Below are 922,746 nucleotides of genomic sequence, written 5' to 3'. Positions count from 1 at the left end.
AAGCCATGACCGTACTGCGCGAACTGGCGGCAAGCGCCCACTGATTCATTTCACGGAGCGATTCCTCATGTGGCAAAGCTACCTCAACGGCCTGCTGGTTGCGTTCGGCCTGATCATGGCCATCGGCACCCAGAATGCCTATGTACTGGCGCAAAGCTTGCGCCGCGAGCATCACCTGTCGGTCGCGCTGCTGTGCATCGTGTGCGATGCGGTGTTGGTCGCCGCAGGCGTGTTCGGGCTGGCCAACGTACTGGCGCACAACCCGACCTTGCTGGCTGTCGCTCGCTGGGGGGTGTGGTGTTTCTGCTGTGGTACGGCAGCAAAGCCCTGCGCCGTGCCGTGTCGCCGCAAAGCCTGCAACAGGGCGATGCACACGGTCAGCGTTCCCGCCGTGCAGTGTTGCTGACGGCCTTGGCCGTCACCCTGCTCAACCCGCACGTTTATCTCGACACGGTACTGTTGATCGGCTCCCTTGGGGCGCAACAGGCCGAACCGGGCGCCTACGTGGCCGGCGCCGCCAGTGCGTCACTGCTGTGGTTCTCGACGCTGGCGATCGGCGCGGCGTGGCTGGCGCCGTGGCTCGCCCGTCCGGCAACCTGGCGCCTGCTGGATCTGATGGTCGCCGTGATGATGTTCAGCGTCGCAGTGCAGTTGATCCGAACCCCCTGATCATGCGCCTGCGCTGACTCATCAAAACTATCCATCGTTTCCCGCGCAACGCTCTGGAACCTCTATCCCACACAGTTGTTGCGTGGTTATGGGCCGGACCCGGTGCTATGATCCAAGCCCCTGCGCCGCAAAGAGTAAAAGACTCTCCGGCGTATGTTCTGTCTGGCCGCCCGTGATCGGCCTTGCGCTAACCGCAACTGACCTGATTAGGAGAATTACCATGGCTTTCGAATTGCCTCCGCTGCCGTACGCTCATGATGCTCTGCAGCCGCACATCTCCAAGGAAACCCTGGAATACCACCACGACAAGCACCACAACACCTACGTCGTGAACCTGAACAACCTGGTGCCAGGCACTGAGTTCGAAGGCAAGACCCTGGAAGAAATCGTCAAGTCTTCCTCGGGCGGTATCTTCAACAACGCAGCCCAGGTCTGGAACCACACTTTCTACTGGAACTGCCTGGCACCAAACGCCGGCGGCCAACCGACCGGCGCGCTGGCTGATGCCATCAACGCTGCGTTCGGCTCCTTCGACAAGTTCAAGGAAGAGTTCAGCAAAACCTCCATCGGCACCTTCGGCTCCGGCTGGGGCTGGCTGGTGAAGAAAGCTGACGGTTCCCTGGCTCTGGCCAGCACCATCGGCGCCGGCAACCCGCTGACCAGCGGCGACACCCCGCTGCTGACCTGCGACGTCTGGGAACACGCTTACTACATCGACTACCGTAACCTGCGTCCAAAATACGTCGAGGCGTTCTGGAACCTGGTGAACTGGAAGTTCGTTGCTGAGCAGTTCGAAGGCAAGGCTTTCACCGCCTGATTACTGCATCAACGCGCGTTTTAAAGAAAACCCGGCCTCGCCGGGTTTTTTTTCGCGTTCTGTTCGTCCTTTATGTATTGTCAGAAAGCGATAGCGGACTAATATCAGTTTCGTCCGAATCGACGAAAAGAGGCTCAAGTTCCGCCCCCTGTTTACCGACACAGTACTGATAGCCTTACTGGCCTGCATGTGGATCGTTATCTGAATGAAACAGGTCAGGTGTGTATCGAAACCTTGACCCCATGGCCTGCATTGCCAATGCTTGCATACAGTCACCCGCTATCAGCATGGATGAAGGAATGCCCATTTGAAGCTGGAACTCAAGAACAGCTTGTCGGTGAAGCTGCTGCGTGTGGTGTTGCTTTCAGCGCTCGTCGTGGGCGTTGTGCTCAGCTGCGCACAAATTGTCTACGACGCCTACAAGACCCGGCAGGCCGTCGCCACTGACGCCGAGCGGATTCTCGACATGTTCCGTGACCCGTCGACACAGGCTGTGTATAGCCTGGACCGGGAAATGGGCATGCAGGTCATCGAGGGCCTGTTTCAGGACAAGGCCGTACGCATGGCGTCGATCGGCCACCCCAATGAGACCTTGCTCGCGGAAAAGACCCGTGACCTCAAACCCTCGCCGACGCGTTGGCTGACAGACCCGATCCTCGGCCAGGAACGCAGCTTCACCACCCAGTTGGTAGGACGCAGCCCGTACAGCGAATATTACGGCGATCTGCGTATCACGCTCGACACCGCGACCTACGGCGAGGGCTTTCTCGTCAATTCGATGATCATCTTTATTTCCGGCGTGCTACGCGCTCTGGCGATGGGGCTGGTGCTGTATCTGGTCTATCACTGGCTGCTGACCAAACCGCTGTCGCGCATCATCGAACACCTGACGAGCATCAATCCCGACCGGCCCAGCGAACACCAGTTACCGCTGCTCAAGGGGCACGAGAAGAACGAGTTGGGGCTCTGGGTCAACACCGCCAACGAACTTCTGGCCTCCATCGAGCGCAACACGCACCTGCGACACGAGGCTGAATCGAGCCTGCTGCGCATGGCGCAATATGACTTTCTGACCGGGCTGCCTAATCGCCAGCAGCTGCAACAGCAACTGGACAAGATCCTGATCGATGCCGGGCGAGTGCAGCACCGGGTTGCCGTACTGTGCGTCGGCCTTGATGACTTCAAGGGCATCAACGAACAATTCAGTTATCAGGCGGGCGACCAACTCCTGCTGGCGCTGGCCGACCGTCTGCGTGGACACAGTGGCCGCCTGGGCGCTCTCGCGCGCTTGGGCGGCGACCAGTTCGCGCTGGTGCAGGCCGACATCGAACAACCCTATGAAGCAGCGGAGCTGGCGCAGAACATTCTGGATGATCTGGAAGCGCCGTTCGCCGTCGATCAGCAGGAAATCCGTCTTCGCGCGACCATCGGCATCACGCTGTTCCCGGAAGATGGCGACAGTACTGAAAAGTTGCTGCAAAAAGCCGAGCAGACCATGACCCTGGCGAAGACGCGCTCGCGCAATCGCTATCAGTTCTATATCGCCAGCGTCGACAGCGAGATGCGCCGTCGCCGCGAGCTTGAAAAGGACCTGCGCGAAGCCTTGGTGCGCAACCAGTTTCATCTGGTGTACCAGCCTCAGATCAGCTATCGCGACCAGCGTGTCGTCGGCGTCGAAGCATTGATCCGCTGGATTCACCCCGAGCACGGTTTCGTGCCGCCGGATCAGTTCATTCCGCTGGCCGAACAGAACGGCACCATCATCGCCATCGGCGAGTGGGTACTGGACCAAGCCTGCAAACAACTGCGCGAATGGCACGATCAGGGCTTCAGCGAACTGCGCATGGCCGTGAACCTGTCCACCGTGCAACTGCACCACTCCGAACTGCCTCGCGTGGTCAACAACCTGCTGCAGATTTACCGCCTGCCGCCGCGCAGTCTGGAGCTGGAGGTGACCGAAACCGGTCTGATGGAAGACATCAGCACCGCCGCCCAGCACCTGCTCAGCCTCCGTCGTTCGGGCGCGCTGATTGCCATTGATGACTTTGGGACCGGTTATTCGTCCTTGAGCTATCTGAAAAGCCTGCCGCTGGACAAGATCAAGATCGACAAGAGCTTCGTGCAGGACCTGATCGACGACGATGACGACGCCACCATCGTGCGCGCCATCATCCAGCTGGGCAAAAGCCTGGGCATGCAGGTCATCGCCGAGGGCGTGGAAACCACCGAGCAAGAGGCTTACATCATCTCCGAGGGCTGCCACGAAGGTCAGGGCTATTTCTACAGCAAGCCACTGCCCGCGCGGGAGTTGCTGTCCTATCTGAAGCAGGCGCAGCGCACGCATGTGGGGGTTTTGTAGCTTCACTCCCCGACGTGCAGGAGCGCGCTTGCCCGCGAACGCGGTGGGCCGTCCACTATCAATGCCCCTGACCAGACACGGTCGCGATCCAGGGCGTTCCTGCTGAGAGTCACGCCCCGTGCGTGCTGAAACGCCTTGTAACAGCTTGAAATACCTCCTCCTCCCGCGTCGCGGCGTTTTGCCTTTACACAGAATGCAAATCTTTCGCATTATGTCGCAGCTTTTTTCTGGCGCTCGCCACCGTTCACACTCTCTTTCAGACGCAGGATTCCGTCATGATTCGTATGCCCCTGGCAACCGCAAGTCTGCTGGCCATCGCTATCTCTCTGGCCGGTTGTGACCAAGGCAAGGACAAGCCCGCTGCCGCCGCGCCATCCCCGACGCCCGCCGCAGCCGCGCCGGCGCCAGCAGCAGCGCCAGCCGCCGCACCGGCTCAGACCAACGATGCCGCCACCAAGGCCGTGGTCGCGAATTACGCGAACATCGTCTTCGCCGTGTTCAGCGACGCCGAATCCACCGCGAAAACCTTACGGACCGCTGTCGACACCTTCCTCGCCAACCCGAATGACCAGACCCTGAAAGCCGCGCGCGACGCCTGGGTTGCGGCCCGTGTGCCGTACATGCAGAGCGAAGTGTTCCGCTTCGGCAACACCATCATTGACGACTGGGAAGGTCAGGTGAACGCCTGGCCGCTGGACGAAGGCCTGATCGACTACGTGGCCAAGGATTACCAGCATGCGCTGGGCAACCCGGGCGCCACCGCGAATATCATCGCCAACAAGTCGGTGCAAGTCGGCGAAGACAAGGTCGACGTCACGGAAATCACGCCTGAGAAACTGGCCAGCCTGAACGAGCTGGGCGGCTCCGAAGCCAACGTCGCGACCGGTTACCACGCGATCGAATTCCTGCTCTGGGGTCAGGACCTGCACGGCAACGGCCCGGGCGCAGGCGAACGCCCTGCCAGCGACTACATCGAAGGCAAAGGCGGCACCGGCGGTCACAACGATCGTCGCCGTGCGTACCTGAAAGCTGCCACCGACCTGCTGGTGAGCGACCTGGAAGAAATGGTCAACAACTGGAAACCGGGCGTTGCTGACAACTACCGCGCCACGCTGGAAGCGGAGCCTGCTGAAAACGGCCTACGTAAAATGCTGTTCGGCATGGGCAGCCTGTCCTTGGGCGAGCTGGCGGGCGAGCGCATGAAGGTGGCGCTGGAAGCCAATTCCAGCGAAGACGAACACGACTGTTTCAGCGACAACACTCACAACTCGCACTTCTATAACGGACTGGGGATCCGCAACGTTTATCTGGGTGAATACACCCGCGTAGACGGCAGCAAGGTCAGCGGGCCGAGCCTGTCCTCGCTGGTCGCCAAGGCCGATGCCGCGACCGACAGCACTGTGCGCGCCGACCTGGACGCCACCCAGGCGAAACTGCAGGCAATCGTCGATCATGCCAACAAGGGTGAACACTTTGACCAGTTGATCGCGGCGGGCAACACCGCTGGCAATCAGGTCGTGCGTGACGCCATCGCGTCGCTGGTCAAGCAGACCGGCGCGATCGAACAAGCCGCCGGCAAGCTGGGCATTACCGACCTGAACCCGGACAACGCCGATCACGAATTCTGATTGGCGCCGTTTGTGCTCCCACGGTCCTGATCGAAGCCTGCCTGGCACTCGCCAAAGCGCGCTTCGATGATCGTCAAAAGAAGGCCGACCCGTTAGCGGGCCGGCCTTTTTTTGACCACAAAAAAACCGTCAGAACCGCCATAAACAGGGGGTTTCTGAAGACCAATCCGTAAGTTATGTAGGGCATTTCCTGTTCGCTCCGTGTCGGATTGAACACGCTTTATTCGCCGTCGATCATGCGCACTTCCTTGACCCCACCCTATCCAGGAGGAGACAGAAAGTGCCCAAGAGAAACAATAAAAGGCGCCGCGTCGGTAAGCTCAAAGCCAATAACTACGGCATCCATTTGTTGGTCGGCATCAAGGGGCCTCGCGCCTGGAAAGTGACGATCTACCGTGATGGAAGAACCTTCAACAGACTGTTCTCATTCTCTCGCTACGGCGGGGCCGAAACCGCTCGCAAAGCGGCAGACGCCTGCCGCGATCAATTGCTGCTCGAACACCTGCCCAAGCTCAGCCGGGACGTCCGTCAACGCATCATCTCAACCAACACCAGCGGCTATCCCGGCGTGCATTACCGCTGCTACACCGGCATCGCCTATTGGGTAGCGCGCACGACCCTGCGCAATGGCAGCAGCGTGACCAAGTCCTTCAGGGTCGAGCACTACGGCTACGACAGAGCCAAGGAACTCGCCATCCGCGAACGCGAGCGTCAGCTCGACAGCATTGGCGACTACCGCTCGTTCAAAGTGATAGAAGGCGAACGACGACTCATGCAACTGCTGGTGGAGAACCCCGCACTGGAAATTTCAGGACTGTGATGGGCAAGTTGCCGCCAAATCTCGGGGCTGGCGGCAAATTGGTTACAACACGTTTCGAGAGAGGCTTACAAACGCAAATCCCTCTTATTCCTCAAGAACGGGGCTGGTAAGCTTGCTCGCCCCGATTTCCACCCCTTTGCAGGATGTGTATGACTGCGCGGTTCCGTCTCTGGCTTTTCCTGCTGATGGCTTCGGCCATTGGCGGGTGCGATGACGCCCCGCGTTTCACCGCTGCCGAGCCTGGCGAAGCGCAATCCGGCGGCGCGACCACCGTCCACAAAAAGGACCGCACTGCGTTTTCCCTTCCTGCGGCCAACCTTTCACCGACCCGGCGGCTGGACTTCAGCGTCGGCAACAGTTTCTTCCGTAACCCTTGGGTCATCGCGCCCTCGACCACCACCGCGCGAGACGGCCTGGGTCCCCTGTTCAACACCAACGCCTGCCAGAACTGCCATATCAAGGACGGCCGCGGACACCCGCCCGAGCCGGGCGCCGACAACGCCGTGTCGATGCTCGTGCGCCTGTCGATTCCCGATGAGCCTGCTTTCGCAGAGCACATCAGGCATCTGGGGCTGACACCGGAGCCGGTCTACGGCAAACAGCTGCAGGACATGGCGATTCCCGGGGTCACACCCGAAGGCAAAGTGCGCGTGGAATATGACTCGATGACCGTGCATTTCCGCGACGGTACGCCCGCGCACCTGCGTCGCCCTACCCTGCAGATCACCCAGCTGGGTTATGGGCCAATGCACCCGCAGACCCGCGCGTCGGCCCGCATCGCGCCGCCCATGATCGGCCTGGGCCTGCTGGAGGCTATTCCCGAAGCAGCCATTCTGGCCAACGCGGATCCGGATGACAGCAAAGGCACCGGGATCACCGGCACACCCAACTGGGTCTGGGACGACGCGCAGCAGAAAACAGCGCTCGGGCGCTTCGGCTGGAAAGCTTCGCAACCCAGCATCAATCAACAAAACGCCCATGCGCTCGCGGGCGACATGGGGCTGACCTCGAGCCTCAAGCCAGCGGATGACTGCACACCGTCGCAGACCGCCTGCCTTGACGCGCCCAATGGCCAAGGCCCCGATGGCGAGCCGGAGGTCAGTGACAACATTCTGCGGCTGATCACGTTCTACACCCGCAATCTGGGCGTGCCGGCGCGCCGTGACGTGGCCGGTCCGCAAGTCCTGGCGGGCAAGAATCTGTTTTTCAAGGCCGGTTGCCAGCAGTGCCACACGCCGCAGTTCACAACCGCAGCCAACGCTGCAGAGCCGGAACTCGCCAACCAGGTGATCCGCCCTTATACCGACTTGTTGCTGCACGACATGGGCGAAGGGCTCGCCGACAACCTCACTGAGTTCAAGGCCAACGGGCAGCAATGGCGAACCCCGCCATTGTGGGGCATCGGACTGACTCAGGCCGTCAGCGGTCATACCCAGTTTCTGCACGATGGCCGCGCCCGCAACCTCATGGAAGCCGTGCTGTGGCACGGCGGCGAAGCGTTGCCCGCGCAGCGTCAGGTGCTGGCGTTCGACGCACAACAGCGGGCAGCGCTTCTGGCGTTCCTGAATTCCCTTTAAACGTATTATCCGAACGATAAGGAGCCGGACATGTTCCGTCCCAAGCTGTTGCTCACCAGCCTCGCCGCGCTCGCGCTGGGTGCCTGCGCACCCGCAGACCCGCAGGCCGTGACGTCTGCCGCCATCGCCAAGCAAGTGATCCTGCCGACCTACAGCCGCTGGGTCGACGCTGATCGGCAACTGGCCGTCAGTGCGCTGGCGTTCTGTCAGGGCAAAAGCGATCTGGACACCGCGCGGGCCGACTTCCTCCATGCCCAGAAAGCCTGGGCCGAACTTCAGCCGTTGCTGATCGGTCCGCTGGCCGAAGGCAACCGCTCGTGGCAGATCCAGTTCTGGCCTGACAAGAAGAACCTTGTGGGCCGTCAGGTCGAGCAACTGGTGACTGCCCAACCTCAGATCAGCGCCGATGCACTGGCGAAATCCAGCGTCGTCGTTCAGGGGTTGTCGGCGTATGAATACATCCTGTTCGATGCCGAAATCGACATGGCCAGCGCTGACCAGAAAGCGCGCTACTGCCCGCTATTGATCGCCATCGGCGAACGCCAGAAAACCCTCGCGCAAGAGATCCTCGACGGTTGGAACAGCACCGACGGCATGCTCGCGCAGTTGAGCAAATTCCCGAACCAGCGCTACGCCGACTCTCACGAGGCCATCGCTGAACTGTTGCGCGTGCAGGTCACGGCACTGGATAGCCTGAAGAAAAAACTCGGCACACCGCTGGGCCGCCAGACCAAAGGCGTGCCACAACCTTTCCAGGCCGAAGCATGGCGCAGCAAGGCGTCGCTGAGCAGCCTGCAAGCCGGTCTCGCCAGCGCCGAAACGGTCTGGTCGGGCGTGGACAACAAAGGCCTGCGCGGCCTGCTGCCTGCCGAGCAAAAGCCGCTGGCTGACAAGATCGACGCTGCCTACGCTGAAAGTCAGAAGCAGCTGGCGGCGCTCAAACCGCCACTGGTCGAGCTGCTGGCCACCGAGCAAGGCCGGCAGCAGTTGAACGCGTTCTACGACAGCCTCAACAGGGTGCATCGCCTGCACGAGGGCGAACTTGCCAAAGCACTGGGCATTCAGCTCGGCTTCAACGCCAACGATGGTGACTGATATGTTGCGACGTCAGGCTCTGGCTCTCGGCAGCCTTGTTCTCAGCGCCTGTACCTTGGGTGGATGGACACTGTTCAAAAAGAAAGGCGACAGCCCGCTGCTGCTGTCTGCCCGAGATGACAGCGATGGCAAGCACTACGCCGTGGGGTATCGCGTGGACGGCGCTCAGGTGTTCGCCACACAGGTGGCCCAGCGTTGCCACGACATCATCAATCATCCAGAGCGACCGATCGCGCTGTTCGTCGCCCGCCGACCGGGCACCGAGAGCTACCTGATCGACCTGCGCGACGGTCGCCTGTTGCAGACCATCACCTCGAAGCCGAATCGGCATTTCTACGGCCATGCAGTCATTCACAAGGACGGTGAATGGCTGTACGCCACCGAGAACGACACCACCGATCCAGGACGCGGACTGCTCGGTGTGTACCGGTTCGTCGGTGATCGCCTGGAGCACAGTGGTGAGATTCCCACCCACGGCATAGGCCCGCATCAGGTCTCCTGGATGCCTGACGGCGAGACGTTGGCCGTCGCCAACGGCGGTATCCGTACCGAGGCCGAAAGCCGGGTCGACATGAACCTCAATGCCATGGAGCCCAGCCTGGTCCTGATGCACCGGGACGGCACACTCTTGAGCAAGGAAACCTTGGCCCAGCCGATGAACAGCGTGCGCCACATGGCAATTGCCGCGGACGGCACCGTCGTAGCCGGGCAACAGTTCATGGGGCCGTCCCATGAATCGGCCGAGCTGCTGGCGATCAAACGGCCGGGACAGCCGTTTCAGGCCTTTCCCGTGGCTGAGCAACAGTTGCAAGCGATGGCGCACTACACCGCGAGCGTGGCCATCCACAGCGAGCTGCGGTTGGTCGCCTTGACGGCTCCGCGTGGCAATCGTTTCTTTATCTGGGACCTGGACACCGGCGCCGTCCGGCTGGACGCGCCGCTGCCTGATTGCGCGGGGGTCGGGGCAGTCGCCGATGGGTTTGTCGTTACCTCGGGGCAAGGCCGATGCCGCTTCTACGATTGCCGCCAAAGCACACTGGTCGCTCAGCCACTGGCGTTGCCGGCAGGATTGTGGGACAACCATTTGCATCTGGTGTGAGTTTTTTAGGTTGGCTTGAGGGCATCAAAGTCGCCTGATTCATCTGTTTTCCAAGGAAGTGGAATATGTTGCGTCGCCGCATGTTGATCATGTTGGGTGTTGTCGTCATCGTGGTGCTGGCCCTGGGCGGGTATAAGGCATTTTCGATCTACCAACAGATCCAGCAATTCACCGCCCCCAAGCCGCCGATCAATGTGGCGGTCGCCGTGGTCGAGGAACGTCCCTGGCAGAATCGCCTGCCTGCCATCGGCACGCTCAAGGCTTTGCAGGGCGTAGACCTGGCGCTGGAAATCTCTGGCACGGTCAAGGCCTTGCAGTTCGAGTCCGGCCAGAAGGTCAAGGTCGGCCAACCGCTGGTGCAGCTCGACAGCGATGTGGAGAAAGGCCTGCTCGGCACCGCCGAAGCTGACCTGGGTCTGGCGCAGCTGGACTTCGCGCGCGGCAGCAAACTGGTGGGCGATGGGTCCATTTCCAGAGGCGATTTCGACAAGCTCGCCGCCACTCAGAAAAAAGCTGCGGCCAGTGTCGCGCAACTGAATGCCTCGCTGGCCAAGAAGCGCATTCTTGCGCCATTCAGCGGCACCATCGGCATTCGTCAGGTGGACGTGGGCGATTACCTTGCCAGCGGCACGGTCGTCGCCACCCTTCAAGACCTGACCAGCCTCTACGCCGACTTCTTTGTGCCGGAACAGGTGCTGCCAAAACTGGCCCTCGGTCAGCAGGTGCAGGTCAGCGTCACGGCTTATCCGGACGCCGTGTTCACTGCCAGCATCAGCGCCATCAACCCCAAGGTCGAAGATGCCACGCGCAACGTGCTCGTGCGCGCCACGCTGCCCAACCCCGACGGCAAGTTGCTGCCCGGCATGTTCGCCAATCTGCAGGTCATCCTCGGACAGGACACACAGCAACGGGTGGTGCCCGAAAGCACCATTACCTACACGCTGTATGGCAACTCGGTGTATGTCGTCGTGCCGAAGAAAACCACCGACGGCCAGCCGGAAAAAAACGACAAGGGTGAACCGCAACTGGCCGTGGAACGACGTTTCGTGACCACCGGTGAGCGCCGTGGCGGGCTGGTGATCATCAGCAAGGGATTGAAAGCAGGCGAGCAAGTGGTGACCGGCGGCCAGCTCAAGCTGGACAACGGCACTCACGTCGCCATCAGCGCCGATCAGGCTGCGCCCGCAGAGCAGAACAGCCAGCCCAAGGTTGACTGATCACAGCTGATGGCTCGAAGGAGCTTTCAAAGGAACGTTCATGGCATTCACAGACCCGTTCATCCGCCGCCCCGTCCTCGCCAGCGTGATCAGCCTGCTGATCGTTCTGCTGGGCTTTCAGGCGTTCAGCAAACTGACCATCCGCCAATACCCGCAGATGGAAAACGCCCTCATCACCGTGACCACGGCGTACCCCGGCGCCAACGCCGAAACCATCCAGGGCTACATCACCCAACCGCTGCAGCAAAGTCTGGCCAGCGCGGAAGGCATCGACTACATGACCTCGGTCAGTCGGCAGAACTTCTCGGTGATCTCGATCTACGCGCGCATCGGCGCCAACACCGACCGTCTCTACACCGAGCTGCTGGCCAAGGCCAACGAAGTCAAAAACAAGCTGCCGCAGGACGCTGAAGACCCGGTGCTGAGCAAGGAAGCGGCCGATGCCTCGGCGCTCATGTACATCAGTTTCTACAGCTCGGAACTGAACAATCCGCAGATCACCGATTACCTGTCCCGCGTCATTCAGCCAAAACTGGCCACGCTGCCCGGCATGGCCGAAGCCGAGATTCTGGGCAACCAGGTGTTTGCCATGCGCTTGTGGCTGGACCCGGTCAAGCTCGCAGGCTTCGGCCTGACAGCCACCGATGTGACGGACGCTGTGCGCAAATACAACTTCTTGTCCGCTGCGGGCGAGGTCAAAGGCGAATACGTGGTGACCAGCGTCAACGCCACCACTGATCTGAAATCACCGGAAACGTTTGCCGCCATCCCGCTGAAAACCGTGGGGGACAGCCGTGTCTTGCTCGGTGACGTGGCGCGCGTGGAAATGGGCGCGGAAAACTACGACACCGTCAGCTCCTTCGATGGCACGCCCTCGGTGTACATCGGCATCAAGGGCACGCCCAGTTCCAACCCGCTGGACGTGATCAAGGAAGTCCGGCGGATCATGCCGGAACTTGAAGGCCAACTGCCGCCCAGCCTGAAGGTGTCCATCGCCTACGACGCCACCCTGTTCATCCAGGCTTCGATCCATGAAGTGGTGAAAACGCTGATCGAGGCGGTGTTGATCGTCATCGTCGTGGTGTTCCTGTTTCTGGGCGCGCTGCGCTCGGTTTTGATCCCGGTGATCACCATCCCGCTGTCGATGATCGGCGTGCTGTTCTTCATGCAGGTGATGGGGTACTCGATCAACCTGCTGACGTTGCTGGCCATGGTGTTGGCGATCGGCCTGGTGGTGGACGACGCGATTGTCGTGGTGGAAAACATCCATCGGCACATCGAAGAAGGCAAAACGCCGCTGAACGCAGCGCTGGAGGGTGCACGGGAAATCGCGATGCCGGTGGTATCGATGACCGTGACCCTGGCCGCCGTTTATGCGCCTATTGGCTTCCTGCAGGGCCTGACCGGCGCACTGTTCAAAGAGTTCGCGTTGACGCTGGCCGGTGCCGTGGTGATTTCCGGTATCGTCGCCCTCACGCTCTCGCCGATGATGTGCGCCGTGCTCCTGCGCCACGACGAGAACCCCACTGGCTTGGCGCACAAGCTCGACCAGATTTTCGGCGGCTTGAAAGTGCGCTATCAGCGCCTGCTGCACGGCACGTTGAACAGCCGTCCGGTGGTCATCGTCTTCGCGGTGCTGGTGCTGTGCCTGATTCCGGTGTTCCTGAAATTCAGCCAGTCGCAACTCGCGCCTGATGAAGACCAAGGCATCGTTTTCATGATCGCGACGTCGCCACAGCCGACCAACCTTGATTACATGAACAAGTACACCGACCAGTTCATCTCCATTTTCAAGGCGTTCCCGGAGTACTACTCGTCCTTCCAGATCAATGGTTTCAACGGTGTACAGAGCGGTGTCGGGGGTTTCCTGCTCAAGCCATGGGGCGAGCGCAAGCGCACGCAAATGGAGCTGTTACCCGAGGTACAGGCCAAGCTTTCACAGATCACCGGCCTGCAGATTTTCGGCTTCAACCTGCCGTCATTGCCGGGAACCGGTGAAGGGCTGCCCTTCCAGTTCGTCATCAATTCGCCAAACGATTATCCAGCCCTGCTTGAAGTGGTGGACCGGATCAAGAAACGCGCGACGGAGTCCGGCAAGTTCGCGTTTCTCGACGTGGACCTGGCGTTCGACAAGCCGGAAGTCGTGGTGGATATCGACCGCGCCAAGGCGGCGCAGATGGGCGTTTCGATGCAGGACCTGGGCGGGAGCCTCGCGACCCTGCTGGGCGAAGCGGAGATCAACCGCTTCACCATCGATGGCCGCAGTTACAAGGTCATCGCGCAAGTGGAACGGGCTTACCGCGACAACCCCGAGTGGCTGTCGAACTATTACGTGAAAAACAGCGAAGGCAAAATGCTCCCGCTGTCGACGCTGATCACCGTCAGTGACCGTGCCAGGCCGCGTCAGCTCAACCAGTTCCAGCAACTCAACTCGGCCATTATTTCGGGCTTTCCGCTGGTCAGCATGGGCGAAGCCATCGACACCGTGCGACAAATCGCCGAGGAAGAAGCACCTGCCGGTTTTGCCTACGACTACGCAGGCGCATCCCGTCAGTACGTGCAGGAAGGCAACGCCTTGTGGGTGACGTTCGGTCTTGCGCTGGCCATTATCTTTCTGGTGCTGGCAGCGCAGTTTGAAAGCTTTCGCGATCCGCTGGTGATTCTGGTGACCGTGCCGCTGTCGATCTGTGGCGCCCTGATCCCGCTATTCCTCGGCGTATCCACGCTGAATATCTACACACAGGTGGGTCTGGTGACGTTGATCGGTCTGATCAGCAAGCACGGAATCCTGATCGTCGAATTCGCGAACCAGCTGCGGCGCGACAAAGGCCTCGGCGTTCGAGAGGCCGTGGAGGAAGCGGCCGCGATTCGCCTGCGTCCGGTCCTGATGACCACTGCCGCGATGGTGTTCGGCATGGTGCCATTGATTCTGGCAACCGGCGCAGGAGCGGTCAGCCGCTTCGACATCGGCCTGGTGATCGCGACGGGGATGTCGGTGGGAACATTGTTTACGTTGTTTGTGTTGCCGTGTGTTTATACGTTGCTGGCTGGGCGGGTGGATCAACGCCAATAAAAAGGCCCCGATAACGGGGCCTTCAGTCAGGTGGTTGTCTCAATGCTGTGGCCCCGATCCCTGTGCAAGGCCAAACATCAACAACAACAGATCATGATCAGGTCGCGCCGGCAGCTCTGCCTTCGCTACCCGCGGCAAAGGGCAATGCCCTTCGCCGTGTACTGCGCTTAGTATCTGTGGCCTGGGTTGCTCCCAGGCGGCCATGGCAATGGAAGCGACGCCCAAAGCCCCAACCAGAAACAAACCTCGCGCCATTTCTAACTTCATCGACCTAAACCTTTGATGGGGCTGCCAAACGCCGTCTCGTAAAAGTAGACGAGCTTCTTCCAGTCTGCTGGCTGGAACGACGAATGGCGACGCAGCTGTTTCATGTCGTGCTGAGCGGCTCCGTAAGCGGTCAGACGCTGGCGGCACTTCTCCAGGTCCAGCAAGGCAACTTCAGGTTTGGCGTTTGCGCCCTCCCCGACCACGCGCACAAAAACGTGCTTGATGTAGATGCAGCTGTGCTGCCAGCGTCCCTTGTGCATACGGGCCAGGTTTTCGGCCAGTTCCTTGAGCATCTGGTCGTAAACAGCTTCGCCATACTGCTCACGGCCACCCGCTTTGAGCCAGTTTTCGAACTCGTCGTAGCCGTCCAGCGAAGCGGTGACCAGCAGCGCCCGCCATTCATTGTTCTCGTCACGCTCAGCACCGCAGAAGACCATGCGGGGAACGTTGACGTTGAGTTGGCGCAGGCCCTCCAGCGCGTCACGCTCGCGCAGCACCGTCGGACGACCGAACGGATGCAGCCAGCTGCGGTAGATGTGTCCTGTCTGGCGCTTCACGTACAGCAGGCGACCGTTTTCCGACACGACGCGCTGTACGCCACTTTCCCCTCCGCGGCGTACGTTGGGCTCTTCAACCCACTCACCACGGGTGTTCCAGAAATAGGCAAAACGGTCCTTGGCGGGAACGCTCGACTCTGCTGCAAAATCCACGGCCATCCTGTTACCTCTTACGTAATAGATACACACGCCACATGGCGTACAACGGCAGGAAGTCCAATCGCTCCTGGATGCGAAACCCTGCCTGTTCAAATTCAGCTTCTACTGTTGCCACCGGTAACACAAAGCGGTTCTGGTAACCCTCTTGCTGACGTTTACGCTCCGCGCGCTTGCGTTTCCATGCCTTGAAATTGCCATCGACCCAGAGCGATATGATCACGCTGTCACGGGTCACACGATGAAACTCTCTCAGCAGCACCGCTCTGTCCTGAGCGTTGCCGACATGGTGCAGGAGTCGCATGCAGAAGATGCTGTCTACCGCGTTGTCCGGCATGTCGATGGCGAAGGCAGAAGTCTGCAAGGGTTGTACCCTTTTCACCACGTCGGCAGGCTGAGACTCACACGCCGTGGCCACCATGGCGGCAGAATTATCGGCTCCGATGATGACCCGATTGGCCTTCTCGGCCAGCAACGGCCAGAAGCGTCCAGCGCCGCATGGCAGATCGAGCACCAGTCCAGGCTCGCCCGCCAGCGCCAGCGCGCGTCTGGCCAGCTGCTTGTCGCGACGATCAGACAACCGTCTTGCCAATCCGTCCTTGTGCTTGCGTAAATATTTTTTAGCGTGCTCGTCGTCGTATTTACGCGAGAAATCAAGCTCGATCCGCTTGCTCATGGCCGTATCTCCTGAGGGTGATACGGCCAAACTAGGCGGGTTTGCGTGACTGTCAGGTCATGCAATTGTGAAAAAAACGTCCTTTGGCCACCGCAAATGTTACGGGGTTTTTCCAGACGATAGGGCTAGCATAGGGCCATTATCCGCCTGATCGCAGCAACATTTACACTCTCTGTACAAAACCCTGGATCGAGTGTCAGGACGTTGAACTCACCACTTTCCTGAGCTCTACAGTGAACCGGCATCCGTTTGGCTGCATCGTGTCGAGGGTCACGGTCCAGCCCTGGTTTTCGCAAATACGTTGCACCAGTGAAAGGCCCAGACCCAACCCTTCGCCCCGTTGCTCGTTACCCCGGACAAAGGGCTGGAACATTGCCTCGCGTTTTTCTTCGGGTATACCGACACCTGAGTCTTCAACGGTAAAACCCTGCGGCAGCAACGTGAGGCGGATAAACCCTCGATCAGTGTAATGAAGGGCGTTACGCAACAGGTTGCCCATAACGGCGTACAAAAAGGTGGCGTTATAAGTGGTTTGAGAAGCGTTGTCAGGGTGGTATTCCAGCGACAGACCTTTGGCTTCGATGGGCTCACGCCAAAGCGTCAAAAGCTGTTGGGCCGCCCCTTGCAACGACAACTGCGGATTCATGCCTGCATCGTCACGCTGAGTACGCGCCAGCATGAGGAAGGTCTGCACCAGGTCGCGCATCTCTTCACACGCTCGCCCTACCCGCTCGACCTGTGCGCGGGCGCGCTGATCCAGTGCCGGGTTCTCAAGCAACAGTTCGCAGGAACTGGCCAATACCATCAACGGGGTTCGCAACTCATGACTCACGTCGCTGGTGAACATTCGCTCTCGGGTCAAGGCGTCGCGCAAGCGACCTAGCGTTGCGTCGAACGCCACGGCCAGCTCACCCACTTCGTCGGCGGCGTAATCCGGCGCAAGCGGCGGTGCGAGCCCCAGCAATTGGTCCCGATGACGCACCTGACGCGCCAGCCGAACCACCGGCGCCATCACCCGACGTGCAAGCACCCACCCCAGGAAAACCGCCAACGCCAGGGCCAGCACGAACCCGACCAGTACGACGGCAAACAGTACGCGCTCGCGCTCTTCGAAATCGCTTTGATCCTGCAACAGGACGTAGTGACGACCGTCGACCACCTCGACCATGGCGTGATAGGACAACGGGCCACGAAACACCTCGTGAAATCCCGGCTCCAGATGACGAAGGTCCTTGGGCAAGTCAAAATCGCCTGGCCCACCGCTGAAGTAGAAAAGCTGATCCGGCTCCGGGCGATGGCTCCAGTCCTCGACACTGTCCATGAGCAACAGGCGCGTCAGGTCCCCGCCTAACCCGGCAGAAATCAGCTTTTCCTCGACCAGGTGCACCGTCGCGACGATGCCCATGGCAAACGACCCGGCAACCAGCGCACTCATCAATGCAAAGGCAATGATGATCCGCTGCGCAAGGCTCTGCTTAAACTCCATCCCGGCCCTCGGCCAGGCGATACCCGACACCGTGCACGGTTTGCAGCAGAGGCTTGGCGAACGGCTTGTCGATCACCTGACGCAACTGGTGAACATGGCTGCGCAGGCTGTCGCTGTCCGGGCAGTCATCGCCCCACAGCGCTTCTTCCAGCACTTCACGGCGCAGCACATGAGGGCTTTTCTGCATCAACACGGCCAGCAGTTTCAGGCCCACCGGGTTGAGTTTGAGCAATCGACCCTCGCGGGTCACCTCGAGGGTGTCCAGGTCATAAACCAGCTCGGCCACCTGCAAGGTCCGGCGACCGCCGCCCTGAGCACGACGCAACACCGCTTCGATGCGCGCAGCCAGCTCCGACAACGCGAACGGCTTGAGCAGGTAGTCGTCAGCACCCGAGCGGAAGCCCTGCAGGCGGTCGTCGAGCTGGTCACGGGCGGTCAGCATGATCACCGGCGTATCGCGGCGGGCATCCTCACGCAGACGTTTGCACAGCGTGTAACCATCGATGCCCGGCAGCATGATGTCGAGCACGATCAAATCGTAGTGCTCCGTCGCGGCAAGATGCAGCCCTGAAAGCCCGTCCTGGGCGCAATCGACGGTGTAGCCCTTCAAACCCAGGTAGTCAGCCAGGTTCGCCAGGATATCGCGGTTGTCTTCAACCAGCAGGATTCTCATGGGCGCTTGTCTCCCTATACGGATGTCGGCATGACCTGGCGCAGTACTGTGTTGCGGACTCATTCAGGTCAGAGTTGGCGGCAGCTTACGGCCAAGTGCGCCAGAGGGCCAGCCTCGCCGTGCATAACGTTTTTTTCACTCCCGGTTCACAGCCCGCCGACAGCACTCGGCCCAGACTGCCGACTGCTCTCGGTCTACCTTGCGAGCCCTCCTCGCCACAACACGGGATTCACCATGTCTGAAGTCTTTGCACGTCCCGCTTCACGCCCGATCAACCTGTGGGTTTATCTCGGCATTCCAGCGGTGACCGCCATTGTCTTGCTGTTATTGGAACTGACGTCGCTGGACATGGATATCGCCAAGCTGGCCTATGATCCGTCCGCAGGCGGATTTATCGGCAAGCACAGTTACTTTCTGGAAAACGTCCTGCACGACCGGGCGAAACAAGTCGTCATCGCGCTGGCTGTGCTGTCGTTCGCCGGCTTTGTCGCTTCTTTCTTTATAGAGAAGCTCAAACCCTGGAAACGTGAGTTGGGTTGTCTGGTGCTGTCGATGGCGCTGTCGACCAGTTTCGTGACGCCGATGAAAGCCGTCACAGCCGTGCAATGCCCGTGGAGCCTGACGGAGTTTGGCGGCCAGGAGCAGTACAGCGAGCTGCTGAGCCCTCGTCCACAGACGGACAAACCCGGCCGTTGCTGGCCAGGCGGTCATGCGGCGACGGGCTTTACGCTGTTTGCGTTGTTCTTCGTGTTTCGTGATCGCAAGCCGCGCCTGGCCAAGGCAGGTCTGATCTTCGCGTTTGGCCTCGGGACGGTGTTCTCGGTGGGGCGAATGCTGCAGGGCGCGCACTTTTTCTCGCACAACATCTGGACGGCGGTGTTCTGCTGGCTGATTTGTCTGGGGGCCTACTACGTGGTGCTTTACAGGCCGGTGGGTAAGAGGGAGAAGGTTTTGGGCGGTAAGCCGGTTTCGGGCTAGCGGTTGCTTGCTTGGCGATACCGCCGCTTAATTTGCATGGATATTCGGTATTGGCGGTGATTCTGCGTTTTTTGGTTTGTCCTAACGGCCAAACTGTTCCGCCTTCGGCGGGTTACTTGAAAACCCCAAGTAACCAAGGGTTGGCTCCCGGTTTGGCCTGCACCCAAGTCGCGGTTTGTGGTGACTGGACTATTGCGTACAAGCGCAACGCGGGCTGGAGCTAACGCTCTTCGCATTTTTGGTTCGTGCACCCATCTCCCCGCCCCACTCTTAAATGTAGGAGCGTGGCTTGTCCCGCGATCTGCCGGGAACCGGCAGTAAACCCTGTGCATGCGGTGTGTCAGGTCCAACCGAGTCGCCTGGTTTTGCTACCGCTGCGCGGTAGATCGTCCGAGTGCGGCCCAGAGCAAGCGCCCTCCTACGGCCTCCGGCCAGAATCAAAAGAAGAACAGCAAGGTGCTCCTGCTCTCGCTTTTGATCTTCATACCGCGAACGTTCAGACACCGCAAAGCGCGACTTGGGTGCAGGCTGAACGCAGGCGGCGCGGAGTGGGCCGAGCGGCATGGATGCCGCGAGAGCGCCGTCAGGACAGGGATGTCCGTTCGGCGCGGGCCCACGGAGCGTCGCCGAAGGGAACCCGAGGAACGAGGGCCAAACCAGGAGCAAATGGTTGAACTGACCCCCGAAAGAAAAGTGACCCGCTGTAAGAGCGGAACCATAATCCGCGCCGCCGCAGATAACGGATATACACCCCCCCCAAAGCCACCAAACCCCAAACCCCAAACAGTGCCCATAAAAAAACCCCGCCGAAGCGGGGTTTTTCTTACAGCGAGAAGCGGGTAAGGCCGACTTACATCATGCCGCCCATGCCACCCATGCCGCCCATGTCTGGCATACCACCGCCAGCTGGCTTGTCTTCTGCCACATCAGCGATCATCGCTTCGGTGGTGATCATCAGACTGGCAATGGAGGACGCTGCCTGCAGAGCAGAACGCGTCACTTTAGCCGGGTCCAGAATACCCATTTCGATCATGTCGCCGTACTCGCCGGTCGCAGCGTTGTAACCGAAGTTACCCGAACCCTGCTTGACCTTGTCGACCACAACGCTTGGCTCGTCGCCGGAGTTTGCAACGATCTGACGCAGCGGCGCTTCAACAGCACGACGCAGCAGAGCGATACCGACGTTCTGATCGGCGTTGTCGCCTTTCAGCTCAGAGATAGCCTGCAGGGAGCGAACCAGAGCCACGCCACCGCCAGGTACCACGCCTTCTTCAACGGCTGCGCGGGTTGCGTGCAGGGCGTCTTCAACGCGGGCTTTCTTCTCTTTCATTTCAACTTCGGAACCAGCACCGACCTTGATCACAGCAACGCCGCCCGACAGCTTGGCCAGACGCTCTTGCAGTTTCTCTTTGTCGTAGTCGGACGAAGTGTCACCGATTTGCTGACGGATCTGAGCGATACGCGCGTCGATGTCGGTTTTAACGCCGGCACCGTCGATGATGGTGGTGTTTTCTTTGTTCAGCACAACGCGCTTGGCGTTACCCAGGTGCTCCAGGGTAGTGCTTTCCAGGCTCAGACCGATCTCTTCGGATATAACGGTACCGCCGGTCAGGACAGCGATGTCCTGCAGCATGGCCTTGCGACGGTCGCCGAAGCCTGGCGCCTTGACGGCTGCGACTTTGACGATGCCACGCATGTTGTTCACAACCAGAGTCGCCAGGGCTTCGCCTTCAACGTCTTCGGCAACGATCAGCAGAGGACGGCCAGCTTTGGCAACGGCTTCCAGAACTGGCAGCATTTCGCGGATGTTGGAGATCTTCTTGTCAACCAGCAGCAGCAGCGGGCTGTCCAGCTCGGCAACCATGGTGTCCGGCTTGTTGATGAAGTACGGGGACAGGTAGCCACGGTCGAACTGCATGCCTTCTACAACCGACAGTTCGTTTTCCAGACCCGAACCTTCTTCAACGGTGATAACGCCGTCTTTGGTCACTTTTTCCATGGCTTCAGCAATGATGTCGCCGATGGAATTGTCGGAGTTGGCCGAAATAGTACCAACCTGGGCAATTGCCTTGGTGTCGGTGCAAGGCTTGGACAGCGACTTCAGCTGGGCAACAATGGCAATGGTCGCCTTGTCGATGCCGCGCTTCAGGTCCATCGGGTTCATGCCGGCAGCGACGGCTTTCAGGCCTTCGTTGACGATGGCTTGAGCCAGAACGGTAGCGGTGGTGGTACCGTCACCAGCGTCGTCGTTCGCACGGGAGGCAACGTCTTTGACCAGCTGCGCGCCCATGTTTTCGAAACGGTCTTTCAGTTCGATTTCTTTGGCAACCGACACACCGTCTTTGGTGATCAGCGGAGCGCCGAAGCTTTTCTCGATGATGACGTTACGGCCTTTCGGGCCCAGGGTCGCTTTTACTGCGTCAGCCAGGACGTTCACACCGGCGAGCATTTTCTTACGGCCAACGTCGCCGAACTTAACTTCTTTAGCAGCCATGATCGATATTCCTTAAATACTTTGTAGTAACGGGAAAATGCGGGGTATCAACTCAGCCTTCGACGACCGCGAGAATCTCGTTCTCGCTCATCACCAGCAGGTCTTCGCCGTCAACTTTCACAGTGTTGCTGCCGGAGTAAGGGCCGAACACCACTTTGTCACCCACTTTCACGGCCAGCGCACGTACTTCACCGTTGTCCAGGATGCGACCGGCACCGACAGCGATGATTTCGCCACGGTTTGGTTTTTCAGCAGCCGAACCAGGCAGCACGATACCGCCAGCAGTTTTGGTTTCTTCTTCGCTGCGACGGATTACGACGCGGTCATGCAGAGGACGAAGCTTCATTGTCGATCTCCTAATTATGGTTTTTGAACGCCCGGTGTTGGCACCGGCGGGTTAAAACATCCGGGCTTGCCGGTTACGGTTCGCGAGCGAACCGCAGAATACGGTCTGACGAAATGCGCCAGAAACCTTGCGGTGACCCATACATAAGGGCAGCCAAGCTGATTACAAGGCTCAACGAAGAAATTTTTTAACGGAATCGCGGTCATGGAAGCGAACACGGCACCCGAAGGTGCCGTGTGGATCAAGCGTTGGATTCACTTTTTGTCGAGCGGCTCGAACTCGCCCTCAATCACTTCGCCTTCGATGACGTCGGGCTGGCGAGCCGCAGGGCGACCGGCGCCCGGACTCGATCCGGCAGAACGCAGGTCGTCCGCAAACGCACGCTGACGGGTCGCTGACGCCTCGGCACGCTGGCGTACCTTGTTCACCAGCAAGCGTCGGGTAAACGGCAGCAGGCAGATCAGGCCCAGTACGTCGCTGATGAAGCCCGGCAACACCAACAGGCCGCCACCGACAGTCATCATCAGTCCGTCCATCATCTGCTGAGCGGGCAATTCGCCTCGCGCCAGACTCTCACGGGCACTCATGGCGGTCGCAAGACCGGCAACACGGACCACGAAAACGCCGAGCATGGAACCCGCGACAACCAGCAGGAACGTCGCCAGGAAGCCGATAGACATTCCGACTTTCACCAGCACGAACAGCTCGAGCACTGGAAAAAGCAATAAAAGCAATAAAAAAGCGCGCATCAAATCAGTTCCTCAACGGAAGGAGTCTTCCAGTAGACACTAGGTGATGTCGCAAGGTTGTAAATTCAAGCCTCAGCGGCTTCAACGGTCGGCCATTTGTCTGCGTGAGCCAGCTGAACCAAGGCTTGGCGGACTTGTGTCGGCGTATTACACGCCTCAGCGAACGCCAGCCAGTACAGGCCCGGCCCCACGCGCAGGTGCATGCCTTCGCTGTCGATGCCGACCAACGTGGCAGGTTCGCTCTTCGGCAGGCCGGCCAGTTCGACATAGTGAGCGATGGCCTTGGCATGGTCCTCGTTCATGTGCTCGACCATGCTGGTTTCTGCGGCGCCCGCGAATGGATTGGCGAGGGCGACGTCGTCGAGCCAGTGAATCGCGCCGAACCCGCCGATGTACCGATAACGCACCGGCGCCAGTACCCAGAAATCGAAGTCGTGAGCACTGTGATAGCTCTCCGACTCGGGGAAGTAGCGGTAATAACGCTGTGCGGCAGCTTCGACAGCCGCCTCATCCGTGACCTTTTGCGCTTCAGCCATGACCGTGACGCGGCCCACCGCCTGGACATCCTCGGCATCGCGCTCGCCCACCAGCATCGAGCATTTGGGGTCGCGCTGCAGGTTGTGAGTGTGCTGAGCGATGCGGCTGATCAGAATCAGCGGCCGCCCCTGGTCGTCCAGGCAATACGGCACCACGGAGCCAAAAGGAAACCCCGGCATCGACTTGGAATGGGTCGACAGCACACCGCGATACTCCTTGAGCAGCAGGGCTCGGGCTTGCCGGTTGGCTTTGGCGCTCATGGTGGGGCTCCTGAAATGAATCAACGACTACAAAAGGGTACGCAGCAGCGTGGTGGGGTTGCGGCTCCAAGATAATCGTTATCGTTGCGAGGTGCCAGATTGGCGAGGCGTGACGATTTTGCGCGGATTAAGCGTAATTTTTTAAAGGCGGCTGAGCGCGATTTTCATTCTGTGGGAGCGAATTCATTCGCGAATAATCGTTCGGACGGTATCGATGCATTGCCCGTACAGCCGTCTCGCGAATGAATTCGCTCCCACAGAAACTGCGCCAGCCCCACTCGACCAACGCGCCTTCTAAAGACAGCGCTTTACCAGGCGACGCCGAACCCGGCGGTGTAGCGGGTCTTGTCCAGATCGCCGTCGTCAGAGCCACTGATGACGTTTTTCTCGGCCTTGACGTTGAGCGATGCCCATTCGGTGACCTTGTAGCGCAGACCGATTTCCGTATCCAGGCTGTAGTCCGCCACACCGCTGATCGGCTTGCCGAGTTCGCCGTTGGTGAAGAACTCGACCTTCTTGCCGATCAGGTAGCGGTTGTAGTCCCACGTACCGGAAACCGAGTAGAAGTTGTCTTTCTCGCCGTTGGAATATTCAAAGTCGGTACGGTTAAGCAGCGTCCCGACCTTGAATGCACCCAACTCATCGTCCCAGAACTGATAGCCCGGGCCGGTACCGACCGTGCGCTGGCGACGCAGGTCTTCGATGTTGTCGTGCTTGTAGGTGAAACGACCATCCCAGAACCACTTATCAGTGATGAACCGGTCGATGGAGTACTCGGCCTTCCAGTTGTCGATCGTGGTGTCTTCGTCCTGCGTCTCGCGGTTGAACTCACCTTCGGCGTTGTGACGCCATCTGCCGTGAGTCGCAGACGTTTTGAACGCGATGTTGTAGTCGTCGGTGTCCTTGTCGGCCCGCTGGAAGTCCAGCGCCGCGTCGACGTTGCCCTTCCAGACCAGATCGGTGACGACCGGCTTAGGCTTCATGATCTGCTGGATGCTCGCCAGCTCGACGGTCTTGGGCGCGTCGCCGTTGGCCAGGGTAACCTTGCCATCGTCGGCGGCGTGCAGAGACTTGGAAATCTCGCCGTTGTAGGCGTCTTGCTTGACCAGCAGATGCTGGTCGCTTTCCAGTGTCTTGACTTCCTTCCAGTCCAAAGGAATGTCGCCTGCATATTTGGTATTGAGCAGTAACTTCCCACCGTCGAAGACCTTGATGGTCCCGGTCAGCTTGTCACCGTTCTTCAACCAGACGGTGTCGGCGAGCAAAGGGGTGGAAGCACTGGTAATGGCAAGGCACAGCAGGGTTCTGGACAACATAGGAAACGACAAGGCTCTGGTTCGCGGAGAATCGGGCATTATCCTTGCGGACAACGTCAAGGCAATCGAAGGACCGCCAGCACAGGTATCAATGACCGTAGGAAATTTCCCTAGTTCCTTCGTGAAAATTCCCGCTGGTCCTACAATCAGGAACGAATCCGTGATCGAACACTCCTCACCGATAAATGACCCTGCTGGCCAATCGCCCGCAGAGGCCCGGCGTACGGCGCTTTACCTGACATTGCATCAGGTGCCTGAAGGCAAAGTGGTCAGTTATGGTCAGTTGGCAGAACTGGCAGGTTTAGGACGAGCGGCACGCTTCGTGGGCAGAACCTTGAGTCAGTTGCCCGACGGCAGCACTCTGCCGTGGCATCGGGTGCTGGGCGCGGGCGGAAAGCTGAGCCTGGCTGCGGGAACCGTATCGGGTGAAGAACAACGGGCGCGGTTGCGCGCCGAAGGGGTGACCATCCGTAACAATCGTGTGGATATGACACGTCATGGCTGGCGCCCGACAGAGCACAACGGTTAGAGTGCGCGCTTTGTTTACGTAAACTGAGGCAGATTCCAGCCCATGCCCCGCAAAACCTGGCGCGCCGCGCTCGCCGCATATGCCAGCCCCTCCACGTTAGTGCTGTTGTTGCTCGGCTTCGCTGCGGGCATGCCTTATATGTTGGTGTTTTCCACACTCTCGGTCTGGCTGCGTGAAGCCGGCGTCGCTCGGGAAACCATCGGCTATGCCAGCCTGATCGGCCTCGCCTATGCCTTCAAATGGGTATGGTCGCCGCTGCTTGATCAATGGCGTCTGCCGCTTCTGGGCAAACTGGGACGGCGGCGTTCCTGGCTGGTGCTCTCACAGACGCTGGTGACGCTGGGCCTGATCGGCATGGGTTTCTGCGACCCGCAACAGCATTTGTCATGGCTGATCGCAATTGCCGTGTTAGTGGCGTTTTCGTCCGCCACGCAGGACATCGCCATCGACGCGTACCGCCTGGAGATCGCCTCCGACAGCCAGCAAGCCACGCTCGCCGCCAGCTACATGGCCGGTTACCGCGTTGCCGCCCTGCTCGCCACCGCTGGCGCGCTGTATTTCGCCGAAGGCTTCGGCTCCACAGGCTTCGCCTACAAACACTCGGCCTGGACCGGCACCTACGTGCTGTTCGGGCTGTTGATGCTTCCTGCGTTGATCACCACATTGATCATGCGCGAACCCGCCGTGCCATTGCGCACGCAACTTTCAGCGGCACGCTACGGCTTCGTTCATCAACTCGCGTCCGTGTTCGTGCTGATCATCCTGCTGGTGTCAGTGCCAGCGATGTTCACCCAGCTGTACAACACCGATTTCGCCAGCGTGCTGTTCGAAGGCACCACCTGGAAAAGCCTGCTGATGGAAGACCGTGCCTTCTTGCGCGCGATCCTCTACACGCTGCTGACTGCCGCCTGCCTGTCGTCCATGGGTCGTCGTGGCCTGGCGCCGGTCCTGACGCCGATCAATGACTTCATTCTGCGGTATCGCTGGCAGGCCTTTCTGCTGCTGGGGCTGATCGCGACCTATCGCATGTCGGACACCGTGATGGGTGTGATGGCCAACGTGTTTTACATCGATCAGGGCTTCACCAAAGATCAGATCGCCAGCGTGAGCAAGATCTTCGGTCTGGTGATGACGCTGGCCGGTGCCGCGTTCGGCGGGCTGGCCATTGTCCGCTTCGGCATCCTGCCCATCCTGTTCATCGGGGGCGCCACGTCGGCGGCCACCAACCTGTTGTTCCTGATGCTGGCCGACATGGGCCCGAACCTGAAGATGCTGATCGTCACGATCTCGCTGGATAACTTCAGCTCGGGCCTCGCGACGTCGGCATTCGTGGCCTACCTGTCGAGCCTGACCAACCTCAAGTTCTCGGCCACGCAGTACGCGCTGCTGAGCTCGATCATGCTGCTGTTGCCGCGCTTGATCGGCGGGTATTCAGGGGTGATGGTGGAGAAACTCGGTTACCACAACTTCTTCTTGGCGACCGCGCTGATGGGCGTGCCGACCCTGTTCATGATCGTCATTCACTGGGTGCAGGAAGCGCGCAAGGAGAAGCGTGACGAGGATCAGAAGCCCGTTGAAACGCCGGTGAGCGAACAACCCTGATATTCGCTTACCCATCGTCGGAGCGATCTGTGTTGTTCCGACACCCAACAAAAAGCCCCGGACTCTCACGAGCCGGGGCTTTTGTCGTTTCAACAGCCTTGATCAGCGCTGTGTAGCGGGTTCCTGCTGTTCCTGCACTACACGAATCACACGCTGCGGGAACGGGATGTCGATGTTCTCGGCCTTCAGGCGATCGCGCGCTTCGGCGTTGAGCATGAACATGACGTCCCAGTAGTCCGAGGTCTTGGTCCAGATACGCAGGGAGACGGTAATCGAGCTGTCGCCCAGCGTCGACACCACGGCCTGGGGCGCCGGATCCTCGAGCACGCGTGGATCCTTCGCCAGATCCAGCAATACTTGCCGGGCTTTCTGCAGATCAGCGTCATAATCGACACCCACATCGAACACCACCTTGCGGGTGGGTTGACGGTTGGTGTTGGTGATGATGCCGTTGGACAGGTTGCCGTTGGGCAAAATGACCGTCTTGTTATCACCGGTACGCAAAATGGTGTGGAAGATCTGAATGCTGTCCACAGTGCCCGACACGCCTTGCGCCTCGATCCAGTCGCCGATGCGAAACGGGCGGAACAGCAGAATCAGCACGCCACCGGCGAAGTTCGCCAGGCTGCCCTGCAACGCCAGACCGATGGCCAGACCGGCCGCACCGATGGCGGCGACGAACGATGTGGTCTCTACGCCGATCATCGACGCAACGCTGACGATCAGCAGGATCTTCAGAATGATGTTGGCCAGGCTGCTGATGAAGCCTTGCAGGGCCAGGTCAACGTGACGGTACGCCAACAGCGCGACCACCTTGGTGGTCAACTTGTTGATCAGCCACCAGCCCACCAGCAACACCACGAGTGCCAACAGGACTTTGCTGCCGTACTGCATGACCATGGGAAGCCAGGCCTGGGAGGCCTTGACCAGGTGATCCACCTGGCCGTTCAAATCCAAATCCATTCATTTCTCCTCGCGGTCGCGAAAACGGAAGACAGAAACGACCGCGCTTGGCAGCGCCGTCGTTTCAGCGGGACCTGCACTCGGACGCGCACAAACCCTTCAGGTTCCCCACGCAGAGGCAAATCAGGAAGGCGATCAGTCGCGGAAGTTGTTGAATTGCAGCGGCATGCCGAACTCTTTGGCACGCAAGGCCGCAATGGCTTCCTGCAGGTCGTCACGCTTCTTGCCGGTCACGCGCACTTGCTCGCCCTGAATGGCGGCCTGGACCTTGAGCTTGGCCTCTTTGATGTGCGCAACGATCTTCTTGGCCAGCTCCTTGTCGATCCCTTCCTTGAGCGTGGCTTCCTGCTTCATGACCTTGCCGGACGCGAAGGGATCCTTCAGTTCAAGGCATTGCACGTCGATCTTGCGCTTGACCAACGCCAGCTTAAGGATCTCGATCATCGCTTCGAGCTGAAAGCCCTCTTCGGCGGTCATCTTGATCAGCAGGTCTTTTTCCGTGAACTCGAAGCTGCCTTTGCCTTTGAGGTCGTAGCGGCGGTCCAGCTCCTTGATCGCGTTGTCGACGGCATTCGTGACTTCGTGTTTATCCAGTTCGGACACTACGTCGAACGAGGGCATGTAGATTCTCCAATTGATACGGCGCGGCTCGACATGGAAATGGAGCACGCCTGACTTGACGGTATGAAAGCCCGGTCATTATAACGAGACTTTTCCCCCATTCATGTGAGCCTGCGGTGTCGATTTTGTTTTCCTTGTTGCTCACGCTTACCGACCTGCGGCGCAACGTCTCTTGAATACGACTCTCTGGCACATCCTTGGCGCCGGCAGCCTAGGCAGTTTGTGGGCAACACGACTGGCTCGCGCAGGGCTGCCGGTGCGGCTGATCCTGCGTGATGCGACTCGCCTCGCAGCGTACGCACGCAAGGGCGGACTGACACTCGATGAGCAAGGCCAGCGCCTGACGCTCAACATCGCGGCACAGACCGTCGACGACGATGAACCCATTCAACGCGTGCTGGTGGCCTGCAAGGCGTACGATGCCGAGCACGCGGTGGCAAGCATTGCGTCGCGCCTGAGGCCCGGTGCAGAGCTCTTACTGCTGCAAAACGGTCTCGGCAGCCAGGACGCTGTTGCCGCGCTTGTCCCTGACGCGCGGTGCGTCTTCGTCTCCAGCAAGGAAGGTGCGTTTCGGGATGAAGACTTCAGCGTGGTGTTCGCCGGAAACGGCTTCAACTGGCTCGGCGATACGCAGAACGGTGCCGCCCCCGCCTGGCTCGATGAACTGAGCCTTGCAGGCATTCCACACCAATGGTCGTCGGACATCCTCGACCGGCTGTGGCGCAAACTCGCGCTGAATTGTGCAGTCAATCCGCTGACGGTGCTGCACGACTGCAGCAACGGCGACCTGCTGCAGCATCGTGACGAAGTCGACGCGTTGTGCGACGAACTGGTTCAGGTGCTGCAAACCTGCGGCCAGCCAGAGGCTGCCGTCGGGTTGCACGCCGAGGTCAATCGGGTCATCCAGGCCACGGCCGCCAACTACTCGTCGATGTACCAGGACGTCGCGAATGGTCGCCGAACGGAAATCAGCTATTTGCTCGGTCACGTTTGCACCACCGCCCGAGCGCACGGCTGCCATGCGCCCTACCTGAACCGGATACGCGGACAGTTGATCGCCCACCTGCAAGCCCGAGGTTTGCCGAGCGACTAGCCACGGATCCTGAACGACCACCGGGTTTGCCCCAGACCATTTAAAAGGTTCGGGTTTGCGCAGGCCCCGAACAGCGCTAACCTGCCTGTTCCTCATTCGCCAGTGACTTTGCCAATGCCATTGCGCCAGCGCCTCGAAAACCTGCCGGTCGGCCAGAAGTTGTTGGCTGCCCTGCTGGTCCTGTTGACCACCGTTCTGCTGGTCGCCAACCTGACGTTCATCAGCGCCGCCTATTACATCTCCCAGGAAGCCATGGCGCCGCAGGCGTTGCAGACCATCGGCCGGCTGATCAGCAACCCCGGCCTGTCGGAGCAGGCGTTGTCGTCGCCGGACAATGCTCAGGCGCTGCTCAAAGAGCTGAAAAACTACACGCCATTGCGCGCCGCTGCGGTGTACGACACCAACGGCAACCGGCTCGCTCAGGTTCAGCAAGGCGACAAGCTCCGGCTGCCGGACCATTACCGCAATCTCGAAAGCTGGCGCATCACCGAGTTTCGCAACACCCAGGTGATTCCCGTCCTCAAACCGGGTCAGGCGCCTGGGCATCTGTTGCTGGTCGCCAGCAGCGAACTGCCGACTGCCTTCTACACCGGTACGCTGACCGCCAGTCTTGGCATTCTGATTTTTAGCGTGCTGTTGTGGGCGGGCGTGGCGCGGCAAATCCGGCGCTTCATCACCGAGCCGATCTATCAGCTGGAACAGCTTTCGCGCAGGGTCACCCGTGAAGAAAACTACGCGTTACGCGCCGGCACCGGCAACCGCGACGAAATCGGATCTCTGGCTGAAGCCTTTAACACCATGCTGTCGCGAATGGAGGCCCGCGAGCAGCAACTCAAGCGTGCACGCGACGAGTCTCAGGACGCCTACGATCAGGCGCAGGGGCTTGCCGAAGAAACCCGCCACACCAACCGCAAGCTGGAGCTGGAAGTCCAGGTGCGAAGCAAGATCGAGAAGAAGCTCACAGGCTTTCAGAACTACCTCAACAGCATCATCGACTCAATGCCCTCGGCGCTGATCGCCCTGGATGAGCAGCTGTATGTCACGCAGTGGAATCAGGAAGCCGGCGCATTGTCCGGCACGCCGCTGGACGAAGCGCTGAACCAGCCGATTTTCCTCGCCTTCGCGCCGATGAAGTCGTTCCTGCCGCAGATCAAGCAGACCGTCGAACGCCACACCGTGACCAAGATCGAACGGGTGACGTGGGTCAAGGGCGAAGTCACCCGGCATTATGCGCTGACGTTTTATCCACTGACCGGCGGTGCCGGACGCGGCGTGGTGATCAGGATCGATGACATCACCCAGCGCCTGTCGCTGGAAGACATGATGGTGCAATCGGAAAAAATGCTCTCGGTCGGCGGACTCGCGGCGGGCATGGCCCACGAAATCAATAACCCGCTGGGCGCGATCATGCACAACGTGCAGAACATTCGTCGGCGTCTGTCGCCCGACCTGCCAAAGAACCAGGAACAGGCCCAACAAGAGGGCGTGGAACTGAGCGCGGTGAATCAATACCTCAGTGCGCGCGAGGTGCCGCAGTTGCTCGACGGCATTCAACAGGCTGGCGCCCGTGCCGCCAAAATCGTCAGCCACATGCTCAGTTTCAGCCGGCGCAGCAACCGGCAGATGGCGCCTTGTGACCTGCCCGCGCTGATCGACCAGGCCGTGGAAATCGCCAGCAACGACTTCGACCTGACCATTGGTTTCGACTTCAAGGGCCAGAACATCATTCGCCAGTTCGACCCCAAACTTGGCCCGGTGCCGGGCACCGCCAACGAACTGGAGCAGGTGCTGCTCAACCTGCTCAAGAATGCCGCACAGGCCATTCACCAACGCGAAAACGAAAAAGAACCGGGGCGCATCATTCTGCGCACCTGCCTTAATCCGCCATGGGCTGAAATCCAGGTGGAGGACAACGGTGTCGGCATGTCCGAGGCTGTGCGCAAACGCACCTTTGAACCGTTCTTCACGACCAAGGAAATCGGCCAGGGCACCGGGCTCGGCTTGTCGGTCTCGTATTTCATCATCACCAACAACCACAAAGGCCAGATGGAGGTGCACTCCACCCTCGGCCAGGGCACCTGCTTTACGCTGCGCCTGCCGTTGGCGGGCAACCCGATGAACGTGCCCGCCCCACAGATCATTGGTCAGAACGACCGGGAGTAGAACCATGGGATTTCGCTTGTCGAAGATTTACACACGCACCGGCGACAAAGGTGAAACCGGGCTGGGGGATGGTCGTCGCGTGACCAAAGACCATCCGCGGGTGGAAGCCATCGGCGAAGTCGATACGTTGAACAGCCAGTTGGGCTTGCTCCTCGCTGGCCTTGAGGGGCTTGTCAGTGCGTTGCCGGCCGTTCAGGAAGTCATCGACGTTCTGGCGCCCTGTCAGCACCGGCTGTTCGACCTGGGCGGCGAGTTGGCGATGCCGACCTATCAGGCGCTGAACGCGGCGGAAATCGAGCGGCTTGAAACAGCGATTGATCGCTGGAACGAAGAACTCGGGCCGCTTGAGAACTTCATCCTGCCGGGCGGCTCGGCGCTGATCGCTCAAGCTCACGTATGCCGCAGCCTGGCCCGCAGCGCCGAGCGACGCTGCCAGCACCTCAACGCCATCGAACCACTGGCCGGTGTGGGCATGGCGTACATCAATCGACTGTCGGACTTGCTGTTTGTCGTGGCACGCATCATTGCGCGGCGTGAAGGGGTAGCGGAGATTTTGTGGGAGCCGGCGAAGAAACCTGAGTAATCACAACAACTGTAGGAGCGTGGCTTGTCCCGCGATCTGCCGGGAACCGGCAGCCATTCGGTAAACGCGGTGTGTCTGGCGGACCGAGTTTGCCGGGTTTGCGGCGGGTTCCCCCCGATCGCGGCCACGCTCCTACAGGTGGTTCATGTCAGTTATCAGGCCAGAACGCCCGGATCCCGGCCACGCCTTGCGCGCCGTTTTCCCACGCCTGCTGACGCTCCGCCGGGCCAACCCCGCCCAACAGATAAACCGGCCTGCTGAAGCCTTCGATCAGCTCGCGCGCTTTCTCCCAACCCAGCGGTTGCGCATCGGGATGCGTCTGGGTTGGCTGCACCGGGGACAGCGTGACGAAATCCACGCCCATCTGTTCGGCCAGCGACAACTCTTCGGCGTTATGGCAGGAAGCGGCCAGCCAGCGCTCTTCAGGGAACGGACGGCCCCTGCTGGCGTACTTGCGCAGTTGCTCGCTGGTCAGGTGCCAACCTGCCGCCGGAAAGTCACCCAGCCACTCCAGCGGGCCTTTGAGCATCAATTGCGCCTTTCCCGCACACAGCCCGACCGCGTCCACCGCCACATCGCGGTACTTCGGGTCATAGCCATTCGGAGCGCGCAATTGAATCAGCTTGATGCCACCGGCAATCGCCTTCTGCATACCCTGCAACAACTTCGGGGTCTCGAGGGCGTCCGGCGTAATCAGGTATTCGCCCGGCAGGCGTGCCGCCGCGACGATGGGCTGGTTCGCCGCTGGAAATTCATAGCTGGCCAACTCGCGGTTCGACACCCAGGCCAACGGCTGGCCTTCGGCGCCATGGGGTTGGCCGGTGAACGAGGAGACCTCCCAGACATCCAGCAACACGTGCTTGTCCGGGTAGTCATGCTGGATCTTGATCAGGGGGCGCGCCGCCACGACGGCGATGCCCAGCTCTTCTTTCAGCTCACGGGCCAAGGCCGCCTCGACGGTTTCGTCCGGCTCGACCTTGCCACCGGGAAACTCCCACAAACCACCCTGGTGCTGTTTGTCAGCGCGTCGGGCAATGAGAATCTTGCCGTCGGTGCCACGAATGACCGCGGCGGCTACATGGACTCGTTTCACGTTCAACCTTCCTCTAAACCTGCCTGCTGCCAGCGCTGGAATGCAGGCCATTGGTAAATCGTCTCAACGTACGCAGCGGCATCGGCTGGCAACTCGACGCGGTACGTGCGCAGGCGCACGGCGACCGGTGCAAAGAACGCATCGATGATGCCTGGTTTGCCAAACAGGAAAGAGCCAGTCTCCTTCGACGCCGAACGGCACTCGGCCCACAGCTCGATGACGCGATCGATGTCGGCTTGCGCTTCCACCGGGATCACTTCCAGCGCTTCGTCACGACGCAAATCCATGGGCAGGTTTGAGCGCAAACCCATGAAGCCGCTGTGCATCTGTGCGCACGCCGAACGCGCCCGCGCCCGGGCAGCCGTGTCCGCGGGCCATACGCCGGCCTTGGGAAACAGCTCGGCGAGGTATTCGCAAATCGCCAGCGAGTCGACAATGGTACCGTGCTCGCTCTTGAGTGCAGGGACCTTGCCGCTGGGCGAGTGCTCCCGGATAAGCCGATCGGTATCAGCCTGGTTCAGGCGAATGACCTGATCGGTGAATGGCACACCGATCATTTCCAGCACCAGCCACGGCCGCATGGACCAGGAGGAATAGCGTTTGTCGCCGATGATCAGGTGCAGGCTCATATTTCCGCTCCATTGAAAAACGCATGACTTCATAGAACCTGTAGGAGCGCGCTTGCCCGCGATTGCATCACTTCCAACAACGGTGATCGAAGTGCTCGACACCATCGCGGGCAATCGCCCTTCTACCTGATTACGAGATTCTCGCCCGAATCAGGTGCGGTATTCCGCATTGATCTTCACGTATTCGTGGGACAAGTCGGTGGTCCAGATCGTCTCGCTGCAATCACCGCGACCCAGCTCGATACGGATGGTGATTTCTTCTTCAGCCATCACCGCCGAGCCCTGTGCTTCGGTGTAGGTCGATGCGCGCGCGCCCTTGCTGGCGATGCAGACGCCGCTGAGGAACACGTCGATCTTGCTCACGTCCAGGTCCGGCACACCGGCGCGGCCAACAGCGGCCAGAATACGGCCCCAGTTCGGATCGGAGGCGAACAGCGCGGTCTTGATCAAGGGCGAATGGGCGACGGTGTAGCCGACGTCCAGGCATTCCTGATGGTTGCCGCCGCCGTTGACTTCGACCGTCACGAACTTGGTCGCACCCTCGCCGTCACGCACGATGGCCTGAGCCACGTCCATGCACACCTCGAACACGGCTTTCTTCAGCGCATCGAACAGCGGGCCGCTGGCTTCGGTCACTTCCGGCAGGTTGGCCTGGCCGGTCGCGATCAACATGCAGCAGTCGTTGGTCGAGGTGTCGCCGTCGATGGTGATGCGGTTGAACGACTTGTTCGCGCCATCGCGAATCAGGTCCTGCAGCACGCTCTGGGACACTTTTGCGTCGGTGGCGATGTAACCCAGCATGGTCGCCATGTTGGGGCGAATCATGCCGGCGCCTTTGCTGATGCCGGTCACGGTGACGGTCACGCCATCGATCTGAAACTGACGGCTCGCGCCTTTTGGCAGGGTGTCGGTGGTCATGATGCCGGTGGCCGCAGCCGCCCAGTTATCCACAGACAGGTCTTCCAGCGCGGCTTGCAACGCGCCTTCGATCTTTTCCACAGGCAGCGGCTCGCCGATCACACCCGTGGAGAATGGCAGCACAGCGCTGGCGTCGACGCCCGTGATCTCGGCCAGTCTGGCCGTGGTGCGTTCAGCAGCGACCAGACCCGGCTCACCGGTGCCTGCGTTCGCGTTGCCGGTGTTGGTCAGCAGGTAACGCACGGTGCCTTGCACGCGCTGTTTGGAAAGAATCACCGGTGCCGCACAAAATGCGTTCAGGGTGAACACGCCCGCGACGCTGGAGCCTTCGGCGCAGCGCATGACGACCACATCCTTGCGCCCAGGGCGCTTGATGCCGGCAGAGGCGATACCCAGTTCAAAACCGGGAACCGGGTGCAGAGTCGGCAGAGGACCAAGACCAACAGCCATGAAATGCGCTCCTTGAGAGATGTCACGCCGTGCGGCTCGGCCGGCACGGCTCGATCAATTGAAAAACGCCGCGACGGCAAAGCCGGTCGCGGCGCGGTGTAACGGTTCAGATGCAGCGGGCCAGTGTGTCCGGCTTAGTTGATCTGACCGTGACAGTGTTTGAATTTCTTGCCAGAACCACACCAGCACAGTTCGTTACGGCCCAGCTTCTGGTCGTTGCGAACCGGCGACAAGGCTGCTGCGGCCGCGACGGCGACGTCTTCGCCCTCCTCGGCCAGCACATCCGGATGATCCAGACCCGGTGCTTCAGCGTGCTGGAACTGCATGCGCTGCGCCAGCTCTTCGGCTTCGCGACGCAAACGCGCCTCTTCCTCGGCCGGATCTTCGCGACGAACCTGTACGTGAGACAGCACACGGATGGTGTCGCGCTTGATCGAATCCAGCAGTTCCTGGAACAGGGTGAAGGACTCGCGCTTGTATTCCTGCTTCGGGTTCTTCTGAGCGTAGCCGCGCAGGTGAATACCGTGACGCAGGTGGTCCATGGTCGACAGATGGTCTTTCCACAGATCGTCCAGAACACGCAGCAGAATCTGCTTCTCGAAGGTGCGCAGGGCTTCGGCGCTGGCCTGATCTTCTTTTTCGTTGTAAGCCGCCATGATGGCTTCCAACAGTTTCGGACGCAGGTTTTCTTCGTGCAGGTGATCGTCTTCGTCCAGCCACTGCTGGATCGGCAGCTTGACGCTGAAATCGCTGTTCAGGGCTGCTTCCAGACCGGCCACATCCCACTGCTCTGGCAGCGACTGTGGAGGAATGTGCGCGCTGATGGTGGCGTCGAGAACTTCTTCGCGGAATTCGGCGATGGTGTCACCAATGTTGGTCGCAGCCAGCAGGCTGTTACGCATGTGGTAGATCACTTTACGCTGTTCGTTGGAAACGTCGTCGAACTCGAGCAGTTGCTTACGAATGTCGAAGTTACGGCCTTCAACCTTGCGCTGAGCCTTCTCGATGGCGTTGGTCACCATGCGGTGTTCGATCGCCTCGCCGGACTGCATGCCCAGCGCTTTCATGAAGTTCTTCACCCGGTCAGAGGCAAAGATGCGCATCAGGCTGTCTTCCAGCGACAGGTAGAAACGGCTTGAACCGGTGTCACCCTGACGGCCAGCGCGACCGCGCAGCTGGTTGTCGATACGGCGCGATTCGTGACGCTCGGACGCGATCACGTGCAGACCACCCGCCTCGATCACCTGCTGATGGCGCTTCTGCCAGTCGGCCTTGATCTGAGCGATTTGCTCTGGCGTTGGATCTTCCAGGCTGGCCACTTCCACTTCCCAGTTACCGCCCAACAGGATGTCGGTACCACGACCGGCCATGTTGGTGGCGATGGTCAGTGCACCCGGACGACCGGCTTGCGCGATGATCTCGGCTTCTTTCTCGTGGAACTTGGCGTTCAGAACCTTGTGGTCGATGCCTTCCTTGCGCAGCAGATTGGACATGTGCTCGGAAGTTTCGATGGTCGCCGTACCCACCAGCACCGGACGTTGCTCAGCCAGACAGGCCTTGATGTCGGTGATGATTGCCGCGTACTTCTCTTCGGCGGTCAGGTACACCAGGTCGTTGAAGTCTTTACGCGCCAACGGTTTGTTCGGCGGAATGACCATCACGGCCAGTGCGTAGATCTGGTGGAATTCGAACGCTTCGGTGTCCGCAGTACCGGTCATGCCGGACAGCTTGTTGTACAGACGGAAGTAGTTCTGGAACGTGGTCGAGGCCAGGGTCTGGCTCTCGGCCTGAATGTTCAGATGCTCTTTGGCTTCGATCGCCTGGTGCAGACCTTCCGACAGACGACGACCCGGCATGGTACGGCCGGTGTGTTCGTCGACCAGCAGGATCTGGCCGTCCTGAACGATGTACTCGACGTTGCGGTGGAACAGCTTGTGCGCACGCAGGCCGGCGTAGACGTGGGTCAGCAGGCCCAGGTTGTGCGCGGAATACAGGCTCTCGCCTTCCGCCAGCAAGCCGACTTCGGTGAGCATTTCTTCGATGAACTGGTGACCAGACTCGTTCAACTCCACCTGACGCGATTTCTCGTCGATGCTGAAGTGACCTTGTTTGGTGACCACGCCTTCCACTTCCTCGATGTGCTGCTCGAGTTTAGGGATCAGCTTGTTGATTTCGGTGTAGAGCTTGGAGCTGTCTTCGGCCTGCCCGGAGATGATCAACGGCGTACGGGCTTCGTCGATGAGGATCGAGTCCACTTCGTCGATGACCGAGAAATTCAGCTCGCGCTGGAATTTGTCTTCCAGGCTGAACGCCATGTTGTCGCGCAGGTAGTCGAAACCAAATTCATTGTTGGTGCCGTAAGTGATGTCCGAGGCATACGCAGCGCGCTTTTCTTCTGGCGGCTGGAATGGCGTGACAACGCCGACGGTCAGACCGAGGAATTCGTACAGTGGACGCATCCAGTTGGCGTCACGACGGGCCAGGTAGTCGTTCACGGTGACCACGTGCACGCCTTTGCCGGACAGTGCGTTGAGGTAGACCGCCAGGGTTGCTACCAGGGTTTTACCTTCACCGGTACGCATCTCGGCGATCATGCCTTCGTGCAGCGTCATGCCGCCGATCAGCTGAACGTCGAAGTGACGCATCCCCATGATGCGCTTGCCCGCTTCACGGCAGACCGCGAACGCTTCAGGCAGGAGCTGATCGAGGGTCTCACCTTTGGCTATGCGGGCCTTGAACTCTTCGGTTTTGGCACGCAGTTGCTCGTCCGAAAGGGCCACCATTTGCTCTTCGAAGCTGTTGACGATCTGGACCGTCTTGAGCATGCGCTTCACTTCGCGCTCGTTTTTGCTTCCGAAAAGTTTTTTTAACAAAGGTGCAAACATATCGACAGGATCTTCCACACATAGGGATGGAGGGCGGCCCCGTGAGTCGCCCGTGCAGCCCTCATGGCCGCATGCGAACGAGCATTCTACCCGGAAATGGTGGTGAGGAAAGTGGCGTTATTCCACGATGCTGGCACAGCAATGTTACGGGGCAGAAGTACAATAGGGGCATTTCTTGGGACTTCAACCCGTAACAGGGAGAAGTTTTATTAATGTTTTTTCATGAATCGGCAATTGGCACAGGTGATGTATCAACGCTTGCCGGGCCAATGAGTGCTTTCTGATACTATCTTGCGCTTGTAAGAAAAGGTATCTCACGTGGCATTTCGTCCTTTACCGGCTCGCTCACCGGCTGTTCTTTTGCGCGAAGCCAGGCCGCTTAAAGCCATTTTCAATCATGCCCAGCGATTGGCGCATTTACAGCGTCTGCTGGAAAGCCAGTTGCAACCTGCGGCACGCGAGCACTGTCATGTGGCGTCGTGGCGTGAAGGTACGCTCTTGTTGATTGTCACCGACGGGCACTGGGCGACGCGTCTGCGTTATCAGCAGAAGCGGTTGCAGCGGCAGTTGGTGGCGTTCAAGGAGTTCGCGAATCTCACGCGACTGCAACTGAAGGTACAGCCTGCGACGGTGCACCGGGGTGCCGTTGGTCATTCAAGGGATTTGTCGACCGCCGCGGCGGAGTCGATCAGTTCGACGGCTGAGGGGATCAGTGATCCTAAATTGCGTGCGGCGCTGGAGCGGTTGGCGGCGCATGGGAAGCCTCGCGTATCTGATGCGTGAATAAAGTTCTATAGGTCTTCTGGTTTTGCGCTCCCGCCCCATTTCTGGATCGACGCTGATATCTTGGTTCTGCCTAAGGGCAGAACTGTTTCGCCTCCGGCGAGTTACTTGAAAACCGGAATGCCGGACCATCCCCAAGTAACCAAGGGTCTGAACTCCTGGTTTGGCCCTCCTGCGTCGGGTACCCGCACTCCGACGACACTCCGTGGGCCCGCGCCCAAGTCGCGTTTAGTGGTGTCTGGACTGTCGCGTACGAGGCAACGCTGGCTGGAGCTAACGCTCCTCGCATTCTTGGTACGTGCATCTGTCTCCCGCACCCCACTCTCTTGTAGGAGCGCGCTTGCCCGCGATCTGCCGGGAACCGGCAGCAAAACCGGTGCATGCGGTGTGTCAGGTACAACCGAGTTGCCTGGTTTTGCTACCGCTGCGCGGCAGATCGTCCGAGTGCGGCCCAGAGCAAGCGCGCTCCTACGCCTTCGGCAGAATCAACAGCGGAGCAGCGAACTGCTCCTGCTCTCGCTTTTGATCTTCATACCGAGAAGGCTCAGACGACACAAAACGCGACTTGGGTGTAGGCCAAACGCAGGCGACGCGGAGTGGGCCGAGCGGCATGGATGCCGCGAGAGCGCTGCCAGAACATGGATGTCCGTTCAGCGCGGGCCCACGGAGCGTCGTCGGAGTGCGAGTACCCGACGAAGTCGGGCCAAACCGGGAGCCTGAACCCTTGGCTGCCTCTTGAAACAAAGAGAGGGGTTATGAAGTAACTCGCCGAAGGCGAAACAGGTCTGGCGTTAGCCAGATCCCCTCTGAGAGTCATCGCCGGAAATAGATAATGCACACCCGCCAGCGCCGCCAGAAAACCATAAAAAAGGCCACCCGAAGGTGGCCTTAAATATGAAACCAGAAGAAGAGACGTTTTTACACCGCCGCTACCGGGCGCATGTAGGAGATCGGTGCGGTACTGGCATCTTCGAAGGTCACGACTTCATAAGCATCGCTCTGTGCAATCAAAGCACGCAGCAGACGATTGTTCAGACCGTGTCCCGACTTGAAGCCCTGGTACTCGCCGATCAGGCTATTGCCCAACAGATACAGGTCACCGATGGCATCCAGGATCTTGTGCTTGACGAATTCGTCCTCATAACGCAGGCCGTCTTCGTTCAGCACACCGTCCTTGTCCACGACGATTGCGTTTTCGACGCTGCCGCCCAGAGCAAGATTGTGCTTGCGCAGATACTCGATGTCTTTCATGAAACCGAAAGTACGCGCACGGCTCACTTCTTTTACGAAGGAGGTGCTGGAAAAGTCGACACATGCAGTTTGCGTGCGATTCTTCAGGTACGGGTGGTCGAAATCTATTTCGAAGCCCACCTTGAAACCTTCGAACGGCACGAACTTCGCAAATTTGCCATCTTCTTCAACGCAGACTTCTTTCAGAATCCGGATGAATTTCTTCGGTGCGTCCTGTTCTTCCAGGCCAGCCGATTGAATCAGGAATACGAAGGGACCTGCGCTGCCGTCCATGATTGGAACTTCGGAGGCAGAGAGTTCAACGTAGGCGTTATCGATGCCAAGGCCAGCCATGGCCGACAGCAAGTGTTCAACCGTATCGACCTTCACATCGCCATTGAACAGCGTTGTGGAAAGCGTGGTGTCGCCAACATTCAACGCGTGCGCGTTGATCTGGACGACCGGCTCGAGGTCGGTACGGAAAAACACAATGCCAGCGTTCACAGGTGCAGGTTTGAGGGTCAGGTAAACCTTTTCCCCCGAGTGCAGGCCGATACCTGTGGCACGGATAATATTCTTCAGGGTGCGTTGTTTAATCATGGCATTGGCCGCTTCAGCGCATATCGCGAATTAGTATCAACAAAGGCTGGCGATGATAGCAGACCTCGCCTTTGCTGAACACCAATCACCCTTATACCCCTGATAGAACTCATCAATCAGCCTGACGACGCAGGAAAGCTGGAATGTCCAGGTAATCCAGATCGTCTTGCGGATTCATTTTCGCCGCGGCTGTAGCGCCTGCGTGAGCCTGATTGCGCATCACGGTTGGGCGGTCCAGGTCGCGGTAGTTCACCGAAGGCTGTTCCTGACGGACGGCCTGCTGCTGCACAGGTGCGGCTTGAGCGGTCTGCAGGGTGTTGTCGATGACCTTCACAGGCTTCTCGATTTTTGCGCCCAGGCCAGTTGCAACCACGGTCACGTGCAGCTCGTCGCGCATGTCCGGATCGATAACGGTACCGACCTTGACCATGGCGTGCTCGGAGGCGAACGCTTCGATGATGCTACCCACGTCCGAGTACTCACCCAGAGACAGGTCAGGACCGGCAGTGATGTTGACCAGAATGCCGCGAGCACCTTGCAGGTTCACGTCTTCGAGCAGCGGGTTGCGAATCGCCGCTTCAGTGGCTTCACGCGCACGGTTAGGACCGCTCGCAGCACCGGTACCCATCATCGCCATGCCCATTTCGGACATCACGGTACGCACGTCGGCGAAGTCGACGTTGATCATGCCTGGACGCTTGATGATGTCGGAGATACCGCGAACGGCACCGGCCAGTACATCGTCAGCCTTGGCGAACGCCGACAGCAGGCTGGCGTCTTTGCCCAGGATGGTCAGCAGCTTCTCGTTAGGGATGGTGATCAACGAGTCGACGCTTTCGGACAGCGCGCGGATGCCTTCATCGGCAATCTGCATGCGCTTGCGACCTTCGAACGGGAACGGACGGGTGACCACCGCAACGGTCAGAATGCCCATTTCCTTGGCCACTTCGGCGATGATCGGCGCAGCACCGGTACCGGTACCGCCACCCATGCCGGTGGTGATGAAGACCATGTTGGTGCCCTGCAGAACTTCCGCAATGCGCTCACGATCTTCCAGCGCAGCCTGACGGCCGACTTCCGGGTTGGCACCCGCGCCCAGGCCCTTGGTCACGCCTGTGCCCAATTGCAGGATGGTACGCGCACCGATGTTTTTCAGTGCTTGAGCATCGGTGTTGGCGCAGATGAACTCGACGCCTTCGATGTTGCTCTTGACCATGTGATTGACTGCGTTGCCGCCGCCACCACCAACGCCGATAACTTTAATTACCGGGCTTTGTGGGATGTTGTCTACGAGCTCGAACATGTTCCCTCTCCTTCAGTTCTCTAGTTTTATGTCGCCTGTTGCCTGCCTACCACTTTTTGAATCTTAGAAATTCCCCTGAACCCAGCGTTTGAGACGCTCAAACACCGGCGCTTTAGGTTCATCGCTATAACTGCTACCGGAGCCGGAAAGGCCGGACAGCGAGATGCCGTCAGACTGCTTTTGCAGTCCGTACAGCAACAGGCCGACGCCGGTGGAGTAGATCGGGTTGCGAACGACGTCCGCGAGCCCTTTGACACTGTGCGGAACGCCCAGGCGGACCGGCATGTGGAAGATCTCTTCCGCCAGTTCCACCGCGCCTTCCATTTTCGACGTACCACCGGTCAGCACGATGCCGGCCGGGATCAGGTCTTCGTAGCCGCTGCGACGCAGTTCGGCCTGGATCAGGGTGAACAGCTCGTCGTAACGAGGTTCAACCACTTCAGCCAGTGCCTGACGCGACAGCTCGCGAGGTGGACGGTCGCCCACGCTAGGTACTTTGATGGTTTCACCGGCACCGGCCAGCTTGGCCAGGGCGCAGGCGTAACGGATCTTGATTTCTTCGGCGTACTGAGTCGGTGTGCGCAACGCCATGGCGATGTCGTTGGTCACCTGATCGCCCGCAATCGGGATCACGGCCGTGTGGCGGATCGCGCCCTCGGTGAAGATCGCGATGTCGGTGGTGCCGCCGCCAATGTCCACCAGGCACACGCCCAGTTCTTTTTCGTCGTCGGTCAGGACCGAATACGCCGACGCCAGCTGCTCAAGAATGATGTCGTCGACTTCCAGACCGCAGCGACGCACACATTTCTCGATGTTCTGCGCCGCATTCACCGCACAGGTCACGACGTGAACCTTGGCCTCCAGGCGAACACCCGACATGCCCAGAGGCTCGCGAACGCCTTCCTGGTTATCGATGACGTAATCCTGCGGCAGAGTGTGCAGCACGCGCTGGTCAGCCGGAATCGCCACGGCCTGAGCAGCGTCGAGTACACGCTCGAGGTCAGCGGAGCTCACTTCGCGGTCACGGATCGCCACGATGCCGTGGGAGTTGAGGCTGCGAATGTGATTGCCGGCGACACCGACGAACGCCGAGTGAATGCGGCAGCCGGCCATCAGCTGCGCTTCTTCGACGGCGCGCTGAATCGACTGCACGGTGGACTCGATGTTCACCACCACGCCCTTCTTCAGGCCGCGTGAAGGGTGGGTGCCGATACCGACGATTTCCAGCGTGCCATCAGCCGCGACTTCGCCTACCAGCGCCACCACCTTGGAGGTGCCGATATCCAATCCGACGATCATTTTGCCGCTTTGCACGTTTGCCATGGGTCCTGCCTCTTATCAATTCTTCGCGACGGCGGGTTTGTCCGTCGTTGGCGCTGGCGCCTGCTCACGCCAACCGACGGCAAGGCCGTTGTTGTAACGCAGGTCGACTCGCGCAATGTTCGTGATCTGTTCTTTAAGCGTTTTTTCGTAGATGGCGATAAAGCGGCGCATCTTCTCAACCAGATTGCCTCGTCCCAGCAACAGCTCCAGGCCTGGGCCCGCACTGCCTGCGCCGGTGGTCAGAAACCAGCTGCCTCGCTCACGCAATTCCAGGCGAGCGATGGAGAACCCAAGCGGGCGCAACATCTGACTCAGAACCTGGTACTGCTGCATCACCTGCTGTTGAGCCCGTTGAGGCCCGAACAACTGCGGAAGGTGTTCGTAGTTGGCCAGTTCACGCGGCGTGAATGCCTGACCCTGGTTGTTCAGCAGCGCCTGATCACCCCAGCGCGCAACCGGTAACTGTTCTTCCAGACGGATCACCACCTGATCCGGCCAGACACGGCGGACCTCGGCGTGGGCGATCCATGGCATCTGCTCAAGTTCGGTGCGCATGCCGGCCAGGTCGACGTTGAAGAAGCTGGTCGCCACGTACGGAGCAATGCGCTGCTGAACGGCCTGCTGGCTGATGTAGCTCAGGTCGCCCTGAACGTTGATCCGCGAGATCGGACGGTCGGCATATGGCAGCAGACGCTGGGCAGCTTCGTACGTGCCGAATCCCAGCACGACCAGCAATACCGGCCACATCAGGCTGCGCAGGAAACCGAAACTCGGCTTGGGCATGCGCGACGACAGTGGCTCGCGCGCCACCATCCGGCTCGCACCGCGAGGCACTGGCTTGCGGCCCGGAGTTGATTGCTGATGACGTAGCGTCGCGCCGTGCATGATTTACCCTCGCACCTGGACACTGTCGGCCAGAATCGCCAACACCAACTGTTTAAAATCGAGCCCGGCGGCTTTCGCGGCCATGGGCACCAGACTGTGGTCGGTCATGCCGGGCACGGTGTTGACTTCCAGCAGCCAGAACTTGCCCTCGGCATCCTGCATCACGTCCGTGCGCGCCCAACCGGCAATACCGACGGCTTCGCACGCGCGAGCCGTCAGCGCCTTGAGTTCCTGCTCTTTGGTTGCATCGAGGCCGCACGGGATCCGGTACTGGGTATCGGATGCCAGGTACTTGGCGTCGTAATCGTAAAAACTGTGGGGAGTCCCCAGACCGATGGGCGGCAATACCTGCCCGCGCAGAGAAGCGACGGTGAACTCGGGACCTTGAATCCATTGTTCGACCAACACTTGCGAATCGTAGGTACTGGCGGCGCTCCACGCGGCGATCAATTCATCGACGCTGGTCACCTTCGCCATACCGATACTGGAACCTTCATGTGCGGGTTTGACGATCAAAGGAAAGCCCAGTTCCGTCGCTGCCGAAATACAATCCGATTCACTGCCAAGCACCGCGTGACGCGGGGTTGGCAGACCCAGGCTCTGCCAGACCTGCTTGGTGCGCAGTTTGTCCATTGCCAGTGCCGAAGCCAGCACGCCGCTGCCGGTGTACGGGATTTCCAGGCATTCCAGCAGACCCTGCATGGTGCCGTCTTCGCCGCCACGGCCATGCAGCACGATGAACGCGCGATCCATTTTTTCGCTGACCAGCCGCTGCAGAAAATCGTCACCCACGTCGATACCAAATGCATCGACGCCCGCGCTCAACAGTGCCTCAAGCACCGCATGGCCGGATTTCAGGGAAACCTCCCGCTCCGCACTCTTGCCACCGAAGAGCACGGCCACGCGACCGAAGCTTTTCGGCTCCAGGGTCGAGAGCAGGGAGATTTGCGCGGCGGCTGTCATTTCAGCTTACCTTCGGTTGAGGCCACGATTGCGCCCGTGAACAATGGGCTCTTGAGCAGTTGTGGTGCGAGACCGCCGATATCACCCGCGCCCTGACACAACAGAATGTCGCCGGCACGCAGCAGCGGCTTGACCAACGGAGCGAGCTCCACGCCACGTTCGATGTAAATCGGGTCGAGCTGTCCACGCTGACGAATGCTGTGCGCCAACTGACGGCTGTCGGCACCCGGAATCGGCTCCTCGCCCGCCGGATAGACTTCCATCAACAGCAGAACGTTGGCGTCGTTGAGCACCTGCACGAAATCGTCGTACAGGTCGCGGGTACGGCTGTAGCGGTGTGGCTGATAGACCATGACCAGACGACGGTCCGGCCAGCCGCCACGCACGGCGTTGATCACCGCGGCGACCTCACGCGGGTGGTGACCGTAGTCGTCGACCAGCATGACGTTGCCGCCTTCGACAGGCAGCTCGCCGTACACCTGGAAGCGACGACCCACACCCTGAAAGCCCGACAGGCCCTGCACGATGGCCTCATCAGTAATGCCTTCGTCCGTCGCGATGGCGATCGTGGCCAGCGAGTTGAGCACGTTGTGATTGCCCGGCATGTTCACCGACACGTCCAGCGGCTCATGCTCGCGGCGCAGCACGGTGAAATGCGTGCGCATGCCTTCCTGACGCACGTTGATGGCGCGCACGTCCGCGTCTTCGTTGAAGCCATAGGTCATGACCGGACGCTTGACCGACGGCAGAATGTCACGCACCACCGGATCGTCGGTGCACACCACTGCCAGACCGTAGAACGGCAGGTTGTGCAGGAACTCGACGAAGGTTTTCTTCAGTTTGTTGAAGTCGCCTTCGTAGGTCGCCATGTGATCGGCGTCGATGTTGGTGACGACGGCGACCATTGGCTGCAGGTGCAGGAAACTGGCGTCGCTCTCGTCCGCTTCAGCGATCAGGTAACGGCTGGTGCCGAGCTGAGCGTTGGTGCCGGCGGCGTTCAAACGACCGCCGATCACGAACGTCGGGTCCAGGCCACCGGCCGCGAACACCGAAGCGATCAGGCTGGTGGTGGTGGTCTTGCCGTGCGTGCCGGCGACTGCAATACCGTGGCGATAGCGCATCAACTCGGCGAGCATCTCGGCACGGGGCACCACCGGAATCCGACGCTCCAGAGCAGTCGCGACTTCCGGGTTGGAGGTGTTCACAGCGCTGGACACCACAAGCACATCGGCAGCCGAAGCGTTTTCCGCGCGGTGGCCGATGAAAATCTGAGCGCCAAACGACTCGAGACGCTCGGTCACAGGCGATGCCTTGAGGTCGGAACCGGACACGTCATAGCCCAGGTTCAACAACACTTCGGCAATGCCGCACATGCCCACGCCCCCGATGCCGACGAAGTGGATACGACGGATCCGGCGCATTTCCGGTTGTGGCATGGCGCGTTGATTCTCAACCATGGACCACCTCCAGGCAGACATCGACGACAGTGTTGGTGGCGTCCGGCTTGGCCAGTTGGCGAGCCGTGGCGGCCATGCGTTTCAATTGTTCGGGTTGCATCAAAACCTCTTTCAGGCGAGCCGCCATTTCGGCAGCGCCAGTTGTCGCTTGCGGCATCACGAAGGCAGCGCCTTCACGAGCCAGATATTCGGCATTGCGCGACTGGTGATCGTCGATCGCGTGGGGCAACGGCACCAGCAACGACGGCAAGCCAGCAGCGGCCAGTTCACTGATGGTCAGCGCGCCTGCGCGGCACACCACCAGATCCGCCCAGCCATAGGCTTGAGCCATGTCCTTGATGAACGGGGCGACTTGCGCCTCGACACCGGCCGCGCGATACCGCTCGGTGGTGATTTCATCGTGATGCTTGCCGGCCTGATGGAACACCTCAGGACGCATGTCCACAGGCACTTGCGCCAGCGCTTCTGGCAGCAACTTGTTCAGCGGCTCTGCGCCAAGGCTTCCGCCCAGCACCAGCAAACGCGGTTTGCGGCCGATCAGGGCCTGACGCGGTGTTTCGAAAAACAGCTCGGCACGGACTGGATTACCGGTGGTGCGGCGCTTCGCCGACGCAGCGAACGTCTGCGGAAACGCCTCGCACACGCGGCTGGCGAACGATGCCAGGCTGCGGTTGGCTGTACCGGCGACGGCGTTCTGCTCATGAATGATCAACGGCACACCCGCCATTTTCGCGGCCAGACCACCAGGGCCGGTGACATAGCCGCCAAAGCCGACCACACACACCGGCTTGAGCTCACGCATCACGCTGCGCGCCTGAAACAGCGACTTGAGCAACATGAACGGTGCCTTGAGCAGGGACAGACGCCCCTTGCCACGCAGGCCGGTGGCGTTGATCAGGTGCAGCTTCAGGCCGGCCGCAGGAACCAGTTCGTTCTCGATACCGCGCGGCGTACCGAGCCAGTGCACGGTGTAACCACGCGCCTGGAATTCCCGCGCGCAGGCCAGCGCCGGGAACACGTGCCCGCCGGTGCCGCCTGCCATGATCAGCACATTACCGACGGCCATGGGTGGGCTCCTCGGCAAAATCGCTCTCATTGAATTCGGCTTCTTCGCTGCCCATGTTGTTGCGCGATTCCCATTCGATGCGCAGCAACAGACCCAGACTGGCGCAACAGATAATCAGCGAGCTGCCGCCATAACTGAGGAACGGCAGGGTCAAGCCTTTGGTCGGCAGCAGACCGACGTTTACGCCGATGTTGATCAAGAATTGACCGATCCACAGGAACGCCAGGCCATAGGCGGTGTACGCGGCGAAAAACTGCTTGGCGCGCTCGGCCCACATGCCGATGTACATCGCACGGATACTCACGAACACGAACAGCGCGACGGTGGCCAGGGAGCCGACCACGCCCAGCTCTTCGGCCAGCACCGAGAACACGAAGTCGGTATGCGCCTCAGGCAGGTAGAACTGTTTCTGCACGCTGTTGCCCAGGCCGACGCCGAACCATTCGCCGCGACCGAAGGCGATCAGGGCCTGAGTCAACTGATAGCCCGAACCGAACTGGTCGGACCACGGGTCGGTAAAGGTGATCAGACGCGCCATCCGGTAAGGCTGCGCCTGAACCAGCACGAACACGGCGGCCACGGCGAGCGCCACCATCAGAGCAAAGCGGAACAGACCGACGCCGCCGAGGAACAGCATCGCAGCGGCGGCGCCCATCATCACGACGGTGGCACCGAAGTCAGGTTCCATCAGCAACAGGCCGGCCATGGGCAACAGCACGATGAACGGCTTGAAGAAGCCCATCCAGCTCTCGCGCACTTCCTGCTGACGACGAATCAGATAGCCTGCCAGGAAAATCACCACGAAGACCTTGGCAATCTCCGAGGGTTGTACGTTGAACATGCCGAAGCCGATCCAGCGCATCGAACCGTTCACCTCACGCCCGATGCCGGGCACGATCACCATGATCAACAGGCCGAAGGCGCCGATGAGCATCAACCAGCCCAGGCGTTGCCAAGTGGCGACAGGCACCATCATGGTCGCCACGCACGCAATCAGCCCCAACACCAGATAGATGAGGTGGCGGGTCATCATGTACAGCGCGTTGCCAGACTGCACCGCAGCCACTTCCGACGACGCGGACGTGATCATCACAAGGCCCAGGCCGAGCAATGCAAGACAGCCGGCAAGCATCGGGAAATCGACGTCTACACCACGACCGCTGATGATCGGCGACGGATAAGGCTTGATCACGCCAAAAATCATGACAAGTCCCCCACGGCCTGAGCGAACAGGCGTCCGCGCTCTTCGAAATTCTTGAACATATCCAGGCTTGCGCAGGCTGGGGACAGCAACACGGCGTCCCCTTCCTGAGCTGATTCGGCAGCACGTTGCACAGCTTCTTCCAATGTTTTGACGCGTATCAATGGCACCGAATCGCCGAAGGTTTCAGCGAGCAGTTCAGCGTCGCGCCCCAAGAGGACAACGGCGCGGCAATGGGTGGCGACCGGCGTTTTGAGCGCAGAAAAATCGGCGCCCTTGCCATCACCACCGGCGATCAGCACCAGCTTGCCGCTGATGTCCGTACCCAAGCCCTCGATGGCCGCCAGCGCGGCACCGACGTTGGTCGCCTTGGAATCGTCGTAATAACTGACGCCGTTGAGCTCACGCACCCACTGACAGCGGTGCACCAGGCCTGCGAACGTGCGCAGGCTGGACAGCATCGCGTCGAGCGGCAGACCGACGGCATGGCCGAGGGCCAACGCAGCCAGGGCGTTGGCCTGGTTGTGGGCACCACGGATTTTCAATTCACGGACCGGCATCAGGTGTTCGAACTGGAAGGCCAGGTACTTCTCGCCGTTCTCTTCTCGCAGACCGAAGCCGTTGATGTCAGGTGTGTTCAGACCAAAGGTCCAGCAGGGCACGCCCTCACCGATCAATGGTCGCGACAGGGCATCCTGACGATTGACCACGACCTGACGCGCACCCCGGAAGATCCGGTGCTTGGCCAGGTGATAAGCCGGCAGCCCGCTGTAACGGTCCATGTGGTCTTCGCTGACGTTGAGCACGGTGGCGACTTCAGCGCCGAGCTGATCGGTGGTCTCCAGCTGGAAACTCGAGAGTTCCATCACGTACAGCTCAACGTCGTCACTGAGCAGGTCCAGCGCGGGCGTCCCAAGATTGCCGCCGACAGCCACACGCTTACCGGCAGCTAAGGCCATCTCGCCCACCAGCGTGGTCACGGTGCTTTTTGCGTTGGAGCCGCTGATGGCGACGATGGGCGCCTTCGCGTTACGCGCGAACAGCTCAATGTCGCCCGACAGCTTCACACCACGGGCGGCAGCCTGCTGCAAGGCCGGTGTCGCCAGCGCCAGACCGGGGCTCACGTACAGCTCGTCGGCGCGGCAGAGAAACTCGACGTCCAGCTCGCCACAACGCACTTCCACCTGCGGGTAGTCACGACGCAGGGTCGCGAGTTCAGGTGGATTCTCACGGGTGTCCGCCACCGCAAACGCCACGCCCCGGTTCGCCAGGAAGCGAACCAGGGACATGCCGCTCTTGCCGAGACCGACAACGATGCGGAAGTGAGAAGAAGCGATCAGCGACACTCTGTTCTACCTCAGTTTCAACGTGGCAAGACCGATCAGCACGAGAATCACCGTGATGATCCAGAAACGGACGATCACGCGAGGCTCGGGCCAGCCTTTGAGTTCAAAGTGGTGGTGGATCGGCGCCATGCGGAAAACGCGGCGGCCGGTCAATTTAAAGGATGCGACCTGAATGACGACTGACAGGGTTTCCATCACGAACACGCCGCCCATGATGAACAGAACGATTTCCTGACGAACGATCACCGCGATGGTGCCAAGGGCTGCGCCCAGCGCCAGCGCGCCCACGTCGCCCATGAAGACTTGAGCGGGATAGGTGTTGAACCAGAGAAAGCCCAGACCCGCACCGATCAACGCGCCGCAGAACACAATCAGCTCGCCTGCGCCCGGCACGTAAGGAATCAGCAGGTACTCGGCGAATTTCACGTTGCCGGACAGGTAGCAGAAAATACCCAGCGCACCACCGACCATCACCGTCGGCAGGATCGCCAGGCCGTCCAGGCCATCGGTCAGGTTCACGGCGTTGCTGGAGCCGACGATCACGAAGTAGGTCAGGACGACGAAACCGATGCCCAACGGAATGCTGAAATCCTTGAGCATCGGGATCAGCAGCGTGGTTTCCACCGGGGATTGCGCAGTCATATAAAGGAAGATCGCAGCACCCAGGCCAAATACCGACTGCCAGAAGTACTTCCAGCGGCTTGGCAAGCCTTTGGAGTTTTTCTCGATCACCTTGCGGTAGTCGTCAACCCAGCCAATGCCACCAAACAACAGGGTCACGATGAGTACGACCCACACGTAACGGTTGCTCAGGTCAGCCCACAGCAGCGTACTGACGCCGATGGCGGACAGAATCAGCGCGCCGCCCATTGTCGGGGTGCCGGATTTGGACAGGTGCGATTGAGGACCGTCGTTACGGACGGATTGGCCGATCTGCTTGTTCTGCAGGGCACGGATCATCCAGGGACCGAGGCAGAGCGACAATGACAGTGCGGTGAGCACGCCAAGGATCCCGCGCAGGGTCAGGTACTGGAAGACCGCGAAGCCTTTGTAGAACTGTTGCAGATACTCGGCCAGCAGCAGCAGCATTAATGTTTCTCCAAGCTAGTAGCACACAGCGCCGCCACGACGTTTTCCATCGCGGCACTGCGGGAACCTTTGATCAAAAGGGTTGTGTTTTTATCTTGCTCGGCGCGCAGCGCCTCGATCAGGTCGGCCTGATTGGCAAAATGGCGCGCATCCTGCCCGAAAGCTTTGACGGCATGGGCCATCAGTGGACCAACGGCATACAGGGCATCAACCTTGCCGGCGGCGTACTCGCCGACGTCACGGTGCCCCTGCTCGGCCCAGTCGCCCAGCTCGCCGATATCGCCCAGCACCAGCACGGTACGGCCCGCGAAGCCGGCGAGAATATCGGTGGCCGCCGCCACGGAACCCGGGTTGGCGTTGTAGGTGTCATCGATCACGCGAACACCATTGGTCGCCAGTTGCGCAACGGTCCGCCCTTTGACCGGCTGAACGTCGTTGAGCCCGGTCACGATGCCCGGCAGCGACACGTCCAGCGCGTACGCGGCAGCCGCGGCGGCCAGCGCATTGGCAACGTTGTGCGCACCGAGAAGATTCAATTGAACCTGCGCCGAACCGGTTGGCCCGTTCAGCGTGAAGGTCGGGCAGCCGCGAGCATCGATGCCCAGGTCCGTAGCGTAAAAGTCCGCCAGGCCGCTGTTGCGAGAAAAACTCAGCACTTTACGACCGGCAGCGCGGGCCACCCAGATGTCGAATGCCTTGTCGTCGCGGTTCAACACCGCAACGCCGCGGGCATCGAGACCTTCGATGATTTCGCCTTTGGCTTGGACGATTTTCTCTGGCCCGCCGAATTCACCGACGTGCGCGGTCCCGGCGTTGGTGAGCACCACGACGTGAGGCTTGGTCAGGCTGACGGTAAAGGCGATTTCGCCGACCCGCGAGGCGCCCAGCTCGATGACCGCCGCGTCAACCGCAGGCGACAGTTCGAGCAAGGTGAGGGGAACACCCAGTTCGTTATTCAGGTTGCCACGGGTTGCCAGCACTGGACCCCGCGTACGCAAAATGCTCGCGAGCATTTCCTTGACCGTGGTTTTCCCGCTGGAACCAGTGATGGCAGCCACCGGCTTGTCTATAAAGGCGTTACGGTTCATCGCGCCCAACTGAGCGAGTGCCTTGCGAGTGTCGCCCACGATCAGTTGTGGCAACGAACTGCCTGGAATTTCGCGCTCGACCAATGCCCCTACCGCACCTTTGGCGGCAACCTGGTCAAGATAGTCGTGGCCGTCGAAACGCGGGCCGGTGAGCGCCACAAACAACTGACCCGGAGTGATTGCCCGGCTGTCGATGCTGACGCCGGTAAAGCTGCAATCATCGCCGACCCGACGCGCGTCGAGTGGCAGCAACAGTTCGCTGAACGAAAGTGGCTTAAGCATGTGCAGCCTCCCATGCGTCCAGTGCCTTGGCGGCTTCTTCAAGATCGGAAAACGGATGACGCTGGCCATCGATTTCCTGGTAATCCTCGTGCCCCTTGCCAGCCAGCACGATCACGTCGGCGGCTTGGGCCTGAGCGATGATCTGCGCGATGGCCTGACCACGACCGGCGACGAACGCGACGTTATCCACCGCGCTGAAGCCCGCCCGAATGTCGTCGAAGATACGCACAGGGTCTTCTGTTCTCGGGTTGTCGTCGGTCACCAGAACCTTGTCGGCCAGACGCTCGACCACTTCGGCCATCAACGGGCGTTTGCCGCGATCACGATCGCCCCCGCAACCGAACAGGCAGGTCAGTTGCCCTTTGGCATGCGGGCGCAATGCTGCGAGTACTTTTTCCAGCGCATCCGGCGTGTGGGCGTAATCAACGACCACCAATGGACGCGACCCGCCGCCCAGACGCTGCATGCGACCAACCGGGCCTTCGAGGCTCGGCAGCACTTTGAGAATGTCGTCCAGCGGGTAATCAAGGCCCATCAACGCGCCGACCGCTGCCAGCACGTTACTCAGGTTGAAGCGACCCAGCAGACTGCTGCGCAGGGCGTGATCGCCTTGCGGCGTCACGAGCGTGGCGCGCACGCCATCGTCATCGAAATGCGCGTCGCGGCAGAACAGATAGGCGCTGCTGTCTTCCTGGCTATACGTGATCAGGCGCGATGCATGAGGCGCGGCTGCCAGCTGGCGGCCGAACGCGTCGTCAAGGTTGATCACGCGGCAACGCAGGTCGTTCCAGGCAAACAGCTTGGCCTTGGCGGCGCCATAGGCTTCCATCGTGCCGTGATAATCCAGATGATCACGCGACAGGTTGGTCATGACGGCAACGTCGAATGCCAACGCCGTTACACGACCCTGATCCAGACCGTGCGACGACACTTCCATGGCGATGGCTTTGGCACCCGCCTTTTTCAGGTCGTAGATAGTGGACTGAACGGAAATCGGATCAGGTGTGGTGTGGATACCGCTTTTCAAATCGCTGTAGAAACCCGTACCCAGCGTACCGATCAGCCCGCAATGCTGACCCAGTTTGTCCAGGGCCTGCGCAATCAGTTGAGTGACGCTGGTCTTGCCGTTCGTGCCGGTCACCCCGACCAGGTTCATGGCGCGACTCGGGTCGCCGTAAAAACGGCCGGCGATGTCCGACAGCTGCCCAGCCAGCCCTTTGACCGGAATCATCGGGATATCAGTGATCGGAAGCACCTTGGCGCCTTCGACTTCATAGGCGACAGCGGCGGCGCCATGGGCGATGGCATCGGTGATGTGGTCGCGCCCATCGACCTTCAGACCCGGAATCGCCAGAAACAGATCGCCCGGACGCACCTTACGGCTGTCCAGCGTCAGTTCGCGAATCAACAGGTCACGATCGCTCTGGGAGAAAATCTTGCTCAAGTTAAAGGACATCAGCCGCGCCCTCCCTTGACTGGAACGGCGGCCGGAGCGGCGTTGGCTTGCTGTTCAGGTGGAATCGGTGCGAGGTTGTCCGGACGCACGTTCATGAGGCGCAATGTGCCCGACATTACTTTGCTGAACACGGGCGCGGAAACCAGGCCCCCGTAGTATCCACCTTTGCTCGGTTCATCAATGACCACCACTATCGCGTAACGCGGATTGCTCATCGGACCGAAGCCGGCGAACAGCGAGCGGTAGGAGTTCTCGGCGTAACCCTTGGTGCCGACCGACGTCTTGCGTGCGGTACCCGATTTGCCTGCTACGTGGTAGGACGGCACACGCGCACGATAAACGCCACGCGGGTCCTCGATGACTTGTTGCAGCATGCCTTGCAGGGTTTTCGCCGTCGCTTCCGGAATTGCCTGGGTCGACTCCGCGGGCTTGTCGGTTTTCAGGATGGTCAGCGGGACGATCTTGCCGTTATTGGCCAGCGCCGAGTAGGCGTGCACCAGTTGCAAAGCAGTGACCGAAAGACCGTAGCCGTATGACAGGGTCGCGGTTTCCGCCTTGCGCCATTCACGGTAGTTCGGCAGGTTGCCCACGCGCTCGCCCGGGAAGCCCAGGCCGGTGTACTGGCCGAGGCCGACACGCTGCATGGCACGGAAAATCGCTTCACCGCCGACGTCGAACGCAACTTTACTCATGCCCACGTTACTGGAGTTGATCAGGATGCCGGTCAGATCGAGGATCGGACCTTCGGTCTTGGTCACGTCACGGATGGTGTATTTACCGATCTGCAGCGTGCCTGGATAGACCTCGACCTTGTCGCTGGGCTTCCAGCGGCCACTGTCGAGCGCAGCGGTCATCGAGATCGGTTTCATGGTCGAACCCGGTTCAAACACGTCGATGATCGCGCGGTTACGCATGGCGGCCGGCACCATGGTGCGGCGGTTGTTCGGGTTGTAGGTAGGCTGATTGACCATCGCCAGCACTTCGCCGGTCTTCACGTCCATGATCACCAGGCTGCCGGCTTTGGCGTCATTCTCCTGAATCGCGTTACGCAGCTCGCGGGTCGCCAGATATTGCAGGCGCAGATCAATAGACAAAGCCAAGGTCTTCCCGGCCTTGGCGTTTTTCTTCACTTGCAGGTCTTTGATCAACCTGCCGCGCCGATCCTTGATGACTTGCCGTTTGCCCGGCACCCCCGCGAGCCAGTCGTCGTACGCAAGCTCGACACCTTCGCGACCGTGGTCGTCGAGGTCGGTGAATCCCACCATGTGCGCGGTGACATCACCGGCCGGATAGAAGCGACGGAATTCTTCCTTGCCGTAAACGCCCGGCACTTTCAGATCAAGTACAGACTGTCCCTGCTCCGGGGTAAGCCCGCGAACCAGATAGATGAACTCTTTGGTGGACTGTTCATTCAGACGCTCGGTGAGCGCCTTCGGGTCCTGACCCAGCGCCTGCGCCAGCAGACCCCATTTGCTCTTGTCGGCCTGCATCTCGGACGGGTTGGCCCAGATGGTGGTCACCGGCGTACTCACGGCCAAGGGCTCGCCGTTACGGTCGGTGATCAGCCCCCGGTGAGCCGGGATGGAAACGGTGCGCAAGCTGCGTGCGTCGCCCTGCTCGATCAGGAACCGATGATCGATGACCTGCAGGTCGACGATGCGATAGCAGATCGCCAAAACCATGATCGACAAGAGCCCGACCACGACGCGGAACCGCCAAGGATAGAGTGCCCCTTCGAGCTTCATCATGGCGACACCATCCGGATGTCCGCGGCGTTCGGGATACGCATTTTCAGCTGATCGGTTGCCAGCGCTTCGATACGGCTGTGTGCGGTCCAGGTGCTTTGCTCAAGAATCAACCGTCCCCACTCGGCTTGCGCCTTGTCGCGAACGCTGAGCTCGGCGTACAGCGAGTTGAGCAACTGACGATTCCAGTGAGCACTGTAGGAAACGGCGATTGCCGACACGAGGACGGCAATGAACAGCAGCATCATGAAGAAGCTGCCGGCCGGCAATGGCTTGAAGAAACCGCGGCTCACCGTAGTTTCTCCGCAACACGCATGACAGCACTGCGCGAACGTGGGTTGGCACGGGTTTCGTCATCAGAAGCAAATTGTGCCTTGCCGATAATTTTGATGCGTGGCTCGAATGCTTGATGGCGGATCGGCAGGTTGCGCGGCATGTTGTCCGCCTCGCCCTTGACCAGCTTGCGCATGAACAGTTTGACGATGCGGTCTTCCAGCGAATGGAAGCTGATGACGACCAGACGGCCACCAACCTCAAGGTTTTCCAGCGCAGCATCGAGGCCCGCTTCCAGATCGCCCAATTCGTTATTGACGTGAATACGCAGCCCTTGGAATGCGCGGGTCGCCGGGTTCTTGCCTTTTTCCCACGCAGGGTTGGCGACCTTCAGGACCTCAGCGAGGTCAGCGGTGCGTTCGAACGGCTGCGTTTCCCGACGGGCGACCACGGCACCGGCCATGCGCCGGGCGAAGCGCTCTTCGCCGTATTCCTTGAAGACACGCGCGATTTCTTCGGCAGGTGCCGTGTTGACGAACTCTGCCGCGCTGATCCCGCGAGACGGGTCCATGCGCATGTCCAGCGGACCATCATTCATGAAGCTGAAGCCGCGCTCGGGATCGTCCAGCTGCGGTGAGGAAACGCCAAGATCAAGCAGAACGCCGCTCACTTTTCCTGCCAGGCCGCGTTCCAGAGCTTCCGAACCGAGCTCGGCAAAGCTGCGCTGCACAATGACAAAGCGGCCGTCTTCGGCCGCCAGCGCTTGCCCTGTGGCAATCGCTTGAGGATCTTTATCGAACCCGAGAAGCCGGCCATCCGGCCCAAGGTTCTGCAGGATGAGACGACTGTGCCCGCCTCGCCCGAATGTGCCATCCAGATAGCAGCCATCAGCGCGCACCGCGAGAGCCTCGACGGCTTCTTCGAGCAGTACGGTGATGTGGGTAAAGCCGCTATTCATAGTCACAGGATCAAATCACGCAGTTCATCAGGCATCGCGCCCGGTTTTTGAATGGCCGCAAGGTCCGCATCAGCAAGTGCGTTCCAGGCGTCCTCATCCCACAGTTGAAACTTGTTCAGCTGGCCTACCAGCATCACTCGCTTGTCGAGCTTGGCGTACTCACGCAAACGTGGCGGCACCAGAAAACGCCCACTGCCATCCAGTTCCAGATCAACCGCGTTACCGATCAACAGTCGCTGCAGACGGCGGTTTTCTTCACGAAAAGTGGCGAGCTCACGCAATTTGGCTTCGATCAGCTCCCATTCCGGGAGTGGATAGATGCACAAGCATGGATCGACGGTATCAATGGTCACGATCAATTGGCCGGCGCTACGCGAATCCAACTCGTCACGGTACCGGCTCGGCATAGCGAGACGGCCCTTTGCATCGAGATTGATTGCGTTTGCACCACGAAACACAGGCGCGATCTCCGAATATTATCTTTTTGCGCTCAAAAAACCCACTTCACGCCACTTTCCGCCACTTGCGCACACTATAGGAATGCGCCCACCACACCGTCAAGGCGACTTCTTAAGGAAAACCCTTACAGGACGGAGATTTAGGAGAGGTAATGCAGGAGTTTTGAAAAAATTCGGAACGGTCCTACAGATAAATCCGAGCCCACTCAAAAAGATAAGGTTCGAAGTTAAAGTGATTTGTGAGGTTTAAGATTTTTTCGGTATTACGAGGAGGTTTCTGCGCGAGAAAAAACAGAGGAAGGAAAAGGTGGAGAGTCGATCTGTAAGCCGGGTTCTGTCGAGGACAGTCATTCCTCTACGATGGCCATCACTGGACATCTTTAGCAACCTACCCGGTTCCAGCGCGGGCCACGCCTTGGAACCCTATTTGGTCTTGCTCCGAGTGGGGTTTACCTAGCCACGAACTGTTGCCAGACGTGCGGTGCGCTCTTACCGCACCTTTTCACCCTTACCGGCACCGAAGTGCTTAGGCGGTTATTTTCTGTGGCACTTTCCGTAGGCTCACGCCCCCCAGGCGTTACCTGGCACTCCGCCCTATGGAGCCCGGACTTTCCTCCCCCCTTCATTGCGGAACAATGAAAGGCAGCGACTGTCCAATCGACTCTCCGCCGCCAAGGTTAATGGCAGGGAGGCACAAGAACAAGCTTTAATAAGCCTCTCGCACTTTTGCATGACGGGCCGACGGGCATCGGTCACTCGCCTTTCTGCTTCTCCAGCGCGACCTGGTACAGCAGATTCTTGCGCACCCCGGTGATCTCGGCAGCCAGCGCAGCCGCTCGTTTTAGCGGCATTTCCTGCAACAGCAGATCCAGCACGCGTCGGGCCTCGGTTCCGATGACATCTTCGCCTTCCGGCTCGCTCCAACCCGCCACCAGGACCACGCATTCGCCACGTTGCTGATTGCTGTCGCCTTCGACAAAAGCACGCAGCTCGCCCAACGGCAACCCTTTCAGGGTCTCGAACGTTTTGGTCAGCTCACGCCCCAGCACCGCCGGTCGGTCGGCCCCGAAAATCTCTTCCAGATCCTGCAGACACTCCAGAATCCGATGTGGCGCCTCATAGAAAATCACGGTGCGCGGTTCTTCTTTCAGCAATTCGAGACGCGCCTTGCGCCCCACCGTCTTGGCCGGCAGAAAGCCTTCGAAGATGAACCGGTCGGAGGGCAGACCTGCCGCTGAAAGCGCCGCGATCAGCGCACAGGCGCCAGGAACGGGAACGACCTGAATACCCGCCGCACGCGCCTGGCGCACCAGGTGATAACCGGGGTCGGAAATCAGCGGCGTCCCCGCATCCGAGATCAGCGCCACGTTATCACCCGCCAGCAAACGCGCAATGAATCGGCTGCCCTCGTCACGCTCGTTATGCTCGTGGCAAGCAGCCAGCGGCGTTGCTATGCCGAAATGTTGCATCAGCCGTAATGAATGCCGGGTATCTTCGGCGGCAATCAGGGCCACCTCGCGCAACACCTTAAGGGCACGCACACTCATGTCATCCAGGTTGCCAATTGGCGTGGCCACCACATAAAGCGAGCCTGTAGTGGAATTCAAAGCACCCGGAGCAGTCAAAGCGCACACCTCATGTTCGGTAAAAGCCGGCATTGTACAGGTTCGGGCGAGTCTCACAGGGAGATTGAAAAATGTACGGACACTTGCGCTCACACGTTTCCATGATCGCGTACCGACAGGAAAAACACCTGACTGAAGTGCTTCTTTGCCCTTCAGGACGACCTATATCGCCGCTTTAACGCCTACAACGTCGCGCCCCGGCCAGTGCTTGGGTACACTTCCACGCTAATTTGCTCGAGTATCAGGAACATATACATGATCGCTTGCCTGCGGCTGTTCTCTGCCCTCTGCCTGGCTGCCTTGTTGGCCGCTTGTGCCGGTTCGCCCTCCTCCAGCCTTGGCGAATTGCCACGCACCCCTGACGCCAGCATCGAGCAATTGCTCGAACAAGCTACCGCAGCGAAGTCGCCCGACCAGGCGGCATTGCTCCGACTGACCGCTGCCGACCTCGCCGCGCGCCAGAACAACCCGGGGCGCGCAGCCAGCATTCTCGAGCAGGTCCAGATGGATCAGCTCAAGACTGACAAACAGATCTACGCCAACACCCTGTCCGCCGAACTCGCATTGGGCCGTAGTCAGCCAAAAGCTGCACTGACTGCGCTCAACCATCCGAGCATGCAGCACCTGGGTGAAATGCCGGTCGATCTGCAGACCCGCACCCACACCGTTCGCGCCCGCGCACTGGAAGCCGACGGCCAGACCCTCGCCGCTGCCAGCGAACGTGTCTTCATGGGGCCACTGCTGCAAGGCGATGCCCTGACGGCCAACAACGATGCCATCTGGACACTCGTGGCCGCACTGCCTCCTGAGCAGCTCCAAAGCACGAGCAACGACGACATGGGCGGCTGGTTGAGCCTTGCCCGCGCGGTCAAAGGCGCCGGTACGCTGGAGCAACAACAGGCAGCGATCGACAACTGGAAAGCGCAGAATCCGCAGCACCCTGCCGCGCGTCAGTTGCCGACGCCCCTGGCTCAATTGCGCGACCTTAAAAGCGTGCCGCTGACAAAAATAGCGTTGCTGCTGCCTCAGGACGGCCCGCTCGCCTCTGTCGCCCGCGCCCTGCGTGACGGCTTCATGGCGGCCCATTATCAGGCTCAGCAAGCCGGTCAGAAACCACCGGCCATTGAAGTGTTCGACAGCTCCCGCGTGACGTCCATGGACGCGTTTTATGCACAGGCCAAAGCGGCTGGCGTGCAAATGGTGGTCGGCCCGCTGGAAAAACCCTTGGTCAAACAGCTGAGCGCTCATCCGCAACTGCCCATTACCACGCTGGCCCTGAACTACAGTGACGCCACCGCACAAGGCCCGGCCGAGCTGTTCCAGTTTGGTCTGGCCGCCGAAGACGAAGCGCGCGAAGTTGCACGCCGTGCCTGGGCAGACGGCAAGCGCAGCGCCGTGGCCATGGTGCCGAAAGGCGAATGGGGTGATCGCGTACTCGATGCCTTCCGTCAAAGCTGGCAGGCCAAGGGCGGTACTTTCCTTGGCGTCGAACGTATCGACCAGCCGGTAGCGTTGGCCCAGCAAGTCGCCGACCTGTTCCAGCTGCGCAACAGCGAAGGTCGCGCACAACGTCTGCAGAGCACCACCGGCGCGCAGATGGCGGCTCAGCCGAGTCGCCGCCAGGACGTCGACTTCATGTTCCTCGCTGCAACGCCGCAGCAAGCCCAGCAGATCAAACCCACCATGGTCTTCCAGTACGCAGGTGACGTGCCCGTCTATGCCACCTCGCACCTGTTTACCAACAGCGGCGACCAGGCGATGTACAACGACCTGGCTGGCGTGCGCTTCTGCGAAACCCCTTGGTTGCTGAATGCTGCCGATCCCCTGCGCCAGCAAGTGACCACGCAATGGCCTCAAGCGGGCGGCAGCCTGGGACGCCTGTACGCCATGGGCATCGATGCCTATCGCCTGGCGCCTCGCCTGACTCAGCTGAAAACACTGCCTGATAGCCGCATCGACGGCCTGTCAGGCAGTCTGGCCATCGGGCAAGGTCAGCGCATCGAGCGTCAACTGCCTTGGGCACAGTTCGTCGACGGCAAGGTCCAGCGCCTGCCGGACACCGCGCCTTGATCCCAGGCAACACGCGTAGAACCGCAGGGCAGGAGGCCGAAGCCTATGCCCTGCGGCACCTTCAAAAACACGGCTTACAGCTGATTACGCAGAACTGGTCATGCAAACGCGGCGAGCTTGATCTGGTCATGCTCGACGGCGATACAGTAGTATTCGTCGAAGTTCGCTATCGGCGCCACGCGGGTTGGGGTGGCGCACTGGAAAGCGTTGACGCTCGCAAGCAGGAAAAGCTCACATTGGCCGCACAATGGTTCCTGCAGCGCGAGTCGAAATGGGCAGACTCACCGTGCCGTTTCGATGTCGTCGCGATCAATGGCGATCCAGGGAACGGGCCTGCATTGAATTGGCTGCAGAACGCCTTCGACAGCTGATAATGCTGCCGATTGCCACCTGCTCCGGCACGCTCGCCGACACACAAACCCACACCGTTTTTTTGCTCTTTGCTTTGCGGGCTGCACAGTTTTGTGCCGGGAAGCCGATGACTGTCTTAGACGTCGCCCCGACCAGCCGCCCCTATTAAGGTTTTCATAGATGGACATGCAATCCCGAATTCGCCAGCTTTTTCAGGCCAGCATCGATACCAAGCAGCAGGCGATGGACGTTCTTGCACCCTACATCGAGCAAGCCAGCCAGGTGATGGTCAACGCCCTGCTCAACGAAGGCAAAATGCTTGCGTGTGGCAACGGCGGTTCGGCTGGCGACGCGCAGCACTTTTCTTCCGAGCTGCTCAACCGTTTCGAGCGTGAGCGACCGAGCCTGCCTGCCATTGCGCTGACCACGGACACGTCTACCATCACCTCGATCGCCAACGATTACAGCTACAACGAAATCTTTTCCAAACAGATCCGCGCCCTCGGCCAACCCGGCGACGTGTTGCTGGCGATCTCCACCAGCGGCAACTCGGCCAACATCATTCAGGCCATCCAGGCCGCACATGATCGGGAAATGATTGTCGTAGCACTGACCGGCCGCGACGGAGGTGACGTCGCGTCGCTGCTGTTGCCCGAAGACGTCGAAATCCGCGTCCCGGCCAAAGTCACTGCACGTATCCAGGAAGTCCACCTGCTGACGATCCACTGTCTCTGCGACTTGATCGACAGCCAATTGTTCGGGAGTGAAGAATGATATCCAAACGTCTCAGCCTGCTGGCCCTGACGCTCTGCCTGGGCATCAGCGGATGCAGCTCGGTGATCAACGCCAGCCGCGAAGCCCCGATCGATGACGATCGCGGCACACGCACCTTCGGCAGCAAGATCGACGATTCGCTGATCGAAACCAAGGTCGCGGTAAACGTCGCCAAGGCCAGCCCTGACCTGGACAACAACTCGCACATCGTCGTGACCAGCTTCAACGGTGTGGTCCTGCTGGCCGGCCAGACACCCCGCGCCGACCTCAAGCAACTGGCCGAACAAACCGCCAGCCAGGTGCAGAAGGTCAAGAAGGTCAATAACGAACTGCAAGTGATCGAGCCTTCCTCAATGCTGGCTCGCAGCAACGATGCCTGGCTGACCAGCAAGATCAAGACCGAGATGCTGACCGACAGCGCCATTCCCGGCTCGCGCATCAAAGTCGTGACCGAGAACGGCATCGTTTACCTGCTGGGCCTGCTGACTCAGGCCGAAGCCACCCGCGCAACCAACCTGGTTCAGGGCGTTTCCGGCGTGCAGAAGATCGTGAAACTGTTTGAGTACATCGACTGAAGCTTCAACACAGGCAAGCGCGCTCCTACAGTTACAATCGACACCCCATAAAAAAGGCGATCCCGAGGGATCGCCTTTTTTTGTTTACAACGCAGTCACTACTTGACCACTTTCAGACTCGGCCGGCCGCTTGGGCGCGGTGGCTCATCATCCGGTGGCGGCATGTCATCTTCGACGTCCAGGTCTTCATCGTCATCCACGGCAGGTTCCAGATCGAAGACCATGCCCTGACCGTTTTCACGGGCGTAAATACCCATGACCGCGGCAACGGGAACGTACAGGCTGTGTGGAACACCACCAAAACGACCTTCGAAGCTCACGGCATCGTTGTCCATGTGCAGATGACGCACAGCACTCGGCGAAATATTGAGAACGATCTGGCCGTCATTGGCAAAACCTTGCGGGACTTGCACCGCCGGGTATTCGGCATTGACCAGAATGTGCGGCGTGCAATCGTTATCCACGATCCACTCATAAAGCGCGCGGATCAGATAGGGGCGACTGGAGTTCATCGAACGGTTCCTTAGGCCTTAGCGCATGTCGCGTTCGGCAGCAGACAGACTTGCCTGGAATGCCTCACGCGCAAACTGGCGCTCCATATAATCAAGCAGCGGCTTGGCAGGCCGCGGCAACTCGATACCCAGAATCGGCAGGCGCCAGAGTATGGGCAATAGACAGCAGTCGACCAGACTTTGCTCGTCACTGAGGAAAAAAGGTTTTTCCGCAAACAGTGGCGAGACGCCGGTCAGACTTTCGCGCAGCTCCTTGCGCGCCTGCACACGAGCAGCTTCTTTGCTGCGCGGATCCAGAATCAGATCCACCAAACCGCACCAGTCACGCTGGATCCTGTGGATCAGCAAACGGCTGTTGGCGCGTGCGACAGGGTATACCGGCAGTAAAGGTGGATGAGGATAACGCTCATCCAGGTATTCCATGACAACCGTCGACTCGTACAACGCCAGGTCACGATCGACCAGCGTCGGCACGCTGCCATACGGATTCACCTCGATCAGTTTCGCCGGATGGCGACCCTCTACAACATCGATGATCTCGGCGCTGACACCTTTCTCGGCGAGCACAATGCGCACGCGATGGGAATAGTGGTCGGCGGGGTCGGAGTAACAGGCCAACCGATTGGTCACGCCCATGGCGGTCCTCCTCGCTTGTTAAATATATTCAGAAGCAGAAACAACGAACGCGCCCTGAAGGCGCCTCCGGCAACATCCACAATGAGCGGGTGTTCGTCGCGGGCGACAAGATAGCTCATTTACTCAAAGTAAATTCTGCAATCTTTCGCCCGCCACTATACCCGCTCTGCGGTCATTACCCGAACGAGGCTCTCAAGAGCGCGTTACGTCTACAGCCGAACCGACATCCCTTCAGTGCACATCCTTCCAGTATTCGCGTTTGAGCAGGTACGCGAAGATGAACAGGATCGCCAGGTACAAGAGCACGTAAGTGCCGATGCGCTGGTGTTGCAGCTTGACCGGGTTCGCCGAATACGCGAGGAAGGTCACCAGGTTTTTGATCTTTTCGTCGAACTGCTCTTCAGTGAGCGTGCCGGTCTTGGGCACGATCGTCAGCTGATCACAGGCCTCGTGCGTGAGTGGGGAACCTGTCAGCGGGTCATATTGCTTCTTGTCGCCCTCGACCACCTGCACCTGCTTGCAACCGATGATCTGACGCCCCTGCAGGCCGACGAGCACGTTAGGCATACCCACGTTGGGGAAAACCTTGTTGTTCACGCCCCAGGGCCGCGCAGGGTCCTCGTAGAACGAGCGCAGATAGCCGTAGAGCCAGTCTGTCCCACGCACCCGCGCCACCAGGGTCAGATCGGGTGGCGCAGCGCCGAACCAGGTCTTGGCATCCGCAGGCTGCATGCCGGCCACCATGTGATCGCCGATCTTGGCGCCCGTGAATACCAGCTTGTCGAGCATCAATTCGTGAGGAATGCCAAGGTCATCCGCGACCCGCTCATAACGCTGGAACTTGGCGCTGTGGCAACCCATGCAGTAGTTCACGAAGGTGCGTGCACCGTCCTGCATGGCAACCTTGTCGGAAACATCGATGTCGACGCTTTCCAGTTCCGGGCCACCGTGTTCGGCAGCGAACGACAACACAGGCAAGGCAGCGAGAATAAAAACAGCCAATAGCTTTTTCATTAGCCAGTCACCCTTTCCGGAACCGGTTTTGTCTTCTCCATGCGCGTGTAGAACGGCATCAGGATGAAGTAGGCGAAGTACACGAACGTACACACCTGTGACAGCAAAGCGCGCCCGGGGCTGGGCGGAAGAACCCCCAGAATCCCGAGAATCACGAAGGCCACACAAAACAGCAGCAACCAGATCCGGCTGAGCCAGCCTTTGTACCGCATCGACCTGACCGGACTGCGATCAAGCCACGGCAAGACGAACAGCACTGCGATCGCCGCGCCCATGGCCATAACCCCCATGAGCTTGTCCGGGATCGCACGCAAGATCGCGTAGAACGGCGTGAAGTACCAGACCGGCGCGATGTGCTCCGGCGTCTTGAAAGCGTTGGCCTGTTCGAAGTTCGGCTTCTCCAGAAAGTACCCGCCCATTTCCGGAAAGAAGAACACGATCGAGCAGAAAATGAAGAGGAACACCACCACGCCGACGATATCCTTCACCGTGTAATACGGGTGGAAGGCGATGCCGTCGAGCGGCTTGCCGTTTTCGTCCTTGTGCTTCTTGATGTCGATGCCATCAGGGTTGTTGGAACCGACCTCGTGCAGCGCCAGCACGTGCAACACCACCAGCCCGAGAATCACGATAGGCAACGCCACGACGTGCAGGGCGAAGAAGCGGTTCAGGGTGATCCCCGAGATCAGGTAGTCGCCCCGAATCCACTGGGTCAGGTCATTGCCGATGACCGGGATCGCACCGAACAGCGAGATGATGACCTGGGCACCCCAATACGACATCTGCCCCCATGGCAACAGATAACCCATGAACGCTTCGGCCATCAGTGCCAGGTAAATCAACATGCCGAAGATCCACACCAACTCCCGGGGTTTCTGGTAGGAGCCATAGAGCAGGCCACGGAACATGTGCAGGTACACGACGATGAAAAACGCCGACGCGCCGGTGGAGTGCAGCAGGCGCAGGATCGAACCGTACTCGACGTCCCGCATGATGTACTCGACGGACGCAAAAGCCTCCTCCGCCGAGGGCGTGTAACTCATCGTCAGCCAGACGCCAGTCACGATCTGGTTCACCAGCACCAACAGCGCCAGCGAGCCGAAGAAGTAGAAGAAGTTGAAGTTCTTAGGAGCGTAATACTTACTGAGGTGATCTTCCCACATGGAGGTCGCAGGGAAGCGCGCATCGATCCAGTCCATGAATTTGCTCATTACGCTTTCTCCTGATCGACACCAATGACGATGATTGAGTCCGACTCGTAGGAATGCGGCGGCACTGGCAGATTCAGCGGTGCAGGTTGCGCTTTGTAAACGCGCCCAGCCAGGTCGTAGTGAGAGCCGTGACAAGGACAGAAGTAGCCGCCGACCCAGTCTTTACCGAGGTCAGCGGGCGCGACTTCGGGTCGGAAGGTGGGAGAGCAGCCCAGGTGAGTACAGATCCCGATCAGCAGCAACATCTCGGGCTTGATCGAGCGAACCACAGGGTCAACGTAGGCAGGTTGAGTGGAGTTCTTGGACTCCGGATCGGACAGCTGGGCGGTGATCTTGCCCAGGTTCGTGAGGATTTCCGGCGTGCGGTGAACGATGAAGACCGGCTGGCCACGCCATTCGGCAATCATCTGCTGCCCTGGCTCGATCTTGCTGATATTAACTTTCACGGGGGCGCCAGCCGCTTTGGCCTTGGCACTGGGAAACCATGACCCCACGAACGGGACCGCAGCCCCCACCGCTCCTGCAGCGCCGACCACAGACGTGGCCGCGACAAGGAAGCGACGCCGGCCTGCATTCACGCCGTCATTGCTCATTCCGTCCTCTCCCATCAGCTTTTAGAGGCCCGCTTGGTCAGGCTTCTCTTTGAATTATTTTTCTAGCTGTCAAAAAAATCCTGCCGAATGGCAATGACAAGGCCCTGATAGTCGCAAGGGCATTACCTTTTGGCGAAAACGGGAGGCCTTATGGTACGGGGCATCCACGGATGAGTCGTGTCGTCACACCCAATAATAGACGCCCATAAAAAAACGCCCAGTTCCAAGAGGAAACTGAGCGTTCTTTTTGAACGAAAAGCGAATTAACGCTTCGAGTACTGCGGACGCTTACGCGCTTTACGCAGACCGACTTTCTTACGTTCAACTTCGCGAGCATCGCGAGTAACGAAGCCTGCTTTGCGCAGAGCGCCACGCAGCGTTTCGTCGTATTGCATCAGAGCGCGGGTGATACCGTGGCGGATTGCGCCAGCTTGACCACTCACGCCACCGCCGATGACAGTGACGTAGATGTCGAATTTTTCGACAGTCTCGGTCAGTTCCAGAGGCTGGCGAACTACCATGCGGGCAGTTTCGCGGCCGAAGAACGTGTCCAGGGAGCGGTTGTTGATGGAGATGTTACCGGTGCCCGGACGCAGGAAAACGCGAGCGGTTGCGGTCTTGCGACGGCCAGTGCCGTAATTTTGAGTCGCCGACATAATGAACTATTCCGTTAAAACTTCAGTTCTTGGGGCTGCTGAGCAGTATGAGGGTGTGCAGCGCCCGCATAGACTTTCAGCTTACGATACATGTCGCGACCCAGCGGGTTCTTAGGCAGCATGCCTTTGACCGCGGTCTCGATCACGCGCTCAGGAGCTTTGGCGATCAGCTTTTCAAAGTTGATCGACTTGATCCCGCCCGGGAAACCGGAGTGAGAGTAGTAGATCTTGTCGGTGGTTTTGGCACCAGTAACGCGGATTTGCTCAGCGTTGATCACGACGATGTAGTCGCCGGTGTCAACGTGCGGAGTGTATTCCGGTTTGTGCTTGCCACGCAGACGGCTCGCGATTTCAGTGGCCAGACGACCCAGGGTCTGACCAGCAGCGTCGACGACGAACCAGTCGCGCTTTACTGTTTCCGGTTTAGCGGTAAAAGTTTTCATTCTTTATAGCCTCAAAGGCCGCCCTGAAAAATAGACGGCGGAGCATACTCATTAGTACGGTCTTTGACAAGTCAAAGGCCGCCGGGCACGAACGCTATAGGGGGCTCGGGTCAGCGCGTTCGATCGCAGCGGTGTCTTGTGTCGCAGGGCATCACTCCCACGGCAAAGAGACGCGGAATTATGCAGATTGCGAAAAAAATTTCAACCTGCTTTTATGGTTCTTTTAAACAGGAGAGCCAGATGGACTATCGCAAACTGGGCAGAACCGACCTCAATGTCAGCGCAATCTGCCTCGGCACGATGACCTGGGGCGAGCAAAACAGCGAGTCCGAGGCCTTCGCTCAGATCGAAAGGGCCAAAGCGGCGGGGATCAATTTCATGGACACGGCCGAGATGTACCCGGTCCCGCCCAAGAAAGAAACCTATGCCAGCACCGAGACCATTATCGGCAACTGGTTCAAAAAGACCGGCGACCGCGCCGACTGGATTCTCGCCAGCAAGATCGCCGGTCCCGGCAACGGCATCGACTACATTCGTGACGGCCAGCTGAAATTCAACCGCGACCACATCGTTGCCGCCGTCGACGCCAGCCTGAAACGCCTGCAGACCGACTACCTGGACCTGTACCAACTGCATTGGCCGGAGCGCAGCACCAACTTCTTCGGCAAGCTGGGTTACACCCACAGCGACGACGCGTTCACGCCGCTGCTTGAAGTGCTTGAGGCGCTGGACGAACAGGTCAAGGCGGGCAAGATCCGTCACGTCGGCCTCTCCAACGAAACGCCGTGGGGCACCATGAAGTTTCTGGCTGAGTCTGACACTCACGGCCTGACACGCCCGGTGTCGATCCAGAACCCGTACAACTTGCTCAACCGCAGCTTCGAAGTCGGTCTGGCGGAAATCGCGATCCGTGAAGAATGCGGCCTGCTGGCGTATTCACCTATGGCCTTCGGCATGCTGTCCGGCAAGTACGCTGACGGCGCACGACCGGCAAAAGGTCGCCTGAGCCTCTACAGCCGCTTCACCCGCTACTTCAACCCGCAGTCGGAAGCTGCCTGCGCCCGCTACGTCGCTTTGGCCCGTGAACACGGCCTGGACCCGGCACAAATGGCCCTGGCGTTCGTCACCAGTCGCCCGTTCGTGACCAGCAACATCATCGGTGCGACGACGCTGGAACAGCTCGAGAGCAACCTGGAGAGCTTCAATCTGGTGTTGTCGGAAGAGGTACTGGCGGGTATTGAGGCGATTCACAAGGATCAGCCGAATCCTGCGCCTTAATCATTTGGCTGACGCTGAATGACACCTGTGGGAGCGAATTCATTCGCGAGAGGCCATTACGGTCGATACACATGTCTCGCCTGACACCCTTTCGCGAATAAATTCGCTCCCACAGGATTTGGTTGGATATAAGCCTTGTGATTAACCCTTCCTACAGCGATCGCGCGATGATCTCTTTCATGATCTCGTTGGTGCCCGCATAAATCCGCTGCACCCGCGCATCCGCCCATGCCCGTGCAATCGGGTACTCCCACATGAAGCCGTAACCCCCATGCAGTTGCACGCACTCGTCGAGCACCTTGCACTGCAGGTCCGTGGACCAATACTTGGCCATCGCGGCCGTCGGCACGTCGAGCTTGCCCTCCAGATGCAACGCCAGGCACTGATCGATGAACGTGCGGCCGATCTGCACTTCCGTGGCGATCTCAGCCAGTTTGAAGCGTGTGTTTTGAAAATCCGCGATGGCTTGCCCGAATGCCTTGCGCTCACGCGTGTAGGTCAACGTCCACTGCAACGCCGCCTCGGCCGACGCAATCGCGCCAATGGCCACCGTGAGACGCTCCTGCGGCAGTTCCTGCATCAGGTAGGCGAACCCCATCCCGGCCTGCCCCAAGAGGTTCTCCTTGGGCACGCGTACGTCCTGGAAGAACAACTCCGACGTGTCTTGCGCCTTCATACCGACTTTTTCCAGACGCTTGCCCTTCTCGAAACCGGGCGTACCCGCCTCGACAAGGAAAAGACTCGTACCCTTGGCGCCAGCCTTGGGATCGGTCTTGGCCACCACGATCACCAGGTCCGCAAGAAAGCCGTTGGTGATGAACGTTTTGGAACCGTTGATCACGTACTCATCACCCTCCAGCACGGCAGTCGTCTTGACGCCCTGAAGATCGGAGCCTGCGCCCGGCTCAGTCATCGCAATCGCCGTTACCAACTCCCCCGACACCATCTTAGGCAAGTACTTCTGCTTCAGCGCCTCGCTGCCGTAGTGCAGGATGTAAGGCGCAACGATGTCCGAATGCAGGGAAAATCCGATGCCGGTCAGTCCCAACCGGTAGATCTCTTCGATCACCACGGTGGTGTACAGGAAGTCCGCCGCCATGCCGCCGTATTCTTCCGGCAGGTGCGAGCACAACATGCCCTGCTCTCCCGCCTTGTTCCAAAGCGCACGGTCGACATGCCCCTGCTTCTCCCACTGCGCATGAAACGGGGCGGCTTCCTGCTCGAGAAACTTGCGGACGCTGTCACGGAAAAGCTCGTGCTCGGAACTGAAAAGTGTTCTTGGAAGCATGGGACACCTTGGGCTGGAGGGATTGTCGGACAAATCGCTGACAGAGCGTATGCCGGGCAGGATGACGACGACACTGGACACATCCGACAAAAAATAAGACGATCACGCCGTTGCTTGACCACTTTCCCATATAAGAACAACAGATTATGTCTACTCAACACTCCGTGCCGTTGCGGCGCGTCAGCATTCTCGCGATCGACGGAATTTTCGCTTCCACCCTCACCCAAGCCAAAGACTTCTTCCATCTGGCCAGCCTGCGGTACGGCAAACAGTTGGGTCAGGGCCTCAAGCCTGCGTTCGAAACCCGACTGGTCAGCCCGGACGGCCAGCAGGTCCGCAGCTTCAGCGAAGTCGTGTTGCCGGTCGACGGCACGCTGGAAAACGCCGACATCATCATCCTTCCGGCCTTCGTCGAAAACTTCGACACCCTGCGTGCGCGCTATCCGCAGATTCTGCCCTGGCTGCGCGAGCAGCACGCCCGAGGCGCGGTCTTGTGCGGCGAAGCCAGCGGCGTGTTCTGGCTGGCCGAAGCCGGCCTGCTCGATGGCAAGGAGGCGACCACCTACTGGCGCTTCTTCAATGAGTTCGCCGAGCGCTTCCCGAATGTGTTGCTCAATCAGGAAAAACACCTGACCGACGCCGACAACCTGTATTGCGCAGGCGGCACCATCTCGGCGTGCGATCTCTATATCTACCTGATCGAGCGCTTCTGCGGCGCCAACGTGGCGCAGACCGTTGCGCGAGACATCCTGTACGAAGTCCAGCGCAGCTACGCACCGGGGCGCATGGGATTTGGCGGGCAGAAACTGCACCAGGACGTGATCATCCTGCAGATCCAGCATTGGCTCGAAGAGCACTTTGCCGACAAATTCCGCTTCGAGGACGTCGCGCGCGAACACGGCATGAGCATTCGCAACTTCATGCGCCGCTTCCAGACCGCGACGGGGGACAAGCCGCTGCATTATCTGCAACGGCTGCGTATTGAAACCGCCAAAGGACTGCTGTCCGGGTCGCGCAAAAGCATCAAGACCATCAGCTACGAAGTCGGCTACGACGATGCCAGCTTCTTCGCACGACTGTTCCGGCAACACACCGACCTGTCACCTAATCAGTATCGCCAGCAGTTTCAGCAGGCGGCCTGAAACAAAAAAGCCCTGCAGCGATGCAGGGCTTTTTTTGCGAAACGTGATGGTAGGAGCCGGCTTGCTGGCGAATGCGGTGAGTCTGCACCGGATCCGGGGACTGACACTCCGCGTTCGCCACCGTCGTCACCTCCGGCAGCTCCTACAGGTATTGCGGTGTCAGGGCTTGTGCGCCCGCGACAGGAATTCGTGGGACTGCATTTCCAGCAGGCGACTCAACGTGCGCTGGAACTCGAAGTTCAGGCGGCCGCCGGTGTACAGGTCCTTCAGCTCGACTTCCGCCGAGATGATCAACTTGACGTTGCGGTCGTAGAACTCGTCGACCATGTTGATGAAGCGACGGGCGATGTCGTCGGTGGTGACGCTCATCTGTTCGACGCCGCTGAGCAACACGGCGTGGAAGATCTTGCCGAGTTCGATGTAGTCGTTCTGGCTACGCGGACCGTCGCACAACTCGCGGAAATCGAACCAGGCCACGTCGTCGCACGTACGAATCGCCTTGATCTGACGGTTCTCGATGATCAACACATCGTTTTCCACAGCCTTGGTGCATTCCGGGGTCAGCGCGCGGAAGCTCTTGCGCATGCTGTCCTGAGCCGCTTCGTTCAGCGGGAAGTGGAACAGCTCAGCCTGCTCCAGGTGACGCAGGCGATAGTCCACGCCACTGTCGACGTTGACGATGTCGGTGTTCTGCTTGATCAGCGCGATGGCGGGCAGGAAACGTGCGCGCTGCAGACCGTCCTTGTACAGACCGTCCGGCACGATGTTGGAGGTCGCCACCAGCGTCACGCCGTTCTTGAACAGCTCTTCCATCAGCGTGCCGAGGATCATGGCGTCGGTGATGTCGGACACAAAGAATTCATCGAAACAAATGACCCGGGCTTCACCGGCGAACTGCTTGGCGATCAGGGTCAGCGGGTTCTTCTCACCCTTGAGGTTCTTCATTTCTTCGTGCACACGCTTCATGAAGCGGTGGAAGTGCGTGCGCATCTTGTCTTGAAACGGCAGCGCTTCGAAGAAGGTATCGACCAGGTAAGTTTTGCCACGGCCGACGCCACCCCAGAAATACAGGCCTTTGATCACCGTGACTTCTTTCTTGCCGAACAGCTTGCCGAACAGGCCAGGCTTGCTCTCGTGGGCAGCCACCAGATCGTCGTACAGACGCTGGAGATGACGCACAGCGTTTTCCTGAGCGGCGTCGTGGAAGAATTCAGGTTTCTTGAGGTCGTTCTGGTAGCTTTCTAGGGGGGTCATATTCGTTACGTTAGCTAGGTAGCAAAAACGGGCCGTCACTGTAGCGATGGCCCGTTGCAATGGCAATTAATCCTGTTGCGGCGCCAGCGCCAGCTTCAGGCTCTCGACCGCTGCATCACGGGCGGCGGCATCGGCGAACGCCGGACTGTCCGCAACGCAGGCACCTTCCAGCCATACGGTGAAGGCGTCGCCTTCCGTCCGAATGTCCAGCTCGCCGCCTTGCTGCAGTTGCTTGGTCACCCCGCCGGCAGCCTTGCCGTCGGCGAAAAGACGCGACAGCAGCAATTGCTCGCCATCGGCCGCCAGCAGACGAAAACGGAAGCTGCCGTCGTCTTCACGGAAACTCACAAAGCGCGCACCCTTGCTGGCTTTCTTCTTGGTGGCGGCGACCGTTTGAGTGGTTGTGCGGAAGGAACGCAGGCCAACCGCTTCACGCAGTTCACCCAGGAACGGCGTCGCGATACGACGGGCCTTCTGCGCTCCGGCCTGCAGAATGTCCTCCAGATCGGCCGGACGTTCAATCAGACGATGGTAGTTCGCGCGCGCCTCACCCAACTCGCTGTCGAGCAACTGGAACAGGCGCTGCTTGGCGTCGCCCCAGCCCAGGCCCTGGACCAGGTCGCCACGAAATTCGTTGCTCTGCTCTTTGGTAGCGAACGCCTGGTAGAGGGTGAACAGGTGCGAGTTGTCCGGGTCCTTGGCTTCGCCCGGCAGACGGGAGTCGGTGACGATGCGCGAAATCGCGTCCTTCATCTCCTTGGCGCTGCTGAACAGCGGGATGGTGTTGTCGTAGCTCTTCGACATCTTGCGACCGTCAAGGCCCGGTAAGGTCGCCACACTCTCTTCGATCAGCGCTTCAGGCATGACGAAGAATTCCTTGCCCTTGCCGAACAGGTGGTTGAAACGCTGGCCGATGTCGCGGGCCATCTCGACGTGCTGAATCTGGTCGCGACCGACCGGCACTTGATGGGCATTGAACATCAGGATGTCAGCGGCCATCAGCACCGGGTAGCTGAACAAGCCCATGGTGATACCGGCGTCCGGGTCTTCACCGGCGTCGACGTTCTTGTCGACCGACGCTTTGTAGGCGTGCGCGCGGTTGAGCAGGCCTTTGGCAGCGACGCAGGTCAACAGCCAGGTTAGCTCGGGGATTTCCGGGATGTCGGACTGGCGATAAAACGTGACACGTTCGACATCAAGGCCGGCCGCCAGCCAGGTCGCGGCGATTTCCAGACGCGAGCGCTGAATGCGCAGCGGGTCATCGCATTTGATCAGCGCGTGGTAGTCGGCCAGGAAGTAGAACGAGTCGGCATCGCTCTGACGGCTGGCGACGATGGCCGGGCGAATGGCGCCCGCGTAGTTGCCCAGGTGTGGCGTGCCGGTGGTGGTGATACCGGTCAGGATACGAGTGGTCATGGCTAGTCGCTTATTTGGGTGCTGCAATCAGTTCGAAAGGCGCGGCAGGACCAGATCCTTGAGGTCGGTCAGCTTGCCGTGGAAAAAGTGCCCGCATTCTGCCACTTTCAGCAGCTCATGGGGGCGCGACAGTGCGTCAGACCAGGCATAGACGAGTTGTGGGTCGACCACTTCGTCGGTTTCAGGCTGAATCACGGTCAACGAACCGTTTTGCGGCAGCGCGCTCGGGTCGGCGATGCGCATGACGGCGGGCGCGACCATGAACAGGTGATTCAGCGTTTCACCCTTGGCTTCCAGACGCCCGCCCAGGGTCGCGGCGACGAAACCGCCAAAGGAAAAACCGAACAGCGTCATCGGCAGATCAGGGTGTTTTTCACGCAGCCATGACGCAGCAGCTTCGGCATCATCGACCTCGCCTTGCCCCATGTCCGAGCTGCCGGCACTGGCGCCAACGCCCCGGTAGTTGAAACGCAGGGTAATGTACCCGGCGTCGCGTGCCGTGCGTTGCAGGGTCGAGATCACTTTATTGAGCATCGTGCCGCCCTGAACCGGGTTAGGATGGCAGATCAGCGCCACGCCCTTGGCCCCTTCCAGGTCAAGGTACAGGGCTTCGAGTTGGCCCGCGGGGCCGTCGATGAATACAGGGGTTTCACGCATGAGCAAGAATGAACTCCGTGACCTTCAATTGGGTCGACTCGTCTAGCTGATTGTCTGTGGCTGGCATATTGGCGACGCGTCGCCGCTATACAGCGCAGGTTCGAGCCGTTAACGTAAAGCAAAGCCGTTTATAGAGGAAGGACTCGTGGATTACTCGCTCTTAGTTTGGTTGCTGCCGACTATTGCCCTGATCGCCGGTGTAGCCATCGGTTTTTTCGTGGCGCGTGCGCTGCCCAATGCCGCGCCTAACGGCACTCAGCGCCAGCTGGATGACGTTCAGGAGCGTTTCGACAGGTATCAGAACGAGGTGGTCACTCACTTCAACAGCACGGCTAACCTGGTGCAGAAACTGTCCCAGAGCTATCAGGATGTACAAGAACATCTCGCCGAGGGCGCCAACCGTCTGGCCACCGACGACTTGACCCGCCAACGCCTGCTGGCCGCCCTGCACCCGGATGCACTCCAGGCACCCCGCGACCGCCTGACGCCACCGCGTACCGCCGCCGAGCCACCACGGGACTACGCCCCGAAAATGCCGAACACCCCCGGCATGCTGGATGAGCACTACGGTTTGAAGAAGTAAGCAGAAACACCTCGAAAAGCCCGCCGCTGAGATGATCAGCGGCGGGCTTTTTTGTTGGTACGAATCACGGCTGTTTCCGAACAGACATGTCCTACAGACTTATCAGACGCAGCCAACTGCTGATCAAACGGGTCACGCCGTAGCCTTTCCAATCATTTGGAGGGCTAATGAAAGCTATCACCACACTCGTCAGCTGCATCTTGATCGCGGGCTGCGTATCAACAGACTGTGTATCTGACTGCTACTTCGTGGAGCTCAGAAAGTATGACCCTGATCTCGATTACAAGTGCTCGACCGGATCGGTTGATCCAAGATGCGGGGGGCGCGAAGGCACTCTAAAAATGGGCTACTGACCACATCAACACTGCCTGGAGCACCGCGTACCGCCGCCGAGCCATGCCGTAATGGGATGCAGCCGTCTAATTCCCTGATCGTGCCCACGCTCCGCGTGGGTATGCAGCACTAGACGCTCCGCGTCCGCTGCATTGGGACGCAGAGCGTCCTGGGCGGCATTACCACGCGGAGCGTGGGAACGATCAAGAAACACATCGAAAAGCCCGCCGCTGAGATGATCAGCGGCGGGCTTTTTTGTGGGCTGGAGCAAAGGACCCATGTAGGAGCGCGCTTGCCCGCGAAATGTGATGGGTCAGCTACAAATGTGCTGGCAGAAGGAATGCATTCGCGGGCAAGCGCGCTCCTACAAGAACCCTGATCGTGCCCACGCTCCGCGTGGATATGCAGCCCTGGACGCTCCGCGTCCGTTGCAGTGGGACGCGGAGCGTCCTGGGCGGCATTACCATGCGGAGCGTGGGAACGATCAAAACCGCATTCGCCACCGTCGTAACCTCCGGCAGCTCCCACACGGTGAAGCGAATCGCGTCCGACAAAAAACCCGCCATCGAGGGCGGGTTTCTTGTGAGACCAAACGAGATTTAGATCGCGCCGCGCGCTCGCAGCAGATCCAGCACTTGCTTGACGCTTTCTTCCACGTTCAACGCCTGGGTGTCGATCACCAGATCGGCGTCCAGCGGCACGTCGTACGGGAAGGACTCGCCAGGGATGTTGTCCTTGTCGGCGGCGTACAGGCCTTGTGGGTCGCGTTCACGGCAAACCTGAGGCGAGGCCTGGACGTAGATGGTGATCAGGCGGTCGTCGCCAATCAGTGCCTTGGCGTTCTGACGCCCTGCCGCATCCGGCGCAACGAAGGCAGCCAGGGTCAGCAGACCCGCTTCGTTGAACTGACGCGCCACGTGCGCGGCACGGCGCCAGTTCTCGGTGCGACCGGCGCGATCCTGTGGCAGACCTTTGTTCAGGTCGTGACGCAGGTTCTGACCATCAAGGACGAACACCGCACGGCCCATGTCGAACAGTTTGCGCTCGAGCGCGTAAGCCAGCGTGCTCTTGCCTGCGCCCGACAGACCGCTGAACAGCACGGTTGCCGGCTGCTGGCCGAAACGCTGAGCACGTTCTTCAACGGACACATGTGCCAGCGCACCATGGTGCTGACCCGCACCAGACGAGGTCGGTTTGGCGATGATCATGCCCGCCGCGACGGTGCCGTTGGTCAAACGGTCAATCACGATGAACGCACCGGTGGTGCGATTGCTGTCGTAACCGTCCAGCGCGATCGGCGCATCGAGAGCGATTTTTACACGGCCGATTTCGTTCAGCTGCAGGGCACTGGCAGCCCCCTCTTCCAGCGTGTTCACGTCGACACGGTGAGTGATGCTGGCAATCGAGCCCGGCACGTAGGACGTGGCGCGCTTGATGTCGTATTTCTTGCCCGGCAGCATCGGTTCTTCAGCCATCCAGACCAGCATGGCGTCGAAGGAATCCGCTACCTGAGGAAGATTGTCGGCGTGAACCAACAGGTCACCCCGGGAAATGTCGATTTCGTCTTCCATGGTCAGCGTGACGGCCTGACCAGGCCCCGCGTGCTCCAGCTCACCTTCGAAGGTGACAATGGATTTCACACGGCTGCTCTTGCCCGACGGCAGCACCACGACTTCGTCGCCCTTGCGCACGACACCGCTGGCCAGCGTACCGGCGAAGCCACGGAAGTTCAGGTTCGGGCGGTTGACGTACTGCACCGGGAAGCGCAGGTCGTCGAAGTTGCGGTCGTTGGCAATCTCGACGGTTTCAAGGATCTCCATCAGCGACTTGCCGGTGTACCAAGGCGAACGCTCGCTCTTGTTCACGACGTTGTCGCCCTTGAGGGCCGACATCGGAACGAATTCCATGGAGGTCGGCTTCAGGGAGATACGGTCGGCAAACGTCAGGTAATCGGCCTTGATCTGCTCGAAGATCTTCTCGTCGAAGCCATTAAGGTCCATCTTGTTGATGGCGACCACGATGTGCTTGATGCCCAGCAACGAGGCGATGTAGCTGTGGCGACGGGTCTGGGTCTGCACGCCGTAGCGGGCGTCGACCAGAATGATCGCCAGGTCACAGGTGGACGCACCGGTGGCCATGTTGCGGGTGTACTGCTCATGGCCTGGGGTATCGGCAATGATGAATTTGCGCTTGGCGGTCGAGAAGTAGCGGTAGGCAACATCGATGGTGATGCCCTGCTCGCGCTCGGCCTGAAGACCGTCCACCAACAGCGCCAGATCGACGTCATCGCCAGTCGTGCCGGACTTCTTGGAATCGCGGGTGATGGCTTCCAGGTGATCTTCATAGATCATCTTGGAATCGTGCAGCAGACGCCCGATCAACGTGCTTTTGCCGTCGTCGACGTTGCCACAGGTCAGGAAACGCAGCATTTCCTTGCGTTCGTGCTGGCCCAGATAGGCGAGGATGTCCTCGCTGATCAATTCAGATTGATGCGACATGTTCAGACACCCTAATTAGAAATAACCCTGACGTTTCTTTTCTTCCATCGAGCCTGCGCCATCGTGATCGATGACCCGGCCCTGGCGCTCGGAAGTTCGCGTCAGGAGCATTTCCTGAATGATGTCGGTGAGACTGGTGGCCTCGGACTCGACAGCGCCCGTCAACGGGTAGTCGCCCAGTGTGCGGAAACGGACCTTCTTCTTGACGATGCGCTTTTTGTCTTCATCAGACAGGTGATTACGCAGACGATCATCGTCGATCATGATCCAGGTGCCGTTCATTTCGATGACTTCACGCTCGGCGGCGAAGTACAGCGGAACGATCGGGATGCCTTCGAGGTAGATGTACTGCCAGATGTCCAGCTCGGTCCAGTTGGAGAGCGGGAATACGCGAATCGACTCGCCTTTGTTGACGTTGCCGTTGTACACGTTCCACAGCTCCGGGCGCTGGTTCTTTGGGTCCCAGCGGTGCTTGCTGTCGCGGAAGGAGTACACGCGCTCTTTGGCACGGGACTTCTCTTCGTCACGACGTGCACCACCGAACGCGGCGTCGAAACCGTGTTTGTCGAGGGCCTGTTTGAGGCCTTCGGTTTTCATGATGTCGGTGTGCTTTGCACTGCCGTGGGTCAGCGGGTTGATACCCTGCGCAACGCCATCCGGGTTCACGTGCACGATCAGGTCAAGGCCCATGTCCTCGACCATCTGATCGCGGAAACGATACATTTCCTGGAATTTCCAGCGGGTGTCGACGTGCATCACCGGGAACGGCAACTTGCCCGGGAAGAACGCCTTGCGCGCCAGGTGCAGCATCACGGCGGAGTCTTTACCGACGGAGTACAGCATCACCGGGTTATCGAACTCGGCGGCGACCTCGCGGATGATGTGGATGCTTTCCGCCTCCAGCTGTTTCAGATGCGTCAGTTTGTCGACCATGGTTACTCACGGGATAACGTACTTTTATGGAGAGCCTGCGGGCTCTATCGAGCGAGGCACTTTATCATGAGGCCTGATTCTAATCAGCGACCCCGATAGATCGAAACGGTATAACCATATAGCTCAGTCTTTGGACACTTCGACCCGCTTCAGATGGGGTTCGGGCAATCGATGAACATGTGCTCCAGCGCAAAGCGCCTCGCCAGATAATCGCCCAGCGCCTGGACACCGTAGCGCTCAGTGGCGTGATGACCGGCCGCAATGAAGCTGATGTCGTTTTCCCGCGCGCTGTGGAACGTCTGCTCGGACGCTTCTCCGCTGAGGTAAAGATCGACGCCAGCCAGCACGGCTTGATCAATGTAGCCCTGCCCGCCTCCCGTGCACCACCCCACCCGACGAATCATTTCACTGCCTTCGATGAGTAACGGCTCGCGGCCCAGCGCGGACTGCACTCGGTGCGCAAAGTCGCGCGGCGTGACAGGCTCGGCCAGCGAACCGACCAGGCCGACAACCTTCGGATTGTCTGGGTCCAGAGGTCCTTCGACGGTGATGTCCAGCTGCCGAGCCAGTTGCACGTTATTGCCCACCTCAGGGTGCAGGTCCAGCGGCAAGTGATAAGCCAGCAGGCTGATGTCGTGCTTGAGCAGCGTCTTCAAACGCCGCTGCTTCATGCCGGTGATGCAGGCGTTCTCGCCTTTCCAGAAATAGCCGTGGTGAACCAGGATCAGGTCGGCGTTGGCCTCGACCGCCGCGTCCAGCAGGGCCTGGCTTGCCGTCACGCCGGACACGATTCGGGTGACCTGCGGCCGGCCTTCGACTTGCAGACCGTTGGGGCAATAGTCCTGCACGCGGGCGCTGCTCAGATAGCGGTCCGCTTCCTCGACCAGAGTGCTCAGAGAAACAGCCATAAAAGTCTCCTAAATATGCAGTTCAGACCGTCCCGGTCCTCGTATAATGCCCGCCATTATGGCGCAGGTACGCTGCGTATTTACCTTCAGGACCTTGTTCAATGTTCAAAGCGCTGCGTTTTCTCGGCTGGCCATTGCTCGCTGGTGTGCTTATCGCTTTACTGATTATCCAGCGGTACCCGCAGTGGGTCGGCCTGCCCAGCCAGGACGTCAACCTGCAGCAAGCCCCTCAAACCGCGTTCATCCAGCAGGGTCCGGTGTCCTACGCCGATGCCGTGAGCAGCGCTGCGCCCGCGGTCGCCAACCTGTACACGACCAAGATGGTCAACAACAAACCCAATCATCCGCTGTTCGAAGACCCTCAGTTCCGTCGTTTCTTCGGTGACAACCTGCCCAAACAGCGTCGCATGGAGTCCAGCCTGGGTTCTGCGGTGATCATGAGCCCGGAAGGCTATCTGCTGACCAACAACCACGTAACCTCCGGCGCGGATCAGATTGTCGTGGCGCTCAAGGACGGCCGTGAAACCATTGCGCGCGTCATCGGCAGCGATCCTGAAACGGACCTCGCGGTGCTGAAGATCGACTTGAAGAACCTGCCGTCCATTACCCTCGGCAGCTCTGACAGCATCCGTATCGGAGACGTTGCGCTGGCCATCGGTAACCCGTTCGGCGTCGGGCAGACCGTGACCATGGGCATCATCAGCGCGACCGGGCGTAACCAGTTGGGCCTCAATACCTACGAAGACTTCATTCAGACCGACGCCGCGATCAACCCGGGCAACTCGGGCGGTGCGCTGGTGGATGCCAATGGCAACCTGACCGGCATCAACACGGCGATCTTCTCCAAATCCGGCGGCTCTCAAGGCATCGGTTTCGCCATCCCGACCAAACTGGCGCTGGAGGTGATGAAGTCGATCATTGAGCACGGTCAGGTGATTAGGGGTTGGCTGGGCATCGAAGTGCAGCCCCTGACGCAAGAACTGGCTGAGTCATTCGGCCTGAAAGACCGCCCAGGCATCGTGGTGGCCGGGATCTTCCGCGACGGCCCGGCGCAGAAAGCCGGTCTGCAGTTGGGCGATGTGATCCTGAGCATCAATGGCGAGCCGGCCGGTGACGGACGCAAGTCGATGAACCAGGTCGCTCGGACCAAACCGACTGACAAGATCGCGATTCAAGTCATGCGTAATGGCAAGGAACTGAAGTTGATGGCGGAAGTAGGACTGCGTCCGCCACAGACGCCGGCGCCTGCGGCTGAGGATTAAGCTTCAGGCATGCAGCGGCGGTGTGCCGGCAACCTGATTGTCGGCTGAACCGCCGCAGCCAACGGTAGGAGCGCGCTTGCCCGCGATCGCGTTCGGTCAGGCAACACACCAGCCATTGACCCAGCGCAATCGCGGGCAAGCGCGCTCCTACAATAAATCGCTACAACGCCCCCAACGCATCCACCAACGCCTGATTCTGCTCTGGCGTGCCGATGGTGATGCGTAGGAATTGCGCGATGCGTTCCTGTTTGAAGTGACGCACGATCACGCCCTGCTCACGCACCTTGGCCGCAAGGCCCGCAGCATCGTGTTTCGGGTGACGGGCGAAGATGAAGTTGGCGGCCGACGGCAGCACTTCAAACCCCTTGCCTTCCAGCTGCCCAACCAAGACTTCACGGCTCGCGATCACCTGCTTGCAGGTCTGCTCGAAGTACTCGCGATCATCGAACGCAGCGGCCGCGCCAACGATGGCCATGCGATCCAGCGGATAGGAGTTGAAGCTGTTCTTGACCCGCTCCAGCGCTTCGATCAGGTCGGGATGACCGACCGCCAGCCCGACGCGCAACCCGGCCAGTGAACGGGACTTGGACAGCGTCTGCGTCACCAGCAGGTTCGGGTACTGATCCACCAGTCCGATGGCCGTCTCGCCACCGAAGTCGATGTACGCTTCGTCGACGATCACCACCGAATCAGGGTTGGCCTTGAGAATCTGCTCCACTGCCTCCAGCGCCAGCAGGCAGCCAGTCGGAGCGTTGGGGTTCGGGAAGATGATCCCGCCGTTCGGGCGGTTGTAATCCTCGACACGGATCTGAAACTGCGCATCCAGAGGAACCGCTTCGAACTCGACGCCGTAAAGGCCGCAATACACCGGATAAAAACTGTAGCTGATGTCCGGGAACAGCAAGGGCTTATCGTGCTTGAAGAACGCGTTATAGGCGTGAGCCAAGACTTCATCGGAGCCGTTGCCGAGGAACACCCGGTTGGACTCGACACCGTAGTAGCGGGCCACCGCCTGCTTGAGCAGGTCACTGTTTGGATCGGGGTACAGACGCAGGTTGTCGTTCACCTCGGCGCGCATCGCCTCGATGGCCCTCGGCGACGGCCCGTACGGGTTTTCGTTGGTGTTCAGTTTGACCAGTTTGGTCAGTTTGGGTTGTTCGCCCGGCACGTAAGGCACGAGGTCACGGACAAAGGGACTCCAGAACTTGCTCATGCTTACTTGCCTTCCTGTTCGTTGTCGACGATTCGGTATTCAGCGCTACGAGCGTGAGCCGTCAGCGACTCGCCTCGCGCCAGCACCGAAGCGGTCTTGCCGAGCTCGGACGCACCCTGCTCGGAGCAGAAAATGATCGAGGAGCGTTTCTGGAAGTCATAGACACCCAACGGCGAGGAGAAACGCGCCGTGCCCGACGTCGGCAGCACGTGGTTCGGGCCCGCGCAGTAGTCGCCCAGGGCTTCGGAGGTGTGACGGCCCATGAAGATAGCCCCGGCGTGACGAATCTGCGGCAGCCAGGCTCCAGGGTCCGCGACCGACAGTTCCAGGTGTTCCGGGGCAATGCGGTTGGCGACTTCGATGGCCTGAGTCATGTCCGCCACTTTGATCAGCGCGCCGCGACCGTTGATCGAGGTATTGATGATCTCGGCACGCTCCATGGTCGGCATCAACCTGGCAATGCTCGCGGCCACTTTGTCGAGGAACTCGGCATCGGGGCTGACCAGAATCGCCTGGGCGTCTTCGTCGTGCTCGGCCTGGGAGAACAGGTCCATGGCGATCCAGTCCGGGTCGGTCTGGCCATCGCACACCACGAGGATTTCCGAAGGACCGGCAATCATGTCGATACCGACCTGACCAAACACGTGGCGCTTGGCGGTGGCGACATAGATGTTGCCCGGCCCGACGACCTTGTCGACCTGCGGAACGCTTTCAGTGCCGTAGGCCAGCGCGGCAACGGCCTGAGCGCCACCGATGGTGAACACGCGGTCAACCCCGGCGATACAGGCGGCGGCCAGCACCAGTTCGTTGATCTCACCGCGCGGCGTTGGCACGACCATGACGACTTCGCCCACGCCCGCCACCTTGGCCGGGATCGCGTTCATCAAAACGGATGACGGGTACGACGCTTTTCCGCCCGGCACGTACAAACCGGCGCGGTCCAGAGGCGTCACCTTTTGGCCGAGCACGGTGCCGTCGGCTTCGGTGTAGCTCCAGGAGTCCTGCTTTTGTCGTTCGTGGTAGCTGCGTACGCGGTCGGCGGCTTTTTCCAGCGCCTGACGCTGCGCCGGGGTGATGCGGGTCAGTGCCAGTTCGAGACGCTCACGCGGCAGAATCAGCTCCGCCATCGACGCCACCTGCAGCCCGTCGAAGCGCTGGGTGTACTCCACCAACGCTGCATCGCCGCGCTCACGCACGTTCTTGATGATATCCAGCACACGCTGATTGACCGAGTCGTCAGACACACTTTCCCAGCTCAGCAGATGAGCCAGATGTCGTGCGAAATCCGGGTCAGCAGCGTTGAGTCGGCGAATGGTGTTGGAAGTGGTCATAGCGTGGGCCTCAATGATTGGCGTTTTCTCAGATGCCTGGAAAGCAGGGAGCCTAAGCTACCAAGCCATCCGCGTAGGCACCTGAGAAATTTGGCTATGACACGGATAGCTGAGCGCGACATTGTTCAATATCGCGCGAAACAGTCAACCGCGGTGTCGCGACTCCACGGCTGTGCGCAGAGTGTCGATCAGCGACTGGATGCGGGCGTGCTGCATCTTCATCGATGCCTTGTTCACGACGAGGCGCGAGCTGATGTGAGCGATCATTTCCTGTGGCTCGAGGCCGTTGGCACGCAGCGTATTGCCGGTGTCGACGACATCGATGATCTTGTCGGCCAGACCCACCAGCGGCGCGAGCTCCATGGAGCCGTACAGCTTGATGATGTCGACCTGACGGCCCTGCTCGGCGTAATAACGCTTGGCAACGTTGACGAACTTGGTGGCCACACGCAGCCGGCCTTTAGGCTCGGCGGCACCGACGGCGCCCGCCGTCATCAGCTTGCACTTGGCAATCTGCAGGTCCAGCGGCTCGTACAAGCCTTGGCCGCCGTACTCCATCAGGACATCTTTGCCCGCAACGCCAAGGTCTGCCGCGCCATGCTCGACGTAGGTCGGAACATCGGTCGCCCGTACGATCAGCAGGCGAACATCGTCCTGGGTCGTCGGAATGATCAACTTGCGGCTCTTGTCCGGATTCTCGGTCGGCACGATGCCCGCTGCTGCGAGAAGCGGCAAGGTGTCATCAAGGATTCGGCCCTTGGACAGTGCGATGGTCAACATGGGAAACGTCAGTCCTTATCAGCAAGCGCGTGTCGGGTCGCAATCGGCGCCCGACAACCTTTGAGTCGATACGTCAGGACTCAAAGTGAAACGAATCAAAAGGTCATGCCTTCAATCAGCTGCCTCGCCGTCTGCGCCAGCGCGGCACAGACAGCGAAACGCTCAGGACTGCTAGCCTGGTACGCGACGGATCTTCGCGCCCAGCATCTGCAGTTTTTCTTCGATGCACTCGTAACCACGGTCGATGTGGTAGATACGGTCGATCAGTGTGTCACCTTCAGCGATCAGCGCCGAAATCACCAGACTGGCCGACGCGCGCAGGTCGGTCGCCATGACAGGCGCGCCTTTGAGCTTCGCGCAGCCAGTCACGATTGCAGTGTTGCCTTCGACCTGAATCTGCGCGCCCATGCGGTGCATTTCATACACGTGCATGAAGCGGTTTTCGAAGATGGTTTCGATCACTGCGCCAGTGCCTTCGGCAATGGCATTGAGTGAAATGAACTGGGCTTGCATGTCGGTCGGGAACGCCGGGTACGGCGCGGTGCGCACGTTGACCGCTTTCGGACGCTTGCCGTGCATGTTCAGCTCGATCCAGTCGTCACCGGTGGTGATTTCTGCACCGGCTTCGCGCAGTTTCTCCAGCACGGCTTCCAGAATCGTCGGATCGGTGTCCTTGACCTTGACGCGGCCACCGGTGGCCGCAGCGGCCACCAGGTAAGTACCGGTTTCGATACGGTCAGGCATGACGCGGTAGGTCGCCGAGCCAAGACGCTTGACGCCATCAATGGTGATGGTGTCAGTACCGGCGCCGGACACTTTCGCACCCATGGCGTTGAGGAAGTTCGCCAGATCGACGACTTCTGGCTCACGCGCGGCGTTCTGCAGGACGCTGCGACCGTTAGCCAACGCGGCAGCCATCATGATGTTTTCAGTACCGGTCACACTGACGGTATCAAAGAAGAAGTGCGCACCGCGCAAGCCGCCTTCAGGCGCCTTGGCTTTGATATAGCCGCCTTCGACGTCAATGATCGCACCCATGGCTTCAAGGCCTCGGATGTGCAGGTCGACAGGACGCGAACCGATGGCACAACCGCCAGGCAGCGCCACTTCGGCCTCACCAAAACGGGCAACCATAGGGCCTAGCACCAGGATCGACGCACGCATGGTTTTCACCAGTTCGTACGGCGCGACCAGGGTCTTGATGGTACGAGGATCGATTTCGACACTGAGTTTCTCGTCGATGATCGGTTCGATGCCCATGCGACCGAACAGCTCGATCATGGTGGTGATGTCATGCAGGTGCGGCAGATTCGCGACAGTCACGGGACCGTCAGCCAGCAACGTGGCTGCGAGAATCGGCAGGGCAGAGTTCTTCGCCCCGGAAATGCGGATTTCGCCATCAAGACGAATGCCGCCAGTAATAATCAGTTTGTCCATTAGAATCTCGACGCCAATTTGGCTCAGGTGCGCTCGGCCCATGCAGCGCGGCTGAAAAATTTCATGGTGACCGCATGGATGCTGCCATCGGCGATCCATGGGTTCAAATGCGTGTAGATCTGCTGCTGGCGCTTGACCGGACTTAGTGTAGCCAGTTCGTCGCTGATCACGTTCAGCTGGAAGTTGCAGCCTTCGCCTTCAACTTCGACCTGGATTTCTGGCAGCTTACCTTCAAGGAAGCTTTTAACTTCTACGGCCTGCATGCTTAACCTCAATCGGCGCCCTACGCGCGCGGGTCGGCCATCATACAAAAAAGCCCTCTCGTTGCGAACCCTACTTTATAGGAGCCGGACGAGGGGCTTGATCGAAGATGGCAATCAATGTTGTTCGAACAGTTCGGTCAGACCGGATACCTGTGCAATTTCTCGCATGTCCTCGGGCAGCGCGCGAACGCTGACCGATTTGCCGGCCGCCTGGGCATCGCGCATGAACCCCAGCAACAGGGCCAGGCCCACGCTGCTGGATTTTTCGACTGCCGAGCAATCGAGCACCAAAGCCGAGGCATCACTGGCCTTGATCAGCTCGGCGCCCTGCTCACGCAGTGCAGGTCCGGTACGATAATCCAGCACACCAAACAGCTTCAGTTCGCCGCCGCCGACTGCGGTGATGCACGCGTCACTCATTTAACGACCTTGTCCGGCGAGTTCTCGGTAGCGTCCTTGGCTTTGGCGACTTCACCGGCCCAACCATCAATGGTCTTGTCCAGGTTGTTGCCGTTGCGCTGCATGGCGTCGGTGAACTGATCGCGGAACAGCTTGCCAATGTTGATCCCGTTAATGATCACATTGCGTACCTTCCACTCGTTATTGATGGTCACAAGGGTGTAGGAAACGGGGTAGACCGCTCCGTTATTGCCCTTGACCGACATGTCGACGGAGGTGCGATCAGCGCCCTCTTCCTTGGCCGGGGAAACGGTAATGCCCTGGTTGTTGTACTCAAGCAGCGCGTTGCCATAGAACTGAATCAGGCTGCGCTTGAAATTTTCTTCGAAACGTTGCATCTGTGCAGGCGAAGCATTACGCGAGTACTTCACGGTCATGATGCTTTTGGAAATACCTTCAGCATCGATCACAGGACCGACGATGCCGTTCAAAGCGTCGTAAAACGCCTGCGGATCGGTTTTGTACTTGTCTTTGTTGGCAGCAAGGTCCGCCAGCAGTTGCTTGGTGGTACGGTCAACCAGGTCATGAGCGGAGGATGCAGGCGCTGCATTGGCGAACAGTGGCAGAGCAGCCAGCAGCACCAGCAAACCACGGCGCAGAATCGAGATCATGAAAAAACTCCTCATTTGGCGTCTTTACCCACGGAATTGAGCAGGAATTTACCGATCAGGTCCTCAAGTACCAACGACGACTGGGTGTCATGAATTGTGCCGCCATCCTTCAACAACTGGTCATCACCACCGACGCTGATGCCGACGTATTTTTCGCCCAGCAAGCCTGCGGTGAGAATAGAAGCCGTGGAATCGGATGGCAGGTTATTCACCCGTTTGTCCACTTCCATGGTCACCCGCCCCATGAAGGTATCGTGGTCCAGATCGATTGCAGTGACCTTGCCGATGGTCACACCGGCCATGGTCACCTTCGCTCTGACAGTCAAACCAGCGATATTGTCGAAATTTGCATAAAGTTTGTAGCTGTCGTTGGTCGCGCTGGCGCTCAGACCGCTGACCCGCAGGGCGAGCAAGAGCAAAGCCAGGATCCCGGCCAGCAGGAACAGGCCGACACCGGTTTCGAGGGAGCGGTTTTGCATCAGAAGTCTCCAAACATCAAGGCGGTCAAAATAAAGTCCAGGCCCAATACGGCCAAAGAGGCATACACCACGGTCTTGGTCGTGGCGCGACTGATCCCTTCTGAAGTGGGCTCGCAGTCATAGCCTTGAAACACGGCAATCCAGGTGACGACAAAAGCGAAAACGACGCTCTTGATGACACCATTGATGACATCGTTTGGAAAGGACACGCTGTTTTGCATGTTGGCCCAGAAAGAACCTTCATAGACGCCAAGCCAGTCGACCGCTACCCACGATCCACCCCAGATACCCACCACGCTGAAGATGATCGCCAGCACCGGCAGCGAGATGAACCCGGCCCACAGACGAGGGGCAACGATGTATTTCAGCGGGTCGACACCAATCATTTCCAGGCTGGACAACTGCTCAGTGGACTTCATGTTGCCAATTTCAGCGGTCAAGGCAGAACCTGCGCGCCCTGCGAACAGCAACGCAGTAACGACCGGCCCCAACTCGCGCAACAGCGTAAGGGCAACCATTTGCCCGACGGCTTGTTCAGAACCGTACTTGGCGAGGATGCTGAACCCTTGAAGGGCCAGAACCATCCCGATGAACACACCGGAAACGACGATGATCGCCAGCGACATGACGCCCACTGAATAAAGCTGACGCACCAACAACTGGAAGCCGCCACCGATTCCGCCTCGCCCCAGCAAGGCATGAACCAGAAAAATCCCCGAACGCCCCAGTACCGCAACAATATCGATCGCGGAGCGCCCCATCAGGCGAACACGATCCATCAATGACTTTCTGCGCATCAGCGCTTCCCCAAAAGATCTTCGCGATAATCCGGTGCCGGATAGTGAAAAGGCACGGGGCCGTCTGGATCCCCCGTCATGAACTGACGAATGCGCGGATTATCCGACTGCATCAATTCCTGCGGTGTCCCCTGCCCAAGCACCTGACCGTCACCCACCACGTATAAGTAGTCGGCAATGCTGGCGGTTTCCGCCAAGTCATGGGAAACGACAACACTGGTGATACCCAGTGCATCGTTGAGCAGACGGATCAGCCGAACCAGCACACCCATCGCGATCGGGTCTTGCCCCACGAAGGGTTCGTCGTACATGAGAATCTGCGGATCGAGCGCAATCGCTCGCGCCAGCGCCACACGGCGTTTCATGCCGCCGGACAGTTCATCCGGCATCAATTCGACAGCGCCACGCAAACCCACCGCCTGCAATTTGAGCAGGACGATGTCGCGAATCATGTCTTCAGGCAGTTTGGTATGAACACGCAGCGGGAACGCCACGTTTTCGAAAACGTCGAGATCAGTAAACAGCGCACCGCTCTGAAACAGGACACCCATCTGCTTGCGAGCATCGAAAAGATCACTGCGCGACAGCTCGGGCAGGTTCTGGCCATTGACCCAAACCTCACCGCTACTGGGGCGCAACTGTGCCCCCATCAGGCGCAGCAGGGTGGTTTTACCACTGCCTGACGGCCCCATGATGCCGGTGACTTTGCCCCGGGGGATGCGGATGTCGACATTATTAAAGATGCTGCGCGTACCGCGTTTGAAGGACAAACCCTTCAATTCGACCGCGTAGGCGTTATCGGCACTCATCTAAACTCCTTGCGATGCAGCCTGTCTCTCTCAGATGCCGCGTCCTTGACGAACGACACACTGTCTGGAGGGGCCGAACAAGCGGCGAACTATAACACCGCTCTCCGATGCCGCCAAAGCTCGCGCACGGCAAGTCGTGATAACTCCGTTATATTTCGCAAAGAACGGAAAATTCCTGCACAGCTTACGGCCTGTTTTGGGCAACGCCTGAAGGACGGCCCCGTCAACAAACACAGCGCTATAAACAAACTGCTGCGATGAAGCGTGAGGGTTTTCAACATTGCCGTTATAATCCCCGCCTTTTCACCAGACTGACCCTATTTTCGACATGACCAATGCCCGCGACCTGATTCAATCCGCTCAGTGCACCATCCGCCTTGAAATAGAGGCCGTCGAAGGCCTGCTCGCGCATATCGATGCGGATTTCGTCCGTGCCTGCGAAATGATTCTGGAAAGCCAGGGCCGCGTGGTCGTGGTCGGCATGGGCAAATCAGGACACATCGGAAAAAAGATCGCCGCGACGCTGGCCAGTACGGGCACCCCTGCGTTCTTCGTTCATCCAGCCGAAGCCAGCCATGGCGACATGGGCATGATCACCAGCGCCGACATCATCCTGGCGCTGTCCAATTCGGGCACTACCTCAGAGATCGTGACCCTGCTGCCCCTGATCAAACGCCTGGGCATCAAACTGATCAGCCTGACCGGCAATCCCGAATCCACGCTGGCGAAGGCCGCGGACGTCAGGCTCAATGCCCGTGTGGAAAAAGAAGCCTGCCCGTTGAACCTTGCGCCGACGTCGTCGACGACCGCAGCCTTGGTCATGGGCGATGCCCTGGCGGTTGCGCTGCTCGATGCGCGCGGCTTCACCGCCGAAGACTTTGCGTTCTCCCACCCAGGTGGTGCACTGGGCCGTCGCCTCCTGCTGAAAGTCGAGCATGTGATGCATACGCAAGCCGAACTGCCTCAGGTTGCTCGCGGCACACCGCTGCGCGACTCGCTGATGGAAATGACCCGCAAGGGCCTGGGCATGACCGCCATCGTCGAACCCGACGGTCGCCTCGCCGGGATCTTCACTGACGGTGATTTGCGCCGCACGCTGGACCGTGATGTCGATCTGCGCCAGGCCGTTATCGATGAAGTGATGACCGTGCACGGCAAGACCGTCCGCCCGGAGATGCTCGCCGCCGAGGCGTTGAAAATCATGGAAGATAACAAGATCGGCGCACTGATCGTGGTCGACGAGAACGATCGCCCCATCGGCGCGTTCAACCTTCAAGACCTTCTGCGCGCGGGAGTGATGTAAATGAGCGTCGATATGAATGAACTGATGCAGCGCGGCAAACACATCAAACTGGCGGTCTTCGACGTCGACGGCGTACTCACAGATGGCCGACTGTACTTCCTGGAAGATGGCAGCGAGTTCAAGACATTCAACACACTGGACGGTCAGGGCATCAAAATGCTGATCAACTCCGGTGTCGTCACGGCAATCATCAGCGGACGGAAAACCCCGGTCGTTGAGCGCCGCGCCAAAAACCTGGGCATCGCGCACCTGTACCAGGGACGTGAAGACAAACTGGTGGTACTCGACGAACTCCTGCAGCAACTGCATCTAAGCTATGAGCAGGTCGCCTACCTCGGCGACGATTTGCCTGATCTTCCGGTCATCCGCCGGGTAGGCTTGGGCATGGCCGTCGCCAACGCGGCCGGGTTTGTCCGTCAACATGCGCACGGCACCACACAAGCCAAAGGCGGCGAAGGTGCCGCGCGAGAATTCTGCGAGCTGATCCTGAGCGCTCAGGGCAATCTCGAAGCGGCACACGCCGCCTACTTATAGAAGTGCATTTATGCTGAGCAAACGATTTCGTACGTTTTTGATCTTCGGTGTGCTGGCACTGCTGCTTGCAGCGGCTGGCTACTGGAACATCAGCCCTGAAAGTTTCATGGACCAGCCCAAGGCTGCCGTGGACGAAAGCGCCATCGACTACTATGCGATGAACGCGCACAGCATTCAGTACCTGCCCGATGGCTCGATGCAATACGATATGACCGCTGACAAGGTCGAACACCTGAAGGCCACCGACGTCACCCTGATGACGACCCCGGTCCTGCAGATGTTTCGCGGATCGGAGTTCCCGTGGCATGTTCAGAGCGTGCGCGCCGAAGTGTCGCCGGGCGGGGATCACGTCGAGCTGATCGACAAGGTTCGCATCAATCGCACCGACGAAAAGAACCGAACCACCATCATCACCAGCACACGCATGACTGTCTTCCCCCAGAAGCAATATGCGGAAACCGCGCAACCCGTTAGAATCGACGGCTTTAACGGCGTGAGCACGGGTACGGGTATGAAAGCCTATCTAAAAGAAAGCAGGATACACCTGCTATCGAACGCAAGAGGACAGTATGAGGCTCCTTAAAACCCTCCCTATTTTGCTCGGTCTGGGCGCAGCACTGGGAAGCGTGAGCGCCTGGGCTCTGCCGAACGATCAGGATCAGCCTATCCGCATTCAGGCCGACGACGCCCAGCTGGACGACAAGCAAGGCATCGCCACCTATACCGGTAACGTGATCATCACCCAAGGGTCGATGAAGGTGACCGGCAACACCGTGACCATGACCCGTACGCCTGCAGGCGACATCGACGTCGTGACCTCGGTGGGCAACCTGGCCTACTTCGAGCAGTTGCAGACGGCCGGTGACACCAAACCCGTTCAGGGCTGGGGCGTCACTATTCAGTACCACGCGCCGCAAAACCGCATCGTGCTGATCGACAAGGCCAAGGTGATCGACAAGGACAGCAACGTGACGCAGGGCGAGAAAATCGTCTACGACACCGTCCGCAAACTGGCGAGTGCCGGCCGAGCCACAGGCAGCAAAGTCACCGAATCGCGCCCTCGTGTCGACATGGTGATTCAGCCGAAAAAGAAAACCGACCAGCAGAAGGCCCAGTAATGGCAACGCTGAAAGCCCAACACCTGGCCAAGGCTTACAAAAGCCGCCAGGTCGTGCGAGACGTCAGCCTGTCCATCGACAGCGGCCAGATCGTCGGTCTTCTGGGCCCTAACGGTGCAGGCAAGACCACATGCTTCTACATGATCGTGGGCCTCGTTCAGGCCGATCAGGGGCGCGTGCTGATCGACGACCAGGACGTCAGCCACCAACCGATGCACGGCCGCGCCCGCGCCGGTATCGGCTATTTGCCGCAAGAAGCCTCGATCTTCCGCAAGCTGTCGGTGTCGGACAACATCATGGCCATCCTTGAGACCCGCAAGGAGCTTGATCGCGCCGGACGTCGCAAAGAACTGGAGAGCCTGCTCCAGGAGTTCCATATCACGCACATCCGCGACAACCTGGGCATGAGCCTGTCCGGTGGTGAGCGTCGTCGCGTGGAAATCGCCCGCGCACTGGCCACGGCGCCGAAGTTCATCCTGCTCGATGAACCCTTTGCCGGGGTCGACCCGATCTCCGTGGGTGACATCAAGCAGATCATCTACCATCTCAAGGCCAAGGGTATCGGCGTTCTGATCACCGACCACAACGTCCGCGAGACCCTCGACATCTGCGAAACGGCCTACATCGTTAACGATGGGCAACTGATCGCGGAAGGCGATGCTGAAACCATCCTGGCCAACCAGTTGGTCAAAGAAGTGTATCTCGGCCACGAGTTCCGCCTGTAACCGGACGATGACAAGGGGTTGGCCGGCGACCGCAGTGTGCGCCTGACCGCCAACCTCGTTTTAATTGTCATCACACCCTAGGCAAACACTCCGGTTTCAGGCATATAATTTGCTTAAGTTGGCGCCCAGGCGCCCCAGTAGTGGATGGCGCGCATGTGCGCCGGCGAATAAGGTGTTAAGTCTCTGCCATGAAACCTTCGCTAGTCTTGAGAATGGGCCAGCAGCTGACGATGACGCCGCAGCTGCAACAGGCCATCCGCTTACTCCAACTGTCGACGCTGGATCTCCAACAGGAAATCCAGGAGGCACTGGAGTCCAACCCTATGCTCGAGCGCCAGGAAGAAGGCGACGACTTCGATAACGTCGACCCCATGGCCGACAACATCGAGCAAAAGCCCAACCCGGACGTTCAGGAACCGACTTATCAGGAGTCCGCGCCCACCGTCGACAACCTGGAAGACGGCGAATGGAGCGAGCGCATTCCCAACGAACTGCCTGTCGACACCGCCTGGGAAGACGTTTACCAGACCAGCGCCAGCAGCCTGCCCAGCAACGATGACGACGAATGGGATTTCACCACGCGCACGTCCGTCGGTGAGAGCCTGCAAAGCCATCTGCTCTGGCAGTTGAACCTGGCGCCGATGTCCGACACCGATCGCCTGATCGCTGTCACGCTGATTGACTGCATCAACAACCAAGGCTATCTCGACGAGTCCCTCGAGGAACTGCTGGACGCTTTTGATCCAGAGCTCGATATCGAACTGGACGAGATCGAGGCCGTTCTGCACCGCATTCAGCAATTCGAACCTGCCGGCATTGGTGCTCGCAACCTCAGCGAATGCCTGTTGCTGCAACTGCGTCAGTTACCGGCGAAGACCAAATGGCTCGCGGAAGCTCAACGCCTGGTCGGCGATTACATCGACCTGTTGGGCAGCCGTGACTACGCGCAACTGATGCGCCGCATGAAGCTCAAGGAAGATGATCTGCGCCAGGTCATCGAACTGGTGCAAAGCCTGAACCCGCGTCCAGGGTCCCAGATCGAGTCCACCGAAGCGGAATACGTCGTTCCCGATGTGATCGTGCGCAAGGACAACGAACGCTGGCTGGTCGAGCTCAATCAGGAAGCCGTTCCGCGCCTGCGGGTCAATCCGCAGTACGCTGGCTTTGTGCGTCGTGCCGACACGAGCGCCGACAACACCTTCATGCGCAACCAGTTGCAGGAAGCGCGCTGGTTCATCAAAAGCCTGCAGAGCCGTAACGAAACCCTGATGAAGGTTGCGACCCAGATCGTGGAACATCAGCGTGGTTTCCTTGAGTACGGTGACGAGGCGATGAAACCGCTGGTATTGCACGACATCGCCGAGGCGGTCGGCATGCACGAATCGACGATCTCGCGCGTGACCACGCAAAAGTTCATGCATACCCCGCGCGGCATCTACGAACTGAAATACTTCTTTTCCAGCCACGTCAGCACCTCTGAAGGCGGCGAATGCTCGTCTACCGCCATCCGCGCGATCATCAAAAAACTGGTTGCCGCGGAAAATCAGAAAAAGCCGTTGAGTGACAGCAAGATCGCTGGTTTACTGGAGGCACAAGGCATTCAAGTGGCCCGTCGCACCGTCGCCAAATACCGCGAGTCTCTAGGGATAGCGCCTTCCAGCGAACGCAAGCGATTGATGTAAGGGTCACAGGCCACAGCGTTCCAGTGGCAGGCAACCAAGCCTGCCTCTTAATGCACTGGCAACGAAGGAGAAGCTGTATGCAAGTCAACATCAGTGGACACCAACTGGAAGTGACCAAGCCCCTGCGCGAGTACATCGAGCTGAAGCTGAAAAAGCTCGAAGGGCACTTTGACAAGATTACCAACGTGCAGGTGACGATGGCCGTCGAGAAACTCAAACAGAAGATCGAGGCCACCCTGCATATCCACGGTGGAGAGGTGGTTGCCAATGCGGAGCATGACGACATGTACGCGGCAATCGACCTGCTCACTGACAAGCTAGACAGACAATTGCTCAAGCATAAGGAAAAGCAGCAAAGCATCCTCAAAGGTGCGGCCGCTCGCTGACACTCCCCATCCATGATCCGACTTGAAAACATTCTGACCCCTGGCCGTTCACTCGTGAACGTGCCAGGCGGCAGCAAAAAAGCCGTCCTCGAAGAGATTGCCAAAATGATCGGGCAGCAGGTGCCCGAATTCGACTGGCAAACCGTCTACGAAAGCCTTATTGCCCGCGAGAAGCTGGGTTCTACCGGCTTCGGTAACGGAATCGCGATCCCTCACTGTCGACTCAAAGGCTGCACGTCTCCGGTCAGCGCAGTGCTGCACCTGGAAAAGCCTGTCGATTTCGATGCCATCGACGGCGCCCCGGTGGACCTGCTGTTCGTGTTGCTGGTCCCTGAAGCCGCCACCGATGCACACCTCGAATTGCTCCGACAGATCGCCAGCATGCTCGACCGCGCCGATGTGCGCGCCAGCCTGCGTAACGCGAAAAGCAGCGACGAACTGTACAACGTCGTGCTCCACGTACAGAACGGGCACTGACCATGCGCATGATCATCGTCAGCGGTCGCTCCGGCTCCGGCAAGAGCACGGCCCTCGATGTTCTGGAAGACAGCGGTTTTTACTGCGTCGACAACCTGCCCGCTGGCCTGCTGCCTGAACTGGCCGAACGCGCACTGATCAACACGGAGCTGGCGGAACCTCTGCTGGCAGTGTCCATCGACGCCCGCAACCTGCCCAGTCACCTGACCCGTTTTCCGCGAATGCTCGAAGAGGTTCGCAGCCGGCACATCCGGTGCGATGTACTGTTTCTGGACGCCGAGGAGTCCACGCTGCTCAAGCGGTTCTCCGAAACCCGCCGTCGTCACCCGCTGAGCAATGCGACACGCTCGCTGGCCGAGGCGATCCGTGACGAGAAAACCTTGCTCGGGCCGATCATCGATCTCGCCGACCTGACCATCGACACGACCCACCTGAACCTCTATCAGCTGCGCGATACGCTCAAGTTACGGCTGCTGAACAAGCCTGAACCGGGTACCGCTTTCCTGATCGAATCGTTTGGCTTCAAACGGGGCATGCCCGTGGACGCGGACCTGGTGTTCGACGTTCGCTGCCTGCCTAACCCGTACTGGAAGCCTGAATTGCGCGAGCAATCCGGGCTTGATAAGCCGGTAGCCGACTACTTGGCCGCGCAGTCAGATGTCGAAGAAATGTTCCAGGACATCTCGTCGTACCTGACCAAGTGGTTGCCGCGGTTCGCCGCCAGCAACCGCGCCTACGTCACCATAGCCATTGGCTGCACCGGCGGACACCACCGCTCCGTCTACCTGACCGAACGCCTGGGTCAGTCCCTGCAACAGTCGCTCAAGAATGTTCAGGTCCGCCACCGCGACCTAAGCTGAAAGGATCCCCATCGCGATGCCCGCTCACCAGATCACCATCATCAACAAGCTGGGCCTGCACGCCCGCGCTGCAGCAAAGTTCGTTGGCGTTGCCGGCAAATACCCCTGCCAGATCAGGGTCGGCCGTAGCCCCGACAGCATGGTCGACGGCAAGAGCATCATGGCCGTCATGATGCTGGCCGCCGGCAAAGGCACCGAGATCCATCTCTTCACGGAAGGTGACGAGGAACAAGCCGCGCTGGACGGCTTGATCGAACTGATCAACAACAGGTTTGACGAGGGCGAGTAATCGCCCTTTTCACCTTTTTGAGCAGCATTTCCTCTCTCGGTCTCTCATCAACCGATTCTGATTCCTACACCTCAAGTGGCAGGAACAAACTTGATCAATCGTCGTGATGGATCTTTAATTCAGCGCCTTGAAACGCCCTTCGCGAATGATCACCCCCGTGCATGGATCAGCCTGGCGGCGACGCTGCCCACCATGCCGCGCGAACGGGAGTAACGGTTGAATCACCACAGAGCTGATCGATGACACTGGCTTACGTACAGACGCCCCAATCCGCCCGGTCCCGCTCGGAAAGAATGTTGATGTCCGGCAGCGTGCTGGCAGTGGTGGCGATTCTGGCGATCGTCACGTCCTTGCTGATTCGCGAATACGGCAACGCGACGGACTCCGCCGTGCGGTCTGCCAATAACGTGGTGCAGCTGATCGATGCCGATGTGCAACGTAATGCCGACCTGTATGACACCTCGCTGCTGGGCATGATCGCAACGTGGCAGCAACCGGAAGTGCTGTCGATCTCCGCGGCTTTGCGCCAGCAGGTGATGTTTGATCGCTCCACCGCAGCCCCGTACAAAGGTGATCTGGTCGTTCTGGATGAAACAGGGACGATCGTTGCCGATTCAGTGTCCGTGATACCCCGCGAGGATAACTTTTCCGACCTCGCCAGCTTCGCCAGGCACCGCGAGGATCCATCCCTTGCGCTGCGAGTGGGCGGGCCCTTCAAAGCGCGCTGGGGCTTCAAGGACTGGCGCATCAGTTTCAGCCGACGCATCCCCTCCCCTGATGGCCGATTTGTCGGCATCGTAGCGGCCTCGATGCGGCTGGCTTACTTCCATCGCTTGTTTCGAGGGCTGGATGTCGGGCAGAAAGGGACCATCAACCTGATCACTGCAGACGGCATCATGCTCGCACGGGAACCCGAGCAGACCGTGCGCACGTACATCGGTCAGGATTTCAGCCAGCGCGCTAACTTTCAGCGCATTCTGAAAGAGGTCAATGGCAGTTTCAGTGCCATCTCGGATCTGGACGGCCAACGGCGAATGTACACGTTTTCTCGGGTGGGCGATCTGCCCTTGATCGTCGTCATCGCGCAGTCGCAGGACGAGGTGTACGCACTTTGGAGACACAATGCGCTGCTCGTGATGGGCGCAACCGGCCTGCTGTGCCTGGGCATTCTGTGGCTGTCTTGGCTGCTGAGCAAACAGCTGCGCCTCAGACACCTTGCTGAACGGGAACTGGCCGAGCTGGCGGCGACTGACGGCCTCACGGGGCTCGCCAATCGGCGTCGCCTGGACATGGTCTTCAAACAGGAATGGGCCCGTAGCATTCGTTCGGACCGGCCGATCTCAGTGCTCATGATCGATGTCGATCATTTCAAGGCTTTCAATGATCGACACGGCCATCACGGCGGGGACATCGCGTTGCGCAATGTCGCGAAAACGCTGGAGACGTGCATCCGCCGTCCCGGCGATGTCGCTGCCCGTTATGGCGGTGAAGAATTCCTGGTGGTGCTGCCCGAAACCGATCTCCCGGGCGCCAGATTGCTTGCCGAACAGATCAGAAAGGCCATCGAAGCAATACCGCCGCTGAATCAGGACGGGCAGCCGCTGACCGTCAGTATCGGCGTGGCTTCCGCACAACCGAAGGCCGGAGATCAACAGGCTCAGCTGTTCGCCGAGGCGGACCAGGCGCTTTATCACGCCAAACGCAAAGGCCGCAATCGAGTCGAACACATTGGTGAGGGGACGTCCACTTCCGCCTGAACACACACGGAAGTCAGACATAAAAAAACGCCAGACAGGCTGGCGTTTTTTGGGGATCCCGAGGGATCAGCTGGCGCGACGCACGGAATCACGCAACGCTTTCACTTTGTCGTGGTTCGCCTGCACACCGGTCAGCTGACGCTGAATCAGGCCGGTGACGTTGACCGGCAGATTCTTCTCGACCGCTTTTTGCGAGGCTTCTTTGTAAGCTTTCAGCGCGTGATCTTCACCGCGTTCAACTTCATTCAGCACTGCCTCATCGCTTTTGCCGGTGACAGCAGCTTTCAGTTCGACCCACAGGCGGTGCAGACCGCCAGTGGCGCTGGAGGAGTCATCCGGGTCACCGCCCAGTGCACGCACTTCGGCTTGGAGCTCCGCAACAGCGGACTTGCACTCGGAGGAACGCGAAAGGAAGTACGCTTTGATTTCAGGGTTCTTGATATCTTCAGCGGCTGTGTGAAAACCTTTCTCGCCGTCAATGCTGGTCTCGATCAGATCATTCAGTACCGAGATCGCTTCTTTATTGATATCTGTCATTTTGCAGTTCCTTTCTGGCAGGTTAATCGAAGAGTTAAAGTGGATAAACACTCGATACAAGAACTATTGCAGCCGTCGTGCCAGTTTTTTATAAAGATAATATTCTTATTTATCAATCATTTATAAAGTTCAAGACACAGTGATATCTCGCGTTCTGCATGATCTGTAGGTTGGCGTACATGCAGAATGCACGTATCGTTCAAGTTCATTGAAAAAGACCAACGGCGGCGCCATGAATCCCGAGAAACTCAAACTTTTGGTGACGCGAGAAATGCCCTATGGCAAATACAAGGGGCGCCTGCTGGCCGACTTGCCGGGCGATTACCTGAACTGGTTCGCCCGCCAGGGGTTCCCGGCGGGAGAGCTGGGTAGCCTGCTGGCGCTGATGCACGAGGTCGATCACAACGGGTTGTCGGGCTTGCTTGATCCGCTGAGGACCCGCCCTCGCGAACCGTTGCGCGAAAGCCCGTTGAAAACGCCCATCCGCTTTACCTGATTTCTACCCAACGAACGAGGGACGTGATGAACAGTGTTCAACCTGCTGGAATGGAATCGGCACGCGAACGCGCCCGCGATGAGTCTTTTTGGCGAGACGTTGCGCGCCAATATGACGTGGAGCCGGGCCCGATCAACTTTGAACACGGGTATTTCGGGCGCATGACCCGCGAGGTGCTGAAAACGTACGAAGAGCATCTGGCGTATGTGAACCGCAGCAACTCCGTGTATGTACGCCAGCGCTTCGATACCCAGGACAGCGAGCTGATCCGTGCCGATCTGGCCACGCTGATCGGCGTGCCAACTGAAGAGATCGCCCTCACCCGCTGCGCGTCAGAGTCCCTGCAATCGCTGATACGCAACTACAACGGCCTGAAGCCTGGCGATCAGGTGCTCATCAGCGACCTGGATTACAACAGCGTGCAGACCGCGATGCGCTGGCTCGAAGAAACACGCGGCGTAGAAGTGATTGAGATCACCCATGCGCACCCTGCCAGTTACGAGTCCTTGCTGCGGACCTATCGCGACGCCTTCGCGGCTTATCCACGCATCAAGCTGATGGCCCTGACCCACGTCACCCATCGCACGGGACTGGTGATGCCGGTGGAGCCGATTGCACACGCCGCGACAGAGCATGGCATCGATGTGATGCTCGACGGCGCCCATGCGCTGGGTCAGCTGGATTTCAATCTGGCGGACCTGGGCGTGGCCTTTGCCGGCTTCAATTTGCAGAAATGGATGGGCGCGCCCCTGAGCCTGGGTTTCATTCATGTCAGGAAAGAAAGGCTGTCTGCCATTGACCCGGACATGGGCGACAGACGTTACCCCGCTGACGACATTCTGGGCCTTGCGCCCTACGGCACGCCGAACATTCCGGCGCTGATGACGCTGACCAAGGTGTTGGAAGAACACCGCGCGCTGGGCGGCTCGGCTGTCAAAGGTGCACGTCTGGCGTATCTGCGAGACCTGTGGGTACGCGAAGCGCGCACGATGCAAGGCATTGAAGTCCTCACCCCGGATGATCCGCGCCTCTACTGCGGCATCACCTCGTTTCGCTTCACCCACCACCACGACCAGCCGCTCATGACGCAGAGGCTGCTGGACGAGCACGGGATCTTTGCCGTCGCAAGGCAGGGTTCGGCGTGTGGCCCATGCATCCGTATCACGCCTGGCTTTATCACCTCAGCCGACGACGTTGCGCATCTGACCAAGGCATTGCGCGCGCTGGCATGATTCGCTAAGCGCCCCATTAAGCAGGCAAAAAAAAGCGGCCCCCCCACCCGCGTAAGAGGTACCGCCAAAGAGCTTCATGGAAAAGCCAACTAACAAAGGAAGTGCAAAGATACGCGCCCGATCTGGCTCGACTGCGGTACATATTTATAGCCCCCGAAAAAAGAGCAAAAAAAACGGCGCTCCCGACCAAGGAGCACCGTCAAAATAGCCATGCAACAACGACTTCTGTAGCGGCGCCCCAAGGCGCTGAATTCATCATCTGTCGATGATTAGAGCAGCTTCGTCATGAACCGGAGCTGTCGAAGATCAATCCTTGGGGCGTAGACATCATTCAATCAGTCGAACAACGCGATCGCCTCGGCCGTGGCATCGGTGATACGACCCCAATCGCCGTTCTTCACCCATGCGTTGTCGATCATCCAGGTACCGCCCACGCACATCACGTTGGGCTGTGCCATGTAGTTCTTCAGGTTCGCGGCGCTGACGCCGCCCGTTGGGCAAAAGCGCACTTCCGGGAATGGACCGCCCAACGCTTTGATCGCGCCGACGCCGCCGCTGATTTCAGCCGGGAACAGCTTGAAGCGGCGATAGCCCAGCGCATAACCGATCATGATTTCCGACGCGCTGCTGATGCCCGGCAGCAGCGGCAGTTCGCTCTGGGCACCGGCCTCCAGTAGGTCCTGCGTGCTGCCGGGCGTGACGATGAATTGTGAACCGGCTTCTTCCGCAGCCTTGAGCATGTGGCGGTCGAGAATGGTGCCAGCACCGACACTCAGTTCAGGACGCGCATCGCGCAGCATGCGAATGGCCTTGAGGCCGAATTCGGAACGCAGGGTGATTTCCAGCGCGTTCAGGCCGCCTGCCGCCAGCGCATCGGCCAGCGGCAGCACGTCCTGTTCGCGTGCAATGGTGATGACCGGCAGAATCTTTGCTTTTTTGCAGAGTTCGTCGATCTGGGCAATCTTGCTCGCCATGCTATTCAACGGCTGTTTCACTTGGGTATTTTCCATGGCGGCTGATCCTTTGCTTATGGGCACCAGTAAATCTCTAAAGACGGGTTAAGGAACGCACGCACCGGCATTTCGGCGAGGTCGTCGCCCGCCAGCGCCTTGCGCAGGGTTTCCAGCTTCGCCTGCCCGGAAATGGACAGGATCGGTGTCGTTGCCGACGCCAACAGGGAACGCGTCATCGTCAGACGCTGATGGGGTATGCTCGGCGCAAGCATGGGCAGGCAGCGACGCGTGCTGTCCAGGTCCAGCGCTTCGGCCAAATTAGGGCTATCGGGGAACAGCGAGGCCGTATGGCCGTCGTCGCCCATGCCTAGGACCAGCACATCGATTTTCGGCAGCTCTTTGAGCGCTTCATCCGTCGCCGCTGCGGCCTCGTCCAGCGTAGTGGTCGGACGATACAGGCTGAAAAAACCGGCCTCTGCTGCGGGCCCCTGAAAGAGGTAGCGCTTGAGCAGGCCGGCATTGCTGTCGGCATGCTCGGTCGGCACCCAGCGCTCATCGGCCAGACTGATGCAGACCTTGGACCACTGAATCGGCTTCTGCGCCAACGCCTGAAAGAATGCCACGGGACTTTTGCCTCCGGACACCACCAGCGTTGCGACGCCGTGCGGGTTATGGACAATGGCCGCCGCAAGACGCTCAGCCACATGGTCGGCCAGCGCGTTGGCCAGCCCTTCAGGGTTATCGAATTCGCTGGTTTTCAGGCCAGCCGGAAATTCAAGTTCACATATCGCCATACCAGGACCTCCCGTCACGAGTAATGAGCGCAATGGAACTCATCGGGCCCCAAGAGCCCGCGGCGTAAGGCTTGGGCGCATCGCCCGCCTTCTTCCAGCCTGCAATCAGCTGGTCGCACCATTGCCACGCATACTCAATCTCATCTTTGCGGACAAACAGGTTTTGATTGCCACGCATGACCTCCAACAACAACCGCTCGTAGGCGTCCGGAATACGGGCGCTGCGGTAAGCGTCGGAGAAGCTCAGTTGCAAGGGATTGCTGCGCAATTGCATGCCTTTATCGAGCCCCTGATCCTTGGTCATCACTTGCAGCGAAATGCCTTCATCGGGCTGCAGGCGAATGATCAGGCGGTTGCTGATCTGCATCCGCTGTTCAGGGGCAAAGATGTAGTGCGGAGGTTCCTTGAAGTGGATCACGATCTGCGACAGCTTCTGCGGCATGCGTTTGCCGGTGCGCAGATAAAACGGAACCCCCGCCCAACGCCAGTTACGGATATCGGCACGAATGGCAACAAACGTTTCGGTGTCGCTCTGGGTGTTGGAGTTTTCCTCTTCCAGATAACCGGGAACCGGTTTGCCCTCGCTGTAACCGGCGATGTACTGCCCGCGCACCACTTGGGTGGCCAAGCGCTCCGGAGTGAACGGCGCCAGTGCCTTGAGCACCTTGACCTTCTCATCGCGGATACTGTCGGCGGACAGGTCGCTGGGCGGGTCCATCGCAATCAGGCACAGCAGCTGCAACAGGTGGTTCTGAATCATGTCGCGCAGCTGGCCCGCCTGGTCGAAATACCCCCAACGCCCCTCGATGCCTACTTTCTCCGCCACCGTAATCTCGACGTGGGAAATGTAGTTCTGGTTCCATTGGGTCTCGAACAGGCTGTTGGCAAACCGCAGCGCGATGAGGTTCTGAACGGTGTCTTTGCCCAGATAGTGGTCGATCCGGTAGACGCGGTTTTCCGGGAAAAACTTGGCGACGGCATCGTTGACCCGACGCGAAGACGCCAGGTCATGACCGATCGGCTTTTCCAGCACCGCGCGCGTGCGATCGGCCAGACCGACCCGCGCCAGGTTTTCGCAGATCCCGCCGTAGACCGAGGCCGGCGTGGCGAAGTACGCGATCATGGTCTGCGCATCGCCCACGGCTTCAGCCAGCGCGACGTAATCATCGCCCCTGAGGAAATCCACGTGCAGGTAGCTCAGGCGCGCTTGAAAACGCTCCACGTGTTCACTCTCGAGCTGGACCTCCGGTACGAAGCGGCGCAGGTTTTTGTCGATGTAGGCCAGATGCTCCTCTGGCGTACCGGGTTCACGCGCCAGGGCAAGGATTCGGGTCTCGGCATGCAGCAGTCCGGCACGGTCCAGCTGGTACAACGCGGGAAACAGTTTGCGCACCGCCAGGTCGCCCAAGGCGCCGAACAAGGCAAATGTGCACGGTTCAACCGTAATCGAGAGCATAATGTTGGTTCTTTTATCAAGTTAGGCTACAAATACCTTTTTTAAAGGCGTTACTCAAGGCCAAATGTAGTAATAACCACAACATTTCTTGCAAAACCACATTACAGTGGTGATCACCACAGGCCCTCAGTACGATAGGCCACCTTTGCTACAGGCTAAAGGGCCTGATGCACACCTTTTTAATAAAGGCCCTCTAATCAGCCTGTTGCCGCTTCACGAGAAGGACTTTGAATGGACCGCGTACGCAATCTTCTGGAGCAGATCCAGAGTCGTCTTGAAGAATTGAACAAGGCCGAGCGCAAGGTCGCCGAGGTGATCCTGACCAACCCTCAGCAGGCCACGCGCTTCAGCATTGCCGCGCTGGCGCAGGCGGCCAAGGTCAGTGAGCCCACCGTCAACCGCTTCTGCCGCTCGTTCGATGTCAGTGGCTATCCCGAACTCAAGCTGCAACTGGCGCAGAGCCTGGCCAGCGGCGCCGCCTACGTCAGCCGCGCGGTTGAAGCCGATGATAATCCGGAAGCCTACACCCGCAAGATTTTCGCCAGCGCCATCGCGTCACTGGACAGTGTCTGTCAGGTGCTCGACCCGAACCTGATCAGCAAGGCCGTTGACCTGTTGATCCAGGCGCGACAGATCCACTTCTTCGGCCTCGGCGCTTCGGCTCCCGTTGCGCTGGACGCGCAGCACAAATTCTTCCGCTTCAATCTGGCGGTCACGGCCCACGCCGATGTGTTGATGCAACGCATGCTGGCGTCGGTCGCGCACACGGGTGAGCTGTTCGTGATCATTTCCTACACCGGCCGCACGCGCGAGCTGGTGGAAGTGGCGCGCATCGCACGGGAAAACGGCGCGTCGGTGCTGGGGCTGACCGCCGCCGATTCGCCGCTGGCCAAGGCCAGCACGCTGAGCCTGAACATCCCGCTGCCGGAGGACACCGACATCTATATGCCGATGACCTCACGCATCATCCAGCTGACCGTACTGGACGTGCTCGCCACGGGCATGACCCTGCGCCGGGGCGTGGATTTCCAGCCGCATCTGCGCAAAATCAAGGAAAGCCTCAACGCCAGCCGTTATCCGGCGGATGATGAATTGAATTGAAGGGTTGCCTAATGCACCAGCCTCGCCTGCAAACTCAAGCGAGCCTGCTCCCCCGGTGCCAGGCTCAGGCAGTCGTCGACGCCCGACACGGCCTCGACCCGCAGAAATCCGGTCGCTTCATTGCCCGCTACACCCAGCAAGGGTCGACTGCCCGGATGCCAGACCGCCGTGTTGACGCTGTCGCAGGTGTCAATGTTCAAACGCCGCTGCCAGGCATCGTCGTACAGTTGCAGTGAACCGGCATGCTCGAAGACCCGCTGACAGCTGCCCAGCACTCTCAATTCACCCTTCTGCTCACAGGCACTGCGACTGATCTCGTCGTAACCCTGAACGCCATCCAGGCCCTCCAGCGCAACGTCTGCGATGTCGCTTATACGCCAATAGGCGTGTAAGGCATGACCGAACTGACAGGGTTCGCTGTCCTCGTGTTGCGTCTCCAGACGCAAGTCCATGCTCTGGCCCAATTCGGCATAGAGATCGGCCTGCCAGTCCCATAACGAAAGGCGCCAATGCAGCGAAACGCCAGCATCATGCTCCTGGCTTTCGATCAGCTTCCAGTCGAGCAGACGGCCCCATCCGTTGGCCGGCCAGCCGCCTTCGCCGGGATGACGCCCGACCCATGGCCAGCACACAGGCACGCCGCCGCGAATCGCCCCGACCTGCGGCCACTGCGCCGCGCACCACAGCCACGGCTTTTGACCGGCCGGTTGAAAGTGCAGAAGTTGCCCACCTTGGCGACTGAACACGGCCTGACATTGAGGGTGATTGATCACCAGCACGTCACGTTGCTGGTAACGCTCCCACTGAAAAGTCGGCTGAGGTCGGACCGAGGTATAAAAGCGCTGAAGAGGATGCTCCAGCGATTCTGTGTCCCTGATAGCCATTGCTGTTCAAGTCCGGATAGTGGGTTCGATTGTTCTGTGTAAGAGCGCCTGCAACACACAATAAAAAAGGCTCCGAATCCGGAGCGATAACCCGATAAAAAAACGGGCAGCCTGGCTGCCCGTAAAGCACACACGACCCTTGATCGTTTGTGAAGCACATCAGAGAGAGATGTGCGGAGGAGCGGTCCGCACAATCATGTAACGTTTAGAACTTGGTTTGCAGCTTGATACCGGCAACCAGCGCGTTATCCACGTGGTCTGTACCGCCTGGATGCACGACGTACTGCACGTTAGGACGCACAGTCAGCCAATCGGTAACGTGAACGCCGTAGTAGATCTCCGAGTTGTACTCGGTGGTCTGAATCGGCAGGTAGTTCGGATTATCGAAATCGTCCACACCGTTGACCTGGTTCAAGAGGCGAGCACGATCGCGAACGTTGTCGTTCACATGAATACGCGAAACGCCTACGCCGATGTCGTCTTTTGGACGTGCATCAAACGGACCTTTGAAGACCAGACCGACGTTCTGGAAGTTGTCGACGAAGTTGGTCGCCTTGTCGTGCACGGTGGCGTTGAAGAACACGCTCATGCCACGGGACGAATCGCCACCCACGGTGGTCAATTGCTGCTGAGCCACAAACCACCAGCCGTGTTTGCTGCCGTGTGATTTGAATTCCGCGCCGGTCAGCGCCTGAGGCTGACCATTGACGTCGTCTTTCAAGTCATTTGCGCTTGGGCTGCTGTAGTACCAACCCAGCCGGTACTCGCCCGCCAGCGAGTTGAGGGTGGGGGACCAGACCAGTTCGACAGGAACCAGCGTGCCCTTGGCACCGCTACCGCTGAGCTTGAAGCCGTTCCCGGTTTCCAGATACGACGGGTTCTGCTCGTACACACCGACCTGGGCAAACACTTCCGGCGTGATGTTGTATTTCACGCGGACGGCCCACTGGCTGACCGGCCAGTTGTACCAGGTGCTGACATAGTTCGCCGCCTGGGTGCCACAGAACGTCAGGTTCTGGAAATCGCACGGGAAGCTGCCGAAGTCTTCACCTTCGCCCATACGACCGGCTTTGATATCCAGTGCGCCGTCGAAGTACTTCTGCTTGATCCACATCTGGGTCAGACGCCAGGTCTGACCGCGACCCCAGACTTCCTGCGAGGAGCTGAGTGTGCCGATGCGAGGGTCACCCAGACGGTCGTTGGAGATGTTGTTACCGCTACGCTCGGTGACGGTCAGCTTGAACTCTGCGTCCTTCAGACCGAAAACCTTTTCCAGGTCGATGTAGGTGCCGATTGCAAACTGATCGCTATAGCGCGCGGTCTTGTCGTTGTTGTAGCCGCCCTTGACGTTGGCGCCCATCTCGCCGACGTACTCAAGGTTGAAGTCGTAACCTTTGTCATGGAGCTCTTTGCGCAGACCGCCCCAGTCACCGGTCATATGCTCGTTGGCATTAAACGGTTCAAGTGCGAATGCGGATCCCGACATCGTCAAGGCCCCCAAGACGGACAACCCACCAATCAGCTGAAACTGGTTAAGCGATTTGCCTTTTACCTTCTTCATCCCTTAAATCCTCGTTTTATTGTTATTAGCTCTAAACAGCGTTGTAACCACTTGCCTCGTGTGCCTGACGGGCCGTTTTTACGGCAGAAATCGACCCGTCAGATGTGCTCGTTAACGCAGTGCACCCGCGTGCGGGATCAGTTGCGGTTAAGCCGCGTGACGTTCCCCATGCTCTCAGCGGCCTGCGACTTTCCCAACGCACCCAGCCGTTCCCCGGTCTTGGCGTCGAACAGCAACACCTTGCTCGGGTCGAACTGCAGGGTCAGGGTTTCACCTACCGCTGGCGCGACATCCGGCGCCAGGCGGCAACAAACCTTGCTCTCGTTCAACGTGACGAATACCAGTGTGTCGGGACCGGTGGGCTCGGTGACCTGCACTTCAGCGCGAAGGGTCGGCATCCCTGCATTTTCACCGGACGCTAACACGATCTGTTCCGGACGAAGGCCCAGAATCACCTCACGGTCTTCAAGCCCTGCATCGCTCATGCTCATCGGCAATTCGCAACGTGCCTGGCCGCTGTCCAGCAACGCCACCAGACGCCCTTCCTTGCGTTGCAGGCGCAGCGGAATGAAGTTCATCGGCGGCGAACCGATGAAGCTGGCGACGAACAGGTTGGCCGGATCGTTGTAGATCTGTTTGGGCGTACCGAACTGCTGAATGATGCCGTCCTTCATGACCGCCACTTTGTCGCCCAGGGTCATGGCCTCGATCTGATCGTGGGTCACGTAGACGGTGGTGGTCTTGAGACGCTGATGCATCAGCTTCATTTCGGTGCGCATCTCGACGCGCAGCTTGGCGTCGAGGTTCGAAAGCGGTTCGTCGAACAGGTAGATTTTCGGACGACGCGCCAGTGCACGGCCCATGGCCACGCGCTGCTGCTGACCACCGGACAGCTGACCCGGTTTGCGGTTGAGCAGGTGTTCGATCTGCAGCAGTTTGGCGACACGTGCGACTTCTTCGTCGATGGCCGATTGGCTCATCTTGCGAATCTTGAGGCCGAACTCGATGTTCTCGCGCACGCTCATGGTCGGGTACAGCGCGTAGGACTGGAACACCATGGCAATGTCGCGATCTTTCGGACTCATGCCGCTGACGTCCTGATCACCGATCATGATCGCGCCGCCAGTAATGTTTTCCAGGCCCGCGATGCAGTTCATCAGGGTCGACTTACCGCAGCCCGAAGGACCGACCAGGATCAGGAACTCACCGTCCTTGATCGACAGTTCGATGTTCTTCAGGGTGTCCGGCAGACCGGCCCCGTAAGTCTTGTTTACATTGCGAAGCTCAAGCGTTGCCATGATTACCCCTTGACTGCGCCGGCTGTCAGCCCGCGCACGAAATACTTGCCTGCGACCACATAGACCAGCAGGGTCGGAAGACCCGCGATCATTGCTGCCGCCATGTCCACGTTGTATTCCTTGACGCCCGTGCTGGTGTTGACCAGATTGTTCAGCGCCACGGTGATGGGCTGCGAATCGCCGCTGGAAAACACCACACCGAACAGGAAGTCGTTCCAGATCTGCGTGAACTGCCAGATCAGGCAGACCATGATGATCGGGGTCGACATCGGCAGAATGATCCGCCGAAAAATGGTGAAGAAGCCCGCGCCGTCAAGACGTGCAGCCTTGACCAGCGCATCGGGAATGCTGACGTAGTAGTTACGGAAGAACAGCGTGGTGAACGCCAGACCGTAGACCACATGGACGAATACCAGGCCGGTCGTGGTGCTGGCCAGGCCCATCTTGCCGAGCGTGAACGACGCTGGCAGCAGCACGGTCTGGAACGGCAGGAAGCAGCCGAACAACAGCAGACCGAAGAACATCTGCGAGCCGCGGAAGCGCCACATCGACAGCACGTAGCCGTTCAACGCACCGATCGCGGTGGAGATCAGCACCGCCGGAACGGTGATCATGATCGAGTTCCAGAAGTAGCCTTTGACGGTGGCCCATGCCTTGATCCAGCCGATACCGGTGACTTCGGTTGGCCAGCTCAGGAGGTTGCCGCTACCGATGTCTTCGGGCGATTTGAAACTGGTCAGCAACATCACCACCAGCGGAATCAGGTAAATCAGCACCGCGCCGATGAGCACGGCATAGATCGCGATCCGGCTCAGGCTGATGGAAGGTTTGGCGGCGAGACTAGTCATTGCGCTTGGTCCTCAGCTCGGAATACAGGTAAGGCACGAGGATGGCGAGAATCGCACCGAGCATCAGAATCGCACTGGCCGAGCCCATACCCATCTGGCCACGGCTGAAGGTGAACGAGTACATGAACATCGCAGGCAGGTCGGACGAATAACCCGGGCCGCCAGCGGTCATGGCCGCAACAAGGTCGAAACTCTTGATCGCGATGTGCGCCAGGATCATCACCGCACTGAAGAACACCGGACGCAGGCTTGGCAGCACCACTTTCCAGTAGATCTTCGGCATGCTTGCGCCATCGATCTGCGCTGCACGGATGATCGACTGATCAACGCCACGCAGGCCGGCCAGGAACATCGCCATGATGAAGCCCGATGCCTGCCAGACGGCAGCGATCACCAGGCAGTACACCACGCGGTCAGGGTCGATCAGCCAGTCGAAACGGAAGCCTTCCCAGCCCCAGTCACGCAGCAGTTTGTCCAGACCCATGCCCGGGTTGAGCAACCATTTCCAGGCCGTACCGGTGACGATCATCGAGAGCGCCATCGGGTACAGGTAAACGGTGCGGATGAAACCTTCGCGGCGGATGCGCTGGTCAAGGAACACCGCCAGCATCACACCGACGACCAGGCTGATGCCGATGAACATGCCACCAAACACCGCCAGGTTCTTGCTCGCGACCCACCAGCGGTCGTTGTCGAACAGCCGTGCGTATTGCGCCAGGCCTACGAACTTGTAGGTCGGCAGGAAAGTCGAGTTGGTGAACGACAGAATGAACGTCCACAGGATATAGCCGTAGAAGCCCACCAATACGATGAACATGCTGGGCGCCAGCACCAGTTTGGGTAGCCAGCGCTGCAGTGCATCGAACGGCGAGGCTTTGCTGAACACAGCAACAGAACTCATGGTGAAATCCAGTACAGAAAAAGAAGATTGCGAACACGCTGCCGGTTGTAGGAGCGCGCTTGCCCGCGATGCGTCAAATCAGACAATGGTCGTTCAATGACACACCGCAATTGCGGGCAAGCGCGCTCCTGCAGACTTTGCTGCTACGCGTTATTTAGCGGACTTGATCGCAGCACCCAGCTTTTTCGCGGCATCGGCCGGATCGGCTTTCGGGTCGTTGATGAAGTTGGTCACGACATCAAAGAATGCGCCTTGAACAGCCAGCGTGGTCGCCATGTTGTGCGCCATGCTTGGTTGCAGGCCGCCGGTCTTGGCGTCCGCCAGGAAGTCTTTGGCAGCCGTCTGGGCGCACGAGTCGAAACCGTACTTGCCCATGTCGGCCAGCATGTCGTTACGAACCGGGATCGAGCCCTTGTTGATGCTGAAGACTTTCTGGAAGTTTTCACCCAAAACGACCTTGGCGATGTCCTGCTGACCGGCAGCCGTACCTGCGTCCTTCTGCTTGAACACAGCCAGAGAGTCGATGTTGTAGGTGAATGCCTTGTCGGTGCCCGGGAAGGCGACGCACTCGTAGTCCTTGCCAGCGACTTTCTTGGCGGCAGTCCATTCGGACTTGGCCCAGTCACCCATGATCTGCATGCCGGCCTTGCCGTTGATAACCTTGGCGGCTTCCAGGTTCCAGTCCTGGCCTTTGCCGTCGGGATCCATGTAGGTGGCGACTTTCTTCAACTCGGTGAGCGACTTGACCATTTCCGGACCGGTCAGCGCGCCATTGTCCAGATCGACCAGCGCCTTTTTGTAACCGTCAGCGCCCATCACGGACAGTACGACGGCTTCAAAAACGGTGCTGTCCTGCCAAGGCTGGCCACCATGAGCCAGAGGGATGAAGCCTGCCGCCTTGAGCTTGTCGCCCGCAGCGTAGAACTCTTGGAGGGTGGTCGGGGCTTTTTCGATACCGGCTTTCTTGAAGACTTCCGGGTTGATCCACAGCCAGTTCACGCGGTGGATGTTCACCGGTACGGCCACATAATCACCGTCGTACTTCACGGTATCGGAGACTTTCTTGTCGAGCAGGCTGTCCCACTTTTCCTGCTTGGAAACGTCTTTCAGCACGTCGGTGTCGAGCAGGCCGGTAGAGGCCCATTCCTGAATGTCCGGACCTTTGATCTGGGCGACGCCGGGCGGGTTGCCAGCCACAGCGCGGCTCTTCAGAACAGTCATGGCCGTCGAACCGCCGCCGCCGGCGACAGCGCCGTCTTTCCAGGTGAAACCGTCTTTTTCAACTTGGGCCTTGAGCACGTCGACAGCCGCTTTTTCGCCACCGGAAGTCCACCAGTGGACGACTTCGACAGTGCCTTTGGAATCAGCGGCCATGGCGCTCAGAGGGAACAACGAGGCGAGAGAAATGAGTGCTGCGAGACGGGAAATCGAATTCATCTATTTGACCTTTATTGTTGTTATGCATGAGCAAGTCTTGGCGCTTGCGCTGCATGGATTCTAAACAAGCGACTTGCACGGACGGTAACGAAGGGACGCGCGAGTGTCACTGGATGGTGACATTCAAGAAACCTTGGATCTAAACCTTTAGGAGCGCGCTTGCCCGCGATTGCGGCGGGTCAAAAACCTTGCGGGTAACTGACCCACCGCAATCGCGGGCAAGCGCGCTCCTACAGTGACCGAGGTCGGCGCTCACTCCACCCCGCGCGGCAGGTACAGCGTCACCCGCAAACCACCGTCGCGCAGGTTTTGCAGGGTCACTTCGCCGCCGTGACTGTGGGCAATGTTACGGGCGATCCCCAGACCGAGGCCGTAGCCCTGCTGCTGCTTGCCCGCGAGCCGAAAATGCGGCTCGAACACCTGCTCCAGTCGTTGTTCGGGCACACCCGGCCCCTCGTCCTCGACGTGCAGCACGAACGCTTCTGCATCGTCCTCAACGTATAGGTGCGCTTTGTCGCCGTACTTGATGGCGTTGTCGATCAGGTTGCCCATGCAACGCCTCAACGCCAGCGGCTTGCCGTAAAACATCGACATGGCCTTGCCCTTCAATGTCACGCGGCCGCCACCGTTAGGGGCCAGGTACGGTTCGATCAGGCAATCGAGTGCGTGATTGAGGTCCACCGGCTCGATGTTTTCGTGAATGTCGGTGTCCTTCACGCACTGCAAAGCGCCTTTGACCAGCAGTTCCAGCTCGTCGAGATCGCGGGTGAACTTGACCTGCATTTCCTCGTCTTCCAGCAGTTCCACTCGCAGACGCAAGCGCGTGATGGGCGTGCGCAGGTCGTGGGAAATGGCGCTGAACAACTGCCCGCGCTCGGTCAGGTAGCGGCTGATGCGATCGCGCATGGTGTTGAACGCACGCGTCACCTCGATCACTTCGCTACCGCCGCCCTCCACCACCGGTTCGACGTCGGCGCCCAGCGACAGGTCCCTCGCCGCACGGGCCAGCCGCTTGAGCGGGCCGCTTTGCCAGTGCACCAGCAAGCCGATAAACACCAGCAGGAAGATACTCGTCAGGCCAATGAACCAGACCTGCTGCGACGGCAGGCCTTCCTCTTCGAGCATGGTGTACGGCTCGGGCAAGAGCGACGCGATGTACAGCCATTCCCCCGGTGACAGCTCAATCTGGGTCACCAGAACCGGCGGATTCACCGGTTCCAGCGTCAACGCGTAATGCGCCCATGAACGTGGCAGCTCGTCGAGTTTCAGGCCGCTGTTGAAGATGCGCAGGTCTTCCGGACGCACGAAGCGGACGAGGATGTCCGGGTCAGCGCCCAGATTCTGCCGCAACACCTGTCCGACCACGTTGATAACCGCCGACTTGCGCACGGTCGGCTCCAGCACCTGCATGTCCAGCGGACGATCGTTGAGCGATACGAAGAAACGCGTCCCGCCCATGCTGCGCAGTTGATCAAGCACCAGAGGACGAAACGCGACCGGCAGCGAGCGGAAGTAACTGACGCTCGCTGACATGGAATAACCCAGGCTGCGGGCACTGGTGATCAGGCCTTCCATTTGCGTGGCGCGCAGCTGGGAAAGCCAGATCAGGCTGGACAGGGTTTGCGCCAGCAGCACGGCCAGCAAGGTCAACAGCAGCATGCGCCCCAGCAGTGAGCGCGGTACCGGAAGACGACGCTTTTTCTCGGTCACCATTGGCAATCAGTAACCGTTGCTGGCTTGCGGCAGCACGTTGGCCGCCAGCAGGTAACCACTGCCTCGCACGGTGCGAATCAATCGCGGCGCCTTGCCGGTGTCGCGCAACCGCTGACGCAGGCGGCTCACGGCCATGTCGACGATGCGCTCCAGCGGCATCAGCTCACGACCCCGCGTGGCATTGCCGATGGTGTCGCGGTCGAGGATCTGCTGCGGGTTGTCGAGAAACAATTTGAGCAACGCGAAGTCGGCGCCGGAGAGGATCACCTCTTCACCATCGTTGTGAAACAGTCGGTGGCTGACCATGTCCAGACGCCACTCATCGAACACCAGCACCTCGCCACCCGAACGTTCCTGACCGAATTGGGCGCGGCGCAGCAACGCCTTGATGCGCGCCTGGAGTTCACGCGGGCTGAAGGGCTTGGCCATGTAGTCGTCGGCACCGAGCTCCAGACCGATGACCCGGTCCGCCTCGTCGGAACTGGCAGTGAGCATGATGATCGGGACGTGCGGCTGGCGCGGGTGCTGCCGGACCCAGCGACACAGGCTGAAGCCGTCTTCGTCGGGCAGCATGACGTCGAGAATCAGCAAGTCGCTCGGCTCGTCATTGAACGCCTGACGGAACTGGGCGCCATCGCCGACGGTACGCACCTGAAAGCCAGAGCGGCTCAGGTAGGCTTGCAGCAACTCACGAATCTCCTGGTCATCGTCGACCACCAGAATCGATTTACTGACAGCGTTCACTTTGGTCGTCCTTGTAGGCACTGAAATTGTTGTTCTGGGCACAGATAACACAGTGTAGGAGCTGGCTTGCTGGCGATTACGTTCGGGCAGCCACATTGATGCCGTCAGATACGCCTCTATCGCCAGCAAGCCGGCTCCTACAAGGGTTGGGTTGGCTCGCTAAAATGGCGGCGAGCACAATCCACTGTAGGAGCGCGCTTGCCCGCGATGCGTGCGTCCAGACGACACGTCTGTGACTGAAAGGTCGCAATCGCGGGCAAGCGCGCTCCTACAGCATGTTGCGAACTTATCCTTGCGCTGCCAGCGCCTGATCCAACGCCACGCCAGCGCCCATCAAGCCAGGGTACTCGGCCGTTACCAGCCACACCGGCACATCCTTGAAGTAATCCTTCATCATGCCTTTTTCCGCCAGGGCCTTGTTAAACCCGCTCTGCATGAAAAAGTCGACGAATCGCGGAATCACACCGCCTGCGATATAAACGCCACCACGGCCACCGACGGTCAGTACATTGTTGCCCGCGACACGGCCGAGAAATACGCAGAACTGTTCGAGCACGGCACTCGCCACAGGGTCACCCTTGATCGCCGCCGAGGTGATCGCCGCTGGCGACTTCAACACCGGCTCGACTTCGTCCAGCGCACAGCTGACCTGATACAGCAGCAACAGACCGGCACCGCTCAAAATGGTTTCGGCACTCACATGTTCATGCTCGGCCATCAGCCGCATCCACAACATGGCCTCGCGCGGATTGCCGATCGGCAGGTCGACATGGCCGCCCTCGCCCGGCACTGCGGTCCAGTGGCTTTCGCCGGTGCGGATCAAGGTGCCGACACCCAGGCCGGTGCCCGGACCGATCACCACGCGCGCACCTTTCGGATCGCCCTTGCCGTGACGCACGGTCAGGTACTCGTCGTCACGCAGCCGGGTCATGCCCAGGGCCATGGCCGTGAAGTCGTTGACCATGACCAGGTTGTCGATCTTGAGCGCCGCGCAGAACGCCTGCCGGTTGATCTTCCAGTGGCTGTTGGTGAAGTGGAAATCGTCACCGGTCACAGGCCCGGCGACCGCCAGGCAGATCGAGCCGACATCCCCCAGTTGCAATTCCAGGTCCTGCAGATAAACCAGCAAGGCCTTCTCGGGACTGGCGTAATCGACCGTCGGAAACACCCGGACCGAATGCAACTGGTCGTCTTCCCAAATGGCAAAACGAGCATTTGTGCCGCCGATATCACCCACCATCGCCAATGTCACTTGAGCGTCTCCAGATTCGAAGTAAAGGCGCTGGCGCCCTTCTCTGCCGAGCTGAAGGCCATACGCATGAAACCGAACAGCTCGCGACCGGTGCCCACGTTGTGGGACAGTCGACCGATTGCCGGCTCTCTGGCGGCCAATTCTGCCGGTTCGACCAGAACTTGCAATGTCCCTTTCACGCCATCTACCCGAATGAGGTCCCCATCACGCACAAGTGCCAATGGGCCACCATCGGAGGCTTCGGGGCACACGTGGATCGCGGCCGGGATTTTGCCCGAGGCGCCGGACATGCGACCGTCAGTGATCAGCGCGACCTTGAACCCGCGATCCTGCAGCACGCCGAGGAACGGCGTCATCTTGTGCAGCTCTGGCATGCCGTTGGAGCGTGGCCCCTGAAAACGCATGACCGCGACGAAGTCACACTCCAGCTCGCCAGCCTTGAACGCGTCGGCCAGGTCCTGCTGATCTTCGAACACTTTGGCGGGTGCTTCGACGATCTGATGTTCCAGCGCGACGGCCGATACTTTCATCACGCCGCGCCCCAGGTTGCCTTCCATCACACGCAAGCCGCCTTCCGGCGAGAACGGACGGGCGATCGGGCGAAGGATGTTTTCGTCCAGGCTGTCGATCGGGCCGTCGCGCCACACCAGTTTGCCGTCATCGAGGAACGGCTCCTGGGTGTAACGACGCAGGCCCCGACCGACCACAGTGTTGACGTCTTCGTGCAACAGCCCGGCATCGAGCAGTTCGCGGATCAGGAACGACATGCCGCCTGCCGCCTGGAAGTGGTTGATGTCGGCTTTGCCGTTTGGATAGACGTGGCTCAGGGTCGGCACGACCTCGGACAAGTCCGCCATGTCCTGCCAGGTCAGCTGAATGCCCGCGCATTGAGCGATGGCCGGCATGTGCAGCGTGTGGTTGGTGGAACCACCCGTCGCGTGCAGGGCAACAATCGAGTTGACCAGCGAACGCTCGTCCACAATCTCACCCAGTGGAATGAATTCGCCGCTTTGTTTGGTCAGACGCGTCACCTGATACGCCGCCTCGCGGGTCAGGGCATCACGCAGCGGTGTGTAAGGATTGACGAAGGAGGCGCCCGGCAAGTGCAGCCCCATGACTTCCATCAACAGCTGGTTGGTGTTCGCCGTGCCGTAGAAGGTGCAGGTGCCCGGACCGTGGTAGGACTTCATTTCCGAGTCCAGCAGTTCTTCACGGGTGGCCTTGCCTTCGGCATACCGCTGGCGCACGTCGGCTTTTTCCTTGTTGGATATGCCCGAGACCATCGGACCGCCAGGGACGAAGATCGTCGGCAGGTGACCAAAGCGCAGGGACCCCATCAGCAGGCCCGGCACGATTTTGTCGCAGATGCCCAGCATCAACGCCGCGTCGAACATGTTGTGAGACAGCGCGACTGCCGTTGCCATCGCAATGACTTCTCGACTGGCGATACTCAGTTCCATGCCCGGCTCGCCTTGGGTCACGCCGTCGCACATGGCCGGCACGCCGCCCGCGAACTGACCGACCGAGCCGATTTCACGCAGGGCCTTTTTGATCTGTTCCGGGAAGTGTTCGTAGGGCTGATGCGCCGACAGCATGTCGTTGTACGAAGACACGATGGCCACGTTGGCCGCGTTCATCATGCGCAGACTGTTCTTGTCTTCGGTGCCACAGGCCGCAACGCCATGCGCAAAGTTTGCGCATTGCAGCTTGCCGCGCATCGGACCGTCGCTCGCCGCGCCCCGGATCAATTGCAGATAGCGCTGACGGGTTTCACGGCTGCGAGCAATCAGCCGTTCGGTTACCTCAAGGACGCGGGGATGCATTGTCATGAACTCCAGGCTAGCGGATGTGGTCACCCGTTCAGGCGCTTACAAAAAACCGTCGTGGAATCATGCCCCCAATGAAACGCTTCAGCAAAGGCTTTGATTTTCAGACAGTTGTGATGGCCTTACGGGTTTCTATTTGTAGATAAAACAAAATACTGCCACTAAAAAGGCTTGTTTTCTATTTTTATGAGAATAATCTTGTAATTCCAACAACAAATTCACTGAGGACGGGTGTATGACTCTCCGCATCGCAATCAATGGCTTTGGCCGAATCGGCCGCAACGTCCTACGCGCACTCTATACCCAAGGCTATCGTCAGGACCTGCAGGTCGTCGCCATCAACGATCTGGGCGACAGCGAGATCAACGCCCACCTTCTCAAATACGACACCGTGCATGGACAGTTCGACGGGACCGTGGAGCACGACAAGGAAAGCCTGACCGTCAATGGTGACCGTATTTCGGTCAGCGCCATCCGCAACCCGGCCGAGCTACCGTGGAAGTCCGAGAACATTGACGTGGTGTTCGAATGCACCGGTCTGTTCACCGACCGCAACAAGGCCGCGGCCCACATCACCGCAGGCGCCAAGAAGGTCATCATCTCCGCGCCCGCCAAAGGCGCCGACGCCACCGTGGTCTACGGCGTCAACCATGATGTGCTGCGTCAGTCGCACCAGGTGATTTCCAACGCCTCCTGCACCACCAACTGCCTGGCGCCGGTGGCACAGGTATTGAACCGTGAGCTGGGTATCGAAAGCGGTCTGATGACCACGATTCACGCCTACACCAACGACCAGAACCTGATCGACGTCTACCACACCGACCCGTACCGCGCGCGTTCGGCGACCCAGTCGATGATCCCGAGCAAGACCGGCGCGGCCGAAGCCGTGGGTCTGGTGCTGCCTGAACTGGCCGGCAAGCTGACCGGCATGGCGGTACGCGTACCGGTGATCAACGTATCGCTGGTCGACCTGACCATTCAGCTGAAGCGCGATGCAACGGCCGATGAGGTCAACGCGATCATGAAGGAAGCGGCGCAACACTCGAAAATCCTGGGTTACAACACCCTGCCGCTGGTTTCTCACGACTTCAACCACAACCCGCTGTCATCGATCTTCGACGCCAACCACACCAAAGTCAGCGGTCGCCTGCTGAAGGTGCTGGCCTGGTATGACAACGAATGGGGTTTCTCCAACCGCATGCTCGACAACTGCCTGGCGTTGATGAACGCCGAGTAACCCTTGTAGGAGCGCGCTTGGTCTGGGCCGCATCCGGACGAAGGCTGAAGTCCATTCACAGCAAATGTGCAGGATGTTCCGGCCTCTTCGTCCGGATGCGGCCCAGAGCAAGCTCGCTCCCACAGTAGACAGCCTCGCCGTACCTGCCTTTACATTTCCTTTGCAACTTCCCGCCTTGCCTTTGAGGCAGATGATAAGCATTATCATTCGCTGAATTTCTGGTCGGGTATCCTCGTGAGTCAGTCTCACTTCAATGATGTTTTTCTCGCACGACGAACGATCCTGCTGCGCACCCTGCAACGCATGGTCCGCAACCCCAGCACCGCCGAAGACTTGCTGCAGGAAACCTACCTGCGCGTGACCCGTGCGTTGGGTGAACGCGCGATCGCCCACCTTGAGCCGTTCGTTTTCCAGACTGCGCGCAATCTGGCGCTGGATCACTTGCGCGCCCACCGAATCCATTCGCGCACCATCGTCGACGATGCGCCGATTGCCGACATTCACAACGTGGTCGCACCCGACCCTGCGCTGGAGGATGCTGCCCACGCCAATCGTCTGCTGGAAGGCCTGAGCGCCAGCCTGGAAAAACTAACGCCCAGGCAGCAGAAAATCTTCACACTCAGTCGCCTTCATGGCGCCAGTTACCTGGAGATCGCCGAGCAGTTGGGCGTTTCGGCCAGCACTGTGCAAAAGGAACTCAAGCTGATCATGGCGATTTGCGTCGTTGTCGCAGCCCGACTCGATCGCTGATGAGAGCGGCTTGATCCATACCATAAGAAACCCGGCGGACCGTCAGCGACTGTAAGCGCTAAACTTCCGCCCCAAACCGTGTACCCGAGGACGCTCCTTGACGGACTCTCACTCACCTGGCCCCGGTCAGGCAGCCGAAGTGCGGGATGACCGCGCCATGGATCAAGCCCTGAACTGGCTGATCGAACTGGACGATGCCAACGCGCAGCAGCACGCCTGTTTTCAGGCGTGGCTGGCGGCCGACCCTGCGCACCGCGAGGCCTTCGCCCAGGCCGAGGCGGTCTGGAATTCGCAGCCCGTGCTGGAAGCGGCCGTTCAGCTGGCTGCACCCAAAAAGCCTTCGAGGCTGCGCCGCCTGCGCCCACATTGGGTGCCCTTGGCCACTGCGGCGGCGTTGTTGCTGGGGCTATTCAATTTCAGCGACCTGCCCTTGCGATTCAAAGCTGACCACTTGACCGTCGCCGGAGAGCGCCAGCGGCTGGAGCTTTCGGACGGTTCGAAGGTGCTACTCAATACCCGATCCGCGTTCTCCAGCGAACTGGATGACCGCCAACGCATCGCGCGTCTGTATCAAGGTGAAGCCTTCTTCGAAGTTCCGACCGCCAAGGGTTTGCCACTGGAAGTCGAAGCCGGTCCGGTGCGCATGAGCGCCAGCAGCACCGCATTCGCCGTCCGCTACCTGGACGGCGTGGCGCAGATTCAGGTCGAGCGCGGCGCGGTGAACGTGCAGGCGACCCAAGGCCAGTCTCAAGTGAGTCTTGGCGCCGGGGACAGCCTGCGGGTCGGGCCAGACGGCGTTGGCCATCGTGAAAAAACCGACCCGAACAAGGATCTGGCCTGGATTCAGGGACGATTGATCTTTGATAACTGCCCGATGAGCGAAGTCCTGGCCGAGTTAAGGCGCTATTACCCGGGCTGGATCGTCAGCGCCAACACCCGACTGGATCAGGTCGCCGTGACCGGCAATTACCGCCTGGACAACCCGATCGACGTGGTGCGCTCGCTGGCACACATCACCTCCGCACGCCTGCACGAGCTGCCTGCGCTGGTGATTCTGGACTGAGGATAATTATTTTTACGCGATAGCCGTTCGTCGTACGTCTCGTTATAGCCAATGCAAGTGATTCCTATTAACGAAGCACTTGCCAACACTATAAAGACCCGCATGACAGGGAGCGCTATCGATGCCGTCCACGTTCACCCCCGCCACACCCGACTCACCGCGAACCACCCGCCATTTCACCCTCTCGCTGCTGACCGTTGCAGTATTCGCCGCGGGTCTTCACAGCGCGCCCACTGCCGCCGCCGAACAACCGGCACGCGTGGCGGGCAGCTACCCGTTCTCGATCAATCAGCAACCGCTGGTGTCGGCGCTGAACGAATTCAGCAAGATCACGGGCTGGCAGGTCGGCATGGCGTCGGATCTGGCGCAGAACGTGACGTCGCCCGGCGTCAGCGGCACGATGTCCGCAGAAAAAGCGCTGGATCGTCTGCTCGTGGGGAGCAACCTGAACTATCGCAGCCTGGGCAATAACAACGTCGTGCTGGAAAAACGCAGCAGCACCGGCGCCCTGGCGCTGGAGCAAGTGACGGTCAGCGCCACGCGTCAGGCGCAATCGGTGGACTCGGTGCCCAGCACGGTCACGGTGCACGACCGCAAAGCACTGGATCGGCAGAACGTGAACACCATTCGTGATCTGGTGCGCTATGAACCCGGGGTTTCCGTGGGCGGCGCGGGCCAACGTGCGGGCACCAGCGGCTACAACATCCGCGGGATCGATGGCGACCGGATCCTCACGCAAGTCGACGGCGTCGAAGTGCCCGACAACTATTTCTCCGGCCCTTACGCCAACACCCATCGCAACTACGTCGACCCGGAAATCATCAAGCGCGTCGAAATCCTGCGCGGCCCTGCCTCTGCCTTGTACGGCAGCAGCGCGATCGGTGGTGCGGTCAGCTACTACACGCTCGACCCGGAAGACATCATCAAGCCGGGCAAAGACGTCGGTGCTCGCCTGAAAACCGGTTACAGCTCAGCGGACGACAGCTGGCTGAACTCAGCGACGGTGGCAGGTCGTGAAGGCGATTTCGACGGCTTGCTGCACGTCAGCCAGCGCAATGGCCGCGAAACCGAATCCTATGGCGAACACGGCGGCACTGGCCTGAGTCGCACGGCCGCCAACCCGGAAGACGTTCGTGCGACTAACGTGCTGGCCAAGCTGGGCTGGAACTATGGCGACAACGACCGGCTGGCGTTCACCTACGAGAAGTACAAGGACGACACACACACCAACCAGAAAAGCGCGGTGGGCGGGCCGTTCACAGGTGGCCGTGGGTTCGGCTTCTACCGAGGACGCGAAGGCAACGACGTCATCACCCGTGAACGTTTCGGTCTGGAAAACACCTTCGCGCTGGACAGCCTGCTGGTCGACAACGTCAAGTGGAGCCTGAATTACCAGATCGCCAAAACCGACCAGAACACCATCGAGCGGTATGTGCCGGGCAGCCGCGATGTCTGGCGTACGCGCGATACCACCTACAAAGAGCGCCAGTGGATCTTCGATGCCCAACTGGACAAGGCTTTCAGCATCGCCGACACCGAGCACCTGCTGACCTACGGCACCACACTCAAACAACAGAAAGTCACCGGCGAACGCAGCGGCACCGCCACCTGCGCCGCCGTGCTTGGCACATGCCGTACCATCGGAGCGACGAGCCCGACGGCGTCCGACAGCCTGGCGCCGAACAGCGACTTCCCGGACCCGACGATCAACACCTACGCACTGTTCGCCCAGGATCAGATCAAATGGGGCGACTGGACCTTCATGCCGGGTGCGCGCTATGACTACACCACGCTCAACCCGCACGCCACCGACGAGTTTCTCCGCGCCGTCAGCCTGACCAGCAAGGACCAGTTCAACGACAAAGAGAAGAAATGGCATCGCCTGTCGCCCAAACTGGGCGTGACGTACGCGATCGACGACGCCTACACCTGGTACGGCCAATACGCCGAAGGCTTCCGCACACCGAGCGCCAAGGCGCTGTATGGCCGCTTCGAGAACCTGAATACCGGTTACATCGTCGAGCCTAACCCGAACCTTGAGCCGGAGAAGAGCAAGAGCTACGAAACCGGTCTGCGTGGGCGTTTCGACGAGGGCTCGTTCGACGTGGCAGTGTTCTACAACAAATACCGCGACTTCATTAATGAAGACGCCATTCAACCGGCGACCTCGACCGAAGCGGTGTTCCAGTCCAACAACATCAAGCACGCCACGATCAAAGGCGTGGAGCTTAAAGGTCGCCTGAACCTGGACAGCTTCGGCGCACCTGAAGGCCTCTATACCCAAGGCTCGTTGGCCTACCTGTACGGCCGCAATGACGACACCGGCCAGCCGATCAACAGCATCAACCCGCTGACCGGCGTGTTCGGTCTGGGTTATGACCACGACAACTACGGCGGCTTGCTGAGCTGGACCTTGGTCAAGCGCAAGACCCGGGTGGACGACACCAACTTCCATGCACCGGACGGTTCGTCGACTCAGTTCAAGACACCCGGCTTTGGTGTGCTGGACCTGACCGGCTTCTACAAAGTGACCGACGACGTGACGGTCAGCGGCGGCCTGTACAACCTGGCCGACAAGAAATACTGGCAGTGGGAGGACGTGCGCGGCTACGACGGCGTCGGTGAAGCGGGCGTAACCGCGCCCGCCAGCCTGGACCGCCTGACCGAGCCGGGGCGCAACGTCGCGATCAATCTGGTGTTGGATATCTAACCCCGTTGGTCACGCACCTGTAGGAGCGCGCTTGCCCGCGAATGCTGAAGTCCAGGCACCGCAAATGTGCCGGATGTACCGGCCTCTTCGCGGGCAAGCGCGCTCCTACAAAAGCAACTGCCGTGTTTTTTTACGTTTTTGCACGCGCTCACTCGTCTCGTTAACAAACGCCTTTTTTCCAAGGAAGACACATGCCCCAAGCCCCGATTCGTCGCTCCCAGCGTCTGAACCAGATCACCCACGCCCCGCATGAGCAGCTGGACAAGGCAGTCAAAGCCAACGCGCCGTTCGAAACACTGGCCAGTTACACCCGCTTTCTGAGCGCGCAATATCTGTTTCAGCAGGAGCTCAAGGCGCTCTACACCGATCACCAACTGATCGGACTCATCGCCGACCTCCCCGAGCGTTGCCGTGCGGAACAGGCAAAGGCCGACCTGAATGACCTGAACACGCCGATTCCCGGCCCTGTCGCCGGCGCGGTCCTCCATCCTCCGCTGGCCGAAGCCTTGGGCTGGCTGTTTGTGTCGGAAGGCTCGAAGCTGGGTGCGGCATTCCTGATCAAACGCGCCGTGGCGCTCAATCTCAGCGAGACTTTTGGCGCTCGTCATCTGGGTGAGCCCGCCGGTGGCCGGGCCGACGGCTGGAAACGCTTCATCCGCCTCCTCGACGATCTGCCGTTTACCGAGGAGCAGGAACGCCAGATCGACACAGGCGCCGTCGCGGCGTTCGAACGTTTCAACGTGCTGCTGGAGCACGCCTATACGTCGGCTGCCCAACCCCAACCCGCCTGAACGCACGCCTTTTGCGCCCTGCGCTGTTAAGCTGGGCGCCTTTTCGAGGAGTGTTATCCCTCGACGCACTTCTTTATCCGGCAGCACCCGAGACTCATGACCAGTCACCCCCAAGGCAGCAAACTGTCCCGTATCCTCTTTGGCATCCTGGCCTACGTCAGCCTCGCCATCGGCATCATCGCGATTTTCATTCCAGGGTTGCCCACCACCGAATTCATCCTGTTGGCTGCTTGGGCCGCGACCAAAAGCTCGCCGCGTTTAAGCGCCTGGCTGGAAAACCACCGCCTGTTCGGCCCCATGTTGAGCAACTGGCGTAACGGCAAGCTCATCGCACGCCGCGCGAAAATCAGCGCGACCGTCACCATGCTGATTTGCGCCGTCATGATGCTGGTGGTGCTCAAACACAACTGGTGGATTTACTTCGCCGTGGCCGGCATGGTGCTGGTCAACCTGTGGATCTGGTCCCGACCGGAACCGGGTACACAGAACGCTGAATGCCCGGAGTCCACCGGTCAGCGCTGAACCCATGCCTTGGCAGACGGTCTGCTCTTTACTGTCATTGATTTCTGAAGGAGCAGTCACATGTTCGAGCCAGGTCATCTGCACATCGCCCGCCCCGCGTTACAGCCCGACGATGTCGGTTACGACATTCATCTGCGCTACGAAGTCAGCCAGACCGATTCGGGTGCCGGCATGCACTTCACGATGGACGGCGAAATCAACGGCAAGCCGTTCAATGAAACCTTCGACCTGCCCAAGGATTTGGCGTACAACTTTGCCAGCGAGGCCTCACGCATCGCCGAAAAGCACGGCCTGCCAAAAGACACTGACCTCCATGCGATGGGCGGCCAGTACGACGCCATGTTCGAAGACATCCGCGACAAACTCGACCTCAAGTCGGGCGATGCGGTGAAGCCGGAGCATCTGGAGTAATTCACACGGTCCTGTAGGAGCGCGTTCAAGGAAGCCCGCGAGATTTACTGGCATAATCGCCCCCGTCTTTCGCCTGAATCTCTCCGCCCCCCATGCGCATCCACGTTACGTTCATCGACCGCGTCGGCATCACCCAGGAAGTTCTGGCGATCCTCGGCGGGCGGAATCTGAACCTCGATGCGGTGGAAATGGTGCCGCCCAACGTCTATATCGACGCACCGACCCTGAGCCACGACGTCCTCGAAGAGCTCAAGGACCGGCTGTTTCGCGTGCGCGGCGTAGAAGCGATCACCGTGGTCGACATCCTTCCCGGTCAGCGCCGCCACCTGCAGCTGGATGCCCTGCTTGCGGCGATGACCGATCCGGTGCTGGCGCTCGACAGTGCCGGCCATGTACTGCTGGCCAACCCGGCCCTTGTGGCGTTGTACGGCAGAGAACCCGCGGGCGAGTCAATCGGCGAACTGTTCTCCGACCCCGCCCTGCAAACTGCCTTGCTTGAAAACGGCTTTCGGTTGCCCCTGCGCGAGGTCACGTTGAATGGCGAAGCCCTGCTGCTGGATGCCACGCCGATCACTGACGCAGGCGCCCTGCTCACGCTGTACCTGCCCAGTCGCATCGGCGAGCGATTGTCGGCATTGCACCACGATCACGCCGAAGGCTTTGATGCGTTGCTGGGCGATTCCGCACCGATCCGCACGCTGAAAGCCCGCGCCCAACGCGTCGCCGCACTCGACGCGCCGTTGCTGATTCAGGGCGAAACCGGCACCGGTAAAGAGCTGGTCGCCCGCGCCTGTCACGCCGTCAGCGCTCGTAACGGCGCACCGTTTCTGGCGCTCAACTGCGCGGCGCTGCCGGAAAACCTCGCGGAAAGCGAACTCTTCGGCTACGCGCCCGGCGCCTTTACCGGCGCGCAACGGGGCGGCAAGCCCGGGTTGATGGAGCTCGCCAACCAAGGCACGGTGTTTCTCGACGAGATCGGCGAGATGTCGCCGTACTTGCAGGCCAAGCTGCTCAGATTCCTGAACGACGGTAGCTTTCGTCGCGTCGGCGGCGACAAGGAAGTGAAGGTCAACGTGCGCATCCTCAGCGCGACCCATCGCGACCTGGAAAAAATGGTCGCCGAAGGCACCTTCCGTGAAGACCTGTTCTATCGCCTGAATGTACTGAACCTTGAGGTCCCGCCGCTGCGAGCGCGCGGCCAGGACATCCTGTTGCTGGCGCGCTACTTCATGGAACAGGCCTGCACCCAGATTCAGCGCCCGGTGTGTCGCCTCGCGCCAGGCACTTACCCTGCCCTGCTCGGCAACCGCTGGCCGGGCAACGTGCGGCAACTGCAGAACGTGATCTTTCGGGCGGCCGCGATCTGCGAGAGCTCGCTGGTGGACATTGGTGATCTCGACATCGCGGGCACTTCAGTGGCCCGCGAAAACGACGGTGAAATCGAAAGCCTGGAAGCCGCCGTCGAAGACTTCGAAAAATCGCTGCTGGAAAAGCTCTACAGCCATTACCCGTCGACCCGCCAACTCGCCGCACGCCTGCAGACGTCCCACACGGCTATCGCCCACCGGTTGCGCAAGTACGGGATTTCCGGCAAGTCATAACACCGCAGGCAATCTGTAGGAGCGCGCTTGCCCGCGAACACGGTAAATCAGACACCTCTTAGCCGACTGACACACCGCATTCGCCTGCAAACCGGCTTGTATGGGATGTGCATCCAATATGTTGGGTGCTGCTGGCATTATGGTTCGGCCTAACGGCCGAACTGTTCCGCCTTCGGCGGGTTACTTGATAACCCCAAGTAACCAAGGGTTGGCTCCCGGTTGGGCCCGACTTCGTCGGGTTCCTTCACTCCGGCGACGCTCCGTGGGCCCGCGCTGAACGGACATCCATGTCCTAGCAGCGCTCTCGCGGCATCCATGCCGCTCGACCCACTCCGCGCCGCCTGCGTTCAGCCTGCACCCAAGTCGCGATGGGGGGTGTTAGGGCCATCTCGGCATGAAAAGCAAATCAAAAGCGAAGCGCTTTGCGTTATTCGTGCCCCAATCATTCTTATTGGCTAATTCCAAGACCGACGCGACGCCGGAATGAAATCGAAACACCGTAACGATATCATTCCAAAACCTCGATACCCGCACTCCACAAGGCCTTGATCCACCAACACTTTTCAAACCCCTCTAAAGCGTATCGATTTCGCTACACCAGAACGCATTCCGAAATCCGGAAACCCGCACAAACCCTTGTTTTAGAAGGCTCTCGCAACCTTGGCCGCAAACTTGCTATGCATCTGCCCATCACGCTCGCGCCATCGACGAGCGATTTTCCATTCAGGGGAGTTTTCATGAGCGATTTGCGTTTTACCGAAGATCACGAGTGGCTGCGTGCCGAAGCAGACGGCAGCGTCACGGTCGGCATCACGGCTTTCGCGCAGGACGCACTGGGTGACGTGGTTTTCGTACAACTCCCTGAGCTGCAGGCCTACGACAAGGGCGCCGAAGCCGCCACCGTTGAATCGGTGAAAGCCGCCAGCGGCGTCTACATGCCGCTCAACGGTGAAGTCGTCGAGGTCAACCCGGCGCTGGACGCCAACCCTGAGCTGGTCAACGAAGACCCTATGGGCCAGGGCTGGTTCTTCCGTTTCATCCCTTCCGACGCCGCCGCTGTCGGCCAACTGCTGGATCAGGACGCTTACGACCGCCTGATCAAAGCCAACGCCGAAGCCTGAGGAACGCGCAATGACTGACCGTATTGAATTGAGCACCGCCAACGAGTTCATCGCCCGTCACATCGGCCCCCGCGCCGACGACGAGAAAGCCATGCTCGCGACCCTGGGTTTTGATTCGCTGGAGGCCCTGAGCGCCAGCGTTATCCCGGAATCCATCAAAGGCACCAGCGTACTGGGCCTGTCTGCCGGTCAAAGCGAAGCTGACGCCCTGGCTGACATCAAAGCCATCGCCGGCAAGAACCAACTGTTCAAGACCTTTATCGGCCAGGGTTACTACAACACCCACACGCCGGCGCCGATCTTGCGCAACCTGTTGGAAAACCCGGCTTGGTACACCGCTTACACCCCGTATCAACCAGAAATTTCCCAAGGTCGCCTGGAGTCGCTGCTGAACTTCCAGACGCTGATCAGCGACCTGACCGGCCTGCCGATCGCCAACGCGTCGCTGCTGGACGAAGCCACCGCCGCCGCCGAAGCCATGACCTTCTGCAAACGCCTGAGCAAGAACAAAGGCAGTCACAAATTCTTCGCCTCCGCGCATTGCCATCCACAGACCCTTGACGTGCTGCGTACCCGCGCCGAGCCGCTGGGCATTGAGGTGGTCGTGGCGGACGAAAGCCAACTGACCGACGTCAGCGAATTCTTCGGCGCCCTGCTGCAATACCCAGCGAGCAATGGCGACCTGTTCGACTATCGCGAACTGGTTGAACGCTTCCACGCCGCCAATGCCCTGGTGGCCGTCGCGGCCGATCTGCTGGCCCTGACCCTGCTAACGCCGCCGGGCGAGTTCGGCGCGGACGTCGCCATCGGCAGCGCGCAACGCTTCGGTGTGCCGCTGGGCTTCGGTGGACCGCACGCGGCTTATTTCTCCACCAAAGATGCCTACAAGCGTGACATGCCGGGCCGTCTGGTCGGTGTGTCCATCGACCGCTTCGGCAAGACCGCGCTGCGTCTGGCCATGCAGACCCGCGAACAACACATCCGTCGTGAGAAAGCGACCAGCAACATCTGCACCGCGCAGGTGCTGCTCGCCAACATCGCCAGCATGTACGCCGTTTACCACGGCCCGCGCGGCCTGACCCGCATCGCCAACCGCGTGCATCACCTGACCGCGATTCTCGCCCAAGGCCTGAGCCAGCTGGGTCTGGACGTCGAACAAGCCTTCTTCTTCGACAGCATCACGCTCAACACCGGCGCCAAAACCGCCGACCTGCATGCCAAGGCGCGCGCTCAGCAGATCAACCTCCGTGAAGTCGACGCTCAACGTCTGGGCCTGTCGCTGGACGAGACCACTCAGCAAGCAGACGTCGAAACGCTGTGGACACTGTTCGCCGCCGAAGGCCAGGCCCTGCCTGACTTCGCCGCACTGGCCGCCAGCGTCGAAGCGCGCCTGCCTGCCGAATTGAAGCGCCAGTCGGCCATCCTCAGCCATCCGGTATTCAATCGTTACCACTCCGAAACCGAGCTGATGCGCTACCTGCGTCGCCTGGCTGACAAGGACCTGGCGCTGGACCGCACCATGATCCCGCTGGGCTCGTGCACCATGAAGCTCAACGCCGCCAGCGAAATGATCCCGGTCACCTGGGCCGAATTCGGCAACCTGCACCCGTTCGCGCCTGCAGAACAAAGCGCCGGCTACCAACAGCTGACCGACGAACTGGAAGCGATGCTCTGTGCTGCTACCGGTTACGACGCCATCTCCCTGCAACCGAACGCCGGCTCGCAAGGCGAGTATGCCGGTCTGCTGGCCATCCGTGCGTATCACCAGAGCCGTGGCGATGACCGCCGCGACATCTGCCTGATTCCGTCCTCCGCCCACGGCACCAACCCGGCCACCGCCAACATGGCCGGCATGCGCGTCGTGGTGACCGCGTGCGATGCGCGCGGCAACGTCGACATCGAGGACCTGCGCGCCAAAGCCATCGAGCACCGCGAACACCTCGCCGCCCTGATGATCACCTACCCGTCGACCCACGGCGTGTTCGAGGAAGGCATCCGCGAGATCTGCGGCATCGTCCACGACAACGGCGGTCAGGTTTACATCGACGGCGCCAACATGAACGCGATGGTCGGCCTGTGCGCACCGGGCAAATTCGGTGGTGACGTTTCTCACCTGAACCTGCACAAGACCTTCTGCATTCCACACGGCGGCGGCGGCCCGGGCGTTGGCCCGATCGGCGTGAAATCCCACCTGGCGCCGTTCCTGCCGGGCCACGGCAAGATGGAACGCAAGGAAGGCGCGGTCTGCGCGGCACCGTTCGGCAGCGCGAGCATCCTGCCGATCACCTGGATGTACATCCGCATGATGGGCGGCGAAGGCCTGAAACGCGCTTCGCAGTTGGCGATTCTCAACGCCAACTACATCTCCCGCTGTCTTGAAGAGCACTATCCTGTGCTGTACACCGGCAGCAGCAATCTGGTGGCGCACGAATGCATCCTCGACCTGCGTCCGCTGAAAGAAACCAGCGGCATCAGCGTCGATGACGTTGCCAAGCGCCTGATCGACTTCGGCTTCCATGCACCGACCATGTCGTTCCCGGTAGCGGGCACGCTGATGATCGAGCCGACCGAAAGCGAATCCAAAGAAGAACTGGACCGCTTCTGTGACGCGATGATCAAGATCCGCGAAGAAATCCGCGCGGTGGAAAGCGGCGCGCTGCATAAAGACGACAACCCGCTCAAAAATGCCCCGCACACGGCGGCCGAACTGGTCGGCGAGTGGAGCCACCCGTACAGCCGCGAGCAGGCGGTGTACCCGGTCGCTTCGTTGGTCGAAGGCAAATACTGGCCGCCGGTCGGTCGCGTCGACAACGTGTTTGGTGACCGCAATCTGATCTGCGCGTGCCCGTCGATCGAAGATTACGCATAACCCGCAGTCCCGAGCGCTCCAATGTGTTTGCATAGAGCGCTCATCCCAGCAGGCGCCGGCTAGCTGGCGAATGCGTTCGGACAGACATCTCAAATTTGTCTGAACTGACGCATTCGCCAGCAAGCCGGCTCCTACAGGGACCTTATTCATCACGATAATAAGAATTCCCCGGAGCCCAATCATGTCCCTGAGCGTGTTCGACCTGTTCAAGATAGGCATTGGTCCCTCCAGCTCTCACACCGTGGGCCCGATGCGTGCCGCCGCACGGTTCGTCGAAGGTCTGCGCGGTGACGACCTCCTTTCCACCACCGCCTGCGTCAAGGTCGAGCTTTACGGCTCGCTCGGCGCCACCGGCAAAGGCCACGGCAGCGACAAGGCCGTGTTGCTGGGCCTGGAAGGCGAACACCCGGACACCGTCGACACCGAACACGTCGCCGAACGCCTGCAGCGCATTCGCAGCAGCGAACGTATCAATCTGCTCGGCGAACACAGCATCACGTTCATCGAGAAGCAGCACCTGGCGATGATCCGCAAGCCACTGGCCTATCACCCCAACGGCATGATCTTCCGCGCCTTTGACGAAGCAGGCCTGCAGATTCGCAGCCGCGAGTACTACTCCGTCGGTGGCGGCTTTGTGGTGGACGAGGACGCGGCCGGTGCCGACCGCATCGTCGAGGACAGCACGCCGCTGCCCTACCCGTTCACGACCGGCAAAGCGTTGATGGCCCATTGCGCGAGCACGGGCCTGTCGGTCAGCCAGATCATGCTGGCGAACGAAACGGCCTGGCGCCCCGAAGCCGAAACCCGCGAAGGCCTGTTGAAGATCTGGCAGGTCATGCAGGACTGCGTCGAGGCAGGCTGTCGCAACGAAGGCATTCTGCCGGGTGGCCTGAAGGTCAAACGGCGTGCAGCAGCCCTGCACCGTCAGCTCTGCAAGAACCCGGAAGCGGCACTGCGCGATGCATTGTCGGTGCTGGACTGGGTCAACCTGTACGCCTTGGCAGTCAACGAAGAAAACGCCAATGGCGGACGCGTAGTGACAGCGCCCACCAACGGCGCGGCGGGGATCATCCCTGCGGTGTTGCATTACTACATGCGCTTCATCACCGGCGCCAATGAGGACGGCGTGATCCGTTTTCTGCTGACCGCTGCCGCCATCGGCATCCTTTATAAAGAGAATGCATCGATTTCAGGCGCGGAAGTCGGCTGTCAGGGCGAAGTCGGGGTGGCCTGCTCCATGGCGGCCGGCGCACTCTGCGAGGTGCTGGGCGGCAACGTGCAGCAGGTGGAGAACGCTGCGGAAATCGGCATGGAGCACAACCTCGGACTGACCTGCGACCCGATTGGCGGTCTGGTTCAGGTGCCCTGCATCGAGCGCAACGCCATGGGTTCGGTCAAGGCCATCAATGCGGTGCGCATGGCCCTGCGCGGTGACGGACAGCATTTCGTCTCGCTGGACAAAGTCATTCGCACCATGCGCCAGACCGGCGCCGACATGAAAAGCAAATACAAGGAAACAGCCCGTGGCGGGCTGGCCGTGAACATTATCGAGTGCTGATATCAGCCTATATTCATCGCGCTACGCGCCCCTTGGGCCGGAGCATGGAAACGCATTCAAGGAGTCATCGATGTCCACAGAACTGTTGAAAACCCCACTCAACGCCCTGCATCGCGAACTGGGCGCCAAGATGGTTGAATTCGCGGGCTACGACATGCCTGTGCAATACCCGCTAGGCGTGATGAAAGAGCATCTGCACACCCGCGAACAGGCAGGCCTGTTCGATGTGTCGCACATGGGCCAGATCCTTCTGACCGGTCCGGGCGCCGCCAAGGCACTGGAAACCCTGGTGCCCGTGGACATCATCGACCTGCCGGTGGGCATGCAACGCTATGCCATGTTCACCAACGAAACAGGCGGCATTCTCGATGACCTGATGGTCGCCAACCTGGGCAATGATCAGTTGATGCTGGTGGTCAACGCCGCCTGCAAGAACGAAGACCTCGCCCACCTGCAAAAACACATCGGCAGCCAGTGCGAGATCAAGCCCCTGTTCGAAGAGCGCGCACTGCTCGCCCTGCAAGGGCCTCAGGCCGTGACCGCACTGGCTCGTCTGGCGCCAGCCGTCGCCAACATGACCTTCATGCAATACACCTCGACGCAGATCGACGGCATTGACTGCTTCGTCAGCCGCTCGGGTTACACCGGCGAGGATGGCTACGAAATCTCCGTCCCTGCAGACCAGGCCGACGCGCTGGCCCGTCGCCTGCTGGCTGAACCTGAAGTTGCGGCAATCGGCCTCGGCGCGCGTGATTCGCTGCGCCTGGAAGCCGGCCTTTGCCTGTACGGCCACGACATGAACACCGACACCACGCCGATCCAGGCCAGCTTGCTGTGGGCGATTTCCAAAGTGCGTCGTGCCGATGGCGCCCGTGCCGGTGGTTTCCCTGGCGCCGAGCACGTCTTCGCTCAGCACCAAAGCGGTGCAGCGCGCAAGCGTGTCGGGTTGTTACCGCAGGAGCGCACCCCGGTGCGTGAAGGCGCAGAAATCGTCGACGCCAACGACACGATCATCGGCACGGTTTGCAGCGGCGGCTTCGGCCCGTCGCTCGGGTCCCCTCTGGCCATGGGCTACGTGGATGCCGCTTTCACTGCGCTGGACACCCCGGTCTGGGCCATCGTGCGCGGCAAGAAAGTCCCGATGCAGGTGAGCAAAATGCCTTTCGTTGCGCCACGTTACTTCCGCGGCTGAGCAGCGCGTCAAATCAACTGCGGCACTGCAACAGTGCATAAACTGTTTCCGCGCCGCAGTTTGCTACTTTTCGAAACAGCAATGAAACTGTCAGAAAACTGCACTTCTCCAAATAGTTAAACAGTAAAAACTATCGATTGGCCTTCGCTGGTTAAAGTTTTCAAAAAAGCAACGAAACCCCGTAAAACCGGGCTTATTCGGGGCTTGTTTTTTCTGCGAGAGTTAGCGTAGAGTTTCTCGACTGTGTTTGCATGGGTCGCTGGGATCGTGACCTGGGCAGTAGCGCCAAAAGCAATGCTACATCCCGCTCTACGTTTCTTCTTCCTGCAACCAGCCCAGTACTCTTTCGTGTGAAAGGGACTGTCATTAATTTATGCTCCAAGGAATAAGAAAATGTCTACACGTCAGAACGGTACCGTTAAGTGGTTTAACGACGAGAAGGGTTTTGGTTTTATCACTCCAGAGAGCGGTCCGGATCTGTTCGTCCACTTCCGCGCTATTCAGGGCAACGGCTTCAAGAGCCTGAAAGAAGGTCAGAAAGTTTCCTTCATCGCTGTGCAGGGCCAGAAAGGCATGCAAGCTGACGAAGTCATCGCTGAAGCCTGATAGCTGAAAGCATAAAAGCCCTTGATGGCGACATCAGGGGCTTTTTTATGCCTGCGATTCCGTACACTGCCAGCTCTACCGTGACGAGCGCCGTCCATGCCTAAACACCTGCTGCGCCCACAAGGCGAATTCCCCCCGGCTGGCCTGGGCCGACGATTCGCCGCGATCTTCTACGACGCATTGCTGTGCGTCGCCCTGCTGATGGTCACCACGTTCATTTACAAGCTGATCTGGATGGCCTTTGTCGGCGAAGCCAAACTGCGCCAGTTGTCCGAGGCCGGCGCGCTGGACGGCGACCCTTTGCTCTCGACCATCCTGCTGTTTGCGCTGTTCGCCTTCTTCGCCAAGTTCTGGACCCACGCAGGCCAGACCCTGGGCATGCAGGTCTGGGGCATCCGCGTGCAGAACCCCGACGGCACCGGCATCAGCCTGTGGCAGGCGCTGCTGCGTTTTGTTGTCGCCATTGCCTCATGGCTGTGCGTTGGACTCGGGTTCTTCTGGAGCGTGTTCGACAAGCAGAAACGCAGCTGGCATGACATGTACTCCGACACCCAGCTGGTGCGGATTCCGAAACAGAAAAAATGACCACAAAAAAGCCGACCCTGAGGTCGGCTTTTTCCATTGCCAGCGGCGATCAACCTGCTCGGCGCAGCAACCAGATGCCTGCCAGGGCACACACACCCGCCGGCACCAGCACCGCAAACAGCGGCGAGAAGCCAAACACCAGGCTGGACGGACCGAGCAGGTCCTGGGCAATGCGGAAGGTGAAGCCCACCAGCACGCCCGTGAACACACGCTGCCCCAGCGTCACCGAACGCAGCGGACCGAAGATGAACGAGATCGCCATCAGCACCAGCGCCACCGTCACCAGCGGCTGCAGGATCTTGGTGTAGAACGCCAGCCAGTAGCGACCGTTGGCCAGCCCCTGATCGGCCAGATAGCGCGCGTAACCGTAAAGGCCGGTCATCGACAGCGACTCCGGCGGCAGAACCACCGTGCTCAGCAATTGCGGGCTGAGGGCAATGTTCCAGCGTTCTTCCGGCGCCGTGACCACCTCGGTGCGCCCTTCATGGAACAGCGTGGTAGAGACGTCCTTCAGCAGCCAGTAATCGGTCTTGAAATTCGCCTGCTTGGCGAAGCTGGCGCTGAGCATGTGACGCTGATCATCGAAACGGTAGCGGGTCACGCCATACAACAAGCCATCCGGCTGGACGGTGTTGATGTGAATGAATTCCTCGCCCTGACGGTGCCACAGACCGTGCCTGGCGCTTTGGGCGTCTCCAGAACCCTGAGCCAGCGAACGCGCGGCCTGAGCCGAGGCTTCGGTCACGGGCGCGACGTACTCGCCAATCAGCAGGCCGGCAATCATCAGCACCAGCATCGGTTTCATGACGGCCCAGACGATACGGCCGATGGAAACACCGGCAGCACGCATGATGGTCAGCTCGCTGCTGCTTGCCAAAGCGCCCAGGCCGATCAGGCAGCCGATGAGCGCGGCCATCGGCAGCATGTCGTACAGACGACGCGGCGCGGTCATCACCACAAAGCTGGTGGCGTCCATCAGCGTGTAGGTGTCGCTGATTTCGCTCATTTCATCGATGAACGCAAACAACGACGCCAGCCCCAGAATGACGCCCAGAACCCCAAGAATGGCAAACAGGACGCTTTTGCCGATGTAACGATCGAGCTTACCCATGAGCCACCTCCGACACGCTGCGGCGACTCGCCATCTTCAAGCGCAACGGTTCCCAATACACCAACGCCAGTCCAATCAGCAGAAATATCGCATGCACCCACCACAGCCCCAGCAGTGCCGGTGTCTTGCCCTTCTCCAGGGCGCTGCGGGCTGCAATCAGAATGGTCAGGTAGGCCATGTACAGAAGGATCGCGGGCAGCAGCTTAAGGAACCGGCCCTGACGCGGGTTGACGCGCGACAGCGGTACGGCGATCAACGTCACGATGAAGACCAGGATCGGCAACGACAAACGCCATTGCAGTTCTGCGGAGTTACGCGGTGAAGGCTCACCGTTGAGCAGCTCACTGGTCGGAATCGCGTCGCGGTCGGTGACTTCATCGCTGATGTCGGGCTTGGGTAACAGCGCACCGTAGGTGTCGTACTTGATCACCCGATAGTCGGCCTGTCCCGGATTGCCGTCGTAGCGATAGCCGTTTTCCAGGATCAGATAGCGGTTGCCGTCAGGACGGATTTCCTGCTTGCCCTTCTCGCCGACCAGCACGGTGATCCCATGATCCTTCTTCTCTTCCAGTTTTTTTTCAGAGATGAACACACCACCGAGATTGATGCGGTCGTCGGTCATAGTCTCGGTGTACGTGACCCGGCTGCCGTCGCGAAGCAGCTGGAAACGACCCGGGACAAGGGTGTCGAACTCGGTCATGGCATCCTGCTTGTTCAGCAGCAGTTGAAACTGATTGGCGCCCTGCGGTGCGAGGCTGAAACTCAGCCACGCAACCAGCAGCGACACCAGCGCGGCCGGCGCCAGCGTCATCCACAACAGACGCTGCTGGCTCATGCCCGTCGCCGCCAGCACGGTCATTTCGCTTTCGAGGTAAAGGCGCCCGTACGCCAGCAAAATGCCGAGGAACAAGCCCAGCGGCAGAATCAGTTGCAGGAACCCTGGCAGACGAAAGCCCATGATCAGAAACAGCACGCCCGGATCGAGTGCGCCGGAGGCAGCCTGGGCGAGGTATTTGATGAAACGGCCACTCATGATGATTACCAGCAGCACCGCGCTGACAGCGCTCAAGGTAACCAGCACTTCTCGGGACAGGTAACGGAAGACAATCAAACCAGACACTCCAGGGTTGTCACGCTCAGGCAGCCTGACAAAGAAATGGATCAGCCATGATGCGCGCGACGGCGAACCACCAAAAAAATATGCGGCATTATCCTGTGATTGGGTGTGTCTGTCACTGCGCGCGCGGGATACTTGCTGAACCGATGCTGACACGAGCGTGCCAAACGGGTGCTCTGCGGGGTTGTCATCTGACCTTTTGCAGGGTCAAACTGCGGGCCTTGCCGCTGGCATGGCGATGCGAGACACCTCCACTTGCGCCGCGCCGCGTACTCATTTGCGATAACCCACAGTTTACTCGGGGACCCCGACATGGAATTGGTTGTTAAGAGCGTCAGTGCAGAAACCTTGAAGACCGCCACCCTGGTGGTTGCCGTCGGTGAAGGCCGCACGCTGAGCGATGCTGCAAAAAATGTCGACACCCTGAGCGGCGGCGCGATCAGCGCAGTACTCAAGCGCGGCGACCTGGCGGGCAAAGTCGGCCAAAGCCTGCTGCTGCACAGCCTGCCCAACCTCAAGGCCGATCGCGTCCTGCTGGTGGGCACCGGTAAAGACCCGGAATTGACGGATCGCCAGTTCCGCAAAATTGTCAGCGGCGTGCTGAACACCCTGAAAAGCCTGGGCGGCACCGACGCAGCCTTCGCGCTGGATCATCTGGCGGTCAAAAACCGTGACGTGTATGGCAAGGCGCGCCTGCTGGTGGAAACCCTGGCCGATGGCGAATACGTGTTCGATCGCTTCAAGAGCCAGAAGGTCGACCCCCGCGCCCTGAAAAAAGTGACGCTGCTGACCGCCAAGGCCAGCGTCGCTGACGTCGAGCGCGCCGCCAAGCATGCTCAGGCCATCGCGGCCGGCATGGCCATTACCCGCGATCTGGGCAACATGCCGCCGAATATCTGCCACCCGACTTACCTGGGCGAACAAGCCAAGGCACTGGGCAAGGCCAACAAAGGCCTGAAGGTCGAAGTCTTCGACGAGAAAAAAATCGCTGAACTGGGCATGGGCTCGTTCCTGGCGGTCGGTCAGGGCAGCGCCCAGCCGCCACGCCTGATCGTGATGCAGTACATGAACGGCAAAAAATCCGAGAAGCCGTTCGTGCTGGTCGGCAAGGGCATCACCTTCGACACCGGCGGCATCAGCCTCAAGCCAGGTCTGGGCATGGACGAAATGAAGTTCGACATGTGCGGCGCGGCCAGCGTCTTCGGCACCCTGAACGCCGTGCTGGCCTTGCAACTGCCGATCAACCTGGTGTGCATCGTCGCGGCCGCTGAGAACATGCCAAGCGGCAACGCGACCCGTCCTGGCGATATCGTCAAGACCATGAGCGGCCAGACCGTCGAGATCCTCAACACCGACGCGGAAGGCCGTCTGGTGCTGTGCGACGCGCTGACCTATGCCGAACGCTTCAAGCCACAGGCCGTGATCGACATCGCGACCCTGACCGGCGCCTGCGTCGTTGCCCTGGGCGGTCACACCACCGGCCTGCTTGGCAACAGCGACACCCTGATCGACCAGGTCCTGGACGCCGGCAAACGCGCTGACGACCGTGCCTGGCAACTGCCGCTGTTCGACGAGTACCAAGAGCAACTGGACAGCCCGTTCGCCGACATCGCCAACATTGGTGGCCCGAAAGGCGGCACCATCACCGCGGCGTGCTTCCTTTCGCGCTTCGCCAAGGCCTACGAGTGGGCGCACCTGGACATCGCGGGCACTGCATGGCTGAGCGGCAAGGACAAAGGCGCCACCGGGCGTCCGGTTCCACTGCTGACCCAATACCTGCTCGACCGCGCGGGCGTGTAAGACGCCCCGAAACGCACTGGGTCCTTCTCGGTTTAACGAAGGGCCCGGTCCGTTTCACGCTTTGGAAGGCCCATGACTCAAGTCGATTTCTACATTCTCCCCAGCGCCGATCCAGTCGCGCGTCTGGACTTCGCCTGCAAGCTCACCGACAAGGCCTGGCGCCTTGGGCATCGTGTCTACCTGCATTGCACTGACGCGCAGCAACGCGAGGAACTGGACGCCCGCTTATGGCGTTTCAAGGGCGAGACGTTCGTGCCCCATGGTCCTGTAGAAGACGACAGCGACGCACCCGTGGCGCTGGGCATCGGAACCGACCCAGGCACTCATCAGGATTTGCTGGTCAATCTCGACCTGCGCATCCCCGAATTCTTCAAACGATTCGCGCGCATCGCGGAGATCGTGGTGGAAGACCCTGCTATCCGGCTGGCGGCTCGAGAGAGTTTTCGCTTCTACCGTGAACAGGGCTATCCTCTGCAGGATCACCGACTGCAGCGTCTTTGAGCACACGATGGATAATTCAAAAAACCTGAAAGACTCCGCCCACCTGCTGGATGACCTCGAGTCGATCCGCCAGCTGCTCGGCGACGACGGCTTGCAACCGCCCTTGCTGACCGACACCGTCGCCACCGAAGGGCAGATTCCCTTGCTGTTCGACGTGGTCAGCGGCCAGGTCGTGTCTGCCGATGAGCTGGATCACGACATCTCGACGCTGACGCCCGAACCCGTCGCCAAGGCAGCGCCTGCGGCCCCGTCACCCGCTCAGCCAGAACCTCAGGCCAGCACGCCCAACCCGGACGACCTGCTGCACCTGGACAGCGAACTGCGCGCGGCCGCGCAACTGATCATGCAAGACGTCATCGACGACTTCGCCCCGCACATTGAAAACGAAATCAAACGTCGACTGGATGCGCGACTGGAACGGTTGTTGGGGCAGTATCAGGGGTGAGGTGATAAGAAAAATCCCATTGACTTGCCCTATAGCGTGGACTCCACTTGTTTGGAGCCTGAGCGGAGCTGGTCCAGGATGTTCCGCAAATCGTCCCGTTCATGGATAAGTGCGAGATGGCGCGCATGTATTCGCCTTCCAATAGCCAAGGTATCTAGATATGGGATCGGATGAAGCATGTTGCGACGATAAACGTTAGTTTTTTCAAGCGATCGCATCCTGGACTGGTCATACAATCGTATTGCCCGAGATTCAAGCGCCTCTATGGCAGACTTCACGCTGATCGACAAACCACCCGCCGTATTCTTGGGAGCCTGTGCAATCTGAGCGGTTGTTAACTCCTTGAGCTGACCCGGCAGTATTTGCCGAGGCGACGCTCTCACGAGTTCGTTCACATGCCTGGACGTCTGACTCAACCTCGCGACGGCTTTGACAGGGAGAAAACCGATCACCTTGTCGTGCACTAAAGTCGGCAACGACTCAAAAGGAGACAACTGCACCACTGGCCGCCTCCGCCCCAACATACCGAGCAGTTGCAATACCGAAACATGGCCCGATGGATCGCTCCGATTCACCGGATCCCCCTGACAATACGCATAAGCATTCGCCCCACCCTCATCAAACGGACTCAAACTGTCCGGCTGGTTGAAGCGCATGAGCACCGGGTTATAGGAGCGATACCCTTTGCCCAGTGGATAATGCCCGGTCACCGGGTCGGGTCGCTCGCCGGTAAAGCCCAACAGGCTGAACACGTCACTTCCGCTCGGCCGATGCCCGTACGGGCTGTAGGCGATATTGTGCTGACCCTGCGCATCAACGCTGTGCAACACGCTGCGTTGAAGGTCGGTCGCGGGCAATACGGTCTCGGCAGCGCGCTGTTCAGCCAGCACATGGTCATCGAACTGCATGACCCGACGGCGCACCGCACCTTGAATCTCCATGCTCAAACGGTTTTTTTGATAGAACCGCTGCACCATTGCGTCAGCCAGAGGCGTCGCCGTGGCGAGGCGATCGAGGGCGTCGTATTGATAACGGCACATGGAGCTTTCAGCACTTACAGAATTAATCATAGTCTTGATCACCATTACCGGCTTCGCCCGGTCTCAGAGTGGCCGCCCACTCTTATCTGGAAAGATCCTCGCTGGGGATCTCGGATCCTCCCTTCGATATAGTGCGCAACGGGCATTTCGTTCGGCGGAGTGGGGGGATATTTTTTAACATCTGGTCTATCGCGCCAACTCTGCTCCGGTGGACCGCGACTGAAGCCTCAGCTTTTCGCCTGAGGGCGGGGTCGAACCTCTGAGTGCTAGGATCCGGAGCAGTAAGTTCTCGCCTCCGGGCGTGAGCATTAGCTAAATCAGTCTTCGCAGTGTTTAAACGCGCTTCAAGCACCTGCCGGCCAGTGGTTCGCAACGTGTAATCGTCCAAAGAATCTAAATACGCGCGCTCTTGTGGCGAAGCGATACTTTGGCTGTCTCTCTGCCACGAAGGCCTCTGTCGATTAAGTGAGCCAATATCTAAAACTTCTTGGTCGCTGAGTGAGTTCATCGCCGAATGAGGAGTTAGATCGAGACGCCGCGCTTCAACGCCAACCACAGGAACGCCCGTTGGATTGATGGACTGACGAGGCCTAGTCCTCAGCCCGAACGCGGTCATTAGGGAGTTCCACATATGCCCAGTCGGATCACTCCGATTCACCGGATCCCCCTGACAATACGCATAAGCATTCAACCCACCCTCACCAAACGGACTCAAACTGTCCGGCTGGTTGAAGCGCATCAGCACCGGGTTATAGGAGCGATACCCATTACCCAGCGGATAATGCCCGGTCACCGGGTCGGGGCGTTCGCCGGCAAAACCCAGCAAACTGAACACGTCACTCGCGCTCGGTCGGTGCCCATAAGGGCTGTAGGCAATTCCTTGCTGACCCTGCGCATCGACGCTGTGCAAGACGCTTCGTTGAAGGTCGGTGGCGGGCAACACTGTCTCGGCAGCGCGCTGTTCGGCCAGCACATGGTCATCGAACTGCATCACCCGACGGTGCAACGCGCCCTGAATCTCCACGCTCAAGCGGTTTTTTTGATAGACCCGTTGCACAGTCGCTTCGGCCAGAGGCGTCGAGGCGGCGAGGCGATCGAGAGCGTCGTACTGATAACGGCACAGTAATTTTGCAGCAGCTGAGATATCGCCCATAAGTGTGGACTCCTGGATGGTTACGGGTACAAATTCCGACTTAAGGCCCCGTATCTCATCGATTGCACTGCTTCAAAAATGAACATATAAAACTCGCCCAACAACGTAGCGAATTCCTTTACGGCTGTGCACGGATAATGTTTATTGCATCCTTAAGACTATCGATCACGTCGCGAAATTCCTGCAACTGCTTCCTTATCTCTATAGATTCACGTTCTTTGATATCAAGACCCTTAGAACTCGACCACAACTCTTCCCGCTTCGCTTTTAAAGCCAATTTATTTTCGTTAGCGACGATAATTTTACGCTGAAAAGTATCAATAGCTGCTGCCTTAAGTCGTGGCGCGGCCCCTTTCATATCCTGCACTACAATACCCATCACTGACCTGTGTAACTTACCAGACACAGGCCTATTACGCCCCAAGACGAGATTGAAAGTATCCTCGATGGGAAACTGATCAAAAAGCCTTCTCAACTCTTGGTACAACCTGTCCGGTTGAGGTATGCCAGCTGCATGTCCGCCCGGGGAAGTTGGGCGGCTTGTCCGATCTCCCCTGGAGGGGATCGGTGACGGCGGTCGATTCAAAGTGGGTATCGGAGGCGATGGAGTCTGTGCGGGGAGCCTATTGCTCGTGGGCCGCAGATTGACTCTGAACATATGCCCAGTCGGATCACTCCGGTTCACCGGATCCCCCTGACAATACGCATAAGCATTCACGCCGCCCTCACCAAACGGACTCAAACTGTCCGGCTGATTGAAGCGCATCAGCACCGGGTTATAGGAGCGATACCCTTGACCCAGCGGATAGTGCCCGGTCACCGGGTCGGGCCGTTCGCCAGCGAAACCCAGCAAACTGAACACGTCACTTCCGCTCGGCCGGTGCCCATACGGGCTGTAGGCAATTCCTTGCTGGCCCTGCGCATCGACGCTGTGCAAGACGCTGCGTTGAAGGTCGGTGGCAGGCAACACGGTCTCGGCAGCGCACTGTTCGGCCAGCACATGGTCATCGAACTGCATCACTTGACGGTGCATCGCGCCCTGAATCTCCACGCTCAAAAGGTTTTTTTGATAGACCCGTTGCACAGTCGCTTCACCCAGAGGCGTCGCGGCAACGAGGCGATCGAGGGCGTCGTAGTGATAACGGCAAATAACGTGCGCGATGGGCAACATAGTTTTCAAACCTGGCCTATTAAAGCATCCTAATATTTAATACTTTCAATCATTCATTCAAGTGAGCTTCGACCGATTAAACTAACCCTCAAACATCTGCCCATGACTTTCAATGGTCAACCGCATATGCTGAAGTGACTCTGTCGTCAAGGTAGACGGTGCCCCCAGTAATGAAGTCTCAGCCTCATGTCGTAATTCATAGAGCCTCAATGCCAGCTTGTCAGCCTCGTGCATACGTCTGACAAGTGGATCAGGCCTTGTATCACCGGCCTTCCAAGACTCTATACGGTTAACCTGCTTCCTCTGTACCCCCTTGGGCATAAGCTTCGTTAACTTAATTTGCACAATATTGTATTCAGCAATATTACTGCGCATGTCAAACCCGACATATTTATCCCCTACCGCTGCTTCCGGCGTTGTCTGAGACCTTTCTGTAGGGCTCTTTCCAGTAGTTTCTTTACGCTGCTCTTGAAACTGCACCTGAGAACGAGAACTTGACGATATCAATCTTTTAGTCGTCGTACGCTGAGAGCTCAAGTTAACAGGTCTGTCCCCCCTTGAGAGCGGTCTCGGAGGTGCTGAAGTGGGATTCATTATTTGATTACGGGTTTCGGGGACAAGCATCCTGAACCTAATATGCCCAGTCGGATCACTCCAATTCACCGGATCCCCCTGGCAATACGCATAAGCATTCACCCCACCCTCACCAAACGGACTCAAACTGTCCGGCTGGTTGAAGCGCATCAGCACCGGGTTATAGGCGCGATACCCTTTGCCCAGCGGATAGTGCCCGGTCATCGGGTCGGGCCGTTCGCCAGCGAAACCCAGCAAACTGAACACGTCACTTCCGCTCGGCCGGTGCCCATACGGGCTGTAGGCAATTCCTTGCTGGCCCTGCGCATCGACGCTGTGCAAGACGCTGCGTTGAAGGTCGGTGGCAGGCAACACGGTCTCGGCAGCGCGCTGTTCGGCCAGCACATGGTCATCGAACTGCATCACCCGACGGTGCAACGCGCCCTGAATCTCCACGCTCAAGCGGTTTTTTTGATAGACCCGTTGCACAGTCGCTTCAGCCAGAGGCGTCGCGGCGGCGAGGCGATCGAGAGCGTCGTATCGATAACGGCATAAAACAGATCTAACAAAGACAGTCGTCATATGTCTATATCCTGCCAATAATTACGTTTACGCTCTATCGCCGTCAGTTTTCAATATCGAAAGCCATCAACAACCATTGTAAAAATCAAAAGACATGCATAGAGACTGAACTATCCGGATCTAATTTCACTTTTTTCTTATAGACACCATCTACAAAATTTTTGAGTTCTTCCTCAACCAATTTAATTCGCGAAGGAAGCTCCAGTATTTCGTTTTCAAAATATCTCCTTCCCTGAAGTTTCCAAGTTAGCTCGCTCAGCCACTTCGAGCGTTCGTTCGGCGCCGGTTGAGGCCCGCGAATGAAATTTTGAATTTTTCGCTCAACCTTTGCTAGCCGAGCCGGAGCTTTTTCTAAGCGTTCTGTAAATACAATCCTGGCCGCTTCCAGGTCCTTGAACTCCTTACGCAAGTGCCCTGCAGCATCATTCCAAATATCCTGAGCGTCTTGGCTGCTGTAGAATTTGACACGTTCGGCGACACTAACCGACCCGATTCCCCTTTCCGCCATCGGTTTGAGCGGTGACTTCACAACCCATGAGGGTATCGGAGGCGACGGCGTCGGTGGTGGGGGGGGCCTATTGCCCGTGGGACGTAGATTGACTCTGAACATATGCCCAGTCGGATCACTCCGATTCACCGGATCCCCCTGGCAATACGCATAAGCATTCACCCCACCCTCACCAAACGGACTCAAACTGTCCGGCTGATTGAAGCGCATCAGCACCGGGTTATAGGCGCGATACCCTTTGCCCAGCGGATAGTGCCCGGTCACCGGGTCGGGGCGTTCGCCGGCAAAACCCAGCAAACTGAACACGTCACTCGCGCTCGGCCGGTGCCCATAAGGGCTGTAGGCAATTCCTTGCTGACCCTGCGCATCGACGCTGTGCAAGACGCTTCGTTGAAGGTCGGTGGCGGGCAACACTGTCTCGGCAGCGCGCTGTTCGGCCAGCACATGGTCATCGAACTGCATCACCCGACGGTGCAACGCGCCCTGAATCTCCACGCTCAAGCGGTATTTTTGATAGACCCGTTGCACAGTCGCTTCAGCCAGAGGCGTCGCGGCGGCGAGGCGATCAAGGGCGTCGTAGTGATAACGGCACAGGACGGCTTCAGCGCGTGGTTCGGGTTTCATCGGATTGATCCCGCGAATAAAGAGGACGTGTACCCGATTCTCTGCCGCTGCAGGACTTCGCGTAACTATCAGAACTGCTAGGTTCCAGACGCCCCTGCCGGAGACTGGCGGTCTGGCACCGGTAGCTTGATCCGGCTTCGAAAAGCTATACTTCCCGGCTTTTCCGACTGAAAACAGATCAGGTTCCCGCCGCGCATGGACAAGACCTACCAGCCGCACGCCATCGAAACTTCCTGGTACCAGACCTGGGAGTCCGAGAATTATTTCGCTCCGCAAGGCGCGGGCGACTCGTACACCATCATGATTCCGCCGCCGAACGTGACCGGCAGCCTGCACATGGGCCACGGCTTCAATAACGCGATCATGGACGCCTTGATCCGTTTCCGCCGTATGCAGGGCCGTAACACCCTGTGGCAGCCGGGCACCGATCACGCCGGCATCGCCACCCAGATGCTGGTCGAGCGTCAGCTTGAAGCACAGGGCCAGAACCGCCACGATCTGGGTCGCGAGAAATTCCTGGAGAAAGTCTGGGAGTGGAAGGATCAGTCCGGTGGCAACATCAGCCGTCAGATCCGCCGTCTGGGCTCGTCCGTTGACTGGAGCCGTGAGCGCTTCACCATGGACGACGGCCTGTCCGAGGCCGTGAAAGAAGCTTTCGTGCGTTTGCATGAAGACGGCCTGATTTACCGCGGCAAGCGTCTGGTCAACTGGGACACCAAGCTGCACACCGCGATCTCCGACCTCGAAGTAGAAAACCACGACGAGAAAGGCCATCTGTGGAACCTGCGCTATCCACTGGCGGACGGCGCCAAGACCGCCGAAGGTCTGGACTACCTGATCGTCGCCACCACTCGCCCGGAAACCATGCTGGGTGACGCCGCCGTTGCGGTGAACCCTTCCGATGAGCGCTACAAGGCGCTGATCGGCAAATTCGTCGAGCTGCCACTGGTGGGCCGTCGCATCCCGATCATCGCGGACGATTACTGCGACCCGGAATTCGGCACCGGCTGCGTGAAGATCACCCCGGCTCACGACTTCAACGACTATGAAGTCGGCAAGCGCCACAACCTGCCGCTGCTGAACATCTTCGACAAGAACGCTCACGTGCTGGCCGCCGCTCAGGTGTTCAACCTCGACGGCACGCTGAATGAATCCATCGACGGTGCGTTGCCTGCCCAATACGCCGGCCTGGACCGCTTTGAAGCGCGTAAACAGATCGTCGAGGCATTCGATGCCGCTGGCTTACTGGTCAGTGTTGACGACCACGCTTTGAAAGTCCCGAAAGGCGACCGCTCCGGCACCATCATCGAGCCGTGGCTGACCGACCAGTGGTACGTTTCGACCAAGCCGCTGGCCGAACCTGCCATCGCCGCCGTTGAAGACGGTCGCATCGCGTTCGTGCCCAAGCAATACGAAAACATGTACTTCTCCTGGATGCGCGACATTCAGGACTGGTGCATCAGCCGTCAGCTCTGGTGGGGCCACCGCATTCCGGCCTGGTACGACGAGTCGGGCAAGGTTTATGTCGGCCGCGACGAAGCCGAGGTGCGCGCCAAGCACAGCCTGGGCCCGGACGTTGCGCTGCAACAGGACAACGACGTACTCGACACCTGGTTCAGTTCGGGCCTGTGGACCTTCTCCACCCTGGGCTGGCCTGAGCAGACCGATTTCCTGAAGACCTTCCACCCGACCGACGTGCTGGTCACCGGCTTCGACATCATTTTCTTCTGGGTTGCCCGGATGATCATGCTCACCATGCATTTGGTGAAGAACGAAGACGGCACCGCGCAGGTTCCGTTCAAGACCGTTTATGTGCACGGTCTGGTGCGCGACGGTCAGGGTCAGAAGATGTCCAAGTCCAAGGGCAACGTTTTGGACCCACTGGACATCATCGACGGCATCGAGCTGGAAGCCCTGGTGCAGAAGCGCACCTCGGGCATGATGCAGCCCAAGCTGGCAAAGAAGATCGAGAAGCAGACACGCGACGAATTCGCCGACGGTATCGCCAGTTATGGCACCGATGCCCTGCGCTTCACCTTCTGCTCACTGGCGTCCACCGGTCGCGACATCAAGTTCGACATGGGCCGCGTCGAGGGCTACCGCAACTTCTGTAACAAGATCTGGAACGCCGCGCGCTACGTGCTGGACAAGGGCGAAGACTGCGGCCAGAACGGCGAAGCCTTCGAGCTGTCGCTGCCTGATCGCTGGATCATTTCGCAATTGCAGCGCACCGAAGCCGAAGTGACCCGTCAGCTCGATCAGTTCCGTTTCGACCTCGCCGCTCAAGTGCTGTACGAGTTCATCTGGAACCAGTATTGCGACTGGTACCTGGAACTCTCCAAGCCAGTGCTGTGGGACGAAAACGCGCCGATCGAACGTCAGCGCGGGACCCGTCGCACGCTGGTTCGCGTTCTGGAAGTGGCGCTGCGTCTGGCGCATCCGTTCATGCCGTTCATCACCGAAGAAATCTGGCAGCGCCTGGCGCCGCTGGCCGGTATCGAAGGCAAGACCATCATGCTGCAACCGTGGCCGGTGGCGAACGAGTCGCGCATCGACGCGGCTGCCGAAGGCGATATCGAGTGGCTCAAAGGCGTGATGCTGGGCGTGCGCAATATTCGCGGCGAAATGAACATCGGCCCGGGCAAGCCTCTGCAATTGTTCCTCAAGAACGTCGGCGCTGAAGACCAGCGTCGCCTGGACGAGAACGAGCACCTGCTGAAGAAGCTGGCCAAGATCGAGTCGTTCACGGTACTGGCGGCAGGAGCGGAAGCCCCGTTGTCGGCGACCGCACTGGTCGGCGAGATGGAAGTGCTGGTGCCGATGGCCGGCCTGATCGACAAGGGCGCAGAGCTCGCGCGTCTGGACAAGGAAATCCAGCGCCTGCAAGGCGAAGTGCAACGCGTGGGCGGTAAGCTGTCCAACGCCGCGTTCGTCGACAAGGCACCGCCTGAGGTGATCGCCAAGGAACGCGCCAAGCTGACCGAGGCCGAACAGGCACTGGGCAAGCTGGCTGAGCAGCACGCTCGTATTTCCAGTTTGTAAGTGAAAAAAGTCAGCCAGCCTGATACCGGGCTGGCTGAATCCTGAACCCTGTAGGAGCGCGCTTGCCCGCGATTGCTTGATGTCTGCGCCGTTGGTGGTGGCTGACACACCGCAATCGCGGGCAAGCGCGCTCCTACAGGGTTTTGTGTTTTGACCGGAAACCTGCGTAATGAATAAACCCGAGTCACCCAAACAGCCGCGAAAGAAACCCAAGCCGCAGCCGATAAAGCCGCCTGCCGAGCCGCGTGAGAAGGCCAGCCTGCACCCGCGCAATCGCCATCAGGGCCATTACGACTTTCCTCGCCTGATCAAGGGCAGCCCGGAGCTGGGCACGTTCGTGATCACCAACCCGTACGGGAAGGAAAGCATCGACTTCGCCAACCCGGCCGCCGTGCGGGTGTTCAACCGGGCGTTGCTCAAGGCCTTCTATGGCATCGCGCATTGGGACATCCCGGCGGATTACCTGTGCCCGCCAATTCCCGGTCGCGCCGATTACGTGCATTTTCTGGCCGACCTGCTCGCTGAACACAACGAGGGCGTGATTCCCCGTGGCGCAGCGGTCAAGGCGCTGGACATCGGCACTGGGGCCAACTGCGTGTACCCGCTGATCGGGCACTGCGATTACGGCTGGCACTTTGTAGGGTCGGACATCGACAAGATCGCCCTCGCCTCGGCGACCACCATCGTCAAGGCGAACAACCTGGGCAAGGCGATCAGCCTGCGCCAGCAACACAATCGCAAGCTCATCCTGGTGGACCTGCTGCACGCGGACGAGCGCTTCGACATCACGCTGTGCAACCCGCCCTTCCATGCCTCGGCCGACGAAGCACTGCGGGGTAGCCAACGCAAATGGCGCGCGCTGGGCAAGGCCGATCCCAAACGCAAACTGCCCGTGCTGAACTTCGGCGGTCAAGCGGCTGAGTTGTGGTGCGAAGGGGGCGAATCGCGTTTCGTGACGCAACTGATCAGCGAGAGCGCACTGATGCCGACCCAAGTGCTGTGGTTCAGCACACTGGTGTCCAAGGCCTCTAATCTGCCGTTGATTCAAAGCACGCTGAAGAAGGTGGGAGCGGTCGAGAGCCGAGTTGTGGAGATGTCCCAAGGCCAGAAACAGAGCCGCTTCGTCGCCTGGACGTTTCAGGACAAGTCGCAGCAAACGGCATGGCGGGCGGATCGTTGGGGCGGCGCCCACTGACCCGCGCAAGCAGCGCGCTCCGATCGCTGAATTCCGGGCACAAAAAAACCGTGTCCGGATCGCTCCGTCACACGGTTTCTCTTCAAGCAGCGTTTTGCTTACTTGTTGACCGAGTCAGTCAGCACTTTGGCTGGAACGAACTTGACCACTTTCTTGGCGGCGATTTCGATGGCAGCGCCAGTCGAAGGGTTGCGGCCGGTGCGAGCAGGACGCTCGGTGATTTTCAGTTTGCCGATGCCTGGCAGAGTGATTTCACTACCGGATTCCAGTTGGTCAGCGACGATTTGGCCCAATTGGTCGAGAGCGTTGCGCGCGGTGGTTTTTGGCGCGTCGATAGCTTCTGCGATATCGGCGATCAATTGGTCTTTAGTCAGAGCCATGGTGGTGTTCCTTCCCTATCAAATTCATATGGTTTGCAGAGTGTGTACAGACGCGAAATGTAGATACCGAAATCGGCCTTTGGTTCGGCCGGACGCCCACAAACTGCGTGCTTGGCGCGCTTCAGTGCGCAAGACGGGGCAAAACTAGCACAGAGCCAAGCAAATATCCGCACCTACCTACCCATTTGGTCAGCTTTATCACGTCTGAAGCGTAAAAAAGTCGTATATCGGGGTTTTGAGCAGTGTTTTCGGCCTTCCCGGGCCGATCCGTGCTTGTCTGCGGTACACTTGCCGACTTTCGCACGGGCCCTGCCTCCACCCGTTCAGTTCCACTTCAAAGGCCGAGAATTCCATGCCGATCCGTCATGCCATCGTTCACCTGATCGACAAGAAACCCGACGGTACGCCCGCAGTCCTCCACGCTCGAGACTCCGAACTCGCCGAGTCCCAGGCCATCGAGAACATGCTGGCCGACCTCAACGAGAGCTACAACGCCAAACAAGGCAAAGCCTGGGGCTTGTTTCATCCGGAGTCGGGCGCTCATCCGTTCAGCGGCTGGCTGAAGGAATACATCGATGAGGGCAAGGACTTCACCGCGTTCAGCCGCGTTGCAGTCGAGCATCTGCAGAAGCTGATGGAAGAGTCCAACCTGTCGGTCGGCGGCCATGTGCTCTTCGCCCACTATCAACAGGGCATGACTGAGTACCTCGCCATCGCCCTGCTGCATCACAGCGAAGGCGTTGCGGTCAACGAGGCGCTGGACGTCACGCCTTCCCGGCACCTGGACCTGGGCCAGCTGCACCTGGCCGCGCGGATCAACATCTCCGAGTGGCAGAACAACAAAGCGTCCAAGCAGTACATCTCGTTCATCAAAGGCAAGAACGGCAAGAAGGTCTCGGAGTACTTCCGAGACTTCATCGGCTGCCAGGAAGGCGTCGACGGCCCCGGCGAGACGCGCACCCTGCTCAAGGCGTTCAGCGACTTCGTCGAGAGCGAGGACCTGCCCGAGGAGTCGACCCGCGAGAAAACCAAGGCGCTGGTCGACTACGCCAGCAGCCAGAGCAAGATGGGCGAACCCATTGCCCTCGAAGAGCTCTCCGGCCTGATCGACGAAGACCGCCCGCGCGCGTTTTACGAGCACATTCGCAACAAGGACTACGGCCTGTCGCCGGAAATCCCGGCCGATAAGCGCACGCTCAATCAGTTCCGCCGCTTTACCGGCCGTGCCGAAGGGTTGTCGATCAGCTTCGAAGCGCACCTGCTGGGCGACAAGATCGAGTACGACGAAGAAAAAGGCACGCTGATCATCAAAGGTCTGCCGACGCAGCTCACCGACCAGTTGAAAAGGCGCTGAACCCATGCTCGTGCGTACGCTCAAGAAGTTCGTGCTGATCCTGCTGGTCGTCGTGGTTTACCAGAACTGGGGCAAGATCGAACACTTCGTCAATCCGTCCCAGGCGGTCTCATCGCAGACTCAAGCTCAGGCGAAGGTAGTGATGTATGCCACCGACTGGTGCGGCTACTGCAAACAGACGCGGCGCTTCCTCGACAGCAAGGGCATCCCTTACACCGAATACGACATCGAGAAATCGGCCGAAGGGCGCAAAGCCTACGAGGCGCTCGGTGGACAGGGCATCCCTCTGATCGACGTGAACGGCACGCTGATCAGAGGCTTCTCACCCGATGAGATTCTGGCGGCGTTGAAACAGAGTTGACCCTCGCAGCGAAGGTTTGTGGCAGTGCGATTAAAAAAAACGCCAGCGCTGGCGAACCGGACTGCAAGCACCGATGCTGCGCTCCCGATATACGTCGCACCGTTCTCTCTAGCCATTCCCTCTAGCCGTCCGCTCGGACGGCGTTCTGTATGCAAACCCTGGCGCGCTAACCTGGCGGCACTAGTGCGCGGGAAGGATGAGCAGTGCGCGCTCCTGGTCAAACAACGCATTTGACAGTGCCACCGTCCTTATAACCGACAGGGTCCTGTCATTGCCTAAATCGAAGTGTTCACCTTTGAACCCTCCTGCCGGAATTCTGAATGAGGCGGTGATCGAGGTTCGTCCGGGTTCAAAAACCAATGGGGGAGTATCAATACTCATAAAACTCTGGACGGTGTGCAGGATGTTCATGGTTAGTCGCAGAGAAACGGGACTCGAGCTCGCCTCGGATAATCTGACTTTTACCTCTATCTCCTGCTCCAGCCCAGTAGGCAAGGTAGAAACAGACTCCACACTTACGAAGGGAAGCGTTAACGGCTGGGGCTGCCCGAGAGACGGGGTCACCAACGCAATATCAGAAATATAAATATTGCCCCCGTGAGGCAAAACAATCGCCAGCGTGTCCAGAACCTTGGGCAAGCCTGTGGAAATGGTACCCAGCGGTAACAAGACTTGCTGTTTGAGAAACGTATCCACGCCGGGAACCATTTCGGGGATCGGCCAGAGCACGCAGCCTTCTTGGCCGAGTTCCAAACGACTTCCGTTCAGGTAAATCTGCACTTCAACGCCTGCCTCATCATTCTCGACAGCAAAATGAGCCACGTGAAAACTGAGATGCGTATAACGCGAGGGATCGACCAAGACACCCTTCTCCGGAGGGCTCAGTAGCAGCTCGGCTGAAGATGACCCAGAGTCGCTTTTTAGGTTTAGAAACGTGTGGTAGCCGTAATGCGCATATCGCAGATCCTCGCCAAACGAGGATTTGCCTTTCAGTTCACCACTGCCTTTCACAATTTGCCATTGCCAATTTCCTTGGCCGGGTGACGGATGATCGGCGTACATCGTTTCAAAGCTTTGTAACGTATAGCGACTTGATGAAGGAAAGTGCGCACTGCTCCTGACGTCTGCTTTAGGTAATGTGGGTGCTTTGACGGGTGAGCCGTCAAACAAGCTTAAAAAAGCCGGTTCCTTACCCAGCGTCAGGCGAAAAAAACCACTGATATATATCTCCGCTAACCTACGCTGCTCACTTGCACTCAGACGTGTAACTTCAACGTCACCCCATGCGTTTTCTGCATCATCCGTGCCCAAAGGAAAACCAGGCGACCAGTACTTGTTGAAATAATTATGATTGGCGCCCAACCAAAAAACCGAACTGTGCAGGGCATCACCGGCAATAGCATACCGAGAGATATCAGAATAGATCTGGGACTCTAGATTCACAACATCGCCATCCAGAAAAGGCAGAATGGCTGCGGTATGGATATTGGGCAGCGGTATCTTTTCCATCGCTGTGCCACCCAAAAATAAGGCCGCACTGATACCAAAGCCCATTTTATGAAGTCGATTCAGTGTAATTGCTCTGGCAATACCATCTCCACCCCGAGAGTGGCCGACCAGCCCTATGCTATCCAAATCCAACCTGCCCGTAAGGTAAGACAGTTCAGGACAGTTACCGCTGTTCGCACGCGACAACAGTTGCAGGTGTTCCAGGATCAGATGCCCGCGTAACCTCCCACCGTCCGGTATATAGCCGCCTTCTTTTCGATTCACACCGTTGGCGGATACGGAGACGACAACATAGCCATGGCTGGCAAGTGCTGATGCTGTAGAGGCGTAGCCCTTATAATTAGGGAGGGCAGATTCATTTGCCGCGCAAGGCCAGATAATAGCTCCTGGCCCGCCACTCTCGCTCAGGCAGGTTTGGTGCCTTCCGTGTATAAAAACCACGATCGGACAGTGGAGTACTCGCGCAACCGGCAGATGCACCTCAGCGCGAAGCTCCACCTTGTCATCAATTCCGGGAAGCGCCAGTATTTCATCGCCAAAATCATATTCCTTGCGAGTCACCTTATATGGACCAGGCGAGGCAGGATCCGGAGCCGTCGGCCATGCTGATCGGTCACCACGCTTGTTGCTGGCAGACGGTTTTCGTATCGACGGCCTAGGCTTGCGGGAGAACAACTGGTGAGGCGTTGTAACCTCTGTGATCTTATCCACTTGCGCAACTGAAATATAAACTCTCAGCGTTTTCTGATCGGGCATCAACGTAGCATCACGCACAACACCATCAACAATCAGCTTTGGATACGCACCCTTCGGATAACCGGGTTCATCGAGAAGATACTCTATATAGTCCGCATTACGATCGCGACCGTACCACCAGTTTATTTTACTCATCATCCATGACCCTCTCGCTGACCACTGAAAATATCAATACTCGGGAAGCGACGGTTATCTGTCGCTTTACCCAGGAGCTAACAGCAGCCAACCAGCCCCGTCAACTATCAAACACCCTGCTACACACGACTCACCGACTGCAGCGCTCGGTGATTCAACGCGAACGAGAGGTGTAAAGTCCGGTGACCCATCAATCAAATCCGCTTGTTCGCGGCACTTCAATTGAAATATATACAACCCTGACCATTGGACTTCACAACAAGGACGGTCACAGGATATGAAAGTATCTCATCACTTTCACTTTATCGAACGTTCAGAGAAATCATACACAACACCAACGCAATTACTACTGTCAGAAATGACAGCCACTCATCATCCAAGACGCATCATCAAGAATGCTTTCACGTAAAAAGCTTTTTGCTTATGCACTTGTATGATGAGGCGTGGGTCACTCACGCCTTATCATCGATGTCGGGGTTAACCCTTCTGGATGCGAAACCCATAGCGCGGAACATGCACGTGCACGATCCCGGCACGCTCATCTTCACGGCGCAGAATGATTTCTTCGCGACCACTGAACACCAACTCGCCATGCACAGCGTCTACCCCGTAATCCACCGCAGAGACGCTGACCTGCTGCCCCACCTCGAATCCGTTTGGATCAGTGAAGACCTCATCCGGCAGCGGCGCTGGCGATGCGTTGCGCGCGATCTCGATGGCGTCGGCCGGGCTCAACTCACTGGCCGCGCCATGACCAAAGCCCACCACGCGCTGATACCAGGCCAGCACCGCCGGATAGTCATCGACAAAGGGAGCGGTGACAGGGGTCTGCTTGAGAAACCACAACGTATGCGCCACCGAGAAGTCGGCAATCGACGGAGCGCCCAACAGGAAATCACCGCTGCGTTCCAACTGCGTCTCCAGGCGCCCCATCAATGTCGGCCATTGATGCTGTGCCAGTTCCAGAGGCACGCGGGTCGCAGTACCGCCGTCGAAAAACGTCGCGCGGTCGGCGACGAAGGCTTTAACGCCCTCAGGCGGCACTTTGGCGAAGCGCACCGCCAGCGAAGCCGGCTGAAACACCAGGCTGACCGAGTGCAGGAACAGCACGGTGTCCGCCCAGTTCGCCAGGCTTGCCGAGGTGAACTCCTGGCCTTCGGGGAAAAACGTCGGCGATGACTTTTCAGCTTCAAGACGGCGGGCAATGAGCGCGGTGTCGCAGTAGATATCGGCACCGACCTGCAGCACCGGGGTTTTACGATAGCCACCTGTCAGCGCAGTGACGTCAGGTTTGGGCATGATCGGCGGGACGGTCACCGAACGCCACGACAGCCCCTTGAAGCCAAGCATCAAGCGCGCTTTCTCGGAGAACAGGGACGTTGGGTAATGATGAAGAATCAGTTCTGACATGCTTCGGGCCATCCGCAGGGGTAAATCAGCAGCTTAGCTGCCTGGGCGCGCGTGGCCTACCCGCTCAGGCTGATGGCGGCGCATCACCGCTGTGGATAAAGCTCGCCGCCAGCGCTTCTTTTGCCTGTTTGCGTAGTTTCTTGATCAGGCGTTCCTGGCGCAGCGCTTCGCCCTTGTCACGGCACGCTTCGACATACACCAGTGCAACAGCAGGGCTTGAAAAGAAAAAGCGCGCGCCCTTGCCGCTCTGGTGTTTTTGGAATCGGCGATAAGGGTCGTCGCTGATGCCGCAGTACAGAGCCCCGTTGGCGGCGCGCACCAGGTAGACGAACCACGGTTTGATCACCAGAGGGATCGGCGGCGCCTGGGTCTCATCAGCGGAGGGTGTCGGCATCATTCATCAACAAAGGCAGCAACGAAAAAGAGCAGCGATTCTAGCAGACGCTGCTCCTGTTCTTGCCGCCTTTGCCGCGGTTGTCAGTTGCCGTAGGTGAGGCCAGCCTGAATCGTCAAGGTGGAAATCAGCTCGGCTTCACGCCGTTTCTGATCGTCATCCATCGCCTTCGCACGCTCCAGATAGGCTTGATCCAGTTCAGGAAACTGATCTTCCAGCCGCTCCCGCTCCTGAGCGAAAACGCTCTCCAGTTCAGCGAACGCCTGAGCATGGGACTCACGTAACCACTTCTGCCAGAACTCACAGTTCGAGGCCGTTCGCAGAAATTCATCGGACGTTTCGCTCTGCAGTACACGCGCCGCGACGTCGGAAATTTCAGTCTCGGTCAGGGCAGCCGCTTCGCGGTACAGCATGTTAGCCGGTGCCAGTGGCAGGTCGAGCCGCTCGGCAAGGCCGACGCGATACGCCATCCTGACTTCCGCTGCATCGCGCGCGCCGGTGTTCTCACGCGCCATTCGGTCGACGGCATCCAGGCGGTAGAGCCGGCGCATCAGTCGATACAAGGTGCCGCCACGCTCGTTGTCGGGAATGCCGAGAAGCGAGGTGCGCGAAAACACTTGAATCTCGATCTGATTGAACTCCAGACGAACGCCGTCTTCGCAGGTTCTGTTGCTGATCGCTTCTTCGGCCATGCCATTGAGCAACACCCGAAGATCCGAGTCCGCGGCGGCGGCCTGCAACACTGCCCATAGCCGTGATGTCAGCGACGCCCTTGCCCTGAGGAAATCCGCAGAGCGCCGTAGTCGACCGATCAGGCTGAGCAGGCTGCGCGCATCGCCCGCCGCTTCGATTCCCGCCCAGGCCGTGCGCTGCATCGCCTGCGTGCTGTCATCGCCCACCAGCCAATGATCCACTGAGTCGGGGGCTTCATCAGAGCTGTCATCCTCCGAGTCGGTTTCCATGAAGTCATTGGGCAGGTCCATGTAAAACGCAAACGGTCTGTCGGGTCCCTCGCTCAGATGGGCGCGCTCCATGGTATCGAGGGTCAGCGGATTCCCGGTCAGAATGATCTCGCTGCGTGCCGTATGGCTGCGAGGATTATCCAGAAGAGCCTCTGGCAGTTCCGTCAGTCGGTTTTCTGCCAGAGACAACGAATACAGATGATTGGGCAGCAGCTCGGTGAGCCATGCAGGGCAGTGTTCGAGCCCCATGCTTTCCAGCGTCAAGGACTCCCAGCGCCGATGAGTGATCGCCTGTGTGTCGATCGTTTCACTCAGGCGATTGGCGCTGAGATCCAGATGACGTAACTGCGGCAACTGACAGAAGAAATCAAACGCAGCCTGATCGATCAGCATCCCGTGTCCCGACAGGCCGATCTCCCTCAGGTTGGGCAGCTCATGCAGCGAGGCTGGCGGTGCCAGCAAAGGCGGCACTCGTGTGCCACTGATGTCGACCGTCGTCGCATTTTGAAAACGCCGGATCAGCGCATTCAACGACTCGTCGCCTGCGCGAATATCGTGCAGATCCAGGCCTGTAAACGTCTGGTAGAACGCCTCTGGCAAGGACAACGGGAAGGCTTCGAGAGGGACCGAGTCAAGCCTCAGCGGCAGCGAAACGCGCCCGCTTGCATTGCTTCGCCATTGCTCCAGCAGCGTGTCTCGCAGGGCAATTCGGACGCCTTGCGTCGGCATTGATGCGCCCGCATCCGCGACCCAGCGACTCAGCGCCGTTTCGATCTCGGTTTGCGTCGTCAACAAAGCGTCAATCAGCGGGCGCAGCCGGGCCGGTATGTACAATTCAAAGCGAAATGCAGCGCCAGGCCTCGCCTGATAAAGGCAGGCTTCGATGACCGTACGACGGGGCAGCAGATTTCCCGACAGGTTTATGGCTGTTGGCGAAGCAGCGTCGTGCATGTTGTGCAGAACATGGTCCGGCAAATCGGTGATGCGGTTGTCTGCCAGAGACACTTCCCTGACCTGGTCGGGTACCCAGTCGTTGAGCCACAGCGGCCAGCGGGTCAATCGCGTTCGGTCGAGCACCAGGCGATCGAGCACAAGCGGTTCCATGCGCACGGTCAGGCTCAGCGAATCGAGATTGTTGCCGCTCAAATCCAGCCGTCTTAACTGTCGCATGCGCCGGAATTGATCGAAGTCAGACACGCTGAACGTGAGCTGTTGGCGGCTCAGGTCCAGCTCACGCAACAGCGGGCAGCTGTCGGCGATCACCTGAGGGAGCGCGCTCATGGGCGCCAACACGGGCGGGATGCCAGACGGGTTGACCACGGCCAGCGAGTGCACCCGCGTGAAGCGACGTAAAAACTGGCCGATCTGCTCGGCATAGTCGGCAGCGGGCACGCCGTGCGCAAGCAGGTAGCTAAGGGATATCCGCTCCACACGTGCGAAGAAAAACTCAGGCAGGCGCGCAGGAAAATCCATGATGGACGCGGCGGATATCTTCAAGACCGCAGCATCTGGGGCCGTCGAGAAGCTAGCGCTCTCCCACCACGCAAGAATGGCCTCCGCGATCCAGGTTCTGCTGTTCTCCTGCAACACGTTCATGCTTGGCAGTTCTGTTGAGCGCCATGCCCACGCGTCGAGGTCCGCGCGCAGGGCTGATCGCTCGTCCAGCAGCACGTCGAGACGCTGATTGAGGTCGCCGTTGGAAGCCTGTGGATGGGCACTGCGCAACGCATCCAGCGCGGTCTGCGGGTTCATCTGCCCCAGTTCCAGCCGCGCGATCTTGTCGAGCAGATGATCCTCCAGGACAAACCCCGGCAGACGCCCTCTGCCGCTCAAGCCATACCCCAGTCGCCCCTTGAGCATGCGCTGCGGCTGATTGAAGCGCAGGGGTTTGGAGACCTGCCCGAGCAAGTCGGCACTCTGCTGACGATCCGAGGCCGCAAGCCTGGCCAGGCGCTCGTTCAACGCCTCGGCTTGCCAGACATGGGGCAAACCGATGGCCCGACGCGGCCCGTCCGGCAGCGCGTGCATCAGCGCATCACACAGGTTATTGCCGTCAGGCGGCATGCTGTTCAAGTCATTCCCTTGCGCGTCGTACGCCAGGTAGCCGCCATTTCGTCTCACCAGCGTTTTCGGTTCAGCGGCGTCGGCACTGCCCACGTTGTCGAGCAAAGGCCCGTGTCGACTGCCATCGCGCAGTTCGATGCGCACCGTGTCGGACCATCCGGGCAACCTCGCAAGCAGGCGCAACCGCAGGGTGTCGGTATCGGGACTCACCACAGACTTGAGGTGAAACCCCTCCAGAGCGCGGTTCAGCCGGGTCTGACGCAACTGCCAGACGGCCGCCTCGGCGTGGCGCAAGGCAACCCGCCCAGTGTCCAGCATCTGTTGTCGCTCGACCGTTGACGCATCGGCCACGATGTCCTCGGCGACGTGCGACGGCAGCCCGGGAAAATCGCGTTGCATCCGTTGCACCGCAGGATCGTCCGAGTGCTCGCTGGCCTGATACAGCTCAGCAAATCGTTCGCGCGGTGTGCGGTCGGCGACATGCGGCTCCGATTGAACCCGAGCGGCCAGTTGAAAGCGCTTGATCGTGTCCCGGAGATGACCGGGCGGCACCGCTGACTGCCCGTGGACCTCGCGCAACAGCGCCTCGTCAGTACCCGTCACGGACAGAATCTGGCCTGCGGCGGCATCACTCAACCCCGCGACGCTGTGTCCAAGCCGCGTGAACAGCTTGCGGGCACTCCATTGCGCCACGTCTTCGCCGAAGTGTTTGAACGCGCCTACCCCGTTACGCTGCAACGGCAGTGAGACGTGACGCATCGGATCGGGGTGCTTGAGCGCCCACTTGTTGACGTGGGCTTCATGATGAAGCTCGTAGGTGCGGTCTTCGATCTGAATGTAGCGCTTGCCATTGACCGTGGTGACGCCGTCGATATCAGGACTGAGGCCCTCGGGTAACACCACATCGACCTGAAACGGCGAGATGGCAGGCTTCCAGAGTCGGGTCTGGCCGTTCGCCAACTTCACGGGAACCAGGTCCGCGATGAAGTGGTTGCTCTGTATGGGAGGCGGTTCAGGCAGGCGAGCGGTTGCACCGGCTTTGGCCAGGGCGGCCATGAACGCGAGGTTCGTCGCTGCGTCCATCAAATGGCCAACGCCCTGCTCAAAGTCGTCATGACTGAGGTCTTCCAGGCCGTGATACACCTCGCTCATCAGCTCGGCGCTGGCATAAACGAACAGCAGATTGCCAAGCAACGGCACGTACAACGCCGCCACGTTGGCAAGGGTCAGCCCGAGGTTGAGCCAGCGTTGCAGGCGCTTGCGGCGAGTCAGTGCATCTTCGTCCTCGGTAGGCACCGCCAGGAATCGAGCGTTGTCCTTGATCAGAGACATTTGCTGCGCATACATCGAGCGAAACAGGTTGCCCTCGATCGGATCAGACTCAATCAACAGTTGGGCGGAGTGATCGGCTTGATGCTCCCACAATCCGGTAGTGAAGCGGTTGCCGTCCATGGGCTGCAAGGGGAACAGGTGCCGGTTCAACCGTTCGAAAAAACTGGCCCGGTTGCGCTCGCCGATCAAACTCGCAAAAAACTGCTGGTACTTGAGGTCCATCAACCGCGTGCGAAGGTCGCTCTCGATCTCTGCCATCGAGGCGTACTCTTTCATCGGGCAGATAGGGTCCTGCGGGATGTACAACACGATGGGGACCTGAGTGAAGGTCCAGGTCCGCGCCGGGCGAATCACGGTCACCCGCAAAATGTCGTGTTCGAGCAGCCTCAACCCTTGTATCAGCAACGGGTGACCGTCGAGTTTTGGGGAGGGGCGATTCATGGCCAGATCAATAATGGCCGAACCGAATGACGCAGAGACCTGTTTTCTGAGGGTTGCTGCACGGGCATACAGTTCCAGGTCGGCGCGGTCGTTGCTGATGAACAGACCGCGCATGTTGAGGCGCGCTACCTCGGGACCATCGCCGGCTCTGGATTCAGGCTCCAGCACGCTGTTGAGGTGGTCCTGGTATTTCTGCCCCAGGTTCAGGTGTCGGCTGAGGTCGACAAATTCTTCGTACTTCATCTTCTCAGGGTGTGGAAAACCGTCGGCACCGAGCAAGCTGAAGCGGTCGAAACCGCTGGTCACTGACTCTTCTCGCTCGTAGTTATGCATGGCGGCCTCCAGCAACGTATGCGTCACCGAGGAAGGGTCTGCGTGGCCGTGCAACGTGATGCCGAAGAACCTGTCCTGCACAGGATTGAAGCGCTTGCCGAAGCGGGCATCGAGCGCGTCGGCCAGGAGCGGTGTGCAAAAGGCGTCAAGGCCCTTGAGGGGTTCGAGCGCCTTTTTGAGGTCAGCCTTGCAGGTTCGACTCAGTCGAAGCGCCTCTATATAGGCCTTGCGCTCAGAAGGCGACGCCTCGATGAAGCCTGAAGGCAGTTGCGCCTGGAGGGTTGTCAAAACGGGGTCCAGGGCGAATTGCTGGCGCAGTTGTTCGAGTTTGCTTGCGTCGTTGTCCGGGGAAGTGGGCACAGTCGATGTCCTTATCAGCCTCAATAAAGACACGACGTAAACTGATTTTCGGCATGTGGACGCGTTACATAGTTACCGCATCAGAGGCGAATGCCCCTTGAGCGTGGACGTAAACGCACGGTGTCAGCGCCCTGTCTGAAACGCCTTCAAGCCCTTTTGCGCCTGCGCACGGATGGCGTTCTGCACGAGCGGCGTCCAGCCCAGCAGCGCCCCTTTGGCACCAAGCGCCTGACGCGACCAGCGCCACAGATCGAAATGGTCGTGGTGCTCGCAGATTTTGCCGTCGCGAAAGACGAACCGTGCCTGGATGTCGTTGATCACCGTACGCCCGGTCTGGCTGAACAGGTAAGTCGCGACCCAATGCGCGCCGCCGGAGCGCTCGTCAGCGCGGACCTGGTCGAAACGAACCGAGAAATCCCGCGCCTTCGACGTCAGCATGCGCCACATGTCGCCTGCCTCACGACCGCGTAACTCCCCGAACACCGGGTCGCTGAACAGCACATCCTCGGTGTAGCAGGCCGCCATCGCCTCGGCATCCAGGCGGTTGAAGGCATCGTAGAACCGGTAGATCAGGTCGGTGTTGGATTGACTCTGATTGAGGTCGCTCATGCGTGGCGCATCCATGGGAAGAGATGACTGCACGATAAGCGCCAATCGCCTCTTTTGCCATGGACATTCGTGGCCCGAATAGCCGCCTCAGATCTTCTCGCTGGTGACGTCTACGTACAGCGCGCGCCCGGCGCCCATGCCCGCCAGGATCGCGGCGACGCCGATGATGCCGAAAATCCAGCCCACGGCGCTCCAGTTGCCGGTCCAGTCATGCACCACGCCGACGGCGAACGGGCCCAGCGAGGCCAGCGTATAACCCACGCCTTGCGCCATGCTCGAGAGGTTGGCAGCGACGTGAGAATCACGGGAGCGCAGCACGATCAGGGTCAGCGCCAGACTGAACGTGCCGCCCTGCCCCAGCCCAAGAACCACGCCCCAGACCCACAACTGATTCAGTGGCGCATACAGGCAGCCGTACAAGCCCGCCAGGGTCAGCAGCATCACCAGCAGAATCGCCAGTCGCTGATCCTTGCCCCGCGTCGCCAGCCATGGGGCGGTCAGCGAGCTGAGCAACTGAACCATGATCGAGCCTGATAACAGCAACCCGGCTTCGGTCGGGGTCAGCCCGCGACCGATGAGAATCGACGGCAACCAGCCAAACACGATGTAGGCCAGCGACGATTGCAGGCCCATATACAGCGTCACTTGCCGCGCCAGACGGTCGCGGAACAGACCGCGCACGCGATAGGCCGCTTGATGCTGACCATGGCGCTGGCGCGTCTGCGGCCACCAGAAGAGTGCCGCGAGCACGGCCGGCACGATCCAGAATCCCAGCCCGAGGGTCCAGCTGCCTCCAAAATAGTGGCTCAGCGGCACAGTCGAACCGGCGGCCACTGCGGCCCCCAGACACAACGCCATCGTGTACACGCCGGTCATGGTCCCCGCTTGTTTGGCGAAGTCGCGCTTGACGATACCCGGCAGCAACACACCAATGATGCCAATGCTCGCGCCAGACAAAATGCTGCCGGCGAACAGGCCGACCTCGCCGAATGAACTGCGCAGGAGAATTCCGCAGGTCAGGGTCAGCAGAATGCCCAGGACGACGCGCTCACTGCCAAACCGCCGCGCCAGAATCGGCGCCAGCGGCGCGAACAACCCCAGGCACAGCACGGGCAGCGTTGTGAGCAGACCGGCCTTGGCCGCCGACAGCCCCAGGCTTTTTGACACCTCACTCAACAAGGGCGCCATGCTCGACAACGCCGGACGCAGGTTCAGCGCCACCAACACCAGCCCGAACAACAGAAACCACGGACGTTTCAACACGGGATGAGACTGCTGGACGTGGTCGTCATCGGCCTCCGCGTCGATCAGCAGTTCTTCGATTTCATGATGTTTACGGGAAGGGGATAGCGTGTCGCTCGCCAAAGGCGCCTTGGTCGTCATGGGATTCTCGTGGGGGCAGGATGTGTAACAGCGCATTGCGCAAAGACGTAATCCTGTTGGAGTTCGGCAAAGAACACAAGTTTTGCGAAGATTGCGTACAGTTTTCCTCGGCCTGCTTTCATGCACTCAACCTGCGTCGAGCTTTAGACCTGCGGGAGCTTGGGCTGGGCGGCATTCCGATGAATGAGGTGGGTCAGCGGTATCAATGATGAATGGCACACCGCATTCGCCACCGTCGTAACCTCCGGCAGCTCCTACAGAGACTGCGTGGAAGCCTGTGTCCGAATCCGGATCCGTGTCGAGCGGGTCCGAATCCGGATCCGTGTCGAGCGGCGACTGCTGTAATGGATCTCCAGCAGGATCGCCTTCATGGCTTCGGTCACCTGTAGGAGCGCGCCCCAAAACAAAAAACCCGGACACAAGGTCCGGGTTCTGAGGGTGTTACCGCTGCTGACTCAGTGCAGGATCTGGCTGAGGAACAGTTTGGTGCGGTCGCTTTGCGGGTTGTCGAAGAAGTCGTTCGGGGCGGCTTGTTCGACGATTTCGCCTTTGTCCATGAAGATCACGCGATTGGCCACGGTGCGGGCGAAGCCCATTTCGTGGGTCACGCAGAGCATGGTCATGCCTTCTTCAGCCAGACCGACCATGGTGTCCAGAACCTCTTTCACCATTTCCGGATCGAGTGCTGACGTAGGCTCGTCGAACAGCATGATTTTCGGCTTCATGCACAGGGCACGGGCGATGGCCACACGCTGTTGCTGACCACCGGACAGCTGACCCGGGTACTTGTGCGCCTGCTCCGGAATGCGTACGCGCTCCAGGTAGTGCATGGCGATTTCTTCCGCCTTTTTCTTCGGCATCTTGCGCACCCACATCGGCGCCAGCGTGCAGTTCTGCAAGATGGTCAGGTGCGGGAACAGGTTGAAGTGCTGGAACACCATGCCGACTTCGCGGCGGATGGTTTCGATCTGCTTCAGGTCAGACGTCAGCTCGGTGCCATCGACGATAATGCGACCTTGCTGGTGCTCTTCCAGACGGTTCAGGCAGCGAATGGTGGTCGACTTGCCCGAGCCCGACGGGCCGCACAATACGATACGTTCGCCCTGACGCACGTTCAGGTTGATGTCTTTCAATACATGGAACTGGCCGTACCACTTGTGTACGCCTTCCATCCGGATCATGCCTTCGGCGCCCAGAGGCTTGCTGATAGCTTCACTCATCACATAACTCCTAACGCTTGTGGCCTGTGTCCAACTTACGCTCCAAATGCATGGAGTAGCGGGACATACCGAAACAGAAGATCCAGAACACCAGGGCCGCGAATACGTAGCCCTCGGTCGCCATGCCGAGCCAGTTCGGGTCGGCGGCAGCTTGCTTGACGCTGTTAAGCAGGTCGAACAGGCCGATGATGATCACAAGGCTGGTGTCCTTGAACAACGCGATCACCGTGTTGACCAGACCGGGAATGACCAGCTTCAGGGCTTGAGGCAGAATCACCAGCCCCATCCGGCGCCAGTAACCCAGGCCCATCGCAGCGGCGGCTTCGTACTGACCTTTGGGAATCGCTTGCATGCCGCCACGCACCACTTCGGCCACATAGGCCGACTGGAACATGATCACACCGATCAAGGCACGCAGCAGTTTGTCGAAGTTCATGCCTTCTGGCAGAAACAGCGGCAGCATCACCGACGACATGAACAGCACGGTGATCAGCGGAACGCCACGCCAGAACTCGATGAAGGTCACGCACAGCACGCGGATGGCTGGCATTTCCGAGCGACGACCCAACGCCAGCACCACGCCCAATGGCAAAGCACCTGCGATACCGACGGTGGCGATGACCAGTGTCAGCATCAGGCCGCCCCATTGACTAGTCGCCACGTTGACCATGCCGAAGATGCCGCCATGCAGCAGGAAGTAGGCAACGATCGGGTAAATGACCAGGAACGACAGACCGTAGATGGCCTTGCGCGGCATCATCTTGATGAACAGCGGTGCGGCACCGATGATCGCCAGCCAGACGGTCAGGTCGACCCTCCAGCGCAGTGCCTGCGGGTAGTACCCGTACATGAACTGGCCGAAGCGCTGTTCGATGAACACCCAGCAGGCGCCAGCCTTGGTGCAGTCGGCGCGTGTAGTGCCGATCCAGTTGGCGTCGAAAATTGACCAGCTCAGCAAGGGGGGAACGATCAGCCAGATCAGGTAAATCGCGAACAGGGTCAACAGGGAGTTGATCCAGCTCGAGAACAGGTTCTGGCGCATCCATGCCACCGGGCCGAAGACTTTGCTCGGCGGCGGCATGTCGGGTTTGAAAGTATGGGATGTCATGCGCGTTTCCTCACCGCTCGATCAGCGCAATGCGCTTGTTGTACCAGTTCATCAGCAGGGAAATGCTGATACTGATCGCCAGGTACACGCTCATGGTGATGGCAATGACTTCGATGGCCTGGCCGGTCTGGTTGAGAACGGTGCCGGCAAACAGCGAAACCATTTCCGGATAACCGATACCCGCTGCCAGCGAGGAGTTCTTCGCCAGGTTCAGGTATTGGCTGGTCAATGGCGGAATGATCACCCGCAGCGCTTGCGGGATGATGACCTTGCGCAGCGTAGGACCTGGGCGCAGGCCCAGCGAACGTGCGGCTTCGGTCTGGCCGTGGCTGACCGACTTGATGCCCGAACGCACGATTTCGGCGATGAACGCCGCCGTATAAACCGTCAGGGCCAGGGTCAACGCCAGCAGCTCGGGGATCAATACCCAGCCGCCGACAAAGTTGAAGCCCTTGAGCTCAGGGATCTCCCAATGCACCGGCGCACCGAAGATCAGCGAACACAGCGCAGGGATGACGATGAACAGGGCCAGGCCCGCCCAGAATTTATGAAACGGAACGCCTGTCGCCTCGAAACGTTTATTTGCCCATTTGGCCATCAATACGATGGCGACGATTGCCAGAATCACACTGATCACGAACGGCCATGCAGCGTCGGTCGCGATCGCTCCGGGCATGTTCAGGCCACGACTGCTGACGAAGAACGAACCGAAGAAGCCGTGAGCGGCGCGAGGGCCCGGTAGCGTCAGGAACACCGCGAAGTACCAGAACAGGATCTGCAGCAGAGGCGGAATGTTGCGGAAGACTTCGACGTAGACCGTCGCCAGTTTGTTGATGATCCAGTTGTTGGACAGACGCGCCACACCGACGATGAAGCCGAGCAGGGTCGCGAGAATCACGCCGATGAAGGTCACCAGCAGCGTGTTGAGCAAACCAATGAGGAAAACCCTCGCGTAACTATCCGATTCCGTAAACGGAATCAGGTGTTGCGCGATGCCGAAGCCGGCGCTGTTTTCGAGGAAACCGAAACCTGAGTTGATACCCCGGTGTTGCAGGTTGGTTTGGGTGTTATCGAACAGATACCAACCCATCGCGGCTACTGCGATAACCGTGATTATCTGAAATAGCCACGCACGCACTTTGGGATCGCTGAGGGATAGCCTCTGCTTTGGTGCGCTGATTTGATTTTGCATGAAGTGCCCCAGAAAAAATGGAACGAAGTACCCGGCTGCGCGTTACGCAGCCGGGTACAGGTCAATCAACGCACAGGTGGTGCGTATTGAATGCCGCCAGCGTTCCACAGAGCGTTCTGACCACGGTCAATAGCCAGAGGCGTGCTTTTGCCCAGGTTCTTCTCGAAGATCTCGCCGTAGTTACCTACTTGCTTGACGATCTGAACGACCCAGTCCTTCTTCAGTTTCAGCTGCGGACCGTAGTCGCCGTCAGCACCCAGCAGACGGGCTACGTCAGGGTTTTTGGTGGATTTGGCTTCGGCTTCAACGTTCTTGGAAGTGATGCCTGCTTCTTCAGTGTTCAACAGGGCGAAACCGACCCAGCGAACCAGGGTGGTCCACTCTTCGTCACCGCGAGCGACGACTGGGCCCAGTGGTTCTTTGGAGATGGTTTCAGGCAGAACGACGTAGTCGGTAGGTTTAGCCAGCTTCGAGCGCTGTGCGTACAGCTGCGACTTGTCGGAGGTCAGCACGTCGCAACGACCGGATTCCAGCGACTTGGCGCTTTCATCGGAGGTATCGAAGGTGATCGGGGTGTATTTCAGGTTGTTGGCGCGGAAGTAGTCGGAAACGTTCAGCTCGGTTGTGGTACCGGCTTGAATACAGATGGTCGCACCGTCCAGTTCCTTGGCGCTCTTCACGCCCAGCTTGCTGTTGGCCAGGAAGCCAACGCCGTCGTAGTAAGTCACGAAGCCCGGGAACATCAGACCCATGCTCGCATCGCGAGAGCTGGTCCAGGTGGTGTTACGCGACAGGATGTCGATTTCGCCCGATTGCAGCGCGGTGAAACGCTCTTTGGCGTTCAACTGGCTGAACTTGACCTTGGTTGCATCACCGAAAACAGCGGCAGCAACAGCGCGGCAGAAGTCGGCGTCGATCCCCTTGATGGTGCCGCTTGCGTCTGGGACCGAGAAACCCGGCAGACCGTCGCTCACACCGCACTGGATAAAGCCTTTTTTCTGGATCGCATCCAGTTTAGCGCCCGCTTGAGCGAAACCAGTGATACCGAGTGCTGCTGCGGCGGCCACTACAGCCAGGGTGGATTTCAACATCTTCATTCAAACCTCCAGTTTGCTCTTTGTTGTGTAGGAGCTTTAGCCCCGTCGCACCCTTGTGAGGCATTAATGACCCGTGTTGGCTTGTTTTTGGGTCATGCGACGTAAGACCCGAACCCGAAACCGGTATCTTGCGTTTCGTCCACCGCGCCTGCGGATTCGATTTGGTCAAGCGGACTGAAGCCCCATGATGTCCTTGAACCCCGAGGTTCAAAGCGAATCGTGCCTGGAATCCCGATCGATGGACTCCGTGCTGCCCCGACGTAACAATAGGCTGAATGATTAATGGCCCATTAGTGTTACCGCCTGAGGTGAGCGCCTTCACTCCGGGGGATGTGTAGCAAAGCCCGTACCACCATGCTGGCAAAGTCGAATTAGCGACAGGTCAAGATCAAAACTTGTAACCTTGCGACATCTTCTTTCATATCTGAATCCGGCCACGCACCGCGTTAAAGCGCCGCGCCAGAGCCATCGCACACAAATGGAGCACACATGAGCGAACCCCTGATCATCGAGCCGGAAAAAACCGCCGATGCCTGCGTCATCTGGCTGCATGGCCTGGGCGCCGACCGCTACGACTTCATGCCCGTTGCAGAGGCGCTGCAGGAGACATTGCTGACCACGCGATTCGTCTTGCCGCAGGCGCCCACCCGCGCTGTCACGGTCAACGGCGGCTATGAAATGCCAAGCTGGTATGACATCAAGGCCATGAGCCCGGCGCGCGCGATTGATCGCGACCAGCTGGAGGGCTCGGCGCAGCGCGTCCTGACCCTGATCGAAGCGCAACGAGACAGCGGCATCGACCCCGCGCGCATCTTCCTCGCCGGCTTCTCTCAAGGTGGCGCCGTCGTTCTGCACACCGCCTTCATGCGCTGGGAAGGCCCATTGGGCGGGGTTCTGGCGCTCTCGACGTATGCGCCAACGTTCAGCGATGAAATGGTCCTTTCGGCCAGCCAGCAGCGCATTCCGGTGTATTGCTTGCATGGCATCTACGATGAAGTCGTTCAAAACGCCATGGGCCGAACCGCTTACGAGCAGTTGAAAGCCAAAGACGTCACCGCGACATGGCAGGAATACCCAATGGGCCACGAAGTGTTACCGCAGGAAATTTCCGACATAGGTGTCTGGCTCGGGGATCGGCTGCGTTAAAACGCCATTTGTTCCTTTCATTTGTCGTGCGGATTTGGTATGGCACTACGCCGCGCCGGGTTCTTGCTTTACACTGCCCGGCGTACATTCCTTAATCAATCGACGAGATGACCGTGCTCAAAGCACTTAAAAAAATGTTCGGTAAAAGCGAGGCTGAGCAGCTCGCACCCGCTGCTCCCCTCCCCGTATCCAAAAGCCCGACCGAAGGCTCGTACCGGGAAACAGCCTCCCCTGTCGCGCCTGCTGCGCCAGCAGAGGTTTCGAGTCAACCCGCCGCTCCACGTCCCAAGGCCGAACGCCCACGTCGTGAGCGCGCGCCCAAACCTGTCGTCGCGCCATGGAAAGTCGAAGACTTCGTGGTCGAGCCGCAGGAAGGTAAAACCCGCTTTCATGATTTCCCGCTCGCCCCTGAGCTGATGCACGCCATTCAGGATCTGGGCTTCCCTTACTGCACGCCGATTCAGGCCGGTGTCCTGGGCTACACGCTCAAGGGCAAGGATGCGATCGGTCGCGCGCAGACCGGTACGGGCAAGACGGCCGCGTTCCTGATCTCGATCATCACGCAACTGACCCAGACCCCGCCGCCGAAAGAACGCTACATGGGCGAACCCCGTGCGCTGATCATCGCGCCGACCCGCGAGCTCGTGGTGCAGATCGCCAAGGACGCTGCGGCACTGACCAAGTACACCGACCTCAACGTCATGACGTTCGTCGGCGGCATGGACTTCGACAAGCAGCTCAAGCAACTCGAAGCCCGTCATTGCGACATCCTCGTGGCAACCCCAGGCCGTCTGCTGGACTTCAACCAGCGCGGTGAAGTGCATCTGGACATGGTCGAAGTCATGGTGCTGGACGAAGCGGACCGCATGCTCGACATGGGCTTCATCCCTCAGGTGCGCTCGATCATCCGCCAGACCCCGCACAAAGGTGAGCGCCAGACGCTGCTGTTCTCCGCGACGTTCACCGAAGACGTCATGAACCTGGCCAAGCAATGGACCACTGACCCTGCGATCGTCGAAATCGAATCGCTGAACGTCGCCAGCGACACCGTCGAACAACATGTTTATGCCGTCGCTGCAGCGGACAAATACAAGCTGCTGTTCAACCTGATCAACGACAACGGTTGGGAACGCGTGATGGTCTTCGCCAACCGCAAGGACGAAGTGCGTCGCATCGAAGAGCGCCTGGTGCGCGATGGCGTCAACGCCGCGCAATTGTCGGGCGACGTTCCGCAACACAAGCGCATCAAGACGTTGGAAGGCTTCCGCGAAGGCAAGATTCGCGTGCTGGTGGCCACCGACGTGGCAGGTCGCGGGATTCACATCGACGGCATCAGCCACGTGATCAACTTCACGCTGCCGGAAGTGCCGGACGACTACGTCCACCGTATTGGCCGTACGGGTCGTGCGGGCGCCGACGGCGTTTCCATCAGTTTCGCCGGTGAAGACGATTCGTATCAGCTGCCTTCAATCGAAGAGAAGCTGGGCCGCAAGATCAGCTGCGAAATGCCGCCGACCGAGTTGCTGCGGGCGGTTGTGCGTAAGCCACGGGTTGAGCCTGCGGCAGACTCTGAATAACGTCTTTGCCCTTGTAGGAGCGCGCTTGCCCGCGATGAGATCGTGCCAGCGATATTTATGTGGCTGACACACAGCCATCGCGGGCAAGCGTGCTCCTACAAAAATCGAGCTAAAGCTCGGCTTTTTTCCAGCGATCCGCAGCGACGTGATCGCTGTCACGCCCTTCAACCCAGCGCGGCCCTTCTGAGGTGTTTTCTTTCTTCCAGAACGGCGCGCGGGTTTTCAAATAATCCATGACGAAATCGCAGGCTTCGAACGCGGCCTGTCGATGGGCGCTGGCGACGCCGACGAACACAATCGGCTCACCCGGCTCCAATTCCCCGACGCGGTGCAGCACCTCGATCTTGAGCAGCGGCCAGCGCTGCTGGGCCTCTTCGGCGATCTTGCCCAACGCCTTTTCGGTCATGCCCGGATAGTGTTCCAGAAACATCCCCGACACGTCCCGGCCGTCGTTGAAATCCCGCACGTACCCGACAAAACTCACCACCGCACCCACGCCCACGTTGGCGTCGTGCATCGCGTTGACTTCAGCGCCAGGATCGAACGCCGTGGCCTGTACCCGAATCGCCATCTTCAACCTCCGGTCACAGTCGGGAAGAAGGCCACTTCATCGCCCGCTTCGACGGGTTCATTCAGCGAGCACAACGCCTGATTGCGGGCGCACATGATGTTCTGCTCAGCCAGCACGTCCCAAACCCCACCGCGCGCGAGCAAATGGTCACGTATCGCGCCGACCGTGGCGAAGCCGCCCTCGAGATCCTCGCTTTCGGTTCCCAGCGTCTCGCGGAAACGGGCAAAGAACTGAACCTGAACGTGAATAGTCATGGCGCCTCCCCTTTTTCATCGGCCACGAAGTGCCCGCTTTTGCCGCCCAGCTTTTCCAACAAACGCACGTGCTCGATGACCATGGCGCGATCAACAGCCTTGCACATGTCGTAGATCGTCAGCGCCGCAACGCTGGCGGCGGTCAGCGCTTCCATTTCCACACCGGTCTGCCCCGAGAGCTTGCAGCGGGCCACGATGTGGACGGTGTCGGCCCCTTCGGCATTGAGCTCGACCTTGACGCTGGTCAGCATCAACGGGTGACACAAGGGAATCAGGTCGCTGGTTTTCTTCGCGGCCTGAATCCCGGCGATACGCGCCACAGCAAACACATCCCCTTTCGGATGGCCACCGGCGACGATCATTTGCAGGGTTTCGGGCAGCATGCGCACGCGGGCTTCGGCCACGGCTTCACGGGACGTCACCGCTTTTTCAGTGACGTCGACCATATTGGCGCGACCTTGGGAATCGAGATGAGTAAGCACGGAGTGACTCCTGAACAGGAGCGAGGATTGTAAACCCAAATGCAAAAAGAACTGTAGGAGCGCGCTTGCCCGCGATTGCGTCGGACCAGTGCCAGCTTCGGCGACTGATCTACCGCGATCGCGGGCAAGCGCGCTCCTACAGGGTTAAGCGGCGATCTTACAAATGACTCTCCGCATACTCAGCCAGGATCGAGCGTGGAACCCCTTGCAGGGTAATGTGCACGCCGTTGGGGAAATCCTTGAAGCGCTCCGTCAGGTAGGTCAGGCCGGAACTGGTGGCCGACAGGTAAGGGGTGTCGATCTGCGCCAGGTTACCCAGGCAGACCACCTTGGAACCGGCACCGGCACGGGTGATGATGGTTTTCATCTGGTGCGGGGTGAGGTTCTGGCACTCGTCGATCAGGATCAGGCTTTGCTGGAAACTGCGGCCTCGAATGTAGTTAAGGGATTTGAACTGCAACGGCACTTTGCTGAGGATGTAGTCGACACTGCCATGGGTGTTTTCATCGTCCATGTGCAGCGCTTCCAGGTTGTCGGTGATCGCACCCAGCCAAGGCTCCATCTTCTCGGCCTCGGTGCCTGGCAAGAACCCGATCTCCTGGTCGAGACCCTGCACACTGCGGGTGGCTATGATGCGGCGATAACGCTTGCTGACCATGGTCTGCTCAATGGCAGCGGCCAGCGCCAGAATGGTCTTGCCGGAGCCCGCAGCGCCCGACAGGTTGACCAGATGAATATCGGGATCGAGCAGCGCGAACAGCGCCAGGCCTTGATAGATGTCACGCGGTTTCAGGCCCCAGGCTTCCTGGTGCAAGAGCGGTTCCTGGTGCATGTCCAGCAACAGCAATTCATCCGGTTTGACGCCTTTGACCCAGCCGACGAAGCCCTGCTCGTCGATGATGAACTCGTTAATGTGAACGGCCGGGATCTGCTCCGTCATCTGCACTTTGTGCCAGGTGCGGCCGTGGTCCTGGCGCGTGTCGACCTTGCTGACGCGATCCCAGAAGGAACCGGTCATGGTGTGATAACCCCGCGACAGCATCGACACGTCATCGACCAACTGGTCGGTGCTGTAGTCTTCGGCCGCGATCCCGCAGGCACGCGCCTTCAGGCGCATGTTGATGTCTTTGGTGACCAGCACGATGCGCATGTCCTTTTTGCGCGCATGCAGGTCGATCAGCTGATTGATGATGATGTTGTCGTTCAGATGCTCGGGCAGAAGGCTGTTAGGCTCTTCGCGCTTGTTCATCAGGATGGACAGATAACCCTTGAAAACGCCTGTACCGCGATCAATCGGTACGCCTCGTTCGACCTCCTCCGGGGTCGCTTCGCCCAGTGTCTTGTCGATCAGCCGAATAGCCTGGCGGCATTCCGCAGCGACCGAGTGTTTGCCCGCCTTGAGCTTGTCCAGTTCTTCGAGGACCGTCATGGGGAGTGCAACGTGGTGTTCTTCGAAATTCAGCAGCGCGTTTGGATCATGAATCAATACATTGGTATCGAGCACATAGAGGATTGGCTGGTTAGAGGAAGGGGTGCGTCCGTGGTCATCCATACTCGCTCACCTTTGTAGTAGCCAGGTAACGCGACACACAGTCGATGTCGCGCTACGGAAAGGCCGCCGAGGCTCTCTCCTTCAGGCAGAAGAGACGTGCGCAAAGTGGGGTCTGGAGGGACGCCACCTGTGTTGCAGGGTTCGGCGGTCTGTTGTCGTAATACCGCAAAACCGATGACATAAAAAAGCGTTTTGAGTGGAATTTGAAGTTTATTTCACAGCGTGACGAATAGCCCTTGGCGGATGGTTCCCACGCGTTTACAGTCGGAAGTCCGGTCGGGGGGAAATCCTCGAAAAAATCCGACCGATCCTACCGGTTTACTTCCCTATTCCCCTTGTTTTACGGGCTCTTCAGCCTGTTTTGTCGAAGACTGGCTGGCATCCGGCATTTGATCCTCCGGTTGTTCGTCTGCAGGCTCCTCAGCGTCTTCATCGTCGGGCTCCGCCTGATCGGTTTCGTCCGACAGTTGCTGCGGATAAATATGACAGTCTTCCCACACCACACCACTTTGCGCGGTATTGGCCATCAGCCATGGCACGGCCTGTTGCGGTTTGTCCGTGCTGTCGTGGAACACAATGTTTCCGTGGCGCCATAGAAGCATCAGTGTCAGCACACGGTGCGCGGCCTGTTCGGCGCTGATGCGGCCGGTCGCGTCCTGGGAGTCGATGTTCCATAGCGAGACGCGCAGCTGCTGATCACGGAAAAACTGCGCGCTGTCCGCCCGGCGATGGCCGTACGGCGGCCGAAACAGCGGCACGAAGTTGTCTGGCAGGGTCTGCTGCACCAGCGCGGCACTGCGCTCGATTGAGTCCTGCCAGTCGTTCCAGTGCGCGTGCGAACGGTACTCCCAGCCTTGGATACCCACACATTGCTGGCGATACACCGTCTGCAGCGCTTGTGCAGAACTGGCGTCCAGCCGGGTCTGCAGGTTTTTACCGAGCACGAAGAACGTGGCGTTGATTTTCTGCTGACGCATGAAATCCGCCAGCCAGTCGGTGGCGCCATCGGCGACCGTAGGGCCGCTCTCGAAATTAAGCAGGAAGGTGCGGTCGGGCATTTCTTCGCCGCTCAACTCGTCCGAGTTGTAGCGCTCGACCTCGCTGCTAGTCTGCGGAAACAGCGCCGCCATGCGCAGCAGTTCGTTCAGGTAACGCTGGTTAAAGGCATCGGCGGGCGCCGCCCAGCGGGCATAAAACGAATCGTCCGCGACTTTGTATTCGGCCGCGCGCTGGCGCAGCATCGGCACGTCATCGACCAGCACGCAGAACGAAGCGTCGGCTTCACAGGACTTCTCGGCGGCTTTCCAGTTGTCAAACAACCGTGTCCACAGTCGATTCCGGATCAGGTTTACGGTGGCCACGTTGATCTGCCGCAAACCGAGGCGCTCGGCCAGCTGGATGTCGCTGATGTTTTCGCTCTCAAGCAACTGATGAGCAAAACTCAGGATCTCGGCACGCGAGGCCACATCGAACAGTTGAGGGGTCTCAAGGACCTCCGGCCAGACACTGCGATCCATCGTCGCAATCTCTCCGGTCGCCGCCTGCGCGTTGAACGCCAGCAGACAGGCACCGATCAATAACGGCATGCGCAAAACGACGTGCTCCCAATCCTTGAATGAAGAGGCCGAAACCGGCGAGGCACTATAGCGGATTTGATGGATTCAGCCGAAAGAACGCCAACGCCTTGTAGGAGCCGGCTTGCTGGCGAAATCGGCAGTGCGCGCACACTGGATGCTGAATCGGCCATTGCATTCGCCAGCAAGCCGGCTGCAGGTTGCCACCGAGGCCCCTGCAGGTACCTATCATCACCATAGCTGGAGTCATCCGGGCACAACCCCTAGAATCGCCTCCACGATTAAAGGAGACGACCGCATGCTGATGGTGATATCCCCAGCGAAGACCCTCGATTTCGAGACACCGCCCACCACCGAACGCTTTACCCAGCCTCAATACCTGGACCATTCACAGGAACTCATCACCCAACTGCGCGAGCTCACCCCCTCGCAGATCAGCGAGCTGATGCACCTGTCGGACAAGCTGGCCGGCCTCAACGCTGCACGCTTCGGCAGCTGGACGCCCGCCTTTACGCCGAGCAACGCCAAACAGGCGCTGCTGGCATTCAAGGGTGACGTCTACACCGGTCTTGCCGCAGATACGTTGAGTGAAACCGAACTCGACTACGCCCAGCAACACCTGCGCATGCTCTCCGGCCTCTACGGCCTGCTGCGCCCGCTCGACCTGATGCAACCGTATCGCCTGGAAATGGGCACCAAACTCGCCAACTCCCGCGGCAAAGACCTTTACGCGTTCTGGGGCGATCGCATCAGCGAATGGCTCAACGAGGCCCTCGCCGAACAAGGCGACGACGTGCTGCTCAACCTGGCGTCAAACGAGTATTTCTCTGCGGTCAAACGCTCAGCACTCAACGCCCGCGTCATCGATACCGAATTCCGCGACCAGAAGAACGGCCAGTACAAGATCATCAGCTTCTACGCCAAAAAAGCCCGCGGCATGATGAGCCGTTTCGTGATTTCCGAACGCATCAACAACCCGGACGACCTGAAGCAGTTCGACGTGCAGGGGTATCGGTATGCGAAGGAACTGTCCAAGGCGGACAAGCTGGTGTTTTTGCGGGATGAAATCCACGATTGATTGCGTGGGTCTGAGGCTGGGGCGAGGCGTTTCGAGTCTGGCCCCAGCGAGTTATTCACGCGTCACCGCAAACCTTTCGCCAATGACTGACTGGCGATGGCGCTAACCCCGTTCAAGGCCAAACGCAAGGTTTCGGGTTCCGTGCCCAGACTCGCTGGCACATAGCCGAGATCGTTCCCGTCGGTGAACGGGGTAACACCTTCGTTCTGCACCCACAACCGCTCGGTGCCTTGCTGCATCACGGCACCCACCTTGATAACCGGGTAAATCACGCCGCTGAACCCATGGGAAATCTGGAAGCCCCAATAATCGACCGTCAATTGAATATGTGCATCGGCCGTTGCTTCATCTCCAACGACGTTCAGCGAAGGGTTCTTGGCGAGTTCAGCGACGAAGTGCTGCTTCACCAGCGCCCCTAGGTCGATCTTTTCAGTGTCGAGGGTTTTGATAATTTCACGTTGTGGAGAACTCGACAGGCTATTCGCCAGAAGAAATCCCAAATAACCCCCAAACGCCATACCGGTGTTCTGCGCGCGGCCGAAATAATGAATCTCGCCCGGCTCCCATTTGACAGGAAGCACCTTGACCGTCTTGATTTGCTCACGATGTTCCGGGGAGAATTTCTGCCCCGCACAACCGGCCAATAAAACAGCGCACAACAGCACAGCGAATAATTTTTTCATATCGATCCTTAATTTTAAAAAAGCGAAAAGCGCTTTTAGTTATGCGTCCATGCACACCCATCGAAAGTTATACCACCCCCATTATTAAACGCCGTAAACCATTAACGCCGTCAGAAAGGCAAATCGTCGCCTGCAAGAAGGTCATCATCTTTGGAGTTCCCTCTCACGTCATAGACATAAAACGGAGCATCCGTAAAGCCGATCCCAGGAGCACGAATTTATTAAAAACTTCAAGAAAAACGTATATCTCGTTACCTCTCCTAACGACTATTCGTTGAGGCCCAAGCCCGGCGCTGCAAGGGGTAGGTGCATTAGGATCGTGGTTAGCGCCTATTGCACCAGCAAAACAATTAAAACGCCAATATTATTCGTAAATCTTAGATGCAAACAATATTTTTGCAAATGTCTGCCAACTAGGGATGAGGGCTTCATCATCACCAGAGTTCACTGCATAGGAATTCATTGCTCGTACCCAAGCTTCCATTGCGTCCAAAAATCTCTCAAGTGTAGGGTTTTCCCAATCGGCTGAATTTAACTCCAAGTCATCCTTAAGCCCACAAATAAAATCTGCAAACTCTTCCCTGGTTTTAATACTTCCAATCATCTTATCTAGATCCATAAGTCACCTATTTACAAATCCCACGAACACAAATTATAGAACCGTTGTTTGGCGTAGTCATCTTCCTTCCAATTTCCTTGGCTATTTCGGCCTCGGTGGCGGGAATGATTTTGATGGGTACACCTGCTGCAGATGCAGCTAAGACGCGACGATTATCTAAACTATAGACAAGGCCATCCTTCTCAAATACTCGAACAGCTGGAAAGTCAGCTGGAGAAATCTTTCCAGATTTTAAATCGTCAATCGTTGTTTGAAGAACCTTCCCATCCGCAAAGCTACTTTTAACACTATCCTGCGTGAATCGAATTTCTTGGGGATTAGCATATCCAGTTAAATTATCTGGCAATCCAGACGGCATTTTCTGCCCAGAACCACTTGTACCTTTTGCACCGTACGGCACTTCCTGTCCGCTTTCAAAGCTCACTTGAGGACGGGTGGTGGGGCCAACGTCGGACTCGGACGTCTGGTGTGTCGGTCGGGACGAGTTGTTACTGGCAGGTTTTGAATGCCCGCTGTCAGCGCGGGCGCCGCCGAGCAAAACCGCGCCCAGTTCATTCAGGAGCCGGCTGCCCTCTCCGTTTTTGATCGCGCCGAGTTCACTGGCGATCTGCAGGCGGGCCGCCATGTTTTCCTGTTGGAAGAAGGCGGCGATGAGGGTGCCTTCCTGGATTTCCCCCTTGGCGTAAAGCTCCTTGGCGAGGGCGTCGAGCTTGGGTTCGTCTTGCTGCAGTTGGTCCGAGATCTGTCGGCAGACGTCTGGGTTGGCCTTGCACAGCGAACCCAGTGCGGCGTTGTTGTCTTCGTTTTGTTTGGCGTATTTCTCGTGTATCTGGCGCTTTTCGGCGTCGCTCTTGCTCGCGGTAAGCTCGGCGTGCATGGCCTCCAGGTCTTTGTGCAGGAGGTAGTTGTATTCCGTTGCGTTCTTGGCGACCCACACGCCTTGCTGGAGTTTTTCGGCGTCGGTGTCTTTCTGGGCGGCAGCGGCGAGCAGGCCGATCATCTGGCTGCTCATGGTCAGCAGCGCTTCGTTGCCCTGAACCAGGCCGTCGAGGTGACCGACCACGGCTTCGTTGACGCCTGCGGCCAAAGCGCCGGTTTTGAAATCGCCGCCCGTGGCTTTGGCGAGCAGACCGCCCACCATGGCGTGGATCACGACTTTGCTGGGTGTACCGGTTTCTATGACGCCTGCGGTGTAGTCGCCGACGAGGTTGAACGCGGTGGCGGCCAAGGTATTGAACAGCGCGCCCTTGAGCGCTTCGTTCACACTGCCGCCCTGACCGAGGGCTTTGCTGAGTGCGGTGGAGGTGACGCCTTGCAGGGCCTGATTCGCGGCAAATCCTCCAATGCCTTGCAAGGTGAATGTTGGAACCTTGCCCGCCGCTCCAGTCAGCGCATCGAAATGCCCGGCGGTCAGCCCGGCGGTGATGCCTGAAATGGCATAGCCCTTCAGGCTGTCGGACGAGGTCACTTCCTTGAGCACCGCGCCGAGGTTGCCGCGGTTATTGACGACCGACACCGCTGCCGTCGTGCTGGCGCTGGTCGCGACTGCACCGGCAGCGGCGGCGATGCTGGCCGCGGCGCCTGCTTCGGTCGCCGCGACCATCACAGTCGGTCCCACCGCCCATGCCATCAGAATCGCCACCGCGATCTGCGCCGCAGGCCCTAAACCGGCATTGTCATATTTGAACGATTCATGGATCTCGGCGACCTGGCGCCAGTCCACGTCGCCGCGTTGTTCAGCAGCCTTAAGCCACGCCAGTTGAGGGTCGGCCGTCACCATCGCCTCGATGGTCTGGCTGACGGTCTGTTGATCGACTTTTTTGACGTCGATCTTCAGCCCTTGCACGGCGTTAATGACGAGGTTGCCCCGCGCCGTCAGTTCGCTCTGGCGAACGGTTTCGTCGGTTCGGCCCTCGCCTTTCATGCTGAACCAGGCGAGGTCGCTGTCGTTCTCGACGTGACTTTCCTGATGCAGGTCTTTCACGGCCTCGAACGTCACCGCGCCGCCGCTGGTGAGGGTCAGGTCGTTGCCACTGTCCAGCTTCGCCCGTTGATAAAGCTGATCGCCGCCGCTGACGAGGCTGAGGTTGCCGCCGGTCTTGATCCCGCTGCCGACGTGGGTGACGTCGGTGACTTCATCACGCTTGCTTTTCTCGGCGCCCCAGCCGCCTTTTTCCTGCCTGTCGTACAGGGTCGAGGTGCTGTTTTGCCCGGCGAGCAAGCTGATCCGGCCGCCGCTGTAGAGCTGCGCGTCGTTAGCCGCCTCGATGTGGCTGGCGATCAGCGTGGTGTCGCCGACGGCGGTGGAGTTAAAGTCATGACCGGCGCTGAGCAGGCTGCCGACGTGCGTCTGCCGATCGTCGCGTTCGGTGACGCGTTTGTGGCCGTTCTTGCTGCGCGTTTCGACGCTGCGAATGTCAGTGGCGGAGACAACGGCGATGTCACGGCCAGCGTTGAGAAACAGGTCCTGCGCGGCGGAAGCCTTGCTGGCGACGACGTTGATGTCGCGTCCAGCGGTGAGGCTGAGATTGCCGCCGGTGCTGACAGTTGCGGCGAGATTTTCGACATCGGTGCTGACGGTGTAGCGGTGGCCACCGTCAGCGATGTCATGTCGTTCGCGTGCGTTGACCGTGGCGAGCAGATTGATGTCGCGTCCGGCGGTCAGGCTGGCGTCGGTGCCTGCGCTGATTGCCCCGCGATTGCTGATGTCCTGGCCGGCGAGCAGTGTCAGGTTGTTATTCGAGTGAATGACGCTCGGCCCATCAAGGACCGTGCGCATACCAGAGCCGTCTCGAACCTGAGCCGCCGTGCGATCGCTGATGATGTCGCCGTTGATCGCCACGAGACTGACGTCGCTGCCCCGAATCTCGCCGGCCATGGCGTTACGAATGCTGTCCTGAGCGAGCAGCGCCAGGGCGTTTCCGGCTTCGATCAGACCGCCCTGATACAGGCTGCCTGCGGTATTGATGCTGACCGTGTCTTTACCCCGCAAGGTGCCGACGCTCAGCAAGTCACCGCCGCTGACCAGCGCCAGCTCGCGGCCTTGAATCAGGGAGTTGCCTCGTACGTTGCGCGACTCGGCCTGCGCCAGATACAGGACGGGCACCAGCACGGTCTGCCCCTCGACGACACGGTTCTCCATCCAGACAATGTCGTGAGTCAGCGCGCCAACTTGTTCGGCGGACAATCCAACGCCAACGCTCAGGTTGAGCGCTTTTTTGCTGGCGGCGGCGTTGTCCATCAAGTAGCGGAATTGTTCTTCGTCGCTGCTCAGATCATCGGCAAGAAAACGCTGCCCCGTGCGCGCCAGCACAGCATCGCGGATCAGTCGCGATTCGTAGAACCCGTCGCCGAGACGACGCCATGTACCGTCGGCGCTGTACCCGAGCAAGCCGAGCAGGTAGTCCGAGCCGAGAAACCGGCTCAGATCGGTGAGGTTCGGGTTGCCTTCCACCAGGTAGCGTGCGGTCGGGTCCTTGCTCTTTATAAAGAGGCCATAGTCGCCTTGCGGCAGACGGAAGCCGCTGGCCGACGTTGGATCGAAACCCGCCCCTGCAAGGACATCGCCATCCGCCACGCGCTTGCTCAGGTCGATGTCAACCGGCCCGGTCTGATCGTCGCCCATCTGGCCTGTGAGCTGTGCCAGTGTGTTTTCGCGGATCGTGCCGTTCTGCACGCTGTTGGCAACGTTGAGCGTCATTTTTCCGCCCGACTGCAAGGTCGCGGCGTAAGCCATATCGCCGCTGTCGCGCCATTCGGTGACGTTGCTCAGCTCTTCAAACCGACCATCACTGGATCGCGCCTTGAGCAGTTCAAACCACGCCAGATCGAAATTCCCCGCCGCCAACGCCGCCTTGAAAGCAGGAACATCGACGAATTCCATCTGATCCCAAAACGCGGTGTCGATCTGTCCGGGCGTACCGATCTGCGTGACGTTTGTGCCGACGCGCGTACTTGCGCCCTGATTAAGCAGATCGTGAGCGGTGATGGTCAGGTCGCCGTTGGCAGCGAGCAGGCTGTAGCGGTTCTGAACCTGATCGGCGTCGAGGGTCATCGACTTGCCAGCCACAAGCCGCGCTGAAGCCGAATCCTGGGTCGCGCGCTCGATGTAGGTTTGCAGCAACGTGATCAAGCCACGTTTGAAGCTGTCGTGACCGTCACAATGCTGACCGCAGACCCAGTCCAGATCGCCGGCCACCAGCTCACGGCCCATCTCGAATTCGGCTTTGCCGTTCTCGATGAAGCGTGCCTTGATGTCGAGGTTGCCTTCACTTTCCACAGTGCCGGAGAGGTTGCTGAATACCTCGGCAAACCCGCCCTCCAGCGCGCTGAACCTGAAATTGCCCTGGCTGTAGACGTCGCCGTACAGGTTACTGAAGCGGCCGCCACGCAGTGTCATATCACCGCCACTGAACAGCAGGCTGTCCGCGTGATTGCTGATGCCGTTCTGCGCGCGCAATGTCAGGGCGCCTTGTGCGCCGAGCGTGCCGCGGTTGTCGATGTTCGCGGCGTTGATCTGCAGGCTCTGGCTGGCGGTCAGGTAGCCAAGGTTGTCGAGCACACCACTCAGGGTCAACGTGGCATCCCCGGCGCTGCCGATACGACCACCGTTTTGCTGCACGCCGGACGCCGACAACGTCAGTTGTTTCAGGGTCTGAATCAGTCCGCTGTTGTAAACATCGCCCACGAACGCAAGGTTGAGGTCGCCATCACTGAGCAACTCGCCCGCATTGTCCAGGCTTGCGGCTGACACGTTGAGTCTCGCCGCACTAAACAGACGGTCCCCTGTTTTCAGAGTCAGTCCATTGTCGAGCGTGAGCTGCAAGGGCCCGGTGAACTGCACAGTGCCCAGGTCGGCCACCGCCCCCAACGCCCAGCGTCCGCTGCCGAGCACGTTGATCAGCCCGTCGCGTCCGTTATCAAATAACGCGCTGCGTACATTGAAATCTGCGTTGGACTCAATCACGCCGCCACGGTTGAACAGACTACCCCGCACATTGAAGTCAAGCGCACCGCCTGCCAGTTGCCCGCCGCTGTTGTCCAGCGTCGAACCGTCGAAGCGCATCACTCCTTTGGCGAAAATCGAACCGGCCTGATTGAGAAGCGTGTCGACCGACACCGTCAGGTCGCCCATCAGGCTGGTGATTTCACCGGCAGCCTGCGCCAGCGTGCCGTTGTCGAGCAAACCGGCCTGAATCGAAACGCTGCTGCCGACGATGCTGCCGCCACGGTTGTCTATCGCATCGGCGCCTGCGACCTTGACCTGCTGGCCACGCAGCTTGCCGCGATGGTTATCGACCTGTGTGGCGGTGACCGTGAGCGCCCGCTCGGCGGCGATTTCATTGCGATTGACCAGCGCCTTGGCGCTCAACGCGATGTCGGTGCTGCGGATTGCACCTTCGTTCCGAACCTGAGCGGCGGTGACGGCAATGCGATCACGGGCGGTGAGCTTGCTGCGGTTGACGAGTTCGCCTGCGCTGCGAATCTCGATCACCGGTGCATTGACGTGGTCGCCATTGAGGGTGACGTCTTTTGCCTGAACCCGCACCGCCGAAGAAGACGACGCGTTGGCCATGGTCAATTGGCCATTCACGTCCAGTTGCAGGTCTCCGGCGCTGGCCGCCACATCGCCAGCTAGACGAACCCCGACACCGCCTTCAGTACCCACCAGCCGGATGCTGTTGGCGTACATGCCACCCAACGCCGAAGAGTCGATGGCAACCTGTGGTTTCGCCCTGCCGTCATCGGCCAGCGCCTTTGCATCCAGGCTTTGGGCATTTACCGCGTTACGTCCGGCGACGACATTCAGATCCCGCGCATTGATCTGCGCATTGATCTTGACCGAGCGGGCGATGATGTCGAACCGGTCTACGGCGGTGGCATCAAGGCCTGCACCATCCACCATCACCTCACCCTGCTCGACCTGAAAACGATCAAGCCGCCCGTTTTCCAGTACGGGTTTGCCCGTGGTCAGCGTGGCGCGCGGCGAGTTGATGAAACCGCAGCCACTGCACGTGATGCCGTGGGGGTTGGCGACGATGACGTGGGCGGCCTGCCCCGCCACTTCAGTTGCGCCGCGCAACTGGCTGGCGTTGTTGCCAATGACTTCGTTAAGGATGATCCCGGCGGCCTGTCCGTGCAGGTTCGGGTTGCCAAGAATTTGCCCGCCCAATTGAGTGGACTGCGTCGGCCCGGTAGCGTTGTTGAGAATCAGACCTTGCGGCCCGACGTTGTAGTCCTGGAACTGGTTGTGCGACAGCCCCTGCCCGTTGGGCGCGGCAATGTTGACGATGGGTACGCCATTGCCAGCCTGTTGCTGACCCGGTCCGCCGGTGATGCCGTCGGCGTGTACCCACAGCGGATGCCAGAACATTGTATTGGCGAGAATCAGCGCCAATCCGCGCTTGGGAATACCGCAGAAGCGATCACGAGACGTCAGCGCGGCCGAAGGCTGGCGCGCCAGAAAGGCAAAGTGGCGAAGATCCATGTTCACGAAAATCCAGGGCAGCAGGTGCGGTTACAGGAAAAAATCCAGGCGGAAAGAAACCGGCGTCTCGCGCTCGGCGAGGGCTTTGGGTCGTTCCAGGGAATGGGCGAAAGTGAGGCTGGCACTGGCATGCTTGCTGTTGGCGAACAGCTGTACGGCATGACCGGATACGCGTCCGTGTTGCCCGCCATCGAAGCGGCTGTGGCGGATGACACCGCGGTCATATCCCAGGTTTACGCCGTAGCCGGACACCACCGGGCGCAGCCAGTCAATCTTGACCGGCCGGCTCCAGCGCAGGTCGTTGCGCCAGTAACCGCCGCTGTCACCCGACAGAAATTGCTCTTTGTAACCGCGCACTGATGATTCGCTGCCAAGGCTCAAACGCTGGGGACTGAACAGCACGTCTTTGCTGTACTGCCCTGTGGCAAGGCTGCTGAAACTGAATGACTCGCCAACCAGTTGAAAGGGTTTGAGCATGCTCAGCGTGGCGCTGTATTTGCGATATCGCGATTGCGGTTCACGGGTATTCGGGTTACGAGCATTCGCAGGCGCGGTACGCTGCGCACCAAAGGCGCCGACGCCTTTTTGCATGCCCAGCGAAACGTTGGCGAACACCGATCCCAGGCGGCGCCCGTGACTCAAACCAAGCTGTAATTCGCTGAGCCGGTTACTGCTACCGATCAGCCGACTGCCTTCGATGTAGCTGTTGCTACGCAGATGAGAGGCACCCAGTTGCAGCGAAGTCTTACCCACCGCATCACGGTGAAGGACACGCTCGGCATGCCATTGATGACTGACCGTGTCCCCTGTCTGGGAGAAGGAAAAGCCATTGGCCCGAACGCGAGAACGATAGTGGCTGCGGCTCTGGGCATAGTTAAAACTCCACCACTTGTAAGGCAGGTCGTAATACACCATCGCGTTTTCCGAGTGGCGATGGCGATCGCTCACCGCGTCGCCGCCGGTGCGCAGGGACAGTCGATCCGCCAGCCCCATCGGGCTGTCCCACTCCAGCCCGACATCTTGTTGCTGTTGACCAGTGCTCTTCTGTCCGTCGTTATGGCGCGACGCGCTGACTCGCCAAGGCTTCTGCCGCTCGTTGAGCACCAAAACCTCACTGCCCCCTACCTCTTTTCCAGGTTTGAGTTCGAGGCGGACACGATTGGACGGCAATCGGTTGAGCTGATCGACCAGTTGCTCCAACTCACGCAGGTTGAGCAAGTCGCCGGTCTTGCCGGGAAACCCCATGCGCAACTCACGATCACTTGGAGCACCTTTCTCATACCCCATGAGCCTCTCCAGACGGCCCTCAACCACCAAAATCGTCAGCTGACCGCGCGACAGGTCCTGCCGGGGTAGATAGGCACGACTGGTGACCCGCCCGCCGTTCAGGTAGCGAGCGGTAATAGCCTTGAGTAGGTCGTTCAGTTTCTCCACACCCAGACATTTGCCCTCAAAGGGAGCAAGCATCTTTTTTTGATCGCGTGGCGACAAACTCCTCGAACCTTCCAGCGTAATGTTGCTGATCGGGAAACAGGCGGAGTCACGAGTTTCAGGACGGTTGGCAGACGCCGGCGCAGCCCCCTGAAGGTCTTGAAGCGCTTCCAGCTTGCGGCGCTGGTCCTTCAGCAACCGCTCTTGCCTGTCGAGAATGAGTCCCTGATCGCCAGGGTTGCTGAACGGCGCCGACAGGGCGCAATGGCTCAACAACACGCCGGTGCAGACAAGTCCGGCGCGGGTCCATGTGCTCACAAAAAGCGCTCCTATGAATAAAGGCGCGCAGAGTGAGGGCGAGGATGAGGCACGGATGCCAAGCGTTGACTACGGCTCACGTAGGCTCTTACCAGAGTTCCAATCAGACTGTTCCGTCAGACGAACGGCCGCAATGACAAGCCTTTGGCGCCAATAAAAAGGCAACTAAAAAGCCCCCGAGATTTTTCTCAAAAATTTAACAACATTTTCGAGTGATGGCGCATAGCCATTTTACTCTGGTGGCACTCTTACATGAACTACGCGCAAGCCCTTTATAACTAGGGGTTGAACGGTAAGTGCTATCAGAGTGCAACCATCTCCAACAAGAAAGATATTTCAAAAAATCTCAAAAAGAGGACGAGCGGCCAGGAACTTATGGGGAAGGCCTATGCTCCTACATCCCGTAACAATTCTCGCCCACCTTGTGAGACATCTCTTACATTCGGGCAGGACGAATCTGAAAGTTGCTTTTCAAGTAGTTAGACCGAAGGGTCATTGTGGTTCGTACAAGGAGAGAACGCACCAAACTAGTTGAGGTAAATCGAGCAAGCACCAACCGGGTGCCTGCAGCCACTGACGAGCAAGACAATACTGAATCATGGCCAAAAGCCTTGAGCCAGAGGCGCGGCAGCGACTCGCAACCATCCGCCGGAGTGCTATGCCATATCCCAGATCGGGAGTTCATATACATATATATGGATTACTCGACGCTTTAGATCTGTAACATCCGGGCCCGCCTCTGGAACAGGGCGCCCAACTTTAAATTCTGCCTGTGCTTGTTCACGACATTAACCTGCCGTGCGAACGAGTGCGCGAAAGTTGTAAGACAATTTTTATATCCAGCCAACTAATGGCGTGAAAATCGAGGAGATTACGATGCATATCAGCATCTTTGGTTTGGGCTATGTCGGTGCAGTATGTGCTGGTTGCCTCTCGGCGCGTGGTCATGATGTTGTCGGTGTGGATATCTCCAGCGCCAAGATCGACCTGATCAACCAGGGCAAGTCTCCAATCGTGGAACCAGGTCTGGGCGAACTGCTCGAAACCGGTATCAAGACCGGTAAACTGCGCGGCACCACGGACTTCTCCGAGGCCATCCGCGCGACCGACCTGTCGATGATCTGCGTCGGCACGCCAAGCAAGAAAAACGGTGATCTGGAACTGGACTTCATCGAGTCCGTCTGCCGCGAAATCGGCTTCGTCCTGCGTGAAAAAACCTCGCGTCACACCATCGTCGTGCGCAGCACCGTTCTGCCGGGCACCGTCGCAAACGTTGTCATCCCGATTCTGGAAGACTGCTCGGGCAAGAAAGCCGGCGTCGACTTCGGCGTTGCGGTGAACCCTGAGTTCCTGCGTGAAAGCACCGCGATCGCCGACTACGACCATCCTCCGATGACCGTGATCGGCGAATTCGACAAAGCGTCCGGTGACGTTCTGCAATCGCTGTACGAAGAACTCGACGCACCGATCATCCGCAAGGACATCGCTGTCGCCGAAATGATCAAGTACACCTGCAACGTCTGGCACGCGACCAAAGTCACCTTCGCCAACGAAATCGGCAACATCGCCAAGGCCGTCGGCGTGGATGGTCGTGAAGTGATGGACGTGGTCTGCCAGGACAAGGCCCTGAACCTGTCGCAGTACTACATGCGCCCAGGCTTCGCCTTCGGCGGTTCTTGCCTGCCGAAAGACGTGCGCGCCCTCACCTACCGCGCCAGCAGCCTGGACGTCGAAGCGCCGTTGCTCAACTCCCTGATGCGCAGCAACGTGTCCCAGGTCCAGAACGCCTTTGACATCGTCGCGGCAAGCGACACCCGCAAGGTCGCGCTGCTGGGTCTGAGCTTCAAGGCCGGCACCGATGACCTGCGTGAAAGCCCACTGGTCGAACTGGCAGAAATGCTGATCGGTAAAGGCTTCGACCTGAGCATCTACGACAAGAACGTTGAGTACGCTCGCGTCCACGGTGCGAACAAAGAGTACATCGAGTCGAAGATCCCGCACGTTTCGTCCCTGCTCAACTCGGACTTCGACGCTGTGATCGAAAACTCCGACGTGATCATCCTGGGTAACCGCGACGAGCGTTTCCGTGCGTTGGCCAACCAGGCACCCGCCGGCAAACGCGTCATCGATCTGGTGGGCTTCATGAAAGGCACCACCACCGAAGACGGTCAGACCGAAGGTATCTGCTGGTAAGAAGCAGCGGCAGGCGGCAAGCCACAAGCTGCAAGTTTCAAGTTCAAGCCCCGAGCTTCAGGCGTTCACGCGCTTGTTGCTCGAGGTGTGGGGCTTGCAGCTTGGTTGTAACTGACTCAGGGACCCCCATTATGCTCAGGCTAAAACACGGCTTACTTCAGGCCGCAGGTTGGCTGTTTTATTTAACCGTGCTGGCCGCCATCGCGATGGCGCTGCCGGTCACTCTTTTCGACTCACAGTCGAAAGACTTTATTTTCCTGGTCGGGATCGTCGGTATCTGGCGTTACTCGATGGGCGCAACGCACTTTGTGCGCGGCATGATTTTTCTCTACATCGTCTATCCGCACCTGCGCCGCAAAGTACGCAAGCTCGGCAAGGCTGCAGATCCATCGCACGTGTTCCTGATGGTCACCAGCTTCCGTATCGACGCGCTGACCACTGCTCAGGTGTACAACTCGGTCATTGAGGAAGCCATCGCCTGCGGCTACCCGACCACCGTCGTGTGCTCGCTGGTCGAGATGTCCGATGAACTGTTGGTCAAGGCGATGTGGGCCAAACACAACCCGCCTCCACACGTGACCCTGGACTTCGTGCGCATCGCCGGTACCGGCAAGCGTGACGGTCTGGCATTCGGCTTTCGCGCCATCTCGCGCCACATGCCGGATGACCGTGCCGTGGTGGCCGTGATCGATGGCGACACCGTGCTGGCCGAAGGCGTGGTCCGCAAAACCGTTCCGTGGTTCCAGCTGTTCGGCAACGTCGGTGGCCTGACCACCAATGAATTCTGCGAAGTACGCGGCGGCTACATCATGAGCGAATGGCACAAGCTGCGATTCGCCCAGCGTCACATCAACATGTGCTCGATGGCCCTGTCCAAACGCGTACTGACCATGACCGGTCGCATGTCGGTGTTTCGCGCCACCGTGGTCACCGACCCGGACTTCATCGCAGACGTCGAAAGCGACTCGCTGCAGCACTGGCGCCTGGGCCGCTTCAAGTTCCTGACCGGTGACGACAAGTCCAGCTGGTTCAGCCTCATGCGCCTGGGTTACGACACGTTCTACGTGCCGGACGCCGCCATCAACACCGTGGAACACCCGCCTGAGAAGAGCTTCCTCAAGGCGAGCCGCAAACTGATGTACCGCTGGTACGGCAACAACCTGCGTCAGAACTCGCGTGCGCTGGGCCTTGGCGTTCGCCGCCTCGGTGTCTTCACCAGCATCGTGTTGTTCGACCAGCGCGTGTCGATGTGGACCTCGATTCTCGGCCTTACCGTCGCACTGCTCGCCAGCTTCAAATATGGCGTGGCGTTCCTGCTGGTTTACCTGCTGTGGATCGGTATCACCCGTTTCATTCTCACGTTGTTGCTGTCGTGTTCCGGGCATGCCATCGGGCCGGCTTACCCAATGATTCTCTATTACAACCAGATCGTCGGCGCACTGATGAAGATCTATGTCTTCTTCCGCCTCGACCGTCAGTCCTGGACCCGCCAGGACACAAAACTGAGCCGCGACATGGCCAGCTTCCAGGGTTGGTTCAACACCTGGTCGTCTCGAACCATGACTTTCTCGGCTGGCAGCATCTTCGTTGCAGTGTTGCTGACGCTGGTATGAAAAGGGTTCTGACGGGCTCTGAAAGCACAATGGATCAACTCGATTAATCAGGAATAAACCGCCATGAATACAGCCGTGAATGTGAACGTCGTCCATGAATCCGAAGCCCAGCGCCAACACGCACGGGTCAAGATCCCAGCCAAATTGCGCCTGCTCAATGGCCAGCCAAATGCACCGCTGGTGCGTGTCGAAGACCTCTCTGCCGGCGGCCTGAGCTTCGTCGCACCGAGCGGCGTGAAGTTTGCTGCCGGTCAGGTCATCAAGGGTCGTCTGCAGTTCCTGATCGATAACCTGGGCCTGGCCATGGACGTCGAACTTCAGGTTCGCGCCGTCGACGCAAGCAGCGGCCGTGTCGGTTGCCAGTTCCAGCACCTGGAGGCTCAGGACATCGCGACCCTGCGCCACCTGATCACTTCTCACCTGTCCGGCGACATCGTCAGCATGGGCGAAGTGCTTGCCACCCTGCAGCGCGACAACTTCACCAAGGCGCGCAAGAAGAAAGACAGCGGCAGCGGCCTGAGCGCATTCGGTCGTCTGCGTGCCGTGACGTTCAGCGCCGGTATCTTCGTCGTCGGTCTGGCGGCGTTCGGTTTCGTCGCCAAGTCAGTCTACGGCATGTACTTCGTCAGCCACTCGACGTCCGGTCTGGTCAGTGTGCCGACCATGGACGTGACCATGCCGCGTGACGGCACCGTGACCAGCCTCATCGCACCGAACGGCGACGTCGCAAAAGGCGCGCCACTGGCGTCGTTCAACACCAGCATGCTGGACGTACTCAAGGGCAACCTGGACCCGGACGAAATGCAGCCGGCGAAAATCGAAGAGCTCTTCGGCCGTCAACTCGCCGGTACGCTGACCAGCCCATGTGACTGCGTCGTCGGCAAGCAACTGGTTGCCAATGGTCAGTACGCTGCCAAAGGCGATGTGATCTTCCAGATGGTGCCGCGCAACGTTCCTGCCACCGTCGACGCCCGCTTTACCTACCGCCAGTTCGCCGACGTCCAGCCGGGTGCCCGCGTGAACTTCCAGGTCGCCGGCGAAGAAGGCACTCACAGCGGCAAGATCGTCAGCTCCACGGCACTGAGCCCGGCGGACCTGTCTTCGGACATGCGCGTCCAGATCCAGCCTGACGAATCGCTCAGCAGCACCCTGGCCGGTCGTCCAGTGGAAGTGGTCAGCGATCGCGGCCCGTCCCTGAACTGGCTGATCGACAAAGCCACGGCCGCAGGTTTGTAAACATGGCTAGCCCACTACGAAGCTTGTCAGCCCCTACGTTGTTGAGCCTGGCGATCGCGATCGGTCTGGGCGGCTGTGCCGGCCTGCCCGATCAACGCCTGGCCAATGAAGCCCTCAAACGCGGTGACACCGCGACGGCGGAGCAAAACTATCGGCAACTGGCGGACCTGGGTTATAGCGATGCACAGGTAGGTCTTGCGGACATCCAGGTCGGCACACGCGACCCGGAGCTGATCAAGCAGGCCGAAGCGACTTATCGCGCCGCCGCAGAAACGTCGCCCCGCGCGCAATCGCGCCTGGGCAAGCTGCTGGCCGTCAAACCCAACTCCACCGAAGCCGAGCAACGCGAAGCCGAGGGCCTGCTGAAGAAGGCGTTCGCCAACGGCGAAACCGGCACGCTGATCCCGCTGGCAATGCTGTATCTGCAGTACCCGCACACGTTCCCCAACGTGAACGCGCAGCAAAAGATCAACGAATGGCGCGCCTCGGGTTATCCGGAAGCGGGTCTTGCCCAAGTGCTGCTCTATCGCACCCAAGGCACCTACGACCAGCATCTGGGTGAAGTCGAAAGCATCTGCAAACAGGCCCTGCGGGCCAACGACGTTTGCTACATGGAACTGGCGACGGTCTACCAGAAACGTGGCGAAGCGGACAAGCAGGCGGCATTGCTGGAACAGATGCAGAGCGGTTATTCGATGGGCTCCGTCCCGGCGATGCGCGTCGACACCGTCGCTCGCGTACTGGCCGACTCGACAATCGGCAAGCCCGACGAGAAGACCGCCCAGCAACTGTTGGAAAAAGTCGCCCCCGGCTACCCGGCTTCGTGGGTCAGCCTGGCGCAGCTGCTGTACGACTATCCCGAACTGGGCGACGTCGACAAGATGATGGAATACCTGGACAACGGCCGCGCCGCGGACCAACCGCGCGCCGAGTTGCTGCTGGGCAAGCTGTATTACGAAGGCAAGCTGGTCCTGCCGGATGCGAAGAAAGCCGAAGAACACCTGCTTAAGGCCGCGCCCACGCAGATCTCCGCGCATTACTACCTGGGTCAGTTGTACCGCCGTGGCTACCTCGGCCACCCCGACGCCCAGAAAGCCGTCGACGAGTTGCTGACCTCCGCGCGCGGCGGCCAGAACAGCGCCGACTTCGCCCTGGCGCAATTGTTCTCGCAGGGCAAAGGCATCAAGCCCGACCCGGTCAACGCCTGGGTGTTCGGTCAGCTCGCTCAGACCCAAGGCACGCCGCAGGCGGCGGACCTTGCGCAGCAGCTCAACGATCAATTGCCGCCTGAGAAGCGCGCGCAAGCGCAGAGCCTTCTCCAACGAGAACAGCAGGTCCGTGGCACCACGGCGCAGAACGCGCTGGCCTTGCAGACGCTGCAAGAAGAAAAAGACGGCGAGGACGCACCTCTATGAAGCTTAAGTTGAATCCTCTGATGGCGGCCGGGCTTGGTCTGGGTTTCTCCCTGATCTGGGCCACGCCGACATTGGCTGCCTTGACCGAAGACAAGAACTTCGGCATCGAAGTAAAGGCCACCGGCCAGATGGAAGATGACCGTGACCTGGGCACCCGAGGCGGTGGCGACGTCAACGGTATCGGTCTGGACCTGCGCCCATGGATGTACGGTCAGTGGGGCAATTGGAGCGGCTACGCGATGGGCCAGGTGGTCACCGCCACCGACACCATCCAGACCGACCCGCTGGACCAGCAGGCCACCGATGCCAACGGCCAGACCACCCAGCGTGTCCGCAAAACCTCAAGCAGCCGTGAAGTGGACGACAGCTATGCGGCCCTGCGTGAGTTCTGGGTTGGCTACAGCGGCTTCACGCCCTACCCCGGCGAGATCCTCAAGTTCGGTCGTCAGCGCCTGCGCAATGACGACGGCCAATGGCACGACACCAACATCGAAGCGCTGAACTGGACGTTCGACACCACCCTGCTGAAGGCAGAAGTGGGCGCGGCCGAGCGCTTCAGCGAATACCGCACGGACCTGACCGAACTGTCGGCTCAGGACAAGGATCGCCAGCACCTGTTCGGTGACGTGGAGTACCAATGGACACCGGGCCAATGGGCAGGCGTTCGTGCTCATCACAGTCACGACGGCGGCAGTCTGAAACACCCGGGCGAAGCCGTGGACGATCTGGACAAAACCTCCCGTGGCGACCTGACCTGGCTGGGCCTTCAGGCCAACAGCGATGCGTACAACTATCGCAACCTGAACACCGTCAACTACTGGGGCAGCGTGACCTGGCTGACCGGTGATCGTGATCGCCTCGCCACTGCTTACGACCCTGCTGCCGATCAGTACGTCGCGGGCGACAAGAACAACGAAAACGTCAACGGCTGGGCCACCGATCTGGGTCTGCGTTTCCGTCTGGACCCTATGTGGCAAGTGGGTGGCGCCTACTCTCGCGCCAGCAAGAACTACGAACAGAACGGCCTGGAAAGCAACCGCTCGAACTGGACCGGCACCCGCTCGCGCGTGCATCGCTTCGGCGAGGCGTTCCAGGGCGAAATGGCCAACGTGGAATCCGGCTCGCTGTTCGCGTCCTGGCAGATGCAGGACGAGTACGACGCCTCGCTGATCTACCACAAGTTCCGTCGTGTCGACGGTCACGCCGGTATCGGCGGCGCAGGCGTCAACCCGGCTCGCGAAAATGTCGATTCCGATGGCGTCAGCACGTTCGACTCCCTGCCGCTGGAAGACGGCCGCAAGGATCTGGGTCAGGAAATGGATCTGGTCGTGACCAAGTACTTCAAGCAGGGCTTGCTGCCTGCTTCGGTGAGCCAGTCGTTCGACGAGCCGTCTGCCCTGATTCGTCTGCGCGCAGGCGTGTTCAAGCCTGGCGATGCCTACCACAGCGGCGTGGACGATTACATGCACCGCGCCATCGTCGACGTTATCTGGCGCTTCTGATGCAAGCCGCGATAGGAGTGCAATGAGATGAACAGCCAAGCAAACAGTGTGCGTCACCGGGCATGGCCCCACGCGCTGCTGGAAAGCGCAGTACTCAGCAGCGCCTTACTGCTGGCAAGCACTGCGGCCATGGCCAGCACCGCGCCAGTAGCACCCGCTGCCGCCGCGCAACCGGCCGCCGGTGAAGAAGTGGTCAAAGGTCTGCATCAGGCGAAAACGTACACCATCTCCAGCCCGCCAACCGGCCCGCTGATGATGGACAAACCCAAACTGCCAGACCTCTCGGGCTATACCCAACAGGCCATGCAGAAGAAGATCGTGCGCAGCAAGGCGGCGAAGGTTTCGATTCGTCGCATGATGCAGGAAGACGCGCTGAAGGAGTTCATCGGCGGCGATAACAAGATGTCCGAATGGGTGGCCCGTCAGCACGGCATCCCGCAGGCGATCTTCGTCGACGACGGTTACATGAACCTTCAGGAACTCGCGAAAAAGGTGCCTAAACAGTACCTGAGCGAAACCTCGCCAGGCGTCTTTCTGGCGCGTCTGCCGATTGTGGTCGGCAAGAAAGGCATCCTGGAAATCGACAAGAAAACCAGCGAACTGCGCCTGTCGCAGGAGGCCGGTGCGTTTCTGGTGAACGACAACCAGTTGTTCGTGATGGACACGAAACTGACCGGCTGGAGCGAGAAAGCCAACGGCCCGTCGACGTTCAAGGCGCCGAAGGAATTCCGTCCGTTCCTGCTGTCCTGGGGCGGTACCCAGACCTACATGTTCAACACCAAAGTGGCGAGCCTGGGTTACAACAACAGCAAGTCGTACGGTCTGAGCATTTCGCAATACACCCCGAACATGAAGGCGCAGATGAACCGCCCGGACCCGACCGGCTGGATCGTCAATTCCGAGTTCTCGGACATGTGGTACGGCTACTACTGCTATGAAACCCGTGACTTCGTGGTCAAGGGCAATACCTACCACGACAACATCGTCTACGGCATCGACCCGCACGACCGTTCCCACGGCCTGATCATCGCCGAGAACACTGTTTACGGGACCAAGAAGAAGCACGGGATCATTATTTCCCGTGAGGTGAACGACAGCTTCATCATCAACAACAAGAGCTACGAAAACCACCTCTCCGGCATCGTGCTTGACCGTAACAGCGTGAACAATCTGGTGGCGTACAACCAGATCTACCGCAACCACACCGACGGCATCACGCTGTATGAAAGTGCCGACAATCTGCTGTGGGGCAACCGCGTGTTCGCCAACAAACGTCACGGCATCCGGGTCCGCAACAGCACCAACATCAAGCTGTACGAGAACCTGGCCATCGGTAACGGCCTGATGGGCGTCTACGGCCACATCAAGGACCTCTCCGACACCGACCGCGACATCAAGCTCGACCCGTTCGACGCCGAGGTGTCGTTGATCATGGTCGGCGGCGAACTGACCTCCAACGGGTCTGGCCCGCTGTCCATCGATTCGCCGCTCAGCGTCGAGCTGTACAAGGTGTCGATGCTCGCACCGACCAAATCCAGCGGGATCAGCTTCAACGGAATACTGGGCGACCGTCAGGAAGAAATCCTTGATCTGCTGGTCCGCCAACAGAAAGCCGTGTTGATCGACCCGGTCGAAAGCCAGAAACAACTCCGGGACTGAGGAAGCTATTTCTATGCACGCACACTTGATCAAATTGCTCAGCCTCTCGGGCCTGACCGCTGCACTGTTCGCTGCCAGCAACGCTGCGTATGCCGCCGACACCACAGCGCCCAGCTTCACCGCAGAGCCTTGCTGCAGCCTGTGCCCTGAAGCGCATGACGAGAAAAACTACGTCACTCGCTATCAGCAGAATTTCACCACGCTGGTCCAGGCTCAGGGCGACTGGCTGTTCCGGACCCGCGAAGACCTGCGCACCGAGTTCGACACCACGCCTGAAGGCTACCGTCGCATGCAACAGCTGCATGACGCCTTCAAAAGCAAAGGTGTAGAACTGGTCGTGGTGTATCAGCCGACCCGGGGTCTGGTGGATCGCAACAAACTGTTCCCGGCCGAACGCGACAAGTTCGACTACAACACGGCGCTGCGTAACTACCAGGCGATGCTTGGTCGCTTCGCCAAAATGGGCTACACCGTGCCGGACCTGTCGCCGTTGACCAACGAGCAACAGGCGCACGATTTCTACTTCCGTGGCGACCAGCACTGGACACCATACGGCGCCCAGCGCACGGCAAAAATCGTCGCCGAATCGGTGAAGAAAATGCCGGCCTTCGCCGACGTTCCAAGACGTGAGTTCGAGACCCATCTGTCAGGTCGCATGGGCAAGAAGGGCACTCTGCATAACATGGCCGGTCAATTGTGCGGCACCAGCTACGCGATCCAGTACATGGATCAGTTCGAAACCGAACCGAAAGGCGAAGCGGGCGATGGCGATCTGTTCGGCGACTCCGGCAACCCGGAAATCACCCTGGTCGGTACCAGTCACAGCGGCAAGAACTACAACTTCGCCGGCTTTTTGCAGGAGTACATCGGTGCTGATGTGCTGAACGTCGCCTTCCCCGGCGGCGGCCTTGAAGGTTCGATGCTGCAGTACCTGGGCAGCGATGACTTCCAGAAACACCCACCGAAAATTCTCATCTGGGAATTCTCGCCTCTGTACCGCCTGGACCAGGAGACCATCTATCGCCAGATGATGTCGCTGCTGGACAACGGTTGTGAGGGCAAACCGGCGCTGATGTCCACCAGCACCACGCTCAAGCCAGGCACCAACGAGCTGTTGGTCAACGGCAAAAACGGCATTAAGGATGTGCGCAACGGCAGTAATCAGATCGACATCAAGTTCGCCGACACCTCGGTGAAAACCCTTCAGGCGCGCCTCTGGTACATGAACGGCCGCCACGAAGACCTGAAGATCGAAAAACCTGAAACATCTGAAACCGACGGGCGCTTCTCCTTCGAACTGCGCGACGACAAGGACTGGGCTGACCAGCAATTGCTCGCACTGGAAGTGCAGGGTCCCGAAGCGGGCGCTGCGCCACAGCAGGTCGAAGCGAAAGTATGCAAACGCAACGTGTTCCCGAATGTCGCGCATCAAACCGCGCAAGCCGGGTTATGAGGCTCTTATGCACACTCCAAAACTGATGCTCCCAACCCTTCTCTCGCTGGCCGTACTGTCCGGCGCGACGTTCGCCACCACCGCCAGCGCTGCGTCGACCCTCGTGCCGCCGCAGGGCTACTACGAAGGCGTCGAGAAATTCAAAAGCGGCGAAGGCAAATTCAGCTGTGAGGCCACTCCGCAGCCGTATACCGGCTCGCTGCAATTTCGCAGCAAGTACGAAGGCTCGGACAAGGCTCGCTCCACGCTGAACGAAGTCTCGGAAAAAGCCTTCCGCGACTCCACCAAAGACATCACCACCATGGAACGCAACACCAGCAAAGTGGTGATGCAGTACATGCGCGACGGTCGCCCCGAGCAACTGGACTGCGCGCTCAACATGTTGACCACATGGGCCAAGGCCGATGCGCTGGAGTCCAAAGACTTCAACCACACCGGCAAGTCGATGCGTAAATGGGCACTGGGCAGCATGTCGTCTTCGTACCTGCGCCTGAAGTTCTCCGAGTCGCATCCACTGGCGACCCGTCAGCAAGACGCGCAAGTGATCGAGGCCTGGTTCAGCAAGCTGGCTGATCAGGTGGTCAGCGACTGGGACAACCTGCCGCTCGACAAGACCAACAACCACTCGTACTGGGCAGCCTGGTCGGTGATGTCCACCGCCGTGGCAACCAACCGCAAGGATTTGTTCGACTGGTCGGTCAAGGAATTCAAGATCGCCGCCAACCAGGTCGACCCGCAAGGCTTCCTGCCTAACGAGCTCAAGCGCAAACAGCGCGCGCTGGCATACCACAACTACGCGCTGCCGCCGCTGGCGATGATCGCCAGTTTCGCCCAGGCCAACGGGGTCGATCTGCGTCCTGAAAACAACGGCGCGCTGAAGCGTCTGGGTGATCGGGTGCTGGCTGGCGTCAAGGATTCCGGCGACGAATTCCAGGCCAAGGATGGTCAGAAGCAGGACATGACGGACCTGAAGAAAGACATGAAATTCGCCTGGCTGGAACCGTACTGCTCACTCTACGACTGCGGCCCGGACACCTTGGACAAGAAGCACAAGATGCAGCCGTTCAAGAACTTCCGCCTCGGTGGTGACATCACCCGGACCTATGACCCGAGTCATGAGAAGGGTGAGAAAGGCGGTTCTTGAACGCGACAACCTTGATCGTTCCCACGCTCCGCGTGGGCACGCATCCTCTGACGCTCTGCGTCGCCGTTGAATGGCGCGGAGCGCCGAGAGATGCATTCCCACGCGGTGCGTGGGAACGATCCAACCTGTAGGCGCATTCATGTTTCACCCCTCCATTTTTCATGGGGGGGTTTGGGGGGGCTTCGGCCCTTGATGTTGGACAAATGGAGAGATAAGGATGGTTTTCTCATCCAACGTGTTCCTGTTCCTGTTCTTGCCGGTGTTTCTCGGCTTGTACTACCTGAGCGGGCAACGCTATCGCAACCTGCTGCTGCTGGTCGCCAGCTACGTGTTCTATGCGTGGTGGCGAGTGGACTTCCTGGCACTGTTCGCAGGTGTGACGCTGTGGAACTACTGGATCGGCCTGCGCGTGGGCGCTGCCGGAGTCAGGACCAAACCCGCCCAGCGCTGGCTGCTGCTCGGTGTGGCAGTCGATCTGTGCATCCTGGGTTATTTCAAATACGCCAACTTCGGCGTGGACAGCATCAACGCGATGATGACCTCTATTGGTCTTGAGCCGTTCATCCTGACCCACGTGCTGTTGCCGATCGGGATCTCGTTCTACATCTTCGAGTCCATCAGCTACATCATCGACGTCTACCGTGGCGACACGCCGGCAACGCGCAACCTCATTGACTTTGCAGCGTTCGTGGCGATCTTCCCGCACCTCATCGCAGGTCCGGTACTGCGCTTTCGCGACCTGGTGGACCAGTTCAACAACCGCACCCACACGCTGGACAAGTTCTCCGAAGGCTGCACGCGGTTCATGCAGGGTTTCATCAAGAAGGTCTTCATCGCCGACACCCTGGCGGTGGTCGCCGATCACTGCTTCGCCCTGCAACATCCGACCACGGGCGACGCCTGGCTCGGCGCCCTGGCGTATACCGCGCAGCTGTACTTCGACTTTTCCGGTTACAGCGACATGGCCATCGGCCTAGGCCTGATGATGGGTTTCCGCTTCATGGAAAACTTCAAACAGCCTTACGTCAGCCAGTCGATCACCGAGTTCTGGCGACGCTGGCACATCAGCCTGTCCACCTGGCTGCGTGACTACCTGTACATCACGTTGGGCGGCAACCGTGGCGGCAAGGTCGCGACCTACCGCAACCTGTTCCTGACCATGCTGTTGGGTGGTCTGTGGCACGGCGCCAACATCACATACATCGTCTGGGGTGCCTGGCACGGTGTGTGGCTGGCGATCGAAAAAGCCCTGGGCCTGAACACCAACGCACGCACCTTCAACGTCGTTCGCTGGGCCTTCACCTTCTTGCTGGTGGTGATGGGCTGGGTGATCTTCCGCGCAGAAAACCTGCACGTCGCCGCCCGTATGTACGGCGCGATGTTCAGCTTCAGCGAGTGGCAACTGTCCGACCTCAACCGCGCCAGCCTCACCGGCTTGCAGGTGGCGACGCTGATCGTGGCCTACATCACCCTGGCGTTCTTCGGCCTGCGCGACTTCTACAAGAACCGCACACCCGCAAAACCAACCAGTGACGCACCTGTTCAAGCCGACGGTCCTGCCACCGCGCAACCAGGCCTGATCAAAGCGGTGCCGGGCGACACGCCGGGCAGCATTCATCAACCGGGTTACATCGTGGGCACCGAAGCGCAGGTTCAGCCTGCCTACTGGACCGCCGACTGGTCGCGCTACGTCATGCGCGCCCTGATCCTGCTGATGTTCGTAGCCTCGATTCTCAAACTCTCGGCGGCCAGTTTCTCGCCGTTCCTGTACTTCCAGTTCTGAGGAGCCTGACATGACCCGTTCATTACGTTTCCTCTACACCTTCCTGTTCCTGGCCATTCTGCTGGTACTGGGCCTGTGGTCGCTGCGCAGCTTTATCGGTTTCTCAACCTCGAAGGAAACCACGGTGCTTAACGGTCACTGGACCAAGGCTGTGGAAACCCACTACGACGAGGAATTCCCGATCAAGCGTCTGGGCACCAACCTCTGGGCCGCGCTGGACTACAAGGTCTTTAATGAAGGCCGTCCTGGCGTGATCCTGGGCAAGGATCAGTGGCTATACACCGACGAAGAGTTCGACGCGGTGGCCAACGGCGAGCAGAACGAAGCTGACAACCTGGCGATCATCGAAGGCGTGCGCGACACCTTGAAGAAACAGGGCACGCAACTGGTGCTGGCGATTGTTCCGGCCAAGACCCGTCTGTACCCGGAGCACGTTGGCGACGACAAACCGGCCGCACTGCACACCGACCTGTATCAACAGTTCCACGCGAAAGTGAGCCAGGCCGGCATCGTTGCGCCTGACCTGCTGGCACCGCTGCAAAACGCCAAGAACAAAGGCCAGGTGTTCCTGCGCACCGATACCCACTGGACGCCGATGGGCGCCGAAGTGGTCGCGCAACAACTGGGTGAAGTGATCGCCAAAGAGACACCGTTGAGCGGCGATCCACAAACCTTCGTCACCGAAGCCAAGTCCAGCGCGCCGTACAAGGGTGACCTGACCAACTTCCTGCCGCTGGACCCGTTGTTCAGCAACCTGTTGCCAAAACCGGATGACCTGCAGCAACGCAGCACCAACCCGGCGCAGGCAGAAGGTGAAAGCGGCGACGCGCTGTTTGCCGACAACTCGGTGGCGGTCGGTCTGGTGGGCACCAGCTACAGCGCCAACCCCAACTGGAACTTCGCGGGCGCCCTGAAACAGGCCCTGCACAGCGATGTCGTGAATTACGCCGAAGACGGCCATGGCCCGATCCTGCCGATGCTCAAGTATCTGCAGACCGACGCCTTCAAGAGCAGCCCGCCGCAGGTGCTCATCTGGGAGTTCCCGGAGCGCTACCTGCCCGCTCACAACGACCTGACCGAGTTCGACCCGCAGTGGATCGCCGAACTCAAAAAGGCTCGTGACCCTCAACAAAATCTGGCTCAGACCGCCAGTATTTCTGGCTCCAACACCCCTTCCGAGACGCCCAACCGGGCGCAAAACTGAGAGGACTACTCAAAATGACCTTGCAGAACCCAACTCGTATGCCTACCCGTTCGACCAAGACCGGCCTGCTGAAAACCTGCGTCCTGGCCGCCAGCCTGGGCTTCGTCTCCCTCTCGGCATTCGCCGGTGGCGACGCTGCCCTGTACGGCCCGACCGCACCGAAAGGCTCGACCTTCGTGCGTGTGTACAACGCCAGCAACGCCGAAGTCAGCGCCAGCGTCGGCAACACCAGCCTCAACGAAATCGGCCCTCTGGCCAGCAGCGATTTCAGCTTCATGCCACAGGGCGACTACAGCGCCAAGATCGGCAGCAACACCCTGCCGGTAAAGTTGGCGAGCGACCATTACTACACCATCGTCAACAACACTTCGGGTGCGCCGCAACTGGTTGAAGAGCCACCGTTCAAGAACAAGCAGAAGTCGCTGGTGCGCGTGCAGAACCTGAGCGACAAGCCACTGACCCTCAAGACCGCCGACGGCAAGACCGACGTGGTCAAAGCCGTCTCCGCCAAGGGCACGGGCGAGCGTGAAATCAATCCGGTCAAAGTCAGCTTCGCGCTGTTCGACGGCGACAAGAAAGTCAGCGACCTGAAGCCGGTTGCCCTGGAGCGTGGCGAAGCCGCTGTGCTCTACATCACCGGCAATGGCAGCAACCTGTCGCCAGTCTGGGTCAAGCGCCCGACGTCGACTCAGTAAGGGATGAAACCTCGCCTTCGGCTGTTGATTCTGGCCGAAGGCCGTAGGAGCGCGCTTGCCCGCGAACAGCGGTGGGTCAGACGACCACCCTGTCGTAGCAAGATCGCAATCGCGGGCAAGCGCGCGCCTACAGAATTTCGCGGATGGCGCCGGGTGATGCGGAGCAAGCACACCACGAGGGCGCCGACCGCAGCGGTACAAGAACAAGACAGACGAAACGACAGAACAACCGACGTATAGCCCATTCGAACGCTATTGCTATTTGGAGAATTAAAATGATTCCAGTGATCTTGTCAGGTGGCAGCGGTTCCCGACTCTGGCCTCTTTCGCGTAAACAGTTTCCAAAACAGTTCCTGGCATTGACCGGCGAACACACCCTGTTCCAGCAGACCCTCGAGCGCCTGGTGTTCGACGGCATGCAGCACCCGATCGTGGTGTGCAACAAGGACCACCGTTTCATCGTCGGCGAACAGCTCGGCGCACTCGGCCTGGACACTCAGGCGGTGATCATGGAACCGTTCGGTCGCAATACCGCGCCTGCAGTCGCCATCACCGCCATGATGCTGGCCAACGAAGGTCGCGATGAACTGATGCTGGTGCTGCCGGCCGACCACGTGATCGACGACCAGAAAGCCCTGCAACGCGCACTCGCGCTGGCCACCGTCGCGGCCGAGCGTGGCGAAATGGTGCTGTTCGGCGTCCCGGCCACCAAGCCGGAAACCGGTTACGGCTACATCAAGTCCACCGCCGATGCCCTGCTGCCTGAAGGCGTGAGCCGCGTGGCCCAGTTCGTCGAGAAGCCTGACGAGCAGCGCGCCATCGAATTCGTCGAGGCGGGCGGTTACTACTGGAACAGCGGCATGTTCCTGTTCCGTGCCAGCCGTTACCTGGAAGAGCTGAAAAAGCACGATCCGGACATCTATGACAACTGCCTGCTGACCCTTGAGCGCAGCAAGCACGACGGCGACAACATCGAACTGGATCAAGCCAGCTTCGCCTGCTGCCCGGACAACTCCATCGACTACGCCGTCATGGAAAAAACCCAACGCGCTTGTGTGGTGCCGCTGGATGCAGGCTGGAGCGACGTGGGTTGCTGGTCCTCGCTGTGGGATGTGCATGACAAGGACGCAAACGGCAACGTCACCAAAGGCGACGTGGTTATCCAGGACAGCCGCAACTGCATGGTTCAGGGCAACGGCAAGCTGGTCACTGTCATCGGTCTGGACAACATCGTGGTCGTCGAAACCAAGGACGCCATGATGATCGCCCACAAGGACAAGGTTCAGGGCGTCAAGCAGATGGTCAACACGCTCAACGAGCAAGGCCGCACCGAAACCCAGAACCACCTCGAAGTCTATCGCCCATGGGGCTCGTACGACTCCGTGGACATGGGTGGCCGCTTCCAGGTCAAGCGCATTTCGGTCAAGCCGGGCGCCAGCCTGTCGCTGCAGATGCATCACCACCGCGCCGAACACTGGATCGTGGTATCGGGCACCGCTCAGGTCACCTGCGACGAGAACGTGTTCCTGCTGACTGAAAACCAGTCGACCTACATCCCGATCGCCTCGGTCCACCGCCTGCGCAACCCAGGCAAGATCCCGCTGGAAATCATCGAAGTCCAGTCGGGCAGCTACCTGGGCGAAGACGACATCGAGCGTTTCGAAGACGTCTACGGTCGCTCGACACCGGCCATCGAAGCCGGCGTGAGAACCCAGACCATCGCACGTTGATCGATCTGGAATAACAGCCAGCAACAACCGGTTGTCGTGCCCCCGCCCGCTCTCTGCGTACTCCCCATCCGCAGAGAACGGTCGGGGGCTTTTTTATGAGCCCATCTGAGCCATTGGTTATCGGTGCTCAGGTAGCTCCACTTTGCCCTGATCGCCGGGCTCGTGAAGACATCCACTTTTTCGGCAATTTTGTTGCCATGGCCAATGTGGCGAAGGTATCTGCATTCATCTGCAACAGGGACGCTCTGATGCGTGGATCGTTCTTGAATGCTTCTTTGCGCAAATCAGGGTCAGTTAAACCCGGACCCAACCCCTCCATGGCAGTTGCGTAATCGCCTGCATCATCGGGTGCCTCACGAGGACCTCGCCGGGAGACCTTCTTCAATTGCCGTCTCAAATGCGCGGACCACTGCCCAACGTGATCCGCAGTGGCCTCCTTGGCAAGAAGCGGGATCTGGTAGTAATGAGTATCCACCGTAAAAGAGGCAGCATGGGAGGTTTCATGGATCAGCGTCGCAGCTACGTTCAACGCATGGTCATTTTCCAGGTGATGTTTTGATATTCGTATCTTTTCAACCTCATCCTCAAATTCACCTGAAAAAGAGGTCGCCCCTAGCCTTGCCAATGGACCGTCAAATAGTTCGATTTCCAAACCCTCTGGTTTACCGAAAGACTTCAAAATGCGCTCCTGATCTTTAAACGCCTCCGCGACAGCCGTAACCGTTTCAGCTCTCACTCCCGACGGCAAATTGCCGAACGTCGCATCAAACGCTTCGTTCACACCGTCACTCGACTCCCCCTTCTTGAGAAGCTGTCTACGCGTACCTTTCACTATTTTCCTGGAGAGCTTGATCACTTTTCTCATCTTAGTAAGCTGCACTGCGTCGTAGTCTCCCATCCCCTTTGCCACCGTAATCGTGATAGGTACGTCAGTGGGTGCAGCACCTTCATTGTCGTGATATCGAATGGGTGAATTGAGGCAAAAGCAGAACAGATTGAGTCCACCTCTTTCTCTCGCCGGATCCGGGTTTATCCACCGCATCAACCACGGCGCGTAATACCTCAGTCCATAGTAATAAAGCCCCGTCGCATCCCGTTCCTTGCCTGAGTAGCGCAACGTCTTGTAGCTGACCTCAACGTCGCCACGTCCGGCAAACCAGGCCGTCTCGCCATACGGGTAATAGATTTCCTGACTGATCAATTGCGCGTCCGCGCTCAGCTCCAGTGTGCTGGAGCCCAGGTGGTCACAAAGGCTGTAGCGGACCTGATCGTTTTCGAGGGTCTCCGGCTTTCCGGCTTGCCAGTGCAACACGCGCACATCGCTTCGGCCCGCGGTGGCAGTGATGACATGCAGCACTTCGCCCGTCGCCGTGTTCGTGCGGATCTCCAGGCCAGGCAAGTAACGCACTTCGTTAAGGTGGGTGACGATTTTGGCCTGGGTGGTCCTGACTTTACGCACACGCAGGCCCGCCGCGTCGTAGCGATAAACTTCACTGTCATTGATCCCGGACTCTCGCACCACTGGTGTGACTTCACTCAACTGGTTACGGATGTTCCAGGCCAGATCCTGACCCGCCTGCAGTGCTCGCAGATTACCGTTCAGGTCGAAACTCGCGTTGATCTGTTCTTCGCTCGGCGGCTGATCGGCTGTCTGCAGCACGCTGCGATTGCTCGTGCTTGCCGTCGCAAACCGTCGGGTGAAGCCTTGAGCCCCTGTATGAGTCAGCGTTTGCAGATTGCCAGCCGCGTCGTATTCATAACGCTGGGTATAGCTGCCGAGTTCGTCAGCCTGAATGAACGTGCGAAACGCGTCGTTGGCAGGACCACGATTCATCGTTTTCGCCTCATACCCCGTGGCCTCGATCAGTTGATACAACGTGTCATAGGCAAACGTGCGCAACGGTTCGACCTGCTGATTGGCGAAGTAGCGAACGGGTTGCGCCAGGTCTTCTATTTGCAAGACATTGCCCACCGGGTCGTAGGCGTAATTCAGATCCTGAAGACGGCCGTTGTCAGCGCGCAACCTGATCAAGCGGCCATCGACGGGATCGTAATCGAGCGCCGTAATAACGCCGTTACCAGCGGTTTCCGATGTGATGCGACCTTGCGCGTCGTAGGCGATATCGCTGACCAGAGTTTGCGGAGACTGTCCTCGCAACTGCAAAGCTGTGGACGTGAGCTGCCCCGCCACGGTGTACGCAAATGCCTGAACATTGCCCATAGCATCGGTCTGGTCGAGTGCATCGCCCAACGGTCCGAAACGCCAGATGGATTTAGCACCTTCACCCGGCTCCAGCACGGCATCTCGCTCAGAGACCAAGACCGGCCAGTCGGGCACCTCAAGATCATCTAAAAACCGACGCACCTGCTTCGTCACTTCTCCCGTCAGACTGAACGCCGAGTGGGAAACCGAACCCGCCCGATCGTCGTGACGAATCAGCTGACCGCATTGATTGGCGAAGGCGTCGTTGGCGCCACCATATGCCAGACGCTCAGTGCAGCGCTCATGGAGGCCGTCGCCATCAAAAACAGCCCCGATACGCAACATCGAATCGAATTCGAACCGCTGCACATTCGCCCTGGCATCCCAGCGACAACGGCGCTCTCCCGCGCTGCCAAAGAACGCCACATCCCATCCGGCATCAACACGCTCACTCAACAACGGCTGAGCCGTCAGCGACGAAATGAAACTCAGGTTGCTCGGCGTGCCGGGATCTTGCCCCACGCGGTCCCACAGCCGCGGATCCCAGCGCCGGGTCAGCCGACCCGCAGAATCATAGCCGGAGCGGTCCACCCGTTCAGTCACGGACTCGTCGGCACGCGTGCGATGAAAAGACACTGAACGGACAGGCAAACCGCGCGGATCGCTGACCGTCAATATGGGGGTATGAGTGTGTAGTGCTGAGAGGTTGCCCATGTCACATGCATTCCATTGCAGCCATTCATTACAGCCTAGCCGCCATGTGTCTCGCCTGAATGACCTTCAGTCTGGATCCATAATCATCGCGTTGAAAACGCCAATTGGTCTTCCCACCCCCTTTAGGTACGATGCCCCATCTGCATTCGCGAGTCCGTAGACATGATTATCGGCGCCGTATTGATCTTCACCTGGCTGATTCTGTTGCTGCGCTACCCCTCCAAGGCGTTACCCGTTTCACTGGCGGCAGCGGTTGGACTGGGAATCGTGGCGGGCGTGGTGGTCTGGCAGGACAAGCGCGACGCGCAACGGCTGGAACGCCTGCAACTGCGTCTGGATTACGCCCCCCAACAGTGCCCGACCGGCAGGCCATTGCTGGTGCTGATCGATAACGGCAACGATGTCCCGTTGCAGGAACTGCGCTGGAAAGTGGCGGCGTACGCGCCTGGCGATACCGTCAACCTGGCCGACGACACCTACACGGCACCACGCTACCGCGGCCCCGGCGAGCTGTTGCCGGGCAGCCAATGGCAGGATTGCCTGCCGTTGCCGCCTCTGCGCAATGGTTACCGTCCGCAAACGCTCGAGTTTCGCGCCGAACGGCTGCAAGGTACCTTTTCCGACTGACGCCTCACCTTCAAGGAATGAAACACATGCCCCTCGTCTTGATTACCGGTTGTTCCAGCGGCATCGGCCGCGCCATGGCGGATGCGTTCAAGGCAGCGGGCCACGAGGTCTGGGCCACGGCGCGCAAGACCGCGGACGTGGACGGTCTGATCGGCGCGGGGTTTCGCGCGGTGCACCTGGACGTCAATGACGCAGCGGCACTGGACAGGCTGGCGGCCGAGCTCGGCCGACACGGTAAAGGGCTGGACGTGTTGATCAACAACGCGGGTTACGGCGCCATCGGCCCGTTGCTCGACGGCGGCGTGGAAGCGATGCGCAGGCAGTTCGAGACCAACGTGTTTTCCATCGTCGGGGTGACGCGCGCGCTGTTTCCATTGCTGCGCCGCAATAAAGGATTAGTGGTGAATATCGGCAGCGTGTCCGGGGTTCTGGTTACGCCATTTGGTGGCGCCTACTGTGCCTCCAAAGCGGCGGTCCACGCGATGAGCGACGCCTTGCGCATGGAGCTGGCACCCTTCGGCGTTCGCGTCCTGGAGGTTCAACCCGGCGCCATCGACACCCACTTCGCCAAGAACGCCAGCCATGAAGCCGAACAAGTGATTCACGAAGGGTCTGCCTGGTGGCCGTTGCGCGAAGGCATTCGTGCTCGCGCAAACGCATCACAGGGGAATCCGACCCCGGCCAGCGATTTCGCCCACGACGTACTCAACGCCGTGCAGCAACCGAAACCACCGTATCTGCTGAGGTCGGGTAACGGCTCGCGGGCGCTGCCACTGCTCGCTCGCTGGCTGCCCGCGCGATTACGGGACAGGATCCTGAGCAGGCGATTTGGCTTGAACGTGAAACTCTGACCCCTGTCCGGCGCGGCCCGAAACCCCGCGCAGACCACACGGTATCAGCCGACTCTCCTACCGGGGCCTGAGCTCGTTCTGTCATCAAAAAAGGCGAAAACACGCCCGACAGGCGAAACAGGCCTACAGACAGATGCTTCGTTGAAAACCAGTATTTCTTGACGCTTCGAATGAACGAGGCGGCGGCACTCCGTGCCGTTAAACGTCAAGGAAGACTGTATGAATGACTTACCGCTGTACGAGCAAACCCTCATTTCTTATGACGCCGAGAACGGGGTCCCCATCCCGCAATGGCTGGATCCTGGACTGAAAGCCAGGGACAAGCTGGCCCGTGACGCAGCTGAGCAGCTTGGGAAATACATCAAGCCGAACCTGCTGGACCCGATCAAGTTCATCGAAATCGAAATTAACCGGATCATCCAACAGTCCAGTGCGACTCAAGTGGCAAAAAACAGGACCAACGGCGGCACTCTCATTCTGGTCGAGTCCAACCCCAGACGCAGTTCAGGTCCGGGACTGATTGGCGCCGCCGCTCCCCCCACGCGCACCGGCAAATGGTTCGAGCTCCGGGAAATAGTCACCGACCGTTATCGGGCAGCGCTCAAGGGGCAAGACAACATCAAGGTTCGTTGGCCGCTGGACTTTCCCAAGGACCTGATCAACGCGCTTGAAACCGCCAACCTGCAGAGGATCTACAGTGACCAGGTCGTCGCACACTTCTCGCACCCGGCCACCGAAGACACCTATCGGCTGCTCGCCGATCAGGCGTTGGTGAGCCGGCTTGCGGATTACGCTGAACTCGACACCACCAGCGAGAACAGCCGAAACCTGATCGCCGCCTACCTGGCCAGCAAAATCAAACTCAAGACCGTGTATTTCCGAGATCAATACGTCGTCACCCAAGCTGCTTGCCTCGAAGCGCCCGACACACTCGCCAACGTGACGCCACGCTCGGCACTGCTCGTGTTTCTTGGCGCGCCGCCCGATCAGGCGATCATGGAGCTGCCTGGAGACGGCGCTGCCCGTAGAGCAGCCATCGAGTCGTCACCCTTGTTGGAAGAGTACGTGTTCATTCGTTTGTCGATTTACGACCGACTGAAAATCGGCACGTTTGACATGAATTACACCGGCATCGAGAAACGGGGAAACAACTACCTGCGCGATCCGTCGCTGACGTTTTATGAGTCCAACGACATCATTTCCCACCTGTATCACACGAATCAGGAACGCCTGATTTCAGATATCGACACGCTGGTCTCGACGGATGCAGAACGCACAACCGACCAGTTGTTGGAGATCGCCAACGCGGTGCTGACCGCAGCCGCGATGATCGTACTTACACCGACCATCGGAGCAGGCCTTGTGGCTCGACCACTCGTTTCCTTTCTGTTCAGCATGTGTTCGGTAGGCGTCGAAATCGCGCGAGGACATCTGGCTGACCACCCCGACGACGCGGAGGAGCACTACAACGCCGCCACAATCGCTGCCCTGACCGAGATAATTCCGCTGCTGTTACCCCAGCTGACGGGCATCGCAGCGAGCCGAGCGACCCGACAGGCAATCACCAGTAACGCCCTCAAACGCTTGCGATTCATCGGCGTCACGCCGCCTATCTATCGGGACATCCCGAAAATCAGCCGCTACATCATGCCTTCAGAGCTGGGGGCCATGCATCTGAAGCGCCGACTGCTCGAGCGGTTGAGAAAAGGCCCGGAGGCAGCACAAGACATGGTGTACGAATATGCGCGCACCATGAAAAAAACCATCAAGGGGCATGACGTGGTGATCTACCGGGGCCAGGTATTTCGGGGTGACATGCGCCCGCCGGAAATCATCTTCGAAAAAGGCTTCGAACTTCGCACCCCGCTGAAAGATATCCAGGAAGACATTCATCAGATCACAGGGGTAAAGGGCGGTTTCGGTGGCGGCCGAGATGCGCTCGATCCCGACGGCAAGGGCATTTCCACGTCGGCATTTTATAACCGTGAACACACCGGCGCCTTTGTGTATGGAGGAAAAAAAGGCGGTTATACCTACATCATCGATAACGTCGATGTCGACGGCTACCACCTTTATGCCAACGACCACATGGCCAAGCACCCCAACTCCCCTCCGATCAACCTCAGCCCGACGGAAATCAACTACGGGGAGAACATCCCCGCAGACATGATTCTGGGCGCCTACGACAAATATGACCGATTCATTCCCAACGACTTCGCCCTGGAAATGTTTGCAAGGCGCCGAGCGAGTGAAATCGGCGTTCAACTGGCAGAAGCCGCAGCGCGCGCCGCAAAAATTCCGGCGCACATTGACCGCTGAATGACGACGCCAACGCCAGCCCGCGCGGCCCGGCTGCTTCGAGATTAAGTCGGGCGTCAGTGCTGCTCGACGCCCGGGTTCACGATCACGGTGCAGGTGATCCCTGCCGCCAATACAACGCTGTCCGGCACGTGGTCCAGATGGATACGTACGGGCACGCGTTGCGCCAGGCGGACCCAGTTGAACGTCGGGTTGACGTCTGCGATCAGCTCGCGGCTTTCAGGGTTGTCACGGTCGTAGATGGCGCGGGCGATGCTTTCGACGTGGCCTTTCATCACTTCGCCACTCATCAACTGCATGTCGGCCGGGTCGCCGACTTTGACATGGGGCAGTTTGGTTTCTTCAAAGAAGCCATAAACCCAGAACGAGTTCTTGTCGACGACGGCCATCTTCGCCTCGCCTATCCGGGCGTAGTCGCCACGGTGGACATTGAGGTTGGTGACATAACCGTCCACGGCGGCCAGCACCTTGGTGCGTTGCAGGTTCAACTGCGCGGCTTCCAGTTGCGCCACGGCCAACTGGTAATCCGCCTGAGCGGAGGTGGCGACGTTGGAGGCGTCCTCACGGTTCTCGGCGGAAATCACCAAAGCGTCCAGGTCCTTGCGACGGTTGGCGTTGACCTTGCGCATTTCCCAGGTCGCCTTGCGTGACGCCACCATCGCTTCGGCCTGCTTGACCGCCAGTTGGTAGTGTTCGGGGTCGATCTGCATCAACAGATCGCCTTTTTTCACCGGCTGGTTGTCCTTGACCGGCACATCGATGACCACACCGCTGACGTCCGCCGCGACGTTGATCACGTCCGCGCGCACTCGCCCGTCACGGGTCCAGGGGGTGTCCATGTAGTGAACCCACAGCAAGCGGCCAATCCAGATGGCCAACGCCAGAATCAATAATGTCGCGATCAGACTGATGAACTTTTTCATCTCGAATTCACATAGGCCTCAACGGTAAACGGTCAGCGCCATCGCGCCAAAAATGCAGCTGAACAGGCTCAGGCGCAGCAACGCCGGGTGCCAGAAAAAACGGTACAGATCGAGCCCGGACATCACGCGGTCCAGCGCCCAGGCGAGCACCATGGCGACCAGAAACATCACCGTGATGGTTGGCATGTAAACGCCATGGAAGGCGATTTCACGAGGCATGGGAAAGTCCTTGCGGCGGCTCAACGGAAGACTGTGCAGGCGCATAAGCCGCTAACGGCGATTGCGGGTCCAACAGGCACGTGCGGATGAAATGCAGGTAGCTCTTCACCCGGCGCAGTGCCGAGGTGTCGAAATGCGGGGCGAACGGCTCGTCAGTGTTCTGCACGCAGAAGATCGCATGGTCCACCGCATACAGGCTGCGAGCCAGATTGTGCCGGTCGGGCTGAATGAACAGACGCACCAGTGAGCGGCCCATCGCGCGAATCGCCTGACGCCACGGCTGGGACTCAGCGTAGCTGGGGTGCACCGGCAAGATGGCCTGCTCACGGCGCAGCTCGATGATGGCGTGGCCGATTTCCTGCACCACGAACATCCAGCGCAGCAGGTTGCGCTGCACCACCGGTTGCCCGGCCGCCAGACCGTAGGCTTGATGCACAAGATCGCGGGTACGGCTTTCGAAGTTCGAGCGCAGCCCACGCAAGGGTGCGCTGATCGCAAAACTCACCTGTTGACGCAGATCGTCTTCCAGACGCCGCCACAGCCAGCGACTGTTCGGCGGCAGGATAATCGCACCCGCCGCAGCACACAGCAGCATGCCAATGATCATCGCGATGTAGTCGTTGATGAAGGTGTAGGGGTTGTAGACGGTGAGGTTGTCCGGCACCGACCCGATACTGAAAAAGATCAGCAGGCCGATGCCGACACCGGCCCACTGCGGCCGTGTCGTGAGGAACGCGCCAAAGGCGAATACCGGCGCCAACACCATGCACAGCAACGGGAAACCGTCGATCAGCGGCAGCACAAAGAACGTCTGGAAGAACCCCAGCACGGCGCCGAGCGCGGTGCCGCAGGCCATCTGGAACGACATCCGTCGCGGGTTGGACGTAGTGGCCGACAAGGCGACAGTGGCCGCCGACACCAGGGTCATCGTTGCCCCGCTCGGCCAGGCCGTCGCCACCCAGTACACCGACATCACGGCCATCACCACCAGAGCGCGTACGCCGGACGCCAGCGACAGGGTCCAGTTGGTGGTGTTGACGAACGGCTCGACCCACTTCTCCCGCGCATGGCTGTGATCGGCCAGTGAAGCGTGGGTCTGGGCGTAGTCGTGCATGTCGTCAACGAAGCGATAGAGCAATTCGTAGGCGGTGTGGAAGTCCAGCAGCTCGTCGTCACTCGGCGCGCTGTCGACGAATTCGGCGCGCAGGCGTCGCACCTGCTCTGGCAGACCTGCCTTGAAGTCACTCAACCGGCTGGCCAGTTGATCCGCATCGGTGGCGGTCAGGGCGCGGCCGGCAAAAGGCTCCAACAGCTCGGCCAGCTCATTCAGCCCCGGCTCGATGGCGTGCACCGACGGTGTCAAGCCGCGACTGCGCAAGCGTTCAAGCAACTGGTGCAAGGCGTTGAAACGCGTGGTGATGGTCATGAACTCGCTGTTCAAGCGGTTCAGGCGTCCATTACGCCGACGCATGTGCGGGTCTTCGAACACGGTGACTGCACGCAAGCCTTCCAGCCCTACGGCGTCGGCGATGAAGCGCACGTTGCTGGCTTCGAAACGCTGCGGATCGCTGTTGCCGCGCAGGCCGTCAATGGCGAACCGGGCAAAGGTCCCGAAACGCTGGTAGAGCGCGTTACGCATGGCCGCGCCAGTGCTCTGCGGCAAAATCGCAGCGGTCACCAGCGTCGAGCAGACGATACCCAGGGAAATTTCCAGCAGGCGCCAGACCGCTGCCATGAATGAGGTGTCGGGATGGGCCAGCGCCGGCAGGCCGGTGAACGCCGCCGTGTAGCCTGCCAGCACGAACCCGTATGCACGAAAGTTGCGATAACGCGCGGCCCCGGCACAGCAGAACGCGACCCACAGCGACAGAAGCAAGAGAAACGGCTCACTGTCCTGAGGGAACAGCGCCATCATCACCACCATGACCACCGACCCGGCCAGCGTCCCCAGCAGACGATAGAAGCTCTTGGCAAACACGTGGCCGCTTTGAGGCTGCATGACGATGAAGACGGTGATGACGGCCGTGCGCGGCTGCGGCAATTCAAGCCGCATCGCCACCCAATAGGTCAGGAACGCCGCGATCAGCACCTTGAAGATGTAGATCCAGGTCACCCCGTCACTGCGCGCCCAGCCGTTGAGTTCGCGACGCCATTCCAGGGATCTGAACCAGGTCAGTGCCGTGTTCATTTCAGTTCAAGACCTGTTGTGGCTGATACATCGCTTTCGCGATCAAGCTCACTCCCACAGTGACGTTGGTCGCCAACGAAATCTGCGACCCACCTCGGACCCTGTAGGAGCGCGCTTGCCCGCGAAGACGCCCGTCAATCCGACACACAGCCATCGCCCGACAGATCGCAATCGCGGGCAAGCGCGCTCCTACAGGCGACCGCGTTCCAACTGGAAATCCCAATCCATTGTAGGAGTGAGCTTGCTCATGATGAGGCCTGTTCAGGCGACGCATATCTATCTGGCTCACCGATCAAACACCGTCAACGCAGCCGGGGTCTTCGGCGCGGCAGTCTTGTCGGCCGCTGGCGAATCGTTGCCTGCCATCAAACCACCGCCCAACGCCACCACCAGTTCGGCATGCACCGTCAGACGCGCGGCTTGAACCTGCTGCTGGATCTGCTGCTGATGGAACAACAAGGTCTGCGCGTTGAGCACGTTCAGGTAATCAGTCAAACCACGCTGGTAGGCGATCATGGCGATGTCATACGTCTTCTGCGCGGCAGCCACCGACTGGTCGGCGAACCCTTGCTGTTTGTTCATCGACTCGCGGCGAATCAACTGATCGGAAATGCTCTTGAGCGCGTTGACCAGCGTCTGGTTGTACTGCGCCACCGCGGCGTCGTAACCGGCAGAGGCCACGCCCAGCTCGGAACGCAAACGCCCACCATCAAAGATCGGCAGCGTGATCGCCGGGCCGACGCTGTAGTTGAATTTCTTGCCGGTCAGAAACTCCAGCATGCCGCCGCCCGTGGCCATGTAACCCAGGCTGCCCATCAAGTCGACGTTGGGGTAGAAACCGGCGTGAGCGACATCGATGCCACGGGCTTGCGCAGCCACTCGCCAGCGGCTGGCGACCACGTCGGGCCGTTGACCCAGTAATTGCGCTGGCAGTGCGGAGGGCAGTTTGAGCGCGGCGTTGAGCGACAGGGTCGGACGCTGCAGGCTGGCGCCCTCACCCGGCCCCTTGCCGGCCAACGCCGCGATCTGGTTGCGGCTCAGGGCAATGGCTTCGTCCAGCGCGTCGATCTGGCGATGGGTTTCGGGCAGCGGCGTTTCGGCCTGACTGACCTCGAAATGCGTGCCGATGCCGCCCTTCAGACGACGTTGCGCAAGGTCAACAATCTGCTGTTGTTGCGCCAGCGTCGCTTCGACGATGTCGCGCTGGGCGTAATTCAGCGACAGCTGAATGTAGGCGCGGATGATGTTGTCCTGCAATTCCAGCTGAGCCTGACGTTCTTCGGCGGCGCTCATGTGCGCCATGTCCAGCGCCTCTTCGGTGTTGTTGCTTTCCCGACCCCAGAGGTCAAGGGAATAGCTCAGGCCGATGGAAGCGTTGTTGTCCCAGGTGCTGGTGTTCGACAGCTCCCCCGGGCCGTAGAACTGGTCGGTTGGCCAGTTATGACGTTTGAGGGTGCTGTCGCCCGTGATGTGCACCGACTCTGCCGACTCGGCGATCCCGGCCATGGCCTTGGCCTGACGCACGCGCGCCGCCGCGATGGCCAGACTCGGGCTGCCGAGTGCGGCGAGCTCGATCCAGTGATTGAGTTGATCGTCACCATAAGCGCGCCACCATTGACCGTCGGGCCAGTGGGCATCTTTCGCCGCCGCTTTGATCGCGTCATCGGTGGCCAGGTTGTCGGGCGACAACGAGGTCCCTTGAGGAGCAATACCGCCGGTTCCAATGCAGCCGCTGATGAGTAACGTTAAAGCCCAGACACTGAGGGGCTTGAGCCCTCTGAGGATGCGACGCGACACAGCTGCAATTACCTGAATGAAAGGGGAGTGGAACGAGCGGCGATTCTAGGATGCGGCTTGTACGGCGATAAGCCGGGACTTGTGTGAATCTTTGTTACCGAACCGAAGATAATCCTTTGGTATGGCTGACATGGATCAGCAACTTCATGTCACAATTTGCTATCTCACCAGAGAACGGCCAATGGACACTCTGCAAAACATGCGCGCCTTCAGTTGCGTGGCACAAGCAGGCAGCTTCACGGCTGCCGCGGCTCAGCTGGACACCACCACCGCCAACGTTTCGCGCGCTGTCTCAAACCTGGAAGCACACCTGCAAACCCGACTCCTCAACCGCACCACGCGACGCATTGCCCTGACGGAAGCCGGCAAGCGTTATTTGCTGCGCTGCGAGCAGATTCTGGGTTACGTCGAAGAAGCCGAAGCCGAAGCCAGCGACGCCCACGCGCGCCCGGCGGGCCAGTTGAAGGTGCATTCGATGACAGGCGTCGGACAGCATTACGTGATCGACGCGATTGCGCGCTATCGCCGCAATCACCCGGACGTGTCGTTCGACCTGACCATGACCAACCGCGTGCCCGACCTGCTTGAAGAGGGTTACGACGTGTCGATCGTGCTGGCCAGCGAACTGCCGGACTCGGGATTCGTGTCCCAGCGCCTGGGCATCACCTACAGCATCGTCTGCGCCTCCCCCGCCTACATCAAGGCGTTTGGCATGGCCTACAAGCCGGCGGACCTGCTCAATCATGCCTGTCTGCGCCTGGTCAGCCCGGTGTTCCCGCTGGAGAAGTGGGCGTTCGACGGCCCCGAAGGCCAGGAAACCGTGACCATCGCCAGCTCGCCGTTCCTGGTGAACTCGGCAGACGCCATGAAAGCGGCCATCAGCAGCGGCATGGGCATCGGCATCCTGCCGATCTATTCGGCCATCGAAGGCCTGCGCAACGGCTCGCTGGTTCGCGTGCTGCCGCAGTACCGTTCCCATGAGCTGAACCTGTACGCGATCTACCCGTCGCGCCAGTACCTGGATGCGAAGATCAAGACGTGGGTCGAATACCTGCGTGGCTCCTTGCCGGAAATCATGGCGGCGCATGAGGCGGATTTGCAGACGCACGTGTTGCCGGAGACGGTGTAGCAAAAACGCCGCGCGCCTGTAGGAGCGCGCTTGCCCGCGATGAGTCCGGTACATCCGACACCTTCCCATCGCCCGGTCCATTGCAATCGCGGGCAAGCGCGCTCCTACAAAAACGGGTGCCCATCTCCCCCTCGCCAATCAAACAACAAGAATGTTAGCGTGCTACGCACTTCCCATCTGAACCGCCCGAGAGAAGCTATCCGATGAAAAAGACTGTCCTTGCCTTCAGCCGCGTGTCCCCGGAAATGGCCGAGCGCCTGCAGCAAGACTTCAACGTGATCATCCCGGACCCGAAAAAGGGTGATCTGAACGAGCAGTTCAACGAAGCCCTGCCGCACAGCCACGGCATGATCGGCGCTGGCCGCAAGCTGGGCCGCGAGCAGCTGGAAGGCGCGAAACAGCTGGAGGTGGTGTCGAGCATCTCGGTCGGTTACGACAACTACGACGTCGGTTACCTCACCGAACGCGGCATCATGCTGACCAACACTCCGGACGTGCTGACCGAAAGCACCGCCGACCTGGGTTTCTCGCTGATCATGAGCAGTGCCCGCCGCGTCGCCGAACTGGACGCCTACACCAAGGCCGGCAACTGGAAGCGCAGCATCGAAGCGCCGCACTTCGGCACGGATGTCTATGGCAAGACGCTGGGCATCGTCGGCATGGGCAACATTGGCGCCGCCGTTGCACGCCGGGGTCGTCTGGGCTTCAACATGCCGATCCTGTACAGCGGCAACAGCCGCAAGACGGCGGTGGAGCAGGAACTGGGGGCGCAATTTCGTACGCTGGATCAATTGCTGGCCGAGTCGGATTTCGTGTGCCTGGTCGTGCCGCTCAGCGAGAAAACCAAACACCTGATCAGCACCCGCGAACTGTCGCTGATGAAGAAAGGCGCCATTCTGGTGAACATCGCCCGCGGTCCGATCGTCGACGAACCGGCGCTGATCGAAGCGCTGAAAAACGGCACCATTCGTGGCGCGGGTCTGGACGTTTACGAGAAAGAGCCGCTGCCTGAATCGCCGCTGTTCCAGCTGAGCAACGCGGTGACCCTGCCGCACATCGGCTCGGCGACCCACGAAACCCGCCAGGCCATGGCCGACCGTGCGTACGACAACCTGCGTGCCGCGCTGTTGGGTGAGAAGCCGCAGGATCTGGTGAATGCACAGGTGTGGAAGGGCTGAAGGTTTTCAGCGCCGATCCGACGATTCGCGGGCAAGCGCGCTCCTACACCGGAACGCGTTGATGATGATCGCTTCCGCAGTCCCCGGGGGGAACGCGTTGATGATGATCGTTCCCGCGGTCTCCGGGGAATGCCGCACGGGACGCTCTGCGTCCAGTTGCGGCCAGGCTGACGCGGTGCGTCAGTGCATGCATGCCCACGCGGAGCGTGGGCACGATCAACCGTTTCAAGCCAGTTTCGCCGCCACTGGCGCCACCACCTTCGGCTTCCTGAACACCAGCACATTCCCCACCATCACCAACACCAGTCCCATCAACGCGGGCACGGTCCATTGGTAACCCTCGGCGTACGCCGATACGTTCAGCGCCACCACCGGGAACAGCACCGTGCAGTACGCCGCACGTTCTGGGCCCATGCGTCCGACCAGGGTCAGGTAGGCCGTGAAGCCAATGACCGACCCTGGAATCACCAGGTACAGCAGCGAGCCGATGTAGCGCGTGTTCCATTCAAAGCCGAACGGCGTGCCGCTGATCAGGCAGTAGATGCAGAGCATCGTGGCGCCATACAACATGCCGTAAGCGTTGGTGGTCAGCGGACGCAGGCCCGCTTTCTGTTGCAGGCTGGAAAGCATGTTGCCCGCCGAGAAGCACAGCGTGCCGAGCAACGCCAATCCAAGGCCGATCAGCGTCTCGTGGCTTGCGCTGTGCCCGGACAGCTCAGGCCAGAACAGGCAGGCAAGGCCAATGAGGCCCAAGGCCCCTCCGGCCAGCACATTGCGCGCGATCCTCTGTTTGAAGAACACCCGCGCATTGAGCGCGTTCCACAAGGTCGAGGTTGAAAACACCACGGCAACCAGGCCGCTGGGGATCCATTGGCTGGCGTGCAGGAAGCACATGAAGTTGACGCAGAACAGACACACCCCCTGCGCAAGGCAGATCAACTGGCCACGACGATTGACCTTTTGCAGCTTGCCGCTGACCAGCAACATCGCGAACAGGATCAATGCGGCAAGGCCGAAGCGGTAAACAATCGACACCGGAATCGCCACGTCGCCCAGTTGCAGTTTCAAGGCGATCCAGGTCGTACCCCAGATCAACACAGTCAGCAGATACAGCGAGATGTTCATGACAAGCTCCTCATTGAGGCCTCAGTCTGCGTATCAGCCTCGGTCGCCACTTGCAAAAACTTGCGCATTTGATCGCCCGACGGCTGGCAGCGCAGGCGCTACGGAGTAGGATGCGAGCCGTAGAGGAGCCGCCATGTCGTCACTGGACACCATCCAAGTCTTTCAGTCCCTGAACAGCTCGCCTCACGCGCAGCTGGAGCAGAGTGCATCGCTGGGTGACGGTGTGGTCGCGGCGTTGTGGAACAACCGACACGACGCGCAGGACTATCACGGCCCCAGCCATCACACCCTGTCCTGCTACATTTCGGGCGGCACGCAGACGTATCGCCGCGACCAGCCCGACAAGAAAGGCGCGCCTGGCAAGCTCTGCGTGCTGCCCGCCGGGCATCAGTCGTCGTGGGTGGTCAACGGTGACCTCAGGCTCGCGCACCTGTACATCAATCCGGAGCAGTTCGCCCTCAACTGCGTCACCCTGCTTGACCGTGAGCCCCGGGAGATGATGCTGCGGGAAAACACCTTTATCGATGATCCGCAGCAAGCCGAGCGTTTCCATCGCCTGATCAGCATGAACTGGAGCGAGCCCGGCGAGCGTCTGTTGACCAGCAGCCTGGCCCACGAACTGCTCGATCACATGATCCTGAGTCAGGTTGGCCTGCGTGACGGTCTGCGCTTGAAAGGCGGACTGGCGCCGCATCTGCGCCGACAACTGGTGGCGTTCATCGAACAGAATCTGGCGGAGCCGCTGAGCCTGGGGCAACTGGCGGGGATGTGCGCGCTGTCGGAATATCACTTTGCGCGTATGTTCCGCCAAAGCTTCGGCCTGCCGCCCCATCAATACTTGCTCGCCCGCCGCCTGAATCGCGCCCGGGAGTTGCTGCGCAGCACCCGCCTGCCGTTTGGACACATTGCCCTGGAGTGCGGATTCGCCAGCGCCAGCCATTTCAGCAATCGCTTCAGACAAGCAATGGGCGCGACGGCCGGGGAATACCGGTCGGCGTTTCAGTCATGAATGTCATGGAAGGACACGGTTCATCCTGTGGGAGCGAATTCATTCGCGATGAGGGGGTACAGTCGGCACAGCTCTATCGCCTGGAAAGTTTTCGCGAATGAATTCGCTCCCACAGAGGTCGTGCTCAGCCCGCCACACCTTCAAACGCCCAAGAGCAAGCGTCAGACAGCAGAACGTTTAAAACTCCAGCGTCGTCGCCACGATCACCTGCCTCGAATCCCCCACCGACACGAAATAACGGCTCACTGCCGAGCTGTAGTAGGTGCGATCGAACAGGTTCTTCACGTTGAGCTGAACCTTCACGTTCTGGCCGTCCAGCTTCGTTTCATAGGTCGCGAAGGCATCGGCGACGGTGTAACCCGGCAGGTCGAAATCGTTGTCCGGGTCGCCCGCGCGCTCACCCACATAATGAGCACCCGCCCCCGCGCGCAATCGGTCAGAACCCAGCACCGCGCCGAAGTCATACACCGCTGACAGCGAACCGCTGTGCCGGGGTACATTCTGCAGCCGATTGCCCTTGAGCGTCGGGTCTTGCACCACCCAGGCATCGGTGAAGGCGTAACTGCCGATCAGGCTCCAGCGTTCCGACAGCTGCCCGCTCAGGTCCAGTTCTGCGCCGCGCGAACGCACGTCACCTGCGGTTGTGTAGACCGTATTGGCCGTGAGCGAATCGAAGTTGGCGACCAGTACGTTGCGCTTTTTGATGTCGAACAACGCCAGCGTCCCGCTGATTCGATCGTCCACATCCCATTTGGCGCCGAGCTCCCAGGCTTTCGATTCTTCCGGCAAGGTGGCCGAATCCAGCACCGTCCCACCCGCCAGCGTGGCGATGGTGGAGTTGGGTTTGAATGACTCGGTGTAACTGCCGTAGAACGACAGTTCATCGGTGTAGCGGTACACCAGGCCGGCGCGGGGAATCCATTTTTCACCGTTCAGGTCGGTGTTGCGCGTGAACGGAATGCCTTTACCCGCCTGCTGATCGAACTTCTCATAACGCCCACCGACGACCGCTATCCATTGATCGGTCAGGTGAACCGAGTCCTGGATGAACACGGAGTCGGTGCGCAGGATGTCCAGTTGGTTGCTGTCCGGTGCGCTGACTTGCGTGCCCTCCACTTCCTGACCATACACCGGGTCTACGTAACTGAAGGTGGTCAGGCTTTTTTGCCGAATCAGTTCGCCGCGATAGATCTTGCGGTACTCGTCGTCAAACCCGACCAGCAGATCGTGCTGCATCCCTGCGACACCGACGTGGCCGGCCAGGGTCAAGGTGGTGAAGCGGTCGGTGCTCAACGAATCGCGCGTGCCGTCCATGGAACGGGTCAGCGTGCCATTGGCCGGGTTCACTGCAGTCACGCGCACCTGACTGGCATCGTAGGTTTCACGGTTGTAGCTGTAGCCCAGATGGCCTTTCCAATTGTCGTCGAACGCGTGATCGGCCTCGAACCGATAAAGGTCCGAGCGACCTTCCATGTTGTTGAACGGCTCGTCCAGGCGACGGGTCGCGGGGATGTTCAACGGGTGGTTGGTGCGGGGGTCGATGGACGTTCCACGGTCGAAAGGCGACAGGAATTCTCGGTGCTCATAGGCCGCCAGCAGCTGAGTGCTGTCGCCGTACCAGGCCAGCGAAGGCGCCACCAATGTTTCGCGGTGCACGCCATAGTTACGCCAGTAATCTTCGTCCTCATGATCGAGCACCATGCGATAGGCCAGTGCTGAATCGCCGAAAGCGCCGGTGCTGTCCAGCGTTGCACCACCGCCATTCTTACCCGATTCATAGCGGGAGCCGCGCGCGGTCAACGCGTTGTACGCCTGCCGTTCAGGGCGTTTGCTGACGACGTTGATCACGCCGCCCGGGTCCTGAATGCCATACAGCACCGATGCCGGCCCCTTGAGCACTTCAACCCGCTCAGCCGTGGCATTGAGGTTGCGCCCCTGCACAACGGTCATTGTGTCACGCATGATCGAGCCGTCGCGGTTGTCGCCAAAACCGCGCTTCATCAGGGTGTCCTGCGTGCTGCCCAACGTGTTGCCCTGAGTCACGCCGCTGATGGTAGTGAGGGCATCGTCGAGGTTGCGCGGCGCTTGATCGCGAAGCACCTGAGCCGGAACCACGCTGACGGCTTGCGGGTTTTCCAGTCGAGGCGTGGAGGAGCGCATCACCGAGGTCGTGACGGGCGGTTGGTAAGTCGGCGGCGCAGTGCGCGGCGAGTCGATCTGCGTCACCCCTAGCGTGATCGCCCCTTCGCTCGATGCGGGTTCAAGGGTGAACGTGGTGTCGGTGGCGCGTCGAAACCTCAGACCGGACGTGCCCAGCAGCCGCTTCAATGCCTGTTCGGCGGTCAGCGATCCACTGACCGCCGGCGCATCGATGCTGTAAGGGGTGTCCTGGGTGTAAATCACGCCCTGTCCGGTTACCCGACTGAAATCGCTGAGGGCCTGAGGCAGAGGTTTGGCGGGAATCGAAAAGTCATAGGCAGGCTCCGCCCCCTGGGCGCACACGCTCCAGACAGTCAGCATGGAAATTCCGAACCAGACCTTCAATGTGCAAAACCTCGAGATTCGCCCCCGAAAATCTATCGGCGGACACGATTCCCGCAGGAGCCGGCTTGCTGGCAAAAGCGTCAGATCAGTTCCATTCATGTTGACTGACACAACGCCTTCGCGAGCAAGCTCGCTCCCACTGGGGATGTGCTGTTGCGCGATCAATCAGCGGATCACAATCACCCGCCCCAACGCCTCGTACTGCTCGAACCCGACCACCGACTTCAACGCAGCCAGCACGGCTAGCGGGTCCTTGCTGGGAAAGCTTCCACTGACGGTCTTCGCGGCCAACCTGTCGTTGAGCACGACGATGCGCCCGGGGTAATAACGGCTCAAATCGTCGATCACTTGCGCCAGTGGCGTTCGGTAATAATTGAGCCAGCCCTGACGCCAGGCCAGTTCGTTTTCAATGTCGACAACGCTCGGATCGCGGGTATGGGTCCGGTCATAACTGACCCGTTGTCCCGCTGTGAGAATCTGCTGCGGCTTGTCCGCATTCGCCTTGACGCCGACGCGCCCGGAGAGCACGGTCACCTGCGCCCCACCCGTTTGTAAACGGACTTCGAACTGCGTACCCAGCACTCGTGTTTCACCTTTTCCACCCTCGACCACGAATGGCTCGCCGGTGTGCGTGACCTGGAAGAATGCGGCGCCCCGACGCAATTCAACATGGCGCTCGCCCGGAGTGAAATGCACAGCGACGGCGCTGTCGGCATCCAGAGTGACCTGCGACCCATCGGCCAGCATCACGCTGCGGACCTGCCCCGGCGCCGAGACATAATCCGCACCGAAATCGTCGATCCAGCGCTGCGGCTGAACACCCAGGCCGACACTGACCATCAGCACCAGACAGGCCGCTATCGCCAGGCCCGCGCTCCAGCGCATCAGGGGCTGGCGGCTGCGACCTGCAGGACGCGGTGCGTCCATTGCCTTGAGCAACGCTTCAAGCGCGACGGCGTCTTCACCGGCCAGCTTCGCAGCGGGTGCTTCGGTCATCTCCCACATCACTTGAGCCTCGGCATACGCCTGCGCGTGGGCGGGATCGGCCTTCAGCCAGCGGCTGAAACGGGTCTGTTCGGCCACTGTCGGCTGATCATGCAGCACGCTCAGCCAGCTCAGGGCCGTTTCGTGGTGTTCAGGCGTAACGACGAGGGTTGTGTCCGAAGGCGCTTTCATCGACGCGCCTCCTCGGACTTCGTCCGGAGTGGGACCGCCTGCGCGGTGCCTTGACCCAGGCTCGCTTTGCAGGCTTGCAAGGCGCGCATCATGTGTTTTTCCACCGCGCTTTGCGAAAGTCCCATGACGGTGGCGATCTCGCCGTATTTGCGACCGTGGATGCGATTGAGCAAGAAGATCTGCCGCGTCTTTTCTGGCAATCCGCGCAATGCCGCTTCGATGTGTCGCAAATCAATACTGGCTTCCAGCGCGGCCTGCGGTACGTCGCTGCACAGTTCCGGCTCTTCAGGCATTAGCGCTTCATGAAGCCGGGCGCGGGTGCCCTCGTTACGCAGATGATCGATGGCGATGTTCCCCGCGCAACGCAGCAAGTAGGTGTTGAGCTCTTCCACCTGCACCAGCGGACGTCGCCAGAACCGAATGAACAGGTCCTGCACCAGATCGGCCGCCGTCGCACGGCACCCGACACGCCGACTCACCAGCGCTTCCATTTGCGGGCGCTGGGTCAGGAACACCTCAAGGAAGCGTGCGCGCGCAGCTGTCGGGGCGTTTTGATCGATCTCGGGTGAAACCGAATCGAGGGCGGGTGGCGGGAGATCAATCATGGCGCGATATTAATGATAAATATTCTCATGCGCAAAAGAATCTGACGGGAAACCCCCGTCGTTGCGGGCCAATCCCGCCTTTAGGTGGTTCTTCGCATCACAGGTGCCCCGCGTCCTTCAACGTGAAGATTGCGCACCGGAAATATTTTCTCGCATCTGGGGGTTGAATTGTTTCTTCATCGGCGCCAACACTGTGAATGAGGGCAGACGAAAACTTCAGTGTCGTCGAGACTCTCCCGAGCAAGCCAAAGTAAGGGAAGAACTATGCAAATCCAGGTCAACAGCGATAACCACATCGAAAGCAGCATCCGACTGGAGGAGTGGGTACGAACCACCGTTGAAAGCACGCTCGAACGCTACGAAGAAGACCTCACCCGCGTCGAAGTCCATATCCGCGATGAGAACGGCGATAAGCCCGGCCCGCATGACATCCGCTGCCAGATGGAAGCCCGGCCAAAAGGACACCAACCTATTTCCGTGACCCACAAGGCCGACTCGCTGGATCAGGCCGTGGACGGCGCCGCCGTGAAACTCGATCACGCGCTGGAACACCTGTTTGGCAAACTGCGCAGCAAACGCGGCGGAGTCACCACCCTCAGCAACGTTAAAGGCGACGACTCGGATAACCCCGACGCCCTGCTACAGGAAGAATTCCTGGAAAAAGACGAAGCCCTGCACGGTTAAGCCAGCGGCTTGAGACATTCAATCATTCAATAAACAAGGGCGGGCCTGTGGAGACAGGCCCGCCCTTTTTATTTTCAATTTGAAGCGCACACAAACCATGCAGACAGCGCCCTAATGGTGCCTGCGTGCAACTAGAACGGCACTTCGCTACTACTTACTCATTAGTTATAAAGAGTAAACCGCATCACACTTTCCGCGCTGAAAGGATTCATGGTCGCTTTAAAAGCCCCGCCCGTCCCGCATGGCCCGAACCCTGCAAGGGTCAAAACGTCGAGCCTTTAACCTCTGCAGACCACGCCCTTTCCGGCCCGATGGGCAGCTGACTCGCCAACACAGACGCAGTTTGTTTATACCGTTGATCCTGCGTCGAGAACTAAAAGGACAAACGTTCAGTCAATTCATGCAGATCGATAATCAGGTAACAGGCCATGGACAATCCTTTTCAACAGATCACCGATGCTTTTCACCCAGACTACCGGGTTAACCTGAGTATCCAGGGCCTCGACGGAACCATCATGCTGACACTTTCCAACGAGTCAGGTGTGGTCGCTAAACGTTTGATAAGCGCTGAACAACGTAATTCACCCAAGCGCCTGCGTCGCTTGATCGAGAGCGTCCAATTCGGCATCGCCATCGAACAAGGTCACAGCGCCATCAAGATCCTCGCCGCCATGACCGATGGCGACGTAAAACAATTGGCACCGCCGGCCGCCAATGCGTCAATGCTCAACCGTGCCAACCAGGCGATGGGCCTCTGATCGATGGCGCAAATCTTCTAATGGAGGCGAACATTTCCCGTCGCCTCCCCCTTCGCTCCTGCACTCCTGTCGCAATGCCGGTGATCGCTTCCCCGCGCTAACTTCCCGCCGATTCAGCCCTCAGACAGAAACGACCTGTTACAACAAATCTGTATCGAGCCAACACGCCCCGAGCAACGCAGAGGGTGGTGGCCGGATGTGGACATGTTGGAGGTAGCGGAATGTATCTACGGTATTTAGCGCTGGCTGGCGTTCTGGTGATGGCCACCGGCTGCGTGGAAGAAAGGGTTGTGCATGAGCGGCGCGGGCCGCCGCCGCGCGCCGAGTATGTCGAAGTCATCGCCCCGCAGGCGCCCCCGGAACGCATTATTGAAGAAGAACCGGCGCCGCGCCCCGGCTACATTTGGTCCCGCGGCTACTGGCGCTGGAACGGCAACCGCTATGTCCCGGTTCATGGTCACTGGGAAGCCGTGCGGCCTGGGTACCGCTACCAGCATCCGTACTGGGAAAACCGGGGCGACGGCTGGCATTACCATGTCGGGGTTTGGGTGAATTGATCACCTGATCATCATGCAGAAAGAAAAATGCCCCACATCGACGGGGCATTTTTCATTCAGGCCGGCAAAACGTCATTTATAACTCGCCCTTCTCGTCGATCACCGCCCCTTTCGTTTTGCCATGAGGGTCCGGGACCTTCACCGACGGAAATTGTGAGGAGGCGTAACGCACGACAAGGATCGCAAACGCCAGCAGCAAAATCGCACCACTGAGGTACACGACGCCCAGATCCGGCGGCGCATGGTGCGAAACGTCGGAGATGAGCAAGCGCGTCAACGCGGTGATTGCCACGTAAATCAGGAAGCGCACGGGCATGTGGTTGGTCTTGAAATAGATCCCGACCATCGCCCCCAACTCCAGGTAGATGAACAAGAGCAGGATGTCATCGACCGTGATGTGCCCTTTCTCCAGCATCCCCAGAAAGGCCATGACCGCGGCCCACGCGGTGACCGCGCCGATGGCGAACAGCGCCAGGTAATGGAAGGTCTCGACGAACAGATTGCCCAGTGACTCGGCACAGCTGTGTACCTGCTGACGAAGGGATTCGGCCCAGTTGATTTTCACGATGTACTTCCTTGAGTGATTCAGAGCAATGATGCCGCGCACGCATGAAGCTTTTGCTTGCGCAATTGGCCAAGCATTAAAGGGGCCATTGGCTACCCTTGAGAACGTGACCGGATGTCGCAAGGCGTTGTGGCGCTAAAAATGCGTATGAATTGCCACTACCCAAGCGGCATCGATTCCCTTATGCTGCGCACTGTATAAATAAACAGTACCCGCTTGAAGATTAACTATCGTGAAGGCATATGAGGTGGTAAATGGCCGTCGAAGTGGTATACCGCAGCAGCCGAGATCTGGAGCGTTTGTTCATGGATAAAGCCGAAGCTGACCGTCATGACAAGATGCTCGAACTCGCCGAGCTGCTGTCCAGCGTATTGAGTAAAGCCGTGCCGTCCCTGTCCGAAGCACAGGTCGAAGAGGCTGGCATCTACATGGCGAAGAACCGCGACGTCTTCGCCCGCGCGTTCAAGAACCAGCCCGATGCATTGAATGAATTGTTGAGTGATGCGGCGGAGTAACGCTGAAACCCCGTGTGGGAGCGAGCTTGCGCCCACACGTCTGTCTTCTCTCAGCAAGACCGTTTTAACTCACGTCCTCCACTTCCCGCTGCGCACCAATGCTGCCACAGCATCTGCAAACGCCTGCGGTGCTTCTTGCGGCAGGTTGTGGCCAACGTCAGGGATCTGCCGATGCTCCCGAGTACCGATGAAGTGCGCTGCCGATGAGGTGCCATCGGTGGCAGCGATCACGCCATCGGCCATGCCGTCCAGGGTAATGGTCTGGGCGCTGATCGGCGGGTTTTGAGCGAGCTTTTTTTCGATCTCTTCATAGTCGGCCGCACCGGGCGCCAGGCCCATGCGATGACGATAGGAATGAATGACCACGTCGACGTAATCCGGGTTGTCGAATGACGCCGCCGAGCGCTCGAACGTCGCGTCATCGAAACGCCAGGTCGGCGAATTGCTCTTCCACAAAAGGCGCGCCATTTCGTGTCGATTCGCTTGCAGTCCGGCGCGGCCACGCGCGGTCTGAAAATAATGCTGGTACCACAAACCCCATTCAACCTGTGCCGACAGCGGTTCGCTTGCCCTGGCAATGTCCTGAATCAGGTAGCTGTTGACCGAGACCAAACCCACGCACCTCGAAGGCTTCAACGCAGCGGCGACACACGCCGCACGACCACCCCAGCCAAACCCTGCGAACACCGCTTCCGGAATGTGCAACGCCGTGATCAAGTCCAGCACGTCCTGCCCGATCGCGGCTTGCTGACCGGAACGTGGCGTGTATTTATCCAGAAACGTCGTGCTGCCATGCCCGCGCAAATGCGGAACGATCACCCGCATACCCTGCGCGGCCAGGATCGGCGCCACCTCGACGTAGCTGTGAATGTCGTAGGGGAATCCGTGCAGGAGCACGACAGGGCGACCGTCTTCAGGACCTGCCTCGTAGTAACCGATGTCGAGCACATCGGTGGTGACCTGCTTGATCGGCCCCAGCGCGGCGGCCGTGCCGGAGGATTTCACCGCAGCCTTTTTTTCGACAGGCTCGTAGGCTGCCATCGCGGGGGTCAGATCACTGAGTGCAAACGCTGCAACGCCTGCCGCAGACGAGGTCAGAAAATGCCGACGGTTGAGGGTGAACGTGGACATTGTTTTCATTCCTCAGCCGCTTCGACATCAATGATCAGCTCACTGCCAAGCCAGCTCGCGAGTAACGCACCCGCCCTTGCCACGCCCTCCTGCTCACCCAGCCTAGCCACGAGCATCTCGCACAGGTCGATAAAGCTGCCGTTCTGCTGGAGCTGAACCAGTGCCAGGTACTCCACGGCGTCGACCTCTCGCAACCGGGACGTGAACCCTCGCCGCCAGACGATCAGGCCGCCCGCCTCTGCCAGCATTTCGCTGTCCGGTGGCGTACGCCCCTCACATAACGCCGACCAGACCGCTTCGACGTTGGTGGTCATGACATGAATCCGTAACGACGGCGTGAAGCGCAACCGGGCGTGGTCCCAGTCGACGGTCGCCAACGCATCGGGGGAAAGCGGCGCGGCATCTCTGGCCACGAACGCCTCACTCAAGGCCTGTTCGATCCAGGCGAGCTCGTGAATGTCAGGGTTTTCGGGAAAACGTCGACGCAGGGTCTCGCCGAAATGCTCGGCGTAGGCATCCAGCGTCCACGCGTAAGGTGGACAGTGGTCGATATGGTCGATGGCCGTATGACGGAACGCTTCCTCGCCCAGCCAGGTGCGCAATTGCGGGAAGGCATGTTCCAGGCAACTCACCAACTGTGCCCGGTAATTATTCTGATACACCGCAAGGCCTGCGGCGGCGTGAACACTCAAACGGTCGGCCGCGTCTTCGGATGCATCGACCAGCCATGACTGAAAATCACGCTGCATCTCGGCGAGGGTCATGCGGCTTCTCCTGCGCGGCGTGTCGTTTCGGAAGCGCCCAACGCACGGGCGATGGACAACTCCTGCAGCAGTTCGCCGAGGGGCGGAATATCGTCGTCGCGTTCGATCATGGTGGCGACCGGACCGAGCAACGAAATGGCTTTGGCGTAAAGGTCCCAGACGTCGGTGCACACCGGGCTGTCGTGGGTGTCGATCAACAGATCGGGCCCCTGACTGTGTCCCGCGAGGTGGATCTGACGCACGCGTTCAGCCGGAATACCATCGAGAAACGCCAACGGGTCGAAGCCATGATTACAGGCACTGACGTAGACGTTATTGACGTCGAGCAGCAATTCGCAACCGGTGCGTCGGGACATCTCGGCGATGAATTCCCACTCGGTCATGGCGGCGTCCGGAAAGCTCAGGTAGCTGGAGGGGTTCTCGAACAGCATGGTCCGACCCAACACGTCTTGAGCGTGATGAATATTGGCGCACACCCGCTCCAGCGCCTCCTGTGTGTACGGCACTGGCAGCAGGTCGTGGGAGTTGAAGCCGCCGATGCGCGACCAGCTCAGATGATCGGAAACGAACAACGGTTCGATTTCGTCGACCAGGCTTTTCAGGCGCTTGAGGTAATCAGGGTTAAGGCCGTCCGCCGAGCCGATCGACATGGACACACCGTGCAACACCACCGGATGACGCTCACGCATTTGACGCAGAATGTTGCGCGGCTGTCCGCCCTCGACCATGAAGTTTTCCGAGATGACCTCGACGAAATCTACCGGAACCTGAGTCTCCAGGAAGTCACGGTAGTGCTCGCGACGCAGGCCCAGCCCGTATCCTGAAAAGAAAGCTGACATGATGCGTACCCCGTAGAAAGGATTGCTACGACGCCTTAACGAGCCACTCAACCGGGCTCTGTTTAGCGCCTTTCGGTGTACAGATTTAAACGTCCCGCTGTATCCCCTCTGTGTCCCGCGAGGCCCGCAAAATCAAGCCCGTGTATCCAGCGACAGTCCGTACACAGTGCGGTACAAATTCGGGGCGAATGCGCCAGCTCATAAAACCAACGGGCCCGTTTTGCGGTCGCTCCGCGCTAAATCGCTGGCAAGCCGGGCTCCCACCCCCTCCGGGGAGAAGTCGGCATGCATGTCGACATAGAGTATTTGAGTCTTACCGAAGGCCGTGGGCGTTGAGCTGGCTGACGAATGCAGTGTGACCGCCGAAAGGAAGGGGTCGGTCTGGCCAAAAACGTACATCAGCAAACTCAACCCCACAGGGTTTGAACACTGACGATCAGAGATGATATTTCTCGCGCACCAGATGACCGATGCCCATACGATCCAGAATTGGCATCGGGCACAGAAACGTGACGCGTACAGTCCCAGGCAAGCGACTGATCTCAATGGACCCCGCAATGGTCGCGCGGTTGCGCACTTCGTCGTATGAAAGACCGGTCACAGCCGCAGCACGACTCAGCCCGTTTTCAGTGGCGACGTTAAGGTTTTCACCGCTCCCCAGAAAAGTGATCGGACCGTTTTCTTCGATCTCGGTCTGCCCCCAGCGTGCGCCTAACGCCTGCACCTTGCGCCGCTGTTCGGGGGACATGGGTCTGGCCATCGGTGGCAGGTCATCGAAATTCTGCAGCAGGATCGGCCCTTCGATGGTGAGGTTCTTGATCACCTCGACGGTCAGTTCCGTTTCGCCCGAGACATCGGTGGCGTGCCCGGCGATTTCACCGTTGCCTTGCTGGGCATGCATGTCACCCATGTATACCCCGGCGCCTGGCACCTTGACCGGGCAGATCAGGATGCAGCCCTCACGCACCGAGTTTGTGTCCATGTGGCCATCGGTCTTCGCTGCATGCAGTTCATCACGGGTCATGCCGAAGCGATGCGGTGCGTCGATCAGGTACTGACCGAAATCGGCGCAGTTGTGGGAGTCCGGCAAATCGCGCGCTGGCGTGGTACCAATGTTGCCGAGAAACGGGCGCATGTGCGCGGCAACGCCTGGCATGTCGGCGCGAGCCAGCGACAGGATCGAATGCTGTTCGGCGAGTTCGGGCAAGGCCGACATTTGAGATGCATTGCCCGCCAGGCGGTTGGCGATCTCCTGACTGACCGTCAGGCTGACCTGGTTTTCCGGATCCAGCACGATCACGTAACCATTGCTGAAGCGAAACGCGTTGACCTCGGCGCCGCAGTTGTCGCAGCGGATGGCGTCTTCACCCACGCCTTCGACATGACTCGCCGGGTGTTCGGTGCCGCAGTCGGAACAGAATTTAGAGACAAAAGGATCACCGTGATAGCGTCCCACGACAAAGCTCATGACCCCCGATGATGTCGCGATGGACGTCACGCGCATCCGGGTAATCTTCAGTGCCACGGCATCACCGACTTCAGCGCCGACAATCGCAACGGGTTCGGTGACCTCATGACCACCCTGAAACGCAGGTGTGATCATCGGTCCCCAGCATCCCGGCGGGGTACCGGTGATAAGGGTGCCACCGTCGGACAGCGGGCCCAGCATCGGCTGACTCGGGCCGATGATGCCATGGGTGTAACGATTTACGGTCAAGCGATCGACGGGAGTCTTCCCGATGATCGATTCAGGCTGGGCAGTCTTCAATGGTCGATCCTCCGCGTTGTACAAGCCGCAGCCGCCACCAACGACGGCAGATAAAAAGCAAAAAGCCCGTCGCACTGGACGGGCTCTGTCACCCGCCTTATTTAGGCTCGGTCAGGGTGCCACCGGCTTTCAGGCATTCGGAGGGAGTCTTGACGATCACGCCTTGGCCCTTGCAGCTGTTCAGGCCTTTGCAGTCATTCTTGGCAGTCGCGCACAGGCTTTCACCTTTGCAACCGTTGACGCCGTAGCAACGGCCTGGCTTTTCGGCGCTTGCATCGGCAGCCGATGCGCCGACGCTGAAGGAAGCCGATGCCAAGGCAAGCAGAGCGGCGGCGGTGGCGATGCTGAAGCGGGATTTGTTCGAAGCGATCATGGTGTTCTCCAATTGCGGTCGGGATAAATCAATAAAGGGGTGCTGAATCGGTGGCGTAAACGTCACTTGACGGCCAGCGCGGCGTCTTCGATCACCTGAGCGACGGCTTCAGGCTGCGAGATGTAAACGGAGTGGCTGGCCTTGATTTCGGTGACCTTGGAACCGGCGCGCTTGTACATCCAGCGCTGCAGATCGGGGCTCAGGGCGCGGTCATCTGTGGCGACGATTGCGTAGGTCGGCTTGTTGTGCCAGGCCGCGGCCCAGGCTTGCGCACCAAAGGTGGCAGCGGTCGCAGCAGGTTGCGAAGCGGCCATGAAATCGGTGCGGTTGGTGGTCAGGTCCGCCGCGAAGTCGGCATTGAATTTGGTGCGATCAAAGAACAGATGACCGTCGCGAGTGGGTCGCACGTCATCGCTTGGCGCAGGCATCGAGGCGATCAACTGCCCCATGCTCTCGCCCACTTCGGGTTGCAAAGCAGCCACGTAGACCAGCGCTTTGACCTTGTCACGGATGCCGGCGGCGCTGATCACACCACCGCCAGAGCTGTGACCGACCAGCACCACCGGGCCGACCTGCTGGTCGAGAATTTCGCGGGTGGCAGCAATGTCTTCGTCCAGGTTGGTCGCAGGCTGCTGCACCACGGTGACCTTGTAGCCCTTGTGTATCAGGATGTCGTGCACGACTCGCCAGCCCGAACCGTCAACGAAAGAACCGTGAACGATCACGATGTTTTTCGCGCCCGTCGGTGCGACGGGTGCAGCAGCGGGTGTCGCCGCAGAGACGAAAAACGGAGCGGCCACGGCCATGACGCCGAGGGCGAGTTTGGAAATTGTACGCATGGTGACTCTCCGGGGGCCTGTTCAGCCCCGCTCAGGTTTCAGTTTTTTGTGTTGCGAACTCAATGGCGGGCGGCGCGAGACCGTCCGAAAAACAGGTGATCCAACGACCATCGTCCGGCGCCATACACCACCAGCGGCAGAAGTAATCCGGCCCACGTCAGGTGAGTTGGCCAGGCGTCCGGGTAAACGAAAATCTCGATCACCGCCGTCATGCCCAACAGCGCAGCGGCAGCCGGTCGTGTCAGCAAGCCAAGCACCAGCAGAATCGGAAACAGATGCTCGGCATAGGTCGCCAGGTGTGCCGCCAGATCAGTCGGGATCAACGGCAGCGCGTATTCGTACTGGAACAGCTGAAACGTCGAGGGCTTGATGGTCAGCAGACCGGTTACTTTCGTACGGCCCGACAGGAAGAACACCGACGCAATGCCGACCCGGGCGATCAACAGCAACGCACTGGGCATGGCGGCCCGCAGCGTCGGCGCCAGAATCGAACCGCGCATCACTTCTGTTCCGTCAACGAGCCAAAGCCCTTGGGCGTCTTGATCGTGGTGCACGTGCCTTTGTCGACCAGCACCCAGGCATCGCCCTGATAGTCCGCGACCGCAGTGGCGGCGCACGACGTGCCCGGGCCGGCAGCGCAGTCGTTCTGACCGGCGAGGGACACGCCGTAGCATTTCTCTTTCGGGCTGGCCTGATCGGCGGCGGAAGCGGTGCCGGCCAGAGCGGTCAGCGACAACGCGAGTGTGGCGGCAAGGGCGGCGTATTTAGTGTTCATGGTCATCTCCAAAACGTTAGGGACTGGGCCGAGTCCGGCATCCTTCTTGGGTTTCAACGTTGAAACCGGCGACGCCTTTCGGTGAGGAGATTTAATCGCGGGCCTGTATCTCGACTGTGTCGCCCGGCGCGCTGAAGCCTGAGCAGATGTATCTGCCGGGCATGGGTATACAGTCCGATACAAAGCCAGATGGAATAAAACCGACGTTGAGAAATGTTCGCGTAACGGGAGGGGAGGTAAATCACTGTAGGAGCGCGCTTGCCGTGATTGCCATCTGCCTGAGCCACATCTATTGACTGACACACTGCAATCGTCCGGATGCGGCCCAGACCAAGCGCGCTCCTACAAGGGTTCGCGATGCGCAATACGTGCGCGCCGCGCCTACAAGGGTTCGCGGTGCGCAGTACGTGCGCGGTACTTATGGCTACTCCGGCTTCTCCAATTCATCCACCAACGCCCTGAAAAACCGTGCCGCCTCTCCCCCGGTCACTGCGCGGTGATCGAAAGTCAGCGACAGCGGCAGGATCGGGTGAATCACCACCTGCCCGTCCATCGCCACCGGCTCTTCACGAATGCCACCCGCGCCGATGATCGCTACCTGCGGGGGCACGACGACCGGATTGGCGTAACGGCCAAACAGCGTGCCGAAGTTGGACAGGGTGATCGTCGCACCCATCATTTCCCGCGGCGGAATCGAGCGGGCCTTGACGTCCGCCCGCAGGCGATTCATGCCCTCTTTCAGGTCCGCCGACTGACGATTGCCGACATCGCGCAGCACCGGCACGAACAAGCCGTCGGGCGTGTCCACGGCAATCCCCAGGTCGAGGTTGTCGTGATGCTTGATCGAGAGTGATTTGCCGTCGAACCAGCTGTTCAGCACCGGTTCCACCTTGCACGCCGCCGCCATCGCTTTGCCGATACGAATCAACGGATCGCGCGCTGAACCCCAGCGATGCAGATCGGCGTCGCCGAAAATCGTCACTGGCACCACTTCGGCGTGGGACTTGGCCATGTTCAGCGCCATGCTGCGCCGCACGCCGCGCAGTTTTTCGCCGCCAAACCTGTCGCGCTCCGCCTGGGAAGCGTTTTCCACATCGGCGCGGGTGATCAGACCGTCGCTGCCCGAGCCGCTCAGCGCATTGAGGTCCACGCCCAGTTGTCGCGCCAGCTGACGCACCGCCGGTGTGGCGCGGGTCGACATGTGCTCGCGGGTCGAAGGCGCAGCGCCGACGAAGAATTGATCGTCCTGGCTGTTTCCCCCGCCCTCCAGACGGCCGACCACCGTGCCCGCATCGCCCTCGCCTTCGAACGCCATCAGCGGCTCACCGACATGCAGGATGTCGCCATCGCCGCCATAGACCTTCGCCACCACACCGTCATACGGCGCTGGGATGTCGACGATGGCTTTAGCGGTTTCGACAGACACCACGAGCTGATCGGCTTTCACCGTGTCCCCGGCCTTGACGTGCCACTGGACGATTTCCGCTTCCTGCAACCCTTCGCCCAGATCGGGCAGTTTGAAATATTTCATCGCAAGCCTCCTCGGCCGTCAGGCGAAATTCAGGGCACTGTCGCAGGCGTGAAGAATGTCTTCGACGCTGGGGATATACAGCTGCTCCAACCGGTAAAGCGGCGGCGGAATGTCCGGCGCAGTGACCCGTTGAATCGGCGCCTGCAAGTCCAGAAAGACACGCTCATAAAGGCTCGCGGCAATGTCCCCGCCCAGCCCACCCGAACGGGGCGCTTCGTGGACGATCACGCAGCGGCCGGTTTTTCGCACCGAGGCCTCCAGCGTGTCGAGGTCCAGCGGTTTGACACACGCCACGTCGATCACCTCCGCCGATACACCCTGTTCGGCCAGAGCATTTGCGGCCAGCAGGGTTTCGTGGACGCTCGCCCCCCAACTGATGAGCGTGATGTCGCTGCCTTCACGCAGGGTGAAACAGGTGTCCAGCGGCAGGCGCTTGCCATCATCGACCAGCGTCTGCGGATTCATGCGGTAAAGCCTTGTGGGCTCCAGAAAGATCACCGGGTCAGGATCGTCGATGGCCGCGAGCAACAAGCCGTAAGCGCGGGCGGGCGACGACGGGATGACGACGCGCAAGCCCGGCACGTGGGCGAACATCGCCTCGGTGCTTTCGCTGTGGTGCTCCGGCGCACGAATCCCCGCGCCCATTGGGGAGCGCATGACCATGGGGCAACTCAGCCGACCGCGCGTGCGGTTACGCATGCGCGAGGCATGGGAAACCAGATGCTCCATGGCCGCATAGATGAAGCCCATGAACTGGATTTCCACCACGGGTTTGAGCCCTTGTGCAGCCATGCCGACGACCAGTCCGCCCAGCATGGTTTCCGCCAGCGGCGAGTCGATCACACGCTTGAAGCCGAAGGCATCGCGCAAGCCTTGCGTCGCCCGGAACACGCCACCGTTGACGCCGACGTCTTCACCCAGCACGACGACGTTTTCGTCTTCGCTCATGGCCCGGTGCATCGCCAGGTTCACCGCCTCCAGCAGGCTCAGCTTTTTATCTGCTGTGGGAATGTCATTCGCCATGACCGGCACCTCCATGACGACGCGCCACGCGCTCAAGGAACCACTCACGCTGATCGGCCAACGGTGCCGGCCACTTCGCGTACACGTGATCCATCACCGATTCGGGCGCCTGATTGCCTGCGCTTTCGAAGTTATCCACAGACTGCTGAACCAGACCCTGGCATTCGGCGATCAGCGCCTGTTCGCGGTTTTCGTCCCAAACGCCCTGACTGGCCATGAACGACTGCAGACGTTTGATCGGTTCTTCCTGCCACGCCTGCTTCACTTCTTCGGCCGCCCGGTAGCGCGTGGCATCGTCGGCGGTGGTGTGATCGCCCAAGCGATAACTCAGGCACTCCAGCAGAACCGGCCCCTTGCCCTTGCGTGCGCGTTCCAGCGCAATCTGCATGCGGTCGTAGACGGCGAGGATGTCGTTACCGTCCACCTGCTCGCCATGAAAGCCGGCGCCAATGGCCTTTTGCGCCAGCGTCGGCGCGCCGCACTGAATACGCCGAGGCACGGAAATGGCCCACTGGTTATTGTTGATGACGAACACCACCGGCAATTGCCAGGCGCCGGCCACGTTCAACGCTTCAAGAAAGTCGCCCTTGCTGGTGGCGCCATCCCCGCACGTGGTCACGGCCACGCGGTGCTCACCGCGAATCTTGAACGCGCTGGCCACACCACAGGCATGCAGCGCCTGGGTCGCAATCGGGACACAGAGCGGAAAGTCCTGCGCCACGGTCGGTTCGGCGTAATCGCTGCCGCGCTCATCGCCGCCCCAATACAGCAGGATTTCCTCCATACGCACGCCACGCATCAACTGCACGGCGGTGTCGCGGTAATAAGGGATCAAGACGTCTTCGGGGTGCATCAGGCTGCCGATGGCAACACCGATCGCTTCCTGGCCCAACGTTGGGGCGTATGTCCCGATGCGTCCGGTGCGCTGCAATGCGACGGCCTTCTGGTCGAAGAGTCGGGTCAGCACCATTTGGCGATAGAGACGGGTGAGCAGGTTGAAGTCATCAGCCCAGGGAGGAAGTTCTCCGGTCAGACGACCGTCGGGGGACAGATAACGGGTGTACGCAAGATCGATCTTGTCATTGGTCATTGCACACTCCTGAGCACGCGACGACGCCTGAGCGACGCACGCGTGATGGTCACCACTCGCCACTTGTGGTCGCGAGCCTGATTCGAAAGGCGCCGGTGAGGCGCCTACTCGATGTTCAACAGGCGTTCTGCCAATGCATCGGCTACCCGCGCGGGTGAGCGCTTCTCGGCCTGGGCATGGGCAAATACTTCAGTCAGCCGTGTTCCTATCTGGGACAGATGCGCGGTGATAGTGTTCTGGTTTTCTCCTTGATGTTGCAGCGCGACGTAGATCAATCCGCCGGAATTGATCACGTAATCAGGTGCATAGAGGATGCCGCGGGATTCGAGCTGGTCGGCAATGGCCGGGCAGCTCAGTTGATTGTTGGCCCCGCCGGCCACGGCCGCGCAGCGCAACTTGGTGACACTGTGGCTGTTCAATACGCCGCCCAATCCGCAGGGCGCCAGGATGTCGCAAGGCGTGCTGAGCAAGGCCTCGCTGGACACGGGCTTGGCGCCCATCTGCTCCATCGCCAGCTGTACTTTGCCGCTGTCGAGATCGGCGACCAGTAATTCGGCACCCGCCGCATGCAGTTGCTCTGCCAACGCGTAGCCGACATGCCCCAGGCCTTGAATCGCCACGCGCAACCCTTCCAGGTTATCGCTGCCCAACCGGGCCATGGCGGTGGTGCGAATACCGGCGTACAAGCCCATGGCGGTGTACGCCGAAGGATCGCCCGATTCCGTGGTGCTGGTGACGTGCTGGGTGTATTGAGCGATGCAATCCATGTCTTCGCTGGACGTGCCGCTGTCCATCGCCGTGATATAGCGGCCATCCAGCGTCTGGATGAACCGCCCAAAGGCTTCGAACAACGCAGCGCGATCAGGTACATGCGCAGGCCGCAAAATAACGGCCGTTCCACCGCCCAGCGACAAGCCAGCCAGAACCGCCTTGTAGCTCATATTCTTGGCCAACTGAATAGCGTCTTCGATGGCGCTCTCTTCATTTGGATAGGACAGGTAGCGACAGCCACCCAGAGCAGGGCCCTTCCGACTGCTGTGGATTGCGACCACGGCTTTAAGGCAAGTCTGTGGGTCGACAATCAAGTGCAGCGATTGAACGCGTGAGCTTTGCATGAGAGCGAACATAGGCAGTGCTCCCGTTTTTTTTGTATTGCGAGTATAGGCGCTGACAGAAAAAACGACGGGCCTCGTCGGACATATCCAGACAATCTGTCGGCATACGTTCGGCGGAGCGCGTCAGCCCATAATCGGCACTGGACGAACGTCGCCGCCAGGGCTACAACGGAGCATCCAGAACACTGTTTCAGACGCCTGATCCAGATGGAGAAGTCGATGAATCCACGCCAACACTGCCTCGACTGCCTGCAGCGTACGCCCCCGTCGACGTTCGACGCAGCGCTGTGGATATCGGTCGAGCACGACGCCACGGTCGACCCGCAAACAACACAGGAACTGATCGCTCAATTGCAGCGCCGGATCAGTGCCTCGCTGCCTTTGTTACCGGCAGCAGAATTGGCCCAGCCTCTGTTACGGCAAATGGCGACGATCGGTTTTCAACAGGACGATGTTGCCCAGCCCAAGCCTCAGGTGGCGTTGCTGCACAAGGTGGTGGAACGGCGTCGCGGGCAACCGTTGGGCCTTGCGATGGTTGCGCTGGAACTGGCCAGACGCATGGAAATTCCGCTGGAGGGTGTGAATTTTCCGGGGCATTTCCTGCTGCGCGTACCGGGTGCCGACCATACGCTGGACCCGTGCGATGGCCGCAGGCTGTACCCCAAAGATTGCCGCGAATTATTGCTGCGCCAGTTTGGACCGGACATGCCGCTCAAATCCGAACACATGCGCACGGCAACGCCTCAAGCGATGCTTCAACGGCTATCCCGCAACCTGCGTCATTTGCACCAGATCAACGACGATCTGCTGTCCTCACTCAAAGATGCCACGCGGGTCATGGAACTGGGCCCAGGCAATGCCAGCGATTACCTCGCCCGCGCCAGCCTGTATCAGAACCTCGAATGCCCGCAGGCCGAACGCTTCGACCTGGAGCATGCGTTGTTATTGAGTGACGATCCCGTGCAGCGCATCCGGTTGACCCAGCGGTTAGTGCAACTCCCGTCGGGTCAAGCCATTCATTAGGCCGTCAGCCGATAGGCGGCACCAAGATCGAGCTTTTTCCAGGCCCAGACACCCGCGCGGGTTGCCACGATGGTGCCCAATCCATTCCCGCCCATAATCAGCGCCCTGACACCATCACCCCCCAGAGCGATGCCCATCGCTCCCGCGATAAACAAAGGGATCGCGGCGGCTCGGTCGCCGGAGCCATAGGCGTCAAACGCCTGGATGAACGTCAGCGTTGTGTTGAGTAATCCCCATCCTAAACTCAATTGAGGGAAGGGCAAAAATACGATGGTCCCCGTCCATTTGATAATCGTATACGCCAGCGCCATTCGTTTTTCCGCCACGCTCTGCGTCTGGCTGTCCACATCGGCAATCATGCGCTCGAACATATCGCCGTAGAGCTGATCGACATTGGCTATCCGGTATTCCGGCCGGTTATGGATCTTGATGACGTCTGGTTCGTGCCTGCGGCCTCGGATGAACCGCTCAAGGAACTCACCCATCAACTTCTGTCCGGCGTGTGAGACACGGGAAGCGTAATAGGTTCGCATCTTCTCGGAACCCAACAATTGGGCGAAGTCAGACAGCGGTCGATATTCAAGTCCATCTGGCGCACCTGGCGTATACAACACGTTGTATGCCGGGTCCTGGCTATTAAAATCCCTGAATATATAGACGCCCTCAATAATCTGACCGGCGATCCTGAATGCCGACACCGCCGTATTCTCGACTGAGGAGATGACCGGCGCGCCCACCGCAAGTCCGTCGATTGTTTGGCACAGCCAGGTATATTGAGCCAACGTCAGATGACCTTGGTGAAACATGACCAATGCTCCCCGGGTCATCTCGTACTGAATACGTTTCCCGAGCAACGCTTTACGACGATGATGAAGCGGATTCTTGCGCTCCAGAAACTCACTGTTCAGATGATTCATGTAGTGAGCCGCCAGATCCGCCTCCCGGATCTGTTTATCCATGAAACTGATCAGCTTCGATGGAAAACGGGTGACGTCCAGTCCGACCGACGAGTACAGATGGATGTGCGGACTGTAGCGTTTGATGTCGTCGCTGCCATGCATCATCAGGTCCGTCAGCGATCGCAAATCACTGCTTTCGCCGAAATCAGGCGTTTCGGTATAAGGAATGCCAAGCCCCAGGTACAACGTGTCAGGGTCGACATGCCCCGCATAACCGGCGCTTTGCAGATACGCATTGAGTAGCTTGCTCGTCTCCTTCTGAACATAATCACGCAACGGCATCAAACTCGGACTGAGCTTGGCGAACACGCTATTCAACCCGGTGATTCGGGCATTTAACATCGCGAGAATCGAAGCATTGGCAGACGATGGCAAGTCGGCGACCGATCGTGCCTCCCCATTGAAAAAAGGAAAGCTGCTCAGCGCCTTTTGCCGGACCAGGCCGGCCAGATTGCTTTCGAAGTTCGGCCCCGTACTGCCCACGAACCGACAACTGTCGGCACCCCAAAGAGAAGGCGTCAGTTGAGTCTCGTTAAGGAAGGCAATCGCTTCGGACTTGGAAGGGCCGAACAACTGATCATGGAGGTAGGTGCGGCCAGACTCGTCAGACAGCCATCCTCCGACTTGAAAGCTCAATTCGCGCCATGAACGAAACTCGAAGAAATCGCGTCCGTTGGGGCCGCCAGGGGCATACAGCACGAAATGCTCATCGGTCTGCGTGCGCTCCGCGATGACAATCATGTCCCTGAAGCGTGAATCGGTAGCAGTCAGGTGGAGGCTGCCAACGCAGTGAACGGTTCCCGCGGGTGTCAGGTCACCGCGGATCATGTGAACGAGATCATGACTGCGGTCTTGCTGTAAATGCCCCTGCATCTTTGCAGCGTGGGCGCTGAGGGCTATCGCGCTGTCGCGATGGCGAGTCATGGCATGCAACACGTTTTCGTCATTCATGCGCTGCTCCAGCGCTTTTTCATAGCGAGCGTGAAGATTCAGCTGATCGAGCATTTCCTTGACGAATGCAGCGGAAAAATCGGCGTGTAGCTGATCGGGCGCAGGTGAAAATCTCATTCTTGACGCGACAATCGGCATCCCCTGGACAGCGAACTCCAGGAGCGAGTAGTCGTAAACGGTGTGCAGTGAATCATCCAGCCTGAGTTCGATAGTGTCGTGAACGTTGATCCGGACCTGACTCGGATCGATAGCCCGGCCCAAATGGTGGCGCATGTACTGCGTCATCTCTGCTTGAGCGAATGTTTCGAGGGAGTGGAGGTGACCGAACAGCTCGTCCACTTTCCTTCTACGATCAGCGTGAGCCTGCTCCAGACGAATCAAATACGCTTTCTCTCCGGCATCGCCATACTTGCGCCAATGGGGTTCTGCGATCTCGCTCAGTTTTGCGACCCATGAATTGAAGCTCTGCCCCATGGCCTCGTCGAGATGAGCACAGGTTTGTACGCGCTCCAATTGCGTATAGAACACTTGGCGGTCGGTTTCGTCATGCCCCTGCGCCAGCAGAAACCGGCAATCCTCGGTCTGCTTATGCCGCACCTCATGCACATGAGTGTTGATGAGGGAATCGTTCATGGCCTCGAATGTCCACGCGCATGGGTCGACAGCGCCCGGATCGCCAAACTGCACGAGGTCCCTGATCAATAAGGCATCCTTCAGTGGGCCGGCCAGCTTGCTGCTCAAGCCCTCTCGCAGCCTGTCAACGGATTCGAAACGCTCTATACCGCGCGCTGGCATGATCAGGAAAGTCACGCCTGCAGGTTGCCCGTCGTCCTGTATGGACTCACTCACGACGTAGGCTGAAGGCACCCTCACCCGGGTACCGTCGGCCATGGTCCATGTCAGACCAAATACACCATCGGTTGAACTGCCCTCGATCACGCCTGACAGCCATTTCTGCTCCTGCGTGGAGACCATCGCCGAATACCCACACAACACAAGTTCGGTGTCCAGCGCCGAACACTGCTGACGTATCAGCGCCTCGACCGTCGTCCCTACGGGCTGCTGGCCGTCAGACGCCGGAACAGGTTTTTGCCAAAACCCGTCGAGCTGCGCTTGATAGGACTCGGACAGCGTGCCTGAAAGATGCACGACGGCCTTTCTCAAGTCCTGATTGTGCCCGGGAGAAAGCGCATGTTCAGCATCGAGCGAATCGTGTCGGGTAAAGAATGCTGCACCGACATCCTCCAGCACCGAATCACCGTGACGCATGGCGTCTACGAGCAAATCAGGCAGCGCAATCGAGGCAATGTGCTGATCGCTGTCAAGGCGGTTGAAGAAAATGGCATCTGCACTGGAAACCTTCAGACCGGTCGACCTGACAGTGCCAGCAAGCAGGTTCGACGCGACTTCCCGCAAGGTCATGTTTTGAGCCAACAGCTCACTGGACTGCGCGCAGGCCTCGGTCAGGTTGGCCAGTTGCTGCGTCATGTATTCGGGACGCCCCTCGGAGGGGGTCAAGGTAGTTGCTGAATCGTTCATCGGTGTAGCTCCAAGGTTGATTATTCGTCCCCCTCCCGGCATCCAGCCGATCGGGAAAACAGACGAATAATGAAAATGAGCACCCATGAAACGGTAGAGACGCCACGTTCGATCAATAATTATGTATCGCGCGAGAATTTATGACCGATGTGGCGTGTAGGAAAATTAGAAAGCGAACCTGTTTCCCCTGCTTATTTGAGAGAACGGGTCTTGGCATCATCAGAACAAGGAACGGCACTCTAAAATCTGCAGGCTTTCCATGCCGTCATACACGAATATTGACCAACGATCTTTCGCGGGGCGCCTTGCCGTACTTCTCGAGTGCCATCAATACAGAAAGGGATGCATTGACCTCTATCAACTCGCCCTCGGCTATTTCATTCCCGTTATAGACAGGGTCCGTCAATCGTTTGAACTGCGACGTTAAATATTCGTAAGCGTTCAATCCCGTATCCATCGTGATATTTTTCCCTGCCGCATCAAACTTTGCATTCAAACTGGAGAGTGACTGGACAAGGTCGGTATCGATCAATCCTTGCTCTGCCAACAACGTTCCGACTTCCAACAATTGTCGGTTACTGGTTTTCCGAGGATCAAACCCGCTCAAATCGATGTTCAGGCCTTCGAGCTTTTTGGATTCCGGGATGCTCTTGTCCGCCCAATACTGACGCACCCGCTGCTTCACCGCTTCTTCCTGAGGACTTAACCCAGACTTCACCTCAAAGCGTTTGTCTGGAACGGCGAAGTACGTTTTCAGCCGTTGATCCACCTTGCTCAAATTACCAATCATGCTGCCTCCCGAAGATAAACGTGGTCTTCAGGGATGTCGGGCGCGGGCCAGGCAAGTTGAACCGTTGTTCTCGAAGACGGAATCATTGCCTTATTTAGAGAACAATCCTACAAATAGCGAAACAACCCTCCTACAAAAACGGCCAGATCGATCACTCGAACTGGCCGCTTTCAGCCACACAGAAATGAATCAGCCGCCAAACGTCTGCAAGTTCGCCATCATCTCTTTCAAGGCCTCGACGTTGTCCGCTGGGTGGGCGGCGTCGGTGAAGTCGCCGATGGCGCCCCATTGCGCCGCGACGTCCTCCGGGGTGAAGCCTGCCCGCGGGTCGAAACCGGCGCCGAGGCTGCGCTCCCAACGCACTTTGCCCATCCAGCCGCCGCCGACTTCGTAGAGCCCGGCGCTGTCCTGGCATTGCTCGCTGCCCAGGTACACCACCAGCGGGCTGACCAGTTCAGGTTTGAGCAACTCGAAGACGCTGGCCGGAATCAGGCCTTCGGTCATGCGCGTGCCGCCGGTGGGCGCGATGGCGTTGACCAGGATGTTGTTTTTACGGCCTTCGAGGGCCAGCGTGCGGGTCAGGCCGTAAAGCCCCAACTTGGCCATGCCGTAGTTGGACTGACCGAAGTTGCCATAGATGCCGGACGTAGAAGACGTGAAGATCACGCGGCCGTAGTTTTGCTCCCGAAGGTGTGGCCACGCGGCGCGGGTCACTTTGTAAGCGCCCTCGACGTGAACGCGGTAAACCAGGTCCCAGTCGGCGTCTTCCATCTTCGCGAAGCTCTTGTCGCGCAGGATGCCGGCATTGTTGACCACGACATCGACTCGCCCAAACGCATCCAGCGCGTTTTGCACGATCTTGTCGCCATCGGTGACTGAATCATGGTTGGCCACGGCCTGACCGCCCAGTTCGCGAATTTCCCCCACGACCCGATCGGCCGCCGAGGCGTTGGCACCCTCTCCGTGGGCCGAACCGCCCAGGTCGTTGACGACAACGCGGGCGCCGTGTCGAGCGAACAACAGCGCGTGCGCGCGTCCCAGCCCGCCGCCCGCGCCCGTGACGATCACGACTTTGTCTTCGAAACGTACGGATTCACTCATGTTGCTCTCCCCCGATGGTGGTGCTCGTTCTCCGCGCCCGGCTTGCGGGTGCGCTCTGGCTTGGCAGATGGGTCAAGAACGCGCGAAACAGTCATCGAGTGTCAACCAGTCATGCGCTGGTCACAATCAACACGAGGCACTCTGAATGGTGCTCGATAACGCAAAGGGATGATCGGGGGTTTTGTTGTTCTGGACGGCGCGAGGCGGCACGGTGCAAGGCCTGCGCTCGGCAATGTCGGCACGAAAGCGTTGGTAATGACGCAGCACCAGCGCTGGCGCTTCGGTGTGTGGGTAACGACCGATATCAGGGATCGTCACGGTGTCCGGGTCGGCAATCAGCTCGCGGTAACGCTCGACCATGTGCTCCCCGGAGACCGGATCCGTAGCGCCGTTGATGAAGCGCATCGGCACCTGACTGCTCTGCATGGCCTGCACCCAGCGCTCGCGCTGGACAAGACGTTCGGGAATGTAGCTGATCAGCCGGTACAGGATGTGGTGCCCGCGATTATTTGAAATCAGGCTCCAGAAATCATCCAGTTCACTTTCGCTGGGGCGCGTGTTCGGCCCGAAAATACGGCTGAAGTCGCGGTCCAGGCTGCAGCGGTCAAAGGTCCGCCCCACCAGCCAGCCCACCGGACTCAGCAACAGCTTCTGCACCAGTAGCGCGCGATGGGTTTCCGGGAACAGGCCGCCGTTGAGAAACACGCAGCTGGCCATCGCGAAGCTGCCTTCACGGTGCCTGGCCAGCAGCTCCTGGGCCACGCTGTCGCCGTAGTCATGGGCCAGAACATGAACCGGCTGCTGCACCTGCAAGTGATCCAGCAACGCCTGCTGCAGGTCGGCCTGTTCCACGAGGCTGTAATCGTGATCGCGGGGTTTGGCCGAATCACCGAAACCCAGCATGTCGCAGGCAATCACCTGGTACTGACGGCTCAACGGCTGCCACAGGTAATTCCAGTCCCAACTGGCAGTAGGAAAGCCGTGAATCAATAACAGCGGCTCGCCCTGCCCGGCTACCCAATAACGAATGGTCTGCCCGCGAAACACGAAGTCGTGCCCCTGCGTGCGCCAGACGCTGAGAGGGATCTCCGCCGGCCTCATTACTGCGAATACCCCGGCGACAACTGGTCGAGTTTGCGCAACAGGGCTGGCCAGGCCAATGCTCCGCCCATGCCCTCGGCGCTGCGGGTCACGCCGGCGATCATTGCTTTGGCGCCAGCGAGGATCTGCCCGTCGATGGGGATCAATTCAGCCCCGCCGCCCTGGGCAAGCACCTGGATTTCGCAGGCACGCTGAAAGGTGAACATCATGAGGAAGGTGTCGGCAATGCTGAAACCACAGGTCAGCAATCCGTGGTTATTGAGCATGAGAAAGTTGCTGTTCCCCAAATCCGCCTGCAGGCGCGCTTTCTCGTCATGATTCAACGCGACGCCTTCGTACGCGTGGTACGCCAGGCTTGCCAGCACGAACAGCGACTGTTGGCTGATCGGCAACACGCCCTGCTTCTGCGCCGAAACGGCGACCCCTGCGGCCGTGTGGGTGTGCATGACGCAGGCCACGTCGTGGCGAACCTCATGCACCGCACTGTGAATGGTGTAACCGGCGGGGTTGATGTCGTAAGGGCTGTCCATGAGTTTCTTGCCCGACTGATCGACCTTGACGAGGCTCGACGCAGTGATCTCATGAAACATCAAACCGTAAGGGTTGATCAGGAAGTCTTCAGTGCCGGGAATCTTGGCCGAGATGTGCGTGAAAATCAGATCATCCCAGCCATGCAAGGCGACCAGCCGATAACAGGCCGCAAGATCGACCCGGGTCTGCCATTCAGCAGGGCTGACCTGATCCTTGACGGTGGGATTGATGGTGCTGACGGTATCGGCAACGGCCTGTGCGACATTCACGATCGGCGTTCCTCGGCGGTTATTCTGCTCTAATGGATCAGCAGTCTAGACAGCCGCTGGCTTCGCGGTACTTGCCTTGGCAGCCACCTTAATGGCCCGGCGAGTCAACACCGCTCTGAGGGCTCTGGAACAAGACTCTCAGAGCATCCAGACCAACAGCGGCGCTGCAAACAGATTCAACAATCCGGTCAGCACCATGACCAGTCCGGCCACCGAACCTTCTTCGCCGCCCACTTCTCGCGCCCGGCTCACACCGGCGCCGTGCGCCCCCACGCCGAACAGCGCGCCGCGGGCCAGCGCAGTCCGCAATGGCAGCCATTTGAGCAACACGCCGCCCAGCGCGGCACCGAACACGCCGGTACACATCACGAATACGGCGGTCAACTCTGGAACCCCGCCCAGGTCATGGGCCAGCGGCATCGCGAAGGGTGTGGTAATGGAACGAGGCACCAGCGACATCGCCACCGAGGTGTCCAGGGCAAACACTTTGGACAGACCGAACGAGCTGGCAATCGAGGCCGCACTGCCCGCGAGCATGCCGATCAACAGCGCAGGCCAATGGCGCGCCAGCAACGCGCGCTGCTGCCAGATGGGGATGGCAAACGCCACGGTGACCGGACCGAGGACCAGCATCAGCCAATGGGTGTTGGTGGAATATTCGGCGTACGCGGTGTGCAGGGGCAAAGCAATCGCCAGCAGCACGGTGGGCACCAGAATCAGTGGCGACAGCAGATACCGCCCTGTGCGGCGGTACAGCCAACGGCTGGAAACGTAGGCCAGGACCGTGATCAGCAGCCAGAAGATCGGCATCGGCTCGAATGTCATGCCTTGCCCTCCGAGCGATCTCTGAGACGACAGACCATTTCGACGGTGAACGCCGTGACCACCATCACCATCAACGTGCTGAAACCGATCACCAGCATGATGCGCCAGCCCTCAGTGCGCACCAGGGTTCCGTAGTCCAGCAGACTCATCAGCGGCGGAATGAAGAACAGCAGCATCTCGGCGAGCAGCAGGCCTGCACCGGTTTGCAGCGTTGAGGGTTTCACAAGGCCTGTAGCGAAGGTCAGCAGCAATAAAGCCAGTCCGATCACGCCACCCGGGATCGGCCAGTCCAGCCAGGACGCGATCTCGCAGCCAACCTGATAAACCGCCAACAAGGCAGTGAGTTCGGCCGTGATGCGGGCGAGACGAGCTAAACGTTTCATGGTCTTTCAGTCCTCTGAGGACTGCAGTCTATCGATTCGTCTACCATCCCAAAAACGAATTGTAAGACTTCTAACTATTCCAGAACGGAATCAAATTCGCCATACTCGCGCCATATCCACTAGAAGCAGGCGCTCGATTGCATGGAATTCAAACAGCTGCGCAGTTTCGTCGAAGTCGTGCGCGAGGGCGGCTTCACCCAGGCGGCACGGACGTTGTTCATCAGCCAGTCGGCAGTGAGCAAACAGGTGGCTCAACTGGAGGAAAGCCTGGGCGTGACGCTGCTGGATCGGCACGGTTCACAGGTCACCCTCACGGCTGCGGGCAAGGTCGTGCATCACCGGGCAGAGGAAATGCTCATGCTGCGCAATGGCTTGCTGCGCGAGCTGGACGATTTGAGCAACCTGGCGCGCGGCGAATTGCATTTGGGATTGCCCATGCTGGGCAGCGACACTTTGTTTGCCAAGGCGTTTGCCGAATACCGTCGGCTGTATCCAAACGTCACCATTCACCTGCTTGAAGGCGGCAGCCGCGCCATCGAACAGGCCGTGATGACGGGCGAACTCGAGTTGGGCGCAAGCCTTACACCGGATGATCCCGCGTTTGCGTCCCAGCCTTTCTGCGACGAGCCGCTGGATGCGCTGCTCCCTGCCGACCATCCGCTGGCTCACCTGAAAGAAGTCGAACTGAGCCAACTGGCCGACACGCCGTTTCTGCTGTATCAGCGCAGCTTCGTGCTCAATGACCGGTTGTTGCAGGCTTGCCAGCAGGTCGGCTTCACCCCCAAAGAAGGTGGGCGTAGCGGACAGGCCGATTTCCTTGCTGCACTGGTCGCGGCGGGTCAAGGCGTGGTGCTGTTGCCTCAGGTAGTCGCCAAGGCGCTGGTCAGGCCAGGCGTCGTGCATGTCACGTTAAAGGCACCGACCCAACTTCGCTGGGACATCGCTTTCATCTGGCGTGAAGGCGCTTATCTGTCCAAAGCCGCCCAGGCCTGGCTGGCGCTGCTAAGGCAGTAGATGTCAGGCGCCGAGCTTGCTCACGAAGTCAGCCAGCCAGGGTTCGGCGTCGCCTTCAGGGTTTACGGTTTCGCTGGCGTCCAGACGCAACATGTCCTGCACTTCACGCACTCCAAGCTCCATGAACAGCTCTCGCATCTGCTCGCCGCCGCCACAGAAGGTATCGCCATAACTGGCGTCGCCCAGGGCAATGACGCCGCCCGGCAATCCGCGCCATGCAGCGGGCAATACGTCACGGATCTGCGAGTAAAGCGGCTGAAGGTTGTCCGGCAACTCACCCAGGCCGGTCGTCGAGGTGACAGCCAGAAAGGCCTCGGGGGCGAAGGCTTGCAGATCCGCCAGACTGACGCGCGGATTGAACAAGACCTCGTGGCCGGCGTCCTTGATAATCTGCTGGGCGTGTCGGGCAACTTCTTCGGCCGAGCCGTACACCGAGCCCGAAACAATGGCGACTTTCATTCTCTGATCCTGTGACTGAGTAAAATCGTGCAGCATTATGCCCCAGAAGGGCGCAATGTCTTAGAATGCCGGCTTTTTGATGCCCCAGGGAGCGACCCATGATCAGCGCAAAACTGATGCAGTTGGTGGTCGATGCGTCAAACGACGGCATCGTCATTGCCGAGCATGAGGGTGACGATAACATCGTCATCTACGCCAATAAGGCCTTCGAGGAGCTGACGGGGTTCAGCGCCGAAGACATCCTTTATCAAGACTGTCGCCTATTGCAGGGCGATGACCGCGATCAACTGGCACGCCGAGCGATTCGCGAAGCGCTGAAGAAGTGCCAGCCCTGCCGTCAGGTTCTGCGCAACTATCGTAAGGACGGCACGTCGTTCTGGAATGAGCTGTCGATCACCCCGGTCTTCAATGAGGCCGAAAAACTCATGTATTACATAGGCATCCAGAAGGACGTGACCGAGCAGGTGCTGATGCAACAAAAAGTTGTCGAATTGCAGGCCGAACTGGCGCAAGCTCGCACTGAACTGGCTGCGTTGAAGCGGTAACATCCTGAAACTGACGAACGGCAGCAACCAACAATCGAATTTACTGTCTGCTTTTTCAATAACCGGTTAATCGAGCTTGACCATGCAGCGCGACACGATCCTCACGCAGGATGAACTGGACTTCATCCAGAACATGCAGCACAACCCCAAGCTGAACCTGCGCGACAAATCCCGCAGCCTGGTGGTTAACGGAGGCGTTCAGATCCAGGATCTGCTGACGCGTCTGGCCGCGCACGAGCAAGTCACTATTCAAGCTCAGTTCGACAATCAACAGATGACCTTCCCGCTGCACCTGGTCGAAGACGAATTCCACGCGCTGCATCTGGAACTGGGTGCCCCCAGCATCTTCGAAGAAGGCCCGCGTATTCGCCCTTGGCGTCTTGCCCTGCCAGAGCCCGTTGCCCTCGAGACCGAAAAAGGGTCACTGACCGCGCTGTGGGTGCACGAAATTTCGTTCAAGGGCATCTTGCTGGAAATCCGCAAGCAGACCAAACCACCGAAGTACTTCTCTGCCTGGTTCACACCGACAGGTCTTGCGCCCATCGCATTGCGCGGCACATTCGAACGCCTGACCGAACAAGGCCTTGCCGCCTACCGCCTGAGTCAGAACAGCAAAGAAGACACCGAGCGTCTGCGTCAGTACATCCTGCAGGAACACCGCAAGATTCATCCTTCGATGCACCTGTAACGCCGCGACACGCTGCCAGTCTCACGCTGCACGGCAGAGCTGCGGCGCCCTCACCTGCAGCTCACGCTCGCGATAGCCCCTAAGTGTCCATCCGTCCCGCCAGAAACTGCTGCAAGCGGCGCTGCATCAACAGTCCGTCGCTGCCCAGACACCCAATCGCGGACCCCGCCAGGCTGTCCTGAATGACGTCGGCCATTTCACCTGCCACCAGCAATGGGCACTCAAGACCCAGCCCCAGCCGTATCAACCGCTTGGGCGCATCGCTCGCCGACACCTGAGTGGAGAACAGCACCAGTGCGTCGGGTTTCATTTTCCCGCAGACCAGACTCAATTCTTCCAGCGGCTGCCCGGGCGCGAGCACACTGACCGCCAGCTGAGGCGTGGTCATCAGCAAACCAGCGACCCACAACTCAAGCTCGCGACATCCTTGCGGCATAGCGGCCAGCAAGACGCGCTGTTGCGCCGAGCTCCGCGTCAGCTGCACGCGCTGAAGGGTTCGCGCCCGCAGAAAACTGTCCAGGAACAACCACTCGCTGGTCTGTCCGAAGGTGTCGTGGCGCAGGGCGAATTCACGCCAGACCGGCATGACCACATCCTCGAAAACCACCGGCAGCGGATACGTTGAAAAAATCTGCCCATAGAGCTGATCCAGACGGCGCTCGTCAAAGTCGTTGACCGCCTGACGCAGTTGCGCCTGCCACGCTTCCTGCTCGGCGCTGTCGATGACGCTGTGAAGGCCGCGCATGCTGCCGTCAAGGTCGCGGGTGCCGGCCAGAATCTTGCCGACCTTGCCCACGGCCACGCCACGGTCGATCCAGCCCCTGATGCTGCGCACGGTTTCAATATCCGCTGCGGAATAAAGGCGGTGACCGCTTTCTGTGCGCGTAGGCACGATCAGCCCATAACGACGTTCCCACGCCCGCAGCGTGACCGGGTTGACGCCGGTCAGCCGTGAAACCTCACGGATAGGAAACAACGCTTGCTGATGGCCTTCGTCGACCGAGGAAACGGGGAGCACATGAGACATCGGGAAAAGCCTGTCGCGAAATCGAATGAGGTGCTGATTGTACGCCTGCCGTTGGGCGTATGAGGGGCCTGGAGGGCCAAAGACTTCTGGCTTTATACAGGGATTCAGGAATAATCCTTGCTTGCTTTTCTCAACGAAGCTGACGCGACGCCATCACCCCGGCGTCACGCCATGTGATTTCCCTACCCGGGAACCTCACTCGTTTATCGGAGATACACAATGTCTACCTCACCCGTCACGCTGATGGTTGCCCGTCGCGTCGCCCATGGCCGCTATCAGGAATTGATTGCCTGGCTGCATGAAGGCGAACAACTCGCTACCGATTTCCCCGGCTACCTGGGTTCAGGTGTGCTCGCACCGCCTCCGGGAGACGACGAATTCCAGATCATTTTCCGCTTCGCCGATGAAGCCACCATGCACGCCTGGGAGCACTCCGCCTCCCGACGCTCCTGGTTGGTGCGCGGCAGCGGTTTGTTCGCAAAAAATTCCGTACACCGCGTGCGTGGTATGGACGGCTGGTTCGGCACCGTCGGCCAGCGTCCTCCTCGCTGGAAACAGGCCGTGGCCATCTGGCTTGCGTTCTTCCCGGTGTCGCTGATCTTCAACTACGTACTGGGTCCGCTGCTTGCACAGTTCGATTTGCTGCCGCGCATCATGATCAGCACCTTGATGCTCACGCCGTTGATGGTGTTCTGGTTCATTCCACTCTCCACGCACTTGTTGTCCGGCTGGTTAAACAGCAGCACACCTGCTGCCGCGCCACCCGCCGAATCCGCGTCGACCCGATGATGGACAGCGCGCATTCTCAAGCAAGCGCGCGCTCATAACGAATGGCAGACGAAACGCGAATCGCACCGGTCCCGGCCCGCGCCCTACGCTGTAGCAACTGTCTTCCTCACGCTACATGTACAGCCTCTTCTGGAGGTTTTGATTCTGCCCGCAGGGCGTAGGAGCGCGGCGGATGGCTGGCTTTTGATTCGGGCCGCAGGCCGAGCGCGCTTGGCCTGGAATGCGCCTGACAAGACGCTGCAACGTTGACTGCCCCACCGCTCCGATCTGCAACAGCCAAACGCCCCCCTCTTGCCTCATAGTTGTACAGCACTGACCATTGGGTTAACTTTGCCACAGGCGGTCGACCTCTGATGGCGCAATGAAACCAATTGCCGCCAGCGCTTCAGATATCGGCACGCCCGCAACCTCCCGGTTTTCTTCTCCCTGATCAACGCGTGAGCTGCCATGGCTTCCTCTCTTGCCCCTGTCCTGATCACTGGTGCCAGCCAGCGCATCGGCCTGCATTGCGCCGAACGGTTGCTGGACGACGGTTATCCGGTAATTGTCAGCTACCGCACCGAGCGGCCCGGCGTGCAGTTGCTCAGAGACAAGGGCGCCATGGCGATTCAGGCTGATTTTTCCTCGCAAGAAAGCGTGATGACGTTCATCGCGCAGCTCAAGGACACTACCGACCGTCTGCGCGCGATCGTTCACAACGCCTCAGAATGGCTGGCCGAAACACAAGGCGACGAAGGCGACGTGTTCATGCGCATGTTCAACGTGCACATGCTTGCCCCGTACCTGATCAACCTGCATTGCGCCGAACTGCTGCGGCGCTCGACGACGGCAGACATTATTCACATCGGTGACGATGTCACGCGCAAAGGCAGCAGCAAGCACATCGCCTACTGCGCCAGCAAAGCGGGCATGGACAACCTGACCCTGTCGTTCGCGGCCCGATACGCGCCAGACATCAAGGTCAACGGCATCGCCCCTGCCATGCTGATGTTCAAACCAGACGACGATGCGGCGTACCGCACTAACACCCTGGCCAAATCGGCATTGGGCATCGAACCCGGTCCGGACGTGATCTATCAGAGCCTGCGCTACCTGATGGACAACCCATACGTCACCGGCACCACACTGACCGTAAACGGTGGACGGCACGTCAAGTAAGCCGCCCCGAGGAACCCTTTGATGACCTTGTCACTGCCACAACACTACCGTGAAATCCTTGTCGGCCTGGGCGAAGACCCGGAGCGCGAAGGTCTGCTGGACACCCCCAAGCGCGCGGCCAAGGCCATGCAATACCTGTGTCACGGCTACGACCAGACGCTGGAAGAAATCGTCAACGGCGCGCTCTTCGCGTCCGACAACGACGAGATGGTGATCGTCAAAGACATCGAACTGTATTCGCTGTGCGAACACCACCTGCTGCCCTTCATCGGCAAGGCCCACGTATCGTACATCCCGACGGGCAAGGTGCTGGGGCTGTCGAAGATCGCGCGCATCGTAGACATGTTCGCGCGTCGCCTGCAGATTCAGGAAAACCTGACCCGCCAGATCGCCGATGCCATCCAGGGCGTGACCAGCGCTGCCGGTGTGGCAGTGGTGATCGAAGCCCAACACATGTGCATGATGATGCGCGGCGTGGAGAAGCAGAACTCGACCATGAACACGTCGGTGATGCTCGGCGCGTTCCGCGAATCGACCACGACACGCATGGAATTCCTGCAACTGATCGGACGGAGCAAGTAGTCCCATGGCAAGACTCGAACCAGGCACCGCACGCATCCGGGTCAAAGACCTGTGCCTGCGCACCTACATCGGTATCAACGAAGACGAAATCCTCAACAAGCAGGACGTGCTGATCAACCTGACGATTCTGTATGCGGCTCAGGAAGCGGTCCGCGACAACGACATCGATCACGCCCTGAATTACCGCACCATCACCAAAGCGATCATCCAGCACGTCGAAAACAACCGCTTTGCCTTGCTTGAGCGGCTGACGCAGGAAGTGCTGGACCTTGTGATGAGCCACGAACCGGTGCAATACGCCGAAGTGGAAGTCGACAAGCCCCATGCCCTGCGCTTTGCGGAGTCGGTGTCCATTACCTTGGCGGCTGAACGCTGATTCCGACAATGGAGCACGTTCCGCTGCGGGACATGTTCCATTGTGGGAGCGAATTCATTCGCGATAGGCAGGCACATCCAACACAGGTATCGGATGTGCAACCGCATCGCGAATGAATTCGCTCCCACAGGTCATGCATCCGTTCGACGGACACCGTTGCCCGCCCCGCCTGGCACTCTTATCATCCGCCCCATCATTTCTTCACACAGAGCCCGTCATGACCGAGCAACAACGCCTCGAACTCGAAGCCGCCGCCTTCCGTCGTCTGGTCGCGCACCTGGACAGCCGCAAGGATGTGCAGAACATCGACCTGATGAACCTGTCCGGTTTCTGCCGCAACTGCCTGTCCAAGTGGTACAAAGCCGCCGCCGACGAAAAGCAGATCGAGATCACCCTCGACGACGCCCGCGAAGTGGTCTACGGCATGCCGTACAGCGAGTGGAAATCCCTTTATCAGAAAGAAGCCAGCGCCGACCAGCAGGCCGCGTTTGCCAAGGAAAAGAAACATGACTGACCTGAACGCCCTGCGCGCCAGCCTGAACAGTGGCGAGCACGTATTCGCCGACACCCTGGCGTTCGTTGCTGCGCACTACGACTACCAGCCGCAGGCGTTCAGTAACGGCCCGGTGGAAAACGCCGCAGGCCAGAACGAAGGCTCGTGCAAGACGCTGGGTCTGGCTGTGCTGGAAGGTTTAAGCGACGACGAAGCCCTGCTGGCCTTCGGCGAGCATTATCGCTCGGTCGTCGCCACCCCAAACGGCAGCGACCACGGCAATATCCGTGCGCTGATCGCCCATGGCCTGGCTGGCGTCAAGTTCAGCGAACAGCCGCTCACGCGCAAGGCCTGAGCCGAACGCAGACGTGTGTTTCACCGCTCAACTGTAGGAGCGCGCTTGCCCGCGATGAGGTGTATCCGCTTCGCATGTGGCGCTGGAAAAATCGGTTCGCGGGCAAGCGCGCTCCTACAATGAACGCGATCAACAGGCACAAAAAAACCGGCTCAATGAGCCGGTTTTTTGTTGGAGCGTGCAATCAGAACGAGGCGTTCGCCAGACCGTCCAGGTAACGCTCGACGTCCAGTGCCGCCATGCAGCCGGCGCCAGCCGAGGTGATTGCCTGACGATAAACGTGGTCAGCCACGTCACCCGCCGCGAACACACCGTCAACGCTGGTGGCCGTCGCATTGCCTTCGCGACCGCCCTGAACCACCATGTAGCCGTCTTTCAGCGCCAGCTGACCGTCGAACAGCGAAGTGTTCGGGGTGTGGCCAATAGCGATGAAGACGCCGTCGACTTTCAGCTCCGATGTGCTGCCATCGTTGTTCTTCAGACGCGCACCGGTGACGCCCATGTTGTCACCCAGCACTTCGTCCAGTGTCGCGTTCAGCTTGAGCTCGATCTTGCCTTCGGCGACACGTGCGTGCAGCTTGTCGATCAGGATCTTCTCGGCACGGAAGGTCTCGCGACGGTGAACCAGAGTCACTTTGCTCGCGATGTTGGCCAGGTACAGCGCCTCTTCAACGGCCGTGTTGCCACCACCGACCACTGCCACTGGCTTGTTGCGGTAGAAGAAACCGTCGCACGTCGCACAGGCCGAAACACCTTTGCCCATGAACGCCTCTTCGGACGGCAGACCCAGGTAGCGAGCGCTGGCGCCCGTGGCGATGATCAGCGCGTCGCACGTGTAGGTGCCGCTGTCGCCCTTGAGGGTGAATGGCTTGCCGGCCAGATCCACGGAGTTGATGTGGTCGAAGACGATTTCGGTTTCGAAACGCTCGGCGTGCTCGCGCATCCGCTCCATCAATACCGGGCCGGTCAGGCCATGGGGATCGCCCGGCCAGTTGTCGACTTCGGTGGTGGTGGTCAGCTGACCACCCGCCTGCATGCCGGTAATCAGCAGAGGCTTGAGGTTGGCGCGTGCTGCATAGACCGCAGCGCTGTAACCGGCAGGGCCGGAGCCGAGAATAATCACTCGGGAATGACGTAGATCAGACATGACACACTCCTATCGACCGGCCATCGTTACGTGTGGTCGGAGTTACTGAAATCTGGACCGGCGCACCGGCTGAATTAAAAAGGACCCGCGAGCGCGCTTGGGGAAGGTTGACTCGCCAATCCTGAAAATCTGGAAGCTGCGACCGAAGTCGCAGCGACGGTATTACAAGCGCTTCATTACAAGCTCTTGGCGTTTTCAGCCAGGTAATCGGCCACGCCCGAAGCGTCAGCCTTCATGCCTTTCTGGCCTGGACGCCAGCCAGCCGGGCAGACTTCGCCGTGCTGCTCGGTGAACTGCAGTGCTTCGACCAGACGCACCATGTCGTCCACGTCGCGACCCAGCGGCAGGTTATTCACCACTTGATGCTGAACCACACCCGCCTGGTCGATCAGGAACGAACCGCGCAGCGCAACGCCGTCTTCGTGTTCGATACCGTATGCGCGAGTGATCTCGTGCTTGATGTCAGCGACCATGGTGAACTGGACCGGGCCAATGCCGCCCTTTTCAACCGGGGTGTTGCGCCATGCAGCGTGGGTGAAGTGCGAGTCGACGGAAACGCCTACCACTTCAACGCCCAGGTCGCGGAATTTAGCGATACGGTTGTCGTGCGCGATGATTTCCGATGGGCACACGAACGTGAAGTCCAGAGGCCAGAAGAACAGCACGACGTATTTGCCACGCAAAGAGGACAGCTGGAAGCTGTCGACGATCGAACCGTCACCCAGGACTGCCGCTGCGGTGAAGTCAGGGGCTTGTTTGTTTACCAGAACGCTCATTGAGACTCCTTCGAGGTTCAAAGTGAATGGGAATAGGTCTAAAAGTTGCCCGCAAGCTTATCGGGGCGGCGAAGATTAAGGAAATATCGTTTCACAATCCAGCTCATAGACCGTACCTATTCCGACAAACCGTTTCGTCTCGCGTGTCGATAGACTTTACCGTCGCCAGATTGTTTCGGCGAATGTCACGACGCTCATCCGGCTTCCGCCGCCCACGCAAAGCCGGTAAGGTCGGCGCGTTTTCAACGATTGGAGGATCACATGCCCGCACCCGCCCTGTCCGGCCCGCAATACCTGCGCGAAGGCCTGAAACTGGTCCTCAGTCCCGGCCTGCGTTTGTTCGTACTTCTACCGCTGACGATCAATCTGGTGCTGTTCAGCGCCCTGATTTATTTTGCGGGCCACGAGTTCAGTATGTGGGTCGATTCGTTCATGCCCACGCTGCCCAGTTGGCTGAGCTTCCTTAATTACATTCTCTGGCCTCTGTTCGTGGTGCTTGTGGTGCTGATGGTGTTTTTCACCTTCACCATGATCGCCAACATCATCGCCGCACCGTTCAACGGCTTTCTTTCGGAAAAGGTTGAAGTCGTCCTGCGGGGCACCGATGATTTTCCGGCGTTCAGCTGGGGCGAACTGATCGAAATGGTCCCGCGCACCCTGAGCCGCGAAATGCGCAAGCTCGGCTACTTCCTGCCGCGCGCCATCGGCCTGTTCATCCTGTCCTGGATACCCGTGGTCAACATCATCGCCGCGCCGCTCTGGCTGCTGTTCGGCGTCTGGATGATGGCGATTCAGTACATCGACTACCCGGCCGACAACCACAAAATGAGCTGGCAAGACATGCTCGCCTGGCTACGCGCCAAACGCTGGCAGAGCATGAGCTTTGGCGGGATCGTGTACCTGGTGCTGCTGATTCCGGTGGTCAACATCCTGATGATGCCGGCGGCGGTGGCCGGGGCGACGTTGTTCTGGGTGCGGGAGCGTGGGGCGGAGACGCAGGTGGAGCGGGTTCGATAAGTGAATGTGGAAAAGGCCTCGTTTGAGGCCTTTTTATTGGGCGACTGCCAGCGTACCAACAACAAAATCAGGACGTTTCCTACTCAACTCTTCCCTACGTCGCACGCACCACCTGTTCAACCATGGACCTCCCTCTTCAAGCGCGGCACCGCGCTCGACATCAGGAGTGTTATCACCATGGAAACGAACCGTATAAACGCCACCTCCGCCAAGCTCCCTCTGCCGGCCTCGGCCTTGCTGACCCAGAAGCCCAAGCCAGAACCCAACGCTCCCCAGTTCATGCAAGCGCTCGCCGAGGCCGTTGAAACAGCCACGTCAAAAACGCTCCCGAGCGAGCCCGGCACACTGTCGAGACTCGTGAAGCCCCGCTCTCACCTCGATCTCGTCAGCCTGAATCCGGTTCAGACTGGTTATGTGCCCGCCTCGGCCGCGCTAGAGAAGGTCGGAAGCTCACGGCTCGTGCCATTTGTCGCTGGGGGATGAGGCCCACCTCGCGCCCTTTGCAGCAGATACTCACAGCCATTGTTCAACAGTCACAAATCCATCACTCAACCGCCATACAAGCGCAACGCCGGCCTCTGAAACTGGGTGTCATGAGTAAATCCCTGCACATCACCCTGATCACCGAAACCTACGCACCCGAGATCAACGGCGTTGCCAATACGCTGAGCAGGTTGTGCGACGGGTTGCGGCTGCGCGGGCATCGGGTGGAGGTGATTCGGCCGCGGCAGAACGACGACGAATCCCGGGGGAACGGGGATGATCTGATGCTGTGTCGCGGCTGGCCGATTCCGGGGTATCCGGGGTTGCAGTGGGGTCAGTCGTCGATGCACAAGCTGCTGCGTCGCTGGCAGCGCAGTCGTCCGGATGTGCTGTACATCGCCACCGAAGGGCCGTTGGGGCTTTCGGCGTTGCGTGCGGCGCGACGGCTTCGCATTGCGATCGTCAGCGGCTTCCACACGAATTTTCAGCAATACACACGCCAATACGGGCTGGGGTTTATCACCCGCCTCTTGACCTCCTACCTGCGCTGGTTCCACAACCGCTCGACTGCCACGCTGGTGCCCAGTGTCAGCCAGAAAACCGAGCTGGAACGGCGCGGCTTCGAGCGCTTGGCCTTGTTGTCTCGCGGGGTGGATTGTCAGTTGTTTCACCCATCCAGGCGTTCAGCCTTCCTGCGTGAAAGCTGGGGCCTGGAGTCTGGCGACACGGCGGTGCTGCATGTGGGGCGTCTGGCGCCGGAGAAAAACCTCGGTGTGCTCAAGGCTACGTTCGACAGCCTGGCGAGCGCCTACCCCGAGAAAAGACTCAGGCTGGTGATCGTCGGCGACGGCCCGGTGCGCGCCACCCTGCAGGAGCAACTGCCTGACGCCATCTTCTGTGGCACACAGCGCGGCGAGGCCCTGGCGACCCATTACGCATCGGGCGATCTGTTTTTGTTTCCGAGCATGACCGAGACATTCGGCAACGTGGTCCTGGAGGCCTTGGCGTCCGGGCTGGGTGTCGTCGCCTACGACGAAGCCGCAGCGGCGCAGCATATTCGGCACGGGCACAACGGCGCCGTCGCGATGTCCGGCGATGAAGAAGGCTTTATCGACGCTGCGCGCTGGATGCTCGAAGACGACGAGAACCTGCGGCGCGTTCGTTTGAACGCCCGGCAACACGCCAGCCGTCAGGGTTGGGCCGGGATCATCGAATCGTTCGAGAGCTATTTGCGCGCTGCCAGCGAGACGGGCGACGGAGTGGTATTAGGGGTGTGACATCGCACCTGTGGGGGTGAGTTTGCTCACTCCCACAGGGTATTCATTCTGCCAGGCCAGCGGGATTATTCAGCAAGCGGCGGCCAGGCTTCTCCGAAAAGAAAACGTCGGGTTACTCCAGCTTACCCAACGCATCGCGGCTGAACGGCAGGATGTCTTCTTCGCGACCATCACGCACTTTCACGGCCCAATCCGGATCGACCAGCAGCGCGCGGCCGACCGCCACCAGATCGAACTCGTCATCACCCAGACGCTTGAGCAGGTTTTCGAGGCTCGCCGGTTGCGCGACTTTGTCGGTGTTGACCATGAACTGCAGGAACTCGCCATCCAGGCCGACGCTGCCGACAGTGATCGTCGGTTTGCCGGTGAGCTTGCGCGTCCAGCCTGCCAGGTTGAGGTCGGAGCCTTCAAACTCCGGCTCCCAGAAACGGCGCGTCGAGCAGTGGAAAATGTCCACGCCAGCGTCGGAAAGCGGTTTAAGGAAGGCAGCCAGCTCGTCCGGCGTTTGCACCAGACGTGCGGTGTAGTCCTGCTGTTTCCACTGCGAGAAGCGGAAGATGATCGGGTAATCGGGGCCGACCGCTGCGCGCACGGCCTTGATCAGCTCAATGGCGAAACGCGACCGCTGGGCCAGATCACCGCCGTACTCGTCGGTGCGCTGGTTGGTGCCCTCCCAGAAAAACTGATCGACGATATAGCCATGGGCACCGTGAATTTCCACGCCGTCCATGCCGATGTCCTTGGCGTCTTTTGCCGCTTGGGCAAACGCTGCGATGACATCATCGATGTCCTGCTTGCTCATGCCGTGCACGACAACGTTGCCGTCCTTCAGCTTTTCAGTCGGCCCGTACGCGGGGACCGTGCCATCTGGCTCGGTGCCCAGACGACGCACGGCACCCACGTGCCACAACTGGGGGACGATCTTCCCGCCTTCGGCATGGACCGCTTCAACCACTTTTTCCAGCCAGCAAGCGCAGCTTCGCCGAAAAACTGGGGAACGTTCGGATAACCGTTCGACGCCTTGTGCCCGACGGTGGTGCCTTCGGTGATGATCAGGCCGACGCCGGCAGCGGCACGGCGACGGTAGTACTCGATGACTTTGGCATTCGGCACGCCACCGGGCGAGAACGAACGGGTCATCGGCGCCATCACAACGCGCGTCGGTAATTCCAGGCTGCCCATGTGGAAGGGTTTGAACAAGGCTTTGACTGGCATGCAAGCGTCCTCGGCATCGGAAATATTATGAAGGTCATACAGAATGAGCTGAGCGCACGTCGATGCGAAGCACTATTGATTGGAGTGATTAAGGCTTAAAAGCAGGGGTGGATAGATGGGTCCCAGACAATGCTGCCACGCAAATCAGCTGTGGAAGCGAATTCATTCGTGGGGCGTCGGTACGGCTGACAAGGTCTTGCCGATGCGCCACTGATCGCGAATGAATCGCGCTCCCACAGGAAATTCAGGATTACGTGAGAGCGTCGTAGACGGCTGCAACGAAGGGCGGCTTCAGTGAAGCGCTTTTTCAATCGCTTGAATCACCGCAGGATCATCCGGCGTGGTGCGTGGCGAAAAGCGCGCCAGAACGCGACCGTCCTGACCCACGAGGAATTTTTCGAAGTTCCAGGTGATGTCGCCCGGAAATTCCGCGCCTTCACCCGCCAGCATCTGGTACAGCCTGTGGCGATGAGGGCCGTTCACGTCGAGCTTGTCGCCCAGCGGGAAGGTGACGCCGTAGTTCAGCGAACAGAACGCCTGGATCTCATCCTGCGTGCCAGGTTCTTGTCCGGCAAACTGATTGCAGGGCAGGCCCAAGACACTGAAACCTCTGTCCTTGTACTTCTGATACAGGTTTTCAAGCGCGGCGTATTGAGGCGTCAGGCCGCATTTGGACGCCACATTGACCACCAGGACCACTTTGCCTTTGAGCGGCGCGAGAGGCAGTTCCTGGCCATCCAGAGCTTTTAATTTCAGGTCGTGAAATATACTCATGACGAACTCCCCTACTCACCATACAGAAAAAAGCTTTGGCCGAAAAAGGCGCCCTGTCAGGCCGCGAAAACAAACTGTTTTTCGCAAAGCCCGCGAGGACGCCTGGCCAGCTAATTGAGCTTAGCAGGACAAATCAGTGGTGATGGCCACCTTCGCCATGCACGTGGCCGTGGGCCATTTCTTCTTCGCTGGCATCACGGATGGCAACGATCTTGACCTGGAAATTCAGGCGCTGACCGGCCAGAGGGTGGTTGCCGTCGACAGTCACGTCGTCGCCGTCCAGATCACGAATGGTGACGATCTGCATCTGGCCATCGGGGGCGGAAGCGTGGAACTGCATGCCGACTTCCAGTTCGTCGACACCTTCGAACATGCTGCGATTCAGGGTGCTGACCAGTTCGGCCGAGTATTCGCCGTAGGCGTCTTCAGGCTCGATGGAGACTTTCAGTTCGTCGCCGATGTCCTTGCCTTCCAGTGCCTTTTCCAGACCCGGAATGATGTTACCTGCGCCTTGCAGGTAAACCAGCGGCGCGCCGCCGGCAGAACTGTCGATGACCTCACCAGCGTCATTGGTCAGGGTATAGTCAATGGAGACAGCCTTGTTGGCGGCGATCGGCATGGGGCGAGACCTTTTGCAAATAGAGATATGAGCGAACAAGTCTAACCAAGCACTCGCGCGAAAGCGAACGCAACTCAGACGGACGGCCCCGATTGCACGACCCCACTTTGCCTGGAAGCGACACCACGATTATCGGCTTTCGCCAGGACGAAGACGGTCACTGGATTGCCGAGCTGTCCTGCGGCCACACCCAGCACCTGCGCCATCAGCCCCCGTGGCAGTCACGGCCCTGGGTGCTGGATGCCGGCACGCGTCAGGAAAAAATAGGTCAGTCCTTTCGTTGCGGCTGGTGTGCGCAGGCGGCAGATAACGATAACCTTGTGCCCCGTTGAGACGCTGCGACTGAACAGCGTCCTGTTTTATCCGGTCCATCACGGCCTTTGCACTGCTCATTTTCGAGAAGCCCGCATGCAGACTTTCTTTATCGCGCCCACAGACTTCGGTGTGGGTTTGACGTCCATCAGCCTCGGGCTTGTACGTACCCTGGAGCGCGCCGGACTCAAAGTCGGTTTTTTCAAACCCATCGCCCAGCCCCATCCAGGCGATCTGGGTCCCGAGCGCTCGACCGAACTGGTCGCCCGGACCCACGGCCTCAAACCGCCAAAGCCGCTTGGCCTGGCCCATGTCGAACGCATGCTTGGCGAAGGCCAGCTCGATGAGCTGCTGGAAGAAATCATCAACCTGTATCAGGAGGCCTGCGTCGGTCGCGACGTGCTGATCGTCGAAGGCATGGTGCCGACCCGCAGCGCCAGTTACGCAGCGCGGGTCAACCTGCACATGGCCAAGGCGCTGGATGCGGACGTGATTCTGGTGTCGGCGCCTGAAAACGAGGTGCTGACCGAACTGTCCGGGCGTGTCGAGTTGCAGGCGCAGATGTTCGGCGGCCCGAAAGACCCCAAAGTGCTAGGCGTGATCCTCAACAAGGTGCGCACCGATGAAAGCATGGAAGTCTTCTCGGCGCGACTGAAAGAGCATTCGCCGCTGTTGCGCAGCGGTGATTTCCGCTTGCTGGGCTGTATTCCGTTCCAGGCCGACTTGAACGCTCCCCGCACCCGTGACGTGGCGGATTTGCTCGGCGCTCAGGTGATCAACGCCGGTGATTACGAACAGCGACGCATGTCCAAAATCATCATCTGTGCGCGCACGGTGCTCAATACGCTGCAGCTTCTCAAACCGGGCGTGCTCGTGGTGACGCCAGGAGATCGGGACGACATCATCCTGGCGGTCAGTCTGGCAACATTGAATGGCGTGCCGCTGGCCGGCCTGTTGCTGACCAGCGACACCTTGCCCGACCCGCGCATCATGGACCTGTGCCGTGGCGCGCTGCAGGCGGGGCTGCCGGTGTTATCAGTGAGCACCGGCTCTTACGACACCGCCAACCAGCTGAATCAGTTGAACAAGGAAATCCCGATCGACGACCGCGAGCGGGCGGAAATCATTACCGACTTCGTCGCCAGCCACCTGGACGCCAACTGGTTGCACCAGCGTTGCGGCACACCACGCGAAATGCGGCTGTCCCCGGCGGTGTTCCGCTATCAGCTGATTCAACGCGCGCAAGCGGCGAACAAGCGCATTGTGCTGCCGGAAGGCGCAGAGCCCCTGACCGTACAAGCCGCGGCCATTTGCCAGGCTCGGGGTATCGCGCGTTGCGTGCTGCTGGCCAAACCGGAAGACGTGCAAGCGGTTGCCCGCGCCCAAGGCATCGAACTGCCGCCGGGCCTTGAAATTCTCGACCCCGAGCTGATTCGCGAGCGCTATGTGGCGCCGATGGTCGATCTGCGCAAAAACAAAGCCCTCAACGCCCCCATGGCCGAGCAGCAGCTGGAAGACCCTGTGGTGATCGGGACCATGATGCTGGCGCTCGATGAAGTCGACGGTCTGGTGTCCGGCGTCATTCATTCCACCGCCAATACGATCCGTCCGGCGCTGCAACTGATCAAAACCGCGCCAGGTTGCACACTGGTGTCGTCGGTGTTCTTCATGCTGTTTCCTGAGCAGGTGCTGGTGTACGGCGACTGCATCATGAATCCGCACCCGACCGCCCAGGAACTGGCCGAAATCGCCGTGCAGAGTGCAGACTCAGCGGTTGCATTTGGCTTGTCGCCACGGGTGGCGATGATCAGTTACTCCAGCGGTAATTCGGCCAGTGGCGAGGAAGTGGAAAAGGTGCGTGAAGCCACGCAACTGGCGCAGGAATCCCAACGCAACCTGTTGATCGACGGTCCGCTGCAGTACGATGCCGCCGCCAACGAGAACGTGGCTCGTCAGCTCGCGCCGGACAGCCCGGTCGCGGGTCGCGCCAATGTGTTCGTGTTCCCTGATCTGAACACCGGCAACACGACGTACAAGGCGGTGCAACGCAGTGCGGACTGCGTGAGCCTTGGCCCGATGCTGCAAGGTCTGCGCAAGCCGGTGAATGACCTGCCGCGTGGCGCCCAGGTCGATGACATCGTGTACACCATCGCGCTGACGGCGATTCAGGCGGCGACCCTGCCGCAATAAATGTCGGGCTGAAACATCGTCCACTCACAATAACGCCGCCGGGAACCCACCGGCGGCTGTCTTACCTTCGGAGTTCGATCCCTCATGGATTTCTTGCCCGCCCCTTTGCGCGGCGTCATCGCCTCGCTGCTGTTGGCGCTCAACACGATTGTCTGCTGCACGCCGCTGTTCATCGTTGCGATCTTCAAACTGTGCCTGCCCTTCCCCGCCGCACAGAAGGTCACTGACTGGCTCATGAGCCACATTCACGAAGCCTGGATCAGCAACAACAATGCCTGGATGAACCTGCTCGGCCATACCCGCTGGCACCTCAGCGGACTGGAAGGTCTGGATTATCAGCATTCGTATCTGGTCACCAGCAATCACCAGAGCTGGGTCGACATCATGGTGCTCCAGTACGTCCTCAACCGTCGCATTCGTCCGCTGAAGTTCTTCCTGAAGCAAGAACTCATCTGGGTGCCGGTGATCGGGTTGGCCTGGTGGGCGTTGGGCTTCCCGTTCATGAAGCGCTACACCAAGGCGTATCTGGCCAAACACCCGGAAAAGAAAGGCAAGGATCTGGAAACCACCCGCCGCACCTGTGCGAAGTTTCGCAACAACCCGGTGGGGATTTTCAACTTCGTCGAAGGCACGCGCTTCACCAAGGGCAAACATGCCCAGCAGCAGTCGCCCTTCCGCTACCTGTTGAAGCCCAAGGCCGGCGGCATCGCGTTTGTGCTGGACGCCATGGGCGAGCAACTGGAGTCGATCGTCAACGTGACCATTCATTATCCAGCGGGTCAGCCGGGCTACTGGGACTTGCTGTGCGGCAAGGTGCGTGAAGTGGTCGCGCACTTCGAAGAAGTGCAGATTCCGCCGCAGTTCATCGGCAAGAGTTATGACCAGGACGATGCGTATCGCCTGGAATTCCAGCAGTGGATCAACCGCCTGTGGGAAGAAAAAGATGCGCGGCTGACGCAGATGCATGAGCAGTACCCGGGCTGAGCGCACCTAAACGAAAAACCCCGGCACGCGGGCCGGGGTTTTCGTGTGTCACTCGATCAACTTACTGCTGCTGGTACTGCTGGCCCGGAATCGGCTTGAGGTTGACCTCTACACGACGGTTCTGGGCGCGGCCATTGACGTCAGCGTTGCTGGCAATCGGCGAATCGGGACCTGCACCACGCACCGACAGGTGAGAGGCATCGACGCCCTGCGAGGTCAGATAAGTCGCCACGCTTTGTGCGCGCTGTTGCGACAGGTCCATGTTGTGCTGACGGCTGCCGGTGCTGTCGGTGTAACCGACGATCTCGATCACGTTCTGGTTGTACTGCTTCAGCGAGCCCGCCAGGTTGTTCAGCGGTGAATAGAAGCTGCTCGCGATGGCAGACGAGTCGGTAGCGAACGTAATGTTGCCCGGCATCACCAGCTTGATGGTGTCGCCCTGACGCTGCACTTCAACGCCCGTATTGGCCATGCTGGCACGCAGCGCGGCTTCCTGTTTGTCAGCGTAGTAACCGTAACCGGCCGAAGCCGCGCCCACCACGGCAGCGCCGATCAGCGCGCCCTTGCCACGGTTGTTGTGGTCGATGGCCGCACCGGCGACGGCACCGGCCAGCGCACCCAGACCACCGTATTTGGCGGTTTTGCTGATGCCGCCGGAATTCTGTGCCTGCCCCTGATTGTCATAAGGATTTTGCGATGCGCAGCCCGACAGCACAGCGAGTGCGGTGGCGGCGATGATCAAACGGCGAAATGTGAACATCAAGGAGAGCTCCTGTTTTGCTTTTCTGTGGCGTGGCACTGTCGAAGAAGTGACAAAGCCCCGGCCATGCAGGCGATTAGAGCACGACACCTGTTAAAAATTCCTTAACCGATCCTGAACAGCCCTACGCCCGGACGAAAGGGTTCTCACGCATCTCGTCGCCCAGCCGCGTGTCGGGGCCGTGACCTGTCACCACCGTTGCCTCCTCGTCCAGCGTATACAGCCGCTCCTTGATCGAACGCACAATGGTCGCCTGATCCCCACCCCACAAGTCCGTACGCCCGACGCCACGCCTGAACAACGTGTCGCCGGCGATCAACAGCTTGGCGTCCTCGAACCAGAACGACATCGACCCCGGCGTATGACCCGGCGTGTGTAACGCCACACCGCATCCACAGGCCAGCTCTTCGTCGTCTGCCAGCCAGCGATCTGGCGAAGGCACCGGCACATACGGAACACGAAACACCTGACATTGCGTTTCCAGGTTGTCCCACAAAAATTGATCTTCTTTGTGCAGGTGCAACGTCGCCCCGGTCTTTTCCTTCAACTGCCCCGACGCCAGAAAGTGATCCAGATGCGCATGGGTATGAATGATGCTCACCACCTTCAACCCATGGGCTTCGAGCCGGTCGAGGATCAGCTCATGGTTGCCGCCTGGATCGACCACAATCGCCTGTTTGGTAACAGGATCGCCGATGATCGTGCAATTGCACTGCAAAGGGCCGACGGGGAAGGTTTCGCGGATGAGGGCAGGTTTGGGCGTTGACATAGAGATCCTGGGCGATTGGTCGGGCATAAATGTAGGTGGCTGACGAGCCTCTCTATGTTGGCGGTTACCTCATGCCCCAGGCAAATCCCCATGAAGATATATCGGATATACCGACGTCTTCGACCCAGAGTGTGTAAAAACAGCCTCAAGCATTAAACATTAAACATTAAACATTAAACATTAAACATTAAACATTGTCGGCGCGAAGCGCCGGCCTTTGTTCTTCCCAGGAAGGTCATTCGATTTATTGACTCCTTTTCCCGGAAAAAATCAAAAATAAGAAGGGCTTGACATCCCAATTTCCGGATTGTAATTTTCGCCACATGACACCGAAGTACATATCGAAAAAATTTAAAATTGGTATCTAGGCGCAAATGCAATTTGCGAATTGAGTGAGGCAAATTGTGAGACTTTGGTGAACTGCAGGAGTTCGCCGAATTATGTCCATTACAAGTACGCGAGAGTAAAAGCTTAAGTTTTATTCAGACTAGTTTGTTTGGAGCTATGTAGATTATGGAAAATCGTTTCGATTATTTTCTGAATATTCAGAAAATCGCAGATTACGTTGGTTATGAAAATGATTTTTGGCCGCTCAGCAGCGAATACGCGCTGTGTTGTATTGACCTGACTGAGGCGGCTAAAGCGGTAGACGCCAATGTAATGAAACAATTGGTCTCACTCGGCGATATTATTGAGTCGGAGTGGACGAAATCCAAACGAGCCGACGGACAAGCCCTTTCCAATTTCAACAATACTGGCGCTATCTCGCAGGCCATGCTTGAAGTGGCTACATGTTTCGCGCCAAGTGCAGACCGGCAAGCGATTGAGCTCAGGGCCAAGGCGTTGGCCGTGGGCTATAGCCCGCAAATACTGAAAGAACTACTGGCCATACATGAAGAGTGTACCGTGGTAGCTGGGTTGGTCTCGACATGGTATGGCAAGCAGAAGAATCGAATGCCCACAGCTTTTGCGTGCGGTAAGGAGCAACGCAAGCAGGAATTTGTCGAAAAAACTTATCAGTACACGGACCAGGTTCAAGCCTACTTAAAAGGGCTTCATACTGACCTTTCCTTGAGTGAGCCACCGGTCTTTTCTTCGACCAATCTCTTTTTTATGGCCGGAGAGGGGAACCGCCATCCCAAGCACATAGCCTATTTTTTACCTGGGGATGAAGGCGTAAGCCATTCTGATTTTCGTAAGACCTGCTATTTTTCCAACGTGCATCTCGCACTTATTGAATGTTTTGCTACGCCTTTGGCAAAACGTCATCTGAACCTGAAGGAGCAAAGCACTACAAGTGCTTTGGCCACCGACTCCATTCCGGTTCTTGGTGTGTTCGGACATGAACTCGGCCATTTTATCTTCAGACCCGAAAAAAATTTTCAGTCGCTCAATAAAAAGAACAGATGGGTCTCGGTTGCGCTACAGGAAGTGGTTGCAGACGTCTTTGGAATATTAATTTTGGCTGAGGTTTGGGCGGAGCACGTTGGTGTTACCCGGTCAGAAGTAATCCAATACTATTTGTCGGAATGCCTGCGGTATGTCGACAGGGGATTGGGTTACTTTCCAGACAGCGATGGTATGTTCTTGCAACTGAACTATCTTGTTCAATTCGGCGCCCTTACGCTTGAGGGTGATGACAACGATTATTTGACCGGCCAGCCTGAGGTTGTGATTGCTGGCTTGCGATCTCTAGCTCGCGTACTTGCGGACAGTGTATTGAATGGGGATGAGGTACTTGCTCTTGCGTTGTATAAAACGTATGGCCCAGAAAACAGAAAACCGGTGCAATCGTTGTTGAATGGGCTTGTGAAAAACCCGCCTAAAGCTTTGGCTTATCATCAGGGATAAGCTATTCAAACGTAAATCAAACAAGGAGGTTAACTTATGCCAAAGGTACACGGAAAGCAAGACTTGGAAAGAGTACGCGGCTACTACTGTACTCAGCGGGAACTGGAAGATACTAAGTATACTATTTACCAAATATGGGAAAATGGGGGGGCCTTCAACGACTCGGTAACACCTTCTACGTACAGTCCCGAATACCGTTCACATATCGGCCTAAAACTGCTGGATCTATCCGACGAAAATACGCATGTACTTTCAATTGGCTGTGGCAACGGCTTCGTAGAGGCTGATCTTGTACAGGGCAAGCGAGTAGTCCATGCCATCGATTGCAATGAAGAGGCTGTTTCGCTGGCCATCGGAAAAGGAGTTGACGCTAAAATTGCTGATTTTTTCGAACTGCAGCCTGCTGATGTCGCTACGTTTGATGTGATATACGCTGACGGGCTCATAGGTCATCTTTTCGATGCGCAGCATGAGTTGACTCCTGTATTGAAAAAATTAAAACGTCTGAGTTTGAAGCCAGGTGCCTACCTGTTGTTCTCGAACGATTCTCCTCGAGATGCGCATTCAGATTTTGCTGCGCATGAAAAAGTCGAGGATTTCTGGTTTATTGCTAGGGACTATCTGCGAGACTGTCTGATCGCAGAAGGTTTTGAAGTAGTGGAAAGTTACTATTTTCCCTACGTCCGCCCGATCAGTGGTGTTCGGAACCGGACTATTTGTATTGCTCGGGTCCCGGGGGCGTGACCATGCAGCATAGTTTTGCAGATAGGCTTCTACCGATTCTTCAGAACCTGGCGTCTGATTACTGTACTCCGTTTCACATTTACGATGCCAGCGCGATTATAAAGACATTTAATGCAATGAACGCGGCATTTGCTGGATTGCCTTTCAAGCAATACTTTGCTGTCAAGGCGTTGCCAAACCCTCACGTGCTGTCGTTGTTGCTTGCACAAGGCAGTGGTCTGGACTGTTCCTCCCCCGTTGAGCTACAGCTGGCGCGGTCGCTGGGTGCTGAGGGCGGCGACGTAGTTTTTACTTCCAACAACACAAGCCTTCGAGAGTATCGAGAAGCTTTGGATTGCGGGGTCACTTTTACATTTGACGACCGCTCCCTCTTCGATTCGGTCGTGGATTTGCCTAACGTCGTTGCTTTTCGAATATCACCACATGGGGTAAATGCGGATTCCAAACTAATGGGTGACTCAACCCAGTCAAAGTTTGGTGTTCCGATTGAGGAATTGGAGCAGGTGTATGGCGATGCGAAGCGTCGTGGTGCTACAAGGTTTGGTATTCACGGCATGATGTGCGCCAATGAACTCGACGTGAGCAAGGCCCTGGCAGCTGCCGTCACGGTCATCTCAACCGCCGCTGTGCTCGGTCGTCGTCTAGATATCAATTTCGAGTTCATCAATATTGGGGGCGGTCTGGGAATTCCTTACTTGCCTGACGCTCAGCCTTTTGACTTCGAACTCTACGCGCAAGGGATAAAAGACGCTGTAAAGAGTCATTTTGGCTCAGGCCTTCCCCGTATTGTTATGGAATGCGGGAGATACGTCACCGGGCCGCATGGCGTTCTGGTCAGCAAAGTGGTGAGTCGTATGCATAAAGGGAAAGAGATAGTCGGCCTGGATGCGTCAATGTCGTCATTGATGCGTCCGGCCCTTTACGGTGCCTATCACCATGTCAGTTTCCCTTACGTTACTTCTAACAAAAACCTGCGATGTGATGTGGTCGGATCACTCTGTGAAAACTTCGATAAATTCGCCGTGGATCGAGTTATTCCTGATGTTAAACCTGGAGACATTGCGTTGGTGCACGACACCGGGGCCCACGGCCACTCGATGGGATTCACTTATAACGGACGCTTGCGCCCGGCCGAACTCATGCTGTTGGACGACGACTCGGTAGTGGAAATCAGGCGCGCCGAAACTTTCGATGATTATATCGCCACAGTTCCCGTTCGGACGCGGTTGATCAGTTAACGAAGTAAAGATAACCAGTAACGATGTTCAGGGAGGAAGATATGGAGCTTGTACCTATAACGGAGCATGTTGGAACCGAAGTCCGCGGCATCGACGTGACACGCGCAATCTCCGATGACGATTTTGAACGCATATATGACGCATGGATCGATACGACAATACTGTTATTTCGTGGACAAGCCATGTCGCAGGATCAGCACATTAACTTTACTCGCAAATTCGGTGAATTAGTCTCGTATACACGCCCAGAATTCAGTGAAAATAAGCATTCCGAAATACTGGTTCTATCTAATATCACCCGAGACGGCAAGTTGATAGGCTCTCCCGTCAGCGGGAGAGTCTGGCACACCGACGGGCACTATTTGGCTAAACCGCCAGCCGGTTCCATGCTATATGCACTTGAAGTTCCTCCTATTGGCGGCGATACCTGGTTTGCCAATATGATGGCCGCTTATGATGCATTGCCAGCAATCACTAAAACGCGCATCCAGGATCTGGAGGTGATAATTAGCCGTCGGCAATCCAGGCCTTACAACTACCCGCATCGACCAGCGCCAACAGCAGCAGAATTAGCTGAATGGCATGATGTGGCCCAACCCTTGGTACGTGTTCACGAGATTAGCGGCCGTAAGGCTATTTATGCAGGTGGCAATGTACCATGGCATCTGAAAGGACTTCCTTGGGAAATAGGCGTGCCGCTGGTTACGTTCCTTCAAGAGTTCGCTGTTCAACCGCAGTTTACGTATCGGCATCAATGGAAAGTTGGCGACATTATTTTGTGGGACAACCGAAGTGCAATGCATAAGGCGACCGTCTATGACAATCAACATCGACGTTTGATGCATCGTACAACAGTTGGTGCACGCCAAACAAATTTGTATTGATCATTTTCTCCGCTTTTGGATCGTTCTCACGAATGAACAAGGGTAATTTAAATGCTTGCCATGTAAAACCAGGGAGCCGTCGAGTGGCTAATCCAATAGATCAAGAAAAAGATGCCGGGTTTCCTTTATTTTTTTGTGAAGCTTCGGACGATCTCGGACGATATAAGGATATACAGCTCAAAGTACAGCGTATCGCCGACCACTTTCCCGTGGATAGATATCCCAAAGTGTTGGACGTCTGCAGCGGGCTTGGGCACTTCGCAGGAGACCTTCAATCTCGCGGCTATACAGTTACAGGCGTGGAGCTTTCTGCGGAGCAAGTCAATAAAGCGAGACAGCTTCACGGAGGGGTCAAGTTTCTTGTCGGCGATATGGGCGAGGTGCCTCAAGAAGAATTTGATATGGTTTTGAATACTTATTCAAGTTTCGGATATAGACCTACAGTTGCCGAAGATCAGGAGGTACTGGGTTCATGGTACGCCGCCATGAGACATGAAGGGGTTTTGATCATGGAACTGACAGATCTGGAGCGGGCAAAGGAAAGCTTCAATTATCCTAATTCGGTTATTGTCAGGCATAACGGAATTATTAAGGAAGAGTTACGCTGTGACTGGCAAAATCAAATGCTCTATGTGTGCTATGAAAAGGGCGAGCAGCGCTATAACGGCTTTACCCGCTTGTATAGCCAGGAGCAGTTGTCAAATATGCTTAAGGCGGCAGGCTTCAGAAGTATAAAACTGGCAGGCGACTTCAATGGCTCGCAAAAAAAGCCAAAAGATCGACTGGTGATTACATGCCTGAAATGAATGAAAAATACATCTGCCTTATCGATGCTTACTCGTCAGGTGCGAAATTGGCAAGGTACCTTGACGAAAACTATGATGTGCGAATTCTTCACATTCAATCATCGGTTGAAATATTGCCTATCTATAAGGCATCCTTTGAAAGGGCATTATTTGAATCTAATTTTATTTTTACAGGCGACTTTTCGGAACTGAATAGGTGGTTAAAAGCGTATCCGATTACCGAAGTTATCGCCGGGGCTGAAAGTGGTGTCATGTTGGCAGATGAAATTGCCGCTCACCTCAGGCTTCAAGGTAATCCTGTAAAAAGTTCTGAACAGCGTCGCAACAAATACTTAATGGGTGAGGCGCTGAGGCGCGCTGGTTTGCCGCACGCTCATCAGTTAAAGATGAATGCCCGGAATGATCTGGATGAACAGATCGCCATGATAAAAAAGTGGCCTGTTGTAGTGAAACCACTAAATAGCGCTGGTAGTGATGGCGTCAGCATTTGTCACAACGGCACAGAGCTAAAGACGAAAGCAGCTCTGCTGTTTGGCCAAGTTAATAAGCTGGGTAGTGTAAACGATGAACTTCTGGTACAAGAGCGGTTGTTTGGTCAGCAGTATATCGTCAACACCATCAGTGAGCGCGGCCGGCATTTTATTACAGAAGTATGGAAAGACGACCGTATCGAAGTGGAGGGCGCGGGGCTCATTTACGATAAAGAATTGAATATGGACATTGATGATGCCAGCTTGAAAGATATTAATCATTACACCTTTCAGGTTCTCGATGCGCTGGAGATCACTCATGGTCCTTCACATGTTGAATTGATGTGTACAGAAGAGGGGCCACGACTGATCGAAGTCAGTGCGCGGCTGCAGGGTGGGATCTCGCATAAGGCAGTCAGCACTGCAATTGGTGAAAGCCATATCTCAATAACAGCTCTTCTGTTGGGCAGCCGCCTGAAATTACACAAGTATCTTTCGACGAGGTCGAGAACGGCTGAGTTGATGGCGGTCTCGTTAATCAGTAAAAGTGATGGAGTCATCGTTTCCAGCCATATTGAAGATACTGCTTGCAAACTGGACTCATTTTATGAATTTGTGAGCTGTCCTATGGTGGGTGATACCTTGTACAAGACTATTGATTTGTTCACCTGTCCGGGCGTTCTCTATCTGCTTCATCAGGATTCGTCAGTGCTGCAGAGGGACTATCAAAAAATCAGGGAGTGGGAGCGACAGGGCAAATTATTCACCACAGCCTGAAATAATGATTGCTGATTCTTATCAAGGAGCGATATGAAGATTTTTTCCATGAAACCAGGGCACGATGGTGCCGTGGCGCTGATCGATACTGATACGGCTACTTTGGAGTGGTCCTATGAGGCCGAAAAAGATAGCTTTCCCAGATACGATGTTTTCAACCCGGCGCTGCTGATGGATTGCGCACAACAGTTGGACACCGTCCCCGACGTTGTTGCAGTGAGTGGATGGGCAAAAGGTGGGTTTGCCGCCAACAGTGATATCGGTAGCGGCTATTACGGTTTCGATGAGGCAAAAAGCATTTCCAAAAATATTAGTTTTTTTGGTAATACTGTCCGGTATTTCAGTTCCAGTCACCTGCGTTCCCATATTATGTCGGCTTATGCCATGTCCCCCTTTCCTCAAGGCAAGGCTTGCTACGCCCTGGTCTGGGAAGGTGCCATGGGGGATTTTTATCTTGTAGACGAAAAGGTTAACGTCTCACATCTTGGCACGGTGATGATCACGCCGGGCAATAAATACGGCTTTCTGTATGCATTAGCTGACCCTACTTTCCGATTGCCGAAAGGCAAGCAACGTCTCGGCGATGCTGGAAAACTCATGGCGTTATGTGCATTTGGCAGTTCGGGACAAATGAGTTCTGAAGAACAGGAAACAGCGAGATTTTTGCTTGATCGAGACAGCATTTTGTCGTCGCTCGACAAAGAGGATATGAAATGGTCACCCTTTTACAATATAGGATTGACTAATGAGAGATTTACTGGCTTCGCCAGAAAGTTCTCGGATGAATTATTCAATCGGTTTGCAACCTTCGCCAAGGACAATCTGACTGAAGGCTATCCATTGCTCATCTCAGGTGGATGTGGGTTGAATTGCGATTGGAACACGATGTGGCTAGAGTCCGGAATTTTTGAAGACGTCTTTATTCCCCCTTGCTGTAATGATACCGGTTCCGCCATTGGCACTGCAGTTGATGCGATGTTCCAGTTGACAGGTAATGCCAAGTTGAATTGGGATGTTTATTGCGGTCAGCCCTTTTTTGACGATACACCCACAATGAGCAACATAGAGACGTTCGAACTTAACCTGGAACAGGTAGCGGATTTACTGCACAAAGGAAAGGTCGTTGCTTGGACTCAAGGCAACTGTGAGATTGGTCCAAGGGCGTTGGGGAATCGATCAATTTTAGCCGCTCCCTTTACGGAAAATACCCGTGACCGCTTGAACTCGATTAAACAGCGAGAAGGTTTCCGCCCTATTGCGCCTATTTGCCTGGAGGAGGAGTTCGCAGAACATTTCGGCTGGAGCAAACCTTCACCCTACATGCTGCACTTTCAGCAAGTCAGAAATCCTGACTTGAAAGCTGTTACTCATGTCGATGGTACTGCTCGGGTTCAAACCGTAAGCGCTTCTCAAAATCCAGTCATGCACAAGCTACTTGGCGAGTTTAGAAAGCTAAGTGGGTGCGGAGTACTGTGTAATACATCGCTGAATTTTAATGGCACGGGCTTCATCAATAGAACCAGTGACTTGTATCGATATGCGGTAGAAAATGATATCGATGCATTTGTATATAATGACAAGCTTTGCATTATAAAACGGTAGTGCTTTGGTGTTCTTGATCCGCTTGGTGGAGGAGTACGTACATGAGTGGTATTAGAATCCCTAGCATCGAAGAGTTTGGGCTTAGCGATAATTTTGTAAAAGTCTATTCGGATCGAGTGAAGCATGGTGTGAAAGACCATCCCGGATTTTGCATTCCGCCCGCGATTGTTCGCGCGAACTATATGCAAGAAATAGTGGATGACTCACTGTTTCTTATAAATAAAATATTTGAAGTCCCCGATACGATTTTTCAAGGCAATTATGAAAAATTAGGCTTAGCTTTGGGCATGGAACCAAGGCACACACGTTTCATCATGAGTTTTCTCAACGATTACTGGATTACTCACGTCAAGGATTTCATCCGCCCAGATATTTTGTTCTCAGCGTTGGGACACAAATTCATTGAATTCAATATCACGGCCGCGATCGGCGGTGCAGGGCTCTGTGATATGCATATGCAGCACTTTCTGGAGAGTGCCGAGAGCAACCGTATTAAACTGAAAACTATGGGGCTCGAAAGTGAGCCCTTGGCCTTAAAGTGGGTGCACCTTTTGCACGAACTGTTGATCTCAACCAAAACGGCGCCTGCATTATACCCTGTATTCTGCTCGGCAACGTTTGATTTTGACCAGGCGCTAGAAGATGACTTTACGCTTCATGAGTTTCGAGTGGTATTGGAGCGGTATGGTTTTAAACACATTACGGCACCTATTACAGATATCGCGATTTCAGAAAGTGGGGTTCATTATCGTGGACAGGAGATTGATATCGTATTCACAGATTTTACTTACTCACAGTATTTAAGTAGGCACGCTGAACTTGATGGTGTGGAAAAATTTGTACGCGCTCATGAGCGCGGGGATATTTTGTTTATTTCCCCGCCGACTTCCATGTTTTTCGACAATAAGCTTGTATTGTCATTTTTGACCGATGAGAAATACCAGAACTTTTATAGTCCGGAAGACTTCTCCCGCCTCAAGTGCTTAGTGCCCAAAACACGTTCATTAGCAGATTGTGATCTTCAAGAAGTTATTAATAACCGAAGCTTGTATGTGATCAAGCCTTCGTTTGACTATGGCGGTAATAATGTTCATATCGGCGCGTCCCGCACGCATGAAGATTGGGTGGCCATCCTCAGTGAAATCAGAGCGGAAGCCTCTAAGTGGGCTGTTCAAGAGTTGGTTCAGGACCAAGAGGGTGTTTTCGATCCGTTGCAGGAGGCTGACGTTAATGTGTGTCTAGGTCCTATTTTCTTTGATTGTAAGTATGCCGGCTCGTTGTACCGTGACGCGCTGGTGAAATATACCGGATCGGTAATAAATGCGAGTATAGGCGCGCGTTATTCATCGGTGTTTCTAGGAAGGAAAGATGATTAAAAAGCTTCTTGCCCTAGGGTTGCCGATTTCATTGATGCAATTCGGTAGCGCGTCAATGAATATAATGAATACCGTCTTTGTGTCGATGTATTCAGCTGAGGCGCTGGCGGTGTTGGGCGGCGGTAACGGTGTATTCTGGTTTGTTCAAGTTACGTTGATGGCATTTTTATTTCCGCTTGATGGCTTGTTCTCCCAACGTAACGCTGAACTAACTGAAAAAAACAAACTGCTTACCAACGCTATATATGTTGCAATCGCTATCGCTGCTTTAGCAATACTTGTGCTCTATTTTTTTCTTTTTTTTCTGTTTTCCGCAGGAGATCAGGGCCTATCAGCTGAAACGTTCAGGTTTATCATGATCAACGGCCTGAGTCTTTTTCCTCTATTATGTTTTGTGGTGGTTCAGAAATATTGGCAATCGTTTTATTGCACTAGGGTGTTTTCCATATCGGTATTGATCTCCTGTATGGTCAATTTTCTCGCTGATTATATTTTGCTCTCGCCAACCTTTGGGTTTTTAATGGGGGCAGAGGGCGTCGCCTGGGCTACAGTCTTGTCGCGTATGACTGTCCTCGTTTTGGCTGTTGGATATTCCTTATACAAGGTAAATCAACTTGAGTTGAAAGGTTATTCGGTTTTTGGCTATGATCGTGCGCAACTCGGGAAAATGATGCGCTTGGGACTTCCCTCCAGTGGTCATTCATCACTTGAAATGGCATCAGTCATGCTATTGTCTTATTTTTCGATTGTCTTCGGCCCCGAGGCAATGGCTGCAAATCAAATAGCATTGACGTTAGGTATGGCCAGTTTTCCAATTTATTGGGGGGTTGCTGCTGCCGCGTCCACCTATATCGGCGGTGTGAAGGCGGTCGCTGGAGCTTATAGTTCTCGGGATGTTATAAGTGCGACATATCGTATAAGCCTTATTATCAGCGTAGCGGCTGCGTCTTTACTATGGCTGTTGTCCAGAGAGATAACATCATTTTTTGACGTTCCGACGGAGGCTGTCGAACTGACGAAAACGTTAGTCATGCTGGTCGCACTCTATCAAATCGCGGATTGCTTTCAATCAGTAACAGCTGGCGTACTCAGGGGAGTCAGCATTATTACGCCGGTTTTTATTTCTAATTTGGTTTGCTATTACATACTTGGATTATTGGTGTTTGTTCTCTGCTATGTTGGAATTGATATGGGTTATATAAGTATCTGGATTGCCTTCTGCGTCGGAGTGAATGCTTCCGCAGCAGTTAATTTGTGGTTGGTCAACCGTCGATTTCTCACTCTTGTGAAAATTTGATTTAGGATGATCCAGCGGGAACTATTTAATTGTTCGGAAAGGTGTGCTAATGGACTCGAGCATCATTCAAAATGCGTTTGAGCAACGTTCTACTCTCTCTGCATCTGATTTGGCTGAATTACGACCTGTTATCGATCAGGCACTTTCATTGATGGACAAAGGGGTTTTGCGTTCCGCTGATATTAAGGATGGGACTTGGGTTGTCAATGCGCTCGTTAAGCAAGTCATCCTTTTGAACTTCTTGGCTACCCCGTCCAAGGTTATGGAGGGGGCGTTTTGCATCTCAAGGGCGTTTGATAAGTTTTCACTGAAGTTCGACTCTTGGACGGCTGAGGATTTTTTAAAGTTTCAAATAAGAGTTGTACCAGGTGCGGTTGTCCGGTACGGCGCTTACATTGCTTCCGGAGTTGTTTTGATGCCGTGCTTCGTCAATGTAGGTGCATCTATTGGCGAAAAAACTATGATTGATACATGGGCAACTGTAGGTTCCTGTGCTCAGGTTGGAAGCGGTTGTCATATTTCCGGTGGCGCAGGAATTGGTGGCGTGCTCGAACCGCTCAATGCATCGCCGGTTATCATTGAAGATAATGTTTTTGTTGGTGCTAGAAGTGAAGTCGCCGAAGGGGTCATTGTTCGCCGGGGTGCGGTGATCGGTATGGGAGTATTCCTCAGTGCATCCACACCGATCATTGATCGGGCATCGGGTCGTGTGTTTTATGGCGAAGTTCCAGAGGATGCAGTAGTTATTTCTGGGAGTCGAGTTGACCCGGCTAATCCTGCCATTTCAATCTATGCCGCAGTCATCGTCAAATACGCTGACCAAAAGACACGAGGGAAAACGGCACTTAATAACCTTGTGCGAGGAATTCTGAATTGAAGCTGCCGAATGCTTTCGACCGCTTACGAGGACTCCTTTCTGATCTGACGCCTCCCCAGAGCCTAGATCCGATACATCTGCATTTGGGCGAGTACAAAGCCCAGTTGCCTGCTGAGTTGCTGATGGCGTTGTCGCACGCGGACGGCTGGCTCCGGTATCCGCCGTTAGGTGGGACTGAGGATTTAAGGAGTGCCTACCTAGGTTGGCTCATACGTCGGTTTTCCGCTTCTGTTAGTGACTTGGATGTGGAACCTGCACCAGGGGCAAAGCAGGCCATCGCTATTACCATTGCCCAAGCGGTCTCTCGAGCCAGGAGGAGGGGTATAGCTGATCCTGTCGTGCTACTTCCCAATCCATTTTACCCCACTTATCACGCAGCGTGCGCGGCGGTTGATGTGCGTATAGAGTGGTATTTGCCAGATAGTGTAGGCTCCGTCAGGCCCATCGAAAGGGCGCTGCGAAAGGTTGGAGGAGATGTCTGCGCGGTTGTGGTTTGTAATCCTGGAAACCCTTCTGGCTGTTGTTTGACGAAAGATGCACTTATTTCATTATCACAGCGCTCACTCGTGGGAGGTGCAACTGTGATCATTGACGAGTGCTACATCGAGTCTTTTTTTGATCACGTACCAGCAGGCTTCCTGTCAGTAGTTGGTACGTTTGATGGGGGGGCGGATTTTTTGGTTCTCCATAGCCTCTCAAAGCGCTCAGGTGCCGCTGGACTTCGTAGCGCTTTCGTTACGGGCTCGCCGAAGATTGTCCGTGAATACGCTGGCTACAATCGAACCTGCGGTGTTTCGATCCCCGCGCCGATTTGTACAATCTCAGCTGTTTTGTGGAGGGATCAGGTCCACGTCGACAGGATGCGTTCTACATTGAACAGGAACTGGCTACTAGCAGATGAGTATTTGGGCAGCCTAAAGCAGTATTCGCGCTCACAGGCAGGGCTCTTCATCTGGATATCAGTTGCTGATGATGAGACTGTTTGTCGCCGTCTATGGAAGCAGTACGCTGTAATGGCCATGCCTGGTCGCTATTTGTCCGCTGTTGACGATCAAGGTTTTGATCCAGGTGCCAATTTCATCCGCATTGCGCTGGTTCATGAAGAACCCATGATGCGTGCCGCGCTGGTGCGTTTGCGCCAGGCTCTTTAGAACTACCGCAATCCCGCCAGCTTGGTAGATCTCAAGGCCTTCAAAAACCAAGTGCTCACCCTGATCATGCGGATCGAGCATTGTAACCGTCCAGCCAGCACGCTTTCCTGACACCATCGCCCTTACGGCAGGGAACAAGTAGGTGAGTTCGCCGGATGGTTTGTAATTGTTAAAATTCCCGGACACGCCGTTGAGTTGTAAGCGTCCAGCGAAGGCACCTATCCGATCCGAACGATAAGGGCGATGTTCTCTACCTAAAAATTCGCGGACACCATCACCCATATTGTCAGGATTACCATGCGCCAAAGAACGTCCTATCCCAAATCCTTTAAAGCCCAAGTCGTCCAACGCCACGCTTGAACAACGTGTCGCCGGCGATCAACAGCTTGGCGTTCTTGAACCAGAACGACATCGACCCCGGCGTATGACCCGGCGTGTGTAACGCCACACCGCATCCACAGGCCAGCTCTTCGTCGTCTGCCAGCCAGCGATCTGGCGAAGGCACCGGCACATAGGGCACCCGAAACACCTGACATTGCGTTTCCAGGTTGTCCCACAAAAATTGATCTTCTTTGTGCAGGTGAAGCGTCGCCCCGGTCTTCTCCTTCAACTGCCCCGACGCCAGAAAGTGATCCAGATGCGCATGGGTATGAATGATGCTCACCACCTTCAACCCATGAGCTTCGAGCCGGGCGAGGATCAGCTCATGGTTGCCGCCTGGATCGACCACAATCGCCTGTTTGGTGACGGGATCGCCAATGATCGTGCAGTTGCACTGCAAAGGGCCGACGGGGAAGGTTTCGCGGATGAGGGTAGGTTTGGGGGTTTGCATAAAGACCAGGACCGAAGGAATGTGGCGCCCTGGCAATGCCGGGCATGGGCGATGAGCCAAGGGTCCCGCGAAATCCGTCGTCATTCAACCCGCAAACGGTTCATACACCCTACCGACTCTTCAACAACACCTTCACCGCCTGCATCACGGTCACGTTCGCCGCTTCCATTTTTCCGACATGCTCCAGGGTCTTTTCCAACTCGCCTTGTGCGTGGGCATCGATGGCGGGCTGGCCGCTGCTGTGGACGAGTTGGTGCGGGACCTCAAGGCGGCGGAATTCGGCGGTGCGTGGCTGGGTCGGGTCTTGTTGTTCGTAGTACCACTGGCCGAACAGGCATTCGGTTTCGTCGGGCAGGATCAGTGGTTCGGGGCGAGGGTTGAGCAGGCGGTCGTAGACGGCGACCTTCAGGGTGAGCTCTTCCATGTTGGCCAGTTCAACCCTGGACAGCAGATGCGACCGGTCGATTTCGCGCTGCATGGTCTGCGCTTCGTCGTACATGCCGGCCATGGCCCGGGTGGTTTTGTCGATGACCGCCGAGAAGGCGCCGGACGCCTCCATGACCCGCGACTGCTCCTGCAAATGGGTGATCTGCTCACGATTGTCGATGGCTGAACGGGCAACGTTGTCGGCGCGCTGGTGGTTGACCTTGAGCTGACTGTTCAGGGCAGAAAATGACTCGCTCACGTGGGAAAGCGAATTACCACACGTCAGCAGGTTGTCTGACAGGCCACGGTAAAAATCGCGGTGGCGCTGGTCGTCCTCTCGCAACGCTCGCAGTTCGCGAAGTGAAGACGCTATTTCGTCTGGCGTCGGTCCGCTGGGCGTTATAAGAGCTATTGGCGCATCGGGTAAGACTGTTGTTTTTCCGCCAAACGAAATTCATCCCCATCCTCCTGCACCCGGCAATCGCGGGCGAAAGCGCGGAAACTACGGGCCGGGCACACGCGGGGAAAGAACCAATGGTGCGATAAACGCGCAGACCGCCGTTACGGTACGAGCATGCTCAACAGCACGAGGGCCAGCAGCCCGATGTACACCCGTGCATGCAGTTGATCCGGGATGCGTCCTACCCACCGAGTCGCCAGGCGCATGCCGAACCACGCGCCAATGGTCAGCACGGCAAACGCGATGATATCGACGTAGCCGACATGGCCAGCCCCCAACCCCGTAGCACTCGACGTACCGGCGAGCATATAGACCGCCGTGCCGACCATCGCAACGGGCAGGCTCAGCGGATTGGCCATGGCGGTCGCCTGCGTCATGCTCAGCCCGCGTCGACGCAGCAGCGGAACGGTCATGACGCTACCGCCCACGCCCAGAAAGGTCGCGATGGCGCCGATGACGATGCCGCCAAATCCCGTTACCCAGCGATTGGGCGATGTGGGCTCACCGTCAGTCGTGGAGATAATGAATCCACGTCGGAACAGGCAATCGGCAATCGTGATAGCCAGATAAACGACGAAGCCGACACGCAGCACTGTCCCGCTGACAACGCTGGCAGCCATCGCGCCGAGCAGCGAGCCGACCCCGATGAACCCGGCGAGCGGCCAGAGCCACGCCCGGAGCAGCGTCCCGGCCCGCGCAGATCGGCGGGTACTCAAGGCTGCGTTGACGATCATTACACACGTCGAGGTTGCCACGGCCACATGCATCGCAGCCTGCTCCGCCAATGCGCCGCCCGCTCCGCTCTTCAACACGCCGTACAGCACAGGCACGACCACAAACCCGCCGCCAAACCCGAACAGCACGGTGGTCATGCCCGACAAGCCACCGAACAACACCAATAGCACATACGTCATCGCGATCCATCCTCACAACCCAGAGGCGAGAACCATAGGCAGTTTTCCCTCGACGAACTTGAGCATTCGAGCCAATGATGTTTGCGTTTCGGCCAGACGCTAGAAGTGATCCGTCATGCGCAATACCTCCATCGACACCCTGGACAACACACCTCGCCCGGTCATCGCAATCGGCACTGATTACCCGGACGGCTACCTGTTGCGCCGTCATCAGCATCGGCGTGCGCAATTGCTGTACGGCTCGACCGGCGTGATGAAGGTCAGCACCAGACAAGGCGACTGGGTGGTGCCGCCGCAACAGGCCGTGTGGATTCCCCCGCAGGTCGAACATGAAGTGCTGATGCTCGGTGTCAGCACGCGCAGCCTCTATATAGAGCCGTCAGCCGTGCCTGTTTCGCGCTCGTCATCTGAGGTGATCAGTGTGTCGCCACTGTTGAGGCAACTGTTGATAGAAGCCGTCGAGATGCCGCTGGCATACGAGGAACAGGGTCGCGACGGCGTGTTGGTGACGCTGGCGCTGCTTGAGATCGGCCATGCCCAGGCGCTGCCGTTGCATATACCCCTGCCCGCAGACCCGCGATTACTGGCTCGTTGCCAGGCGTTTCTGCAGCGACCGGATATTCATCAATCTCCGCTGGACTGGGCGCAAGACTTGTTTGTCAGCGAGCGTTCGTTCAGCCGGTTGTTCCGCGAGCAGGCACAGATGAGTTTCGGCCAATGGCGCCAGCGTGCCTGTGTGGTGCTGGCCCTGTCCCGCCTTTCTTCGGGGGAGCCCATTACGCGAATTGCGCTCGATCTGGGGTACGAAAGCCCGGCAGCGTTTTCCACCATGTTTCGCCGCCTGACTGGACGCACGCCCAGCCATTTTTCGAACAACGCGGCGACAGCGGGCAGTCGTTGACGGCCCCACAGAAAACGCCTGCTGACCGAGGCTTTTTTCAAAATTTGTGGCTACAGTTTTCCGGTTGGGCTTCGCTTGGTAAGGATAATCAGGGTCAATCGGAAGCCCTCGGGCATTTAATTTTTGTATCTGTCTTTCGTGGCATTCGAGCAGTGCTGGCTAACTCCTTGTTTGGTCAGAACAAAAGCCGAAAACCTCTCATTGCACGCACAGATTCCGTTCATATATTTTTCAAAAAACCACTCATATACTGGCATTGCGCAACCATTGGAATGGATGGCGTTCGGGATGATAAGACGTCGGCTCGATGACCCTCGCACGGCAGCCCAGACCTGACGCGTATAGAGCACGCCCCATGATAAGAAAAATCGCCGTTTCCGATCTGACACTGGGCATGTACATCCATGAGTTCTGCCGCCCTCGAATCAACGATCCCTTCTGGACCACCCATGTCGAGCGCGAATTGCGCGATGAGGCGGTGCTAAGGCGCATTCAGGCATCCACCCGCGAAGTGTGGATCGATACCCGGCTGGGCAGAGGTCCAGACGGGACACATTCACCGCAACTCGATAGCGCGGCCTCGCGCCCGGACACCGATACATCCCCTGCCACGATGGAGAAAGAGCTGGCGCGCGCGAAGCTGATCTGTGGTCGCGCGAAAACGGCAGTCATGACCATGTTCAGCGACGCGCGCATGGGACGCTCCATGAACACCGAAGACGTCGATCTGCTCGTCGAGGAAATCTCGACATCGGTGATGCGCCACCCTCACGCCTTGATCAGCCTCTCGCGCCTGAAAACCTCCGACGAATACACGTACATGCACTCGGTCGCGGTCTGCGCGCTGATGGTGGCGCTTGCCCGGCAAATGGAGCTGGATGAAGAGCTGGTGCGTGAGGCTGGCGTCGCCGGGCTGATGCACGATGTCGGCAAGATGATGATTCCTCCTGCGATCCTCAATAAGCCCGATCGCCTGACATTCGAAGAATACGAGGCCATGAAGCATCACCCGCAAGCCGGGCTCAAGATTCTTCAAGGCAGCCAGCAAGTCACCCAGACCGTGATGGATGTGTGCCTGCATCATCATGAAAAGGTCGACGGCAGCGGATATCCCTACGGCCTCAAGGGCGAAGAAATCAGCGTGTTCGCCAGGATGGGCGCCATCTGTGACGTGTACGACGCAGTGACTTCCGATCGCCCCTACAAAAAGGGCTGGGACGCGGCCCGGTCCATCCGCGAAATGGCCTCGTGGAAAGGCCACTTCGACGAGAAGATCTTCCAGCACTTCGTCAAAACCGTGGGCATCTATCCGGTGGGGGCATTGGTCCGACTGAAAAGTGAGCGTCTGGGCGTGGTCATCGAGCAAGGCGAAAAATCGTTGCTGCACCCCAAGGTCAAAGTATTTCTGTCGACCCGAACCAAGATCGCGTTCCAGCCGGAAGTCGTCAATCTCGCCGACCCGATTGAACCCGATACCATCGTCAAATACGAGTTGGCAGAAGAGTGGGGCGTGCGGGACGTGGATAACCTGTGGGCGGTCAGTACGGCAAGTTGATCACTTCCCGTGTCCAGGGTTGGCACGGGATGACGGCGGGCCGACCTGACTCACCCACGACGCAACGGCACAATGCCCACCCGCATGCCAAAAGGCTTGAACACTGCATTGAGCGTCTGGAGCGTGGGGTTGCCTTCGTCCTGTTCGATCTGGCGCAACGTGCGCAGTGAGATCTTGCACATCCCCGCGAATTGTTCCTGCCGCAATCCCGTGACCTCGTTACGCAGCCGTTTGACAGCGGTGCCGATACTGATCGTCCCTGCCGATAACTGCTCCTTCAACTCATCGAGAATGATCCCGCGCTGACGAATCTCGTCCATCATGCGAGCCCCCAGGCCCGAAAGGTCGGGTGCAAACGGGTCAAGGCAATTCGTGGGTGCTTGAAGGTCTTCTGCGGTAATCCCCCCTCGCTCAGCAGGTCCGGAAGCGCAAGCAGGCGTCGCGCGTCAGCCTTGAGCCCCTCAAACAGTTGATCCGGGTCCGCCCATGGCGCCAAGGAACGGCACGCGGCCAGCCAATCTACCTCGCCAGCGCGCTCAATCGGATCAGGCCATTTGGTCGTACGGGTCACGCCCTCCTCGTCCATGACCATGGGTGCAAGATCGTAGATCGGAGCCAGTACCAAACGCTTTTCATCACGCAATATCGAGGTATTGCGACCGTGGTTATCGCTGTTCCCCAGAACCTGATTGATCAGATCGCGGCGCAGGTATTCGGCAACGAGTGCCGGGATTTCATCGTCCTGACCATTGCTTGACCAAGCATTTGCCAGAACAGTGATGGCCTGAACGTGGGACATGTAGCTGCCCGGCCGGGTGATGTCCGCTAGCGAATACACCGACTCTACGCCCAGTCTGCGGACACCCTGAGCAGTCACCCTGCGATCAAAGCGCTTCATCCACAGGCTTGGTTTTCTGGCCTCCTCCAGACTCATCCCGTCGCACGAGACGACGTCGACGCCAATCAGCTCCAAGGCTTGGTAGTAACAAAACTCACTTCTGAGGATCGTGCGATCCGTCTCATTACCCTTGTTCCGGGAAAACTTCACAAACCAGTGCTGGTGGACGTTCTCGTCGGCCAGCGTAGCGTCGGGATGCATCAAACCGTCGGCATCTTCAGCGAGCAACAGCTTGGGCGCCTCGCCGCCAGCCCCCGTCGCACCACCTACCGCAGCGCCTTGTTCATAGGCGTACTCCAGAAAACGGCTGTCACGGGTCACCACTTCGTTTCGATCGAAACCGATGCTATTTCCCGTTGCTAGCGCCTCTAGAGACTCTTTGATCCTGAGGTGTCCAACCGGAGCAGGCGTGCAACGCTCAAGCAGTATCAGATCTGCCGAGGTGTGGTTCCTTTCCGGAATCGCCAGTCGTGCCAACAGAAATCTGCGGGCCGCCCCAGCGGGCAGAATATCCAACAGGAATGCGGGCAGACCTGGCGTTCGGTACAAATCCCAAGACAAGGGAATTCTGGCGCTGACAGATTGGCCGGTGGAACTCCCTAACGCATTCAGGTGATCGACCAGGTAGTGTTGGTCATACGCAAAGCTACAAGGACTGTTCTGACCCAGTTCCGGTTTTTCGAACTCCAGGTGCATGACATCCCGCCAAGAGCCAGAGGTATAAAGCTGTAAGGTCAAGCGCATGGCGGTCATTCGGCAATTTAATGCCTAAACCATAGATCGATACGTCTAAAAAGGCAATTTAATGCCGAAAACAACGCCAGAAACACAATAATCGGTATTTAAGTGCCGATTTAAACAGTCCTGAATAACCCCAGCTCCTGGGCCTTGGCAACCGCCTGAGTCCGGCGCTCGACCCCCAATTTGCTGTTGATATGGCTCGCGTGGGTCTTGACGGTGTGCAGGGAGATGAAGAGCCGTTCGCTGATCTCCTGGTTCGAACACCCCTGGGCGATAAGTTGCAGCACGCCGAGTTCGCGGGCGCTGAGTGAGTCGTTGCTGTGGCAGGCTGAAGACTCACTGACGTCGCGCACGCATGGCATGTCTTTGCCAGTGCCAGGCGGCAGTTGACTGAGCAGGTACCCGACGAGTCGGCACGCAGGGCGTTTGAGCAGTTGCTCTCGCAGCCAGTCCGGGTATTTGCGGATCAGGCTCAGAAACGGCAGAACTGCGCCGCCGGTTGCGGCCTGAAAGCTGCGCTCAAGCAGGCGTTGGGCCTTGGGACGGTCGCCCATGTCCAGCGCCAGCACAATGTGCTGATTCATAGCGTTCAACCCCAACAGTCCGGCGCCCATGTGCTGTGCGCACTCTTCCAGTTGGGTCAGGCGCTGAACGGATTGCTCGGTTCGACCTTGAATCGTGTCGAGCATCGCACTCAGCAACTCGATGTGTTGCGGCATTTGCGGAAGGCACTCCGGCGCCGCTGCGGGATGATCGCCGCCGTAGGTTTGCCCGAGACGCAGCAACCAGGCATCCGCCAGATCGATACGGCCCTGTGCCAGCCAAAGCTCGCACTTGGCGAGGGTGATCATCGCCAGGTAATACACTGGCGGCACGTCCCAGATATGCATCAGTCGCTCGGCCTCGGCGAGCTCGGCGAAGGCTTGCGCAAAGCGCCCTTCCCGACCTTCAAGCCCTGCAATCACGCAGTGGCCGATCAACACGCTTATGTCGCGACAGGCACGGGCCTCGGCCAGACCGGCGTTCAGTCGCGCGCGCCCGGCATCGGGCTGCAACAGCTGCACAAGCAAATAACCCTCGTACAGCGTCAGTCGCGCGCGCACTGCGTACAAGCGCTGTGAAGAAAGTCCGTTCAAACGGCGCAGCCCTTGGCGCACCTCATCAAGGGAGCGCAGGGCTTCGCCTCTGGCGTGCAGCGTTCGTGCGCGGTCGTAATGCGCCAGCGCTTCGAACAACGGATTGGCGACACGCTGCGCCAGCTCCAGCGCCTCTCTGTTCAATGCCCGCGCGCGCCACAGGTCGCCTTCGGCAATCGCCAGGTTCGCCAGCGTCGACAGGCACAGCAGCCGCTGTCCATAACGCTTTTGTGGAAGACTCGCCAGCGCCTCACTGCAGTAGCGGTGGGCCGTTTCGCTGTCGCCTCGACCTCTGGCGATGATGCCGCTGAGCGCCAGCCACTGGGCGAGCATGGATTTTTGCGCCGTGGCGGACGGGGCGGGCAGGAAACGGCTGAGGTGATTGCCCAGTTCTTCGGCGGCGTCCAGTTGACAGGCCAGCCCCAGCGCCCAGGCATACAGCACGATCAGCCGCGGCGTGCTGACCAGCAGGCTGTCAGGCAGGTCCATTTTCCAACGCAGCAACATGCCGACGTTTTGCTCGGCGAGCAGTTGCTCTTCAGAAAGGTTTTGCACGAGATTGGCCGCCACATCCAGGTGACCGGCGCGCAACGCCTGCTCGATCGCCTCATCCAGCAGGCCCTGCTCGCTGAACCAGCGGCAAGCGTTCAAATGCAATCGCCGTTGTTGCGGCGCAACGCTGGTGCCCGCGCGCGCGCGCAGCAGATCGGAGAATAAATGGTGATAACGGAACCAGCGCCCACTCTCGTCCAATGGCACGAGGAATACCTGATGCGCTTGCAAAAAATTCAGCATCTCGGCGCTGTCATGACTGTCGCGGGCTGCGTTGCACAGCGCACTGCAGAATCGCTCCAGACAGGCCGTTTCATAGAGGAACGCTTGAACATCGGCAGGCAGGCAATCGATGACTTCTTCAAGCAGGTAGTCACGGATCAACCCTTCGCCGCCGTTGAGTTCCTGGGTCAGCGTGTTGCTGCCTGCTTCGGCCGCGGCCAGCAGCCAGAAGCGCAAACCGGCCACCCAGCCCTCGCTGCGTTGGAGCAACGTGTGCAGCGCTTCCTCGGTGAGGGAACTGCTGTGCTGGTCCAGTACGGCCAGGGACTCGTCGTCAGTCAGGCGAAGGTCTTGCTCGGACAGCTCCAGCAACTGACGCGACAAGCGCAGGCGTGCCAGGTGCCAGTCCGGCCGCTGACGGCTGGTGACCATGACGATCATGCCGGCAGGCAAATGATTGAGCAGAAATTGCAGGCAGCGGTCGAGCACCGGACCTTGCACGAGGTGATAGTCGTCGAGCACCAGGAGCAGCGGCTTGCTCAACATCAGGTGCATGCCCAGTTCGTCCAGCAGGCTGTCGAGCCACTCTTCAAAGGCAAAGGGCTGATGCCGCTGACGCATCTTCAGCAGGCCAAGTGCCTGGCCGCCGAGTTGGGGGAAGAATTGTTGAAGGCCGGACAACAGACGCTCAAGAAAACGCCCCGGATCACTGTCGCGCTGACTCAGCCCCAGCCAAAGGTTTTGCCATTGATCGGGCAGGCTCTGACAAAACTCCACGGCCAGCGAGCTCTTGCCGAAGCCGGCAGGCGCACTGATGAGCAACAGGCGGCCAGACAATCCCGCACTCAGCCGCTCGCACAGTCGCGGTCGGGCGACATAGCCTTCGGGAAGGGGTGGGCGGAAGAAACGTCCTTCCAACGCAGTGACTGCGTGATTTGCGAATCCTTGCAAACGCGACAGATCAGTCATGGCCGGCTCTTGTTAGAAGTGCTTGTTATTCGGCGTTCAGATGTCGGGAGACTAGCGGCTAAGTCAGCGCTTTTGAAGATTGTTAGACGAAAGACTGTAAGAAAACATATCCAATCAACAGGGCGAATGTTGCTTTATATGTTTTGGGGAGGTGTTGCAGAGGCTCGTCCAGCCTGTGGGAGCGAATTCATTCGCGATGGAGCCTGAGGTCGATGCATCTATGTCGCGTGCAGGTTTTTTTGCGAATGAATTCGCTCCCACAGGGAAATCGTAGAAGGCCCAATTAAAAAACACCCCGACGAATCGGGGCGTTTTCTTTTGCGCTATGGGGTTCAACCATAGGGTAAAGCGGCGGAGGACAACGGTGCGCAGTAGCTGTGATCAACGGTGCACGGCTCTCCGCCAATTCGGTTACACGATCAGCGCACGCCTTCCTGACGCAGGGCGTTAGGCTGGAACTCGCTGGTGGTGGCCGTGAAGCCGAAGTCGTAAGCGCGTTTCTCTTCGTTCTTCATGCCCAGCGCCAGGTAACGGCCCGATTGCAGGTCGTACAGGGTTTCAACGGCGTACCACGGCACTTGCTTGTCGTAATAGTTCTCGGCATGGGCCTCGGCGACGCGCCACAGTTGGCCGCGACCGTCGTAGTGGTCGATCACCGCAGCCTGCCAGGTGTCTTCGTCGATGAAGAAGTCACGTTTGGCGTAGATGTGGCGTTGACCTTCTTTCAGGGTGGCGGTCACGTGCCAGACGCGGCGCAGTTCATAACGCGCCAGATCCTGGTTGATGTGGCCAGGACGGACAATGTCCGCGTACTTGAGCTTCGGATCGTCGAGCTTGTAGCTGTCGGACGCGATGTACATTTCCTGCTTGCCGATCAGCTTCCAGTCATAGCGATCCGGCGCGCCGTTGTACATGTCCAGGTTGTCGGAGGTACGCAGACCATCGGCCGCAGTACCCGGGCCGTCGTAAGACACTTGCGGCGCACGACGCACGCGGCGTTGGCCGGCGTTATACACCCATGCCGCGCGAGGCTCTTTCACCTGGTCGAGGGTTTCGTGCACCAGCAGCACCGAACCTGCCAGACGTGCTGGCGCCGTCACTTCCTGCTTGAAATAGAACAGGATGTTGCCTGGGTTCTTCGGATCGAAATCCTTCATCTTGTCGCGGAAGACGAATTGGTCCTCGAAATACACCGGGCTGAACGAACCGTTGGTTTGCGGCGTTACCTGCACCACCAGCCGCTTCACGCTGCCGCCGCGATAGCGGGTGATGTGGTTCCAGATCACTTCCAGGCCGTCTTTCGGAATCGGGAACGGCACGGCGGTTTCGAAGTTTTCCAGACCGTTACCGCCACCGACCAGCTTGGTGTTGACGGCATTTTTCTTGATGGCGGCGAACACGTCAGCGGGCACGGTCGCGCCACGGTGTGAAGGGTAGACCGGCATTTTGAAGGTGTCCGGGTAACGCTTGAACATCGCGTATTGGCCCGGCGCCAGGTTGTTCTTGTACTGCTCCACGTTCTGCGCGGTGATGATGAACAGCGGCTTCTCGTTGGCGTACGGGTTGGCCAGAAAGCCCTTGTCGTCCACGGCGCCCGCATTGGTCGGCAACGGGCTCCAGGCGGGGATGGTGTTGGCAGCGTTACCCGCCTTTTCCGCGCCCATCGGCGTCAGGGTCGTGCCCAGCTTGGCGGCTTCATCGGCAGAGACGGCCGCCATCACGCCGGTCGCCAGCAATGACAGGCCCAGTACTCCGACGTGCAGCAGACCCTTTGTTATTTTCATGTTCATAAGTCGTCCTTAGAAGTTCATACCGAAGCTGAGGGCCACGAAATCGCGGTCATCCACTGTGGTGTACTTGCCGTCGAAGAAGTTGGTGTAGGAGAGGTTGGCGGTATAGGTGTTCTGATATTCCGCTTCCAACCCCAGGCTGACCGCCTTGCGACCTTCTTCGAAGTTGCCGCCAGGACCTGGCGAATAACCGTCGACGTCATGGGACCAGGCCACGCTTGGCTTGAGGTTCACGCCAGCGAACACGCTGTTGTAGTCCCAGATGGCGCGAGCGCGGTAGCCCCACGAATCGGTGGTGGTAAAGCCGTCATTTTCGCAGTAGCGGCTGAGGTTATTGAGCGGCGCGCCTGCCAGGGTGCTGGCGTTGAGCGTGGTGCACTGACCATTTGGCAGAGGGCCAGGGCCATAGCTCGGGTCACGGCCGTAACGCAGTTTCGAGGTACTTTCCAGACCGCCAACGTGAGTCCAGCCCACCTCGCCGACCACGGTCAGACGTTCGGCACCCATCACCTGATCGAAGAAGTGGGTAAAGGTGGTTTGCGCCTGACTGATTTCTTTGCGGCGATAACCTTTCTGATCAGCACCTGGCGTGCCTTGCAGCAAGGCAACGCTGGAGTTCAGCGGGGTCAGGCCGGAATACAGAATGTCGGTGGTGTTCAACTGAACCGGGGCATTCGGACGGTAGCTCAGTTCACCGCTCCACGCGGTACCGGTAGGCAGCGTCGTGGAGAAGCTCAGCCCAAACAGGTGAATGTCTTCAGGGTATTCGACGTAGTAGCTGGAGTTGGCCGCGACGACAATAGGCAACAGGGTCGGCGCGAGACCGGCGGCGACGCCCAGAGGTACGCCCCTGCTTGCCAGACCACCCACCAGACCGGCGGCGCTATAGGCGCTGGCAGGGCCACCTTTGCCGCTGAAAATCGGCAGACGGCTGTGGTAGTTCATGTAATAGGCGCCGAATTCTGTGTCCAGCGGCTCGAAGTTGTAGTGCATCGCCAGGCCGTATTGGCCACTGTCGCGCGCATCGCGGTCCGGGCCACGCGCAACCACGGCGCCTTCGTCAGGATTGCCGAAGTTCACACCGCGTGCCGCCAGGGTTGCCTGCACGGGCCCGCGCAGGGCGGCAGGCAGGGCGGCGTTCAGGCTGTTGCGGGTACGCAGTACCGCAAGGTTATTCTGGCAACCGTCGGCAATCACGTCGGGCTGGGAGAAGAAGGTGCCGCAGTTGTCGACGACGGTCTGGTCCCATTCCAACTGGTAGAAGCCTTCAGCCGACAGGTTTTCGGTGAGGTTCTGCGACAGGTAGAACATGTTGACCGGAATCAGGCCTTCCTTGATTTCCGAGCCAGGACGGCGGAATGCAGATACGTCAATCGGGTTGATGCTGTTGATACCGCCGCCAATGAACGTGCTTTCACCCCAGTTGACGACTTGCTTGCCCAGACGCACCGAACCCGGTTCGTCGGCAATGGAATAGTTGTGATAGACGAATGCGTCGAGCAGCTGGAACCCGGATGACTTGGCACCCTCTTTACGGCCCGAATCGCTGATGTCCTTGAACTCGCGGCCTTCATCCTTGAGTTCGAAGTCATACCAGTACTTGCCCCGCATGAACACGCCGGTGTCGCCGTACTTCAGTTCCAGATCGTGAATGCCCTTGAAGATCTTCGAAAAGGTTTCCCCGCTTTTGAAGTTCAAGTGGCCGTCGTCGGAGGTTTGCGAGAGCCCGTGTCCGCCGTTGTTCGAACCGATCAGGTTCTTGTTGGCGTTCTCGGTCGACCAACTGGCGCCGATGGAGAGCGACGAGTCGAAATTACCTTCGATTTCACCGATGTTGAAACTGACGCCGAATGCAGGACCGGCGAGCGTAGAAGCGAGGCTGACGGCCAGAGGCAGTTTTGCCCGGCGCCAGAACAGGTTTGCTGATGTCATCGACGCTACTCCATGTGCTTTTATTTTTATGGCAGTGGGTGCTTCCAGAAACGACTCAGGCGGACGGATCCGCAGTGCCTGGGTGTCAACGCGTATCGGGCAGCCCATGTGAAGCTGCTAAACGACGTGGCGTTTTTCTCCGGTTCCAACCTACTGCCGACTATAGCCAGCAGGTGCTACTGCTTGATCCCTCTAAAGTGTGATTTGCAGCGTCAAAGCGTCTGGCACGCCGATTTCGACGCACTGACTGGCGCGGCAAGGGGAGGATGGCTGAATTTGGGGATTTGGCAAGGGAGACGCCGGGCGAGAGCGGTCGCAGCACATTGCCATGACCGAAATCAGGGCAATGCGCGCGAATAAAACGGTCAGCGGGTGGATCAGAGGGTGGAGAGAAACGCGCTGTTAGTGCTCTGCCATTCGATGATGTCCAGACGGATTCGCTTCTTGTCGAGCTTGCCGACACTGGTCTTGGGAATTTCGGTAACAAGCGCAATCTGGCTCGGGATCGCCCACTTGTTGATATGCCCCTGCTCCACGAACGGCTTGAGGTGTTCCTTCAACGCTTTGGCATCGATGACGTGCCCCTCATGGGCGACCAACAGCGCAAAAGGCCGCTCACCCCACTGCGGATCAGCGATCCCGACGACCGCGACCTCGCGCACGCCAGGATGGCGGCTGCACAGGTCTTCCAGCTCCAGTGACGACACCCACTCGCCACCCGTTTTGATTACGTCCTTGATGCGGTCCCGGATGTCGATGCCGCCCATGCTGTCCAGCGTGGCCACGTCGCCGGTGTGCAACCAGCCGCCCGCCCACAGCTCCGCGCCCTTCTCGGGCTCTCGGTAATACCCTTCGGTGAGCCACGGCGCGCGCAGCACCAACTCGCCTTGGGTCTCGCCATCGGAGGGCAGAAAGTTACCTTCGCCGTCGACGATCGCAGCCTCAACCAATACGCCCGGCGCGCCGGCTTTGATCCGGTACGTGGTGCGCTCGTCTTCGCTGCCCGCCATCAATTCTTCGTTCAAGTGCGCCACCGACACCAACGGACCGGTTTCGGACATGCCATACGCCGCGGTCAGCTGAATGCCCTTGGCCTTGGCCGCGTCATACAGCGAACGGTTGAGTGAGCTGCCGCCGATGATGATGTTCCAGCCGGTGAAATCGACGTCTTTGGCCGCTTTGGCATTGAGCACCATCTGCATGATGGTGGGCACGCAGTGGGAGAAATTCACTTTCTCCTTGCGCCACAACTCGACCAGCAGTTCAGGGTCGTACCGGCCGGGATAGACCTGCTTCACGCCAAGCATGGTCGCCGCATACGGCACGCCCCAGGCATGAACGTGGAACATCGGCGTGATGGGCATGTACACCTTGTCGGTGCACAACAACCCTTCGACGCTGCCCATGATCGTGGCCACGGCCATGGTGTGCAGGACCAGTTGGCGATGGGTGAAATACACGCCCTTCGGATTGCCGGTGGTGCCGGTGGTGTAGAACGTCGTCGCCACCGAGTTCTCATCGAAGTCCTCGAAGCGATACTGCGGGCTTGCCGCGGCCAGCAGGGTTTCGTACTCACCGACCAGGTTTGGCAAGTCGGCGGTCTTGTCGCCGGTATCGGAAATCAGCAGGGTCTTTTCAACCGTGGTGAGTTTGCTTTCGAAGCATTTATACAGCGGCAGGAACTCGCCGTTGACCAGCACGAGCTTGTCTTCGGCGTGGTTCATGGTGAACAGGATCTGATCCGGAGAAAGGCGCACGTTGATGGTGTGAATCACCGCGCCAATCATGGGAATCGCAAACATGCATTCCAGATACCGGTGGCTGTCCCAATCCATGACGGCAACCGTATCGCCCGCTTTTACCCCTGCCTCGGTCAGCACATTCGCAAGGCGGCAGATGCGCTCGTTGAGGGTCAGATACGAATAGCGTGATTGGTCCCGGTAGACGATTTCCCGCGTTTTTTCATAGCGGCTGCCCGACATCAGCAAGCGTTTGATCAACAGAGGGTACTGGTACGCGCCATCAGCTGGCGGAATCACGCGTGTCTGCAGCATAGGAATCCCTTTTCAAGATGCATGTGCGGTGCTGAAAATATGCACTCTAGAGCCATCACTCGCCACTCAAATCAGCCAAAGGGATGATTCGAATGACGAGTGACCATGCAGGCATTGCGCCATTTGAAAGGGCAAAACGGTCTTGCGGGCACGTTATGGCCTGGGTCGATATTTCAGTTTGCCTGCGTAAATGCCAGTTTCACGCCCAACGCCACCAGAACCCCACCCATGGCGCGGTCAAACCAGTGCCCCATGCGGGCGAAGCCTGCACGCACCCGTGGCTGGCTGAACAGACGAGCCACCAGGCAGAACCAGATGCCCGTCGCCAGCGCCAGATAAATACCGTAACCCGCCTGCACCAGCATCGGTGTGTGCGGATTGATCACGACCGTAAACAACGACAGGAAGAACAATGTGGCCTTGGGATTCAGGCCATTGGTCACGAAACCGGCGGTAAAGGCACCGCGCGCCGTGCGCTCACCTTTGGCGATGTCCACTGGTGCATCCGAAGCATTGGCCGGTTTGGCGCGCAAAGCCTTGATGCCGATATACAACAGGTAGGCTGCCGCCGCCCATTTCAATGCATTGAACAGCACGATGGATTGCGAAACGATCAGCCCGATCCCCAGCAGCGAATAACCCACGTGCAGGAAAATCGCCGTGCCCACGCCCATGGCGGTGTAGGTCCCGGCCTTGCGGCCATGGGTCACGCTTTCACGGACCACGACGGCAAAATCGGGGCCTGGGCTGGCGACAGCCAGCAGATGAATCAGGGCAACGGTGAGAAATTCCGTCCAGTACATGTGGGGACTCCAGGCGTTTTTACGAGCGGCAGGCTCTGGTAGGCTCGCTACCTTACGCCTCCCACTCACCGAGCAAAAGGTACAGCTGATGTCGAGTCAACGCAGAGCAGTTTTCCTGGATCACACCTCACTGGACCTCGGCGATCTGGACCTTGCCCCCTGGCGTGAAACCTTCAGCGAACTGATCCTGCATGCCAGCTCTACGGCGGATCAAGTCATTGAAAGACTGCAGGGCGCGCAGGTAGCAATTTCCAACAAGATCATGATCGATGCCGACGCAATCGCTGCATGTCCTGACCTGAAGCTCATATTGGTGACGGCGACAGGGGTCAATAATGTGGACCTTGAGGCCGCCCGCAAACACGGCGTCGTGGTGAGCAACTGCCAGGGTTATGGCACCCCTTCGGTGGCGCAGCACACGTTGATGTTGCTGTTGGCGATGGCCACGCGACTGCCGGACTATCAGCAAGCGATTCATCAAGGCATGTGGCAAAAATCCCGGCAGTTTTGCCTGCTGGATTTCCCCATTGTGGAGCTGGAAGGCAAGACGTTGGGCCTTCTGGGGCATGGCGAACTGGGTGGGGCGGTGGCGAAGCTCGCCGAAGCCTTCGGCATGCGCGTTCTGCTGGGCCAGATCCCCGGCCGCCCTGCTCGCCCCGACCGTTTGCCCCTGCACGAACTGTTGCCACAAGTGGACGCGCTGACGTTCCACTGCCCGCTTAACGAACACACTCGCGACATGATCGGCGCTCACGAATTGAGCCTGATGAAGCCCAAAGCGTTCATCGTCAACACCGCCCGTGGTGGTTTGATCAATGAGCAGGCGCTGGCCGATGCCCTGCGCAACGGTCACCTCGCCGGCGCTGCAACCGACGTGCTGACCGTTGAGCCTCCGGTCAACGGCAACCCGCTGCTCTCGGGCGATATCCCTCGCCTGATCATCACCCCGCACAGCGCGTGGGGCAGCCAGGAAGCCCGGCAGCGTATCGTTGGCCAGGTGAATGAGAATGCCTTGGCGTTTTATGCGGGCAAGCCCATCAGAGTCGTCAGCTGAGGCCTGTTGATCGGGTAGGAGCGCGTGCTCTACCCCTTTCTCCTGATAAACTTCGCTCTTTTTTTCAGGAGCCGAAGATGGACCCGCGCAGTGAAGTGTTACTCCGTCAGGCCGATTTGTTTCAGGGTTCTCTGCTGCTGACCGGCCTGCCTGCCGACGACCTGCTGAACACGCTGCCCAACGCGCGAGGCTGGAGCTGGCATGCGGGTGACTTCGCAGCGCTGGACGCACGCTTCGCCGGTCGCACTCACTTCGGCACCGAGGCGCCGGGTGAAGCGTTCGACGCCGCCGTGTTGTTCCTGCCCAAAGCCAAAGACCTCACCGACTACCTGCTCAACGCCCTGGCCTCGCGCCTGCAAGGCCGGGAGCTGTTCCTGGTCGGCGAAAAACGCGCAGGCATCGAGGCGGCTGCGCGTCAGCTGAGCCCGTTCGGACGTGCGCGCAAACTGGACAGCGCCCGCCACTGTCAGCTGTGGCAAGTCACCGTCGAACAAGCGCCTCAGCCAGTCGAGCTGAACAGCCTCGCTAAACACTTCGAGATTGAGATGGAAGGCGGCCCTTTGAAAGTGATCAGCCTGCCGGGCGTTTTCAGTCACGGCCGGCTCGACCGGGGCTCGGCGCTGCTGCTGGAGAATCTCGACCGATTGCCCACCGGTCATTTGCTGGATTTTGGATGCGGTGCGGGCGTGCTGGGTGCTGCGGTCAAACGTCGCAGCCCGGACATGAACGTCACCCTGCTGGATGTCGACGCATTCGCCACCGCCAGCAGCCGTCTGACGCTGGCGGCCAACGGTCTTGAGAGCGACGTATTGACCGGTGACGGCATCGACGCCGCCCCCCATCATCTGGACGTCATTCTGACCAATCCGCCCTTTCATACCGGCGTCCACACCGACTACGCCGCGACGGAGAACCTGCTGCGAAAAGCACGCGAACACCTGAAAAAAGGCGGCGAACTTCGCTTGGTTGCCAACAGTTTCCTGCGCTATCAACCGATCATCGAGCAGCACCTTGGCGTATGTGCCGTCATGGCCGAAGGTCAGGGGTTCAGGATTTACCGCGCCAAACGTGCGTGAAAATTAGCGCTTGCCGAACACGATTCGTGTAGGCAGAATCCGCTCCGTCCTAGGGGAGTAGTCTCCCACGAGCGCCACGCTCGTCCGGCGCGCATCAACATACTTGGTCCTCAGACCATGGTGCGTGCGACCCCAGATCCGCTTAGACGGATCGGTGGTTTGACAAGACCTATGACACGAACATCCTGACCCGGGGCGGGGAGGTTGTACGTGTCATAGCCGTGTCGACCCGCCCCTTAGGAAAATCCTGATGCTGGAATCCCTGTTGGTCCCTACCGCGGTCGTCGCACTGGCCGAAATCGGTGACAAGACCCAACTCCTCGCGCTTATCCTCGCAGCCCGCTTTCGCAAGCCTTGGCCGATCATCGCCGGCATTGTCGCGGCTACGCTGGCCAACCATGCGGCGGCCGGTGCCGTTGGTGCCTGGTTCAGCAGTTTCTTCTCCGACGCCATGTTGCACTGGATCCTCGCCGCGAGCTTCACCGCCACCGCGTTGTGGACGCTGGTCCCGGACAAGATGGACGACGACGAAGCCAGCACTGCGCGCAAGTTCGGCCCTTTCATGACCACGTTGATTGCGTTCTTCATCGCCGAAATCGGTGACAAGACGCAGATCGCCACAGTGATGCTGGCGGCGCAATACTCCTACCTGTGGCTGGTGATCCTGGGCACAACGCTGGGCATGCTGATTGCCAACGTACCGGTGGTGCTGGCGGGTAACTTCGCAGCAGAAAAACTGCCGCTGACCCTGATTCGCCGATTGGCAGCCGGTGCGTTCTTCATCCTGGCGATCGTTGCGGTGTACAAGGCGATGCAGGTCAGCGGCTGGGTGTAACCCGGAGCTGAACACCGGCTTCTCCCGTCGTGCCTCTGTACTTCTGTGGGAGCGAGCTTGCTCTGGGCCGCATCGGACGAAAGCGTCAGATCAGACACATCAATGTCGACTGATCAATCGCATCGCGGGCAAGCGCGCTCCTACAGTGATCTGTGTTAGCTCAAGACTTCGGCGCCTGCTCGTACAGAGGCATCACCTTCGGAATGGCGGCCTGTAACGAGGCAATGCGGTTCGCCGAAGCCGGGTGAGTGCTTATGAACTCCGGCTGCGATGCCCCGGCTTGAGCTTCCATCTTCTGCCAAAGCGTAATCGCGGCATTCGGGTTGTAACCGGCACGTGCCGACAGCTCAAGACCTAACAGGTCAGCTTCATTCTCGTTGGCCCGGCTGTTCGGCAGCGTGAGGCTGTAATTGACCACGGTGTCGGCCAGCGCGAGGCTGTCCTGCCCCAGGCCCAGCAACGAACCTGCGCCCTGCTTCGCCATCTGAATGCCGTACGCCTTGGACATGGCTTCGCGCCCGTGTTCGCGCAAGGCATGCGCGATTTCATGACCCATCACCGCTGCCAGCTCATCGTCACTGAGCTTCAGCGTGTCGATCAGCCCGGTGTACACGATGATTTTGCCGCCAGGGCCGCAGTTGGCGTTCAGTTCATCGCTCTTGATCAGGTTCACTTCCCATTGCCATTGCGCCGCATCCGGACGCAGTTTCGGCGCCTGGGCGATCAGGCGGTTGGCGACATTCTGCACGCGCTTGGCCTCGGCGCTGCTCTTGTCCAGCACGCCTTTGGACGTGGCCTCGGTAACGGTCTGCTGATAGGACTGGGCATACATCTGGTTGACCTGATCGGTCGACAGCATGCTGAACATGTATTGCTTGCGCTCGACACCCACCGAATCTCCGCTGGTGGTGTTGACGGCCTGACAGCCTGCAACCAGCAGCGCTGCGCTAAGCGCACAAAGAGCAAAGGTCTGACGCATTGTGTATCTCCTTCGAAACAAGGCGCTCATCCTAGGCGGTACGCCGCCCGAGTGCCAGATGGCAGCCGTTTGCCATGCAAATAGACCTGTAAAAAACGCACATCCGTAACAGCTTTAAAACATTTCCCCTCTCTCTTTGTGAACTCATGAACGCCTTTAAATCCGGGCCATCCAGCCAACTTGCCCAAAAGCGACCCACAGGCATCAAAAACGGCCATTTCGTCGTTTTCATCTCATGGAAATTCAGGGCAAGGCGATAGCTCTTTCAGGCGTAATTTCGCGTCCGGAGCCCTTATGAAGTTCAAATCAATCCAGTTTTCAGTGGCCGCACTGGCGGGTGCCATCGTGCTCAGCGTGGTGGCGGCCCTCGTGCTCTACTCGCTCTTTTCAGGCGCCCGCACGCAAGCACTGGTGGACCAACGCACCACGGCGCTATTCGAGCAAGCCACCGAGCAACGCCTGACGGCCATTGCACGCACACAAGCCAGCGACATTCAGCGCGAACTGGAAGCGCCGCTCAACACGGCCGCCGGACTGGCCACGACCAACGCCGTCATCGGCATGAAGGACGCCAAAGGCGAGCCGTTGCTGAAGATCAGCCGTGAGCAGTTGCTCAACGTGTTGCATGAAACCGTCGTACGTAACCCGAAGATCCTGGGCGCCTACATCGGTTGGGAACCTAATGCCCTTGACCACAATGACGTGGCGTATGCCGAAGCGCCAATCACCGGTGTCGACCCCAAAGACGGCCGGTTCATGGCCTGGTGGTACCGCAAACCTGACGGCACGTTCAATCTGGAGAAACTGGCGAGCCTGGAAGACCAGAAAGTCCTGTCCACCGGCATTCGCTCGAGCGAGTACTACCTGTGCTCGCGTGAAACCCGCAAACCCTGCGTGATCGACCCCGCGCCTTATAAGGTGGGCGGCAAGATGGTCATGCTCTCCTCATTCATCGAGCCCATCATGGTGGACGGCCAGTTTCAGGGCATCGTCGGGGCCGACCTGTCGGTAAACTTCATTCAGGACATGCTCGAAACCGCCGACAAGAAACTCTACAACGGCGCGGGTGATCTGGCGCTGATTGCCACCAACGGCCGCCTCGTGGCCTACACCAAGGACACCAGCAAGCTGGGCGAGAAAGCCAGCGAGATCCTCGACGCCAACGAAGTCGCGAACCTGACAAACCTGACCAAAGGGGACGTGCGTTACGACATCGACAAGGAGCACGGCCACATCGAGCTGTATCTGCCCTTTGGCATCGGCAACACCGATGCACGCTGGACGCTGATGATCCGCATGCCGGTCAGCGCGGTGATGGCGGACCTGCAGAAGCTGCAAAGCGACCTGGCGCATCAGCGCGACACGGATATTTTCGGGATGACCATGGTTGGCTTGTTGATCGCCGCGCTGGGCCTGCTGATCGTCTGGTTCGTCGGCCGTGGCATCGCCCGTCCGCTGAAGCAGATGGTTGCGATGCTCGACGACATCGCCAAAGGCGAAGGGGATCTGACGCGTCGTCTGACCAGCGATCGCGCCGACGAGCTGGGCTCGATCGCCAGCGGTTTCAACACCTTCCTGGGCAAGCTGCAGGTCATGATCAGTCAGGTCGTGACGTCAGTGCAGAAGGTCAGCGACTCGTCCGAGCACACCGCCGACATTGCGATTCGCACCAACAAAGGCGTGCACAAACAGATGGCCGAGATCGATCTGGTCGCGACCGCCGTGCACGAAATGACCGCGACCGCGCAAGACGTCGCGCGCAATGCAACTCAGGCCGCACAAGCCGCCAACCATGCGGACGACGCCGCTAACCAGGGCATGCGTATCGTCCACAACACGTCGGCCTCCATCAGCGAGCTGGCGGTGGAAATCGGCCGTGCAGTGAGCGTGGTGCAGACGCTGGCCAAGGACAGTGAAAACATCAACGCGATCCTCACGGCCATTCGCGGGATCGCCGAGCAGACCAACCTGCTGGCGTTGAACGCAGCGATTGAGGCAGCCCGTGCCGGTGAACAGGGACGCGGGTTTGCGGTGGTGGCCGATGAAGTGCGCAATCTGGCGCAGAAGACGCAGCAAGCGACCGAAGAAATCCAGACCATGATCCAACAGCTGCAGAGCGGCACGCGACAAGTGGTCAAGGTCATGGAAGACAGCCAGAGCAAGACCGACGAAAGTGTTGGGCATGCCGCCGAGGCCGCACAGGCCCTGGAAAGCATTACCAAGGCTGTGTCGGTGATCAACGACATGAACACCCAGATCGCCAGCGCGGCGGAAGAGCAAAGCGCGGTCGCCGACGACATCAACCGCAACGTGATCAATATCGGTCAGGTGGCGAACGAAGTGGCCGGTGGCGCGGATGAGTCGAGCCAGGCGAGCGCCGAACTGACCAAACTGGCAGAGCAGCAGCGCCGGTTGATCAATCAGTTCAGGGTTTGATGAGCTTCAGTAGGGCGCCAGTTTTCTGAGTGTGCCGGCTTGCTGGCGAATGCGGGGTGTCAGTCACCGTCGATGTACCTGACCCACCGCATCGCTGCCCTCGTAACCTCGGACGTCTCCTACAGGTACTGCGTCGTTCCGATGATTTGCGGTCGATATCCAATCTGTAGGAGCCGGCTTGCTGACTCACCGACCTGAAGTGCACCACAGATCCGGTAGACGCAGAGGGTCAGAACCTGCATGCCCACGCGGGGCGTGGGTACGATCAACACACCGCGATGCTTCGTTCGCCTGATCAACCCACATCAAATGGGCAAATGGTAACCCTGTGGGAGCGAATTCATTCGCGATACGTCAGTACAGCCGATGGAGATGCATCGCCTGAAGAATCGACTCGCGAATGAATTCGCTCCCACAGAGGGTCTGCTCTAGTCATCGAGGATCGCGGGGAACTTGCCGACGCTACAGCGGCGTAAGGCATTCCGGCGCATTAAGCTTCGGATCGTTCACCAGATTGGCCAGCGGACGCTCTCGCAGCTGCCTCTGCGGTGCGGCGAGCAACGACTGCAACGTCACCAGCGAGCTGTCAGGGTCGAGCCAGGCAGCCTGCCCTTCTTCATCGAGAATCAGCGGCCTGCGCTGATTCATCGCCGCTTGCGTCACCACCGCCACGCTCAGATAGACGTGCTCTTGCACCGGGTAAGCCTCCCAGATCGCCGCAAAATACAGCGTCGAGCCCTCGGCCGGCGTCAGCCAGAACGGCCGCTTGCGCACCGTACCGCGCCACTCGTAGAAACCGTTGGCGGGGAGCAGACAGCGGCGCTCACGAAACGCCTGACGGAACATCGGTTGTTCGGCCAGGGTTTCTGCCCGCGCGTGGGCAGGCGTTCGCGACATGTCGGTCAGCCACGGCGGAGTCAGTCCCCAGCGCGCTCTGGCCACTTCACGCCCGGCCTCGCCCTCCTCGCTCGCCCGGACCATCAGCACCGAATCGTGGGGCGAAATATTCCACTGCGCCTGCTGGTCCGCCGGAAATCCGGGCAAGGCCGCAAACGCGGGCGTCCAACGAAACAGCGCATAACGTCCACACATGGGCTCAGGGCAACTCTTCTGAAAAGCGAATGAAGCCGCGCAGGACAGGCCTCAGCACAACAACACATCGGGGTAGCTGTCAGGCTCATCGCCCGACAACGGAAAGGCGCCATTGTACTCAGTGATCAACTGGCGTGCCCGATCGGCCTCATCATCCTGCACCGCCAGCCCCAAAAGGCCGAACACCGGCAACTCGCCGATCCCGCCCAGCAAGTGGCGTCCGGTGATGTGCGACTCGATGCCTTCGCTGGCGAGCATGGACTGCAACAGCTCGCCTTCCATCATGTTTTCCGGTTCATAGATTTTGCGCATCAGTCGTTCTCGGCACGGACATCCAGATCCCATTGTTCGCCATCGGTTTGCAGATGAAATTCGATGGGACGACAGCACACATGACAATCTTCGATGAAGTTGTGGTCGCCTTCCGACAGGTCCAGGACCGTCTCTCCCGGTTCGCCGCAATAAGGGCACTCGTAAGGCGCTGCAGGTTGTATTTCGTGCATCACAGTCTCCGAGAGCAGTTTTGCGTATAATCGCCGACTTGTTTGCAGGCCGAGCTTAATTTCTCATCATCCGGGCGTAAAACCGGACTCGACCTACCTTTACCCTAGCCGTTTCCAACAAGAGAGCATGATGGGCGAATTCGATGCCATCCGACCGTACGACGACACCGAAGTAAAAGCCGTACTCAACCGGCTACTGGGTGACAAGGCGTTCCTCGCGATCCTCACGCATTTCCGTTTTCCACGTCTGGCCGGTTCCCTCGGCTGGATCCTTCAGCCTGCCATCGCGCGCAAGCTGCGCCGTCAGTTTGCCGGCATCGAGACCGTTGCGGCCTTGCAGGACAAGGTCGAGCATTACGTCGACCATACGATTGAACGGGCCACCGATGGTGTGACCTACACCGGTGTGGAGCAGTTCAAGTCCGGCGTGGCTTACCTGTTTCTGGCCAACCACCGGGATATCGTGATGGACCCGGCGTTCGTCAACTATGCCGTGTACCACGCAGGCTTGCCGACGCCGCGGATCGCCATCGGCGACAACCTGCTGCAAAAGCCGTTCGTCAGCGACCTGATGCGCCTGAACAAGAGCTTCATCGTGCATCGCTCCATCACCGGACGCCGCGAAAAGATGGCGGCGTACCAGTTGCTGTCGGCCTACATCAATCACTCGATTCGCAACGACTGCCAGTCGATCTGGATCGCACAGGCCGAAGGTCGCGCCAAAGATGGCGACGACCGCACCGAGTCGGCGATCCTCAAGATGTTCCACATGAGTCGCAAGGACGAGCCGTTTGGCGAAGTCATTCAGTCGCTGAACCTGACGCCGGTCTCGATCAGCTACGAGTACGATCCATGCGACCAGGCGAAGGCCCGCGAGCTGTACATCCGCGCGACCACCGGCAGTTACACCAAGGCACCGGGCGAGGACGATGTCAGCATCGCGCTGGGCATCACCGGCTACAAAGGCCGCGTCCACGTCAACTTCGCACCGCCGATTACCGAGCTGTTCGACGACACCAAGCAACTGGCGATCGAAATGGACCGGCAGATCCTCGGCGGCTACCGCCTGTTCCCGGTGCATTATCTGGCGTACGCGCAGTGGGACGATGCCGATCCGAGCCTGAAAGTACCTGCCGCTGCAAAGATTTTCCCGGCAGACGAGCTCGAGCGCGCGAAAGAAGAATGGCAACGCCGCCTGGAGGGCTGCGCCGAAGAGCACCGTCCGTATCTGGTGCTGCAATACGCGACGCCGGTGCGCAATCAGTATCGGGTCAAGGCGGGACTGCCGCTGTAACACTGGTCGCTTCACGAAAAACGGCGCCCCGACAGGCGCCGTTTTTTATTGCCTCACAGATGAGGCGGCAACCACAACAAACCCTGTGGGAGCGAATTCATTCGCGATCGGCCTGCTGGATCAACGCATCTCTGGCGCCTGAAAGACTTTTCACGAATTACTTCGCTCGTGCAAAGGCCCGAGCGCACGTCCCGCGATGGGCGACGAGATCAAAGTTTGGTGCTTACCCACGACAGCAGCAATGCAAACCCCAGGCACGCCGCGCCGATGCGATAACTCAGGCGGATCATGCGCAGGGTGGGCACGTCCATCAAGTGCATGGGCTCGTCGATGGGCGCTTGTTCAGTGAGTTTGTGCAGATGCGTGGTTTCACGCTGCTCGAGATTGCGGGTGGTGTGCAACAGCCAGATTCCCGGCCCGGCGGCAAGCAGCGCAAGGGCGTTGAGGATCATTCCAGGAGACTGTTGAAGGAGTGACATGGAACCTCGATGACGCCAGATCCGGGCGCCGCGAATTCGGTTTGGGGCTGACCTCAAGGTACTGCGTGTCACCTTAACGTCACCTGAACCGTTCACTGTGTAGCACCTCAACTCGACCACCCGGATACGGAGAGCGTCATGCTGCACGCCCACAACCAGGACCGCCTTTACCTCATTGCCCCGAGTGACGAACAGGAAGCGCTCATCGACGCGCTGGCCTTCAACGTCCAGGACAGGCATTGGCTGGTGTACTGCGCACTGGGTGGCCACGCACATAACGACCTGCCGGAGATGGACCTGGAAACGGGTTACAGCTTTCTGGATTTCTACCAGGCGGCGTAAACCCGAGCCCCAACAAAAAGCCCCCGGCTTCTCACGAAACCGGGGGCTTTTTTATACAGCTAGGCGGGTTATTGACCCAGCAGGCGGCCGATTGTCTGATCCTGGAACAGCCGGGTCAGCGCATCGCTGAGCACGTCGCTGATCAGTTTGGTGTTCGTTTCTTCGTTGGGCGCCATGCCGAAACGCTGGTCCAGCGACGCTGCATAACGACCGCTGTAGCTGTGACCGTTGTTCTGCACGTCAGCGCGGAAGGTCGAACTGATGTTCGCTTCAGTCACGTACAGGCCTTCTTTGGGCGACTGATACTTGAGGTCAGCAAGGGTGATGGTCAGCTGTGGGCCGTTGCCGCCTTGAACAGGCGTAAAGCCCAGCAGACGCACGGCAGCTTCGGCCTGGGCCTGGAGCTGCGGAACCACTTGCTGGCTGTTGACCGTAATCGAACTGGTTTCAGGGTACAGCCCACCGCGGGTGCCAAGGGTCTGCGACTGGCGACCGTCGACAACCCGAACCACCACCTGCTGACCGTGCCCGACAGGCGCCAGCTGGCTGTTCAACTTGGGTTGTGGGCTAAGCGACTGCGGGCTGTGGGCACACCCCACCAGCGTCAGACTGCCTACAGCAAGCAAACCGAACAAAACGCGACGCAACATGCTCATTTCTCCATGGGCCAAGGCACAAATTGTGCCGCAGTATAGCGACCTCGCAAGGTCGCTCACTAGCGTAAAGATACGACAAAGTGCCATCGCACCGGTTCCTGACGCCCTCGTTATTCGTGACATCCAAAAGATACGCGTCGACACCATTACGCAATGTGGACGTCATGGGGATGTCATCGCCGCACGGCATACTTTTCTCAAAGGCCCAACAGCGCTTCCCACATCAAGGAGTCTTCCCATGGACTTTCTCTGGTCTCTGTTCTCGCTTCGTCGCCGTTATCGTCACTATGCTCGCGTGGACACATACGGCGTGTGCGTTTCGTTCAAGCACTGCGCCGTAGCACCTCAGGGTCATGACTGGGTGGAAATCACCGAAGCCAATCTGACCTGGCTGCACCAGCCTCTGCCCGCCAGCGCCCGCATCACGCCCCGCACGCGTGCGATTACCGCCCGGCAATTGCTCAGCATCTGACCGAACGGCGAATAAAAGTCATTTTTTCTGGATCAATTCTGCGCGTTTCATCGCTATAATCTCCCCCCGATTATAAGGACGTCTCCTGATCGGGCCTCGCAGCATCGTTGATACCGCGTATCAACTCCTCCGTATCGCCCACAGAGAGCCTTCCACACAGACATGTGCAGCCCGGTGTGTCCGCGACGCAGGCGCAAAAACGTCGATTCGCTCGAACCTTTTGCGCACGCCAATGCCCACACTGTGTTTGAACCTGATCTGCCAGAGCTGCCATCGCGCAGCCCTTTTTGAGGTTTGCGTCTCCAAAAGAGCGCGAAAAAAACGGGTTTTCACAACTTCACAAGAGTGTGGCGAGCAAATGAATAGTTACGCGTTTGTACATGCACCATTAGCGTCTGACCCAGCCCCCTTGCAAAGGACCGACTGCAGCGCAGCCTCCACAACCGGAGTCTGAAGCCTGTCCACTACGGATTTGGTTGCATAACCGGACGTCTTGACGATAGTCGAATGGCTGTTCGGGCCGAAAAATGCGTTCATGCTTGCACTACAAAAGCATCGACCAGGCCCCTGCGGTGGCGTCCGCTGAAGATGCAAAAAATTGCGAAGAATCGGACATGCCGATCCCGGCCGGGTTGTACGAGGCACTGCGCGAACCCCGCGCCGCCCGCACCCGGCAACTGACCTCGGGGTCCATGCCGTCAATTTGGTGCTGCAGATTTTGGAGACGCGTTAATGGCGCATAACGAAGCAGTCGATGTGGTACTGGTCGGGGCAGGCATCATGAGTGCCACCCTTGCAGTGCTGCTCAAGGAGCTCGACCCAAGCCTCAAGCTTGAGGTTGTCGAACTGATGGATTCCGGTGCCGCCGAGAGTTCTAACCCATGGAACAACGCCGGCACCGGCCATGCAGGCCTGTGCGAGCTGAACTACACGCCGGAAATGGCCGATGGCTCCATCGACATCAAAAAAGCGATTCATATCAACACTCAGTTCGAAGTCTCGAAGCAGTTCTGGAGCTATCTGGCTCGCACGGGCACCTTCGGTTCCTCGCGCTCGTTCATCACGCCGGTGCCGCACCTGAGCTTCGTTCAGGGTGAGAAAGGCATGGCGTACCTCAAAAAACGCTACGAAGCGCTGCGCAAACACCACGCGTTCGCATCGATGGAGTACACCGAAGACAAGGCCACGCTGGCCGAGTGGATGCCGCTGATGATGCCTGGCCGTCCGGCTGATGAGCCGATCGCCGCCACGCGCGTCATGCACGGCACCGATGTGAACTTCGGCAACCTGACTAATCAATTGCTCAAACACCTGTCCAGCGCTCCCGATGCGCAGGTCAAGTATTGCAAGCGCGTCACAGGCCTGAGCCGTAAAGGCGATGGCTGGAGCGTGACCATCAAGGACGTCAACAGCGGTGGCACCCGCGAAATCGACGCCAAATTCGTGTTCCTCGGCGCCGGTGGCGCGGCCCTGCCGCTGCTGCAGATGTCGGGCATCGAAGAAGGCAAAGGTTTTGGCGGCTTCCCGGTCAGCGGCCAGTGGCTGCGCTGCGACAACCCTGAAGTTGTAAAACGTCACCAGGCCAAGGTGTACAGCCAGGCTGCGGTGGGTTCCCCGCCGATGTCGGTTCCACACCTGGACACCCGCGTGGTCGACGGCAAGACCTCCCTGCTGTTCGGCCCGTACGCCGGTTTCACCACCAAGTTCCTCAAGCACGGTTCGCTCATGGACCTGCCGCTGTCGATCCGCGCCGCCAACATCGCACCGATGCTGGCCGTAGCCCGCGACAACATGGACCTGACCAAGTACCTGATCAGTGAAGTGCGGCAGTCCATGGAACAGCGTCTGGATGCCCTGCGTCGCTTCTACCCTGAAGCGAAAGCCGAGGACTGGCGCCTTGAAGTGGCCGGTCAGCGTGTGCAGATCATCAAGAAGGATCCGAAGAAAGGCGGCGTTCTGCAATTCGGTACCGAACTGGTTTCGGCCAAGGACGGTTCCCTTGCGGCGTTGCTGGGCGCATCCCCGGGTGCTTCGGTCACTGTTTCGATCATGCTCGACCTGATCGAACGCTGCTTCCCTGAAAAGGCTCGTACCGAATGGGCCGCCAAGCTGAATGAGATCTTCCCGGCTCGGGAGAAGATTCTGGAAACCGACGCGCAGCTGTATCAGCGTGTCAGCGCCCAGAGCGACGAGAGCCTGGACCTGGTCCCAAGCAGCCAGGCGGCAAGCTTCGCTTGATTCAGAGCCTGCTCTGAATCGGTGAGATTACTGAAAGCCCCGCCCACGCAGCGGGGTTTTCAGTTTTATTCCGACATCACCGGCTCACTGTGCAGCTCGCCTGCAATCAGCCTCGAGCCTTGGCAATCAATTCGATGTAGTCCTCGGCGTTACGCTGATCCTTGATCAGTGCGACGAAGTCATTGCCGTGGGCGTCTTTGCCATCCAGGTCGTAGCCCGCTTCCTTGAAGAACACCAGAAAACGCCCGAAGTCATCAATTCGCAGGCCACGATAGGCTTTGATCAGCTTGTGCAGGGACGGGGAAGTCGCATCCACCGGCTCGAAATCCAGGAACAGTTTGATCTGGGCGTCGCCGATTTCATCGCCAATCACCTGCTTCTTATCTTTACGCATTGCTGACTCCAACTGACTTGCGGGACATTTTCACGGGCGGGCAGTTTACCCCTCGCCCGACCACAGGCTCAACGCGCGCGTACACTGCCCGTGTGCACGTCGGCCCAGACATGACCATTGGCGTAACTGAGAAACTGGCAATAAACCTTCTCGTTGCGCAGCAAATCCAACAGCACGCGGTACTGGCTGGCAGGGTAATACAGGGTCAAGGTGCGGCTTGGCTCGTCGTAAGCGGGTTTTTTCAGGCTTTTGCTTTCGCCGTCAAAATGAATAAGCACTTCGGAAATCGTGGCGCCCTTGTTCATCGGCTTGCCCTTGAGGCGCAGGGTCAGCGGTGAAGTCACAGGAATCGGCTGCTGATTGGACTGACGCTGGCTGCCCACCACCACCGAATAGTCCGTGATCTGCAGCAATTGCTGCTGTTCGGGTTCTCCTTCACGCACCGACAACTCATCGGGCGGCAGGTATTGGGCGTGCATGGGTTCGGCGACAACAGGCGTGGCCATTGGCAGGCTCAACAACACCAGCAAGGCAGCTCTACGGCGAAAGGACAAAGGCATGATGGCTCCCCGAAAAATCAGGGGAGCACTCTAGCATGGAGAAGACGTGCCTCAGCCCGGGGCGGGCAGGACGTTTTCACGATTTAATACGTGCGCTTTCAGGTGGCTCAATTCATCTCGACCTGGACGGCGTAACCGCGACCCGGGGTGTTGTTGAGGACCTTGGCGCGACAGGTCGCTGGCTCACTGCCTTGGGACTGAGCGTCTGCCCAGTAGCGAGGGAGGATGGTGACGTTACCGCCGCTCTGACTCGGTCGCATGTCGTGACCCAGACGAAACAGGCAGACCTTGTGCGCGCTGCTGTAGCGGAACGAGGCCTGATCGACAGTGGGGTTGTTCAACGGGATGTTGACGACCGCAAACGTGCCGGGCGTGACGCGATAACTGGCGGCCGACTCACCGGCCAGGCTCCAGCTCGAGGAGGTCAGGTCCAGCGCGCGCTGGCCTTGATTGACCACGTCCACGGTGGCGATGAGTTGCGCGGCCTGAGCCAATTGAGCGAGGAACATTGTCGAGGCGAACGCGGCGGCAATGCCGGCGCTCATGTGTTTCAAATTCATGTTGCTAACGTCCATTCAAGTAAAAAGGCTTTGCCCCGGATCGATCTCTGTCTCTCCGGGTACTGCGCCGAGTTTGCTGAAATGGAACGTTTACGAAATGTAAGAAAGCCGATTCGGGAAGTCAGACGCTTCCCTGATCGCCTTACATGCCCTTAACGGCGTAGATGCCAGCGGCGTTGCGCCAGTAACCCTTGTAATCCATGCCGTAACCGAAGATATAGCGGTCGATGCACGGCAGACCGACGAAGTCGGCTTTGAGGTCAGGACGCGCCTTGCGGTCGTGGTCCTTGTCGATCAGCACGGCCGTGTGGACGGCGCTTGCGCCCGCGTGCTTACAGAAGTCGATGATCGCGCCAAGGGTATGACCTTCGTCGAGGATGTCGTCGATGATCAACACATCGCGGTCGATGAACGACACTTCGGGCTTGGCTTTCCAGAACAGCTCGCCGCCGCTGGTTTCGTTGCGATAGCGCGTCGCGTGCAGGTAAGAAGCTTCCAGCGGGAAGTTCAGGTGCGTCAGCAGCTTGCCGGCGAAAATCAGGCCACCGTTCATCACGCAGAAGACGACCGGGTTACGTTCGGCCAACACACTGTTGATTTGCTGACCGACGCGGGCGATGGACGCCTCGACTTCGGCCTCGGTGTACAGGCAGTCAGCCTCGCGCATGATTTGACGGATATGCTCGAGATCAGCGGACATGACGCTCTCCAAGGGGGGCTGTGGAAGGAAAAGCGGGCAAAGGTACGCATCGGACAACGTCAGGGCAAGTCTTTCTGGACTAACGTTGCACTGGCGTCCCATTAATGTCAGAAACGCGATCCTAACCGGTAAGACAAGTTACAGCTGAATAGATTAATCTAAGCCGTTTTTTTTGCCCGCCCGCTGGAGCCGTCCCCTTATGCCCATTCGTGAGATCCGCCATCCGCTGATCCGTCACAAACTCGGTCTCATGCGCCGAGCCGATATCAGCACCAAGAACTTTCGTGAACTGGCTCAGGAAGTCGGCGCACTGCTGACCTACGAAGCGACCAAAGACCTGCCGCTGGAGACTTACGACATCCAGGGCTGGGCCGGTACTGTCCAGGTCGAGAAGATCGCTGGCAAAAAGATTACCGTGGTCCCGATCCTGCGCGCGGGCATCGGCATGCTCGAAGGCGTCCTCAGCCTGATCCCAGGCGCCAAGGTCAGTGCCGTGGGCGTCGCACGCAACGAAGAAACCCTCGAAGCGCACACCTACCTGGAAAAACTCGCCCCCGAGATCGACCAGCGTCTGGCCTTGATCATCGACCCGATGCTGGCCACCGGCGGCTCGATGGTCGCCACGATCGACCTGCTGAAAAAAGCCGGTTGCCGCGACATCCGCGCCATGGTCCTGGTGGCTGCGCCGGAAGGCATCGCCATCGTCGAGAAGGCGCATCCGGACGTGAACATCTACACAGCGTCCATCGATGAACGCCTGAACGAACAGGGTTACATCATTCCGGGCCTGGGCGATGCCGGTGACAAGATTTTCGGCACCAAACAAAAGGACGCCTGATGAAGCAGGACGAGTTTAACGATCCACTCTGGCGCACCGTATTGTCGGGCGCGCAGATGCTCTTCGTGGCCTTCGGCGCCCTGGTCTTGATGCCGCTGATTACCGGGCTCGATCCCAACGTCGCATTGTTTACCGCAGGGTTGGGCACGCTGTGCTTTCAACTGGTGACAGGCCGTCAGGTGCCGGTATTCCTGGCGTCCAGCTTCGCTTTCATCACCCCGATCATTCTCGCCAAGGGCCAATTCGGCCTCGCGGCGACCATGGGCGGCGTGATGGCGGCAGGCTTCGTCTACACCTTCCTGGGCCTGGCGGTGAAGATCAAAGGCACGGGTTTCATCGATCGGCTTCTGCCGCCGGTGGTGATCGGGCCGGTCATCATCTCCATCGGTCTTGCGATGGCACCCATTGCCGCCAACATGGCCATGGGCAGAACCGGTGACGGCGCGGCTGAGCTGATTCCCTATCACACCGCCATCGTGATCTCGATGGCGGCACTGCTGACGACATTGATCGTTGCGGTGTTCGGCAAAGGCATCTTCCGCCTGGTCCCGATCATCTCCGGTGTGTTGGTGGGATTTGCCCTGTCGTTCTATTTCGGTGTGGTGGATGTCGCCAAGATCGCCGCCGCACCGTGGCTGGACATCCCTCACTTCACGGCGCCGGAGTTCAACTGGCAGGCGATCCTGTTCATCGTGCCGGTGGCGCTGGCCCCAGCGATCGAACACATCGGTGGCGTGATTGCCGTCGGCAGTGTGACGGGCCGTGATTACCTGAAGAAGCCCGGCCTGCATCGCACGCTGCTGGGTGACGGCATCGCGACCACGGTCGCTGGCGCTTTCGGCGGCCCGCCCAACACCACGTATGCCGAAGTGACCGGCGCGGTGATGCTGACCAAGAACTACAACCCCAAGATCATGACCTGGGCAGCGATCTTCGCCATTACACTGGCCTTCATCGGTAAATTCGGCGCGCTGCTGCAGAGTATTCCGGTGCCGGTGATGGGCGGGATTCTGTGCCTGTTGTTCGGCTCTATCGCCGCAGTGGGCATGAACACGCTGATCCGGCACAAAGTCGACCTGGCCGAGGCGCGTAACCTGGTGATCGTTTCGGTGACGCTGGTGTTCGGTATCGGCGGCGTGCTGATCGGCACGGGCAACGGCCCGGATGATTTCGGGATGAAGGGCATTGCCCTGTGCGCAGTGACGGCGATTGTGCTGAACCTGATCCTGCCGGGCAACGATGCCTGGAAGAACAAGCATCTGGATGATCAGTTGCCGTAGCTTCAACGCCTCTTTGTAGGAGCGCGCTTGCCCGCGATAGCGTCGGCACATCCAGCACCAATGGTGTCTGATGCAACGCTATCGCGGGCAAGCGCGCTCTACAGGTTCTGCGAGCCTAGACCACCATCGCTGGCGCCCGCTCGCACAGCGTATTCAGGGCTTTCGCCCAGTTTGGATCATCGTTCAGGCAAGGGATCAAAATCAGCTCCTCGCCCCCCGCTTCCTTGAACTGCTCCGCCCCGCGATCCCCGATTTCTTCCAGTGTCTCGATGCAATCGGCCACGAATGCAGGGCACATCACCAACAGCTTCTTAACGCCCTGCGCCGCCAGTTCAGCCAGATGCGCTTCGGTGTAGGGCTCGATCCACTTGGCCCGCCCAAGACGCGACTGAAACGAGACCGACCACTTGCCATCGGGCAGTCCCATTCGCTTGGCGAACTCGGCAGACGAGCGCATGCATTGAGCGCGGTAACACACGGCGAGGACTTCAGGCGAAGCGTTTTCACAGCAGTTGCCGCCCTTGAAGCAATGGTAGCCCGTCGGGTCCAGCTTGGTGATATGCCGCTCAGGCAACCCGTGGAAGCTCAGTAACAGGTGATCGAAATCCTGCGCCAGATGCGGGCGCACGCTCTCTACCAATGCCTCAAGGTATTCGGGCTGATTAAAAAACGGCGGGACCAGCGAGAAATCGAAGTGCAGTTTCTTGTCCCGCACGACCCGCTTCGCCTCTTCGATCACCGTGGTCACGGTGCTGTCGGCAAACTGAGGGTACAGCGGGGCCAGGGTGACCTTCTTGATGCCCTGAGCCGCCAGGCGGGTCAGTACTGTTTCAATCGACGGCTCGCCATAACGCATCGCCAGCTCGACCGGGCCCTGCGTCCATTCCTGAGTCATGGCCTGCTGCAGACGCTTGCTCAATACCACCAGCGGCGAGCCTTCGTCCCACCAGATAGAAGCGTACGCATGGGCAGATTGTTCAGGACGTTTGATCAGGATGAGCGACACCAACAAACGCCGGACCGGCCACGGCAGATCAATAACGTACGGGTCCATCAGGAACTGATTGAGGTAGCGGCGAACGTCCGCTACTTCGGTGGAGGCTGGCGAACCCAGGTTAACCAGCAGCAACGCGTGATCGGTCATGCAACACCTTGATGTCAGTGGCGGCCTAGAAGATTTTCCAGTGCCGCGTGCAGATCGGTGAATCGGAAAGTGAATCCGGCGGCCTGCAGCCGGCTCGGGCTGGCGCGCTGGCCGCCCAGCAGCAATATCGACAACTCGCCCATGAGCACCTTCAACGCAAAAGCGGGCATGGGCATGAATGCCGGACGGTGCAGGATCGCGGCGAGCGTCTTGGCGAAATCGCGATTGCGGACCGGTGATGGCGCGCAGACATTATAGGGACCTTGGGCGTCATCCCGGTTCAACAGAAAATCAATCGCCGCGATTTGATCGTCGATATGGACCCACGGCATCCATTGCCGTCCATTGCCGATCGGCCCGCCCATCCCTAATTTGAACGGTGGCAACAGGCGCTGCATCATGCCGCCGTCACGGGCCAGCACCAAGCCAGTTCGCAGCAATACCACACGAATCCCAAGCCCCTCCGCCCGCTGCGCGGTTTCCTCCCAGGCGATGCACAGGCGACTGGCAAAGTCTTCGCTGACCGGCGCCGAGCTTTCATCAAGCTCTCGCTCCCCACCGTCGCCGTACCAGCCCACTGCAGATCCTGAAATAAGAACGCGGGGCTTTTGCTCCCGTCGTTCAAGCCAGGTTATGAGTTGTTCAGTGAGGGTGATGCGGCTGTCCCATAACAGCATTTTGCGTTTGCGGGTCCAGGGCCTGTCGGCGATCGGGGCGCCCGCCAGGTTGATCACGGCGTCGACCGTCTGGTCGCTGATGTCGTCCGGGTGCGCAATTCCGCGCACCCCAGCGCCGCAAAGACGCGGGACGTCTTCGGGCTTGCGACTCAACACCGTCAGTTGATGGCCTTGATCGCGCCAGTGTCGACACAAACGACGACCTATCAACCCTGTACCGCCGGTCAGCAAGATGTGCATGTCGGTGTTCCTCGCGTGGCGTTCATCGCAAATCGGTAGTCTATTTCTTCACAAACAATGTGCTTGTGAACGAAGCGAATAATGGAACCATAGGCCACGCTATAGAGAACGGCTCCTCACCCGTACGTTCGATTGATCCGTTCGAACAGTTGAACGATTCGGGTAAAGCGTCAGACTCAAGAATGAGCCCTGAGAAAGGTCAGCGTCCTGCGCGTCGAAGGACGATAAGTTATACCGAAGATCGGCATTGTACAGGTTTTAACTACGGCGTAGTCTGTGCAGACAAGGTAACGAGGCCCCTATGACTGTACCCATCGCAATCATCGGTACCGGTATCGCCGGACTCTCCGCTGCCCGAGCATTGCAAGCCGCCGGGCATGCCATCCACCTTTTCGACAAGAGCCGCGGCAGTGGCGGAAGAATGTCCAGCAAGCGCAGCGATGCAGGTGCGCTGGACATGGGCGCGCAATATTTCACGGCGCGCGACCGCCGTTTCGCGGCTGCCGTTCAGCAATGGCAGGCCGACGGTCACGTCGCCGAGTGGACGCCACTGCTCTACAACTTCCATGGCGGCCAATTGAGCCTGTCGCCCGACGAGCAAGTGCGTTGGGTCGGCAAGCCGCGCATGAGCGCAATTACCCGGGCCATGCTGGGCGATATGCCGGTTACATTTTCCTGCCGCATCACCGCAGTGTTCCGGGGCGAAGAGCACTGGAACTTGCTGGACGCTGACGGTCGCAGCCATGGCCCGTTCAGTCAGGTGGTGATCGCGATTCCGGCCCCGCAGGCCTCCACGTTGCTCGCCGCCGCGCCGAAGCTGGCCAGCGTGGTCGCAGGCGTGAAGATGGAGCCCACCTGGGCGGTCGCCCTGGCGTTCGACACGCCTTTGGAGACGCCGCTGGAAGGCTGCTTCGTGCAGGACAGCCCCATCGACTGGCTGGCGCGCAATCGCAGCAAACCGGGCCGTGACGACAAGATGGACACTTGGATCCTGCACGCCACCAGTGCCTGGAGCCGTCAGCATCTGGACATGCCCAAGGAGCAGGTGATCGACCACTTGCACGGTGCATTTGCCGAACTGATCAACTGCTCGATGCCGGCGCCTGCGTTCACCCTCGCCCACCGCTGGTTGTATGCACGGCCCGCCGGGGGACGTGAAGTCGGCGCGCTGTCCGATCCGGATCTGGGGCTGTATGTGTGTGGCGACTGGTGCCTGTCCGGTCGTGTCGAAGGCGCATGGCTCAGCGGCCAGGAGGCGGCACGTCGGCTGCTTGAACACTTGAAATGAATCACCTTAATCCGCGCAAATTGCTGCTGTCGAAATGGACAGCAGCCCGCCCTCAGCACCGTGAAAAACATTTTCTGGTCACCGAACTCTTCTGCGACGAAGAAGGCACGGTGCTGGAAATCGAATTACAGGCCGTGCTCACCAAGCGCAGCGAACGTCTGACCTGGCAGACACTGCAGGATGAGCAGACGTGGCGGATGGGGTGGAAATAGTCCAGCGTGCCCTGCCCTCCGGGAATGACGCTTCAATAATAGGCGCCGGCTTGCTGGCGACAATATCGGCGTCATGCTCAAGCCTTTGGAACGCCGCGAACCCTGTAGGAGCAATCGGAGGTTACGACGGTCGCGAAGGCGGTGTGTCATTCACCGTTGATACTGCTGACCCACCATATTCGCCAGCAAGCCGGCTCCTACAGTATCCGCGTCATGCTCAAACCTTTGGAACGCCGCGAACCCTGTAGGAGACGTCCGAGGTTACGAGGGCAGCGAACGCGGTGTGTCATTCAGCGTTGATACTGCTGACCCACCGTATTCGCCAGCAATCCGGCTCCTACAGTATCCGCGTCGTCCCCAAGTCCACGGAACGCCGCGAACCCTGTAGGAGACGTCCGAGGTTACGAGGGCAGCGAACGCGGTGCGTCATTCACCGTTGATACTGCTGACCCACCGTATTCGCCAGCAAGCCGGCTCCTACAGTATCCGCGTCATGCTCAAGCCTTTGGAACGCCGAGAACCCTGTAGGAGCAATCGGAGGCTACGACGGTCGCGAACGCGGTGTGTCATTCACCGATGATGCTGCTGACCCACCGCATTCGCCAGCAAGCCGGCTCCTACAATATCCGCGTCATTCTCAAGCCTTTGGAACGCCGCGAACCCTGTAGGAGCAATCGGAGGTTACGACGGTCGCGAACGCGGTGTGTCATTCAGCGTTGATACCGCTGACCCACCGCCTTCGCCAGCAAGCCGGCTCCTACAATATCCGCGTCATGCTCAAACCTTTGGAACGCCGCGAACCCTGTAGGAGACGTCCGAGGTTACGAGGGCAGCGAACGCGGTGTGTCATTCACCGTTGATACTGCTGACCCACCATATTCGCCAGCAAGCCGGCTCCTACAGTATCCGCGTCATGCTCAAACCTTTGGAACGCCGCGAACCCTGTAGGAGACGTCCGAGGTTACGAGGGCAGCGAACGCGGTGTGTCATTCAGCGTTGATACTGCTGACCCACCGTATTCGCCAGCAATCCGGCACAGTCTCTGGGCATGCAATCCACACTCCGAGTCAGCAAATCCCTCAAGCAACCTTGTACAAATAATTTGACTTGTACAACCTTGAACCTATGATGAACACACGTTGTACAGCCAAAAAAGGTTGTACAAGATGTTGATCGAGGTTTTGCCATGTCCACGCCACCGACCCCACCACAGCAACCCGCGTCAAAACCCAAGCTGGGCGTCAGCGCCTGCCTGATGGGTGTCGAGGTTCGATTCAACGGCGGGCACAAGGAATCGCACCTGCTGACGCGCGCGCTGAATGAGTATTTCGATTTCGTCCCGGCATGCCCGGAAGTTGCAATCGGCATGGGCATTCCGCGCGAAGCGATTCGTCTGGTCGGCGACCCGGAGCATCCTCAAGCCGTGGGCACGGTGCGCAAGGAAATGAATGTCACCCAGGCCCTCGCCGAATACGGCGAGCACATGGCCGAAGAAATGGACGATATCTGCGGCTACATCTTCATGCAGAAATCCCCGTCCTGCGGCCTTGAGCGTGTGAAGGTCTACCGCGATAACGGCGCACCGTTCGATGCCGGTGGACGCGGCATTTATGCCCAGGCGTTCTGCGCCAAGCATCCGGACCTGCCCGTGGAAGAAGACGGCCGGCTGAATGATCCCGTGCTGCGGGAAAATTTCATCACCCGCGTTTACGCCTACGCCGCCTGGCAAGCACTGCTGAAAAACGGCATCACGCGACGGGCGCTGACCGAGTTTCACTCGCGCTATAAATACCAGCTGATGGCCAACGACCCGGTTCAGTACAAAGCCTTGGGCAATATGCTGGGCAACATGGGACGCAGCGACCCCGTCGAGATTGCGCCTCGGTATTTCAGCGAGCTGATGAACGCCCTGAAGAAGCCCGCCACACGCCGGACCCACACCAACGTTCTGCAGCACCTGTGCGGTTATCTGCGCGACACCATCAGCGGCTCGGACAAGCAGGAAATTCAGGCCGTCATCCGTCAGTACCACCAAGGCATCGTGCCATTGGTCGTGCCGCTGACCTTGCTCAAACATCACTTCCGCCAACACCCCGACCCGTACATCGCGTTACAGGTTTACCTGCAACCGCATCCGGAAAACCTCAGCCTGCGTAACGCGATCTGACCGATGAAGAATATGACCTCTGAACCCTTGGATGACGAACCCCAGGCCGACTCCGAAACCTTCGAAGACGGCTGGTTGCCGATTCGCGAGGTCGCTCGTCTGACCGGTGTGAATGCGGTGACCCTGCGCGCCTGGGAGCGCCGCTATGGTCTGATCGTGCCTCACCGCACGCCCAAGGGGCACCGTTTGTACAGCACGGCGCACGTCGATCGCGTGCTGACGATTCTGACCTGGCTCAACCGCGGCGTGTCCGTCAGTCAGGTCAAGCAATTGATCGACAATGAGCAGTCACCGCCGCTCAGCGTTGAAAACGACTGGGATCGGCTGCGACAAAACCTGCTGGAGGCCATCACTGCACTGGCGGAGCGGCGACTGGACGACACGCTCAATCAAGCGATGTCGCTGTACCCGCCGCGCACCCTGTGCGAACAACTGCTGATGCCTTTGCTGGCTTCACTGGAGCAGCGTTGGCAGGGTCAGTTCGGCGCGCAGCTGGAGCGCGTGTTTTTCTATTCGTGGCTGCGCAGCAAATTCGGCGCCCGGCTCTACCACAACAACCGTCAGGTCAGTGGTGCACCGTTGTTGCTGATCAACCATTCCGACGTGCCCATGGAACCTCATGTGTGGCTGACCGCCTGGCTATTGAGCAGCGCCGATTGCCCCGTGGAGGTCTTCGACTGGCCTTTGCCGCCGGGTGAGTTGCCGCTGGCGTGCGAGTACCTCAAGCCGCGGGCGGTGCTGTTGTACTCCAGCAAATCGCTGAACCTGGCCCAGCTCCCTCGCCTTCTGAACAACATCGACTGCCCGACATTAATTATCGGACCCACGGTGCGCATCCATTCGGCCGAGTTATCCGTATCTGTCAGTGAGGTCCCCGGACTCACCCTTGCCGAAGACCCTTTGACCGCTCAGGCCACGCTGCAAAGCCTGGGTCTTATCTAAGGAATGAACATGCAACTCATCTGGCTGCGCAGCGATTTGCGCGTACACGACAACACTGCATTGAGCGCTGCCATGGAGCAGGGCCCCACGCTGGCCGTGTACATGATCAGTCCCGAGCAGTGGCACAGCCATGACGACGCGCCGTGCAAGGTCGACTTCTGGTTGCGCAACCTGGCTGCGCTCAAAATCGAACTCCAAGCGCTGAACGTGCCGTTGGTGATCGTGCACGCCGCGACCTGGGACAAGGCGCCCAAAGCGCTGCTCACGCTGTGCACGACCCACGGGATCGAGCAGGTTCACGTCAACGAAGAGTACGGCGTCAACGAGACTCGACGCGATGAAGACGTCGCCGCAGCGCTGGATAAACACGGCATCGGCTTTCACAGCCATCTGGACCAGCTGTTCTTCAAGCCCGGCAGCGTGCTGACGAAAAGCGGCGGGTATTTCAAGGTCTTCACCCAGTTCCGCAAGGTCTGTTACGCGCGCTTGCACTACTCGGTGCCAGCGGTGGTGCGCCTGCCCGGGAAGCAATCGGCATTGCACATCAAAAGCAACGATGTTCCGGAGCAGGTCACCGGTTTTGCCACGCCGTCCGATGCGCTGCGTGCACTGTGGCCTGCGGGCGAAAGCGAAGCCCGCCGGCGCCTCGAAGCCTTCACCGACGAACAAGTGCATTACTACCAGGATGAGCGCGACTTCCCGGCCAAGCCCGGGACCAGCCAGCTTTCGGCGTACCTGGCCGCGGGCGTCATCTCCCCTCGCCAATGCCTGCATGCGGCGTTGCGCAGCAACAACGGCGAATTCGAAACAGGAAACGCAGGCTCGGTGACCTGGATCAACGAGCTGCTGTGGCGCGAGTTTTATAAACACGTCTTGGTCGGATTCCCTCGCGTGTCGCGCCATCGCGCGTTCCGTCCTGAAACCGAGGCGTTGAAGTGGCGTCATGCGCCAAAGGACCTGGAAGCCTGGCAACAAGGGCGTACCGGGCTGCCGATCATTGACGCAGCGATGCGTCAGTTGCTGGAAACCGGCTGGATGCACAACCGTCTGCGCATGATCGTGGCGATGTACCTGACCAAGAACCTGCTGATCGACTGGCGTGAAGGGGAACGTTTCTTCATGCAGCACCTGATCGACGGGGATCTGGCGGCGAACAACGGTGGTTGGCAGTGGAGTTCGTCCACCGGCACCGACGCGTCACCCTATTTCCGCATCTTCAATCCGCAGAGCCAGTCAGAACGCTTCGACCCGGATGGCCGGTTCATCAAAACCTGGATTCCGGAGCTGGCCGACCTCAACAAACGGGATATTCATAACCCTTCGGCGCTGGGCGGGCTCTTTGGCGTCGCCGATTACCCGGCGCCGATCGTCGACCTGAAATCCAGTCGCGAACGCGCGCTGACCGCCTTCAAATCGCTGCCTCATCGACAAGCAGAGACTCAAGACCATGAGTGAATTCCTGCGCGATTACGCCCGGCGCTTCGCCGAACTCGACAAGGGGAACCTGCACCTGCTCGGCGAGCTATACAGCGATGACGTCGCCTTCACCGATCCATTGCACGAGGTTCACGGGCTGCCTGATCTGCGTAAGTACTTCGAGGACCTGTACGCCAACGTTACCGACTTGCAATTCGAGTTTCACGCCTTCGATCAGGTACGCGAAGGCAAGGGCTATTTGCGCTGGACCATGAGCTACCGCCATCCCCGTTTGAAGCAAGGTGAGCCGATCCTGGTTCACGGTTGCTCGCACTTGCTGTGGACGGACAACAAGGTGTTTCAGCATCGCGATTTCTTCGACGCCGGAGCATTGCTTTATGAGCACCTCCCCGTGATGGGCAGGATGATCCGGTGGCTCAAAGGGAGATTGGCATGAAGCGACGTATCTGGCTGACCGGCGCCAGCAGCGGCATCGGGCTGGCGCTGGCCGAAGAACTGCTGAAAGCAGGCCATCAGGTCGCGCTGACGGCGCGCACCCTCGAGCCGCTTGAAGCGCTGGATCAACGCTTTGCACATCAGGTATTGCTCGTGCCCGGCGACGTCGCCGATCCCGAAAACGTGACCGCCATTGGCGAGCGCATTGCTCAGGTCTGGGGAGCCGTGGACACGGTGATCCTCAATGCAGGCACGTGCGAATACATCGACGCGAGTCAATTCGATGCCGGTATGGTCGAGCGCGTGGTGAAGACCAACCTGATCGCCACCGCGTATTGCATTCAGGAAGCACTGCCCCTGCTGAGACTGGGTGATCGTCCGCATCTCGTCGGTGTGGCAAGTTCGGTTGCGCTGCTGCCGCTGACCCGCTCCGAAGCCTATGGAGCGTCGAAAGCCGGTTTGCGCTACCTGCTTCAATCCTTGCGCATCGATCTGGCGCAGGAAGGCATCGAAGTGACGGTCGTCAGCCCTGGCTTCGTCGACACCCCGCTGACGGCAAAAAATGACTTTCCGATGCCCATGCGCTGGTCTGCGCCAAAGGCCGCGCGGTACATCGCCGAACGCCTGGAAAAACCCCGTCGGCCGCTTGAAATCGCCTTTCCATTCGTATTCATTCTGCTGCTCAAGGCGATCGCCATCCTTCCCTTGCGCCTTCAATTGGCGCTGTGCAAACGCATGGTCCGCACATCGGCCAAGACCGGGGCGACCTCATGAAAATCGCGATCATCGGCAGCGGTATCTCGGGCCTGACCAGCGCCTGGTTGCTCAACCGCATGCATGACATCACCGTGTTCGAAGCCGATGACTGGATCGGCGGTCACACGCACACCGTCAACGTGTCCGTGAATGGCAAACAACACGCCATCGACACCGGGTTCATCGTCTTCAACGACTGGACCTACCCCAACTTCATCAAGTTGCTGGGCAAGCTGGGCGTGGCGTTCAAGCCCACCGAGATGAGTTTTTCAGTCTGCGACCCGCACAGCCGTACCGAATACAACGGCAATAACCTCAACAGCCTGTTCGCCCAGCGCAGCAACCTGCTGTCGCCGACCTTCTGGGGCATGCTGCGGGACATCCTGCGCTTCAATAAACAGGCATTCGCCGATCTGCAAAGCCAGCGCATTGCCGCGGACACCACGCTCGGCGCCTACCTGAAAGCGGAAGGTTACGGCCGGCGGTTTACCGAGCACTACATCGTGCCCATGGGCGCGGCGATCTGGTCGATGTCATTAGCCGACATGCTCGCCTTTCCGCTGCAGTTCTTCGTGCGTTTTTTCAAGAACCACGGTTTGCTTTCCGTCAGCAACCGCCCGCAATGGTGCGTCATCGAAGGCGGTTCCAGCCGTTACATCGAACCGCTGACCGCGTCGTTTCGCGACCGCATCCGCCTGAAATGCCCGGTCACCCGGGTCGAGCGTGACAAAGAGGGCGTGACGATTCACAGCGCTCAGGGCAGCGAGCGCTTCGACAAGGTGGTGTTCGCCTGCCACAGCGACCAAGCGCTGGCGATGCTGGCCGAGCCGAGTGCCACCGAGCAAGAAATACTCGGCGCCTTGCCCTACGCCGACAACGACGTCGTGCTGCATACCGACACCCGACTGCTGCCCAGCCGCCCACTGGCCTGGGCGAGCTGGAACTACCGGCTGGGCGGCGCGGGCGATCAATCGGCCGCCGTGACCTACGCGATGAACATTCTGCAAGGGATCGAAAGCGATACCACCTTCTGCGTCAGTCTCAACCAGACATCAGCCATCGATCCGGACAAGATCCTTGCGCGCTATCGATACGCTCATCCGCAATACAGCCTCAAGGGCATCGAGGCTCAAGGGCGCTGGCAAGAAGTGTTCGGTGCCCAGCACACCTATTACTGCGGCGCTTACTGGGCCAACGGTTTTCACGAAGACGGCGTGGTGAGCGCGTTGCGCGTTGCTTCTGCCTTTGGGGAATCGCTGTGAACAGCGCCCTGTACAGCGGCTGGGTGAGCCATCGGCGCTTTTCGCCCAAGGCCCACGCGTTCACGTACCGGATCGGCATGCTCTATCTCGACCTGGAAGAGCAGGACGCCGTGATGCAGCTGTCGCCCTTCGCCGGCATGAGCCGTATAGCGCCGTTTTCCTTTCGCCAGAGTGACTATTTGCGTGAATACACCGGACGCGGCATCTCGCTGACCGGCGCCGTACGCGACATTGTGCGCAAGGCGCTGGGCCATGCACCGCTGGGCCGTGTGTGCCTGCTGACCCAGGCGCGCAGTTGGGGGCTGTCGTTCAACCCGGTGAGTTTCTTCTACTGCTTCGAACGTAACGGCAACCTGGCGGCGATTGTTTGCGAGGTCACCAACACGCCCTGGCGTGAACGCTATCACTACGTCCTACCGGCCGACGCCGAGGGTCACCAGCATTTCGCGGTGGCGAAGGCCTTTCATGTCTCACCCTTTCTGCCCCGGGATCTGGAATACCGCATGAGTTTCAGCCAGCCGAGCGACCGGCTGGGCGTGCACATGGCGGACTGGCAGGGCGAGCACAAAGTGTTTGACGCGACCCTTAACTTGCAGCGTCAAACGCTGAGCCGCGCTGCCCTGCATCGCCATCTGCTGAGTTTCCCGTGGATGACCGCCAAGACATGCCTCGCCATTTACTGGCAGGCACTGCGCCTGTTCGCCAAACGCATACCGATTTTTTCCCATCAGGCCGCCGAAGGCTCGTACCGCAGTGCTGCCGTTGACAAGGATAGACGCCATGAAAAGCAGTAGCGCCATTGCCGGTTTCAGCACCAACAACCTGACCTCGAACCTGTTGCGACGTGGCGTGCTGAGGCAGCTCGCGCACCTTCGTCACGGACAGTTGGTGGTCTACGAAGGCGATGAGCGGCAGGTGTTTGGTGCTGCGGGCGCCGTGCTCCTGGGCGAGATTCACGTTCAGGATGCGGCCGTGTGGGGGCTGGTGGCCAGCAACGGGTCGATCGGCGCTGGCGAGGCCTTCATTCATGGCTACTGGACGAGCCCGGACCTGACCGCGGTCATTCGCGTATTCGTTAGCAATCTGGACGTGCTGGACGCACTGGAAGGCGGTCTGGCCCGTCTCAGTCGACCTTTCGTGCAGGGCCTGCACTGGCTCAACCGCAACACGCGCAAAGGCTCGCAGAAAAATATCGCGGCCCACTACGACCTGGGCAACGACCTGTTCGAGCAATTTCTCGACCCGACCATGATGTATTCGGCCGCGCAGTTCCTGACGCCTGATGACACGCTGGAGCAGGCGCAGTTGAACAAACTGGAGCGGATCTGTCAGAAGCTTTCGCTCAAACCCACCGATCACTTGCTGGAGATCGGCACGGGCTGGGGCAGCATGGCGATCTATGCCGCCCGGCACTACGGCTGCAAGGTCACGACCACGACCCTGTCCAAGGAACAATTTGCCTACACCGAAAAACGTATCGCCGAGCTCGGTCTGCAGGACCAGGTGACGCTGCTGCTCAGCGACTACCGTGACCTGACCGGGCAATACGACAAGCTGGTGTCCATCGAGATGATCGAAGCGGTCGGTCACCGCTTTCTGCGAACCTATTTCAAGCAGTGCACGCAGTTGCTCAAGGACGACGGTTTGATGCTGCTGCAGGCGATCACGATCAGGGAGCAGCGATACGAGCAGGCAAAACGCAGCGTCGACTTCATCCAGCGGTACATCTTTCCGGGCGGCGCCCTGCCTTCCGTCACCCGAATGCTTGAAATCGTCAGCGATGACACCGACATGAATCTGCTGCACATGGAGGATTTCGGGTTGCACTACGCAAAAACCCTGCGCCTGTGGCACGACAACTTCCGCCATGCGGCCGGCTACCTCACGGAACTGGGCTACGACGATTATTTCCTGCGCCTGTGGGAGTTTTACCTGTGCTACTGCGAGGGCGGCTTCATGGAACGCACCATCGGCACCGCGCAATTGTTACTGGCAAAACCCAAGGCTGTGCCGCAGCCGCTTCTGGGACGTTTCGATGCTTAAGAACCTGACAAATGCCGCGCTGTTCCAGATCGGCTGGTTCACCTGTGTGCTCGGTGGGAACAGTGGCTGGCTGCTGATCACGTTCGTTATTCTTGTCGTCCACCTGTTCCTGATCGGCTCGTGGCGCAGTGAGGGCAAGCTGCTGATGACGGTGTTCGCGCTGGGCTGCGTGCTCGACAGCGCGCTGATCAAGTTGGGCGTTTTCGATTTCGGGGAAGCCGGCAAGGTCATTCCGCTGTGGCTTGCCTTGTTGTGGCCGCTGCTGGCCACAACGCTGGGGCATTGTCTGGCCTGGTCGGCCAGGCCCTGGTGGCTGGCGAGCGCGCTCGGCGCCGTGGGTGGACCGGCCTCCTACATCGCCGGATCCCACCTCACTTACGTTCAGTTGCCGTTGGGCGTCTGGCCAAGCGTCCTGATACTGGGCGCGATCTGGGCCGTCGTCTTCCCGTTGCTGCACTGGCTGGCCCACTATTTTCGCGACGCCCGTGCGCATGAGGTATCGGCGTGAAGGCTGCGTCCGTCAGTCCAGCCACCGGCCTGTTCGACACTGCTTTACACTGCGCCGCATGACTTCCATCCCCCTGCTCCAACTCCCCGTAGAACCCGCCGAGCCTGTGGTGACGTGTTCAACCTGCGCCGCATGCTGCTGCCAGCTTGAGGTGATGCTGATCACCGACACGGGCGTGCCTGAACGGTTTATCGACACCGACGATTGGGGCGGCGAAGTCATGTTGCGCCTGGACGACGGCTGGTGCGCGGCACTGGATCGCGACACGATGATGTGCACGATCTACGACAAGCGGCCGTTGATCTGCAGGGAATTTGAGATGGGTGCACCGGAGTGCATCACTGAGCGGGAAGGGATTGCTACGGCGTATTTGTAACCCGTGACCACACGTTCGGACTGCAACCACTGTGGGAGCGAATTCATTCGCGAAAAATTGTTCAGCCGATGAAGAGGTGTCGGCTGTACTGGCCAATCGCGAATGAATTCGCTCCCACAGGTTATCCCAGGCGACTGAACGCTTAGAACGGCATCGTGTAATGAATCGCGTAGCTTTCAATACCGTCGTTATTGGTGGTCAGGCCGCCGTTGGAATAGTGAGTCGCGCGCAAGCCGACTTCATGACCACCGGCAAAGCGCAAACCGAAGCCCAGACGGTCTTCGAACTGGAACGCACTGCCCAACTTGTTGCCTTCGACTTCCGTGCGCTGGAATACCGCTGCACCGATACCGGCTTCGATGTAAGGCTTGACGCTTTCGCCGGAAAATTCGTAAACGAACACCGGAGAGAACGACAGGCTGTTGTTGCTGGAACTCTTGTCACCTTCCCAGTACGTGTAGGCACCACTCCAGTAGCCGGTCAGACGACCCACACCGGTTTGCCACCAACTCTTGTCCCAATCAAATTGCGCGCCCAAACGATAGGTCATTGTCGATTCGCCGGTGTGCCCCACCGAAAACTCAACCCCATCCGCTTGTGCGATCGCACTTTGCCCCGTTAACGCGGCCGCAATCGCAGCCAAACAAAACAGTCGCTTCATCTGAAACTTCCCATTTCCGAGTGCAGTTAGAAATTTTTATATCGACAGACGTGGTGTAGAAATCTGCCTGCGAACAATAGTTCAGTCAAAAACAGCGCTATTCACGTTTTTTTCACGAACCGAAGCTTCGCACACTGTCAGATTTTTTCCATAGTAACGGTAGGATGTTTCTGAAATTGTCTGGATCGCCGCTGGTCCAGAACTGCGCTGGTTGGGGATGGCCGCTCGCGAGCAGATCGCGCTGGCTGAGTAAGCGCTGCAATTGCCGGGCGACAGCGGCGCCCGTGTCGATCAAGGTGATCGAAGCCGGGATCATTTCCCGCAGCAGCGATTTGAGAAAGGGGTAATGGGTGCAGCCCAGGATGATCGTGTCGCAACCTGCCGCCAGCAGTGGCTGAACGTAACTGTGCAGCAGTTGGCGGATTTCCGGACTGACCAGATCACCGGTTTCAATCAGCTCCACCAATCCGGGGCAAGGCTGAGTGATCACCTGCACATCGGCAGCGAAACGGTCCAGCAAGGCTGCAAACTTGGCGCTTTGCAGGGTGCCGGTGGTAGCGAGCACACCCACCACACCGCTCTGAGTCGCAGCCGCTGCGGGTTTGACCGCCGGCTCCATGCCGACGATCGGCCAGTCCGGATAACGCTCGCGCAGATCGGCAACACCCGCCACGGTTGCCGTATTGCAGGCCAGCACCAAAGCCTTGGCGCCTTTATCACGAAAGAATTCAGCGATGGCCACGCAACGCTGACGAATGAACTCCGGGGTCTTTTCGCCGTAGGGAATATGGCCGCAATCCCCGACGTACAGCAGGGACTCATTGGGTAACAGACGACTGATTTCGCCCAGTACGGACAAACCGCCGACACCCGAGTCGAACACCGCAACCGGCGCGTCGTTATCCCTAGCCATGCTTGATGATTCCCTTCATGGCTCGATTCAATTCAAGCCCCCGCGCCACAGATGCTGCAGCCAGGATCCCGTTTGACCTTGAGCTCGCGGAACCGGGTGCCCAACGCATCGATCAACAGCAGACGACCTACCAAGGGCTCACCAAATCCGGCCAGCAACTTCAGTGCTTCGAGCGCTTGCAGGCTGCCCACCAGGCCGACCAATGGACCGATGACGCCCGCCTCGCTGCAGGTGAGCTCGGCTTCGCTGCCATGCCCGTATAGGCAGTGGTAGCACGGGCTCTCGGCGCGACGTGGATCAAACACCGACAGTTGCCCTTCGAGGCGAATTGCGGCGCCGCTGACCAGCGGCTTGCCGGCCGCCACACACGCGGCATTGACGGCCTCGCGGGTGGAAAAGTTATCCGAGCAGTCGAGTACCAGATCCACAGCCTCGACGGCAGCGGCGAGAGAGTCGACATCCAGCGCCGCACGGTGCGGCACCAGCTTGATTTCAGGGTTGATCGCGGTCAGGCGAGTGATGGCCGAATCGACCTTGCTCTGCCCCACGCTCTGGGTGTCGTGAATGATCTGGCGTTGCAGGTTGGTGAGGTCGACGCTGTCGAAATCCGCCAGGTGCAGCTCACCAACACCGGCGGCCGCCAGGTAAAGCGCGACTGGAGACCCCAGACCGCCCACGCCGACCACCAGCGCGCGGCTTTGCTTGAGGCGCAACTGGCCGTCGATGTCCACCTGCTGCAATAGAATCTGCCGGCTGTAGCGCAGCAGTTCTTGATCGGTCAGCACGGCACGCGTCCGAAGGTGATGCGTTCGTGATCACCCAGATCGCGGCGGGTCTGGATCTGCTCGAAACCATGACGATTGAGCAACTCACGCACGGCCGCGCCCTGATCGTAACCGTGCTCCAGCAACAACCAGCCGCCGGCTTCCAGGTGCGCAGGTGCCTGCGAAACGATGAGCCGCAGGTCGTCCAGGCCGTCGGTGCCCGACACCAGCGCACTGCTCGGCTCGAAACGCACGTCGCCTTCAACGAGGTGTGGATCGTTGGAGGCAATGTAAGGCGGGTTACTCAGGATCAGGTCAAAGCGCTGACCTTCCACTGCGCTGAACCAATGGCTGCGCATGACGTGCGCATTGTCCAGGTGCAGGCGCTGGCGATTGCGCTCGGCCAGCTCGACCGCCTCGTCGACGCGATCCACCGCTGTGACGGTCCACTGAGGGCGATCTTTGGCCAGCGACAAGGCAATGGCGCCCGTCCCGGTCCCCAGGTCGAGCAAGCGATGAGGGATCGCACTGGGCAACAGTTCCAGCGCGGTTTCCACGAGCATTTCTGTCTCTGGACGAGGAATCAGCGTGTGGGTCGCGACTTCGAGGTCGATGTTCCAGAAACCCTGCTGGCCCAGAATGTAGGCAACCGGTTCGCCCGTACGACGGCGCTTCAGAAAACCATCGAATGCCTGCGCGGCTTCGGTGCTGACGATACGCTCCGGCCAGGTGTGCAAAAAGCTGCGCGGCTTGCCCAGGGCAGCCGCCAACAGCAGTTCGACATCCAGCCGGGCTGTCGGAGAATCCGGCAGTTCAGCGTTTCTTAACAAGCTGGCGATGATGGTCATTTACTCACCCAGTGCCGCAAGTTGATCTGCCTGATACTCGGCAAGCAACGGTTCTATCACTGCATCGACTCCACCCGCCAAAACTTCATCCAGCGAGTACAGCGTCAGGTTCACGCGATGGTCCGTCACTCGCCCCTGTGGAAAATTGTACGTCCGGATACGCTCCGAACGATCGCCCGATCCCACCAGCAGCTTACGCTCGCTGGCGATCGCATTGGCGGCCGCAGCAGTCTGCTGATCGTTGAGCTTGGCCGACAACCAGGCCATGGCCCGGGCGCGGTTCTTGTGCTGGGAACGCTCTTCCTGACACTCGACGACAATACCGGTCGGCAAGTGAGTGATGCGAATCGCCGAGTCAGTCTTGTTGACGTGCTGACCACCCGCACCGGACGACCGGTAGGTGTCGACCCGCAGGTCCGCCGGATTGATCTCGATGGCTTGCTGCTCATCAGGTTCAGGCAACACCGCCACGGTGCAGGCCGAGGTGTGGATACGGCCCTGGGATTCGGTTTCAGGCACGCGCTGAACACGGTGCGCGCCGGACTCGAATTTCAGTTTGCCATAGACGTTGTCCCCTTCGACCCGGGCGATGACTTCCTTGAAGCCACCATGCTCACCCTCGTTCTCCGACAGGATCTCAACCCGCCAGCCGCGACGCTCGGCGTAACGCGAATACATTCGGAACAGGTCGCCTGAGAAAATCGCTGCTTCGTCACCACCGGTGCCCGCACGAATCTCGAGAAAGACGTTGCGACCGTCGTTGGGGTCCTTGGGCAGCAGCATCTTCTGCAGATCGCTTTCCAGGACTTCCAGCTGATCCTTGGCCTCGCGCACTTCCTCGACAGCCATTTCGCGCATGTCCGGATCGCTGTCCTTGAGCAGTGCCTGGGCACCTTCAAGGTCGCTCTGCACTTTCTGCAGCTGCTTGTAGGCCTGGATCACCGGTTCGACTTCGGCGTACTCGCGGGAGTAGGCGCGGAATTTGGTCTGATCGGAAATGACTTCCGCATCACCCAGCAGCGCGGTCAATTCCTCGAAACGGTCGCTGAGCACGTCCAGCTTATTGAGCAGTGAAGCTTTCATTGCGGGGGTTTATCCGTGGAGCCCTCATTGAGGGCAAAGAGTTCCTGGGCCATGGCCAGCGCATCGACGCGGCCTTCGGCGGACAGCTTTTTCAGTTGCACGCTCGGCGCATGCATCAATTTATTGGTCAGGCCTCGTGCCAGCGCCATCAACACATCTTCGGCGTTACTGCCGTTGGCAAGCATGCGTTGCGCTTTCTGCAGCTCTTCATCACGCAAGCGTTCGCTTTGCTGACGATACGCCTTGAGCACGTCGACCGCCGCCAGTTCGCGCAGGCGCGACATGAAATCGTCGACGCCCAGACTCACCAGTTCCTCTGCTGCCTGGGCTGCGCCCTGACGGCTCTTGAGGTTTTCGGCGACGACTTCGTGCAGATCGTCCACGGTGTAGAGGTAAACGTCGTCCAGCTCGCCGACTTCCGGCTCGATGTCACGCGGGACCGCGATGTCCACCATGAAAATCGGCTTGTGCTTGCGCAGCTTCAGGGCACTTTCCACCGCGCCCTTGCCCAGAATCGGCAACTGACTGGCCGTGGAACTGATGACGATGTCGCTGTTGACCAGTTCGGCGGGAATATCGGCCAGCAACACCGCATGCGCACCGAACTCTTCGGCCAGGATGCTTGCGCGCTCCAGCGTCCGGTTGGCGACAACGATACGCTTGACCCCCAGATCGTGCAGGTGTCGGGCGACCAGCGTGATGGTCTCGCCGGCCCCGATCAACAGGGCCTGGCTGCGCTGCAGGTCACTAAAGATCTGTTTGGCCAGGCTGACCGCGGCAAACGCCACCGACACCGGGTTCTCACCGATGGCGGTGTCGGTACGCACCTGCTTGGCCGCGCTGAAGGTGGCCTGAAACAAACGGCCGAGCAGCGGGCCAATGGTCCCCGCTTCCCGAGCCACGGCATAGGCGGACTTCATCTGGCCGAGAATCTGAGGCTCGCCCAGCACCAGCGAATCCAGCCCGGAAGCGACGCGCATCATGTGGCGCACCGCCGCGTCTTCCTCGTGCACATACGCACTGGCACGCAGGTCTTCGATGTTCAGGTGGTGATAATCGGCCAGCCAGCTCAGGACCACGTCGGCAGTGAGGTGATCCTGCTCTATATAAAGCTCGCTGCGATTGCACGTCGAAAGAATGGCCGCTTCCCGACTCTGGGTCAGGCGACACAGCTGCTGTAATGCCTCAACCAGCTGCTCAGGCGTAAATGCCACGCGCTCGCGGACATCCACTGATGCAGTCTTATGGTTGATACCCAGAGCAAGAAAGGCCATTCAAGGTCGCTGATGGTGACGTGAAGCCGGCAATTGTCCTACTTCAATAGATTCAGGACAACCACCGCAATACATTCAGAACGACCAGGACAGTCTATTGTCCCTATAGAGATCCGCTTCGCCGCGATGCACCTGCGACAAATTGTCCAAGCGCAGGCCGTAGATTAAGGGTCTTTAGTTTTCTCGTGGGCTGTGGGTTTGCTCCCTGCCTTGTGTCATGATGCTTTCAAACCGCAGGTAAGCCGCCCTCTCTTCTATATGAATAAATCCTCCGCGTTGTTCCTTGCCCTTGTCGTTCTTGGTGGCTGTCAGTCCACGGCCCCTGTTTCCACGGAGCCTGCTGCTCCGGCGAAAGAAGCGACGCCCGCACCTGAAGCCAAGCCGCAGGTTTACGGTTCGTTCACCCAGGAAACGGTCGTCAGCCTGCTGACCGCCGAGCTTGCCGGGCAACGCAATCGCTTCGACATTGCGCTGGACAACTACGTGACCCAGGCGATCCAGACCCAGGATCCGGGGATTTCCGAGCGCGCCTTCCGCATCGCCGAATACCTGGGGGCTGATCAAGCCGCACTGGACACGTCGATGATCTGGGCAAAAAACGACCCGACCAATCTCGAAGCTCAACGCGCCGCCGCCATCCAGCTGGCGCGCGCCGGGCGCTATGACGACTCCATGCGCTATATGGAGAAGGTGCTGCAAGGTCAGGGCGATACCCACTTTGACTTCCTGGCGCTGTCGGCAGCCGAAACTGACTCCAACACCCGCAAGGGCCTGCTTACCAGCTTCGATCGCCTGCTGGCCAAATACCCGAAAAACGGTCAGCTGATATTCGGCAAAGCCCTTCTGTTGCAACAGGAAGGCGACAACACCGCTTCGTTGAAACTGCTAGAAGACAATCCGCCGGGCGAAGGCGAAGTCGCACCGATTCTGCTGCGCGCGCGCCTGCTGCAAAGCATGAATCGCGGCAAGGAAGCGCTGCCGCTGCTGGAAAAAAGCATCAAGAAGTACCCGGACGACAAACGCCTGCGCCTGACTTACGCGCGCATGCTGGTCGAACAAAACCGCATGGAAGACGCAAAGGTCCAGTTCTCGAGCCTTGTTCAGCAGTACCCGGATGACGACGAGTTGCGTTACTCCCTGGCGCTGGTCTGCCTGGAAAACAAGGCGTGGGATGAAGCACAGGGTTATCTGGAAGACCTGGTTGCCCGGGGCAGCCATGTCGATTCGGCCCATGTGAATCTGGGTCGTATCTATGAAGAGCGCAACGACCCGCAGAGCGCTCTGAGCGAATATTCGCAGGTTGGTCCAGGCAACGATTACCTGCCGGCGCAGTTGCGTCAGGCCGATATTCTGATGAGCAACGGCAGCACCGCCGAAGCGTCCAAGCGCTTGGCTCAGGCCCGCGCCGACCAACCGGATTACACCATTCAGCTGTACCTGATCGAAGCGGAAACCCTGACCAACAACAATCAGAGCGACCGTGGCTGGCAGGTACTGACCCAAGCGCTGAAGCAATACCCGGATGATCTGAACCTGCTTTATACCCGCGCCATGCTCGCGGAGAAACGCAATGACCTGAAGCAGATGGAGACCGATCTGCGGGCGATTCTCAAGCGCGAGCCTGACAACGCCATGGCGCTCAATGCGCTGGGTTACACCCTGTCCGATCGCACGACGCGCTACGCCGAGGCCAAGGAACTGATCGAGCGCGCGCATCAGCTCAACCCGGAAGATCCGGCGGTGCTCGACAGCCTGGGCTGGGTCAATTACCGCCTGGGTAATCTCGACGAGGCCGAACGCCTGCTGCGTGAGGCGTTGGAGCGCTTTCCAGATCACGAAGTCGCCGCGCACCTGGGTGAAGTACTGTGGGCCAAAGGTCAGCAGCGCGAAGCTCGAAAAGTGTGGGGCAAGGCCCTCGAACAGCAACCTGACAGCCCGGTCCTGCGCAGCACCCTCAAGCGCTTGACCGGCTCCGAGACCCTCTGATTTATGTTATTGCGCCACGTACTTGCATTCAGTCTGATCGCCCTGCTCGCCGGTTGCGCCGGCATCACGCCCCACGAAGCCGTTCAAGGCAAGGGCGACGCCAACACGTGGCGCGCCAACAAAGAACAGCTTGCCAGCCTCGACGGTTGGCAAATCAACGGCAAGGTCGGCATTCGAGCGCCGAAGGACTCAGGCAGCGGCACGCTGTTCTGGCTGCAACGTCAGGATTATTACGACATTCGCCTCTCCGGCCCGCTCGGTCGGGGCGCAGCACGCTTGACTGGCCGCCCGGGTGCCGTGTCGCTGGAAGTTGCCAATCAGGGCCGTTACGACGCGCCGGATCCGGAAACCCTGCTCAAGGATCAACTGGGCTGGAAGCTCCCCGTTTCGCATCTGGTCTGGTGGGTCCGCGGCCTGCCCGCACCTGACAGCAAGAGCAGCCTGACACTGGACGGCGACAGTCGCCTGTCCAACCTGGAGCAGGACGGCTGGCAGATCGAATACCTGAGCTACACCGAACAGAACGGCTACACGCTGCCCGAGCGCATGAAACTGCACGGTCAGGACCTGGACGTCACGCTGGTCATCAAGGACTGGCAGCCGCGTAAGCTGGGGCAGTAAGCATGTCCCGTCCCCTTCTGACACTGCCTGCTCCAGCCAAACTCAATCTGATGTTGCACATCCTCGGCCGTCGGCCGGATGGCTATCACGAGTTACAGACGATCTTTCAGTTTCTCGATTACGGCGATGAACTGAGTTTCGCGCTTCGTGAAGACGGCGAAGTCCGTCTTCAGACAGAGATAGAGGGCGTTCCTCACGACAGTAATCTGATCGTGAAAGCGGCTCGCGCACTTAAAGAACAATCCGGCTGTGAACGGGGTGTCGATATCTGGCTGAAAAAAGTGCTGCCCATGGGTGGCGGGATCGGCGGCGGAAGCTCCGATGCCGCGACCACCTTGCTCGGCCTCAATCATCTTTGGGAACTGGGTTGGGACGAAGATCGCCTCGCGGCGCTGGGGCTCAAGCTCGGGGCTGACGTGCCGGTTTTCGTGCGTGGACATGCCGCATTTGCTGAGGGCGTGGGCGAAATACTCACCCCCGTAACCCCCGAAGAACCGTGGTATGTCGTGCTTGTGCCGCAAGTATCTGTAAGTACAGCAGAAATTTTTTCAGATCCACTGTTGACACGTGACACGCCTCCCATTAAAGTGCGCCCCGTTCCCAAGGGAAACAGTCGAAATGACTGCTTACCGGTTGTAGCAAGGCGTTATCCAGATGTTCGTAACGCTTTGAATTTGCTAGGTAATTTTACCGAAGCAAAATTAACCGGAACTGGAAGTTGTGTGTTTGGGGCCTTCCCAAACAAAGCTGAAGCTGATAAAGTCTCGGCCCTTCTTACAGAGACCCTTACAGGGTTTGTAGCAAAAGGCAGCAACATCTCGATGTTGCACCGCAAGTTACAGACACTGCTCTAAGAGAACCGAGTGCCAGGCACTCGTGCAACAGATACAGGGGCGTCGCCAAGCGGTAAGGCAGCAGGTTTTGATCCTGCCATGCGTTGGTTCGAATCCAGCCGCCCCTGCCATTTTCCTATAGTCATCCAGGCATACCCTAAGCCTCCAGGTACTGCGCGTGTCCAAGATGATGGTCTTTACGGGGAACGCCAACCCCGATCTGGCTCGGCGTGTCGTACGTCAGCTGCATATCCCTCTCGGTGACATTTCTGTCGGTAAGTTCTCCGACGGCGAGATTACCGCTGAGATCAATGAAAACGTTCGCGGTAAAGACGTATTCATTATTCAGCCGACCTGCGCTCCGACCAACGATAACCTGATGGAACTCGTCGTGATGGCTGATGCCTTCCGCCGCTCCTCGGCTACTCGTATTACAGCTGTTATCCCTTACTTTGGTTATGCCCGCCAGGATCGCCGTCCGCGTTCTGCTCGCGTGGCAATCAGCGCTAAAGTGGTTGCGGACATGCTCACCGTCGTCGGTATCGACCGGGTGCTGACCGTTGACCTGCACGCTGACCAGATTCAAGGCTTCTTCGATATTCCGGTAGATAACATCTACGGCTCCCCGGTTTTGGTGGATGACATCGAAGACCAACGCTTCGAAAACCTGATGATCGTTTCCCCGGATATCGGTGGCGTCGTGCGTGCACGTGCTGTTGCCAAATCCCTGGGCGTGGATCTCGGGATCATCGACAAGCGCCGTGAGAAGGCCAATCACTCTGAAGTGATGCACATCATCGGTGACGTCGAAGGTCGTACCTGTATTCTCGTCGACGACATGGTCGATACCGCCGGCACCCTGTGCCACGCGGCCAAAGCCCTCAAAGAACATGGCGCTGCCAAGGTCTTTGCCTACTGCACACACCCTGTGCTGTCGGGCCGTGCGATCGAGAACATTGAAAACTCCGTGCTGGACGAACTGGTGGTCACTAACACCATCCCGTTGTCCGCCGCCGCACAAGCCTGTGACCGTATCCGTCAACTGGATATCGCACCGGTAGTCGCTGAAGCGATGCGTCGCATCAGCAATGAAGAATCGATCAGCGCGATGTTCCGTTAAGGGCTCTGCCCTTTTCAAACACCGTTGACGAAAAGCGCCCCGCCCCAACACTCCCTGTTGGGGCGGGGCTTTTTTTGCCCATACCGTGTCTGGCGCTGGTCGCAAACGCCGCTCGGTCATGGCTATTTTGGAGATACAAAATGACTGACTTTACTCTGAACGCCCAAGCGCGTACTGACCTGGGGAAAGGTGCGAGCCGCCGCCTGCGTCACGCGAAACAAGTTCCAGCCGTTGTTTACGGTGGTAACAAAGACGCTGCTTCGATCACCATCGAAGCCAAGGAAATGGCCAAACTGTTCGAAAACGAAGCTGCTTTCAGCCACGTTATCGAACTGAACGTTGATGGCGCCAAGCAGAACGTGATCGTTAAAGCGATGCAACGTCACCCTGCCAAGCAGTTCATCATGCACGCCGACTTCATCCGCGTCGTCGCTGGCCAGAAGCTGACCGCTACCGTTCCTGTGCACTTCATCAACGAAGAAGCACCGATCAAGAAAGGCGGCGAGATCTCGCACACTACCACTGAGCTGGAAGTGTCGTGCCTGCCTAAAGATCTGCCTGAGTTCATCGAAGTTGATCTGGGCGCGCTGGAAATCGGCGACAACGTTCACCTGTCCGACGTCAAAGCACCTAAAGGTGTTGAATTCGTCGCTCTGGCGCACGGCAAGGACCTGGACATCGCTAACGTCCACGCTCCTCGCGTCGTTCAGGAAGAAGAAGGCACCGCAGAAGGCGAAGCAGAGTAATTATTACTCGCTAGCCGGTTGAACCCGTGATGGTGCCCTGCACCGTCACACTCGACCCAAGGAAGAGCCCCTGACGTGACCGCCATCCAACTGATCGTCGGCCTGGGAAACCCCGGCCCCGAATACGAACAGACCCGGCATAACGCAGGGGCTCTTTTCGTTGAGCGTATTGCCAGCGCCCAGCGCGTCAATCTGACCGCTGACCGCAAATATTCCGGCCTGACGGCTAAATTCAGTCATCAAGGCCAGGACGTTCGTCTGTTGATTCCCACCACCTACATGAACCGTAGCGGTCAGTCCGTTGCGGCACTGGCGGGTTTCTTCCGGATTCCTCCGCAAGCCATTCTGGTGGCCCACGACGAACTCGACCTGCCTCCGGGTGTCGCCAAACTCAAACTGGGTGGCGGACACGGCGGGCATAACGGACTGCGCGACATCATTGCGCAGCTCGGTAACCAGAACGGCTTCCATCGCCTGCGGCTCGGCATCGGCCATCCAGGCGACGCCAGCATGGTGTCCAATTTTGTCCTGGGTCGTGCGCCACGCGCCGAGCAGGAAAAACTGGACGCCAGTATCGACTTTGCCCTCGGCGTGCTGCCGGATGTACTCGCTGGCGACTTCGCCAAGGCGATGCGCGTCCTGCACAGCCAGAAGGCCTGACATCACTCGAGGGGAAACACCATGGGATTCAACTGCGGCATCGTCGGCCTGCCCAACGTCGGCAAGTCCACCCTGTTCAACGCCCTGACCAAATCCGGTATCGCGGCGGAGAACTTTCCCTTCTGCACCATCGAACCGAACAGCGGCATCGTGGCGATGCCCGACCCACGCCTTCAGGCGCTGGCTGACATCGTCAATCCGAAACGCATCCTGCCGACCACGATGGAGTTCGTCGACATCGCGGGCCTGGTCGCCGGCGCCTCCAAAGGTGAAGGCCTGGGCAACAAGTTCCTGGCCAACATCCGCGAAACCGACGCCATCGCTCACGTGGTCCGCTGCTTCGAAGACGAGAACGTGATTCACGTCTCCAACAGTGTTGACCCGAAACGCGACATCGAGATCATCGACCTCGAGCTGATCTTCGCCGACCTCGACAGCTGCGAAAAACAGCTGCAGAAAGTGGCGCGTAACGCCAAAGGCGGCGACAAAGATGCAGTGGTCCAGAAAGGCCTGCTGGAAAAACTCATCGCTCACTTCACCGAAGGCAAGCCTGCGCGCAGCCTGATGAAGAACATGGGCGCTGACGAGAAAGCCGTGATCAAGGGCTTTCACCTGCTGACCACCAAGCCGGTCATGTACATCGCCAACGTCGCTGAAGACGGTTTCGAGAACAACCCGCACCTGGACGTGGTTCGCGCGATCGCCGAGGAAGAAGGCGCCATGCTGGTGCCGGTCTGCAACAAGATCGAAGCCGAAATCGCCGAACTCGACGACGGCGAAGAGAAAGACATGTTCCTCGAGGCCCTGGGCCTCGAAGAGCCGGGTCTGAACCGCGTTATCCGCGCCGGTTACGAAATGCTTCACCTGCAGACTTATTTCACTGCCGGCGTCGAAGAAGTCCGCGCCTGGACCGTCCGCGTCGGTGCCACTGCACCTCAAGCCGCTGGCGTGATCCACACCGACTTCGAAAAAGGCTTCATCCGCGCCGAGTGCGTCGCTTACAACGACTTCATCCAGTACAAGGGCGAAGCCGGTGCGAAGGAAGCAGGCAAATGGCGCCTGGAAGGCAAGGACTACATCGTCAAAGACGGTGACGTGCTGCACTTCCGCTTCAACGTCTGACCAGAGACGGCGTCTGGTTCTCCAGACAGCGCCTCGCGAAAAAGCCTCCTTCCTCGGAGGCTTTTTATTGGGCGATCGCTTTTCAATCCGCCATCTGAAACACGTCAATCCGCCTTTGGATAATTCGACGGAAACAGCGCGCGTTTCGCCTGCTCATCCATGTCTTTCTTGAAGGCGTGATCCTTACCCACGTCTTTTGCGCGAGATGCCGCAGGACGTGCGTCGACGTTCTGGAACCAGCGCTTGAGGTTCGGGTAGTCCGCCAAGGCATCCTCAGCGCCCTTCATGACGCGAGGCGCGCGAATCAACCAGCCCCACGTCGAAATATCGGCAAGGGTGTATTCGTTTCCGACGATGTAGTCGCGCCCCGCCAGATGCTGGTCAAGGACTTCGTAATGGCGCTCGATTTCGCGGCGATAGCGGTTCACCGCGTAATCGTTGCCTTCTGGTGCGGCGTATTGGAAGTGCACCGCTTGACCCGAAAACGGCCCGAGACCCGACGCAATGAAGAACAGCCACGAGAGCAGCTCAGGCTTGTCTTCGGCCGCGCCCATGAACTGGCCGGTTTTCTCACCCAGATACAGCAGGATGGCGCTGGAGTCGAATACCCGCACTTCTTTCCCGCCCGGCCCGTCAGTGTCAACGATTGCAGGCACTTTTCCGTTGGGGTTGATCGCGCGGAACTCGGGAGAGTGCTGCTCGCCCTTGCTGGTATCCACCGGAACCAATTCGTAGTCCAGGCCTGACTCTTCGAGAAACAGCGCGACCTTGGCCGGGTTGGGTGTCGGGTGGAAATAGAAACGGATCATGGCGTTCATCTCTGTGGGTGTGAAAGGTGATCGAAAATACCGAAAGCGCACAGCGCCCGAAAAACACAGTTGCGTTTTAGAACGATTGATCTAGATTAGGCGAACTGTGGAACACGGCGCAACGTGAAGATGTGCGCCGAAAGGAAAATGACGATGGCAAGACCCAGAGAATTCGACGAAGGGAATGTGCTCGACGCCGCGATCCAGTGCTTCTGGAAAAAGGGTTTCGAGGCGACGTCGATGCGTGACCTCATCGACTGCATGGGCATCACCGGCGCCAGCCTGTACAACGCGTTTGGCGACAAGCGTGCCCTGTACCGCAAGGCGTTGGCGCACTACCTGGAAAGCAGCTTTGGCGAGCGTGTCGTGCGCCTGGAGAGCACCTTGGCGCCGCGCCAGGCCATCGAGATGTTTTTCGTGGAAATCATTGAGCGCTCAATGAACGACATCCAGCGTCGAGGCTGCATGATGGTGAACTCGGCGCTGGAAGCGGCGCCGCATGACCCGGATGCGCAAGCGATCGTGGATGACTTTCTTACGCGGGCCGAGCACTTTTTTCTGCGCTGCGTGGAAGCAGGCCAACGTGACGGCACGATTTCCTGCGCACAACCGGCCCAAGACCTCTCCTGCTTGTTGCTTGGCGTGCTACTGGGCATTCGCGTACTCGCCCGCGCCAAACCGCAACGGGCCTTGCTGGAAAGCGTGTTGCGCCCCGCACTCGCGCTGCTGGACGGTGGCGCGCATCAAGGTAACTTCGCCCCCATTTACCCCCTCATTGTGGAATCGCAACGATGATCGAGCTCTACTACTGGCCAACCCCCAACGGCCACAAGATCACCTTGTTTCTGGAGGAAGCTGGACTGGAATACCGTATTCACCCTGTCGACATCAGCGCTGGGGACCAGTTTCAGCCTGCGTTTCTGGCCTTCTCGCCGAACAACCGTATGCCGGCGATCATCGACACCGCGCCCGCCGACGGTGGAGAGCCAATCACGGTTTTCGAGTCCGGCGCGATCCTGTTGTACCTGGCGGAAAAGACGGGTCAGTTCTTGCCCTCCGATGTGCGCGGCAAGAAAACCGTCACTGAATGGCTGATGTGGCAGATGGGCGGGCTTGGCCCGATGGCGGGTCAGAATCATCACTTTGGCGTGTATGCGCCGGAGAAAATCCCGTACGCGATCACCCGCTACGTCAATGAAACCAACCGCCTGTACGGCGTGCTGGACCGCAGGCTGCAAGGCCGTACCTTCGTCGCTGGAGAGGATTATTCAGTCGCTGACATGGCGATCTATCCCTGGGTTTACCCATGGCAGCGCCAACAGCAAAACCTGGATGACTTTCCGAATCTGAAGCGCTGGTTCTATGCGGTGCAGACTCGCCCGGCAACGATTCGCGCCTACGCCAAGGGTGAAGCGCTGTCACAGAACCGTGCAACGGTCACCGAGGAAGGCAAGAAGATACTGTTCGGCCAGACCTCTGCTGGCGGGCAGAAAAAGAGCTGAGAATAGCCACGCGACTGTCAGCGCAGCGCCAGTAAAAAAGGGCTGGCGCTGACAGACCCGACCTCAGATGATCGGCTGAGCCGCACGGAACAGCAGCACGCGCCCTTCACGCTTGAGCGTCACGTCCCGGAAATGCTGACGCAGATGCCCTTCGAAACCGACCTGGGTGTCCTGACGGTTTCCGAAAATGCCCTTCTTGTTGTAGACGTCCATCAGCTTGCGCCCGAAGCCGTTGTGCCCCGCCTCGTCCCCCAGAATCGTCGCCCCAAAAAGCACGCCGCCCGGTTGCAGGTTGTGCTTGAGGTTGCCGAAGATCGCCGCCTTGGCGTCCAGAGGGCCCGGCAGACAATGGAGCAGATAAAAAAGCGAGATCGAATCGAAACGTTCGCCACCCGGAATCGGCTGCATGACGTCGTGCTGGAGAATGCGTGTGTCGGGCCGGGCGATTCTGCGCCTGGCCGCTTCAAGACTGCTGGGATTGAGGTCGAGCAAGGTGATCTGAGTGTCGGCGGGCAACTGGGCTTTGGCCAGGTAGTAACCCGTGCCCACACCGATATCAAGATGCCGGGCGCGAACGTTGGCGCGAAAGAATGGCAGCAAAACCTCATCGGTCGGACAACGCCACGCGTAACGATTGGAAATGCCCAGCACCCATGCGTCATACAGGGCCAGCGTCAGAGGGGAATAAACCGCCGCACCCGCGGCACTGCTTTCGGTCATGGAAGACGCCTTGGAAACAAGAGAATCGGACAGAGAAGACGACGCCCGTTATACGTCGTCCCTCTTTCGGGTTTCAAGCTATTCCAAGGTATGAGTGCCGCCTCACAACCTCGCCGTTCAGCCCAACTGGAACCGCGAGGTATTGTCACTCAACGCCCGACTGCCTCTGCTCAGCGTATCGGCTGCGTGGTTCACCGCCCGCGCGCCATCGAGCAATCGCCCTGCCGCCTGATCCACTTGCTGAATATTGCCGCTGACCTCGTCCGCTGTGGCGGCCTGTTCCTCCACCGCGGTGGCGATCTGCGCCAGCGTGTCGGTGACGATCTGCACGGCGCTGGCGATCTCTCCAAGACGCTCGCCAAGGCCAGTGACCGACTGCGCATCAGTGACCGCCTGACCACAAGCCGCTTCCATCAGACTGACGGCCTGGCTCACGGTGGCGCGCAGGCTGTCGACCGTGCCGGCGATTTGCGCGGTAGACGCCTGCGTGCGTTGCGACAGGCTGCGCACCTCATCGGCCACCACAGCAAACCCTCGCCCTTGTTCGCCCGCGCGTGCCGCTTCGATGGCCGCGTTAAGCGCCAGCAGGTTAGTCTGCTCGGCGATGCCGCGGATGGTGTCGACCACCGACTGAATCTGTTGCCCCTGCTCGCTGACCTTGCTCAGCGCATTAGCCGTGTCGGTCAGTCGTTGATTGAGCTGCTGGATACTGGCCGTGGTGCGCTGACTGTCCCGGCTGCTGTCTTCGGCAATCTGGCGCGTGTGTTGAGCGCTGCCGGACGCTTCTTCGCAGCTCTTCGCAACGCCCAGGGACGTCGCCGCCAACTGGGTGGCGGCCGCTGCAATCTGACTGATCTGCTGCTGTTGATCTTCAACTTCATTGAGCGTGCTGCCGGACTGCGAATTGAGCGTCAGAACGGCTGAGCCCAGTTGCTGGGTTTCATGGTTGACCCCCAGCAGGCTGGTGCGCAGCTGCACGACCGCGACGTTGAGCGCCGTGCTGATCGCGGCGAGCTCATCGCGGCCTTCGACCGCCACTTCGACACACAGATTACCGTCACGCAGCGACTCGGCCAGCGTCGTGATGCCTTTGGCGCTGCGGCGAATCGAAGCCTGCAGGCACATGAAGAGATAAAGCGCAGCCAGGGCCAGAAGGCTGAACGTCGCGGCCACCGGCACGAACTGTTTGATCGCGCTGTCATGGTAGTAATCCAGTCGGCTGTCCAGCGACGTGAGCGACTGATTGCGCAACGCAGCCAGTGCTTCGAGGGTGCTGTCGACGCTGCGCTCGAATGCAGCGGTGTCCAGTTTGATTGCGCCGCCGAACACGCCCTCGTCCAGCACTTTCAGCTCACTGTCCAGGCGCTGAAGGCTGTCGTTGTAACGGCCGGTCCAGGTTTCCATGCCGGGGTACGACTTGGCTTGCAACGACGCGGCGGCCTTGACCAGTTGATCACGAGCATCGCCGATACGACTGCGCAGGTCGCGCATCTGCAGGCGACTCTGAAGCGTGAACTGACCCGACGCCACCGAGGACTGCCCCACACTCGCCATACGCCCGACACGCTCGATCAGATCCGGCGCCTGCTGTGTGGAAACCTGCATCAGCAGATAGGTTTCGAGCCAAGGGTCGAGAATCAGCCCGGTGTCCATGGCGATCTGTTCACGCAGGCTTTGCAACGCGGTTAGCGCCGAAGTGAAACGGTCGTAGCCGTCCGGCCACCAGCCGACGGTGCGCAACGCCTCGGAGTCCATGCCCTTGACGGTCGCTTGCAGCGCCTGGAAACGCGCCATGATGTCTGCACTGGCATGCTGCGCCTTGAGCTCATCGCCCAGCGCCGCAAGCGTCTGACCCAGGACCGGGTTGGCAGCGTCCAGCGCAGCCATGGCTGCCTTCGCCGCGGGAGTAGGGTCGTGAAGAATATCCGCCGCCTTCCAGCGAGCCGCGCGGTTACGTTGGGCAGTCAGCTGGGCATCCAGTGCATCGAGCGCCAACAACTGACGAACCCCGGACTGCTCATCGGAAATCACGGCCAGCTTGCTGCGGTAGTCCTGCCCGATCATCCACAGGCTTCCGGCCAGCGGCAGGATGAACAGGAAAAACAGCACCTGAAACTTGCGTGCAAATCCAAAACGTCCGAGCAGACGGATTCCTGGCGACAAAAGACTTTGCATGTCCGACTACTCCTCACGGACAACCCGCCACCGCGACTCGTGACCACGGCAGATGTTGCCTCACATTGTTACCGGCAAAATGCCATGTCTTTGTTTTAAAAACGACAACCGCCCGTCTCCTATGCCGGAGACGCGTGCAGTCATTATCGGGTTGGCGACGCCGCGCGCGACAGAGTCAGCACTGCAGAGTGCACGGTCGGCAGGCTCAAGCAAGAAACGGACCGGTAGCACGAAGCCATCTAAACGGGCATGTGAACGAAGAAGGTGCAGAGCGCGTGCACAAGAGTGGGGCAAAACCACTCAGGTCGCCCGACAAAACTGTCACCTCGGTGACGGGCATCTCGACTCGGCCAGGGGATTTCAGAGGGAAAATCCTAACCAATTGATCACACGCATAAATTTTTTATAGAGACGCTTGACACATCCCCGATCTGAGCGAATAATGCGCGCCACTTGGCTACATAGCTCAGTTGGTTAGAGCATAGCATTCATAATGCTGGGGTCCGGGGTTCAAGTCCCTGTGTAGCCACCAAGTACCTCAACAAAGCCCGCCTCGTGCGGGCTTTGTTGTTTCTGGCGTTCCGGTTATCGAAGCACTGACTGGCCGGGCAACCCGCTTCATCAACGACATCACTTCATAGCGCTGTCCCTTTTCTGAGGTCGAGTTCATGCGATTCACACTTCCTGCACTGGTTCTGGGTCTTCTGGTTTCTCAAGGCGCAATGGCAGGCAGCGGCACCAACGCCGCATTGGGTGGCGGCCTGGGCGGCGCACTGGGTAACGTCGTCGGTCAACAAATGGGCGGCAGCAATGGCGCGGCCATCGGTGCAGGCCTGGCGGGCGCTGCCGGTGGTGCAGTTGCCGCGAAAAAAGGCCACAAGACCCGTGCGGCCGTTGGCGGAGGTCTGGGTGGCGCTGCGGGCTCGGTAATCGGTAACAAACTGGGCGGCAGCACAGGCGGCACCATCGGCGCAGGCCTGGGTGGCGCTGCGGGTGGTGCTTTGGGCGGTAAATAAATTACCCTCCGTCGCGAAGCGCCAGCGTGCGTTTCGCGATCAAACCCCGTTAATGAAGTAATGGATGTTCAATGTCTGATTCCCATACCGACGTAGCAGCGCCCGCGCGCTCTGCCAAGCAGGCCTACGAAGACGCCATCAATCTTTCACAGCATGTGCCGCAGGCAAAAACCATCAGCGAAATGGTCCTCGATGCCTTCCAAAGCGCTAAAGAAAGCGATCAGATTCGTGAGCTTCGCGTTGCGATCCGTCAGGCCCATGACCGCTTCGATGATGACCAGGCCTACGAGCTGATGGGGCAACTCAAGCAGCTCAAGGATGCAGAAGCCGCCGACATGGCCGCGCTGGAAGACCTCAGTACGAAGTTCCCGATCAGCCGGATTCTGTCCAGCTACAAGGACGACCCCAGTTTCCAGGAGCTGGTCTACAGCCTGGCCCTGAAGGTCCTGAACCAGACACACCAGGCCGTCAGCAACCCGAGCGGCGGCAAAAGCAAAGCCGCACGCGCGAAGAAAGAGGCTGAGGTGTTCGTCATCAGCAAAGACGGCACCAGCGTCACCCTGCCCCTGCGCACCCCGCGCTCGAAAGCCAACGTCGACCGTGAAGCCTTCGAATTCCTCGGTTTCACCTTTGTGGGTGAAGGCGACGATGCCGAACTGCAAAGCGATGTTTTCGTGGACCGCGACGGTAATCAACAGCCTGCCACGCGCAAGAACATCGTCAGCGCGATTCAGCAGCAGGTTGCGTTTGAAGGGTATAGCGCGGTTCAGCAGTAACGACTGACTGCATCTCTGTAGCCTGTTGGCTTGCCGGCGCCGGCGTGATCAAAACTGCCAAAACCGGCAAGTCAGGTGACTTCAAGGCACTCGCCCCCTGTCCAGCGAAAGCTTCGGCGGTGCAGGGGGATTGATGTCAGAGATCGCTCTCGTAGTCCTTGAGAAACTCTTCCCAGCTGATGACGTTATCCCCGTTCGGGTTCACCGCTTTGAGCAACTTTGCGAGGGTCTCATCCGTCAAATATGGCTTCAACGCTGCACTGAACTCTTCGACGGTCAGCGTTTTGTCCCCATTGGTATCCCAACTGCTGAATGCTTTCTTTGCTCTTTCAAGTTGATCTGATGTCAAAATGGCCATTTTGGATTCCCTTCAGTGATAGGTAAGCGGCCTGCCAGAATGCATGGCTGCAGGCACGATTTTTTGCCTTCTTTATGCAGACGTCTACTGTCAGAAATGACACGCCAGCGCGAACACTGAGGCCTCTTGAACCGCACGCACTCGAAGTGATGCGCTGGTTCGACGGGCTTGTAGCATTCTCTGAGCAGTCCCTCATGCTCATCGAACGAGAAATCGTTTCTTCAAGACCCGCGCAATAGGCTAAGGTTTATGGCCTTTGTTACCGGTCACATGACTGGCCCTGAAACAGCACTAATCTGCTACAACAGGGCCATCGTCTTTGCGCTGAGTCAGCTACGCGTCCCACAGCGATAGAACATACCCAGGCTCGTCTTGAATAAGAGGTGTTGAGCAATGCAGATTCTTGGTGAAACGATCATCGGTCAACGTGCGGTTCGTGGTCAGGGAGGCGAGGTGTTCGCGCTGGCCGCCACCACGGGAGAAGAACTGTCACCCGCGTTTGGCGCCAGCACGCCGGACGATGTGAACACCGCGTGTGAACTGGCCGAAGCGTCGTTCGACCCCTACCGCCAACTCAGTGATGAACAACGGGCGGCCTTCCTCGAAGCCATCGCCCAAGGTCTGTTGGATCTAGGCGACACGCTGACCGAGCGCGTTCATGTTGAAAGCGGCCTGCCAAAACCGCGCCTGGAAGGCGAACGGATGCGCACCGTCAACCAGCTCAAGCTGTTCGCCAGCCTGCTGCGCGACGGTCGTTGGCACGGCGCGGTGGTCGACACCGCCCTGCCCGACCGTCAACCACTGCCGCGCGCCGACCTGCGTCTGCGTCGCATCGGTCTGGGACCGGTCGCAGTGTTTGGCGCCAGCAACTTTCCCTTGGCCTTTTCGGTGGCGGGCGGCGACACGGCGTCAGCGCTGGCGGCAGGTTGCCCCGTCATCGTCAAGGCGCACCCCGCGCACTTGGGCACCAGCGAACTGGTCGCTCGCGTCATTCAGAAAGCTGCACGGGATACCGGCATGCCCGAAGGCGTGTTTTCCATGCTGATCGACAAGGACATCTCCGTTGGCCAGGCCCTCGTCAGCCATCCGCTGATTTCAGCCGTCGGCTTCACTGGCTCACGCCGTGGCGGTCTTGCGCTGGTCGCGGCCGCTCAGGCGCGTCCGGTGCCGATTCCGGTCTATGCGGAGATGAGCAGCATCAACCCGGTGTTTCTGTTGCCGGCCGCGCTGTCTGCGCGTGGCGAAAGTATCGCCAAGGGCTTCGTCGAATCGCTGGTACTGGGCGCAGGTCAGTTCTGCACCAACCCTGGCATCCTGCTGGCACTGGAAAGCGATGCGCTGGAGACGTTCGTGTCCGCCGCTGCGACCGCGTTGGCCGACAAGACACCGACCACCATGCTGACGCCCAACATTCATGGCGCCTACTGCAACGGCCTGAACAATCTGCACAAAGCCTCGGGCGTGACGCTGGTAGCCGAAGGTCGAGAGGCTGAAGGCTCGTTCCAGGCGCGGCCCGCGTTTTTCCGCACCGACTCAGCGACCTTCCTCGCCAATCCGGGGCTGGAAGACGAAAACTTCGGGCCGAGCGCACTGCTGATCGTCTGCAAGGACACGGCCGACCTGCAGAAAGTGGCCGCGAAGTTCGACGGGCAACTGACCGTCACTCTGCATTTCGACGACGGTGATCAGGCGATCGCCCAAGCGTTGATGCCGACACTGGAGCGCAAGGCCGGGCGAATTCTGTTCAATGACTTCCCGACGGGCGTCGAAGTGAGCTATTCGATGGTTCACGGCGGCCCGTTCCCGGCAACCTCCGACAGTCGCAGCACCTCGGTCGGCGCCACCGCCATTGATCGCTTCCTGCGGCCTGTTTGCTATCAAAGCGTCCCGGACTCGCTGCTGCCGCCAGCCCTTCAGCACAGCAACCCGCTGAAGACCTGGCGCCTGGTGAACGGTCAGTTGGTCAAGGACTGACCGCACTGCCGCTCTATAGCTGCCGTCGGATGCAGCGCTTACCTGAAGGCGTGAGCTTGCTCGCGATTGCGAAACGTCCGGTGCACTGATGTAGCCTGACACGACGCTGTCGCGAGCAAGCTCACGCCCACACAGGATTTGATGTACGCAGATCGTAACTTTGCTGCCATCCCGATGGGTTAATCACTCTTCAGCCCGTTCCAGGACCTTGCCGACGACCTCATCACCGATCACCAGGAAGTGCCCGCCCGCCACATGATGCAGCGTGCGTAGCTCATCATGACCCTCGAAATGCCAGTGCCCGTCGGAAAACACGCGCTCGTCTGCCCAGGCCGCCACCACTTCACCAATGAACAGGTCGTACTGATTCTGGTTGTGCGGCTCCGGCATCAATCGGCATTCCAGCCACGCGGCGCACCCTTCCAGCAGCGCCCCATCGACGACGTCACCCGTAAACGTCTGCAGGCCATACGCCTTGAACTTGTCGAGGTCCTTTTCCTGAGAGATTTCCAGCCCCGACGTCGAGCCCACCGTTTCGACGATGTCGAGCTGACTGATCGTCGGCACGTTAATCACGAACGTCCCAGAGCCTTCCACCAGCTGCCGGGTCCATACCGACTTATCCAGCACCACCGTGACCTTGGGCGGCTGAAAATCCAGCGGCATCGCCCACGCCGCCGCCATGATGTTGCGCCGGCCGTTATGCGCCGCGCTCACCAGAACGGTCGGACCGTGATTAAGCAAGCGATAGCATTTGGCAAGGGGGACGGGACGGCGATGTGCGGCGGTCATGGGGATGATCCTGCATTAGGGAGGGAAGGCTTGGAAGCTGGGGTGATGAAATTACATGGATTGAGGATTCAGGAAAACACTGTCACTAGCCGGCAGGACCTCACATACGCCATCCAGCCATACCTGATAGCGACCGTTTCTTCATTAAAATCGTTAAAAAACCCGGATTGTTGCATTTCATTTGGAGACTCGCTAACAGCTGCTAATATTCCAGCATTATCGCCAATAATGTGAAGGAATAATTGCACATGGCAAAAACGACGGCGCCACTGCTTCCGGGCACGACCCGACTTCTCGAAGACTTTGGCGAGCGGCTGAAATTAGCGCGCCTGCGCCGCAAGCTCACGGCAAAACGTGTCGCGGAGCGCTCCGGCATGTCCCAGATGACATTGCGCGCATTGGAGCGTGGAGGCGCGGGAGTGACGATGGGTGCGTACCTGTCCGTGATGCAAGTATTGGGACTGGAGCAGGATCTGGGCCTGCTCGCCAAAGCGGACGAAACGGGGCGGCAATTGCAGGACGCTGACTTGGTCACGGTGCCTCGCAAGAAATTCGACAGCACATCTGCCACAAAAAAACGTCCCTCTCCTACATCGGATCAGGACGGCTCGGATAACGCTCCCTCATCCAGGCATGCGACCATCACGCCCGCTTCAAGACTGACGTCCTTGCTTATCCAGCCCGGACAAGACACGGACAACGGGAAGGAATGATGACGACAATCGCGGTCTATGCCGACTGGGCCAACCTGCCCACACCACGGCGACTGGGGTTCTTGCACGCACGGCGCAGCGGGCCCCGTGAAGTGTTCGACTTCGAATACGACCACGATGCGTTATCCGATACGCAGCTTTGCGCCATCACCCTCGACCCCGGCGTGCTGCCCTTTGAGGGCCCACAATATCCATCTCCCGGTCGGGATATCTTCGGCGTATTTGCCGATTCAAGCCCCGACCGTTGGGGCCGTATGTTGATGAAACGCAGGCTGGAGCGCGAGAAGCGTGCAGGTGTGCTCCCATCATCCACTCGTCTTTTCGAATCCGACTTTCTGCTCGGTGTACACGACGCTTATCGAGTCGGCGCCTTGCGGTTCAAGCTGGACGACACGGGTCCATTTCTCGACAACCAGCACGACCTCGCCGCGCCTCCGCTTATTCAGCTACGCGAACTGGAAGCCGTCAGCAGAGCCCTTGAAAGTGACGTGGATAACACCGCAGCGGAAGGCGACGAATGGATTCGGCAGTTAATAGCGCCGGGCGGTTCTCTCGGTGGCGCGCGCCCCAAAGCCAGCGTGGTAGACACTCAGAAAAACCTGTGGATCGCCAAATTTCCCAGTGTCAGAGATGAACATGACGTGGGCGCATGGGAATTGATCGTTGGCACACTGGCAGAGGCCTGCGGACTCAGGGTCGCCCCCATGGACGCTGAACGCTACGCGAGCGAGCATCATTGTTTTCGGATAAAGCGTTTTGATCGAACCCCCGAAGGCAGGCGTCTGCATTTTGCTTCAGCCATGACCCTTACCCATCACAAAGATGGCGAGGACGCGTCCGCAGGAGTCAGCTATCTGGAACTGGCGGAAGTTTTGATTACCCACGGAGCCAGTACCAACGCTGACCTGAAGGAGCTCTGGAACCGCATCGTGTTCAACATGATGGTGTCCAACACCGATGACCATTTGCGTAACCACGGCTTTATCCTCGAACCCGGCGCAGGGTGGCGCTTATCACCCGCTTACGACATGAATCCCGATCCCTACGGGCAAGCTTTGAAACTCAACGTGAGTGAGGTCGACAACGCACTCGACCTTGAATTGGTACGGTCGGTCTGCACCTTGTTTCGTGTGCGGCTCAACGAAGCTGACGACACCATTGCGAGATTCAAAGCCATCATCAGGCAGTGGCCGACACTGGCGCACGCATTGCGTATCCCTCGCATCGAGCAAGCACTCATCGGCGAAGCGTTCAAACTGTCGCATTCCTGAATCGCTCCAAAATACCCCTTCCCTCTCGCCTGAAAATAGTGATGTAATAGTATAACAAAACATTTCAGGCGCCTTTCCGTGAATCCTGCTCCTCGACTTTCCCCGAATATCGCGACGTCCGCGCTCGCTCAGTCCGCAGGTAAGCGCGTGCTGGTTTCACTGACCTTGCTTGCGCTGTTGTGGATCGGCATTGCGTGGGCGGTGGCGATTCCATGAGTGCGGCAATCGATCTGCACGACCTCACGGTCACGTACGAACGCCGCCCGGCGGTGCATCACGTCAGCGGGCGATTCGCCGCCGGGAGCCTCACGGCGATTGTCGGGCCCAACGGCGCGGGCAAATCGACCTTGATCAAAGCCATCGCCGGCACCTTGAAACCTGCCATGGGACGCGTGGACCGTGGCAGTCTGGCGACCCGCCACATCGGCTATCTGCCACAGGCCGCCGAAATTGATCGCAGCTTTCCGTTGAGCGTGGCGGACACCGTGATGATGGGCGCCTGGCGCAGTATCGGTGCGTTTCGTGGCGCCTCGCGCAAGCATGCCGAACAGGCACAAGAAGCGTTGAAAGCGGTGGGTCTGGAAGGCTTCGAAGAGCGCAGCATCAGCTCATTGTCATCGGGGCAATTCCAGCGGGTGCTGTTCGCCCGACTGTTGTTGCAGGACGCGTCGGTGATCCTGCTGGATGAGCCCTTTACGGCCATCGACGCCCGTACCACGCGCGACCTGCTCAAGCTGATCAGCACCTGGCACGGTCAAGGCCGTACCGTGATCGCGGTGCTGCATGACATCGAACAAGTCCGCCAGCATTTCCCCAGCACGTTGCTGCTGGCTCGCGAAATCATCGCGTGGGGCAACACCGCCGACATCCTCCATGCCGACAACTTGCGCCGCGCCAAGAACATGGCCGAGCACTGGAGCCCTGACGCGCAAGCGTGCGATGTCGAACAGGAGGCAGCGCTGTGACGCTCTATAGCCTGCTGATTCAGCCCTTTGTCGATTTCGGTTTCATGCGCCGCGCGCTGGTGGCTTGCCTGGCATTGGGTATCGGCTCAGGCCCCGTCGGCGTGCTGTTGATGCTTCGGCGCATGAGTCTGGTGGGTGATGCCATGAGCCACGCGGTTCTGCCGGGCGCGGCGGTGGGCTTCCTGTTCGCAGGGCTGTCACTGCCAGCGATGGGGTTTGGCGGATTGATTGCCGGGCTTGCCGTCGCACTGCTGTCGGGCCTGGTCAGTCGTTTCACCACCCTGCGCGAGGACGCCAGCTTCGCCAGTTTCTACCTGACATCGCTCGCCGCCGGGGTCCTGATCGTCTCGCTTCACGGTTCCAACGTCGACCTGCTGCACGTGCTGTTCGGCACCATTCTGGCCATCGACGATCAGGCCATCTTCATGGTCGGCGCCATCGCCTCCTTCACGCTGATATTGCTCGCGCTGATCTACCGTCCGCTGATCCTGGAATGCTTCGATCCCGGTTTTCTGAGGGCTGTCGGCGGGCGCGGATCGCTGTATCACGTGCTGTTTCTGCTGTTGGTGGTGCTTAACCTGGTCGCGGGCTTTCAGGCCCTGGGCACGCTGATGGCCGTCGGCATGATGATGCTGCCAGCGACCGTTGCGCGTTTCTGGTCGAGCTCGCTAACCGGCATGATCGTGATTTCTACCGTCGTCGCAACGCTGTCCGGCTTCATCGGCCTGATCGTTTCCTACCACGCCAGCGTGGCGTCGGGGCCGGCCATCGTCCTGACCGCCAGCGCCTTCTACCTGTTCTCACTGTTCTTTGGACGCAGCGGTTTTCTGCGCCGTCTGTTCCCGAGGGTTCACCTGTCCGGCTGATCGTTCTCTCATCGCAAGGAAATCACATGAAACGTTTGACGCTTCTGACCGCCGCACTGGCGTTGTCGGGCCTGGCCAACTTCGCCCAGGCAAAAACCCTGGAAACCGTCGCATCCTTCACGGTCATCGCCGACATGGTGCACAACGTGGGCGGCGATCACGTCCACGTCACCTCGCTGATCGGGCCCAATGGCGACCCACATGTCTATGAGCCGACACCCAATGACGCGCAGGCCTTGAAGAAAGCCGACGTGGTGTTCGTCAGCGGTCTGCATCTGGAAGGCTGGCTGGACCGCCTGATCACGGCGTCCGGTTACAAGGGCGAACCGGTGGTGCTGTCCAACGGAATCATGACCCGCAGCATGGAAGAAGACGGGAAGAAAATCACCGACCCGCATGCCTGGAATAGCGCGGTAAACGGCATCGTCTACGTCAGAAATATCATCAAAGCACTGCAGAAAGCCGACCCGGAAAATGCGGCTGACTACAAGGCAAATGGCGACAAGTACATCGCGCAATTGCAGGACATGGACGCCTACGCACGTGCGCAGATCAACGCCATCCCGGTCGCGCAGCGCAAGGTGCTGACTTCTCACGATGCCTTTGGCTATTTCGGTCACGCCTACGGCGTGACCTTCCTGTCGCCGCTGGGTTTTTCGACGGAAACCGAAGCGTCAGCCGCTGATGTCGGCAAGTTGATCACTCAGATCAAGCATGAACATGTCAGCGCTTACTTCTTCGAGAACTCCGGCGACCCGCGCCTGGTGCAGCAGATCGCAAAAGCCAGCGGCGCGCACCCGGGCGGTGAGTTGTACGTGGAGTCGTTGTCGCCTGCCGACGGCCCGGCACCCACCTACGTGAAGATGTTTCGCTACAACGTGGACAAATTAACGGCGGCGATGAAAGGGCAGTAATGACCGGGATGATTGCTGCATCACTGAACCGAAATGATCATCTCTCTCTGTCACGGCGCAATCTTTAACGGTGGGAGCGAATTCATTCGCGAGGCGGCGGTACAGCCGATAAAGCTGTGTCGGCCGAACTATTTTTCGCGAATGAATTCGCTCCCACAGGTTGTTCCGCGCAAAGTCAGCACGCCCAAGACGCTTCGCTGTCAGCCTCAATCCCGTATTTCTCGATCACTTGAACGGCAACATCAGCCGCCAACGTCCCCTCCTCCACCAACGCGGTCACGGCCGCGAGGACGATGTGATACCGGTCGACTTCGAAGAAACCCCGCAACTGCGCCCGGGTGTCGCTGCGGCCAAAACCGTCAGTGCCCAGTACCGTGTAATCACTCGTCACGTAAGACCCGATCAGTTGCGGCAGCGCTCGCACGTAGTCCGATGCGGCAATCACAGGGGCGCCTTTGGGCAGACACTCATCCAGATGACTCGCGCGCTTCTCATGCTGAGGATGCAGGCGGTTCCAGCGCTCGACCTCACGTGACTCTCGCGCCAGCTCGGTGAAGCTGGTGACGCTCCAGATTTCGCTGTCGATCTGCCAGTCCTGCGCCAGCAACTCAGCGGCTGCAATCACCTCACGCAGTATCGTGCCTGACCCCATCAGGCGCACTTTGCCTCGGGCGCTGCCGGCTGCCCGGTGACCGAAACGGTACATGCCGCGAATGATCGATGACTCAACCCCTTCCAAAAGCGAAGGCTGAGCGTAGTTTTCATTCATCAGCGTGACGTAGTAGAACTCATCGACATCGTGCTCCAGCATCTGGCGCATGCCGTGATCAAGGATGACCGCAAACTCGCCGGCGAACGCAGGATCGTAAGCACGGCAATTCGGTACGGTAGAGGCCATCAGGTGACTGGAGCCGTCCTGATGCTGCAAGCCCTCACCGCCCAGCGTGGTTCGGCCTGCCGTGGCGCCCAGCAAGAATCCACGCGCACGCTGATCGGCTGCGGCCCAGATCAGATCGCCGACACGCTGAAAGCCGAACATGGAGTAATAGATATAAAACGGCAGCATGCGCAGGCCATGAGCGGAGTAACTGGTGGCCGCCGCCACCCACGAACTGATCGCCCCGGCCTCGCTGATGCCCTCTTCCAGAATCTGGCCGTTGGTGGCCTCGCGATAACTCAGAATCGACCCGATGTCCTCAGGCTCGTAACGCTGGCCGACGCTGGAGTAAATCCCGATCTGCTTGAACAGATTCGCCATGCCGAATGTGCGGGCCTCGTCCGCCACGATGGGCACCACGCGCGGACCGAGCTGTTTATCCTTGAGCAGGTTGCCGAGCATCCGCACGAACGCCATCGTGGTCGACATCTCCTTGCCACTCGCCTGCGTAGCGAAACTGGCCCAGGATTCCCGCGCCGGCACCGCAATGCTTGACGCGACGCTGCTACGGCTGGGCATCGACCCGCCCAAGGCTTGACGGCGCTGCTGCAGATAACGCATTTCTGCGCTGTGGCGCTCGGGCTTGATAAAGCTCAGGCCCTCGGCCTGATCGTCAGTCAGCGGCAAATTGAAGCGGTCGCGGAAGTTGATCAGCGCTTCACGATCCAGTTTTTTCTGCTGGTGCGTGGTCATCTTGCCTTGCCCGGCCTCCCCCATGCCGAAGCCCTTCTTGGTCTGCGCAAGAATCACGGTCGGACGGCCTTTGTGCCGAGTGGCAGCGCTATAAGCGGCAAAGATTTTAACCAGGTCATGGCCGCCACGCTTGAGCCGATCGATCTGCTCGTCAGTCAGGCCTTGGGCCAGTTGACGCAGTGCCTCGTTCTGACCAAAGAAATGCTCGCGGTTATACCCACCGTCCTTGGCCGCGAAGGTCTGGAACTGACCGTCAACGGTCTGCGACAGCGCGCGGACCAGTGAGCCATCGTGATCCCGGGCAAACAGAGCGTCCCAGTCAGAACCCCAGACCAGCTTGATCACATTCCAGCCCGCCCCGCTGAACAACGCCTCGAGCTCATCGATGATCCGACCGTTGCCTCGCACCGGCCCGTCCAGACGCTGCAGGTTGCAGTTGACCACCCATGTCAGGTTGTCGAGCCCTTCACGCGCTGCCAGGGTCAGCGCGGACATGCTTTCCGGCTCATCCATCTCACCGTCGCCGAAGACGCCCCAGACATGCCGGGTCGAGGTGTCCTGCAAACCGCGGTGCTGCAGATAGCGCATGAACCGCGCCTGATAAATCGAGCTGATCGGGCCAATGCCCATGGAGCCAGTGGGGAACTGCCAGAAGTCAGGCATCAGCCAGGGGTGTGGATAACTTGAGAGACCGCGAGCACCGGCTTTCACCGCTCCGATCTCCTGGCGATAGTGCGTCAGATCTTCCTCGCTCAAGCGTCCTTCGAGAAACGCCCGCGCATAAATGCCTGGCGCCGAATGCGGCTGATAAAACACCAGATCGCCGCCATGTTGATCACCCTTGGCACGGAAGAAATGGTTGAAGCCTACTTCGAACAAATCAGCGGCGCTGGCATAGCTGGCGATGTGTCCACCCAGTTCGCCGTAAGCCTGGTTGGCGCGCACCACCATGGCCAGGGCGTTCCAGCGCATCAATGATGCCAGACGCTCCTCAATGGCCAGATCGCCCGGAAACGCCGGTTGCTGGGCCACACCAATCGTATTGATGTACGGCGTTCCAAATGCAGGCTGCCAGCCGATTTTCGGATCACGCGCCAATTGCGCCAACCTGTCGAGAATTTCGCGCGCTCGCTCGGGGCCTGCGTTATCCACAAGCGACATCAGCGCTTCCTGCCACTCACTCATTTCCAACTGATCGTGATGGCTTCGCGCGGCCTCGGCTGCGGAAATACTGGAATCGAAATGGCTCATGGACACCTCCCGTTGATTAAGGAAAAGTCTATGCTTCAGCGTGCAGATTTAATGACCGATCTGAGCAAAAGGATTGCCATTCAACGGCATAAAACGCTTTAAAAAAGGAAAATTGAAGCACGATGAACTTCGACAGCATTGACCTGAAAATCCTTCGCGAGCTGCAACGAGACAGCAGTCTGTCCAACGTTGAACTCGCCAAACGCGTACACCTGTCACCCTCACCCTGCCTGGCACGTGTCAAAGCGCTGGAAGCCTCCGGCTGCATTCGCGAATACGTTGCACTGCTGGCGCCCGAACATCTGGGGCTGCGGCTGAACGTGTTCATCTCCATCAGCCTGAAAGAGCAAAGCCGCGAAGCGCTGCAGAATTTCGAGCGCCGGGTCTGCGAGTGCGAAGAAGTGATGGAGTGCTACCTGATGACCGGCGACGCGGACTATTTGCTGCGCGTGGTGATGGCCGACATGCAGGCCCTCGAACATTTCATCATCGAACGCCTGTCGCCCATGCCAGAGGTGGAGAAGATCCGCTCCAGCCTTTCGCTCAAACAGGTACGTTACAAAACCGCTCTGCCGCTGCGGCCTTGATGCCAATGAACCGGGCGATGCTGCATCTGTCGAACCGGACGCCGGTCCGGCGGGTCAATGCCTGTATGCTGGCGCACCCGACAGCCGCCAGCATTGATGAAAAGGAAGCTCAATGACCGCCCTCTCTTTCGCGCCGTTTCAAGACCTCGCTGACAAGCTGATCCCCCACACGGTGGCCGAAAAAGTCGATGGTTCTCACGACGTCTCGCACCTGCACCGGGTCTGGAGCAACGTCTGCGCGATCCGCGACAAGGAAGGCGGCGATCATCAAGCGTTGCTCGCCGCAACCCTGCTGCATGACTGCGTGGCCGTGGAAAAGAACTCGCCGTTTCGCGCCAGTGCGTCACGCCTTGCGGCGGCGAAAGCCACCGAGTTGCTGGCGCAAATGGGTTGGGACGAAGCGCGCACGCAAGCGGTCGCACACGCCATCGAATGCCACAGCTTCTCGGCCAATATTACGCCTACTACGCTGGAAGCCAGAATCCTTCAGGACGCCGACCGTCTTGATGCGATCGGTATGGTCGGCGTGGCCCGGCTGTTCTATGTTTCCGGCCGCATGGGCAGCCAGCTCTACGACGCTCACGACCCACAGGCACGACATCGCGAACTGGACGACAAGCGCTTCGCCGTGGATCACTTCAAGACCAAGATCTTCACCCTGGCTCAGGGCTTTCAAACGGCAACGGGCAAGCAGATGGCGCAGGTGAGGCATGAGCGCGCACAGCGTTTTTTGCAGGAATTCATGGATGAGATCGGGGCCTGAGCTGACTACCTAAGGCAGAAGACATTTCGATCAGAGCGAGATCTCTGAAGGTTCATGCGTCTTCAGCCAGTCCACCAGCGCAGCGTTCATTCGCGTTTGCCAGCCCGGGCCGGAGGCTTTGAATTGTTGAACAACTTCGTGCTCAAGACGAATCGTGATGCGCTCGCGCACAATCGAAGACTTTGGCCGTCCTCGTTTGACCCGCTGTTCACCTTGATACTCATCCGCTTGTTCAAAAAAAGCGTCTGAAAGTTCAGGAGCATCGTCCGGATCAACCCAGGCGGTGCCGATAGAGGTTTTGTTCGCGCTCATTGGCTTTCCTCATGGAAATGATGCGGCGAGCCGCGCCGCGCGGTGTCCAGACCAGAACGACCAAACGCTCCAGCAGCATCCCTACTGTGATGAAGCGGCGCCCGCCATAGTCATGCCGCACATCCTCTGCGGTCAGATGCCTACCCGCAAACACAGCATTTGCATCGGCAAAATCAAGACCACGTTCGAGCAGTGTTTTGTCGCGCTTAACGATGTCGAAGATTATCTGGATCGAATTATTGTATGTACAGAAAATAATCTAACAATGGCTTGGACAGAGGTTCAGAAAGATCCCACAACCTACGCTGAAAAAGCCTGAATAGAGCCTTGTGGCTTTCACAGCCGCACCGTTCATCGGATCGCCCTCAAAACACAACAATTCTGAAACATTTCTTTTTCGATGTCACAAAGACATCACGGAACGTCTCTATAACCAAGTCTCCGGTGTATTCGATGGGATTGGTTGCTGTGAAAAGGTTTTTCCGTGGTTTAGTCCGTCCTTCTTCCAGGCCTGCTTTTTTGCGGCGCTTTCGGATTGCTCAGCGGCTGGTGCTGTGTTTTAGCGTGACCGCCCTGTTGCTGGTCGCGCTCGGTGTGTTTTGTCTGCTGCAGATGCAAAACATCCGGGACCAGGGTGAGGCGGTGGAAAGCGGTTCGCTGCCGAGTATCGCCATGGCGGATGCTATTGCCATCGACCTGATCAAGCTGCGCGGGGAAAGCGCGCGTCTGATCGCCAATGCTGACGATCCTGGCGCGGTGGTGACCAGCAAGATCAACATCGAGCAGTTGAAGAACGAGGTCGAGAAAAGCTTCAGCGATTACCTGGCTCATGCCACGGACAACACCGAACGCGACTCCATCAAAGCCCTGCAAGAGGCTTACGCGGCGTTCATGCCAGGGTTGCATGACGAGACAAGCTTGATCGAGCAGCGCAAGCTCGACGACGCGCGCATGCTGCTCAACACCACCCTGAGCATGCAGGGCGACTTGATGGACATGCAGGTTCAATTGCTCCGAGAGCTGAACAAGCAAAGCGCCGCGGCGGCCGTCGATGCCGGCGGCGCGCGTTTCCATCAGACCCGCATCATCGCGGTCAGCGCCATCGTTGTCGCGTTGGTGCTGACGCTGCTACTGGCTTGGCGCCTGAGCGTGAGCATCATCGGCCCTCTGCGCCAATCCCTGCAGATCGCCCGCACGATTGCCGAAGGCGACCTGAGTCCGCAGCCCATTCCGGAAGGCAAGGACGAAACCGCGCAGCTGCTGAAGATGCTCGGCCAAATGCGCAGCAATCTACACGGTACCATCGATCAAATTTACGCCGCCGCCAGCCAGCTGAGTCAGTCGGTACAGGAAATGGGCGCCATCGCCGACGCGAGTGCAAAAAACCTGCAGCTGCAAAACGATGAAATCGAACAGGCGGCCGTGGCGGTCAACCAGATGAGTCAGGCGGCCGTAGAGGTTGCCGATAACGCCAGCAACACGTCGAACGAATCCAAAGCCTCGAACGAAGCCGCCGCCGAAGGGCGCTTGCGCCTGACCGGAACCATCGATTCAATCAAGGAACTGACTGACAACGTCCTCGATTCTTCGCATCAGGCCGATGGTCTTGCCGAGCGCACCTTGAGCATCAGCAAGATCCTCGAAGTCATTCGCGCCATCGCCAATCAGACCAATCTGCTGGCGCTGAACGCCGCCATCGAAGCCGCTCGCGCGGGTGAAGCGGGTCGCGGCTTCGCCGTCGTGGCTGACGAGGTGCGATCACTGGCCCAACGCACCAGCGCCTCGACCACCGAGATCGAAAGCCTGATCAACGATGTTCAAAAAAGCACTCAGGAGACCGCCGAAACCCTGCGCGTGACCGCCTCTCAGGCCAGCCAGACGCTGGAGCAGGCCGCAGCCACCAGTCAGGCGTTGACGGTGATCATCAGTTCGACGTCGACCATCAGTGATCGTAATGTCCTGATCGCCAGTGCCGCCGAGCAGCAGGCAGCGGTCGCCAACGAAGTGGATCGCAACCTGAGCAGCATTCGTGATCTGTCGACACAATCGGCGTCGGGCGCCCAGCAAACGACCGTGGCCAGCAACGCCTTGGCCATGCTCGCCACGGACCTGAACACGATGGTGCAGCGGTTCGTATTGTAGACCGAGCTAGCCACACTGCAGGAGCGCGCTTGCCCGCGATTGCATCGCGGTCCGGCGACATCCGTGTCACTGCCACACCGCAGTGCGGGCAAACGCGCTCCTGCACGATCCGTACAAACGTCGAACACACTTCGTCACAGCCAGACGCGACGACCTCGCAAATCACTCACCCAATGGACGCAACCGATATTGCGGCGGCAGTTGTTCAAAACCGCTGATCGTCGCGTTCAGGCTCTTCCAGCGACCGTCCTTGATGCCATAGATGCAACCATGGATCGACAGTTTCTGTCCGCGATGCCAGGCGTTCTGCACGATGCTGGTGTGACCAACGTTGGCCACTTGCTGAATAACGTTTAGCTCGCACAGGCGGTCGACTTGTTCTTCTTCGGTCGGCAGTTTGCTCAACAGCTCGCGGTTCTCGTAGTACAGATCACGAATCGTCCGCAGCCAGCCGTCAATCAGGCCGAACTGGCGGTCCTGCATGGACGCGCGCACGCCGCCACAGCCGTAGTGGCCGGTGACCAGAATATGTTTGACCTTGAGCACATCGACCGCGTACTGGATCACCGACAGGCAGTTCAGGTCAGTGTGCAGCACGACGTTGGCGACGTTGCGGTGGACGAACAGATCGCCCGGCAGCATGCCCACGATTTCATTGGCGGGGACACGAGCGTCTGAACAACCGATCCAGAGGAATTCCGGCGTCTGTTGGCGAGCCAGTTTGGCGAAGAACTCGGGGTCCTCTTCCTTGATGGCAGCAGCCCAACGTTCGTTGTTGTCGATCAAGTCTTGTAGTTCGTTCATGCGTTGATGCCTCGGAAATGATGCTCAGCTATGACTGGGGCTCGGCGCTTCAGGTCACTCCGTTTTGCCACTACCGATCGAGAACCGGAGGGAATCTTCAACGTGCGTCCCGGTCCACCCAATTAAGACCGCACACAATGAGGATTTGCCATGAACGATTCACGCCGACCTTACGGTGCTACGCAGCCCGAACCGATCGATGACAACGAAGACCGCATGGGCTCGATGGAAGAGCTCAACTTCAACGACAGTAACGAGCCCAGCGGACGTATTGGTGACATGATCCCCGAGGATGAGCTGGAAACCTATATTCCCGACGAACGTGTCCGCGAAGCAGGGATGACCGGCGCATCGACCGACGATCACAACTCGACCGACGATGACATGAGCCCGGAAATTCTGATCGGCGAAGACGGCGCGCGCTCTCCCCGAGAGAGAGGAGAAGACGGACCGGCAGACTTTGATTTGAGTATTGTCGACGAAGATGAAATCGGCGCGGGCGGCGGTCTGGACGAAGAAGAAATGGCGATTCTGGATCCGCTGGATGGCAAGCCGGGCGTGTGATATCCAATCTCAAGGAATGACAACGTTTGTAACTGTGGGAGCGAATTCATTCGCGATACGTTCACGCATCCAATGCATCTCTATCTATACACGTCTATCGGATGCTATACACGTCTATCGGATGCACGAATGTTCGCGAATGAATTCGCTCCCGCAGTGTTGGCGCAGGGCGAAATCAGTCAACCAGCGTACACGCCATCACGAGCGCATCTTCGCGCCCGCCAACCGCCGGGTAATAGTCTCGACGGCGGCCCACTTCGTTGAAGCCATAACGCTCGTACAGCCGATAGGCCGACTGGTTACTGGCTCGCAGCTCCAGGAAACACTCACGACCGTTGAGCTCATAAGCGCGCTTCATCAACTTGTCCAGCAACAGCAACCCCAAACCACGGCCCTGGCTTTCAGGCTTGACGGTGATGTTGAGCAGATGAGCTTCATCGATAATGACATTGATCACGCCATGGCCGACTTGCTGATTGCCCTCGAACATCAACCAGATTTCGTAGGATTTCAGACCATCGAGAAAAATTCCGCGCGTCCAAGGGTGACTGAATGCTGCGTATTCAATCTTCAATACCGCTTCCAGATCGGCTTCGGTCATGCGGCGAAACGTTACGGCATCACTCATTTACGCTCTTCCAACGCCCCATCAGCTTACGCATGGCGCGCCACACGTCGGCCTTGCGCTGAGGCTCGTCCATCAACAGTTCCAGACCCGGCAGCGCCCAGGCCGAACCCAGGCCTTCGACCTGGAATTCTAAATTGTAGGATTCGGCGTCGGCCTCACCGGCAAAACGCACCGCTGGCAGCCCGATCAGCCACAAACAGGTGCAAGGTTCTTCTTCGGTGCGGGCGTAGAGAAACCCTTGAACAAAGTCGCGTGCGGCTTCCGGCCCTTGATCCATCTGTCCACGGACCAGCAACGGCCAACGCACCGGCTCGCCGATAATCTGCGGACTGTCCGGCAGCCCGGCAGCCCGCAACATGTCTTTGAGCAGAAGATACGAAGGATCACGACTCTGAAACGGCTCGCCGGTTGCCAGCTCGACCAGCAACAGGCACTTGCCAGCGCGCAGCAATTGCAGCGCGAAGCGTGGCGGCGGCACAACTGGAGCCTTGGCGACGGCTGGAGCAGCGTCTTCGTCTTTATCAGCCTTGGCAACCGTCGGCTTAACAGCGGCGGATGGCCGGGGAATCTCGATTTTCGGCCGCTCGACCGTACGCGCAACCGGCGCCGGGCTGCTGGCAGCAGGCGTCTGGCTTGCCTGCGAGACACCGGCCGAACGCACGTCCTCCACGGCGGCGTCTTCGAACACCGGCAATGGCGCAAGCAGCTCCGGACGCGAAGGCGCGGCAAAGGGCAGTTCGGTGCGCGGCAGCCAGCTGACCACCTGCATGGCGGTCAGATAAGCGCGGCGGCGAGGCTCGTTGAGCAAGGGACAGCCACCTGTGGATAAAGTCAGGAGGGGGATTCTACAGACCTTCGACGAATCACGCCGCAGTTGATCGACTGAGGGTGAAAACCATCGGCTGCGATGCAGTACAATTGCCGCTTTTATTTGCCAACCAGCGGCCATCCGATGATCGAACCTAAGCGCGTCCTGCGCGCCCTTGCCGAACACTGGGCGCTTCTTGAGCCACTGTGCGAGCATTTCGACCAAGGCACCTTGAGCCTGAGCGAACTGCGTCTGCAACTGGCCGCCCAGCAACTGGAAAGCACGCCACAGGACATCACCAACCTGCTGGATGTGTGGATTCGTCTCGACATTCTGGTTCCCGTGGCCAAGAGCCCGAACCGTTTCGAGCTGAACGCGCAGATCCACGACTTTCTGTCATACCTGCGACGCGAACACCGCTTGGGCCTGTGCCTGGAAATCGAAGCCTATTTGCGCCATCTGGAGCGCCTGGCCGGCTATATCCAGGAAGCCTTTGAAGCGCGCGATGCCAACGACCTCGCCCGGCAACTGCGCCTGCTCGACATGCGCGTGCGCGACGTCCTGAAAAAGCTGGCGAACGACGAGCAGGCGTTGGTCGCTGTGGCCGAACGCGCCAAGACCAGCGACCGGCAAATCCCGCTGCGCCAGCGCTATGCAGAGGTCCTCGCGACGTGGGACGAATACGTCGAGCCGATGATTCAACTGGTAAACGCTGACGGCGCGTTCGAACAAGGCGTACGCAAGGTAGAGAACGTGCTGCTGCGCATGCTCACCGATCAGCAGCGCCTCGGCCATCTGGTTGACGACGACATGCTGCTGCGCACCCACGCGCGCATCCTTGAAATGCAGACCAGCGCTCAACTGACGTTGCGTCACGCGCGTGAACTGTTGCTACCGCTGCGTGAGGAAGCCCGTCGCCACAATGCCGTGACTCGGGGTGCAGCGCTCGCGTTGTCGGCCATTCGCCGCAAAGGCATCGACGCCGTGCCGCAGGCAGCCATGCCGATGTTCACGCGTCCGCAGAGCACCTTCCTCGGCAGCGCCAACCAGGTCGAAGCCTACGTCTACGCCCTGGCGCGGTTTGAAGCCAAACCGGCGCGATTCCCCAAGGCCAGCGTGACCCGTAAAGGTGAGCGTCCTCAAGCGCCACGCACGGTCAAGGAGATGGTCGAGCGGTGCGAAGAAGCCCTGCCGATGCCGGACCTGATGGTCTGGCTGCTGGAGCAGGAGCCGACCGGCGCAACCGACGAATTGCTGTACTGGTTCTCGCGCCTGTCGCGGGAAAAACGCTTCAAACGCGAGCGCCTCGAACGCCGCGAATACCTGACCCAGGAGCACCGCGTCAGCCTGCGCTCCTTCGCCCTGCTCTCGAGCAAAGACGCAACCCCAGAGAATTCCGAGGGCACCGCCCATGCATCTTGATCTATCCGAAATGTCCCAGCTCGCGCCGATCTTTCGCGAGCTGTTCAAGGGTTATCACATCAGCCGCCGTGATCCGGAGCTGTACGCCCAACTGTCGAACGCCCAGGACCAATACCGCACGCTGTTCAAGGCGCTCGGTTTCGAGCTGGTCTGCGACACCCGCGGCTTCTATTACTTCGTACCCGACCTGGCCGCCGCACAAGTCAACAAGACCGCGCAACGCCTGGCGCTCTTCACGTTCATCCTTGTCGAGCACCTGGCTGACCAGGGTCGCGACCCGGTCGCCGTTCTGGACGGTGGCAGCCTGGGCCGTGATGAACTCCCGTCGCTGCTGGAAAAGTACCGCGACCTGTTTCTTCAGGCCGAGGTGCAGACCCAGGAAGAGCTGGAAGAGAAAATCATGCGCCGCATGACTCAACTCGGCTTCGCCTCCGAAGAAGTGGGCATCTACCGCTTCCTGCCGCCGATGCACCGCTTCCTTGATGTCTGCCTGTCGGTCCAGCAGGACCGGGATCTGGCCGCCAGTCTGCACAGCGATCTGCCGTTGCCGACGCCGGTGTTGATCGACGATGACAGCGACGAAAAACTGCTGCAGACCGACGACCCGCTGGATCTGGCCGAGTTTGAGGAAACAGAAGAATCCGAAGAGCAGGCCCTTGCCCGCGCGATCGCCGAAGAACAGGAGCTTGATGCATGAGCCAGGAACGCTACGGCATCCGCCGATTCGCCCTGCTGAACACGGCCGGTTACAGCCTCGGGCTGTTTCCGCTGGAACACCCGCTGTCGGTCTATGGCGCAAACAACCTTGGCAAGAGTGCCTCGATCAACGCGCTGCAATTCCCGATTCTGGCGCGCATGTCGGACATGAGCTTCGGCAAGTACAGCCTTGATCAGTCGCGCCGCTTTTACTTCGCGACAGACACCAGCTACATCTTGGTGGAAGTTGCGCTGCCTCACGGCCCGCACGTGATCGGCGTGGTCGGTCGCGGCCCGGGTGGCGGTTTCGGTCACCAGTTCTTCGCCTATGCCGGCAAACTGGATCTGGCCCATTACCAGAAGAACGACACCTGCCTGCGCCAGAAAGAACTGTTTGCCAATCTGGAAAGCCAGGGCCTGAAAGCCTACGAGCTTAAACCTGATGAACTGCGTCGCTTGCTGGTTGGCGGTCACACGTCGATCCCTCTGGACCTGACCCTGATCCCGCTGCGCTCGACCAGTGAGCAGAGCCTGAAGACATTCCGCGCGCTGTTCATCAACTTGCTGCACATGCGCGAAATCACTGCCGCCAAACTCAAGCAGCTGTTTCTCGATGCGTTCGAACACAGCCTGCGTTCCGGCAGCGTCGACTACATTGCCGCGTGTGAAGAGGCCTTCCGCGATGTCCGTCGCATGGAACAGGACTACAACGCCCTGGTGCTCGCAGGCCCCCTGGTTGAAGCGCTGGCCAACGGCGTAAAACAGCGCGACATCTTGCGCGGCAAGCTGCATCGTCTGTCGCCGCTGCTCGATTCGTTGCTCGGCACTTGGCAGGACTACTCCAACGCACGTAAGGAAGAGCTGGTCATCCAGGCCGAGCACTACCGCGGCGAACAAGACGCGCTGCAAAACGATCAGCGTGGCGGTACTCAGGAACTGATGCGCCTGGAGCGCGAGATCAGCAACATCCAGCGCTGGATCGGCGAACTGGCGGTGTTGAAGAATCGTTTCGCGCTGGTCGACGACGTTAAAACGCTTGAACAACAGCTGCTGGCTGCCAAAGATGCGCACGATGAACTGGCGGGTGCACTGGCTCAGTCTCGTCAGTTCAGCGCGGAAGATCTGGACGAGCGCCTGCGCGATCTGGAAAAGCGCCTGAAGTCGGTGAAGCAGCAACTCGATCACGCCGACAACAACAGCTATGCCCGTCTTCGTGAAGAGTTTTCGCAACCCGACGTCGAACGTTTGATGCGCCTGTTCAACAGCGCACTGTTCAGCCTGCCGCTGGGTGAACAAGGTATCGCACTGGACGACGGCGAAGCGTGGGTCAAATCACTGGAAGCGATTCTCGACGGCTTCAAAGGCGAGCGTTTCGAAGTGCCGGGGCTGTCGATCAACCTGTCCCACATCGAACCACCCGCCTTGCAGGCACTGGCTGACCGCGCGGCATTGCGCGATCAGAAAGAACGTCTGGAGAAAGAACTCAAGCAGCTGAAAACCCAGCAAGCGGTGGCGGCTGACCGTGCTGCGAGCAAGACTCAGACTGAAGCGCTGTATCAACAGGTGCTGGACGCCCAGAAGGCGCTTGAAGACTTCCGCCGCACCCAGACCTTGACGGCAGAGGAAGGCGAGAAGCTGGAGCAACTGGCGCAGATGGAAGCCGCTCAAGACGAACTCAAGCGTTCCAGCGATGCTTTCACCGAGCGCGTCCAACAACTGTCGGCCAAGCTGCAATTGGTCGGCCGTCAGATTGGTGATCTCGAATCCAAACAACGCACGCTGGACGACGCCCTGCGGCGCCGTCAGCTGCTGCCGACGGATCTGCCTTTCGGCACGCCGTTCATGGAGCCCGTGGACGATTCGCTGGATAACTTGCTGCCGTTGCTCAATGACTACCAGGACAGCTGGCAAGGTCTGCTGCGCTGCGACGGTCAGATTGAAGCGCTGTACGCGCAGGTTCGTCTGAAAGGTGTGGCCAAGTTCGACAGCGAAGACGACATGGAGCGCCGTCTGCAACTGTTGATCAACGCGTATGCGCACCGCACCGATGAAGCCCTGACACTGGGCAAGGCTCGTCGTGCTGCCGTCACCGACATTGCGCGTACGCTGCGAAACATTCGCAGCGACTATGACAGTCTTGAACACCAACTGGCATTGTTTAACCGCGAGATCAACCGACGTCAGGTTTCCAACCTCGAAAGCTTCCGCATCGTGCTCGCGCCGAACAAAGAAGCGCTCAAGCACATCGATCAGATCATTCACAGCGCCGGTCAGTATGAAGAAGGTGAAACGCTGTCAGTGTTCGACCTGAGCCAGAGCGCAGAGCAAGACAACAAGAACGAGGAGGCCAAGGAATACCTGGCGCGTCTCGTGGCCGCGAATCATAACCAGTTGGGCCTGAAAGACCTGTTCGAGTTGGCGTTCGAAATCACCAAGGTGAACAGCCAGCCGGTTATCCACACCGACATCGACGGTGCGGCGTCCAACGGGACGACCATGACCATCAAGGCGCTGACCAACATGTACCTGTTGTTGCACCTGATGGACCGTGACCAGGCCGGTCGCGTTCGCCTGCCTTACTACCTGGACGAAGCCGCTGACATTGACGAAAGAAACCAGGCGGCGTTGCTGGAGACAAGCCTGCAGCTGGGCTTCGTACCCATCTTGGCGAGCGTGAAGCCTCAAGTGTCGGCGCATGTCGCGATCGACCTTGAAGGCGGCAGTGGCCCAGCGGGTATCTACATTGACGAGGCGGACTGGAAGTACATTCGTCGTCGTGACGAAGTGACAGCAGTGAAAGCCGTTGAAGTGGCCGTAGAGGCTGCGCAATAAGCTGAACTGAGTTGGACAAAAAGCCCCGCAGAGATGCGGGGCTTTTTTGTGCGTGCCTTTTTAGTCGAACTTGGGCGTACGGAGAGTTGAACACCTGTCATCCGGCATAGCGAATGGGATCATCACGACGGTAGGACGCCAAACCCAGAGCGCTATACAGGGGCCTTTAGGAGGGAGCTCACTGGCGACCAATCCTTATGGGCTCTCAAGCTTTTCCGGGCGCAAAAACAAAACCCCATCTGCTTTCGCAAATGGGGTTTTGGAATTTAATCTTGACGATGACCTACTCTCACATGGGGAAACCCCACACTACCATCGGCGATGCATCGTTTCACTGCTGAGTTCGGGATGGGATCAGGTGGTTCCAACGCTCTATGGTCGTCAAGAAATTCGGGTACTGACTCGTGACCGTAAGGCCTCGCTTCAGCAAATCGGGTATGTGATCAGGTGTCTTGCCTGTGTCCTGCAAACTTTCGGTGCGTGTCGTCTTCACAGTCACCGCAATCTGTGCTCATCGAGTCGCAGATTGCTTGGGTGTTATATGGTCAAGCCTCACGGGCAATTAGTATTGGTTAGCTCAACGCCTCACAGCGCTTACACACCCAACCTATCAACGTCGTAGTCTTCGACGGCCCTTCAGGGAACTCAAGGTTCCAGTGAGATCTCATCTTGAGGCAAGTTTCCCGCTTAGATGCTTTCAGCGGTTATCTTTTCCGAACATAGCTACCCGGCAATGCCACTGGCGTGACAACCGGAACACCAGAGGTTCGTCCACTCCGGTCCTCTCGTACTAGGAGCAGCCCCTCTCAAATCTCAAACGTCCACGGCAGATAGGGACCGAACTGTCTCACGACGTTCTAAACCCAGCTCGCGTACCACTTTAAATGGCGAACAGCCATACCCTTGGGACCGGCTTCAGCCCCAGGATGTGATGAGCCGACATCGAGGTGCCAAACACCGCCGTCGATATGAACTCTTGGGCGGTATCAGCCTGTTATCCCCGGAGTACCTTTTATCCGTTGAGCGATGGCCCTTCCATACAGAACCACCGGATCACTAAGACCTACTTTCGTACCTGCTCGACGTGTCTGTCTCGCAGTCAAGCGCGCTTTTGCCTTTATACTCTACGACCGATTTCCGACCGGTCTGAGCGCACCTTCGTACTCCTCCGTTACTCTTTAGGAGGAGACCGCCCCAGTCAAACTACCCACCATACACTGTCCTCGATCCGGATAACGGACCTGAGTTAGAACCTCAAAGTTGCCAGGGTGGTATTTCAAGGATGGCTCCACGCGAACTGGCGTCCACGCTTCAAAGCCTCCCACCTATCCTACACAAGCAAATTCAAAGTCCAGTGCAAAGCTATAGTAAAGGTTCACGGGGTCTTTCCGTCTAGCCGCGGATACACTGCATCTTCACAGCGATTTCAATTTCACTGAGTCTCGGGTGGAGACAGCGCCGCCATCGTTACGCCATTCGTGCAGGTCGGAACTTACCCGACAAGGAATTTCGCTACCTTAGGACCGTTATAGTTACGGCCGCCGTTTACCGGGGCTTCGATCAAGAGCTTCGCGTTAGCTAACCCCATCAATTAACCTTCCGGCACCGGGCAGGCGTCACACCCTATACGTCCACTTTCGTGTTTGCAGAGTGCTGTGTTTTTAATAAACAGTCGCAGCGGCCTGGTATCTTCGACCGGCATGAGCTTACGGAGCAAGTCCTTCACCCTCACCGGCGCACCTTCTCCCGAAGTTACGGTGCCATTTTGCCTAGTTCCTTCACCCGAGTTCTCTCAAGCGCCTTGGTATTCTCTACCCAACCACCTGTGTCGGTTTGGGGTACGGTTCCTGGTTACCTGAAGCTTAGAAGCTTTTCTTGGAAGCATGGCATCAACCACTTCGTGTTCTAAAGAACACTCGTCATCAGCTCTCGGCCTTAGAATCCCGGATTTACCTAAGATTCCAGCCTACCACCTTAAACCTGGACAACCAACGCCAGGCTGGCCTAGCCTTCTCCGTCCCTCCATCGCAATAACCAGAAGTACAGGAATATTAACCTGTTTTCCATCGACTACGCTTTTCAGCCTCGCCTTAGGGACCGACTAACCCTGCGTCGATTAACGTTGCGCAGGAAACCTTGGTCTTTCGGCGTGGGTGTTTTTCACACCCATTGTCGTTACTCATGTCAGCATTCGCACTTCTGATACCTCCAGCAAGCTTCTCAACTCACCTTCACAGGCTTACAGAACGCTCCTCTACCGCATCATCAAAAGATGATACCCGTAGCTTCGGTGCATGGTTTGAGCCCCGTTACATCTTCCGCGCAGGCCGACTCGACTAGTGAGCTATTACGCTTTCTTTAAAGGGTGGCTGCTTCTAAGCCAACCTCCTAGCTGTCTAAGCCTTCCCACATCGTTTCCCACTTAACCATGACTTTGGGACCTTAGCTGACGGTCTGGGTTGTTTCCCTTTTCACGACGGACGTTAGCACCCGCCGTGTGTCTCCCATGCTCGGCACTTGTAGGTATTCGGAGTTTGCATCGGTTTGGTAAGTCGGGATGACCCCCTAGCCGAAACAGTGCTCTACCCCCTACAGTGATACATGAGGCGCTACCTAAATAGCTTTCGAGGAGAACCAGCTATCTCCGAGCTTGATTAGCCTTTCACTCCGATCCACAGGTCATCCGCTAACTTTTCAACGGTAGTCGGTTCGGTCCTCCAGTCAGTGTTACCTAACCTTCAACCTGCCCATGGATAGATCGCCCGGTTTCGGGTCTATTCCCAGCGACTAGACGCCCTATTAAGACTCGCTTTCGCTACGCCTCCCCTATTCGGTTAAGCTCGCCACTGAAAATAAGTCGCTGACCCATTATACAAAAGGTACGCAGTCACCCAACAAAGTGGGCTCCCACTGCTTGTACGCATACGGTTTCAGGATCTATTTCACTCCGCTCTCCGCGGTTCTTTTCGCCTTTCCCTCACGGTACTGGTTCACTATCGGTCAGTCAGTAGTATTTAGCCTTGGAGGATGGTCCCCCCATGTTCAGACAAGGTTTCTCGTGCCCCGTCCTACTCGATTTCATTGACAAGAGATTTTCGCGTACAGGGCTATCACCCACTATGGCCGCACTTTCCAGAGCGTTCCGCTAATCTCAAATCAACTTAAGGGCTGGTCCCCGTTCGCTCGCCACTACTAAGGGAATCTCGGTTGATTTCTTTTCCTCAGGGTACTTAGATGTTTCAGTTCCCCTGGTTCGCCTCTTACGCCTATGTATTCAGCGTAAGATAACTGTCTTATGACAGCTGGGTTCCCCCATTCAGACATCTCCGGATCACAGTCTGTTTGCCGACTCCCCGAAGCTTTTCGCAGGCTACCACGTCTTTCATCGCCTCTGACTGCCAAGGCATCCACCGTATGCGCTTCTTCACTTGACCATATAACCCCAAGCAATCTGGTTATACTGTGAAGACGACATTCGCCGAAAGTTTGCATTTCACAAACTTTACCTTAGCCTGAATGAACACCAGTGAAAGTGCCATCCAGTCTATCTTTCTATCACATACCCAAATTTTTAAAGAACGATTCTGACAAAGATCAGAAATCAACATTTAGCCTTCAACCGAAGGAAATGCTCATTTCTAAGCTTTCGCGGACAACTGCCTGTACCCAACTACTGCGGTAATGGTGGAGCCAAGCGGGATCGAACCGCTGACCTCCTGCGTGCAAGGCAGGCGCTCTCCCAGCTGAGCTATGGCCCCGTATCGCTACAGGGTGCACCGGTAATTGGTGGGTCTGGGCAGATTCGAACTGCCGACCTCACCCTTATCAGGGGTGCGCTCTAACCAACTGAGCTACAGACCCAATCGTCTTCTTCAATGAATCAAGCAATTCGTGTGGGAACTTGCGAAGAAGCTGAGTCTTCGATTAAGGAGGTGATCCAGCCGCAGGTTCCCCTACGGCTACCTTGTTACGACTTCACCCCAGTCATGAATCACACCGTGGTAACCGTCCCCCCGAAGGTTAGACTAGCTACTTCTGGTGCAACCCACTCCCATGGTGTGACGGGCGGTGTGTACAAGGCCCGGGAACGTATTCACCGCGACATTCTGATTCGCGATTACTAGCGATTCCGACTTCACGCAGTCGAGTTGCAGACTGCGATCCGGACTACGATCGGTTTTGTGGGATTAGCTCCACCTCGCGGCTTGGCAACCCTCTGTACCGACCATTGTAGCACGTGTGTAGCCCAGGCCGTAAGGGCCATGATGACTTGACGTCATCCCCACCTTCCTCCGGTTTGTCACCGGCAGTCTCCTTAGAGTGCCCACCATAACGTGCTGGTAACTAAGGACAAGGGTTGCGCTCGTTACGGGACTTAACCCAACATCTCACGACACGAGCTGACGACAGCCATGCAGCACCTGTCTCAATGTTCCCGAAGGCACCGATCCATCTCTGGAAAGTTCATTGGATGTCAAGGCCTGGTAAGGTTCTTCGCGTTGCTTCGAATTAAACCACATGCTCCACCGCTTGTGCGGGCCCCCGTCAATTCATTTGAGTTTTAACCTTGCGGCCGTACTCCCCAGGCGGTCAACTTAATGCGTTAGCTGCGCCACTAAGAGTTCAAGACTCCCAACGGCTAGTTGACATCGTTTACGGCGTGGACTACCAGGGTATCTAATCCTGTTTGCTCCCCACGCTTTCGCACCTCAGTGTCAGTATGAGCCCAGGTGGTCGCCTTCGCCACTGGTGTTCCTTCCTATATCTACGCATTTCACCGCTACACAGGAAATTCCACCACCCTCTGCCCTACTCTAGCTTGCCAGTTTTGGATGCAGTTCCCAGGTTGAGCCCGGGGATTTCACATTCAACTTAACAAACCACCTACGCGCGCTTTACGCCCAGTAATTCCGATTAACGCTTGCACCCTCTGTATTACCGCGGCTGCTGGCACAGAGTTAGCCGGTGCTTATTCTGTCGGTAACGTCAAAACACTAACGTATTAGGTTAATGCCCTTCCTCCCAACTTAAAGTGCTTTACAATCCGAAGACCTTCTTCACACACGCGGCATGGCTGGATCAGGCTTTCGCCCATTGTCCAATATTCCCCACTGCTGCCTCCCGTAGGAGTCTGGACCGTGTCTCAGTTCCAGTGTGACTGATCATCCTCTCAGACCAGTTACGGATCGTCGCCTTGGTGAGCCATTACCTCACCAACTAGCTAATCCGACCTAGGCTCATCTGATAGCGTGAGGTCCGAAGATCCCCCACTTTCTCCCGTAGGACGTATGCGGTATTAGCGTCCCTTTCGAGACGTTGTCCCCCACTACCAGGCAGATTCCTAGGCATTACTCACCCGTCCGCCGCTGAATCAGGGAGCAAGCTCCCTTCATCCGCTCGACTTGCATGTGTTAGGCCTGCCGCCAGCGTTCAATCTGAGCCATGATCAAACTCTTCAGTTCAATACTGCAATTAGGTTTTGAGAAAACCTTATAAACTTGGCTCAGCAATCGTTGGTTAAACCATGATTTCTCGTGGAGCAACATGCGATGCTGATAATCAGTTGACTTCAGTCTTACAGCGCAAGCACCCACACGAATTGCTTGATTCAGTTGTTAAAGAGCGGTTGGTTAAGAGCTTTTCGTCTCAACCGAGGCGCGCATTCTACAGCGTCCTCTGTATCTGTCAAGCGGTTATTTTAAGAAGTTTTCAAAGTTTCCTTTGCAACTTCAACCACTTGCGCTTCGTTCGACTTACCGTCTCACGTCAGCGGGAGGCGAATTCTACAGCGTTACAACCTGCTGTCAACTCCTTTCTCACCGCTGTCGATTCAAGCATCTGAACCGAAGCGCTTCCTCGCTGCTTACTTCGTCCAACTCATTGATTCTCAAGAAGTTTTCCGTTTCGTCTGCGCCGGAAGTGGGGCGAATTATAGAGACATTCAGAGGAGCGTCAAGCACTTATTTAAACTTTCGTTACCGCGCCTGCTTTTCTCCCCGTCCGACGTGGGATTCGCCGAGCAATTGCGGGGATTCTAAGCATCAACAGGAAAGCGCCAATGCCGGCATATAGCGCCCACTCCTTTAGATCAGCCCTGACAATCCACAACATATGCAGCAATCCCAGCCCAAGGACGGCATAGCTAAGCCGATGAAGCTTCTTCCATCGCGCGCCCAATCGGCGTTGGCTGTAGCGATTGGAGGTCACTGCCAATGCCAGCAAACAAAGGAAACCCAAACTCCCCACAATAATGTATGGGCGTTTGACCAACTCAACGCCGAGCTGAGCCCAGTCGAATCCCAGGATAAAGAACCCGTACGCCAGCATGTGCACCACCACGCAGGCAAAACACCACAAACCCAGCTGACGGCGAACAGCTACCCAGCCCGGCCACCCGCTCACACGCTGCAGAGGTGTCATGGCCAACGTGATCAAGAGCAACACGAGCGTGCCCAGGCCAAAACGATCCACCAGCACCTTACCGGGATCGGGTCCAAGGTCGAGCAACCACGCCTGGCGCAGCCACACGATAGGCGGAATACAAATCGCAATGAAGACAGACAGACGCCAGAACGGATAACGCATCAATAGTTTTTCCGAAGATCCATACCCGTATAGAGAGAGGCCACCTGCTCTCCATACCCGTTGAACATCTCTGTCTGCCGAATGTTGGGACTGAACAGCCCGCTCGGCAAACGCCGCTCATGGGCTTGAGTCCAGCGCGGGTGATCGACAGTCGGGTTCACATTGGCATAGAAGCCGTATTCATTTGCCGCGATGCTTTGCCACGTGGTTTTCGGCTGCTGGCTCACCAGGCTGATGCGCACAATCGATTTCACACTCTTGAAGCCGTATTTCCATGGCACGACCAGGCGCAACGGCGCGCCGTTCTGGTTTGGCAGTTCACGTCCATACATGCCCACCGCCAGAATGGCCAGTGGATTCATCGCTTCGTCCAGTCGCAGGCCTTCCACGTAAGGCCAATCGATCAATGCAAAACCGGATCGCTGCCCCGGCATCGTCTTCGGGTCTTGCAGCGTTTCGAAGCGAATGTATTTTGCATTGGCAGTCGGCTCTACCTGTTTGAGCAGCGCGGAAATCGGAAAGCCCATCCACGGGATAACCATCGACCAGGCCTCGACACAACGCAATCGGTAAAGACGCTCTTCCAACTGATAAGGCTTCATGAAGTCCTCAAGCGCATAGCGCCCGGGTTTGCCAACCTCCCCGTCGATCACCACACTCCAAGGCTCGGTCTTGAGTGAACCGGCATTTTGCGCCGGGTCGCCCTTATCGGTGCCGAACTCATAGAAGTTGTTGTAATGGGTCGCATCCTTGAACGGGGTGATCGCTTCGCCCTTGACCGTCATGGCCTGCCATTGCGTGGTGGGGAGCTTGTCTTTGAACCAGCCAGGGGCCGCACCCGGTTCAACATCGGCATACTGCGATGCATCACTGGCCTCGGACCAACGCGGCAACGCGCCGACAGCCAGCCCGGCAAGCGAGCCTCCCAGCAGAGAGCGACGAGAGAGATAGAAGGATTCTGGTGTGACATCCGACTCTTTGCAGTCAGACGCGGAAGGGGATTTGATCAGCATGTTGACTCCGCAGCGATGGAGAACTGAAGCACCTATGCTGCGGAGTATGCGGGAAATGACGCCGTTCGGACTACTTGTGCCGACGCAGGCGCAACAGATATTGAATCGGACCTGATGCTGCGTAGCCGAGGAATATCAGCAGCAGAATGCGCGGTGGATCGCTGAATACGACGGCAAAGACCAACACCACCGCCAGAATCGCAACAAAAGGCACACGCCCTTTCAAGTCCAGCTCCTTGAAGCTGTTGTACTTGATGTTACTGACCATCAGCATGCCCGCCGCAGCGACCAGCAGAGCGACCAGGAAAGACAGCTTGGAGCCCTGGATGCCGTAGTCGCTAAATGCCCACACGGTTCCGGCTACCACGCCAGCTGCAGCGGGACTGGCCAGACCAATGAAATAGCGCTTGTCGGCTTTGCCCACTTGCGTATTGAATCGCGCCAAGCGGAGCGCAGCGCCCGCCACATAGATGAAGGCGACCATCCAGCCGACTTTGCCCATGTCACCCAACGCCCAACCGAACGCCAACAGCGCCGGCGCCACACCGAAGGCAACCATGTCGGACAGCGAGTCGTACTCGGCACCGAACGCGCTTTGGGTATTGGTCATGCGGGCGACACGACCATCAAGCCCGTCGAGCACCATGGCCACGAAGATGGCGATGGCCGCAAAGGCGAAATACTTGCTCGCCCCTACCTGATCACCCGCACTCATCGCACTTTGAGCACTCATCGCGCTGATGATGGCGTAGAAACCGGCAAACAGGTTTGCCGTGGTGAAGAGGTTCGGCAGCAGATAAATGCCGCGATGCCTGACCTTGCGGCCCTCGGCGTCGTGGCCCTCTTCTATATGTTCATCGATCGGTAGCAGGCTTTCGGCGTCAGAGGCCTTGTTCGGCTCTTCGGGACGTTCGCTCATGGACAATACCTTGCAGCTATGAGATTTCGACAGATGCTTGCGGCGACGTCGCGCCGACAAACGATGCAGCTTTATACCAGATGAGCCCCCAGAACGAAAAAACGCGACCCTGAGGTCGCGTTCTTCGTTAACCGGAACCCGATTTCTACAATCTTAGTTCTTGGTCTGGTCCACGATTTTGTTCTTCGCGATCCAAGGCATCATCGAGCGCAGTTGCTCGCCGATGACTTCGATGCCGTGAGCCTTGTTGTTGCGGCGCTTGGCGGTCATCGATGCGTAGTTGCTTGCGCCTTCGGCGATGAACATCTTCGCGTATTCGCCGTCCTGGATGCGCTTCAGAGCATTGCGCATGGCCTGACGGGATTCAGCGTTGATGACTTCAGGACCGGTCACGTACTCGCCGTATTCGGCGTTGTTGGAGATCGAGTAGTTCATGTTGGCGATACCGCCCTCGTACATGAGGTCGACGATCAGCTTCAGTTCGTGCAGGCACTCGAAGTAAGCCATTTCTGGCGCGTAGCCCGCTTCGACCAGGGTTTCGAAACCGGCTTTGACCAGCTCGACGGTACCGCCACACAGTACGGCTTGTTCGCCGAACAGGTCAGTTTCGGTTTCGTCTTTGAACGTGGTTTCGATGATGCCGGTACGGCCGCCGCCAACGCCCGAAGCGTAGGACAGCGCAACGTTTTTGGCATTGCCGGAAGCGTCCTGGTAAACAGCGATCAGGTCAGGGATGCCGCCGCCTTTGACGAATTCGGTACGGACGGTGTGACCTGGCGCTTTTGGCGCGATCATGATCACGTCCAGGTCAGCACGTGGCACAACCTGGTTGTAGTGGATAGCGAAACCGTGGGAGAAAGCCAGGGTGGCGCCTTTCTTGATGTTCGGCTCGATTTCGTTCTTGTACAGCTGGGACTGGAATTCGTCCGGGGTCAGGATCATGACCAGGTCAGCAGCGGCAACGGCGGAAGCAACGTCAGTCACTTTCAGGCCGTGGGCTTCAGCCTTGGCGACAGTAGCCGAACCTTTACGCAGACCAACAGTGACATCAACGCCGGAGTCTTTCAGGTTGCACGCCTGAGCGTGGCCTTGAGAACCGTAACCGATGATGGCCACTTTCTTGCCCTGGATGATCGAAAGGTCGCAGTCTTTGTCGTAATAAACTTTCATGAAATTCCCCTGTTATCTCGGCCGTTCAGGCCATTCGCAAAATTAGGTTAGATGCTCAGTACTTTGTCGCCGCGGGCAATGCCCGTGACGCCGCTGCGTACTGTTTCCAGGATGGCACTGGTGCCGATCGCCTGGATGAAGCTGTCCAGTTTGTCGCTCGTCCCTGCCAGTTGCACCGTGTAGACACTGCTGGAAACATCAACGATCTGGCCTCGGAAGATGTCCGTGGTGCGTTTGATTTCCGCACGTTGTGCACCGGTAGCCTTGACCTTGATCAGCATCAGCTCGCGCTCGATATGGGCACTTTCCGACAGATCGACCAGCTTGACCACTTCAACCAGCTTGTTGAGGTTCTTGGTGATCTGCTCGATCACCTCATCGTGACCGACGGTGGTCAGCGTCAGACGCGACAGGGTCGGGTCCTCGGTCGGCGCCACAGTCAGGCTTTCGATGTTGTAGTTACGCTGAGAAAACAGACCGACGACACGAGACAAGGCACCCGGTTCGTTTTCCAGCAATAGCGAAATGATGTGCCGCATATTAGGTACGCTCCGTCTTGCTCAGCCACATGTCGCGCATCGACCCGTCTCTGATCTGCATCGGGTAGACGTGTTCGGCGACGTCGACCTGGATGTCGAGGAACACCAGGCGATCCTTCATGGCGAACGCTTCTTCCATCTTCGGCTTCAAGTCTTTCAGATCGGTGATCTTCATGCCGACGTGACCGTAGGCTTCGACCAGCTTCACGAAATCAGGCAGCGACTCCATATAGGAGTGCGAGTGACGACCGCTGTAGCTCATGTCCTGCCATTGACGAACCATGCCGAGCACGCCGTTGTTGAGCAGAATGATCTTCACCGGCAGGTTGTACTGCAGGCACGTCGACAGCTCCTGGATGTTCATCTGGATACTGCCTTCGCCCGTCACACAGGCAACGTGTGCGTCAGGAAAGCTCAGCGCAACGCCCATGGCCGCTGGCAGACCAAAGCCCATGGTGCCCAGACCACCGGAGTTGATCCAGCGATTAGGCTTGTTGAAACGGTAGTACTGCGCGGCAAACATCTGATGCTGACCCACGTCGGAGGTGACGTAGGCATCGCCCTTGGTCACTTCGCACAGCGTTTCGATCACGGCCTGAGGCTTGATGACGCTGCCGTCACCACGGTTGTACGGAAACAGGTCGCCGCCCGCACGCCACTCGTCGATCTGCTTCCACCAGGTCGCCACCGATTCCTTGCTAGGGGTCTCGCCGATTTCCTTGAGTGTCGCAACCATTTCGGTCAGGACGCTTTCCACAGGACCTACGATAGGCACGTCAGCCTTGATGGTCTTGGAGATCGAAGCCGGGTCGATATCGATGTGGATGATCTTGGCGCCCGGGCAGAAGCGCGAGGCGCCATTGATCACGCGATCGTCGAAACGCGCGCCGACCGCCAGGATAACGTCCGAATGGTGCATCGCCAGGTTGGCGGTGTAGCTGCCATGCATGCCCAGCATGCCGACGAACTGGCGATCGGTCCCTGGATAAGCGCCCAGGCCCATCAAGGTGTTGGTCACCGGCGCGTTCAGCATTTGCGACAGTTCGGTCAGTGGTGCCGAACCGTTGCCCATCACCACGCCGCCACCGGCGTAGATGATCGGGCGCTTGGCAGCCAGGAGCATCTCCACCGCCTTGCGGATCTGACCAGAGTGGCCACGAACTGCCGGGCTGTAGGAGCGCAACTTGGCTTTTTTCGGGAAGACGTATTCGAACTTCTCGGCCGGGTTGGTCATGTCTTTTGGAATGTCGACCACGACAGGACCAGGACGGCCGGACTGCGCCAGGTAGAACGCCTTCTTCAGGACTTCCGGGATTTCCGACGGATGCTTGATCATGAAGCTGTGCTTCACGATCGGACGGGAGATACCGATCATGTCGGTTTCCTGGAAGGCGTCGGTCCCTACCATGTTGCTTGGCACCTGACCCGACAGGACAACCATCGGAATCGAGTCCATATAGGCGGTCGCGATGCCGGTGATGGCGTTGGTTGCACCGGGACCTGAAGTCACCAGTACGACGCCAGCCTTGCCGGTAGCGCGCGCATAACCGTCAGCCATGTGGGTCGCAGCCTGTTCGTGACGAACGAGGATGTGGCTCACGGCCGGTTCTTTGAACAGCGCGTCGTAAATATGCAGGAGGGCACCGCCCGGGTACCCATAGATATGCTCAACGCCTTCGTCACGCAAAAAGCGGACGACCATTTCAGCGCCAGATAAAAGCTCCACGTTGTTCACCTCTAAAACGCCAGAATACCGTCCACACAAACGAGGAGACGGGTCTTAATAGGTTTACTGCAAAGCAGAGCATGAGCGACGGTGGTCGCCGACTACGTCAGCACTGACTGAGCAAGTATTGGGAGCGCCCCTAAGTGTTTCGGGGTCTTCCCACCCAGCGCGAGGTAACGCGTTGCGGGTGTTACAGGTCGGCGCGGGTGTGCGCCTCATGATCTACCGAGACGGTCTGCTTCTGGCAGTCCCTCTACAGCGAACTTTGGATTGTTCTGATTCGCCCCGCTCAAGTCAAGTCATCGATGCGCTTTCTTCACCCACACTGTGCGAAAAAGCACCGAATGAGGTCGTCTCGGCGTGCTTGTGATAGGTTTCGTCAGCACCGCAAACGACGTTAAGGAAGCAGTATGCGCTGGATAATTCTCGCCACCGCGTTGACGCTGGCAGTTGGGACTGCTACCGGTCAGGCGGCCCAGATCTATAAATGGGTCGATGCACAGGGGGTGACGCACTTCGACGCCCAGCCGCCTGCCGGCCAGTCGGTTCAGGAAATCGACATACAGAAACCGATCACGCCGCCCTCCACTGCACCAGCAGCGCGGCCCGATGTCGACCAGGAACAGCAGGCCATCGACACCAAGGTGAAGAAACAGGTCGCGGCCGACGCCGCCAAGCGCAAAGCGTACTGCGACCGCCAACGCACCAACCTTGCGCAGTTGCAAAACAATCCGCGGGTGCGTGAAGAAGTGAACGGAGAATACAGACGCTTTACCGAGGAGGAGCGTCAGGCACGTATCGCCGAGGTCAAGAGGTCCATCGACGATACGTGCAACTGAGCGTCAGACTGACTCTGTGATCAGCCGGTCAAACTGAGCCAGCAGTGCCTGCAGATTGCGGGTTTCCTGGACGCGACTGGCGTAGACCATTTGCGCCATTTCCAGAATGCCCGATGCATTCGGCAGTGGCAGATCCTGCTCAAGGATGATTTTCATCCGGGGCAGGAAAATCCATTGCAACCACTGATCGAAATCCAGCGTGTCGACACAAAACGGCTCGCGGCTCGACAGGTCCTCATCGCTGGGCGGCACCTCTTTCCACAAGCCCAGCACACGAAGTTCACGCTCGATCAACAGCAACTGATCGGCGATCTTTGGAAACCGATTATCCATTGGCCTTCTGCCGCGCCAGCGCGGCACCCGCCGCGTCACCCTGTTTCTCACGCGCTTGTGCAATCAGTCCCCACAGGCTCGCCTGCAAGCTGGCCCGGCCGTTGGCGTAGGTCAGACCACGACGCGCCAGTTGCTCCGCCTGAGGTGCGTCACCTTGAGCCAGACGCACTTGCGCCAGTTTGTAGAGCACCTGCGGTTCGCGCGGCGCGACACGTTGAGCGCGCTCGAGGCTGGACGACGCACCGTTGAGGTCGCCGCTGCTCTGCTGTTGCTGTGCGGTGGTCAGCAACGCCAGCACAGGACCGTCCAGTTGCTCGTCAGCCGAGAGACCGCCGCTGCTCGACGCCGACGGAATACCGGTCGGCGCGGACGCAGGCATATTGTAGGTATTGCCGGTCGCGGCAGGCGGTGTGTAGGTGCTGTTAATCGGTGCCTGATTGGCCGGAGCAGTGTTGATCGGGGCCGTACTGACCGGCGCCGAGGTCGGCGGGACGAAAGTCGAGATCGGCGCAGCGCTGGCATTGGCGCCGCCCGGGACCATCACGGTGACGCCCGAGTCTTCTTGAATCGATTGCGCCTGCGCCGGGCTCTGGACCGGCGCACGATAGGCGGTGTTACGGTTTGTCGAGACACGCTCGCTGTTGGAGACGCGCGAGCCCGCGTCCACCACCGGAATGTTGCTGCGCGTCTGACTGGCGCAACCATTGAGCAAAGCCAGAGCCGTTAAAGCCGGAATCCACCACTTGTTCACTTCACATCCTCTTCGCTTAGTTCAACCAGCCTTTGACCCAGTCCATCACCGACTCGGCAGGCGCTGATGGCCCGCCACACGCTGGCCCAGGTTGAGGCTCACTGCCGCGAATATACGGCATCTGGACGGCGCCTGGGCAGCTGGCATCGGTACCTTGCCCGGTTGAAGCATTGACCCAGGCCTGAACCACGTTATCCGGCATGGCCATGTCCAGCGGAAGCGGGTCGGCCTTCTTCATGAAGCTGGTCCAGATTTGCAACGCGCCCGTGGCGCCGGTAAACGGTGTCTTGCCGTTGTCGTCTCGACCCATCCAGACCACTGCCAGCAAATCCTGACTGAAGCCTGCGAACCAGCTGTCACGAGAATCGTTGGTCGTCCCCGATTTACCCGCCAGGTTCAGCGTGCCTGGCAATACGTTGTACACAGACTTGCCGGTGCCTTCGCGCATCACGCGCTGCATGGCGTTCTGCAGCAGATAGATGGAACCCGGGTCGAAGCGCTGCTGAATCTGAAACGGATAACGCTTCAGCGGCTCGCCTTCGGCAGTCAGCACACTCCGGATACCGCGCAGTGGCGTGTTGAACCCGCCGCTGGCAATGGTCTGGTACATGGTCGCCACTTCAATCGGGCTCAGGGCGCCAGCCCCCAGCAACATCGACGGAAACGTCGGCCAGTCGCGGGTTACGCCCAGCTTGGTGAGGGTTTTGAAGACATTCGGCACACCCAGATCAAGTCCCAGCTTGGCGCTGGACAAGTTGTAGGAATGCGCCAGCCCCTGATAAAGGAAGATGTTGCCGTGGGCCTTGTGATCGAAGTTCTGGGGCTTCCAGATCTGGCCATCCGCGCCCTTTACCTGAAACGGTTCGTCCGGCACCCAACTGGTCAGCGTGTACTGCTGAGGACGCTCCAGCGCGGTGAGGTAAATCGCCGGTTTGACCAGCGAGCCGATCGGACGCACGGCATCCAGCGCGCGGTTGAATCCGGCAAATCCGGCCTGACGGCTGCCGATCAAGGCCTGCACTTCGCCCGTTTCCGGGTTGGTCACGACCATGGCCGTTTCCATATCATCGGAGCCCTTGCGCCCCGCCATCTTCGCGAAACTCTCACGAACAGCGGCTTCCGACTTCATTTGCAGGATCGGGTCAAAGCTGGTGAAGATCCGCAGGCCTTCTTCGGTCAAGTCTTCGTCGCGATAGTCCTGACGCAGCTGACGCTTGACCAGGTCCAGGAAGTCCGGGAACGAGCTGTCAGCCAGCGAGCCGGTCTTGGTCACGCCCAACGGCATTTTCTTCGCCGCCGCCACGGCCTCCGGTGAGGCAACGCCTTGCTGTTCAAGCAGATCGAGCACCAGGTTACGGCGCTCAAGCGCCCGTTCAGGATTGCGACGCGGGTTGTAGTAGGACGGCCCCTTCACGAGACCGACCAACAGCGCCACCTGATGGAGCTTGAGCTCCGACAACGGCTGGCTGAAGAAATACTGGCTCGCCAGGCCAAAACCGTGAACGGCGCGCTGACCGTCCTGACCGACGAAGACTTCGTTGAGGTACGCCTCGAGGATTTCCTGCTTGCTGTAATGGATCTCCAACAGGATCGCCATCATGGCTTCGGTCAGCTTGCGCGTGATACTGCGCTCGTTGGTCAGGTAGAAGTTCTTGACCAACTGTTGAGTCAGGGTTGATCCCCCTTGACGCATCTGTCCGGCCGAGGCGTTGACCCAGAAAGCCCGGGCAATCGACTTCGGCGACACGCCGAAATGATGGTAAAAGTCGCGGTCTTCGACGGTTACCAGCGTGTCGAGCAAATAAGGAGGCGCCTGATCGAGCTTGATCAGGATGCGGTCTTCAAGGTTTTTCGGGTAAAGACCGCCGATCATCAGCGGCTCAAGCCGCGCAACGGCGAGCTTCGAACCATTGGCGGCCGTCAGGTCTGCGACATAGTCGCCCGAGAAACGCACGTGGATCTGCTGAGCGGGGTCCGCGCCTTCATAGAACTGAAAGCCGCGCGTATTCAGGTCAACGTTGTTGCCGTTCACCGCCGCAGCGCCTGGGCCATTGGCAACGCTTTCACGCCGGTAACCCAAGGCATCGAGCTCGATGAGGAAGTCGTCACGGGACAGTTTCTGTCCGACGAACAGCTCCAGAGGCCGCGCATAGACCTTGGCGGGGATGGTCCAGCGCTTGCCGGAGAATTTCTCCTGGACGATGGAGTCCAGATACACCGCGAAGCAGGCAAGAATCACCATGCCCACGAGGCTGAGTTTGAGGGCCCAGCCCAACAGGCTGCGAAGGCGGCTGTTGGCGGGTTTGGGGGATTTTTTCGAAGTGCGGGATCGAGTCATGGCGGCGGATTATACGCACTTTCAAGATCATCGGCAGACCGCCCTCTCAGCGGTTTGCAGCAATGCGCCAAGCGGCCATAATGGCCGCCTTTAGTCACCTTCTTTTTCGACTTATCACTTTTCAAGGATTGTCCGTGAGCCAGACACTGATAGCCGCTCTGCAAAACCCTGCCCTGTTCCCGCACCCGGTGGAGCAGTTTCAGGTCATTGAGACGCATATTTCCTGGGTGCTGCTCACAGGCCCCTTCGTCTACAAGATCAAGAAGCCGATGAATTTCGGCTTCCTTGATTTCACCACCCTCTCCTCTCGCGAGCACTTCTGCCAGCAGGAGTTGAAGCTCAATCAGCGTCTCACCGAGAATTTGTATCTGGAAGTGTTGCCGATCACCGGCAGCGCTGAAGCGCCTCAATTGGGCGGCGAGGGCGAGGCGATCGAATACGCGTTGAAAATGCGCCAGTTCCCGCAGGACGGTTTGCTTAGCACCCTGCAAGCGAAAGGCGAACTGACCACGGCGCACATCGATGACATGGCGCGCCAGATTGCCGAGTTCCACGAAAAGGCGCCGCGCGTCCTGTCCGAAAACGAACTGGGCTCGCCCGAAAGCGTGATGGCACCCGTCACCCAGAACTTCGAGCAGATTCTGCCGTTCCTCAGCGAAAAGGCCGATCTTGTTCAGCTCGACGCCCTCGAAGCCTGGGCCAAGGCCAGCTACGAGCGCTTGAAGCCTCTGCTGAGTCAGCGCAAGGCCGATGGTTTCATTCGCGAATGCCACGGTGATATCCATCTGGGCAACATCACGCTGATTGACGGCAAGGTCGTGATTTTCGACTGCATCGAATTCAACGAGCCGTTCCGCATGACCGACGTCTACGCCGACATCGGCTTTCTGGCGATGGACCTGGAAGACCGTGGCCTGAAAAGCCTGTCGCGTCGCCTGATCAGCCAGTACCTGGAGCACACCGGCGATTACGCGGGCCTGGAGTTGCTGAATTTCTACAAAGCCTACCGTGCGCTGGTTCGGGCCAAGGTGTCGCTGTTCAGCCTGTCGCCCGATGCTGACCACGTGCAACGCGCCACCACCCTGCGCCAATACCGCAACTACGCCAACCTGGCGGAGAGCTACAGCGCCATCCCTTCCAATTTTCTGGCGATCACCCACGGTGTTTCCGCTGTCGGCAAGAGCCATGTGGCGATGCGTCTGGTGGAAGCGCTGGGCGCCGTTCGTCTGCGTTCTGATATCGAACGCAAGCGCCTGTTTGGGGACAGCAAAGACCTGTACGCAGCCGAGGTCAGCGCCGACACCTACAAGCGCCTGAACGAACTGGCGGCCGTGGTGTTGCACGCCGGATTCCCGGTCGTGATCGACGCGACGTTCCTCAAGCACGAGCAGCGTCTGGCAACAGCACAGGTGGCGGAAGCGACCGGCGCACCGTTCCTGATCCTCGACTGCGCGGCGCCCAAGGCGGTCATCCAAGGCTGGCTCGCGCAGCGTCAGGCCCAGAACCAGGACCCGTCCGACGCCACCATGGAGGTCATCGAAGCTCAACTGGCTAACCGTGAACCACTGACCGCAGACGAAACGCTGCGCAGCCGTCACGTAGAAACCAATCTGAGCGGGGATCTGGACAAACTCGTCACGGATATTCGTCAGTACCTTCCCGGCCTGTAATCACGACCGCTCACCAATCATCGCGTCGTGAAGGAAGCCCCTTCACGGCTCGACGATAGTGGCATTATACTGGCGTCAGAATTCCAACAAGGTGACGCCATGAACCAGCCCAAGCAGCTCGACTCCCCGCTCTTTGCCTTGCTGCGAAGAGATGACGTAAACGCCTTCAACCTCCAACGCCCGAAAAACGGGCCGATCGATCTCGCCGGCGGTGATTTTCGCGGCCTCGATCTGCGCGAACTGAATGCCGATGACATCGACTTCACTGACGCTTATTTTCGGTCTGCCGACCTGCGCGGCGTCGATTTCCGAACGGCTTCGCTGGAAGGCGCAAGCATCGCCCATGCCCAGATCTCCGGGGCCTACTTCCCGCCAGAGCTGAGCGCCGACGAGATTCTCATGTCGGTCAATTTCGGCACACGCCTGCGTTACCGCACACGTTAAGCCTGCACGGCACTCGCCCCCCGCGAGTTGTCAGCCTCCCCGCCCTGCATGCTCGGACATGCCGGGCCTGCCCCGTTTGTCGCTTTAACCACCTTTTTCGCTACCGTCCGGCGCTTCGCTGGGGGTTTTACCGAGCGTTGGCCTTCCCCTCTCTCATGGCTATCTATACTCATTCCATGGCTTGAGCCCGCAGTTTGTCCAGGCCTGTAAGGTTTTTAAACACGGAGCAACACCTTGCACGGAGGCAACATGGAAGACGAACTGCAACAGATGAAAAATCTGGGCAAGACTTCGGTCCAGTGGCTGCACGCAGCCGGAATTCACAACGAAGCAGACTTGCGCCGACTGGGCGCCATACATGCTTATCGCGCGGTCAAGACCCGCGGCTTTCGCACCTCCAAGGTCCTGCTCTATGCCATTGAGGGCGCACTGCTCGACCAGCATTGGTGCGACCTGCCGCTTGAAGTGAAAGCTTCACTGAATGAACAAGTCATCGGACTCGACAGAGAAGCCTCGCGACCACACACCACAGCCGTTGGAAAATAGTTTGATATCACCTGTTGACTTACAAATGAGAATCACTATGATTATCACATCCGGTCGCGAGACTGGCTGGTAACCTGAAAGGCTCCTTGGTTCGGACTCTCAGATTATCTCCTCATCAGGCTAATCACGGTTTTTGACCCGGCTTTTTGCCGGGTCTTTTTTTGCCCGCGATAAGTGCAGCTCACTCATGCCCCCATGCCAAGCTGCGTCAGTAGTTCGTCCAGCAGGCTCGATCCGCCCAACCGCATTCTCTGCGGCTCCAGCCAGTAAGGCCCAAACCGGGCTTGCGCGATCTCGAGGTAGGTCCGCGCCTCGCTGATCGTGCGCACATTTCCAGACGCCTTGAACCCGACTTGCGCGCCCAGTTCGGCAATCGCCTCGATCAGGATCCGCGCCGCCTGTGGTGTCGCGCTGACGATCTGTTTACCCGTACTGGTCTTGAGAAAGGCGACACCCTCGCGGATCGCCATCCTGCACACATCGTGGATGATCTGGGGATCGCGCAACACGCCGGTTTCAAGGGTAACCGTCAGCGTCCCGCGTCGGCCGCATCGGGCTTTGCAGGCCGCGATCATTTCGGCACCGATCTGCTTGTCGCCTGCCAGATGCGCGTGGAACGGGTAGACCAGGTCGATTTCATCGGCCCCCGCGAGCACAGCAGCCTCTGTTTCAGACACCACCGTGGCGACGGAGGCACCGCCATTGGGGAAATTAACCGCGGCCACCACCTTGATCTCTCTGGCCTGGGCGTCGTCGAGCGTACGCCGGGCCAGGCCTGCGAACCTGGGTAGCACACAGACTGCCGCGACATTTCCCACCGGTGTCTTGGCCCGCTCGCACAAGGCCACAATGCGCTCGGCCGTGTCGTCAGCGTTCAACGACGTCAACTCCATCAACGCTATCGCCGTCTGAGCCCATGCTTCGTCGCTCTCGTTCATCCTGCTCATGCCACTTGCCTCACCCTTCACGTTCGAGGGAGCGACGATAATCCAGCAAGGGTGCGCGTGAACGACCACGCAGGCTGTAAAGAGCTGACCTACGCGACTATCAGAAACGTCTTAAGGATGTTGCCTGCAAACAATCGCCTTGGTTGTCAGGACGGCGGGCGCATCTGCGCGCAGTAGTCCTGATCGGGCAGTGCAGCGGTGTACCAGACGTAATCCGCGCTGCCGGGCTCGACCTCGTTGCCGACCTGCGCCAGCAACAACACGACGGGACGCTCCGGGCTGCTGAGGTCCGCCATGTGCAGAGGAATCCCCAGATCCTTGCGAACGTGATAACTGCCCGCAAACAACAAGGCAGGCGCCGGCGCCTCCATGACACGGTGCGCCATGCGCCGGTCTCGCTGTTGCTGAACGGCGAGCATCGCGGGAAGGGCATCCTCGGGCAGCATGCCGCAGTGAGATTCGCGGACCTGCGCCAACAACTGCGCGCGCACGGTCTCGCGGGTTGATTGGGTGCCGCTCAGCACGGGACGCTGGTGGTAAATGGCCCCGATCTCTTCTTTGCTCAGGTTGGCGGACAGCACCGGGTACGGCTGGGCCAACGCGAACCGCATTATCGGCCCGTAAAGCGCCCAGTCCCAGCCGTTCTGCCAGGCTAAGGCGACGGGCAAGTCGGCAGGGTAGCGGCCGCTCTGTAAACCGCGCTGCACTTGATCAACCCGGCCCTGCTGGTCCGGCGTTAGCATTTCCAGCAACAGGCTGCCTTGTGGGCGCTGATCGCTGAGCGCCTGCAACAACCACAGCTGCAAGGCATGGTGATCGGGATTGTCATGCTGCTCGCCCACCAGCACACGGGGGGCCCCGGCCAGACGAGCGATCAACTGTTGCGGGGTCAACGCCTGTCCGGTGCCGAGATCGCGAATCATGCCCAGATCCCTGTGCTCACGCCCCTCGGGGCTTTGCCAGGAAGGTAGGGGTGGCAACGTCGGCGGCGACTGGCAGGCGCTCGCCAATGACAGCATCAGAAACAGCAGGTATCGACGCACGCGACCTCCTTGTAAAACGACTTTCCAGAACGGCTTACCGCGCGATGATCAACGGGTGTCCTCGCTCGGGGTGACGCTGAACCAGCACCTCCAGGCCAAACACGGCTTCGAGCGACTCCGGCACCAACACCGTGTCTGGCGTACCCAGCGCATAAGGTCGGCCCGACGCCAGCAACAACAGGCGGTCGCAGTAACGCGCCGCCAGATTGAGATCGTGAAGAATCACCATGACCGCGCCACCCCGGTCGGCGAAATCACGCACGGCCTGCAGCGTGGTGTGTTGATGCAGCGGATCCAGCATCGAGGTCGGCTCGTCCAGCAACAACGTCTTCCCGCCCTCGCCCGGCCACAACTGCGCCAACACCCTCGCCAGGTGAACGCGCTGACGCTCACCGCCCGACAACGTGAGGTAGCTGCGATCGTTCAAGTGCAGCGCATCGGCGGCTTCCAGCGCCGCCTGGACGATCTCGGCATCACGCTGCTGGCCGCTGTCATGAGGCAAACGCCCCATCGCGACCACGTCCTGCACCTTGAACGCGAAGCTCAGCGTCGAACTCTGCGCAAGAACCGCCAGACGCCGCGCCCTCTGCTGGCCTGTCCAGTGCGTCAGCAACTGCTCGTCGAGCCAAAGCTGACCCTGCGTCGTCTTCAACTCACCACACAATGCGCCCAGCAGCGTGCTCTTGCCAGCCCCGTTCGGCCCGAGCACACCCAGGATTTCGCCGGGGTTGACGGTCAGGTCGATGTGTTCCAGCACGCATTTGCCGTCACGATGAACGCTGAGCCCTTGCGCCTTCATCATCAGGTGCGTCCTCGAACCAGCAAAAACAGGAAAAACGGCGCTCCGATAAAGGCGGTAACAATGCCGATCGGCAGTTCTGCCGGCGCCAGCACCATCCGCGCAAACACATCGGCGAACAGCAACAGGCTCGCGCCGGCCAGTGCCGAAGCAGGCAGCACGACACGGTGATCGGGGCCTGCGACCAACCGAATCAGGTGAGGCACGATCAACCCGACAAATCCAATCAGCCCCGCAGCCGCCACCGCTGCACCGACACCCAGCGCGATACAGAGAATCAGCTCGCGCTTGAGCCTCTCTACTTCAATACCCAGATGGCGGGCCTCGGACTCCCCAAGGAGCAGCGCATTCAGCGCCCTGGCCCGGCGCGGGAGCCAGAAAATCACCGCCGTACAGACCAGCAGCAGAGGCCAGAGCCTCGCATAACTGGCGCCGTTCAGCGTGCCGAGGTTCCAGAACGTCAACGTGCGCAAAGCAGCGTCATCGGCCAGGTAGGTGAACAGGCCGATAATCGAACCTGCCAGCGCTGTCATCGCCACACCCGCCAGCAGCATGATGCCCACGCTGGTCTGTCCATCGCGGCGCCCGAGGCGATAAACGATGCCCGTGACGGTCAGGCCGCCCGCGAATGCGCAGATCGACAATAAATAAGGCTCAAGCACAGGCGGTAAGCCACCCAGAGAAGCTCCCGCCACGATGGCGACCGCCGCACCCAGCGCGGCGCCGCTGGAAACACCGACCAGGCCCGGGTCGGCCAGCGGGTTGCGGAACAAGCCCTGCATCGCCACGCCCGACAATGCCAAAACAGCCCCCACCGCTAACCCGAGCAGCGTGCGAGGCACACGAATCTGGCCGAGGATCAGCTCGGCCTGCTGAACGTCATCCCCTGCCAACGGCACACCGAGCAGGCGCAGACCGGCGCGCAGCGTGTCCATCAGCGGGAGGCTTACAGGCCCCAATGCCAGCGACAGCCAGATAGCCAGTGCGCAAGCGAGACTCAGCAGGGTGAATAACGTTCGAGGCTGCACTATCGCCCTCATTGAGCTGGCGACACCTTGGCGTTGAGGGTGGTATTTGCAGGATAGAACGCTTTGGACAGGGTCTTCATCGCCTCCGGCAGACGAGGGCCCAGACCGCCGACCAACAGCGTCGGATCCACTTCGATCAGGCGGTTATCGCGTGCGGCCTGCGTCGAGGTGAGCAAAGGGTTTTCTCTAAGCAATGCGTCGCGGGAGGAGGCCCCGTTCTGTGCACGGTCGGTGAACACCAGCACATCAGGATTCAGACCGGTCATGGCCTCGGCAGAGAAAATCTTGTAGCCGGCATGAGTCGCCAGATTTCGGCCACCGGCCTGTTTTATCAGCCAGTCACCCACGGTCCCCACGCCGGCCACCATCGGCGCTGCCCCGGCATGGCTGACCAACAGAATGACGCCAGGCTCGGGTTGGCGCTGTTGCGCCTGCGCAACCCAGTTGTGCTGGGTGTCCAGTTGCTTCGCGTAGTGTTCGCTCAGCTCACGTGCCCGGGGTTCATCGCCGAGCAACGCGCCGAGCTTCTGCAAGTTGCCGTGCAACGCCGTCATGTTCGCGCTGGCGGACAACACTTCCACCTTCACGCCTGCCGATCGAAGTTGTTCGAGAACGGGCGGCGGGCCCATTTCTTCAGTGCCTACCAGAATGTTCGGACGCAGGCTCAGAATGCCTTCAGACGACAACTGCCGCTGATAACCGATGCTGGGCAGCGATTTGATCGACTCGGGGTGCTGGCTGGTGGTGTCGATTCCGACCAGATGAGACTCCCCACCCAACGCCACGACCCATTCCGTCAACGCCCCGCCCGCACTGACCCAGCGCTGAGGTGGCTGCGATTGAGCTGACGCCAGATGAGTGAATACGAGCCCGGCCAGAATCACAGTCAGTTTGCTCAGGGAGCGCATAGCGGGAGAATCCTTATAAAGAGGGAGCGCGCCTGACATCCCTCAAGGATCAGGCCCGGCGTACGCTGGATCGACGCGTCATTTCCAGAGCTGTCAGACTAGACGCTATGACAACCGGGCAATTTGATAATTATTTGCATTTGCGCGTCAAGCGCGAAGGAGACTCCACTGAACTACCTGTGTAACGGGAATGAACTGCCCGAAGGAACAAGCCGTGGCTTCGAGATTGATGGCCTGCGAGTGCTGGCAGTACGCCGCGCCGGTCTGGTTTACGTCTACCAGAACCGATGTCCACACCGTGGCGTGCCGCTGGAATGGCATCCAGACCAGTTTCTCGACAGCAGCGCCAGCCTGATCCAGTGCGCGACCCACGGGGCACTGTTTCTGATCGAGAGTGGTGAATGCATCGCCGGGCCGTGTGAAGGCAAAACCCTGGGCGTCATCACCTGCGGCGAAGACGCGCAGGGCATCTGGATCAGCCCGCCAGCACGGGATTGAGCACGCCCTTTTCAGCCAGATGAACCTTGAGACGACGGTCGACGCGCACTTCATCCGGCGTCAGTTGCACACCATAGGCGAGGACTTCAACTCCGGCGGAGACGGCCTCACGCAGGGCTTCGGCATAGGCGGCATCGATTTCCTCGGCGGGACGCACGCCCTCAATCCCGGTCAGATTGACGCAATACAGCAGCACGGCGCGCACGCCCTCGCGAGCCAGGGCGGCCAGCTCGCGCAAATGCTTCGCGCCGCGTTGGGTCACCGCGTCGGGAAACGCCGCCACGGCCGTATCGTCAAACCCCAACGTGACGCTTTTCACCTCCAGGTAGAGCGGACCCTCGGGGTAATCCAGACGGAAATCGACCCGACTGTTCTCCTGCCCGTAGGCCACTTCCCGCTTGAGCGCGGTAAAACCGTTGAGCTCGGTGATGACACCCGCCAACAGCGCTTCTTCCACCAGTTTGTTCGCGCGGCCGGTGTTCACGCAGGCAAAGCGTCCCTGAGGGGTCTCGCTGATTTCCCACGTGCCCGGCAACTTACGCTTGGGGTCATTGGAGCGACTGAACCAGACGCGTCCGCCGGGCATCATGCAGTTGAACATTGAGCCGGTGTTGGGGCAATGAATGGTCAGGCGTTCGCCGCTGGGGGTTTCGATATCGGCCAGAAAGCGCTTGTAACGCTGGATCAGGCGACCTTCTTCGAGTTCGGGAGAAAAACGCATCAGGCCTTCCAGGTCCGCAGTCCACGCTCGATACGCTCAACGGCCTCCTGGAGTCGCGGCAGGCTCTGTGTGTAGGCAAAACGCACATGATGGCCGGCCTGATAACGCCCGAAATCCAGGCCCGGCGTGAACGCGATGTGTTCGGTCTCCAGAAAATGCCGACAAAACGCAAACGCGTCGCCGCCGAAGGCGCTGATGTCCGCATAAAGATAGAAGGCGCCTTCGGGCTCCACGGCAATGTTGAAGCCAAGCTCACGCAACGCGGGCAGCAGGAAGTCCCTTCGCTTGCCAAATTCAGTGCGACGCTCTTCGAGAATGGCCAGTGTCTGCGGGTCGAAACACGCCAACGCGGCGCTTTGCGCCATGCTCGGTGCGCTGATGTAAAGGTTCTGCGCCAGCTTTTCCAGATCGCCGACCGCGTCTTGCGGCGCCACCAGCCACCCCAGGCGCCACCCGGTCATGCCGAAATACTTTGAAAAACTATTCAAAACAAACGCGTCGTTGTCCACTTCCAGCACGCTGGCGGCATCGGTGCCATAAGTCAGACCGTGGTAAATCTCGTCCACCACCAGATGCCCCTTGCGCGCCTTGAGCGACGCGGACAGTGCAGCGAGCTCGTCACGGTGCAGCAAGGTGCCCGTCGGGTTGGCCGGCGAGGCGACCAACGCACCGACGCTGTCCTGATTCCAGTGCTGTGCGACCAGATCCGGCGTCAGTTGGTAACGCACCTGCGGCCCGACCGGCACCAATTGCGCAGCGCCTTCCACCAGACGCAGGAAATGACGGTTACACGGATACCCCGGATCGGCCAGCAACCAGTGTTTACCGGGATCGACCAACAGACTCGCCGCCAGCAGCAGGGCGCCCGAGCCGCCAGGCGTAATCAGGATGCGGCCCGGATCCACGTTGACGCCGTAACGCTGGGCATAGAAGCCGGAAATAGCCTCGCGCAACTCAGGCAAGCCGCGCGCGGCGGTGTAGCGGGTTTTGCCCGCCGCCAATGCAGCCTGCCCGGCCTTGATGATGGGTTCGGCCGTGGTGAAGTCCGGCTCGCCGATCTCCAGGTGGATGACATCGTGCCCCGCCGCTTGCAGTTCATTGGCGCGCGCCAGCAGCGCCATCACATGAAAGGGTTCGATGGCGCGGCTGCGCGCACTGTAGGGCTGGGGCATTGGCCTTCCTTTATTTACACGTGTCGGAAACAATTTGCCGATTCTACCCAACCGCCTGCCCGGCTACAGGATTTATCCGGTGCCGTTTTGTGCCGACGATCCACTAATGGAGATGTTGTGGCGACAGGGGGCTAGACTGGTGGCACTGCAAAATAATATAAAACCGGGCGCTTTGGCTGTGGTCATAGTTCATGGGCGCGTTGCAGAGCCATGCTCGACAACCGGGAGTAGCGCGCTCCGATTCGATCTGGTAAGTTCGCCCGCTTGCAGCCGCAGGGCCGGCAGGTGTCGGCGATGGATCATTACCCTGCGCAATGGCTTAGAAGAGTGAGAGGCGGTCCGTTCATGCCCACCGAAGAAAAGCAAAAGAGCAATTCAACAACGATCAGCGGTTTCGCCCCCTACGTCGAAGCGAAGGGTGAGGAATACATGGGCAAGCCCATGCGCGATCACTTCATCAAGATCCTGAACAAGTGGAAGCAGGATTTGATGCAGGAAGTCGACCGCACGGTTGATCACATGAAGGACGAAGCGGCCAACTTCCCTGACCCTGCTGACCGTGCAAGTCAGGAAGAAGAATTCGCTCTGGAGCTGCGTGCTCGTGACCGTGAGCGCAAGTTGATCAAAAAGATCGACAAGACGCTGCAACTGATCGAAGACGAAGAGTATGGCTGGTGCGAGTCCTGCGGCATCGAGATCGGCTTGCGCCGCCTGGAAGCCCGCCCGACTGCCGACCTGTGCATCGACTGCAAGACGCTGGCTGAAATCAAGGAAAAGCAGGTCGGTAAATGATCCTGCTTTTCGTATAAGACAAAGGACGCTTCGGCGTCCTTTGTTGTTTTGGCATTGTCCCCAAACCGATTTCCAGTACCATCACTGCCCATGAAATCCCCCTCTTATATAGGGCGCTTTGCGCCAACGCCCAGCGGCTACCTGCATTTTGGCTCTCTGGTTGCCGCCCTGGCGTCCTATCTGGATGCGCGCGCGGTCGGCGGGAAGTGGCTGATGCGCATGGAAGACCTCGATCCGCCCCGCGAAGAACCCGGCGCGCAGACCGCGATCCTCAATACCCTGGAAACCTACGGGTTTGAGTGGGACGGCGAGCTGGTGCGGCAAAGTGACCGCCACGAAGCCTATCAAGACATCATCAATCGCTGGTTCAGCTACGGGCTGGCCTACGCTTGCACCTGTTCGCGCAAGCAGCTCGAAGATTTCCAGGGGATTTACCCGGGCTTTTGCCGCAACGCAGGGCATGCGCCTGATAACGCAGCAATCCGTATCCGCGTGCCAGAGCTGGAATACCGCTTTGAAGATCGGGTTCAGGGTGATTTTCGTCAGCATCTGGGCCGTGACGTCGGCGATTTCGTGATCAAGCGGCGGGACGGCTTCTACGCCTATCAACTGGCGGTGGTTCTGGACGATGGCTGGCAGGGCGTTACCGACATCGTGCGCGGCGCCGACCTGCTGGACTCCACGCCACGCCAGCTTTACCTGCAGGAATTGCTGGGATTGCCGCAACCGCGCTATCTGCACGTCCCGCTGATTACCCAGCCTGACGGCCATAAGCTGGGCAAGTCCTACCGCTCACCACCGTTACCCGTCGATCAGGCTACGCCACTGCTGATGCGTGCCTTGCGCGCACTGGGACAGCCCGTACCGGACGAGTTGTCCTTCGCGACGCCGCGTGAGGTGCTTGGCTGGGGCATCGCCCACTGGAATGCCGATTTGATTCCACGGGTCGCCTGCATCGAAGAAGCTCGAATAGACTGATCTAGAGCGGTTGCTCCAAACTGCACCACAAAGCTGGCCGAAACGTCGCTTGCAGCCTGATAGCCATCCGTTACCATGCCGCTCCGTCACAGGCTGTCGTGCCGGCGTCACTCAATCTGGGAGGCCAAATGTACATTTATCGATTGGTCCTGCTCCTGGTGGTAGGCATCTACCTCTTCTCCCCCGCCATCATGGATTGGTGGATCGACGCAACGGGCGCCTGGTATCGGCCCTACATGCTGTGGCTGATCCTGATCGTGGTGACCTTCATTCTGCAGAGCCAACGAGATGCCGATGAGCTTTAGCCTGACCCAGATGATCCTGGTCAGCACCGCCTACCTGTTGGTGCTGTTCAGCGTTGCCTGGATCAGCGAACGCGGCCTGATCCCGCGCTGGATCATTCGCCACCCGCTGACCTACACCCTGTCGCTGGGCGTTTATGCCAGTGCCTGGGCGTTCTACGGCACCGTGGGCCTGGCGTACGAATACGGTTATGGGTTTCTGTCGAGTTACCTGGGCGTATCGGGGGCCTTTCTGCTCGCGCCGGTGCTGCTTTACCCGATTCTCAAGATCACCCGCACCTACCAGCTCTCGTCGCTGGCTGACCTCTTTGCCTTCCGCTTTCGCAGCACCTGGGCGGGCGCACTGACGACGATTTTCATGCTGATCGGCGTCTTGCCGCTGCTGGCCCTGCAGATCCAGGCCGTTGCGGACTCCATGGCGATCCTGACCCGTGAGCCTGTGCGCAACTACGTCGCCTTTGCGTTCTGTGTGTTGATTACCCTGTTCACCATCTTCTTCGGCTCGCGACACATCGCCACCCGGGAAAAACACGAAGGCCTGGTGTTCGCCATCGCTTTCGAGTCGGTGATCAAGCTGGCGGCCATCGGTGGCATCGGGATTTATGCGCTTTACGGCGTGTTCGACGGCCCGGCGAGCCTTGAGCAATGGCTTCTGCAGAACCAGAGCGCACTGGCCGCGCTGCATACGCCCCTGCAGGAAGGCCCTTGGCGAACGCTGCTGCTGGTGTTCTTCGCCTCGGCCATCGTGATGCCGCACATGTATCACATGACCTTTACCGAAAACCTCAATCCGCGCGCGCTGGTCAGCGCGAGTTGGGGTCTGCCGCTGTTTCTGTTGCTGATGAGTCTGGCCGTCCCACTGGTGCTGTGGGCCGGGCTCAAACTGGGCGCGACCACCAGCCCGGAATACTTCACCCTCGGCATCGGCATTGCCGCCAACAACAAACTGTTGGCGCTGCTCGCTTACGTCGGCGGGCTGTCAGCGGCGAGCGGCCTGATCATCGTCACCACGCTGGCCTTGTCGGGCATGGCGCTCAACCACCTGGTATTGCCGCTCTACCAGCCGCCGGCCGAAGGCAATATCTACCGCTGGCTGAAGTGGACCCGCCGTGGGCTGATCGTCGCCATCATCATGGCCGGCTACGGTTTCTACTTGCTGCTCGGCGCCAAGCAGGACCTGGCCAACCTGGGCATCGTCGCCTTCGTCGCCACTTTGCAGTTCCTGCCCGGCGTGCTCTCGGTTCTGTATTGGCCCGCCGCAAACCGTCGCGGCTTCATGGCAGGCCTGATCGCAGGGATCGTGGTGTGGCTGGTCAGCATGCTGTTCCCGCTGATCGGCAACTTCCAGGGCTTCTATATTCCGCTGTTGAACATGATCTACGTGCTGGATGACACCAGCTGGCACATGGCGGCGATTGCCTCGCTGGCCGCCAACGTTCTGGTGTTCACCCTGATTTCCCTGTTCAGCAACCCCAGCCCTGAGGAAGCCAGCGCCGCCGAGGCCTGCGCTGTGGATAACGTTCGCCGCCCGCAGCGTCGGGAACTGCACGCCGTCTCGCCGCAGGAGTTCGCGACTCAACTGGCCAAGCCGCTGGGCGCCAAAGCCGCGCAAAAGGAAGTCGAACAGGCCCTGCGCGATCTTTACCTGCCGTTCGACGAGCGTCGCCCGTACGCGCTGCGTCGCCTGCGTGACCGCATCGAAGCCAACCTGTCCGGCCTGATGGGCCCCAGCGTCGCACAGGACATGGTCGAGACCTTCCTGCCGTACAAATCAGGCGGCGAGAACTACGTCACCGAAGACATTCACTTCATCGAAAGCCGGCTCGAGGACTATCACTCGCGCCTCACCGGCCTCGCCGCCGAGCTCGATGCCCTGCGCCGTTACCACCGTCAGACCCTGCAGGAGTTGCCGATGGGCGTCTGCTCGCTGGCCAAGGATCAGGAGATCCTGATGTGGAACAAGGCCATGGAGGAACTCACCGGGATTGGCGCGCAGCGTGTGGTCGGCTCGCGCCTTGAAACCATTGCCGACCCATGGCGGCAATTGCTGCTGGGCTTCATCAACGTGCCGGACGAGCATTTGCACAAGCAGCGTCTGGCGCTGGACGGCCAGACCCGCTGGCTGAACCTTCATAAAGCGGCCATCGACGAACCGCTGGCGCCCGGTAACAGCGGGCTGGTGATTCTGGTTGAAGACCTGACCGACACCCAGATGCTCGAAGACAAACTGGTCCACTCCGAGCGTCTGGCCAGCATCGGTCGCCTGGCGGCAGGTGTGGCGCACGAGATTGGCAACCCGATCACCGGCATTGCCTGCCTGGCGCAGAACCTGCGCGAAGAGCGCGAGGATGATGGCGAACTGACCGAAATCAGCAGCCAGATCATCGAACAGACCAAGCGTGTCTCGCGCATCGTGCAGTCGCTGATGAGCTTCGCCCACGCGGGCGGCCATCAGCATGCCGACGAACCTGTGTGCCTGGCCGAAGTCGCTCAGGATGCCATTGGTCTGCTCGCGCTGAATCGCCGCAATTTCGAAGTGCAATTCTATAACCTGTGCAACCCGAGCCACTGGGTCGATGGCGACCCGCAACGCCTGGCTCAGGTGCTGATCAACCTGCTCTCCAACGCCCGTGACGCCTCGCCTGCGGGCAGTGCAGTGCGGGTAAAAAGCGAAGCCTCAGAACATACGGTCGATTTGATCGTCGAAGATGAAGGCACTGGAATTCCGAAAGCAATCATGGACCGCTTGTTCGAACCGTTCTTCACCACCAAGGATCCGGGGGAAGGGACAGGACTGGGGCTCGCACTGGTCTATTCCATCGTTGAAGAGCATTATGGACAAATCACCATCGACAGCCCGGCTGACCCCGAGCAACAACGCGGAACCCGTATTCGGGTGACATTACCGCGACATGTCGAAGCGACGTCCGCTGTGAACTGAGACCGTCGAGAGAATCGAATCAATGCCGCACATTTTGATCGTCGAAGACGAAACCATTATCCGCTCTGCCTTGCGTCGCCTGCTGGAACGTAATCAGTACCAAGTCAGTGAAGCCGGATCCGTGCAGGAAGCTCAGGAACGTTTCAGCATCCCCTCGTTTGATCTGATCGTCAGCGACCTGCGCCTGCCCGGCGCACCCGGCACTGAGCTGATCAAGCTCGGCCAGGGCAAGCCGGTGCTGATCATGACCAGCTACGCCAGCCTGCGCTCGGCCGTGGACTCGATGAAAATGGGCGCGGTGGATTACATCGCCAAGCCCTTCGACCACGACGAAATGCTGCAGGCCGTCTCGCGCATTCTGCGTGACCGGCAAACGGTACAAAGCCTTCAAGCCGAGCGCGTGGCGAGCGGCAAGGCGTCCGCTGCCGACAAGTCGGGACCTGACAACAGTAACGGTGAAATCGGCATCATTGGCTCGTGCCCGCCGATGCAGGACCTGTACAGCAAAATCCGCAAAGTCGCGCCAACCGATTCCAACGTGCTGGTCCAGGGTGAGTCCGGGACCGGCAAGGAACTGGTGGCTCGTGCCCTGCACAACCTGTCGCGTCGCGCCAAGGCACCGATGATTTCGGTGAACTGCGCGGCCATTCCGGAAACCCTGATCGAATCCGAACTGTTCGGCCACGAGAAAGGCGCATTCACTGGGGCCAGCGCCGGGCGCGCCGGTCTGGTAGAGGCGGCTGACGGCGGAACCCTGTTTCTCGACGAAATCGGTGAGCTGCCCCTTGAGGCGCAGGCGCGTTTACTGCGCGTGCTTCAGGAAGGCGAAATTCGCCGTGTCGGCTCGGTGCAATCGCAGAAGGTCGACGTACGTCTCATCGCGGCGACCCACCGGGACCTCAAGAGCCTGGCCAAGGTCGGACAATTCCGCGAAGACCTTTACTACCGTCTGCACGTCATCGCCCTCAAACTGCCGGCGCTGCGTGAACGTGGCGCCGACGTGAACGAAATCGCCAACGCGTTCCTGGCGCGGCAAAGCGCAAAGGCCGGACGCAACGACCTGCGGTTTGGCCCTGACGCCGAGCAGGCCATTCGTCATTACTCCTGGCCGGGTAACGTGCGAGAGCTCGAAAACGCAGTCGAGCGCGCCGTGATCCTGTGCGAAAGCCCGGAAATTTCAGCGGACCTGCTGGGCATCGACATCGAGCTGAGCGATCTGGACGTCGAAGAGTTCATCGGTCTGGCGCCGCAGACCGGTAATTCCGCCAGCTCCACCGCTCATGAGCCCACCGAAGACCTGTCACTGGAAGACTACTTCCAGCACTTCGTGCTTGAGCATCAGGACCACATGACCGAGACCGAACTGGCACGCAAACTCGGCGTGAGCCGCAAGTGCCTGTGGGAGCGCCGTCAGCGCCTGGGTATCCCTCGTCGCAAGACGGGTGTGGCCAGCGAAACCTGAGGTCATCACCCCGCACAGGGCTCTGGCACGCGGTGTTCGGGCCTTGTGAAAAAACTGTTACCTCATTCAGCGACACGTAACAAAGGCCGGGGCGTACGGTAACGTAACCCCGGTTTTTTTCGACCCGCGAAAAATAGCGTCGTTTTGCCACACCCCCGTGTTTAAAGGGCTGCAGCGTTTTACACAAAAGTTGGCACGCGTCCTGCTATATGTATTCGTACAAGAACAACAAAAATCAGTCACCCGCAAAACAACACAATAAAAACAAGACGTATCGACTCACGCATAATAAAAACAACACGGCGGAGGCGCAGCTAACTGATTCTTTTGGAGAGGCGTTGCATTTGGGACTTGTCCCGCAACCAGGCCGAGAACAACAAAAAACTACCCTAAGGTAGAGCCTGAACTGGTTGGATCGATTGATTACTGCAGCACAGCGACCAAAGCAATCCGTTTGCTCTTGACTCCCGATTGGGAGGTTTCACAGGCGAAAGCCGTGAATTGGGCGTTCAACAAAAATAAAAAGCCCGACAGACAATAAAAATAAGAGCACGCACTTTGGGGGAGCTTCGGCTCCCCCAGTAGCTTCCAGACCAAACACCCGCCGCAAACCCATTGCGACGGCGCTTCAAGCCCCGCTCTGCCTGCCCCAAGACTGCCTTCGCGCAGCGTCCTACACCATCCCTCGACTAAATGCTAGAATCCCCGCCCATCATGCGGTCATTCTTCGTAATTGGCCGAATATTCCTTCAAACAGTGCATCCCATGCTGAAGAAGCTGTTCCAGTCATTCCGTTCTCCTCTGCGCAAACCGCAGCAACACGTGCGTACAACGCCCGAAGTGCTCAGCAGCAGCCAGCATTCGTTGCAGCGCACTCAATTCAGCCGCTACGCGGTGAGCATCGTCGAACGCCTGCAAAATGCCGGCTACCAGGCCTATCTGGTCGGTGGTTGCGTACGCGACATGATGCTGGGCATCACGCCGAAAGACTTCGACGTCGCCACCAGCGCAACGCCGGAGCAGGTCCGCGCCGAATTCCGTAACGCCCGCATCATCGGCCGTCGCTTCAAACTGGTTCACATCCATTTCGGTCGTGAAATCATTGAAGTGGCGACCTTCCGCGCCAACCACCCTCAAGACGACGAAGACGAAGACAGCAACCAGTCTTCGCGCAACGAAAGCGGGCGGATTCTGCGCGACAACGTCTACGGCACGCTGGAAGAAGACGCGCAACGTCGCGACTTCACCATCAACGCCCTGTATTACGACCCGGTCACCGAACGCGTGCTCGATTTCGCCAACGGCGTACACGACATCCGCAATCGCCTCATCCGGCTGATTGGCGATCCTCAGCAGCGCTATAAAGAAGACCCGGTGCGGATGCTGCGGGCCGTGCGTTTCGCCGCCAAGCTGGACTTCGGTATCGAGAAACACAGTGCGACGCCGATTCGACCGCTGGCGCCGATGCTGCGTGATATCCCGGCCGCGCGCCTGTTCGAAGAAGTGCTCAAGCTGTTTCTCAACGGCTACGCAGAACCCACCTTCGAGATGCTGGTTGACCTGGAACTGTTCGAGCCTCTGTTCCCGGCGAGTTCCAAAGCGCTGGAGTACAACCCGACGTACACACACACGCTGATCAGCGAGGCCCTGGCCAACACTGACCTGCGCGTAAAGCAGAACAAACCGGTCACGCCGGCGTTTCTGTTCGCCGCACTGCTGTGGCCTGCGCTGCCTGCACGGGTCTTGCGCTTGCAGGAACGGGGCATGCCGCCGATTCCGGCCATGCAGGAAGCCGCGCACGAACTGATCGCCGAGCAGTGCCAACGCATCGCGATCCCGAAACGCTTCACGATGCCGATCCGCGAAATCTGGGACATGCAGGAACGCCTGCCACGTCGTTCCGGCAAGCGCGCCGACCTGTTGCTGGACAACCCGCGCTTCCGGGCCGGTTACGACTTCCTGCTGTTGCGGGAAACCGCCGGCGAAGAGACCGATGGCCTGGGCGACTGGTGGACGGACTATCAGGACGCTAACGAGTCGGGTCGACGCGACATGATCCGTGACCTGGGCAGCAAGTCCGAGACCGGTCAGGGCCCACGCAAGCGTCGTCGCAGCGGTGGCAGCAAGCGCAAGCGCGCTGGCGCGGACGCATCGGAATAACGGGCATGGAACGTGTCTACATCGGCATGGGCAGCAATCTGGCCGCCCCCGCCGAGCAATTGCGCGAAGCGCTCAAAGCGCTGGGGCAACTGCCCCACACCCGCCTGTCGGGCGTTTCTTCTTTTTATGCCAGCGACTCCTTGCTGCCGGGCCAGCCGCGTTACACCAATGCGGTCGCCGCCCTCGACACGGCGCTTGAACCTCTGGCGTTGCTGGATGCGCTGCAAGCCATCGAAAACGGTCAGGGCCGTGAACGCCTGGAGCGTTGGGGGCCTCGCACGCTGGATCTGGATATCCTGCTGTTTGGTGATCGCCTGATCGATGAACCTCGCCTGAAAGTGCCGCATTACCACATGCAGGCGCGGGCCTTTGTGCTCTATCCGCTGGCTGAGCTGGCGCCGGGGATCACCCTCGCCGACGGCCGCGCGCTGAATGATCTGCTCGCGGCTTGCCCGTTCGAAGGGCTGGAGCGTCTCTAGCTTCAGTCCGCAGGGCGTATTAGCTGTCTTCCTCAAATCACATGCGCAGCCTCCCCCTAGAGCGCAAGGTGTAGGCGCGCGCTTGCTCTGGGCCGCACTCGGACGATCTGCCGGGAACCGGCAGCAAAACCTGTGCATGCGGTGTGTCAGGACAACCGAGTCGCCTGATTTTGCTACCGCTGCGCGCCAGATCGCGGGACAAGCCACGCTCCTACAGTTCGGCATTACGCCCAGCATGGTTCTGACATACGCCCGGCAGCGGTTACCCTCCGGTAACATCCTGTTCAAACCGGTAACACCCGGAATTGACTTCCCGCCCCCTCCTCACGAAGATAAGCGTCCCGAAGCCGGACTACCGGTCTATAGGCGCCAAACAGGTCTTTGCAAACATCGCGAAACGACGATGTGCCTGCGTTTGCAGAATGAATCACGCGTTGCTCGCCGTCGTGTTCACAGCGCCTGAATGAGGACTTTTTCATGCCAGATATCACCGTTACGTCCCTGCTGGGCCTGAAGCAGAAAGGTGAAAAAATCACCATGCTCACCTGCTACGACGCAACTTTCGCCCACACCGCCAGCCAGGCCGGCGTTGAAGTGTTGCTGGTCGGCGATTCGCTGGGCATGGTCCTGCAGGGGCATGACAGCACGTTACCGGTCACCACGGCCGACATGGCTTATCACGTTGCCAGCGTCAAACGCGGAAATCAGGGCGCATTGATTCTCGCCGACCTGCCATTCATGTCCTGCGCCACCCTCGAACAGACCTTCGCCAACAGCGCGATACTGATGCAGGCTGGTGCGCACATGGTCAAGGTCGAAGGCGCGGCATGGCTTGCGGAGTCCATTCGGCTGCTGGCCGAGCGCGGTATCCCGGTGTGCGCGCACATGGGGCTTACCCCTCAGGCGGTGAACGTGCTCGGCGGTTACAAGGTGCAGGGCCGTCAGGAAACTCAGGCGCGTCAGATGCGCGCCGACGCCATCACCCTGGAACAGGCCGGTGCGGCCATGATTCTGCTGGAATGCGTACCGAGCGAGCTGGCACAGGAAATCACCCACGCGGTGAAAATTCCGGTGATCGGCATCGGCGCCGGCAGCGCCACCGACGGCCAGGTCCTGGTATTGCACGACATGCTCGGCCTGTCGATCAGCGGCCGCGTGCCCAAGTTCGTGAAGAACTTCATGGCCGGTCAGCCTGATATCCAGTCGGCCATCGCCGCGTATGTCAGCGCTGTCAAAGACGTCAGCTTCCCTGCTCCAGAACACGGATTCTCGGCATGAACACAGTAAAAACGGTGCGCGAACTGCGCGCCGCCGTCGCACGCGCCCGCAGCGAAGGCAAACGTATCGCCCTGGTGCCCACCATGGGCAACCTGCACAGCGGCCATGCCGCGCTGGTCACCAAGGCCGCTCAACGCGCCGACTTCGTGGTGGCGACCATCTTCGTCAACCCGCTGCAGTTCGGCCCCAACGAAGACCTGGCCACCTACCCGCGCACGCTGGCAGCCGACCAGGAAAAGCTCCTGCAAGCCGGTTGCCACCTGCTGTTCACGCCAACCGTCGAAGAGATGTACCCCCACGGCATGGCCGATCAGACCATCGTCCGTGTGCCCGTGGTGTCGGAAGGTCTGTGTGGCGGCAGCCGGCCGGGTCACTTCGACGGCGTGTCCACCGTCGTCAGCAAGCTGTTCAACATGGTTCAGCCTGATATCGCGATTTTCGGCCAGAAAGACTTTCAGCAACTGGCCGTGGTCAGTGCGCTGGTGCGCGACCTGAACATGCCGATCCAGATCATCGGCGAGCCGACCGTTCGCGCCGCTGACGGCCTGGCGCTGTCGTCGCGCAACGGATACCTCACCGAAGCGGAGCGCGCCACGGCACCTGCGCTGTATCGCGTGATCACCCACATCGGCGAGGCCCTTCACAACGGCGAACAGAACCATGCTCAACTGCTGGACGACGGCAAGAAAGCCCTCGAAGCCGCAGGCTTTCGCCCCGACTACCTCGAGATTCGCCAGGCCGTGACCCTGCGCCCCGCCACCCCTGACGACCATGATCTGGTGGTCCTGGGCGCAGCGTTCCTGGGCAAGACCCGTTTGATCGACAATTTGCACCTGACCAAGCAGTGACAGGCAGCACAAGGCAGCTATTCGCAACTATGCTCACTAGCCCGAGCACGCGCTTGCGCTAAAAGGCTTCGGCAATGAACTTAGCCACACGAGCAATGCCATACCGGTACAGGTCGCCTGAGAAAGGCGACACTACCTTGTGAGAAAAAGTACCGAGCAAAGGTAAAGCAAGGCGCAGACATCGGCCCGTCCGGAGGTTAGGCTTCGGCGAACGCATGCATTCGATCCCGCCTTGGTTTTTCAGTGTCCAAAGGCAGTTCAAGTACAAGGAAACCCGCAGCGATGGCGTACTACCGCACTCCTCATGACGTCACCACCCTGCCCGCCTGGCAGGCGCTCACCGATCACCGCAAAGCCATGCAGAATTTCAGCATGCGTGAGGCGTTCAACGAAGACCCGCAGCGTTTCAGCGAATTCACCCTCAGCAGCGCCGGGCTGTTTCTCGACTATTCGAAAAACCTGATCACTGCAGAGACTCGCCAGTTGCTGGTCAATCTGGCTAACGAAGTGGGTCTGAAAGACGCGATCAAGGCGCAATATGACGGCGAGCTGGTCAATGCCTCCGAAGGCCGTCCGGCGCTGCACACCGCGCTCCGTCGCCCGGTCGGCGACAAGCTGTTGGTCAACGGCGTCAACGTGATGCCGGAAGTCCACAAGGTACTGAACCAGATCACCGATCTGGTCGGCCGAATCCATGACGGCCTGTGGCGCGGTTACACCGAGAAGCCGATCACCGACGTGGTGAACATCGGTATCGGTGGCTCCTTCCTCGGTCCTGAGCTGGTGTCCGAAGCGCTGCTTTCCTACGCGCAAAAAGGCGTTCGCTGCCACTATCTGGCGAACATCGACGGCACCGAACTGCACGAGCTCACCAGCAAGCTGCGCGCTGAAACCACGTTGTTCATTGTCTCCTCCAAGACGTTCAGCACGCTGGAAACCCTGAAGAACGCGACGGCGGCCAGGGCCTGGTATCTGGCGCAGGGCGGTTCGGAAGCCGAGCTGTACCGTCACTTCATTGCGGTATCGAGCAACAACGCAGCGGCGGTGGCGTTCGGCATTCGCGAAGAAAACATTTTCCCGATGTGGGACTGGGTGGGCGGTCGTTACTCGCTGTGGTCGGCCATCGGCCTGCCCATCGCCCTAGCCGTCGGCATGTCCAACTTCAAGGAACTGCTGTCCGGTGCTTACACCATGGATCAGCATTTCCAGAACGCGCCATTTGAACAGAACATGCCGGCGCTGCTGGGTCTGCTCGGTGTCTGGTACGGCAATTTCTGGGGCGCGCAGAGCCACGCGATCCTGCCGTACGACCACTACCTGCGCAACATCACCAAGCATTTGCAACAGCTGGACATGGAGTCCAACGGCAAGAGCGTTCGCCAGGACGGCGTGCCGGTCAACACCGACACCGGCCCTGTGATCTGGGGTGGCGTGGGTTGCAACGGTCAGCACGCGTATCACCAGTTGCTGCACCAGGGCACCCAACTGATCCCGGCCGATTTCATCGTGCCGATCGTCAGCTTCAACCCGGTGTCCGACCACCATCAGTGGCTGTACGCCAACTGCCTGTCGCAGAGCCAGGCCCTGATGCTTGGCAAGACCCGCGAAGAAGCCGAGGCCGAATTGCGGGCCAAGGGCTTGTCGGAAGACGAAGTTCAGCGCGTCGCGCCACACAAGGTCGTGCCGGGCAACCGTCCGAGCAACACCATCGTCTGTGAGCGCATCAGCCCTCGTCGTCTGGGTGCACTCGTGGCGATGTACGAGCACAAAGTGTTCGTGCAAAGCGTGGTCTGGGGCACCAACGCCTTCGACCAATGGGGCGTGGAACTGGGCAAAGAGCTCGGCAAGGGCGTCTACAGCCGCCTTGTGGGCTCTGAAGAAACCCCGGCAGAAGACGCTTCGACCCAAGGCCTGATCAATTACTTCCGCGGTCGTCACCGCGGCTGATCCTGCCTCAGGCAACACCCGAAACCCGCTCCCTCGCAAGAGGCGGCGGGTTTTGTGTTTTCTGGGGTTACACAACGAATCCTCTGTAGGAGCGAATTCATTCGCGAAAACCGTTCAGGCAATAGAGATGTATCGCCCGTACGGCCGATTCGCGAATGAATTCGCTCCTACAGGTATTGCGTCCAGATCGAACCCTGATGTCAGGGACTACTCTGATGTCATGCCGCAAGCAAAACAAAAGGGAGACGCCATGTTCGATCTCAGCAAGTATCCCCACGCCGACGCCACCCGTAAGGCTGCCCAACTGAGCGCAGACGACTATCAGCGGCTTTATCGGCAATCCATTGAACAGCCCGATGAGTTCTGGGCCGAACAGGCCGAACAATTCCTCGACTGGTCGACACCCTGGAATGAGGTTCAGCAATCCGACCTCAAGACCGGCACTGCGACCTGGTTCAAAGGCGGCCAGCTGAACGTCAGTTACAACTGCATTGATCGCCATCTGGAAAAGCGTGGCGATCAAGTGGCGATCCTCTGGGAGGGGGACAACCCTTCAGAGTCGGCGGAAATCACCTACAAGAAGCTGCACCACAACGTTGCTCGTCTGGCGAATGTGCTGAAAGCACGTGGGGTCAAGAAAGGCGACCGTGTGTGCATCTATATGCCGATGATTCCGGAAGCGGCTTACGCGATGCTCGCGTGTACGCGGATCGGCGCAGTGCATTCGGTGGTGTTCGGCGGGTTTTCGCCTGACGCATTGCGCGACCGAATCCTCGACGCCGATTGCCAGACCGTGATCACCGCCGACGAAGGCGTGCGCGGCGGCAAGTACGTGCCCCTCAAACAGAACGTCGATAAAGCACTGCAAAGCTGTCCCGACGTCAGCACCGTGCTGGTGGTCAAACGCACCGAGGGCGAGGTGGACTGGGTTGAGGGCCGTGACATCTGGTATCACGAGGCCTTGCACGGCATCAGCGACGATTGCCCGCCCGAGCCAATGGACGCCGAAGACCCGTTGTTCATCCTCTACACCTCTGGCAGCACGGGGAAACCCAAAGGCGTGTTGCACACCACCGGCGGTTATCTGTTGCAGGCAGCGATGACGCACAAATACGTGTTCGATTATCGCGATGGCGAGATCTACTGGTGCACCGCCGATGTCGGCTGGGTCACCGGCCACAGCTATATCGTCTACGGCCCACTGGCCAATGGCGCCACTACGCTGATTTTCGAAGGCGTGCCGAACTACCCGGACACCTCGCGCTTCTGGCAGGTCATCGACAAGCACCATGTGAACATTTTCTACACCGCACCCACGGCCTTGCGCGCCCTGATGCGTGAGGGCCCGAAACCGTTGGAAAGCACCAGCCGGGAATCACTTCGCGTGCTCGGCACGGTGGGTGAGCCGATTAACCCGGAAGCGTGGGAATGGTACTTCCACAAGGTCGGGAAAGAACGTTGCCCCATCGTCGATACTTGGTGGCAGACCGAAACCGGCGGCATCATGCTCACCCCGCTGGTCAGCACCACGCCACTGAAACCGGGTTGCGCGACCCAGCCGATGTTCGGGGTACAACCCGTGTTACTGGACGACAAGGGCAAGGAGCTCGAAGGCGCCACCAGCGGTTTGTTGGCGATCAAGGCCAGCTGGCCCGGTCAGATCCGGGGCGTGTACGGCGACCAGAAACGCATGGTCGAGACGTACTTCAAACCCTATCCCGGTTATTACTTCACCGGCGATGGCGCGCGCCGCGATCAGGACGGGCATTACTGGATCACCGGTCGTGTGGACGACGTGATCAACGTGTCGGGCCACCGGATCGGCACCGCCGAAGTCGAAAGCGCGCTGGTGTTACACGACAGCGTGGCTGAGGCGGCGGTGGTCGGTTATCCCCATGATGTGAAGGGCATGGGGATTTATGCGTTCGTCACGACCATGGCCGGGATCGAGCCCGACGACGCGTTGCGCAAGGATCTGCTGGCATTGGTCAGTAAAGAAATCGGCAGTTTTGCCAAACCGGAGTTGATTCAGTGGGCCCCGGCCTTGCCGAAAACCCGTTCGGGGAAGATCATGCGGCGCATCCTGCGCAAGATCGCCTGCAACGAACTGGACAGCCTGGGGGATATTTCGACCCTGGCGGACTCGAGCGTGGTGGAGGGTTTGATCGAGAAGCGCTTGAACACCTGAATCACGGCCCCTTGCCTATCGCCAGCATAGCGCGGACGTGTAGGAGCCGGCTTGCTGGCCACAAGTTTAGGGGCTCCCACAGGTCTGAGGTTTGAGGTTTGAGGTTTGAGGTTTGAGGTTTGAGCACAAGTTTGCGCATCAACCCGATCCCTGTAGGAGACGTCCGAGGTTACGAGGGCAGCGAATGCGGAGTGTGACTCAGCATCAATGTAGCTGATCCACCGCATTCGTCCGAACGCGGCCCGCACCAAGCCGGCTCCTACAGTCCTGGGACGCCACCCACACAGGCGTCAGACAATTCAATTGAGTACCCATGGAATTCATCCGCACACGCATCGAAACCCAGGTCATGAGCATGACCGGTCTGGCCTTGGGTCAGCTCGACATGGAGAACCCCAAGGGCGATCCCGGGCTGTTCGGGCCGCAGGCGGTGTGCTGGCAGGTGCACGGCGACTTTCCCAGCATGCTGATCGGCGGCATCTGCGCGCTGATGCTGCAGATGCTCCACCCGCGCGTGCTGGCCGGTGTTTGGGATCACTCCAACTTTCGCGAGGACATGCTCGGCCGTCTGCGGCGGACCGGGCAGTTCATCTCGGGCACGACCTTTGGTTCCACCCACGATGCCAACTGGCTGATCGACAAGGTGCGTAGCATTCATTCGCAGATCAGCGGCACCACCCTGGACGGCAGCGTGTATGCCGCGGACGATCCGGAGTTACTGACATGGGTGCATGTGGCGGAAGTCAGCAGCTTCATGGCGGCGCACTTGCGCTACCTGAACCCGGGGCTGTCACTTGAGGATCAGGATCGGTACTACGCCGAAACCGCGCTGGTTGCCGAACGCCTCGGTGCCCAACAGGTGCCACGATCGGCGCAGGACATCGCCCGATATCTGGAGAACATGCGCCCGCAATTGCGGTGCGATGCACGTACACGCGAAGTGCTGCGGATTCTGCAGGGAGCACCTGCCCCCAGTCGCATGGCCAAGCCAATGGGCAACCTGATGATGCGGGCCGGGATGGACTTGCTGCCCGGATTTGCCGGCGACCTGTTTGATATCCAGATGGGCGATTTCAAGCGCAAAATGATCCGTGCCGGCGTGAATCGCACCGCGCCGGTTCTGCGCTGGGCGGTGCGCAATGCCTCGGTTCATCGGGCCAGACGGCGGATGGGTGTGCTGTGAATGATGCCACCTCCTCTTTTCTGTAGGAGCAAGGCTTGTGTCTGGTCCGCATGAAGCAAAACGACAGAGGGCTTAAATTGCCCCCGTCATTCATGCCACCATGTGCGCCCTTGATTCCGCTGTCCCGGACCGTCTTCCTCTTCAGCTTTTAGTCCGGTCCCGGCGGCTAAACCAACAACAGTGAGGATTCGTACCATGCAAGACGTCGTTATCGTTGCCGCAACCCGCACCGCGGTGGGCAGTTTCCAGGGTTCGCTGGCGAACATTCCTGCCGTTGACCTGGGCGCGGCGGTCATTCGTCAGCTATTGGCACAAACCGGCCTGGACCCTGCGCAAGTCGACGAAGTGATCATGGGCCAGGTGCTCACGGCCGGCGCAGGACAAAACCCTGCGCGCCAGGCGTCGATCAAGGCGGGCCTGCCGTTCACCGTGCCTGCGATGACCCTGAACAAGGTCTGCGGCTCGGGCTTGAAAGCCTTGCACCTCGGCACCCAGGCCATTCGTTGTGGCGACGCCGATGTGATCATCGCGGGCGGTCAGGAAAGCATGAGCCTGGCGAACTACGTCATGCCGGGTGCACGCACCGGCCTGCGAATGGGCCACGCGACCATGGTCGACACCATGATCAGCGACGGTTTGTGGGATGCCTTCAACGATTACCACATGGGCATCACCGCCGAGAATCTGTCGGAAAAGTACGGCATCAGCCGTGAAGCACAGGACGCGTTTGCCGCCTCGTCGCAACAGAAAGCCGCTGCCGCCATTGACGCCGGGCGCTTCGTTGACGAAATCACCCCGATCCTGATTCCTCAGCGCAAAGGTGACCCGATCGCCTTCGCCACCGACGAGCAGCCGCGCGCCGGCACCACTGCCGAGTCGCTGGGCAAACTCAAACCCGCGTTCAAGAAAGACGGCACCGTGACGGCCGGTAACGCTTCGTCGCTGAACGACGGCGCAGCAGCCGTGATCCTGATGAGCGCGAAAAAGGCCGAAGAACTGGGCTTGCCGGTGCTGGCACGCATTGCGGCGTACGCCAACGCCGGTGTTGACCCGGCAATCATGGGCATTGGCCCGGTCAGCGCCACCCGCCGCTGCCTGGACAAAGCCGGCTGGTCGCTGGACGAGCTGGACCTGATCGAAGCCAACGAAGCCTTCGCCGCGCAATCGCTGTCGGTGGGTAAAGAGCTGGGTTGGGACATGGAAAAGGTCAACGTCAACGGCGGCGCCATCGCCATCGGCCACCCGATCGGTGCATCGGGCTGCCGCGTGCTGGTGACGTTGCTGCATGAAATGATCAAACGCGATGCGAAGAAAGGTCTGGCGACCTTGTGCATCGGTGGTGGTCAAGGCGTGGCGCTGGCGTTGGCCCGTTAAACACGAAGGCTCTTGCAGGAGCGCGCTTGCCCGCGAAGAGGCCGGTGAATCAGACATAGTTTTGGTGTCTGACCCAAAGCATTCGCGGGCAAGCGCGCTCCCACAGGAATCGCGCTCTTACGGCCTCCGGCCAGAATCAAAAGCAATCCGCGTTGATCGTTCCCCCGCTCCGCGTGGGAATGCAGCCCCGGACGCTCCGCGTCACCGCGCGAGCGACGCGGAGCGTCAAGGAATGCGTGCCCACGCGGAGCGTGGGCACGATCACACCGCTCAAACATCACTGCCAACCAAACTTCCTCACGTAGAACCCTTTCACCGCCTGCGTCAGCCCCACATACGCCAACAGGATCAGCGGCAGGATGACGAAGTACAGCGGTGGCAGCGCCTGCAGTTTGAAGTAGTGCGCCAGCGGGCCCATCGGCAGGAAGATCCCGACGGCCATGATCACCCCGGTCATCACCATCAACGGCATCGCCGCACGGCTTTGCAGGAACGGAATCTTCGGTGTGCGGATCATGTGCACGATCAACGTCTGAGTCAGCAGCCCCACCACAAACCAGCCCGACTGAAACAAGGTCTGATGCTCTGGGGTGTTGGCACCGAACACGTACCACATCACCGCAAACGTCGTGATGTCGAAGATCGAGCTGATCGGTCCGAAGAACATCATGAAGCGCCCAACGTCCGCGGGCTGCCAACGCTGTGGTTTTTTCAGCAATTCTTCGTCGACGTTATCGAACGGAATGGCGATCTGCGAAATGTCGTACAGCAGGTTCTGCACCAGCAGGTGCATCGGCAGCATCGGCAGGAACGGAATGAACGCACTCGCCACCAGCACCGAAAACACGTTGCCGAAGTTAGAACTGGCCGTCATCTTGATGTACTTGAGCATGTTGGCGAAGGTACGACGCCCTTCCAGCACGCCCTCTTCCAGCACCATCAGACTCTTTTCCAACAGGATGATGTCCGCCGCTTCCTTGGCGATGTCCACGGCGCTGTCCACGGAAATGCCGATGTCGGCGGTCCGCAACGCAGGCGCATCGTTGATTCCGTCCCCCATGAACCCGACCACATGCCCGTTGGCCTTGAGCAGCCGAACGATGCGTTCCTTATGGGACGGGGTCAGCTTGGCGAACACGTTGGTGGTTTCCACCGCCACCGCCAGCTCGGCATCACTCATGCGCTCGACATCGCCACCAAGCAGCAGACCTTGGCGCTCCAGCCCCACTTCGCGGCAGATCTTGGCGGTCACACGCTCGTTATCGCCGGTCAGCACTTTGACCGCGACGCCGTGCTCGGCCAGGGCCTTGAGTGCAGGCGCGGTGCTTTCTTTGGGCGGATCGAGAAACGCGACATACCCGATCAGCGTCAGGTCGCTTTCATCGGCCAGTCCATAAGCATCCTGCCCTTGCTCCATGGAACGCGCGGCCACTGCCACCACACGCAGCCCTTCGTCGTTGAATTCAGCCGTGACCTGCATGATGCGCGTCAGCAATTCAGGGGTCAGCGCTTCGTCCACTTCGCCGTGACGCACGCGCTTGCACACGGCCAGGACTTCTTCCAGCGCGCCTTTGCAGATCAGCAGATGCGCCTGCCCTTGCTCCTGCACCACCACGGACATGCGCCGCCGAGTGAAATCAAACGGCACTTCATCGACCTTGCTGAAGTGGGTGCCGACGCGCAGCTCACGGTGGATTTCCACGTGCTCAAGCACAGCCACATCCAGCAGATTCTTAAGGCCGGTCTGGTAGTAGCTGTTGAGGTAAGCCATTTCCAGCACGTCGTCGGACTCATCGCCCCAGACGTCGACATGCCGGGCCAGGAAAATCTTGTCCTGTGTCAGGGTGCCGGTCTTGTCGGTGCACAGCACGTCCATGGCGCCAAAGTTCTGGATCGCGTCCAGGCGTTTGACGATGACTTTTTTGCGCGACAGAAAGACCGCTCCCTTGGCCAAGGTCGAGGTGACGATCATCGGCAGCATTTCCGGGGTCAACCCGACCGCGATGGAGAGCGCGAACAGCAACGCCTCCATCCAGTCGCCCTTGGTGAAACCGTTGATGAACAGCACCAGCGGCGCCATCACGAACATGAAGCGGATCAGCAACCAGCTGACTTTGTTGACCCCGGCCTGAAAGGACGTCGGCGCGCGGTCGGTGGCGCTGACCCGTTGAGCCAAGGCGCCAAAATAGGTGTGATTGCCCGTTGCCAGAATCACCCCGGTCGCCGCTCCCGACACCACGTTGGTGCCCATGAACAGGATGTTTTCCAGGTCCAGCGGGTTGCCGGTATCGCCCTCCTGCCGACGCGCGAATTTTTCCACCGGCATCGATTCACCGGTCATCGCCGCCTGACTGACGAACAGATCCTTGGCACTGAGCACGCGGCAATCGGCGGGGATCATGTCGCCAGCCGACAGCACGATCAGGTCGCCTGGCACCAATTGCTTGATGGGCAATTCGATGCGCTGTTTGCCGCCGCCGTTGGCCTGCGCGTCATCCTGCGATACCTCGGCGCGACGCATCACGGTCGCGGTGTTGCTGACCATGGCTTTCAGCGCATCGGCTGCCTGATTGGAGCGGGTCTCCTGCCAGAAACGCAGCAGCGTCGAGAGCACCACCATCGAGAAGATCACGGTGGCGGCTTTCATGTCCTCGGTCAGCCATGAGATGAAGGCGAGCAAGGTCAGCAGCAGGTTGAAGGGGTTCTTGTAGCAGTGCCACAGGTGCACCCACCACGGCAGCGGTTGTTCGTGCTCGACTTCGTTGAGGCCGTGCTGGTCGCGCAACGCCAGGGCTTCGGCTTCGGTCAGGCCTTCGGCATGACTGCCCAGACGCGTCAGCAGTTCGGGTACGTCGCTGGTCGCACCCCGGGTCAAGGTTTGCGCCAGCGTTGGCGGGACTTCGCGGCTGACGGTGGCGTCGGTCACGCTGTCGAGCATCGCCAGCCGGCGAAAGTGCCGGCCAAAATGACGGGTGCGCAGAAAGCCTGCGAAAAACTCTCTGAGGAGGGCGAGCTTCAGGGTGGTGAACTTCATGGCTGTGTCCCCTGGACTGAAGGGCTGACGACTAAAAGGCCCAGGCAGGTACGGCCGACCGCACGTGAAGCTCCGCAAGGAACGACACGCAAGGTATGGCCCGCGACCGTAAAGGCCGCGCGGGTGTAACGTCAGGAAGGGGACAGGGCGCTCCATCTGCAACGGCCCTGCTCGCCGGTGGTCGCGACCTCAAGGACGCCACCACCGGTATGCAGGACTGCTACGGGAGTAAAAGCACTGCCGTTTCTCGCGATTGTCGGCGAGCGAACGGCAGCAAAATGACTGCGCGTTAACTCGCCGAGAATGGGCCGGTCATCGAAACCGGCTGACGTCTGTCACTCGAACAAGTACCCACTGTGGGTCTCCGCATTGGTTGAAAACGGGCGAAGAATACGCCCGGCTTTCAGGAGTGTAAACGGCCATTACGCCCCCGCCAGGACTATTGCGCTTGGCTTCAGGAAAGGTTCAGGAATGGTGAAAAACGGCCATTGCAGGCGCGCGCTTGCCCGGGATGGCGGTGTATCAGGCGACCTGTTTTTTTCAGATAAATCGCATTCGCGGGCAAGCGCGCTCCTACAGGGGCTGCGGTAGGGCAATCCCTTTTTTAGCGCTTGATCTATCGCAATCGCCAGCGAGCCGGCTACAGGTCGGAACGCCGCGCATCTATTTGTGCCACGACTCGCTTCCTAAAATTCTGAAGCTAGGACACTGATAAGTGGGCCGACGCTGCTCCCGTGGGAGACGTCCGAGGTTACGAGGGCAGCGAATGCGGCGTGTCGGTCACCGCCGATGTACCTGTCCCACCGCATTCGCCACTGTCGTAACCTCCAACAGCTCCTACAGGTCTCGCGGCAGTCAGACACCTTGGTCTGCCCGATCTGGGCGTGAGTCTTCCAACTGTTTGAGGCATGCCACAGGGCTTGATTGCAAAGCAGGGCCTGTAGGAGACGTCCGAGGTTACGAGGGCAGCGAATGCGGTGTATCAGTCACCGCCGATGTACCTGTCCCACCGCATTCGCCACTGTCGTAACCTCCAGCAGCTCCTACAGGTCTCGCGGCAGTCAGACACCTTGGTCTGCCCGATCTGGGCGTGAGTCTTCCAACTGTTTGAGACATGCCACAGGGCTTGATTGCAAAGCAGGACCTGTGGGAGACGTCCGAGGTTACGAGGGTATGGGCCGCACTTCGGACGAATGCGATAGGTCAGCTACATCAATGGTGAATGACAGTCCGCATTCGCCAGCAAGCCGGCTTACAGGTTTGTGTTCGCCACGTAGCATTACACGCCGTAACACCGATAAAGGCCTTGCTGCTAAACTCGCACGCCCTTATTCCCGCACCAAGGCGCCGTGCATGTCTTCGTTGAATCAGGCGCTCAGCGTCGCCCTCGAGAACCGTCAATCCCTGCTCGCTGAGCTGCATGCCCAGGGCACCGACTGTTATCGCCTGTTCCACGGCAGCCAGGAAGGTGCGAGTGGCTTGACCATCGACCGGTATGGCCCGCAACTGTTGGTGCAAAGCTTTCACACCAGCCTTGATCGCGACGCGCTGCTGGCGCTGCACAGCGCCGTCAACGCGCATCTGGGTCTGGAGCTGCTGCTGGTCTACAACGACCGCTCCCAGGGCAACTCCCGGATCGACCGCAGTGATGCCGTTTACAAGGCAGACGATGCAGCGCTGGCGGATCTGGTCGGCCATGAATGGGGTTTGAACTATCGCGTCCGTGGCCGCCATGCCGGCCAGGATCCTTTGCTGTTTCTTGACCTGCGCAACGCTCGGGGCTGGGTCAAGGATCACGCTAAAGGCAAAAGCGTGCTCAACCTGTTCGCTTACACCTGTGGCGTTGGCCTGAGTGCTGCTGCCGGTGGCGCGAGCGAGGTCTGCAATCTGGACTTCGCCGAGGGCAATCTGGCAGTGGGTCGCGAGAACGGCCATCTCAACCCGCACTTGGCGCCGATGCAGTTCATTCAGTCCGATTACTTTCCGGCGATTCGCCAGCTCGCAGGCCTGCCCATCGCATCGCGTCGCGGGCAGAAGCTGCCGTCGTATGCGCGACTGGATCAACGCCAGTTCGACCTGGTGCTGCTCGACCCACCGGCGTGGGCGAAGAGTGCCTTCGGCACTGTGGACTTGCTGCGCGACTACCAAAGCTTGCTGAAACCGGCGTTGCTGACCACCGCTGAAGACGGCGTGCTGATCTGCTGCAACAACCTGGCAAAAGTGAACATGGATGAGTGGCGCGACCAAGTGCTGCGGTGTGCGAGCAAGATCGGCCGTCCCGTGCGTGACTGTCAGACCCTCGCACCCGGCGCCGACTTTCCGTCGTTGGACCAACAACCACCGCTCAAGACGTTGATCTTGCAGCTCTGATCACTTACTGACTGCAAGGAAATTTCCTACACGGATTGCGGACGACGCCTTCGGAACCAGATTGACGTGCCATACTCCAAGGCACCTCACATCGAGAGAGTTGGCGACCTACATGCCCAAAGGATTGAAACGCGCCATTGGCGCCTTGCTGGCCGTCTTCGCAATTTACAGCGTGTTGGGATTTCTGATCCTGCCGGGTATTGCGTTGCGGGTGATCAACCAACAGCTGGCCAATTACGCCACGGTCCCGGCCAGGCTGGAGCGTCTGGAGCTCAATCCCTACAGCCTTGAAGTCACGTTGTGGGGCCTGAACATCGGTGCGCCGGGCAAGGAGCAGATTGGTTTCGAGCGCCTCTACGCCAACCTGCAGATCGACAGCCTGTGGACCAAAGCGCTTCACCTCGACGCTGTCGAACTCGACAAACCCAAGACCGAGCTGCTGTTCTCCAAGGACGGCACGTTGAATTTGGCCGGCCTGTTCAAACTCCCGCCAAGTGACCCCGCCAAACCTGACGAGCCACCGAGCAAGCCGTTTCCGTTACGCATCGGTGAAATCAAATTGGCGGACGGTTACGTGCACTTTCAGGACATGCGCCCCAGCGAGCCGATCGAATTCCTCTACGACGAGCTGAATTTCGAACTGAAAAACCTCAGCACCCTGCCCGAAGACAATGCCGACATGACCTTGGTGGCCGCTGGCCCCGCAGGTGGACAGATCGACTGGGTAGGTCGAATCAGCCTGGTGCCGATCTCATCCGAAGGCACGTTGAAAGTCACTGACGGCCAGATGAAAGTCTGGTGGCCGTACGTGCGCGATGCGTTACCGCTGGTACTGAAAGACGGCGTGCTCAACTTCAATACCCATTACAAGCTCAGTCTGGCCAAGGAAACCGAGCTGCTGCTGGACAAGACGTCCCTCAGCGTCGCGCCCTTCGCCATCGACGCGCCGGACGGCCGCCCTCTGGTGCGCCTGAAGAAACTCGACGTCAGCGAGACGTCCATCGACCTCGCCAAACAGCTGGTCACTGTCGGCAAGATTCGCAGCGAAGGCCTGGAAACCTGGGCTGCCCGTGAATCCGACGGCCAGCTCGACTGGCAAAAACTGTTCGCAAGCCAGCCGTCCAAGGCCCAGGAAAAGAAAGCCGAGGCGGCTAAAAAGGAGCCCGCCACGGCAACCGGTTCCGAGACCACAGCGAAAACCGAAGCCGCAACGCCGAGCAAACCCTGGCAGGTGTTGCTCCGTGATACCCAGCTGCGCGATTACCGCATCCATCTGGCGGACAAAGTGCCCAAGGAGCCGGTGGCAATCGACGTTGGGCCGCTGAATCTGGACCTGACCAACTTCGACAGCCTCAACCAATCGCCCTTCAACCTCAAGCTCGACACCGGCTTGGGCAAGCAAGGCAAGCTGACGGCCGAGGGTGAAGTGAATCTGGCGCCGGTTCGCGCCAAACTCAACGTAACCACACGCGACATCGACCTGCGCGTGGCGCAATCCTATGTCACACCGTTCATTCGGCTTGAAGTGCGCAGCGGCATGCTCAACACCGATCTGGCCGTGGACCTGAAAAGCACCGAGCCGCTGGCGCTGGGCATCACCGGCAAGGCGCAGGTGGATCAGTTGCACACGCTGGACACCCTCAAGTCGCGGGACTTCGTGAAATGGGAGCGCGTCAACGTCGAGGGCCTGAACTTCCAGCTGGGCGACAGCCTGAGCATCGCCTCGATCAACCTGGAACAACCGTACGCGCGCTTCGTGATCGCCGACGACCGCACCACCAACATCGACGATTTGTTGATACCGCAGCCTGCTGACAGCAAGCCAGCGGCCGCCAAAACCAAGTCAACCGCCAGCGCCGACAAACCGATGGGCATTCATATCGGTGAAGTGAACATCAACAACGGCTCGGCCAACTTCGCCGACTTCAGCCTCACGCCTAACTTCGCGACGGCCGTGCAGCAGCTCAACGGGAAAATCGGCACGCTGGACAACCGTCAGGACAAACCGGCCCCCGTGGACATCAAGGGCAAGGTCGACCGCTATGCGCCTGTGACGATCAAAGGCGCGCTCAACCCGTTCAACCCCCTCGCCAGTCTGGACATCGCGACCAGCTTCAAGCGTGTCGAGCTGACCACGTTGACGCCCTACTCCGGCAAGTTCGCGGGTTATCGCATTCGCAAAGGCCGACTGAACCTGGACCTGCATTACCTGATTACCAAGGGTCAGCTCAAAGCCGAGAACAAGGTCGTGGTCGAGCAACTGCAACTGGGTGAAAAGGTCGACAGCCCGGATGCCGTAAACCTGCCGCTGAAGCTGGCCATCGCCTTGCTCAAGGACGTTGACGGCAAGATTTCCATCGAATTGCCGGTCACCGGTGATTTGAACAACCCGCAGTTCAGTGTGATGCCGATCGTCTGGCAGACCCTGCGCAATCTGGTGGTGAAAGCCGCTGCCGCACCGTTCAAATTCATCGGCGGTTTGATCAGCGGAGGCGGTTCGGAAGACCTGGGCACCGTGTCGTTCGCTGCAGGTTCAGACGCGTTGTCCAGCGACGCCCAGGCCTCGCTGGACAAGCTGGCTGCAGCGCTCAAAGCACGCCCGGCACTGCGTCTTGAGATCGAAGGCACCAGCGCCGAAGCCAGTGACGGCCCGCTGATCGCCCAACAACGCCTTGAGCGCGAATACCAGAGCACCTACTACAAGATTCTTCAGCGCCGAGGCGACAAGGTGCCGGCGCAAGCCGCCGACCTGAAAGTGCCGGACGATGAAAAGGCGCCGATGCTCGAAGGCATTTATCGCACGCGTCTGAAGGGTCAGCCGCCGGCCGAGTGGGTTGATCTGGGTAAGGAAGAGCGCCAGAACAAGATGCGCGACGCCGTGCTCAAATCCTGGAGTTCGAGCGCGCTGTTGCTGCGTCAGCTTGGCCAGGCCCGTGCCGGCAGTATCAAGGACTATTTGGTGGACAAGGGACAATTGGCGGACGAGCGGGTCTACTTCGTTGACGCCAGTCTCGGTCAACCGGAAAAAGACGGTCGCGTCGTCAGCCCCCTGCATCTGGACAGTGAGTAACGACTTTTGAAGAAGGTGTTAGCGAAGACCGTGCTGATGCTCGGTCTGACAGCAACGGCGGTCGTCGCCCATGCGGCGACCGACACGTTGAGGTGTGGCAGTCAGCTGATCAGCGTCGGCGACCGAATGTTCGAAGTGCAACAGAAATGCGGCCAGCCCGTCAGCCAGGACATCGTCGGCTACAAGGAAACGGTCAACCACTTCCGTCAGGTCGATCAGGTGCAGGTCCAGGAATGGATCTACGGGCCGAACAACGGCATGTATCAGTATTTGCGGTTCGAAGGTGGCCGGTTGGTGCGGATCGACAGCAAGCGGGGACGGTAAGCCGCCACGAAACTTCGAATATCACTACCGTCCGTGTGGGAGTGAGCTTGCTCACGAAGGCTGAGTTCCATCCGATGAAGATGTTGCGGATGTACCGGCGTCTTCGCGGGCAAGCGCGCTCCTACAGGGGCTGGCGGCGTCCAAGCACGCTTTAAATCCTGAACTGCTTCACTAACCCGCCCAACCGATCACCCAGATCCGTCAGGCTGCGTGCCGTTTGCGCGCCGCTTTGGGCGTCGTCGGCCACGGTGTCCACGGCTTGGGCGATCTGGGTCATGCTGCGGCTGATCTCCTCGGCGACCGCGGTCTGTTCTTCCGATGCGCTGGCGATCTGCGCGTTCATGTCGTTGATGGTCTCGATCAACTGGCTGATCGCGTCCAGCGACGTTCCTGCCTCGTTTGCCAAATCACCCGTGGTCTTGCCGGTGTCGCTGGAACGGCTCATGGCAACCGTGGCTTCCTGCGCGCCGCGTTGCAGCGAGGTGATCATTTCGTGGATTTCCTGGGTACTCTGCTGAGTACGGCTGGCCAGGGCGCGAACCTCATCGGCGACCACCGCAAACCCACGCCCTGCGTCCCCTGCCCTCGCCGCCTCAATGGCAGCGTTCAGCGCCAGCAGGTTGGTCTGTTCGGCCACCGAGCGAATCACATCCACCACGGTCGCAATGGACTGCACATCCTGGCGCAAGTGATCCAGCGAGGAACTGCTTTCGCCGATCTCGCCGATCAGCGCATGAATGCTGTCGATGCTCTTGTTCACGACAGACTTGGCGTCCGAGCCGACGTCGCTGGTCTTGCGCGCCGCCTGAGAAGCCCCTTGCGCACTGATGGACACCTGATGCGCTGCCGACGACATCTCATGAATGGCCGTCGCGACCTGGTCGGTTTCCTGACGCTGACGGCCCATCGCCTCTTCCGACCGCTGCGCCTGCGAGGACATGTCGTTGACCAACCCGTTCAGCTGGCCGGTCATTTCAGCAATCTGCCGCACCAGCCCGTGGATTTTCTCGACGAACTGGTTGAACGACTTGGCCAATGCGCCCAGTTCGTCGTTGCTGGTTTCCGGCAGACGGCGAGTCAGGTCACCGTCACCTGCGGCGATGTCATCCAGGTTCTGCTTGATCACCAGCACCGGCTTGACCAGCCCGTTGCCAATCAGCACGCCGACCAGCGCCACCACCGCCAGGAACACCGCCACAATAGCCACGATCAGCGCGGCCGAAGAGCCAATCCGGCTTTGGGTCGACGCCTCGATGGCAGCCACCTGATTGTCGATGTCGTCCAGGTTTACCTGCGTCCCGAACGCCAAGTCCCATTTCTGTAGATAGCTGGTGTAGCCCAGCTTCGGGATCGGCTTGTCGCTGCCCGGCGTCGGCCAGTCGTAGCGGAAGAAATGCGTCCCGTCTTTGGCTTTGTCCACCAGGCCACGAATCACGTACACGCCGTTGGCGTCTTTGGCTTCGGAGAAGTTCTTGCCGATGTCCAGGTCCTTGTCCGACCAGAACACCCGCACGTACTGCGAGTTGTAGCCAAAAAAGTAACTGGCCTTGTCATATTGCAGGCTCTTGAGCACCTTGAGCGCCCGATCCCGGGCGTCCATGTCGCCCGGCGCTGAGGCGTCGTAGATCGGCTTGATCGCCGCTTCGCCAATCTGCTGATAGTTCTTGAGCGACAGCTTGCGCTCCTCCAGCAACAGCGCGCGGGTCTGCTCGACTTCCTGAGCAGCGAGTTTTTGCAGCACGACCCAGGTGATGCAACTGATCACTGCGGCCAGCAAGAGGCTCGGAATGATGGCGAGGAGAATGACCTTACGGCGTAGGTTCAACGTCACGACGATTTCCTTTGTATGCAGGAAGTATCATTTTTGATGATAAAAAATGACCAGTAGCTCTTGTGGTTAATGGCCGCGTTGACGACAGGTTCAACTCACCGTATCGCTGGTTTGCCCCAGATCTTTAGGGGAAAACGCAATAAATTACGACCAAAATATGTCACAAGGCTACTATCCATCAGGATGATCGACAGCCGTGATGGAAGCGTGATGGGTAGGGGTTGGATGAGGGAGTATGGCGGGATGATACGGACTGCTGTTGATTCTGGCCGCAGCCCGCAGGGCTAAGCTTGCCCGCGAAGACTTGGTATCAGTCACTGAATGCGTGTCTGATTACCGACCTCTTCACGAGCAAGCTCGCTCCCACAGGATCGCGTGACGCAAAAAAATTCAGGCGATCAACGCTCGTGCAACGCCTCGGCGCGTGCCTTCAGGACCGGCTTGAGCAGGTAGCTGAGGATGCTTTTCTTGCCGGTGATGATGTCCACCGAAGCGACCATGCCGGGAATGATCAGCAACGGATGCTCATCGGTGCCCAAATGGCTGCGGTCGGTGCGCAGCTTGATCACGTAGAACGTGTTTTTCTTTTCTTCGTCTTGAATGGTGTCGGCGCCGATCTGTTCCAGCTTGCCTTTGAGGCCACCGTAAATGGTGTAGTCATAGGCGGTGAACTTGATCATCGCTTCCTGCCCCGGATGCAGGAACGCAATGTCCTGCGGACGGATCCGCGCTTCAACCAGCAAGGTGTCGTCCAGCGGCACGATTTCGGCGATGTCGCTGCCCGGCTGGATCACGCCACCCACGGTGTTGACCAGCATTTGCTTGACGATACCGCGCACCGGCGAGGTAACCATCGTGCGGTTCACCCGGTCTTCCAGGCCTTTGGCCGTCGACTGAGCCTTGGAAAGATTGGTGCGTGCCTCGTTCAACTGGGTCAGCGCGTCGCTGCGAAACTTGCCGCGCGTCTCGTCGATCTTGCGCTGCACTTCGGCAATCGCGGCCTGGGCGCGGGGAATCGCCAGCGTGGTGCCGTCCAGTTGACCGCGCGTCTCCACTTCCGAACGCTTCAGACGCAGGATGTCCACAGGCGAAACAGCACCCTGAGCCACCAAAGGCTCGGACATGCCGATCTCCTGACGCAGCAGGCCCAGGCTGTTGCGGTATTGCTCCTGCTTGGAACCGAACTCACGCAGTTCCTGCTGGCGCTGAATCAATTGCTGTTGCAGGCCGCCAACTTCATCGACCAATTGCTGACGACGACTTTGATACAGCGACTCTTCGTTGGCGGCCTGTTTTGGCGCCGACTTGCGAGCGTCGGCGCTGATGTTCAGCGGGCGATCATCGACCTCGGCGCTCAGGCGTTCCACGCGCAACTCCATGGCCACGCGATCAGCCTCGGTTTCACCGACGTTGGAAGCGAAGCGGGTGTCGTCCAGACGAATCAGCGGCGCGCCCGCGTCAACGATCTCGCCATCACGGGCATAGATCTGCGCGACGATACCGCCTTCAAGGTTCTGGATCTTCTGAATCTTGGTCGACGGGATCGCCTTGCCTTCGCCCTTGGTCACTTCGTCGATGACGGCAAAGTTGGCCCAGAGCACCAGGAACGTGAAGAACAGAATGACCGCCCAGATGGTCAGCCGGACGATACGCGGGGCGTCATCGACCAGGGCTTTTTTGACTTCAGGCATCGGCTGCCCGTCAAGGGACGGCGAGCCTTTGAAATAGCCGAACAGACCACCGCCGGAATTTGGACCCGATTTAAGCAACACTGATCTGCCCCTTCTTCAACGCTTCCATCACGGCGGCTTTCGGGCCGTCGGCGAGAATCTGGCCACGGTCGATGACCAACAGGCGGTCGACCAGCGTGAGCAGCGAGGCTCGGTGTGTCACAAGAATCACGGTCTTTTTCTCGATAACGGCTTGCAGACGCTGCTTCAAGCGCTCCTCACCGGTGTTGTCCATGGCGCTGGTCGGTTCGTCCAGCAACAGAATCGGCGGGTTCAGCAACAGGGCCCTGGCCAGCGCAACGTTCTGACGCTGACCACCCGACAGGTTCTGCCCACGCTCGCCGACTTGCAGCTCGTAACCTTGCGGGTGCAGACGGGCAAACTCATGCACGCCTGCCAGCTCACCGGCTTGCAGCACCATTTCATCGTCCACGTAGCGCGCACCGGAAATCAGGTTGTCGCGCAGCGTACCGGCCAGCAATTGGATGTCCTGAGCAACGTAACCGATGTTGTGGCGCAATTCACTGACGTCGATCTGGCGAATGTCCACGCCGTCGACCAACAGCGAGCCTTCGTCCGGCTGATACAGACCGACCAGCAGCTTGGCCAGCGAGCTTTTGCCCGAGCCGCTGCGGCCGATGATGCCGATCCGCTCGCCCGGACGAACCACCAGGTTGATGTTCTTCAACGCCAGGGTTTGCTGGTTCGGGTAGGTGAAGTCGACGTTGCGGAATTCCATCGCGCCCTGCAGCACCTGACGGCTCAGCGGACGCTCTTCGAAGTTGCGCTCTTGAGGCAACTCCATCATCTGGTCGACCGACACCATGGTCACTTTGGCTTGCTGATAACGCGTCAGCAGACCCGACAACTGCGCCAACGGGCCCAGTGCGCGGCCACTGAGCATGTAGCACGCCACCAGGCCGCCCATGCTCAGGTTACCGTCGATGATCATGTACACACCGAAGCAGATCATCGCCACGCCGGCCAGTTGCTGGATGAGCAAGGTGATGTTCATCGCCAGACCGGACAGGATCTTGACTCGCAGCTCCAGGCGGCTAAGGGTGCCGATGGTCTGTTCCCACTGGTACTGACGTTCGCTTTCAGCGTTGTTGACCTTGACCGCGTCCAGCCCGGACAGGGTTTCGATCAGACTCGACTGACGCTCGGCGCCCAGCGCCATGGTGCGTTCCAGGGTGGCGGTCAACGGCTTCTGCAGCAAATGGCCGATGCCCAGCGCGAGCGGGAACGCGACAATCGGAATCCACACCAGGTGCCCACCGAGCAGCGCGATCACCAAGAGGATGATCAGGGTGAACGGCAGGTCGATAAGGCTGGTCAGGGTCAGCGACGTCAAAAAGTCGCGCATGCCCTGAAACTCATGGATGTTCTGGGCGTAGCTGCCGACACGTGCCGGGCGGAATTTCATCGCCATGCCGACGATGCGTTCGAACAGCGTGGCGGAAATGATCAGGTCGGTTTTCTTGCCCGCCAGGTCCAGGCACAGACTGCGCAGGCCTTTGAGCAAGAGGTCGAACAGGTAGGCGCCGCAGATACCGGCCGCCAACACCCACAACGTCGCGGTCGCCTGGTTCGGCACCACGCGGTCGTAGACGTTCATGACAAACAGAGGCGCAGCCAGCGCGATCAGGTTGATCACCAGGCTTGCAGCGATCGCGTCGGCGTAGAGCCAGCGCGACAGCTTGAGGGTGTCTTTGAACCAGGACCGCGCTCGAGGAATGAGCGAGCCTTGGGTCACGTCGAATTTGTGTTGCGGTTGGGCGAAGAACACCTTGCCGCTGTAATCCTGAGCCAGCGCTTCGCGCTCAACCCGGACTTCGCCGCCGTCGCTTTCGCTGATCAGCAGCCGCGCCGCATCGCCTTCCCAACCCAGCAATACCGCACAACGCCCTTCCTTTAAAAGAAGCATCGCAGGCAAGGCAATGGCGGGAATCTGTTCGAGCTTGCGCACCAACAGACGCCCTTGCAAACCGGCCCGAGCGGCTGCGCGTGGCAGCAGATCGGGGCTCAGGCGCTGGTCCGGCAACGGCAGGCCGGTGCTCAGCATCGCCCGGCTCGCCGGTTTGTGGTGCAAGGCGCAGAGTGTCAGCAGGCCATCCAGCAACGGATCATCATGTTGGCTGCGTGGGTCATGACCTAGTTGGGCAGAAGGTAATTCCAAATCCACGCTGACACTCTCTTTAGCTCTAACAGTTAGAAGAAGCTGGCTCCTGACACACGCGCGTCAAGAATCAGTTCATGCCCGGCAGTTTTACCGTCGGTTTAATATCGTTCTGCACAACCGATGCCAGCGGAGCCACGACGCCCTGGCTTTTTAGCAAGGTGCCGATGTCGGCTTGAATGCGGTATTGGGTGTACGTTTTCAGGCTCTGCAGTTGCACCAGACGCTGCTGCGCGGTGAACAATTCGTTCTCGCTGTCGAGAAGGTCGAGCAGAGTACGCTCTCCGAGGCTGAATTGCTGCTGATACGACGTACGGACGCTGGTCGCCCGATCAACGTACTGCTGAGCGATCGGCACTTGCTGGGAGGCGTTGTTGAAGGCGTTCCAGGCCAGGCCCAGTTCTTCGTTCAACTGACGCAGTGCGTTGTTGCGGATGTCCAGCGCCTGCGATGCCAGGTACGACTTGGACGTCAGGTCGGCCTTGTTGCTGCCACCGGCATACAGGTTGAACTGCATGCGCACCATCGCTTCCCAGCCATTGTTGTGGCCTTCGTCGCCGCCGACGTTGTTGTCGGCGTTACGGCCCAGGTCCAGGTCGAAGCGCGGGGAAAAGGTCGACTTGGCCGCGCTGTACTGCTTCTCGGCCGCGGCGATGTCCGCTTCAGCCGAGCGCAGCACAGGGCTGTTGTCCAGCATCTGACGACGCGCTTCCTGCAGATCGGCTGGCATCAGCGCGAACGGCGCCGGCTTTTCCAGCTGATCCGGCACGATACCCACGGCGCTCAGGTAGTTGGTCTGGGCGTCAGCCAGGTTGGTCTGTTCGGTGATCAGGTTGTTCTGGGCCTGTGCCAAACGGGCGTCGGCCTGATCCATGTCGGCCATTCGTCCGACACCACGACTGGTGCGCAACTTGATCTGGTCGTAGATACGCTGGTGACTTTTAAGATTTTCTTCGGCCAGGCGAACCATCTCGCGCTGTGTAAGAACATCGATATAGACCTGCGCAACTGTCAAAGCAGTGCGCTCGGAAGTATTCAACAAAGAGTACGCCCGAGAATTGGCGGTGGCTTGTTGACGCCCAACTTCGTTACTTGTCGCGAACCCATCAAAGAGCATCTGACGAAGACGTATGGCAGACTCGCCGCGGTTCATGGTCTTCCAGTCGTTGTTGCCACTTTCCGCACGCGTCGACGGGGTGTCAGATCCCGCACGGCCGTACCCCGCTGTCACATCGACACGCGGCAGGTAACCCCCCTTCGCTGCACGAACCGCGTAGTCCTGCGCGATACGGGCGTTGACGCCTGCCTGGACCTCAGGGTGTTCCTGCATGGCCTTCTGCATGGCTTCTGGCAGGGTTTGTGCCTGCACGAAGCCGACTGTCAGAACAAAGGGTACAGCAGTGAGAAATTGCACACGCATGTTGGTTCTTCCCGAGAACGTACTTGTTCGAAAACGCAGTATTGATAACTGCATTGCAAGAGAGGCTTGTGTAGGAGATCGGCGGCGTCAGGCTGTTCTGAAGGGTCTCTGGGAGCGAACAACAGAAATACACGATCTCAGAAAATATCAATGTGACATTACGGGGGCGATTGTTTAGGATGTCGCCGAATAGGTCAATAGTTTGGCAGAAAGTTAATGAGTATCCGGAAAAAAGGATGCAAATAAATTGACGTCAAATAATTAACAACAACTAAATCAAACCCTTAGTTGTTTGACGTCAACGTTTTGAACAATTTACGTACTCCAATATGAAGCAGCCCACCTTGGGCAGGCCGGCATGATGGATACCAACTGATCGGTAATCTCGGAGAGTCACCCCCATGAGCAGTGTTGTTGCCATCGTCAAAAGCATTGTTGGCCAAGTAGTCGCAGTCTCCCCGGAAGGGATTCGTCGTGTGCTGATCGAGGGTGACCGGCTGTTGGCCGGCGAGCAGGTGCTGACCGGGCCGGAAGGTTCAGTCACCCTGCAACTGCCTGATGGTCGTCAATTGGACATGGGCCGTGACAGTCAGTGGAGCTCAGACGCCCCGACGTCCACCACCAACCTGGCGGAAGCCACCGAGCAGGCCGCGCCGTCGGTTGCTGAACTGCAACAAGCCATCGCCGCGGGCGCCGACCCGACCAAAGACCTGGAAGCCACCGCTGCGGGCCAGACCACGGGCTCTACCGATGGCGGCAACGCCGGCGGCGGTCACAGCGTCGTGATGCTGACCGAGACGGCAGCCGTGGTGAACCCGAACATCGGCTTCAACACCAACGGCCTGGGCAACAACGCAGCCACCGCCACCGAACAGGACGCTGGCGTTCCGCAGCGCGCCTCGACGTTGAGCCTGACCGCAACGCCAACCCTGACCGAAGCCGGCGGCGCGCTGGTGTACACAGCATCCGTCACCCAGGCGCCGCTCAGCGACCTGACCATCACTCTGTCCAACGGCTCGGTGATCGTGATTCAGGCAGGCCAGACCTCCGGCAGCGTGACTGTGCAGATCCCGAACGGCAACACGCCGTACCTGGACGCCCACGACGTCACCACCACCATCACCGGCACCACCGGCGGTTCGGGCCTGGTGCTGACCACCAATCCGGCGCCAGCGGTCACGACGATCACTGACACCATCGACACCACCGTTGCCACCATCACCGGCAGCACGCAGGTCACCGAAGGCCAGACGGCGACGTACACCATCAGCCTGAGCAACCCGGCGCAGACCGAGGTCACCGTTAACCTGACCTACAGCGGCACTGCGGCCGACGGCAGCGACTACACCAAAGTTGTCAGCGTGAAGATTCCGGCCGGCGCCAGCAGCGCCACGTTCGATCTGGCAACGCTCAACGACACGATTCCGGAAGGCGTGGAAAACGTCACCGTTTCGATTGGTGCAATCACCGGCGGCAACTTTGAAAACGTCGTCGTCAGCGGCACTAACGGCAGCGTCACCACCACCATCGTCGATAACGATGCGCTGCCCGTGGTTGACCTGAACGGTTCCGCAAATGGCATCAATAGCGAAACCACCTTCACCGAAGGCACCAATGCCGGTGTTCCGATCGCCGCAGACATCAAGGTCAGCGACGTCGACAGCCCTACCCTGCAAGGCGCCAAGATCACCCTGACCAACCCCCAGGATTCTGACAGCCTGGTCGTCGGCAGCCCGAACCCGAACATCACGGTCACCACGACGACCGTCAACGGTCAGATCGTCCTCACCCTGACCGGCACCGCGACCGCTGCCGAATACGAAGCTGTGATCAAATCGATCACCTTCCACAACGACAGCAACAACCCGAGCGTGGCTGACCGCAACATCACGGTAACCGTCAACGACGGCCAGAATGACTCCGTGCCGGTGAACAGCACCGTTCACGTAGTCGCTGTCAACGACGCGCCGACCATCACCTTCGAAAACGCGACCTACGTCGAAAACGCCGAAGCTCAATCGCTGGTCAACAACCTGCAGATCAAAGACGTCGATGGCGACACCCTGAGCGGCGCGAAGATCACCCTGACCGGCATTCAGGCTGAAGACCTGATCGCTTCCGAGTACTACAAGGGTGGCACCGAAGGCAATACCGGCCTGGGCATCAGCTACACACTGAGCAATGGCCCGGACGGCAGCATCATCATCACCTTGAGCGGCAATGCCTCGGTCGCCGACTACACCAAGCTGATCAACTCGATCACCTACGCCAACAACAGTGACGACCCATCGGCCACGCCACGCGGCGTGAAAATCGAAGTCACTGACGTCGACGCGCACGGCACCAACAACCAGTCTGGCAGCCACACGGGCGAAATCGACATCACGCCGGTCAACGATGCACCGACCGTGGCTGCTGCTTCGGGCAACGGCGACGAAGACGGCATGATCAAAATCGTGCTCGGCGGCGCAGACGTTGACGGCAAGATTGACCATTTCAACCTGGTCGACATGGCGGAACACGGCAAGTTCTACGCCGACGCGGCCGGCACTCAAGAGCTGACCAGCGCCAGCGACATCGCGGCCGCCAACAACAGCGCCACCATCTACTTCAAGCCGGACAAAGACTGGAGCGGCAAAACCGACTTCACCTACACCGCTGTCGATAACCAGAACCTGGGCGCCGTCAAGCCAGCCGCCGGAACCATAACCGTTGCGCCTGTCACTGACATGCCTGACCTGGTGCTGGTCGGCGACAAAACCGTTGCCTCTCTCAACGTCAACGGCCACACAACCGGCTCGATCGGAGACATCTCGGGCGGCGCATGGCACACCGATAACAGCGGCGACGTCGTTGAAATCAGCCAGCCGGGCACCTATGGCGTCGCAGGCAACGCGCAAAACACCGCCGTTATCGAGCTTGAGCGCAACCCGGGCGACCCGAGCAACCTGTACACCAACATCGATGCCAAGGCGGGTGCGACCTACACGATTTCGGTCGATTACTCCGTGCGTGCAGGTGCAGAAAGCAACTCCCTGATCAACGTTTACTGGGGTGGCAAGCTCGTCGGCACGCTGAACAACTCCGTCACCGGTATCAAGACATACACGTTCGACGTTCCGGTGACGACCGACGGCAATGCCAAACTGGAATTCAAAGCCGGTGACAGCAACTCCCTCGGCGGCGTAATCAACAACATCAGCGTCACCGAGCACCTGAACACCGGGCTTGAAGACAACGCCATTCTGCTGTCGACCATCAAAGCCAACACCACCGACATCGACGGTTCGGAAACCCTGACCCTGAGCCTGAAAGGCCTGCCGGCGGGTTCGACCCTGACCGACGGCGTTCACACCTTCAGTGCCACTGCCGGCAACACGTCCACCGACATCACGGGCTGGAACCTGAGCGCGCTCAAATTCACGCCGCCGTCCAACCTCAGCGGCGATATCCAGCTGACCGTGACCGCCACGGCACAGGACGGCGCGGCCGCACCGGTCAGCAAAGAGCTGAACTTCAACGTGCATGTCATCGCCGTGGCAGACGCCCCGACCGTCACCACCACGACCGCACTGGGCGCTGAAGATTCGCAGATTCACCTGAACATCGGCACCGCGCTGGTCGACACCGACGGCTCTGAGTCGTTGAACCATTTGACCGTGTCCAACATTCCGCTGGGCGCCACGTTGACCGACGGCGTCAACAGCTACACCTCCATCAAGACCGGCGACGGTGCCGTCATCATCGACGGCTGGGATCTGAGCAAACTGACGATCACACCGCCGAAGGATTTCAACGGCCAGTTCACCCTGCAGGTCAGCGTCACGTCGACCGAAACCACCGGCCAGTCGGCCACGACCACCCAGCCCTTGACCGTCACCGTTACCCCGGTCAACGACGCACCGGTTCTGGACCTGAACGCTGCCGACGGTGCGGATCAGACCGGCTACGCCCTGACCTACGTCGAAAACGGCAAGCCTTTGAGCATCGCCGGTAACGTGTCGATCACCGACGTGGACAACGCCACGCTCAAAGGCGCCACCGTTACCCTGACCAATGCCCAGGCCGGCGACGTTCTGGCCATCAGCAGCCAGTTCGGCATCAAAGCCACTGTCAGCGGCATCGTGAACGGCCAGATCACCATCACCCTGAGCGGTGAGGCGAGCAAGGCGTCTTACGAGAAGATCATTCAGTCGATCACTTACAAGAACACCAGTGACAACCCAAGCACCGCTGACCGCACCCTCAACGTGCAGGTCAACGATGGTCAGTCCGAGCACAACCTGTCCAACGTCGCGACCACCACCATCAGCGTGACCGCCGTCAACGACGCACCGGTTGTCGACCTGAACGGTCCGTTCCTGCCGGGCAACAACACCGTCACTCTGCCGTACGTCGAGAACGCAGCGCCGGTCAAACTGATGCCGCTGCTGACCCTGAGCGACCCGGACAGCCCGAACCTGCAAAGCGCCACCGTGACCATCAAGGACGCGCAGGCCGGCGACAAGCTGGTGTTCGACACCACCAACAGCAAGATCACCATCACCTCGGAAACCGTCAACGGTCAGCTGGTCTACACCCTCAAAGGTGCGGCAAGCCAGGCTGAATACGCGGCCGTGCTGAAATCCGTGGCCTTCGTCAGCGAAGGCGAAGACCCGGTTGGCGGCAACCGTGCGATCACCGTTCAGGTCAACGATGGCCAGGACAGCTCCAACGTCGCGACCGCCAACGTCACTGTGATTCCAGTGAACGACGCACCGACACTGGACCTGGACCCGAACGCCTCGGGCACCGGTTTCACCACCGCGTACACCGAAAACGCGCCAGGCGTCAGCATTGCCGGCACCAACGTCAAGATCGGCGACGTCGACAACACCAACATGAAAGGCGCGGTCATCACCCTGACCAATGCCAAGGCCGGCGACGTGCTGTCGGCGCTGGATCAGTTCGGCATCCACGCCACCGTGCTGGACACCCGTGTCCTGAACGGCAAGATCACCGTGATCCTGAGCGGCTCCGCTGACCTGGCTTCGTACCAGAAGATGATCCAGTCGATCACCTACAGCAGCACCAGCGAAAACCCGGACACCACTCCACGCAAGATCACCATCAGCGTCAACGATGGCGAGGTCCTGAACAGCCAGTCGAACACCACGACCACCACGATCAACGTGACCGCAGTGAACGACAAGCCGGTGGTCGTCGTCGGCGACAACACCTACGTGGAAAACCACGACGCGGTGTCCATCGCCAATGGCCTGGTGATCAAGGACGTGGACAACTCCACGTTGAGCAAAGCGGTCATCACCCTGACCCACATGTCGCCTGAAGACCTGATCGGCTCCGGCCACGATCTGGGCGGCGGCAAGACCGACCTGGGCATCGACTACAGCGTGTCCGGTCCGGACGCCAACGGCACCCTGACGATCACCCTGACCGGCAACGCCAGCGTCGCCAACTATCAGGCGCTGATTCAGTCGATCCAGTTCGTCGCGTCCGGCAACAACCCGACGCCGGGCGACCGTGGCGTGCAGATCAGCGTCACCGACACCGGCCTCAAGGGCGACAACGTCGGCACCGAGACCTCGGTTCTGGTGGACGGCAAGATCACCGTCGTGGCGGTCAACGACGCACCTGAAGTCAGCTTCAGCAGCGTGTCGTACACCGAAAACGGCGCGCCGATCCAGTTGGTCAAAGACCTGCAGATCACTGACGTCGACAGCGGCCAGCTGAGCGGCGTGAAGATCACCCTGACCGGCGTTCAGGCTGAAGACCTGATCGTGTCCAAGTACTACAAGAACGGCACCGAGGGTGTCACCGAGCTGGGCATCGCCTACAAGCTGAGCACCGATGCGAAGGGCAACGTCGTCATCGAGCTGAGCGGCAAATCGTCGATCGCCAACTACGAAACCCTGATCAACTCGCTGACCTACCAGAACAACAGCGACAACCCGAGCACCGCGCCACGCGGCGTGACCATTGCCGTAACCGACGCCGATGCCCATGGCACCGACAACCAGACCGTGACCGTGGGTCACGCTGATCAGGTCACGGTAATTGCCGTCAATGACGCACCGGTTCTGGACCTCAACGGCCCGGCCGGCGGCACCGCCAGCACCACGTCGTTCACCGAGAACGGCAGCGCGCTGAAAGTCATGCCGTACATGGTCATCAACGACCCGGACAGCCCGACGCTCAAAGGCGCGACGGTCAGCTTCACCAACCCGCAGGACGGCGACAGCCTGTACTTCGCCAGCACCAACGCGAAGATCACCGTCACCTCGGCCACTGTCGACGGCAAGCTGGTGTTCACCCTGACCGGCGAGGCGACTCAGGCCGAATACAACGACCTGCTGAAATCGCTGCGTTTCATCAACACCAGTGACGACCCGTCGTCCCTGAACCGCGTGATCAACGTCACCGTCAATGACGGCGTGGTCGACTCCGCACCGGCTCAGGCCGTGATCAAGGTCGTTCCGGTCAACGATGCACCGGTCCTGGACCTGGACAACAGCCCGGCGGCGACCGGCAGCGGTTACAGCGTCGGCTACACCGAGAACGGCGATGCGATCAGCATCTCCAGCGCCAACGTCGGCATTGTCGATCCGGACAACGGCACGCTCAAAGGCGCGACCATCACCCTGACCAACGCTCAGGCCGGTGACATGCTGGCGGCTGCCGACCAGTTCGGTATTCACGCCGTGGTCAACGACACCCGTACCACCGATGGCAAGATCACGGTCACCCTGACCGGCGAAGCCACGCTGGCTCAGTACCAGGCGATGATCGAATCGGTCACGTACAAGAACACCAGCGATGACCCGAGCACGATCGACCGCACCATCACCGTTCAGGTGAATGACGGCTCGGCTCAGAACAACCTGTCCAACGTGGCGACCAGCACCATCAAGGTCACCGCGGTCAACGACGCACCGGTTCTGGACCTCAACGGCCCGGCTGGCGGCAGCGCCAGCACCACGACGTTCACCGAAAACGGCACCGCGCTGAAAGTCATGCCGTACATGACCATCACCGACCCGGACAGCCCGACACTCAAAGGCGCCACGCTCACCTTCACCAACCCGCAAGACGGTGACAGCCTGTACTTCGCCAGCACCAACGCGAAGATCACCGTCACCTCGACCCTGGTCGATGGCAAGCAGGTATTCACCCTGACCGGCGAAGCCACTCAGGCTGAATACAACGACCTGCTGAAATCGCTGCGCTTCATCAACAACAGCGACAATCCATCAGGCGATAACCGTGTGATCAACGTGACCGTCAACGACGGCATCGTTGACTCCGCGCCTGCGCAAGCGGTGATCAAAGTCATCCCGGTCGACGACGCACCGGTCATCCACGCGCCGACCGATACACAGAGCATCGCGGAAGACACCGTGCTGACCTTCTCGTCGGCCAACGGCAACGCCATCACCGTGACCGACGCCGATGCGGGCAGCAGCCAGCTGCGCATCTACGTCAACGTCACTGGCGGTACGCTGGTACTCGCCAACGGCGACAGCAGCGCCCTGCACAACGGCGCCGTGTCGCTGACCGGTACGCTGAAAGAAATCAACGCGGCGCTGGAAGGCGCCAAGTTCACGCCGTCGCAGGATTCGAACAACACCAACGGCACCGCTGGCTTATCGATCTCGGTCAACGACCTGGGCAACACCGGCGCACTGCCGACGGGCTCCACCGGCCTGACCGACAGCACAACCATCAAAATCGACGTCACGCCAGTGAACGACGCACCGGTCGCCCGCGATGACGTGGGCAGCCCTGTCGTCGGAACCCTGCAAGGCAACTACTACGGCTATAAAGAAGGCACCGACGGCGGCAACCTCGGCACCATCAAGCAGGCGCTGGACTTCATCGCCTTGCACAAAGCCGATGCCACCTTCGACGCCAAGACCCTCAACTACGGCGGCAGCGCGTTCAGCAACAATCTGGGCCAATCGGGCAACCTGGGCACGTTCCTGGGCGGCGACAAGGCCTCGTTGACCTACACCAACGGCAGCAGCACCCAGACCACCACCTCCGACGCCATCGTCGAGCTGGCAGGCAAGGTCTCCATGGCCGCTGGCACCTACTCGCTGAAAGTGACGGCAGACGATGGCTACATCGTGCTCATCGACGGCAAGCAAGTGCTCGCCGTTGACGCCAACCAGTCTTCGGCCAGCAAGACCGCCAGCTTCTCGGTCACTGGCGACGGTCCGCACGACATCCAGATCGTTTATTGGGATCAGGGCGGCTACGCGCAGCTGAAAGTGGAAGTCGCGGCTGTTAATTCGAACGGCAGCGTAGGTCCATACAGCGTGTTGGGCACCAGCAACGCCATTGCGCTGGGCCACGACACCCTGACCACCCTCGAAGACCAGCCTTTGGTCATCAAGGCCGCGACCCTGCTGGCCAACGACAGCGATGTCGACGGCGACAAGCTGACCATCAACACCCTGCAAGGCCATGACCCGAAAGTAGCCTCTGCGGTCTACGACCTCTCGGGCAAGGTGGTTGGCTCCGTCATCATGGACGCCAATGGCAACGTGGTCTTCACCCCGGCCAAAGACGTCAACGGCCCGGTGACCTTCAGCTACACCGTGACCGATGGCCACGCGACCTCCAACACCGCGACCGTCACCGTCAACGTGACGCCGGTCAATGACGCGCCAGTGGCCGCCGTCACTGCCGGCAATGGTGTTGAAGACACCACAAGCACCGGTCAACTGCAGGCCTCCGATGTCGATGCTGGCGACGTTCTGACCTACGCCGTCAAAAATGCCGACAAACCAGCCGGCTTCAGTGTCGATGCCTCGGGCAAGTGGACACTGGACGCCAGCAACGCGGCGTATCAGCATCTGGGTGCCGGTCAGACGACAACCTTTACCGTACCGTTTACCGTCACGGACAAAGCAGGCCTGAGCAGCACCTCGAACCTGACCATCACCGTCACAGGTACAAACGATGCGCCAGTTGCCGCTGTCAGCACAGGCACGGCCGTCGAGGATGCCAAGGCCACTGGTCAGCTCCAGGCTTCCGACATCGACGACAACGATGTACTGACCTACACCGTCAAAGACGGCGACAAGCCAGCAGGTTTCAGCGTCGATGCCTCGGGCAAATGGACCCTGGATGCCAGCGATCCGGCGTATCAGCACTTGGGCGCAGGCGAAACAACGACTCTGACCGTGCCGTTCACCGTCACTGACAAAGCCGGCCTGACCAGCACCTCGAACCTGACCATCACTGTCACCGGCACCAACGACGCGCCTGTCGCGAAAGCCAGCACCGGCACAGGCCTTGAAGACACCACGACCTCTGGCCAGCTGCAGGGTTCGGACGCCGATAATGGCGATGTTCTGACCTATACCGTCAACGATGCCGACAAACCGGCGGGCTTCAGCGTTGATGCCTCTGGCAAGTGGACGCTGGATGCCAGCAACCCGGCGTATCAGCACTTGGCCGAAGGTGAGACGACGACAATCACCGTACCGTTTACCGTCACCGACAAAGCCGGTCTGAGCAGCACTTCGAACCTGAGCATTATCGTTACAGGTACCAACGATGCCCCGGTTGCTCAAGCGGCCACCGCTTCGGCTGTCGAAGCGCAGCACATCACCAGCGGCATCAATAACGGCGCAGCGGTCGATGGGTCGGCACTGGTCGCCACCTTTACCACCACCTCGGCTAACCAGACGATCTCCTTCGACTGGAATTTCACCGCCAAGGATTACTCGCCTTACAACGACTTCGCCTTCGTTCAGATCAACGGCCAACAAGTCGCGGTGTTGTCCAACGTATCAGCGGTAGGCGACTACGGGACTTCCGGTACGCACACCTACACGTACACGTTCTCGACGCCTGGCACCTATCAGATCGTCGTCGGCGTGGCGAACGTTTCGGACAGCTCAAACGATTCGGTCCTCACCGTTGGCAACCTGACCGGCGTTACCCTCGATACGCTGGTGGCCAATGGCACCGTCGTGGAGAACAACGGGAAGTGGACACTGACCGCAGAGGGTGCCACCGCGCAGCAAATCAGCGACTTGATCAATAAGCCGCTGCTGGTCACCGGCCAATTGGTCGCGAACGATGTCGATGACGGTTCGCACCTGACCTATGGCCTGAAATCCGGCGCTGCGGCCATTGACGGTTTCAACCTGAAATCCGACGGCAGCTGGACCTTCGACAGCAGCAACCCGGCCTATGACAGCCTGGCAGCGGGCGAAATCAAGACCATCACCATCCCGTACACAGCGACCGACGAGCACGGCGCCACCGGCAACAGCACGTTGACCATCACCGTCACCGGCACCAACGACGCGCCTGTGGCAACCGTCAGCACAGGCGCGGCCGCCGAAGACGCCAAGGCCACCGGCCAGCTCCAGGCGTCCGACGTCGACAATGGCGATGTCCTGACCTACATCGTCAAAGATGCCGACAAGCCAGCAGGTTTCAGTGTCGATGCTTCCGGCAAGTGGACGCTGGACGCCAGCAACGCGGCGTATCAGCATCTGGGTGCCGGTCAGACGACAACCTTTACCGTACCGTTTACCGTCACGGACAAAGCAGGCCTGAGCAGCACCTCGAACCTGACCATCACCGTCACAGGTACAAACGATGCGCCAGTTGCCGCTGTCAGCACAGGCACGGCCGTCGAGGATGCCAAGGCCACTGGTCAGCTCCAGGCTTCCGACATCGACGACAACGATGTACTGACCTACACCGTCAAAGACGGCGACAAGCCAGCAGGTTTCAGCGTCGATGCCTCGGGCAAATGGACGCTGGATGCCAGCGACCCGGCTTACCAGCACCTGGCGGCCGGCGAAACAACGACCATTACCGTGCCGTTCACCGTCACTGACAAAGCGGGCCTGACCAGCACCTCGAACCTGACGATCACCGTCACCGGCACCAACGACGCACCTGTCGCGGGCAATGACGTGGGCAGTCCTGTCGTTGGCACGCTGCAAGGCAACTACTACGGCTACAAAGAAGGCACCGACGGCGGCAACCTCGGTACCATCAAGCAGGCGCTGGACTTCATCGCCTCGCACAAAGCCGACGCCACCTTCGACGCCAAGACCCTCAACTACGGCGGCAGCGCGTTCAGCAACAACCTGGGCCAATCGGGCAACCTGGGCACGTTCCTGGGCGGCGACAAGGCCTCGTTGACCTACACCAACGGCAGCAGCACCCAGACCACCACCTCCGACGCCATCGTCGAGCTGGCCGGCAAGGTCTCGATGGCCGCTGGCACCTACTCGCTGAAAGTGACGGCAGACGATGGCTACATCGTGCTCATCGACGGCAAGCAAGTGCTCGCCGTTGACGCCAACCAGTCTTCGGCCAGCAAGACCGCCAGCTTCTCGGTCACTGGCGACGGTCCGCACGACATCCAGATCGTTTATTGGGATCAGGGCGGCTACGCGCAGCTGAAAGTGGAAGTCGCGGCTGTTAATTCGAACGGCAGCGTCGGTCCTTACAGCGTGTTGGGCACCAGCAACGCCATTGCGCTGGGCCACGACACCCTGACCACCCTCGAAGACCAGCCACTGGTCATCAAGGCCGCGACCCTGCTGGCCAACGACAGCGATGTCGACGGCGACAAGCTGACCATCAACACCTTGCAAGGCAAGTCGACACTGACCACGCCTGCGGACGTCTTCGACAGCGCAAATCACAAGGTCGGCACCGTGGTCATGGACGCCAACGGCAACGTGGTCTTCACGCCAGCCAAAGACGTCAATGGCCTGGTGACCTTCAGCTACACCGTGACCGACGGCCACGCCAACTCCAACACGGCGACCGTCACCGTCAACGTGACGCCGGTCAACGACGCGCCTGTGGCTGCCAACAACGCTCAGAGCGTCGCAGAAGATGCGACAGCACCGAACAATGCCGGTCAACTGGTGGCAACCGACGTCGATACGGGCGACACGCTCACCTACGCCCTGACCGCGACAACATCGACCGCCAGCGGCGCCATCACCGGCAACGCACCGACCGGCTTCGTGCTCGACCCGGCCACTGGCAAGTGGGCTATCGACACCAGCAGCGATGTCTATCAGAAACTGGGTGTCGGTCAGTCGATCACCTTCGACGTGGCATTCAATGCCACCGATAAGGCAGGCGTCGTCAGCAACACCGGGCATTTGACCTTGACCGTCACCGGCACCAACGATGCACCTGTGGCGTCCGCGACCAGCAAAGCCGTCACCGAAGACACCGTGGCGACCGGTCAACTGCAAGCCAGCGATGTCGACAGCAACGACGCCTTGACCTTCACGGTCAAGGACACCGACAAGCCAGCCGGTTTTACCGTCGACGCTTCCGGCAAGTGGACCCTGGACGCCAGCAACGCGGCCTATCAGCACCTGGCCGCGGGCGAGACCGCCACCCTGACTGTGCCGTTTACCGCCACTGACAAGGCCGGTCTGACCAGCACCTCGAACCTGACCATCACAGTCACCGGCACCAACGATGCGCCGACCGTCAACACGGCCTCGGGCGCCGGCAACGAAGACACGTTGATCACCGTCAACCTGTCCGGCGCCGATGTCGATGGCACGGTGAATCACTTCAGCCTGACGCCTTCGGCGACCATGCACGGCAGCTTCTTTACCGATGCAGAAGGCCTGCACGCGGCCGACTTGAGCAACATCGCGGCCACCAGCAACACGGCGACCCTGTACTTCAAGCCGGATGCAGACTGGAGCGGCAGCACCGCGTTCACCTACACCTCGGTCGATGATAAAGGCCTGGCGAGCGCGGGCAGTGCAACGGGCACCATCAAAGTCGCACCGGTGGCCGATACGCCAATCGTCAACCTGACTGGCGCCCAAGTGCATTCAACCGGCCTGGTTAAAGATGTATGGGTAGGCACGCTGACCGGCATGGGCAACGGTGGTAACGGCGCTGACGCGGCGACCATCAAGTCGGGCTTCAACACCACGACGCCAGCGACCACTCACACCACCGCAAGCTCCGCGGCGGAATCCGATGTGGTGCAAGGCACCGGTACCAAGCTGTCCGGCCTGATCTACCTGGAAGCGGGCCACACCTATAACTTCACCGGTTCTGCGGATGACAGCCTGTTGATCACCCTCGGTGGTAATCAGGTTGCCAGCGCTACCTGGGGTGCGGGTGCGGCAGTGACCAACGTCGGTTCGGGCTTCACGCCAACGGCGTCCGGTTACTACACGCTGGATATCTACCACTACAACCAATCGGGCCCGGGCAGCTACAGCATCGGCCTGAGCGACAAGAACAACAGCACCAACGCTGTGACCACGGTCGCGCTGGACAGCGCTCACACCCCGATCTACGCAACGGTCGACGATCTGAAAGTGTCGGGTCTGAACGGTGTCACGCTGCATGAAAACGGCACCGGCACAGGCGAGGGTTACTACACCGCCTACGAGTTGAACCACGGCACCGAAAACAACCCGATCAAACTGAGCGGCATCACGACGCAGTTCGGCGACAGCACGGACGGTTCCGAAACTCACACCGTGACCGTCACCGGCGCCCCTGCGGGTTCCGTACTGACCGACGCGGCAGGCCACAGCGTGACCATCACCGGCACCAACACGCCGGCAGATGTCAGCGCGCTTGACCTGACCAGCCTGGTCATCAAGACACCTGATTACTACAGCGGCAACTTCACCCTGCATGTCACGGCGACAGCGACCGAGGCGATCCTCACTGGCAATCCAGCGGCGGTTCCGACGGCGTCTGCCAGCCAGGACATCGTGGTGAAGGTCGACGCGGGTGTTTACAAGTCCACTGAAGGCACCGCGGGCAACAGCGTTGTCACCGGCACTGCCGCCAACGACGTGGTCGTGGCCGATGTGTCGGCAATGAAGCTGGTCCCCGGCCAGAACTACGACATCGCGTTCATGGTCGACACGTCGGGCAGCATGTCCGGCAGCCTCAGCACCATGATTGCGCAGATGAAGTCGGTGTTGTCAACGCTGTCAGCCGCCGCTCAAGGCACGGGCTCGGGCACGGTCAAGATCTACCTGACCAACTTCGACACCAGTGCTCATACAGGCATCACGGTTGACCTGACTCACGGCGGGCAGGCAGCGCTCGATACGCTGAACAAGTACCTGACCAACCTGCAGGCCAGTGGCAACACCAACTATGAGTCGGTGTTCAACCAGACCAGCGCGTGGTTCTCCAGCTCTGCGGCCAGCAACCCGGGCGCACAGATGCTGACGTACTTCATCACCGACGGTGAGCCGACCTACCACGACAACGCCAATGGCAAGGCCGTGAGCGGTGCGGCGCCAACCGAAACCATGGCGGCCTACAACGACCTGGCCACTAAAACGGCGATTGAAGCGATTGGTATCAAGACCACCACCTCGCTGGATCAGTACGACACCAACAACCACTCGCAGACCGTCATCGACGTCAGCAAGCTCAAGGATGCAATCCTGAGCAACGAGACGCTCGTCGGTCCAGGCGCTGACACCTTGAACGGTGGTGACGATAACGACATCCTGTTCGGCGACATGATCAACTACGGCACGCTGGAAGGCACCGCCGCGCTGAAGGCATTCGCGGCCGCGACGTTGAACGTCAACGTCTCGACCATCGATGACAAAGCGCTGCATCAGTTCGTCAGCACCCACGTTGATGACGTCGCCCACCTGGCCAATGCGTCGAACACGTATGAAGCCAAGTACACCCTGCTGCAGGATGGCAGCGACTCGCTGCTGGGCGGCAATGGCGATGACATCCTGTTCGGTCAGGGCGGCAGTGACCTCCTCAACGGTGGTAACGGCAACGACTTGCTGATCGGCGGTAAAGGCAACGACACCCTCATCGGGGGCGCTGGCGCCGATACCTTCGCCTGGAAAGCAGGCGACACCAACAGCGGCGGCTTTGACGTGATCAAGGACTTCAACTCGAGCGAAGGCGACAAGCTTGATCTGAGCGACCTGCTGCAAGGCGAGAATGGTAACAACGTGACGGATCTGACCAAGTACCTGCAGATCACCAACGATGGCAAAGACACCACCATTCAGGTCAGCAGCACCGGCCAGTTCGCGACCAACCCCTCGGCTACAGCAGCGGCCAACACGGCCGATGTACACATCAAGGTGGAAGGCGTGCAGTGGAACAACTCCATGATCAACTCGCTGGTCAGCGGTGCTGATCCGACCATCAAGGTCGATCATCACTGATAGCTGAGTCGCGAGAGCTGATGTACTGTGCTGGCAGCCGTCACCGATGGCTGCCAGCCTTTGCATTCATTGAGGAATGAGCCATGTTTTACGTTCAGCGCGATGCAGGTGGAGTGCTTGTTCGGGTAGAGGCGACGTCGTTTGCCGAAGCGACCGGGCAACTACCCGCCGACGATCATGAAATCCAGGCCTGGTTTGCCAACGAAGTGGTGGAAAAGAGTCTGAATCAACTGAAGTTGAGCGACATGGAGATGATCCGTGTACTCGACGACTTGATTCAGGTGCTGACCAGCAAAGGCATCCTCAACGTCACTGATCTGCCTGCCGCCGCGCAGGCAAAGTTGATGGACCGTAATCAGGCCCGTGAAACACTGGGCGGCCTGAGCGACCTGATCAACGATGATGAAACGCGGCTGATTTAACCCTGTCCCTGGTTAAACCCTTAACCCTTGGTTTCCTTGATCGTTCCAACGCTCCGCGTGGGAATGCCTGGCAAGACGCTCTGCGTCCACAGTGACGCGGAGCGTCAATCCCTGCGTCACCACGCGAAGCGCGGGAACGATCTACAGATGTAGGAGCGCGCTTGCCCGCGATCTGCCGGGAACCGGCAGCAAAACCAGCGAACGCGGTATGCCTGATACAACGCGGCGTCTGGATTTGCTGCCGCTGCGCGCCAGATCGCGGGCAAGCGCGCTCCTACGCCTTCGGCAGAATCAAAAGCCCCTCGGCATGTCACTGTTCTGCTTCTGCCGCAGGCCGTGGGGCGGGCCGCAATCCGGCTTCTGCCCGCAGGGCAGCAACTGTATTCATTGCGCCACCTGCGCGCCCCTCGGCGGCGTTTACCCGCAAGGTGTAGGAGCGCGCTTGCCCGCGATCTGCCGGGAACCGGCAGCAAACCCAGAGAATGCGGTTTACCTGATGTAACGCGGCGTCTGGACTTTGATCGCTCCAACGCTCCGCGTGGGAATGCCTGGCAAGACGCTCTGCGTCCACAGTGACGCGGAGCGTCAATCCCTGCGTTACCACGCAGAGCGCGGGAACGATCAAAACCGTAGGAGCGTGGCTTGTCCCGCGATCTGCTGCGCAGCAGCAGTAAAACCATGCGCCTTGGCAGTGTCAGGTGAACCGCACTCACCAGATTTACTGCCGCTTCGCGTCAGATCGCGGGACGAGCCACGCTCCTACAGCTTTAGCGAACTGCTGATGACTTCCACGGCGCCGGCTCGCCGATCAACTGCCCCTGCACCCCTTCAATGCCCATCTCGGCAATCACCTGACGTTCGCCCTCGGTTTCCACACGTTCGGCGATCAGTGGCAGGTCGATACTGTGCGCCGCACGCTGCACCGCTTCGATGAACAGGCGCTTGTGGCTTTCTTCGTCGATGGCCCGGATATAGCTGCCGTCGATCTTCAGGTAGGCCAGGCCCAGATGCGCCAGGTTGCCGATCATGCTGAAACGCCCGCCGAACCGTTGCAGCGCCAGCGTAAAGCCGGCCTCTTGCAAACGACGGGTCAACTTTTCCAGCACCGCCTGCTCAGGCAACTGTTCCTCTCCGATTTCGAAGGTCAAACGACCCGCCAGCTTCGGATGCTGACGCAGGGCGTCGAACACCTGATTCAACGCGACCGCATCGTTCAGTGTCGCCGCGGACAGGTTGAAGGCCAGCGATTGATCGTGGGTCTGCAGGTGCGCCAATACCTGTTTGAGCATCAGCAGATCCAGCCGGCTCGACCAGCCAAAGCGCTCGATCCAGCGCAGAAAGCGCCCCGCCGCAATGGCCTCGCCCTGCTCATTGACCAGTCGCGACAGCACCTTGTAATGCAGCACCCGTCCGGTATTGCCAGTTTCGACCACCGGCTGGAAGAACAGCTCGAAGCCGCCGGTGGTCAACGCATGATCCAGCACCCGACGCCAGGTGTGCTCATCGTCACCGGTGCTCTTGACCGCGCCATCCTCCACGCAACTCCAGGTCTGTTCGCCTTGGGTTTCGGCCAGGGAAAGCGCCTGATCCGCGAGGCCCAGCAAGCTCAGCGGGGCATCGCCCGGGGCGTAAGGCGCCAAGCCCATGTGAGCGACAGGTGACACGTCGCAAGCGCCCGTTTCGCCCAATGCGCGCAGCGCCTGTTCCAGATCGCGCGCCAACTCGAGCGCTTCATCACGATCCATTCCCGGCGCCAGCACCGCGAACTCACCACCGCGTGAGCGACTAATAAGGTTGCGGGTTTCAGGGTATTTATCGCAATGCTTGAGCAGCAGTTGCGCAACAGCGATCAACAACGCATCGGTACGCTTGCCGCCCAGACGCAGGTTCAACCCCGCCAGGTCCTGCACACGCAACAGCAACAGGTAACCGGATCGCTCCTCTTCCTGATGACTCACATGCGCCTTAAGCTGCATGTCGAAATAACGGCGGTTGGACAACCCGGTCAGGCTGTCGTGGTACGAATCACGACGCAACTTTTCGCTGCGCTCGGTGCTTTCCTGAAACAACGCCTTGAGCTTCTCGACCATCTGGTTCATCGCCTGAACGACCCGACGCAGCTCCGGCGTGCGTGGCAGTTCGGTGATGGTGGTGAACTCCCGGCGACCGATGGCATGAGACTGCGCCACCATGTCATCGAGCGGCTGCAACCGACGCTTGAGCAGCAAGGCGCCCAGGACCGCACTCACCACGCCACACGCCAGCAACCAGCCGAGACTGCCCAGCGCGCTCTGCCACAACTTCGCCAGCGCGAACATCGGATGGCTCACCACCTCGACCCGCGCGGTCTGCTGCCAGCCCTTGCTCACAATAGCCTCGCCGCCTGCTGGCTCCAGCCCGATCGCGTTGATGAACCACTGCGGCACGCCCTGATTGTCCGGCGTCGCACTGCGCTCCACGATCACCGCATCGGAGGCCAGGTCCACCACACGGATGCTGGCGTAGTAACCGCTGTCGAAGATCGACGTCACCATCAGCTCAACCATCGCCGGGTCGTCGATGTTGGCGGTCAGCGACAACGCCAGCGACGTCGCGGCATCCTGGGCATGGGAGCGCAACTGGTTCACGTACTGCGCACGCGAGCTTTCCAGACTGACAACAAAGCTGCCCGCAAACGCGACCACCAGAAACAGACAGATAGCGATCAACAGCTGTTTGAACAGAGACATCAGTACTCCTAATTCGCAGGCTCGGCCGGGAAGCCTTCGGCGTTCATTTTCTTCAGCACGTCCAGCCACCGGGACAGACGCTTGGTATCGCCCACTTTTTTATTGCCTTGCGCACCCGGCAGCCACAGGCCTTCAGCGTTGAAGGCATACACCGGCAACAGATCCTGTCGCTCGCTGGCGGGTTTGATTTCATTGATAAGGCTGTCGAGGACCAACGGCATCGCGTTCGGGCTCGAATAATAGGTCAGCACCATGTGCGCCCGGTTCAGGCGCAGTGCCTTGACGTACGTGATCAGCAGCTTCTCGCTGGGAACGCCCAGACGGCGCAGGCTGAAATACTTGGCGATGGCGTAGTCTTCACAATCGCCTGCGCCCTTGATCAGCGATTCGATCGGCGTCGCCCAATAATCGACCTCGTGCCACAGGTCGATGTCTTCCTCATAGCGCATCTGCTTGTTGAAGAACTGGTTCACCACCGTCAGCTTGTCCAGCTCGCTGATCTGCTTCTCGGTCGAAAGCAGATTCTGCCACGCATCAATGCGCTGCTTCCCCGCCCCCAACGGCCCATACAGCGCCTCGGCCCGACGACTGATCAGGGAAAAGTCCCAATCGGCATTCAGATAGCTCGCACACGCCGTGCACGTCAGTGCAAGCGCCAGAAGCAACCAAAAACCAGGGCGCTTGTGAGCTGAACGTACTGCCAATTCGTCTAGTCCATCAGGCAAACGGATAACCGGAAAGCGATGGTGACGGGTTGGAAGGGGAAAGACAATGGCGTGATGAGATCACTGAGCGCTTATTACCCGCTAAACGGGCTTGCGTTTAATGACCATGTAGTCAAAATGCCAGCCGTTAATTTTTATCAACTCCGCGAGTAACAAACTGAAGGCTGACGCAAGGTAGTCCGGAGGTTAAAATGTCGCGTTTTTACCAGCGAAGATTCTCTTGAAAACCCAGCTTACGGAAAAGGACCGAGGTGACGGCGCAGACCTCAGCTGGAAGGGCTGGCCGTAGCAAATGTCGTCACCCACAATCAGCCAGCTCGGATCTTTGCGGATGAACGTTTCACGGATGATGAATACTTGCGCGAAGCCGTCCGGGCCCTTCCGATCGGCATGAGTCAGCTGACGTGGTGGCTAACCTCCCCTCGCAGTTTGCGAAAACAAGGCAAAACTTCCGGCGTGGAGATCATCAGGATCTCACGCATCCCCGTCAGCACCAGCACCGAGAGCAAATAAGATCATCGGTTTATGTAAATTGGCAGCATTTGCTTGGAGACGCCAAGCGCAAACGCGGGCCAGAACGATGCCCTTGCGATTGGCCGTGTTCATTTGTTCAGAGCTTCCATAAGCATTCGGGTCACACCACTTTGCCAGTCCGGCAAGTGTAAAGAGAAAGAATCGCGGAGCTTTTCCGTAGCAAGACGCGAATTCAACGGCCTGCTGGCAGGCGTCGGGTATGCCGTCGTCGCAATAGGGTTGATCGCGTTCACCGCCAGCTGTTCACCGTTTGAGCGTGCAAACTCAATCACAAATGTCGCGTAGGCATGCCAAGAGGTTTCGCCTGCGGGTGCAAGATGGTAAATCCCGCACAGCTCAGGATTTACCAACGCCTTCTGCAGAGCAGCTACAGCGATATCGGCCAAAAGATCAGCACCTGTAGGCACCCCGATCTGATCGGCAATGACATTCAGCGTCTCGCGGTCCTTTGCCAGCCGGAGCATGGTCTTGGCGAAATTATTTCCGCGTGCCGCATAGACCCAGCTGGTACGGAAGATCAGATGCTTGCATCCGGACGCAAGGATCAGTTGCTCGCCTTCCAGCTTGGTTGCGCCGTAGTAATTCACCGGGGCAACGGCGTCGGTTTCTTTCCAGGGCTCGGTGCCAGTGCCGTCGAACACGTAGTCGGTGGAGTAATGCACGAGCAGAGCATCAAGGCGTTTGGCCTCTTCAGCCATCACCTGACTCGCCAGCGCATTGACCGTGTGCGCAAGCTCGCGCTCCGTCTCGGCCTTGTCGACGGCGGTGTAGGCTGCCGCATTGACGATGACGTCCGGGGCAACACGACGAATGGTTTCACGCAGTGCAGCCAGATCCGACAGATCGCCAGCAAGCGGGCCATAAGCCGTCGGGGCGACGTGACGATCCAGGGCGATGACCTCACCGAGCACGTTCAGCGCGCGTTGCAGCTCCCAGCCCACCTGGCCGTTTTTGCCCAGCAGGAGAATCTTCATGCCGTGTTTGCGCGCGCTGAGTAGTTCTTGTCGATCCATCATTGCTAGCTCCTGCTCTTCACGTGTAAGTCATAACGCTTCGATCAAGTGACTTGTGAACAAAAAGACCATCCAACAAGCGGCCCTTTTTACCTGCTTTTTTAGCATTAAGGCTTACGCTTCCTCGGCCCCGTATTGAAAGCCGGCACTTTCCTCACAGGCTTCGCAGCTGGCGCTTCAGCCACGGTTTCTCCGCTTTCGACCCATTTGCCCAGGTTGCGTTTACCGCCACCGCCGCTGACTTTCGGTTTCTTCGGCTTTTTCGGTTTCTTGAGGATCTGGCCGGTTGCGTCGGTCGCCGGGACGCGGTGTTCGGGGATGAAGTCGGGTTCTTCACGGCGCTGGAGGGTCTGACGCGTGAGCACTTCGATGGCGCTGAGCAGTTCGACTTCGTCAGCGCACACCAGCGAAATCGCTTCGCCGGTCTGGCCCGCACGACCGGTACGGCCAATGCGGTGGATGTAGTCTTCGGCGACGATTGGCAGGTCGAGGTTGACCACGGTCGGCAGGTCGTCGATGTCCAGACCGCGCGCGGCCACGTCGGTGGCGACGAGGATCTGCACTTCACCGGCCTTGAAACGATCAAGCGCGCGCTGGCGTGTCGCTTGCGGTTTGTCGCCGTGGATGCCGTCGGCGTTGATGCTCAGGCCTTGCAGGCGTTCGACCAGCTGATCGACGCCCACGCGGGTCTTGGCGAACACCAACACCTGGCTCCAGCGCTGTTTTTTCAGCAAGTGAATGAACAGCTCGCTTTTGCGCTTCTTGTCGACGGTCACGACCCATTGCTTGACCGAGGACGCCGCCACGTTGCGCGGGCTGACTTCGATGCTCAGCGGGTTGTCGAGCATCTGCCCGGCCAGCGCGCGGATCGAGTCGGAGAAGGTTGCGGAGAACAGCAGGGTCTGCCGACGCTTGGGCAGCGCGGCATAAATATCGCGCAGCTCTTCGGAGAAGCCGAGGTCGAGCATGCGGTCCGCTTCGTCGAGGATCAGGGTTTGAACCTGAGAGAACTTCACCGCGTTCTGGCGATACAGGTCGAGCAGACGTCCCGGCGTTGCCACCAGGACGTCGACGCCGCGGCGCAGCTTCATCATCTGCGGGTTGATGCTCACGCCGCCGTAGACCGCATAGGTCGTCAGCGGGAGGTGTTCGGCGTACTGGCGGATCGCTTCGTGAACCTGCTCGGCCAGCTCGCGGGTCGGCACCAGCACCAGCGCGCGCACGGAGTTGGCAGCGACTTTCGGGCCTTCCATGGTCAGGCGTTGCAGCAGCGGCAAGGCGAAGCCTGCGGTCTTGCCGGTGCCAGTCTGTGCGGCCGCCATCAGGTCGCGGCCTTCCAGCACCGGCGGAATCGCCTTGGCCTGAACGGGGGTAGGCGTCTGGTAGCCAAGCGCTTCAAGCGCGCGCAGCAAGGGTTCGATCAGGCCGAGAGAGGCGAATGTCATGTGTATACCGTTGGAAAAGGGTCGTGCGTTGCGCAATGGCGCGCAGTTTACCCGGTTTGCACCGGGTTCTGCTTGCGCCACTGTGGCAAGCCGATCAACACCACGGCGCTGATGATCACGGCCATCGCCGCCGCCTCGGCCGGGCCGATGTGCTCGTCGGCGAACAGCATGCCCAACAGAACGGCAACCGCCGGGTTGACGTAGGCGTAACTGGTGGCCGCGGCGGGCCGCACGTTCTTCAGCAAGTACATATAAGAGCTGAACGCGACGATGGAGCCGAACACCACGAGATACGCCATCACCAGCCAGCCGGACATGCCGGGCGACTGGGTCATGCGCTCGCCGCTGACGTAGCTGCCGATCAGCATCATGGCCCCGGCAACCAACATTTCGCAGGCGCTGGCCATGGGCCCGGCCGGCAACGGCAGATAGCGACTCCACACCGAACCGAAGGACCACGTGGCGGCCGCGAAAATCACCAGAGCCGCGCCCATCGGGCTGGCTTGCAGGTTCGATCCCAGGTTGAGCAGCGCGATACCGATCAGACCCAGCACGATCCCCGCCCATTCCAGCCGTGTGTTGCGATGACCCCAGATCAGGCCAAACAGCAACGTGAACAACGGCACCACGGCCACCGCCAAGGCCGCGACACCGGAGGCGACCCCGGCATGTTCGGCCAGGGTCACGGCGCCATTGCCGCAGGCCAACAACAGGAAACCGATCATCGCGGCCGCCTTCCATTGCTGCCAGGTCGGCATCGGCGCACCGCGCCAGCGCATGAACGCGAACAAGATCGACCCGGCAATCGTGAAGCGAACACCGGCCATCATCAGCGGTGGCCAGGTTTCGATACCGATGCGAATGGCCAGGTACGTTGACCCCCAGATCACGTAAAGCGCGAAAAAGGCGCCGATGAGGAGCAAGGGAAAACGGCGGGAAGCAGGCATGAGGGGCTCGAGGGCTAAGAATTTATTATTGGAATGATTCTAAAAATGTCGGCCCGGACAATGTCAGTAACAACTGAGGTTTATTCGACCCGTACACTTTTTACACAGCAGCAATACATCAGGCATCACGCGCCACGATGTTTGCTGATCGCTTCGGCCATTTTCTTAGCCGGGACTTTTTGCAGTGTGCACAGCAGTTGATGGGAGACACCGGCAATGCCGTGGGTATTGCGCAGTTCATGGCTCAAGTGCGCCGTCAGATTGGCCGCCATCTCGGCATCGGCCATGGCCCGGTGAGCCTTCCCTGTGTGCGGCAGGCCAGCCCAGCTCGTCAATGTGCCGAGCTTGTGATTCGGCGCGCCGGGCATCAGGCGTCGCGCCAGCAGCATTGAGCAGGCAAAGCTTTGTTCACGATTGCGTTTGATGCGTGAGAGTTCGAAATCCCAGAACTTCTGGTCGAAGGAGGCGTTGTGGGCGACCAACGGGGTCAGGCCGACGAACTCGGCGACTTCATTCATGACGCGCTCGGCCGGTGGCGCCGTGCGCAGCATGCTGTTGCTGATGCCGGTCAGCGACTCGATGAACGACGGAATACGCACGCCAGCGTTCATCAGGCTCTGATAACGCTCGACGATAACGCCCTGCTCCATGATCACCACGGCAATCTCGGTGGCCCGGCAACTGCTGCTCGGGGAGATGCCGGTGGTTTCAAAGTCGATGACGGCGATGCGTTCAAGCATGGTGTAAACCTTTCTTCAAATGACTCGATAGCCTGTAGGAGCGCTTGCCCGCGAAAAATGGAACAAACGATAGAGAGTTATCAGCCATGCCAACGATTTCGCGGGCAAGCGCGCTCCTACAGTTCGATGCTCAGCTTTTGAGCAGCAACCCGCCTTCGATCGGCACATACCGACTGGCCGCGCGGATCAGGGAATTGGCGGTCAGGCCCGGTACGCCATAGGCCACGGCTTCGACGCCGTGCTTGCTGATGATGCGCTCAAGCAACAGGTCGAAATCGCCGTCGCCGGAGGCCAGCACAACTTCGTCGACGTTCGGCGCGACGTCCATGATGTCGATGGTGATCCCCACGTCCCAGTCGCCCTTGGCCGAGCCATCGCTGCGCTGGATGTAGGGTTTGAGTTTGACGGTGAAGCCGAGATTGCGAAGGATCTGCTGGAATTGCTGCTGCTTGCTGTCGCCACGGTCGATGGCGTACGCATAAGCCTCGACGATTTGGCCGCGCTGGCTGATGTCCGCCCACAGAGCGGCATAGTTGAAGTGGCAACCATGAGCCTGACGCACGGTGTAATACAGGTTCTGTACGTCGGCGAACACCGCGATTCTTCTCACCCGAACTCCTCGATGCGCTGACAAGCGACGATGGTCCGACAGCCGGACCGGCGCTCAGTATGCCAGTTTGAGGAGGGGATTGAAGACTTCAGTATTAAATGGGGAGTACACATCAACGCAGAATTGAGCTGCGAACCAAAACCTGTGGGAGCGAATTCATTCGCGATAGGCCAGGCCCGGCAACATAACCGCGGCGCCTGGGGTATTTTTCGCGAATGAATTCGCTCCCACAGTGGTCCGCGTGCGGTCAGGCAGACCGCATGCGGTTTGAATCACAAATCAAACGTAGGAATCGTCGTCATCGCCGCCAAACAGGCCGCCGCTGTCGCCGTTGCCGTAATCGGTATCGGCAAAACCGCCTGAGTCATTCCCCCAGCCATCATTGCTGGTCACGCGTTGCTGATCGTCCCCCCAACCGCCGCTGTTGCCATTGCCGAAATCACTTTCGGCCGCCGGCTGGGCAGGCTGTTGTTCGATGATCTCGACAACTTCCTGAGGCTGGCTGTTGTGGTGGAACAGGCTGCTGATACCTTCTGCCAGCATCACACCGCCGGCCACGCCGGCTGCGGTTTTCAGCGCGCCGCCCAGGAAGCCACTGCCGATTGGCGCAGCAGGCGCCTGTTGTTGCGGCTGGGCATAGTTGCCCTGCGCAGGTGCGTTATACGGTGGAGGGCTGGCAGGGCCGCTGTCACGCCAGCCACCTGCAGAGGGCTGCGGACTGGACGGACGTGAGAACGACGAGGCGGGCTGTTGCGCCTGTGGCTCGCGAGAACCCCCGCCGAAGATGCTCGACAGAAACCCGCCACCGCCCTGAGCCGGCGCGGTCTGCGCCTTGGCACGCTGGAGTTCGGCCTGCAATTGCTGGATCTGCTCGTCGCGTTGACGGTTTTGCGCTTCCATCTGTTTGAGCGCAACTTCCTGGACCAGGATCGCCTGCGCCATGTAATAAGGTGCGGTAGGCTGCCGGGTCAGGTGCTCCTTGATCAGCGCCTCGGCCTGGGCGTCGCGGGGGGCCGAATCGGTTTCTGCTTGCTTGAGTTTGGTAAACAAGCCGTCGATCAGGGTTTGCTCTTCGCTGTTCATGGCGACCTCGTTAGATTGCCGTAGGAATTCTGTGACTGACCACAGTGTCAGACATAAACAGTAATGGGGCGTTTCAAGGGCGTTTCAATAGGATGTAAAAAAAGTTAAGAACCCTTGAAGACGTGTGTCACGTTGGCCCGCTCACCGGCTCTACGTTAAAGTGTCGGCCTGCTTTTTCCCTGTGAAGCCTTCATGAATCCTCTGACCATCATTCAAGACTCGCTGTATTTCTTCCGGCGTAATTTCGCCAGCATTCTGACGTTGTGCCTGCCGCTGGTGATCCTTGAGGCACTGACCAAACAGTTGCTGGGCAGCGCGGCGGGCGATGGATCGGCGAGCTGGCAATTGCTGATCGGCCTGCTGTTCTATCCGCTGTACACCGGCGCGCTGATTCTGTTTCTGGACGCGAAAAGCCGGGGCGAAGAACCTGCCAAGCGCAATCTGCTGGCGGCGACGCTGCGCATGTGGCCGACCTTTGCGGTGCTGACAGCCTTGAGCACCCTGCTGATCATGGCGGGCCTTTCACTGTTCATCGTTCCTGGCGTCTGGGTCATGATCAAGCTGGTGTTCTCCGAATACCTGCTGGTGCTGCGCGGCCTCGGCCCGCTGGAGGCGATGCGTGAAAGCTTCAAGATGAGCAAGGGCCACGTGGTCCGGATTCTGGTCTGCGTGCTGTTCGTCTACATTCCGCTGTCGGTGCTCGAGGGGCTGAGCTTCTACGTACTGCCCGACCAACAAAGCCCGCTGCTGTCGCTGATCGTCGACAGCGTTTCCAGCTTCCTGCAGCTGTTCATCAGTGTGGTGATGTTCCGCCTGTTCATGCTGATCGACGAGCCCGCGCAGCCGGCCTGAGGAACGCCGATGTCCCGGTTATTGCGCGCTGCCATCTGCCTTGCCCTGCTTGCCGCATTGATGGCCGGCTTGATCTACGAAGTGACCTGGCATCCCGCCCGGCATGAGCGCATGCCGGTCAGCTGCAATGCCAAAGACGCAGCGCCGCCGACGCTGGTGCCTGGCCAGGCGCTCAAGGTGATGACCTGGAACATTCAGTACCTGGCGGGCAAACGCTATGTGTTCTGGTACGACATGGCAGACGGCAGCGGCCCGGACGAACGTCCCACCCCGGAAGACATCGCCTATAACCTGGACGAAGTCGCGCGGGTGCTTCGTGACGAACAGCCGGACATCGTGCTGTTGCAGGAAGTCGATGACGGCGCCAAGAACACCGACTACGTAAACCAACTGGCGCTGCTGCAGGAGCGGGTGACGGACCTTTACCCGTGCAGCACCGAGGCGTTCTACTGGAAATCCGACTTCGTGCCGGACAGCCACATTTATGGCAGCGTCGGCACCAAGCTGGCCACGTTAAGCCGCTTTCAAATAGACAAGGCCGAACGCCTGCAACTGCCTTCGCCGGACGGCAATCTGATCGGGCGACAATTCGAACCCAAGCGTGCGCTGTTGGTGAGCTATCTGCCACTGAGCAATGGCAAGCATCTGGCGGTGGTGAATACCCATCTGGGTGATTTCAAGCCAGGCGACGACACCGTGCAGCGTCAGGTCGCGGCCACGACTCAGTTATTGAATACGTTCGAGCATGCAGGTACGCCATGGATCAGCGGTGGCGACTTCAACCTGCTGCCCCAAGGTCAGTATCAACGTCTGCCGGCCGGGCAGCGCGAGCATTACGCCCCGGACAGCGAGCTGCACACCCTGTGGGATCAGTACCCGATGATCCCGAGCAACGAAGATGTCAACGGAGACGAACCGCGCAAGTGGTACACCCGTTTCCCCAACGACCCACGCGTGAGCGGGCCTGATCGCACGCAGGATTACCTCTTCTACAGCCCGACGCTCAAGCGCATCGACGCCCAGGTTCGTCAGGCGGACACCTTGCTGATTTCCGATCACCTGCCGGTGATCGCACGGTTCCTTTTGCCTGCGGGGCAGTAGATGGCCTGTTGACGGTTGACGGCGACTGCTTTGATTCTGGCCCGAGGCCGTAGCAACTGTCTTCCTCACACCACATGTGCAGCCTCTTCTGGAGGCTTTGATGCTGCCCTCAGGGCGTAGGAGCGTGGCTTGTCCCGCGATCTGGCGCGAAGCGGCAGTAACGTCAGGCAACTCGGTGGGTCAGCTAGACCGCATCAGCCGGGTTTGCTGCCGGTTCCCGGCAGATCGCGGGGCAAGCCACGCTCCTACGCCCTCCGGGCAGACGCCGTTTTGCGGCCATATGCTTTTGATTCTGGCCGTAGGCCGCAGTCCGGCTTGCCGACGATCTGCCGGTGCCCGGCAGAAGCGGACTGAGGGTGAGACCAAGTCCCACACCCGTCGGGCGGAATCAAAAGCCGACGGCCGCCTCCGACTCTATTTCCTCGGCTTCACCCGCGCGGTCGGCTCTGCGATCAAGGGATCGTCCGGCCAGTAGTGCTTTGGATACCGACCTTTGAGATCCTTCTTCACCTCCGCATAGGTGCTGCGCCAGAAGTTGGCCAGATCCTGCGTCACCTGCACCGGGCGCCGTGCGGGAGACAGCAGGTGCAGTTTGACGATCTGTCGGCCGTTGGCGATGCGCGGGGTGTCGGACAGGCCGAACAGCTCCTGCAGCCTGACCGCCAGAATCGGCGGGTATTCGCTGTAGTCCAGACGCACTGACGAGCCGGACGGCACGCTCAAATGATGCGGGGCCTGTTCGTCCAGCCGTTGCGGCAAGGGCCAGGGCAACAGGTTGTGCAGGATCGACGACAGGTCCAGATTGCCGAAATGACTCAACCGCGTGACCTTGCCCAGATACGGCAGCAACCAATGTTCAAGCCTCTCCAGCAGCGCCGAGTTGCTGACGTCCGGCCATTCGCTGCTGCCCTGTTGCTCAAGGTCCAGATGACGCAGCAACCCTACTCGCGCCTGCCACTGACGCAACTCTGGCGTCCATGGCAAAAGCTCCAGCCCTTTGCGCCGCACCAGCGCCAGCAGCGCTTGACCCCGGGCAGAATCGTCCAGCCCTGTCAGCGGCTCGCGACTGATGATCAACTCGCCCGCCTTACGTTGCCGCTCGGCCCTGAACACGCCTTCGCGTTCGTCCCAGTCCAGCTGATCAAATGAGGTGACCTGCTCCGCCAGCACTGAATCGAACAGCGCAGGATCGAACTCGGCCGCCAGGTAAATACGTTCTTCTTTCTGCCCCTGACGACTGCCCAGGTCCGCGATCACCAACCAGGGCTCTTTCATCAGCGCATCGGGTTCCGAGAACAGCGCCGCCCGCCCGTTAGCCAGGCGGTATTCGGCGCCGCCTGCTCGACGCTGTTTCGCCACCCGGTCGGGGTACGCCAGCGCCAGCAAGGCGCCGAGCCAGCGGGGATGGTCCGGATCGGTCACGGGTGTTTTCGCGGCCCCTCTGAGATAACCGCGATACTGCCTGGACAGCTGCTTCGCCCGTTGCACGCCACCTTGCGCCCCTCGGGTTGCCCGTTCTGTCCCGGCGAGCAAGGTCAGGCGGCTGTGCAGGTCGGCGCCCGCGCCACGCAGGATGTCGCGCTCGCCCAGTAACGCGGCGACGTCGCACGCCAATGGCCCCAGACCCAGCTCCTGCCCGCGAAGCAATAAATGCCCGATGCGAGGGTGGGCGGGCAATTCCGCCATCGACTGGCCGTGCGGCGTGAGTGTGTAGTCTTCACCCGGCTTGCGGCTCAGGGCGCCAAGGCGACCGAGTAGATCCTGCGCCTGCGCATAAGCCGCTGCCGGTGGCACGTCCAGCCAGACCAACTGCGCAGGCTCAACGCCCCAGCGTGCCAGTTGCAGCGCCAGGCCCGCGAGGTCGGCTTGCAGGATTTCCGCCGCACCGTAGGCCGCGAGCTGTTCATGCTGCGCTTCAGACCACAGGCGATAACACACGCCCGGCTCCAGACGGCCTGCACGGCCAGCCCGTTGCGTCGCGCTGGCCCGGGAGATGCGCTGCGTGTCGAGTCGCGTCATGCCACTGCCCGGATCGAAACGCGGCACGCGCGCCAAGCCGGCATCGATCACGACGCGCACGCCGTCAATGGTCAAACTGGTTTCGGCGATGTTGGTCGCCAGCACCACCTTGCGTTTGCCGCTGGGCGCCGGTTCGATCGCCGCGCGCTGCGCGCTCAGGTCCAGCTCGCCATGCAGCGGGCAGAGCATGACATCGCTACGCTCGCCCAGCGCGTCGGCCAATTGCTGATTGACCCGGCGAATCTCCGCCTGCCCTGGCAGGAACACCAGCACACTGCCGGACTCATTGCCCAGCGCGTCGAGCACCGTTTGCACCACGCGCGGTTCGATGAACTCGCCCGGCTGGAAGGGACGGCCCCACTGCATCGACACCGGGAACATCCGCCCTTCGCTGCTGACCACTGGCGCGTCATCGAGCAGACTCGACAGCCGTTCACCCTCCAGCGTCGCCGACATCAGCAGAATTTTCAGCGGCTGCTCGTCCCTGAACAGCGCACGGCCGTTAAGACTCAACGCCAATGCCAGGTCGGCATCGAGACTCCGTTCGTGAAATTCGTCGAAAATCAGCAATCCGACGCCCTCAAGCGACGGGTCTTCCTGCAGGCGGCGCGTGAGAATGCCTTCGGTCACGACTTCGATGCGGGTGTTGGGCCCGACCTTGCTGTCGAGGCGAATCCGGTAACCCACGGTTTCCCCGACCTGCTCGCCCAACTCCGACGCCAGCCGCTCCGCCGCCGCCCTGGCCGCAAGGCGTCGGGGCTCGAGCATCAGGATCGTCTGCCCTGCCAGCCACGACTCGTGCAAAAGCGCGAGCGGCACGCGGGTGGTCTTGCCCGCGCCGGGTGGCGCTTCCAGGACGGCATCGTCACGGTCGGCAAGGGCCTGGCGCAACGCAGGCAGGACGGCATCAATGGGCAGAGAAATCATGAGGGCTCCTGAAACAGACCGCGATTATACGGACGCACGTCGCGGTTTGTTTACCCAGCCACAGAACCGTCTCTTCGGTTGGATAGTCTTATTGATTAGGCATTTGCCTTGTATAGTTGCGACTTCCTCTGAGGAGATCTCCATGCGCATCCCTTCCCGTTTGATCGGCGGTGTTCTGATCGCCAGCCTGCTGACCCAACTGACCGCCTGCGGCAGCATTTTCTACCCTGACCGCCGCGGTCAGATTCAAGGCAGCGGCAGAATGGACCCCGCCATCGTCGTGCTCGACGCCATCGGCCTGCTGTTCTACATCATTCCCGGCGTGATCGCCTTTGCGGTCGACTTCGCCACGGGCGCCATCTACTTGCCGAGCGGCAAGCAAGCGCAGATCGATCCGCAAAAGCTGCAGCCTGCGGTGCGCGCTGACGGCACGGTGGACAACGCCAAACTGCAAGCCATCATCCAGACTGAGCTGGGCCGTACGTTGCCACTGGACGACCCACGCTTGATCCAGCACAAAGGCAGCACCGAGCAACTCGCATCGCTGGGCCTGGTGCCGTCGGCCTGATGATTTCAATGCTGTCATTTAAGGAAGCGCCATGAGCAGTAGCCCTGAACACGCCCGGTTATTGCGTCTGGCGACGCGGGCCTCGCTGGCCGTCGCCAGTATTCTGATCGTCGCCAAGGCCGTGGCCTGGTGGCTGAGCGGCTCGGTCAGCCTGCTCGCGGGCCTGACGGATTCGCTGCTCGATGGCGCGGCCTCGTTTCTCAATCTGCTGGCTGTGCATTACGCGCTGCGTCCCGCCGATGACGACCACCGTTACGGGCACGGCAAGGCCGAAGCGTTGTCAGGCATGGCTCAGGCGCTGTTCATTGCGGTCAGCGCCTTCCTGATCGGCTTTCAGGCCATTGAACGCATTCAGCATCCGCAACCGTTGGGCGCGCCGGGCCTGGGTATTCTGGTGATGGTGCTGTCGATCGCCCTCACGGTGATGCTGCTGATGTTCCAGCACAAAGTCGTGAAGGAAACCGGCTCTGCGGCTATTCGCGCCGACTCGTTGCATTACCGCTCCGACCTGCTGCTGAATGCCAGCATCATGGTTGCGCTGGGCCTGGCGTATTTCGGCTATGACCAGCTGGATGCGTATTTCGGCCTGGTCATCGCGGTGTACATCCTGTGGAGCGCGATCTCGATTGCACGGGAAACCATCTCGGTGCTGATGGATGCCGAGCTTGATCCCAGCGTCAGCGCTCGCATGCTGGACCTGGCACAGAACGTACCGGGCGTGCTCGGCGCCCATGATCTGCGCACCCGAATCTCGGGCAATCACTGGTTCGTGCAGTTGCACCTTGAGTTGCCCGGCGAGTTGACACTCTCCGTGGCGCACGATCTGTGTGAGCAGGTTGAACGGGCGATCATGGCTGAATTCCCGAAGTCCGAAGTGCTGGTGCACGCCGACCCTCAGGAAGTGGTGAACAGGGCGAACAGTCCTGTGTTGAATTGAGTTGCGGCGCGGTGACCACTTGCTGATCTGACTGCTGACCTGTGGGTGCGAGGTTGGTCTGGGCGGCATTCCGACGGAGGCGGTGGGTCATCGACATTGATGATGAGTGACCCACCGCGTTCGTCCGAGTGCGGCCCAGACCCTCGTAAACTCGGACTGCTCCTACAGGGATTGCGGTGTTCCGAAGACTTGGGGACGACGCTGACACTGTAGGAGCGCGCTTGCCCGCGATTGCGGTATGTCAGTCGACGGCAATGCTGAATGACCCACCGCGTTCGCGGCCCTCGTAACCTCGGACTGCTCCTACAGGGATTGCGGTGATCCGAAGCTTTGCGGCATGGACACAACCTGTAGGAGTGACTTAGTCCTACTGCTGAACGCTGTACCCACGGCCCGCATAACATCCCGCCATCGCTTGCCGGTAAATGCCGACGACTTCGGGTGCGGGTTGATAGCTTGCGTTGGCCGGATCGAAGTTGCTCTGCTGCACGGCATAGCGGTAACAGTCATAACGATCCTGCTCGACCTGCTGCTGCGTCTGGCCATTGGCCGGATACGCAACCACGTCGAACGGGTCGGTGGGCTGCTGAGGCGGTTGCGGCAGGGTTTCCGGGCTGTACACCGGCTCGACGCCCTGCGGCGGTTCGGCGACCACGTATTCCTGCGTGCTTTGCTCATAGGTGTAATAGGTGCCAGCGGCGAGGAAGAACAGCGCGCTGCCTAACCAGACCTGCTGCGCATAGTCAGGCAGATAACGCACCCGAACCCCACGGGGCGGAGCGACCACGACATAACGGGGGCCTTGCGGGCGATACCAATAACCACCCGAGTAGAAGTAGTCGTTGCCGCGATAGGGCACGCGGGAATAGCCACCCGGCATACGGTCTATTTCATAACCAGGGCGATAGCGCGGTCCGCCGCCCCAACCGTCGCCATGACCACCCGGCCGACCGGCCTGCCAGTTTCCATGGGGTTGCTGGTCGCGCGGGAGGTCGCGGTAAAAACCCTGGCGCGGCTGTTCGGTCTGACGCACGGTGTCGGGCCGACTCTGGATCGGCAGATTGCCCTGGCGGTCCTGTAACTGGCGCTGCTGCAACTGCTGTTGTTGCTGGCGTTGCTGCTGCTGAAGCTGCTCCTGACGCTGCTGCTGTTGCATCTGCTGCTGTTGTTGCTGATTGCGCTCGCGCTCCTGCTGCTGACGCTGCTGATCGAAGCGCTGCTGCTGGTTCTGCTGAATCTGGCGCTGCTGGTTGAGTTGCTCCTGCTGGCGTTGCTGCTGGTACTGCTGCTGTTGCTGCTGGCGTTGTTGTTGCTGCTGTTGCTGCTGTTGTTCGCGCTGCTGATTCTGCTGGCGATCTTCATTGAAGCTGCGTTGCTGGTTCTGTTGCTGCTGACGCTGATTATCGAAGCTACGCTGCTGTTGCTGACGCTGCTCATTGTGTTGTTGCTGTTGCTGCTGATTATTATCGTCGGCCAGCACTTGAGCACTGATGCTCAAGGCCAAAAGACTGACACCTGCCAAACGCCAGATGCGCATGTTCATGCTTTCCTCACTGCGGCGCGGATACCTGTTGATAGGACTGCATTCTGGGTGCGCCGTTCGCCGCACTCTATCAGCGTGCCGGATGAAACTGTAGGCGTGCGCGTGCGCCCGATGCGATGGCTCTGTGCCGAACCGCTCGCTAGAAATCGCAGGCACAAAAAAAGAGGGCTCATGGGCCCTCTCTTGAATACTTCGTCCTGGCTCGACGCTTTTGACGCCGGCTCACCTCGCATCGTCTTCTGGACAGTGCGTAGCCCGGTGGCCTGGTCAACCCTGTTGGGCTGGAGGCCGCGGCTGGCCTGATTCGGCGGGCCGCGCTGGACGCTGTGTCCGGGCAGTGATTCTGGTTAAAAGAATAGGCTTTGACGGGCGACAGAGGATTGCTAATGTTGCTGGCGAAAACACCACTTGCGCAATTTTTCACTTCGGATGAATAATTCAGCGCAATCTATCCAATAAAGGTGTCAATCGTGAGCAAGCTCGACAGATATGACCTGAGCATTTTGGCGGAGCTGCAACGCGACGCGCGTATTTCCAATCAGGAGCTGGCCGAACGCATCGGTCTTTCTCCCTCGCCCTGTTCGCGCCGGGTTAAACAATTGGAAGACGACGGCTATATCGTGCGCCAGGTCGCCCTGCTCGATCGCAAAAAACTGGGGCTGAGCCTGACGGCGTATGTGCTGATCGGCATGGACCGACACACGCCCGACCGCTTCGAGAACTTCGAACAGCACATCCGCAACCTCCCGCAAGTGCTGGAGTGCAGTCTGGTCACCGGCATCGATGCCGACTATCAGCTGAAGGTCGTGGTGCCGGACATGGATCACTATCAGAAATTTCTGCTCGGCCACCTGACCCGCATCGATGGCGTGACCAGCGTGCGCTCAAGCTTCGTGCTCAATCAAGTGCTGGCCAGCACCGAGCTGCCCTTGGTGCATCTGCGCAGCTGACGCGCAACCCGACAGACCTATAATCGCCAGTCATACCGACTCACCGGAGACGCCCGATGGAACCCGAAGTGTTCGAAGAATGGATGATGACCATTCTGGTCACCGTACTGATCGGCTTCATGTGTTTCATCGTCTGGGACCTGGCGAAGAAATCCAAAGCCGGACGCTTTGGCACGATGATCCTGTTCGGTGTCCTGGGCCTTGGGGTGTTGGCGTTCGTGATCAAGAGCGTGGTGATTGCCTACCTTGAGCAGCATGGCTGAAGTCGTTAGCGCCGACAGTCTGTTTTTTGTAGGAGCGCGCTTGCCCGCGATAGCGGAATATGAGCGACATCATCGGTAACTGACAGATGGCAATCGCGGGCAAGCGCGCTCCTACAAGGGTTCGCACCCAGCGCGGGATTTTCGGCGAATGCTGAGCCCAAGGCCTACAGTTTTGCCGGCACTTCCTTCCACTGCCCTTGATCCAGCCCCTCGATGCTCCAGTCGCCAATGCGCACACGCACCAGCCTCAACGTCGGCAACCCAACGGCCGCAGTCATTCGGCGTACCTGCCGATTACGCCCTTCCTTGATGATCAACTCCAGCCAGCTAGTCGGCACGCTCTTGCGAAAGCGGACCGGCGGGTTGCGCGGCCACAGCTCTGGTTCATCCAGTAGTCGCGCCTGCGCCGGTAGCGTCGGGCCGTCGTTCAGTTCGACGCCGTCGCGCAGCTGTTGCAGCTGTGCTTCCGACGGCTCGCCCTCGACCTGCACCCAGTACGTTTTGGCCAGTTTGTGTTTGGGGTCGGCAATGCGCGCCTGCAACTGCCCATCGTTAGTCAGCAGCAACAGGCCTTCACTGTCGCGATCCAGCCGGCCTGCCGGGTAAATCCCGGGGATGTCGATGAAATCCTTGAGCGTGGCCCGCCCTTCTCCATCGCTGAACTGGGTCAGCACGTCGAACGGTTTGTTGAACAGAACCAATCGTGGTTCGGCGGGAGGCGCCTTGGCGACACGACGGGGTGTAGCAGAGGCATTGGGCGCGGGACGGCGCGAGGCGGGACGTTGAGTGCGAGGCATGTGGGCTCAGACTGACGGAGGTAAGCGAAAACAGAAAGGGCCACTTTAGTGGCCCTTTCGCTAAACGCCTAGCCGATTAACGGAACGGCGGCTCGTCGAAGCTGCGCAGTTTGCGCGAGTGCAACGAATTCAGCTGGGTCCGCATCAGGTCCAGCGCCGCGATGCCGATCTTCAGATGCTGGGTGACCGCGCGCTCATAGAAGGCATTTGCCGAACCCGGCAGCTTGATTTCGCTGTGCAGCGGCTTGTCCGACACGCAAAGCAGCGTCCCGTACGGCACGCGCAAACGATAACCCTGAGCGGCGATGGTGCCGCTTTCCATGTCCACGGCGACCGCGCGCGACAGGTTGATCAGCGGTCGTTCCTGAGCCCAGCGCAGCTCCCAGTTGCGGTCGTCGTAGGTCAGCACGGTGCCGGTGCGCAGGCGTTTCTTCAGGTCGTCGCCACGCTCGCCGGTAATCTGCGCCGCAGACTCCTGCAACGCCAGCTGCACTTCCGCCAGCGCGGGGATCGGGATGTTCGGCGGCAACACGCGGTCAAGAATACCGTCGCGGCGCATGTAGGCGTGGGCCAGCACGTAGTCGCCAATGGTCTGCGACTGACGCAAGCCGCCGCAGTGACCGATCATCAGCCAGCAATGCGGACGCAATACGGCCAGGTGGTCGGTGATGTTCTTGGCGTTGGACGGACCGACACCGATGTTGACCAGCGTCACGCCATGACCGTCTTCAGCAATCAGGTGATAGGCCGGCATCTGGTAGCGGTGCCAGACTACACTCGAAACGATGGCCTGAGCCTCGCCGTAATCCATGCTCTTGTCGACGACGACGTTGCCCGGCAGCACCATTTTCACGAAGCGCGGGTCGTCGCGCAGTTTCTCAAGCCCGTGAACGATGAACTGGTCGACGTAGCGGTGATAGTTGGTCAGCAGGATCCACGGCTGAACATGGCGCCAGTCGCTGCCGGTGTAATGCACCAGACGACGCAGCGAGAAGTCGACACGGGCGGCGTCGAACAGCGCCAGCGGCAGCGGATCGGTGTTGGCCCAGTCGTACAGGCCGTCAGCGATGCCGTCGGTGGCCGCGGACAGGTCGGTGCTCGGGAACACCCGCGCCAGCGTCGCGGCGGTCACGCCTGTGCCGGCCAGTTCGTCGCCCTGCTCGACCACGTAGGGGTAAGGAATGTTCTGCTCGCTGACGCCGACTTCCACCGTCACGGTGAAATCGTTCATCAGCGGCACGAGCTGTTCGATCAGGTATTTACGGAAGGCTGCCGGGTGGGTCACGGTGACGCTGTAGGTGCCTGGCAGTTGAACCTTGGCATAGGCGCGCGTGGTCAGCGGCACTTCGCCGTGACAGTGATAGGTCAGGCGTAATTCGGGGTAGCGGAACAGCTTGCGCTCAACGGCGTCGGGCTCGACGCGGTCTTTGAGATAACGCTTGAGCGCCTGGCTCAAGGCTGTGGTTGCACGTCCGTGCAGCTCGGCAAGCCGGTCCACAGCTTGCTCGGCGGTTTCTACGACAATAAAAGCTTCAGTCACGATGCGCATCCTTCTGATCTTGCAAGGCTCCATCTTGCCTGCAACGGAAGGGGAAGGCACGAGTTGTGTCAGGAACACCGCTTCGCGACCGTCGTAACCTCCGATGGCTCCTACAGGGACTTTCACCCGCCGCACGATCACCGTCCGACCGAAAACCGGTGTAGGAGCGTGGCTTGTCCCGCGATCTGGCGGGAACCGCCAGCAATGGCTGCAAACTCAACAGTCCTGACACCACCAAGGCGTATGGTTCACGACTGCTGCGCAGCCGATCGCGGGACAAGCGACGCTCCTACGGGCAGAAGCAGATTTCCTACACTTTCAGCTCAACGTTTCAGACTTGCGGCGAGGACCTGGCCACGAGCGCCTCGACATCCACCCCTCGCGGCAGCGCGCCGTATACCCGTCCCGGCTGCTCGATACGCCCGGCGATAAACCCGTCGCTGACCACCGCGTTTCCCGCTTCCAGCAGCAACTTGGCCTGCAGCCCGACGGCGATGTCTTCGGTCAACTGTCGCGCGCGGTACTGAATGTCGGAGGTGTCCTTGAACGCCGTCTTCAACTGCTCGATGTGCGCCGCCAGACGCCTGTCCCCGTGACCATCGCCCAGTTCGTCGAACAGCGCATCCAGCACGCCCGGCTCCTTGGACAAGGCCCGCAAGACATCCAGGCACTGCACGTTGCCAGAACCTTCCCATGTCGAGTTGACCGGCGCCTCTCTATACAGGCGCGGCAGGATGGTGTCTTCGACATACCCCGCCCCGCCCATGCATTCAGCCGCTTCGTTGATCATCGCGGGGGCGCGTTTGCAGATCCAGTACTTGCCCACCGCCGTCACCAGCCGGGCAAACCGCGCCTCATGGGCATCGTCCAGACGCTCCAGCGAGCGCCCCATGCGCAGGCTCAGCGCCAACGCCGCTTCGCTTTCCAGCGCCAGGTCGGCGAGTACGTTCTGCATCAACGGCTGCTCGCTGAGCAGACGGCCGCTGACGCTGCGGTGCGCGCAGTGGTGCGCGGCTTGAGTCAGTGCCTGGCGCATCAAGGCGCTGGAACCGGTCATGCAATCGAAGCGAGTCATGGCGACCATTTCAATGATCGTCGGCACCCCGCGCCCTTCCTCACCGACCATCCACGCCAAAGCGCCACGGAACTCGACTTCGCTGGAGGCGTTGGACCAGTTACCCAGTTTGTTCTTCAATCTCTGAATGTAAAACTCGTTACGGGTGTCGTCCGGGCGATGGCGCGGCAGCAGGAAACAGGTCAGCCCTTTGTCGGTCTGCGCCAGCGTGAGGAAGGCGTCGCACATCGGCGCCGAGCAGAACCACTTGTGGCCCACCAGTTCGTAGGCCTGGCCAGGCCCCGGTTGACCCACCGGATACGCCCGCGTGGTGTTCGCACGCACGTCGGTACCACCTTGTTTCTCGGTCATGGCCATGCCAATGGTGGCGCCCGCCTTGTGGGCGATGCCGACGTTACGCGGGTCGTACTGGGTCGCGAGAATCTTGGGCAGCCAGACGTCTGCCAAATCAGGCTGCAGCTTGAGCGCAGGCACACTGGCGAATGTCATGGTCATCGGACAGCCACTGCCCGCTTCGGCTTGCGTGTGCAGGTAACTCATGGACGCGCGGGCGACGTGGGCGCCTTCGCGAGGGTCGGTCCAAGGCAGCGAGGGAATGCCGTGCTCGACGGCGGTTTGCATCAACTGGTGATAGGCGGGATGGAACTCGACCAGATCGATGCGATGGCCGTAACGGTCATGGCTGGCGAACACCGGTTTGTTCTGGTTGGCGAGAAAGCCGGCTTCCATCAATGGCCCACCCGCCAAAGCACCGTACGCATCGATCTTCGACTGCGCCCATCCTGCACCGAACCGCTTCGACCACTCCTGCAACGGCAGGTCGATGCGATACAGGTTGGCGCCCTCCAGTGACGGGGGCTGGTTGGTGACCTCGTGGGTCTCGGCGAACTGATGCAGGTTCATAAGGCGACTCCGGTCCGGCCATTGCGCAGCAAGCGCAGATGAAAGCCAGTGAATCACGCACCCGACGTTGAACAAAGCGCCATAGACGACTAAATAACGGCGCTTTTGCCCTCTTTCGCCCGCACCACATCCAGGCTCAACCTGAACTGGCTGCCATTGCCCGGCTCGGACTGATGGCTCAGTCGCCCGCCCTGCAACTCGATCAACTGCCGACAGATCGCCAGCCCGATGCCCAGGCCGCCGTACTCGCGCGTCATCGAACCGTCCACCTGATAGAAGTTAGCGTAGAGCGTCTCCTCGTCCAGGCGGCTGAAGCCGATACCTGTGTCGATCACATCGACCAGCAGGCGCACGTGATGGGCGTCGGTGCACTGGCCGTTGACGCGAATCCTGATCGAACCCGCCTTGGTGAACTTGACGGCGTTGTCCATCAGGCAATCCAGGCATTGGCGCAGCTTCAACGCATCGCCTTGCAGGCTGTCCGGCAAGTGCTCGGCCAGCTCGACGCTCAACGTCAGTGCCTTGCTGCGCGCAAGGGGTTCGAATGCGCTGCGCACCTGAAACAACAGATGCCGCAGGCTGAAGGCTTCGTTCTGCACACTGATCCGTCCGGCCTGAAGCTCGGTCAGGGTCAGGATGCCGTTCACGATGCCCATCATGTTTTGCGCAGAATCCGCGGCGGTCTGACGATACAACTCGATGTCGTCTTCGGCGCCTTCCATTTGCATCAGTTCCAGCGACCCAATGACGCCGTTCATCGGTGTGCGCAGCTCGTGGGTCAGCGTGGCCAGGAACTCGTCCTTCAACCGGTTACTCACCGCTAGCTGCTGGTTGAGCTTTTCAAGGTCTTTGCTCGACTGCGCCATGATTTGCGCCTGACGCTCGCGCATGGTGTTGATGCGGTCGGCCAACGCCAGCGACAGCAACGCGACCTCCACCACCGAGCCGATCTGGCTGGCGTACATCGTCCAGAAATTGTTCGGCAGATGCCCCAGCAGCATGGTGGCGTTGATCACCCCACCGATGAGAAACGCCGACCAGGCAAAGATGAAATACCGCGCAACCCGACGCCCTTTCAGCCAGGCAACGATGCCGATCAGGAGAATGACAGGCGTGAAGATCAGCACCAATGCCGTGACCAGGCGCAGGGCAATACCGTAATCCATGGTCAGCGACAAGACCATGATCACCGCCGCGCACACCATCATCAGCAACAGCGGGCCATCCATCCAGAAACCGAGCCGGGGCGTCTGCAGGAACTTGCGGGCGAACTGACTGGCAAACAGGATCGCGGCGGCAATCAGGAAGGTCGTGGACGTGTTGGCCCACCACGGATCGTCAGGCCACAGAAACTCGATCCCGGCGCCATTGACCGACACCTGATACAAACCGAAGCAGGTGATATAGAGGATGTAATAGAGGTAGCTGGTGTCCCGCACGCTCAGGTAGATGAACAGGTTGTAGACCAGCATCACCGCCAGCACGCCGTAAATCATCCCGAGGATGTACAACCGCGACGGCTGCTCCTCGATGTACGCGTGGCTGGCCCACAGATTGAGGGGTGCCTGCATCGAGCCATGACTTTCGACGCGCACGTACGCCGTCTTGCTCTGATTGGCCTTCAGGTTCAGGTCGAACAGGTAGTTGTTCTGTTTTATCTGGCGGCTTTGGAACGGCAGCATGTCGCCGGTTTTCCAGGTCAGACTCGGCTGGCCGGTGTCGCTGGCCAGGTAAAGGTCCACGTGATCCATCGGCGGGTAGGCCAGCTCAAGCAGCCAGTCGGCCGATGCCACGGGGTTGGTCGGGCTGTAGGTCAATTGCACCTTCAGCCAGAACGCCGACCGCGAGTAACCGGCGTTGAGCGACCCGGCTTCCAGTGCACGAAATTTTGCGGCGCCCTGGGGCGAGGAAACGTCTTCGATCGTGGCGGTGCCAGTGGGGTCTTCGAAGACCTGAGTCGCAGGGCCCAACGGCAACGACCGGGTGTTTTCGTCGAACTCGACAGCGCCGGCCAGCATCGGCAGCAGCATGAAAAGCAGCGTCAGTAAAAAGCGCATGCAACACCACCCGCTTCATTCTGGGCGGCGTGGTGAATGCCCCATTCCATTGGAGACAACACGATCCTGAGAGGGGCCGACAGGCTTAACGGGCAACGCACTTGCATTCACTCTTCTGGCAGGGACGACGAACTAAGCCAACAGCATAGCGATTGATAGCTAGATGACACCATCTTAATCGTCGCACGCCAAGCTTTCCTTTTCCTTTCAAGACGATCGGCACAGGCATCCCCGAAACCATCGCGCTAGAGCCTTACAGTGCCTGGCCGCGAAAAATCTACGGCCGACCAGCGGCCCGGCAAAAGCTTTAGTGGTAAGCTCGCGCACCATGAATATCTATAGCTCCCGCCCCGTTGTCCTCTGTCTCTCCGGCCACGACCCCAGTGGCGGCGCCGGCTTGCAGGCAGATATCGAAGCCCTGCTCGCACAGGGTTGCCACGCCGCTCCTGCGGTCACGGCCCTGACCGTGCAAGACACCGTGAACGTCACTGACTTCCGGGTCCTTGACCGCGATTGGGTGATGGCTCAAGCCAATGCCGTGCTCAACGACTCGACTGTAGCAGCGGTAAAGCTGGGGATGCTCGGCTCGCTGGAGATGGTGGATACCGTTGTCGAGCTGCTTGAGGCCCATCCGCATCTTCCGCTGGTATGCGATCCGGTGCTGCGCGCCGGTGGCGGCGGACGCCTGGGCAAAGATGAAGTCGGTTATGCGATGCGCGAGCGCCTGCTGCCGCTGGCCACGATTGCCACGCCGAACCTCCCTGAAGCACGCATCCTCGCCGAACTGCCCGAGGGCACGGCCGACGAATGCGCAGAAAAGCTGCTGCCCTTCTGCGAGCACTTGCTGATCACAGGCGGCCACGGCGACGAGCACGAGGTGCACAACCGCCTTTACCTGCGCAACGGCCAGTCGCGGACGTTTACCTGTCAGCGCCTGCCAGGCAGTTATCACGGTTCAGGCTGCACGCTGGCCAGCGCCCTGGCCGGACGCCTGGCGCTCGGCCAAGACGTGATCAGCGCTGTGCAGACCGCGCTGGACTACACTTGGCGCACGTTGCGCGACGCCGAACAACTGGGCAAAGGCCAGTTCGTTCCTCGCCGCCTGCCGCTGGATTTTTGCTCGTAACGCCACGATAAAGAGGCACCTTCATGAAACTACGTGGCTTGTATGCCGTGACCGACAGTCAACTGTTGGCCGGCAAATTCCTGTCTTATGTCGAAGCCGCCCTCGAGGGCGGTGTGACCCTGCTGCAATACCGCGACAAATCCGGCGACGAAACCAAACGCCTGCGCGAAGCCTCGGCGTTGCTCAAACTGTGCGAGCGCTACAAGACCCGCCTGATCATCAACGATGACGCCGAAGTCGCCGCGCGCCTCGGCGTGGGCGTGCACCTGGGTCAGACCGATGGCTCGCTGCCGGACGCCCGCGCGTTGCTCGGCCACAAGGCCATCGTCGGTGCCACCTGCCACGCGCAGCTGGAGCTCGCCGATAAAGCCAAAGCCGATGGCGCGACCTATGTCGCGTTCGGCCGGTTTTTCAACTCCAACACCAAGCCTGGCGCGCCGACCTGTAGCCTCGACCTGCTCGATCAGGCGCGCAAACGCATCCATCTGCCGATTGCCGTCATCGGCGGCATCACCCTGGAAAACGCCGCCCCGCTGGTGGCCCATGGCGCCGACCTGCTGGCCGTGGTGCATGGCCTGTTCGGCGCTGACAGCACCCAGGAAGTGACACGCCGCGCCCGCGCTTTCAACGATTTGTTCAAGTCGGCCTGATCCCTAGTCCGGCCGACCGCACGCCCTCTTATGACCGATTCAAACAGAGACCTCATCATGTCCCGTTCTGAAACCTTGTTCGCCAACGCACAGAAACACATCCCCGGTGGCGTCAACTCGCCGGTTCGCGCCTTCAAAAGCGTCGGCGGCACCCCGTTGTTCTTCAAACATGCCGCGGGCGCCTACGTCACCGACGAAGACGACAAGCGCTATGTGGATTATGTCGGCTCGTGGGGCCCGATGATTCTGGGCCACAGCCACCCGGACGTGCTGGACGCCGTGCGCAAACAGCTGGAACACGGCCTGTCCTACGGCGCGCCAACTGCGATGGAAACCGAGATGGCCGATCTGGTCTGCTCGATCGTGCCGTCAATGGAAATGGTGCGCATGGTCAGCTCCGGCACCGAAGCGACCATGAGCGCAATCCGACTGGCGCGCGGCTACACCGGCCGTGACAGCATCATCAAATTCGAAGGCTGCTACCACGGCCACTCCGACAGCCTGCTGGTCAAAGCCGGTTCCGGCGCACTGACTCAGGGCGTGCCGAGCTCTGCCGGCGTGCCCGCAGCGTTCGCCAAACACACCCTGACCCTGCCGTTCAACGACATCGACGCGGTCAAGGCGATGCTGGCGGAAGTCGGTCAGGAAGTGGCGTGCATCATCGTTGAGCCTGTGGCGGGCAACATGAACTGCGTGCCGCCTGCGCCAGGTTTCCTGCAAGGCCTGCGTGAAGAATGCGACAAGCACGGCGTGGTGCTGATTTTCGACGAAGTGATGACCGGCTTCCGCGTCGCCCTCGGCGGCGCTCAGGCGTACTACGGCGTCAAACCTGACCTGAGCACCTTCGGCAAGATCATCGGCGGCGGCATGCCGGTCGGCTGCTTTGGCGGCAAACGCGAAATCATGTCGCACATCGCGCCGCTCGGGCCGGTCTATCAGGCCGGTACGCTGTCGGGTAACCCGCTGGCGATGGCGGCCGGACTGACCACCTTGCGACTGATCAGCCGTCCTGGTTTCCATGACGAACTGAGCGCCTACACCACGCGCATGCTCGAAGGGCTGCAACAGCGTGCCGACGCGGCGGGCATTCCGTTCGTGACGACACAGGCTGGCGGCATGTTCGGTTTGTATTTCACCGACGCCAAGGCGATCGTCACCTTCCAGGACGTGATGAGCAGCGACGCCGACCGTTTCAAGCGTTTCTTCCATGCGATGCTCGAAGGTGGCGTGTACCTGGCGCCGAGTGCATTCGAAGCGGGCTTCACCTCGATCGCCCATGGCGAAGCAGAGTTGCAGTTGACGCTGGATGCGGCCGAGAAGGCGTTTGCGAAGCTGAAGTAATGAGCCACCGGTGAAACAACGGCTGCTCAAAACTCGTAGGAGCGTGGCTTGTCCCGCGATCTGTCGCGCAGCGACAGCAGAATCGGTGAACGCGGAGTGTCAGAGATAATCGCATCAGTAGGGGTTACTGCCGGTACCCGGCAGATCGCGGGACAAGCCACGCTCCTACAGTTGAATTGCGTTGTTCTCGGGTTATTTTGTTAGATATTTACTTTCGCAGATCGGCCAGACCGCCTGATTACAGGCGAATCAAGCCCGCGCAGCAGAAATTCTGCAAAGACTTTGTAAGGTTGGCCCTGCTTATTTCATAATGCGCAGCCAGCACGTTTAGCTGGACGGGCATGCCCGCACCTTTTTCAGAGGTAAGTCGACTTCCATGAACCGCACCGGCCGCACCCTTGCATTGGGCTGCCTGTTGCTTCTTCATCCCCTGCTGGCGAACGCAGGTGGCAACTCGTTGTTAATCCCAGCGGTGGGTCGTTGCACCCTCAATACCCAGCCAGACAACCTGCCCGCAGCGTTGTCGGCCTGCCAGCAGGCGGCGCAAGGCGGGGATGCGCAGGCACAATACGAGTTGGGACAGTTTTATTACGACGGCAAAAGCACGCCGCGTGACCTCACTCAAGCGCTCAACTATTTCGAACAGGCTTCGTTACAGGGTCATGCACAGGCGCAGTATCAACTGGGTCTGATGTTCTTCCGTGGCGAGGGCGTGCAGGCCAATAACATTCAGGCTTACATCGTGCTGAAGATGGCGGCGGTCAACGGTTCGGAAGATGCACTGGATCAGGCCGACGAAGTGTCGGGGCAGATGAAGAAGGAAGATCTGGAAGTGGCGACTCAAGTATTGGGTCAGATCTTCCGCAAGTACCTGCTTGAACTGCAAACGGCTGAAGGGCGCACGCCGTTTGCGCCGTTTCCTGATAGCGCCAAGCCCTGAGCGGATTCAATTTCGCCTGGCTTGGCGACGAAAGCTCGTCACTCCCGAAATTAGCAAAGCCTCAAAGCAAGAAGGTTTGAGAGCTTATCCATTTTCTCGGGTGGCGCTGAATCACCTTTCCGCCCTTACGGCGGGTCACTTTTTCCAAGAGCCGAAATGTCGGACCACGAAAAAGTAACCAAAAAGGCCCTGCTCCTGGTTTGGCCCTCCTCCGTCGGGTTCCTTCACTCCGGCGACGCTCCGTGGGCCCGCGCCGAACGGGCATCCATGCCCTGACGGCGCTCTCGCGGCATCCATGCCGCTCGACCCACTGCGCATCGCCTGCGTTCAGCCTGCACCCAAGTCGCGATGTGTGTCGTCTGGACTGTCGCGCATGAAAAGCCAGATCAAAACCAGAAGCAGAAACGTCAGGTTGACGCTGTACATGTAGGAGCGCGCTTGCTCTGGGCCGCACTCGGACGATCTACCGCGCAGCGGTAGCAAAATCAGACGACCCGATGATGCCTGACACTCCGCATGCACCGGATTTGCTGCCGGTTCCCGGCAGATCGCGGGCAAGCGCGCTCCTACAATAAAGAGGGGGGTGCGGACGACCGATGCACGAACCCAGAATGCGATGAGCGTTAGCTCCAGCCAGCGTTGCTCTTGTACGCGACGGTCCAGACACCGCCAAACGCGACTTGGGTGCAGGCCAAACGCAGACGACGCGCAGTGGGTCGAGCGGCATGGATGCCGCGAGAGCGCCGTCAGGACATGGATGTCCGTTCGGCGCGGGCCCACGGAGCGTCGTCGGAGTGCGGGAATCCGACGAAGTCGGACCCAACCAGGAGCAAAGCGTTTTTGGTTACTTTTGTCGCTTTTACAAAAGTGACCCGCTGTAAGAGCGGAACCCTAGGTCGCCGTTACCGCAGAAACGGATATTCACACCATCCAAAACCCAAAAACCCAAAAACCTACTTATCAGGCATCGGCATCGGAAACGGCATTACATTCCCGGTCTGACGCGCTTCGCTGATCTTCGCCGTCCCCATCCGCTCGACCTCATCGATGCGCACGATCGAATGCATCGGCACGAAACTGCGCACTACGCCGTCGAACTGCGCCTTCAACTTCTCTTCGCTGGGATCGACCACCACCGTCGTGCGCTCACCAAAGACGAACTCCTCCACCTCCAGGAAGCCCCACAGATCACTCTGATAGATCTGCTTGGCGTACATTTCGTACACCTGTCCCTGGTTGAGAAAAATCACCTTGTAGATTGGAGCTTCGCGTTTGGTCATAACAGGCAGGCAATGATCGGGGTTTGAAAAAGGGCGCGAACTATAGCATGCCGCTCGGTAGACGACGCTAGGAACCCGAGGCCGGGGTCACTATAATGCGCGGTTCTTTGAATCACCTGATGAACCCGCATGGCCAAGAAGCTTTACATCGAAACCCACGGTTGCCAGATGAACGAGTACGACAGCTCGCGCATGGTCGACCTGCTGGGCGAACATCAAGCACTGGAAGTCACCGCTCGCGCGGAAGATGCTGACGTCATCCTGCTCAACACCTGCTCCATCCGCGAGCGGGCGCAGGACCGCGTCTATTCCCAGCTTGGCCGCTGGCGCGAACTGAAACTGGCCAATCCCGACATGGTGATCGCCGTCGGGGGTTGCGTGGCCAGTCAGGAAGGCGCGGCGATTCGTGATCGCGCGCCCTATGTTGACGTGGTTTTCGGCCCGCAGACCCTGCACCGTCTGCCGGACATGATCGACGCCGCGCGTTCGACACGCCTGCCTCAGGTCGACGTGTCATTCCCTGAAATCGAGAAGTTCGACCATTTGCCCGAGCCACGCGTCGATGGTCCGAGTGCGTATGTGTCGGTGATGGAAGGCTGCAGCAAGTACTGCACGTTCTGCGTAGTGCCCTACACCCGTGGCGAAGAAGTCAGCCGCCCGTTCGATGACGTCATCACCGAGGTTTTCCATCTGGCGGAAAACGGCGTGCGGGAAGTGACGCTGCTGGGCCAGAACGTCAACGGTTATCGCGGCACGACCCACGACGGTCGCGTTGCGGACCTGGCTGAGCTGATTCGCGTTGTCGCGGCCATCGACGGCATCGACCGTATCCGCTACACGACCTCGCACCCGCTGGAGTTTTCGGACAGCCTGATCCAGGCCCACGCCGAAGTCCCCGAACTGGTGAAACACCTGCACTTGCCGGTGCAATCGGGCTCGGACCGTATTCTGGCAGCGATGAAACGCAATCACACGGTGCTCGAGTACAAGTCACGCCTGCGCAAGCTGCGCGCGGCGGTGCCCGACATCTGCATCAGCTCGGACTTCATCGTCGGCTTTCCCGGTGAAACCGAGAAGGACCACCAGCAGACCATGAAGCTGGTCGAAGACGTCGGCATGGACTTCTCGTTTTCCTTTGTTTACAGCGCCCGCCCAGGCACGCCCGCGGCAGACCTCGCCGACGACACCTCGGAAGAGGTGAAGAAGGAGCGACTGAAGCAGCTGCAGGACCTGATCAACCGCCAGGGCTTCGAAATCAGCCGCAAGATGGCAGGCACCGTGCAGCGCATTCTGGTGACCGACTACTCGAAGAAGGACCCGGGCGAGCTGCAAGGCCGTACCGAGAACAACCGCATCGTCAACTTCCGCTGCGACAACCCGAAGCTGATCGGCCAGTTCGCCGACGTCTACATCGACAGCGCTCAACCGCACTCGCTGCGCGGGTCGTTGTTGCAATAAGCCCGGCCGTCCCCATGTAAGGAAGACCCGCTGCCCTTGTAGGAGCGCGCTTGCCCGCGATTGCAGTGTGTCAGTCACCACACATTTGTCAGACAGATAGCATTCGTCCGGATGCGGCCCAGACCAAGCGCGCTCCTACAGGTCCTGCAGCGAACGCTTATCCAACCATTAGTAAGTGAGCCCTTTCGGACACCGTCCGCAGGGGTTATCCTTCCTTTCACCTTTATTGCCGTCGGGCGGCTAAAAACCACTTTGAACGCACCTATCGAACCACATCGTTTCAGCCTCGAACCTATCGAGGCCCACCGCTTCGCCAATCTGTGCGGGCAATTCGACGAGCATTTGCGCCTGATCGAACAGCGCCTGGACATCGAGATCCGCAATCGCGGAGGCCAGTTCGAGATGATCGGTGAGCGAAAACAAACCACTTCGGCAGAAAACCTCCTGCGCCGACTGTACCGGGAAACCAAAAGTACCGAGCTGTCGCCAGACATGGTGCATCTGTTCCTGCAGGAGTCCGGCGTTGAAGAGCTGGATAACCACCCTGCCGCCGAAGTCGGCGTAGCCCTGCGTACCAAGAAAGGCATGATTCGCCCTCGCGGCCTGAATCAGCAGCGGTACGTGAAGGAAATCCTCGCCAACGACATCAACTTCGGCATCGGGCCAGCCGGCACCGGCAAGACCTACCTTGCCGTGGCTGCCGCTGTCGACGCGCTGGAGCGCGAGCAGATCCGCCGCATCCTGCTGGTGCGTCCGGCGGTTGAAGCGGGTGAGAAGCTCGGGTTCCTGCCCGGCGATCTGGCGCAGAAGATCGACCCTTACCTGCGACCGCTCTACGACGCGCTGTACGAGATGCTGGGCTTCGAATACGTGGCCAAGCTGATCGAGAAACAGGTCATCGAAGTCGCGCCGCTGGCCTACATGCGTGGCCGGACCCTTAATAACAGCTTCATCATTCTCGACGAGAGTCAGAACACCACTGTCGAGCAGATGAAGATGTTCCTGACCCGTATCGGCTTCGGCTCAACGGCCGTGATCACCGGTGACATCACCCAGATCGACCTGCCCAAAGGCACGAAATCCGGCCTGAATCACGTCATCGAAGTGCTCAAGGACGTTCCCGGCATCAGCTTCACCCACTTCAAGCCCAAAGACGTTGTGCGCCACCCGCTGGTGCAGCGCATTGTCGAGGCGTACGAGCGCTTCGAAGAGCGCAACGATCAGGACGGCTCACGGGACAACCGCCGCGATGCTTGAGCTGGATCTGCAGGTCGCCAGTCAAGCCAGCGCGCCGAGCGAAGCCCAATTCCGCCTCTGGTGTGAAATGGGCCTGCGCCCGCGCTCGGCGGATTCAGAAATGACCATCCGGCTGGTCGACGAAGCCGAGGGCCGGGAACTGAATCACACGTGGCGTCACAAAGACTACGCCACCAACGTGCTGTCGTTTCCCGCCGATGTCCCCGATGAACTCCTGGATATCCCGTTACTGGGCGATCTGGTGATCTGCGTCCCTGTCGTGGCCCGCGAGGCCGCCGAACAGGGCAAGGCACTGGACGCGCACTGGGCGCATTTGGTGATTCACGGCTGCCTGCATTTGTTGGGCTACGATCACATCGACGATGACGAAGCCGAAGAGATGGAAGCACTGGAACGAGAGTTGCTTGCAGAGTTGGGCTATCCCGACCCCTACGCCGACGATGAACGCGTCGACACCCCAAACACAGAAACACCAGGCAAGGACCACGAGTAAGGGCTATGAGCGAAGACCGATCGAGCAACGGGCAAAAGTCATGGTTGGGCAAACTGACCCAGGCATTTGCCCATGAGCCGAAAAACCGCCAGGAGCTGCTAGAGCTGCTGCGCGAAGCCCATCAAAACAAGCTGCTGGACAGCGAAGCCCTGGCCATCGTCGAAGGCGCCATTCAGGTCGCAGACCTGCAGGTGCGCGACATCATGGTGCCGCGCTCCCAGATGATCAGCATCAAGGCCAGCCAAAGCCCTCGTGAATTCCTGCCGGCGGTCATCGACTCCGCGCACTCGCGCTACCCGGTGATTGGTGAAAGCCACGACGACGTGCTGGGCGTCCTGCTCGCCAAAGACCTGCTGCCATTGATCCTCAAGGACAACGGCGGCGCTGGCGACGTCAAGAACCTGCTGCGTCCGGCGACGTTCGTGCCGGAATCCAAACGCCTCAACGTGCTGCTGCGTGAGTTCCGTGCCAACCACAACCACATGGCCATCGTCATCGACGAATACGGCGGCGTGGCGGGTCTGGTGACGATCGAAGACGTGCTGGAGCAGATCGTCGGCGACATCGAGGACGAACACGACGTCGAGGAAGACAGCTACATCAAGCCGTTGCCAAGCGGCGACTTCCTGGTCAAGGCGCTGACGCCGATCGAAAGCTTCAACGAGTTCTTCGACAGCGAATTCTCCGACGACGAATTCGACACCGTCGGCGGTCTGGTGATGAATGCGTTCGGGCATCTGCCCAAGCGTAACGAAATCACCGAAATCGGCGCGTATCGTTTCCGCATCCTGAATGCCGACAGCCGTCGTATTCACCTGCTGCGCCTGAGCCCGATCTCCCGCTCGTAACGTCGTATCCCTTAATAAGGAATGTAAATGCGCTGGATCACCCGCCCCGGCTGGCCCGGTAACCTGCTGGCCATGGTGGCCGGCGCGCTGATCACCCTGGCGTTGGCGCCGTTCGATATCTGGCCACTGGCGATCGTTGCGCTGGTGGTTTTTTATCTCGGGCTGCGTGACCTCAAGCCCCGCCAGGCTCTGTGGCGTGGCTGGTCTTACGGTTTCGGCCTGTTCGGCGGCGGCACCAGCTGGATCTACGTGAGCATTCACACGTACGGTGAAGCACCGGTCTGGCTCGCCGTTTTCCTTATGGTGCTGTTCTGCGCTTCCGTTGCCTTCTTCTTCGCCCTGCCCGCCTGGCTGTGGGCACGCTGGATCCGCCGCAATGAAGCGCCGCTGGCCGATGCGCTGGCGTTTGCTGCGCTGTGGTTTGGTCAGGAAATGTTTCGTGGCTGGTTTCTGACCGGTTTCCCGTGGCTGTACTCCGGTTACAGCCAGCTTGACGGGCCGCTCAAAGGCCTCGCCCCGCTCGGCGGCATGTGGCTGATCTCCTTCAGTCTGGCGCTGACCGCAGCGCTGCTGTGCAATCTGCACCGCTTGCGCGCACGTAAAAGTTTTCTGGCGACCGCCATTGTTCTACTGCTGGCACCGTGGGTGATCGGCCTGGCACTCAAGCACCACGCCTGGACCGAACCGTCGGGCGAGCCGCTGAAGGTCGCGGCCATGCAAGGCAACGTCGAGCAAAGCATGAAGTGGGACCCGGCGGCGCTGAATGCCCAGCTCGCGCTTTATCGGGACATGACGTTTACCGCACAAAAAGCCGATTTGATCATCTGGCCGGAAACAGCCGTGCCCGTCCTCAAAGAGTCGGTCGAAGGCTACCTGTCGGTGATGGGGAAATTCGCAGCCGAACGCAACTCGGCATTGATCACGGGCGTCCCTTTGCGTCAGAAAGGTGGCCGTGGCGAGTACCGCTACTACAACGCGATTACGGTCGTCGGGGAAGGCGACGGCACTTACCTGAAACAGAAGCTGGTCCCCTTCGGCGAGTACGTGCCCTTGCAGGACCTGCTGCGCGGGCTGATCACCTTCTTCAACCTGCCGATGTCGGACTTCGCGCGCGGCCCTGCCGAGCAGCCACTGCTGCAGGCCAAGGGGTATCAGATCGCGCCGTTCATTTGCTATGAAGTGGTGTATCCAGAATTCGCGGCCAGTCTGTCGGCACAAAGCGATCTGTTGCTGACGGTGAGCAACGACACCTGGTTCGGCACGTCCATCGGGCCTTTGCAGCACCTTCAGATGGCGCAGATGCGGGCACTGGAAGCCGGCCGCTGGATGATTCGAGCGACCAACAATGGCGTCAGTGCGCTGATCGACCCGTTCGGCAGGATCACCACCACCGTGCCGCAATTCGAGCGAGCGGTGATGTACGGCGAAGTCACGCCCATGCACAACCTGACGCCTTACCTGCACTGGCGTTCGTGGCCGCTGATCATTGTGTCGGTGCTGCTGATTGGCTGGGCGCTGGTGGCGAGCCGGATTGCCAAGACGGTTTAACAGGCTCGCAGCGACGAAAATCATCTGTGGGAGCGAATTCATTCGCGATGCGTTTGTACATCCAATCAAAATCTGTCGGATGTAACGCCACTTCGCGAATGAATTCGCTCCCACAGTTGAATCCGACTCGTCAGCCAGATCATCGGTAAAACAACCGATACCCCACCAGCCCCGCCACTTCGTTCAACAGCTGGCCGCTCTGCCAGACCGCCTTCGATTCGGGCATCCAGCCGCCAAACGGCCGCGCGTTGTCCACGCTCAAAAAACCGACTGGCGCCGGGACCACGCTGAATCCGGCCTTTTCGAAACTCCACACCGAACGCGGCATGTGCCAGGCCTGGGTCACCACCACCACGCGCTTGATCCCTTGTGGCAGCAGGATCGCGGCGGTCATGTTGGCGTTTTCCCACGTCGTGCGGCTCTCGCCCTCCTGCCAACGCACATTTACGCCGAAGTCATCACGCAACGAATCGGCCATGATCGCCGCCTCACTGGGCGGCTCACCGTAATGCAGCCCGCCCGTCGTCAGAATCGGCAAGCCGGATGCCTTCGAAAGCCTTGCTGCAAACCGCATTCGCTCCAGCGCCACGCCCGTGGGGATATCGCGGTCCCACGTCGGATCGTTTCGCTCTCGCCCGGCCCCCAGCACCACGATGGCGTCCGCGCGCTGGGCCAAAGTGGTCCATTGATCCTGTGGCAACGGCGGGATGCTTTCGATGCCCCGCGCCGACCACTGCACCACCACCGGCAGGCTCATGGACAACATGCCGACAAACCCGATCACAAACAGCGCGCGCGCCAACCGTGGCCTGCGACTTCTCAGCCACCAGGCAAGCACTAGAAGAAGCAGGAAAATACCGGGCGGCAACAACAGGTTTTTGATGAAGTAACGAAAAGGCATCGGGCATCTCCAGAAGATGCCCGAAGCCTAAAAGGATTGACGCTAAGCAACAATGCTTAATCAGACGGGGTTAATACCCGTGAAGGTTAACGCTTGAAATGCTTACTGGAACTGTAACGACTCAACTTTGCCGACACTTTGGCGCGACGCTGATCCTTCAGCCAGATGACATTGGCTAGAGGGTGCGGGGCGCGCATCGGCTCCGAAGGCTCCCGTGAAGTGCTGGAACTCCCCTTCTTTGTGTTCAGTGAATCCTCTTTTACAACGATATTCTTCGTATCCGGACAGGCATCCAGATACGCCTCGATCAACTGGAATTCGGCTTGGCTCAATCCACGCAACTCCAGTTCAACGGGGTATTCATTGCGAAGCCGGACTGATGTTTTCGCCATGTCCAGAGCAAGCCCCAGACGATCAATCAAACGGTCATACAGATCAGGTTTCTTTACTTGGTGCCGCAGCTCTGCCATCCGTTCACCTCACTGAAGATAGACACATACCCTCGTAATTGAGCTTAGCGGCACTGCAAAAACAGGCGCGATGCCGCGACCAACGGCGGCTAGCGGGGCTTATGCGGTTATCAACGGCACAATCTTGGTTTCCCTCGATCCTTCGGCCTCATGTATGCTACGGCGCTTTCCTGTAATTCCACTTCGGCTCACTCGGACCCGAATGCATCGCACCGCCGAAGGCTCAGCCAGGCAAGCGAATGTGTCCGCTCCGGGAACGCAGCGAAGCGGTCAAGGGTCACCAATCTCTAGTCAAAAGTAGCCATGCACGAACTCTATCAGCCCCGCGAAATCGAAGCCGCCGCTCAGTCGTTCTGGGACGAGCAAAAGTCCTTTGAAGTCAGTGAACAGCCAGGCAAGGAAACGTACTACTGCCTGTCGATGTTCCCTTACCCAAGCGGCAAGCTGCACATGGGTCACGTGCGCAACTACACCATCGGCGACGTTATTTCCCGCTACCAGCGCATGCTCGGCAAGAACGTCCTGCAACCCATGGGTTGGGACGCCTTCGGGATGCCGGCTGAAAACGCCGCGATGAAGAACAACGTGGCGCCTGCCAAGTGGACCTACGAAAACATCGCCTACATGAAGACCCAGCTGCGCAGCCTGGGTCTGGCGGTTGACTGGTCTCGCGAAGTCACCACCTGCAAGCCGGATTACTACCGCTGGGAACAATGGCTGTTCACGCGCCTGTTCGAGAAGGGTGTGATCTACCGCAAGAACGGCACCGTGAACTGGGACCCGGTCGACCAGACCGTTCTGGCGAACGAGCAAGTAATCGACGGACGCGGCTGGCGTTCGGGCGCGGTCATCGAAAAACGCGAAATCCCGATGTACTACTTCAAGATCACGGCCTACGCCGATGAACTGCTGGAGAGTCTCGACGAGCTGCCGGGCTGGCCTGAGCAGGTCAAGACCATGCAACGCAACTGGATCGGCAAGTCGCGCGGCATGGAAGTGCAGTTTCCGTACGATCAGGCGTCCATCGGAGAAGCCGGTGCGCTGAAAGTCTTCACCACCCGCCCAGACACGTTGATGGGCGCGACTTATGTCGCCGTCGCTGCCGAGCACCCACTCGCGACACTGGCCGCGCAGAACGACCCGGAACTGCAAGCGTTCATTCACGAATGCAAAAGCGGCAGCGTCGCCGAAGCTGACGTCGCCACGCAGGAAAAGAAAGGCCTGCCTACCTCGTTGTTCGTCGAGCACCCGCTGACAGGCGAAAAACTGCCGGTGTGGGTCGCCAACTACGTACTGATGCACTACGGCGATGGCGCTGTAATGGCAGTCCCTGCACACGACGAGCGCGATTTCGAATTCGCTAACAAATACAGCCTGCCGATCAAATCGGTGGTCCGCACCAGCGCGGGCGACACATCGCCTGCGCCATGGCAGGACGCTTACGGCGAGCACGGTCAACTGATCAACTCCGGTGAGTTCGACGGCCTGGACTTCGCGGGCGCATTCGATGCCATCGAAGCCGCCCTGCTCAAGAAGGAGCTCGGCAAGTCGCGCACCCAGTTCCGTCTGCGTGACTGGGGTATCAGCCGCCAGCGCTACTGGGGCTGCCCGATCCCGATCATCCACTGCGACGCCTGTGGCGACGTGCCTGTGCCGGAAGACCAACTGCCTGTCGTCCTGCCGGAAGACGTGGTGCCGGACGGCGCAGGTTCGCCATTGGCGCGCATGCCCGAGTTCTATGAGTGCAAGTGCCCGAAATGCGGACAGCCTGCCAAGCGTGAAACCGACACCATGGACACGTTCGTCGAGTCGTCGTGGTACTACGCTCGCTATGCTTCGCCGCACTTCGAAGGTGGCCTGGTGGAGAAATCCGCGGCCGACCACTGGCTGCCGGTCGATCAGTACATCGGCGGGATCGAACACGCGATCCTGCACCTGCTCTATGCACGCTTCTTCCACAAGCTGATGCGTGACGAAGGCCTTGTGAGCTCCAACGAGCCGTTCAAGAACCTGCTGACCCAAGGCATGGTGATCGCCGAAACCTACTACCGTCGCGAAGCCAACGGTGCCTACACCTGGTTCAACCCGGCGGATGTCGAACTCGAGCGTGACACCAAGGCCAAGGTCATCAGTGCAAAACTGATTGCAGACGGCCTGCCGGTCGAGATCGGCGGCACTGAAAAGATGGCCAAATCGAAGAACAACGGCGTCGACCCACAGTCGATGATCGACCAGTTCGGCGCAGACACCTGCCGTCTGTTCATGATGTTCGCCTCGCCACCTGACATGAGCGCGGAATGGTCCGACTCGGGTGTCGAAGGTTCGCACCGCTTCCTCAAGCGTGTCTGGCGCCTGGCGCAAGCCCACGTGTCTCAGGGCTTGCCGGGTAAACTCGACATCGCCAACCTGAATGAAGAGCAGAAAGCCGTTCGCCGTTCGATTCACCTGGCCATCAAGCAGGCCAGCCACGACGTCGGGCAGAACCACAAATTCAACACCGCCGTCGCTCAGGTCATGACGCTGATGAACGTGCTGGAAAAAGCCGCGCAAGCCACTGAACAGGATCGCGCGCTGCTTCACGAAGGTCTGGAAACCGTGACGTTGCTGCTGGCGCCGATCACACCGCACATCAGCCATGAGCTGTGGGCCCGACTGGGTCACAGCGATGCAGTGATCGATGCGACGTGGCCCGTGCAGGATGACAGCGCGCTGGTACAGGACAGCCTGACGCTGGTGATTCAGGTCAACGGCAAGCTGCGCGGCCAGATCGACATGCCGGCCAGCGCCAGCCGGGAAGACGTGGAAGCCGCAGCACGGACCAACGAGAACGTCCTGCGCTTTATCGACGGCCTGACGATCCGCAAAGTGATCGTGGTGCCCGGCAAACTGGTGAATATCGTCGCCAGCTGATTGGATCGGGCGCCCGGTGAGCCGGGCGCCCAACATACTTCCAGGGCCCGCACTTCGGGCTCAAACGGATTCAAGGGGAGCAACAAGATGATCAAACGCAATCTGCTGGTAATGGGCCTCGCTGTTCTGCTGAGCGCCTGCGGTTTCCAGCTGCGTGGCACCGGCACCAACGCCTTGTCGATCAAGGAACTGGACGTGAGCGCGCGTGATGCCTACGGCGAAGTCGTGACCCAACTGCGTCAGACGCTGACCAACAGCGGCGTGCATGTTTACACCGGCGCGCAATACAAGCTGTTCCTGGCCCGCGAAGACGAAACCCAGCGCACTGCGAGCTATGTCGGGTCGGGCCGCTCGGCTGAATACGAGCTGACCACCGTGCTGAAGTACGAAATCCAGGGCAGCAAGGGCGTTACGCTGCTGGACGATAACGTGCAATCGACCAAAATCTTCGTTCACGACGGCAACAACCTGATCGGTTCCGACCAGGAAGCCGATCAGATCCGCAAAGAGGTGCGCAGCGACCTGGTGCAGAAGATGTTGGCCCGCCTGCAACAGCTGACACCTGAGCGTCTGGATGAACTGCAAGCCAAGGCGGACGCCGCTGCTCGTGCACAGGCTGACGCGGAAGCGGCCGCTCAACGCATTCGCGACGAGACGCCGCAGCAGTCTCCCGTCGAAATCCCGTCCAAGTAATGGCACTGGGGCCGGTTCGCCGGCCCCATCCTTTTCTGACTCATGAAACTCGCCCCCGCCCAGCTCTCCAAACACCTCCAGGGTGCGTTGTCGCCCGTGTACATCGTCAGCGGCGATGACCCGCTGCAATGCCAGGAAGCCTGCGACGCCATCCGTGCCGCTGCCAGGCAGCAGGGTTTCGATGAACGCCAGGTATTCAGCGCCGATTCAAGCTTCGACTGGGGCACCTTGCTGCAGGCGGGTGCGAGCATGTCGTTGTTCGCCGAACGTCGCCTGCTGGAACTGCGTCTGCCGTCTGGCAAACCCGGCGATAAAGGCGCCGCAGCACTTCTGGAGTACTGCAGTCGTCCTGCCGAGGACACGCTGTTGCTGATCAGCCTGCCCAAGCTCGACGGCTCCGCCCAGAAAACCAAGTGGGGCAAAGCGCTGGTCGAAGGCGCTCAAACCCAGTTCGTGCAGATCTGGCCGGTGGATGCGAGCCAGTTGCCCCAATGGATTCGCCAACGGCTTTCGCAGGCAGGTCTGGCCGCAAGCCCCGACGCCGTCGAACTGATCGCCGCGCGCGTTGAAGGCAACTTGCTGGCAGCGGCGCAGGAAATCGAGAAGCTCAAGCTGATGGCCGAACAGGGTCAGATCACCGTCGAAACCGTGCAGGCCGCCGTGGCGGACAGTGCGCGCTTCGACGTGTTCGGGCTGACCGATGCCATTCTCAATGGTGAAGCCGCCCATGCCCTGCGCATGCTTGAAGGTCTGCGCGGCGAAGGCGTTGAGCCTCCGGTGATTCTCTGGGCGCTGTCCCGTGAATTGCGCGTGCTCGCCAACCTGGCCTTGCAATACAGCCAGGGCGTGCCACTGGACAAGGCGTTCAGCCAGGCGCGACCGCCCATCTGGGACAAGCGCAAACCGCTGATGAGCAAAGCACTGCAACGGCATTCGGCGCGTCGCTGGGCGCAATTGCTGATGGACGCGCAGCACATTGACGCGCAAATCAAGGGCCAGGCCCAAGGCTCGGTGTGGAACAGCTTGAGCCGGTTGTCGCTGCAAATGGCGGGACAACGGCTGGCGTTGCCGTCGGAATGATTCACAACGCCCCCCTGTAGGAGCGTGGCTTGTCCCGCGATCGGCGACGCAGTCGTCGTAAATTCGAAAGACGCGGTGTGTCAGCCAAGCTGCATTTGCCTGATTTTGCGGCGGGTTCCCCGCCGATCGCGGGACAAGCCACGCTCCTACAGGTCGCACGTCTAACCCATAGCGCAGATCAATTAGACCTCTGCGCTGACATGCCCGATGATCACCGCCGCTTCCCCCACCCCGCAAAGAGAGACCTGCCATGAGCAAGCCAAAGAAACGGCCGAACAAGGCCAAATCCATCATCGCCCAGCCACTGTTCCGAAGCCGTCAGGAACAACCCGCCAAGGGCAAAGGCAGCTACCGCCGCGAAGCCTTCCAGTCGAACAACTGGGAGGCTTCTTCCGTTATGGCGGCCTGAAAACATTTCAGGTTACTGACCGGCGCCCCGCCAGCCGGGCCAGCATGTTAAGGTCTGCACCTTACGGTTTATACCTGTGGACCCCAGAATGCCCTTTAGTTTTCCCCGTCGTTGGCCTGTTCGCCAACTGATCGCCGCCTCCGGTCTCTCTGTACTGGTCGCCTGCGCGGAGCAACCCACCGCTGCCGTCGCAACACCTCTTCAAACCGCGCCTCTCAATGTCGCCAAAGCTTCGCCCACCGTGCCCTCTGCCGTGGCCCAGCCCGACGACAGCAACTTTGAAATCCAGCCTGCGATGAGCTTCAGCGAGTGGCAGAGCATGTTCCGCGCCCAAGCCCTGAATGCAGGCATTCGTCCTGACGTGTTCGACCGCGCCTTCGCCGGTGTCACACCAGACATGAGCGTGGTCAAGGCTGATCGCAGCCAGCCCGAATTCACCCGTCCAGTCTGGGAATATCTCGACAGCGCGATGTCTGCCGTGCGCGTACGCAAAGGCCAGGCATTACTGGCGCAGTACGCGGACGCCCTGACGGCGATCGAACAGCGCTACGGCCTGGATCGTCAGGCACTGGTCGCGGTGTGGGGCATGGAAAGCAGTTTCGGCCAGTTTCAGGGCACGCAATCGGTGATTCGCTCATTGGCGACCCTGGCCTACGAAGGCCGCCGCCCGCAGTTCGCTCAGGATCAGTTGATCGCAGCCCTGCAGATCATTCAGCACGGCGACATCGATGCGCCGAGCATGCTGGGCTCGTGGGCGGGCGCGATGGGGCAGACGCAGTTCATTCCCACGACCTACAACACCCACGCCGTGGATTTCGACGGTGACGGTCGCCGCGACATCTGGAACTCGCCATTGGATGCGCTGGCGTCCACTGCGCACTATTTGCAAAGCTCGGGCTGGCAAAAAGGCCAACCGTGGGGCTTTGAAGTGCAACTGGTCCCAGGCTTCGATTACGCCCTGGCTGACGCCTCGACACGCAAAACCATCGCTGAATGGCAGCAGATGGGCCTCAAGCTGCCAAACGGTTCGGCGCTACCGGCCAATCTGTTGCAGCAGCAAGCCGCTTTGTTGCTGCCAGCGGGCTACAAAGGCCCCGCATTCCTGGTCATGGATAATTTCCGGGCGATCCTCAAGTACAACAACTCGTCTTCCTACGCACTGGGCATCGGGCTGTTGTCGGAACGCTTCACCGGTGGCGGCTATGTGTCAGGCCAATGGCCACGCAGTGACCGCCCTCTAAGTCGCTCTGAGCGCATCGAACTGCAAACCCTGCTCTCGGCCCGCCAGTACGACGCCGGCGCTCCAGACGGGATCATCGGCGCCAACACACGCAAAGCCATTCGCAGCGCCCAGCAATCCTTTGGCTGGCCGGCCGATGGTTATCCGACGCAAGAGCTGCTGGATAATCTCAGAAGACCCTAGAAATCCGCTGTAGGAGCCGGCTTGCTGGCGAAGGCGGTGTGTCAGTCAACTGTTTCGTACCTGACTCACCGTGTTCGCCAGCAAGCCGGCTCCTACGAGAGGTGACCTCAACCGAAGCACCGTGAACGTTCATAAAGCGGTATTGGCGGGCGAACAAAAACGGGCCGGATATTGCTATCCGGCCCGTTTTTTTTGCGGGGCGATAACGCTGGCGATCAGCCCGCCGTCAGCAACGACTTGACCAGCTTGGCCTGCTCGTCGGCGTGGTACGAAGAACGCACCAGAGGACCCGACGCAACGTTCTTGAAGCCCATCTTGTAACCTTCTTCGGCGAACCAGGCGAAGGTGTCCGGGTGCACGAAACGCTGAACCGGCAAGTGGCTGCGCGAAGGCTGCAGGTACTGGCCCAGCGTCAGCATGTCGATGTTGTGCTCACGCATGCGCTGCATCACTTCGATCACTTCTTCGTCGGTCTCGCCCAGGCCCAGCATCAAGCCGGATTTGGTCGGCACGTGAGGAACCATTTCCTTGAAGCGTTGCAGCAGGGTCAGCGACCACTGATAGTCCGAACCCGGACGCGCAGCCTTGTACAGGCGCGGCACGGTTTCCAGGTTGTGGTTGAACACGTCTGGCGGCGTGGCTGCGGTGATTTCCAGCGCAATGTCCATACGGCCGCGGTAGTCCGGCACCAGCGTCTCCAGTTGCACGTTCGGCGACAGGGCACGGATTTCACGGATGCAATCGGCAAAGTGCTGGGCACCGCCGTCACGCAGGTCGTCACGGTCAACCGAGGTGATCACGACGTATTTCAGTTTCAGGTCGGCAATGGCAACGGCCAGGTTCTTCGGCTCGTCGACGTCCAGTGCTTTCGGACGGCCATGGCCGACGTCGCAGAACGGGCAACGACGGGTGCAGATGTCACCCATGATCATGAACGTCGCGGTGCCGCCCGAGAAGCACTCGCCCAGGTTCGGGCAGGAAGCTTCTTCGCACACGCTGTGCAGCTTGTGCTTGCGCAGCAGCGCCTTGATACGGTCGACCTCAGGCGATACCGGAATACGGACACGAATCCAGTCCGGCTTTTTCGGCAATTCAACCGTCGGGATGATCTTTACCGGGATGCGCGCCACTTTTTCCGCGCCACGCAACTTCACACCCGCTTCAACTTTCGGACGTGCAGCACGCTCAGGCGTCACCACGTTCGCTGTCGGGATCAGGGTTTGCACGGCATCTGCCGTCTCATGCGCAGTAGTCATATCAGTCGATTCCGCCCGTTAGGGTCGTCTGCTCAGCGTAGTCGAGGTGTTTGACGAGCTGCGCACGCAGCCGGGCACTAACCTCGGCAAATTCAATCGGGCCTGCCTGTTCACGCAGCTGGGTCATCGCCAGCCCCGCATACCCGCAGGGATTAATCCGTTTAAACGGGTCCAGATCCATGTCGACATTCAGCGCCAGTCCATGGAATGAACAGCCATTACGGATACGAAGGCCCAGGGACGCAATTTTCGCCCCGTCGACGTAGACCCCCGGTGCTTCGGGCTTGGCTGCTGCCGTTACGCCGTAACTGGCCAGCAGGTCGATCAGGCTGTGTTCGATCCGGGTGACCAGTTCGCGCACGCCATAACCCAAGCGGCGGACATCCAGCATCAGATAGGCCACCAGTTGACCGGGGCCATGATAAGTCACTTGGCCACCGCGATCGACCTGTACCACCGGAATATCACCCGGAAGTAGTAGATGCTCGGGTTTTCCGGACTGTCCCTGAGTGAAAACCGGCGGGTGCTGCACCAGCCACACTTCATCGGGCGTGTCGCGGTCGCGTCCGTCCGTGAAGCGTTGCATGGCTTGCCAGGCGGGCTCGTAGGCGACCGTTCCCAGATCGCGAAAGCCCAGACAACCGCCCATCACAGCACCATGTGCACTTTGCCCGTGGCACGCAGCTCGCTGTTGATGTCGTAAAGCTGATCCTGGCCGGTCGCGACGATATGCAGCTGCAGCGTGGTGTACTTGCCGTTGCTGCTTTGGCGCTCGGCCTCCTTCTCATCGAGGAGCGTTGCGTGCTTCTTGACGATGGCGATGACCTCGTCTCTGAACCCCACCCCGGTGTCGCCGATGATCTTGATCGGGTAGTCCGCGCAAGGGAATTCGATTTTCGGTGCTTTTACTTCGGAATCTGTCATGGCAGTGACGGCCTCGTAAGCCGGAAAACGGACAGTCCCCCACCGCGATGGCGGCAGGGGCGTAGGGAGCAACGGTCAGTCAGTGATCAATCGCGATCAGTTGAACAGACTGTAGAAGAACATGCGAATGCTGTCCCACAGGCGGCGGAAGATACCACCTTCTTCGACAGCGTCCATGGCGATGAGATTAGCGGTGCGAACGACCTTGTCGTCCAGCTTCACTTCAACCTGACCGATCACGTCGCCTTTGGCGATGGGGGCAACCAGTTTCGGGTTGATGGTCATGCTGGCGGTCAGCTTCTTCATCTCGCCCTTAGGCATGGTCATGGACAGATCGTCCGCCAGACCGGCCTTGACCTGACGCTCGGTGCCTTTCCAGACGGCGGCCTGAGCCAGCTCGGTGCCCTTCTGATAGAAGGTCTGGGTTTCAAAGAAACGGAAACCGTAGGTCAGCAGCTTCTGGGTTTCAGCCGCACGAGCCTGTTCACTGTTGGTGCCGAACACCACGGCGATCAGACGCATGCCATCACGAACGGCCGAGGACACCATGCAGTAGCCCGCTTCTTCGGTGTGACCGGTTTTCAGACCGTCGACGGTCTTGTCACGCCACAGCAGCAGGTTACGGTTTGGCTGTTTGATGCCGTTCCAGAAGAACTCCTTCTGCGAGTAGATCGCGTAGTGAGCCGGGTCTTCGTGGATGATTGCACGGGCCAGGATCGCCATGTCGTGAGCGGTGGCGTAGTGATCAGGGTTTGGCAGACCGGTAGGATTCATGAAGTGGCTGTTGACCATCCCCAAATCGCCTGCGGTCTTGTTCATCATGTCGGCGAACGCGTCTTCGCTGCCAGCGATGTGCTCGGACAGCGCCACGCTGGCGTCGTTACCGGACTGGATGATGATGCCGTGCAGCAAGTCGCTGACGGTCACCTGGCTGCCCACCTTGATGAACATCCGCGAACCGCCGGTACGCCAGGCGTTTTCGCTGACGGTGACCGGGTCGTTCTCACCGATCTGGCCACGGCGGATTTCCAGCGTAGCGATGTATGCGGTCATCAGCTTGGTCAGACTGGCCGGCGGCAGACGCTGGTCACCGTTGTTTTCGACCAGAACGTTGCCACTGTTGGCATCCATCAGCACGTAAGCCTTGGCAGCCAGCTGGGGTGCCGACGGCGTCATCTGTTCTGCTGCGAACGCGACAGGTGCGGTGAATAGCGGGATTAACAGGCAAAGGCGTTTTGCAAAGGTGGTGATGTTCATCCGTCTCTCGAAAATGCTAATGGGCAAACATGCCCTCGCGGGCAAAGCGGTGGTGCCGGGCTACCCCGGCAAACGGGCTCACATTCTACAGATGAACCCGTGAAATGCTGCTGACAACGCTTGCTCTGGCGGCAAGTCGCTTGCCAGGCAACTTCGACTCGCTGCCGTTAGGGGAAGCGAATCAAAGGTCTGACGTTACTGATCCGATGTAACCACGCTTGGCGAGCCCAGATTGGCCGACCTTACGCTGTTTTGCAGTTGCTGGGCTTCACCCGGCGTGTCGACCGGCCCCATCCGCACGCGATAGAGCGTCTGTTGATTGCGCGCTATCGAGCTCACGAAAACCGGGGCCCGAACCATCCCGCTCAGTTTCGACCTCAGGAGTTCCGCAGCGTCCGGGTTGGCGAAGGCTCCCACTTGGAGAAACAGCCCAGACGCTTGTCCGGAAACGTTTTTTTTTGCGTCGATCGGAACTGGTGATACCGGCGCGGCGTGTTGGGCCGGTGGCGGCGTCCATTGCTCGATGGTGCCCGCCGATGCGGTGATCACCGGCGCTGCAACCGGCGCCTGCCGTGGCGGAGGATTGCTTGCCACTTGCGGCTGATCGAGCATCAGCGGCGCAGGTTTGCCGCGCTGCGCCCAATACTGGGCAGGATCGATGCCTTCAACTTTTACCCGAGCGGTGCCGATTTCGGCGTAACCCAGTTTTTTCGCTGCGGCGTAGGACAGGTCGATGATGCGATCCGAATAGAACGGCCCACGATCGTTGACCCGCAGGATCACCGTGCGGTTGTTGTCCAGATTGGTGACGCGTACGTAACTGGGCAGCGGCAGCGTCTTGTGCGCCGCGCTCATGCCGTACAGGTCATACACTTCACCGTTGGCGGTGTTCTGCCCGTGAAATTTGGTGCCGTACCAGGACGCAGTGCCGGTCGCGGTGTAGTTACTGGAGTCGCTGAGCGGAAAATACGTCTTGCCCAGCACAGTGTACGGGTTGGCCTTGTAAGGACCGGTGTGCAGGGTCGGCACGGCATCGGGGATACGCGACACATCAACGTCCCACCACGGCGCACCGTCTTTATGGGCGCGGTTGATGTCCAGCCCCGGCTGGGCGCGGATAACGTTGCCCTGCTGGGTCGGTCGACTGGTGGAGCAACTGACGACCAGCAATGCCAGCGCCGCGAAGGCCATCAACTTCAATGGTTGTTGCATCGGCAATGACCGCATTACTTGACGCCCCGAGCTTGAACAAGCATTTCAGACAGCTGATGCACGGCCATGGCGTACATCACGCTGCGGTTGTAACGCGTGATTGCGTAAAAATTCTTCAAACCCATCCAGTATTCAGGGCCTTTGTCGCCTTCAAGGCGAAACGCCGTGACCGGCATATCATCGCGCAGCGCATCATGACTCGCCCACCCCAAGGCTCGCAACTCCCCGACGGTCTTCACCGGCTCGATTCCCGGGCTCAAACCCTCATCGACCCGATCACCGCGAACGCTGGCCTGGCTGACCACGGGCTCGCCCGCGACCCAGCCATGGCGTTTGAAATAGCTGGCCACACTGCCAATCGCATCATCCGGATCGTTCCAGATGTTGATGTGGCCATCACCGTCAAAATCCACCGCATACGCGCGGAAACTGCTGGGCATGAACTGCGGCAACCCCATGGCACCCGCGTACGAGCCTTTGAGGGTCAACGGGTCCACCTGTTCCTCGCGAGACAGCAGCAAAAACTCACGCAGCTCCTTGCGGAAAAACTCGGCACGAGGAGGATAGTCGAAACTCAGCGTCGATAAGGCATCGATTACCCGGTAATTTCCGGTATTGCGACCAAAAAAGGTTTCGACACCAATGATCGCGACGATCACTTGGGCGGGCACGCCGTACTCTTGTTCGGCACGCGCCAACACCGCCTCATGCTGCCGCCAGAAGTCCACACCTCGCGCGATACGCGCGTCAGTCAGGAACATCGGGCGGTAATCCTTCCACGCCTTGACCCGCTCGGCGGGCCGCGAAATGGCGTCGAGAATCGACTGTTTGCGCTCAACATTGCGAAACACTTCGATCAATTGCTCGCCCGCGAAGCCGTAATCCCGAGTCATGTCACTGACGAACTGTGCGACCTGAGGAGAGCCCTCATAGTCACCCGCAAGCGACTCCTGCACTGAACCGAGGATGCCCATCAGACCGACCAGCGGCGCATATCGAGCAGCCCAGCCACGCACTACTTGCATTGAATTGTTCACCTTAATCAAACCTGAGCGATCCACTTGCGATGGGTATGGATCGACATCAAAACCCCAAACGCTGACAGCAGCGTCACCAGCGAAGTTCCGCCGTAACTAATGAAGGGCAATGGAACGCCCACCACCGGCAGCAAGCCGCTGACCATACCGATGTTGACGAAAACATACACAAAAAACGTCATGGTCAGACTGCCTGCGAGCAGCTTGCCGTAGAGCGTCTGCGCCTGAGCCGTGATGACCAGGCCGCGACCGATCAACAGCAGGTAGATCAGCAGCAAGGCACAGATACCCACTAGACCGAACTCCTCGCCCAACACCGCAATGATGAAGTCGGTGTGGCTTTCCGGAAGGAAATCCAGGTGAGACTGGGTGCCCAGCAACCAGCCCTTGCCGAAAACCCCGCCCGAGCCAATCGCCGCCTTGGACTGGATGATGTTCCATCCGGTGCCCAGCGGATCGCTCTCAGGGTCAAGGAAGGTCAGGATGCGTTGCTTCTGATAGTCGTGCATGAAGAAGAACCACATCGCCACCGCGACGGGCACGGCCGCTGCGATCACACTGATGATCCAGCGCCAGCGCAGGCCTGCCATGAACAGTACGAAGGTCCCGGACGCCAGAATCAGCAGCGAGGTGCCAAGGTCCGGCTGGCGAACGATCAGGATGAACGGCAGCCCGATCAACCCAAGGCTGACGGCCACGTGCTTCAGATGCGGAGGCAACGTGCGCTTGGAGAGGTACCAGGCGATGGTCGCCGGCATGATGATCTTCATGAATTCCGACGGCTGGAAACGGATCACGCCGGGAATGTTGATCCAGCGCGTGGCGCCCATGGCGTTGTGACCCATCACGTCCACCGCGACCAGCAGCAGCACACCGAAGACGTAAGCGATCGGCACCCAGCGCGCCATGAAGCGCGGCTCGAGTTGCGCAATCACAAACATCGACACAAGGCCGATGCCGAACGAGGTCGCCTGTTTGATCAACAGGTCCCAGCTCTTTCCGCTGGCGGAATACAGGACGAACAGGCTGCCGGCCGCCAGTGTCAGCAGCAGGATCAGCAACGGGCCATCGACATGGATTTTCTGCAGGAAGGTGGCGCGACGGCGCATCACGTCTTCGCTGGAGAGGATGCGGTCGAAATTACTCTTCACGGGCCGCGGTCTCCGGAGGCAGTGTATTGCTGGCGTATTCGGGTTTCAGATGACCCTGAGGGTCCAGAAGCCAGGCATCCATGACCTGACGCACGACAGGTGCAGCGGCGCCGGAGCCCGATTCACCGTTTTCAATCATGACCGCCACGACGATTTTCGGGTTGTCGGCCGGCGCGAAGCCCACGAACAACGCGTGGTCACGGTGGCGTTCCTGCACTTTCGAGCGATCGTATTTTTCACCCTGACGGATCGCGACGACCTGCGCCGTACCGCTCTTGCCCGCGATGCGGTATTGCGCGCCGATGGCCGCCTTGCGCGCGGTCCCACGGGCACCGTGCATCACCTGCTGCATGCCGTGATTGACCTTGCCCCAGTCGGACGGGTCGCGCAGGACAATATCGGGGATCGGGTTTTCATCCACCGGTTTCTGGCCTTCGATGGTCCTGGCCAGATGCGGACGGTTCCATTTGCCTTTGTTCGCCACCAGCGCCGTGGCCTGAGCCAGTTGCAGCGGCGTGGCCTGCATGTAGCCCTGACCGATACCGAGGATCAGCGTTTCGCCCGGGAACCAGGCCTGACGTCGGGTGACCCGCTTCCAGTCGCGGGACGGCATCAGGCCGGGCGATTCTTCGAACATGTCCAGCGAGACCTTTTGCCCGATGCCGAACTTGTTCAGGTACGCCGACAGCCTGTCGATGCCGACCTTGTGCGCCAGGTCGTAGAAATAGGTGTCGTTGGATCGCATGATCGCGGTGTCCAGATCGACCCAGCCGTCACCGGTACGGTTCCAGTTACGGTATTTGTGATCATAGTTGGGCAGCATGTAGTAGCCGGGGTCGAACACCCGGGTACTGGCCGTCACGACGCCCGAATCCAGGCCCGCGATGGCCACGGCGGGTTTGATGGTCGAACCCGGCGGGTACAGGCCTCGCAGAATGCGGTTGAACAGCGGACGATCCACCGAATCCCGCAGTTCCGAGTAAGCCTTGAAGCTGATGCCGGTGACGAACAGATTAGGGTCGAAGCTTGGCTGACTGACCATCGCCAGCACTTCGCCGGTGTTCGGGTCCAGCGCTACCACGGCGCCACGACGTCCTGCGAGCGCGGTTTCGGCCGCTTCCTGCAACTGGATATCGAGGCTCAGGACAATGTCCTTGCCCGGCACCGGATCGGTCCGCTTCAGAACCCGCAGCACCCGACCACGCGCGTTGGTTTCGACTTCTTCGTAGCCCACCTGACCGTGCAATTCGGGCTCGTAGAACCGCTCGATCCCGGTCTTGCCCATGTGGTGGGTGCCGCTGTAGTTCACAGGGTCGAGACTTTTCAGCTCTTTCTCGTTGATACGCCCCATGTATCCCACGGAGTGGGCGAAATGCGCGCCCTGCGGGTAATGCCGAATCAACTGCGCGACCACTTCGACGCCCGGCAGGCGGAACTGGTTGACCGCAATCCGGGCGATCTGCTCCTCGGTCAGCTCGAACAGGATCGGCACCGGTTCAAACGGACGACGCCCCTGTTTCATGCGTTTTTCGAAGATGATCCGGTCATCCGGCGTCAGCTCCAGCACCTCGATGATCGTGTCGAGAACCTTGGCCCAGTCACCGCCCGAGCGCTCGCGGGTCATGCTCAGGTTGAAGCTGGGCCGGTTGTCGGCGATCACCACGCCATTGCGGTCAAAGATCAGCCCGCGACTCGGCGGGATCGGCTGCACATGAACCCGGTTGTTTTCCGACAGGGTCGAGTGATAGTCGTACTGGATGACCTGCAGGAAATACAGACGCGCCACCAACACGCAGATCAGCACGATGACGGCCACGGCACCGACCACGACTCGGCTGCGCACCAAGCGTGCGTCCTTTTCGTGGTCTTTCAGGCGAATCGGCTGAGACATTTAGGGCGTGTTCACAGTGAAGGCAGCAGCGCTACTTGTGATAAGGGTGACCGGACAACACTGTCCAGGCACGATAAATCTGCTCACCGATGAGGATGCGCACCAGCGGGTGCGGCAACGTCAGCGGCGACAACGACCAACGCTGCTCGGCACGGGCACAGACTTCCGGCGCCAGCCCTTCCGGGCCACCGACCATCAGATTGACCGTGCGCGAATCCAGCCGCCAGCGGTCGAGCTCGACCGACAGCTGCTCGGTGCTCCACGGTTTGCCGTGCACTTCGAGGGTGACGATCCGCTCGCCCGGCTGCACTTTCGCCAGCATGGCCTCACCTTCCTGACGGATGAGGCGTGCCACGTCGGCGTTTTTGCCACGGGTGTTGAGCGGAATCTCTACCAGTTCCAGCGCCAGTTCGGATGGCAGACGCTTGGCATATTCATGCCAGCCTTCTTCCACCCACTTGGGCATGCGTGAACCGACAGCAATCAGACGCAGACGCACAATGAGCCCTTATTGTTGCTCTTTGTTGAGCTTGGTGAAGTGCTCATGCGCGACTTCCGGGCTGTGGTGTGCAGCACTGGCCGAACGGCTCTGCTCGGCACCGGCCCACAGACGCTCCAGGTCGTAGAACTGGCGTGCGGAGGCGGTCATCATGTGCACGATGGCGATGTCCAGGTCCAGCAGCACCCAGTCGCTGTCGCCCTTGCCTTCTTCGCCCAACGGCTTGAGACCGTTTTTCTTGACCTCTTCGCGAACCTTGTCGAGCATCGCGTTGATCTGGCGATTGGAGGTACCGGTCGCGATGATCATGTAGTCGGTGATGCTCTGCTTGTCGCGTACGTCCAGCACCTGGACGTCCTGCGCCTTCACGTCCGCCAGGGCATCGGTGATCACTTTGATCATCGGGTTTTCAATTACTGCATCTTTGTTCGTCATATAAAACTCATTCAGCTCGTGTGTTTGGGTGTTTCTTCGCGCTCTCGGCAGCGTCGAAACACACCTTCAGTTCGACGCACGGTAAAGCCCGTGCGTATCGATATAGGCCAGTACCGCGTCTGGCACCAGAAAACGTACCGACTTCCCGCTGGCCAGCAGTTGGCGGATCTGGGTGGCAGACACCGAAAGCGGCGTCTGCCAGACGAATGTAATGTGTCCGCCAGGGCCCTTCAGGGCCTTCGGATCGCTGACCGCGCGCGCCGCCAGCAGGTTACGCATGGCGTCCGGCGACTCGCTGTCGGCGTCCGGGCGTTGCAGCACCACAATATGGCAGTGCTCCAGCAACTCTTCCCATCGATGCCAGGAAGGCAGCCCGCAGAAGGCGTCCCATCCCAACAACAAAAACAGCTGGTCATCGACGGCCAGTTCAGCGCGCATCGATTCCAGCGTGTCGATGGTGTACGACGGCTTGTCCCGCAACAATTCGCGGTCATCCACCGTCAACGGCGACACGCCCTGGACCGCGCACTGGACCATCGCCAGACGGTCCTGTGCCGAAACACTGGGCGTATCGCGATGAGGCGGTCTGGCGCTGGGCGTCAGACGCAACTCATCGAGTTCAAGCAGCGCGGCGACTTCCAGCGCGCCGCGCAAATGGCCGATGTGCACAGGGTCGAACGTCCCCCCCAGCATGCCGATACGCTTCGGCTTGCGTGCAGTGGAAGGTGCTTCCCCGGCAGGCTCGATCACAGCTTTCGCAAGGTTGCCTGCGTGCTGCCGAATATCGGCCAAGTCAGGCAGGCCCCTGCCCACGCAACTGGCGACCGTCACCGACGACGATGTACTTCTCGCAGGTCAGGCCTTCCAGACCGACCGGCCCACGGGCGTGAATCTTGTCCGTGGAAATCCCGATCTCGGCACCCAGACCGTACTCGAAACCATCGGCAAAGCAGGTGGGCGCGTTGATCATCACCGAACTGGAGTCGACTTCCGCCATGAAGCGGCGCGTCTGGGCCTGAGAGTCGGAGAGGATGGCGTCGCTGTGGTGCGAACCGTAATGGTTGATGTGCTCGATGGCCTGATCCAGCCCGGTCACGACGCGGATCGACAGGATCGGCGCCAGATACTCGGTGTGCCAGTCCTCTTCGGTCGCCGGGATCGCATCGATCAGCTCACGGGTACGCTCGCACCCACGCAGCTCGACGCCTTTTTCGCGGAACTGACCGGCCATTTGCGGCAGGAATTCAGCGGCAATCGCCTGATCCACCAGCAGCGTTTCCATGGCACCGCAGATGCCGTAACGATAGGTCTTGGCGTTGAAGCAGATGCGCTGCGCAGACGCCAGGTCGGCGTGTGCACTGACATACACATGGCAGATACCGTCCAGATGCTTGATAACCGGCACCTTGGCATCGCGACTGACGCGCTCGATCAGGCCCTTGCCGCCGCGAGGAACGATGACGTCCACGTATTCCGGCATGGTGATCAAGGCGCCAACGGCGGCGCGGTCGGTGGTTTCGACCACTTGCACCACCGCAGCCGGCAGGTCGGCTTCGGCCAGACCACGCTGAATGCAGGTGGCGATAGCGCGATTTGAATGAATCGCCTCGGAGCCGCCCCGCAGGATGGTCGCGTTGCCGGACTTCAGGCACAGGCTGGCGGCGTCGATGGTCACGTTCGGACGGGACTCATAGATGATGCCGACCACGCCGAGCGGCACGCGCATTTTGCCAACCTGAATGCCCGAAGGCTGGAAATTCATGTCGCGGATCGTGCCGACCGGATCGGGAAGGCTGGCGACCTGACGCAAACCGGCGATCATGCTGTCGATACGAGCCGGGGTCAGGGCGAGGCGTTCAAGCAAGGCAGGTTCCAGACCGTTCGCGCGACCAGCCGCCAGATCCTGCTCGTTGGCGGCGGTCAGTTCGTCACGGGCAGCGTCCAGCGCAGCAGCCGTGGCGGCCAGCGCGCGGTTTTTCTGCGCCGTACTGGCACGACCGATCACACGCGAAGCTTCGCGGGCGGCGCGACCCAGGCGGGTCATGTAGTCAAGAACGGACTCAGTCATGGTCTCAGAGGTCTTGGCAGAGAGGAAAGCGGCCGATTATAGCTGTCGGGCGGGCTGAACGACAGCGGCGACAGGCGGATGGTCGATATAAGCCGGTTTTGTTCGGTGATAACGGCGTTTGCAATGATCGTTCCCACGCTCTGCGTGGGTAATGCAGCCTTGGACGCTCCGCGTCCGCCGATGATGGACGCGGAGCGTCACGTACAGCATTACCACGCAGAGCGTGGGAATGATCATCAACAAAACGCATCGCGGGCAAGCGCGCTCCTGCAAAGAAACCATCCGAACGCTGTCTCGCCATTCAGCTGCAATTAAGCCCGACGTTGCTATCATCGCGGTCCGATATGCGGATACCCCAAACGCCATGCCCGACCAGCCCTCCCGCGCCTTGCCCGACAGCTTCTTCGACCGTGACGCCCAGACGCTCGCCCGCGATTTGCTGGGCAAAGTTGTCCGTCACAAGGTCGGTGAGTTGTGGCTGTCGGCGCGCATCATAGAGACCGAAGCCTATTACCTCGAGGAAAAAGGCAGCCACGCGTCGCTCGGCTATACAGAAAAACGTAAGGCTTTGTTTCTGGATGGCGGCCACATCTATATGTATTACTCACGCGGCGGCGACTCGCTGAACTTCAGCGCACAGGGACCGGGTAACGCGGTGCTGATCAAATCGGCTTATCCGTGGGTGGATGCGCTCTCGGACGCAAACAGCCTGGCGCAGATGCAGCTCAACAACCCCGACGCCAGCGGTAATGTCCGCCCGCCAGAGCGCCTGTGCGCGGGACAAACGCTGCTGTGCAAAGCCCTCGGCCTGAAAGTGCCGATGTGGGACGCCAAACGTTTCGATCCCCAACGGATCTTCGTCGAAGACGTCGGGCAGCGACCTGTGCAAATCATCCAAGCGGCCCGTCTGGGCATCACTGCAGGACGCGACGAGCACTTGATGTACCGCTTCGTCGATGCCGAATACACGCGGTTCTGCACGCGGAACCCGTTGCGACGCGGACAAGTCGAAGGCCGCGACTACTTCATTATCGAGCAAGGACACTGACCCATGGGCGCATGGCTCGACAGCATCACCGCGTGGCTGACCGTCAACCCGTCGTGGCTGGGCGCTGCGATTTTTCTGGTTTCGTGCCTGGAATGCCTGGCCATCGCCGGCATCATCGTGCCGGGTACCGTGGCCTTGTTCGCCATCGCCGCGCTGGCTGGCAGCGGCATCCTGCCTTTGAGCGAAGCGCTGCTGCTGGGTTTTCTGGGTGGCCTGCTGGGCGATGTCGTGTCCTACTTTGTAGGGCGACGCTTCCATCAGAACATCCGCCGCCTGCCGGGTTTGCGTCATCACCCGGAATGGATCGCAGGCGCCGAAACCTACTTCCAGCGCTATGGCATCGCCAGCCTGCTGGTCGGTCGCTTCATCGGCCCGCTGCGCCCGATGCTGCCGATGGTGGCCGGGATGTTCGACATGCCGTTCATACGCTTCGCCGGCGTCAGCCTGATCGCAGCGGCCGGCTGGTCAGTGGCCTACATTCTGCCGGGTTGGGCGACTGGCGCGGCCATCCGCCTGCCGTTGCCTGAAGGGTTCTGGCCAGAGGCCGCGTTTGTGGGCGCGGGGCTGGCGTTGCTACTCGGCGTGGCGATACAGAGCAGCCTGCGGGCCAGGCGCAACGCGATCAGGCTGATCGCCTTGACCAGCCTGATCATGCTGATCGCGGTGTTTCTGGGCTGGCCGTATCTGGCGCACCTCGATCAGGGCGTGATGACGCTGGTGCAGGAACATCGCAGCGAAGCGGCGCAAAACTTCGTTATTTTGGTCACCGGTCTTGGCGACTTCAGGACACAGTTCTGCGCGGCCGCCCTGCTGCTGATCATCCTGGTGGCCACTCGCCAATGGCGCCATGCGATCTTCGCCTGCGCCACGACGCTGGGCGCGGCGATCATCAATCAGAGCATGAAGCACACGTTCGCCCGGGCGCGGCCAGAGGTGCTGGCCGAACCGCTCTCAACCTTCAGCATGCCGAGCGGACATGCCTCAGCGTCGTTTGCGCTGTTCATGACGCTGGCGGTTCTGGCGGGTAGAGGGCAACCGGCACGGTTGCGCATGACCTGGTTGCTGCTTGGCGCGATCCCTGCGGCATCGATCTGCGTGTCGCGGGTGTACCTGGGCGTTCATTGGCCGACGGATGTCCTGGCGGGAATGCTGCTGGCGTTCTTCACCTGTGCGGCTAGCCTGGCGTTCGTGCAGAACAAGGACGTGTTGCCACCCTTGCCGTTGCGGGTGTGGTGGCTGCTGTTACCGGCCATGGTTGCGCTGTTGGGAGGGTTTGCTTTCCACTCGATGACGCATGGCTTGATTCGGTATGAGTATTGAGCGCAGCTCGAACGAGCTACGCATTGTAGGAGCGAGATTGCCCGCGATGAGGCCGTATCAGTCGACACCGACGCCAGGGATGTATCGCAATCGCGGGCAAGCGCGCCCCTACCGCTCAAGTGAGCAAGGTCATGCCTGCATATCGCCTTGCATCTCATCCAGCAAATCCTGGATCGCGTCGAGGCGCTCTTCCGCGTCGTCGATTTCCAGCAACTCGATCTTGTCTTCCTCGGCGAACGGCAGCAGGTAGGCCAACTGATTGGCCAGTGACTGTTGGCCGCTGGCCGTCAGGCCCATGTTCAGCGCGGCGACCATAGGGTGTTCTGCCAGTGCGGCCAGCAGCGCAACGAGGTCTTCGTCCTCTTCCTGGAGCGGCTTTTCGTCCGGCTCCTCCAGCCACTCCACCTCGGCCAGCAACAGGTTGTCGCGCTGGGTCTGGGCTTCGACCACCCGAAACCGTCGACCGCCCACCACGCGAATGCCCAGCAAACCGTTGTCCTGTTGCTGGAAGTCAGTCACCAGCGCTTCACACCCGATCTGCGAGAAACCTTCAGGCACATTGCCAACTTCACTGCCCTCGGTGATGCAGACCACACCGAAGCCTTCACCCTGTTTCATGCAGCGGCCAATCATGTCCAGGTAGCGCGCCTCGAAAATCTGCAGATCGAGCACACACCCCGGGAACAGCACAGCGTTCAGCGGAAACAACGGCAACGACATAGACACACCCTCAAGCAACCAGAGACACCGCCAACGGCAGAAACAACGCCGTGGCGACACCCATCAAACTCATGGCCAGTGCCGCAAAGGCACCGCACTCTTCACCTTCCTGCAAGGCGGCCGACGTTCCCACCGCGTGGGCCGTCAGCCCCAGGGCCATGCCCCTTGCTTCCGGGCTTTGCACACCCGCCAGGGTCAACAGGCCGGGGCCGAATATGCCGCCAATGACGCCTGTGATCAACACGAAAACCGCAGCCAGCGCCGCTACACCGCCAATCTGTTCAGCCACCAGCATGGCTATCGGCGAGGTCACCGACTTGGGCGCCATGGTCATCAGGATCATGTGATCGGCGCCCAGCACGTAACCCAACCCCACGCACAGCGCCGTCGCAAACACCCCGCCAATCACCAGCGTAGTCAAGACCGGCCAGAACAACTGACGGATACGCCGCAGATTCAGATAAAGCGGCACAGCCAGCGCCACGGTCGCAGGCCCCAGCAGGATGCTGAGGATCTCGGTGCTCTTGCGGTACTCGACATAGCTCAACCCACAGGTGAGCAGCACGCCGATCACCACCAGCATCGAGACCAGCACCGGCTGCAGAAAGACCCAGCGGGTTTTCTCGTAACCGGCCAGCACCACTTGATAGGCGCCCAGCGTGATGGCGATGCCGAACAGAGGGTGATGGATCACCGACAACCAGGCGCCCTGCCAATCCAGACTCATGTTGGCTCCCGGCGACGGGCCTGACGGTCGATTAGCTTCTGCATCAACCAACCGGCAAAGGTGAGCGAGATCATCAGGGACAACACCAGCGACCCGACAATGGCCCAGAAATCGTCAGCGATCTGCCCGGCGTACACCATGACGCCCACGGCAGGCGGCACCAGCAACAACGGCAGGTAACGCAACAGACTGCTGGCGGCCAGGCTGATAGGCTCGGTGACTTCTCCACGGATCATCAGGTAGACCATCAACAGCACCAGCCCGATGATCGGCCCGGGCAGGATCGACAGGAACAAATGATTCAGCGCCGTTCCCACCAGCTGGAACAGCACCAGCCATGTCAGGCCTCTTAGCAACATAAAAAACTCCAGCAAATTCGCGGCGCCATTATACGCACGCAGTCTCGTCGGCTATGGGTCGGTATTCGCAAGCCTTCGGATTCTTGACCAATGGCCCTGAGCGTGCTGATCTTCAAGTCCGGCGCAGCCCTTGTAGGAGTGAGCTTGCCCGCGAATCGCGGAATGTCCGTCGACGAATGCATCACAGACGTACAGCAATCGCGGGCAAGCGCGCTCCTACATGAGCTCATAAACCGCGATCGAGCGAAGCAATAAAGAAGCCTATAGCCGCAGATCCCTCAAAAAACAAAACCGCACGCCGAAAACGATTCACTAAGGAGAGTATCGATGCCCTATGTACCTGTTGCAGCGCTCAAGAGTTATGAAGGCAAGGAACTGGGAAGTTCCGAATGGCTGACCATCGACCAGGAACGTATCAATCTGTTTGCCGAAGCCACTGGCGACTTCCAGTTCATCCACGTCGACCCGGTCAAAGCGGCGCAAACACCGTTTGGCTCGACCATCGCCCATGGTTTTCTGTCCCTCTCGCTGATTCCCAAACTCATGGAATCGCTGCTGGTGCTGCCAGAAGGCCTGAAGATGGTAGTCAATTACGGCCTGGACAGCGTGCGTTTCATTCAACCGGTGAAGGTGGATTCGCGCGTTCGTCTAAAAGTTGCCCTCACGGAAGTCACCGAGAAAAAGCCCGGCCAGTGGCTGCTCAAAGCCACTGCGACGCTTGAAATCGAAGGCCAGGACAAACCTGCGTTCATCGCTGAACCCCTCTCTCTCGCCTTCGTGTAAAACGCCTGAAACGTGAAACAGTCGTAACAGACTGTTTCACCACGCTTCCCGGCTACGGCATACTCGCTGCGGCTGTGTGAGCGACTCGATACAAGTCCACGAATCTGATCACGCCGAAACACCTCATTTTCGGGATTTACCATGCGCGCGCTTGCCCCTCTGGCCCTTACCCTTCTGATTACCGCGTGCGGTGACGGCGAATCGCTGTTGCCGGCTGACGCACGCTTGCCCGACGGCGGCCGCTATCGGGGCGATGTCGTCAATGGCGTGCTGCAAGGCAAGGGGCGCATCGACTACCCCAACGGCAGCTGGTATGCCGGAGAGTTCGCCAAAGGTCAGTGGAACGGTCAGGGCGAGTGGCACGCGAGCAACGGCGATGTCTATAAAGGCGGCTTCCGGGACGGTTTGTTCGACGGTCAGGGCACGCTGACGACCAGCGGCGGCAGTTACGTCGGCGGCTACAAACTGGGGCGACGCGACGGCGAAGGCACGCTCAAAGAGCACGGCATGAGTTACCGCGGCGAGTTCAAGGCCGACCTTTATGACGGCCTCGGCCATCTGGAACTCGAAGACGGCAGCGAATACCAGGGCCAGTTCTCCCATGGCAAACCCAACGGCGAAGGCCAGCGCAGCGACGCGGCGGGCAATCAATTCAGTGGCAAATTCGTCGACGGCCAACTGGAAGGCACCGGCAATTTCACCAGCGCCGACGGCGACCAATACGTCGGCGGCTTTCACAACAATCAGTTGAACGGTCGCGGCCGCTATGAAAACGCCGATGGCGATGTCTGGTCCGGCCAGTTCAAGGACGGCGCATTCACCGGCAAAGGTGAGCTGATCGGTTCAGACGGCACCAACTATCAAGGGCAATTCCGTAACTGGCGTTTCGCAGGCGAAGGCCGCTTGAAATTGCCCGACGGCAGCCTCTATGTCGGCCAGTTCGACAACGACAACTACCAGGGCGCTGGCGTATTGACCGCTGCGGACGGCAGTGTGCAAAGCGGCACGTGGTCCAACGGTCAGCGCGTGCGCGACGCGATGGGCAAGCTGCTGCCCGATCCGCTGGAGGTCGGCTTGCTCGCACAAGGGCCGTTGCTGGAAAAGGCCCTCGCCGCCGTACCGGCCTCCACGCCTGCGACTGAGCTGTACAGCCTGGTGGTTGGCGGCGACGGCAAGCAGAGTGTCTTCCTGCGCGAAGCGGATTACGTCAACACGCTGCTGTCGAGCCGCTTCGGCGCTTACGGCCAGATTTCACTGGTGAACCATCGCGACCACATGGCCGATCGCCCGCTGGCGACCCGCGAAAACATCAGCCGCGCCGTGCAAACTCTGGCCCAGCGAAGCGGCCCGGAAGACTTGATCTTCATTTACCTCACCAGCCACGGCACCCACGATCACGAACTGGTGCTGGACCAGCCGCGCCTCGAACTCTCGGACTTGCCCGCCAACGAAATGGCCGGCGTGCTCGCGCCGTTGAAGAATCGAGACAAGGTGGTGGTGATCTCGGCCTGCTACTCGGGCGGTTTCATCCCGGCCATCAAAGACGACAGAACCATGGTCATCACGGCATCCCGTGAGGATCGCGTGTCGTTCGGTTGCTCCGAAGAAGCTGACTTCACCTATTTTGGCGAGGCCCTGTTCGGCAAGGCGCTGGTGGAAACCGATGACCTGATGCAAGCCTTCAACGACGCCAAAAAAATCGTGGCGCAGCGGGAAATCGAAGAAAACTTCGACGCCTCCGAACCGCAGATCTGGGCGCCCAAAGGCGTGCTCGCACGCTGGCAGCAACTGCGTAAAAGCCAGGCAGAGCGGGCGTTGAACACCGTGTCGGTCGGCAAAGGCATGAAGGCGGCGGCCAACCACTGATGCCCTGCTTCGGCGGCCAACATCACCGCAACATGAAAAATTGGTGAGTTTTGTGAAACCAGCGTCATCCGTACACAGTCTGTTCCGATAGAGCGCCTATGCTTGTGCGTATCAAGGGAGAAAGACCATGTACTTGACGCCGCAACACATCCTGCTTGCCGGAGCGACTGGATTGACAGGCGAGCACCTGCTCGATCGCTTGCTCAATGAGCCCACCGTCAGCCGCGTATTGGCGCCAAGCCGCCGCCCGCTGGCCGAACACCCTCATCTGGAAAACCCCGTAGGCGACTTCACTTCCCTGCTCGCTGAACTGGGCGGTCGGGTCGATATCGCGTTTTGCTGCCTGGGCAGCACGATCAAACAAGCCGGTTCTCAAGATGCGTTTCGTGCCGTCGACATGGACATGGTCGTGGCCTTTGGCAGGCGCGCCCGGGAAATGGGCGCGCGTCATTTGCTGGTCATCAGCGCGGTAAACGCCGACCCTGAATCCAGCATTTTCTACAGCCGCGTCAAAGGCGAAATGGAAGAAGCGTTGAAGGACCAGAACTGGCCGCAACTGACCATCGCCCGCCCTTCCCTGTTGATTGGCGAGCGCGAAGACCAGCGCTTGGTCGAGCAGTTGGCGGCGCCAATTGCCAAGCTGATTCCCGGCAAATACGGCGGCATCGAAGCCTGCCAGCTGGCTCGCGCGCTGTGGCGCCTGGCGCTGGAAGAACAGGACGGGATTCGGGTGGTGGAGTCGGATGAGTTGAGGCGGTTGGGGAAATAATCCCAGGACGAAAACCAACGTTGACCTGTGGGAGCGAGCTTGCTCGCGAATGATCTTTCAACCGATGCAACTGTGTCGGTTCTACTGACCGTTCGCGAGCAAGCTCGCTCCCACAGGTCATTTAGCCATAACAGACCTACAACCCACCCGTCGCCTGAAACCCTACGCCCAGCGCCGTCAGAATCGACAGCGGCAGCAGCAGGGTGTCCAGCACCGCGCTGCCCGGCAGGTCCAGCATCGGGTATTTTGGCGCCTCGGCACCAAAGCGGTCCTTCTCGCAGCAACCGCCTCGGATCGCATACAGATCCAGCCGCGTGCCTGAATACACCACAGGCGCGCCCGGCTGATTGGCATCCAGCGTGCGCACCGTTGCACAACCGGTGGTAAGCAGAAGGCCAAGGGTGAGGACAAACAGTTTCTTATTCATCGGCGCCAAAATGATGCTCGCCCCAACGCGGCAGCATGTCCTGAGGGATGTTGAGCAGATTGAGAATCCGTGCGACGACGAAGTCGACCAAGTCATCAATGGTCTGCGGCTGGTGATAGAAACCGGGCGAGGCCGGCAGAATCACCGCGCCCAGATTCGACAGCTTGAGCATGTTTTCCAGATGGATGCTGGAAAACGGGGCTTCGCGCGGCACCAGAATCAGCTGTCGGCGCTCCTTGAGGGTCACGTCGGCTGCGCGCTCGATGAGGTTGTTGCAGGCGCCAGTGGCGATGGCCGACAAGGTGCCGGTCGAGCACGGTACGACGACCATGGCACTCGGCGAGCCGGAACCGGACGCCACCGGGGACATCCAGTCTTCCTTGCCGTACACCCGAATCTGCCCCGCGGCAGCGCCGGTGTATTCGGTGAGGAACGCCTGCATCATTTGCGGTTTGGGCGGCAGGGTGACGTCCGTCTCGGTGGCCATGACCAACTGCGCGGCCTTGGAGATCAGGAAATGCACTTCACGATCTTCACGCACCAGGCAGTCGAGCAGACGCAGGCCGTATTGCGCGCCGGATGCGCCGGTCATCGCCAGGGTAATGCGCTCCGGGCCGCTCATTTCAGTGCCTCGGCGAGCTTGCCGTGCAGACCGCCAAAGCCGCCGTTGCTCATGATCACCACGTGAGTGCCGGGCTGGGCCTGACTTTTCACGCGCTCGATGATGCCTTCCAGCGAATCGCAGACCACCGCCGGCACCTTGCACTGAGCAGCGGTCGCGCCCAGGTCCCAGCCCAGATTGGCCGGGGCATACCAGACCACCTGATCGGCCTGATCGACGCTTTCCGGCAGCCCGTCCCGATGCGCGCCGAGCTTCATGGAGTTGGAGCGTGGCTCGACGATGGCAATGATCGGCGAGTCGCCGACTTTCTTGCGCAGGCCATCCAGCGTGGTGGCGATGGCGGTCGGATGGTGGGCGAAGTCGTCATAAATGGTGATGCCGCGCACGTCAGCGACTTTTTCCATGCGTCGCTTCACGCTTTTGAACGCGCTCAACGCTTCGACACCTTGTTGTGGAACGACGCCAACGTGCCGAGCGGCCGCCAGCGTGGCGAGGGCGTTGGCGACGTTGTGTTGACCGGTCATGCCCCAGTCCACCACGCCCTGGACGACGCCCTCAAAGAGGACTTCGAACTTCGAGCCGTCCTCGCTCAGCAGCTTCGCTTGCCACTGACCGCCCTGCCCGGTGGTTTGTACCGGCGTCCAGCAACCCATCTCGATCACGCGCTGCAGCGCAGGCTCGGTGGTTGGATGAATGACCAGGCCTTCGCTCGGAATGGTGCGCACCAAGTGGTGGAACTGACGCTCGATGGCAGGCAGATCGGGGAAGATGTCGGCGTGATCGAACTCAAGGTTGTTGAGGATCGCGGTACGTGGGCCGTAGTGAACGAATTTCGAACGTTTATCGAAGAACGCACTGTCGTACTCGTCGGCTTCGACCACGAAGAACGGCGTGTCACCCAGGCGGGCGGACACCGCAAAGTTCTGTGGAACGCCACCGATCAAGAAGCCAGGGCTCATGCCCGCGTGCTCCAGCACCCAGGCCAGCATGCTGCTGGTGGTGGTCTTGCCATGCGTACCGGCAACCGCCAGCACCCAGCGACCGCGCAACACGTGATCGGCCAGCCACTGCGGCCCGGACACATACGGCAGGCCTTTGTTGAGGACGTATTCAACCGCCGGATTGCCGCGCGACATGGCGTTGCCGACCACCACCAAGTCCGGTGCAGGTTCCAGGTGTGAAGGGTCGTAACCCTGCATCAGCGTGATGCCCTGCGCCTCGAGCTGCGTGCTCATCGGCGGGTAGACGTTGGCATCGGAGCCGGTGACTGTGTGGCCCAAATCCTTGGCGAGAACCGCCAGCGAACCCATGAACGTGCCGCAGATACCCAGAATATGAATGTGCATGACCGACCTCTTAAAACGTTCGCGCAGGTTAGCGTAGAGAGGGTCGATTCGCACAGTTCAATTGCTGGAATACAGCCAGGCGCTCAAACACCCTGCGGGATGGACACATCAAACGTCCAGGACACTGCAGCCCCCTGTGGGAGCGAATTCATTCGCGATTGGCCAGTGAAACCGACACTTATCTGTCGGCTTTACTATTTTCGCGAATGAATTCGCTCCCACAGGGAATAAGCTGAAGTCGAGCTTAGCGATTGATCCCATGCTTGCGCAGCTTTCGATAGAGGGTGTTGCGACTGACGCCCAACTCCTTCGCCGCGTGGGTCATGTGCCAGCGTTGCGCCTCCAGGGTCGCGATCAATGCAGCGCGCTCGGCATCGTCCAGTGGCGACTCGACGTGGTCGGCCTCGGGCGCTTTTTGCACAGCGGCCTGACGGATCAAGACCGGCAAGTCGGCGACACAAATTTGATCGTCCTCGCACAGCGCTGCCAGGGTCCTCAACACATTACGCATCTGCCGCACGTTACCCGGCCAGTTGAAGGCCAGCAGTGAATCCCTCGCCGCAGGCTCAATGACCACGGCATGACCACCCGCCTCTTCCTCCAGCAAAAAATCGAGCAATTGAGACTTGTCTCTGCGTTCACGCAACGGCGGGAGGGCGATTTCCAGGCCGTTGAGTCGGTAGTAGAGGTCCTCGCGGAAGCTGCCGTCCTCAACCCGGCCCAGCAAATTTCGGTGCGTCGCGCTGATGATTCGTACATCCACCGATTGCGGTTCGCCGCCAATCGGCACCACCAGCCGATCCTCCAGCACCCGTAACAAGCGGGTCTGCAACGCGACCGGCATGTCACCGATTTCGTCGAGAAACAACGTGCCGCCATCGGCCTGCTGCAACTTGCCGCGCATCCCTTCCTTGCGCGCGCCGGTGAAACTGCCGCCGCGATAACCGAACAGCTCGCTTTCAATGAGGCTTTCCGGAATCGCCGCGCAGTTCAACGCGACAAAAGGCTTGCCTGCCCGCTGGCTGGCCTGATGCACCGCCTTGGCGAACGCTTCCTTGCCAGAGCCGGTTTCGCCATTGATCAACAACGGCACGTCACGCTCGAAGACCTTGAGCGCCCGACGAAAATCCGTTTGCAGCGACGGATCGCCCAGGCAGATACCGCTTAGCGCAGGCTGCGAAACCGATTTACTCGCAAGAGGAGCAGAGAGCGCTTTCGCTCCGGGCCGCGACTGCCCACGCAGGAGTGCGAAGAATCCGCGCCCGTCGCGCGTCCGCAAGGGCCAGCGGGTGGTTGCATCAGGCGACGCACGGCCCATCAGTTCGTCCAGTGAACAATCGAACAACGACGCCACCGACTGCCCGACCAGCTCGGCGCGGCCGAGACTCAAGAGGTTCAGCGCACTTTGATTCAGCGCACTGACGCGACCCTCGCCGTCGAACGCCAGCAAGCCTTCGCTGAACAGCCCGACCGACCCCGCCTGCAAATGGAAACGCAGCAGCCACTGATCGTCGCAGTGACGAAGGAAATAACTGCTTTCAATCATCTTCGCCGACAGGTTGACCAGCGCCATGGTGTGGAACTGGCTTTGCCGCGACACGTCATGGCGAGCGGAGGAAACGTCCAGCACGGCGAGCAGATCGCCATGGGGATCGAACACCGGGCTCGCCGAACAGGTCAGCCCGGTGTGCCGCCCGCGAAAGTGCTCGTCGCGATGAATCGTCACCGACTGCCGCTCGACCAGGCAGGTGCCAATGCCATTGGTGCCCTCGCTGGCCTCGCTCCAGTCAGCGCCCAACCACAATCCGGCGCGCTCGAAAATCCTGCGCTCGCCCGGTTCGGTCACGCAATTGAGGATGACGCCCCGCGCATCGGTCAGCAGCACGGCATTACCGCCCGATAACTGCTGATGCAGGTTGTTCATCTCGCCACCGGCAATCGTCAGCACTTGCTGCAGGCGCTCGCGGCTTTCCAGCACGCGGGCATGCTCAAGCACGGTGGGCGCCATAGCCTGGGCGGGATCGAGGTGATAGTCCTCAAGGCAACGCAGCCACGAACGGGCGATGGAAGGATCGGCGCCGGGGCCGTATTGATGATGCGCGTTGCCTTGGGCGACGGTCAGGACTTGCTGGGCATGTCGAGAGAAGGGGCTGCTGTGCATTTTTATTGTTCTTCCTAGGTTCTGCCTGGGGAGCTGTGGACCAGCATCCTCCTCGTCCCCGGTCATTGCAATGCTTCCAAAGGTGCAACTCGGCGGGCTGTCCCACATTCGATACAAAGTGTCACCCTGGCCGTATCGACGCTGGCACAACGACATCCGCCAAACATCTCATTTATCAGCAAAACCCTTATAAACCGGGGCCCTCGCGGCAGTGGCCCGCGCTTTGCTCTACGCTCTTATCAAGCACAGCCGCCTCACCGCCGCTGAAGCAAGCAGCCGTGCGTTATCCCCACACAATCACAAGAGCAAGGAGATATTCACCATGCGTTATGCCCATCCCGGTACTGAAGGCTCGCTCGTTACCTTCAAGACCCAGTACGGCAACTACATCGGTGGCGAATTCGTGCCGCCGGTCAAAGGCCAGTATTTTGAAAACACCTCGCCGATCACCGGCAAGCTGATCGCGACCTTCCCTCGCTCCACAGCCGAAGACATCGATAAAGCCCTGGATGCTGCCCACGCCGCGGCCGATGCGTGGGGCAAGACATCTGTTCAGGAACGCTCGCTGACCCTGCTTAAAATCGCCGACCGCATCGAGCAGAACCTCGAGCTGCTCGCGATCACTGAAACCTGGGACAACGGCAAAGCCGTTCGCGAAACCCTGAACGCCGACATTCCGCTGGCGGTCGATCATTTCCGTTATTTCGCGGGCGTGCTGCGTGCTCAGGAAGGCTCCGCCGCCGAGATCGACGGCAACACCGTCGCGTATCACATTCACGAGCCACTGGGCGTGGTCGGCCAGATCATCCCGTGGAACTTCCCGATCCTGATGGCGGCCTGGAAACTCGCGCCTGCACTGGCGGCCGGCAACTGCATCGTGCTCAAACCCGCCGAGCAAACCCCGCTGGGCATCACCGTCATGATGGAGCTGATCGGCGATCTGCTGCCAAAAGGCGTGCTCAACGTGGTGCAAGGTTATGGCCGTGAAGCCGGTGAAGCGCTGGCCAGCAGCAAGCGCATCGCCAAAATCGCGTTCACCGGCTCGACTCCGGTGGGCTCGCACATCATGAAACTGGCGGCCGACAGCATCATCCCGTCCACCGTAGAGCTGGGCGGCAAGTCGCCAAACATCTACTTCGAAGACGTCATGAGCGCCGAGCCTGAATTCATCGACAAATGCGCAGAAGGCGTGGTTCTGGCGTTCTTCAACCAGGGCGAAGTGTGCACCTGCCCGTCGCGCTGCCTGGTTCAGGAATCCATCTATCCGCAGTTCATGGAAGCGGTGATGAAGAAGGTACTGAAGATCAAGCGTGGCGACCCGCTGGACACCGACACCATGGTCGGCGCTCAGGCGTCGCAGCAGCAGTTCGACAAGATCCTCTCCTATCTCGACATCGCCCAGGGCGAAGGCGCCGAGCTGCTCACCGGCGGCAAGGTCGAGAAAATGGAAGGCTCGCTGGCAACCGGTTACTACATCCAGCCGACGCTGCTCAAAGGCAACAACAAGATGCGCGTTTTCCAGGAAGAAATCTTTGGCCCGGTGGTCAGCGTCACCACCTTCAAGGATGAAGCCGAAGCCCTCGCTATCGCCAACGACACCGAGTTCGGCCTGGGTGCAGGCGTCTGGACCCGCGACATCAACCGCGCCTACCGCGTGGGTCGTGCGATCAAGGCTGGTCGCGTGTGGACCAACTGCTACCACCTCTACCCGGCACACGCCGCGTTCGGTGGCTACAAGAAGTCCGGCGTCGGCCGCGAAACCCACAAAGTGGCCCTCGAGCACTATCAACAGACCAAAAACCTGCTGGTGAGCTACGACATCAACCCGTTGGGCTTCTTCTGATTCAGCGGTAACGCTTCACATGACGGCCTCTTCGGAGGCCGTTTTTCTTGCAGGCGAGCCCACATTTTGGCCACCCCTCCGTACCTGTAGGAGACGTCGGAGGTTACGACGGCAGCGATAGTGGTGGGTCAATCAGAGTTGAGTTGCCTGACACACCGCCTTCACTGCCCTCGTAACCTCGGACGTCTCCCACAGAGGTCTGCGGTGTTGCGGGCTTGGCAAACAGGAATCCAACCCGCTTTTGGATTGCGCTTTCTAAACCGCTTAGGCACAGTCAAAACCGTCTGTCCCAATGCCAGGCGCGCCCTCCCCCTTCCATGAATTGCACAATGAAGCTGAGGCCCAACCATGCGGATCATCAAAGCCACCCTGGAGCACCTGGACCTGTTGACCCCCTTGTTCGTCAAATACCGTGAGTTTTACGGCGAACTGCCTTTCCCCGATTCCTCTCGTGCGTTCCTTGAAAAACGCCTGCGTCGCGATGAGTCGGTGATTTACCTGGCCTTGCACGATGACGACGAGAGCAAGCTGCTCGGTTTCTGTCAGCTCTACCCAAGCTACTCCTCGCTTTCGCTCAAACGCGTCTGGATCCTCAACGACATCTACGTCGCCGAAGACGCCCGCCGCATGCTTGTCGCCGACCACCTGATCAAGGAGGCCAAGAAGATGGCCCGGGAGAGCCAGGCCGTCCGCATGCGCGTCTCCACCAGCGCCAACAACGAAGTCGCCCAGAAGGTCTACGAATCGATCGGATTTCGCGAAGACACCCAGTTCAAGAACTACGTGCTGCCGATTAATTGAAACAGCGCCCCAGCGCCCTTGTAGGAGCGCGCTTGCCCGCGATAGCGTCGGGTCAGTCGACATCGACGTTGCAGGCATACTGTGTTCGCGAAACAACGCCGCAGCTCCCGTGTAGGAGCGCGCTTGCCCGCGATGGCATCAGGTCAGTCGACATCGACGTTGCGGGCATACCGTAATCGCGAACAACGCCGCAGCTCCCCGTGTAGGAGCGCGCTTGCCCGCGATGGCGTCGGATCAGTCGACATCGACGTTGCAGGCATTCTGTGTTCGCGGGCAAGCGCGCTCCTACAAGAGGTCTGTGTCGCATCACTACCAAATGTTTCAATCTCCCTCTCACCCTAAGCAACATGCCGTTTCTTCCCTCTATAATGCGGCCCACATCGCCTCTACTTAACGACCCGCACGACCCGGACCGGGTCTCACACTCAGGTGCCGTACATGGAATTCAACCCCCTCGACATCATTCTTCACCTCGACGTCTACCTCGACATGCTGGTGACCAACTACGGCACCTGGGTCTACGCGATTCTGTTCCTGGTGATTTTCTGCGAGACGGGGCTGGTCGTTACACCGTTCCTCCCGGGTGATTCCCTGCTGTTCATCGCAGGCGCGGTCGCGGCGGGCGGTGGTCTGGACCCCGTGCTGCTCGGCTGCCTGCTGATGGCCGCCGCCATTCTCGGCGACAGCACCAACTACGTGATTGGCCGAACAGTGGGCGACAAGCTGTTCAAGAACCCCCACTCCAAAATCTTCCGTCGCGACTACCTGACCAAGACCCACGAGTTCTACGAGCGCCACGGCGGCAAAACCGTGACGCTGGCGCGCTTCCTGCCGATCATCCGCACCTTCGCCCCGTTCGTTGCAGGTCTGGGCAAGATGAACTACCTGCGCTTCGTGAGCTTTAGCGTGCTGGGTTCGATCCTCTGGGTCGGCAGTCTGGTCACGCTCGGTTACTTCTTCGGCAACATCCCGTTCATCAAGAAAAACCTCACCCTGCTGGTGCTGGTAATCATCCTGATCTCGCTGGCGCCGATGATCATCGGCCTGGTTCGAAGCCGCATGAGCCGTTCCGCCGAGGCGCGCTGATTCCATGTGGTCGCTGGGCGGCTGGCTCAAGCGCCGCACGCTGGCGCGCAACCCCGTTGACCCTGAGCTCTGGGAACGGGTGCGCCAGCGCTTGCCGATCCTCGATGGCCTGAGCGCCGAAGAGGATCGCCACCTGCTCGACTGTTGCGTGCTTTTCTTGCAAGCCAAACACCTCACGGCGCTGGAAGGCGTCGATCTGGATGACGAATCGCGGCTGTTTCTTGCTGCGCAGGCGCAACTGCCCTTGCTCGCGCTGGGCGATTTGAACTGGTATCAGGGGTTTCACGAGATCGTCCTCTATGGCGACGACTTCATCAGCCCGCAGAAGCACCGCGACGCCAACGGCATCGAACACGAGTGGGACGGCGAGCACAGCGGCGAAGCCTGGTCGCAAGGCCCGGTGATCCTCGCTTGGCCAGGCGTACTGTCGAGCGGCGGCTGGGAGGCCTACAACCTCGTCATCCATGAACTGGCGCACAAGCTCGACATGCTCAACGGCGACGCCAACGGCCACCCGCCGCTGCACAACGACATGCGCATCCGCGACTGGACCGACGCGATGCAAACGGCCTACGACGACATGAACCGGCAACTGGACGCCGACCCCGACGCCGAAACCGCCATCGATCCCTACGCCGCTGAAAGCCCTGCGGAGTTTTTCGCCGTCACCAGCGAATACTTCTTCAGCGCCCCGGATTTACTGGTCGACGCCTATCCAGCGGTCTATCAGCAGCTCAAGGCGTTCTATCGGCAGGATCCTTTGGCGCGCTTGATGGCACTTCAAGTGGAAAACCCGGTCTATCAGGCTCAACACGACGCCTGAAGCCGACCGCCACGCATGGCATCGCTTCTCGAATATGCCTATAATCCGGCCCACTTTTTGGCGTTGCACGCCAGATTCTGAATGGTCAACCAAGGGGGCAAAGCCCAATGAGCTACAGCAAGATTCCGGCCGGTAAAGACCTGCCGAATGACATCTACGTCGCAATCGAGATCCCGGCCAACCACGCGCCGATCAAGTACGAAATCGACAAAGAAAGCGACTGCCTGTTCGTTGACCGTTTCATGGCCACCCCGATGTTCTACCCGGCCAACTACGGTTTCATCCCGAACACCCTGGCGGACGACGGCGATCCCCTGGACGTGCTGGTGGTCACCCCTTACCCGGTCGCGCCAGGCTCGGTCATCCGCGCCCGTCCAGTTGGCGTGCTGAACATGACCGACGACGGCGGCGGCGACGCTAAAGTCATCGCCGTCCCACACGACAAGCTGTCCCAGCTGTACGTCGACGTGAAGGAATACACCGACCTGCCACCGCTGCTGATCCAGCAGATCGAGCACTTCTTTGCTAACTACAAAGACCTCGAAAAAGGCAAATGGGTGAAGATCGAAGGCTGGGCCGGCGCAGACGCCGCTCGCGAAGCCATCACCAAATCGGTCGCTGCCTACAAAGGCTGATCCGATTCGCTCGCTTCAGAACGCCCGCCTCGGGTGTTCTGAAGGGGCAACCCTCGGAACTCGACTCATCCCCCTGTGGGAGCGAATTCATTCGCGACCGGCTGCGAAGCAGTCGCAAACCCTTCCTCACCTCCGCTTTTGCGCCCCCTCGCCGTCAAACCCGTATCAATTCCCCACTATTTCCCATTCAAATGTTTAATTAAATCGAGACCCAAACAATCCGTTTACCCCAATAAAACATCCGCCCATTCAGGCAACAATCAAGACACTGATATTCATCAGCCACCCAACAACCAGTGCTCTAAAAAGCCAGCCTCTGCAACATCCCTTCAAAACCGCCACTCTCGCGCCCCTCCAAACACTGTTGAGCACAAACAAAACAGTGAAAGAAACACCCTACAAACGCCTTCAAACCCTGTAATCCCGACACTCAATTACAAGGTTGACGCTCCACTCATTTGAACACTTCGTTCATTTAAACAAACTTGAACCTTCCGTAAACTTCGGGCCATGAATACATCAGGTGATCGACTACGCGTCCTTCTGCGGGAGTGCCATCTCTCCGCCACAGACTTCGCCGCCAACCGAAAGGTGACGCCGCAACACGTGAACAACTGGTTCAAACGCGGCATCCCCATGGCACGCATCGAAGAAGTCGCCGAACTGCTCAGCGTCAACGGACGCTGGCTGCGCACGGGCGAGGGGCCCAAACACCCCGGCGAAGATCGCGGCAAGCGCGGCCTGAGCGGCCTTGCGAAACTGCGCCCGGAACGCAGCAGCCGCGAAGAACTGGACATCCCGCTGTACACCGAACTGCCCACCCAGAACCCCGGCCAGACCACCGTCAGCGAAACGCCCAACCACCGCGTCAAACTTGCACGACGCATCCTCGAAGCCATGGACGTCGTACTGCAAAACGCCATCTGCGTCGCCATGTACGGCAACAGCATGGCCGACAAGATTCAGGACGGCTCCCTCATCGGCGTCGACAGAGGCCGCACCCACGTCATCGACGGCGAAATCTACGCCCTCGAACACGACGGCATGCTGCGCGTGAAATACCTCTACCGGCTCCCCGGCGGCGGCCTGCGCCTGCGCAGCCACAATGCCGCCGAATACCCCGACGAAATCTTCAGCGCCGAGCAGATCCAGGAACAGAACATCCACATCCTCGGCTGGATCTTCTGGTGGTCCACCCTCAACAACCGCCGCCACCCCGCGACAATGCCTTGATTCACAAGGAAAAGGACAATGGCAGCGCATCAAGGCTGGGCATCCGCCGCGAACATGAGTATCCTGCACGCCTTCGTTTCAACACCCCTCGGCTACCCGCGGACGGGTGACCGACCAGGCAAAGTCCCCGCGACCGCCTCGTCTACCTCACAAGCGCCTCTTCGTAGCGCGCACTTTTGCGGATGGGTGCGGATAGCCAAAAACTAACCAAACCTGTCACCGAGAAGCCGGCCACAAGCCGGCTTTTTAATGTCTGAAAGCCGCTTAAATTCGTCTGGACTGAGTCGTAGCCACTGCTTCCATGAGGACGAAGACTGGAACACCGAAGTCGCCGTCGTCATCTAGACCAACTTACACCTGATGTGTGAAAGCCGCCCACCGTGCTTGGTAGCGGCCCCCAACGTTCCGAGTCGTCTGGCTTTGCTGCCGGTGCCCGGAAGATCGCGAGCAAGCTTGCTCCTACGGCCTTCGGCCAGAATCAAAAGCGATCCAGCGTGCGATGCCCCAAACACTGGCGCCAGTATTCCCTCCTCCCCCGCCTCACCTATGCAAACTTTAAATAAGCCACACGCAACTTACTCCGCTGTAAAAACCCCTGACATCCGTCCCTCTCTCGGGATAAAACGCCACCGCGCGTTACATACAACCCATTGATTCAAAAGCCGCTCGTGCAAAACTTCGTTATTTAAATACCCAACAACACACCCGCTCAAACCGCAAAAGTACCCCGCATCCGCTCTTTGAATATTTCCTGTTCCCTGCGTGTTCTCCTATCAATACCTGTCTGCACACCCTAATAAAAACACCGCCAGGGAAGGCCGTTTTTCAGAGTATTGCGCCATGGCCTTTTTTCCCTGTTTTCTGTCGGTGGTGTTTGTCGTTCGTAATCAGGCCGATGGGCTTGAGGGGATGTTGTGCGAGGCGACGGATGTGATTGCGTCGATGGTGTCGGACTATGAGTTGATCATTGTCGACAACGCGTCGAGCGATGACAGCGTGGCGCAGTTGAAGCGGTTGACGGCTGAGGATGGGGTGGCGAATCTTCAGGTGTATGCGCTGACCAAGGAGGTCGATCTGGACACGGCGTCGTGGGTCGGTCTGGAGAATGCACTGGGCGATTATGCGGTGGTGCTGGACCCGCTGGCGGACGACATTGCGTTTTTGCCGAACATGCTGGAACACGCGGCTCGCGGCGCGGATGTGGTGTTTGTCTGCAACACCGAGCACACGCCGCAGCCTTTGTTGTATCGCTTCGCCTTCAAGCTGTTTCACCGGGCGTATCGCTGGTGCAACGGGATTCACCTGGTCAAGGACGCGCCGCAGTTTCGGTTGCTGACCAAGAAGGTGATCAATTTCATTCTGCAGCATCCCAAACCCACGATGATTTATCGGCATTTGCCGGCCACGGGCGGTTTTGCGCGTACGTGCCTGACGTATTCAGCGCCACCCAAGGCGCAGCCGCACAGGCATCTGGGGGAAAGCGTCGACCGGGGTATTCGGATGTTGGTGTCGAGCACCCGCGCGCCGATGCGGCTGGTGACGGCACTGTCGTTGTTTGGCGCGGTGATGAACCTGCTTTATTGCGCGTACGTGGTGGGCATTGCGCTGTTCAAGACCGATGTCGCGGCGGGCTGGATCAGTCTGTCGCTGCAGGAGTCGGGCATGTTTTTCCTGATTTCGCTGGTGCTGTTGGTGCTCGGCGAATACATCCTGAACATGGGGAGTTTTTCCGGCGACGGGCCGCTGTATTACATCGGACAAGAGTTCACGAGTTGCCGAATGACGCGGCTCGAAAAGCTCAACGTCGAGGACGCCGCGCCAGTGATCAGCATGGCGAGGGCCTGGGGCGGAGAGCGCGCATCTTGACGAGCCATCCGGTGCCTTGCCATGAGGCGATCATTATTGGCGGCGGCTTCTATGGATCAGCGATTGCGATCCATCTGGCCCGACAACGCGGGTTCAAGCGCATCGTACTGCTGGAGCGCGAGGGCGGCTTGCTCAGGCGCGCGTCTTACAACAATCAGGCGCGCGTGCATAACGGCTATCACTACCCGCGCAGCTTCACCACGGCCTATCGCAGCCGGGTCAACCTGCCGCGTTTCGTGGCCGACTGGCCCCAGGCGGTGAAGCGCGATTTCACCAAGCTGTACGCGATTGCGCGGCACAACTCCAAGGTCACTGCGCGGCAGTTCGAGCGGTTTTGCCGTGATATCGGTGCGCAGATCCAGCGTGCGGACTCAGCGGCGCATGCGCTGTTCGAGCCGCGTTTGATCGAAGAGGTGTTTCAGGTTCAGGAGTACGCGTTCGACGCCACGCAACTGGCGCGATGGGCCGTGCAGGAGCTTGAAGAGTGCGGCGTGCAGGTGCGGTTGCTCACCCGCGCGACGGAGATCTACCAGGCCGCAAACCACACGCTGCAGGTGGTGACCGAAAGCGAAGGCGGCCCGCAACGCCTCAGCTGCCGCTATCTGTTCAACTGCACCTACAGCGGCAGCAATCATTTCAACGGTGACTTTCCAGGGCTGGACACGGACCTGCGCCACGAGATCACCGAAATGGCGCTGATGCAGATGCCGCCTGCTCTCGAAGGCCTTGGCGTGACGGTCATGGACGGGCCGTTCTTTTCGATGATGCCGTTCCCCTCCCGCGACCTGCACACCTTGTCCCACGTGCGTTTCACCCCGCATGTGCAGTGGAACGACGACAAGTCGATCAACCCTTACGACAAGCTCGCCCGACATGAGCGCACCAGTCGCGTGGAGCGAATGGTGCGGGATGTCGGTCGTTACATTCCGGCAATCCTCGACTCGCGGCACAGGGACTCGCTGTACGAAGTGAAGACCGTGTTGGCGAAAAACGACCGCAACGACGGTAGGCCGATTCTGTTCGAGAAGCACGCCAGCTTGCCGGGCTGCTACTCGGTGCTCGGCGGCAAGATCGACAACATCTACGACGTGCTGGAGAAACTGGACAATGAAGTCTTTGACCTGCCGCGTATCGCCCCGGCGCTCGTTCTGCCCATCGCAATCGCGGTGCTGGCGAGCCTGTTCCTGACCCTCGCCACGCGCTCGATCTGGATCGACGAAGCCATGCTGCTCAAGGACATCATCGCCTTGCGCAGCCCTGCCGAATTTCTCAAACCCCTGCCGTATTACGATCAAGCCGAGCCGGTGCTCGCGTCGCTGTTTTTCAAAGCGATCATGTGGCTGTTTCACTACAACATCGAGCCGTTGCGGCTGTCGGTTCTGGCGCTCTCGTGCGTACTCATCGCGCCGATGTTTGCCGTGTTTCGGCGTTACCGCTGGGGCGCGGTGGTGTTTCTGTTGGCGTTGATCGGCCACTCGTTTTCGATAGGGCTGTTTCTGACCGAGCTCAAGCATTACTTCCTGGAAGTGTCGGTGAGCTTTCTGGCGATCTTCGCCCTGTGGCAGGCCGAGGAGCATGACAACCTCTATTGGCCAATCGTGATGGCCGCGCTGCTGAGCGTGCTCGGCTTCTCGACGCTGATCGTCTCGGGTGCGCTGCTGGTCTACGCGTTTCTGCGACTCGCGTTTCGCCCGTGGGATGAACGTGGCAAGGCGACGATGGCCGCGCTCTTCGCCTCGGCAATGATCGTCGTCGCGTCTTACGCCTACATGAAGTACCTGACGGTCTACCAGTTGAGCAACTACGACGATTACTACTCGACCTCGCCCTTGGGCTCGCTGGGCGTGTTGAAGGAGGCAATTCTCGGTGCGTACGGCAAGGCGTTGCTGGTGGTGTCCGCCGTGGCCAACGTGGCGCTGCTGTTCACCCATAGGCGCGGCTTCGTGTTCACGCTGAACCTGTTTTTCATCGGCATTCTGATGGTGGTGATTGTCGGCAGAATCGTCGGGTTCTATCCGGCGACCTACCCGCGTCATGTGGTCTGGCTGGTGCCATTCAGCATGACCCTCGCCTGCTTTGCGGTGCTGGAATTCACCGCCAGCCCGTCTCGCCCGCTCAAGGCGTTGGGTCTGGTGTTGCTGGCGCTGATGACGCTGCAGGCCGGCAAGGCCTGTTACAACAACCTCAAGGGCGTGAACTACGAATACGTCGACAACAACGCGCTGTACGAGCACGTCGCACAACTGCCGCCCACCGAGTTTCTGGTGTACCCCGACGCCCAACCCTCGCTGGAGTACTACACGTTGCTGGACCCGCGTCTGAGCAAGCATCAGTACGTGCGCGTGTACGACGAAATCACCAAAGCCCGCGACCCGAACATGGGCAGAGTCGAATACCAGGACTCGCTCGCCGAACTGCTGCGGCAGCGGCCGTCCAGGGATTTTTCCGTGCTGGTGTCTCACGTCAATCTGGACAAGGACATCAGCGGTCGAGGCAAGGCGCTGGAAGCCGAAATCAGTCGACTGAACTGCACCTATACCTCGTATTTCTACGTCTACAACGCCCAACTGATCCGGGTACATTGCCCGCTGGATGCGCAATTATGAGCAACGGTCTGATCGGCTTCACCGGTTTTGTCGGCTCGACCCTGATGCGTCAAGCGCGATTCGACGCGCTCTTTCGCTCCACCAACATTCACGAGATCGAAGGGCGCTCGTTCGACACGCTGGTCTGCGCGGGCGCCTCGGCGCAGAAGTGGATCGCCAATCGTGAGCCCGAGGCCGATCGCAAACGCATCGAAAACCTGATCGATCATCTGCGGACCGTGCGCTGCAAGACCTTTGTCTTGATCAGCACCGTGGACGTGTTCCATACCCCCATCGGCGTGGATGAGGACTCGGTCGTGGATGAGGTCGGTCTGCATGCATACGGCATGAATCGGCGCCTGCTGGAGTGCTTCGTCGAGGACTTTTTCCCACGTCATCTGATCGTGCGCCTGCCAGGGCTGGTTGGCCCGGGACTGCGCAAGAACGTGATTTTTGACTTCCTAAACGAGAACAATCTGACGGCCATCGACAGCCGCGGCCTCTTCCAGTTTTACCCGATGGTCAACCTCGCGAGCGACATCCAGATCGCGCTGAATGCGGGCTTGAACCTGGTCCACCTGTGCGCCGAGCCGATCACGGTCGCCGAAGTTGCAGAGCAGGGGTTCGGCGTTCCGTTCGACAACGTACGCGGGGTCATGGCCGCGCGGTATTCCATGCAGACCTGTCATGCCGCGCTGTTCGGTGGCCGGGGCCGTTACCAGTACAGCGCCCGGGAAACGTTGCAGGCGGTGCGCGCATACGCGCAATCGGAACCGCGCTCGATGGGAGCGAAAGCATGAGGCTGGCCATCTCCAACATTGCCTGGGACATCGTCGAGGACGAGGCCATCGCCGCATTGCTCAAGCGCTACGGCGTCGATGCCATCGATGTCGCGCCTGGCAAATACTTCCCTGACCCAGTGGCGACAAACAAGAGCCAGATCGCGGAGGTGCGCGACAGGTGGGCGGACCGTGGAATCGGCATCACCGGCATGCAAGCGTTGCTGTTTGGCACCCAGGGGTTAAACGTGTTCGGTTGCGCCGCCAGCCAGGCGTCGATGCTGCAACATTTGAATGAAGTCTGTCGGATCGGTGCCGGACTGGGCGCCACCCGATTGGTGTTTGGTTCGCCGAAGAACCGGGACCGCAGCGGCCTGAGCGATCGGGAAGCCCAGAACATCGCGGTGCCGTTCTTCCGTTCACTCGGCGACATCGCCCAGGATTACGCACTGGCGTTTTGTCTGGAGCCGAACCCCGAGTGCTACGGCGCCAACTTCATGACCGATACCCCGTCAACGGCGCAAGTCGTGCGCGAGGTCGATCACCCGAACATTCTCATGCAACTGGACACGGGTTCCCTGACGATCAATGGCGAGGATCCTTTCGCCGTGCTGAAAGATGACGCTGACCTGATCGGCCATGTGCACGCCAGCGAGCGGGATCTTCTGACACTCGGCGACGGCGATACCGCACACGTCGACATGGCAGAGGCCATCAGCCGCTACCTGCCGGATCACGTGGTCAGCATCGAAATGCTGCCTAACCGGGTCGAACCGCATCTGGACACCATCGAGCGTGCATTGAATGTGGCCATCCAGCATTACCGTGCAGAAGCCTGGGGGACGCTGCGATGAAATGGGCCATTCTGATTTTGGGGATTCTCTCCAACGCGTCCGCCAGCGTGCTGGTGAAGATGGCGATGATGCCGCCGCGTCGGTTTCCTTCACTCACCGCGCCGCTGGAGGCCCTGGGCAACTGGCCGTTCTGGGTCGGCCTCGGCCTGTACGGCACAGCGTTTCTGCTCTACGCCGCCGCCCTCGCCCGCTTGCCGCTGAACATCGCTCACCCGGTGCTGACCGCCGGTGCCGTGGCTGCGGTGGCCTGTTCTTCGATCCTGATTTTTCGTGAAACCTTCTACTGGACGACAGCGGCCGGCATCTTGCTGGTGATCGCGGGCGTCGCCCTGATCACTGCGCGGGTGGCCTGATGACTGACACAACGTTTTCTCCCGGACGACCGACACTAACCAAACTGTCCCGACAGGTCCCTTACTTCGAGACGCCCTTGTGGCTGGGCCGCACGCACTCCTATTGCGTGGTCATTCCGGTGATCAACGAAGGCGAGCGCATTGTCAGCCTGCTGGCGCGCATGGCTGCGCTGTCGATCTATCAGTTGGCGGACATCATCATCGTCGACGGCGGCAGCTCCGACGGTTCACTCGCCCACGACATGCTCATGGTGACAGGCGTGCGTGGCCTGCTGGTGAAGACGTCGCCGGGCAAACTCAGCGCGCAGCTGCGATGCGCCTATGCCTTCGCCCTCGATCAGGGCTACGAGGGCATCGTCACCATCGACGGCAACGACAAGGACGATCCGAAGGCGATTCCGCGCTTCATTGAGGCGCTGCAACAGGGCGTGGATTTTGTTCAGGCGTCGCGTTTCCTCGCGGGTGGCGTGGCGGAAAACACGCCGAAATCCCGCGACATCGCGATCCGGTTCATACACGCCCCGATGCTCAGTCTGGCCTCGGGTTTCGACTGGACCGACACCACACAGGGCTTTCGCGCCTACAGCCGCAAGATGCTGCTCGACCCGCGCATCGCCCTGTTTCGCGATGTGTTCATGACCTATGAACTGCTGGCGTATCTCTCGTACAGGGCGCCAAGACTGGGTTATCGCTGCCTAGAACTGCCGACGGTCAGGCGGTATCCACAGGGCGACGTGCCGACCAAGATCAGCGGCGTAAAAGGCAATCTGGCGGTGTTGGCGGTGTTGGTGCGGGCGTGCTGCGGCGGGTATGACCCGAAGTGATGGCGAGGCCTGCCCCGCCTTGTAGGAGCCGGCTTGCTGGCGCCTACAAGGATTGCGGTGTGTCACGACCTATTCGATTCAGACACGCCGCGATCGCGGGTAAGCGCGCTCCGACAATGAGGTGCATCAACCCGCGAGCAGATGGTCCAGAAACAGCTGCGCGGCGGTGGACAAGCCCGCCCTGGACCTCACGCAGACGCTGAGTTCGCGACTGGCCCAGTCTTCGTTCAAGGGCACGGCAGTCGCGCCGTCCATTTTGTAAATCTCCACGCTGCCCGCCGGCATGATGCCGATGCCAACGCCCGCCTGAACCATCAGGCACAACGCGTCGTAGCTGGAGACTTCCATGCGGATTTTCAGCGAGCGACCCATGTCATTGGCGGCTTTTATCAGCTGAAAATTGAGGTGCGTGCCGCTGCGCAGGGTGACGTATTCGTGGTCCAGCGTTTCATTGAAGGTAAGCGACTCGCGCCCGGCCAAGGGATGATCGTTGGGCACCAGCAACACCAGTCGGTCGGTGCGAAACGGGAACACTTCGATGTCAGCACCATGGGGCAGACGCGTAAAGATGCCGATGTCGGCGCGGTTTTCCGCCACGGCCTTGGTGATCGCCAGGCTTTGCTGCTCTTGCAGGCTGACGTTGATCAGCGGGTAGAGCGCCATGAACGACTTGATCAGCCCCGGCATGAACTGCGTGATCGCCGAAATGTTCGCCAGCACGTGCACCGACCCGCGACGCCCGTGGGAGTAGTCACGCATCTGCACGACGATTTCATTGAGGTTGTTCAGCGCGCTGCGAGCCATGAACAGCAACGACAGGCCCGCATCGGTCGGCGTGATGCCTTTGTTGGTGCGGTTGAGCAGCTTTGAATCGAGCAGCTCTTCCAGCTCGCTGAGCCGCTTGCTCACCGCGGCCGCCGCGATGTGTTCACGCTTGGCGGCGGCAGCGATGGTGCCTTCTTCGACAACGCTGACGAAGAGGCGCAACGAGACGGGATCGAGCTTCATATGAGGTACCGGGCGTGCTGGCCAGAATGGCCGCCATAGTACCCCGTCATTCATCGACTCAGAACTGACCGGACAGCAGATGGCCGGCGTTCGGCACCTGAGCGGTGAGGCCCAGTGTTTTCAGCATCTGGTAAACCGTCGCCACCGACGCCGACAGCACCGGCTTGTCGAGACGATCCTGTACGACCTGGATCGCGGGCAGCGAAGGCATCTGCACGCAGCACGACAGCACCACCCCATCGGCCTGACCGATGTTCAACTTGTCGGCGTGGGCCACCAGATTCATCGGGTCCAGACGACCGACTTCGAGGTTGTCGGACACTTCCAGGCTGATGGAGTCGACCACTTCGATACCGGCCGCTTCGATGTAGTCGATGACCTGTTGGGTCAGGGGCTTCATGTACGGGGTGATGATCGAAATTTTCTTGTAGTTGAGCATGTTCAGGCTGTCGATCAACGCACCCGCAGAACTCAGCACTGGAGCGTTCGACTTGTTGGAAACCACGGTCTTGCCCAGACGGTCCTGCGAGACTTTGTGGTAACCCGCGCCCTGGCACATGATCGCCACCAGGCAGGCGTAGGCCATGACGTCCACGCGTGCATCGCTCAGTTCCAGCGCGCAACGGTCGCTGTCGATGTCCATCTTCTTCAGCTCTTCGGGGCTCACGTGCATCATGCGCATGCGCGACGAATGGAACGTGAAGTGCTCTTCCGGAAACAGCGAGTAACGCGAGGTCAGCATCGCCGGAATTTCGGTTTCCATGGTGGTGTTGGAGCTTGGAACGATTTGGCCGATTCGAAAGTTTTTCATGGGGCTGTCCTCTAGATGCAGATCAGTTGCCGCTGGTGAGTTGAACGCCTTTGGTTTCCTGCAGCGTGAACACCATGACGGCGGCAATGGCGTAGGAAACGGAGGCAAGAGAAATCGTGGCGGTGAAGCCGATGAGCGGGATCAGCACGGGGACCAGCTTGATCCCGACAATGGCGCCCACCCGGCCGAAGTTGAAACAGAAGCCCGACGCGGTGGAGCGGATGCTGGTGGGGAACAGTTCCGAATACCACGCGCCGAACCCGCTGAAGTAACCGGTGAAGAAGCCCAGCAGTGCAGCCAGAGAGCCCAGCATAATGATGTTCTGGGTGGTGAACATCAGCTTGCCGTCTGTCAGCGGCATCAGGGTCGCGGAGTAGGAAAACACCGGCACCATGATCGCCATGCCGCCAAAGAAGATCGCAAATGACAGGCGGCGTCCGACGGCTTCTGCCAGATAGCCGTAGGCCAGATAACCGATGGTGGCACCAATGCCGATCCAGATGACAAACACCGGCGCCTGATCGATGCGCACGTTCAGAATGTTCTGCAGATAGGCCGGCATGAAGGTGGTGATGATCCAGTAGCCGTACATGCCCAGCACCGAAATGCTCAGGCCCAGCAGGGTCACTTTTCGATACTGCGGGCTGAAGATTTCCATCAGCCGCCCCTTGTCGGTGTTACGACGCATGAACTCGCGGTTCGCCAGCCAGACAGGCGACTCTTTAACGAACAGCCAGATGAACACGAGGGTGAAGTAGGCCGGGATCGACGCGTAGATAAACAGCGTGCGCCAGGACTCAGGGTTGCTGCTGTCGAGGAAGCTCCAGGCAAAAATCGCGGCGAGCAAGCCGCCACCCGACCAACCGGTTTGCATCACGGCGAAGGCTTTGGCGCGACCGGCAGGCGGCCAGATTTCCGACACCAGCGCAGCCGCGGCAGACCACAGCCCACCGACCGCAATCCCGACGCAGAAACGGAACAGGTTCAGTTGCCACAGGCTGTCGGCAAACCCGCAGAGCAAAGTGCCGGTGCCATAGACGAACACCGACAGCATCATGGTCTTCTTGCGGCCGATCTTGTCGGAGATGTTCCCGAGGAAGAAGCCGCCGATACCGGTTGCCAGCAGAAACCAGGCCACGGTCGATACGACATCGCCCAGACCGACAGAAAAGGTTTTGGCGATGGCCAGCAGGACGAAGCCGAAGACGGTGGCATCCAGCGCGTCGAACAGCCAAGCGGCCCAAGAGCCGCCCAAAGTAGCGTAACGCTGGCCGGTGCTCAGCTGAGCACTGCCATCCAGAGGCGCAGAAACGGGCGCGGGCCCGGCAGCAAGGGTTTTCATGGGGAAACCTCGTGGGACTCAACTTATTATTTTTGGAAACCCGGTCGACGGTATGACGCGCAGTCGGCGAACGGTTGGTCATTGCGACCGATGTTAGGAGTCAGAGGCGGGGGCGTATATCAGGCATTGGCGAGCTTGCCATCGCGGATGGCGATGGCAGATGTCGAGAAAATGTCGGTGCTTAACGTTCTCGCCAACCGGTGGCGAGTGCTGTGGGAGCGAGCTTGCTCGCGCCCACAGGAGACTGTGTTGTCCGGCCGTTCCCGGTCAGGCTTGTGAGAGTTGTCCTGCAGGCACTGCCGTGTCGACCTTGTGATTGCCCAGCATCGCTTTGGGAATCGACAGGATCAGCCCCGCGCTGACAAACAGGCACGCCCCCAGCACGTAGGTGCCGTTATTGATGTTGCCAGTCAGGTTCTCGGCCATAGCGGTGATCATCGAGCCGGTGAAACCGGACAAGTTGCCGATGGCGTTGATCATGCCGATGCCCGCCGCTGCCGCAACGCCAGACAACACCGTGCCCGGCAACGTCCAGTAGATCGGCATCAGGCTCAACACGCCCGAGGCAGAAACGCTGAGGAAGATGATCGACAGCACCACGTTGTTGGCGAAATACGCACTGAGGATCAGGCCAATGCCGCCGATGATCGCCGGGATCGCTGCGTGCAGACGACGCTCGCCGGTCTTGTTCGAATGCCGCGCATTGAGGGTCATGGCGATAACCGCGATGCCGTACGGAATGGCGGTCAGCAGACCGATGTCCAGCGGGTTCGAAATACCTGCGCTTTTGATGATCGACGGCATCCAGAACGCCAGGCCATAGAACCCGGTGTTGAACGTCAGCAGGATCAGCACCAACAGCCACACGCGGCCATTGAAGAATACCTCGCGCAGGTTCGACGCCTTGCCTTTGCTGTCGGTCTCCAGATTGGCCTTGAGCAGGGCTTTCTCTTCGGGCGACAGCCATTTGGCCGCATCAACGTTGTTGGCCATGAACGCCAGCACCACGAACGCCATGATGACCGAGGGAATGCCTTCGATGATCAGCAACCACTGCCAGCCGGCCATGCCCTGCACGCCTTGCATTCTGGTCATCAGCCAGCCGGAAATCACGCCGCCCAGCGTCAGGCTGATCGGCATTGCCATCAGGAAACCCGACAGGACACGGCTTTGACGGCGGGTCGGAAACCAGTAATTGAGGTAAAGGATCACGCCTGGAAAGAACCCTGCCTCACAGATGCCGAGCAAGAAGCGCAGCACGTAGAACATGGTTTCCGATTCGATGTGAAAGAACTTCGCCAGCGGCACGGTGAACGCCACGGCCATGGAGACGATGGCCCAAGTGAGCATGATCCGGGCAATCCACATACGCGCGCCGAAGCGATGCAGCAACAGATTGCTCGGCACTTCGAAGAGGAAGTAACCCCAGAAGAACATGCTCGCGCCCAAGGCGTAGATGGTGTTGCTGAATTGCAGGTCGTTGAGCATGTCCAGCTTGGCGAAGCCGATGTTCACGCGGTCCAGGTACGCGGCCATGTAGCACAGCAGCAGGACAGGGAGGATGCGCAGGATCACTTTGCGGTAGGTGCGGTCTTCAAAACTGGCTTGCCCGGCACCCGAAGGTTCGGGCAGGCGTTGGGAAACGGTTTCCATGGTGGGACCTCCAGGCACGTGGACGGGCCTGTATTGTTGTTATGGAGGGTCGAAGCACGGAACGATGTTACCGATAACAGGTAGGCCTGACTACCGTAAATACGGGGCGGGACAATGACTTGTTCCCATTGATCGATAACGCGGGGTTATCGAAGGTCACCTGTGGGAGCGAATTCATTCGCGAGAAATCCTTCTCCCAATGCAAATGTGCGCTTGAAACCGCATCGCGAATAAATTCGCTCCCACAGATGATTTCGGCAGTCAGGAACATCAATTGCGCGCCACCTGCGCATTCGCCAGCAGGATCTCGGCAAATTCCGACGCCGCCCCCAGCAACGGCTCGCCGCGACGGGTCAGGATGCCGTAATCCTGCGGTGCGAGTTTCAGCGAGGTGTTGAGCACTTTCAGCAGTCCGGTGTCCAGATGCGACTGCGCCATGGAGGCCGGCAACATGGCGATCATCGGCCCGGACTGCAGCACCTGGAGGAAGGTCTGCATTGAGATCGTGTCGATGGTGTTCTTCGGCGTTGCGATGCCGGCCTGCGCAAACGCCTGTTCCATCCGCGCGCGAATGGGTGTGCCGACCGGGTAAAGAATCCACGGCCACTTGCCCAGCTCCTGCAACGGTGTTTCCTGCAACTCCGTCAGCGGATGACGGCTGTTGACCACCATGCAGAACGGCTCGGGCGCCAGCGCCTGGAAGTCATACACCTGTTGCTGGTTTTCGTCGGTGTAACGCGCCACGGCCAGGTCGAGCTTCTTGTCGTCGAGCATTTCCATGAGGTGATCGCTGGTCTGCTCGACCACCTCGATGGACAGCAACGGCCAGCGCTTCTTCAGTTGAACGATCGCGTCGGGCAACACCACCGCAGTCGCCGCGAAAATCGCACCCACCTTCAGAAAACCATGTCCGCCTTCGCGCAGGCTGCTGATCTGGTCGACAAACTTGTTCGCATCGTTGAGCGCAATCTGCGCATAACGCACCACATGTTCGCCCAACGCAGTCGGCGGCATGTTGCGCGGAAGGCGTTCAAACAGATCGAAGCCGAGCAGGCGTTCGATCTCGCGCAGCATCTTGCTGACCGCCGGCTGGCTGAGGTTCATGTGCTGGGCAGCGGCGTGCATATTGCGGGTCCGCGCCAAGGTATCGATCAGCACCAGGTGCTTGAACTTCAGCCAGTTGCAGACCGTGGAAAAGGAAATGTCGGACATGGAAACAGCCTCGATTCGCGATAACCCAGTGTTATCGATAATTGAGCAGATGTCATTGGAGTTTATCGGCCGCGCTGATTAGGGTCGGTACGAAAAGCACAAAAATATCCGAGGACTGCCCCATGCCTATTCAGCTCACCCCAGAAAACACACTGCCTGCCGACGGCCTGACCGGCACTTTGATCGGCCGCGCCTGGGTGCCCGGCAACGTCAGCGGGCCTTCGCCCGTTGTGCTGCGCAGCGACGGGGTGTTCGATCTGTCGGCGCAATTCGCCACGTTGAGCGAGTTGCTGGAGTCCGAGTCGCCGCTCAAAGCGGTGCGTGAAACCCAGGGCACCTTGATCGCCAGCGTTGAGGCACTGCTGGCCAACTCGACCTCAAACCCTGACACCAATAAGCCGTTCCTGCTAGCGCCCGCCGACCTGCAGGTCATCAAAGCCGCTGGCGTGACCTTCGCCGCAAGCATGATCGAGCGGGTGATCGAAGAGCAGGCCGCAGGCGATCCGGCCAAGGCAGAGAGTGTGCGGGCCATCGTGCACAACGCCATCGGCGACAACTTGCGCAGCATCAAGCCGGGTTCCGAGCAGGCGAGCAAGCTCAAAGCGTTGCTGATCGAACAGAAAATGTGGTCGCAATATCTTGAAGTCGGCATCGGCCCGGACGCCGAAATTTTCACCAAGGCGCCTGTGCTCGCCGCTGTCGGCAGCGGCAGCCAGATCGGCATCCACCCGAAATCGGAATGGAACAACCCGGAACCGGAAGTGGTGCTGGCGGTGAACAGCCGTGGGCAGATTCACGGCGCGACGCTGGGCAACGACGTCAACCTGCGTGACTTTGAGGGTCGCAGTGCCCTGCTGCTGAGCAAGGCGAAAGACAACAACGCCTCGTGCGCCATCGGTCCGTTCATCCGCCTGTTCGACGAGACGTTCTCGATGGACGACGTGCGCAATTGCGTGGTCGATCTGCAGGTGAAAGGCAATGACGGCTATGTGATGAAAGGCTCAAGCTCGATGTCGCAGATCAGCCGTGACCCGGAAGACATCGCCGCGCAAACGCTGAACGCCAACCACCAATACCCCGATGGTTTCCTGCTGTATCTGGGCACCCTCTTCGCCCCGACCGAAGACCGCGATCATGTGGGCGGTGGCTTCACGCACAAGCTCGGGGATCAGGTCAGCATCAGCAGCCGTCTGCTCGGCGGGTTGCACAACGAGGTGACCCACAGCAGCCGGGCGACGCCCTGGACGTTTGGCGTGGGCGCGCTGATTCGCAACCTCGCGGCGCGTGATTTGCTGTCGCGCTGAAGCCCTGCCGGTTTACAAAACGGTTTTTCAGGCTCAATGTTACCGATAACAGATTCTGGCAATACCCTAATTCCAAGAGAGACCCGAACCATGTCCGATACGCCCAAACGCCCTCTGCGCAGCCAGCAATGGTTCGACGATCCCAGTCACGCCGACATGACCGCGCTCTACGTCGAGCGTTACATGAACTACGGCCTGACCCGTGAGGAGCTGCAATCCGGCCGCCCGATCATCGGCATCGCCCAGACCGGCAGCGATCTTGCGCCGTGCAATCGTCATCACCTGGAACTGGCGCAGCGGGTCAAGGCAGGCATTCGTGATGCGGGCGGGATTCCGATGGAATTTCCGGTGCATCCCATGGCCGAGCAAACCCGTCGTCCTACCGCCGCGTTGGATCGAAACCTCGCTTACTTGGGCCTCGTTGAAATCCTCCACGGCTACCCGCTCGACGGCGTGGTCCTGACCACCGGCTGCGACAAGACCACACCGGCGTGCCTGATGGCTGCCGCGACGACGGACCTGCCCGCCATCGTGTTGTCGGGCGGGCCCATGCTCGACGGTCGCCACAAAGGGGAGCTGATCGGCTCCGGCACCGTGCTCTGGCATGCGCGCAATCTGCTGTCGGCAGGCGAGATCAACTACGAAGGCTTCATGGAAATGACCACCGCGGCCTCACCCTCGGTCGGTCACTGCAACACCATGGGCACGGCGCTTTCGATGAATGCCCTGGCCGAAGCGTTGGGCATGTCGTTACCGGGTTGCGCAAGCATTCCGGCGGCATACCGCGAGCGCGGCCAGATGGCCTACATGACCGGCAAACGCATCTGCGACCTGGTCCGCGAAGACGTACGTCCTTCGCAGATCATGACCCGCGAAGCCTTCGAAAACGCGATTGCCGTGGCGTCGGCGCTGGGCGCGTCCAGCAACTGCCCGCCTCACCTGATCGCCATCGCGCGGCACATGGGCGTCGAACTGAGCCTGGACGACTGGCAGCGAATCGGCGAAGACGTGCCGTTGCTGGTCAACTGCATGCCCGCCGGCAAGTACCTGGGCGAAGGCTTCCACCGCGCAGGCGGCGTACCGGCGGTGATGCACGAACTGCAGAAAGCCGGAAAGCTGCATGAAGACTGCGGTTCGGTGTCCGGCAAAACCATCGGCGACATCGTGCGTAATGCGGTCGCTCAGGACGTGGATGTGATTCGCCCTTACGAAGACCCGCTCAAGCACCGCGCGGGCTTCATCGTACTCAGCGGCAACTTCTTCGACAGCGCGATCATGAAGATGTCGGTGGTCGGCGAAGCGTTCCGCAAAACCTACCTGTCCGAGCCGGGCGCCGAGAACAGCTTCGAAGCGCGGGCAATTGTCTTCGAAGGCCCCGAGGACTATCACGCGCGCATCAACGACCCGTCGCTGGACATTGATGAGCGCTGCATTCTGGTGATTCGCGGCGCAGGCACGGTCGGCTATCCGGGCAGCGCAGAAGTGGTAAACATGGCGCCACCGGCCGAGCTGATCAAACGCGGCATCGATTCGTTGCCGTGCCTGGGCGATGGTCGTCAGAGCGGCACGTCTGCGAGCCCCTCGATCCTCAACATGTCGCCGGAAGCAGCGGTTGGCGGTGGTCTTGCGTTGCTGAAAACCAATGACCGTCTGCGCGTGGACCTGAACAATCGCAGCGTCAACGTGCTGGTCAGCGACGAGGAAATGGCCGAGCGTCGCGCGCAGTTCGAACCGACAATGCCCGCCTCGCAAACGCCGTGGCAAGAGCTCTATCGCCAACTGGTCGGGCAGTTATCCACAGGCGGCTGCCTGGAACCTGCCACGCTGCATCTGCGCGTGATCGCACGCAGTGGTGAGCCGAGGCATTCGCATTGATCGACAGTCGTTATCTCTGACTTGAAGCAATTGTAGGCGTGAGCTTGCTCGCGATAGCGGTGTGTCTGGCGGCATCAAGCTGAATGACGTACCTCAATCGCGGGCAAGCGCGCTCCTACAGTTCATCAGGGCGCTCACAAAAGCTTCGGCAAACCCTTCTCCATGTCGACGAACCGGCTCTTGAGCATCGAATGCAGTTGCTGCACCGCAGGCGAAAACTGTTTGCGGTGGGGATACACCAGATTCAACGGCGCGGGTTCGCCCGGATAATCCGGCAACAGCAACTCCAGCCGCCCTGCCAGCACGTCATCACGCACGTCCACCCACGATTTATACGCGATGCCCTCGCCCGCCACGGCCCAGCGGCGGACCAGATCGGCATCGTCCGTGAGCAACGGTCCCGACACGGTAAATATGCGCGCCCCCACCGGCCACTTGTCATAGACGCGGCCGTTGAGGATGTACAGCAGACAGTCGTGACGCAGCAGATCGTCCGCTGTCAGCAGCCGCCCTTTACGGGCCAGATAGTCAGGCGACGCCACCAGTACTCGGCGGTTATAAGGTGCGAGCGGCAACGCTATGTAGTTGGCGTCTTCGATGACACCACTGCGGATGGCCACGTCCACAGGATCGCGGAACATGTCAGCCACCTGGTCCGAGACGAACAATCGCAGGTTCAGCGCAGGATGCTGTCGGCGGAAGTCGGTCATCCAGCCCAGCAACACATTGCGCCCCAGATCCGACGGCGCGGCCACCTGAAGCGTGCCGCTCAACGCCGCGCTCTCACGCCGCAGTTTTTCACGCCCTTCGCTCAAGGTGTCGAGCACCGCCTGTGCGGTCGGCAAATACTGCTCACCTTCGGCGGTCAGGCGCAGGCTGCGCGTCGAGCGCGCGAAGAGCCGGACATCCACCTCACGCTCCAGTCGCTTGATCGCTGCGGCCACCTGCCCTGGCAGCAGATCGACCTCACGCGCCGCGTTGGAAAAACTGCCCAGCGCGGCGGTGCGGACGAACAGCGCCAAGTCATCAATGCGGATCATTTTCACTCCAGCTGTGAAAGTGTTGACGTATTGTGCGGGTTTTTCTTGTCGGTAGAGAAGAACAAGATACGTCCAACTTCATATCCCTTGCCTTCAAGAGAGAACGCCATGAAAGCCATCGCCTTTACCCAGCACGGTCTGCCCATCGAAGATCCGAAATCGCTGATGGACATGGACCTGCCAAAACCCGCGCCCGGCCCACGGGACCTGCTGGTTGAAGTCCGCGCCATTTCGGTGAACCCGGTGGACACCAAGATTCGCGCAGGCTCTGCCGCCACCGAACCGAAAGTCGTGGGCTGGGACGCGGTGGGGATCGTTCGTGAAACCGGCCCGGAAGTCACGCTGTTCAAGGCCGGTGACGAGGTGTTCTACGCCGGCTCCATCGCCCGCCCGGGCAACTACAGCGAATTTCATCTGGTGGACGAGCGCATCGTCGGCCGCAAACCGACGTCCATCGACAACGCCCATGCCGCCGCGCTGCCGCTGACCTCGATCACCGCCTGGGAACTGCTGTTCGACCGTTTGGGCGTGCAGGAAGGTGGGGGTGAAGGCGACAGCCTGTTGATCATCGGCGCAGGCGGTGGCGTGGGTTCGATTCTGGTTCAACTGGCTCGACAGCTGACGAAGCTGACCGTCATCGGCACCGCGTCTCGCCCGGAAACCCGCGACTGGGTCAAAGACCTCGGCGCGCATCACGTGATCGATCACAGTCAGCCGCTGGTGGAGCAACTGGAAAAAATCGGCGTCGGCCAGGTCAGCCATGTGGCCAGCCTGACCCATACCGACAGTTATTTCCCGCAGTTGATCGAAGCCCTGCGCCCACAAGGCCAGCTGGCGCTGATCGACGACCCGAAAAGCCTCGACGTCGTCCCCATGAAACGCAAGGCGCTGTCGCTGCACTGGGAACTGATGTTCACCCGCTCGCTGTACGAAACGCCGGACATGATTGCCCAGCACGAACTGCTCAATCGCGTGTCGGCGCTGATCGACCAAGGCGTGTTGAAGACCACGCTCGGCGAACACTTTGGCGTCATCAACGCTGAGAACCTGCGCCGCGCCCACGCCGTGATCGAGAGCGGCAAGGCCCGCGGCAAGATCGTACTCGAAGGGTTTTAACCGTTCGCAATTGTTCGGTCGGTGGGGCGTGTGTGAAGATCGCGCCGCGCCGGCCTCGACGGCTGTCAAACCAGGCTGCCCTCTTTTTTGACTCGGAAGACACCATGCAACTCACCGCACTCGCCAAATCCCGCTACACCGCCAAGGCCTACGACAACAGCCGCAAGATCCCGCAGGAAACCGTCGACACCCTGCTCGATCAACTGCGCCACAGCCCGTCTTCGGTGAACTCGCAGCCGTGGCATTTCGTTATCGCGTCTGACGAACAAGGCAAAGCGCGTGTGGCCAAGGGCGCCGAAGGCGGCTTTGCGTACAACGAATCCAAGATCCTCAACGCTTCTCACGTGATCGTGCTGTGCACCCGCACCGAGATGACGGAAGCCCACCTGCAGGCCGTGCTGGGGCAGGAAGAGCTCGACGGTCGTCTCCCGACGGCCGACGCCAAGGCCGGTCAGGACAACAGCCGCCGTGGCTACGTGAATCTGCACAAGCACGACCAAAAAGACCTGCAGCACTGGATGGAAAAACAGACGTATCTGGCGCTGGGCACGCTGCTGCTGGGTGCCGCATCGCTGGGTCTGGACGCAACGCCGATGGAAGGCTTCGACTTCAAGAAGCTCGACGCCGAACTGGGCCTGCGCGAGAAGGGCTATACCAGTCTGGTCGTCGTTGCGCTGGGTTACCGCAGTGAAACCGACTTCAACGCCAAGCTGCCGAAGTCGCGCCTGCCGGCTGAGACGGTGTTCACGTTCCTGTAATTACCGACCCTGTAGATCCTTTCTGTAAGAACGCGCTTGCCCGCGAAAAATACATCTGCCCAAAAAGATGTATTGCCTGTACGTCACCTTCGCGGGCAAGCGCGCGCCTACACCTGCCTGCACGACACAACCTGCACGACTTGCCAGCGACCTCCTGTAGGAGCGCGCTTGCCCGCGAAAAATGGATCGATCCACAAAGATGTATTGCGCTTACATCACCTTCGCGGGCAAGCGCGCTTCTCAAATACCAACTGGTTATACGCACCAGTCAGCACCTCTCATTTGCCCCAATGCCCTCGCTCTGCTAGTGTCGCGCCGGTTTAACGTCTACCGGGATAGCCGCCATGGCCCGCAAGAAAGCTGCACTGGATTTCGAACAGTCCCTCACGGATTTGCAAACGCTGGTTGAGCGTCTGGAGAACGGCGAGCTGTCGCTGGAAGATTCGTTGACCGCCTTTGAGCAGGGCATCCGCCTGACGCGCGAGTGCCAGAGTGCGCTGGCCCAGGCCGAGCAGAAGGTCCAGGTGTTGCTGGAACGCGATGGCGAACTGGCAGAGGAACCCTTCGACGCGGAACAGCCAGAATGATTGCCGACTATCAGGCCCTGAGCCAGGCTCGCGTCAATGCGGCGCTGGACAGCCTGTTCGACGCCCCGGCTCCAGAGTTGACCCGCCTTTACGCCGCCATGCGCTACAGCGTGACCAACGGCGGCAAACGTGTCCGTCCCTTGCTGGTTTACGCGGCCTGTGAAGCTTTGGGCGGCCGTGCGGAAACGGCCAACGGCGCGGCCTGCGCGGTCGAGCTGATTCACGCCTACTCGCTGGTGCATGACGATCTGCCAGCCATGGACGACGATGATCTGCGTCGCGGCCTGCCGACCACCCACAAAGCCTTTGACGAGGCCTGCGCCATCCTCGCCGGTGACGGCCTGCAAAGCCTGGCGTTCAGTGTGCTGACCGACAGCAAGCTGACCCCGCAGGATGCCGATACCCGCCTGAAAATGGTCGCCACCCTCGCCCACGCCGCAGGCCCTGCGGGCATGGTCGGTGGACAGGCCATCGATCTGGGCTCGGTCGGCCTGAAGCTCGACCAGAAGGCGCTGGAATTCATGCATCGGCACAAGACCGGCGCGCTGATCGAGGCCAGTGTCAGACTCGGCGCCCTGGCCAGCGGTCATGCCACCCAGGACCAACTGAACGCACTGCAGATTTACGCCCGCGCCATCGGTCTGGCCTTTCAGGTCCAGGACGACATTCTCGACGTCGAAAGCGATACCGCAACGCTTGGCAAACGCCAGGGCGCGGACATCGCACGTGACAAGCCGACCTACCCTGCGCTGCTGGGGCTGGAAGAAGCCAAGCTGTACGCGCTGGAGCTGCGTGATCAGGCGCTGGTCGCGCTGCGACCTTTCGACGCGGCCGCCGAGCCATTGCGTGCACTGGCGCGTTATATCGTCGAGCGCCGCAACTGATACCTCACCTCTCCTGCGTCGGGTCTGCCGCCAGCAGCACACGTGCCTGCGATCCATGAACATCCCGCACTTTTTCGGGGCCCGGTGGACTTTTCGCGGGCAAGCGCGCTCCTACAACGGTATGCACCATTCGACGTCCTGAGCATCCCGTTGCTGTCTTGCGTGCGCAGCTCGCGATGCATCAGGTAAACTGCCGCCTCTTTTACTTATAACGATTCGCCTGATGCCCACGACGTTCAAAGAGATTCCCCGCGAGCGCCCGTCCACGCCCCTGCTCGACAAGGCAGCGACGCCGGACGGCCTGCGCCGGTTAGGTGAAGCAGAGCTTGAAGCCCTGGCTGATGAACTGCGCCTGGAGCTGCTCTATACCGTTGGCCAGACCGGAGGACATTTCGGTGCCGGCCTTGGCGTCATCGAGCTGACCGTTGCCCTGCATTACGTCTTCGATACCCCCGACGACCGGCTGGTCTGGGACGTCGGTCATCAGGCGTATCCGCACAAGATCCTCACCGGTCGTCGCGAGAAGATGTCGACCCTGCGCCAGAAAGGCGGTGTGGCCGCTTTCCCGCGTCGCAGCGAGAGCGAGTACGACACCTTCGGCGTCGGCCACTCCAGCACCTCCATCAGCGCTGCGCTGGGCATGGCCATCGCCTCCCGCCTGCAAGGCAGCGAGCGCAAGTCCATCGCCGTCATCGGAGATGGGGCGCTGACCGCAGGCATGGCCTTCGAGGCGTTGAACCACGCCCCTGAAGTCAACGCCGACATGCTGGTGATCCTCAACGACAACGACATGTCGATCTCGCGCAACGTCGGCGGGCTGTCGAACTACTTGGCGAAGATTCTTTCCAGCCGCACTTACGCCAGCATGCGCGAAGGCAGCAAGAAAGTGCTGTCGCGCCTGCCCGGTGCCTGGGAAATCGCCCGCCGCACCGAGGAATACGCCAAAGGCATGCTGGTCCCCGGCACGCTGTTCGAAGAGTTGGGCTGGAACTACATCGGTCCTATCGACGGCCATGACCTGCCGACGTTGATCGCGACCCTGCGCAACATGCGCGACCTCAAGGGTCCGCAGTTCCTGCACGTGGTCACCAAAAAGGGCAAAGGCTTCGCCCCGGCAGAAGTCGACCCGATCGGCTATCACGCCATCACCAAGCTCGACCCGCTCAACGCTCCTGCTGCTGTGCCGAAAAAGGCCAGCGGGCCGAAGTATTCCGGTGTGTTCGGTCAGTGGCTGTGCGACATGGCCGACGCCGACGAGCGCCTGGTCGGCATTACGCCAGCCATGAAAGAAGGCTCTGATCTGGTGGCGTTCAGCGAGCGATACCCAGAGCGCTACTTCGACGTCGCCATCGCCGAACAACACGCGGTGACGCTGGCGGCGGGCATGGCGTGCGAAGGCAGCAAGCCGGTGGTGGCGATTTATTCGACCTTCCTGCAGCGCGGTTACGATCAACTGATTCACGACGTCGCCGTGCAGAACCTCGATGTGCTGTTCGCCATCGACCGCGCAGGTCTGGTGGGTGAAGACGGCCCGACGCATGCCGGTAGTTTCGATCTGTCGTACCTGCGCTGCATCCCGGGCATGCTGGTGATGACACCGAGCGACGAGAACGAACTGCGCAAGATGCTGACCACCGGCCACCTGTTCAACGGTCCGGCTGCTGTGCGTTATCCACGCGGCACGGGACCGAATGCGGTGATCGAAAGCGCACTGGAGCCACTGGAAATCGGCAAGGGCATCGTCCGCCGCCAGGGCAGCAAGGTCGCGATGCTGGTGTTCGGCGTGCAACTGGCCGAGGCCATGATTGTCGCTGAAAAGCTCGACGCGACCGTGGTCGACATGCGTTTCGTCAAACCGCTGGATGAGTCTTTGGTGCGCGTCATGGCGGCCAGTCACGACCTGCTGGTGACCATCGAAGAGAACGCCATCATGGGCGGCGCAGGCGCGGCCGTCAGCGAGTTCCTGGCACGGGAAAACATTCTCAAGTCCGTGCTGCACCTGGGCTTGCCGGACGTTTACGTCGAACACGCCAAACCCGCGCAGATGCTCGCGGAGTGCGGTCTGGATGCGGACGGGATTGAAGCGTCGATCGCCGATCGTTTGCAAAAAATCCACAACGCCTGACAGCCCCTCTGATCATTCCCACGCTCTGCGTGGGAATGCATCCCATGACGCTCCGCGTCATTCTGCGCTAGACGCAGAGCGTCCGGAGCAGCGTTACCGCGCAGAGCGTGGGAACGATCACTGAAACGAACGAACATGAACCTGCACCGCCTCGCCTTTACCCTATCGCTGCTTCCCGTTACTCCAGCCTTCGCCGACCTGCCAGACCGCGAAAACGCGTTGAAACTGCCCAATGTCCTGATCAGCGCCAATCGCCAGGTCGAGCAGCGCGACGACAGCACGGCGGCCAACACCGTGTTCACCCGCGAAGACATCGAGCGCCTGCAACCGACCAGCGTCACCGACCTGCTCAGCCGCGTGCCGGGTGTCCAGGTGGCGCCGAGCGGTGGACGCGGCAGTCTGCCGGGCATCTACATCCGCGGCACCAAGGCGGCGCAAAACCTGGTGCTGGTCGATGGCCAGCGCATCGCAAATGCCACCTCTGGCGACAGCGCGCTGCAGTTTCTCGATGTCGAGCAGATCGAACGCGTGGAAGTGCTGCGCGGTTCGCGTTCGGTCATCTACGGGGCCGACGCAATTGGCGGCGTGATCCAGATTTTCACCCGCCGAGGCGCCGAGCAAGGACTGCAAGCGCGGCTGCACACCGGCTTGGGCAACCGCAACACACGCCAGAACAGCCTTGGTCTGTCGGGTGGCGACGAACAGACGCATTTCAATCTCAGCACCAGCCTCGACGAAACGGCAGGGATCGACAGCACGGGCCCGTCGTTTGCCAGTGACGGCGACCACGACGCCTACCGCAACAAGTCCATGAGCCTGAACCTCAGCCATTGGCTGAATGACGACGTGGAAGTGGGCTTCAACGCGCTGGATAACAAGGGCAAAAACGAGTTCGACAACCCGTTCGGCCTGTTCGACCCGGTCACGCTCAACAGCGTGGGTCAGCAGCAATACAGCGACTTCGAGGTCAGCAGTCTGGGCACTTACCTGGACGCCCGAATCAACTCGACCTGGAAAACCCGTCTGGAACTGGGGCACAGCGAGAACCGCGAGAAAACCTTCGACAAGCTCAGCGACGATCGATACGTGTTCAACACCTACCGGGACTCGGTCAACTGGCAGAACGACCTGACCCTTGATGAGCACAACAGCCTGATGCTCGGTGCCGACGGGTACGAGGACCGGGTCGCCAGCAGCACGCCCTTCGACGAAGACAGCCGCTGGAACCGCGCCGCGTTCATCCAGCACCGCTACAAAGGCGACGGATTCTCCACCGAGCTCGGTTTGCGCCATGACCAGAATCAGCAGTTCGGCAGCGAGAATACCTGGAGCGGCACGCTGACCGTGCCCCTCAACGACGCCAACGACGTGCTGCTGTCCTACAGCGAAGGTTTCCGCGCGCCGACGTTCAACGATCTGTATTACCCCGGCTTCAGCAACCCGAATCTCAAGCCCGAGCACTCGAAAAGCTACGAACTGCAATGGCGAAGCCGCCTGAGCGACACCAGCAGGCTGGAAGCCTCGCTGTATCGCACGGACCTGAAAGACGCGATCGCGCTGGACGCAGACTTCAGCCCGCAGAACATCGCTTCGGCCCGGATCAATGGCTTCGAGGCATCGTTCGAGCAGCAACTGTTCGGCTGGACCGGCAAACTGGGCGCGTCGATCATCGACCCTCGAGATCGCGACACGGGGCACACGCTCAATCGCCGCGCGCGCCGAACCGCCAATCTGGACCTGGACCGCCAGTTCAATCGCTTGGGCATCGGCGCCAGCTGGCAGGCGGTCAGCGACAGCTACAACGACGAAGCCAACACCCAGCACATTGGCGGATACGCACTGTTCGGACTGCGCAGCAGCTGGAAAGCGAGCGACGAGGTGAAGCTGGAGTTCAAGCTGGATAACGCCCTGGACAAGCGCTACAGCCGCTCACTGTACAGCTTTGATGGCAGTAACTATGGCTACCGCGAAGAGGGCCGGACCTGGCTGTTTGGCGTGACCTGGACGCCTGATCTATAGGCGATCATATGTAGGAGCGCGCTTGCCCGCGATCTGGCGCGAAGCGGCAGCCGATACGGCCAATGCGGCCTGCATGACACGACCAGGTCGTCTGGTTCTACTACCGGCCTCCGGCCAGAACCAACCCAGCTATTCAGCGATCCGGCGATAGCCGTGCACACAACTTCTCGACGGCCTCCAACATCTGTCCGCTGGCGCGCTCCAGGCCTTTGTCCGGCACAGCAAACAGTTGCTGCGTTTTTACCGCCCTGAGCTGTGGCCAAGCATTCCAGCGACTCAACAAGCGAGCATCGCTCGTCAGGATCACCTCCGGGTCACGCTGCAAAACCGCCTCCAGGCTGACCTGCGGCGCGGGCTGTTTGAGGTCTGCGAACACGTTCCGGGCGCCACACACACTCAGCGCATCGCTAATGATCTGCCCACCTCCCACCGTGTACAGCGGCTGATCCCAGACCTGATAGAACACGCTGACAGGCACTGCGCGGTGAAAGCGCTGACGCAGCGCAGAGAGTCGTCCACGAAACGCGTCCGCGACCTGTCGCCCCCGCTCGGCACGTCCCAGACGCACGCCAACTTGCTCGATCTGATCGGCCAGTTCATTGAGCGTGTGAGGCTCAGCGACGAAGGTCGGGATATTCAGCCGCTGCAGTTGATCGCGCTGAGCAATGCTCACACTGCCGGGCCACAGCAATAACAGATCGGGGCGCAGCGACAGCAACTGCTCCATCTGCAATTGCCCATAGCGGCCCACCGACGGCAAAGCGGCGACTGGCGCAGGACGCTCGCCACCGTCGAGCACGCCCACCAGCAAATCGGCAGCGTCCAGTTCAATCACGATTTCAGTCAGCGAGGGCGCCAGACTGATAACACGCTCAGCCGCGTTGACGTGCCAGGCCGTCAGCAACAGCAGGCAGACTAAGAGCCGGCGCATCAGGCCAACTGGCGAGGAATGCGGTAGAGGTAAAGCAGAATGACGCTGGACAGCGCCAACAGCGCGAGGGGCACAGCCTCAAGATGAGCGAACACCGCCAGCGCAGCGATCCAGGCCGGTAACCCGGCTGCCAGGAATGCCATGCGCCGGTCGGCAGCGAGTCGCAGCCAGGCGCCGGGCTCTTGCGGGGTATCCAGTGCTTTCTGCGTCGCAATCAGCGAGCGCTTGTACACACCGAAGGGTTTTAGGCTGACAAACATCGACGCCACGCCTGCGATGAACAACGGCATGGCGAACACCGACGGAGTCACCGGCTCTTCACCTCCGCCGAAAAACACACAGACAACGAGCAGCGGCCCCAGCGTCAAAGCCAGTTGCCGCCACCACGCCAGCGCCAGACGACGGCGCACGTTGCCGCGTGTCACGCCGGATCTACCTCGCTCTGATGTTCATTGCCCATCATGTGACCGAGCTTGCCGGCCTTGGTCGCCAGGTACAGCTTGTTGTGCGGGTTCTGACCGGTGTGCAGCGGCACGCGTTCGGCCACTTTGATCCCCATGTCGGTCAGGGCTTTAACCTTGCGTGGGTTGTTCGTCATCAGGCGCAACGACTTAACGCCCAAGTGCTCCAGCATCGGCAGGCAGATGGCGTAATCGCGCTGGTCAGCGGCGAACCCGAGACGCTCGTTCGCTTCGACGGTGTCTGCACCGCCGTCCTGCAATTCGTAAGCACGGATCTTGTTCATCAAGCCAATGCCGCGCCCTTCCTGGCGCAGGTACAACAACACGCCACGGCCTTCGGCCGCAATGGCGCGTAAGGCCGCCTCGAGCTGAGAACCGCAATCGCAACGCTGGCTGAACAGTGCATCGCCGGTCAGGCATTCGGAATGCACTCGACCGAGCACCGGCTCGCCGTCCGATACATCGCCAAGGCTCAGAACAACATGCTCACGACCGTTTTCTTCTTCAAGAAAGCCGTTCATTTTGAAAGTGGCAAAGGGGTAGGCAGCTTGGAAGCCGCGACAAATACGACGGGCACCGTGTGCTCCTGATCAGTATGGGGGCTGGAAATTCGCAAGGCGGCATTGTAACAGCAGGTTCCAGCAGACGCTTAGGCTGAATTGTCGGCCATTCAGATCAGGAAGTTTGATCATTGCCTCGCCCCGGTCTTGCGAGCAGCATCGTCAGCGTCGAACGGATAGGGCTGTTTCCAGCGTGCAAAAATCGGTCGTAGCTTGCCGGAATGCACCAGTTGCGCCATGCGCTGATCGAACACATCACGCAAGAAGCGTCCTCGTGCATTGTCGGCAAAGCTCAGGAACAACGGTATCGACATCAGGTACGTCGTACGAAAACGCTGCGGCTCGCTGGTCTGTCCGAGGATGAAGTCCACCTCCGGCCTGGCATCGATGTACAGGTCCGCGCGCGCGTGATCGAGCATTGGAAGAATGTGATCACGCCTGGCGACTTCGTTGAAGTGCACGACGTTGGGCAGGTAATGCTGGTATTCGTAACCGCGAACCCACGCCAGCCGGTAACTGCCCAACGTCTTCAGCGCCGGCACCGGGTTGGACGCCAGGCCCAGTGCGTAAATTTCGTCGGTATCGTAGTGCCACTTCGGATAGAGCGTGCCCTCGACCTCATGCTCGTAGGCGCCGACCCACGCATCGGCTTCGCCACGCTGCACAAGGCCTACCGCCCGTGTGTAAGGTTCTGTACGCAAAGCCACCTTGATACCGGCAGGCTCGAATATCTCCCGCATCAGGTCCCAACCCAACCCACTGCCGTCGGTTTCGGTGTAGCCGTTCCACTGCTCGCTGACCAGCACAATATCCGAAGGTTTTTCGGATGAGGTTCCCGCATAGGCGTCGCTCGCTTGGAGCCAGACGCCGGTCATCATCAGCAGCGACAGGCCAAGCAGCCATTTCATCCTTACGCGGCCCATGAGTGGTTTCCTATAACACGCCCCACACCCAGACTAGACCCTGCATCGCCAACCACGCAAAAACCCCGGCCAAAACATCGTCGAGCATGATGCCGACGCCGCCGTGTACGTGTTTGTCGATCCAGTGGATGGGCCACGGTTTGAGAATGTCGAAGAACCGGAATACCAGAAAACCCACCAGCAGCCAGACCCAGCCTTCAGGCACCAGCCACAGGGTTATCCACATGCCGACCATTTCGTCCCAGACGATGCCTTCATGGTCGTGCACACGCAGATCGTCGGCGACCTTGCCGCACAGCCAGAAGCCGAACAGCATGGTCAGCCCCAGCATCAGCCAGTAGCCCCAATCAGGCAGCATCTGCCACAACGGAATGAACGGCACGGCGACCATGGAGCCCCAGGTACCGGGCGCTTTGGGCAACGTGCCGGAGCCGAAGCCGAACGCCAGAAAATGCCAAGGGTTGGTCCATACAGACGGAGGAACGTTTTCCGCCGGGACCTGATTAGGATGGTCTGTCACCGTGTCTCCCGAAAATGTTGGTAGCCCCGCGTCAACGGAGTGATGTCCTGTCCTTGATCATCGATAAGCGCCACGCCCTGCCCTTCGACCACGCGACCCACCACTGAAACCGGCCAGCCCGCCGACACAAGGCTATCGAGCTCCGATGGCGGCAAGGTGAACGCAAGCACGTAGTCATCGCCGCCCGCCAGCGCAGCCTGTCGCGCTTCTTCAAGACCGAAGAACGACAGCAGCGCGTCGGACATCGGCAGGCGCTCGCGCTCCACTTGCAAGCGTACGCCCGATGCGAGCGCGATATGCCCACAATCGGCGAGCAGGCCGTCGGAGATATCCAGCGCCGCCGTGGCCTTCCCACGCAACGCCTGCCCCAACCCGAGTTGCGGCTGTGGCGACCAGTAACGCGCCAGCAGAACCTGTGTGGTAGACGCCTCGGTGCTGCGCTGGTTCAACACCAGCGGCAGCGCACCGGCGCCGTCGCCCAACGGCCCGCCGACACACAACAGGTCACCGGGCCTCGCGCCACTGCGGGTCAAGGCCTGCCCCGTCGGTACCGAGCCGAACACGGTCACGGTCAGGCTCAGTGGCCCTCGCGTGGTGTCGCCACCGATCAACCGCATCGAGCAGCCTTGGGCCATCTCGTTCAAACCCCGGGCGAACGCCTCCAGCCAGTCGGCAGAAACGTCCGGCAAGGTCAGAGCAAGGGTAAACGCGAGAGGGCTGGCGCCCATGGCCGCCAGATCACTGGCAGAGACACCGAGGGCACGCTGGCCCAGCAGGAAGGGGTCGCAGGCGCCGGGAAAATGCACCCCGGCGACCAGCGTGTCAGTGGAAATCGCCAACTGTTCGCCTGGCGCCACCGACAACAGGGCGCAGTCGTCGCCGATCCCCAACGCAACGCCTTCGCCGGGCTGCGCACAAGGCGCAGCGGCGAAGTAATTACGGATCAGCTCGAACTCGCCCATGGCGTAGAAACACTTGAGAGTCTGGAGAAATCCAGACGCCTCAGCGCTTGTGAGCCTTCACTTCGACTTCGCGCAGACGCGGAGCCAGCTTGTCGAGCACACCGTTGACGAACTTGTGCCCGTCGGTCGAACCGTAGACTTTCGCCAGCTCGATACCTTCGTTGATGACCACACGGTATGGCACGTCGATGCGCTCGATCATTTCCCACGTAGACAGTCGCAGAACCGCCAGCTCAACCGGGTCCAGCTCGTCGATGGTGATGTCCAGGCACGGCGTCAGTGCAGCGTCGATCTCGACCTTCTTGGCCGGAACACCGTGCAGGATGTCGCGGAAGTACGCCGCGTCGACATCACTGAAGTCGTTATCGACGCGGAACTGGGCTTCGATCTCGTTCAGCGACTGCTTGGCCATGTGCCACTGGTAGAGCGCCTGCATGGCAAGCGTGCGCGCAGCACGGCGCTTTTCACTCTTCGAGGGTTTGCCAGCGTCGGCCGGGCGAGGATCGCGCGGGTTGAACTGATCGCTTTCGTCGTTAATCACTTGGCCTCCAACTGCGCCAACAGGCTGACCATCTCGATGGCGGACAGGGCAGCTTCGGCACCTTTGTTACCGGCCTTGGTGCCGGAACGTTCGATAGCTTGCTCGATGGAATCAACGGTCAGTACGCCAAAGGCAACCGGCACGCCGAACTCCATGGAGACCTGAGCCAGGCCTTTGGTGCATTCGCCGGCCACGTATTCGAAGTGCGGCGTACCGCCACGAATCACGGCGCCCAGCGCGATGATCGCGGAGAACTCGCTGCGCTGAGCGACTTTCTGCACCACCAGCGGGATTTCGAAAGCACCCGGCGCGCGGATGATGGTGATGTCGCTTTCGCTCACGCCATGGCGAACCAGGGCATCAACGGCACCGCTCACCAGGCTTTCCACGACGAAGCTGTTGAAGCGGCCAACCACCAGGGCGTAGCGGCCTTGGGGGGCGATGAAGGTACCTTCGATGGTCTTCAGGGTCATTCGGCTGAGTCTCGTGTTCTCGTATTAAAGAGCAAGCAAGCGCGCATCAGGGGCGCGCTTTCAGGATTTTAGGCCACGAATCGGCGACCGCAGGAACAAAAACCGTGAACGCTTCAAGGCGTTCACGGCCAGTGACCTGCCGGTCTTTATTCGGAGGGCACGTATTCTACAACTTCCAGATCGAAACCGGATATCGCGTTGAACTTCATTGGCGAACTCATCAGGCGCATTTTACGTACGCCCAGGTCGCGAAGGATCTGCGAACCGGCCCCGACCGTGCTGTAAGTGGTCGGCGTTTTGACCGCTGCTCCGCCGGCGGTTTCACGCACATGGGCCAGCACGGCATCGCCGTCGAGCGGGTGACCCAGCAACAGCACCACACCGCTGCCGGCCTCTGCAACGGCCGTCATGGCGGCGCGCAGGCTCCAGCGGCCGGGCTGTTTGACCATCAGCAGGTCACGCAGCGGGTCCATGTTGTGCACGCGAACCAGCGTCGGCTCTTCAGCGCAGACCTTGCCCAGCGTCAGCGCCAGGTGAACGTCGCCCTCGACCGAATCACGGTAGGTCACCAAGTTGAACTGGCCCAGTTCACTGTCCAGCGGCTGCTCGGCAATCCGCTGAACGGTACGTTCGTGAATCATCCGGTAATGGATCAGATCGGCGATGGTGCCGATCTTGATGTTGTGCTCAGCGGCAAAGGCTTCGAGTTCGGCACGACGGGACATGGTGCCGTCGTCGTTCATCACTTCGCAGATCACGCCAGTCGGCTCGAAACCGGCCATGCGCGCCAGGTCGCAAGCCGCTTCGGTATGACCAGCGCGGGACAGCACGCCACCGGCCTGAGCCATCAGCGGGAAAATGTGGCCCGGGCTTACGATATCGTCGGCCTTGGCGTCCTTGGCGGAAGCGGCCTGCACGGTACGCGCGCGGTCAGCGGCAGAGATACCGGTGGTCACGCCTTCGGCGGCCTCGATAGAAACGGTGAACTTGGTGCCGAAGCCCGACCCGTTACGTGGCGCCATCAATGGCAGCTTCAAGGTTTCGCAGCGCTCGCGGGTCATCGGCATGCAGATCAGGCCACGGGCGTAACGCGCCATGAAGTTGATGTGCTCGGCCTTGACGCATTCGGAGGCCATGATCAGATCGCCTTCGTTCTCGCGATCTTCGTCATCCATGAGGATGACCATCTTGCCTTGGCGAATGTCTTCAACCAGCTCTTCGATATTATTGAGCGCCACGCGGCACCCCCTTCAATTCAGGATTTGAGGTAGCCGTTGGCGGCCAGAAAGCTTTCAGTGATGGTGCCGCCCTGGGCGGGCGTCGGGTCGGCGGCCTTGTCACCGAGCAGCAAGCGCTCCAGGTAACGCGCCAGCAGATCGACTTCCAGATTGATCTTACGGCCAGGGCGGTAGTCGCCCATGATTGTTTCAGAGAGCGTGTGCGGCACGATGGTCAGCTCGAACTCGGCGCCATTCACCGCGTTTACGGTCAGGCTGGTGCCGTCGACGGTGATGGAGCCCTTGTGCGAGATGTACTTGGCCAGCTCACGGGGCGCGCGCATGCGGAACTGGATCGCACGGGCATTCTCTTCGCGGGACAGCACTTCGCCAACACCGTCGACATGCCCGCTGACCAGATGGCCGCCCAGACGCGTGGTCGGGGTCAGGGCCTTTTCCAGGTTGACGCGACTGCCGGTCTTCAAGTCCACGAACGCCGTGACGTCCAGGGTTTCACGACTGACATCGGCCCAGAAGCCGTCGCCTGGCAGTTCTACGGCGGTCAGGCAGACGCCGTTGACGGCGATGCTGTCGCCCAGCTTGACGTCGGAGAGGTCGAGTTTGCCGGTCTCTACATAAACGCGGACGTCGCCGCCTTTAGGAGTAATGGCGCGGATACTGCCGATGGATTCGATAATGCCGGTAAACATGGGTCCTCCGGGAGAACAGGGCCAGCGTTGATACGATGGCCGAAAATTATACGCTCGCGCTCGGCGTTGGTATTGCGATGACTCGCCAGTCATTGCCCACAGCACGCATTTCGATGATCTTGAGCTCGAGCGCTTCGCTCATCTGCGCCAACGGCAGGTCCAGCAAAGGCCGCGCTGACGACCCCATGAACTTGCCGGCGACGAAAATCTGGAACTCGTCGACCAGCCCCAGGCGAGTGAACGCACCGGCGAGCTTGGGACCCGCTTCTACCAGCACGTCGTTGACGCCACGGGACGCGAGTTCTACCAGCAACTTGCGCAGGTCGACATGCCCGCCGCTGCTGGGCAATGCCAGCATCTCGTGGCCCTCTTCGTGGTATCGCTCACGCGCCGACGCCGCGGCACAGGTCACCACCAGCGCACTGCCCGCCTTGAAGAACGGGGCATCCAGCGGCACGCGCAAGCGCCCGTCGACCAACACTCGCAGCGGCGGCCGGGTCACGGCAAGCGCCGTCAATTCAGCGTTCAGCCCCAGTTCATCAGGGCGTACGGTGAGGCGCGCGTTATCGGCCAGCACAGTGTCGGCGCCGGTCAGCACGACGCTTGACTGAGCACGCAGACGCTGCACTGCAGAACGGGCCTCAGGGCCGGTGATCCACTGGCTTTCGCCACTGGCCATCGCGGTACGACCGTCCAGGCTCATCGCCAGCTTCACCCGCACATACGGCAGGCCGTGTTCCATGCGCTTGAGAAAACCTTTGTTGAGCGCCCGCGCTTCGCCTTCCAGCACACCGCTCTGAACGGCGATACCGGCGCTCATCAAACGCAGCAAGCCGCGTCCGGCAACATCGGGATTGGGGTCTTGCATCGCCGCGACCACACGCGCCACACCGGCATTGACCAGTGCGTCGGCGCAGGGCGGCGTGCGCCCGTGGTGGCTGCAAGGTTCGAGGGTGACGTAGGCGGTTGCGCCTTTGGCCTTGTCGCCCGCCTGACGCAGTGCGTGGACTTCAGCGTGGGGCTCGCCTGCACGGACATGCCAGCCCTCGCCGACCACTTCACCATCACGCACGATCACACAACCCACTCGAGGATTAGGGTGCGTCGAGTAGACGCCCTTGCGCGCCAGTTCCAGCGCTCGCGCCATATAAGCGGCGTCGAGCACGCTTTGCTCTGTGGGGGACATGCTCACTCTTTAACCGGCTCGCGGGCCAGTCGGTCGATTTCTTCGCGGAATTCGTTGAGGTCCTGGAACCGCCGGTATACCGAAGCAAAGCGGATATACGCCACTTCGTCGAGTTTCTGCAGTTCGGCCATGACCAGCTCGCCGACGATCAGGGATTTGACCTCGCGCTCACCGGTCGCCCGCAGTTTGCTCTTGATGTGAGCCAGGGCCGCTTCAAGACGCTCGACGCTGACCGGACGCTTCTCAAGCGCGCGTTGCATGCCGGCGCGCAGCTTTTCTTCATCGAAGGGCTGGCGACTGCCGTCCTGCTTGATCAGCCGTGGCAGGACCAGTTCGGCGGTTTCGAACGTGGTGAAACGTTCGCCGCACGCGACGCATTCACGACGGCGACGAACCTGATCGCCTTCGGCGACGAGGCGCGAGTCAATGACTTTGGTGTCGTTGGCACCGCAAAAGGGACAGTGCATGGTGGCAGGCAACAAAAAAAGGGAGGGCCATGGTAGCGCATCCCACCGGCAAGACAAGTCTCGGGGTTTGAGGTATATAGACGCGCATCCGGTGCAGCGAAAGCTGTCACCCTCGGCGATACTGCGTGAAGTCCCGCGTGTCCCCATCGATTCCGTTTTTGCTGGAGCTGTTCATGACGCTACGTTCGCTCGCTGTAATCAGCCTGCTCGGCCTGCTCGCCGCCTGTAGCACTGCTGAGCCGCCCAAACCTGCTGCGCCCGCCAAGCCGGCGCCGAATGCGATCAAACTGCCGGAAGGCCCCGGCCCGCTTCTGCCGTATCAACGCGAATTGAGCGGCCAGTTGCTGGGCGTACCCGCCGGCGCCGAGGTTGAGCTGGCGTTGCTGGTGATCGATGACCGCAACCGCCCGCAAAAGCTGCTGAGCAGCACCAAGCTCACCGGCAACAACCAGTCGTTGCCGTTTCAGCTGCGCTTCAACCCGGAAGCGTTTCCGCAAGGTGCGCGGGTCGAGTTGCGCGGCCGCGCCAGTCAGTCGGGTCAGTTGATCCTGCACCTGCCGTCGGTGCTGATTGCCAGGCCTGACACTCAAGCGTTGGGCCAGCTGCAATTCGTCACCGCGCCATGACACCGCCGCCGCATCTGCAGGCGGCGCTGAACGAACGGCTGGGCGACGCCCGATTGGTCGCCGAGCCGTTGCCGGGCACGGACCTGAAGCTATGGCTGATCGACGCCGACAACATGGACCGTGCGTTCAGCCCTGAAGAGACCCGGCGCATCCTTGAAGAGCCGCCCTACTGGAGTTTCTGCTGGGCCAGCGGTCTGGCGCTGGCGCGTTTCCTGGCCGAGCAGCCGCAGTGGGTGGAGGGCAAGCGGGTACTGGATTTCGGCGCGGGTTCGGGCGTCGCGGGCATCGCCGCCATGAAGGCTGGCGCGCTGGAGGTGGTGGCGTGCGATCTCGATCCCATCGCGCTTGCCTCGTGCAAGGCCAACGCCGACCTTAACGGCGTGACGCTCGGCTACTCCGCAGACTTCTTTGCCGAAGCCGACCGGTTCGATCTGATTCTCGTGGCCGACGTGCTGTACGACCGGGCCAACCTGCCGTTGCTGGATCAGTTTCTCAGCCGGGGCAAAGCCGCACTGGTGGCCGACTCGCGGGTCAGGGATTTTCAGCATCCGCTGTATGAGCGACTGGGGATTCTGGAGGCCCTGACCTTGCCGGATCTGGCCGAGCCGTGGGAGTTTCGCAGGGTGAGTCTGTATCACGCAGCACGATAACGCCCCCCTTGTAGGAGCGTGGCTTGCCCCGCGACCGGCTGCGAAGCAGTCGTAAATCCGGTGTACGCGGTGCAGCAGAAAAACTGCATTGACAGGGTTTACGACGACTCCGTCGCCGGTCGCGGGACAAGCGACGCTCCTACAAGACATCACCGTCCTTTCAACAACACCCGGCCGCCCTTTATAGTTGGCCCCATTAAGCCTTTTTCGAGACTTGCGATGAGCCAGGACACGCCGTACATCTTCGATGCGACCACTGCCACTTTCGATCAGTTGGTCATCGAGAATTCCTTTCACAAACCCGTGCTGGTGGATTTCTGGGCCGAGTGGTGCGCGCCCTGCAAGGTGCTGATGCCGTTGCTGGCGCAGATTGCAGAGAGCTATCAAGGCGAACTGTTGCTGGCGAAAGTCGACTGTGACGCAGAGCAGGACATCGTTGCCCGCTTCGGTATTCGCAGCCTGCCGACCGTCGTGCTGTTCAAGGACGGTCAGCCAGTAGACGGTTTCGCCGGCGCCCAGCCTGAATCACAAATCCGCGCGCTGCTTGAACCGCATGTCCAAATGCCGCCTCCGGCCGCGGCCGACCCGCTGCAAACCGCTCAGGAAATGTTCGCCGCGAGCCATTTCGCGGAAGCGGAAGCGGTGCTGCAGACCATCCTCACCGAGGACAACACCAACGCCGCCGCGCTGATTCTGTACGCGCGCTGCCTGGCTGAACGTGGCGAGCTGAGCGAAGCCCGCGCTGTACTGGACGCGGTTAAAGGCGACGATCACAAAGCCGCACTGGCAGGCGCGAAAGCTCAGTTGACCTTCCTCGGGGAAGCCAAGGCACTGCCGGATGCAGCGGACCTGAAGAGCCGTCTGGCGCAAAATCCGCAGGACGATGAAGCCGCGCATCAACTGGCGATCCATCAGTTGTCCCGCCAGCAGTACGACGCAGCACTGGAAGGCTTGCTCAAACTGTTTATCCGCAACCGCAACTACAACGAAGGCCAACCGCACAAGACCCTGCTGCAGGTGTTCGACCTACTGGGCAACGACCACCCGCTGGTGACCACCTATCGCCGCAAGTTGTTTGCTGCGCTTTACTGAAGTGACTCCGGCCCTGTAGGGCTTTAGCCAGGATTGCGTCGGGAGATCCCAGGCATCACTCCACCCAGTGATACTCCGGCGCATCGCCATGGCTTTCGACTTTGACGTTGGCACTGTGGCGCATGCGCACCATCAGGCGCTTGCCCGCTGCCGTGCTGCCCGCCAGCCCTTCCAGCTGTCCTAGCAGGTCAGGCCCGCTCATGTGGCCGGCCTTGCGCAGCAGCTCCTGCGCGATCTCCCAAACCGCGTCATTACGGCTGGGCCCCGATTTGGCCGATGACTCGCTGAGCGGTTTGTTCTCCTGTACCGGCACGCCCAGTTGCGTACCCAACCGGACCCAGTCGCTTTCGTCCATCTCCACGGTCAGATCCACCGGCATGTCGCCGACGGTTCCACGGATTCGCAACATGATGTGTGTCCTCTGGTTGACTGAGCGGCATGGTCCCACAGGTACTCCCGAGCTGCACGCGGTCCTCTGAATGTACAGAACTCACTGACACGACACTCCTACAGTTCCCGAGCAAAAAAGTTAAGAACGCCCGCAACTTATTGTTATAAGATCACATAACAAATTTCCAATCCCGTCCTGGAGCCTTCTCTTATGCGTCGTCTGTTACTCGCCTTGCCCTTCGCGCTGCTGCCGCTGACCCTCGCCCACGCTGCCGATGAACATGATCACGATCATGAACACGGCAGCCTCGGCGCGCATGTGCACGGTGTGGCGCGACTGGACATGGCGCTGGATGGCCGCACGCTGGAACTGGAGCTGGACACCCCAGCCATGAACATCGTCGGCTTCGAACACGCCGCCACGTCCGCTGCTGACAAAACAACGTTGGCGCTGGCGCGGGAAACCCTGCTCAAACCCCACGGGCTGTTCAGTATTCCGGAAGCAGCAGGCTGCACAGTGACCAAGCAGAAGCTGGAAAGCCCCTTGTTCGGCGACAAGGACGATGACCACGACGACGGGGATGCGGACGAGCACGAACACAGCGAAATCCACGGTCATTACCAGTTCACCTGCAATGTGCCTGCTGTGCTCAACAAGCTGGACCTGACCCAGCTGTTCAAAAGCTTCCCGGCGACCCAAACCATTCAGGTACAACTGGTGACACCGAAACGCCAGATGGGCGCTGAAGTGCGTCCGAGCAACCCAGTGGTCAAGTTTTAACCCACGTGGCTTCACACACGACCGGGGCCTCCCGGTCGTTCACCTTTGAGATGCGATTGAGGCCATGACTCAAGCACTTATCGAGCTGTCCGGACTTGGCTTTGCCTGGCCGGGACACCCTCCTCTGCTGGACATCCCGGCGTTTCGCCTGGAGCCGGGCGAAACCCTGTTTCTCAAAGGCCCCAGCGGCAGCGGCAAAACCACGTTGCTGGGTCTTCTGGGCGGCGTGCAAAAACCCGATCGGGGCAGCATTCGCCTGCTGGGCCAAGAACTGACAGAACTGTCTGCCGGCGCCCGCGACCGGTTTCGCGTCGATCACACCGGCTACATCTTCCAGCAGTTCAACCTGCTGCCGTTTCTGTCGGTGCGCGAGAACGTCGAGTTGCCCTGTCATTTCTCCAGACTGCGCGCAGAACGAGCGACACAGCGTCATGGCAGCGTTGGTCAAGCTGCGACGGCACTGCTCGCGCATTTAGGCCTCAAAGATCCACATTTGTTGAGCCGTCGCGCCGACGCGTTGTCCATCGGCCAACAGCAACGGGTCGCCGCCGCCCGCGCATTGATCGGCCAGCCCGAACTGGTGATCGCTGACGAACCCACATCGGCGCTCGATGCCGACGCTCGTGAGGCCTTCATTCAGCTGCTGTTCGCCGAATGCCGCGAGGCCGGTGCCAGCCTGCTGTTTGTCAGTCACGATCAGAGCCTGGCGCCACTGTTCGACCGCAACCTGTCGCTGGCCGAGCTCAATCGCGCCACCGTCGCCACCGAGGTTTGAGATGTATCTTCTGCGCCTGGCGCTGGCCAGCCTTGCCAACCGCCGTTTTACCGCGTTTCTCACGGCGTTCGCCATTGCCCTGTCGGTCTGCCTGCTACTGGCGGTCGAACGCGTACGCACCGAAGCCCGTGCCAGCTTTGCGAGCACCATCAGCGGCACCGACCTGATCGTCGGCGCACGCTCAGGCTCGGTGAACCTGTTGCTGTATTCGGTTTTCCGCATCGGCAACGCCACCAACAACATTCGCTGGGACAGCTTCGAACACTTCGCCAACAGCAAGCAGGTGAAGTGGGCGATCCCGATTTCATTGGGCGACAGCCATCGCAGCTATCGGGTGATGGGCACCAACGAATCGTATTTCGAGCATTACCAGTACGGCCGCCAGCAGCACCTTGAACTGGCCGAAGGTCGCCCGTTCGCCACCGACCCATTTGAAGTGGTGCTGGGCGCCGAAGTGGCCGACGCCCTGCATTACAAACTGGGCGACAAGCTGGTGCTCGCTCACGGCGTGGCGGTAGTAAGCCTGGTCAAGCACGACGACAAGCCGTTCACCGTGGTCGGCATTCTCAAACGCACCGGCACGCCGGTGGACCGCACGTTGCACATCAGTCTGGGCGGCATGGAAGCGATCCACATTGACTGGCATAACGGCGTGCCGGCCCAGGGCGCCGGGCGTATCACGGCTGATCAGGCGCGCAACATGGACCTGACGCCGACGGCCATCACGGCCTTCATGCTCGGGCTGAACAACAAAATTTCAACCTTTGCCTTGCAGCGGGAGATCAACGAATTCCGGGGCGAACCGATGCTGGCGATCCTGCCGGGCGTTGCATTGCAGGAGCTTTGGAGTCTGATGGGCACGGCAGAGAAAGCGCTGTTCGTGATTTCGTTGTTCGTGGTGCTGACCGGTTTGATCGGCATGTTGACGGCGATTCTCACCAGCCTCAACGAGCGTCGCAGGGAGATGGCGATTTTGCGTTCGGTCGGCGCGCGCCCTTGGCATATCGCCAGCCTGCTGATCCTGGAAGCCTTCGCGCTGGCGCTCGCCGGTGCGATCAGCGGGTTGGCGTTGCTCTACATCGGCATTGCCGCTGCTCAGGGTTACGTGCAGGCGAATTACGGCTTGTACTTGCCACTGTCGCTGCCGAGCGCTTATGAATGGACACTGTTGGGCGGCATTCTCGGTGCCGCGCTGCTGATGGGCGTCGTACCCGCCTGGCGGGCGTATCGTCAATCGCTGGCAGACGGCCTGTCAATCCGGTTATGAGGACGTGTTGATGCGTAGGCTGTGGATGATGATGGTGTCGCTGGTGCTCTCGGCGCCGCTGTGGGCGCAGGATCTGCGCGTGCTGACCTGGCAGGAGATGATTCCGCCCGATGCGCCGCCGGTGAAACTGATCACGGCGCCCATCCACAACCTGTCGCAAATGGCCGACACGCTGTCGGTGGAATCGGCGCCGGCGGCTCATCAGCTGGCGCCCCACGCGCCGGTGGTCAAATCGCTGGATGGGGAAAGGGTGAGATTGCCGGGGTACATCGTGCCTCTGGAAGTCAGCGAAGAAGGCCGGGTGACGGAGTTTCTGCTGGTCCCGTATTTCGGCGCCTGCATCCACGTGCCGCCGCCGCCCCCGAATCAGATCGTCCACGTCACGAGCGAGCTTGGCGTGAAGGTCGATGAGCTGTACCAGCCGTACTGGATCGAAGGGCCGATGCAAGTCAAATCATCGACCAGCGAACTGGCCGACGCCGGGTATCAGATGGAGGCCGACAAGATTCTGGTATACGAGCTGCCGGACCAGTAGCAATCACCTGGCTAGCGCATTCCGCTGTGGGAGCGAATTCATTCGCGATGCGTCTCTACAACCACCAAAAATGTGTGGAATGTGCCGGCCCATCGCGAATGAATTTGCTCCACAAGGACATTCGTCACGCGAGGATCAAGTCCACAGGATTGCGACCGATTTCATTGAGCCAGGTCAAAACCCTCGATCCAGACGCTTCGTAACATAAGGCATCCCTTTTTTATGCCCTTACGGAGCCCCCATGAACACGTCCTTGCTCGGCGCATCGGTCCTCGCGCTCGCACTCGCTGTCCCTCTTGCCGCCCACGCCCATCAGGCCGGCGACATCATCGTTCGCGCCGGTGCTGCCACCACCGCGCCCAATGAAGACAGCGGCAATCTGAAGTTCGACGGCGTGAAGGCACCGGGCACCAAAGCGACGCTGGACAGCGATACCCAACTGGGCCTGACCTTCGCCTACATGTTGACCGATCACGTCGGAGTCGAGTTACTGGCCTCAACGCCTTTCCAGCACACGGTCGCCATCAAGGGCCTTGGCGCGGGTCTGGACGGCAAGCTGGCTGACGTTAAACAACTTCCGCCAACGCTATCGCTGCAGTACTACCCTATGGAGGCAAATTCGAAGTTCCAGCCCTATGCCGGTCTAGGCGTGAACTACACCTGGTTCTATGACGAGAACCTGAGCAGCGACCGAAAAGGCCAAGGCATGAACAACCTGCACATCGACAACTCGTGGGGTTGGGCGGGGCAAGTGGGCATGGACTACATGCTCACGGACCACGTGATGGTCAACGCCGCTGTCTGGTATGTGGACATCAACACCCAGGCTTCTCTGGATGGTCCATCAGCGTTGGGCATCGGCGGGACCAAGGTCAATGTTGACGTCGATCCTTGGGTGTACATGCTCGGGTTCGGTTACAAGTTTTAAGCCCGACACGACTCGCTTGTGCAGGAGCGCGCTTGCCCGCGACTGGAACGACGTGGTGTGACTTAACACCGCGTTGTCCCGATCGCGGGCAGGCGCGCTCCTGCAGTCGTTTAGTGCCCCATCAAACGCGCCAGCCCGACCTTCAGCGGCGTCGGCGTCGGCACCTTGAAGCGCTGCAGCAGACGCTCATTGTTGGCGCGAGAGTGCTTGATGTCACCTGACCGCGCGGCCAGGTAGGTCACCGGCGGAAGACTGCCCACCACCTGCTCAAACGCCGCCAGCAGCTCATTCAGCGAGGTGGTCGCATTCAAGCCCACGTTGACCGCACCCTCTGCCACTTCATGCAGTTCGAAACCCTGCACCACGAGATCGACCAGGTCTTCGACGTAGAAAAAGTCTCGCGTCTGCTCGCCGTCACCAAACACTGAAATAGGCACGCCTTTCTCGGCCCGCTCAGCGAAGATGCTGATCACGCCCGAGTACGGCGAGGATGGGTCCTGCCGTGGCCCGAAGATATTGAAGAAGCGAAACACGACAGGCTCAAGACCATGCTGACGACGGTAGAAGTCGAAATAGTGTTCGCTGGCCAGCTTGTCTGACGCGTACGGCGTCAGCGGGGCTTTAGGCGTGTCTTCGGTGATGGCTTCGCCTTCGCCATTATTGCCGTACACCGCTGCGCTCGAGGCAAACACCACGCGCTTGATACCGGCCTGGCGCATGGCCTCGCAGACGTTCAACGTGCCGATGAAATTGCTCTGATGGGTTCTCACCGGATCGTCCACCGACGCCTGCACAGAGGCCACCGCCGCCAGATGCGCAACGGCCTGACACCCTGCTGCGGCGCGCGCGACCAATGCAGCATCGGCAACGTCACCTTCGATCAGCTCGACCCGAGGATTGTCCAGCGGCAGATTGCTGCGCTTGCCGGTGGACAGATCGTCGAGCACGCGCACCGCGTACCCCTTGGCGAGCAAGGCGTCGACCAGGTGCGAGCCAATGAAACCGGCGCCGCCGGTGATGAGGACAGGAGCATCAGACATGACGGTAGTAGCGGTCCAATAAGCTGGGCAAACCGGCACGCCATGCGCGAGGCTTGATACCAAAGGTGTGAAGGATTTTCTTGCAGGCCAGCACGGCGTTCTGCGGCTCTTCGGCGACATCCGGGCTCGCGGCGTGGGCCTGAGCGGTCGGTGCCTCGATCGCCAGAGGACGCATCAGGCGTGCCTCGGTGAGGATGGCCTGACCGAGCGCCAGCGGCGTGGTCGCCTCGTGGCCAGCGTAGTGATACGTGCCCCACAGCGGCGCTGCGCAATCCAGCTGCTTGAGCACCGAAATGATCACGCGCGCCGCATCATCCACTGGCGTCGGATTGCCGCGACGGTCATCGGCCAGAAGCAACTCATCGGGCGATTCGGCGCGGGTCAGAAACCGCCCCAGCACACCGTCGGCACTGTCGTCGAGCAACCAGCCGAAGCGCAACAGCACATGTTGCGGGCAGGTCGCACGCACGCTTTGTTCGATACGCCAGAGCGCCTGGCCACGCGACCCCAGTGGCACGGGTTCGTCTTTCTCGCTGTAGGCGGTCGCCCGCGAGCCATCGAACACGCGATAACTGGAAGGTTGAACCAGAACGATGTTGTGGTGCTGGCACAGCTCGGCAAGACGCTCTACCGAGCGTTCCTGGGTGTTCAACCTCTCTGCACTTACGCTCCCCGCCTGAAACCAGTCGAAGTAATAAGCAAGGTTGATCAAGGCATCCGGGCGGGTGTCATCGAGCAGTTGCGTCAGGCTTGCCGCATCCCAACCGTCTTGCGGTGGACGCGGTGCGAGGAATCCAATGTCCTCCTCGGCACCCAGACGAATCAACGCCTGCCCAAGGGCATTCCCGCCGCCCAACAGCATAAGGCGCATTCGCATAGAGTCAGCAGGCTCAGTCTTAGAAAAAATAGGTGAAAAACGCTCGCAAACATAACACGTCGGTGGATAAGTCCCAACAGGTGGCAGTCGATGCCCATTGTAGGAGCGCGCCTGCCCGCGATGAGGAAATGTCAGCCGACATCGAGGCGACTGATCTCGCGCAATCGCGGGCAAGCGCGCTCCTGTAAAAACCGCCCTTGAGCCGTCCCCGATCACCGGCCCTTGCATCCGCCCGCCAGCGCCCGCATAAATTCACCCATGAATGTATCCCATGCTTCTGACCCCGTGCTCGACGCCTTCCACCCTGCCGTCAGTGCCTGGTTTCGCGCCACATTTCCGGCCGTCACGGCGGCCCAGGCCCAAGCGTGGCCGTTGATAAAACGGCGGCAGTCCACACTGATCGCAGCGCCCACCGGCTCGGGCAAAACCCTGACGGCGTTCCTGGCAGTGATCGACGATCTGGTTCACCAGGGCCTGGAAGCCGGCGGACAGTTGCCGGACCAAACCTTCGTGGTCTATGTCTCGCCCCTCAAGGCGCTGTCCAACGACATCCAGATCAACCTGCAAAATCCGCTGGCCGGCATCACTGAACAGCTCATGGGTCAGGGCCTTCCCGAGCTGCGCATCAGCACCGCCGTGCGCACCGGCGACACCCAGCAGAAAGAACGCACGGCCATGCGCAAGACCGCGCCGCACATTCTGGTGACCACGCCCGAATCGCTGTACGTGCTGCTGGGCTCGGATTCCGGACGCCGCATGCTGTCGAACACGCAAACCGTGATCATTGATGAGATTCACGCCATCGCGGCCAGCAAGCGCGGCAGCCACCTGGCATTGAGCCTTGAGCGCTTGCAGGCGCTCTGTGAAAAGCCACTGCTGCGCATCGGACTGTCGGCCACCCAGAAACCCATCGAGCGCGTCTCACGCTTTCTGGTCGGCAGCGATGCGGTCACACGCCCCTGCGCCATCGTCGACATCGGCCACGCGCGCCCTCGCGATCTGGCCATCGAAGTACCTCCCGTGCCGCTGACCGCCGTGATGGCCAACGATGTCTGGCAGCTGGTTTACGACCGCCTCGCCGACCTGGCGCGCGAGCATCGCACCACATTGATCTTCGTTAATACGCGGCGCCTGGCCGAACGCATGGCCCGCCATTTGAGCGATCGTCTCGGCAAGGAAGCCGTCGCCGCGCACCACGGCAGCCTCGCCAAGGAGCAGCGCCTGGATGCCGAACAACGGCTCAAGCGTGGCGATCTGCAGGTGTTGATTGCGACCGCGTCGCTGGAACTGGGGATCGACATCGGCGATGTCGATCTTGTCTGTCAGATCAGTTCGCCGCGTTCCATCGCTTCATTCCTTCAACGCGTAGGACGTTCCGGGCATCAGGTCGGCGGCACGCCAAAAGGCCGGTTGTTTGCCGTTTCTCGCGATGACCTGATTGAGTGCGCCGCCCTGCTCGATTGCGTGCGGCGTGGCGAGCTCGACATCCTGCAGATTCCCAAGGCGCCACTGGATGTGCTGGCGCAGCAAATCATTGCCGAGGTCAGCTGCCGGGAATGGGAAGAGCAAGCGCTGCTGGCGATGTTCCGCCAGGCATCGCCCTACGCAGAGGTCGACGAGGGCCATTATCAGGCGCTGCTGGGCATGCTCGCCGAAGGCTACAGCGGTCGTCAGGGCGTGCGCGCGGCTTACCTGCATCGCGACGCCGTGACCCGCACGTTGCGGGGGCGACGCGGCAGCAAGCTGACCGCGGTCACCAGCGGCGGGACGATTCCGGACAATGCCGATTACAGCGTGATCCTTGAGCCGCAGGCGCTGAACATCGGCACGGTCAACGAGGACTTCGCCGTCGAAAGCATCGCTGGCGATATCTTTCAGCTCGGCAACACGTCTTACCGGATCCTGCGCATCGAAGCCGGTCGCGTGCGGGTCGAGGACGCCCAAGGTGTGCCACCCAATATTCCGTTCTGGCTGGGTGAAGCGCCCGGGCGCAGCAACGAGCTTTCTTTTGCCGTCGCGCGCCTGCAGGCCGACATCGACCAGCAGCTCGCGGCGCATCCCGGCAACCTAAGACCGTGCAGCGACTGGTTGATGAGTACGCTCGGGCTGGACGCCGCCAGCGCCGAACAGATCGTCGATTACCTCGCCCGCGCCCACTCGGCGCTCGGCGCCTTGCCGTCCCAGGACACGCTGGTGATGGAGCGCTTCTTCGATGAGTCCGGCGGCACCCAATTGGTCATCCATACGCCCTTCGGCAGCCGGATTAACCGAGCCTGGGGGTTGGCGCTGCGCAAACGCTTCTGTCGCACATTCAATTTCGAATTGCAGGCCGCCGCCAGCGAAGACGCCATCGTGCTGTCGCTTTCCACCACCCACAGCTTTGCGCTGGACGACGTCTGGTGCTACCTCCATTCAAACACCGCCGAGCACCTGTTGATTCAGGCCGTGCTCGAGGCACCCTTGTTTGGCGTGCGCTGGCGCTGGAACGCCGGGGTCGCGCTGGCCTTGCCCCGTTATGCGGGCGGTCGCAAAGTCGCACCACAATTGCAGCGCATGAAGAGCGAGGACCTGATCGCCACGGTGTTTCCCGATCAGATCGCCTGCCTGGAAAACCTGGTCGGCGAGCGTGAAGTTCCAGAGCATCCGCTGGTTGAGCAAACCCTCGACGACTGCCTGCATGAAGCCATGGACGCTGAAGGCTGGCTGTCTTTGCTGCGCCGCATGGAAAAAGGTGACGTGCGGCTGATCAGTCGTGACCTCCCCGCCCCCTCGCCACTCGCGGCCGAAATTCTCAACGCCAAGCCCTACGCGTTTCTGGACGACGCGCCTCTGGAAGAACGACGCACCCAAGCCGTCCTCAATCGACGCTGGAGCGACCCGGAGTCTGCCGACGATCTGGGCGCGCTCGACGCCGACGCGATTGTCGCGGTCAGCGAAGAAGCCTGGCCGCAGCCCCAAAACCTGGACGAGATGCACGAAGCCTTGATGAGCCTGGGTTGTGTGAGCGGCGCGGAAGCCCGGGATCAACGCGACTGGATGAAATGGCTGGAAAGCCTGGCCCGCTCTGGTCGCGCGACTCGCCTGCAAGTCACGCCCGATCAAGCACTGTGGATTGCGCTGGAGCGGCTGACCTGTCTGCAAGCGCTGTACCCCACGGCCGAAATGCACCCGCCGCTGGCGGCGTTGGCAGGATTCGATGAAGCGTGGAGCGAGGACGATGCCCGCGTCGAGATCGTTCGCGCGCGCCTGAGCGGGTTCGGGCCGATGGTGTTGTCCGCCATCGCCGAACCGTTGGCCTTGTCGCCGGGCAACGTCACTCAGGCGCTGGCGCAACTGGAAAACGAAGGCTATCTGCTGCGTGGACGCTTCAGCCCCGGCGTCAGCGAGGAACAGTGGTGCGAGCGGCATTTGCTGTCGCGCATTCATCGCTACACGGTCAAACGCCTGAGGCGGGAAATCGAGCCTGTTTCGTTGCAGGATTTCATGCGGTTTTTGTTCGACTGGCAGCACCTCTCCGCAGCGACCCAGAGCCAGGGCAAGGCTGCGCTGCCCGAGGTGGTCGATCAGCTCGAAGGGTATTCTGCAGCAGCAGGCGCTTGGGACAGCGAGATTCTTCCGGCCCGCTTGAAGGATTATTCCCAGAGCTGGCTGGATGACCTGTGTCGGTCCGGCAAGGTGGTGTGGATGCGTCTGACCAGTCGCAACAAGATCGGCAGCGCTGCATTGCGCAGTACGCCGATTGTGCTGCTGCCGCGCCCACAGGTGCGGTTGTGGAGCGGTCTGACCGAGCAGCCCGCGCCGACCGAACTGTCGTTGCGCGCGCAGAGGGTTTATGAAGTGCTGTCGAACCACGGCGCGATGTTCTTCGACGAACTGACTTCCGAGGCGCATCTGTTGCGCACAGAGCTTGAGAACGCGCTGCAGGAATTGGTTGGCGCAGGCTTGGTAAACGCCGACAGTTTCGCCGGACTGCGGGCACTGGTCACGCCCGCCAGCAAGCGCGCGGCGCACACCAGCCGACGCAATCGTGGTGCATTTATCGGCGGAATGGACGATGCCGGACGCTGGGCGTTGCTGCGTCGCGCCCCGGCCAAGGCATCATCTGCACCACAACAACGACTCGACAATGACACGCTTGAGCACATCGCCATGACGCTACTACGCCGCTATGGCGTGGTTTTCTGGCGATTGCTGGAGCGTGAAGCCGACTGGCTCCCCAGTTGGCGTGAGCTGCTCAGGACGTTTCATCGACTGGAAGCACGTGGCGAGATTCGGGGCGGGCGCTTCGTTGCAGGTCTGGCCGGTGAGCAATTTGCGCTGCCCGAGGCGATCCCTGTGCTGCGGGACGTGCGCAAACGCCCGCTGGACGGCAGCCTGATTGGCGTCAGCGGTGTCGACCCGCTGAATCTCGCCGGGACGTTGCTCCCCGGCGCGAAAGTGGCAGCGGTGGTCGGCAACCGACTGGTGTACCGCGACGGCGTCCCTATCGCCGCGATCATCGCAGGCAAACCGCAGTACTGGGGCGAGCTGGATGCCGGAATGATGCTGCAGGTCCGCGACCGGTTGTTCCGATGAGGCCGCTATGCCGCTGACGCGCTCGTGAGATAGATGTGCTTCCTGTAGGAGCAGTCCGAGGTTACGAGGGCCGCGAACGCGGTCTGTCATTCACCGATGATGCTGCTCACCCGCCGCATTCGTCCGAACACGGCCCGCACCAAGCCCGGCACCGCTCACGTTTCTGCCGCTACGCCGGACTTTCCGACCCATCCTTGTTCACCACCGAGGCCTTGCCCGGCAACGGCTGCTGCTCATCGCCCTCCTCCATCGGCAGCATCTGTCCGTTATGCGGACTCATGATCAGTTGTGGATAAGTTTGCGCGAAACGCACATCCGTCGACTTATCCACAAGGCGCTTGAGTTTGTCGTTGAACGCGCGACTCACCGCATACTGCCCGCCTGACGACGTCCGGAACTGTGCAGTGATCACGATCCCGTTCATGTCCATGCGATCCAGGCCGAACACCTCCAGCGGCCCTTGCAGCTTGCTCGCCAGCAGAAAGTCATCGCTGATCGCCTGCCCCGCCTCGCGAATCAGCGATGTCGCGGAATCGACGTCCGAATCGTACGTGAACTGGAACGAGAAGAACGCGTACGCGAACTGGCGCGACTGATTCGTCACCGCCTTGATCTGGCCAAACGGCACCGAATGCACGAAGCCTTTGCCGTCACGCAGGCGCAACGTGCGAATCGTCAGGCTCTCGACCGTACCGGCGTGACCGGAGTCCAGCACCACCCAGTCGCCGATGGAAATGGTGTCCTCGATAATGATGAACAGCCCGGTGATCACGTCCTGAACCAGTTGCTGGGAACCGAAACCGATCGCCAGACCGACCACCCCGGCACCCGCCAGCAAAGGCGCGACATTGATGCCCAGATTGGCCATTGTGGTGATGGTGCAGATCACCACCAGGATAATTTTGATCGCGTTGCGCAGCAGGGGAAGGATGGTTTTCACGCGCGTGCTGGGCTGGCGCGAAGAGCGGTTGCTGGTCGGCGGCTTGAGGGCCTCCTGAATCGCGGTGTCCATGACCACCCACAGCAACCACGTGACCAGGAAAATCAGCCCGATGCTGCTGAGCGAGTCGCTGATGACCTTGCCCAACGCATTGCGCTGGGCGAATTCGAACAGCGAAAAACCCCAGATCCTGCCCAGCAATTCGATAAATCCTACCGCCAGCGCGATGCGTAGCACTGCATGCAGCAGACTCAGCAGCCGCTCTTTATAGACGCGTCCGGTGTGAACTTCGGCGGGTTTGAACATGTGCTGAAACAACGTGCTGAGGAACACCGTGCCGATGAGCAAAACGGTGGTCAGCAACGCGCACCGAAGTGCTTCCTGACTGTCCTCGCCTGCGCCGATCAGGTTGACGGCCGAGACCAGAATCATCAGCAGAATCGGCAAATGCCAGAGGCTCGAAAAAATCTTCAGCGTCTGTTGCAACGCCGGCCGTGCCAGACGAGCGCTCAGTGACCGGTTACGAATCAGATGCGCCACAGGCCTGCGCATCCTGATCACCACGATGCAGAACATCACCGAGGCCATCAACCCGGTAAAGGCCGCAACGCTGGTGGTGACGTTACCGCCAAACTGACGGGAAATCTGCGGACTGGTCAGGGCGTCACTCAAGGCGGCGAGGAAGCCGATGACGAACAACGGATGCGGTGCGTAGCCGCGTATGACGCGCACCGCAGTGCGCTTGTGCCCCGAATTGAAAAGCACGATGACGGACATCAATATTGAGGTGGAAAAGATGCCGCTGCTGGTCGAATACGCCAGACATAACGCCAGCGCACGGCCGATCGAGGGTGACATGAAGTGGCTGACATACAGCGTCAGCGGCAGACAGATCACCGCCGGAATCGTGAAAGGCAGAACGTAGCTCAGCACGCCCTTGACCCGCTCCCGCTTGATCAGCAGGCGCCGCCGAGAGACGCGGCCCACAATGAACGTCGCGATGCGATTGAGCAGCAAAAATGCCGCGATCCACACCACTGACAAAATCAGAAAGTCGCTGATGATGCTCCACGGCGAACGCGCCAACGGCTTGTTGACGAGCGTATCGAGCTCATCCGCAGCACGGTCTGCACGCAGGCGCCAGGAGTCTAATAGATTTCCGTCCAGATCCAGCTTGTCCTGCACGCTGTCGATGCTGGAGCTGATTGCACCGAGCAATCCGCCCTTCACCAGAATTTCCGGTTGGGCAGGCTCTGCGGCCGGAGCGGGATCGGCGGGTGCCGAGGACTGTGCAGCGCTTGCGGCAGACGCGTCGGCAGCCATCACGTTGAAACTGCCAACGCCAAGCATCAGGCACATCAGCAGGACGGGTTTGAAATTTAACAAAACGCTGGTCACTCCTTGGCGTCATGAGGGACGGCGGAATCAAGGCCCACTGAAACTGATCCACATTCGCCCTCCAAGTTCGGCACCCAGGTAAATCCTTCATCTGCAAACAGCGACACCGACCAACGGAATCAACGATTTTTCAAAAAGCCACTTGACCATGGAGAACGATCGTTCTACCTTGAATCACATGAACGCACCTCTGATCGAAACACGCGAAAAGATTCTCACGACCGCCGAGCAACTGATCTACCAGAACGGTATTCACGCCACCGGCATGGATCTGCTGGTGAAAACGTCTGGCGTCGCGAGAAAAAGTATCTACCGTTACTTCGCAACCAAAGACGAAGTGGCCGCGGCAGCGCTGAATGCGCGCGACGTCCGCTGGATGACGTGGTTCAGGACGGAGTCGGACAAGGCTGAAACCGCCGATGCGCGCATTCTCAATATGTTCGCCGTGCTCAAAGGCTGGTTCGAGTCCGAAGGATTTCACGGCTGTGCCTTTATCAACACCGCCGGCGAGATTGGCGATCCGAACGATCCAATTCGTTTGATCGCCAAACTGCATAAACAGAAGTTGTTCGACTACACGCTTGAGTTGTGCGAGCAGCTGAATGTCGAGCAACCGTCAGCGCTGGCCAAACAGTTGCTGATTCTGATGGAAGGCGCCATCACCATGGCCCGCGTCATGGGGGACTTCAGCGCCGCCGACAGCGCAAAGGACGTTGCGCAGCTGTTGCTCAAACAGGCCTCGTCCTAGCGGCCTGAGCTTCAAGAACGCTTCACCCAACGCCGAACTCATCATTGTCTGGAGGCTTCGCTATGTCGTCCACTGCACAAACTCGCCCGCCACTTCCCCCTTTCACCCGCGAATCGGCCATCGAAAAGGTCCGCCTGGCCGAAGATGGCTGGAACAGCCGTGACCCGGAAAAAGTCTCGTTGGCCTATACGCTCGACACCAAATGGCGCAACCGCGCTGAGTTCGCGATCAACCGTGAAGAAGCCAAGGGCTTTCTGACTCGCAAGTGGAAGAAAGAGCTGGATTACCGCTTGATCAAAGAGCTGTGGGCCTTCACCGACAACCGCATTGCCGTCCGTTACGCCTACGAATGGCATGACGACTCAGGCAACTGGTACCGCTCATACGGAAACGAAAACTGGGAATTCAACGAAGACGGCCTGATGGCCAACCGTTTCGCCTGCATCAATGACATGCCGATCAAGGAATCCGAGCGCAAATTCCACTGGCCGCTGGGCCGTCGTCCTGACGATCATCCAGGATTGTCGGACCTGGGGCTGTAACAGGCTTCGGGTCTTTACACCTGAAACGCACAGGATTCAGGCCCAACAAAAAGCCCCCGGCAGCTGAGCTGTCCGGGGGCTTTTTATTCGAACGGTTATCGCAATCGATCCATTTGGATCAGAACGGGATATCGTCGTCGAAGCTGTCGAAATCAGGTGCTGGTTGTGGCGCCTGTTGCGGAGCTGGACGTGATTCGCGTTGTGGTTGAGGAGCTGCCTGCGGACGCGATTGTTGCTGTGGACGAGGTGCGGAATTCTGATAGCCGCCACCGCTTTGGCCCTGTGGAGCGCCTTCGCCTTGCGGACGGCCGCCCAACAGCTGCATGGTGCCCTGCATGTCGACGATGATTTCGGTGGTGTAACGCTTGATGCCGTCTTTTTCCCACTCGCGGGTTTGCAGCTTGCCTTCAATGTAGACCTGCGAACCTTTACGCAGGTACTCGCCGGCGATCTCTGCGACCTTGCCGAACATCGAAACGCGGTGCCATTCGGTCTTTTCGACTTTCTGACCGGTTTGCTTGTCGGTCCATTGCTCGCTAGTTGCCAGACTCAGATTGGTCACAGCATTACCGTTAGGCATGTAGCGAACTTCGGGATCCTGGCCACATGTGCCGACCAATATGACTTTGTTAACCCCACGGGCCATAACGTTCTCCTAGGCTTCACACGTTTCCGACGCTGGATTGACCACTTCGTCGAAAGACGCCCGATCCAACAGTTCTTTGTCAAATTTGATATAGATGGCAGCCTCGTCGGCGACCACTACTGCATCTGTTACTCCACGTACGGCCAACACGCGATCGGCCAGGCCTGTGTCGCGTTGAGCCTCGGGCGACAACGGCAAGCGAAGGCTGGTCACGTACGGAGGTTCGCGCATGGTAACAGCAAACGCGAGCCAAATGGCGGCCAGACCGGCACCGCCAAGGAACACCACGCCCAGCCCTCCGTGCTGAAACAACCACCCGCCGAGGATGCCGCCAGCGGCCGAACCGAGGAACTGGCTGGTGGAATAAATTCCCATCGCCGTGCCTTTGCCACCGGCCGGAGACACCTTGCTGATCAGCGACGGAAGCGAGGCTTCCAGCAGATTGAACGCGGTGAAGAACACCACCGTGCCAATGACCAGCGCCCGAAGCGTGTCGCCGAACTCCCAGAAGAATAGCTCAGTGAGCATCAGAACCAGGACGGCGCCGAGCAAAACCCGCTTCATCTGACGCTTCTTCTCGCCGTAAATGATGAAAGGGATCATGGCAAAGAAGGAAATCAGCAGTGCAGTCAGGTAGACCCACCAGTGCTGCTCCTTGGGCAAACCGGCTTTCTGGACCAGCGCCAACGGCAATGCAACGAAACTGGACATCAGCATCGCGTGCAACGCGAAGATACCTAAATCAAGGCGCAACAAGTCCGGATGGCGGAGGGTCGCGCCAAGTGCCTGCTTCGCAAGGCCAGACTCGCGATGCTGCAGCGTCACCGTCGATTTGGGGACGACGAACGCAACAATCACAATACCGATGAGCGCCATCGCGCCTGTGGCCAGGAACAATCCCGACAGACCAAACGCGCTGGTCAGGATCGGTCCGATCACCATCGCAATGGCAAACGAGACGCCGATGGTCATGCCGATCATGGCCATTGCCTTGGTGCGATGTTGCTCGCGGGTCAGGTCAGACAACAGCGCCATGACTGCGGCGGAAATTGCGCCGGCCCCTTGCAGAATACGACCGGCGATCACGCCCCAGATGGAGGTCGACTGGGCGGCCAGAACACTCCCGAGGGCGAACACCACCAACCCCAGATAAATGACCGGACGACGACCGATGCGGTCGGAAATAATCCCGAAGGGGATTTGCAGCACCGCTTGCGTCAGGCCGTATGCGCCAATAGCGAGACCAATGAGTGCCGGGCTCGCGCCAGCCAGATCCATGCCGTAGGTCGCGAGGACCGGCAGAACCATGAACATGCCGAGCATACGGAACGCGAAGACCAGGGCCAGACCGCCCGCCGCGCGGGTTTCGCTGCCACTCATGCGCTCGCTGTGAGAATCGTGCATGGAAGAACCTCATGTGAACCGGCGGCGATTCTACCAGTCCCATCGATGTACAGCACATACGACGCTTTGCCGCGCATCGCAGGAATTTTCTTTTTCCCATGCCTGGCGACGCGCAAGCCGATAGTGTGCATCCATCCAGTATTTCGCCGTATACTCCTTCGTTTTGACGCCCGCCGTGCGAGGCCACTTTGGACAAGATCCTGATTCGTGGGGCTCGAACCCACAACCTGAAAAACATCGACCTGACCCTGCCACGCGACAAGCTGATCGTGATTACCGGTCTATCCGGTTCAGGCAAGTCATCGCTGGCATTCGACACGCTGTATGCCGAAGGTCAGCGTCGCTATGTCGAATCGCTGTCAGCCTATGCGCGTCAGTTCCTTTCAATGATGGAAAAACCTGACGTCGATACGATCGAAGGCCTTTCGCCTGCGATCTCCATCGAACAGAAATCGACATCGCACAACCCGCGTTCGACCGTCGGCACCATCACCGAGATCTACGACTATTTGCGTTTGTTGTATGCGCGCGTCGGACAGCCGCGTTGCCCGGACCATGATATTCCCCTGGAAGCGCAGACGGTCAGCCAGATGGTCGACCTGGTACTCGCGGAGCCTGAAGGCAGCAAGCTGATGCTCCTGGCGCCGGTGGTGCGTGAGCGTAAAGGTGAACACCTTGCCGTGTTCGAAGAACTGCGCGCCCAGGGTTTCGTGCGCGCACGGGTCAACGGCAAGCTGTGCGAGCTCGATGAGTTGCCGAAGCTCGACAAACAGAAGAAGCATTCCATTGACGTGGTGGTCGACCGCTTCAAGGTGCGTGCCGACCTGCAACAGCGTCTGGCCGAATCCTTCGAGACCGCACTGAAGCTGGCCGACGGCATCGCCCTGGTTGCGCCGATGGATGACGAGCCCGGTGAAGAGATGATCTTCTCCGCCCGCTTTGCCTGCCCGATCTGTGGCCACGCGATCAGTGAACTGGAACCCAAGCTCTTCTCGTTCAACAACCCTGCCGGTGCGTGTCCGACCTGCGACGGTCTGGGCGTGAGGCAATTCTTCGACATCAAGCGGCTGGTCAATGCCGAACTGACGCTCGCCGAAGGTGCCATTCGTGGCTGGGACCGGCGCAACGTTTATTACTTCCAGATGCTCGGCTCATTGGCGAAGCACTATGGCTTCAGCCTGGAAGTGCCGTTCAAGGAATTGCCTGCAGATCAGCAGAAAATCCTGCTCAATGGCAGCGGCTCCCAGAACGTCGATTTCCGTTACCTGAACGACCGTGGCGACATCGTTAAACGCGCACACCCGTTCGAAGGGATCGTCCCGAACCTCGAGCGCCGTTATCGCGAGACAGAATCTGCGACCGTGCGCGAGGAACTCGCCAAGTTTCTCAGCACCCAGCCCTGCCCGGACTGCCGCGGTACGCGCCTGCGTCGCGAGGCGCGACATGTCTGGGTCGGTGAGAAAACGCTGCCTGCCGTGACCAACCTCCCGATCGGCGACGCCACCGATTATTTCGGCGGATTGAAGCTCACCGGGCGTCGCGGCGAAATCGCCGACAAGATTCTCAAGGAGATCCGCGAGCGTTTGCAGTTCCTGGTCAACGTGGGGCTGGATTACCTGACGCTGGATCGCAGTGCTGACACGCTCTCGGGCGGCGAGGCTCAGCGCATCCGTCTGGCCAGTCAGATCGGCGCGGGCCTGGTCGGTGTCATGTACATTCTGGACGAGCCGTCCATTGGGTTGCACCAGCGTGACAACGACCGACTCCTGGACACCCTTCGCCACCTGCGCGACATCGGCAACACCGTGATTGTCGTTGAACATGACGAAGACGCTATCCGGCTGGCCGACTACGTGGTGGACATCGGCCCGGGCGCTGGCGTGCACGGCGGTCACATCGTCGCCGAGGGGACGCCACAGGATGTCATGGCGCATCCAGACTCGCTGACGGGCAAATACCTTTCGGGGCGCGTAAAGATCGAAGTGCCTGCCAAGCGGACGCCGCGCAACAAGAAACTGTCTGTAAAACTCAAGGGTGCTCGCGGCAACAACCTGCGCAACGTCGATCTGGAAATCCCGATTGGCCTGCTGACCTGTGTGACCGGGGTGTCGGGTTCAGGCAAATCGACGCTGATCAACAATACGCTGTTCCCGCTCAGCGCCACGGCGCTGAACGGCGCGACAACGCTGGAAGCCGCGACGCACGACAGCATCGACGGGCTGCAGCACCTGGACAAAGTCGTCGACATCGACCAGAGCCCGATTGGCCGCACGCCGCGCTCCAACCCGGCGACCTACACCGGCCTGTTCACACCCATCCGTGAACTGTTCGCCGGTGTGCCCGAGTCGCGCTCACGCGGTTACGGCCCCGGGCGTTTTTCATTCAACGTTAAAGGCGGGCGTTGTGAAGCGTGCCAGGGCGACGGGCTGATCAAGGTAGAGATGCACTTCCTGCCTGACATCTACGTTCCGTGCGATGTGTGCAAGAGCAAACGCTACAACCGGGAAACTCTGGAGATCAAATACAAGGGCAAGAGCATCCACGAGGTGCTGGAGATGACCATTGAAGAAGCGCGAGCTTTCTTTGATGCCGTGCCTGCCCTCGCGCGCAAATTGCAAACCTTGATGGACGTGGGGCTTTCCTACATCAAGCTCGGCCAATCAGCGACCACACTGTCAGGCGGCGAAGCACAACGGGTTAAGCTCTCCCGAGAGCTCTCCAAACGCGACACAGGAAAGACGCTGTATATCCTCGATGAGCCGACCACAGGTTTGCATTTCGCCGATATCCAGCAGCTTCTAGACGTGTTGCATCGCCTGCGCGACCACGGCAACACTGTGGTGGTGATCGAGCACAACCTGGACGTGATCAAGACCGCTGACTGGCTGGTAGACCTTGGGCCGGAAGGCGGCTCCAAAGGTGGCCAGATCATCGCGACAGGGACACCAGAGCAAGTGGCGCAGATGAAGCAATCCTACACGGGCCACTACCTGAAGCCGTTGCTCGAACGTGATCGCGCGTAAGTGATCGCGCGTAATCAGTAAAGCGCAACACCAACTAAAAAGCCCCTGCCGTGAAGATCACGACAGGGGCTTTTTTTGGGTAGGCGTCAGAACTGCGATTGCAGGTAGTTCTCCAAACCAATGGACTTGATCAGACCCATCTGCTTTTCGAGCCAGTAGGTGTGGTCCTCTTCGGTGTCAGCGAGCTGGACACGCAGGATGTCACGACTGACGTAGTCCTTGTGTTGCTCACAGAGCGCGATGCCCTTGCACAGCGCAGCACGAACCTTATATTCGAGACGAAGGTCACTGGCGAGCATCTCAGGCACCGTGGTGCCGACGTCAAGATCGTCCGGGCGCATGCGCGGCGTACCTTCAAGCATCAGAATCCGGCGCATCAACGCATCAGCGTGCTGTGCCTCTTCTTCCATCTCGTGATTGATACGCTCGTACAGCTTACTGAAACCCCAATCCTCATACATCCGGGAATGGATGAAGTATTGATCGCGCGCAGCCAATTCGCCGGTCAGCAGCGTGTTGAGGTAATCGATGACGTCCGGGTGGCCTTGCATCGCCGTGAATCTCCTTCGTGAAAGTCGATAGTTTGAACCAACATCACGGACAGGTCACTCGATCAAAGGCAGAAAAACGAAGAAATACCGTGAATTTCTGACATTTGGTGCTGAAAACGCGGCTAAATGAGGAGAGTTCCGTTTATCACTTAGACTTAGCGCAATAGTTGCGCAAAGTAACTGATAACGCGTTGTATTTCGTCAAATGCGAAAAACAAAAAACCGGGCACTAGGCCCGGTTCTTTGTAACGAGTGACGTCTTATTCAGCAGCTTCTACAGAGCCGCCGACAGGACGATCAACCAGTTCGACGTACGCCATTGGCGCGTTGTCGCCAGCGCGGAAACCGCACTTGAGGATGCGCAGGTAACCACCCTCACGAGTTGCATAACGCTTGCCCAAATCGTTGAACAGCTTACCGACCATTTCTTTCGAACGGGTGCGGTCAAATGCCAGACGACGGTTGGCGACGCTATCAACCTTGGCCAGGGTGATCAGCGGCTCGGCAACGCGGCGCAGTTCCTTGGCTTTCGGCAGGGTAGTTTTGATCAGCTCGTGCTCGAACAGCGACACCGCCATGTTCTGGAACATGGCCTTGCGGTGAGAGCTGGTACGGCTCAGGTGACGTCCACTTTTACGATGACGCATGGTTCATTCCTTACCAAACACAACGTTCGGTGATTACGACGATCAGGCAGTCGCCTTGTCGTCCTTCTTAAGACTTGCAGGCGGCCAGTTGTCGAGGCGCATGCCGAGGGAGAGACCACGAGAAGCCAGAACGTCCTTGATTTCGGTCAAGGATTTCTTGCCCAGGTTCGGAGTCTTCAACAGTTCTACTTCGGTGCGCTGAATCAGGTCGCCGATGTAGTAAATGTTCTCCGCCTTAAGGCAGTTGGCCGAACGTACGGTCAGTTCCAAATCGTCAACCGGACGAAGCAGGATCGGATCGATCTCGTCTTCCTGTTCGACTACCACTGGCTCACTGTCACCTTTGAGGTCGACGAACGCAGCCAACTGCTGTTGCAGAATGGTTGCAGCGCGACGGATTGCCTCTTCAGGATCCAGAGTACCGTTGGTTTCCAGATCAATAACCAGTTTGTCCAGGTTAGTACGTTGTTCGACACGGGCGTTTTCCACCACGTATGCGATACGACGAACCGGGCTGAACGAGGAGTCAAGCTGCAAGCGACCGATGCTGCGGCTTTCGTCTTCGTCGCTCTGACGCGAGTCTGCTGGTTCATAACCGCGACCACGAGCTACAACGAGCTTCATGTTCAGGGCGCCGTTAGACGCCAGGTTAGCGATTACGTGATCGGGGTTAACGATCTCGACATCATGATCCAGCTGAATATCGGCAGCGGTAACCACCCCCGAACCCTTCTTCGACAAGGTCAGCGTAACTTCGTCTCGACCGTGCAGCTTGATAGCCAGACCTTTAAGGTTCAACAGGATTTCAATGACATCTTCCTGTACACCTTCGATGGCGCTGTACTCGTGGAGTACACCGTCAATCTCGGCCTCGACTACTGCACAGCCGGGCATGGAGGACAACAGGATGCGGCGCAGCGCGTTGCCCAGGGTATGGCCGAAACCACGCTCGAGAGGCTCGAGTGTGATTTTGGCGCGGGTTGGACTGACAACCTGCACATCAATGTGGCGGGGTGTCAGGAACTCATTTACCGAAATCTGCATGGATGCACCTATTTTCTAGCCCTTACTTGGAGTAGAGCTCGACAATCAGGCTTTCGTTGATGTCGGCGGACAGATCACTGCGAGCTGGAACGCTTTTGAAAACGCCAGATTTCTTCTCAGTGTCTACTTCTACCCATTCTACGCGGCCACGTTGGGCACACAGATCGAGAGCCTGGACGATACGCAGTTGGTTTTTCGCTTTTTCGCGAATAGCGACTACGTCACCAGCACGAACCTGGTAGGACGGAACGTTAACGGTTTTGCCGTTTACGCTAACCGACTTGTGCGATACCAGTTGACGCGATTCGGCACGAGTAGAACCGAAGCCCATACGGTATACGACGTTGTCCAGACGGCATTCGAGCAGTTGCAGCAGGTTCTCGCCAGTAGCGCCTTTCTTGCCGGCAGCTTCTTTGTAGTAACCGCTGAACTGACGCTCGAGAACGCCATAGATACGACGGACTTTCTGCTTTTCACGCAGCTGGGTACCGTAGTCGGATTGGCGACCGCGGCGCTGACCGTGGATACCTGGTGCAGCTTCGATGTTGCACTTCGATTCGATCGCGCGCACGCCGCTCTTCAGAAAGAGATCGGTGCCTTCGCGACGAGCGAGTTTGCATTTTGGACCAATGTAACGAGCCATTCTTTACAATCTCCTGGATTACACGCGGCGCTTCTTCGGCGGACGGCACCCGTTGTGCGGGATTGGCGTCACGTCGGTGATGCTGGCGATCTTGTAGCCACAGCCGTTCAAAGCACGAACTGCAGATTCACGACCTGGACCTGGACCCTTGACGTTAACGTCGAGGTTTTTCAGGCCGTATTCCAGCGCAGCTTGACCAGCACGCTCAGCAGCTACTTGAGCAGCGAACGGGGTGGACTTGCGGGAACCGCGGAAACCCGAACCACCGGAGGTAGCCCAGGAAAGAGCGTTACCTTGACGGTCGGTAATGGTCACGATGGTGTTGTTAAAAGATGCATGGATGTGGGCGATGCCATCAACCACTGTCTTTTTAACTTTTTTACGAGGACGAGCAGCAGGTTTTGCCATGATTTAATTCCTGTCGATTCGCTGGGGCGATTACTTGCGGATCGGCTTACGCGGACCTTTACGGGTACGCGCGTTAGTCTTGGTACGCTGACCGCGTACTGGAAGACCACGACGATGACGCAGACCGCGATAGCAACCGAGGTCCATCAAGCGCTTGATTTTCATGTTGATTTCGCGACGCAGGTCACCTTCAGTGGTGAACTTCGCGACTTCGCCACGCAGCTGTTCAATCTGCTCGTCGCTCAGATCTTTGATCTTTGCCGCCGGGTTAACCCCGGTGGTAGCACAGATTTTCTGTGCAGTCGTGCGACCAACACCATAGATGTAGGTCAGCGAGATAACAGTATGCTTGTTATCTGGAATGTTAACGCCTGCAATACGGGCCATTCAGTGGGACTCCAATTGACAGCTACCTACGCCCCGGAAGCCAAGAAATAGGGCGCGAGATAATATCGCTGTAATAACAAATAATCAACCCAGCAGCGCACTAGCTGCTGGGCTTTTAGCACAGATCACACTCAGCCTTGGCGCTGCTTGTGACGTGGTTCCGCGCTGCAAATTACTCGAACAACACCTTCGCGGCGAATAATCTTGCAGTTACGGCACAGCTTTTTCACCGATGCACGAACTTTCATCACCAACTCCTCGAACCTTATGGGTGCTTCAGCGCAGCATGCCGCTGCCGTAGCCCTTCAGGTTGGCTTTCTTCATCAGGGATTCATACTGGTGCGAAACGAGGTGAGATTGCACTTGGGACATGAAGTCCATCACAACCACGACCACGATCAGCAACGAGGTCCCGCCAAGGTAGAACGGCACGTTTGCAGCAACCACCAGGAACTGGGGCAGCAAGCACACGGCCATCATATATAGAGCACCGAACATGGTCAGACGGGTCAGAACGCCATCAATATAGCGCGCCGACTGCTCACCAGGACGAATGCCCGGAATAAAGGCACCGGACTTCTTCAGGTTTTCCGCTACGTCTTTCGGATTGAACATCAACGCCGTATAGAAGAAGCAGAAGAAAATAATCCCTGCACTAAACAGCAGAATATTCAACGGCTGACCAGGAGCGATCGACTGTGAGATGTCCTGCAACCAGCCCATACCTTCAGACTGACCGAACCAGGCACCCAACGAAGCCGGAAACAGCAAGATGCTGCTTGCGAAAATGGCTGGAATAACACCCGCCATGTTCACTTTCAGCGGCAGGTGGCTGGTCTGCGCAGCGAAGACCTTACGGCCCTGCTGACGCTTGGCGTAGTGAACAGCGATACGACGCTGACCACGCTCAATGAACACCACGAAACCGATAATCGCTACTGCCAGCAAACCGATGGCGACCAAAGCGAAAATGTTGATATCACCCTGACGTGCAGACTCGAAAGACTGCCCGATCGCTCTCGGAAGACCGGCGACGATACCCGAAAAAATCAACATCGAGATACCGTTACCAACACCGCGCTCAGTGATCTGCTCGCCCAGCCACATCATGAACAGCGCACCAGCCACAAAGGTGGTGACCGCCACGAAGTGGAAGCCGATATCTGCAGAGAAAGCAACGCCCTGACCGGCCAAACCAATGGACATGCCAATAGCTTGAACCAGTGCCAGGACGACGGTGCCATAGCGGGTGTATTGGCTGATCTTACGACGACCAGCCTCACCTTCCTTCTTCAACTGCTCCAGCTGTGGGCTGACAGCGGTCATGAGCTGCATGATGATCGATGCCGAGATGTACGGCATGATCCCCAGTGCAAAAATGCTCATGCGCTCCAGCGCACCACCGGAAAACATGTTGAACAAGCTAAGAATGGTCCCCTCATTCTGTCGAAACAGGTCCGCCAGCCGGTCAGGGTTGATACCTGGAACTGGGATATGCGCACCGATCCGGTAGACGATAATCGCCAGGAACAGGAAACGCAGTCGAGCCCAGAGCTCGGACAACCCGCCGCTTTTGCTGAGCGCTGAGAGAGCACCTTGCTTAGCCATTTATTCCTCGAACTTGCCGCCAGCTGCTTCGATAGCCGCACGCGCACCTTTGGTGGCTGCGATACCTTTGAGGGTGACCGCGCGAGTAACCTCACCGGACAGCATGATTTTCACGCGCTGTACGTTTTGGTTGATCACGTTGGCATCCTTCAGGGACTGCACAGTTACGACGCCTTCAACTTTAGCCAGCTCGGAGGTGCGAACTTCTGCACGATCCATAGCTTTCAAAGAGACGAAGCCGAACTTAGGCAGACGACGGTGCAACGGCTGTTGGCCGCCTTCGAAGCCCGGAGCAATGGTGCCACCGGAGCGGGAGGTCTGACCTTTGTGGCCGCGGCCACCGGTCTTACCCAAACCGCTACCGATACCACGGCCCGGACGATGCTTCTCGCGACGGGAACCCGGCGCTGGACTCAGATCATTGAGTTTCATCGATTAACCCTCGACTCGCAGCATGTAGTAAGCCTTGTTGATCATTCCACGGTTTTCCGGGGTATCAACGACTTCTACAGTGTGACCGATGCGACGCAGACCCAGACCCTTAACGCACAGTTTGTGGTTAGGGATACGGCCGGTCATGCTTTTGATCAAAGTAACTTTTACGGTAGCCATGATCAGATGATCTCCTGCACGTTCAGGCCGCGTTTGGCAGCGATGGACTCAGGAGACTGCATGGCCTTCAAACCTTTGAACGTCGCGTGAACAACGTTGACTGGGTTGGTCGAACCGTAGCATTTGGCCAGAACGTTCTGGACACCAGCAACTTCCAGGACAGCACGCATTGCGCCGCCGGCGATGATGCCAGTACCGTCAGAAGCAGGCTGCATGTAAACCTTCGAAGCGCCGTGGGCGGACTTCATGGCGTACTGCAGAGTGGTGCCGTTCAGATCAACCTGGATCATGTTGCGGCGAGCAGCTTCCATTGCCTTCTGGATGGCAGCAGGCACTTCACGTGACTTGCCACGGCCGAAGCCAACACGGCCCTTACCATCACCAACCACGGTCAACGCGGTGAAAGTGAAGATACGGCCGCCTTTTACGGTTTTTGCTACGCGATTAACCTGAACCAGCTTCTCGATGTAGCCTTCGTCGCGTTTTTGGTCGTTATTTGCCATAACTTAGAACTCCAGCCCGCCTTCACGAGCAGCATCAGCCAGCGCCTTGACGCGACCGTGGTACTTGAAGCCAGAACGATCAAAAGCCACTTGCGATACGCCTGCGGCTTTCGCACGCTCAGCGATCAGCTGGCCAACTTTAGTGGCCGCGTCGATGTTGCCAGTGGCGCCATCACGCAGTTCTTTGTCCAAAGTCGAGGCGTTCGCCAGGACTTTGCTGCCGTCGGCCGAAATGACCTGGGCATAAATGTGCTGCGAAGAGCGGTACACGCAGAGACGCACGACTTCTAGTTCGTGCATTTTCAGGCGTGCTTTGCGAGCGCGACGCAGTCGGGTAACTTTTTTGACGGTCATTTGCTATGCCCTACTTCTTCTTGGCTTCTTTACGACGGACGACTTCGTCCGCGTAACGCACGCCTTTGCCTTTATATGGCTCTGGACGGCGGAAGTCGCGGATCTCAGCGGCCACTTGACCAACCAACTGCTTGTCGATACCACGGATGAAGATATCGGTTTGGTTGGGGGTCTCAGCGGTGATGCCTGCTGGCAATTCGTAGTCCACTGGGTGCGAGAAGCCAAGGGCCAGGTTCAGCACCGTGCCTTTTGCTTGCGCTTTGTAACCAACACCGACCAGCTGGAGCTTGCGCTCGAAGCCTTGGCTTACGCCTTGGACCATGTTGTTTACCAACGCACGAGTGGTACCGGCCATTGCGCGAGTTTGTTGATCGCCATTGCGAGCAGCGAAACGCAGCTCACCAGCTTCTTCAACAATTTCAACGGACGAGTGAATGTTCAGGTCGAGAGTACCCTTGGCACCCTTCACCGAAAGCTGCTGGCCGACGAGTTTGACTTCGACGCCTGCTGGCAACTTAACGGGGTTCTTAGCTACGCGTGACATGCTTATCCCCCCTTAGAACACAGTGCAAAGCACTTCGCCGCCGACACCGGCAGCGCGCGCAGCACGATCCGTCATCACACCTTTGTTGGTGGAGACGATAGACACACCGAGACCGCCACGAACTTTTGGCAGATCATCGACGGACTTGTACTGACGCAGGCCTGGACGGCTAACGCGCTTGACTTCTTCGATGACCGGACGGCCTTCGAAGTATTTCAGCTCGATAGACAGCAAGGGCTTTGTTTCACTGCTGATCTGATAACCCGCAATATAGCCTTCGTCTTTCAGGACTTTAGCTACAGCCACCTTCAAAGTGGAGGATGGCATGCTTACGACGGGCTTTTCAGCCATCTGGGCATTACGGATACGAGTTAGCATGTCCGCTAACGGGTCCTGCATACTCATGGGCTAGACGCTCCTAATACAAAATAATTAGCCTTGCGGCTACTGCTTGTCGCCAAAAAACTCGTCCACGTAAAAACACGGGCTCTGGCGAGCCGGCAATTCTAGACGCACCCCAGAAACGAATCAAGCCCCAAAAGGGGCTTGATTCGAATTCAGGTCCTACGCTGGTCGGTTTCCGGAGAGCCCGATCAGCGCAGAACGAGAAGTACGACTTACCAGCTGGCTTTAACCAGACCTGGAACGTCACCACGCATTGCAGCTTCACGCAGCTTGTTACGGCCGAGGCCGAACTTGCGGTAAACGCCGTGCGGACGACCAGTCAGGCGGCAACGGTTACGCATGCGCGAAGCGCTTGCGTCACGTGGTTGCTTCTGCAGCGCGACGGTAGCTTCCCAACGAGCTTCTGGACTTGCGTTCAGATCTACGATGATTGCTTTCAGTGCTGCACGCTTGGTGGCGTACTTGGCAACGGTGAGCTGACGCTTCAGCTCACGGTTCTTCATGCTCTTCTTGGCCATTTTCCTACTCCAATCAGTTGCGGAACGGGAATTTGAAAGCACGCAGCAGAGCGCGGCCTTCGTCATCGTTCTTGGCAGTGGTGGTCAGGGTAATGTCCAGACCGCGGAGAGCATCGATCTTGTCGTAGTCGATTTCCGGGAAAATGATCTGCTCTTTCACGCCCATGCTGTAGTTGCCACGACCATCGAAGGACTTGGCATTCAGGCCGCGGAAGTCGCGAACCCGAGGCAGGGAGATCGACAACAGACGATCCAGGAATTCGTACATACGATCGCGGCGCAGAGTCACTTTGACGCCGATCGGCCAACCTTCACGGACTTTAAAGCCAGCGATGGATTTCCGAGCGTAAGTCACAACGACTTTTTGACCGGTGATCTTTTCCAGGTCAGCAACAGCGTGCTCGATGACTTTCTTGTCGCCGATCGCTTCGCCCAGACCCATGTTCAGGGTGATCTTTGTTACGCGTGGAACTTCCATCACGTTCGCAAGCTTAAGTTCTTCCTTAAGCTTGGGTGCGATTTCCTTCCAGTAAATCTCTTTCAGTCGTGCCATGGTCTTCTACCTAGCAGTGTTCAAGCATCAACCGCTTTTTGGGTCGACTTGAAGACACGAATTTTTTTGCCGTCTTCAACTTTGAAACCAACGCGGTCAGCCTTGTTGGTTGCGCCGTTGAAAATGGCGACGTTGGAAGCGTGCAGTGGCGCTTCTTTCTCGACGATACCGCCCTGTACGCCCGACATCGGGTTAGGCTTGGTATGACGCTTCACCAGGTTGATCCCACCAACGACCAGACGGTCGTCAGCGAGAACCTTGAGCACCTTACCGCGCTTACCTTTGTCTTTGCCGGCGATCACGATGATCTCGTCGTCACGACGAATCTTTTGCATGTCGGATCTCCTTACAGCACTTCTGGGGCGAGCGAGACGATCTTCATGAACTTCTCAGTACGAAGCTCACGGGTCACTGGCCCAAAGATACGGGTGCCAATCGGCTCTTGCTTGTTGTTCAACAGAACAGCAGCGTTGCCATCGAAGCGGATGATGGAGCCGTCTGCACGACGAACACCGTGGCGAGTGCGGACTACAACAGCAGTCATCACTTGGCCTTTTTTCACCTTGCCGCGAGGAATTGCTTCCTTGACGGTTACTTTGATGATGTCACCGATACCAGCGTAACGACGATGAGAGCCACCAAGCACCTTGATGCACATAACGCGGCGAGCGCCGCTGTTATCGGCCACATCGAGCATGGATTGAGTCTGAATCATATAATTTCTCCGACCCCTAGCCCTTAGACTTCCACAGCGCGTTCGAGAACATCAACCAGCGCCCAAGATTTGGTCTTGGCCATCGGACGAGTTTCACGAATCGTGACCTTGTCGCCGATGTGGCATTGGTTGGTTTCGTCGTGCGCGTGCAGCTTAGTCGAACGCTTAACGTATTTACCGTAGATCGGGTGCTTAACGCGACGCTCGATCAGAACGGTGATGGTCTTGTCCATCTTGTCGCTGACAACACGGCCAGTCAGCGTACGGACGGTTTTTTCGGCTTCAGCCATGATTACTTACCTGCCTGCTGGTTGAGCACAGTCTTCACGCGAGCGATGTCACGCTTAACTTGCGAGAGCAGGTGAGACTGCCCCAACTGGCCAGTTGCCTTCTGCATACGCAGATTGAACTGGTCGCGCAGCAAGCCGAGCAGTTGCTCGTTCAGTTGCTGTGCTGATTTTTCACGAAGTTCATTCGCTTTCATCACATCACCGTCCGCTTAACAAAGGAGGTGGCGAGCGGCAGCTTTGCAGCAGCCAGGGCGAAAGCCTCACGCGCCAACTCTTCGGAAACACCCTCGATTTCATACAGGACTTTGCCTGGCTGAATCTGGGCAACCCAGTATTCGACGTTACCCTTACCTTTACCCATACGAACTTCGAGGGGCTTTTTGGAGATAGGCTTGTCCGGGAATACACGGATCCAGATCTTGCCACCACGTTTTACGTGACGGGTCAGAGCACGACGCGCTGACTCGATCTGACGAGCGGTGAGACGACCACGAGCAACAGACTTCAGCGCATACTCGCCGAAGCTGACTTTGCTACCGCGCAATGCCAGACCACGGTTGTGGCCGGTCATCTGCTTGCGGAACTTCGTACGCTTTGGTTGCAACATTTGGCGTACCCCTTACTTAGCAGCTTTTTTACGAGGCGCTGGTGCTTGTGGCTTCAGCTCTTCTTGGCGACCACCGATTACTTCGCCTTTGAAGATCCAAACCTTTACACCGATCACACCGTAGGTGGTGTGAGCTTCGTAGTTGGCATAGTCGATGTCGGCACGCAGGGTGTGCAGTGGCACACGACCTTCGCGATACCATTCAGTACGTGCGATTTCAGCACCGCCGAGACGACCGCTCACTTGGATTTTGATGCCTTTGGCACCAATGCGCATGGCGTTCTGTACTGCGCGCTTCATAGCGCGACGGAACATTACACGACGCTCCAGCTGCTGAGCTACGCTCTGCGCAACCAGCATACCGTCGAGCTCCGGCTTGCGGATCTCTTCGATATTGATGTGCACAGGCACACCCATTTGCTTGGTCAGGTCCTGACGCAGTTTCTCAACATCTTCACCTTTCTTGCCGATCACGATGCCGGGACGAGCGGTGTGGATGGTGATACGTGCAGTTTGAGCCGGACGATGGATATCGATACGGCTTACGGACGCGCTTTTTAGTTTGTCTTGGAGATACTCACGCACCTTCAGATCAGCGAACAAGTAGTCCGCATAAGTCCGACCGTCTGCGTACCAGACGGAGGTGTGCTCCTTGACGATTCCCAGGCGAATGCCAATGGGATGTACTTTCTGACCCATCTCTTCGACTCCGTTACTTGTCAGCAACCTTGACAGTGATATGGCAAGACCGCTTGACGATGCGATCAGCACGGCCTTTGGCACGTGGCATGATGCGCTTCAGCGAACGCCCTTCGTTGACGAAAACGGTGGAGACCTTCAGGTCATCAACGTCTGCGCCTTCGTTATGCTCGGCGTTGGCTACGGCCGACTCCAGCACTTTTTTCATGATCTCGGCGGCTTTCTTACTGCTGAAAGCCAACAGGTTGAGCGCTTCGCCCACCTTCTTCCCGCGGATCTGGTCGGCGACCAAGCGGGCTTTCTGGGCGGAGATTCGAGCGCCCGACAACTTAGCGGCTACTTCCATCGTTCCTTACCCCTTAACGCTTGGCTTTCTTGTCTGCCACGTGCCCACGATAAGTGCGGGTACCGGCAAACTCGCCCAGTTTGTGGCCGACCATGTCTTCGTTCACGAGAACAGGAACATGCTGACGACCGTTATGCACAGCAATGGTCAAACCGACCATTTGTGGCAGGATCATCGAACGACGCGACCAGGTCTTAACTGGTTTGCGATCGTTCTTTTCCGCCGCCACTTCGATCTTCTTCAGTAGGTGAAGATCAATAAAAGGACCTTTTTTCAGAGAACGTGGCACTGTCGTATCCCTCTATTTACTTGCGACGACGGACGATCATTTTGTCGGTACGCTTATTACCACGAGTCTTCGCGCCCTTAGTCGGGAAGCCCCACGGCGATACCGGATGACGACCACCAGAGGTACGACCTTCACCACCACCATGTGGGTGGTCAACCGGGTTCATGGCAACACCACGAACGGTTGGGCGAACGCCACGCCAGCGTTTGGCACCAGCTTTACCCAGCGAACGCAGGCTGTGCTCGGAGTTCGAAACTTCACCCAGAGTTGCACGGCATTCGGACAGGACTTTACGCATTTCACCGGAGCGAAGACGCAGAGTCACGTAGACACCTTCACGAGCGATCAGCTGAGCCGAAGCACCAGCGGAGCGAGCGATCTGAGCACCTTTACCAGGCTTGAGCTCGATACCGTGAACGGTAGAACCGACTGGGATGTTGCGCAGTTGCAGAGCGTTACCCGGCTTGATTGGAGCCAAAGCGCCTGCAATCAGCTGGTCGCCAGCACTCACACCCTTAGGTGCGATGATGTAACGACGCTCGCCGTCTGCGTACAGCAGCAGTGCGATGTGAGCAGTACGGTTTGGATCGTATTCGATACGCTCGACAGTGGCAGCGATGCCATCTTTGTCGTTGCGACGGAAATCGACCAGACGATAATGCTGCTTATGACCACCACCAACGTGACGAGTGGTAATACGGCCATTATTGTTACGACCACCAGACTTCGATTTTTTCTCGAGCAGCGGTGCGTGAGGAGCGCCTTTATGCAGCTCCTGGTTGACCACCTTGACCACAAAACGGCGGCCAGGGGAAGTCGGTTTGCATTTAACGATTGCCATGATGCACCCCTTCCTTACTCAGCACTGCTGCTGAAATCGAGATCTTGGCCTGGCTGAAGGGAGATAACTGCCTTCTTCCAGTCATTACGCTTGCCCAGGCCGCGAGCAGTACGCTTGGTCTTACCCAGAACATTCAGGGTAGTCACGCGCTCTACTTTCACGCTGAACAGGCTTTCGACGGCCTTCTTGATTTCCAGCTTGGTTGCGTCAGTAGCAACCTTGAAAACGAACTGACCTTTTTTGTCTGCCAGAACCGTAGCCTTCTCGGAAACGTGCGGGCCAAGCAGAACTTTAAATACGCGTTCCTGGTTCATCCCAGCAGCTCCTCGAATTTCTTCACGGCCGACACAGTGATCAACACTTTGTCGTATGCGATCAGACTAACTGGATCGGAACCTTGAACATCACGTACATCTACGTGCGGCAGGTTACGAGCAGCCAGGTACAGATTCTGGTCGACAGCGTCCGACACGATCAGAACGTCGGTCAGGCTCATGTCGTTCAGTTTGCCCAACAGGTCTTTGGTTTTCGGCGATTCAACGGCGAAATCCTGAACCACGACCAGACGATCAGTACGCACCAGTTCAGCAAGGATGGAGCGCAGTGCTGCGCGATACATCTTCTTGTTGAGCTTCTGAGAGTGATCCTGAGGCCGCGCTGCGAAGGTAGTACCACCGCCACGCCAGATTGGGCTACGGATAGTACCGGCACGAGCACGGCCAGTACCCTTCTGACGCCATGGGCGCTTGCCGCCACCGGAAACGTCGGAACGGGTCTTTTGCTGCTTGCTGCCCTGACGGCCGCCAGCCATGTAGGCAACGACTGCTTGGTGAACCAGCGTCTCGTTGAACTCGCCACCGAATGTCAGTTCGGAAACTTCGATCGCTTGAGCGTCATTTACATTTAATTGCATGTCAGCTTCCCCTTAACCGCGAGCCTTGGCTGCTGGACGTACAACCACATTGCCGCCAGTAGCGCCAGGAACAGCACCCTTGACCAACAACAGATTGCGTTCAGCGTCCACGCGCACCACTTCCAGGGACTGCACGGTCACGCGCTCAGCGCCCATATGACCGGACATTTTTTTGCCCTTGAATACACGACCAGGAGTCTGGCACTGGCCGATAGAGCCCGGGACGCGGTGGGAAACGGAGTTACCGTGAGTATTATCTTGACCACGGAAATTGTGGCGCTTGATAGTACCTGCGAAACCCTTACCCTTGGACTGACCAGTCACATCGACCAGTTGACCAGCGGCGAAGATTTCTGCATTGATCAGATCACCAGCCTGGTACTCGCCTTCTTCAAGACGGAACTCCAGAACAGTGCGACCAGCGGCAACGTTCGCTTTAGCGAAGTGACCTGCCTGAGCAGCAGTCACGCGCGAAGCACGACGCTCACCGACAGTGACTTGCACTGCACGATAGCCATCGCTTTCTTCGGTTTTGAACTGGGTGACGCGATTCGGCTCGATCTCAATGACCGTGACCGGAATGGAGACACCTTCTTCGGTGAAAATACGGGTCATACCGCATTTACGACCGACTACACCAATAGTCATGTTGTAAACCTCATGAGTGTACGGGGCTTTCACCCGCTATGGCCGCCCATTTCAGAGCGTTACACGACTAAGACCCAAGTCTTAGCCGAGGCTGATCTGCACTTCCACACCTGCCGCAAGATCAAGCTTCATAAGTGCATCAACGGTTTTATCCGTTGGCTGGACGATGTCCAGAACGCGCTTATGAGTACGGATCTCGTACTGGTCACGCGCGTCTTTGTTGACGTGCGGGGAGACCAGAACGGTGAACCGCTCTTTACGGGTAGGCAGTGGAATTGGACCACGCACTTGAGCACCAGTACGTTTCGCGGTTTCCACGATTTCCTGGGTGGATTGGTCGATCAGGCGATGGTCAAAGGCCTTCAACCTGATACGGATTTGCTGATTTTGCATTGGATTTCAGACTCCAGGCTACTTCCCACCGAGCGCAATACGCCCGTTAAAAGGAGGCGCAATTCTATAGACGAGCTAACAGAGTGTCAACCCAATAAAAAAGCCCCCGCAAGCGGGGGCTTTTTCTCAAATCAACGCTTAGGCGATGATTTTGGCTACGACGCCAGCGCCGACGGTACGACCGCCTTCACGGATAGCGAAACGCAGACCGTCTTCCATTGCGATTGGCTTGATCAGAGTGACGGAAACTTTAACGTTGTCACCTGGCATAACCATTTCGGTGCCTTCCGGCAGTTCGCAGCTACCAGTTACGTCGGTAGTACGGAAGTAGAACTGTGGACGGTAGCCTTTGAAGAACGGAGTGTGACGACCGCCTTCTTCCTTGCTCAGAACGTAGATTTCAGCTTCGAACTGAGTGTGAGGCTTAACGGTACCCGGCTTAACCAGAACCTGACCACGCTCAACGTCGTCACGCTTGGTGCCACGCAGCAGTACGCCACAGTTCTCGCCAGCACGACCTTCGTCCAGCAGCTTGCGGAACATCTCAACGCCAGTGCAAGTAGTCTTGGTGGTGTCACGCAGACCCACGATCTCGACTTCTTCCTGGATCTTGATGATGCCACGCTCAACACGGCCAGTTACAACAGTACCGCGACCCGAGATCGAGAATACGTCTTCGATTGGCATCAGGAATGGCTTGTCGATAGCACGAACTGGTTCTGGGATGTAGCTGTCCAGAGTCTCAACCAGCTTCTTAACGGCCGAGGTACCCATTTCGTTGTCGTCTTGGCCGTTCAGAGCCATCAGAGCCGAACCGATGATGATCGGAGTGTCGTCGCCTGGGAAATCGTAAGTGCTCAGCAGATCACGAACTTCCATTTCAACCAGTTCCAGCAGCTCAGCGTCGTCAACCATGTCAGCCTTATTCAGGAAGACAACGATGTACGGAACGCCAACCTGACGGGACAGCAGGATGTGCTCACGGGTTTGTGGCATCGGACCATCAGCGGCCGAGCAAACCAGGATAGCGCCGTCCATCTGAGCAGCACCGGTGATCATGTTTTTTACGTAGTCGGCGTGACCTGGGCAGTCAACGTGCGCGTAGTGGCGAACGGCCGAATCGTATTCAACGTGAGCGGTGTTGATGGTGATACCACGAGCTTTTTCTTCTGGCGCGCTGTCGATTTTGTCGAAGTCGACTTTAGCCGAACCGAAAACTTCGGAGCAGACGCGAGTCAGAGCAGCGGTCAGAGTGGTTTTACCGTGGTCAACGTGACCGATAGTGCCAACGTTGACGTGCGGTTTGTTACGTTCAAATTTTTCTTTAGCCACGACAAATAACTCCTAGCCTAAAGGCGCTGAATCAGCCTTGTTTTTTGGTTACAGTTTCGACGATGTGCGACGGCGCTGTATTGTATTTTTTGAATTCCATAGAGTAGCTTGCGCGACCTTGGGACATGGAGCGGACATCGGTCGCATAACCGAACATCTCACCCAGCGGAACCTCAGCGCGAATTACCTTGCCGGAAACCGTGTCTTCCATACCCAGGATCATGCCGCGACGACGGTTAAGGTCGCCCATCACGTCACCCATATAGTCTTCAGGCGTAACAACCTCTACCGCCATGATCGGCTCAAGCAACTCACCACCGCCCTTCTGGGCCAGTTGCTTGGTCGCCATGGAGGCAGCCACCTTAAACGCCATCTCGTTCGAGTCGACGTCGTGGTAAGAACCATCAAACACGGTAGCCTTCAGGCCGATCAGCGGATAGCCGGCAACTACGCCGTTCTTCATCTGCTCTTCGATACCCTTCTGGATAGCCGGGATGTATTCCTTAGGAACCACACCACCCACTACTTCGTTTACGAATTGCAGACCTTCCTGACCTTCGTCAGCAGGTGCAAAACGAATCCAGCAGTGGCCGAACTGACCACGACCACCGGACTGACGAACGAACTTGCCTTCGATTTCACAGTTTTTCGTGATGCGCTCACGATACGAAACCTGAGGCTTACCGATGTTGGCTTCGACGTTGAACTCACGGCGCATCCGGTCAACCAGGATGTCCAGGTGCAATTCGCCCATGCCAGAGATGATCGTTTGACCAGTCTCTTCATCAGTCTTGACGCGGAAAGAAGGGTCTTCCTGAGCGAGTTTGCCCAGTGCGATACCCATTTTTTCCTGGTCATCCTTGGTTTTTGGCTCAACCGCAACCGAAATAACCGGCTCCGGGAAGTCCATCCGCACGAGGATGATTGGCTTGTCGGCGCTGCACAAGGTTTCACCAGTGGTGACGTCCTTCATGCCGATCAAGGCCGCGATGTCACCAGCGCGAACTTCCTTGATCTCTTCACGGGCGTTAGCGTGCATTTGCACCATACGACCCACGCGCTCTTTCTTGCCCTTGACCGAGTTGATCACGCCGTCGCCGGATGCCAACACGCCCGAGTAAACGCGGACGAAGGTCAAAGTACCCACGAATGGGTCGGTTGCGATCTTGAACGCCAAAGCCGAGAACGGCTCTTCGTCGTCTGCATGACGCTCCATCTGGACTTCTTCGTCATCAGGATCGGAACCCTTGATGGCCGGGATGTCGGTCGGAGCAGGCAAGTAGTCGATAACGGCGTCGAGAACCAGGGGAACACCCTTGTTCTTGAACGAAGAACCACAAACAGCCAGAACGATCTCACCAGCGATAGTACGCTGACGCAGAGCGGCCTTGATTTCCTCGTTGGTGAGCTCTTCGCCTTCGAGGTACTTGTTCATCAGCTCTTCGCTGGCTTCGGCAGCAGCCTCAACCATATTGCTGCGCCACTCATCAGCCAGATCCTGCAGTTCTGCAGGAATTGGCTCACGGCGTGGAGCCATGCCTTTGTCAGCGTCGTTCCAGTAAACCGCTTCCATGGTCATCAGATCGATCTGACCCTGGAAGTTGTCTTCTGCACCGATAGCCAACTGGATAGGCACCGGAGTGTGGCCCAGACGCTGCTTGATCTGAGCGATCACACGCAGGAAGTTGGCGCCAGCACGGTCCATCTTGTTCACGTAAACGATACGCGGAACACCGTATTTGTTGGCTTGACGCCATACGGTTTCGGACTGCGGCTCTACACCGGAAGTACCACAGAACACGACGACCGCGCCGTCAAGCACACGAAGGGAACGTTCAACTTCGATGGTGAAGTCTACGTGGCCCGGGGTGTCAATGACGTTGAAACGGTACTGGTCCTTGTGCTGCTTCTGAGAGCCCTGCCAGAAGGCGGTAATAGCAGCAGAAGTAATGGTGATACCACGCTCCTGCTCCTGAACCATCCAGTCTGTGGTCGCGGCGCCGTCATGCACCTCGCCCATCTTGTGACTTTTGCCAGTGTAAAAAAGGACGCGCTCGGTGGTGGTGGTTTTACCAGCATCCACGTGAGCAACGATACCGATGTTACGGTAGCGGTTAATCGGAGTAGTACGAGCCATAAAGCCCTCGCAAAATTAGTGACGCTGAAATTAGAAGCGGTAGTGCGAGAAAGCCTTGTTGGCCTCAGCCATACGGTGCACGTCTTCACGCTTCTTGACCGCAGCACCTTTGCCTTCAGCGGCGTCCAGCAGTTCGCCAGCCAAACGCAGAGCCATAGACTTCTCACCGCGCTTGCGCGCGAAGTCTACCAGCCAACGCATTGCCAGAGCATTACGACGGGACGGACGAACTTCGACCGGAACCTGGTAAGTAGCACCGCCTACACGGCGCGACTTTACTTCGACCAGCGGAGCGATGGCGTCGAGAGCTTTCTCGAAGATTTCCAGGGGGTCGCTGTTCTTGCGTTCTTTAACCTTCTCCAGCGCGCCATAAACGATACGCTCGGCAACGGCTTTCTTGCCGCTTTCCATCACGTGGTTCATGAACTTCGCCAGGATCTGGCTTCCGTATTTTGGATCGTCAAGCACTTCGCGCTTGGCTGCTACGCGTCTTCTTGGCATGGATAAGCCCTCAAACGGTCTTCAGGTTCGCTCGGAATCGGTGCCCTTACGGGACGCCTCCGACCTTACTCTTATCGACTCAGAAAATAAGATGATTCAGTTTTACAAAAAGCCGCTACTACTTAGGCTTCTTGGTACCGTACTTCGAACGACCCTGGTTACGGCCTTTAACGCCGGAAGTGTCCAGGGAGCCGCGAACGGTGTGGTAACGAACACCTGGCAAGTCTTTTACACGGCCGCCACGGATCAGGACCACGCTGTGCTCTTGCAGGTTGTGGCCTTCACCGCCGATGTACGAGGAAACCTCGAAACCGTTGGTCAGACGCACACGGCATACTTTACGCAGTGCCGAGTTAGGTTTTTTCGGCGTAGTGGTGTACACGCGAGTGCACACGCCACGACGTTGCGGGCAGTTCTGCAGCGCAGGTACGTCGGATTTCTCGACGATACGCTTACGCGGCTGACGTACCAGCTGGTTGATAGTTGCCATCTACTAGCTCCACTGTTGTCTTGCGACGCTATTGTCTTACAAGAAAAGCAAAATGGCAGGACACACGTCCCGCCAAATTTAGGGGTACAAGAGTCTAAAGAGGATCCTGCCCCCAGTCAAGGCAAAGCCCCGACCTCAATGCCCACCCGCTCACAGCAAACAACCTGTCAGTTTTGGGCGGACATTGAGATCAGGGCCCTACTCTCAATTACTGCTTGAGTTCAACGCTTCGGTCAGCGCGGCTTCAACTTCGCTCGCACTCACACGCAACGGCTTGTCAGCATCACGACGACGCTTACGCTCGCTGTGATAAGCCAGACCGGTACCAGCCGGGATCAAACGACCCACGACCACGTTTTCTTTCAGGCCGCGCAGGTAGTCGCGCTTGCCGGTTACAGCCGCTTCGGTCAGTACGCGAGTGGTCTCCTGGAAGGAGGCCGCCGAGATGAACGATTCGGTGGACAACGATGCCTTGGTGATACCGAGCAACACGCGAGTGAACTTCGAGATGAATTTTTCGTCCGCCGCAAGGCGCTCGTTCTCAACCAGTACATGCGTCAACTCCATCTGGTCGCCCTTGATGAAGCTCGAATCACCCGACTCGGAGATCTCGACCTTACGCAGCATCTGACGAAGAATCGTTTCGATGTGCTTGTCGTTGATCTTCACGCCCTGCAGGCGATAAACGTCTTGAATCTCGTTGACGATGTATTTCGCCAGAGCGCTGACACCCAGCAGACGCAGGATGTCATGCGGATCGCTAGGACCGTCGGAGATAACCTCACCGCGGTTCACTTGCTCACCTTCGAAGACGTTCAGGTGACGCCACTTAGGAATCAGCTCTTCGTACGGATCGCTACCGTCGTTCGGTGTAATCACCAGACGACGCTTACCCTTGGTCTCTTTACCGAAGGCGATCGTACCGCTGACTTCTGCCAGGATCGACGCTTCTTTCGGGCGACGCGCTTCGAACAAGTCGGCAACGCGCGGCAGACCACCGGTGATGTCACGGGTCTTGGAAGTCTCTTGCGGAATACGGGCGATAACATCACCCACGCCCACTTGAGCGCCGTCCGCAACACCGACCAGGGCGTTAGCAGGCAGGAAGTACTGAGCCGGTACGTCAGTACCCGGCAGCAGCAGATCCTTGCCATCGATACCAACCATCTTCACGGCAGGACGGATGTCCTTACCTGCAGCAGGACGGTCTTTGGCGTCGAGTACTTCGATGTTGGTCAGACCGGTCAATTCGTCGGTCTGGCGCTTGATCGTAATACCTTCTTCCATGCCCACGTAGGTCACGGTACCTTTCATTTCGGTAACGATCGGGTGAGTGTGCGGATCCCACTTGGCTACGATAGAGCCAGCGTCGACCTTGTCGCCTTCCTTCACCGAGATCACTGCACCGTAAGGCAGCTTGTAACGCTCACGCTCACGACCGAACTCGTCAGCGATCGCCAGCTCACCGGAACGCGATACAGCGACCAGGTTACCGTCGAGACGCTCTACATGCTTCAGGTTGTGCAGACGGACGATACCGCCGTTTTTCACCTGAACGCTGTCGGCAGCGGAAGTACGGCTTGCCGCACCACCGATGTGGAACGTACGCATGGTCAGCTGGGTACCCGGCTCACCGATCGACTGAGCAGCGATAACGCCGACAGCTTCACCGATGTTCACCTGGTGACCACGGGCCAGATCGCGACCGTAGCACTTGGCGCAGATGCCGTAACGGGTTTCGCAGCTGATTGGCGAGCGTACGATCACTTCGTCGATGCTGTTCAGCTCGATGAATTCGACCCACTTCTCGTCTACCAGGGTACCGGCCGGAACGATGACGTCCTCGGTGCCAGGCTTGAACACGTCACGGGCGATGACACGACCCAGTACACGTTCGCCCAAAGGCTCTACCACGTCGCCGCCTTCAATGTGCGGCGTCATGACCAGGCCCTGTTCGGTGCCGCAGTCCACTTCGGTCACAACCAGGTCTTGTGCCACGTCAACCAGACGACGAGTCAGGTAACCGGAGTTCGCGGTTTTCAACGCGGTATCCGCCAGACCTTTACGAGCACCGTGAGTCGAGATGAAGTACTGGAGTACGCTCAAACCTTCACGGAAGTTCGCGGTGATCGGCGTCTCGATGATAGAGCCGTCCGGCTTGGCCATCAGACCACGCATACCGGCCAGCTGGCGAATCTGTGCTGCGGAACCCCGCGCACCCGAGTCAGCCATCATGTACATCGAGTTGAACGACTCTTGGTCCACGGTTTCGCCGTGGCGGTCGACAACCTTCTCCTTGGAGAGGTTCGACATCATCGCCTTGGAAACTTCGTCGTTCGCCTTGGACCATAGGTCGATGACCTTGTTGTACTTCTCCCCCTGAGTTACCAGGCCGGAGGCGTACTGACTTTCGATCTCTTTAACTTCTTCGGTCGCCGCGTCGATGATGCGTGCTTTCTCATCCGGGATAACGAAGTCGTTAACACCAATGGAAACACCCGAAATCGTCGAGTAGGCAAAACCGGTGTACATCAGCTGGTCAGCGAAGATGACGGTCTCTTTCAAACCCACCACGCGGTAGCACTGGTTGATCAGCTTGGAGATCGCCTTTTTCTTCATAGGCTGATTGACCACGTCATACGACAGGCCAGCCGGTACCACCTGGAACAGCAACGCACGGCCGACGGTCGTGTCGACGATGCGGGTATTGGTCACGCTGCCGCCATCACGATCATTCACGGTTTCGTTGATACGAACCTTGATCTTGGCGTGCAGAGCAGCTTCGCCGGCGCGGAATACGCGGTCGACTTCCTGCAGATCCGCGAACACACGACCTTCGCCTTTGGCGTTGATCGCTTCACGGGTCATGTAGTACAGACCCAGTACAACGTCCTGCGACGGAACGATGATTGGCTCACCGTTGGCTGGCGACAGAATGTTGTTGGTCGACATCATCAGCGCGCGCGCTTCCAGCTGGGCTTCCAGCGTCAGCGGCACGTGAACGGCCATCTGGTCACCGTCGAAGTCGGCGTTGTAAGCCGCGCAGACCAGAGGGTGAAGCTGGATGGCCTTACCTTCGATCAGAACCGGTTCAAACGCCTGGATGCCCAGACGGTGAAGGGTTGGCGCACGGTTAAGCAACACTGGGTGTTCGCGGATGACTTCTGCGAGAACGTCCCACACTTCCGGCAGTTCGCGCTCGACCATCTTTTTCGCAGCTTTGATGGTGGTCGCCAGACCACGCATTTCCAGCTTGCCGAAAATAAACGGCTTGAACAGCTCGAGCGCCATCTTCTTAGGCAGACCGCACTGGTGCAGACGCAGGGTCGGGCCTACGGTAATGACCGAACGACCTGAGTAGTCAACACGCTTACCGAGCAAGTTCTGACGGAAACGACCCTGCTTACCCTTGATCATGTCAGCCAGGGATTTCAGAGGACGCTTGTTGGAACCAGTGATGGCACGACCGCGGCGACCGTTGTCGAGCAACGCATCCACAGCTTCCTGCAGCATACGTTTTTCGTTGCGCACGATGATGTCCGGAGCGGACAGGTCCAGCAGGCGCTTCAAACGGTTGTTACGGTTGATCACTCGACGATACAGATCGTTGAGGTCAGACGTCGCGAAACGACCGCCATCCAGTGGAACCAGTGGACGCAGATCTGGCGGCAGAACCGGCAGAACGGTCAACACCATCCACTCAGGCAGGTTGCCGGAACCCTGGAAGGCTTCCATCAACTTCAGGCGCTTGGACAGCTTCTTGATCTTGGTCTCGGAGTTGGTTTGCGGAATTTCTTCGCGCAGACGGCCAATCTCGTGTTCCAGATCGATAGCGTGCAGCAGCTCGCGGACAGCCTCGGCACCCATGCGGGCGTCGAAGTCATCACCGAACTCTTCGAGGGCTTCGAAGTACTGCTCATCGTTCAGCAGTTGACCTTTCTCAAGGGTGGTCATGCCTGGATCGATAACGACATAGCTCTCGAAGTAGAGAACACGTTCGATATCACGCAGGGTCATGTCCATCAGCAAGCCGATACGGGACGGCAGCGATTTCAGGAACCAGATGTGGGCAACCGGGGACGCCAGTTCGATGTGAGCCATGCGCTCACGACGGACTTTGGCCAGTGCAACCTCAACGCCGCACTTCTCGCAGATTACGCCACGATGCTTCAAGCGCTTGTACTTACCGCACAGGCACTCGTAATCCTTTACCGGGCCAAAGATCTTGGCGCAGAACAGGCCGTCACGCTCAGGTTTGAACGTACGGTAGTTGATGGTTTCCGGCTTTTTAACTTCACCGAACGACCACGAACGGATCATCTCAGGCGATGCCAATCCGATACGGATGGCGTCGAACTCTTCGACTTGACCCTGGTTTTTCAGCAAATTCAGTAGGTCTTTCAAGGCCTTTCCTCCTGGCGGAGCAGAGGGTGGTCATACCGACCCACCCTCGATTCGCGTCACGTGTTATTCGGTTTCCAGATCGATATCGATACCGAGCGAACGGATTTCTTTGATCAACACGTTGAAGGACTCGGGCATGCCCGGCTCCATACGGTGATCGCCGTCCACGATGTTTTTGTACATCTTGGTACGACCGTTCACATCGTCCGACTTCACTGTGAGCATTTCTTGCAGAGTGTATGCCGCGCCGTATGCTTCCAGCGCCCAGACCTCCATCTCCCCGAAACGCTGACCACCGAACTGCGCCTTACCACCCAGCGGCTGCTGGGTAACCAGGCTGTAAGAACCAGTGGAACGCGCGTGCATCTTGTCGTCCACCAAGTGGTTCAGCTTCAGCATGTACATGTAGCCAACAGTTACCGGACGCTCGAATTTGTTACCGGTACGACCGTCGAACAGTTGCATTTGGCCACTGTCCGGCATGTCCGCCAGGCGCAGCATCGCCTTGATTTCGCTTTCCTTGGCACCGTCAAAAACCGGGGTTGCCATCGGAACGCCGCCGCGCAGGTTCTTCGCCAGATCCAGAATTTCCTGATCAGACAGGTCGTCCAGGCTTTCCTGACGGCCGCCAATCTCGTTATAGATCTCGTTCAGGAACTTGCGCAACTCAACGACTTTACGCTGCTCTTCGAGCATACGGTTGATCTTCTCGCCCAGTCCTTTAGCCGCGAGGCCCAGGTGGGTTTCGAGAATCTGACCAACGTTCATACGCGAAGGTACACCCAACGGGTTGAGGACGATATCCACCGGCGTGCCATTGGCATCGTGCGGCATGTCTTCAACCGGCATGATCACGGAGACCACACCTTTGTTACCGTGGCGACCGGCCATTTTGTCGCCCGGCTGAATGCGGCGACGGATGGCAAGGTAGACCTTGACGATTTTCAGCACGCCGGGAGCCAGGTCGTCGCCTTGCTGCAGCTTGCGCTTCTTGTCTTCGAACTTGTCGTCCAGCAGGCGGCGACGATCAACGATGTAAGCCTGGGCTTTTTCGAGTTGCTCATTCAGCGCGTCTTCAACCATGCGCAGCTTGAACCACTGGCCATGCTCGAGACCGTCGAGTACTTCGTCGGTGATTTCCTGACCTTTCTTCAGGCCGGCACCACCTTCAACCGTGCGACCAACCAACGCGGAACGCAGACGCTCGAAGGTTGCACCTTCAACGATACGGAACTCTTCGTTCAGATCCTTGCGGATCTCGTCCAGCTGGCTCTTCTCGATCGACAGAGCACGAGCGTCACGCTCTACGCCGTCACGGGTGAAGACCTGGACGTCGATGACCGTTCCCTTGGTACCGGTCGGCACACGCAGGGAGGTATCTTTAACGTCACTGGCTTTCTCACCGAAGATCGCACGCAGCAGCTTCTCTTCTGGTGTCAGCTGGGTCTCACCCTTCGGAGTGACCTTGCCGACCAGAATGTCGCCGGCGCCTACTTCAGCACCCACATAAACGATACCGGCTTCGTCCAGTTTGTTCAGCGCTGCTTCACCCACGTTAGGGATGTCAGCGGTAATCTCCTCTGGGCCAAGCTTGGTATCACGAGCCACACAGGTCAGTTCCTGGATGTGGATCGTGGTGAAACGGTCTTCTTGAACAACACGCTCGGACAGGCAGATGGAGTCTTCGAAGTTGAAGCCGTTCCATGCCATGAACGCGATGCGCATGTTCTGACCAAGAGCCAGTTCACCCATGTCGGTGGACGGGCCGTCAGCCATGATGTCGCTGCGCTGAACGCGATCACCCTTGCTTACCAGCGGACGCTGGTTGATGCAGGTGTTCTGGTTCGAGCGGGTGTATTTGGTCAGGTTGTAGATGTCGACACCGGCTTCGCCTGGCTCAACTTCGTCATCTGCAACGCGAACAACAATACGGCTGGCGTCGACGGAATCGATGACACCGCCACGACGGGCAACGACGCAAACACCGGAGTCACGCGCAACGTTGCGCTCCATGCCGGTACCCACCAGCGGCTTGTCAGCGCGCAGAGTCGGTACAGCCTGGCGCTGCATGTTCGAACCCATCAACGCACGGTTGGCGTCGTCGTGCTCGAGGAACGGAATCAACGACGCTGCAACCGAAACAACCTGCTTCGGCGAAACGTCCATCAGGGTGACGTCTTCCGGCGCCTTGACGGTGAACTCGTTCAGGTGACGAACAGCTACCAGCTCATCGATCAGATGACCTTTGTCGTTCATGGTCGCCGAAGCTTGGGCGATCACGTGATCGGCCTCTTCGATGGCGGACAGGAAGACGATCTCGTCGGTAACCAGGCCTTCTTTCACCACACGGTACGGGCTTTCCAGGAAGCCATACTGGTTGGTGCGGGCATAGGCTGCCAGCGAGTTGATCAGACCAATGTTCGGACCTTCCGGCGTTTCGATCGGGCAAACACGACCGTAGTGCGTCGGGTGTACGTCACGAACTTCGAAGCCCGCACGCTCACGGGTCAGACCGCCAGGGCCGAGTGCGGAAACGCGACGCTTGTGGGTGATCTCGGACAGCGGGTTGTTCTGGTCCATGAACTGCGACAGCTGGCTGGAACCGAAGAACTCTTTAACCGCGGCTGCGACTGGCTTGGCGTTGATCAGGTCCTGAGGCATCAGGCCTTCGCTCTCTGCCATCGACAGACGCTCTTTGACCGCACGCTCAACACGCACCAGACCTACACGGAACTGGTTCTCAGCCATCTCACCTACGCAACGAACACGACGGTTACCGAGGTGGTCGATGTCGTCGACGATGCCTTTGCCGTTACGGATATCAACGAGGGTCTTGAGAACCGCAACGATATCTTCCTTGCAGAGAACACCCGAACCTTCGATCTCGGTACGGCCGATACGACGGTTGAACTTCATCCGGCCAACAGCCGACAGATCGTAACGCTCTGGGCTGAAAAACAAGTTGTTGAACAGTGTCTCGGCAGCATCTTTGGTTGGCGGCTCGCCAGGACGCATCATCCGATAGATTTCGACCAAAGCTTCCAGCTGGTTGCCAGTCGAATCGATTTTCAGGGTGTCAGAGATGAACGGACCGCAATCGATGTCGTTGGTGTACAACGTTTCGATACGGACAACCTGAGCCTTGGCGATTTTCGCCAGGATCTCGGTGTTCAGCTCGGTGTTGCACTCAGCGATGATCTCGCCAGTAGCCGGGTGGACGATCGCCTTGGCGGTCGTGCGACCCAATACGTAGTCCAGCGGGACTTCGAGCGCCTTGATGCCGGCTTTCTCGAGCTGGTTGATGTGGCGCGCAGTGATACGACGCCCTTGCTCGACGATGACCTTGCCCTTGTCGTCCAGGATGTCCAGAACGGCAATTTCACCGCGCAGGCGCTGAGGCACCAACTCCAGGCTCAGGGACTCGCCATGAACGTGGAAAACGTTGGTGGTGTAGAACGCGTCCAGCACCTCTTCAGTGGTGTAGCCCAGTGCACGGAGCAGAACCGATGCAGGGAGCTTGCGGCGACGGTCGATACGGACGAATACACAGTCCTTAGGATCGAACTCGAAGTCCAGCCACGAACCACGATAAGGAATGATGCGAGCGGAATACAGCAGCTTGCCCGAGCTGTGCGTTTTACCGCGGTCGTGGTCGAAGAACACGCCCGGGGAACGGTGCAGTTGGGAAACGATGACACGCTCGGTACCGTTGATTACGAAGGTACCGTTTTCAGTCATCAGGGGGATTTCACCCATGTAGACTTCTTGCTCTTTGATGTCCTTGATCGCTTTGTTCGACGATTCTTTGTCGAAAATGATCAGGCGCACTTTTACCCGCAAAGGTACGGCGTACGTCACACCGCGCAGCACGCATTCCTTGACATCAAACGCCGGTTCGCCCAGGCGATAACCAACGTACTCCAGAGCAGCATTGCCGGAGTAGCTGATGATCGGGAAAACGGATTTGAAGGCCGCATGCAGGCCCACGTCGCGGAACTGATCTTTAGTCGCTCCCGCTTGCAAGAATTCACGATACGAATCCAGCTGGATGGCCAGGAGGTAAGGCACATCCATGACGTCCGGCAACTTGCTAAAGTCCTTGCGGATACGTTTTTTCTCAGTATATGAGTAAGCCATCAGCGTTCCCCAGCTTGGTCACCTGCTTGTTTGGCCTCTCCCGACGGGAGTGACCAGAAAATCTTGCAAACCCCATGGTTTGCGCCACCGTTCGAGGTGGTTGAAACACGTTAGTGGCACCGACCTGATCGGTCGCCAATAACGGAAAAAGGCCGGTGGCAGAAGCCACCAGCCATCAGCCTTTCGCTTAACGCTTGGGCTGGAGACGCAAGGTCGATGCTTACTTCAGCTCGACTTTAGCGCCTGCTTCTTCCAGAGCAGCTTTGGCTTTGTCAGCAGCGTCTTTTGCTACTGCTTCCAGAACCATTGCTGGAGCGCCGTCAACGACTGCCTTGGCTTCTTTCAGGCCCAGACCGGTCAGTTCACGAACTGCTTTAATAACGTTAACTTTCTTCTCGCCAGCTTCGGTCAGCATGACGTTGAATTCGGTTTGCTCTTCAACAACAGCGGCAGCAGCAGCTGGACCAGCCGAAGCAGCAGCAGCGCTAACACCGAATTTTTCTTCGAAAGCTTTGATCAGCTCAACAACCTGCAGAACGGACATTTCAGCTACGGCGTTGAGGATATCGTCTTGAGAGATAGACATGACTCTAATTCCTGAATTGTGTGAGGGCCTAGGCGGCCTTCGAAATAAACAAAAATACGCGAGAAGAGGTGTGCGGCCTTAGGCTGCAGCAGCTTCTTTCTGTTCGCGAACTGCCGCCAGAGTACGAGCCAATTTGCTGGTAGCGCCTTGAATCACGCTCATCAGCTGAGAAATTGCTTCGTCACGGGTCGGCAAGGTTGCCAGTACGTCGATCTGATTAGCTGCGAGGAACTTGCCCTCGAACGCAGCTGCCTTGATCTCGAACTTGTCCTGACCCTTAGCGAATTCTTTGAACAAACGGGCAGCAGCGCCTGGATGTTCGTTGGAGAACGCGATCAAGGTCGGGCCGGTGAACGCATCGTTGAGGACACTATATTCAGTGTCAGCAACGGCGCGCTTGAGCAGGGTGTTACGTACGACACGTACGTAAACGCCAGCTTCACGAGCCTCTTTACGGAGTCCGGTCATCGCGCCTACTGTTACGCCACGGGCATCAGCCACGACAGCGGACAGAGCGACTTTGGCAGCCTCGTTGACTTCAGCGACGATGGCCTTCTTGTCTTCGAGTTTAATTGCCACGGGTTTAACTCCTGCTTGTTACCGTTTCATCTGGCCGAAGCCTGATGTCGTTTTGGTGTCTGATTCGGTAAGGAACCGGGAGCACCATCTGCGTAGGCTTGTGTTTTAAGACTTGCGCCGCCTACGGTCTTGGATAGCCCCCGCCAGGCAGGGACCCCAATATTTGCAAAAGTGCGGTTACCCGCACCCTGCCGGTCTTACGCGTTCAACGAACCTTGGTCGATGACCAGGCCTGGACCCATGGTGGTGCTCAGGGTAACGCGCTTGACATAGATACCTTTCGAGGAAGCTGGCTTGATACGCTTCAGATCAGCGATCAGTGCTTCAACGTTCTCACGCAGCTTGTCGGCATCAAAGCCAACTTTGCCTACGGAAGTGTGGATGATGCCGTTTTTGTCGGTGCGATAACGAACCTGACCCGCTTTAGCGTTTTTGACCGCGTTAGCTACGTCTGGAGTAACGGTACCGACTTTCGGGTTTGGCATCAGACCACGTGGACCGAGGATCTGACCCAGCTGACCTACAACACGCATTGCGTCCGGGGAGGCAATAACGACGTCATAGTTCAGGTCGCCGCCTTTCATTTCGGCAGCCAGGTCGTCCATACCAACGCGATCAGCACCGGCAGCCAAAGCAGCTTCAGCAGCTGGGCCCTGAGTGAAGACAGCGACGCGAACGGTCTTGCCAGTGCCGTGTGGCAGCACGGTAGCGCTACGAACAACCTGGTCAGATTTACGCGGGTCAACACCGAGGTTCACAGCAACGTCAACGGACTCGCTGAATTTAACGGTCGACAGCTCGGTCAGCAGAGCTGCGGCGTCATTGAAGCTATAGGACTTGCCAGCTTCAACTTTGGAAGCAATTGCCTTTTGGCGTTTGGTCAGCTTAGCCATTACACACCCTCCACGTTAAGGCCCATGCTACGAGCAGAACCGGCGATGGTACGCACGGCAGCTTCCATGTCAGCAGCGGTCAGATCAGCGTTTTTAACCTTCGCAATATCTTCCAACTGAGCACGGGTAACGGTGCCAACTTTGACGGTGTTCGGACGAGCCGAGCCGCTGGTCAGGCCAGCTGCTTTTTTCAACAGAACCGAAGCAGGGGTACTTTTGGTTTCAAAAGTGAAGCTACGGTCGCTGTAAACAGTGATGATCACTGGAGTCGGCAGACCTGGCTCAAGACCCTGAGTACGGGCGTTGAAAGCCTTGCAGAATTCCATGATGTTCACGCCGTGCTGACCCAGAGCCGGACCAACAGGTGGGCTTGGGTTAGCCTGAGCGGCTTTCACTTGAAGCTTGATGTAAGCGGTAATCTTCTTGGCCATGAGGCACTCCAATTACGGGTTCAAACGCCTCGAAAGGCTCCCCGGTTACTTGCGCGTTTATCCCAGTGACGAAAAAACCCCACAGCCCAAGGCTGCGGGGTATGGGATTTCTAGCTCAGTTATGCCTTTTCGACCTGACTGAACTCGAGCTCCACCGGAGTAGAGCGTCCGAAAATAAGCACAGCCACTTGGATCCGGCTCTTTTCGTAGTTAACTTCCTCAACCGTACCGTTGAAGTCCGCGAACGGACCATCGGTAACGCGAACCACTTCACCCGGCTCGAACAACGTCTTCGGTTTCGGCTTGTCGCTGCCATCAGCAACACGACGGAGAATTGCTTCAGCTTCTTTATCGGTGATCGGGGCAGGTTTGTCTGCCGTCCCACCAATGAAGCCCATGACACGAGGAGTGTCCTTGACCAAGTGCCAAGTACCTTCATTCATGTCCATCTGGACCAGCACATAACCAGGGAAGAATTTACGCTCGCTTTTGCGTTTCTGGCCGTTACGCATCTCTACCACTTCTTCGGTAGGGACCAGAATTTCGCCGAAACCATCTTCCATGCCTGCCAGCTTTACACGCTCGATCAGAGAGCGCATAACATGCTTCTCGTAACCCGAGTAGGCATGCACTACGTACCAACGCTTAGCCACGGGACACCCTTAGCCGACGATCAAGGAAACAAGCCAGCCGAGCAGGGAATCTAGACCCCACAGCAGCAGCGCCATAACCAGAACCACAGCTACCACGATGAGGGTAGTCTGGGTGGTTTCTTGACGAGTAGGCCATACGACTTTACGAATCTCGGCGCGAGCTTCCTTGGCCAACACGAAGAAAGCCTTGCCCTTGCCTGTCTGCAACGCCACATAGGCTGCAACAGCTGCAATTACGAGCAAAGCAAGTACGCGATACAGGATTGGCTGCGCCGAGTAGTATTGATTTCCAACAACACCCACAACGACCAAAAGGACTACTACGAGCCACTTTACGAGATCAAAACGGGAGTCTTGGGCTTCAGCCTTTGGATTCATCTACTAAAATCCTGTGAAAAGAAAGCCAGAAACGTTACGCGAATCTGGCAGGTCAGGAGGGAATCGAACCCCCAACCTACGGTTTTGGAGACCGTCGCTCTGCCAATTGAGCTACTGACCTAAAAGCAAAATCAGGCCGACCATTATGCTGGCCTGACAGGAAGATTTCAACAGCTATTCGACAAGCCCAACCTTCCGACACCATCGAATACTGCCAGCGATCAATCAGAACCAGGCCTCTAGCCGAAACACCGCCCCTGACAAACCACCTAAAACAAAGGCAGATACTTTCATATCTGCCTTAGTAATGGAGCTCTTGAGCGGATTTGAACCGCTGACCTCACCCTTACCAAGGGTGTGCTCTACCAACTGAGCTACAAGAGCGAAACGCATTGCACAACCAACAAAACCTGGAGCGGGTAGCGGGAATCGAACCCGCATCATCAGCTTGGAAGGCTGAGGTTCTACCACTAAACTATACCCGCCGAGCATGTTGCTTACGCTCGAAATTTGGTGGAGGGGGAAGGATTCGAACCTTCGAAGTCGTAGACGTCAGATTTACAGTCTGATCCCTTTGGCCGCTCGGGAACCCCTCCTAAGCGAGGCGACATTCTATCTCATGCCGCCCTTCTGTCAACCATTTTCTCAATAAAAACTTGAGGTTACAAACGTTGACTCTTGCTTCACGTGCATTTCAATTTGTCCTGCACTGCGAAGCGGGCGCCATTCTATGCAAACTAATCTGCAGTTGCAATGCCTTCACAGGACATTATTTTACTTTTTAACTGCGGGAAGTCCTGCTTCAACCCACCTAGCAAAACATCGTCCACAAGACGACGACTGTCAGGTTCAACTTTTAACCAATAAATAGCGCCCACATCATCCGACCGCCTGCCAAATCGAGTACGGATATCCAGGCTCGTCAAGCGTTGTTCGATTGTCTTCGCTTCGCTTTGCGCAACGCCACCGCCGAGATAGAGGCATTGGTTGTCAGCCTGGCGGGGAAACGAGTCGGAGGGCTGGGCGCCAGACTCACTCAACAGACGGATATTCTGCTGAGCGCCCTTGAACAGCGACAGAGGCGCCACCTCCTTCGGCCTCAAGGGCGCTTCTTGCTGATGCCATACGTAGTAAAAGACATTCAACATTACCAAGAGCAAAAAAAACCAGCGCATAGCAACCTCATCACGACCCAAACAACAGCGATACGGCACTCAAGGCTGCCACAACGGCCTCGCCACCCTTAAATAAAATCAAATCACGTTTCGGGGGCAGCGCGCAGCCTAAGACTCAGCTCTCCACCACTGAAGCTTTGAATTTCAGCGCCTACTTTCAGGCGCAACGCACCGACTGCATCAATCCCGACAACCACACCCTCCACCGCGCTCGAACCTGCGAGCAGTGTCACGGGCCGCCCCTGCCAAAGATGGTTGGCTTCCCACTCTGCCTGGAAAGCACCGAACCCTGCCTCGCGATGAGCAGACAAATAGGCACTTAGCTCTTTATTCAGGCGCGCCACGATTTCGTTACGATCTATAACGCCACCATATTCGAGCAACATAGACGTCCAGGCTTGATCCACCTCCTCAGAGGCGCGCATGTTGACATTGATACCAACGCCTATCACCACATGACAAACATCCGCTGGATCTCCCGTCAGCTCCAGCAGGACGCCAGCCAGCTTGCGGCCGCCCACTAGTACGTCATTAGGCCACTTTAATCCCGCTCCCTTTATTCCCATTTCTCGTAGCATTTTGACAACAGCCAGACCCACAAGGAGACTCAAACCCTCCAAACGCCGCATCCCTCCATCGACACGCATTGCCAGGCTGTAGTAGAGATTTTCGCCAAACGGGCTCACCCATTTGCGACCTCGCCGGCCTCTGCCTGCCGTCTGCCGCTCTGCAAGAACCAAGAGAGGCAACGGCTCCCCGCTTTCAATCAAACGCATGGCCTGGGCGTTAGTGGAGTCGATGCTGTCGTAAACATGGACAGCCCAATCCGCGTCCGCCTGATTTTTCTCGATCCATTGCGCGTCTAACAGGAAAAGAGGGTCGGCGAGCCGATAGCCGCGACCGCGCACCTTGTGGATTTCCAGTCCCGTCTCAGCCTCGAGCTGCTGTAGTTTCTTCCAGACAGCACTGCGACTTACCCCCATGACCGCTCCCAGGTCTTCGCCGGAGTGAAATTCTCCATCTTTCAGAAGCTTCAGTAACATCTGCATTCTTATTTCGCCTGTTGAGAGAAATGCATGATAGCTACCCACGCAGTAGGCGCCTAGGACCCCGAGATACCAACCTAAAGGCAACCTTTAACAGCAAGAGAGGCGTTACAAATAGCGATGTGAAATGTCGGCAACCCCACCCCCGACGAATCTCGACAATGGAAAGGCATGAGAACGAGGAACTTCGGCAACTGACAGGCAGCTAGATAGAACAATCACCTGCACGAACTGAAGGAATTTTTTCCGGGCGCAAAAACAAAACCCCATCTGCTTTCGCAAATGGGGTTTCGGAATTTAATCTTGACGATGACCTACTCTCACATGGGGAAACCCCACACTACCATCGGCGATGCATCGTTTCACTGCTGAGTTCGGGATGGGATCAGGTGGTTCCAACGCTCTATGGTCGTCAAGAAATTCGGGTACTGACTCGTGACCGTATGGCCTCGCTTCAGCAAATCGGGTATGTGATCAGGTGTCTTGCCTGTGTCCTGCAAACTTTCGGTGCGTGTCGTCTTCACAGTCACCGCAATCTGTGCTCATCGAGTCGCAGATTGCTTGGGTGTTATATGGTCAAGCCTCACGGGCAATTAGTATTGGTTAGCTCAACGCCTCACAGCGCTTACACACCCAACCTATCAACGTCGTAGTCTTCGACGGCCCTTCAGGGAACTCAAGGTTCCAGTGAGATCTCATCTTGAGGCAAGTTTCCCGCTTAGATGCTTTCAGCGGTTATCTTTTCCGAACATAGCTACCCGGCAATGCCACTGGCGTGACAACCGGAACACCAGAGGTTCGTCCACTCCGGTCCTCTCGTACTAGGAGCAGCCCCTCTCAAATCTCAAACGTCCACGGCAGATAGGGACCGAACTGTCTCACGACGTTCTAAACCCAGCTCGCGTACCACTTTAAATGGCGAACAGCCATACCCTTGGGACCGGCTTCAGCCCCAGGATGTGATGAGCCGACATCGAGGTGCCAAACACCGCCGTCGATATGAACTCTTGGGCGGTATCAGCCTGTTATCCCCGGAGTACCTTTTATCCGTTGAGCGATGGCCCTTCCATACAGAACCACCGGATCACTAAGACCTACTTTCGTACCTGCTCGACGTGTCTGTCTCGCAGTCAAGCGCGCTTTTGCCTTTATACTCTACGACCGATTTCCGACCGGTCTGAGCGCACCTTCGTACTCCTCCGTTACTCTTTAGGAGGAGACCGCCCCAGTCAAACTACCCACCATACACTGTCCTCGATCCGGATAACGGACCTGAGTTAGAACCTCAAAGTTGCCAGGGTGGTATTTCAAGGATGGCTCCACGCGAACTGGCGTCCACGCTTCAAAGCCTCCCACCTATCCTACACAAGCAAATTCAAAGTCCAGTGCAAAGCTATAGTAAAGGTTCACGGGGTCTTTCCGTCTAGCCGCGGATACACTGCATCTTCACAGCGATTTCAATTTCACTGAGTCTCGGGTGGAGACAGCGCCGCCATCGTTACGCCATTCGTGCAGGTCGGAACTTACCCGACAAGGAATTTCGCTACCTTAGGACCGTTATAGTTACGGCCGCCGTTTACCGGGGCTTCGATCAAGAGCTTCGCGTTAGCTAACCCCATCAATTAACCTTCCGGCACCGGGCAGGCGTCACACCCTATACGTCCACTTTCGTGTTTGCAGAGTGCTGTGTTTTTAATAAACAGTCGCAGCGGCCTGGTATCTTCGACCGGCATGAGCTTACGGAGCAAGTCCTTCACCCTCACCGGCGCACCTTCTCCCGAAGTTACGGTGCCATTTTGCCTAGTTCCTTCACCCGAGTTCTCTCAAGCGCCTTGGTATTCTCTACCCAACCACCTGTGTCGGTTTGGGGTACGGTTCCTGGTTACCTGAAGCTTAGAAGCTTTTCTTGGAAGCATGGCATCAACCACTTCGTGTTCTAAAGAACACTCGTCATCAGCTCTCGGCCTTAGAATCCCGGATTTACCTAAGATTCCAGCCTACCACCTTAAACCTGGACAACCAACGCCAGGCTGGCCTAGCCTTCTCCGTCCCTCCATCGCAATAACCAGAAGTACAGGAATATTAACCTGTTTTCCATCGACTACGCTTTTCAGCCTCGCCTTAGGGACCGACTAACCCTGCGTCGATTAACGTTGCGCAGGAAACCTTGGTCTTTCGGCGTGGGTGTTTTTCACACCCATTGTCGTTACTCATGTCAGCATTCGCACTTCTGATACCTCCAGCAAGCTTCTCAACTCACCTTCACAGGCTTACAGAACGCTCCTCTACCGCATCACCAAAAGGTGATACCCGTAGCTTCGGTGCATGGTTTGAGCCCCGTTACATCTTCCGCGCAGGCCGACTCGACTAGTGAGCTATTACGCTTTCTTTAAAGGGTGGCTGCTTCTAAGCCAACCTCCTAGCTGTCTAAGCCTTCCCACATCGTTTCCCACTTAACCATGACTTTGGGACCTTAGCTGACGGTCTGGGTTGTTTCCCTTTTCACGACGGACGTTAGCACCCGCCGTGTGTCTCCCATGCTCGGCACTTGTAGGTATTCGGAGTTTGCATCGGTTTGGTAAGTCGGGATGACCCCCTAGCCGAAACAGTGCTCTACCCCCTACAGTGATACATGAGGCGCTACCTAAATAGCTTTCGAGGAGAACCAGCTATCTCCGAGCTTGATTAGCCTTTCACTCCGATCCACAGGTCATCCGCTAACTTTTCAACGGTAGTCGGTTCGGTCCTCCAGTCAGTGTTACCTAACCTTCAACCTGCCCATGGATAGATCGCCCGGTTTCGGGTCTATTCCCAGCGACTAGACGCCCTATTAAGACTCGCTTTCGCTACGCCTCCCCTATTCGGTTAAGCTCGCCACTGAAAATAAGTCGCTGACCCATTATACAAAAGGTACGCAGTCACCCAACAAAGTGGGCTCCCACTGCTTGTACGCATACGGTTTCAGGATCTATTTCACTCCGCTCTCCGCGGTTCTTTTCGCCTTTCCCTCACGGTACTGGTTCACTATCGGTCAGTCAGTAGTATTTAGCCTTGGAGGATGGTCCCCCCATGTTCAGACAAGGTTTCTCGTGCCCCGTCCTACTCGATTTCATTGACAAGAGATTTTCGCGTACAGGGCTATCACCCACTATGGCCGCACTTTCCAGAGCGTTCCGCTAATCTCAAATCAACTTAAGGGCTGGTCCCCGTTCGCTCGCCACTACTAAGGGAATCTCGGTTGATTTCTTTTCCTCAGGGTACTTAGATGTTTCAGTTCCCCTGGTTCGCCTCTTACGCCTATGTATTCAGCGTAAGATAACTGTCTTATGACAGCTGGGTTCCCCCATTCAGACATCTCCGGATCACAGTCTGTTTGCCGACTCCCCGAAGCTTTTCGCAGGCTACCACGTCTTTCATCGCCTCTGACTGCCAAGGCATCCACCGTATGCGCTTCTTCACTTGACCATATAACCCCAAGCAATCTGGTTATACTGTGAAGACGACATTCGCCGAAAGTTTGCATTTCACAAACTTTACCTTAGCCTGAATGAACACCAGTGAAAGTGCCATCCAGTCTATCTTTCTATCACATACCCAAATTTTTAAAGAACGATTCTGACAAAGATCAGAAATCAACATTTAGCCTTCAACCGAAGGAAATGCTCATTTCTAAGCTTTCGCGGACAACTGCCTGTACCCAACTACTGCGGTAATGGTGGAGCCAAGCGGGATCGAACCGCTGACCTCCTGCGTGCAAGGCAGGCGCTCTCCCAGCTGAGCTATGGCCCCGTATCGCTACAGGGTGCACCGGTAATTGGTGGGTCTGGGCAGATTCGAACTGCCGACCTCACCCTTATCAGGGGTGCGCTCTAACCAACTGAGCTACAGACCCAATCGTCTTCTTCAATGAATCAAGCAATTCGTGTGGGAACTTGCGAAGAAGCTGAGTCTTCGATTAAGGAGGTGATCCAGCCGCAGGTTCCCCTACGGCTACCTTGTTACGACTTCACCCCAGTCATGAATCACACCGTGGTAACCGTCCCCCCGAAGGTTAGACTAGCTACTTCTGGTGCAACCCACTCCCATGGTGTGACGGGCGGTGTGTACAAGGCCCGGGAACGTATTCACCGCGACATTCTGATTCGCGATTACTAGCGATTCCGACTTCACGCAGTCGAGTTGCAGACTGCGATCCGGACTACGATCGGTTTTGTGGGATTAGCTCCACCTCGCGGCTTGGCAACCCTCTGTACCGACCATTGTAGCACGTGTGTAGCCCAGGCCGTAAGGGCCATGATGACTTGACGTCATCCCCACCTTCCTCCGGTTTGTCACCGGCAGTCTCCTTAGAGTGCCCACCATAACGTGCTGGTAACTAAGGACAAGGGTTGCGCTCGTTACGGGACTTAACCCAACATCTCACGACACGAGCTGACGACAGCCATGCAGCACCTGTCTCAATGTTCCCGAAGGCACCGATCCATCTCTGGAAAGTTCATTGGATGTCAAGGCCTGGTAAGGTTCTTCGCGTTGCTTCGAATTAAACCACATGCTCCACCGCTTGTGCGGGCCCCCGTCAATTCATTTGAGTTTTAACCTTGCGGCCGTACTCCCCAGGCGGTCAACTTAATGCGTTAGCTGCGCCACTAAGAGTTCAAGACTCCCAACGGCTAGTTGACATCGTTTACGGCGTGGACTACCAGGGTATCTAATCCTGTTTGCTCCCCACGCTTTCGCACCTCAGTGTCAGTATGAGCCCAGGTGGTCGCCTTCGCCACTGGTGTTCCTTCCTATATCTACGCATTTCACCGCTACACAGGAAATTCCACCACCCTCTGCCCTACTCTAGCTTGCCAGTTTTGGATGCAGTTCCCAGGTTGAGCCCGGGGATTTCACATTCAACTTAACAAACCACCTACGCGCGCTTTACGCCCAGTAATTCCGATTAACGCTTGCACCCTCTGTATTACCGCGGCTGCTGGCACAGAGTTAGCCGGTGCTTATTCTGTCGGTAACGTCAAAACACTAACGTATTAGGTTAATGCCCTTCCTCCCAACTTAAAGTGCTTTACAATCCGAAGACCTTCTTCACACACGCGGCATGGCTGGATCAGGCTTTCGCCCATTGTCCAATATTCCCCACTGCTGCCTCCCGTAGGAGTCTGGACCGTGTCTCAGTTCCAGTGTGACTGATCATCCTCTCAGACCAGTTACGGATCGTCGCCTTGGTGAGCCATTACCTCACCAACTAGCTAATCCGACCTAGGCTCATCTGATAGCGTGAGGTCCGAAGATCCCCCACTTTCTCCCGTAGGACGTATGCGGTATTAGCGTCCCTTTCGAGACGTTGTCCCCCACTACCAGGCAGATTCCTAGGCATTACTCACCCGTCCGCCGCTGAATCAGGGAGCAAGCTCCCTTCATCCGCTCGACTTGCATGTGTTAGGCCTGCCGCCAGCGTTCAATCTGAGCCATGATCAAACTCTTCAGTTCAATACTGCAATTAGGTTTTGAGAAAACCTTATAAACTTGGCTCAGCAATCGTTGGTTAAACCATGATTTCTCGTGGAGCAACATGCGATGCTGATAATCAGTTGACTTCAGTCTTACAGCGCAAGCACCCACACGAATTGCTTGATTCAATTGTTAAAGAGCGGTTGGTTAAGAGCCTTTCGTCTCAACCGAGGCGCGCATTCTACAGCGCCCTCTGTATCTGTCAAGCGGTATTTTAAGAAGTTTTCAAAGTTTCCTTTGCAACTTCAACCACTTGCGCTTCGTTCGACTTGCCGTCTCACGTCAGCGGGAGGCGAATTCTACAGCGTTACAACCTGCTGTCAACTCCTTTCTCACCGCTGTCGATTCAAGCATCTGAACCGAAGCGCTTCCTCGCTGCTTACTTCGTCCAACTCGTTGATTATCAAGGAGTTTTCCGTTTCGTCTGCGCCGGAAGTGGGGCGAATTATAGAGACATTCAGACGAGCGTCAAGCACTTATTTGAACTTTATTCCAAATTCAGCGTAACGCGCCCAAAAGCCTTCTTACCCGCCTGACAAACATGAGTAGCGCCCAGCTTAAAGATGAAGCTGCGATCGACAACCTCTCCATCTATACGCACGCCGCCGGACGCCAACAGATCGCGAGCCACTGCCGAGTTCTTTACCAGCCCTGCCTTATTAAGGACGGCAGCAATCGGCATATCCTCGACACCCGACACAGCGATTTCCGGGAGATCTTCTGGCAGCTCGCCATCCTTCATACGATTACCCGCAGATCGGTGGGCCGACGCAGCAGCCTCTTCACCATGGAAACGGGCAACGATCTCTTCTGCCAGCTTGATCTTGATGTCGCGAGGGTTCGCACCCGACTCACAATCAGCCTTGAAGCCATCGATCTCTTCCATGCTGCGGAAGCTCAGCAACTCAAAGTAGCGCCACATCAGTGCATCAGGGATCGACACCAGCTTGCTGTACATAATGCCCGGTGCTTCCTGGATACCCACGTAGTTACCCAACGACTTGGACATCTTCTTCACGCCGTCCAGACCTTCCAGCAACGGCATGGTCAGCACGCACTGCGCTTCCTGACCATACGCACGCTGAAGCTCACGCCCCATCAGGAGGTTGAACTTCTGATCGGTACCGCCCAGCTCAACATCGGCACGCAACGCAACCGAGTCGTAACCTTGCACCAGCGGATACAGGAACTCATGGATGGCAATGGACTGGTTCGACTTGTAACGCTTGTCGAAGTCATCTCGCTCGAGCATGCGAGCCACTGTGTACTGCGAGGACAGACGAATGAAGTCGGCAGGACTCAGCTGATCCATCCAGGTGGAGTTGAAGGCCACTTCGGTTCTGGCAGGATCAAGAATTTTGAAAACCTGGGCTTTATAGGTTTCCGCATAGTCGAGCACTTGCTCGCGCGTGAGCGGAGGGCGCGTCGCACTTTTACCGCTTGGGTCGCCGATCATGCCGGTGAAGTCGCCGATCAGGAAGATCACCTGATGGCCCAGCTCCTGAAACTGGCGCAGCTTATTAATAAGCACCGTGTGACCCAGGTGCAGGTCGGGCGCCGTGGGGTCAAAACCGGCCTTGATGCGCAGTGGCTGACCACGCTTAAGCTTCGCGACCAGTTCGGACTCGACCAGGAGTTCATCCGCGCCACGCTTGATCAGCGCTAGCTGCTCTTCAACCGACTTCATAACAGCCCCGTAATGCCTTATTTCAAAGGGAAACAACCATACAAGATCACCGCCCAAATACAAGTTCTGAGCGGAGAAGGCAGACGAATCGAGAAGCGATCCGCTTACGCGCTTGCCTCAAGGAGGATTTGGTTATATTTTATACAGTTATTTCATCTTCATCATGTCATTCATCTTTTCCATTTCATCTTTTTTCAAAGTCAAAATTACCTATGAACGACACTCCGCCTAAAGCGCCTCCGCTTTATCCGAAGAGCCACCTGCTAGCTGCCAGCGGTATCGCCGCGCTGCTGAGCCTGGCCCTTCTGGTTTTTCCATCCAGCGATGTCGAAGCCAAGAAAACCAATCTCACCCTCGAACTGGACACGCCGGCCGACCAGTTCAAGCAAGAACAAGACGCTCAAGATCAGAACAAAGCCACAGAAGACACATCATCTTCTCCTTTTGCTCAGATCGACAATGCTGCCGACGAGCCTGAAGACACGGCCGCAACCCAACCGGGAACCAAGCCTGCTGCGCCTGAAGTCGCAGCGGCCGCTAAAAGCCCAAACCATAAGGAGGTTGTCGTCTCCAAAGGCGATACGCTTTCTACCCTGTTCGAAAAGGTAGGCCTTCCTCCGGCAGCCGTTCACGAAGTCATTGCCAGCGACAAGCAGGCCAGGCAGTTCAGCCAGCTTAAAAACGGTCAGGTATTGCAGTTCGAGCTGACGCCCGATGGCAAACTCAAACAACTGCACAGCAAACTCAGCGATCTTGAAAGCATCAGCATCTCTAGAACGGACAAGGGTTACACCTTCACCCGGGATGTCAGCAAACCCAACGTCCGCACGGCGTATGTCCACGGTGTGATCAACAATTCGCTGTCGCAGTCGGCACAACGTGCAGGCCTGAGTCACAGCATGACCATGGACATGGCCAACATTTTTGGCTACGACGTCGACTTCGCTCAAGACATCCGCAAGGGCGACGAATTTGATGTGATCTACGAGCAGAAAGTCGCCAACGGCAAAACGGTAGGCACCGGCAACATCCTGTCGGCGCGCTTTACCAACCGCGGCAAGACTTACACCGCCGTGCGCTACACCAACAAACAAGGCAATACCAATTACTACACCGCCGACGGCAACAGCATGCGCAAAGCGTTCATCCGTACGCCGGTTGAGTTCGCCCGCATCAGCTCGATGTTCTCCATGGGCCGCAAACACCCGATCCTGAACAAGATCCGCGCCCACAAAGGCATCGACTATGCTGCACCGCGCGGCACGCCGATCAAGGCGACGGGTGATGGCAAGGTTATCTTGGCGGGCCGTCGCGGCGGTTACGGTAATACCGTGATCATCCAGCACGGCGAAACCTATCGCACGCTCTACGGCCATATGCAGGGTTTCGCAAAAGGCATCCAGAGCGGCAGCAACGTCAAGCAAGGCCAGGTCATCGGCTATATTGGAACAACCGGCCTTTCGACAGGTCCGCATGTACATTACGAGTTCCAGGTAAACGGCGTTCACGTTGACCCCCTGGGTCAGAAGCTGCCCATGGCAGACCCGATCGCCAAGTCCGAAAAACAGCGGTTCATGCAGGAAAGCCAACCTCTGATGGCGCGCATGGACCAGGAAAAGGCCACCATGCTGGCCTCGAGTAAGCGCTGACCCATGCATTTATATATAGGTGTAATGTCCGGAAGCAGTCTTGATGGACTCGACTTCGCGCTCGTAGAACAGGGTGACCGACCACGTTTGCTCGGCACCCATTACATCCCTATGCCTGAGGACCTGCGCGCCGAACTGCTTGGTCTGTGCTCAAGCGGCCCGGATGAGCTCGCTCGCGCGGGGATCGCGGAGCAGAAGTGGGTCCGTCTGGCCGCGCAAGGCGTGCTCACGCTGCTCGACCAGCAGAAAGTCCTGGCGGGTGCGATTCGCGCCATCGGCAGCCATGGCCAGACGATCCGCCACGAGCCTGCGCGCGGGTTCACCATCCAAATCGGTAACCCCGCCCTGCTTGCAGAGCTGACGGGTATTACCGTTGTCAGTGATTTCCGCAAGCGCGACATTGCTGCAGGTGGGCAAGGTGCGCCGCTGGTGCCTGCCTTCCATGAAGCATTGTTCGACGACAACAAGGACTATCGTGCCGTCCTGAACGTCGGCGGGTTCAGCAACCTCAGCCTGATCGAGATCGACAAGCCCGTATCCGGCTTCGATTCCGGCCCGGGTAATGTGTTGCTGGATGCCTGGATCCAGGCCCAACGTGGCTTGAGCTATGACAAGGATGGTGCATGGAGCGAAAGCGGGACGGTTAACGCCGACTTGCTGAAGTCTATGCTGAGCGACCAGTTCTTCCAGACCAAAGGCCCAAAAAGTACCGGGCGCGAGGTATTCAACCTGGGCTGGGTTCACCATCACCTGTTTCAGCTGCCAACGCTGAAACCTGAAGACGTGCAGGCGACGTTGCTGGAAGTCACTGCGCTGAGCATCACCGAGTCGCTGCAATCGGCTCAGGCACAGACCAAAGAACTGCTGGTCTGTGGTGGCGGCGCTCTTAACAAAGCCCTGATGAATCGACTGGCTGCGCTGCTGCCCAACACGAAGGTCTCGAGCACAGCCAAGTTTGGTGTCGACCCTAAGTGGGTTGAGGCGATGGCGTTCGCATGGCTGGCCCACTGCGCGCTGGAAAGCGTCCCGGCCAACCGCCCAAGCGTCACGGGCGCCAAAGGCCTTCGCGTTCTGGGTGCAATCTACCCGGCGTAACGCTCAGCGCCAACGCAAAACGCCGCGCATATGCGCGGCGTTTTCGTTTACAGCCCGTGAATCAGATCGAGAAAGACGAACCGCAACCACAGGTCGTGGCAGCATTCGGGTTCTTGATCACGAAACGAGAACCTTCGAGACCTTCCTGATAGTCAACCTCTGCGCCCGCCAGATACTGGAAGCTCATCGGGTCGACAACCAGGCTTACGCCCTCACGCTCAACGATGGTGTCATCGTCGGCGACGTCTTCATCGAAAGTAAAACCATACTGGAAACCGGAACAGCCGCCGCCAGTGACGAACACCCGCAACTTCAGGCGATCATTGCCCTCTTCGTCGACCAGGGTTTTCACTTTGTGCGCTGCACCTTGCGTGAATTCCAGAGCCGTAGGAGTGAAGGATTCAACGCTCATGCTCGATATCTCCCGGCGCTAAGCCGTCATAATGCGTAATGCGCGCATTATCCGCTTGTCCTAGAAAATTGGTCAACTATTTGGAGAGCAGCGGTAAGCCACTCGCTTCAAGCCGCAAGAAGCGTTACCCCTCTCGCAGCTTGAAGCTTGCCGCTAGAAGCTGCTCTCAAGGCAACAATGCGGCGTGAGACAGCCCCATACGCTCGTCCAGTTCGAACATGATGTTCATGTTCTGCAGCGCTTGGCCCGATGCGCCTTTGACGAGGTTGTCGATAACCGACAACACCACCACCAGATCGCCATCCTGAGGACGGTGCACCGCGATGCGGCAGACGTTGGCGCCGCGTACGCTGCGCGTTTCGGGGTGGCTGCCCGCCGGCATCACATCAACGAACGGTTCCTCGGCGTAGCGCTTCTCAAACAGAGTCTGAAGATCAACAGACTTGTCGACGACAGTTGAGTAAAGCGTCGCGTGGATACCGCGGATCATCGGCGTCAGGTGCGGAACAAAGGTCAATCCGATGTCGCCGCCTGCTGCACGACGCAGGCCCTGGCTGATTTCCGGCAAATGGCGATGGCCTTTTACGGCGTACGCCTTGAAGCTCTCGCTGGTTTCAGCATAAAGAGAACCGACACTGGCGCCGCGACCTGCACCGCTGATGCCGGATTTACAGTCGGCAATCAGACGAGTCGGATCGGCCAGGCCCGCTTCCAGCAACGGCAGAAAGCCCAGCTGAGTGGCGGTCGGGTAACAACCCGGTACAGCGATGAGGCGAGCACCCTTGATTTTCTCGCGATTGACTTCAGGCAGGCCATAGACCGCTTCGTCGAGCAAGTCTGGCGCACCATGTGGCTGGTTGTACCACTTGGACCACTCAACCGGATCCTGCAGACGGAAGTCAGCCGACAGGTCGATGACCTTGGTGCCTGCTGCCAGCAATTCACCGGCCAGCGCGTGAGCGACACCGTGCGGGGTGGCGAAGAACACGACATCGCAAGCACCCAGAACCTTCACGTCCGGCACGCTGAACGCCAGACCGTCATAGTGGCCTCGCAGGTTCGGGTACATGTCGGCAACGGGCAAACCTGCCTCGGAGCGCGAGGTGATCGCCACCACTTCAGCCTGCGGATGCTGTGCCAGAAGACGCAGCAACTCGACGCCGGTGTAACCCGTGCCACCGACGATACCGACCTTGACCATAACCTGCCCCTCAACGAAACCACTGGAAAGCCGCTGATAATAGGAGTCCAGCGCCTTCGGGACAACCGCGAACGTGACGTACGGGCACGCAAGCCACTACTATTTACGCCACCGTGCCCCTGGAAAAACCAAAATGCTCTATCTGTGGATCAAAGCGCTGCACATTGTTTCGATGGTCTGCTGGTTCGCCGGCTTGTTCTATCTCCCTCGCCTGTTCGTCTACCACGCCATGAGCGAAGACACCGTTAGCCGCGAGCGTTTCTGCACCATGGAGCGCAAGCTCTATCGCGGCATCATGGGCCCGGCGATGATCGCCACGCTGGTGTTCGGCATCTGGCTGATCACACTTAGCCCAGGGTTTCTTCAGCAAGGCTGGATGCACGCCAAACTGACGCTGGTCGTGCTGTTGATCGGTTATCACCACATGTGCGGCGCGCAGGTCAAACGCTTCGCTCGCGGTGAAAAGGGCCGCAGTCATGTGTTTTATCGCTGGTTCAACGAAGTCCCGGTACTGATCCTGCTCGCCGTTGTCATCCTGGTGGTGGTGAAGCCGTTTTGATTACCCCGTGGTGACGCATTCAACCCAAGACAAGGAAGCCAAGCATGGCGGAACACTTCAAGATCGTTTTCGAAGGGCAGTTGCGAACGGGTGTCGATCTGGAAACGGCGCGCCTGAACCTGGCGCAGCTGTTCAAAAGCGACGTATCGAGCATGGATCGGTTATTTACCGGCAAGCCTGTGACCGTGAAACGTGGCCTGACGCAGGATGACGCGCAGCGCTATATGAAAGCCTTGAACGATGCAGGCGTTGAAGCCCGTATCGAACCCGAGCAGCCTGTCACCTGGACGCTGGAAGAGGTCACCGCTCCCGAACCGCAGAAGCCCGCTTTCGAACCTGCCGCCTCCCCTTATGCACCTCCGCGCGCATCGATGGCCCAGGACTGGCCGGCGGTTGGCGAGCTCAAGGTCTTCACGATCCAGGGTCGGATTGGTCGTCTGCGCTACCTGGCGTGGAGCATGGTAATGGTTTTCGCGCTGATGGCCGCCTTTATGGTGTGCCTTCAGGTCATGGCGATGTCGCTGACGGCTGGCGGTTTGCTCGCTGCGGTGCTTTTTGTCGCCTTCCTCGTGGTCAGCATTCAGATGGGAGCCCAGCGGCTGCATGACGCAGGGTGGTCGGCCTGGTTGCTTCTGTTGAATCTGGTGCCCGTGATCGGAGGCTTTTTCCCGTTCTTGATGATGGCTGTTCCCGGCAACAGCGGGCCGAATCGATATGGCCCACCGCAACCGCCGAACACGCGGTCCGTCAAAGTGCTCGCCACCTTGTGGGTTGTCTTCCTCGCGCTGGTATTCGCTGGTGCAATGATGGGGGGCCTGCAGAAAATTCAAGACCAGGTAGAGGCCACTACGGGTGACTATGAGCAGACGTTGCCTAACGATGATGATTCGGACGACGCCGCACAACCTGTTGTCCCTGTAGACCCTGCCGATGCCGGTGACTCTTCCGACAGCGAAGACGACCAATAACTGTCTGGCAGCAAGGAGGCTGTCTCAACATCTGCTACACGTTCATGGGAGAACCGCATGACCCGTTACGCCCTGGTCACTGGCGCATCCAGCGGCATCGGCCTTGCCATGGCTGAAGCCTTGGCCCGCCGTGGCCGCAATCTGATTCTGGTCTCGCGCCACCGGGACATGCTGGAAAGCATCGCACTTGAATTCACTCAGCGCTTTGGCGTCGAGGTGCTGTTTCGCGCCTGCGACCTAGGTGAACCCTTACGACTCTCAGGTTTCCTGCTCGAGTTGGAAGAGGGCGAGCGACAGATTGATCTGCTGGTGAACTGCGCAGGCATCGGCAACAGCGGGCCGTTTCTCGCCCAGGAATGGGCGCAGGAACAAGACTTGCTGGACCTCAACGTGCTGGCCCTGACTCGCCTTTGCCACACCGTGGGCAACCTGATGGCAGTGCAAGGCGGCGGACAGATTCTCAACGTCGCCTCGATCATGGGTTTCCAGCCAGGCCCCTGGATGAGCACGTATGCCGCCAGCAAGGCCTACGTACTGCACTTTTCAGAAGGCCTGCGCGAAGAACTGAAGAAAACCGGGGTGAAGATTTCGGTACTGTGTCCGGGCCCGACGCGGACATCGTTCTTCCGCACAGCACAACTCAACGCAGACAAATTCACCGACGACAAGACGATGACCGCCGAGGAGATTGCGCTGTACACCGTTCGCGCCCTCGACAAGAACCGCGCGATTATCATTCCCGGAAGGCGAAACCGCTTCCTGGCCCAGCTACCGCGCCTGACAGGTCGCTGGATGGCGCGGAAAATCTGGGGATCGATACTGAAGTCGCGCACCTCGGCCTGAGTCGCTGAACAGCAAGAAACGGCTGGGCGCACGCAGGTGCGCTCAGTACACTCGGTCCACTCCCCCACAAGAAACGGAGAAACAAGGCTGTGGAAACTCTGTTCACCAAGATCATCAATCGCGAGATACCAGCGAAGATCATCTATGAAGATGACCAAGTGCTGGCCTTTCATGACATCGCCCCACAGGCGCCGGTGCATTTTCTGGTTATCCCGAAAAAGCCGATTCGTACGCTCAATGACGTGACCGAGGAAGACAAAGGCCTGCTGGGCCACATTCTCTTCACCGCGCAACGCCTGGCGAAGGAGCAAGGTTGCGAGGACGGTTTCCGGGTGGTCATGAACACCAATGAGAAAGGCGGTCAGACCGTCTATCACATTCATATGCATGTACTGGGCAAGCGCCAGATGACCTGGCCTCCGGGCTGAGTCGGAAATTCAACGACTTACGCCCGCCGAGCGTCTAAAACGCGTCTCGGCGGGCTGACGCAGAACAAGCCTCGTCACATCGATTGAGGTAGACTGGCCGCCGTGGATTTATCCGGAGGTGCCCATGGCTACCGAACGTCACTACTCCCCTATCGATCGTTTCCTTCTGCAAGCCGACGCGGCGATGAAAACGCTGCTGCCTGCCAGCGCGCACGCTCACCGCCCCTCGCCCGCCATCGTTCAACCTGACACCAAGATGAGTGAAGTCGACACCAAACATGTCGCTGGCCTCATGCGCATCAACCATACAGGCGAAGTCTGTGCTCAGGCGCTGTATCAGGGACAAGCCCTGACCGCCAAGCTGCCGCACGTGCGCAAGGCGATGGAGCACGCCGCCGAAGAAGAAATCGACCATCTGGTGTGGTGTGAGCAACGCATCCGCCAATTGGGCAGTCACACCAGCGTACTCAACCCCTTGTTCTACGGCATGTCGTTCGGCATTGGCGCGGTGGCGGGTTTGATCAGCGACAAAGTCAGCCTGGGGTTCGTTGCCGCCACTGAAGATCAGGTCTGCAAACATTTGAACGAGCACCTGGAGCAATTGCCGATCGAGGACGAAAAATCTCGCGCGATTCTCGAACAGATGCGCACTGACGAAGAACAACACGCCGAAGGCGCTATTGATGCAGGCGGTTTCCGCTTTCCGCGGCCGGTAAAATTTGGCATGAGTTTGCTGGCCAAGGTCATGACCAAGAGTACTTACCGGATCTGATGCTGGTGCTTTGACAACAACGGCCGCTCGCAACTGAATTCGCGAAGCGGCCATGTCAGACACAGATGTCTTGTTGATAAACAAAAAAGGCGCCTCGATAGGCGCCTTTCTTGTTCATGCAGGAAACATCATCAGTTCGGCATGTTGCGACCGTAGAAGATTTCCAGCATTTCGTGTTTCACACGGTCAGTGACCTGCTCACGCTGTTCTGGCGAGAGGTTGCTGGTCGCGTCGCCGAACAGGTAATTGTCCAGTTCGAACTGCTTGAGCAGCATTTTGGTGTGGAACAGGTTTTCCTGATACACGTTCACGTCAGTCATCTGATAGCTGTCGCGAGTGTCTTCGGAAAGGTAGTTCTGGATCGAGTTGATCTCGTGATCGATGAAGTGCTTCTTGCCTTCCACGTCACGGGTGAAACCGCGCACGCGATAGTCGACGGTCACGATGTCGGACTCGAACTTGTGAATCAGATAGTTCAGGGCCTTGAGCGGGGAAATCACGCCGCAGGTCGACACGTCGATGTCCACGCGGAAGGTCGCGATACCGTCGACCGGGTGAATTTCCGGGTAGGTGTGGACCGTGATGTGGCTCTTGTCCAGATGAGCAAGAATGGTTTCCGGCAACGGGCCGGGCGATTCTTCAATCTGGCTGTCGGTTGGCGTCACCGGCTGCTCGGAAATCAGGATCGTGACACTGGCACCTTGCGGATCGTAGTCCTGACGCGCGATGTTCAGGATGTTGGCACCAATGATATCGACGACATCCGTGAGAATCCGCGTCAGGCGTTCTGCGTCATACACACTGTTGATGTACTCGACGTAGGCCTGCTGGTCCTGCGGGGTTTCCGCATAGCAGATGTCATAGATGTTGAAGCTCAAGGTCTTTGTCAGGTTATTGAACCCGTGGAGCTTGAGTTTGCTTTTCACCGTTAAAAACTCTCTATATGGGTGCGGCCCAGGCCGCGTGATCAAGCATGCCCGTCAACTGAGCCCGGCTCAGTCGCGTAGGACGGTTAACACCTCTTCGCGTTGGCGATTTTGGTTGTCTGGTCGGAGGCGAGCCGGCAAGGTTCCGGCGGTCGCGCCCTGAAAAAGGGGCGCATTATGCAGACCTCGGAAGTCGCATGCCATAGCCTGCGCCTCATTTGTGAAAATTGGGTGGTGAATCAGCCCAATTCGATGATTTCGTAATCGTGGGTGATTTCAACGCCAGCGTTGCCCAACATGATAGACGCGGAGCAGTACTTCTCGGCGGAAAGCTCGATAGCGCGTTTGACTTGGGTCTCTTTCAGACCACGGCCCTTCACCACGAAATGCAGGTGAATCTTGGTGAACACTTTGGGATCTTCGTTGGCGCGTTCGGCTTCCAGAAACGCCTCGCAGCTTTCGACCGGCTGACGGGCCTTTTTAAGAATGCTGACCACGTCGAAGTTGCTGCAACCACCCAGACCAATGAGCACCATCTCCATCGGGCGCACACCCAGGTTGCGACCGCCGCTCTCGGGCGGGCCATCCATCACGACCACGTGACCGCTGCCCGACTCGCCGAGGAACATGGCCTCACCGGCCCACTGAATACGCGCTTTCATCCCCAGGACTCCAATGCTTGAAAAAAGGCGGCCAGCTTAGCACAGGGCCGGAATGTCGCTGAGTGGACCGGAAATGTCGATAAGCGACAGAAATGTAGGAAATTTCCGAAAAAATGGCGAATTGCCGCTGCTGAACTGTGACAAATCGGAAATACTGCCGATACCTTTAAGAATGCCTCAGGGCGCAGTTTTTTACGGGATACAGCCATGGTCGCCATGACCCCTCCGAACAAAGTGAAGCTGGTCGACAAACTTCTCCCTCACGCACAACGAAAGCGCTGCGCCGCCAAGAGCAACATCATCTGCGCCGGTGAACAATCCGAATCGCTTTACCTGATCATCAAAGGGTCGGTCACGATCCTGATCGAGGACAACGAAGGCCGCGAGATGATTGTCGCCTACCTCAACAGCGGTGATTTCTTCGGCGAGCTGGGCCTGTTCCAGCAAGCGGCGACCGGTCCACAGCGCAGCGCCTGGGTCCGGGCCAAGAGCGAGTGCGAAGTCGCCGAAATCAGCTACACCAAATTCCGCGAGTTGAGCCAGCACGACCCCGAGTTGATGTACGCGATAGGCGGACAAATGGCCGAGCGTCTGCGCAATACCACACGCAAAGTCGGCGACCTGGCATTTCTCGATGTCACCGGGCGCGTCGCACGCAGCCTGCTCGACCTGTGCAAACAGCCGGATGCGATGACTCACCCCGACGGCATGCAGATCAAGATCACACGTCAGGAAATCGGTCGTATCGTGGGGTGTTCACGCGAGATGGTGGGCCGCGTTCTCAAGTCTCTGGAAGAACAGAAGCTGGTGCACGTTCGTGGCAAGACGATGGTGGTCTTCGGCACTCGCTAAGCGCCCGATCCCGACTATAAGCGGGCGATCATGTCCGCGTAGCGCTCGCCCAACCGGTCCAGGAAGTCGGGGGCGGCGAACAGCTCGTGCAGCGCGATGTGGCTCTGCGCACGGCAGCGCTGTTCCAACTCGCACATCTGATTGAAGCGGTTGACGGCATTGACCATGTCAACCCGCTCGTTATCCAACAGCATCGCGCCATGGGCCAGCACCACCGGGCGCCGTCCACCCTGACTTTGTCGCCAGCGCTGGGCCGTCCCGACCATCTTGCGATCATCCAGATTGACGTTGAAACGACCGTCGCAGAAGGCGCCGTCAACCTCGCCCAGAGAAGCGGCGCCACCGAGATCGGTCAACACGTCGAGCATGGGCTGACACAGACGCATGTAGGCGTTCTCGATACGATCCCTGTCCAGATCGGATTGTGGCTGAACGTAGACCAGCGCGACGTTCACCGTCGCAGGTGACTGCGGGACCGGTTCTCCACCGCTTTCACGCAGCAGAACCGGCCAACCGATATCGGCCAGGGTCTCGCTGGCTTCGGTGAAACCGTCCAGACGGCTCAAGCGTCGCGGCATCACCAGCGCGTGATCACTGGGTCGCCAGAACAACAGACCGTAATCGGCATCGCCTGCGCAGACCGAGGCCAGCAGGTCCTGTTCGGCCTTGAGGCCGGCTTCAACGCAGATGTCGATTACCTGGGTGGTCATGATCACGCCTCGTTCCGACGAACCTGGGGCCGTCTCAATCCAGGGTGCTGGATTTGATGGCCGTACCTTTTTCCGGGAAGAACAGACGCTGCAGCTCCACACCCGGCTTCTCGGCGCGCATAAATGCTTCGCCAACCAGGAACGAGTACACGTCGTTGATTTCCATCAACTCGACGTCGGCACGGTTGAGAATGCCGCTCTCGGTGATGACCAGGCGATCACGCGGGATACGCGGCAACAGGTCCAGCGTGGTTTCCAGGCTGACATCGAACGTATGCAGGTTACGGTTGTTAATCCCCACCAGCGGCGTATCGAGGGTTTTCAGCGCACGCTCCAGCTCATCACCGTCGTGCACTTCAACCAGCACGTCCAGTTTGTTGGCTTTGGCGACCGCAGCCAGTTCGGCCATCTGAACGTCGTCCAGCGCAGAAACAATCAGCAGGATGCAGTCTGCGCCCAGCGCGCGAGCTTCGACGACCTGATACGGGTCGATCATGAAGTCCTTGCGGATCACCGGCAGTTTGCACGCGCCACGGGCTTCTTTCAGATAGGCGTCAGCACCCTGAAAGAAGTCGATGTCGGTCAGCACGGAAAGACACGTCGCGCCGCCCGCTTCGTAGCTTTTGGCGATTTCAGCGGGCTGGAAATGCTCGCGAATCACGCCCTTGCTCGGCGAAGCCTTCTTGATTTCGGCGATGACGGCAGGCTGCTTGCGCTTCGCCTGCTCGATCAGCGCCTTGGCGAAGCCACGTGGAGCATCGGCGGTGGCAACCAGGGTTTCCAGCTCGGACAGGCTGACGCTGGCGCGCCGCGCCGCGACTTCCTCGGCCTTACGGGCGAGAATCTTTTCCAATACCGTCGGCACGCTCATCCTTCATTCTCCTGTTTGAATACCGCGGTAAAAGCACCCAGCTCTTCAAGCTTCTCACGCGCCAGACCGGTGTGCAGCGCATCGTGCGCCAATGCCACGCCTTCCTTCAGGGAAGAGGCATGATCGGCGGCGTACAGCGCGGCGCCCGCATTGAGCACAATCATTTCAGCCGCTTTCTGGCCGTTCTCGGTTTTGCGCCGTCCCAGCGCATCGCGGATCAATTCCAGCGACTGCGCAGGACTGTCGACCACCAGGCCGAACAGGCTCTGGCTCTTCATGCCCAGGTCTTCCGGCTGCACCCAGTATTCGGTGACTTCGCCGTTCTTGAGTTCAGCGACAAAGGTCGGCGCCGCGAGGCTGAATTCGTCCAGACCGTCCTGTGAGTGCACCACCAACACGTGCTTGCTGCCCAGACGCGACAGCACTTCAGCCAGCGGACGGCACAGCGCCTGACTGAACACGCCGACGACCTGGTGCTTGACGCCTGCCGGGTTAGTCAGTGGACCCAGCATGTTGAACAGCGTGCGCAGGCCCAGCTCTTTGCGTGGACCGGCGGCATGTTTCATCGCCCCATGATGGGTTTGCGCAAACATGAAGCCAATGCCGACGCTGTCGATGCAACGCGCCACCTGAACCGGCGTCAGGTTCAGATAGACACCCGCCGCTTCCAGCAGATCGGCACTGCCGCTTTTGCCGGAGACAGCACGGTTGCCGTGTTTCGCGACCGTGCAGCCCGCCGCAGCGATGACGAACGAGGCGGCTGTCGAGACGTTGAAGATATTCGCGCCGTCGCCGCCGGTGCCGACAATGTCGACCACGCCGTCGAGGGTCTTGAGTTCGACCTTGTCGGCCAGCTCACGCATGACCGAGACCGCGCCGACGATCTCGTCGATGCTCTCGCTCTTCATGCGCATGCCCATCAGAAAGGCACCGATCTGCGCCTGCGTGCACTGGCCGGTCATGATTTCGCGCATGACGTCGCGCATTTCGTCGGTGCTCAGGTCCAGTTGCGTCACAACCCGGCCCAGCGCCGTCTTGATATCCATTGCCATATCGAAGTGTCCTTAACCCTGACGAGTGCCGCCGGTCTGCTTGAGGAAGTTGGCGAACAGCTCGTGACCCTGCTCGGAAAGAATCGACTCAGGGTGGAATTGCACACCCTCGACATTCAGCGTCTTGTGACGCAAGCCCATGATCTCATCGACGGAGCCGTCTTCGAGCTGGGTCCATGCGGTCATTTCCAGGCAGTCCGGCAGTGTCTCGCGCTTGACCACCAGCGAGTGATAGCGGGTAACTGTCAGCGGGTGTTTCAACCCTTCGAACACGCCTTTGTCTTCGTGGATCAGGTCGCTGGTCTTGCCGTGCATCACTTGGCGCGCGCGCACGACGTCGCCGCCAAACGCCTGGCCGATGGACTGATGGCCCAGGCAGACGCCCAGCACCGGCAGCTTGCCGGCGAAGTGCTTGATCACGTCGATGGACACGCCCGCTTCATTCGGGGTGCAAGGGCCTGGGGAAACGACGATGCGCTCGGGGTTCAGCGCCTCGATTTCAGCGACGGTCATTTCGTCGTTACGGATCACTTTAACGTCGGCGCCCAACTCGCCAAGGTACTGCACGACGTTATAGGTGAAAGAGTCGTAGTTATCGATCATCAGCAGCATGGTGTGCTCAACCTCTTGGAATCACTGACCTTTATTCAAACCTTCCAGAGTCCGTGTTCGTTTTTGCGCCCGTTTGTGCAGTCGTTGCATGGCTCGACTGGGGCAGACGTCACGGTTTGAAGGCAGGGTGTTACAGGGCCGGGAGAGCCGGCAGGGAAAAGAGTCAGGCGCGCCAACGCCAGCGGGCGTGAGCCTTGATAACGCGCATCAAGAGTTTGCTGACAGTCGTCACGGAAGGGGTCTCATCTAAACGTTTTGGGACATTAGCGTACCGAATCAAGCGGCGCAACCGCATTGTACGATAGAAAAATTTGAGTGGATGCAGTCAGAACGAGCGGCATAACACGGATCAGCCTGTGTCGGAGTTTCAACCCTTTCAAACCGGGGCTGTTTCACCGAGCAGTCGGGACATCCTGGCCCGCAGCCGAGGCCCGACGAAATCCAGAAACGCGCGCAGCTTCAACGGCAGCGGCGCCTGACCGGTGTGCACCAGGCTGACGGGCAAGGGCGCCGATTCATAAGACGCCAAAACCACACGAAGCGCGCCATGACGCACAGCTTCCGCCACTTGATAAGACAGAACGCGAATCAAGCCGACACCCAGTGCCGATGCATCGATGGCAGCCTCGGCGGTGTTCACCGTGAGCCTTGACTGAACAGGCACCGACACCTGAGAGCGGCCAGCGCCGAAGACCCAGGCGCGTTTAGACTCCAGCACCTCAAAGGTGATGCAGTCGTGTTCGGCCAGATCAGTCGGGTGAGTGGGCTCGCCACGCTGACTCAGGTAGGCGGGACTCGCACACACGACGCGCCGCACCGTTCCCACGCGGGTCGCCATAAGCGAACTGTCGGGCAGCTCACCTATGCGCACGGCAATATCACCGTGCTCTTCCATTAAATGCACCACGCGATCGGTCAGCATCAGGTTGACGGTGATCAGCGGGTAATGAGCCAGAAATTCTGCAATCACGGGCACCGCGTGCAGGCGGCCGAACACCACGGGCGCCGTGACCGTCAGCTCGCCTTTCGGCGCCGAATATTCCCCCGTCGCAGCCCGCTCCGCCTCACCGATGTCTTCAAGAATCCGCCGGCACGCGACCAGGTAAGCGCTTCCAGCTTCGGTCAGTGAAAGCTGACGCGTGGTGCGGCGCAGCAAGCGTGTTTTCAGGTGCGTTTCCAGCTCCACGACCTTGCGGCTGACTGTCGCCAGCGGCATGCCGAGTCGGCGTGCTGCGGCGGACAGGCTGCCAGCGTCCGCAACGGTGACAAAGATGGACATCGAGTCAAGGCGGTTCAACGGCGACTTTCTCGGAATATGGAAGAATGATTCCCGATCTTAGGGAATTATCTTTACCAATGCGAGGGCGTAGGGTTCAAGGCTCACCACCGGTACGCGACAGATTGGCTGCAAGTGCCGGAGCCACTTACCCACAGGAGGGTGCCATGAGCATTTCCAAAACGCCCGCTGCGCCCGTCATCGCGTCACGCGGCAAAATCATCATGATGGCGATCATTGCCGGAGCGGTGATCACTAATCTGTACTGCGTACAGCCCATCTTGCCGCTGATCGCCTCAAGTCTTGGCGTTGACCAAACGACCGTGGACCTCGTGGCCGGCGCAGCGCTGCTCGGGTTTGCCTTTGGGCTCGCGCTGCTGTTGCCGCTGGGCGACCGTTTCGATCGGCGCAAGCTGGTCCTCGGACAAATCGCGGTCGCCTTCATTTTCGGTATCGCCGCCGCAGCAGCGCCGAGCATCTGGACGTTGATTGCCGCGGCGTTCGGTCTGGGTGTGGTCAGCTGCGTCCCACAGCAACTGGTGCCTTTCGCTGCGGTGATGTCGCAACCCAGTGAACGCGGACGTAACGTGGGAACCGTGGTCAGCGGCATCATGGTCGGCATTCTGCTGGGCCGAACCATCAGCGGCGTGGTGGGTGACACCTACGGTTGGCGCGCGGTGTTCGGCGTAGAAGCAGCCTTCATGATCCCGGTCTTCATCGCCGCCGCAACGCTGCTGCCCAAGGGCGTGCCCAGCACCCAACTTTCCTACGGTCGCCTGCTGGCTTCGCTGTGGCCGTTGATGCGCGACAACCGTCCGATTCGCGAATCAATGATGGTCCAGGCGCTGCTGTGGGCGTGCTTCAACGCCTTCTGGGTGAACTTGGCCGCGCTGCTCGCAGATGGCCCCATGCATCTGGGCAGTGCCTGGGCGGGTGGATTCGGCATCATCGGTGCGGCCGGCGCGCTTGCCGCTTCGCTGGGCGGTCGTGCCTCGGACACACTCGGTGCGCGCAAGGTGATTGGCGCCAGCATCGCTATCGTGACGTTGTCCTTCCTGCTCCTCGCCGGTGCCGAGTCCTCTCTGATCTTCCTTGTGATCGGGGTTATCGTGCTCGACATCGGCGTACAGGCCGGCCTTGTGTCCAACCAGACCCGCGCCTTTGCGGTCGACCCGAAAGCGCAAGGCCGAATCAACAGCCTTTATATGACCGCAACGTTCTTCGGTGGCGCGGTCGGCACCATCATCAGCGGCTGGCTAATGGCCCGACTGGGATGGCAAGGGATCGTCGCCTTCGGAATCCTGCTGGGTCTGATCGCGATGGCCATCCACTGGGTCGGCTCGGCCCGCCTCCCGCAAAAACAAGTGAGCCCTGGCGCCTGAAACGCTGTCACTCGTAAGTTCTGAAACAGACGACAAAAGCCCTCAGTCAAACGTTTCCTCTTGATCCCGCACGTTGGATTCGGGTGTCCGCTTTCCGGGTGGACACCTTTTTTCTGCTGACCGTGAACGCACTGTTCTTGCGACGCACCTGCATCCTTGTTGATACAGAACATGGCGACCTGTGTCGTGGCTGCTACCTTGTCGTACAGCAATAAAAAAAGAAGGGATTTCTCATGCTCAACGCCACACTGTCGCGACCTTTCGCGGCCTGCCTCCTCGCGCTCGCCTGCTCCTCGGCGTCGGCGGCTTCCTCGCCCTATTCAACGATGATCGTATTCGGCGACAGCCTCGCCGATGCGGGCCAGTTTCCCGACGCGGGCGGCCCACCCGGTGCAACCTTGCGCTTCACCAACCGTACCGGCCCCACGTATCTGAATGGAAGCGGTGAGGTGTTCGGCCTGAACGCCTCGACGCTGCTGGGCGGCATGCTCGGGGTGTCACCCAATGATCTACAGGCATCCACCTCACCGGTCCGTGCGGCACAAGGATTGGCCGACGGTAACAACTGGGCGGTGGGTGGTGATCGGACGGATCAAATTTTGGCCGCGATCACCACTCAGTCGCAGGTCGCCAATACCGATACCACGACCGGCGTGACCACCGTTTTCCGCACACGACCAGGTTATCTGGCAGAAACCGGCTTTCGTGCCGACCCGAATGCGCTGTATTACCTGACCGGCGGTGGCAACGACTTTCTGCAGGGTCGGGTGCTTAGCCCGGGGCAAGCGGTCAGTGCCGCGAACAATCTCGCTGACAGCGCGCAGGTGCTGTCGCAGGCAGGTGCGCGTTACATCATGGTCTGGCTGCTGCCCGATATCGGCCAGACGCCCGCTGTTTCAGGCACGCCATTGCAGGTCCCGTCGACGTTGCTCAGCGGCGTGTTCAATCAACAGCTGGTAAACCGTCTCGGGCAAATCAATGCCGAGGTCATCCCGCTGAACGTGCCCGGCCTGGTCAGAGAAGTGTTGGCCGAACCTGCGCGCTACGGTCTGGCCGCCGACCAGAATCTGGTCGGCACCTGTTTCAGTGGTAACAGCTGCACCGCCAACAGTGTTTACGGAATTGGCGGGCTCACGCCTGACCCGACGAAACTCCTTTTCAACGACGGGGTTCACCCCACCGTCGCCGGCCAGCGCCTCATCGCCGACTACGGCTATTCGATTCTGTCTGCGCCTTGGGAGATCACCCTGCTGCCGGAAATGGCCAATGGCACTTTGCGCGCACAACAGGATGAGCTGCGCAGTCAATGGCTGGCCGACTGGGGCAACTGGCAGAACGTGGGTGAATGGCGTGCGATCGTCGCCGGGGGCGGTCAGAAAATGGACTTCGATGCGCAGAGCAATTCTGCGAGCGGCGACGGCCATGGCTACAACCTGACCATCGGCGGCAGCTACCGGTTTGCTGAAGACTGGCGTGCCGGCCTGGTCGCGGGCGCCTACCGGCAGACGATGGAAGCGGGTCCACGGGATTCGGACTACAAGCTCAACAGCTACATCGCGACGGCTTTTGTGCAGTTTCAGGCGAATCACTGGTGGGCTGATCTCGCTGCATCGGGTGGCAAACTCGATTACGACAACCTCAAGCGCAAATTTGCGCTGGGCGTCAGCGAGGGTGCAGAGAAAAGCGACACCGACGGCAACCTTTGGGCGCTCAGTGGCCGAGTGGGATTCGATCTTGCCGAGCAGACCAGCCGCTGGCATGTCTCGCCCTTCATCAGCGCCGACTACTCGCATGTCGAGGTGGACGGTTACTCGGAGAACAGCACTCGGGCGACGGCGCTCAACTACGACGATCAAACCCGCCGTTCAAAACGGCTCGGAGCAGGCGTGCAGGGCAAGTTCGACCTCACACCGCAAACCCAGCTGTTTGGCGAGGTGGCACATGAGCGGGAATTCGACACCGATCAGCAGGATGTGACCATCGCGTTGAACAGCGTTCCCGGCGTGGACTTCAATCTGGAAGGTTATGAGCCGCAGCGCAGTTTGAATCGGGCAAGCGTTGGCATGAGTCAGAAGCTCGCCCCGGATCTGACACTGCGTGCGGGTTACAACTGGCGCAAAAACGATGACCTGACGCAGCAAGGGGTGAATCTTGCGTTGAGCCTGGATTTCTAATGCCGCTCTCCTACCCCGCATCAAACGTGGACGTGTAGGAGCGCGCTTGCCCGCGAAGACTGATTGTCTGACGCTGAGTTTGCAGCGGATGTACCGACCTCATCGCGGGCAAGCGCGCTCCTACACGGGATTTGCGCCGGACAAAAAAAACGGCGCCATTGGCGCCGTTTTTAAGGGTGCAGCTTCATTACGCCTCAGGCGTCTGCTCTGCCAAGGCCACCGCGCGGAACATGGCGCGGCGTTTGTTCAGGGTTTCTTCCCACTCAAGCGCGGGCACCGAGTCTGCAACGATGCCGCCACCGGCCTGAACGTGCAGTTCGCCGTTCTTGATCACTGCGGTACGAATGGCAATCGCGGTGTCCATGTTGCCGTTCCACGCCAGGTATCCGACTGCCCCGCCGTAAACGCCACGCTTGACCGGCTCGAGTTCGTCGATGATTTCCATCGCGCGAATCTTAGGCGCACCCGACAACGTGCCTGCCGGCAGGATCGCACGCAGGGCGTCCATGGCGGTCAGGCCGGCTTTCAACTGACCGGTCACGTTGGACACGATGTGCATGACGTTGGAATAACGCTCGATGACCATCTTCTCGGTGAGCTTCACCGAGCCGATCTCTGAGACGCGCCCGGTGTCATTACGGCCCAGGTCGATGAGCATCAAGTGCTCGGCGATTTCCTTGTCGTCGGACAGCAGATCGACTTCGAGCGCGTGGTCCGCTTCTTCGGTCGCGCCACGAGGACGAGTACCGGCGATAGGACGCACGGTAATCAGGTTGTCTTCGACGCGCACCAGCACTTCCGGCGAACTGCCGACGACATGGAAGTCGCCGAAGTTGAAGAAGTACATATAAGGCGTCGGGTTGAAACAGCGCAGCGCGCGGTACAGATCGATCGGCGCAGCCTTGAAGTCGATGGACATGCGCTGCGACGGCACGACCTGCATGCAGTCGCCCGCCAGGATGTATTCCTTGATGGTGTCGACCGCTTTTTCGTAATCGCCCTGCGTGAAACTGGAGCGGAACACCGGGTCGGCCGCCTGTGGACGGGTCAGGTCCAGGCCACGACGCGGGGTGATCGGCTGGCGCAGTTTCTCCATCAACTGGTCCAGACGCGCCCGGCCGCTTTCATAAGCGTCTGGCTGAGCAGGGTCGACCAACACGATGGCGTGCATCTTGCCCGCCAGGTTGTCGAACACCACCACGGCGTCGGACACCATCAGCAGGATATCCGGCACGCCCAGTGGGTCCGGGTTCGGGCAGGCGCCCAGACGCGGCTCTACATAACGCACGCAGTCGTAACCGAAATAACCCACCAAACCGCCGTTGAACCGCGGCAGACCGGGAATGGTCGGCACGTTGTAACGCGCCTTGAAGGTTTCGACGAATGCCAGCGGATCTTCGGCTTCGAGACGCTCGATCTCGACACCGTCCCGGGTCACGCTGATGGTGTGCCCATGCACACGCATGACCGTACGGCAGGGCAGTCCGATGATCGAATAACGGCCCCACTTTTCGCCGCCTTGCACCGACTCCAGCAGATAGGAGTTCGGCTCGTCGGCGAGCTTCAGGTAGATCGACAACGGTGTGTCGAAGTCGGCCAGTGTTTCGAGGGCAAGCGGAATGCGGTTGTAGCCGTCAGCGGCCAAACGCAGGAATTCTTCGCGGGTCATGATCAGCCTCGTGGTCTGAGGGTAAAACGGTCAGTTGTGCAAACGCGCCGGACGTCCGGCCAGATTCAAGTCAGGCGCGCCAACGCCAACGGGCCAGGGCCTTGATGACTTTCATCCAGAGTTTGCGAGTGACCACCACGATGGATTCTCTAAAGGAGGGAGCTTTAACGTCGGGCAACGTTATCTCAGCCCCAAGATCTAAGCAACCGGGAATAAGCTTGCGCAAATCGTCGATCACCAGCGCCGGAGATTCCTCGGCAATCGGGCGACCGTGGTTGTAGCCGTAGCTCAATGCCACACACGCGACACCGGCGGCTTTGGCGGCCAGCACGTCGTTGCGCGAGTCACCGACAAACAGCGATTGCGAGCCCGGCGCACCGGCCATTTTCATCACGAAGAACAGCGCCGCAGGATCGGGTTTCTGTTGCGGCAAGGTATCGCCGCCCACGATCCAGCGAAAGAAACGGCCCAGTTTCATGTCATCCAGCAGAGGCGCGACGAATTGCTCGGGCTTGTTGGTGATGAGGGCCATTTCCACGCCATTTTTCTGCAGCCATTTCAGGGTTTCACGCACGCCTGGATAGACCTTGGTCAGCGAATGGTCGCCGCCGTAGGCCTCCATGAAAATTGCCAGCGCCGACTCAGTGGACGCTTCGTCCACGCCGGAGTGGTCCATGTCGTTCGCCAACGCCCGGCGCACCAGCACGCGCACACCGTTGCCGATCCAGTCGCGCACGCGCTCGATACCCGCCGGCGCGCGTCCGAGCTGAATCAGGGTTTTATCCACAGCTGCGGCCAGATCCGGCACCGAATCGACCAGGGTCCCATCCAGATCGAACATGATCAGTTTGGGCAGGCGACCCGGAAACAGCTGTTCGAAGCCGCTCATCAACGAGCCAACGCCAGTTCTGCACGCATTTTTTCAATGACCTCTTGGTAGTCCGGCGCATTGAAGATAGCTGAACCTGCAACAAACGTATCGGCGCCCGCTGCAGCGATTTCACGGATGTTGTTGACGTTGACGCCACCGTCGATTTCCAGACGGATGTCACGGCCGGACGCGTCGATCAACGCGCGTGCTTCGCGCAGCTTGTTGAGTGTGCCGGGAATGAACTTCTGCCCGCCAAAACCCGGGTTGACGCTCATGAGCAGGATCATGTCGACCTTGTCCATGACGTACTCGAGCAGGTTCAGCGGAGTCGCCGGATTGAACACCAGACCGGACTTGCAACCGCCTTCGCGGATCAGTTGCAGGGAGCGGTCGATGTGCTGGGTCGCTTCCGGGTGGAACGTGATGTAGGTCGCGCCGGCCTCGACGAAGTCGCCGATGATGCGATCGACGGGGCTGACCATCAAGTGAACGTCGATCGGTGCCGTGATGCCGTACTTGCGCAGCGCCGAGCACACCATCGGACCGATGGTCAGGTTGGGGACGTAGTGGTTGTCCATGACGTCGAAGTGGACGATGTCGGCGCCAGCGGCCAGGACATTGTCGACTTCCTGACCCAGACGGGCGAAATCGGCGGACAGAATCGACGGAGCAATAGCGAAGGGCTGCATGACGCACCTTTTTTGAGCGAAATCACGGTGGCGCGCATTGTACTCCAAGAGTTTGAAACGTGTGTTGGGTGGCGGATGAATGCGGTTTCCCGTGAATACAATCGCGATCCATTGTGGGAGCTGCCGGAGGTGACGACGGTGGCGAAAGCGGTGTGTCAGAACAACCGCATTCGCCACCGTCGTAACCTCCGGCAGCTCCCACAGAGCATCACCCTAAGCAGAATCAATCCACCAACGCTTCTTCCTTCACGCGTTCGGTGTTGGCGGCTGGCTTGGCGTCGACCACCCTCAAATCCTTGGCGAACGTTCCGTCCACTTCACCTTTGAAGAAGTTCTTCCCGTAGATCAGCAAGCACAGCACCACACCGATACCAAACGCCCAGCTCGCGCCTTTGATCGCCAGCACCGCGCCGATCACGCCCGCAATGCCCAGGTCACGCTGGCTGCGCGCTTCGAGGATACCCAGACGCACGCTCACGTAGCCCTGAATCAGCAGGGTCAGCGACAGCGCCACACCGAGAATCGGCTGAACCAGGGTCACGACCGGCAACAGCAGCAACCCGGTGTTGGTGCCCCAGCGGAACGAGCCAACGCCACCGATGATCGACTGCATCGCCTTCGGGCCACCTTTGAAACGCTCGATCACCACGACCAGCATCGCGGCCCACTTCGGGCCGCACATGGCGACGTCCGGGCCGAAGATGCTCATGAACGCGTTACGCGCACCGAAGATCAAGTGAGCACGATCCGGGTTGTAGTCCACGACTTCATCGGTACGTACAGTTTGCGCCTCATCAAGCAGCGACTTCGCACTGAGCACGTCGCCGAAGACGATGATGTACACCGCCAGCATGGTCGGCAGCGCGGAGATAAACATCGACAACGGCGGCATACCCAGTCCGAACACGGTGTAGTGTTCCCACAACCCGGCGAAGTCCGGCTTGCTGATGCCCCATTGAATGGTCGGCCATGGCGCCTCACCGAACAGCGGGGCAATCACGACGGCTAGCAGGATGATCGGCAAGATGCCCAGCTTGGCGAAGTTCCACCAAAAACGGTTGCGCCGCTTCAGCTCATTGAAGTGCTGGGAGAAGATCAGGTAGAACGCGATGCCGACCGCGATGGAAATGGTCCACGGCAGCACGTTGAACTTGCCACCCACCTGGAACACGGCGATCACCGCGCTCAATCCAGCGCCGACGATGATCCCGGACTTGATCGCGGACGGCACGTATTCGACGACCTTCTTCGCCATCCCGGTGGCGCCGAGTGCAATCGAGAACACCCCGAGCATCAGCTGGAACGCAATCAAGGCATGGACACGCTCCGGGCCCATGGGGAATTGCGCGCAGTAAGCCATCAACAGCGGGACAGCCGGGGTGATCCAGCCTGGCACCGTCGGGTCGCCAAGCAGGTGGTGCGTGAGGTAAAGCAACCCGTTCAGCATCACCACCGCCAGTGCAACCTCAAAGGGCATGCCCAGCAGCTCGGTCATCAGCGGGATCGCGGCCAGGTCCACGGCACACATCAGCAGACCTTGCAGGTAGTCCGGCATCTCGAACGTGTAGTGAATGAACGGCAATCGCACCTTGAAAGGACCGAGCGGGATGTACGGGCTTTCGCTCCGCGGTTGGGGAGTGTTGGACATTGTCTGCACCTGTTTTATTGGTCTTGTAATGGCTGACGCCCGAACGGGCCGGGCGTCTTGGCGTTTCGGGATCAGTAGGCTGCGCGGTAGATTTTTTCGATGTCGGCAGCGGTCAACTTGCGCGGGTTGTTGCGCATCAGGCGGTCGATCTTGCTCGCTTCCTCGGCCATCGCAGGAATCGCATCCTCAGGCACGTTGAAGCTGCGCATGCCGGACGGGATGTCCACGGCGGCGCACAGATCAGCCATGGCTTTGACGGCCAGATCGGCGGCGTCCTTGTCGCTCAGCTCGGCGACTCGCACACCCATGGCTTCGGCGATGTCACGGAAGCGCTCGACGCACGCCATCTTGTTCCACGCCATCACGTACGGCAGCAACAAAGCATTGCTGACGCCGTGCGCGATGTTGAAACGGCCGCCCAACGGATACGCCAGCGCATGCACAGCACCCACGCCCGCGTTGCCGAACGCCATGCCCGCCATCAGGCTCGCGGTGGCCATGTCTTCACGGGCCTGCAGGTTGGCCGGGTTGGCGTAGGCCTTGGGCAGCGCCTTGGCGATCAGTTTGATGGCGCCCAGCGCGATGGCATCAGTGATCGGCGACGCGTTGACCGACAGGTACGACTCGACGGCATGCACCAGCGCGTCGACGCCACTGGCCGCTGTCACACTGCGTGGGCAGGTCAGGGTCATGATCGGGCTGACCAGGGCCACGTCAGGCAGCAGGTAGTCGCTGACGATGCCCTTTTTCAGTTGCGCTTCCTTGTCCGAGAAGATCGCCACATTGGTGACCTCCGAGCCGGTGCCAGCAGTGGTGGGAATGGCAATCAGCGCAGGGCCTTTGCGCTTTACCAGATCCACGCCAAACAGCTCGGCGAGCGGGCCTTCGTGACCGGCAAACGCTGCAACCCCTTTGGCGATGTCGATGGCGCTGCCGCCACCCAGACCGATCAAACCGTCGTGGCCGCCGTCGCGATACGCACGGGTGCAGTCTTCGACGATGGAGATTTCAGGCTCAGGTTTGACCTGGTCGAAGATGCCGTAACGACGGCCTCCCAGTTGCGCCAGCGCCAGGTCGACGGTGCCGGATTTCACCAGAACGGCGTCCGTGACGATCAGGGGATTGTTGACGTTGAGGCGGGTCAGTTCAGCGGCAAGCAGCTCGATGGCGGCTTGGCCGGTGATCAGTTTGTTGGCGATTTTGAAGGCGCTGATTTGAGAGGCAGAGAGGCTCATCGTGCTCGTCCTGTGTGCGTTGTTTTATTGGAAGACGTGCAGGATGAGTTAGCGAAAGCTGTGCCAATCCACGCAAAGCCCCACGCCATGGGCCTTTGCGCGAATCACAGGGTGTCAGGAAGGCTTTTGACCGATCAGTCCTGATTAGCTTTCTGATCGATTTCACAGGTCTTGATTGAAATCCTGATCAGAGCGCCGTTAATCAGATCGCTCCCAGCGCTTCATCTTCTGCACCACGGTCGCCTGACTGACACCCAGCGCCTTGGCTGCCAGGCGAGTGGTTTTGTGAACCTGCAACGCGGCACGAATGGCCGAGCGCTCGGCGTTTTCCAGCACCTTGCGCAAGGGCAAGCGGCTGTCGTCGGTGTTCTGCGGGTTGAGGTTGAGGATTTCCTCAGGCAGATCCAGCGCCTCGATGGTGCCGCTCTGATTGGTCACCACCAGGCGCTCGACGATGTTGATCAGCTCGCGAATATTGCCCGGCCAGGCGTATTCGCACATCAGGTCCAGGGCCTCGAGGCTCCACTGCACCTGGCGCTCGTACCGGCTATTAAAGCTTTCGAGGTAGTAATGCAGCAGCGGCGGGATTTCCTCACTGCGTTCGCGCAAGGCCGGAATATTGATCGGCACCACGTTAAGGCGATAGAACAGGTCCGCACGGAAGCGCCCTTCTGCCACCAGCTGTTTGAGGTCGTGATGGGTGGCGCTGATGATGCGTACATCGACCTCTTTCAACTCAAGCCCGCCGACCGGGATAAACCGGTTCTCTTCGATGACCTTGAGCAGCTTCACTTGAACCGGCAACGGCAGGTCGCCGATTTCGTCGAGGAACAACGTGCCGTGGTGCGCCAGCTCCAGAAGACCGCGCTTGCCCTTCGGCCCCGCGCCGGTGAAGGCGCCTGGCGCGTAACCGAACAGCTCGGCCTCGATCAGGTTTTCAGGCAGCGCGCCGCAGTTGAGGGCAAGAAACGGCTCGCTGGCGCGCGGGCTGGCGTTGTGGATGAACTGTGCGACGAGTGTCTTGCCGACGCCGGTTTCACCTTGCAGCAGAACTTTCACTGGGCTGCTGGCGACCTGACGGGCCAGGGCGAAGACCCGACCGGAGACCTCTTGATCGGCCATCAGGGGAGAATGCAGGAGGTTGTCGCGCTGACCGGCATGCAGCTTGGCCGTGCTGTTGCGCAGTTGTTTGAGCTGCTGGAGTTCATCGCGCTCGTGCTTCATGCGCAGCAGTTCGGTCATGTCGCGAACCGTGCTGACCACGTAGGAAATGCGGTGCTCGGCATCGAGAATCGGCGTGGCACTTACCAGCAGTTTCTTGCCCTGACTGAGGCTCTGCATCACCGACACCGGCCGGCCTTCCTGCAGAACCCGCAACGAGGCCGATTGCGAGATGACGCCTTCCTTGACCAGCTCCTGCATGGGTCGGCCTATCAGGTCCGCGCCGCTGAGGCCGGTCAGACGCTCGTAGGCGTGATTGACCTTGAGCGTCTTGCCGTCACCGTCGGTGATGTAGACGCCGTCATGCAAAGCGTTGAGCAGTTCTTCGAAACTGGCGTCGTTGACGTTCACCGAGGGGCTCCGTGCGTGGTTGATCGCAAGAAGCGGAGTTTAAACGGTGAACGACCAATTGATACAAAACCGGAGGGTGGACGGAGCCCTACCTGTAGGAGCGCGCTTGCCCGCGATGCGTTGTGTCAGGCGATACCTTCGTCACAGACGCTACGCGATTCGCGGGCAAGCGCGCTCCTACAGGGGATGGCAGCTCCACTTGCAACTCTATGGCTTACTCCACCGCCGTGCGCAGTTTCTCACTGCGCCCGCGCAGCCATTCCAGGGCGAGCAGCAACACCACCGAAAAACCGATCAGCAGGGTCGCCGCTGCGGCGATGGTCGGGCTGAGGTTTTCACGAATGCCACTGAACATCTGCCGGGGCAGCGTCGCTTGTCCGGGGCCCGCGAGGAACAGGGTCACGACGACTTCATCGAACGAGGTCGCAAAGGCAAACAAGGCACCGGAAATCACGCCCGGCGCAATCAATGGCAAGGTCACGCGACGGAAAGCCGTCAGCGGTGATGCGCCAAGACTGGCGGCCGCGCGCACCAGGTTGTAGTTGAAGCCTTGCAGCGTGGCCGACACGGTGATGATCACGAACGGCACACCCAGCACCGCGTGGACCAGAATCAGTGAGGTGTAGCTGTTACCCAGCCCCAAGGGCGCGAAGAACAGGTAACTGGCAACCCCCACGATGACCACCGGCACGACCATCGGCGAGATGACCAACGCCATCACCAGCGACTTGCCGGGGAAATTGCTGCGGGTCAAACCGATCGCTGCCAACGTTCCGAAGCCCATGGCCAGAACGGTCGCCGCAGGCGCGACGATCAGGCTGTTCTTCAATGAGCGCATCCACTCGGCCGAACCGAAGAAGTCCTGGTACCAGTGCAGCGAAAAACCCTGCAGCGGATACACCAGAAAACTGCCCGAGTTGAACGACAGCGGCACGATGACCAGCACCGGCAACACCAGGAACAACAGAATCAGCCCGCACAGGATGCGCAGTGCGTAGTACCAGACCCGCTCGATGGGCGAGGAATAAGGGCTCAACATTTCAGTCTCCTCAGCTCAGACGCAGGCGGCTGGCACCGACCAGCCAGCTATAGATCAGGTACAGCACGACAGTCGCCAGCAACAGCAAGCCACCCAAGGCCGTGGCCATACCCCAGTTGATGCTGGTGTTGGTATAGAAGGCCACGAAATAGCTGACCATTTGATCGTTGGGGCTGCCGAGCAAGGCCGGGGTGATGTAGTAACCGATGGACAGGATGAACACCAACAGACAGCCTGCGCCGACACCGGCGTAGGTCTGCGGGAAGTACACGCGCCAGAAGCTGGCGAACGGGTTGCACCCAAGGGAAATCGCGGCCCGCATGTACGTGGGCGAGATGCCCTTCATGACGCTGTAAATCGGCAGGATCATGAACGGCAACATGATGTGCACCATCGAGATGTACACGCCGACCCGGTTGAACACCAGTTCCAGCGGCTTATCGATGATGCCCAGCGCCATGAGGGCACCGTTGATCAGACCGCTCGACTGGAGCAAAACGATCCATGCCGCGACGCGCACCAGAATCGAGGTCCAGAACGGCAACAGCACCAGAATCATCAGCAAGTTGCTTTGACGTGCAGGCAGATTCGCCAACAGGTACGCCAACGGATAGGCAAGGAACAGGCAGATCACCGTTATCACCAGACCCATCCAGAAGGTGCGGGCAAAGATATCGATGTAGATCGCTTGATCAGGGGTCGCTGGCGCCACTTCACCGAGGTCATCGATACGGTGATCCACAGCGGCCAACAAATAATAGGGGGTGAAGCTCGACGTGTTGCGACGGATCGCCTGCCAGTACGCGGGATCACCCCAGCGTTCATCGAGGGCTTCCAGCGCTTCTTTATAAGAAGCAGGTTCTTCCTTGAACGGAACGGCACGGGCCGTTTTCGCCAGTAGGCTGCGGTAACCGGCCAGCTCCTGGTTCAGGCGCTTGGACAGGTCGCCCAGTGTCTGATTCTTGCGGGCTTCGGCCAGGTCCTGACTTGCAGCCTTATACACAGACTCGGGCGGCAGGCCTTTGCCGTCCCACTTCGACACTTCAACAACGGTCAGCGGCATGCCGCCAACCACTTCAGGGTTGTTCACGCTTTTGTAGAGCAGCGCCGCAATCGGCACCAAAAACACCAGCAGCAGGAAAATCGCCAATGGCGCGATCAACGCCTGAGCCTTCCAGCGGTTGACGCGCTCGGCACGGGCCAGGCGTTGCTTCAAGGTCGGGCTGGCGCCTTCAGTCAGGGGCACGGCGGTGGCCATAGCGAACTCCGAAATCTTTCAACAAAGGGTGCGTTTTCTCACTCCACGAGAAAGGAAACGCACCCGGATCTAACTCAAATCACGACGCCAAACGGCAACGTCTTTCGCAGGCTTACTTGGCAGCCCAAGAGTTGAAGCGCTGCTCAAGGTTCTCGCCGAAGTCAGCCCAGAATTTCACGTCGATCTGCACCTGATCCTTGATGTTCTCTTCGGTGGTCGGCATGTTTTTCAACGTGTCGGCGCTCAGCAGCTTGACTGCCTCTTTGTTGGCCGGGCCGTAAGCGATGTTCTCGGAGTAGGTCTTCTGCTGTTGAGGCTCAAGGGTGTAAGCGATGAATTTCTTCGCTTCCTCGGCGTTTTTCGCACCTTTGGGAATGGCCCATGCGTCGAAGTCATACACGCCGCCGGTCCAGACCACCTTCAGGTTGCTTTCTTTCTGCACGGCGGCGATGCGACCGTTGTAGGCCGAGCTCATTACGACGTCGCCAGACTGCAGGAACTGAGGCGGCTGGGCGCCTGCTTCCCACCACTGAATGCTTGGCTTGAGCTTGTCGAGCATTTTGAAGGCGCGGTCCTGGCCTTCTTTGGTCGCCAACACTTTGTAGACGTCTTTCGGTGCTACGCCGTCAGCCATCAGGGCGAATTCCAGAGTGTACTTGGCGCCCTTGCGCAGGCCGCGCTTGCCCGGGAATTTCTCGGTGTTCCAGAAATCGGCCCAGCCGGTCGGGGCGGACTTCAGCTTGTCGGCGTTGTACGCCAAAACGGTCGACCAGACGAAAAAGCCTACGCCACAGGTCTGAATCGCACCGGGCACATAGTCTTCTTTCTTGCCCAGAATGGCCGGATCGAGCGTCTCGAACATGTCTTCGTCGCAACCGCGAGACAGCTCTGGCGATTCGACCTCGACCAGATCCCAGCTCACGCTCTTGGTGTCGACCATGGCTTTGACCTTGGCCATCTCACCGTTGTACTCGCCCGCAATGATCTTGCCGCTGCCCTTTTTTTCCCAAGGCGCGTAGAAGGCTTTTTCCTGCGCAGCCTTGTTCGCGCCACCGAAGGAAATGACTGTCAGGTCGGCGGCCATGGCTTGCGCCGCGCACATCATGCCGACCGATAGAGCGGTGAGCTTCAATGTCTTGAGCATTTGTTTTTCTCTCCACGAGCAATGTTGGTTAAGCAATGGGGGGCGATTCGGTCGCCTCTGGGTGCTTCTGTTTGCGACGACAGCGGATGAATCAATGCGCTTCCTGCAAAGGGTCCAACGCGCGAGCGTGTTCGACCTGCCATCCAATGGGCACAACGTCGCCAACGCTCAATGCCGGATCCAGCTCGGCGATGGGCTGTTTGACGAAGAAATCGGTTTTTCCAGCGACTTCCAGACGCACACGCACGTGGTCGCCCAGATAGATGAATTCAGCCACTCGGCCGGAGAAACGGTTAACGCAGCTTTCGCTCCGACCGTTGAGGTTCACACGCTCAGGACGAATCGACAGGGTGACGGAGTCGCCCGGCGCGCCCACGTTGACCGCCAGCGCCTCGACCTTCTCACCCCGGCCCAGGGTGACGACGCAACGGTCGCCGGTCTGGCTGAGCAGGGTGCCGTTGATGCGGTTGTTCTCGCCGATGAAGTTGGCGACGAAGGTGTTTTTCGGCTCTTCGTACAGCGTGCGCGGCGGCGCGATCTGCTGGATTTCACCTTGGTGAAAGACGGCCACGCGGTCGGACATGGTCAGCGCCTCGCCCTGGTCGTGGGTCACGTAAACAACCGTCACGCCCAGACGCTGGTGCAGGTGCTTGATCTCCATCTGCATGTGTTCACGCAATTGCTTGTCGAGTGCGCCGAGGGGTTCGTCCATCAGCACCAGTTGCGGTTCGAACACCAGCGCGCGGGCCAGTGCGACACGCTGTTGCTGACCACCGGACAATTGCGCCGGATAGCGATGGGAGAACGTCCCGAGTTGCACCATGTCGAGGGCACGTTTGACCTTCTCGGCAACGTCGGTCTTGCTCATGCCGCGCACCGACAGCGGGAACGCCAGGTTCTCGGCGACCGTCATGTGCGGGAACAGCGCGTAGTTCTGGAACACCATGCCGATGTCGCGCTTGTGGGGTGGCACGTTGTTGATCGAGCGGCCGGCCAGCAGGATCTCGCCCGCCGTCGGTGTTTCGAACCCGGCGAGCATCATCAGGCTGGTAGTCTTGCCGGAGCCCGAAGGCCCGAGCAGGGTGAGGAACTCGCCCTTGCGGATGTCCAGGTTGAGGTCTTTAACGATCAGGGCTTCGCCGTCGTAGCTCTTTTGCACACCACGAAAGCTGACCAGAACATCACTTGCCCCAGCGCTTGAATCGACGTTGCTCATTACCCACACCTTTGTTTAATCAACCGTGGGAACAAGCCTAGATTAGCCCGCAGACCGCGCAAATCGGGGCGTAGGAGAGATTGGCCTAGGCGCCTTGGAAGGTTCTCTGTAGGAATTGCCCTACACGGATGGCGGGAATAGGCATGCAGTCAGGCAGACGAATTTCGCACGTGGAAACCCGTTCGCGGGCAAGCGCGCTCCTACAGGGGATCGCAGTCTTTCTGTGGGAGCGAGCTTGCTCGCGAAGGGGTCATTACAGGCGATGAAAACCGTCGTTTTCAGACACGTGATCAGACCAGCTTGTGCTCCATCGCATACTTCACCAGCTCCGCCAGCGAGGTAATGTTGAGCTTCTGCATCAGGCGCGCCTTGTGGGTGCTGATGGTCTTGCTGCTGAGCGCCAGTTGCTGGGCGATGTCGTTGACATTGGCGCCTTGGGCCAGGCGCTCGAACACCGAGAACTCGCGCTCGGACAGCAGCGAATGCAACGGCCGGCTATCCGTCAGCCCAACCTCGAACACCATGCGATCGGCCAGGTCCGGATCGATGTAACGACCACCCGCCGCCACCCGCCGGATCGCGGTCAGCAGCAACGCCGGATCACTGTCCTTGGTGGCGTACCCGGCAGCACCCACCTTCAGGGCGCGAGCCGCCATCTGCGCCTCGTCGTGCATCGAGAGCACCAGAATGGCAGGAGGGTTGTTCAGTGCGCGGATTCGCGGGATGGCTTCCAGACCGTTCACGCCGGGCATGGAGATGTCGAGCAGCACCACTTCGCACTCGATATGACGCAGGCCTTCCAGCAACTGTTCACCATTACTGGCCTCCCCCACCACTTGCAGGTCTTTGGCCAGGCCGATCAACTGCTTGATGCCTTCACGAACGATGGTGTGGTCTTCGGCGACCAATACACGAATCACTGCACTTGCTCCTGCGCGACCTGTTCCAGCGGAATGTAGATGCGCAAGGTTGTGCCTTCTCCCAGCGTGCTGTCCAGATGCAATCGTCCGCCCATGATCAATACGCGCTCGCGCATGCCCACCAGCCCGAACGACGCCGGACGCTCTGCCCGTTGATCGAAGCCTTTGCCGTCGTCGGCCACGCTCATGCACAGCACGCCGTTGTTCAGGCTCAGGTTCAGCTCGACGGTGTGCGCCTCGGCATGACGCATGACGTTGGTCAGCGACTCTTGGAGGATGCGAAACAGACCAATGGCCGTCGCGTCCGGCAACGCGGGCAGGTTGTCGGGCACCTGGACAAGACACGGAATCTGGGTGCGCGCTTCAAAACGCCGGGCTTGCCACTCGATCGCCGAGGCGATGCCGGCATCGAGAATCGGCGGACGCAGCGCGGTGGCGACGTCACGCACCAGCTGAAACAACTGGGCGATCAAGCGCTTCATGCTGTTCAGGCGGTCCCGCAACCCTGGATCGAGTTCGGCATAGGCCAGTTCGCACATGGACGTTTCCAGTTTGAGCACGGTCAACATCTGACCCAGTTCGTCGTGAACCTCACGGGCGATGCGCGCCTTTTCCTCTTCACGAACGGTTTCCAGGTGCGCCGACAACTCCCGCAGCTGCTCGGCCAGAACCTGCAAGCGGGCTTCGCTTTCCTGCAACGCGGCCAGCGAGCGACGGCGCTCGGTCACGTCGGTGATGAACACCACCAAGTATTCAGCCTCGCGAAAGCGCAAAAAGCTGAGCGAAACGTCCGCGGGCAGGATGCTGCCGTCCGCGCGAACACAATTACTTTCGAAGCTCTGCGGGGCCTCATCACTGGAGCGTGCGTTCTTCCACAGGTTAAGCCAGCGATCCATGTTCAGTCCGGGCTCGAAATCGATCAAAGGACGATCGACCACCCCGCCCGGCGCATACCCCAGCATGCTTTCCGCCGCGCGATTGGCGTAACGCACGTGGCTGTCCCAGTTGACCCAAAGAATGCCGACTGTGCTCTGGTCGATGGAGAATTGCGCCAGACGCAGGGACTCCTCACCCGCTTGACGCTTGGAAATGTCCTCACGCGCCGCCAACAACTCTCGCTCCAGCACCTGCTGTTGCTTGCGTTGCCAGAGCACAATGGCGGCGCTTGCCAACACCAGTACCATCAACAGCAGCGTAAGATTTTTCCACAGGCCCGCAGATTCACTGACGTGCGGGTACTTGGGCTGCAACCACTGGGCATGCAACTGGTCGAGGTCTTTGGGTGCGATCACGCTCAGCGCACGACTGATGATCTCGGCAAGCTCGGGCATGTCGCGCCGGGAGGCGACGCGCAACAACTGCGGAAAGCCGATATCGCCGACCACGGCCAGACCCGCGAACTCGCTTTCCCGGGACAACCGACTGAGTTGTGCCTCGTCAACGACCGCGTACCGTGCCTGTTGGCTCAACAGTAGTTGCAACGCCTGGCGCTCCATCGGCACGCCCTGCAGATTGAGGTGGGTATAGTTGGAGCGCAGGTAGTCGGCCGTCGTGCTGGGCATGCGCACGGCGACGCGCACCTGGCTGTCCAGTTTCTCCAGATCGACGACACCCGACCCGTCGCGCTCACCGACCACCAGTTGCGGCACGCGCATGTACGGGTCGGAGTACAGCCAGAGGCGAAGCCCTGCCGGGGTTTGCGTCAGGCCGGGCGCAAAGTCGATCTCGCCATCGGCGAGGGCTTTTTCAAGCTCCGCCTGATCCGAAAAATTGCGCCATAGCAACTCGACCTGCAGGGTCTTGGCCATCAGGTTGACCAGGTCGACGTTGGCGCCGGACAGCACCTGCGCCCGTCGATCAAATTGCGCATAAGGTGCCTGCAATACCAACCCGACCCGCAATTGAGCACGTTGATTGAGCCAGGCCCTTTGCGCACCGCTGAGCGGGTCGGGCGGCGCAGTGGGCACACCCGCCTGCGCCAGTGAAGAGAGGACGGTCAGCACCAGAAATATCAAGAGCGCTCTCGGACAGCCGATAACCCGAAGGCACAGCACGTGGATTCTCAACCCGTCATCTCCACTTCCCTGAATCCTCGTTCAAACATGTGGTGTGCCTGGCTCCCGACGCAATCGCCGATACCGGCCTGACAAACCGTCATCAACCCATTAGGCTGCCGGAACTGTTTCTGGCTTTTGGAATATCCGATGTCCTACACCATTCGCGCAATGTTTCCCGCGATTTGCCTGACGCTGATACTACCTTGCTCGCAGATCGCGATGGCGGCAGACCCTGCACCGGCCAAAGACGCCAAGCCTGCCGAAACGCCCGTCGAGCGCGCAGCCCTGCCCTCTCGCAGCCAGGAAGATGCGCTGGCGCTTGAACGTTCGGTGCCCCAAGCCGAACAACAGCAGCTGCAGGCTGGCGACGACAGTTTCCTGGCCCTGTGGAAGCCCGCCAACATTGATGAACCGAAGGGCGCAGTGGTGATCGTGCCCGGCGCGGATGAATCACCCGACTGGCCCAATACCGTCGGGCCGTTGCGTCGCAAGCTCCCCGACGTGGGTTGGTCAAGTTTGAGCCTGAGCATGCCGGACGCCTACAACGACGTTTTCGCACGAGCCGCCGATCCGGCCCCTGCGGGCGACAAAGCGCCTGCCGACAAGGACAAGCCCAAGGACGCTCAAGCCAAGACGCCCGATCCGGCCGCCAGCGCTGAAGCCGATGCGGCCGCTGCCGCCGAGCAAGCGGCAGCACAAGCGGAACTGGCCAAGGCTAACGCGGAAAAAATCTTTGCCCGTATCGACAGTGCCGTGGCGTTCGCTCAACAGAACAAAGCGCGCACCGTCGTATTGCTGGGCCATGGCACAGGCGCCTACTGGGCCGCGCGGTACATGAGCGAGCACGCTTCGCCTGCCGTTCAGAAACTGGTGATGGTGACGGCGGTGGATACCGGAAAGGACACGCCGACGTTGCTGGAGCTGCTACCGACCCTGAAAGTCGCGACAGCGGACTTCGTCACCAAGGAGCGAACCGTTGCGCGGCAGCAGGCACAGGACCGTCTGGATGCGAGTAAACGTGTGAAGAATGCACGCTTCACTCAAGTGGCGCTGAGCACGATTGCGGGTAATCCGGCGATGGAGCAGGATCAACTGTTCCGTCGGGTTCGCGGGTGGCTGGAGAGTCAGTAAGGTCGACTCACCTTGTAGGAGCACGCTTGGCCGCGGTTGCGATCTGCCCGCCAATGATGAAGCGTCTGACCCTGCACAATCGCGGGCAAGCGCGCGCCTACAGGTGACATACAACCCTGGAAGTCACCGAAACCCCCGCCGATCACGAATGACGGCATAGGCGTTGTGCAACTCCCGAGTCCTTTCCGTCGCATCACGCACCTGAAGTTGATTGGCACCTGAGCCCGCGACCTTGTCCGGGTGGTGGCGACTCAATAAACGCCGGTACGCACGCTTGATCTGCGCGGGCTCCGAATCAGACCTCACGCCCAGCAGTCGTAGCGCTTCCTGATACTCCCCTCCGCTGCTGGCGGGCGCACGAGCCCTTTGCTCATCCTCACCGGATGACAGCCCCTCGACCTTGTCCGCGGGCCAGCCCAGCCATTTGCCCCACAGCACGATCAATTCACGCTCTACGCGCGTGGCTCTGCCGTCTGCCCAGGCCATTCGCCAGCACGCGCGTAATAACCCTTCGGCCGCGTTCGGTTGTGGTTTTAGTCGCGTCAGGTGCACACGCAGGTTGTCGCGCCCGTCCTTGCCGCGATTGAACGCCGCAATCGCCCGCCGCTTCGCGGGATCGCTCATGTCCAGTCGCTGCATCTCAATGCGCGCCTGCTGAATATGGCCGTCAACGACCCGACCCTCGCTTTTGGCCAACCGCCCCAGCAGGATGAAAATCAACTCGTCGTCGCGAGGAACGCTGCGTCCGCTGACACGCTCGCGCAGTTCGGCCAGGCTCTGCACGTGCAGACGCCGGTCCAGCGCCTGCCCCAACAGAGCCCCCAGCATGGCGCCGGGAATGCTCGCGATCGCATACCCGACGCCACCGCCGATCACTGTGAATGGCCACAGCATTTAGGGTTTCACCGCAAGAATCTGTTCGACTTCCGCCAACCGTTCATGGGTCCCGACATCCACCCAGCGTCCGGTGAAATGCTCTCCGGTCACCTGCCCCTTGCCCATCGCATCGCGCAACAACGGCGCGAGCTTGAACGCACCCGCGCTGCACCCGGCAAACAGCTGTGGGTGCAACACCGCAATGCCGCTGTAGGTCAGGCGCGACAGGCTGGCTTCATCTCGAACCTCTCCCCCCACAAGCGCAAAGTCGCCGGTCGGGTGATGCAGCGGGTTGTCCACCAGCACCAGATGCGCAAGCCCTTTGATCGGTGCCCTAAGCGGCGCGAAATCGCAATCGGTCCAGATGTCGCCGTTAACAACCAGAAAAGGTTCGTCACCCAATAACGGCAGCGCGCGAAAAATACCGCCGCCTGTTTCAAGCGGCTCACCTTCAGGGGAATAGGCGATGTTCAACCCCAGGCGCTGACCGTCGCCCAGATAATCCTCGATCTGCTGACCGAGCCAGGCGTGGTTGATCACCACATCGGTGAAGCCTGCGCGCTTGAGCGCGCGCAGGTGATATTCGATCAACGGGACGCCACCGGCACGCACCAGCGGCTTGGGCGTGTGCAGGGTCAGCGGGCGCAAGCGCTCGCCTTTGCCTGCGGCGAGAATCATCGCTTTCATGCGTCCCTCTTCCAGACAGTCTTCACATCCATTCCTTAAAACGATGGCTTATTGTTTTGGCTGACCAAGACTGGTCAGCAGGTTGCTCAACTCAACCAGTTCAGGTCGGCGCGCCAGCACGTCTTCTATATAAGAGAAGAAGCGTGGCACGTCGGCAACGTAACGAGGTTTGCCATCACGATGGCAAATGCGAGCAAAAATACCGATCACCTTCAAATGCCGCTGTACGCCCATCAAATCACTGGCACGGCAAAATTCGTCGAAATCATCCTGCACGGGGATACCCACGGCACCCGCTTTGTCCCAATACAGCTTGAGCCAGCGCGCGACACGCTCCTGCGGCCAGCTCAGAAAGGCGTCTTTGAACAGGCAGGTGATGTCATAGGTCACCGGGCCGTACACCGCGTCCTGAAAGTCCAGCACGCCAGGGTTCGGCTCGCTGAGCATCAAGTTGCGCGGCATGTAGTCCCGGTGCACCAGCACCTTCGGCTGCGCCAGCGCGCTGTCGATCAACAGTTCACTGACCCGTTGCCAACTGGCCTGTTGCGTTGCATCGAACTCGATACCCAAATGACGCTTCACGTACCACTCGGGAAAAAGCTCAAGCTCACGGCGTAACAGCGCCACGTCGTAACTGGGCAGTGGTGCTTCCATTGGCAACTGCTGAAATGCCAGCAGCGCGTCGATGGCATCGGCGAACAATTGATCGGCATTTTGTGCATCGATGACGTCGAGGTAGGTTTTTCGGCCCAGATCGTTCAGCAGCAGAAAGCCCTGATTCAGGTCTTCGGCATAAATTTTCGGAACATTAATTCCTGATTTGCTCAATAAATGAGCGATATCAACGAAGGGTTTGCAGTTTTCCTGAGGCGGAGGAGCGTCCATCACGATAAAAGTGCGGCCCTCACCCTCCCAACGGAAATAGCGTCGGAAACTGGCGTCACTGCTGGCCGCAGTCAACGTGGCTGGGGGTATGGCGCCCCAACCTTGAGCCAAAAACAACTTCGGCAGCTGCTCATCGAGCCAATCTTTCAGGTGTTGCAGGCGTACATCTTGATCTGGCATTGCAAGGGTCTCCGACGGCGCTAGCCGTCAAGCGGGTCATGCTTTATTATCCGACATCTTTTTCAGCCCATCGAGAGGCGTGCGGCCCCCCCGCGGGCAGATGGCGCGCAGGAAGCCCGGACTAATAAGATGGCATTGAAATCCCCCGCGTTTCGTAAAAAATTTCCGTTGCTCGTAACCGGCAGTCTGCTGGCGATGCAACCTCTGGCCACCCAGTACGTGGTTGCAGCTGAACAGTATGACTGCTCGGTGTCTGCAACAGGTTCCTGGGATTGCTCCCCGAAAACCAACGCTGCCCAGTTGCCTCCGCGGCCAGTGCACGACGCCAACAGCGTGTCGTCCAACACCAGCACGGCGACTGAGGGCACAACCACGACCGAAAGTGGTGAGGTCGTGCCCAAAACGATGCTCGTCACCGAAGCCAAAGGCCGTGGTCTGAAATCGCGCAGTGCCGACTACAGTCACCTGGACTGGGTTCCGCGCGAGAAGCTGACCGCTGCCCAACTGGCAGAAACCGGTCCGTACTGCTCCGGCGCCTACATCGAGCCGATACGTCCGGGCATGGACGACAAGACCGCGAAGAGCGACGCACCGACCTTCATCGGCGCCAAGGCTTCGCGTTATCAGCAGGAAGAACAGATTGCGACCCTGGCCGGTGACGTCGTCATGCGCCAAGGCAGCATGCAGGTCGAATCCGAAGAAGCGAGCCTGCACCAGGCTGAAAACCGTGGCGAGCTGAACGGCAATGTCCGTCTGCGCGACAACGGCGCGCTGATCGTCGGTGACCACGCCGAAGTCCAGCTGGACACCGGTGAGGCGAAGGTCGACAACGCCGAATACGTGCTGCACAAATCCAACGTGCGCGGTAACGCGCTGTACGCTCGCCGTGCAGAGAACGCGATCATCCGTTTGAAGGACGGTACGTACACCACGTGCGAACCGAGCAGCAACGCCTGGACGGTGAAGGGCAACAACATCACCCTGAACCCGGCCACCGGTTTCGGTACCGCGACCAACGCGACCCTGCGTGTTCACGACATCCCGGTTCTCTACACGCCGTACATCTATTTCCCGATCGACGACCGTCGCCAGTCCGGCTTCCTGCCACCGACCATCGGTGCCAGCAGCGACACCGGCTTCTCGTTGCTCACCCCGTACTACTTCAACCTGGCGCCAAACTACGACGCCACGTTGTACCCGACGTACATGGCCAAACGTGGTCTGTTGCTTGAAGGCGAGTTCCGTTACCTGACCAAGAGCAGTGAAGGTCAGTTCGGTGCGGCTTACCTGAATGACGACGACGATGATCGCAAGCTGCAGTCTGACTACAAAGACACCCGCTGGATGATCAACTGGCAAAACCGCAGTGGGCTGGATGAGCGCCTGACTGCGCACGTCGACTACACCAAGGTCAGCGACCCCTACTACTTCCAGGATCTCAAAAGTGGTCAGGAAGGCGTCAGCACTCATGATTACCTGAATCAGCAAGGTGATCTGACGTATCGCGGCGACGGCTACGTCGCCCGCCTGAATGCTCAGCAGTACCAATTGACCACGGTGACTCAAATCACGCCGTACGGTCGCCTGCCACAACTGACTCTGGATGGAACCCTTCCATTTCGTCCAGGTGGCCTGAAGTTTGATTACAACACTGAGCTGGTTCGCTTTGATCGCGATCTGCGTACCGGTAGCTATACCGACGAAGATGGTATTTCGAGCACCCGCCTGGACAACAACATTTTCGGCCTCGCGCGCGCCACCGGCGACAGACTGAATCTGGCACCGTCGATCAGCCTGCCGCTGACCGCGAGCTATGGTTACGTCACGCCGAAGCTCAAGTATGTCTACACCAAGTACGATCTTGATCTGGACGGACGAGGAAAAGCGGATCTCCTCACTGCAACGAACCAGATTGCGGGCTATCAGCAGAATTTCGACAGCGGCGTAGACAGGTCGATCCCGGTCCTCAGCGTTGACAGCGGCCTGTATTTCGACCGCAACACCAACTGGTTCGGCAAGGATTACCGCCAGACGTTGGAACCACGCCTGTACTACCTGTATGTGCCTAATAAAGACCAGAACGACATCCCGATTTTCGACACGGGTGAAACAACGTTCGATTACGCCTCGCTGTTCCGCGACAACCGCTTCGTCGGTTCCGACCGTATCGGCGACGAAAACAAACTGTCGCTGGGCGTGACCAACCGCTGGATCGAAGACAACGGTTTCGAACGTCAGCGTTTCAGCATTGGTCAGGCGCTGTACTTCGCGGACCGCAAGGTGCAGTTGCCGGGTATCGCCTACGAAGATCGTAAAGACGCTCAGTCTGATGTGTCTCCGTATGCACTGGAATACGAATACCGCTTCAACCGAGACTGGCGTGCAACGTCGACCTTTAACTGGGATCCGGACAGCCGCAGCACCCGTTCCGGCAGCGCGATGTTCCACTACCAGCCTGAAGATGAGCCGGGCAAAGTGTTCAACGCCGGCTATCGCTATCGTAACGACCAGGTTCGCTACGACCAGACCACTGGTCGGTGGAGTGTCGGTGGTGGTGATGCGGTCCTTCCGGACGGCTCCATCATCAAGGACTACTACAAGATCCAGCAGCATGACTTCTCGGTCATCTGGCCGGTCGTTCCGCAGTGGAGCGCCATTGCTCGCTGGCAATATGACTACAACCGCGACCGTACGCTCGAAGCCTTTGGTGGTTTTGAATACGACAACTGCTGCTGGAAGCTGCGTCTGATCAACCGTTACTGGGTCGACTACGACGAATCCACTCAAGAAGTGGCGCAGAACGAAAAAGGCGACCGCGGCATTTTCCTGCAAATCGTGTTGAAGGGGCTTGGTGGCGTCGTTGGCCAAAAAGTTGAAAGCTTCCTCGACAAAGGCATCCAAGGTTATCGTGAACGTGAAGACCAAGCTTTCTGATTGTCTGCGCCCGCTGATGCTGGGCGCGCTACTCATCGGTACCGTGGCGCACGCTGAAGTGCGCTCCATCGACAAGGTTGTAGCCATCGTCGACAACGACGTGGTGATGCAAAGCCAGCTCGACCAGCGCACCCGTGAAGTTCAGCAAACCATCGCCAAGCGTGGGCAAGGCGTTCCGCCTGCCAGCGCTCTGGAGTCGCAGGTTCTGGATCGTCTGATCCTGGAAAACCTGCAACTGCAGATTGGCGAGCGCTCCGGCATCCGCATCACCGATGAAGAGTTGAACCAGGCGGTCGGCACCATTGCTCAGCGCAACAACATGAGCATCGACCAGTTCAAAGCGGCACTGGCGCACGACGGTCTGTCGTACAACAGCGCACGCGAACAGATTCGTCGGGAAATGATCATCAGCCGCGTGCGTCAGCGCCGCGTTGCCGAGCGCATTCAGGTGTCGGACCAGGAAGTGAAGAACTTCCTGGCGTCGGACCTGGGCAAGGCGCAGTTCTCCGAAGAATTTCACCTGGCGAACATCCTGGTTCCAACGCCTGACAGTGCGACCTCGGACCAGATCCAGGCGGCCGCCGTCAAAGCCAAGGACATCTACGGCAAGCTGCAGCAAGGTGCGAATTTCGAGCAGCTCGCAATCTCCTCCTCGGCCAGCGAAAGCGCCCTGGACGGCGGTGACATGGGCTGGCGTAAAGCCGCTCAATTGCCTCCACCGTTCGGTGACATGCTGAGCTCGATGAGCCCGGGCCAGGTGACGCCGCCTGCGCGCACTCCGGGCGGCTTCATCATTCTCAAATTGCTGGAAAAACGCGGTGGCGAGAATCAGACCCAGATGCGCGACGAAGTTCATGTTCGTCACATCCTGATCAAGCCAAGCGAAATCCGCAGCGAAGCCGAAACCAAGCTGCTTGCACAGCGCATCTACGATCGCATCCAGAACGGCGAAGACTTCGGTGAACTGGCGAAGAATTTCTCTGAAGATCCGGGCTCGGCGCTCAACGGCGGCGACATGAACTGGGTTGATCCTCGTTCGCTGGTACCTGAATTCCGCGACGTCATGAACGAGACACCTCAGGGTGTCGTATCCAAGCCGTTCCAGACTCAGTTTGGCTGGCACGTGCTGGAAGTCCTGGGCCGTCGCGCAACCGACAGCACCAGCCAGGCGCGTGAGCAACAAGCGATGACCGTACTGCGTAACCGCAAATACGACGAAGAGCTTCAAACCTGGCTGCGTCAGATCCGCGACGAAGCCTACGTTGAAATCAAGCTTCCTGGCGCTGACCAGGCTGCCAAGTGAAACCCAAGCGTTTCGCCCTGACACCCGGCGAGCCCGCTGGCATTGGTCCTGACCTTTGCCTGCTGCTCGCCGAGCAGTCCCAGCCCCACCCTCTGATTGCCATCACCAGTTGCGACCTGCTCAACGAGCGGGCCGCGCAGCTGGGTGTGGCCGTCCGCCTGATTCCCGTCACGCCAGACGCCTGGCCTGATACGCCTGCACCTGCGGCAAGCCTGTATGTCTGGGATACCCCGCTGCAGGCGCCTGTCGTTGCCGGGCAACTGAACAAAGCCAATGGCGCGTTCGTGCTGGAAACCCTGACCCGCGCGGGCCAAGGCTGCATGGACGGTCACTTCGTCGGCATGATCACAGCCCCCGTACACAAGGGCGTGATCAACGAGAGCGGGATTGCGTTTTCGGGCCACACCGAATTCCTGGCTGATTTGACCCAAACACAGCAGGTGGTGATGATGCTCGCCACCGGTGATCTGCGCGTGGCGTTGGTGACCACTCACCTCCCCCTGCGTGACGTCGCTGACGCCATCACGCCTGAGCGTATCGAACGCGTGACCCGCATCCTGCATGCAGATCTGGTCAACAAGTTCGGGATTGCTCACCCACGGATTCTGGTCTGCGGGCTGAATCCGCACGCGGGCGAAAGCGGCCATCTGGGCCGCGAAGAAATCGACATCATCGAACCTACCCTTGAGCGTCTGCGCAGCGATGGTCTGGATTTGCGCGGCCCGCTGCCTGCCGACACACTTTTTACCCCCAAATATCTGGAGCACTGCGACGCAGTGCTGGCGATGTACCACGACCAAGGCCTGCCCGTACTGAAGTACAAAGGCTTCGGCGCCGCCGTCAACGTGACCCTTGGCCTGCCGATCATTCGCACCTCCGTGGACCACGGCACTGCGCTGGATCTGGCGGGCAGCGGCAAGATCGACACCGGCAGCCTCAAGGTCGCGCTGCAAACCGCCTACCAGATGGCCGAGACCCATCAATGACTGAGCAATACCAACACAAGGCGCGAAAGCGCTTCGGCCAGAACTTCCTGCACGACGCTGGCGTGATCGACAAGATCCTGCGCTCCATCCGCGCCAAGGCCGAAGACCGCATGCTGGAAATCGGCCCGGGCCAGGGCGCCCTGACCGAAGGCCTGCTGAGCAGCGGCGCGCAACTGGACGTGGTGGAACTGGACAAGGATCTGGTACCGATCCTCATGCAGCAGTTCAGCGCCATGCCGAATTTCAACCTGCATCAGGGCGACGCATTGAAGTTCGACTTCACCCGCCTCAACGCCGCCCCCGGCAGCCTGCGCGTCGTCGGCAACCTGCCTTACAACATCTCCACGCCGCTGATTTTCCATCTTTTGCAGAATGCTCACCTCATCCGTGACATGCACTTCATGCTGCAAAAGGAAGTCGTCGAGCGCCTGGCTGCAGGCCCTGGCGGTGGTGACTGGGGCCGCCTGTCGATCATGGTTCAGTACCACTGCCGCGTGGAGCACCTGTTCAATGTCGGTCCTGGCGCGTTCAACCCGCCGCCAAAAGTCGACTCGGCCATTGTCCGACTCGTTCCGCACCAAACGCTGCCTCACCCTGCCAAGGACCATCGCGTCCTGGAGCGGCTCGTGCGCGAAGCCTTCAACCAGCGCCGCAAGACCTTGCGCAATACCCTGAAGGCCCTGCTCACCAGCGATGAAATCGCTGAGGCAGGCGTGGATGGCAGCCTGCGTCCCGAGCAGCTGGACCTGGCCGCGTTCGTCCGCCTGGCTGACACACTCACCGAGAAGCCTGTCGTCGGCTAGTGCCTCAGGACACGGGGCGGGCCAAGGAGCCATTGGTTTTTTACCCGCCACATGTCCTAGACTGAGTCTCACCGGGCTTTTCCGGCTTTTTCCGCTTTCGCTTTTAAGGCCTCTTGCATGTCCGATCCTCGTTATCAGGTCGACGTCAGCGTCGTCACCCGCTTCCTCGCAGAACAATCGCAGCCTGAGCAAAACCGCTTTGCCTTCGCCTACACCGTCACTGTGCATAACAACGGCGAGATACCGGCCAAGCTGTTGTCGCGCCACTGGGTGATCACCGACGGTGACGGCCATGTCGAAGAGGTTCGCGGCGAAGGCGTGGTCGGCCAGCAACCGCTGATTCAGGCGGGACAAAGCCACACGTACAGCAGCGGTACGGTCATGACCACCAAGGTCGGCAACATGCAGGGCAGCTATCAGATGCTGGCCGAAGACGGCAAACGCTTCGACGCGATCATTGCCCCGTTCCGCCTGGCGGTGCCGGGGGGCGCTTCACTGATGACGGTCTATGCGGTCGGCGATCTGCAAGGTTGCCTTGAACCTCTGAAATGCCTGCTTCAGCGCGTGTCCTTTCAACCGGACAAAGACACACTTTGGTTGGTGGGCGATCTTGTCAACCGCGGCCCGCAATCGCTGGAAACATTGCGTTTTCTCTACGCGATGCGCGATTCGGTGGTGTGTGTGCTGGGCAATCACGACCTGCACCTGCTCGCTGCCGGCCGAAACATCGAGCGTTTGAAAAAAGGTGACACGCTGCGGGAAATTCTTGAAGCCCCGGACGCCAACGAGCTGCTCGACTGGCTGCGCCAACAGAAACTCCTGCATTACGACGCCCAGCGCGACATCGCCTTGGTGCACGCCGGCATCCCGCCACAGTGGACGCTCAAGAAAGCGCTGCGCTGTGCCGAGGAAGTCGAAGAAGCGCTGCGCGACGACAACCTGTTCGAGCCTTTTCTCGACGGGATGTATGGCAACGAGCCTGCCAAATGGGACAAGGACCTTCACGGCGTCACCCGATTACGCGTGATCACCAATTACTTCACGCGCATGCGCTTCTGCACCGCCGACGGCAAGCTGGACCTCAAAAGCAAGGAAGGCCTGGACAGTGCGCCTGCCGGGTATGCCCCCTGGTTTAGCCACAAGGATCGCAAGACCAAGGGCCTGAATATCATTTTCGGGCACTGGGCCGCGCTGGAAGGCCGCTGCAATGAGCCTGGGGTCTATGCGCTCGACACCGGCTGTGTCTGGGGCAACGTCATGACCCTGCTCAACGTCGATACCCGGGAGCTGATTCGTTGCGACTGCGACGAGCGCGGTAACCTCGCCCCGTCAACATCCAGCAACCCGAGCGCTAGCGACCCCGCCGCTGCCCAGCGTTAGAATCCCTTTTTCGTTCTCGACAATTCGAGAACCCAACGGCCCAGGAGCCCACGCCATGACCGACTTCAAACGCATTCCGCCGGAGCAGGCCCAGGCCCTGCGTGAACAAGGCGCTGTGCTGGTCGACGTTCGCGACGCACAGACTTTCGCCAGCAATCACATCCCGGATTCGCACCATCTGGACAACCATTCCATTGCCGACTTCATCCGCAATGCCGACCTCGACAAACCGCTCGTCGTTGTCTGCTATCACGGCAACTCCAGCCAGAGCGCAGCAGCCTATCTTGTAGGTCAGGGCTTCTCTGAGGTCTACAGCATGGATGGCGGATTCGAGCTGTGGAAAAACACTTTCCCGAGCGAAACCGCGCAAGGCTGATCGAAAATATTTTTTCGGTACGCGAGGCCGCGTTCTACGCGGCCTCGCGCGTCCAACTGACGAACGGTCCCCCTTCATTCATACGCCTTCCTTCTTTCTGTGTGCGAATCCGAACTATCCTTAGCCTCAGGCCATCCGAATCAGGGGAGAGCCGGTACACCGGCGCGTGGGTCATCGGTAGCTACTTTTATGGTGTTTGGGGGGTAATGGTTTCTGAGTGATCAGAGGCCAGCCAGCATCGACTGACGATCCGCCGCCGGCTCCACGTATCGAGCGAGGTGACGTCATGAGTATTTTTAGCCACTTCCAACAACGCTTTGAATCGACACGCCAGGAAGAGCTCTCGCTACAGGAGTACTTGGAGCTCTGCAAAACCGACCGCAGTGCATACGCCTCTGCCGCAGAACGTCTTCTGATGGCCATCGGCGAGCCTGAGTTGTTCGACACCTCGACCAATTCCCGGCTGTCCAGAATCTTCTCCAACAAGGTCATTCGGCGCTATCCGGCGTTCGAGGATTTCCATGGCATGGAGGACTGCATCGAGCAAATCGTCTCGTACTTCCGCCACGCCGCCCAAGGCCTGGAAGAGAAGAAACAGATCCTTTACCTGCTCGGCCCCGTAGGCGGCGGCAAGTCGTCCCTGGCTGAAAAACTCAAACAGCTTGTTGAAAAAATACCTTTCTACGCCATCAAGGGCTCCCCGGTTTTCGAATCGCCCTTGGGCCTGTTCAAACCTACCGAAGACGGGACGATCCTCGAAGAGGACTACGGCATCCCACGCCGCTACCTCAACACCATCATGTCGCCATGGGCGACCAAACGTCTGGCCGAGTTCGGGGGCGACATCAGCCAGTTCAAGGTGGTGAAACTCTATCCGTCGATCCTCAATCAGATTGCGGTGGCCAAGACCGAGCCGGGTGACGAGAACAACCAGGATATTTCGGCACTGGTCGGTAAGGTCGATATCCGCAAACTCGAGGAATACCCACAGAACGACGCCGATGCCTACAGCTATTCTGGCGCGCTGTGCCGGGCCAACCAGGGCCTGATGGAGTTCGTGGAGATGTTCAAGGCGCCGATCAAGGTCTTGCACCCACTGCTCACCGCGACTCAGGAAGGCAACTACAACAGTACCGAAGGCCTTGGGGCGATTCCGTTCACCGGCATTTTGCTGGCCCACTCCAACGAATCGGAATGGCACAGCTTCCGCAACAACAAGAACAACGAAGCCTTCATCGACCGTATCTACATCGTGAAGGTGCCGTATTGCTTGCGGGTCAGTGACGAGATCAAGATCTACGACAAACTGCTGTTCAACAGCTCGCTGGCCAAAGCGCACTGTGCGCCTGACACCTTGAAAATGCTGGCGCAGTTCACGGTCCTGTCGCGGCTTAAAGAACCCGAGAATTCCAACATCTATTCGAAGATGCGGGTGTACGACGGCGAGAACCTCAAAGACACCGACCCGAAAGCCAAGTCGATTCAGGAGTATCGCGACAGTGCGGGCGTCGACGAAGGCATGAACGGTTTGTCCACCCGGTTTGCATTCAAGATCCTGTCCAAGGTCTTCAACTTTGATCCGCACGAGATTGCCGCCAACCCGGTTCACCTGCTTTATGTGCTGGAACAACAGATCGAGCAGGAGCAATTCCAGGCCGAGACCCGCGAGCGTTACCTGCGCTTCATCAAGGAATACCTCGCGCCGCGTTATATCGAGTTTATTGGCAAGGAAATCCAGACGGCGTACCTGGAGTCGTACAGTGAATACGGCCAGAACATCTTCGACCGCTATGTGCTGTATGCGGATTTCTGGATTCAGGATCAGGAATACCGCGATCCGGAAACCGGCGAGATCCTTAATCGCGTCGCGCTGAATGAAGAACTGGAGAAAATCGAGAAGCCGGCCGGCATCAGTAACCCGAAAGACTTCCGCAACGAAATCGTCAATTTCGTGCTGCGTGCCCGCGCCAACAATAACGGCAAAAACCCGACCTGGCTCAGCTACGAGAAGCTGCGCGTGGTGATCGAGAAGAAAATGTTCTCCAACACCGAGGATCTGCTGCCGGTTATCAGCTTCAACGCCAAAGCCAGCAAAGAGGACCAACAGAAACACAACGACTTCGTCACCCGAATGGTCGAGCGGGGCTACACCGACAAACAGGTACGCTTGCTCTCCGAGTGGTATCTGCGGGTCCGTAAATCCCAATAAAGCAGCTGTGAGCTACAAGTTTCAAGCGGCAAGCTGAACTGGTCAGCGTTTGAATGCCTGGTCCGAATCAGCTTGCAGCTTGTGGCTGATTTTTTCTTGTAGCTGCCCGGAGGGCCTATGAGCTATGTGATCGACCGACGTCTCAACGGCAAGAACAAGAGCACGGTAAATCGGCAGCGCTTTTTGCGCCGCTACCGTGACCACATCAAGAAAGCAGTCGAAGAAGCAGTCAGCCGCCGCTCCATCACCGACATGGAGCATGGCGAACAGATCAGCATTCCCGGACGCGACATCGACGAACCGGTGCTGCATCATGGGCGGGGCGGCAAACAGACCGTCGTTCACCCGGGCAACAAAGAATTCACCTCGGGCGAACACATCGCCCGCCCACAGGGGGGCAGCGGAGGAAAAGGCCCCGGCAAAGCGAGTAATTCCGGCGAAGGCATGGACGAGTTCGTCTTCCAGATCACTCAGGAGGAATTCCTTGAATTCATGTTCGAGGACCTGGAACTCCCCAACCTGGTCAAACGCAACCTGAGCGGCACCGACACCTTCAAGACCGTGCGCGCGGGCATCAGCAACGAAGGCAACCCGTCGCGCATCAACATCATCCGTACCCTGCGTTCGGCACACGCGCGCCGCATTGCCTTGTCCGGCAGCAGCCGCGCCAAGCTACGGGAGGTGCTCGCGGAACTCGAGCGCCTTAAACGCGAAGAACCCGACAATTTCGGCGATATTCAAGAGTTGGAAGTGGAAGCGCAGCGCCTGCAGGCGCGCATCAAACGCGTGCCTTATCTGGACACCTTCGACCTCAAATACAACCTGCTGGTCAAGCAACCCAATCCCAGTTCAAAAGCGGTCATGTTCTGCCTGATGGACGTCTCTGGCTCGATGACGCAAGCCACCAAGGACATCGCCAAACGCTTCTTCATCCTGTTGTATCTGTTCCTGAAGCGCAACTACGACAAGATCGAAGTCGTGTTCATCCGTCACCACACCAGCGCCCGGGAAGTCGACGAGGAGGAGTTTTTCTATTCCCGCGAAACCGGCGGCACCATCGTCTCCAGCGCATTGAAACTGATGCAGGAAATCATGGCCGAGCGTTACCCCACCAACGAGTGGAATATCTATGCGGCCCAAGCATCGGATGGCGACAACTGGAACGACGACTCCCCCATCTGCCGGGACATTCTGATCAAACAGATCATGCCGTTCGTGCAGTACTACACTTACGTCGAGATTACCCCGCGCGAACATCAGGCGCTGTGGTTCGAATACGAGCGCATCGGTGAAGCCTTCGCCGACACGTTCGCCCAGCAACAGCTGGTCTCTGCCGGTGATATTTATCCGGTATTCCGTGAACTCTTCCAGCGCAGGTTAGTGACATGACCGCTAGAGAGCAGAAGCGCCAACCTCTATCCACGGGTTCAGAGTGGACGTTCGAGCTGATCCAGGCCTATGACCGGGAAATCAGCCGTATTGCCGAACGTTACGCGCTGGACACCTACCCTAATCAGATCGAGGTGATCACCGCCGAGCAGATGATGGACGCGTATGCGTCGGTGGGCATGCCGCTGGGGTATCACCATTGGTCCTACGGCAAGCACTTCCTGAGCACGGAAAAATCCTACTCTCGCGGTCAGATGGGCCTGGCCTACGAAATCGTCATCAACTCCGACCCGTGCATCGCCTACCTGATGGAAGAAAACACCATCTGCATGCAGGCACTGGTGGTGGCGCATGCTTGCTATGGCCACAACAGCTTCTTCAAAGGCAATTACCTGTTTCGCACCTGGACTGACGCCAGCTCGATCATCGATTACCTGGTGTTCGCCAAGCAGTACATCATGCAGTGCGAAGAGCGCCATGGCATCGACGCCGTCGAGGATTTGCTCGACTCCTGCCACGCGCTGATGAACTACGGCGTTGACCGCTACAAACGCCCTTATCCCATTTCGGCCGAAGAGGAACGCCGTCGCCAGAAGGACCGGGAAGAACACCTGCAAAAGCAGATCAATGACCTGTGGCGCACCATTCCGAAGAACGCCAGCAAGAACGACAAGGAGGACTACGCCCGTTTCCCTGCCGAACCTCAGGAAAACATCCTTTACTTCATCGAGAAACACGCCCCGTTACTGGAGCCTTGGCAGCGCGAAGTCGTGCGGATCGTGCGCAAAATCGCCCAATATTTTTATCCCCAGCGTCAGACGCAGGTCATGAACGAGGGTTGGGCAACCTTCTGGCACTACACACTGATGAACGACCTGTACGACGAAGGCCTGGTCACTGACGGATTCATGCTTGAGTTCCTGCAGTCCCATACCAGCGTAGTGTTCCAGCCCGGATTCGACAGCCCGTACTACAGCGGCATCAACCCCTACACACTGGGTTTTGCCATGTATCAGGACATTCGACGGATGTGCGAACACCCCACCGAAGAAGATCATCGCTGGTTCCCGGACCTGGCGGGCACTGATTGGCTCACGGCGGTGAAGTTTGCGATGAGCAGCTTCAAGGACGAGAGTTTTATCCTTCAATATTTGTCGCCGAAGGTCATCCGCGACCTGAAATTGTTCAGCATTCTGGACGATGACCAGAAAGACGATTTGCTGGTCCCGGCGATCCATGACGAAACGGGCTACCGAATCATTCGTGAAACGCTGGCCGCGCAGTACAACCTGGGCAACCGTGAACCGAACGTGCAGATCTACAGCATCGACCGCCGTGGCGATCGCTCGCTGACCCTGCGCCATCAACAACACGATCGCAAACCCTTGGGCGACTCTACCGACGAGGTCCTCAAACACCTGCACCGCTTGTGGGGTTTTGACATTCATCTTGAAACGCTGCAAGGCGATCAGATCATGAAGACCCACCACGTGCCACCGAGAAGCGAACACGCTGACAGTGAATATCCCCGCCTCGATCTGGCCGTCGTTCACCTCTGACCGATAAAGCGATTACCACCTCCGCAAGCGCGACTTAAGGTTTATCCTGTCGCGCTTACGGAGGTTTTTTTATGCAGATCTATAAAGTTGGCGGGGCCGTTCGTGATCGCCTGCTTGGCAAACCTGTCGCGGATACCGACTGGGTGGTGGTGGGCGCGACGACCGACGAAATGATGATCAAGGGCTATCGCCCGGTCGGGACGGATTTTCCGGTGTTTCTGCATCCCCTCACCGGCGAGGAATACGCGCTGGCCCGCACGGAGCGCAAGACAGGACGAGGCTACGGCGGCTTTGTGTTTCACACCGACCCGGACGTCACCCTCGAAGAGGACCTGATCCGGCGTGACCTGACGATCAATGCGATTGCGGAAGACAAACAAGGTCATCTGACCGATCCTTATCATGGTCAACGGGACCTCGAAGCACGCATTTTGCGCCATGTTTCTCCGGCGTTTGCCGAAGATCCCCTGCGTGTGCTGCGCGTTGCCCGCTTCGCTGCCCGCTACGCGCCTGACGGCTTCACCATTGCGCCTGAAACCATGGCACTGATGCGCCAACTCAGCGCATCCGGCGAACTTGAGGCCCTGACGCCCGAGCGCAGCTGGAAGGAAATTTCCCGCGCACTGATGGAGCGCGAACCTCAGGTGTTCATCGAGGTGCTGCGCGAATGCGGCGCGCTAAATGTCCTGATGCCGGAGGTCGATGCGCTGTTTGGGGTACCTCAACCGCAAGCGCACCACCCGGAGATCGATACGGGCCTGCACGTTCTGAGCGTCCTGCATCAAGCCGCTCTTCATCACCAGCCATTAAGCGTGCGCTGGGCGTGCCTGCTGCACGATCTGGGCAAAGGCCTGACGCCGGAAGAAGAATGGCCTCGTCATATCGCCCATGAACACAAAGGGCTGAAGGCCATCAAGGCCGTGAACCTGCGGTTCAAGGTGCCAAGGGATTGCCAGGAACTGGCGCTGTTGGTCGGCCAGTACCACACGCACGGGCATCGCGCCCTAGAGCTAAAGCCCTCAACGTTGCTCGATTTGCTGCAGACGTTTGACGTTTATCGCCGTCCGCAACGGTTCGAAGAGTTTATCGTCGCCTGCGAAATGGACGCCCGAGGCCGCAAAGGCTTTGAAAACCGGAGTTACCCACAGGCCGAATATTTGCGCGGCGCAGCCGAAGCGGCGCGAAGAGTCGCGGTGCAGCCGTTGCTGGATCAGGGCTATCAGGGACAGGAACTGGGCGAGGCACTCAAGCGTGAGCGGCTCGACACGTTGATGGTTTATAAGGCGTCGTATCAGGGTTAAACGCATCAATCACGCCGGACGTTCCTTCCTGTGGGAGCGAATTTATACGCGAAGGTTTATCAGGCGACACACACGTGTCGGATGCACCGGCCTCTCGCGAATAAATTCGCTCCCACAGACGTTCCGTGCTCTCAAATAGGCGCCAGCAGCGAATCGGGCGTCAATTGCGCTCCGCGCCATTCAAAAGCAACCGGCCAGAGCTTCTGATCAATCTGCGCCTCGGCCCACAGCTGCTGAAAGGGCACACCGACCGCAGGATGCAGACGCTCGGGCGCAATCAACGACAGCGGCCAGAGCACAAAGGCGTTTTTCAGGATTTCGGCGCGCGGCAATACCAGACCATCGAAATTGCCCACCTGTTCGTCGTACAGCAGCACGTCGATGTCCAGCGGCAAGCCCTTACGATCCGGCGCATAGCGACCGTTGTCAGCCTCAATGAATTTCAGTCGACGGTCCAGTTCGATCAATGGCAGGTCGGTCAGGGCAGACACCACCAGATTGAAAAACGGCCCGCTCTTGATGCCCACCGGGTGACTTTCGAACACCGGCGAACAGGTCATGTCGGTCAGGAAACCGGCCAACGCCTCCAGCCCGGCGCACAAGTGCCGCTCCCGGTCGATATTGCTGCCCAGGCCCAGGAAAATTCGTGTCAGCGGCATCCGCGCTCGATCTCCACACCCACGCCCTTGGCCGCTGGCACGGCTCCCGGTTTGGTCAGTTTGAGGTGCAGCCAGGGAATGTTGAACTCGCTCATCAGCACTTCGGCCAGACGCTCGGCGAATGTTTCGACCAACTGGTACTGCGCCGCTTCGGCAAAGGCCTGGATGCGAGCGGAAACGCTGGCATAGTCGAGCGCCTTGCTCAGGTCATCACCCGCCGCGGCCGGCCGATTGTCCCAGGCAAAACTCAGGTCCAGACGCAAGCACTGGCGAATGCCGCGCTCCCAGTCGTAGGCGCCAATCACCGTATCGACTTCCAGACCCTCAATGAAAACTCTGTCCAAGCCTTTCTCTCCGTTACACGACAAGGGCGCGATGCGCCGTTAGAATCAAGGCATCCTCGCCCGGAATGGTTAGCATGTTTTGGTTACTGGCGTTCCTCGCCTACCTGCTCGGCTCGCTGTCCTTTGCCATCCTGCTCAGCCGCATCACCGGGAGCCCGGACCCGCGTGCCAGCGGCTCGGGCAACGCTGGCGCGACGAACATGCTGCGCCTGGCCGGCAAGAAGCTCGCTATCCTGACCCTGATCGGTGACGTCTGCAAAGGCCTGATCCCCGTGCTGATCGCCAGCGGGATCGGGCTCGACCCTCGCGAACAAGCCTGGATCGGGCTCTGCGCAGTCCTCGGCCATCTCTTTCCGCTGTACTTCCGTTTCCGGGGCGGCAAAGGCGTAGCGACCGCGGCCGGCATGCTGCTGGGTTTGTACCCGCCCGCCGCCCTCCTGGCGATTGCTGCATGGCTGCTGACGTTCTACCTGACCCGCACCAGCTCACTGGCTTCGCTGATCGCCACTCCGCTGACCCTGCCGCTTCTCGCTTGGCAAGAGCCTCACGCGCTGCTGCCCATGACCCTGCTGACGCTGCTGATTGTCTGGCGTCATCGCGGCAATCTACGCGACCTGTTTGCCGGGCGCGAACGGCATTTCTGAATGCAAAAGATGAAAAAGGCTCAACCGAGCCTTTTTCATCACACGAAACCCACCTTACAGACCCGGCAATTGCTCCATCGGCCAGCGAGCCTGCACGCTGATGCTCAGGCCTTCCCTCTGACCCGCCTGCAACCGCTGGCAACCGGCAAACGCGATCATCGCGCCGTTATCGGTACAGAACTCCGGACGCGCGTAGTAAACGTTGCCGCCCAGACCGCTCAGCATCTTCTCCAGCGATTCACGCAATGCCTTGTTTGCACTCACGCCACCGGCGATCACCAGTCGCTTCATGCCAGCTTGCTTCAACGCACGCTTGCACTTGATGGTCAGAGTCTCCACCACCGCTTCCTGGAAGGCCAGCGAGATGTCGCAACGGGTTTGCTCACCGTCGTCCCCAGCGCTCTGGCACTGCTGCCAAGTGTTCAGGGCAAAGGTTTTCAAGCCGCTGAAACTGAAATCCAGCCCAGGACGCTCCGTCATCGGGCGCGGGAACGTGAAACGCCCCGGAACGCCTTTAACCGCCAGACGGGAAATTTCAGGACCTCCAGGATAATTCAGGCCCATCATCTTGGCGGTCTTGTCGAACGCCTCACCAGCCGCATCATCCAGCGTCTCGCCCAACAGCTCATAAAGACCGATCCCGTCGACCCGAACCAGCTGGGTGTGACCGCCCGACACCAACAAGGCGACGAACGGAAACTCGGGCGGCTGCTCCTCCAGCATCGGGGCCAGAAGATGACCTTCCATGTGGTGAACGCCGAGGGCGGGAATGTCCCAGGCAAATGCCAGCGCCTGGGCGCAGGAAGCGCCTACCAGCAGCGCGCCGACAAGGCCAGGACCCGCCGTGTACGCGATCGCGTCGATCTCGGTTACGGCACAGTCGGCCTCGGCAAGCACCTGACGAATCAAGGGCAGCATGCGTTTTACGTGGTCGCGGGACGCAAGTTCAGGCACCACGCCACCATAGACCCGGTGCAGGTCGATCTGGCTGAACAATGCATCGGCAAGCAGGCCGCGTTCGCTGTCGTACAGCGCAACGCCGGTCTCGTCACAGGAGGTTTCCAATCCCAGTACTAGCATGGGGTACGCCTTGTAGAGGCCAAATTCGAAGGCGCGCATAATAGTCGCCGCTCATCCCTGCGACCAGCGGTTTTCGATCAGAGGCTTTGCATTCCTCGCGGCGAGGGGTTAACATCCGCAACCCTTAAAAACCGACGTACTTAGTGCAAGCGTTGCACGAGGCGTTGACCCCGGTAATGAATGAAGGTAGCTCTGGATGCCAGCCGTCAAAGTTAAAGAGAACGAACCCTTCGACGTAGCTCTGCGTCGTTTCAAGCGCTCCTGCGAAAAAGCCGGTGTTCTGGCTGAAGTTCGTAGCCGCGAATTTTACGAGAAGCCGACTTCTGAGCGTAAGCGTAAAGCAGCTGCTGCTGTTAAGCGTCACGCCAAGAAAGTTCAGCGCGAACAGCGCCGCGCCGTTCGTCTGTATTAATACAGACGTCTGTCGCAAGCTTCTGCCTCGCCCGGCCCCAAAGCCGGGCTGCCGGCAGTTGCAGTTCTAGCCTCAAGCAGCATAGACAGAGGCTGTCGACGCCGCAGATGCGACCGAGACACACCCCGTCGAACTCTTCCAGCCTGATTCAGGCCGCGTTGACCCGTCTACACTGACCAAGCAACCGTCGTTACGCTTTGGATTCGCCACGATCTTTCTGGCGGGGCGCCTGATGATGAGAACGCCATGGCCGGACTGATTCCCCAGGGTTTTATTGACGACCTTCTGAACCGCACCGACATCGTCGATGTTGTCAGCTCGCGCGTTCAATTAAAGAAAACCGGCAAGAACTTCAGTGCGTGCTGTCCTTTCCACAAGGAAAAGACACCGTCGTTCAGCGTCAGCCCGGATAAACAGTTCTACTACTGCTTCGGTTGCGGCGCAGGCGGAAACGCCCTCGGCTTCATCATGGATCACGACAACCTGGATTTCCCCCAGGCCGTCGAAGACCTTGCGAAAGCCGCTGGCATGGAAGTGCCTCGCGAACAGGGCGTCAAAGGCCAAAAGCCAAGACAACCCACGGATTCGCCGCTTTACCCACTGCTCACAGCCGCCGCCGATTTTTACCGCGCCGCGCTGAAAAGCCACCCGACGCGTAAGTCGGCCGTGGATTACCTGAAGGGCCGCGGCCTTTCCGGCGAAATTGCCCGCGACTTCGGCCTGGGGTTCGCCCCGCCCGGCTGGGACAATCTCTACAAACACTTGAGCAGCGACACCCTTCAGCAGAAAGCCATGATCGATGCCGGCTTGCTGATCGAAAATGCCGAAACCGGCAAACGTTATGACCGATTCCGCGACCGGGTGATGTTTCCCATCCGCGACAGCCGTGGCCGAGTCATCGCCTTTGGTGGCCGCGTACTGGGTGATGACAAACCGAAATACCTGAATTCGCCGGAGACACCGGTCTTTCATAAAGGCCAAGAGCTTTACGGCCTGTTCGAGGCGCGCAAACACAACCGCAACCTTGACGAGATCATCGTTGTCGAAGGCTACATGGACGTCATCGCTCTCGCGCAGCAAGGCCTGCGCAACGCCGTGGCGACCTTGGGCACCGCGACCAGCGAAGAACATTTGAAACGTCTGTTTCGTGTCGTACCGAACGTGCTGTTCTGTTTCGACGGCGACCAGGCGGGCCGCAACGCCGCCTGGCGTGCGCTGGAGGCAACGCTTTCCAGCCTGCAGGATGGCAGACGTGCCCGGTTTCTGTTTCTGCCGGAAGGCGAAGACCCGGACACACTGGTTCGCGCCGAAGGTACGGATGCCTTCAAGGCAAGGATCAACCAGCATGCACAACCGCTGGCTGATTACTTCTTTGAGCAACTGACCAAAGAAGCCGACCCGCGCTCGCTGGAAGGCAAGGCGCACATGGTAACGCTGGCAGCGCCGCTGATCGAAAAAGTGCCAGGGGCCAACCTGCGTGAACTGATGCGCCGCCGTCTGAAGGAGATAACCGGCCTGGACACGGCAGCCGTGAACCAGTTGGTGCAGAGCGCACCAGCCGAGGCGCCGCCCGCCTACGATCCGGGTTTCGACTACGATTCAGTACCGGATTACAGCGACTATCAACCGCACGACGCGTATGAAGCTCAGCAGGAATGGACGCCGAAAGCGCCCGGCGGTCAGCAGAAAAAATGGGAAAACAAGCCTTGGGAAAAAGGCAAGAAATGGGACAGGAACGGCAAGCGGCCCGACTTTGAACCCCGGGCACCCCGCACACCGGCAACGGTTGAGCCACCGACACTGACCGCTCTCAGGACGTTACTGCATCACCCTGAGCTGTCGCAGAAGGTGGAAGATGCCAGCCATTTTGCAGCCGAAGACAACGTTTACTCGCAATTGCTTGTCGCATTGCTCGAAGCACTGCAAAAAAATCCCAAGCTGCGATCGCTGCAATTGATCGCTCGCTGGCACGGGACCGATCAAGGACGATTATTAAGACAACTGGCGGAAAAGGAATGGCTGATCTCGGCCGATAACCTTGAACAACAGTTTTTCGACACTATAACTAGCTTGTCCGCCCGCCAACGCGAGCGAAGCCTGGATCAATTGATCAGGAAGGAACGGCAGACAGGGTTGAGCGCAGATGAAAAAGTTCAGCTTCTCAACCTGTTAAATCGCAAAGTTCCTGCACAAACCCCGACCTCAACTGGCGCGTGAGGTCCTAGCTCGGGTATAATCCTCGGCTTGTTTTTTGCCCGCCAAGACCTTCAGTGGATAGGGTGTTATGTCCGGAAAAGCGCAACAGCAGTCTCGCCTCAAAGAGTTGATCAGCCGTGGTCGTGAGCAGGGTTACCTGACTTACGCGGAGGTCAACGACCACCTGCCGGAGGATATTTCAGATCCGGAACAGGTGGAAGACATCATCCGCATGATTAACGACATGGGGATCAACGTATTCGAGAGTGCTCCGGATGCGGACGCCCTTCTGTTGGCCGAAGCTGACACTGACGAAGCGGCCGCTGAAGAAGCAGCCGCAGCGTTGGCGGCAGTCGAAACCGACATCGGTCGCACGACAGACCCGGTGCGCATGTATATGCGCGAAATGGGTACGGTCGAGCTTCTGACACGTGAAGGCGAGATCGAAATCGCCAAACGTATCGAAGAAGGCATCCGTGAAGTGATGGGCGCTATCGCGCACTTCCCGGGCACGGTCGAGCACATTCTCTCCGAATACACTCGGGTTACCACCGAAGGTGGTCGCCTGTCCGACGTTCTGAGCGGCTATATCGACCCGGACGACGGCATTGCGCCGCCAGCCGAAGTCCCTCCGCCGATCGATCAGAAAGCCGAAAAGGCTGACGCCGCGGACGATGACGACGAAGAGTCGGACAGCGATGACGAGGAAGAGGCCGAAAGCGGTCCGGACCCTGTCGTGGCTGCCCAGCGCTTCGGTGCCGTTTCCGATCAGATGGCAATCACCCTCAAGGCCCTGAAAAAGCACGGTCGTGGCAGCAAGCAGGCCAACGAAGAGCTTCTGGCTCTGGCCGAGCTGTTCATGCCGATCAAACTGGTTCCAAAACAGTTTGAAGGCCTGGTCGAGCGTGTTCGCAGCGCCCTGGAGCGTCTGCGTGCACAAGAGCGTGCCATCATGCAGCTGTGTGTACGTGATGCACGCATGCCGCGCGCCGACTTCCTGCGCCAGTTCCCGGGCAACGAAGTCGATCAGAGCTGGACCGACGCACTGGCCAAAGGCAAAAGCAAATACGCTGAAGCCATTGGTCGCCTGCAAGCCGACATTCAACGTTGCCAGCAGAAGCTGACAGCGCTGGAAGAAGAAACCGGCTTGACTGTCCTGGAAATCAAGGACATCAACCGTCGCATGTCGATCGGTGAGGCCAAGGCCCGCCGCGCGAAGAAAGAGATGGTTGAAGCGAACCTGCGTCTGGTGATCTCGATCGCCAAGAAGTACACCAACCGCGGCCTGCAATTCCTCGATCTGATCCAGGAAGGCAACATCGGCCTGATGAAAGCGGTGGACAAGTTCGAATACCGTCGTGGTTACAAGTTCTCGACCTATGCCACCTGGTGGATCCGTCAGGCGATCACTCGCTCGATCGCCGACCAGGCCCGCACCATCCGTATTCCGGTGCACATGATCGAGACGATCAACAAGCTCAACCGTATTTCCCGCCAGATGCTGCAGGAAATGGGTCGTGAACCGACGCCGGAAGAGCTGGGCGAACGCATGGAAATGCCTGAGGATAAAATCCGCAAGGTATTGAAGATCGCAAAAGAGCCGATCTCCATGGAAACCCCGATCGGTGACGACGAAGATTCGCACCTGGGTGACTTCATCGAAGACTCGACCATGCAGTCGCCAATCGATGTCGCCACTGTTGAAAGCTTGAAAGAAGCGACGCGCGAAGTGCTCTCGGGCCTCACCGCCCGCGAAGCCAAGGTTCTGCGCATGCGTTTCGGTATCGACATGAATACTGACCACACCCTTGAGGAAGTCGGTAAGCAGTTCGATGTAACCCGTGAGCGTATCCGTCAGATCGAAGCCAAGGCGTTGCGCAAGCTGCGTCACCCGACCCGAAGCGAACATCTGCGTTCGTTCCTGGACGAGTAAGCGAAAAACGCGTCAACCAAAACCCCCGGCCCTGCCGGGGGTTTTGCGTTTTAAAGAATAAGATTTCGGCAGTGTGCCACCTTCCTCCAGCCCGACTACACTCGACTCATTCTCACCATTGAAACTATTGAGGCTGCCATGTTTTGGATGCCGGCCATTGTTTTCTTGTGCTTGATGGGGTCGACAAACGTCGACGCTCAGGTTCTTCCCCAAGGGGAAACGACCTCGCAGGGCATGCATGAGAAATCAATGCAGAGTACGGATGCTGCACCGCCCGACATCGAACACCCAGGCGACGCCCGTGCACAGGAGGCCTCTGAGGATCACCTTCCGACCATCAGCGGTCATTTGTACGCTCCAGCGAGCGAACTCCCGCAAACGTCTACCGATGCACCCCCTTTTACCTCGCCGGAACCTCTGCGTTTTTGGCGCGATTTCCTGCTCTATGGCCTGCCCGGCCTGCTGTTGCTGTCTTCGATCCTGGCGGTTGTCGTGCGCATCAACCGGCGCCTCAGCTCGGAAATCTCACGACGCGTCGCACTAGAACAGGAACTTCGCAGCAGCGAGTATCACTATCGCGGCATGATCGAGAGCCTGTCGGCCATTGCCTGGGAAGCCAACACGCACGACTACTCCTATAACTACGTTTCCCCGCACGCCGAGAACCTGCTCGGCTACCCGCTGCACCAATGGCGCCGATCGGGTTTCTGGCGCAGCATCGTGCATCAGGCCGATCTGGAGCGGGCTGAAACCTACTGCGACCAGCAAACAAGACTGGGCAACGATCACAGCGTGGATTACCGGGTGATCAGCGCCGACGGACGAGTGGTCTGGGTGCGGGACATCGTCAGCCTCATCACCTATGGCCGCGAGCCTGTCATGCGCGGATTGATGATCGACATCAGCGAGGCCAAGCAAACCGAAGAAGCCTTGCGCCTGTCTGAAGGCAAATTTGCCTCCGTGTTCGCTCAATGCCCGGACATCCTGGTGATCGCGCGGCTGTCCGATGGCTGCTTTCTGGAAGCCAACCAGGCCTTCGTCGAGCAGATTGGCCTGTCCGCCAGCGAAATCATCGGGAAGACGCCGAGCGAACTGAATATCTGGGGAATTCCGGACATCGGGCCAAGCCTGCTGCAGCGCCTGCAAAAGGGCAGCATCCGCAACCTGGAGATGCCGTTCCGGCGCAATAACGGACAGACGTTTACTGGCCTGTTATCGGCGGAGCCTTTCGATCTGGACTCAACGCCGGCGCTCGTCGTGGTCGTGCGCGACATCACCCCGCTCAAGGAAGCCCAGCAGCAACTGCAGATGTCCGAGGAGAAGTTCGCCAAAGCGTTTCACTCCTCCCCCGACGGCCTGTTGATTACCCGGCAAAGCGACGGCTTGCTGGTGGAAGTCAACGATGGCTTCAGCCGTATCACCGGCTATCACAGCGCGCTTTCACTGGACCGTACGACGCTGGACCTGGGCATCTGGGTCGACCTGAACGAGCGCCAGCAGTTGCTCGAGCAACTGAATCGCGACGGGTTCGTTAAAGACTTCACCAGCCATATTCGTCGCAGGGACGGTCAGATCAGACTGTGCGAAATTTCATCGCGACCGCTGCCGATTGGCGGTGAAGATTGCATGCTGACCATCGCTCGGGACATCACTGAACGGCACCAGATGCAGGAGAAGCTGCAACTGGCGGCCACGGTGTTCGAGAGCACCGCTGAGGGTGTCTTGATCACCGATACTCGCCAGCGCATCAACGCGGTCAACCGGGCCTTCAGTGAGATCACGGGTTATAGCGAAGGCGAAGCGATCGGTGAAACCCCTCGCCTGCTCGCCTCGGGTCTGCACGACAGCGCGTTCTATGCCGCCATGTGGTATCAGCTGACCGCCGAGGGCCACTGGCAGGGCGAGATCAGCAACCGACGCAAGAACGGCGAAATCTACCCGAGCTGGCTGACCATCAGCGCTGTACGTAATCGCGACAAGTTCATCACCCACTTCGTCGCGGTGTTCGCCGACATCTCCAGCCTCAAGCAGGCTCAGGCGCGACTGGATTACCAGGCCCACCACGACCCACTGACCGGTCTGCCAAACCGCACCCTGTTCGAAAGCCGCTTGCACGCCGCACTCAGCCATTGCAAAGAGGCCAAGAGCCTCGGCGCCGTACTGTTTCTCGACCTCGACCGGTTCAAGCACATCAACGACAGCCTCGGCCATCCGGTCGGCGACTTGCTGCTCAAGGGCATTGCTCAGCGGCTGAAGGAAAACCTGCGGGATATAGACACGGTTGCGCGGTTGGGCGGCGATGAATTCATCATTCTTCTGCCCGGCCTTCAAACGGCAGGCGATGCCGATGTCATCGCCACCAAACTGCTGAACAGCTTCTCGGCGCCATTTCAGGCCGGGGAGCACGAGTTCTTCATCAGCACCAGCATCGGCACGGCGCTGTTCCCCACCGACGGAGCAGACGTCGCGACGCTGATCAAGAATGCCGACGCCGCTATGTACCGCTCCAAGGCCAAAGGCCGTAATCGCGTCGAGAACTACACCCGGGACTTGACCGCCCAGGCCAGTGAACGCATCGCACTGGAACACGAACTGCGCCGGGCCATCGAGCGCAATGAATTCACGCTGTCCTACCAGCCGAAGGTCAGCCTGCTGACACAAAGATTGGTCGGTGCAGAGGCTCTGATTCGCTGGACTCACCCCACGTTCGGAGAAGTCCCACCGGAACGCTTCATTCCTCTGGCGGAAGAGAACGGCATGATCCTGCAGATCGGCGAGTGGGTGCTCGAAATGGCCTGCCAGCAGCTGCATCAGTGGAACCAGCGGTATGACGTGTTCGGGTCACTGTCTGTAAACCTCGCAGGGGCACAGCTGCGCCAACCCAATCTGGTCACGCGCATCGAGCAACTGCTGACTCAATACGAGCTCCAGCCGGGCTGCCTGCAACTGGAGATCACCGAAAACTTCATCATGTCGCAAACCGAGGAAGCCCTGTCGGTGTTGCATCGCCTTAAAAAGCTCGGCGTGCAACTGGCGATCGACGATTTCGGCACAGGCTACTCGTCACTGAGCTACCTCAAACGCTTGCCACTGGACATCCTCAAGATCGACCAGTCATTCGTACGCGGCCTCCCCGACGACCCTCACGACGCCGCCATCGTTCGCGCCATCATCGCCCTGGGCCGCAGCATGCAACTGACCGTCATCGCCGAAGGCGTGGAGAACCTCGAACAGCAGCAATTCCTGGCCGACGAAGGCTGCGAACAGATCCAGGGCTACATCGTCAGCCTGCCCCTGCGACCGGAAGAATTCTGCGCGACGTTTCTTCGTATAACGGTTTCGGACTTTTCGGATAGCACAGCTCGGAAACCGTCGTTATAATCCGCCGCCTGACTGAGGGCCTATAGCTCAGTTGGTTAGAGCAGAGGACTCATAATCCTTTGGTCCACGGTTCGAGTCCGTGTGGGCCCACCATATAAATCAGGGGCTGCAGCGCTGCTGCAGTTTCGAGAGGGTGTTTTGGAATGCCCCCGAGGTACAGTTCGGTACAGTCCGTGCCGATGTCCTTCGGAGAACAGCATGGCAACTCTCGCAAAAAACCCCTTCTGGTACATGGAAAGCAGTCATCTGAAAACAAGGATGGCCGACAGCGTCCAAGACCTTCCGCGCCAAACGCGACGCTGAGGGTTGGTCACGTAGAGCCGAAGACGAGATGGCCAGAGGCGTCTACATCCAGCGAAGCGGCTCAGAGCGCATGACCCTAGAGGCAGCCCTGAAGCGTTATCTTTCTGAAATCACTCCCACCAAAAAGCCTTCCGCTCAGCGTGTCGAGACCAGCAAGGCGAAAAAGCTCACTGCCGAGTTGGGTAAATACTCACTCGCCGCCCTATCCAGCTAGATCATCGCAGCTTACCGCGACAAGCGACTGTTTCAGCCTGCTGACCGGAAACGGACACTAACCAGCAACAGAACGGTATCGAGCCTGACAGCCACAAGGCCTGCATTCAATTGGCATATATTCATTTCGAGATAAGTTTTCGTTGACCGATTGATCTTATATCGATATCGAGATAAATTGCGATCACTGACGGCACTATCCCCGTACAGGAGCCCATGATGAGGCAGCGGGGATTAAGTGAGACCGTAAGCGCTATGGAGGGTCGGCAAATGGCAAACGCAGGGCAATATTTCTATACAAGGAATCAGATCAATGCAGGACGGCGTCAAACCAATCGTGTGGGTGGGCACCAGTAAAGAAGATCTGCGTGACTTTCCACCCGTCGCTCGACAACGAGCTGGGTATCAGCTGGAACTGATCCAGGAGGGCGATGAACCTGCCGACTGGAAGCCGATGGAAAGCGTAGGGCAAGGTGTGCGGGAGATCCGCATCACGTGTAAAGATGGGGCTTTTCGCGTGTTTTATGTGGTGAAGCGGTCGGACGGCATCTATGTCCTTCATGCGTTTCGCAAAACCACTGAAAAGACGGAAAAGCGCGACATTGACTTGGCTGCAACCAGATACAAGTCGCTGGACTGATGAGACGTGACGCCCCCTGGAATTAGGGGGCTTCAACACCCCTTCCGTTTACGGCAAGGGGTAAAGTCGCAGTCTCAGTTCATACTCATGTGCTTTTCTAATCTAAATGCAACAGAAGCAGAAATGAGGGATAAATAATGGCAAACGAACGCTCTAGCTCTGTGTGGGATGCGTTGGTTGATTCGCCAGAAGAAGCCGAGAATCTTCGGCTGCGCTCCAAGCTGATGCGAGTGCTGACCAAGACTGTACGGTCGTGGGATCTGCCGCAGAAAGATGCGGCACGACAGCTCCACGTTACCCAGCCGCGTCTGAGTGAGCTGCTGAACGGGAAGATTGATAAGTTCTCCCTGGATGCTCTGGTGAACCTGTTGGCCTGCGCAAATTTGGAAGTCGATATAACCGTTAAAGAAAAAGTCGCCTGATCAGGGCGTGCGAATTATGAAGGGCTGACCTTAGGGCGGCCTTTTTCGTTTCTATGGTGATCACCCCGATCACCCTGACCTTCAAAGCATTTCACACCCTTCACGGCTGATCTTCATTCTGCGATAACGTGCCTTGGTGCTCGCACGGCCAGCGTCCAACGCCTGCAAGAATGCCTCGGGGCGGTCCATCGGCAGCGCCTTCAACTCGGCGATATCCCTCTCCCACCACTCGCTCGCCAGGAGCCGCTCGATGATGTCGGGAGAATGTCGGTAGCGAATGATTTTGGCAGGGAATCCCGCCACGATGGCGTAAGGCGGGACGTCTTGAGTGACGACCGCGCGGGTGGCGATGATGGCGCCGGTCCCCACTGTCACGCCTTCCATGATCATCGCGCTATGGCCGATCCAGACGTCGTGTCCGATCTCGGTCGTGTCGGTCCGGGCGTTGTAGGTCAGTGGCGCGTCGGTGTACTGGAAGGGATGCGAACTCACCCAGTCACTAGGGTGGGTGTATTTTTCCTGGCCGATGAAGACGTCGGACGCGATGGAGCAGAAACGGCCGATGGACGACACCAGCGAGAGATGCGTGCCGCTTCGAATGTAGGTGTGCGCGCCGATTTCCACGTGACGCGCGCGCAGTTCGACGTGTCCCAGTTCGACGCAGTCCTCGATGACCAGCTCGCTGCGTTTGCTCATCGACTCCAGACCACCCGCGAGCTTGGCGCCGCGTTTCTTGATCCAGCGTTTCCAGTAGAGATTTTTCAGGAACTGCAAAAGTTTTACCTCGTCGCCGGGCGTCGGGATTTCAGAGGCGGCAAGCCTATCAGAAGCCGGGGCACCACACGTTTGCCAAACGGCTGGATATTTTCGTTCCCTCAAGGGTCTGTAACCCCATGAATACGCCTTTATTGCCTCACTGGCTTCGCCGGGTCCTGCGCCCTTTGCTCGATCCTTACCGCCGCTATCGCCACGCGCGCTACATTCATGCCGGTCGCATCGTGGTCGGTTTGCTGGTGTCGATCCTGCTCACCACGGGGATTCACCTGCCCCATGGCGAATGGGCGTCCGTCACCATGCTGATCGTGATTGGCGGTTTGCAGCATCACGGCAATATCGGCAAGAAGTCGGTAGAACGGGCGTACGGCACGTTGATTGGCGCAGCGTTGGGCTTGGCGGTGGTGGCGCAGGAAAGCTATTTAGGCATGCCGCTGCTGACCTACGTGGTCATGTCGCTGATCTGTGGCTTCTTCGCGTATCACGCCATCGGCAAGGGCGGTTACACGGCGCTGCTGTCGGCGATTACGCTGTTTATCGTGGCGGGCCATGGCGACAACCCGATCACCGACGGGCTTTGGCGCACGGTGGATATCCTGATCGGGATCGCGCTGGCCCTGGCGTTTTCCTTCGCCCTGCCGCTGTATGCGGTGTACTCGTGGCGCTACAACCTGGCCACCGGGCTGCGGGACTGCGCCAAGGTGTACGAACGCATCAGCAGCGGGCAGTCGATTACCGCCGACGAGCATTTGAAGCTGCTCGCACGGCTCAACGCAACGATGCTGCAGCTGCGCTCGTTGATGCCGTCCGTGTCGAAAGAAGTGAAGATTTCGCTGGTCGAACTGGACGCCATCCAAGGCCATTACCGCATGTGCCTTAGCACGCTGGAGATCCTGTCGAACCTGCGTCCGGCCGACTTGGGCAACGTGGGCATGAATGCCGAGCAGCGTCGAATCCGGCGCATGCTCATCGGGATGGCGAGGGCGTTGAAGACGGGCGCCACGGAGCGTCTGGAGCGCCCTACCGAATCCTTGGCAGTAGGCCCGGAAACGCCCGCTGCGTCAGCCGAAGTACTGGGTTATCAGTTGATGACCCGGCAACTGGCGCTGAACATCGAAGGCCTTCAGCAGAGGCTGGCGAAGACGGCAAAGCAGTGGAAGATCTGATCTTCGCCGTCAACGGGTTCGATCAATACCGAGACGGCACAACCATGTCGCGCGGCACAGGCGCGCGCAGGTAGTTGGCGTTGTATTCGCGCTCGGGCAACACCACCTGTGGCGACTCCACATCGCCGCGCGGGATCTGCTCCAGCAAGTGGTGAATGCAGTTCAGGCGTGCGCGCTTCTTGTCATCCGCCTCAACGATCCACCACGGCGCGACGTCAGTGTGTGAGCGGGTGAGCATTTCCTCTTTGGCACGGGTGTAGTCCTCCCAGCGACGACGGGATTCCAGGTCCATTGGCGACAGCTTCCACTGTTTCAGCGGATCGTGAATGCGCATGAGGAAGCGGCGGTATTGCTCATCGTCGGTGATCGAGAACCAGTACTTGATGAGGATGATGCCCGAGCGCACCAGCATCTTTTCGAACTCGGGCACGGTGCGGAAAAACTCTTCGTATTCGTCGTTATCGCAGAACCCCATGACCCGCTCGACACCTGCGCGGTTGTACCAACTGCGGTCGAACAGCACCATTTCACCGGCAGCGGGCAGGTGCGAAACGTAGCGCTGGAAATACCACTGAGTGCTTTCGCGCTCGCTCGGCGCCGTCAGTGCGGCGACCCGGCAAACACGCGGGTTCAGGCGTTGAGTGATGCGCTTGATCGCGCCGCCCTTCCCGGCTGCGTCGCGCCCTTCGAACAACACCACGACCTTGAGCTTCTGGCTGACGACCCAGTCCTGCAACTTGACCAGCTCACCCTGCAGGCGCAGCAACTCGCGGAAGTAGACGCGTCGATCAATGCCCTTCGGCACCTCTTCACCCAGGCCGGAGAGCAGCTCGTCCAGACGCGCATCGTCGTACTCCATTTCCAGCTCTTCGTCGAAGCTGTCAAGGATATCGGCGCGTATATAGTGGGCGGTTTCGGACAAATCCAGATGCTGGCTATCGGTCATGGCGGGGCTCCCGGCTTGGATTCAGAGGGTCTAAACGTCAGAAGGCCGATTTAGACATGCCGGGAGTGACAGCTGAATGACAAAACGATGACTTCGAGGAAAAGTCCTACAGAGGCTGTGTCATTTCTAAACGGTTTCGACGGTAATCTGCTGAACCGCCCGGAACGGTGCCAGTGAAGGCTCATCCGCTTGGGATGAGGTAATCAGCGTCCATTCGCGCTCGATGGGCGTCCAGTGTTGCTGACGAGCGCGGCCGAGTTTGTCGGCATCCGCGAGGACGAACACCTGCGCGGCGCGCCTGATGATGCATTCCTTCAAGTACGCCTGTTGATCGCTGGCTTCGCACAGACCGAACTCGGCGACCACTCCGTCAGCGCCCATGAACGCCTTATCGACGCTCAGGCGGCTCAAGGTCAGTTCAGCCAGCGGCCCAAGCGTGCTCATGCTCGAACCCCGAAGGTCGCCGCCGATCAGCGTCAGGCGAATCCCCGGTGCGTTGGCCAGCGTCATGACCGCCAGAAGGTTGTTGGTGACCACGTGCACGTTTTGTCGCGAACACAGGTGCAATGCCAGCGCCGCACACGTGGTGCCACCGTCGAGCAGCACCGTGTCGCCATCGTCAACATGCAGCGCCGCCGCTTTGGCGATGATGTCTTTCTGATCGCGCTGGGTCGCCTTGCGCTCTTCCAGCGACGCTTCCGGCTCATGCACGCCAATCAGCGCCGTGGCACCGCCGTGGGTACGCACCAGATGCCGCTGTTTGGCGAGCATGGTGAGGTCGCGCCGCACGGTGGCTTCCGACACGCCAAGCGCAGCGCTCAGTTGCTCGACATTGGTGTCGCGGGCGCGCACCAGTTCGAGAATTGCGCGGTGACGGTCGGTGGCTTTCATGGACGGGCTCGTAAGGGAAAGGCCGCTGATCTTACACGACGGAGGCCTGACACCTCACCCCCGACGCGTGGCCAGTTCAGCGCCCTGGCGCAGCGCTTCGAGCAGACTGCGTTCGTCGGCGATGCCCTTACCGGCGATGTCGAATGCAGTGCCGTGATCCACCGAGGTCCGGATCACTTCCAGGCCTACGGTGACGTTGACCCCCGCTTCCAGACCCAGCACTTTCACCGGACCATGGCCCTGATCGTGGTACATCGCGACCACCAGATCGAAATCGCCACGCCCCGCGCGGAAGAAAAGCGTGTCCGCTGGCAGCGGACCGGTCACATCCAGGCCCTGTTCCTGCAACAACTTCACCGCCGGGATGATTTTCTCCTCTTCTTCGCCATAACCGAACAGGCCGTTCTCGCCCGCGTGCGGGTTGATGCCGCACACACCAATACGCGGCCTGGCGATGCCGGCCTTGATCAGCGTGGCATTACCGCGCTCGATGGTGCGCTGCACCAGGCCCGGTTCGATCTTGCGGATCGCATCAATGATGCCGATGTGCGTGGTCACATGAATGACCCGCAGGTGCGGCGCAACCAGCATCATCGAGACTTCGTCCACATGGGTCAGGTGCGCCAGCATCTCGGTGTGGCCTGGGTATTTGTGGCCACCGGCGTGCAGCGCTTCTTTATTCAGCGGTGCGGTACAGATCGCGTCGATCTGCCCCGCCTCGGCCAGTTGCACGGCCCGCGCGATGTATTGAAACGCGCCGTCGCCGGCAATGGGCGACAGCTGACCGAACGGCAGATCGGCAGGGATGAGGTTCAGGTCGATGCAGTCGATGGTGCCTGGCTCGTACTGCGCCTCCGAAGCCTCCTTGATGCGACGAATCTTCGCGCTGCCTTTGACGATTTCGTTTGCCAGTTCCAGGCGTCCGGCATCACCGATCACCAGCGGACGGCACTGCTGATACACGACCTCGTGGGTCAGGCTCTTGACGATGATTTCCGGACCTACGCCTGCGGCGTCGCCCATGGTGATGCCGATGATGGGCAAATAGTTACTCATGATGTTTACCTTGTGGCGCAGAATTCTTGACCGAGCCTGCGGCGTATTCCGCAGGCTCTACAGCGTTATTCATGTGCAGCCACGCCGCGTAGAGCGCGTGGTCGGAGCCGAACGCACCGGCCTTGGTGACAACACCGGGACGATGGCCGTGGCGTGTAGCGATCGGGCGCCCGAACGCAACGCCCGCTTCGATTTCACAGAGCAGTTGCAGGCTGCCGATACCCACCGCTTCGAGCATGGCCCGCGCGGTTTCACCACCCGTGGCGACCAGACCGCCGACGTGAGCGAAGTGAGGTCGCACCAGCGCGGCCAGCAAGGTCGACAGCCGCGCACCTTCGGCCGGATCAAAGGCCTCGTCCCGGCCGATGCGCAACAGCAGATCTTCGCCACGACGCAGGTACTCGCCAATACGCATTTCCCAACCGGCCCAGTCCGCGTGTGCCACGCCCTGACGCAGCACGGCAGGTGGCACGACGAGCTCGCCGATGGATGCGCGCTCCTTCAGCATCGCGCATTGACGTTGGGAAACGTCGGACAGGCTGCCGACCAAAACCAACGTAGGCGCGTGTTTTTCACGTGCGAACACGGGACTAGTGCCCGACGCCGACAACACATCAGGCAACGCCGCAAGTTCACGCGCCAGCCCACCGGATCCCACCCAGAACAAGGGCGCTGATAAGTTCGCGGTGACGATCGCCAGCGTCCTCAGGTCCTCGGCGGTTTGCGCATCGACGATCAGCGCCTGGATAACGCTGCCAGCCATTTCGACAATGTGACCGGCCAGCGCATCACCGTCTCCACGCAAGGTATCCAACGTCAGCTTGGCGGTCCGCAGACCTGCGCCTTCAAGCAAAGTATCGATGTTGGCCGAACGGTCTGCGTGCTCCAGCTTCCAAGTGTCGGTGGTTTCCAGCGGCTGACCGTTGACCAGCACCCTGCCCTGAAGCGTGGTGCGCCCGGTTGCAGGAAAGGCCGGCGCGACGATCGCCAGACCCGCGTGCGACTGGAGTGCAGCGACTTCAGATGCCCAGTTGCCGCGCAGGGTCGAGTCGATCTTCTTGTACAGTCGCTGCCCCGGTTTGAGCAGCGTCCGGTACGCCGTCAGCGTGTGCTCAGCGGCTTGCGCTACAGACAAGCGACGGGTGTCGGTATCAATGGCGACCACGCTTGCATCGCCGGTGTCATGGGACGCATCAAGGGTCACCACCGTGCTCAGTCCGGCGCCCGCGAAAGCAATCGCGCAATCCGCCGCACCGGACAGATCATCGGCAATGATCAGCAATGTCATCGAACCACCTCCCGCTCCGCAGCCACCTTCACCGGCTCGTCGTTCACCGGCGTGTCAGCGTGACGCGCTTTGTAGCGCTTGGCGACGGACGCGGTAAGAATCGGCGACAAAACAGCGGTGACCACCACGCACGCCGCCACCAGCAAGGTCGCGGAATTTGCAGCGTCGGTGTAGACCGGATTCGCTGCCGCCACCAGCGCGGGGACTGCTGCCGCATTACCCGCCGTGTTGGCCGCTGCGACGCCCGCAACGCCGGTCCCGCCCGACACCTGGTCGGCGAAATACAGCGGAATGCCGGTCAGCACGACCACTGCCAGGCCCAGGCCAATACCCAACAAGCCCGCCTGCCAGACCTTGTGCAGGTCGAGGCTGGCGCCCAGCGCCAAGGCAAAGAACGGAATCATTACCGGCACAGCCTTGGCCAGAAAGTCGCGCATCTCGCGGTCAAGGTTACCCAGCAACATGCCCAGCAGCAGCGGCAGGATTGCCCCCACCAGCGTAGGCCACGGAAACGCCGCCAACCCGGCGACACCCAGCGTGACCATGGTCAGGAACGGCCCGGACTCCAGCGACATGACCGAGTAAGCGCCGACGTCTTCGGACCGCCCGTATTGGCCCATCAGTGCCATGTACAACCCGCCGTTGGTGTCGTTCATGGCGGCGACCACCGCCAGCGTCGACAGCCCGGCGAAGATGCCCGACGTGATCGGCTGCTCCCCCAGGAAGTGCCCCATGATCACGCCGATCACGATGGCGGTTCCGACCTTGGTGCCAAACAGCACGCCCCCTTTCTTCAACAGATACGGTGTGGCTTTGATGTCGATGCTGGCGCCCATGCACACGTAGAACACCGCGAGAATAGGCAGCGAACCGGTGAACAGTGCGTTGGTGAACGAGCCGAAGAACTTCGGCATGTCAGGCAGAAACGTTGCGACGAGCGAGCCGATCAGCAGGGGCACGATCATCATGCCGCCGGGTACACGTTCAATGGTGCGCTTGATAGGAATCTGGGCCACGGGAGCACTCCTTATTTTTATAGTGGGGCAGTGGTGTGATGCATCAGGCTAAAGGCTTGAATTTGAGCGAAACGATCATCTTTGTGATCAGTTCACGCAAATCAGCTTATTGCATTCGCACAAATCGCGCAAACCGATCAACAAAATGATCACTTCGAGCAAATGAAGCGATAAGACTTCGCGTGATGGCGGACCAACACTCGACGTCGACGAAACGGGCTGGCAGGCTGCACCCAGCGCAAAATGAAACCACTGGAGCCCGACATGTCCCACGCGTACAGCCCGCAGGAATGGCAACTCAGGCAAGAACTGGCCGCCTGTTATCGCCTGATCGCTCATTACAGGATGACCGACCTGATCTTCACCCACCTTTCCCTGCGCATCCCCGGCCCCGAGCATCACTTTCTGATCAACCCTTACGGCCTGATGTTCGAGGAGATCACGGCCTCGAACCTGGTGAAGATCGATCTTCACGGCAATAAGGTCGAGGCCTCGCCGTACCCGGTGAACCCCGCGGGTTTCGTGATTCACAGCGCCATTCACAGTGCGCGGGAAGATGCTCAGTGCGTTCTGCACACGCACACCAAGGCCGGGTGTGCGGTGGCCGCGCAGACGTGCGGGTTACTGCCGGTGAACCAGATCTCGATGGAGTTCTATGGCCGCGTCGGTTACCACGACTACGAAGGCATCGCCCTGGATTTCAGTGAGCAACAACGCCTCGTGGCCGATCTGGGCGATCACTCGGTGATGATCTTGCGCAACCATGGTTTGCTGACCGTGGGCGACAGCGTGAAGCAGGCCTTTCTGCGCATGTATTACCTGGAGAAAGCCTGTGAGATTCAGGTCACGGCGCAAGCCAGTGGCAACCTGCTCTTGCCGCCTGAAGAGGTCTGCCGGCGCACGGAAAGACAATTCAACGCACCCGGCCAAGGTGTTGCGGAGGGTGAGCTGAGCGATCTGGACGCCGTGGATTTTGCCTGGGCGGCCTTGCTGCGCCTGCTGGACCGCGTGGCACCGGGGTACAAGGATTGATCGCGAGTTTCTAGCGAAAGCGCCGGGCCAGCTTCCATTCATGCTGCGCCCCCGCTCCCTGTGGGAGACGTCGGAGGTTACGACGGCAGCGAAGGCGGTGGGTCAGTCACCGGTGATGTCACTGTCCCACCGCATTCGCCACTGTCGTAACCTCCAGCAGCTCCCACAGGTCTTGCGGCAGCCACAGGTTCTGGGTCTATCCAGTTCAGAGGTGTTGAGGCAGCAACAGGTTCTGTGGTCTACCCGCTCCCTGTGGGAGACGTCGGAGGTTACGACGGCAGCGAAGGCGGTGGGCCAGTCACCGGTGATGTCACTGTCCCACCGCATTCGCCACTGTCGTAACCTCCAGCAGCTCCCACAGGTCTTGCGGCAGCCACAGGTTCTGGGTCTATCCAGTTCAGAGGTGTTGAGGCAGCCACAGGTTCTGGGTCTGCCCGGTTCAGAGGTCTTGAGGCAGCAACAGGTTCTGTGGTCTACCCGCTCCCTGTGGGAGACGTCGGAGGTTACGACGGCAGCGAAGACGGTGGGTCAGTCACCGGTGATGTCACTGACCCACCGCATTCGCCACTGTCGTAACCTCCAGCAGCTCCCACAGGTCTTGCGGCAGCCACAGGTTCTGGGTCTGCCCGGTTCAGAGGTCTTGAGGCAGCAACAGGTTCTGTGGTCTCCCCGGTTCAGAGGTCTTGAGACAGCAACAGGTTCTGTGGTCTCCCAGGTACCTGTGGGAGACGTCGGAGGTTACGACGGCAGCGAAGGCGGTGGGTCGGTCTCTATTGATGCTGAGGGGCTTATGAGCCTGCAAGCCCGCGCCTACAGGACTAATGCCTGACCAGGCGTTCGACAACGGGTAACATTGCGCGCTTGCCGAAGGAGATTCACCTCTTGCCTGACACTCGCCCTCCCGCTCTGGATGACATCGACCGCCAGTTGATCGCGGCCTTGCAGATCAATGCACGCGAGCCCGTCGCCAATCTGGCTCGCCAGCTTGGCATCGCTCGCACAACGGTGACGTCGCGTCTGGCACGCCTGGAAAAGGCGAAAATCATCACCGGCTACGGCGTGAGACTGAGCCAGCGTGTGGTGGATGGCGGCTTACAGGCGTATGTCGGGATCACCGTGCAGCCTCGTTCCGGCAAGGAAGTGCTGCGGCGGTTGAGTGCGCTGGCTCAGGTGCAGCAGTTGTGCGCCGTCAGTGGCGAATTCGATTACGTGGCCTGGCTGCGCACCGATTCGCCCGAACAACTGGATCAATTGCTGGACCTTATCGGCAGCGTCGATGGCGTGGAAAAGACCACCACGTCGATCATCCTCAGCAGCAAGATTGATCGCGGACAGCCGGTTTAGGGCTATTTGATCAAAGTGACGTCAACCTGCGTCACTTTGCCTAAAATCTCTACATAACGACGACACTCTGCGTCTTATTAACGTCTCAACTGTTATCTAGACTTGTTCCCTTTCGCGCCCCAGTCGAACAAGGTCAGTCATGAAGAACAATCGCCATCCCGCCGACGGAAAAAAACCGATCACGATTTTCGGCCCGGACTTTCCGTTCGCCTTCGATGACTGGATCGAGCACCCGGCCGGTCTGGGCAGCATCCCGACCGAGAACCTTGGAAAAGAAGTCGCCATTGTGGGTGCGGGCATCGCAGGCCTCGTCGCTGCGTACGAACTGATGAAGCTCGGCCTCAAACCCGTGGTGTACGAGGCCTCAAAAATGGGCGGGCGCTTGCGCTCCCAGAAGTTCGAAGGCGCCGAGGGGATCATCGCCGAGCTGGGCGGAATGCGTTTTCCGGTGTCCTCCACAGCGTTCTATCACTACGTCGACAAACTGGGCCTTGAGTCCAAACCGTTTCCCAACCCGCTGACCGCGGCGTCCGGCAGCACCGTGATCGACCTGGAAGGCACGACGCACTACGCACAGAAGCTGTCGGACTTGCCTGCGCTGTTTCAGGAAGTGGCCGACGCCTGGGCCGATGCCCTCGAAGACGGCGCGCAGTTCGCGGACATTCAGCAGGCCATCCGTGACCGCGATGTCCCGCGCCTCAAGGAACTGTGGGACAAGCTGGTGCCGCTGTGGGACGACCGCACCTTCTACGACTTCGTCGCCACCTCCAAAGCCTTCGCCAAACTGTCGTTCTATCACCGTGAAGTGTTCGGCCAAGTCGGGTTCGGCACCGGCGGCTGGGACTCGGACTTCCCGAACTCGATGCTGGAAATCTTCCGCGTGGTCATGACCAACTGCGACGATCACCAGCACTTGATCGTCGGCGGCGTGGAGCAAGTACCGCTCGGCATCTGGCGTCACGCCCCTGAGCGCTGCGCTCACTGGCCGGAAGGCACCAGCCTCTCGACGCTGCACCACGGCGCACCGCGTACCGGCGTGAAACGCATCGCACGCGCGGCCGACGGCCAATTCGCCGTCACCGACAACTGGGGCGATACCCGTCATTACGACGCTGTTCTGGCGACCTGCCAAAGCTGGTTGCTGACCACGCAGATCGAATGCGAAGAGTCGTTGTTCTCCCAGAAGATGTGGATGGCACTGGACCGCACGCGCTACATGCAGTCGTCTAAAACCTTCGTCATGGTCGACCGCCCGTTCTGGAAGGACAAAGACCCGGAAACCGGCCGTGATCTGATGAGCATGACGCTGACCGATCGCCTGACGCGCGGCACCTATCTGTTCGATAACGGCACCTACTCCAACGGCGTCGAAAAGCCGGGCGTGATCTGCCTGTCGTATTCGTGGATGAGCGACGCGCTGAAAATGCTTCCGCACCCGGTGGAAAAGCGCGTCAGCCTGGCGCTCGGCGCACTGAAAAAGATTTACCCAAAGGTCGATATCGCCGCACGCATCATCGGCGACCCGATCACCGTGTCGTGGGAAGCCGACCCGCATTTCCTCGGCGCCTTCAAAGGCGCGCTGCCAGGCCACTATCGCTACAACCAGCGCATGTATGCGCACTTCATGCAAAAGGACATGCCCGACGATCAGCGCGGCATTTTCATCGCGGGCGACGACGTGTCATGGACGCCTGCCTGGGTTGAAGGCGCCGTGCAGACCTCGCTCAACGCGGTGTGGGGCATCATGACCCACTTTGGCGGCAAGACCCACGCCGAGAACCCGGGCCCGGGCGACGTGTTTCACGAAATCGGCCCGATCGTTTTACCGGAATAAGGAGCCTGCTCATGCGCGTCGCGCTCTATCAATGCCCACCGTTGCCGCGGGATGTCAGCGGCAACCTGCAACGTCTCAACACACGGGCGATCGAAGCGGCGGCGCAAGGCGCGTCGCTGCTGGTATGCCCTGAGATGTTTCTCAGCGGCTACAACATCGGCGCGCAGGCCGCTCGTTCGCTGGCGCAACGCAGTGATGGCCCGGCAGCGCAGGCCATCTCGGCCATTGCTCAGGCGACCGGCGTGGCGATTCTGTACGGCTATCCCGAGTTGGGCGCTGACGGTCAGATTTACAACGCCGTGCAATTGATCGACGCCCACGGTTCGCGTCTCTGCAATTACCGTAAGACTCATCTGTACGGCGAACTGGACAAGTCGATGTTCAGTGCAGGCGAAGAGCATTTCCCCATCGTGGAATTCAACGGCTGGAAGCTGGGATTCCTGATCTGCTACGACGTGGAGTTTCCCGAAAACACGCGGCGTCTAGCGCTGGAAGGGGTTGATCTGATTCTGGTCCCGACCGCGAACATGGCCCCCTATGACTTCGTCGCTGAAGTCACCGTGCGGGCGCGCGCTTTCGAAAACCAGTGCTATCTGGTGTACGCCAACTACTGCGGCAGTGAGGGCGACATTCATTACTGCGGCTTGAGCAGTGTCTGTGCGCCGGACGGCAAACAGGTCGGCCTGGCGGGTCAGGATGAAACGCTGGTGGTCGCGGAACTGGATCGGCAATTGATGAGCGAATCGCAGGCCATCAATACCTACTTCAAGGATCGACGCCCCGGGTTTTATGCAGGCCTGATCAAGGACTGAACAAGACACCGCTCCTCAGGAGATCACCGGGCACTCTGTGGGAGCGAATTCATTCGCGAATGACCTCACAGCCGACATAGATGTGTCGCCTGCATTGGCCAATCGCGAATGAATTCGCTCCCACAGGGTGCTGGCGTACCTCCGAATCAGGCGTGCTCCGCACCCTTTCTGCCGTTATCCGCTAGCATGACCACTCACTTTCCCGAGCGCTGCGGAAAACGTCATGCCTGTCTCTGATTCATCCACCCAACGTTCGCTGACCCTTTCCAACGGCCTGCGCGTGTCGCTGTGTTCGGCGCCGCGTCTGAAACGGTGTGCGGCGGCTTTGCGGGTAGCGGCAGGCAGTCATGATGTGCCCGAACAGTGGCCAGGACTGGCGCACTTTCTTGAGCATCTGTTCTTTCTCGGGACCGAGCGTTTTCCCGCCGACGAAAATCTGATGGCCTACGTCCAGCGCCATGGCGGGCAGCTCAACGCCAGCACCCGAGAACGCACCACTGACTTCTTTTTCGAGTTACCGGCGGCCGTGTTTGCCGAGGGTCTGGACCGGTTGTGCGAGATGCTGGCTCACCCGCGCCTGACGATGGCCGATCAGTTGCGTGAACGGGAGGTGCTGCATGCGGAGTTCATCGCCTGGTCGCGAGACGCCGCGTCACGCAATCATCTGAAACGGCTGCAGCCGATATCGCCCTTGCATCCCCTTCGCTGGTTTCATGCGGGGAACCGCTTCAGTCTGCCGGTCCCGCGTCCGGCGTTTCAGCGGGCGTTGCAGGATTTCTACCGGCAGTTCTACCAAGCAGGTCAGATGACCTTGAGCCTGGCGGGACCGCAATCGCTGGAAGCATTGCAGGCGCTGGCCGAGACCTACGGAAGCTATTTCGCCAAGGGCCGTCGGATTGATCAGCACACACCTCCGGCACTGATGGACACCTCCGCCGGGGCGCACGCACAAGAGGCTCCGAGACAGGTCCATCTGATGTTCGCCTGCGAGGGATTGCCACAAGGTCATGAGCAGGCTGCCGCGTTTCTCTGCACCTGGATGAATAACGCGCAGCCGGGCGGCCTGGTGGCGACACTGCGCGATCGGCGGTTGATCGAATCGCTCACGGCAGAAGTGTTGTACGAGTTTGACGGGCAGGTTTTGATCAGCGTCGAAGCGGTGATCACCGACGTCCTCGCTACGGAAGGAACGCCTTTCACTGTAGGAGCGCGCTTGCCCGCGAAGACGTCAGAGGTGCGCACGCAGATTTCAGACCTGCTACTCAACTGGCTGACCTTCTTCAAAGCGCATTACCACCCATTGCTCAACGAATACGCCCTGCTCGAACAACGTCGCCTTGCCGTCGATGGCGCATTGGCGCTTGCCCGACATTACAGCGGCGAGACGACAACTGAACCCGGTCTATCGGATCAGGCAATTCGTGCCGTGGATGCGTTGCTCGAAACCCTCACGCCGCAGACGCTGTTGCAGCCAAGTCCTGAAGTCGCGGAACGCCCCTTGCTGAGCGCCGACTGGCGGCTGCCCGAGCCCAATCCTTTTCTGCGACCAAACCTTCAGACAGAAAGCCTCACGGCGCCGCTGCCGTCATTGACCTTCAGTGAAGTGCTGCCAGCCAACGGCGAAGCCACCGCCTATCTTCGCTGGACGCTGCCTGCACCGCAGCCAAAGCTCGCCCTCCTGCTCAACGACAGCCTGAAATCGCTGACCGCCGATGCCCGGCAAGCAGGCGTGGCGCTGACTTTCAGCGCTTACGGAAACTTCTGGCAGTTGAAAGCGAGTGGTCTGGCTGAACCACTTCCCGCCGTGCTGGAACAGGCGCTGCGGTTGCTCGGTCAGCCAGACGCACAGACGCTCTCGCGTTATGGACAACCCAGCCAGGAGCCTGCGCCGATCCCGATTCGCCAACTGCTCAAAACGCTTCCTGATCATTTTTTGAACAGCATCAACACCGCAGAAACCCGAGACGTGGAAAGCATCTGGGCCAACGCCCGCTGGATCGACTTCGCGACCGGTCTGGATGAGATCGCCCAACGCGAACTCGCTCACGCCCTGCGGCTGATGCCCGGTGTCGCCGAGGAAAAACCCAATCACCCACCCGTCCTGGCGCCGGGCAAACGCTGGCAACACGAGACGTCGGATGCCTCCGAAGATGCGGTGCTGGTGTTCTACCCGACGCCGTCGACACTGATCGAAGACGAGGCGATGTGGCGATTGTTCGCACAGTTGGTACAAGCGCCGTTCTATCAGCGCCTGCGTGTCGAACTGCAACTGGGCTACGCAGTATTCAGCGGTTTCCGACAGATTGCCGGGCAAAGCGGGCTGTTGTTTGGCGTGCAATCACCCAGCGCCAGCGCCGGACAGTTGATCGACCACATCGAGTCCTTCATGGTGACACTGCCTGACCGGATCAAAGACGCTCACCTCCCCGCGCAGATCACCGCGCTTCAGAGCCAACTCGATCCCGCGACCCTGGACAGTTCGCAGGCGGCCGAAATGCTGTGGCAGGCTCACCTGGCCGGGCATTCAGCGCATTACCTTGAGCGTCTGCAACATTCGTTTGCACATTTGCAGCCCGAAGAACTGAAGCGCGCCGCCAGTCGGGTAGCGCTACCTGAAACCACGGTCTTGTGCCTGTCCAATCGCCCCAGCCCAGGCGTGGCGGCACCTGCAGCCAGATGATCCTTGCGGGAAATGCAAAAAGCTTTATCTGATATTTCATCGTTGGGACGGCGTTATTTTTAGTAACATAGCTCCCTAAGCATTTGAACGTCTCCTCTCGCAGGTGTACTAAAGATGTACTTACCCACCCTTGCATTAACCCAGAAGGAGTCTTTTATGTGGACTAAACCTGCTTACACTGATCTGCGTATCGGCTTTGAAGTCACCATGTACTTCGCAAGCCGTTGATTTCTGCGCGGTGAGAAGCCTCGGTTCGCCGGGGCTTTTTTGTTAGAGGATTTCAGATTTTCGGGCGCAGCAGCCCACTCGGTACGGAGCACACATGCACATCCAGATTCTCGGCTCGGCGGCGGGCGGCGGTTTCCCTCAATGGAACTGCAACTGCGTCAACTGCGCAGGCTTTCGCGACGGCAGCCTGCGGGCGCACGCTCGCACTCAGTCGTCCATTGCCCTGTCGGACGACGGCGTGAACTGGGTCCTGTGCAACGCCTCCCCCGACATTCGCGCTCAACTGCAAGGCTTCGCCCCCATGCAACCCAATCGGGGCCTGCGTGACACGGGCATCAGCGCGATCATCCTGATGGACAGCCAGATCGACCACACCACCGGCCTGCTGAGCCTGCGCGAAGGTTGTCCGCATCAGGTCTGGTGCACTGAGATGGTCCATGAAGACCTGACCACAGGCTTTCCGCTGTTCACCATGCTCAAGCACTGGAATGGCGGTCTGGACTGGAACCGCATCGAGCTGGAAGGCAGCTTCGTCATTCCCGCCTGCCCGAACCTGCGCTTCACGCCGTTTCCGCTGCGCAGCGCCGCCCCGCCCTACTCGCCTCACCGCTTCGACCCACACCCCGGTGACAACATCGGGCTGATGGTCGAAGACCTTCGCACCGGCGGCAAATTGTTCTACGCACCGGGCCTGGGCAAGGTCGATGATGCCCTCATGGAAAAGATGAGCGGCGCCGACTGTCTGCTGGTGGACGGCACGATGTGGGACGACGATGAGATGAAGCGCCGAGGCGTTGGCACGCGAACCGGCACGGAGATGGGTCACCTGGCGCAAAACGGCCCCGGCGGCATGCTGGAAGTGCTGGAAAAACTGCCCCGACAGCGCAAGGTGCTCATCCACATCAACAACACCAACCCGATCCTCGACGAGGATTCGCCCGAGCGCGCAGAGCTGGCCCGCCGTGAGGTTGAAGTGGCGTTTGATGGCATGAGCATCGAGCTTTAAAGCTGATCGTTAAAGACTGAGCTCAACCGTGGACTCGAACTGTGGGAGCGAATTTATTCGCGATGGTCTTCCAGGCGACGCATTTCCGTCGCTCGATCCATTTTCGCGAATGAATTCGCTCCCACAGAAATATACCCACAGGATCTGTGATAAATGGGTAAGGAACATGCCGACATGAGCGAAGCAAAGCCGCTGTCACCCGCTGAATTCGAACAGGCCTTGCGTGCCAAGGGTGCGTATTACCACATCTACCACCCGTTCCACGTGGCGATGTACGAAGGCCGTGCGACCCGCGAGCAGATTCAGGGCTGGGTCGCCAACCGCTTCTACTATCAGGTGAACATCCCCCTGAAAGACGCGGCGATTCTGGCCAACTGCCCCGACCGCGAGATTCGTCGCGAGTGGATTCAGCGCCTGCTCGACCACGACGGCGCGCCCGGAGAAGACGGCGGTATCGAGGCCTGGTTGCGTCTGGGACAGGCCGTCGGGCTGGACCCGGATCAACTGCGCTCGCAGGAACTGGTCCTGCCGGGCGTACGATTTGCCGTCGATGCGTACGTGAATTTCGCCCGTCGCGCCAACTGGCAGGAAGCGGCCAGCAGCTCGCTGACCGAACTGTTCGCCCCGCAGATCCACCAGTCGCGGCTGGACAGCTGGCCGCAGCACTACCCGTGGATCGATCCGGCCGGCTACGAATACTTCCGCACACGCCTCGGCCAGGCACGTCGCGATGTCGAGCACGGGCTGGCGATCACGTTGCAGCACTACACGACGTGGGAAGGTCAGCAACGCATGCTGGAAATCCTGCAGTTCAAACTCGACATTTTGTGGAGCATGCTGGACGCCATGACCATGGCGTACGAGCTGAATCGCCCGCCTTATCACAGCGTCACTGACCAGCGCGTCTGGCACAAAGGAATTGCCCTATGAGTTTCAATCGCGAACAAGTGCCCAGCTGGCGCCGGGGTTACCGTTTCCAGTTCGAGCCGGCGCAGAATGGCCACGTGTTGCTGTACCCGGAGGGCATGATCAAGCTCAACGAAAGCGCCAGCGAGATCGGTGGCCTGATCGATGGTCAGCGTACGGTGGGTGCGATTATCGGCCTGCTTGATGAAAAATTCCCCGGCGTTCCCGAGCTCGGCATCGACGTCGAGCAATTCATGGAGGTCGCTCGTGCAGAACACTGGATCGAACTCGCCTGAGCCTGGTTCAGCGCCAGTGCATACGCAGCCTTACATTCCCCCGACGCCCGCCGTCGGCCTGCCACTGTGGCTGCTCGCCGAGCTGACCTATCGCTGCCCACTGCAATGCCCGTACTGCTCCAACCCGCTGGATTTTGCCAAACAGGGGCAGGAACTGAGCACCGAGCAGTGGTTCAAGGTGATGGCCGAAGCCCGGCAGATGGGTGCCGCGCAGATCGGATTTTCTGGCGGTGAGCCGCTGGTGCGGCAGGACCTGGCCGAGCTGATCGCGGAGGCTCGACGGCTGGGTTTCTACACCAACCTGATCACCTCCGGCATCGGCTTGACCGAGCAGAAGATCATCGACTTCAAGGAAGCCGGTCTGGACCATATCCAGATCAGCTTTCAAGCCAGCGACGAGCAAGTGAACAACATGCTCGCCGGCTCGAAAAAGGCCTTCGCGCAGAAGCTTGAGATGGCCCGCGCAGTGAAGAAGCACGGCTACCCGATGGTGCTCAACTTCGTGACGCACCGGCACAACATCGACAAGATCGACAAGATCATCGAGCTCTGCGTGGCGCTGGAAGCGGACTTCGTCGAGTTGGCGACCTGCCAGTTCTACGGCTGGGCGCACCTGAATCGCGTCGGGTTACTGCCTACCCAGGATCAGTTGGTGCGTGCCGAACGCATCACCAATGAGTACCGCGAGAAACTGGCTGTCGACAATCATCCGGTCAAACTGATTTTCGTGACGCCCGACTACTACGAGGAACGCCCGAAAGCCTGCATGAACGGCTGGGGCAATCTGTTCCTGACCGTCACCCCGGACGGCACCGCCCTGCCTTGCCACGGCGCGCGACAGATGCCCATCCAGTTCCCGAATGTGCGCGACCACACCCTGCAGCACATTTGGTACGACTCCTTCGGCTTCAACCGTTTTCGCGGTTACGAATGGATGAAGGAGCCCTGCCGCTCCTGTGATGAGAAGGAAAAAGACTTCGGCGGATGCCGCTGTCAGGCCTTCATGCTCACGGGCGACGCCAGCAACGCGGACCCGGTGTGCAGCAAATCGCCTCAGCACAACCTCATCACCCAAGCCCGCGACGAAGCCGAGTATGCTAGCCAGACCATCGAGCAACTGGCCTTCCGCAATGAACGAAACTCGCGCCTCATCGCAAAATCCTGACCTGTTCTCTGCTGCCGAGGCTGTGGCGGCAGGGATCGATTTCGCTGAACTGAGCGTCAGTCCCGCTGGCCTTTTCTGGAATGAATTCCGCCCGCAGGACGCGGCCTCACGCATCTGGCGCTGGAGCAACGGCGCCCTTTCATGCCTGACACCGGAGGGTTTCAGTGTTCGCAGCCGCGTCTACGAATACGGCGGAGGCTCGTTCTGCCTGACCGACGATACGGTCGTCTTCGTCAACGAAGCCGATCAACAGATCTACCTGCAGCTCTTCGACTCCCCCACGCCACATGCCCTGACTCAAGGCGACAAACGCTACGGCGATGTCCGATGTGCGCGTGGGCACATTCTGGCCGTTGAGGAAGATCATGACGTTCATCGTCTGGTCTCCATCGCCCTCGTGGACGGCCGCCGTAAAGTGCTGGCAGAAGGCGCCGACTTTTATGCATCGCCCACCCTGAGCCCGAATGGTGATCGCCTGGTGTGGATCGAGTGGTGGCGCCCGCACCAACCCTGGACCTCCACGCGACTGATGAGCGTCGAGCGTCAACCCGATGGCCATTGGGGCCGCGCCCATTGCCTCGCTGGCGGTTTGGGCCTGGAAGCGCTGCAGCAACCTCGCTTCGACGACGCCGGTCGGTTGTATTGCCTGACCGATCGCGCCGGTTTCTGGCAGCCGTGGGTGGAAACGCTGGACGGCTTCGAAGCGTTGCCCGCCGCCAAAGCAGACCACGCGCCTGCGCCTTGGCAACTGGGGGGTTCGAGCTGGCTGCCGCTGAACGATGGCGCTTATCTGGCGAGCTGGTCGGAAGACGGCACAGGCTTATTGGGATTGCGTGCGGCGGACGGCTCGCTGGAAGACTTCAGCGGTGAATACACCCGCTTCCGCAGCCTGGCGGTTGACGATCAATACCTCTATTGCATCGCTGCCTCGGCAATCAAGCCTGCAGCCGTGGTGGCGGTCAGTCGCTCGGACAAACGCGTGAACGTGCTGGCGGGCGGTGTCGCGCCGTTACCCGCCGACCGTATCAGTCGCCCGCAACCGCTGCGCTACCCCAGCGGCAAGGCCGAAGCGCACGGTTACTTCTACCCCGCCATGAATGGGGAGGACAAACCCCCGCTGGTGGTGTTCGTCCACGGCGGTCCGACATCTGCCTGTTATCCCGTGCTCGACCCGCGCATCCAGTTCTGGACGCAACGCGGCTTCGCGGTCGCCGACCTCAACTATCGAGGCAGCACCGGTTATGGCCGCGCGTATCGGCAGGCGTTGTTTCTGGAATGGGGCGTGGTCGACGTTGAAGACGCTTGCGCAGTCGTCGAACACTTGGGGGAAAGAGGCCTGATCGACCCGAACAACGCCTTCATTCGTGGCGGCAGTGCAGGCGGTTACACAACCCTGTGTGCGCTGGCGTTCAAGGACGTGTTCCGCGCGGGCGCGAGTCTGTACGGCGTCAGCGATCCCTTGGCGCTGGCTGAAGCCACCCATAAGTTTGAGGCCGATTATCTGGATTGGCTGATCGGCGACCCGGACATCGACATGGCCCGCTACCGCGAACGCACGCCGTTGCTGCATGCCGACCAGATCAAAGTGCCGGTGATCTTCTTTCAAGGTGAGCTCGACGCCGTGGTCGTCCCCGCCCAGACCCGCGACATGCTCAACGCCCTTCTGGAAAAAGGCATCGCCGCCGAAGGCCATTTCTATCCCGAAGAACGCCACGGCTTTCGCAAAGCCAGCAACCTGGCTCACGCACTGGAAACCGAATGGGCGTTCTACCGCAAGGTGATGGGCAACTGAGGAAACACGCGGCGGCTGATTTTGCTGCCGCTGCGCGGCAGATCGCGGGACAAGCCACGCTCCTACAGTTTCGGCGTGAATCAGCAGCACGCAGCACATCGCCAGATCACGATCTTGGGTTTATCGAGACACCGCTTCTGGCCGGAGACCGTAGGAGCGTGGCTTGTCCCGCGATCTGGCGCGAAGCGGCAGCAGATTCGGTAAATGCGTGCGGCGCCGGAATTACTTCCGGCTGGCAATGATGTACACCGCGTGGATTATGCCAGGGATGTAACCGAGCAGGGTCAGCAGGATATTGAGCCAAAAGGCGCCCGCGAAGCCGACTTGCAGGAACACGCCCAAGGGTGGCAGCAGGATGGCGATGATGATGCGAATGATGTCCATGGGTGAAGCTCCTGATTGAGAAGATGGCCCATTCGGGCCACACAGCTAATCGACATTGCGCGATTGCAGGGGTTCCGCCACGCATAGCAACACGCCATCAACGAGCACAAAAAACGCCCCGCACCCAGGAGACCGGTGCAGGGCGAAGCGTACGAAACGCAAGACGGTATACGGATTTCAGAGACGGACTAGGCCATGAGTGCGCTAGGCACCGCGTGCCGTTGCGGCTTGGCGGGTGGGCGTGGACGCGCGGGTTGTATCGAGGAGGGTTCCTCCACCCAGCCCGGCAGCTCGTCGACCACTGCAGTGCACGCAGCGCCACGGGCCAATAACGCCGCGCTGCGCGGGCTGCGATTGGAATGGTCACCCAGTACAACGATATCGGCACGCACGCCGTAGAAGTCTTCGCAGAGCAGGCCGCCCTGTTGCCCGACCGTGCCGCGCGCTTCATTGAAAATCAGCAGAATGTTCAGCTCGCGGCAGAGCTTGGCCACGCCCTGCACATACGCCTGCGACGCGGGCGTAATGACACTTTCACCTTGAATCGGCTCCAGCACGACCGCGACCGTGGTGGAATCCACTGCCGCAGCCATCGCGGCCAAGTCGTTGAAAGGCACACGGCTGAACCCTGTCGCCATTGACGCAATCAGCGGATCAAAACGACCACCGCTGGCGACGACCACACCACACTGGCCACGGCGATGATGCTCGCCCCACTTGCGCGCCAGCGTCATTGCGCCGCCAAACGCACCCTCTTCATCAGCGAACAACCCTGCCTGATCGCTGCCGGTGCGTTGGCGCAGGCGCTGAAGAGGCGATAGCAACGCCGGAGAATCAACGGGGACGGCGCGATCGGCGTCAGTCCTTCGCAACAGTTTGAACAGATTCATGCGCGCAGCCCTTCCAGTGGCAGGCCCAGCAGACGATCGCTCCAGTCCTCGACGCGTCCGGTGCGCAGGCGTTTGAGGGCGATGTCCCGCCAGCGAGAAGACAGCGCCGGGCAGTCGACCAGTTTTTTCAGGCCCGCATGCTCCAGCGGCTCCTGGTAAAAACTGCGCAACGCCCACGCGATCGTCAGACCCGGATAGCTGCGCTGAATCAATTCGAAGGAATCATCGGGGCTGACGAAGCCGGGCTTCAGCACCCGGTAAAACCAGCCGCAGCGCCCGGTGTCCTGCGCATGTTGCGGCAGGTCCTCAATCCCCCAACTGTGACTCAGGCGATAGCACGGCGAGCGCGGCTGGCTGATCTGCAGCAACGCCCCGCCCCAACGAAACATGTCGCCCAGGCAGGCATGTTCTTCGGTCAGGCCGTGGGAAGAGAGATTTTCGCCGAACGCCGGTGCGCGCCAGTCAATGTGCGGGTAATGCTTGCGCCAGTATTCATAGTGTTCGGAGGGATAGTGATGCAGGGCGCGCTCCGGCCCGGTATGGAAGCGCGGGTCACCGTGTTCGTCGGTGCCAAGCCCCTGCGGCCAGAGCCATAAGCGCCGGTCCAATCGGTGCTTGTCGATATCGCTGATCAATCCATGACCCAGATTTTTCGCTTTACCTATGTAAACACCTTCGACCTGGACACTGTTCATTGCGCGTTATGGCCCTGTAACCCTCGTGAGTTGGGGGTAGACTATGCCTCGTGCGTCAAAACGACCATTTCGATTTTCCAGCCATTTCGATAAGACTTACTTATGGATTTTCGCCAACTGCGTTATTTCGTCGCGGTCTACGAAGAAGGTCATGTCGGCCGCGCTGCCGAGCGTCTGTCGTTGTCGCAACCGGCCCTTTCGCAACAGATTCGTCTACTCGAACACGGCCTCGACGTCAGCCTGTTCGAACGCAGCAGTAAACGTCTCCTGCCAACCCTCGCCGCGCACACGTTATACAACCATGCCGTCCCGCTGCTTGAAGGGATGCAGCGCGCCCGCGATGCACTGCGCAACTTCAAGGGTCAGTCGCAACGGACGCTGGCCATCGGCGTGATGCAGACCGTGCACTCCAGCCTGGTTCCGCAGATGCTTGAACACGTGCGCAAGGAGCAGCCGCATCTGGTGGTGCAGATCTACGAACTGAGCGCGATGGAAATCGAGCGTCGCCTGCTAAACGGCTCGCTGGACATCGGCATCAGCTACCTGCCGCCCCGTCAGCCTGGGCTGCATGGCATGCTGCTGTACGAAGACGAACTGAAGCTGGTCATCCCGGCGAATCACCCGTTGCGCGAATTCAAGAAAGTCTCGATGAGCCAGGCGGCCGAACTGCCCATGCTGCTTTTAGGCGAAGAGTTCCAGGTGCGGCAGATCTGGCAGAGCCAATTGAGCAATCTGGGTCGCCGCCCGCACGTTCAGGCCGAACTGAACAACATGGCCGGCATTCTCGACAGCTTGTCTCACATGAAGCTTGCCACCGTGCTGCCGGGTCGCGCGCAGGATATTCAAGAGAACGAAGAACTGTTGTGGAAACCGCTGAGCGAACCGAGGGTGCCATTGCAGATCGGACTTGTGTATCGAGATGCCCTACGACAGCAAACGACGCTGGAGCTGCTGAAGTCGGTACTGGAAGAAGTGGTCAATCCCGCACCGGCCGCGCTGGAGAGGTTGTGAGGCAGACGGAGGGATTTTCAAACCGCAGATAAAAGAAAACCCCGCCGAGGCGAGGTTTTCCAGACTGTTTCCCTGTGACTTCCCTTTCGTCCCGCCATCCTGGCAGGTAGTCCCTACGTGTCCATGTTGTCTGTTTGCGCATCCTGCGCGACGTCCATGTAGTTAGATTAATCTTGGATCCATTAGAGCGATAGAGCCAGTTTGTCATCACGTCGTGTAAGCAAATGCTTACACGACGGATACATGATCAAAACTGCGAAGCATCCAGCAGATAGAGCGACTCACTGCCTGCCTTTACAGAGGCGGCCAGCGAATGGATTCTCGGCAACAAACGCGCGAAGTAGAAGCGCGCAGTGCCCAGCTTGCTGACGTAGAAATCCTCCTGGGCTTCTTTACCGAGCGCTGCCTTGGCCGACATTGCCCACATGTAGGCGTAGGCCGTGTAGCCGAACGCATGCAGGTATTCGACGGAGGCCGCACCGATTTCGTTCGGGTTAGTCCGCGCCCGGTCGAGGACCCAGTCAGTCAGCTCGTCAAGCGTCGTCAACGCAGCAGCCAACGGCTTGGTGAATTCACTCAGCGCACTGTCGGAAGACGCGATGAATGCGCGAATTTCGTCGGAGAACAGCTTGTAGTACGCGCCACCACTGGCGACGACTTTGCGCCCCATCAGGTCGAGCGCTTGAATGCCGTTGGTGCCTTCGTAGATCTGGGTGATGCGCACGTCACGCACCAGTTGCTCCTGGCCCCACTCACGAATGTAGCCGTGGCCGCCGAACACCTGCTGGCCATGCACGGTGGTATCGAGGCCCATGTCCGTCAGGAAGGCCTTGGCCACCGGCGTCAGCAACGCAACCAGCGCATCGGCGCGCTCGCGCACGCTGGCGTCTTCGCTGTACTTGGCGGTGTCCAGTTGCATGGCGACGTACGTAGAGAACGCACGGCCGCCTTCGTTCAAGGCCTTCATGGTCAGCAGCATGCGACGCACATCAGGGTGAACGATGATCGGATCGGCAACGGTGTCCTTGGACTGAGCACCGGTCGGCGCACGGCTTTGCAGGCGATCGCGAGCGTATTCGATAGCGTTCTGGTAGGAGCGCTCGCCCGAGGCCAGACCCTGAATGCCAACGCCCAGACGCTCGTAGTTCATCATCGTGAACATCGCCGCCAGGCCTTTGTTTGGCTCACCGACCAGATAGCCCTCGGCCTGATCGAAGTTCATCACGCAGGTGGCCGACGCCTGAATGCCCATTTTGTGTTCGATCGAGCCGCAGGAAACCGTGTTTCGAGCACCCAGACTGCCGTCACCGTTGACCAGGAATTTAGGCACCAGGAACAGCGAAATGCCTTTCGGGCCCGCGGGCGCATCAGGCAGCTTGGCCAGCACCAGATGAATGATGTTTTCGGTGAGGTCGTGCTCGCCGCCGGTGATGAAAATCTTGGTGCCGCTGATTTTGTAGGAACCGTCAGCCTGAGGCTCGGCCTTTGTGCGCATAATCCCCAGATCGGTGCCGGCGTGCGCCTCGGTCAAACACATGGAGCCGGCCCAGATACCCGCATACATGTTTGGCAGGTAGGTGGCCTTCAAATCCTCACTGGCGTGGTTATTGATCGACACACACGCGCCGGAGGTGAGCATCGGATACAGCCCAAATGCCAGGCTCGACGAGTTGACCATTTCTTCGACCTGCGCCGAGACCGCCTTCGGCATGCCCATGCCGCCAAACTCAGGGTTACCGCCGACGCCGACCCAGCCGCCTTCGGCATAGGTTTTGTAAGCCTGGACGAAACCCGCCGGCGTGGTCACGGCGGTGTCTTTCCAGTGGCAGCCTTCTTCGTCGGCCGCACGGCTCAGGGGCGCAACGGATTTGCCGGTGACCTTGCCGGCCTCTTCGAGAATGGCCTCGACGGTTTCTGCATCCACCGCTTCGGACAGCTCGGGCAATGTGGCCCAGAGCCTGGAGACTTCGAACACTTCATTCAGGACGAAGCGCATATCGCGCAAAGGCGCTTTGTAGTCAGCCATGGCAAACCTCGCAAACAGCAGCAAATAACCCGGAAAAAGGGACGCCGCAGTCATTCAGCGGCGTCGATGTGTCATTGAATCCGAGTGTACATGAACACCATTTGCGACACATAGGGTCAGGTAGTGACCATTTATCTAATTTAGGTCACAAAAAACCAGAATGCATTCAAAGGCCTTCACAGAGCCGTGAAAGCCTTTGATTACACGGGAAAGGGAATCCGGATCAGCTGGCGGCGGCCATTCTCACAGCGCCGCGCTTGTTCGTCTGACCGTGTGATATCACGCAATTTCGGCCCGCACCTTTGGCCGCATAGAGCGCTTGATCCGCCGCCTTCAGCACTTCTTCCGGATTGCGATGTTCCGGCTGGCGCTCAGCGACGCCTATGCTGACCGTGACCGACACCGTCGAAGCTTGCGAGCCCGCCCGGCGCTGGCGACCCTGCTGATCATCCTGCGGCCGACTGTCCGGATTACGCAGGTGAATGGAGTAGTTGGCGATGGTTTCGCGAATCACTTCCAGGTGCGGCATGCACTCCTCCAGCGTCTTGCCCGCGAAGACAAGTGCAAACTCCTCTCCGCCGTAGCGATACGCGCGGCCGCCGCCGTTGGTGATCTTCGACAGCTTGCTGGCAACCAGGCGCAGCACCTGATCGCCGACGTCGTGGCCGTGGGTGTCGTTGAATTTCTTGAAATGGTCAACGTCGCTCATGGCCAACACGTAGCTGCGGCCCAGGCGCTGCATCCGTTCGTTGAGTGCGCGTCGTCCGGGCAAGCCGGTCAGCTCGTCACGGAACGCCATCTGATAGGCCTCGTGCGCAACCGCCGAGGCGATCATCAACATCACCTGGCTGCACATGATGTTCAGCGTGAACGGCAGAATGAATGTTTTGGGCAACGCCCAGAACAGTCCGAGCAGACCCACCAGTTGCGCCGCGTGCAGCGGACGGGGTTTGCGGATGTACTGCGTGATGAGCACCGCGAAAGCGATCAGGAAGGTCGCGTAAGACAGCTGGATCAGGCTCATCCACTCGCCGTGCAGCGACGGCCAGCGGATGTCGGCCAACCAGGCCAGCAACGCTTCGGGGAAGCTTTGCTCAAGCCCAAGCGCCACGCTGCCCACCGCCACGAAAACGGCCAGACGGGCGACGAGGTCCTGAAACAGGTGCGTGCGTTCTTCCCAGGCGGCGTAGAGCGCGAACATTACCGGTAGCAACAGACAACACAGGTGGAACACCACCGCAGCGTCGTCGCGGACCTTGCCGTTGTCCCGGTAGTAATCGGTTTGTGTGTCGAGCAGGAAATACGCGGTGTACACGGTGATCATCAGAAACAGTTCACGCTGGCGTTTATAAACGCCGCAATACGCACCGCCGAGCAACAGCACCAACGTGGGGAGCACGTTGAACAGTGAGGTGAAGAAGACGTTGAGGTCCTTGACGTACGCAGCCGCGAGTCCGGCGATCAACAACGCCAGTGACGGTAAAAAATGGCTGAGACGTGCGGCGGAAGGGCGCAGCAAGAGGAATGTCTCCTACTTGTACAAATCAAATGGCATTGTGCCTGTATCGGCCAGATCATAGATTTGATGAGGAGAATTTGTGAGATGGATCACTCTTTTTTGCGTCACCTCAGACCTGTAGGAGCGCGCTTGGCCGCGAATGAATGGCACATTCACCACCATTGCAATGGATGTACTGACCTGATCGCGGGCAAGCGCGCTCCTGCAGATCGGCGGTGCGCACAAAAAAGCCGCTCACCCCGAAGGACAAGCGGCTTTGAGATAAAAGCCTGCGGCTGACTCAGTAAGCCAGGCCGAAGTGCTCTTCGTTCATGTCCATCAGGTTGTTGGCGCCCGACAGCATGGCCGCAACGTGCGCGCGGGTGCGCGGCAGGATGCGCTGGAAGTAGAAACGAGCGGTCTGCAGCTTCGCGGTGTAGAACGCTTCTTCCGTGGTGCCAGCCGCCAGTTTTTCGGCTGCAACACGTGCCATGTCAGCCCAGAAGTACGCCAGGCACACATAACCGGAGAACATCAGGTAATCCACCGAAGCGGCACCGACTTCTTCGCGATCTTTCATGGCGGCCATGCCGACCTTCATGGTCAACTCGCCCCACTCTTTGTTCAGCGCAGCCAGCGGCGTCACGAATTCGTTGACGACCTCATTGCCTTCCTGCGACTGGCAGAACTTGTGAACGATCTTGGTGAAGCCCTTCAGCGCCTCGCCCTGCGTCATCAGCACTTTACGACCCAGCAGGTCGAGAGCCTGAACGCCGGTGGTGCCTTCGTACAGCATCGAAATACGGCTGTCGCGCACGTTCTGCTCCATGCCCCACTCGGCGATAAAGCCGTGGCCACCATAGATCTGCACGCCGTGGTTGGCCGACTCGAAACCGACTTCAGTCATGAACGCCTTGGCGATCGGCGTCATGAACGCCAGCAGGCCGTCGGCTTGCTTCTTGGCTTCGGCGTCATCGCTATATTTGACGATGTCGACCTGTTTGGCCGTGAAATAAACCATCGCACGTGTGCCTTCGGCGAAAGCCTTCATGGTCAGCAGCATCCGACGTACGTCAGGGTGGACGATGATTGGGTCAGCGGCTTTTTCAGGCGCTTTCGGGCCGGTCAGCGAACGCATTTGCAGACGCTCGCGGGCGTATTTCAGACCACCCTGGAAGCCGATCTCGGCGTGAGCCAGACCTTGCAACGCAGTGCCCAGACGCGCGGTGTTCATAAAGGTGAACATGCAGTTCAGGCCTTTGTTCGCCGGGCCGATCAGGAAACCGGTGGCGCCGTCGAAGTTCATCACGCAGGTGGCGTTGCCGTGGATGCCCATCTTGTGTTCCAGCGAGCCGCAGTTCACCGCATTGCGCTCACCGACGCTACCGTCAGCGGATGGCAGGAACTTAGGAACGATGAACAGCGAGATGCCTTTGGTGCCCGCAGGCGCGTCAGGCAGGCGGGCCAGTACGATGTGGACGATGTTATCGGCCATGTCGTGTTCGCCAGCGGAAATGAAGATCTTGGTGCCAGAGACTTTGTAGGAACCATCAGCCTGAGGCTCGGCCTTGGTGCGCAGCATGCCCAGGTCGGTACCGCAGTGAGGTTCGGTCAGGCACATGGTGCCGGTCCACTCGCCCGACACCAGTTTGGTCAGGTAAGCCTCTTGCTGCTCAGGGGTGCCGTGCTCGGAGATGGTGTTCATCGCGCCATGGGACAGGCCTGGGTACATGCCCCACGACCAGTTGGCTTCGCCGACCATTTCGCTGACGGCCAGACCCAGCGACTCAGGCAGGCCTTGGCCGCCGTGCGCAACGTCATGGGCCAGGCTTGGCCAGCCACCTTCGACGAATTGTTTGTACGCTTCTTTGAAGCCGGTCGGCGTTTTAACGCCGGACTCGCTCCAGGTGCAGCCTTCGGTGTCACCCACACGATTCAGCGGTGCCAGTACCTGCTCACAAAACTTGGCGCCTTCCTCGAGAATGGCGTCGACCATGTCAGGCGTGGCGTCCTGGCATGCTGGCAGACTCTGATAGTGCGCTTCGTAACCAAGCAGTTCGTCACGAACGAAGCGAATATCACGCAAGGGGGCCTTGTAGTCAGGCATAGCGATAAACCTCTGCTGATGAATCCTGGAATTGGATGACCGTTCGGTCACTGCGGGGACTGGCCCCTACGCCGACGTCGATTGTTTTGCTCGGCGGTCAAACAGGTGTTTGAAACATACGTTTACGCCTAATCCTTGTCAAGGGTACGTCTCGCACCTTTCATCGTCGGCGCGTTGAGCATCAGGCAGGAACAGGCCCGCAGCCGGGATTCCGGCTGAGTCGAATAACATTGAGTCTAGTTGAGGAGGCGTTGCGAACGGCCGTCAGAAGACCGTGATTCGGACGGCTGATAAGGCGTTATTCAGAAGGAAGGCGCACAACGAAAACGTGCACCTAAGCGCACGTTGGAGAAAGCATCAAGCAGAGGTCAGGCGTACGTGTCGATGAGCGTACCAAGCATTTCGTCACTGGCTTTTTCCACTTTGACGCCCGCCTGGACCTGGATCTTGCCCTGAGTCAGTTCGACGATATTGGTGGCCATGTCGGAGGCCGGGGGACGATCAACCGCACGCAAACGCTCAAGCTGGAAATCGGAAGACTGGGTGCGTCCGGACACTTCCGTCGCCGGGCTGGCCAACTGGGTGGCGGCCTGATCGACACGGTTCTGCCCGACCTGAATAGCACTCAGGCCTGGATACAGCGTGTTGTTCAGTGAAATTTGCATGACCACGGTCCTCTGTTCATAAAGCGAACAGTCAGTATTGAAGCAGACGACGGGTGAAAACGCCCGACAAAAACAATAATGGCATTGGGCCTGCTAATAGAGACGACCCCGAACTGCGAACAACTGTTCCACGCCTCACAGACGTGGCAACCGGTAACACGCGGTGCCAGAAAAGGGTGCAGCGCGAAACAACCCGAGGCATCACCTTAACCGGTCCGACCCATGCACGCCGCAGTCAAACCCTCGAACTGTGCAGTGGCGCACATCCTGCATCCTGTGCTGAACTGCCCTTCTCTCACGGATCAGCTGTCGAACGCCGCCATGCGCCCAAAGGAACTGAAACACTGGACCACCGGAATCGCCCATCTCCTCGATCTTCCGGGGGGTGCAGCGCGTCTGGGCGGACTGAGTCAGTGGCTCAAGCAGATTGCGCCCGTCGACCACTTCGTCCTGTTCGTTTATGAGGGCAATCACCGTCCTTTGGCGTTGTTCGACACGTTCCCTCCCGACAAACGCAAGATCTACGTCGACGACTATCAGGTCGGGCCTTACCTGCTCGATCCGTTTTATCTCGCGTGTACACGCAAACAACCGCCAGGCCTGTGGCGGTTGCGGCAGTTCGCCCCCGACCACTTCTACCTCAGCGAATACTATCTGGCGTATTACCAGCAGACGGGCCTGGCTGAGGAAGTCGCGTTCTTCATCGATCTGGGCGGTGACGCCATGGCGGTGTTGTCGTTGATGCGCGCCACGGCCAGCTGTGCGTTCAGTCGCGATGAACTGCAGTTGATCGAGTGCGCGCAGGCCATCGTCGAACAGGTCATCACCGAAGCCTGGCGTCAGCATCGCGAGCAACAGCCGCGCTCGGCACAGGATCTGGACTTCAAGGTCCACGCTGCTTTCGATCATTTCGGCGATCACATTCTCACCGGACGCGAGCAGGAAATCGTTCGCCTGTTGCTGCGCGGGCATTCCAGCGCGTCGGTAGCAGAACAGCTCTCAATCAGTCCAGGCACTGTGAAAATTCATCGCAAAAACATCTACGCCAAGCTCGGCATCGGCAGTCAGGCCGAGCTTCTGGGGCTGTTCATCCGCGAGCTGACCGGGCCGGACGTCGCCGTTTCCGCCTGATCCAACACCTTTGTAACTGTCGCCCCCTGCCTCTGGTCTTTGTAGGAGCCGGCTTGCTGGCGCCTACATAAGATCGCCCCCTGAAAGTTGATCTCGACTCGGCTGTCCAGAAACGACCTCTATCCCCCAAGGGATATATACAGCGCAAAACCGCGATTGCTAGTTTGGCCTCCATTGCAGCGAACCCTGCACGGAATGCGAGAGCCCATGATGAGCGACAGTCGCCACGAAAACGATATCGAGTTCTGCAACGTAGAGAAGCACTACGGGAACCTCAAGGCCGTCAATAACCTGAGTTTTCAGGTCAAGCGCGGCACCTTTCACTCCTTCCTCGGCGGCTCCGGCTGCGGCAAGACCACCACGCTGCGCATGATCGCAGGCTTCGATCAGCCGACCCTCGGCGAAGTGCGCCTGGCCGGCAAGAACGTCGCCGGCGTGCCGGCTTATCAGCGTCCAGTGAACATGGTCTTCCAGCACTACGCGCTGTTCCCTCACATGACCGTGTCGCAAAACATCGCCTACGGCCTGCGCTATCTCACCCCTCGCCCCAACAAGAAAGAACAGCAACGCCGCGCGGACGAAGCACTGGAGATGGTTCGCCTGTCCGGGCTCGGGCATCGCAAGCCGAGCGAATTATCGGGCGGTCAGCAACAGCGTGTGGCGCTCGCCCGGGCACTGGTGAACAAACCCACCGTGCTCTTGCTCGATGAGCCGCTGGCCGCGCTGGACCGCAAGCTGCGGAAGGAAATGCAGTCCGAACTGCTGCGCTTGCAACGGGAAGTCGGCATCACGTTTGTGCTGGTCACCCATGATCAGGAAGAAGCGCTGTCGATGAGCGACAGCATCAGCGTCATGCACAGCGGATCGATCATCCAGACGGCCTCTCCCGAACAACTCTACGAAGCACCGGCCACGCGCTATGTCGCCGACTTCATCGGCGAATCCAATCTGTTCAGCGGCACGGTGCGCCACGTACAGGGCAATTCGGCCGTGTTGCGCACAGAACAAGGCATTGAGCTGAGCAGCCCGTTGACGCCGAACGGCACCCCGTTGAGCGCCAACACCGAGGGCTGCATCGCCGTGCGCCCGGAGCTGATCGACATCGCCGCAAAAGGCGGTCTGTACGGTCGGGACGTGACCCTGGACGGCTGCGTCGAGGACCGCATCTACCTCGGCAACATCACCGAATACCGCGTGCGCACCCAGCCGTTCGGCATCGTCTGCGTGCGTGTTCCGCGTCAGCACGGGGCGGGCGGTCAGGGCACGGTCGACCCATCGGGTTTTGAACACGGCGCCGCCGTTCAGGTGGGCTGGAACAACGCCAGCGGCCTGGCCATGGCCCTGTAGCGAATCAAGCAACGAGCAACGTCACGCTAACGATTGAATCAATTATCCGACGGGGAGAATGCCATGGACCAGAAGACCTTTATCAAGACGATGCGCAGTTGGCAGAACGGCTCGATCACACGCCGTGACTTTCTGGGGCGCACGGGTCTTGGCATTGCCGCTGCGGTGGTCGCCACCAACATGCCGGGCTTGCTCGCGGGCAGTTCCAGCGCCAGCGCGCTGGGCGCCGAGAAGAACATCGGTGATCGTCTCGGTCTGGCGACCTGGCCCAATTACCACAGCCAGGAAAACCTCGATAACTTTGCTAAAGCCACCGGCGCCCGCGTGTCGATGAGCGTGTTCGGCTCCAACGAAGAAATGCTCGCCAAGCTGCAGGCCGGTGGCAGCGGCTGGGACGTGTTGGTGCCGACCAACTACACCATCAGCACCTACGTCAAACTGGGCCTGATCGAACCACTGGACCTGGCTCGCATTCCCAATTTCGACCCGTCGGCGTTCCAGGAAAAATTCATGGCCCAAGGTACGGTTGACGGCAAGGTTTACGCCGTGCCGAAGAACTGGGGCACCACCGGCATGGCCTACGACAGCGCCAAGCTCAAGGCCAAGCCGACGTCGTGGAAAGAATTCTGGGCGATTGCCAAGGACCAGGCCGACGGCCGCACCATGGTTCATGACTATCAATTGACCGCCATCGGCAACGCGCTGAAATCCTTCGGCTACAGCTTCAACTCGCTGGACCCCAAAGAACTGGCCGATGCCGAGAAGCTGCTGATCGAGGTCAAGCCGCACCTGTTCGCCATCAACTCCGACATCCAGCCCTCGATGCGCAGTGGCGACGCGATCATGGCCATGTCCTGGACGGGCGATGCCTCGCAACTGCACCGCGACATTCCGTCGATGGTCTACGCGCTGGGCAAGGAAGGCGGCGAACTGTGGAGCGATTTCTTCGCCATCCCCAAAAGCGCCGAGCACAAGGACGCCGCCTACGCGTTCATCAATTACCTGCTCGATCCACAACACAACAAGCTGGAAGTGCTGAGCCACGGCTACCCGAGCGGCGACAAGCGCGTCGATGCGTTGCTGCCGACGGCCATGCTCGACGACCCGATCATGTACCCGGCCGCCGAGCAATTGAGCCCACTGGAGTTCGGTGCCGCCGCGACCCTGACCAGTCCACTGCGCGCCGAACTGATGGCCCGTTTCAAATCCGCATGATCCCTGGCTATGAGCAATAAGGAACCGCACATGGATGCCGTCATCAACTCTGCCACCCGGCACGCCGAGGCGAGCGCGGACGCCGACAGTCAGCGCGCGCAAGACAAGCGGCGCAGCCTGGGGCGACGCATCACGCTGCTGATGCTGCTGCCGTCGACCCTGTGGTTCCTGCTGCTTCTGGTGATGCCGCTGGTGATCATTCTGGTCTTCAGTTTTGGCGAACGCAGCGCCGTCGGCGGTTACGCCGGCGGCCTGACCCTGGCCAACTACCTCAACCTTGGCTCCCGCGCGGCGGCGTTCGGCAACACGCTGGTACTGGCGCCGCTGGGAACGCTGGTGTGTCTGCTGGCGGCCTATCCGCTGGCCTATTTTCTCGCGGTCAAGGCCGGCAAGAATCGCTCGCTGTTGCTGACGCTGGTGATCGTGCCGTTCTGGACCAGCTTTCTGATTCGGACCTACGCGTGGATCTTCATCCTCAGCGGCAAGGGCATCCCGGCCTTGCTGGCGAGCGTCGGCCTGGACGACGTGCGCCTGATCAACACGCCATACGCCGTGCTGATCGGCATCGTCTATGGCTACCTGCCGCTGATGGTGTTTCCGATCTACGTCAGCCTGGAAAAGCTCGACAAACGCCTGCTGGAGGCCTCGGCCGATCTAGGCGCCAGTGCCTTCGAAAGTTTTCGCAGGATTACCTTGCCGTTGTCGGCACCGGGGATCATCACCGGGGTCATGCTGGTGTTCATTCTGTTGATGGGCGAGTTCCTGATCCCGGCCGTGCTCGGCGGTGGCAAGGTGTTCTTCGTCGGCAACGCGCTGGTGGACCTGTTCCTGCAATCGCGCAACTGGCCGTTTGGCAGTGCGCTGGCGATGACACTGGTGGCGATCATGCTGGTGATCATCGGCCTCTATCTGAAGCTGGTCGCCCGATTCGGCGGCAAGCCTGGCGAAGGAGCGCTCTAAGATGTGGCTGCGGACCTACTCCACTTCGCTGTACCTGTTTCTCTACCTGCCGATTGCCTTGATCATGCTGTTCAGCTTCAACGCCGGGCGCAGCGGGCTGGCCTTCGAATGCTGCTCGGTGCAGTGGTTCGGTCGCGCGTTCAGCAACCCGTTCATCATGGAAGCGTTGGGCAACAGCGCCTTGATCGCCAGTTGCTCGGCGGTTCTGGCCACCCTGTTTGGCACGCTGGCCGTGTTCGGCCTGCAACGCGCTGGCGCCAAAGTTCGCCTGGTGTTCGACGCCCTGACCTACTGCGCGATCATCATCCCCGGCATCGTGATCGGCATCTCGACGCTGATCGCCTTCATCAGCGTGTTCGACCTGATCAACCCGTTGCTCGCCCAACTGATCCCGAGCTTTCCAAAGCTCAACATGGGTTTCTTCACCGTGGTCGCCGCGCACTCGCTGTTCACCATGGCCTTGGTCATGGTGATCGTGCGCAGCCGCGTCGACTCTCTGGACAAAGCGCTGCAGGAAGCGTCGGCGGACTTGTACGCGCCGCCGCTGGAAACCTTCTGGCGCGTGACGCTACCGCAGATCACCCCGGCGATCATGGCGGGCTTTCTGCTGGCATTCACCTTCAGCTTCGACGACTTCATCATCGCGTTCTTCGTCGCAGGCCCTGAAACCACGCTGCCGATCTACATCTTTTCGTCCATCCGGCGCGGCGTGACACCCGAGATCAACGCCGTCTCGACCGTGATCATCTGCGCCTCGCTGGCCCTGCTGTTCACCTCCCGTTACCTGCAAAACCGCCGCACAGGAGCCTCACATGCGTGATCAGTTGTACATCAACGGCGAGTGGGTCAGCCCGGACTTGGGCGGCTACCTGGACGTCATCGATCCGGCGACGGAACAGGTCCTGCAACGGGTTGCGGCAGGCACGGAAGAAGACATCGATCACGCCGTGCGCGCGGCACGCCGGGCCTTCGACAGTGACTGGGGACACACGACCGGGGCGCAACGTGCGGTATGGCTGGAGGCCTTGGCTGATGAGCTCCAGGGTTCGCAGGACGAGCTGGCAATCCTCGAAGTGCACGACAACGGCAAGCCCTTGCCCGAGGCCCAGTGGGACATCGGCGACGCGATTGCCTGCTTCCGCTATTACGCAGGCTTGGCACGTGAACTCGACGGTCGGCAGGATCAGCCTTTGGCCTTGCCCGATGACCGCTTCCGTTGCCGCACGCGGCTGGAACCCATCGGCGTCGCGGGCCAGATCATTCCCTGGAACTACCCGCTGCTGATGGCGGCGTGGAAGGTGGCACCCGCGCTGGCGGCCGGTGCGACGGTGGTATTGAAACCTTCAGAACTGACGCCGTTGACCGCGCTTGAACTGGCCGGGGCGGCCGATCGAATCGGCCTGCCAGCGGGCGTGCTGAACATCGTGACCGGTTTGGGCGCCGATGCAGGCAGTCCGCTGACGCTGCATCCCGGGGTCGACAAGCTGGCCTTCACCGGCAGTGTCCCGACCGGCTCGAAAATCATGTCGGCGGCGGCCAGTGACATCAAGAACATCAGCCTGGAGCTGGGCGGCAAATCGGCGTTCATCGTGTTCGACGATGCCGACGTCGAGGCGGCTGTGGAATGGATTCTGTTCGGGATTTTCTGGAACCAGGGCCAGGTCTGCAGCGCGACGTCGCGGTTGCTGGTGCAGGACAACATCGCGGCACGACTGATCGAACGTCTGGTCGAGGAGACTCGCAAGATCACCCTCGGCCAAGGCCTTGAGCCGGGCGTGTTGCTGGGGCCGCTGGTCAGTCGTGGTCAGCACGAAAAGGTGTTGGGTTTCGTCGATCAGGGCGTCGCCAGCGGCGCTAAGCTGCTGACGGGCGGAAAACGTCCGGCACACCTGTCCCACGGTTATTTCATGGAACCCGCGATCTTCGACGAGCCGGCGCACAACAGCATCGTCTGGCGCGAAGAAATCTTCGGCCCGGTGTTGTGCGTCAAGCGCTTCAAGGATGAGCAGCAAGCCGTGCAGATGGCCAACGCCAGCCGCTTCGGACTCGCCGCCGCCGTGATGAGTGCCGACCCACAACGCGCGACACGGGTGGCCAACCAGCTGCGCGCGGGGATCATCTGGATCAACTGCTCGCAACCGACCTTCGTTGAAGCACCTTGGGGCGGCATGAAACACAGCGGGATCGGCCGCGAGCTGGGTCAGTGGGGGCTGGACAATTATCTGGAGGTCAAGCAGGTGACCGAGTACGTCAGCGATCAGCCGTGGGGCTGGTACATCAAATAATTTCGCCTGCTCGTTCCCACGTTGCGTGGCCTGGACGCTTCGCGTCTGCTGCTGGGTTGACGCAGAGCGTCAGGCGCTGCATTTCCATGCGGAGCCTGGGACGATCAATCAACGATCAATGATCGCGGAGCACGCTAATCCAGCAACTCGAGGTGCAAATGCTCGGCGACCATTTCCGGCGTGGCTTTCTTCATGTGAGGCACGCGCCCCAGGCATGGCGCCGGTAAACGCTCCGCCAGGGTGGCGAGGTTCTCTTCGAGTCGTGAGGTCTTGGGATCGATGATGTTCGCGACCCAGCCCGCCAGTTGCAGGCCGTCGTTGGCAATCGCCTCGGCAGATAACAACGCGTGGCTGATGCAGCCCAGACGCACGCCCACCACCAGGATGACCGGCAGGTCGAGTGCAATCGCAAGGTCGGACAGATTGGCCTGATCCGCCAGCGGCACACGCCAGCCACCGGCCCCCTCAATCAGCGTGAAGTCGGCCTTTTTCTCAAGAATGTGCCGCATGGGCCCGAGCAGGGATTGCACGGTCAGCGCCACGCCCGCTTCACGCGCCGCCAGATGCGGAGCGATGGGCGGTTCGAAGGCAACCGGATTGACCTCGTTGTACGTCAGCTCGACCGAACACTCGGCGCGCAGCGCCACGGCATCAGGATTACGCAGGCCCTTGGGCTTGACGTCGCAGCCAGACGCGACGGGTTTTCCCGCCGCCGTGCTCAATCCGGATTGTCGCGCCGCATACAGCAGCCCCGTGGCAATGGTGGTCTTGCCAACGTCGGTGTCGGTTCCCGCGATGAAATACGCAGCACTCATCTTGGCGACCATCCGTTCAGATATTTTCAAACTATTGCCTACTCACTATAGCGCTCGCACGAACGGCGCTCGCCAAACCGGTCATTTTTTAAACGGCAGCCGGTTTTTCCAGCACGGCGTAAACCACCTGATAGGTCGCCGGCAGGCCTTTCTCCTGCCGAAACGCTTCATACGCCTCAATCAACGCCTGAATCCGCGCGCGGCCAGTCAAACCTCCCGGACGCCCCGGGTTGATATTGTGCGCACCCAGCGCTTTCAACTCATGGGTCAGGCTGCGGACATCCGGGTAATGAAGCACGTGCGGCAACACGTCCAGGCTGCGCACCTGCAAACCACTGGCCGCGCACAGGCGCTGGTAGTCGTCGAATTCACGGAAGCGATTGACGTGGACCATGCCGTCCACCGCCTGCCAGCTGTCCCGCAGTTCGTACAGCGTGCCGACACACAGGCTGGCCAATCCGAAGACGCCGCCCGGCTGCAACACCCGATTTGCCTCGCTCAGCACGGCTGCGAAATCCGAGCACCATTGCACCGCCAGACTGGAAAACATCAGCTCGACGCTGGCATCACGCAACGGCAGGTTTTCGGCATCCCCTGCGACGTAATGCTGCGCGCCGCCCAGAGGCCGCGCGTGGCGCAGCATGCCTTCGGCGATGTCCAGCGCGATGCCTTGGCTGTCCGGAAACCTCTTTTCCAGCACACGGCTGAAATACCCGGTGCCGCTGCCCAGATCGAGCCAGCGCGCAGGCGTGATGTCTGGCAGGCGCGACATCAGCTCGCTGCCGACGGCGCGTTGCAGGTCCGCGACGCTGTCGTAGCTGGCCGCTGCTTTAGAGAAGGACGCCGCCACCTGACGCTTGTCGGGCAAATGGCGCGGGGTTGTCGCCTGTTGCTGTTTCACGGCTTTGAGCACTGCACAGTGGGAAAGATCAGTCATCACCAGACTCATGTAGGAACGCCTGGACCGCTGCGGCCACGCCGTGGGGATTTTCCAGGATGAACGCGTGACTCGCCTGTTCGATCACGCCGACTTCGATGTCGGGCAAGAGCGTGAGCAGGTCGGCCGAGGCTTCTGCCGGCACTAACGCATCGAGACCGCCAAACAGGTGCAGTTGCGGACCTCGATACGCTTGCAGCGCGGCGCGGGTGTCCATTTTTTCGAGCAGCTTCAGGCCTTCGATCAGGCCATTGCCGATGCCGTGAGGCGCGCCCGCCTTGAGCTGCCGGGACAACGCACGCGGCTCTTCAGCGCCTTGTACGCAAAGCAGGCTGAAACGCTTGAGGGTGGCGTCGGCGTCGGCTCTGCAGCCTGCGATGAACGCATCGAAGTCGGCCTGCGGCATTGCGCTCGGCCACTGGCTGCCGGCCACGAAACACACGTTGCTGGCGAACGTCGCCAATCCGCAACAGCGCTCGCCGCGCCGCGCCGCAAGCTCGGCAGCGAGCATGCCGCCGAGCGACCACCCGCCCAGCCAGGCATTGTCGGGCAAGGTCGAATCCAGCTCGTCGAGCCAGTCGTCGAGGTGATCGTTGTCCATGTCGGGCAACGGCTCGATCTCGACATGAAGGTGCTCATCCAGCCCACGCAACGCGGCCGCCAAAGGCTCCAGCGGCGAAACACCCAAGCCCCAACCCGGCAGCAGGATCAACCGATCACGCATGGTAGGTCTCCACCGAGTCACTCGTTTCCAGCAGCGGATAGCACTGCTCCAGTGCTTCCAACAATAGCCGCACCTGAGCTTCGCTGTGAGCTGCAGACAACGTCACGCGTAACCGCGCGCTGCCCGCGGGGACGGTTGGTGGTCGAATCGCCGTGACCATCAACCCGCGCTCGCGCAGCATCTGCGACAAACGCAGCGCCCGGCCGCTGTCGCCAATGACGATGGGCTGAATCGGTGTGAAGCTGTCCATCAGCTCCAGGCCGATCGCCTGGGCACCGTCGCGGAACTGCTTGATCAAGGCGTTGAGATGCTCGCGCCGCCAGTGCTCGGTGCGCAGCAGTTCAAGGCTTTTCAGCGTGGCACAAGCCAGCCCTGGCGGCTGACTGGTGGTGTAGATATACGGACGGGCGAACTGGATCAGGGTTTCGATCAGTTCCTCGCTTCCGGCGACGAAGGCGCCCGCAGTACCGAAGGATTTGCCGAGGGTGCCGATCAGCACAGGCACGTCCTCCAGACTCATCCCGAAATGCTCGACGATGCCCGCACCGTTTGCGCCCAACGGCCCGAAACCGTGGGCATCGTCGACCATCAGCCAGGCTTTTTTCGCCTTGGCGACCTTGGCCAGCGCGGGCAGGTCGGCGATGTCGCCGTCCATGCTGAACACACCGTCAGTCACCACCAGCGTGTCGCCCACGGCTTTTTCAAGCCGACTGTTCAGGCTGTCGGGGTCGTTGTGCAGATAACGGGAGAATCGGGCGCCGCTGAGCAGGCCGGCATCGAGCAAAGAGGCATGATTCAGCCGGTCTTCCAGCACCGTGTCACCCTGCCCCACCAACGCCGTGACAGCGCCCAGGTTCGCCATGTAGCCGTTGGAAAACAGCAAGGCACGAGGACGTCCGGTCAGGTCAGCCAGTGCTTCTTCGAGTTCGTGATGCGGCGTGCTGTGGCCGATGACCAGGTGCGAGGCACCGCCACCGACACCCCAGCGCTCGGCGCCCGCTTTCCAGGCCGCGATGACATCGGGATGATTGGCCAGCCCCATGTAGTCGTTGTTGCAGAACGCCAGCAGCGGCTGGCCGTCGACCACGACTTCAGGACCCTGCGGGCTTTGCAGCAACGGGCGCTGGCGATAAAGGTGTTCGGCACGACGGGCAGCGAGACGTGCGCTCAGATCGAAAGACATGCAGGCCTCGTGGTTAAGCAAAAAATGAGGGCCTGTAGGAGCGCGCTTGCCCGCGACAAAGATCTGCCTGCGCCATCTTGGTCGACTGACACAGCGCCATCGCGGGCAAGCGCGCTCCTACAAGGGGTCCGCGTGCTGTCACACCGCCGCGTCGTAAAACATCTCGCTGCTTTTCTGCTCGATCAACGCCTGCTCGATGGCAGCCTGATGCACTTCGTCCGAGTGCTCTTCACGGGCTTCTGGCTGAATGCCCAGACGCGAGAACAGCAGCATGTCTTTGTCGGCCTGCGGGTTGGCCGTGGTCAGCAGTTTGTCGCCGTAGAAGATCGAGTTCGCGCCAGCAAAGAATGCCAGTGCCTGCATCTGATCGTTCATGGCTTCGCGGCCCGCGGACAGGCGCACGTGGGATTTCGGCATCAAGATACGGGCAACGGCCAGCATGCGAATGAAATCGAACGGGTCCACATCTTCAGCGTTGACCAGCGGGGTTCCCGCCACTTTCACCAGCATGTTGATCGGCACCGACTCAGGGTGCTCTGGCAGGTTGGCCAGTTGAATCAGCAGATTGGCGCGGTCATCCAGCGACTCGCCCATGCCCAGAATGCCGCCGGAGCAGATTTTCATGCCCGCATCGCGCACATAGGCCAGCGTTTGCAGACGCTCGCTGTAGGTGCGGGTGGTGATGATGCTGGTGTAGAAGTCCGGGGAGGTGTCGAGGTTGTGGTTGTAGTAATCCAGACCCGCATCCGCCAGCGCCTTAGTTTGATCCTGATCCAGCTTGCCCAGGGTCATGCAGGTTTCCAGGCCCATTGCCTTGACGCCTTTGACCATTTCAAGCACGTACGGCATGTCTTTGGCCGACGGGTGCTTCCAGGCCGCGCCCATGCAGAAACGCGTGGAGCCGATGGCTTTGGCACGCGCCGCTTCTTCCAGCACTTGCTGGACCTGCATCAGCTTCTCTTTTTCCAGACCGGTGTTGTAGTGACCGGACTGCGGGCAGTACTTGCAGTCTTCAGGGCAGGCGCCTGTCTTGATCGACAGCAGCGTGGAAACCTGAACGCGGTTGGCGTCGAAATGAGCGCGATGCACGGTTTGCGCTTGAAACAGCAGGTCATTGAACGGTTGTGTGAACAACGCCCGGACCTCGGCTAGATTCCAGTCGTGACGCAAAGTGGCATTGATGCTGGCGCTCATGGGCGGCTCCTTGATGTTTTTTGGCGAGTACCCGGGCGGTTCAGCACGCTGGCCAACCTGAAAGTCCACAAGCACAACACGGATGTTCGGCATATTTAAGGAAGAGGCATGCGCTGTCAACCACACAACGGACACCAGGTTTACATATGGTTAAAAAACATACAGACCTGTTTGCTATGCGATGAACAGACGGATTCTGACGCGTCTATCTGCATGGCCTGCGAGAGTGATCTGCCTTGGCTCATCGACCAATGCGAGCGCTGCGCCTTGCCCATGCCGATGTCCGGGCTGACCTGCGCGCAGTGCACACGGCAATCGCCAGCGTTCAACGAAGTCGTCGTGCCGTGGCTTTACGACTTCCCCATCGACACGTTGGTCACACGCTTCAAGCATCAGGGCAAATGGCCGCTGGGGCGGCTGCTCGCCGAACTGCTCGGCCGAACCTTGCAATACCGCTATGACGAAGGCCATCCACGGCCGGATGTGCTGATCCCCGTCCCGCTGGCCAGCAAGAGAATGCGCCAACGCGGTTACAACCAGGCGGCAATGCTTGCGCAATGGTTGGGCCGCGCGCTGCAACTTCCAATAGAGGAAAGAACCGTCAGACGCGTGAAGGAAACACCCGCCCAACAGGGCCTGGATGCGAAAGCAAGAAAGCGAAATTTGCGTGAAGCCTTTGCACTGAGCGATCCGGTTTATGTCGTCGGAAAACACATCGCCTTGATCGACGACGTGCTGACCACGGGCTCTACCGCCGATACCCTCGCACGGTTAATGATCAAGGCCGGTGCCAGACAGGTCGATGTGTATTGCCTGGCGAGGACGCCGAAGCCTGGGGATTGAGCTCGATATTCGTGGGCTCCGGGAGAACGCATCCGGTTTTGGCTTACACTCCGCCCTCATGTCCCCAAAAAACCAACCCATCATGTCGCTACCCACTTCTCTCACCCAACACATGGTGCGCCGCCCGCACCGTATCGCCCTGCTGCAACACATTGCCGAGCAAGGCTCGATCACGCGTGCAGCCAAAAGCGCCGGGCTGAGTTACAAAGCGGCGTGGGATGCCATCGATGAGTTGAACAATCTGGCGCAAAAGCCACTGGTCGAACGCAGTGTGGGCGGCCGTGGCGGGGGCGGTGCGAAGCTGTCGGAAGAAGGCGTCAGGGTGCTGCGCCTGTATCAGCGACTGCAGGCGTTACAGACCCAATTACTGGAAAGCCCGGAAGAGACCAGCGATCTGGCGCTGTTAAGCCGGTTGATGCTGCGCACCAGTGCACGTAATCAGTTGCACGGTCAGGTCGCGAGCATTACGCCATTGGGGCGCAACGACATGATCGGCCTGGCGCTGGCAGGCGGTCTGACGATCGATGCGCAAATCACCCACGACAGCACGTTGCGCCTTGAGCTCGAAGCAGGCACCGATGTGTTCGCCCTGATCAAGGCCAGCTGGCTGGAATTGCTGGCGCCTGAGCAGCCAGTAACAACTGGACACAATTGCCTCACCGGCAAAATCGAGGAAATCCTCGATGCCGACGACGGCCCCTGCGAGGTCAGAATTGGCCTTCCCAGCAGCCAGACCTTGTGCGCCCTGGCCGAGAAAGACCACCTCAAAGCCTTGAAACTCAAGGCGGGTAGCGATGTGAAGGTGCAGTTCGCGCCCTCCTACGTCCTGATCGGCACACCGCTTTGAACCCTCTCTTCATGGAGTGTTACGAGGTGAGTACCGTCATCGGGCAGACACAATAGCGTCATACGGGCTGCATAAGGTTTTGCCAAAACCGCAGGAAGCCCGTGATGAATCTATTAGAAGACAACCAGTCCACCGACCTCGAAACACTGGTGCGAAAGAACAGCACGGGGCTCACGCGCCGTGGCTTTATCAGTGCAGGCGCCTTGTGCGGCGCCGCGATGTTTCTGGGCGGCAATCTCCTCAGCCGCAGCGTGATGGCCGCCAGCGTCAGCGCAGGCAATAACACCCTGCTCGGCTTCGACAGCATTCCTTCCGCCACCGCCGACAGCATCAGCCTGCCGCCAGGCTACAGATCGTCGGTACTCATCAGCTGGGGCCAGCCATTGCACGCCAATGGCCCGGCGTTCGATGCGAGCGGTAAAGGCACGGCGAAAGCGCAGGAATTGCAGTTTGGCGACAACAACGACGGCATGAGCCTGTTCACTTTCCCCGGTGACAGTGCCGACACTGCCAAGCGCGCATTGATGGCGATCAACAACGAGTACACCAACTATCGCTACCTGTTCGATCACGGCAAAGAGCCGCAGTCTGCCGAGGACGTGCACAAGGCGCAGGCCAGCGAAGGTGTGTCGGTGATTGAAGTGAAGCGCGAGGGCGGGCAATGGACGTTCGTGCAGGGCTCGAAATACAACCGGCGCATTCACGGCAACACGCCCATTCACCTGAGCGGCCCCGCTGCCGGGCACGAGTGGCTCAAAACCTCCGCCGACAAGACCGGCAGGAACGTGCTCGGTACGTTTCAGAACTGCGCCAACGGCAAAACGCCTTGGGGGACTTATCTGACCTGCGAAGAGAACTTCACCGATTGCTTCGGCAGCAGTGATCCTGCGCAAACATTCGACCCTGCCGCCAAGCGCTATGGGGTCGTCGCGGCGAGCAAGGAAGTGAACTGGCACCCGCACGATCCGCGCTTCGACCTGGCGAAGAACCCTAACGAGTTCAACCGTCACGGCTGGGTGGTTGAAATTGACCCGTTCGATCCGACCTCCACGCCAGTCAAACGCACGGCGCTGGGCCGCTTCAAGCATGAAAACGCCGCCCTGACCGAAACAAAGGACGGCCGCGTGGTGGTCTACATGGGCGACGACGAGCGCGGCGAGTTCATCTACAAATTCATCAGCCGCGACAAGGTCAATCACAAGAACCCGAAAGCCAATCGCGACCTGCTCGATCACGGCACGCTGTACGTGGCGCAGTTCGACAACGGCGACAGCAACGCCGACCACCCCAAGGGCCAAGGCAAGTGGATCGAACTGACCCACGGCAAGAACGGCATCGACGCCTCGAGCGGCTTTGCCAATCAGGCCGAAGTGTTGATTCATGCGCGTCTGGCCGCCAGCGTCGTCAAGGCCACGCGCATGGACCGGCCGGAGTGGATCGTGGTCAGTCCCAAGGACGGTCAGGTCTACTGCACGCTGACCAATAACGTCAAACGTGGCGAGGAAGGCCAGCCGGTCGGCGGCCCCAACCCGCGGGCGAAAAATCAGTACGGGCAGATCCTGCGCTGGCAGGAAACGGGGTCCGATGCTGCGTCCATGGCGTTCGCCTGGGATCTGTTCGTGGTGGCCGGTAATCCCGGTGTGCATGCTGGAACGCCGCAAGGCGGCTCGAGCAACATCACCCCGCAAAACATGTTCAACAGCCCCGACGGTCTGGGCTTCGACAAGGCCGGGCGGTTGTGGATTCTGACGGATGGCGACTCAACCAACGCAGGCGATTTCGCAGGCATGGGCAACAACCAGATGCTGTGCGCCGACCCGCAAAGCGGCGAGATTCGCCGGTTCATGGTCGGGCCGGTGGGTTGCGAAGTCACCGGTATCAGCTTTGCGCCAGACCAGAAGGCGCTGTTCGTCGGCATTCAGCATCCCGGCGAAAACGGCGGTTCGACCTTCCCCGAGCACCTGCCCAATGGAAAGCCAAGGTCGTCGGTGATGGTAATCACGCGGGAGGATGGCGGGGTAATTGGCGCGTGATCTGAACTAGCCGATCTGATGGCGTGTGGATAACCCACTGTGGGAGCGAATGTATTCGCGAAAAATGCGTCAGGCGATAAACATGCGTCGACTCGACGCCCGCATCGCGAATGAATTCGCTCCCACAGTGGATCAGCGTCGTGCCCACATCCTCGTCCGGCGTAAAAGCCGTCTGGGGTAACGCGGTGTGTCCGCTGCCCCACGCCTGAGTTACCATGACGGGCCCGACGCGGCAGCCTGCCGCGCGCAGGAGTAAGCATGGCCCACCCGTTTGCAACACTCACACCTGACCTGGTGCTCGATGCCGTCGAAAGCATCGGTTTCGTCAGCGATGCCCGCATCCTCGCGCTCAACAGCTACGAAAACCGCGTCTATCAGGTCGGCATCGATGAAAGCCAGCCGCTGATCGCCAAGTTCTACCGACCCAACCGCTGGACCAACGAAGCCATTCTCGAAGAACACAGCTTCACCGCCGAATTGGCCGACGTCGAAATTCCGGTGGTAGCGCCCCTGGTTCACAACGGTCAGACCCTGTTCGAACACGCAGGCTTTCGTTTCACGCTGTTCCCACGTCGCGGCGGCCGAGCGCCGGAGCCGGGCAATCTGGATCAGCTTTATCGTTTGGGCCAGTTGCTGGGGCGCATTCACGCCGTCGGCGCCACTCGCCCTTTCGAGCACCGAGAAGCCCTGGGCGTCAAAAACTTCGGCCACGACTCGCTGAACTACCTGCTGGACAACGACGTGATTCCCCGCAGCCTGCTCCCGGCCTACTCGTCGGTGGCCAAAGACCTGCTCAAGCGCGTTGAAGATGTTTACGCCGCCACGCCTCATCAGAACATCCGGATGCACGGTGACTGCCACCCCGGCAACATGATGACCCGCGATGAGATCTTCCACATTGTCGACCTCGACGACTGCCGCATGGGCCCGGCGGTGCAGGACATCTGGATGATGCTGGCCGGGGATCGCCAGGACTGCCTGAGTCAGTTGTCGGAGTTGATGGACGGCTACAACGAATTCCACGATTTCGATCCGCGAGAACTTGCGCTGATCGAACCCTTGCGCGCCCTGCGCCTGTTGCACTACAGCGCTTGGCTGGCGCGTCGCTGGGATGACCCGGCGTTCCCGCACAGCTTTTCCTGGTTCGGCACCGAGCGCTATTGGGGCGATCAGGTATTGGCCTTGCGTGAGCAACTGGCCGCCTTGAACGAGGAGCCGCTGAAGCTGTTTTGACCTGGCCGTTGTAGGCGTGAGCGTGATCGCGATTGGAAGCAGCGGACAAATGGATGCGATCAATCAATCGTTATCGCGAGCACGCTCACTCCTACAGGTTTCCACCGACCACATAAGAAAAACTTGCCGAAGGACCACCCATGCAAGCTGCCAACCCGCGTCGCGGGTACATTCTGGGCCTGACTGCCTACATCATCTGGGGACTGTTTCCGATCTACTTCAAGCTGCTGGCGTCAGTGCCCGCGCTCGAAATCATCGTCAACCGCGCGATCTGGTCGGCGATCTCCGGCTCTTTGTTGCTGCTGGTGTGGAAGCACCCTGGCTGGTGGCGTGAGCTGCGAGACAACCCCAGGCGCCTGGCGATTCTGGCGGGCAGCGGGACGCTGATCGCCGTCAACTGGCTGATTTACGTCTGGGCGGTGAACAACAACCATATGGTCGAGGCGAGCCTGGGTTACTTCATCAACCCGCTGATCAACGTCATGTTGGGGTTGGTGTTGCTGCGCGAAAGGCTGCGTCCTCTGCAGTGGGTGGCGGTGCTGCTGGCATTGGTCGGCGTGGCGCAGCAGGTCTGGCAGGTCGGCAGCCTGCCGTGGATCTCGCTCGCGCTGGCGTTCAGCTTCGGTTTCTACGGCTTGATTCGCAAGCAAGCACCGGTCGCGGCATTGCCGGGATTGGTGGTGGAAACCTGGATTCTGGTGCCGCTGGCGGTAGGCTGGTTGCTGTTCAACCCAATGGCCCACAGCGCACAGCCCGCCTTCTGGACCACGTCCGAAGCGATCTGGCTGGCCATGGCCGGGCCGGTAACGCTCGTCCCGCTGGTGTGCTTCAACGCCGCCGCCCGGCATTTGCCCTACGCAACCCTGGGCTTTTTGCAGTACATCGCTCCGACGCTGGTGCTGTCGCTGGCCGTTTTGATGTTCGGCGAACACATGCCTTCGGCGACGCTGGTGACGTTCCTGTTCATCTGGGCGGGTCTGATCATCTACACCGTCGACGGCTGGCTGGCGATGAAACGTCGCGCGCAACGTTGATCAATCAATAAGCTGATCAATCAATAGATAGTTGCCTGCAACCCTCACGGGCCATCCAGGCGGTGTGAGCGAGTCAATTCGCTCACACCGCCTGGATGCGCCTGGCATCACATCACTCGTCCGCCTTCAGCTTCAGCTCCACCATCAAATCGTCTGCCAGCGTCTCCAGGCGTTTCTGCAGGACATCCAGCGACAAGGTCTGCGGCAGGCCCAGCAACGCGTTGGCACGGAACAACGGCTCGCTGCTCATGGGTGCCGGTTCGACATTGGTCACCAGTTGCTCGACATTCACCCCCTGCTCGGTCAGCAAGCGCGTGACGTCACGCACAATGCCGGGTCGATCGTTACCCACCAGCTCCATGTTGATCGGCTTCCAGGTGCTGGACGGTTCCATGCCGATGTCGGCGAACTGCACGCGGATACCGTAAGCGGATAACCCTTCCAGCGCGTCGCGCAATTGGGCGTGCGCCTCGGCAGGCACGCCGATGCGCAGGATCCCGGCAAACTGTCCGGCCATGTGCGTCATACGGCTTTCCAGCCAATTACCACCGTGATTTGCAATGCACGATGCGATCTGTTCGACCTGCCCCGGTTTGTCGGGGGCAAATACGGTGACGATAAGATGATCCACGGTCGATTCCTCTTCTTTACGTGTCCACAAGCCGGTGTGTGCGGCCTGCGCGGCTGTCGGGCAAGTATAGGCAAGGGCTCGTTGCGCGCCCGACTGCTTCCGTGAGAAACAATCTGTGTACCATTTCCATAATTCTCTGGAACAATTCACAGGTTTTTTGAGAACATCCGTAACCCCGACGTGACCAAACGTGAAAATCCAGTCGCTCGGTGACATATTTAGTCTGATTTTCACACCGCGACGCATCATGTAGTATTCCGCCGAGTTCACTACATAAACGTTGGAACAATGCCTGACCCCGCATCGCCGCTCGTTGAAACCTGTTCCGCAAAGCGCACAACGCCTTTCTTTCAGGTCCTCACGGCCCCGGCCCAGCCGCCAGCAATGGCATGATCTGGCAAGGGCGAGCGGTTGATGTCGATGGCTTTAACAAGAGAGCGCTCGAGATTGAAGCGCAGATAGCTGAGCAGAGTGAGGCAAGCAATGACTGAACACGTTCAAGTCGGTGGCCTTCAGGTCGCCAAAGTCCTTCTGGATTTCGTGAACAACGAAGCCCTTCCTGGAACCGGTATCGAAGCCGCCGCGTTCTGGGCCGGCGCCGACAAGCTGATCCACGAGCTGGCGCCGAAGAACAAAGCCCTACTCGCCAAACGTGACGACTTCCAGGCGCGCATCGATGCCTGGCACCAGTCCAATGCCGGCAAGGCGCGCGACGCTGCCGCCTACAAAGCTTTCCTGCAGGAAATCGGTTATCTGCTGCCAGAAGCGGCGGACTTCCAGGCCTCGACGCAAAACGTCGACGAAGAAATCGCCCGCATGGCCGGTCCGCAACTCGTGGTGCCGGTCATGAACGCCCGTTTTGCCCTCAACGCTTCGAACGCCCGCTGGGGCTCGCTGTACGACGCGCTGTATGGCACTGACGCGATCAGCGAAGAAGGCGGCGCCGAAAAAGGCAAAGGCTACAACAAGGTCCGCGGCGACAAAGTCATCGCGTTCGCGCGCGCTTTCCTGGACGAAGCCGCGCCACTGGCCGCCGGCTCTCACGTCGACTCCACCAGTTACAAACTGGTCGACGGTGTATTGATCGTCGGCCTCAAGGGCGGCAGCAACACCGGGCTGCGTGACGACGCACAGCTGATCGGCTTCCAGGGCGACGCCTCGGCGCCCACCTCGATCCTGCTCAAGCACAACGGCCTGCACTTCGAAATCCAGATCGACGCTACCAGCCCGGTTGGCCAGACCGACGCGGCGGGCGTCAAAGACGTGCTGATGGAAGCGGCGTTGACCACCATCATGGACTGCGAAGATTCGATCGCGGCTGTCGACGCCGATGACAAGGTCGTGGTCTACCGCAACTGGCTGGGCCTGATGAAGGGCGATCTGTCCGAAGAGGTCTCCAAAGGCGGCGCGAGCTTCACCCGCACCATGAACGCCGACCGCGTTTACACCTCGCCCAAAGGCGAAGCGGTGACGCTGCACGGCCGCTCGCTGTTGTTCGTGCGTAACGTCGGTCACCTGATGACCATCGATGCCATCCTCGACAATCAGGGCAACGAAGTGCCGGAAGGCATCCTCGACGGCCTGCTGACCAGCCTGGCGGCGATCCATAACCTCAAAGGCAATACGTCGCGCGCCAACAGCCGCACAGGCTCGGTGTACATCGTCAAACCGAAAATGCACGGCCCGGAAGAGGTCGCGTTCACCAGCGAGCTGTTCGGCCGCATCGAAGACGTCCTGAGCCTGCCGCGCAACACGCTGAAAGTCGGGATCATGGACGAGGAGCGCCGCACCACGGTGAACCTTAAAGCCTGTATCAAAGCCGCCAGCGAGCGCGTGGTGTTCATCAACACCGGCTTCCTGGATCGCACCGGCGACGAAATCCACACCTCCATGGAAGCCGGCCCGGTCGTGCGCAAAGCGCAGATGAAGGGCGAGAAGTGGATCGGTGCCTATGAAAACTCGAACGTCGACATCGGTTTGAAGTGTGGCCTGCAAGGCCGTGCGCAAATCGGTAAAGGCATGTGGGCGATGCCGGACCTGATGGCCGCGATGCTTGAACAGAAGATCGCTCACCCGCTGGCCGGCGCCAACACCGCCTGGGTCCCATCGCCGACGGCGGCTGCACTGCACGCGCTGCATTACCACAAGGTTGACGTGTTCGCCCGCCAGGCCGAACTGGCTCAACGCGCACCGGCCTCGGTCGATGACATCCTGACCATTCCGCTCGCGCCGAACACCGACTGGACGCCTGAGGAAATCCAGAACGAACTGGACAACAACTCGCAGGGCATCCTCGGTTACGTGGTGCGCTGGATCGATCAGGGCGTCGGTTGCTCTAAAGTGCCGGACATCAATGACGTCGGCCTCATGGAAGACCGCGCAACGCTGCGTATTTCCAGCCAGCACATCGCCAACTGGTTGCGTCATGGCGTGGTCAACGAGCAGCAAGTGATGGAAAGCCTCAAGCGCATGGCGCCGGTGGTGGATCGCCAAAACGCCAACGACGCGCTGTATCGCCCCCTGGCGCCGGACTTCGACAGCAACATCGCCTTTCAGGCGGCGGTCGAACTGGTTATCGAGGGCACTAAACAGCCGAACGGCTACACCGAGCCGGTGCTGCATCGCCGTCGTCGGGCGTTCAAGGCGAAGAACGGGCTTTAACAAGCCTCGTTAAACAAAAAGGCGGTGGGTCGCAAGACACACCGCCTTTTTTATTCCTGTGGGATCCATCCCCAACGGTTCTGCCCGCTGTGGCAATTTTTCGCACATCATCGTCGGCAAGCCAAACGGCTACGGCAATGATGACGCCTGTAGGAGCGCGCTTGCCCGCGAAAAGCCGGTACATCCGACACATTTTTGCCGAATGTACCGATGCATCGCGGGCAAGCGCGCTCCTACAGCGGACTGCGGGGCCCTACGCCATCCCCAACTCCCGCTTCACCAACCGCAACAGCTGCTTGGTGTTGATCGGCTTGAGCAGAAAATCCACCACGCTCAGGTGCATCGCATCAATGGCATCACGCACGTGGGCGTCGCCCGAGACGATGATGATCGGCAGCGCTGCCCGATCCGAATCACGGACCTGGCGGATCAAATCCAGCCCGTCGCACGGCGCCATGCGCAGATCGGTGATCAGCAGCGCAATGGACGGTCGCGTCTGCAGCAGATGCATGGCACTGGTGCCGCCCGCCGCCGTAATGCAGCTGATGTCGTTGAGGCTGAGGATCTCGGAAAGAATTTCCCTGGCATCCTTGTCGTCATCGACGATCAACACCCGTTGTGGCGATTGCGATGGAGGCGCGAGCATCACCTCATGGAGGGCTTCGCGCTCTTCATCACTCAAAATATCGTGATCGAACATACCCGTCTCATCTTCCTGTCGACTCCCATTCTGACAGCGCAAACAGACCGAATACGCTGCACGCTTTGTCGGCTTCCTGCCAGGCCGCAACGGCCTCTACGCGGTGCACATCGGCATGGTTTTACACCAGGGACCGATGGCCTCCAACGCCTTTTCAATCGCCTAAGACTTACGTCCAATGGGCACTGCCTGATAAGCGGTCGACCATGGAGCCATAAAAACAAGTGGTACCCCCGTCATGAGCAAAGCGGACGCTTTCACCCAGGCAGGCAAAACAGCCGTGTTGCAGAACGTTCACGGCACCATGCAATTCCTGCAAAAATTCCCGCCATTCAACCAGATGGAGCATGCGCATCTCGCGTACCTGGTTGAACAGTGCCAGCTGCGTTTCTACGCTACGGATGAGAGCATCATCAAGCCTGGCGATGGGCCAGTAGAGCACTTTTATATTGTGAAACAGGGTCGGGTGGTCGGTGAACGCCCACATTCGGCCAAAGGCGGCACTGAAACCACGTTTGAAATCACCACGGGCGAATGCTTCCCCCTGGCCGCTCTGCTGGGCGAACGCGCCACGCGCACCGAGCACCTGGCAGCCGAGGACACGTTCTGCCTGCAGTTGAACAAACAGGCATTCATCAAGCTGTTCGCGCTCTCCAGCGCCTTCCGCGATTTCGCCCTGCGAGGCGTCAGCAGCCTGCTCGAACAGGTCAATCAGCAAGTAAAGCAGAAGGCCGTGGAAACTCTCGGCACGCAGTACTCGCTGAACACGCGTCTGGGTGAACTGGCGATGCGTCACCCCGTGACCTGTTCGCCCGAGACGCCGCTGCGTGAAGCCGTGAAGCTGATGGACGAGCAGCAGGTCGGCAGTATCGTGATCGTCGACGACGCCAAGGCGCCGCTGGGCATCTTCACACTGCGTGATCTGCGTCAGGTGGTTGCAGACGTGAACGCTGACTTTGGCCAGCCGATCAGGCTCAGCATGATTCAGGCGCCCTTCTATCTAAGCCCCGATGCCAGCGCGTTCGATGCCGCCATCGCCATGACGCAGCGGCACATCGCCCACGTGTGCCTGGTCAAGGATCAACGCCTGTGTGGCGTAGTGTCGGAGCGCGACCTGTTTTCCCTGCAACGGGTGGACCTGGTGCACCTGGCCCGAACCATCCGCAGCGCCCCGCGCATCGATTCGCTGGGCAATATGCGCGGCGACATCGTGCAATTGGTTGACCGCATGTTGGCCCATGGCGCGTCCTCGACGCAGATCACCCAGATCATCACGCTGCTCAACGACCACATGGTCTGTCGCGTCATCGAGCTGACGCTGGAGGAAAAAGGTGACCCCGGCATTCCCTTCAGCTGGCTGTGCTTCGGCAGTGAGGGCCGTCGCGAGCAAACGCTTTACACCGACCAGGACAACGGCATTCTGTTCGAGGCCAAAGACGCCGCTGAAGCCGCCGCCATCCGCGGCCGCCTGCTGCCGATAGCCGAGCGCATCAACCAGGGTCTGGCGTTGTGCGGCTTCGCGCTGTGCAAGGGCGGGATCATGGCCAGTAACCCCGAACTGTGCCTGTCGCGGGTTGAATGGGCGCGGCGGTTCGGTTCGTTCATTCGCGAGGCGACGCCGGAAAACCTGCTGTCCTCCAGCATCTATTTCGACTTGCGCGTGGTCTGGGGGGATGAAAGCGCTGGCGAGCAACTGCGGCAGAGCATTCTGGCGCAGGTAGGGGACAACAAGCTGTTCCAGCGCATGATGGCCGACAACGCCTTGCGCCAGCGCCCGCCCGTAGGGCGCTTCAAGGATTTCGTGGTGGCGCGCAAAGGCAGCGAAAAAGACACGCTGGACCTCAAAACTCAAGGCCTCACCCCCTTCGTGGACGGCGCGCGGCTCCTCGCGCTGGCCAACGGCGTGGGGGCCAACAACACGCTCGAACGCCTGCGTCAGCTGGTGGCCAAAGAAGTCATCGACCCACTGGACGGCGCGGCCTATGAAGAGGCCTATCACTTCATCCAGCAAACCCGGATGCAACAGCACCAACAACAGAGCCGACAGAACCTGCCCTATTCCAACCGCATCGATCCAGACGTGCTCAATCACCTGGACCGGCGGATTTTGCGTGAGTCATTCCGTCAGGCGCAGCGCCTGCAAACCAGCCTGACCGTGCGTTATCAACTTTAAGCGACAGACCATGAACCTGTTTCAGTGGCTAAAACCACCCAAGCGCGCAAAAGCGCCAGACCTTACACCCGAGCAACTGCAGCGCCTGAGCGAGCTGCCCCGCCCTGCGGCCCTGAATGAAAACCCGCTGCGTCAACAACGCTGGGTGGTGCTCGATCTGGAGACCAGCGGCCTGAACATGAGCCGTGACGAGGTGCTGTCCATCGGAGCGGTGGTCATCGAAGACGGCGCTATCGATTTTGGTCAGCCATTCGAGCGCACGCTGCTGCGCCACGATCACAAACTCAGCCCCAGCGTCTTGATTCACGGGCTGGGGCCGAGTGCGATTGCCGCGGGCAGTGAACCGGTCGAGGCGCTGCTGGACTTCATGGAGTTCGTCGGCGACAGCCCGTTGCTGGCGTTCCATGCACCGTTCGATCAACACATGATTGGGCGTGCCTTAAAGGAAAGCTTGGGGTATCGCCTGCAACACCCGTTTCTGGACGTGGCCGAGATCGCGCCGATGCTGTGCCCGCAGGCCTGTCTGCGTCAGGCAGGGCTGGATGACTGGACCGCCTTTTTTGGCTTGCACGCCGAAGAACGTCATCACGCCAGCGCCGATGCACTGGTGACCGCTGAACTCGCGCTGATCCTGTTCAGCCATGCGCGAAAGCAGGCAATTGACAGCCCCGCACAGCTGGACCAATGCCTGGCCAAGTGGCGACGCCGGCAGCAATCCCATTCGTTTTGAGCGGATGACGTTTTGTCCGGCTGGTTCACCACAGACCCTTTGGGAGAGAGCGTGGTCTGGGCGGTGTTCCGAGGAATGTGGAGAATCAGCGCCATCAACGCTGACTTCTCCACCGCTTTCGTCCGAGTGCGGCCCAGACCCTCGTAACCTCCGACTGCTCCTACAGGTTTCTCGGCGTCACTCGGATTCGCGGCTGACACAGACTCTGTAGGAGCCAGCTTGCTGGCGAAGGCGTCATGTCAGCCGACGTCGTCATTGGCTGTCCCATCGCATTCGCTGCCCTCGTAACCTCGGACGTCTTACAGGTCACGCGTGGGTCCGATGCCTCGCGGATGACGCTCCCACAGGGATGTGCTCCAAATACAGCTTTTAATTCCCCCGCCCAAACCGTTCAGCCGCAGAGTGATAACGACCAATTGCCAGCATTCATTGGCTCTGACACAATCGCGAATAATTCTCGTTAGTTACTTTGTTCTCTTCGGTGCGTCGTGTCGTCACTTCATCGTCCTCAACATCAGCTTGTCGGAACGCTCTATCGCGACCATCGCAGCTGGTTGCTGGCTTGGCTGAAACGCAATGTTGCCTGCCCGCACCGTGCCGAAGACCTGAGTCAGGACACCTTCACACGCCTGCTTGGCCGGGAGCAATTGACCGAACCCCGTGAACCCCGGGCGTTTCTGGTTCAGGTGGCCAAAGGTCTGCTGTTCGACTACTTCCGTCGAGCGGCGCTGGAACAGGCTTATCTCACCGAACTGATGCTGATTCCGGAAGCCGAACAGCCTTCACTGGAAGAGCGGCAACTGATCCTCGACGACCTCAAGGCCATCGACCGTTTGCTCGGCAAGCTGTCGAGCAAGGCGCGCGCGGCCTTTTTGTACAGCCGTCTGGACGGCATGGCCCATGCCGAAATTGCCGACAAACTCGGTGTTTCCGTGCCCCGCGTACGCCAGTATCTGGCTCAGGGCATGCGTCAGTGCTATGTCGCGCTGTACGGCGAACCGACATGAGCATCACCACCCGCCCGGTCTCCTCGCAGGTGCTCGACGCCGCCATCGCCTGGCAGTTATGCCTGGATTGCGGGCAGGGCAGCGAAGCGGAGCGCGAAGAATTCGCCAAGTGGTACGCCGCGAGTGAAGAACACGCCCGCGCCTGGATGCAACTCGGCATGCTCGACCAGCGCTTTGTCGGCACCACCGGCCCGGCGCGTTCCGCGCTGCTGCGTTCGCGGGAAGGTGTTGGCCGCCAGGTCCGCAAGCTCGGCCGCGGGGTTGCGGGTGTCGCCATCGCGCTGGGGCTGACCCTGTTTCTCGGCGACCGTTATCTGCCGGTCAATTACTGGCTGGCGGATCTGCGCACGGCGACCGGCGAGCAACGCACGATTCGTCTGTCGGACAACACCCTGATTCGTCTCAATACCCACAGCGCAGTGGACGTGCGATTCGATGCAAAGCAGCGTCGGGTGGTTCTTCAAGACGGCGAAATCTTCGTGGAAACCGGCAGCCATAACGACCCAAGGCCGTTCATCGTCGAAACCGACGAAGGCAGCATGCGTGCGCTGGGGACGAAGTTTCTGGTAAAGCGCGAGGACGACGGGACGTTGCTGAGCGTCCTGCAGTCCGCCGTCGCGGCTCATCCGCAAGCCGCCGACACCGAAATGATCCTGCGTGAAGGCCAGCAAATGCTGATTCAGCGGCACAGCCTTGGCCCGATGGTTGCGCTCGCGCCTGGAACCGACGCGTGGATGCGCGGCATGCTGGTGGTGGATAACGCACCGCTCAAGGACGTGATCGCAGAACTGGCCCGGTACCGTCAGGGCCATCTGGGCGTGGCGCCGGAAGTGGCGGATTTGCGCATCACCGGCAGCTTCCCGCTGAAAGACACCGACTTGGCCTTGAAGGCGTTGATGCCGACCCTGCCGGTTGAAATCGAGCAGCGCACGCATTGGTGGGTGACGGTGGTGGCCAGCGCAGCCAAGCCGGCCAGCAAGCTGTAGCGCTGTCACAAGTGAAAAACTGTGGGAGCGAATTCATTCGCGAGACGGCGGGACGGTCGATAGATATTCATCGTCTGAAATACCTCATCGCGAATGAATTCGCTCCCACAGAGTGGACTTCCTCCAAAAAGCTGGATGGGTCTCCAGCTTCTCGGGGGCAATCCAGAGTGTCGCTCTTGCATGAAGTCAAATCGCCCGGCCGCAAAGTGTGAATCTAAATTATTTTCGATTAGCCCTATCACTTTCCCGATCTCGTCCGGCACATAGGCATTGAGAACACTTTCCACTCAGGAGCCGCCCATGTCCCGCACGCTTCAAACCCTTCTGCGACCGACCTTGCTCGCTGCCGCTGTCGCCCTTGCGACGCCGCTGGCCAGCACGCAACTGCTGGCGGCCTCTCAGGCGTCCAGCGTTCGGGCCTACAATCTGCCAGCGGCACCGCTGTCGACTACGCTGACGCAGATCGCCAGTCAGGCCGGCATCGCCCTGTCGCTGGACCCGTCGCTGGCCGCCGGCCGTACGTCGGCCCCGGTCCAGGGCCAGTTCGACGCACCCGGCGCCATGGCGCAAGCGCTGCGTGGCACGGGTTTGCAGTTGAGCCAGACCACGGCAGGCACGTACAGCCTGATCGCAGCACCTGAGGGCGTGATGGCACTGCCTGAAACCAGCATTCAGGGGCGTCAGGACGGTTTTGAAAGCGCGTGGGGACCGACCGAAACCTACGCCGCCACTCGCACCGCCTCCGGCACCAAAACCGACACGGCGCTGATTGAAGCGCCACGTTCGATCTCTGTCGCCACCCGTCAGCAAATGGAAGATCGCGCGGTCCAGAACCTCGACGACGCCGTGCGCTACATGCCTGGCGTTGTGGCCAGCAGCTATGGCAGCGACAGCCGCGCCGAGTGGTTGAAGGTGCGCGGCTTCGAGCCGACCCAGTTCCTTGATGGCCTGCCGCTGCCGAAGGGCGCCTACGTGATGCCGAAGATGGAAACCTGGGACCTGGACCGCGTCGCTCTGCTGCGCGGCCCGGCTTCTTCGGTGTACGGCCAGACGCCTCCGGGTGGCCTGCTGGACATGGTCAGTCGTCGTCCTGAAGCCCAGGCCAGCCATGAAGTTCAGATTCAGGTGGGCAGCTACAACCGCAAGCAGATCAGCTTCGACAGCACCGGCAAGATCGACGATGCCGACACCTTCGAATACCGCGTGAGCGGGGTGGTGCGCGACAGCGGCACGTCGGTCGAGCACATCGATGACAAGCGCTACAACATCGCCCCCAGCCTGATCTGGAACATCAACCCGGACACCAAGCTGACCTTGCTCAGCCAGTTCAACCGCGACGATACCGGCATCACCAGCCAGTTCCTGCCGATTCAGGGCACCAAGTACCCGTCGGCGGCCGGCGAGATTCGCTACCACAAAAACCTGGGCGATCCGGACTGGGAATTCTACGACAAGACCTATTACGCGCTGGGCTACGCCTTCGAAACCCGCCTGAACGATGTCTGGCAGCTCAAGCAGAACCTGCGCTATACCAAGAGCGATCTGTCGTTCCAGGGCATCACCGCCGGCGGTTACTACGGCTCGGTTGCAGATGACGGCACCGTGCAGCGCGGCGCCAACATCGTGAACGAGGACATCAGCCAGTTCGCGCTGGACAACAACTTCCAGGCCGACTTCGACACCGGCATCGTCAAGCACACCCTGCTGCTCGGTGCCGACTACCAGCGCGTCAACCACAACTACAAGTGGCAGTACGGCAGCGCGCCGACCAGCAACATCATCAACCCGGTGTACGGCCAGGACTTCAGCAACGTCGCCTACACCGCGTTCCAGAACTACAACCAGAAGACCGACGACTTTGGCGTGTATGTTCAGGATCAGCTGGCTTTGGACAACTGGCGCCTGACGTTGGGCGGTCGTCAGGACCTGCTCAAGACCAAAACGAAGTTCTACAACCTCGCTGACGAACGTGACGACCGCACCGACAGTGCCTTTACCGGCAACGCGGCGCTGAGCTACGTCTTCGATTCCGGCTTCACGCCTTACATCTCCTACGCCGAGTCGTTTCAGGCGGAACAAGGCGGTGCGGCAGACGTTACTACCGGTCAGAGCAACGCGTTCAAACCCGGCACGGGCAAGCAATACGAAGTGGGCCTGAAATATCAGCCACCCGGCAGCGACATCATGTTTACCGCTGCGGCCTATGACCTGACCCGCAAAGACATCGTGCTCAGCGATACCTTCGGCACATCGCGTCCGCTCGGGGAAGCCAAGGTCCGTGGTTTCGAACTGGAAGCGGTGGGTAACGTCACTGAAAACCTGAAAGTGACGGCTTCCTACACCTACGCCAACAGCAAAATGACCAAGGTCACCGATCCGCTGGACAAAAACCGTCCACTGCCACTGACGCCGGAAAACGCCGCCTCTATCTGGGGTGACTACACCTGGCACACCGGCGTGCTCGACGGGTTCGGTGTCGGGTTCGGTGCGCGTTACATCGGCGAAACCGACAACATTGCCATCGGCAGCTATGGTTTCGTGGCCAACCCGAACTACGGCCACAGCAACGCTTACACCGTCTATGACGCTGCGGTTCATTACGACCTAGGCCGTCTGAACAACTCGCTCAAAGGCGTGAGCGTGTCGGTCAACGCCAACAACGTCTTCGACAAGGAATACATTTCCACCTGCGACGGCTTCTATTGCTACTACGGCGATCGGCGAAGTGTGCTCGCAAGCGTGGATTACAAATGGTAATGGTTTAAACTCTCATTTCTGAAAACAAGGGCCGCTCTTAACAGCGGCCCTTTTAGCTTTCGTTCAACCCGGTATTTGCCCCATGAAGAGCCAAACCATCCGCCGCTGGTCGTTCATCCACACGTGGAGCAGCCTGATCTGCACGCTGTTCCTGCTGATGCTTGCCATCACCGGTCTGCCGCTGGTGTTCCACCACGAGATCGAGGAGCTGACGGGTGGGGCACCGGTCCTCAAGGAAATGCCCGCCAATACGCCGCGCATGGATCTGCAGCAACTGGTGAAAGCGGCCCAAGCGCATCGTCCGGGCGAAGTGGTGCAGTATTTCGGCTGGGACGAAGACGAGCCCAACGGCATGTATGCCTTCATGGGCAAAACGGCGGGTGGCGATCCCAACGACACGCACACCTTCATGCTCGACGCGCGCAGCGGCGAGGCGGTGGAAACCCCATCGGCCAACGGCGGTTTTATGAACATCATGCTGCGTCTGCACGTGGACATGTACGCAGGACTGCCCGGCAAGTTACTGCTGGCCTTCATGGGCCTGCTCTTTGTGTTAGCGATTATTTCGGGTGTGGTGTTGTACGCCCCGTTCATGCGCCGACTGGATTTCGCCACCGTGCGGCCGAACAAATCGACCCGGGTGCGCTGGCTTGACCTGCACAACCTCATCGGCGTCGTCACCTTGACCTGGGCCTTTGTCGTCGGCTTGACCGGCGTGCTCAATGCCTGCGCCGACCTCGTGATCGCGCAATGGCGCAACGACTCGCTGGCCGCGATGGTTGCCCCCTGTCGCGATGCGCCACCACTGACGGAGCGCGCACCGGCAACCGACTTGCTGCGCATCGCGCAGACCACCGTTCCGGGCTCGGAGCCATCGTTCATCGCGTTCCCCGGTTCGCGGTTTTCCAGCGAGCACCACTACGCGGTGTTCATGAAGGGCAACACGCACCTGACCTCCCACTTGCTGACGCCCGTGCTGATCGATGCCGAAACCCTGAACGTAACCGCGATCGTCAGCAGCCCTTGGTACATGGACGCGTTGCTGCTCTCGCAACCGCTGCACTTCGGCGATTACGGTGGCATGCCGATGAAAATCCTCTGGGGCATTCTCGACGTGCTGACCATCATCGTCCTGGGCAGTGGCGTCTATCTGTGGTGGGTGCGCCGTCGCGCCGCAGCAACCGTCAACGTGCCTCAAGCGGTGGAAGCGGCATGACAAGGCACAAAAAGCACCCGGCGTTCTGGAAAACCTTCGCCAAGCCAACCTGGATCGCACTCCTGACCGCCATCGGCCTGTTCGCCGCGCTGCTGGGCGATGGCGCGTGGGATGTTCTTGCCTGGGTGGGCATGGCGATTCCAGCGTGGCTGAGCATCAAGGGGTTGATGGTGCGCCGCAGGATTTAATGGCGCCAATCGCGTCGGCTGTTCGGCCCGTTGCGGCCGGACATTGCGCAGCGCTCTGGGCCTGACTAGTCTAAGGGCCGGTTCGACCAGAGGAATGCCCATGTCTGCTCCCAGCATGACGCTGTACTACAACGCGGCTTCGCCTTTCGCGCGCAAAGTGTTGATTCTGCTGCACGAAACAGGACAGACAGGACGGGTCAATTTCAAACCGGTCAATGTCACCCCGGTCAATCCTCACCCTGAGGTGTGCCACGACAATCCGTGCGGAAAAATCCCGGCGCTCTGCCTGGCCGACGACAATGTCCTACACGACAGTCGGGTGATCCTCGATTATCTCGACCACCAGCATGTTGGCAATCCTTTGATTCCACGCGACGGCTCAGCACGCTGGAGACGCCTCACGCTGGCGTCCCTGGCGGACGCCGTGCTGGATGCCGCGGTGCTGAACCGCTACGAAACCTTCCTGCGGCCCGAAGAGAAGCGCTGGGACGAATGGGTCGATAACCAGAGCGAGAAAATTTCCCGCTCGTTGGCCTATTTCGAAACCGAAGCGGTCACCGAGCTAAGTGCGCACTTCGACATCGCGTCGATCAGCCTGGCCAGCGCGCTCGGTTACCTCGACTTCCGCCAACCCAATCTGGGCTGGCGCAGCCGCTACCCGCGCCTTGCCAACTGGTATTACGAAGTCAGCCAGCGTCCGTCGATGCTGGAGACCCAGCCACCTGCGTGAATCCCGCAGACTCGCCTGATTTCCCTGTGGGAGCGAATTTATTCGCGAGACGCCGGGACGGTCGATCGACATTCATCGGATGTACCACCGCATCGCGAATGAATTCGCACACAGTTGATCAGCGTCGCCCCTTGGGCCTTCTATCAGCACTCCGGTTTGTCGGCGGTATAACGACGCGCCGGGTTCACCGCTGCGCCGAACTCGCGCAAGGCTTTGGCGCCGATCAGCAGCGGGTAGTTGAAGTGGCTGCGGTCGACCAGGTTGACCTCGACGGTACGCTTGACGTTGCCCAGGCACAGTTCCAGATCCACCACCGGGCGCTTGGTCGGGTCGACCGGTTCATCGTCGTCCTCGCCATCGGAGCGGCCTTTGATACGGCTGATGCGCGACACTTTGTGCTCGTAGACCTTGTTATCGGCATCCTTGGTGGCCAGGCGGAAACGCACCCAGTCGTCGCCATCACGTTTGAACAGTTCGATATCCTTGGCCGAGAGCGACGCCGTCAGGGCGCCGGTGTCCATTTTCGCCTTGAAGGTCTCGCCAATTTCAGAGACCTGAATGTATTCATAGCGACCATACAACGTCGGTTCGGCGGCCATGACGGGCAACGCCAGCAGGGACAGAAGCGCCAGAAGGGATTTCACGTAACAGATTCCTCGCAATGAATGGGCGTCGCACGGGCCCGATTTTAGACCGCAACTTTGCCGTTCGTTCGCTCACTAAGGTAGAACACGATCCTACGGCTCCGCGCGTGAAACATTTGTGAGCGACCGCTGGATTTGGCTCTCGGGGCATAGCTGCTTATCATTGCCAGCCCTTTTCATGACCACGAGTGATTTATGCGTCACCTGCTCACCGGTATCGCTGTCACGCTGCTGTTGTTGCTCAATACCCTGGTGCTGTTCGGCCCGCTGATGGTCTTCGCGCTGCTCAAACTGGTGTTCCAGAGCGAACTGCGCGACCGCTGCTCGTGGGCGGTGATGTGGATTGCCGAGACCTGGGTCGAGATCAACAAGCTGATCTTCAAGCTGTGCATCCCGACGCGCTGGGAAATCAGCGGCCACGAGGGACTGCGCGGCGACACGTCTTATCTGGTGATCAGCAACCATCAATCGTGGGTGGACATCCCGGCGCTGGTCCAGGCGCTGAATCGTCGCACGCCATTTTTCAAATTCTTCCTGAAGAAAGAACTGATCTGGGTACCGTTCCTGGGGCTGGCGTGGTGGGCGCTCGATTATCCGTTCATGAAGCGCTACACCAAAGCGTTCCTGGCGAAACACCCGGAGCTCAAAGGCAAGGATCTGGAGATCACCAAAGAAGCGTGCGAGCTGTTCAAGCGCCAGCCGGTCACGGTGGTGAACTACCTGGAAGGCACACGCTTTACCCCGGTCAAACACGCCGAACAGGCCTCGCCCTATCGCTACCTGCTCAAGCCCAAAGCAGGCGGCGTGGCGTTTGTTCTTGCCGCTTTGGGTGAGCAACTGGACGCGGTGCTCGACGTGACAGTGGTCTACCCCGGCGCCCGTATTCCCGGCTTCTGGGACCTGATTTCAGGTCAGGTGCCACGGGTGATCATCGACATCCAGACCTGCGAACTCGACCCCGCGCTATGGCAAGGCGATTACGAGAACGACCCGGTGTTTCGTGAGTACGTGCAGGAATGGGTGAATCGGTTGTGGGTTGAGAAAGATGCGCGGATACAGGCGTTGCAGGGAGAACGGACAAGCGGCTGATTCTTTTCAGGCGCGCGCCGAAGACCTTGTTCATGTCGCCCAAGTCAACTCAGCCTTGATCGCCTTGCCCGCTGTCACTGTCGATACGCTACTCAAACCTGAAAACAAAGCAACCCTGACCAAAATCCTTACCTGTTACGGCACCTGACAAGTGCCAGGTATCCTCACTAGCTGGAATCGGCCCACTGTAGACTCATCGTGTGCCGTGCATGGGCCATGCAGCCGATCTCGGTAACCCAACTCAAAACCTGCCTTGCAGCCAGTGAAGTCGTCGCAAACCAACTCGCCATTCCCGCTGCAAGGATGTTTCGGGCATGTTCGTCTGGGCAGCTCGGGCTGAAGCCGTAAACGAGCGCCGCCGATCAGAGAACGGCCCGGCGGTATAGGCCAGACGTACACGCCTTTTCAACATGATCGACACGAGTGCCTCATACCCCGCCGTTCGGGATCAGCAGTCAGGCTGCGGCCAGTCCTCCATCAATCAGGTAAATCGCGAAAGAAAAAGTCACGATCGACAGCACTGTACTGACCAGGATGGAGGTCGCGGCTTCACTCTGATAGGCGCCGGTCTGATTCGCGAACATCGCCGGGATGGTCGCCGACGGAAGCGCGCAAAGCAGAATCATCTGTTGGGCGTAAATCCCATGGGTGCCCATCAACACAGTGGCGGCGAACATCAGCACGGGGTGAACAAACAGTTTGAGCCCAAGGTTGCCCCACACCTCACCCGACATTTTCAGTTTCTCGGACGACATGATCAGTCCCAGGCACAGCAGGGAAACACCAGGCGTTGCCTTACCGAGAAGATTGAGTGACTCCACAGCAATCGGCGGCAGCTTGACCTGCAGCAGCGAAATCAGAATGCCAAGAGCCGGTGCCCACATCAGCGGACGGCGTACCGCTCCCGACAGGCTCGACACGAACGCCTGGGTGCCACTGCCTTTTCCATCGGCGATAGTCAGTAGCATGGTTGTCAGCGGGATCATCGCAAGGCTCGCGACCAGGTTCAGCACCAGCACCGAATAAATGCTGCCGGCTCCGTACATTGTCGCGAGGATCGGGATGCCCATAAAGGCGGCGTCCGGGTACCCGTTGACGAAGCCCTTGAGTGTTGCGACCTTGAGATTGCGCGTGGTGAACCAGCCAATTGCCAGCGCGATCGCATACATGCCCATGATGCCGATAAACGTGGCCGCTACGAATTTGAAGTCAAAGAGCTGTTCACGAGGCGTGCTCGCCATCCCGACAAATAGCAGTGCCGGAAAAATCCATCCGAGTACCAGCCGACTGATCAGCAGGCTGTCCGAATGAGTGAGCCGGCCCCGCTTGCCAGCGATGTAGCCAAGCGCGATCACAAAGGCGACGGGCAAAATCGGCCCTACGATTCTGTCTAACATGTGCTCAATCCTCGTATTTATTTTTATCAAGAATGTCGTCGTGGCTGATCGATGCCGAAACGGCGGTGGTCGCGTTGGCGTCGATCAAGTGGTCGGTTAGGGTTTGAAGCGGTAGTCTCGAATGACGTCCTGGTCCGGCTCGATTCCAAGCCCCGGCCCTTGCGGCACGTCGATGCGGCCGTTACGCGGGATGATTGCGTCGCCATAGAGTTGTGCTTCGAGATCGAAGTAACGCCACTCGACCAGAGACTTCGCACCACCCAGGGCGGCACTGCCATGCACGGCGGCCAACAGGCCCGGGCCGTCATAAAAGGCGTGAACCATCACGGTGACGCCATGGGCATTGGCCAGCGCATATACTTTTTGCAGTTCGGTGATGCCGCCCATTTTTGCCGGGCTGGGCTGGATGAAATCGACCGCGCCAGCCTCAAGCAGATGCTGGAAGTCCATCAGCGTCGACGCATTCTCGCCAGCCGCAACCGGAATGCCGCCGTGCTGGCGTACCCGTGCAAGGCCCGCATAGTCTTCCGGCGGCCACACCGGTTCTTCGATCCAGCGCAGGTTCAACGGGCGCAGTTTCTCGGTCATATCCAGTGCTTCACGCACCGACCACGGGGCGTTGACGTCGAGGGTGATTTCCACGCCGGGGCCTGCGGCTTCGCACGCGGCGCGGATGACGTCTGGGTTCACTTCATGCAGCTTGAGATGACGGAAACCACTGTTGACCGCGCGCTGCACATTGACCCGAATCAGTTCAGGGTCGGCATAGCGGATCAAGCTTGCATAGGCCGCGAGCGAAGTGGCTTCGCTGCCACCCAGGAGTTGGTAGATCGGTTTGCCAGCCGCTTTGCCGGCGATATCCCACAGCGCGATGTCAATGGCCGAGAGGCCATAGATGAACGCGCCACTGCGACCGAAGACGTGGAACTTCTTTTGCAGGTCGCCCTGCAATTTCTCGCGCCGCGTGACATCAGTGCCGATCATTTCGGGCGCCAGGATCGTGTCGATCACGACCTTCACTGCCGGTATCGCGGTGAAGCCAAAGGTTTCGCCCCAGCCGACGATCCCCTCGTCCGTGGTGACTTTAACCACCAAGGAATCGACCATCTGCAGGTCTTTCGGCCCCCACACCCCGCCGGCCGATGGACCGCCCGTAGTGAAGGGAATCCGAAGCGGAATAGTTTCGATGCTGGCAATTTTCATAGGGCCTCGCCTCAAGCAGGTTGCGTGGAAGGCGCGGCGATTTTCTGAGTTCGCCCGTGCCAGGTTGAGGCTAACGTACACGACGTCCTGTTGTCCTTCAACTGAACAACAGGCGCCTCTCGCAGGCTCCGAGTCTAAAATCTACTCAACTAATTGATTTATATGGATTTTAATTCTTATTACCAATACGAAATTCAGTTTTAACTGTTGGGAACAAGTCTTCTGATGTAGATTAAGAAGACAAGCGGAAGGATGAAAAAGAATGAGTGAAATGAATGTTCAACCCGTGGCGCGGCGACCTCATCTGGCTGAGCACATCGCCCGCTCACTGAGCGATGAGATTGCGTCTGGACGGTTGCGTCCCGGAGACCGCCTGCCCACTGAACAGTTTCTTTCGCAAAATTTCGGGGTAAGCAGGAACGTCGTACGGGAAGGGATCGCGACGCTTCGAGCGCAGGGTCTGATCCAGTCACGTCAGGGCGTGGGCGTGTTCGTCTCCGCAGCGCCCCAATCGGAGGAGTCTTCCCCGCAGCGCAAGCCCACGTCTTTGCTGGACGGTGACAATACGATTCGCAACATGTTCGAAGTGCGGGCCGTACTGGAAAGCCAGGCTGCCGCGCTTGCGGCGACGCACATGACGGCTCACAAGCTGAAAACGATCCAGGCTGCGGTCCTGCGAATGCAGTACGAAGGCGAACCGACGCTGGACACCGTGAACGCCGACCTCGACTTCCATCGGGCCGTGGCCGCAGCATCTGGCAATGACTATCTCGAGACGATGATTCGCACGGTGCTCGAACCGATGCGGGCACTGATCACCATGAACTTTGCGCGACGAGGCCCGGTGTTCAGCAATATTCCACATGCAGCACGCGGTGAGCATGAGGAGCTTGTGCAGGCGTTGACTGACCGGAATGCAGCGGCGGCACGTCAGATCATGGGGCAGCATATCGTCAGTGCAGCATCCCGATTCGGCTACGACATCGCTTTCTTCTAATGTCGATCAGCAGATGGCAGTTGTCTCGTTATCCTACAAGAGAGCTTTCATTCCTGCCTGATACCTGGCCCTCATACCCGGCCGATCATGCCTGCTGCGCGTCAAAGCATTACTTCGCACCCCAAACCCCGCTCAGCGCCGACAACGCCGAGCCGCTTGCGCCCTGCTGACCCAGGTATTGCAGGATCACCGGTACAAACTGGCTGACCATGCCGCTGTCCATCCCGAGCGCACCGAAGGCCTTGTTCACGTCGCCCATGCTTTGCACATTGCCCAGCGCGCTGCTGATCGCCGAGTTGCCGTTGCCAGAGCTGCCACCGAGCATGCTGCCCAGACCGCCGAGGCTACCCAATGCGGTAGTGCCCGACAGTTGATCGAGACCCGGCACTGACTGGGTCAGGCTGGAGTAGTCATTGCCGGCCAGTTTGTTCTTGGCCAGTCCCAGCAATGCGCCGGTACCGCCCACTGCTTGTTGCGGCGTGACATTCAATTGCGTGCCCAGCGTGTTGAGCAGTCCGGCGGCTTCCGGGGCAGCGGTGGCTTTCTGTTGTCCACCCGTGGCGCCGGAAATAGCGTTCGCCGCATCGTTCAGGTTGAAGGCGAAGACCGGTGATGCTGCAAGCGCCATCAAAGTCGCCAGTGCAGCGCCGCGTGTGTTTTTCATTGAAACCTTCATTGAACCCACCTCATTTGCCAGAGAACCGGCCATGGCCGGGTAAACACGCGTTGGACCCTTATGCAGAGATAAGTTCCAAAGGCCCAGCCTTCACCGCACCTGAGAAATAGATGCGCCGGCCTGCATCCACTTTATAGGCGGGCAACGTATCCCCTGCATGAGCCGCAAGGGTCGCGACCGCGTCGCCTGACAGGCGGTGGATTTCCCATTTCTCGGACGAGTAAAAAAGGTGAATGGAACTGCGGCTCAACCTGGACTAACCTGCCAGCATTCGGGCGATCAACGAGGTCGTCGTCGTTTTCATGTCTGGAGAGTGCCCATTTCTTCTGTCGACGCCGATGAGCTCCGGCAATTGCTGGCTCAGTGTTCACTGGGTAACCGCCGCGCTTTCGAAAGCCTCTACCGCAAGGTTTCGGGACACTTGTTTGCCGTGGCCCTTCGCTGCATGGGGCACCGCGATCAGGCTGAAGACGTGGTGCAGGAAGCCTTCGTGCGGATCTGGAACAGCGCCTCTCAGTACGATGCCAACCTCTCGGCGCCGATGACCTGGATGGTCAGCATCACGCGCAACAAGGCGATCGATCAGTTACGCAAACACCGCGAAGAGCCGCTGACCGACGAACAGGCCCAGGCGCTGTTCGATCAGGCACCTTCCGCGCACGAGCAAATGGAAAGCCACCGGGATGCCAAAGCACTGCAGCGCTGCCTCGACACGCTCGAAGGCATGCAGCGTCAGTCGATCATCACCGCGTACTTCCATGGCGCATCCCACGGTGATCTGGTGACACAGCTGGCCGCGCCGCTGGGCACGGTCAAATCGTGGATACGCCGAGGCATGGAACGTCTGCGCAGGTGCCTCGAATCATGAACTATCGCCAACCCGAACTGCGCCGCGCACTGGCTGCCGATTACGCCATCGGCCTGATGCCCTCGACCGCTCGCAGACGCTTTGAAACCCTGCTGCTGGATGATCCGACACTGCGTGCGGAAGTGGCTCAATGGCAGGAAAACCTGGTCGGCTTGACCACATCCCTTGAGCCTCAACCGGTCCCTGAGCGCGTGTGGCAACACATCCTCGCGAGGATCGAACCGCAGCGCCTGCACGTGCCGGAAAAACGGCCGTTCTGGAGCTGGATGCGCGTTACTGCGGTGGCCTGCACGCTGGTCGTCGCCGTCATCGTCGGCGTGATCAATAACCGTGACACACCTGCCTTCAACGCCACGCTGGTCGCGTCCAACCAGCAACCGGCGCTGACGGTGCAAGCCTTTGACCGTTATCTGAAAGTCGAGCCGGTCACCGTAGCGTCTGTGGAAACCGGTCGCAGTCTTGAACTGTGGGCCATTCCGGTAGATGGCGTTCCGGTGTCGCTGGGCGTCATCCCGGACAACGGAAAAGGCCGTGTCGAGCTGAACGAAAGCCAGCGCAAATTGCTCGGGACACAGACCACAATGGCGATCACGCTGGAACCCAAAGGTGGCTCGCCATCGGGCAAACCGACCGGGCCGGTTCTGTACAAAGGGCAGTTGGCATCGTTGTGACGCTGGTCACGGTACAGCGACGTCAATCAGCCTTTGTGGCTCGAAGAGCCGGGCAAGCTGACGCGTCCAGAGCGCCGACCCTGCCCGGACAGGCGGGCGTCGGCTGAACGCGCTGGCGAACTGTTCTCCATTGCGCAGCTTCTCACGCAGGCTCGTGAGCCTGAGTCCGCCTTGATGATCGCGCTCCCAGTAAAGCGGCTCGCTGAAATACCGCACCCGGGTCGCCACTTCCGGCGACGCTTTGATCCCCTGAAGATGCTGCCACCAGGACCTGTCCACGGGCGTTTTCTGCGCCTGGCGATGGGCGTGCAACGACGAGGGTGGCAGTCGTGCGTGGGTAGTCAGCGAGAAACCGGACAGCCAAGGCGCCCATAAATGAGAGGCGCCACTGACAAAACATTCGCCCGGTGCAAAATCAGCCTCGCAGTCCTCTTGTTGACGGTACGCCGGTGCGATCCGGACATGCTGCCGATAAGCGGAGCGATACCCCGACTGACACACCTGCTTGGGAATACCCGCCCACATGCAAGCATTGGCATTCTCGAAGAACGCGGTGGAAGAAATCCAGCGCTGCGCATCCGGCCCCAGCTCGTCACTCGCCAATCCGGCGGGCACCACAAAAAAACACACCCCGATCCACACGAAAACCAATGTCTGTAGCGCCCGCATCAACATGTATTGCCCACGACCTGAAAAAAACCGGGCGGACAAATAGCACGCAGAACCGACGCTCGATACAAGCGGGGTCGTAAGTCAAAATTTCCTTTCTAAATTGCAGAAATGCCCTACGCGGTTCACTGCAACAGCTTACGACAGACACAAAAAAAGCGACCCGGAGGTCGCCTTTTTCTTGTCCCTTACGGCATCAAGCCGCGCTGAACAGCTTGTGTGGGTCGATCACGAATTTCTTCGGTACGCCCGCATCGAATTCGCCGTAGCCACGCGGTGCGTCGTCCAGACTGATCACCTGCACGCCGACCACTTCCGCGATGTTGATGCGGTCCCACATGATGGCTTGCATCAGTTGGCGGTTGTACTTCATGACCGGGGTCTGGCCGGTGTGGAAGCTGTGGGATTTCGCCCAGCCCAGGCCGAAGCGGATGCTCAGGCTGCCCATTTTGGCGGCAGCGTCGACCGCACCCGGGTCTTCGGTGACGTACAGGCCGGGGATACCGATCTTGCCGGCAACACGCACCACGCCCATCAGCGAGTTGAGCACGGTGGCCGGAGCTTCCGCCTTGACGCCAGCATGACCGTGACCACGGGCTTCGAAGCCCACGGCATCGACGGCGCAGTCCACTTCAGGCTCGCCCAGCAGTGCGGCGATCTGTTCGTGCAACGGAGTGTCCTTGGACAGGTCGGCGATTTCGAAGCCTTGGGCTTTGGCGTGCGCCAGGCGAACAGGGTTGACGTCACCGACGATCACCACAGCAGCGCCCAGCAGACGCGCCGAAGCAGCAGCGGCCAGACCCACAGGGCCGGCACCTGCGATGTACACCGAGCTGCCCGGGCCGACGCCGGCCGTCACTGCACCGTGGTAACCGGTTGGCAGGATGTCCGAGAGACAGGTCAGGTCGCGGATCTTTTCCATCGCCTTGTCACGATCAGGCAGTTTGAGCAGGTTGAAGTCGGCATAGGGCACCAGCACGTATTCGGCCTGGCCACCGGTCCAGTCGCCCATGTCGACGTAACCGTAAGCGCCGCCAGGACGGGCCGGGTTGACGGTCAGGCACACGCCGGTGTGTTGTTCTTTGCACGAGCGGCACAAGCCACAGGCGACGTTGAACGGAACGGATACCAAATCGCCGATCTTCAGGTTTTCGACGCCGCTGCCCATTTCGATCACCTCACCGGTGATCTCGTGGCCCAGAACCAAGCCGACCTGGGCCGTGGTACGACCGCGGACCATGTGCTGGTCAGAGCCGCAGATGTTGGTGGATACCACGCGCAGGATGACGCCGTGCTCAATCTTCTTGCCGCGCGGGTCCTGCATTTTTGGATAGTCAATTTTCTGTACTTCGACCTTGCCTGCGCCGAGATACACCACACCACGATTACCAGACATGCTTTCACCTCGCTGAATTGTTTTTATGGATGCAGCTGTGTAACGGAGAAATGCGTTGCTTGGTGTTGCTGCAACGCACTGGTTGCTCTGGATTTGAATTCGTTCATCGGCCCTGTAGGAGCGCTTGCCCGCGACCCAAGCGGCGCGGTGTATCAGACAGACCGCGTCCGCGTTCATCGCGGGCAAGCGCGCGCCTACAGGTCAAAGCACTACAGTCCTGTTGGCGTTCAGGAACACACGCCGTTCAATGTGATACCCCACCGCCCGGGCCAGGGTCAGGCCTTCGATGTCGCGGCCCTTGGCGATCAGGTCCTCGGGGTAGTGACTGTGGTCCACCACCTCGACGCCCTGGGCGATGATCGGACCTTCGTCCAGATCGTTGTTGATGTAATGCGCGGTCGCACCGACCAGTTTCACGCCTTTGTTGTAGGCCTGGTGGTAAGGCTTGGCGCCCTTGAACCCAGGCAACAACGAGTGATGAATATTGATCGCGCGGCCGTCGAGCTTGCGGCACAACTCCGGCGACAGCACCTGCATGTAGCGGGCAAGCACCACCAGTTCAGCCCCTGTGTCTTCGATCACCTGCATCACCTTGGCTTCCTGCGAAGGTTTGTCGTTGGGGTCGAGGGCGAAATGGTAGTAGGGAATGTCGTGCCAGCGCGCCAAAGGTTCGAGATCGGGGTGATTGGACACCACCGCGACGACATCCATCGACAGCTGGTTGATGCGCTGACGGTAGAGCAGGTCGTTTAGGCAGTGATCGGCCTTGGAGACCATGATCACGACTTTTGGCCGGTAGTTCGGCGCCGTCAGCTCGAAGATCATGCCGAACGCTTCACCCCGTTCAGCCAGGCCTGCTCGAAAAGAGGCCTCATTGAAGCCATCAGGCTGACGGAATTCGACACGGATGAAAAAACGGCTGGAGAGCCGGTCATCGAACGAATGGTGCTCGGTGACGTAGCAGCCCTGCTCGAACAGGTAACGCGTCACCGCGTCCACCGTGCCCAATACGCTCGGGCAGTCGGCAGTCAAAATCCAGGTATCGGGGGCGCGGCTCATAGTTATTCCTCGGATCGTTCCCACGCTCTGTGTGGGAATGCAGTTCAGGACGCTCCGCGTCCTTCACATGGGACGCGGAGCGTCCCGGGATGCGTTCCCACGCGGAGCATGGGAACGATCAGTGCTTACGCCGCGACGCCCAGGCCGTACTCAGCGCTCGCGTCCTGCAGCCACAGCCACCAGTAATCGGCGAAGCTGCGGCGGATGACCAGTTCCCAGGTCTCTTCGCCGGTACGACGGATGACCAGTTGCGACTTGGCGAACACGGTGCCGACGGCTTTGCCCACCGGGAAGTTGCTTGGGTGGACGTCATAGCTGGTGGACTTCATCAGCACTTCACGGACGTTCGGGCCGGTCAGCTCCAGCAGCGATTGACCGCCACTGACGTTGACCACCTGAATGTGCAGGCCGGCCAGCGCTTCACGCAGTTTCTGTTCGGCCGCGAACTCTTCACCGGTCGGTACGATCAGTAGCCACTCATCCGGGCCCATCCATTGAATCGAGCTTTCACCACTGGTCACCAGCGCCAGTGCGCCCGGCAGTTCCATGCCCAGCGCCTTGTGCACGCCAGCGGCGAACGCTGGATCGTGGGCATCGCCACGAATAGTCAGGTGGCCCAGCAATTTTTTCTCGCGCAGCACCACACCCGGGTTGGTGCGGCCTTTGCCAACCAGGCTTTTCAGGTCGGCGTGAAACAGAGGCGACTCGACTTTGACGTCGGTCATGGGCCGCTGTTGGTAAACGTTGGCTGTGGTCATAGAGCACCTGTTTTGAATTCTGTTGTGTTGCCGAAGCGCCTCACTGTAGGAGCGCGCTTGCCCGCGAATGCGCTGTGTCAGTCACCATCGATGTATTTGATCTGACGCATTCGCGGGCAAGCGCGCTCCTACAGGTCAAAACCGTGGGAGCGAACTTTCGCCCTCTTACTCCACGTTCTGCCGGTCACCCTTCGGATCGAAGAACACCGAGGACACGATTTCCGCCTCGATCACCGAGCCGTCAGCCTGTGGCGAGAACACACGCTCGCCCATGCGCTTCAGACCGCCCTTCACCACGCCCATCGCGAACGAGTAACCCAGCGAGTTGGCCGCGTAGCTCGACGTCACGTGACCGACCATGGTCATTGGAATCGACTGCTTCGGATCGAACACCAGTTGCGCGCCTTCCGGCAGCCACTTGTTCGGGTCGACAGGTTTCAGGCCCACCAGCTGCTTACGCTGATCACGCACGCAGTCTTCACGGTTCATGCCGCGCTGGCCGATCCACGAGAACGGTTTGGTGCGACCGACACACCAGCCCATGTTCAGGTCGTCCGGGGTCATCGAGCCGTCGGTGTCCTGACCCACGATGATGAAACCCTTCTCGGCACGCAGTACGTGCATGGTCTCGGTGCCGTAAGGCGTCAGGTTGTACTTCTTGCCCGCCTCGGCGATTTTTTCCAGAACGCCCATGGCGTAGTCGGCCTGGATGTTCACCTCGTAGGAAAGCTCACCGGTGAACGAGATCCGGAATACGCGAGCCGGTACGCCACCGACCAGACCTTCTTTCCAGGTCATGAACGGGAAGGCTTCACGCTCCAGATCGATGTCGGTCACTTCGCTGAGCAGCTTACGGCTGTTCGGGCCCGACAGGGTCAGGGTCGCGTAGTGGTCTGTCACGGAGGTGAAGTACACCTTCAGGTCCGGCCATTCGGTCTGCTGATAGATTTCAAGCCATTGCAGCACGCGTGCAGCGCCGCCCGTGGTGGTGGTCATGATGAAGTGGTTGTCGGCGACGCAGGCCGTCACACCGTCGTCGAAGACCATGCCATCTTCTTTACACATCAGGCCGTAACGCGCCTTGCCCACGTCGAGCTTGGTCCAGGCGTTGGTGTAGATGCGGTTCAGGAACTCACGGGCATCCGGACCTTGAATGTCGATCTTGCCCAGGGTCGAGGCGTCCAGCAGGCCGACGCTGTCGCGCACGGCTTTGCATTCGCGGCGAACGGCGGCATGGATGTCTTCACCGGCTTTCGGGAAATACCAAGGACGTTTCCACTGACCGACGTCTTCGAATTCGGCGCCGTTCTTGACGTGCCAGGCGTGCAGCGCAGTGAAGCGCACAGGCTCGAAGATGTGACCGCAGTGACGACCGGCTACCGCGCCGAAGGTCACCGGGGTGTAGTTCGGGCGGAACATGGTGGTGCCCATCTCAGGAATCGAGACGTTCAGCGAACGGGCCGCGATGGCCAGACCGTTGACGTTACCCAGCTTGCCCTGATCGGTGCCAAAGCCCAGCGCGGTGTAGCGCTTGACGTGCTCGACCGATTCGAAGCCTTCGCGGGTCGCCAGTTCGATGGCGGCGGCGGTGACGTCGTTCTGCAGGTCGACGAATTGTTTCGGCGCACGGGACGTGCCCTTCTCGTGCGGCACCTGGAACAGCGCCAGAGTCGGTTCTTCGACGCGGCTCAAGGCCTTCGGCATGACGCCTTCGACCAGTTGGAAACCGGCTTCGCTGGCGGCACGAACACCCCCTTCAAAACCGTCGGCCAGCGAGTCAGCCAGTGCGTAGACGCCGTTCACACCACCGACGCAAACACGCTTCTGAGGTGCTTCACCCGGTACGAAACCCAGAATCTCTTCACGCCAGACCGGCTTGCCGCCCAAATGGGACGCCAGGTGAACGATCGGGCTGTAACCGCCGGAGCTGGCGATCAGGTCGCAGTCGAGCCATTCACCAGGGCTGGTCACCTTATGCGCTTTGACATCGATGGCCGCAACGCGAGCACCGGTGACGCGCTTGCTGCCACGGGCCTCGATCACGGCGCTGCCGGTGAGGATGCGGATGCCTTTGGCACGCGCCTCTTCAACCAGTGCGCCACGCGGGTTGTGACGGGCGTCAGCAACCGCGATGACTTGCAGACCGGCGTCGAGCCAGTCCAGCGCAACGCGGTAGGCGTAATCGTTATTGGTCGACAGCACCAGCTTCTTGCCCGGCGCCACGCCATAACGGCGAACGTAGGTGGAAACGGCACCGGCCAGCATGTTGCCCGGCACGTCGTTATTGCCGTAAACCAGCGGACGCTCGTGAGTACCGGTGGCCAGCACGACACGCTTGGCGCGGACGCGGTGCATGCGCTGACGCACCTGGCCGATCGGCGCACGGTCACCGAGGTGATCGGTCAGGCGCTCGTGAATGGTCAGGAAGTTGTGGTCGTGGTAGCCGTTCACGGTAGCGCGCGGCAGCAGGATCACATTGGACAGGCCTTTGAGCTCGGCAACGACCGTGGCCACCCACTCCGCCGCTGGCTTGCCGTCCAGGCTCTCGCGGGAATCCAGCAAACTGCCGCCGAACTCTTCCTGTTCATCAGCCACGATCACGCGAGCACCGCTGCGCGCAGCTGCCAGTGCAGCCGCCAGACCCGCTGGGCCTGCGCCGACCACCAGCACGTCGCAGTGGTGGTTCATGTTGTCGTAGGTGTCCGGATCGATTTCGGTCGGCGAACGACCGAGACCGGCGGCCTTACGAATGTACTTCTCGTAGGTCATCCAGAACGATTGCGGGTACATGAAGGTTTTGTAGTAGAAGCCCGGCGGCATCAGCTTGCCGCCGACCTTGCCGAGAATGCCCATCATGTCGGTGTTCACGCTCGGCCAGCCGTTGGTGCTGGTGGCGACCAGGCCCGAGTACAGCGCTTGTTGGGTCGCGCGCACGTTCGGGATCTGGGTGGCTTCGGTCGCGCCGATTTGCAGGACGGCGTTCGGCTCTTCGGAACCGGCCGCGAAGATCCCGCGAGGACGTGAGTATTTGAAGCTACGGCCGATGATGTCGACGCCGTTGGCCAGCAGGGCTGCGGCCAGGGTGTCGCCTTCAAAGCCTTGGTAGGTCTGACCGTTGAAGCTGAAGTTCAGGACCTTGCTGCGGTCGATGCGGCCGCCATTGGGCAGACGATTGGACTGGCTCATACCTTGTCTCCCTTCCCGACGGCTGGAACCTTGTTGACGAATTGCGGCTTGGTGCCAATCGGATAGGTTTCGAGAATTTCGTAAGTCACGGTGTCACGCGTGGCGTTGAAGTACTGGCGGCAACCGGCGGCGTGAATCCACAGTTCGTGGTGCAGGCCGCGCGGGTTGTCGCGGAAAAACATGTAGTCGCCCCACTCTTCGTCGGTGCAGGCAGCCGGGTCCAGTGGACGCGGGATGTGAGCCTGACCTGACGCGTGGAATTCCTCTTCGGAGCGCAGTTCGCCACAGTGAGGACAGAAGATGTGCAGCATAGGAATTTCTCCTGTTAGTGGGCGACGGCAGCAGCGCCGTGTTCGTCGATGAGGGCGCCGTTGTGGAAACGGTCGATGGAGAACGGCTTGGCCAGCGGGTGCATTTCGCCCTTCGCCAGGCTTGCAGCGAAGACGTTGCCCGAACCCGGGGTCGCCTTGAAGCCACCGGTGCCCCAACCGCAGTTGAAGAACATGTTCGGCACAGGCGTCTTGGAGATGATCGGGCACGCATCCGGCGTGGTGTCGACGATGCCGCCCCACTGACGGTTCATGCGCACGCGCGACAGCACCGGGAACATCTCGACGATGGCCTGAATGGTGTGTTCGATGACCGGGTACGAACCGCGCTGACCGTAGCCCACCCAACCGTCGATACCGGCGCCGATCACCAGGTCGCCCTTGTCGGACTGGCTGATGTAGCCGTGCACGGCGTTGGACATGATCACGCTGTCGATAATCGGTTTGATCGGCTCGGACACCAGCGCTTGCAGCGGGTGGGATTCGATCGGTAGACGGAAGCCCGCCAACTTGGCCATGTGACCCGAGTTACCGGCGGTCACCACACCGACGCGCTTGGCACCGATGAAGCCTTTATTGGTTTCAACGCCGATGCACACGCCGTTTTCCTTACGGAAGCCGGTCACTTCGGTTTGCTGGATCAGGTCCACGCCCAACGCGTCGGCGGCGCGGGCAAAGCCCCAGGCCACAGCGTCGTGACGCGCGACACCGCCACGACGTTGAACCGTCGCGCCGATGATCGGGTAGCGGGTGTTCTTCGAGCAGTCCAGGTACGGGATTTCTTCGGCCACTTGCTTGCCGTTGAGCAGCTCGCCGTCCACGCCATTCAGGCGGTTGGCGCTGACACGACGCTCGGAATCACGCATGTCCTGCAGGGTGTGGCACAGGTTGTACACGCCGCGCTGGGAGAACATGACGTTGTAGTTCAGGTCCTGAGACAGGCCTTCCCATAGTTTCATCGCGTGTTCATACAGGTGAGCGGACTCGTCCCACAGGTAGTTGGAACGCACGATGGTGGTGTTACGGGCCGTGTTGCCGCCGCCCAACCAGCCCTTTTCGACCACGGCCACGTTGGTGATGCCGTGCTCTTTGGCCAGGTAGTAAGCCGTCGCCAGACCATGACCGCCGCCGCCGACGATGACCACGTCGTAGACTTTTTCGGGGTCGGCGTGCGCCACATGCGCTGCCAGTTTTCGTGGTGGCTGAGGGAGTGTTTGAAGAGGCCGAAGCCTGAGTAATGTTGCATGGTGCTACTCCTGACTCAGCGGTAAACCGGGAAATCGGCGCACAGCGCGGCAACCTGACCGGCAACATTGGCCTCGACATCGGCGTCGCCGAGGTTGTCGAGAATGTCGCAGATCCAGCCGGCCAGCGTGATGCACTGGGTGACTTTGAAACCGCGGGTGGTGACGGCCGGGGTGCCGATACGAAGGCCCGAGGTCACGAACGGCGATTGTGGATCGTTCGGAACGGCGTTCTTGTTCACAGTAATGTGGGCGCGACCCAGTGCAGCGTCAGCGTCCTTACCGGTGAGACCCTGACGGATCAGGCTGACCAGGAACAAGTGGTTGTCGGTGCCACCGGAAACCACGTCGTAACCGCGATCGATGAACACCTGCGCCATGGCCTGGGCGTTGTCGATCACTTGCTGTTGATACGCCTTGAAGCCAGGCTCCATGGCTTCCTTGAAGCACACGGCCTTGCCGGCGATGACGTGCATCAGCGGGCCGCCTTGAGCGCCAGGGAAGACGGCAGAGTTCAGCTTCTTCTCGATTTCTTCGTTGGCCTTGGCCAGGATCAGCCCGCCACGAGGGCCGCGCAGGGTTTTGTGCGTGGTGGTGGTGACCACGTCAGCGTACGGCAGCGGGTTCGGGTACAGACCAGCAGCAACCAGACCGGCCACGTGGGCCATGTCCACGAACAGCAGCGCACCGACTTTGTCTGCGATCTGACGGAAGCGCGGGAAATCCAGGGTCTTGGAGTAAGCCGAGAAACCGGCAACGATCATCTTGGGCTTGTGCTCAACGGCCAGGCGCTCGACTTCGTCGTAATCGATCAGGCCGGTCTTGGTGTCGATGCCGTATTGAACAGCGTTGTAGAGTTTGCCCGAGGACGACACTTTGGCGCCGTGGGTCAGGTGACCGCCGTGGGCCAGGCTCATGCCCAGGATGGTGTCGCCCGCTTGAATGAGTGCCAGGTAGACCGCGCTGTTGGCCGACGAACCGGAGTGCGGCTGAACGTTGGCGTAGTCGGCACCGAACAGCTGCTTGGCGCGGTCGATGGCCAGTTGCTCGACCTTGTCGACGTGCTCGCAACCGCCGTAGTAACGCTTGCCCGGATACCCTTCGGCGTACTTGTTGGTCAGACCGCTGCCTTGAGCTTCCATTACGCGCTTGCTGGTGTAGTTCTCCGAGGCGATCAGCTCAATGTGATCTTCCTGACGCTGATCTTCGGCGTTCATCGCTGCCAAGAGTGCATCGTCATAACCCTGGATTTGGTCTTGCTTGCTGAACATCGCGGTTCTCCCAGCGGCGGCGCGGCGCCTGAATTATCGATAGGGCTTTGGATTGCCCCTTGGAAGCGATGGTATGGCCGACGCAGACTGCCTAGATGCCTACGGGCGCCACACAAAGGTGCGTTTACGACATGGATTGGCGGGGAGAGATAAATGCTCGGGCTCAGACCGATGCAGAGGACAAACTGTAGGAGCGCGCTTGCCCGCGATTGCGGCGTATCAGGCACCGTTGCAGTGTCTGGAAGAATGCTTCGCGGGCAAGCGTGCTCCTACAGAGAAGCGTGTTGCAAACAAAAATCCCCGGTCGAGACTAGGGTTTTTTGGGTGCGCATATGTCGCAATCAGACAGATCGACTCGCCGAACAAGTCGCGCGCTGACACGCATGTCCCGTTCTGACATTCCTCTTTATCGCCCCACCCCTTCAGACGAACGGGCGGTAAACCTGTCAAAACTGACAGTATTCAAATGCGCAAAGTGCGTTTACTTTCAATTCAACGGATTGAATAACAGCGGCTGCAAGAAGGAACTTGATTATGAGAACAATCGCCAGGTCGCATACGTTGACGCCTTCAGTCTGGAAGACGCTGGTATCAAAAAAGACCCGCCAGGCGTTGACGCCTGACCCCTTGCTCTTCCTTTCACAGAACGTGTTTCATGATTCAGAAAGACAAGGTTTCGTGAAGCTGAGGGTCATTCAAGAACTGCTGACGCTTGACGCCCTGGTAACAGTCTACGTTGAGGAAACGCAAGAGCTGCTCTCGACCCACGTATCCGTGGCGGACGCCAGATTTTACGCGACGACCCAAGATATCGTTCACCAGAACGGAGCCTTTAACTCCGTCATTCTCAAGGTCATTTCTTATGCAGAGGAAGTGGCGGTAGCCGATATCTATCTATGGGAAATACCCTCAACTGACGAGCCGGAAGCCATCGAGTCTGACTTACCGCTCTATCTTCCCAAAGGTACGAATTTTTATCTCAGCGCTACTGATGAAGACATCGTCGTCGACAGAACTTTCAGAGTGTCCGAGGAAGGCAACGTTTCGATTAACATCCGCACCGTGAACGGAGGCAGTTATTCCAGAATCGTCTCGACATCTGAAGCGGCAAGGTATGTACAACCAGGGGACTATTACGTCGAGAGCGGTTCAACCACGCTGTGCATGGTGTATGGCGTCACCACCCAACCGGACTCTCCGCTAACGCCGGTGATCAAATATACGGCGCTACCGGCTGCACCGAGCCCCGTCGCGGCCTCGGCGCATTGCCGATAACGTTTAGCCTTTTTGTGCGACCAGACCGTCCGCCCGGAACATGCCGCGAATACCGCGCACCGCCTGGCGGATTCGGTCCTGGTTTTCGATCAGCGCGAAACGGACGTGATCGTCGCCGTATTCCCCGAAACCGACGCCCGGCGAGACGCAGACCTTGGCCTCAAGCAGCATCTTCTTGGCAAATTCGAGCGAGCCCAGGTGCGCATAGGCTTCAGGGATCTTGGCCCAAACGTACATTGAGGCTTTCGGGTTTTCGACCATCCAGCCCAGCTCGTGCAGCCCTTTGACCAGCACATTGCGGCGCTGGCGGTACTGCTCGGCGATGTCGAGCACGCACTGCTGGTCGCCTTCCAGTGCCGCAATCGCCGCGACCTGCAGCGGCGTGAACGTGCCGTAGTCGTGGTAGCTCTTGATGCGGGCCAATGCGTTGACCAGTTCAGGGTTACCGACCATGAAGCCAATCCGCCAGCCGGCCATGTTGTAGCTCTTGGACAGGGTGAAAAACTCCACCGCGATGTCCTTGGCGCCCGGCACCTGCATGATCGAAGGCGCTTTCCAGCCGTCGTAGACGATGTCGGCATACGCCAAGTCGTGAACCACCAGCACGTCGTACTGTTTAGCCAGTGCGACCACGCGCTCGAAAAAATCCAGCTCGACGCATTGGGCGGTCGGGTTGGACGGAAAACCCAGAATCATCATCTTCGGCTTGGGGATTGAACCGCGAATGGCTTTTTCCAGCTCGGCGAAGAAGTCCACGCCTGGCACCAGCGGCACGGAGCGCACCTGGGCACCGGCGATCACCGCACCGTAGATGTGAATCGGGTAACTGGGATTGGGCACCAATACCGTGTCGCCCTGGTCAAGCGTGGCGAGCATCAGGTGCGCCAGGCCTTCCTTGGAGCCAATGGTGACGATGGCTTCGGTTTCCGGGTCGATGTCGACCTCGTAACGTTTTTTGTACCAGCTGGAGATCGCCCGACGCAGACGCGGGATGCCACGCGAAGTCGAGTAGCCGTGAGTGTCTTCACGCTGGGCGACGGTGACCAGTTTTTCGACGATGTGCGGCGGCGTTGCCCCGTCGGGGTTGCCCATGCTCAGGTCGATGATGTCCTCACCACGACGACGAGCGGCCATTTTCAGCTCGGCGGTGATGTTGAACACGTAAGGGGGGAGTCGATCGATGCGCGCAAAGCGGCGCGGCGAACCTTGGTCAGCCATGAGATGCCTCTGAAGACGTAAGCGCCCGGAACCGTCCGAGCGACGCTGGTCACTGCGGTGACCTGGTGCGGAAGATAAAGGCGCTGATGGCGGTTTGTCTACAAGGTTTTCAGGGCCATGCAACAAACGGTGAATCGGCGCGAAACCTGTAGGAGCGCGCTTGCCCGCGAATGCGGTGTGTCAGTCACCGATGATGTATTTGATCTAACGCATTCGCGGGCAAGCGCGCTCCTACAGAGGGATTACGTCAGGCGAGAGCATGTCGCAGGCCAAACAACAGCAGGAAATGCAGCGGATAAATCAGATACGCCCAACGCCGCATCGGCCATACCGCGAACGCAGGTCGCCAGCGCAAAAGCGCCAGGCCGAGCCAAGGCCCGATCAGACAGGCAATCAACGCCCCGACCGAAATTGGATCGCCCCACAGCATGCCGTCGATGATCTTCGGCCACTCGTTACTCAGCAGGCATATCACGCCCGGCAGGACCGCCAACCAAAGCGATCCCCTCAACACGAGCAGGAAAGCGGTCGGCAGCAACACGCCATAGGCGCCAAACATCAGCGACGGCGCGAATGCAACACCGATGCCCAGCGCCAGCACCGCCATGATCCGCATCGGCCACGACCCGCTGCTCGCCCCCTGGGCAACCAGCAGCCCGAGTACCAGCGTCGGCAGCACGTTGAGCGTCGTGACCTCACCGGCCATGTAGAGCCGATACGGCAACTCGGCGACCACTGAAAACATTCCCAGCCACGCCAGGTATTTCCAGCGAATCCCGGGGTCAACCGCTTGCGAAACGCTGCGCCCGACGTTGACTGCAATGGCCAGGCAAAACCACGCAAAGGCCAGCCTGCCGGGCACGTAAAGCCAGTCCGCCGACCATCCGACATAACGCAGGTGATCGAGCACCATGCTTAACATCGCCAGCCACTTGAGCAGGTCCAGCGCGCGGTCACGCACCGGTCGTATCGCTGAATGTGCCTCGCTCATCGTGCTCCGGTGTTTGACTGAATTTTCTGACGCAAGAATGCATGACCAAACCGTTGAATCTTGGTTACAGTCGCAGCCTTCGATTACAGGGAACCGGCCATGTCAGACCAAAGCCAGCAGTTTGCCAGCGACAACTATTCGGGAATCTGCCCCGAAGCCTGGGCGGCCATGGAACAAGCAAACCATGGCCATCAACGCGCGTACGGTGACGACCAATGGACAGCGCGGGCGGCCGATCAATTCCGTCAGCTGTTCGAAACCGACTGCGAAGTGTTCTTCGCCTTCAACGGTACGGCCGCCAACTCGCTGGCCTTGTCATCGTTGTGCCAGAGTTACCACAGCGTCATCTGCTCCGAAACCGCCCACGTCGAGACCGACGAATGCGGCGCCCCCGAGTTTTTCTCCAACGGCTCCAAACTGCTGACCGCCCGCAGCGAGAACGGCAAACTGACGCCCGAATCGATTCGCGAAGTCGCGCTCAAGCGGGCCGATATTCATTACCCCAAACCGCGCGTCGTGACGCTGACCCAGGCGACCGAAGTGGGCAGCGTGTACTTGCCCGAAGAGCTGAAAGCGATCAGCGACACCTGCAAGGAACTGGGGCTGAACCTGCACATGGACGGCGCCCGTTTCGCCAATGCCTGTGCGTACCTGGGCTGCACGCCTGCCGAGTTAACCTGGAAAGCCGGCATCGACGTGCTGTGCTTTGGCGGCACCAAGAACGGCATGGCGGTGGGTGAAGCGATTCTGTTCTTCAACCATAAGCTGGCAGAAGACTTCGACTACCGCTGCAAACAGGCCGGGCAACTGGCGTCGAAAATGCGCTTCCTGTCAGCGCCTTGGGTCGGCCTGCTGGAAAACGACGCCTGGCTCAAACACGCCCGTCACGCCAACCGCTGCGCGCAGTTGCTCGCTGAGCTGGTGAAAGACATTCCCGGCGTGGAATTGATGTTCCCGGTGCAGGCCAACGGCGTGTTCCTGCAACTGTCAGAAGCCGCCATCGCTGCCCTGACGGCCCGGGGCTGGCGCTTCTACACCTTCATCGGCAACGGCGGCGCACGGTTCATGTGCTCGTGGGACACCGAGGAAGCCCGCGTGCGTGAACTGGCTGCGGACATCCGGCTGGTGATGGGGGCCTGATCGCCCCCGGTCTTCCTGACACCGCGAATGACCCTGTGGGAGCGAATTCATTCGCGATTGGCCGGTTCAGCCGACAGAAATCAATCAACTGGGCCTCCATCGCGAATAAATTCGCTCCCACAGGAATATGTCAGGCGGACTAGAGTGTGCGCACACCTGAAAGCGCTATCACCCCTGCGAAATCACCTTCTCGATCACCTCGACCGTCGCACTGACCTTGTCCTCATAACGGCTCAGCTCATTGGCATGTTGCTGTTTGAGTTCGATCTGCTTCGAGCACAGGTTCAGCGCCGCCAGCACCAGCAGACGGTCGCCGATGAGCGTCGGGTAACTGCGCTTGGTTTCCGACAACGCCGACTTGAGCATGACCACCGCCTCCACCAAGGTCTGCTCTTGTCCGGCAGGTGCCTTGATCGTGTAGTCGTTGCCAAGAATGGAAATGACTTTGGTGGCGTCGCGGTCAATGATCATGCGCTGACCGCACTGACGCTGGTGGCGCGATCAACCAGCGCCTGAATCCGAGCCGCCGTGGCGCCTTGTTTCTCTTCCTGCTCCAGCAGGCTCAACTGCAGACTGTCGTTGTCATCCCTGGCTTGTTTCAGCTCTTCTGTGAGCTGCGCGTTCGTGTTCTGCAGGTCCTGGTTTTGCTGCACCAGGTCACCGACGAGCTTTTCCAACTGGCTAAGGGATGCTTCCAACATTTTGATATCTCAGGCAAATTTCAAAGGGCGCGTACGATAAAGAAAAGTCACTTCAGCTACCAGTGAAATCAGGGCATTCACGCCACTACACCGACCAGAAAAGCACTTGTGTTGCTTCAATCCCGCAAACGCACGAGGGTCCTGATTGACTGCGTTTTGCCCATCTTGTTCCTGCTGTTCGTCAGATCAAGCGCCTGCGACATAAGCGCACAGCAACGGACCACAGGGGTCAAGTCCTCCTCGGGCCGACCGATAAGTATGGATCTCTGGCAACTCTCCCTTCTGCACGCACGGATCGCGGCTTTCTCAGGAACCGTCATGTCCCTACGCAATATGAACATCGCGCCCCGCGCTTTCCTTGGCTTTTCCATCATCGGTTTGCTGATGCTGATCCTCGGCGTCTTCGCCCTGACCCAGATGGGCAAGATCAACGACGCCACGGAGACGATGGCCACCAACAGCATGCCGAGCATCAAGTCGCTGGATAAGCTGACCGAAGCAAGCATTCGTCTGCGCGTGCTGTCCTACCGCCTGATGCTCAATCGCGATCCGGACACCCTGCAGAAAACCGTCGACCTGCTGGCCATGCGTAACAAGCAGATCGAAGAGGCACGGGCGGTCTACGTCAAACTGATCTCGGCTCCTGAAGAACAGGCGGCCTACGATCAGTACCTCTCCTTGCTCAACGACTATCGTCGACTCGAAGACCGCATGAAGTCACTGAGCAGCGCCAACAAACTCGATGAGCTGACCACGCTCCTCAGCGCCGATCTGCAGACCAACTCGGACCAGATGAACGTCGTGCTGGGCAAGCTGGTTGAGATCAATACCCAACAGCTCAATGACGCTAACAAGGATGCGGCGCAACAGTACTCGACCGCCTTCACCATGGTCGTCACGCTGCTGATCATCGCCACCGTCCTGACCCTGCTGTTCGCCTGGCTGCTGACCAACAGCATCACCCGCCCAATCGCCTCCGCGCTGAAAGCAGCTGAAGAGATCGCCGAAGGTGACCTGACCCACACGATTCACGTCGACGGCACCGACGAAGCCGGTCGCCTGCTGACCGCGATGCTGAAGATGCAGTCCAAGCTGCGCGATACGCTGCAGCGTATTTCCGGTTCGGCCACTCAGTTGGCGTCGGCTGCCGAAGAGCTGAACGCGGTCACCGATGAAAGCGCCCGTGGCCTGTCGCAACAAAACAACGAAATCGAACAAGCCGCCACGGCCGTCAACGAGATGACCAGCGCCGTCGAAGAGGTGGCACGTAACGCCGTGAGCACGTCTGAAGCCTCGAAAAACGCCACCAGCTCAGCCAGCGACGGCCGCGATCTGGTGCAGGAAACCGTCAGCGCCATCGAGCGCATGAGTGGCGACGTGCAGAGCACAGCGACCTTGATCGGCAACCTGGCGGACGAATCCCGCGACATCGGCAAGGTGCTGGATGTGATTCGTGGCCTGGCCGACCAGACCAACCTGCTCGCCCTCAACGCCGCGATCGAAGCCGCGCGTGCCGGTGAAGCCGGTCGTGGCTTTGCGGTCGTGGCCGATGAAGTCCGCGCGTTGGCGCACCGCACTCAGCAATCGACCAGCGAAATCGAACGCATGATCGGCAGCATTCAAGGCGGCACCGAACAGGCCGTGAACTCGATGCGCAGCAGCACCGAGCGCGCCGAATCGACATTGAACATCGCCAAAGGCGCAGGCGTGGCGCTGGACACCATTAACAGCGCGGTGGTGGAAATCAACGAACGCAATCTGGTCATCGCCAGCGCGGCCGAAGAACAGGCACAAGTCGCCCGTGAAGTGGACCGCAACCTGGTGAACATCCGTGATCTGTCGACTCAGTCGGCGACCGGTGCGAACCAGACCAGCGCCGCGAGCAATGAGCTGTCGCGTCTGGCAGTGGATTTGAACGGTATGGTCGCGCGGTTCAGGTTGTAAAGAATCATCAACCTAGACACATAAACGCTGTGGGAGCGAATTCATTCGCGATGAGGCCAAGCCAGGCGATACCTCTATATCGACTGAAAGTCCCATCGCGGACGAATCCGCTCCCACAGGAGTGATGACGCCGAATTAATCAATATTCGATACGAACGTCGCCTTTCGGCACGCTGCAGCACGACAGGATGTAACCCTCTTCCACGTCGTCGTCGGTAATCCCGCCGTTGTGCTCCATCTCCACTTCCCCGCTCAGCTTCATCACCTTGCAGGTCCCGCAGATGCCCATGCCGCAGGCTTTGGGGATCATCAGACCGAGTTTCGCAGCCGCCGCGTGGACGGTTTCGCCCGGCGCCACGCGAATGCTCTTGCCGGTGTCGGTGAACTCCACCTGATGCAGTTCGGCCACATCGACTTCCGGCGCATCGGCCGCCTGCTCGGCGTGTTCGACCGCGTCGGCGCGCGCTTCCGGTGGCGTCGCACCAAAGGATTCTTCGTGGTACTGCGCCATGTTGAAGCCGTTGGCTTCCAGCAGGCGTTTCACGGCATTCATGTACGGCGTCGGGCCGCAGCAGAACACTTCGCGCTCCATGAAGTCCGGCGCCATCAGCTCGAGCATCTTCTGGTTCAGGTACCCGCGATAACCGGCCCACGGCTCACCCAACCCGTGTTTCTCGCAGACGATGTGCAGCGAGAAGTTGTTGATCCGCGACGCCATCTGCTCCAGTTCACGGTGGTAGATGATGTCTTTGGGTGAACGCGAGCTGTGGACGAAGACCATGTCGACGTTGGCGTTGGTGTCGTAATACCAGCGCGCCATGGACATGACCGGCGTGATACCGACGCCGCCACTGAGGTAGAGAATCTTCGGATTCGGGAAGTCGATGGCGTTGAACAAGCCGACCGGCCCGTGAACCGCCAGCTCCTGGCCTTCATGCAGGGTGTCGTGCAACCAGTTCGACACCTTGCCGCCCGGCACCCGCTTGATGGTGATCGAGAAGCTGTAAGGCACCGACGGCGAACTGGAGATGGTGTACGACCGCATGATCGGCACGCCTTCGATTTCCAGCTCCAGGGTCACGAACTGCCCCGGCTTGAAGAAGAACAGGATCGGCTGGTCGGCCATGAAGCAAAAGGTGCGCACGTCCCAGGTTTCCTGGATCACTTTGACGACCCGCACCAGGTGGCGGCCATTGGCCCAAGTCTGGGTGTTGACCGGGCTGAGGAAACTCTGGGACATACTCACTCTCCACGGCCGACTGTCGGCCTCTTATGGTGGCGATTCTGCGTAACGCACGACGCGCCTATTTACCTATCAGCGACATTCACATACTTATGGCGACCAGGCCCGATCTATAGGGGTTACGTAGTCGGAAACGGATTCGGCCATGTCGCCCATGGATAAGGTTCACGTCGCGCCCGGCTACACACTCGCCGTCATTCGATTAAAGATTTTTTATACATAAGGACGAGCGACAGAACGCACCGTCGCCTTGCCTGCAAACCACTCACACACAACCGTATTAGCCACATTCGTAGACCGTTGAGACCACGGTCTGAGGACTTGAAAGATGGACGTCACCGCAACTTTGAGCTTGGGCGATCCGCTGGAACCCGCACGCAAGGCAACCGCTGAAATGCTGCAGAACCGGGAGCGCACCTATTCGCTCCCGCAGCCTTTCTACAGCGATGAGCGGCTGTTTGAAATCGACATGCAGGAAATCTTTCAAAAAGAATGGCTGATTGCAGGCATGACCTGTGAAATTCCGGCCAAGGGCAACTTCCTCACCCTGCAGATCGGCAAGAACCCGATCCTGGTCGTGCGTGCGCCGGACGGCTCGGTCAACGCCTTCCACAACGTCTGCCGTCACCGCGGTTCGCGTCTGTGCACCAAGGAAAAAGGCAAGGTCGCCAAACTGGTGTGCCCTTACCACCAGTGGACGTACGAACTCGACGGTCGCCTGCTGTACGCAGGCACCGAAATGGGCGCTGACTTCGACATGAAGCAGTTCAGCCTCAAGCCTGTGAACTGCAAGGTCGCCGGCGGTTACATCTTCATCAGCCTGGCGACCAACCCGCCGGCCATCGACGAGTTCTTGCAGACGCTGAATCACTACATGGAACCGTACGACATGGAAAACACCAAGGTGGCGGTGCAAACCACCTTGATGGAAAAAGCCAACTGGAAGCTGGTACTGGAAAATAACCGCGAGTGCTACCACTGCAACGGTTCGCACCCGGAACTGCTGAACACGCTGCTGGAATGGGACGACGTGACCGATCCACGCGCCGACCAGGCATTCAAGGACCACGTTGCAGCCTCCGCCGCTGCCTGGGAAGCCGAGAAGATCCCGTTTGCTCACGCAAGCTTCGGTCTGCGCAACCGCATCGTGCGCATGCCGCTGCTCAAAGGCACCGTGTCCATGACCATGGACGGCAAACAAGGCAGCCAGAAGCTCATGGGCCGTATCAAGAACCCGGACCTGGGTTCGATGCGCATCCTGCACCTGCCGCACGCCTGGAACCACTGCATGGGCGACCACGTGATCGTGTTCACCGTGTGGCCGATCAGCGCTCAGGAAACCATGGTCACCACGAAATGGCTGGTGCACAAAGACGCCGTCGAAGGCGTGGACTACGACGTCGCGCGTCTGCGTGAAGTGTGGGACGCGACCAACGATCAGGATCGTCGTCTGGCTGAAGAAAACCAGCGCGGCATCAACTCCATCGCCTACCAGCCCGGCCCGTACTCGCAAACCTACGAGTTCGGCGTGGTGAACTTCATCGACTGGTACAGCGCCAAGCTCCTGGAAAACATGGGCGCCGAGCCTGCGCCGTATTTGAAAGGCGTGGCGGTTAATCACGAGTAAGGCTCAATCACTCGGAACGTGTGGAGATTCCGACGGTGATGACGGTGGTGAAAGCGTTGTATCAGACAGACCGCATTCGCCACCGTCGTAACCTCCGGCAGCTCCCACAGGTTTTATGACAGTCCCCTAGACACCACTCAAGCCTGGTCAAAAAACGATCAGAGCTGCGCGACATTAGCCACACCGCCCCTCGGCACCATCCACCAACAACTTATCCACAGCACAACCCACAGCAATTGTGGGAAAGTCGGTTTTCGCCTGTGTAAAAAGTGAAGAAAAACCGTGACTTATTCAAGAAGCCCTATTCCTGCCACCACTGGTCATTTATTGATCAATCACGTGAAAGCCACGGTTTATAAAGCTCACAAGGGATAGCGAACACCTTATCCACAGAAGCGCCAACAGAGAATGTGCGCAACTCAGGTAATTACGTTGCGAGGTGTGGAAAAGTCGCTCGATCTCTCAAAATGGTCGGCTTCGAGCTACGAATCGTCGAAGAAACGCCAGCTTGATCATTTTTTGATCGAACCCTTGGAGACCCCGTTTTATATAGCTTTCAGGCGATGGCGAACAACTTATCCACACAATCGCTAACAGAGAATGTGGGCAACTGTGGACCAGCGTAAACCTCCACGTGTGGAAAAAAGCTTTTAAAAACCGAGGGATACAGTGATCAATATTTGATCAATGCCTGCAGACCCGCTAGATACGTGGCCCAGAGAAGACGGCGAACACCTTATCCACAGGTGCGCTCACAGAGATTGTGGGTAGTTCGACGGTCTCCTTCCGGAAAGACGGTTGAAGGTAATGCTAAGCAGGGCGCCGCACTCTTGAACTCATGCTTGAAGCTTTATCTGCCTCACTCCGACCGAGAATCTGAGGCGCTCTGACGATTTTGATGTGTGGTAATGGTGAAGTATGTGATCGCACTCGTTGAAATCTGGCCTCGTCCGTAGCTGCTTTATTGTGTTCATCAGACATTGGGGTCTTCGATCTTTTGACCATTGACTGGCGAACAGGGAGGCCGCGCGGCATTTGCGGGGGTTTGGGCGCCGGTCTGCCGAACAACTGTCCGACTCGTGTAACAGCAGCCGCCCTTAACTCGGGTTTAGCCATGACGTTCTGCACACCCAGCCCTAATCGGGTGAGGGCTCCCAATGCCGAAAGGGCAGTACCGGCGTGGGCGACGTAGCGTGCCTCTTTAACCCCGGCGAGCGCCAGCAGAGAAGCGACAATCGCCGTGGTGGACCCGATCAATGTCATTCGTGTTGCAACCAGAGCAAAGCCAATCGGCGGCGCTGCAATGGCAGTAAGAACGGTTGCACCGATCGTGAACGTGTGAAGACCGATGGTGAGTAAAGGCTGCAGCCAATCAGGCGTTCGCCCTGTCGGATCAACGTGGTTGACCGGGTCACCCAGGCAGTAGGTGTAGGAGTTGAGCCCGCCATCACCAAAGGGACTCAGCGCATCGGGACTGTGAAAACGCATCAGCGCGGGGTTATAGACCCGATGGCCGTTACCGAGGTGATACCAGCCGGTGCCCTGCTCTCGTAACTGGCCATTGAAGCCCGAGTGGCTGATCTGCGCCTCATCGCGAGGCTGTGCGCCGTAAGCCGTGTAGGCCATGTGCCCTGATTCAGACGGCCCAAATCCTGCCAAGACAGTGTTATGCCGATCAGTGGCCAGCAGCAGCGAACGAGAGGTAGGTGCATCCATCAGACTGACTCGCATACCGGGGAGGTCTGTGGATAAGCCTAACGGAACCATTCGCGGTGGGTAACTAGTAGAAGTGATAGGTCCGCAGGGTCTACCGAACCACGCCTTCCTCCACCAACAACTTCAAAATCGCCGCAGCGCCTTCCTGAGGGCTACCCCCCTTGAGCACCTGTCCACCGCCACCGCTGGCCTTCGCCGTCGCAGCCTTCATGCGATCCGCACCGCTTTTGGCTTTGATGACCTTTAGCCGTTTCGGCCGAGGTTTGGCCGGGCTCAGTTCGGCACCTGTGAATAACTCGTCAATGACGACATCGATCTGCTCGACGTCCAGCACGCCGCGCTGGGCCGGTCCGTAGGCGCTTTGGCGGGGTTTGGGCGCTGCGTTATCCACAGTGGCGAGAAATGGAAGTCGAACCTTGAGGCGACGACGCTGGCCGCGAGGCAGCGCCTGCAGAACCTGGGCCGTGCCGTTGTTCATGGATTCGACCTCCGCCATGCCGACGACCAGCGGCCAACCGAGCTTTTCGGCCAGCAGGTACGGCAGCATGCCGGAACCTTCGCCGGTTTCCGCCTGGCTTCCTGCGAGTACCAGCTGCACACCGGATTCGCGGATGTAATCGGTCAACCCCGGCAGTGCGTCGGCGCCTTCGGGTTGTTCGAGCACGTGGAGTTCACTCAAGCCCATGCCGAGATACGCCCGCAGTGCAGGCTCCTCGGCGTTACCCGCGTGCAGCACGTGCAAGTTATCCCCAGCCAGTTGCAGGCCAAGCTCTACAGCACGCGCGTCTTGCTCGGCACGCCGTGGACGACCGGAGGTCGGGTGCGCGCCGATTGAAACCAGGCTGATGACGTGCAGTGCGCTTTTATCCACAGGTGTGTTTTTGTCAGGCTGCATCGCGTTTTGCCTCGTTCCGGTAAGCCTCGACGGCCTCAATCAAGGCGTTGAGCACGTCGGCGCTTTCGCCAATCACTGAAAGATCAGCGCGTTTGATCATGTCGCAGGTCGGGTCGAGATTGATCGCCACGACTTTGTCGCAAGCCCCAATGCCTTGCAAGTGCTGGATCGCGCCCGAGATACCCACAGCCACGTAAACACGTGCAGTGACCCAGGTGCCCGATGCGCCCACTTGGCGGTCACGGGTCATGAAACCGTCATCCACTGCCACGCGGGAGGCACCCTCCGTGGCGCCCAGCGCGGCGGCAGTGCGGTGGAACAATTCCCAGTCCTTCACGCCATTGCCGCCAGAGAAAATGAATTCTGCTTCGGCCATGGGGATAAGTGCGGGGTCGACAGCAACGGCGCCGAGGTCTTCGATCCGGGCGATGCTGCGCGCGATGGCTGTGGACAACTCAACCAGCAGCGCTTCATGGCGGGTTTCGCTAACGGGCTCGGCACATTCAGCGGCGGCCAGAATCAGGCGTGAAACAGGACGTGAAAGGTCTTCGCGCCCAGCGCCTGCGCGGCCTGTGCTGCGTTCGTCCTTCACCTGCCAAACGCGCGTCGCCGGGCGCTCACCAAGACTCGCAGCGAAACGACGGCCCAGTTCACCACCACCGCTGCGGCTATCCGGCAGCAACCAATGGCGTGGGTCGAACTGGTTATCCACAGCCCGAAGTCCCTGCACCCGCTGCTCGGGCGAATAACCGTTGAATTCACTGCCTTCAAGCACCAGCAGACGGTCCACGCCCGCCGTCTCGAACGTGCTCTCTTTATGCTCGCCGAAGACCACCGCCAGCACGGCGCCGTCTTTGCCGACCAAGCTGTGAGCCAGTCCCAACAAGTCGCGATCGTGGCTGCTCAGGCGACCGCCGACCATGTCCGGGACCACCGCGATATAGAAGGCTGGATCGGCGACTTGATGCAGGGGCAACTGGACTTGCGCAGCGGCTGAGCGTTTGACGGCCCCGCCCTGTTGCGCGCCGCTGCGATCAATGCGCTTGATGCCGTTCGGGCCGATGAAGCCAATGCCGTGTACGTTTTTGCGGATGACGCCGTTGGGCCCCATCCAGCTGGTTTGTGTCGGTTGCATAGCCGCGTGCAGCGGGTGCAGACGGTTGCGGGCGATCCACTCGGCACGAGGGTCGCGGCGGATAATGTCGCTCATCAGTGCGCCTCCGCGGGTTCACGTTTGACAGGGGCCGGCTTGGCAGGCGCGGCGTCTTCAAGCAGCGCATCGGCAACCAGTTCGGCGATGTCCTTGATCATCGGGCGCGGCTCGACCACGCCTTCGAGCATCGCCGTGCATTGTGGACACCCTACGGCCACCAGTTCGGCGCCGGTTTCGCGGATGTCTTCCATGCGCATATCGGGAATACGTTGCTTGCCCGGGATGTCGGTGATCGGCGCGCCGCCACCGCCGCCGCAGCAGCGGGAGCGGAAACCGGAGCGTTGCATTTCCTTGACCTCAATACCCAGCGCCTTCAGCACATCACGCGGCGCTTCATACTCGCCGTTGTAACGGCCCAAGTAGCACGGATCGTGGTAGGTCACGCTGGAGCCCTTGTGTTGGCCCAGGTTCAGCGCGTTGTCGCCAATCAGTTCAGCCATGTAGGTGCTGTGGTGCTGCACGAGGTAATTGCCGTCGAACGCGCCGTATTCGTTTTTCAGCACGTGGAAGCTGTGCGGATCGCAGGTGACGATGCGTTTGAAGCTGTATTTGCTAAGGGTCTGAATGTTGCGTTTGGCGAGCATCTGGAACGTGGCTTCATCGCCGAGACGACGGGCGACGTCACCGCTGTCACGCTCTTCGAGACCGAGCACCGCGAAGTCGACTTTGGCGGCTTTCAGGACTTTGACGAAGGCGCGCAGCGTGCGCTGGTTGCGCATGTCGAAGGCACCGTCGCCGACCCAGAACAGCACGTCGACAGTCTTCTTGTCGCTCATGACATTGAGGTTGAGGTCTGCCGCCCAGTTCATCCGCCCGCCCGGCGCGAAACCGCCCGGGTTGTCGGTGGCGATGAGGTTTTCCAGGACTTCGGCGCCCTTGTTCGGGGTCGCGCCTTTTTCCAGGGTCAGGTGACGGCGCATGTCGACGATGGCGTCCACGTGCTCGATCATCATCGGGCACTCTTCAACGCAGGCGCGGCAGGTGGTGCAGGACCACAGGGTCTCGGCATCGACCAGACCGTTGACGATCGGTTGATGGGGATTGCCACCGTGTTCGCCGACGGGTTTGCCGGGGTAAGGGCTGCCGGCGAAGTTGGCATCTGTGCCGCCCGCCAGACCCACGACCATGTCCTGAATCAGTTTTTTAGGGTTCAGCGGCTGGCCTGCAGCATAGGCCGGGCACGCAGCTTCGCACTTACCGCACTGCACGCAGGCGTCGAAGCCCAGCAGCTGGTTCCAGGTGAAATCCTTGGGTTTCTCCACACCCAGCGGCGCAGTCGGGTCATTCAGGTCCAGCGGCTTCAGGCCTGTAGAGCGGCCGCCGCCAAAACGCTCGGCGCGGCGGTGCCAGGCCAGGTGCAGCGCACCGGCGAAAGCGTGTTTCATCGGGCCGCCCCAGGTCATACCGAAGAACAACTCGGAAACGCCCCACAGCACGCCGATCCCCAGAATGATCGCCAATAACCAGCCACCGAAGTTTTCCGGCAGGATGCCCGCGACTGGCAAGGTCACCAGGAAGAAAGATGCAGAGAACGCCAGCAGGCTTTTCGGCAGCCGCATCCATGGGCCTTTCGACAGCCGTGAAGGCGCGTTGCGACGACGCAGGTAAACGAAGATCGCCCCGACGAACATCACCGCCGACATCAGCAGCAGCGCGTAACCGAGAATGCGGTTATGCAAGCCGAAACCGTGGACCAGAATCGCCAGAATGATCGATGCGACTGCGCCGCCCGCCGTCGCGACGTGGGTGTTGGCGATGTATTTGTCGCGCGCCACCACATGGTGCAGATCGACCATATAGCGCTTGGGCATCGCCAACAGGCCGCCCAGCAGATCGACCTTGGACGCACGACCGTTGCGCCACATGGCCACCCGCCGCAAAGCACCCAGGACACCGAGGCCGAGGGCTGCGAACAGCAGGATTGGAAGAAGGGTGTTCAACATGTGGAGCTCCCAAAGACCAAGGGTCTCGTCAGGGGCTGATCGTTCCCACGCTCCGCGTGGGAATGCATACCGTGACGCCCCGCGTCACTGAAATAGACGCGGAGCGTCCATGCCGGCATTCCCACGCGGAGCGTGGGAACGATCATGTGTAATTAAAAGTCTTTGCAGAGCCGCAATGCGTCATAAATGGCAGCGTGCGTATTACGCTGCGCCACGCAGTCACCGATACGGAACAGCAGGTAGCCATCACCGGGTTGGCTCAATGACGGTTGAGGCTGGATCGCGAACAGGGCGTCGATGTCGATCTGGCCCTTGTTACGTGAGTCTTCCTTCAAGCCGTAGTACAGCTCTTCGTCAGGACGCACGCCGTTCTCGATCACCACCTGATCGACCACCCGCTCCTCTTTGGCGCCGGTGTATTCGTTCTCCAGCACCGCCACCAGCTTGTCGCCTTCGCGGTAGACCTTCTCCAGCATCATGTCGCCGGTCATGATCACTTCTTTCGGGTACATGCTGCGGTAGTACGTCGGGAACGACGTACCGCCGATGGCCACGCCCGGCTTGATGTCATCGGTGACGATCTCGACCTGACTGCCTTTGTCCGCCATGAAGTCGGCCACCGACATCCCGGTGAATTCGCAGATGGTGTCGTAGACCAGCACGTTCTTGCCCGGCGCGACCTTGCCGTCGAGCACGTCCCAACTGCTGACCACCAGACCTTCGGCGGCGCCCCAGTGTTCGTTCTGCTCAAGGAACGGATGACCGCCTACTGCCAGCACTACCACATCAGGACGCAGGTCCATGATGGTCGGGACGTCAGCCGCCGTGCCCAGGCGCAGGTCGACCTTCAGGCGCGCCAGCTCCAGCTGATACCAGCGAGTGATACCGGCGATCTGATCACGTTGCGGCGCCTTGGACGCCGTCACGATCTGCCCGCCGATGAAGTCTTTTTTCTCGAACAGCGTCACGTCGTGACCCCGTTCGGCTGACACACGTGCAGCTTCCATACCCGCAGGACCGGCACCGACGATCACCACTTTGCGCTTCACGCCGGTGGTTTTCTCGATGATGTGCGGCACGCCCATGTATTCACGGGAGGTCGCGGCGTTCTGGATGCACAACACGTCCAGGCCTTGATACTGACGGTCGATGCAGTAGTTGGCGCCGACACACTGACGGATCTGGTCAACCTGGCCCATTTTGATCTTGGCGATCAGGTGCGGGTCAGCGATGTGCGCGCGGGTCATGCCGACCATGTCGACGTAGCCGCCTTCCAGGATGCGCGTGGCCTGGTTCGGGTCCTTGATGTTCTGCGCGTGCAGAACCGGTGCCTTGACCACTTCCTTGATACCGGCCGCCAGGTGCAGGAATGGCTCCGGTGGATAACTCATGTTGGGAATCACGTTGGCCAGCGTGTTATGCGTGTCGCAACCCGAGCCCACCACACCGATGAAGTCGATCATGCCGGTCTGGTCGTAATACTTGGCGATCTCTTTCATGTCTTCATGGCTGAGACCGTCCGGATGGAATTCGTCACCACAGATACGCAGACCGACGCAGAAGTCCGGACCAACCTCTTTACGCACGGCCTTGATCACTTCCAGACCGAAACGCATGCGGTTTTCGAAACTGCCGCCCCACTCATCGGTGCGTTTGTTGACGCGCGGGCTCCAGAACTGGTCGATCATGTGCTGGTGCACAGCCGACAGCTCGACGCCGTCCAGACCACCGGCCTTGGCACGTGCAGCGGCGCTGGCGTAGTTGCCGATCACGCGCCAGATTTCTTCCGGCTCGATGGTCTTGCAGGTCGCGCGGTGAACCGGCTCACGGATGCCCGATGGCGACAAGAGGGTCGGCCAATGCTCGCCGTCCCAACGGGAACGACGGCCCATGTGGGTAATCTGGATCATGATCTTGGCGCCATGCTTGTGCATGGCGTCAGCGAGATTCTGGAAGTGCGGGATGATCTTATCGGTCGCCAGGTTGACCGACTTCCACCAGCCTTGCGGGCTGTCGATCGCAACGCTCGAAGAACCGCCACAAATGGCCAGACCGATGCCGCCCTTGGCTTTCTCCTCGTAGTACTTCACGTAACGGTCGGTGGTCATGCCGCCATCAGTGGCGTAGACCTCGGCGTGCGCAGTACTGAGGACGCGATTGCGGATAGTGAGTTTGCCGATCTGGATCGGCTGAAACATTGCTTCGAAAGCCATGGCAGGGTCCTCGGCTTACAACGGTTTTACGACAAACAGGCCATCTTCGTGGCCTTCTTCCGAACCGCCGTAGACCTGCTCGGCCACAGTGCGAACGGAACTGCCTTTGGCAGCGAGGATCTGGTCCATGGCACCCGCGAACCAACCGGTGAACATGTAATCGACCTTGCGACCCACTTTGCCGTACACATACACGAACGCGGAATGCTCAAGCTTGACGCTGGCGGTGCCTTTATCGAGGTCGATTTCCTCGATCTTGAACAAGCCCCAGCCACGCTGCGACAGGCGGTTCATGTAGTGCTCGAAGACTGCAACGCCTTCGATGCCATGGCATTCGGCTTCTTTTTCGCACCAGTGCCAGGCGGACTTGTAACCGGCCTTATAGAGGATCTCGGCGTAGGCTTCAGCGCCCAGCACTTCCTCGATGCCCATGTGGTTGTTCACGAAGAAATGACGCGGCACGTACAGCATTGGCAAGGCGTCGGACGTCCAGACACCGGTTTCGCTGTCGACTTCGATTGGCAATTGCGGGGCGATCTTGGCCATGGAAACTTAACTCCAGAAAATTCAGGTGATGCCCCCTCCGCGGACGGGAGAGGGAAAAATTCAGTGATGAGGGCGCGTTAAGACTTATTCGCCCCAGACGTCGCCCAAGATACGGACCCAGTTTTCGCCCATGATCTTGCGCACAACACGCTCCGAATGGCCGCGTTTGAGCAGGGTTTCGGTCAGATTCGGGAACTCGCCGACGGTACGGATACCCAGCGGGTTGATGATCTTGCCGAAGTTGGTCAGGCGACGGGCGTAGCCCTTGTCGTGGGTCAGGTATTCAAAGAACTCCTGGCCATGGCCCTGCGTGAAGTCCGTGCCAATGCCGATGGCGTCTTCGCCCACGATGTTCATCACGTACTCGATGGCTTCGGCGTAGTCGTCGATGGTCGAGTCAATGCCTTTGGCCAGGAACGGCGCGAACATGGTCACGCCCACGAAGCCGCCGTGATCGGCGATGAACTTGAGTTCCGCGTCGGATTTGTTGCGAGGGTGCTCTTTGAGACCCGAAGGCAGGCAGTGGGAATAGGTCACTGGCTTCTTCGATTCGAGGATGACTTCTTCGGAGGTTTTTGAGCCCACGTGGGACAGGTCGCACATGATGCCGACGCGGTTCATTTCCGCAACGATTTCACGGCCGAAGCCCGACAGGCCGCCATCGCGCTCGTAGCAACCGGTGCCCACGAGGTTCTGGGTGTTGTAGCACATCTGCACGATGCCCACGCCCAGCTGCTTGAAGATCTCGACGTAGCCGATCTGGTCTTCGAAGGCGTGTGCGTTCTGGAAGCCGAACAGGATGCCGGTCTTGCCCAATTCTTTGGCTTTGCGGATGTCGGCGGTGTTGCGCACCTGGATCACCAGGTCGCTGTTGTCGCGGATCAGCTTCTGGCTCGACGCGATGCTGTTGACGGTCTGCTGAAAACCTTCCCACACCGAAACTGTGCAGTTGGCCATGGTCAGGCCACCCTTGCGCATGTCCTCGAACAGCTCACGGTTCCATTTGGCAATGATCAGCCCGTCAATAACGATGCTGTCGGCGTGCAATTCGGCTGGGCTCATCAGGCTGTCCCCTTTAGGTTAATCACGGGCCGGAACGTGTGCCGGCGCTTTGGGGCCAGCATATGCCTGAGGGTCGGAGGAGCCGGGTGCAAAAACGACAAGGGAATTGCCGAAAGCGTCAAGAAACGACAATGGGCGACCGCGAGCGTCTGCCGCCTGTGTTTGATAACTGTTCTTTGGCTCGCGCTTGGGCGAGAATTCGCTCCATCACTGAATCGGGAAGCTCCAATGAAGACGATTTTTCTGGCTCTGGCTCTATTCGCGACAGGCGCCCACGCGGCCGCTAACCCCGACGCCTCCCCTTGCGACGGCGTAGAAGATGACCATCAGACCCTCGGGTGCTCAGTGTCTCAACGCGACACGGCGGTCAAGCTGCTGGATGAGAACTTTCAGAACTTGCTGGAGCGGGTGAACACCCAGTACGGCGCCAACAAGGCCGAAGCGAACGACCTGATCGTCAAGCTGAAAACCGCCCAGGACGCCTGGAAGAAACTGCGCGACGCCGACTGCGCCGTTGAAGTCTTCCCGGCCAAACCCGGCAGCGAGGCATTCAACATCGACCAGAACGACTGCCTGGCGCGCACCAGTGATGAGCGCTCGGAGTACGTGGAAAGCATCCTCCAGCCTGAATGACGGTTGAATGCGCTACTCTGATGCCCGTTATCAGCTCAAGGTAGGCACATGAACATCTGCGGCGTAGAAATCAAAGGCAGCGAAGCGATCTTCGCTGTCGCCACTCGCGCATCCGGCGCCCTCGAACACGTGCCACTGGCGATTAAAAAGATCGCTCTTGAAGACGATGACGAGGCCGTCAACGTCAAAAATTTCGCCACGCAGATCACCCGCTTCGTGCGCGACAACGGCATCGCCCACATCGCCATCAAAAAACGCAGCAAGAAAGGCGAGTTCGCCGGCGGCCCGACCACGTTCAAGATCGAGACGATTTTCCAACTGCTGGAGGACTGCGAAGTGGTTCTGCTGTCCCCGCAGACGATCAATGCCCAGATGAAAAAGCACAATTTCGAGCTGCCAGCCGCGCTGAACAAGTATCAGCACGAGGCGTACAAGGCGGCGTGTTCGGCGCTGATGAAGGGCGCTAAGTAAATAGCCCTCGATCGTTCCCACGCTCCGCGTGGGAATGCCGCCCTGGACGCTCCGCGTCCGCTGTTGAGGGACGCAGAGCGTCTGCAGAGGCGCTACCACGCGGAGCGTGGGAACGATCAGTAAACTCACTCCCACAGGCTATTTAGCGTCTGCCGAAACCGGTTTTGGCTCACGCGCGGCCCGTCCGCGATCCTCTCTGGGGCACACCACGAACCGCGCCTTGTAGCTTCGCGTGAAATACGACGGCGATTCAAAGCCGCACGCAATGCTGACCTCCAGCACACTCATGTCACTTTGGCGCAACAGCTGCCGGGCTTTCTCAAGCCGCAGGCCGAGGTAGAAGTTACTCGGCGTGTCGTTCAAGTGCAGACGAAACAGGCGCTCCAGCTGACGACGCGTCACCTGAATGCCCTCCGCCAGTTCAAGCGTACTGAGAGGCGGCTCGGTGTGTTGCTCCATCACCCCGATCACCTGCACCAGCTTCTTGTTGTTGATGCCGTAGCGCGTGGCAATCTGCATGCGTTGGTGATCTTTGCGCTGACGAATGCGGCCGAGCACGAATTGTTCCGACACCTTGATCGCCAGGTCCGGGCCGTGCGCCTGACCGATCAGGTCGAGCATCAGGTCGATGGACGCCGTGCCGCCTGCCGAAGTAATACGACGGCGGTCGATTTCGAACAGCTCCTGGGTGGCCTGCAGTTTTGGGTAGGTTTCCTTGAACGCGTCCAGCGCTTCCCAATGCAGGGTCAGGCGATAGCCGTCCAGCAACCCTGCCTCGGCCAACACAAAGCTGCCGGTGTCGATGGCGCCCAGCGTCACGCCTTCCAGATCGAGTCGCCGCAGCCAGTGTTCCAGTGTCGAGGTGTAAAACTTCAACGGGTCGACACTGCCCATCACCCAAAGCGTTGCGCCCTTTTTCAACGGTTCAAGTGCCGCATCGGCGTTGACCGACATGCCGTTGCTGGCAATCACCGGCCCGCCGTCCATGCTCAGGATGTGCCAGCGGTACAGCTCGCCACCAAATCGATTGGCGACCCGCAATGGCTCCAGCGCCGAGACGAAGCCCATCATGGAAAAACCGGGCATGAGCAAGAAGTAGAAATCCTGGGACATCGTCGAGAAATTCCTTGAGAGCACCGCTGACCTTGTAAGAGCGCGCTTGCCCGCGATTGCGGTGTGTCATTCGCGCAGAGGTCGACTGACACACCGCAATCGCGGGCAAGCGCGCTCCTACACGGAACTGAGTTCACAGACTGCTAACCAAATACACCCGTTCCCGAAACCCGGCAACCGCACAGGTCGCTACCGTGCAAGAGCTTGTCGCCGCTGTGCGTTTTGAAGCGCTTTGGCCTGCGTAGCTTTGCACCTCAAAAGCGGGTGGCAAAAGCCCGCGTCAGACAAACGACCCTGGCCTGTAAGGAACCTCACTCATGAACCACGACGTCATCATCACCTGCGCACTCACCGGTGCTGGCGACACGACCGGGAAAAGCCATCTGGTCCCGATCACCCCGAAACAGATCGCCGCCGCTGCCGTTGAGGCCGCCAAAGCAGGCGCGACCGTCGTGCATTGTCATGTGCGTGATCCTGAAACCGGCAAGTTCAGCCGCGACGTCGAGCTGTACCGCGAAACCATGGACCGTATCCGTGAAGCGGACGTCGACATCATCGTCAACCTGACAGCCGGCATGGGCGGCGACCTGGAAATCGGCCCAGGCGAACGTCCTACCGATTTCGGCCCGAACACCGATCTGGTCGGCCCTCTTACGCGCCTGGCCCATGTTGAAGCGCTGTTACCGGAAATCTGCACGCTGGACTGCGGCACGCTCAACTTCGGCGACGGCGACACCATTTATGTGTCCACTCCGGCCCAACTGCGGGCGGGCGCCAAGCGCATTCAGGAACTGGGTGTGAAGGCCGAGCTGGAAATTTTCGACACCGGTCATCTGTGGTTCGCCAAGCAAATGATGAAAGAAGGCCTGCTGGACAATCCGCTGTTCCAGCTGTGCCTGGGCATTCCGTGGGGCGCACCCGCCGACACCACCACCATGAAAGCGATGGTCGACAACCTGCCAGCCGATGTGGTCTGGGCCGGTTTCGGCATCGGTCGCATGCAGATGCCGATGGCAGCACAAGCGGTGCTGTTGGGCGGCAACGTACGGGTCGGGCTGGAGGACAACATCTGGCTGGATAAGGGCGTGCTGGCGAGCAACGGTGCACTGGTCGAACGCGCCAGCGAAATCCTCAGCCGCATGGGCGCACGGGTCATGACCCCTGCCGAAGGCCGCGTGAAGATGGGCCTGAAAAAGCGTTTCTGATCCCACCTAAAACCCCACCTTGTAGGAGCGTGGCTCGTCCCGCGATCTGGCGCGAAGCGGCAGCAATTCCGGCGAATGCGGTATGTCGACATATTCCATTCGCTGGATTTACGACCGGTACCCGGCCGATCGCGGGACAAGCCGCGCTCCTACACGTTCTCTGTGAACCCATTTGCGAGTAGTCACCATGACCTTCATCACCAACATCAAAACCTTCGCCGCACTCGGTAGCGGTGTCATCGGCAGCGGCTGGGTGGCTCGCGCCCTCGCCCATGGCCTGGATGTTGTGGCCTGGGACCCGGCGCCGGGCGCCGAAGCCGCGCTGCGCAAACGCGTTGCCAATGCCTGGCCTGCGCTGGAACACAAAGGCCTGGCCGCCGGCGCGTCGCAGGACCGTCTGCGCTTCGTGACGACCATCGAAGAATGTGTGCGTGACGCGGACTTCATTCAGGAAAGTGCCCCGGAGCGCCTGGACCTGAAGCTTGATCTGCATAGCAAGATCAGCGCCGCAGCAAAGCCGAACGCGATTATTGGCTCCAGCACGTCGGGCCTGCTGCCTTCGGAGTTCTACGAAAGCGCTACCCACCCCGAACGTTGCGTGGTCGGCCACCCTTTCAACCCGGTGTACCTGCTGCCATTGGTCGAAGTCGTTGGCGGCAAGAACACCGCGCCGGAAGCCGTTCAGGCCGCGATCAAGGTCTACGAATCGCTGGGCATGCGCCCCCTGCACGTGCGCAAGGAAGTCCCAGGTTTTATTGCCGACCGTTTGCTGGAAGCGTTGTGGCGTGAGGCCCTGCACCTGGTCAACGACGGCGTGGCCACGACCGGAGAGATCGACGATGCCATCCGTTTCGGCGCCGGCCTTCGCTGGTCGTTCATGGGCACTTTCCTGACGTACACGCTGGCCGGCGGCGACGCTGGCATGCGTCACTTCATGGCGCAATTCGGCCCGGCGCTGCAGTTGCCGTGGACCTACCTGCCAGCGCCGGAACTGACCGACAAGCTGATTGACGATGTCGTCGACGGCACCAGCGATCAGCTTGGAACGCACAGCATCTCGGCGCTCGAGCGCTATCGCGATGACTGCCTGCTGGCCGTGCTGGAAGCCGTGAAAACCACCAAGGCCAAACACGGGATGGCGTTCAGCGACTGATCCCGCGCGAAATGCCTCTGATCGTTCCACACGCTCCGCGTGGGAATGCAGCCATGGACGCTCCGCGTCCCGCATGACGCAGAGCGTCAACCGATACGTACCCACGCAGAGCATGGGTACGATCATGCTTTAGAAACAGGACACGTCCATGCCCGCACTAACCACCTACAAAACCCCAATCCTCGCCGATTGGGTCGATTACAACGGCCATCTTCGCGATGCGTTCTATCTGCTGATCTTCAGCTATGCCACCGATGCGTTCATGGACCGCATTGGCCTGGCCAGCGATGACCGCGATGCCACTGGAAATTCGCTGTTCACCCTGGAGGCCCATATCAACTACCTGCACGAAGTGAAACTCGGCGAAGACGTTGAAGTGCGCACCCAGATCGTCGCCCATGACCGCAAGCGCGTTCAGCTCTACCACAGCCTTTACAAGGTCGGTGACGAGGAGGAACTGGCGGCCAGTGACCAAATGCTGCTTCACGTGGATCTCGCCGCAGGTCCCAAATCCGCGCCGTTCAGCGAGCAGTCACTGGAAGCGCTGCGCGTTCTGACCGAAGCGCAACACGACCAGCCGGCTCCTGCGTACGTGGGCCGTTCCATCGGCCTGCCCGTCAAGGCCTGAAACCTCACGCCACAGCGCGCTTCGCGCTCGTCGGTGAAGCGACGCTGGCGGTGGGTTCGTCGTCCAGTTTGATGAACATCGCCAACACCGGGCCCAGCAGAACGACGACGATGGAGGCGCTGAACGCTGCCATCCAGTTCGTACCCGTTACGTCCAGCAACCAGCCGATCACCACGGGCGAGACGGCCCCCGCCACCGCCATGCCAAAGAACGTGCACGCGCTGGAGGTCGCCGAATGCTCATGTGACACCTCTGTCCCGATGACCCACAGTGGGGAATCCGCCAGTTCCGAACAGAAGAACGAGAAGCTCAGGCCGGCCGCGCAGATGTAGATGTTCTGCGTGAACATCAGCGGTATCAACCCGATGATCGACGCCAGAAAGCCAAAGATGATCAGGTCGCGTCGCGAGCGCAGCTTGTTGCCGGTGACCTTGAAGCGCCAGTCCGACAGCATCCCGCCTACCGCTGTGCCTACAGTCCCGCCAAGCAAAACGAACGTTGAAAACAGCGCGGTCTTCGAAAGATCCATCCCGTAGCGCTGTGTGAAAAACGACGGAATCCAGTTCAGGAAAAACCACAGCACCCAGCCATGACAAAAGCACGTCGCCGCTGCGGGCCAGACTTTGCGCAGCATGGTGGGCCAATGCACGGGGGTTGGCGCTTTGACGGGCTCGATGACCACCGCTTCGACCTGTTTCTTCGACTCCCCGAGAATGAAATACATGGCAAACATGTACACCAGCGTCAGCACACCAAGGATGATGAACGCCGCACGCCAGGAGAACTGCAGAATCAGGAACGTGACGATCAGCGGCGCCAGCGCGTTGGCCAGCCGCCCGGAAGCATGCATGACGCCCTGAGCCGTACCGCGTTGCGCGATGGGGATGGCCCTCGCGATCATCCGCGCCGCCGTGGGATAGATCGGCGCTTCACCAATACCGACGACGAAACGGGCAATCACCAGGATGACCAAGCCACTGACCAGACCCGTGGCGATGGTCGCCACCGACCAGATCACCCCGTACAGCAGCATCGCCTTGCGCGAGCCGATCCGGTCACTCAGCCAGCCGCCAGGAATCATGAAACAGCTGTAGGCGACCGCAAAGGCCGAGAACATCATGCCCAGGTTGGTATTGCTGAAGCCCAGCTCCTTGCTGATGGTGGGAGCGGCGACCGCAAGGTTCGTGCGGTCGACATACATGATGAAAGCCATGACGCAGAGCAACACGAACGTCAGTGTTGCCCTGCGCTTCTGCGCAAGAGTCGGTAACATTTTATCCACCTGTTGTTATCTTTATCGTGGAACGAGCAGCCCGTTCGGACCGCTCGCGTCGCTAATTCGTACAGGGAACCTGTACCGCGACTTACTTGAAGAAGCCCTGAAGCACTTCATAGGTTTCGTCAGGGCATTCTTCCTGCAGGTAATGACCTGAGGGCACTGTGGCCGTCTGCACGATGTTGGTCGCGTAACGGCTCCAGACTTCTGCGGCGTTGTGGTTACGGCCCACCCCGCCTTTTTCGCCCCAGAGAATCAACGCCGGGGTGTCGACACGACGACCTGCGTCGAAGTCAGCGGTGTCCATGTCCAGATCGATGCCGAACGTGGCCCGGTAGTCTTCGCACATGGCGTGGGTGGTCGCCGGATTCTTGATGCAGCGAATGTAATCGGCCAGCGCCTCGGGCCCGAAAAAGGCGGTTCCCTGGGCGGTTTTCGACAGTTTGCGCAGAATGAAGAACTCAGGATCGGCGTCCATCATCCGCTCAGGCGTCGGCGCATCCTGGGTCATGAAGAACCAGTGCCAGGAAAATTTCGCCCACTGACGCGTGACGTTATTGAGCAGGTGATGCTGCGGCAGCATGTCGACGAAGCCGGCCTTGAGTACTTTTTCTGGATGATCCAGGCACATGCGGTGCAGCACACGGGCGCCACGATCGTGCCCGGCCGCATTGAACCGCTCGAAGCCAAGCGACTGCATCACTTCGACCTGATCCTGCGCCATAGCGCGGAACGAATAATCAGAGTGATCACCGCCGCCCTCGGGCTTGGAGCTGTCGCCGTAGCCACGCAGGTCGGTGCACACCACGGTAAAATCCTTTGCCAGGCGTGGTGCGATTTTGTGCCATGACAGGTGGTTAAACGGGTTGCCGTGCATCAGCAACAGCGGAGGACCCTCGCCACCGACGACGGTTACGATCTCGGCGCCGCTGGTTTTGACGGTGGTTTTGGTGAAATTCTCGAACATGTCGCCAGCCTCTTCTTATCGATTTTATGCTTGGGTACGAACGTCCTTTCCTGCGGGAAGCATTCCCTGTCTCGGTCTAGGCAGTCGCCACTTCACGTTTGTGTTTGCGTGCCGCAGCGTTGTCTGTCGCGACCCTGAAGGCAGCGGCCATCGCGCCCACGTCCGCCTTGCCGGTGCCGACGATGTCGTAGGCCACGCCGTGGGCCGGGGTCGCGTAAACGGTTTTGAGGCCGCCGGTCAGCGTCACGCCCTGGGAGAAACCCAGTAGCTTGGTCGCGATCTGCCCCTGATCGTGGTACATGATCACCACGGCATCGAAGTCGCCGTTTCGCGCCTTGATGAATACCGTGTCCGACGGAAACGGGCCTTCGCTGGCCAATCCCTTGGCGCGCAGTTTTTCCAGCGTCGGGCGGATGATCGTGATCTCTTCGTCGCCGAACAGGCCGTTTTCGCCATTGTGCGGATTGAGCGCCGCCACGCCGATGCGCGGCGCCGGGTTGCCCAGCGCGCGCAAGGTGTCGTGGGCCAGCTGCAGCGCGCCTTCGATGCGGTCCGGCTGGACCATATCAACGGCTTTGCGTAAGGCAACGTGCGAGGTCACGCGAAAGGTCGAGAACTGCGGGATGATATTGACTTCACCGAAGTAGCCGACATGATCGGTCCAGGCTGCGAACATCTGGTGCTCGTCGTGGTAATTCCAGCCGCCGCGATGCAGACCGGCCTTGTTCAGCGGCGCGAAGCAGATGCCGTCCAGCTCTCCGGCGAGTGCCAGGTCGGTCATGATTTTCAAGGTTTCGCCGGTCAGGCGGCCGGACTCGGCGCTGACCTGCCCCCGCTCGAACAACGAGGGGTCGACGTTGTGCAGGTCCAGCAAGGGAACGGCTTCGCCGGCGTGGTCGGCTTCGCTCAACGTGGAGATTTTGACGTACGGAAGGGTCAGGCCAGCATCGCGCATGCCAAGCTTCAGCACGCGCTCGTCACCGATGATCACGACGTCAGCCCGTTCACGTGCCTGGGGTGTCGAGAGCAGTTTGACCACCAGCTCAGGGCCGATGCCTGTGACATCACCGAGCATTAGTCCAATCAGAGGCTTCATCAGGTGTTTCTCCGGTCAGGGGTGTTGTTCTTGTGGTGACCCCCATCCTATTCCTGCCTCGATTCACAACAACGTGCAAACCGTGGGTGGCCAATTCACGGAATGTGGTTTCAAGATGTTTCACAACAGGTCTATAGGCTCCCCTCTGTGGGAGCGAATTCATTCGCGATGCTTACCTAAAGGCGACACCTCTCTGTCGGCTGTACCGGCTCATCGCGAATGAATTCGCTCCCACAGCTGGAGCCTGGCCTCCCCCGAAATCGAGCTCCCACAGAATCCCGGGCACAAAAAAAGCCCGCATCGCTGCGGGCTTTCTGTTTTCGGCTGACCGATCAATTCACGATCAGTTGACCTTGGCGTTCAACTCGCCTTTGGCGTAACGCTCGAACATCTTCTCCAGGGAGATCGGTTTGATCTTGGAGGCGTTGCCGGCGGTGCCGAAGGCTTCGTAACGGGCGATGCAGACGTCGCGCATGGCGGTGACGGTTTGCGCCAGGTATTTACGCGGGTCGAACTCGCTCGGGTTCTGGGCCATGAACCTACGGATGGCACCGGTGGACGCCAGACGCAGGTCGGTGTCGATGTTGACCTTGCGCACGCCGTGCTTGATGCCTTCAACGATTTCTTCGACCGGTACACCGTAGGTTTCTTTGATGTCGCCGCCGAACTCGTTGATGATTTTCAGCCATTCCTGTGGAACGGACGAAGAACCGTGCATCACCAGGTGAGTGTTAGGGATGCGCTTGTGGATTTCTTTGATGCGCTCGATCGCCAGGATGTCGCCGGTCGGCGGCTTGGTGAACTTGTAAGCGCCGTGGCTGGTGCCGATGGCGATGGCCAGGGCATCTACCTGAGTCTTCTTAACGAAGTCAGCGGCTTCTTCCGGATCGGTCAGCATCTGGCTGTGGTCCAGAACGCCTTCAGCGCCAACGCCGTCTTCTTCACCGGCCATGCCGGTTTCCAGCGAACCCAGAACACCCAGCTCACCTTCTACCGAAACGCCACAGGCGTGTGCCATGGCAACGGTTTCCTGAGTCACGCGCACGTTGTACTCGTAATCCGCCGGGCTCTTGCCGTCTTCGCGCAGCGAGCCGTCCATCATCACCGAGCTGAAGCCCAGTTGAATCGAACGCTGGCAAATGGCAGGGCTGGTGCCGTGGTCCTGGTGCATGACCACCGGGATGTGCGGGAATTCTTCGATGGCCGCCAGGATCAGGTGGCGCAGGAACGGCGCACCGGCGTATTTACGCGCACCGGCCGAAGCCTGAACGATCACCGGGGAATCGGTCTTGTCGGCCGCTTCCATAATGGCGCGCATCTGTTCCAGGTTGTTCACGTTGAATGCAGGAACGCCGTAGCCGAATTCGGCGGCGTGGTCCAACATCTGGCGCATGCTGATAAGTGCCATTGTCTGTCTCTCTCCCGGTAGGGTCGTTAATCGTGCGTGCCTGCCGTGTCGGCGGCTATTCAAATTATAGGGGCGTAATCCATGATCACCGCCCGGTGTTGCATCGGCCGAGCCGCCTGGCCCGTTAAGGCGCCTTGCAGCCGCGACCGATCAAATCGTTGGTAGCGTCCCAGTAAACCAGGCCTTCGCTGCCCTTGTTGTCGAACGCCAGTACACCGTTGCTGTACAGCGCGCCGGATGCACCGGGCGCTGCTTGCAGACGGAAGACCTGCTCGCTCTGATTCAAGCGCACGTCCACCTCTTTGTTCGCTGGATCGGCATACCGCCAGTAAATCTCCGCTTTGCTGTCACAGACCCAGTGGGTCCAGCCGGCAACCGGTTCAGAAGCCTTCATGCTGGCGCAACCGCCCAGCAGCATCAGTGTCGCAAGGGCAATCAAGCCTTTCATTACCACTCCTGGATCCCCTGCGAAGCGTGACGCGTGTCAGTCACTTCGATACCCAGGGGCAGTTCTGTTTCAGATGTTCCGGTACGCCGTCAGTTCAGATTCAGCGACAGGCAACCGGTCCGACAGCGGGCATGAACTCGTATTTTTCCCAGACCTCAGGACCGCCGCGCTTGTAAACGATCGGTACGGTTTCAGCCTGCCAGCCAGCCTGATAGCAGCTGACCTGAAGCAGGTCGGGCGCGGTGCCAGACGCCGCTTGCGCTTCAGGCTTGCTCGCACAACCGACCAGTAAGCCCGCCATGATCAACAGCGGTAATGGCTTGAGCATCTCACTCCCCTTCACCCTGACCTGACATCAGGCCTTGGCGCGTTGTTCCAGAACTTCCACGGCAGGCAATACCTTGCCCTCGACGAACTCGAGGAACGCGCCGCCACCGGTGGAAATGTAGGAGATCTTCTCGCCCACACCGTATTTGTCGATTGCAGCCAGGGTGTCACCGCCGCCTGCGATGGAAAACGCAGGGCTTTCAGCAATCGCCTGCGCCAGCACCTTGGTGCCGTTGCCGAACTGGTCAAATTCAAACACGCCGACCGGACCGTTCCACAGAATAGTCTTGGAAGATTTCAACAAGTCGGCGAAATGCGCGGCAGTTTTCGGGCCAATGTCCAGAATCATGTCGTCATCGGCAACGTCAGCAATCAGCTTGACTGTGGCTTCTGCATCTTCGGCGAATTTCTTGGCGACTACGACGTCGACTGGCAATGGAACGCTGACCTTCGCGGCAATGGCGCGGGCAGTGTCCAGCAGGTCCGGCTCATACAGCGACTTGCCAACCGGATGGCCGGCTGCAGCCAAGAAGGTATTGGCAATACCGCCGCCGACGATCAGTTGATCGCAGATCTGGCTCAGGCTGTTCAGCACGTCCAGCTTGGTGGAAACCTTGGAACCGGCAACGATCGCGGCCATTGGCTTGGCGGGTTTGCCCAGCGCCTTGCCCAGTGCGTCCAGCTCGGTCGCCAGCAACGGACCGGCTGCCGCGACTTTGGCGAACTTGGCCACGCCATGGGTCGAGCCCTCGGCGCGGTGAGCAGTGCCGAAGGCGTCCATCACGAACACGTCGCACAGGGCGGCGTACTTCTGCGCCAGGTCGTCGGCGTTTTTCTTCTCGCCCTTGTTAAAGCGCACGTTTTCGAACAACACGATGTCGCCCGCTTTCACGTCCACGCCATCCAGATACTCGGCCACCAGCGGCACTTCACGCCCCAATGCCTTGCTCAGGTAGTCGGCGACCGGCTTGAGGCTGTTCTCGGCAGAAAACTCACCCTCGGTCGGACGACCCAGGTGCGAGCACACCATGACGGCGGCGCCCTTTTCCAACGCCAGCTTGATGGTCGGCAGCGAAGCAAGAATACGTGCGTCGCTGGTGACGACACCGTCCTTGACCGGGACGTTGAGGTCTTCGCGAATCAGTACACGCTTACCTTGCAGATCGAGGTCGGTCATCTTCAACACGGTCATGAGGCGTTCCCTGTTTTTTACTGTTGTTTATGGATGCTGTGCAAATAATGATCAGCAACATCCAGCATTCGATTGGCAAAACCCCATTCATTGTCGAACCATGCCAGCACGTTGACCAGCCGCGGGCCGGAAACCCGTGTCTGGCTGGCGTCGATAATGGCCGAATGAGGGTCATGGTTGAAATCACAGCTGGCGTGCGGCAATTCGGTGTAAGCCAGCAAGCCTTTGAGCGGGCCGCTCGTCGCGGCCTCGCGCAGGATGCGGTTGATTTCCAGCGCATCGGTATCACGTGCGACCTGCACCGTGATGTCCAGGCAAGACACATTCACCGTCGGCACCCGAACTGCTTTGGCCTGAATTCGGCCGGCAAGTTCCGGAAGCAGGCGCTCGATACCACGCGCCAGACCAGTGGACACCGGAATGATCGACTGGAACGCCGAACGCGTGCGACGCAGGTCTTCATGATGATAGGCGTCAATCACCGGTTGGTCGTTCATCGCCGAGTGAATCGTGGTGATGGTGACGTATTCCAGGCCCAGCTCGCGGTTCAGCAGATCCAGCAACGGCACGCTGCAGTTGGTGGTGCAGGACGCGGCAGAAACCAGCAGCTCTTGGCCCGTCAGGTTTTGCTGGTTGATGCCGTAGACGATGGTGGCGTCGACATCCGCCTCGCTGGCCATCGGCTGTGAAAACAGCACGCGCGGCGCACGAGCAGACAGAAAACGTTCGCCGTCAGCACGGGTGTTGTAGACACCCGAGCACTCGAGCACCAGATCGACGTCGAGTTCGTGCCAGTCGATGCCTTCCGGCGTCGCGCTGCGAAACACTTTGATGACGTGATCGTTGATGTGCAGAAAATCGCCTTCGACCCGCACTTCGCCGGGAAACCGGCCGTGTGTGGAGTCAAAGCGCGTCAGGTATTCGAGACTGGCCATGTCGGCCAGGTCGTTGATTGCCACCACTTCAAAGCCCGCCTTCGCACCTCGCTCGCACAGCGCGCGCAGCACGCAGCGGCCGATACGACCGTAACCATTGAGGGCGACTTTATAAGGGCGTGACTGAGGCATGGGGTTCTCGGTTTTGAATGACACAAAGAACCTGTAGGAGCGCGCTTGCCCGCGATTGCAATGTGTCAGCGAAGTATCCGGTGACAGGCAGATCGCAATCGCGGGCAAGCGCGCTCCTACAGAGAGAGCGCAGGCGACTTAGTCTTCCAGCAGCTCTTCTGCGGTGGAGAGGATGTTCTCCAGCGTGAAGCCGAACTCTTCAAACAACAGGTTCGCTGGCGCCGACTCACCAAAGGTGGTCATGCCAATCACGCGGCCTTCCAGGCCCACGTACTTGTACCAGTAGTCCGCGTGGGCAGCCTCGATGGCGATACGGGCGCTGACTTCCAGCGGCAGAACCGACTGCTTGTACTCCGCACTCTGGGTTTCGAAGACGCTGGTGCACGGCATGGAAACCACACGCACCTTCCTGCCTTCGGCGGTCAGCTTGTCGAACGCCTGAACCGCCAGGCCGACTTCGGAACCGGTAGCGATCAGGATCAGCTCAGGTTCGCCGTCGCAGTCACGCAGCACGTAGCCACCACGGTTGATGTCAGCCAGCTGCTGCGCATCGCGAGCCTGATGCTGCAGGTTCTGACGGGAGAAGATCAGCGCCGAAGGACCGTCGTCACGCTCGATGGCGTGCTTCCAGGCCACGGCCGATTCAACGGCGTCAGCTGGACGCCAGCAGTCAAGGTTCGGCGTAGTGCGAAGGCTGGTCAGTTGCTCGATCGGCTGGTGAGTCGGGCCGTCTTCGCCCAGACCGATGGAGTCGTGGGTGAACACATAGATGACACGCTTCTTCATCAGCGAGGACATGCGCACAGCGTTGCGGGCGTATTCCATGAAGATCAGGAAGGTCGCGCCGTAAGGCACGAAACCGCCGTGCAGGGCGATACCGTTCATGATCGCGCCCATGCCGAACTCACGCACACCGTAGTGCAGGTAGTTACCGTCAGCGTCTTCTCCGGTGATGCTCTTGCAACCTTTCCAGATGGTCAGGTTGGAACCGGCCAGGTCAGCCGAGCCGCCGAGGAACTCAGGCAGCAGCGGACCGAAGTTGCTCAGGGCATTCTGGCTGGCTTTACGGCTGGCGATGGTTTCGCCCTTGGCGTTCACTTCCGCCACGTACGCAGCGGACTTTTCAGCGAAGTCGGCAGGCAGCTCGCCGCTCATGCGACGGATCAGCTCGTTGGCCAGCTCAGGGAATGCAGCGGAGTAAGCAGCGAAACGCTGATCCCACTCGGCTTCGGTGGCCAGGCCTTTTTCCTTGGCGTCCCACTCTGTGTAGATATCAGCCGGGATTTCGAACGGACCGTGGGTCCATTTCAGCGCGGCACGGGTCAGAGCGATTTCGTCGTTGCCCAGTGGAGCGCCGTGGCACTCTTCCTTGCCTTGCTTGTTCGGCGAGCCGAAGCCGATGGTGGTCTTGCAGCAGATCAGGGTCGGCTTGTCGCTCTTGCGAGCGGTGTCGATGGCGGTCTTGATCTCGTCGGCGTCATGGCCGTCGACGTTGCGGATCACCAGCCAGCCGTACGACTCAAAGCGCTTTGGCGTGTCATCGGTGAACCAGCCCTCGACTTCGCCGTCGATGGAGATGCCGTTGTCGTCGTAGAACGCGACCAGCTTGTTCAGGCGCAGGGTGCCTGCCAACGAAGCGACTTCGTGGGAAATGCCTTCCATCATGCAGCCATCACCCATGAACACATAGGTGTGGTGGTCGACGATGTTGTGGCCCGGGCGGTTGAATTGCGCGCCCAGGGTTTTCTCGGCAACAGCGAAACCGACGGCGTTGGCGAAACCCTGACCCAGCGGGCCGGTGGTGGTTTCAACGCCTGGTGTGTAGCCGTATTCCGGGTGACCCGGTGTGCGGCTGTGCAATTGACGGAAGTTCTTCAGGTCGTCAATCGACAGGTCGTAACCGGTCAGGTGCAGCAGCGAGTAAATCAGCATCGAGCCGTGGCCGTTGGACAGGATGAAACGGTCACGGTCAGCGAAGTTAGGGTTGCTCGGGTTGTGCTTCAGATAATCGCGCCACAGGACTTCAGCGATATCCGCCATGCCCATCGGGGCTCCTGGGTGGCCGCTGTTGGCCTTTTGCACGGCATCCATGCTGAGGGCACGAATGGCATTGGCACGCTCACGACGGCTGGGCATCGCTGATCTCCTGGGGCAGAAAGAAGTGGGACCTGAAAAAGGCGGCCATTTTCCCTCAGGCACTGCTTCGGAGCAATGACAGATACAGTCCGAAGCACGATTTTCCTGAGTTGTGGACGTTTTTTGCTCTGCCTTGTAAGCGATGTGCCCGCAAAAGGCAGCATCACGGCGCCTGGCCGTCGCCACCCATCGACCAATATCAAAACTTTTTGATATTGGTCTTGCAGCCTGTCCGGTCGATAACTAGACTGCCTGCCCTATGAACCTTCGCGTGCCTGCCATTAGCCATGACCAAAGCGACGAACTGGCTGCCTTGTGCAAGGCCGGTGGCGACCCGCTGCGTCTGAATGTGCTGCGTGCGCTGTCGAACGATTCATTCGGGGTGCTGGAACTGGCGCAGATTTTCGCCATCGGTCAGTCCGGCATGAGCCACCATTTGAAGGTGCTGGCCCAGGCGGATCTGGTCGCGACGCGCCGCGAAGGCAATGCGATTTTTTATCGCCGCGCCCTGCCCCACACTGAACAGATCGGCGGCAAGCTGCACGCGGCGCTGCTCGAAGAAGTCGATGGCCTGACACTGCCCGACGACGTACGAAGCCGGATCGGCCTGGTGCATCGTCAACGCGCCAACGCCAGCCAGGACTTCTTCGCCCGCACCGCAGAAAAATTTCGTGCCCAGCAGGACCTGATCGCAGGACTGCCTCAGTACCGCGACAGCCTGCTGTCGTTGCTCGACAAGCTAGGCTTCGGTGCCGACGCGACCGCGGTTGAAGTCGGCCCCGGCGATGGCGGGTTTCTGCCTGACCTGGCGCAGCGCTTCCGGCATGTCACAGGTCTGGATAACAGCCCGGCCATGCTCGAACTCGCACGTGCAATCTGCGAGCAGAAGGCGCTGAGTAATGTTGAGCTGAAACTGGCCGATGCATTGGCCAACGCTAATGTTTCCGGCGACTGCGTCGTCTTGAATATGGTGCTTCATCATTTCGCTGCACCGGCCGAAGCATTGAAACAATTGGCCAACCTGTTGCAACCGGGCGGTAGCCTCTTGGTGACAGAGTTGTGCAGCCACGACCAGAGCTGGGCCAAGGAGGCCTGTGGCGATCTCTGGTTAGGTTTCGAACAGGAAGATCTGGCCCGTTGGGCCATCGCTGCGGGGCTGGTCCCCGGGGAAAGCCTGTACATAGGCTTACGTAATGGTTTCCAGATTCAGGTCCGCCATTTTCAGCGACCGGCTGGCAACACTCACCATCGGTAATACTCAGGAAAACCGTCGAGATGAGCGAATACTCCCTTTTCACCTCCGAGTCCGTGTCCGAAGGGCATCCGGACAAAATCGCCGACCAGATCTCTGATGCGGTGCTGGACGCCATCATTGCCCAGGACAAACACGCTCGCGTAGCGGTTGAAACCCTGGTCAAGACCGGCGTTGCCATCGTTGCTGGCGAAGTCACCACCAGCGCGTGGGTTGACCTGGAGCAGATCGTTCGTGACGTGATCAGCGACATCGGCTACACCAGCTCCGACGTCGGCTTCGACGGCGCGACCTGCGGCGTGATGAACATCATCGGCAAGCAGTCCCCGGACATCAACCAGGGTGTCGACCGTGCCAAGCCTGAAGATCAGGGCGCCGGCGATCAGGGCCTGATGTTCGGCTACGCCAGCAACGAAACCGCCGAACTGATGCCAGCGCCGATCGCGTTCTCGCACCAGTTGGTCAAGCGTCAGGCTGAAGCCCGTAAATCGGGTCTGCTGCCTTGGCTGCGTCCAGACGCCAAATCCCAGGTCACCTGCCGCTACGAAAACGGCATCGTGGTCGGTATCGACGCGATCGTTCTGTCGACTCAGCACAACCCTGAAGTCTCGTACGCCGACCTGCGCGAAGGCGTCATGGAGCTGATCGTCAAGCACGTGCTGCCTGCCGAGCTGCTGCACAAAGACACCCAGTTCCACATCAACCCGACTGGCCAGTTCATCATCGGTGGCCCGGTAGGTGACTGCGGTCTGACCGGTCGCAAGATCATCGTCGACAGCTACGGCGGCATGGCCCGTCACGGCGGCGGCGCGTTCTCCGGCAAGGATCCATCGAAGGTTGACCGTTCGGCTGCTTACGCTGGCCGTTACGTTGCCAAGAACATCGTCGCTGCCGGCCTGGCCGAGCGTTGCGAGATTCAGGTGTCCTACGCCATCGGCGTCGCGCAACCGACGTCGATCTCGCTGAACACCTTCGGCACCGGCAAGATCAGCGACGACAAGATCGTCAAACTGGTCCGCGAGCACTTCGATCTGCGTCCATACGCGATCACCACCATGCTCGACCTGCTGCACCCGATGTACCAGGAAACCGCCGCTTACGGCCACTTCGGCCGCACGCCGGAAACCAAGACCGTGGGCGACGACACCTTCTCCACGTTCACCTGGGAAAAAACCGACCGCGCCGCCGCTCTTCGCGCTGCTGCCGGCCTGTAAAACGCCCGGCTGCTTGATGCAGCCGACAGCGTCATAAAAAGCCCCTGTCGATGAGAATCGTCAGGGGCTTTTTGCATTCAGGCCCTGCGCGCCACCAGTAAAAACGACGCAGCACTTGCCAGCAGTCCAGCGCAAATGCGATTGAACAGACGCTTGCCGCTTGGCTTGGCGAACAACCGGCGTGCGTGGATACCCATGTAGCAATAAAGCGCGATGGCAATGCATTCGAGCCCGAGGAACATCGCGCCCAGTTGCGCGAACTGGGTGGTCATTGCGCCGGAACGGTCTACGAATTGCGGCAGAAAGGCGGTGAATAACAGAATCGCCTTGGGATTACCGATCGCGACCAAAAATTCCTGCCGGGCTAATCGCCCCAGCCCGACCTGAGAAACGGTCTCATCCACGTGAGAATCCGCCCGAGCGCGCCACAGTTGCAGGGCCAGATAAAACAGGTACGCCGCGCCGACCATCTTGATCGCATGAAACAGCCACTCGGAGGTGTGTAGCACAGCGGTCAATCCTGCAGCCGCCAAGGCAATCATGATGGCGAACGCCAGCAAGCGCCCAAGCCCGCCGCTGCAGGCACGCGCGAAGCCATAGCGCGACGCGTTACTGATCGACAGCAGGTTGTTTGGGCCCGGTGCCATGTTCAGGGCGAAGCAGGCAGGAATAAAGACGGCGAGGGTCGACAGGTCCATTTTGGTAGGCGTCCTTTGTAGGCGCAGGATTGAAACATCATTTTGCACTCGTCCTGAAACGGCTCAAGGGACAGCTATGCAGCGAAAGCGGGCTCGACTGTACCGGCCGTGAAAAACGCGGTAACCAAGCGCAAAGGAACAAAATCGCCCCGCATCCTAGCCTTCCCGTCTCAACCCCAGGCAAGGACGCTTCGATGCCGACTCTTCTTCGCACCGCTTTCGGTGTAGCACTCGCCCTCTGCTTCAACTCCGCCAACGCCCAACCCTGCCCCGACTGGCCTCCCGCCAAAGCCCGTAGCGAAATCTCTTCCCTGCACACCCAGATCGAACACTGGAACGACAGCTATCACCGTCAGGGGGTCTCGCTGGTGGCCGATGAGCTTTACGACCAGTCAGTGCAACGGCTTTCACACCTTCGTGGCTGCTTTGCCAGGCTGGCGCCGGCCGACGAAAACCCGCTGAAGACCGCTACGGGGCCGAACGCGCATCCGGTGCCGCACACCGGCCTCAACAAACTCCCTGACGAACGCGCGGTGCAGGCGTGGCTCAAGGGGCGTGACGACCTGTGGATTCAGCCGAAGGTGGATGGCGTGGCGGTCACACTCGTTTATGAGGGCGGCAAGCTGGTGAAGGCGATCAGCCGAGGCGATGGGAACAAGGGGCAGGACTGGACGGGACATGCCCATCAGATCGCAGCGATACCCCCTCATCTGGCGTGGCAAAAGACACTGGTGTTGCAGGGCGAGCTGTATTGGCAATTGAGCGCCCACGTTCAGGCCGAGGCCGGAAGCCTGAATGCGCGCAGCAAAGTCGCCGGGCTGCTGGCGCGCACGTCCATCACCGAAGAGGACGGCGCAAATGTAGGGTTGTTCGTCTGGGACTGGCCCGATGGCCCGGAAGGCATGCAAGACCGTCTAAATGGCCTGCGTGCGCTGGGCTTTGCCGACAGCGCGACCTTCAGTGAGCCCATCGAAAGTTTCGACCACGCCAAAAACTGGCGCGAGCACTGGTACACAAGCCCGCTGCCGTTTGCCACCGACGGCGTGGTCATCCGTCAGGGCGTGCGCCCTTCTGCTGACCGGTGGCAAGCGAAGGCACCTTACTGGATAGCCGCATGGAAATACCCGTTCGCCCAGGTAGTGGGTGAAGTCCGCAAGGTGCACTTCAACATCGGCCGCAGCGGGAAGATCACGCCCGTACTGGACATCGAGCCGGTGCAACTGGACGACCGGAAAGTCAGCCGCATCAGCGTGGGTTCCTTCAAGCGCTGGGAGACACTGGACATTCGACCCGGAGACCACGTGGCGATCAGTCTGGCGGGGCTGACCATTCCGCGGCTCGATGGCGTCGTCACACGTAACGTCGAGCGGGTGGAAATGAAGGTGCCTGATGCTGCGGATTACCACCCGCTGAGTTGCTGGCAGCCAACAGAGGGATGCGAAAGCCAGTTCCGGGAGCGGTTGAAATGGCTGGGCAGCAAGAAGGGCCTGGGACTTGCGGGCGTAGGACCCGGCACATGGGACAAGCTGATAGACGCCGGACACCTCAATGGTTTGCTGGACTGGATGCCCCTTGAGGGTGCGCAGCTTGCTAACATTCCCGGTCTTGGCGACCAGAGCAGCGCTAAACTGCTGAAGAGTTTTCAGGGAGCGCGCGAACAATCGTTCCTAACTTGGCTCAAAGCCATCGGTTTACCGCCGACCGCAGGCGCTCCGCTGGGTGAGTCGTGGTCAGATCTATCGGCTCGCAACGTGGATCAATGGCAAGCCGAGGCCGGTATTGGCCCGGGACGTGCGAAGCAGTTAACGGCCTTTTTTCAGGACCCGCACGTGCAAGCGCTGGCCGGACAGTTGCGAGAGCAAGGCATCAAAGGGTTCTAGTCATTTTTTGTCCCGGGCGATTGTGTCGAGCGTCCGGGCACCCGTTTTCAAGGAGCATTCATGAAATTCTTGTCACCGCTGATTGTGTTCACTGCCTGTGGCCTGTTGGCAGCCCCGCTGTTTGCCGCCGAACAGGCTCCCGACTTGAGCGGCTGTGCTGCCAAACGTCAGGACATCAGCACCCAGATCGAACAGGCCAAGGCCGCCGGTAACAGCGATCAGCAGTCGGGACTGGAAAAAGCCTTGAGCGAGGTCACCGCCAATTGCACCGATGCCGGCCTGCTCAAGCAGCAGGAACAAAAGGTGCTGGACGCCAAACGCGAAGTCAGCCGCCGCCAGGCCGATCTGAACAAGGCCATGAGCAAGGGCGACCCCGACAAGATCAACAAGCGCAAAGACAAGCTGGCCGAGTCGCGCAAGGAACTGCAGGACGCACAGGAAGAACTGGAGAAGGTTCAGCCGGATGAAGAGGATGAATAGTCATCAAGGATGAGGGCTTTACCGCTCTTTGGAAGTGAGTTTGCTCTCACAGGTTCACCGGCGCTCCCGGATAACGCGCTTCTGATCAATGATCCCGAAACTCTTTATGGCACGCGTCGCAGGCGTCTTCGACGTTGTTCATCGGCGGAATCATGTTGGCCGGCGTCAATTGCAGTTGCCGGGTCGCAATCACCAGCTCACCGGTGCGCGCTTCTAAAATGCCGGCCAGTTCTTGAAAACGAGCCTGTTTCTGCCACACGGCGTCTTTCGCGCTGGTGTGCTCTGACTCTTTAACAGCTGGAAAATGCTTCCACGGCTCGTGAGACAAAGCATCCAGCTTCACCGCGCCTTCCGCAAACTTCGGTCCGTCGAACGGCAGCCGCCCGCGCAGCATGCCGCCGATGTCTTCGCTGGTTTTGAGCATTTGCTTGAAGATCGCCTTGCGTTGCCCCAGCGGCGAATCGGGATCGATGCCCCCGCAGGCGCTCAAGGCGAGCGCGCCGATCATCAACAGGCTGATCGCTTTCAACGAAGGGTGTCTCAGCGACAGTTTTCTCAACGCAACGCTCTTCGAGTTCATGGCGACGACTGCTGGAAAAAATGGCCGCCAGTATCTGCGCTCGCCTTGAAAAACCCAAGTGAATGATCGGCATCCCGATCAGACAGAAATGCCAAACAACGCGACGACCAGACCCAGGCCAATAAACCACACCAGCGAGCGCAGCGCCGCGAGGTCCGCCAGGTAGAAAATGATGTAGAGCAGGCGACTGGTAACGAACAGCACCGCCAGCACATCAATGGTGACCAACTGAGCGACGCCGGCAACGTGCGCGATGATCACGCCTGCAGCAAAACCCGGAATTGCTTCGAAGCTGTTCTGTTGCGCCGCATGGGCACGCCGCGGCAAACCTTCCAGCTTGTCGAGAAAGTCTCGCGGGTTGTGGTTCTGCCGGGTACTGAAGCGGCCACTGCCAAACTTGGCGATCGACGTACAGACCAGCGGCAACAGAATCACGATCAACACGCACCAGAAGGCAACGGTCATATTTGCAGCATCCTTTTTAAAATTTGAATTTCATCAGGAACATTCAGGTAGCACAGGCTAAGAACCATGTCCGAGCGAAAGGTTCTTTCCCATCATGCGGCCATCAAGGCCTGTAGGAAAGTTCTCGCTGCTGTCATGACGCGAGCGATTGGCTAAGATGCCAGCCATCACAGCCGATTTGGCTGGACACCGTGACTCAGGAGCCTGAATGCCTAGCGAAGAAGACACCACCGTCAGTGGTGCAGCGCCCATGATTCCCGACCAACGCCGGGAGCTGATGCTGCGTCAGTTACGCAAGCATCAAGTGCTCAGCGTGCATCAACTGATGGAAATGTTCGATTGCTCGCACATGACCATTCGCCGCGACATCGCCCTGCTCGAACAAAGTGGGCGTGCTTATTCGGTGACCGGCGGCGTACGCATCGCAAGCCAGGTGCACAGTGAACCCAGCCATCAATCCAAGGCAGTGGTCGAACTCCCGCAAAAGCAGGCGATGGCCAGACTGGCAGCCGGTTTGTTGCACGCTGAGATGACGGTGTACCTGGACGCGGGCACCAGCACGCTGGAAATCGTGCCGCACATCGTCGCGCTGTCCGGGATGACGGTGGTCACCAATGACTTTGGCGTGGTCAACGCGCTCGCGGATGCGACCCATGTGGACGTGATTCACACCGGCGGCATGCTGGACCACCCGAACCGCTCCTGTGTGGGCGGTCTGGCGGCCGCAACGTTGCGTCAACTGGCGACGGACGTGGCGTTCATGTCCACCAGCTCCTGGGACCTGCAACGGGGCACAACCACACCTTCTGCGCTGAAGGTCGAGGTCAAGCAGGCGGCGATGCAGGCCGCGTCGCGCAGCGTGCTGCTGACCACCAGTTCCAAGTACGGCACGTTCGGCATGTACAAGGTCGCAGGCCTTGAGCAGTTCGACACCATCATCAGCGATGACGGGCTGGCCGAAGGCGCGGCGGAGAGTATTCGGGCGCAGGGGGTGGAGTTGATGTTGGCGTCGGTGAGTAGAAATCAATAGTGTCCAGTCCACGCCGCACGCTCCTGTAGGAACCGGCTTGGTGCGGGCCGCGCTCGGACGAATGCGGTGCATCACCAGCATCTATGGCGACTGACACACCGCCTTCGCTGCCCTCGTAACCTCGGACGTCTCCTACAGGGAGCGGGTTGTTGCATGAGCCTGTGTCCAGGCCTCAGACCGTTGGCCGGCTTGCTGGCGAAGGCATCCGTCCAGACGCAACTGATTTGGCGGGTCTCCCGCATTCGCCAGCAAGCTGGCTACAATTGATGCGCGAAGCCCTCAAAACCTCTCAGCACCCAAGCCCCGACACGTATCGGGGCTTTTTTTCGTCGATTAAAAAGCGCCCTATGTTAAGTTTTGTTAATCCAAAAAATTACTTCACATTATCCGATCATGGGTTCACTATCTTTAACAGATCAGAACAAACACCGTTCGAGTGCCTGACGCAACGATGGCGCTCAACCTGAGGAGAGCATCATGAATAACAAGAATGTCGGCGTCATTGGGCTGGGTGCCATGGGTTTGGGCATCGCTCGCTCCTTGTTGCGCAGTGGTTTCAATGTTCATGCCTGTGACGTCCGTGCTGCCGTGACCGAGCAATTCGCCAGCGAAGGCGGTGTTGCCTGCGACTCTCCCGCCAGCATGGCGGCCGCCTGCGACGTGATCATCACCGTCGTGGTCAACGCCGAGCAGACTGAAACCGTCTTGTTTGGCGAAAACGGCGCCGTTGCAGCACTCAAACCCGGCAGTCTGGTCATTGGTTGCGCCACCGTTGCGCCGACCTTCGCCATCGAGTTGGGTCAGCGTCTGACCGAAAAAGGTCTGCTGTACCTCGATGCCCCAATCTCCGGTGGCGCAGCCAAAGCCGCTGCCGGTCAGATGACCATGATGACCTCCGGTCCTGCTGATTCTTACGCCAAAGCCGACGCCATCCTCAACGGCATGGCTGGCAAGGTGTATCGCCTGGGTGACGTCCACGGGCTAGGCTCCAAGGTCAAAATCATCAATCAGTTGCTGGCTGGCGTGCACATCGCTGCGAGCGCCGAAGCCATGGCGCTCGGCCTGCGCGAAGGCGTCGACGCCGACGCGCTGTACGAAGTGATCACCAACAGCGCCGGTAACTCGTGGATGTTCGAAAACCGCGTGCCGCACATCCTGAAGGCTGATTACACGCCGCTGTCGGCTGTGGATATTTTCGTCAAAGACCTGGGCCTGGTCCTGGATACCGCCCGCGCCAGCAAATTCCCGCTGCCGCTGTCGTCCACTGCGCACCAGATGTTCATGCAGGCCTCGACCGCAGGCTTCGGCCGTGAAGACGATTCCGCCGTGATCAAGATCTTCCCGGGCATCACCCTGCCCGCCGCCAAAGCCGCCAACGACTGAGGAACCGCAGATGAGCACTTCGACTCCGCGCCCTCTTCTGGGCTGCATCGCCGACGACTTCACAGGCGCCACCGACCTGGCCAACATGCTGGTGCGTGGCGGCATGCGCACGGTGCAGAGCATCGGCATTCCCAGCGCCGAGAGCCTGGCTGAGCTGGACGCCGACGCGATCGTCATCGCCTTGAAATCCCGCACCACGCCCGCGGCCGAAGCGGTCGAGGAATCCCTGGCCGCGCTGCAATGGCTGCGTGACCGTGGCTGCGAGCAGATCTTCTTCAAGTATTGCTCGACCTTCGACTCCACCGCCAAAGGCAACATCGGTCAGGTCAGTGAAGCGCTGCTCAAGGCCTTGAACAGCGACTTCACGCTCGCGTGCCCGGCATTTCCGGAAAACGGCCGCACGATCTTCCGTGGCCACCTGTTCGTGCAGGATCAGTTGCTGAACGAATGCGGCATGCAGAATCACCCGCTGACGCCGATGACCGACGCCAACCTGGTGCGCGTGCTGCAATCGCAGACCAGCAAGAAAGTGGGCTTATTGCGTTACGACAGCGTCGCCAAAGGTGTGGACAGCGCGCGCGCGCGTATTGCCGAACTGCGCGCTGACGGCGTGACCATGGCGATTGCCGACGCACTGTCCGACGCCGACCTCTACACACTGGGCGAAGCCTGCGCCGATCTGCCTCTGCTGACAGGCGGTTCGGGTCTGGCGCTGGGTCTGCCAGGCAACTTCCGCAAAGCCGGCAAGCTGCGCGACGTTGACGCTGCACAACTGGAGCAGGTGAACGGCGGCGAAGTCGTGCTCGCGGGCAGCGCTTCGGTTGCCACCAACGGCCAGGTCGCTGCCTGGCTGGACGCCGGACGCCCTGCATTGCGGATCGATCCGTTGGAACTGGCCGATGGCAAGCCAGTTGTCGAAGACGCGTTGGCCTTTGCTCGCGATGCCGGTCAAACCGTTCTGATTTATGCGACCAGCAGCCCGGAAGAAGTCAAAGCCGTGCAACAAAAGCTCGGCGTCGAGCGCGCGGGCGCCATGGTCGAGGACGCGCTGGGCAAGATCGCTCGCGGTCTGCTGGACGCAGGCGTGAAACGTTTCGTCGTCGCTGGCGGCGAAACCTCCGGCGCTGTCGTTCAGGCGCTGGGCGTCAGCCTGTTGAAGATCGGCGCACAGATTGATCCGGGCGTTCCCGCCACCATCAGCAGCGGCGATCAGCCCCTCGCGCTGGCGCTGAAATCCGGCAACTTCGGGGGTCGCGACTTCTTCGACAAAGCCCTGAAGCAACTGGCCGGAGGTGCTCAATGAGTACTGCAACGAGCGCCGAAAATAAGCTGCGCGATGAGATCTGCGACATCGGCCGTCTGCTGTTCGGTCGCGGCTACACCGTGGGCAGCGCCGGCAACATCAGCGCACGCCTTGAAGACGGCTGGCTGATCACGCCGACCGACGCCTGCCTGGGCCGCCTCGACCCCACCGCCATTTCCAAGGTCAACCTGGCGGGCGAATGGGTGTCCGGCGACAAGCCCTCGAAAACCCTGATGCTGCATCGCGAGGTCTACGACCGCAATCCAGGCGTGGGTGGCGTGGTGCACACCCACTCCACGCATCTGGTGGCGCTGACCTTGGCCGGTGTCTGGCATCCGAACGACATTCTCCCGCCGATCACGCCCTATCAGGTGATGAAGGTCGGGCATATCCCTTTGATTTCTTACGAGCGCCCCGGCTCGCCAAAGGTCGCCGAGCAGGTGGCAAAGCTGGCGAACAGCGTGCGCGGCGTGATGCTCGAGCGTTTGGGGCCGGTGGTCTGGGAAAGCTCGGTGGCCAAGGCGGCTTACGCCCTGGAAGAGCTGGAAGAGACTGCTCGCTTGTGGCTGATGAGCAATCCTAAACCCGAGCCGCTGGACGCAGCGGCCCTGGAAGAACTGCGCCAGACGTTCGGCGTGAACTGGTAACCCGCACAGCACCTTGATCGGAGGCCTTATTCACGGCCTCTGGCACCCCGGTTTTTGCCGGAAACAATAACAACAGGACACAACATGACGCCTCTTATCCTCATGATCATCGCCGGAGCCGGCATCGCGCTGCTGCTGCTTCTGGTGCTCAAGTACAAATTCCAGCCGTTCGTGGCGTTGATGCTCGTGAGCATCATCGTCGCCCTGGTTGCCGGGGTAAAACCGAGTGACCTGGTCGCGACGATCGAAGGCGGCATGGGCAAGACCCTTGGCCACATCGCGATCATCATTGCGCTGGGCGCCATGATCGGACGCATCATTGAACTCTCGGGAGGTGCAGAGGCGCTGGCCAAGACCCTGATCAACCGCTTCGGCAACAAGCGAACACCGCTGGCGTTGACCGTGGCCGGGTTCATGGTCGGCATTCCGGTGTTCTTCGAAGTTGGCGTGATCATCCTCATGCCACTGGCTTACGGCGTCGCCCGCGCAGCCCGCAAGCCGCTGCTGATTTTCGCGCTGCCAATGTGCGCCGCGCTGCTCTCCGTTCACGCCTTTCTGCCGCCGCACCCGGGTGCCGTTGCCGCTGCCGGTCAGTTGGGCGCAGACCTGGGTCGTGTCCTGATGTTTGGCTTGCCGATGGTGGCCGTGCTGTGCCTGATCGGCTACGTGATCGCCGGCCGCATGACGCGCAAAACCTACCCGATGACCGATGACATCCGCAGCGAGGTTTACGGTCCGCACATCACCAACGAAGACTTGGTGGACTGGGCCAACAACGACTACTCGAAAACCGCTGATGCCACGCACACCGGTCACGCGCTGGGCCTGGAAGAAAGCGCCAGCAGCCTCGCTGCCCGCTTGCCGAAAGCCCCTGCGCCGGGCGCCGGGATCATCATTGCGCTGATCCTGCTGCCGATCATCCTGATCCTGCTGGGTACGCTGGCAACCACCATGCTGCCCGCCGACTCGACGCTGCGCAGCATCTTGACCGTCCTCGGCGCACCGCTGGTCGCCCTGCTGATCGACACCCTGCTCTGCGCATGGGTTCTGGGTTCGCGCCGTGGCTGGAGCCGCAGTCAAGTGTCCGACGTGATCGGTTCGGCATTGCCGGGCGTGGCGATGGTGATCCTGATCGCTGGCGCCGGTGGTGTGTTCGGCAAGGTGCTGGTCGACACCGGTATCGGTGCGGTGGTCTCCGAAGCCCTACGCAACACCGGCCTGCCGGTTCTGGCGCTGGGCTTCCTGCTGACACTGCTGTTGCGCGCCGTCCAAGGCTCGACCACAGTGGCGCTGGTGACCACCGCTGGCATCCTCAGCCCGCTGATCGCCACGTTGAACCTCAGCGCCAACCACATGGCCTTGCTGTGTCTGGCCATGGGCGGTGGCGGTCTGGCCATGTCCCACATCAACGACGCCGGTTACTGGATGTTCACAAAATTGGCCGGCCTGAACGTGGGTGACGGCCTGCGCACCTGGACGTTCCTGGTGACCGTACTCGGCACGCTGGGCTTCCTCATAACCCTGCTGCTGTGGCCTTTTGTCTGACCCGGTAGCCTGCTTTCCAGGAGAAAAACATGCCTCGTTTCGCTGCCAACCTCAGCATGCTGTACCCGCAACATGACTTCCTCGCGCGTTTTGGCGCGGCGGCAAGTGATGGTTTCGAAGCGGTGGAGTATCTGTTCCCGTACGATTTCACCGCCGCAGAGATCAAGCTGCGCCTGGAAGATTTCGGTCTGACCCAGGCGCTGTTCAACGCACCGCCGGGTGACTGGGGCAACGGCGAGCGAGGCATTGCTTCATTGCCGGGGCGTGAGAGCGAATTCCGCAGCGGCTTCCAGAAGGCGCTGGAATACGCCGCCGTGCTGGGGAACGACCGCATTCACGTCATGGCCGGCTTGCTGCCCAACGAAGAACTGCGCCAGAAGCACCATGCGGTGTATCTGGAAAACCTGAGCCATGCCGCTCAGGAAGCGGCGAAAGTCGGCATCACCGTGCTGATCGAACCGATCAACACCCGTGACATGCCGGGCTTCTTCCTCAATCGTCAGGATCAGGGTCAGGCGGTGTGCAAGGAAGTGGGCGCGGAGAACCTGAAGGTGCAGTTCGATTTCTATCATTGCCAGATCGTCGAAGGTGACGTGACCAGCAAGCTGCGCCGTGACTTCGCCGGCATCGGTCACATCCAGATCGCCGGCGTGCCCGATCGACATGAACCGAACATGGGTGAGGTGAATTACCCGTGGCTGTTCGAAGAAATCGACCGCCTGGGTTACACCGGCTGGGTCGGTTGCGAGTACCGCCCCAAAGGCGATACCAGCGAAGGTCTGCAGTGGTTGCGGGACTGGAAGGCGCGTAATCCGGGCTGAGTGACTTCATTAGCCCAACGCACCCCCTTGTAGGAGCTGCCGGAGGTTACGACGGTGGCGAACGCAGTGTGTCAGACATATCGCATTCGCCACCGTCGTACCCTCCGGCAGCTCCCACAAGTCTTATGGTGCTGCTCAAGATCACTCGTTAATCACTTCGTCCTTGAACTGATCTTTCACGTAAGTGATTTCGGTCTTGCCGTGCGGTGCTGGCAGACCATCTTCGCCCAGGTTCACGAACACCATCTTCTCGACGGTCAGGATGCTTTTGCGCGTAATTTTGTTGCGCACCTGGCAGGTCAGGGTGATCGAGGTGCGGCCGAACTCAGTGGCGGTGATGCCCAGTTCGATGATGTCGCCCTGGCGTGACGCACTGACGAAGTTGATCTCGGAAATGTACTTGGTCACCACCCGCTGATTACCCAACTGAACGATGGCGTAAATCGCCGCTTCTTCGTCGATCCAGCGCAGCAGACTGCCGCCGAACAAAGTGCCGTTCGGGTTGAGGTCTTCGGGCTTCACCCATTTGCGCGTGTGGAAGTTCATGGTTCGCTCCTGATCGTCTGTCTGTTGATGACCAGCATAGTGCCAGCCCATGGCGTTTACCTCCATTGAGCATCGACTATGGTCGCGATTAGTCACTCGTCATTTAAACGCAACAACCTCTTGGGCTAACTCCCCGTCGCCGCTATAATCGCCACCGCTTCAAAAAACGGTCATCACCGCTTGATACCGTTTTCCCGCCACCTGTCCGAGGGGCGCTGCAGCAGGTCAAACCTGTCAGGCTCGGATGGGGCGTTGTTTGGTCAGGCTCATTGCTGCCGATCAAGCCTTAAACGCACAACGGCGCCCATTCGCACACTACGAATGGAGACTCTTATGAGCGCTGTACTGACGCCCAACGATTTCAACGACTACAAAGTCGCCGATATTTCCCTGGCTGCCTGGGGCCGTCGCGAGACCATCATCGCTGAATCCGAAATGCCTGCTCTGATGGGCCTGCGTCGCAAATACGCCGGTGAGCAACCGCTCAAGGGCGCGAAGATTCTCGGCTGCATCCACATGACCATTCAGACTGCCGTGCTGATCGAAACCCTGGTTGCCCTGGGTGCCGAAGTACGCTGGTCGTCCTGCAACATTTTCTCGACTCAGGACCAGGCTGCTGCGGCCATCGCTGCTGCCGGCATCCCTGTCTTCGCCTGGAAAGGCGAGACCGAAGCAGAGTACGAGTGGTGCATCGAGCAGACCATCCTGAAGGACGGTCAGCCGTGGGACGCCAACATGATCCTCGACGACGGCGGCGACCTGACCGAGATCCTGCACAAGAAATACCCGGCGATGCTGGATAAAATCCATGGCGTCACCGAGGAAACCACCACAGGCGTGCACCGTCTGCTGGACATGCTGGCCAAAGGCGAACTGAAGATCCCTGCGATCAACGTCAACGACTCGGTCACCAAGAGCAAGAACGACAACAAGTACGGCTGCCGTCACAGCCTGAACGACGCCATCAAGCGCGGCACCGACCACCTGCTGTCCGGCAAGCAAGCGCTGGTCATCGGCTACGGTGACGTGGGCAAAGGCTCGGCTCAGTCGCTGCGTCAGGAAGGCATGATCGTCAAGGTCACCGAAGTCGACCCGATCTGCGCCATGCAAGCCTGCATGGACGGTTTCGAACTGGTTTCGCCGTTCATCAACGGTGAAAGCGACGGCACCGAAGCAACCATCGACAAAGCGCTGCTGGGCAAGATCGACCTGATCGTGACCACCACCGGTAACGTCAATGTGTGCGACGCGAACATGCTCAAAGCGCTGAAAAAACGCGCCGTGGTCTGCAACATCGGTCACTTCGACAACGAAATCGACACCGCTTTCATGCGCAAGAACTGGGCATGGGAAGAAGTGAAGCCTCAGGTGCACAAGATCCACCGCACCGGCGCTGGCGAGTTCGACCCTCAGAACGACGACTACCTGATCCTGCTGGCCGAAGGCCGCCTGGTTAACCTGGGTAACGCAACAGGCCACCCAAGCCGCATCATGGACGGTTCGTTCGCCAACCAGGTGCTGGCCCAGATCTTCCTGTTCGGCCAGAAATACGCCGACCTGAGCCCGGCCCAGAAAGCCGAGCGCCTGACTGTTGAAGTTCTGCCGAAGAAGCTGGACGAAGAAGTCGCCCTGGAAATGGTACGTGGCTTCGGCGGCGTCGTGACCAAGCTGACCAAGACCCAGGCCGACTACATCGGCGTGCCGGTCGAAGGTCCGTTCAAGCCGCACGCGTACCGCTACTGATACGTCTGTAGGGAGGGTGTGCCCGGTATTGCGGGCACGCTCTCACAGAAACGACCACCGCCCCATGTAGGAGCGCGCTTGCCCGCGATTGCATTTTGTCAGCAACCCATTCGGGTCTGAACCACCGCAATCGCGGGCAAGCGCGCTCCTACATGAGTCGGCGCAAGGCTCAAAACTTCCAAGGTTATGACCATGTCCCAAGACCGTCGCTACAGCTTCGAGTTCTTCCCTACGAAGACCGACGCTGGTCATGAAAAACTGCTCGCCACCGCTCGTACGCTGGCTGGCTACAACCCTGATTTCTTCTCCTGCACCTACGGTGCCGGGGGCTCCACGCGTGACCGCACGATCAACACCGTGCTGCAGCTGGAAAAAGAAGTGAACATCCCTGCCGCGCCGCATCTGTCGTGCGTCGGCGACAGCAAGGACGATCTGCGTGGCCTGCTCACGCAGTACAAGGATGCGGGCATCAACCGCATTGTCGCACTGCGCGGCGACTTGCCTTCCGGTATGGGCATGGCCAGCGGTGAGCTGCGTCACGCCAATGACCTGGTCACCTTCATCCGTGAAGAGACCGGCAGCCATTTTCACATCGAAGTCGCCGCTTATCCCGAGATGCACCCACAGGCGCGTAACTTCGAAGATGATTTGAAGAACTTCGTGCGCAAGGCCAATGCCGGTGCCGACAGCGCCATCACCCAATACTTCTTCAACGCCGACAGCTATTTCTACTTCGTCGAGCGTGCTGAAAAGATGGGCGTCAGCATTCCTGTCGTGCCCGGTATCATGCCGATCACCAACTACAGCAAGCTGGCTCGCTTTTCCGATGCCTGTGGCGCGGAAATCCCTCGCTGGATTCGTAAGCAGCTGGAAGCCTACGGCGATGACTCCGCCAGCATCATGGCCTTTGGCGAGCAGGTGATCACAGAAATGTGTGAGCGCTTGTTGCAGGGCGGCGCCCCTGGACTGCACTTCTACACGCTAAACCAGGCAGAACCTAGCCTGGCGATCTGGAACAACCTCAAGCTGCCCCGCTGAGAGGCAGGAATTCCCTCTGGATCATCCGGTCACAATAAGGCAACGTTTCACCGGCAGGCTTCGTGATGACGAGGCCTGTTAAAGCCTTCATTGAAACGGAAACCCAAGCAGTTGACCTCCCTCAGTCAGATTACATCGCGCCCCCAACTGGTCTACCTCGTTTTCGGGGCCCAGACCTACCATCAAGAAGCGGTGTTCAGCATCGCGAGCGCTTTGGCCAAAGCAGGCGCCACAACCGACCGGCCATTCGACATCCAGGTGTTCAGCGATAACCCTGAGCCCTATCGCGACTTGCCGGTACGTGTCAGACCGATCGATGCAGACATGCGGCGCGTGTGGAGCGGCCCGCATCACTACCATTTCCGTTGCAAGCACGTCGTTGCACGCCTGGTCCTTGAGGAGGCGGAAAAAGCGATCCTGATCGACACCGATACCTTCTTCCTGGACAGCCCCATGAAGCTGTTTGAGAGGGTTCAACCTGACACCCTTCTCTGCAACGCGTTTCAAATCCGTTATGCCGACTGCAAAGAGACGGTTTTGTACACCGCGCTGGCGAAGACCCTGGCAGAACGGAATCTGGCCGACGATCAAATGAGGCTGGTGAACTCCGGGGTCATCGGGCTGACGCGCAACAATGCACCGATACTCGACACGTCGATCGCGCTGATGGATGAGTTTTTTCCAATGACGCCCGGCGCCATCACGCTGGAAGAGTTCTGCCTGGGCGTGGCCGCCTACCGCTCGCTCAAGATCGATCAATGCGCTGACCTGATTCATCACTACTGGAGCCGCAAGCCTCTGTTTCGCGCCAAGGTCCTCGCGTGGATACGCAAGCACCGTCACGACCCGCTCGGCGCCGAGGCGATGCACGACACCGAAAACGTTTCACCGAAACTTCCTCGGCCCGCCACCTGGCAGCGGCTGATGTATAAAACCGCGACGCTGGTGGTGCCCCAGCCACAACGGCAATTTGTCCGAGAGGTTCTCTACGGTTGCTGCGAACACTCCAATGAGTTCGACCGTGCGTGCTCACCCGTCTGGTGGGAAAAAGCGTTTAGCAACGCCGAGCACCGCCTGAAGAAGCCGATTGCACCCGCGCAATTGCGCCAATGGCTCGATCACTGGGCCGTTCGCCGTTTGCTGGGGCGCAGACGCACAGCGATCTATCAGCACCTTGTACAGATGCAAACACCTCGCTGACGCCCGGGCCAGAGACGCAGACTCATGTGCGTCTCTGGAAACACCCCTTCTATTTCGCGAGCGGGCCACGTAATCTCGCCCCCATGCCTCAGACTTCCCGACTGCTCTGCGCCGCTTTCCTCGCCTGCCTGAGTTTCAGTGCAATGGGCGAGAAGCTACGTATTGTCACGGAGCCCTGGTCACCCTACGTGACGGTCGATGACCAGCAGGCATCAGGGCTGGACTATGAAATGACGAACATCGTCTTCAAGCGACTCGGCATTGATGTGCAGTGGCAGTTTCTGCCCTGGAAGCGTTGTCTGATGATGGTTGAGCAGGGCGAAGCGGACGGTGTGCTGGACATCTTCAAGGTTGCCGAACGAGAAGACCTGCTCCTGTACCCGAACGAGCCACTGTCGGACGTGAACTGGGTGTTGTTCCAGTCCAACGACAGACCACACCCGTTCAACGCCCTCGACGACCTGCATGGCCTGACCATTGGTGTATCGCCGGGCTATCTGTACACCCCCGAATTCGACACCTCGAGCCTGTTTATCCGTGAGCCCGCGCCGAGTCATGAGGCAAATTTCGGCAAGCTGGTTCGCGGCCGCATCGATTTGCTGGTGACAGACCGCCTCGTCGGCCAGGAAACGATCCATCAGCTCAAGCTGCGCGACAAGGTGAGCCAGCTCCCTCTCGTGCTGGGCCGTCGTCCGCTGTACCTTGCGCTTCGGCGCAACGTGGGCATGGATTTGCTGATGCAGCGCTTCGGCGCAGAACTCAAGCGTTTCAAGCTGGAACCGGCTTATGCGCAGCTGGTGGCACGCTACACCGGAGAGGAACCGCCGACGCTCCCGGCGTCTTCCGGCGATCAATCGGCGATTGGCGTAGAAAAAACCGTTGAGCAGCATGAAAGCAGCGCGTTGTGATTGCTCTGTTATACTCCGGCGTTCCCGCCAGGCTTACGCCCGGATGCTCGGTTTCTCAGAAGACTTCTCGATCACGTCAACAGCGCTTCTTCTTTCACGCGCTCATGCCACGAGTTGAACTTACAGACCGCGACACGACCGGACGGAATTGAGCTTTCCAATGCCAATTTGCGGCGGGCCGATCTTCCCCCTACTCGGGCCCTTGGCCCCAACTTAAGACAGGATTACTCATGTCCTTTGCTTCCCTCGGTCTCTCCGAGGCTTTAGTCAGCGCCATCGAGGCTGCTGGCTATACCCAGCCTACTCCGGTGCAACAGCGGGCCATTCCCGCCGTGTTGCAAGGCCGCGATCTGATGGTCGCCGCTCAGACAGGTACTGGTAAAACCGGTGGTTTCGCCCTCCCGATTCTGGAGCGCCTGTTCCCCGCCGGTCACCCGGACAAATCCCAGCGTCACGGCCCGCGCCAACCGCGCGTACTGGTCCTGACCCCAACCCGTGAACTCGCAGCCCAGGTCCACGACAGCTTCAAGGTCTACGCCAAGAACCTCAAGTTCGTCAGCACCTGTATCTTTGGCGGTGTCGGCATGAACCCTCAGGTTCAGGCCATGGCCCGCGGTGTCGACGTCCTGGTCGCCTGCCCGGGCCGCCTGCTCGACCTGGCCGGCCAAGGCAGCGTCGACCTGTCTCACGTTGAGATTCTCGTCCTTGACGAGGCCGACCGCATGCTCGACATGGGCTTCGTTCACGACGTGAAGAAAGTCCTCGCGCGACTGCCTGCCAAGCGCCAGAACCTGCTGTTCTCGGCCACTTTCTCGGCCGACATCACCGCGCTGGCCGGCAAGCTGCTGCACAACCCGGAACGCATCGAAGTCACGCCGCCGAACACCACGGTCGAGCGTATCGAACAGCGCGTATTCCGCCTGCCTGCCAATCACAAGCGTTCGCTGCTGGCGCACCTGATCACTCAGGGCGCGTGGGAGCAGGTGCTGGTGTTCACCCGTACCAAGCACGGCGCCAACCGCCTGGCCGAGTACCTGGACAAACACGGCCTGAGCGCCGTGGCGATCCACGGCAACAAAAGCCAGAACGCCCGCACCAAAGCCCTGGCCGACTTCAAGGCCGGCACCGTGCGCATCATGGTTGCCACCGACATCGCAGCACGCGGTCTGGACATCGACCAGTTGCCGCACGTGGTCAACTTCGAGCTGCCGAACGTCGACGAAGATTACGTCCACCGTATCGGTCGTACCGGCCGTGCCGGTCGTTCGGGTGAGGCGATCTCCCTGGTCGCGCCTGACGAAGAAAAGCTGCTCAAGAGCATTGAGCGCATGACCAAGCAGAAGATTGGTGACGGCGACCTGATGGGCTTCGACATCAATGCCGTTGAAGCCGAGAAGCCGGAAGTGCGTGAGCGTCCCGACGTGCGCAACCCGCGCAACGCACGTGGTCCTCGTGGCGATGGCCCGAACGGCGGCGGCGGTGGTGGCGGTCGCAAGGACAAGGGCAAAGACAAAGGCAAGGAAAAACCGGCCGCCGCAGCCGCATCGGGCGAACGTCCTGCACGTCCGGCGCGTCAGCAAAAACCTCGCCAAGGCACGCCAACCAGCGAAGCACGCCCTTCGCAGCCGCCTGCAGCGCGCGCTGATCGCGCACCGGACGAGTTTCTGGATGACGAGGTCGACAACTTCGGTAACCGCGCCGATTACGTCAGCCCGTATCAAGGCAAGAACCAGCAAGGTCGCAATCGCCGGCCTGGCGCTCCAGCCACAGGTTCCGCTCCCGCACCACGCGGCCAGGCGCCCGGCCGTAGCGGCCCACGCGGCGGTTCGGCTACGGGTTCGGGCACAGGCGCCAGCACGGGTGCCGGTGCTCCTGCCAAGCGTAGCGGTCCGCGCAACGGTTCGGGTCGTGATGGTCAGGCGCGTCGTGAAGAGCAGCCTCGCAATCGCCGTCCTGCCCGTGAAGATCAGCCTGCCCGTCAAGAGCCCGCCGTGCGCGGCCCTCGCGACGGTCAGCCGGCACCGAAGATCATGCACAAGGAGTCGAAAAGCGATCGCTTCCCGTCCGCCGAACTGCTTGATCAACTGCCGAGCCGCCCACGCGGTGAAAAGCCAGCCCTGCTGACCCGCAATCGCGAAGGCTAAACAGCGCTGACTTTATCTCGGTGAAAAAACGCCCCGACTGGTTCGGGGCGTTTTTGTATCCGGGTGACCGAAATGCTTGCCTGACACACAGCTCCCACAATGAACACCGCTTGGATGAGCGCTTGCCAGCGCGTGAGCAAAAGCCAATAATTGCGTCTAGCTGCGTAGCTACGATGTAGCTACATATTTCAAGAGGTTATTACTATGGCCGCATTACTAAAGAACACCGACGTGCGCTGCCGCATAGATGAGGATTTGAAAGAGCGAGTGACGACCGTGCTTAACGCCTGTGGGTTGACGATTAGCGAAGCAATGCGCCTGTTCCTGCTGCAGGTCGTGGAAGCACAAGGGCTTCCGTTTGAGGTGCGTGTACCTTCGGATAAAACCGCCAGAGCCCTGATTCAGGCGCGAGAAATCCGGAGTCGATTTGATTCTATGGACGAGTTGTTAGAGGACCTGGATGGCAAAGAAGCACCCCAAGCGCACAGAAAGCAACGCGCCAAACCCAAAGCGGGCCCCTCTGCCTAGGCGAGTCGACTTCACGCCGGAGTTTAAAAAATCCTGGGAACGCTACAACAAGGCCGGGCGGCACGACATGAACGTCATGCGCGAGGTCATGGGAATGATCTGGGAAGGCCGGCCTTTACCACCCGAGTATCTTGACCATGAACTTAAAGGCGAATGGGCAGGGGCTCGAGAGTGCCACGTCGGAGGCGACTTCCTGCTGATTTATCAAATGACTGAGCGCCATTTGATCTTCGTCGACCTGGGCACCCATGCCGAGCTTTTCAAATAAAGTCATGGCACGTCCGACAAAAACGCCGCCCATCGGGCGGCGTTTTTTTTGTTTCTGAAGCCCGAATTACTTGGCTTTGACGCCTTCGAACGAGATGTCGAAGGTGACGGTGTCGGACTGTGGACCCAGGTCCATCATCTTGCCGAAATCAGAGCGCTTGATGGTGGTGGTGCCGTTGAAGCCGGCACGGTAGCCGCCCCACGGGTCTTTGCCTTCGCCGTTGAAGACGGCTTTGATGACGATGGGTTTGGTGACGCCGTGCAGGGTCAGGTCGCCAGTGACATCAGCGGTGTCTTTGCCGTCAGCATTCTTGCCGGTCGACTTGACGCTGGTGGACACGAACTTGGCGTCCGGGTAGGTCGCGACGTCCAGGAAGTCCTTGCTGCTGATGTGCTTGTTACGCTCAGCGTGGTTGGTGTCAACGCTGGCGGTTTTGATGTCGATGCTGATTTTGCTGTCTTCAGGCTTGGCAGCGTCGAAGCTGAACGTGCCGCTCCAGTCCTTGAACGTACCGGTGATGAAGCTGTAGCCCAGGTGGCTGATCTTGAAATCTATGAAGGCGTGCTGGCCTTCCTTGTCGATGGTGTAATCAGCCGCCATTGCCTGACCGGCGGACAGCAGCGCGGTACCGAGGGCCAATGCAGCCAGTGTTTTTTTCAACATACGTCGTCTTCCTGTTTCAGTTGAGTTGAGCGTCAGGCCTTGCGGCCCAGCATACGAATGAGCGTTGCATCACGGTCAATGAAGTGATGCTTCAGGGCAGCCAGACCGTGAAGTACAGCAAAGATCACCAGGGTCCAGGCCAGATACAGGTGCACTTCACCGGCAACGTCCGCCTGGTCGGGCAGTCCGCTGATCAGCGCAGGCACTTCAAACAAGCCAAACACCGGAATCCCGACACCTTCGGCGGTGGAAATCAGGTAACCGGCAAACATCACCAAAAACAGATCGAGGTACAGGAACGCATGCCCCAGTTTGGCAGCGACCCGCACGAAGCGACTGTGATTGGCCGGTGGCGGTGGCGGCGGACTGACAAAGCGCCAGACCACGCGAATCAACATGAACAGGAACAGGGTGATGCCGATGCTTTTGTGCAGATCGGGACCGGCCTTGCGCCAAGTGTCGTAGTAACCCAGCCCAACCATCCACAACCCGAGTGCAAATAACCCGAAAACAGTCAGCGCGACGCCCCAGTGCAGAACGATGCTGACCCAGCCATAGCGAGAAGAAGAGTTGCGTAACTGCATGGTGCGGTTCCTGTAAGTACAGCCTGTTAAAGCTGTGGAAAGACTAGCGGTTTACCTATCGAAAGAAAGCGCAAAATTTCGCTTTGAAATATCAGAAAATCCGATGGAAATTTCCTGTCTTATTCTTTTCCACGGCAGATTAACCCAACGTTATGAACTCCAGGTGAGGGCTGCCTCACCTTAAGACTCAGTCCCCTGATAAACACTCTAGACGCCCCGGTTATTCGCCAGACGAAAAAAAAGCGCGGTCTGCGGACCGCGCCTTTCTCATTCCAGCGTCGAGCTATCAGTTCTTGCTGTCTGCTGCCGGGGCCGCTGGCGTTGCGGCCTTATCGGTCGCAGGCTTGGCCGGCGCTTTCTTGGTTGCCTCGGTCTTGGCCGGTGACTTGTGCGTCGTGGCCGGCTTGGCCGGGGCTTTTTTCACAGGCTCTTTTTTGGTCGACTCTTTCTTCGCCGGTGCCTTCTTCGCTGGCTCGACAACGGCAGGCTTGGCAGGCTCGACCACTGGAGCAGGCGGCGGCGTAACCGGAGCCGGTGCTGGCGCAGGTGCCGGAGCAGGCTCTGGCGCTTTCTCGGCCGGTTTTGGCTCAGGCTTGGACCCGCCGAACATGTTCGAGAAGAAACCACCAATACCACCGCTGCTTTCTTTCGCAGCAGGCTCAGGTGCTTTCGGCGGAGCGACCTTCACCGGCTCGAACGACTTGCCAGCGGCAAGGTCCTGAACCTGACTTGCGGCGCGTTGACCGGTGCGCAACGCGCCTTCCAGCGTGCCCGGGTACAGGCTGTCGGTGTGCTCGCCCGCAAACGCTACGCGTTGCAGAGGCCGTTCCCACAAGCGCCAGTATTTGCTGATCTGGCCCGGACCAAACGCCAGGTAGGCGCCACCGGTGGAAGGATCGACGCTGGAGCGACGGATTTCGTAGCCGGTGAACGCGCCGCGTGCCTGCGGGTAGAACGCGTGCAGACGAATCAGCACCTGATCCACCAGTTGCTTGTCACCGAAAGCCTGCATGATCCGCGCGTTGTCGCCCGCGAGGTTGATCACCGCGTTGGCGCCGCCTTTCAGAGCAGGCTCGATCCACAGCATGCCCAGACCGGTGTTGCTGTAGATTTCGCCCGACATGCGCGCCTTGCTGTCCCAGACCGGCGTCTTGAACTTCAGCATGATCTGGTCATGCCAGCCGTAGTTGGTGCTCTTGATCGCGCCCTGATGCTGGGCATCCAGCGCCGGGGTCAGCGTAATCTTGCTCAGTGCACGCAGCGGCACGGCCAAGACCACGTAGTCAGCCTGATAACCCACCGACCCGACTTTGACGGTCACGCCGTCCTTGTCCTGGTTGATGGCCGACACCGGCGAGTTGGTCTTGATCACTTTCAGTTGTTTGACGAACTCTTCCGCCAGCACCGCGCTGCCGCCTGGCAGGCGCGCTGCACGACGGTCACGGTCGTCGACGTTGAGATTGACCCGCGATTGCTGCGCGAAATACAACAGCGACAGACGCGAAGGCTCGTCGTAACGGGTGCGAATCTGCTGATTGATCAACTGACGCGCGGTCGGTGGCAGGTTCAGACGGTCCAGCCAGTTGGCGACGTTGATCTGGTCCAACGCAAACAGCGTGCTGTTGGCGGCCGGGTTTTCCGGATCGGTGATCGAACGCGCCATGTCGTTCAGCGCCGTTTCGTAGCGCTTCATCGCTTCAGCGGTGGCCGGTTGCTTGGCCGCCAGATCCGCGGCAGAAAAATATTCGCCTTCGATCAGATAACCCGGTGTACGCACGAACTCGGGCGCGGGCACAGGCTTGAGCTTGAAGCGATCCAGGTACTGATTGAGCACCGGCTGCGCCTTGGCGTTGCCGATCCACTCGCTGCCCGCCAGGCCCGAACGGCCGCCGACGGTCGGTTTGGCTTCAAGCAAGGTCACTTGCCAGCCTTTGTTTTGCAGCTCGTAAGCCGCCGTAAGCCCTGCCAGGCCGCCACCGACGACAATCGCCGTATGCGGCTTATCCACGGCGAGCGCCGAAGCGCTGACCAGCCCAACCATCACCAGCGCACAGGCGCGCAGCCAACCAGAAAGCATTCAGCAAACTCCGGAATGAAACAGGGGAATTGTCGGATTTTGTTGTCCGATTCTTCAAAGAGCGCGAAGGATACGCCAGCCGTGAAAGGCCCGCCAGCAATGTCCGTCGGGCTCGTTTCCGGTGCCTGCCGTGCGCGAAAGAATGCGCTAAAGGTTGTCCCTGCGTGGCGCATTGCATAGGCTTGCGCGATTGTTTGCCCTCGCGATGAGCGAGTCGTCACCAGGAGATTACCGATGGGCCTTAACGACCAGTGGATGCAGCGCGACCTCAAAGTCCTGTGGCATCCCTGCACCCAGATGAAAGACCACGAAAACCTGCCGCTGATCCCGATCAAGCGCGGGGAAGGCGTCTGGCTGGAGGACTTCGAAGGCAAGCGTTACCTCGACGCGGTCAGCTCCTGGTGGGTTAACGTCTTCGGCCACGCCAACCCGCGGATCAACCAGCGCATCAAGGATCAGGTCGATCAGCTGGAACACGTGATCCTGGCCGGCTTCAGTCATCAGCCGGTGATCGAACTGTCCGAGCGCCTGGTGGCGATGACGCCTGAAGGGCTGACCCGTTGCTTTTACGCCGATAACGGGTCGTCCTGCATCGAAGTCGCGCTGAAAATGAGCTTTCACTACTGGCTCAATCGCGGCAAGCCGAACAAGAAACGCTACGTCACGCTGACCAATAGTTATCACGGCGAAACCGTGGCGGCGATGTCGGTGGGTGATGTGCCGTTGTTCACCGAGACCTACAAAGCGCTGCTGCTGGACACCATCAAGGTGCCGAGCCCTGACTGCTACCACCGCCCCGACGGCGTGAGCTGGGAAGAGCACACCCGCACGATGTTTGCGGTCATGGAACAGACGCTGGCCGATAACCACGACACGGTCGCGGCGGTCATCATCGAGCCGTTGATTCAGGGCGCGGGCGGCATGCGGATGTACGACCCGATCTACCTCAAGCTGCTGCGCGAGGCCTGCGACCGTTACGGCGTGCATCTGATTCACGACGAAATCGCGGTCGGCTTCGGTCGCACAGGCACCATGTTCGCCTGTGAGCAAGCGGGCATCCGGCCTGACTTCCTCTGTCTGTCCAAGGCGTTGACCGGCGGCTACCTGCCGTTGGCGGCGTGCATCACCACCGATGACGTCTACGATGCGTTCTATGACGACTACCCGACGTTGCGCGCCTTCCTGCATTCGCACAGTTACACCGGCAACCCGCTGGCGTGCGCCGCAGCCTTGGCGACGCTGGACATCTTCAAGCAGGACAACGTCATCGAGAACAACAAGGCCCTGGCCCAACGGATGAAAACCGCGACCGCGCATCTGGCGGATCATCCGAATGTCGCGGAAGTGCGGCAGACCGGCATGGCCGTTGCGATCGAGATGGTGCAGGACAAAGCGAGCAAGACGGCTTATCCGTGGCAAGAACGCCGTGGCCTGAAAGTCTTCGAGCATGCGTTAACCCGTGGCGCGCTGCTGCGCCCGCTGGGCAGCGTGGTGTATTTCTTGCCGCCTTACGTGATCACGCCAGAGCAGATCGACTTTCTGGCCGAAGTGGCCAGCGAAGGCATCGACATTGCGACACGCAGCAGTGTGAGCATGGCGGTGAGAGAGAACTTCCACCCGGATTTTCGTGATCCGGGTTGATTGAAATACGCACGCTGATGGTTCCCATGCTCTGCGTGGAAGCGACGGTCTGGACGCTCAGCGTCCATCTGTAAGGCGCTGAGCGCCATGGGATGCATTACCACGCGGAGCGTGGGAACGATCAGAATCTTAAACCTGTGGGAGCGAATTCATTCGCGAGACGCCCGTTCAGTCGACACATCTTCCTCGCCTGAAAGATCGCATCGCGAATGAATTCGCTCCCACAGAGAAAATACGCAGTACCTGAAGAATTCACAGAGAAACAACCATGAGACTCTCCCGTTTTTTCATCGACGCCACCCTGAGCATCGGTGAACACGAATTGCCCGAAGCCCAAGCGCATTACATCGGTCGGGTACTGCGCATGGCCGAAGGCGATGCGGTGCAGCTGTTCGACGGCTCGGGTACGGAGTTCCGCGCCACATTGGTAGAAGTCGGCAAGAAGCGGGTACGCGTTCAGGTGGCCGAAAGCTTTGCGGGGCTGCCAGAGTCGCCGTTGCAGATCCATCTCGGCCAGGGCCTGTCGCGCGGCGAGCGGATGGACTGGGCGATTCAGAAAGCCACCGAGTTGGGCGTCACGCAGATCACCCCGATCGTCAGCGAACGCTGCGAGGTTCGCCTCAAGGACGAACGCGCCGAAAAACGTCAGGCCCATTGGCAGCAGATCGCGATCAGCGCCTGCGAGCAGTGCGGGCGCTCTGTGGTGCCGGTGGTCAATCCACCCGTCACGCTCGCGGATTGGCTCAAACACACTGAAGCCGATCTGAAGCTGGTGCTGCACCCGGTGGCCGAGCCGTTGGTCAGCCATGAGAAGCCTGCGACGCTGGCGTTTCTGATCGGACCGGAAGGTGGGCTCAATGACGCCGAAGTCGATCAGGCTCAGGACGCCGGCTTCCACGCCGCCCGCCTCGGCCCTCGGGTATTGCGCACAGAAACCGCACCGGTGGTGGCGTTGAGCGTGGCGCAGCAGCTGTGGGGTGACTTCTAGCTCAACGTTGCACTGATCAACGCTGTGGGAGCGAATTCATTCGCGAAAGAACGTAAATCCGGTGGAACATGTCGGGTGTACCGGCCAATCGCGAATACATTCGCTCCCACAGGTTTCGGGACCGTTCGAAAAAATGGCTGGAATGCCAGGCATCACTCCGGCAATTCCGACTGCCGCCGCCGGGCTTTCGCAGGCTCTGGCCTCGCGCAGGGCAGGAACTCCCCTCTCCCCGGCGTGCCCAGTGCGCTGCCATCCCAGACCTTCTCCCCTCGGGCGAAGGTCATCGCGGGCCAGGCACTCAAATGCATACCCTCATACGAGGTGTAATCCACGTTGTGGTGGAGCAACGTGTTGCTCAGTTCCAGATCCAGCCCCTCGTCCCAGATCACCAGATCGGCGTCTGCACCAATCGCAATGCTGCCTTTGCGCGGATACAAACCGTAGAGCCTCGCGGCGTTGGTCGCTGTCAGGGCGACAAATTCCTGCGGGCTGATCCGCCCCTTGCGCACGCCCTCCGACCACAACAGCGCCATGCGCGTTTCGATCCCGGGAATCCCGTTGGCCACCTCCGAAAAAGGGGCATCCGATCCGTGGGCCCGTTTGCCGTCCGATCCCTCGTAGCGAAACGGCGCGTGATCCGAAGAAAACACCTCGAAAGAGCCATTCTGCAAGCCGTCCCAAATCACCTGTTGATTCCCCGCGTCCCTCGGCGGCGGGCTGCAGATACATTTCGCCCCCTCAAAACTGTCGTCGCAGCCCAGTGAATCCGCCGTCAGAAACAGATACTGCGGACAGGTTTCGCCATACACCTTTAAGCCCTGGCTCTGCGCCCAGCGAATCTGCTCGATGGCTTCGCGGCCTGACACGTGCACGATGAGGATCGGCACATCGACCAGCTCCGCCAGTGCAATGGCCCGATGAGTCGCTTCCCGCTCGACCAGCATCGGCCGCGAGGTCGCGTGATAGCGCGGCGCGCTGTGCCCGGCGGCCAATAACCGCTCGGTGAGCCAGGCAATACAGTCGCTGTTTTCGGCGTGCAGCATCACCATCGCGCCATGAGCCCGCGCCACCGACAGGGTTTCCAGAATCTCCCGGTCGTTGAGCTTCAGCGCGTCGTAGGTCATGTAGATCTTGAACGAGGTGTACCCCTCGGCGATCAGTTCGGGCAGCTCTCGGCGCAACACGTCTTCGGTGGGATCGGTGACGATCAGGTGAAATGCGTAATCGATCAGGGCCCGACCGTCCGCGCGGCGGTGGTAGTCCTCGACAGCCGCGCGCAGGCTTTGCCCCTTCTGCTGGCAGGCAAACGGAATCACCGTGGTCGTCCCGCCACACGCCGCCGAGCGGGTGCCGCTTTCAAAATCGTCAGCCATGACCGAGCCGTCACCGGTCGGCTGGTCGAGGTGCACATGGCTGTCCACCCCGCCCGGCGTCACGGTCCGGCCGCGTGCATCGACTTCATCCGCAGCGTCCTGCAGGTCCAGCCCGAGGGCAGCGATACGCCCGCCGCGTACACCGATGTCGCACACGAAACTGTCTGCGGCGGTGACCACGTTGGCGTTACGGATGATCAGGTCGAAAGCCTGCATGTCGTGCTCTCCCTCAGGCGCGGCTGAGCCAGGCCTTGGCGATTTCTTCGCGGGTGGTGAACCACACGCCTTCATGGGCCTGGGCGTACTCGATGAACTGCTTGATCGCTCGTACGCGTCCGGGACGCCCGACCATGCGCGGGTGCAGCCCGATGGACATCATGCGCAGGCCATCGGCCGCCTCTTCGTACAGCACATCGAAACTTTCTCGCATGTACTCAAGGAAGTCGGACGCCTGGGACAGACCCGGCGAGTTCCAGTAGCGAAAGTCGTTGACGTCGCTGGTGTACGGCACGACCAGGTGCTGCTTGCCCTCGACGTCGACGAAATACGGCACGTCGTCGTTGTAGGCGTCGGAGTCATAGAGAAAGCCGCCCTCCTCGGCCACCAGCCGCCGCGTGTGGACACTGGCGCCATAACGGCAGTACCAGCCCACCGGGCGCTTGCCACAGGTGCGTTCGAACGATTCGATCGCCAGGCGAATATGCTCGCGTTCCTCGGCTTCGGTCAGGCGAAACACCTCCTCCCAGCGATAGCCATGGCTACAGATTTCATGGCCCAGCTCGACGGCCGCTTTGGCGACATCCGGGTTCTGTTCGAACGCCACGGCGCAGGCGTGAAACGTGGCCGGGACGTTGGCCTTTTGCAGGATGTCCAGGATGCGCCAGATGCCGACGCGCGCGCCGTACTCGTACATCGACTCCATCGCCAGGTTGCGCACGCCCTCGGGAAACTGATAGCTGCCCCACTCGGTCATGCTCTCCTGATCGGGGTCTCCCATGGCCAGCGAGCGTTCAGAACCTTCTTCGTAGTTGATGACGAAGTTGATCGCCAGTCGCGCACCATTGGGCCAGGTGCCTTGAGGGCGCTGCCGGCCATAGCCGACCAGATCTCGAAGGGGTAAAGCCATAGATCCCGTCTCCTGCAACGTTCAAACCGTCGGTAAAACCGCCAGGCCAGGCCTTAGCAGTCGATGTTTTTCAATGCGTCGTGGCCCGGTCCATCCAGGTTTTGTCCCTCGCGGAACGCCAGGCCCATGGCCAGAGTTTGCGCAATACAGAACGCGGCCGTCAGGGAGCGGAAGCCCAGCAACTCGGCGTCGTTGACCTCGATCATCACCGACGCTTTTTGTCCGACCGGGCTGAGAATGCTGTCAGTGATCGCCACGATCGGCGTCCCGGCTGCCATCGCCTGCTGGCAGGCGTCGATGGTTTCCTGCGCATACGGCGGAAAGCTCACCGCCACCAGGACGTCATCGCTGTGCAGCGCCCCGACCTGTTCACGCAGGCTGCCACCCAGCCCGCTGATGTGGACTGCGCGGCGTCCTACACGGCTGAGCGCATAGCTCAGGTAGGCCGCCATTGGAAACGAGCGACGCATCCCGACCACGAAGGTGGTACGCGCCTCTTGCAGCAATCCGATGGCTTTCTCGATGGCTTCGACCTGCTCGCCCTCGGCCAAATGTTCCAGCGAGACAATGTTGGCGCGGCTGAACGCCGAGAGCATGGCGCCGACATCCGTCGGATCGTCCAGCAATTGCTCACCGCGATAGTGGCGGATGCGCTCTTTGAAGCTGCCCTGCCCGGCCTGTTGCAGAGGCTGCTTGAACAGCCGCTGCAGGTCGCTGAACCCTCCGAAACCCAAGGCTTGTGCCAAACGAATAAAGGCAGACGACGGAATGCCCGAGATTTTCGCCAAGGCTGCGACGGTGTTCAGCGCGACATCGTGGGGATGCTCGTTCAGGTAATGCGCGGCATCTCGCTGGCGGGCGGTCAGCCGTTCCTGATGTTCGACGATGGCTGAGCGCAGCTCGGCGAGGGTTTGAGGTACAGGCATAAGTTGGCTCGATAAAAGTCAGGATGGACGCAGTTCTGTGATCGCCTGGGCCAGGTGTTCCACCAGACGATTCAACTCATCGACGCTGTTGTAGTGAGCGATCGACACACGAACCACGCCGCCATGGCGTGTCAGGCCCAGTTGTTCGATCAATCGGCGCGCGTAGAAGTCACCGAACCGGATCCCCATGCGGTGGTTGTCGACACGCCGCACGATGTCTTCGGACTGAACCCCGTCAACCACGAAGCTGATGGTTGGCACACGGTCGCCATCGGTCACGCGGGATTTGCCGATGATGCGCACGCCCGGGGTTTCCCGCAGAAACGCCAGCAGGGTTTCGGCGAGCAGGTCCTCTTGCACTTCAAAGGCATCGAACGCTGCCTGCATCAATTGACGCGGCGTGCCGCTGGCGCCCAGACGTTGGCCGATGTCGATCAGGTAATCGCTGATCCCGATGCAGCCATAAGAGAGCTCGTAGTTGAGGTTGCCCGGCTGCAGCTTGTAGGGGATGACGTCCTGACCAATGAAAAAGTGGTTGAGGCTGGGCAATTCCAGCAGCGCTTCGCGCTTGCCCCATAGCACCGCGAAGTGCGGGCCGAAGGTTTTGTAGAAACTGAACACGTAGTAGTCAGCGCCGCTGGCCTGCACGTCGACCAGACGATGGGGCGCGTAGGCCACGGCGTCGACACACAGCTTGCCGCCCACGGCATGGACCTTGCGCGCGACCTCGGCGACCGGATTGACGCTGCCGAGGATGTTCGACGCATGCGTCATGGCGACGTAACGGGTTTTCTCGTTGAGCAGGCCGTCCAGGTCGTTGAGCTCCAGGTCCAGGCTGTCCGGGCTGACTTCCCACACGCGCAGTGTGGCGCCGCGATCTTCACAGAGGCGTACCCACGGCCCGATATTGGCCTCGTGGTCGCAGTTGGTGACGACGATTTCATCACCCGGCTGAATCGACGGTGCGATGGCACGGCAAAGGATTTGCAACAGGTGCGTGGTCGACCCGCCCATCACGCACTCTTCCGGGTAGCGGGCATTGATCAGTTGTGCCACCGATTCGCGGGCCGTCATCACTCGCGCCCCGGCCTCCACCGACTCGCTGTAGGACGCACCCAGTTGCACGGCGCTGTTGAGCAAATAATCGGTGATCCGCTCGGCGACCGGCTTGAGCACCGCGGAGCCGCCTGCGTTGTCCAGGTAGGCGTAACCGCTGCTCAGGGCAGGAAACTGACTGCGTACGTAATCGATGTCCAAGGCATTCAAGGAAGTGCTCTCCAAGGTCTGATCAGTGATGCAGGATGGCCTGCAAAAACGCGCGGGTTCTCGGCTCTTGCGGGGCCGTGAAGAAATCGTGCGGATTGTTCTGTTCGATGATTCGGCCGTTTTCCATGAAGATCACCCGGTCGGCGACCTTGCGCGCAAAGCCCATTTCATGGGTCACCACGACCATGGTCACGCCTGAACGAGCGAGGTTCTGCATCACGTCCAGCACTTCGCCCACCATCTCGGGATCGAGCGCTGAAGTGGGTTCGTCGAACAGAATCACGCGGGGCTCCATGGCCATGGTGCGGGCGATGGCGACGCGTTGCTGCTGGCCGCCGGACAGTTGTCCCGGGTATTTCGCGGCGTGGGCGCCCATGCCGACTTTTTCCAGCAACAGGCGAGCGCGCTCGTTGGCGTCACGGCGCGACATGCCCCGCACACGTACCGGCGCCAGCGCGACGTTGGCGAGCACAGTAAGGTGTGGGTACAAATTGAAATTCTGGAAAACCATGCCGACTTCGCAGCGAATGCTTGCCAGTTTCGGACCGTTTTCCACCCGCTGGCTGGCCACGCGAATGTCGCCCTTCTGGTATTCCTCCAGCAGATTGATGCAGCGGATCAACGTTGATTTACCCGAACCGGAAGGTCCGAGAATCACCACCACTTCGCCCTGATCGACCGTCAGGTTGATGTCGCTCAACGCCTGAAACGGCCCGTAGAACTTGTCTACACGTTCGATTTCGATGACGGTACTCATGCGTTTTTCCTCCCCGAGCCGTTGCGTCGCTCGATCCAGCTCACCAGTTGCACCAATGGCAGCAATAACAACAGGTACATGACGGCAGCGCCCACCAGAGGCGTGGGGTTGGCCGCCAGCGCCTGAGCCTGCGTGGCTTGCTTGAGCAGATCCGGCATCGCCACCACCGAGGCCAGTGCGGTGTCTTTCATGACGTTGATGCAGTTGCTGGTCATGGGCGGCATGACGATGCGCATCGCCTGGGGCAGGATGATGTCGCGCATGGTGTTGAAGAAACTCATGCCCTGGGAGGCTGACGCTTCAAACTGTCCTCGCGGGATGGCTTCGATGCCGGAGCGGAAGATCTCTGCCGAATAAGCGCAGGAGACCAGCGAAAGCGCTGCCGTGGCCGCCGCGAACGACGAAAGACGAATGCCCACGAAGGGCAACGCGTAGTAAATCAGCACAAGCAGGACCAGCAGCGGGATCGAGCGCAGCACATCGATGTAGACCCGCGCCAGAAAGCGAATGGGGGCGAAGGCGTAAAGACGCAGCATCGCCAGCATCAACCCGCCGACCAGGCCGAGAATGATGCTGACCACGCCCAACATCACCGTCACGCCCAGGCCGCGCAGCATCAGCGGCAGCGCATCGACGAACACGCTCCAGTTGAAGAAAGTCTGTAACAACTCCATTGCGATTCCTTGATAGCGGGCAGCGGCTGGCGTGGGGTGAGCAGTCAGGGATTACTTGAGGACATCAACCACTTTGACGGTGCTCGATTCCGGGTCAGCGTCAGCCCCGAACCACTTCTTGTGCAGCCCCGCGATCACGCCTTCCTTCTTCATGGCGGAGATGATGTCGTTGACCTGCGTCGCCGATTCCCAGCCTTTGGCGTGCATCAGCGAGTACTTTTCGCCGGTCGGAATACGCGCGACCACTTTGTACTGCGGCTTGTCCTTGATGTAGTACAGGACCGCCGGGATATCGCTGATGTAGCCGTCCATACGGCCCGACGCGAGGTCGAGCATGGCCGGTGAAAGGCCTTCGTAGCGGGACACTTCCTTGAACTTGTACTCGGCCTGATGCGCGTTCACCCACATGTCGCCGGTGGAGCCGGTGTCGACGCCGACCACCTTGCCATCCATGTCCTTGAGGCCTGTGATGCCGGATTTGGTCAGGACCGACAGCGACTGGTCACTGTCGTAGTACGGCTGGGCGAAGCCGACCGACTCAAGGCGTTTGGGGGTAATGGTGATCGAGGAAATGGCGATGTCCGCACGCTTGGACTGCACAGCGCTGAACAGGCCGTTGAACGGAATATTGACGAACTCGACGGTCTTGCCTGCACGTTTGGCGACTTCCTTCACGACATCGACTTCAAAGCCGACAATCTCGCCTTTCGCGTCCTGAAACTCCCACGGCACGTTGCCGACGTTGGCGCCGACAGTCCAGTCCGCAGCCCAGGTAGAGGCGGAAAATGCAGTTGCCACGGCCATGCCTAACAGTACTTTCACGTTCATGTCTTGCTCCCCGATTAATCAGTCAGTTCAAGAAGGCCGCCTCACCACTTCACTCGGCGTTTCGAGGATCAGACTAGGATGACGAATCAAATAATTCAACAAATAAAATAAATGAATTAAATGCTTCAATCGGGTGCGCAAGGATTCTGGTTTGGTGCGCGCTCGGCAGCGCTTACCCGCTGTGGGTGTGCAGAAAATGAACGATGAGCGCGCAGGCTTCCATGCACTGATGCAGCGCATGGATATCGGCAGACAGGGATCGCGGCGTTCCGATGGGTTGGGGCGTACAGTGCAGGAGCAAGAACCCCGCTAAAGCACATACCCCATGATCGCCACAAAATGCAGCAAGCTTCCGGCAATGACGAACAGGTGCCAGATGCCGTGCCAGTGGCGGAAACGTTTGTCGTACGCGAAGAAGATGATGCCGACGGTATAGAGCACGCCGCCCAACGCCAGCCAGGTAAACCCGGCCGTCCCCAGCGCGGCCATCAGCGGCTTGACGGCCACGAGCACGATCCAGCCCATCACCGCGTAGATCACGATGGACATCACTCGCGCCTCAGAACGCGGCTTGATCTCCTGAAGCATGCCGATCACCGCCAGGCCCCAGACAATCCCGAACAGCGTCCAGCCCCACGGCCCGCGCAAAGTCACCAGACAGAAGGGTGTGTAGCTGCCTGCAATCAGCAAATAGATCGAAAAATGATCGACCTTCTGCATGATCACCTTCGCCCGGCCACGCACGCTGTGATAAACCGTCGAGGCGCTGTACAACAGCACCAGTGCCACACCGTAGACCGCAACGCTGACGATCTTCCACACATCGCCGGTCAGACTCGCGATCACCAGCAGCCAGACCGCGCCGATCGACGCCAGCACCGCGCCCACGAGGTGGGTCCAGGCGTTGAATTTTTCTCCGTAGTACATCCGTATCAAACCTCTCTCAGTTGCACGACAGCCTGTAAGGCTCCCGCTTATGACGCCAAAGCGCAATGCATGTGTCAGCCTTGACGAGAATTTAATGCAGCCAGCTCCCGACGACTTCGGCACAATCGGGCGCTCGAAGAACAAGAAAGCGTTCCGGGAACGACACGATGCAGATCGACGAAGAGCTGACCCTCAAGAAGCTGGAAATCTTCCTGGCCTTCATGCGCACCGGCAATCTGGCCCGTGCGGCCGCAGAACTGCAGACCAGCACCGTCAGCGTTCATCGGGCAATTCACTCGCTGGAAAGCGCGTTGCGCTGTCCGCTGTTCAAGCATGAAGGCCGCAACCTGACGCCGATGGAAAGCGCTTACGTGCTGGAAGAGCGCGCGCAGAAGCTGGTGCAGGATGTGCTGAGCACGGTCGAACAAACCCGCGCGGCCGCTGGATTCTCCGCGGCGCGGTTCAAACTCGGGGCGTTGTACTCGCTGACGGTCAAGACCGTGCCGCAGCTGATCATGGGCCTGAAGATCCGCCGCAGCGAGCTTAATATCGATTTGATTCTGGGCTCGAACATCGACCTGTTCTACAAGCTGAAGAACATGGAAGTCGACGCCATTCTGGTGTCGCTCAACGAGAGCGTGAGCGATCCGGATTGCGAGCAATTGGCGCTTTTCTCTGATGATATCTTCCTGGCCACGCCGGCCGATTCGCCCTTCGCCCAACAAAGCGAGGTCGACCTGAGCGACCTGCGCGAGGCCACCTTCATCACGCTGACCCAAGGCTTCGCCACCCACCGTGACGGCGCACGAGTGTTTCAACAGGCAGGGTTCGAACCGAAAGTGGCGATGCAGGTGAACGACATCTTCACGCTGTTGAGCATGGTCAGCTCAGGCGTGGGGTACGCCCTGCTGCCGGGGAGAATCGCGGCCGTCTACGAGAACCGCGTGCGCCTGATACCGCTGCAGGCGAGGTATCGCATGCAGCAGCACATCGGCCTGGTGTTCCTCAAAGCCCGCGAGCGCGATCCGAACCTGTTGGCCTTGTTGGCCGAGTGCCGAATGTATTCGAACCGGTTAGAGCAGGTTTAACGCGTCCCTGGTGGATGGTCGATGACCCACCGCAATCGCGGGCAAGCTCGCTCCCACAGTGTCAGCGTCGTCCCCAAGTCTTCGGAACGCCGCGCTCCCTGTAGCAGTCCGAGGTTACGAGGGTCTGGGCCGCACTCGGACGAATACGGTCTGTCATTCAGCATTGCCGTCGACTGACATACCGCAATCGCGGGCAAGCGCGCTCCTACAGTGTCAGCGTCGTCCCCAAGTCTTCGGAACGCCGAGCTCCCTGTAGGCAGTCCGAGGTTACGAGGGCCGCGAATGCGGTCGGTCCCTCAGCATCGCCGTCGACTGACATACCGCAATCGCGGGCAAGCGCGCTACGGCCGTCGGCCAGCATCAAAAGCAGGGTGCGTAGAGATCCAACAAGATCACCCCAAAATCCCGCGCATGATCAGGAACAACAGCGAAGGCCCCAGCAAGCAGCCCAATGCGGTGTAAAACGCCGCCGTCAGGCAGCCGTAGGGCACAAGCTTCGGATCGGTAGCCGCCAGACCGCCCGCGACACCGCTGGAAGTACCCATCAGGCCACCAAAGATCACCGCGCTGCGCGGGTTATTGAGACCGATCATCGGCGCCACGAACGGCGTCACAACCATCACCAGGATGGCTTTGATCAACCCCGCTGCGATCGACAGCGCCATGACTTCGGAGCTTGCACCAATAGCAGCGCCGGTCACCGGGCCGACGATATAGGTAACCGCGCCCGCACCGATGGTGGTGATGCTCACAGCGTCGGTGTAACCGAACGCCATGGCCACACCGACACCGGCCACAAACGACGTTCCTACGCCCACGAACAGCGAGAACACACCGACATACCCTGCACGCTTGAGCTCATTGACGCTCACGCCAAAACCGGTGGCGATGATGGCGAAATCACGCAGCATCGCACCGCCCAATAGCCCGATCCCCGAGAGCAACGGTAGATCGACGATGCCTTTTTGCCCGCCAGTGACCGCGCCACCGACATAGGCCAGCGCAAGTCCAAGAATGATGGCGATTGCCGAACCGTGCAGACGTCCTTTGGTAAACGTGTTGGAGATCCAGTACGACACCCACATGGTGATGCCGATGACCGCGAATCCACTCACCAGACCGTAGCCGTTGATAGCTTTCAAAATGGCGTCATACATGCTGATCACCCTACGGTCTTGGTTGAAGGAACAACGACATCGGCCTCAGGCTTTTTTTGACCAAGACGGGTCAATACCGGAACCAATAGAAAGGAAATGACGACAGCCAGGGTCCCGGCAATGATTGCCATCGGGCCACCCTTCAACGCACCGTAGACATTTTGCTGCGCGGCCATGGCGACCACGATGGGGATATAGATCGCACTCCAGAACTCCACGCCTTGAGCGGTCTTGCTGTCCAGATAACCACGCTTGCTCAGCCAGCTCCCGAAACCGATCAGCAGCAGCATGGCAATACCGACACCACCGACGTTGGCTGGGACGCCGATCAGTTTGCCGAGGTATTCGCCCACTGATATACCCACCAGCGTGCAGAATGCTAGAAACGCGACACCATAAATAATCATTGTTATTGCCCTCAATTTGCATCGTCGAAGTTGTTGTTTTTGTGTTCCTTCGAAAGCAGCAGTCGGTTATGGGTGGCGACGTTCCTCCTCTCGCGACAGTGCGCTCAGCGTATCCAGCCGGGCGCCCTGGAAGGCGACTGCGGATCCTTGTTCAAAGACGCGTCGCGCCAGCCCCGTGAGCACGGTGCCGGGCGGCAATTCGATGTGCAGGCGTGCGCCACGCTCGTAGGCGGTCTGCACGGTGCTGCGCCAGTCGATGACCCGGCACATGTTGAACGCGAGGTCGTCCCGCAATTTGTCGGCATTGAGTACCGGGCGGGCCGTGCTGCCGCTCAGGTACCTCAAGGTCGGCACCTGAACCGAAACCTGCGCAAAGGCCTGCGCCAGGGTTTTCGCGGGCTCGCTCAAAAGCTCGCAGTGCGAAGGTACGCTGACCGCCAGGCGTTTGGCCGCCGCCGCGCCCTGCGCTTTAGCCAAGGCGGCGACACGGGCCATCGCCTGATCGCTGCCGGCGATGACGAACTGGTTGTCGGCGTTGATGTTGGCCAAGTAAACCGGCGTGTTCGGGCTGTGTACCTGCGAGACCAAATGCTCGACCGTGGTTTGATCCAGACCGATCAACGCCGTCATGCCATAGCCCGTCGGGTAAGCGCTCTGCATCAATTCACCGCGCAGTGCCACCAGTCGCACGGCGTCGGAAAAGCTCAACGCACCGGCAATGACCGCTGCCGGGTAAGCGCCAATCGACAGGCCGGCCACGTAATCCGGTGCGCAGTTCTGGGCCATGAGCAGCCTCGAGCAGGCGACGCCGGCAATCAGCAAACACAGCTGAACGGCACGGGTGGAACGCAACGCATCGGGCGTATCCAGATCCAGCACGTCCTCGTTGAGCGCATCGCTGGCTTCGCGCAGGCACTCACCCACCAACGGATCGGCGGGCAATGTGTGCAGCATGCCGGGCTGCTGGGCGCCTTGGCCCGGAAACACCCAGAAGCTGCTCATGCGGCACGCTCCTGTAACTGCCACGGATCGTCGACCAGGCGCGCGCCGTCATCAGCCTTGAGCAACACCTGACGCGCTGAGCCCGCCCATTCGCGCAAGGCCACAGCGCCAGCGGGCGTCTGCAGTTGCAGGTCGATTCGGCACATCGCGCCTTCCAGCGCATCGACCAGTGCGGCAGCCTGTTCACGACTGAAGAACGTTGAGGTGCGCAGGACCAGGTCAAGATCGCTGTCCTGATGCAGCACCGCCGTACCAGACGCCAGTTCGAACCCGACGCTCCCTGCAACGCCCCATGGCAAACCCACAGCGTCCAAAACCGGACGAATGTGCCTCAGCGCGCGCACGGCGGGCCAGTCGGCTGCCTGAATATCCGCCGCTTCGAGCAACTCTTCAGGGCGAACACGGCGCGTGATATCGGTCAGTCTCATGGCCATCGCATAACGCTGATCGCGCGAATGACCACGCACACCCACCGCCACCCACCCCTCGGCGACCTTCGCCCGACGCACCACCACCGGCTGCCCCGCGCCAACCACCTCGGTCACCCAAGCGGGAGCATCGGCAGGCACGTCAGCCACGGACAAACCCCACAACAAATCATGGGGCCAGACCGGCAGGCAGCTGTTCATTACCACTGCGCCCGCAGCAGTTCGCGCACTTTCGACGACGCCGAACGGTTCGGCGCGCCCAGTCGCGAACTCAGGTCATTGCCTCCCGCCTGAGCGTCTTTCACCGCGGCCGTCAGGCATTCCTCAACCGCCCTGATATCCGCCGCCGAAGGCTCTTCGATCTGGCTCACCGACAGGGTTTCCCACAACAACCCAAGGCCTGCGTAGCTGTCGATGTCGTACGCCATGGGCGGGATGCTCGCGGCGAGCTTTTCCAGTTCTTCGACGCTGCGCAACGTCACCCGAGCGGCCGAAGCCTTGCCCATCGCATGCACCATCACGCCCGGATCACGCAGGGCGATCAGGCGGTTCGCCTGATAACCGTGAGCGAGAAATGCGCCCGACATCGCCTTGCCGACCAACAGCCCGATCACCGGATGACCCGCCAGACGTGCGCGGGCATAGGCGTCCACCGCACCCGCCAGCGCCTGATGAATGCCTAACGCTTCTTCACGGCGCCCATAGGCCTGGCTCGGCACGTCGATGATTGCGATCAGCGCGCGTTTATTCTCGCTCTGGCGATCCAGCTCGATAGCCGTGTCCACGGCGTGCGCCAAGCCCCAGCCTTCCAGTAACCCGACCTCACCGTTGCGGGCGCGAGGAAAACGGTTATCCGGGTCGGCAACCACCGCAAGAAAACGCGCGGGTTGATCGCCCATTGTGCCGTCGGCGGCTTTAACGGACGTGGGCAGCCCCGTCACTTCAACTGCATTGGCCGCCAGCGCGTTGAACCACTTCAAACCACGGGTCGAATAGCTGCTCATGGCTGTTCTCCTTGATACAGGCTGCGCACAGCGGCGGGGTCGATCTGCGTCGTTGTGTCCACTTGACCAAGACGCTGCAGGAACAGCGCGTACTGGCTGCTGCGCTCCTGTTCGGGCTTGCCCTTGTGCAGCAGGTCTTCGACGTGCTGTTGAACGGCGGCAACGTCATCGGCAACGAACGCATCCACCAGGCCGCTGGCATAGCGTTGCTCGCCGCCGGTGATGCTCCATATGAAAGGCCGGTCGCGCGAATCGTATTCTTCGATGCCCGCCTCCTGCTCGATCACCTGCGGGCCGTTCAGCCCCAGACGCGCTTCCTGAGTCACGACCAGATAACTGCACAAACCCGCCGCGATGGACATACCGCCGAAGCAACCGACGCTGCCCGCCACCACGCCGATCACCGGCTGATAGCGACGCAGATCGACGATCGCCGCATGAATTTCAGCAATGGCCGCGAGCCCGAGGTTGGCTTCCTGCAGGCGCACACCGCCGGTTTCCAGCAGCAACACCGCGGCGGTTGGAATGCCTTTGCGGTTGTCCTCGGCCGCCAGCTCCAGTGCGCCGGCCATTTTCGCGCCGCCGACTTCGCCCATGCTGCCGCCCTGAAAGTTGCCTTCGATGGCACACACCACCACCGGCTGTCCGCCGATGGAGCCTTTAGCGATCACTACGCCGTCGTCGGCTTGCGGCACCACGCCCTGCTTGGGTAACCAGGGGGACGTCATCCGCGCGAACGGATCGATCAGCTCCCGAAAACTGCCTGCATCGAGCAGGGCGCGTGCACGCTGGCGCGCACCGAGTTCGACAAAGCTGTGCTGCTTCAACAAGTGGGCGTTATCAGTCATGACCGATCTCCTCGAAGCCCTGCTCCAACCGAAGCCGGACGACACCGGGCGTCGCACCGAAGTCGTGGATGTCGATGCTCATGGCTGGCGGCATCTGGCCGTCGAACATGCGCTCGAAAAGATGCTGCCAGCGGGCTGAACTGCCGTTCACCGACGTGACGACCTGAATGGTCAGTTTGCCCGGCAGACCGGGTTCCAGCATCACCTCAAGGTCACCGGAGCCGACACAACCCACCAGTGCACGTCCCAGCGGAGGCTGGCCAGCGGGGAATTCAAAAGACAAGGTTTCCATGATCAGACGTTCCTCGTTTCATCGCCGAGCGCAGGCTCAAGGCAATCGATAAACAGGCAAGCAGCGAGCAAATCGGCGGCACCACCCGGTGAGGCATTCAGGCTCAGCAATTGCTGATCCAGTTCGTGCAAGGCTCGCCGACCACTGAGGGTCGCGCTGCCACCGGCATCCAGCACACGTTGCGCGCCGCGCTGCATGGTGGAAAGGCCATGTTCGCCCGCGCGGTACAGCACGCAGGTGTCGGACAGCGTGGTCATGATCGCCAGCAGCGCATCCAGCCGCGCATTCTGTTCGCCATGGCCCGTCGCGCGGCTGCGTTGCAGTTGCGGCAACCCCTTTTGAGTGACTGCGGGGAAACCCATCTGCGCTTGTTCGCGCGCGCCCATTGCACCGTATTTACGGGCGACTTCGGCGCCGTGGCTGTGCTGAACCGGCAGGTTTCGATCCTCGATCAGCGCCAGGCAACCCGCACGCAAACCAAGGCCTGCAGCTGAGAGATCAGACGGATCGAGCGCCGCAGCGGTGACCAGCAACCCCAGTGCCCAGATCGCGCCACGGTGGGTGTTCACGCCTTGGGTGGTGCGCATCATCGCGACTTCGCCGTCCCGGCCGATCCGCCCGATCGCCTCGCGCAGCGGTTGGCCGATTTCGCCGATTTCAATGGCGACCTCCGCCATTTCCTTGAACGCAGGCCACAACGAAAGCGCCGAGGCGTGCATCAATCCCAAATGAAGATCCTGGTGCGCCCCGCTGCTGCGACGGTCGACCAATGCCGGTTTCGGTGACAGATCGGCCTCGTCGATCAGTGCATCCACCGCGAGGTCGGCCAGTCGCTCAGCCAGCGGCAAGGATCGCGCAGAGGCTTCAAACGCTACGTTGAGTGCGCGCATCACCAACTCCTGAATTTCGCAGGCGGGTTGTACAAACCACCGGACCACTCCACCAGCTCGGCGATGCTTTTGGCGGCCAACAGCTCGCGACTGGCGTCGGTGCGACGAATGCCAAGGTCTTCGGGCAACGCGATCAACCCTTCACGGCGCATACGGGCGGTGTCTTTCGGGTTGTGGCGCAGGCCAATAGAGGTGACGCCCGCAACCGCAGCGATCATCGCCTGACGCTCTTCCAGCGTGCGCGACTTGTACAGGTAAGCGATGCCTTCTTCGGTGAGCAAATGAGTCACGTCGTCGCCGTAGACCATGATCGGCGCCAGCGGCATACCGCTTTTCTTCGCCACCTCGACGGCGTCCAGTGTCTCGACGAACGTGGGCTTGCCGCCTTCCTGAAAGGTTTCGACCATCTGCACCACGAGCTTCTTGCCGCGCTCTAGGTACGCGTCGGTGTCCGGGTTCTGCTGGCGCATGTCGAGCCAGGCGGGCGTGCTGTGACGCCGACCACGCGGGTCATGCCCCATGTTCGGTGCGCCGCCGAAACCGGCGAGGCGCCCACGGGTGACCGTCGAAGAATGCCCGTCGCCATCCACTTGCAGCGTGGCGCCGATGAACAGGTCCACCGCGTACTGACCCGCCAGCTGGCACATCATGCGGTTGGACCGCATCGAGCCGTCGCGCCCCGTAAAGAACACGTCGGGCCGGGCAGCGATGTAGTTTTCCATGCCCAGCTCGGTGCCGAAGCAATGCACGCTTTCGACCCAGCCGCTTTCAATGGCAGGAATCAGGGTCGGGTGTGGGTTGAGCGTCCAGTTGCGGCAAATCTTGCCCTTCAAACCCAGGGACTCGCCGTAGGTCGGCAGAATCAGTTCGATGGCGGCGGTGTTGAAACCGATGCCGTGGTTGAGCGACTGAACGTTGTGTTTCTCGTAGATCCCGCGAATCGCCATCATCGCCATCAGTACGTGGACGGGCTTGATGTGGCGCGGGTCGCGGGTGAACAGCGGTTCGATGTAGAACGGCTTGTCGGCGACCACCACAAAGTCGACCCACGATGCCGGGATGTCCACACGCGGCAAGTCGCTGACGTCGTCCACCAACTGGTTGACCTGCACGATCACGATGCCGTCGCTGAACGCGGCAGGTTCGATCAGGGCAGGCGTGTCCTCGGTGCTGGCGCCGGTGTAGATGTTGCCCGCGCGGTCAGCCATAAAGCCGGCAGACAGCACGACATTGGGAATCAGGTCGACCAGCAGGCGGGAATACAGCTCGATGTAGGTGTGAATCGCGCCGATTTCCAGCAGGCCGTCTTCCAGCAACTGGCTGATGCGCAGGCTTTGCGTGCCCGCGAAAGAAAAATCGAGCTTGCGGGCGATGCCGCGTTCGAAGAGATCCAGGTGTTCGGCACGTCCGACGCTGGGCATGATCATGTGCAGGTCATGCAACTTGCCGGGATCGGCCTTGACCAGCGAACGGGAGAGGAAATCCGCCTGCTTCTGGTTGTTACCTTCAAGCACCACACGGTCACCGGGCGCAATCAACGCCTCCAGTGCCGCGACGATCTTGTCGGTGGGCAGTACAACGCCATCGGCGAAGGAACGCACTTGCTCGAGCCGCCGCAGCTTTTCGCTGCGACGACGCGACCAGCGCGGGTCAAGTTTCGTTGTTGTAGTCATGCTGACTCCACGAGTTCGCTGTCGTGGGCCACATTAGAAGCTAGAGGGTTGAAGCATCAATCAAGCAGGGGCGTGGATCGTTACGGTTAGAGTAATGATTATTCGGCCGTACTCATCTAGTGATCTGATATCGCGTGCTACGGCCTCCGCCTGGCAGCTTCTGCAAACAGCCTTTTTCCAAGAGATCGGACAGATGACGGGTGGCAGTCGCCTTACTGACCTTGGCAACAGCCTGATACTGCGCGGCACTGATGCCGCCTTCGAACCCAGTCCCTGCTTTTTCAGCGAGCAGATCGCCGTTAAGCAACCGGTTGAGCACCTTGATTTGCTCCAGGGACAAGCCGTCCTTCCCGTGCTGTTGCCAGAACCGGGCGTTGGCCAACACCCGATCAATCCGCAATATGGCCTGCTCCAGTGTGTGAAGCAGGATTTGCAGGAACCACGAAAGCCACGCCGTCAGGTCCAGTGCGCCACGCTGAGAGGCCTCAAGGATCCGGTAATACTCTTGCCGACTATTAAGAATGCTGGCCGACATGGCATAAAAACGAATAGCCTGATTTTCCCCCTGCGCCAGTGCCAAATCGGTGATCGCCCTCGTCAACCGTCCATTTCCGTCATCGAAAGGGTGTAAGGTCACGAACCAGAAATGCGCGATACCTGCTCGTATCAGTGGGTCCAGTGTCGTGTCGAACTGGCTGCTGTTGAACCAGTAGAAGAAATCGTCCATGCGTTTCTCCAACCCCTCGCGAGGCGGCGCTTCGAAATGAACGACCGGACGGTCAATCCGACCCGACACCACCTGCATGGGCTCGGATCCTCTCAGAACCCCTACCCGAATATTGTTCGAGAGCAATGCCGACGAGTCAGGGAAAAGCAGACTGTGCCATCGCATCAGTCTTTCTGAAGTCAACGGCGCCTGATGCTGCTGTGTGGCATCAAGCATCAGCTCAGCCAAGCCTTCGCTGCGAGGCGTCACCCGCTCATCACTCTCGATGCCAAGCCGCCGCGCCAGAGATGACCTCATAGACCCGACGTTCAATTGCTCGCCTTCAATAGCGGACGAAGTGATGACGTTCTGCAGCAACGCATCCAGTTCGCTCTGCGCACTGGCATGAGTCCCCGCGGCACCCATCATGCCCATCAGCCTTCCCTGCGCCTGCGTGCAAGCCCGCAAGACAGGCGCCAACGTGTGCGCATCCCAAGTAAAAGCGGGCCATCTGGCACGCTGCCAAATCCATTTCAACGACTGACTCACAGAAACCTCGTGAAGAGTGAGCCGAATAAAACGTCTATTCGGCTCATTATATGAGCCAAATATGCGACCTATTCGGCTCATAGTCCACAGGGTCCAACGAAATATCGGGTAGCCGGTCGTGAAGGATTCGGTAAATGCGGTATGCCTGAAACGGCCAAGGCGTCTGATTTTACTGCCGCTTCGCGCCAGATCGTCCGAGTGCGGCCCAGAGCAAGCGCGCTCCTACGCCTTCGGCAGAAGCGGGGACGCTTTTGCGCTTAAGGTTTTTGATTCTGGCCGCAGGCCAGAATCAAAGCCTGAAAACAACTCCGCTCAAATCCCCGGCCCAAGCACCTGCACCAACCCCGCGTCCACCAGCCATTGTTCAAGCGCCACCAGGTCGGGGACTTTTGCGACAGTTTCGCCGACCTGCACCGCCGCCAGTTCCAGCTCTGAGAGCGCGACGTCGACGTAGCTGAGCTGGCTGTCGAGTTTGCAGGAACGCGGAATGCCTTGGGTCAGCAGGGCAATGAATTTGAGATCGGGGCGGCCACCCAGGGCGTTGAGCACAACGATGCGAGCCCGGCCACCGACACGGGCGCGACTGCCACACGCGGCTTCGAAGCTCAGCAGCGGCAGGCTGCGGTTGCGCCAGTTGATCGGCCCCAGGTACCACTGGGGTGCGGCCGGGTCGGCGATGCTGTCTTGATAGTCGATCAGCTCGGCCACGGCAACGTTGGGCAGCAGTAAGTGCCGGTCGCTCAACGGAATGAGCAAGCCGGTGAGGCTGGTCAGGCGGGTGGTCTGGGTGGTGGTGTCAGACATGCACATGACTCCAGTGCGCGATGCTCTCCAGCAACGCCGCTTCCTGATAAGGCTTGCTCATGTAGTCGTTTACCCCCAACGCCATGGCGCGGTCGCGGTGTTTTTGCCCGGAGCGGGAGGTGATCATGATGATCGGCAAATGCTTGAGCGTTTCGTCTTCGCGCACTTTGCTGGCGACCTCAAAACCGTCCATGCGCGGCATCTCGATGTCCAGCAGCATCACGTCCGGCGTGTGCTCCTGCAGCAAGGCCATGGCGTCCACCCCGTCTTTGGCGGTCAATACGTTCATGCCGTTGCGCTCAAGCAACCGGCCGGTGACCTTGCGTACCGTGACCGAATCGTCCACCACCATCACCAGCAAAGGCCTGGCCTGCTCGGTCTCGACAAACGGCGTCGGTGCCTGCCCGGAGACTTGAAGCGCCAGCATTCGCGCATGCAAACGACGGATGTGCGCGAACAGGTCGAGAATCAACACCACACGCCCGTCCCCCAGAATCGTCGCGCCGGAAATCCCCTGAACGCCGGCGAATTGCGCCCCCAGGTTCTTGACCACAATCTCTCGAGAACCCGTCAGCGCATCGACCTGCACCGCCACCCATTGGTCATGCACATGAACCAGCAGCACGGGCAGCGGCTGTGTCTGACCCACCAACTTCGGCGGCTGGCCGTTGTTCAACAGTTCGCCCAGATACCGGAGTTCATAACTGCGTTCGCGGTATTGGTAACGCGGCGGTGTGGACTGGTAACAAGCCTCCAGCTCACTGGGCATGACCCGCACAATGCCTTCGACGCTGTTCAACGGCACGGCGTATTGCTCTTCGCCACACTGCACCATCAGGGCGCGATTGACCGACACAGAGAATGGAAGACGAATACGGAAACGCGCGCCCTGCCCCGAACGGGAATCGATGACCATCGAGCCGCCCAGCTCTTTGACCTCGGCATGCACCACGTCCATGCCGACGCCGCGCCCCGATATCTGAGTGATGGTCTCGGCGGTTGAAAAGCCCGCCTGCAAGATGAACTGCAGCGTGTCGTGCTCGCTCAGCTCTGCATCCGGACTGATCAGCCCACGCTTGATCGCTTTGCGACGCACCGCTTCGAAATCAACACCGGCGCCGTCATCGCTCATCTCGATGACGATATCCCCGCCCTCATGGGCCAGACTCAAGGTGATGTGACCCGTCTCTGACTTGCCGGCCGCCAGGCGCTTCTCGCCGGTTTCCAGGCCATGATCGACGGCGTTGCGCAGCATGTGCTCCAGCGGCGCGACCATGCGCTCAAGGACGTTGCGGTCCATTTCGCCCTCGGCGTTGACCACGTCGAACCTGACCTTTTTGTTCAGCTCGCCCGACACCTGACGCACGATCCGACGCAAACGCGGCACCATGCGTTCGAATGGCACCATGCGCGTGCGCATCAGGTTTTCCTGAAGCTCGGTGTTCACCCGTGCCTGTTGCAACAAGAGGGTCTCGGCTTCGTGCGCCCGGGTCTCCAGCGTTTCCTTCAGGTCCATCAGGTCGGATGCAGACTCGAACAGCGCGCGTGATAGCTGCTGCAGTTGCGAGTGGCGGTCCATTTCCAGCGGGTCGAATTCTTCATAGCCCGATCGTTCGGACTGATGATCGCGACTGAGAATGCGACCCTGGGTTTCGATGTCCAGACGCCGCAACTGATCGCGCATCCGCTCGATGGTGGTTTCCATCTCGGCCAGGGTGACCTGTGCGTCGCTGACCTGCTGTTCGATGCGGCCACGGAAAATCGAGGTTTCCCCCGCGAGGTTGACCAGATCCTCCAGTTGTTCAGCCGGCACCTTGACCATTTCGGGTCCGGTGCGCTCGGCGTCGGGATCTGCGGCCGCCGCTGGAGCTTCTGCGCCGGGTGCAGGCGCCATCACCACGGGTTCTTCCTGAGGCTTGCTGGCGACTTCCTGGATCGCGCCAGACGACGAATATTGCGCAATGCTGTCGATCAGCAACGCGGGGTTGGGCAGCGGTTCATAACCGCGAACGGCATCGACCATGTCGGCGAGCATGTCGTGGCCGCTTTGCAGCAGACCGTTCAGCAACGCGCTGTTTTTCAGCGCCCCGGACGCCAGCCCTTCATACAACGACTCCAGCTCATGGGCGAGATCCCCGATCGGGACGATTTCGACCATCCGCGCGCCACCCTTGAGCGTGTGCAGGTCGCGCAGCAGGTTTTCGACTTCCAGCGTGTTCTGCGGATCGGCCTGCCAGCGCACCAGCGCCGCGCTGGAGCTCTCGATGATGTCGTCGGCCTCTTCGAGGAAGATCTCCAGCAACTCTGGATCACGCTCGTCCAACGGTTGAATCATCGAGCCGACGTTGCGCGCGCCACCCTCCTGCGGCAGCACATAACAGTGATTCTGGCGGAACTCGCGAATCGCCTCGATCACAGGCCCGGGATCGGCCAGCGGTGCGCGGTTCTGCAGTTGTTCGAGCATCAGTGCCAAGTGATCGTGACTGCGCACCAGTAGCTGCGCCAATTCAGGCGTGTACGAGCAACGTCGGTCGATCAGGCCTTCGTACAGCGACTCCAGCTCGTGGCCAAGGTCGCCCACCTCGCCGATTTCAGCCATGCGCGCGCCACCCTTGAGGGTGTGCAGGTCGCGTTGCAGCGACGACAGCGGCAGCGGGTTTTCAGGGTCGTCCAGCCAGCGCTGCAAGGCCTGGCCCGCACCGTCCAGGATATCGACGGCTTCCTCAAGGAAGATGTCGACAATCTCCTGATCCAGGTCATCGCGTGGCAACGTTTGAGGCAGCTCGACCTCTTCGAATTCGGCGTCCATAATCCCCGTGGCCTCACCGAGCTCGGTCACGCTCGTGGCCAGCCCACCCTCGCTCTTGATCACGCCCATCGCGCCAGGATCCAGCGCTTCGTCGAGCAACGCGCGCAATGCTTTGACGCGTTCAGGACATGCCTGGACCTGCTGTCCTGCAGCAATCTGATCGAGCATGTTGATCAGCGCTTCATGGGCGTTCTCGGCCTCATGAAAGAACCGTTCACTGACGACAAGGCTGCTTTCTTCCACCGCGCCGTACAGGTCCAGCAAGGCTTCGCACAGCTCGTCCACTTGCGGCAGGTCGGCCATGTGCGCGCCGTGCCCCAGCATGGTCAGCTCATCGAGCAGCGCATTGAGCTCCTGACGCTCTCCCGGATGCTGCTGCCAGCGCTTGAGCAGGTTGTCAGCGTCCAGCAGGATGTCCATGCCTTCGGCGAGGAAGCTGGCGATGAGCTGCGGATTACGACGGCTGCGCAGCCCGTTGTTGTCGTCGCTGAGGGCCTCGGCCAGGCGCGCATCGAGCAACGCGCGAGCGGCATCGATGAGCGCCGCCGCACCGTCGATCGGCATCAACGGATCGACCTTCAGCTGCGCCAGCCCTTTGTGAAACAGGGGCTCGGCAGACCGCAGCAAGCCGATTTCAGGCTGACCGACCGCCAGCTGGTTGGTCTTGAACTCACGCACCAACTGGTCCAGCGGGCTTGCCAGTTCAGCCATGGGCAGCACGCCCGCCATATAGGCGCTGCCTTTCAAGGTATGCAGCGCACGCAGCAACTCATCGCTGAAGGCCGGAGACTCGTCCAGCGCGGACGCGTCCAGGTAACGGTTGAGCGTTTCCAGGTGCGTCTGAGCTTCCTGACGGAAGATCTCCAGCAATTGCGGGTCGAAGCCCTCGTCTTCCGGCTGGACAGACTGAGCAGGCCCCGGCATGGCAGGCTCGCCCCTTCCGCCCTGGGCCAACGCGTGTGCGCGTGCGGCCAGCAGGTCGACATCGTCGCGCTGTCGTTGAACGTCTTCGGCGAAATCACGAATGACGTCCGGCAACAGCATCTGCACATCGACCAGCAACTGATGCACCTGACTGTCGGGCTCGACACTGCCCTCCAGCACGCGGTTCAGCAGGTTTTCCACCGACCAGGCCAGCTCACCCAGAATCAGGGCGCGAACCATCCGGCCACTGCCTTTGAGGGTGTGGAAGGCTCGGCGAACTTCGCCCAGTGCAGACACATTGCCAGCGTCCGCCAACCAGCGCGGCAGGTACTCGCGCAGCGCGGCGAGCACCTCATCGGCTTCCTCCAGAAATACGTCGCGTAGCTCATCATCCACCGCCGCCTCGCCCTTGGGCGGTGGCAACAGACTGGCCGGCATGTGCTGCGCAGGCGGATTGACCGTCGATAAAGGCGTGGCCAGCACTTCGGCGATGCTCTTGCTCGGGCTGACGAGCGCCTGCCGTTCATGCAGTTCGCTCAATTCTTCGTGGCTGATGACCTCCTCGAGCACCGGCAGGTCGACGATGTCCGCGACCGGCGAATAACCCAGCTTGGCCAGGCTCTCTTGCGCCAGATCCAGCACGTGTTCACCCGGCGCTTCCGGGTCTTCGGCCATCCGCTCCAGGTAATACTCGATCCCGATGATGACGTCGGCGAAGTGATCGAGCTGCGACCCGACCGGGCGTGCTTCGTCGACCAATAGATGTTCGACGATGTAATCGTTGCAGGCCGCCAGCAGGCCAGCCGCCCGCGCCAGCGGAATCATCGCCAGCGCGCCGCGCACCTGAATGAGTTGGGCCGACAGCGGTGTCAGCCGTTCGCGATCCAGTTCGCCGTCGATGTAATCGTCGATGACGTCCTTGGCCTGTTGCAGCACAACGCGCGCTTCCTTGATCACCAACTGGTGGATCTGGCTCAGATCCGTGGTGGGCAGGCGACTCTCTTCAGGGCTGCTCTGATCGACCGTACCGGCCATGCCCGCCAACGTCGCTTCGACGTAAAGCAGGGCGCCAGCAACGTCCATCAAGCTGGCGTCATTGGGCTCGTGCTGTCCTTGCGCCATGCCCTGAACCACCGCCAACTGGTCGATGATGACTTTGCGCGGCTGGCCGAAACCCAGCACCGCCAAGGTATCGGCGATCTGTCGGAGCGGCGGCAACAAGGTGTTGAGTTCGCTGACGTGCTGACGATCGCCCCGCACGAAAACATCCAGACGCTCTTTGGTGCGGACCAGTTCGTCACACAGCGCAATGATCACCGAGCGCATGGCATCGCGATCAGGCCCCGCCATCCGTGCGCGTTCTTCATTCACGAGCGCGCTTTCCGGCAACGCTTCGGCAAGGCCATATTGATCCTTCAAATCCATCATCCTCTGGGCCTGACTGTCAGACTTGGCGATGTAGAACAGAAGGCTTTTAAGGAGCTCGTCTGGCGCGGGCTGGTTGATCCCGGCGATGCCCTGTTCAAGAAGACGCTTGAGCTCCTTGTCAGCATCCTTGAACAGGCTGCGCAGCGCCGGGCTGTTGGTGAAGTTGCCATTGGCCATGGTTTCGACCAGCGCCGACGTGATGCGCCATAGTGGCTCGAGCGGCGCGTCCTTGCACAGGGCTTCAAGTCGCGCAAACACCTTGCCCATGTAATCCAGCTGCGTGTGGACATCCTGCTCGCGCAGCAAACCCACCAAGGCGGTTTGCAGGGTCTGACGCAGCTTGCGCAGTTTTGCCGGTAATTCGGGGCTGTCCCGCTCGGCCAGGGTCTGGGCATCGAGTGCGGGCACGCTGAGCAGTTGTGGCGAAAACAGACTGGTTTCGGAAAGCAGGCTTTCACCACGGGCGCTGCGCAGATCATTGAGCAGCGGCAACACCACCAGCGGCAGGTCGCGACGAGCGGAATGCACACGCTCCAGATACACCGGCAGCTGACTCATCGCTTGATGCAGCAACTGGATCGCTTCGGTCTCTTGAACCACGTGCCCTTGTTGCAGGGCCAGCGCCAACTGCTCGATTTCCTCGGCGAACAACGCAGCGCCATAGAACTCGATCATCTGCAGGCTGCCGTGCACCTGATGGATGAAGTCCAGGCAGACTTCCATCGCGGACGGGTCATGCGGACGCGCGACGAAGGCGTCCAGCGCCTGCCGTGCGTGCTTGAGGGTTTCGGCTATTTCGCCCTTGACCCACTCCAGGGCCACATAGTCGTGACGGTCAGCCATGGTGGCTCCAGTTGCCCAAGTCGTTTGGCGTGACGATCAATGCTGATCCCTTGATGCCGGCAGTGTAAAACCGGACACCGAGCGGCGCATCTCGCTGGCCATCTTCGCCAGATTACCCATGCTCTGCGCAGTGGCGGCCGTGCCCGACGTGGTTTGTGTGGTGGTCTGCTGGATGACGGTCATGGTGGCTGAAATCTGCTGACCCAACGCAGCCTGCTGTTGCGCGGCATGGGTAATGCTTTCCACAAGCGCGGCGAGCACCTTGGAAACCCCTTCAATTTCTTCCAGCGCCACACCGGCATCCTGCGCCAATCGTGCGCCACGCACCACTTCGGTGGTCGTCTGCTCCATGGAGATTACCGCTTCGTTGGTGTCATTTTGAATCGCCCGGACCAGCGTTTCGATCTGCTTGGTGGCTGACGATGAGCGTTCGGCCAGACGCTGAACTTCGTCCGCGACCACCGCGAAACCGCGCCCGGCATCACCGGCCATGGACGCCTGAATCGCCGCGTTGAGTGCGAGGATGTTGGTCTGGTCGGCAATGTCGTCGATCAGGCTGACGATGTCGCCGATCTCTTGAGAAGATTCACCAAGGCGCTTGATCCGTTTGGACGTGTCCTGAATCTGCTCGCGAATGTTGTCCATGCCGTTGATGGTGTTGTGCACCACTTCGTTCCCCTTGTTGGCAATGGCCACGGAACGTTCCGCCACCGCGACCGACTCGGAGGCATTCGCCGACACCTGCTCCACTGAGCGGGACATGTCGTTGACCGCGTTGGACGCAGCCGCAATCTGCAGCGCCTGATGCTCGGACGCGGCTGCCAGTTGGGTCGCGGTGGTCTGAGTGTCCTTCACCGCGCCGAACACCTGCTCGGCCGTGAGGTTGATGGTCGCCACCAGCTCGCGCAGTTGATCGATGGAGTAGTTGATGGAGTCAGCAATGGCGCCGGTGAAGTCTTCGGTTACTGAGGCGGCCACCGTCAGATCACCATCGGCCAGGTCTTCGATTTCATCAAGCAGGCGCATGATCGCCGTCTGATTGCGTTCGTTCTTCTCGGCGGTTTCGCGCAACTGACGGTTGGTTTCGCGCACCATCACCAGGCCGATCAGGATGATCGACGCCAGGGCCAGCAAGCCCAGGATGTAGCCGCCGTAGCTGTTGGTGGCACGACCGCCCGCCAGGTGCTCAAAGCTGTTGGCCAGCACCGACGCTTCGTCCAGCAAAGTTTGCGACAGGTTGAAAATGTTGCCTGCAGCCTCGCGCACCTCCAGCAGTTCCGGCGACGTTTCCAGAATTTCGTCTACCGATCCCGACACGAACTGGAACAACTCGGCAATTTCCGCCAGGCGTGCTTTGGCGTCGCGGTCTTCGACCTGAGTGATTTTCAGCGTCGCATTGCCTTCCAGCATGCCGTTGAGTACGCGACCGAACTGGCTGGCGTCACGTCCGAAGGCGTCAGCGGCCTGCACGGCCGTTTCGTCACCCGACAGCACCGTGTTCACCGCCCCCAGAATGCGCTCAGCGAGCAAGGACTGACGCTGGGCAAGCGCGACCTGACTGGCAGGCGCGCGGTTCTGCAGAAGGATATCGACGACCTTTTCCGACTCGATCTGCAGTTGCGGAATGGTCTCGGCCAAGGTCGCCGCCACCTGATGCAGGGACAACACGGTTTGTTCGCGGGAGAGAATCACATCCGTGCTTTTTCGCAGGTTTTCCCAGTCAGTCTGCACGGCTTTGAGCTCATCGCCGACTTCAGCAGGCGCAGCGGGCAGGCCGGTGCTCTTGTCACCCTTTTTGAGGTATTGCCAACGGGTATCGAAGTCGTTTCGTGCATCGGCGAGCAGCTTGAACGCGGCCGCCTTGCCGGCCGCCGCTTCCGTGGCGTTCTTGGCGATCCGTTGTGACAACACGCGCAACTCGCCCGCGTGACCGATGTACTGCTTGTCGTAGTTGGATTGCGTGCTCAAGTACGCAAAGTTGACGAACAGCAACATGATAAAAACAATCAGGCCCACGAACAGCGCAATGATCTGCGAGCGGCTGCGTGCGCCTTCAAGTGACTTGCCGGTATTACTCATTTCTCAGGGCTCCGCCTGAAACTCGGTTTGTTTTTGGAGCGCTCGAACATCGACAGTCGGGATGCACACGACTTACGGCAGGCACGCCCGGTATCGCGGACACGTCCGCGCCTGCGAAGACGATATGCGCCTTCGGTGCTCTGCCCGACCGTATTAAAGCGCGACATCCATGAACCCCGGCGACTGCACCAGGATTCTGGGACTGAACACCCGCCAGGCCTGCTCACGCAAGAATCGACCTTGAACATACGGGGCAATGGCGGGATCGCTGTCTTCGAGCGATTCCGGCATCAGACTGCGTTCACTGAAGTGCTGCATCCCCAGCACCTCATCGACCAGTAACCCGGCGAAGACCTCATGATGATCGATCACCAGTACCCGGCGTTGCTTGCGCAGCGGCGAGAGTTCGTGACCGAAGAAAGCACACAGGTCCATGATTGGCAGCAGTCGCCCGCGCAGGTTCGCGACACCCTTGACCCAGGGTTTTACGCCCGGCAGCGTTGCATAACGTGGCTCGTGGAGAATTTCATCGACCTCGCCCATCGGCGCCACGTAGTAACGCTCGCCCATACGGAAGCCAATGCCGCTCCAGCCTTGCTGCCGGGTTTCCTGCAAAGGCAGTCCGGCAGCCAGCGAGCGGCAGCGCTGGTCGATATCGAGCAGCAGTTGAAAGGCGGTTTGCGACCGGGCCATGAACGCTGGCCGGCCTTCAGCCCGCCAGGACCGCGTTCAGGGTTTTCATGAGGGTTTCTTCATCCACGGGCTTGGTCAGGTAGTCCCGCGCGCCTTGGCGCTTGCCCCAGACTTTATCGGTTTCCTGATCCTTGGTGGTAATCATGATCACCGGGATCATGTTGGTGTCAGCGTCTTTGGTCAGCTGACGGGTCGCCTGAAAACCGTTCAGGCCGGGCATGACGATGTCCATCAGCACAGCGTCGGGTTTTTCCTGACGCGCCAGCGCAACGCCGTCTGCACCATTTTCAGCCTTGAGGACCTCGTGGCCGTGTTTTTCCAGCATCCCGGTCAGCTTGTACATTTCAGTCGGCGAGTCATCGACGATCAGAATTCGAGCCATGGTGCTTCCCCATAGAAACAGCCGCCCCTGGGTGAGGGCACGGCATCAAGATAGTTGTTGTTCTACTGCAACGAACCCTGGCACATGGGCCTTGATCGCACTGAGCAGTTCTTCCTTGCTAAACGGTTTGGTCAAAAACTGATCAGAACCGACAATTCGCCCCTTGGCCTTGTCGAACAGCCCGTCCTTGGAGGACAACATGATCACCGGCGTAGACTTGAATGCCCGGTTGTTCTTGATCAACGCGCACGTCTGATACCCGTCGAGCCTGGGCATCATGATGTCGACAAATATGATTCTCGGATGATTATCAGCAATCTTGGCCAGCGCATCGAAGCCGTCTACGGCGGTGATCACTTCACAGCCGACGTTTTTCAACAGGGTCTCGGCGGTGCGACGAATCGTTCGCGAGTCGTCGATGATCATCACTTTCAAAGGGGCTGAATGCTGTTCCATGTCTGCTCTACCATCGCCGCGGCGATTCAGATGGGCTGCCTTCTGCCGGGCGTCTGGTGCTGGTCGGATCGCCAACCCCCTTTCTAGAGGGTTCGAATGACAACTGACGTGACGTCAGATGCCGAGCCTTTTTAGCACACTCTCCAGACGCAATCCATAAAGCAAATGCGCCACGCTTGCCCCTTGACCCCAAGCCTGCGCAGCGCCACCCTGACGCCTGTTTTCGGCCCGTTGCGGCCATTACCGATCAGAGGATATTGCCCCATGAGCATTCGCCTGGGAATTGTCATGGACCCTATCGAGCGCATCTCCTATAAAAAGGACAGCTCGTTGGCCATGCTCCTTGCAGCGCAGGCGCGCGGCTGGTCGCTGTTCTATATGGAACAGCACGACCTTTATCAGGATGCCGGGCAGGCCCGCGCGCGGATGAAGCCGCTTAAAGTGTTTGCCGATCCGGCGCACTGGTTCGAACTGGAGGCTGAAGTCGACAGCGGTCTGAACGACCTGGACGTGATCCTGATGCGTAAGGATCCGCCGTTCGACATGGAATTCGTCTACGCGACTTACCTGCTCGAGCAAGCCGAGCGTGCGGGCGTGCTGGTGGTCAACAAGCCGCAGAGCCTGCGTGACTGCAACGAAAAGCTGTTCGCGACGCTGTTTCCGCAGTGCACGCCGCCGACGCTGGTCAGCCGCCGCTCGGACATCCTGCGTGAATTCGCCGCCAAGCATGGCGACGTCATTCTCAAGCCGCTGGACGGCATGGGTGGCGCGTCGATCTTCCGTCATCGCGTGGGCGACCCGAACCTGTCGGTGATTCTGGAAACCCTGACGAACCATGGCCAGCAGCAAATCATGGCGCAAGCGTACCTGCCTGCTATCAAGGACGGCGACAAGCGCATCCTGATGGTGGACGGTGAGCCTGTGCCTTACTGTCTGGCACGTATCCCGGCCGCCGGCGAAACCCGTGGCAACCTGGCTGCGGGCGGCCGAGGCGAAGCGCGTCCCCTGACTGACCGCGACCGCTGGATCGCCGCCGAAATCGGCCCGACCCTGCGCGAAAAAGGTCTGTTGTTCGTAGGACTGGACGTGATCGGCGAGCACCTGACCGAAATCAACGTCACCAGTCCGACCTGCATCCGTGAAATCGACAACGCGTTCGGCACGGACATTGGCGGGATGCTGATGGATGTGATCGAGAAGAAGCTGCAGGCCCGGTAGCGCAGCGTTTCTGTAGGCGCGCGCTGGCCCGCGATTAAGGTATGTCCGCCAATAACGATGTCGAATGTACCGACGTCATCGCGAGCAAGCGCGACCCTACAGTGGCGGTGCATCGTTTGTGCCGCCCACTAATCGGCCCGCCGATATCAAAGCCCAAGAACCCTCTGACATTGCGTTATCATGCGCGGCCTGAATTTCGCCCTAGGTGGGTTTCCGCAATGCTGGTTTGTGTGATTCCGGAGCGTCGATGAACGCTGCGGTCGACAGTGATCTCCCGATGGCCCTGACCCGTACCGCTGTGCGCCCGGCCGATCGCCTGGGTTTTACCCTGATGATCGCAGCCCTCGTGCACTTGGCGCTGATCCTTGGCGTGGGCTTCACCTACGTCAAACCCGAGAAGATCAGCCAGACGCTGGAAATCACCCTCGCCCCATTCAAGAGCGACACCAAGCCCAAGGATGCTGACTTCCTCGCCCAGGAAAACCAGCAAGGCAGCGGCACCCTCGACAAAAAGGCTGTGCCCAAGACCACCGAAATCGCGCCGTACCAGGACACCAAGATCAACAAGGTGACGCCTCCGCCCGCTGCCAAACCGGTGGTCAAGCAGGAAGCGCCCAAAACAGCTGTCGCCACCAAGGCGCAGGCGCCGCAAAAGACCGTCGCCAAGCGCGACGAAGTCAAACCCGAAGAAGCCAAGAAAGCCGCGCCGACGTTCGACAGCGCTCAGTTGAACAGCGAAATCGCCAGCCTGGAAGCCGAACTCGCCGATGAGCAGCAGGCGTATGCCAAGCGTCCGAAAATCCACCGCCTGAGCGCTGCATCGACCATGCGCGACAAAGGCGCCTGGTACAAAGAGGACTGGCGCAAGAAGATCGAGCGCATCGGCAACCTCAATTACCCCGAAGAAGCCCGGCGCCAGCAGATTTACGGCAGCCTGCGGATGATGGTGTCGATCAACCGTGACGGCTCTTTATATGAAGTGCTGGTGCTTGAGTCGTCCGGGCAGCCGTTGCTGGACCAGGCCGCTCAGCGAATTGTGCGCCTGGCGGCGCCATTTGCACCGTTCAGCGGCGACCTGGCCGATATCGACCGGCTCGAAATCATCCGCACGTGGAAGTTCGCCCGCGGGGACAAGCTGTCCAGTAACTGATTGAGTTAGGGGAGCCACTGCATAGCAGCCACTGTAGGAGCGTGGCTTGTGTCTGGGCCGCATTCGGACGATCTGCCGGGTACCGGCAGCAAAACCTGTGAATGCGGTCAATCAGGCGCACCCTGCTGACCGAATGTGCGACGGGTCCCCCGCCGATCGTCCGAATGCGGCCCAGACACAAGCCACGCTCCTACAGTTTTTGCGTCATGCACTAATCCCGTAGTTGTCACAACAGCCCCGCAGCGCCACACTAGGGCTCATGAAAAACGTCACTCCGTCGTACCTCAAGCATCAATTTCTGATCGCCATGCCCCACATGCACGATGAGAACTTCGCTCAGACCTTGACCTACATCGTCGAGCACAACGCCAATGGCGCAATGGGTCTGGTGATCAACCGACCGCAAAGCCTGTCGCTGGCGGACATTCTGGAGCAGTTGCGCCCTGAAATGTCGCCACCCGTTCGCTGTCAGCACATCCCTATTCACGGCGGCGGCCCGGTTCAAACCGATCGCGGCTTTGTCCTGCACCCGACCGGCCAGATTTTTCAGGCCACGGTCGATCTGGGCGGCATCTCGCTGTCCACCTCTCAGGACATCCTGTTTTCGATCGCCGACGGCTACGGACCTGATCAAAATTTGATCACCCTCGGCTATGCCGGTTGGGATGCCGGGCAGCTCGAAGCCGAATTCGCCGCCAACGCCTGGCTGAACTGCGCGTTCGACCCCGCGATTCTGTTCGAACTCGACAGCGAACAACGCCTCGATGCGGCGGCTGCCAAACTGGGCGTGAACCTGAATCTGCTGACCAGCCAGGCGGGCCACGCCTGATGGCCGCACTGCGCCTGCTGCTGGGGTTCGATTACGGCACCAAACAGATCGGCGTGGCTGTCGGTCAGGTCATCACCGGCCAGGCCCGCGAGCTGTGCACCCTGAAAGCGCAGAACGGCGTTCCGGACTGGGACAAGGTCCAGGCACTGATCACCGAGTGGAAGCCCGACGCCATTGTCGTCGGCCTGCCGCTGAACATGGACGGCACGCCCAGCGAAATGAGCGCCCGCGCCGAGAAGTTCTCGCGCAAGCTCAACGGCCGGTTCAACCTGCCCGTGTACACCCATGACGAACGCCTGACCACCTTTGAAGCCAAGGGGGAACGCATGTCGCGCGGCGGGCAGCGTGGCAGCTACCGCGACAATCCGGTGGATGCCATTGCCGCAGCGCTTCTGCTGCAAGGCTGGCTGGAAGCCAACAGCGCACTGTTCGACACGTGAGCGTCTTACACTGCGCGGCACTGCACTGCATTGAACAGCACTGAATTCGAGTTTAAGCCCGGCCAGCCGCAACGCATGGGACCGGGCTTCTGAAGGAGCGACCATGAGCACCCTGCCCAACCCCGCCGAACTGATCAGCCAGATGGCGATCGACCTGAACGCGCACCTGCATAAACGTGGCATCAGCGAGCCGCGTTTCATCGGCATTCGTACCGGCGGCGTCTGGGTCGCTCAGGCCCTGCTCCAGGCACTGAACAGTCAGTCCCCGCTCGGCACGCTGGACGTGTCTTTCTACCGTGATGACTTCAGTCAGAACGGCCTGCACCCGCAAGTGCGCCCTTCCGAGCTGCCGTTCGAGATCGAGGGCCAGCATCTGGTGCTGATCGATGACGTATTGATGAGCGGGCGAACCATTCGTGCCGCCCTGAACGAGTTGTTCGATTACGGCCGGCCGGCCAGCGTCACGCTGGTATCGCTGCTCGATCTGGACGCTGCCGAGCTGCCGATTCGTCCGAATGTGACCGGCGCGACGCTCGATCTGTCTCCGAACGAGCGGGTCAAGCTGTCCGGTCCAACGCCACTGACGCTTGAACTGCAAGACCTTTCTACCGATTCCGCCGCCCTCTAAGAGTCCTTTGCGATGACGCCTCTCGACGCCAAGCGCCCGCTGCAACTGAACCATCAGGGTCAGCTGCAACATTTTCTCTCGCTCGACGGTTTGCCCCGCGAACTGCTGACTGAAATCCTCGACACCGCCGATTCGTTCCTCGAAGTGGGCGCCCGAGCGGTGAAAAAAGTGCCGTTGTTGCGCGGCAAAACCGTGTGCAACGTGTTCTTCGAGAACTCGACCCGTACGCGCACCACCTTCGAACTGGCCGCGCAACGGCTGTCGGCGGACGTCATCACCCTGAACGTGTCGACCTCCTCGACCAGCAAAGGCGAGACCCTGTTCGACACGCTGCGCAACCTTGAAGCGATGGCGGCCGACATGTTCGTCGTGCGTCACGGCGATTCGGGCGCGGCGCACTTCATTGCCGAGCACGTCTGCCCGCAGGTGGCGATCATCAACGGCGGCGACGGCCGTCATGCACACCCGACGCAGGGCATGCTGGACATGCTCACGATCCGCCGCCACAAGGGCAACTTCGAGAACCTCTCGGTGGCCATCGTCGGCGACATCCTGCACTCGCGCGTGGCGCGCTCGAACATGATCGCGCTCAAGGCGCTGGGCTGCCCGGACATCCGCGTGGTCGCCCCCAAAACCCTGCTGCCGATTGGCGTCGAGCAGTACGGCGTGAAGGTCTACACGGATCTGGCCGAAGGCCTGAAAGACGTCGATGTGGTGATCATGCTGCGCCTGCAACGCGAGCGCATGTCAGGCGGCCTGTTGCCGAGCGAAGGCGAGTTCTACCGCCTGTTCGGCCTGACCACCGCCCGTCTGGCAGGCGCCAAGCCGGATGCCATCGTCATGCACCCCGGCCCGATCAACCGTGGCGTGGAAATCGAGTCGGCGGTGGCCGACGGCGCACATTCGGTGATCCTCAATCAAGTGACCTACGGCATTGCGGTGCGCATGGCCGTGTTGTCCATGGCCATGAGTGGCCAAACCGCCCAACGCCAGTTCGAGCAGGAGAACGCGCAGTGAAGTTCAGCATCATCAACGCTCGCGTCATCGACCCTGTCAGCGGTCTGGATCAAGTCATCGACGTTCACCTGGAAGCCGGAAAGGTCCTCGCCCTCGGCGCGGCACCGACGGACTTCACACCCTCGCAAACCATCGACGGCACAGGGCTGGTTGCAGCACCGGGCCTGGTCGATCTGAACGTATCCCTGCGCGAGCCGGGATACAGCCGCAAAGGCAGCATTGCGTCGGAAACCCGCGCGGCCGCAGCCGGTGGTGTGACCAGCCTGTGCTGCCCGCCCCGGACCAAGCCCGTCCTGGACACATCGGCGGTTGCCGAGCTGATTCTGGATCGCGCGCGCGAAGCCGGACACAGCAAAGTGTTTCCGATCGGCGCACTGAGCAAAGGCCTGGAAGGCGACCAACTGGCTGAGCTGATCGCCCTGCGCGACGCCGGCTGCGTGGCGTTCACCAACGGTCTGGTCAATTTCAGCAGCAACCGCACGCTCTGCCGCGCACTGGAATACGCGGCGACGTTCGACCTGACGGTGATCTTCAATTCGCAAGATGGCGATCTGGCGCAAGGCGGACTGGCACACGACGGCCCGACCGCTGCGTTCCTGGGCTTGCCAGGCATTCCGGAAACCGCTGAAACCGTCGCACTGGCCCGTGACCTGCTCCTGGTCGAGCAAAGCGGCGTGCGCGCTCACTTCACACAGCTGACCAGCGCGCGCGGCGTGGCCTTGATCGCACAGGCTCAGGCCCGTGGCCTGCCAGTGACCGCTGACGTGGCGTTGTATCAACTGATCCTCACCGACGAAGCGCTGATCGACTTCTCCAGCCTTTACCATGTGCAACCGCCGCTGCGCACCCGCGCTGACCGCGATGCATTGCGTGAAGCGGTGAAGTCCGGCGTGGTTCAGGCCATCTCCAGCCACCACCAGCCACACGAACGCGACGCCAAGCTGGCACCGTTCGGTGCGACGGAGCCAGGCATCAGCAGCGTCGAATTGCTGCTGCCACTGGCGATGACGCTGGTCGAGGACGGCCTGCTTGACCTGCCGACGCTGCTGACGCGGCTGAGCGCAGGCCCTGCGGCGGCCTTGCGCCTGCCAGCGGGTCGACTGGCTGCTGGCGCGCCTGCGGATTTGGTGCTGTTCGATCCCGCCGCGTCTACCGTCGCTGGCGAGAAGTGGCTGTCGAAAGGCGAAAACTGCCCGTTCCTCGGCCATTGCCTGCCAGGTGCGGTGAAGTACACGTTTGTCGATGGGCGGATCAGTTACATCGGTTGATTAAAGCGGCCATGCCCGCATGGGCATGGCCGAATAGATCATCTGCAGGCGCGTGAATTACCCCCGCTGTGCGTTCTTCATGGAGATCTGATCATTCAGCGTCCAGAAGTCGTACAGCACCCCCAGAAACGCAAACCCGCCCGTCAGCAGGTAAAGGATGCCGGTGATCCACTTGCCCTGGTACATCCGGTGCACACCGAACACACCCAGAAATGTCAGCAAGATCCAGGCAACGCTGTAATCGGTGGTGCCCGCAGTGAATCTCAGGTCCGCCTCACGATCCATCGAAGGGATCAAAAACAGGTCGATCAGCCAGCCAATCCCGAGTAATCCCAAGGTGAAAAACCAGATCGTCCCGGTCACCGGCTTGCCGTAATAGAAACGATGGGAGCCGGTAAAGCCGACGATCCACAGCAGGTAACCCATGACCTTACTGTGAGTGTCCGGACGTTGAACGTCAGGGTGATAGGTGTTCATTGCTTACCTCTTTTGCTCCGATAGAAAAAAATATGCGTAAGTTTTGTGACTTTCGTATCGCTCTCCGACGTATGGCTTGAACCTCTGCCCATTCGCGCAAACCCTTGTTCTGCAAGGTGATGCCCACAATGATGTGACAGTTTTAATGCCGAAACTGACTCCACGGGCAGTAAATTGTTCGACAAGTGGGCTCAGAACCGGTGAAAAAGCTGTTATAAAGTTGCGCGCTGACCACTATGAGCCCTGCCTAATGCGTCCATTTTTCAAGACATGGCTAACTATTTGCCTATTTATGCCATTGGCCGCCCACGCCACCAATCGTGAGCAAGCGTTACCTTCGAGCTTTACGGGTTTTACCGCCAAAACCGAGTCATCGGAAACCGTATCGCGCAACATTGCCGCACAACGCGCAGCAATCGCCGCCCTCGAAGAAACGGCAACCCCGCTTGAGACCTCAAGCAAAAACAGTCGAGCAACCAAGGGCAAGAAGTCCCACAGTTCTCGCAAGATTTCGCAGAACACCGTCGCCCTCGCTAATGCAGGGCAGCCGGGCACCAAGCAAAGCAGCAATGTCGTCAACCGGGCTGTAAAAGCCATCGGTACGCCTTATCGTTGGGGCGGCACCAGCCCAACCAAAGGCTTCGATTGCAGCGGGCTGGTCAAATACGCGTTCAACGACGTGAGCGAAGTGGATCTGCCGCGCACCTCCAACGCCATGGCCGAAGGCCACGGTCAGAAGGTGGACCGCAAAGACCTGAAACCGGGCGACTTGCTGTTCTTCAACATCAAGAGTCGCAAAGTGAACCACGTCGCCATCTACCTCGGTGACGACCAGTTCGTTCACGCGCCTCGCCGCGGCAAGTCGGTGACCATCGATACGCTGAAAAAGCCGTATTGGGACAGCCACTACGTGGTTGCCAAGCGCGTATTGCCCAAGCAGGCGCCGACGCAGAAAGGCACGGTGCGGATCGCACAGCGCTGACAGGCGCCAATCTGTACGACGATGGAAACCTGTGGGAGCGAATTCATTCGCGAGAGGCCGGAACAGCCGATAGAGACTCATCGGATGTACGGGCCAATCGCGAATGAATTCGCTCCCACAGTTGCTTATTGTCAGCAATTAGAAGTTATCCGGCGTTTTCGCTTTCTCGCGCGCGCTTTCCCGGGTGATCAGGCCTTTGCTCACCAGATCCTTCAGGCACATATCCAGTGTCTGCATTCCCAGTGCCCCGCCGGTTTGAATCGAGGAATACATCTGCGCCACCTTGTCCTCACGGATCAGGTTACGGATCGCAGAGGTGCCGATCATGATCTCGTGCGCCGCCACCCGGCCACCGCCCACTTTCTTGAGCAACGCCTGGGAGACGATGGCGTGCAATGACTCGGACAACATCGAGCGAATCATCGACTTTTCCTGAGCCGGGAACACGTCCACGATCCGGTCGATACTTTTTGCCGCCGACGTGGTGTGCAGCGTGCCAAACACCAGGTGCCCGGTTTCGGCAGCGGTCAGCGCCAGCCGAATGGTTTCCAGGTCCCGCAGCTCGCCCACCAGAATCACGTCTGGGTCTTCCCGCAACGCCGAACGCAACGCCTCGGAGAAGCCATGAGTATCGCGATGGACTTCACGCTGGTTGATCAGGCTTTTCTTGGACTCGTGAACGAATTCGATCGGGTCTTCGATGGTGAGAATGTGGTGGTGTTTGTTGGCGTTCAGGTAATCGACCATGGCGGCGAGCGTCGTCGACTTGCCCGACCCGGTTGGCCCGGTGACCAGGACCAGCCCCCGAGGGACGTCCGTAATTTTCCGAAACACTTCCCCCATGCCCAGCTCTTCCATGCTCAGGACCTTCGAAGGAATGGTCCGGAACACAGCGCCTGCGCCACGGTTCTGGTTGAACGCGTTGACCCTGAACCGCGCCACGCCCGGCACCTCGAAGGAAAAGTCCGTTTCCAGATCCTCCTCGAAGTCCTTGCGCTGCCTGTCGTTCATGATGTCGTAGATCAGCGCCTGGACTTCTTTCTGGTCCAGCGCCGGCAGGTTGATCCGCCGCACATCGCCATCGACACGAATCATCGGTGGCAGGCCGGCAGAGAGATGTAAGTCCGACGCGCCTTGCTTGGCACTGAAGGCAAGCAGCTCGGTAATATCCATACAGCTCCTCATCACATAGAATGCCGCAGACTTTAGCCCTGCTGGCGCAAATCAATGTCCACGATAGCAGAGAACATTTCAACGCTCGCAGAGCGAATTCACAACGCAGCGCAGGCGTCCCGGCGCGACCCCGGCTCAGTGGGTCTGCTTGCCGTGAGCAAGACCAAGCCGGCCAGCGATCTGCGCGAGGCGTACACCGCCGGACTGCGCGATTTCGGCGAGAACTACCTGCAGGAAGCCCTCGGCAAACAGACCGAATTGAGCGACTTGCCCTTGATCTGGCATTTCATCGGCCCCATCCAGTCAAACAAGACTCGCGCAATCGCCGAGAACTTCGCCTGGGTACACTCCGTGGATCGCCTTAAAATCGCACAACGCCTGTCCGAACAACGCCCTGCCGATCTGCCCCCACTCAACATCTGTATTCAGGTCAATGTCAGTGGCGAAGCCAGCAAATCCGGCTGCACGCCTGAAGACCTGCCTGCGCTGGCCCAGGCAATCAGCGCCCTGCCCAATCTGAGATTGCGCGGTTTGATGGCAATTCCCGAACCGACAGAAGACAGCGACGAACAGAACGCTGCTTTTGCTGCTGTACGCACCTTGCAAGATCAACTGAACCTGCCGCTGGACACCCTTTCCATGGGCATGAGCCACGACTTGGAGGCCGCCATCGCACAAGGCGCGACCTGGGTGCGGATCGGCACTGCCCTCTTCGGCGCCCGCAATTACGGGCAGCCTTAACCTTTGCCTCACAGGAAATCGTTCATGAGCAAGACCCGTATCGCATTCATCGGCGCCGGTAACATGGCGGCGAGTTTGATTGGCGGCATGCGCGCCCAGGGCGTCGAAGCTGAATTGATCCGCGCCAGCGATCCCGGCGCAGAAACCCGCGAGCGTGTGGCCAAAGAGCATGGCATCACCGTGGTTGCTGACAATGCCGAAGCCATCGAAGGCGCTGACGTGGTGCTGCTGGCGGTGAAACCGCAGATGATGAAAACCGTCTGCGAAGCGCTCAAGCCAGCCCTCAAGCCGAACCAGTTGCTGGTGTCCATTGCGGCCGGCATCACCTGCGCCAGCATGAAGGCCTGGCTGGGCGAGCAACCCATCGTGCGTTGCATGCCCAACACCCCGGCGCTGCTGCGTCAGGGCGTAAGCGGCCTGTACGCCACCGCTGAAGTGACTCACGCGCAACGCCAGCAAGCCGAAACCCTGTTGTCTGCGGTGGGCATCGCCTTGTGGGTCGAGGAAGAAACTCAGATCGACTCCGTGACCGCCGTGTCGGGCAGCGGCCCTGCGTACTTCTTCCTGCTGATTGAAGCCATGACTGCCGCAGGCGTGAAGCTGGGGTTGTCGCAAGAGGTCGCCAAACAGCTTGCCGAGCAGACCGCGCTAGGCGCCGCGCGCATGGCGACCGAAAGCGATGTCGATGCCGCCGAGCTGCGTCGGCGCGTGACTTCGCCGGCGGGCACGACGGAAGCCGCGATCAAATCGTTCCAGGCGGACGGTTTTGAAGCGATGGTAGAAAAGGCGCTTGGCGCTGCCGCACATCGCTCGGCCGAAATGGCCGAAATGCTGGGCAAATAAGGAGCAATTCATGAATGCACTCACCGGCGCCACGATTTTCGTCATCCAGACGCTGATCAGCCTGTACCTGACCATCGTTCTACTGCGCTTCGTGCTGCAACTGGTCAAAGCCAATTTCTACAACCCGCTCTGCCAGTTCGCGGTGCGCGCCACTCAGCCGCTGCTCAAGCCTATCCGCCGGATCGTGCCCAGCGTGTTCGGTCTGGACACCTCGTCGCTGCTGCTGGCCATCGTGATTCAGGCACTGCTGATGGCGTTCGTGCTGATGATGACTTACGGCACCATCGGCGACGTACCGCATCTGCTGATGTGGTCGATCATCGGCATCACTTCGCTGCTGCTGAAAATCTTCTGGGTCGCGATGATCATCATGGTGATCGTGTCCTGGATCGCACCCGGCACGCACAATCCGGCTGCCGAACTGGCCTACCAGATCAGCGAGCCGATTCTGGCGCCGTTCCGCCGCATCATCCCCAACCTGGGCGGCCTGGACATCTCGCCGATCTTTGCCTTTTTGGCGATTCAGGTGCTGCAGTCGTACGTCATGCCTGAGCTGGCTGCCTATGCCGGTATGCCGCAGGAGCTGTGGCGGTTGATCTGACCCCTCCTGTCTGAAGCATGATTTTGTAGGAGCGCGCTTGCCCGCGATAGCAGTAAATCGGGTTCATATCTGATATCTGACTCAACACAATCGCGGGCAAGCGCGCTCCTACGCCCTGCGGGCAGAATCAAAAGCCCGACCGCCAGCGAATTCTAACTTTTAGTTTGTTGCCGCTACCCTGCGCGATCTTTAGACTTACGCCTCATTTCAGCGAGAGCAGGGTCGATGTCCACGGTCTTTCCCGAAGATTCTGTCGGTCTAGTCACGCCGCAAACGGCGCATTTCAGCGAGCCCCTGGCGCTGGCCTGCGGTCGCTCGCTGGCTGCCTATGACCTCATCTACGAAACCTACGGTCAACTCAACGCCGCCAAAAGCAACGCGGTGCTGATCTGTCACGCCTTGTCCGGCCATCATCACGCCGCCGGTTACCACAGCGCCGACGACCGCAAACCGGGCTGGTGGGACAGCTGCATCGGCCCTGGCAAGCCCATCGACACAAACAGGTTCTTCGTCGTCAGCCTGAATAACCTGGGTGGCTGCAACGGTTCGACCGGCCCCAGCAGCATCAACCCGGAAACCGGCAAGCCGTTCGGCGCCGACTTCCCGGTGTTGACCGTCGAAGACTGGGTCCACAGCCAGGCGCGTCTGGCGGACACCCTGGGCATCCTGCAATGGGCGGCCATCGTCGGCGGCAGTCTGGGCGGCATGCAGGCGCTGCAATGGACCATGACCTACCCGGACCGTGTTCGTCATTGCCTGGCCATTGCTTCGGCCCCGAAACTGTCGGCCCAGAACATCGCGTTCAACGAAGTCGCCCGGCAGGCGATTCTGACCGACCCCGAATTCCATGGCGGTTCGTTCCAGGAAATGGGCGTGATCCCCAAGCGCGGCCTGATGCTGGCGCGCATGGTCGGGCACATCACCTACCTGTCCGATGACTCCATGGGCGAGAAATTTGGCCGTGGCCTGAAGAACGAAAACCTCAACTACGACTTCCATAGTGTCGAGTTCCAGGTCGAAAGCTACCTGCGCTATCAGGGCGAAGAGTTTTCCGGCCGTTTTGACGCCAACACCTACCTGTTGATGACCAAGGCGCTGGACTACTTCGACCCGGCCGCGAACTTCAACGACGACCTGGCCGCCACCTTCGCCCACGTCACGTCCAAATTCTGCGTCATGTCGTTTACCACCGACTGGCGTTTCTCGCCCGCGCGCTCGCGCGAACTGGTGGACGCCCTGATGGCCGCGAAGAAGGACGTCTGCTACCTGGAGATCGATGCACCGCAAGGCCACGACGCCTTCCTGATGCCGATCCCGCGCTACCTGCAGGCCTTCTCCAGCTACATGAACCGAATTGCACTCTGAGGACACCATGAGAGCCGACCTGGAAATCATCCAAGACTGGATACCGGCAGGCAGCCGCGTGCTCGACCTCGGCTGCGGTGACGGCGAGTTGCTGGCCTGGCTGCAGAGCCACAAAAACGTCACCGGCTACGGCCTGGAAAACGACGCCGACAACATTGCCCGCTGCGTCGCGCGCGGCGTCAACGTCATCGAGCAGGATCTGGACAAGGGGCTGGGCAACTTCGCCAGCAACAGCTTCGACGTGGTGGTCATGACCCAGGCGCTTCAAGCCGTTCATTACCCGGACAAGATCCTCGACGAAATGCTGCGCGTCGGTCGCCAGTGCATCATCACGTTCCCCAACTTCGGTCACTGGCGTTGCCGCTGGTACCTGGCGAGCAAAGGCCGGATGCCGGTGTCCGAGTTCCTGCCGTACACGTGGTACAACACGCCGAACATCCACTTCTGCACCTTCGAAGACTTCGAGGAACTGTGCCGGGGTCGTTCGGCCAAGGTCATTGATCGGTTGGCCGTCGACCAACAGCATCGTCACGGTTGGGCCAGCAAGCTATGGCCTAATCTGTTGGGTGAGATCGGCATCTATCGGGTCAGCAGCCCGGGTCTGCAGGACCACAAGATCGCCGTGTGACCCCGATAATGAGGAGAATGATCATGGCTCGTCTGATCGCAATGCTCGGCCTGCTGCTTGCGCTTACCGCCCCGGCCATGGCCGCTGACAGTGCCAGCCTGAACCGACAACAGCAGTTTGGCGACGTGATCATTCACTACAACGCCTTTGCGTCGGGACTGTTGCAACCCAACGTCGCCAAGGACAACGGCTTGATCCGCAGCAAAGGACAGGCCGTCATTAACATCGCGGTGATCAAAGGCGACAAGACCGTCACTGCCGACGTCGACGGCTCGGTCGCCGATCTGACCGGGCGCAAGAAAGAACTGAGCTTCAGACCGGTCAGCGAAAACGGCTCGGTCAACTACATCGCCCAGTTCGCTGTAGAGCCCGACAGCTCGGCCACTTACGTCTTCACGATCAACGTCAAAGCGGGTGATGGCGATACGCACACACTCAGCTTCAACCAACAGATTTTCTCGGACCAATGATGAATTTCACCCAGCTCGTACTGGCCAGCCACAACGCCGGCAAACTCAAAGAACTGCAGGCCATGCTCGGTGGCAGCGTGCAACTGCGCTCGATCGGCGAGTTCAGCAGCGTCGAGCCTGAAGAGACGGGCCTGTCGTTCGTCGAGAACGCGATCCTCAAGGCACGCAATGCGGCGCGTATTTCCGGCCTGCCGGCGTTGGCTGACGATTCGGGCCTTGCTGTGGATTTCCTCGGCGGCGCACCGGGCATCTATTCGGCCCGTTACGCCGATGGCCAAGGCGATGCCGCCAACAACGCGAAGCTGCTGGACGCCCTCAAGGACGTGCCGGAAGAACAGCGCGGTGCACAATTCGTCTGCGTGCTGGCGCTGGTTCGCCATGCCGACGATCCCTTGCCCATCCTCTGCGAAGGCCTGTGGCACGGACGCATCCTGACCGCTGCCAGCGGCGAACATGGCTTCGGCTACGATCCGCTGTTCTGGGTGCCTGAGCGCAATCTGTCGAGCGCAGAACTGACGCCGGTCGACAAGAACCAGATCAGCCATCGCGCTCGCGCCATGGCCATTCTGCGTCAGCGTCTGGGCTTGCAATGACCCATGATGCCAACACCCGGCCGCTGATTCTCGGCGCGGCCGGTTTCAGCTCGGAGCAACCGCGTTCTCCTTTGTCCGAACTGCCTCCACTGTCGCTGTACATCCACATTCCTTGGTGCGTGCGCAAATGCCCGTACTGCGACTTCAATTCCCATACTGCCAGCCCCGTGCTGCCGGAGCAGGAGTACGTTGACGCCCTGCTGGCCGACCTCGATCAAGACCTGCCGCACGTCTACGGACGCGAGCTGAGCACGATCTTCTTCGGCGGTGGGACGCCCAGCCTGTTCAGCGCCGACGCCCTCGGGCGCCTGCTCAAGGGCGTTGAGCAGCGTATTCGTTTTGCACCCGACATCGAAATCACGCTGGAGGCGAACCCGGGCACCTTCGAGCAAGTGAAATTCAGCGCGTATCGAGGCCTGGGCATCAATCGCCTGTCCATCGGCATCCAGAGCTTTCAGGAAGCCAAGCTCAAGGCGCTCGGTCGCATCCACAACGGCGATGAAGCCGTTCGCGCCGCCGACATGGCGCGTCAGGCCGGGTTCGACAACTTCAACCTCGACCTGATGCACGGCCTGCCGGATCAATCGCAAGACGATGCCTTGGGTGATCTGCGTCAGGCCATCGCCCTCGCGCCGACGCACCTGTCCTGGTATCAGCTGACGCTCGAGCCGAACACCGTGTTCTGGAATCAGCCGCCGACGCTGCCGGAAGACGACATCCTCTGGGACATCCAGGAAGCGGGCCAGGCGCTGCTCAACGAAAACGGCTACGCGCAATACGAGGTCTCGGCCTACGCACAGTCAGGCCGTGCAGCGCGGCATAACCTGAACTACTGGAGTTTTGGCGACTTCATCGGCATCGGCGCGGGCGCCCACGGCAAGCTCAGCCACCCCGACGGACGCATCGTGCGGACCTGGAAAACACGTCTGCCCAAGGATTACCTGAACCCTGCCAAGTCGTATCAGGCCGGAGAGAAGCTGCTGGCGCTGGACGAAATGCCGTTCGAATTCCTGATGAACGCCCTGCGCCTGACAAAAGGCGTCGACGCTGCATTATTTCAGCGCCGCACCGGTCTAAGCCTCGATTTGCTGGCCAGCGCGCGCCAGCAAGCCGAACAACGAGGCTTGCTGGAGGCCGATCCGGCCCGGCTGGTCGCCACTGCCCGTGGTCAATTGTTCCTCAATGACCTGCTGCAGTACTTTCTTCTTTAAGGCTTAACGCTAAGGACACTGAATGGACCTCGTACTCGACCTGCTGGCCACCGTCTCGCGTTGGAGTCGCAGCAACCTGTCGGAAATCGCACTGGCGTTGGTGGGTTGCCTGCTGATCCTGTTCGGCGCAGACATCAAAGGCTGGATCGAAGGACGCCTGAGCAGCTTTGCCGGCGCCTTGCGCGTGCCGGTCATGGCGTTGCTGTGCACCATCGGCAGCGGCGCGGCACTGATCTACGCCACCCCTTGGGTGGTTCGCGGGCTGAGCCAGTTCAACAACTACAGCCTGGCGCCGGTGTTGTTGGTGGTGCTGGTGTTGATCGGGGTGGTTGCGGACAGAAAGTAATCCACAGAGCCTGCATCGATCTCGACCTGTAGGAGCCGGCTTGCTGGCGAATGCGGTGGGTCAGTCAACATAAATGTGTCTGATCCCACGCATTCGCCAGCAAGCCGGCTCCTACCATGATCGGTGTTCGGCGCTGATGACGGCCGCGTCAGATCAGGCGATCTTCTCGAACTTCAAATCCCAAACCCCATGCCCGAGGCGCTCACCGCGGCGTTCGAACTTGGTGATCGGACGCTCCGCAGGGCGCGGGACGCATTTGCCGTCTTCGGCCAGGTTGCGATAACCCGGGGCGACGTTCATCACTTCCAGCATGTATTCGGCATAGGGCTCCCAGTCGGTCGCCATGTGCAGAATGCCGCCCGGCTTGAGCTTGCTGCGCACCAGCGCGGCGAACTCGGCCTGAACGATACGGCGCTTATGGTGACGCGACTTGTGCCACGGGTCCGGGAAGAACAGCATCAGACGGTCAAGGCTGTTGTCGGCCACGCAGCGGTTGAGCACTTCGATCGCATCGCAATCGTAAACACGCACGTTGGTCAGGCCTTGAGTCAACACGCCGTTCAGCAGCGCGCCGACACCGGGACGGTGCACTTCGACGCCGATGAAATCCTGATCGGGCGCGGCGGCGGCCATCTCCAGCAACGAGTGGCCCATGCCGAAGCCGATTTCAAGGGTGCGCGGCGCTGAACGACCGAACACCGCGTCGAAATCCACCGGCGCATCGGCCAGTGGCAGCACGAACAGGGGCTTGCCCTGATCCAGACCACGCTGCTGGCCTTCGGTCATACGACCGGCGCGCATCACAAAGCTTTTGATGCGCCGATGATGGCTGTCATCGCCCTGCTCTTTACCGTCTTCGTCGTTCATCACTTCGTCGTCCGGAAGTGCATCGGGCTTTTGCGAATCAATCATCAACGGGCTCTTACTTGATCAGACCATCCAGCGGCGAGGACGCGCTGGCATAGAGTTTTTTCGGCATACGACCAGCCAGATAAGCCATACGGCCTGCCAGGATGGCGTGTTTCATGGCTTCGGCCATCAGCACCGGCTGCCCGGCGTGGGCGATGGCCGAGTTCATCAGCACCGCTTCGCAACCCAGCTCCATCGCGATGGTGGCGTCTGAGGCCGTGCCGACACCGGCATCGACCAACACCGGGACTTTCGACTCTTCGAGGATGATCTGCAGGTTGTACGGGTTGCAGATCCCAAGGCCAGTGCCGATGAGACCGGCCAACGGCATGACCGCGCAGCAGCCGATTTCTGCCAACTGGCGAGCGATGATCGGGTCATCGCTGGTGTAGACCATCACGTCGAAACCGTCCTTGACCAGCGTTTCGGCGGCTTTGAGGGTTTCAATCACGTTGGGGAACAGGGTCTTCTGGTCGGCCAGGACTTCCAGCTTCACCAGGTTGTGACCGTCGAGCAGTTCACGGGCCAGACGGCAGGTGCGCACAGCCTCGATGGCGTCGTAGCAACCGGCAGTGTTCGGCAGGATGGTGTAGCGATCTGGCGGCAGCACGTCGAGCAGGTTCGGTTCGCCCGGGTTCTGACCCAGGTTGGTCCGGCGCACCGCGACGGTCACGATTTCGGCGCCCGAGGCTTCAATCGCCAGACGGGTTTCTTCCATATCCTTGTACTTGCCAGTGCCGACCAACAGGCGCGACTGGAAAGTACGACCCGCCACTGTAAACGGCTTGTCGCTACGAACATTGCTCATCGGAAATCCTCTTTACGGTTGAGGTTCTTGCAGTTCTTTCTGGATCGGGGCGCGGGGCGGCTGCGAACGACTAGCCGCCACCGATGGCATGCACCACTTCGACCTGATCGCCTTCGTTCAGCGTCGTGGCGTCATGCTGGCTGCGCGGCACGATATCCAGATTGAGCTCGACCGCGATTCGACGCCCGGCCAGGTCCAGACGGGTCAGCAACGCCGCAACGGTCGCGCCGTCGGGCAGTTCAAAGGATTCACCGTTCAACTGAATGCGCATGCGAAGGGCAGCCATCATTTTAGGGGGCGAGCATTCTAGCCCGATCAGCCGGGATGACCAAGGCAAAGGCGTGCCATTCGTCTCAACCCGGACCTGCGGGTCAGGTTTGCCTTACAGGGTGTCGAGACCCAGCCGCCAGGCGGTCCAGCCGAGAATGAACCAGCCAATCAGAAAGCACAGCCCGCCGATCGGCGTGATGATGCCCAGTTTGCTCACACCGGTCAGCGTCAGCAGATAAAGGCTGCCGGAGAACAGAATGATGCCGAGCGTGAACGCGATCCCCGCATAGGTGACCAATCGACCCTGGATCTGCATCGCCAGCAGCGCCACGCCAAAGATCGCCAACGCGTGAATCAACTGGTACAGCACGCCGGTATGAAAGATCGCCAGGTACTCAGGGCTGAGTCGGTTTTTAAGGGCATGCGCGGCAAAAGCACCCAACGCAACGCCGGTGAATCCAAAGAAGGCGGCCAACATCAGAAACGTTCGTAACATATGCAACTCCAGGCAAAGTCGTTCAATGGCGCGTGGTCTGTATAATGGCCCGCTCAACGGGTTCGGCCAAGCCATCTCTATGCTGCGTTTCCTCCTTCGTCGTGTCGCCAAAGGCCTGCTCTGGTTCGCAGCGGCAAGTGTCGTGCTTGTTTTGATCTTCCGCTGGGTCCCTCCGCCGTTCACGGCGCTGATGGTAGAGCGCAAGATCGAATCATGGTTCGACGGCCAACCCATTGACCTGCAGCGCGACTGGGAGCCTTGGGAGAAGATCTCCGACGACCTGAAAGTTGCGGTCATCGCCGGTGAAGACCAGAAGTTCGCCGAGCATTGGGGTTTCGATATCGACGCCATTCAGGCCGCACTGGTTCACAACGAGCGCGGCGGCTCGATTCGCGGCGCCAGTACGCTCAGCCAGCAAGTGTCCAAGAATCTGTTCCTGTGGTCCGGCCGCAGCTATTTCCGCAAAGGGCTGGAGGCGTGGTTCACCGCGCTGATCGAGGTGTTCTGGTCCAAGCAACGGATCCTTGAGGTCTACGTCAACAGCGTCGAATGGGACGATGGCGTATTCGGCGCCCAAGCCGCCGCGCAGCATCATTTCCATGTCAACGCCAGCCAGCTCTCGATGCAACAGGCGAGCTACCTGGCCGCCGTACTCCCCAACCCGCGCGAATGGAGCGCGAGCAACCCCAGCAGCTACGTGTCGCGGCGTGCGGGATGGATTCGCCAGCAGATGCGCCAGTTGGGCGGGGATGAGTATCTGGTGGGGTTGAATCACAGCCGTAAGTGGTGATGATCATGGACCACGTCGGAGTGTAGGAGCGCGTTTGCCCACGATGGCGGTCTGCCTGACACGTTCATAGGCGCCTGATGAAACGCAATCGCGGGCAAGCGCGCTCCTACATTGAGTGACCTCGCAGCGCGCAAACAAAAACGCCCCGATCGTCTCGGGGCGTTTTTCATTTCAGCGTTCGGCGCTTATGCAGCAATCGACAGCTTGAGCTTGTTCATCGCGCTCTTCTCGAGCTGGCGAATACGCTCTGCGGACACTTTGTATTTCTCCGCCAGATCGTGCAGCGTGGCCTTCTCTTCTGCCAGCCAGCGCTGGTAGAGGATGTCACGGCTGCGCTCGTCGAGGACGTTCAACGCTTCGTGCAGGTTGGCCGTCGAACTGTCGGTCCAGTCGGAATCTTCCAGCTGACGCGCCGGATCGTAACGATGGTCTTCCAGGTAGTTGGCCGGCGACTGGAACGCGCTGTCGTCGTCTGCTTCCGCAGCCGGGTCGAACGCCATGTCGTGGCCGGTCAGGCGGCTTTCCATTTCCCGCACTTCACGTGGCTCAACGCCGAGGCTTTCGGCCACGCGATGCACCTCTTCGTTGTTCAGCCACGCCAGACGCTTCTTCTGGCTGCGCAGGTTGAAGAACAGCTTGCGCTGGGCCTTGGTGGTCGCGACTTTCACGATCCGCCAGTTGCGCAGGATGAACTCGTGAATCTCAGCTTTGATCCAGTGCACGGCGAACGACACCAGACGCACACCCATTTCTGGGTTGAAACGCTTCACGGCCTTCATGAGGCCGACGTTACCTTCCTGGATCAGGTCAGCCTGAGCCAGGCCGTAACCGGAATAACTGCGTGCGATATGCACGACAAAACGCAGGTGGGCGAGCACCATCTGCCGAGCCGCCCCTAAATCCTGCTCGTAATAGAGACTCTCGGCCAGTTCACGCTCCTGCTCGGGCGTCAGCAAAGGAATGCTGTTTACCGTGTGCACATAGGCTTCCAGGTTTGCACCCGGAACCAAGGCATAAGCAGGTTGCAAAGAATTGGTCATACGAAAAAACCTCCGACACATGACTCGTGCAGTTCAGCACTGCGAAATTGACCGGGAACCGCTAAACAAGTTCCCTTAGCTGAAAAGTCAATAGATGAAACAAAATTTACGCTACGAAAATTACCCGAACATTAAGACTCAACGAGGTGCCAGCTCTCTCAAATGGCGTGCAACTGCGATCCACGCACCGATATACCCCAACAACACCGCCCCTAGCAAGAGCGACAGACCATCGGCCATGGGCACGCCGGCCAGGGAAAAATTGCTGCCGTACAGCCCCGCGAGCCTGACCACGGCCTCATTGAGCCAGTCCAGACCGAACGCCAGCACACCCCACGAGAGTATCCCCGCGCCGAATCCGTACAGCGCGCCCATATAAAGGAAGGGCCTGCGCACGTAGCTGTCCGTACCGCCTACCAGTTTGATGACTTCGATTTCGGTACGACGGTTCTCAATGTGCAGACGGATGGTATTGCCGATGACGAGCAACAGCGCCACCACCAGCAACACCGTCAGACCGAACACGAAGCGATCACCCAGCTTGAGAATAGCCGCCAGACGTTCGACCCACACCAGATCCAGCTGGGCCTGCTGCACCTTCGGCAATTCAGCGAGACGTGTACGTAATGCCTCAAGCGCGGCTTTGTCAACTTCCTGCGGCGTGACCAGCACGACGCCCGGCAACGGGTTCTCTGGCAGCTCCTTGAGCGCCTCGCCCAAGCCCGACTGCTGCTGGAACTCGGTCAGGGCCTGATCGCGGCTGATGTACTCCGCTTCGGCGACGCCGGGCATTCCTTTGATCTGCGTGACCAGACCTTCGCCCTCACTTGGCGAAGCATCCAGTTGCAAATACAGCGAGATCTGCGCCGCACGCTGCCAGGACCCGCCCAGACGCTCGACATTGCTCAACAGCAACGACAAGCCCATGGGCAAGCTCAACGCGACGGCCATCACCAGACACGTAAAGAAACTGCCGATCGGCTGCTTGCCCAAACGGCGAAGGCTGTCCAGCAAACTGGAACGATGGGCTTCGACCCAGGCATTGAACAACATGCCAAAGCTGGGGCCGTCGTCTTCATCGTGCTTCTTTTTCTTCTGCGGGCCTGGCTCGGCGGCCTTCGGCGCGACGCGTTCAGACACTTTAGGGCTGCGAGTGGCACTCATACGCCAGCCTCCCCGTCACCGATCAATCGACCGCGCTGCAGCGTCAGCATGCGATGACGCATGCGCGCGATCAGCGCCAGGTCGTGGCTCGCGATCAGCACGCTGGTGCCCAGACGGTTGATGTCTTCGAATACACCCATGATCTCCGCTGCCAATCGTGGATCGAGGTTACCGGTCGGTTCATCCGCCAGCAGCAAGGCCGGACGGTGGACGATGGCGCGGGCGATGCCGACGCGCTGCTGTTGGCCTGTGGACAAGTCGCCGGGATACAGCTCGGCTTTGTCCGACAGCGCCACGCGCTCCAGCGCAGAATCGACGCGTTTGGTCACTTCCATCTTGGACAGGCCAAGAATCTGCAACGGCAACGCGACGTTATTGAACACCGTGCGATCAAACAGCAACTGGTGGTTCTGGAACACGACACCGATCTGGCGACGCAAAAACGGAATCTGCGCCGTGCTGATCTGGCCCAGGTCCTGCCCGGCCAACAGCAGCTTGCCGGTGGTTGGGCGCTCCATCGCCAGCAGCAGGCGCAGCAAGGTACTTTTACCGGCACCCGAGTGGCCGGTCACAAACAGAAACTCTCCACGACGCACTCGAAAGCTCAGCTCATGCAAGCCGACGTGTCCGTTCGGATAGCGTTTACCGACCTGTTCGAAACGAATCATGTGCGCTCCCGCTCGGCGAAAAGGGCTTGAACGAAGGGTTCAGCCTCGAAAGTACGCAAATCGTCGATGCCTTCACCGACGCCGACGTAGCGAATCGGCAACCCGAACTGCTTGGCCAGCGCGAAGATCACGCCGCCTTTGGCAGTGCCGTCGAGTTTGGTCAGCGCCAGCCCGGTCAACTGGACCGTCTGGTTGAACTGTTTGGCCTGATTGATCGCGTTCTGACCGGTGCCCGCGTCCAGTACCAGCAGCACTTCGTGCGGCGCCTGCTCGTCGAGCTTGCCGATCACGCGGCGAACCTTTTTCAGCTCTTCCATCAGATTGTCTTTGGTGTGCAGACGACCGGCAGTGTCGGCAATCAACACATCGATGCCTCGTGCTTTGGCGGCCTGCACGGCGTCGAAAATCACCGAAGCGGAGTCAGCACCGGTGTGCTGGGCGATGACCGGGATCTTGTTGCGCTCGCCCCACACCTGCAATTGCTCGACGGCTGCGGCACGGAAGGTGTCGCCCGCCGCCAACATGACTTTCTTGCCTTCCAGTTGAAGCTTCTTCGCCAGCTTGCCAATGGTGGTGGTCTTGCCCGCACCGTTGACGCCCACGACCAGAATCACGAAGGGCTTGTGCTCGGATTTGATCACCAGTGGCGCTTCCACCGGCTTGAGCATTTCGGTCAGCTCGCTTTGCAACGACTTGTACAGTGCGTCACTGTCAGTCAGTTGTTTACGCGCCACTTTCTGCGTCAAGTTACGCACGATCAGCGAAGTTGCCTCAACACCAACGTCCGCGGTCAGCAAACGGGTTTCCAGCTCATCAAGCATGTCGTCGTCGATGGCTTTTTTGCCCAGAAACAGGCTGGCCATGCCTTCGCCCAGGCTGGCGCTGGTCTTGGACAAGCCCTGTTTGAGACGCGCGAAGAAACCAGGCTGCTTCGGCTCGGCTGTCCCGGATGCCGGGGCGGTCGCGGGAGCGGCAGGCGCTTCTACAACGGGCACGACCGGGGCACTCACCGGTGCTATGACCGGAGGCGGTGTGACTGGCGAAGGCTGCGACAACGCCGGCAAATCATTGCCGGCAACAGGGTCAGGCAAGGCCACCGGGATCGGCTCGATCGACGGCGGCACTTCGAAGGAGGTGACGTCGACCACCGCTGGCTGCACAGGCGCTTGAGGCGTCGCGAGGTCCGCCTGCACGTGCGAAGCGGTGTACGCCGGAATCTCAGGGGTAACGTGCGGCTCGCTCTCAGGCGTCAATGCGACCGGCTCTTCGGCAACCGGCAGTTTCAACCACGGCTCGGCGTCAGCGGGCTCGATAATCGGCGCGGGCGCGTGGGCGGTAATGGCCTCCGGCACGGGCTCGGCAGGTATGACGGGAGCAATCTGCGGCTCAGCAACGACTGGCGTCTGTTCGACGACAGGCTCGGGCGCTGCTGCAGGTACGTCTTGCGGCTGTTCGGCGACGGTTTCCTGCGGTTTTTTACGCAGCCATCCGAACAGGCCTTTCTTCTCGCCAGCCGGGGCTGGGGTCTTCTTGTCGTCGTTGGAACCAAACATGGAGGACGGCTATCTCAAGGTAGCGACGCGCCAGAGCGGCGCCTCTGAAAATTCTGTCAATGCGAAACAGACTGCTTTTATGTCCGCTTGTTCATCAGTTGGCTGAGTGAGCTTTACTCGACAATCGCTCAACACTCCCGGCAATCCCTACAGAAATGCGCCATAGCAGCGCATTTCATCGTAGTCCGATTCCCAAGCATGAGTCTTAGACATAGTCGGCAGCCAAACTGGCCGCTATCCTAACACCCCCGCGCCCGCCGACGCTAAGTTCAAGCAGGCCGCCTCGAAGGTTCAAATTACGAATGAATGCTCTCGCCCGCTGTGCCGCAGGCCTGCTGCTCGGCACACTCTGTTTGCCCCTTGCAGCCAACGCCGCCGATCCCCAACCCACTTCCGAATTCACGCTGGATAACGGCCTGAAAGTGGTCGTGCGCGAAGACCATCGCGCGCCGGTCGTGGTGTCTCAGGTCTGGTACAAGGTCGGCTCCAGCTATGAAACGCCCGGCCAGACGGGCCTTTCCCATGCGCTTGAACACATGATGTTCAAAGGCAGTTCCAAGGCGGGTCCGGGTGAAGCGTCGCTGATCCTGCGCGACCTGGGCGCCGAAGAGAACGCCTTCACCAGCGACGACTACACCGCCTACTATCAGGTGCTGGCGCGTGACCGTCTGAGCGTAGCCTTCGAACTGGAAGCCGACCGCATGGCGACGCTGAAGCTGCCACCGGAAGAATTCGCCCGCGAGATCGAAGTCATCAAGGAAGAGCGCCGCCTGCGCACGGACGACAAGCCCAATGCCAAGGCTTACGAGCGCTTTAAGGCCATCGCCTACCCTGCCAGCGGCTATCACACGCCGACCATCGGCTGGATGGCTGACCTGGACCGCATGAAAGTCGAAGAGCTGCGTCACTGGTATGAATCCTGGTACGTGCCGAACAACGCCACGCTGGTGGTGGTCGGTGACGTGAAACCCGACGAAGTGAAGGCCTTGGCCGAGCGTTTCTTCGGTCCGATTCCGCGCCGCGATGTTCCACCGTCGAAAAAGCCGCTCGAATTGCCTGAGCCAGGCCTGCGCCAGATCACTGTTCATGTGGCGACGCAGATGCCGAGCCTGATGTACGGCTTCAACGTACCGAGCCTTTCCACGGCCACCGACCCTCAGTCGGTGAACGCACTGCGCCTGATCTCTGCCCTGCTCGACGGTGGCTACAGCGCGCGCATTCCGACCCGCCTCGAACGCGGCGAAGAGCTGGTCACCGGCGCATCGTCGGACTACGACGCCTATACCCGTGGCGACAGCCTGTTCACCATCAGCGCCACGCCTAACCAGCAGAAGAAGAAAACCCTGGCCGACACCGAAGCCGGTATCTGGCGCCTGCTCGACGAACTGAAAACCAAGCCGCCGACCCAGGAAGAACTGGAGCGGGTGCGTGCCCAGGTCATCGCCGGGCTGGTTTACGAACGCGATTCGATTACCAGTCAGGCGAGCACCATCGGCGAACTGGAAACCGTCGGGCTGTCCTGGCGGCTCATCGACCAGGAGCTGGCCGCGCTGCAAAGCGTGACGCCGCAAGACATCCAGAAAGCTGCACGCACCTATTTCACCCGCGAACGCCTTGCGGTCGCACACGTTCTGCCTGAGGAGAAAGCCCATGAGTAAGCGCAACGAAACACGCTTTGCGCGAACGCGGGCCCCTGCGTTGTTGCTTGCCGCGACCCTCGGCCTGTTCGGCGCAGCTTCGGTGATGGCCGACACGACCGCTGACGCACCCAAGGCGATCGACAAGGCCGCCAACACCCTCGAATCGCTGAAAGAGCTCGACGGCAAAGCACCCGCCCGCCGGACGCTGAACATTCAGTCGTGGAAAACCGCCGAAGGCGCGCGCGTGCTGTTCGTCGAAGCCCATGAGCTGCCGATGTTCGACATGCGCCTGCTGTTCGCTGCAGGCAGCAGTCAGGACGACGCGACGCCGGGTATCGCACTGATCACCAACGCCATGCTCAACGAAGGCGTGAAAGGCAAGGATGTCAGCGCCATTGCCCAAGGTTTCGAAGGTCTGGGCGCCGACTTCGGCAACGGTTCCTACCGCGACATGGCCCTTGCGTCGTTGCGCAGCCTGAGTGCGCCGGACAAGCGTGAGCCTGCGCTGAAACTGTTCTCGGAAGTTGTCGGTAAACCCACTTTCCCGGCCGACTCGCTGGCGCGGATCAAGAATCAGCTGATGGCCAGCTTCGAGTACCAGAAGCAGAACCCCGGAAAGCTTGCGGGCGACGAATTGTTCAAGCGCCTGTACGGCGATCACCCCTACGCACACCCGAGCATGGGCACGGCTAAAAGCATCACGCCTATCAACCTGGCTCAGCTAAAAGCCTTCCATGCCAAGGCTTACGCAGCCGGTAACGCGGTCATTGCGCTGGTCGGCGACCTGTCCCGTTCGGAAGCGGAAGCCGTGGCCGCGCAGGTATCGGCGTCGTTGCCGAAAGGGCCGGCGCTGGCGAAGACCGTCGCACCGACCGAACCCAAACCAGGCGAAACCCACATCGAGTTTCCGTCGAAGCAGACGCACCTGATGCTGGCTGAACTGGGCATCGACCGCGCCGACCCGGATTACGCTGCGTTGTCGCTGGGTAACTCGATCCTGGGTGGCGGTGGTTTCGGCAGTCGCTTGATGTCGGAAGTCCGCGAGAAGCGCGGCCTGACCTACGGCGTGTCCTCGGGCTTTACCCCGATGCAGGCTCAAGGTCCGTTCATGATCGGGCTGCAGACCCGCGCCGAACTGAGCGAAAACACGCTCAAGCTGGTCAAGGACATCACCCGCGACTTCCTCGCCAACGGCCCGACCCAGAAAGAACTGGACGATGCCAAGCGCGAACTGGCGGGCAGTTTCCCGCTGTCGACGGCCAGCAACTCGGCGATCGTTGGCCAACTGGGTGCCATTGGCTTCTATAATCTGCCCCTGACCTACCTCGAAGACTTCATGACGCAGTCCCAGAGCGTCACCGTCGAGCAGATCAAGGCGGTGATGAACAAGCATCTGGACGCTGACAAGCTGGTGATCGTGACTGCCGGTCCGACCGTCCCGCAGAAACCGCTGCCGCCCCCTACTGATAAACCCGCCGAGCAACCTCTCGGCGTTCCGGAGCACTAATGACCTCGACTTCCAAGCCGCCGCGTATCCACAAAGGGCACAAAATCCACACGGGCCTGGGCCAACTGCGGATTATCGGCGGCGAATGGCGCAGTCGGCGTCTGAGTTTCCCTGACGGCCCGGGCTTGCGCCCGACGCCGGATCGCGTGCGTGAAACGCTGTTCAACTGGCTGGCGCCTTATATCGAAGGCGCCCGTGTACTCGACCCGTTCGCGGGCAGCGGCGCGCTGTACCTGGAGGCCTTGTCGCGTGGCGCCAGCATGGGCCTGGCGCTGGACACCAACTCAACCGCCATTTCCAGCTTGCGCGAACACTTGGGCACCTTGCGCTGCACCGTCGGCAAGACGCACGCCACCGACGCACTGCGGTATCTGGAGTCGCAAGCGGCTGAGCAGTTCGACGTGGTCTTTCTCGACCCTCCGTTCCATCAGAATCTGCTGACGCCCGCCTGCACGCTTCTCGAAGAGCGCAACTGGCTGGCGGATAACGCGTGGATCTACACCGAGAGTGAAACCGCGCCGTCGACCCTTGGCCTGCCGGGCAACTGGCGCCTGCACCGTGAGAAAAAGGCCGGGCAGGTGTATTACGCGCTATGGGAAAGAAGTGTTGCCGCGAGCTGACAGCCGTCCGTTCGTTCCCGCGTTCGGACTCGGCAACCCTCACCTGCAGACCCTCTGGGGCCCGCTCTGGCGAAAAACCATTCACATGGATCGTCGACGCGAGCGCATCTGGCTGCAGGATGGGGACTTCCTCGACATGGACTGGTACGGACCGCACGACGCCAAAGCACCCGTCGTGCTGGTGCTCCATGGCCTCACCGGCTCCTCCAACTCGCCGTACGTCGTTGGCTTGCAGCAGGCAATGGAAAAACGAGGCTGGACCAGCGTCGCGCTGAACTGGCGAGGCTGTTCTGGCGAACCCAATCTACTTCCGCGCAGCTACCATTCCGGCGCGAGTGAAGACCTGGCCGCCGTCATCGCACATATCCGCACCGCACGACCACTGGCGCCGTTGTACGCGGTCGGCTATTCGCTGGGCGGCAACATTCTGCTCAAGCACCTGGGCGAGTCAGGGCTGGACAGCAACCTTCAAGGTGCGGCGGCGGTTTCGGTGCCGTTTCGTCTGGATGAGTGCGCTGATCGTATCGGCCTGGGTTTTTCCAAGGTCTATCAGCGGCATTTCATGCGTGAAATGGTCGGGTATATCCGCGACAAACAGCGCCGCTTTCAGCATGAGGGCATGAACGAAGGCCTCGCCACCCTTGCCGCACTGGGTTCGCTGGACAATCTGCGCACGTTCTGGGACTTCGATGGAAAAGTGACCGCGCCACTCAACGGTTTTGTCGACGCTCAGGATTATTACCGCCGCGCCTCAAGCCGCTATTTCCTCGGAGCAATCCGCACGCCGACGCTGCTGGTGCAGTCCCTGGACGATCCGTTCGTGTTCAAACACAGCCTGCCGGACGCGAGCGAGCTGTCCGCAAGCACGCAGTTCGACCTGCAAAACCAGGGCGGTCATGTGGGGTTTGTCGGCGGCACGATCAGAACGCCGACCTATTACCTGGAACAGCGGATTCCGGAGTGGTTGGTGGATGTGCATGGGGCTCAAGCAAGTCTGACACTTCGCCCTTGATTCCCCCCAGGGGCGTGAGAACAAGGCTTTCCCGCGGCGCAGATTCCGTTCGCCGACCCTGTAGGAGCCGGCTTGCTGGCGAAAGCGGTGTGTCATTCGCCGTCGATGTTGCTGACCCACCGCATTCGCCAGCTTGCTGGCTCCTACAGTATCAGCGTCGTCCCCAAGTTTTCGTAACGACGCGAACCCTGTAGGAGACGTCCGAGGTTACGAGGGTATGGGCCGCACTCGGACGAACGCGGTTTGTCAGCCGCAGTTGATGCTGCTGACCCACCGCATTCGCCAGCAAGCCGGCTCCTACAGTATGAGTGCCGCCTTCAAGCCTTCGGAACGACGCGGACCCAGCCAGCCGGCCCCTGCCGTTCAACGCTGTTTTGGATCTGTGCAAGATCGTTCAAGACAGCGACACACCACCCGCCTACCATTCGGGACATAAGGAGAAACACCATGTCCCGTCATCAACTCTACGTTCGCGGTCTTCGCGACAGTGTGCCCATGCTCGTCGGCATTGCGCCGTTCGGCATCATCTTCGGAACCCTCGCCGGGGTCGGCGGTTTGTCGCTGTGGCAAGCGGTCGGCATGTCGATGTTTGTCTACGCAGGCTCGGCACAATTCATCGTCGTCAGCCTGATGGGCGCCGGGGCCAGCGCCGTGGTGATCCTGCTGACCACCTTCATCGTCAACCTGCGCCATGTGCTCTACAGCGCTACCTTGCAGCCGCAAGTGCAGGGTTTGCCGCAACGCTGGCGATTGCTGCTGGCGTTCTGGCTGACCGACGAAACGTTCGCGGTCGTGCAGCGCTACTACCTCGTCCACGGCCGCCAACCGCTGGCGCATTGGTATTGGCTCGGTGTGGCCAGCGCACTCTATGCCTGTTGGGTCGGCAGTTCGCTGGTGGGCGTGTTGTTCGGTCAGGCGGTGCCGGACATGGCGAGCTGGGGTCTGGAGTTCGCGATGCTGGCGACATTCATCGGCATTGTGGTGCCGCTGCTACGCAATCAACCGCAGATCGCCGCCGCACTGGCCGCGGGCGCCGTGGCACTGATGACCTGGTCGCTGCCGTACAAACTGGGGTTGATGGCGGCCGCATTCAGCGGGATTGCCGTGGGTGTTTTGCTTGAGCGTCGACAGGCTGCCAACCCTCACGACCGGTCGCACGCGCGGGCACAGTCATGAGTTATTGGTGGCTGATTCTGGGCATGACGGCGATCACTTTTCTGATGCGCTACAGCCTTTTCGCGTGGCCCAACCTGCGCTTCCCGCCGGTCGTGCGACAAGGCCTGCACTACGTGCCGACCGCCGTCCTGACCGCCATCGTGGTGCCCGGCATGCTGCTGCCGGACGGCGAGCATTGGCAGGTATCGTTTCAGAACGCTTACTTGCTGGCCGGCCTCGCCGCCATCGCGATTGCAGCGTTCAGCCGTAATTTGCTGGCCACCATTGGCGGCGGTCTGGTGGTGTTCTTTTTACTGCGGTGGGCGATGGGGCAGATTTAGCCCGAACTCGGCCAGATGTACCGCCCCTGTGGGAGCGAATTCATTCGCGAAAGGAGGGTTCATTCGATGCCTCGCCATCGGCTGCACCGCTCCATTGCGAATGAATCTGCACAGATCCAGTCCGGCAGCAGATCGATCAAGACTGCCAAGCCGGTCAGCAGAGCGCGTTACTCCCCCGTCGCTACCCCACGGGCCGGATCATTGATCCACTCGCTCCACGACCCTGCATACAACCCGCCCAGCGGATAACCCGCCAGACACAATGCGAACAGGTTATGGCACGCCGTGACACCGGAACCGCAATAGGCCACCAACTGGTCTGGCGAGCGGCCTTTCAACGTTTGCGCAAACCGCTGCTTGAGCTGTTCAGCCGGGAGGAAACGTCCATCGGGGCCGAGATTGTCGGTGAAGGCTGCGCACTGAGCACCGGGAATGTGCCCTGCAATCGGGTCGATCGGCTCAACCTCGCCGCGAAAGCGCGCCGGCGCACGGGCGTCGATCAGGGTCATCTCTGGCGCTCCGAGCCGCGCCTGCAAGTCGGCCGCACTCAACACCAGGGATTCATCGGGCTTGCCCTGAAACGAGCCTTGTCGATGGTCCGGCGGGTCAAGGCTCAACGGCAGTCCCGCCCCGTGCCAGGCCTTCAGACCGCCATCGAGGATGTACACGCCATCACGTTTGCCCAGCCAGGCCAGTAACCACCAGGCGCGGGCGGCGTAGGCGCCCGGGCCATCGTCGTACAGCACAATCTCGCTGTCGTTATTGACGCCCCAAAAACGCAGGCGCTCGATCAGCACTTGCGGATCCGGCAGCGGATGGCGACCGGTGACGCCTTTGATGATGGGGCCGCTCAGGTCGTTGAGCAGGTCCGCGTAGGAAGAGCCCTCTATGTGACCTTCGGCATAGCTGCGCTGGCCGTAGTCCAGGTCATCAAGGGAGGAACGACAATCTAGAATCACAAGCCCCGGCTGTTGTTGGCGTTCGGCCAGTTGTTGCGGGCTGATCAATTGCGCGATGGACATGACAGGCTCCTGCAGACAGTGAAAGTGGCGATAGTGATAAGACAATCCAGTTGAGCGGATGAGCACGCTTCAGCTCGCGTCCTCCAGCGCCTTATTCAGCGGCACGTAAAATTCGGCGCACAGCGCGTGCACAGCTTCCCGAGCGTCGGGTGTGACGTAAGCGAGCTCGAGCATCAGCACCTGATACACGCCGCGCCGAATGGCGTCTTCGTTCAGGTGCGTGGCGTTTTCCCGGGTGGTGCAGAGGAAACGCACCCAAGAGGTCAGGATGATCCAGGCATTGAGCGTGAGCGATTCGATCTGGACCTTGTCCATCTCCAGAATCCCGGCTTCGACGAAGCCGCCGTAAATGGCCATGGCCTTGATCAGGCAATGCTGCGAAAACCGCCGATAACGTGCCGCCAGCTCAGGGTCAGCTTCGAGCAGGTGTTCAAGGTCGCGGTGCAGAAAACGGTAGCGCCACATGCCGTCGAGAATCGCTGTCAGGTAATGACGCTTGTCTTCGACACCCGGCAAGCGGCCTTTGGGCGGATGCAAAAAGCTGTCGACCAAGGCTTCGTATTCGGTGAACAGCTCGGCGATGATCGCCTGCTTGTTGGCGAAGTGGTAATACAGATTGCCCGGCGAGATCTCCATGTGCGCTGCGATGTGGTTGGTGCTGACGCTGCGCTCACCCTGCAGATTGAACAGCTCCAGGCTGCTCTGCACGATGCGTTCACGGGTCTTGATGCGTATGGTTTTAATGCGCGGCGCCATGCTCGACTCGAACGTTGGGACGTGACAGGAATGTGTCCGATCTTAACGCAAGGACCACGATGGGGTGCAGCCCTCACGACTCGACGGATGCCACCACCTTCGTCCGGGTGGCGATGGCCACGGCAAGGCCAATCAACACGGCGGCCACTGCCAGCGCGAGAATCACGCCTCGCAATCCTATCGACACAGCCAAAACACCCACCAGCAAACCGGCCAACGGTTGCGTCAGGTTGTTCAGCAGCGTAATGACGCCGACGGTCTTGCCGAAATCGCGCACCGGTATCACCCGCTGGCGAATGGTGCGCATGTAGACATTGAACATTTTGTCGAAGCCAACGACGAGCAGAAAGCCCACTACATAGATCTCGGAGGCCGCGCCCGTGGCAGTGATCAGCGCACCCAGCGTAATCGCGCAATACGACACCCGGCCAAGCACCGACAGCGGCAATGAGACCCGGGCGAGCCCGAACAGAATCAAAATAGTGACCAGCGCACCCGACGCTTGAAGCGCCGCGTAGAAGTCTTTGCTTTCACCGAATGAGCCAATGACCATGGCGGCCGAGCTGGCCAGCGTCACGCCTACGATGAGATTCACACCCGCCGCCAGACAGATGATCTTTTTGAGCTCGGCGGACTGACGGATGTGCCTGAAGGCAATTCGTAAGGGCTGAAACCAGATGTCTGCGTGCTGCTCGAACGTTTCCAGCGTCACGTTGCTGGAACGCTGCCACTCACGCATGGCGACGTCGGCCAGCACAAACAGCAACGCCACGCCAATCACCACACCTGGCCACGGGCAGAACTCCAGCGAGAGCGCTGCCAGCAACGGTCCGAGGACGAGCCCGGTCTGGTCGGCGATCTGTGAGTAGGACAGGGTCTTGCCGTATCGGTAATCCGCGAAGATATGGGGCATCACCACCTCACGCGCCATGATCCCCTGGGTGGTCAACACGCCGCAGATCGCGGAGAGCAGCACCAGCCAGTAAATCCCGCCAAACACCCCGTACAAGACAACAGCAACCATGCACACCACCGCGCGGTACATCTGACTGATGTGCAACAAACGAATCGGGGCGAACTTGTCGCACAGCGCGCCGCAGATCGGGAACGCCAGAAAGCGCGGCAGCGTCTCGACAAAAAACGCCAGGCCCGCCCAGGAAGCGCTTTGGGTGGTCTGGAAGACGATCAGCGGCACCAGAAACAGCAGGACCTGATCGGCCAGCCGCGAAAGAAAAAGCGAAAAGAAGAACGCCAGATAGTCCGTACGCATTGAGACTCCATGTCAGGTGCTGCAAAGCGGTTCACCCGGAACCGGGCGCAAGCAGTCTGGCTCGCGGATTTGCGCTGCGCAAGGGGCATGACAACGTTGGCAATGACCTAGACAAGACCATTTGACTTTATAGAGCAATGACTCTAAAACAACGCTACAACGCCCAAAAGGAACTGCAGCAATGCCTGTTGAATCCGTCCGCCTGCCCCTGCCTGACGATCTGCCCGACCCGCATGCCGAACTTCAGCGACTGTTCGATAATCAGCGCCGGGCCTTCGCGGCGAACCCCATGCCGGTCGCCGGGCAACGCCTGCAGTGGCTCGACAGCCTTCGTCAATTGCTCAGCAACGAGCGCCAGGCGTTGATCGACGCCATCAGCGCCGATTTCAGCCACCGCAGCGCCGACGAGACGCTGCTCGCCGAATTGATGCCGAGTCTTCACAACATTCATTACGCACGCCGACATCTGAAAAAGTGGATGCGCGCGTCTCGGCGCAGCGTGGGCATGGCGTTCCAGCCCGCCTCGGCCAAAGTCATCTATCAGCCACTGGGCGTGATCGGTGTGATCGTGCCGTGGAATTATCCGCTGTACCTGGCGATTGGCCCGCTGGTGGGCGCCTTGGCGGCGGGTAATCGGGTGATGCTCAAGCTCAGCGAGTCCACGCCTGCGACAGGCGAGTTGCTCAAAAAGCTGTTCGCCCAGGTTTTCCCCGAAGACTTGGTGTCGGTGGTGCTGGGCGAGGCGGACGTCGGCGTGGCGTTTTCCCGACTGCCTTTTGATCATTTATTGTTCACTGGCGCCACCAGCGTCGGGCGACACGTGATGCGCGCTGCGGCTGAGAACCTGACGCCCGTCACGCTGGAATTGGGCGGCAAGTCCCCTGCCATCGTCTCCCATGACGTGCCGTTGAAGGACGCTGCCGAGCGCATTGCTTTCGGCAAGACGCTGAACGCCGGCCAGACCTGTGTCGCGCCGGATTACGTTCTGGTGCCCAGGGACCGCATCGACGACTTTGTCGACGCCTACAAAAAGGCGGTCACGGGGTTCTATCCGACACTGGCGGACAACCCGGACTACACGGCGATCATCAACCCACGGCACATGGCGCGGTTGAACAGCTACCTGGCCGACGCGACGAGCAAGGGCGCGAACGTCATTTCTTTATACGAAGAGGGCCAAGGGAGACGCATGCCGTTCAGCCTTGTACTCGACGTGAAGGACGAGATGCTGGTCATGCAGGACGAGATTTTTGGCCCGCTATTACCCATCGTCCCTTACGAGCGCATCGAGCAAGCATTCGATTACATCAATCAACGACCTCGCCCACTTGCGCTGTATTACTTCGGCTACAACAAGGCCGAGCAACAACGGGTGCTGGAGCAGACGCATTCCGGTGGTGTCTGTCTCAACGACACCCTGCTCCATGTCGCACAGGATGACCTGCCCTTCGGCGGTATCGGTGCATCCGGGATGGGGCACTACCACGGTCACGAAGGTTTTCTGACGTTCAGCAAGGCCAAATCCGTGTTCATCAAGCAGCGCTTCAATGCCGCGCGGCTGGTTTATCCACCGTATGGCAAGGCGATACAGAAGCTGATTCAACGGTTGTTCGTGCGATGAGTGTCGCGGCTTTGGGCGTTTCCCGGCGGGGCGTTCTGAAATTGGGGCTCGGGGCGACCGTATTTCTGTCCACAGCAGGCGTGACGGCGAGTCTCAGCGGATGCTCAAGCACGACGGCCGCGCCGGGTTTCAGCGTTTTGCGTGCCAGCGACATGCCGTTTTTGCAGGCGGTGATCCCGGTCATGATCGAGGGCGCCACGGCGGCGGTCACCGTACAAAATGCGGTAGATGCCACGCTGCATAGCCTGGACAGCGGCTTGGCGCGACTGTCCCCGGAAATGCTCAAGCTGACTCAGCAACTGTTCGATGTGGTGGCGATGGCGATCACCCGAGGACCGCTGACGGGCATCTGGGGTCGTTGGGAAAACGCCGACGCCGAACAGATCCGGCACTTTCTCGGCCGCTGGCAAAACAGTTCGCTGAACCTTCTGCGTCAGGGTCACAGCTCGTTGCTGCAACTGGTGCTGATGGCCTGGTATGGCCGGGCCGAGTCGTGGGCCGCATGCGGCTATCCCGGGCCGCCGAAAATCTAACCCATAAAAACAATAAAAAACCGAGGTTCTATGCCTGTTCCCGACACGTTCCGCGAGGGTCAAGCTCGCGGCTGGAAAACCCATGACGGCTCGACGCTTGAGCAAGACCTGACGCTGGAAGCCGATGTCGCCATCATCGGCAGCGGCGCAGGCGGCGGCACTACGGCGGAAATCCTCAGCGCAGCCGGGCTCAAAGTGGTGATCATCGAAGAAGGGCCGCTGAAAACCAGCTCGGATTTCAACATGCTGGAGGATGAGGCGTATTCGACGCTGTATCAGGAAGGGATCGGCCGCATGAGCAAGGACGGCGCCATCACGATTCTGCAAGGCCGCGCGGTAGGTGGAACCACGCTGATCAACTGGACATCAAGCTTTCGCACGCCCGACCAGACCCTCGACCACTGGGCGCGCGAGCATGGGGTGAAAGGCCACAGCCCCGCCGAAATGGCCCCGTGGTTCGACAAGATGGAACAACGACTGGGCGTCTCGCCGTGGATCATGCCGCCAAACGCCAATAACGACGTCATTCGTCAGGGCTGCGAGGCGCTCGGTTATAGCTGGCATGTCATCCCGCGCAACGTGCGTGGTTGCTGGAACCTGGGCTATTGCGGCATGGGCTGCCCGACCAACGCCAAGCAATCCATGTTGGTGACGACGATTCCCGCGACGCTGGAGCGAGGGGGCGAGTTGCTTTATCTGACGCGCGCCGAACGCCTGATCATCGAGAACGGCAAGGTACTCGGCGTGGAGTGCCAGGCGATGGATGAACGTTGCGTCGCACCCACCGGGCGCAAGATCACGGTCAAGGCGCGTCACACGGTGCTCGCCGGCGGCGGCATCAACAGCCCCGCCCTGCTGATGCGCTCCAAGGCACCGGACCCCCATGGCCGCTTGGGCAAACGGACGTTCCTGCACCTGGTGACGTTCTCGGCCAGCCTGTTCGACAAGGTCATCAACCCGTTCTATGGCGCGCCGCAATCGATCTACTCCGATCACTTCCAGTGGCGCGACGGCGTGACCGGGCCCATGGCCTACAAGCTTGAGGTCCCGCCTTTGCAGCCAGCACTGACCACTACGTTGCTGGGCGATTACGGTCCGAAGAATGCAGAACGCATGGCCCAGTTGCCGCACACGCACATGATGCTGGCGTTGCTGCGCGACGGCTTCCACCCCGACAGCGTCGGCGGAACGGTCGAACTGCGCGGCGATAACACGCCGGTGCTGGATTATCAGGTGTCGCCCTATGCCTGGGACGGCGTACGCCGCTCGCTGCACAGCATGGCCGAGATCCAGTTCGCGGGCGGCGCAAAGGCCGTCATGCCGCTACACGGTGATGCCGACTACGTGAAAACCGCCGCGCAGGCGCGCTCGCTGATCGACACCCTCAGCCTGGAAATCTTCCGCACGCGCCTGGGCAGCGCGCACGTCATGGGTGGCTGTGCGATGGGCGAAGATCCGAAGCACGCCGTTGCAGACAGTCTGGGCAGGCACCATCAACTGGAAAACCTGTCGATTCATGACGGATCGCTGTTTCCGACCAGCATTGGCGCCAATCCGCAGTTGTCGGTGTACGGGCTGACGGCAAAACTGGCGACGGGGTTGGTCAACCGATTGAAGCGCGCCTGACGCATCACCCGTAGGAGCCTGCTTGCTGGCGAAAGCGGTCGTTCAGGCAACCTCAATGTCACTGACCCACCGCATTCGCTGCCCTCGTAACCTCGGACGTCTCCTACAAGTACTGCGCCGTTCCGATGATTGCGGTCGATATCTAATCTGTAGGAGCCGGCTTGCTGGCGAATGCGGTCGTTCAGGCAACCTCAATGTCACTGACCCACCGCATCGCTGCCCTCGTAACCTCGGACGTCTCCTACAGGTACTGCGCCGTTCCGATGATTTGCGGTCGATATCTAATCTGTAGGAGCCGGCTTGCTGGCGAATGCGGTCGTTCAGGCAAACTCAATGTCACTGACCCACCGCATCGCTGCCCTCGTAACCTCGGACGTCTCCTACAAGTACTGCGTCGTTCCGATGATTGCGGTCGATATCTAATCTGTAGGAGCCAGCTTGCTGGCGAAAGCGGTCGTTCAGGCAACCTCAATGTCACTGACCCACCGCATCGCTGCCCTCGTAACCTCGGACGTCTCCTACAGGTACTGCGTCGTTCCGATGATTGCGGTCGATATCTAATCTGTAGGAGCCGGCTTGCTGGCGAATGCGGTCGTTCAGGCAAACTCAATGTCACTGACCCACCGCATCGCTGCCCTCGTAACCTCGGACGTCTCCTACAGGTACTGCGTCGTTCCGATGATTTGCGGTCGATATCTAATCTGTAGCCGGCTCCTACGAGGCCCTCTATCGCGGCCAGTCCTGCGGCCTGACTTGGCCGACCCAGTCTCCTGCGCTACCATCCGAGTCCCCTACGGACTCCGACCAGGACGACGCGATGAACCGAGTGTTGTACCCAGGCACCTTCGACCCTATCACCAAGGGCCATATCGATCTGGTCGAGCGTGCCTCGCGGATGTTCGACCAAGTGGTCATCGCCGTTGCCGCCAGCCCCAAGAAAAACCCGTTGTTTCCTCTGGAGCAACGCGTGGATCTGGCTCGCGAAGCGACCAAGCACCTGTCGAACGTAGAAGTGGTGGGATTTTCAAGCCTGCTGGCGCATTTTGCCCAGGAACAGAACGCCAACATTCTGTTGCGCGGACTGCGTGCCGTTTCCGACTTCGAGTACGAGTTTCAGCTCGCCAACATGAATAAACAGCTCGCGCCTGACGTGGAAAGCCTTTTTCTCACGCCGTCCGAACGCTACTCATTCATTTCATCTACGCTGGTCAGAGAAATTGCCGCGCTGGGTGGTGATATCACTAAATTCGTACACCCGGCGGTCGCTCAGGCGCTCAAGGAAAGGTTCCAGCCCGGTTCGTGAGTGATGTTCAGGTGCATACCGAGCGCTAATGCGGCACAATTCGCCGCATTAGTTTAGATATGCCCCGGTGTCGACCGCGGCAGGAGTATCCATGTCCCTGATCATCACCGACGATTGCATCAATTGCGACGTCTGCGAACCCGAGTGTCCGAACGAAGCGATTTCCCAAGGTGAGGAGATCTACGTGATCAACCCGAACCTGTGCACCGAATGCGTTGGCCATTACGACGAGCCGCAGTGCCAGCAAGTCTGCCCCGTGGACTGCATTCCGCTGGATGAGAACCACGTCGAGAGCAAAGATGAGCTCATGGCCAAGTACCAGTTGATTACCAGCAAGGCATAACCAAAGGCATATTTTGTCGGCATCCGCGCTTTCGCCGAAGACACTGGCTGTAATGCCTGTTGACCTGAGCGAGATACGCATGACATCGATGCTGGAGCGAATACCCTCGTTGTTTGGCGCAGTGCTTTCACTGAGCGCCCTTTCGGCTCAAGCCAGTCCTGATCACCCTGACCAGGCCGCCATTGCCAGCCCACACCCCATCGCCACCGCCGCCGGTCGGGAAATCCTCGTCGACGGCGGCAACGCTTTCGATGCCGCCATCGCGATCAGCGCGACCCTTGCCGTGGTCGAGCCTTACGGTTCGGGCATGGGCGGTGGCGGCTTCTTTTTGCTGCGCCAGGCAGGTGAGCCTGTCCAGTATCAGTTCCTCGATGCGCGAGAAAAAGCGCCGCTCAAGTCCAAGCTCAAGATGTTTTATCGCCACGGCGTTGCTCAGCCGGACCTTTCCCTGAATGGCCCGTTGGCGGCCGCGATCCCGGGGTTACCGGCTGCCCTGGTTGAACTCGCCGAGCGTTATGGCCGGTTGCCGTTGAGCATTTCCATGGCGCCTGCCATTCGTATTGCGTATCGCGGTTTCAAGGTCGATGAGGTGTATCGGGAGCGTGCCAGTTGGCGGTTGTTTGCCCTGCGCGCCAACAAGGAAAGCGCCCGCCTGTTCCTGCGCAACAACGAAGTCCCTGACATCGGCGAAATCATCAAACAGCCCGAACTCGCGCAGACGCTGGATCGTCTGGCGGACAAAGGTCGCGCCGGGTTTTACAGCGGGCTGACGGCACAAGCGATGGTCAGCGGGGTTCGCGCCGCGGGCGGCATCTGGAATTACCATGATTTCGAAGAGTACGAGGTCATCACCCGCACGCCGCTCCGTTTCCAGCTGGCGGACCAGCGGGAGCTGATCAGCGCGCCTCCGCCTTCAGCGGGCGGCATTGCCTTGGCACAAAGCCTGTTCATGCTGCAGCAACTGCCGTGGCGGGAGTCGGAAAAAGTCCAGCGCGCCCATTACGTCGTGGAAGTGCTGCGACGCGCCTTTCGCGATCGGGTGTTATTCGGTGATCCTGACTTTGTGCCCAATCCGATCGCTCAGGTCCTGGCACCCGACTACCTGTTTGAGCTGACGGGCAGCATCGACCCTCATCGCGCCACGCCCAATAACATCCTGCCGCCCGCACCGCGCTGGCGCGAAGGTGACAACACCAGCCATTTCTCGGTCCTCGACAACGAGGGCAACGCCGTCGCCGCGACGCTCTCACTGAACCTGCCGTTTGGCTCGACCTTCACCGTGCCCGGCACGGGCGTGATTTTGAACGACGAAATGGACGACTTCGCGGTCGATCCCAAAGGCAGCAATACCTACGGGCTGGTCGGCAGCCAGGCGAACATCATCGAACCCGGCAAGCGTCCTCTGTCGAGCATGAGCCCGAGCTTCATTGAAAGTCCGCAGGCGTTCACCGCCTTCGGCACGCCAGGCGGCAGCCGGATCCCCAGCGTGGTGCTGTTGTCGATGCTGCAATACCTGGACGATCAGCCAGTGACCCAATGGACCTCGGCGCCGCGCTACCATCACCAATACATTCCGGACGTGCTGGAGTACGAGGCCGGCGCGTTCACCGAAGAGGAATTAAGTGACCTGCGCGAGCGCGGTTATCGCCTCAGGGAGACCAAGCGCGATTTCGGAAATCAGCAAGTGCTGTTGTGGCGCAAGAACAACGCCAAGGTAGAAGCCGCGAGTGATCCTCGCGGAATAGGTCTGTCAGCGACGTTCAGGCCCGATGCGCCGCTGAATCTAGTGCGAACCTGCGCCGATCAGTCGTGCTTGCCGTAGCCGCTCGTGGTGCAACCCAGGCAGCGCACGAAGGCTGCTTTGCCCGGATCGACGACCAGTGCCTTGCCGGTCGCGCCGAGGTTACCGCCCGCCGCAGCGAACGGCGATGCGATCACGAACAGGCCCGCACCAATCACGGTTGCCACGATCAGCAGCGGACGCGCGATCAGCAGGTCCCCCATCATCGCGTAAGCCGGGGGATTCTGAATCTGGTACACCGGATCACCGCTGCCAGCGGCCTCAACCTGCGCCATGGCCGGTGTCATCTGCAAGCCGAAGAACACGGCCAGGGTAGCGGCGAGAATACGAAACGGGCGCATGGCGTGATCCTTCAGGCTCGACGAAAAAGTGATGGTGCTCACTATAAACAGGGATCGGGGTTAAGCAAGGGGATGTCTGTCTCATTCGCGACACACATTCCGCCGGGCGCCGCGCGCTACTTCTGACATTTGGGGCAATAAACGCTCGCCCGTTGCCCCAGTTTGACTTCGCGCATCGTCGTGCCGCACACCTTGCAAGGCTCTTCGCCGCGTCCGTACGCGAACAATTCCTGCTGGAAATACCCCGGCTGACCGTCACCGCCGATGAAATCACGCAGCGTCGTACCGCCCCGCTCGATGGCAGCGGCCAGAATGCGCTTGATCTCGATGGCCAGCTTTATATAGCGCGCCTTGGAAATGCTCTTGGCCTCACGACGCGGGTCGATCCCTGCCGCGAACAGTGCCTCGGTTGCGTAGATATTGCCCACGCCCACCACCACCGCGTTGTCCATGATGAACGGCTTCACCGCCATCGACCGTCCGCGCGACAGCTCGTAAAGCCGCAAGCCATCGAACAGATCGGTCAACGGCTCAGGCCCCAGACGCATCAACAACTCGTGGTTGTGAGGATCGAGACTCCAGAGCATTGCGCCAAAACGCCTCGGGTCGGTGTAACGCAGCGCCAGCCCGGATTCCAGTTCGATGTCGACGTGCTCGTGCTTGAGCGCGGGAAGCCCCGCTTCGACCAATCGCAGATTGCCCGACATGCCCAAGTGGCTGATCAACGTTCCCACCTCGGCCTGAATCAGCAGGTATTTGGCGCGTCGCTCCACGACCACGATCTTCTGGCCGGACAGGCGCACGTCCAGATCCTCCGGAATCGGCCAGCGCAAACGCCGATCGCGAACAATCACGCGACTGACGCGTTGCCCTTCCAGATGAGGCGCGATGCCCCGACGGGTGGTTTCGACTTCAGGTAATTCAGGCATCAGGCAGCAGCTCGGAGGCGACGGGACCGCAGGCGCACGTGATCAGTGCGCGCTCAGTTCACGGATACTTTCTTTGAGGTTTTCGAAGTCGTAATCGGACAGGCCGACGTAATCGAGAATCAGATGACCGATGCTGTTCCATTCATGGTCAATGGCCTGATTCCCCAATACGCGATGGGACGAGCAGATGTGCTCGGCCATCTTAAGGGTCGCCAGCAGGTTTTTCAGCGGCGCATTGCGGCCTGAATCGTCCTGAAAGATCGCCAGCGCATTGTGATGGTTGGCGATGGCATTGCTGACATGTTCAGGCAAACGCCAGGACTTGGCCGTGAAATAGCCGACTACCGCGTGGTTCGTGTTGAGAATGCGGTTCTCCGTGTCCACCACCCGGCACTCCGGCCCGGCTTTGGCGTAGGCCTCTTCCAGCACGTTCATGTACTCCGGGAAACGCTTGAGCATCAACGGCACGCCGCAGTCGTGGAACAGGCCCAGCGCGTAGGATTCGTCCACCGTCTGCGAGCCGAGTCGCTTGGCCAACGTGAGGCTGGTCATGGCGACATCCTGAGCGGTGTCCCAGAAGCGGTTGAGCACCACGATGGTTTCGTCAGTCATCTCGCCCTTGATCGACTGCGCGTTGATCAGGTTGATGACGGACCGGCTGCCCAGCAGATTCACCGCACGCTGAATGGAAGCGATCTTGTTGGCCAGACCGTAATGCGCCGAGTTGACGATTTTCAGCAGAGCGCCGGAGAGGCCGGGGTCCTGTGCAATCAACCGGGCGATCACACCCAGATCAGGGTCGGGCATGTACTGCTCCATCTGCAAATCGACCATGATTTGCGGCTGGGGCGGAACGCTGATGCCTTGCAACGCCTGCTGGATCTGCTCGGAAGTAAGCTCTTGGGACATAAGTACACACTCAAGGTCAGGGGGCGATTCTAACCTTTACCGCCCATGCTTCGACAACCGCTGAAACACTCTCTGGATCCGACAGACCGCTAGCCGGTTAATTCATCGCCAGACGCCCGCAAGCGAGATCACACGTTATAATCCCGCTCTTTTTTCCGGAGCGACGTCATGTCCCTGCCTAGCTTGCGCCTCAAGCCCAACGCCGACCGTCGCCTGCGCGCCGGTCACCTGTGGATCTACAGCAACGAAATCGACGTTGCCGCCACCCCGCTCAACGGCTTTGCTCCGGGCGCTCAAGCGATTCTGGAAGCAGCGGGCGGCAAGCCGCTGGGCATCGTCGCCATGAGCCCCAACAACCTGATCTGCGCGCGCTTGCTGTCGCGCGACGTCAAGCTGCCGCTGGACAAGTCGCTGCTGGTGCATCGCCTGAACGTCTGCCTGTCGCTGCGCGAGCGCCTGTTCGACAAACCTTTTTATCGACTGGTGTACGGCGACTCCGATCTGTTGCCGGGTCTGGTGGTCGATCGTTTCGGCGATATCCTGGTGGTGCAGCTGGCCTCTGCGACCATGGAACAGCACAAGGACGATGTCCTGGCGGCGCTGATTCAAGTGATCAAGCCGAGTGGCATTTTGCTGAAGAACGATTCCGCCGCGCGCGACGCCGAGGGCCTGACCCGCTACGTCGAAACCGCATTCGGTCTGGTGCCTGAGTGGGTGGCGCTGGAAGAGAACGGCGTGAAATTCGAAGCGCCGGTCATGGAAGGCCAGAAAACCGGCTGGTTCTATGACCACCGCATGAACCGCGCGCGTCTGGCGCCGTACGTCAAAGGCAAACGCGTGCTGGACCTGTTCAGCTACATCGGCGGCTGGGGCGTGCAGGCCGGCGCGTTTGGCGCCAGCGAAGTGTTCTGCGTTGACGCCTCCGGGTTCGCGCTCGATGGTGTTGAACGCAACGCCGGGCTGAACGGTTTTGCCGAGAAAGTCACCTGCATCGAAGGCGATGTGTTTGAAGCGCTGAAAGAGTTGAAAGCCGCTGAAGAGCGTTTCGACGTGATCGTTGCCGATCCGCCAGCGTTCATCAAACGCAAGAAAGACCTGAAGAACGGCGAAGGCGCCTACCGTCGCCTGAACGAGCAGGCCATGCGCCTGCTGAGCAAAGACGGCATCCTGGTCAGCGCATCCTGCTCGATGCACCTGCCCGAAGATGATCTGCAGAACATCCTCCTGACCAGCGCCCGTCATCTGGACCGCAACATCCAGCTGCTGGAACGCGGCGGCCAGGGCCCGGACCACCCGGTACACCCGGCCATCCCGGAAACGCGCTACATCAAGAGCATTACGTGCCGGTTGTTGCCCAATAGTTGATTTTTTGGCGACCTGACTGACGCAATCGCGGGCAAGCGCGCTCCTACAACGGACCGCGTTTACCTGCGATGTACGCGGTGTACGCGGTGTACGCGGTGTACGCGGTGTACGCGGTGTACGCGGTGTACGCGGTGTACGCGGTGTACGCGGTGTACGCGGTGTGATGCAGCTCAAGAACGCCGCGGTCAACTGTAGGAGCGCGCTTGCCCGCGAAAAATCTCACAGCCAAACCGCATCCCAGAGCGGGTAATCCCCCACCCGCTTGACCAATCCGGCCCTCAACGGATTGGCAACGATGTAACGCGCAATCGCCTGCAAATCCTCCTCTCGCCTGACAGCCCTGTCGTGGTAACCCTTCTGCCAGACGCGAAGCGGCGTGTGACCAGACCTCATGATCGCAAGCGCGCTGCCGGATTTAACCCGCCGCATCAACATTCCCAAATTGCCCTGCCTCAATCTCACCAGCCAATGAAAATGGTCTGGCATGACAACCCACGCCAACGAGTCCGCGATGCCTTCCTGCTGAACACGGCGAAACTCGTCCACCACCAACCGGCCTGCCAACCAGTTGGAAAAGAGGGGTTGGCGGCCATGTACGACAGACGTCAGAAGATAAATCTGGCCATCACCCGAATATCGCCCCAACCTCAAATCGCAGGCCCTTTTAGATGCAGACATTCCCTTGTCCCTGAAAAAATGGTTCAAGGAAAGGCTAGTGCAAGCCTGAACCAACGAGGGTTGATCAAGTAATCAGATGTGTTCGGACTGGCGCTTTCGCGGGCAAGCGCGCTCCTACAGTCGAGCGTATTCCCATGTGATAACGCATTCATTTGTAGGAGCGCGCTTGCCCGCGAACAGGGCCTGCGGCATTTCAAAAACCAACCGTTCAGGCTCAAGTCCTCACGCTCAACACTTCCTGCCATTCCCTCCCGCCGCCACAGGTGTAGAATCAACGCTATTCATCGCCAGTCATCCCCGGCGGGTTTATGAGCTCAGGCTGAGCGTACGGTGATCCCGTGTCGTTCGGTTTCTTCGCTGCATCCGGTCACTGCCTTTGCATACGACGTCACTAGAAGCTCACTCCCTTCCTTATTAGCCGATTAGCCGGAGTGCTCCAATGCCTGATTACCGTTCGAAAACGTCTACCCATGGCCGCAACATGGCCGGCGCGCGTGCTTTGTGGCGTGCCACGGGCATGAAGGATGAAGACTTCAAGAAGCCGATCATCGCCATCGCCAACTCGTTCACCCAGTTCGTACCGGGTCACGTGCACCTCAAGGATCTGGGCCAGCTGGTTGCCCGCGAGATTGAAAAGGCAGGCGGCGTCGCCAAGGAATTCAACACCATCGCCGTGGATGACGGCATCGCGATGGGCCACGACGGCATGCTGTACTCGCTGCCAAGCCGCGAGATCATCGCCGACTCGGTCGAGTACATGGTCAACGCCCACTGCGCCGACGCCATTGTCTGCATCTCCAACTGCGACAAGATCACCCCCGGTATGCTGATGGCCGCTCTGCGCCTGAACATCCCGGTGATCTTTGTTTCGGGCGGCCCGATGGAAGCCGGCAAGACCAAACTCGCCAGCCACGGTCTGGACCTGGTGGATGCCATGGTCATCGCCGCCGACTCGACCGCTTCCGACGAGAAAGTCGCCGAATACGAGCGCAGCGCGTGCCCGACGTGCGGTTCGTGCTCCGGCATGTTCACCGCCAACTCGATGAACTGCCTGACCGAAGCGCTGGGCCTGGCATTGCCCGGCAACGGTTCGACGCTGGCCACGCACAGTGACCGCGAGCAATTGTTCCTGCAAGCCGGCCGTACCATTGTCGACCTGTGCAAAACCTACTACCGCGATAACGATGACTCGGTCCTGCCGCGCAACATCGCCAACTTCAAAGCGTTCGAGAACGCAATGACGCTGGACATCGCCATGGGTGGTTCGACCAACACCATCCTTCACCTGCTGGCCGCCGCCCAGGAAGCCGAAATCGCCTTCGACCTGCGTGACATCGACCGTCTGTCGCGCAAAGTGCCGCAGCTGTGCAAAGTCGCGCCGAACATCCAGAAGTACCACATGGAAGACGTGCACCGTGCGGGCGGCATCTTCAGCATCCTCGGTTCGCTGGCCCGTGGCGGTCTGCTGCATACCGACCTGCCGACCGTGCACGCCAAATCCATGGAAGAAGCGATCGCCAAGTGGGACATCACCCAGACCGACGACGAAGCGGTTCATCACTTCTTCAAAGCGGGCCCGGCAGGTATCCCGACGCAAACGGCGTTCAGCCAGTCGACCCGCTGGGAAACCCTGGACGACGACCGTGAAAACGGCTGCATCCGCAGCGTCGAGCACGCTTACTCGCAAGAAGGCGGCCTGGCCGTGCTGTACGGCAACATTGCGCTGGACGGTTGCGTGGTGAAAACAGCAGGCGTCGACGAGTCGATCCATGTGTTCGAAGGCAACGCGAAGATCTTCGAAAGCCAGGACAGCGCCGTTCGCGGCATCCTCGCTGACGAAGTGAAAGCCGGCGATATCGTGATCATCCGCTACGAAGGCCCGAAAGGCGGCCCGGGCATGCAGGAAATGCTCTACCCGACGTCGTACCTGAAATCCAAAGGCCTGGGCAAAGCCTGCGCATTGTTGACCGACGGACGCTTCTCGGGCGGCACGTCGGGCCTGTCCATCGGCCACGCTTCGCCTGAAGCGGCAGCGGGCGGCGCAATCGGTCTGGTGCGCGATGGCGACAAGGTGCTGATCGACATCCCGAACCGTGGGATCAACCTGTTGATCTCCGACGAGGAAATGGCGGCCCGTCGTGCCGAGCAGGACAAGAAAGGCTGGAAGCCTGTCGAATCGCGTCCTCGCAAAGTCACTACAGCGCTCAAGGCCTATGCCCTGCTCGCAACCAGTGCCGACAAAGGCGCGGTCCGCGACAAGGCGATGCTGGACAAGCTCGTGCCGTAAGCATCAACCGGTCATGAAAAACACCCCGCTGGTCGGGGTGTTTTTTTGTCTGCGATTCTCTGGGGTGGGGTGGCGTGTCGGTGGTTTCACGATCCAATGGCGACGGTGATTGCGCCCAACAGCAGGCACAGACTGGCGACCAGCGTTAAACGCAGTCGCATCGGCAAATACCAGGCGGGCAGCGTCGTGGCTTTGACCAAACGCCTGTCCTGCCAGTAGTGCGCGACGAAACCGAAAATCAGCAGCAGGCACCCCAGCGGCGCTGGCAATAACATCGCGGGCCAGGCGATCAGCGCCGGTATGACGCTCCAGATAAACCGCTCGCGACACTGATCGGCGTTCAAGCCCTGCAAGGTCATGGCAAAGCCCCAATGCAAAGCGCCTACAAAGCTCAGGATCACCGCGCCGTAGGCGAGCAGCGCTTGCGTCCAGAGAGGACGGTATTCGGCTGAAACCAGGATCAGCAACAAGAGCCCAAGGAACGGCAGCAAACCGCCATACCCAAGCAGGGCCACGTACCTTGGCGGCGGAGACACAGACATCGCTTTCATTTGAGCCCCTTTCCAGTCATTCACCTGTATGACTATGGCTCAAAAGTGCAATCCTGCTGAGCGCTTTAATTGAGTCAGCCGCACAGATCCATTGTCCTTTACCCGTGGTCCAAGACCTTGATCCATCGACGGTGAGCCCTTCCCATGAGTACCTTGATCTATTGGTTTCGTCAGGACCTTCGGCTTGCCGACAACCCTGCGCTCACTCAGGCGTGCGAACAGGCCCAAGCGTTGCTGCCGGTGTACTGCGCTGCGCCGCAGACGATGACGCCGTGGGGCTTTCCTCGCAAAGGACCGCACCGCCAGTCCATAGAGAACGCTGCGGTGAGAGCGCTGGACGACCAGTTGAAGGCTAGAGGCAGCGCACTGTTGCATGTGGAAGGCGAGCCCGTTGAGCAACTGATCGCCCTCGCACGGCGCCTGTCGGTCAAAAAGATTATCTGTGAACGTATCGCGGCCCCTGAGGAAGAGGCGCAGGTTGACGCGCTACGTGCTGCGGGCCTTCAGGTCGAGGATCACTGGCAATCCAGCTTGTTCGCGCTCGAATCGCTGCCGATGCACGTCGAGGAACTGCCGGACGTTTTCAGCAGCTTCCGCCGCTCGGTGGAAAAAGCCGGCACCGCCTCGCGCCAAGTACTGGATGCCCCGGCGGCGCTGCCTGGGCTGCCAGGCGGCGTAACCGCCGAGGCCATCCCGAGCTTATCGCCCCCCGACACGGATCCACGCTCGGCCTTTCCTTATCAAACGCCTGCGTTCGATGGCAGCGAGCAATCGGGGCGCCAGCATCTGCAGCGGTATTTCGACCGTCAACTGGCGAACAGCTACAAGGCCACACGCAACAACCTGAGCGCGGTCGACGACTCGACCAAATTTTCCCCCTGGCTTGCGCTGGGTTCATTGTCAGCCCCTCAGATTGATCAGGCCCTCAAGGCATTCGAAGCCGCGCAGGGCGCCAACGACAGCACGTACTGGATCTTTTTCGAGCTGCTGTGGCGCGACTATTTCCGTTTCCTGCACCTCAAGTACGGACGGCGCCTGTACCGAGCGAGCGGCCTGAACGGTGGCGCCGAGCCCAATCACAACCCTCAGGGGTTTGAGCGTTGGTGCCGTGGCGACACAGGAGAGGCCTTGATCGATGCGGGCATGCGCGAGCTGGCGGCCACTGGATACCTCTCAAACCGCATGCGCCAGATCGTCGCCAGCTACCTGATTCATGAGCTTAAAAGCGACTGGCGCGCCGGCGCAGCGTGGTTCGAATCGCAGCTGGTGGACTACGACGTCTACAGCAATCAGGGCAATTGGCTGTACATCGCGGGACACGGGACGGATCCCAGGGGAGGTAGGCATTTCAACACGGCCAAGCAGGCCAATGATCATGACGCCGACGGGCGTTACCGGCGTTTGTGGGGATAACGTTGTGGAAATAAGGCAGCGGCACGCGTTCCCTGCGTGCTGCTGCGTCATTCGTTTTACTGAATCTCGTCCGGCTTGACGATCACCCAGTTCTTGTCCGCCGTCACCGGCAGCCCTTCTTTGGCTTGCGCCTCGGCATTGGTTTTCATCATGCCGTTGAGCTGGGTCATGTATTTATCTTTGCGGTTGACCCACAGGTGGATGCCACCTTTGTTGACGTCGACACTGTGGAACAGCATGTAGCCGTCACTCGTCGGCGTGTCGCCGCCGACCAATACCGGTTTTTTCCACTGATCAATGTAGGTCAGGATCGCGGCCTGTTTACCGGCCATCCAGGTGGCTGGCGTCCACAGGTACGGCGTGAGCTCCAGGCCCAGGTTCGCCTTCTCGTCGTACTTGCCTGCTGTGATCTGTTTGCGTGCGGTGGTCAGCTCGCCGGTGTCGCGGTTCTTCAGCAGCGTGGTCACGCCGATGACGTTCTGCGGTTTGACGTTGTAGCCGTACTTGGGATCGGACGCGACCATGCGCACCAGTTCTTCGGACGCGGCGGTCATCACGTAGACCTCGATGCCGTTTTCCATCAGCTTGTTGTAAAGCTCGGCCTGGCCGGTAAAGACCTTCGGCGGTTGTACCTCGATGGTTTTGACCACATCACCTTCGTAATAGGTGCTGGGGACCGGCTTGCCGGACGCCATCAGCTCGTCCACGTAACCTTTGAGTTCTTTGAGGGTAAAGCCGGAAAACACCTGCGCGACCCATGGATAGCAGACCATGTCGTCGATTTCGCAAAGGCGGTAGTAGTAGCTGAACAGGCTTTCCTTGTGCTCAGCGGTGTCTTTGAACGGGATCAGCTTGAGGGAAGGATCGAGTTTTTCGCGCGTGATCAGCCCTTTGTTTTCCATGAACGGGAGCAGCGACTCTTCCAGGTCATAGCGGTAGCTGGTGTTGTCCATGTCGAAAACGGCGAAATTACCTTTGTTGGCATTCGCCGCGATCATCGCGTTCAGCTGCTTGGCCGCGGGCTCGGGCCAGTGCTTGAGTTCCGTGGACATGGCCTGCGCGGCAAGGCCCAGACAGAGCGCAGCGGCCAACAGTTTTGGTGCGAGCTTCATAACGGTGTCCTCCCCTTTATCAGTTCGAGGCTGGACCGTAACAAAAAGCCATTACTGTTTTAATGCGTCAGCGACCGTGTACGTTCTGAAGGCGTCACGTTGAGGACTGTTCGCGACGAATGACATAAAAACGACATATTTGTGACAGCTGCTTTAGCAACTGCCGGCCCCCTATGGGAGCGAATTCATTCGCAAAAAATCGCCCGAGCGCTGGAAATACATCGCCTGACATAAAGCATCGCGAATGAATTCGCGATAGCGATATCAGCCTCGTTCCCACACCTCAAAGCTGTACGCAGGCTTGTCATCCAGCGCCGGGTTTGGCGTGTCGGACACCTGTTTCCACTGCGCCCGATCGAACTCCGGAAACCAGGCATCACCCTCTGGGCTCAACGCCACGCGCGTCAGGTACAGACGATCAGCGTGCGCCAGCCCCTGTGCATAAAGCTGCGCGCCGCCAATCAGCATCACTTCGTCAACACCCTGCTCGGTCGCCCACTCCTCGGCGCGCTGCACGGCAGCTTCCAGCGAAGTGAAGACCTCCGCGCCCTCAAGCTGAAGGCCTGCCTGGCGGGTCACGACGATGTTCAGTCGACCGGGCAGCGGGCGGCCCAGCGAATCCCAGGTCTTGCGACCCATGATGATCGGCTTGCCCAGCGTGGTCGCCTTGAAATACTTGAAGTCCCCCGGCAAATGCCAGGGCATGGAATTGTCGACGCCGATGACCCGGTTTTCACCGAGGGCGGCAATCAGGCTGAGGGGGAGATGTTTTTTCATGGCGGCGAGGATAGCAGAGGCCACGGAAGGATTCGTAGCCCGGTACTGATCGCAATGCCGCGATGCGTCAAAGAAAGCTTCGCGAGCAAGCTCGCTCCCCCAAAATGTTGAGTAAGGCTGCAGGTGGGAGCTTGCTCGCGATTGCGGTTGTCCAACAGACGCCAACCCTGCCGCTGTGCGCGATTACAGCCACAACGGTTATGCTCACTTCTGACTTCGCCAACGAGATACTGTGTGACTGCACTGACCCCACTCGATGAATTGTGGCTGACCGAGGCCGTGCGCTTGCGCGAGCAGCACGCCGGCCCGCTGGAGGACAACGAGGCCAATCGCCGTGCCCGCGCCGGTGCGGGTGACTTGCTGACCCGCATCAAGCATCGCGCCCTGTCGCTCGCCGAACGTGACGGCATGCTCACGGCCCTGCACCACTGGAAACAAGGCGCCCGGCTTTCGCTGATCGTGCTGGCTGCGTTCGCTGTCGTCAGCGGTGCGGGTCTGGCGTTCGCGGCGCTGGGTGACGGACAAACGCCGGTCAATGTGTTCTGGGCATTGGGCAGCCTGCTCGGCTTGAACCTGATCCTGCTGATCAGTTGGGCGTTCGGCCTGATCTTCGCGGGCGGGAGCGCCGCCAGCCTCGGCCGCCTCTGGTTATGGCTCAGCGAGAAACTCGCCCGCGACGCTCAAGCGGCGCAACTGGCCCCGGCACTGATTCTGCTGCTGCAACGAAAACGGCTGAACCGCTGGGTGCTGGGCATCTGCGTCAACGGCCTTTGGTTACTGGCGCTGCTCAGCGCCCTCACCCTCCTGTTATTGCTCATGGCGACCCGACGCTACGGGTTTGTCTGGGAAACCACGATTCTGGGCAGCGACACCTTTGTCAGCCTGACCCAGAACCTGGGCACCCTGCCTTCGCTGCTCGGCTTCGGCGTGCCCACAGAAGACATGATCCGCGCCAGTGGCGACAGCGCACAAACGATCGAAAACGCTCGACAGGCGTGGGCCGCCTGGCTGGTCGGCGTGCTGGTGGTGTACGGCATCCTGCCGCGCTTGCTCCTGACGTTGCTGTGCTACGTGCGTTGGCGCGCCGGCCGTCAGCAGTTGACACTGGATCTCAGCCAGCCCGGCTTTGCCGAACTGCGGGAACGCCTGATGCCAAGCAGCGAACGCCTTGGTGTCAACGACGCAGCCCCCGCGCAACTGCATCAGGTGCAAACCGGCGCATCGACCCTCGAGAGCGAAGGTGCGCTGCTGGTCGCAGTCGAACTGGACGATCAACGCCCCTGGCCGCCTGAACTGCCAAACACCGTGGCCGATGCTGGCATTCTCGACAGCCGCGAATCCCGCAAAAACCTGCTCGACCAACTGACCCGCTACCCGCCCGCACGTCTGGCCATCGCCTGCGACCCGCGCCGCTCGCCTGATCGAGGCAGCCTCGCGCTGATTGCCGAGCTGGCACGATGCGCGGCGTCAACGCGTATCTGGTTGCTGCCTGCGCCGGCGGGTCAGGCGCTGGATGCCGACCGCCTTGGCGATTGGCATCAGGCGCTGCAGCAACTGGAGCTGAAGTGGGCGGACAGCGCGCCACTGACCTGGCTGGAGACCGGACATGACTGATACAGGCGCACGCCGGCCACTCAAGTTGGCAGTGGTGGGCCACACCAATGTGGGCAAAACCTCATTACTGCGCACGCTGACCCGTGATGTCGGATTTGGCGAAGTCTCGCACCGGCCGAGCACGACGCGCCATGTGGAAGGCGCGCGATTATCAGTCGATGGCGACGCGCTGCTTGAACTGTACGACACGCCCGGCCTTGAAGACGCGATTGCCCTGCTCGACTTCCTGGAGCGTCTTGATCGGCCCGGCGAACGCCTCGATGGCCCGGCACGTTTGGCGCGCTTTCTGGAAGGCAGTGAAGCCCGCCAGCGCTTTGAACAGGAGGCCAAGGTGTTGCGCCAGTTGCTGGCGTCGGATGCCGGCCTCTATGTGATCGACGCCCGCGAGCCGGTGCTTGCCAAATACCGCGACGAACTCGCCGTGCTTGCCAGTTGCGGCAAACCCCTGTTGCCGGTGCTCAACTTTGTCAGCAGTTCCCGGCACCGCGAGCCGGACTGGCGAGAAGCGCTGGCCCGACTTGGCCTGCACGCGCTGGTGCGCTTTGACAGCGTGGCACCACCGGAAGATGGCGAGCGGCGACTGTATGAAAGCCTCGCTCTGTTGCTGGAAAACTCGCGGGGCCAGCTTGAACGCCTGATCGCCGATCAACAGGCGCAACGTGAGGTCCGCCGCCACAGCGCTGCGCGGCTTATCGCCGAGCTGCTGCTGGACTGCGCGGCTTGCCGACGCAGCGTCGCGACGACGTCTGATCAGGTGCAGTCAGCCATCGACGACGTGCGCAAAGCCGTGCGCCAGCGCGAACAGCGTTGCGTGGAAGCGTTACTCAAGCTGTATGCGTTTCGTCGGGAGGACGCGTCCGCCAGCGATCTGCCGCTGCTGGACGGGCGCTGGGGCGATGACCTGTTCAATCCCGAAACGCTGAAGCTGCTGGGCGTGCGGGTGGGCGGTGGCATCGCGGCAGGCGCGGCGGCGGGTGCGGGCGTGGACTTGCTGGTGGGCGGCATCACCCTCGGCGCGGCGGCGTTGGTCGGCGCCATTGCCGGCGGCGCACTGCAGACCGCACGCAGTTACGGTGGCCGTTTGCTTGCCAAGCTGAAGGGCCAACGCGAATTGACCGTCGACGACGCCGTACTGCGTCTGCTTGCATTGCGGCAGCGCCAGTTGCTGATTGCGCTGGAGGCTCGCGGTCATGCCGCCGTCGACAGCATCACGCTCGACACCCCACAGGACAAAACCTGGCGCGAAGGCAAACTGCCCGATGCGTTGCACAAAGCCCGGGCGCATCCGCAGTGGTCGTCGCTGAACCCGCATCCCAAGCTTGATCAGACCGAGCGGCAGGAGCAGATCGAGGTGTTGGCCAAGACGGTTCTTATCTGAACATCACGAACCCTAGTAGGAGCAATCCGAGTTTGCGAGGCATCGCGATGCGGTGTGTCAGGCAAATCGCTTTCGCGACCGTCGTAAACTCGGATTGCTCCTACAGGGTTATGCGGCGAGCAGCCTGAGCGCCTTGTCCTTGAGAGTCTGCAGATCAATCACCGGCACGTTCATCTCTTTCGCCATTTCATCCCACTGACGCATCCGCAGGCTGACGCTGCACAGCGGGTCGCGCTCGAAGGCCTCCGCTTCTGATTCGCTCATTACGCCGCCCTGATATTCCAGCGTGCGCCGGCTCGCTTCGCTCAACTGGTCGTAGTAACCGGGCTGGCGAAGCGTCAGGTAGCGCTTGGCCTGGACGTGATATTCCACGAGCCTGGCGACCCGCTCACTAAACCCGCATTTGCGCAGATAATCGGCGCCCACTCGTTCGTGGCTGACCACGCCGTAGCCGCCCATGCTTGCTGCACCCGTATCGCTTTCACAGAGATGACCGATGTCGTGGAAGAACGCCGCCAGAACCACTTCGTCGTCATAACCCTCGGCCAGCGCCAGTTCGGCGGACTGCGACATGTGCTCGATCTGCGACACCGGCTCCCCTATGTAATCGTCGCTGCCGCGTTGCGCGTAGAGTCCGAAGACCTCGTTAACCACCTGTTCAGCGGGTTGCATGGGTTTACCTCGATTCGGCGTGACTGGCGTGTCCGCCCACTCTACTCGCACTCTATTGCGAAGCGGTGGCAGCCGCCCACAGCTTGCCGACAGTCGCATCGATCATTTTGCGATAGGGGAAATGCGCGCGGCCCGGTATGATCGCGCGCCCGATACACCCGGAACCCAACCGTCATGAAACCCACCTTGATCGCCGCCGCCGAACTCGACCGCCTTGAGACCTGGCAGAAATACTCCAGCCACATGTGCGGAGGCTGCGTGTCCAGCTGCTGCACGTTGCCGGTCGAAGCGAAGATCAAGGACCTGATCCGCATTGGCATCGTCGACGAGTTCGAACAGGGTGACAACCCGAAGAACATCGCCAAACGCCTGCAGAAGGAAGGGATCGTCGAGCGCTTCAATCAGAAATCCGGGATTTTTACCCTGCAGCGCATGAGCAACAACGACTGCCTGTACCTGGATCGCAAGAGCCGTTTGTGCACGATCTACGACAAACGCCCGGACACCTGCCGCAACCACCCCAGGATCGGTCCGCGCCCAGGCTATTGCGCTTACAAGCCCAAAGAAGTGGTGCGCGAGAGCAGCGGCACGTTGAACTCGAACTCAGGGCGCGTGCCTTTGAAGTTCTGACAACATTCGCTACCACAAAGGGCATCTGTGTCTGACGCCTGGATTGGCGGCGTTGCAGGGTTTACCGTGGGAGCGAATTCATTCGCGAAAAATCGTCCGAGCGCTAGAGATGCATCGCCTGACATAACGCATCGCGAATGAATTCGCTCCCACAGAAATCTCCACGCCTTCCCATTTCCCATACAAACAAAAACGCCCCCGGCCTTTCGACCGGGGGCGTTTTTGTTCAGCCGGGGCTAGTTACGCCTTGGCTTTCTTGGCAGCGCGGGTACGCTCGCTTTCGTCGAGGATCTTCTTGCGCAGACGGATCGACTTAGGCGTGACTTCGCACAGCTCGTCTTCCTGGATGTATTCCAGAGCCTGTTCCAGCGTGAAGCGAACAGGTGGAACCAGAGCGATGGTTTCGTCTTTACCCGAAGCACGCATGTTGTCGAGCTTCTTACCCTTGGTAGGGTTGACGCCCAGGTCGTTGTCACGGCTGTTCTGACCAACGATCTGGCCGTTGTAGATTTCCTGACCGTGTTCAACGAACAGCTTGCCACGCGCCTGCAGGGTTTCCAGGGAGTAGGTCAGTGCCTTACCGGTTTCAACCGAAACCAGAACGCCGTTCTGACGGCCGGACATGTGGCCCGACTTCACGGTGTCGTAGCGATCGAAGATCGAGGTCAGGATGCCAGCACCGTTGGTCAGGGTCAGGAACTGGTTACGGAAACCGATCAGACCACGAGCAGGGATGTTGTATTCCAGACGCACACGGCCTTTGCCATCCGGGACCATGTTGCTCAGGTCGCCTTTACGCAGACCCATCTCTTCCATGACCTTGCCCTGCGATTCTTCAGGGATGTCGATGGTCACGTTTTCGTACGGTTCTTGCTTGACGCCGTCGACTTCACGAATGATCACTTCAGGACGGCCCAGGGCCAGCTCGAAGCCTTCGCGACGCATGGTTTCGATCAGTACCGAGAGGTGCAGCTCACCACGGCCGGATACTTTGAACTTGTCAGCCGAGTCGCCTTCTTCAACGCGCAGTGCAACGTTGTACAGCAGCTCTTTGTCCAGACGGTCCTTGATGTTACGGGACGTCACGAACTTGCCTTCTTTACCGCAGAATGGCGAGTCGTTTACCTGGAAGGTCATGGAAACGGTTGGCTCGTCAACGGTCAGCGGCTTCATCGCTTCAACGACGGTCGGGTCGCACAGGGTGTCGGAGATGAACAGCTCTTCGAAGCCGCTGATGCAGACGATGTCGCCGGCAGCTGCTTCTTCGACGTCGATGCGGTGCAGACCGTGGTGACCCATCAGCTTGAGGATACGACCGTTGCGACGCTTGCCGTCAGCGCTGATCGCCACAACCGGGGTGTTCGGCTTGACGCGACCGCGAGCGATACGGCCAACACCGATGACGCCCAGGAAGCTGTTGTAGTCCAGTGCCGAAATCTGCATCTGGAAAGGACCGTCACGGTCAACTTTCGGCGCAGGGACGTGATCGACGACCGCTTGGTACAGCGGGGTCATGTCTTCGGCCATTTCGTTGTGGTCCAGACCTGCGATGCCGTTGATGGCAGAGGCGTAGACGACCTGGAAGTCCAGTTGCTCTTCGGTAGCGCCCAGGTTGTCGAACAGATCGAAGATCTGGTCCAGCACCCAATCAGGACGCGCGCCCGGACGGTCAACCTTGTTGATGACCACGATTGGACGCAGGCCGGCTTCGAACGCCTTCTTGGTCACGAAACGGGTTTGCGGCATAGGGCCGTCTTGAGCGTCGACCAGCAGCAGAACGGAGTCAACCATCGACATCACGCGCTCTACTTCACCACCGAAGTCGGCGTGGCCCGGGGTGTCAACGATGTTGATGTGGTAGCCATTCCAGTTGATCGCGGTGTTCTTCGCGAGAATGGTAATACCGCGCTCTTTTTCCTGGTCGTTGGAGTCCATCACGCGTTCGTCGTTGAGCTCGTTGCGCTCAAGGGTGCCGGACTGGCGCAAAAGCTTGTCGACGAGGGTGGTTTTACCGTGGTCAACGTGAGCAATGATGGCGATGTTGCGTAGATTTTCGATCACTTGTGTATCTCGATCAGAGGATTCGGTCAGCTGCTTAGTGTAGGCAGCTATGAACAGTAGAGCCGGCTAAAGCCGTTACGGCTGACGACTGGTGTCGGGGGGCCGGTGACGCAAGCCACAGGCAAACAGCCCCGGGCACTTAGCTCGGTCGATAAACGCGCACATTGGCATGCCCCTCACTGAGCAAATGATGAGCATGCAGGCGACTCATGACGCCTTTGTCGCAATACAACAGGTACTGGCGCGTGTGATCCAGTTCCTTGAAACGGCTGTTCAGTGCAAAGAACGGCAGCGTTTGTACTTCAACGCCCGACAGTTCCAGCGGACGGTCTTCGGCTTCATCCGGGTGACGGATGTCGATGACCACTTGTCCGGCCAGAGCCTGACTGACTTCTTCGACCTGAACGTCCTGACCCAATTCCTCGATCACACGATCGATGGGCACCAGACGGGCGTTTTCGAGCGCACGCTCGAGTACCGCCATGTCGAATTCTTTTTCTTCATGCTCGACGCGGTTCCGTTTGGCCGCGGTCTTTGGATTGACCGAGATCACACCGCAGTATTCAGGCATGTGCCGGGCAAAATCGCCGGTGCCGATCTCGTCGGCCAGGTCGATGATGTCCTGCTTGTGACTGGCGATCAGCGGGCGCAGAACCAGCTTTTCCGTCACGCAATCGATGACCGACAGGTTAGGCAGTGTCTGGCTGGACACCTGTGAAATCGCTTCGCCGGTCACCAGCGCGTCGATTTCCAGCCTGTCGGCGATATTGGTCGCAGCGCGCAACATCATACGCTTCAATACTACGCCCATATGACTGTTATCGACTTTTCCGAGAATTTCTCCCAGAACTTCCTCGAACGGTACGCTGATGAACAGGACCCGTTGCGAGCTGCCGTACTTCTTCCAGATGAAGTGCGCGACTTCCATCACGCCCAGTTCATGGGCCCTGCCGCCCAGATTGAAGAAGCAGAAATGGCTCATCAGGCCGCGACGCATGACCTGATACGCCGCGACGGTGGAATCGAAACCGCCCGACATCAACACCAGCGTCTGCTCCAGCGAGCCCAGCGGATAACCGCCGATGCTGTTGTGCTGGCTGTGAATCACGAACAACCGTTTGTCGCGAATCTCGATGCGCACTTCAACTTCAGGCGCTTTCAGGGAGATGCCGGCCGCACCGCATTCGCGACGCAGTTTACTGCCCACGTACTTCTCGACGTCCATCGAGCTGAAGTCGTGATGGCCGGCACGCTTGCAGCGCACTGAGAAAATCTTGCCCGACAGGGCATCACCGAAGTGCAGTTTGCACTTCTCGTAGATGTCATCCATGTCGCCCAGTGGGTACTGATCGACCTGCAGGAAATGGGCAATGCCGGGCATGCAGCTCAGGCGCTCGGTCATTTCGTGCAGGACCTTCGCATCCTCAACCTTCGTTTCGACCTCAAGGTTGTCCCACACGCCATCCACCACCAGCGCCGGATCCAGATCTCGGAGCACGGTGCGGATGTTTTTAGCCAGCTGCTTGATGAAGCGCTTGCGCACAGGCCGGCTTTTAATAGTGATTTCCGGGAAAACTTTGACGATTAGTTTCATGAAAACAGCGCGCGAGGTGCCGGTCGAAAAAGGGGGGCGCGGATTATAGCGGAAATTGCTCAAGGTTTAACCAGTTATCGTATAGCCGGTCATCAGCGCACCAAAAAGGGACTGTATACAATATTGACGCACCGATAAGGTGCGTTCCTTTTCACAATTGCGACGTTTTACGCCCTAAAACCGGTTGTTTTACGCGGAAAACCCAACACAGGGCACTGGCATGCAAATTGCTCCCTTGTGAGGCAGGTTGCCTTGGCCGACTATCGCGCCCGGCATCACCCAAATTAAAGGGCCCACAACTACCCAGCCCTAATCCACCCCGGAGGACAACATGTCGAAGTCGGTTCAACTCATCAAAGATCATGACGTTAAGTGGATTGATCTGCGCTTCACGGACACCAAAGGCACTCAGCACCACGTGACCATGCCAGCTCGCGATGCGCTGGAAGACGATTTCTTCGAAGTCGGCAAAATGTTCGACGGTTCCTCCATCTCTGGCTGGAAAGGCATCGAAGCCTCCGACATGATCCTGCTGCCGGACGACGAAACTGCCGTTCTGGACCCGTTCACCGAAGAGCCGACCCTGATCCTGGTTTGCGACATCATCGAACCTTCGACCATGCAAGGTTACGACCGCGACCCACGCGCTATCGCTCACCGCGCCGAGGAATACCTGAAGTCCACCGGTATCGGTGACACCGTATTCGCCGGTCCAGAGCCAGAATTCTTCATCTTCGACGAAGTGAAGTTCAAATCCGACATCTCCGGTTCCATGTTCAAGATCTTCTCCGAACAAGGTTCGTGGATGTCCGACGCTGACATCGAAGGCGGCAACAAGGGCCACCGTCCTGGTATCAAAGGCGGCTACTTCCCGGTTCCACCGTTCGACCACGACCACGAAATCCGCACCGCAATGTGCAACGCCCTGGAAGAAATGGGCCAGGTCGTCGAAGTTCACCACCACGAAGTGGCAACCGCTGGCCAGAACGAAATCGGCGTGAAATTCAACACGCTGGTCAAGAAGGCTGACGAAGTTCAGACCCTGAAGTACGTGGTACACAACGTTGCCGATGCGTACGGCCGCACCGCGACCTTCATGCCTAAGCCTCTGTACGGCGACAACGGCTCGGGTATGCACGTACACATGTCCATCGCCAAAGATGGCAAGAACACCTTCGCGGGCGAAGGCTATGCCGGCCTGTCCGACACCGCCCTGTACTTCATCGGCGGTATCATCAAGCACGGTAAGGCGCTGAACGGCTTCACCAACCCGTCGACCAACTCCTACAAGCGTCTGGTCCCAGGTTTTGAGGCACCGGTCATGCTGGCCTACTCGGCTCGCAACCGTTCCGCTTCGATCCGTATTCCTTACGTCTCCAGCCCACGCGGCCGTCGTATCGAAGCACGTTTCCCGGACCCATCGGCTAACCCATACCTGGCGTTCGCTGCTCTGTTGATGGCTGGCCTGGACGGTATCCAGAACAAGATCCACCCTGGCGATGCAGCTGACAAAAACCTGTACGACCTGCCACCTGAAGAGGCTGCAGAGATCCCACAAGTTTGCGGCAGCCTGAAAGAAGCGCTGGAAGAACTGGACAAGGGCCGTGCGTTCCTGACCAAAGGCGGCGTGTTCAGCGATGACTTCATCGACGCTTACATCGCGCTGAAATCGGAAGAAGAAATCAAGGTACGTACCTTCGTACACCCACTGGAATACGAGCTGTACTACAGCTGCTGATCCAGTCGCGCCAGCGCCTGCTGCGTGAACGAGAGGCCTCCTTCGGGAGGCCTTTTTTATTGCGCGATCCGTTGGCTATAAATATGTACCGCAGATGAAAACGCGGCTTCCGGCAACCTTGTGTTTCTGCTCTTCTACAGCACAAGGATTTAGTTCATGTTCAAACCTGGCCCTGCTTGCCTGCTCCTGGCGATGATCACCCTCGGCGGATGCGTCACCGCTCAAACATCCGATATTTCCGTCGCTTCGGGCGTCCAGTCGACCGTTCTGCTGAAAAGCTCGAGTTCCTGGGACGGAATGTCTTATGACGCCTATCCTGCCGGCATACCTGAGCTGACCGTTTTGAACATCAAAATCCCCGCCAACACGGCCCTCAACTGGCACGAACACCCGATGCCCAATGCGGCCTATGTCGTGTCCGGCCATCTCAAAGTGGAAACCCGCGAGAGTGGTCAGTCGATTCTGCTCAAGCCAGGTGATGTACTGCCTGAAATGGTCAACAGGCAGCACCGAGGCGTCACGGGGAATACTGCAGTGGAACTCGTTGTCTTTTATGCGGGCACCGCGGGAATGCCGCTCTCATCCAGCCAACCTGTTAAAGAGTGATCGTTCGGTCATACACGAGTGCAAGACAATGCTTAAACAGCTTCAACGCGTTGCCTTAACCTGCGCCCTGGTGTCCACCGGCCTTTACGCGGCTCCCGCTCAACAGCCTCCCGCGCAGCTTCAGCCGCTCATTGAGGCCATGGAGCTGAGGCTGGACATTGCCAATGACGTGGCGCGCAGCAAATGGCACAGCGGCAAACCGGTGCAGGACAGTGAGCGTGAGCGTCAGGTGATCCGGAACGCCGAATCACGGGCGGGCGAATTCAAGCTGACGGGCGCCGATGTCCGGGAATTCATGACGGCCCAAATGGAAGCCAACAAGATGGTGCAATACGCGCGCATCGAACAGTGGCATGAAACCGGGCACTCTCCAGAGAAGCCCGAGGCCAGCCTGACCGACGGCATCCGGGGTCGTCTGGATACGCTGCTGCCGGTGCTGATGCGGAGCTACTCGGCGTTCCAGCCTTATCGCAACGATGCGAGATGCCCCGGCTGGGTGCAGTCACAGATCCAGCGACAGGCAGGTGATCCCGTCATCGTGACCGCGCTGCAACGAGCGGCAGGCGACCTCTGCCGTACAACGGCAGCCCCGTAAAAGGGCGCGCCGGTGCGCGTCTCAAATGACACCGTCGGTCAGTATTCCTCTATGCTGCCTCGTACCGCGCCATGCATTTAGCGCGACACCATTGTTGGTTGTCCTGATCGCAGCACTGGAGTGTTCATGCGTCAATGTCTCGCCTTTCTGCTGCTGGTGCTTGCACTGCCCGCTGCCGCGCAGATCTACAAATATACCGACGCCAACGGCAATACGGCCTACAGCAACCAGCCGCCCAACGGCACCCGGGCCGAAACGGTCGAATTGCCACCGCTCAACAGCGTACCAACCGTTGCACCGGCGCCCGCTACCACGAGCCCGCCACAAAACCAGAGCCAGACACAGCAAAACACAGCGGCCTACGCCGTGCTGGAGCTGACCGACCTGCCGGATGGCGAAGCGTTACGCGCCAACAACGGCAGCTTTACGGTCGGCGTGGCAGTACAGCCGCGCCTGCAATCGGGCCATTTGCTGCAACTCGTGATCGATGGCAAGCCTTACGGCCAGCCCACCAATATCCCGCGCCTGCAAGTGATGGAGCTCGACCGTGGCGAACACAGTCTTGCCGTACAGGTCCTGCAGGGCGCCCAGTTGATCCAGCAAAGCCAGACCATCACCCTCACAGTGCAGCGAGTCCATGTCGGTAAACCTTAAAACCACCTGGCTGCAAGGCGCGCTCGTTGCGCTGTTGATGCTCATTGGTCACTCGGCCGCGGCCGAGGTGTACACCTACATCGATGCCGAGGGTAACCGGGTATTCACCGATCAACCACGACGCAATGCCAAAAAGGTCGACATCGCCCCAAGCAATCAGATCAAGGCCGCCCCAAAGAAACCCAGCCAGGCATCCAGCGCCAAGACCAGGCCTGGCCCGCTATTCCGATACCAGTTGCTGCGCATTCTGGCGCCGGAGCCGGACAGCACGATCCGCGATATACAGGGCAACCTGATCGTGACGGTCACCAACGACCCCGAGCTACAACCCGGCCACACATACCGCCTGTTGCTGGACAGCAAGGTGTACGGCGAAGCCACTCGCAGCCCGGTGTTTCCACTGACCAACATTGATCGCGGTACGCATCAACTGTCGGTCGAGATCGTTGACGAGTTCGGAAGGGTGGCGGAACGAACCCCCAACCAGCCGTTCCACATGATGCGGATCTCGCTGGCGCAAAAGCGTCTTGCCCAGCCCTGCAAGACCGACGATTACGGCGTGCGCCCTGAGTGTCCGATCAAGGACAAGCCGCCAGAAGAAAAGAGCAGCTTCCTGCCTTTTCTCTGATGACAGGAGCGTGACAAGCTAAGCTCCACAATGGTGCACAACCTGAACGAGCGTGCCGTTTAAAAGCCCATTTTGGTTCACGAATCATCTGCCGCTGCTCACTCTTCGGGCTGACTGTCCAAAAAACGCCCGAAATGACTCGATCAGCGCTTCTTTTCGGAGCCTTGGTTTGGTTTTTGCATTTTCTAACGAATAAGCGTCGGCAAGCCGCGTGACGAAAGGCTTTCCAACGCTGGCGAAGACCAACCAGAGCCTGCACGTTTGGGCCCTCCCACGTGTCATGTGCCAAAAGAGGTCAACGAGATTCATGACTATCAGCGATACGTTGCACCGACTGTTACTCGACAACCTGACCACTGCCACGATTCTGCTCAATTCGGACTTGCGCCTGGAGTACATGAATCCCGCAGCTGAAATGCTGCTGGCGATCAGTGGTCAGCGCAGCCACGGGCAATTCATCAGTGAGCTGTTCACCGAGTCCGCCGAAGCCCTCAGTTCGCTTCGCCAAGCGGTGGAACAGGCGCATCCGTTCACCAAGCGTGAAGCCATGCTGACTGCACTGACCGGCCAGACACTGACGGTCGATTACGCCGTGACGCCGATACTGTCGCAAGGCGAGACCATGTTGCTGCTGGAAGTCCATCCGCGCGATCGCCTGCTGCGCATCACCAAGGAAGAGGCCCAGCTGTCGAAGCAGGAAACCACCAAAATGCTGGTGCGTGGTCTGGCCCACGAAATAAAGAATCCGCTTGGCGGGATTCGCGGCGCCGCACAGCTGCTGGCGCGCGAACTGCCGGAAGAAAGTCTGAAGGACTACACCAACGTCATCATCGAGGAAGCTGATCGCCTGCGTAACCTGGTGGACAGGATGCTGGGCTCGAACAAGCTGCCCTCGTTGGCCATGACTAACGTTCATGAAGTGCTCGAGCGCGTCTGCAGCCTGGTTGAAGCCGAGAGTCAGGGCTGCATCACACTGGTGCGCGATTACGATCCGAGCATCCCGGACGTCTTGATCGATCGGGATCAAATGGTTCAGGCCGTGCTCAACATCGTGCGCAACGCCATGCAGGCCATCAGCGGGCAAAACGAGCTGCGTCTTGGCCGGATCAGCCTGCGCACGCGCGCCATGCGCCAGTTCACGATTGGTCATGTGCGCCATCGTCTGGTGAGCAAGATCGAAATCATCGACAACGGTCCGGGCATCCCGGCGGAACTTCAAGAAACCATCTTCTACCCAATGGTCAGTGGCCGTCCGGACGGTACCGGGCTGGGCCTTGCCATCACCCAGAACATCATCAGTCAGCACCAGGGGCTGATCGAGTGTGACAGCCATCCTGGCCACACAACTTTCTCGATCTTCTTGCCGCTGGAACAAGGAGCAGCTTCGACATGAGCCGTAGTGAAACTGTCTGGATCGTCGACGACGACCGTTCCATCCGCTGGGTACTGGAAAAGGCCTTGCAGCAAGAAGGCATGACCACACAGAGCTTTGACAGTGCCGATGGCGTGATGAGCCGACTGGCCCGTCAGCAACCGGACGTGATCATTTCCGACATTCGCATGCCGGGCGCCAGTGGCCTGGACCTGTTGGCACGCATTCGCGAACAGCACCCGCGCCTGCCGGTCATCATCATGACTGCGCACTCGGACCTGGACAGTGCCGTGGCCTCGTATCAAGGCGGCGCCTTTGAATACCTGCCCAAGCCGTTCGACGTCGACGAGGCGGTTTCTCTGGTCAAGCGTGCCAATCAGCACGCGCAGGAACAACAGGGCATGGACGTTGCGCCCACCCTGACCCGCACCCCGGAAATCATCGGCGAAGCGCCGGCGATGCAGGAAGTGTTTCGCGCCATCGGCCGCTTGAGTCATTCCAACATCACGGTGTTGATCAACGGTGAGTCGGGGACCGGTAAAGAGCTGGTGGCTCACGCGCTGCACCGCCACAGCCCGCGCTCGGCCTCGCCGTTCATTGCGCTGAACATGGCGGCGATCCCGAAGGATTTGATGGAATCCGAACTGTTCGGCCATGAAAAAGGCGCGTTCACCGGTGCAGCCAACCTGCGCCGCGGTCGTTTCGAACAGGCCGATGGCGGCACATTGTTTCTCGACGAAATCGGTGACATGCCAGCCGATACCCAGACCCGCTTGCTGCGCGTGCTGGCCGATGGCGAGTTCTATCGCGTCGGTGGTCACACGCCGGTCAAGGTCGATGTGCGGATCATTGCCGCCACGCACCAGAATCTGGAAACGTTGGTTCAGGCCGGCAAATTCCGTGAGGACTTGTTCCACCGTCTGAACGTGATTCGCATCCATATTCCGCGCATGTCCGATCGTCGCGAAGACATCCCGACGCTCGCCCGGCACTTCCTCAGCCGCGCCGCGCAAGAGCTCGCGGTCGAGCCAAAATTGCTGAAAGCCGAGACCGAGGAATACCTCAAGCACCTTCCGTGGCCGGGCAACGTGCGCCAGCTGGAAAACACCTGCCGCTGGATCACGGTAATGGCCTCGGGCCGTGAAGTGCACATCAGCGACTTGCCGCCCGAGCTGCTGAGCCTGCCGCAGGACGCAGCACCGGTCACCAACTGGGAACAAGCCTTGCGCCAATGGGCGGACCAGGCATTGGCACGCGGTCAGTCCAGCCTGCTGGACAGCGCCGTCCCGACCTTCGAACGCATCATGATCGAAACCGCCCTCAAGCACACCGCTGGCCGTCGTCGCGACGCTGCCGTACTGCTGGGCTGGGGCCGCAACACCTTGACCCGCAAGATCAAGGAATTGGGCATGAAGATCGACGGCGGGGATGATGACGAGGGTGATGAGGCCTGAGTGAACTGTCATTTGTGACAGTTTACGAACCGCTGGATGAGTGATTAGCTCCCTGAAGTGTCCAGGAAGACAGGGAGCTCAATCACATGAACGGATTCTGGCAACACGCCTTTCAATGGGGCATCGGCCAACGACTTCAACGCCGGCAAATCAAAAGTCAGGCGCGCCTGGTCGACTACTCGCTCGTCGAAATGGCAGCATTGCTGCGCACTGGCGAACTGACATCCCGGCAAATCACCCTCGCCTATCTTGAGCGCATTGATCAGCTCAATGGCCCGTTCGAGACCTACAACGACAATGGCGGCTATAACGCCTTTGTGCGTGTAGATCGCGAGCAGGCGCTCGCTCAATCACAAGACGCTGATGCATGGATCAACAATCCGGATGATCCGCGTGGCAGCGCGCCGATGCTTTGCGGCATACCCGTTGGCGTTAAGGATTCCATAGGCATCGTCGGCCTTGAGAGCAAGAATGGCGCCCCGGAATTCAGCACCAATTTCGCGCTTCGTAATGCCACCGCCGTCGCTCGGTTGCGCGATGCGGGGGCTGTCGTGCTGGGTCATACGATTTGCTCACGCTTTTCAGGCAGCACCGTCGGTGATTTCGGGTGTAACGCTTGGGACGTGGACAAAGTGCCCGGTGGATCCAGCTCCGGATCCGCTATTGCCGCGATCGCTCGGCTGTGTGTCGCAACGCTTGGCGAGGAGACTGGCGGCTCGATGATCATTCCGGCCGCCGCCAACGGTGCCAGCGCCATCAAGCCTTCGCTGGGCTACGTATCGACCGGCGGCGTAATGCCCTTGCGCATAGGTTGGGACGTGGTCGGTCCAATGGCACGTTCAGTACAGGACGCCGCTCATCTTCTTGCCGCGATACAAGGCCCTGACCCCATTGGGGATCCACAGACGCTGTATACGCCGCTGCCGTTTCCACAGATGCCCACCACACCACGTCCGGGGGATACCCCACTGACGGGACTGACGATCGGCGTTCCACAGACTGACTGGATGTCAGCCTCAGCCGCTCCTCCGGTAAACACTTACGACCCGGACTATGGACTGGCGTTTGAGCGCTTCAAGCAGCAGTTGCAGCAGCTCGGTGCAAGAGTGATCGAGTTTGAGGGAGTGAACATGGCTGAGGAGGTGAACCGCCTCTATTACGCAGGCCCCGTCCTATGGACGCTTGAAAACCCCTACACCTCTGTAACCCCAGCAATGGCGACTACTTACTGCCAGCAATACGAAGCAAATTACTGGCAAGCCGTCGAAGACTTTGCTGCGGGCCGACCTGACGACGACAGGCAAACACTTCTGCGCTACTACGGCACGGCATTCACCCACCCTGTCATAGAACAGATGCCGTGCTCAGTGCGAATAGAAGCGGAGCAGCGACGTCGCGCGCAGATGGCTTTATGGCAAGACGCTCTGGATGAAGCGGGTGTTGATTTCATGTTGGTCATGCCATTGGGCGCGCATGTGGGGTTTCGAATGGGACTGGGCGAGCCCTCCGGATTGCAAAATCAACGGCTCTATTACGATCTGCCCAATGCACTGGGATGGCCCATGGTGACGTTTCCCATCGGCCATGGGACGACTGGCATCACCAGACAGCTGCCTGTAAACGCCGCATTCTGGGGACCACGCTTCAGCGACGCCTGCCTGGTTCAGGCGGCCATTGACTATCAGCACCATCATCCCGAGTACCATCAACAGGCACCGGATGACCCTCAGCTTCGAGCGCCTGCCCCGTATGCACACCCCTACTGGCCAATCACTCGCGAAAACTCGACAGATCCGCTGGTCAGAGAAGGCAGTCTGCGATCATGAACAGCGATCCGGCGGTTCAACTGCCCTTCTTCGTCATCGCCTGGCGCCCGGCCAACGCTCCGGCACAGCTGGTGCCGGATCGAGGCAAGCTTTACCTGACGGTGAGCTGGCGCGCGCCGCTGGGGGCGGTGAACTATCCCCGCCCCCAGCGAAGGGAGCCCTTTACTCCGCCGACGACGGCTTCTCCCACAGATTGATCCCGCCTTCCACGGCGAACCGATCAATCTCCGCCAGCTCTTCCTGGCTGAACTCAAGGTTGTCCAGCGCACCGACGTTTTCGATGATCTGCTCGGGGCGGCTTGCACCGATCAGCGCCGAGGTCACGCGCGGATCACGCAGCGTCCAAGCCAGGGCCATCTGCGCCAGGCTCTGACCGCGGCGTTTGGCGATCTCGTTCAGCGCGCGGACGTGCTCGATGTTCTGCTCGGACAGGTGCGACGCCTGCAGCGAACCGCCGCCCGGACGGTTGACCCGCGCATCCTTCGGAATGCCGTTCAGGTATTTATCCGACAGCAGACCCTGCGCCAGTGCCGTGAAGGCAATAACGCCGGCGCCCAGTTCGTCGGTTGTGTCCAGCAGGTCCTTTTCAACCCAACGATTGAGCAGGTTGTAAGCGGGCTGGTGAATCAGCAGCGGGACTTTCCACTCTTTCAGCAGACCGGCGATCTCGCGGGTTTTTGCGCCCGAGTATGAAGAAATACCGATGTACAGCGCCTTGCCCTGCTGTACCGCGGTCGCCAACGCGCCAGCGGTTTCTTCCAGCGGGGTGTCCGGGTCGAAGCGGTGTGAATAAAAGATGTCCACGTAATCCAGGCCCATGCGTTGCAGGCTTTGGTCGAGGCTCGCCAGCACGTACTTGCGTGAACCACCGCCCTGACCGTAAGGGCCCGGCCACATGTCCCAGCCGGCTTTGGTGGAGATGATCAGCTCGTCACGGTACTGCTTGAAGTCTTCGCGCAGGAGGCGCCCGAAATTGATCTCGGCGCTGCCGTACGGCGGGCCGTAGTTGTTGGCAAGGTCGAAGTGGTTGATGCCCAGATCGAATGCGGTCCGCAGCATGGCGCGCTGCGTGTCCATGGGGGTGCTGTCGCCAAAGTTGTGCCACAGGCCCATCGACAAGGCCGGCAGCACCAGGCCGCTGCGGCCTACTCGACGATACGGGACGCGTTCATAGCGGTTTTGAGCAGCGATGTACGTCATTCAATCCTCTCTTTCTTGTCTGAATGATGAGTGGCCCGTTACGGCTCGGGTCTCTGTTTGGGATGTTCTACAGCTGAATCGGTTCAAGGGCTACGGGCGAGTTTTCCAACCCTGATGTACAGGAATAAGCACAACCGATGGCAAAGCGGTAAAGCGAGTATATTCAGCGTCGGCAACTGCCGAAAAATGCTTATTTCCTCTCGCTGGTATCGGTTTCTGATATGGATATTCGTCAACTCAGTGCATTCGTTGCGGTCTTTGAAGAGCGCAATATCACCTCGGCGGCTCAGCGTCTGTTCACCAGTCAGCCAACGCTTTCGGTCACCATTCGCCAGCTCGAAGAGGCACTGGGCACGACGCTGTTCCAGCGCTTGCCGCGCGGGGTGGACGTGACGGATGACGCACGCACACTTTATCCACAGGCTCGGCGATTGCTGGCCGAAGCCCATGCGTTGAGCAATCAGTTTCGGCAACGCAATGACCGGTTGGCCCTCGACATCGGCGTTGAAGGGGATATCGCCTCCAGCCACCTCGAAGCGTTTCTGGCCCTGGCCTATCAAGTAATCCCGAATCTGTTGCTCACGTTGCAGGAGGGCTGCAGCGGCGATGCCCGGCTATCGGTGGAAGAAGACTGCTGCGAGGACGAACTGTTTTTGCCGCTTTGGGAGGAACCGTTTGTGCTGGCGATGCCTGCCCGTCACCCTCTGGCAGAACAGGCCACGCTGGATGAGGCCGACCTTGCCAACGTTCAGTGGATCACCTGCCCCTCTCATCCCTCCCACCAGCGACTGATGGAGCTGTACAACCGCAGCTCCGCGTCTGTCGCCGCGACAGCGGGCACGTTCACACTGGCGCTGCGGCTGGTGGCAGCGGGCGCGGGCTTGGCGATGCTGCCTGAATCCATGGCCCGCCATCACTCAGGGGTGATGACCCGCGTCGCGAAAGCGCCCAACCTCACTCGCCGGGTCGGGCTGTGCTATGCGGCGCAGGCACTGGATACGCCGGCGCTGCGGTTGCTGCACGGACAGCTGCAGGGCGGCACCGCACTGTAGGCCCAGACCAGGCGCGCGCCTACAGGTTGCGGTGGATGCTGAAACCTGTGGGAGCGCTACTGCTCGCTAACGCACCAAATGCAAGAACTGCATGTGACGCTCGTACTGGTCGAGGATGTCGTTGATGACCTGCTCCTTGGTGTAACCAACCAGGTCGTAATCCTGACTCCCTTCGCTCAGATGAACCTCGGCGCGGTAATACCGGCGGTTGTTCAATTGCTTGGAGCCCATCCCGGCCCGGGCGAAGGAAGGCGTGAAATAGCCACGCATGGTCACCTGGTAAATGAACGGCCGCTCTTCGCCATGCCCGATTTCAAGACCCACCGTGTGATTGGCCGGATCAGGCTGGGTCACAACGTTCAGGCCCTTTTCCACAAACACAGCAGTGACATCTTCAATGGCCGGACGCACGGTTTGGTCCAGAAACCGGTAGACCTCATCGCGCGACGGGAAATGCACCGCCTGACTCAGACGTTGACGCCAACCGCCGCGCCGAGCGCCCGATACCGGGGCCAGCGAATACAGCTGAGCGATCTGGCGCTGCGATTCCATGTAAAACGCTTTGTGCAGGCCCCACATCATCAGCAGCAGGATCAGCGAGAACGGCAACGACGTCAGCACCACGGCCGACTTCAGCGCATCGATGCTGCCGGAGAACAGCAGCCCGCTGGTAATCAACGCGGTCATCACGCCCCAGAACACACGCAACCACTTCGGGCCGTCTTCATCCGGGCTGCCGCCTTTCGCGGAAAGCGTGGACAACACGACAGTGCCCGAATCCGCCGATGTCACGAAGAACACAAAGCTGATGAACACGGTGACGGCGATGACCGTCTTGCTCCATGGATAATTCTGCAGCATCAGGTACAGCGCCATGGACGGATCGTCGATGGCCGCTTGCCCTAATGCGGTCATGCCGTGGTTGAGCACTTGATCAATGGCGCTGTTGCCGAAGATCGACATCCAGGCCAGCGTGAAACCCAGAGGAATCAGCAGCACGCCAAAGACGAACTCGCGGATGGTCCGCCCACGCGAGATACGCGCGATAAACAGCCCAACGAAGGGCGACCAGGCAATCCACCACGCCCAATAGAACACGGTCCAGCCACCCAGCCAGTCGCTTGGACCGTTATACGCATAGACGTCGAAACTCTTGGATGGGAGCGCGCCGAGGTAATCGCCAATGTTCTGCACCAGCGTATTGAGCAAGTGCTGGGTTGGCCCGGCGAACAGCACGAAAAGCAGCAGCGCGCAGGCCAGCAGCATGTTGATGTCGGACATGACGCGCACGCCCTTGTCGACACCGGCGACCGCGACCAGAATCGCCGCGCCCATCATCAAGGTGATCAGGCCGACTTGAATCCACTGGGTGTGCGGCACGCCAAACAGGTAATCCAGGCCGGAATTCAGGTGCAGTACGCCGAACCCCATGTCGGCCCCCAGACCGAAGATGGTCGCGATGATGCCGAAGCCGTCCACGGCATACCCGATCGGGCCATTGATGCGTTTACCAATCAGCGGATACAGCGCCGAGCGCAGCGCGAGAGGCAGGTTATGGCGATACGCGAAGTACGCCAGGGCCATGCCGACAAACGCGAACACGCCCCAACCGTGCAGGCCCCAATGCAAAAACAGCAACTGCATGGCCTGGCGCGCAGCTTCAGTCGTACCGCCCTCGCCTTCAGGCGGTTGCATGAGGTGAGTCAGCGGTTCGGAAACGCAGAAGAAGAACAGCGTGATGCTGATCCCGGCGGCGAACAGCATGCCGGCCCACGAGAGGTAGCTGAATTCGGGCTGATCATGATCCGCACCGAGCTTGATCTTGCCGTATCCCGAAAGGGCTGTGACCACGACAAACAGCAAATACAGCGTCATGGCGAGCATGTAGTACCAGCCAACGGTGTTGGCAGCCCAGTTCTGAGCGGCCAGCAGCCACTCTCCAGCCGCTTCGGGAAAGCTGATGACGACGACGCCAAAAATCAGCAGAAAGCTGGCGGCGAAGTAGAAAACAGGGGCGTTCATGCGAACGGGTGCGCTATTGGGAGCGCTCGGAATACTCATGCGAATACCGCCTTTCGGGCGCGCGAAACATCCATACAAATCTGATACGGCAAGGGCAGGCCTCCTGATGCGAGCGGGCAGCGAACCACCGGTTTAACTTGATTGAACGTTCAATTAAAGCACGGAAAGGGGGCAAAGGACCAATTGCAAGGGCCCAAAGGCAACGCATGAGCAAACAGGAAGCGGGCTGAAAGCACCCAACTGTAGGCGCGTGGTTTGTCTCTGTGCAGCATCCGGAAGATCTGCCGAAAATCGGCAGTAGAACCTGAAAACGCAGTGCTTCAGGCTCATGGTGTGAGTTGGTTTTACGACGGGTTCCCCCGTCGATCGCGGACACGCCACGTTTTTACAGAATGCGATACAGCGTCGAGACCCTACTTCTGACTCCCGTCGTCATGCTGCAAGTTCGCCTGATTGACGTTGCTGCCAGGAGGAACACCGCGGGTCAGCCAGACGTTACCGCCAATGGTCGAGCCCTTGCCGAT

810 protein-coding genes, 11 tRNA genes, 6 rRNA genes, 1 other RNA gene, 19 pseudogenes and 2 riboswitches (2 of these 849 running past the window's edge) are annotated in these 922,746 nt (G+C 59.5%); of the genes and pseudogenes, 391 read left to right on the top strand and 456 right to left on the bottom strand.

The window, feature by feature from the left end; translation table 11 throughout:
* From AB4N84_RS16180 to AB4N84_RS16130, 11 genes and pseudogenes are all read left to right on the top strand, one after another.
* On the top strand, window positions 1–44 hold the end of the coding sequence (locus AB4N84_RS16180) for an ACT domain-containing protein (RefSeq protein ID WP_460042199.1). 358 nt of this gene lie to the left of the window's left edge; 44 of the gene's 402 nt are visible here — the last part of the coding sequence; its start codon lies off the left edge, out of view; it ends in the stop codon at window positions 42–44.
* Window positions 45–67: 23 nt separating this feature from the next.
* Window positions 68–669: pseudogene (locus tag AB4N84_RS16175) on the top strand (LysE/ArgO family amino acid transporter).
* 220 nt (window positions 670–889) lie between these two features.
* The gene (locus AB4N84_RS16170) at window positions 890–1,486 is read left to right on the top strand and encodes a superoxide dismutase (protein ID WP_074755474.1); all 597 of its coding nucleotides are present in this window, start codon (window positions 890–892) and stop codon (window positions 1,484–1,486) included.
* Window positions 1,487–1,793: 307 nt separating this feature from the next.
* Complete coding sequence (locus AB4N84_RS16165; RefSeq protein ID WP_074755472.1) at window positions 1,794–3,845, top strand: putative bifunctional diguanylate cyclase/phosphodiesterase; 2,052 nt, start codon at window positions 1,794–1,796, stop codon at window positions 3,843–3,845.
* 275 nt (window positions 3,846–4,120) lie between these two features.
* Window positions 4,121–5,473, top strand: coding sequence for an imelysin family protein (locus AB4N84_RS16160; protein ID WP_460042198.1), 1,353 nt, complete (start codon window positions 4,121–4,123; stop codon window positions 5,471–5,473).
* A 280-nt stretch (window positions 5,474–5,753) separates the two neighbouring features.
* Window positions 5,754–6,293 (top strand): AP2 domain-containing protein, encoded by a 540-nt coding sequence (locus tag AB4N84_RS16155; protein WP_074755466.1) that lies wholly within the window; start codon window positions 5,754–5,756, stop codon window positions 6,291–6,293.
* 149 nt (window positions 6,294–6,442) lie between these two features.
* Entirely contained in the window at window positions 6,443–7,870 is a 1,428-nt protein-coding gene (locus tag AB4N84_RS16150; protein ID WP_460042197.1) for a di-heme oxidoreductase family protein, read from the top strand.
* A 30-nt stretch (window positions 7,871–7,900) separates the two neighbouring features.
* On the top strand, window positions 7,901–8,965 hold the full coding sequence (locus tag AB4N84_RS16145; RefSeq protein WP_074755462.1) for an imelysin family protein: 1,065 nt from the start codon (window positions 7,901–7,903) through the stop codon (window positions 8,963–8,965).
* Between the two features lies 1 nt (window position 8,966).
* Entirely contained in the window at window positions 8,967–10,064 is a 1,098-nt protein-coding gene (locus AB4N84_RS16140) for a DUF1513 domain-containing protein (protein WP_460042196.1), read from the top strand.
* A 65-nt stretch (window positions 10,065–10,129) separates the two neighbouring features.
* Entirely contained in the window at window positions 10,130–11,281 is a 1,152-nt protein-coding gene (locus AB4N84_RS16135; protein ID WP_460042195.1) for an efflux RND transporter periplasmic adaptor subunit, read from the top strand.
* A 40-nt stretch (window positions 11,282–11,321) separates the two neighbouring features.
* Window positions 11,322–14,354 (top strand): multidrug efflux RND transporter permease subunit, encoded by a 3,033-nt coding sequence (locus AB4N84_RS16130; protein ID WP_460042194.1) that lies wholly within the window; start codon window positions 11,322–11,324, stop codon window positions 14,352–14,354.
* Between the two features lie 39 nt (window positions 14,355–14,393).
* Here AB4N84_RS16130 and AB4N84_RS16125 read toward each other — a convergent pair whose 3' ends face one another.
* From AB4N84_RS16125 to colR, 5 genes are all read right to left on the bottom strand, one after another.
* Entirely contained in the window at window positions 14,394–14,621 is a 228-nt protein-coding gene (locus AB4N84_RS16125; RefSeq protein ID WP_074755454.1) for a hypothetical protein, read from the bottom strand.
* Complete coding sequence (locus tag AB4N84_RS16120) at window positions 14,618–15,337, bottom strand: lipopolysaccharide kinase InaA family protein (protein WP_074755452.1); 720 nt, start codon at window positions 15,335–15,337, stop codon at window positions 14,618–14,620. Before AB4N84_RS16120 ends, AB4N84_RS16125 begins: the two co-directional genes overlap by 4 nt.
* A gap of 4 nt (window positions 15,338–15,341) precedes the next feature.
* The gene (locus AB4N84_RS16115; RefSeq protein WP_074755450.1) at window positions 15,342–16,010 is read right to left on the bottom strand and encodes a class I SAM-dependent methyltransferase; all 669 of its coding nucleotides are present in this window, start codon (window positions 16,008–16,010) and stop codon (window positions 15,342–15,344) included.
* A 196-nt stretch (window positions 16,011–16,206) separates the two neighbouring features.
* Entirely contained in the window at window positions 16,207–17,496 is a 1,290-nt protein-coding gene (locus tag AB4N84_RS16110; RefSeq protein WP_074755448.1) for a sensor histidine kinase, read from the bottom strand.
* Window positions 17,486–18,169 (bottom strand): two-component system response regulator ColR, encoded by a 684-nt coding sequence (gene colR, locus AB4N84_RS16105; protein WP_062384084.1) that lies wholly within the window; start codon window positions 18,167–18,169, stop codon window positions 17,486–17,488. The genes AB4N84_RS16110 and colR overlap by 11 nt, the downstream gene beginning before the upstream one ends.
* 234 nt (window positions 18,170–18,403) lie before the next feature.
* Between colR and AB4N84_RS16100 the strand changes: the two genes are divergently transcribed.
* A complete protein-coding gene (locus AB4N84_RS16100; protein ID WP_074755444.1) occupies window positions 18,404–19,147 on the top strand; it encodes a phosphatase PAP2 family protein in 744 nt (247 codons plus the stop codon).
* A gap of 850 nt (window positions 19,148–19,997) precedes the next feature.
* On the opposite strand, the gene groL is transcribed toward AB4N84_RS16100, so the two are convergent.
* From groL to AB4N84_RS16075, 5 genes are all read right to left on the bottom strand, one after another.
* Window positions 19,998–21,641 (bottom strand): chaperonin GroEL, encoded by a 1,644-nt coding sequence (gene groL / locus AB4N84_RS16095; protein ID WP_074755442.1) that lies wholly within the window; start codon window positions 21,639–21,641, stop codon window positions 19,998–20,000.
* A gap of 52 nt (window positions 21,642–21,693) precedes the next feature.
* Window positions 21,694–21,987, bottom strand: a complete 294-nt coding sequence (locus AB4N84_RS16090; protein WP_062384143.1) for a co-chaperone GroES — start codon at window positions 21,985–21,987, stop codon at window positions 21,694–21,696.
* 254 nt (window positions 21,988–22,241) lie between these two features.
* Window positions 22,242–22,736, bottom strand: coding sequence for an FxsA family protein (locus tag AB4N84_RS16085; protein ID WP_074755440.1), 495 nt, complete (start codon window positions 22,734–22,736; stop codon window positions 22,242–22,244).
* A gap of 65 nt (window positions 22,737–22,801) precedes the next feature.
* On the bottom strand, window positions 22,802–23,533 hold the full coding sequence (locus AB4N84_RS16080; RefSeq protein ID WP_460042193.1) for a HugZ family pyridoxamine 5'-phosphate oxidase: 732 nt from the start codon (window positions 23,531–23,533) through the stop codon (window positions 22,802–22,804).
* A 308-nt stretch (window positions 23,534–23,841) separates the two neighbouring features.
* Window positions 23,842–24,849 carry a DUF481 domain-containing protein gene (locus tag AB4N84_RS16075; RefSeq protein ID WP_074755436.1) on the bottom strand — a complete coding sequence of 336 codons (1,008 nt, stop codon included), beginning with the start codon at window positions 24,847–24,849 and terminating at the stop codon, window positions 23,842–23,844.
* Window positions 24,850–25,009: 160 nt separating this feature from the next.
* Here AB4N84_RS16075 and AB4N84_RS16070 point away from each other — a divergent pair, with 160 nt between their 5' ends.
* Together AB4N84_RS16070 and AB4N84_RS16065 are read left to right on the top strand one after the other, a co-directional pair.
* Entirely contained in the window at window positions 25,010–25,378 is a 369-nt protein-coding gene (locus AB4N84_RS16070) for an MGMT family protein (RefSeq protein WP_425262243.1), read from the top strand.
* Between the two features lie 42 nt (window positions 25,379–25,420).
* A complete protein-coding gene (locus tag AB4N84_RS16065; RefSeq protein WP_460042192.1) occupies window positions 25,421–26,980 on the top strand; it encodes an AmpG family muropeptide MFS transporter in 1,560 nt (519 codons plus the stop codon).
* Between the two features lie 102 nt (window positions 26,981–27,082).
* On the opposite strand, the gene AB4N84_RS16060 is transcribed toward AB4N84_RS16065, so the two are convergent.
* Window positions 27,083–27,937: a mechanosensitive ion channel family protein gene (locus AB4N84_RS16060; protein WP_074755778.1), complete on the bottom strand. Its 855-nt coding sequence runs from the start codon at window positions 27,935–27,937 to the stop codon at window positions 27,083–27,085.
* A gap of 141 nt (window positions 27,938–28,078) precedes the next feature.
* Window positions 28,079–28,564, bottom strand: a complete 486-nt coding sequence (locus tag AB4N84_RS16055; protein ID WP_074755432.1) for a YajQ family cyclic di-GMP-binding protein — start codon at window positions 28,562–28,564, stop codon at window positions 28,079–28,081.
* A gap of 172 nt (window positions 28,565–28,736) precedes the next feature.
* Between AB4N84_RS16055 and AB4N84_RS16050 the strand changes: the two genes are divergently transcribed.
* The 3 genes from AB4N84_RS16050 to AB4N84_RS16040 all read left to right on the top strand — a co-directional run bounded on the left by AB4N84_RS16050 (window position 28,737) and on the right by AB4N84_RS16040 (window position 32,403).
* A complete protein-coding gene (locus AB4N84_RS16050) occupies window positions 28,737–29,657 on the top strand; it encodes a putative 2-dehydropantoate 2-reductase (RefSeq protein ID WP_460042191.1) in 921 nt (306 codons plus the stop codon).
* 114 nt (window positions 29,658–29,771) lie between these two features.
* A complete protein-coding gene (locus AB4N84_RS16045) occupies window positions 29,772–31,820 on the top strand; it encodes a sensor histidine kinase (RefSeq protein WP_460042190.1) in 2,049 nt (682 codons plus the stop codon).
* Between the two features lie 4 nt (window positions 31,821–31,824).
* Window positions 31,825–32,403, top strand: coding sequence for a cob(I)yrinic acid a,c-diamide adenosyltransferase (locus tag AB4N84_RS16040; protein WP_074755426.1), 579 nt, complete (start codon window positions 31,825–31,827; stop codon window positions 32,401–32,403).
* Window positions 32,404–32,551: 148 nt separating this feature from the next.
* Here the strand turns inward: AB4N84_RS16040 and AB4N84_RS16035 are convergent, their stop codons facing one another.
* The 4 genes from AB4N84_RS16035 to secA form a co-directional block, all read right to left on the bottom strand.
* Window positions 32,552–33,496, bottom strand: a complete 945-nt coding sequence (locus tag AB4N84_RS16035) for a Nudix family hydrolase (protein ID WP_460042189.1) — start codon at window positions 33,494–33,496, stop codon at window positions 32,552–32,554.
* Window positions 33,497–33,498: 2 nt separating this feature from the next.
* Window positions 33,499–34,125, bottom strand: coding sequence for a glutathione S-transferase family protein (locus AB4N84_RS16030; protein ID WP_074755422.1), 627 nt, complete (start codon window positions 34,123–34,125; stop codon window positions 33,499–33,501).
* 150 nt (window positions 34,126–34,275) lie between these two features.
* Window positions 34,276–35,493, bottom strand: a complete 1,218-nt coding sequence (gene argJ, locus AB4N84_RS16025) for a bifunctional glutamate N-acetyltransferase/amino-acid acetyltransferase ArgJ (protein ID WP_460042188.1) — start codon at window positions 35,491–35,493, stop codon at window positions 34,276–34,278.
* 134 nt (window positions 35,494–35,627) lie between these two features.
* A complete protein-coding gene (gene secA / locus AB4N84_RS16020; RefSeq protein ID WP_074755418.1) occupies window positions 35,628–38,378 on the bottom strand; it encodes a preprotein translocase subunit SecA in 2,751 nt (916 codons plus the stop codon).
* Window positions 38,379–38,696: 318 nt separating this feature from the next.
* Here secA and AB4N84_RS16015 point away from each other — a divergent pair, with 318 nt between their 5' ends.
* Window positions 38,697–39,161, top strand: a complete 465-nt coding sequence (locus AB4N84_RS16015; RefSeq protein WP_074755416.1) for a DUF721 domain-containing protein — start codon at window positions 38,697–38,699, stop codon at window positions 39,159–39,161.
* Between the two features lie 918 nt (window positions 39,162–40,079).
* Here the strand turns inward: AB4N84_RS16015 and lpxC are convergent.
* The 18 genes from lpxC to rsmI form a co-directional block, all read right to left on the bottom strand.
* A complete protein-coding gene (lpxC, locus tag AB4N84_RS16010; RefSeq protein WP_062384183.1) occupies window positions 40,080–40,991 on the bottom strand; it encodes a UDP-3-O-acyl-N-acetylglucosamine deacetylase in 912 nt (303 codons plus the stop codon).
* Between the two features lie 112 nt (window positions 40,992–41,103).
* Complete coding sequence (gene ftsZ / locus AB4N84_RS16005) at window positions 41,104–42,294, bottom strand: cell division protein FtsZ (protein WP_074753941.1); 1,191 nt, start codon at window positions 42,292–42,294, stop codon at window positions 41,104–41,106.
* A 63-nt stretch (window positions 42,295–42,357) separates the two neighbouring features.
* A complete protein-coding gene (gene ftsA / locus AB4N84_RS16000; protein WP_074753939.1) occupies window positions 42,358–43,617 on the bottom strand; it encodes a cell division protein FtsA in 1,260 nt (419 codons plus the stop codon).
* Between the two features lie 15 nt (window positions 43,618–43,632).
* Window positions 43,633–44,502 (bottom strand): cell division protein FtsQ/DivIB, encoded by an 870-nt coding sequence (locus AB4N84_RS15995; RefSeq protein ID WP_460042187.1) that lies wholly within the window; start codon window positions 44,500–44,502, stop codon window positions 43,633–43,635.
* A gap of 3 nt (window positions 44,503–44,505) precedes the next feature.
* Window positions 44,506–45,465, bottom strand: a complete 960-nt coding sequence (locus tag AB4N84_RS15990) for a D-alanine--D-alanine ligase (protein ID WP_074753935.1) — start codon at window positions 45,463–45,465, stop codon at window positions 44,506–44,508.
* Complete coding sequence (gene murC / locus AB4N84_RS15985) at window positions 45,462–46,922, bottom strand: UDP-N-acetylmuramate--L-alanine ligase (protein WP_074753933.1); 1,461 nt, start codon at window positions 46,920–46,922, stop codon at window positions 45,462–45,464. Before murC ends, AB4N84_RS15990 begins: the two co-directional genes overlap by 4 nt.
* Window positions 46,915–47,988: an undecaprenyldiphospho-muramoylpentapeptide beta-N-acetylglucosaminyltransferase gene (gene murG / locus AB4N84_RS15980; RefSeq protein ID WP_460042186.1), complete on the bottom strand. Its 1,074-nt coding sequence runs from the start codon at window positions 47,986–47,988 to the stop codon at window positions 46,915–46,917. Before murG ends, murC begins: the two co-directional genes overlap by 8 nt.
* Entirely contained in the window at window positions 47,975–49,192 is a 1,218-nt protein-coding gene (gene ftsW, locus AB4N84_RS15975; protein WP_074753929.1) for a putative lipid II flippase FtsW, read from the bottom strand. Before ftsW ends, murG begins: the two co-directional genes overlap by 14 nt.
* Complete coding sequence (gene murD / locus AB4N84_RS15970) at window positions 49,189–50,535, bottom strand: UDP-N-acetylmuramoyl-L-alanine--D-glutamate ligase (protein ID WP_460042185.1); 1,347 nt, start codon at window positions 50,533–50,535, stop codon at window positions 49,189–49,191. Before murD ends, ftsW begins: the two co-directional genes overlap by 4 nt.
* Window positions 50,536–50,541: 6 nt before the next feature.
* Window positions 50,542–51,624 carry a phospho-N-acetylmuramoyl-pentapeptide-transferase gene (gene mraY, locus AB4N84_RS15965; protein ID WP_074753925.1) on the bottom strand — a complete coding sequence of 361 codons (1,083 nt, stop codon included), beginning with the start codon at window positions 51,622–51,624 and terminating at the stop codon, window positions 50,542–50,544.
* Window positions 51,624–52,994, bottom strand: coding sequence for a UDP-N-acetylmuramoyl-tripeptide--D-alanyl-D-alanine ligase (locus AB4N84_RS15960; protein WP_460042184.1), 1,371 nt, complete (start codon window positions 52,992–52,994; stop codon window positions 51,624–51,626). Before AB4N84_RS15960 ends, mraY begins: the two co-directional genes overlap by 1 nt.
* A complete protein-coding gene (locus AB4N84_RS15955) occupies window positions 52,987–54,450 on the bottom strand; it encodes a UDP-N-acetylmuramoyl-L-alanyl-D-glutamate--2,6-diaminopimelate ligase (RefSeq protein WP_460042183.1) in 1,464 nt (487 codons plus the stop codon). Before AB4N84_RS15955 ends, AB4N84_RS15960 begins: the two co-directional genes overlap by 8 nt.
* Window positions 54,450–56,198: a peptidoglycan D,D-transpeptidase FtsI family protein gene (locus AB4N84_RS15950; protein ID WP_074753919.1), complete on the bottom strand. Its 1,749-nt coding sequence runs from the start codon at window positions 56,196–56,198 to the stop codon at window positions 54,450–54,452. Before AB4N84_RS15950 ends, AB4N84_RS15955 begins: the two co-directional genes overlap by 1 nt.
* On the bottom strand, window positions 56,195–56,488 hold the full coding sequence (gene ftsL / locus AB4N84_RS15945; protein ID WP_074753917.1) for a cell division protein FtsL: 294 nt from the start codon (window positions 56,486–56,488) through the stop codon (window positions 56,195–56,197). The genes AB4N84_RS15950 and ftsL overlap by 4 nt, the downstream gene beginning before the upstream one ends.
* Window positions 56,485–57,426 (bottom strand): 16S rRNA (cytosine(1402)-N(4))-methyltransferase RsmH, encoded by a 942-nt coding sequence (gene rsmH / locus AB4N84_RS15940; RefSeq protein ID WP_460047037.1) that lies wholly within the window; start codon window positions 57,424–57,426, stop codon window positions 56,485–56,487. Before rsmH ends, ftsL begins: the two co-directional genes overlap by 4 nt.
* 2 nt (window positions 57,427–57,428) lie before the next feature.
* The gene (gene mraZ, locus AB4N84_RS15935) at window positions 57,429–57,884 is read right to left on the bottom strand and encodes a division/cell wall cluster transcriptional repressor MraZ (protein WP_037017349.1); all 456 of its coding nucleotides are present in this window, start codon (window positions 57,882–57,884) and stop codon (window positions 57,429–57,431) included.
* A 307-nt stretch (window positions 57,885–58,191) separates the two neighbouring features.
* Window positions 58,192–58,549, bottom strand: an RNA gene (gene rnpB / locus AB4N84_RS15930) — RNase P RNA component class A.
* 87 nt (window positions 58,550–58,636) lie between these two features.
* On the bottom strand, window positions 58,637–59,542 hold the full coding sequence (rsmI, locus tag AB4N84_RS15925) for a 16S rRNA (cytidine(1402)-2'-O)-methyltransferase (RefSeq protein ID WP_460042182.1): 906 nt from the start codon (window positions 59,540–59,542) through the stop codon (window positions 58,637–58,639).
* Between the two features lie 222 nt (window positions 59,543–59,764).
* Between rsmI and AB4N84_RS15920 the strand changes: the two genes are divergently transcribed.
* From AB4N84_RS15920 to AB4N84_RS15905, 4 genes are all read left to right on the top strand, one after another.
* Entirely contained in the window at window positions 59,765–61,579 is a 1,815-nt protein-coding gene (locus AB4N84_RS15920) for a penicillin-binding protein activator (RefSeq protein ID WP_460042181.1), read from the top strand.
* The gene (locus AB4N84_RS15915) at window positions 61,576–61,950 is read left to right on the top strand and encodes a YraN family protein (RefSeq protein ID WP_083370699.1); all 375 of its coding nucleotides are present in this window, start codon (window positions 61,576–61,578) and stop codon (window positions 61,948–61,950) included. The genes AB4N84_RS15920 and AB4N84_RS15915 overlap by 4 nt, the downstream gene beginning before the upstream one ends.
* Window positions 61,951–62,110: 160 nt before the next feature.
* Entirely contained in the window at window positions 62,111–62,704 is a 594-nt protein-coding gene (locus AB4N84_RS15910; RefSeq protein WP_074753911.1) for a phosphoheptose isomerase, read from the top strand.
* The gene (locus tag AB4N84_RS15905; RefSeq protein ID WP_460042180.1) at window positions 62,701–63,279 is read left to right on the top strand and encodes a BON domain-containing protein; all 579 of its coding nucleotides are present in this window, start codon (window positions 62,701–62,703) and stop codon (window positions 63,277–63,279) included. Before AB4N84_RS15910 ends, AB4N84_RS15905 begins: the two co-directional genes overlap by 4 nt.
* Window positions 63,280–63,377: 98 nt before the next feature.
* On the opposite strand, the gene AB4N84_RS15900 is transcribed toward AB4N84_RS15905, so the two are convergent.
* The 7 genes from AB4N84_RS15900 to rplM all read right to left on the bottom strand — a co-directional run bounded on the left by AB4N84_RS15900 (window position 63,378) and on the right by rplM (window position 68,344).
* On the bottom strand, window positions 63,378–63,791 hold the full coding sequence (locus AB4N84_RS15900) for a ClpXP protease specificity-enhancing factor (protein WP_074753907.1): 414 nt from the start codon (window positions 63,789–63,791) through the stop codon (window positions 63,378–63,380).
* 18 nt (window positions 63,792–63,809) lie between these two features.
* Window positions 63,810–64,427 (bottom strand): glutathione S-transferase N-terminal domain-containing protein, encoded by a 618-nt coding sequence (locus tag AB4N84_RS15895; protein WP_074753905.1) that lies wholly within the window; start codon window positions 64,425–64,427, stop codon window positions 63,810–63,812.
* Between the two features lie 231 nt (window positions 64,428–64,658).
* Window positions 64,659–65,441 carry a cytochrome c1 gene (locus AB4N84_RS15890; RefSeq protein ID WP_074753903.1) on the bottom strand — a complete coding sequence of 261 codons (783 nt, stop codon included), beginning with the start codon at window positions 65,439–65,441 and terminating at the stop codon, window positions 64,659–64,661.
* Window positions 65,441–66,652, bottom strand: a complete 1,212-nt coding sequence (locus AB4N84_RS15885) for a cytochrome b (protein ID WP_074753901.1) — start codon at window positions 66,650–66,652, stop codon at window positions 65,441–65,443. The genes AB4N84_RS15890 and AB4N84_RS15885 overlap by 1 nt, the downstream gene beginning before the upstream one ends.
* Window positions 66,652–67,245: a ubiquinol-cytochrome c reductase iron-sulfur subunit gene (gene petA, locus AB4N84_RS15880; RefSeq protein ID WP_074753899.1), complete on the bottom strand. Its 594-nt coding sequence runs from the start codon at window positions 67,243–67,245 to the stop codon at window positions 66,652–66,654. Before petA ends, AB4N84_RS15885 begins: the two co-directional genes overlap by 1 nt.
* Window positions 67,246–67,508: 263 nt before the next feature.
* Entirely contained in the window at window positions 67,509–67,901 is a 393-nt protein-coding gene (gene rpsI, locus AB4N84_RS15875) for a 30S ribosomal protein S9 (protein ID WP_074753897.1), read from the bottom strand.
* A gap of 14 nt (window positions 67,902–67,915) precedes the next feature.
* The gene (gene rplM / locus AB4N84_RS15870) at window positions 67,916–68,344 is read right to left on the bottom strand and encodes a 50S ribosomal protein L13 (RefSeq protein WP_019693576.1); all 429 of its coding nucleotides are present in this window, start codon (window positions 68,342–68,344) and stop codon (window positions 67,916–67,918) included.
* Window positions 68,345–68,584: 240 nt separating this feature from the next.
* On the opposite strand from rplM, the gene AB4N84_RS15865 reads away from it, so the two are divergent.
* A complete protein-coding gene (locus AB4N84_RS15865) occupies window positions 68,585–69,622 on the top strand; it encodes an NADP(H)-dependent aldo-keto reductase (protein ID WP_460042179.1) in 1,038 nt (345 codons plus the stop codon).
* A gap of 151 nt (window positions 69,623–69,773) precedes the next feature.
* On the opposite strand, the gene AB4N84_RS15860 is transcribed toward AB4N84_RS15865, so the two are convergent.
* Window positions 69,774–70,910, bottom strand: coding sequence for an acyl-CoA dehydrogenase family protein (locus AB4N84_RS15860; RefSeq protein ID WP_460042177.1), 1,137 nt, complete (start codon window positions 70,908–70,910; stop codon window positions 69,774–69,776).
* Window positions 70,911–71,155: 245 nt separating this feature from the next.
* On the opposite strand from AB4N84_RS15860, the gene AB4N84_RS15855 reads away from it, so the two are divergent.
* On the top strand, window positions 71,156–72,052 hold the full coding sequence (locus tag AB4N84_RS15855; RefSeq protein ID WP_167362078.1) for a GlxA family transcriptional regulator: 897 nt from the start codon (window positions 71,156–71,158) through the stop codon (window positions 72,050–72,052).
* Window positions 72,053–72,211: 159 nt separating this feature from the next.
* Here the strand turns inward: AB4N84_RS15855 and zapE are convergent, their stop codons facing one another.
* The 3 genes from zapE to AB4N84_RS15840 form a co-directional block, all read right to left on the bottom strand.
* Window positions 72,212–73,306: a cell division protein ZapE gene (gene zapE / locus AB4N84_RS15850; protein ID WP_460042175.1), complete on the bottom strand. Its 1,095-nt coding sequence runs from the start codon at window positions 73,304–73,306 to the stop codon at window positions 72,212–72,214.
* A gap of 66 nt (window positions 73,307–73,372) precedes the next feature.
* Window positions 73,373–74,722 (bottom strand): tryptophan--tRNA ligase, encoded by a 1,350-nt coding sequence (locus AB4N84_RS15845; RefSeq protein ID WP_460042174.1) that lies wholly within the window; start codon window positions 74,720–74,722, stop codon window positions 73,373–73,375.
* 27 nt (window positions 74,723–74,749) lie between these two features.
* Window positions 74,750–75,379, bottom strand: coding sequence for an alpha/beta hydrolase (locus AB4N84_RS15840; protein WP_460042172.1), 630 nt, complete (start codon window positions 75,377–75,379; stop codon window positions 74,750–74,752).
* Between the two features lie 145 nt (window positions 75,380–75,524).
* On the opposite strand from AB4N84_RS15840, the gene AB4N84_RS15835 reads away from it, so the two are divergent.
* On the top strand, window positions 75,525–75,962 hold the full coding sequence (locus AB4N84_RS15835) for a Z-ring associated ZapG family protein (protein ID WP_074753883.1): 438 nt from the start codon (window positions 75,525–75,527) through the stop codon (window positions 75,960–75,962).
* Between the two features lie 932 nt (window positions 75,963–76,894).
* On the opposite strand, the gene cysN is transcribed toward AB4N84_RS15835, so the two are convergent.
* From cysN to AB4N84_RS15820, 3 genes are all read right to left on the bottom strand, one after another.
* On the bottom strand, window positions 76,895–78,793 hold the full coding sequence (gene cysN, locus AB4N84_RS15830; RefSeq protein ID WP_460042171.1) for a sulfate adenylyltransferase subunit CysN: 1,899 nt from the start codon (window positions 78,791–78,793) through the stop codon (window positions 76,895–76,897).
* 15 nt (window positions 78,794–78,808) lie between these two features.
* Window positions 78,809–79,726 (bottom strand): sulfate adenylyltransferase subunit CysD, encoded by a 918-nt coding sequence (cysD, locus tag AB4N84_RS15825; RefSeq protein ID WP_074753879.1) that lies wholly within the window; start codon window positions 79,724–79,726, stop codon window positions 78,809–78,811.
* A gap of 149 nt (window positions 79,727–79,875) precedes the next feature.
* Entirely contained in the window at window positions 79,876–80,634 is a 759-nt protein-coding gene (locus AB4N84_RS15820) for a Nif3-like dinuclear metal center hexameric protein (protein WP_074753877.1), read from the bottom strand.
* A gap of 101 nt (window positions 80,635–80,735) precedes the next feature.
* On the opposite strand from AB4N84_RS15820, the gene algW reads away from it, so the two are divergent.
* Entirely contained in the window at window positions 80,736–81,896 is a 1,161-nt protein-coding gene (gene algW / locus AB4N84_RS15815) for a Do family serine endopeptidase AlgW (protein WP_074753875.1), read from the top strand.
* Between the two features lie 160 nt (window positions 81,897–82,056).
* On the opposite strand, the gene hisC is transcribed toward algW, so the two are convergent.
* The 10 genes from hisC to AB4N84_RS15765 form a co-directional block, all read right to left on the bottom strand.
* A complete protein-coding gene (gene hisC / locus AB4N84_RS15810) occupies window positions 82,057–83,109 on the bottom strand; it encodes a histidinol-phosphate transaminase (RefSeq protein WP_460042170.1) in 1,053 nt (350 codons plus the stop codon).
* A 2-nt stretch (window positions 83,110–83,111) separates the two neighbouring features.
* Window positions 83,112–84,440: a histidinol dehydrogenase gene (hisD, locus tag AB4N84_RS15805; RefSeq protein WP_460042168.1), complete on the bottom strand. Its 1,329-nt coding sequence runs from the start codon at window positions 84,438–84,440 to the stop codon at window positions 83,112–83,114.
* 144 nt (window positions 84,441–84,584) lie between these two features.
* On the bottom strand, window positions 84,585–85,220 hold the full coding sequence (hisG, locus tag AB4N84_RS15800) for an ATP phosphoribosyltransferase (RefSeq protein ID WP_074753869.1): 636 nt from the start codon (window positions 85,218–85,220) through the stop codon (window positions 84,585–84,587).
* A gap of 171 nt (window positions 85,221–85,391) precedes the next feature.
* Window positions 85,392–86,657 carry a UDP-N-acetylglucosamine 1-carboxyvinyltransferase gene (murA, locus tag AB4N84_RS15795; RefSeq protein ID WP_074753963.1) on the bottom strand — a complete coding sequence of 422 codons (1,266 nt, stop codon included), beginning with the start codon at window positions 86,655–86,657 and terminating at the stop codon, window positions 85,392–85,394.
* Window positions 86,658–86,680: 23 nt separating this feature from the next.
* Entirely contained in the window at window positions 86,681–86,920 is a 240-nt protein-coding gene (locus AB4N84_RS15790; protein ID WP_062384295.1) for a BolA family protein, read from the bottom strand.
* A 114-nt stretch (window positions 86,921–87,034) separates the two neighbouring features.
* Window positions 87,035–87,340, bottom strand: a complete 306-nt coding sequence (locus AB4N84_RS15785) for an STAS domain-containing protein (protein ID WP_074753867.1) — start codon at window positions 87,338–87,340, stop codon at window positions 87,035–87,037.
* Complete coding sequence (locus tag AB4N84_RS15780; protein WP_460042167.1) at window positions 87,337–87,990, bottom strand: MlaC/ttg2D family ABC transporter substrate-binding protein; 654 nt, start codon at window positions 87,988–87,990, stop codon at window positions 87,337–87,339. Before AB4N84_RS15780 ends, AB4N84_RS15785 begins: the two co-directional genes overlap by 4 nt.
* Window positions 87,991–88,001: 11 nt before the next feature.
* Entirely contained in the window at window positions 88,002–88,469 is a 468-nt protein-coding gene (gene mlaD, locus AB4N84_RS15775) for an outer membrane lipid asymmetry maintenance protein MlaD (RefSeq protein WP_074753864.1), read from the bottom strand.
* On the bottom strand, window positions 88,469–89,266 hold the full coding sequence (gene mlaE / locus AB4N84_RS15770; protein WP_074753863.1) for a lipid asymmetry maintenance ABC transporter permease subunit MlaE: 798 nt from the start codon (window positions 89,264–89,266) through the stop codon (window positions 88,469–88,471). Before mlaE ends, mlaD begins: the two co-directional genes overlap by 1 nt.
* On the bottom strand, window positions 89,266–90,075 hold the full coding sequence (locus AB4N84_RS15765; RefSeq protein ID WP_074753861.1) for an ATP-binding cassette domain-containing protein: 810 nt from the start codon (window positions 90,073–90,075) through the stop codon (window positions 89,266–89,268). The genes mlaE and AB4N84_RS15765 overlap by 1 nt, the downstream gene beginning before the upstream one ends.
* A 328-nt stretch (window positions 90,076–90,403) precedes the next feature.
* Here AB4N84_RS15765 and AB4N84_RS15760 point away from each other — a divergent pair, with 328 nt between their 5' ends.
* The 12 genes from AB4N84_RS15760 (at window position 90,404) to AB4N84_RS15705 (ending at window position 99,206) form a co-directional block, all read left to right on the top strand.
* On the top strand, window positions 90,404–91,378 hold the full coding sequence (locus AB4N84_RS15760; RefSeq protein WP_074753859.1) for a KpsF/GutQ family sugar-phosphate isomerase: 975 nt from the start codon (window positions 90,404–90,406) through the stop codon (window positions 91,376–91,378).
* Window positions 91,379–91,912, top strand: a complete 534-nt coding sequence (locus AB4N84_RS15755; protein ID WP_074753857.1) for a KdsC family phosphatase — start codon at window positions 91,379–91,381, stop codon at window positions 91,910–91,912.
* Between the two features lie 10 nt (window positions 91,913–91,922).
* A complete protein-coding gene (gene lptC / locus AB4N84_RS15750) occupies window positions 91,923–92,495 on the top strand; it encodes an LPS export ABC transporter periplasmic protein LptC (protein ID WP_074753855.1) in 573 nt (190 codons plus the stop codon).
* Window positions 92,482–93,030 carry a lipopolysaccharide transport periplasmic protein LptA gene (gene lptA / locus AB4N84_RS15745; RefSeq protein ID WP_074753853.1) on the top strand — a complete coding sequence of 183 codons (549 nt, stop codon included), beginning with the start codon at window positions 92,482–92,484 and terminating at the stop codon, window positions 93,028–93,030. The genes lptC and lptA overlap by 14 nt, the downstream gene beginning before the upstream one ends.
* Entirely contained in the window at window positions 93,030–93,755 is a 726-nt protein-coding gene (gene lptB / locus AB4N84_RS15740) for an LPS export ABC transporter ATP-binding protein (protein WP_074753851.1), read from the top strand. Before lptA ends, lptB begins: the two co-directional genes overlap by 1 nt.
* A gap of 188 nt (window positions 93,756–93,943) precedes the next feature.
* Window positions 93,944–95,437, top strand: coding sequence for an RNA polymerase factor sigma-54 (locus AB4N84_RS15735; RefSeq protein ID WP_460042166.1), 1,494 nt, complete (start codon window positions 93,944–93,946; stop codon window positions 95,435–95,437).
* A 77-nt stretch (window positions 95,438–95,514) separates the two neighbouring features.
* The gene (gene hpf / locus AB4N84_RS15730; protein WP_062384329.1) at window positions 95,515–95,823 is read left to right on the top strand and encodes a ribosome hibernation-promoting factor, HPF/YfiA family; all 309 of its coding nucleotides are present in this window, start codon (window positions 95,515–95,517) and stop codon (window positions 95,821–95,823) included.
* A 12-nt stretch (window positions 95,824–95,835) separates the two neighbouring features.
* Window positions 95,836–96,300 carry a PTS IIA-like nitrogen regulatory protein PtsN gene (ptsN, locus tag AB4N84_RS15725; RefSeq protein WP_074753847.1) on the top strand — a complete coding sequence of 155 codons (465 nt, stop codon included), beginning with the start codon at window positions 95,836–95,838 and terminating at the stop codon, window positions 96,298–96,300.
* A 2-nt stretch (window positions 96,301–96,302) separates the two neighbouring features.
* Window positions 96,303–97,160, top strand: coding sequence for an RNase adapter RapZ (rapZ, locus tag AB4N84_RS15720; protein ID WP_074753845.1), 858 nt, complete (start codon window positions 96,303–96,305; stop codon window positions 97,158–97,160).
* 16 nt (window positions 97,161–97,176) lie between these two features.
* The gene (locus AB4N84_RS15715) at window positions 97,177–97,449 is read left to right on the top strand and encodes an HPr family phosphocarrier protein (RefSeq protein WP_460042165.1); all 273 of its coding nucleotides are present in this window, start codon (window positions 97,177–97,179) and stop codon (window positions 97,447–97,449) included.
* A gap of 90 nt (window positions 97,450–97,539) precedes the next feature.
* On the top strand, window positions 97,540–97,662 hold the full coding sequence (locus AB4N84_RS15710) for a hypothetical protein (protein WP_460042164.1): 123 nt from the start codon (window positions 97,540–97,542) through the stop codon (window positions 97,660–97,662).
* An 80-nt stretch (window positions 97,663–97,742) separates the two neighbouring features.
* Complete coding sequence (locus AB4N84_RS15705; RefSeq protein WP_460047035.1) at window positions 97,743–99,206, top strand: sensor domain-containing diguanylate cyclase; 1,464 nt, start codon at window positions 97,743–97,745, stop codon at window positions 99,204–99,206.
* A gap of 66 nt (window positions 99,207–99,272) precedes the next feature.
* On the opposite strand, the gene AB4N84_RS15700 is transcribed toward AB4N84_RS15705, so the two are convergent.
* Entirely contained in the window at window positions 99,273–99,743 is a 471-nt protein-coding gene (locus tag AB4N84_RS15700; RefSeq protein WP_074753839.1) for a PA2169 family four-helix-bundle protein, read from the bottom strand.
* A gap of 232 nt (window positions 99,744–99,975) precedes the next feature.
* Here AB4N84_RS15700 and AB4N84_RS15695 point away from each other — a divergent pair, with 232 nt between their 5' ends.
* Together AB4N84_RS15695 and AB4N84_RS15690 are read left to right on the top strand one after the other, a co-directional pair.
* Window positions 99,976–100,239 (top strand): DUF3820 family protein, encoded by a 264-nt coding sequence (locus AB4N84_RS15695; protein WP_460042163.1) that lies wholly within the window; start codon window positions 99,976–99,978, stop codon window positions 100,237–100,239.
* A 50-nt stretch (window positions 100,240–100,289) separates the two neighbouring features.
* Window positions 100,290–101,471: an aminotransferase class V-fold PLP-dependent enzyme gene (locus tag AB4N84_RS15690; RefSeq protein WP_460047034.1), complete on the top strand. Its 1,182-nt coding sequence runs from the start codon at window positions 100,290–100,292 to the stop codon at window positions 101,469–101,471.
* A gap of 335 nt (window positions 101,472–101,806) precedes the next feature.
* Here AB4N84_RS15690 and AB4N84_RS15685 read toward each other — a convergent pair whose 3' ends face one another.
* From AB4N84_RS15685 to zwf, 3 genes are read right to left on the bottom strand one after another with little or no spacing between them, the layout of a single operon-like run.
* Window positions 101,807–102,481 (bottom strand): bifunctional 4-hydroxy-2-oxoglutarate aldolase/2-dehydro-3-deoxy-phosphogluconate aldolase, encoded by a 675-nt coding sequence (locus AB4N84_RS15685; RefSeq protein WP_460042161.1) that lies wholly within the window; start codon window positions 102,479–102,481, stop codon window positions 101,807–101,809.
* A 17-nt stretch (window positions 102,482–102,498) separates the two neighbouring features.
* Window positions 102,499–103,218, bottom strand: coding sequence for a 6-phosphogluconolactonase (pgl, locus tag AB4N84_RS15680; protein ID WP_460042160.1), 720 nt, complete (start codon window positions 103,216–103,218; stop codon window positions 102,499–102,501).
* Window positions 103,205–104,674, bottom strand: a complete 1,470-nt coding sequence (gene zwf / locus AB4N84_RS15675) for a glucose-6-phosphate dehydrogenase (RefSeq protein WP_074753829.1) — start codon at window positions 104,672–104,674, stop codon at window positions 103,205–103,207. The genes pgl and zwf overlap by 14 nt, the downstream gene beginning before the upstream one ends.
* Window positions 104,675–104,905: 231 nt before the next feature.
* On the opposite strand from zwf, the gene AB4N84_RS15670 reads away from it, so the two are divergent.
* Window positions 104,906–105,775: a MurR/RpiR family transcriptional regulator gene (locus AB4N84_RS15670; protein ID WP_074753827.1), complete on the top strand. Its 870-nt coding sequence runs from the start codon at window positions 104,906–104,908 to the stop codon at window positions 105,773–105,775.
* An 8-nt stretch (window positions 105,776–105,783) separates the two neighbouring features.
* Here AB4N84_RS15670 and AB4N84_RS15665 read toward each other — a convergent pair whose 3' ends face one another.
* The 10 genes from AB4N84_RS15665 to edd form a co-directional block, all read right to left on the bottom strand.
* Entirely contained in the window at window positions 105,784–106,659 is an 876-nt protein-coding gene (locus AB4N84_RS15665) for an aldose epimerase family protein (RefSeq protein WP_074753825.1), read from the bottom strand.
* A gap of 205 nt (window positions 106,660–106,864) precedes the next feature.
* A complete protein-coding gene (locus AB4N84_RS15660; RefSeq protein ID WP_460042159.1) occupies window positions 106,865–108,220 on the bottom strand; it encodes a carbohydrate porin in 1,356 nt (451 codons plus the stop codon).
* Between the two features lie 137 nt (window positions 108,221–108,357).
* Window positions 108,358–109,518, bottom strand: a complete 1,161-nt coding sequence (locus AB4N84_RS15655; protein ID WP_074753821.1) for an ABC transporter ATP-binding protein — start codon at window positions 109,516–109,518, stop codon at window positions 108,358–108,360.
* A 2-nt stretch (window positions 109,519–109,520) separates the two neighbouring features.
* On the bottom strand, window positions 109,521–110,366 hold the full coding sequence (locus AB4N84_RS15650; protein WP_062384370.1) for a carbohydrate ABC transporter permease: 846 nt from the start codon (window positions 110,364–110,366) through the stop codon (window positions 109,521–109,523).
* Complete coding sequence (locus AB4N84_RS15645; protein ID WP_074753819.1) at window positions 110,359–111,267, bottom strand: carbohydrate ABC transporter permease; 909 nt, start codon at window positions 111,265–111,267, stop codon at window positions 110,359–110,361. The genes AB4N84_RS15650 and AB4N84_RS15645 overlap by 8 nt, the downstream gene beginning before the upstream one ends.
* Before the next feature lie 150 nt (window positions 111,268–111,417).
* The gene (locus tag AB4N84_RS15640; RefSeq protein WP_074753817.1) at window positions 111,418–112,704 is read right to left on the bottom strand and encodes an ABC transporter substrate-binding protein; all 1,287 of its coding nucleotides are present in this window, start codon (window positions 112,702–112,704) and stop codon (window positions 111,418–111,420) included.
* Between the two features lie 252 nt (window positions 112,705–112,956).
* On the bottom strand, window positions 112,957–114,417 hold the full coding sequence (locus AB4N84_RS15635) for an ATP-binding protein (RefSeq protein WP_460042158.1): 1,461 nt from the start codon (window positions 114,415–114,417) through the stop codon (window positions 112,957–112,959).
* Between the two features lie 6 nt (window positions 114,418–114,423).
* The gene (locus tag AB4N84_RS15630; protein ID WP_460042157.1) at window positions 114,424–115,161 is read right to left on the bottom strand and encodes a response regulator; all 738 of its coding nucleotides are present in this window, start codon (window positions 115,159–115,161) and stop codon (window positions 114,424–114,426) included.
* 286 nt (window positions 115,162–115,447) lie between these two features.
* Entirely contained in the window at window positions 115,448–116,401 is a 954-nt protein-coding gene (locus tag AB4N84_RS15625) for a glucokinase (protein ID WP_460047032.1), read from the bottom strand.
* 8 nt (window positions 116,402–116,409) lie between these two features.
* Window positions 116,410–118,236 carry a phosphogluconate dehydratase gene (gene edd, locus AB4N84_RS15620; RefSeq protein ID WP_460042156.1) on the bottom strand — a complete coding sequence of 609 codons (1,827 nt, stop codon included), beginning with the start codon at window positions 118,234–118,236 and terminating at the stop codon, window positions 116,410–116,412.
* A 238-nt stretch (window positions 118,237–118,474) separates the two neighbouring features.
* Between edd and gap the strand changes: the two genes are divergently transcribed.
* The 14 genes from gap (at window position 118,475) to AB4N84_RS15550 (ending at window position 135,255) form a co-directional block, all read left to right on the top strand.
* The gene (gene gap, locus AB4N84_RS15615; protein ID WP_074753807.1) at window positions 118,475–119,476 is read left to right on the top strand and encodes a type I glyceraldehyde-3-phosphate dehydrogenase; all 1,002 of its coding nucleotides are present in this window, start codon (window positions 118,475–118,477) and stop codon (window positions 119,474–119,476) included.
* A gap of 234 nt (window positions 119,477–119,710) precedes the next feature.
* Window positions 119,711–120,226 carry an RNA polymerase sigma factor gene (locus tag AB4N84_RS15610; RefSeq protein ID WP_460042154.1) on the top strand — a complete coding sequence of 172 codons (516 nt, stop codon included), beginning with the start codon at window positions 119,711–119,713 and terminating at the stop codon, window positions 120,224–120,226.
* A gap of 97 nt (window positions 120,227–120,323) precedes the next feature.
* On the top strand, window positions 120,324–121,289 hold the full coding sequence (locus AB4N84_RS15605; protein WP_460042153.1) for a FecR family protein: 966 nt from the start codon (window positions 120,324–120,326) through the stop codon (window positions 121,287–121,289).
* 121 nt (window positions 121,290–121,410) lie between these two features.
* Window positions 121,411–123,999 (top strand): TonB-dependent receptor, encoded by a 2,589-nt coding sequence (locus AB4N84_RS15600; protein WP_460042151.1) that lies wholly within the window; start codon window positions 121,411–121,413, stop codon window positions 123,997–123,999.
* A 191-nt stretch (window positions 124,000–124,190) separates the two neighbouring features.
* The gene (locus AB4N84_RS15595) at window positions 124,191–124,790 is read left to right on the top strand and encodes a biliverdin-producing heme oxygenase (RefSeq protein WP_460042149.1); all 600 of its coding nucleotides are present in this window, start codon (window positions 124,191–124,193) and stop codon (window positions 124,788–124,790) included.
* 96 nt (window positions 124,791–124,886) lie between these two features.
* Window positions 124,887–125,312 carry a YbaN family protein gene (locus tag AB4N84_RS15590; protein ID WP_074753797.1) on the top strand — a complete coding sequence of 142 codons (426 nt, stop codon included), beginning with the start codon at window positions 124,887–124,889 and terminating at the stop codon, window positions 125,310–125,312.
* 60 nt (window positions 125,313–125,372) lie between these two features.
* Window positions 125,373–125,723, top strand: coding sequence for a DUF5064 family protein (locus AB4N84_RS15585; RefSeq protein ID WP_460042147.1), 351 nt, complete (start codon window positions 125,373–125,375; stop codon window positions 125,721–125,723).
* A 92-nt stretch (window positions 125,724–125,815) separates the two neighbouring features.
* On the top strand, window positions 125,816–127,324 hold the full coding sequence (locus AB4N84_RS15580) for a sigma-54-dependent transcriptional regulator (protein ID WP_460042145.1): 1,509 nt from the start codon (window positions 125,816–125,818) through the stop codon (window positions 127,322–127,324).
* Window positions 127,325–128,061: 737 nt separating this feature from the next.
* Entirely contained in the window at window positions 128,062–128,445 is a 384-nt protein-coding gene (gcvH, locus tag AB4N84_RS15575) for a glycine cleavage system protein GcvH (protein WP_074753791.1), read from the top strand.
* 10 nt (window positions 128,446–128,455) lie between these two features.
* Window positions 128,456–131,314, top strand: a complete 2,859-nt coding sequence (gene gcvP / locus AB4N84_RS15570; RefSeq protein ID WP_460042143.1) for an aminomethyl-transferring glycine dehydrogenase — start codon at window positions 128,456–128,458, stop codon at window positions 131,312–131,314.
* A 181-nt stretch (window positions 131,315–131,495) separates the two neighbouring features.
* Window positions 131,496–132,872, top strand: coding sequence for an L-serine ammonia-lyase (locus AB4N84_RS15565; protein WP_460042141.1), 1,377 nt, complete (start codon window positions 131,496–131,498; stop codon window positions 132,870–132,872).
* A gap of 70 nt (window positions 132,873–132,942) precedes the next feature.
* Window positions 132,943–134,064, top strand: coding sequence for a glycine cleavage system aminomethyltransferase GcvT (gcvT, locus tag AB4N84_RS15560; RefSeq protein WP_460042139.1), 1,122 nt, complete (start codon window positions 132,943–132,945; stop codon window positions 134,062–134,064).
* 393 nt (window positions 134,065–134,457) lie between these two features.
* Window positions 134,458–134,670 (top strand): cold-shock protein, encoded by a 213-nt coding sequence (locus AB4N84_RS15555; protein WP_460042138.1) that lies wholly within the window; start codon window positions 134,458–134,460, stop codon window positions 134,668–134,670.
* Between the two features lie 96 nt (window positions 134,671–134,766).
* Window positions 134,767–135,255, top strand: a complete 489-nt coding sequence (locus tag AB4N84_RS15550; protein WP_460042136.1) for an RDD family protein — start codon at window positions 134,767–134,769, stop codon at window positions 135,253–135,255.
* A gap of 49 nt (window positions 135,256–135,304) precedes the next feature.
* Here AB4N84_RS15550 and lptG read toward each other — a convergent pair whose 3' ends face one another.
* Both lptG and lptF read right to left on the bottom strand, forming a co-directional pair.
* On the bottom strand, window positions 135,305–136,366 hold the full coding sequence (lptG, locus tag AB4N84_RS15545) for an LPS export ABC transporter permease LptG (protein WP_460042134.1): 1,062 nt from the start codon (window positions 136,364–136,366) through the stop codon (window positions 135,305–135,307).
* Complete coding sequence (gene lptF, locus AB4N84_RS15540; RefSeq protein WP_074753779.1) at window positions 136,359–137,477, bottom strand: LPS export ABC transporter permease LptF; 1,119 nt, start codon at window positions 137,475–137,477, stop codon at window positions 136,359–136,361. The genes lptG and lptF overlap by 8 nt, the downstream gene beginning before the upstream one ends.
* A 318-nt stretch (window positions 137,478–137,795) precedes the next feature.
* On the opposite strand from lptF, the gene AB4N84_RS15535 reads away from it, so the two are divergent.
* From AB4N84_RS15535 to AB4N84_RS15525, 3 genes are all read left to right on the top strand, one after another.
* Window positions 137,796–139,283 (top strand): leucyl aminopeptidase, encoded by a 1,488-nt coding sequence (locus tag AB4N84_RS15535; protein ID WP_460042133.1) that lies wholly within the window; start codon window positions 137,796–137,798, stop codon window positions 139,281–139,283.
* Between the two features lie 72 nt (window positions 139,284–139,355).
* Window positions 139,356–139,784 (top strand): DNA polymerase III subunit chi, encoded by a 429-nt coding sequence (locus tag AB4N84_RS15530; protein WP_460042131.1) that lies wholly within the window; start codon window positions 139,356–139,358, stop codon window positions 139,782–139,784.
* A gap of 7 nt (window positions 139,785–139,791) precedes the next feature.
* A complete protein-coding gene (locus AB4N84_RS15525) occupies window positions 139,792–140,229 on the top strand; it encodes a DNA polymerase III subunit chi (RefSeq protein ID WP_460042130.1) in 438 nt (145 codons plus the stop codon).
* Between the two features lie 29 nt (window positions 140,230–140,258).
* Here AB4N84_RS15525 and AB4N84_RS15520 read toward each other — a convergent pair whose 3' ends face one another.
* From AB4N84_RS15520 to AB4N84_RS15500, 5 genes are all read right to left on the bottom strand, one after another.
* Entirely contained in the window at window positions 140,259–141,314 is a 1,056-nt protein-coding gene (locus AB4N84_RS15520; RefSeq protein ID WP_460042128.1) for an RHS repeat-associated core domain-containing protein, read from the bottom strand.
* A gap of 37 nt (window positions 141,315–141,351) precedes the next feature.
* A complete protein-coding gene (locus AB4N84_RS15515; protein ID WP_460042127.1) occupies window positions 141,352–142,422 on the bottom strand; it encodes an RHS repeat-associated core domain-containing protein in 1,071 nt (356 codons plus the stop codon).
* Between the two features lie 118 nt (window positions 142,423–142,540).
* Complete coding sequence (locus AB4N84_RS15510; RefSeq protein ID WP_460042125.1) at window positions 142,541–143,593, bottom strand: RHS repeat-associated core domain-containing protein; 1,053 nt, start codon at window positions 143,591–143,593, stop codon at window positions 142,541–142,543.
* 81 nt (window positions 143,594–143,674) lie between these two features.
* Window positions 143,675–144,748, bottom strand: coding sequence for an RHS repeat-associated core domain-containing protein (locus AB4N84_RS15505; protein WP_460042124.1), 1,074 nt, complete (start codon window positions 144,746–144,748; stop codon window positions 143,675–143,677).
* 85 nt (window positions 144,749–144,833) lie between these two features.
* A complete protein-coding gene (locus AB4N84_RS15500) occupies window positions 144,834–145,880 on the bottom strand; it encodes an RHS repeat-associated core domain-containing protein (RefSeq protein WP_460042122.1) in 1,047 nt (348 codons plus the stop codon).
* Between the two features lie 195 nt (window positions 145,881–146,075).
* Between AB4N84_RS15500 and AB4N84_RS15495 the strand changes: the two genes are divergently transcribed.
* Together AB4N84_RS15495 and rlmF are read left to right on the top strand one after the other, a co-directional pair.
* The gene (locus AB4N84_RS15495) at window positions 146,076–148,922 is read left to right on the top strand and encodes a valine--tRNA ligase (RefSeq protein WP_460042120.1); all 2,847 of its coding nucleotides are present in this window, start codon (window positions 146,076–146,078) and stop codon (window positions 148,920–148,922) included.
* 169 nt (window positions 148,923–149,091) lie between these two features.
* Window positions 149,092–150,117: a 23S rRNA (adenine(1618)-N(6))-methyltransferase RlmF gene (gene rlmF, locus AB4N84_RS15490; protein WP_074753770.1), complete on the top strand. Its 1,026-nt coding sequence runs from the start codon at window positions 149,092–149,094 to the stop codon at window positions 150,115–150,117.
* 98 nt (window positions 150,118–150,215) lie between these two features.
* On the opposite strand, the gene AB4N84_RS15485 is transcribed toward rlmF, so the two are convergent.
* On the bottom strand, window positions 150,216–150,497 hold the full coding sequence (locus tag AB4N84_RS15485) for an HU family DNA-binding protein (protein WP_074753768.1): 282 nt from the start codon (window positions 150,495–150,497) through the stop codon (window positions 150,216–150,218).
* A 352-nt stretch (window positions 150,498–150,849) separates the two neighbouring features.
* On the opposite strand from AB4N84_RS15485, the gene yejK reads away from it, so the two are divergent.
* Together yejK and AB4N84_RS15475 are read left to right on the top strand one after the other, a co-directional pair.
* Window positions 150,850–151,851 carry a nucleoid-associated protein YejK gene (gene yejK, locus AB4N84_RS15480; RefSeq protein WP_074753766.1) on the top strand — a complete coding sequence of 334 codons (1,002 nt, stop codon included), beginning with the start codon at window positions 150,850–150,852 and terminating at the stop codon, window positions 151,849–151,851.
* A 4-nt stretch (window positions 151,852–151,855) separates the two neighbouring features.
* Window positions 151,856–152,212 (top strand): glutaredoxin family protein, encoded by a 357-nt coding sequence (locus AB4N84_RS15475; RefSeq protein ID WP_460042118.1) that lies wholly within the window; start codon window positions 151,856–151,858, stop codon window positions 152,210–152,212.
* Between the two features lie 180 nt (window positions 152,213–152,392).
* Here the strand turns inward: AB4N84_RS15475 and AB4N84_RS15470 are convergent, their stop codons facing one another.
* The 10 genes from AB4N84_RS15470 to AB4N84_RS15425 all read right to left on the bottom strand — a co-directional run bounded on the left by AB4N84_RS15470 (window position 152,393) and on the right by AB4N84_RS15425 (window position 168,517).
* Window positions 152,393–154,615: an alpha/beta hydrolase gene (locus AB4N84_RS15470; protein WP_460042117.1), complete on the bottom strand. Its 2,223-nt coding sequence runs from the start codon at window positions 154,613–154,615 to the stop codon at window positions 152,393–152,395.
* A gap of 474 nt (window positions 154,616–155,089) precedes the next feature.
* Window positions 155,090–156,022 (bottom strand): glutathione S-transferase family protein, encoded by a 933-nt coding sequence (locus tag AB4N84_RS15465; protein WP_460042116.1) that lies wholly within the window; start codon window positions 156,020–156,022, stop codon window positions 155,090–155,092.
* Window positions 156,023–156,086: 64 nt separating this feature from the next.
* A complete protein-coding gene (locus tag AB4N84_RS15460; RefSeq protein WP_074753758.1) occupies window positions 156,087–156,416 on the bottom strand; it encodes a GIY-YIG nuclease family protein in 330 nt (109 codons plus the stop codon).
* A gap of 83 nt (window positions 156,417–156,499) precedes the next feature.
* Entirely contained in the window at window positions 156,500–161,908 is a 5,409-nt protein-coding gene (locus AB4N84_RS15455) for an NEL-type E3 ubiquitin ligase domain-containing protein (RefSeq protein ID WP_460042115.1), read from the bottom strand.
* A 123-nt stretch (window positions 161,909–162,031) separates the two neighbouring features.
* Window positions 162,032–162,517, bottom strand: a complete 486-nt coding sequence (locus tag AB4N84_RS15450; RefSeq protein ID WP_074753756.1) for a nuclear transport factor 2 family protein — start codon at window positions 162,515–162,517, stop codon at window positions 162,032–162,034.
* Window positions 162,518–162,604: 87 nt separating this feature from the next.
* Window positions 162,605–163,900, bottom strand: coding sequence for a CynX/NimT family MFS transporter (locus AB4N84_RS15445; protein WP_460042114.1), 1,296 nt, complete (start codon window positions 163,898–163,900; stop codon window positions 162,605–162,607).
* Window positions 163,901–164,355: 455 nt separating this feature from the next.
* Entirely contained in the window at window positions 164,356–165,120 is a 765-nt protein-coding gene (locus AB4N84_RS15440; protein ID WP_062386562.1) for an amino acid ABC transporter ATP-binding protein, read from the bottom strand.
* A 10-nt stretch (window positions 165,121–165,130) separates the two neighbouring features.
* Window positions 165,131–166,228: an amino acid ABC transporter permease gene (locus AB4N84_RS15435; protein WP_074753751.1), complete on the bottom strand. Its 1,098-nt coding sequence runs from the start codon at window positions 166,226–166,228 to the stop codon at window positions 165,131–165,133.
* A 10-nt stretch (window positions 166,229–166,238) separates the two neighbouring features.
* Window positions 166,239–167,420: an amino acid ABC transporter permease gene (locus tag AB4N84_RS15430; protein WP_460042113.1), complete on the bottom strand. Its 1,182-nt coding sequence runs from the start codon at window positions 167,418–167,420 to the stop codon at window positions 166,239–166,241.
* A gap of 65 nt (window positions 167,421–167,485) precedes the next feature.
* Window positions 167,486–168,517: an amino acid ABC transporter substrate-binding protein gene (locus tag AB4N84_RS15425; RefSeq protein WP_346832579.1), complete on the bottom strand. Its 1,032-nt coding sequence runs from the start codon at window positions 168,515–168,517 to the stop codon at window positions 167,486–167,488.
* Between the two features lie 489 nt (window positions 168,518–169,006).
* On the opposite strand from AB4N84_RS15425, the gene AB4N84_RS15420 reads away from it, so the two are divergent.
* On the top strand, window positions 169,007–169,663 hold the full coding sequence (locus tag AB4N84_RS15420) for an alpha/beta hydrolase (RefSeq protein ID WP_074753745.1): 657 nt from the start codon (window positions 169,007–169,009) through the stop codon (window positions 169,661–169,663).
* A 107-nt stretch (window positions 169,664–169,770) separates the two neighbouring features.
* On the top strand, window positions 169,771–171,240 hold the full coding sequence (gene rhlB / locus AB4N84_RS15415) for an ATP-dependent RNA helicase RhlB (RefSeq protein ID WP_460042112.1): 1,470 nt from the start codon (window positions 169,771–169,773) through the stop codon (window positions 171,238–171,240).
* Window positions 171,241–171,349: 109 nt separating this feature from the next.
* Here the strand turns inward: rhlB and moaE are convergent, their stop codons facing one another.
* From moaE to AB4N84_RS15390, 5 genes and pseudogenes are all read right to left on the bottom strand, one after another.
* A complete protein-coding gene (gene moaE, locus AB4N84_RS15410) occupies window positions 171,350–171,811 on the bottom strand; it encodes a molybdopterin synthase catalytic subunit MoaE (protein WP_460042111.1) in 462 nt (153 codons plus the stop codon).
* A gap of 2 nt (window positions 171,812–171,813) precedes the next feature.
* Window positions 171,814–172,065 (bottom strand): MoaD/ThiS family protein, encoded by a 252-nt coding sequence (locus AB4N84_RS15405; RefSeq protein ID WP_074753739.1) that lies wholly within the window; start codon window positions 172,063–172,065, stop codon window positions 171,814–171,816.
* A complete protein-coding gene (gene moaC, locus AB4N84_RS15400) occupies window positions 172,062–172,547 on the bottom strand; it encodes a cyclic pyranopterin monophosphate synthase MoaC (RefSeq protein ID WP_074753737.1) in 486 nt (161 codons plus the stop codon). Before moaC ends, AB4N84_RS15405 begins: the two co-directional genes overlap by 4 nt.
* A gap of 157 nt (window positions 172,548–172,704) precedes the next feature.
* Window positions 172,705–174,099 carry a PhoH family protein gene (locus AB4N84_RS15395; RefSeq protein ID WP_074753735.1) on the bottom strand — a complete coding sequence of 465 codons (1,395 nt, stop codon included), beginning with the start codon at window positions 174,097–174,099 and terminating at the stop codon, window positions 172,705–172,707.
* 428 nt (window positions 174,100–174,527) lie between these two features.
* Window positions 174,528–175,691 (bottom strand): annotated as a pseudogene (locus AB4N84_RS15390) (polysaccharide deacetylase family protein); the annotation flags it as partial.
* Between the two features lie 280 nt (window positions 175,692–175,971).
* On the opposite strand from AB4N84_RS15390, the gene yaaA reads away from it, so the two are divergent.
* Window positions 175,972–176,751, top strand: coding sequence for a peroxide stress protein YaaA (yaaA, locus tag AB4N84_RS15385; RefSeq protein WP_460042110.1), 780 nt, complete (start codon window positions 175,972–175,974; stop codon window positions 176,749–176,751).
* Window positions 176,752–176,813: 62 nt separating this feature from the next.
* On the opposite strand, the gene AB4N84_RS15380 is transcribed toward yaaA, so the two are convergent.
* The 4 genes from AB4N84_RS15380 to AB4N84_RS15365 form a co-directional block, all read right to left on the bottom strand.
* A complete protein-coding gene (locus AB4N84_RS15380; protein ID WP_460042109.1) occupies window positions 176,814–177,434 on the bottom strand; it encodes a hypothetical protein in 621 nt (206 codons plus the stop codon).
* A gap of 364 nt (window positions 177,435–177,798) precedes the next feature.
* Entirely contained in the window at window positions 177,799–178,038 is a 240-nt protein-coding gene (locus AB4N84_RS15375) for a DUF7660 family protein (protein ID WP_460042107.1), read from the bottom strand.
* A 22-nt stretch (window positions 178,039–178,060) separates the two neighbouring features.
* On the bottom strand, window positions 178,061–184,540 hold the full coding sequence (locus tag AB4N84_RS15370; protein ID WP_460042106.1) for a two-partner secretion domain-containing protein: 6,480 nt from the start codon (window positions 184,538–184,540) through the stop codon (window positions 178,061–178,063).
* Between the two features lie 30 nt (window positions 184,541–184,570).
* Window positions 184,571–186,289, bottom strand: a complete 1,719-nt coding sequence (locus tag AB4N84_RS15365) for a ShlB/FhaC/HecB family hemolysin secretion/activation protein (RefSeq protein ID WP_460042105.1) — start codon at window positions 186,287–186,289, stop codon at window positions 184,571–184,573.
* Between the two features lie 876 nt (window positions 186,290–187,165).
* On the opposite strand from AB4N84_RS15365, the gene AB4N84_RS15360 reads away from it, so the two are divergent.
* From AB4N84_RS15360 to AB4N84_RS15305, 12 genes are all read left to right on the top strand, one after another.
* Window positions 187,166–188,482 (top strand): nucleotide sugar dehydrogenase, encoded by a 1,317-nt coding sequence (locus AB4N84_RS15360; protein ID WP_074753723.1) that lies wholly within the window; start codon window positions 187,166–187,168, stop codon window positions 188,480–188,482.
* Between the two features lie 131 nt (window positions 188,483–188,613).
* On the top strand, window positions 188,614–190,095 hold the full coding sequence (gene alg8 / locus AB4N84_RS15355; RefSeq protein WP_074753721.1) for a mannuronan synthase: 1,482 nt from the start codon (window positions 188,614–188,616) through the stop codon (window positions 190,093–190,095).
* Between the two features lie 63 nt (window positions 190,096–190,158).
* Window positions 190,159–191,331: a PilZ domain-containing protein gene (locus tag AB4N84_RS15350; protein WP_074753718.1), complete on the top strand. Its 1,173-nt coding sequence runs from the start codon at window positions 190,159–190,161 to the stop codon at window positions 191,329–191,331.
* A 2-nt stretch (window positions 191,332–191,333) separates the two neighbouring features.
* Complete coding sequence (gene algK, locus AB4N84_RS15345; protein ID WP_074753714.1) at window positions 191,334–192,746, top strand: alginate biosynthesis TPR repeat lipoprotein AlgK; 1,413 nt, start codon at window positions 191,334–191,336, stop codon at window positions 192,744–192,746.
* Window positions 192,743–194,248, top strand: coding sequence for an alginate export family protein (locus AB4N84_RS15340; protein WP_460042104.1), 1,506 nt, complete (start codon window positions 192,743–192,745; stop codon window positions 194,246–194,248). Before algK ends, AB4N84_RS15340 begins: the two co-directional genes overlap by 4 nt.
* Before the next feature lie 27 nt (window positions 194,249–194,275).
* Entirely contained in the window at window positions 194,276–195,907 is a 1,632-nt protein-coding gene (gene algG, locus AB4N84_RS15335) for a mannuronan 5-epimerase AlgG (RefSeq protein ID WP_460042103.1), read from the top strand.
* A gap of 13 nt (window positions 195,908–195,920) precedes the next feature.
* Window positions 195,921–197,360, top strand: a complete 1,440-nt coding sequence (locus AB4N84_RS15330) for an alginate O-acetyltransferase (RefSeq protein ID WP_460042102.1) — start codon at window positions 195,921–195,923, stop codon at window positions 197,358–197,360.
* A gap of 7 nt (window positions 197,361–197,367) precedes the next feature.
* Window positions 197,368–198,504, top strand: coding sequence for a mannuronate-specific alginate lyase (locus AB4N84_RS15325; protein WP_460042100.1), 1,137 nt, complete (start codon window positions 197,368–197,370; stop codon window positions 198,502–198,504).
* 217 nt (window positions 198,505–198,721) lie between these two features.
* On the top strand, window positions 198,722–200,287 hold the full coding sequence (locus AB4N84_RS15320) for an MBOAT family O-acyltransferase (RefSeq protein ID WP_074753702.1): 1,566 nt from the start codon (window positions 198,722–198,724) through the stop codon (window positions 200,285–200,287).
* A 10-nt stretch (window positions 200,288–200,297) separates the two neighbouring features.
* Complete coding sequence (locus tag AB4N84_RS15315; protein WP_460042099.1) at window positions 200,298–201,491, top strand: alginate O-acetyltransferase; 1,194 nt, start codon at window positions 200,298–200,300, stop codon at window positions 201,489–201,491.
* 38 nt (window positions 201,492–201,529) lie between these two features.
* Complete coding sequence (locus tag AB4N84_RS15310) at window positions 201,530–202,186, top strand: alginate O-acetyltransferase AlgF (RefSeq protein WP_074753955.1); 657 nt, start codon at window positions 201,530–201,532, stop codon at window positions 202,184–202,186.
* Window positions 202,187–202,461: 275 nt separating this feature from the next.
* Window positions 202,462–203,916 carry a mannose-1-phosphate guanylyltransferase/mannose-6-phosphate isomerase gene (locus tag AB4N84_RS15305; protein WP_460042097.1) on the top strand — a complete coding sequence of 485 codons (1,455 nt, stop codon included), beginning with the start codon at window positions 202,462–202,464 and terminating at the stop codon, window positions 203,914–203,916.
* A gap of 127 nt (window positions 203,917–204,043) precedes the next feature.
* On the opposite strand, the gene AB4N84_RS15300 is transcribed toward AB4N84_RS15305, so the two are convergent.
* A complete protein-coding gene (locus tag AB4N84_RS15300; RefSeq protein ID WP_460042096.1) occupies window positions 204,044–206,833 on the bottom strand; it encodes an RHS repeat domain-containing protein in 2,790 nt (929 codons plus the stop codon).
* Between the two features lie 162 nt (window positions 206,834–206,995).
* Here AB4N84_RS15300 and AB4N84_RS15295 point away from each other — a divergent pair, with 162 nt between their 5' ends.
* The 3 genes from AB4N84_RS15295 (at window position 206,996) to AB4N84_RS15285 (ending at window position 210,630) form a co-directional block, all read left to right on the top strand.
* On the top strand, window positions 206,996–207,460 hold the full coding sequence (locus AB4N84_RS15295) for a multidrug transporter (RefSeq protein ID WP_460042094.1): 465 nt from the start codon (window positions 206,996–206,998) through the stop codon (window positions 207,458–207,460).
* Between the two features lie 26 nt (window positions 207,461–207,486).
* Window positions 207,487–208,311 carry an SDR family oxidoreductase gene (locus AB4N84_RS15290; protein WP_460042092.1) on the top strand — a complete coding sequence of 275 codons (825 nt, stop codon included), beginning with the start codon at window positions 207,487–207,489 and terminating at the stop codon, window positions 208,309–208,311.
* Window positions 208,312–208,530: 219 nt separating this feature from the next.
* Window positions 208,531–210,630, top strand: coding sequence for a hypothetical protein (locus tag AB4N84_RS15285; RefSeq protein WP_460042091.1), 2,100 nt, complete (start codon window positions 208,531–208,533; stop codon window positions 210,628–210,630).
* Between the two features lie 56 nt (window positions 210,631–210,686).
* Here the strand turns inward: AB4N84_RS15285 and AB4N84_RS15280 are convergent, their stop codons facing one another.
* From AB4N84_RS15280 to AB4N84_RS15265, 4 genes are all read right to left on the bottom strand, one after another.
* Complete coding sequence (locus tag AB4N84_RS15280) at window positions 210,687–211,553, bottom strand: efflux RND transporter periplasmic adaptor subunit (protein ID WP_460042090.1); 867 nt, start codon at window positions 211,551–211,553, stop codon at window positions 210,687–210,689.
* An 18-nt stretch (window positions 211,554–211,571) separates the two neighbouring features.
* On the bottom strand, window positions 211,572–211,772 hold the full coding sequence (locus tag AB4N84_RS15275; RefSeq protein ID WP_460042088.1) for a DUF1656 domain-containing protein: 201 nt from the start codon (window positions 211,770–211,772) through the stop codon (window positions 211,572–211,574).
* The gene (locus AB4N84_RS15270; RefSeq protein WP_460042087.1) at window positions 211,762–213,960 is read right to left on the bottom strand and encodes an FUSC family protein; all 2,199 of its coding nucleotides are present in this window, start codon (window positions 213,958–213,960) and stop codon (window positions 211,762–211,764) included. Before AB4N84_RS15270 ends, AB4N84_RS15275 begins: the two co-directional genes overlap by 11 nt.
* 285 nt (window positions 213,961–214,245) lie before the next feature.
* Window positions 214,246–215,757, bottom strand: a complete 1,512-nt coding sequence (locus AB4N84_RS15265) for an efflux transporter outer membrane subunit (protein ID WP_460042086.1) — start codon at window positions 215,755–215,757, stop codon at window positions 214,246–214,248.
* Window positions 215,758–215,938: 181 nt separating this feature from the next.
* Here AB4N84_RS15265 and AB4N84_RS15260 point away from each other — a divergent pair, with 181 nt between their 5' ends.
* Window positions 215,939–216,886 (top strand): LysR family transcriptional regulator, encoded by a 948-nt coding sequence (locus tag AB4N84_RS15260; RefSeq protein WP_074753667.1) that lies wholly within the window; start codon window positions 215,939–215,941, stop codon window positions 216,884–216,886.
* A 203-nt stretch (window positions 216,887–217,089) separates the two neighbouring features.
* Window positions 217,090–218,064 (top strand): 2-hydroxyacid dehydrogenase, encoded by a 975-nt coding sequence (locus AB4N84_RS15255; protein WP_460042084.1) that lies wholly within the window; start codon window positions 217,090–217,092, stop codon window positions 218,062–218,064.
* A 225-nt stretch (window positions 218,065–218,289) separates the two neighbouring features.
* On the opposite strand, the gene AB4N84_RS15250 is transcribed toward AB4N84_RS15255, so the two are convergent.
* Complete coding sequence (locus AB4N84_RS15250) at window positions 218,290–219,189, bottom strand: DMT family transporter (protein ID WP_460042083.1); 900 nt, start codon at window positions 219,187–219,189, stop codon at window positions 218,290–218,292.
* A gap of 133 nt (window positions 219,190–219,322) precedes the next feature.
* On the opposite strand from AB4N84_RS15250, the gene AB4N84_RS15245 reads away from it, so the two are divergent.
* Window positions 219,323–220,198: a helix-turn-helix domain-containing protein gene (locus AB4N84_RS15245; RefSeq protein WP_460042081.1), complete on the top strand. Its 876-nt coding sequence runs from the start codon at window positions 219,323–219,325 to the stop codon at window positions 220,196–220,198.
* Window positions 220,199–220,375: 177 nt separating this feature from the next.
* Here AB4N84_RS15245 and AB4N84_RS15240 read toward each other — a convergent pair whose 3' ends face one another.
* From AB4N84_RS15240 to AB4N84_RS15230, 3 genes are all read right to left on the bottom strand, one after another.
* Window positions 220,376–222,718, bottom strand: a complete 2,343-nt coding sequence (locus AB4N84_RS15240; protein WP_460042080.1) for a TonB-dependent siderophore receptor — start codon at window positions 222,716–222,718, stop codon at window positions 220,376–220,378.
* 189 nt (window positions 222,719–222,907) lie between these two features.
* Window positions 222,908–223,918, bottom strand: a complete 1,011-nt coding sequence (locus AB4N84_RS15235) for a FecR family protein (protein ID WP_460042079.1) — start codon at window positions 223,916–223,918, stop codon at window positions 222,908–222,910.
* Window positions 223,915–224,523 (bottom strand): RNA polymerase sigma factor, encoded by a 609-nt coding sequence (locus AB4N84_RS15230; protein ID WP_460042078.1) that lies wholly within the window; start codon window positions 224,521–224,523, stop codon window positions 223,915–223,917. The genes AB4N84_RS15235 and AB4N84_RS15230 overlap by 4 nt, the downstream gene beginning before the upstream one ends.
* 264 nt (window positions 224,524–224,787) lie before the next feature.
* On the opposite strand from AB4N84_RS15230, the gene AB4N84_RS15225 reads away from it, so the two are divergent.
* From AB4N84_RS15225 to AB4N84_RS15215, 3 genes are all read left to right on the top strand, one after another.
* A complete protein-coding gene (locus AB4N84_RS15225; protein ID WP_074753655.1) occupies window positions 224,788–225,207 on the top strand; it encodes an HPF/RaiA family ribosome-associated protein in 420 nt (139 codons plus the stop codon).
* 428 nt (window positions 225,208–225,635) lie between these two features.
* Window positions 225,636–225,965 carry a DUF3509 domain-containing protein gene (locus AB4N84_RS15220; RefSeq protein ID WP_460042077.1) on the top strand — a complete coding sequence of 110 codons (330 nt, stop codon included), beginning with the start codon at window positions 225,636–225,638 and terminating at the stop codon, window positions 225,963–225,965.
* 221 nt (window positions 225,966–226,186) lie between these two features.
* On the top strand, window positions 226,187–226,522 hold the full coding sequence (locus AB4N84_RS15215) for a YXWGXW repeat-containing protein (protein ID WP_346832612.1): 336 nt from the start codon (window positions 226,187–226,189) through the stop codon (window positions 226,520–226,522).
* A gap of 76 nt (window positions 226,523–226,598) precedes the next feature.
* Here the strand turns inward: AB4N84_RS15215 and AB4N84_RS15210 are convergent, their stop codons facing one another.
* On the bottom strand, window positions 226,599–227,087 hold the full coding sequence (locus AB4N84_RS15210) for a phosphate-starvation-inducible protein PsiE (protein ID WP_074753649.1): 489 nt from the start codon (window positions 227,085–227,087) through the stop codon (window positions 226,599–226,601).
* A gap of 254 nt (window positions 227,088–227,341) precedes the next feature.
* Between AB4N84_RS15210 and AB4N84_RS15205 the strand changes: the two genes are divergently transcribed.
* On the top strand, window positions 227,342–227,602 hold the full coding sequence (locus AB4N84_RS15205; protein ID WP_074753647.1) for a YebG family protein: 261 nt from the start codon (window positions 227,342–227,344) through the stop codon (window positions 227,600–227,602).
* 69 nt (window positions 227,603–227,671) lie between these two features.
* Here the strand turns inward: AB4N84_RS15205 and AB4N84_RS15200 are convergent, their stop codons facing one another.
* The 12 genes from AB4N84_RS15200 to AB4N84_RS15145 all read right to left on the bottom strand — a co-directional run bounded on the left by AB4N84_RS15200 (window position 227,672) and on the right by AB4N84_RS15145 (window position 238,862).
* Window positions 227,672–228,733: an alpha/beta fold hydrolase gene (locus AB4N84_RS15200; protein ID WP_460042076.1), complete on the bottom strand. Its 1,062-nt coding sequence runs from the start codon at window positions 228,731–228,733 to the stop codon at window positions 227,672–227,674.
* Window positions 228,734–228,738: 5 nt separating this feature from the next.
* Complete coding sequence (locus tag AB4N84_RS15195) at window positions 228,739–229,497, bottom strand: HvfC/BufC family peptide modification chaperone (RefSeq protein ID WP_460042074.1); 759 nt, start codon at window positions 229,495–229,497, stop codon at window positions 228,739–228,741.
* On the bottom strand, window positions 229,494–230,336 hold the full coding sequence (gene bufB / locus AB4N84_RS15190) for an MNIO family bufferin maturase (RefSeq protein ID WP_460042073.1): 843 nt from the start codon (window positions 230,334–230,336) through the stop codon (window positions 229,494–229,496). Before bufB ends, AB4N84_RS15195 begins: the two co-directional genes overlap by 4 nt.
* Before the next feature lie 436 nt (window positions 230,337–230,772).
* Window positions 230,773–232,104, bottom strand: coding sequence for an acetamidase/formamidase family protein (locus tag AB4N84_RS15185; RefSeq protein ID WP_460042072.1), 1,332 nt, complete (start codon window positions 232,102–232,104; stop codon window positions 230,773–230,775).
* A gap of 97 nt (window positions 232,105–232,201) precedes the next feature.
* Window positions 232,202–232,477 (bottom strand): BufA2 family periplasmic bufferin-type metallophore, encoded by a 276-nt coding sequence (gene bufA2, locus AB4N84_RS15180; RefSeq protein WP_074753637.1) that lies wholly within the window; start codon window positions 232,475–232,477, stop codon window positions 232,202–232,204.
* A gap of 62 nt (window positions 232,478–232,539) precedes the next feature.
* Window positions 232,540–233,316, bottom strand: a complete 777-nt coding sequence (locus AB4N84_RS15175; RefSeq protein ID WP_460042071.1) for an alpha/beta fold hydrolase — start codon at window positions 233,314–233,316, stop codon at window positions 232,540–232,542.
* Between the two features lie 59 nt (window positions 233,317–233,375).
* Entirely contained in the window at window positions 233,376–233,816 is a 441-nt protein-coding gene (locus AB4N84_RS15170) for a DoxX family protein (RefSeq protein WP_460042070.1), read from the bottom strand.
* Window positions 233,816–234,091 carry a BufA1 family periplasmic bufferin-type metallophore gene (locus tag AB4N84_RS15165; protein ID WP_074753949.1) on the bottom strand — a complete coding sequence of 92 codons (276 nt, stop codon included), beginning with the start codon at window positions 234,089–234,091 and terminating at the stop codon, window positions 233,816–233,818. Before AB4N84_RS15165 ends, AB4N84_RS15170 begins: the two co-directional genes overlap by 1 nt.
* Window positions 234,092–234,515: 424 nt before the next feature.
* Window positions 234,516–235,622 carry a dihydrolipoamide acetyltransferase family protein gene (locus AB4N84_RS15160; RefSeq protein WP_460042069.1) on the bottom strand — a complete coding sequence of 369 codons (1,107 nt, stop codon included), beginning with the start codon at window positions 235,620–235,622 and terminating at the stop codon, window positions 234,516–234,518.
* Between the two features lie 18 nt (window positions 235,623–235,640).
* A complete protein-coding gene (locus AB4N84_RS15155) occupies window positions 235,641–236,645 on the bottom strand; it encodes an alpha-ketoacid dehydrogenase subunit beta (RefSeq protein ID WP_460042068.1) in 1,005 nt (334 codons plus the stop codon).
* Entirely contained in the window at window positions 236,635–237,735 is a 1,101-nt protein-coding gene (gene pdhA / locus AB4N84_RS15150; protein ID WP_460042067.1) for a pyruvate dehydrogenase (acetyl-transferring) E1 component subunit alpha, read from the bottom strand. The genes AB4N84_RS15155 and pdhA overlap by 11 nt, the downstream gene beginning before the upstream one ends.
* A gap of 104 nt (window positions 237,736–237,839) precedes the next feature.
* Window positions 237,840–238,862, bottom strand: coding sequence for a Glu/Leu/Phe/Val dehydrogenase family protein (locus AB4N84_RS15145; RefSeq protein ID WP_074753625.1), 1,023 nt, complete (start codon window positions 238,860–238,862; stop codon window positions 237,840–237,842).
* A gap of 207 nt (window positions 238,863–239,069) precedes the next feature.
* Between AB4N84_RS15145 and AB4N84_RS15140 the strand changes: the two genes are divergently transcribed.
* The gene (locus AB4N84_RS15140) at window positions 239,070–239,873 is read left to right on the top strand and encodes a SirB1 family protein (protein ID WP_460042066.1); all 804 of its coding nucleotides are present in this window, start codon (window positions 239,070–239,072) and stop codon (window positions 239,871–239,873) included.
* On the opposite strand, the gene AB4N84_RS15135 is transcribed toward AB4N84_RS15140, so the two are convergent.
* The 7 genes from AB4N84_RS15135 to AB4N84_RS15105 form a co-directional block, all read right to left on the bottom strand.
* Window positions 239,870–243,322: a dermonecrotic toxin domain-containing protein gene (locus tag AB4N84_RS15135; protein WP_460042065.1), complete on the bottom strand. Its 3,453-nt coding sequence runs from the start codon at window positions 243,320–243,322 to the stop codon at window positions 239,870–239,872. The genes AB4N84_RS15140 and AB4N84_RS15135 overlap by 4 nt on opposite strands.
* 265 nt (window positions 243,323–243,587) lie before the next feature.
* Complete coding sequence (locus AB4N84_RS15130; protein ID WP_460042064.1) at window positions 243,588–244,112, bottom strand: hypothetical protein; 525 nt, start codon at window positions 244,110–244,112, stop codon at window positions 243,588–243,590.
* A gap of 189 nt (window positions 244,113–244,301) precedes the next feature.
* Window positions 244,302–245,213 carry an SDR family oxidoreductase gene (locus AB4N84_RS15125; protein WP_460042063.1) on the bottom strand — a complete coding sequence of 304 codons (912 nt, stop codon included), beginning with the start codon at window positions 245,211–245,213 and terminating at the stop codon, window positions 244,302–244,304.
* A 126-nt stretch (window positions 245,214–245,339) separates the two neighbouring features.
* The gene (locus AB4N84_RS15120; RefSeq protein ID WP_460042062.1) at window positions 245,340–246,314 is read right to left on the bottom strand and encodes an alpha/beta fold hydrolase; all 975 of its coding nucleotides are present in this window, start codon (window positions 246,312–246,314) and stop codon (window positions 245,340–245,342) included.
* Window positions 246,314–247,075 carry a class II aldolase/adducin family protein gene (locus AB4N84_RS15115; RefSeq protein ID WP_460047031.1) on the bottom strand — a complete coding sequence of 254 codons (762 nt, stop codon included), beginning with the start codon at window positions 247,073–247,075 and terminating at the stop codon, window positions 246,314–246,316. Before AB4N84_RS15115 ends, AB4N84_RS15120 begins: the two co-directional genes overlap by 1 nt.
* A gap of 177 nt (window positions 247,076–247,252) precedes the next feature.
* On the bottom strand, window positions 247,253–247,939 hold the full coding sequence (locus AB4N84_RS15110; protein WP_460042061.1) for an LrgB family protein: 687 nt from the start codon (window positions 247,937–247,939) through the stop codon (window positions 247,253–247,255).
* Complete coding sequence (locus AB4N84_RS15105) at window positions 247,936–248,322, bottom strand: CidA/LrgA family protein (RefSeq protein ID WP_460042060.1); 387 nt, start codon at window positions 248,320–248,322, stop codon at window positions 247,936–247,938. Before AB4N84_RS15105 ends, AB4N84_RS15110 begins: the two co-directional genes overlap by 4 nt.
* Before the next feature lie 141 nt (window positions 248,323–248,463).
* Here AB4N84_RS15105 and AB4N84_RS15100 point away from each other — a divergent pair, with 141 nt between their 5' ends.
* The gene (locus tag AB4N84_RS15100) at window positions 248,464–249,336 is read left to right on the top strand and encodes a LysR family transcriptional regulator (protein ID WP_074753610.1); all 873 of its coding nucleotides are present in this window, start codon (window positions 248,464–248,466) and stop codon (window positions 249,334–249,336) included.
* Window positions 249,337–249,339: 3 nt separating this feature from the next.
* On the opposite strand, the gene AB4N84_RS15095 is transcribed toward AB4N84_RS15100, so the two are convergent.
* Window positions 249,340–249,795 carry a flavodoxin gene (locus tag AB4N84_RS15095; protein ID WP_074753609.1) on the bottom strand — a complete coding sequence of 152 codons (456 nt, stop codon included), beginning with the start codon at window positions 249,793–249,795 and terminating at the stop codon, window positions 249,340–249,342.
* 98 nt (window positions 249,796–249,893) lie between these two features.
* Between AB4N84_RS15095 and AB4N84_RS15090 the strand changes: the two genes are divergently transcribed.
* Window positions 249,894–250,340, top strand: coding sequence for a PAS domain-containing protein (locus tag AB4N84_RS15090; RefSeq protein WP_074753608.1), 447 nt, complete (start codon window positions 249,894–249,896; stop codon window positions 250,338–250,340).
* A gap of 82 nt (window positions 250,341–250,422) precedes the next feature.
* On the top strand, window positions 250,423–251,028 hold the full coding sequence (locus AB4N84_RS15085) for a hypothetical protein (RefSeq protein ID WP_074753607.1): 606 nt from the start codon (window positions 250,423–250,425) through the stop codon (window positions 251,026–251,028).
* 79 nt (window positions 251,029–251,107) lie between these two features.
* Here AB4N84_RS15085 and AB4N84_RS15080 read toward each other — a convergent pair whose 3' ends face one another.
* Window positions 251,108–252,055 carry a MerR family transcriptional regulator gene (locus AB4N84_RS15080; RefSeq protein WP_074753606.1) on the bottom strand — a complete coding sequence of 316 codons (948 nt, stop codon included), beginning with the start codon at window positions 252,053–252,055 and terminating at the stop codon, window positions 251,108–251,110.
* Window positions 252,056–252,274: 219 nt separating this feature from the next.
* On the opposite strand from AB4N84_RS15080, the gene AB4N84_RS15075 reads away from it, so the two are divergent.
* From AB4N84_RS15075 to AB4N84_RS15050, 6 genes are all read left to right on the top strand, one after another.
* Window positions 252,275–252,844, top strand: coding sequence for an antibiotic biosynthesis monooxygenase (locus AB4N84_RS15075; protein ID WP_074753605.1), 570 nt, complete (start codon window positions 252,275–252,277; stop codon window positions 252,842–252,844).
* Window positions 252,845–253,291: 447 nt separating this feature from the next.
* The gene (gene folM / locus AB4N84_RS15070) at window positions 253,292–254,002 is read left to right on the top strand and encodes a dihydromonapterin reductase (RefSeq protein ID WP_460042059.1); all 711 of its coding nucleotides are present in this window, start codon (window positions 253,292–253,294) and stop codon (window positions 254,000–254,002) included.
* Window positions 254,003–254,023: 21 nt separating this feature from the next.
* Window positions 254,024–254,584 (top strand): GTP cyclohydrolase I FolE, encoded by a 561-nt coding sequence (gene folE / locus AB4N84_RS15065; protein ID WP_460042058.1) that lies wholly within the window; start codon window positions 254,024–254,026, stop codon window positions 254,582–254,584.
* 4 nt (window positions 254,585–254,588) lie between these two features.
* Window positions 254,589–254,960, top strand: coding sequence for a dihydroneopterin triphosphate 2'-epimerase (gene folX, locus AB4N84_RS15060; RefSeq protein ID WP_074753602.1), 372 nt, complete (start codon window positions 254,589–254,591; stop codon window positions 254,958–254,960).
* Window positions 254,961–255,177: 217 nt separating this feature from the next.
* A complete protein-coding gene (locus AB4N84_RS15055) occupies window positions 255,178–255,474 on the top strand; it encodes a DUF1244 domain-containing protein (RefSeq protein WP_460042057.1) in 297 nt (98 codons plus the stop codon).
* Window positions 255,467–255,808: a HopJ type III effector protein gene (locus tag AB4N84_RS15050; RefSeq protein ID WP_460042056.1), complete on the top strand. Its 342-nt coding sequence runs from the start codon at window positions 255,467–255,469 to the stop codon at window positions 255,806–255,808. Before AB4N84_RS15055 ends, AB4N84_RS15050 begins: the two co-directional genes overlap by 8 nt.
* Before the next feature lie 184 nt (window positions 255,809–255,992).
* Here AB4N84_RS15050 and trxB read toward each other — a convergent pair whose 3' ends face one another.
* Complete coding sequence (gene trxB / locus AB4N84_RS15045) at window positions 255,993–256,955, bottom strand: thioredoxin-disulfide reductase (RefSeq protein WP_460042055.1); 963 nt, start codon at window positions 256,953–256,955, stop codon at window positions 255,993–255,995.
* A 176-nt stretch (window positions 256,956–257,131) separates the two neighbouring features.
* Window positions 257,132–257,731, bottom strand: coding sequence for a peroxiredoxin (locus AB4N84_RS15040; RefSeq protein ID WP_074753598.1), 600 nt, complete (start codon window positions 257,729–257,731; stop codon window positions 257,132–257,134).
* A 261-nt stretch (window positions 257,732–257,992) separates the two neighbouring features.
* On the opposite strand from AB4N84_RS15040, the gene cysZ reads away from it, so the two are divergent.
* The 3 genes from cysZ to AB4N84_RS15025 all read left to right on the top strand — a co-directional run bounded on the left by cysZ (window position 257,993) and on the right by AB4N84_RS15025 (window position 260,508).
* Entirely contained in the window at window positions 257,993–258,748 is a 756-nt protein-coding gene (gene cysZ / locus AB4N84_RS15035; RefSeq protein WP_460042054.1) for a sulfate transporter CysZ, read from the top strand.
* On the top strand, window positions 258,749–259,231 hold the full coding sequence (locus AB4N84_RS15030; protein ID WP_460042053.1) for a hypothetical protein: 483 nt from the start codon (window positions 258,749–258,751) through the stop codon (window positions 259,229–259,231).
* Window positions 259,232–259,341: 110 nt separating this feature from the next.
* Window positions 259,342–260,508 (top strand): glycosyltransferase family 4 protein, encoded by a 1,167-nt coding sequence (locus AB4N84_RS15025; RefSeq protein WP_460046911.1) that lies wholly within the window; start codon window positions 259,342–259,344, stop codon window positions 260,506–260,508.
* A gap of 112 nt (window positions 260,509–260,620) precedes the next feature.
* Here the strand turns inward: AB4N84_RS15025 and AB4N84_RS15020 are convergent.
* From AB4N84_RS15020 to AB4N84_RS15010, 3 genes and pseudogenes are all read right to left on the bottom strand, one after another.
* Window positions 260,621–261,723 (bottom strand): annotated as a pseudogene (locus AB4N84_RS15020) (NADH:flavin oxidoreductase).
* A 291-nt stretch (window positions 261,724–262,014) separates the two neighbouring features.
* On the bottom strand, window positions 262,015–262,497 hold the full coding sequence (locus tag AB4N84_RS15015; RefSeq protein ID WP_074753593.1) for a glutathione peroxidase: 483 nt from the start codon (window positions 262,495–262,497) through the stop codon (window positions 262,015–262,017).
* A 133-nt stretch (window positions 262,498–262,630) separates the two neighbouring features.
* Window positions 262,631–263,116, bottom strand: a complete 486-nt coding sequence (locus AB4N84_RS15010; protein WP_062386835.1) for an FKBP-type peptidyl-prolyl cis-trans isomerase — start codon at window positions 263,114–263,116, stop codon at window positions 262,631–262,633.
* Between AB4N84_RS15010 and AB4N84_RS15005 the strand changes: the two are divergent.
* The 3 genes and pseudogenes from AB4N84_RS15005 to AB4N84_RS14995 all read left to right on the top strand — a co-directional run bounded on the left by AB4N84_RS15005 (window position 263,115) and on the right by AB4N84_RS14995 (window position 266,602).
* A pseudogene (locus AB4N84_RS15005) lies at window positions 263,115–263,448 on the top strand (DUF3565 domain-containing protein). The gene AB4N84_RS15010 and the pseudogene AB4N84_RS15005 sit on opposite strands and share 2 nt — an antisense overlap.
* A gap of 76 nt (window positions 263,449–263,524) precedes the next feature.
* Window positions 263,525–265,618 (top strand): phosphate acetyltransferase, encoded by a 2,094-nt coding sequence (gene pta / locus AB4N84_RS15000; RefSeq protein ID WP_074753592.1) that lies wholly within the window; start codon window positions 263,525–263,527, stop codon window positions 265,616–265,618.
* An 84-nt stretch (window positions 265,619–265,702) separates the two neighbouring features.
* Window positions 265,703–266,602: an acyltransferase gene (locus AB4N84_RS14995; protein WP_460046910.1), complete on the top strand. Its 900-nt coding sequence runs from the start codon at window positions 265,703–265,705 to the stop codon at window positions 266,600–266,602.
* Between the two features lie 61 nt (window positions 266,603–266,663).
* On the opposite strand, the gene AB4N84_RS14990 is transcribed toward AB4N84_RS14995, so the two are convergent.
* Together AB4N84_RS14990 and AB4N84_RS14985 are read right to left on the bottom strand one after the other, a co-directional pair.
* A complete protein-coding gene (locus AB4N84_RS14990) occupies window positions 266,664–267,362 on the bottom strand; it encodes an OmpA family protein (protein WP_460046909.1) in 699 nt (232 codons plus the stop codon).
* A gap of 124 nt (window positions 267,363–267,486) precedes the next feature.
* Complete coding sequence (locus tag AB4N84_RS14985) at window positions 267,487–268,131, bottom strand: MBL fold metallo-hydrolase (protein WP_460046908.1); 645 nt, start codon at window positions 268,129–268,131, stop codon at window positions 267,487–267,489.
* A 513-nt stretch (window positions 268,132–268,644) separates the two neighbouring features.
* Here AB4N84_RS14985 and AB4N84_RS14980 point away from each other — a divergent pair.
* The 11 genes from AB4N84_RS14980 to AB4N84_RS14930 all read left to right on the top strand — a co-directional run bounded on the left by AB4N84_RS14980 (window position 268,645) and on the right by AB4N84_RS14930 (window position 281,204).
* Window positions 268,645–269,982, top strand: a complete 1,338-nt coding sequence (locus AB4N84_RS14980) for a hypothetical protein (RefSeq protein ID WP_460046906.1) — start codon at window positions 268,645–268,647, stop codon at window positions 269,980–269,982.
* Between the two features lie 36 nt (window positions 269,983–270,018).
* Window positions 270,019–270,726, top strand: a complete 708-nt coding sequence (locus tag AB4N84_RS14975) for a methyltransferase domain-containing protein (RefSeq protein WP_460046905.1) — start codon at window positions 270,019–270,021, stop codon at window positions 270,724–270,726.
* 2 nt (window positions 270,727–270,728) lie between these two features.
* Window positions 270,729–271,964: a diaminopimelate decarboxylase gene (locus tag AB4N84_RS14970; RefSeq protein WP_460046904.1), complete on the top strand. Its 1,236-nt coding sequence runs from the start codon at window positions 270,729–270,731 to the stop codon at window positions 271,962–271,964.
* Window positions 271,965–272,005: 41 nt separating this feature from the next.
* The gene (locus AB4N84_RS14965) at window positions 272,006–272,848 is read left to right on the top strand and encodes a TauD/TfdA dioxygenase family protein (protein WP_460046902.1); all 843 of its coding nucleotides are present in this window, start codon (window positions 272,006–272,008) and stop codon (window positions 272,846–272,848) included.
* A gap of 83 nt (window positions 272,849–272,931) precedes the next feature.
* Window positions 272,932–273,654, top strand: a complete 723-nt coding sequence (locus tag AB4N84_RS14960) for a class I SAM-dependent methyltransferase (RefSeq protein WP_460046901.1) — start codon at window positions 272,932–272,934, stop codon at window positions 273,652–273,654.
* Entirely contained in the window at window positions 273,642–274,901 is a 1,260-nt protein-coding gene (locus AB4N84_RS14955; protein ID WP_460046900.1) for an ATP-grasp domain-containing protein, read from the top strand. The genes AB4N84_RS14960 and AB4N84_RS14955 overlap by 13 nt, the downstream gene beginning before the upstream one ends.
* Before the next feature lie 33 nt (window positions 274,902–274,934).
* Window positions 274,935–276,503 (top strand): carbamoyltransferase C-terminal domain-containing protein, encoded by a 1,569-nt coding sequence (locus tag AB4N84_RS14950; protein ID WP_460046899.1) that lies wholly within the window; start codon window positions 274,935–274,937, stop codon window positions 276,501–276,503.
* A gap of 41 nt (window positions 276,504–276,544) precedes the next feature.
* Window positions 276,545–277,879, top strand: a complete 1,335-nt coding sequence (locus AB4N84_RS14945) for a circularly permuted type 2 ATP-grasp protein (protein ID WP_460046898.1) — start codon at window positions 276,545–276,547, stop codon at window positions 277,877–277,879.
* Window positions 277,872–279,176, top strand: a complete 1,305-nt coding sequence (locus tag AB4N84_RS14940) for an MATE family efflux transporter (protein WP_460046896.1) — start codon at window positions 277,872–277,874, stop codon at window positions 279,174–279,176. The genes AB4N84_RS14945 and AB4N84_RS14940 overlap by 8 nt, the downstream gene beginning before the upstream one ends.
* 49 nt (window positions 279,177–279,225) lie before the next feature.
* Complete coding sequence (locus tag AB4N84_RS14935) at window positions 279,226–280,053, top strand: 2,3,4,5-tetrahydropyridine-2,6-dicarboxylate N-succinyltransferase (protein ID WP_460046895.1); 828 nt, start codon at window positions 279,226–279,228, stop codon at window positions 280,051–280,053.
* A 122-nt stretch (window positions 280,054–280,175) separates the two neighbouring features.
* The gene (locus AB4N84_RS14930) at window positions 280,176–281,204 is read left to right on the top strand and encodes a pyridoxal phosphate-dependent aminotransferase (protein WP_460047030.1); all 1,029 of its coding nucleotides are present in this window, start codon (window positions 280,176–280,178) and stop codon (window positions 281,202–281,204) included.
* 331 nt (window positions 281,205–281,535) lie between these two features.
* On the opposite strand, the pseudogene AB4N84_RS14925 reads toward AB4N84_RS14930, so the two are convergent.
* From AB4N84_RS14925 to AB4N84_RS14915, 3 genes and pseudogenes are all read right to left on the bottom strand, one after another.
* A pseudogene (locus AB4N84_RS14925) lies at window positions 281,536–282,036 on the bottom strand (MBL fold metallo-hydrolase); the annotation flags it as partial.
* Between the two features lie 109 nt (window positions 282,037–282,145).
* Window positions 282,146–282,721 carry a CZB domain-containing protein gene (locus AB4N84_RS14920; RefSeq protein ID WP_460046893.1) on the bottom strand — a complete coding sequence of 192 codons (576 nt, stop codon included), beginning with the start codon at window positions 282,719–282,721 and terminating at the stop codon, window positions 282,146–282,148.
* Between the two features lie 302 nt (window positions 282,722–283,023).
* A complete protein-coding gene (locus AB4N84_RS14915) occupies window positions 283,024–283,836 on the bottom strand; it encodes a sulfite exporter TauE/SafE family protein (RefSeq protein ID WP_460046892.1) in 813 nt (270 codons plus the stop codon).
* A 115-nt stretch (window positions 283,837–283,951) separates the two neighbouring features.
* Here AB4N84_RS14915 and AB4N84_RS14910 point away from each other — a divergent pair, with 115 nt between their 5' ends.
* Window positions 283,952–284,737 carry an AraC family transcriptional regulator gene (locus AB4N84_RS14910; RefSeq protein WP_460046891.1) on the top strand — a complete coding sequence of 262 codons (786 nt, stop codon included), beginning with the start codon at window positions 283,952–283,954 and terminating at the stop codon, window positions 284,735–284,737.
* Between the two features lie 355 nt (window positions 284,738–285,092).
* The gene (locus AB4N84_RS14905; protein WP_460046888.1) at window positions 285,093–286,292 is read left to right on the top strand and encodes an HD-GYP domain-containing protein; all 1,200 of its coding nucleotides are present in this window, start codon (window positions 285,093–285,095) and stop codon (window positions 286,290–286,292) included.
* A gap of 50 nt (window positions 286,293–286,342) precedes the next feature.
* Here AB4N84_RS14905 and AB4N84_RS14900 read toward each other — a convergent pair whose 3' ends face one another.
* The 7 genes from AB4N84_RS14900 to AB4N84_RS14870 form a co-directional block, all read right to left on the bottom strand.
* Complete coding sequence (locus tag AB4N84_RS14900; protein WP_425262227.1) at window positions 286,343–286,615, bottom strand: helix-turn-helix domain-containing protein; 273 nt, start codon at window positions 286,613–286,615, stop codon at window positions 286,343–286,345.
* Window positions 286,612–287,886 carry a type II toxin-antitoxin system HipA family toxin gene (locus tag AB4N84_RS14895; RefSeq protein ID WP_460046887.1) on the bottom strand — a complete coding sequence of 425 codons (1,275 nt, stop codon included), beginning with the start codon at window positions 287,884–287,886 and terminating at the stop codon, window positions 286,612–286,614. The genes AB4N84_RS14900 and AB4N84_RS14895 overlap by 4 nt, the downstream gene beginning before the upstream one ends.
* A 158-nt stretch (window positions 287,887–288,044) precedes the next feature.
* Window positions 288,045–290,810: a LuxR C-terminal-related transcriptional regulator gene (locus AB4N84_RS14890; RefSeq protein WP_460046886.1), complete on the bottom strand. Its 2,766-nt coding sequence runs from the start codon at window positions 290,808–290,810 to the stop codon at window positions 288,045–288,047.
* A gap of 419 nt (window positions 290,811–291,229) precedes the next feature.
* Window positions 291,230–292,594 carry a DUF1329 domain-containing protein gene (locus AB4N84_RS14885; protein ID WP_460046885.1) on the bottom strand — a complete coding sequence of 455 codons (1,365 nt, stop codon included), beginning with the start codon at window positions 292,592–292,594 and terminating at the stop codon, window positions 291,230–291,232.
* 15 nt (window positions 292,595–292,609) lie between these two features.
* Window positions 292,610–294,532, bottom strand: coding sequence for a DUF1302 domain-containing protein (locus AB4N84_RS14880; RefSeq protein ID WP_460046884.1), 1,923 nt, complete (start codon window positions 294,530–294,532; stop codon window positions 292,610–292,612).
* 377 nt (window positions 294,533–294,909) lie between these two features.
* Window positions 294,910–296,586, bottom strand: coding sequence for a fatty acid--CoA ligase (locus AB4N84_RS14875; RefSeq protein ID WP_460046883.1), 1,677 nt, complete (start codon window positions 296,584–296,586; stop codon window positions 294,910–294,912).
* Between the two features lie 173 nt (window positions 296,587–296,759).
* On the bottom strand, window positions 296,760–297,389 hold the full coding sequence (locus AB4N84_RS14870; RefSeq protein WP_074753576.1) for a LysE family translocator: 630 nt from the start codon (window positions 297,387–297,389) through the stop codon (window positions 296,760–296,762).
* A gap of 88 nt (window positions 297,390–297,477) precedes the next feature.
* Between AB4N84_RS14870 and AB4N84_RS14865 the strand changes: the two genes are divergently transcribed.
* The 3 genes from AB4N84_RS14865 to AB4N84_RS14855 all read left to right on the top strand — a co-directional run bounded on the left by AB4N84_RS14865 (window position 297,478) and on the right by AB4N84_RS14855 (window position 300,354).
* Complete coding sequence (locus AB4N84_RS14865) at window positions 297,478–298,443, top strand: 2-hydroxyacid dehydrogenase (RefSeq protein WP_460046881.1); 966 nt, start codon at window positions 297,478–297,480, stop codon at window positions 298,441–298,443.
* A gap of 77 nt (window positions 298,444–298,520) precedes the next feature.
* Window positions 298,521–299,519 carry a methyltransferase gene (locus AB4N84_RS14860; RefSeq protein ID WP_460046880.1) on the top strand — a complete coding sequence of 333 codons (999 nt, stop codon included), beginning with the start codon at window positions 298,521–298,523 and terminating at the stop codon, window positions 299,517–299,519.
* A gap of 39 nt (window positions 299,520–299,558) precedes the next feature.
* Window positions 299,559–299,680, top strand: a riboswitch (yybP-ykoY riboswitch).
* A gap of 89 nt (window positions 299,681–299,769) precedes the next feature.
* Window positions 299,770–300,354 (top strand): TMEM165/GDT1 family protein, encoded by a 585-nt coding sequence (locus AB4N84_RS14855; protein WP_074753573.1) that lies wholly within the window; start codon window positions 299,770–299,772, stop codon window positions 300,352–300,354.
* Window positions 300,355–300,514: 160 nt separating this feature from the next.
* Here AB4N84_RS14855 and AB4N84_RS14850 read toward each other — a convergent pair whose 3' ends face one another.
* Entirely contained in the window at window positions 300,515–301,333 is an 819-nt protein-coding gene (locus AB4N84_RS14850) for a M48 family metallopeptidase (RefSeq protein WP_460046879.1), read from the bottom strand.
* A 294-nt stretch (window positions 301,334–301,627) separates the two neighbouring features.
* On the opposite strand from AB4N84_RS14850, the pseudogene AB4N84_RS14845 reads away from it, so the two are divergent.
* Together AB4N84_RS14845 and AB4N84_RS14840 are read left to right on the top strand one after the other, a co-directional pair.
* A pseudogene (locus AB4N84_RS14845) lies at window positions 301,628–302,863 on the top strand (cache domain-containing protein); the annotation flags it as partial.
* Window positions 302,864–302,926: 63 nt separating this feature from the next.
* Entirely contained in the window at window positions 302,927–303,769 is an 843-nt protein-coding gene (locus AB4N84_RS14840; RefSeq protein ID WP_425262231.1) for a methyl-accepting chemotaxis protein, read from the top strand.
* Window positions 303,770–304,231: 462 nt separating this feature from the next.
* Here the strand turns inward: AB4N84_RS14840 and AB4N84_RS14835 are convergent, their stop codons facing one another.
* Genes AB4N84_RS14835 through AB4N84_RS14825 form a run of 3 tightly spaced genes read right to left on the bottom strand, consistent with a single transcriptional unit; the run spans window position 304,232 to window position 305,364 of the window.
* A complete protein-coding gene (locus AB4N84_RS14835) occupies window positions 304,232–304,861 on the bottom strand; it encodes an SOS response-associated peptidase (RefSeq protein ID WP_460046878.1) in 630 nt (209 codons plus the stop codon).
* A gap of 51 nt (window positions 304,862–304,912) precedes the next feature.
* Entirely contained in the window at window positions 304,913–305,173 is a 261-nt protein-coding gene (locus tag AB4N84_RS14830) for a putative signal transducing protein (RefSeq protein WP_074753569.1), read from the bottom strand.
* A complete protein-coding gene (locus tag AB4N84_RS14825) occupies window positions 305,173–305,364 on the bottom strand; it encodes a CPXCG motif-containing cysteine-rich protein (protein WP_074753568.1) in 192 nt (63 codons plus the stop codon). Before AB4N84_RS14825 ends, AB4N84_RS14830 begins: the two co-directional genes overlap by 1 nt.
* Window positions 305,365–305,494: 130 nt before the next feature.
* Here AB4N84_RS14825 and AB4N84_RS14820 point away from each other — a divergent pair, with 130 nt between their 5' ends.
* Window positions 305,495–306,658, top strand: coding sequence for a 1-acyl-sn-glycerol-3-phosphate acyltransferase (locus tag AB4N84_RS14820; protein ID WP_083370693.1), 1,164 nt, complete (start codon window positions 305,495–305,497; stop codon window positions 306,656–306,658).
* A 209-nt stretch (window positions 306,659–306,867) separates the two neighbouring features.
* On the opposite strand, the gene AB4N84_RS14815 is transcribed toward AB4N84_RS14820, so the two are convergent.
* On the bottom strand, window positions 306,868–307,137 hold the full coding sequence (locus tag AB4N84_RS14815; protein ID WP_460046876.1) for a hypothetical protein: 270 nt from the start codon (window positions 307,135–307,137) through the stop codon (window positions 306,868–306,870).
* A gap of 138 nt (window positions 307,138–307,275) precedes the next feature.
* Between AB4N84_RS14815 and AB4N84_RS14810 the strand changes: the two genes are divergently transcribed.
* On the top strand, window positions 307,276–307,479 hold the full coding sequence (locus AB4N84_RS14810) for a hypothetical protein (RefSeq protein ID WP_074753565.1): 204 nt from the start codon (window positions 307,276–307,278) through the stop codon (window positions 307,477–307,479).
* 68 nt (window positions 307,480–307,547) lie between these two features.
* On the opposite strand, the gene AB4N84_RS14805 is transcribed toward AB4N84_RS14810, so the two are convergent.
* Window positions 307,548–308,129 carry a YajG family lipoprotein gene (locus AB4N84_RS14805; protein ID WP_460046874.1) on the bottom strand — a complete coding sequence of 194 codons (582 nt, stop codon included), beginning with the start codon at window positions 308,127–308,129 and terminating at the stop codon, window positions 307,548–307,550.
* A gap of 244 nt (window positions 308,130–308,373) precedes the next feature.
* Here AB4N84_RS14805 and AB4N84_RS14800 point away from each other — a divergent pair, with 244 nt between their 5' ends.
* Together AB4N84_RS14800 and mqo are read left to right on the top strand one after the other, a co-directional pair.
* Complete coding sequence (locus tag AB4N84_RS14800) at window positions 308,374–308,607, top strand: hypothetical protein (protein WP_460046873.1); 234 nt, start codon at window positions 308,374–308,376, stop codon at window positions 308,605–308,607.
* 732 nt (window positions 308,608–309,339) lie between these two features.
* Window positions 309,340–310,845 carry a malate dehydrogenase (quinone) gene (gene mqo, locus AB4N84_RS14795; RefSeq protein WP_074753562.1) on the top strand — a complete coding sequence of 502 codons (1,506 nt, stop codon included), beginning with the start codon at window positions 309,340–309,342 and terminating at the stop codon, window positions 310,843–310,845.
* 106 nt (window positions 310,846–310,951) lie between these two features.
* On the opposite strand, the gene AB4N84_RS14790 is transcribed toward mqo, so the two are convergent.
* The 4 genes from AB4N84_RS14790 to AB4N84_RS14775 form a co-directional block, all read right to left on the bottom strand.
* On the bottom strand, window positions 310,952–311,239 hold the full coding sequence (locus AB4N84_RS14790; RefSeq protein WP_460046872.1) for a PA4642 family protein: 288 nt from the start codon (window positions 311,237–311,239) through the stop codon (window positions 310,952–310,954).
* A 68-nt stretch (window positions 311,240–311,307) separates the two neighbouring features.
* Window positions 311,308–311,799, bottom strand: coding sequence for a hypothetical protein (locus AB4N84_RS14785; protein WP_460046871.1), 492 nt, complete (start codon window positions 311,797–311,799; stop codon window positions 311,308–311,310).
* 107 nt (window positions 311,800–311,906) lie between these two features.
* The gene (locus tag AB4N84_RS14780) at window positions 311,907–312,359 is read right to left on the bottom strand and encodes a hypothetical protein (protein WP_460046869.1); all 453 of its coding nucleotides are present in this window, start codon (window positions 312,357–312,359) and stop codon (window positions 311,907–311,909) included.
* 142 nt (window positions 312,360–312,501) lie between these two features.
* Window positions 312,502–313,059: a hypoxanthine-guanine phosphoribosyltransferase gene (locus AB4N84_RS14775; protein WP_074753557.1), complete on the bottom strand. Its 558-nt coding sequence runs from the start codon at window positions 313,057–313,059 to the stop codon at window positions 312,502–312,504.
* Between the two features lie 199 nt (window positions 313,060–313,258).
* On the opposite strand from AB4N84_RS14775, the gene upp reads away from it, so the two are divergent.
* Window positions 313,259–313,897 carry a uracil phosphoribosyltransferase gene (gene upp, locus AB4N84_RS14770; RefSeq protein ID WP_074753556.1) on the top strand — a complete coding sequence of 213 codons (639 nt, stop codon included), beginning with the start codon at window positions 313,259–313,261 and terminating at the stop codon, window positions 313,895–313,897.
* Window positions 313,897–315,177: a uracil-xanthine permease family protein gene (locus AB4N84_RS14765; protein ID WP_074753555.1), complete on the top strand. Its 1,281-nt coding sequence runs from the start codon at window positions 313,897–313,899 to the stop codon at window positions 315,175–315,177. The genes upp and AB4N84_RS14765 overlap by 1 nt, the downstream gene beginning before the upstream one ends.
* Before the next feature lie 115 nt (window positions 315,178–315,292).
* Here the strand turns inward: AB4N84_RS14765 and hemH are convergent, their stop codons facing one another.
* Entirely contained in the window at window positions 315,293–316,321 is a 1,029-nt protein-coding gene (gene hemH / locus AB4N84_RS14760; protein WP_460046868.1) for a ferrochelatase, read from the bottom strand.
* A 14-nt stretch (window positions 316,322–316,335) separates the two neighbouring features.
* Complete coding sequence (locus tag AB4N84_RS14755; RefSeq protein WP_460046867.1) at window positions 316,336–317,238, bottom strand: TIGR01777 family oxidoreductase; 903 nt, start codon at window positions 317,236–317,238, stop codon at window positions 316,336–316,338.
* 301 nt (window positions 317,239–317,539) lie between these two features.
* On the opposite strand from AB4N84_RS14755, the gene AB4N84_RS14750 reads away from it, so the two are divergent.
* The 12 genes from AB4N84_RS14750 to AB4N84_RS14695 all read left to right on the top strand — a co-directional run bounded on the left by AB4N84_RS14750 (window position 317,540) and on the right by AB4N84_RS14695 (window position 328,664).
* Window positions 317,540–318,526, top strand: a complete 987-nt coding sequence (locus tag AB4N84_RS14750) for an NAD(P)/FAD-dependent oxidoreductase (RefSeq protein WP_460046866.1) — start codon at window positions 317,540–317,542, stop codon at window positions 318,524–318,526.
* Window positions 318,523–318,738 (top strand): TIGR02450 family Trp-rich protein, encoded by a 216-nt coding sequence (locus AB4N84_RS14745; protein WP_460046865.1) that lies wholly within the window; start codon window positions 318,523–318,525, stop codon window positions 318,736–318,738. The genes AB4N84_RS14750 and AB4N84_RS14745 overlap by 4 nt, the downstream gene beginning before the upstream one ends.
* 1,186 nt (window positions 318,739–319,924) lie before the next feature.
* Window positions 319,925–320,905, top strand: coding sequence for a YbgA family protein (locus AB4N84_RS14740; RefSeq protein WP_460046864.1), 981 nt, complete (start codon window positions 319,925–319,927; stop codon window positions 320,903–320,905).
* Window positions 320,906–320,917: 12 nt separating this feature from the next.
* Complete coding sequence (locus AB4N84_RS14735) at window positions 320,918–321,847, top strand: MerR family transcriptional regulator (protein WP_460046863.1); 930 nt, start codon at window positions 320,918–320,920, stop codon at window positions 321,845–321,847.
* 9 nt (window positions 321,848–321,856) lie between these two features.
* A complete protein-coding gene (phrB, locus tag AB4N84_RS14730) occupies window positions 321,857–323,302 on the top strand; it encodes a deoxyribodipyrimidine photo-lyase (RefSeq protein WP_460046862.1) in 1,446 nt (481 codons plus the stop codon).
* On the top strand, window positions 323,295–323,720 hold the full coding sequence (locus AB4N84_RS14725) for a nuclear transport factor 2 family protein (RefSeq protein WP_460046861.1): 426 nt from the start codon (window positions 323,295–323,297) through the stop codon (window positions 323,718–323,720). The genes phrB and AB4N84_RS14725 overlap by 8 nt, the downstream gene beginning before the upstream one ends.
* Window positions 323,717–324,493 carry an SDR family NAD(P)-dependent oxidoreductase gene (locus AB4N84_RS14720; protein WP_460046860.1) on the top strand — a complete coding sequence of 259 codons (777 nt, stop codon included), beginning with the start codon at window positions 323,717–323,719 and terminating at the stop codon, window positions 324,491–324,493. The genes AB4N84_RS14725 and AB4N84_RS14720 overlap by 4 nt, the downstream gene beginning before the upstream one ends.
* A complete protein-coding gene (locus AB4N84_RS14715) occupies window positions 324,490–325,737 on the top strand; it encodes an NAD(P)/FAD-dependent oxidoreductase (RefSeq protein ID WP_074753545.1) in 1,248 nt (415 codons plus the stop codon). The genes AB4N84_RS14720 and AB4N84_RS14715 overlap by 4 nt, the downstream gene beginning before the upstream one ends.
* Window positions 325,734–326,531 (top strand): DUF1365 domain-containing protein, encoded by a 798-nt coding sequence (locus tag AB4N84_RS14710; protein ID WP_460046859.1) that lies wholly within the window; start codon window positions 325,734–325,736, stop codon window positions 326,529–326,531. The genes AB4N84_RS14715 and AB4N84_RS14710 overlap by 4 nt, the downstream gene beginning before the upstream one ends.
* A complete protein-coding gene (locus AB4N84_RS14705; RefSeq protein WP_460046857.1) occupies window positions 326,518–327,780 on the top strand; it encodes a class I SAM-dependent methyltransferase in 1,263 nt (420 codons plus the stop codon). Before AB4N84_RS14710 ends, AB4N84_RS14705 begins: the two co-directional genes overlap by 14 nt.
* Window positions 327,773–328,288 (top strand): DUF2878 domain-containing protein, encoded by a 516-nt coding sequence (locus AB4N84_RS14700; RefSeq protein WP_460046855.1) that lies wholly within the window; start codon window positions 327,773–327,775, stop codon window positions 328,286–328,288. The genes AB4N84_RS14705 and AB4N84_RS14700 overlap by 8 nt, the downstream gene beginning before the upstream one ends.
* A gap of 58 nt (window positions 328,289–328,346) precedes the next feature.
* Entirely contained in the window at window positions 328,347–328,664 is a 318-nt protein-coding gene (locus tag AB4N84_RS14695; RefSeq protein ID WP_074753541.1) for a YkgJ family cysteine cluster protein, read from the top strand.
* 142 nt (window positions 328,665–328,806) lie between these two features.
* Here AB4N84_RS14695 and AB4N84_RS14690 read toward each other — a convergent pair whose 3' ends face one another.
* The 6 genes from AB4N84_RS14690 to hemA all read right to left on the bottom strand — a co-directional run bounded on the left by AB4N84_RS14690 (window position 328,807) and on the right by hemA (window position 334,207).
* Complete coding sequence (locus AB4N84_RS14690) at window positions 328,807–329,325, bottom strand: acyloxyacyl hydrolase (protein WP_460046854.1); 519 nt, start codon at window positions 329,323–329,325, stop codon at window positions 328,807–328,809.
* A gap of 112 nt (window positions 329,326–329,437) precedes the next feature.
* Window positions 329,438–330,238, bottom strand: coding sequence for a glutamate racemase (murI, locus tag AB4N84_RS14685; protein ID WP_460046852.1), 801 nt, complete (start codon window positions 330,236–330,238; stop codon window positions 329,438–329,440).
* A 32-nt stretch (window positions 330,239–330,270) separates the two neighbouring features.
* Window positions 330,271–331,023: a molybdopterin-synthase adenylyltransferase MoeB gene (locus AB4N84_RS14680; protein ID WP_460046850.1), complete on the bottom strand. Its 753-nt coding sequence runs from the start codon at window positions 331,021–331,023 to the stop codon at window positions 330,271–330,273.
* Entirely contained in the window at window positions 331,017–331,850 is an 834-nt protein-coding gene (gene prmC, locus AB4N84_RS14675; RefSeq protein WP_074753537.1) for a peptide chain release factor N(5)-glutamine methyltransferase, read from the bottom strand. The genes AB4N84_RS14680 and prmC overlap by 7 nt, the downstream gene beginning before the upstream one ends.
* Window positions 331,851–332,933 carry a peptide chain release factor 1 gene (gene prfA, locus AB4N84_RS14670; RefSeq protein WP_346832709.1) on the bottom strand — a complete coding sequence of 361 codons (1,083 nt, stop codon included), beginning with the start codon at window positions 332,931–332,933 and terminating at the stop codon, window positions 331,851–331,853. It lies immediately after the preceding gene.
* Complete coding sequence (gene hemA, locus AB4N84_RS14665; RefSeq protein WP_074753535.1) at window positions 332,930–334,207, bottom strand: glutamyl-tRNA reductase; 1,278 nt, start codon at window positions 334,205–334,207, stop codon at window positions 332,930–332,932. Before hemA ends, prfA begins: the two co-directional genes overlap by 4 nt.
* A 258-nt stretch (window positions 334,208–334,465) precedes the next feature.
* Here hemA and AB4N84_RS14660 point away from each other — a divergent pair, with 258 nt between their 5' ends.
* The 8 genes from AB4N84_RS14660 to ychF all read left to right on the top strand — a co-directional run bounded on the left by AB4N84_RS14660 (window position 334,466) and on the right by ychF (window position 341,295).
* On the top strand, window positions 334,466–336,193 hold the full coding sequence (locus AB4N84_RS14660; RefSeq protein ID WP_460046848.1) for a tetratricopeptide repeat protein: 1,728 nt from the start codon (window positions 334,466–334,468) through the stop codon (window positions 336,191–336,193).
* 3 nt (window positions 336,194–336,196) lie between these two features.
* On the top strand, window positions 336,197–336,814 hold the full coding sequence (lolB, locus tag AB4N84_RS14655; RefSeq protein ID WP_460046847.1) for a lipoprotein insertase outer membrane protein LolB: 618 nt from the start codon (window positions 336,197–336,199) through the stop codon (window positions 336,812–336,814).
* Between the two features lie 2 nt (window positions 336,815–336,816).
* The gene (ispE, locus tag AB4N84_RS14650) at window positions 336,817–337,668 is read left to right on the top strand and encodes a 4-(cytidine 5'-diphospho)-2-C-methyl-D-erythritol kinase (RefSeq protein ID WP_460046845.1); all 852 of its coding nucleotides are present in this window, start codon (window positions 336,817–336,819) and stop codon (window positions 337,666–337,668) included.
* 35 nt (window positions 337,669–337,703) lie between these two features.
* Window positions 337,704–337,778: transfer RNA gene (locus AB4N84_RS14645), tRNA-Gln, on the top strand.
* Between the two features lie 47 nt (window positions 337,779–337,825).
* Entirely contained in the window at window positions 337,826–338,767 is a 942-nt protein-coding gene (locus AB4N84_RS14640) for a ribose-phosphate pyrophosphokinase (RefSeq protein ID WP_037018241.1), read from the top strand.
* A gap of 140 nt (window positions 338,768–338,907) precedes the next feature.
* On the top strand, window positions 338,908–339,513 hold the full coding sequence (locus AB4N84_RS14635) for a 50S ribosomal protein L25/general stress protein Ctc (RefSeq protein WP_074753531.1): 606 nt from the start codon (window positions 338,908–338,910) through the stop codon (window positions 339,511–339,513).
* A gap of 75 nt (window positions 339,514–339,588) precedes the next feature.
* Window positions 339,589–340,173: an aminoacyl-tRNA hydrolase gene (gene pth / locus AB4N84_RS14630; RefSeq protein ID WP_460046844.1), complete on the top strand. Its 585-nt coding sequence runs from the start codon at window positions 339,589–339,591 to the stop codon at window positions 340,171–340,173.
* A gap of 21 nt (window positions 340,174–340,194) precedes the next feature.
* The gene (gene ychF / locus AB4N84_RS14625) at window positions 340,195–341,295 is read left to right on the top strand and encodes a redox-regulated ATPase YchF (RefSeq protein WP_074753529.1); all 1,101 of its coding nucleotides are present in this window, start codon (window positions 340,195–340,197) and stop codon (window positions 341,293–341,295) included.
* A 104-nt stretch (window positions 341,296–341,399) separates the two neighbouring features.
* On the opposite strand, the gene AB4N84_RS14620 is transcribed toward ychF, so the two are convergent.
* Complete coding sequence (locus AB4N84_RS14620; protein ID WP_460046842.1) at window positions 341,400–342,104, bottom strand: glutathione S-transferase family protein; 705 nt, start codon at window positions 342,102–342,104, stop codon at window positions 341,400–341,402.
* 153 nt (window positions 342,105–342,257) lie between these two features.
* Here AB4N84_RS14620 and AB4N84_RS14615 point away from each other — a divergent pair, with 153 nt between their 5' ends.
* Together AB4N84_RS14615 and AB4N84_RS14610 are read left to right on the top strand one after the other, a co-directional pair.
* Window positions 342,258–342,899 (top strand): TetR/AcrR family transcriptional regulator, encoded by a 642-nt coding sequence (locus AB4N84_RS14615; protein WP_460046840.1) that lies wholly within the window; start codon window positions 342,258–342,260, stop codon window positions 342,897–342,899.
* The gene (locus AB4N84_RS14610; protein ID WP_460046839.1) at window positions 342,896–343,606 is read left to right on the top strand and encodes a glutathione binding-like protein; all 711 of its coding nucleotides are present in this window, start codon (window positions 342,896–342,898) and stop codon (window positions 343,604–343,606) included. The genes AB4N84_RS14615 and AB4N84_RS14610 overlap by 4 nt, the downstream gene beginning before the upstream one ends.
* Before the next feature lie 63 nt (window positions 343,607–343,669).
* Here AB4N84_RS14610 and AB4N84_RS14605 read toward each other — a convergent pair whose 3' ends face one another.
* On the bottom strand, window positions 343,670–344,326 hold the full coding sequence (locus AB4N84_RS14605) for a class I SAM-dependent methyltransferase (RefSeq protein WP_460046837.1): 657 nt from the start codon (window positions 344,324–344,326) through the stop codon (window positions 343,670–343,672).
* Between the two features lie 117 nt (window positions 344,327–344,443).
* On the bottom strand, window positions 344,444–345,451 hold the full coding sequence (locus AB4N84_RS14600; RefSeq protein ID WP_425262261.1) for a methyl-accepting chemotaxis protein: 1,008 nt from the start codon (window positions 345,449–345,451) through the stop codon (window positions 344,444–344,446).
* A 1,505-nt stretch (window positions 345,452–346,956) separates the two neighbouring features.
* Here AB4N84_RS14600 and AB4N84_RS14595 point away from each other — a divergent pair.
* From AB4N84_RS14595 to AB4N84_RS14585, 3 genes are all read left to right on the top strand, one after another.
* Window positions 346,957–347,033 (top strand) — tRNA-Met (locus AB4N84_RS14595).
* A 136-nt stretch (window positions 347,034–347,169) separates the two neighbouring features.
* Window positions 347,170–347,517 (top strand): bacteriocin, encoded by a 348-nt coding sequence (locus tag AB4N84_RS14590; protein WP_074759303.1) that lies wholly within the window; start codon window positions 347,170–347,172, stop codon window positions 347,515–347,517.
* A gap of 71 nt (window positions 347,518–347,588) precedes the next feature.
* Window positions 347,589–348,293, top strand: coding sequence for a hypothetical protein (locus AB4N84_RS14585; protein WP_460046835.1), 705 nt, complete (start codon window positions 347,589–347,591; stop codon window positions 348,291–348,293).
* Window positions 348,294–348,429: 136 nt separating this feature from the next.
* Here AB4N84_RS14585 and AB4N84_RS14580 read toward each other — a convergent pair whose 3' ends face one another.
* Window positions 348,430–348,651 (bottom strand): EF-hand domain-containing protein, encoded by a 222-nt coding sequence (locus AB4N84_RS14580; RefSeq protein ID WP_460046833.1) that lies wholly within the window; start codon window positions 348,649–348,651, stop codon window positions 348,430–348,432.
* 393 nt (window positions 348,652–349,044) lie between these two features.
* Between AB4N84_RS14580 and AB4N84_RS14575 the strand changes: the two genes are divergently transcribed.
* A complete protein-coding gene (locus tag AB4N84_RS14575; protein WP_460046832.1) occupies window positions 349,045–350,625 on the top strand; it encodes an aldehyde dehydrogenase (NADP(+)) in 1,581 nt (526 codons plus the stop codon).
* Between the two features lie 183 nt (window positions 350,626–350,808).
* On the opposite strand, the gene AB4N84_RS14570 is transcribed toward AB4N84_RS14575, so the two are convergent.
* On the bottom strand, window positions 350,809–351,417 hold the full coding sequence (locus AB4N84_RS14570; RefSeq protein ID WP_460046831.1) for a flavin reductase family protein: 609 nt from the start codon (window positions 351,415–351,417) through the stop codon (window positions 350,809–350,811).
* 248 nt (window positions 351,418–351,665) lie between these two features.
* Here AB4N84_RS14570 and AB4N84_RS14565 point away from each other — a divergent pair, with 248 nt between their 5' ends.
* From AB4N84_RS14565 to AB4N84_RS14540, 6 genes are all read left to right on the top strand, one after another.
* On the top strand, window positions 351,666–352,130 hold the full coding sequence (locus AB4N84_RS14565; protein WP_074759297.1) for a helix-turn-helix domain-containing protein: 465 nt from the start codon (window positions 351,666–351,668) through the stop codon (window positions 352,128–352,130).
* A complete protein-coding gene (locus tag AB4N84_RS14560; RefSeq protein WP_460047028.1) occupies window positions 352,130–353,401 on the top strand; it encodes a type II toxin-antitoxin system HipA family toxin in 1,272 nt (423 codons plus the stop codon). The genes AB4N84_RS14565 and AB4N84_RS14560 overlap by 1 nt, the downstream gene beginning before the upstream one ends.
* A 78-nt stretch (window positions 353,402–353,479) precedes the next feature.
* Window positions 353,480–353,617: a hypothetical protein gene (locus AB4N84_RS14555; RefSeq protein WP_460046830.1), complete on the top strand. Its 138-nt coding sequence runs from the start codon at window positions 353,480–353,482 to the stop codon at window positions 353,615–353,617.
* Window positions 353,614–354,366: a zinc ABC transporter ATP-binding protein AztA gene (aztA, locus tag AB4N84_RS14550; protein WP_460046828.1), complete on the top strand. Its 753-nt coding sequence runs from the start codon at window positions 353,614–353,616 to the stop codon at window positions 354,364–354,366. Before AB4N84_RS14555 ends, aztA begins: the two co-directional genes overlap by 4 nt.
* Window positions 354,363–355,232, top strand: coding sequence for a metal ABC transporter permease (locus AB4N84_RS14545; RefSeq protein WP_074759293.1), 870 nt, complete (start codon window positions 354,363–354,365; stop codon window positions 355,230–355,232). Before aztA ends, AB4N84_RS14545 begins: the two co-directional genes overlap by 4 nt.
* Before the next feature lie 26 nt (window positions 355,233–355,258).
* Complete coding sequence (locus AB4N84_RS14540; protein ID WP_460046827.1) at window positions 355,259–356,146, top strand: metal ABC transporter substrate-binding protein; 888 nt, start codon at window positions 355,259–355,261, stop codon at window positions 356,144–356,146.
* Window positions 356,147–356,321: 175 nt separating this feature from the next.
* Here the strand turns inward: AB4N84_RS14540 and mdeB are convergent, their stop codons facing one another.
* The gene (gene mdeB / locus AB4N84_RS14535; RefSeq protein WP_460046826.1) at window positions 356,322–359,027 is read right to left on the bottom strand and encodes an alpha-ketoglutarate dehydrogenase; all 2,706 of its coding nucleotides are present in this window, start codon (window positions 359,025–359,027) and stop codon (window positions 356,322–356,324) included.
* 122 nt (window positions 359,028–359,149) lie between these two features.
* Here mdeB and AB4N84_RS14530 point away from each other — a divergent pair, with 122 nt between their 5' ends.
* Both AB4N84_RS14530 and AB4N84_RS14525 read left to right on the top strand, forming a co-directional pair.
* Complete coding sequence (locus AB4N84_RS14530) at window positions 359,150–359,614, top strand: Lrp/AsnC family transcriptional regulator (protein WP_074759287.1); 465 nt, start codon at window positions 359,150–359,152, stop codon at window positions 359,612–359,614.
* A gap of 112 nt (window positions 359,615–359,726) precedes the next feature.
* Window positions 359,727–360,377 carry an HD domain-containing protein gene (locus tag AB4N84_RS14525; RefSeq protein WP_460046825.1) on the top strand — a complete coding sequence of 217 codons (651 nt, stop codon included), beginning with the start codon at window positions 359,727–359,729 and terminating at the stop codon, window positions 360,375–360,377.
* A 30-nt stretch (window positions 360,378–360,407) separates the two neighbouring features.
* On the opposite strand, the gene AB4N84_RS14520 is transcribed toward AB4N84_RS14525, so the two are convergent.
* Both AB4N84_RS14520 and AB4N84_RS14515 read right to left on the bottom strand, forming a co-directional pair.
* Complete coding sequence (locus AB4N84_RS14520; RefSeq protein ID WP_074759284.1) at window positions 360,408–360,689, bottom strand: BrnA antitoxin family protein; 282 nt, start codon at window positions 360,687–360,689, stop codon at window positions 360,408–360,410.
* On the bottom strand, window positions 360,649–360,882 hold the full coding sequence (locus tag AB4N84_RS14515; protein WP_460047026.1) for a BrnT family toxin: 234 nt from the start codon (window positions 360,880–360,882) through the stop codon (window positions 360,649–360,651). Before AB4N84_RS14515 ends, AB4N84_RS14520 begins: the two co-directional genes overlap by 41 nt.
* 260 nt (window positions 360,883–361,142) lie before the next feature.
* Between AB4N84_RS14515 and AB4N84_RS14510 the strand changes: the two are divergent.
* A pseudogene (locus AB4N84_RS14510) lies at window positions 361,143–361,925 on the top strand (MCP four helix bundle domain-containing protein); the annotation flags it as partial.
* Window positions 361,926–361,955: 30 nt separating this feature from the next.
* A complete protein-coding gene (locus AB4N84_RS14505; protein WP_460047025.1) occupies window positions 361,956–362,831 on the top strand; it encodes a methyl-accepting chemotaxis protein in 876 nt (291 codons plus the stop codon).
* 162 nt (window positions 362,832–362,993) lie between these two features.
* On the opposite strand, the gene can is transcribed toward AB4N84_RS14505, so the two are convergent.
* A complete protein-coding gene (can, locus tag AB4N84_RS14500; protein ID WP_074759280.1) occupies window positions 362,994–363,635 on the bottom strand; it encodes a carbonate dehydratase in 642 nt (213 codons plus the stop codon).
* A 150-nt stretch (window positions 363,636–363,785) separates the two neighbouring features.
* Between can and AB4N84_RS14495 the strand changes: the two genes are divergently transcribed.
* Window positions 363,786–364,199 carry a serine kinase/phosphatase gene (locus AB4N84_RS14495; RefSeq protein WP_460046824.1) on the top strand — a complete coding sequence of 138 codons (414 nt, stop codon included), beginning with the start codon at window positions 363,786–363,788 and terminating at the stop codon, window positions 364,197–364,199.
* A gap of 175 nt (window positions 364,200–364,374) precedes the next feature.
* On the opposite strand, the gene rimI is transcribed toward AB4N84_RS14495, so the two are convergent.
* Entirely contained in the window at window positions 364,375–364,827 is a 453-nt protein-coding gene (gene rimI, locus AB4N84_RS14490) for a ribosomal protein S18-alanine N-acetyltransferase (RefSeq protein ID WP_460046822.1), read from the bottom strand.
* On the bottom strand, window positions 364,820–365,635 hold the full coding sequence (locus tag AB4N84_RS14485) for an energy transducer TonB (protein ID WP_460046820.1): 816 nt from the start codon (window positions 365,633–365,635) through the stop codon (window positions 364,820–364,822). Before AB4N84_RS14485 ends, rimI begins: the two co-directional genes overlap by 8 nt.
* Before the next feature lie 144 nt (window positions 365,636–365,779).
* On the opposite strand from AB4N84_RS14485, the gene mksB reads away from it, so the two are divergent.
* From mksB to mksF, 3 genes are read left to right on the top strand one after another with little or no spacing between them, the layout of a single operon-like run.
* Entirely contained in the window at window positions 365,780–367,057 is a 1,278-nt protein-coding gene (gene mksB, locus AB4N84_RS14480; protein WP_074759314.1) for an Mks condensin complex protein MksB, read from the top strand.
* Window positions 367,047–367,754, top strand: coding sequence for an Mks condensin complex protein MksE (gene mksE / locus AB4N84_RS14475; protein ID WP_460046818.1), 708 nt, complete (start codon window positions 367,047–367,049; stop codon window positions 367,752–367,754). The genes mksB and mksE overlap by 11 nt, the downstream gene beginning before the upstream one ends.
* On the top strand, window positions 367,751–370,585 hold the full coding sequence (gene mksF, locus AB4N84_RS14470; protein ID WP_074759270.1) for an Mks condensin complex protein MksF: 2,835 nt from the start codon (window positions 367,751–367,753) through the stop codon (window positions 370,583–370,585). Before mksE ends, mksF begins: the two co-directional genes overlap by 4 nt.
* Window positions 370,586–370,855: 270 nt before the next feature.
* Here mksF and rrf (AB4N84_RS14465) read toward each other — a convergent pair.
* The 11 genes from rrf (AB4N84_RS14465) to AB4N84_RS14415 all read right to left on the bottom strand — a co-directional run bounded on the left by rrf (AB4N84_RS14465) (window position 370,856) and on the right by AB4N84_RS14415 (window position 382,537).
* A 5S ribosomal RNA gene (gene rrf / locus AB4N84_RS14465) occupies window positions 370,856–370,971 on the bottom strand.
* Between the two features lie 155 nt (window positions 370,972–371,126).
* A 23S ribosomal RNA gene (locus tag AB4N84_RS14460) occupies window positions 371,127–374,019 on the bottom strand.
* 248 nt (window positions 374,020–374,267) lie between these two features.
* Window positions 374,268–374,343, bottom strand: a tRNA-Ala gene (locus AB4N84_RS14455).
* 26 nt (window positions 374,344–374,369) lie between these two features.
* Window positions 374,370–374,446: transfer RNA gene (locus AB4N84_RS14450), tRNA-Ile, on the bottom strand.
* 64 nt (window positions 374,447–374,510) lie between these two features.
* Window positions 374,511–376,047: ribosomal RNA gene (locus AB4N84_RS14445) — 16S ribosomal RNA — on the bottom strand.
* The 16S, 23S and 5S rRNA genes sit together here with 2 tRNA genes alongside, the layout of an rRNA operon.
* A gap of 502 nt (window positions 376,048–376,549) precedes the next feature.
* Window positions 376,550–377,170 carry a protein-methionine-sulfoxide reductase heme-binding subunit MsrQ gene (msrQ, locus tag AB4N84_RS14440; RefSeq protein ID WP_460046817.1) on the bottom strand — a complete coding sequence of 207 codons (621 nt, stop codon included), beginning with the start codon at window positions 377,168–377,170 and terminating at the stop codon, window positions 376,550–376,552.
* Complete coding sequence (msrP, locus tag AB4N84_RS14435; RefSeq protein WP_460046816.1) at window positions 377,170–378,183, bottom strand: protein-methionine-sulfoxide reductase catalytic subunit MsrP; 1,014 nt, start codon at window positions 378,181–378,183, stop codon at window positions 377,170–377,172. Before msrP ends, msrQ begins: the two co-directional genes overlap by 1 nt.
* Before the next feature lie 70 nt (window positions 378,184–378,253).
* On the bottom strand, window positions 378,254–379,102 hold the full coding sequence (gene pssA / locus AB4N84_RS14430; protein WP_074759257.1) for a CDP-diacylglycerol--serine O-phosphatidyltransferase: 849 nt from the start codon (window positions 379,100–379,102) through the stop codon (window positions 378,254–378,256).
* 153 nt (window positions 379,103–379,255) lie between these two features.
* Window positions 379,256–380,272, bottom strand: a complete 1,017-nt coding sequence (ilvC, locus tag AB4N84_RS14425; RefSeq protein WP_074759255.1) for a ketol-acid reductoisomerase — start codon at window positions 380,270–380,272, stop codon at window positions 379,256–379,258.
* A 47-nt stretch (window positions 380,273–380,319) separates the two neighbouring features.
* On the bottom strand, window positions 380,320–380,811 hold the full coding sequence (gene ilvN, locus AB4N84_RS14420) for an acetolactate synthase small subunit (protein ID WP_062385123.1): 492 nt from the start codon (window positions 380,809–380,811) through the stop codon (window positions 380,320–380,322).
* Window position 380,812: 1 nt separating this feature from the next.
* Window positions 380,813–382,537: an acetolactate synthase 3 large subunit gene (locus AB4N84_RS14415; RefSeq protein ID WP_074759268.1), complete on the bottom strand. Its 1,725-nt coding sequence runs from the start codon at window positions 382,535–382,537 to the stop codon at window positions 380,813–380,815.
* Between the two features lie 410 nt (window positions 382,538–382,947).
* Between AB4N84_RS14415 and AB4N84_RS14410 the strand changes: the two genes are divergently transcribed.
* Window positions 382,948–383,376: a DUF4124 domain-containing protein gene (locus tag AB4N84_RS14410; protein WP_460046814.1), complete on the top strand. Its 429-nt coding sequence runs from the start codon at window positions 382,948–382,950 to the stop codon at window positions 383,374–383,376.
* A 3-nt stretch (window positions 383,377–383,379) separates the two neighbouring features.
* Here AB4N84_RS14410 and AB4N84_RS14405 read toward each other — a convergent pair whose 3' ends face one another.
* From AB4N84_RS14405 to mrcB, 3 genes are read right to left on the bottom strand one after another with little or no spacing between them, the layout of a single operon-like run.
* A complete protein-coding gene (locus tag AB4N84_RS14405; protein WP_074759251.1) occupies window positions 383,380–383,709 on the bottom strand; it encodes a YqcC family protein in 330 nt (109 codons plus the stop codon).
* The gene (locus AB4N84_RS14400) at window positions 383,702–384,460 is read right to left on the bottom strand and encodes a tetratricopeptide repeat protein (RefSeq protein WP_460046813.1); all 759 of its coding nucleotides are present in this window, start codon (window positions 384,458–384,460) and stop codon (window positions 383,702–383,704) included. Before AB4N84_RS14400 ends, AB4N84_RS14405 begins: the two co-directional genes overlap by 8 nt.
* 16 nt (window positions 384,461–384,476) lie before the next feature.
* Complete coding sequence (gene mrcB, locus AB4N84_RS14395) at window positions 384,477–386,798, bottom strand: penicillin-binding protein 1B (RefSeq protein WP_074759247.1); 2,322 nt, start codon at window positions 386,796–386,798, stop codon at window positions 384,477–384,479.
* Between the two features lie 134 nt (window positions 386,799–386,932).
* Here mrcB and AB4N84_RS14390 point away from each other — a divergent pair, with 134 nt between their 5' ends.
* The 3 genes from AB4N84_RS14390 to AB4N84_RS14380 all read left to right on the top strand — a co-directional run bounded on the left by AB4N84_RS14390 (window position 386,933) and on the right by AB4N84_RS14380 (window position 389,458).
* Window positions 386,933–388,468 (top strand): bifunctional aminoglycoside phosphotransferase/ATP-binding protein, encoded by a 1,536-nt coding sequence (locus AB4N84_RS14390; RefSeq protein ID WP_074759245.1) that lies wholly within the window; start codon window positions 386,933–386,935, stop codon window positions 388,466–388,468.
* 99 nt (window positions 388,469–388,567) lie between these two features.
* Entirely contained in the window at window positions 388,568–388,912 is a 345-nt protein-coding gene (locus AB4N84_RS14385) for a pentapeptide repeat-containing protein (RefSeq protein WP_074759243.1), read from the top strand.
* A 249-nt stretch (window positions 388,913–389,161) separates the two neighbouring features.
* Window positions 389,162–389,458, top strand: a complete 297-nt coding sequence (locus AB4N84_RS14380; RefSeq protein ID WP_460046811.1) for a TfoX/Sxy family protein — start codon at window positions 389,162–389,164, stop codon at window positions 389,456–389,458.
* A 185-nt stretch (window positions 389,459–389,643) separates the two neighbouring features.
* On the opposite strand, the gene deoC is transcribed toward AB4N84_RS14380, so the two are convergent.
* From deoC to AB4N84_RS14355, 5 genes are all read right to left on the bottom strand, one after another.
* Window positions 389,644–390,405 (bottom strand): deoxyribose-phosphate aldolase, encoded by a 762-nt coding sequence (deoC, locus tag AB4N84_RS14375; protein ID WP_460046809.1) that lies wholly within the window; start codon window positions 390,403–390,405, stop codon window positions 389,644–389,646.
* Between the two features lie 146 nt (window positions 390,406–390,551).
* Entirely contained in the window at window positions 390,552–391,424 is an 873-nt protein-coding gene (locus AB4N84_RS14370; protein ID WP_460047023.1) for a ChaN family lipoprotein, read from the bottom strand.
* Between the two features lie 58 nt (window positions 391,425–391,482).
* Complete coding sequence (locus tag AB4N84_RS14365) at window positions 391,483–392,250, bottom strand: heme ABC transporter ATP-binding protein (RefSeq protein ID WP_460046808.1); 768 nt, start codon at window positions 392,248–392,250, stop codon at window positions 391,483–391,485.
* Window positions 392,250–393,287 (bottom strand): FecCD family ABC transporter permease, encoded by a 1,038-nt coding sequence (locus tag AB4N84_RS14360; RefSeq protein WP_460046806.1) that lies wholly within the window; start codon window positions 393,285–393,287, stop codon window positions 392,250–392,252. Before AB4N84_RS14360 ends, AB4N84_RS14365 begins: the two co-directional genes overlap by 1 nt.
* Window positions 393,284–394,183, bottom strand: coding sequence for a heme/hemin ABC transporter substrate-binding protein (locus AB4N84_RS14355; protein ID WP_460046805.1), 900 nt, complete (start codon window positions 394,181–394,183; stop codon window positions 393,284–393,286). The genes AB4N84_RS14360 and AB4N84_RS14355 overlap by 4 nt, the downstream gene beginning before the upstream one ends.
* 168 nt (window positions 394,184–394,351) lie before the next feature.
* Between AB4N84_RS14355 and AB4N84_RS14350 the strand changes: the two genes are divergently transcribed.
* Window positions 394,352–394,681, top strand: a complete 330-nt coding sequence (locus AB4N84_RS14350) for a Rieske (2Fe-2S) protein (RefSeq protein WP_074759264.1) — start codon at window positions 394,352–394,354, stop codon at window positions 394,679–394,681.
* Here AB4N84_RS14350 and sfsA read toward each other — a convergent pair.
* Both sfsA and AB4N84_RS14340 read right to left on the bottom strand, forming a co-directional pair.
* Entirely contained in the window at window positions 394,659–395,402 is a 744-nt protein-coding gene (sfsA, locus tag AB4N84_RS14345) for a DNA/RNA nuclease SfsA (RefSeq protein WP_460046804.1), read from the bottom strand. The genes AB4N84_RS14350 and sfsA overlap by 23 nt on opposite strands.
* A complete protein-coding gene (locus AB4N84_RS14340; RefSeq protein ID WP_460046803.1) occupies window positions 395,402–396,574 on the bottom strand; it encodes a pyridoxal phosphate-dependent aminotransferase in 1,173 nt (390 codons plus the stop codon). The genes sfsA and AB4N84_RS14340 overlap by 1 nt, the downstream gene beginning before the upstream one ends.
* A gap of 345 nt (window positions 396,575–396,919) precedes the next feature.
* Here AB4N84_RS14340 and dksA point away from each other — a divergent pair, with 345 nt between their 5' ends.
* From dksA to AB4N84_RS14275, 13 genes are all read left to right on the top strand, one after another.
* Complete coding sequence (gene dksA, locus AB4N84_RS14335) at window positions 396,920–397,366, top strand: RNA polymerase-binding protein DksA (RefSeq protein WP_074759227.1); 447 nt, start codon at window positions 396,920–396,922, stop codon at window positions 397,364–397,366.
* A 90-nt stretch (window positions 397,367–397,456) separates the two neighbouring features.
* Window positions 397,457–398,344, top strand: a complete 888-nt coding sequence (gluQRS, locus tag AB4N84_RS14330; protein ID WP_460046801.1) for a tRNA glutamyl-Q(34) synthetase GluQRS — start codon at window positions 397,457–397,459, stop codon at window positions 398,342–398,344.
* Window positions 398,345–398,472: 128 nt separating this feature from the next.
* Window positions 398,473–398,649, top strand: coding sequence for a hypothetical protein (locus AB4N84_RS14325; RefSeq protein ID WP_002552060.1), 177 nt, complete (start codon window positions 398,473–398,475; stop codon window positions 398,647–398,649).
* Complete coding sequence (locus AB4N84_RS14320; RefSeq protein ID WP_460046800.1) at window positions 398,633–401,587, top strand: sensor histidine kinase; 2,955 nt, start codon at window positions 398,633–398,635, stop codon at window positions 401,585–401,587. The genes AB4N84_RS14325 and AB4N84_RS14320 overlap by 17 nt, the downstream gene beginning before the upstream one ends.
* Window positions 401,588–401,609: 22 nt before the next feature.
* Window positions 401,610–403,049 (top strand): sigma-54-dependent transcriptional regulator, encoded by a 1,440-nt coding sequence (locus tag AB4N84_RS14315; RefSeq protein ID WP_074759221.1) that lies wholly within the window; start codon window positions 401,610–401,612, stop codon window positions 403,047–403,049.
* Between the two features lie 765 nt (window positions 403,050–403,814).
* A complete protein-coding gene (locus AB4N84_RS14310) occupies window positions 403,815–405,209 on the top strand; it encodes a polynucleotide adenylyltransferase PcnB (RefSeq protein WP_074759219.1) in 1,395 nt (464 codons plus the stop codon).
* Between the two features lie 5 nt (window positions 405,210–405,214).
* Window positions 405,215–405,688 (top strand): 2-amino-4-hydroxy-6-hydroxymethyldihydropteridine diphosphokinase, encoded by a 474-nt coding sequence (gene folK, locus AB4N84_RS14305; RefSeq protein WP_460046798.1) that lies wholly within the window; start codon window positions 405,215–405,217, stop codon window positions 405,686–405,688.
* Window positions 405,689–406,165: 477 nt separating this feature from the next.
* Window positions 406,166–406,966, top strand: coding sequence for a 3-methyl-2-oxobutanoate hydroxymethyltransferase (gene panB, locus AB4N84_RS14300; protein ID WP_460046796.1), 801 nt, complete (start codon window positions 406,166–406,168; stop codon window positions 406,964–406,966).
* Window positions 406,963–407,814: a pantoate--beta-alanine ligase gene (gene panC / locus AB4N84_RS14295; RefSeq protein WP_460046795.1), complete on the top strand. Its 852-nt coding sequence runs from the start codon at window positions 406,963–406,965 to the stop codon at window positions 407,812–407,814. Before panB ends, panC begins: the two co-directional genes overlap by 4 nt.
* Before the next feature lie 282 nt (window positions 407,815–408,096).
* Complete coding sequence (gene pgi / locus AB4N84_RS14290) at window positions 408,097–409,761, top strand: glucose-6-phosphate isomerase (protein WP_460046793.1); 1,665 nt, start codon at window positions 408,097–408,099, stop codon at window positions 409,759–409,761.
* A gap of 250 nt (window positions 409,762–410,011) precedes the next feature.
* Window positions 410,012–411,949: an acetate--CoA ligase gene (gene acs / locus AB4N84_RS14285; protein ID WP_460046791.1), complete on the top strand. Its 1,938-nt coding sequence runs from the start codon at window positions 410,012–410,014 to the stop codon at window positions 411,947–411,949.
* A gap of 313 nt (window positions 411,950–412,262) precedes the next feature.
* The gene (locus AB4N84_RS14280; RefSeq protein ID WP_074759207.1) at window positions 412,263–413,132 is read left to right on the top strand and encodes an oxygenase MpaB family protein; all 870 of its coding nucleotides are present in this window, start codon (window positions 412,263–412,265) and stop codon (window positions 413,130–413,132) included.
* Between the two features lie 195 nt (window positions 413,133–413,327).
* Window positions 413,328–414,506 (top strand): acetyl-CoA C-acetyltransferase, encoded by a 1,179-nt coding sequence (locus AB4N84_RS14275; RefSeq protein ID WP_460046790.1) that lies wholly within the window; start codon window positions 413,328–413,330, stop codon window positions 414,504–414,506.
* Window positions 414,507–414,783: 277 nt separating this feature from the next.
* On the opposite strand, the gene mgtA is transcribed toward AB4N84_RS14275, so the two are convergent.
* Entirely contained in the window at window positions 414,784–417,525 is a 2,742-nt protein-coding gene (gene mgtA, locus AB4N84_RS14270) for a magnesium-translocating P-type ATPase (RefSeq protein WP_460047022.1), read from the bottom strand.
* Window positions 417,526–418,893: 1,368 nt separating this feature from the next.
* On the opposite strand from mgtA, the gene AB4N84_RS14265 reads away from it, so the two are divergent.
* From AB4N84_RS14265 to AB4N84_RS14255, 3 genes are all read left to right on the top strand, one after another.
* Window positions 418,894–419,910, top strand: coding sequence for a class I SAM-dependent rRNA methyltransferase (locus AB4N84_RS14265; protein ID WP_074757106.1), 1,017 nt, complete (start codon window positions 418,894–418,896; stop codon window positions 419,908–419,910).
* A 112-nt stretch (window positions 419,911–420,022) separates the two neighbouring features.
* The gene (locus tag AB4N84_RS14260; protein WP_460046788.1) at window positions 420,023–422,980 is read left to right on the top strand and encodes a DUF748 domain-containing protein; all 2,958 of its coding nucleotides are present in this window, start codon (window positions 420,023–420,025) and stop codon (window positions 422,978–422,980) included.
* A 36-nt stretch (window positions 422,981–423,016) separates the two neighbouring features.
* Window positions 423,017–423,304 (top strand): DUF2845 domain-containing protein, encoded by a 288-nt coding sequence (locus AB4N84_RS14255; protein ID WP_460047020.1) that lies wholly within the window; start codon window positions 423,017–423,019, stop codon window positions 423,302–423,304.
* A gap of 151 nt (window positions 423,305–423,455) precedes the next feature.
* Here AB4N84_RS14255 and AB4N84_RS14250 read toward each other — a convergent pair.
* From AB4N84_RS14250 to AB4N84_RS14230, 5 genes and pseudogenes are all read right to left on the bottom strand, one after another.
* A pseudogene (locus AB4N84_RS14250) lies at window positions 423,456–423,971 on the bottom strand (methyl-accepting chemotaxis protein); the annotation flags it as partial.
* A 390-nt stretch (window positions 423,972–424,361) separates the two neighbouring features.
* Window positions 424,362–425,045 (bottom strand): annotated as a pseudogene (locus AB4N84_RS14245) (cache domain-containing protein); the annotation flags it as partial.
* Window positions 425,046–425,533: 488 nt separating this feature from the next.
* The gene (locus AB4N84_RS14240; RefSeq protein ID WP_460046786.1) at window positions 425,534–426,907 is read right to left on the bottom strand and encodes an HlyD family type I secretion periplasmic adaptor subunit; all 1,374 of its coding nucleotides are present in this window, start codon (window positions 426,905–426,907) and stop codon (window positions 425,534–425,536) included.
* Window positions 426,897–429,050: a type I secretion system permease/ATPase gene (locus tag AB4N84_RS14235; protein WP_074757098.1), complete on the bottom strand. Its 2,154-nt coding sequence runs from the start codon at window positions 429,048–429,050 to the stop codon at window positions 426,897–426,899. The genes AB4N84_RS14240 and AB4N84_RS14235 overlap by 11 nt, the downstream gene beginning before the upstream one ends.
* Before the next feature lie 64 nt (window positions 429,051–429,114).
* Window positions 429,115–430,464 (bottom strand): TolC family outer membrane protein, encoded by a 1,350-nt coding sequence (locus AB4N84_RS14230; protein WP_074757096.1) that lies wholly within the window; start codon window positions 430,462–430,464, stop codon window positions 429,115–429,117.
* Between the two features lie 401 nt (window positions 430,465–430,865).
* On the opposite strand from AB4N84_RS14230, the gene AB4N84_RS14225 reads away from it, so the two are divergent.
* Both AB4N84_RS14225 and AB4N84_RS14220 read left to right on the top strand, forming a co-directional pair.
* Window positions 430,866–445,661, top strand: a complete 14,796-nt coding sequence (locus AB4N84_RS14225) for a retention module-containing protein (protein WP_460046784.1) — start codon at window positions 430,866–430,868, stop codon at window positions 445,659–445,661.
* Between the two features lie 83 nt (window positions 445,662–445,744).
* On the top strand, window positions 445,745–446,083 hold the full coding sequence (locus AB4N84_RS14220) for a tryptophan synthase subunit beta (protein WP_460046783.1): 339 nt from the start codon (window positions 445,745–445,747) through the stop codon (window positions 446,081–446,083).
* Between the two features lie 767 nt (window positions 446,084–446,850).
* Here the strand turns inward: AB4N84_RS14220 and lapD are convergent.
* The 9 genes and pseudogenes from lapD to AB4N84_RS14175 form a co-directional block, all read right to left on the bottom strand.
* A complete protein-coding gene (lapD, locus tag AB4N84_RS14215) occupies window positions 446,851–448,812 on the bottom strand; it encodes a cyclic di-GMP receptor LapD (RefSeq protein WP_460046782.1) in 1,962 nt (653 codons plus the stop codon).
* 8 nt (window positions 448,813–448,820) lie between these two features.
* Window positions 448,821–449,516: a cysteine protease LapG gene (gene lapG, locus AB4N84_RS14210; RefSeq protein WP_074757086.1), complete on the bottom strand. Its 696-nt coding sequence runs from the start codon at window positions 449,514–449,516 to the stop codon at window positions 448,821–448,823.
* 273 nt (window positions 449,517–449,789) lie between these two features.
* A pseudogene (locus AB4N84_RS14205) lies at window positions 449,790–450,143 on the bottom strand (sugar phosphate nucleotidyltransferase); the annotation flags it as partial.
* On the bottom strand, window positions 450,140–451,045 hold the full coding sequence (rfbD, locus tag AB4N84_RS14200; RefSeq protein WP_460047019.1) for a dTDP-4-dehydrorhamnose reductase: 906 nt from the start codon (window positions 451,043–451,045) through the stop codon (window positions 450,140–450,142). The gene rfbD and the pseudogene AB4N84_RS14205, both read right to left, overlap by 4 nt.
* 146 nt (window positions 451,046–451,191) lie before the next feature.
* A complete protein-coding gene (locus AB4N84_RS14195) occupies window positions 451,192–452,529 on the bottom strand; it encodes a DEAD/DEAH box helicase (RefSeq protein WP_460046781.1) in 1,338 nt (445 codons plus the stop codon).
* 47 nt (window positions 452,530–452,576) lie between these two features.
* Window positions 452,577–453,476, bottom strand: coding sequence for a drug/metabolite exporter YedA (gene yedA, locus AB4N84_RS14190; RefSeq protein WP_074757078.1), 900 nt, complete (start codon window positions 453,474–453,476; stop codon window positions 452,577–452,579).
* A gap of 125 nt (window positions 453,477–453,601) precedes the next feature.
* Window positions 453,602–454,216, bottom strand: coding sequence for a 3'-5' exonuclease (locus AB4N84_RS14185; protein WP_074757076.1), 615 nt, complete (start codon window positions 454,214–454,216; stop codon window positions 453,602–453,604).
* A 130-nt stretch (window positions 454,217–454,346) separates the two neighbouring features.
* Window positions 454,347–454,826, bottom strand: a complete 480-nt coding sequence (locus AB4N84_RS14180) for an NYN domain-containing protein (protein WP_081569331.1) — start codon at window positions 454,824–454,826, stop codon at window positions 454,347–454,349.
* 279 nt (window positions 454,827–455,105) lie between these two features.
* Complete coding sequence (locus tag AB4N84_RS14175; protein WP_460046779.1) at window positions 455,106–455,909, bottom strand: DUF2076 domain-containing protein; 804 nt, start codon at window positions 455,907–455,909, stop codon at window positions 455,106–455,108.
* Window positions 455,910–456,101: 192 nt separating this feature from the next.
* Here AB4N84_RS14175 and AB4N84_RS14170 point away from each other — a divergent pair, with 192 nt between their 5' ends.
* Together AB4N84_RS14170 and AB4N84_RS14165 are read left to right on the top strand one after the other, a co-directional pair.
* Window positions 456,102–456,761, top strand: coding sequence for a YciC family protein (locus AB4N84_RS14170; RefSeq protein ID WP_460046778.1), 660 nt, complete (start codon window positions 456,102–456,104; stop codon window positions 456,759–456,761).
* A 9-nt stretch (window positions 456,762–456,770) separates the two neighbouring features.
* Window positions 456,771–457,862, top strand: coding sequence for an endonuclease/exonuclease/phosphatase family protein (locus AB4N84_RS14165; protein WP_460046777.1), 1,092 nt, complete (start codon window positions 456,771–456,773; stop codon window positions 457,860–457,862).
* Window positions 457,863–458,276: 414 nt separating this feature from the next.
* On the opposite strand, the gene hrpB is transcribed toward AB4N84_RS14165, so the two are convergent.
* Complete coding sequence (hrpB, locus tag AB4N84_RS14160) at window positions 458,277–460,808, bottom strand: ATP-dependent helicase HrpB (protein WP_460046775.1); 2,532 nt, start codon at window positions 460,806–460,808, stop codon at window positions 458,277–458,279.
* Window positions 460,809–460,950: 142 nt separating this feature from the next.
* Here hrpB and AB4N84_RS14155 point away from each other — a divergent pair, with 142 nt between their 5' ends.
* Window positions 460,951–461,376: a polyribonucleotide nucleotidyltransferase gene (locus AB4N84_RS14155; RefSeq protein ID WP_074757064.1), complete on the top strand. Its 426-nt coding sequence runs from the start codon at window positions 460,951–460,953 to the stop codon at window positions 461,374–461,376.
* A 31-nt stretch (window positions 461,377–461,407) separates the two neighbouring features.
* Entirely contained in the window at window positions 461,408–462,313 is a 906-nt protein-coding gene (locus AB4N84_RS14150) for a cation diffusion facilitator family transporter (protein WP_074757062.1), read from the top strand.
* A 367-nt stretch (window positions 462,314–462,680) separates the two neighbouring features.
* Here AB4N84_RS14150 and AB4N84_RS14145 read toward each other — a convergent pair whose 3' ends face one another.
* On the bottom strand, window positions 462,681–463,469 hold the full coding sequence (locus AB4N84_RS14145; protein ID WP_460046773.1) for a DUF6515 family protein: 789 nt from the start codon (window positions 463,467–463,469) through the stop codon (window positions 462,681–462,683).
* Here AB4N84_RS14145 and AB4N84_RS14140 point away from each other — a divergent pair.
* The 3 genes from AB4N84_RS14140 (at window position 463,419) to AB4N84_RS14130 (ending at window position 465,069) form a co-directional block, all read left to right on the top strand.
* Window positions 463,419–464,159 (top strand): hypothetical protein, encoded by a 741-nt coding sequence (locus AB4N84_RS14140; RefSeq protein ID WP_460046772.1) that lies wholly within the window; start codon window positions 463,419–463,421, stop codon window positions 464,157–464,159. The two genes, AB4N84_RS14145 and AB4N84_RS14140, sit on opposite strands and share 51 nt — an antisense overlap.
* A 167-nt stretch (window positions 464,160–464,326) precedes the next feature.
* Entirely contained in the window at window positions 464,327–464,806 is a 480-nt protein-coding gene (locus tag AB4N84_RS14135) for an Lrp/AsnC family transcriptional regulator (RefSeq protein ID WP_274135417.1), read from the top strand.
* A 56-nt stretch (window positions 464,807–464,862) separates the two neighbouring features.
* Entirely contained in the window at window positions 464,863–465,069 is a 207-nt protein-coding gene (locus tag AB4N84_RS14130) for a DUF2788 domain-containing protein (RefSeq protein WP_074757056.1), read from the top strand.
* Between the two features lie 164 nt (window positions 465,070–465,233).
* Here AB4N84_RS14130 and AB4N84_RS14125 read toward each other — a convergent pair whose 3' ends face one another.
* The 4 genes from AB4N84_RS14125 to AB4N84_RS14110 form a co-directional block, all read right to left on the bottom strand.
* Window positions 465,234–465,866 carry a pseudouridine synthase gene (locus tag AB4N84_RS14125; protein WP_460046771.1) on the bottom strand — a complete coding sequence of 211 codons (633 nt, stop codon included), beginning with the start codon at window positions 465,864–465,866 and terminating at the stop codon, window positions 465,234–465,236.
* Window positions 465,867–465,942: 76 nt separating this feature from the next.
* On the bottom strand, window positions 465,943–467,415 hold the full coding sequence (gene amn / locus AB4N84_RS14120) for an AMP nucleosidase (protein ID WP_167362105.1): 1,473 nt from the start codon (window positions 467,413–467,415) through the stop codon (window positions 465,943–465,945).
* 322 nt (window positions 467,416–467,737) lie between these two features.
* Window positions 467,738–469,384 carry an acyl-CoA dehydrogenase family protein gene (locus tag AB4N84_RS14115; protein ID WP_460046769.1) on the bottom strand — a complete coding sequence of 549 codons (1,647 nt, stop codon included), beginning with the start codon at window positions 469,382–469,384 and terminating at the stop codon, window positions 467,738–467,740.
* An 89-nt stretch (window positions 469,385–469,473) separates the two neighbouring features.
* On the bottom strand, window positions 469,474–471,441 hold the full coding sequence (locus tag AB4N84_RS14110; protein ID WP_460046767.1) for a sensor histidine kinase: 1,968 nt from the start codon (window positions 471,439–471,441) through the stop codon (window positions 469,474–469,476).
* Window positions 471,442–471,769: 328 nt separating this feature from the next.
* Between AB4N84_RS14110 and AB4N84_RS14105 the strand changes: the two genes are divergently transcribed.
* The 4 genes from AB4N84_RS14105 to AB4N84_RS14090 all read left to right on the top strand — a co-directional run bounded on the left by AB4N84_RS14105 (window position 471,770) and on the right by AB4N84_RS14090 (window position 475,498).
* Window positions 471,770–472,567: a hydroxymethylpyrimidine/phosphomethylpyrimidine kinase gene (locus AB4N84_RS14105; protein ID WP_074757048.1), complete on the top strand. Its 798-nt coding sequence runs from the start codon at window positions 471,770–471,772 to the stop codon at window positions 472,565–472,567.
* A 23-nt stretch (window positions 472,568–472,590) separates the two neighbouring features.
* The gene (gene thiE, locus AB4N84_RS14100) at window positions 472,591–473,217 is read left to right on the top strand and encodes a thiamine phosphate synthase (protein WP_074757046.1); all 627 of its coding nucleotides are present in this window, start codon (window positions 472,591–472,593) and stop codon (window positions 473,215–473,217) included.
* A gap of 57 nt (window positions 473,218–473,274) precedes the next feature.
* Complete coding sequence (hemL, locus tag AB4N84_RS14095; protein WP_460046765.1) at window positions 473,275–474,558, top strand: glutamate-1-semialdehyde 2,1-aminomutase; 1,284 nt, start codon at window positions 473,275–473,277, stop codon at window positions 474,556–474,558.
* A 376-nt stretch (window positions 474,559–474,934) separates the two neighbouring features.
* Window positions 474,935–475,498 (top strand): tetratricopeptide repeat protein, encoded by a 564-nt coding sequence (locus tag AB4N84_RS14090; RefSeq protein ID WP_074757042.1) that lies wholly within the window; start codon window positions 474,935–474,937, stop codon window positions 475,496–475,498.
* Between the two features lie 953 nt (window positions 475,499–476,451).
* Here the strand turns inward: AB4N84_RS14090 and AB4N84_RS14085 are convergent.
* On the bottom strand, window positions 476,452–476,778 hold the full coding sequence (locus tag AB4N84_RS14085) for a DUF1820 family protein (RefSeq protein ID WP_062384926.1): 327 nt from the start codon (window positions 476,776–476,778) through the stop codon (window positions 476,452–476,454).
* Between the two features lie 129 nt (window positions 476,779–476,907).
* On the opposite strand from AB4N84_RS14085, the gene miaB reads away from it, so the two are divergent.
* The 5 genes from miaB to lnt all read left to right on the top strand — a co-directional run bounded on the left by miaB (window position 476,908) and on the right by lnt (window position 482,382).
* A complete protein-coding gene (gene miaB, locus AB4N84_RS14080) occupies window positions 476,908–478,236 on the top strand; it encodes a tRNA (N6-isopentenyl adenosine(37)-C2)-methylthiotransferase MiaB (RefSeq protein WP_074757040.1) in 1,329 nt (442 codons plus the stop codon).
* A gap of 252 nt (window positions 478,237–478,488) precedes the next feature.
* Entirely contained in the window at window positions 478,489–479,493 is a 1,005-nt protein-coding gene (locus AB4N84_RS14075; RefSeq protein ID WP_074757038.1) for a PhoH family protein, read from the top strand.
* Window positions 479,486–479,986, top strand: a complete 501-nt coding sequence (ybeY, locus tag AB4N84_RS14070; RefSeq protein ID WP_460046764.1) for an rRNA maturation RNase YbeY — start codon at window positions 479,486–479,488, stop codon at window positions 479,984–479,986. Before AB4N84_RS14075 ends, ybeY begins: the two co-directional genes overlap by 8 nt.
* A gap of 5 nt (window positions 479,987–479,991) precedes the next feature.
* Entirely contained in the window at window positions 479,992–480,834 is an 843-nt protein-coding gene (locus tag AB4N84_RS14065; protein ID WP_074757034.1) for an HlyC/CorC family transporter, read from the top strand.
* 27 nt (window positions 480,835–480,861) lie between these two features.
* The gene (gene lnt, locus AB4N84_RS14060) at window positions 480,862–482,382 is read left to right on the top strand and encodes an apolipoprotein N-acyltransferase (RefSeq protein ID WP_460046763.1); all 1,521 of its coding nucleotides are present in this window, start codon (window positions 480,862–480,864) and stop codon (window positions 482,380–482,382) included.
* 139 nt (window positions 482,383–482,521) lie between these two features.
* On the opposite strand, the gene AB4N84_RS14055 is transcribed toward lnt, so the two are convergent.
* Both AB4N84_RS14055 and AB4N84_RS14050 read right to left on the bottom strand, forming a co-directional pair.
* Entirely contained in the window at window positions 482,522–483,283 is a 762-nt protein-coding gene (locus tag AB4N84_RS14055) for a YdcF family protein (RefSeq protein WP_460046761.1), read from the bottom strand.
* Window positions 483,284–483,369: 86 nt separating this feature from the next.
* Entirely contained in the window at window positions 483,370–483,753 is a 384-nt protein-coding gene (locus AB4N84_RS14050) for a hypothetical protein (protein ID WP_074757028.1), read from the bottom strand.
* Between the two features lie 303 nt (window positions 483,754–484,056).
* Between AB4N84_RS14050 and leuS the strand changes: the two genes are divergently transcribed.
* The 5 genes from leuS to AB4N84_RS14025 all read left to right on the top strand — a co-directional run bounded on the left by leuS (window position 484,057) and on the right by AB4N84_RS14025 (window position 490,268).
* Entirely contained in the window at window positions 484,057–486,663 is a 2,607-nt protein-coding gene (leuS, locus tag AB4N84_RS14045; RefSeq protein ID WP_460046759.1) for a leucine--tRNA ligase, read from the top strand.
* 87 nt (window positions 486,664–486,750) lie between these two features.
* Window positions 486,751–487,356 carry an LPS-assembly lipoprotein LptE gene (locus AB4N84_RS14040; protein ID WP_074757024.1) on the top strand — a complete coding sequence of 202 codons (606 nt, stop codon included), beginning with the start codon at window positions 486,751–486,753 and terminating at the stop codon, window positions 487,354–487,356.
* Between the two features lie 42 nt (window positions 487,357–487,398).
* Entirely contained in the window at window positions 487,399–488,436 is a 1,038-nt protein-coding gene (gene holA, locus AB4N84_RS14035) for a DNA polymerase III subunit delta (protein ID WP_460046758.1), read from the top strand.
* A gap of 250 nt (window positions 488,437–488,686) precedes the next feature.
* Entirely contained in the window at window positions 488,687–488,845 is a 159-nt protein-coding gene (gene arfA, locus AB4N84_RS14030) for an alternative ribosome rescue factor ArfA (protein WP_074757020.1), read from the top strand.
* An 88-nt stretch (window positions 488,846–488,933) separates the two neighbouring features.
* Entirely contained in the window at window positions 488,934–490,268 is a 1,335-nt protein-coding gene (locus tag AB4N84_RS14025) for a lytic murein transglycosylase (protein WP_460046757.1), read from the top strand.
* 215 nt (window positions 490,269–490,483) lie between these two features.
* Here AB4N84_RS14025 and lipA read toward each other — a convergent pair whose 3' ends face one another.
* The 12 genes and pseudogenes from lipA to AB4N84_RS13965 all read right to left on the bottom strand — a co-directional run bounded on the left by lipA (window position 490,484) and on the right by AB4N84_RS13965 (window position 501,998).
* A complete protein-coding gene (lipA, locus tag AB4N84_RS14020; protein ID WP_074757016.1) occupies window positions 490,484–491,524 on the bottom strand; it encodes a lipoyl synthase in 1,041 nt (346 codons plus the stop codon).
* 1 nt (window position 491,525) lies between these two features.
* Window positions 491,526–492,173 (bottom strand): lipoyl(octanoyl) transferase LipB, encoded by a 648-nt coding sequence (gene lipB / locus AB4N84_RS14015; RefSeq protein WP_346832840.1) that lies wholly within the window; start codon window positions 492,171–492,173, stop codon window positions 491,526–491,528.
* Entirely contained in the window at window positions 492,173–492,448 is a 276-nt protein-coding gene (locus AB4N84_RS14010; protein ID WP_074757012.1) for a DUF493 domain-containing protein, read from the bottom strand. The genes lipB and AB4N84_RS14010 overlap by 1 nt, the downstream gene beginning before the upstream one ends.
* Window positions 492,449–492,544: 96 nt before the next feature.
* On the bottom strand, window positions 492,545–493,705 hold the full coding sequence (locus AB4N84_RS14005; RefSeq protein ID WP_074757010.1) for a D-alanyl-D-alanine carboxypeptidase family protein: 1,161 nt from the start codon (window positions 493,703–493,705) through the stop codon (window positions 492,545–492,547).
* Between the two features lie 195 nt (window positions 493,706–493,900).
* The gene (locus tag AB4N84_RS14000) at window positions 493,901–494,932 is read right to left on the bottom strand and encodes a septal ring lytic transglycosylase RlpA family protein (protein WP_074757008.1); all 1,032 of its coding nucleotides are present in this window, start codon (window positions 494,930–494,932) and stop codon (window positions 493,901–493,903) included.
* Entirely contained in the window at window positions 494,932–495,942 is a 1,011-nt protein-coding gene (gene mltB / locus AB4N84_RS13995) for a lytic murein transglycosylase B (protein ID WP_460046756.1), read from the bottom strand. The genes AB4N84_RS14000 and mltB overlap by 1 nt, the downstream gene beginning before the upstream one ends.
* 17 nt (window positions 495,943–495,959) lie before the next feature.
* The gene (gene rodA / locus AB4N84_RS13990; RefSeq protein ID WP_167362106.1) at window positions 495,960–497,063 is read right to left on the bottom strand and encodes a rod shape-determining protein RodA; all 1,104 of its coding nucleotides are present in this window, start codon (window positions 497,061–497,063) and stop codon (window positions 495,960–495,962) included.
* Window positions 497,064–497,094: 31 nt separating this feature from the next.
* Window positions 497,095–498,996, bottom strand: a complete 1,902-nt coding sequence (mrdA, locus tag AB4N84_RS13985) for a penicillin-binding protein 2 (RefSeq protein WP_074757002.1) — start codon at window positions 498,994–498,996, stop codon at window positions 497,095–497,097.
* 31 nt (window positions 498,997–499,027) lie between these two features.
* Window positions 499,028–499,495 carry a 23S rRNA (pseudouridine(1915)-N(3))-methyltransferase RlmH gene (rlmH, locus tag AB4N84_RS13980; protein ID WP_062384870.1) on the bottom strand — a complete coding sequence of 156 codons (468 nt, stop codon included), beginning with the start codon at window positions 499,493–499,495 and terminating at the stop codon, window positions 499,028–499,030.
* Window positions 499,496–499,504: 9 nt separating this feature from the next.
* Window positions 499,505–499,876, bottom strand: a pseudogene (rsfS, locus tag AB4N84_RS13975) (ribosome silencing factor); the annotation flags it as partial.
* A gap of 120 nt (window positions 499,877–499,996) precedes the next feature.
* Entirely contained in the window at window positions 499,997–500,623 is a 627-nt protein-coding gene (nadD, locus tag AB4N84_RS13970) for a nicotinate-nucleotide adenylyltransferase (protein WP_143024486.1), read from the bottom strand.
* A 100-nt stretch (window positions 500,624–500,723) separates the two neighbouring features.
* Entirely contained in the window at window positions 500,724–501,998 is a 1,275-nt protein-coding gene (locus AB4N84_RS13965) for a glutamate-5-semialdehyde dehydrogenase (RefSeq protein ID WP_074756998.1), read from the bottom strand.
* A gap of 364 nt (window positions 501,999–502,362) precedes the next feature.
* Here AB4N84_RS13965 and AB4N84_RS13960 point away from each other — a divergent pair, with 364 nt between their 5' ends.
* Together AB4N84_RS13960 and AB4N84_RS13955 are read left to right on the top strand one after the other, a co-directional pair.
* Window positions 502,363–503,046, top strand: a complete 684-nt coding sequence (locus AB4N84_RS13960; RefSeq protein WP_460047017.1) for a DNA-3-methyladenine glycosylase — start codon at window positions 502,363–502,365, stop codon at window positions 503,044–503,046.
* 3 nt (window positions 503,047–503,049) lie between these two features.
* A complete protein-coding gene (locus tag AB4N84_RS13955; protein WP_460046754.1) occupies window positions 503,050–504,366 on the top strand; it encodes a bifunctional DedA family/phosphatase PAP2 family protein in 1,317 nt (438 codons plus the stop codon).
* 129 nt (window positions 504,367–504,495) lie between these two features.
* Here AB4N84_RS13955 and AB4N84_RS13950 read toward each other — a convergent pair whose 3' ends face one another.
* From AB4N84_RS13950 to AB4N84_RS13940, 3 genes are read right to left on the bottom strand one after another with little or no spacing between them, the layout of a single operon-like run.
* Entirely contained in the window at window positions 504,496–505,086 is a 591-nt protein-coding gene (locus tag AB4N84_RS13950; protein ID WP_460046753.1) for an LON peptidase substrate-binding domain-containing protein, read from the bottom strand.
* A 10-nt stretch (window positions 505,087–505,096) separates the two neighbouring features.
* The gene (locus AB4N84_RS13945) at window positions 505,097–505,813 is read right to left on the bottom strand and encodes an LrgB family protein (protein WP_074756992.1); all 717 of its coding nucleotides are present in this window, start codon (window positions 505,811–505,813) and stop codon (window positions 505,097–505,099) included.
* Window positions 505,810–506,172: a CidA/LrgA family protein gene (locus AB4N84_RS13940; protein ID WP_460046752.1), complete on the bottom strand. Its 363-nt coding sequence runs from the start codon at window positions 506,170–506,172 to the stop codon at window positions 505,810–505,812. The genes AB4N84_RS13945 and AB4N84_RS13940 overlap by 4 nt, the downstream gene beginning before the upstream one ends.
* A 327-nt stretch (window positions 506,173–506,499) precedes the next feature.
* Here AB4N84_RS13940 and AB4N84_RS13935 point away from each other — a divergent pair, with 327 nt between their 5' ends.
* The 3 genes from AB4N84_RS13935 (at window position 506,500) to AB4N84_RS13925 (ending at window position 509,590) form a co-directional block, all read left to right on the top strand.
* Complete coding sequence (locus tag AB4N84_RS13935) at window positions 506,500–506,955, top strand: MaoC family dehydratase (RefSeq protein WP_346832851.1); 456 nt, start codon at window positions 506,500–506,502, stop codon at window positions 506,953–506,955.
* Window positions 506,956–507,096: 141 nt separating this feature from the next.
* Window positions 507,097–508,821 carry a C13 family peptidase gene (locus AB4N84_RS13930; protein WP_460046751.1) on the top strand — a complete coding sequence of 575 codons (1,725 nt, stop codon included), beginning with the start codon at window positions 507,097–507,099 and terminating at the stop codon, window positions 508,819–508,821.
* A gap of 127 nt (window positions 508,822–508,948) precedes the next feature.
* On the top strand, window positions 508,949–509,590 hold the full coding sequence (locus AB4N84_RS13925; RefSeq protein ID WP_074756985.1) for an oxidoreductase: 642 nt from the start codon (window positions 508,949–508,951) through the stop codon (window positions 509,588–509,590).
* Window positions 509,591–509,726: 136 nt separating this feature from the next.
* On the opposite strand, the gene AB4N84_RS13920 is transcribed toward AB4N84_RS13925, so the two are convergent.
* From AB4N84_RS13920 to AB4N84_RS13905, 4 genes are all read right to left on the bottom strand, one after another.
* Window positions 509,727–510,017 (bottom strand): YceK/YidQ family lipoprotein, encoded by a 291-nt coding sequence (locus tag AB4N84_RS13920; protein ID WP_074757112.1) that lies wholly within the window; start codon window positions 510,015–510,017, stop codon window positions 509,727–509,729.
* Window positions 510,010–510,639 carry a flavin prenyltransferase UbiX gene (ubiX, locus tag AB4N84_RS13915; RefSeq protein ID WP_074756983.1) on the bottom strand — a complete coding sequence of 210 codons (630 nt, stop codon included), beginning with the start codon at window positions 510,637–510,639 and terminating at the stop codon, window positions 510,010–510,012. The genes AB4N84_RS13920 and ubiX overlap by 8 nt, the downstream gene beginning before the upstream one ends.
* Window positions 510,636–511,985, bottom strand: coding sequence for a UDP-N-acetylmuramate:L-alanyl-gamma-D-glutamyl-meso-diaminopimelate ligase (mpl, locus tag AB4N84_RS13910; protein WP_460046750.1), 1,350 nt, complete (start codon window positions 511,983–511,985; stop codon window positions 510,636–510,638). The genes ubiX and mpl overlap by 4 nt, the downstream gene beginning before the upstream one ends.
* Before the next feature lie 244 nt (window positions 511,986–512,229).
* Window positions 512,230–514,146: a sigma-54-dependent Fis family transcriptional regulator gene (locus tag AB4N84_RS13905; protein ID WP_460046749.1), complete on the bottom strand. Its 1,917-nt coding sequence runs from the start codon at window positions 514,144–514,146 to the stop codon at window positions 512,230–512,232.
* Between the two features lie 322 nt (window positions 514,147–514,468).
* On the opposite strand from AB4N84_RS13905, the gene exaC reads away from it, so the two are divergent.
* The 12 genes from exaC to AB4N84_RS13845 all read left to right on the top strand — a co-directional run bounded on the left by exaC (window position 514,469) and on the right by AB4N84_RS13845 (window position 527,828).
* Window positions 514,469–515,989 carry an acetaldehyde dehydrogenase ExaC gene (gene exaC, locus AB4N84_RS13900; protein WP_460046747.1) on the top strand — a complete coding sequence of 507 codons (1,521 nt, stop codon included), beginning with the start codon at window positions 514,469–514,471 and terminating at the stop codon, window positions 515,987–515,989.
* A 348-nt stretch (window positions 515,990–516,337) separates the two neighbouring features.
* A complete protein-coding gene (locus AB4N84_RS13895) occupies window positions 516,338–516,790 on the top strand; it encodes a GNAT family N-acetyltransferase (RefSeq protein WP_074756974.1) in 453 nt (150 codons plus the stop codon).
* A 438-nt stretch (window positions 516,791–517,228) separates the two neighbouring features.
* Window positions 517,229–517,876 (top strand): DedA family protein, encoded by a 648-nt coding sequence (locus tag AB4N84_RS13890; RefSeq protein ID WP_460046746.1) that lies wholly within the window; start codon window positions 517,229–517,231, stop codon window positions 517,874–517,876.
* Between the two features lie 4 nt (window positions 517,877–517,880).
* Window positions 517,881–518,699 (top strand): M90 family metallopeptidase, encoded by an 819-nt coding sequence (locus AB4N84_RS13885; protein ID WP_460046744.1) that lies wholly within the window; start codon window positions 517,881–517,883, stop codon window positions 518,697–518,699.
* Between the two features lie 107 nt (window positions 518,700–518,806).
* The gene (gene ppa, locus AB4N84_RS13880) at window positions 518,807–519,334 is read left to right on the top strand and encodes an inorganic diphosphatase (protein WP_062384817.1); all 528 of its coding nucleotides are present in this window, start codon (window positions 518,807–518,809) and stop codon (window positions 519,332–519,334) included.
* 510 nt (window positions 519,335–519,844) lie between these two features.
* A complete protein-coding gene (locus AB4N84_RS13875; RefSeq protein ID WP_460046743.1) occupies window positions 519,845–520,567 on the top strand; it encodes a LexA family transcriptional regulator in 723 nt (240 codons plus the stop codon).
* 840 nt (window positions 520,568–521,407) lie between these two features.
* The gene (locus AB4N84_RS13870) at window positions 521,408–522,433 is read left to right on the top strand and encodes a glycosyltransferase (protein WP_460046742.1); all 1,026 of its coding nucleotides are present in this window, start codon (window positions 521,408–521,410) and stop codon (window positions 522,431–522,433) included.
* Window positions 522,430–525,039 carry an FAD-dependent oxidoreductase gene (locus AB4N84_RS13865; protein ID WP_460046740.1) on the top strand — a complete coding sequence of 870 codons (2,610 nt, stop codon included), beginning with the start codon at window positions 522,430–522,432 and terminating at the stop codon, window positions 525,037–525,039. Before AB4N84_RS13870 ends, AB4N84_RS13865 begins: the two co-directional genes overlap by 4 nt.
* Entirely contained in the window at window positions 525,036–525,818 is a 783-nt protein-coding gene (locus tag AB4N84_RS13860) for an NAD-dependent epimerase/dehydratase family protein (RefSeq protein WP_460046739.1), read from the top strand. The genes AB4N84_RS13865 and AB4N84_RS13860 overlap by 4 nt, the downstream gene beginning before the upstream one ends.
* On the top strand, window positions 525,815–526,651 hold the full coding sequence (locus AB4N84_RS13855; RefSeq protein WP_460046738.1) for a sugar phosphate isomerase/epimerase family protein: 837 nt from the start codon (window positions 525,815–525,817) through the stop codon (window positions 526,649–526,651). The genes AB4N84_RS13860 and AB4N84_RS13855 overlap by 4 nt, the downstream gene beginning before the upstream one ends.
* Complete coding sequence (locus AB4N84_RS13850; RefSeq protein ID WP_460046736.1) at window positions 526,648–527,004, top strand: DMT family transporter; 357 nt, start codon at window positions 526,648–526,650, stop codon at window positions 527,002–527,004. Before AB4N84_RS13855 ends, AB4N84_RS13850 begins: the two co-directional genes overlap by 4 nt.
* Window positions 527,004–527,828 (top strand): glycosyltransferase family 2 protein, encoded by an 825-nt coding sequence (locus tag AB4N84_RS13845; protein ID WP_460046735.1) that lies wholly within the window; start codon window positions 527,004–527,006, stop codon window positions 527,826–527,828. Before AB4N84_RS13850 ends, AB4N84_RS13845 begins: the two co-directional genes overlap by 1 nt.
* A gap of 126 nt (window positions 527,829–527,954) precedes the next feature.
* On the opposite strand, the gene AB4N84_RS13840 is transcribed toward AB4N84_RS13845, so the two are convergent.
* The 5 genes from AB4N84_RS13840 to AB4N84_RS13820 all read right to left on the bottom strand — a co-directional run bounded on the left by AB4N84_RS13840 (window position 527,955) and on the right by AB4N84_RS13820 (window position 533,854).
* Complete coding sequence (locus AB4N84_RS13840; RefSeq protein WP_460046734.1) at window positions 527,955–528,836, bottom strand: LysR family transcriptional regulator; 882 nt, start codon at window positions 528,834–528,836, stop codon at window positions 527,955–527,957.
* Window positions 528,837–528,894: 58 nt separating this feature from the next.
* Window positions 528,895–529,647, bottom strand: coding sequence for a maleate cis-trans isomerase family protein (locus AB4N84_RS13835; RefSeq protein ID WP_074756950.1), 753 nt, complete (start codon window positions 529,645–529,647; stop codon window positions 528,895–528,897).
* A gap of 22 nt (window positions 529,648–529,669) precedes the next feature.
* Complete coding sequence (locus AB4N84_RS13830; protein ID WP_208605199.1) at window positions 529,670–530,989, bottom strand: MFS transporter; 1,320 nt, start codon at window positions 530,987–530,989, stop codon at window positions 529,670–529,672.
* 267 nt (window positions 530,990–531,256) lie between these two features.
* Window positions 531,257–532,642, bottom strand: a complete 1,386-nt coding sequence (locus tag AB4N84_RS13825; RefSeq protein ID WP_460046733.1) for an MFS transporter — start codon at window positions 532,640–532,642, stop codon at window positions 531,257–531,259.
* A gap of 270 nt (window positions 532,643–532,912) precedes the next feature.
* Entirely contained in the window at window positions 532,913–533,854 is a 942-nt protein-coding gene (locus tag AB4N84_RS13820) for a LysR family transcriptional regulator (RefSeq protein WP_460046732.1), read from the bottom strand.
* A 122-nt stretch (window positions 533,855–533,976) separates the two neighbouring features.
* Here AB4N84_RS13820 and AB4N84_RS13815 point away from each other — a divergent pair, with 122 nt between their 5' ends.
* Both AB4N84_RS13815 and AB4N84_RS13810 read left to right on the top strand, forming a co-directional pair.
* Window positions 533,977–535,158, top strand: a complete 1,182-nt coding sequence (locus AB4N84_RS13815; protein ID WP_074756944.1) for a fumarylacetoacetate hydrolase family protein — start codon at window positions 533,977–533,979, stop codon at window positions 535,156–535,158.
* A 90-nt stretch (window positions 535,159–535,248) separates the two neighbouring features.
* Entirely contained in the window at window positions 535,249–537,033 is a 1,785-nt protein-coding gene (locus AB4N84_RS13810; RefSeq protein WP_460046731.1) for an IlvD/Edd family dehydratase, read from the top strand.
* Between the two features lie 134 nt (window positions 537,034–537,167).
* On the opposite strand, the gene AB4N84_RS13805 is transcribed toward AB4N84_RS13810, so the two are convergent.
* A complete protein-coding gene (locus AB4N84_RS13805; RefSeq protein ID WP_460046730.1) occupies window positions 537,168–538,073 on the bottom strand; it encodes a LysR family transcriptional regulator in 906 nt (301 codons plus the stop codon).
* A 108-nt stretch (window positions 538,074–538,181) separates the two neighbouring features.
* Between AB4N84_RS13805 and AB4N84_RS13800 the strand changes: the two genes are divergently transcribed.
* The 6 genes from AB4N84_RS13800 (at window position 538,182) to AB4N84_RS13775 (ending at window position 545,562) form a co-directional block, all read left to right on the top strand.
* Window positions 538,182–539,189, top strand: coding sequence for a zinc-binding alcohol dehydrogenase family protein (locus tag AB4N84_RS13800; protein WP_460046729.1), 1,008 nt, complete (start codon window positions 538,182–538,184; stop codon window positions 539,187–539,189).
* Between the two features lie 104 nt (window positions 539,190–539,293).
* A complete protein-coding gene (gene nfsB / locus AB4N84_RS13795; RefSeq protein ID WP_460046728.1) occupies window positions 539,294–539,947 on the top strand; it encodes an oxygen-insensitive NAD(P)H nitroreductase in 654 nt (217 codons plus the stop codon).
* 344 nt (window positions 539,948–540,291) lie between these two features.
* Window positions 540,292–540,534 (top strand): exodeoxyribonuclease VII small subunit, encoded by a 243-nt coding sequence (locus AB4N84_RS13790; RefSeq protein WP_062384761.1) that lies wholly within the window; start codon window positions 540,292–540,294, stop codon window positions 540,532–540,534.
* Window positions 540,531–541,418, top strand: coding sequence for a (2E,6E)-farnesyl diphosphate synthase (ispA, locus tag AB4N84_RS13785; protein ID WP_074756934.1), 888 nt, complete (start codon window positions 540,531–540,533; stop codon window positions 541,416–541,418). The genes AB4N84_RS13790 and ispA overlap by 4 nt, the downstream gene beginning before the upstream one ends.
* Before the next feature lie 223 nt (window positions 541,419–541,641).
* Complete coding sequence (gene dxs, locus AB4N84_RS13780; RefSeq protein WP_460046726.1) at window positions 541,642–543,543, top strand: 1-deoxy-D-xylulose-5-phosphate synthase; 1,902 nt, start codon at window positions 541,642–541,644, stop codon at window positions 543,541–543,543.
* A gap of 135 nt (window positions 543,544–543,678) precedes the next feature.
* A complete protein-coding gene (locus AB4N84_RS13775; RefSeq protein ID WP_460046724.1) occupies window positions 543,679–545,562 on the top strand; it encodes a TonB-dependent receptor domain-containing protein in 1,884 nt (627 codons plus the stop codon).
* Window positions 545,563–545,695: 133 nt separating this feature from the next.
* On the opposite strand, the gene AB4N84_RS13770 is transcribed toward AB4N84_RS13775, so the two are convergent.
* The 12 genes and pseudogenes from AB4N84_RS13770 to nrdR form a co-directional block, all read right to left on the bottom strand.
* Window positions 545,696–546,493 carry a cobalamin-binding protein gene (locus AB4N84_RS13770; protein WP_460046722.1) on the bottom strand — a complete coding sequence of 266 codons (798 nt, stop codon included), beginning with the start codon at window positions 546,491–546,493 and terminating at the stop codon, window positions 545,696–545,698.
* Window positions 546,493–546,918 (bottom strand): MFS transporter, encoded by a 426-nt coding sequence (locus AB4N84_RS13765; RefSeq protein ID WP_460046720.1) that lies wholly within the window; start codon window positions 546,916–546,918, stop codon window positions 546,493–546,495. Before AB4N84_RS13765 ends, AB4N84_RS13770 begins: the two co-directional genes overlap by 1 nt.
* Window positions 546,915–547,531: pseudogene (gene ribA, locus AB4N84_RS13760) on the bottom strand (GTP cyclohydrolase II). The gene AB4N84_RS13765 and the pseudogene ribA overlap by 4 nt, the downstream one beginning before the upstream one ends.
* 111 nt (window positions 547,532–547,642) lie before the next feature.
* Window positions 547,643–548,437, bottom strand: coding sequence for an ABC transporter substrate-binding protein (locus AB4N84_RS13755; protein ID WP_460046719.1), 795 nt, complete (start codon window positions 548,435–548,437; stop codon window positions 547,643–547,645).
* A 10-nt stretch (window positions 548,438–548,447) separates the two neighbouring features.
* Window positions 548,448–548,957: a phosphatidylglycerophosphatase A family protein gene (locus tag AB4N84_RS13750; RefSeq protein WP_062384742.1), complete on the bottom strand. Its 510-nt coding sequence runs from the start codon at window positions 548,955–548,957 to the stop codon at window positions 548,448–548,450.
* Entirely contained in the window at window positions 548,954–549,919 is a 966-nt protein-coding gene (gene thiL, locus AB4N84_RS13745; protein ID WP_460046717.1) for a thiamine-phosphate kinase, read from the bottom strand. Before thiL ends, AB4N84_RS13750 begins: the two co-directional genes overlap by 4 nt.
* 40 nt (window positions 549,920–549,959) lie before the next feature.
* The gene (gene nusB / locus AB4N84_RS13740; RefSeq protein ID WP_460046715.1) at window positions 549,960–550,460 is read right to left on the bottom strand and encodes a transcription antitermination factor NusB; all 501 of its coding nucleotides are present in this window, start codon (window positions 550,458–550,460) and stop codon (window positions 549,960–549,962) included.
* Window positions 550,457–550,933 (bottom strand): 6,7-dimethyl-8-ribityllumazine synthase, encoded by a 477-nt coding sequence (gene ribH / locus AB4N84_RS13735; protein ID WP_074756916.1) that lies wholly within the window; start codon window positions 550,931–550,933, stop codon window positions 550,457–550,459. The genes nusB and ribH overlap by 4 nt, the downstream gene beginning before the upstream one ends.
* Window positions 550,934–551,079: 146 nt before the next feature.
* Window positions 551,080–552,171 carry a bifunctional 3,4-dihydroxy-2-butanone-4-phosphate synthase/GTP cyclohydrolase II gene (gene ribBA / locus AB4N84_RS13730; RefSeq protein ID WP_074756914.1) on the bottom strand — a complete coding sequence of 364 codons (1,092 nt, stop codon included), beginning with the start codon at window positions 552,169–552,171 and terminating at the stop codon, window positions 551,080–551,082.
* A gap of 17 nt (window positions 552,172–552,188) precedes the next feature.
* Window positions 552,189–552,860 carry a riboflavin synthase gene (locus AB4N84_RS13725; protein ID WP_074756912.1) on the bottom strand — a complete coding sequence of 224 codons (672 nt, stop codon included), beginning with the start codon at window positions 552,858–552,860 and terminating at the stop codon, window positions 552,189–552,191.
* 46 nt (window positions 552,861–552,906) lie between these two features.
* Window positions 552,907–554,046, bottom strand: coding sequence for a bifunctional diaminohydroxyphosphoribosylaminopyrimidine deaminase/5-amino-6-(5-phosphoribosylamino)uracil reductase RibD (ribD, locus tag AB4N84_RS13720; RefSeq protein ID WP_460046714.1), 1,140 nt, complete (start codon window positions 554,044–554,046; stop codon window positions 552,907–552,909).
* Window positions 554,047–554,048: 2 nt separating this feature from the next.
* Window positions 554,049–554,513, bottom strand: a complete 465-nt coding sequence (gene nrdR / locus AB4N84_RS13715; RefSeq protein ID WP_167362104.1) for a transcriptional regulator NrdR — start codon at window positions 554,511–554,513, stop codon at window positions 554,049–554,051.
* A 173-nt stretch (window positions 554,514–554,686) separates the two neighbouring features.
* Between nrdR and AB4N84_RS13710 the strand changes: the two genes are divergently transcribed.
* From AB4N84_RS13710 to trxA, 3 genes are all read left to right on the top strand, one after another.
* Window positions 554,687–555,139, top strand: a complete 453-nt coding sequence (locus tag AB4N84_RS13710) for a YbaY family lipoprotein (RefSeq protein WP_074756906.1) — start codon at window positions 554,687–554,689, stop codon at window positions 555,137–555,139.
* Window positions 555,136–555,789 (top strand): class I SAM-dependent methyltransferase, encoded by a 654-nt coding sequence (locus AB4N84_RS13705; RefSeq protein ID WP_460046712.1) that lies wholly within the window; start codon window positions 555,136–555,138, stop codon window positions 555,787–555,789. The genes AB4N84_RS13710 and AB4N84_RS13705 overlap by 4 nt, the downstream gene beginning before the upstream one ends.
* A gap of 219 nt (window positions 555,790–556,008) precedes the next feature.
* Complete coding sequence (trxA, locus tag AB4N84_RS13700) at window positions 556,009–556,881, top strand: thioredoxin (protein WP_074756902.1); 873 nt, start codon at window positions 556,009–556,011, stop codon at window positions 556,879–556,881.
* A gap of 55 nt (window positions 556,882–556,936) precedes the next feature.
* On the opposite strand, the gene AB4N84_RS13695 is transcribed toward trxA, so the two are convergent.
* Entirely contained in the window at window positions 556,937–557,290 is a 354-nt protein-coding gene (locus AB4N84_RS13695; RefSeq protein ID WP_460046710.1) for a hypothetical protein, read from the bottom strand.
* Between the two features lie 192 nt (window positions 557,291–557,482).
* Here AB4N84_RS13695 and AB4N84_RS13690 point away from each other — a divergent pair, with 192 nt between their 5' ends.
* The 5 genes from AB4N84_RS13690 (at window position 557,483) to AB4N84_RS13670 (ending at window position 561,557) form a co-directional block, all read left to right on the top strand.
* Window positions 557,483–558,052: a DUF2796 domain-containing protein gene (locus tag AB4N84_RS13690; protein ID WP_074756898.1), complete on the top strand. Its 570-nt coding sequence runs from the start codon at window positions 557,483–557,485 to the stop codon at window positions 558,050–558,052.
* A gap of 64 nt (window positions 558,053–558,116) precedes the next feature.
* On the top strand, window positions 558,117–558,827 hold the full coding sequence (locus AB4N84_RS13685) for an ABC transporter ATP-binding protein (protein ID WP_460046709.1): 711 nt from the start codon (window positions 558,117–558,119) through the stop codon (window positions 558,825–558,827).
* A gap of 1 nt (window position 558,828) precedes the next feature.
* Window positions 558,829–560,094, top strand: a complete 1,266-nt coding sequence (locus tag AB4N84_RS13680) for an ABC transporter permease (protein ID WP_460046707.1) — start codon at window positions 558,829–558,831, stop codon at window positions 560,092–560,094.
* A gap of 10 nt (window positions 560,095–560,104) precedes the next feature.
* Entirely contained in the window at window positions 560,105–560,629 is a 525-nt protein-coding gene (locus AB4N84_RS13675; protein WP_074756892.1) for a DUF3299 domain-containing protein, read from the top strand.
* Between the two features lie 241 nt (window positions 560,630–560,870).
* Complete coding sequence (locus AB4N84_RS13670; protein ID WP_460046706.1) at window positions 560,871–561,557, top strand: OmpW/AlkL family protein; 687 nt, start codon at window positions 560,871–560,873, stop codon at window positions 561,555–561,557.
* Window positions 561,558–561,667: 110 nt separating this feature from the next.
* Here AB4N84_RS13670 and AB4N84_RS13665 read toward each other — a convergent pair whose 3' ends face one another.
* Together AB4N84_RS13665 and AB4N84_RS13660 are read right to left on the bottom strand one after the other, a co-directional pair.
* On the bottom strand, window positions 561,668–562,597 hold the full coding sequence (locus tag AB4N84_RS13665; protein WP_460046704.1) for an NAD-dependent epimerase/dehydratase family protein: 930 nt from the start codon (window positions 562,595–562,597) through the stop codon (window positions 561,668–561,670).
* A complete protein-coding gene (locus AB4N84_RS13660) occupies window positions 562,590–563,474 on the bottom strand; it encodes a sugar nucleotide-binding protein (protein WP_074756886.1) in 885 nt (294 codons plus the stop codon). The genes AB4N84_RS13665 and AB4N84_RS13660 overlap by 8 nt, the downstream gene beginning before the upstream one ends.
* Before the next feature lie 258 nt (window positions 563,475–563,732).
* Between AB4N84_RS13660 and AB4N84_RS13655 the strand changes: the two genes are divergently transcribed.
* Window positions 563,733–568,049, top strand: a complete 4,317-nt coding sequence (locus tag AB4N84_RS13655) for a DEAD/DEAH box helicase (RefSeq protein WP_460046702.1) — start codon at window positions 563,733–563,735, stop codon at window positions 568,047–568,049.
* Window positions 568,050–568,325: 276 nt separating this feature from the next.
* On the opposite strand, the pseudogene AB4N84_RS13650 reads toward AB4N84_RS13655, so the two are convergent.
* Window positions 568,326–570,312: pseudogene (locus tag AB4N84_RS13650) on the bottom strand (mechanosensitive ion channel family protein); the annotation flags it as partial.
* A 253-nt stretch (window positions 570,313–570,565) separates the two neighbouring features.
* On the opposite strand from AB4N84_RS13650, the gene AB4N84_RS13645 reads away from it, so the two are divergent.
* Together AB4N84_RS13645 and AB4N84_RS13640 are read left to right on the top strand one after the other, a co-directional pair.
* Window positions 570,566–571,135, top strand: coding sequence for a TetR/AcrR family transcriptional regulator (locus tag AB4N84_RS13645; protein ID WP_460046701.1), 570 nt, complete (start codon window positions 570,566–570,568; stop codon window positions 571,133–571,135).
* A 62-nt stretch (window positions 571,136–571,197) separates the two neighbouring features.
* Window positions 571,198–571,677: a nuclear transport factor 2 family protein gene (locus AB4N84_RS13640; RefSeq protein ID WP_074756880.1), complete on the top strand. Its 480-nt coding sequence runs from the start codon at window positions 571,198–571,200 to the stop codon at window positions 571,675–571,677.
* Between the two features lie 118 nt (window positions 571,678–571,795).
* Here the strand turns inward: AB4N84_RS13640 and AB4N84_RS13635 are convergent, their stop codons facing one another.
* Window positions 571,796–572,323: a single-stranded DNA-binding protein gene (locus tag AB4N84_RS13635; RefSeq protein WP_460046699.1), complete on the bottom strand. Its 528-nt coding sequence runs from the start codon at window positions 572,321–572,323 to the stop codon at window positions 571,796–571,798.
* Between the two features lie 9 nt (window positions 572,324–572,332).
* Window positions 572,333–573,727, bottom strand: a complete 1,395-nt coding sequence (locus AB4N84_RS13630) for an MFS transporter (RefSeq protein WP_074758970.1) — start codon at window positions 573,725–573,727, stop codon at window positions 572,333–572,335.
* Between the two features lie 188 nt (window positions 573,728–573,915).
* Here AB4N84_RS13630 and uvrA point away from each other — a divergent pair, with 188 nt between their 5' ends.
* Complete coding sequence (gene uvrA / locus AB4N84_RS13625) at window positions 573,916–576,750, top strand: excinuclease ABC subunit UvrA (protein WP_460046697.1); 2,835 nt, start codon at window positions 573,916–573,918, stop codon at window positions 576,748–576,750.
* An 86-nt stretch (window positions 576,751–576,836) separates the two neighbouring features.
* On the opposite strand, the gene bfr is transcribed toward uvrA, so the two are convergent.
* From bfr to tyrS, 53 genes are all read right to left on the bottom strand, one after another.
* Window positions 576,837–577,301, bottom strand: coding sequence for a bacterioferritin (gene bfr / locus AB4N84_RS13620; RefSeq protein WP_062384501.1), 465 nt, complete (start codon window positions 577,299–577,301; stop codon window positions 576,837–576,839).
* Window positions 577,302–577,561: 260 nt separating this feature from the next.
* Window positions 577,562–577,948, bottom strand: coding sequence for a 50S ribosomal protein L17 (rplQ, locus tag AB4N84_RS13615; RefSeq protein WP_062384499.1), 387 nt, complete (start codon window positions 577,946–577,948; stop codon window positions 577,562–577,564).
* A gap of 42 nt (window positions 577,949–577,990) precedes the next feature.
* Window positions 577,991–578,992: a DNA-directed RNA polymerase subunit alpha gene (locus AB4N84_RS13610; protein ID WP_007970428.1), complete on the bottom strand. Its 1,002-nt coding sequence runs from the start codon at window positions 578,990–578,992 to the stop codon at window positions 577,991–577,993.
* Window positions 578,993–579,014: 22 nt separating this feature from the next.
* On the bottom strand, window positions 579,015–579,635 hold the full coding sequence (gene rpsD / locus AB4N84_RS13605) for a 30S ribosomal protein S4 (protein WP_037017742.1): 621 nt from the start codon (window positions 579,633–579,635) through the stop codon (window positions 579,015–579,017).
* A gap of 18 nt (window positions 579,636–579,653) precedes the next feature.
* Entirely contained in the window at window positions 579,654–580,043 is a 390-nt protein-coding gene (gene rpsK / locus AB4N84_RS13600; protein ID WP_002555466.1) for a 30S ribosomal protein S11, read from the bottom strand.
* Window positions 580,044–580,073: 30 nt separating this feature from the next.
* On the bottom strand, window positions 580,074–580,430 hold the full coding sequence (gene rpsM, locus AB4N84_RS13595) for a 30S ribosomal protein S13 (RefSeq protein ID WP_004883692.1): 357 nt from the start codon (window positions 580,428–580,430) through the stop codon (window positions 580,074–580,076).
* 131 nt (window positions 580,431–580,561) lie between these two features.
* Complete coding sequence (gene rpmJ / locus AB4N84_RS13590) at window positions 580,562–580,678, bottom strand: 50S ribosomal protein L36 (protein WP_002555468.1); 117 nt, start codon at window positions 580,676–580,678, stop codon at window positions 580,562–580,564.
* Between the two features lie 28 nt (window positions 580,679–580,706).
* Window positions 580,707–582,038 carry a preprotein translocase subunit SecY gene (gene secY / locus AB4N84_RS13585; protein WP_062384496.1) on the bottom strand — a complete coding sequence of 444 codons (1,332 nt, stop codon included), beginning with the start codon at window positions 582,036–582,038 and terminating at the stop codon, window positions 580,707–580,709.
* On the bottom strand, window positions 582,039–582,470 hold the full coding sequence (gene rplO / locus AB4N84_RS13580; RefSeq protein WP_037017733.1) for a 50S ribosomal protein L15: 432 nt from the start codon (window positions 582,468–582,470) through the stop codon (window positions 582,039–582,041).
* 3 nt (window positions 582,471–582,473) lie between these two features.
* Entirely contained in the window at window positions 582,474–582,650 is a 177-nt protein-coding gene (rpmD, locus tag AB4N84_RS13575) for a 50S ribosomal protein L30 (RefSeq protein WP_028621547.1), read from the bottom strand.
* Window positions 582,651–582,652: 2 nt separating this feature from the next.
* Window positions 582,653–583,153, bottom strand: a complete 501-nt coding sequence (gene rpsE / locus AB4N84_RS13570) for a 30S ribosomal protein S5 (RefSeq protein ID WP_074758966.1) — start codon at window positions 583,151–583,153, stop codon at window positions 582,653–582,655.
* A 3-nt stretch (window positions 583,154–583,156) separates the two neighbouring features.
* A complete protein-coding gene (gene rplR / locus AB4N84_RS13565; protein WP_037017727.1) occupies window positions 583,157–583,507 on the bottom strand; it encodes a 50S ribosomal protein L18 in 351 nt (116 codons plus the stop codon).
* A gap of 10 nt (window positions 583,508–583,517) precedes the next feature.
* Window positions 583,518–584,051 carry a 50S ribosomal protein L6 gene (gene rplF, locus AB4N84_RS13560; protein WP_074758964.1) on the bottom strand — a complete coding sequence of 178 codons (534 nt, stop codon included), beginning with the start codon at window positions 584,049–584,051 and terminating at the stop codon, window positions 583,518–583,520.
* A 12-nt stretch (window positions 584,052–584,063) separates the two neighbouring features.
* Window positions 584,064–584,456, bottom strand: coding sequence for a 30S ribosomal protein S8 (gene rpsH / locus AB4N84_RS13555; protein WP_020290698.1), 393 nt, complete (start codon window positions 584,454–584,456; stop codon window positions 584,064–584,066).
* Window positions 584,457–584,668: 212 nt separating this feature from the next.
* A complete protein-coding gene (rpsN, locus tag AB4N84_RS13550; protein ID WP_003228726.1) occupies window positions 584,669–584,974 on the bottom strand; it encodes a 30S ribosomal protein S14 in 306 nt (101 codons plus the stop codon).
* A 13-nt stretch (window positions 584,975–584,987) separates the two neighbouring features.
* Window positions 584,988–585,527, bottom strand: a complete 540-nt coding sequence (rplE, locus tag AB4N84_RS13545) for a 50S ribosomal protein L5 (protein ID WP_074758962.1) — start codon at window positions 585,525–585,527, stop codon at window positions 584,988–584,990.
* Between the two features lie 20 nt (window positions 585,528–585,547).
* Window positions 585,548–585,862: a 50S ribosomal protein L24 gene (gene rplX / locus AB4N84_RS13540; protein WP_002555478.1), complete on the bottom strand. Its 315-nt coding sequence runs from the start codon at window positions 585,860–585,862 to the stop codon at window positions 585,548–585,550.
* Between the two features lie 11 nt (window positions 585,863–585,873).
* Window positions 585,874–586,242, bottom strand: coding sequence for a 50S ribosomal protein L14 (gene rplN, locus AB4N84_RS13535; protein WP_002555479.1), 369 nt, complete (start codon window positions 586,240–586,242; stop codon window positions 585,874–585,876).
* 23 nt (window positions 586,243–586,265) lie between these two features.
* Window positions 586,266–586,532, bottom strand: a complete 267-nt coding sequence (rpsQ, locus tag AB4N84_RS13530) for a 30S ribosomal protein S17 (RefSeq protein WP_003194644.1) — start codon at window positions 586,530–586,532, stop codon at window positions 586,266–586,268.
* Between the two features lie 2 nt (window positions 586,533–586,534).
* A complete protein-coding gene (gene rpmC / locus AB4N84_RS13525) occupies window positions 586,535–586,726 on the bottom strand; it encodes a 50S ribosomal protein L29 (protein WP_002555481.1) in 192 nt (63 codons plus the stop codon).
* A complete protein-coding gene (rplP, locus tag AB4N84_RS13520) occupies window positions 586,726–587,139 on the bottom strand; it encodes a 50S ribosomal protein L16 (RefSeq protein WP_019409905.1) in 414 nt (137 codons plus the stop codon). The genes rpmC and rplP overlap by 1 nt, the downstream gene beginning before the upstream one ends.
* 12 nt (window positions 587,140–587,151) lie before the next feature.
* Complete coding sequence (gene rpsC / locus AB4N84_RS13515; protein WP_003176422.1) at window positions 587,152–587,838, bottom strand: 30S ribosomal protein S3; 687 nt, start codon at window positions 587,836–587,838, stop codon at window positions 587,152–587,154.
* Window positions 587,839–587,851: 13 nt separating this feature from the next.
* Window positions 587,852–588,184 carry a 50S ribosomal protein L22 gene (rplV, locus tag AB4N84_RS13510; protein WP_003103908.1) on the bottom strand — a complete coding sequence of 111 codons (333 nt, stop codon included), beginning with the start codon at window positions 588,182–588,184 and terminating at the stop codon, window positions 587,852–587,854.
* A 13-nt stretch (window positions 588,185–588,197) separates the two neighbouring features.
* Window positions 588,198–588,473, bottom strand: a complete 276-nt coding sequence (rpsS, locus tag AB4N84_RS13505; protein ID WP_002555486.1) for a 30S ribosomal protein S19 — start codon at window positions 588,471–588,473, stop codon at window positions 588,198–588,200.
* A gap of 16 nt (window positions 588,474–588,489) precedes the next feature.
* Complete coding sequence (gene rplB, locus AB4N84_RS13500) at window positions 588,490–589,314, bottom strand: 50S ribosomal protein L2 (protein ID WP_062384485.1); 825 nt, start codon at window positions 589,312–589,314, stop codon at window positions 588,490–588,492.
* 14 nt (window positions 589,315–589,328) lie between these two features.
* The gene (gene rplW, locus AB4N84_RS13495) at window positions 589,329–589,628 is read right to left on the bottom strand and encodes a 50S ribosomal protein L23 (protein WP_008374165.1); all 300 of its coding nucleotides are present in this window, start codon (window positions 589,626–589,628) and stop codon (window positions 589,329–589,331) included.
* Complete coding sequence (gene rplD / locus AB4N84_RS13490) at window positions 589,625–590,227, bottom strand: 50S ribosomal protein L4 (RefSeq protein ID WP_037017717.1); 603 nt, start codon at window positions 590,225–590,227, stop codon at window positions 589,625–589,627. Before rplD ends, rplW begins: the two co-directional genes overlap by 4 nt.
* A 12-nt stretch (window positions 590,228–590,239) precedes the next feature.
* Entirely contained in the window at window positions 590,240–590,875 is a 636-nt protein-coding gene (gene rplC / locus AB4N84_RS13485; protein ID WP_074758960.1) for a 50S ribosomal protein L3, read from the bottom strand.
* An 81-nt stretch (window positions 590,876–590,956) separates the two neighbouring features.
* Window positions 590,957–591,268 (bottom strand): 30S ribosomal protein S10, encoded by a 312-nt coding sequence (gene rpsJ / locus AB4N84_RS13480; protein WP_003186070.1) that lies wholly within the window; start codon window positions 591,266–591,268, stop codon window positions 590,957–590,959.
* A 138-nt stretch (window positions 591,269–591,406) separates the two neighbouring features.
* On the bottom strand, window positions 591,407–592,600 hold the full coding sequence (gene tuf / locus AB4N84_RS13475) for an elongation factor Tu (protein ID WP_074758958.1): 1,194 nt from the start codon (window positions 592,598–592,600) through the stop codon (window positions 591,407–591,409).
* Window positions 592,601–592,631: 31 nt separating this feature from the next.
* Window positions 592,632–594,737, bottom strand: a complete 2,106-nt coding sequence (gene fusA / locus AB4N84_RS13470) for an elongation factor G (protein WP_074758956.1) — start codon at window positions 594,735–594,737, stop codon at window positions 592,632–592,634.
* Between the two features lie 30 nt (window positions 594,738–594,767).
* Window positions 594,768–595,238, bottom strand: a complete 471-nt coding sequence (gene rpsG, locus AB4N84_RS13465; protein WP_002555493.1) for a 30S ribosomal protein S7 — start codon at window positions 595,236–595,238, stop codon at window positions 594,768–594,770.
* Window positions 595,239–595,356: 118 nt separating this feature from the next.
* Window positions 595,357–595,728 (bottom strand): 30S ribosomal protein S12, encoded by a 372-nt coding sequence (gene rpsL, locus AB4N84_RS13460; RefSeq protein ID WP_002555494.1) that lies wholly within the window; start codon window positions 595,726–595,728, stop codon window positions 595,357–595,359.
* Between the two features lie 204 nt (window positions 595,729–595,932).
* On the bottom strand, window positions 595,933–600,132 hold the full coding sequence (gene rpoC, locus AB4N84_RS13455) for a DNA-directed RNA polymerase subunit beta' (protein ID WP_074758954.1): 4,200 nt from the start codon (window positions 600,130–600,132) through the stop codon (window positions 595,933–595,935).
* A 63-nt stretch (window positions 600,133–600,195) separates the two neighbouring features.
* The gene (rpoB, locus tag AB4N84_RS13450) at window positions 600,196–604,269 is read right to left on the bottom strand and encodes a DNA-directed RNA polymerase subunit beta (protein ID WP_074758952.1); all 4,074 of its coding nucleotides are present in this window, start codon (window positions 604,267–604,269) and stop codon (window positions 600,196–600,198) included.
* A 220-nt stretch (window positions 604,270–604,489) separates the two neighbouring features.
* Complete coding sequence (gene rplL, locus AB4N84_RS13445) at window positions 604,490–604,855, bottom strand: 50S ribosomal protein L7/L12 (RefSeq protein ID WP_027617682.1); 366 nt, start codon at window positions 604,853–604,855, stop codon at window positions 604,490–604,492.
* 78 nt (window positions 604,856–604,933) lie between these two features.
* The gene (gene rplJ / locus AB4N84_RS13440) at window positions 604,934–605,434 is read right to left on the bottom strand and encodes a 50S ribosomal protein L10 (RefSeq protein ID WP_062384462.1); all 501 of its coding nucleotides are present in this window, start codon (window positions 605,432–605,434) and stop codon (window positions 604,934–604,936) included.
* A gap of 197 nt (window positions 605,435–605,631) precedes the next feature.
* Window positions 605,632–606,327 carry a 50S ribosomal protein L1 gene (gene rplA / locus AB4N84_RS13435; protein WP_062384458.1) on the bottom strand — a complete coding sequence of 232 codons (696 nt, stop codon included), beginning with the start codon at window positions 606,325–606,327 and terminating at the stop codon, window positions 605,632–605,634.
* Window positions 606,327–606,758, bottom strand: a complete 432-nt coding sequence (gene rplK, locus AB4N84_RS13430; protein WP_062384456.1) for a 50S ribosomal protein L11 — start codon at window positions 606,756–606,758, stop codon at window positions 606,327–606,329. The genes rplA and rplK overlap by 1 nt, the downstream gene beginning before the upstream one ends.
* A 119-nt stretch (window positions 606,759–606,877) precedes the next feature.
* Window positions 606,878–607,411: a transcription termination/antitermination protein NusG gene (nusG, locus tag AB4N84_RS13425; RefSeq protein WP_002555501.1), complete on the bottom strand. Its 534-nt coding sequence runs from the start codon at window positions 607,409–607,411 to the stop codon at window positions 606,878–606,880.
* Window positions 607,412–607,420: 9 nt separating this feature from the next.
* A complete protein-coding gene (gene secE, locus AB4N84_RS13420; protein ID WP_037017694.1) occupies window positions 607,421–607,789 on the bottom strand; it encodes a preprotein translocase subunit SecE in 369 nt (122 codons plus the stop codon).
* 45 nt (window positions 607,790–607,834) lie between these two features.
* Window positions 607,835–607,910, bottom strand: a tRNA-Trp gene (locus tag AB4N84_RS13415).
* Window positions 607,911–608,097: 187 nt separating this feature from the next.
* Window positions 608,098–608,173: transfer RNA gene (locus tag AB4N84_RS13410), tRNA-Thr, on the bottom strand.
* Window positions 608,174–608,200: 27 nt separating this feature from the next.
* Window positions 608,201–608,274: transfer RNA gene (locus AB4N84_RS13405), tRNA-Gly, on the bottom strand.
* A gap of 26 nt (window positions 608,275–608,300) precedes the next feature.
* Window positions 608,301–608,385 (bottom strand) — tRNA-Tyr (locus tag AB4N84_RS13400).
* A gap of 141 nt (window positions 608,386–608,526) precedes the next feature.
* A complete protein-coding gene (locus tag AB4N84_RS13395; protein ID WP_460046696.1) occupies window positions 608,527–608,964 on the bottom strand; it encodes a hypothetical protein in 438 nt (145 codons plus the stop codon).
* A gap of 83 nt (window positions 608,965–609,047) precedes the next feature.
* The gene (birA, locus tag AB4N84_RS13390) at window positions 609,048–610,013 is read right to left on the bottom strand and encodes a bifunctional biotin--[acetyl-CoA-carboxylase] ligase/biotin operon repressor BirA (RefSeq protein WP_460046695.1); all 966 of its coding nucleotides are present in this window, start codon (window positions 610,011–610,013) and stop codon (window positions 609,048–609,050) included.
* 298 nt (window positions 610,014–610,311) lie between these two features.
* Window positions 610,312–610,427: ribosomal RNA gene (gene rrf, locus AB4N84_RS13385) — 5S ribosomal RNA — on the bottom strand.
* Between the two features lie 155 nt (window positions 610,428–610,582).
* Window positions 610,583–613,475: ribosomal RNA gene (locus tag AB4N84_RS13380) — 23S ribosomal RNA — on the bottom strand.
* A gap of 248 nt (window positions 613,476–613,723) precedes the next feature.
* Window positions 613,724–613,799 (bottom strand) — tRNA-Ala (locus AB4N84_RS13375).
* Between the two features lie 26 nt (window positions 613,800–613,825).
* A tRNA-Ile gene (locus AB4N84_RS13370) sits at window positions 613,826–613,902 on the bottom strand.
* 64 nt (window positions 613,903–613,966) lie between these two features.
* Window positions 613,967–615,503, bottom strand: a 16S ribosomal RNA gene (locus AB4N84_RS13365).
* 508 nt (window positions 615,504–616,011) lie between these two features.
* Window positions 616,012–617,211 (bottom strand): tyrosine--tRNA ligase, encoded by a 1,200-nt coding sequence (gene tyrS, locus AB4N84_RS13360; RefSeq protein ID WP_460047016.1) that lies wholly within the window; start codon window positions 617,209–617,211, stop codon window positions 616,012–616,014.
* 212 nt (window positions 617,212–617,423) lie between these two features.
* Here tyrS and AB4N84_RS13355 point away from each other — a divergent pair, with 212 nt between their 5' ends.
* Together AB4N84_RS13355 and AB4N84_RS13350 are read left to right on the top strand one after the other, a co-directional pair.
* Complete coding sequence (locus AB4N84_RS13355) at window positions 617,424–618,860, top strand: peptidoglycan DD-metalloendopeptidase family protein (protein ID WP_460046694.1); 1,437 nt, start codon at window positions 617,424–617,426, stop codon at window positions 618,858–618,860.
* A 3-nt stretch (window positions 618,861–618,863) separates the two neighbouring features.
* Window positions 618,864–619,955, top strand: coding sequence for an anhydro-N-acetylmuramic acid kinase (locus AB4N84_RS13350; RefSeq protein ID WP_460046693.1), 1,092 nt, complete (start codon window positions 618,864–618,866; stop codon window positions 619,953–619,955).
* A gap of 61 nt (window positions 619,956–620,016) precedes the next feature.
* Here the strand turns inward: AB4N84_RS13350 and erpA are convergent, their stop codons facing one another.
* Window positions 620,017–620,367, bottom strand: coding sequence for an iron-sulfur cluster insertion protein ErpA (gene erpA, locus AB4N84_RS13345; RefSeq protein WP_074752191.1), 351 nt, complete (start codon window positions 620,365–620,367; stop codon window positions 620,017–620,019).
* 166 nt (window positions 620,368–620,533) lie between these two features.
* On the bottom strand, window positions 620,534–621,568 hold the full coding sequence (argC, locus tag AB4N84_RS13340) for an N-acetyl-gamma-glutamyl-phosphate reductase (RefSeq protein WP_074752192.1): 1,035 nt from the start codon (window positions 621,566–621,568) through the stop codon (window positions 620,534–620,536).
* A gap of 133 nt (window positions 621,569–621,701) precedes the next feature.
* Here argC and hemJ point away from each other — a divergent pair, with 133 nt between their 5' ends.
* The 5 genes from hemJ (at window position 621,702) to coq7 (ending at window position 625,138) form a co-directional block, all read left to right on the top strand.
* The gene (gene hemJ, locus AB4N84_RS13335) at window positions 621,702–622,127 is read left to right on the top strand and encodes a protoporphyrinogen oxidase HemJ (RefSeq protein ID WP_074752193.1); all 426 of its coding nucleotides are present in this window, start codon (window positions 621,702–621,704) and stop codon (window positions 622,125–622,127) included.
* Window positions 622,128–622,171: 44 nt separating this feature from the next.
* Window positions 622,172–623,095, top strand: coding sequence for a DUF805 domain-containing protein (locus tag AB4N84_RS13330; RefSeq protein ID WP_460046691.1), 924 nt, complete (start codon window positions 622,172–622,174; stop codon window positions 623,093–623,095).
* Window positions 623,096–623,152: 57 nt separating this feature from the next.
* Complete coding sequence (locus AB4N84_RS13325; RefSeq protein WP_074752195.1) at window positions 623,153–623,938, top strand: SDR family NAD(P)-dependent oxidoreductase; 786 nt, start codon at window positions 623,153–623,155, stop codon at window positions 623,936–623,938.
* Between the two features lie 89 nt (window positions 623,939–624,027).
* A complete protein-coding gene (locus AB4N84_RS13320) occupies window positions 624,028–624,366 on the top strand; it encodes a histidine triad nucleotide-binding protein (protein WP_074752196.1) in 339 nt (112 codons plus the stop codon).
* Between the two features lie 124 nt (window positions 624,367–624,490).
* On the top strand, window positions 624,491–625,138 hold the full coding sequence (gene coq7, locus AB4N84_RS13315; RefSeq protein WP_074752197.1) for a 2-polyprenyl-3-methyl-6-methoxy-1,4-benzoquinone monooxygenase: 648 nt from the start codon (window positions 624,491–624,493) through the stop codon (window positions 625,136–625,138).
* Between the two features lie 131 nt (window positions 625,139–625,269).
* Here the strand turns inward: coq7 and speD are convergent, their stop codons facing one another.
* Window positions 625,270–626,064, bottom strand: coding sequence for an adenosylmethionine decarboxylase (gene speD / locus AB4N84_RS13310; protein WP_074752198.1), 795 nt, complete (start codon window positions 626,062–626,064; stop codon window positions 625,270–625,272).
* 239 nt (window positions 626,065–626,303) lie between these two features.
* A complete protein-coding gene (locus tag AB4N84_RS13305; protein ID WP_074752199.1) occupies window positions 626,304–626,726 on the bottom strand; it encodes an OsmC family protein in 423 nt (140 codons plus the stop codon).
* Window positions 626,727–626,933: 207 nt separating this feature from the next.
* Here AB4N84_RS13305 and crp point away from each other — a divergent pair, with 207 nt between their 5' ends.
* Window positions 626,934–627,578, top strand: a complete 645-nt coding sequence (crp, locus tag AB4N84_RS13300) for a cAMP-activated global transcriptional regulator CRP (RefSeq protein WP_074752200.1) — start codon at window positions 626,934–626,936, stop codon at window positions 627,576–627,578.
* Between the two features lie 14 nt (window positions 627,579–627,592).
* Here crp and AB4N84_RS13295 read toward each other — a convergent pair whose 3' ends face one another.
* The 5 genes from AB4N84_RS13295 to AB4N84_RS13275 form a co-directional block, all read right to left on the bottom strand.
* Window positions 627,593–628,288, bottom strand: a complete 696-nt coding sequence (locus tag AB4N84_RS13295; protein ID WP_460046690.1) for a lipoyl protein ligase domain-containing protein — start codon at window positions 628,286–628,288, stop codon at window positions 627,593–627,595.
* A 34-nt stretch (window positions 628,289–628,322) separates the two neighbouring features.
* Window positions 628,323–629,159, bottom strand: coding sequence for an indole-3-glycerol phosphate synthase TrpC (gene trpC / locus AB4N84_RS13290; RefSeq protein ID WP_074752202.1), 837 nt, complete (start codon window positions 629,157–629,159; stop codon window positions 628,323–628,325).
* Window positions 629,156–630,205: an anthranilate phosphoribosyltransferase gene (gene trpD, locus AB4N84_RS13285; protein WP_460047015.1), complete on the bottom strand. Its 1,050-nt coding sequence runs from the start codon at window positions 630,203–630,205 to the stop codon at window positions 629,156–629,158. Before trpD ends, trpC begins: the two co-directional genes overlap by 4 nt.
* 18 nt (window positions 630,206–630,223) lie before the next feature.
* Window positions 630,224–630,823, bottom strand: a complete 600-nt coding sequence (locus AB4N84_RS13280; protein WP_074752203.1) for an aminodeoxychorismate/anthranilate synthase component II — start codon at window positions 630,821–630,823, stop codon at window positions 630,224–630,226.
* A gap of 376 nt (window positions 630,824–631,199) precedes the next feature.
* The gene (locus AB4N84_RS13275) at window positions 631,200–632,120 is read right to left on the bottom strand and encodes a LysR family transcriptional regulator (protein ID WP_460046688.1); all 921 of its coding nucleotides are present in this window, start codon (window positions 632,118–632,120) and stop codon (window positions 631,200–631,202) included.
* A 146-nt stretch (window positions 632,121–632,266) separates the two neighbouring features.
* On the opposite strand from AB4N84_RS13275, the gene AB4N84_RS13270 reads away from it, so the two are divergent.
* The gene (locus AB4N84_RS13270) at window positions 632,267–633,481 is read left to right on the top strand and encodes an MFS transporter (RefSeq protein WP_074752205.1); all 1,215 of its coding nucleotides are present in this window, start codon (window positions 632,267–632,269) and stop codon (window positions 633,479–633,481) included.
* Between the two features lie 233 nt (window positions 633,482–633,714).
* Entirely contained in the window at window positions 633,715–635,655 is a 1,941-nt protein-coding gene (gene estP, locus AB4N84_RS13265; RefSeq protein ID WP_460046687.1) for an esterase EstP, read from the top strand.
* 187 nt (window positions 635,656–635,842) lie between these two features.
* Here estP and trpE read toward each other — a convergent pair whose 3' ends face one another.
* The 12 genes from trpE to AB4N84_RS13205 form a co-directional block, all read right to left on the bottom strand.
* Window positions 635,843–637,324: an anthranilate synthase component I gene (trpE, locus tag AB4N84_RS13260; protein ID WP_460046686.1), complete on the bottom strand. Its 1,482-nt coding sequence runs from the start codon at window positions 637,322–637,324 to the stop codon at window positions 635,843–635,845.
* Window positions 637,325–637,394: 70 nt separating this feature from the next.
* Entirely contained in the window at window positions 637,395–638,213 is an 819-nt protein-coding gene (locus AB4N84_RS13255) for a phosphoglycolate phosphatase (protein WP_062385176.1), read from the bottom strand.
* Window positions 638,213–638,884 carry a ribulose-phosphate 3-epimerase gene (rpe, locus tag AB4N84_RS13250; RefSeq protein ID WP_346832932.1) on the bottom strand — a complete coding sequence of 224 codons (672 nt, stop codon included), beginning with the start codon at window positions 638,882–638,884 and terminating at the stop codon, window positions 638,213–638,215. The genes AB4N84_RS13255 and rpe overlap by 1 nt, the downstream gene beginning before the upstream one ends.
* A gap of 223 nt (window positions 638,885–639,107) precedes the next feature.
* Window positions 639,108–640,532 (bottom strand): hypothetical protein, encoded by a 1,425-nt coding sequence (locus tag AB4N84_RS13245; RefSeq protein WP_074752208.1) that lies wholly within the window; start codon window positions 640,530–640,532, stop codon window positions 639,108–639,110.
* 71 nt (window positions 640,533–640,603) lie between these two features.
* Window positions 640,604–641,767, bottom strand: coding sequence for an iron-containing alcohol dehydrogenase (locus AB4N84_RS13240; protein ID WP_460046685.1), 1,164 nt, complete (start codon window positions 641,765–641,767; stop codon window positions 640,604–640,606).
* 198 nt (window positions 641,768–641,965) lie between these two features.
* Window positions 641,966–643,339, bottom strand: a complete 1,374-nt coding sequence (locus AB4N84_RS13235; protein ID WP_460046683.1) for a sigma-54 interaction domain-containing protein — start codon at window positions 643,337–643,339, stop codon at window positions 641,966–641,968.
* A 214-nt stretch (window positions 643,340–643,553) separates the two neighbouring features.
* Window positions 643,554–644,378, bottom strand: a complete 825-nt coding sequence (locus AB4N84_RS13230) for an ABC transporter permease (protein ID WP_460046681.1) — start codon at window positions 644,376–644,378, stop codon at window positions 643,554–643,556.
* Between the two features lie 10 nt (window positions 644,379–644,388).
* Window positions 644,389–645,636 (bottom strand): ABC transporter permease, encoded by a 1,248-nt coding sequence (locus AB4N84_RS13225; RefSeq protein ID WP_460046679.1) that lies wholly within the window; start codon window positions 645,634–645,636, stop codon window positions 644,389–644,391.
* A 112-nt stretch (window positions 645,637–645,748) separates the two neighbouring features.
* Complete coding sequence (locus tag AB4N84_RS13220) at window positions 645,749–646,780, bottom strand: ABC transporter substrate-binding protein (protein ID WP_460046678.1); 1,032 nt, start codon at window positions 646,778–646,780, stop codon at window positions 645,749–645,751.
* 91 nt (window positions 646,781–646,871) lie between these two features.
* Window positions 646,872–647,996, bottom strand: a complete 1,125-nt coding sequence (locus AB4N84_RS13215; RefSeq protein WP_074752214.1) for an ABC transporter ATP-binding protein — start codon at window positions 647,994–647,996, stop codon at window positions 646,872–646,874.
* Window positions 647,997–648,286: 290 nt separating this feature from the next.
* Window positions 648,287–648,916, bottom strand: a complete 630-nt coding sequence (locus tag AB4N84_RS13210; RefSeq protein ID WP_074752215.1) for a response regulator — start codon at window positions 648,914–648,916, stop codon at window positions 648,287–648,289.
* A complete protein-coding gene (locus AB4N84_RS13205) occupies window positions 648,913–650,982 on the bottom strand; it encodes a PAS domain-containing sensor histidine kinase (protein ID WP_460046676.1) in 2,070 nt (689 codons plus the stop codon). Before AB4N84_RS13205 ends, AB4N84_RS13210 begins: the two co-directional genes overlap by 4 nt.
* A 138-nt stretch (window positions 650,983–651,120) precedes the next feature.
* Here AB4N84_RS13205 and AB4N84_RS13200 point away from each other — a divergent pair, with 138 nt between their 5' ends.
* Window positions 651,121–652,104 (top strand): alpha/beta hydrolase family protein, encoded by a 984-nt coding sequence (locus AB4N84_RS13200; RefSeq protein WP_460046674.1) that lies wholly within the window; start codon window positions 651,121–651,123, stop codon window positions 652,102–652,104.
* A gap of 123 nt (window positions 652,105–652,227) precedes the next feature.
* On the opposite strand, the gene AB4N84_RS13195 is transcribed toward AB4N84_RS13200, so the two are convergent.
* The 3 genes from AB4N84_RS13195 to AB4N84_RS13185 are packed head-to-tail and all read right to left on the bottom strand — an operon-like array spanning window position 652,228 to window position 654,732.
* Entirely contained in the window at window positions 652,228–652,998 is a 771-nt protein-coding gene (locus tag AB4N84_RS13195) for a DnaJ domain-containing protein (protein ID WP_460046672.1), read from the bottom strand.
* A complete protein-coding gene (gene murU, locus AB4N84_RS13190; protein WP_460046671.1) occupies window positions 652,999–653,667 on the bottom strand; it encodes an N-acetylmuramate alpha-1-phosphate uridylyltransferase MurU in 669 nt (222 codons plus the stop codon).
* 48 nt (window positions 653,668–653,715) lie between these two features.
* Entirely contained in the window at window positions 653,716–654,732 is a 1,017-nt protein-coding gene (locus tag AB4N84_RS13185; protein ID WP_460046669.1) for an aminoglycoside phosphotransferase family protein, read from the bottom strand.
* A gap of 129 nt (window positions 654,733–654,861) precedes the next feature.
* Between AB4N84_RS13185 and AB4N84_RS13180 the strand changes: the two genes are divergently transcribed.
* From AB4N84_RS13180 to AB4N84_RS13130, 11 genes and pseudogenes are all read left to right on the top strand, one after another.
* Window positions 654,862–657,666, top strand: a complete 2,805-nt coding sequence (locus tag AB4N84_RS13180; protein WP_074752221.1) for an LPS-assembly protein LptD — start codon at window positions 654,862–654,864, stop codon at window positions 657,664–657,666.
* Window positions 657,647–658,969 (top strand): peptidylprolyl isomerase, encoded by a 1,323-nt coding sequence (locus tag AB4N84_RS13175; RefSeq protein ID WP_074752222.1) that lies wholly within the window; start codon window positions 657,647–657,649, stop codon window positions 658,967–658,969. The genes AB4N84_RS13180 and AB4N84_RS13175 overlap by 20 nt, the downstream gene beginning before the upstream one ends.
* Window positions 658,966–659,955, top strand: a complete 990-nt coding sequence (gene pdxA, locus AB4N84_RS13170) for a 4-hydroxythreonine-4-phosphate dehydrogenase PdxA (RefSeq protein ID WP_460046667.1) — start codon at window positions 658,966–658,968, stop codon at window positions 659,953–659,955. The genes AB4N84_RS13175 and pdxA (AB4N84_RS13170) overlap by 4 nt, the downstream gene beginning before the upstream one ends.
* Complete coding sequence (gene rsmA, locus AB4N84_RS13165; protein WP_074752224.1) at window positions 659,952–660,758, top strand: 16S rRNA (adenine(1518)-N(6)/adenine(1519)-N(6))-dimethyltransferase RsmA; 807 nt, start codon at window positions 659,952–659,954, stop codon at window positions 660,756–660,758. Before pdxA (AB4N84_RS13170) ends, rsmA begins: the two co-directional genes overlap by 4 nt.
* Before the next feature lie 117 nt (window positions 660,759–660,875).
* Window positions 660,876–661,184, top strand: a pseudogene (gene apaG / locus AB4N84_RS13160) (Co2+/Mg2+ efflux protein ApaG); the annotation flags it as partial.
* 72 nt (window positions 661,185–661,256) lie between these two features.
* Window positions 661,257–662,138 carry a symmetrical bis(5'-nucleosyl)-tetraphosphatase gene (locus tag AB4N84_RS13155; RefSeq protein WP_460047013.1) on the top strand — a complete coding sequence of 294 codons (882 nt, stop codon included), beginning with the start codon at window positions 661,257–661,259 and terminating at the stop codon, window positions 662,136–662,138.
* A 55-nt stretch (window positions 662,139–662,193) separates the two neighbouring features.
* Window positions 662,194–662,514, top strand: a complete 321-nt coding sequence (glpE, locus tag AB4N84_RS13150) for a thiosulfate sulfurtransferase GlpE (protein ID WP_062385210.1) — start codon at window positions 662,194–662,196, stop codon at window positions 662,512–662,514.
* Window positions 662,515–662,800: 286 nt separating this feature from the next.
* A complete protein-coding gene (locus tag AB4N84_RS13145; protein ID WP_074752227.1) occupies window positions 662,801–664,723 on the top strand; it encodes a PrkA family serine protein kinase in 1,923 nt (640 codons plus the stop codon).
* A 117-nt stretch (window positions 664,724–664,840) separates the two neighbouring features.
* Window positions 664,841–666,112 carry a YeaH/YhbH family protein gene (locus AB4N84_RS13140; RefSeq protein WP_074752228.1) on the top strand — a complete coding sequence of 424 codons (1,272 nt, stop codon included), beginning with the start codon at window positions 664,841–664,843 and terminating at the stop codon, window positions 666,110–666,112.
* The gene (locus AB4N84_RS13135) at window positions 666,109–667,671 is read left to right on the top strand and encodes a SpoVR family protein (protein ID WP_074752229.1); all 1,563 of its coding nucleotides are present in this window, start codon (window positions 666,109–666,111) and stop codon (window positions 667,669–667,671) included. The genes AB4N84_RS13140 and AB4N84_RS13135 overlap by 4 nt, the downstream gene beginning before the upstream one ends.
* A gap of 71 nt (window positions 667,672–667,742) precedes the next feature.
* Complete coding sequence (locus tag AB4N84_RS13130; protein ID WP_460046666.1) at window positions 667,743–668,972, top strand: multifunctional CCA addition/repair protein; 1,230 nt, start codon at window positions 667,743–667,745, stop codon at window positions 668,970–668,972.
* Window positions 668,973–669,103: 131 nt separating this feature from the next.
* Here AB4N84_RS13130 and folK (AB4N84_RS13125) read toward each other — a convergent pair whose 3' ends face one another.
* Complete coding sequence (gene folK, locus AB4N84_RS13125; protein WP_460046665.1) at window positions 669,104–669,631, bottom strand: 2-amino-4-hydroxy-6-hydroxymethyldihydropteridine diphosphokinase; 528 nt, start codon at window positions 669,629–669,631, stop codon at window positions 669,104–669,106.
* On the bottom strand, window positions 669,622–669,975 hold the full coding sequence (folB, locus tag AB4N84_RS13120; protein ID WP_074752232.1) for a dihydroneopterin aldolase: 354 nt from the start codon (window positions 669,973–669,975) through the stop codon (window positions 669,622–669,624). Before folB ends, folK (AB4N84_RS13125) begins: the two co-directional genes overlap by 10 nt.
* Window positions 669,976–670,049: 74 nt before the next feature.
* Here folB and plsY point away from each other — a divergent pair, with 74 nt between their 5' ends.
* A complete protein-coding gene (plsY, locus tag AB4N84_RS13115) occupies window positions 670,050–670,619 on the top strand; it encodes a glycerol-3-phosphate 1-O-acyltransferase PlsY (RefSeq protein ID WP_074752233.1) in 570 nt (189 codons plus the stop codon).
* A 54-nt stretch (window positions 670,620–670,673) separates the two neighbouring features.
* On the opposite strand, the gene tsaD is transcribed toward plsY, so the two are convergent.
* Window positions 670,674–671,699 (bottom strand): tRNA (adenosine(37)-N6)-threonylcarbamoyltransferase complex transferase subunit TsaD, encoded by a 1,026-nt coding sequence (tsaD, locus tag AB4N84_RS13110; RefSeq protein ID WP_460047011.1) that lies wholly within the window; start codon window positions 671,697–671,699, stop codon window positions 670,674–670,676.
* 196 nt (window positions 671,700–671,895) lie between these two features.
* Here tsaD and rpsU point away from each other — a divergent pair, with 196 nt between their 5' ends.
* From rpsU to AB4N84_RS13070, 8 genes and pseudogenes are all read left to right on the top strand, one after another.
* Window positions 671,896–672,111 carry a 30S ribosomal protein S21 gene (gene rpsU, locus AB4N84_RS13105; RefSeq protein ID WP_002551877.1) on the top strand — a complete coding sequence of 72 codons (216 nt, stop codon included), beginning with the start codon at window positions 671,896–671,898 and terminating at the stop codon, window positions 672,109–672,111.
* A gap of 246 nt (window positions 672,112–672,357) precedes the next feature.
* On the top strand, window positions 672,358–674,328 hold the full coding sequence (gene dnaG, locus AB4N84_RS13100) for a DNA primase (RefSeq protein ID WP_074752234.1): 1,971 nt from the start codon (window positions 672,358–672,360) through the stop codon (window positions 674,326–674,328).
* Between the two features lie 67 nt (window positions 674,329–674,395).
* Window positions 674,396–676,240: an RNA polymerase sigma factor RpoD gene (gene rpoD / locus AB4N84_RS13095; protein ID WP_074752235.1), complete on the top strand. Its 1,845-nt coding sequence runs from the start codon at window positions 674,396–674,398 to the stop codon at window positions 676,238–676,240.
* Window positions 676,241–676,663: 423 nt separating this feature from the next.
* A pseudogene (locus tag AB4N84_RS13090) lies at window positions 676,664–679,621 on the top strand (sensor domain-containing protein); the annotation flags it as partial.
* 16 nt (window positions 679,622–679,637) lie between these two features.
* Window positions 679,638–679,714 (top strand) — tRNA-Ile (locus AB4N84_RS13085).
* 151 nt (window positions 679,715–679,865) lie between these two features.
* Window positions 679,866–680,207 (top strand): annotated as a pseudogene (locus AB4N84_RS13080) (hypothetical protein); the annotation flags it as partial.
* 243 nt (window positions 680,208–680,450) lie between these two features.
* A complete protein-coding gene (locus tag AB4N84_RS13075) occupies window positions 680,451–680,777 on the top strand; it encodes a type II toxin-antitoxin system RelE/ParE family toxin (protein WP_460046664.1) in 327 nt (108 codons plus the stop codon).
* A 137-nt stretch (window positions 680,778–680,914) separates the two neighbouring features.
* Window positions 680,915–681,199 (top strand): helix-turn-helix domain-containing protein, encoded by a 285-nt coding sequence (locus AB4N84_RS13070; protein WP_074752236.1) that lies wholly within the window; start codon window positions 680,915–680,917, stop codon window positions 681,197–681,199.
* An 81-nt stretch (window positions 681,200–681,280) separates the two neighbouring features.
* On the opposite strand, the gene AB4N84_RS13065 is transcribed toward AB4N84_RS13070, so the two are convergent.
* A complete protein-coding gene (locus tag AB4N84_RS13065) occupies window positions 681,281–681,973 on the bottom strand; it encodes a CatB-related O-acetyltransferase (protein ID WP_460046662.1) in 693 nt (230 codons plus the stop codon).
* Window positions 681,974–682,092: 119 nt separating this feature from the next.
* Between AB4N84_RS13065 and AB4N84_RS13060 the strand changes: the two genes are divergently transcribed.
* Window positions 682,093–683,139 (top strand): FUSC family protein, encoded by a 1,047-nt coding sequence (locus AB4N84_RS13060; RefSeq protein WP_074752238.1) that lies wholly within the window; start codon window positions 682,093–682,095, stop codon window positions 683,137–683,139.
* A 22-nt stretch (window positions 683,140–683,161) separates the two neighbouring features.
* On the opposite strand, the gene ppk2 is transcribed toward AB4N84_RS13060, so the two are convergent.
* From ppk2 to AB4N84_RS13035, 5 genes are all read right to left on the bottom strand, one after another.
* Window positions 683,162–684,085: a polyphosphate kinase 2 gene (gene ppk2 / locus AB4N84_RS13055; RefSeq protein ID WP_460046661.1), complete on the bottom strand. Its 924-nt coding sequence runs from the start codon at window positions 684,083–684,085 to the stop codon at window positions 683,162–683,164.
* Between the two features lie 126 nt (window positions 684,086–684,211).
* Window positions 684,212–684,976, bottom strand: a complete 765-nt coding sequence (locus AB4N84_RS13050) for a DeoR/GlpR family DNA-binding transcription regulator (RefSeq protein ID WP_460046659.1) — start codon at window positions 684,974–684,976, stop codon at window positions 684,212–684,214.
* Window positions 684,977–685,030: 54 nt separating this feature from the next.
* Window positions 685,031–686,032 (bottom strand): 4-hydroxythreonine-4-phosphate dehydrogenase PdxA, encoded by a 1,002-nt coding sequence (gene pdxA / locus AB4N84_RS13045; RefSeq protein ID WP_460046658.1) that lies wholly within the window; start codon window positions 686,030–686,032, stop codon window positions 685,031–685,033.
* Complete coding sequence (locus AB4N84_RS13040) at window positions 686,025–687,320, bottom strand: four-carbon acid sugar kinase family protein (protein ID WP_460046657.1); 1,296 nt, start codon at window positions 687,318–687,320, stop codon at window positions 686,025–686,027. Before AB4N84_RS13040 ends, pdxA (AB4N84_RS13045) begins: the two co-directional genes overlap by 8 nt.
* Window positions 687,317–688,336, bottom strand: coding sequence for a 2-keto-3-deoxygluconate permease (locus AB4N84_RS13035; protein WP_460046655.1), 1,020 nt, complete (start codon window positions 688,334–688,336; stop codon window positions 687,317–687,319). The genes AB4N84_RS13040 and AB4N84_RS13035 overlap by 4 nt, the downstream gene beginning before the upstream one ends.
* 264 nt (window positions 688,337–688,600) lie before the next feature.
* Here AB4N84_RS13035 and AB4N84_RS13030 point away from each other — a divergent pair, with 264 nt between their 5' ends.
* The 11 genes from AB4N84_RS13030 to AB4N84_RS12980 all read left to right on the top strand — a co-directional run bounded on the left by AB4N84_RS13030 (window position 688,601) and on the right by AB4N84_RS12980 (window position 701,431).
* Window positions 688,601–689,368, top strand: a complete 768-nt coding sequence (locus AB4N84_RS13030) for a class II aldolase/adducin family protein (protein WP_460046653.1) — start codon at window positions 688,601–688,603, stop codon at window positions 689,366–689,368.
* An 882-nt stretch (window positions 689,369–690,250) separates the two neighbouring features.
* Complete coding sequence (locus AB4N84_RS13025; protein WP_062385556.1) at window positions 690,251–690,712, top strand: Lrp/AsnC family transcriptional regulator; 462 nt, start codon at window positions 690,251–690,253, stop codon at window positions 690,710–690,712.
* A 139-nt stretch (window positions 690,713–690,851) separates the two neighbouring features.
* Complete coding sequence (locus AB4N84_RS13020) at window positions 690,852–692,546, top strand: flavin monoamine oxidase family protein (RefSeq protein ID WP_074752246.1); 1,695 nt, start codon at window positions 690,852–690,854, stop codon at window positions 692,544–692,546.
* 11 nt (window positions 692,547–692,557) lie between these two features.
* Window positions 692,558–693,358, top strand: coding sequence for a carbon-nitrogen hydrolase family protein (locus AB4N84_RS13015; RefSeq protein ID WP_460046652.1), 801 nt, complete (start codon window positions 692,558–692,560; stop codon window positions 693,356–693,358).
* A 223-nt stretch (window positions 693,359–693,581) separates the two neighbouring features.
* On the top strand, window positions 693,582–696,038 hold the full coding sequence (gene pqqF, locus AB4N84_RS13010; protein ID WP_460046650.1) for a pyrroloquinoline quinone biosynthesis protein PqqF: 2,457 nt from the start codon (window positions 693,582–693,584) through the stop codon (window positions 696,036–696,038).
* A gap of 156 nt (window positions 696,039–696,194) precedes the next feature.
* Window positions 696,195–696,266, top strand: coding sequence for a pyrroloquinoline quinone precursor peptide PqqA (pqqA, locus tag AB4N84_RS13005; RefSeq protein WP_008365141.1), 72 nt, complete (start codon window positions 696,195–696,197; stop codon window positions 696,264–696,266).
* Window positions 696,267–696,360: 94 nt separating this feature from the next.
* Window positions 696,361–697,272 carry a pyrroloquinoline quinone biosynthesis protein PqqB gene (gene pqqB, locus AB4N84_RS13000; protein WP_460046649.1) on the top strand — a complete coding sequence of 304 codons (912 nt, stop codon included), beginning with the start codon at window positions 696,361–696,363 and terminating at the stop codon, window positions 697,270–697,272.
* Between the two features lie 174 nt (window positions 697,273–697,446).
* Window positions 697,447–698,202 (top strand): pyrroloquinoline-quinone synthase PqqC, encoded by a 756-nt coding sequence (pqqC, locus tag AB4N84_RS12995; RefSeq protein ID WP_346832975.1) that lies wholly within the window; start codon window positions 697,447–697,449, stop codon window positions 698,200–698,202.
* Entirely contained in the window at window positions 698,199–698,474 is a 276-nt protein-coding gene (gene pqqD / locus AB4N84_RS12990; RefSeq protein ID WP_074752249.1) for a pyrroloquinoline quinone biosynthesis peptide chaperone PqqD, read from the top strand. The genes pqqC and pqqD overlap by 4 nt, the downstream gene beginning before the upstream one ends.
* Window positions 698,475–698,508: 34 nt before the next feature.
* Window positions 698,509–699,639: a pyrroloquinoline quinone biosynthesis protein PqqE gene (gene pqqE / locus AB4N84_RS12985; protein WP_074752518.1), complete on the top strand. Its 1,131-nt coding sequence runs from the start codon at window positions 698,509–698,511 to the stop codon at window positions 699,637–699,639.
* Complete coding sequence (locus tag AB4N84_RS12980; RefSeq protein ID WP_460046647.1) at window positions 699,605–701,431, top strand: S9 family peptidase; 1,827 nt, start codon at window positions 699,605–699,607, stop codon at window positions 701,429–701,431. Before pqqE ends, AB4N84_RS12980 begins: the two co-directional genes overlap by 35 nt.
* Window positions 701,432–701,653: 222 nt before the next feature.
* On the opposite strand, the gene AB4N84_RS12975 is transcribed toward AB4N84_RS12980, so the two are convergent.
* The 3 genes from AB4N84_RS12975 to AB4N84_RS12965 all read right to left on the bottom strand — a co-directional run bounded on the left by AB4N84_RS12975 (window position 701,654) and on the right by AB4N84_RS12965 (window position 703,400).
* Window positions 701,654–701,815, bottom strand: a complete 162-nt coding sequence (locus tag AB4N84_RS12975; protein ID WP_074752251.1) for a YqaE/Pmp3 family membrane protein — start codon at window positions 701,813–701,815, stop codon at window positions 701,654–701,656.
* 188 nt (window positions 701,816–702,003) lie between these two features.
* A complete protein-coding gene (locus tag AB4N84_RS12970) occupies window positions 702,004–702,705 on the bottom strand; it encodes an aminotransferase class III-fold pyridoxal phosphate-dependent enzyme (protein ID WP_460046645.1) in 702 nt (233 codons plus the stop codon).
* Window positions 702,702–703,400 (bottom strand): MOSC domain-containing protein, encoded by a 699-nt coding sequence (locus AB4N84_RS12965; RefSeq protein ID WP_074752253.1) that lies wholly within the window; start codon window positions 703,398–703,400, stop codon window positions 702,702–702,704. Before AB4N84_RS12965 ends, AB4N84_RS12970 begins: the two co-directional genes overlap by 4 nt.
* 102 nt (window positions 703,401–703,502) lie before the next feature.
* Here AB4N84_RS12965 and AB4N84_RS12960 point away from each other — a divergent pair, with 102 nt between their 5' ends.
* A complete protein-coding gene (locus AB4N84_RS12960; protein ID WP_460046643.1) occupies window positions 703,503–704,411 on the top strand; it encodes a LysR family transcriptional regulator in 909 nt (302 codons plus the stop codon).
* Between the two features lie 247 nt (window positions 704,412–704,658).
* Here AB4N84_RS12960 and AB4N84_RS12955 read toward each other — a convergent pair whose 3' ends face one another.
* The 4 genes from AB4N84_RS12955 to AB4N84_RS12940 all read right to left on the bottom strand — a co-directional run bounded on the left by AB4N84_RS12955 (window position 704,659) and on the right by AB4N84_RS12940 (window position 710,707).
* A complete protein-coding gene (locus AB4N84_RS12955) occupies window positions 704,659–706,437 on the bottom strand; it encodes an acyl-CoA dehydrogenase C-terminal domain-containing protein (protein ID WP_074752520.1) in 1,779 nt (592 codons plus the stop codon).
* 223 nt (window positions 706,438–706,660) lie between these two features.
* Window positions 706,661–707,956, bottom strand: coding sequence for a GGDEF domain-containing protein (locus tag AB4N84_RS12950; protein WP_460046641.1), 1,296 nt, complete (start codon window positions 707,954–707,956; stop codon window positions 706,661–706,663).
* 280 nt (window positions 707,957–708,236) lie between these two features.
* Window positions 708,237–710,042 carry a phenylacyl-CoA dehydrogenase gene (locus tag AB4N84_RS12945; RefSeq protein ID WP_460046639.1) on the bottom strand — a complete coding sequence of 602 codons (1,806 nt, stop codon included), beginning with the start codon at window positions 710,040–710,042 and terminating at the stop codon, window positions 708,237–708,239.
* Window positions 710,043–710,410: 368 nt separating this feature from the next.
* On the bottom strand, window positions 710,411–710,707 hold the full coding sequence (locus AB4N84_RS12940) for a pyrroloquinoline quinone biosynthesis protein PqqE (RefSeq protein ID WP_074752257.1): 297 nt from the start codon (window positions 710,705–710,707) through the stop codon (window positions 710,411–710,413).
* A 321-nt stretch (window positions 710,708–711,028) separates the two neighbouring features.
* Between AB4N84_RS12940 and AB4N84_RS12935 the strand changes: the two genes are divergently transcribed.
* From AB4N84_RS12935 to AB4N84_RS12910, 6 genes are all read left to right on the top strand, one after another.
* The gene (locus AB4N84_RS12935; RefSeq protein WP_074752521.1) at window positions 711,029–711,838 is read left to right on the top strand and encodes a helix-turn-helix transcriptional regulator; all 810 of its coding nucleotides are present in this window, start codon (window positions 711,029–711,031) and stop codon (window positions 711,836–711,838) included.
* A 210-nt stretch (window positions 711,839–712,048) separates the two neighbouring features.
* A complete protein-coding gene (locus tag AB4N84_RS12930; RefSeq protein WP_460047009.1) occupies window positions 712,049–713,185 on the top strand; it encodes an ABC transporter ATP-binding protein in 1,137 nt (378 codons plus the stop codon).
* 63 nt (window positions 713,186–713,248) lie between these two features.
* On the top strand, window positions 713,249–714,400 hold the full coding sequence (locus AB4N84_RS12925; protein WP_460046637.1) for an ABC transporter substrate-binding protein: 1,152 nt from the start codon (window positions 713,249–713,251) through the stop codon (window positions 714,398–714,400).
* Window positions 714,401–714,430: 30 nt separating this feature from the next.
* On the top strand, window positions 714,431–715,360 hold the full coding sequence (locus AB4N84_RS12920; protein ID WP_460046635.1) for an ABC transporter permease: 930 nt from the start codon (window positions 714,431–714,433) through the stop codon (window positions 715,358–715,360).
* A 1-nt stretch (window position 715,361) separates the two neighbouring features.
* Window positions 715,362–716,180, top strand: a complete 819-nt coding sequence (locus tag AB4N84_RS12915; protein WP_074752260.1) for an ABC transporter permease — start codon at window positions 715,362–715,364, stop codon at window positions 716,178–716,180.
* The gene (locus AB4N84_RS12910; RefSeq protein ID WP_460046633.1) at window positions 716,173–717,645 is read left to right on the top strand and encodes an aldehyde dehydrogenase family protein; all 1,473 of its coding nucleotides are present in this window, start codon (window positions 716,173–716,175) and stop codon (window positions 717,643–717,645) included. The genes AB4N84_RS12915 and AB4N84_RS12910 overlap by 8 nt, the downstream gene beginning before the upstream one ends.
* 134 nt (window positions 717,646–717,779) lie before the next feature.
* On the opposite strand, the gene bioD is transcribed toward AB4N84_RS12910, so the two are convergent.
* The 5 genes from bioD to bioB form a co-directional block, all read right to left on the bottom strand.
* Window positions 717,780–718,460: a dethiobiotin synthase gene (bioD, locus tag AB4N84_RS12905; protein WP_074752523.1), complete on the bottom strand. Its 681-nt coding sequence runs from the start codon at window positions 718,458–718,460 to the stop codon at window positions 717,780–717,782.
* An 88-nt stretch (window positions 718,461–718,548) separates the two neighbouring features.
* Complete coding sequence (bioC, locus tag AB4N84_RS12900; RefSeq protein ID WP_460046632.1) at window positions 718,549–719,397, bottom strand: malonyl-ACP O-methyltransferase BioC; 849 nt, start codon at window positions 719,395–719,397, stop codon at window positions 718,549–718,551.
* Window positions 719,390–720,121 (bottom strand): alpha/beta fold hydrolase, encoded by a 732-nt coding sequence (locus AB4N84_RS12895; RefSeq protein WP_460046630.1) that lies wholly within the window; start codon window positions 720,119–720,121, stop codon window positions 719,390–719,392. The genes bioC and AB4N84_RS12895 overlap by 8 nt, the downstream gene beginning before the upstream one ends.
* Window positions 720,114–721,304: an 8-amino-7-oxononanoate synthase gene (bioF, locus tag AB4N84_RS12890; protein WP_460046628.1), complete on the bottom strand. Its 1,191-nt coding sequence runs from the start codon at window positions 721,302–721,304 to the stop codon at window positions 720,114–720,116. Before bioF ends, AB4N84_RS12895 begins: the two co-directional genes overlap by 8 nt.
* Before the next feature lie 138 nt (window positions 721,305–721,442).
* Window positions 721,443–722,498: a biotin synthase BioB gene (gene bioB / locus AB4N84_RS12885; protein ID WP_460046626.1), complete on the bottom strand. Its 1,056-nt coding sequence runs from the start codon at window positions 722,496–722,498 to the stop codon at window positions 721,443–721,445.
* A gap of 108 nt (window positions 722,499–722,606) precedes the next feature.
* Between bioB and AB4N84_RS12880 the strand changes: the two genes are divergently transcribed.
* The 5 genes from AB4N84_RS12880 to rarD all read left to right on the top strand — a co-directional run bounded on the left by AB4N84_RS12880 (window position 722,607) and on the right by rarD (window position 728,488).
* Window positions 722,607–723,341 carry a double zinc ribbon domain-containing protein gene (locus AB4N84_RS12880; protein ID WP_460046624.1) on the top strand — a complete coding sequence of 245 codons (735 nt, stop codon included), beginning with the start codon at window positions 722,607–722,609 and terminating at the stop codon, window positions 723,339–723,341.
* A gap of 82 nt (window positions 723,342–723,423) precedes the next feature.
* Complete coding sequence (locus AB4N84_RS12875; RefSeq protein ID WP_460046623.1) at window positions 723,424–724,188, top strand: TOBE domain-containing protein; 765 nt, start codon at window positions 723,424–723,426, stop codon at window positions 724,186–724,188.
* Between the two features lie 104 nt (window positions 724,189–724,292).
* The gene (locus AB4N84_RS12870) at window positions 724,293–726,221 is read left to right on the top strand and encodes a PhoX family protein (RefSeq protein ID WP_460046621.1); all 1,929 of its coding nucleotides are present in this window, start codon (window positions 724,293–724,295) and stop codon (window positions 726,219–726,221) included.
* Window positions 726,222–726,479: 258 nt separating this feature from the next.
* Window positions 726,480–727,454, top strand: coding sequence for a serine/threonine protein kinase (locus AB4N84_RS12865; RefSeq protein ID WP_074752268.1), 975 nt, complete (start codon window positions 726,480–726,482; stop codon window positions 727,452–727,454).
* A 140-nt stretch (window positions 727,455–727,594) separates the two neighbouring features.
* Window positions 727,595–728,488: an EamA family transporter RarD gene (gene rarD / locus AB4N84_RS12860; RefSeq protein WP_460046619.1), complete on the top strand. Its 894-nt coding sequence runs from the start codon at window positions 727,595–727,597 to the stop codon at window positions 728,486–728,488.
* Window positions 728,489–728,600: 112 nt separating this feature from the next.
* Here rarD and AB4N84_RS12855 read toward each other — a convergent pair whose 3' ends face one another.
* Window positions 728,601–729,119, bottom strand: a complete 519-nt coding sequence (locus AB4N84_RS12855; RefSeq protein ID WP_074752270.1) for a glycine cleavage system transcriptional repressor — start codon at window positions 729,117–729,119, stop codon at window positions 728,601–728,603.
* Between the two features lie 483 nt (window positions 729,120–729,602).
* On the opposite strand from AB4N84_RS12855, the gene AB4N84_RS12850 reads away from it, so the two are divergent.
* Entirely contained in the window at window positions 729,603–731,780 is a 2,178-nt protein-coding gene (locus AB4N84_RS12850; RefSeq protein ID WP_460046617.1) for a malate synthase G, read from the top strand.
* A gap of 253 nt (window positions 731,781–732,033) precedes the next feature.
* Here the strand turns inward: AB4N84_RS12850 and AB4N84_RS12845 are convergent, their stop codons facing one another.
* A complete protein-coding gene (locus tag AB4N84_RS12845; protein ID WP_460046616.1) occupies window positions 732,034–732,480 on the bottom strand; it encodes a response regulator in 447 nt (148 codons plus the stop codon).
* A gap of 238 nt (window positions 732,481–732,718) precedes the next feature.
* Between AB4N84_RS12845 and AB4N84_RS12840 the strand changes: the two genes are divergently transcribed.
* The 8 genes from AB4N84_RS12840 (at window position 732,719) to AB4N84_RS12805 (ending at window position 742,267) form a co-directional block, all read left to right on the top strand.
* Window positions 732,719–734,653, top strand: coding sequence for a putative nucleotidyltransferase substrate binding domain-containing protein (locus AB4N84_RS12840; RefSeq protein ID WP_460046615.1), 1,935 nt, complete (start codon window positions 732,719–732,721; stop codon window positions 734,651–734,653).
* Window positions 734,654–734,663: 10 nt separating this feature from the next.
* Window positions 734,664–735,383, top strand: a complete 720-nt coding sequence (locus tag AB4N84_RS12835) for a 3'-5' exonuclease (RefSeq protein ID WP_460046613.1) — start codon at window positions 734,664–734,666, stop codon at window positions 735,381–735,383.
* A gap of 488 nt (window positions 735,384–735,871) precedes the next feature.
* Window positions 735,872–736,390: an RNA polymerase sigma factor gene (locus tag AB4N84_RS12830; protein WP_460046611.1), complete on the top strand. Its 519-nt coding sequence runs from the start codon at window positions 735,872–735,874 to the stop codon at window positions 736,388–736,390.
* On the top strand, window positions 736,387–737,376 hold the full coding sequence (locus AB4N84_RS12825) for a FecR domain-containing protein (protein WP_460046610.1): 990 nt from the start codon (window positions 736,387–736,389) through the stop codon (window positions 737,374–737,376). Before AB4N84_RS12830 ends, AB4N84_RS12825 begins: the two co-directional genes overlap by 4 nt.
* A 300-nt stretch (window positions 737,377–737,676) precedes the next feature.
* Window positions 737,677–740,133: a TonB-dependent siderophore receptor gene (locus AB4N84_RS12820; protein WP_460046609.1), complete on the top strand. Its 2,457-nt coding sequence runs from the start codon at window positions 737,677–737,679 to the stop codon at window positions 740,131–740,133.
* An 82-nt stretch (window positions 740,134–740,215) separates the two neighbouring features.
* Complete coding sequence (locus tag AB4N84_RS12815; protein ID WP_460046607.1) at window positions 740,216–741,349, top strand: PepSY-associated TM helix domain-containing protein; 1,134 nt, start codon at window positions 740,216–740,218, stop codon at window positions 741,347–741,349.
* Entirely contained in the window at window positions 741,346–741,537 is a 192-nt protein-coding gene (locus AB4N84_RS12810) for a hypothetical protein (RefSeq protein WP_074752279.1), read from the top strand. Before AB4N84_RS12815 ends, AB4N84_RS12810 begins: the two co-directional genes overlap by 4 nt.
* A gap of 100 nt (window positions 741,538–741,637) precedes the next feature.
* Window positions 741,638–742,267, top strand: coding sequence for a glutathione S-transferase family protein (locus tag AB4N84_RS12805; protein WP_074752280.1), 630 nt, complete (start codon window positions 741,638–741,640; stop codon window positions 742,265–742,267).
* 143 nt (window positions 742,268–742,410) lie between these two features.
* On the opposite strand, the gene rloA2 is transcribed toward AB4N84_RS12805, so the two are convergent.
* A complete protein-coding gene (rloA2, locus tag AB4N84_RS12800) occupies window positions 742,411–742,911 on the bottom strand; it encodes a retropepsin-like aspartic peptidase RloA2 (RefSeq protein ID WP_074752281.1) in 501 nt (166 codons plus the stop codon).
* Between the two features lie 195 nt (window positions 742,912–743,106).
* Here rloA2 and AB4N84_RS12795 point away from each other — a divergent pair, with 195 nt between their 5' ends.
* Window positions 743,107–744,000 carry an acyltransferase gene (locus AB4N84_RS12795; protein WP_460046605.1) on the top strand — a complete coding sequence of 298 codons (894 nt, stop codon included), beginning with the start codon at window positions 743,107–743,109 and terminating at the stop codon, window positions 743,998–744,000.
* A gap of 203 nt (window positions 744,001–744,203) precedes the next feature.
* Here the strand turns inward: AB4N84_RS12795 and AB4N84_RS12790 are convergent.
* From AB4N84_RS12790 to AB4N84_RS12780, 3 genes and pseudogenes are all read right to left on the bottom strand, one after another.
* A pseudogene (locus tag AB4N84_RS12790) lies at window positions 744,204–744,356 on the bottom strand (IS66 family transposase); the annotation flags it as partial.
* 99 nt (window positions 744,357–744,455) lie between these two features.
* Entirely contained in the window at window positions 744,456–745,370 is a 915-nt protein-coding gene (locus tag AB4N84_RS12785) for an AEC family transporter (protein WP_460046604.1), read from the bottom strand.
* Between the two features lie 123 nt (window positions 745,371–745,493).
* Window positions 745,494–746,600: a mandelate racemase/muconate lactonizing enzyme family protein gene (locus AB4N84_RS12780; RefSeq protein WP_074752284.1), complete on the bottom strand. Its 1,107-nt coding sequence runs from the start codon at window positions 746,598–746,600 to the stop codon at window positions 745,494–745,496.
* Between the two features lie 262 nt (window positions 746,601–746,862).
* Between AB4N84_RS12780 and AB4N84_RS12775 the strand changes: the two genes are divergently transcribed.
* Entirely contained in the window at window positions 746,863–747,597 is a 735-nt protein-coding gene (locus AB4N84_RS12775; protein ID WP_460046603.1) for a FadR/GntR family transcriptional regulator, read from the top strand.
* A 109-nt stretch (window positions 747,598–747,706) separates the two neighbouring features.
* On the opposite strand, the gene AB4N84_RS12770 is transcribed toward AB4N84_RS12775, so the two are convergent.
* Entirely contained in the window at window positions 747,707–748,261 is a 555-nt protein-coding gene (locus AB4N84_RS12770; protein WP_460046601.1) for a DUF2780 domain-containing protein, read from the bottom strand.
* A 241-nt stretch (window positions 748,262–748,502) separates the two neighbouring features.
* On the opposite strand from AB4N84_RS12770, the gene AB4N84_RS12765 reads away from it, so the two are divergent.
* Entirely contained in the window at window positions 748,503–749,141 is a 639-nt protein-coding gene (locus tag AB4N84_RS12765) for a sigma-70 family RNA polymerase sigma factor (protein ID WP_460046599.1), read from the top strand.
* Window positions 749,138–749,812 (top strand): anti-sigma factor, encoded by a 675-nt coding sequence (locus AB4N84_RS12760; RefSeq protein ID WP_460046597.1) that lies wholly within the window; start codon window positions 749,138–749,140, stop codon window positions 749,810–749,812. Before AB4N84_RS12765 ends, AB4N84_RS12760 begins: the two co-directional genes overlap by 4 nt.
* Before the next feature lie 6 nt (window positions 749,813–749,818).
* Here AB4N84_RS12760 and AB4N84_RS12755 read toward each other — a convergent pair whose 3' ends face one another.
* From AB4N84_RS12755 to glyA, 8 genes and pseudogenes are all read right to left on the bottom strand, one after another.
* Complete coding sequence (locus AB4N84_RS12755) at window positions 749,819–750,415, bottom strand: DUF1190 domain-containing protein (protein WP_460046596.1); 597 nt, start codon at window positions 750,413–750,415, stop codon at window positions 749,819–749,821.
* Window positions 750,416–750,677: 262 nt separating this feature from the next.
* The gene (gene fdhA, locus AB4N84_RS12750) at window positions 750,678–751,877 is read right to left on the bottom strand and encodes a formaldehyde dehydrogenase, glutathione-independent (protein WP_074752290.1); all 1,200 of its coding nucleotides are present in this window, start codon (window positions 751,875–751,877) and stop codon (window positions 750,678–750,680) included.
* Window positions 751,878–752,078: 201 nt separating this feature from the next.
* The gene (gene purU, locus AB4N84_RS12745) at window positions 752,079–752,936 is read right to left on the bottom strand and encodes a formyltetrahydrofolate deformylase (protein ID WP_460046594.1); all 858 of its coding nucleotides are present in this window, start codon (window positions 752,934–752,936) and stop codon (window positions 752,079–752,081) included.
* A gap of 125 nt (window positions 752,937–753,061) precedes the next feature.
* Window positions 753,062–753,694, bottom strand: coding sequence for a sarcosine oxidase subunit gamma (locus AB4N84_RS12740; protein ID WP_460046593.1), 633 nt, complete (start codon window positions 753,692–753,694; stop codon window positions 753,062–753,064).
* 165 nt (window positions 753,695–753,859) lie between these two features.
* Window positions 753,860–756,880 (bottom strand): sarcosine oxidase subunit alpha, encoded by a 3,021-nt coding sequence (locus AB4N84_RS12735; protein WP_460046592.1) that lies wholly within the window; start codon window positions 756,878–756,880, stop codon window positions 753,860–753,862.
* Entirely contained in the window at window positions 756,877–757,191 is a 315-nt protein-coding gene (locus AB4N84_RS12730; RefSeq protein WP_074752294.1) for a sarcosine oxidase subunit delta, read from the bottom strand. Before AB4N84_RS12730 ends, AB4N84_RS12735 begins: the two co-directional genes overlap by 4 nt.
* 14 nt (window positions 757,192–757,205) lie before the next feature.
* Window positions 757,206–758,455: pseudogene (locus AB4N84_RS12725) on the bottom strand (sarcosine oxidase subunit beta family protein).
* 15 nt (window positions 758,456–758,470) lie between these two features.
* Window positions 758,471–759,724, bottom strand: coding sequence for a serine hydroxymethyltransferase (gene glyA, locus AB4N84_RS12720; RefSeq protein WP_074752296.1), 1,254 nt, complete (start codon window positions 759,722–759,724; stop codon window positions 758,471–758,473).
* Between the two features lie 534 nt (window positions 759,725–760,258).
* Between glyA and AB4N84_RS12715 the strand changes: the two genes are divergently transcribed.
* A complete protein-coding gene (locus tag AB4N84_RS12715; protein ID WP_460046591.1) occupies window positions 760,259–760,999 on the top strand; it encodes a hypothetical protein in 741 nt (246 codons plus the stop codon).
* Window positions 761,000–761,002: 3 nt separating this feature from the next.
* Here AB4N84_RS12715 and alaC read toward each other — a convergent pair whose 3' ends face one another.
* Complete coding sequence (gene alaC, locus AB4N84_RS12710) at window positions 761,003–762,217, bottom strand: alanine transaminase (protein WP_074752298.1); 1,215 nt, start codon at window positions 762,215–762,217, stop codon at window positions 761,003–761,005.
* Between the two features lie 247 nt (window positions 762,218–762,464).
* Window positions 762,465–763,208, bottom strand: a complete 744-nt coding sequence (locus AB4N84_RS12705; RefSeq protein ID WP_460046590.1) for a TraX family protein — start codon at window positions 763,206–763,208, stop codon at window positions 762,465–762,467.
* Between the two features lie 99 nt (window positions 763,209–763,307).
* Here AB4N84_RS12705 and AB4N84_RS12700 point away from each other — a divergent pair, with 99 nt between their 5' ends.
* Entirely contained in the window at window positions 763,308–764,348 is a 1,041-nt protein-coding gene (locus AB4N84_RS12700) for a threonine aldolase family protein (RefSeq protein ID WP_074752300.1), read from the top strand.
* Between the two features lie 168 nt (window positions 764,349–764,516).
* Here the strand turns inward: AB4N84_RS12700 and AB4N84_RS12695 are convergent, their stop codons facing one another.
* Together AB4N84_RS12695 and AB4N84_RS12690 are read right to left on the bottom strand one after the other, a co-directional pair.
* Window positions 764,517–764,819, bottom strand: coding sequence for a cell division protein ZapA (locus AB4N84_RS12695; RefSeq protein WP_460046588.1), 303 nt, complete (start codon window positions 764,817–764,819; stop codon window positions 764,517–764,519).
* Window positions 764,816–765,049: a hypothetical protein gene (locus AB4N84_RS12690; protein WP_074752302.1), complete on the bottom strand. Its 234-nt coding sequence runs from the start codon at window positions 765,047–765,049 to the stop codon at window positions 764,816–764,818. Before AB4N84_RS12690 ends, AB4N84_RS12695 begins: the two co-directional genes overlap by 4 nt.
* Before the next feature lie 258 nt (window positions 765,050–765,307).
* Between AB4N84_RS12690 and AB4N84_RS12685 the strand changes: the two are divergent.
* Both AB4N84_RS12685 and AB4N84_RS12680 read left to right on the top strand, forming a co-directional pair.
* Window positions 765,308–766,090, top strand: a pseudogene (locus tag AB4N84_RS12685) (MCP four helix bundle domain-containing protein); the annotation flags it as partial.
* 30 nt (window positions 766,091–766,120) lie between these two features.
* Window positions 766,121–766,993 (top strand): methyl-accepting chemotaxis protein, encoded by an 873-nt coding sequence (locus AB4N84_RS12680; RefSeq protein ID WP_460047008.1) that lies wholly within the window; start codon window positions 766,121–766,123, stop codon window positions 766,991–766,993.
* Window positions 766,994–767,132: 139 nt separating this feature from the next.
* Here the strand turns inward: AB4N84_RS12680 and gbcB are convergent, their stop codons facing one another.
* Window positions 767,133–768,233 carry a glycine-betaine demethylase subunit GbcB gene (gbcB, locus tag AB4N84_RS12675; RefSeq protein ID WP_120124111.1) on the bottom strand — a complete coding sequence of 367 codons (1,101 nt, stop codon included), beginning with the start codon at window positions 768,231–768,233 and terminating at the stop codon, window positions 767,133–767,135.
* A gap of 331 nt (window positions 768,234–768,564) precedes the next feature.
* Between gbcB and gbcA the strand changes: the two genes are divergently transcribed.
* A complete protein-coding gene (gene gbcA, locus AB4N84_RS12670; protein WP_074752306.1) occupies window positions 768,565–769,863 on the top strand; it encodes a glycine-betaine demethylase subunit GbcA in 1,299 nt (432 codons plus the stop codon).
* An 810-nt stretch (window positions 769,864–770,673) separates the two neighbouring features.
* On the opposite strand, the gene AB4N84_RS12665 is transcribed toward gbcA, so the two are convergent.
* The 7 genes from AB4N84_RS12665 to AB4N84_RS12635 all read right to left on the bottom strand — a co-directional run bounded on the left by AB4N84_RS12665 (window position 770,674) and on the right by AB4N84_RS12635 (window position 779,451).
* The gene (locus AB4N84_RS12665) at window positions 770,674–771,579 is read right to left on the bottom strand and encodes an RHS repeat-associated core domain-containing protein (protein ID WP_460046586.1); all 906 of its coding nucleotides are present in this window, start codon (window positions 771,577–771,579) and stop codon (window positions 770,674–770,676) included.
* Window positions 771,580–771,670: 91 nt separating this feature from the next.
* On the bottom strand, window positions 771,671–772,474 hold the full coding sequence (gene etfB / locus AB4N84_RS12660; RefSeq protein WP_460046584.1) for an electron transfer flavoprotein subunit beta: 804 nt from the start codon (window positions 772,472–772,474) through the stop codon (window positions 771,671–771,673).
* Entirely contained in the window at window positions 772,464–773,684 is a 1,221-nt protein-coding gene (gene etfA, locus AB4N84_RS12655; protein ID WP_460046583.1) for an electron transfer flavoprotein subunit alpha, read from the bottom strand. The genes etfB and etfA overlap by 11 nt, the downstream gene beginning before the upstream one ends.
* Window positions 773,684–775,630, bottom strand: a complete 1,947-nt coding sequence (gene dgcB / locus AB4N84_RS12650; protein ID WP_460046581.1) for a dimethylglycine demethylation protein DgcB — start codon at window positions 775,628–775,630, stop codon at window positions 773,684–773,686. The genes etfA and dgcB overlap by 1 nt, the downstream gene beginning before the upstream one ends.
* A 152-nt stretch (window positions 775,631–775,782) precedes the next feature.
* Window positions 775,783–777,843, bottom strand: coding sequence for a dimethylglycine demethylation protein DgcA (dgcA, locus tag AB4N84_RS12645; RefSeq protein ID WP_460046579.1), 2,061 nt, complete (start codon window positions 777,841–777,843; stop codon window positions 775,783–775,785).
* 15 nt (window positions 777,844–777,858) lie between these two features.
* Window positions 777,859–778,389 (bottom strand): DUF5943 domain-containing protein, encoded by a 531-nt coding sequence (locus AB4N84_RS12640; RefSeq protein ID WP_074752312.1) that lies wholly within the window; start codon window positions 778,387–778,389, stop codon window positions 777,859–777,861.
* Between the two features lie 84 nt (window positions 778,390–778,473).
* A complete protein-coding gene (locus AB4N84_RS12635; protein WP_074752313.1) occupies window positions 778,474–779,451 on the bottom strand; it encodes a dipeptidase in 978 nt (325 codons plus the stop codon).
* Window positions 779,452–779,679: 228 nt separating this feature from the next.
* On the opposite strand from AB4N84_RS12635, the gene AB4N84_RS12630 reads away from it, so the two are divergent.
* Both AB4N84_RS12630 and AB4N84_RS12625 read left to right on the top strand, forming a co-directional pair.
* A complete protein-coding gene (locus AB4N84_RS12630) occupies window positions 779,680–780,084 on the top strand; it encodes a lysozyme inhibitor LprI family protein (protein WP_460046578.1) in 405 nt (134 codons plus the stop codon).
* 48 nt (window positions 780,085–780,132) lie between these two features.
* Window positions 780,133–780,555, top strand: a complete 423-nt coding sequence (locus AB4N84_RS12625) for a DUF3010 family protein (protein ID WP_460046577.1) — start codon at window positions 780,133–780,135, stop codon at window positions 780,553–780,555.
* Window positions 780,556–780,693: 138 nt separating this feature from the next.
* Here AB4N84_RS12625 and AB4N84_RS12620 read toward each other — a convergent pair whose 3' ends face one another.
* Window positions 780,694–781,668 carry a GlxA family transcriptional regulator gene (locus tag AB4N84_RS12620; protein WP_460046576.1) on the bottom strand — a complete coding sequence of 325 codons (975 nt, stop codon included), beginning with the start codon at window positions 781,666–781,668 and terminating at the stop codon, window positions 780,694–780,696.
* A gap of 317 nt (window positions 781,669–781,985) precedes the next feature.
* On the opposite strand from AB4N84_RS12620, the gene AB4N84_RS12615 reads away from it, so the two are divergent.
* The 3 genes from AB4N84_RS12615 to AB4N84_RS12605 all read left to right on the top strand — a co-directional run bounded on the left by AB4N84_RS12615 (window position 781,986) and on the right by AB4N84_RS12605 (window position 784,654).
* Entirely contained in the window at window positions 781,986–782,873 is an 888-nt protein-coding gene (locus AB4N84_RS12615; protein WP_074752317.1) for a beta-keto acid cleavage family enzyme, read from the top strand.
* 187 nt (window positions 782,874–783,060) lie between these two features.
* Window positions 783,061–784,026, top strand: a complete 966-nt coding sequence (locus AB4N84_RS12610) for an L-carnitine dehydrogenase (protein ID WP_074752318.1) — start codon at window positions 783,061–783,063, stop codon at window positions 784,024–784,026.
* 148 nt (window positions 784,027–784,174) lie between these two features.
* Complete coding sequence (locus AB4N84_RS12605) at window positions 784,175–784,654, top strand: thioesterase family protein (RefSeq protein ID WP_460046574.1); 480 nt, start codon at window positions 784,175–784,177, stop codon at window positions 784,652–784,654.
* A 4-nt stretch (window positions 784,655–784,658) separates the two neighbouring features.
* Here AB4N84_RS12605 and AB4N84_RS12600 read toward each other — a convergent pair whose 3' ends face one another.
* The 9 genes from AB4N84_RS12600 to tkt form a co-directional block, all read right to left on the bottom strand.
* Complete coding sequence (locus AB4N84_RS12600; RefSeq protein ID WP_460046572.1) at window positions 784,659–785,927, bottom strand: MFS transporter; 1,269 nt, start codon at window positions 785,925–785,927, stop codon at window positions 784,659–784,661.
* 91 nt (window positions 785,928–786,018) lie between these two features.
* The gene (locus tag AB4N84_RS12595; RefSeq protein WP_346833047.1) at window positions 786,019–786,897 is read right to left on the bottom strand and encodes an alpha/beta fold hydrolase; all 879 of its coding nucleotides are present in this window, start codon (window positions 786,895–786,897) and stop codon (window positions 786,019–786,021) included.
* Window positions 786,898–786,973: 76 nt separating this feature from the next.
* Window positions 786,974–787,993 carry a PdxA family dehydrogenase gene (locus AB4N84_RS12590; RefSeq protein ID WP_074752322.1) on the bottom strand — a complete coding sequence of 340 codons (1,020 nt, stop codon included), beginning with the start codon at window positions 787,991–787,993 and terminating at the stop codon, window positions 786,974–786,976.
* A gap of 343 nt (window positions 787,994–788,336) precedes the next feature.
* Entirely contained in the window at window positions 788,337–789,401 is a 1,065-nt protein-coding gene (fba, locus tag AB4N84_RS12585) for a class II fructose-bisphosphate aldolase (protein ID WP_074752323.1), read from the bottom strand.
* 124 nt (window positions 789,402–789,525) lie between these two features.
* The gene (locus AB4N84_RS12580) at window positions 789,526–789,849 is read right to left on the bottom strand and encodes an MliC family protein (protein WP_074752324.1); all 324 of its coding nucleotides are present in this window, start codon (window positions 789,847–789,849) and stop codon (window positions 789,526–789,528) included.
* A gap of 100 nt (window positions 789,850–789,949) precedes the next feature.
* Window positions 789,950–790,177, bottom strand: coding sequence for a putative periplasmic lipoprotein (locus AB4N84_RS12575; protein WP_074752325.1), 228 nt, complete (start codon window positions 790,175–790,177; stop codon window positions 789,950–789,952).
* 27 nt (window positions 790,178–790,204) lie between these two features.
* The gene (locus tag AB4N84_RS12570; RefSeq protein WP_460046570.1) at window positions 790,205–791,368 is read right to left on the bottom strand and encodes a phosphoglycerate kinase; all 1,164 of its coding nucleotides are present in this window, start codon (window positions 791,366–791,368) and stop codon (window positions 790,205–790,207) included.
* A gap of 17 nt (window positions 791,369–791,385) precedes the next feature.
* The gene (epd, locus tag AB4N84_RS12565) at window positions 791,386–792,435 is read right to left on the bottom strand and encodes an erythrose-4-phosphate dehydrogenase (RefSeq protein WP_460046569.1); all 1,050 of its coding nucleotides are present in this window, start codon (window positions 792,433–792,435) and stop codon (window positions 791,386–791,388) included.
* Between the two features lie 138 nt (window positions 792,436–792,573).
* A complete protein-coding gene (gene tkt, locus AB4N84_RS12560; protein ID WP_460046568.1) occupies window positions 792,574–794,571 on the bottom strand; it encodes a transketolase in 1,998 nt (665 codons plus the stop codon).
* Between the two features lie 259 nt (window positions 794,572–794,830).
* Between tkt and AB4N84_RS12555 the strand changes: the two genes are divergently transcribed.
* Window positions 794,831–795,826 (top strand): ArsR/SmtB family transcription factor, encoded by a 996-nt coding sequence (locus tag AB4N84_RS12555; RefSeq protein WP_074752329.1) that lies wholly within the window; start codon window positions 794,831–794,833, stop codon window positions 795,824–795,826.
* 20 nt (window positions 795,827–795,846) lie between these two features.
* Window positions 795,847–797,037, top strand: a complete 1,191-nt coding sequence (gene metK / locus AB4N84_RS12550; protein WP_062385395.1) for a methionine adenosyltransferase — start codon at window positions 795,847–795,849, stop codon at window positions 797,035–797,037.
* Window positions 797,038–797,114: 77 nt separating this feature from the next.
* Here metK and AB4N84_RS12545 read toward each other — a convergent pair whose 3' ends face one another.
* Window positions 797,115–797,735, bottom strand: a complete 621-nt coding sequence (locus AB4N84_RS12545; protein WP_460046567.1) for a LysE family translocator — start codon at window positions 797,733–797,735, stop codon at window positions 797,115–797,117.
* Window positions 797,736–797,929: 194 nt separating this feature from the next.
* Here AB4N84_RS12545 and ligB point away from each other — a divergent pair, with 194 nt between their 5' ends.
* Window positions 797,930–799,615, top strand: coding sequence for an NAD-dependent DNA ligase LigB (gene ligB / locus AB4N84_RS12540; protein WP_460046565.1), 1,686 nt, complete (start codon window positions 797,930–797,932; stop codon window positions 799,613–799,615).
* A gap of 60 nt (window positions 799,616–799,675) precedes the next feature.
* Complete coding sequence (locus AB4N84_RS12535; protein WP_460046563.1) at window positions 799,676–800,095, top strand: DUF1090 domain-containing protein; 420 nt, start codon at window positions 799,676–799,678, stop codon at window positions 800,093–800,095.
* An 85-nt stretch (window positions 800,096–800,180) separates the two neighbouring features.
* Here AB4N84_RS12535 and AB4N84_RS12530 read toward each other — a convergent pair whose 3' ends face one another.
* Both AB4N84_RS12530 and AB4N84_RS12525 read right to left on the bottom strand, forming a co-directional pair.
* On the bottom strand, window positions 800,181–800,603 hold the full coding sequence (locus tag AB4N84_RS12530) for a c-type cytochrome (protein WP_460046561.1): 423 nt from the start codon (window positions 800,601–800,603) through the stop codon (window positions 800,181–800,183).
* A gap of 150 nt (window positions 800,604–800,753) precedes the next feature.
* On the bottom strand, window positions 800,754–801,140 hold the full coding sequence (locus AB4N84_RS12525) for an MAPEG family protein (protein WP_074752334.1): 387 nt from the start codon (window positions 801,138–801,140) through the stop codon (window positions 800,754–800,756).
* Between the two features lie 208 nt (window positions 801,141–801,348).
* Between AB4N84_RS12525 and AB4N84_RS12520 the strand changes: the two genes are divergently transcribed.
* The 6 genes from AB4N84_RS12520 to otnI all read left to right on the top strand — a co-directional run bounded on the left by AB4N84_RS12520 (window position 801,349) and on the right by otnI (window position 807,869).
* Complete coding sequence (locus tag AB4N84_RS12520) at window positions 801,349–802,170, top strand: DeoR/GlpR family DNA-binding transcription regulator (protein ID WP_460046560.1); 822 nt, start codon at window positions 801,349–801,351, stop codon at window positions 802,168–802,170.
* A 477-nt stretch (window positions 802,171–802,647) separates the two neighbouring features.
* On the top strand, window positions 802,648–803,553 hold the full coding sequence (gene ltnD / locus AB4N84_RS12515; RefSeq protein ID WP_074752336.1) for an L-threonate dehydrogenase: 906 nt from the start codon (window positions 802,648–802,650) through the stop codon (window positions 803,551–803,553).
* 10 nt (window positions 803,554–803,563) lie between these two features.
* Complete coding sequence (gene otnK / locus AB4N84_RS12510; protein WP_460046558.1) at window positions 803,564–804,856, top strand: 3-oxo-tetronate kinase; 1,293 nt, start codon at window positions 803,564–803,566, stop codon at window positions 804,854–804,856.
* Complete coding sequence (gene otnC, locus AB4N84_RS12505; RefSeq protein WP_460046556.1) at window positions 804,853–805,503, top strand: 3-oxo-tetronate 4-phosphate decarboxylase; 651 nt, start codon at window positions 804,853–804,855, stop codon at window positions 805,501–805,503. Before otnK ends, otnC begins: the two co-directional genes overlap by 4 nt.
* 84 nt (window positions 805,504–805,587) lie before the next feature.
* On the top strand, window positions 805,588–807,048 hold the full coding sequence (locus tag AB4N84_RS12500) for a GntT/GntP/DsdX family permease (RefSeq protein ID WP_460046555.1): 1,461 nt from the start codon (window positions 805,588–805,590) through the stop codon (window positions 807,046–807,048).
* Between the two features lie 29 nt (window positions 807,049–807,077).
* Complete coding sequence (gene otnI / locus AB4N84_RS12495; protein WP_460046553.1) at window positions 807,078–807,869, top strand: 2-oxo-tetronate isomerase; 792 nt, start codon at window positions 807,078–807,080, stop codon at window positions 807,867–807,869.
* Window positions 807,870–808,010: 141 nt separating this feature from the next.
* Here otnI and AB4N84_RS12490 read toward each other — a convergent pair whose 3' ends face one another.
* Entirely contained in the window at window positions 808,011–808,415 is a 405-nt protein-coding gene (locus AB4N84_RS12490) for an acyl-CoA thioesterase (protein ID WP_074752526.1), read from the bottom strand.
* Window positions 808,416–808,616: 201 nt separating this feature from the next.
* A riboswitch (S-adenosyl-L-homocysteine riboswitch) is annotated at window positions 808,617–808,728 on the top strand.
* Window positions 808,729–808,748: 20 nt separating this feature from the next.
* On the opposite strand from AB4N84_RS12490, the gene ahcY reads away from it, so the two are divergent.
* From ahcY to AB4N84_RS12455, 7 genes are all read left to right on the top strand, one after another.
* Window positions 808,749–810,158, top strand: coding sequence for an adenosylhomocysteinase (ahcY, locus tag AB4N84_RS12485; RefSeq protein WP_062385413.1), 1,410 nt, complete (start codon window positions 808,749–808,751; stop codon window positions 810,156–810,158).
* Window positions 810,159–810,350: 192 nt separating this feature from the next.
* Window positions 810,351–811,196 carry a methylenetetrahydrofolate reductase [NAD(P)H] gene (gene metF, locus AB4N84_RS12480; protein WP_074752527.1) on the top strand — a complete coding sequence of 282 codons (846 nt, stop codon included), beginning with the start codon at window positions 810,351–810,353 and terminating at the stop codon, window positions 811,194–811,196.
* 111 nt (window positions 811,197–811,307) lie between these two features.
* Complete coding sequence (locus tag AB4N84_RS12475; protein ID WP_460046551.1) at window positions 811,308–812,396, top strand: hypothetical protein; 1,089 nt, start codon at window positions 811,308–811,310, stop codon at window positions 812,394–812,396.
* Between the two features lie 83 nt (window positions 812,397–812,479).
* A complete protein-coding gene (locus AB4N84_RS12470) occupies window positions 812,480–813,304 on the top strand; it encodes a substrate-binding periplasmic protein (protein WP_074752342.1) in 825 nt (274 codons plus the stop codon).
* Between the two features lie 230 nt (window positions 813,305–813,534).
* Window positions 813,535–815,448, top strand: coding sequence for a DEAD/DEAH box helicase (locus tag AB4N84_RS12465; protein ID WP_074752343.1), 1,914 nt, complete (start codon window positions 813,535–813,537; stop codon window positions 815,446–815,448).
* A 204-nt stretch (window positions 815,449–815,652) separates the two neighbouring features.
* Complete coding sequence (locus tag AB4N84_RS12460; RefSeq protein ID WP_460046549.1) at window positions 815,653–815,976, top strand: type II toxin-antitoxin system RelB/DinJ family antitoxin; 324 nt, start codon at window positions 815,653–815,655, stop codon at window positions 815,974–815,976.
* Window positions 815,909–816,244, top strand: a complete 336-nt coding sequence (locus AB4N84_RS12455) for a type II toxin-antitoxin system YafQ family toxin (protein ID WP_074752345.1) — start codon at window positions 815,909–815,911, stop codon at window positions 816,242–816,244. Before AB4N84_RS12460 ends, AB4N84_RS12455 begins: the two co-directional genes overlap by 68 nt.
* A gap of 66 nt (window positions 816,245–816,310) precedes the next feature.
* On the opposite strand, the gene AB4N84_RS12450 is transcribed toward AB4N84_RS12455, so the two are convergent.
* The 3 genes from AB4N84_RS12450 to AB4N84_RS12440 all read right to left on the bottom strand — a co-directional run bounded on the left by AB4N84_RS12450 (window position 816,311) and on the right by AB4N84_RS12440 (window position 819,568).
* Window positions 816,311–816,907: a YceI family protein gene (locus tag AB4N84_RS12450; RefSeq protein ID WP_074752346.1), complete on the bottom strand. Its 597-nt coding sequence runs from the start codon at window positions 816,905–816,907 to the stop codon at window positions 816,311–816,313.
* Window positions 816,908–816,939: 32 nt separating this feature from the next.
* The gene (locus tag AB4N84_RS12445) at window positions 816,940–817,491 is read right to left on the bottom strand and encodes a cytochrome b (protein WP_074752347.1); all 552 of its coding nucleotides are present in this window, start codon (window positions 817,489–817,491) and stop codon (window positions 816,940–816,942) included.
* Between the two features lie 286 nt (window positions 817,492–817,777).
* Entirely contained in the window at window positions 817,778–819,568 is a 1,791-nt protein-coding gene (locus AB4N84_RS12440; RefSeq protein ID WP_460046547.1) for an FAD-dependent oxidoreductase, read from the bottom strand.
* Window positions 819,569–819,802: 234 nt separating this feature from the next.
* Here AB4N84_RS12440 and AB4N84_RS12435 point away from each other — a divergent pair, with 234 nt between their 5' ends.
* Both AB4N84_RS12435 and AB4N84_RS12430 read left to right on the top strand, forming a co-directional pair.
* Window positions 819,803–821,209, top strand: a complete 1,407-nt coding sequence (locus tag AB4N84_RS12435) for an adenosylmethionine--8-amino-7-oxononanoate transaminase (protein WP_460046546.1) — start codon at window positions 819,803–819,805, stop codon at window positions 821,207–821,209.
* Window positions 821,210–821,477: 268 nt separating this feature from the next.
* A complete protein-coding gene (locus AB4N84_RS12430; protein ID WP_074752350.1) occupies window positions 821,478–822,197 on the top strand; it encodes a 16S rRNA (uracil(1498)-N(3))-methyltransferase in 720 nt (239 codons plus the stop codon).
* A 152-nt stretch (window positions 822,198–822,349) separates the two neighbouring features.
* On the opposite strand, the gene hydA is transcribed toward AB4N84_RS12430, so the two are convergent.
* The 8 genes from hydA to trhA form a co-directional block, all read right to left on the bottom strand.
* Window positions 822,350–823,786, bottom strand: coding sequence for a dihydropyrimidinase (hydA, locus tag AB4N84_RS12425; protein ID WP_460046544.1), 1,437 nt, complete (start codon window positions 823,784–823,786; stop codon window positions 822,350–822,352).
* A gap of 13 nt (window positions 823,787–823,799) precedes the next feature.
* Entirely contained in the window at window positions 823,800–824,696 is an 897-nt protein-coding gene (locus AB4N84_RS12420; RefSeq protein ID WP_074752352.1) for an allantoinase PuuE, read from the bottom strand.
* 53 nt (window positions 824,697–824,749) lie between these two features.
* Window positions 824,750–825,622, bottom strand: a complete 873-nt coding sequence (locus AB4N84_RS12415; protein WP_074752353.1) for a MurR/RpiR family transcriptional regulator — start codon at window positions 825,620–825,622, stop codon at window positions 824,750–824,752.
* A gap of 18 nt (window positions 825,623–825,640) precedes the next feature.
* The gene (locus AB4N84_RS12410) at window positions 825,641–826,888 is read right to left on the bottom strand and encodes a cysteine desulfurase-like protein (protein WP_460046543.1); all 1,248 of its coding nucleotides are present in this window, start codon (window positions 826,886–826,888) and stop codon (window positions 825,641–825,643) included.
* Window positions 826,889–826,910: 22 nt separating this feature from the next.
* Window positions 826,911–827,645, bottom strand: coding sequence for an amino acid ABC transporter ATP-binding protein (locus AB4N84_RS12405; RefSeq protein ID WP_074752355.1), 735 nt, complete (start codon window positions 827,643–827,645; stop codon window positions 826,911–826,913).
* On the bottom strand, window positions 827,642–828,319 hold the full coding sequence (locus tag AB4N84_RS12400; protein ID WP_460046541.1) for an amino acid ABC transporter permease: 678 nt from the start codon (window positions 828,317–828,319) through the stop codon (window positions 827,642–827,644). Before AB4N84_RS12400 ends, AB4N84_RS12405 begins: the two co-directional genes overlap by 4 nt.
* A 51-nt stretch (window positions 828,320–828,370) precedes the next feature.
* Window positions 828,371–829,147, bottom strand: a complete 777-nt coding sequence (locus tag AB4N84_RS12395) for a transporter substrate-binding domain-containing protein (RefSeq protein WP_081565080.1) — start codon at window positions 829,145–829,147, stop codon at window positions 828,371–828,373.
* Between the two features lie 309 nt (window positions 829,148–829,456).
* On the bottom strand, window positions 829,457–830,074 hold the full coding sequence (gene trhA / locus AB4N84_RS12390) for a PAQR family membrane homeostasis protein TrhA (protein WP_074752358.1): 618 nt from the start codon (window positions 830,072–830,074) through the stop codon (window positions 829,457–829,459).
* 167 nt (window positions 830,075–830,241) lie between these two features.
* Between trhA and AB4N84_RS12385 the strand changes: the two genes are divergently transcribed.
* Window positions 830,242–831,162, top strand: coding sequence for a LysR family transcriptional regulator (locus tag AB4N84_RS12385; RefSeq protein ID WP_460046540.1), 921 nt, complete (start codon window positions 830,242–830,244; stop codon window positions 831,160–831,162).
* Window positions 831,163–831,554: 392 nt separating this feature from the next.
* Here AB4N84_RS12385 and madM read toward each other — a convergent pair whose 3' ends face one another.
* The 16 genes from madM to pilG form a co-directional block, all read right to left on the bottom strand.
* On the bottom strand, window positions 831,555–832,319 hold the full coding sequence (gene madM, locus AB4N84_RS12380; RefSeq protein ID WP_460046539.1) for a malonate transporter subunit MadM: 765 nt from the start codon (window positions 832,317–832,319) through the stop codon (window positions 831,555–831,557).
* A gap of 5 nt (window positions 832,320–832,324) precedes the next feature.
* The gene (gene madL / locus AB4N84_RS12375) at window positions 832,325–832,726 is read right to left on the bottom strand and encodes a malonate transporter subunit MadL (RefSeq protein WP_074752360.1); all 402 of its coding nucleotides are present in this window, start codon (window positions 832,724–832,726) and stop codon (window positions 832,325–832,327) included.
* Between the two features lie 66 nt (window positions 832,727–832,792).
* Entirely contained in the window at window positions 832,793–833,728 is a 936-nt protein-coding gene (gene mdcH / locus AB4N84_RS12370) for a malonate decarboxylase subunit epsilon (protein ID WP_460046538.1), read from the bottom strand.
* Window positions 833,725–834,363 (bottom strand): malonate decarboxylase holo-ACP synthase, encoded by a 639-nt coding sequence (locus tag AB4N84_RS12365; protein ID WP_074752362.1) that lies wholly within the window; start codon window positions 834,361–834,363, stop codon window positions 833,725–833,727. Before AB4N84_RS12365 ends, mdcH begins: the two co-directional genes overlap by 4 nt.
* Window positions 834,357–835,160, bottom strand: coding sequence for a biotin-independent malonate decarboxylase subunit gamma (mdcE, locus tag AB4N84_RS12360; protein ID WP_460046536.1), 804 nt, complete (start codon window positions 835,158–835,160; stop codon window positions 834,357–834,359). Before mdcE ends, AB4N84_RS12365 begins: the two co-directional genes overlap by 7 nt.
* Window positions 835,157–836,008 carry a biotin-independent malonate decarboxylase subunit beta gene (locus AB4N84_RS12355; RefSeq protein WP_460046535.1) on the bottom strand — a complete coding sequence of 284 codons (852 nt, stop codon included), beginning with the start codon at window positions 836,006–836,008 and terminating at the stop codon, window positions 835,157–835,159. The genes mdcE and AB4N84_RS12355 overlap by 4 nt, the downstream gene beginning before the upstream one ends.
* Complete coding sequence (locus tag AB4N84_RS12350; protein ID WP_074752365.1) at window positions 836,001–836,300, bottom strand: malonate decarboxylase subunit delta; 300 nt, start codon at window positions 836,298–836,300, stop codon at window positions 836,001–836,003. The genes AB4N84_RS12355 and AB4N84_RS12350 overlap by 8 nt, the downstream gene beginning before the upstream one ends.
* Before the next feature lie 2 nt (window positions 836,301–836,302).
* Complete coding sequence (locus AB4N84_RS12345) at window positions 836,303–837,190, bottom strand: triphosphoribosyl-dephospho-CoA synthase (protein ID WP_074752366.1); 888 nt, start codon at window positions 837,188–837,190, stop codon at window positions 836,303–836,305.
* Window positions 837,190–838,863: a malonate decarboxylase subunit alpha gene (mdcA, locus tag AB4N84_RS12340; RefSeq protein ID WP_460046534.1), complete on the bottom strand. Its 1,674-nt coding sequence runs from the start codon at window positions 838,861–838,863 to the stop codon at window positions 837,190–837,192. Before mdcA ends, AB4N84_RS12345 begins: the two co-directional genes overlap by 1 nt.
* 112 nt (window positions 838,864–838,975) lie before the next feature.
* Window positions 838,976–840,118, bottom strand: a complete 1,143-nt coding sequence (locus AB4N84_RS12335) for a Fic family protein (RefSeq protein WP_460046533.1) — start codon at window positions 840,116–840,118, stop codon at window positions 838,976–838,978.
* A gap of 312 nt (window positions 840,119–840,430) precedes the next feature.
* Window positions 840,431–840,922 carry a chemotaxis protein CheW gene (locus AB4N84_RS12330; protein ID WP_460046531.1) on the bottom strand — a complete coding sequence of 164 codons (492 nt, stop codon included), beginning with the start codon at window positions 840,920–840,922 and terminating at the stop codon, window positions 840,431–840,433.
* On the bottom strand, window positions 840,915–846,926 hold the full coding sequence (locus AB4N84_RS12325; RefSeq protein WP_460046530.1) for a hybrid sensor histidine kinase/response regulator: 6,012 nt from the start codon (window positions 846,924–846,926) through the stop codon (window positions 840,915–840,917). Before AB4N84_RS12325 ends, AB4N84_RS12330 begins: the two co-directional genes overlap by 8 nt.
* 36 nt (window positions 846,927–846,962) lie before the next feature.
* Window positions 846,963–849,005, bottom strand: a complete 2,043-nt coding sequence (locus AB4N84_RS12320; protein ID WP_074752371.1) for a methyl-accepting chemotaxis protein — start codon at window positions 849,003–849,005, stop codon at window positions 846,963–846,965.
* A gap of 153 nt (window positions 849,006–849,158) precedes the next feature.
* Complete coding sequence (locus tag AB4N84_RS12315; RefSeq protein WP_074752372.1) at window positions 849,159–849,698, bottom strand: chemotaxis protein CheW; 540 nt, start codon at window positions 849,696–849,698, stop codon at window positions 849,159–849,161.
* A gap of 16 nt (window positions 849,699–849,714) precedes the next feature.
* Complete coding sequence (gene pilH, locus AB4N84_RS12310; RefSeq protein WP_002551739.1) at window positions 849,715–850,080, bottom strand: twitching motility response regulator PilH; 366 nt, start codon at window positions 850,078–850,080, stop codon at window positions 849,715–849,717.
* Between the two features lie 45 nt (window positions 850,081–850,125).
* Entirely contained in the window at window positions 850,126–850,536 is a 411-nt protein-coding gene (gene pilG / locus AB4N84_RS12305; RefSeq protein ID WP_074752373.1) for a twitching motility response regulator PilG, read from the bottom strand.
* Between the two features lie 264 nt (window positions 850,537–850,800).
* On the opposite strand from pilG, the gene gshB reads away from it, so the two are divergent.
* The 7 genes from gshB (at window position 850,801) to AB4N84_RS12270 (ending at window position 857,086) form a co-directional block, all read left to right on the top strand.
* The gene (gshB, locus tag AB4N84_RS12300; RefSeq protein ID WP_074752374.1) at window positions 850,801–851,754 is read left to right on the top strand and encodes a glutathione synthase; all 954 of its coding nucleotides are present in this window, start codon (window positions 850,801–850,803) and stop codon (window positions 851,752–851,754) included.
* 247 nt (window positions 851,755–852,001) lie between these two features.
* Window positions 852,002–852,904 (top strand): energy transducer TonB, encoded by a 903-nt coding sequence (locus AB4N84_RS12295; RefSeq protein WP_460046529.1) that lies wholly within the window; start codon window positions 852,002–852,004, stop codon window positions 852,902–852,904.
* Between the two features lie 259 nt (window positions 852,905–853,163).
* The gene (locus AB4N84_RS12290) at window positions 853,164–853,733 is read left to right on the top strand and encodes a YqgE/AlgH family protein (RefSeq protein ID WP_074752376.1); all 570 of its coding nucleotides are present in this window, start codon (window positions 853,164–853,166) and stop codon (window positions 853,731–853,733) included.
* Window positions 853,733–854,173, top strand: coding sequence for a Holliday junction resolvase RuvX (gene ruvX / locus AB4N84_RS12285; protein WP_062385462.1), 441 nt, complete (start codon window positions 853,733–853,735; stop codon window positions 854,171–854,173). Before AB4N84_RS12290 ends, ruvX begins: the two co-directional genes overlap by 1 nt.
* A 103-nt stretch (window positions 854,174–854,276) precedes the next feature.
* On the top strand, window positions 854,277–854,801 hold the full coding sequence (gene pyrR, locus AB4N84_RS12280; RefSeq protein ID WP_460046527.1) for a bifunctional pyr operon transcriptional regulator/uracil phosphoribosyltransferase PyrR: 525 nt from the start codon (window positions 854,277–854,279) through the stop codon (window positions 854,799–854,801).
* A 12-nt stretch (window positions 854,802–854,813) separates the two neighbouring features.
* Entirely contained in the window at window positions 854,814–855,818 is a 1,005-nt protein-coding gene (locus tag AB4N84_RS12275; protein ID WP_074752379.1) for an aspartate carbamoyltransferase catalytic subunit, read from the top strand.
* Complete coding sequence (locus AB4N84_RS12270; RefSeq protein ID WP_074752380.1) at window positions 855,815–857,086, top strand: dihydroorotase; 1,272 nt, start codon at window positions 855,815–855,817, stop codon at window positions 857,084–857,086. The genes AB4N84_RS12275 and AB4N84_RS12270 overlap by 4 nt, the downstream gene beginning before the upstream one ends.
* A 57-nt stretch (window positions 857,087–857,143) precedes the next feature.
* On the opposite strand, the gene AB4N84_RS12265 is transcribed toward AB4N84_RS12270, so the two are convergent.
* Entirely contained in the window at window positions 857,144–857,563 is a 420-nt protein-coding gene (locus tag AB4N84_RS12265; RefSeq protein WP_460046526.1) for an NINE protein, read from the bottom strand.
* Between the two features lie 250 nt (window positions 857,564–857,813).
* Between AB4N84_RS12265 and AB4N84_RS12260 the strand changes: the two genes are divergently transcribed.
* Window positions 857,814–858,545, top strand: a complete 732-nt coding sequence (locus AB4N84_RS12260) for a C40 family peptidase (RefSeq protein WP_074752382.1) — start codon at window positions 857,814–857,816, stop codon at window positions 858,543–858,545.
* A gap of 138 nt (window positions 858,546–858,683) precedes the next feature.
* On the opposite strand, the gene AB4N84_RS12255 is transcribed toward AB4N84_RS12260, so the two are convergent.
* Window positions 858,684–859,718, bottom strand: coding sequence for a type IV pilus twitching motility protein PilT (locus tag AB4N84_RS12255; protein ID WP_074752383.1), 1,035 nt, complete (start codon window positions 859,716–859,718; stop codon window positions 858,684–858,686).
* Between the two features lie 54 nt (window positions 859,719–859,772).
* On the opposite strand from AB4N84_RS12255, the gene AB4N84_RS12250 reads away from it, so the two are divergent.
* The 9 genes from AB4N84_RS12250 (at window position 859,773) to AB4N84_RS12210 (ending at window position 866,516) form a co-directional block, all read left to right on the top strand.
* Entirely contained in the window at window positions 859,773–860,459 is a 687-nt protein-coding gene (locus AB4N84_RS12250; protein ID WP_460046525.1) for a YggS family pyridoxal phosphate-dependent enzyme, read from the top strand.
* Between the two features lie 24 nt (window positions 860,460–860,483).
* The gene (proC, locus tag AB4N84_RS12245; protein WP_460046524.1) at window positions 860,484–861,302 is read left to right on the top strand and encodes a pyrroline-5-carboxylate reductase; all 819 of its coding nucleotides are present in this window, start codon (window positions 860,484–860,486) and stop codon (window positions 861,300–861,302) included.
* Window positions 861,303–861,312: 10 nt separating this feature from the next.
* Window positions 861,313–861,903: a YggT family protein gene (locus tag AB4N84_RS12240; RefSeq protein WP_074752386.1), complete on the top strand. Its 591-nt coding sequence runs from the start codon at window positions 861,313–861,315 to the stop codon at window positions 861,901–861,903.
* Window positions 861,904–862,128: 225 nt separating this feature from the next.
* Complete coding sequence (gene metX, locus AB4N84_RS12235; RefSeq protein ID WP_460046522.1) at window positions 862,129–863,268, top strand: homoserine O-succinyltransferase MetX; 1,140 nt, start codon at window positions 862,129–862,131, stop codon at window positions 863,266–863,268.
* 7 nt (window positions 863,269–863,275) lie between these two features.
* Window positions 863,276–863,896, top strand: coding sequence for a methionine biosynthesis protein MetW (metW, locus tag AB4N84_RS12230; RefSeq protein ID WP_074752388.1), 621 nt, complete (start codon window positions 863,276–863,278; stop codon window positions 863,894–863,896).
* A gap of 23 nt (window positions 863,897–863,919) precedes the next feature.
* Window positions 863,920–864,366 (top strand): DUF4426 domain-containing protein, encoded by a 447-nt coding sequence (locus AB4N84_RS12225; protein WP_460046521.1) that lies wholly within the window; start codon window positions 863,920–863,922, stop codon window positions 864,364–864,366.
* Window positions 864,363–864,959 (top strand): RdgB/HAM1 family non-canonical purine NTP pyrophosphatase, encoded by a 597-nt coding sequence (gene rdgB, locus AB4N84_RS12220; RefSeq protein ID WP_460046520.1) that lies wholly within the window; start codon window positions 864,363–864,365, stop codon window positions 864,957–864,959. The genes AB4N84_RS12225 and rdgB overlap by 4 nt, the downstream gene beginning before the upstream one ends.
* Window positions 864,956–866,170 carry a radical SAM family heme chaperone HemW gene (gene hemW, locus AB4N84_RS12215; RefSeq protein ID WP_074752390.1) on the top strand — a complete coding sequence of 405 codons (1,215 nt, stop codon included), beginning with the start codon at window positions 864,956–864,958 and terminating at the stop codon, window positions 866,168–866,170. Before rdgB ends, hemW begins: the two co-directional genes overlap by 4 nt.
* Before the next feature lie 22 nt (window positions 866,171–866,192).
* Window positions 866,193–866,516 carry a DUF3392 domain-containing protein gene (locus AB4N84_RS12210; protein WP_062385487.1) on the top strand — a complete coding sequence of 108 codons (324 nt, stop codon included), beginning with the start codon at window positions 866,193–866,195 and terminating at the stop codon, window positions 866,514–866,516.
* A 153-nt stretch (window positions 866,517–866,669) separates the two neighbouring features.
* Here the strand turns inward: AB4N84_RS12210 and trmB are convergent, their stop codons facing one another.
* The 4 genes from trmB to AB4N84_RS12190 form a co-directional block, all read right to left on the bottom strand.
* Window positions 866,670–867,383, bottom strand: coding sequence for a tRNA (guanosine(46)-N7)-methyltransferase TrmB (gene trmB, locus AB4N84_RS12205; RefSeq protein ID WP_074752530.1), 714 nt, complete (start codon window positions 867,381–867,383; stop codon window positions 866,670–866,672).
* 55 nt (window positions 867,384–867,438) lie between these two features.
* A complete protein-coding gene (locus AB4N84_RS12200; protein ID WP_074752391.1) occupies window positions 867,439–868,233 on the bottom strand; it encodes a thiazole synthase in 795 nt (264 codons plus the stop codon).
* Window positions 868,234–868,303: 70 nt separating this feature from the next.
* Entirely contained in the window at window positions 868,304–868,504 is a 201-nt protein-coding gene (gene thiS / locus AB4N84_RS12195) for a sulfur carrier protein ThiS (protein ID WP_346833124.1), read from the bottom strand.
* A 111-nt stretch (window positions 868,505–868,615) separates the two neighbouring features.
* On the bottom strand, window positions 868,616–868,999 hold the full coding sequence (locus AB4N84_RS12190) for a DUF423 domain-containing protein (protein WP_074752393.1): 384 nt from the start codon (window positions 868,997–868,999) through the stop codon (window positions 868,616–868,618).
* Between the two features lie 79 nt (window positions 869,000–869,078).
* On the opposite strand from AB4N84_RS12190, the gene mtgA reads away from it, so the two are divergent.
* Entirely contained in the window at window positions 869,079–869,789 is a 711-nt protein-coding gene (gene mtgA / locus AB4N84_RS12185; RefSeq protein WP_460046519.1) for a monofunctional biosynthetic peptidoglycan transglycosylase, read from the top strand.
* 185 nt (window positions 869,790–869,974) lie between these two features.
* Here mtgA and rpoH read toward each other — a convergent pair whose 3' ends face one another.
* The 4 genes from rpoH to ftsY form a co-directional block, all read right to left on the bottom strand.
* On the bottom strand, window positions 869,975–870,829 hold the full coding sequence (gene rpoH, locus AB4N84_RS12180; protein ID WP_062385495.1) for an RNA polymerase sigma factor RpoH: 855 nt from the start codon (window positions 870,827–870,829) through the stop codon (window positions 869,975–869,977).
* A gap of 138 nt (window positions 870,830–870,967) precedes the next feature.
* Complete coding sequence (gene ftsX / locus AB4N84_RS12175; protein WP_074752394.1) at window positions 870,968–871,993, bottom strand: permease-like cell division protein FtsX; 1,026 nt, start codon at window positions 871,991–871,993, stop codon at window positions 870,968–870,970.
* On the bottom strand, window positions 871,990–872,661 hold the full coding sequence (gene ftsE, locus AB4N84_RS12170) for a cell division ATP-binding protein FtsE (protein WP_074752395.1): 672 nt from the start codon (window positions 872,659–872,661) through the stop codon (window positions 871,990–871,992). The genes ftsX and ftsE overlap by 4 nt, the downstream gene beginning before the upstream one ends.
* Window positions 872,658–874,214 (bottom strand): signal recognition particle-docking protein FtsY, encoded by a 1,557-nt coding sequence (gene ftsY / locus AB4N84_RS12165; protein WP_460046518.1) that lies wholly within the window; start codon window positions 874,212–874,214, stop codon window positions 872,658–872,660. The genes ftsE and ftsY overlap by 4 nt, the downstream gene beginning before the upstream one ends.
* A gap of 302 nt (window positions 874,215–874,516) precedes the next feature.
* Here ftsY and AB4N84_RS12160 point away from each other — a divergent pair, with 302 nt between their 5' ends.
* The 6 genes from AB4N84_RS12160 to AB4N84_RS12135 all read left to right on the top strand — a co-directional run bounded on the left by AB4N84_RS12160 (window position 874,517) and on the right by AB4N84_RS12135 (window position 880,489).
* Entirely contained in the window at window positions 874,517–875,872 is a 1,356-nt protein-coding gene (locus AB4N84_RS12160) for a M16 family metallopeptidase (RefSeq protein WP_460046517.1), read from the top strand.
* A complete protein-coding gene (locus tag AB4N84_RS12155; protein ID WP_460046515.1) occupies window positions 875,865–877,361 on the top strand; it encodes a M16 family metallopeptidase in 1,497 nt (498 codons plus the stop codon). The genes AB4N84_RS12160 and AB4N84_RS12155 overlap by 8 nt, the downstream gene beginning before the upstream one ends.
* Window positions 877,361–877,981: a 16S rRNA (guanine(966)-N(2))-methyltransferase RsmD gene (gene rsmD, locus AB4N84_RS12150; RefSeq protein ID WP_460046514.1), complete on the top strand. Its 621-nt coding sequence runs from the start codon at window positions 877,361–877,363 to the stop codon at window positions 877,979–877,981. The genes AB4N84_RS12155 and rsmD overlap by 1 nt, the downstream gene beginning before the upstream one ends.
* Window positions 877,968–878,993: a hydrolase gene (locus tag AB4N84_RS12145; protein WP_460047006.1), complete on the top strand. Its 1,026-nt coding sequence runs from the start codon at window positions 877,968–877,970 to the stop codon at window positions 878,991–878,993. Before rsmD ends, AB4N84_RS12145 begins: the two co-directional genes overlap by 14 nt.
* Before the next feature lie 447 nt (window positions 878,994–879,440).
* Window positions 879,441–880,169 (top strand): AzlC family ABC transporter permease, encoded by a 729-nt coding sequence (locus tag AB4N84_RS12140; RefSeq protein WP_460046512.1) that lies wholly within the window; start codon window positions 879,441–879,443, stop codon window positions 880,167–880,169.
* Window positions 880,166–880,489 carry an AzlD domain-containing protein gene (locus AB4N84_RS12135; protein WP_074752402.1) on the top strand — a complete coding sequence of 108 codons (324 nt, stop codon included), beginning with the start codon at window positions 880,166–880,168 and terminating at the stop codon, window positions 880,487–880,489. The genes AB4N84_RS12140 and AB4N84_RS12135 overlap by 4 nt, the downstream gene beginning before the upstream one ends.
* 167 nt (window positions 880,490–880,656) lie before the next feature.
* Here AB4N84_RS12135 and AB4N84_RS12130 read toward each other — a convergent pair whose 3' ends face one another.
* The 3 genes from AB4N84_RS12130 to AB4N84_RS12120 all read right to left on the bottom strand — a co-directional run bounded on the left by AB4N84_RS12130 (window position 880,657) and on the right by AB4N84_RS12120 (window position 883,537).
* Window positions 880,657–881,511, bottom strand: coding sequence for a sulfurtransferase (locus tag AB4N84_RS12130; RefSeq protein WP_460046511.1), 855 nt, complete (start codon window positions 881,509–881,511; stop codon window positions 880,657–880,659).
* A 69-nt stretch (window positions 881,512–881,580) separates the two neighbouring features.
* Entirely contained in the window at window positions 881,581–882,267 is a 687-nt protein-coding gene (locus AB4N84_RS12125) for a TetR/AcrR family transcriptional regulator (protein ID WP_460046509.1), read from the bottom strand.
* 73 nt (window positions 882,268–882,340) lie between these two features.
* Window positions 882,341–883,537, bottom strand: coding sequence for an MFS transporter (locus tag AB4N84_RS12120; RefSeq protein WP_074752405.1), 1,197 nt, complete (start codon window positions 883,535–883,537; stop codon window positions 882,341–882,343).
* Between the two features lie 181 nt (window positions 883,538–883,718).
* Between AB4N84_RS12120 and AB4N84_RS12115 the strand changes: the two genes are divergently transcribed.
* The 6 genes from AB4N84_RS12115 to ggt all read left to right on the top strand — a co-directional run bounded on the left by AB4N84_RS12115 (window position 883,719) and on the right by ggt (window position 890,785).
* Window positions 883,719–885,158, top strand: coding sequence for a coniferyl aldehyde dehydrogenase (locus AB4N84_RS12115; protein WP_460046508.1), 1,440 nt, complete (start codon window positions 883,719–883,721; stop codon window positions 885,156–885,158).
* Window positions 885,155–885,691 (top strand): twin-arginine translocation pathway signal protein, encoded by a 537-nt coding sequence (locus tag AB4N84_RS12110; RefSeq protein ID WP_460046507.1) that lies wholly within the window; start codon window positions 885,155–885,157, stop codon window positions 885,689–885,691. The genes AB4N84_RS12115 and AB4N84_RS12110 overlap by 4 nt, the downstream gene beginning before the upstream one ends.
* 30 nt (window positions 885,692–885,721) lie before the next feature.
* Window positions 885,722–887,317, top strand: a complete 1,596-nt coding sequence (locus AB4N84_RS12105) for a GMC family oxidoreductase (protein WP_460046505.1) — start codon at window positions 885,722–885,724, stop codon at window positions 887,315–887,317.
* A gap of 817 nt (window positions 887,318–888,134) precedes the next feature.
* Complete coding sequence (coaD, locus tag AB4N84_RS12100) at window positions 888,135–888,620, top strand: pantetheine-phosphate adenylyltransferase (protein ID WP_074752409.1); 486 nt, start codon at window positions 888,135–888,137, stop codon at window positions 888,618–888,620.
* 91 nt (window positions 888,621–888,711) lie between these two features.
* On the top strand, window positions 888,712–888,963 hold the full coding sequence (locus AB4N84_RS12095; protein WP_074752410.1) for a YfhL family 4Fe-4S dicluster ferredoxin: 252 nt from the start codon (window positions 888,712–888,714) through the stop codon (window positions 888,961–888,963).
* Between the two features lie 79 nt (window positions 888,964–889,042).
* On the top strand, window positions 889,043–890,785 hold the full coding sequence (ggt, locus tag AB4N84_RS12090; protein ID WP_460046503.1) for a gamma-glutamyltransferase: 1,743 nt from the start codon (window positions 889,043–889,045) through the stop codon (window positions 890,783–890,785).
* On the opposite strand, the gene AB4N84_RS12085 is transcribed toward ggt, so the two are convergent.
* From AB4N84_RS12085 to AB4N84_RS12075, 3 genes are all read right to left on the bottom strand, one after another.
* Entirely contained in the window at window positions 890,767–891,105 is a 339-nt protein-coding gene (locus tag AB4N84_RS12085) for a multidrug transporter (protein ID WP_074752411.1), read from the bottom strand. The two genes, ggt and AB4N84_RS12085, sit on opposite strands and share 19 nt — an antisense overlap.
* 116 nt (window positions 891,106–891,221) lie before the next feature.
* A complete protein-coding gene (gene mutM, locus AB4N84_RS12080) occupies window positions 891,222–892,034 on the bottom strand; it encodes a bifunctional DNA-formamidopyrimidine glycosylase/DNA-(apurinic or apyrimidinic site) lyase (RefSeq protein ID WP_346833141.1) in 813 nt (270 codons plus the stop codon).
* 42 nt (window positions 892,035–892,076) lie between these two features.
* Window positions 892,077–892,943, bottom strand: a complete 867-nt coding sequence (locus AB4N84_RS12075) for an HDOD domain-containing protein (RefSeq protein ID WP_074752413.1) — start codon at window positions 892,941–892,943, stop codon at window positions 892,077–892,079.
* Window positions 892,944–893,111: 168 nt separating this feature from the next.
* Here AB4N84_RS12075 and AB4N84_RS12070 point away from each other — a divergent pair, with 168 nt between their 5' ends.
* Window positions 893,112–894,308: a class I SAM-dependent rRNA methyltransferase gene (locus AB4N84_RS12070; RefSeq protein ID WP_074752414.1), complete on the top strand. Its 1,197-nt coding sequence runs from the start codon at window positions 893,112–893,114 to the stop codon at window positions 894,306–894,308.
* A 219-nt stretch (window positions 894,309–894,527) separates the two neighbouring features.
* Here AB4N84_RS12070 and AB4N84_RS12065 read toward each other — a convergent pair whose 3' ends face one another.
* Window positions 894,528–894,986 (bottom strand): REP-associated tyrosine transposase, encoded by a 459-nt coding sequence (locus AB4N84_RS12065; RefSeq protein WP_074752415.1) that lies wholly within the window; start codon window positions 894,984–894,986, stop codon window positions 894,528–894,530.
* Window positions 894,987–895,425: 439 nt separating this feature from the next.
* On the opposite strand from AB4N84_RS12065, the gene ilvD reads away from it, so the two are divergent.
* Complete coding sequence (ilvD, locus tag AB4N84_RS12060) at window positions 895,426–897,273, top strand: dihydroxy-acid dehydratase (RefSeq protein ID WP_074752416.1); 1,848 nt, start codon at window positions 895,426–895,428, stop codon at window positions 897,271–897,273.
* Between the two features lie 86 nt (window positions 897,274–897,359).
* Here the strand turns inward: ilvD and AB4N84_RS12055 are convergent, their stop codons facing one another.
* Window positions 897,360–897,824: a DUF3429 domain-containing protein gene (locus tag AB4N84_RS12055; protein WP_460046501.1), complete on the bottom strand. Its 465-nt coding sequence runs from the start codon at window positions 897,822–897,824 to the stop codon at window positions 897,360–897,362.
* A 144-nt stretch (window positions 897,825–897,968) separates the two neighbouring features.
* Here AB4N84_RS12055 and AB4N84_RS12050 point away from each other — a divergent pair, with 144 nt between their 5' ends.
* Window positions 897,969–899,237 (top strand): DASH family cryptochrome, encoded by a 1,269-nt coding sequence (locus AB4N84_RS12050; protein ID WP_460046500.1) that lies wholly within the window; start codon window positions 897,969–897,971, stop codon window positions 899,235–899,237.
* A gap of 56 nt (window positions 899,238–899,293) precedes the next feature.
* Here the strand turns inward: AB4N84_RS12050 and AB4N84_RS12045 are convergent, their stop codons facing one another.
* Window positions 899,294–900,349: an HAD family hydrolase gene (locus AB4N84_RS12045; RefSeq protein ID WP_460046499.1), complete on the bottom strand. Its 1,056-nt coding sequence runs from the start codon at window positions 900,347–900,349 to the stop codon at window positions 899,294–899,296.
* A gap of 264 nt (window positions 900,350–900,613) precedes the next feature.
* A complete protein-coding gene (locus tag AB4N84_RS12040) occupies window positions 900,614–901,126 on the bottom strand; it encodes a dihydrofolate reductase (protein ID WP_460047005.1) in 513 nt (170 codons plus the stop codon).
* Window positions 901,127–901,360: 234 nt separating this feature from the next.
* Here AB4N84_RS12040 and AB4N84_RS12035 point away from each other — a divergent pair, with 234 nt between their 5' ends.
* Both AB4N84_RS12035 and AB4N84_RS12030 read left to right on the top strand, forming a co-directional pair.
* Window positions 901,361–902,740, top strand: a complete 1,380-nt coding sequence (locus tag AB4N84_RS12035) for a DUF2868 domain-containing protein (RefSeq protein ID WP_460046497.1) — start codon at window positions 901,361–901,363, stop codon at window positions 902,738–902,740.
* Window positions 902,733–904,118 carry a GTPase/DUF3482 domain-containing protein gene (locus AB4N84_RS12030; RefSeq protein WP_460046495.1) on the top strand — a complete coding sequence of 462 codons (1,386 nt, stop codon included), beginning with the start codon at window positions 902,733–902,735 and terminating at the stop codon, window positions 904,116–904,118. The genes AB4N84_RS12035 and AB4N84_RS12030 overlap by 8 nt, the downstream gene beginning before the upstream one ends.
* Window positions 904,119–904,226: 108 nt before the next feature.
* Here AB4N84_RS12030 and AB4N84_RS12025 read toward each other — a convergent pair whose 3' ends face one another.
* Window positions 904,227–904,790 (bottom strand): phosphonate degradation HD-domain oxygenase, encoded by a 564-nt coding sequence (locus AB4N84_RS12025; protein ID WP_460046494.1) that lies wholly within the window; start codon window positions 904,788–904,790, stop codon window positions 904,227–904,229.
* Between the two features lie 174 nt (window positions 904,791–904,964).
* Here AB4N84_RS12025 and AB4N84_RS12020 point away from each other — a divergent pair, with 174 nt between their 5' ends.
* Complete coding sequence (locus AB4N84_RS12020; protein WP_460046492.1) at window positions 904,965–905,420, top strand: YkgJ family cysteine cluster protein; 456 nt, start codon at window positions 904,965–904,967, stop codon at window positions 905,418–905,420.
* Between the two features lie 240 nt (window positions 905,421–905,660).
* On the opposite strand, the gene typA is transcribed toward AB4N84_RS12020, so the two are convergent.
* Together typA and thiI are read right to left on the bottom strand one after the other, a co-directional pair.
* Window positions 905,661–907,481: a translational GTPase TypA gene (gene typA / locus AB4N84_RS12015; RefSeq protein WP_074752425.1), complete on the bottom strand. Its 1,821-nt coding sequence runs from the start codon at window positions 907,479–907,481 to the stop codon at window positions 905,661–905,663.
* Window positions 907,482–907,620: 139 nt separating this feature from the next.
* A complete protein-coding gene (gene thiI, locus AB4N84_RS12010) occupies window positions 907,621–909,075 on the bottom strand; it encodes a tRNA uracil 4-sulfurtransferase ThiI (protein ID WP_074752426.1) in 1,455 nt (484 codons plus the stop codon).
* Window positions 909,076–909,406: 331 nt separating this feature from the next.
* Between thiI and glnA the strand changes: the two genes are divergently transcribed.
* The 8 genes from glnA (at window position 909,407) to AB4N84_RS11970 (ending at window position 917,948) form a co-directional block, all read left to right on the top strand.
* Window positions 909,407–910,813, top strand: a complete 1,407-nt coding sequence (gene glnA / locus AB4N84_RS12005; protein ID WP_062385596.1) for a glutamate--ammonia ligase — start codon at window positions 909,407–909,409, stop codon at window positions 910,811–910,813.
* Window positions 910,814–910,969: 156 nt separating this feature from the next.
* Window positions 910,970–911,419: a cupin domain-containing protein gene (locus AB4N84_RS12000; protein WP_074752427.1), complete on the top strand. Its 450-nt coding sequence runs from the start codon at window positions 910,970–910,972 to the stop codon at window positions 911,417–911,419.
* A gap of 28 nt (window positions 911,420–911,447) precedes the next feature.
* Window positions 911,448–912,014, top strand: coding sequence for a chorismate mutase (locus AB4N84_RS11995; protein WP_460046491.1), 567 nt, complete (start codon window positions 911,448–911,450; stop codon window positions 912,012–912,014).
* A gap of 126 nt (window positions 912,015–912,140) precedes the next feature.
* Window positions 912,141–912,668 carry a DUF4124 domain-containing protein gene (locus AB4N84_RS11990; protein WP_074752533.1) on the top strand — a complete coding sequence of 176 codons (528 nt, stop codon included), beginning with the start codon at window positions 912,141–912,143 and terminating at the stop codon, window positions 912,666–912,668.
* Window positions 912,669–912,678: 10 nt separating this feature from the next.
* Window positions 912,679–913,296, top strand: a complete 618-nt coding sequence (locus AB4N84_RS11985) for a DUF4124 domain-containing protein (protein WP_460047003.1) — start codon at window positions 912,679–912,681, stop codon at window positions 913,294–913,296.
* Window positions 913,297–913,603: 307 nt separating this feature from the next.
* Entirely contained in the window at window positions 913,604–914,689 is a 1,086-nt protein-coding gene (gene glnL, locus AB4N84_RS11980) for a nitrogen regulation protein NR(II) (protein ID WP_074752430.1), read from the top strand.
* Window positions 914,686–916,122, top strand: a complete 1,437-nt coding sequence (ntrC, locus tag AB4N84_RS11975; RefSeq protein WP_074752431.1) for a nitrogen regulation protein NR(I) — start codon at window positions 914,686–914,688, stop codon at window positions 916,120–916,122. Before glnL ends, ntrC begins: the two co-directional genes overlap by 4 nt.
* A gap of 86 nt (window positions 916,123–916,208) precedes the next feature.
* Complete coding sequence (locus AB4N84_RS11970) at window positions 916,209–917,948, top strand: amidase (RefSeq protein ID WP_460046490.1); 1,740 nt, start codon at window positions 916,209–916,211, stop codon at window positions 917,946–917,948.
* 162 nt (window positions 917,949–918,110) lie between these two features.
* On the opposite strand, the gene mgrA is transcribed toward AB4N84_RS11970, so the two are convergent.
* Window positions 918,111–919,148, bottom strand: a complete 1,038-nt coding sequence (mgrA, locus tag AB4N84_RS11965; RefSeq protein WP_460046488.1) for an L-glyceraldehyde 3-phosphate reductase — start codon at window positions 919,146–919,148, stop codon at window positions 918,111–918,113.
* Window positions 919,149–919,369: 221 nt separating this feature from the next.
* Here mgrA and AB4N84_RS11960 point away from each other — a divergent pair, with 221 nt between their 5' ends.
* Window positions 919,370–920,200 (top strand): LysR family transcriptional regulator, encoded by an 831-nt coding sequence (locus AB4N84_RS11960; protein ID WP_074752434.1) that lies wholly within the window; start codon window positions 919,370–919,372, stop codon window positions 920,198–920,200.
* 66 nt (window positions 920,201–920,266) lie between these two features.
* Here the strand turns inward: AB4N84_RS11960 and betT are convergent, their stop codons facing one another.
* Together betT and epsC are read right to left on the bottom strand one after the other, a co-directional pair.
* Window positions 920,267–922,222 (bottom strand): choline transporter BetT, encoded by a 1,956-nt coding sequence (betT, locus tag AB4N84_RS11955; RefSeq protein ID WP_460047001.1) that lies wholly within the window; start codon window positions 922,220–922,222, stop codon window positions 920,267–920,269.
* 413 nt (window positions 922,223–922,635) lie between these two features.
* Window positions 922,636–922,746, bottom strand: the final stretch of a protein-coding gene (gene epsC, locus AB4N84_RS11950) for a serine O-acetyltransferase EpsC (protein ID WP_074752534.1). Its footprint extends 834 nt past the window's final position; only the last 111 of its 945 coding nucleotides appear in the window; its start codon lies off the right edge, out of view; the stop codon is at window positions 922,636–922,638.

The organism is Pseudomonas sp. S2_H01 (genome assembly GCF_054668305.1).
Note: the sequence above shows the minus strand (reverse complement) of the source record. Positions and strands in the feature narration are given on the sequence as shown.

What these genes read in the sequence shown, in the direction of transcription:
- AB4N84_RS16170 (WP_074755474.1), top strand. Translation starts at nt 890, where the DNA reads ATGGCTTTCGAATTGCCTCCGCTGCCGTACGCTCATGATGCTCTGCAG.
- AB4N84_RS16160 (WP_460042198.1), top strand. Translation starts at nt 4,121, where the DNA reads ATGATTCGTATGCCCCTGGCAACCGCAAGTCTGCTGGCCATCGCTATC.
- AB4N84_RS16150 (WP_460042197.1), top strand. Translation starts at nt 6,443, where the DNA reads ATGACTGCGCGGTTCCGTCTCTGGCTTTTCCTGCTGATGGCTTCGGCC.
- AB4N84_RS16145 (WP_074755462.1), top strand. Translation starts at nt 7,901, where the DNA reads ATGTTCCGTCCCAAGCTGTTGCTCACCAGCCTCGCCGCGCTCGCGCTG.
- AB4N84_RS16140 (WP_460042196.1), top strand. Translation starts at nt 8,967, where the DNA reads ATGTTGCGACGTCAGGCTCTGGCTCTCGGCAGCCTTGTTCTCAGCGCC.
- AB4N84_RS16135 (WP_460042195.1), top strand. Translation starts at nt 10,130, where the DNA reads ATGTTGCGTCGCCGCATGTTGATCATGTTGGGTGTTGTCGTCATCGTG.
- AB4N84_RS16130 (WP_460042194.1), top strand. Translation starts at nt 11,322, where the DNA reads ATGGCATTCACAGACCCGTTCATCCGCCGCCCCGTCCTCGCCAGCGTG.
- AB4N84_RS16125 (WP_074755454.1), bottom strand. Translation starts at nt 14,621, where the DNA reads ATGAAGTTAGAAATGGCGCGAGGTTTGTTTCTGGTTGGGGCTTTGGGC.
- AB4N84_RS16120 (WP_074755452.1), bottom strand. Translation starts at nt 15,337, where the DNA reads ATGGCCGTGGATTTTGCAGCAGAGTCGAGCGTTCCCGCCAAGGACCGT.
- AB4N84_RS16115 (WP_074755450.1), bottom strand. Translation starts at nt 16,010, where the DNA reads ATGAGCAAGCGGATCGAGCTTGATTTCTCGCGTAAATACGACGACGAG.
- AB4N84_RS16110 (WP_074755448.1), bottom strand. Translation starts at nt 17,496, where the DNA reads ATGGAGTTTAAGCAGAGCCTTGCGCAGCGGATCATCATTGCCTTTGCA.
- colR (WP_062384084.1), bottom strand. Translation starts at nt 18,169, where the DNA reads ATGAGAATCCTGCTGGTTGAAGACAACCGCGATATCCTGGCGAACCTG.
- AB4N84_RS16100 (WP_074755444.1), top strand. Translation starts at nt 18,404, where the DNA reads ATGTCTGAAGTCTTTGCACGTCCCGCTTCACGCCCGATCAACCTGTGG.
- groL (WP_074755442.1), bottom strand. Translation starts at nt 21,641, where the DNA reads ATGGCTGCTAAAGAAGTTAAGTTCGGCGACGTTGGCCGTAAGAAAATG.
- AB4N84_RS16090 (WP_062384143.1), bottom strand. Translation starts at nt 21,987, where the DNA reads ATGAAGCTTCGTCCTCTGCATGACCGCGTCGTAATCCGTCGCAGCGAA.
- AB4N84_RS16085 (WP_074755440.1), bottom strand. Translation starts at nt 22,736, where the DNA reads ATGCGCGCTTTTTTATTGCTTTTATTGCTTTTTCCAGTGCTCGAGCTG.
- AB4N84_RS16080 (WP_460042193.1), bottom strand. Translation starts at nt 23,533, where the DNA reads ATGAGCGCCAAAGCCAACCGGCAAGCCCGAGCCCTGCTGCTCAAGGAG.
- AB4N84_RS16075 (WP_074755436.1), bottom strand. Translation starts at nt 24,849, where the DNA reads ATGTTGTCCAGAACCCTGCTGTGCCTTGCCATTACCAGTGCTTCCACC.
- AB4N84_RS16065 (WP_460042192.1), top strand. Translation starts at nt 25,421, where the DNA reads ATGCCCCGCAAAACCTGGCGCGCCGCGCTCGCCGCATATGCCAGCCCC.
- AB4N84_RS16055 (WP_074755432.1), bottom strand. Translation starts at nt 28,564, where the DNA reads ATGCCCTCGTTCGACGTAGTGTCCGAACTGGATAAACACGAAGTCACG.
- AB4N84_RS16045 (WP_460042190.1), top strand. Translation starts at nt 29,772, where the DNA reads ATGCCATTGCGCCAGCGCCTCGAAAACCTGCCGGTCGGCCAGAAGTTG.
- AB4N84_RS16040 (WP_074755426.1), top strand. Translation starts at nt 31,825, where the DNA reads ATGGGATTTCGCTTGTCGAAGATTTACACACGCACCGGCGACAAAGGT.
- AB4N84_RS16030 (WP_074755422.1), bottom strand. Translation starts at nt 34,125, where the DNA reads ATGAGCCTGCACCTGATCATCGGCGACAAACGCTATTCCTCCTGGTCC.
- argJ (WP_460042188.1), bottom strand. Translation starts at nt 35,493, where the DNA reads ATGGCTGTTGGTCTTGGTCCTCTGCCGACTCTGCACCCGGTTCCCGGT.
- secA (WP_074755418.1), bottom strand. Translation starts at nt 38,378, where the DNA reads ATGTTTGCACCTTTGTTAAAAAAACTTTTCGGAAGCAAAAACGAGCGC.
- lpxC (WP_062384183.1), bottom strand. Translation starts at nt 40,991, where the DNA reads ATGATTAAACAACGCACCCTGAAGAATATTATCCGTGCCACAGGTATC.
- ftsZ (WP_074753941.1), bottom strand. Translation starts at nt 42,294, where the DNA reads ATGTTCGAGCTCGTAGACAACATCCCACAAAGCCCGGTAATTAAAGTT.
- ftsA (WP_074753939.1), bottom strand. Translation starts at nt 43,617, where the DNA reads ATGGCAAACGTGCAAAGCGGCAAAATGATCGTCGGATTGGATATCGGC.
- AB4N84_RS15995 (WP_460042187.1), bottom strand. Translation starts at nt 44,502, where the DNA reads ATGCACGGCGCGACGCTACGTCATCAGCAATCAACTCCGGGCCGCAAG.
- AB4N84_RS15990 (WP_074753935.1), bottom strand. Translation starts at nt 45,465, where the DNA reads ATGACAGCCGCCGCGCAAATCTCCCTGCTCTCGACCCTGGAGCCGAAA.
- murC (WP_074753933.1), bottom strand. Translation starts at nt 46,922, where the DNA reads ATGGTTGAGAATCAACGCGCCATGCCACAACCGGAAATGCGCCGGATC.
- murG (WP_460042186.1), bottom strand. Translation starts at nt 47,988, where the DNA reads ATGGCCGTCGGTAATGTGCTGATCATGGCAGGCGGCACCGGCGGGCAC.
- ftsW (WP_074753929.1), bottom strand. Translation starts at nt 49,192, where the DNA reads ATGATTTTTGGCGTGATCAAGCCTTATCCGTCGCCGATCATCAGCGGT.
- mraY (WP_074753925.1), bottom strand. Translation starts at nt 51,624, where the DNA reads ATGCTGCTGCTGCTGGCCGAGTATCTGCAACAGTTCTACAAAGGCTTC.
- AB4N84_RS15960 (WP_460042184.1), bottom strand. Translation starts at nt 52,994, where the DNA reads ATGCTTAAGCCACTTTCGTTCAGCGAACTGTTGCTGCCACTCGACGCG.
- AB4N84_RS15955 (WP_460042183.1), bottom strand. Translation starts at nt 54,450, where the DNA reads ATGTCCTTTAACTTGAGCAAGATTTTCTCCCAGAGCGATCGTGACCTG.
- AB4N84_RS15950 (WP_074753919.1), bottom strand. Translation starts at nt 56,198, where the DNA reads ATGATGAAGCTCGAAGGGGCACTCTATCCTTGGCGGTTCCGCGTCGTG.
- rsmH (WP_460047037.1), bottom strand. Translation starts at nt 57,426, where the DNA reads ATGAATAGCGGCTTTACCCACATCACCGTACTGCTCGAAGAAGCCGTC.
- rsmI (WP_460042182.1), bottom strand. Translation starts at nt 59,542, where the DNA reads ATGCCGGCTTTTACCGAACATGAGGTGTGCGCTTTGACTGCTCCGGGT.
- AB4N84_RS15920 (WP_460042181.1), top strand. Translation starts at nt 59,765, where the DNA reads ATGATCGCTTGCCTGCGGCTGTTCTCTGCCCTCTGCCTGGCTGCCTTG.
- AB4N84_RS15910 (WP_074753911.1), top strand. Translation starts at nt 62,111, where the DNA reads ATGGACATGCAATCCCGAATTCGCCAGCTTTTTCAGGCCAGCATCGAT.
- AB4N84_RS15905 (WP_460042180.1), top strand. Translation starts at nt 62,701, where the DNA reads ATGATATCCAAACGTCTCAGCCTGCTGGCCCTGACGCTCTGCCTGGGC.
- AB4N84_RS15900 (WP_074753907.1), bottom strand. Translation starts at nt 63,791, where the DNA reads ATGAACTCCAGTCGCCCCTATCTGATCCGCGCGCTTTATGAGTGGATC.
- AB4N84_RS15895 (WP_074753905.1), bottom strand. Translation starts at nt 64,427, where the DNA reads ATGGGCGTGACCAATCGGTTGGCCTGTTACTCCGACCCCGCCGACCAC.
- AB4N84_RS15890 (WP_074753903.1), bottom strand. Translation starts at nt 65,441, where the DNA reads ATGAAAAAGCTATTGGCTGTTTTTATTCTCGCTGCCTTGCCTGTGTTG.
- AB4N84_RS15885 (WP_074753901.1), bottom strand. Translation starts at nt 66,652, where the DNA reads ATGAGCAAATTCATGGACTGGATCGATGCGCGCTTCCCTGCGACCTCC.
- petA (WP_074753899.1), bottom strand. Translation starts at nt 67,245, where the DNA reads ATGAGCAATGACGGCGTGAATGCAGGCCGGCGTCGCTTCCTTGTCGCG.
- rpsI (WP_074753897.1), bottom strand. Translation starts at nt 67,901, where the DNA reads ATGTCGGCGACTCAAAATTACGGCACTGGCCGTCGCAAGACCGCAACC.
- rplM (WP_019693576.1), bottom strand. Translation starts at nt 68,344, where the DNA reads ATGAAAACTTTTACCGCTAAACCGGAAACAGTAAAGCGCGACTGGTTC.
- AB4N84_RS15865 (WP_460042179.1), top strand. Translation starts at nt 68,585, where the DNA reads ATGGACTATCGCAAACTGGGCAGAACCGACCTCAATGTCAGCGCAATC.
- AB4N84_RS15860 (WP_460042177.1), bottom strand. Translation starts at nt 70,910, where the DNA reads ATGCTTCCAAGAACACTTTTCAGTTCCGAGCACGAGCTTTTCCGTGAC.
- zapE (WP_460042175.1), bottom strand. Translation starts at nt 73,306, where the DNA reads ATGACCCCCCTAGAAAGCTACCAGAACGACCTCAAGAAACCTGAATTC.
- AB4N84_RS15845 (WP_460042174.1), bottom strand. Translation starts at nt 74,722, where the DNA reads ATGACCACTCGTATCCTGACCGGTATCACCACCACCGGCACGCCACAC.
- AB4N84_RS15840 (WP_460042172.1), bottom strand. Translation starts at nt 75,379, where the DNA reads ATGCGTGAAACCCCTGTATTCATCGACGGCCCCGCGGGCCAACTCGAA.
- cysN (WP_460042171.1), bottom strand. Translation starts at nt 78,793, where the DNA reads ATGTCGCATCAATCTGAATTGATCAGCGAGGACATCCTCGCCTATCTG.
- cysD (WP_074753879.1), bottom strand. Translation starts at nt 79,726, where the DNA reads ATGGTCGACAAACTGACGCATCTGAAACAGCTGGAGGCGGAAAGCATC.
- AB4N84_RS15820 (WP_074753877.1), bottom strand. Translation starts at nt 80,634, where the DNA reads ATGGCTGTTTCTCTGAGCACTCTGGTCGAGGAAGCGGACCGCTATCTG.
- algW (WP_074753875.1), top strand. Translation starts at nt 80,736, where the DNA reads ATGTTCAAAGCGCTGCGTTTTCTCGGCTGGCCATTGCTCGCTGGTGTG.
- hisC (WP_460042170.1), bottom strand. Translation starts at nt 83,109, where the DNA reads ATGAGCAAGTTCTGGAGTCCCTTTGTCCGTGACCTCGTGCCTTACGTG.
- hisD (WP_460042168.1), bottom strand. Translation starts at nt 84,440, where the DNA reads ATGACCACTTCCAACACCATTCGCCGACTCAACGCTGCTGACCCGGAT.
- hisG (WP_074753869.1), bottom strand. Translation starts at nt 85,220, where the DNA reads ATGTTGACCATCGCACTGTCCAAGGGCCGAATCCTTGATGACACCTTG.
- murA (WP_074753963.1), bottom strand. Translation starts at nt 86,657, where the DNA reads ATGGACAAACTGATTATTACTGGCGGCATTCGTCTTGATGGCGAAATC.
- AB4N84_RS15790 (WP_062384295.1), bottom strand. Translation starts at nt 86,920, where the DNA reads ATGCAGGCCGTAGAAGTTAAAAGCTTCCTTGAAGGTAAGCTGCCAGAA.
- AB4N84_RS15785 (WP_074753867.1), bottom strand. Translation starts at nt 87,340, where the DNA reads ATGAGTGACGCGTGCATCACCGCAGTCGGCGGCGGCGAACTGAAGCTG.
- AB4N84_RS15780 (WP_460042167.1), bottom strand. Translation starts at nt 87,990, where the DNA reads ATGATCTCGATTCTGCGCCGTGGTTTGCTGGTGCTGCTGGCTGCTCTG.
- mlaD (WP_074753864.1), bottom strand. Translation starts at nt 88,469, where the DNA reads ATGCAAAACCGCTCCCTCGAAACCGGTGTCGGCCTGTTCCTGCTGGCC.
- mlaE (WP_074753863.1), bottom strand. Translation starts at nt 89,266, where the DNA reads ATGCGCAGAAAGTCATTGATGGATCGTGTTCGCCTGATGGGGCGCTCC.
- AB4N84_RS15765 (WP_074753861.1), bottom strand. Translation starts at nt 90,075, where the DNA reads ATGAGTGCCGATAACGCCTACGCGGTCGAATTGAAGGGTTTGTCCTTC.
- AB4N84_RS15760 (WP_074753859.1), top strand. Translation starts at nt 90,404, where the DNA reads ATGACCAATGCCCGCGACCTGATTCAATCCGCTCAGTGCACCATCCGC.
- AB4N84_RS15755 (WP_074753857.1), top strand. Translation starts at nt 91,379, where the DNA reads ATGAGCGTCGATATGAATGAACTGATGCAGCGCGGCAAACACATCAAA.
- lptC (WP_074753855.1), top strand. Translation starts at nt 91,923, where the DNA reads ATGCTGAGCAAACGATTTCGTACGTTTTTGATCTTCGGTGTGCTGGCA.
- lptA (WP_074753853.1), top strand. Translation starts at nt 92,482, where the DNA reads ATGAGGCTCCTTAAAACCCTCCCTATTTTGCTCGGTCTGGGCGCAGCA.
- lptB (WP_074753851.1), top strand. Translation starts at nt 93,030, where the DNA reads ATGGCAACGCTGAAAGCCCAACACCTGGCCAAGGCTTACAAAAGCCGC.
- AB4N84_RS15735 (WP_460042166.1), top strand. Translation starts at nt 93,944, where the DNA reads ATGAAACCTTCGCTAGTCTTGAGAATGGGCCAGCAGCTGACGATGACG.
- hpf (WP_062384329.1), top strand. Translation starts at nt 95,515, where the DNA reads ATGCAAGTCAACATCAGTGGACACCAACTGGAAGTGACCAAGCCCCTG.
- ptsN (WP_074753847.1), top strand. Translation starts at nt 95,836, where the DNA reads ATGATCCGACTTGAAAACATTCTGACCCCTGGCCGTTCACTCGTGAAC.
- rapZ (WP_074753845.1), top strand. Translation starts at nt 96,303, where the DNA reads ATGCGCATGATCATCGTCAGCGGTCGCTCCGGCTCCGGCAAGAGCACG.
- AB4N84_RS15715 (WP_460042165.1), top strand. Translation starts at nt 97,177, where the DNA reads ATGCCCGCTCACCAGATCACCATCATCAACAAGCTGGGCCTGCACGCC.
- AB4N84_RS15705 (WP_460047035.1), top strand. Translation starts at nt 97,743, where the DNA reads ATGTTGATGTCCGGCAGCGTGCTGGCAGTGGTGGCGATTCTGGCGATC.
- AB4N84_RS15700 (WP_074753839.1), bottom strand. Translation starts at nt 99,743, where the DNA reads ATGACAGATATCAATAAAGAAGCGATCTCGGTACTGAATGATCTGATC.
- AB4N84_RS15695 (WP_460042163.1), top strand. Translation starts at nt 99,976, where the DNA reads ATGAATCCCGAGAAACTCAAACTTTTGGTGACGCGAGAAATGCCCTAT.
- AB4N84_RS15690 (WP_460047034.1), top strand. Translation starts at nt 100,290, where the DNA reads ATGGAATCGGCACGCGAACGCGCCCGCGATGAGTCTTTTTGGCGAGAC.
- AB4N84_RS15685 (WP_460042161.1), bottom strand. Translation starts at nt 102,481, where the DNA reads ATGGAAAATACCCAAGTGAAACAGCCGTTGAATAGCATGGCGAGCAAG.
- pgl (WP_460042160.1), bottom strand. Translation starts at nt 103,218, where the DNA reads ATGGCGATATGTGAACTTGAATTTCCGGCTGGCCTGAAAACCAGCGAA.
- zwf (WP_074753829.1), bottom strand. Translation starts at nt 104,674, where the DNA reads ATGCTCTCGATTACGGTTGAACCGTGCACATTTGCCTTGTTCGGCGCC.
- AB4N84_RS15670 (WP_074753827.1), top strand. Translation starts at nt 104,906, where the DNA reads ATGGACCGCGTACGCAATCTTCTGGAGCAGATCCAGAGTCGTCTTGAA.
- AB4N84_RS15665 (WP_074753825.1), bottom strand. Translation starts at nt 106,659, where the DNA reads ATGGCTATCAGGGACACAGAATCGCTGGAGCATCCTCTTCAGCGCTTT.
- AB4N84_RS15660 (WP_460042159.1), bottom strand. Translation starts at nt 108,220, where the DNA reads ATGAAGAAGGTAAAAGGCAAATCGCTTAACCAGTTTCAGCTGATTGGT.
- AB4N84_RS15655 (WP_074753821.1), bottom strand. Translation starts at nt 109,518, where the DNA reads ATGGCAACGCTTGAGCTTCGCAATGTAAACAAGACTTACGGGGCCGGT.
- AB4N84_RS15650 (WP_062384370.1), bottom strand. Translation starts at nt 110,366, where the DNA reads ATGACTAGTCTCGCCGCCAAACCTTCCATCAGCCTGAGCCGGATCGCG.
- AB4N84_RS15645 (WP_074753819.1), bottom strand. Translation starts at nt 111,267, where the DNA reads ATGAGTTCTGTTGCTGTGTTCAGCAAAGCCTCGCCGTTCGATGCACTG.
- AB4N84_RS15640 (WP_074753817.1), bottom strand. Translation starts at nt 112,704, where the DNA reads ATGAATTCGATTTCCCGTCTCGCAGCACTCATTTCTCTCGCCTCGTTG.
- AB4N84_RS15635 (WP_460042158.1), bottom strand. Translation starts at nt 114,417, where the DNA reads ATGGTGACCGAGAAAAAGCGTCGTCTTCCGGTACCGCGCTCACTGCTG.
- AB4N84_RS15625 (WP_460047032.1), bottom strand. Translation starts at nt 116,401, where the DNA reads ATGGTGGGTGATATCGGCGGCACAAATGCTCGTTTTGCCATTTGGGAA.
- edd (WP_460042156.1), bottom strand. Translation starts at nt 118,236, where the DNA reads ATGCATCCCCGCGTCCTTGAGGTAACCGAACGGCTGATTGCTCGCAGC.
- gap (WP_074753807.1), top strand. Translation starts at nt 118,475, where the DNA reads ATGACTCTCCGCATCGCAATCAATGGCTTTGGCCGAATCGGCCGCAAC.
- AB4N84_RS15600 (WP_460042151.1), top strand. Translation starts at nt 121,411, where the DNA reads ATGCCGTCCACGTTCACCCCCGCCACACCCGACTCACCGCGAACCACC.
- AB4N84_RS15595 (WP_460042149.1), top strand. Translation starts at nt 124,191, where the DNA reads ATGCCCCAAGCCCCGATTCGTCGCTCCCAGCGTCTGAACCAGATCACC.
- AB4N84_RS15590 (WP_074753797.1), top strand. Translation starts at nt 124,887, where the DNA reads ATGACCAGTCACCCCCAAGGCAGCAAACTGTCCCGTATCCTCTTTGGC.
- AB4N84_RS15585 (WP_460042147.1), top strand. Translation starts at nt 125,373, where the DNA reads ATGTTCGAGCCAGGTCATCTGCACATCGCCCGCCCCGCGTTACAGCCC.
- AB4N84_RS15580 (WP_460042145.1), top strand. Translation starts at nt 125,816, where the DNA reads ATGCGCATCCACGTTACGTTCATCGACCGCGTCGGCATCACCCAGGAA.
- gcvH (WP_074753791.1), top strand. Translation starts at nt 128,062, where the DNA reads ATGAGCGATTTGCGTTTTACCGAAGATCACGAGTGGCTGCGTGCCGAA.
- gcvP (WP_460042143.1), top strand. Translation starts at nt 128,456, where the DNA reads ATGACTGACCGTATTGAATTGAGCACCGCCAACGAGTTCATCGCCCGT.
- AB4N84_RS15565 (WP_460042141.1), top strand. Translation starts at nt 131,496, where the DNA reads ATGTCCCTGAGCGTGTTCGACCTGTTCAAGATAGGCATTGGTCCCTCC.
- gcvT (WP_460042139.1), top strand. Translation starts at nt 132,943, where the DNA reads ATGTCCACAGAACTGTTGAAAACCCCACTCAACGCCCTGCATCGCGAA.
- AB4N84_RS15555 (WP_460042138.1), top strand. Translation starts at nt 134,458, where the DNA reads ATGTCTACACGTCAGAACGGTACCGTTAAGTGGTTTAACGACGAGAAG.
- AB4N84_RS15550 (WP_460042136.1), top strand. Translation starts at nt 134,767, where the DNA reads ATGCCTAAACACCTGCTGCGCCCACAAGGCGAATTCCCCCCGGCTGGC.
- lptG (WP_460042134.1), bottom strand. Translation starts at nt 136,366, where the DNA reads ATGGGTAAGCTCGATCGTTACATCGGCAAAAGCGTCCTGTTTGCCATT.
- AB4N84_RS15535 (WP_460042133.1), top strand. Translation starts at nt 137,796, where the DNA reads ATGGAATTGGTTGTTAAGAGCGTCAGTGCAGAAACCTTGAAGACCGCC.
- AB4N84_RS15530 (WP_460042131.1), top strand. Translation starts at nt 139,356, where the DNA reads ATGACTCAAGTCGATTTCTACATTCTCCCCAGCGCCGATCCAGTCGCG.
- AB4N84_RS15525 (WP_460042130.1), top strand. Translation starts at nt 139,792, where the DNA reads ATGGATAATTCAAAAAACCTGAAAGACTCCGCCCACCTGCTGGATGAC.
- AB4N84_RS15520 (WP_460042128.1), bottom strand. Translation starts at nt 141,314, where the DNA reads ATGGTGATCAAGACTATGATTAATTCTGTAAGTGCTGAAAGCTCCATG.
- AB4N84_RS15515 (WP_460042127.1), bottom strand. Translation starts at nt 142,422, where the DNA reads ATGGGCGATATCTCAGCTGCTGCAAAATTACTGTGCCGTTATCAGTAC.
- AB4N84_RS15510 (WP_460042125.1), bottom strand. Translation starts at nt 143,593, where the DNA reads ATGTTGCCCATCGCGCACGTTATTTGCCGTTATCACTACGACGCCCTC.
- AB4N84_RS15505 (WP_460042124.1), bottom strand. Translation starts at nt 144,748, where the DNA reads ATGACGACTGTCTTTGTTAGATCTGTTTTATGCCGTTATCGATACGAC.
- AB4N84_RS15500 (WP_460042122.1), bottom strand. Translation starts at nt 145,880, where the DNA reads ATGAAACCCGAACCACGCGCTGAAGCCGTCCTGTGCCGTTATCACTAC.
- AB4N84_RS15495 (WP_460042120.1), top strand. Translation starts at nt 146,076, where the DNA reads ATGGACAAGACCTACCAGCCGCACGCCATCGAAACTTCCTGGTACCAG.
- rlmF (WP_074753770.1), top strand. Translation starts at nt 149,092, where the DNA reads ATGAATAAACCCGAGTCACCCAAACAGCCGCGAAAGAAACCCAAGCCG.
- AB4N84_RS15485 (WP_074753768.1), bottom strand. Translation starts at nt 150,497, where the DNA reads ATGGCTCTGACTAAAGACCAATTGATCGCCGATATCGCAGAAGCTATC.
- yejK (WP_074753766.1), top strand. Translation starts at nt 150,850, where the DNA reads ATGCCGATCCGTCATGCCATCGTTCACCTGATCGACAAGAAACCCGAC.
- AB4N84_RS15475 (WP_460042118.1), top strand. Translation starts at nt 151,856, where the DNA reads ATGCTCGTGCGTACGCTCAAGAAGTTCGTGCTGATCCTGCTGGTCGTC.
- AB4N84_RS15470 (WP_460042117.1), bottom strand. Translation starts at nt 154,615, where the DNA reads ATGATGAGTAAAATAAACTGGTGGTACGGTCGCGATCGTAATGCGGAC.
- AB4N84_RS15465 (WP_460042116.1), bottom strand. Translation starts at nt 156,022, where the DNA reads ATGTCAGAACTGATTCTTCATCATTACCCAACGTCCCTGTTCTCCGAG.
- AB4N84_RS15460 (WP_074753758.1), bottom strand. Translation starts at nt 156,416, where the DNA reads ATGCCGACACCCTCCGCTGATGAGACCCAGGCGCCGCCGATCCCTCTG.
- AB4N84_RS15450 (WP_074753756.1), bottom strand. Translation starts at nt 162,517, where the DNA reads ATGAGCGACCTCAATCAGAGTCAATCCAACACCGACCTGATCTACCGG.
- AB4N84_RS15445 (WP_460042114.1), bottom strand. Translation starts at nt 163,900, where the DNA reads ATGACGACCAAGGCGCCTTTGGCGAGCGACACGCTATCCCCTTCCCGT.
- AB4N84_RS15440 (WP_062386562.1), bottom strand. Translation starts at nt 165,120, where the DNA reads ATGAGTGAAGCTATCAGCAAGCCTCTGGGCGCCGAAGGCATGATCCGG.
- AB4N84_RS15435 (WP_074753751.1), bottom strand. Translation starts at nt 166,228, where the DNA reads ATGACATCCCATACTTTCAAACCCGACATGCCGCCGCCGAGCAAAGTC.
- AB4N84_RS15430 (WP_460042113.1), bottom strand. Translation starts at nt 167,420, where the DNA reads ATGCAAAATCAAATCAGCGCACCAAAGCAGAGGCTATCCCTCAGCGAT.
- AB4N84_RS15425 (WP_346832579.1), bottom strand. Translation starts at nt 168,517, where the DNA reads ATGAAGATGTTGAAATCCACCCTGGCTGTAGTGGCCGCCGCAGCAGCA.
- AB4N84_RS15420 (WP_074753745.1), top strand. Translation starts at nt 169,007, where the DNA reads ATGAGCGAACCCCTGATCATCGAGCCGGAAAAAACCGCCGATGCCTGC.
- rhlB (WP_460042112.1), top strand. Translation starts at nt 169,771, where the DNA reads ATGACCGTGCTCAAAGCACTTAAAAAAATGTTCGGTAAAAGCGAGGCT.
- moaE (WP_460042111.1), bottom strand. Translation starts at nt 171,811, where the DNA reads ATGGCGATTCGGGTACAGGCCACGGCGTTCGATCCTGGCGCTGAAGTC.
- AB4N84_RS15405 (WP_074753739.1), bottom strand. Translation starts at nt 172,065, where the DNA reads ATGACTATTCACGTTCAGGTTCAGTTCTTTGCCCGTTTCCGCGAGACG.
- AB4N84_RS15395 (WP_074753735.1), bottom strand. Translation starts at nt 174,099, where the DNA reads ATGGATGACCACGGACGCACCCCTTCCTCTAACCAGCCAATCCTCTAT.
- yaaA (WP_460042110.1), top strand. Translation starts at nt 175,972, where the DNA reads ATGCTGATGGTGATATCCCCAGCGAAGACCCTCGATTTCGAGACACCG.
- AB4N84_RS15380 (WP_460042109.1), bottom strand. Translation starts at nt 177,434, where the DNA reads ATGAAAAAATTATTCGCTGTGCTGTTGTGCGCTGTTTTATTGGCCGGT.
- AB4N84_RS15375 (WP_460042107.1), bottom strand. Translation starts at nt 178,038, where the DNA reads ATGATTGGAAGTATTAAAACCAGGGAAGAGTTTGCAGATTTTATTTGT.
- AB4N84_RS15370 (WP_460042106.1), bottom strand. Translation starts at nt 184,540, where the DNA reads ATGGATCTTCGCCACTTTGCCTTTCTGGCGCGCCAGCCTTCGGCCGCG.
- AB4N84_RS15360 (WP_074753723.1), top strand. Translation starts at nt 187,166, where the DNA reads ATGCATATCAGCATCTTTGGTTTGGGCTATGTCGGTGCAGTATGTGCT.
- alg8 (WP_074753721.1), top strand. Translation starts at nt 188,614, where the DNA reads ATGCTCAGGCTAAAACACGGCTTACTTCAGGCCGCAGGTTGGCTGTTT.
- AB4N84_RS15350 (WP_074753718.1), top strand. Translation starts at nt 190,159, where the DNA reads ATGAATACAGCCGTGAATGTGAACGTCGTCCATGAATCCGAAGCCCAG.
- algK (WP_074753714.1), top strand. Translation starts at nt 191,334, where the DNA reads ATGGCTAGCCCACTACGAAGCTTGTCAGCCCCTACGTTGTTGAGCCTG.
- AB4N84_RS15340 (WP_460042104.1), top strand. Translation starts at nt 192,743, where the DNA reads ATGAAGCTTAAGTTGAATCCTCTGATGGCGGCCGGGCTTGGTCTGGGT.
- algG (WP_460042103.1), top strand. Translation starts at nt 194,276, where the DNA reads ATGAACAGCCAAGCAAACAGTGTGCGTCACCGGGCATGGCCCCACGCG.
- AB4N84_RS15330 (WP_460042102.1), top strand. Translation starts at nt 195,921, where the DNA reads ATGCACGCACACTTGATCAAATTGCTCAGCCTCTCGGGCCTGACCGCT.
- AB4N84_RS15325 (WP_460042100.1), top strand. Translation starts at nt 197,368, where the DNA reads ATGCACACTCCAAAACTGATGCTCCCAACCCTTCTCTCGCTGGCCGTA.
- AB4N84_RS15320 (WP_074753702.1), top strand. Translation starts at nt 198,722, where the DNA reads ATGGTTTTCTCATCCAACGTGTTCCTGTTCCTGTTCTTGCCGGTGTTT.
- AB4N84_RS15315 (WP_460042099.1), top strand. Translation starts at nt 200,298, where the DNA reads ATGACCCGTTCATTACGTTTCCTCTACACCTTCCTGTTCCTGGCCATT.
- AB4N84_RS15310 (WP_074753955.1), top strand. Translation starts at nt 201,530, where the DNA reads ATGCCTACCCGTTCGACCAAGACCGGCCTGCTGAAAACCTGCGTCCTG.
- AB4N84_RS15305 (WP_460042097.1), top strand. Translation starts at nt 202,462, where the DNA reads ATGATTCCAGTGATCTTGTCAGGTGGCAGCGGTTCCCGACTCTGGCCT.
- AB4N84_RS15300 (WP_460042096.1), bottom strand. Translation starts at nt 206,833, where the DNA reads ATGGGCAACCTCTCAGCACTACACACTCATACCCCCATATTGACGGTC.
- AB4N84_RS15295 (WP_460042094.1), top strand. Translation starts at nt 206,996, where the DNA reads ATGATTATCGGCGCCGTATTGATCTTCACCTGGCTGATTCTGTTGCTG.
- AB4N84_RS15290 (WP_460042092.1), top strand. Translation starts at nt 207,487, where the DNA reads ATGCCCCTCGTCTTGATTACCGGTTGTTCCAGCGGCATCGGCCGCGCC.
- AB4N84_RS15285 (WP_460042091.1), top strand. Translation starts at nt 208,531, where the DNA reads ATGAATGACTTACCGCTGTACGAGCAAACCCTCATTTCTTATGACGCC.
- AB4N84_RS15280 (WP_460042090.1), bottom strand. Translation starts at nt 211,553, where the DNA reads ATGAAAAAGTTCATCAGTCTGATCGCGACATTATTGATTCTGGCGTTG.
- AB4N84_RS15275 (WP_460042088.1), bottom strand. Translation starts at nt 211,772, where the DNA reads ATGCCTCGTGAAATCGCCTTCCATGGCGTTTACATGCCAACCATCACG.
- AB4N84_RS15270 (WP_460042087.1), bottom strand. Translation starts at nt 213,960, where the DNA reads ATGAACACGGCACTGACCTGGTTCAGATCCCTGGAATGGCGTCGCGAA.
- AB4N84_RS15260 (WP_074753667.1), top strand. Translation starts at nt 215,939, where the DNA reads ATGGACACTCTGCAAAACATGCGCGCCTTCAGTTGCGTGGCACAAGCA.
- AB4N84_RS15255 (WP_460042084.1), top strand. Translation starts at nt 217,090, where the DNA reads ATGAAAAAGACTGTCCTTGCCTTCAGCCGCGTGTCCCCGGAAATGGCC.
- AB4N84_RS15250 (WP_460042083.1), bottom strand. Translation starts at nt 219,189, where the DNA reads ATGAACATCTCGCTGTATCTGCTGACTGTGTTGATCTGGGGTACGACC.
- AB4N84_RS15245 (WP_460042081.1), top strand. Translation starts at nt 219,323, where the DNA reads ATGTCGTCACTGGACACCATCCAAGTCTTTCAGTCCCTGAACAGCTCG.
- AB4N84_RS15240 (WP_460042080.1), bottom strand. Translation starts at nt 222,718, where the DNA reads ATGCTGACTGTCTGGAGCGTGTGCGCCCAGGGGGCGGAGCCTGCCTAT.
- AB4N84_RS15235 (WP_460042079.1), bottom strand. Translation starts at nt 223,918, where the DNA reads ATGAAAGCGCCTTCGGACACAACCCTCGTCGTTACGCCTGAACACCAC.
- AB4N84_RS15230 (WP_460042078.1), bottom strand. Translation starts at nt 224,523, where the DNA reads ATGATTGATCTCCCGCCACCCGCCCTCGATTCGGTTTCACCCGAGATC.
- AB4N84_RS15225 (WP_074753655.1), top strand. Translation starts at nt 224,788, where the DNA reads ATGCAAATCCAGGTCAACAGCGATAACCACATCGAAAGCAGCATCCGA.
- AB4N84_RS15220 (WP_460042077.1), top strand. Translation starts at nt 225,636, where the DNA reads ATGGACAATCCTTTTCAACAGATCACCGATGCTTTTCACCCAGACTAC.
- AB4N84_RS15215 (WP_346832612.1), top strand. Translation starts at nt 226,187, where the DNA reads ATGTATCTACGGTATTTAGCGCTGGCTGGCGTTCTGGTGATGGCCACC.
- AB4N84_RS15205 (WP_074753647.1), top strand. Translation starts at nt 227,342, where the DNA reads ATGGCCGTCGAAGTGGTATACCGCAGCAGCCGAGATCTGGAGCGTTTG.
- AB4N84_RS15200 (WP_460042076.1), bottom strand. Translation starts at nt 228,733, where the DNA reads ATGTCCACGTTCACCCTCAACCGTCGGCATTTTCTGACCTCGTCTGCG.
- AB4N84_RS15195 (WP_460042074.1), bottom strand. Translation starts at nt 229,497, where the DNA reads ATGACCCTCGCCGAGATGCAGCGTGATTTTCAGTCATGGCTGGTCGAT.
- bufB (WP_460042073.1), bottom strand. Translation starts at nt 230,336, where the DNA reads ATGTCAGCTTTCTTTTCAGGATACGGGCTGGGCCTGCGTCGCGAGCAC.
- bufA2 (WP_074753637.1), bottom strand. Translation starts at nt 232,477, where the DNA reads ATGATCGCTTCGAACAAATCCCGCTTCAGCATCGCCACCGCCGCCGCT.
- AB4N84_RS15175 (WP_460042071.1), bottom strand. Translation starts at nt 233,316, where the DNA reads ATGCGTACAATTTCCAAACTCGCCCTCGGCGTCATGGCCGTGGCCGCT.
- AB4N84_RS15170 (WP_460042070.1), bottom strand. Translation starts at nt 233,816, where the DNA reads ATGCGCGGTTCGATTCTGGCGCCGACGCTGCGGGCCGCCATGCCCAGT.
- AB4N84_RS15165 (WP_074753949.1), bottom strand. Translation starts at nt 234,091, where the DNA reads ATGAACACTAAATACGCCGCCCTTGCCGCCACACTCGCGTTGTCGCTG.
- AB4N84_RS15160 (WP_460042069.1), bottom strand. Translation starts at nt 235,622, where the DNA reads ATGAAATATTTCAAACTGCCCGATCTGGGCGAAGGGTTGCAGGAAGCG.
- AB4N84_RS15155 (WP_460042068.1), bottom strand. Translation starts at nt 236,645, where the DNA reads ATGGCGAATGACATTCCCACAGCAGATAAAAAGCTGAGCCTGCTGGAG.
- pdhA (WP_460042067.1), bottom strand. Translation starts at nt 237,735, where the DNA reads ATGACCAATGACAAGATCGATCTTGCGTACACCCGTTATCTGTCCCCC.
- AB4N84_RS15145 (WP_074753625.1), bottom strand. Translation starts at nt 238,862, where the DNA reads ATGTTCGCTCTCATGCAAAGCTCACGCGTTCAATCGCTGCACTTGATT.
- AB4N84_RS15140 (WP_460042066.1), top strand. Translation starts at nt 239,070, where the DNA reads ATGAATCCACGCCAACACTGCCTCGACTGCCTGCAGCGTACGCCCCCG.
- AB4N84_RS15135 (WP_460042065.1), bottom strand. Translation starts at nt 243,322, where the DNA reads ATGAACGATTCAGCAACTACCTTGACCCCCTCCGAGGGGCGTCCCGAA.
- AB4N84_RS15130 (WP_460042064.1), bottom strand. Translation starts at nt 244,112, where the DNA reads ATGATTGGTAATTTGAGCAAGGTGGATCAACGGCTGAAAACGTACTTC.
- AB4N84_RS15125 (WP_460042063.1), bottom strand. Translation starts at nt 245,213, where the DNA reads ATGAGTGAATCCGTACGTTTCGAAGACAAAGTCGTGATCGTCACGGGC.
- AB4N84_RS15120 (WP_460042062.1), bottom strand. Translation starts at nt 246,314, where the DNA reads ATGAGGCCGGCGGAGATCCCTCTCAGCGTCTGGCGCACGCAGGGGCAC.
- AB4N84_RS15110 (WP_460042061.1), bottom strand. Translation starts at nt 247,939, where the DNA reads ATGACATTCGAGCCGATGCCGATCTTCTGGCTGCTGATCACGGTCCTG.
- AB4N84_RS15105 (WP_460042060.1), bottom strand. Translation starts at nt 248,322, where the DNA reads ATGAAACGTTTAGCTCGTCTCGCCCGCATCACGGCCGAACTCACTGCC.
- AB4N84_RS15100 (WP_074753610.1), top strand. Translation starts at nt 248,464, where the DNA reads ATGGAATTCAAACAGCTGCGCAGTTTCGTCGAAGTCGTGCGCGAGGGC.
- AB4N84_RS15095 (WP_074753609.1), bottom strand. Translation starts at nt 249,795, where the DNA reads ATGAAAGTCGCCATTGTTTCGGGCTCGGTGTACGGCTCGGCCGAAGAA.
- AB4N84_RS15090 (WP_074753608.1), top strand. Translation starts at nt 249,894, where the DNA reads ATGATCAGCGCAAAACTGATGCAGTTGGTGGTCGATGCGTCAAACGAC.
- AB4N84_RS15085 (WP_074753607.1), top strand. Translation starts at nt 250,423, where the DNA reads ATGCAGCGCGACACGATCCTCACGCAGGATGAACTGGACTTCATCCAG.
- AB4N84_RS15080 (WP_074753606.1), bottom strand. Translation starts at nt 252,055, where the DNA reads ATGTCTCATGTGCTCCCCGTTTCCTCGGTCGACGAAGGCCATCAGCAA.
- AB4N84_RS15075 (WP_074753605.1), top strand. Translation starts at nt 252,275, where the DNA reads ATGTCTACCTCACCCGTCACGCTGATGGTTGCCCGTCGCGTCGCCCAT.
- folM (WP_460042059.1), top strand. Translation starts at nt 253,292, where the DNA reads ATGGCTTCCTCTCTTGCCCCTGTCCTGATCACTGGTGCCAGCCAGCGC.
- folE (WP_460042058.1), top strand. Translation starts at nt 254,024, where the DNA reads ATGACCTTGTCACTGCCACAACACTACCGTGAAATCCTTGTCGGCCTG.
- folX (WP_074753602.1), top strand. Translation starts at nt 254,589, where the DNA reads ATGGCAAGACTCGAACCAGGCACCGCACGCATCCGGGTCAAAGACCTG.
- AB4N84_RS15055 (WP_460042057.1), top strand. Translation starts at nt 255,178, where the DNA reads ATGACCGAGCAACAACGCCTCGAACTCGAAGCCGCCGCCTTCCGTCGT.
- AB4N84_RS15050 (WP_460042056.1), top strand. Translation starts at nt 255,467, where the DNA reads ATGACTGACCTGAACGCCCTGCGCGCCAGCCTGAACAGTGGCGAGCAC.
- trxB (WP_460042055.1), bottom strand. Translation starts at nt 256,955, where the DNA reads ATGTCTGATCTACGTCATTCCCGAGTGATTATTCTCGGCTCCGGCCCT.
- AB4N84_RS15040 (WP_074753598.1), bottom strand. Translation starts at nt 257,731, where the DNA reads ATGAGCGTTCTGGTAAACAAACAAGCCCCTGACTTCACCGCAGCGGCA.
- cysZ (WP_460042054.1), top strand. Translation starts at nt 257,993, where the DNA reads ATGCCCGCACCCGCCCTGTCCGGCCCGCAATACCTGCGCGAAGGCCTG.
- AB4N84_RS15025 (WP_460046911.1), top strand. Translation starts at nt 259,342, where the DNA reads ATGAGTAAATCCCTGCACATCACCCTGATCACCGAAACCTACGCACCC.
- AB4N84_RS15015 (WP_074753593.1), bottom strand. Translation starts at nt 262,497, where the DNA reads ATGAGTATATTTCACGACCTGAAATTAAAAGCTCTGGATGGCCAGGAA.
- AB4N84_RS15010 (WP_062386835.1), bottom strand. Translation starts at nt 263,116, where the DNA reads ATGCCGATCGCCGCCAACAAGGCTGTCTCCATTGACTATACCCTGACC.
- pta (WP_074753592.1), top strand. Translation starts at nt 263,525, where the DNA reads ATGCAGACTTTCTTTATCGCGCCCACAGACTTCGGTGTGGGTTTGACG.
- AB4N84_RS14995 (WP_460046910.1), top strand. Translation starts at nt 265,703, where the DNA reads ATGGATTTCTTGCCCGCCCCTTTGCGCGGCGTCATCGCCTCGCTGCTG.
- AB4N84_RS14990 (WP_460046909.1), bottom strand. Translation starts at nt 267,362, where the DNA reads ATGTTCACATTTCGCCGTTTGATCATCGCCGCCACCGCACTCGCTGTG.
- AB4N84_RS14985 (WP_460046908.1), bottom strand. Translation starts at nt 268,131, where the DNA reads ATGTCAACGCCCAAACCTGCCCTCATCCGCGAAACCTTCCCCGTCGGC.
- AB4N84_RS14980 (WP_460046906.1), top strand. Translation starts at nt 268,645, where the DNA reads ATGGAAAATCGTTTCGATTATTTTCTGAATATTCAGAAAATCGCAGAT.
- AB4N84_RS14975 (WP_460046905.1), top strand. Translation starts at nt 270,019, where the DNA reads ATGCCAAAGGTACACGGAAAGCAAGACTTGGAAAGAGTACGCGGCTAC.
- AB4N84_RS14970 (WP_460046904.1), top strand. Translation starts at nt 270,729, where the DNA reads ATGCAGCATAGTTTTGCAGATAGGCTTCTACCGATTCTTCAGAACCTG.
- AB4N84_RS14965 (WP_460046902.1), top strand. Translation starts at nt 272,006, where the DNA reads ATGGAGCTTGTACCTATAACGGAGCATGTTGGAACCGAAGTCCGCGGC.
- AB4N84_RS14955 (WP_460046900.1), top strand. Translation starts at nt 273,642, where the DNA reads ATGCCTGAAATGAATGAAAAATACATCTGCCTTATCGATGCTTACTCG.
- AB4N84_RS14950 (WP_460046899.1), top strand. Translation starts at nt 274,935, where the DNA reads ATGAAGATTTTTTCCATGAAACCAGGGCACGATGGTGCCGTGGCGCTG.
- AB4N84_RS14945 (WP_460046898.1), top strand. Translation starts at nt 276,545, where the DNA reads ATGAGTGGTATTAGAATCCCTAGCATCGAAGAGTTTGGGCTTAGCGAT.
- AB4N84_RS14940 (WP_460046896.1), top strand. Translation starts at nt 277,872, where the DNA reads ATGATTAAAAAGCTTCTTGCCCTAGGGTTGCCGATTTCATTGATGCAA.
- AB4N84_RS14935 (WP_460046895.1), top strand. Translation starts at nt 279,226, where the DNA reads ATGGACTCGAGCATCATTCAAAATGCGTTTGAGCAACGTTCTACTCTC.
- AB4N84_RS14930 (WP_460047030.1), top strand. Translation starts at nt 280,176, where the DNA reads ATGGCGTTGTCGCACGCGGACGGCTGGCTCCGGTATCCGCCGTTAGGT.
- AB4N84_RS14915 (WP_460046892.1), bottom strand. Translation starts at nt 283,836, where the DNA reads ATGACGTATGTGCTATTGGTGTTGTTCGGTGGCTTGTCGGGCATGACC.
- AB4N84_RS14910 (WP_460046891.1), top strand. Translation starts at nt 283,952, where the DNA reads ATGCGCAATACCTCCATCGACACCCTGGACAACACACCTCGCCCGGTC.
- AB4N84_RS14905 (WP_460046888.1), top strand. Translation starts at nt 285,093, where the DNA reads ATGATAAGAAAAATCGCCGTTTCCGATCTGACACTGGGCATGTACATC.
- AB4N84_RS14900 (WP_425262227.1), bottom strand. Translation starts at nt 286,615, where the DNA reads ATGATGGACGAGATTCGTCAGCGCGGGATCATTCTCGATGAGTTGAAG.
- AB4N84_RS14895 (WP_460046887.1), bottom strand. Translation starts at nt 287,886, where the DNA reads ATGCACCTGGAGTTCGAAAAACCGGAACTGGGTCAGAACAGTCCTTGT.
- AB4N84_RS14890 (WP_460046886.1), bottom strand. Translation starts at nt 290,810, where the DNA reads ATGACTGATCTGTCGCGTTTGCAAGGATTCGCAAATCACGCAGTCACT.
- AB4N84_RS14885 (WP_460046885.1), bottom strand. Translation starts at nt 292,594, where the DNA reads ATGAAAATAACAAAGGGTCTGCTGCACGTCGGAGTACTGGGCCTGTCA.
- AB4N84_RS14880 (WP_460046884.1), bottom strand. Translation starts at nt 294,532, where the DNA reads ATGACATCAGCAAACCTGTTCTGGCGCCGGGCAAAACTGCCTCTGGCC.
- AB4N84_RS14875 (WP_460046883.1), bottom strand. Translation starts at nt 296,586, where the DNA reads ATGCTGCAGACACGCGTGATTCCGCCAGCTGATGGCGCGTACCAGTAC.
- AB4N84_RS14870 (WP_074753576.1), bottom strand. Translation starts at nt 297,389, where the DNA reads ATGTACTGGACGGAATTTCTCACCGTTGCCCTGATTCATCTGCTGGCT.
- AB4N84_RS14865 (WP_460046881.1), top strand. Translation starts at nt 297,478, where the DNA reads ATGTCGAGTCAACGCAGAGCAGTTTTCCTGGATCACACCTCACTGGAC.
- AB4N84_RS14860 (WP_460046880.1), top strand. Translation starts at nt 298,521, where the DNA reads ATGGACCCGCGCAGTGAAGTGTTACTCCGTCAGGCCGATTTGTTTCAG.
- AB4N84_RS14855 (WP_074753573.1), top strand. Translation starts at nt 299,770, where the DNA reads ATGCTGGAATCCCTGTTGGTCCCTACCGCGGTCGTCGCACTGGCCGAA.
- AB4N84_RS14850 (WP_460046879.1), bottom strand. Translation starts at nt 301,333, where the DNA reads ATGCGTCAGACCTTTGCTCTTTGTGCGCTTAGCGCAGCGCTGCTGGTT.
- AB4N84_RS14840 (WP_425262231.1), top strand. Translation starts at nt 302,927, where the DNA reads ATGATCAGTCAGGTCGTGACGTCAGTGCAGAAGGTCAGCGACTCGTCC.
- AB4N84_RS14835 (WP_460046878.1), bottom strand. Translation starts at nt 304,861, where the DNA reads ATGTGTGGACGTTATGCGCTGTTTCGTTGGACGCCCGCGTTTGCGGCC.
- AB4N84_RS14830 (WP_074753569.1), bottom strand. Translation starts at nt 305,173, where the DNA reads ATGCGCAAAATCTATGAACCGGAAAACATGATGGAAGGCGAGCTGTTG.
- AB4N84_RS14825 (WP_074753568.1), bottom strand. Translation starts at nt 305,364, where the DNA reads ATGCACGAAATACAACCTGCAGCGCCTTACGAGTGCCCTTATTGCGGC.
- AB4N84_RS14820 (WP_083370693.1), top strand. Translation starts at nt 305,495, where the DNA reads ATGGGCGAATTCGATGCCATCCGACCGTACGACGACACCGAAGTAAAA.
- AB4N84_RS14815 (WP_460046876.1), bottom strand. Translation starts at nt 307,137, where the DNA reads ATGTCACTCCTTCAACAGTCTCCTGGAATGATCCTCAACGCCCTTGCG.
- AB4N84_RS14810 (WP_074753565.1), top strand. Translation starts at nt 307,276, where the DNA reads ATGCTGCACGCCCACAACCAGGACCGCCTTTACCTCATTGCCCCGAGT.
- AB4N84_RS14805 (WP_460046874.1), bottom strand. Translation starts at nt 308,129, where the DNA reads ATGTTGCGTCGCGTTTTGTTCGGTTTGCTTGCTGTAGGCAGTCTGACG.
- AB4N84_RS14800 (WP_460046873.1), top strand. Translation starts at nt 308,374, where the DNA reads ATGGACTTTCTCTGGTCTCTGTTCTCGCTTCGTCGCCGTTATCGTCAC.
- mqo (WP_074753562.1), top strand. Translation starts at nt 309,340, where the DNA reads ATGGCGCATAACGAAGCAGTCGATGTGGTACTGGTCGGGGCAGGCATC.
- AB4N84_RS14790 (WP_460046872.1), bottom strand. Translation starts at nt 311,239, where the DNA reads ATGCGTAAAGATAAGAAGCAGGTGATTGGCGATGAAATCGGCGACGCC.
- AB4N84_RS14785 (WP_460046871.1), bottom strand. Translation starts at nt 311,799, where the DNA reads ATGCCTTTGTCCTTTCGCCGTAGAGCTGCCTTGCTGGTGTTGTTGAGC.
- AB4N84_RS14780 (WP_460046869.1), bottom strand. Translation starts at nt 312,359, where the DNA reads ATGAATTTGAAACACATGAGCGCCGGCATTGCCGCCGCGTTCGCCTCG.
- AB4N84_RS14775 (WP_074753557.1), bottom strand. Translation starts at nt 313,059, where the DNA reads ATGTCCGCTGATCTCGAGCATATCCGTCAAATCATGCGCGAGGCTGAC.
- upp (WP_074753556.1), top strand. Translation starts at nt 313,259, where the DNA reads ATGCCCATTCGTGAGATCCGCCATCCGCTGATCCGTCACAAACTCGGT.
- AB4N84_RS14765 (WP_074753555.1), top strand. Translation starts at nt 313,897, where the DNA reads ATGAAGCAGGACGAGTTTAACGATCCACTCTGGCGCACCGTATTGTCG.
- hemH (WP_460046868.1), bottom strand. Translation starts at nt 316,321, where the DNA reads ATGACCGATCACGCGTTGCTGCTGGTTAACCTGGGTTCGCCAGCCTCC.
- AB4N84_RS14755 (WP_460046867.1), bottom strand. Translation starts at nt 317,238, where the DNA reads ATGCACATCTTGCTGACCGGCGGTACAGGGTTGATAGGTCGTCGTTTG.
- AB4N84_RS14750 (WP_460046866.1), top strand. Translation starts at nt 317,540, where the DNA reads ATGACTGTACCCATCGCAATCATCGGTACCGGTATCGCCGGACTCTCC.
- AB4N84_RS14745 (WP_460046865.1), top strand. Translation starts at nt 318,523, where the DNA reads ATGAATCACCTTAATCCGCGCAAATTGCTGCTGTCGAAATGGACAGCA.
- AB4N84_RS14740 (WP_460046864.1), top strand. Translation starts at nt 319,925, where the DNA reads ATGTCCACGCCACCGACCCCACCACAGCAACCCGCGTCAAAACCCAAG.
- AB4N84_RS14735 (WP_460046863.1), top strand. Translation starts at nt 320,918, where the DNA reads ATGACCTCTGAACCCTTGGATGACGAACCCCAGGCCGACTCCGAAACC.
- phrB (WP_460046862.1), top strand. Translation starts at nt 321,857, where the DNA reads ATGCAACTCATCTGGCTGCGCAGCGATTTGCGCGTACACGACAACACT.
- AB4N84_RS14725 (WP_460046861.1), top strand. Translation starts at nt 323,295, where the DNA reads ATGAGTGAATTCCTGCGCGATTACGCCCGGCGCTTCGCCGAACTCGAC.
- AB4N84_RS14720 (WP_460046860.1), top strand. Translation starts at nt 323,717, where the DNA reads ATGAAGCGACGTATCTGGCTGACCGGCGCCAGCAGCGGCATCGGGCTG.
- AB4N84_RS14715 (WP_074753545.1), top strand. Translation starts at nt 324,490, where the DNA reads ATGAAAATCGCGATCATCGGCAGCGGTATCTCGGGCCTGACCAGCGCC.
- AB4N84_RS14705 (WP_460046857.1), top strand. Translation starts at nt 326,518, where the DNA reads ATGAAAAGCAGTAGCGCCATTGCCGGTTTCAGCACCAACAACCTGACC.
- AB4N84_RS14700 (WP_460046855.1), top strand. Translation starts at nt 327,773, where the DNA reads ATGCTTAAGAACCTGACAAATGCCGCGCTGTTCCAGATCGGCTGGTTC.
- AB4N84_RS14695 (WP_074753541.1), top strand. Translation starts at nt 328,347, where the DNA reads ATGACTTCCATCCCCCTGCTCCAACTCCCCGTAGAACCCGCCGAGCCT.
- AB4N84_RS14690 (WP_460046854.1), bottom strand. Translation starts at nt 329,325, where the DNA reads ATGAAGCGACTGTTTTGTTTGGCTGCGATTGCGGCCGCGTTAACGGGG.
- murI (WP_460046852.1), bottom strand. Translation starts at nt 330,238, where the DNA reads ATGGCTAGGGATAACGACGCGCCGGTTGCGGTGTTCGACTCGGGTGTC.
- prmC (WP_074753537.1), bottom strand. Translation starts at nt 331,850, where the DNA reads ATGACCATCATCGCCAGCTTGTTAAGAAACGCTGAACTGCCGGATTCT.
- prfA (WP_346832709.1), bottom strand. Translation starts at nt 332,933, where the DNA reads ATGAAAGCTTCACTGCTCAATAAGCTGGACGTGCTCAGCGACCGTTTC.
- hemA (WP_074753535.1), bottom strand. Translation starts at nt 334,207, where the DNA reads ATGGCCTTTCTTGCTCTGGGTATCAACCATAAGACTGCATCAGTGGAT.
- AB4N84_RS14660 (WP_460046848.1), top strand. Translation starts at nt 334,466, where the DNA reads ATGAATAAATCCTCCGCGTTGTTCCTTGCCCTTGTCGTTCTTGGTGGC.
- lolB (WP_460046847.1), top strand. Translation starts at nt 336,197, where the DNA reads ATGTTATTGCGCCACGTACTTGCATTCAGTCTGATCGCCCTGCTCGCC.
- ispE (WP_460046845.1), top strand. Translation starts at nt 336,817, where the DNA reads ATGTCCCGTCCCCTTCTGACACTGCCTGCTCCAGCCAAACTCAATCTG.
- AB4N84_RS14635 (WP_074753531.1), top strand. Translation starts at nt 338,908, where the DNA reads ATGACTGACTTTACTCTGAACGCCCAAGCGCGTACTGACCTGGGGAAA.
- ychF (WP_074753529.1), top strand. Translation starts at nt 340,195, where the DNA reads ATGGGATTCAACTGCGGCATCGTCGGCCTGCCCAACGTCGGCAAGTCC.
- AB4N84_RS14620 (WP_460046842.1), bottom strand. Translation starts at nt 342,104, where the DNA reads ATGATCCGTTTCTATTTCCACCCGACACCCAACCCGGCCAAGGTCGCG.
- AB4N84_RS14615 (WP_460046840.1), top strand. Translation starts at nt 342,258, where the DNA reads ATGGCAAGACCCAGAGAATTCGACGAAGGGAATGTGCTCGACGCCGCG.
- AB4N84_RS14610 (WP_460046839.1), top strand. Translation starts at nt 342,896, where the DNA reads ATGATCGAGCTCTACTACTGGCCAACCCCCAACGGCCACAAGATCACC.
- AB4N84_RS14605 (WP_460046837.1), bottom strand. Translation starts at nt 344,326, where the DNA reads ATGACCGAAAGCAGTGCCGCGGGTGCGGCGGTTTATTCCCCTCTGACG.
- AB4N84_RS14600 (WP_425262261.1), bottom strand. Translation starts at nt 345,451, where the DNA reads ATGTGCCTGCAGGCTTCGATTCGCCGCAGCGCCAAAGGCATCACGACG.
- AB4N84_RS14590 (WP_074759303.1), top strand. Translation starts at nt 347,170, where the DNA reads ATGCGATTCACACTTCCTGCACTGGTTCTGGGTCTTCTGGTTTCTCAA.
- AB4N84_RS14585 (WP_460046835.1), top strand. Translation starts at nt 347,589, where the DNA reads ATGTCTGATTCCCATACCGACGTAGCAGCGCCCGCGCGCTCTGCCAAG.
- AB4N84_RS14580 (WP_460046833.1), bottom strand. Translation starts at nt 348,651, where the DNA reads ATGGCCATTTTGACATCAGATCAACTTGAAAGAGCAAAGAAAGCATTC.
- AB4N84_RS14575 (WP_460046832.1), top strand. Translation starts at nt 349,045, where the DNA reads ATGCAGATTCTTGGTGAAACGATCATCGGTCAACGTGCGGTTCGTGGT.
- AB4N84_RS14570 (WP_460046831.1), bottom strand. Translation starts at nt 351,417, where the DNA reads ATGACCGCCGCACATCGCCGTCCCGTCCCCCTTGCCAAATGCTATCGC.
- AB4N84_RS14565 (WP_074759297.1), top strand. Translation starts at nt 351,666, where the DNA reads ATGGCAAAAACGACGGCGCCACTGCTTCCGGGCACGACCCGACTTCTC.
- AB4N84_RS14560 (WP_460047028.1), top strand. Translation starts at nt 352,130, where the DNA reads ATGACGACAATCGCGGTCTATGCCGACTGGGCCAACCTGCCCACACCA.
- aztA (WP_460046828.1), top strand. Translation starts at nt 353,614, where the DNA reads ATGAGTGCGGCAATCGATCTGCACGACCTCACGGTCACGTACGAACGC.
- AB4N84_RS14540 (WP_460046827.1), top strand. Translation starts at nt 355,259, where the DNA reads ATGAAACGTTTGACGCTTCTGACCGCCGCACTGGCGTTGTCGGGCCTG.
- mdeB (WP_460046826.1), bottom strand. Translation starts at nt 359,027, where the DNA reads ATGAGCCATTTCGATTCCAGTATTTCCGCAGCCGAGGCCGCGCGAAGC.
- AB4N84_RS14530 (WP_074759287.1), top strand. Translation starts at nt 359,150, where the DNA reads ATGAACTTCGACAGCATTGACCTGAAAATCCTTCGCGAGCTGCAACGA.
- AB4N84_RS14525 (WP_460046825.1), top strand. Translation starts at nt 359,727, where the DNA reads ATGACCGCCCTCTCTTTCGCGCCGTTTCAAGACCTCGCTGACAAGCTG.
- AB4N84_RS14520 (WP_074759284.1), bottom strand. Translation starts at nt 360,689, where the DNA reads ATGAGCGCGAACAAAACCTCTATCGGCACCGCCTGGGTTGATCCGGAC.
- AB4N84_RS14505 (WP_460047025.1), top strand. Translation starts at nt 361,956, where the DNA reads ATGCTCGGCCAAATGCGCAGCAATCTACACGGTACCATCGATCAAATT.
- can (WP_074759280.1), bottom strand. Translation starts at nt 363,635, where the DNA reads ATGAACGAACTACAAGACTTGATCGACAACAACGAACGTTGGGCTGCT.
- AB4N84_RS14495 (WP_460046824.1), top strand. Translation starts at nt 363,786, where the DNA reads ATGAACGATTCACGCCGACCTTACGGTGCTACGCAGCCCGAACCGATC.
- rimI (WP_460046822.1), bottom strand. Translation starts at nt 364,827, where the DNA reads ATGAGTGATGCCGTAACGTTTCGCCGCATGACCGAAGCCGATCTGGAA.
- mksB (WP_074759314.1), top strand. Translation starts at nt 365,780, where the DNA reads ATGATCGAACCTAAGCGCGTCCTGCGCGCCCTTGCCGAACACTGGGCG.
- mksE (WP_460046818.1), top strand. Translation starts at nt 367,047, where the DNA reads ATGCATCTTGATCTATCCGAAATGTCCCAGCTCGCGCCGATCTTTCGC.
- mksF (WP_074759270.1), top strand. Translation starts at nt 367,751, where the DNA reads ATGAGCCAGGAACGCTACGGCATCCGCCGATTCGCCCTGCTGAACACG.
- msrQ (WP_460046817.1), bottom strand. Translation starts at nt 377,170, where the DNA reads ATGCGTTATCCGTTCTGGCGTCTGTCTGTCTTCATTGCGATTTGTATT.
- msrP (WP_460046816.1), bottom strand. Translation starts at nt 378,183, where the DNA reads ATGCTGATCAAATCCCCTTCCGCGTCTGACTGCAAAGAGTCGGATGTC.
- pssA (WP_074759257.1), bottom strand. Translation starts at nt 379,102, where the DNA reads ATGAGCGAACGTCCCGAAGAGCCGAACAAGGCCTCTGACGCCGAAAGC.
- ilvC (WP_074759255.1), bottom strand. Translation starts at nt 380,272, where the DNA reads ATGAAAGTTTATTACGACAAAGACTGCGACCTTTCGATCATCCAGGGC.
- ilvN (WP_062385123.1), bottom strand. Translation starts at nt 380,811, where the DNA reads ATGCGGCACATCATTTCGCTATTGCTGGAAAACGAACCGGGTGCCTTG.
- AB4N84_RS14410 (WP_460046814.1), top strand. Translation starts at nt 382,948, where the DNA reads ATGCGCTGGATAATTCTCGCCACCGCGTTGACGCTGGCAGTTGGGACT.
- AB4N84_RS14405 (WP_074759251.1), bottom strand. Translation starts at nt 383,709, where the DNA reads ATGGATAATCGGTTTCCAAAGATCGCCGATCAGTTGCTGTTGATCGAG.
- mrcB (WP_074759247.1), bottom strand. Translation starts at nt 386,798, where the DNA reads ATGACTCGATCCCGCACTTCGAAAAAATCCCCCAAACCCGCCAACAGC.
- AB4N84_RS14385 (WP_074759243.1), top strand. Translation starts at nt 388,568, where the DNA reads ATGAACCAGCCCAAGCAGCTCGACTCCCCGCTCTTTGCCTTGCTGCGA.
- AB4N84_RS14380 (WP_460046811.1), top strand. Translation starts at nt 389,162, where the DNA reads ATGGAAGACGAACTGCAACAGATGAAAAATCTGGGCAAGACTTCGGTC.
- deoC (WP_460046809.1), bottom strand. Translation starts at nt 390,405, where the DNA reads ATGAGCAGGATGAACGAGAGCGACGAAGCATGGGCTCAGACGGCGATA.
- AB4N84_RS14370 (WP_460047023.1), bottom strand. Translation starts at nt 391,424, where the DNA reads ATGCTGTCATTGGCGAGCGCCTGCCAGTCGCCGCCGACGTTGCCACCC.
- AB4N84_RS14365 (WP_460046808.1), bottom strand. Translation starts at nt 392,250, where the DNA reads ATGATGAAGGCGCAAGGGCTCAGCGTTCATCGTGACGGCAAATGCGTG.
- AB4N84_RS14360 (WP_460046806.1), bottom strand. Translation starts at nt 393,287, where the DNA reads ATGAGGGCGATAGTGCAGCCTCGAACGTTATTCACCCTGCTGAGTCTC.
- AB4N84_RS14355 (WP_460046805.1), bottom strand. Translation starts at nt 394,183, where the DNA reads ATGCGCTCCCTGAGCAAACTGACTGTGATTCTGGCCGGGCTCGTATTC.
- sfsA (WP_460046804.1), bottom strand. Translation starts at nt 395,402, where the DNA reads ATGCGTTTTTCTCCCGAACTCGAAGAAGGTCGCCTGATCCAGCGTTAC.
- AB4N84_RS14340 (WP_460046803.1), bottom strand. Translation starts at nt 396,574, where the DNA reads ATGCCCCAGCCCTACAGTGCGCGCAGCCGCGCCATCGAACCCTTTCAT.
- dksA (WP_074759227.1), top strand. Translation starts at nt 396,920, where the DNA reads ATGCCCACCGAAGAAAAGCAAAAGAGCAATTCAACAACGATCAGCGGT.
- gluQRS (WP_460046801.1), top strand. Translation starts at nt 397,457, where the DNA reads ATGAAATCCCCCTCTTATATAGGGCGCTTTGCGCCAACGCCCAGCGGC.
- AB4N84_RS14325 (WP_002552060.1), top strand. Translation starts at nt 398,473, where the DNA reads ATGTACATTTATCGATTGGTCCTGCTCCTGGTGGTAGGCATCTACCTC.
- AB4N84_RS14320 (WP_460046800.1), top strand. Translation starts at nt 398,633, where the DNA reads ATGCCGATGAGCTTTAGCCTGACCCAGATGATCCTGGTCAGCACCGCC.
- AB4N84_RS14315 (WP_074759221.1), top strand. Translation starts at nt 401,610, where the DNA reads ATGCCGCACATTTTGATCGTCGAAGACGAAACCATTATCCGCTCTGCC.
- AB4N84_RS14310 (WP_074759219.1), top strand. Translation starts at nt 403,815, where the DNA reads ATGCTGAAGAAGCTGTTCCAGTCATTCCGTTCTCCTCTGCGCAAACCG.
- folK (WP_460046798.1), top strand. Translation starts at nt 405,215, where the DNA reads ATGGAACGTGTCTACATCGGCATGGGCAGCAATCTGGCCGCCCCCGCC.
- panB (WP_460046796.1), top strand. Translation starts at nt 406,166, where the DNA reads ATGCCAGATATCACCGTTACGTCCCTGCTGGGCCTGAAGCAGAAAGGT.
- panC (WP_460046795.1), top strand. Translation starts at nt 406,963, where the DNA reads ATGAACACAGTAAAAACGGTGCGCGAACTGCGCGCCGCCGTCGCACGC.
- pgi (WP_460046793.1), top strand. Translation starts at nt 408,097, where the DNA reads ATGGCGTACTACCGCACTCCTCATGACGTCACCACCCTGCCCGCCTGG.
- acs (WP_460046791.1), top strand. Translation starts at nt 410,012, where the DNA reads ATGTTCGATCTCAGCAAGTATCCCCACGCCGACGCCACCCGTAAGGCT.
- AB4N84_RS14280 (WP_074759207.1), top strand. Translation starts at nt 412,263, where the DNA reads ATGGAATTCATCCGCACACGCATCGAAACCCAGGTCATGAGCATGACC.
- AB4N84_RS14275 (WP_460046790.1), top strand. Translation starts at nt 413,328, where the DNA reads ATGCAAGACGTCGTTATCGTTGCCGCAACCCGCACCGCGGTGGGCAGT.
- AB4N84_RS14265 (WP_074757106.1), top strand. Translation starts at nt 418,894, where the DNA reads ATGTCTTCGTTGAATCAGGCGCTCAGCGTCGCCCTCGAGAACCGTCAA.
- AB4N84_RS14260 (WP_460046788.1), top strand. Translation starts at nt 420,023, where the DNA reads ATGCCCAAAGGATTGAAACGCGCCATTGGCGCCTTGCTGGCCGTCTTC.
- AB4N84_RS14255 (WP_460047020.1), top strand. Translation starts at nt 423,017, where the DNA reads ATGCTCGGTCTGACAGCAACGGCGGTCGTCGCCCATGCGGCGACCGAC.
- AB4N84_RS14230 (WP_074757096.1), bottom strand. Translation starts at nt 430,464, where the DNA reads ATGCGTGTGCAATTTCTCACTGCTGTACCCTTTGTTCTGACAGTCGGC.
- AB4N84_RS14225 (WP_460046784.1), top strand. Translation starts at nt 430,866, where the DNA reads ATGAGCAGTGTTGTTGCCATCGTCAAAAGCATTGTTGGCCAAGTAGTC.
- AB4N84_RS14220 (WP_460046783.1), top strand. Translation starts at nt 445,745, where the DNA reads ATGTTTTACGTTCAGCGCGATGCAGGTGGAGTGCTTGTTCGGGTAGAG.
- lapD (WP_460046782.1), bottom strand. Translation starts at nt 448,812, where the DNA reads ATGTCTCTGTTCAAACAGCTGTTGATCGCTATCTGTCTGTTTCTGGTG.
- rfbD (WP_460047019.1), bottom strand. Translation starts at nt 451,045, where the DNA reads ATGAAGATTCTCCTGCTGGGCAAAAACGGCCAGGTGGGCTGGGAGCTG.
- AB4N84_RS14195 (WP_460046781.1), bottom strand. Translation starts at nt 452,529, where the DNA reads ATGACATTCGCCTCTCTCGGCCTGATCGAACCCTTGCTGCGCGCGCTT.
- yedA (WP_074757078.1), bottom strand. Translation starts at nt 453,476, where the DNA reads ATGCCTGCTTCCCGCCGTTTTCCCTTGCTCCTCATCGGCGCCTTTTTC.
- AB4N84_RS14185 (WP_074757076.1), bottom strand. Translation starts at nt 454,216, where the DNA reads ATGCTTGAACGCATCGCCGTCATCGACTTTGAAACCACCGGCATCTCC.
- AB4N84_RS14175 (WP_460046779.1), bottom strand. Translation starts at nt 455,909, where the DNA reads ATGAACAGCGAAGAGCAAACCCTGATCGACGGCTTGTTTACCAAACTC.
- AB4N84_RS14170 (WP_460046778.1), top strand. Translation starts at nt 456,102, where the DNA reads ATGAATCCTCTGACCATCATTCAAGACTCGCTGTATTTCTTCCGGCGT.
- AB4N84_RS14165 (WP_460046777.1), top strand. Translation starts at nt 456,771, where the DNA reads ATGTCCCGGTTATTGCGCGCTGCCATCTGCCTTGCCCTGCTTGCCGCA.
- hrpB (WP_460046775.1), bottom strand. Translation starts at nt 460,808, where the DNA reads ATGATTTCTCTGCCCATTGATGCCGTCCTGCCTGCGTTGCGCCAGGCC.
- AB4N84_RS14155 (WP_074757064.1), top strand. Translation starts at nt 460,951, where the DNA reads ATGCGCATCCCTTCCCGTTTGATCGGCGGTGTTCTGATCGCCAGCCTG.
- AB4N84_RS14150 (WP_074757062.1), top strand. Translation starts at nt 461,408, where the DNA reads ATGAGCAGTAGCCCTGAACACGCCCGGTTATTGCGTCTGGCGACGCGG.
- AB4N84_RS14145 (WP_460046773.1), bottom strand. Translation starts at nt 463,469, where the DNA reads ATGCAACAGCAGCAGCGTCAGGAGCAGCTTCAGCAGCAGCAACGCCAG.
- AB4N84_RS14130 (WP_074757056.1), top strand. Translation starts at nt 464,863, where the DNA reads ATGGAACCCGAAGTGTTCGAAGAATGGATGATGACCATTCTGGTCACC.
- AB4N84_RS14125 (WP_460046771.1), bottom strand. Translation starts at nt 465,866, where the DNA reads ATGCCTCGCACTCAACGTCCCGCCTCGCGCCGTCCCGCGCCCAATGCC.
- amn (WP_167362105.1), bottom strand. Translation starts at nt 467,415, where the DNA reads ATGCGCATCGTGACTGAAGCTTTTATTGTCGTAGAAACCGCCGAGCAA.
- AB4N84_RS14115 (WP_460046769.1), bottom strand. Translation starts at nt 469,384, where the DNA reads ATGAACCTGCATCAGTTCGCCGAGACCCACGAGGTCACCAACCAGCCC.
- AB4N84_RS14110 (WP_460046767.1), bottom strand. Translation starts at nt 471,441, where the DNA reads ATGCGCTTTTTACTGACGCTGCTTTTCATGCTGCTGCCGATGCTGGCC.
- AB4N84_RS14105 (WP_074757048.1), top strand. Translation starts at nt 471,770, where the DNA reads ATGAATATCTATAGCTCCCGCCCCGTTGTCCTCTGTCTCTCCGGCCAC.
- thiE (WP_074757046.1), top strand. Translation starts at nt 472,591, where the DNA reads ATGAAACTACGTGGCTTGTATGCCGTGACCGACAGTCAACTGTTGGCC.
- hemL (WP_460046765.1), top strand. Translation starts at nt 473,275, where the DNA reads ATGTCCCGTTCTGAAACCTTGTTCGCCAACGCACAGAAACACATCCCC.
- AB4N84_RS14090 (WP_074757042.1), top strand. Translation starts at nt 474,935, where the DNA reads ATGAACCGCACCGGCCGCACCCTTGCATTGGGCTGCCTGTTGCTTCTT.
- AB4N84_RS14085 (WP_062384926.1), bottom strand. Translation starts at nt 476,778, where the DNA reads ATGACCAAACGCGAAGCTCCAATCTACAAGGTGATTTTTCTCAACCAG.
- miaB (WP_074757040.1), top strand. Translation starts at nt 476,908, where the DNA reads ATGGCCAAGAAGCTTTACATCGAAACCCACGGTTGCCAGATGAACGAG.
- ybeY (WP_460046764.1), top strand. Translation starts at nt 479,486, where the DNA reads ATGCTTGAGCTGGATCTGCAGGTCGCCAGTCAAGCCAGCGCGCCGAGC.
- AB4N84_RS14065 (WP_074757034.1), top strand. Translation starts at nt 479,992, where the DNA reads ATGAGCGAAGACCGATCGAGCAACGGGCAAAAGTCATGGTTGGGCAAA.
- lnt (WP_460046763.1), top strand. Translation starts at nt 480,862, where the DNA reads ATGCGCTGGATCACCCGCCCCGGCTGGCCCGGTAACCTGCTGGCCATG.
- AB4N84_RS14055 (WP_460046761.1), bottom strand. Translation starts at nt 483,283, where the DNA reads ATGCCTTTTCGTTACTTCATCAAAAACCTGTTGTTGCCGCCCGGTATT.
- AB4N84_RS14050 (WP_074757028.1), bottom strand. Translation starts at nt 483,753, where the DNA reads ATGGCAGAGCTGCGGCACCAAGTAAAGAAACCTGATCTGTATGACCGT.
- leuS (WP_460046759.1), top strand. Translation starts at nt 484,057, where the DNA reads ATGCACGAACTCTATCAGCCCCGCGAAATCGAAGCCGCCGCTCAGTCG.
- AB4N84_RS14040 (WP_074757024.1), top strand. Translation starts at nt 486,751, where the DNA reads ATGATCAAACGCAATCTGCTGGTAATGGGCCTCGCTGTTCTGCTGAGC.
- holA (WP_460046758.1), top strand. Translation starts at nt 487,399, where the DNA reads ATGAAACTCGCCCCCGCCCAGCTCTCCAAACACCTCCAGGGTGCGTTG.
- arfA (WP_074757020.1), top strand. Translation starts at nt 488,687, where the DNA reads ATGAGCAAGCCAAAGAAACGGCCGAACAAGGCCAAATCCATCATCGCC.
- AB4N84_RS14025 (WP_460046757.1), top strand. Translation starts at nt 488,934, where the DNA reads ATGCCCTTTAGTTTTCCCCGTCGTTGGCCTGTTCGCCAACTGATCGCC.
- lipA (WP_074757016.1), bottom strand. Translation starts at nt 491,524, where the DNA reads ATGACTACTGCGCATGAGACGGCAGATGCCGTGCAAACCCTGATCCCG.
- lipB (WP_346832840.1), bottom strand. Translation starts at nt 492,173, where the DNA reads ATGGGCGGTTGTCTGGGCTTTCGCGATCTGGGAACGGTCGCCTACGAG.
- AB4N84_RS14010 (WP_074757012.1), bottom strand. Translation starts at nt 492,448, where the DNA reads ATGACAGATTCCGAAGTAAAAGCACCGAAAATCGAATTCCCTTGCGCG.
- AB4N84_RS14005 (WP_074757010.1), bottom strand. Translation starts at nt 493,705, where the DNA reads ATGAACATCACCACCTTTGCAAAACGCCTTTGCCTGTTAATCCCGCTA.
- AB4N84_RS14000 (WP_074757008.1), bottom strand. Translation starts at nt 494,932, where the DNA reads ATGCGGTCATTGCCGATGCAACAACCATTGAAGTTGATGGCCTTCGCG.
- mltB (WP_460046756.1), bottom strand. Translation starts at nt 495,942, where the DNA reads ATGCAAGTAGTGCGTGGCTGGGCTGCTCGATATGCGCCGCTGGTCGGT.
- rodA (WP_167362106.1), bottom strand. Translation starts at nt 497,063, where the DNA reads ATGCGCCGTCGCGCCACCTTCCTGCAGAAAATCCATGTCGATGGCCCG.
- mrdA (WP_074757002.1), bottom strand. Translation starts at nt 498,996, where the DNA reads ATGTCTCAGCCGATTCGCCTGAAAGACCACGAAAAGGACGCACGCTTG.
- nadD (WP_143024486.1), bottom strand. Translation starts at nt 500,623, where the DNA reads ATGCTGGGGGGGACGTTCGACCCTGTGCACATCGGCCATTTGCGCGGC.
- AB4N84_RS13965 (WP_074756998.1), bottom strand. Translation starts at nt 501,998, where the DNA reads ATGACTGAGTCCGTTCTTGACTACATGACCCGCCTGGGTCGCGCCGCC.
- AB4N84_RS13960 (WP_460047017.1), top strand. Translation starts at nt 502,363, where the DNA reads ATGCCCGACCAGCCCTCCCGCGCCTTGCCCGACAGCTTCTTCGACCGT.
- AB4N84_RS13955 (WP_460046754.1), top strand. Translation starts at nt 503,050, where the DNA reads ATGGGCGCATGGCTCGACAGCATCACCGCGTGGCTGACCGTCAACCCG.
- AB4N84_RS13950 (WP_460046753.1), bottom strand. Translation starts at nt 505,086, where the DNA reads ATGTCGTTGCCGTTGTTTCCGCTGAACGCTGTGCTGTTCCCGGGGTGT.
- AB4N84_RS13945 (WP_074756992.1), bottom strand. Translation starts at nt 505,813, where the DNA reads ATGAGTCTGGATTGGCAGGGCGCCTGGTTGTCGGTGATCCATCACCCT.
- AB4N84_RS13940 (WP_460046752.1), bottom strand. Translation starts at nt 506,172, where the DNA reads ATGTTGCTAAGAGGCCTGACATGGCTGGTGCTGTTCCAGCTGGTGGGA.
- AB4N84_RS13935 (WP_346832851.1), top strand. Translation starts at nt 506,500, where the DNA reads ATGCCCTATGTACCTGTTGCAGCGCTCAAGAGTTATGAAGGCAAGGAA.
- AB4N84_RS13930 (WP_460046751.1), top strand. Translation starts at nt 507,097, where the DNA reads ATGCGCGCGCTTGCCCCTCTGGCCCTTACCCTTCTGATTACCGCGTGC.
- AB4N84_RS13925 (WP_074756985.1), top strand. Translation starts at nt 508,949, where the DNA reads ATGTACTTGACGCCGCAACACATCCTGCTTGCCGGAGCGACTGGATTG.
- AB4N84_RS13920 (WP_074757112.1), bottom strand. Translation starts at nt 510,017, where the DNA reads ATGAATAAGAAACTGTTTGTCCTCACCCTTGGCCTTCTGCTTACCACC.
- ubiX (WP_074756983.1), bottom strand. Translation starts at nt 510,639, where the DNA reads ATGAGCGGCCCGGAGCGCATTACCCTGGCGATGACCGGCGCATCCGGC.
- mpl (WP_460046750.1), bottom strand. Translation starts at nt 511,985, where the DNA reads ATGCACATTCATATTCTGGGTATCTGCGGCACGTTCATGGGTTCGCTG.
- AB4N84_RS13905 (WP_460046749.1), bottom strand. Translation starts at nt 514,146, where the DNA reads ATGCACAGCAGCCCCTTCTCTCGACATGCCCAGCAAGTCCTGACCGTC.
- exaC (WP_460046747.1), top strand. Translation starts at nt 514,469, where the DNA reads ATGCGTTATGCCCATCCCGGTACTGAAGGCTCGCTCGTTACCTTCAAG.
- AB4N84_RS13895 (WP_074756974.1), top strand. Translation starts at nt 516,338, where the DNA reads ATGCGGATCATCAAAGCCACCCTGGAGCACCTGGACCTGTTGACCCCC.
- AB4N84_RS13890 (WP_460046746.1), top strand. Translation starts at nt 517,229, where the DNA reads ATGGAATTCAACCCCCTCGACATCATTCTTCACCTCGACGTCTACCTC.
- AB4N84_RS13885 (WP_460046744.1), top strand. Translation starts at nt 517,881, where the DNA reads ATGTGGTCGCTGGGCGGCTGGCTCAAGCGCCGCACGCTGGCGCGCAAC.
- ppa (WP_062384817.1), top strand. Translation starts at nt 518,807, where the DNA reads ATGAGCTACAGCAAGATTCCGGCCGGTAAAGACCTGCCGAATGACATC.
- AB4N84_RS13875 (WP_460046743.1), top strand. Translation starts at nt 519,845, where the DNA reads ATGAATACATCAGGTGATCGACTACGCGTCCTTCTGCGGGAGTGCCAT.
- AB4N84_RS13870 (WP_460046742.1), top strand. Translation starts at nt 521,408, where the DNA reads ATGGCCTTTTTTCCCTGTTTTCTGTCGGTGGTGTTTGTCGTTCGTAAT.
- AB4N84_RS13860 (WP_460046739.1), top strand. Translation starts at nt 525,036, where the DNA reads ATGAGCAACGGTCTGATCGGCTTCACCGGTTTTGTCGGCTCGACCCTG.
- AB4N84_RS13855 (WP_460046738.1), top strand. Translation starts at nt 525,815, where the DNA reads ATGAGGCTGGCCATCTCCAACATTGCCTGGGACATCGTCGAGGACGAG.
- AB4N84_RS13850 (WP_460046736.1), top strand. Translation starts at nt 526,648, where the DNA reads ATGAAATGGGCCATTCTGATTTTGGGGATTCTCTCCAACGCGTCCGCC.
- AB4N84_RS13845 (WP_460046735.1), top strand. Translation starts at nt 527,004, where the DNA reads ATGACTGACACAACGTTTTCTCCCGGACGACCGACACTAACCAAACTG.
- AB4N84_RS13840 (WP_460046734.1), bottom strand. Translation starts at nt 528,836, where the DNA reads ATGAAGCTCGATCCCGTCTCGTTGCGCCTCTTCGTCAGCGTTGTCGAA.
- AB4N84_RS13835 (WP_074756950.1), bottom strand. Translation starts at nt 529,647, where the DNA reads ATGAAAAACTTTCGAATCGGCCAAATCGTTCCAAGCTCCAACACCACC.
- AB4N84_RS13830 (WP_208605199.1), bottom strand. Translation starts at nt 530,989, where the DNA reads ATGAAAACCCTTGCTGCCGGGCCCGCGCCCGTTTCTGCGCCTCTGGAT.
- AB4N84_RS13825 (WP_460046733.1), bottom strand. Translation starts at nt 532,642, where the DNA reads ATGGAAACCGTTTCCCAACGCCTGCCCGAACCTTCGGGTGCCGGGCAA.
- AB4N84_RS13820 (WP_460046732.1), bottom strand. Translation starts at nt 533,854, where the DNA reads ATGTCCGACATTTCCTTTTCCACGGTCTGCAACTGGCTGAAGTTCAAG.
- AB4N84_RS13815 (WP_074756944.1), top strand. Translation starts at nt 533,977, where the DNA reads ATGCCTATTCAGCTCACCCCAGAAAACACACTGCCTGCCGACGGCCTG.
- AB4N84_RS13810 (WP_460046731.1), top strand. Translation starts at nt 535,249, where the DNA reads ATGTCCGATACGCCCAAACGCCCTCTGCGCAGCCAGCAATGGTTCGAC.
- AB4N84_RS13805 (WP_460046730.1), bottom strand. Translation starts at nt 538,073, where the DNA reads ATGATCCGCATTGATGACTTGGCGCTGTTCGTCCGCACCGCCGCGCTG.
- AB4N84_RS13800 (WP_460046729.1), top strand. Translation starts at nt 538,182, where the DNA reads ATGAAAGCCATCGCCTTTACCCAGCACGGTCTGCCCATCGAAGATCCG.
- nfsB (WP_460046728.1), top strand. Translation starts at nt 539,294, where the DNA reads ATGCAACTCACCGCACTCGCCAAATCCCGCTACACCGCCAAGGCCTAC.
- AB4N84_RS13790 (WP_062384761.1), top strand. Translation starts at nt 540,292, where the DNA reads ATGGCCCGCAAGAAAGCTGCACTGGATTTCGAACAGTCCCTCACGGAT.
- ispA (WP_074756934.1), top strand. Translation starts at nt 540,531, where the DNA reads ATGATTGCCGACTATCAGGCCCTGAGCCAGGCTCGCGTCAATGCGGCG.
- dxs (WP_460046726.1), top strand. Translation starts at nt 541,642, where the DNA reads ATGCCCACGACGTTCAAAGAGATTCCCCGCGAGCGCCCGTCCACGCCC.
- AB4N84_RS13775 (WP_460046724.1), top strand. Translation starts at nt 543,679, where the DNA reads ATGAACCTGCACCGCCTCGCCTTTACCCTATCGCTGCTTCCCGTTACT.
- AB4N84_RS13770 (WP_460046722.1), bottom strand. Translation starts at nt 546,493, where the DNA reads ATGCGCCGGCTCTTAGTCTGCCTGCTGTTGCTGACGGCCTGGCACGTC.
- AB4N84_RS13755 (WP_460046719.1), bottom strand. Translation starts at nt 548,437, where the DNA reads ATGGGCCGCGTAAGGATGAAATGGCTGCTTGGCCTGTCGCTGCTGATG.
- thiL (WP_460046717.1), bottom strand. Translation starts at nt 549,919, where the DNA reads ATGGGCGAGTTCGAGCTGATCCGTAATTACTTCGCCGCTGCGCCTTGT.
- ribH (WP_074756916.1), bottom strand. Translation starts at nt 550,933, where the DNA reads ATGACCCTGAAGACCATCGAAGGTACCTTCATCGCCCCCCAAGGCCGC.
- AB4N84_RS13725 (WP_074756912.1), bottom strand. Translation starts at nt 552,860, where the DNA reads ATGTTTACCGGCATTATCGAATCCATCGGCAGTATCCGCGCCATTACT.
- ribD (WP_460046714.1), bottom strand. Translation starts at nt 554,046, where the DNA reads ATGTCCCCCACAGAGCAAAGCGTGCTCGACGCCGCTTATATGGCGCGA.
- nrdR (WP_167362104.1), bottom strand. Translation starts at nt 554,513, where the DNA reads ATGCACTGTCCCTTTTGCGGTGCCAACGACACCAAAGTCATTGACTCG.
- AB4N84_RS13710 (WP_074756906.1), top strand. Translation starts at nt 554,687, where the DNA reads ATGACGCTACGTTCGCTCGCTGTAATCAGCCTGCTCGGCCTGCTCGCC.
- AB4N84_RS13705 (WP_460046712.1), top strand. Translation starts at nt 555,136, where the DNA reads ATGACACCGCCGCCGCATCTGCAGGCGGCGCTGAACGAACGGCTGGGC.
- trxA (WP_074756902.1), top strand. Translation starts at nt 556,009, where the DNA reads ATGAGCCAGGACACGCCGTACATCTTCGATGCGACCACTGCCACTTTC.
- AB4N84_RS13695 (WP_460046710.1), bottom strand. Translation starts at nt 557,290, where the DNA reads ATGTTGCGAATCCGTGGAACCGTCGGCGACATGCCGGTGGATCTGACC.
- AB4N84_RS13690 (WP_074756898.1), top strand. Translation starts at nt 557,483, where the DNA reads ATGCGTCGTCTGTTACTCGCCTTGCCCTTCGCGCTGCTGCCGCTGACC.
- AB4N84_RS13685 (WP_460046709.1), top strand. Translation starts at nt 558,117, where the DNA reads ATGACTCAAGCACTTATCGAGCTGTCCGGACTTGGCTTTGCCTGGCCG.
- AB4N84_RS13680 (WP_460046707.1), top strand. Translation starts at nt 558,829, where the DNA reads ATGTATCTTCTGCGCCTGGCGCTGGCCAGCCTTGCCAACCGCCGTTTT.
- AB4N84_RS13675 (WP_074756892.1), top strand. Translation starts at nt 560,105, where the DNA reads ATGCGTAGGCTGTGGATGATGATGGTGTCGCTGGTGCTCTCGGCGCCG.
- AB4N84_RS13670 (WP_460046706.1), top strand. Translation starts at nt 560,871, where the DNA reads ATGAACACGTCCTTGCTCGGCGCATCGGTCCTCGCGCTCGCACTCGCT.
- AB4N84_RS13665 (WP_460046704.1), bottom strand. Translation starts at nt 562,597, where the DNA reads ATGTCTGATGCTCCTGTCCTCATCACCGGCGGCGCCGGTTTCATTGGC.
- AB4N84_RS13660 (WP_074756886.1), bottom strand. Translation starts at nt 563,474, where the DNA reads ATGCGAATGCGCCTTATGCTGTTGGGCGGCGGGAATGCCCTTGGGCAG.
- AB4N84_RS13655 (WP_460046702.1), top strand. Translation starts at nt 563,733, where the DNA reads ATGAATGTATCCCATGCTTCTGACCCCGTGCTCGACGCCTTCCACCCT.
- AB4N84_RS13645 (WP_460046701.1), top strand. Translation starts at nt 570,566, where the DNA reads ATGAACGCACCTCTGATCGAAACACGCGAAAAGATTCTCACGACCGCC.
- AB4N84_RS13640 (WP_074756880.1), top strand. Translation starts at nt 571,198, where the DNA reads ATGTCGTCCACTGCACAAACTCGCCCGCCACTTCCCCCTTTCACCCGC.
- AB4N84_RS13635 (WP_460046699.1), bottom strand. Translation starts at nt 572,323, where the DNA reads ATGGCCCGTGGGGTTAACAAAGTCATATTGGTCGGCACATGTGGCCAG.
- AB4N84_RS13630 (WP_074758970.1), bottom strand. Translation starts at nt 573,727, where the DNA reads ATGCACGATTCTCACAGCGAGCGCATGAGTGGCAGCGAAACCCGCGCG.
- bfr (WP_062384501.1), bottom strand. Translation starts at nt 577,301, where the DNA reads ATGCAAGGCCACCCGGACGTCATCGATTACCTCAACACGCTGCTGACC.
- rplQ (WP_062384499.1), bottom strand. Translation starts at nt 577,948, where the DNA reads ATGCGTCATCGTAAAAGTGGACGTCACCTGAGCCGTACCAGCTCTCAC.
- AB4N84_RS13610 (WP_007970428.1), bottom strand. Translation starts at nt 578,992, where the DNA reads ATGCAGATTTCGGTAAATGAGTTCCTGACACCCCGCCACATTGATGTG.
- rpsD (WP_037017742.1), bottom strand. Translation starts at nt 579,635, where the DNA reads ATGGCTCGTTACATTGGTCCAAAATGCAAACTCGCTCGTCGCGAAGGC.
- rpsK (WP_002555466.1), bottom strand. Translation starts at nt 580,043, where the DNA reads ATGGCAAAACCTGCTGCTCGTCCTCGTAAAAAAGTTAAAAAGACAGTG.
- rpsM (WP_004883692.1), bottom strand. Translation starts at nt 580,430, where the DNA reads ATGGCCCGTATTGCAGGCGTTAACATTCCAGATAACAAGCATACTGTT.
- rpmJ (WP_002555468.1), bottom strand. Translation starts at nt 580,678, where the DNA reads ATGAAAGTTCGTGCATCGGTGAAAAAGCTGTGCCGTAACTGCAAGATT.
- secY (WP_062384496.1), bottom strand. Translation starts at nt 582,038, where the DNA reads ATGGCTAAGCAAGGTGCTCTCTCAGCGCTCAGCAAAAGCGGCGGGTTG.
- rplO (WP_037017733.1), bottom strand. Translation starts at nt 582,470, where the DNA reads ATGAAACTCAATGATCTGAGTCCAGCGCCGGGTTCCCGTCGCGAGAAG.
- rpmD (WP_028621547.1), bottom strand. Translation starts at nt 582,650, where the DNA reads ATGGCTACCGTAAAAGTTACTTTGATCAAAAGCATGACCGGCCGTATC.
- rpsE (WP_074758966.1), bottom strand. Translation starts at nt 583,153, where the DNA reads ATGGCAAATAACGACCAAAAACGCGACGAAGGCTACATCGAGAAGCTG.
- rplR (WP_037017727.1), bottom strand. Translation starts at nt 583,507, where the DNA reads ATGACCGTCAAAAAAGTTACCCGACTGCGTCGCGCTCGCAAAGCACGC.
- rplF (WP_074758964.1), bottom strand. Translation starts at nt 584,051, where the DNA reads ATGTCACGCGTAGCTAAGAACCCCGTTAAGTTGCCAGCAGGCGTCGAA.
- rpsH (WP_020290698.1), bottom strand. Translation starts at nt 584,456, where the DNA reads ATGAGTATGCAGGACCCGTTAGCGGACATGCTAACTCGTATCCGTAAT.
- rpsN (WP_003228726.1), bottom strand. Translation starts at nt 584,974, where the DNA reads ATGGCCAAGAAGAGCATGAAGAACCGTGAGCTGAAGCGTCAGCTCACC.
- rplE (WP_074758962.1), bottom strand. Translation starts at nt 585,527, where the DNA reads ATGGCACGACTGAAAGAGATTTACTGGAAGGAAATCGCACCCAAGCTT.
- rplX (WP_002555478.1), bottom strand. Translation starts at nt 585,862, where the DNA reads ATGCAAAAGATTCGTCGTGACGACGAGATCATCGTGATCGCCGGCAAA.
- rplN (WP_002555479.1), bottom strand. Translation starts at nt 586,242, where the DNA reads ATGATTCAGACTCAATCCATGCTCGATGTGGCCGATAACAGCGGCGCT.
- rpsQ (WP_003194644.1), bottom strand. Translation starts at nt 586,532, where the DNA reads ATGGCTGAAGCCGAAAAAACCGTCCGTACGCTGACTGGCCGTGTTGTC.
- rpmC (WP_002555481.1), bottom strand. Translation starts at nt 586,726, where the DNA reads ATGAAAGCGAATGAACTTCGTGAAAAATCAGCACAGCAACTGAACGAG.
- rplP (WP_019409905.1), bottom strand. Translation starts at nt 587,139, where the DNA reads ATGTTGCAACCAAAGCGTACGAAGTTCCGCAAGCAGATGACCGGCCAC.
- rpsC (WP_003176422.1), bottom strand. Translation starts at nt 587,838, where the DNA reads ATGGGTCAGAAAGTACATCCCATTGGCATTCGCCTGGGAATCGTCAAG.
- rplV (WP_003103908.1), bottom strand. Translation starts at nt 588,184, where the DNA reads ATGGAAGTAGCCGCTAAGTTGTCGGGCGCTCGAATCTCCGCCCAGAAA.
- rplB (WP_062384485.1), bottom strand. Translation starts at nt 589,314, where the DNA reads ATGGCAATCGTTAAATGCAAACCGACTTCCCCTGGCCGCCGTTTTGTG.
- rplW (WP_008374165.1), bottom strand. Translation starts at nt 589,628, where the DNA reads ATGAACCAGGAACGCGTATTTAAAGTTCTGCTTGGCCCGCACGTTTCC.
- rplD (WP_037017717.1), bottom strand. Translation starts at nt 590,227, where the DNA reads ATGCAATTAAATGTAAATGACGCTCAAGCGATCGAAGTTTCCGAACTG.
- rplC (WP_074758960.1), bottom strand. Translation starts at nt 590,875, where the DNA reads ATGACTATTGGTGTAGTCGGTCGTAAATGCGGTATGACCCGTATTTTC.
- rpsJ (WP_003186070.1), bottom strand. Translation starts at nt 591,268, where the DNA reads ATGCAAAATCAGCAAATCCGTATCAGGTTGAAGGCCTTTGACCATCGC.
- fusA (WP_074758956.1), bottom strand. Translation starts at nt 594,737, where the DNA reads ATGGCTCGTACTACTCCGATTAACCGCTACCGTAACATCGGTATCGTT.
- rpsG (WP_002555493.1), bottom strand. Translation starts at nt 595,238, where the DNA reads ATGCCAAGAAGACGCGTAGCAGCCAAGCGCGAAGTGCTTGACGATCCA.
- rpsL (WP_002555494.1), bottom strand. Translation starts at nt 595,728, where the DNA reads ATGGCAACTATCAACCAGCTGGTACGTCAGCCGCGTAAGCGTATCGTC.
- rpoB (WP_074758952.1), bottom strand. Translation starts at nt 604,269, where the DNA reads ATGGCTTACTCATATACTGAGAAAAAACGTATCCGCAAGGACTTTAGC.
- rplL (WP_027617682.1), bottom strand. Translation starts at nt 604,855, where the DNA reads ATGTCTATCTCTCAAGACGATATCCTCAACGCCGTAGCTGAAATGTCC.
- rplA (WP_062384458.1), bottom strand. Translation starts at nt 606,327, where the DNA reads ATGGCTAAGCTGACCAAACGCCAAAAGGCAATTGCTTCCAAAGTTGAA.
- rplK (WP_062384456.1), bottom strand. Translation starts at nt 606,758, where the DNA reads ATGGCCAAGAAGATTACCGCTTACATCAAGCTTCAAGTGAAAGCCGCT.
- secE (WP_037017694.1), bottom strand. Translation starts at nt 607,789, where the DNA reads ATGAATCCAAAGGCTGAAGCCCAAGACTCCCGTTTTGATCTCGTAAAG.
- AB4N84_RS13395 (WP_460046696.1), bottom strand. Translation starts at nt 608,964, where the DNA reads ATGCGCTGGTTTTTTTTGCTCTTGGTAATGTTGAATGTCTTTTACTAC.
- birA (WP_460046695.1), bottom strand. Translation starts at nt 610,013, where the DNA reads ATGCAGATGTTACTGAAGCTTCTGAAAGATGGAGAATTTCACTCCGGC.
- tyrS (WP_460047016.1), bottom strand. Translation starts at nt 617,211, where the DNA reads ATGAAGTCGGTTGAAGAGCAGCTAGCGCTGATCAAGCGTGGCGCGGAT.
- AB4N84_RS13355 (WP_460046694.1), top strand. Translation starts at nt 617,424, where the DNA reads ATGAACGACACTCCGCCTAAAGCGCCTCCGCTTTATCCGAAGAGCCAC.
- AB4N84_RS13350 (WP_460046693.1), top strand. Translation starts at nt 618,864, where the DNA reads ATGCATTTATATATAGGTGTAATGTCCGGAAGCAGTCTTGATGGACTC.
- erpA (WP_074752191.1), bottom strand. Translation starts at nt 620,367, where the DNA reads ATGAGCGTTGAATCCTTCACTCCTACGGCTCTGGAATTCACGCAAGGT.
- argC (WP_074752192.1), bottom strand. Translation starts at nt 621,568, where the DNA reads ATGGTCAAGGTCGGTATCGTCGGTGGCACGGGTTACACCGGCGTCGAG.
- hemJ (WP_074752193.1), top strand. Translation starts at nt 621,702, where the DNA reads ATGCTCTATCTGTGGATCAAAGCGCTGCACATTGTTTCGATGGTCTGC.
- AB4N84_RS13330 (WP_460046691.1), top strand. Translation starts at nt 622,172, where the DNA reads ATGGCGGAACACTTCAAGATCGTTTTCGAAGGGCAGTTGCGAACGGGT.
- AB4N84_RS13325 (WP_074752195.1), top strand. Translation starts at nt 623,153, where the DNA reads ATGACCCGTTACGCCCTGGTCACTGGCGCATCCAGCGGCATCGGCCTT.
- coq7 (WP_074752197.1), top strand. Translation starts at nt 624,491, where the DNA reads ATGGCTACCGAACGTCACTACTCCCCTATCGATCGTTTCCTTCTGCAA.
- AB4N84_RS13305 (WP_074752199.1), bottom strand. Translation starts at nt 626,726, where the DNA reads ATGAAAGCGCGTATTCAGTGGGCCGGTGAGGCCATGTTCCTCGGCGAG.
- crp (WP_074752200.1), top strand. Translation starts at nt 626,934, where the DNA reads ATGGTCGCCATGACCCCTCCGAACAAAGTGAAGCTGGTCGACAAACTT.
- AB4N84_RS13295 (WP_460046690.1), bottom strand. Translation starts at nt 628,288, where the DNA reads ATGACCACCCAGGTAATCGACATCTGCGTTGAAGCCGGCCTCAAGGCC.
- trpC (WP_074752202.1), bottom strand. Translation starts at nt 629,159, where the DNA reads ATGAGCGTGCCGACGGTATTGGAAAAGATTCTCGCCCGTAAGGCCGAG.
- trpD (WP_460047015.1), bottom strand. Translation starts at nt 630,205, where the DNA reads ATGGATATCAAGACGGCGCTGGGCCGGGTTGTGACGCAACTGGACCTG.
- AB4N84_RS13280 (WP_074752203.1), bottom strand. Translation starts at nt 630,823, where the DNA reads ATGCTGCTGATGATCGATAACTACGACTCTTTCACCTATAACGTCGTG.
- AB4N84_RS13270 (WP_074752205.1), top strand. Translation starts at nt 632,267, where the DNA reads ATGAGCATTTCCAAAACGCCCGCTGCGCCCGTCATCGCGTCACGCGGC.
- estP (WP_460046687.1), top strand. Translation starts at nt 633,715, where the DNA reads ATGCTCAACGCCACACTGTCGCGACCTTTCGCGGCCTGCCTCCTCGCG.
- trpE (WP_460046686.1), bottom strand. Translation starts at nt 637,324, where the DNA reads ATGACCCGCGAAGAATTCCTGCGTTTGGCCGCTGACGGCTACAACCGC.
- AB4N84_RS13255 (WP_062385176.1), bottom strand. Translation starts at nt 638,213, where the DNA reads ATGAGCGGCTTCGAACAGCTGTTTCCGGGTCGCCTGCCCAAACTGATC.
- rpe (WP_346832932.1), bottom strand. Translation starts at nt 638,884, where the DNA reads ATGCAGCCCTTCGCTATTGCTCCGTCGATTCTGTCCGCCGATTTCGCC.
- AB4N84_RS13245 (WP_074752208.1), bottom strand. Translation starts at nt 640,532, where the DNA reads ATGTCCAACACTCCCCAACCGCGGAGCGAAAGCCCGTACATCCCGCTC.
- AB4N84_RS13240 (WP_460046685.1), bottom strand. Translation starts at nt 641,767, where the DNA reads ATGAGCCTCTCTGCCTCTCAAATCAGCGCCTTCAAAATCGCCAACAAA.
- AB4N84_RS13230 (WP_460046681.1), bottom strand. Translation starts at nt 644,378, where the DNA reads ATGTTGAGCCCTTATTCCTCGCCCATCGAGCGGGTCTGGTACTACGCA.
- AB4N84_RS13225 (WP_460046679.1), bottom strand. Translation starts at nt 645,636, where the DNA reads ATGGCCACCGCCGTGCCCCTGACTGAAGGCGCCAGCCCGACCTTGAAG.
- AB4N84_RS13220 (WP_460046678.1), bottom strand. Translation starts at nt 646,780, where the DNA reads ATGCTCAAGACATTGAAGCTCACCGCTCTATCGGTCGGCATGATGTGC.
- AB4N84_RS13215 (WP_074752214.1), bottom strand. Translation starts at nt 647,996, where the DNA reads ATGAGCAACGTCGATTCAAGCGCTGGGGCAAGTGATGTTCTGGTCAGC.
- AB4N84_RS13200 (WP_460046674.1), top strand. Translation starts at nt 651,121, where the DNA reads ATGTCCTACACCATTCGCGCAATGTTTCCCGCGATTTGCCTGACGCTG.
- AB4N84_RS13195 (WP_460046672.1), bottom strand. Translation starts at nt 652,998, where the DNA reads ATGCTGTGGCCATTCACAGTGATCGGCGGTGGCGTCGGGTATGCGATC.
- murU (WP_460046671.1), bottom strand. Translation starts at nt 653,667, where the DNA reads ATGAAAGCGATGATTCTCGCCGCAGGCAAAGGCGAGCGCTTGCGCCCG.
- AB4N84_RS13185 (WP_460046669.1), bottom strand. Translation starts at nt 654,732, where the DNA reads ATGCCAGATCAAGATGTACGCCTGCAACACCTGAAAGATTGGCTCGAT.
- AB4N84_RS13180 (WP_074752221.1), top strand. Translation starts at nt 654,862, where the DNA reads ATGGCATTGAAATCCCCCGCGTTTCGTAAAAAATTTCCGTTGCTCGTA.
- rsmA (WP_074752224.1), top strand. Translation starts at nt 659,952, where the DNA reads ATGACTGAGCAATACCAACACAAGGCGCGAAAGCGCTTCGGCCAGAAC.
- AB4N84_RS13155 (WP_460047013.1), top strand. Translation starts at nt 661,257, where the DNA reads ATGACGGTCTATGCGGTCGGCGATCTGCAAGGTTGCCTTGAACCTCTG.
- glpE (WP_062385210.1), top strand. Translation starts at nt 662,194, where the DNA reads ATGACCGACTTCAAACGCATTCCGCCGGAGCAGGCCCAGGCCCTGCGT.
- AB4N84_RS13145 (WP_074752227.1), top strand. Translation starts at nt 662,801, where the DNA reads ATGAGTATTTTTAGCCACTTCCAACAACGCTTTGAATCGACACGCCAG.
- AB4N84_RS13140 (WP_074752228.1), top strand. Translation starts at nt 664,841, where the DNA reads ATGAGCTATGTGATCGACCGACGTCTCAACGGCAAGAACAAGAGCACG.
- AB4N84_RS13135 (WP_074752229.1), top strand. Translation starts at nt 666,109, where the DNA reads ATGACCGCTAGAGAGCAGAAGCGCCAACCTCTATCCACGGGTTCAGAG.
- AB4N84_RS13130 (WP_460046666.1), top strand. Translation starts at nt 667,743, where the DNA reads ATGCAGATCTATAAAGTTGGCGGGGCCGTTCGTGATCGCCTGCTTGGC.
- folK (WP_460046665.1), bottom strand. Translation starts at nt 669,631, where the DNA reads ATGCCGCTGACACGAATTTTCCTGGGCCTGGGCAGCAATATCGACCGG.
- plsY (WP_074752233.1), top strand. Translation starts at nt 670,050, where the DNA reads ATGTTTTGGTTACTGGCGTTCCTCGCCTACCTGCTCGGCTCGCTGTCC.
- tsaD (WP_460047011.1), bottom strand. Translation starts at nt 671,699, where the DNA reads ATGCTAGTACTGGGATTGGAAACCTCCTGTGACGAGACCGGCGTTGCG.
- rpsU (WP_002551877.1), top strand. Translation starts at nt 671,896, where the DNA reads ATGCCAGCCGTCAAAGTTAAAGAGAACGAACCCTTCGACGTAGCTCTG.
- dnaG (WP_074752234.1), top strand. Translation starts at nt 672,358, where the DNA reads ATGGCCGGACTGATTCCCCAGGGTTTTATTGACGACCTTCTGAACCGC.
- rpoD (WP_074752235.1), top strand. Translation starts at nt 674,396, where the DNA reads ATGTCCGGAAAAGCGCAACAGCAGTCTCGCCTCAAAGAGTTGATCAGC.
- AB4N84_RS13075 (WP_460046664.1), top strand. Translation starts at nt 680,451, where the DNA reads ATGCAGGACGGCGTCAAACCAATCGTGTGGGTGGGCACCAGTAAAGAA.
- AB4N84_RS13070 (WP_074752236.1), top strand. Translation starts at nt 680,915, where the DNA reads ATGGCAAACGAACGCTCTAGCTCTGTGTGGGATGCGTTGGTTGATTCG.
- AB4N84_RS13060 (WP_074752238.1), top strand. Translation starts at nt 682,093, where the DNA reads ATGAATACGCCTTTATTGCCTCACTGGCTTCGCCGGGTCCTGCGCCCT.
- ppk2 (WP_460046661.1), bottom strand. Translation starts at nt 684,085, where the DNA reads ATGACCGATAGCCAGCATCTGGATTTGTCCGAAACCGCCCACTATATA.
- AB4N84_RS13050 (WP_460046659.1), bottom strand. Translation starts at nt 684,976, where the DNA reads ATGAAAGCCACCGACCGTCACCGCGCAATTCTCGAACTGGTGCGCGCC.
- pdxA (WP_460046658.1), bottom strand. Translation starts at nt 686,032, where the DNA reads ATGAGTAACTATTTGCCCATCATCGGCATCACCATGGGCGACGCCGCA.
- AB4N84_RS13040 (WP_460046657.1), bottom strand. Translation starts at nt 687,320, where the DNA reads ATGACATTGCTGATCATTGCCGATGATCTGTCCGGTGCGGCGGATTGC.
- AB4N84_RS13030 (WP_460046653.1), top strand. Translation starts at nt 688,601, where the DNA reads ATGTCCCACGCGTACAGCCCGCAGGAATGGCAACTCAGGCAAGAACTG.
- AB4N84_RS13020 (WP_074752246.1), top strand. Translation starts at nt 690,852, where the DNA reads ATGAAGAACAATCGCCATCCCGCCGACGGAAAAAAACCGATCACGATT.
- AB4N84_RS13015 (WP_460046652.1), top strand. Translation starts at nt 692,558, where the DNA reads ATGCGCGTCGCGCTCTATCAATGCCCACCGTTGCCGCGGGATGTCAGC.
- pqqF (WP_460046650.1), top strand. Translation starts at nt 693,582, where the DNA reads ATGCCTGTCTCTGATTCATCCACCCAACGTTCGCTGACCCTTTCCAAC.
- pqqB (WP_460046649.1), top strand. Translation starts at nt 696,361, where the DNA reads ATGCACATCCAGATTCTCGGCTCGGCGGCGGGCGGCGGTTTCCCTCAA.
- pqqC (WP_346832975.1), top strand. Translation starts at nt 697,447, where the DNA reads ATGAGCGAAGCAAAGCCGCTGTCACCCGCTGAATTCGAACAGGCCTTG.
- pqqD (WP_074752249.1), top strand. Translation starts at nt 698,199, where the DNA reads ATGAGTTTCAATCGCGAACAAGTGCCCAGCTGGCGCCGGGGTTACCGT.
- AB4N84_RS12980 (WP_460046647.1), top strand. Translation starts at nt 699,605, where the DNA reads ATGAACGAAACTCGCGCCTCATCGCAAAATCCTGACCTGTTCTCTGCT.
- AB4N84_RS12975 (WP_074752251.1), bottom strand. Translation starts at nt 701,815, where the DNA reads ATGGACATCATTCGCATCATCATCGCCATCCTGCTGCCACCCTTGGGC.
- AB4N84_RS12970 (WP_460046645.1), bottom strand. Translation starts at nt 702,705, where the DNA reads ATGAATCTGTTCAAACTGTTGCGAAGGACTGACGCCGATCGCGCCGTC.
- AB4N84_RS12965 (WP_074752253.1), bottom strand. Translation starts at nt 703,400, where the DNA reads ATGAACAGTGTCCAGGTCGAAGGTGTTTACATAGGTAAAGCGAAAAAT.
- AB4N84_RS12960 (WP_460046643.1), top strand. Translation starts at nt 703,503, where the DNA reads ATGGATTTTCGCCAACTGCGTTATTTCGTCGCGGTCTACGAAGAAGGT.
- AB4N84_RS12955 (WP_074752520.1), bottom strand. Translation starts at nt 706,437, where the DNA reads ATGGCTGACTACAAAGCGCCTTTGCGCGATATGCGCTTCGTCCTGAAT.
- AB4N84_RS12945 (WP_460046639.1), bottom strand. Translation starts at nt 710,042, where the DNA reads ATGCCTGACTACAAGGCCCCCTTGCGTGATATTCGCTTCGTTCGTGAC.
- AB4N84_RS12940 (WP_074752257.1), bottom strand. Translation starts at nt 710,707, where the DNA reads ATGCAAATTTCACTGAACAACACGCTGTATCCAGGCCTGAGTGCTATT.
- AB4N84_RS12935 (WP_074752521.1), top strand. Translation starts at nt 711,029, where the DNA reads ATGCGCCCAAAGGAACTGAAACACTGGACCACCGGAATCGCCCATCTC.
- AB4N84_RS12930 (WP_460047009.1), top strand. Translation starts at nt 712,049, where the DNA reads ATGAGCGACAGTCGCCACGAAAACGATATCGAGTTCTGCAACGTAGAG.
- AB4N84_RS12925 (WP_460046637.1), top strand. Translation starts at nt 713,249, where the DNA reads ATGGACCAGAAGACCTTTATCAAGACGATGCGCAGTTGGCAGAACGGC.
- AB4N84_RS12920 (WP_460046635.1), top strand. Translation starts at nt 714,431, where the DNA reads ATGGATGCCGTCATCAACTCTGCCACCCGGCACGCCGAGGCGAGCGCG.
- AB4N84_RS12915 (WP_074752260.1), top strand. Translation starts at nt 715,362, where the DNA reads ATGTGGCTGCGGACCTACTCCACTTCGCTGTACCTGTTTCTCTACCTG.
- AB4N84_RS12910 (WP_460046633.1), top strand. Translation starts at nt 716,173, where the DNA reads ATGCGTGATCAGTTGTACATCAACGGCGAGTGGGTCAGCCCGGACTTG.
- bioD (WP_074752523.1), bottom strand. Translation starts at nt 718,460, where the DNA reads ATGAGTGCTGCGTATTTCATCGCGGGAACCGACACCGACGTTGGCAAG.
- bioC (WP_460046632.1), bottom strand. Translation starts at nt 719,397, where the DNA reads ATGACTGATCTTTCCCACTGTGCAGTGCTCAAAGCCGTGAAACAGCAA.
- AB4N84_RS12895 (WP_460046630.1), bottom strand. Translation starts at nt 720,121, where the DNA reads ATGCGTGATCGGTTGATCCTGCTGCCGGGTTGGGGCTTGGGTGTTTCG.
- bioF (WP_460046628.1), bottom strand. Translation starts at nt 721,304, where the DNA reads ATGTCTTTCGATCTGAGCGCACGTCTCGCTGCCCGTCGTGCCGAACAC.
- bioB (WP_460046626.1), bottom strand. Translation starts at nt 722,498, where the DNA reads ATGAGCGCCAGCATCAATGCCACTTTGCGTCACGACTGGAATCTAGCC.
- AB4N84_RS12880 (WP_460046624.1), top strand. Translation starts at nt 722,607, where the DNA reads ATGCGCTGTCAACCACACAACGGACACCAGGTTTACATATGGTTAAAA.
- AB4N84_RS12875 (WP_460046623.1), top strand. Translation starts at nt 723,424, where the DNA reads ATGTCGCTACCCACTTCTCTCACCCAACACATGGTGCGCCGCCCGCAC.
- AB4N84_RS12870 (WP_460046621.1), top strand. Translation starts at nt 724,293, where the DNA reads ATGAATCTATTAGAAGACAACCAGTCCACCGACCTCGAAACACTGGTG.
- AB4N84_RS12865 (WP_074752268.1), top strand. Translation starts at nt 726,480, where the DNA reads ATGGCCCACCCGTTTGCAACACTCACACCTGACCTGGTGCTCGATGCC.
- rarD (WP_460046619.1), top strand. Translation starts at nt 727,595, where the DNA reads ATGCAAGCTGCCAACCCGCGTCGCGGGTACATTCTGGGCCTGACTGCC.
- AB4N84_RS12850 (WP_460046617.1), top strand. Translation starts at nt 729,603, where the DNA reads ATGACTGAACACGTTCAAGTCGGTGGCCTTCAGGTCGCCAAAGTCCTT.
- AB4N84_RS12845 (WP_460046616.1), bottom strand. Translation starts at nt 732,480, where the DNA reads ATGTTCGATCACGATATTTTGAGTGATGAAGAGCGCGAAGCCCTCCAT.
- AB4N84_RS12840 (WP_460046615.1), top strand. Translation starts at nt 732,719, where the DNA reads ATGAGCAAAGCGGACGCTTTCACCCAGGCAGGCAAAACAGCCGTGTTG.
- AB4N84_RS12835 (WP_460046613.1), top strand. Translation starts at nt 734,664, where the DNA reads ATGAACCTGTTTCAGTGGCTAAAACCACCCAAGCGCGCAAAAGCGCCA.
- AB4N84_RS12825 (WP_460046610.1), top strand. Translation starts at nt 736,387, where the DNA reads ATGAGCATCACCACCCGCCCGGTCTCCTCGCAGGTGCTCGACGCCGCC.
- AB4N84_RS12820 (WP_460046609.1), top strand. Translation starts at nt 737,677, where the DNA reads ATGTCCCGCACGCTTCAAACCCTTCTGCGACCGACCTTGCTCGCTGCC.
- AB4N84_RS12815 (WP_460046607.1), top strand. Translation starts at nt 740,216, where the DNA reads ATGAAGAGCCAAACCATCCGCCGCTGGTCGTTCATCCACACGTGGAGC.
- AB4N84_RS12810 (WP_074752279.1), top strand. Translation starts at nt 741,346, where the DNA reads ATGACAAGGCACAAAAAGCACCCGGCGTTCTGGAAAACCTTCGCCAAG.
- AB4N84_RS12805 (WP_074752280.1), top strand. Translation starts at nt 741,638, where the DNA reads ATGTCTGCTCCCAGCATGACGCTGTACTACAACGCGGCTTCGCCTTTC.
- AB4N84_RS12795 (WP_460046605.1), top strand. Translation starts at nt 743,107, where the DNA reads ATGCGTCACCTGCTCACCGGTATCGCTGTCACGCTGCTGTTGTTGCTC.
- AB4N84_RS12780 (WP_074752284.1), bottom strand. Translation starts at nt 746,600, where the DNA reads ATGAAAATTGCCAGCATCGAAACTATTCCGCTTCGGATTCCCTTCACT.
- AB4N84_RS12775 (WP_460046603.1), top strand. Translation starts at nt 746,863, where the DNA reads ATGAGTGAAATGAATGTTCAACCCGTGGCGCGGCGACCTCATCTGGCT.
- AB4N84_RS12770 (WP_460046601.1), bottom strand. Translation starts at nt 748,261, where the DNA reads ATGAAAAACACACGCGGCGCTGCACTGGCGACTTTGATGGCGCTTGCA.
- AB4N84_RS12760 (WP_460046597.1), top strand. Translation starts at nt 749,138, where the DNA reads ATGAACTATCGCCAACCCGAACTGCGCCGCGCACTGGCTGCCGATTAC.
- fdhA (WP_074752290.1), bottom strand. Translation starts at nt 751,877, where the DNA reads ATGTCTGGTAATCGTGGTGTGGTGTATCTCGGCGCAGGCAAGGTCGAA.
- purU (WP_460046594.1), bottom strand. Translation starts at nt 752,936, where the DNA reads ATGAGCCGCGCCCCCGATACCTGGATTTTGACTGCCGACTGCCCGAGC.
- AB4N84_RS12740 (WP_460046593.1), bottom strand. Translation starts at nt 753,694, where the DNA reads ATGACCACAGCCAACGTTTACCAACAGCGGCCCATGACCGACGTCAAA.
- AB4N84_RS12735 (WP_460046592.1), bottom strand. Translation starts at nt 756,880, where the DNA reads ATGAGCCAGTCCAATCGTCTGCCCAATGGCGGCCGCATCGACCGCAGC.
- AB4N84_RS12730 (WP_074752294.1), bottom strand. Translation starts at nt 757,191, where the DNA reads ATGCTGCACATCTTCTGTCCTCACTGTGGCGAACTGCGCTCCGAAGAG.
- glyA (WP_074752296.1), bottom strand. Translation starts at nt 759,724, where the DNA reads ATGTTCAGCAAGCAAGACCAAATCCAGGGTTATGACGATGCACTCTTG.
- AB4N84_RS12715 (WP_460046591.1), top strand. Translation starts at nt 760,259, where the DNA reads ATGAGAACAATCGCCAGGTCGCATACGTTGACGCCTTCAGTCTGGAAG.
- alaC (WP_074752298.1), bottom strand. Translation starts at nt 762,217, where the DNA reads ATGGCTGACCAAGGTTCGCCGCGCCGCTTTGCGCGCATCGATCGACTC.
- AB4N84_RS12705 (WP_460046590.1), bottom strand. Translation starts at nt 763,208, where the DNA reads ATGAGCGAGGCACATTCAGCGATACGACCGGTGCGTGACCGCGCGCTG.
- AB4N84_RS12700 (WP_074752300.1), top strand. Translation starts at nt 763,308, where the DNA reads ATGTCAGACCAAAGCCAGCAGTTTGCCAGCGACAACTATTCGGGAATC.
- AB4N84_RS12695 (WP_460046588.1), bottom strand. Translation starts at nt 764,819, where the DNA reads ATGATCATTGACCGCGACGCCACCAAAGTCATTTCCATTCTTGGCAAC.
- AB4N84_RS12690 (WP_074752302.1), bottom strand. Translation starts at nt 765,049, where the DNA reads ATGTTGGAAGCATCCCTTAGCCAGTTGGAAAAGCTCGTCGGTGACCTG.
- AB4N84_RS12680 (WP_460047008.1), top strand. Translation starts at nt 766,121, where the DNA reads ATGCTGAAGATGCAGTCCAAGCTGCGCGATACGCTGCAGCGTATTTCC.
- gbcB (WP_120124111.1), bottom strand. Translation starts at nt 768,233, where the DNA reads ATGTCCCAGAGTTTCCTCAGCCCGGTCAACACCCAGACTTGGGCCAAT.
- gbcA (WP_074752306.1), top strand. Translation starts at nt 768,565, where the DNA reads ATGGACGTCACCGCAACTTTGAGCTTGGGCGATCCGCTGGAACCCGCA.
- AB4N84_RS12665 (WP_460046586.1), bottom strand. Translation starts at nt 771,579, where the DNA reads ATGGATGCACCTACCTCTCGTTCGCTGCTGCTGGCCACTGATCGGCAT.
- etfB (WP_460046584.1), bottom strand. Translation starts at nt 772,474, where the DNA reads ATGCAGCCTGACAAAAACACACCTGTGGATAAAAGCGCACTGCACGTC.
- etfA (WP_460046583.1), bottom strand. Translation starts at nt 773,684, where the DNA reads ATGAGCGACATTATCCGCCGCGACCCTCGTGCCGAGTGGATCGCCCGC.
- dgcB (WP_460046581.1), bottom strand. Translation starts at nt 775,630, where the DNA reads ATGTTGAACACCCTTCTTCCAATCCTGCTGTTCGCAGCCCTCGGCCTC.
- dgcA (WP_460046579.1), bottom strand. Translation starts at nt 777,843, where the DNA reads ATGGCTTTCGAAGCAATGTTTCAGCCGATCCAGATCGGCAAACTCACT.
- AB4N84_RS12640 (WP_074752312.1), bottom strand. Translation starts at nt 778,389, where the DNA reads ATGGCCAAGATCGCCCCGCAATTGCCAATCGAAGTCGACAGCGAAACC.
- AB4N84_RS12635 (WP_074752313.1), bottom strand. Translation starts at nt 779,451, where the DNA reads ATGAGCCCAGCCGAATTGCACGCCGACAGCATCGTTATTGACGGGCTG.
- AB4N84_RS12630 (WP_460046578.1), top strand. Translation starts at nt 779,680, where the DNA reads ATGAAGACGATTTTTCTGGCTCTGGCTCTATTCGCGACAGGCGCCCAC.
- AB4N84_RS12625 (WP_460046577.1), top strand. Translation starts at nt 780,133, where the DNA reads ATGAACATCTGCGGCGTAGAAATCAAAGGCAGCGAAGCGATCTTCGCT.
- AB4N84_RS12620 (WP_460046576.1), bottom strand. Translation starts at nt 781,668, where the DNA reads ATGTCCCAGGATTTCTACTTCTTGCTCATGCCCGGTTTTTCCATGATG.
- AB4N84_RS12615 (WP_074752317.1), top strand. Translation starts at nt 781,986, where the DNA reads ATGAACCACGACGTCATCATCACCTGCGCACTCACCGGTGCTGGCGAC.
- AB4N84_RS12610 (WP_074752318.1), top strand. Translation starts at nt 783,061, where the DNA reads ATGACCTTCATCACCAACATCAAAACCTTCGCCGCACTCGGTAGCGGT.
- AB4N84_RS12605 (WP_460046574.1), top strand. Translation starts at nt 784,175, where the DNA reads ATGCCCGCACTAACCACCTACAAAACCCCAATCCTCGCCGATTGGGTC.
- AB4N84_RS12600 (WP_460046572.1), bottom strand. Translation starts at nt 785,927, where the DNA reads ATGTTACCGACTCTTGCGCAGAAGCGCAGGGCAACACTGACGTTCGTG.
- AB4N84_RS12595 (WP_346833047.1), bottom strand. Translation starts at nt 786,897, where the DNA reads ATGTTCGAGAATTTCACCAAAACCACCGTCAAAACCAGCGGCGCCGAG.
- AB4N84_RS12590 (WP_074752322.1), bottom strand. Translation starts at nt 787,993, where the DNA reads ATGAAGCCTCTGATTGGACTAATGCTCGGTGATGTCACAGGCATCGGC.
- fba (WP_074752323.1), bottom strand. Translation starts at nt 789,401, where the DNA reads ATGGCACTTATCAGCATGCGCCAGATGTTGGACCACGCCGCCGAATTC.
- AB4N84_RS12580 (WP_074752324.1), bottom strand. Translation starts at nt 789,849, where the DNA reads ATGAAAGGCTTGATTGCCCTTGCGACACTGATGCTGCTGGGCGGTTGC.
- AB4N84_RS12575 (WP_074752325.1), bottom strand. Translation starts at nt 790,177, where the DNA reads ATGCTCAAGCCATTACCGCTGTTGATCATGGCGGGCTTACTGGTCGGT.
- AB4N84_RS12570 (WP_460046570.1), bottom strand. Translation starts at nt 791,368, where the DNA reads ATGACCGTGTTGAAGATGACCGACCTCGATCTGCAAGGTAAGCGTGTA.
- epd (WP_460046569.1), bottom strand. Translation starts at nt 792,435, where the DNA reads ATGCCTCAGTCACGCCCTTATAAAGTCGCCCTCAATGGTTACGGTCGT.
- tkt (WP_460046568.1), bottom strand. Translation starts at nt 794,571, where the DNA reads ATGCCCAGCCGTCGTGAGCGTGCCAATGCCATTCGTGCCCTCAGCATG.
- AB4N84_RS12555 (WP_074752329.1), top strand. Translation starts at nt 794,831, where the DNA reads ATGAACCTTCGCGTGCCTGCCATTAGCCATGACCAAAGCGACGAACTG.
- metK (WP_062385395.1), top strand. Translation starts at nt 795,847, where the DNA reads ATGAGCGAATACTCCCTTTTCACCTCCGAGTCCGTGTCCGAAGGGCAT.
- AB4N84_RS12545 (WP_460046567.1), bottom strand. Translation starts at nt 797,735, where the DNA reads ATGGACCTGTCGACCCTCGCCGTCTTTATTCCTGCCTGCTTCGCCCTG.
- ligB (WP_460046565.1), top strand. Translation starts at nt 797,930, where the DNA reads ATGCCGACTCTTCTTCGCACCGCTTTCGGTGTAGCACTCGCCCTCTGC.
- AB4N84_RS12535 (WP_460046563.1), top strand. Translation starts at nt 799,676, where the DNA reads ATGAAATTCTTGTCACCGCTGATTGTGTTCACTGCCTGTGGCCTGTTG.
- AB4N84_RS12530 (WP_460046561.1), bottom strand. Translation starts at nt 800,603, where the DNA reads ATGATCGGCGCGCTCGCCTTGAGCGCCTGCGGGGGCATCGATCCCGAT.
- AB4N84_RS12525 (WP_074752334.1), bottom strand. Translation starts at nt 801,140, where the DNA reads ATGACCGTTGCCTTCTGGTGCGTGTTGATCGTGATTCTGTTGCCGCTG.
- AB4N84_RS12520 (WP_460046560.1), top strand. Translation starts at nt 801,349, where the DNA reads ATGCCTAGCGAAGAAGACACCACCGTCAGTGGTGCAGCGCCCATGATT.
- ltnD (WP_074752336.1), top strand. Translation starts at nt 802,648, where the DNA reads ATGAATAACAAGAATGTCGGCGTCATTGGGCTGGGTGCCATGGGTTTG.
- otnK (WP_460046558.1), top strand. Translation starts at nt 803,564, where the DNA reads ATGAGCACTTCGACTCCGCGCCCTCTTCTGGGCTGCATCGCCGACGAC.
- otnC (WP_460046556.1), top strand. Translation starts at nt 804,853, where the DNA reads ATGAGTACTGCAACGAGCGCCGAAAATAAGCTGCGCGATGAGATCTGC.
- AB4N84_RS12500 (WP_460046555.1), top strand. Translation starts at nt 805,588, where the DNA reads ATGACGCCTCTTATCCTCATGATCATCGCCGGAGCCGGCATCGCGCTG.
- otnI (WP_460046553.1), top strand. Translation starts at nt 807,078, where the DNA reads ATGCCTCGTTTCGCTGCCAACCTCAGCATGCTGTACCCGCAACATGAC.
- AB4N84_RS12490 (WP_074752526.1), bottom strand. Translation starts at nt 808,415, where the DNA reads ATGAACTTCCACACGCGCAAATGGGTGAAGCCCGAAGACCTCAACCCG.
- ahcY (WP_062385413.1), top strand. Translation starts at nt 808,749, where the DNA reads ATGAGCGCTGTACTGACGCCCAACGATTTCAACGACTACAAAGTCGCC.
- metF (WP_074752527.1), top strand. Translation starts at nt 810,351, where the DNA reads ATGTCCCAAGACCGTCGCTACAGCTTCGAGTTCTTCCCTACGAAGACC.
- AB4N84_RS12470 (WP_074752342.1), top strand. Translation starts at nt 812,480, where the DNA reads ATGCCTCAGACTTCCCGACTGCTCTGCGCCGCTTTCCTCGCCTGCCTG.
- AB4N84_RS12465 (WP_074752343.1), top strand. Translation starts at nt 813,535, where the DNA reads ATGTCCTTTGCTTCCCTCGGTCTCTCCGAGGCTTTAGTCAGCGCCATC.
- AB4N84_RS12460 (WP_460046549.1), top strand. Translation starts at nt 815,653, where the DNA reads ATGGCCGCATTACTAAAGAACACCGACGTGCGCTGCCGCATAGATGAG.
- AB4N84_RS12455 (WP_074752345.1), top strand. Translation starts at nt 815,909, where the DNA reads ATGGCAAAGAAGCACCCCAAGCGCACAGAAAGCAACGCGCCAAACCCA.
- AB4N84_RS12450 (WP_074752346.1), bottom strand. Translation starts at nt 816,907, where the DNA reads ATGTTGAAAAAAACACTGGCTGCATTGGCCCTCGGTACCGCGCTGCTG.
- AB4N84_RS12445 (WP_074752347.1), bottom strand. Translation starts at nt 817,491, where the DNA reads ATGCAGTTACGCAACTCTTCTTCTCGCTATGGCTGGGTCAGCATCGTT.
- AB4N84_RS12440 (WP_460046547.1), bottom strand. Translation starts at nt 819,568, where the DNA reads ATGCTTTCTGGTTGGCTGCGCGCCTGTGCGCTGGTGATGGTTGGGCTG.
- AB4N84_RS12435 (WP_460046546.1), top strand. Translation starts at nt 819,803, where the DNA reads ATGGGCCTTAACGACCAGTGGATGCAGCGCGACCTCAAAGTCCTGTGG.
- AB4N84_RS12430 (WP_074752350.1), top strand. Translation starts at nt 821,478, where the DNA reads ATGAGACTCTCCCGTTTTTTCATCGACGCCACCCTGAGCATCGGTGAA.
- hydA (WP_460046544.1), bottom strand. Translation starts at nt 823,786, where the DNA reads ATGCAGGCTTTCGACCTGATCATCCGTAACGCCAACGTGGTCACCGCC.
- AB4N84_RS12420 (WP_074752352.1), bottom strand. Translation starts at nt 824,696, where the DNA reads ATGGCTTTACCCCTTCGAGATCTGGTCGGCTATGGCCGGCAGCGCCCT.
- AB4N84_RS12415 (WP_074752353.1), bottom strand. Translation starts at nt 825,622, where the DNA reads ATGCCTGTACCTCAAACCCTCGCCGAGCTGCGCTCAGCCATCGTCGAA.
- AB4N84_RS12405 (WP_074752355.1), bottom strand. Translation starts at nt 827,645, where the DNA reads ATGAGTACCGTCATCGAAATCGAACGTGTAGACAAGTTCTACGGGCCG.
- AB4N84_RS12400 (WP_460046541.1), bottom strand. Translation starts at nt 828,319, where the DNA reads ATGGAGTTGTTACAGACTTTCTTCAACTGGAGCGTGTTCGTCGATGCG.
- AB4N84_RS12395 (WP_081565080.1), bottom strand. Translation starts at nt 829,147, where the DNA reads ATGAACGTGAAAGTACTGTTAGGCATGGCCGTGGCAACTGCATTTTCC.
- trhA (WP_074752358.1), bottom strand. Translation starts at nt 830,074, where the DNA reads ATGTACTACGGAGAAAAATTCAACGCCTGGACCCACCTCGTGGGCGCG.
- AB4N84_RS12385 (WP_460046540.1), top strand. Translation starts at nt 830,242, where the DNA reads ATGCAGATCGACGAAGAGCTGACCCTCAAGAAGCTGGAAATCTTCCTG.
- madM (WP_460046539.1), bottom strand. Translation starts at nt 832,319, where the DNA reads ATGTATGACGCCATTTTGAAAGCTATCAACGGCTACGGTCTGGTGAGT.
- madL (WP_074752360.1), bottom strand. Translation starts at nt 832,726, where the DNA reads ATGATTATTTATGGTGTCGCGTTTCTAGCATTCTGCACGCTGGTGGGT.
- mdcH (WP_460046538.1), bottom strand. Translation starts at nt 833,728, where the DNA reads ATGAGCAGCTTCTGGGTGTTTCCGGGCCAAGGCGCCCAGCAGCCCGGC.
- mdcE (WP_460046536.1), bottom strand. Translation starts at nt 835,160, where the DNA reads ATGAGCAGCTATTCGACCCGTGGTTTGAAGTGGTTCAACGCGCTGGCG.
- AB4N84_RS12355 (WP_460046535.1), bottom strand. Translation starts at nt 836,008, where the DNA reads ATGACTGATAACGCCCACTTGTTGAAGCAGCACAGCTTTGTCGAACTC.
- AB4N84_RS12350 (WP_074752365.1), bottom strand. Translation starts at nt 836,300, where the DNA reads ATGGAAACCTTGTCTTTTGAATTCCCCGCTGGCCAGCCTCCGCTGGGA.
- AB4N84_RS12345 (WP_074752366.1), bottom strand. Translation starts at nt 837,190, where the DNA reads ATGCGCGCACTCAACGTAGCGTTTGAAGCCTCTGCGCGATCCTTGCCG.
- mdcA (WP_460046534.1), bottom strand. Translation starts at nt 838,863, where the DNA reads ATGACTACAACAACGAAACTTGACCCGCGCTGGTCGCGTCGTCGCAGC.
- AB4N84_RS12330 (WP_460046531.1), bottom strand. Translation starts at nt 840,922, where the DNA reads ATGTCTGACACCACCACCCAGACCACCCGCCTGACCAGCCTCACCGGC.
- AB4N84_RS12325 (WP_460046530.1), bottom strand. Translation starts at nt 846,926, where the DNA reads ATGGCTGACCGTCACGACTATGTGGCCCTGGAGTGGGTCAAGGGCGAA.
- AB4N84_RS12320 (WP_074752371.1), bottom strand. Translation starts at nt 849,005, where the DNA reads ATGAGTAATACCGGCAAGTCACTTGAAGGCGCACGCAGCCGCTCGCAG.
- AB4N84_RS12315 (WP_074752372.1), bottom strand. Translation starts at nt 849,698, where the DNA reads ATGGCCCGGTCGCAAACCGCCTTTCAACTGCTGCTCGATATCGACCAG.
- pilH (WP_002551739.1), bottom strand. Translation starts at nt 850,080, where the DNA reads ATGGCTCGAATTCTGATCGTCGATGACTCGCCGACTGAAATGTACAAG.
- pilG (WP_074752373.1), bottom strand. Translation starts at nt 850,536, where the DNA reads ATGGAACAGCATTCAGCCCCTTTGAAAGTGATGATCATCGACGACTCG.
- gshB (WP_074752374.1), top strand. Translation starts at nt 850,801, where the DNA reads ATGAGCATTCGCCTGGGAATTGTCATGGACCCTATCGAGCGCATCTCC.
- AB4N84_RS12295 (WP_460046529.1), top strand. Translation starts at nt 852,002, where the DNA reads ATGAACGCTGCGGTCGACAGTGATCTCCCGATGGCCCTGACCCGTACC.
- AB4N84_RS12290 (WP_074752376.1), top strand. Translation starts at nt 853,164, where the DNA reads ATGAAAAACGTCACTCCGTCGTACCTCAAGCATCAATTTCTGATCGCC.
- ruvX (WP_062385462.1), top strand. Translation starts at nt 853,733, where the DNA reads ATGGCCGCACTGCGCCTGCTGCTGGGGTTCGATTACGGCACCAAACAG.
- pyrR (WP_460046527.1), top strand. Translation starts at nt 854,277, where the DNA reads ATGAGCACCCTGCCCAACCCCGCCGAACTGATCAGCCAGATGGCGATC.
- AB4N84_RS12275 (WP_074752379.1), top strand. Translation starts at nt 854,814, where the DNA reads ATGACGCCTCTCGACGCCAAGCGCCCGCTGCAACTGAACCATCAGGGT.
- AB4N84_RS12265 (WP_460046526.1), bottom strand. Translation starts at nt 857,563, where the DNA reads ATGAACACCTATCACCCTGACGTTCAACGTCCGGACACTCACAGTAAG.
- AB4N84_RS12260 (WP_074752382.1), top strand. Translation starts at nt 857,814, where the DNA reads ATGCGTCCATTTTTCAAGACATGGCTAACTATTTGCCTATTTATGCCA.
- AB4N84_RS12255 (WP_074752383.1), bottom strand. Translation starts at nt 859,718, where the DNA reads ATGGATATTACCGAGCTGCTTGCCTTCAGTGCCAAGCAAGGCGCGTCG.
- AB4N84_RS12250 (WP_460046525.1), top strand. Translation starts at nt 859,773, where the DNA reads ATGTCCACGATAGCAGAGAACATTTCAACGCTCGCAGAGCGAATTCAC.
- proC (WP_460046524.1), top strand. Translation starts at nt 860,484, where the DNA reads ATGAGCAAGACCCGTATCGCATTCATCGGCGCCGGTAACATGGCGGCG.
- AB4N84_RS12240 (WP_074752386.1), top strand. Translation starts at nt 861,313, where the DNA reads ATGAATGCACTCACCGGCGCCACGATTTTCGTCATCCAGACGCTGATC.
- metX (WP_460046522.1), top strand. Translation starts at nt 862,129, where the DNA reads ATGTCCACGGTCTTTCCCGAAGATTCTGTCGGTCTAGTCACGCCGCAA.
- metW (WP_074752388.1), top strand. Translation starts at nt 863,276, where the DNA reads ATGAGAGCCGACCTGGAAATCATCCAAGACTGGATACCGGCAGGCAGC.
- AB4N84_RS12225 (WP_460046521.1), top strand. Translation starts at nt 863,920, where the DNA reads ATGGCTCGTCTGATCGCAATGCTCGGCCTGCTGCTTGCGCTTACCGCC.
- rdgB (WP_460046520.1), top strand. Translation starts at nt 864,363, where the DNA reads ATGATGAATTTCACCCAGCTCGTACTGGCCAGCCACAACGCCGGCAAA.
- hemW (WP_074752390.1), top strand. Translation starts at nt 864,956, where the DNA reads ATGACCCATGATGCCAACACCCGGCCGCTGATTCTCGGCGCGGCCGGT.
- AB4N84_RS12210 (WP_062385487.1), top strand. Translation starts at nt 866,193, where the DNA reads ATGGACCTCGTACTCGACCTGCTGGCCACCGTCTCGCGTTGGAGTCGC.
- trmB (WP_074752530.1), bottom strand. Translation starts at nt 867,383, where the DNA reads ATGAACGACGAAGACGGTAAAGAGCAGGGCGATGACAGCCATCATCGG.
- AB4N84_RS12200 (WP_074752391.1), bottom strand. Translation starts at nt 868,233, where the DNA reads ATGAGCAATGTTCGTAGCGACAAGCCGTTTACAGTGGCGGGTCGTACT.
- thiS (WP_346833124.1), bottom strand. Translation starts at nt 868,504, where the DNA reads ATGCGCATTCAGTTGAACGGTGAATCCTTTGAACTGCCCGACGGCGCG.
- AB4N84_RS12190 (WP_074752393.1), bottom strand. Translation starts at nt 868,999, where the DNA reads ATGTTACGAACGTTTCTGATGTTGGCCGCCTTCTTTGGATTCACCGGC.
- mtgA (WP_460046519.1), top strand. Translation starts at nt 869,079, where the DNA reads ATGCTGCGTTTCCTCCTTCGTCGTGTCGCCAAAGGCCTGCTCTGGTTC.
- rpoH (WP_062385495.1), bottom strand. Translation starts at nt 870,829, where the DNA reads ATGACCAATTCTTTGCAACCTGCTTATGCCTTGGTTCCGGGTGCAAAC.
- ftsX (WP_074752394.1), bottom strand. Translation starts at nt 871,993, where the DNA reads ATGAGTGCCACTCGCAGCCCTAAAGTGTCTGAACGCGTCGCGCCGAAG.
- ftsE (WP_074752395.1), bottom strand. Translation starts at nt 872,661, where the DNA reads ATGATTCGTTTCGAACAGGTCGGTAAACGCTATCCGAACGGACACGTC.
- ftsY (WP_460046518.1), bottom strand. Translation starts at nt 874,214, where the DNA reads ATGTTTGGTTCCAACGACGACAAGAAGACCCCAGCCCCGGCTGGCGAG.
- AB4N84_RS12160 (WP_460046517.1), top strand. Translation starts at nt 874,517, where the DNA reads ATGAATGCTCTCGCCCGCTGTGCCGCAGGCCTGCTGCTCGGCACACTC.
- AB4N84_RS12155 (WP_460046515.1), top strand. Translation starts at nt 875,865, where the DNA reads ATGAGTAAGCGCAACGAAACACGCTTTGCGCGAACGCGGGCCCCTGCG.
- rsmD (WP_460046514.1), top strand. Translation starts at nt 877,361, where the DNA reads ATGACCTCGACTTCCAAGCCGCCGCGTATCCACAAAGGGCACAAAATC.
- AB4N84_RS12140 (WP_460046512.1), top strand. Translation starts at nt 879,441, where the DNA reads ATGTCCCGTCATCAACTCTACGTTCGCGGTCTTCGCGACAGTGTGCCC.
- AB4N84_RS12135 (WP_074752402.1), top strand. Translation starts at nt 880,166, where the DNA reads ATGAGTTATTGGTGGCTGATTCTGGGCATGACGGCGATCACTTTTCTG.
- AB4N84_RS12130 (WP_460046511.1), bottom strand. Translation starts at nt 881,511, where the DNA reads ATGTCCATCGCGCAATTGATCAGCCCGCAACAACTGGCCGAACGCCAA.
- AB4N84_RS12125 (WP_460046509.1), bottom strand. Translation starts at nt 882,267, where the DNA reads ATGGCGCCGCGCATTAAAACCATACGCATCAAGACCCGTGAACGCATC.
- AB4N84_RS12120 (WP_074752405.1), bottom strand. Translation starts at nt 883,537, where the DNA reads ATGCGTACGGACTATCTGGCGTTCTTCTTTTCGCTTTTTCTTTCGCGG.
- AB4N84_RS12115 (WP_460046508.1), top strand. Translation starts at nt 883,719, where the DNA reads ATGCCTGTTGAATCCGTCCGCCTGCCCCTGCCTGACGATCTGCCCGAC.
- AB4N84_RS12110 (WP_460046507.1), top strand. Translation starts at nt 885,155, where the DNA reads ATGAGTGTCGCGGCTTTGGGCGTTTCCCGGCGGGGCGTTCTGAAATTG.
- AB4N84_RS12105 (WP_460046505.1), top strand. Translation starts at nt 885,722, where the DNA reads ATGCCTGTTCCCGACACGTTCCGCGAGGGTCAAGCTCGCGGCTGGAAA.
- coaD (WP_074752409.1), top strand. Translation starts at nt 888,135, where the DNA reads ATGAACCGAGTGTTGTACCCAGGCACCTTCGACCCTATCACCAAGGGC.
- AB4N84_RS12095 (WP_074752410.1), top strand. Translation starts at nt 888,712, where the DNA reads ATGTCCCTGATCATCACCGACGATTGCATCAATTGCGACGTCTGCGAA.
- ggt (WP_460046503.1), top strand. Translation starts at nt 889,043, where the DNA reads ATGACATCGATGCTGGAGCGAATACCCTCGTTGTTTGGCGCAGTGCTT.
- AB4N84_RS12085 (WP_074752411.1), bottom strand. Translation starts at nt 891,105, where the DNA reads ATGCGCCCGTTTCGTATTCTCGCCGCTACCCTGGCCGTGTTCTTCGGC.
- mutM (WP_346833141.1), bottom strand. Translation starts at nt 892,034, where the DNA reads ATGCCTGAATTACCTGAAGTCGAAACCACCCGTCGGGGCATCGCGCCT.
- AB4N84_RS12075 (WP_074752413.1), bottom strand. Translation starts at nt 892,943, where the DNA reads ATGTCCCAAGAGCTTACTTCCGAGCAGATCCAGCAGGCGTTGCAAGGC.
- AB4N84_RS12070 (WP_074752414.1), top strand. Translation starts at nt 893,112, where the DNA reads ATGTCCCTGCCTAGCTTGCGCCTCAAGCCCAACGCCGACCGTCGCCTG.
- AB4N84_RS12065 (WP_074752415.1), bottom strand. Translation starts at nt 894,986, where the DNA reads ATGTCTGCATCTAAAAGGGCCTGCGATTTGAGGTTGGGGCGATATTCG.
- ilvD (WP_074752416.1), top strand. Translation starts at nt 895,426, where the DNA reads ATGCCTGATTACCGTTCGAAAACGTCTACCCATGGCCGCAACATGGCC.
- AB4N84_RS12055 (WP_460046501.1), bottom strand. Translation starts at nt 897,824, where the DNA reads ATGAAAGCGATGTCTGTGTCTCCGCCGCCAAGGTACGTGGCCCTGCTT.
- AB4N84_RS12050 (WP_460046500.1), top strand. Translation starts at nt 897,969, where the DNA reads ATGAGTACCTTGATCTATTGGTTTCGTCAGGACCTTCGGCTTGCCGAC.
- AB4N84_RS12045 (WP_460046499.1), bottom strand. Translation starts at nt 900,349, where the DNA reads ATGAAGCTCGCACCAAAACTGTTGGCCGCTGCGCTCTGTCTGGGCCTT.
- AB4N84_RS12040 (WP_460047005.1), bottom strand. Translation starts at nt 901,126, where the DNA reads ATGAAAAAACATCTCCCCCTCAGCCTGATTGCCGCCCTCGGTGAAAAC.
- AB4N84_RS12030 (WP_460046495.1), top strand. Translation starts at nt 902,733, where the DNA reads ATGACTGATACAGGCGCACGCCGGCCACTCAAGTTGGCAGTGGTGGGC.
- AB4N84_RS12025 (WP_460046494.1), bottom strand. Translation starts at nt 904,790, where the DNA reads ATGCAACCCGCTGAACAGGTGGTTAACGAGGTCTTCGGACTCTACGCG.
- AB4N84_RS12020 (WP_460046492.1), top strand. Translation starts at nt 904,965, where the DNA reads ATGAAACCCACCTTGATCGCCGCCGCCGAACTCGACCGCCTTGAGACC.
- thiI (WP_074752426.1), bottom strand. Translation starts at nt 909,075, where the DNA reads ATGAAACTAATCGTCAAAGTTTTCCCGGAAATCACTATTAAAAGCCGG.
- glnA (WP_062385596.1), top strand. Translation starts at nt 909,407, where the DNA reads ATGTCGAAGTCGGTTCAACTCATCAAAGATCATGACGTTAAGTGGATT.
- AB4N84_RS12000 (WP_074752427.1), top strand. Translation starts at nt 910,970, where the DNA reads ATGTTCAAACCTGGCCCTGCTTGCCTGCTCCTGGCGATGATCACCCTC.
- AB4N84_RS11995 (WP_460046491.1), top strand. Translation starts at nt 911,448, where the DNA reads ATGCTTAAACAGCTTCAACGCGTTGCCTTAACCTGCGCCCTGGTGTCC.
- AB4N84_RS11990 (WP_074752533.1), top strand. Translation starts at nt 912,141, where the DNA reads ATGCGTCAATGTCTCGCCTTTCTGCTGCTGGTGCTTGCACTGCCCGCT.
- glnL (WP_074752430.1), top strand. Translation starts at nt 913,604, where the DNA reads ATGACTATCAGCGATACGTTGCACCGACTGTTACTCGACAACCTGACC.
- ntrC (WP_074752431.1), top strand. Translation starts at nt 914,686, where the DNA reads ATGAGCCGTAGTGAAACTGTCTGGATCGTCGACGACGACCGTTCCATC.
- AB4N84_RS11970 (WP_460046490.1), top strand. Translation starts at nt 916,209, where the DNA reads ATGAACGGATTCTGGCAACACGCCTTTCAATGGGGCATCGGCCAACGA.
- mgrA (WP_460046488.1), bottom strand. Translation starts at nt 919,148, where the DNA reads ATGACGTACATCGCTGCTCAAAACCGCTATGAACGCGTCCCGTATCGT.
- AB4N84_RS11960 (WP_074752434.1), top strand. Translation starts at nt 919,370, where the DNA reads ATGGATATTCGTCAACTCAGTGCATTCGTTGCGGTCTTTGAAGAGCGC.
- betT (WP_460047001.1), bottom strand. Translation starts at nt 922,222, where the DNA reads ATGAACGCCCCTGTTTTCTACTTCGCCGCCAGCTTTCTGCTGATTTTT.